Raw genomic sequence first — 922,746 nt, 5'->3', positions numbered from 1 at the left:
GGGATATAAAATGCAACACCACCCCAGTCAGTGGGGTCAATCTCTACATGTGCTACTATCTTGATATGATCAATATGCTCCTTCTCACCCTCAACGAATATCGACCCTTCTGTCATAGTCTTTAAATTCGTTGATTTAGCATCCAGATCAAAGTTTTTGACGTGAATGATATTGCCATTAACCACTGGCTCATTGGCTTCATTTATATTGGTATTCAAAAAAAGTAGAACAAACACAATCGCAATAAACATAAAAAGCAAGATTAAGTATTTAGATCTTTTTTTCATAATAACCATACCTCGCTTCTACTCTTGTTTCTTTAAGCTTAACACATCATTAACGCCCTCCTTTCCTTAATTTAGAATTTGGAAAAATAGAGTATCAAAACCGGAGCCGAAGCGATAGATTCACGCTTCGGCTCCGGTTTATAAGTTAAGGTCGAGGTAGCTTCCCCTGACTTATGGGTTCGCCTTAGTGGAGGATCAAGCCTCTGTATCGGTCTCCTCTGGCATCGACTGACCCAGCAAGGATACTGTGAGCTGAATGCCATCTCGTAGTCCCTGCATATACAACCGCTCATTTTCTATGCCTTTGCTGACAATATAACGATTCTCCCACTCGATATATTCAGGTGTCTGCTCGACATCCTTACCTGCAAACAAAACTTCAAACGCTTCGTCTGTTCCCCCACGTACTCGACTCAGTTCAGGATCATGTTCGATCTGGGCAGTCACCTCATTCAGTCTTACTTGAATCGCTCGTTGCATCCAGCGTGGAAAATCCATTGCTTCTCCTCCCCTAAGCATTATGTACCGTACTCATCATCGTGCAACTCGGCTATGCTTCGCCCTCATTTCACTAACTCGTGCCACCAGTTCATCCACCCTTTGGCTCTGTTCCTGAACCTCGGGATTGTCCCACAACGGAATCGCTTGCTTCAAGGATGCCTCACCTAGCTGATTAAGTTTGCGCCGTTCCTCTTCCAATAAGTCAAGCAACCGGCTCATACATCCACCTCTCTGATGGGTCTAAACTGCGCCATGTCTTGTTAATGCTAGACGGAGCAGTCATTTTTAATGCGATTATCGGTTTATTTCATTTTAATGCGATTTCCGCATTAAAACAACCATTATTTCTCATACAATTTGGATGAAATGAGGGGGGAACATAATGAAGCATAGACGAGAACCACCTGGCGACAAAAATATTATTGGCTCCAGAGTGGTAGCTATCCGAAAAAGTAAAGGAATCAAACAACGAGAATTCCTCGCCAGATTGCAAACATTGGGCTTGGATATCAGTCAGACCAGTCTTTCTCGTTTGGAGGGTCAATATCGTCTCGTTCAAGATTATGAAGTGGTGATGATTGCGAGGGCTTTGGAAGTTTCTGTGGGGTATTTGCTTGGGGAAGTTGGGGAGTAAAGAACATCATTTAATTTTTTCATTACTCCCACCAAGCAACAATTTCCTTCTTCTGGGTAGATGGTGAACCGTACAAAATAATAATCAAAACAATTATTTTAAAACTTGGCCTTGCAATAGACAAACCTTAGAGAAGGTAATAATGATTTGCTTTTATTCTGCTCCATAATTTTCTTCATTTTCAACCACTCTTGTCAATGGTATTCCCAATGTATTTATAAGTTTAATTAGATACACATTGTTAATTCTTAATCTCCATTGAATTAATCTTATCCATTGGTATAGTAACAATATTTTTGTTTCTATCAATACCAGTGGCTAGTTCTTTATTAATATCATAGATCAACATATCGTAGGTTCCTTTTTCAGTTTCTATATGCATTGTTCTTACTTTTTTTCCATCTATGAAGCTGGCTATCTTGTTAGCTTGTGTTAATTGACCAAGCCAGTAAACATGTGTACATAAAGAAATTATTAGAAAAATAGAAGAGGTAAACAGGATTAGTCTTCGCTGGCCTCTTCTATATGATTTAGCACAAAGAAAAATATAGATGAATAATGAGAAGTAAATAAAAAAGTAAATCAATAAATGTAGTTCGTTTAAATGATCACTTAAGTAGTTTTTAGTCATTTGATAAAAAAATAGTGTAATTCCGTGAAACCAGAAAGAAGCTAACACAATGTAAAATCCTTTTTTAAATGGGGAATTAAATTTGTTAATGAAAAAACGTACTACTGGGAATGCTAAACAAATAAATGGCAGTAACAATCCAAGTGAAATAAATAAACCTTTATAAAGATATACTTCAAAATTAAAAGGATACAAAGGGAATGCTAGATCCGACATTAATGTATCTCCATTTATTGCACTGAAACTACCTTGAAGACAAAGAAAACCAATAACATATATTATTGCTGGTACAAGAAAATAAATTTCCTTATATTTTAAAATGTAACTCAGCATACTATTATTATTTGTCATATTGTAACCTCCATAATAATTTAATTGACGTTTATAAATAACACTTAAACAGACTAGACATAATTCAGTGTTCTCACGTATGTAATTTCGCCTAACATAAATATTCACGACCCAACGTCTGTCGCTTATAAGGCGAACGCCGGACCCAGGACGAATGTCCTCAGCCCAAATATTATGTTATGTGATTTTTTTGTCCTCATTGAATGGCTTATAAAAACATTTAATTAGTTTTATGTCGAATCTTGTAAACATATCTTCTTACTCGTTTCCCCATTAATGTTCACACCAAGATTTTTTTTCATCATTTCCTATTCTATCCTTCTTTGTATTAACTTCTGGATGATCTAGGGCCAAACGGCCCGCAGCGTGAATATTTTGTTATCCGAAGTATTCAACTTCTCGATTAATCTACAGAACTTTATTTATTATTAGCTCTAATAACTAACAGAGCTTCTCTCAAATTATCTGCAACATCTCTTCTATTGAGCAATTCATAACTATCTCTATCTAAAAGCAACTCATAATCTAATGCGCCACAAAGCATATTAATTCGCCCATAGCCGGGGGCCATTGGAATAGCATTGCTCTTGCCCGGTGCCGCGTGTTTTGCCATATTCATTCTATATAATTCAACCAACCGATATACTGGTTCTAATTGAATCCAGCAATGTTCAACTTCATCCCTAAAAGACAGTTCATCTCGATATTTCTCCAATTGTCTCCTTCGAGCATGTGATGTTATATTCATTTCATCTTCATTATCAGCAAGTGATTTTAGTTTTAAATCTATCCCACCGTTTTTGAATAGTTTAGAAAAATCATACTTTCGTTCCCGCCACATACGTAGAACTTCATATAATGCGAAAATCCACATTTGAGAGAATGCTCCTACAGTCATTGCTTCATAAGATGGTGTTCTCTCTTTCTCAAAATACGTTTTTAATAAGTCAGACTCGAATTGAGTAATGTTAGGGTCAATAATACCAATATTCATTGCCTGCATTCCAAGAAATAAATCATCTCTATAGAATGGGAGAGACCTAAGATCATTTGCTATTATTGAAAAGTCAATATCGTCAATTGGCAAATAATCTCCACCATGCCTTATAATTACTTCTTTCATTAAAAAACCTCCTTTATGCTTTATCTTGTCTATTTTAGATTTATCGAGTATTTCGGATAACGTTCCCGTATTCACGACCCGACGCATGTCGGGTGTTCGGCGAATGCCGGACCAAGAGCGAATGCTCGCAGCGTGAATATTATGTTAGGTGAAGTTCGAATCTTTCTAATTAATCTGGAAGGTAGAATTCTTGGGCCAATTCAATATCTTCCGTCCATCTACTACTAAAATTCTTCTGTCTACTTCTTTCATAAGCTGTATTACCAAGGAGCGCTTTTGTTTTCATTAGGTTTTTAAAACTTACATTTTCGTTTCTAGTCTGATTATCTCTCCAACCAAGAAAATACACTTTATCATTCTCTTCTACGTTTTTTCGAAAGCAACCAACTTCATTCGACTTTGGTTGGTTACTCAGCACTACCTTTTGAGGGATTTTTTTGTTGAATTCCTCAAAAAAATAATTCAGTTTAAACGAGCTATTCGGATCGTACTTAAGATTTAGCATCGCCATTAACCTTGTATGTATATCTTTAGGAAGAAATGTATCTATACTAAATCCAGGTTTTACTTTAACTTCGAAATAAAAATTCACCGCCTTTACTCCAAATACCAGAAGATAAGGATTCTCATCAATAAAGAAAAATACATCAAATGATACATTATTGAATGTAAATTGAATCTTGTACCGTTCTATCTTACTGTTCTTCATTCCTATATAAAGATTTTTCAGTCTATCTAATTTCATTTAATATTCATTCCCTTATTTGAATTTCGCCTAACGTTCCTGTATTCACGACCCAGCATATGCTGGTGTCCGGCGTATGCCGGACCAAGGACGAATATCCGCAACGTGAATATCATGTTATGTGAAGTATTCTTTCTTCATTGAACTACATTGCACTATTTTTTGATCACAATGGAATTATAGAATTTCTCAAAACTATTATCTTTTTTGATTAAGTCATCAATTTTAATGGAATCAACAATACCTTTGATATATTGTTCAACAGTTTGATTGGATCGCTGAGCATTTCGCTGCATATAGTCTGATATTCTATCTGGTAATTCATTAAATATCCAAGTCTCAATATAAGGATCTGTAATAATAATGTTGTTAGGTTTTAAATGTGCCTTTTCTATAAAGAAATTCATAGTTTTATCTATTTCACCATCTGAATCAACAATAACTAAGATATCTGCATCAGAATCTACCTGTGACCTTACTGAATTAATAACTTTAGGCATTACATATTTTCCCATGGCGACAACTATAGTTACTCGTTTAATAGGTTTATCTTTTATAATTTTTTTCATAAGTCCTAACAATATCTCTCTATCCCTATTGCCTTCGCATATTAATATTATGTCGGTATTAATCTTATTTATCTGATTTTCACTCACAATACTTCCGGAAATAGATTGATAACTTAATACTTGAGGTAGAGTAGGCTCTATCGTTTCCTTTAAATCATTTTGTATACTTACTGAGTTATACGGGAAGAAAACTATACCTTCCTCAGCAGCCTGTCTCAATTTAGTAGTTAGTACCTTTCTAAATCCATACTCTTCTTTTACACAAACTTCAAAGTCCTCTTTATCAAATAAAATAACATTTAAAGTTTTCCCTAGACTCAGTGCGTCAACAGCATCCTTGCTATATCCTGATAATGAAATGAAAATACCTATAGTTCCTAAAAGCTTCCCATCTACTTTCCCCTTAAATTGATATATAGATGATGCAGGAAGTTCTACACTATGCCACTTTAGTTCAAGCAAATATACCTTATCCCCTAACAGAAAGGAACCATCGATTTCTTCTCCTTCAGGTCTATATCGCATTCTAGGTTCAAGCTTTTCTAAATCTAGAAGTTTCTGAACAAGAACTTCTAGTTCTCTTCCTCTTTGTCTATACCAATTTCCATCAGCATCTTTTGGTGGGGCTGCTAATTTTTCATATTGATCTATGATTTCTCTTTTCATTTCTTCCTCCTTGTTTATAAGAATTTTTCACATAACGTTCCTATATTCATTACGTCCGACTAAGTCGGATGTGTCTGCTGAAATTCCTCCTCGAAATTCTTCCAGCAGACTTAGGCTCCAACGGAGCCGCTACTTGAATATTATGTTATCGGATGTTCTCATATTTCTTCATTTAGTTTACGTAAGATAGGTATTTCAACTACTTCCCCTTTAGCAAGTTCTTCAGCAATCAATTTATAAAAGTCATTTAATAAAGTCACAGTACCATTTATCTTTTCATAACGGGAAGTAAAGTCATCAACAATTTCCACTATGGGATAGTCTTTAATTACTCTATAAAACATTTCTACCTGTATAAGAACTAAGTTAACCAAACTTAGTAGTTGAAAATGAATGTCTCTATCTTCAGTTCTATCAAATATCCAAGAAACTCCTTGATAGTGTTCTTCACTCAATTCAAAATTTCCAAATGCACTTAAGATACTAGAATGCGCGAATTTACTATTAATTTGCTTTTTATACACATGAATTGTATCAGACATGTCCTTATAATTATTTTCAATCCATTTATTTGCTTTTGATTTCACTCCTGATCTCTCTACCATTGAACCATGATCATTTTTGATAGCAAAACTATCGATTTTAGGATTATATAATGCATAACAGGCCAATACTGCAGACTCAATTGATAAACGTAAATTAAAGCTTGTTTGAACAGTATGCCTTCTAATTAATGATAAAATCGCTAAATACAACGAATTATTGGTTTGAGATAAAAAACCAGCAAATATCCAGGCACTGATCTGATAATTTTTAGTAAATGTCCAAGATAACTCTATTGCGTCTAAACATACTTCAAAGATTAATCCAAATTGATCGTTTGCTCTTATAATCATCTCATGTTCTTCCTGGGATATTTCATACATGCTGAACATTCTTTACACCTCCTGTACATTTTTTTATTCAGTATATTTTATGAGAAATTCCGATAACGTCTCTGTATTCACGACTCGACGTATGTCGAGTGTCCGGCGAATGCCGGATCAAGGGCGTATGCCCGTAGCGTAAATATTATGTTAGATGATGGATAAGTCTTCATTGAGTGACCTTCAAATTTCACTAATCAATTTTATGATTGACATAAAAGAGTTTAATCCCAGTCCATATATGATTGTATTTCTAATTTTTCTTCCTCACAGTCAGGACACTTTAAAGAAATTTCTTCTATTTCATCTAACAAAGGTTTTTGAGGCATTTGTACATGACAAAGTGGACAGTCGTAACTGTTTATATAGAAATAATCTTTTGAGATTATATGTAGAAATGTACGATTCAGTAAATACCCACATTGTTCGCAAACGTATAATCCGTCATAACATTCAAAATGTATATCCTCTTCGTTCATATATTTTTTGATTTGTTGTCGACCTTCTTCTTGTTCATACCACTCTAAAATAGTTTTCAAATTTATATAATTAAACCCTATTCCTAAAAAAACTTTATGATTATAAGAGCACTGTTTGCAATCTAATGTATAGGCTACTCCCATGTAAATAACCTCTCTTGTTTTTACTTATCTTTCATCTAACGTTCCTGTATCCACGACGTCCCACCGACTTAAGGCTGCGCCAGCAGCTTTAAGTCGGTGGGGATGTGTCCGCCTGATTCCACTCTCCTGACAAACTCCTTCGGGCGAACCGAGGAGCCGTCAGGCTCCGATGCGTGGATATGATGTTAGATGATGTCAGCCCTTCTTCGATATACTATCAAAATGAGTCTTTACTTCAGTATTATTTCTTTGATATTCCAATTTCCCATTTCATATATAGATTTACATCATCAATTGCGTCTTTTACTCGCCCTTCATTTTGATGATTTTGTTTAAGCTCTTTTAATATTATTGGTTTCACCTTGTGTTTTTCCAGATTTTCTTTGGTTCTAGCTATATAGGCTAGTCCAAGAACGCCATTATCTCTTATTGCTGGATCCGAATATTTTTGTAAGGGACGATATTTTCTTTCCATATTTCATCCGGAACTATTGTGTTTAGTCAAGCATTGGCTGATTTCATCTAACGTTATCGTATTCACGACGCCGCACCATCTTAAGTCCTGTAAGGGGCTTGAGGTGGTGAGAATGTGTCTGGCTGATTCCGCTTCTCTGCTACTGAAATGCCCCTCTGATCCTACTTCTAACTTCGTGCCGAGCCACGGGCGAATGCCAGATGCGTGGATTTTGTGTTAGGTGACGTCATCTGCCTTCTCTGATTCACCCAAATAAATCTTTTCTATTTGTAACTTATACTTATTGTAGACCTCATGTAATTCTTCATTAATATTAATGTCTAGAATCTTCGCTGTTTCAGAGATATTAATAATATCGTAATGGACGTTAAATGCAGCAGCCATCGGTGCCCATGTTGATTTCGATCCAATTATTAAATGTTCTTCGTTACGAGAAACGTAATAATTTGTATAAGTCAAGATGGAATTACCGTCGAAATGTATAAGTGAACTAGCTTCTTTATAAAGCGATTTATAATCTATTTCTAGTCTATAACTTAGCACTTCATCTAAATCCATTGTCATGTGGTCTCTTGCCTTTGCCATTGATAATAAATCAAGTTTTGTCCATTTCTTGTCAAATCTCTCCCCTTCAGACTCAGAGGAAAATCTTGCTTGCATTGATTTAGCTGCTAGCTTTAAAGTTTCTAAATCTAGTTCTGTAAGATTTTTTGCTAACTTCTGCTCAGTTATTGCTAAAGAAGATTTTAATATTCACTAATTGGAATGTGAGCAATGAATGGCTGAAATCCATTTGATTCTTCTGCATGAATAAGATACGAAAAGACAATAGCTTGTTCCAATCTTACTCTCGCCAATGTAACAGCAGGAATTACAAAACTATTCTTAATTAAATATCTAATAGCTTGGCTGGTATTTTCCATAATGTACATCAAAGAAATAATGATACTACTATATTTATTCGTTTTCAGGTTCATCAAGGACATTCGACTATCAAATAATTCGTAAACCTCATCTGATAATTCTATTAAGCTCATTGCATTAGTATAATCAACATTCTTTTTCGTCATCTTTGCTCTCACTTTCGTTAATGTTTTTGCAAATGATTTCATCTAACGTTCCTCTATTCATGAACCCCCGAAGGGGTTGTCTGCTGAAATCCCTCTTAGAAATCCATCCCAGACCAAGGCTCCATCGGAGCCGCAGCTAGAATATTATGTTAGGCGAAGTTAAAATCTTCCTGATTAATCTTGAAAGGTCAAATACTTGGGCCAATTTAATATTATTAATGCTCGGAGTAACTGACGTTAAAGTTCAATTCAAGCGTGATAAAGGTATTAATTACTGCTACCGCTACTTTAGGTTGTGAAAAGATCAAATCTGTAGTCGTTGTTTTCTTCGTATAACTTCTTAGCTAATAACGGTTTTAAACTTGCTTGAAAACTTATTAACAAAGAATCTTTTTCTGCTTCTTTCAAGTTTTCTATAAAGTTCTGACTAAAATATATATTTTCGGTTCCATTAATCACTATCTTATTTAAGTATTTTAAAATTTGTGTCTGTGAGGCATTTTCTAGTTGTTCGAAAAGTCTATTGTACGATTTATCATTTCTTAAATGATATGAAAGAATTATATTTGTACTATTTTCTAGGGGATAGATTGTTAAATAAATAAGCTTAATTTCTTGAATTTCGCTAAGCATTTGATTTTCATTTATTTGCTGCCCATTCATATCAAATTCTACTGAAAAAGCCCCACTTGTTGCAAAATTCACTTCAAAATCTAACTTCAAATAAAAGGTGCGAATATTATTAAAATTCTTCTCACTATAATCTTTCTTAAAAACTTCATATTCTTTCTTGAATTCTCTTTCATTTAGTTGTGCGGTTCGATAATCATAAACCATTGCTTCATTTATCGTCAGATCAGGGCGCTCACTAAAAATATTCATTCTAAAAGTTAAGTCCCTTATTTTATTATGACATTCAAGAGCTAGAGGCCTAAAAGAGAACAAGAAATTTTGTCTTGCTTCATTACAATAATCTGAAGCTTCAATTGGAAGAAATAATTTATTATCGTGGAAATCGCAAAATCCTTGAAATGTACTGGCCTTATTGATGCTTACACGATCAAACTTAGCTAAAACTATATCTCCCACATGATCTGGTATAAATTGATAGAGGTGTCCATCTCGACTGATTCTATTCAATATTCGTTTTTTTTGTATTGAGTGAGCATTTTTAATATTACCTCTACATTCTTCGTGATCAAATGCTAGGCATATTTCAAACGCAGTATCATTCCAATTCTTTACATATTCATACTTTTTGCGCTTATCAGGATGTTTACGGTATTCCTTCCAATTGTGTTTATGTTCGGTCGATTTTGGTTTACAGCAAAATTTGAAACTTTTTTTAGAACCGCATGGACATTGTTCATACGGACCTATAGTGAGTCTTACATTTCTAGGGAACTTTTCAATTAACATCATATGTTCAATCTCCTTTTATGTAACCATCATTAGAAAATTAATTCCATCTCCCTCAGGAAATGGGCTTGCCAATATTCAAGTTCTCTAATTTCCTCAAGAGACTTAGCTACTTCATTTTCATTAAATTTATTTTTCGGACACCATCACATATTACCATCCATATTCTCATTTAGATGTAATAAAAATCGTTCTTCAAAAGAGATTGTTCCTTTTATGAATTTCATTATTTAGTGAATTTCGCCTAACGTTTCTGTATTCACGACCCGGCGTGTACCGAACTAAGGACGAATGTCCGCGGCGTGAATATATTGTTAGGCGAAGTACTCAAAGCTTCACTAAATTACTTTTAATGTGTTAATAACATCTTGAGCTACATCTTTAATAAAATCTACTTGTTTTTGTGTTGGTTCTTCGCCATGTATAGCTGGAGAACAAACTGAATAAATTTCTCTAATAACATTTTTAAAAGATGGAGGGAGTATATCCTGCTTAATTAAGTCATTAATCATTATGTTTATTGGTATAGGTCTAGACCTCTCCTCATTAGTTTTATAAAAATTTTCTTTCCATATTCTCCTTAATTCTTTCTCAATGTTAAAACGCGCTGCAAATAAAAGTTTATTTTCTTCTGGAACTTCCAAGCTCTCATTGGTTTGTCTATCTACACTATTCGCCGCTAAAATCTGATCCAATGTGTTTTTAATAGATTTTTCAATATTGTTCAACTGATTATCAGGAGGTGGAGAAGATGGACTCCCTACGTAAATACTTGGATTGAACCTGTTATTGTTGTTTATATCAATAGAGTTTTTTAACATCCCCCGTACTTCTGAAATCTCTTCTTTTACTTCAGTTTTCATTGCGACAATTTCTTGTTTTAATTTTATTCCTAGAAAATCCATCTCTGTGAAGAATGGAATTAACATTAAAGCTGCGATTATAGCCACTAAAAAGATATCAAATGCGCCTACACTTGAGCTAATTATCTCATCATAACGAAGATATATCATATAGATTCCTAAACCTATTACAATAACCCACCATACATACTTGAATTTATTGTTGAACTGCATATTCTCTCCTCTTTCATTTGAGTATTTCGCCTAGCGTTCCTGTATTCACGACTCGACGTATGTCGAGTGTCTGGCGAATACCAGACCAAGGATGAATGTTCGCAGCGTGAATATTATGTTATCTGCTGTTAGGGCTTCTTTTGAACTATTCAAATTTTCTATCTTAGTAAGAATAATTCTCTTAATTCATTAAGGCTATTTGCCATTTCTCTCATTGCTATATAATTTATACCTGAATCTTCCCAAGTATAATGTTCAAGTAATTCTAGATTACCTAATATTGTTTTTGATTTCATTCTTATTCTTACTAAATCCGGCTCAATCTCCTGTGCATATGACTTCCTTCTTAAAATTGAAAATGTAATTATTAGACGCGATGATTCTTCAAAATCCATAGAGCGAAAATCATAAGTTGAAGTAGGATCATTTATTTGCCATGTTTCTAGGAACATAAAAATTTTACTTATGCTTTCTTCAATTTCAGATACGATAATTGCAATTTCATCGGGAGTCGATGCGGCGTTTCTTGCAGTTACTGATTCTACATCCTTTTTCCAGCCTTTTAATGTTTCCACAGAATATGCTGATTCTGCTGAATCAATTTCTTTAGAGCATTTAGTACATACCCAAATACCATTAGTCACACTCTTTCTTTCAATTGTTGTTAAATCACTATTAAATCTTGGACCGTTTGGGCTTGCTGCTGTGATATGTGCTGCTATACCTAAGTTAACTGATAGTTCTTCATTAGTTGGATGAGCCTTTGTAGTAGCTCTCCGACAAGCAGGATTAGAACATCTGTAGCCTGCTCTATCAGCTAATACTTTTATTGTTCTTGCAGAAAATGAATCCCTCATTAAATACCTCTTTCTTTTATGAATTAGCCCTAATTGCAGATAACATCTAATTTATGTACTTCGTAAATACCACACATCCTGTATGATATGTGAACTACGTATATGATAACCTATGGTGTAGTATTTGCGAAGAAGAATTTGGTGAAAAAGGGAGATTTATCGAAGTATTCAATCTCCCAAAACCATCCGATCCAGCGTGCTTTGAATAAGCTGGATATTTTTGGTGCTAACATGCGTATATCGCTGAGTTGTACGTGCACTCGTATGACCAAGTAACTCCTGAATGTAGCGCAGGTCTGTCCCGTTTTCCAGCAAATGAGTGTCGAAGGAGTGTCTCAGCGCATGAATACTTACCTTTTTCACAATTCCTGCGGCTTTATCTAGCTTCTTCAAAAACCTTCTGTACGCTCCGCTCAGTAAGATGTCGATCAGAAGATTGCCCCGGAAACAGCCAACGATTGGGTCTGTATTCATCTATGTATTTCTGCACCATATCCCAGGCAAGGCTTGAAAGAAGCGTTCTCCGATCCTTTTGACCCTTTCCCTGTCGCACAATGAGTGTCTGCCTTTCAATATCCAGATCGCTGCAACGCAGACGCACAACTTCACCTACACGAAGCCCGGAAGAATAGGTCAGAAACAATATGGCCTTATGTTTGGGATGGTTACGGATTTGAGTAATTGTGCAACTTCGTTTTCGGATATCACTTGTGGAAGCTTGGTCTGCTTCTTGGGACGAATATACTGGATTTCAGTAGGGTGATGGAGCACATGTTTGCAATAGAAACGGATAGCACTAATGGTCTGATTCACGCTTGAATGGGAGATCCCCACTCAAGCAAACCCAAGCAATATCTCTGAACATTGGATGTAGTGAACTCCGTATTTTTAAGGGGAAGGCTACTCAGAAAACGCTCAACCTGATTACAATACGCTTTGATTGTTTTGCGACTATATCCTCGTAACTTTAGTGCCTTCTGTAAGAGTTCTTTGCTCCACTGGTTGTTTCCCATATTAGCTTTCCATTGCTGCAGTTCTTCATTGTCAACCCACAACTCCGGGGTAATCTGAACTTCATCCGGATCAAACTGGCTCGTAAACTCCTGGATGGCCGCAATAGTGTAGGGTATGATCCACATTTTCTGTTTGGGTTCCCACTTTCTGCCCCGTAATCTGGCGAATGCGCTGAATATCTACAAGGTTGTAGGGACAACGAATATGCAATGAATGAGTAGAACCTTTAGTTATGGTGATCTTCTTTTCCGTTGTAGTATCATCGTTCATAGGAAACTCTCCTTTGTTTGAGTCTATGTCTTTCTCCGCAATTTTGAGAAATAAAAAGGAAGGCTCTCCTCATCCCAAAAAGGGGAATCAGATGACCTTCCGATGCTTTCGAAACATATATGATCTTTAAAAGTAAAGATGGGCACAGCCAGTGCAATAAAAAACTGCCACTCCATGTAGCTTCAACAAAGCATACCTTCTGATCAAATTTTTCCTCATGGATAACAGTAGACGATTGAACCCGCAGGTATTTCGTCTGGGGATATCTCTTTTACCAAACATATACCGATATTCTTCTTGCTGGCTATAGAATGATTAATTTGAGAAGAAACAACTTTATATATTTGCTCTTCACCATCTATTTATTTGATGATAATCTGGTCACCGATCATCTCTTTGATTGTTGAAGGAAGTAGTTCATCCAACTCTTCATTGGCCCCCATGACGATGGTTCCGAATTCCGGTGTATCGAAGACTAAGCCAACGCCAAACACCATTTTAATTTCCATTTTGTGGCCTCCTTATCTCTGATCTATGAATAGCTCGCGTTTGGCATCTTTCACCCTAAGATAACCATCTCTCTAAATAAAACATATCATTCAGTAGAATGGAGTTCAGAAGCAACCTTGCTCCCGGATACTTCCCCTATGTTCACTTGACCATCCATTTCCAGCCAAAGCGCTTCTCTAATCGTTCCATGGACACCAAATGTCAACCAGTTCAGTGTGTCTTGAAGCGAATCAAAACTTTGTCAGCTCGATCAACATACCCTTTACGGCTCCACTCGGATTTAATTCCATTTAATAATATTTTTTGAATTTTTTTCTAACAAATCTGTAACTTCAATTGATCTTTCGTTGTTAATATATTCGAGAGGAAAAAATAATCACATCAAGTACTACATAACACTCTAATTCAACTAAAGAAAGAGGTGATTTTCGAAGATCTTGTAAGATAATGAGTTGTTTTAGTGTCTACCTCATTTCGATCTTCTTTGGATGCTGAACAGAAATTTGCTACAAGAAAGATAATACAAAATCCTGAAAGTATGGAGGAATTAAATTTAAAATGAAGAATTTATTTAGAGTTCCGTTTCTTTTGTTGGCTATCTTCACTCTAGCGTTCAGTACTATATTTCCAACCTATGCTTCTGCAAATAGCAAAACTACTGTACCGATAGAGACTCTATCATCTAAAGAGACTGTATCTAGTGAACAGCTTAATCCCATAGTAAAGAATAAAAATGGTGCTATTATTCCTATGGCAAGCTCTGATGTTGCCGTATTGACTCTTTTTTCGGTCCCTAGTGGCAGTACAAATAGTTCAGGGGGTTCAACAGGATCGAATTGGGGCACTCATTCTTTTATAACAGTCAAAAACGTGAGTGCATCCAATATTTCTGTTGGCGGACTTAGCGGAATTACCTCTAATAAAACTATTTCTGTGGGTACATGGGGCAATAAAAGCGAAAATGAAGGCGTATTTTATAACTTAGAAGCTAAATTTATCTCTCAGAATAGCTACAATAATAGAGTTTCCCGTTCTATGTATTTAACCCAGAGCCAACTTAACAGTGTCAATTCATATATTCGAAGCCATGACTCTTGGAGTACGTTAAATAATTGCTCTTCTTTTGCGGTAGGATTGTGGAATTCTGTATCAACAGATACGTATACTGCTGGTTTTCCAAATACGCCACAAAATCTGTATAATTCACTCAGGGACGGTGCTTACACCACGAATGCTGCTGTACCATATGATTATTTGGTATATTATTCAGATGAACCTAATGCTCCTAAACGTAGCCTTCAGTTTTAAACAAATACAATTAATCGATGTACCCAAGTATCATTGGGTGCATCGATTAATATCAATGAGGTGAATTATCAACTATGAGACCAAGAACTAAGTATGGCATTATCGTTAGTGCGGTTATAATCGTTGTCGTTCCTGTTATCATTGGAATTTATATGTTTAACAAGGTGGTGGATCCTGAGGAGATCATGGTTACGAAATCCGAAGTTTCTTCTGAACTTATCACTTTAAAAGGTGGATTCGTAGATAGTATCAGTAGATATCACGGCTATAACGTTTCGCATAATAACAATTCATTATTCATTCAGATTAAAGGCAGTAAACTCCCCATTGGAGGCAGTAAGGATTTCTATATATCGTTTTCCAATGCCTACGAAAAGGTCGAAGAAATCTATTTACTAGGTCCAGATGACTCAAAGAAAAAGATTTGGCCAAATCCCTAATTACCTTTTCATTAAAGACAACATCTCTAGATCGTTCGAATCTTCCTGATCACTCTATATAATGAACATTTCTATAATTGGAACTATACTGCTTAAAGAAGGTGATCCTGTAATCTAGCTAGATCATCTTTTTTAAGTTTTTTGGTAGTTATAATCGTTGAAGTAGATTTTGTTTAACTACTTATCTCATGACTTTTTTCCAATGCTACCTAACATATCGTTAAACGTCTTATGGAACATAATATACTCAGTACAAACATAAGGATGGGATTTATTTGATTATCAAGAAGCTAATAATTAGCGTGATCACACTTTGTATTTTACTCATATTGGGTTTTCTGAGGTGGGACAATCTTGAATCCAGAGCAGACTTTCATTATAAGTATGATCGATGGGCAGGTCAGAAATGGGTAGATTTCTATCCGCTGCTAGCTGCTTCTTCCAACAGCATGGAGTTTCCACTTATATATAGGGATGAAATAAATCAAAATGATATAGATAAATATTTAGGAAAACAAGCTCTCTCTGGAGAGTTAGTGAACAAGTGGATTGAACGAACAAAGTTAACGGATGGATATATAGGTCTGTTATTATCGAATATTCTAGTGGTCATTTACAGTTGCTTTAAAATATTTATTTTGAGATATAAAAAATAGGATTATCTGATAACTCTTCAATATGTTAATTATATCTCTTGCTTTCAAGTATGCGTTTTCAAAAGAGTCCACACGAATCTAAGTTATTTCTCCAATGCAATTACACTCCATTTAGGAGAGATGTCGGAGAATTTCGCCTTTCCAATTAACGATGTTTATTTCTTTATCTTTCAAGAGACACCAATCAATAATTTCACCTATCAATTTTGGCGTTATGATCTCATCGCTCCATTTCGGTGTTAGTACTCTTCTGTATCCTATATATTCTAACGTCCAGCCTTCGAATTCTTCTCCGATGATGACTATAAATGGGGTCTTGTTCTTAATACTATGTTGTCCCACTTCATAAGTGACAATTAACTTCTTATCCTCAGAAACGATATGTAATTTGATTATTCCTTCATCGTCAATATCCGGTTCAACATACCAATAAAATAATCGATTGGAGCGAACGATTTTACGTTTATATTTTTTTCTTACGCCCATAACTCACCTCACATATTCCTTTTTTCTTTGTTCTCCGTATTTGTTCAGTTATCTAAGACACAGCTAGAATAGCTGTGAGATCTGATATCAAAAGCCACACTAAGTTTAAGGAGTAGCAATCTTGTAAAAATCAATTACTCTATCAAAGATTTCGATCTCTCTTTTTTTTATGTCCGGTAATGTCTCGCTATGCTTTACGATATGATGTATATTATCTGCTACAGTCTCTGCTTTATGAATTCCTACATATCCTGGTACCAGTTCATTAAGGTAATGGAAGTATCTCATTTGAGGTTCAATCATGCGCAGATGTTTATCAAAATTTCTTCTGGATCTTGTCTGATCCATCTCCTTTCGCTTGCGCAGCTCATCTTCTTCAGCCCAGAATAGTACATAAGCATCCGGTAATGATATTTCATTCTTCAATAACTTCTCTCTAAAAAAGTTCGCTGTTTCATCTAGAGATAGGTGCTCATAACCATATATCCAGCTGTACCAAATCTTAAATACATCACCATCCAAAATCACATACTCATGTTGTTGATTCTTCTCAGCTGCTATATGCCATCTTTTGATTTGTCTCTCCAGCAACCACATCATAAGTTCCCTACCGTCAAGTTGAGGAGATTCAAAAAGAAGCCCTGTTTCTGGAACAATAAATGCATCATATTGTGTAGCGAACTGCTGACAAGTGGTACTTTTACCTACAGAACTGGCACCTTCGAGACAAATTATCGTCATTCAATTACCTCCAGATATTACTCATCAAATGATTAATCAGCCTTCACTGGCTCTTAAGCGATCATGTTGAATTTCATATTAGACTATGTATTGTAGATTTCTTTGATCTTTAGCCATGTTTCATACCAAAATGTTTTTCGTTTAAGCGGTTTTAATACCTTAATCTCGACTTCTTTTCGTTTCAAATACACCGTGCCATCCACTTCAATTAGTCTATCGCCAAATGCAAATACCATATCCTTGCAGTCTTTATGATACTGGTTCTCTCTTGTTTCTGACCACTCCGCTTTATCAATAGAATGCCGTTTTCTCATTATTTAAGGTCCTCCTTTAAGGAAAACACCACTCTTTACAGCGAAAAGAAAGCCTGTCACATCATAAACACTTCGTTATCCGATATTAATGAGCCTTAAGGTTCTTTTATTGCTATGACTTGTTCAAATGCTATATTAAATTCTTTAACATTAATGTTTAACTTGATTATTCCTTCTTTATCCAGCCCTTTTGTATCTAATCTAAAAGTACCTGTCAGTGCTTCCGAAGTATTACCATCAACTTTTTCGTTTATGTCCAATTTAATGTCTCTATCAATTAATCGCTCCTGAATATCCTTACTTATAATCGGTTCAACTGTTTTTAGGGTTATTGATTTATTGGTTCTATTCCATAGATTGAAATGATATGTTACGACTGTTATACCTTCATCTTCCTCGCTCCCTCCCAGTCCAATTGATATCGAGTTTATGTTCAACCCGTCCTCAACAATTTCATCCATCTTCACACCGCTTGAACTACAACCACTTAGGGCGAGTATTGTTAAAAGAAATATTAAAACCATTGAACGCTTTTGATTCTTCAATTCGGAAACTCCTTTAATTTTTTCTCTTCATTTTTAAGATCCATATTGGCAAGTTCAAGTGCAATCGCTAATCTAATCTGTGAATATTTCCTAAGTCCTTTTAAATAGACATTGTCTAGCTGTTTGCTTTCAATTATAGGGGTTTTAGGAAAAAACCTCTCTTCAAATTTTGATTTATTAATTTCTGGAATGTTCCAGCATCACGACGGCCCCCTTTATATATCCCTTATCTTAGGGAATGGATGTACCTGCTTATCCATTCCACAGAAATGTTACGGGCAGATCAAGGGGCAAAAGCCCCTGCGCGGGAATATGATATTATACGAAACCACTTCTAATTTAATTTGAACTTGTATATTCCGAAATTTTATCAAGTGGCCCTCTTGCTATCGCATAAGACTACAGAGGTCTCAATTTGTCTTTCTGGAACATTCCAATAGGTATTTAATAGCTTTTTCTTCTCATCAGGTGATACCAGTACCATTCTTTAAGTAAAATTTCTTAGCCCATTCAGCTGAGTCCCATGTCCCTATTAAGATCGGTTTATTTGTTAAAGCCACCATATGAGATAAAAGCTTCGTACCTATTCCGCTATTCCGTTGGTTTGTTCGTACATATGCGTGTCTAATTAAACATACATCACCCTTATCTTGAATTCCCATAACTCCTAATAATAGATTTTTTTCTTCAAACCCCCAAAATACTACACCATCGTTCATTTCGCACTTTAGCTCTTCCAATGTCATATAAGGTTCATGATACCTATCGTCAGGAATTACTCCTTTGTATGCCTTTGCTGCATCATTAATAATCTGATACGTTACATCCGTATCCATGCTTTTACACAATCTAATCACGAAATTGGCCTCCTTATGGTTTGATGTTGTTTCGTAGATGCTAACCCACCACCGGCTTAAAAGCACCTGAAAGGGTGCGGCTACATGAGTACAGTTAGCTGGTGCGGGGTTATCCGCCTATATCCATAGTCTCTCACGAACTCATTATAGATTGTATTTCGTTTTCATTCTTTCATATAATTTATAATCCGTATTTCTATTTACAATCTCTCCAATTAACTGTTTCCATTTGTTTTCAATCCACTTAGGACTTTGTTCTTTCAGAATATCCTCGTTAAATTGACTATCGATATATTCCAAATCTTGTTTAAGCACTCCAATATCCTTAATCAGTTGATTTCTCGATTCTTTTTCTAGCGATATCTTATTCGATAAAATTTGGTCTATGATTTCTACTCTTATATACGTATACATATCTCTAAACACATTATAGATTAAATAAGTTGATGATAATTGATCTTCCCTGAAGTCGGATTTCAGGAACACGAATGATTCTTCGCCAACTTTCAAAGATACCGCCACATTTCCTAAGGCATGAATGACTGTTTCCTTGGAAGAGCCGTCCTCTAAGCTTTTTATCACATTATCTAAATTAAAGATTGATTCTTTTATACCCATTTGAGTTCCATGATTTAGTTTAACCGTGTATTCAACTTCTTGATTATCTTTGTACGCTTTGAATTGATAGTTGAAGTACATGCTTATTACCAATCCAACCATTAGTATGATTATTGCTATATTTTTTTTCATTGAATCCCCTCCTAATAGTGCCTGAACTACGTATATGATAACCCATATTGTTACATTTGCGAAAGGAAATTGGCGAATAAGGGGGATTTATTAGTTTTCTCAAACCCTTATCCAATCGATCCAATGGGCTTTGAATACGCTGAATATATGCAGGGTTGTACAGGACGCGAGTATGCAGTCGAACCTTTCGTTATAGTAATAAAACAAAAAGGTCCTTCTTCATCCCATAGGGAATCCGACGACCTTTCGATGCATTTGGAACATATCAAATTTTTTAAAAGGTAGAACGTACCGTCTTTCGCTGCAAGCGGGCTAGCACCAGCAACTACCTATCAAGCCAACAACGCCTGTTCAATCTGATCCACAATGCCATTGATGCCTATCGGCCCATAACAACCGATCCATGTCGCCGCATCTACCGAGTGTATTTGCTGTCGCTCATCCGTATCAAGCATCCCCCAGACACGTTGCTCTGTCGCAGATATTCCATCTTGCATAAGCTCATTACTCAGCAAAAAGTAGTGGCTAGCTTGTACTGCAGGTAATCTCTCAACGGAGATATGATAGGCCGTATCGGAGGAATCTGCCACAAACAGCGGAACGGGCAGACCCAGATCCCGGTACAGCACAGCGCCTGTGCGATGAGCAGCAGAATGGACGCGCACGAGGGAATCCAGTGGACGAATCAATGCCACGCTTTTTCCTGCCAACGCCGGAGCCAGTTCCTCAGACAGCAAAGACGTTCGACGGTGATAATCCGCGATAATCTGCTTGGCCTCTGCTCGCTTGCCTGTCAGTTCACCGAACAGACTTAGAATCGTCTTCCAGTTTTCGTTACGCTTGAACATGAGTACTGGAGCGATTCCACTTAACAGTTCATGGTGCTGATCATGCACCTCGGTGCAAATAATCAGATCCGGCGCAAGTCGCTCTACCGCCGGAAGATCGGGGTATTCATACGTACCAAGTAATGCTGTATGCTGGAGTCCTGCCCGGAGTGATTGAGGGAACGTTAACACGGTACTTCCTAGTCCGACACTTCCTACCGGTGACAAGCCCAATGCAAGCAAATGATCAGCATATTGCACATCGAGGACAGCGATACGCTGTGGTATTTCGGTGACGGTGTACTCCCCGCGTATATGGCAGATGACCGGGCCTTCGGCTGATTCATAGGAAGAAGCTGTACGATTTTGCAGCAAAGCATTCGCATAGTCTGCATCTCTTCTCGAAGCGGCGGCATGCCGGTAATGTAGCGGTGGGACGCCATGATATTTTTTAAATGCTCTGCTGAAGTAATACATATCGCGATAGCCCATTTTGTCCGCAATTTCACCGATGGACGCATCCGTATGACGCAGCATGCGTGAAGCACTTTCCATACGCAGCTGAATGACGTATTCCATCGGTCCAAGCTGCTTCTCTTGTTTGAAGCGGCGCTGCAGCTGTCTTACACTACAGCCTGCCAGGGCTGCCAGCTCTTTTAGCTCCAAGTTTTGACGATAGTGCGATGTGATATAAGAAGCGACTACATCCACCATGTCGGACTCCGCTCCCCCTTGATCACGTTCATACTCCATGATCAGCTCGTAGATTATTCCTTGGAGCAAAGCGTTGGCATAGAAACGTTCCAGTCCTTCACCACGGCGCCATTTGGCAACGATTTTCTCGGCTTTTTCGATCCATTCCGCATGGGTTGCCGAGTTTTGAACAAATGACCTGCGCAACGGATGCTTGCGATATGAAGGTACAACAAGAGAGGCACCCTCTATGGAAGAAGCCTTGTACATAATGACAATATAATGAATGTCCTCTGATCTGGCCGTCAGCGTAAAGGATGACCCCTTCACCATATGACAGGCAAAAGAAGCTCCAATGTGGCAACCCTCGCCATCCATTGCAAGCTCCCCTTCACCTCCATATGCCAGCAGCAGCACATTTGAAGTTAATTCCGTTTCGTGTAAAACACTGCCTGTCTGCAAAGTACCGCTATCCCCGTCAAGCATCTTGATCGCCGTATCACTCCATAGACTTGTCTGTTCTTGCAGCGGCATTTCTCTCATCTCCTGACAATAGCAAAGGTAAAATTCTTCCTGTTGTCATTTTAGTTGAGATTCTTTCTCATTGTCAATTTTCGGACATTTGAGACAGTATTCGCCTGACATCTGATAATAGAAACAGCAGGTAATTCGCTCGCTTTTGGCAACATGCACATTATCCTTACAATCGGTGAAGCGGGTTAACGGATTCTTCCTCTCACCAAACACCTCCCCGGATGCCACCTGCGTCAGATATGAAAAGTCCTCTCGAATGATCTTACTTTCCTGCTCTGTCTCAGCTTCATCAGGAGCGAATAGTCGGCCGATACGTACCATGATATTCTCCCAGAGAATACTCATCGAAAGTGGCGCAATCACAGCAAGCGTCTTTAACAGGGGTGTAAGCTGTACTGCAAACATCTCCTGGGCCACCTTTTCCCGCCACACTGCCCTGTCTCCCGTTAGTCCTTCAGCCTGAAGTCCATTCACCGCTAGAAAAGGAAATCGTGTGCCGCCCTCATGATCTGAGAGCGCCGGATGATAGAGAAAGCTGTTCTCCAGCTGAAACGACACATGCTGATGATGAAAAGTCATCGCGGTCACCAGTGGAGCCGTCCACAGATAACCGATCCGTTTGGCTAACATCGAAGCGGCAACCTTCATATCAGGCGCATCGATATAGTTCTGAAACCAGCTGATATACTCTCGACACGCCTCTTCGTCATGCAACTCACTTAGAGCAATGGTACGGACACTATGTTCAGGCGGCTCACCAAGCAAAATCGAATGATCCTCTACCGTCTCTTTCCATAAGTCTGTCGAGAGATATGGGTTCATATTAGTTCGATCCGAGCAGGGCTTCCGATGCCTGATCTACAATCAGATTAATCGCAAGCGGTCCGTAATAAGCGATCCACAGTGTTGAGTTTACGTCATACGTGCGGTTATTCTTCACAGCATCGAGGGACTTCCACACTGGATTAGTCAACATAGCCTCTGCCTCTGCCGCAAAGAGCTCATCCGACAGCACAAAATAACGATCTGCCCCAATGTCAGGAACCTTCTCCATGGAAATTTCAACAGAAGTATCATCCTTGATCTCTTTAACGAGTTCAGGCATGTTCAAGCCCAAATCATTATACAAAATGCCGCCTGTACGATGCTCGATCCCATGAACACGAATGCCTTCTTTACGCGGACGAATAAGAGCTACCGTTTCATCTCCCATTTTCTCTGTCAGCTGTGCCTTCAGACCAGCAACTTTTTCCTCATATGCTGTGCGCACTTTCTCTGCCTCGTCCTGCTTGTCTGTAATTTTAGCAACCGTGGCTAACGTATCACGCCAGTCTTCGTAGAAATCGAGTACCAGGGTAGGTGCAATTTTGCTTACACTCTCATACTGTTTCTCCTGGAAGTCGGTCATGATAATCAAATCTGGATCTAGGGCTACAATCGCTTCCAGATTAGGCTCGTCCCGTGTACCCAGTACCTGTACGTCACTCGGTTGATCGCCTAAGTATTCTGGAAAATCCGTATTACCTCCAGCGATAACACTACCTGCCGGCTTCTCGCCAACGGCTAACATTTGATCCAGAAACTTAACATCCAGCACTGCAATTTTCTTTGGTTTTTCGTTTAGAGTGATGTCACCCTTCATACCCTTGATCGTTACGGGAAAAGCTCCGTCCGTCTGCGTTTCCGCATTCGCAGGTGTCTCCGCTGGTGTTGCCGCAGATTGCTTACCGCTATCTGTACCTGTTGCGGCACCGCAAGCCGTCAGGACTAGAATAAGGGCCATCATCAAGCCCATGAGTAATCGTGATTTGTGAGCAGTGTAGGCTTTGTTACCAGCCGTTTGCCCCTTTGTTCCTTGTTTCATTTGTAAATCCCCCTTATGTATACTGATGATAATGATTTTCATTATCGAAACATAAAGAGAGTATATACGATCTCCGTATCGTGTTACCATGTACTTTTGCGACATTTCAGCCGGACTAATGCGACATGGTGCGGAGAAAGACAATAGCTTCTTGGAGAAAATAAACCATGCTTCTTGTGCTCAAACTGGAGAACGGACAATCGGTTTCATGGCAGCGAATCGTGCTTATGTTTAGTGTTGGTTACGGATTGGAGTAATGGGATAAGAGCATAATTCAACTGTTGAAAAGTGCGTAGGCTCTAGAACAAAAAAAACCTAACAAAATTTGTTAGGTAAAAACCACTTGTATATGTATCTTATTATCCGAAACGCACTATATATAGGTCTCATTCATTACTACAATTTTATTTTCAATAATGTAATTCTAATGTTTTCAGATCAATTATAAAATTTTGTTGTTTCAGAATATCCAATCCGAGAAGCCCTTTATGTTCTTTAGGTAATATGCCTACATCTATTTCTATATTCCCAATGCTTTTTGTTCCTATTTCAATCCTGTCCATGACTTTAGTGTAGAAAGGAATACTTCCTCCAATCCCGTATGCTTCATATATCGAATCGCCGGTTTCATAGGTCACACCGATTTCCTCTAAAACATCAGGACTAATGATCGTATGTGAGGATCCTGTATCTATAATTACATCATCTATTCTTAATACTCTGCCTCTAAATGTAACGGTGAGTGACGTTGTAATTAACTGACCATCATAGTTAATTTTCATTCGTATTACGTCTCACTCTCATTAATGGATCTCTGCGAAGATTGATCACAAAGTCTTGATTTGAAGTATGATACACGACGTTACCAGGCTCTACTTGAAAAAACTCTTTATTTACATCTCGTTCTGATATGGTTCGGATTGGTGCAACTTCATCTACTATTTTTTTGTTGTCTTCCTCATGATAATGAATGATAGAAACCAGAACAAATTGGTCAGGGAACAGTTCTCTAACTTCTTGCCATTTCATGTGTTCTACCTCCTGTTATTGAGTTAGTTCTACTTTCTGTAATTTTAACATATCTCCTGTTCTCATTTTACCGTATTCATGACGTCTGACTTGATCAGATGTGGTTTGCTGGAATAACCCACCATGATCTATCTTATACTGTTATTGGCATTAGAGGTCTCCGATGAAAATCCAGTTTCTCTAACTCTCCATTTCAAACCGTGTTTGAAGCTCTTTAACAAATACCTCAATGGGTTTTTTATAGTCGATGGGTTTATACATAGATCTATTATTCTTCATATGCCGTTCATCTTTATCACGAAAATCATTATCTTCAACTTCAAGCGTCTTCATCACAAGCATGATTTCATTCATGGTACTTATAACACTTCGACTATCCGTTTTGGTGATCGTGCTCTCATTACATTTTTCCAAATAATAGTTCACCAGGTGGTCAGGAAGCTTCTCAACGGCCAAATAGTCCTCTAAATTCTTTTTAAAGATTCCTGCCAGTTTACTCGCCTGATTTGCTCTAATCCCATTGACCGTTAAGCTTAATCTGGAAAAATCATTCATAAAAACATAGTGTTTTCTGCCATACAACGTGAAGAAGTTTGCATGCCAACTAAAGAAGTCATCGCTGTCTTGGATGGTTTCCGGTTTGGCATGAAGATCTTTTAATGTGAGTTGGGTTGCTTTGAAAATAATCATGCTCGACTCCTCCTTGCTCCTTAATCTGATTATAAACTACTTCAAGCGAACTATATCCCAATTTGTTTGCAAAATACAGACTTTGTCTTGAGGTCTGATCCTCCATCTCCAATTTTTGACCACCTTACCAGCCTTGGTCTTGAATTCATTTCTTTTACGGTGTTTTTACCTCTCTTCTGCTTAACTTCTTAAATGCCAAGTATTCCTGATCAGACTTCATATAACTTAATATCTTTTCCGCACATGCAGCTGAGCTAAGCTCTTCCGTATTCACTTCCAGATCATATTCATCATAAGAGTAGATGTAGTCGAACTGGGAATGGGCAAGTCCAATCTCACGATCTCCCCTGCTCTGCTCTCTTCTGGTGAGTTCTTCTTTCGAGCAATGCACACCTACAAACAATATCGGATAATCCGAAAGCAAATTATAAAAATCGTTAAACCACTTGTCATTGCTGATCACCGTATCCACGATCACATTCAAACCCATTTCCGAAAACAGCTTAATAGTTGCACAGTACAACGAATTGATGGGGTCGAACAGGATATCGGTCATCACATGGTGTTCCACTTCTCTTGTTGGTTTCATATCTGGATATGTATTGTCGATAAACTGATCATAATTATGCAGAAATTGATCTACAGATAGATGATGAAACGGAATATCTTCCTGATTTTTCATTTCCATCGCAATGCTCGTCTTCCCCGAACTTGACGTTCCGTTCAAAAATATAATGAGTCCTCGTTCCAAATTGATCACCCTTATCATTAAAATTGGAAGTCACTGTACAGCCGAATTACCACTCTCTCCATTCTTCCGTAATATCTTCATCCTCCTGGATGTCTAATCCAGCCAGTCTAGCCGCCTTGTCTATAAAATCAGCCAATTCTTCACGTTCCATCGTTTCAACAAAGTAACCATTGGCCTCATTCATTTCATTAAACCTAACCACAACTTCTTCTACAGCCTTCATCATGCGCTCAGAATCTTTCGTTTCTTGTAATGCTATTAATTGGTGCAAATATGTATCCAGAGCTTGATCAGACATGAGTAATCTCTCTTCCGTAAAAATCTCATCTCCGTGTTTAACCATTCTCTCGTTCCATAGTTTCGTTGGTTTTTCGTGAAATAATCTTGGTAACGTCATTGGAATCAATCCCTTCCACATTTAACAATATCTATATTTTACCGGTAACCAAAATTATGAACAAGCGTTCACGCCTATTCACTTTCATCCTATTCGCCCCATAGCCTTGTCACGTTCTCTAATTCCATCTCGTCAAATTGTAATCGATAAATGTCCGGTTTCTTGGTTTGATTCATAAAATCCAATCCGTAACTCGAATCAAAGTAATTCATCATCAACGTCATTACATGTCCGTGTGTGCCGATCGCCACTTTTTTACCCTTGTATTCTTCTAAAATCTGTTTCAACACGCCCACTGCTCTATTCTGGCAAACCGTGTTCGACTCGCCTCCTGGCAATGCATAATCCGGGTCATCAAACATCTTCTTCGAAGCAGGCTCAAACTCTTCATCCGCAATCATATTATCTGAAAAATGCCTTTCCCGCAGATCCTCCATGATCTGAATGTCTAATTCTAACGCTGCTGCAGCACCCTCTAAGGTCAGAATAGCCCTGGCATAAGGACTTGAGACAATGGAATGTATTCCTTCATTCGTTAATATTTCCGTTATTCGTTCTGCATTCATCTTGCCCTTAAGGGTAAGCCCCCTCGTTCTTTCCGTTCCTTCCGTATACGGTGACTCCGCATGCCTAACCATATAAACGATGGTATTCATAGGACCCTCCTTGAGTTTCTTCTATCAAAATTTATGGTCACGCATTAGGTCCTTCAACTTTGATAATTTGCTAGACATTTTAATTTACAATAATTTTCAAATATGTGTATAGTAGAAATGAAGCAAGATGCTTTCAAAAGAAGTTAAATCTAACCGAGAGGATGAGATCATGTCTTTTTTCAAAAAGAAGGTTGTACTATTCTCTTTATTCGTATTGGCTATCTCTGCTGCTGCAATCGCTTACGTAAATGGTCAATCGAAACCGGATGTGCCCATTCATAACGTCGTCAACCTTTCAGCCAACTCTTTAATATTTCATGAAATAGATAAGCTGGATGCGTTTGCTGAACTGATCGTTATTGGTTATGCCACAGAAGATTTCAGAGATCGAGAGCATGTTATTACTGCATTTGATGATGGAACCATGCAATCCTTTCACACCAATACAAACATCAATATTGAAAAGATATTGAAGAAACCCGACGATTTCCCTTCAGATCAAAACGAATTAACAATCATTGAACCCGTCAGCCTGGAAGGAGACGTCAAATATACAATTGATGACTATGTAGAACTGCAGAAGGGTGATAAAAGTGTGCTTTTCTTGATGAAAAACACCTTTGGTGATTATGGATTAATCAATTATAACCTAGGCAAATTCAGCCTTGAAGGGATAACTCAATATAGTTTACCTCAATCCTCCACTGCACAAGCGTTATCCAATTATGCGACATTTCGCGACTCTGTCATGAAGAAGTACCATTTGAATTGAGGCTTTCACCATACAACAATCATCCTTTTAGCAGTTGTCTTAATCACCGGGAATGACTGCCCTCTTCAAACTATTGCACTTCTTTATCAAGGCTTACGTCAAAGGATGAAGTTATCGATTTTTGTCTAAAATCATTGGGTATCACTTTAATCTCCACGTTTAGATGTATAGATTCAGGCAGATTCATTTGAGTTATATTCTCACTAGCAATGAAGTAATAATGCTTTTCGTCCAGTTCTATCAAACCCCCACCTGTTGAGCCAGAAGTTGAAATCAAATGTCCGTCATGATAAATCTCACAAGCAATATTATATTCCTCCAAACTGAACCCTTTCACTTCATATCCAACCTTGATTTGATTTTCGGTGTAATCAGCATTTCGTAAACTAATCGCACCACCATCGACCATTTGGGTCTGAATTGCAATATTTGCTTCGGGCATCTCTGGTTTCTTTAATAGATAGCCTACTTTTAGGTACCATATAGCTCCTAATACAACTACAGCAAGTACAATCATAACAATGATAAACTTCTTTTCTTTTTTATCCATAATCCTTACTCCTTACATCTGAACACTCTTGAAGTTCTTTCCAAACCTGTGTTTCAAATAATACATTATCCCTGCGCGATCAACATCAGAAAATTGTCTTGGATCAGCTATCATGCTCTCATAGACCTTTTCAATTGTTCTCCATCCGATATTTGTGGTTTCGTCACCCTCTTGCAAGAGTTCACTTTACATTAAAGTCTAACACTTAGGCACAAGAGAAAAAAATTAAATATAATTTACCTTAAAAGCATTTAAAAATCCAGTATATGGTTTAATAATAATTATAATCAAAATTTGAAAAAGGAAGTGATTACTTGAGTAAAGTGAAAAAAGCAATTAGTTTGTTGTTAATTTTCGTTCTCTTTGTAACTCCAATAAGCGTGAAAGCAGAGGATTCAAGTTCTGCTACTCCTCTTATCGATGATGATTTAAATATCGATAAAGAAAAAAGTCAGATTAATCAAATTTTTAACATCAGCAAGTCACTTACATCAAGCTTTGGTGTAAACTCTTTAAGTGACAACCTAAATGTGGTGCAAATTGATTCGTCACTTTTTAGTGAGTTCGTTCCAGAAGACGCTAAAATTAATGAAGTGATTGTAACAGATGGAAAGACAGTTAGTATTGATTACGAAATCGACTCTCAAAGGACAATTGTTTCTTACTATGAAGACGGTAAAGTTAGAAAAACTACAAAGGATCCCAATGAAGACTTAATAAAAGGGAATTTCAACGACGAAAGTTTAGAAATTATCGATATGAATGAGATGCAATTCATTGAAAGAAGTCCTGAAGACATTGAAAAGATCGATAGCCTTTTAGAAGATAAAAAAATAGATGATATCAGCAAATTAGATGATACATCTGTAAACATTATTGATGGTCAGACATATATACAAATAGCAGATAATTCAGATAACTTTTCAATCGCAGCTGCTGCAAAGAGAGTTTACCCAGCACCAAATGACCCAACTTTTACAACCCGTTATAAAGCTAAACAGGTTTATGGCAGTACATTCTTTTCTAATCAATTGAATAGTCTTGGATTTAATGGAAACACAAGGGTACGTGTATATGAGACTTTAGATTATTTTACTGAAGTCAACACTGGCTACAAATTATTTACTACAAGTAATACAATCGATGCAGTAGCACTATTTTGGGATGTAAGTAGAGGTACTACTATCGCATGGCTAGGTTGGTTCGGGGTAGCATATACGGTATACGATAATATCAACCAAGCCATAAATGCAGTCAAACAATACTCATTTGACTATCAGGGGGGTAAGGAAGCAACAGTTGAAGATCCCACTCGTCATAATAGCAATCAAGTAGAAGTAGTTGAATACTGGAATAAAGGTCGCATAACATTAGGATGGACCTATAATTCTTCTACAGGATATCAAGCTCCACGCTGGTCTCATACTACAAAATCTTCTGCTTTGGATATGTCCAATACTGTAGTCGCAAGTAATGGAATTAATAACTATAATGGGGTTTTAAATCAATTTAAATCTTGGATACACGGAGTAGGACAGTTAGGTTATTAACTAAAGATGGTAGGGATGTTATGTGAAAAGAAAACTAATTATTTCACTTTTTTCAGTCATTGTAATTCTAATAGGGATTTATTGGTATGCTGACAGGGAACTAATTGCTCTCAAAACGGGTTCGACATTGCCATTACAATGGGATACTCCATATAATAACGATGAACAACCAATTCAGCTTACAGAACAGAATCAAGATTTAAAGAGTCCAAATATACATCTTACAGAACTCTACTACCTACCAAATTCAAAAAAACTACAATTTGGGTTATGGTACAGTAAAAGAGACTATCAACCGGATAAATCAAAAAAAATTCCAGATCGAATTTTTCAAGTTACGATTCATGATAAAAATGGTGAATTGTTTGAAGAAGATACCGTTGTTAAAACAGAAGGCCTGTTTGATGAGTTTCAACGTAGATCACTCTCTATAGATTTGGATAATCAAGACTCTATAGAAATAACGATTTCCCTGATTGAACAAGACGGAACGATCATTACTCCAATTGAGTCAGCAAGCATTAACGTACCGTTAGATAAAATAAAACAGTGATAAGCTTAACAATATACAACACCCTTTGGTGTGGAGAGAATCTTCTTATTGCAACTTTTCGAAAAAAATTATCTGCAAGAAGCCGGGTGGTTAAGTCCCCGGCTTCTTTGCTTTTCTCAAGCCAAACTAAGTACGAATCGCCTAATTCATGAATATTAAAGTATAACTTGTATTTAACTTCTCGGAGCTACCTAGAATATTTTATTGATACTTCCACAATTATTAGGAATTATGATCGATTAAATTCTAGGTTTTACTGTATTATCCTATAAATACATTGTTAATTCTGTCTCTATCATAATCTAAAATCCAATCACTATATTCTTTATAAATACCCCTCAGCTCTTCCTTTGATGCTGAAATAACATCGCAACCTCTATCATCATAGATATGAAATATCGTTTTCTTACTTATATTAATGAAATACACCCTATGATATATCCTTGGCTTAATTCCAACATCATGATTACATATAGCTTTGATTAACTGATTATATTTCAAGTCCTCAACTCTACATTTAGTCCAGTACCTATACATGTTGTTCCTTGGGTCTGAGATGTCACCTGTTTCACAATCCAGACCTGGAAATATCTCAAGGCTCAAGGCTCTAATTGGCCCTTTCTTCTTGATATATTTTCTGTAGAGGTTCAATTTTTTCACTTTGTGTTTAGGCTTATCTGCAAAATAAGCTTGAGTTATTAATAGGACTTCATCTTCTTGATCATGAAGAGCCTTAAATAGTTCAAGTGATCGATGATAAACTTTTTCCATGTAATGCTCCGTATTCATTCCAAACATCAGAGGATTGCCAAGTTCGAATCGTATTGCAACATCCCAATTATAAAAAAGAGGTGGCTCTAAGGTCAGGTTTGGAAAATGCTCTGCCAGGTACGTCTTCAGATCCATTCTGTGGCCTCCGTGTCTTCTAGGTTTTTTTACAGTACCTTAATATGAGAGCTTTGCTGTTGTAAAAAAAAGCGCCCCGACCTCATAGTCGTGGCGCTTCCTCTTGCTACATGGCACCAATTAGCCCATGCAGCTTATCTCAGGCCGCTGCACCTACATGGCAGCGGCTTCTTCTCCCAGCGGCAGCGTGTAATACTGCGCCTGCTGCCCTTCATGCTGCTGGTACACAACGACCAGCAGCGTCCGGCCTTTCGCGGCGAGCGGGCTGGCGCCAGCTAGCACACGCTCAAGCCGGAACGGAAGCACATCCAATACGGTGTGCTTCTGCAGTTCCTTTTCGCCGAGACCAAGGTCGGCGAAAGCACGGGCACCCATGACCGTCTGTGCGGTCATGGCCGAGGTCATCGGCAACGCACGCGAAGCGTTGCCGTCCACCATGTCCGCCGCTCCATCCGCGGCGGACCCTGTTGCGTCGCCCGAAGTGAGCGACGCTGCACCCCCGGCTTCGCTACCGATCACACCCGCCGCATCTGCGGCAGAGTCTTCCTCGGTAGCAGCCGAACTTGCCCCAGCGACACTCGCACCCGTGCCGCTGCTTTCCAACCATGCCGTGCCTGCGGCGCCGGCAACACGTGGCAGACGAACGTCTTCCGGACGTTCGGCCAACGTTTTCATATAACCCGCCCACTGGTCTTTCTGAAGCGGATCTTCCCACCAGATTTTGCGTGGTTTGTATTTGTGACCGAGGAAATAATCCAGCTTCATCAAGCCGAGCACGATATCCATATGCGGCGTATTCCGAGACTCCAGGAAGCTGTGTAGACGAGTGAACAGATCCTCCAGTTGGTGACCAATCTTCTGCCACCCCTGACCTTCCCAGTAATCCCCAAACACCTGGAAGAAATCAAACGGTGAGTTGAACTCCTGCTCCATCAGATACTTCAGCGTATGGTCCATCCGGTGTGCGTTCCAGTATTTCTCCAGCACATCCTCCAGACGTTTCAGGCGCACGATGTCGCTGAACGGCAACACGTCACTGCCCAGAATCTCATACGGCGCGTGATCCATATACGTGTAGTTGTACTTTTCCGCATCCAGACGCAGACCCGTACCACGCAGCATTTTGAGGAATCCCAGCTGAAGCTCTTCCGGCCCCAGTGCAAACACATCGTTAAACGTTTTGCGGAACGTATTGTAATCTTCCTCCGGCAATCCGGCGATGAGATCCAAATGCTGGTCGATTTTGCCACTGGCTTTCACCTTGTTCACGGTCCGGCTAAGCTTGGTAAAGTTCTGGCGACGTTTCACCAGTTCATTTGTCGGATCATTCGTGGACTGAACCCCGATCTCGAACCGGAATGTGCCCGGCGGCGCATTCTCTGCCAGATAATCGAGCACCTCGGGACGCATAATATCCGCCGTAATTTCAAACTGAAACACCGTCCCCTGATGATTCTCGATCAGGAATTTGAACATTTCGAGCGCATAATCCCGCTTGATGTTGAACGTCCGGTCCACAAACTTGATCAGCTTCGCGCCCTTCTCGATCAGGTACAGAATATCCGACTTCGTCCGCTCAATATCGTAATACCGCACGCCTACCTCAATACTGGACAGACAGAACTGACAACTGAACGGACAACCACGGCTGGTCTCAAAATAAACAACCCGTTTCCCAAGCTCCGGTATATCCTCTTCAAATCGATGCGGTGACGGCAGATCGTTCAAATCCGCCTTTGGCCGTCCTGGCATGAGAATGACCTCTTCCCCTTTGCGATACGCCAGTCCATAGACAAAGTGGAACTTCTTGCTTCCTTCCAGTTCCGTCAACAGCTGATGCAGCGTCTCTTCCCCTTCACCCATCACGATGAAGTCCACATTGGGAATCCGGTTCATCCAATATTCCGTGTCGTAGGACACTTCCGGCCCGCCCAGCAAAATTTTCACGTCAGGCATAACCTTTTTCAGGTTATCAATGACCTTGATCGTCTCTTCAATGTTCCAGATGTAACACGAGAAACCAATCACGTCCGCACCGCGCTGGTACAGATCAGACACAATATTCATCACCGGGTCCTTGATCGTATACTCCGCCAGGTCAATATCAAAATCCTTCTCACTGTATGCCTTCAGACACCGCAAGGCCAAGGAGGTATGGATGTACTTTGCATTTAATGTAGAAAGAATAACCTTCATGGTTCACAACCTTTGCCTGGACACCCAGACCATATTTTTTTGGTAAAAAGAAAGCTGCACAGCCATCCTGCCCCGAATGCTGTTCATCTAAACCCTTTTGAACTAGCCATTCCATGTCTCATGGACATATCCAACTTTTGTCTTTCAAAGAGTGGACACTCTTTTCAAAAAGACATATACACCACGCCAAACCAAAACCACAACATACAGTACAAAACCCGCACCTCGACCCTACATGTTGTATACGATACGGTCGGCCATTCCTAACGCCAATGTCCACCCTTTGAAAGACAATTCGCCACCATTTGTCCACTCTACAGAGACGCGACAACCAACTTCAAAGATTAGAAAGTGAAAATTAACAATTCATACTCAATTCACTCTTACTCATTTCATACTCACTCATACTCGTAAAACGCATCGTCATCCGTATCCACTTCTTCGCCCGACTGCTTCTGGAAAAACTCCAGGAACGGCAGTCCGTACTTGCGGTATTTGACCTCACCGACCCCTTTGATATCCAGCATGTCACGTTCTGTCTGTGGACATACCACACTCATCTCACGCAGGGTCGCATCATTGAAGATAATGTACGATGGTACATGCTCTTTCGCCGCCAGATCACGCCGGATCAGACGAAGTTGTTCAAATACCGTCTCATTAACCGCAGATGGCATTGCATCGCGTCCACGGCGTCCGCCGTAGTTCGTACCCGAAGCCGTTGCCGCTGTCTTGCGGACGACACGCTGCATCACTTCACGCTGGCCTTTGAGCACTTCCACTGCTAGTGGTTGTAAACGTACAACCGGATACTGTCCCTCGGACAACATCAGATATCCTTCGGATACCAACACGTTGATGATCTCCGATATCTCACGCTCTGTCCGATTACCCATCACGCCGTAGGTTGGCAGAGAGTTGAAGCCATAATCAAGCACTTTTTTGGCACGGGAGCCTTTGAGCACCGAAGCGACCAGCGATACACCATACCGTTCACGCATGCGGTGAATGCAGCTGAATATTTTCTGTGCATCAATCGTCATATCTACCAACTCGCGGTCGTCCGTACAGGAACTGCAAGTACCGCAAGGTGTATCGTCATGCACCTCACCGAAATAATCCAGTTGCGCACTGCGCAGACAACGCGTTGTGTAACAGTAATCCACCATCTGCTGCAGCTTCCGGTAATCGTTCTGTTTACGGTCGCCGTCCATCGGATTCTGCTCAATCAGGAACTTCTGAGTGATAATGTCCTGTGCCCCGAATAACAGAATACACTGGCTTGGTTCTCCATCCCGGCCTGCACGTCCGGCTTCCTGCACGTATGCCTCCATATTTTTCGGCATGCTGTTATGAATAACGTAACGCACGTTCGACTTATCAATCCCCATCCCAAACGCATTGGTCGCTACCATCACTCGAATATCATCGTACAAAAAAGCTTCCTGGCTCTGGGACCGTTCATCGTCCGTCATGCCGGCATGGTAGCGTCCTGCGGGCAATCCCGCCTGCAACAAACGCTGATGCAGATCGTCCACGTCCTTACGGGTCGCGGCGTACACAATGCCCGGCTCGCTGGCATGCTCGCGCGCATAATTCAGGACAAAATCCTTCTTGCTCTCGCCACGCAGCACGCTAAACGCCAGATTATCCCGCCCAAGTCCAGTCACATACGTCTGCGGGTCCTGCAAACGCAGCAACCGCAGAATATCGCCCATGACCTCGGGCGTCGCTGTAGCCGTGAAGGCCGCAACCACCGGCCGCTCCGGCAAACTATCCACAAACGGCGCTACCGCCAGGTAGCTTGTCCGAAAATCATGTCCCCACTGTGATACACAGTGGGCCTCATCCACGGCAACGCAAGAAATTGGCAAATAGCCCATCTCCTCGCGGAACCAATCCAGCTCCAGTCGCTCAGGCGCGACATAGAGCAGCTTCAGCTCACCGCGCTGCGCCGCGCGGATGCGATCATTCACTTCTTTGCCGCTCAGTGTACTATTAATATACGCGGCAGCAATTCCGGCGGTCGTCAACGCATCGACCTGGTCCTTCATCAATGAGATCAACGGGGAGACAACAAGCGTCAGTCCCGAATACAACAAAGCGGGGATCTGATAACAGATCGACTTACCGCCCCCAGTTGGCATAATGCCAAGAGTATCTTCGCGTTCCAGCAGACTGGCTACAATCTTTTTCTGTCCCTCACGGAAGTCGGGGTAGCCATAATATTTTTGCAGGAGACCCTGCGCTTCTTCTAATGTAGGTGTTTGCACACTCATGTAAAGACTCCTTACTTATCACCGGTGTTTTTCCACCAGCTTGGTCCGATCCGATTCTGACATCCGAAAGCGGCTCATATGCCGCATCCTTGACAACAAAATGGCGTTCTCATGACTTGTCCGTCAAGCAAACGCCGCTCCCTTTAGTTTAACGGCCCAGCAACGAATGAGCAACCGCGTTTTACTGTAAAACGTTTGAAGCCCCTTCATCAAAATAAAAACAACCGTCCTGCCGTAGTTGGACAAAACGATTGCATTCATTTTGAAAACCCTAAGCCATCCAGCGACTTTTTTGTACTGATGCGCTTCTAATCTTTCAACGCCTCAACTTCAGACACAGTTAGACCACTTGTTTTGGCAATAACTGAAACTTCAATTCCAAACGAGAGCATATTTTTTGCAATCTCAATCGCCTTTCTTTTTTCCCCTTCTACTAATCCCTTGGCTATTCCCTTTTCCGTAGCCCATTCAATCATAGAAGCTTCGTCATGCAAATACTTCTGCCGCTCTTCATACAAACGACGCGCTTCCCGATCCTGACTCAAGAACTCCAGCGTATCCATCGCCTTCTTCAAAGTAGGTTCATTCATTTGCAACACCTCCCAATTGGATTTATCAGCACCTTTCAGGAACAAAAGCCAGTTAATCAGCCCGCCTTCCATCGGAACGGATTGATCGTCCAGTTTGGACAGCTCCATGAAATGCACTTCAAGATCATCACTAAGTTCAAGTCCAGTGTGGTCTTCCCTCAGGTGAAACACATTATGATAACGCTCATTCGCGATAAACGAGTAATTCAAAATATTAATGGTGACGCACTTTTTCAATTCTTTGTATGTCTGACCTTCCTGCAGCTGGCTCGAATAACGCTTGCTCCAATAGTATAGGGTACGCTTTTCGATGTCATATTTATTAAATAACTGCATTTCAATGTTGATCAGCTTACCTTCAGCTGTTTTCGCCCAGATATCAAATATGGACTGTTTATCCAGAGGAGCATCTTTATCGGTATACGGGTTAAGTAGTACAATCTCTGTCAGTGGCTGTTCACCCGACTCTGCAAACGTTCGGTTCAAGAACACAAGCAGGACATCTTTATTTTCCTCACTGCCAAAAATACGTTTGAAAACAAAATCGTTTCGAGGATCGAGCAAATCAGACATCTGGCCATCAACTCCGTTTCTTTCTATTATACCATGTCGGGTGCACATATTTGCAGGATACACTTCGATATCCGTATGAATTAACTAACTCCAATCTCGTTCCTTTACAATGTCATCTCTCATCAAGGTTCATAAGTTAAATAAGGATAAATATAATTCAGTATATCGTGTCCATTAATTATCTTGAACAAGCTCACTCATCGACAACTGCTGCTTTTGCATTCATGCGATAATACAATCCTTTCCTCTGCATCAGCTGTTCATGCGTCCCATCCTCGGCAATTCGGCCATGTTCCATCACAAGGATGCGAGAGCACTGACGAGCAACCTCCATGCGATGTGTGACAAGCAACCCTATACTGCCTTTCATAAAGTTCAGCAAGTGATTCATTACGTTCTGTTCTGTCTGAATATCCAATGATGACGTTGGTTCGTCCAGAATATACAGATCGGATGACCTCGTAAAGAGTCTAGCAAGCGACAGTCGCTGTTGTTGGCCTCCAGATAGATTGGCCCCTTTCTCATGCAACATTGCTGCGTATTGTCCTTCCTGTGCCTCAATATATTCATGCAAACCTGCATGCTCTGCTGCAAGCTTCACTCTGTCCAATGTAACGTCTGAACCCAGACGGATATTGTCCTCAATCGTTCCTGAAAAGAAGGTTGGTGTCTGCGGCATATACGTGAGTCTGGACTGGTCACCCATCTCTATATAATCTGCAACATGTTTATTACCCAGTAATACGCTTCCGTTTGTTGGCTCGATCAACCCCGCACACACTTGGCACAGTGTAGATTTTCCAGCACCGCTGGCGCCAACTACCGCAACCAGTTCACCAGGAACCAGATTAAGCGTAATCTGATCCAAAATCTTCCGACCACTGTCTTCATCGGTTACCGTAACCTGTTGAAGACGTAACATAGCAATTTCGTTCTCTTTATGTGCCCCTTTTTGTGTGCTCCCTTGATCTTGGTTACAAACTCCCTGTGCAAGCTCCTCGTGCTTAGTATTGGATGTGTCTGTTTTCTTGTTCTCCGCCAATTTCAACCATGCAGAGATACGTCCAAATGCACCCACGCTGGCTTGCATCTGACTCCACTGGCTGGACAAGCCGAGTACTGGCCACACCACCAGTTCAAACAGCAGACTACTTGCAACAACCATGCCCGGAGACAAAGTTCCCCTAGCCGCTGACAAAGCAATAAGGAACAACGCTGCCAATTGAGCCAGACCAAACACCGCCATCGCCACGTTATCCGACATGCTCAGGGTCATCTGCAACTTAGCCTGAACACGATTCAGTGATTGCTGTTGTGTCCGAAAACGAGCGAGAAACCACGGTGAAGCATTATACATCTGAATCACCGGTATCCCTTCAACATACTGTTGGATCTGTTCTTGGGACTCGCCTTCCCTGGATTCGATCTCATCGGACAGATGTACAATTCGCTGATCATACAACCTCGCCGTGAACCAGATTGCCCCTGCACTTACCAAGGCAATAACCGCAACCCATGCATCTGCTCTGTACAAGTATCCCAGCGATAGAGCAATGATGAATACAACCGTAACACCCTCTGCAATAGCCTCCACAACTTCTGCACCATGCTTGGTGTCTTCCTTGATGCGAAGCATCACATCCCCGGACTTTTGTCTGCGCACCCAGGAATAGGGCATCCGGTTTAACAGTTTCAACAGATCCATGGACATATCCCGTTGCATCGATTCCTTGAGCCATACCAGCACATAACGATGCATAGCGAGCAATACGATAAACCCTGCCAGAATGGCGATAAAGATGATAGCTGTAGCATTAAGCTGCTCCTGTCCCCCATCATGAATAGCATCCACGAAGAATCCCTGTACAAAGGCAAGTCCCCAATCAAAGACCGCATCTGCGGCGATAAAAATGAGCAAGATCGTTACAGCTAATCCATAAGGCTCCATCCAGCGAAAAATAACAGGCCATACCGTTGCCAATGATACGGCTTGTTTTGGGTCATCTGGAGCATCACTTTCGTTCATCTGATGATGAGCTTCATTTTCATTATTTTCATTCATCTCATATGCTCCGCTTTTCTCATGACTGCTCTTCATTTCAACGTCATCGGCATATGCTGCATCTTCAATCTTGTTACTCATGCTGTTCCTCCACTTCCGTATCCTGCTCCGCAATATAACTTCGATATCCGTTTGCACGATCCAGCAATTCACGATGGGTCCCTGTATCTTCCACGCGTCCCTTCTGAATATAGATGACCTGATCCGCCAGTTCGATCAGCGATAATCGATGAGTAACGGCAATAACCGTTGTGCCTTTGTCAGCAGTGATTCGGGCAAAGAGATCATTCAATCGTTGCTCATGCCACGGGTCTTGAGATGACGTCGGTTCATCCAACAATAGAATATCCGGGTTCCTCAGCATCGCTCTGGCTAAACTAATACGCTGAAGCTCACCACCCGACATCGTCCCGCCTTGCGGCTGAAGCTCTGTCCCATAGCCGAGCGATTGACGCATAATCGCGTCATGTGCATGCGTCATGTGGGCCGCGACCTCTACTTGATCGGCAGATACCCCCTCTTGTCCAAAAACAATATTCTCTTCCACTGTACCTGTGAAAATAAAGGCTTGTTGCGGAATATACACCTGATTGACATGTGCTGTCTGAACTTCGTTCACACCATTCAGTGAATTCTTCTGATTCATGACCTTAATCGAACCAGTAACAGGTGTATCTAATCCTGCTATTAATTTTAATAACGTGGTTTTTCCGCACCCACTTGGCCCTGTGATTACAGTAAGCTTTCCTTTCTTGGCCTCAAAAGAAATATCTGTTAACACTTCTTCTTGCTCCGCATACCTATAAGACACATGTTGCACGTTGATGCCAGCCGGTTTAGATTGTTTTTCAAACTGCACTAAATACGTATCGGACCGTACATGTGTATTTGTACTGGTATTAGCAACCGTGTTCTTTCTCTCCAAATCCAGCACTTCAAAGATTCTGGACGCATGAGAAGCCGAGCCAATAAAATCATTCCACAGCCCAGATAACGATTCAATCGGACGAGTTAACTGACTGCTTGCTACCAGAAAAGCTGCCAGTCCGCCTACGTCCATATGTCCATTCAGGACCTGCATGCCGCCTAGATAGAGAATCAGAATCATGCCACCATACGTGGAGACCCGTCCGGCTGCTTCCGAAAGTCGTTGTAACACAGATACAGACATCGTATGTTTGAACACCTGATCCATTCGACCTTTAAATTGATGGTGTACATAACCCGCGAGTCCGTAACTTCGGATCTCAACCGGGGCTTGGATGATTTCAGTCAGTATCTCATCTCTTGATGCTGCACTGGCATTCAACTGATCATGCTCTCTTTGTAGACGTTTACCCAGTCCTACTGTTACAAGAGGATAGATCAAAGTGAATGCAATGATAGCCAACGACAGCGGCAAGTTCACCCAGCTGAAGTAAGCAAAGGCAAGAATCAGCTGAATGATATTTTTGGCGAGTTCAATGCCATGTTGGTTGATCCCCTTCTGTGCTTCCTTGGCTGAAGTCCAGACCCTAGAGGTTAGGTCACCCGTATGATAATGCGCCAGATCGCGTGTCTCTGTGTTGCTAAAGGATGAGAGCAGTAGAGACTGCACAGACAATAATGTCTTTTGCTGGAATAACGTCTCGACCCTCGTCATGAATGCGGTTACAATCAATCGTAATACTACAATGCTAACGCCTATGATCAACCCTGAGTAGAGTAACGAAAACTGTGCTTCAGTCGCGCCTTTGACCAGTCTTCGGATCGATTCCAAATAACCGACCTCAATCAGGGAGACCAAACATGCGGCGAAAAGTAACAGAATGATGAACATACGGTACTTGCCCGTTAGTGTCCATAATCGAGTTAACATGCCTAACGTTGTATAATTTTTTTTGTCAGCAAACATGGATGCTTTCTCCAATCTTGTCATTAAATTATGTACTTGGTTATGATATCATCGGTAATAAGGAAAAAATGAACATTTATTGCTGTAAGTACTATTAGAAGTAGGGAGATTGATATGCAACACGATCTGCTAGACACACTGGATAAGCTATTCGACTACATAGAAGACCATATTCAAGACAAATTAACGCTGGATCATCTGGCATCTGTGACTCATATATCCAAATTCCACCTGCATCGCATGTTCAAACATGTCAGCGGACAATTGCCTGGAGAATACATTCGCTCACGCAAATTGGCACGCAGCCTCGAGCAATTGGTGAATCTGAACTGGAAGATTATCGATATCAGCGGACATTACGCTTTTGAACATGAACAATCCTACATACGTGCTTTCAAACAAGCCTTCGGCATTACACCCCTGCAGTATCGCAAACAGGGAGCTGGAAACCTTGAATTCACAGCCCGCATGACTTCGTCCATGATCACGAGGCTTCCATATGGATATATTTTCAAACCAACGTATGTACGAAAACCGGCCATGAAACTCATTGGGCAACGGTCCCACATTCGGTATGCAGATAATGAAGAACACTATGAAGCCAATTCAGCAGGCAACGACTTTTTTGAAAAACACTTTCATTCGATTCCTAACGTGCTGCAACCCAACGTATATATCGGATTTACCAATGAAATTAACGAGGATTACAGTACATACCAGCCGTCTGTAGAGGTCACCAGTCTGGAGCATATCCCTGAAGAACTGGACGGAATTGAGGTCCCGGCCAACCAGTATGCCGTATTCAAATTCGTCTGTGATTTCCATCCAAGTCTCATCAACATTGATCATTTGGACAGTGTCTGGACATTTATCGATGAATATTGGCAGAGCCATTCGGGGTACGAGAAGAGTGATCCCTACTATTTTGAAAGAATTGATGGCAGTCTGGCTCAGGACCACTACGGAGAAATGGACATTTATATTCCTGCAAAGCAAATTTCACTGTAAGCTGCAAATGGAGGTTCAACCTTATGGACTCAAATACTCAAGCTAATTCAAGTTCATCCCATACAGATTCTCGCAAACCTTGGATACGTAGACACCCTATTCTTACTACATTTACATTGTTGATTCTTGTACTGTTCGTTGCCTTATTCCTGTATTTCTGGCTCCGTCCTTACTTCTCCACGTTTGACCGTTCTGAGAAAGGAGAATTAAGCTATTCCATGCCTTCACGTAATGGTGACTATACTGCCGAAATTTACGGTGTACCTTACGGTGGTGCCGCAGGCGGGATTACGATCTGGGTCGATGTAAAGAAGACAAATGCCCCTGAGGACGCCACGGTAAAAACGATCTATCGTGCCAAGCACCACGGAAATAACCATCTTGAATGGGAAAGTGAAAACACGCTCCGGATTGAAAACTGGAATGAATATACGGATGAGACCATAACCCTCAACATCGATGACGAAATATATGATGGATGGGGCTGGGCGTGCAAAAGCTTACGGATGAAAGACCAGTCTGTGCGATGCTTGGCACCCGAAAAGTAAAGCAACTTAGCAACATAGTGCAAGTCTAAAACGCGGGAAGTTCCATCCTGATGCCTAATCTTCACTGCACCGCACATCAGAAGTTTTACGCGGTGTAAGCCTTGTGAAAATTTCACCAAATGCTACTTTCATTACACCATGTAGGAGATACACGCGGTACGAGAAGCGTAAAAAGCCCCGCTCACCGACTCTTTCGGTTAAGCGGGGCTACGCTTGTTCTACATGTTATCGTGTAATTACTTATACTTCATTGTGATCTAATATGCTTGTTTACTACCAACTTCGTAGCTATCGGACTTTAAACATATGGCAGCATCATAATTTATCTATTATATCTATTCTACCTCTTAATCCGCTTCTGCTTCTGCTTCTGCTTCTGCTTCTGCTTCTGCTTCTGCTTCTGCTTCTGCTTCTGCTTCTGCTTCTGCTTCTGCTTCTGCTTCTGCTTCTGCTTCTGCTTCTGCTTCTGCTTCTGCTTCTGCTTCTGCTTCTGCTTCTGCTTCTGCTTCTGCTTCTGCTTCTGCTCGCAATTGTGCCTTACACTCTATTTCCGCTCAACCCTTATTTTCACACTGATCCGTCCTATCGCATCCTACAGCAACGATTAGTTTTTGTTGTCCTTGCAATTCTGCTTCAATCTATTTCTCTATCTCTACTCCCGCTTCAAACCCTTCTGTCCTCATCTGTCCCAGTTGTCTCCCTACTTACGCGGTGACACTTCACCACGTTCTTCACGCTCCTTCATCTCCTTGCGTACCACCACTTCGAGCTTCTGCCGATTGGCAAGCAACCCGGGATCGTTGGGCAAGTACTCACGGGCTTTGGTGTTATGCATCAATGCGTGCTCCCAGTTGCCCAGATGGGCATAACAAAGGGATAAACGGGCATGTGGCAGCCAGGTGCGGCAGGCCACAGGCACCGGGCGCAGACCCGGATCGCGGCTGCTCACGTCCACCGCCTGCATATACCAGTAGATCGCCGAGACAGGTTCCTGCCGCTCATGGAAACAGGCCGCAATGGCACAGCAGAAGTCGGCATGTGGCAGATCATACTGGAACGACTGCAGCAATGCGCCGAGCTTGCGGCCCGGCTCGCCCAGTCGTTCATAACATTCCGCCAGCCGCGCGCAGGCAATCAGGCGATCCTCGCGGTAACCGCTTGGCTGCTCCAGCAGCTTCATGTAACCGCGTACCGCCGCCGCATAACGCTGGCGGTCATAACATTCGCCTGCATAATAAAACAGCAGGCGACCTTGGGCTACGCCCTCTTCGGCGATCCATTTGCGCAGAATGCGCACGTTTCGCGCCGAATGATGCCCCGCTTCGCGGCGATGCGTGACGGCAATATCTGCCGTAATGACCTCGCCCCGCGGGAAGCTAAGCTGCTCGTGCAGCCGGCCATGCCAGCGGCACCCGCTATCCCGCTTGACCAGGCGAAGGCGTCGGTCCGTCACAAGTGGACTTCCCTCCGCCGCCTCGGCCAGCGTGTAGTTCAAGATCACAGCTTCCGTCTTCCCCCCGGACGGAAGCTGCTGCTTCAACACCTCCAGCTTCGCCCGTTCCGCGGGCAGCAACACATCATCCGCATCCAGCCACAGGATATACTCCTGCGTGGCTTTGGCGAATGACTCATTCCGCGCTGCGGCAAAGTCTTCCTTCCATTCATACGTGTAGACCTGGTCGGTATACTGCGCAGCGATGTCCATCGTGCCATCCGATGAACCGGTATCCACAATGACGATCTCTTCCGCGATGCCGGCAACCGAGTCCAGACAGCGCGCCAGCGTGCGTTCCTCGTTCTTCACAATCATGCACAGACTGATGGTGATCACGTTTTGAGCCCCTTCCTGTCGTACGCGTATTGCGAAATTTCATAACGGGTTTGTTCTTTCATTGACCAGGTACTGGTACTAAGCCACTCCAATTTTCTCTTCAAACTTACGATTAACTTGTAAACCAAGAATCAGCGCTACCACTACAAGAGGCTGCTTTCACACTCATTCTCCCAAATCTCAAAGTTCAATAAAGATTTCATTTCATTTTCACTGTGGCTAACGAACTGAGGTGACGCTATTTGGTGTATTTCAGCCACTTGGAAAATGTAACGAATCTGAGACCCGCTATTCTCGCATTATAGGCATCCATTCGTCGTTTATCACAGCTTTTGGATGAAATAGCGTCGCTGAGATTCGTTACATTTCTCATCTCTCCAAAATCATCTAAATAAGGTGTGTGTGATTCGTTAGAATACTCCTGCCCTTGCCGCTGTCCCTATCCCTACCTTCACTGCTACCCTTCCCCACTCTCCTGACGGCGAAGCCGTTTCACCTGCTCCACCGCACTGTCCAAAGCCTTCTTGCGCTGTTTCATTGCGCGGAGATGATTACGTTCCACCTCGGAAAAATGGACATGATCCAGCTCCATCCACTCCATCAGTTGGTCCAAAGTCGGCGACATATGCAGTTGTGTACTCCGCCGTTTGCGGGCCACGCAACATAGATATTTATGATGAACTTCCAGTTTCAAGACTTCAAAATACGGCATCAGGGTCATCGCCAGACTTCCCGCATAGAAGGTCTGCTTATGGTCATAGAACGGGTGATACCCATACGGCACGGTTACAACCAACGTCCCATCTTCTTGTAACAGCCGATGAATCTGGATCAACAACGTCTCCGGATGAGCAAAATGCTCCAGCACTTCTCCAAGCAGCACCGTATCAAAGATCGTCCTTACTTTCCATTGTGTAATATCCAGCATTCTAAAATCTACATTGTTCCTAACTGGCCTAGACTCTTTCGCAAGCTCAGCTTGCGCATACCGGACACTTTCCTCTTCCAAATCAATGCCAGTGACACGAAATCCTTCACGTGCCAGCAGAATGGACGTAATGCCCTGACTGCACCCGACATCCAGGATGCGTTTGCCTGTCGCCTCACGACACATCCAGTGGATACGCGTTCTTGTCGCTTCATGAGAATCCTCCGAATTAATCTCGCCGTAATAGCGTTCGCTCACTCGATCATGATTCGCCATAGGTTTCTCCCGTTTTCACTCGGTGAACCGGCTGACCCAGCACCACAATATTTCCCCCGTGGCATCCGGCCGTTGCATTGCGTGTATCAAAAATCAGCTTTGCATGATCTGCCATCTCCTGATAATCGAATGCCGAATGATCCGTGGTGATGATCACCAGATCAGCTCCTGTCCACAATTCTGGCACCGCCGGACTAGCGTGCAACACTGTACCATCATCCTTACGGAAGACAGGCACCATTGGATCGGTGAAAACCACATCTGCACCTGCTGCGCTCAGCAACCGGAAGACATCCAGCGCTGGTGACTCGCGCAGGTCGTCAATGTCTTTTTTGTAAGCCATACCCGCGAGTACAACACGTGCTCCCCGCACAGATACACCATGCTGCTCCAGCAGCTCCGTAGCACGCTTCACCACTCTCTCTGGCATTTGCCGATTGGTTGCATCCGCCAGCTGGATGAACTGCAGTTCCGATCCCTGACGGTTTGCAGCCCAGGACAGATAGATCGGATCGATTGGGATACAGTGCCCGCCGATGCCGGGACCGGGATAGAATGGCATATAACCAAACGGCTTGGTTGCCGCCGCATTCAGTACTTCCCAGATGTTTACCCCCATCTGTTCACAGGCCGGGGTCAGCTCATTCACGAGTGCAATATTGACACTGCGAAATGTATTTTCGAACAGCTTTGCCGTCTCCGCTACCGTTGTTGAACTTACCGGAACAACTTCGTTGAGGAACGAGCCGTAGAACTGTTTACCATAATTCAGACAAGCGGGTGTGGAACCACCAATAATCTTCGGGGTATTTTTCACACCATAATGCACACTGCCCGGATCTACCCGCTCTGGAGAATAACAGACGTAGAACTGTTCTCCAGCTCGCCAGCCGTTTGCCGCTTCAATCGGTTGTTTCACGCGTTCCTCCGTTGTGCCCGGATAGGTCGTGCTTTCCAATATAACCAGGCTGCCTTCCTGCAAATACGGAGTCATGCCATCCACCGCGGCCGAAATATACGAGATATCCGGTTGATGCTCGGCAGTCAGCGGAGTGGGCACACAGATTACAATCACATTGGCCTGTGCTACCGCTGCATAATCGGTACTTGCCGTGAATAATCCAGCCTGTATAAGCGACTGCACAACATCATCTTCTATACCTATGACATACGAATTCCCGGCGTTCAGCTTGGCTACCTTGGAAGTATCGATGTCAATCCCGTGGACTTGATAACCTGCCTGTGCCATCTCTACAGCCATGGGTAAACCAACATAACCGAGACCAATGACAACAGCTTTTAGGGAGCGGTCATTAATATGTTGTATTAGGGTACGTTGCTGTAACTCTTCATTACCTTCGTGCTGGTTGTGTTGATGGTTTTCTTCCATTCCTTCCACCTCCAAACGCTCCGCCTCCCCTCGGTGGGTGTGTCTGAAAACTCCGAACGAGTTTTGAGACACACCCTAATCGATATAGCCACCTGCACGCAAAAACCGGGCAATCGCTGGTTTGTTCATCATGGCACTGTCCGAGCGATACTCGGAGAAGTTCACACGTGGCAGACTGCTGTACTGATCCGTCAGGCTCTTGTCCTTGTGCTCCGGCAGGATGACATAATACTGTGCATCGTATTGGTACGTACGCGGCGCTTCATAGGGCGAGATCAGCACTTCATGTAGTTTCTCGCCTGGACGTATGCCCGTCACCTTATAATCGAAGGATGGACGACCTGCCTGTTCCAACATGACGGATGCAAGTTCCGTCATCTTGGAAGCTTTCATTTTCATCACAAAAGTCTCTCCGCCCACAGCCGCCTCAGCCGCCTTAAGAAGTAAATGTATAGCTTCGGTACGCGTCAGGAAAAAACGGGTCATGCCTATATCCGTAATGGTCGGGCTTTTGCCTTCATTGATCTGACGACGGAACAAGGGCACGACACTGCCGCTGGTTCCAAGCACATTGCCCCCGCGGATGCAGACAAACCGGGTACCTTCACTTAGCCAGTTGGCACGGATCATCATTTTTTCACCCAAAGCCTTTGTCATGCCATATACGTTAATCGGATCTACCGCCTTATCGGTGGACACATCGATGACTTTGGCAACCTTCATACGTATCGCAGCCCGAATAATATTCTGGGTCCCGATTACATTGGTCTTGAACGCTTCATCAGGTTGGTCCTCGCAGACCGGAACATGCTTCAGTGCAGCCAGATGGAAGAGCACACCCACACCTCTGCATGCATCTTCCACTGCCCGATAATCGCGGATATCCCCAATGATGAATCGCAGACGCGGATCATAGTTGAACTCTCGCTGCATCGCAATCTGGGCGTATTCATTACGTGACAGAAGGCGAATCTCAGCCGGGTTCTGCTCCAGCAGTACCTCAGTCAGCTTTTGACCCCAGGAGCCCGTTCCTCCGGTGATCAGAATCGTTTGTCCTTGAATCATGGATGAATCCCTCCCTGATCAGATCATGAATTCGCGTAGTACCTGTGCCATCTCATCCCGGCTTAACCGGTCTTTGGGCGGTACCTTTTTGGTTGAAGTATTGCTCGAATGTACGATGTTGACATAATTGCGCGGAGCAAGCAGCTCGTGCGGCAGTTCAATGACATTGCCATGTGTACCTCTGCCCGGAAGCTTGACCCGGTATCCTGCTGCGTATTCGGCTGTCTGATATAAGTAGACATAGAATTGCGGAGAACGGTGAAACGCTGGGGCCATCTCGTTATTCACACTGTCCCACAGATATCCGTTCTGGTTGATCAGTGCCATCGTCTGCGGCTGTGGTTGAATATCGTAGAGCTGTTGAACAAAGGTTTTATGATACAGATCATCCGAATCCAGACGGGCAATATATAGCTGCTCCGTACCTTTGGCAAACGCCAAAATGGCACGCACACTCTCGATATTGGTTCCAAAACGAATATTGGAAGGAAGCGGCTCCTGATCCGCCAGAATCTCCTGCATTAATTCCCCCGATTCCTTGGACAACTTCACCACTGTGAGGAAATCCTGATTCGTCTGCGCCTTCAGGCAATGCAATGTGAACGTGCGGAAGATGCCCATCCGACGCTCCAGCCACTCCCGCGTCAATCGCTGCGGGTCCATTCCGTAATTGTTAAAGTTAATCTCAATCACAACTTTCCTGGACATAACACTCCTCCTCATGTACGCTGCAAGTTCCGTTTGTCGGATACAGACTGTTTTCATAGTTTTGATGCCGTCTTCCTACCAAGACCATCTTCTATCTATCTGATCGCTTACAAGCGACATCTCGCTTGTGAATCCAGCACTCTATAACGTATGAAACGTTGATAGAAGCGGTACCGACAGATGTACTAACTTTCCTATAAATAGATTGATATACAACCAATGATGGCGCCCTTCGGGTCGAACGTACATATCGTAACTGTAGTCGCAACATAGAATAGAACAGTTCAATTTTCAAAGGAGGCAACCCATCGAATGAATTCGATCTATCTTGAAATGGAAGGTGTGCTTGATCAGCTCGAAGCGGCACTTCTGGAACACCGACCGCTGTCTCTTGTAAGAGTCGGTGATGGCGAGAATATCGTCATGTCTCAAGAAACCGTATGGCCCACCGAACAAGTCCTTCAGGAGCGTTGGGCCAAGAAAGCCAACCTAGGGCAAAAGGGACTTCGTCTGCCCAACCCGAAACTACGGGATGAAGTCGCCGCTTCCTTGCAACGTGCCGATATCGTGGGCATTCTTCCTCGTGGTGACAGCACCATTAATGCTCCGGATTATCTCAAAAGACCCCTGACCGACATGGTATTTGCACACTTTGGCATCTCTCCTCCGATGACTTGTCATGCCTGTGTTAATCGGGAACTGGTGCAGAACCCGCGTTTCTGGCAGATGCTTGCAGGCAAGCGTGTGTTACTCGTTACTCGTGAGATTGAGGCACTGCGTGTCATGCTCGAACGTGATCCGTATAATCTGAACATTGTGACTGCCCTGCCCTTCGACAGCTATGATCAAATGGATGAAACGCTGTACTGGATTCAGATTAATCAACATACCTTCGATGTCGCTCTCTTCTCCTGTGGCGTCAATGCGGTTATCCTTGCGGAACGAACAGCTGCACTCGCAGGCAAAGTTGCCATCGACTTTGGCAAAGCCAACAACATCATTCTGAAAGGCCGTGCCAACTGATCCTGGACAGTTCCAAACTTTAGATTCGTGAGTTGTATTGAAACGTGCAGATGCTTGTACGGCAAAAACCCCCGACTTCTTGAGCCAGGGGTTTCTTGCTGAGCGCTAGTCGAAACCTATCACTACATTGTCTTGCGTCTCTGGGGTATGAAGCGAACTCTGCCGTCAACAGAAGTGATGACGAAGCACTCTGCCTGTTATATTTCGCCTTTCACTACTAACCGGTGGCTGCAATACCGTATAACATCTCCGGCCCGGTTCTTACTGCTGTGGACACGCCCGAGATGAACGAAGTATACACACTTTCCAATGCTGGTGGTGCAGACAGATCCTGAGCAGTGAACGAATGAAATTCGGCACCGCCATTCTGTCCAATCGTACCTTCAGCACGGTAGATCACATAGAAAGGATCATATAGGAATCCCCGTACTAGCTCCACAACAAAGGTATCTCCCAGTTCTCCCGTAACACCTACTGTCCCGTTCAACGTAATAATGGGGTTCACCACACCTTGGGTCTGAAGACCAATTGCGCCGAATGCTTCCGGGGATGGACTTAGAGATAAACCGGGCTGTCCTACGGTTGCCGAGTTCATCGAAGTTCTCATATCGAGAAACACGCCCATGAGTAACACCTCCAATGCTATGGGATAACATATCCTATGAATCTCACAACTCTTCGGATTGGATGTATAGCAGATTCCATGAACCTATTTTTATTTGTCGACTGTTAGTGGTATATTGAACTGCATAACGAAATGAACGGATCGTATGCACACAAGCGGTACAGGCTGTTCAGAAGGAGATTATTATTCATGAATAAACGCAAACGTCCAACAGGCAAAACATCGGCCTCGGCCAAGGGAAAAACATACGCAGGTTCATCTACAGCACGTTCCGGCAAGTCTAACTTCTCATCTGCCAAAACATCAGGTGCTTCCGCATCACGCAATACGGAGGAGAATAAGAAGCCAATAACCGCAAAATCATCGGGTGCACCCAAGAAAGCTGGAGGTAACAAACCCAAAAATGCCAGCGCATCTAAACGACCAGGCAATTCCTACTATCGCAAGCAGGAACCACCACGCCAGTACAAAGTAACCGAACCGGACGAACTGTTGAATTTCCTGTTGCAGCATCTGAAATCAGGACGGAACGCAGTGAAGTCCATTCTGGGTCGTGGACAGGTATCCGTGGATCAGAAGGTCGTAACCAAGTTTAATGAAGCGCTGACGCCAGGTCAGATTGTCTACATTCGAAAAGAAGGTGCAGTCGCTGCTCCTTCCTTGACGGGTATTAACATTTTGCATGAAGACGATGATATCATTGTGATCCGTAAGGAAGCCGGACTATTGTCCATTGCCGCTGACAAGACAGATGACCTGACGGCTTATCGCCAACTAACAGAGCATGTGCGCCGCACCAATCCGCTCAACCGGATCTTTGTTGTCCATCGTCTGGATCGGGATACGTCGGGTGTGATGATGTTTGCCAAAAGTGAAGAGGTGCAGCAGAAGCTGCAAAACAACTGGAAAGAAAATGTACAGGACCGCGTCTACGTTGCCCTTGTTGAAGGTTCGGTAGCCAAAGAAGAAGGTACCATCTCTTCCTGGTTGAAGGAAACCAAAACGCTGAAAATGTATTCCAGCTCTCGTCCGAATGATGGACAACATGCCATCACACATTACAAACGTCTGAAGTCGAACCGTGAGTTCTCCCTGCTGGAAGTGCGTCTGGAGACAGGCCGCAAAAATCAGATTCGTGTGCATATGGAAGATCTCGGACATCCGATTGCCGGTGACAGAAAATATGGTGCACGTACAAGAGATCTCGGCCGTCTCGGACTTCATGCACGTATACTCTCATTTATCCATCCCACAACGGATGAGTTAATGTCATTCGAAACGGATATTCCAAAGCCATTCCTGTATCCGTTCCGTGCAGAAACTCCACCTGTGAAATAACTGTTTCTTTATAGAGAATCGGCTGATTCATGGATCATGCCTGAAAGGAGGAACGGACACTGAAAAATCTGTTGATCACCGGTTACCGGGCACATGAATTGCAAATTTTTGGACAGAAGCATGAAGGTATTCCTTTTATCAAAAAAGCCATCTCCTCCCGCCTCACTCCACTTGTCGAGGATGGTCTGGAATGGGTGCTGACGCCGGGGCAATACGGTGTGGATCTGTGGGCCTGCGAAGTGGTCATTGATCTGAAGAAGACGTATCCACATCTGAAACTGTCGATTATCACTGCCTTTCAGAACCCTGAGGAGCAATGGAAAGAAGACAAGCAGGAGTATTACCGTTCCATCCTCTCGGGTGTGGACTATTACGGTGCGATTAGCAATCAACCTTATATCGGGCCTTGGCAGTTCACTGCACGGGATGACCTGTTGCTGCGTAAAAGCGACGGTCTTCTGCTCGTCTATGACGAAGATGCCGGAGAAGGCAGCCCCCGTTTTGTGAAGGAAAAAGCCGTGAAGAAACAGCAGAACGAGGACTATACAATCATCAGTGTCACTTCAGAGGATATTCAATCTGTAGCTGAGGATGAGCGCATGAACGATATTGCGGACTTCGACGATTCTTCATTCTGAAAAAATGTAGATCATCTGAAGTCCATTCATGCATAGCTTTCATCAGAGGGGAATCGTATTTTGAATGACGTACATATGTTTTTTTTCGAGGCAGGTTGGGTATAAGTAGTATTATAACTGCGATGATATGTCGTATGGGATAAGGGGAACTGCAACCATGACAATTACGCCAGAGCAGCGCATTCAACTGCATGGATTTAACAACCTGACCAAGTCGCTCAGCTTTAATATGTACGATATTTGTTATACCAAAACCAAAGATGAACGCGAAGCTTACATTGAATATATTGATGAACAGTATAACGCCGCACGGCTGAGTAAAATTCTGAACAACGTCTCCGACATCATCGGAGCCCACGTTCTTAATGTTGCCCAGCAGGATTACGTGCCTCAAGGTGCGAGTGTGACGATGCTTGTCTCCGAAGGTCCAATCGTGGAGATCCCTGAAGAATCACTCGATGAATCTCCCGGCCCTCTGCCCGATAACGTTGTCATGCAGCTGGATAAAAGCCATATCACTGTGCACACCTACCCTGAATTTCATCCTAGTGAAGGTATTAGTACCTTCCGTGCGGACATTGATGTCTCCACCTGTGGTGAGATCTCACCGCTTAAGGCACTGAATTATCTGATCCACTCCTTTGATACGGACATTATGACGATGGATTACAGGGTGCGTGGTTTTACGCGGGATACGAGCGGACGCAAGCTGTTCATTGACCATGAGATCGGCTCGATTCAGAATTATATTCCGGATGAGATCAAGAGCAGCTTTGACATGATTGACGTGAACGTTTATCAGGAGAACATTTTTCACACCAAATGTAAACTGAGGGAATTTGATCTCGACAATTATCTGTTTGGGTACACCAAAGATAAGCTGAGCAAGAAGGAACAACAGGAGATTACGGAGTGGCTGAAGCTGGAGATGGACGAGATCTATTACGGCAAAAATATTAATCGTCCCTCTTAAAGAGGTTGTTCAACGCTGATCCACAAGGGCAAAATCTAAGACAAGATTTCATGAAGGCAGGGTTCTTCTTTATGGGGGACCTCCGGCATGTGCTTGTCTTTTTCTTTGTTATGTTGACAGTGTGCAACTTTATTTCTTATTATAGAAGTAACTGTACAATCTACAGTGAAGGAGACTGAGCCCGTGATCGAAACGAATACGACAAGACGTAACGAATCACTGTTACAAGCGCTTACTGCACAGCACAATGCCATTACCAACAACATAGCCAATGCAGACACGCCCAACTACAAAAAGAAAACGGTAGAGTTTCAGGAAGAGTTGAGACGTATCGTTGAAAATGGCAAAACAGATCAGCTCGCCATGAAGCGGACTCATGACAAACACTTTCCTATCAGTGATCCCAATTCTTCGATCGTACAGTACCGAATTGTCGAGAACAACGAAACAGCCATGAACAATAACAACAATAACGTTGACATTGACAAGGAAATGGCGAATCTTTCGGAGAATCAGCTCATGTATAACTACATGGTTGATCGGGTCAGTGGACATTACAAAAAAATGAAGAATTTATTGAATGATCTGAAATAATGAATGTACAAGCAGCCCGAAACGGCTGCTTTTTTTTATGATTTTTTCCCCTGAGTGTAGCTCGTTTTGTGCCAATTTTCGGTATCCGCTCCTGTTCGTAGTATAATGGGGAGAAACGATTGATTTCATATCGAACAAAAGAGGTGCAACATGTCTCCACGTCATTTAAATGGTTTTCAAGGATCCAAAGTCAGATTAGCGGCCCCATGCCCGGAAGATTGCATGCGTCTCTCCCGCTTCACAGATGATTATGAATATTTGCGCAACATGGATACTGATATCGCTATTCCGTTAACGCCGGATGAGACAGGATCCTCCTCTGTCCGCCGAGACAACGGATTTGAATTTGCATTACGTACACTGGAGGGTAACCGATTCATTGGATTCACAGCCCTCTACCGGATTGAATGGAACAATCGCTCCGCTCGTCTTGCCATTGGCATCGGCGAAGAAAATGATCGGGGTAAAGGTTACGGCAGTGATGCCCTTGCTCTGATTCTTCGATATGGATTCCACGAATTGAACCTGAACCGGATTGCGCTGGAAGTCATTGAATACAATGAAGCCGCTAGACGTGCGTACCTAAAAGCTGGATTCCGGGAAGAGGGTCGCCAGCGTTCAGCAGTTTTGCGGGATGGCATGCATTATGACCTGATCTCGATGAGTATCCTTGCGGAAGAATGGTCGGCACAGTCTGGGCTTCCATTGTCATTCCAGTCTACTCACACTCCTCAATCTGGGGAAATGGACGCGGGTGGTTTTTCACAACGTAATGGGAACGAACAAGCTGCGCTGTCAATGTCGGAATTAAGTTCTGTTCCAAAAGGTGAATCTGAAATTTCACCTCGCATCGGCGTAGGTGCGGTCATCCTGAATGAACGGGGCGAAGTGCTTCTCGCTTGGCGGAATCGTCAGCCCGAACAGCACACTTGGAGTATTCCTGGCGGGAAAGTCGATCCCTATGAATCACTGGAAACTGCCGTCATCCGTGAAATCAAGGAGGAAGTGAATCTGGATATCGCCATTGACAGTCTGCTCTGCACGGCGGAGACGATCCAGCCAGAGCAGAAGGAACATTGGATATCCGTGCTCTATTCCACCAAGGTGATTGGCGGTCATGCTCATAATCTGGAAGAAGGCGGAGCCATCGGTGAGATCGGCTGGTTCCCATTGAATGATCTGCCCTCTCCACTCGCCTGCTTTGCCGTGCCTGGGCTGGAAGCTGTGAAGAAGCTGTATAACCAGAATTAAGCTTGGAGGTGCTTGCAAGTGTTGGAGATTCCTCTTCCTCAACCTGTACCCTTCATTCTGCATGAATCGAGTTCCCAATTCGATTGGAAAGGCAGCGGCTCGCTATCACTGAAAACATTCCGTAACGGAAAAACGCTCTATGAAGCGGGACGCGGTCACTTCGCAGTCAATAATGAGAACTATCTGCTTCTGAATGAGGGCCAGGAATATAGTCTTCACATTGATTCATCTACTCCAGTTGAATCCTTCTGTATCTTCTTTCCTCCCGGTTATGTGGAAGAGATCGGTCGGAATCTAATGACCAGTGATCTTCGGCTACTTGATGAGCCGTATAGTTATTCACCCTCAAGCAAGATGGAATGGGTAGAACGTACATACGCGATGGATAATCGGCTTGGCGCAGCCCTGAATCATTTGCGGAATTTCTACAGTCAAGACAGGCTGGACTCCTGGGCAATGGCGGAGCAGCTTCATCAGCTTGCTGTTCACATGCTGGATCTACACCGTAACGTTCAGCAAGAGATCAACGAACTGGATATGATCAGACGTTCAACCCGAGAAGAGTTGTACCGAAGAGTCTATATCGGGCATGAGTATATCTCCGCCTACTATGATCAGCCGTTAACGCTAGAACAGACAGCAGCGGCTGCACAACTATCCGTGAATCATTTTCTACGCAGTTATAAAAAGTTGTTTGGTACTTCACCCCATCGTTATCTGACTGAATGTAGACTATTGGCTGCGAATCAGCTTTTGCTTGATTCGGACAGGTCTGTCACCAATATCTGTTATGATGTGGGCTTCGAGAGCCTCGGTTCGTTCAGTTCATTATTCACTAGACGCTTCCATAGCTCTCCTTCCCAGCTGCGGGCAAAAAGGTGATTATGAAGAAGAACCTCTGAAGAGGAACATCTATAATTACATTATCTCATCAGATGGAGGTATTCCTTATGAATCATGCAGAACAAATTAATCAACTATTTCAGGCTGCACAGTCTGGAGATGTGGCCAACCTGCAATTATTGCTCGCTTCTCACCCGGAACTCACCAATACTGAAAATCAGGAAGGGTTAACTCCGCTGGGATATGCCTCTCATTATGGACAAGCAGGAGTAGTTCGTCTTCTTCTGGAGCATGGAGCGGATGTTAACGCCCTTTCTCATTCCAAGATTTCCTTTATTCCGTCCAATACTGCACTGCATGCCGCACTTGCCGGAGAACGTTCACCAGAAGTTATCCAACTTTTACTCGAACATGGGGCATCCACGAATATTCTGGACAGCGATGGACAATATGCGTTGCACTCCGCTGCATTTCATACGGATCAGATCGAACTTATCGAGATGTTACTTCAGCATGGAGCTGATCCAAACGCGCTAAACTCAGCAGGCCAGACCGCACTGGAGATTTCACTTGAACGTGGTAACACATCTACAGCTTCATGTCTGCGAGCAGCCGTAACAGCGCAACAGCAATAATGATCAGCTAGAGTGAAAACATAAATAACCGCCAGAACTCTTTTTGGAGTACAAAGAGGAGGTCTGACGGTTATTTGTTGTTCGATTACATTTTTTTCAGAAAATAAGAACCGTTTGGAGCCTTACACGGTCTAATACTCAACATATCCATGAAAGGAGGAGCCATGTGACCCCTACTCATCTCACCATCGCCGCACAAAAAGGGGATGCCGAGGCTTTCGCAGCCTTAATGGAATTACATCAGAGCCGACTGTACCGTATCGCCTATGCCTATCTGCATAACGAAGGTGATGCGCTCGAAGCGATTCAGGAATCAACCTTCAGAGCGTTCCGTCAACTCAAAAAATTAAAAGAGCCCTCCTACTTTGGCACTTGGCTCATCCGCATTATGCTCAACTACTGTGCAGACGAACGCAAACGCAAAAGTCGTTTCCGTCCCGTCACCGAGATTCATGAATCCAGCAGTTGGGATCGTCCTGCGGACCCCGATCTTGCTGCCGCCGTCTCCACTCTTGACCGGGATTGCAAACAGATTATTATTCTGAGTTATTTCGAAGGTTTCTCCTTAACTGAAGTTGCCGATATTCTCGACATCCCGACCGGAACTGTAAAATCCCGATTACATCGGGCACTCGGACAGCTCCGTGATCAACTTGAAACGAAAGGAGATGTATCCTCATGACGGATGAACAAAACTCATTCGACACATTGGAAGAACGTCTGAATACTCAAAAGACGGAGTACGAAACCATGCCTGTACCGGATGCTGCCTATCAGGCTGTGCAGTCCGGAATCCGCCAGGCTGCCCGTAAGCGAAAGTCCCTGCTGCGCTGGTATATGAGCTCCATCTCGGCAGCTGCCCTCATCCTGTTGTTTACCGGTTGTATCCGCGTCTCTCCCGCCTTTGCGTCCTTTGTAGAGCAATTGCCCGGAATGGAGGGCATTGTGAGTATGATTCGCCAGGACAAAGGATTAATGATGGCGATCGATCAGTCTCTCTTGCAGAAGATCGGTGTCACCGACGAGCATGATGGTACTTCCTTGACCGTTGATGGCATTATCACAGACGAGTCACGTATGGTTATTTTTTACACGATGAAAGGCATGAAAGATCCCGAGAAATTCAACTATGATATTGATCTGCTCGATGAGAACGGTAAAGATCTTCCAGTTGCGTTTACTCACGCTTATCCAACACCTTCACCAGACGAGAATGTGAATGAGAATATGATAGACGTGATCTTCTCGGATGGAACCTCTCCTCCTGAAGAGCTGAGCGTCGTGTTTAAGGCCAGAGATACAACGCGTGCAGAAAAGTGGAAAATAACGTTCCCGGTAGACAAGAATCTTACCAAAGGCATGAAAAAGGTCATTCCTGTGAATCAGACGTTAACAGTGGATGGACAGCGTATTGATGTGAAACAGGCTACTATGTATCCAACACGTCTTGTGCTTGATGTGAATTTTGATCCTAAAAATACCAAGAAGGTATTTGGCCTCAGCGATCTTCAACTGGTTGATGAGCAAGGCCGCGCGTGGAGAACAGATACCTCAACCGGTGAGGATGAACGTTCCATATACTTCGAAAGCATGTACTTCTCCATACCGAAAAAGCTGACCTTGCAGGGATCTGGCTTCTCGGGATTGGACAAAAAGGATCTGAATCTTTCACTTGATCTGAAGTCACGTCAGATTACAGGTGGTCCTCCTGGATTGAAGATGGTTGGCAGCAAGGTTGAAGGCAACGATTTAATTATTGACTTCTCTGTTGCTGGCAGTATGCAAGGTGGGTTCGTTCTCTCTTTCGGAAATGTTAAAGACAGTGAAGGGAAGTCATATGAGGTTCCTGGAACCAGTTGGAGTAGTGGGGAAGGGACGGATGATAGTCATACGATTGTTTCTTCTACTATCGAAAATGGAGCCAAATTAAAAGGTGAAGTGAAGATGAACATCTCCACCTATCCGATGAAAATCAAGTCACCATTCTCATTGGAGATTCCTGTGAACCCTTAATCTGAACACAACGTGCTTTCAATAATCGGATTAATCTATATAATGGAAATATTCATGAAGATGAGCAATGCTCACAAGAAAGGGTGTTTCCACAATGAATAATCGTTCAATCCGTTATCCGCAACCACTCGCGCAAGGGGACATGATCGGTGTGGCAGCCCCCTCCAGCGGTGTAGGCGAATCCCTATACCATTATCTTGAGGAGAGCAAACGTAATATGGAGCGCCTTGGTTTTGGCGTGGTGGAAAGCCCATCGCTCCGCCACAACACCAAATGTGTGAGTGGCTCCAAAGAGGAACGCGCCGAAGAGATGAATGAGTTTTTCCGCAATCCAAATATTCAAGCCATTATCCCTCCATGGGGCGGAGAATTTCTGATGGATATCCTCCCCCTGCTGGATTGGGAAGCTTTGAAAACATTACCGCCCAAATGGGTCATGGGATATTCGGATATCAGTACGTTCCTGTTCGCCTATACCCTGATCACCGGAACAGCATCCGCACATGGCACCAACTATGTTGATCTAAGATCAAACGCCCTCGATCCCGTGACTGCCCGCTGGATTGATGTGTTACAGACCAAATACGGCGGACAGATCACACAATCGTCTTCCACACATTATCAATCGGCATGGAAACCGGAATTGCCTGGATTTAACCTGGATACACCTTCGCAATGGAAACAGCTCAGCCACTCGGAAGATGCAGACACCGCTGTGGCGTTCTCAGGTCGGCTGATCGGCGGATGTATGGATACGATCACCTGTCTGATTGGTACGCCGTATGCACCCGTGGCATCATATCTGGATCAGTATTGTGCAGACGAAGGAACCATCTGGTATCTGGAGAGCTGTGAGATGAACGCGGGGGATATCTACCGTCATCTGTGGCAGATGAAACAGGCTGGCTGGTTTGCAGGTGTAAAAGGTTTCATGTTTGGCCGACCTGCCGGTTATTCCGATACCGCCGATTTTAATTTTACCGATGCCCTATCCTCTGCACTTGGGGATCTGGATGTCCCTGTACTGTACGATGTGGATCTCGGCCATGTTCCGCCCCAGCTCACCTTTGTGAATGGAGCATTGGGCAAAGTCGCCTATGAAAATGGACGCGGGAGCCTTGAGATGGCGTTTGTGTAATCACCTTTTATAGGCAGATGCATACCTTGAAGTAAGAACTTATTTTGAGGAAGGGTTGTGCATCATGTCTGAATCCACATCCACGCCATCCACGCGTGTCGTGTATCAAGCCAATCAACCGATGCTTCAATCCGTGCAAGGTGTGCGGAATATGCTTCATCATACAGCCCGGCAGCATATAGGCAAGAAGGTACAAGTCCAGAATATCGATGGGCAAGTGTGGGAAGGTGTCATCATCAGTGCAGACCGGGGGATTTTGTATCTCCAGGTCACCCCGATGCATGGATATCCTGAACCGCGTGCCTTGTTTGGACCAACGATTTTGCCGCTTGTGCTGTATGAATTGTTGGTTATCACACTGTTGATGTAGTGGCATTGTACTTCTATATCCGAACCTGTTCCAAGAAGCTTCGCTCCTGAGATCTTCAAGTCTTGGGAACGAAGCTTTTTTATGGTCTCGGCTATGGTGCGGTATGATTCCTTGCGAGCGTGTGAAATATGATACAATGGTGTCGCACCACCCCATATCTCATATGAAACGGAGCTTGATCCGGTTGGAATACATACGTCATGATTCATCACCCGTATCACAAGTCGAGACGGGTATGATTGGCAGCAACCCTACTGAACAATCCCGCGTGATTGCCATCTGTCTGCTCGCAGGCAAAATCATGCTGCAAAGCGGTGGTGAAACCTACCGTGTGGAAGATACGATGAAACGTATGGCGGCGGCGCTGGGTTTACCCCATTCGCACAGTTACGTTGTCCCGACAGGCATCTTCTTCTCTGTTGATGCAACCGAACCCGCCAAGCTGATTCGCATCTCTGAGCGTACAACGGATCTGGACAAGGTGTCCGAGGTGAATGCGGTCTCCCGCCGCATTGGACAAGGTGAGCTATCCGCTCAGGAAGCCCATGATCTGTTGGTACAGATCGAAGGCAAGCCCTCCTCCTATTCAACGGCTGTGCAGCTTACGGCCGCAGCGTTATCCAGTGGTTGTTTTACCATTATGTTTGGCGGGGGCTGGAGCGACTTTCTTCCGGCGCTGATCTGTGGGGGCATAGGTTATGCAGCCGTTATTGCCTTTCACCAGTTGGTACGGGTCAAATTCTTTGCCGAGCTTACGGCATCCTTTGTTATTGGCATACTCGCTTTTCTCCTGATCTATATGGGAGTGGGTCATGAACGGGACAAAATCATTATTGGTTCGGTTATGCCGCTGGTTCCGGGGCTGCTGATTACCAATGCTGTACGCGACCTGATGGCCGGGCATCTCGTATCCGGATTATCCAAGGGAGCCGAGGCATTTCTGACTGCTTTTGCCATAGGTACCGGTATTGCAGTTGTATTTTCACTTTTTATGTAAGACGGAGGAATGCAGGATATGCTCCATTTTATTGAACAAGCCTTAACCAGTTTTGTCGCTTCAGCCGCGTTCGGGATCATCTTCAACGCACCACGGCGCATGCTGCTCCATGGTGGATTTGTCGGCATGATCGGCTGGATTATCTATATCGTACTTGAATATGCAGCGGATGCGGTGCCTGCTACACTTGCAGCGACCATAGCCGTAGGTGTCATCAGCCAGATATTCTCTCGCATGTTTCGCGCACCCGTCATCATCTTCAGCGTTGCAGGCATCATTCCTCTGGTTCCTGGTGGACTGGCGTATAATGCGATGCGAAGTTTTGTGCAAAATGACTACAGTGCCGCTATGGAGATGGCCGCCAAAGCACTCATGTTATCCGGCGCTATTGCCGTAGGCCTTGTGCTCTCCGAGGTATTAAACCAGATGATACGCCGAATTCCCGCCTCACTGCGGACAAAATCATCATCGAAATGATTATTCTTTTCACATATCAGCACACTTAAGGCCCGTTAGCATACAGGATAAAATCTTGTATATCTACGGGCCTTACGTGTCACTACCCTATAGAGCACTATAGTGCAGTGAGACAATCAAAGAAGTCTATTTACTTCACAAACGTATTCTTCACACGTACCGACCTCAGGAAATATGGAATGAAGATACAGCACGTCAGAATGGATCGTATCGTCAAATTAAATGCTGATGTTGGATCGAGCACATGCTGTTCTCTCGGAATCTCAATTCGTGCGATCATAATCCATGTCATGATTCCAATGAATACATTCACAATGCACAGCACAATCATCATGCGTGGAAACTGTTTCTTTTTCTTATACAACAATACGAGATTCAAGATAACAATCATTAGTAAAATGACGCTGCTTATGACTCCGAACCAAAGGAGCGGGCGTATTCCCTCAGTATAGAGTTCCGGATCGACACCACGGACACCCTCCCATCTTACCGGATCCATAATGACATTTACCTGCGACATATCCGCGATCAGAAGCGCCAGTGAGACCCACAGGCCAATCTGAATTAAAATAAGCCATCCGCCTAATCCAGAGATGCCAGGCCGTTCCGGTCTGATACCACTTTTAGGCTGCAGCGAGCTTGTATCCAGTTCCGAGTTCCTATATTTATAGTTCATTTCAGCCTCCGTTTACGATAGATAAGATACATATTATACATTAGAGGCTACATACTGTGTTATCCAAGAGAAGGAAAGAACCGTCTGGACTCCGTTCTCTCTCTTGCATTCTATTGGGTAGCACGTCCCATCACTGTTGCGAACAACTCCGCTGCAACACCACTTCCTGACCTCATATAATGTTCTGTATCTGTATGATCAAATCCCATCCAAACCGCCGCAGTCCAGTTACTCGTATAGCCCACAAACCACAGATCCCGATTGCCCTCTCTTCCCACACCAGGTAATGCAGCCTGTGTTGTTCCCGTTTTCCCTGCTACCTTGTGCTGACCGAGTTGTGCACGGCTTCCCGTCCCCTGACTGACTACATTTTGCAGCATTCTAGTCATGGCATTCGCCGTGCTAGAAGAGATTACCTGCTTATTTTCCGACATATGAGCAAATATTGTTCGTCCACGGGAATCTGTAATCTGGCGTATCAGATGGGCTGTATTCAACTTGCCATTATTCGCAAACACCGTATAGGCCTGTGCCATCTTCATTGGTGACACCCCCTGATGCACACCTCCCAAAGCAATCGAGAGGTTTAGATCTTCTTTCCCCAGTTCAATACCGAGTCGTGCCGCAAATTGATGTGCATCGTTTAGCCTTGTCTCATGAAGCAGCCATACGGCTGGGGCATTGATGGACTTTTGCAAGGCTTGGGACATGGCTATTGAACCACTGTAACACCCACCGAGATTGGAAGGTTGATAGCTGCCATATTGCATGCGTTTATCCGGTAGTATGCTCTCTGGCTTGAACTTCCCCGACTCCAACGCAGGGCCATATGCAATAATCGGTTTAAAAGAAGAGCCTGGCTGCCTTGCATCCATAATCGCCCGGTTGATGCCCCCTTTTAAGGGATTACGTCCACCCATCATCGCTTTCACTTCACCGTTGTGCTGATCGATAATAACCATACTTGCCTGGACTAGCTCGTCTTGGCGATCATCGGGGAATCGGGTAGTGTCTGCAAATGTTTCTTCCATCGCCAGTTGTGCCTGCTGGTCTAGCCCGGTTTGAATAACCCAACCTGCCGATTGAATCTCCGCTTCACTTTTACCTGTGAGCCGAGAAGCCTCCTGAATCACAGCATCCACGGCAGACACATATGCGGGCTTGCTCAAGCCCGGTGAAGTTGTTGCATTCAATACGGTTTCAGGCGGCGTGTAATCGACGTCACGGGCTTTGAGCATCTGCTTTCGTGTAATTAGTCCCTGTTCATGCATGAGTCCAAGGATAACGGCACGTCTTTGTTTGGAAAGTTCAGGATGATCTACTGGATTGTATATGGATGGACCTTTTGGCATTCCGGCCAATGTAGCAATCTGCCATAGTTCCAACTGGTGCATATCCTTAATTCCGAAATACCGCCAGGCTGCCGCCTTTACACCATACTGCTGGCGTCCCATGTAGATCTGATTCAGATACATTTCCAGAATTTCATCCTTGCTGTATTTCTTCTCAAGAGCCATTGCAATGGACATCTCATTCACCTTTCGACTCAACGTTTTATCCCCATTCAAGTACAGATTTCTTGCCAGTTGCTGCGTGATGGAGCTTCCTCCCTGACTCAGATTCATATGTATAATATCTTGCACTATGGCCCTGCCGAGACCGATGAAATCCAGTCCATCATGGTTGTAGAAACGTCGATCTTCTGTAGCCAAAAAAGCCATCTTTAATAAATCCGGCATGGCGTTCAGATCAGCATATTCGTAATACCCTTTGGTCTGCGTATGCAGCCTCGAAATTTCGGTCCCCTCTGCATTCGTAATAATGGTTGAGGAGGCCACCTGCATAGCCTCTGGACGATTGCGAAGCACTCCTTCGCCATAAGTAATCAGATAGAGATAGAAAAAGGCCAACATCAAAACGACAACCACTGCTCCATCAAATATGTAATACATCCATTGCTTGCCCCTGTGCTTCAACATTCAGGCTCCTTGTGTACCTGTTCCATTGAAACTACGCGTTCCTGTCCATTCCGTTTTGTAATCTCCAGAGCATGTTGAAGCAGCAATGTCTGTTCATACGCCAACTTGGCCCAATGCTGAACTTCCACCTCGTCCTGGCACCGCCCTTGGATGATCTCATCCAGAGAAGATTGAATACGGTAGAGAGTAAGTTTTATCGGTAAGTCCACCTGCGTAGATATAGTTTCAGCATTCTCCTTGTCTTCTGTAATATGTTGCTGAAGTCCGGGTTGCTCATGCTTAATAGACGCTCCCTCTATCTCTCTTCTCTCCTGTTTCGGTTCTGATATGCTCAGCCGATCCTTATGCATGAGAAACGCAATCGCATTCAGATTGGCAGCAATTTGTCGTAGTTCACCACCACTGAGAACATCAATTCTTCCAGGATGGTGGCCCAATGCAAGTTCGGCTGTTCCGCGTGCAAGTTGACTGAGATCTTCCGCAATTTTCTGGGATCGAATCCAGAAAAAGATCGCAAATACGGCTCCACCAATGAAGATGAAAAACGGCTTTGTTCCGATATGGTTGATTCCCCAGTTCATCATACGCGTTATCCATGCTGTATCAGGAAGGACATGGTTATGCGCAAATCGCAGCACATGATAAACGACAAAAAGGAGCGCTGCGCTGAGTAACGCGCTTGCTCCTCCAATGTATATGTATCTTAGTCTTACAGTACTGAATCGGGTCTTCATATTTGGTATCCTCCTCTATACAACAATAAGTAATAGAGGTAGCATACCGAATATTTCTTAATGAGGAAGTAGTTAACTTCTTACCAAATTCTTAATTATTACTGCTCTTCGTAATTACTTGGCGGAGCAGCAGTTACAGGGAATCGGGTAACAAAATCCGTTCTGCCATTTTCACTGTAGGCAACGATACTTCCTCGATGTAATTCAATCATCGATTTGGCAATCGCCAGGCCGAGACCCGTACCTCCCGTTTCACGGGAACGCGATTTATCCACACGATAGAATCGATCAAACAGATGTGGCAGATCTTGTGCCGGAATCGATTCACCATAATTACTGATGCGGACTACAGCCTCTTCACCTTCAAGGGCCAACCCAATCTCCATTAGTTTACCCTGCGAACCATACCGAATGGCATTGCTGAACAGATTCTCATACGCCCTTACAAGCTCCCCCGGAGCAGCTTTTATCCATAGTGGCTCTTGCCCGCCGATGATCTTGTAGGTCATGCCAGCATCCTCCAGCATGGGAGCAAACTCTTCAGCCAGCTGCATCAGAAACGAATTCAGGTTCAACGCTTGCAAAGACAACGGAAGACTCCCGCCACTCACACGCGTATATTCAAACAAGTCATCAATCAGCTTACGAAGAGTCAGGGATTTCTCATAGGCGATGCTAACGTAATAGCGCATCTCAATCTCATCCTGGTAGCGATCCTTCTCAATGTACTCCAGAAATCCCAGAATAGAAGTGAGTGGTGTTCTCAGATCATGTGATATCCCCGTAATCAGATCGTTTTTGGCAGCAACTGCATTACGCTCTTCCTGAAGCGATAATTGCAATTGTTCAGCCATTTGATTAATGCTTGCAGCGACCACTCCGAATTCATCCGAGGTCTTCACTTCGATGCGATGGGATAGCTCTCCTTTGGCAACTTCCTGAATTCCTGCCGTAATTTCATCCAGAACTCGCATCACCTTGCGAGAGAACAGGAAAAAAAACAGCACAAAACTGAGCACGCCTACCACAATCATCAAAGGCACCGAACCAATATTATTCACCAACCACCTAATCCCCTGGGCCGGAATGGAATAATCCGGATACGTCTGAGCTTCCAGGATGGTCTGCCCCACCTGACTGCCTCCGTACAAAATAACTGCAGTTAATATGCCACTCAGCAAAAATGCATAGATAAATTTCCATCGGACTGTATTAATCAACTTTGAATTCATAATAGGAACTCCCTGAATGTGTTCATGTCACATGACATCCTGTGGATGTACATGTTTATTGCGGTTTGATCATCTTGTAACCCACACCCCATACGGTCTGAATGAACTTGGGATGTTTGCTGTCGAGTTCAATCTTCTCACGAATCTTGCGAATATGTACCATGACAGTATTGTTCGATTCCATGAATTCTTCCTTCCAGACCTGACGATAGATCTGTTCCATACTGAGTACTGAACCTTGGTGTCGAGCCAGTAATTCAAGAACAGCAAATTCACGCGGAGTCAGACGAACCGGCTGCTCATCCACCCAAACTTCATGTGTATCGGTATTAATGACCAGATCATCAATAACCCACTCGTGCTCTTTGTTCTCCCGACCTTCATTGAAGGTATGATACCTGCGCAGCTGAGATTTGGCCCGTGCCACAAGTTCAAGCGGGTTAAATGGCTTGGTCACATAATCATCAGCACCGATGCTTAGCCCTGTAATTTTATCCATATCCATACTTTTGGCGGACAGCATAATAATCGGCATTTTCTGCTCTTCCCGAATTTTCATACAAGCTTCGATTCCGTCCATATTTGGCATCATAACATCCAGAATAATAAGATCAATTGACTCTTTTTTCAATTGTTCCAGTGCTTCAAGCCCATCATTCGCAGTGAGAATCCGATAACCCTCGTTGCCAAAATAAATTTCCATCAATTTAATAATCTCCTGCTCATCATCCACAAGCAGAATGGTTGCTGGCTGTGCCACGGCATTATTCCTTTCCCTTCCATAATTCATGATCTGTTCAAAGTATACCACCGAGGGACGAAACTGCGAAAATCATCGTGATCTTCACGGACACGCTCGATCTTGTTCATCATCTCATGTGTCTCTTCCGGCTTCACCTGCTGAATCCACACCACAGAAGACACCAGCGCCATAGCCGTATACAGTGAATACAATCTCCAGAATAACTCATTCGGTTCATTGCCATCGAAATAGCCCTGAATCTGACCTATGGAATATGGAATACTGATCTCCGAAGCAAACAAACCCAGCTTCAAAAATTCATGAATGGGATCCCCTTGATCATAACGATTAAAATCAATCACTCCTGCGAGTTTATCCTGCTTAACGACAAGATTGCTCGGGTGGAAGTCATCATGTTGAAATCCATCTGGACGATTTTTCATCCAACCGAAATGGTCTGCAATAAACGTTAGAATGGCCTGATCCTCTTTCATCACGATCGGGCACTGTTTATAGCGCTCTACGTAACGTTGATGCTTCGTGCTCTTGCGTATGTACCATGATTCGGTCTGTTCCTCCATCGGCAACTTGTGAATCAGTTGTAGCTGCGCTCCTGCTTCAAAGCCAACCGCCCACTGCTGCTGTTCATTCAGTTGAGGCAGTCTCTCGGAAGCATCTTCGCCTTCAATGTAGCTAAGAATCATATAACCGTTCTTCTCATCCAATCTACCTGTGCATAACGTTGCTGGACACAGTACACCTAATTGTTGCATGCTCTTCAAACATTGATATTCCCTTTGCTTCATCCATTCCTCAGCAACATCATATATCCTCACCAACACATGGCCTTGGCCAGGGACAAAAATTTTGAATTTAGCATCCGCTGAATAACCCTTTATAACGGGTTCAATCCGTGTAGCCTGATCAAGTTCAGGAATCTGTTTTAACCTGTCAATCAACGTATTGTCCATCAATGCATTCCATGTATTATGTCGTTGCATACCAGAATCCTCCGTTATTTCACGTATAACGTGTAGTATCGTCGGTCTATTCCCACTTTAACCCATGATGTTTCCTATAACATGCTTATATGTATTCTATCTATTTCTATTTAAAAAGTACTGATTCGGGTTCTTTGCCCGTCAGGGTCAGCATCGTATACAATTGTCCTCTGTGATGATATACATGCCCCATAATCTCAAGTAACCACTCCAGCCGACTATAGGAAGCTCCCCAGTACGAATCCGTCACATGTAATAACTCTTCCGTGTTAAACTGCCTGTACCGTTGGTATAGATACATCTGGTTATCAATCAAAGCCTGCTTGATCTCACCGAGCGAATGCACCTGATTCTCTGCATAGAATTGAGCCATCTCTTCCTCCGATGCACCTTCGGAAATATAAACATCCGCTCGGCAGATCACAGACAGATGAGCTAGTAATTCTCCAACAGGCCGTTTACCTTCAATTGGAGTCAAAGCCAAATCTTCTTCCGACAACTGATCACATATATCAATCAACGATGTTACGGCCACGTCAATATGTTTGAACGCAGATTGAATCAACAGATACACTTCCTTTTTATCCCATTATACAGAACATATGATCGGTTATCAACCAAGATATCCCTCCCTTATATATACCCCAAATCTATATAAATTGAACAAAACATTTACACAAAACGTAGAGGACAGAAAGGACCTGAAGAAGCGGAGCGTTCGCCTTTATCCCCGGATTTCCCCTTTATAAAAGGAATCAAAAAAATCTGGGGATAACAGCGATCGGAAGGTTGTTCTGTCATCGGAGTGTGCAGTGTAAATATTATTTAGTTCAATTTATATAACAATCTACGAACAAAAAAAGTCCTTCCTCCTTCATATAGACGGGATTCAGGACATTTTGTTGCCTATTTGTTTTCAAATCTTTGTTCAACTTGAGTATAACGAACAATACGTTTGCTCGAATCGTCCAGCCTCCAAGTCAGACTTGCGAATGAAAAATTGCAGTTCCCCGCAATCCCACCATTGGAAACCAATAGCATCATGTGTATCTATCTTCAACAGCAGCAGTGTATCGGATAGTTCCTGCCATGTCCGATCCTCATCACCGCCGTAATGCTTGGTCAGCTTCTTCTCACACTCCTGCTCATTATAATCGTACTCTTCTCCCAATGCGATCTGTAACAAGGCACGATGCTCGGCATCCGGATGCTGCCCGTCAGGATATCCAAACATTCCACCCCAATTCAGCGTACTCGGATGATTCCAGCTCGACTCGAATTCAAGGTATCGGTCATACAGACTCACTTCCGCTTCGGCCTCATCGGTCTCAAGCTGAGGCGGCGAGAGCTCATTCAGCGCGTTGGCGTCTATATATGCATATGTAGGAAACTCCAGATTAGGCAGTACAGTCACCGAATGTGCAACAAACGGGGCTCCATCCAGCGCGGTATCACCTTCAGGCTCTCGCCTTATTAGGTTATGAGAACTCGGTTCAAAAATCACACGATGTTCAATGGGACAAGCAGATTCATCCGTGCCAACGAAAAAGTATAACATTCCACGTTCAGGCAAAGTCCCGCGCCCATCATTCGGCGTATACGGCGACAAATCCACCAGGTTCAGTTGGGCCAGGAAAGTCATTGGAACCCCTTCTTGTGTTACGGGCCATTCCATGCGACTCGGCAAATCCGGATGCCCACCCACACGTGAGTTTCCTGTCCTGCGATATTCGTCCAGTGTGGATACATCGAGGCGAATTCCCCAGCGGCTTGAAGATAACAACAGATCGGCAGCAACTCCCAAACCATATTCCTCAAGTGTTTTACGGGCTTTCCTGGTCAGACGTTCACATTGTTCTGGCTTAATCATATAGATCCTCCCCTTTTGACAATACACCTATGCTGAGACATATTCAGGTTCACACCTGTATATTCTTCCGCCCGGACGTCTTTCCCTGCTTCTATATAAATTGAACTTAAGAATATTTTACACTTACCACTCCGATGACAGAACAACCTTCCGATCGCTGTTATCCTCAGAATTTTTTAGATTCACCTTTGCAAAGGTAAAAATCCGGGGATAGCGTATGCTTCCGATGTAGCTTTCTTGCAGAAAGCTTATAGGCGAACTCTTCGTTTCTTCAGGTTCTTTCTGTCCTCTACGTTCTCGTGTAAATGTGTAGTTCAATTTATATAGAGAAAAGAGACTGACATCCCCTGTCAGTCTACTTCTTCATCCTATATCCATTTAACGATTTGGTTCAGAAGATTTTTCCTGGTAAGCACGCATATGCTCCTCACCGTCCAGGAATTCATGGGCCTGATGGGCTGCCATCACACCATGATAGCTGATATCCAGACCCAGATCTTCCTCTTCTTCTGTCGAACGCACAGGCACAATTTTGCCAATCAGCTTTAACCCGATCCAGGTCATGGCGAATCCCCAGATGACCAGGGCTGTAAGGCCAAGTGCCTGAACACCCAGCAACCTCCAGCCGCCGCCCATAAATAATCCACCATCCGTGGCAAACAGACCTACAGCAATCGTGCCCCACATCCCTGATGCGGCATGCACCGGGAAAGCACCAACTGGATCATCAATCTGCCGACGGTCCAGCCAGTTAGTGGCAGCCATCATCAACAAGCCAGATACTGCCCCAATGAATATCGCTGCTACATCACCAACAAAAGCACAGCCTGCCGTAATACCGACCAGTCCCGCAAGCGAACCGTTAATGACCGAGGGTGCATCTGAACGATTGAAGCGGAATAACGTATACAACAGCGTAACTGCACCACCCGAAGCCGCAGATAACATCGTGACAATGGCAATGTGACCAATTCTTACATCCGTCGCGCTGAGTGTACTACCCGCATTGAAGCCAAACCAGCCGAACCATAATAAAAATGCACCTACAGATGCCAGTGGCAGATTGCTTGGGAGTGCAATGGCACTTACGCCAAGTGGCGTGTACTTCCCTTTACGTGGGCCAATGATAATCGCAGCAGCCAGTGCCGAGAATCCGCCGAGTGCATGGATGACAGCAGAACCGGCAAAGTCCTGCATCCCCAGCTGACTAAGCCAGCCGCCGCCCCATGCCCAGTGTCCACCAATTGGATAGATGATCGCCGTCATCAATATGATATACAACAGGTAGGCACGGAAGTTGATCCGCTCGGCTACCGCTCCTGAAACGATTGAAATAACAGCAATGGTAAAGGCAGCCTGGAACAACCAGAATGTCTCCAGAGATACTGGCACGTCCAGGTGAGACAAATCCCCATTCAGGAAAAATCCCGTTACTCCCGCAAAACCGCCTACGTCCGAACCATACATCAGTCCAAAACCGATGGCATAGAACAGCAACGTTCCAATCGTAATGTCAGCAAATACCTTCATAATAATGTTCACACTATTTTTATAACGCACAAAGCCAGCCTCGAGCAGGGCGAATCCACCCTCCATCAATAAAATCATCGCTGCACTCAGTACGACCCAGACCGTATCAATCCCGGTGCTTAACGTCTCCAAAGTCATGTTTGTACATCCTCCGTTTCACTAAGCTGTCTGAGCTCACGAATTGTATCGGGCGCAAGCTCAATCTCGTCACGCTCAATGCTGTCCGGATGCTTAATTCGTTCTGCGATCTGATCCAATTCACGTATGCGTCTGCGAATCTGTTCCATCTTGCGAAAACGTTCCTTCACCTGCACCATATACTCCACCGCCTGATGATGGGATGCGGGGCGGCCCGCAAACCATTTGCGTACAGGCGACAACGATTGATAAGCAACCTCTTCCGCTCGACGCTTTTGTTCGAACTGTTCGATCTTTTTCTTGAGCGTTTCGATCTCATTTTCTTTTTTGACCTTCAGCCGTTCGATAAGGTACAATAAATCGGACGATGATATTTGCAATGCTGTATGGTGATACACCTCGTCGATTACTAACATATCATGTCAGGACTCCTTACATATCAAGTTACTTGTACCGATTATAGTTTGCCGGGGCCTGCCCGTCAATCTTTTTTTGGACTTGGTATGGATGGAAATGAACCCGTTCATAGAGAACGGCTTTTTTTATTTGCCACAGATTACATCTAACAAAGGCTAATCTTGCCCAGGTTCGCATTCACTCTTCCATTCTCAATGCTTATAGAATAAGCATCCACATTTGGGGTAATGAACATACACAGACTACCCGCATCATAGAACCTGTATATAAGGAGAGGATTCCACAATGTTTACTCGTAATGACGATATACGCAACCAAATCTGGGAAGCAGTTTCTGGACTCGAAGAAGAACAATTGAACCGAAAACCTTCACCCCAACAATGGAGTATTATGCAAGTACTACGACATCTGAATCTGATGGAAAATGTAATTGGAAAACAAGCCCGCCTAGCCCTCGAGAAGGAACAGACGGTGTCTGTGGACAAAAAACCATATGAATTATCGTTGCACCGCAGCCGCTCCGTCGAGGCACCACCCCATCTTCAGCCTCCAGCAGCGTCTGAAGCACTTGAAGACGTACGCAATGATCTGGACGAATCTCACCAAGCGTTAAATAACTTTGCATTGGATCATGATCCTGACCTGCTGCGTAGCAAGTCCTTTCCTCATCCCGTATTTGGTGAGATGGATCTTACCCAATGGATTGACTTTGCAAGTTATCATGAGGAACGTCATCTGGGACAGATTCAAGAGATTAAACAGCAGCTTGGCGTGTAAGCACAACCTATACTTTCACATAGCGAAGAATATAGTCTAACGACAAAAAAACCTCCAATCCTATTAATTTAGGTTGGAGGTTTTCAGTGTTCTTATGTTACGAATAAGAACGACACTTATATTTTTTTGCCCAAAATCGCCAGATCTCTATTCACACCATCCAACACGGCCACTTCGGGATAATATCCCCACTGTTCAAAACCATGCTTGCGCAATAACCCCAGACTCGGTTCGTTATGCCCGAAGACAAATCCGAGAATGGTTGTAATTCCAAGTGCAGGACATGCTGCAAATACCGTTTCGAGCAAACGTCCGCCAGCCCCAATTCCGCGGCATTGCTGATCCACGTATACACTGACTTCCACCGTTCCATTATACGCAGGGCGTCCATAGAACGAGCTGAGACTTGCCCAAGCTACCACATGCCCTGCCTGCTTCATCACCCAAAGCGGACGATGATCCGGTGAATGTTCCTCGAACCACGGAACACGTTGCTCCACCGTCACCGGCTCCAAATCCGCTGTTGCCATACGGCCCTCAATGGTAGAATTATAAATTTCCACAATCCTCGGCAAGTCCTCAAGGCGCGCATATTCAATCTGCACATCTTCCAGTTTCATCGCTATTCCTCCATCATCTCAGATCGTTCTATTATCATAGAGGATATTATAATGGAAAATAGAAGCCTTCGTCACCTCTAACATTCTGACAGAGAATTACTCATCAATACCGCGGGCGATACGCCACCATCATTACTCTGGCAGTCTCTGTATTGTGTTACCACGAGTGAACTGCTGACTCTGGTCTGCCCAACGAATGTTAATTGAGCGAGATGTGAACAGATCCGGGCCATCCGATACCTGGAAATGCAGATGAGCTTCACTGGAATTTCCCGAATTACCAAGCTCACCGATAGGGTCTCCCTGCTTGAGCTTATCTCCTTTTTTGACCGAAACACTGCCTTCCTTGATGTGTCCTGTGATGCTGTATTCACTGTTGCCATGGTCGATTACCACGTAGTTACCAGCCGGTTCTTCCGGATTCATGACACCCGGTACATTGTCCGGTATATCATTTTTGATATCGACCACAGTACCATCGGCAGCTGCATAGAGCGGTTCACCAAAAGCATAGTAGTTTTGATTTTCCTTTGCATCACCTTGATAACTGGATTGCTCTTTGGTCCGTACGATATCCAGCGCATACCGCTGGGTTTCATGCTCATAATGATAGTTCGACAACACATCATTACCTCCCCAGAATACATACCATTCTCCCTTCATCGGCAATTGAAATTCCGTTTTGGTGAATTTGGCATCCGTGTCCTCATGAGCTTGCAGCGGTTGGATCGAGAGACCTTCAATTTGATTTTCTTCGGAAAAATAAGCTCGAATTCCTTTCGTCCCAGTCTGATCCTTCCAGGCCACCTCAGATATTTGATTCATTTTGGCGTCTACCACTTGCTCCCATGATTCAACACCCTCCAAAAAAGGATCGGCAGTCGTTTTGAACTGTTCAAGCGTTAACGTCCCCTTCAATTCGGGAGAGAATTGATTATAGATTGCATCCTTTGAACCGTTCATCAGCGTATCTATGAAATTGTCCGGTGTAACCATCGCGCTCACCTCTGAACTTGAGTTCTGCTCCTGATTGGAGTTCTCGCTCGCTTCATTATTGGACGCCTGTTCTGCTGACTGCTGCTCTGCCTGGTCGGAAGTAATGGAGTTACTGTTGCCGCAAGCAGACAGTATTACGCAAGCTCCAAGGGTAATCGCAAGCACCTTCCAGCCCTTTCTATTCTGTAATTTCGAATGTGTATGTTGCTCTGATTTCACATGACCTTCTCTGTTCATTTTCAACATCCCTTCTGCTAATCGTTATACTTTCCAGTTAAGTGTACAGAATGAGTCTTATCCTTCGTCTAACCCCAACTTACCAGTAGTTAAACTCGTCTTGCCTTCTAACGCTGCATAATTAAGATTCCGTTAAGATAGCTCATACGTTATACAGCCTTCTTGGATGGTATGATTAGCAATACACACAACGGAAGGATCAGGAGGTCATTTTTAAACTATGGATAACGTCTCATTACTGCTTGTGGATGATGAACAGGCTATTCTGCATATGCTCAAAACCGTTCTGCTCAAAGAGCAGTTTCTCGATATTGATACCGTTACAACAGGCGAAGCTGCCATCGAGGCATGCAACAACAAGACGTATCATTGCATCGTGCTCGACATCATGCTTCCTGGCAAAAGCGGACTGGAAATCTGTCCTTTTCTACGACAGGTCACCGATGCGCCCATCCTGTTTCTGACGGCCAAAACAACCGATTATGACAAATTAACCGGATTCGCTGTTGGTGGTGACGATTATGTTGCCAAACCCTTTAATCCTCTGGAAGTCGTTGCTCGAATTAAATCATTACTGAAGCGTTATTTACCATCTAAAACCGCAGCGATCTCGGATCACGTCCCATCTAACGTAAATACGTCATATCCCAGCACATCGGAAGGCGTGTACGACTTTGGACGGTTTCAAGTGCTGGAGTGGGCTGGTGAACTTCGTGTTGAAGGTGAGTCCGTATCTTGTCCGGCACTTGTGTTCCAACTGTTACTCTTTTTCTGCAAACATCCCAATCGAATTTTCACCAAATCAGATCTATATGAGCGGGTCTGGGGCTCGGAAGCCATTAGTGATGACAATACCGTGATGGTTCATATTCACCGCATTCGGGAGCGCATTGAAGCCGATCCTTCCAATCCGGTGTTTCTCGTCAACGTCCGGGGTCTGGGTTACAAACTGATTCAGCCGGAACATGTGTCACGCCCATGAGTATTCGTCGCAGGTTAATGACCCGGTTTATCGGGATGCTTGCCGGTGCAGTCGTTCTTATCATCCTGCTTGGGTCTGTAGCGACTTACTGGGTCGTGCAAAAGGTGAATGAAGTGAATCTGGTAGATGATTTTGCTGCCAACGGTCTGGACCAATTAATTAATACAGCAGAGATCATGCCGGATGATACGATCCGATATGACCCCGAATTGCTAAAGCAAGTGGATAAATATCAAGGCTGGCTCCAAGTTTTGGATGAACAAGGTTACGCCATTGATGAATACCACACACCCGCCGATGTTCCTACTCACTATAAACCGGGGGAATTGATTGCATACTGGGAAGGCCAGAAGCCTTTTCCTTATCAGATCGTCATGCTGATCCGGGAGAAAAACGGGAAGAACTTCACCTTGTTATATGGCGAGAGTAATCCGGCCAAGTCCTTAATGAATAACATTCGTTCAGACCTTGCTTTCACCAACGGGAAGCTTGACCTTCGGCCCGACCAACAGGAGGCCCTCCATGCCGCCAATGCTTATCTTCAAGTATTGGACGCATCAGGAAGCGAGCTCTCCTCCTATAATAAACCAGCCATGGGCGTACCAAGCGAATACACCATTCAGGAACTGGTTCTGCAAATTCGCTATCCGAGTCGATCAGGTATGTCTGTTGCAACGTGGTACGACGAACAGAATGAAACCACCTGGCTGATTAGCATACCTGGTGATCCATTGGCGACCGGAACTCAAAACCCCTACAGTTTTATTCTGGAACCGGCATTGGTTATATTGATCGTGTCTATCATCATGCTGCTCATTTTGCTTGCCTTCTGGTATGCCAACCGATTTGGCTCACCCATGCTGCATATGCTCCAATGGTTACAGCGTCTGGAGAGGGGGCACTACGAGGAACCTACTGGAGCCTTCGGAATCCCTCGCAGTCAGCGTCGTAACGGAAAGTGGAAGCGAAAATACAAGGTATATGCTGAAGTACTTCACTCCATGCAGGCCCTGTCTCACACATTGAAGCAAGATGAAGAACTTCGGAAACAGACCGATTCTCTGCGGGAGGAATGGATCGCTGGCATAACACATGACCTGAAGACGCCCCTCTCCTCCATTCAGGGTTATGCGCATATGCTTGAGGCAGATAAATATAGCTGGACCACGGAGGAAGTCAGGGAATTCGCAGGCATAATGCTCGATAAGTCCATGTATATGGACAGGCTTGTCAACGACCTTGCCATGACCTATCGATTACGCAGTGGAGGATATCAACCTGTGGCGGAAGAGACTGACGTAAATACGTTACTTCGTGATCTGATCCAGCGCGCTGAACGGAACCCGGCATATGGGGAAGGACGCATCCTATTCCAACCTTCCGAAGTACCAGTGTATGGACTTGTCCATATTCCGTCGTTTGAACGAATTGTGGATAATCTGACTGCCAATGCCCTTCTTCATAATCCGCCCGAGTCCATCCTGGTTGTCAGTGTGCATTCTGGTGAACACGCAGATGCATTCAGCATTCAGTTTGCCGATAATGGACGCGGCATGGACTCCGAGACGGTATGGAAGTTATTTGAACGATACTATCGCGGTACAGATACAGGTACATCGGATGTTGGATCAGGGCTGGGTATGGCGGTAACCAAAGGTTTGATCGAAGCCATGAATGGTCGTATTGAGGTACAGTCCACCCCTGGTGAAGGAACGATCATTCGCTTAATATGGGATGGGCCGTCCGAAACCAATTAAAATGTTCCGCTTGACCTTTCCATTTTCAGTCTATATAATCGACACTCAATAACACCTGTTCCAATATATTAATATTGAATGCAACACATTTCAGAATAATTTGAATGAGTTGATCTAACATATTTGGCGATGACCAGAGACATGATTTCGTTTGCGTGCTGCCCAGAGAGAGAAGGGATTGGTGAAACCTTCTTCAGCGAACGGACCGGAATTACCCCTCTGCAGCCGTGACCTCGAACCTCAGCATTTCGAACTTCCCTCGGATGTTTGGCTTGCTGCCAGTAGAGTTCACCGCCTGATCCCCGATAACGGATTCCAATGAGGGTTATGATGTTTTCTGTTCCGGCGGCTGGCCGAGAACAGGGTGCACCATAACCAAAATTAGGGTGGAACCACGAGCCAAGCGCACTCGTCCCTTTTCCGGGACGGGTGTTTTTTGCGCTTTCATTTTAAGAAATGGAGAGTGGTTCACATGAGCAAACAAGAAAACAGTAACTCAGCAAGCAACAAATCAGGTAACGAAATAAACAACCAAGCAAATGATCTTCAACCATCCAGTCATTCCATTGAGGTCCATCTGCAAGGTGGCGCGATACGTTCTTACGAAGCAGGCATCACTGTAGGTGCGGTTGCCTCATCTATCAGCACAAGTCTTGGGAAACAGGCTATCGGCGGTATTGTAGATGGTCAAAATGTCGATCTCGATTGGGTGCTCCAGCAAGATTGCGAACTTGTTATCGTTACTTTAGAAAGTGCGGAAGGTCTGTATCGTTATCGTCACAGCGCAGCACATGTGCTCGCACAGGCACTCAAACGCATTTACGGTGCAGAACAAGTGAAACTGGGTATCGGCCCAGTCATTGAAGATGGATTCTATTACGATGTTGATCTGGAGCATGCCTTGTCCATCAGTGATCTGGCTGCCATCGAGCGGGAAATGAACAAAATCATTCAGGAAAATCATAAGATCAGTCGCCGGGTCGTTAACCGGGAGGAAGCCCTCCGTATCTTCGGAGAAATCCAGGACCCTTACAAGCTTGAACTCATTCGGGATTTGCCAGAGGACGCCGAGCTTTCGATCTATGATCAAGGAGAGTTCTTCGATCTGTGTCGCGGTCCCCATCTTCCATCCACTGGTCGGATCAAAGCGTTCAAGCTGTTGAATGTAGCTGGTGCGTACTGGCGGGGTAACTCGGATAATAAGATGCTGCAACGTATCTACGGCACTGCTTTCCCGAACAAAGCCCAACTGGATGAACATCTGCACATGCTCGAAGAAGCGAAAAAACGGGATCACCGTAAACTTGGCAAAGAGCTTGAACTGTTCATGTTCTCCGAAGAAGCGCCCGGCATGCCCTTCTATCTGCCTAAAGGCATGACTGTTCGCACTGAACTGGAGCAATTCTCGCGTGAACTGCAATTACAGGAAGGTTATCAGGAAGTTCGGACTCCTCTGATGATGAACAACAGGCTGTGGGAGCAATCCGGCCATTGGGAGCATTACAAGGACAACATGTATTTCTCGGAAGTGGACGATGCCACTTTTGCACTGAAACCGATGAACTGCCCTGGGCACATGCTGATCTTCAAAAATACACTCCATTCCTATCGCGAATTACCGATTCGCATGATGGAATTCGGTCAGGTTCACCGTCATGAATTCTCAGGTGCCCTGAACGGCATGATGCGTGTGCGGACATTCTGCCAGGATGATGCTCATCTCTACGTCATGCCAGAGCAGATCGAGGACGAGATCAATCAGGCGATCTCACTGATCGGACGTATGTACGATATCTTTGGATTCGAATATAAGATTGAGTTGTCCACTCGTCCAGAAGATTCCATGGGATCTGAGGAACTGTGGGATCAGGCGGAACGCGCATTGCAAAATGTTCTGGATCGTCGGGGCGTGGAGTATCGCATTAACGAAGGGGACGGTGCCTTTTATGGCCCTAAAATTGACTTTCATATCCTCGATGCGCTGAAGCGTAGCTGGCAGTGCGGAACAATCCAGCTTGATTTTCAAATGCCGGAGAAGTTCGACCTCACTTACATTGGCGAAGATAGTCTGAAACACCGTCCTGTCGTGATCCATCGTGCCATCTATGGTTCCATCGATCGATTCATCGGCATTCTGACTGAGCACTATGCAGGAGCGTTCCCACTCTGGCTCGCACCTGTGCAAGTGAAGCTGCTGCCTGTATCGGATCATTACGCAGACTATGCGCTCCAAGTACAGAGTCAGCTCCGAGCTGCGGGCATTCGGGTAGAAACAGATCTACGCAGTGAGAAGCTCGGGTACAAAATCCGTGAAGCCCAGATGGAAAAAGTGCCTTATTCGCTCGTGCTTGGTGAGAATGAGAAAAATGCCTCATCCGCCTCTGTCCGTGCATACGGTCAGGGAGATCAAGGCATCCAACGCATAGAAGCTGTTATTGAAATGATCCAACAAGCTGTGAAGGCAAAAGTATAAAAGATGTAACGACTCTATTCATGGGTCACTCATCAGCTTGTGCTGAATTACAACTTCTCGTCATCTCTTAGCCCCACCTGTTCTTCGCTCCATGTCCAGAAAAGCTCAGCTGAAGCATCATCAACGGCACGTTTCTTCAGCTGCTGCTCTTTCTGTTGATAGAAGTAACGCCCGGTGATCCCGACGACTTCAGGGCTTGTGGCCAGATAAACAGCCGTTCGCGCCCCTTCTTCAGGGGACAGAAAGAATGGAAGCTTGCCTGCAAATGCCATAATGCGTGTGCCAAATCCGGTATTGCGGTCTACGCCAATACTCGTTCCCACCGCACCAGGGTGCAGACAGTTCACTGTGACAGACGTACCCGACAGTTTGCGAGCCAGTGCACGAGTGAACAGCACGTTCGCCAATTTGGATTGGGCGTAGCTTTTGATCGGATTATAACCTTTGTGCAAATGTGGATCTTCAAAGTGGATTTTGCCGGCCTTGTAAGCACCTGACGAAACGTTCACAACCCGTCCCTGCTTTGCAGCTTTCAGAGGTTCTATCAAAAGTAAGGTCAGCAGGAAATGCCCCAGATGGTTAATGCCGATACTCTGTTCGAACCCATCTGAGGTTTCCTTCCGCTTGACCATCACCACCCCCGCATTATTAACCAGAACGTCAAGGCGATCATGACGCTCGCGGAATGCGCGGGCAAACTGGCGTATACTTTCGAGTGAACCCAGGTCACACAGCATCAATTCAATCACAGAAGAGCCAGACTGACGCACAGCTTCCTGAAGAGCCTCCTGTCCGCGCTTCTCACTGCGGCATGCCATGATTACGCGATATCCTTGTCTTGCAAGTTCAATGGTGGTTGCCAACCCCATACCTGAGTTAGCTCCTGTTACAATTGCTGTCTGTTTGGACATGAGGTACTTCCCTTCTGAACCTGAGGTTCCGAAATTAGAGGCGCAACGACGGACAATATGAGATAATGATAGGATCACATCTCGGTTTCCATGGGAGGACAAGTATGCTGACCAAAGAAGATTTTAAAAAAGTTAAAAAACAAGCCAAACTTGAAATCGCACTACTCGAACAGGAATATCAGGAAATCTTGCAGAACGTTGACTCTACGCTGTATGAAAAATACGGTATTTTGGACAAAGAAGAAACATGTGAGCTCACCCGAAAACGCAAAAACCGAAGATATGCTTCACTGGTCATCGAATTATGCGCCATTATTGAACAATTGTTACATCAACTGTACAGAGACGTATATCAGAAAAAGTTTAATTCGACCCAGCTGATGAAAACTCCTGCCTACCGTGCACGCTCCAATATGGAGATTATTCAGGCCGAACTGAGTAAAGAGTTCATTGCTCTGGAATCCGAAAAAGAACACTTCGCTGAAGCCCTTAGCCTGGTGTTTCAGACGAGAAACAAACTTGTTCATGATAACTTCTCGTTTGTCTCCATCGTTAAGGATGGCAGTAATGAAGAAGAAACGTTCGAAGCGCTGCTCCATACGGTAAAAAAATATAGAAAACACTTAAAATATAATCGCCCTGAATAACAACAATCATCGCTAAAAAAGAAAAGGAGGTGTACCGGACTACGGTCCGGATCACCATGAGCCATCCAACAACTTCGATTACTGTGCTAAATCTTCAGATTCCCACACCTTCCGGGAACAGCCCCATATTCCCCGTCATGCTTCGTGATGTAGATGGCGTTACCTTGGTGGATACGGGCATGATTGGACAATTTGCCGAACTTCAATCTGCATTGGAACAAGAGGGCGTACAGCTCTCGGACGTCAAACGTGTGATTATTACCCATCAGGACATCGATCATATCGGTAATCTGGGCGCTCTGCTTGATGCTATTCCCGATCTGGAAATCTGGGCACATGCCGATGAGATTCCATATCTAACCGGTGAGAAGCCTTTGATCAAATTCACGCCTGAACGTCGTGCTCTGCTGCCCGCGCCCGTTTTGGCACTGGCAGACCAACTGCTCTTGCAGCTGCCTGAAGTGAACATTAGTAAAACTCTGGCGGACGGAGACTTGTTACCCCTTCAAGGTGGTACACAGGTCATTCATACACCGGGACATACGCCAGGTCATATCTGTCTGTATTTCGGAGAGCAACAGTTCCTGCTCGCTGCCGATGAACTTCGTGTGGTCGATGATGAACTGGTCGGCCCTGCACCACAAGCGACACCGGACATGCCTGAAGCGCTGCGAAGCCTGAAGAAACTGACCGACCTTAAGCTCAATAAGGTTCTCTGTTATCACGGTGGAGAGTACATGAATGATCCGGCTCAGCGTATTGCCACACTTGCGGAGAGCGCAGAATAGTAAAGAACGCGGAGCTGTGAGTGTTTTTGGAACGATACGCAACCTCCTAATGCTGTTTCTCTTCGTGCGGCATTGTGGGTTGTAGCTCTTTCAAGATTAGGATGACACATACATTACAATCAAGGAGCTGTCCCATAAGTCATGAATTTGACAGAGACAGCTCCTTTAATTAATTAACCACGCACTTCTACTACTCTACTGCACTGGTGTTGACCGTATGGTAGCACCTATTGCGCACGCTATGCATATAGTATGCACGCAGTATCTTATATTGCACCACGGCAAGTGCACAGTATCTTTCCCCTGCCCGTTTGGCAAATCAATTCACCGGAAAATCCGCAACGTAAGTGTCTACTTATTGACTGAGGTCCGTCTCTAACGAATTGGGCACACTCTAAACGCTATAGTTGTTTTGTAACGAATCTCAGACACCCTATACGCAGTATTTTGAGTGTCTAGATTTTCTAACGAACTCCAGACACCTTAGTTACTCATTTCATTGGTTTTCCGCAGGTTTCTAGTGAATTTTGGCGATATAGCGCGGCTGAGGTTCTTTAAATTCTACGATCGTCACCAAACCTCTATTTAAGGTGCGTCATGTTAGTTAGAAAAATTTTATTTAGATCGATTCAGATTCAGGGCACTTCAGTCAGGGCTTTGGTTCAAGATAAGCGGCAACCGTTCGTTTTAAACTCACTCCATTCGCTACCTTACGGCGAGACCAATTCGGTGCGACGCTGTCCTGCAACACTGATTTTATCTCCCTTGACCCCGACTCAGATCTCCGGAGTTAGTACAATCAGCTTGTCATCTCCATCACGTGGCGATCCTCGTCCATCCCGATTGTTCGTAAGCACATATAACTTCCCGTCCTCTCCAGCACTCACATCGCGAATCCGGCCCCATTCATCTTCGAAGATGGGTTCCACCTTCTCCACCTGTGTGCCATCTTCCGAAAGAGTGACCTTCAGCAGCTGCTCTCCACGCAGATTTGCAGCAATCAGTGATCCAGCCCAAGGTCCTTCTTCTACAAAAGCTACACCAGACGGCGCCCATGTATCGTTCCCACTATGTGCAAGCGGAGCCTGATATGCGCCATTGTCATCGTCGTCTCCTTCTACCTCGGGCCAGCCATAATTCTCCCCGGCCACAATCCGGTTAATCTCATCATGATTACGCTGACCATGTTCGGTAGAATAGAGGTAACCGTTGTCCGGATTCCATGCCAGTCCCTGTGCGTTGCGGTGTCCCATACTGTATACAGGTGAATTCGGCCATGGGTTGTCTGCCGGGATCGATCCGTCGAGACCTATCCGCAATATTTTACCTCCAAGGCTTTCTTCGTTCTGTGACAATTCCGGTTCATAACGCTCACCTGTCGTGATATAGAGCAACTTGTCCGGGCCAATTTTGATCCGCCCACCATTATGATTGGTTCCGCCTGGAATGTTACGAAGCAACTCTTGATCTATGACCGCTTTGCCATCATTCACCTTGAGACGTAACACTCGATTGGCAATGTCGTCGCCTTCCAGATAGGAGTGATATGCATACAAGTAACCGTTATCCTCGAAGTCCGGATCAGCTGCAAGACCCAACAGACCTCCTTCACCTTCTTCATTAAACGGGGCTGAGAATTCAATCAGTGGTTCAGGGGCTAGTTTTCCATCCTCAATGACCCGAATCGCACCAGGGCGTTCCGTTACAAACATCCGACCATCAGGCACACTCACAATCTCCCATGGTGCATTCAGTCCTTCAACCAGTACGGAAGCCTGATACGGAATAACCGTCTCTCCCTGCGCTCCGCTCTCATTTCCACTTGCACCGGTATTGCCTCCGTTGGCCGTCTGTCCCTGACCTGTTCCCTGTCCCTGAGACGTCTGCTCTGTTCCTCCCGTAGAAGGTTCGCCTGGAGAACATGACGCGCTTAACAGTGCCACACTTAATAATGAAGCATACAGCGGAACGGTTACTCGATTATTCATCATTACATCTCCCTTCGTATTTCGTCTTCTGTATAAAATAAATAAGTCAAGCTTCAACGTATTGTTAATGGATTGCTCTCTATTGTAGTGGTGTTATTATTCATCTGTTAAGCGGTTTCGCCCTGTATTACCCTTCATACCAACCGCTTAAACCGAGAATTCAAGGTATTCCGAGGATATGAAATCACCGCAGTTTGGAATTCCATCATAATCTTTTATAATAGAAGGATAGTATGAATGGAAAGGTGGACAACTACACTTATGAATCAAAACCCTTTATCTCGTCTTGAAGCCGATCTGTCCGGGCAAGGATTGGACGCCATGCTGATCACAGATCCAAAACATATCTACTATTTAACTGGATTTGCGAGCAATCCGCATGAACGCTTCCTCGGTCTGGTTCTCGCACGTGGCGAAGAGCCCCTGTTGATTGTACCTGCGCTTGATGCTGAAGCTGCCGCAGCCGCTTCCTCGGTATCCAACATTGCCACGCACACGGATACGGATAATCCGTACGCTTTGTTTGATCGTTATCAGGGGCGCTTGGGCCGGGTAGGTCTTGAAAAAGAATACGTGACGGTCGCACGTTATGAACAACTGACCGCCTCTCTAGGTGCTGCCAGCTTTGAAGATGTTGGCCCCCTGCTTCGCACATTACGTGTGAAAAAAACACCGGATGAGGTAGCCCGCATTCGCCACGCCATTTATCTGATTGAAGAAACATTGCGTCAAGGCCTCTCTCATGTTCGCACAGGTGTAACCGAGATCGAACTTGTCGCTGAGATGGAGTATCAGATGAAAAAGCTGGGTGCCGATGGTCCTTCCTTTGATACCATGGTGCTCACGGGACCCAAAACAGGTCTGCCACACGGTACACCGGGTGAACGGAAACTGCAACATGGTGACCTGTTGATGTTTGACATGGGTGTCTATGCTGGAGGATATGCCTCGGATATCACACGTACATTCGCCTTTGGTGACATCTCACCTGAACTCAAAACCATCTATAACACTGTCCTCGCAGCGAACGAAGCTGCTATCCAAATCGTGAAACCAGGCATTACCTGCGCCGAAGTGGATCGTGCAGCACGCCAGGTCACGGAAGAAGCGGGATACGGCGAGCGTTTTATGCATAGAGTAGGCCATGGATTGGGTATCGACGTACATGAGTATCCTTCTCTCCATGGAGAGAATATGGACATCCTGAATGAAGGTACCGTATTCACGATTGAACCGGGCATCTATACCGCAGCAGGCGGCGTCCGTATCGAAGATGATGTAATTGTGACCGAGACGGGTATCGAAGTTCTGACCACATATCCAAAAGAACTGCAAATCCTTACCGACTAATTCAATTGGATCTATGTCAAAAATAGCCCAGATACATCAATGCTTAGCCGATATTATGCATCATGAACTAAACTGCACGAAACTGTGCTAAACTGTTCTTCAAAATAATATACTCTTTTCGCGTACGCCTCAGGCCTGTATACAGAAAAAGTAGCACGTACACACGCGAACGAAAAAATCCCGCAAATCCATAAATATCATGGGTTGCGGGATTTTAATTAATATAAAGCATATCCTAAATTACTCCGTCTGCATTCTACGTAATTTTATTCCTGCTCACTCATTTACCATTAGTCAAACTCATGCGTGATATCCTGCCAAGACTCCAGCTGTGGCAGCTGTTGCTTCCCCCAGTAATCCAGAAACCATTGAATAATCCCAGTCGTATCTGTTGTTCTGCAGCTGTAATGTCGGAAACCGCCCTCGCCTTCCTGCAAACGAATCTCCGCCACCATTTGCCCTGGTTCCTCAAGCGCAGCAGCCTGCATATACATACTTCCCTCCACCAGCTCCGAAGGTTTAAGTACTACGTATTCATGCAATTCCAGATTGGAGATCAACTCCACCAATAACGAGGCATTAATGTTATCATTCTCGTAGGTTGTGCCATTGCTTTCCAGTGTATAACGCAGTGTAGAATACATGTGCGATTCCCCTTTGTATGAAGTCATTGTTGGCTAATAATAAATGATACACGCTCATAAACGACAGGTCGTTTATATTATAACTTTTTCATAAAAATGTAAAAAGGATTTTTCTTGTTTCGGGTCTTTTCTATGAAAAAACCCTTGCTGTGGTCATACCCCTGTCAAGTAGACAGATGAAAAAAGCTATGCTGCCAGCGCGCATCGATATTCAATCGGTGCGCGCTGTTTGAGTTTGGCTTGAAAACGTCGGTAATTGTAATTGTACATATAATCTTCCACGGCTTGTCGAATCTCTACTTCTGAATTACACTGATTAAGGTACAGCTTCTCTGTCTTGAGATGCGAAAAGAAGGATTCGATGCATGCGTTATCCAGGCAGGTTGCTTTGCGAGAGTGGCTGCCCTTAATGCCGAATGCTTCTAATCGTGTGTTGTACGCCTGAGACGTATATTGGAAGCCCTGATCCGAATGGAGCACGGCTTCTGAAACGTCTCTTTTTTGTGTCCATTGTTCCACCGTATCCAATACGAGCTGAACATCGTTCCGTTTAGATAACTGCCAAGCTACAATCTCGTTGTTGAACAAGTCTTGAATCACGGACAGGTAAACGAATGAATTCCCATCCGAAATATAGGTAATATCCGTCACCATTTTTTGCTGGGGTGCTGTAGCATGAAATTGGCGCTTTAGGCGATTCGGATAGATCACAGATGGCGTATAGCTGGACTTCTTCCGCTTCTTGCGAATCACTGATTGGATCGATAGTTCCCGCATGATTCGATATACTTTCTTGTGATTCACGTTCAGGCCAGACTCCCAGAGCGCCGTTGTCATACGAGGATAACCAAACTCTCGGTTTTCAAAATGAATAGCCATCATGTGTTCTTTGATCTCACGGTCACGGTCTTGTCTTGCATCTCGCTGCGGCTGTGTTGCTCGCCATTTGTAGTAACTGGAACGGGGTATTCCTGTAATCGATAATAGGCGTGTAATGTCATGCGAGCAGCGCAATTCATCTATGATATCGTAGTTCTCCCGTTGGCTCAGCGCTTCTCCTTTACTAGATTTGGATACCGCTTTTTTAAATAATCCACCTGTGCTTGAAGATAGTCTCGTTCTTCCTCCACGCTGCCAAAGGCTTTACGGGGACGTCCCTTCAGTGGATTGGGCACACTGTTTTTTCGCTCATCGAACGCTTCCCCGTTTTTCCACTTTTTCACCCACACCTTCAGTTGTGAACAGTTTCGAATCCCCTCGCGCTCAGCAACCACCTTGTAACTTGAAGAACCTTCGACATAGGATCTAACTGCATTCAATTTGAATTCTTCCGTATATGTCTGAAATGTTTGCCCTTTTTTCGCCATAAAAATATCCCCTCCAAGTATCACTTGAACCTCCATGATAACATGAAGTTTTTTTTTAGTGTCTACTTAAAGGGGATAATACCAGCTGAGTCGGAATTACAATTGACTGCGCAGAGGGTGATTTTAAGTGATACTCTTTGAATATTGTCTAAGCTTCATCCTTAAACTTAAAGCTGCGTGCCGCATACAGAAACGGTGTTCCAACCGCAGTTAATACAAATTTGATAATATACGTCGTCAGGAAGATCTCCAGCCAAACATCCCAAGGATAGATGAACGCAAATGCGATCGTGCAGAACACCAGTGTATCCACGAATGAACTGATGATCGAACTACCGTTGGTGCGTATCCACAACTGATTGCGCCCTGGGGCCACCTTGCGCAGCCAGGAGTACAATCGTACATCCAGGAACTGACTGATAAAGTAAGCCGTCAGACTTCCGAGTGCCAGACGTGGCAGCAGACCGAACAACTTCGCCATGGATTCCTGTGCAAAGTCCGTCGGTGCCGGGTCAAAGAACAACACCATCTGCATCAGAACCGTCGTCATGATCAACGTGAAAAACCCGAACCATACGGCTTTGCGTGCCTCACCTGGTCCATACTTCTCATTAAGAAGGTCACTGGTCAGGTACATGCTGACATACATCGTGTTACCAAGCGTCAGCACGATTCCCATGATATCTATCGTTTTGGTCACCTGAATGTTGGCTATAACCGTAGCCACACCAATCCAGGCATAGAGACCTTTTTTACCGAACAAGCGGTAACACAACAGGAAAAATCCATAAGTTACGAGAACAAAAACTGCTCCCCACCCTAAGTTAAACATAAATACATACACTGCCTTCCTAGTTTTGATTACGCGGGATGGTTACGAACCGCGGTTTGGCTCAGGGCCAAAACATGAATACTCTATCACATTTCTCGTCCCATGAACAGAACTAAATAACTCCAAGTCTGCCTGAGTGACTACGATCCCTCCTATATTCCTCCCGTGCCCTCTCGACCATACGACTGTTTTTTTACTTCTTTGTCTTGCACCGTGTATAGAAAAAGAAGACTGCTTCACCACTGTGCACAGCATAGTTTGATTGCCGCAAAAAAACCGCCCTCCGGATTCCTCCGAAGGACGGCTTTTCTCACTTGATTTGTAGACGGCTCTAGCTATCTTAATGTGAGCTTCTATCTAATCCATTCTGTATTAAGCCTGAGCCGCAGAATCCAGCTCACGGCTCTGATCGTTAAACGTGTCCCGATCGTTTTCCTTCAAAATTCTGCTCGTCACGAGTCCTGATGTCATCGACCCGTTCACGTTAAGCGCTGTACGACCCATGTCGATCAGCGGCTCCACGGAAATGAGTAGTCCAACCAGAGCCACAGGCAGATTCATGGTGGACAATACGATCAGGGAAGCGAAGGTTGCCCCGCCGCCAACGCCAGCGACACCAAACGAACTGATCATGACTACGAGGATCAAAGTCACAATGAAGTCCCAGCTCAGCGGGTCGATGCCGACCGTCGGAGCAATCATCACCGCCAGCATGGCCGGATAGATACCGGCGCAGCCGTTTTGCCCAATCGTAGCCCCAAAGCTTGCAGACAGGTTCGCAATGCCGTCCGATACGCCGAGTTTCTTCGTCTGTGTCTCCACATTCAGCGGGATCGCCGCTGCACTTGAACGGGACGTAAAGGCAAATACCAGTGTTGGCAGCACCTTCTTCAAATACGTAACCGGGTTGAAGCCGGACAGAGAGATAATGATCAGGTGAATAATAAACATCACGATGAGGGCCACGTAGGACGCAATGACGAATTTGATGAGCTTTAATATCTCTTCCGCATTGGTTGTCGCCGTTACCTTTGTAATCAGTGCTAGAATCCCGTAAGGCGTAAGCCTCAGCACCAGTGTAACAATTCGCATAACCACCGCATATACCGCATTAACCATACCGCGGAACGTCTCCGCCTGCTGAGGTTTTTTGCGATCCAGTCCAAGTACGGCTACACCGATGAACGCGGAGAAGATAACCACCGCCAGTGTGGATGTACGACGTTCTCCTGTCATATCTGCAAATGGATTCGAAGGAATGAATTCCAGCACTTGTTGCGGGATTGTCTGATCCTTCACATCAACAAGCCGTTCCTCCACCTTCTGGATCTGCGCATTCTCCCGGTCTCCTCCTTGAATCTCAATGGAAGTCAGGTTAAAGCCAAGGCTCGTTACAATGCTGACACCTGCGGCAATCGCTGTGGTGATCAACAGAATGGCAATAATGGAAACACTCATCTTGCCGAGATTTTGTTTGCCCTTCAGATTCATAATGGCCGAAATGATCGACACCATGATCAATGGGATCACGACCATTTGCAACAAACGAACATATCCTGAACCGACCAGATTGAACCAATCGACTGATTTCGTAACTACATCAGAACCTGATGTGTACACCAATTGGAGAATAACCCCGTAAACAACCCCCAGTCCCAGACCCGCAAATACGCGTTTCGTAAAGGAGATATGTTTTTTCTGCATCCAGTAGAGGATGCCAAGTAAGGCAAGCATAACCACTACATTCAATATGACTAGAAAAGTATCCATTTCTTTAAATCCTCCTCAGGCATGTGTGTAACCGGAAAATATCCGGTTTTCTCTTCTATCTTTTGTACTTCCGACAAAGACATTTTACAATATAACATATAACAAACTATTCTGGTAGGTATTAATTGATATTATGTAATATGCATGTAACAGATTCATCTATTTCTGAAAAAAATACACCAAATCGTGAAAATTGTTCTATTCAACCTCCGGTTAATTTTGTAATATAGGTATATCCGCTTATTCCCAAGTTTTCTCAACGTATAACTTAGGTCTTTCTTCATTGGTAGATAGGTCTTATGATTACGGAAAAGCGATAATGTTAATGAACATGACGTGAAAGGATGATCATATGTTTCGTAATCGCACCGTTGCCGGTAAAATCAGAGGCACTTTGTTCCTCGTTCTGCTGGTTGCTTCCCTGTTGTTCAGTATTAGTTTTTACGCCGTTTCGATGAATATTATTCAAAGCTACGTGCTGCCGCAGTTTGACAAAGTCCTAAACACGTCCATTCAGGATATATACAAGAATACTTCAGCATCCAAAATCCTACAGGTACAGAGTGGCGGAGCCGGTTCTGAAGGTGCTGCCATGACCGTGGAATCGTACCTGGCAGATAAAGCAAAAGAACATAATTTGGATGCGGCTTACGTTGTTGCTATTCAAGATGGCTCAGCAAAAGTGGTTGTTGCCAACTCTTCCTCAGGCATGAAAGCGCAGGATGAGATCAGTGTAGAGCCCGCAATGAATACAGCTATTGAGAACAAAGAAATGGTAATCAGTGAGGTCTACTCCGATTCCTTTGGTGTACATAAAGCAGCCTTTATCCCCATTGCAGGAAGTAACATGATTATGGCTGTGAGCATGGATGCCCAGTTCATTCAAGACAAGATAACCCAGATTTTCTGGTTGTGTCTTGGGATTACAGCATTAGTGTTTGTGCTCGGGTGGCTTATCTCCACTAGTATGATCAAAAGAGTGACCAAACCGATCATCAAGCTTGTCCAACATAGTAAACAAATTTCCCAAGGCGATCTGACCGCTGAGCTAGAGATCAAAGGTAAAGATGAAATTGCCCAGCTTGCCGCAAGCTTCCAGACGATGACGCATAACCTGAAAGAAATGATTAGCCGTGCCTTGTCTACATCCAATGAAGTTGTGTCAGGTTCCAATGACCTGCTTCAACGAGTTGAATCGATGTCTGGTATGGTTCGAAACTCCAGCCGCTCCGCAGAAGATGCAGAAAAAGGTAGTATCAGCATTGCGTCAAGCGCATCCGAGAACGCGAGAGCTATGGAAGAAATTACGCAAGGTATCATGCATATTGCTTCTTCTTCCGCTGAAGTATCTGACCAGATTGGTGAAGCAGCCAACGAGGCAGTAAACGGTAACCGACTGGCTCAGAATGCCATTGAGCAGATGGAGCGTGTAGGCCAGACAGCAAGCGAATCGTTGCGTTATGTCGAAACTATGAATGAACGTTCGGTAGCCATCGGCACCATTGTTGCTTCCATTTTTGAAATCACCAAACAGATTAACATGCTGTCACTCAACGCCTCCATTGAAGCAGCACGTGCCGGAGAACATGGCCGCGGATTCGCTGTTGTTGCTGGAGAAGTTCGCAAACTTGCCGAGCAATCCAAGACAGCCACGGAAGAAATATCGGATTATCTGGGTACCATTCGTGAAGATGCTGAACGCTCGGTTGATGCCATGAACCGTGTAACCCAGGAGATTGGTTCAGGTACAACTGTTGTTCAACAAGCAGGCTCAGCCTTCCAGCAGCTGAATGAATTGATCCAGAACGTGAATCTGACCATTCAGACCGTCTCTGCTTCTACACAACAAGTATCCGCTGGTGCTGAAGAAGTGAGTGCATCCGTTGAAGAAACGGCACAGATTACGACCAAATCACGTGAGAGCATGTTACAGATTGCTTCAACAGCTGATCTGCAGCTCAGCGAGATGGATTCACATTCGAATACAGTTCGTCATCTGCATGAACAAGCTGTAGAGCTGCAATCCGCCATGAAAAATTTCAAAATAAACTAACAGGTTAACCATTAACCTATCATCACCTGTTTTAAACCTCATTTAATCATAGGATATACAATACCCCCATGCCGCTAACATTCCGTTTCTAGAGAACGGTTTGCCGGACATGGGGGTATTGTTGTTTCACTCAGGTGCCTGAACACCCATAATCTCGTACACACGCTTCATATCCAATGCCGAACGCAACGATTCAGCTACCCGATCGAACTCCATCTCCTTACGCTCATGCGTACTATATGTCTCCTGAAGTGGAGCCAGTCCCTTTCCTGCACGCAAGGCATTCAGCCACGAACGTCGGAATTGATCACTTTCAAACAAACCATGCAGGTAGGTTCCCCACACGCTGCCATCTACTGAGCCCCAGCCTTCTTGGAAAGGTTGACCACCTGGATGTGAGATTTCAAACAACGCGGTTACACGTTCAGGCTCGTGGCACTCCGTAACGCCCATATGGATCTCATATCCGTTAATGGGTAATGAAGCATCTGCTACATCTTGCTCACCATACAGACGAAGCGGGTGATCAGGCTGCACCCGTCCGGAAGCTCTGACGGTCTGCTTTTCCTGAAGAAATGTTGTCGATAGCGGGAGCCAGCCAAGTCCTTTTGCTTCCTGGATCTGATTCGCCTCCACAGCAAACGGGTCCTTCAGATGACGTCCCAGCATCTGGTATCCGCCACATATTCCTACGAGTTGAACATGCTCACGCTCGGTCTGGCTCGCAATCGCCTGTTCTAGTCCAGACTCACGCAGATATGCCAGGTCACCTATGGTATCCTTCGTACCCGGTAGAAGAATGGCATCCGGACTGCCCAATTCCTCTGGCGAGGTCACGTAACGCACATTCACATCCGGTTCACGGGAAAGTGCGTCAAAGTCTGTAAAGTTGGAAATTCGCGGATATCGGATCACCGCCAGATCCAGCTCTGTTTTGCCGGATTTACCATGACGCATGGAGTCCAGCACCACCGAATCCTCTGCTTCAATCTGAATATCTCTTATGTAAGGCAAAACACCTAATACTGGAATGCCTGTCCGTTCTTCGAGCCAGTCGAGTCCTGGTTGCAACAGGGACAGATCACCGCGGAACTTGTTGATAATGAACCCTTTGACTCGCGCCACCTCATGGGGTTCCAGCAGCTCCAGCGTACCCACAATGGAAGCAAACACTCCGCCCCGATCAATATCGGAGATCAGAATCACCGGAGCATCGGCCCAGCCTGCCAGATTCATGTTGACGATATCCCGGTCCTTCAGATTGATCTCGGCCGGACTGCCCGCTCCTTCCATCAGCACCACATCATAGGTGTCCCGCAACCGATTCAGCGCATCCATCACCGTCTGCTTTGCTTCAGGCAGGAAATGCTGACGGTAGTCCGATGCACTCATCTGGGCAAAAGGTACACCATGTACCACGATCTGCGAATGCATGTCCCGTACGGGCTTAATCAGGATTGGGTTCATATCGGTTGTCGCCTCAATACCGCAGGCTTCGGCCTGCGCTCCCTGAGCCCTACCAATCTCCTTGCCATCTTCCGTCACATAGGAATTCAGTGCCATATTCTGTGACTTGAACGGAGCAGGCTTGAAGCCATCCTGCTTAAAAATCCGGCACAATGCCGTTGTGATGACACTTTTGCCCACATCGGAAGCCGTTCCTTGCAGCATCAGTACCGCCGCTGGTTGTGATAGCCTATCTTCCACGCTCTCTCCCCCTGTCTCCGTGTATATCCAGATCACCTTGCTCCCAACCTCATGCGTAACGTTTTCCAAACTGCTCCATACTTCAAAAGTTACAGCCAGAACAGTCCTTGAAGCACACTCAGCACAGTCAACAAAGCCGCCTCCAGCAGCTCATTCATGGCACCATACGTATCCCCGGTTAAACCGCCGAGCCGTTCACTGATCCGGGCAGCCACGAATCGGCCGATATAATAACACGCCACAGGCAGTATAATAATTGCCGCCACCGGGTATAGCCACCATGGCAGTGTTCCCAGACCACTCACCATCGCATCCGCAATCCCCATATCCGGCTTGAAAAGCCACACCGAGGCAAACGTAAGTGCCCCTGCGACCAAGGTCAGGCCCACAGCTGAACTTCGTGCACGCTGGACCTCCTTCCGCTCCCCGAGACCTTTAAACAATACAGCAAGTCCATCATCTTCGCGCGCATTCGGCCAGGCCGACATCGCATACACCATGAACCAGCGGCTCCAGATCATGGGCAGGATCAGCAACGCACCGTACACCCAGTGGCCCCGGGCAATAAAATCAGCGATCAGCGCAGCCTTCATCATCAGAAGCAACACGCAGGCGATCACGCCCATTGCCCCTACACGGCTGTCCTTCATAATCTCCAGCATCCGTTCACGGGTACGATAACTGAGCAAGCCATCCGCCGTATCCATCCATCCGTCAAGATGGAGCCCTCCGGTAAGCCATACCCATAACGTCAAGGTCAGGACGGCAGCCGGAAAGGCCGGAAGCACTGCACCGCTTAAGGCTCCCGCGAGCCAGACACACAGACCGATTGCAGCACCGACCAGCGGATAAAAGACAACACTTTCCCGCAGCAACGGCGGGACAAAATCGATTTGCATTTTGACAGGGAAACGGGACAAAAATTGAAAAGCGGCTGCCGCCGCATGTTTACGCTGAGGAGCAGGCGTGCCATCCTTCATAAGCGGTACTCCTTGCTTTTTAGTTCAATCGCAATGCCTACGGTTACCAGAAACACTTCACCGCATATCGCCGCAATGCGCTGATTCAGTATACCGGCCAAATCCCGATATTTCCTGCCAAGGGCATATTCCGGTACGATCCCATCTCCCACTTCATTTGTAACCAGAACAAGCAAACCGGGATAGGTTCGAATCGCTTCAACCAACGCGTCCAAATGTCCCTGTAACACCTGTTTCTCGTCATGCTCATGTGCTAACAAAACATTTGTCAGCCACAGCGTCAGGCAATCCACCAGAATGGTGGGTGCAGAAGTCCCTGTATGCCCTTCACCCATGCGGCTTATCAAAGCAGGCAGATGTATCGGCTCTTCCATCGTGTGCCACAGATACCCTAATGCCTCGCGCTGATGCTGATGCATCGCGATACGCTCACGCATTTCATCATCGTACGCCTGAGCTGTCGCCACATACCACGCCTCCGAGGAACGCTGCATGCAGAGACGCTCGGCAAAGGAGCTTTTGCCACTGCGTGCGCCGCCTGTCACCAGTACACTCATCGTGAACTCTCTCCTTGCAGGGATGAATCAACCGACGCAGCGGAATCTGGAGCAGGGCTTGTTCCATCCGAGACACCCGCGCTTGCAAAGGTTGCCATCTCATTTAGAATGAGACAGGCTGCGTCAATCAGATGAAGACTGAGCACGCCGCCTGTGCCTTCACCCAGACGCATGTCCAGATCCAGCATCGCTTTCAGGTCCAGTTCACGCAGCAGCGCTCCATGTCCATTTTCGTGGGACGTATGAGAAGCGATCATATAGGCTGTGCTCAGAGGTGCAAGTTGTCTCGCCACCAGCGCTGCCGCGGTAGAGATGAACCCGTCTACAACGACAGGGCAACGATGAGCAGCTGCTGCGAGAATAACCCCTGTGAGTCCGGCAATCTCCAGTCCACCCACCTTGCACAGAACATCCAGTGCATCTTCCGGGTTTGGTGCGTTTACGCTAAGCGCCCGGCTGACTACAGCAGCCTTGCGCTGCAAGCCTGCATCATCAATGCCGGTTCCTCGCCCCACGGCGGCAGCTGGTGCAACTCCGGTTAACGCGCTCATTACCGCAGCACTTGCAGTAGTGTTGCCAATTCCCATCTCCCCGGTGACAAACAGCTGTGTTCCCTTCGCCACCTCTGCCGCTACAACTTCGGCTCCTGCAAGGATAGCCCGAACTGCCTCATCCCGGGTCATCGCTGCCCCTCGGGCCATGTTGGCCGTGCCTTTGCGAATTTTGCGGGAAAGCAGGTCCGGATGTTCAAGATCGGCATTCACACCGATATCCACACAGATCACACCAGCTCCGGCGTGACGGGCAAGCACATTCACTGCCGCACCTCCAGCGAGGAAATTCAGGACCATCTGCGGGGTCACTTCGGCAGGAAAAGCACTGATGCCCTCTTCCACTACACCGTGATCCGCGGCCATGACAATGACCGCCCTGTGATCAAAACGCGGACGTGCATTGCCAGTCATGCCTGCTAGGCGGATCACCAGCTCTTCCAATTTGCCCAGACTCCCCGGCGGCTTCGTCAACGAATCCACGTGCGCAGAGGTTTCTGCCGCCACTTCCTGATCAGGAGCAGTAATCTTACTTGTTAAATGCTCCAACACCTGTTCATTATTCATACAACCAGCACTTCCTTCATCAAAATATGGGTTGCCCCGCTTCATTTAATCGATGTCCCGCCGGAGCAGCAGTTGAGGTATGGCATGGTCGGGATGAGAGACAATCGCGGGTTTGACGCGAAATATATCCTGGATATTCTCATCGTTGATCAACGTATGAGGTGTACCCTTTCCAACCGCCATGCCCTCACGCAGCGCCAGAATGTGATCGCAAAATAACGCGGCCAGATTCAGATCATGCAGCACAGCCACAATCGTAATGTTATTTCTCTGTCGCCATGCCGATAACAATTCCATGAATTGCAATTGATATTTAATATCCAGAAACGTGGTCGGCTCGTCCAGCAGCAGTAACCTCGGCTCCTGAGCCATAACTTTGGCTAGTGCGACTCGCTGCCGTTGCCCGCCGCTGAGTGCATCCAGCGGTCTGTCCGCCAGCTCTGTCAATCCTAGATCTTCAAGCACCTTGTCCACTACAAGTGCCCCATCACCCGTTTCCCGCCCCAGCCAGTTCTGGTATGGATATCTCCCCATCTCCACCACGTCTCGCACGGGATAAGAGATAGCTGGCAAGCCATCCTGTTGCAATACAGCGATCATGCGCGACAGATCCTTACGGCTGTAAGAGCGGATGTCTCGACCATCGATACGAATCTGACCTTCGTTTAACTGTTCCGTTCCGGCAATAAGCTGGATCAGGGTGGACTTGCCACTGCCGTTTGGTCCGACAACTCCCCACCAGTCACCTTCGCCAACATGCCAGTCTACATTGCGCAATGCCTGATGATTGCCATATGACTTCCCTGCTCCCTTAATGGAGATAAGTGAAGTCGAGTTGGAACTGGTACTGGAATTCATGGCATCATCCCCTTCTGCAACTTTTTGTTCCGGTGCAGCAGGTAAGCAAAGAACGGCGCACCAACAAAGGCGGTGACAACACCGAGCGGAATTTCAGTTGGCGCCAGCAACGACCTTGCGATGGTATCTGCCCACACCATGAAGATCGCACCACCAATGGCAGACAAAGGTACCAACAGTCGGTAATCCGGCCCCACCAGCAGCCGCAACATATGCGGGATCACCAATCCAACGAATCCGATGACACCTGATACCGAGACAGCCCCTGCGGTCAGCAGAGTGCCAACTGCCAGCACGGACAGCTTAAGCCGGTCTACTCCGATCCCGATATGTGCCGCTTGACGTTCTCCCAGTGCAAGCACATTCAACGAGCGTGCGCGGCTCCAGAGAAAGACCAGCCCTAACAGAAAATACGGGAAAAGGATGGCCGTATACGACCACCCACGCAGAGCCAGACTTCCCATCGTCCAGTATATAATTTCATTAATTGTCTGTTTCGACATGGTCGACAGGAAGGAAACAACTGCGCCCAGGAAACTTTGCATGACCACACCAGCCAGAATGAGGCTGTGTGTAGGTATTTTACGCCCTTCACGAGCCAGTGCCATGACAAACCATAACGTGATTACACCCGTCAAAAACGCCACCAGTGGCAGCGTCCAGATTCCGATCAGTGCATACTGCAATCCGAAGAAAATCAGAAAGGCTGCACCCACCGAAGCACCGGATGATACGCCCAGGGTGAACGGGTCTGCCAGCGGGTTCCGAAGAACCCCCTGAAATCCCGCACCGGCAATCGCCAACGATGCGCCCACGAGCACGGCAAGCAGTACACGTGGAAATCTGACTTTCCAGATAATCTGTTCGGCTGCCTTATTCCAATCCGGTGTAATCCAATCGCCCACCCAGGGAATTTTGTGAATCAGGATACCTGCAATATCCCGGATCGGCAAAGCTACTGAACCAATGCCCGTGCAGATGAGCACGGTGAGCACCAGCAGCACCATGCCCGTCGTTCCAAACAGGATCAGCTTTTTACTCATTGGAATAGGTCAGGGTAGATCGCTTTGGCTACTTCTTTCAACCCTTGAGTTACCCGTGGACCCGGACGGCTCAGTAGGTTGGCATCCAGGCCAATAACCGCGTCATTTTTCACAGCCGTAATTTGATCCCAGCCACTGCGCGCCTTGATGATCTGATCCAGTGTTTTGGAGTTTTCATCAATTACATCATTAGCATACAAAATCACATCCGGGTTGGAGGCAATCACGTTCTCTTCATTGATTTCATACCAACCCTCTTTGTCCGAAGCAATATTGCTGCCACCGGCTACAGTGATGAGTTCATCCATAAATTCGCCTTTACCCACAGTCCAGCCCGGGGAGAATTCAACGTATACTTTTTTCTTATCTTCCGGTTTAACCGCCTTCACTGCTTCCGTTACATCCGTAACGTCCTGTTTCATCTGAGTGATGATTTCTTGTGCTTTTTCCTGATGATCCGTGATTTTACCGAAGGTTTCGATATTGTTCATCACATCGTCAATGGATTTAGGATCCGTTTTAAAAATGGTAATGCCTAGTTCACGCAGTTTCTTCACCGCATCCTCACTCATGGAGATACCTGTGAAGACAATGTCGGCTTCAGCGGCAATGATGGACTCTTCATTGGGCTTGGTAATACCGCCCATTTTAGCTTTGGTTGTTGCCGCTTCCGGATAATCGTCATAGTCGGATACACCAACGATTTGATCGTCCAACCCAAGGGCAAACAGGGATTCCGTCTCAGCTGGAGACACGGATACGATTTTGGCCGGTGCCTTTTCAAAGGTGAACGATTCACCCGTTGCATCCGTAACGGTAAGTGGATATTGTGTTTTGAGGTCCGTCTGCGCCTGGCCTTGGGATTGCTCCTGTGCCGGTTGCTGTGAAGTACCTGTGCCCTCGTTTGTTGTTGCATTGCCACATCCGGCCAAAGCCAGTGCAAGTGCCGCTGCACTTAGCAGGGACGCTACGCTTTTCCAATTCTTGAAATTCATTCTGTTGTTCTCCCCTTCTCTAATTGTACTATTTTCTTGCATCGTGCTCGAACTCTTACTCCCCATGCCTTGGTGTTCCTGTGTAAGGTTTGAACTGCAACATTTACACGCTAACGGAGAGTGCAGAACCAATCTGAAGAAACGAAGTGTTCGCCTTTATCACCGGATTTTCCATTTCAAAAAGGGAATCAAAAAATCTGGGGATAACAGCGATCGGAAGATGGTACTGCAATCGGAGTGACCTCGTGTAAAATTGGTCTCGGTTCATCCTACATGAACAATAAAAAATCCCCAATCCTTGGACAAAGATTAGGGATGACGTCTCGCATATGGCGATCTGTACATGTTCAACCAAGGGTTGTCCATGCGCATAGAATAGCCCGAAACGCTGTCCTTTCCTCGAAGGAACACCGGTTTGTACGTCCAGGGCAGGTAACCTGACTTACAGGAGTCATCCTGTTTTACAGTGGCGGGACCGTGCCGGATTTGCACCGGCTTCCCCATTTCACCCTTGTGTGTTTCGTGACTCGTACTAATCTGCCATGAAAACAGCCTTCACACGCGGGACCCTTGGTCGCTGATATGGTAAACCATTGTCGTGTAATTTCTGCAAGTTGCATACTCGTTCAGGCTTCACAACCTGAAGCGTATCTGTATCCATGCTGAAGTCACACTTCTGTTGTGATTATAGGGTATATTGTACATCCTTACAACCCGATCGGCGGAAAAGTAACTCTGCTGCCAAACCACTGGTTTCCCTGTTGATCAAGCTGAACCTGAATCACCTGTCCCGGGACGACATGTGTATCCCAGAACCCAAGCCCGGCTATCAGACGGGACAAGGCATACCGGATGACACCACCATGCGTAACCACAACTATGGTTGGCGCTTGCCCCTCATCAACGTGCATCGAAGAACGGCCCTCCAACAACATCTCTTGGAGAAAGGAATCCAACCGTCCGGTAAACTCCTGCCACGATTCCCCTCCGGGCGGAGTGACCTCCTGTGGCGCATCAATCCAGCTTCGGTACACAGGGTTATCCTTAAGCTGATCATACGTCAGCCCTTCCCACTCTCCAAAATCATTCTCTCGTAGGCGCGAGTCGAACTTCACCTGTCCGATGGCATCAGGAAGAATCTTCTCCAGCATCTGTCGGCAGCGAAGCAGATCACTGCAATATACCTCGTGCCACGAAATACCGCTCAATTGTTCATGAAGCGGAGCCAGTTCTTCTTTGGCATTTGGTAGCAGACCGATGTCGGTTTGCCCCAGGTATCTTTTTTCCACATTCCACAGCGTTGTCCCATGACGGACCCACAGAATGTTTCGTTTCAGTGGGCCAGGTTGATTCGTATGAACTTCATTACCTGCATTCCCTGCATTTATGACCATAACAGCGTCCCTCCTGCCAGCCACACACCCAGCGTTATGAACACGCATAGTACCACAAAAGCCCCTGCCGACCAGAACATCAGGCGTGATGTTTGCACAATATCCTCGGCTCCCATTGGCCGTGTGGCCTCGCCCATGTAGGCACGAAATGAAGCAACGCCGTGATACACGTTATGTCCGCCAAGCCGGATGCCCAGTGCTCCAGCCACCGCTGATTCGGGAAAACCGCTATTCGGACTTGGATGTAGTCTTGCATCCCGTGCAACCATGCGTGCTGCTCCTTTGGCGTCCAGCTTCATGACCCAGGCACCCACGATTAACAGAATCGCGGTCAGCCGGGCAGGTATCCAGTTCGCCACATCATCCAGACGGGCCGAGGCCCAGCCAAGATGCAGATACTTGTCATTTTTATATCCGACCATGGAATCCAACGTGTTGACGGCGCGATAAGCCATGGCTAGTGGAGCTCCTCCAATGAGCGCATAGAATAACGGCGAGACAATGGCATCCACGATATTTTCGGCAACCGTCTCTACCGTTCCCCGCACAACCTCGGGTTCATCCAGATGCGCCGTATCACGTCCAACAATCATGCCCAGTGAACGTCTGGCCGCCGGCCAATCCTGCTGCTTCAGATGACGATACACTTCCATGCCTGCATCCTTCAGCCCTTTTGAAGCAATGGTCGTTGCAATGAGCACCACTTCAGCTTCCGCTTCAATGACAGGGTGGATTAGTCCAAGCATATATACGAGTCCCCAGGTGATGGCAAAAGAACCCCCCGCAATCACAATCGGGAACAACAGGCCGGCTCTCTTCAGCCCCGAATCTGTGCGCACACGCGAGCGAATGACACGCTCCAACGCCGAGATGCCTTTACCCATGCCAATCACCGGGTGGGGAATCCAGCGCGGATCTCCGATACATCGGTCCAACAGGTACGCCAGAATAATAATCCAGGCTCCCGCCATGCCTGTCCAGAAAGGCCAAGTCCATAGATGCTCCACGTCAAAAGTCATTTTTGCCTGATCCTCTCTTTCCATAACAGTCCGGCCCGAAGGCTCTCCGTTACCGTGTCGTATACCAATCTGCCAATCGCCGCCCCTGCCGTAGTTGCTGTCCCGGCATAAGTGATCATCGGCTGAGGTTCCTCCACTTCCACTGCCTGACCTACTGCAATCACAATGGCGTCGGTTGTGGTGCCGGTAGCGGGCAACCCGTTCTCCGAATCCAGAACACCCGCATCCGCCAGCGCGGCCGCTTTGGCTTCCACCGCCGTCTGTACTGCATTCATCATCGCCCCGCTGGTCATACGTCCATTCAACCAGAGCATGACGTTAATTGTACCCGGGACATAGGGGGGAATCGTTAGATTCCGTGCTGAAGGAGCAGAGCGCTCGCTGCCGGAAGACATCTTCTTATTTCCTGCCGTATCAAATACCGTTCTCTCCGACCCCGCGCGGGCGGCATTCGATACACCCGCAGTGGTGCAGCACAGAAGTCCAAATTCATTACTTGTATATTCCTGAATGGAGGTATGCTCCAGCCTTACGGCCGTCAATAATCCGGCACATTGATCACGCGGCTCTTGCCATTCGTTCAGCGCTTGTTCGATATCACGCGGCGGATCATCACAGCGGTAATGCCTGTCCACATAGATGTTAAATATGCGATCCAGTTCAAGCACCCCACCGCCATATACCGCACTCGACAGCGCTTGGGCAGCCCTTGGACTCTGTGCTTTGATATGTCGTTCATGTGCAGATATGTTCAGTCCCGGCCAGGAAGAGGAAGCATATTCATTCTCGTCTGTTTCTCCATTTGTAAAGTAGTTATAAAACGGGAGTGTCACGACCGCTTCCCTCCCTGTGCCTGTTCCGAATCTTTCGTCTGCTCCTGCTGACTTGATTCATGAATGGAGGTCTGATCGACATTCGGATATCCCTTGGTTTCCAGCACGCTGCCCAGCACTTCGAGTAATGTGGCATTGGCGTCTGCATCCTTGACCGCGAAACGTACATGCCCTTTGTCAAGCCCCGGATACATGGCACAGCTGCGAATCAGAATGCCTCTTCGGCCCAGCGCCTCCTGCATTGATGCTGCTGTCCAAGGAGCCGGTACACGTACCAAAATAAAATTTGCCTCTCCCGGTGTCACCGCACATCCGTACGCCTGCAGTCCTTCGATGAGACGCCCCCGTTCCCGCGTGATCTGTGACATGGTTTCCTGTTCGTACGGTTCTCCGCTGCGCAGACAGGCTTCCCCTGCCATGAGCGCCAGACCGTTGACACTCCAGGTCACCTGTTTCTTCGTCATCGCCTGGATGTATTCCGCACGGCCCAAAGCATATCCGAGGCGCAAGCCCGGAATGGCATAAAACTTCGTCATCGAGCGAATGATGATCACATTAGGATAGTCATTCAGATGTGCTGCCAGGGACTGACGCCGGTCTACCGGAATAAAATCCATAAAGGCCTCGTCAATGACAAGTACGGTTCCCTTTTCTTCCGCTTTACGGGCAAGTCTTTGTAATACCTCAAGCGGATATTGTACACCGTTTGGATTGTTGGGCTGGCCGAGGAAGAGCAGGTCTACCTTTTCCATAAGCTGCTCGATGTCCTCGGGTTCCGCTCGCCACGCCAGTTCTTCTCTGCCCTCCGTATGCACAACTTCGGCCCCGAATTGTCGTGCCAACGCCCGGTACTCCGAGAATCCCGGTTCCACCGTACCCACCTTACGCGGGGCAAGCCCCAGCAGAATGAGCGCCATGCTTTCGGCTGCACCGTTGCCCACGGAAATCTGCTCCTGCATCACACCAAGACGCTCGCTCAGCAGTGCTTTGAATCCCCGATGCCCCGGATCGGGATACCGAATCACCGACTGCAATCCTTGCTGTATAACCTCCAGCACCCCTCTGGGCGGACCGAGCGGATTAATGTTGGCACTGAAATCCAGAAAATCAGCGGCTTCCCTCCCAAATCGTGACGCAGCCGTCTCCACGTCCCCGCCATGTCCGAACACTTCGATATAACCGGTCATTCTTCCGTCATCCTTTCTGTATGTCCTTTTTATTATGGATGGCACGGGAGGTGTGGGTCAATCCTGTTTTCTTTGTGTCCCAACGATAATTCGTTTACAATAGAAGAGGAATTTCGGTTCCTTTTGATACACAAGGTTCACTACATAAGGGACTAGCAATCCCTCACATACATTAATGGAGGAATGACCATGCTGTTTGTAGACAACCAGGGCATTACAGATCCTTCTGTAAACCTTGCCATTGAGGAGTACATTCTGAAGCATCTGCCGATGGAGGATGACAGCTATCTGCTGTTTTACATCAACCGTCCGTCGATCATCATCGGAAAACATCAAAATACAATTGAAGAAATTAATATCGAGTATGTTCAGGATAACGGTGTGCAGGTCGTTCGTCGTCTTTCGGGAGGCGGAGCGGTATATCACGATCTGGGCAACCTGAATTTCAGTTTTATTACAGCGGATGACGGTCAATCCTTCCACAATTTCCGCAAGTTCACCCAGCCTGTGGTTGAAGCTTTGCACGAGCTTGGTGTAAATGCCGAGTTGACCGGGCGTAATGATCTGCAAGTGGGCGAAAAGAAAATTTCGGGCAACGCCCAGTTTTCCACACGTGGGCGTATGTTCAGTCATGGCACATTGATGTTTGATCTGAATCTGGAGCATGTTCAGGCTTCCCTGAACGTCAATCCCGAGAAATTCAAATCCAAGAGCACCAAGTCCGTGCGCAGCCGGGTCGCCAACATACGGGATCTGATTGACACCAACTTGACGATTGAGCAGTTCCGCGATGAGCTGTTACGTCACATTTTCCGGATGGAGCCTAAGGACGTTCCACAGTACACCCTCACTGACAAAGACTGGGACAAAATCAAGGAAATCTCCGCTGAGCGTTATAACAACTGGGACTGGAACTATGGCTTGTCTCCGGAAAGCAATGTGAAGCACACTCGCAAATTCCCTGTCGGCATCATCGATCTGCGCATGAACATCAAGGATGGACGCATCGAAGATATCAAGATCTTTGGCGACTTCTTCGGTGTAGGTGATGTGGCGGATATCGAAAATATGCTGCGCGGCAAGCGGTATGATGAATCCGAGGTGCGTACTGCACTTGAGGGCCTGGATGTAAAACATTACTTCGGCAACCTTGAGCTGGAAGACTTTATCGGCCTTGTTTTTCTAGAAGAGTAGGTATATAAGTTCAACCCAAGAATGTTTACACCTGCCACTCCGATGACAGAATAACCTTCCGATCGCTGTTATCCCCAGATTTTTTTGATTCCCTTCTTCAAAGGGAAAATCCGGTGATAGCTTATGCTTCCGATGTAGCCTTCTTTCAGAAAGCTTTCAGGCGAACGCTTCGCTTCTTCAGGTTTTTTCTGTCCTCTCCGTTCTCGTGTAAAACGTTTAGTTGAACTGATATAGATTAAGTCGGGTATAGATACAGATTGATACAGATAAAAAAAGGAGAGAAACATACATGACCTACAAATTAATTGCAATCGACATTGATGACACACTGATCAACGACAACAAGGAAGTAACCCCTGCTACACAGACAGCACTGGAACAAGCGGTTGCCCATGGTGTAACTGTAACGCTGGCGACTGGACGTGCTTATGCTTCCGCACAAGCGCTTGCTCGTCAAACCGGACTTAACGTGCCAATCATTACGTATCAAGGCGCATTGGTGAAAAACCTACTGGACGAAAAAGTACTTTATGAGCGCTACGTTCCACAGGAAGCTTCCCGTAAACTGTATGATTACTGCCTGGAGAACAATCTCCATCTTCAAACATACATTGACGACAAGCTGTATGCCCGTGAGGAAAACGACAAGCTGCGTGATTATGCCAAATTAAATGGCACCCAATATTACATCGAATCTGATTTTATCAAAGTCATCGAACAAAAAACACCAAAGCTGCTTATTATCGATGAGCCAGACTACTTGGATAAGGTTGCTGTTGACCTGCGTGAATTGCTCGGACCACAAGTGCATATCACGAAGTCCAAACCTTACTTCCTGGAGATCATGCACAATGAAGGAACTAAAGGCCACGCCCTGACCTTCCTGGCTGACCATTTCGGTCACCAGCTCAGCGAGTGTATTGCCATCGGCGACTCCTGGAACGACCATGAGATGCTCGAAGTTGCTGGTCTTGGTGTAGCGATGGGGAATGCCATTCCTGCGCTGAAAGAGCTGGCGGACTACATTACGGCAAGTAATAACGAAGACGGCGTAAAAGAGGTAATCGAGAAGTTTGTGCTGAACGCAGAGTAAATAAGGTCAACAAACAGCCCGGTCGGCGAATTTCGCTGTACAGGGCTGTTTTTTTATTTTAAAGACATTTTCATTTTTCTGTGTGAACGATTATAGTAGGTATATTTCTCTGTTATTTTTTATGTTTTGAAAGTAATAATGCCGTGATCAAGGATAATTGTAGTGAAATCGTAATCGCCATAGATAAAATGACACGATTTGTATCTGGGACATCGGCAAAAAACAAAACAATAAAAAATACAATGATTGAGATTATAATGCTAGCTATGAAATTTAAAATTATTCGTTTCATGTTTTGCCTACTTTCACGCACCACGATTCATTGTCTCTTACTTGCTCATGGCATGCTGGAAAGACTCCAGCAGTTTTTTGATTTGCCCATCAAATTCCAGTTGAAATGGGGGAATGATCTCATCTATTCTTTGCTGGAATAGCTCAGGATCTTGGACACCAAGCTCCGCTCTTAACTCCATTTCTTCTTCGGAACCATTGTCGTTCAGGATCATGTTCAGGATTTCACCTTTAAAGTATTCACTTGGAGGAAGGATTAGAGCATTCATCAGGAACTGAGTAAAAAAGAGATGATTATTATTTTCCTGACTCGCCTTTTTCATCGCCTGCTTAGTAAACAAGTTTATATACTTCTGAGCAAACGCAACCCCTTTCATTCGGGAAGGCCCAACATGTTCGACCCCTTTCCATCGCAGATCGGCCACAGAACTAAGCCACCAGGCCGGTTCAATCGCCTGCTGCATACGAAGCAGGATTTGGCGCTCAAACTGCGGCTCAGGATGTATTCGCTGCTCATCCAAACATTTTCCTATGGTCTCGGCTTCAATTGCTGCGACCGTCATGCCTTGGCCATGGATCGGATCGAAGCTGCAAAATGCATCGCCAAGGACCAGTAATCCGGAGGGCCAATTCTCCATGAGTTCAAAATGTTGACGGACAGACTCGGAAATACGGTATCCCCGCGGTCCTTGAAACGGCTCCAGCTGGTCTGCCAACGCTACGATTTCATCCGAAGCAAACAGATGCTTGATTTGCTCTTGGAACTCATCCGGATGGGTTGAAGGATATTCATCTCCTCCTGCGTTGAACAGTAATAGTCCAGCGATCTCATTCTCAATGCGCCACAACATGCCTGCACGAATTCCTTTCACAGGATCGGACTCTGTTATCACCGTTCCCCAGTCATTTTGAATAGAGGATGGTATCTTATAATAGCGGGTGCTGTAACCAAGCGACACCTTCAGCACTTCCGGCTCAGGCACGGCCAACCCTATCTGTTCAAGCCATCTGATCAATTTGGAAGAACGCCCCGCGGCATCAATAACCATATCTGCTGCAAGCATTGCTTCCCGGTTATTCCGGCCTCTTTCCTTGGTATACACGCCTGTAATCGAACGCTGATCTTCTGATGCCATTAACCCGGTAACTTCCGTACTCGTTAAGAAGCTTATATGATCTATGCTCTGGACGCGCTGACGCAGTACCCATTCCAGCAGAGCTCTACTGCTTGATGCAATTTTGAATGAGGAAGCAGCATTTGCCTTATTAACTAATGTACCGTAGCGATTGGCAATCACAAATTTCTCTTCATGTGAAGGAATGGCGCCAAGCGCGACCAATTCGTCATTGTATCCGGGAAAGTAATGTTCCAGAATGAGTCCACCGCGCGGTAACACACGATGTGGATGAAAGGATTGAGGCACACCCTGCCGATTCGCCGGCTCAGAAGGTAATTCATCTCGCTCAATGATACACACCTCATCATAATAATCAGATAACATCCTTGCAGTTATTAATCCTGCAATACCTGCCCCAATTACCACAGCTTTTTTCATATCGGACATCGCCACTTCATCCTCTCTAATCCATCATATTTTATCTACACTTGTAGCCCTATCAAAAAATTACTTATAATACCAATATACACTTGGAATCTCGCATCAAGTAAGAATCAATATCAGGATACTATATAGCTAAACTACAATAAGGAAATGATGTAGATGAAAATGATTGATAAAAAGGTGGATTTGAGAGTTACCCGAACTCATAAATTGTTAACGATGGCGCTTCTCGATCTGTTATGTGAGAAAGGCCAGCTATTCAGCAACATCACAATTAATGAAATATGTGACAAAGCTATGGTCCACCGAACAACGTTTTATAAACATTTCAAGGATAAATTTGCTCTACTGTCCTCCACCCTAACTTGGGTCCTTCGGGATTATTTACACATGAATGTAGAAGATCGGTTACAGCAGCCTTTGCAAAGCGTATCTAAAATTCTGTTCGGAAATGTACTGGAGACTATCGTGCAGAACCAGCAGAAGGATGAGGGGTTTAACAACTTTTTCATACATTATATCGGAGAGATATTCAGACGAGATTTTCTGGAATTGAAGAGAAGAGGTAAACATTTTTCACTTCCCATTGAACTGGTAGCCGAGTTTCACTCGGGGGTGATTCGTTTACTTGTGACATGGTGGATACAACATTTCGATGAAAATGTTACGGCAGAACAGATGGATGAATATTACTACCAACTGGTTAACGAGAACATCATGTTGGAATAACAAACAGCTCAACCTAAAATCAAGGGCTGATTTTGAGATTGAGCTGCATACCTTCAAACTTTACCTATTTTAAAACAGTTTCGGAAGCCTGCACTGTCACCCTCGCACGCTTTCCTTTCTTCAACCAGCCGCTCACCTTCTCATTCATCGCCAGCAGTCCTGAAACGACCAGCACCACACCGTTCCATGTAACCCAGCTGACATGCTCACCTGGAGATCCGGTTATTGAGAAGTTTGTGATTAAGGCGGATTACGGTTCAAGCGAAGCATTCAGCACAAACTATGTTCTGATCAAAACATAAAAAAACAACAGCCCTGTACAACGATGTGGTCATAGCCCCGTCAAGTAGACAATAAAAAAAGAGAAACTCCATTAAGCGGCGACTTTTTCTCGGAATTCAATTGGGGAGAGGTCGCCGAGTTTGTTTTGGAAACGGTCCTTGTTGTAAAACAACATATACTCTGTAATTTGGTTCCTTGCTTGTTCCAAATTCTGAGGCTTCTCCAAATACAACTTCTCTGTCTTTAAGTGGGAGAAGAACGACTCAATACATGCATTGTCATAGCAGTTCCCACGCCGAGAATGGCTTCCTGTTAGCTTCTTCTCTTCAAGCAATTTGGCATAGCTCTGTGTTGTATACTGGAACCCCTGGTCGGAATGGAGTAAGGCCGGTCCACATTTCAGTTTCTTTACCGTTTCCATCACAAGTTTTAAGTCATTTCGCTCGGAGAGTTCCCAAGCTACAATCTCGTTGTTGTATAGATCCATCACAACCGAGAGATAAGCAAAATCATGCCCGATCCGGACATACGTAATATCCGTCACGAGTTTCTGTACAGGAGCTGCCGCCGAGAATTCCCGATTTAAGACATTACGGAATAGAACTGACGGTTTCCGGCCAGCAAATGGACGTTTCTTGCGAATCACGGAACGAATCTGGAGTTCTCTCATTAAGCGGCGTACCTTTTTGTGATTCACCACGAGGCCTTCCTTTCCTAATGCGGTTCGCATACGTTTGTAGCCGAAATAAGGACGAAGCCGGTGAATGCCTAAAATATGTGCTTTTAGATCCGCATCCCGATCTGCTCGTTTCTCTCGGAGGACGATATTCTTCTTCCATTTGTAGTAACCTGCACGAGAAATTTCAGCAATTTTACACAACCAAACCACAGGTGCCCACTTACTTATTTCTCGAACGGACTGGCACCGGGCTTCGAAATCCAGCTTCCCTCTCCGTGCAAATTCGGATTGAGCTTTTTTAGATATTCTACCTGCGCTTTCAGATAAGCATTTTCTTCTTCTGCACTGCTAAAATGCTTCTTCGTCCAACGTCCTCGATAATCCTCAAAACTCTCTCCATTTTGGCTTTTCCGTACCCAAGTAATAATCTGGCTCTCACTCTTAATACCAAACTTCTCCATGATCCGACTGTATGTCCAACCTTCTTCCAATCGCAGACGAACAGCCTCTTTCTTCGTTTCTTCACTATATTGATTAAAAGTTTGGCCTTTTTTCGCTGGCATAGCAAAAATCCCCTCCGGTTTTCAGTGTTGAGTTCATTTTAACATGATCTCTTTTTTCACTGTCTACCTTGAGGGGATAATACCAATAACTCGCTTGTGTAGGGCTGTTATTTTAAGTGTAACTATGTATTATCATCTTTCTCAAAACTCATTTTTTGTTAGCCATTTTCTCTAGTGCTCTAACGGCACGCTCACGTTGTTCCCTCTTCACAGCCCGGTAGTGACTTGCATCCTCTCCAGCACTGCTAAAGAATCCCCAGAGCATCCCAATTAAACTACCCACTATACTAGGAACCGCCTGATTCACCCAGTAAAAATCCATATCCAGTTTAATACTTAGAAATAAAAGTCCACCCCAGATGATAAAATAGCCATAAAAAGCTAGATAACGATGACTAAATGCAAAAAGTAGATAAATTAAAAATGCAACAAAACCTAAAACAATCGAAATCACATGAAATTCATCTTCCATAATAACGCAACTCCCTAATGCCAGTCTAGTTGTTTTGCATAAACTCATTGAACTCTAAGAATTTCTTTTCACTTACATGCTCGATTAAACTCTCGCTTGGTAGAACTTTCTCCTCTCTGCTTTGTTAAACGCACTCCACACTATATCATATCCGGCTTCTTCTTATAACCTATATTTAATTCTTATGAACAAATAACCATCCGTTTACGTCATCCAAGATGTCGTAAACGGATGGTTTAGTTTCCTGTACTACTCATTGAATTATCGCTCTCATTCCTGTGCAGAATTACGCATCACCTATTTCACCACAGGTTTGGAGGTTTGAGATACTGAATAGGAACGCTTTCCTTTCTTCAACCAGCCGCTCACCTTCTCATTCATCGCCAGCAGACCTGAAACGACCAGTACCACGCCGATCCATGTAACCCAGCTGACATGCTCACCATAGACAACAGCACCAAGACCTACAGCAATGGGCGGAGAAATGTATAACCAGGTTGCCGGGAATAACGGATTGGTGCGCGACATAATCCAATAGAATAGACTATGCCCCACCATGGAGCCAATGACAGTCAGATAGATCACTGACGAGACGGCAGGCACCCAATCCAGAGCAGACATATTCCACGATTCCGTTCCAGCAGAGAGCAGGGATAACAGCAATCCCCCATACATCATCTGCACCGCATTAATCGCTACAGGACTAGCCTCCTTGAACTGATGAATGACCTTTTTGGAGTACAATGCACCTGCTGAATAACAAACTTCCCCCACCAGTACCGCGATACAACCCCACATGAATAGAGAACCTGCACCAAGCGATACACCTGGCAGCACAACCAGAACCACACCGGTGAACCCGATCAGGCAGCCTGTAATCATACGGCCAGATGTTTTTTGCCGTAACAACGCCGTCTGCATCAACATAATCATCAGCGGCCCTGTCGCTGACAGAATGGCACCCACACCCGAGCTCACATGCTGTTCAGCCCAATATAATGTGGCAAAGGTGCCGAAGGTCAGACCCGCTCCCGTCAACAACATCTCCTTGCGGAACAGGAGCGACCAGCTCACTTTGCCCTTCATCCACATCCATGCAAACATCAGCGCTCCCGCGATTACAAATCGCAATCCAGCTGACAGAAAAGGCGGCATGCCAGCCTCAACTCCAATTTTAATAGCCAGAAACGTTGTACCGAAAATAAGACACATGACCGTAAATGCAATCCCCACCATGATAACCACTCCTTTATCTGTTCTCCATCATATCTCATGGTCTACAGAACAGAATGAACAAAACAGAACAGTTCTCTCCCATTAGCTGTTACAATAGAGTTCAAAAGGAGTGTGAGCCGGGTGGGCAGAACCATGATGATGACAGATAATAGCCTGAAACTATATGAGCAAGTAATCCATTATCTCGTTGTACGTATAGAAGCGGGAGAGTGGGCCGAACATGAAAAACTGCCATCTGTACGAAGCCTGTCCGAGCTACTCGGCGTACATCGTCTGACTGTTTTCAAAGCCTATCAGGAGTTAAAAGAACGTGGGAATGTTTATGTGAAGGATAAGTCCGGCTATTATGTCAGTCCAGCAACTCCATTCTCAGTAACGGATCAGGCGGATGATCCCGCCGTGTCTGCCTGGCTGCATTGGGACTCCCTCGCACGTGTACAGTCGCTTGAAGCCGAATTCCAGTTTTCCAAATCACTGATTGATCCCGCCCTGCTTCCCAATCGGTATTGGGGAGAACTGATGCGTGATCTGCTGGATCAATATCCACGTCTGCTCGGAACGTACTCCACGATTCAGGGAGATTTGGAATTGCGAAGTGCGCTGGCAAGCCATCTGACAACCAAGGAACGCTTCTACCTCTCCGCAGACGAGGTGTTAATTACATCGGGTGCCCAGCAAGCGATCGACGTCATCTCGCGGACGCTGGTCAAGCCCGGGGATCGGGTCTTGATGGAACGGCCTACGTATGGACCGGCAATGGAGATTTTCCGCAAACAAGGTGCCCGGCTCGTCTTTACCGACATTCATCCCGAGGGTTATGATCTGGAGCAGATCGAACATCTGATGAAGAGTGAGAAGCCACGTCTCTTTTATATGACACCGACCTTTCAGAATCCAACCGGTATGAATGTTCCAGTAGAACAGCGCAAGCAGTTACCCGAACTTGCAGAACAGTATGGTTGTTTTCTGCTCGAAGACGACAGTACCTATGATATCTATTTTAAGGAGAAACCTCCTGCACCCATTTTCACCTACGACACCACCGGACACACTCTGTACATTCGCAGTTACAGTAAGTATGTTGCACCTGGGCTACGGATTGCAGCCATCATATGCCGCCAGCGATTCATGCCAGGACTACAGGCTGTAAAATCACTGACAGATAACGGATCGCCCCTTCTGAACCAGAAGCTTTTTCTCCGTTATTTTCAGTCAGAACGTATGCATCAGCATCTATCCAAGCTGCGGACCGCCATCCAGCTTCGAATGGAAGTGATGGAACAGTGTCTACTGGAAACGGACTGGACGTGGACCCGGCCGGAGGGCGGACTCAACTTTTGGGTGGAGCTTCCTGAGGGTGTGGATACAGGGAGACTGCTTCACCGATGCATGGAACAATCCGTTGCCTTTGTACCCGGAACCGTATTTGATTCTTCGGATCATTCAGCCAGTCGCAAGCTGCGCCTGTCCTTCTCTTATGCACATGAACAGCAGATTCGGGAAGGGATGAGCAGGCTCATTACCCTAGCTAAAGAAATGTAAGGTTTGGATTCCTTGGAACTGACGTCACTCCGAAGAATATCAAGTGCAATTCGCCACTCGCATCGCTGCATCAAAAAAAGTCGCCTTGTGGCGACTTTACTTTTGGTGTTCTATACTCTTTACCTGGCACCCGCTCTGTGCTTAAAGGTCTTTTCTTGCAAACAAGCGAATGGTAATGAGATAGGACACCAAAAACAAACCTATAATGCCTACGGAAACCAATGCCATTGTCGTTGTAGTAATCATACCGTTCTCGTTGGCCATACTCATGAGGTACGCAACGGGTTGCGCCAGTATAATCATACAGACCATGAATATCGCATTGATGATGCCAGCACCTTTTTTGCTAAGTCCGTAGAAAAGAGGCATGTATATGGAAACTAACACAAGCACCATGCCTACGGCAATGACAATATCCCTAAGTGAATAATTCGGCTTGTTCAGTTCAGGATAATTCAGGTTCACAAGCTGATGAATCCCAAACGACGCGAGCACCCCGAATAACGTATAGACTATGGCTGAGAGGTACTTGGCTTTCACAATCTGTTTGCGGCTAACGGGGAGTGTAACCAGGAAATTGTGATTATGGTTCTTGATATCAATCATGGTTGCCAGCATGACCGAACCAAAGGCTGTGTAGATGCCTACAAAATACATTGACATTTCACTCTTAGGTATAAAGGCGAGACTAAATACCACCAGGTATAACCCAATCGTCCACAGTGAACTTTTTAGTACAATGAAATCTTTACGAAGCAAGTTAAGCATATTTGCGTCCTCCCTTCGCCGTAAAATAAATGAGGTCTTCTAACGTAGGTCTTTGTAAAAGAGCTAACCTGCCAAATAACTGTTCGGCCTCTGCCTTATGATCCGACAATGCTTCAAAACCAACGGCTGTCTCGCGTATTCCGATGAAATGTTTCCGAATGTCGGAATCAAGCAGACCCATATCCCCTTTTACAATCGTATACCTTTCCAGCACATCATCTTTTGCCTCGTTAAACACCAGTTTCCCTTGATGAATAAACGTAATGTAGTCTGCAATACGTTCCAGATCCGTCGTAATATGCGTTGAGAAAATAATAGACCTTGTTTCGTCCTGTATCATATCTGCAAGCAGATCAAGCAGTTCTCGCCTAAATACAGGATCAAGCCCGGATGTCGGTTCATCCATAATCAGCAGATCCGCTTCATGCGACAAAGCTACGGCGAGAGAATACTTAATCTTCATGCCTTTGGACAGATCCTGGATTTTCTTTTTGGGAGACAGTTCGAACTGATCCAAGTAGTCATTGAACGCTTTATTATCCCATTTGGTGTAAAAAGGAGCGATCATTTGTGTCATCTCCCGGATCGTTAGATGCTCATAATAAAAGCATTCATCGGACACAATGCCAAGGCGTTGCTTGATATCAACTTCCTGATTTGGCATCTCACTGCCCAATGTCTTGAGGCTCCCCTTATCGGGCTGGATCAGACCCGTGATCATTTTGATCAAAGTACTCTTTCCCGCCCCATTCGGACCAATAAGTCCCGTGATATATCCTTTTTTCACATCAAGAGATACATTATCTACTTTAAATAAGGGATACGTTTTGGTTACATTACGTAATTCGATAGCGTTCATTATGCTTATTCCTCCTCAACCAACAATGTAAGATGATGGATTACATCCTGTGAACTCATGCCCAGTTCTCTACTCTCACGAATCACTTCGAGCATCTTCTCTTCCAATTGTTTCATCCGCCGCTCTCGAATAAAGTCCTGATTGGCCCCGGATACAAAGCTCCCTTTGCCTACAACTGAATCGATCAGCTTCTCCTTTTCCAGCTCTTCATAGACACGTTTAGTTGTAATAACACTGACTTGCAGATCCTTGGCGAGCTGCCGAATGGAGGGGAGACTATCTCCAGCAACCAATTCTCCGCTCAAGATGCTCTGTCTGATCTGAGTTAAAATCTGCATGTAGATCGGATCGCTCGAAGCATTCGATATTAAAATGTTAATCTTTCCTCACCTCATTGATGTTACGTAGTTTCCAGTAGGTATAGTGTGTATATATAATATATACACTATACCTACCGATGGTCAATCTTTATTTCACATTATTCTCATTCTGATTCGATCCATAGACACGGGCTAGCTAATCTGGACGACAAAAAGAGGACGTCAGTTTCCTGTTCGTCCTCTTGATTAATCAAGCCCGAAAGGTCATATGACCTCCCAGGCTAATGTTATGTGCTGGATATGACCTTATCCACCAATCCATATTCGACTGCTTCCGCAGCGGTCAGGAAATAGTCTCGATCGGAGTCCTTCTCAATCCGCTCAATCGACTGTCCTGTATGGTCGGCTAACAGCTTGTTAAGACGTTGACGATGCTGAATGATGCGGTTAGCATGAATCAGCATATCCGACGCCTGCCCTCGCGTACCGCCATGTGGCTGATGGATCATGATCTCACTGTTAGGCAGAGCCATACGTTTGCCTTTTGTTCCACCTACCAACAATATCGTACCAAAACTTGCCGCCATCCCTGTACAGATCGTGGAGATATCCGGCTTCACAAATTGCATCGTGTCATAGATCGAGAATCCCGCGGTCACCGACCCACCAGGACTGTTGATGTACATCTGGATGTCCTTCTCCGGGTCCTCTGCAGTCAAGAACAATAACTGGGCCACAATGGCATTTGCCATCTGATCCTCGATCTCCCCGGACACCATAATGATCCGGTCTTTGAGCAAGCGGGAATAAATATCATAACTCCGCTCTCCGCGAGCTGTCTGTTCCACTACATACGGCACTACATTCATATGTGTCGCCTCCTCGGTTTAGGCAACCATGTTGACCGTGTACCCGCCTCCATACGACATCGAGTTCATACCAGAAGTGGAGTACCCGTACATCATTGGCTGCATGGATGGAGACGGCAAAGTCTGCTGCAAAATCGTCCCCGCCACAGCCATCGGATCATCCGAACGATTCAGGCACAGGTCAATGATTCGGGCTGTATCTCCATTACGAAATGCCAGCAGATAGCTGCGCAGTTCCTCCCGATTGTCCTCCACTGCGCCTTCCTCATACTGCAATTCTGTGTCGTCCGATTGTTCCAACCTGTGCCTCACTTCAGCTATGGCAGAGCGGGCACGACTTAACGCCGCTTTCACAGCGCCTTCTGTCGTATCCAGCATTTCCGCAGTCTCTGCCGCCTTATAACCCATTAATTCACGTAATACATATATCACTCGCTGCCACGGTGGTAGCTTATCTACAAGAAGTTGAACAGCAGACTCCAACTCCTCGAATCGTCTTTCCTCCTCCATCTCGTGCAGAAGCGGCTTCAAGCTATCCAGTTTATATGCTAATCTCTCCCGCTGACGTAGGATATCAATCCAGCTGTTGCGTGCAATACGGATCAGATAAGCTTCCCAGTTTATATCTTTATTCATCCCGGAAGTTCCAACCACTCTCGACGACAACACTTTGAGACAGGTCTCCTGAACCAGATCCTCCGTGTCTGGAACTGATTTCGTCAGAGATAGACAATACGCATACAACGAACCCATCAGATCGGGTAGTACGGTATGGATGCTTGGGTTCAATTGATTTTTTCTGTCGTTGCCATTAGATTCAATATCGAATTTATCTTGTTTACCATCATCATGTGGTCTGTTGATTCTGCAATCCACGGACTTCACAAAGGCCATCTTGGGGGCCCCCCTTTGCTGGTTCCTGATTGATTTTGACTTACACTATGTAAACGAAGAACCCCTTGTAAAGGATACGCTCTTCTGAATTTATTTTTATTACGCTAGTTAAGTTGGGTTACGCATTCGTTTCCAGCTTTAATGTTCCAAGCGGCACCTTCATCCCGGTAAGGGCAATCGTAATACCTTGATCCAGATTATAATTCTGCCGTACATCAACGTCATGAGACATATGTGTAAAATAAGTATGACCCGGCTTCAGTTCCCACAGCAGCTCCTGCGCCTCACGCATATCGTACACGGAACGTGTTGAGAATTCCGCAAGTTCATGCACAAAGCTTGTTCCAAGCACCAGCAGATCCAGTCCGTGCAATGGCTCTTTCTCGGCATCCTTCAGGTCAATGGCGTCTGAACAATACGCCCAGCTATACCCACCCTGATCCAATCGATAAGCGTACGAATACCCGTTATGTCCATGGCATACTTTCCAGGAATGTACCTTCCAGCCGCCTAGTTCAATATCATCATCCGTTTCAAGAAAGTCCATATGACGACCCAGCCAGGGAAACTGTCCCTGAATGGTAGCAATCACTTCGCGTGGTGCATACAAACGCCCCTTTACACCCAACCAGCGGCATGCATCCGCCCATTCCGGCAATCCTCCAATATGGTCAAAATGCGCATGAGTGATGAGCAGCGTATGCACCATACGCAATCCCTGATCCTCCATCTGTGATCTCCAGTCTGGTCCGCAGTCAATCATGAACTGTTCATTCGCACCATCCCCACCACCGTCAATCAGAACAGAAGAGCGTTTCCGTTTATTCTCTCCCGTAAGCCTCGCCTCTGTACATACGTCGCAATCACAATATACACGTGGAACGCCCATCGCATCGCCTGTGCCCAGAAATGTTAGCTGATCCAATCCGCATTCCCCCTGAATTAATGATATGTAGATTGTAATCGTCCACCTCCGTTTTTGCAAAAAAAAGACCATCCCGTTGCAGTTCTCCACTGCAATTCGGGACAGTCTGTGGTCTGACCGTTCACCGTCAGACTTTAATTCCATGCTTCGCTCCATTCGGGAGCGTACGCTTCGTCAGCATGTGATGCAACCTTATAAGCGGGTCATCCGCATGAAGATCAGGCCTTACCTTTTAAACAGGCCACGACCGATTAATTCGAGTCACATCCACTCCGCGCTGGAACTATACCAGTGCCCGCAGCTTCAACGTCAGTTCCTGACCCGCAGGTACATCCTTCGAATCCGTAATGACCCAGTTCGATGCAAGCCGCTTCGCCAGTACCTCTGCCTGCTCCGGTTTCAATTGTAATCCGGTGATGATTCCTTCACCCACTGTGAAGTCTTTCTCGGGCTGTACCTTGAAGGCTTTCTCCAACCAGATTCCGAGTCCACCACGCGTGTTAAAGGTAATCCGGTAGCCATCTTTTACTGCTGCCTCCAGATTTTCACCATGTTCATCCGCATACGAGAAAAATTCGGTATATCGGTATTCCTCTTCAGACACGGCGTCAAAAGCGGAAACGTCTTTCGCTTGAATAGCTTTTAAAATTTCTTCCTCAGGCATCCCCTTACCGCGGGCCTGCTCCAGTCGAATTGCTGTACTTTGGGATAATTTGATCTCTGCACTCATCCAACTCACACCTTCCTGCTAGTACTATGTAACAATCATGATTCAGTATACCTCTATTATAACCTTTTGGCAGTAAAAAACCTCCATCTCTACTTCCATTGAAATGAAGGTTTTGTATCCACATGCTCGGTTACCTATTCGATTACATCAGCAATACTCATAATCCAGCGAGCACCTGATACCACACGCCGCGTTTGGAGTACAACGTACTGCGTACCTCGTCCCATCCACCCAAATAGTTGATATCAAATAGTCCTTCTGGCGTTGGGAATGTCGACTCCGTCTGTGCAAATACATCCGGATCTACTGAACGAAAACCATGCTTGGCAAAAATACGCTGCGCTTCTGGTGTACGCAGATATGCGACAAAGGCTTCTGCCAGTTCGCGATTTCCATGTTTATCGGCATATTTGTTCACCACAACTGCCGGGTTCTCAATCAGGATCGTATTTTTTGGAATGACGATGTCATAATCTACACCTTTGGCGATCCGGGCAAGCAATTCATTTTCATACGTGACGATGACATCACCCACACCATATTCGAATGCCGCCATCGAAGAACGCCCACTCTTGTCCAATGATTCAACGTTACGATGTACCTGTTCGAGAAAAGCCTTGGCTGCGGCAGGATCTTTCTTCCCCTCTTGCTCCTCCGACAGTTTCAATCCGGCACCATAAATGGCATTAATGTCCCATTGTGCGCCTCCGGATGTCTTTGGATTGGGGTACAGTACCTTCACTCCTGGCTTGGTTAAGTCCTGAAAATCACGAATACCGAGCGGGTTGCCCGCTCTTGTGCCCAGAACAACAATTGAACGGGTGATCATGCCCTCATTAGGGGTCTGTTTCCAATCAGAGCTAACCAGATCGGCTTTGACCAGCTTCTCGATATCACTCTCCATCGCGAGCAAGGCCACATCAGCCTCGAATCCACCAACGATGGCTCTTGCCTGTGTGCCCGAAGCTTCATAGGACTCTTGAAAGTTAATCGTCTGTCCGGTTTTTGCCTTCCACTCCTCTTGGAACTTGGGCAGCAATTCGCCTACAGCATCTTTCGCTACACTATAAGCACCAATCACCAGCGTATTGGATGAATCGTTACCAGAGGGCTCGTTCTGTTCGCTTGACTCCTCCTGCTTGCTGCATCCAGCGGTCATGCAGACGAGCAGAAGCATGAGGGCAACATATAAGAGTATGGCTTTCTTCTTCCTCGTCTGCATGGGCAGCCCCTTTCTTCCACTTGATCTAAATCATCACCGGCATCGGATCTTCCTTCAGTCGGTTCTCAACCACCCAACTGTTGGAGTCATTGAACAGGTATGCACGGTGTACAAGGACTCGAATTTGTTGACCGATCTCCAATGTCGTTTTCTCCAGGGAACGATATGTGATTAACTTATGACCCTGTACGTCCACCTCTACCATCCATTCACTACCGCGGAAATGAAGATGTTTGACTGTACCTTTTTCCGTTGCAGACAACATGGTGAACTCGTTCTTCAAGCCGATCTCAATATACTCCGGTCGAATCAACGCTTTGGTATGTTCACCCTCGACGGCATGTTCGAATCCTTTCAACTGGGAGGCATCCTCCACAACCGTAGACTCCCCGATAAATGTAGCGACAAACGGTGTCTGCGGGTTTTTGTAGATATCCCAAGGTGTGCCCTTCTGTTCCAGACGACCCTGACTGATAATCATAATCTCGTCCGCCACTTCAATCGCTTCATCCTGATCATGCGTTACAAAAATCGAAGTGATTCCCACTCGCTCAATCAACTCACGCAACCATGAACGCAGTTCCTGACGGATCTTGGCATCAATGGCCGCGAACGGTTCGTCCAGCAATAACAGCTGTGGCTCCGGGGCGAGTGCTCTGGCAAAAGCAACACGTTGACGCTGCCCACCAGATAACTGATGTGGATAGCGCTGTTCGAAACCTTTTAACCCGGTCAATTCAACCAGTTCCATCACCCGATCACGGATCTGGGCTTTTGGCGTCTTCTTAACCTTGAGTCCAAAGGCGATATTCTCAAATACCGTCATATGTTTGAACAAGGCATAGTTCTGGAATACAAATCCGATGCCCCGCTCCTGTGGAGGCAGATGGTTCACGACTTTTCCGTGAAAGCGAATCTCTCCGGAACCCGGATTCTCCAGACCCGCCAGCATCCGCAGAATGGATGTTTTCCCACCTCCGCTGGGTCCAAGCAGACCGATCAGATGGCCTTTGGCAATATCGAATGAGACATCTTTTACCGCATGAAAATCACCGAAATGTTTGTTCAGATCACGGACTTCTACATGCATATCAATGCACTTCCTTTCGCTTCTTGGCCCATTCCATCATGAGCAGCAGCCCGACGGAGAAGGTAACCAGCACCAATGCCACACCATTTGCGGCAGCCACATTAAAATTCTCAACATCCTGATACACCAAGGTTGTTGCTGTCTGCGTTTTGTTCATAATATTCCCGGATACAACCAGCACCGCACCGAACTCCCCAAGCGAGCGCGCAACCGTCAAGACTAGACCATACACTACCGCCCAGCGGATGGAAGGCCAGGTCACACTCCAGAACGTCCTCCAGCCGTAGGCGCCAAGTGTGGATGCGGCCTCCTCTTGCTGAGAACCAAGTTCCTGCAGGACAGGCATAACCTCTCTGACCATCAGTGGAAAGGTTACAAATAACGTTGCGATCACCATACCCGGGAAGGCATAGACCACATTGAATCCAATCCCTTCAAAAAAAGCACCCATAATGCTGTTAGGTCCCAACATCAACACAATCATCAAACCGCCAATGACAGGAGATACGGCATAAGGCAGGTCTACAATGCTGTTCAGCAGCCCTTTTATCCGTTCACTCAGCCATCCGGCACGAACCAGATACAGAGCCATCATGATGCCAAACAATGTATTTAACAGAGTGACCACCAGAACCACCAGTCCGGTCATCATCAAGGCATGTAACGCCTCAGGACGCATTAACCCTTTCAGGAATCCACCTGCCCCGTCTTCAAATGCGCCAATAAAAATGCGTCCGAGCGGGATGATCAGCAGTACAATAAATACCGCAAACGTCAATCCGATTAACAGTCGTCTCATCGTCTTCTCCCCCGCATCTGCACCAGATTGATCAGCCAGAGGATCAGGAAGGAGAGCGTCAGGAGCAACACGGATACAGCAGCAGCTCCCGTTGGATTATCACTTTCAATCTCCCCGTAGATAAATACGGAAGCAGTCAGTGTTCTTCCCGGAATGTTACCAGCCACCAGCACAACAGCCCCGAATTCAGCCAGTCCTCTCGAGAAAGCCAGCATCCCCCCACTGATCATGCCAGGTGCCATGGACGGCAGAATAACCTGCATGAACGTGCGAGCCTTGGATGCCCCCATCGTATACGAGGCTTCTTCCTCCGAAGGATCAATTTCTTCCAGCAAAGGCTGCACTGCACGGATAACAAACGGAAACGTGACAAAGGTCATCGCGATAACAATGGCGGGCTGGTGAAATACAATCTCAAATCCCATGGATTCTGCCAGTTTCCCGATGGCACTGACCGGACCCAAAAGCAGCATAATCATCAAGCCGCCCACCGCTGTTGGCAGTGCAAACGGGAGATCAACCAGACTGTTAAGAAACGATCGGCCCACAAAGCGATACCTTGTCAACACCCAGGCGATCATCGTGCCCAAAACCACATTAATCAGCGTGGCAATCACGGCCAGCCGAATGGTCAGCAGTACGGCTTTCCACGCGATGGGGTCCATAATGCTCTGAACAAAGTTGCTCCATCCTTCAGAGAAGGAATTGACGTACACACCGATGATTGGAAGTACAATAAGTACGATAAAATATAACAATACGGTACTGCGGAATCCCCAAGTCCATCCCTTATGACGAAGAACGGTATTCATTGCTACGTTCCCTCCCAGCCTCCGGCTTTAGCTCCGGTCGGCAGTCTTCCTGGCTTCAATACGACATTTTTTCCTAAGTTGGATGATATTACTTTAATATTATTCCCATTAGTCTACTTGGTTTTGCTTTTCTGATACTTTACCAGTTTGCAGTGCTAATCGTCAATGCTTTTATTGAATATAATTGGACCACATATAAGAACGATTAATAAAAATCGCACTGTACACTGCGCGGCCAGAACAACCTTCCGATCACTGTTATCCCCAGATTTCTTTGATCCCCTTTTTTAAGGGGAAATCCGGTGATAAAGGCAAAGCTTATGCTTCCGAAGCAGCTTTCTTACAGAAAACTTTGAGCTTCCGCTTCTTCAGGTTATTTCTGACCTCTCCGTTATTGTGCGATTCACATATCCGTCTTCATATATGGTTTGTTTGGTATGTAGTGGTTAAGGTACAATCGAGGGTAAGAAATGAGATTCTAAGGAGTGATTTAACATGTTATATACGAAGAATATATCCACTTCCACACGAGACGAAATGAAGGATATCACACGGCACGTAAAGCAGGTTGTCCAGAGTAGCGGGGTGCAGAATGGGACGGTGCTCATCTACTGTCCACATACGACGGCGGGGATTGCCATCAACGAAAATGCAGACCCGGATGTGAAACACGATGTCTTGTTGCGCCTTGACGAAGTGTACCCTTGGGAGCACCCCGAGTATCGACACGCCGAAGGCAATACAGCCTCTCACCTCAAATCGATCACAACAGGGCCATCACAGACGGTGATTATTCACGAAGGCAGACTGCTGCTTGGCCGCTGGCAAGGCATTTACTTTTGCGAATTCGATGGGCCACGTGAGCGGGAGTACTTCCTCAAAATCATGGAAGGTTAATTGGGTCCAATAGGCCTGCCACCCACTCGTTCATTTTTGCAAACACAAACAGGCGGTCCACCCTCATTCCGGGTCGGAGCCGCCTGACTTGGTCTGCTGCGCATACTAACTTTCGCGAGACAACGTTATAAAGAATTAAAGTTATGACAAATCACCGCCCTGAAGTGTAGGGGTGCAACAACAGCGCCATTATTGGTCGCCAGGCTGCTGACCCAGATTACGGCACAGCACTTTGACATGAGACAGCGCAGACGATTCAATCTCCACAAACGTTAAACGGTCCTGAATGTAATAAGAAATTAATCCGTGCATAGCCAAAAATAGCGTACGTGGTACCCTTTGAATATCCTCTTCCGTACAGTTCGCTTCATTCATATACTGCCTTATAATCGATGCAAATAATTCGAAGCAACGTCCCTGTTCGGTACGACAATAAGACAATAGTTCTTCGTCCCTGATCATAAACATGATTTCGTATTGATAGGGGTTCTCCAGACCAAAGCGAATAAACTCCATCATAATGTGCTCTACCTTGCTCACATCATCACGAACCGGCCTGACCATGGCTTGCAGCAGTAAATGCCCCAGATGATTAAAATCTTCAACCACGATGGCATAGAACAGCTCTGCCTTTTCCTTAAAATGATAATACAGCGACCCATGACTATAGCCCAGATGCTGGCCGATGCTTCGCATCGAAATGGCGCGGTATCCTTTGGTAATAAAAAGGTGCCTCGCCGCCTCCAGTATCCGCTCCCTCGACAACTCCTGTTCGACTGCTCTTCTAGCCATATATTTTATTCCCCTTCAATAAAATAAAGCCGCTGTCCCTCCGTGATCCGGGATTGCCCTTGCGTCAAATCCGTGATCCAGGCTACAAAAGCCTCGGTTTCACTATCCGGCGGAAGACAAGTCAACGTAACCTTATCGGTGAATCCAGTTTCACCTGTACGGACTTCCCGGCTTCTTAACTCATTTTCCACTTTACCCAGCCACGTATAATCCAGTTCAACAAACACTTCACGATGCAGCACGTTGGTAATGGCTTCTCCGGCTTCAATGGCTGCTACAGCTCCATCCGTATAAGCACGAATTAACCCGCCAGCCCCAAGCATGATTCCCCCGAAGTATCGCGTAACCACAATTGCCACATTTTTTAATTTCTGATTTTTGATCACTTCAAGAATGGGTTTCCCTGCTGTTCCGCTGGGTTCACCGTCATCGGATTGCTTCTGGATCTCGTCCCGCTCCCCAATCATGTATGCAGAGCAGTTATGAGTTGCATTCCAATGTTTTTTCTTGATCTCATCGATGAAGGCAACAGCCTCTTCCTCTGTCGTGACCGGCATAATATGACCGATAAATCGCGACTTCTTGATTACAATTTCCAGATTGCCCGGTCCTCGAACCGTGCGATAACGTTCAATCATCCCAAATCCAACTTTCTGATCTTTTCCTGAGTCCATTTTACAAGAAAGCAGTTCACCGCGCGAACGCGGACGAACTGCCCTGGTTATCTACATCCGGGAACCCTGCATCTTACACAAACAGTGATTCCCGGTTAGATTTACATTACCTTATTCAACTATATGAGCAAACTAATGAATTATTCGGAAAGTCTCGCTTCGAGCGCTGCTTTCTCTTCTTCAAAGCCTGGTTTGCCCAGCAATGCGAACATATTTTTCTTGTAAGCTTCCACGCCTGGTTGGTCAAATGGATTGACGCCCAGCAGGTAGCCACTGATACCGCATGCTTTTTCAAAGAAGTATACCAGATATCCGAAAGAATATGGAGTCATATCTGGAATGTTCACAATCAGGTTTGGTACTTGACCATCCGTATGTGCAAGCAGTGTTCCTTGGAACGCTTTTTTGTTAACAAAGTCCATAGTTTTGCCTTCAAGGAAGTTCAAACCATCCAGATCGTCCGGATCGGATTTGATTGAGATATGCTCAGCAACTTCAGTAACCTGGATAACAGTTTCGAAGATATTCCGGCTACCTTCCTGGATGAATTGACCCATGGAGTGCAAGTCTGTAGAGAAATCAACGGATGCAGGATAGATCCCTTTGTAGTCCTTACCTTCACTCTCTCCAAACAGTTGTTTCCACCACTCGGATACGAAGTGCAGGGATGGCTCATAGTTTACAAGGATCTCAGTGCCTTTGCCTTTGCGATACAGTGCGTTACGAACAGCAGCATATTGATATGCTTCATTCTCAGCTACGTTCGGGTTGCTGTATTCTTTGGATGCGTCAGCCGCACCTTGCATCATTTCTTCGATGCTGATACCCGCTGCTGCGATTGGCAGCAAACCTACAGCCGTCAGAACGGAGTAACGTCCACCTACATCATCAGGAATAATGAAAGATTCGTATCCTTCTGCATTTGCGAGTTCTTTCAATGCACCACGTGCTTTGTCTGTTGTAGCATAGATGCGTTTGCGTGCTTCTTCTTTACCATATTTCTCTTCCAGTGCTGCACGGAAAATACGGAATGCAATTGCCGGCTCTGTTGTTGTACCGGATTTGGAGATAACGTTGACGGAGAAATCTTTGCCTTCAACCAGATCCAGCAAATGAGTTACATATGTGGAACTGATATTGTTTCCTGCAAAATAGATTTCAGGCGTTTTGCGTTTGTCTTTTGGCAGATTGTTATAGAACGAGTGAGTCAGCATTTCAATCGCTGCACGTGCACCCAGGTATGATCCACCGATACCGATAACAATCAGCACTTCGGAGTCGCTTTGGATTTTGGCAGCCGCTTTTTGAATGCGAGCGAACTCTTCTTTGTCATAAGCTGTTGGCAGGTCAATCCAGCCCAGATAATCGGAGCCTGTTCCTGTTCCGTTGTGAAGCTGCTCATGAGCCAGACGAATCGGTTCTGCGAAATAATCCACTTCGTGCTGATTTACAAATTGCAATGCCGTGCTATAGTCAAATGTCACTTTTTTTGCCATGATCTCAAAAACCTCCTGATTTCGGTTATAGTGCGTGTTCAAACTTTGTAATCAAAAGCGGACTTTTTGAACAACCTCTTATATTATGTCCGTATTCCATTCTAAACAACTTGCCTTAAGGATACTTCAAATCCACGGGGCTGACAAGCTTGCAGCTCGAACTTTGTCGTTAGAATTCAAGAAGCAAAAAGGGTAAACCGAATCCGCGCGTTGCGGTTCTGCTTACCCTTCTTATGTTATTCCGCCGGGTACGAGCAGACGTAGTCAGTAACGCTGCGTATCTCCAGTTTAAATTTGGATTCGGCAGGCACGTGGAACGTAGCTTGACCTTGAATCTCTTGCCACTCTTCTTCTCCGGGAAGCAATACTTTCAGATCTCCGGACAGAATCTCCATAATTTCACGGGAATCCGTACCGAACTCATAACTGCCTGGAAGCATGATGCCCAGAGTCACTTTGCTGCCATCCCCCAAAATAACCGTTCTGCTGGTTACCTGACCATCATAATAAATGTTGGCCTCTTTCACTACACTGACTTGATCGAATTGTGACATGCGTACCCGCTCCCCTGAAGTTAATGAAAACAAAAGGCAAAACAGATCAGGGCGATAACGAACGAATCACCGCCCATCTCTGCGGAAATAACTTACTGCCATGGATCAGGACAGCATGATGCCCTCCCAACCATAGCAGCGCTTATGAAGCTATAAGTGCGTGTTCAAAAAGTCAGGTTTTCAGTATCGAGAAGATGGTATGAAGCTAGAAATGGAGTAGCGGAGCGTAGGGAAAACTACGTGAGCAACTACAATGTTTCCGAAGGAAACATTCTTCGTAAGCCTCCCGCTTATTTCGGCTGAATCCCATCTTCGACGCTGATGATGCCGTGAGGCATCCTTCGTAATCAAAAGCAGACTTTTTGAACAACCTCTATTACAGCAATGCTTTTACGCGGCTAACCACGTTATCCACCGTAAAGCCATACTCTTGGATAACACGGTCGCCAGGCGCGGATGCACCAAATGTGCTGATTCCGAGAATGTCACCTTGATCTCCAACATATTTCTCCCAGCCCATTGGATAAGCCATTTCAATCGCAAGACGAGCTTTAACATCCGGAAGAAGAACGGACTCTTTGTAAGCTTTGTCTTGTTTCTCGAACAGATCCCAGCTTGGCATGCTGATTACGCGAACTTGGATGCCTTGTTCTGCAAGTGCTGCTTGAGCTTTAACAGCCAATTGCACTTCAGAACCTGTAGCGATAATTTGTGCTACCGCTTTGCCATCTTTTGCATCAGAGACAACATAAGCACCACGTTTCACGTTCTCACGTGAACCTTCAACCGTACCTTCCAGGATCGGCAGGTTTTGACGAGTGAGTACGAGTGCAACCGGGTTGCTCTTGTTCTCAAGCGCGTAAGCCCAAGCAGCCGAAGTTTCATTACCATCAGCCGGACGAATAACCGTCAGGTTAGGAATGATACGCAGGGATGCCAATTGCTCGATCGGTTCGTGCGTAGGACCATCTTCACCAACAGCGATACTGTCGTGAGTCAGAACATACGTTACAGGCAATCCCATCAGGGCAGCCAGACGAACAGCCGGACGCAGGTAATCGGTAAATACGAAGAATGTACCTCCGAATACTTTTACACCGCTGTGTAGTGCCATACCGTTCATTGCTCCAGCCATACCGAATTCACGGATACCGAAGTAGATGTTACGGCCGGAGTAATCTTCAGGTGTGAAGTTCTCCAGGTTGTTCAAGTGAGTCATTGTGGAGCTTTCCAAGTCAGCAGATCCACCTGTCAGTTGTGGCACGTTGTGCGCCAGACCGTTCAGAGCGTTACCGGATGCTACACGAGTGGAAAGAGCTTTGTCTGTTGCTGCATATTTAGGAAGGTCACGGTCCCAACCTTCTGGAAGGTCGCCGTTAATCGCTGTTTCGAATTGAGCTGCCAGCTCAGGGAAAGCTTTTTTGTACTCGGCAAATTTCTCGTCCCAAGCTTTGTTAGCAGAGATACCACGATCTTTCACTTGTGCAAAGTGATCGCGAACTTCAGCTGGTACGTGGAAGTTTTCTTCGTAAACCCATTTGTAATACTCTTTAGTCAATTTGGCTTCGTCTGCACCCAGTGGAGATCCGTGAGTACCGCCGTGGCCGCCTTTACCTTGTTTGTTCGGGCTACCATAACCGATAACCGTTTTAACTTCGATCAGTGTAGGACGCAATGTATCTGCTTGACCTTCCTGAATTGCTTTTTCGATTGCAGGAAGATCGTTACCATCTTCAACGCGCAGCACTTGCCAGCCATAAGCTTCAAAACGCTTCGCGATGCTTTCGGAAGAAGACAGATCCAATTTACCATCCAACGTGATGTCATTGGAGTCGAACAACATGATCAGTTTGCCCAGGTGCAAACGTCCAGCCAGGGAAGCTGATTCATGAGATACGCCTTCCATCAAGTCGCCATCACCACAGATTGCGTAAGTGTAGTGGTCAACTACGTTGAATTTGTCTTTATTGTATGTTGCGCCCAGTTGAGCTTCAGCCATCGCCATACCTACAGCCATTGCAATACCTTGACCCAGTGGGCCGGTTGTTGCATCAACACCTGCAGTATGTCCGAATTCCGGGTGACCCGGAGTTTTGCTTCCCCATTGACGGAACTGTTTCAGTTCTTCCATTGGAAGATCATATCCGCTCAGGTGCAGCAAGCTGTACAGCAACATGGAGCCATGTCCTGCAGACAGGACAAAACGGTCCCGGTTAACCCAAGTTGGGTGGTCCGGGTTATGAGTCATCGTTTTTGCAAAAAGTTGGTACCCCATTGGAGCGGAGCCCATCGGCATACCCGGATGTCCGGAATTTGCCTTCTCAATTGCATCAATCGCCAAAGTACGTACGGTAGTAATCGACAGGTTGTCGATTGTAGTGTTCTCGTCCTTTTGAATCGCTTCGTTCTTGTCAGTCATGGTTTGTCCTCCTCATGTCTTTAGATAAGTCGGGTGCGCAAGCGAATCCCTCTCATCATACAAGCAAACCGAATTTCACAATAAGTGAATCCGCTTGAGTGTTTCATTTTGACTTATTCACTTTTGTATTGTATCACTTGGCGTGAAGCTTTTCCATAACCTTCTTTTAGAAGTTCGTGAAAAATTGGTGGTTTGTGATTAATAATCCTTGGCCTATCAAGCAAAAATCGTACTGTACAAGGTACTAAATTCCAAAAACAGACTTAAGGAGCCTCGCAAATCCATCGCATGAAGTATAACCTTTTACCTGAAAACCATGCATTTTTTAGATATTCATCCTCAATTCACATATAATGTTCCTTAATATGGATTACGAAATTCGGGCTGTGCTTTACTTTTTTATAGATGTACACGTGTCAATCATAGGAGGTCGCGATTATGCCAGATCCTGCTGCTCACCCATCAACATCGGTAAAACACTCATTACCCTGGATATCCGGTATTTTAACGGGAATTCTCTCGGGAGTTGTCCTGGGATTTTTCCTCAAAATGATTCAGGCCAACACTGGTGAACAAGTATATACTCTGCTGCTGAATATTGATTTTGTGCCTGGTCTTCCGCCAACCTTACCCGAATTCATTGAATTTGCTTTGCATCTAATCGTGTCCGTTGTCATCGGTATCTTCTATGTGTGGTGGGTAAGGCATTCAGGCCGCCCTATGATCAAAGGAATTTTACTTGGTGCGGTCTCGTCCTTGCTCTATATCCCACTCTCTCAATTGTCATCACGTGTGCCAGACCTGTACGATGTGTCCGCCATCCTCTACTGGATTGTAGGACATCTGCTGTTTGGTATTATGGTTGGCTTGTGCGGAAAGTATATCAACACAACAAATAAAGCGACTCCCGTTTCGTAAACGAATTGGGGTCGCTTTATTGTTAGTCTATTACGTGGTTCCGAATCAACCTTGCACAGTATTAAAGCGTGAGCTTAAAATACAACGGTTTTATTTTCGTGAACGAGAACACGGTCTTCGACATGCCATTTCACGGCACGTGCGAGCACAACACGCTCAATGGTACGTCCAATACGCTTCAGCTCGGTTACATCATCCCCGTGGCTTACACGCTGCACGTCCTGCTCGATAATTGGTCCGCCATCCAGTTCTTCCGTAACATAGTGCGCTGTCGCTCCGATAATTTTAACACCACGGTTATACGCTTGCGCATACGGTTTACCACCCACGAAGGCTGGCAGGAACGAATGGTGAATATTAATGATTCGATTGCGGTAATGCTCAATGAACATCGGAGAGATAATCTGCATGTAACGAGCCAGAATGATCACATCCACATCGTTGCCGATGACGTCCAGTTGGCGCTGTTCCGCTTCTTTCTTTGTATCTGCTGTAACTGGGATATGATGATATGGAATGCCAAATGATTCTACATAGTCCTTCATGTCCAGATGGTTGCTGACCACAAGAGCAATATCGGCATCCAGGTCGCCTGCCTGCCATTGCCACAACAATTCAACCAGACAGTGATCTTCTTTGGATACAAAGATAGCCAGTTTCTTCTTGCGGCTAACCGCAGATAACGTCCACTCCATTTGGAAACGGCTTGCTACTTCTGCAAAATCAGCTTCGAGTTTCGGTAAATTGACCAACAATTGCGGAAGATCAAACTCAATTCGCATAAAGAACATGCCGCCAGCAGGGTCCATGGTGTACTGGTCCGACTGAACAATGTTTGCACCATGTTGGTGCAGGAAGTGAGAGACTGCAGCTACAATTCCTGGACCATCCGGACAGGAAATAAGCATGCGCGCACGATCGGCGCGGTTTTTAGAATCAGGGCGTACTTGTTTAGCATGGATCTCCATCGGGCTATTCTTCCTCCTTCAATTAAGCCATGACCTGCGGGATTAACCCGCAAGCCATGCAATCAAGCGATGATTCAGTTGTTCTTCATTCAAATGCGGGAATAGTGCAGCTTCAGCCACCATGTCATAGAGGCGTTCCAGCGGTTCGCGCGGATCTGCCTTTTTGGCTTTGGCATCATTTTTGAGCAACGTCCACACATCCAGAATATACGAACGAGACTCAATCTCTTTACCTTTGAAAAAGTGTTGCAACTGTTCTACTTCAGTCAGGAATTCCTGGCCGAATCGACCGGCAACATCCCCACGAAGCAGCGCAATCTCAACCTCATACATTGGACGCTGTGTCTTGGACTCTTTACCAATCCAAGGTGTCTCCAAAATAAATGGACGTCCTTGAAGCTTCTCATGGTTGACAATGCGGTTAATCGCCTCAAACCCGATCCAGCCAGAGCCAATTGGTGTATGACGGTCCTTGTGCGCACCCACAGCATTCTTACTATCATTAATATGCATTACGGCAATGCGGTCAAGTCCTACCGTGCGATCGAATTGTTCCAGTACACCGTCAATATCGTTAACAATATCGTATCCGGCATCATGAATGTGGCATGTATCCATACACACAGTCAGGCGCTCGTTATACGTTACTTTCTCAATGATCTGGGCGATTTCTTCGAAACTGCGACCCATCTCCGTACCTTTGCCAGCCATGGTCTCCAGAGCGATGTTCACATCCGTGTCTTTCACACCCTCCAGCACTTCATTCAATCCTTCTGCGATCCGTCCGATCCCATAGTGGGCATCTTTGTCTGTAAATGCGCCGGGATGTAATACGATGTTTTTCACACCAATAGCATGTGTCCGACGAATCTCTTCCTGAAGGAAATCTACAGCCAGTCTAAACGTATTATCTTTGTATGAGCCAAGATTAACAATGTACGGTGCATGGACAACGATATCTTCCATTCCACCCTCTTGCATGGCAACTTTGCCTTCTTCAATATACATGGACTCAATTGGCTTGCGACGTGTATTCTGTGGTGCACCCGTATATATCATAAACGAACTGGAACCGTACGAGGACGCTTCCTTCGTTGCACTCAATAATCCCTTGTCCGAAAAGGACACGTGGGAGCCGATTTTCAGCATTATTGATCCCCCTTATTCTGAATTATCCCTTATTCTAACGCGATTATCGAAATAAATCTAGAAATGCGCTATAATTCGGGATAGAGGCTATTTTTTACAGCTAATATGTGGAACATGGGTAGGCGGAATCCGTCTTTCCGTGAAAATCAATGAACCGAGGTGACTCCGCAATGATTTTCGACTCCTACGCGATAATACTGAACAGCTATTCCCCCAGCAATTGGTTTATGAATACGATCGCATTCTGGACTTTTTTATTGCTAGGCAGCATGTGTATCGGTGGATTTTTCATGATGCGCAAGTTTTTGAAAGTGCTACCAAAAGCGGACGGAAAGTCCAAACTGGATTGGCAGAATTATTGGGTTGAAGCCAGCCGTCATTTATGGACAGATGAAGCCAAATCTTTTTTGGATCAACTCGTGGAGCCTGTGCCTGGGCCATTTCGTGACATCGCCAAACATTCCATTGCTGCAGAAATCGGTAAGATTGCAGTCGAAGACAATGCCACGGAAGTATCGAGAGATCATTGCATCAAAGGATACATTATTGCCACACCGAAGCGGGATAATAAGTTTTTGGTAAAATTTCTGGAGAAAAACAAAATCGATTATTCCCCTTATCAACATTTGATTAAATAAAATAAAAGATGAGTTAAGTGGCATATAGATTTGGTTAATTAGATACAGATATGCTCCGTCAGGTAAGTTGTTCCCAACAGACATTGCTTACCGTACGGGGCTGTTTGTCGATCCAATCGTATGTATCAGCGCAGTGAAATTACAGAGAGGATGTTTGATATGAAAATTGCCATTTGTGGAGGTACCGGATTTGTGGGAGGAGCACTTGTAGATTACTGGCTGCAAGCCGGGCACCATGTGAAAGTTATTACACGAAAACTGCCTGACTTGCATAATCCAAGTAAAAATCTTACATATATATCGTGGGAACAAGTCGAAGAACAACCTCACTTGCTGGAAGGTATGGACGCTCTCGTTAACCTTGCCGGAGAAACGCTGAATCAACGTTGGACAACCAAGGCGAAGCTGGAAATTGTTGAATCCAGAGTCACGACCGTAGCGCGGGTAGCCCGATTGGTAGAATCCCTGGAACAAAAGCCGGAAGTGGTCGTTCAGGCTTCTGCCATGGCCATCTATGGAACCTCTCCTAACGAAACCTTTGACGAGAGCAGTCCGCAAAAATCAATGAATTTCCCGTCCCGGGTCTCGGAACAATGGGAAGTTGCTGCAGATGCAATCAAAAATGTAAGACTCGTTAAAATCCGGGTAAGTCTGGTTCTTGGACATAAAAGGGGTGCTTTTCCATTGATGAAACTTCCTTATATGCTGGGTGTTGGTGGCAAGATCGGCAGTGGCAAGCAATGGACTAGCTGGATTCACATTATGGATATCGTAAGACTCATTGATTTTAGCATTCAAAATAAACAAGTGTCAGGTCCGGTCAATGCTTCCTCACCGAACCCTGTTACCAATGATGAATTCGGTCGTACGGTCGGTAAAGTGTATCATCGCCCTCACTGGTTCCCCGTACCCAGCTTCCTGATTAAAACCTTGGTCGGAGAACTATCCGTTGTCGTGCTTCAAGGGCAGAGAGTCATTCCGCAAAAAGCTCTCGACCACGGATTCCAATTCACTTTCCCTACCTTAACCCAGGCACTGGAAGATCTGAAGCACCGCGGCTTATCTGACTGATTGAACTATGTCTTATCCAACCGACCGATAGGTGTAGACTGATTCCGCAAGTGTAAATGTGTCTCCATCCGCCAATGGATACTCCTTATACGGAGCAAGAATATTGCCCTGAAGAATGGTGCCATTGACGGAACCCAGATCCTTAATCACATAGCCCGATTTGTTCCGGCTCAATTCCACATGAGCACGGGACACGCCGGTCGCTGTGTCCACCCACTGAACCATGTCTGCTGATCTTCCGATGACAAAAGATGCTCCTTGCACATCCATCCGTTCATGTTGGTCACTGCTTCCCGATCTTCGTTCAAGATAATAAGACGCCATCACCGGGCCTGCCCCTGTAACATTACCTCCACTCAGATTCTGCAAATTCACGGTTGCCTCTGCAACTGAATCCTGTCGAATTAGCTCTGAAGTTGAAGCTACCAATTCCACATGGCGCTGAACGAACGGTGGATCAGAGTGTTCAGGTGTCATATGCAGACTTTGATAACGGGAATGTGCACTTCCTTCTAAAACCGATTCAGTCGCTTGTTTTACACGTTCCTCTTTCCTATTAGCTGTATTCCAGCGCCAACTTTCCTGAAATGGTTCCTCTTCATCTTCCGTTTGCTTGCCTTTGTTCTTACCTAAATTGAATGAAAAAGACCGCTTATTCTCTGAGTCATTGTTAGGGCTTCCCTTGCGCTTCCACGTCCATCCTGCTACACCAAACAAGCCAAGGCTGAGTACCATGCACAGGATCATCTGCGTCTGTCCCGGTTGCTCCATGTAAATAAATCTCCATACCAATGCCATGGCAACCATGCAGCCCAATATGATATAAGTTACTTTGGAAGATCCGGGCTTTTCCTCCACTTCCATATCAACACGCTCTAGCGAATCATACGAGTTACTTCGTCCCTGATCCATGCTGTTTGAGCTCTCTAATGGAAATTGCTCAGGTGAGCGCCTGCCTGGAAAGGTTCGAGATCTCACCGGAATGTCTTCCACCTCGATTTCACTCGTTCTCTGCGGCTGACGGAAATTTTGTTGCGGCCCCACAGCAGCATTCAGAACGGGAGCACCGGGTTGATATGGCCGATAAGTACCAGTGGCTAGCCTGCTATCTCGCTCAGAAATCGACGAATGAAGATCACCTCTTGGATCATCGACGGTTTCCGACTTTCTGGACGAGAGAAATGCTGCGCCTCCTCCATTCTCTTGCTCGTCAGCATATAATTCCAACAGAAGCTCTCGTAACTGTCTGATATCCCAGCGTTCGTTGTCACATAACTGCAGAACACGCTGAATGCCTTCTCCCTGCAGTTCCTGTACATGTGCCATCAGCCTGATCACCAGCTCACGGAATTGCTGAGGTGTTGGATCAACTTCAACCGTATCCATGATTGGTACATATACCATCCCAAGCTCACCCTGTTCGAATGAACCGTTGATGAACAAGTACTCTTCCTGGATCAATAATTTACGTGGCTCCAGCATATATTGCCGGCATTCCGTGAAGGCATCAGCTAGTTGGAACAACAAACCATACAGAACACGCAACCTGATTTTGCTTGACTTTAACATCTGGGATAACATCTTGTACCCTGATATGTCGTACTGCAAAGTTACATTTCGATCGACTTCCCGAATATGAACAGGAAGAAGTCGCGGAATCTGATTGGACGATAACATCCCCATCTGTACCCGGCTCAATTCCTCCATTCGTAATCCGTCCTCTTTCTCCAAAACCATGAACGCTCCGCCGTTACGAATAAAATCTCTCGTTAATCCATACATGCCAATCCTCTCTTTCCATTGCTAGTCTCAAATTTCTCTACTCCTTCAGTTAAGGGAACAGTCCCGGGATAAAGACCGTGATAAACCCGGGCAATACGGCCAGCATAAACGGAAACTTCAATGTCTTCTCTGTGTTAAACAGCTTGAGGGAACCAAGCATGAAGAACCCGGCAAGATTGCCTGCCATGCCCCGAATCCGTTTCGCTGAGTCCTTTCGGAATAGAAATATCACTAAACCAATGGCTCCCGCATACAAAACGGAGTAAATAATGACATGAATGCCAAAAGCAAGCCCCGTCCATGCGCCAATCCCACCAAACAATTTCACATCTCCTGCCCCTACGGCTCCAATCGCATACATTAGAAACAAAATACCAAAACCTGCTGCAAATCCAGCGGCTGAGAACAAGAAACCATCCCAACCTCCCCATATGATATGGGCCAGTACGCCTGTAACAGTCACAGGTAAAGTCAATCGATTTGGAATTTTCATGGAACGAATATCTGTAATAAAAGCTGCAATAATGTAAATGCTACAGGCTATGTAAAACCACTCCACCTCCATCATCCCCTTCCTTATTTTCTGGATGCCACGGTAAACGTAGTCTCCGTCTTGGCACCGTCCCCTGTCTCAACAACAAAACTCCATGTTCCTTCGGTTGTCCGAGTACCAACAAACCAGTTCCATTCAATAATTCCATTCTCATCTGCGCTGGCCCAGCCAATGTGCTTCGCAGAACTTTCACCTGACTTGTAAAATATCGTTAAGTTGGCTGTCGCTCCTGGTTCTACCTTCACCTTAATTGTTGCATTGTTGCCTATGTAAGCCGGGTCAGGCTTCGACAGTACCGTTGCTGAACCCGCAGTATCCCCGTCTCCTGCGCTGCCATCTGACCCTTCTCCGGTATCTCCAATCCATACCCGTTCTGCCGCAGCAGCCTGAATCCGAAGTGGTTTACTGAGAAAGGGGACTTTTATCGGCAATTCATAACTCAGTTCAAGTCGGAAATATGGATTTGTTTTGTTTTTGAGATCAGGTATCGAAATACCATTCACATGAACACGTTCCATATTCAGCAGCGTTGGCTCGATAAAAGGTTGAAGCAGCGGTTTTACCGTGGGATCAAGTACGGTTTCCAAGACGGATGTTTTGATCTCCTGTAGTGGCTGTTCACCACTGGCCGCCGCTGAACGTACCCAATCACTTAATGGCTCGGGTAGAGAAGAAGAATAACCTTCTGCCCATTCCGTCAGAGATAACTCTGGTATCTTCCAAACTCCTCCTGAACCTTCTCCGCCGGCAGAATCAGAAGGTGTGAATGCAAGGGAAACGGGATATATTTTCGTTGATAACTGCTTCACCGCTTCCCCCGCCGTGCTTTGTAACGCTGTGGAGATTAGACTCATTTGCACTATGAAGATGAGAAACATGATAAAGAACAAGAAGACAGGTAACACCAGTGAAGCTTCCAGAACCATACTGCCCTGTTCCTTTTTTGGAGAACATATCTGCTTTTTGAGAGACTTCAAACGCTGCAATCTGATTATTCTTGTTAAACGAATCTGCATTTGTGCGCTTTCTTTTTCATAATGTTGCTGCTTGTCCATAATCCCTCCACCGAAACGATCCTGATCATTCAATAGGAATAATCCGCCTTCCGCTCAATGAAAAATCGCCCATCTTCAACTTGGTCCGCACTACCCATAACTGCACCTATGCTTCTAACCACCCCTGGTAAAAACCACAGCTTGATGCTACTACGCATGTTACCCGAAGCATACGTCTGTTTCTCATCTGGATTCACACCGGTATTCAATCGAATTAGCGCCAGCATTCTGGACATTTTGCGTTCATTGTTGCTATGCATCAATAGGAACAATCGGAGATGGTCCCTGTACGTCAGTTTGACTTTGATATACTTGGACAATTCCACACTGCCCTCTTTTGCTAGTTTCACCATATCCGCGATGGCGTTTGTAATCCCATATAAGATTGCCGCCGATAAAACCAGAAGTGGGTTCCCCAGCTTGCTGTGCTCAATTAACCCTTCTGCCGTCCGAATAGCCAGCCGCATCCCAAATATCTCCGCATATGCCGCAGCGATGTTACCCGAAGGATTATGAAACCCGTAGACGATATACTCCAGTTCCTGATTCTCCAGTTTGAGAACATCACCAGCATCTCCACCACCTTCAGTCCAGGTAAATAACTGACCAAAATCCATGGAATTGAAATAGGCTAGAGCATATTCATTCTGAAATAATTCGTCACCCAGACTGTCCAGCAAACCGGACATCCCGCCAAACAAACTGTCCATTCCCTTCATGGCATCGCCACCAGAGTCATAGGGATCTCCAGCAATCTCTGCCTTTTTGGCTTCCTCACGACTAGCCTCGTTAAAAGAAATATTAGCGTTGTAATATTCCTCCAACTGTTTGAAAGCGTCCATGGAACCCGAACTTCCATTCTGAATCTGCGACAAGATTCGTTTGACATCCTTCAATTTCCCTTTGGATTCTTTGTCATTCGCTTTGCGCTGGGCATCCGACCCACGACCACTCTCCAGCTGCTGCTTACTTTGCAGGATGAGATTGGCAGGACCGCTACGTACATAGGTATCCATATATCGTTCCGTAACCTGACTTGCCTGTCTGACCGCCGGTTTAATCGGAACACCGCTCATGGCCGTGACACTGCGAAGCTGTGTATTCAATTCCATGTTGTCTCTTCTGACGTTAGAGAAGTCCGAATTTTGGGAAACAACCCGTGCCTTCAATTGATCAAATAGGCTATCTGCCCTCACAAGCTCCGAAGCAAGAGAACGTGTGCTTTTAGCTTCACTGCCTGATCCAGTAGATGCAGGACTCGTCCCAGGCAAATTCGAGTTGCCGACGTTGTCATAGCTCGCATTCTGCGAACGGTTCTCCCCCTCCGCGATCACACGTTTCATTTCCTCATTAACTTTGCGCGCTTCTTCGATCTTGGACTGTGCTTCCTCCAGCTTTGTTTGATGGGCCTGTAACGCGGGCTGTATGATCATGCTGATGCCTGTCACCACATTACCAACACCAGTCCGATAACGAGCCAGTTCCAATATGTATTGTTGCTCTCTGAACGCCAGTCCCTCATCTGCCTGTTTCTTGTTCAGATAATCTGCATAACGTGCCGCCGCCTCGGCAGCTGTCTCAGGTGTTTCTTCCAACATTTCTTCATAGATGGCTTGTGAAGGCGGGTCCATGATCAACTTCGGAAGATTCTTCAGTTTCTCCGCGGATTCCGTCTGATTGGCAATGGCTTCATCCAGTAATTCTTCACGTTTGTCATATAACTTCTGTAATTTTTTCAGCAAGTCTACCGTGTGCGCGGCTTCCTTCATCTCGTCTGATATCGGTTTGAACCGATTGATCACTTCAAGGGTAAAATCAACCGGAGCCCGATACTTCATATCCTCCTGAATCTGGCGATTAAATATATCGTATCTGCCCAGTTCACGCTCCATGCTCAGCGAAGTTGTATCCCACTGGATATCCAGAATGGGGAATCCATCTTTTACAGCTGAAGGCTTCACGCTATCATTCAACACTTTAGCCATAATCGCATCCCCACTACTGTCGCCATACCCGAATAAACCATACTCCCGGAGTGATGTGTCATAGGCTGACATGACGGATCTCATCGCAGCATGTGTCATGCGTTCGGTCTGCACCTTGAATGCCGCTATACGAGCGTAATCAATAAATATAGCGACAAACATATAAACTCCGGCCAATATTAATATTAAAAAAAGGGTTACGGCTCCCAATTCACCGTCTTTTTTTCTAAACAGCTCCGCCCTCCTCCTTTTCTCACTTTTTGCTTTTGCCAAAATACTGCACAACCTGTCCGGCTTCCGCTGCAGTACTCGCGGCTTCACCGCCTTTGCCTTTAAACTTGGCTGCGTAATAACGGACCAGATCTACCGTTCGAATGAATTCAACCGGCTCAACAACTGCGGACGATCCTTGAGTGAGGACACGGTTACCTGAATCGAACAAAAAAGAAGGAAGAGGCAAAGAAATTACTTGTTCCAACTTAGTTGTTACTTTCCGCTGAATCAGAGAATTCTGATACTCAATCGTTCCTTTCATAGCTGAGGGCATATGTTGCACCGCTTGTGCTAATTTCTGTTCCGAGAGATTGCCGCCTTCACCAGCAGGTATAGAAACGCTAACCTGATTGTCCGCTCCCGCCCAGCCAAACAATGCTCCAAGCATACGATCATCCGTCAGTCTCCAGTACAGATTGTCATGTTCTCCAGCGACAAATTCACCCGTCATCGCCTGCTTGTGGCTGTTGTCCCAGCTATAGGCTGCACGTTCGGAAGCTGCATAAGCATGTTGATTCAGGAATGTCTTTTGATACATGTACATGGTGAAGAAGAGTAATAACACAAGAATAAACAGCACAACAGGGAAGATCAGGGAGGCTTCAACGGTGAAGCTCCCTTCTTCCTTTTTGAACTTGTTATTCGAAAAATTCATTACTTTTATTACTCACATTAGTTAACAGTCTCTCTACCAACGTCTTAATTTGGTTTTTAAAAATCAAAGCAATAATGATAATAACCCCGATAATCAGAATCAGTTCCAACGTGCCGAGTCCGTCCTCTTCCTTCCAAAATGCGTTTACCTTGTTTTTCAATACTTCCATCATCCCAATTCCTCCTACATATTCATCATCATAAAAGCAGGTGCCCCGATCATGACCACAATCGTAAAAAAGATCAGTACCATCGGAAACACCAGTTTGGAAGAAGCCTGTTCTCCCTTCGCCCGACTGACAGCCTTGCGTTTCTCCCACAACACATGTGACAGATCCCGCAGCGCCAATACAAAGTCACCTCCCCCACGCCGGAAATTCAGCAGCACCGTTGTCGTAAAAATCGTCACTTCCTGCACACCGCAGCGACGACTGAACTGTTCAAATGATTGTTGAAACGAGTAACCATTATTCCAATCTCCCACCGTCTTTCTGAGTTCGTTGTACAACGGATGATTCCGTTCCCCCTGGCTTGTCACACAGTGAACGATGGCACGTTGTACGGTCTCCCCAGCCCCCACCAATAGAACAATTCGGTTCAGCAGCTCAGGCAGTTCCATAAGAATATCCTGGTCTCTTCGCTGCACTTTCGTATTGAGGTCTTTGTAGAGCGCAAAAGGCAACGCTGCACCAAGCGCGAGCCCACCCACCATGCCTCCGATACCCATATCTCCAACGAGTGATAACAGGCAGCCCACCAGCAGCATGAGCCACGTATAGGTCAACATTTCGGCGCAATACAGCATCGTTTTCTCTCCACTGTGCTGTATGCCATACATTTTCTGAATGGCATGTTGCATTCGAAACATGAGCACTGGCAATCTGCGTCCAATTTCAAACTTGTCCAATATAAACAGGAAGGGACCATGCAATTTTTTCAGTCGTAACCCTTCCATATCCAGTTTGCGCAAATGCCGGTAGGTCTGCCCCCGGGTTCGATCCAGCACCAGCCATCCCGCTCCGAGCATCCCTGCGACTATAACGGGAAGCAGCATCTTTTCAGCTCCTTATACTTTGATATCCATAATGCGATTAATCCACAGATAACAGCAGGCGAGTACTGCCAATGCACCACTAGAGATGAGGTACCCCATCCCGCTATATAACGGCTCCATAAAGTCCTTAGCGGTCAGATTGAGGAATATCAGAAAAATAAATGGAGCGGCAAACATCACCTTTGATTCGAACTTTTTCTGCGATACCGCGACCATAATATCCTGCTGAATGTCCAACTTCTCACCAATCACCGCAGAGGTACGACGCACAACTTCAACCAGATCCCCGCCAGTTCGTTTGCACGTAATGAACACATCTGCAAAATTCGTAATATCTTCAATCTGCGCCCGATCCGAAAAATCCTGTAATGCCTCTTCGATTGGTTGTCCATACTCCATCCGTGTCCGCAATATCGTGAACTCACGAATCAGATCGGTATCCGCTTCCGGGTTCAACATCCGCAGATCCTCCACGGATTCCTTGAATCCATTTTCCACCGATTTTCCTGCGGCCAGTGCTGAAGATAATGCATATAACGCTTGCTTAAAATGTAAACTGAGTGTCATTCTTTTTCGTTCCAACAGCACTTTAGTCCAATGTTTTGGTACCCATATGCAACCCGCAGCCAGGATCGCTCCAGCCAACCAGTGATGGTAGAACAGAATTCCGATGCCAAAAAACAGCAGACCACTAATCAGCATACAGACCATTCGTTGTCTCCGGGAAAGCGCATATACGGTGTAATCCGTCAACATCTGTCTGGCTTCACCCAACAGTAATCACCTTCCAATGGCTTTAATTCACGTTGTTATCTGATGAATCTATTCCAACACTATATTGTTCTATGTATTCATCCAGCCATTTCCCGAGCCCAGCCATCTGAATTTTATCCACCTGATTCAACTTCCCCACCTGTACTAACCCGCCAATAATTTTGCCTTCACGCTCTTCTTGTTCCTGGAAACGAAACAGTGGATTCAGCATAACCTCACCGTTCTGCATGCCAATCACTTCACTAATCTCTGTCACCCGCCGTGAGCGGTCTCGTAGCCGGGACAGATGTACAAAAATATCGATTGCTGAACTAATCTGCTGCCTTACAACCGCAATAGGAAGATCTGCACCGCTAAGCACCATCGTTTCGAGTCTACTGATCATGTCCGAGATAGTATTGGCGTGCCCAGTTGATAAGCTTCCATCATGTCCTGTGTTCATGGCCTGTAACATATCCAGCGCTTCTGCGCCCCTGACTTCCCCAATCACAATCCGGTTCGGACGCATCCGTAAGGAAGATTTGATCAGATCCCGAATAGATATCTGTCCCTTGCCTTCGGTGTTTGCATTCCGCGTTTCCAGTGATACCAGATTGGGTACCGTAACAATCTGTAACTCAGCCGAATCCTCAATGGTAATAATCCGCTCATCGGCAGGGATGAACTGTGATAATGCGTTCAGAAAGGTCGTTTTTCCCGATCCGGTCCCACCTCCAATGAAGATGTTGTATTTGCTCCGTACCAACTGCTGCAATAATTCTGCCGCTTCTTCATGCAGGGCTCCCTTTTCAATCAGATCGGACATCTTCATCGGTTCACTGGGAAATTTACGAATCGTCATCGTGGGGCCTTTCAAAGCAATAGGCGGCAACACGATATTGACCCGGGAACCATCCTTTAAACGGGCATCTACGATTGGAGAAGACTCATTCACAATCCGGTTTACCCCGGACACAATCATCTGGATAATATCCTCGAGCCGTTCCCTTGACTCAAATTCAAGGGTGATCTGGCTGACTTCACCTTCCTGTTCCACAAAAATCTCCTTGTGACTATTGATCATAATCTCCGTAATATCGGGATGATCCACAAGTGGCTGCAAAATATCCAATCCACGAAAGGAGTCAAATAATCGCTGTACCAGCGTATGACGCTCTCCTGAGGTCAGATCATCCAGCTTCGGGTCAGTAAGAACTTTGCGTTCTATCCCCTGCCACAGTTCATCATCTCCTGCGGAAGAGGTTAAATCGAGGCCAGCCCTGACTTCCCTGCGCATCATCTGAAACTGTTCTTCACGATCCAGTATTCTATTGGATGAATCCGTCATAGTGCCCACCGATCCTGCTTCTGAATTCGTCCCGTCTGCTTCAATTCTTCTTCGCCATCTTGTACCAGCATGGCACATAATCTCTTCACTTCACGTTGGAAGATCGGAGAACTAAGCATGACTTCCTCCTGACTGAGTTGCTTCCAAGAAGGAATATAGGGCAACACTGCATCCAGATGCAGATCAGGGCGTGGGAGTATATTGACGACATTGTCCCGATATTTGTTAACCACAAAGCGTGAACGCTCGAGCATACTTTCATACAAATCTGGCTTCGTACGCTCAGCATGCTGTAACCATTGTCCCCAACGATGCATGGCAGATATATCATCCTCAACCAGCCAGACAAATGCATCTGCAGTATCCAACACCCCTTCACTGCGCCCATCCCAACCGGAATCCCCATCCAGAATCAACACGTCATACTGTCCACAATCCGTTAAATAACGAAGCAGATTCGACGTATCCTCACGAGTCATTTGCAACAGTTCTTTCCGATTCGATAATGGCCAGAACACATCGGATTTCAACGCTTCATGCCGGACCACATATCCATCTACGCCCTTCGATTGTACCTGTAACTGCTTGCCGGATTCCTTTCTGCCCACCTTCAGATCGTATAACAGGCGGGACAATCCCGTCTCCGCATCCGGGTGACGCTGCCCACTTCTAGTTAGTCCCTTTTCCAGAAACGGGAGCGTACTGTCCAGCGTCTCCAGATTCAGATAGAGAACAGCATAACCTGCAAGTCCCAATTGCTTCGCCATATGCAGGGCCACTGCCGTTTTGCCACTTCCACCTGAAGCGGATACTACACCGATGGAGAGAGTCTCTTGTCCCGGATGGTGAACCTTCTTACGGCGTGGCTGCCGGCAAGCATGCATCACAGCATCCAGCAAAGCAGGTAAGGGTTGATATTTCATCAGCCGCTTGGCCTCATCTACCTCTTCCATCCCTTCACTAAGCATTAGCCAAGGTACACCTGATACTTCTCCCCCGTTATTCAGCCAGTCATTCAGAAACTCCGGTTCCGCAATAACCAGATCCGGTAATTCTCGACCTTCTTGCTCATTCATGTGATCCTTGAACGAATCCTCTTGGGAGAATGCCGTGAAACGCACATGAAGACCAGACGAATTCCCCTGTACATAATCAAGCCAGGCGCTAATGTAATCTCTATCCTTTGAAACCAGAACAACCTTCAGTACAATCAATTTTTCCTTCCCTCCCTGTCAAAAAGCACAAAAAAGCACCGTCCAATAACCGCATGAATATGCAGTACATGGACGGTGCTTCCGTCACGTGCTATGAATGTATGGATAATATAGCATACAATTTCTGGGGGAGCAAGGGATTTATTCTAACCCTTTTTCCTTAAGAGTTATACGGTGAATCGAACTCAATAATGTTACGGTCCGGATCAAGTACAAAAATCTGCGCGAATCCAGCCACGCTGTCAGGTCTCGCTTCATACACAATTCCCTGCTGCTCCAGCCAGGCTATAGTCCCTGAATAACTGGTGACCCAGATCGCAAAGTGACCGTCTGTAGTATCAATCCCAGCCTCACGTAACGTGTGACCCTCCGGGTGCTGAAGCAGATGAAGCTGCTGGCTGCCGATAGCGTACCATGTACCCGTGGAGCGGAAGGCTGGACGTTCAATCTCCTGCATGCCTAGTAACCCCGAGTAGAACTTCTTCGCGATTTCCAGATCACGTACAGCCAGACTAACATGGTGGATGTGTGCATATTCAATCATCTTTTATATCCCCCTCTCTACTTCAATATGACTATACTATAATACCTTGAACCCTGACCATAATCTCCGCTAAACAGAAAAACACCCCTGATTCTAATCCGGTAAACCTCTCGGCTCACACAAATCTAGTTCAGAGGTGCATGTTTTATTTAGCGCTATCCAATGCTTCTTGTGGAATCTTGATCTCTTCCACTTGATCGTGGTTAGAAAATGTACTGTTCATCTTCATGTCCATCGTCATTTTCTGTCCATTCTGTTCCATCTCCATGACCATGGTTACGTCCGTACTTGCAGGCAGGTAGGTTTCTTTGTTGATCATGTATTTCATCTTCATGCTGGTGATATTCATCTGATCAAGCATGGCTTGCATCTGGGCATCCGATCCGTTTTGCTCCATCACGGCTTTGGCCAGTTCCTTCACGTTATCACCGGATACGTCAGCGTTAATCACATAATTGTCGCCTTCTTCGGTCACTTCAGTATCTTCTTCAATCTTTTTGAATTGCTCCAATTCACCTTCCGGGTTCATGCTTGCTTTCATCTGCTCAATCAGTTCCTTGGTTTGAGCTTCAGGAATCGCAACCCATTGATCCCCAACTTGAGAGTAGATTTTATCCGATGTGATATACTGCTTCACGTTCTGAGCTTCCTGTCCCGACATTTCCATTTTCATCTCTTGATAGATCATCATTGGATCTTTGATAATATCCATCTTGAGCGATGTTTTAACCTGTTGATCCTGGGACTGTTCACCAGCATCCAGTTTCAGATTCTGATCAATGTTTGCTTCAGTTGTGAAGCTTTTCATTTCTTTGGTTGCTGCATTGGTTTTGGTAATCAATTCGTCCAAGGTAGGGATCTTTGTTTCCTGCTCTGCAGGTGTATTACCCTCGTTAGATGTTTCGTTGTTAGTCGCTGGCGGCGTTGCCGTATTATCTGTATCGTTACTGCATGCTGCCAAGCTCACTGCTAATAATGCCCCGATAAATAATGTAGTCCACTTCTTCAAGTTGTTGTCCTCCCAAAATAGATATGATCTGTATTCATTACCCAATTATTTCCGTTATTAATCATAAAAATCGATCTTTGATCTCCGGTGTAGGCAACATGCACGCTTCATCCTTGCCAAACCAGCGATAACGGTTGCGAGCAACCCAGTTATAGACTGCATTACGAATAAATTTCGGCACAATAATGAACACATATAACAACGGATAAGGAAACTTCAGACCTTTAGCCAATCGCAGTGCGGCGGTTGAACGTGTATAGTATTTTCCATTTTCAATCAGAACAAAGGTGTCCATACTGTCTGTCGACAAATTGCCTTTCTTCAGCAGTTCCTTGGCTACATCCGATTGAAGCGATGCAAAATGATATTTCCCTTCCGGGTCACGCTTAATAATCCATTTGGTTAAGCCCTGGCAGAAGTGACAGACGCCATCCACCAGTACGATGGGATGTCCCTGATGCACATCCGTTTGATTTGCTGTCATATTGGCTGCCTCCTATTGTTGCGGTTAGAGTAACTTACCCACTTTGAGCCATCTTGTTCACTAATTCTAAATTTATTTATAGAAGTAGTTCAAAAAGACTGAAAACCACTCTTTTTGAACAAGCATTAATGGGAAATAGAAAGAAAAAGAGCGCAGGCACTGTGCCTACGCTCGTATCTGTCCGACAATTACTCCGTAACTGCCTTTTCCATCCATTGGTCATCGATCATTTGTTGATGCAGGTCACTTGCCCACTGGTCCATACATTTGCAAATAAAATCTTTGCGACATACTGGACAAGGCGTTTTCTGCAAACGACTGATATTGGTCATCTTCCATTCCGGGGAACGGGAGTAGAATACACGGCATTTTGTACCGTCTACCAAATTCATTTTAAATTCGTACAATCCGTCTTCCTTGTTACCATAAGCTAATTCTAAATCTGCAATACGCGGTCTATAAGACATGGATATCACCTGTTTAATTCAAATTTGGTTCATGCAATGACACTACTCAGTACTAAGTTATATTAAAGAAAATTCAGTTCAATGTCAACTCGCGCATGTCTATCCGCCAAACAGAATATCCAGAATAGTCCCTACCTGCCCCTGTTTTTTCCCTTTCAAGACATCCGGATCAAATACTTCAACATACCCGCAGGAAGCACAAGCCACGAACAGGTAGTGGTTATGCTGTATATCGAACATCTTGCTCAGGCCTGCTCCTGACATGGAAACTTCCTTAATGTTACAATCCGTGCCTCTGCATTTCGTACACACAAATCGCCGCTCGATCATCTCTTCAATACTCATCTTTGTTCCCCCTTTATGGAATGTGTAGCATGAAGTGAGAGTGCAATTATGTAAAATAGTACGCGATCTGGCATCTAATCTCCTGCATCATGTCCTTATATGATAATCAACACAAAACCCTGCCGATTGCCAGCAGGGCTTTGTAGTCGAACATCAGGTATCTGGGATAACCTGCTCTATATGTTCCCTTTACTTACCAGGAGTCAAATCTTAAACTACGTTTAATACAACATCAATGTTGCCGCGTGTTGCTTTGGAATATGGACAGAAATCATGTGCCTTGCGGGCCAGATCTTCTGCTTGACTGTGATCCACACCAGGCATACTCACGTCCAGGCGAACAGATAATTGAAAACCGTCATCCGCAGGGTCTTTACCAATGGATACGTTACTTGTAACGACCACATTCTCCAATTTCACACCTGCTTTACGAGCAACATTGGCAAGGGCACTCTCATAACATGCTCCATATCCAGCTGCGAAGAGCTGTTCAGGGTTGGTACCTTCACCACCGGAACCTCCAAGCTCTTTCGGCATTTTCAAATCATGTTTGAGCACGCCATCCGAAGAAGTTACTGAACCTGTACGTCCACCTTTAACTGTCGCTACTGCTGTATATAAAGCTTCCATTAAGAATCTCTCCCTTATCCATTTAGTTTTTACTGCCTTCCTTTCAATTTAAACTTCTGGCTCATTTTGAAACGCATTTTAGTTCTTTATAAGCTTTTACAACTTTATTATTTTCATGCATTTCAACGCCATGGCTGTATTTTTCCCAAGGTTGGTTAATATACGAAGGGGCATCTTCAAATTAGAACCGAAATTTTTGTGTTAATACATAAAAGTTGCACTAGACAAAAATTATTGAAGGAGTACAATGTAACAATAAACATAAAAATTTAGATATATCATGAGCGGTTTGTCCCGCATCAATATTTCCAAATCAATAATTCAAAGTCAGGTGATTATCGTATGAGTAAAAAAAATCCGTTCAACGCTCCTTCAAGAGAATCATTGTCTACTGCGGGCATGACCCCTTCCCTTGGAGAAGCACATAGTTCCATGAAAGTTCCGCAGAATGCTGCATGGTGGAAGAAATTTCTCGCCTTTGTAGGCCCAGGATACCTCGTTGCCGTAGGTTACATGGACCCCGGTAACTGGGCAACAGATATCGCAGGTGGCTCGCAGTTCGGGTATACCTTGTTATCCGTCATCCTGCTCTCGAACCTGATGGCCGTTGTACTTCAATCGTTAGCCGGAAAGCTTGGAATCGTCACTGGACGGGATCTGGCCCAAGCCTGTCGCGAACGCTTCAGCATGCCTGTTGTCATGATGTTATGGATACTGTGTGAGCTTGCCATTGCAGCTACTGATCTGGCTGAGGTCATAGGTTCTGCCATCGCGTTAAAGCTGTTATTTAACATCCCCATGTTATACGGCGTTATCATCACCGCAGTTGATGTACTCCTGATTCTTGTGCTGCAAAACAAAGGCTTCCGCGCTTTGGAAACACTTGTCATTGTGCTGATGGCGACCATTGCCCTCTGCTTCGGGATTGACCTGTTCCTGGCAAAACCGGATATGGGCGGTGTTCTCCATGGTTTTGTACCAAATGTTGAGATTCTACAAAACCCGGCTATGCTCTATATCGCCATCGGTATTATAGGGGCAACCGTGATGCCGCATAATCTGTACCTGCATTCTTCCATTGTGCAGACCCGTCAGATCGAACAGACACCACAGGGTAAAAAAGAAGCTATTCGGTACTCGACCATGGACTCGACAATCGCACTGACACTTGCCCTGTTCATTAATGCAGCCATCCTGATTGTATCTGCTGCTGTATTCCACAGTGCTGGTATGACGCAGGTTGCCGAGATCGCAGATGCCTACCATCTGCTGACACCTCTATTGGGTACTACGGTTGCAAGTATTCTGTTCGGTGTGGCGCTGTTAGCATCAGGTCAGAACTCTACCCTTACAGGTACACTCGCTGGGCAGATCGTTATGGAAGGTTTCCTGAACATTCGAATTCCGGCTTGGCTGCGCAGACTGGTCACACGTCTGATCGCCATCATCCCGGCGGTAATTGTTACAGCGATTGCAGGAGAACACGGCACAGAAGAACTGCTCATTTTGAGCCAGGTCGTGCTGTCGCTTCAATTGCCCTTTGCTGTAATTCCCCTGGTGATGTTCACGAGTGATAAAAAAAGCATGGGTGCATTCGCCAACAAATTGTGGCTCAAAATCATCTCATGGGTCATTGCCGCGATTATCGTTGTGCTGAATGTATATCTGATCATTCAGACGATCCGCTTGTTCTAATCTCGTTCTTATCGACAAAATACTAAAAAGGCTGATCAACTCCGGTATTCTATACCCAAGTTGATCAGCCTTTATTGTTGCAATCCAATAAACAACCATCTGCATCTAATCCTGATTTGGCATCAGTAACGGCAGAAGTTGATCCAATGAATCAACAGTCCAATCCGCACGTTGGTCATCCGATAGTTCTGGCTGGAATCTTCCGTAACCCTGCATAATTCGAATCGTACGCATGCCCAGCTTCCGAGCAGGAATAATGTCATTATCGATCCGATCCCCGACCATGACGGCTTCCTCTGGCGCGCAGCCTGCCTGTTTCAGGGCCACAGCGTATAACTCGGGATCTGGCTTGGACACCCCTTCTTCAGCCGAGCAGGCCAGAACATCAACATACTTCCGCAGTCCGTAGCTTTCCAGTCTCTCTTCCGTTCCAGGACTCTGATTGGCAATAATGCCAATGTGATAATGCCGTGACAACTGCTGAAGAACAGAATCCGCTGAAGGAAAAGGACGTTCAAGATCTTTTTGAAACTTCAGCTTGTCCTGAATCTGTTTCTGATGCCCCTCGTCTTCAACAAATGTGCGAATCGCCACTCTCATAGGCCATTGCTCATATTTTCGGTAACAGTTCGCGAACAGTTCGCGTACCGCCTCAATTGTCACCGGATACCCCAAAGCACAAGCTTCACGGACGAACTGTCCGATAATATCATCAACCGGCTCCCATTCATCCACCAGTGTATCTCCAACATCAAAAAACAACCACTTTAATCCACCCACATCCGGCACGCCAATTCCTCCTTGTAAGCATAAAAAAGAAGACTCACCATCTTGCATGAGTCTCCTCAAACTTCCGTTTATCGATACATTCAATTATAACAGGCACCTCACACCTGAGCAATCACAAGCTATGGCATTAACCATTGAGGAGAAAGCCAACTTCCCCATTGAGCGAATATACAATCCGGTCTGCGCCCATGCCCCGATAGATGCCCTTAGGATGACTCTGCTCCGTAATGACGCACAGGGATTTCGATGTCCATGAACGGCAGATCTGTAAATAACGACAGGTCAGATTCAGGCTGTTCTCGAAAATAAACACGTTGCCTACGCTGCCCTGCGGCAAAAACCATTTTTGAGCTGCAGCCGTATTCATGCGAATGACATGTTCTACTCCGATTCTACGGAGTCGGCGCTCTTCCCCTGCACTGTTGGTTAGAACGGCAAACGGCATTTTTTTGTACATCAGCAATTTGATAAATTTGCGTCCTGCTTCATTTGGAGCAGTCACTAAGATCATCTCAGTATCCATCATTCGTTCCTCCCTTGGCGTGAAAAGACAACAAAAAAGAAGCGTGGGGGACCAAGGCCTCCCGAACGCTTCTTAAAGAATCCATGGCGAAAACGCCATGAACCAGCGTACGGCTTGTTGCCTCTCCCTTTAACGCTTACGAGGTTAGCTGACGGATTCGGGCGCGAGAGTCGCCCTATTTCCGGCTGTCACCGGAAAATTCACCCCATGAATGCCTACTGTCCTGGACAGCGCATTCCGTTGGTTCCCCCGTTTTCCACTCATGAATGAATGGAAACTCAGCGATTAAAACATCGTTCGTATATCTTAAGATAAGATCGAGCGATATTATCGTTTGTTTCGTTTTTCATATACAATTTAGTTTAAATTGAAATTACGTTATGAATCATACACCCGTGCCATGACGGTGTAAAGTCCTCACAGATCACCGAATCGGCAGATTTTTGCCAATACTCATCCATAATAACGCTTACAATAAGGTTATACTCTATCCATCTCTTCAAGGCTATCTAATTCTCACTCTGACGAAAATCACTTCGCAATTCATTCACGTATTCTGCACAACTTGCCTGTTTTGATTCTTTTAACACCATATAAGTTTTGCATTATTTAATTGTAACCAATATAATAGAAGATATAAGAGTAAATAAATGGAGGCGATTTAGATGACAGTCTACGATTACAAAGTGAATACCCTTCGCGGTCAAGAAGTTGAAATGTCCGACTACCGTGACAAAGTGCTCCTGATTGTGAATACGGCAAGCTCATGCGGACTTACCCCTCAATTCAAAGGTCTGCAAGAATTGCAAGACAAGTTCCAGGATGCGCCATTTGAAGTCCTTGGTTTCCCAAGCAACCAGTTTGCACAGGAAAAAGGATCTTCCGACGATATTGCCGAGTTCTGTCAGATGAATTATGGCGTGAGCTTCCCCATGTTTGAGAAAATTGATGTGAACGGCTCAAGCGCTCACCCTCTTTTCCAACACCTTAGCACAGAAGCTCCTGGCCTGCTCGGCTCCAAAGCAATCAAATGGAATTTCACCAAATTCCTCGTGGATCAGAACGGACAGGTCATTAAACGTTATGCTCCCAAAACAACACCGGACAAGATTGAAGAAGATATCAAGAATTTGCTGCAAAAATAATACATTGGCCACCCGTAGCCGGAAGGTAGAGCACCATTGCCCCGGTAATGGATGGCCTTTTTTTCTCAACTTTGATGTCATACTGTTCGCAAAAGACAAAAAAAAAGAAGCTTTCCATTAACGGAAAGCTTCTTTTTAATCGTTCATATGATGCGGTCGAGAGGACTCGAACCTCCACGGGCATACGCCCACTACCCCCTCAAGATAGCGTGTCTGCCATTCCACCACGACCGCATGTCGTAAATAATCGGCAACAGAGTTGATTATACCGGGTTCTGAACTAAAAGTAAAGTATTTTTTAATACTTCTTTTTCAGCTAGGCATTTTCATCAAAAATCGCATAATCTCGTCATCTTTACCCATGAACTGCATATTATTAGATTTGATCCCCTCTTTTTCGGTAAGAGCCGATCTTGTTGATTCATTTATATATAGTCCTTCCTTATATGTAGTCCTCCCTGCACTTCACCACATAAATAACACAATAAGTTATATAAAATAACACAAATATTAAATCCCAGATTTGATCCATTAAATTTCACTGATGCTATTGACAAAAAGCGGACATTTATGGGATGATAACTATCATATAATTCGGATTTTTAAACATAAAGCAAACAAAAAGGAATATAAATGTCACTTTAAGTAACATTTAACGAACACAGGAGGCGAATGATTGTGAACCGTGGGAATAAGCTGCTCGATTATGTCAAACTGCTTGATTCCTCTATTCAGGTTGGAGGGTTCACCCATTCCTTCGGCATGGATATCCATATCAGGGAGGGTACCATTCGTAATGCTGAAGATCTCGAATCATTCATGCGTTGTCAGTTGCATCCCAGCATCGTTCGTCTTGAAGGTATGGCCATCAAAGGCATCTATACCGCAGCAGATCACAAGGATACATGGCGGATAGCTCTGATCGACAAGCTCGTCCATGTTCAGCGAACCCCTGGAGATCTCAGAGAACAAGCTGCCGCCATGGGTAAACGATTGATCAGACTCGCACGCGCTCTGCACCCCTGGATTGAATTCAGCCAGCTCGAACAGATTTTTGCCAAATACGATTCGGTTGGCTGCCTCTCCACTGTTCATGCCTGGATTAACCACCACCTCGACATCCCGGTCGAAGAGGCGGTCCTTGGTTACCTGCATTCAGCCATGAATGCCTGCATAACCGAAGCCTCCAAAGTCATTCCCCTGAACAACGATACAACCAAGGATCTGATGGTCCGCCTGGCCACAGATCTGGAGAATGAATGGAAGACCGTCAGCGCCTCGGCTGCGGATGGACTGGCACAGCCAACCTCGATGTCCATGAAATCATTTTTCCCCAGTTTCCATATGCTTGGAGCTGGACTTCATGCCTACAGGGCCTAATCCTCTTCCTCCTCATACCTGCTCCCCTTCATTCAAACAAACTAAAAAACACGCGGCAACCTCCTTGCCGACGTGTTTTTTGTCATTTTATTTGTTTTATTTACGTATTTACGCCATTTATCATCACAAAATACACTTTTTTCCGTCTTTTTTAATTGTTAGATGACGAATTTACGTATATAATGAAACATACAGCTCGCATTTCTATATATTCTACATGAAGAAAGGGCGGCTGAATACTACATTCTAATCAGGGGTGAACCCTTTTGAACAAGAAAAAACCAGTTACTCCGTTCGGATGGGCCATCAAACGACGGCTAACCGAACTTCAAGTGGACCAGAAGACCTTTTGTGAACAGCATGGCATCCCACCCTATCGTTTATCCAATCTTATTCACGGCACACGCAAAGCAACCCGATTCAGGCACCTGGTCGCTGATATTTTGGATATTCCAGATGAACTGAGATAAGATTTCTGCCAAAGGAGGGTCCTATCCATGAGACATGTTACATCCGATCTGGAGAGGCTGTCGTTCCAGTCCATACGTCACCAGCTCATCATCGTTGATCACAATTGGATTATCCAAAGTTGTAACCGTGCCTGGCAACAGGGACTCGGTCAATGCTCACCAAACCCGGATATACACAGTAGTCATAGACATTACCTGCACCTGACGGAAGCCTGGGCAAAACGAGGCAAGAACGCAAACATGGCACTTGTCGCACAGAATTTGAAAGAACGCGGAATACCCTTTAATCGAAATCATACATATGACATCTGCGTGTATACTGTATACAACGAAAAGAGGTGGTTTCGTGTAGAACTCACCCCTCTATCTTATGCAAATTCAATTCTGGATACCGATCTCGCTTTGATTTCACACATGGATATTACCGAACAGAGAAAGACAGAACACCAATTGAAGAAGGCATTGTCTGAAGTGCGCACATTGCGCGGACTGCTGCCTATTTGCGCCGTCTGCAAACAAATCAAGGACGAAGAGGAACACTGGAACTCCGTTGAGAGTTATCTGGAGAAGCATACCCACGCCGAATTCACCCATGACATCTGTCCGGAATGCATCCGGCGGTTATATCCGAAATACTCGAATATCCTGGACAAGCGTTCCTGAAACCTTTCTCCTCTCGCCGACTAACTATAACTATACGGAGAGATGATGTTCAAACTGCGACATATCCAGTTCTTGCGGTGTCCCATGCAGGGTTATGGTCCCTTTGTCCATGATATAGATGTAGTCTGCGGCACTTCGTACAAAATCGATACTCTGCTCTACCAGCAGAACCGAGAGGTTCCCCTTTGCCTTGAGCTGCAAAATAACCTGCCGAATGTCCTCCACGATAGAAGGCTGGATGCCTTCTGTCGGCTCATCAAGGAGCAACAACCCCGGACGCGAAGCCAGTGCCCGGGCGAATGCCAACTGTTGTTGCTGTCCACCACTCAGATCCCCGCCCTGCCGTCCATACATCGTCGCAAGCACTGGAAACATCGCCAGTACATCCTCCGGGAACGTTTTTACTCCCGGCGCACTTGTCTCCAGACCGAGCAACAAATTTTCTTTCACCGTAAGCTGCGGGAAAATCTCCCGCCCCTGCGGTACATAACCGATCCCTGCCCTTGCCCGCTTGGCTGTGTCCAAGGTGGATAACTCCTGGTTTTGCCACCGAATACTGCCCTTACGTGTTTTGAGCAGCCCCATTAATGTTTTCATCAACGTTGTTTTCCCTACACCGTTACGGCCCATCAGACACACCACCTGTCCAGGCTGTACATCCAGGTTCACACCACGAAGCACATTGCTTTCCCCGTAGCCGGATTCAATTCGTTGCAGCGACAGCATGGTCATCCCTCCTTTTGCCCAGATACACTTCTGCCACTTTCGGGTCTGCCTGTACCTCCGCCATCGTACCTTCCTTCAGCAGTTTCCCTTCATGCATCACCGTTACCTTGGCTGCGAACTCTCGCACAAACTCCATATCATGCTCCACCACCACAACCGAGCGTTCACGCGCAATCTCTTGCAGAAGTCGCCCGGTCTTATGTGTTTCTTCATCCGTCATGCCTGCGGCTGGTTCGTCCAGCAACAACACCCGCGGCTCCTGCAGAAGCAACATGCCGATCTCCAGCCACTGCTTCTCCCCATGCGACAACGCTCCTGCACGAGCATCAACGCGATCTTGCAGACCAATCTGGAGGGTAACACGCTCCATGGCAGCACTCATTTTCCCATATCTCCGAATGCCAATGGCTTGCAAAGGAGAACGGCGAGTCTCCGCCGCCAGCGTCAGATTCTCCTGCACCGTCAGACCTGCAAAGATCGATGGCGCCTGGAATTTGCGTCCCACACCTTTGCGAACAATCTGGTGCTCCTTCAGTCGTGTTAATTCCGTACCATCCGCCATCTTCACCGAGCCGGACATGGGTTTTGTTTTGCCGCATATCACATCCAGCATCGTTGTTTTCCCAGCACCATTGGGTCCGATCAGAAAATGCAAGTCATGTTCGTGCAGCTTCAGATTCATGCCTTTGACAGCAACGAACCCACCAAAGGCCACTGTAATATCCTCGGCTACCAACACTGTCGATTCCTCAGTAGACTTCAGGTTTTTCCCGAGTGACTTGGACATGCGCACTCTCTCCTCTCCGCTTCAGCAAGCGAACGACATGACGATATACACCTACAATACCGTTTGGCATGAACAAAACGACCGTTACAAAGAGCCCACCAATGACAAACAACCATCCTTCGGGATAAGCCTCACTTATGCCTGTTTTGGCTGCATTCAGCACCACCGCTCCGATGACCGCTCCAATAAGAGTACCGCGACCACCCAGCGCAACCCACAGGACCATCTCAATGGAGGGCACAATCCCCATCATGGATGGCGAGATAATACCCACCTGAAGAACAAACAACATGCCCGCGATGCCTGCAAGCGCACCGGAAAAAGCAAAAGCCAGCGTTTTATATCCTGCCGGATCATATCCGAGGAATCGCACCCGATTCTCTCCATCACGCGCAGCTTCGAGCACTTGGCCGAACCGACTGTTCACCATTCGACGACAGAGCACATACGCGATCACCAGAACAGCAAGCGTTATATAGTAGAGAGCAATCGTCGTTCCAGCGGAATGAAGTGTAAAACCAAAGATCGAATTATATCCGGTGATGCCATTTGTCCCACCCGTCCATTCCTGTTTACCAACAAAGAGTGTTACCATAATAAGAACCAAAGCTTGAGTCAGGATGGTAAAATAAACACCGGTGATCCGGTTGCGGAACGTAAACCACCCCAGAGCAAAGGCAAGCAATGCTGGAAGGGCTATCCCCAATAACAGCGCCACCGGGAAAGAGCGAAATGGTTCCCAGAACCACGGCAGACCACTGAGACCACTCCATCCCATGAAGTCAGGAAGCGTTGCTCCACTGGCCTGAAGCTTCAGATACATCGCCATCGCGTACCCACCCAGACCGAAGAACACCCCATGCCCAAGGCTCAGCACACCCCCATATCCCCATATCAGATCGAGACCGATGGCCAGGATTGCCAGTGCCAAAAACTTGGCTAACAGACTCAGACGAAACTCCGTGGAGATTAATGGAGCAAGACACATCATGATCAGCACAACCGCCCAGATAATCCTCATTTTCAGACTGCCGGTCTTGAGTAAAGCGGACATGAACTAACCCCCTTTTTCACGTTAATCGAGACTCCGTGTACGCATCGCGACCAATCCGCGTGGTTTCCATTGCAGGAAAGCAACGATACATACAAACACAAGCACCTTGCCAATGGAGGCCGATGTATAGGTTTCGAACAGCGTGTTGAACATACCAATCCCCAATGCACCACACACGGTTCCGACCAATTTCCCTACGCCACCCAGGACAACGACCATGAACGCATCCACAATATAATACGTACCAAGCGAAGGACCAATCGGACCAATGAGCGTTAATGCACAGCCAGCAATTCCGGCAATGCCCGAACCAATCGCAAAGGTCATGCCATCCACCCGCCGGGTCGAAATCCCAAGACACCCCGCCATGCTCCGATTTTGCATTACAGCCCTCATTCGTCTTCCGGAAGATGTTCGATAGATATAGAGATACATACACAGCAGCACAACCGCAACCAGTGCGATAATGAAGATTCGTTTATACGGAAATACAATACCATCCGAGATCGCCAATCCCCCATTGAGCCAAGCCGGACTGGATACTCCCACGTTTGGCGCTCCGAATATCGTACGGGCCAGTTGTTGCAGCATCATGCCTACACCCCATGTCGCCAGCAGACTGTCCAGCGGCCTGCCATATAGATGCCGGATCAGCACCACTTCAAGCAACCAGCCAATCAGAGCCGCTACAATGAACGCAATCGGCAGAGCCACAATAAAGTAGGCACCAAACCACGCCGCTGGAGCATAGGACATGAACAGATTTTGTGTTACATATGTTGCATATGCACCGATCATGATCAGTTCACCGTGAGCCATATTGATGACATTCATCAGTCCAAACGTTACCGCAAGCCCCAATGCAATCAACAACAGAATTGAACTGATACTCAGACCATTGAACATCTGCAGGATAAACATATCCATCGCTATCCCCTCCTCCATACCGTGACTCTCGATATTTCACAACTTAAATTAGCGGCAGCAATATTTTTCATATCACAGTAACGCTTTACCGCGATGCGGTGAGAGGATGTGTTGTCACACCCTCGTTTATGTGTCGGCTGCTTTGAAGCGAGTTGCCTGTTTTATTGCGAGGTTTCTATGTTATTTAGCGCTGAGGGAAGCTCCCCATTCATACGTTTTCAGATAAGGGTCCGGCTTGACAGGCTCACCAGAATTCCACAATTCCTTGAACTGCCCATCCTCCTGCACCTCACCGATCCGTACGGTTTTGTAGATATGCTGATTCTCTCCATCCACGGTTACCTTACCTTCCGGGGCATCAAACTCCAGACCCTTGGCAGCTGCCTTCACCTTCTCCACGTCGGTTGATCCTGCTTTTTCCACCGCTGCCTTCCAGAGATAAACCGCCACATATCCCGCTTCAATCGGATCAGCTGTCACTCGATCAGCACCGTATTTTTCTTTATACTTGGCAACAAATGTTGCATTCTCAGGTGTATCCGTTGTCTGATAATAATTCCACGAAGCCAGATGTCCCTTCAATACGTCTGCACCAATGCCACGGATTTCTTCCTCCGCTACACTCACCGAGAGGGTCGTCATCTGATCCGAGGAGATTCCAGCATCCTTCAATTGTTTGAAGAAGGCCACATTGCTATCTCCGTTCAGCGTATTGTATACAATATCCGGCTTTGCAGCTTTGATTTTGCTAATGATGGTACTATAATCGGTATGACCCAGCGGTGTGTATTCTTCACCCACTACTTCGCCGCCTTCTGCTGCGAGTTGTGCCTTAATGACCTGATTGGCCGTTTTTGGGAATACATAATCTGAACCGAGCAGATAAAACGTCTTGCCCCTGTTCTCCAGTAACCAGGTTACGGATGGAACGATCTGCTGATTGGTTGTTGCTCCTGTATAAAAAATATTTGGCGACGATTCCAATCCCTCATATTGCACCGGGTAAAACAATAAACCTTTATTCTGTTCAAACACCGGGAGCATAGCCTTCCGACTTGCAGAGGTCCATCCACCAAATACAGCAGCGACCTTATCCTGTTGCAGTAACTTTCCAGCCTTCTCCGCAAAAGTAGGCCAATCCGAAGCGCCATCCTCAATTACAGGCTCAATCTGTTTACCCAAAACTCCGCCCGCGGCGTTGATCTCTTCAATGGCAAGCATCTCCGCATCTTTAACAGATACTTCACTGATCGCCATCGTTCCGCTGAGAGAGTGAAGAATGCCAACTTTAATCGTATCACCGGATGCAGCCGGCTCTCCTGTACCACCTGAACCCGAAGCTTCAGGCGGCGCAGTGCCCTCCACACATCCTGTCATCACAATGACCGCACCCAGCAAAATACTCCATAACTTGACCGACCTCTTCTTCAATAGCCTACACTCCCTTTTTTTAGTCTATTGACGAACATTAAGGTCATTTGCGTCCGAAATGTTCGTTGATCCAAATTATGGAGGGTTCCTCTCTTCATGTCAATATAGCTTACATAATTTTATTTCATGCCTACTCGTTTCATGCATACTGCTAATATGCCTTGAAGCTTATTGACAAAGGATTCACCCTGTGTGAGTATATTTAACATACAATATGATCCATGAACATATCAGACATTATAAGCGAAAGGTCGGATTGCCTTGCACTGGACTGAGCAGGAAAAGGAAAAACTCCTGATTACCGTGGCCGCTAACCTCTCCCGTGAACGAAGAGCACGCGGACTCAAGTTGAATGTTCCCGAAGCCATCGCCTTGTTGACCTCCGAACTGATGGAACGAGCACGGGATGGAATGAGTGTTGCCGAATTAATGAGATACGGAGGCACCATCCTGACACGCGAAGACTGTATGGATGGTGTTCCCGATATGATTCCTGAAGTACAGGTAGAAGCCACATTTCCTGACGGTACAAAACTGGTTACCGTACATGAACCCATCCGCTGAGAAAGGCAGGAGAAACCATGATTCCTGGTGAATACCGTTTGAAGCCAGATGACGACATCATCTGTCATCCGGATCGTTTAACCCTACGACTCCTTGTCCTTAACCGCGGCGACCGCCCCGTCCAGGTCGGCTCTCACGTTCACTTCTATGAAGTTAATGCAGCACTGGACTTTGATCGCACCTCAGCTTTTGGACATCGTCTGCACATTCCGGCAGGCACCGCAGTTCGCTTCGAACCCGGTGAAGAGAAACCTGTTGAACTCACGACCTTTGGCGGCAAACGCCAGATTCACGGGTTCAACGGATTAACCGAAGGCTCTGCGGATCAAGCTCCTGATCCACTGAAACTGGAGGCATTCCTGAAGACGTTCTCTCCTCCCATACAAGATGGAGGTGAACCTTCATGAAACGAATGAGCCGCGAACAATACGCTTCGATGTTTGGACCGACAACCGGTGATGCCGTAAGACTTGCAGATACCGAACTATGGGCAGAGATTGAACATGATTATGCCGTATACGGAGATGAGAGCAAATTCGGGGGCGGCAAAGTTATCCGCGACGGGATGGGCCAGTCTACTACTGCTCTGCGAAGTGACGGCACTCCTGATACTGTTATCACCAACGCTATCATTATCGATCATTGGGGCATTGTAAAAGCGGATATCGGCATTCGGGATGGTCACATCTGCGCCATTGGCAAATCCGGTAACCCGGATACAATGGACGGCGTTCATCCCGCATTGGTCATCGGTGCTTCCACCGAAATCATCGCCGGTGAAGGCATGATTGTAACCGCTGGCGGCATTGATACCCATATTCATTTCATCTGCCCACAGCAGATTCGGACTGCGTTATCCTCCGGGGTCACGACCATGATCGGTGGCGGAACAGGACCTGCAACAGGAACCAAAGCCACCACCTGCACACCAGGAGCCTGGCACATCCACCGGATGTTAGAATCGGCAGAGGCTTTTCCCATGAACATCGGTTACCTTGGCAAAGGCAACAGTTCCAGTACCGCACCTTTAATTGAACAGATTGAAGCTGGGGTAATCGGCCTGAAGCTGCATGAAGATTGGGGCACTACCCCGAGCGCTATCGACGCTTGTCTGACTGCCGCCGGGGAACATGATGTTCAAGTCGCTATCCACACCGATACACTGAACGAAACCGGATTTCTCGAAAACACCCTGGCTGCGATCAACGGCCGGACGATCCACACGTACCATACGGAAGGCGCTGGTGGCGGACACGCACCGGATATTATCCGGGCCGCTGGGGAGTCCTACGTTATCCCCTCATCTACCAACCCAACACGACCGTACACACGCAACACTGTAGAAGAGCATCTCGACATGTTGATGGTGTGTCATCACCTGGACCCTTCCATCCCGGAAGATGTCGCTTTTGCGGATTCACGGATTCGTCCCGAAACAATCGCAGCCGAAGACATTTTGCATGATCTTGGCGTGTTCAGCATCATCAGTTCCGATTCTCAAGCCATGGGCCGAGTGGGTGAAGTCATTATCCGCACCTGGCAGACAGCCGACAAAATGAAAAAACAGCGCGGCAAACTTGAGCTCAACCCGAATTCCCCCTCCGATAACGATCGGATCAAGCGATATGTCGCCAAGTACACCATCAATCCAGCTATTGCACACGGAATCGGTCATCTCGTCGGTTCGGTGGAAGTTGGAAAGCTGGCCGATCTAATCGTATGGAAACCGGCCTACTTCGGTGTTAAACCCGAGATTGTCATTAAGGGTGGCATGATTACATTCGCCCAGATGGGTGATCCCAATGCATCCATTCCGACACCTCAGCCGGTATTTGGCAGACCCATGTTCGGAGCTTATGGTAGCGCCATCGCCAACGGATCGATCACCTTTGTCTCCCAAGCCGCAGCAAATGCGGGGATCAAAGAGACATTAGGTCTGAAAAAGCGGGTTGAACCCGTTAAAGGCTGTCGCTCTGTCAGTAAAAAAGACATGATTCATAACGACGTCACCCCTGTCATTGAAGTCGATCCCGAGACCTATGAGGTACGCGCCGACGGCGAGCTTCTCACCTGTGAACCCGCGGACGAGTTGCCTATGGCACAGCGGTACTTTATGTTTTGAGAGGAATACGGATTAGCTGATAAGGGGGCACTCATGATGAACAGTGGCACGAAGCTACTCCGTTATGTTCAGCTGCTGGATTCGGCCCTGCCCATCGGTGGTTTCTCCCATTCCTTCGGTCTGGAAGCTTACACGCATGATGGCACCGTGCAAAATACCGCGCAGCTTGAACAGTTTATTCGCAACCAGCTTCACTCCAGTCTTGTACGACTAGATGGTCTTGCCATCAAAGGCGTCTATCAGGCGATAAAACAGCAAGATGCCGCTCTACTTGCCCTGTATGATAAACGTGTCCACGCCCAGCGCTCCCCTCGGGAACTCAGGGAAAGCGGCCACAAAATGGGAAAACGACTGCTCAAGCTGGCCCGTTCACTCTATCCATGGATGGACTTTTCCCTGATTGATAAGGCCATCCGGGAACATGGCGCGTATTGCGGCATCACGACCATTCACGGTTATATCAACTATCAGTTGGAGATTGAATTGGATGAAGCCGTTACCGGGCATCTGTATACCTCGGTGAACGCTTATGTGAACAGCGCACTTCGCCTGCTGCCCATCGGACAAACCGAAGCGCAGATGTTGATTCAGAAACTGCTTGATGATATCGAAGCGGAATGGGCGCTCATTCGGGAAAATGACCCGGAAGATATGCACAGCTTCGGAATCGCCCAGGAAATCTACGCCATGCGGCATGAGACCTTACCCGCGCGGCTGTTTATGTCTTAACTACAACTTTTATCTAACCAAGGAGGAATTGTTATGTGTGGAGGAGCTAATCATACGCATCATCCGGAGTGGGAACGTAAGGCATTTGATCGGAGTCGTCCGATGCGAATTGGAATTGGTGGACCGGTAGGCTCAGGTAAAACAGCCCTGGTGGAGAAGCTGTCCAAGGCACTGCGTACACGTTATAGCCTTGCTGTCATCACGAATGACATTTATACCAAGGAAGATGCCGAGATTTTGCTGCGTCAGAATGCCCTGGCACCAGAGCGTATTATTGGCGTAGAGACAGGCGGATGCCCGCACACCGCTATTCGCGAGGATGCCTCCATGAATTTCGAAGCGGTTGACGAGTTAATTGAACGCTTCCCGGATCTGCAACTGATCTTCATCGAGAGTGGCGGCGACAATCTCTCTGCTGCATTCAGTCCGGAACTCGCTGATGTGTTCATCTACATTATCGACGTTGCCCAAGGGGAGAAACTTCCTCGCAAAGGCGGTCCTGGCATCACGCGTTCAGATCTGTTGTTAATCAACAAAACCGACCTTGCCCCTTACGTTGGAGCAAGCCTGGAAGTTATGAAAAATGATACCGAGCGGGTACGCGAAGGCCGCCCTTATGTCATGTCTAATCTAATGAGCGGTGAAGGTGTATCCGAGATTGTCCACTGGCTCGAACATCAATATATGGATGACGATGCTTCCGCTGCACATCTGCATTCACACAGCCATGAACATGGCACTCACTCGCATTAATTCATCTTCTGTCCCCACGGGAACAGAGATAAATAGGAATGAAAGTGCAGGTGCGCCCGTCACACGCCGCAGCGAGCTTCGGGCCACCTTTGCCTTTCAAATCGACCGGACTGTCATGACTGATCGTTATTACAGCGCACCTCTCCGGTTTAGCCGATCCTTTCGACCTCCCGGAGGCGGAACCGAATTATGTGTGTACACGTCAGACGTCTCTCCAGGAGTCCTTAACGGGGATCATTATCATTCCGAGTGGGAATTAGGTGAAGGCACCCATGTCATGCTGAGCAGCACATCTGCTACCAGACTTCATCCTACACCTTCCATTCCCTCATCCGTTAATCATCACTTTCGGTTGGGAAAAGGGGCCACGCTGGAATACTTTCCTGAATGCGTCATTCCCTTCAAAGGAAGTTCTTCTTCGCTCGCTGTAACCTTTGAGCTGGAAGAGAGGGCAATCTTGGCCTATGCAGATATCTGGTCTGCCGGACGGATTCATCGGGGAGAAGTTTTCCAATTCGAGCGTTACCGCAGCTTGACGGAGATATGGCAAGGTGAACAACTGGCTGTCTGGGATCGATTCGGACTCGAACCGGATACCGATGATCCCAAACACTCAGCATCCCTCCTTCACTATACCCATACCGCTGCGTTGTGGATGATCGCACCGGGGCTTGGTACTGCGGAGTTGGAGCAAGTCAGATCCGCGCTGCCACCAGATGGACGGATGCTCGCAGGTGCAAGTTTGCTGGCAACCGGAGGCATCGGCGTTCGACTCCTTGGCATGGCAGCTTGGGAGCTTCAGGAGCAGTGTCTTCAGATCTGGAACACACTCCGCCCCCATCTGCTGGGCAAAGAAACTCTTGTCTTTCGTAAATAAGGGCATGAAGCATGCATGGTTAATACAAAAAACCTCTGAACTGTCTCCGAGTGTGTTCGGATTAGTCCAGAGGTTTTTGTACATTCAGTCTATGGATGCTGCTCATATCACTTACGCTTCGTTTTCCTCAGAATCGTTCTCTGATTTGTTCTCAGGTTTATAGCGATAGTCGCCTGCATCCTTACTTTCTTTCGATTTGCGGTAACGGGTGAACTCAATATATTCGCTGATAAAAGACTGTTCCACAGTCGATAATTCACTTTCTTGGCAATTCAATTGCCGCAAAACGTCAAAAAAATAATCCTCCCGTTTTTCCCGAACCATCGCTTCCTTCGATGGACGTCCAATCATGAGCCAGTCAAGGCTCACATCAAAAAACGAAGCAATCTCAATTAATTTATTCGTACTCGGAATAGACTTGCCACGTTTCCAATCACCCAGATTGCCTGTGCTAATCTTCAGCTGTTGGCAGAAAGCCTTCTTGGTCATTCCTCGTTCGGCAATCAGGTGTTCAATTCGCTCATAGATCGACTGCATACAAGAACCGCCTTCCAACCGTAATAATCAACTCATCTGCTTGAATTATACCACATTATTCCTGAATGCTCAGCCTTTATATGCCTGGCACAGAATGATGTATATCGTATAACACAAAGATAGACTCCCATGAATGATCATAGAAGTCTATCTTATGTTGTTGCTGTGATGCGGTCGAGAGGACTCGAACCTCCACGGGTATACACCCACTACCCCCTCAAGATAGCGTGTCTGCCATTCCACCACGACCGCATATTCAATTGTAAAAATGGTGAGCCATGAAGGGCTCGAACCTTCGACACCCTGATTAAAAGTCAGGTGCTCTACCAACTGAGCTAATGGCTCTTGCTGTAAACTTCACCGGATGTGCCATGCTTCATTCTTGTCTATAAGAGCAATGACTTTGAGGATTACTCATCGAAAATGTAGATCTCATGAGGTGGTGAAGATATGACCCGTAGGGGATTCGAACCCCTGTTACCTCCGTGAAAGGGAGGTGTCTTAACCCCTTGACCAACGGGCCTTAATAACAAGTTGTCTTTCTTGGCGACAAGAATGAGTATACCACAGGACATTTTGAACTTGCAATACTTTTTTTAAAATTTATTTTTCAAGCCTTTTTGTCCATTGCATACTGTTCTTCAGAGCCCCGTTATTCGCCACCTCCCCTATTCATGCCAATGTCATCACTATGCAGGAACAATGTAAATCATTCATCAAAACACTTATAAAAACTTACGTTCACTTATAATATTGCAAATCACATTAAGAATACTTATAATTAAAGTATCAGTATAAGTACGGTCATCCATACACTCGGAGGTGACATGTTTGTTTCAAGAAGAACGAATGCAGCTCATTGTTGAACATCTACGCAAACACAATCGCATCTCAGCCGATGATATTGTCTCCTTGTTTGATGTATCACGGGATACTGCACGCAGGGATCTGATTAAGCTTGAGGAACAGGATGCCATTATCCGAACACGTGGCGGCGCGATTCTCCCCCCTCCTCCGCAAGAATTCAGATCCTACAAAGACCGTTTACTCGATGTATCTGAGGAAAAGAGGGCCATCGGCAAACTCGCTGCGGCCATTGTAAGGGAAGGTGAGATCATTATTCTGGACTCTTCCACGACTGTGCAGGCCTGTGCCGAGAACTTGAACGGCAAATCCTGTACCGTCATTACCAATTCGATTCATTCCGCTGATCTTCTCTCCAATCACACTGCTGTCCAGATTCGTTTGCTCGGAGGTAAAGTAGATAAGGAACAACGTTATGTCTACGGTACCTCTGTTATCGAGACCCTCTCCCACTATTATGTAGATAAAGCCTTTATCGGAATTGGCGGTATCACCATGGATGGCTTCAGTGCTTCCGAAGAGGAAGGGAAAATTAAACACCAAATGATGAAAGCTGCCAAGAAAGTTGTTGTTCTTGCAGATCAATCCAAGTTTGATAGACGTTATGGTTATCGTTTTGCCGACTGGTCATTGGTGGATGTATTGATTACGGATCAATGGCCAACCAAAGAATGGCTTGTTTTTCTAGCCGAACAACAGGTTGAGATTCTCATTCCTGAACCAACAGATGATAAGGAGTTGTAAATATATGAAATTATTTGCCACAGATTTAGATGGAACTTTGTTGAACATAGATAGCCAGATTAGCCCGGAGAATGCCGCAGCCATCCAAAAGGCCCAGCAATCCGGTATGAAAGTTACCATTGCAACAGGACGTGTCTATTCCGATGTTGTGACCATCAGCCGCGAAGGCGGAATCAAAACCCCGATTATCGGCTCCAACGGAGCGACAATTCATGATGCAGACGGTGAACGTCTATTCCATCTTCCGCTCGAGCGTGACACAGCAGCTTCCGTCATGCAGTGGCTGGAAGATCATGATGTCTATTATGAGGCTTCAACGCAACAAGGCATCTATGCCCCGCGTAGCAGTCATGAGACCTTGCTCGCCGAGATGGAACGTGTTCTTGGTTCGAACCCTGGTGAGGACATTGCACGCATGATTCGCTCCATCAAGAAACACTATGACAAAAAAGACTACCACCGCGTAAACAGCCATCTCGAAATTCCGGCAGAAGCCTACATCTATAACATTATGGCCTTCTCCATGAATCCGGACAAAGTAAAGACAGGACGAGAATACTTCGCTTCCCGATCCGATGTCGCTATGGTTGTATCCTTTGAGCATAACTTCGAAATGCAGCACCCGGACGTATCCAAAGGTAATGCCCTCACCAAACTGGCGGCTCACCTGAACATCTCCATGGAAGATACAGTAGCGATCGGCGATAACTTCAACGATGTCTCCATGTTAAAAATGGCAGGACTCGGAATCGCCATGGGTAATGGCGAACCCGAAATCCAGGCATTAGCCAAAGCCATAACGCTGACCAATGTGGAGCACGGTGTAGCCCATGCCATCGAGTGCCTGCTTGAAGGTAAACCGGTATCCCGCCCAGAAACGATTGTCGGAGAAGGTCAGTAATTGGACCCATACTGAATTAAGTACTGAACCTGCATGATCACCTGTTGATCCATGCAGGTTCTCTTCATTTTAACTCCGCAGATCGAACGTGAGGCACGTCCTGTAACAAAATAATCAGTTGCTCGCCCCGGTATGAACCCGGTAGTTGCAACGTGAACTCAAGCACAGTCTCTTCCACGGAGTCTGTGCTTGTTTGCTGTTCAGTCTTAAATCCGATGACCGAGATCTTCTCCTGTCCCAGCAGTGCCAAAACAGTCTTCAGGGCCTCTCCCTCATTTTGCAGATGGATGGTTAACGTCTCTGTTCGAGCGGATACCAGCCAGCGTGTAGGTCTATGCAGTAACATCTGTGCCACGACAATAAGCAGTGTCACGCCCGCACCCGTCCAATACAGACCTGAACCCACAGCAAGTCCCATGCCTGCCGTAGCCCATATGCCAGCTGCTGTGGTTAATCCCCTGACCGTGTGACGCTGTGTGAAGATCATGCCCGCTCCAATGAACCCCACACCGCTAACAACTTGTGCAGCGATCCTTGAAGGGTCAAGGGACAGATTGTCCCAGCCAGCCTGATCCTGGAATCCGTATTTCGATACAATCATCATCAGGGCAGCACCAACGGCGACCACAAAATGAGTACGGATTCCCGCTTCTTTCATTCGATTCTTGCGCTCATATCCGATTAGCACACCACATATTCCAGCTATGAGTACACGCATCAAATATTCCACTTCCATGCACATCACCTCTTTCATTATGTATATGCTTACATGAGTCTATCTTTACTATTACCCAATCTTTACATGACTAATAAAGAACTTCTACTCAAGTCAATTCTCTGCCCGGAAATTTTCCCCTTGTCTCTTGCCCAATCCGAAATAATGTCTGAAATTATATATCAGCGGATGCCATTCCTCCGGATTAATCTTGTTCGGTCCAGATATTAGTCTGGTGTGTGCGTGCACCTTCAACGCTTTCACTTCAACAATCGCCATGAACGGTGTATGTTCGGGAATACGTATGTGTTGTACAGCCGCTTCAATCTGGAGCGGACATTCAACTATTTTATCTGGTGCTACCTGAACCGAACATTCAGATGTCAGTCCAGCTACAGTGAATTTATCATGACAATATTCATAGCCCATCTTCCTTTTCTCCTCAGGAACCGGAGTAACTCCCGTATAACGACCCAATGCCTCAACCTTTTTCCACATGGTCGCGTCCGGCAGATTAATTACACACTCCGGGTTTCGACTCAGATTTTCATAGGCTTTGCCCTGTGTACCTAGACCGAGAACCAGACAATCCCCCAGTGCCCAAGACGAGGATAATGGTGCCAGGTTGGTTGATCCATCCTCATTTAATGTGCTCAGCAGCACTACAGGCGTACCATAATATAAAATACTGGGATTAATCGTCTCATGTTGAATCACTTCTGGACTCGCAGACAACTGCTCTGTAGCAAAGTCCTGTTTCGTTATCTTTTTCATCCTGTACCTCTCCTGTTCCCATTCCAATGCTTTATAAGCTCAATCTGACCCATATGGGACGATACAACTCGATTGTAATACAGTAATAGTTCAGGTATGATCGAAGTATGAATGTATATCCGAATATTACTGTTATTGCGTCGTTAATCGCTGATCCAAGCCGCGCTATTTTTCTGTCATCCTTACTTGATGGCCGTGCGTTGCCTGCAGGAGAGCTTGCTCATATGGCAAGTGTCACTCCCCAGACGGCAAGCAGCCATCTAGCTAAACTCGTAGAGGGAGGATTACTCGAAGTTGAACAACAAGGACGCCACCGATACTACCGTCTTGCAAACAAAGAAATTGCTAATCTGATTAAAAGCATGGCCAGTATTGCTCCGCCTGTACAGATCCGCTCTCTCAAACAATCCGATCAGCTTCAACAACTGAGTCATGCACGGACCTGTTATGGTCATCTGGCCGGGAAATTGGGAATCTCGCTCTGTGAAGCCTTAGTACAAAAGGGGTATCTTTCAGACCCCGAAGAGGCACACAGCAAGGATTATCAAGTTACAGAGAAAGGAATACAGTGGTTCACTACGTTCGGAATTGAACTTCAGATGAAGCCGGGATCACGCCGTGCCATCGCTCGCAAATGTCTGGATTGGAGCGAACGCCGTCATCATCTCTCAGGTATGCTTGGGGAACAACTCAGACATCGGTTAGCGGAACTGGACTGGATTCGTCAAAAAACAGGAAGTCGCTCTGTCGAAGTAACGGAAGCAGGCAAGAAAGGTTTATACGAGATGTTGAGCATTTCACTTTAGGCTGAGGCGTACACCAGGGATAAGCAAAGATCAGTAAACGCAAAAAATCCCCTTCACACTGACCGTTAACCGGTCTAATGTGAAGAGGATTCTTTGTGCAATCAGAACGGAGAAAGAGGAGTACTCTCACTTCGTTCGATACTGCGAAGTATTGCTAACGAAGCTTATGCTCCGACGAACCTTTAGGGTTCTCATCCCTTTGCAGAGAAGTTTAATTCAGAACGGAGAGAGAGGGATTCGAACCCTCGCACCGCTTACGCAGTCTAACCCCTTAGCAGAGGGTCCCCTTATAGCCACTTGGGTATCTCTCCAAGAAATGGCTCCCCGAACAGGGCTCGAACCTGTGACAACTCGATTAACAGTCGAGTGCTCTACCAACTGAGCTATCAGGGAAAATTAACTTGAATAAGATTAATCTACCATGATTAATAATCCAAGTCAACATCCCTTCCATCACTTTCTTTAATACATTGAACGAAACGCACATCAGATATTCTGAAGCCCCAGTTTTCCCGCACAACGACCACAACGGTAACGCTTCGGATCTATTTTCCGTTTGCGCAAATATTCCGTACCACAGCTCTTGCACACCAGCTTATAACGATATGGCAACGGCTTTCTGCCTTTGCCGTCAGGAAGCGATTGGCAGTAACGCGAGCCGCCTACCTTCTGCAACAAAGCCTTGAATTCCGGATCACGATGCTGATAGCCGCGCCCACGAATATGCAGATGATAGTGACACAGCTCATGCTTGATGATTTTCTCAACCTCATCTCGCCCATAGGCTTCGAGTTGATGCGGATTGATCTCAATCCGGTGACTTTTGAGCATATAACGCCCCCCCGTCGTGGTCAGGCGACTGTTAAACAACGCTTTATGGGTGAACGGCACTCCGAAATGATCCAGTGATACCTGTTCAATCCATTGTTGCAATTCCTCATTTTCCATCGATATCCTCTCCTTGCACCCCCTCGGAGCATTTGTTTTTCCGGTATAATACTTGAATTTTAACCGTTTCGTAGGCTACACTGTCAAGTAGAATGTATGAGGGGAGATTATTACTCGTTATGCCTACAATGCGCTATGTCATCCTGCAGCAGGAACAACAATTGCAGTTCGTGGAAATGCCGGCAGATTACGCCTATCAACTCAGTGCGCTCAACCTGCGCCTGCACAAGGAAATTGATAAACTCACTGCAGCAGATGTCCCTGTCCTGCCTTGGGCGATCGCCGAATGTGACAGCCTCGATCTCCTAAACGAAAATTTTACTATCATCGGCGGCCTTGATTATATCAATGCGCTTGAAGAATCTTTTGCAGCACTACGTGAAAGCCATTATCCTTTGATTTCTCTGCTTACCGAAATCCGGGCTCTTCAGGCCCAATTGGAACAATGGTATGAAGAAGAGATGGAAGCTCTCTAATTCACCGCAGGTATCATTTTATAATGATGAGAACGAAAAGCACATTTCCCTGAATTGGGATTTGTGCTTTTTTTGAGTGAACAAGATTGATTTGCCGGAGGCCTCCACTTATCCCGCACAGTCCAGGCTATTGCCACATATGCTAACGTACAGATGAATTATGCAAGAGGAGGAGATACCCTTGCCTCAATGGCTTTGCAATCAACTGATGCGTGCATTTCACAAAAAGGACAGCCGGCAAATCAAGTTGCTGAACGAATGCTGGTTCTTTTATCGTAACAAACCAGCAAATGGCACACCACGCAGCGCGGAGAACGAACTTTAAGAGGTTGTTCATAAAAGTCTGCATTGGATTACGAAGGATGGCCCTTTGAACACGCACTTTAAGAAAATGCACATATTGCCCACCGTACTTACTAGAGGAATTAGAACGGATAACGGGACTATTACTGTCGACAACAAACAGCCTTCCTGGTTAGGGAAGGCTGTTCTCCAATCCTACTATTTAAGAAGACTGTTGCGCAGAAGCAGGCTTCTTCATCGTCAGGCCGACACGGCCTTTTTTGGTATCCACACTCATAACCCAGACCGTTACATTATCCCCGACAGACACAACGTCCATCGGATGTTTAACATACCCGTTGCTGAGCTGTGAAATATGGACAAGCCCATCACTCTTGATCCCAATATCAACAAAAGCACCGAAATCAATAACGTTCCGAACCGTACCTTGCAGCTCCATGCCTTCCACCAGATCCTCAATTTTCAATACATCTGTACGGAAGATTGGCAACGGCATTTCTTCACGCGGGTCACGCCCCGGACGCTGCAAGCTGTCCAGAATGTCACGCAATGTAGGCACACCTACGTCCAGTTTCGCAGCCAATTGTTCTGGCTGTTGCTCTGACAGTAATACCGACAGTTCCTTGCTGCCCAGCTTGTCCAGTGCAACCTGAAGCTCCTTGAACAGCTGATCCACCACCTTGTAGGACTCAGGGTGAATCGGTGTACGATCCAATGGATTCTCACCTTCACCAATACGCATAAATCCTACGCACTGCTCATAGGTTTTGGCACCCAGACGTGGCACCTTCTGAAGCTGACGGCGGTTTGTAAACCGGCCATTTTCTTCACGGTACTTCACGATGTTTTTGGCAATCGTAGCATTAACTCCGGCAACATATGACAGCAACGAAGGTGATGCTGTATTCACATCCACACCCACATGGTTAACTGCGGATTCCACGACAGCCTTCAGGCTTTCTTCGAGAATCTTCTGGGAGACGTCATGCTGATATTGACCCACCCCAATGGCTTTTGGATCAATCTTAACCAACTCCGCCAGCGGGTCTTGTACACGACGTGCAATGGAAGCTGCACTGCGCTCCGCAACATCCAGATCCGGGAACTCTTCCTGGGCCAGCTTGGATGCAGAATATACACTCGCGCCTGCTTCGTTAACAATCAGATACACAAGACTTTCATCACCGTTCTCCTGAATGATCTCGGCAACAAACTGCTCCGTCTCACGTGATCCGGTACCATTACCAATGACGATCAGTCCGATATCATATTGCTTGATCATGCGATGGAATACTTCGGCAGCTTCACGTTTCTTGTTGTGTGGTGGCGTTGGGTAGGTCACAGCCACTTCCAGCAGTTTGCCCGTATCATCTACTACAGCCAGTTTACAACCGGTACGATAGGCCGGATCCACACCCAGCACACGTTTGCCATGAATCGGCGGTTGAAGCAACAGATTACGCAGATTGGCCGAGAATACCGATATGGCCTGATTTTCACCTTTTTCCGTAAGTTCTCCACGAACTTCACGCTCAATGGAAGGCGCAATCAGCCGCTTGTATGCATCTTCAATCACATCACGCAGGATATCCTGCACGGCAGAAGCACCACGAATGATCTGTCCTTCCATATGGCGATGGGCCGGTTCTGCCTGTACGTCCAGGCCGACTTTCAGAATACTCTCACGTTCACCGCGATTAATTGCGAGAATACGGTGTGGAGGCATTTTTTTGGCTAATTCGCGGTAATCATAATAATTCTCGTACACGGACTCCTCTTGAGCATCCTTCGCTTCTGAAGTCAGCATCCCGTGATCCAAGGTGTACCGACGAATCCAGGCACGAATGGCAGCATCGTCTGCGATATTCTCCGCGAGAATGTCTTTGGCTCCCTGAAGCGCCGACTCCGCATCTTCTACACCCAGTTCAGCATTGATATATTTCGCAGCTTCCTGGAGTACATCTCCTTGTTTCGGTTGACCCCAGATCCATACAGCAAGGGGCTCAAGACCTTTTTCTTTTGCCACGCTGGCACGCGTTTTCCGCTTCTGACGGTAAGGTCGATACAAGTCTTCCACTTCCTGCAGCTTCACAGCTTGCGTAATGGATTGCTTCAGTTCTCCGGTCAGTTTGCCCTGTTCCTCTATAATACGGATGACTTCCAATTTGCGATCCTCAAGATTGCGCAGATAAACAATGCGTTCTTCAATCGATCGCAGCTGGTTCTCATCCAGCTCTCCAGTCATTTCTTTACGGTAGCGGGCGATAAATGGAATCGTATTGCCTTCGTCCAGAAGCTCCGACGTTGTGCGGACCTGCTTCAAGGACAGTGACAGTTCCTTGGCTACCTGTTTGATGATTCGTTCATGGCGTTCTGCCTTTATTGTTTCTTCATTGGGTTCCAGAACCGTTTCCTGTTCAGACAAAATAAATCCCTCTTTCCTTCCTGAATCGTTCGTTACAATCATTTCAGGGCAGCTTTGCTGCTGTAATTACAGTATAGTTGAACCATTTGTTTCTTCCACTCTACCCTATATTATCACAGAATCACGTCCAGATTTCCATCAATCCGCAAGCATACAAGTTCTGACAGAATGATGTCATCCTCCAGCCTTCCCCATTACGTCAAAAAAAGACCGAAAAACGTCATCACAACGCTCCTCGGTCTTTCCTTATTCAAAACTTTAAATACAATAGCAATCTAATAAGTGAAACTGCTCATTTACACGATAACGGAGAGGACAGAAAAAACCTGAAAAAGCGAAGCGTTCGCCTTTATCTCCGGATTTTCCCTTTGAGAAAAGGGAATCAAAAAATCTGGGGATAACAGCGATTGGAAGGTTGTTCTGTCATCGTAGTATCCGTGTAAATAAAATGCAGTTCACTTATCTAGACGCACTCGAACCGGAACATCTCGCTCAGATAGTCTCCTGATGTGCTGCCTACCGAAATACCGCCATACATCAAGGCATCACCCGTAAAGGTCTCCAATCCGCCTTTCAGACGGTAATCCGCATTAGGGTCCAATCCTTTCAGCTTCAGGCGCTGAAGTGGCGCATTGGGCTCAGAGAGCACGCGGAAGTAGAATACAACGGCTTCGCTTCCGTCCGGTGCAATAAACATCCACGCTGTCTCATTGCCTTCAAACGGACTGAGCAAGCGACGGAATGTTCCATATTGAACCGTTCCACGAATCTCTTTGTACAGCTCAACCTGGGCTTTCACGATGTCATTCTCTTCTTCCGTGAATTTTGTCAGGTCCAGCTCGTACCCGAAGTTGCCCGACATCGCAACATGTCCCCGAATCTCAAGCGAAGTGATCCGGTTGACCTGATGATTCGGTACCGCTGAGATATGTGATCCCATCGAACTTACCGGGTATACAAGACTCGTACCGTATTGAATGCGCAGGCGGGATATCGCATCCGTGTTATCACTTGTCCACGTCTGTGGCATGTAATACAGCATACCTGGATCGAAGCGGCCACCACCACCTGAACAGCTCTCGAACAGAATGTTCGGGAACGCCGAGGTGATTCGTTCCATAACGTCATACAACCCCAGCATGTAACGATGCGCAGTCTCACGCTGTCTATCTGCCGGAAGCAACGCAGAACCCACTTCCGTCATATTCCGGTTCATGTCCCATTTCACATAAGTGATTGGGGCAGAACCAAGTACGTCTGTTAACATGCGTACAATCTCATCACGTACATCCTGACGAGAGAAGTCGAGTACCAGTTGCTGACGTCCTTCTGTCCGGCGACGATCAGGCACATGCAGACACCAGTCTGGATGCGCTCGGTACAGCTCACTGTCTGGTGAGATCATCTCAGGCTCAAACCACAATCCGAACTGCATATCCAGACCGGTTACGCGGTTAGCCAGATCATCCAGTCCCTGTGGCAATTTGTTCTTATCTACAATCCAGTCGCCCAGCGAGGAGTTGTCACTGTCCCGGTGTCCAAACCAGCCATCATCCAAGACAAACAGCTCAATACCCAGCTTCTGTCCAGCACGAGCGATCTGTTCAATCTTGTCTGCATTGAATCCAAAGTAGGTTGCTTCCCAGTTATTGACCAGAACCGGACGTTCCGCATTGCGGAACTTACCACGCGCAAGACGCTCCCGATACAATTCGTGGTAGGACTGTGACATGCCGTCCAAACCTGCATCCGAATATACCATAACCGTCTCAGGTGTCTGGAACGCTTCCTGTGGATCCAGCTTCCAGCTGAACTCGAACGGGTTGATTCCGAGTGACACACGGGTGGTGTGGAACTGATCCACTTCAGCCTGTGCGGTGAAGCTGCCACTATAGACGAGACTGAATCCGTAGACTTCACCCTGATCTTCATCCGTGCCTGGTGTCATCAGCGCAATAAATGGATTCTGCTGGTGACTGCTTGAACCACGACGGCTCTCAATCCCTTGCAGGCCTGAAGCAAGCGGTCTGCGAACGATATCACGTTCCCGCGTCCAAGCTCCTGACAATTGCAACAATTCATAATCTGCATGTGGGAAATCAACAGAAGAACTGAGCGCACGCACTACATTCACTGAGGTAGCGCTCTCATTAACGATACGCATGGAGCGTGTAATCGCATTAAATGCTGTAAAGGCTGTATAAGAAAGCTCGATCTTGATACCCGCAACGCGGTCTTCCAACTCAATAACCAGCGTCTCTGCTTCATCATCGGATTCAACATACGTTGCTGGCAGTCCAGTAAGCGCTGTCTTTCCTTTGACTAATCGATGGCCTGTATACGTAAACTCCGAAACCGTTGAGCCATTCTCAAGTTCCAATTGGATTGCAGGATTACGGAAATCACTTGTGCCATACACGGGTAGTTCCACTGCCAATGTATCAAATGAAATTGTACGGTCCTCTGGTACTGGGTTCGGACTGAAAGATGCTCGTTCTGTACGAACATGCAACCAGCTCAGATCGGTGTCGCGTAATTTTTTGCCATAGTACAAATGCACCAAATATCCTGAAGGCAGTACCTGAAATATGTAACTGGCCTCACGGGTCTGTAAATGAAATTGAAGTTTCTCCTGATTGATGTAAATGCTCATATGTCTCCTCCACCTCTATATATAGGTCTTTCGGGTAAACGGTTTCTCAGGTTTCATTATAGCGAAAAGATCGCCAATGTTCTACGCTTTCATCAAGCTTTAATCAAAAGAGCGCATAACAGCCCGAAGGATGTCATACGCTCTTTTGGTTACAGTCTGAATTCAGTGTGTTCCCTTACAGGAACATCCATTGCCAACGGACGGCAGGGCAGCGTACAAGACGCTGGTTGCTGCCTTAAAAATCGATTAAACCAAGGCTGATCTGTAAGGCTTCGTTGACCAATTTCATGGTCTCCTCGTCCAGATGGGTAATCTTGTCAGTCAGCCTCTGTTTATCAATCGTCCGTATTTGTTCGAGCAAAATAACCGAGTCCCGGTCAAAGCCGTGTGCCGCCGCATCAATTTCAACATGCGTTGGCAGCTTTGCCTTCTGGATTTGGGCGGTGATAGCCGCCACAATACAAGTTGGACTGAACCGGTTGCCGATATCATTCTGGATCACCAGAACCGGCCTGACTCCACCTTGCTCGGAACCGACAACGGGAGAAAGATCCGCAAAAAAAACGTCACCACGTTTTACGATCAATGTCTACACCCCGCTAACTAAGCGGTCCAGAGTGCTGTCCGCATCTTCCTCCGCATGAAAGGCTTCGGATGCCATGGTCAGATTAATTTTTGCCATCTCCATGTACCCTCGCTGCATCGTTTCACGGATGTAACGTTTCTTACGCTCCGTTAAATACAGCTTCATAGCCTGCCTAATCAATTCGCTGCGGTTGGAATTCTCCAGCGCTACGATGCCATCCACTTCCTGCAAAAGATAATCAGGTAAACTGATCATGATCCGCTTGGTGTTCTGCAAGTTGGCCACCTTTCTTCCACCCCCACAAACCTTTCGCCATTGTGAACCAGTATTACGTTTTTCCAGAACTTTTATACAAAGGAATATATATGCCCCGAGTATATCAAGTATGCTGTACTCCATTATAAACACGGGGAACAATATTCGTACAGACCAAACATCTCAATTCAGGAATTAAATCCTTACTGTCGTACATAATTCGAGATGCTCCGACAGTTTTCCTTCTGTTCTGAAAAAAAGTTTATTGGGAATGACATCCAGTTTACCTGTCAGGATGTCAAAAGTGGATTAATTTTGGCGACTACTGCTCCCCCGCGGGTATATACCCGTGGAATGCGGTGCGCCATCATGCAGATCACTTCATAAGCAATCGTACCGAGCTGGGATGCCACCTCGTCTGCGGTTATTACGCCACCAGACTGATGACCGATGAGGACAACCTCTTCGCCGACTTGAATTTCTTCCGCCTCTTCCGCGAAAGATTGTAACGACACCATACACTGATCCATGCAGATCGTACCGACGACAGGGACGCGGCGGCCGCGTACAAGCACTTGTGCTTTACCTGTCAGCATTCTGGAGAATCCGTCTGCATATCCGATCGGCAGGGTCGCTATTCGTTCATACCCTTGCGTAAAATAACGGGTTCCGTAACTGATCCCCCAATGGGGTGGCAGTGTTTTAACCAGAACCGCTTTTGTCTTCAGCGTCAATACCGGGGACAGCTTCACCACCTGATGATTCACCTCAGCCGAAGGATACAGTCCGTATAGGCTTATTCCCACACGTACCATGTCATAGGACAATTCCGGTGTATCAATGGCAGCGGCGCTGTTCGCCGTATGTATAATCGGGATGGAACATCCCTGATCCCTGAGCGCATGAACTACGCTTTGGAACCGTCTATACTGCTCCAGTGTATAGGTTTTGTCTTCTTCATCTGCTCTGGCAAAATGGGTAAACATGCCTTCCAGCATCACCTGATTGAGCGAAGCTACTTCCTGAATGAAAGCCAATGCCTCATTGCCAGGCAACAGACCTAATCGGCCCATGCCGCTGTCGATTTTAATATGAACCTTCAGTTGGTTAGCGAATGTGCTCGCGTCCAGATGTCGAATGGCGTCAAGCACTTCCCTGCTGAACAGTGTGACGGTCACATCATGTTGCCATGCAACAGCGATCCCTTCAGGCGGCGTATATCCCAGTACCAAGATTGGAATCGTAATCCCATGTTGTCGCAGTTCCAGAGCTTCGTCAAGAAAAGCCACACTTAAGTAATCCACACCCACTCGTTCCAGTTCCCTAGCCGTCTCCACCGCTCCATGTCCATAGGCATTGGCCTTCACACAGGCGAGGAATTTCATACCCTGAGGCAATGCCTCGCGGAAAGCTTCTACGTTAGTACACAAATGATCCAAATTGATCTCCGCTTGGGTCGGCCGATATTGTCCTTGCACGTTAAGTCACCTTCTCTAATCATCTTAATCCGGCTCACGTCAGACTCCATCGTAATGCTCCAGCATGTGACTGTCAAATGAACCGAAGTTTCGCATCCAAAAACAGAGGTAAGGTGCGCCTTTTGAAGAACAAATGCGAACACAGAAGAAGACCGATAAGCGAGATTAGCAGGGCAAAATCCCACTTTTCACCCAAGCAAAATCTGCTTATATCGATTATTTACCCGGTTCCCTCTGCGTAGAAGCGCATTTTGCTTTATTGAGTGTATCGGGTAAGAAAACAGCGCTAAATGAATACCTTTCTTACATCAAAGCAAAGCACCGGAGAACAGGTCTCCGATGCTTCTTAGCATTCCTTATGTTTATGCTACTATTCGTTCATTTGTTCAAAAATCATTTGCCTGACTCTTCCTGCATCGATGTTGCAATGCGTACCATTTCGTTCTGAGGCAGGTCGGCACTGGTGATCCGATATTCTATGCCATCTGTCATCCATGTCAGAGTCTTCAATGCATCTCCGCTGATCATCCCCAGTGTGAATCCAAGATCTACTACACTGGATGGAGCAAGTGATACAGCTCGATCCTGTGGTCTGGCTTCGAATATCGTGTAATTATATGTTCCTTCATAACGAAGCATAACCGAATAGTCTCCCGCTTCTTCCAGAATCTGATCGTCCTTGAGCTGCACACCTTCCGGCGCATAGGTTGGCTGAATCACGCCGAAGCTGTCTGCCCCTTCCGGTTCTGCGAGTGTTGGCTCTTCGCCTTCCTGACCTGTTGCAGCACCTTCTGTACCTTGCTGCTCTGTGTCCCCACCTACACCTGTCTGTCCATCAGTGACAGCTCCGTCAGGTTCCGGCGCAGTCTGAGGATTGGCAGGTTCTTTACCGCTCTCATTACCGGTTTGCTCCGCAGGAGTCACACCGGAATCCGTTCCTGTTTGGCCGCCTTCTTTTGTAGCAGCAGTCATGTTACGTTGCATGTCAAAGGCATCTTTCTCAAATTCAGTCCCGAATTTGAAGGAATCAAATTTCACATCGACCACAACATTGGCATTGGAGTCGGATACCTCCACCTGTTTAGGTGCATAATCACTTTTGTTCAGCCAGATTTTCTGTCTGACAAGTGCATGTGTATTATAATTGGCAGCTACATCAAATACATAGCTCTCCTTCTCGTCCGCAAACTGGCGGGTTGTATCCCCCGTAATGCTCCGAATCAATGTTTCATAGAGATATACCTGTCCCTGATTATCTGGCCAATTGCTCTGGAAACGGAAGCTTTTGTTCTGGCTCGGCGTCAAAACAAACACGCCTTCATCGTTACGCAGTACAATCTGTGTTACATCCTTTTTGGCATTCGTTAACGCAATACGATAATAGGAAGGCTTCTGATGCCATACCTCGACCTTGTACTGCTGCGGCGTATCTCCGGTATGCAGCGTCATCACGCCTGCCCCCTGGTAACTTTCCATCTCTCCTACGACTTCGTTCAGATCTTTGACCACAGCTGCCGCATCCTTCTTCCCGCAGGCGGCAAGCAAGACCGATAAGACCAATACCATGGCAAGCATCCATGATATTCGGCGCATGACATCATCCCCTTTAGCACATGTTTTCACTTCAGGATTGTGCTTGCAGCAGAACCCCTACTTGATTAGTACATGTTATGAGGGACTTGTTCGATATATGCGGACTAGTTTGACAAGCAATCGGTGAAGTCCGTTAATACGGCATTGCTACGCAAAATCAGTCTCAGGGAGGATGTTAACTTTATCCAGAAAAGGCATAGTGAATTGTAGGAGATTATTCGTTTTATTGAATATTAGGAGGGAAAAGCATGACGACAACAAAGCTTCGCACATCACTGGAAGGACTGGATGAATTCATCGACGAGCAGCTTCAATTATGGAATGGTGTCGGCACAGCGGTGGCGGTGGTCCATAAGGATGAAGTCGTCTGGCAAAAAGGCTACGGTTATCGTGACCTGGAGTCCAAACTTGAAGTTACCCCTAATACGTTGTTTGCCATCGGTTCAAGTACCAAAGCCTTTACCGCAGCAACTGCTGCTCTGCTTGTGGATCAGGGGATACTGGACTGGGATACCCCTGTGAAGTCGTATATGAAAGACTTCCAGATGTTTGATCCGGTCGCAACAGAACGTATAACTATTCGCGACATGCTGTGTCATCGTTCCGGTCTTCCAAGGCATGAGTTGGTATGGTACAACTCCCCACGTACAAGAGAAGATCTTGTTCGAACATTACAGTATCTGGAGCCAAATCAGGATTTCCGAAACAAATGGCAGTATCAGAACCTGATGTACATGACGGCAGGTTATCTGGTTGGACAGCTCAATGAAACTTCGTGGGAGCAGATGGTTCAGAAGACCCTATTTAATCCGCTGGGTATGAACACAAGTCTGTTCTCTGTTGAAGAAATGCAACTGCAGCCTGACTATGCTTACCCTTATATGGAGAAGGATGGTCAGAATACGAGAATACCTTTTCGAGCCATTGATGCCATAGGACCTGCTGGTTCCATTAACAGCAATCTAGCCGATATGATTGCATGGCTTAAATTCCAGTTGCATCAAGGTCAATGGGAAGGAACGTCATTGATATCTAAGGAACAGATGAAGATTATGCATAGTCCTCAGATGCCCAGTGATTCGCCGTTCATAAGCCAAGAACTGCCTATGAGTACATATGGTCTGGGTTGGATGATTGAGCCATATCGTGGACATGCCATGATTCATCATGGTGGGGCTATTGATGGCTTTGCATCACAAGTTGCCTTTTTGCCAGAGGAACAGATTGGAATCGTGGTTCTGAGCAATACCCACGGAAGTATAATTCCGTATACGGTTGCTTTTCATATCATGGATCAACTGCTTGGATTGGAGCCCGTCAATTGGAGTTCCAAATTGAGCAAATTAATGGGGAAAGAGTCAGCAGAAACGGAGACTAATCCGGAGAATCCTTTGGAAGTACCTATTCAGCCAGACTCTGCCGGTGAGGAAAAAGTTGAAGAACCTCACATTACACCTTGTGATCGTTCTTACACCGCTTATGCGGGTATTTACACGCATCCTGGTTATGGCGAGATGTGGATTCTAGAGACAACGGACGGGTTGCAAGCAACCTTTAACGCCATTGAAATGCCCATGGAATACACCGGGAAAGATACGTTTTCCGTCGAATTTGTGTTATTCGGTCTGAAGATCACGTATACGTTTACCCTCAATGAATCTTCAGAAGTTGCTCAATCCATCTCCATTCCTTTGTTGCTTGAACCGGGTACAAAGCCTATTGAATTCACCAGGGTTTCGTAAATAATCTGAACCTATATAAATTGAACTAATGAATATATTTACACTGGTCACTCCGATGACAGAACAACCTTCTGATAGCTGTTATCCCCAGATTTTTTTGATTCCTTTTCATAAAGTTGAAAATCCGGGGATAAAGGCGAACGCTCTGCTTCCTCAGGTTATTTCTGTCCTCTCCGTTTTGTATAAATGTTTAGTTCAATTTATATAGAAAACGCCTGATTCATTTCCGTTGTGGCAGCTAATCCTACCACAACGGAATATACACTGGATAACTCGTGTCCTCTTCAGCGGCACCAGGGCTTCTCTTCACCCACAATCTGCGCAGATCAGGCAGACCATACCCCGCAAGACGATAATCTCGCAACGAATCATGATGGGCGTGTTCTTCCTTGAAGCTGTATGTGGGCAGAAGCAACGCCTCCTGAATCAGTCGATCTTCTAGCCGAATCAATCTACTCAACCGCTCCGCAGGTTCCTGGATCATGACCACTCTGCTGCCCTCCTATGCGATGGCTGGTCTGTATATCCTGATGGGGCTTGGAGCGCTCATCTTTTTCCGAATGTTACTTCGGAAGGCAGAGGAACAAAATCAACATCTGCCGTGTGCAGATGCATCTTGATTTCACTTTTCAGGCAATTTTTCCGACAACAAAATAATCATCCAAGGGAGCCCAACTGGCTCTCTTTTTCATGTCCATTATCAACATTTAGAAGTAAATGATCTTTAACATTTTGTATATTATAGTTTACATTTAGTCAAATATCATGTACATTAGGTTCATGGAGGTGAGCAAGTGGAAGAATTACACAATCACGTTCGGGAGTTACGAGCCAGAGACCGGCTATCCCAAGCAGAACTGGCCAAACTCATTGGTGCATCCCGTCAAACCATTGCCCTGATTGAGCGTGGAGATTACTCTCCGTCGGTCGTTCTGGCACTAAAAATAGCACATGTCTTTCGTGAACCTGTCGAAAAAATCTTTGAACTGAAAGGTGGAGATTAAAATGAAAAATTCATCATCCTCGTCCATTAAAAAGCGGTTGCGTCTTCCCTTGTATGCAGCAGGTGGCGCTGTAGTTGGTTTTCTCGGCGCTAGCGGAGTCAGTAAACTCCCTTCTGACTTGAACTGGACGCTGTCCGTGTATTATGACTATGATCTTTTATTCGCAATCCTGGCGGCTCTTGTGGTAGTTATGACGGTGTGGAACATCTTCAGTCTCTCCCGCACGCCATCTGTCCCTCCCATGGAAGATGATGCTTATGGAGATTCCGATTCACTCATCTCTCCCGCAGAGCGCTCCCTCGGAAAAGCGATGATCCTCAGCGGATTCAGCGTTATTCTTACGTTTACCTGGGCAGCACTTGCCTTGTCCTTGTATGCATCCAACCGAACCATGCCGAATTCTCCAGAACTTTTCAACCTCTTGAATTTTGTTGCTTCGTGTATTTCTATTATCATCGTTGTGGTCGTGCAAACTCTGACTGTGAAGCGATACAACAGTTATTATCCTGAACGCACTCTGGATCTGAACTCGCGCAATATGAAGAAAGATCATTTTGAGAAGCTGGATGAAGGCGAGAAATGGATTGTCTATCGCGCAGCCTATCGTTCTTTTCAGATGATGAATGTACTTCTTGGTGTTGGAATGGTCTCTATGGTTCTATATTCGATGCTCTTTACCTTTGCTCCATTCCCGATTGTAATGCTCTCTGTGATCTGGATTGCCAACATTGGAATCTATTATCGTGAAACCTATCGTGCGAGTAATCAGTAATACATGGTTAGGTAACTATTTTGTAAATATTTTCATAAAGGAGTGTTTGCATGCATTTATCCAAACGAAAGACCCGTTTCAGGTTCACCTCCCTAACAGGAGCTTTTATGGCTGTGGTTCTGTCTCTCAGTCTGTGGGTACCCGCAGTTCAGGCGGAGACCGCAACTCCAGTAGCTGCTGAACAAGGAAAGACGAAAGCGCTGACAACTGAATCGGCTACAGCTTTTCTGGATACATTCTTCGATTCACCTGAGGCAAAACCTCATTATGTGGGAGCCTCCGTTGTTGTTGTGAAGGATGGCAAAGTTCTGGCGGAAAAAGGATATGGCTTCTCCGATGTGGAGAGTAAAACAGCGATCGATCCGAAAAATACGGCCTTCCGTGTAGCCTCTGTCTCCAAAACGTTCACGTCAGCTGCTGTAATGCAGCTGGTGGAGCAAGGCAAGGTTGATCTGCAAGCTGATTTTCAGACCTATGTGAAAGGGCTCGAATTTGATAATCCTTTTGACAAACCTGTAACTGTGGAGAACCTGCTCACACACACGACCGGATTCGAGATTCGTGATCCGCAGCAGGAAGACATCCATACTGATTTTGACAAGTACATAGCGATGGAGGATTACGCACAGCAACACATGCCTCCTGTCGTTCGAGAGCCTGGTAGCGCCTACATGTACGATAATTTTTCGTTTTTGCTGCTTGGCATGATTGTTGAGAATGTAAGCGGCGAGCCCTTTGAATCCTACATGCAACAACATATCTTCAAACCGCTAGGAATGGATAACAGCAGTTTCATGCTGGACAAAAAGTTCCAAAAGCAGCTGGCTACAGGCTATGATGCGGCACACAATCCGCTTGATCTGTACACCATCTCTCCAACACCAATGCCTCAAGGTGGCATGTTGTCTACCGCTGAGGACATCGGGAAGTTCATGATTGCGTTCCTGAATGATGGCGTGAAAGACAACAAGCGGATTTTCAAGGAATCCACGGTGAAAAGCATGGAACAGTACCGTTCTTCCATTCATCCACTGTTACCAAACACGACGTATGGATTCGAAGCTGCATTTCAGCTTCCCGGAGCAGGAAGTAGCCCAAGTATTATTACAAAAGGAGGCGACCTGACCGGATTCAGCTCTTATCTCTTCCTTATTCCCGAGCAAAATACAGGCGTTTTCCTGACGTATAATCAAAATGGAGCACTTCGTAATCTGTTCTACCCTGCATTCATTCAGAGCTTCTTCCCACAATATGCAGAGCCTGTACAGTTCAAGGATTACACGCCGCAATCCGCAACTGAGCTGCAACGCTTCACCGGATTGTACGCCGATCTTCGACTTAGCACGATTGTAAGTTCCCTGAAAGGTGGCGGGGATAAGCCAGGACAACTGAGCATTAACGATGTATTCCTAGGTCAACGCAACCTGATTCAAGTGGAAGATAATCTCTTCAAAGATGAACTGACTGGTCAATTCACAGCATTCAAAAAATATACAGATGGTACCACATACATGAAAGAACCTTACCTCAACCCTATGGGTTATGAGAAAAAAGGACAAAAGCCTATGGGCTTCCGGGATGTTCGTGAGAACAGTCCTTATGCTGAAGCCATCTATGCAATACAATCTCTTGGATATTATGAGAATGATGCTAACAAGTCTTTCCAACCAAAATCAGCTGTGACACGAGCTGAATTTATTGAGAACACGCTTAAACTGAGTGGATTGAAGCCCAGCAAAACAACGCCTCCTGCAGGCACCGACTGGGCCGATCATGCAGCAGCCGGATATATTCAACTCGGATATGAGTTGGGTATGATTACTGGCACGGACGAACAGCAGTTTAAGCCGGATCAAGTGATTATCCGACAGGAAGCAATGGTCATGATGTGGAGAATTATGCAACTGCAATATCCTAGCGAACTGTTCAATGATGTGAAACTTGCGGGGCACACAGATGCATGGGCTGTACCAGCCATTCAGATGATGGCGAAGCTTGGTATCCATGGACCCGAGGTGAAGGTAATGGAGGATGGTTCTGTTGATTTCCTTTCCCGCAAACCTCTGATTCGTCAGGAAGAGGCTGCGATCATGTATGCGCTGCTTACCCAACCAACAGATCAAATCGTCGCTGAACTGATGGCTGCTCAGCAACCGCAAGCAGAACCTGCTGAAGAAGCCGAAGCTCCAGCGGAGGCATCTGAAACTGCACCGGTTCCAGTACCAGCGCCGGTCCCTTCTGTGACTTCAGCACAATAAAAATAAAACATCTTCATACCGATTAGATTGATCATGCTTATGATGCAAGAAAAAACAGGCTTGTTCAGAAGGATACGATCCTTCTTGAACAAGCCTGTTTCGTTACTTTTCATAACTTATTATTATAGCGATCTGTTACTGAGTTATATCCGTCTCTATTCGATCAACGAAGATACATGGTGGTTCCCGTTGCGCTGATCAAACTTGGCTGCAGCGGTCTGAGCATGCTCCGCAAAGTAATCGGCCAGCTTGAGCAGGTCGCCTGGATCACCTTCATACGGGAAGGATGCTGGCAGGCGCAGTCGGTATTCTGGAGATTCTTCCACCCAGCGGCGAAGCAACGATGCTGCTCTGGCATAAAACAACATTTTAGCGTAAGGATCTTCATGATCAGCAGCAAACACCAGTGTTTCCTCCAGCACATCAATGCCTTTTGCCGGGTTCGTACGTGTGAGATAATCCATCTGCTCCGCAAAACTCTGCACAAAATCGTTTTGGCCTTTGATCAGGCGATATCCCTTGGTCTGATGTTTATCTGCTTCCGCAGTCCGTCCCAGTCGATATAACGGCATCAAAATTTCAGACAAAGTCAGATGCGGAATCTCCGCACAGCTCATACGCCCTTTCAGGATAGGCTGTGCCACCTCCAACACCTTCTCATCGTCTCCTTTTAACAAGAAATATCGCATAATCTCATCCTGCTCACAGGCTTCGCAGTCACTCATAAAGTCACGATCCATCGTTCTGAATCGATCATAACTGCGTCCTGCTTCCTCCAGCTCCCCAAAATCCATAAAGATCCGGAACCGATAATACCAGTAGGAGCGTTCGCTGTAACCATAGGACTTGAAACGCCGTCCGAAATCCTCCAACAGCTCCAGGATCTTCTCGCGTGATATTTCCGGGAAGTCGGGCATCTTGCCCAATATCCATTTGTACGACCACATTAACGTTTCTTCATCATATTCTTCGGGCTGTTGGTCGAACTTGCCCAGCTGCCAGGAAAAAGCAATCAGTGCTTTCATCGGATAACCACAGAATGTTGCTGTCTCCACAATCTCCGATCTTGCTTCATATGCCTCTTCCTCCATGCCGTTCACATCGGCAACTCTTGCCGCTTCCTCCAGCATACCAAGCTTCGCCGGACCATTGGGCAAGCCATAGGCCTCGTCCATCAGTTCTTCAAAGTCCATCTCTGTCTTCATCAGGCATCTCCCTTACGATCTGTATTTGCACGTAAACCCCAATTTATAAAACGAATAATGCCCTGATTTAACACTTCAAGTTCCTGCTTGCTCATGGCATAATGCCCCATCATCAGTGCATTGACGTATAACATTTCGATGGCAATCGGCGTCATCTGGTCATCCGGTGATGTCAGTACCCGCTGAATGATCGGATTACTCACGTTCAAATACAAGGTTGAGTACCCTGCTGAACTCATGCTAGAAGACAATGAACCCAGAACAGACGAGAACAATTCCGTGCTCTCCTCGCTTGCTTTTTCAAGCGCACGAAGTGTTGAGGATTCCTGAGACAGCGTGAACAACACTGGCAGATCCGATGGTTTAAAACCTTTCACCTCAGCCCGACAACGGAAGCGCTGTAAGGCAGAATCGGCCAGTCGCAAGGCATCATAATATTGATTGCGTTCAGCGGGAGGCACATCGGTGAAACTCATCGAGACCTGATCCGGCTGTAGCCGCTCCGTATGTACGTTGTGCACAGTCATCGGCAGTGTAGCCATCAACTCGCTGTCATAGATGTAACCACCGTTAATCACCAGCATCGATTGTGCGGAAGCCACATGATGAATCTGACGGTACTCATCAACAGAGGACGTAAAATACAACGTCTCCCCTTCATCAATTAGCTCACCCAGTTCACGGTGCCCCCTCGTGCTCTCAAAAGGCAGCCAGCGATGAATCATCGCATAGAATGCTTGATCCTGCACAGCCAATGCCTTCATGGACAGAGCATGCAGGCGAATCAGCTTCTGCAGCCGTTCCGTCTGGCTCTCAGCCATATCGGCCAATCCCTTGCGAAGTGCGTCTCCGAGTTCAGAGCGAACTTCCTCCAGCTTTTCATTTTCATAAAAATGTTCTCGTGATGCCGTCGGTTGAAGCTCATCTGTCCAGATCAGACATTTCACGAAGAAAGCCCACTCTGGCAAAATGTTCTCAGCCTTCTCCGATATCAGCATTCGCTTCAAGTAAACCCGGTGAGAACGCTTGGCATTCAGATTAACCGCGTGTGGCAGTACAAAAGCAATACCCCCGGTACGGCCTGAAGCCGTTGTCAACGGAATGAAGTCCTGGAACTGCTCGCCAAGCAGACGTTCACCAAAAGCCAATACCTCCGCTCTGCGTGAACGTGCGAGTGCAGGGTCCATCAGCCAGATCGGTGTCTCGCTATTCACCACATGTTGCGCGCCGTCATGATACAGCGTGACCGGATACGGCAATAACGCTCCATAATAGAACAGAGCTTCTTTCACATAATCCGGTTCAAAGTAGTGCGCTGCGTCCGGCGTGCAACGCAGATATACTTTGGTCCCCGGGGACAGCTGCGTGTCCAACTGTCGAATCGTATAGGTGCCATCCGGCTTGCCCCGCCACTCCATCGAAGGGCCGCCCTTCGCGGATTGCGTCAGCATGACAATTTCGTGACTCACCATGAAACAGGATAACAACCCGATCCCGAAACGCCCGATAAACGAAGTCTCTCCATCCAGCAGCGCTTGCTGCCCCCTCTTCGAGGATTGTCCAATCATCGCCAGGAATTCATGGATGTCAGCTTCGGTCAAGCCGATGCCGTTGTCCTCCACCATCATGGTCAATTGCTCACCTGTTCCCGTCAGTTCAACACGCACTTCACCCTGATACCCTGGCTCCGCCTCCGTTCGTGCGGTAATCGCATCCGTCGCATTCTGCATCAGTTCGCGCAAGAACACTTTAGGACTGCTATATAGATGGTTGGATAAAATCTGGATCATCCCGCTCAGGTTCACTTGAAAACGATATTCATTGGATGCTGTCATGACTCACTCACCTTCCTCTACGTCCAAACACAATATGTACCCATACGATGTATTCATATGGATGTGTTAGACGAATTCATTATGTAATCGTTAGAAACTGACGTTCCCCGTGACAGGCACGCCACAACATCACTTCAAGCCGGCCCTGGATAACCAAGACCGGCGTTATATGCATATTTCAGGCATTCATGAGACGTATGGCTTTATCTTTCATTACCACGTTATGAATAGCAATGAAACGGATGTTCTACCCTAAAATAAGGATACATGGTACAAGCCATAGTGAAAACAAACCTGAGACCCGATTTCAGACAGACTTCAGGGTAAATGTGCATCCTACATTCGGGACTATTGAAGGAGGAATAGATCTTTTTTGTCGTCCATTTGAACGATATCAGCCTACCACACGTATAATCTCCAAACTCAGATCGGACGGTGAATATACATGATCGAAGTACGCAACATATCCAAGCAATTCAAGATGCATCAAGCACTGGATGATGTCAGTTTCACAGTTAAACAAGGCAGTGTCACCGGGTTGATTGGGCCCAACGGTTCGGGTAAAACCACACTGATCCGTATCATGAATGGGGTCTTAGGCGCTTCCGGTGGACAGGTAACCATTAACGGATTGGACACCGCTCGTGAGGCGGAGAAAGTACTGGCCATGTGTGGCACTCTTACCGAGCAAAGTGGATTATATGAAAATATGAGCGGGCGTGACAATCTGACTTTCTTCGCAGATGTTTTTGGCCTGAAGCATGCCAAGAAACGAATCGACGAGCTTGTAAATCTGTTCGAGTTGCAGGATTATCAGCATCGAAAAGTCGGCACCTATAGCACAGGCATGAAGAAACGCTTGGGCCTTGCACGAGTACTCTTGCACCGTCCTTCCATCCTGTTTCTGGATGAGCCCACCAATGGCCTGGATCCGGATGGAATTCAGATGGTGCTACGCATTATCCGTCAGTTAAATAAGGAAGAAAAGATGACAATCCTGGTCTCATCCCATGTGCTGTCCCAACTGTCAGCCTTCTGTGATCATTATATTTTCATGGAAAAGGGGCGCATCGTGGAGGAAGGCACGGAACAGGAGATTGTTAGCCGGTACCTGTCCACTCCGAAGCTCGAAGTAGAAGCCGACATGCCAGAAGGATGGCACACGGCAACCGACTTTACACCTGAAATAATCTCCGCACATCAAGCAGTATTTCAGCTTACATCGCGTGAAGATATTCCATTACTGCTAAGACAATTAACGCAGCATGGTCAAGTCTATCAGGCCCGCATCACGGGCAGTGATCTGGAAAGTATCTATTTTGCCATAAGGGAGGCACACCACCATGAATAACCGTCAAGCCATACGTGCACTGGTACGTAAAGATATCCGGTCCGTCACAGCCAGCGTTCAGCTCTGGTTGCCCATGTTGATCGTTCCACTGATTATTGGAATCATCATGCCCTCCGCCCTCCTGTGGGCGGCCTCCAGAATGGAACTTCGTTCTCTGGGCAACATCAGCTTTCTACTCGAATCATTGGATACGTTAACCCATGGCGGACAGATTCCTCAGCTTGCTTCCATGCCTACAGATAATCATCGTATTGTCTATTACTTGGCCATGTATATGTTCGCTCCCTTGTTTCTCATCATTCCGGTGATGGCCTCCAGTATTCTGACGGCCAATAGTTTCGCTGGGGAGAAAGAACGCAAGACGCTGGAAGGGTTGTTATTCACACCGATCAGTATGGACACTCTTTTTCAAGGCAAAGTGCTAGCTGCCCTGATCCCTTCCCTTCTATTATCCTGGGTTACTTTCCTGATCTACGGAATCATTGCCAATATTCTGATGTACCCCATGTTTGGAACGTTGATGTTTCCCAATCTGAACTGGATAATACTTGTCATCTGGGTTGTTCCCGCTTGTAGTCTTATGGTCATTTTATTGAACGTTCTGATCTCGGCCAAGGTCCGTGGGTTCCAGGAAGCCTATCAGCTCGGCGGATTAATTGTCCTTCCCCTCATCGCCTTAGTCGCTGGTCAAGCCAGTGGCATGCTGCTGATTGGTCCTTGGATGTTACTCATGATTGGAGCAGTGCTCCTGCTCATAAGTTTGGTTCTTCTTCGTCTGGTCACGTCGTGGAATAGTCGTCAGCAACTGGCGGAAAGTCAGATCTGAATGATGTGGAGTGTAGCGACGAAATTCAACAATCTACACTGTCGCTCCGCTATGCAGATTGAGAAATAAATAAACGCAGGTTATGATGTGGAGATATATGCTATGGGATGATTTTAGAGAGGAATGGAACAACGGTATGGAATCCAAACTACTTCAAAAATTAAAATATGCTTCACAATTAACGGCACAGGAGAAACATATTGTGGACTATATCCTGAACAATCCCGAAGTTGTATTTGATTCTACAGCCCATGAACTGGCTCAGCAGACCTATACAAGCTCATCCACCATTGTTCGTCTATGCAAAAAGCTGGGTACCAAGGGGTACCCAGACTTTCAGCTCAAGCTTGCTCTTGAATATCAACAGATGCCTTCCGCGTCGCAGACGCAGGATCATGTAATTGCAGAACAAGGCAACGTGCTGGCTGCCATCGACTCGGTTCCTTACCTGTATCAGCAAGCGCTGGAGGATACCCGCCGGATGTTAAATGCTCCTGTTTTGCTACGAATCGCGAACTGGGTCAAAGAATCCGGACGTATCGATATCTATGGCAGTGATATGAATTATTATCTGGCTCAACAGGCTTGTGCCAAGTGGAATGAACTCGGCATATCTGCGATTGCTCACAATAGTCCCAACATGCATTATTTGAACACGATGAATCCGAATAGCCTGACGCTGTCTTTTGTTATCTCACACACAGGTGAGAACCAATCCATGATTGAAGCCGCCAAAGTGCTCAATAGCAAACAGATGAAAGTCATCGCGGTCACGGGCAACAACCATTCAACCCTATCCAAGCATTGTGATGAAACGCTGCTGGCTTATGGATACAATGAACAATTAAGGCTATCCAAAATGTCTTCGATGGTCTCGGTACTCTACATTTTCGACATGTTATACATGGGGAGCATTAGCGACACGTATTAACGTTTACCGATGATCCGCTGCAAATACAATCCCGGCATCCTTGCGCGCACTCATGAGTACACTCATCACAGACTGGCTGTGTTCGAGCAGTTCGTAACACCGTTTGTAATCACCACTTGCATGAATGTCCCTGAACGCTTCCCACTCATAGTACAGCCAATTGGATTTGGTCTGCGCATTATATGCCTCTGCAGACTCATTCCCGATCTGAAGCTTGATCTCCCGGCAACCGTTAGCTCCTCCCACAACCTGAAGATAACCTTTCTCGCCCTGAATAAGCACAAAGTTCATGCCGTTTGTGTCTTTGGCACCTACACATTCCGCAATAAACTCCGGATACTTAAGAACCACTACACCTGACGTATCAATGCCGTTTGCATGCTGGTTCGCGGTATACGATACGGTATTCGGACTGCCAAACAGATTCATGACCAGATGCAGATTATAAATATTGATATCCATCAGCGCGCCACCAGAGAATTGTGGATTAAATACATTTGGTGTTTGCCCTGCAAGCAGATCATTGTATTTGCGCGAGTATTGACTGTAGTTACACTGGATGAGTTTGATCGGACCAAGCTTTGGTAGTTGCTCCTGTACGACTTTAATATTGGGCAGATGAATGTTGGAGATGGCTTCAAACAACAACAGATTTTTTTCTTTTGCAAGTGCAATCAGCGTTTCTGCTTCCTGAAGCGTGGACGTGAACGGTTTTTCGCAGACGACATGTTTGCCATGTTGAAGTGCCTGATAGGCCTGTTCATAGTGCATGCTGTTTGGTGAAGCAATATATATGAGATCTACATTTGTATCTGAAAATAGGGATTCCAGATCCGTATAGATCGTACTTACCCCATATTTACCCGCAAGCTCCTGTGCTGTTTCTCTCTTCCGGGAGTACATCGCTGTACACGTGACATCTTCCAGTTCATTGATCGCAGATAAAATGGCATCCACAATGGACCCTGTACCAATCGTTGCTATATTCATCATATCGTTTCGCTCCTGTCGTTGGTTATTTGTCAGTTGGCTCTCTTCGCTGCTTCGATTCCGTCATGTAAAATATCCAATACATATAAAACCTCTTCATCCTTGACCGGTTTATCACCGTTATGTCGAATGGCTTGAAGAAGTTGATCATATAAAATGCCATAGTCTGTCGCTTCCGAAGGAACTTTCTCCGTATGTGATGTTCCATCGTCGTCCACATAACTAATCGTACCCCAGTTATTCTCCGGTTCAGCTTCAATGGATACCCTGGTTCGTCCATCTCCACTTTTCGTTTGGTGCCCACTGCTATATTTGACAAAGCTCCCTCGATCCCCGTGTACAATAAATTTTGGATGTTCGATCTTCACGAGCAGACTGCACTTAATCGTAGCCTTCATTCGTCCATATCGAAAATCAATATCGATGTAATCATCGGATTCACCCGGCGCGATCAAACTCCGAACATCATAATCAATTCGGTCAGCTACGCCATATATGGAGATTAACTGATCAATGGTATGCACGGCCAAGCCATGCAACAATCCAAATCCACTTCTGGTGTACTGTGGGTGAAAATAATCATAGTGGGACTGGATTTCAACAATATTTCCCAGTTTGCCGCTCTCAATCACTTTTTTCAATGTCAGAAAGTCACCATCAAATCTGCGATTTTGATTCGCCATGGCGATGAGATTTTTACAATTGGCTAGTTCAAAGATATCTTTGGCTTCCGCAGAAGTAGAGGCAAAAGGTTTCTCCACTAGCACATGTTTCCCGTGTTCCAATGCCAGCTTGGCGTACTCTACATGGCTATCCACATGGGTGGCAACAACAATCAATTCAATCTCATTATTCTGCAATATGTCTTCGATATTCGTCGTAAAAGTAATCTCGGGATAAAGTGATTCACGCTCTGTGTCGCCAACCCGATCTTCCTCGCGACGGTATATCGTCTTCACCTTGATGTTTTCTTTTTTGTCCAGATAAGGCAAATGATAATTCACTACTGCATTCCCAAATCCGATGATCGCCATATTCAATACCATGCTCGCTCACTCCTCTGCTCTGGTTGAGAGTTATGTTATCACGATCAAGTCAGGCGGAGAATGCTTTGGGACGGGATTGGCAGCATCATGCGCAATTCGATTTCAGGTTTGAATGACTATGAAATTCAATTTCATCTACTTCTTTTTTTCATGTTTGAGAGCTAACATATCTTCCATAGTTTACCGATATAACATAAGGAATTAACGACATACATATAGAAGAACGAAGGGGACGATGAACGAATGAAAACAGGGTATACATACGTACAACGCACCATCTGTACATTGCTGTTATTTACACTCATTGCAGCAGTGACATTGGGAGGTGGAACCGCAGCCCAGGCAGCTTCACTTAGCCAATCCACAGTGTATTATGAGTCCGACGGAGTTTTGTACAAAGTTTCCGCGGATGGCAGCAATACAACAGAAGTATTAATTGATTTCCAAGGGGTGGACTTGCACGCGGCAGGCTCTTATCTCTACTACACGCAGACTGCTTCTTCCACAACATTGCTTCGGGTTCCAAATGACGGGTCCAGCGATGCGGCAGAGACATTTGCTACAGATGTACTCAGCTATTATACGGATAACGGATTCATCTATTATCTGGATGCTACAGGTACCATTTATCGCGCGAATGGCAATAGTGACGCTTCAGCTGTCACCAAGATTGCTGACAAAGCTGATACCGACTTTCCATTCCTCCTGGTAACCAAAGGGCGTGCCTACTATAATGCGTTGGTTAATGGCAATACGTGGATCGTGTCCAAAACGTCCAACGGTGCTGGAGCTGTGCAGCGGATTGCCGCAGGCGCAGTGGAAGGTCGTTATTTTACGAATCAAGCCAAAAACGAACTGCAACTGATGGTAAATACAGACCCGTACGAGGAGTTTTACTCCACCAATGCTGTTGTCATGTATAAGGTGAATTACAACACTGGCAAAGCAACTGCGGTTAATCCCAAAGCCAAACTGGATGTGAATGCTGTATATTCCGGTGGTTGGGGAAACAATCTTTACGTGTATAACAAAGGAATCGTTCTCGACAGCAATAAGGATTACAATTATGCCAAAGGCAAAGCGTTTGCGTTAACAACTTCAGCTAAAACACTTCAGCTTCATAACAAAAGCGTTCGTGAAGTAAGTGCCTTAGGTACAGACAAGGTTGTCCTTATTGATGCAGACAAAAAAGCTTATGCCAAAACGGTCTCGGGCAACAAAGTGACCAAGTCTGCCAACCTGAACCTGACAAATGTAACGTATGTGGCGAATCAATTGACCAATGGTACATCTACGGCAGCATACATCTCGGGCAACAACGGACTCTATTCGGTTAATACAGCCCTCAAGGTAACGAAACTTACCGGGGACGAATGGGATGCATTCCATATCAGAGATGATGTTGCGGGCCTCTTCTACATCAATGCCAAAGATCAATATCGCTTGTATCACGTGCAAACGGGTGGAACAGGGAAAAAAGTTATGAGTGACGTTTTCCTCGACAATATTCTATTGGTGACACCGTACTAACATCTAATGTTGATTCAGGCGTATAGCCCATTCAACGGACTTGTCCATAACAAAAAGGATTACCATGCAGCCATAACGGCTCTTGGTAGTCCTTTTTTGGTTGCCGAAAACTATTTTTCAAAAACATCTTCCATATGAGAATGATAATTGTTATCATTAAGAAAATAAGACAAAAGGATGGTCCGTATGACTGAACAGTTTCCCTTCATTGCTGAAACCTCATCTCTACCGCTCCTCTCCTCCATGTGCCGTGTGCGTCGTGGGGAGAATTTCCGTGTGCAAGGCAAGACGGTGTCACGGCCCATGCTCTGTCTTATTTTGCAAGGAGACGGTGTTCTGGTCCTGAATGATACAGCCTATACAGCGCAAGCGGGCAGCTTGTTCGTGTTGAAGCCAGGAACAAACATCGAGGCCGCTGCACGCTCGAATGTGACCGAATGTATATTGCTAAGCATGGATACGGTTTGTTTGCAGCAAGTGCGCGGTGAATGGAAAATGACCTCTTCACCCGCCTTCCCGCTGGATTGGCAGACAGGCAGGTTGCTGGTTCGTCATGAGCAGCAGGCTGTATTACGTTTGGAACAACTGTATGAAACCTATCGCGGTCTTCAACCGGATCACTTTATCAGCATACATAGCCAGCTACATGAGCTGTTGCAATTTCTCTCAGAGAACAGGCTGGAAGCCAATCATGAGAAAGTGGACCCTGCCTTGGAACGCAGTATTATGTATATGCGACGTTACATGAGTGAAGGAATCAGCATGGATCAGCTTGCCAAGATTGCTGGACTCACCCCCAGCTCTTATTCGCGCAGTTTCAAGAAGGCCAAAGGCATGTCACCGACCGATTACCTGAATCGTTTACGTATAAACGAAGCCAAAAAACAGCTGACAGAGGAATCCTGTATCCTCAAAGACGTCGCGGTATCTGTCGGGTATGGCAATGAGTATTATTTTAGCCGCAAATTCAAACAAACCTTGGGGATTGCTCCCAGCATATATATGAAAAGAGATCAACTTCGCGTAGCTACGGCATCCATTATGGGATTCCATGAGAACTTGGCCTCGCTTGGACTGCGCCCGGTAGCTGTGCTGGAAGGTGAAGGTGTGTTTGACCGAGAAACGGATGAATATGAACAAGAACGCCGATTAACCAGACAATTCGATCAACTTCGGCAGGCGAAGCCAGACTTGATCATCGGTGACTTTTACCACAAGCCCTACTATGATCGCCTGAAAAGTATTGCACCCACCATCATCTTGGAGTCCACTGATGACTGGAAAGAGAACCATATTCGCATAGCCGAACTGGTCGGACGTGAGAAGCACGCGTTGCTGAATTTCAAAGAACTTGAGTTTCGCAAGCTGGAAGCAAGCCTGAACCTGCAACCCTATTTCGGACAAAAACGGTTGGCTCTGATGGAGGTTACGAATCAGTCCATTCGCTTACAAGGGACTGGCGAGCATCCATTAAATCACTTGTTGTATGCTGAATTGGGACTTCAGCCTGCTCAGCTCGTATCTCCCGAAAGTTCCAGAAATGAGTATGTTGCGGATAGTATTCCCGTGCTGGATACGGATTACCTGTTGATCCATCGTGCTTCGCTTCAGCCTGCCAGTGAAAAGGTGTTCCGACGCATAAAACAAACGGCATCATGGAATCGATCCCCTGCTGTATTGTATGGTAACGTTCACGATATCTCGAACTGGCAACGGTTATGCTGGACCCCGGCTGGCCGGTTGCAGATTCTGAACGAACTGGAACAGATTGCTCAGCAGTCTGTAGTCTTTCCTCAGGCAGGTCTGATCGGACATTAGATGTGAACATAGGTCGATACGATGGGCAAAATTATCTTTTACATCGTGTTCCTTCATTAATAATTCAGTAAGATATTCCACATGCAAAGGGCCCTCTCCTATAACGGAAAGGGCCCTTTGCATGTAATTATGAATGTTCCTTAATCTCTTCCTTCGGAACCAGCTTGTATATCTCTTCATTTTCCATGGTATCAATCAACCGATCCAACCATTTGTAATATGCTTCCGCTTGCAAAACTTTGTGTTTGTCTTCCATCAGAATGTGGATAAGTTCAGCGTCTGCCTGCTCATCCAGACCTTCGACTAACCGATTCAGTTCTTCAATTGATTTGCGTAGAATCTGAAGGTTACTCTCCACGGCTTTTCTCCATTTAATCGCAAAATAATCCGTAAACGTCTGATGCCAGTCGTATTCCACTTCATATAGGTCTTTTCTGGAGCCCTTGCTCCACACTTTATTTACCATTTTCAAATCCAGCAGTGTTCGTACACCTGTACTCATACTCGTTTTGCTCATTTCCATTTCCCGTCCCATATCGTCAAGGGTCATTGGTTTGTCTGCAAAAAATAGCAATCCATATAAGTGTCCCGTCGACAGCGTAACGCCGTAAAGATCCATATTACGTCCAATGGCTTCAATGACGCGCTTACGAATCTTCAGCACGGTTGCCTGCTGTTCCTCTTGTAAATGGTCCAAGCCCATGCTTGCAACCTCCATTCTGAACATTCCACAGTCTTTGGCGAAATAATTGCAACACTTTAAAAGTCCTGCTTACATGGGAAAGCACTCGGCCGGACATCATATATGCCAGAGGGCTTTCATTCACCCAATGTATGAAAATGGGAACTTTACCAGGCTACAATTGCCTATGACTATCTTTTAACCAAAAAATTCAGCTTCAATTCAGCTCATTTTCTATTGTAGGAAAAGCAATGTCAAATGTAAAGCTGCCTTATTAGCCAGAATAAGGAGAATGATGGAGCATATGAAAGGAAAACTTTGTACAGTTTTTACTGTACAAACATTATGTACTGTTTATTCGGTTGATATACTGGTTAAGTATTGTTAGACTTAAAAACGTTACCCAGAAAGACGGGAAGCGAAGCAGCAACTACCGGATTTCGTGGCTGGGCGCATAAGTGTATGGGCTTATGGATGCTGAAAGCCGTTCGAAGTGCACAACACATCAGAAGGGGTGAAAACATGACCATACTTGAAGTGAAAAACGTAAGTAAATTGTTTGGCCCCCAAACCGAGCAAGGTCTGCAATTACTGGAGCAAGGTTGGGGTAAAGAAAAGTTGGCCAAAGAAAAACAGATAACGGTTGGTGTCAACCGGGTCAACATGGACATTAAAGAAGGCGAGATTTTCGTTATTATGGGACTGTCCGGGAGTGGTAAATCCACACTGGTTCGGATGTTCAATCGTCTGATTGAACCAACATCCGGAGAAATTCTGGTTCATGGTAAGGATCTACGCAAGATGAACAAAGAACAATTGCGCGAAGTGCGCCGGAAAACGATCAGCATGGTCTTCCAGAAGTTTGCGTTGTTCCCGCACCGTACCGTTCTTGATAATGTGGAGTATGGATTGGAAATACAAAAAGTAGATAAGGAAGTACGCCGGGAGAAGGCAAAAACCTCACTTGAGCTGGTTGGCCTTAAGGGCTGGGAAGACAAAATGCCAGATGAACTCAGTGGCGGGATGCAGCAACGTGTCGGCTTGGCGCGTGCACTTGCCAATGACCCGGAAGTACTGCTAATGGATGAAGCCTTCAGTGCACTTGATCCATTGATTCGCCGTGATATGCAAGATGAGTTGATCGAGCTTCAGGATAAAATGAAAAAGACCATTATTTTCATTACCCATGACTTGGACGAAGCGCTGCGCATCGGCGATCGTATTGCCCTCATGAAAGACGGCGCAGTTGTGCAGATCGGTACACCGGAAGAAATCATGATTCAACCGGCCAACTCATATGTGGCCCGCTTCGTCGAAGACGTGGATCTGTCCAAGGTCCTTACAGCATCTCACGTAATGCGTCGCCCTGAAACAATTACGCTTGATCGTGGTCCTCGTGTTGCCCTCGAATTAATGCGCGAACGTGGTATTTCCAACCTGTTTGTCATTGACCGTTCGATCAAACTGCTGGGTGTTATTACAGCTGAAGATGCAACTCGTGCTATGCGCGAAAACAAATTATTGAACGACATTCTGATCACGGACGGGCCGACGGTGTCGCCTGAGACCCTGATCCATGAATTGTTCGAGATTGTAAGTTCTGCCCATGTGCCGCTCGCTGTTGTTGGTGAGAATGGCCGTCTGCAAGGTGTTATCGTCCGCGGTGCCCTGCTGGGTGCACTTAGCGGTGAAGTTGCAGTAAAGGAGGAACTTGCGAATGATTCCCAAAATACCACTAGCATCGTGGATTGAATCCATCGTTGACTGGATGAGCTCCTCGCTCTCCGGATTGTTTAATGTAATCTCTATTGTTATTCAGGCAGTAGTTGGATTTTTCTCCGGGCTGTTCATGCTGCCCCATCCACTCCTGTTCATTGCCATATTGGGTGTTCTTGCGTTCCTCGTAGGACGACTCCCACTGACACTATTTACGGTTATCGGGTTCTTGCTCGTAGATAACTTGGGATACTGGTCCCAATCGATGGACACACTCGGTCTGGTTATCACTTCAGGATTGGTTTCGATCCTGCTTGGTGTACCTGTCGGAATCTGGCTCGCATACAGTAAAACTGCGGCGCGGATCATTACACCGCTCCTTGACTTCATGCAGACGATGCCTGCATTTGTCTACTTGCTGCCTGCGGTCACATTCTTTAGTCTAGGTGTCGTTCCAGGTGTTATCGCTTCTGTTATATTTGCGATTCCGCCAACGATTCGTCTGACTCACCTGGGTATCAGACAGGTATCTGGCGAATTGGTTGAAGCAGCTGATGCATTCGGCTCAACTTCCATGCAAAAGTTGTTCAAAGTACAGCTTCCACTCGCTTTGCCTACCGTGATGTCCGGTATTAACCAGACCATCATGCTATCACTGTCCATGGTTGTTATTGCATCCATGATCGGTGCACAAGGTATTGGTGCGGAAGTCTATCGTGCTGTAACACAGCTTCAAATCGGTAAAGGTTTCGAAGCCGGTCTGGCCGTTGTTGTACTCGCGATTGTACTGGACCGTTTTACACAAAATGTATTTATGCCAGGTCGTAAAAAGACCTCACGCATTACAGCCAAGCAAAAAGCATGGATCACTGCTGCGGCAACATTCCTTGTGCTTGTAGCTGGTTTCTCACAATACTTCGTTGGTGGCACAACTTCGGCTGGTGGCAACAATTCAGCAGCCAATGCTGTAGGTCAAGAAGTGAACTATCAGATTATTGGTATCGATCCAGGGGCTGGTATTATGAAGTCTGCTGCAAAAGCGATCGAAGACTATAAATTAACTGACTGGACTCTGATTGAAGGCTCTGGTGCAGCCATGACGGCCACGCTAGACAAAGCGATCAAAAATGAAGATCCAATCATTATTACAGGTTGGACTCCACACTGGATGTTCAACAAATATGATCTAAAATATCTGGAAGACCCTGAGAAATCTTTCGGTGATGCTGAAGAAATTCATACCATCGCCCGTAAAGGTCTGAAAGAAGATCACCCTGTTGCGTTTGAATTCCTGTCCCGTTTCCAATGGACATCGGATGAAATGGGTGAAATGATGACTGCTATCCAGGATGGCACATCCGCAGAAGAAGCAGCTAAAGCTTATGCGGAGAAACATGCCGATCAGATTGCTGAGTGGACCAAAGGTGTGACTCCAGTGAACGGTGATGCATTCAAACTCAGCTATGTGGCTTGGGATTCCGAAATCGCAAGTACAAACTTGCTGAAATATGTGATGGAAAACAAATTGGGTTATAAAGTTAACGCTCTGCAAGTCGAAGCCGGACCAATGTGGACGGGTGTTGCCTCAGGCGACGTAGATGCCTCTCCAGCAGCTTGGCTGCCATTGACACACGCAGACTACTGGGAACGTTACAAAGACCAGGTGGATGATCTGGGGGCTAATATGACAGGTGTACGTACAGGCCTCGTGGTTCCTAAGTACATGACTGAAGTAAACTCGATTGCAGATCTGGAGACCGGTGCAGCTTCTTCCACTCCATCGGCAAGTGCTAATGTGGGAAATGAAGTGAATCATCAAATTATCGGTATCGATCCAGGTGCTGGAATTATGAAATCCACAGCAAGTGCCATTGAGAAATACGGTTTGTCTGACTGGAAACTGGTTGAAGGTTCAGGAGCCGCAATGACAGCTACGCTGGATAAAGCTGTTAAGAATAAGGAACCGGTTATCGTTACCGGTTGGACACCGCATTGGATGTTCAACGCATATGACCTGAAATACCTGGAGGATCCGGAAGGCGTCTACGGTGAAGCCGAACAGATTCATACCATTGCCCGTAAAGGGTTAAAGGAAGACAAACCTGTCGCTTATGAATTCCTGGATCGCTTCTCGTGGACAGCTGAAGATATGGGTGAAATTATGGTAGCTATTCAAAATGGAGAAGATGCTCAACAAGCTGCTGCAGCTTATGCAGAGAAGCATAGTGACCAAGTAGCTGAGTGGACTAAAGGTCTGACCCCGGTGAATGGTGAACCCATCAAACTAAGTTATGTGGCGTGGGACTCCGAAATTGCAAGTACCAACTTGCTGGAGTATGTTCTGAAGGAAAAACTCGGTTACAATGTGACTTCCCTTCAAGTTGAAATCGGTCCAATGTGGACCGGCATCGCCAACGGTGATGTAGATGCTACACCAGCCGCATGGTTACCACTTACTTCAGCAGATTATTACAACAAGTACAAGGATCAGATCGATGATCTGGGTCCGAATATGGACGGTGCCAAAACGGGCCTGGTTGTACCAGCCTATATGGACATCAACTCTATTGAAGATTTAAAAGATAATTAAACCAGATTGAGATGATTAAACCTGAATTTGGTAAAAAGACCACCGAAAATTTTCGGTGGTCTTTTTGAGTGTAACTGTTACTTGGGAATGTCTTCAAACCTAATGAAAGCCCGAGTTTACCTGAAGTGCCGTTAAAGTGGATTTTCTCCCTTTTAATGAAAAGCTTCGCTCTGGATAGGATAGTAGTCAGCTACTCACTCACGGTTGGAGCAGAGCAAACACAAGCGCTAACGAATCGGAGACGTCTTATTCAAGGATATGAAGTAATTCCAGAAATCTAAAGAACCTGAGACACGTTATATCAGAATAAAACAGTCGTTTGCAGTGTTTTTGTCAGGGATTCCAGTAAATAACGTGTCTGATGTTCCTTACTTTGTAAAAAGAAGAGCTGAAGGCGAAATAAGGCGTCCTGAGTTCCTTGGAAAATTGCTCCCTTTCCCCAGGGTATAAAGGCTTGGGCTTCAAGACATTTTAAAATGCTAATCTCCACACCCGAACTAACCTCGAAAATCTCAAGCATAAAGCTAAACGTACTAATCGTTACCTTCTACATTAAAGGCTGTAAAACTGAATTATGTACTCAGGCTCTGCAAATTCTTCTCTTTTCTTTTCTTTTCTATTCCTACACTTTACCAATCAGCAACAATAGTACACCAATGGCAATCATGACAACACCGAGAATACCATATACCACTCTTGCGCCCTGCCGTCCAATGGTCTTTACAAAAATCCCTGCTCTAAAACTCTTCATAAACCAGTCCCAATTGTTGATACCACCGAGCAAACTAAAAATTCCTGCCGCTATTGCAAATAGGGCGATTAAAACGGGTTGATCTTGCATTTCGTCAACACTCCTTCAATATAATCCTGTCTACTATACCTTCACTTGGTGAAAATTAACAGGCATTAATTGGGCGTATCTCAAAACTCGCTGAAGTGCATCTTTCACCGCCTTTTAGCCCCCTGCTGCGTCACTTTCCCTTGACCTGCCCCGGCACGCCTGCAGAAAACTTCCTTGCTTGGAACGAAAATTCGGCAAAATCTACTTCCTTCGGAGTTTTCAGACACGCCCTAGTAAAAAAAACAGCTTGCAGATGGAAGTCTGCAAGCTGTTTACACCGTCTATATCATACGTTTTATTACTTTTTCAACTCGCTTGCTGACATCAACAGGGTTACAACTTCAGCACGGGTTGCCTCGGCGAGGGGGTTAAACATGTTCTTGCCTGTTCCCTTTACCAGCCCTGCATCATATGCAGCCGCGATATATGGAATGGCCCAGGCAGGTACTTTATCTGCATCCGCAAAACTCAGTGCCGGATTGGATTGTACCGGAAGATCGAGTGCTCTGACGAGCATAACCGTCATCTCTACCCGCGATACTTTGCCCGATGAACGGAACGTATCATCCGTGTACCCACTAATGATGCCTTGATCCACTGCCTGAGCAATAAAGGATTGTGCCCATGCAGGTATCCCAGCAGCATCCTTAAACGTCAATGCCTTGTTGCTGGCTGGAAGTTCAAATGCTCTTCCCAACATAACAATGAATTCGGCGCGTGTCGCTGGTGCATTCGGACGGAAATTACCATCCTGATATCCGTTCACAATTCCCCGGGAAATGGCCTGTTCAATGGCAGCTGCTGCCCAGTGATTTCCAATGTCCTTCAGGTCCACAACCGGAGTTGTTGGATTAGGATTTCCTCCATTACCCGGAACGGTTGGCGTAGTTGGGTTCGTAGGATTGGTTGGTGTAGTCGGTGTAGTTGGGGTTACAGGCGTAGTAGGTGTTGTAGAACCTCCACCACTGTTACCACTGCCCGGATTACTTCCATTATTGCCGCCACCATTACCAGGATTGCTTCCATTACCGTCCCCCGGAAGTGGCGCTCCCTTCAGATCCGTACTACGTCCTTCCGTCTTTTGATCAACTGTACCTACACGGTCCAGATGTTCATGGAAGATTTCATAATCGACCAGATTTAATTCGTAGAATCGATTATCATCTTTCGCCATTCTCATAGCACGATAGAAGTCTCCACCGTTAGCCATGAATGAATTGGTAGCGACGAGATAATACCCATTCGGATCGATATCCGTGTACGTACCATCTGCATTCTTAATCTGAACTTTGACCATACGTTGACCAACTTGGGTTACGGTGTTGGTTGTTGCATCAATTTTCTCGCCTGGTTTCGTGGAATCGTAGTAGAACCGCATGCCTGCCACTTGCGGAAAACGTCCTTCTCCCGTTTCCACACCACTAACACCATTTTCCAGCGCGGCTGTGATTTCCTTGCCTGTCATTTTCAACGCAGACAGATTATTAGCGAATGGCATCACAGTCAGGAGATTGCCCAGCGTAATATCACCTGTCTGGAATGAAGCACGAATGCCACCGCCGTTCTGGATCGCGACGTATCCTTTGACGTCGTTTTCCTCCACAATGGATTTCACTTTCTCCAGCATACCGTCTGTCATCAGGTTTCCTAAATTGGTTTCCTGTTTCCGCACAGTGCCACGTTCTCCATCCAGGAACACATTTGTTTTACCAATAACGGTTTTCTTGAACTGTTCCAACTGAGGAGCATATTCTTTCAACTTGTTTGCGGCTTCCACATCATCAGCATAGATGAATTGGTTGGCAGCATCTTTCGCATCTAGACTCAGTAATTTGCCGTTCCACTTTTTCAATATACCCGCTTCATCAAACGTAACGTCCAATTGACCAAGAGAAACGTCATATTCCCCGGTTTGCACAACCAATGTTGGCTCATCTTGGCTGCCCACAACAATCGGTTCTTTCAGAATGGTGTGTGAATGACCACCTACCACAATGTCGATTCCTTCTACGGCTTCAGCTAATTTCAGATCCTCAGAGTAGCCCAGGTGAGTCAAAGCAATGATTTTATTAATACCTTCATTTTGCAGCATTTGTACAGTTGCTTGTGCACTTGCCTTATAATTTACAAACTTCAAGTCATCTCCTGGTGAAGAAAGAGATACCGTGTCCGGTGTTGTCAGTCCGAAAATACCGACTCGCTCACCATTCACTTCCGTAATAATCGCCGGATAGATTTCGGCTTTCTCACCCGGATCACCGATGCTATTGTTGTACAAACCACTCAAACTCGCATCCTTTGAATAATCAATATTAGCACTTACAAACGGGAACTCTGCTTTTTCAATAAATGCTTTCAGCATGCTTGGACCTTTATCAAACTCATGGTTACCAAAGGTCATGGCATCATATCCGATCATGTTCATGAACTCCAGATCAGCCAGACCGTTAAACAGATTGAAGTACAATGTACCAGAGAATACGTCCCCTGCATCCAGCACCAGGGTATTATCATTGCGCGCTTCCTTAATTGCCGTTACTCGGCGCGGGATGTTATCCAGATGCGCATGCGTATCATTCGTGTGCAGTACGCGCAGGTTGAAGTCCCCTTCTTCCACTAAATCTCCAATACTTAATTGTGCGAGTAGTGGATCATGGTCGCTCACCCGTCCATCCGCTGTCTCAAAATCGGCATTCACATGTACCACTTCGATAGCTGCTGTCTCAGTTAGATTTTTACTCACCAAAATGTGATCCAGTGTCTGAGAGTTTCCATCATAGATGTAGGAGTAACGCTGATTTTCTGGTAGTTCGTTTACCAGGTTGTCCAGTTCATTACCTTCAACAATGTTCAATGTATTTGAGAATTGGAAGTCATTGAAATCACCAAGAACAGCGACATTCACCTCAGGGTCTTTGTTCAGTAACTCTTTCACAAACCCATTCACCAACGCAGCTTGCTTCGCACGTTGAACTTCACTGCTTCGAGTCGCAGGTTGTATGCTTCCAAAAGGTTTCAGGTCTCCGCCTTTGGAATTGAAGTGGTTGGCAATCACCACTACACGTTCACCATTGAATTCGAATTCAGCGGCGAGTGGTTTGCGGGAGCTGGCGAAAGCCTCATCCCCTGGTGCAATACGACCCGGATTATTGGATAAGCTTCCGTCAGCGTCTACCTGAATTGCTGTTGTCGCACTTCCTTTAATCCCTTGCTTCAGGGACACACGTGATTCATTATACAGAAACCCTACACGAATATTGGCACCTGGTGCTCCGCCATCCTTGTTATTTTCCGGAGCGATATCTGTGTATTTATACGCAGGACCACCTTTAGTTGCAATGGCATCAATTAGGGTTTGGAAACTAGCATCTGCAGCTGTTGCTCCACTGTCTGTTGCTCCATCATTATCTTGCACTTCCATAATGCCGATAATATCTGGATTTTTCAGATTATTGACGACAATGCCGCCAATTTTAACAGCTCTAGCCGCATCCTTTTGACTGAAATTCTCTACATTGAAAGTTGCAATCGTCAATTTGTCATCGGTGGGTTGAATTTTTGTTATTGCTTGTACAAGGGGACTCGGTGTGATTGCTGGAAGATTACCTTCAGGAATCACTTTAAAATTCCCATTGGAGTATGTCATAACCCCTTTAATGGAGCCACCTAGCTTGTCTCCCGTTTTGACGGCTTGGGATGGTTTTTTATTGATGAACAGCCGTTGCGGATTAAGTGAACTCTCAAAAGGCTCTGCACCATCCCCTGTCAGAATGACACCGCCCGCAGGAGTGCGCAACGGATTGTTCGGACCATTATCTACAACAACAGCGAGACCAGGTTCACTGGAATACGGACCGATAATGGTAGCATTATCGAGTTTCACCCTCATCCCTTCAAGACTCTCATAAAAGTCAATGGCATCCTTATCCGGATTAAACTCGCCGAATTGATCGGAATCAATTACGGTAGGAATCATTCGACCATTAGCACCCAAAACCACAGGTTCAGGTAGATCTTTATTACTGTCTTCAACCGTAATTATTGTAGCTACAATTTCCGTTATCGCCAGCTCCGTTGTTGCTGTTGCATATTCTTTCACCTGTCCAGATACGCTCACCTTGTTACCTACTGTCATTCCATGAGCAGACTTATAGACCAGAATACCTTCAGATGTTCTGTCATCGTTATCTTCCATGCCAGGAATCTCCTGCATGTAGAAGGAAGTTGCATTTACAACATGAGTCACAATGCCTTCCACATTTTGCACAGCCAAACCATCGTACAAAGAGTTATGGGTGGCCCCTTGAATATCGTGGATTCTAAGATTGTTCAGTTCCTGAAGAACCTTGTAAGTATAGGTATATACAATACTTGTATTCCCACCAGACACTGCAATAGCTTTAATAGCAGTATCTTCATCTACTTTAATCGGCCCAGTGTACCGCGTAGATGTTGGTGTAGGGTTAGTGCCATTAACCGTATAATAAATTTCTGCTCCCGCCATTGGTGAGGATAAAGTCACCGTAGATCCTTTCACAATCCCCCCTGAAGGAACACTAGCTGTAACAGACAGCAGATTTTCGACAACATCCGCTGCTGTGCGTGGGATTAATTCGAGACCATAGCTTGTGTGATAAGTCAAGACGCCTGTCACTTTTTCGTATGTTTTGCCTACTGCCAGTGCAGTGGGGCTATTTTTGGCATAGATCGTGATCTCTCGACCATCCACATCTGTCGCAAAAAAGGTGGAACTGCTACTTCTTGTCACTGTGACCCCATTGACTTCGACAAGCATCCCTTCATAGATGCCGCCCGTACCCTTGCCTCCGCCTTCAGCAGGCTCAAAGTCTTTGGATGTCAACGTAAGCGGTTCAGGAATTTCTTGTGTTTTATCCAAGATCTTAATATAACCGCCTGGAAATCCTGCTTTATCCTTCTCTACCTGGAGTAGACCGTTATAAATGGTGAGCGGACCATACGCTTCAATCCGGTCACCTGGCTCAACGGATGAATCTGTACCACGAATGACGATTCCAGCATTCTCATCCTGAATATATAGATTCGCCATTCCTCCGGATTCCTCTCGGTAGGTTACAATCCCTTGAACGGTAACCGGAGAGTTTTCAGGCTTGTTTCTGGCATCAGAGATTGAAATTGGAGTATTGTCAACGATCGTATAATTAAATAAAGCAATTGCACTATCCAGTAAGCCCTCTTTATGTGCATAAGCTTCAATGTGCATAGCATCATTCACCGTGATGGGAACTGTGTAAGGAAGAAACGCATTTTCATCATTTAACTTGTAGTATACGGCAGCACCAACTGTAGTTGTTCCCAAAGTAACCTGTGTTCCTGACGGAACGGCCCCTGGGGACGGATTAGCTGTGACATTAGCCACTTCCGTTTCCGGTGTATCATCAATCAGTTGAAAAGTTGTTGATGTAACGGATCGTATACCTTTAGAAGTGAAATATTGAGATAACGTACCGTTGTTAATACGTACTTTGGATTGATATAAGGAGGGATTGCTTTGTAGTCCGAACGTGCTGCGAGGAGCAGTTGTGGGTACTTGAACAGGCATCATCTTACTAAGATTTGTTTCGGTTGGACTATCAGCAATTGCAAAATTAGTGTCTACAGTAAAGGGTGGATTCAAATTTACACTTGGACCGTTGCTGTAGGTCCCGACAACATAACCTTCAACAGTGGCGGTTGAATCATCCGAACCAAGAGCGAGCGCCTCTGCAACTGTTAGCGGCTCATCCGCAGCGGCTGCCTTACTGCTGAACAATCCAGCCGGAATTGCACCCGTAATCAGCAGGACCACAGCTAAGAATAACCTGAGCCAACTCTTTATTTGCTTACTTTGCATCTTTTTCCTACCCCCATGTTTTGAATTTTCAATCATTTGTTCAGACACCTTGTACATTAGTTCAAATATAAGATAACTGAATAACAGACTCGTGTAAACATTATTTCTTCGTTATGAAATAAAATAGAACATACACATTACAGAAAGAAATAATTTTCTCTTCTTTAAAGCTAAATAGGACTAATTTAAAATCGAAATTATGTCTTTTTGATCTTTTTGAGTCATATTCATGTGCACATTAAACCATTTACGTCAGATAAATTAACACACAAGATATAGATCGTTTCGTATTTCGACACTTATTTACAGCATCTTTCTATCCCTTCTCAAAAAAAACAGACTTAAGTCTTATAGAATTTCAAGACACAGGCATAACAATACGACGATCAGGATTGATCGCCGCATCTTTATTTCGAGATTAGCCTACAATTATTTCTTCACCGTGCTGTTATATTGCGCAATCTTGTCTGTAATTTGTTTGGCTGCTGCATCCAATGCTTCCTGTGGTGTACCTTGTCCATTCAGGACCGTTTCAATCGCTCCTTCGACAAGTTGTCTGGCTTCCGGGAATACACCCATTAATGCCCCGGATGTTGCTGTCGAATCTGCGGAAGCGTGCAATTGATCGACTGCTGTCTGGAATTGCGGGTACTTCGCCATATTATCCTTTAATACTTGCTCATTGTAGGCTGCTGTCGTAATAGGGAAGTATCCTGTCGCAACACTCCAGTTCGCTTGTACCTCTGGTGTAGCCAAATACTTGATGAATTCCCATGCCGCTTGTTGTTGCGCTTCTGATTTGTTGTTCATGATGTACAAGCTTGCTCCACCCACTACAACGCCGCCTTCTTTGGCATCCGCTGGACGAGGCAGGAAGCCTGTTCCCAGTTCAAACTTGCCACCTGAACCTTCTACGATTTTACGCAGGCCAGCTGTTGAATCAAGGGTCATACCGATTTGCTGAGCGGTAAATGCTGCTGTTGTATCGTCTGTGCTACGTCCCAGATTGGAGAGGGTCTTCTCATCAATCATCTTTTTCCACCACGTTAATGTCTTCACTCCAGCTTCGGAGTTCAGCAGAGATTCTGTAGCTGCTTCAGTTCTTCCGTTTCCATTGTTTACATAATCTGCATTCTGGTTTGCGAAGAACTGTTCCATAAACCAGCCGTAGATCGCCATGGATGCACCTGGCTTACCGTCTTTCGCCAATGCCTTTGCTGCTTGCTCAAACTCTTCATATGTCTTCGGCGGGTTCTCCGGGTCCAGACCTGCTGCTTTGAACATATCCTTGTTGTAGTACAGGATCGGGTTGGATGTGTTAAACGGCATCGCGTTCAATTTGCCATCGATGGTGTAATATCTGATAATGTTTGGCTCCAGTTGGGACAGGTCGAACTGATCCTTGTCGATGAACTGCTGTACTGGCGTAATCATGCCCGAATCGATCATGAACTTGCTACCGATCTCATAGACCTGGATAATGTCAGGACCGCTGTCTGAGCCCATGGATGCTTTGAGTTTATTCAGACTCTCATCGTACTTCCCTTGATAGATGGGTTTCACCTGAATGTCGGGATGGCTAGCGTTAAAGTCGGAAGCGAGTTGGTTAATGGCTTTCTCCCCTGCGCCAGACATGGAATGCCACCACGTCAATTGTGTTGTTTCGGCTGCGGCTGCTTCTGCTTGTGCTCCACTTGCCGGGCTGCTTGTTTCAGCTTTTGTTCCGCAAGCGGAAATGACCAACATGAGTGCAGCCAGCATTAATGCAAATGTTCCTCTTTTTTTCAAACGAAATCGCTCTCCTTTTATATGACTCGCGTACAATAAAATCTTGGGGATGACGCGGTGTGGCCGTTACGGTGACGAATCGTTCTTTTGATCGCTGTTATCCCCGGATTTTTCTCACTCCCCCTCTCAAAGGGGAAAATCCGGGGATAAAGGCGAACGCTTTGCTTCTTCAGAATCGATTTCGTCCCCTCCACTACTACCGTCGTTCATTTCAACATTTTATTTGAAGCACGAGCCTCATTTTGTTCGCTCCTGGTATCTAAAACCGAAGATACAAGCTTTAATTCAAAACCTCTAAATTAAAATCTTTAGATCAAAACCTTCAGAGCTTCCACTTCAATTAAATAGTTGTAAAACTTTCTTACTCCTTACCCCTTCAGCGCGCCTGCGGCCATTCCGCGGACAAGCTGTTTCAACCCGAAAATCAATAACAGTAAGGATGGTAGAATGACCATTGCTGTTCCGGCAAATACCAGATTCCACGCTGTGGATTCCTGGAACTCCAGCATCGAGATCCCGATCTGAGCGGTTCTCATTTCCGGTGTATTTGTCACCAGCAGCGGCCAGAGATACGAATTGTACATACTTAAGAATGAATAGATTGCCAGTGTTCCAAGTGCCGGACGGGACAAAGGCAAGACATGCGATATGAAATAACGAATATGACCACAACCGTCGATCCTCGCTGCCTCGAACAGTTCCTTGGGTAGTTGCATGAAGAACTGTCTTAGCAGGAATGTACCAAACGCCGTTGCCAGAAACGGCACGGTAAGCCCCTGGTAACTATCTAGCCAGCCCCAACTGCGAACTGTCAGGTAGTTGGGGATCATCGTCACTTCCCATGGAATCATCATCGTTGCGACAAACATGCTGAAGATGACGTTTTTGCCTTTGAACTGCATTTTCGCAAAAGCATAGGCTGCCATACTGGCTGTAATCAATTGACCAAGCGTTGTCAGTCCTGCGACAAGAAAGGTATTGCCGATAAATCGACCGATCGGAACAATATCAAATACTTCGCTAAAGTTGGACAGATCGATTGAATTTGGAATGATATGCGGCGGATAAGCGCTAGCATCTTCCGGCGTCATGACGGCCATGAAAAAGGTGTACATCACCGGATACAACACAAGTGCTGCACAGATCGTCAGTAATACATACAACAGCGTTTTGGTCCATGTCGCACTCATTGGTAATGCACTTTCCTTTCTACCCATTTGAACTGGATCAGGGTCAGCAACATAATCACCACGAACAGAATCAGTGCCTGTGCACTACCTGTACCAAAGCGGAAATTAACAAAGGCTTCCTGATAGATGGAATATACAAAAACATTTGTACTGTCCATCGGACCACCCCGGGTTAGAATGTTGATCTGACCGAACGATTGAAAAGCACCAATGATCGATACAACCGTGACAAAGAATAGCGTTGGTGACAGTAGCGGCATCGAAATTTTGCGAAACGTCAGCAATGGTCCTGCACCGTCAATCTTGGCGCTCTCGTAGATCTCATCCGGGATGCCTGCCAAACCACTAGATAGAATAATGTAATTGAATCCAAGGTTCATCCAGATTGTCATGATGGAGATCGAGATCAATGCCCAATCCGGGCTGGTAAGCCAAGGAATTGGATCAATGCCTACTTTGCCAAGCAGATAATTCAGCATGCCCAGGGTCGGATGGAACAGAAACTTCCAGATGACTGCTGACGAACCCACGGATAACACCACGGGCAGAGAGAATACAAATTGGAACACACGCATTCCCTTGAACCTATTGTGGGTCAGTGCAGCCAGAATCAGAGCAGCCAACATACCCGTAGGCACTGTAAACAGGACAAATAGTAATGTCACTTTCATCCCTTGCATAAACAGTCCTGATTGGAACACCGCCTTGAAGTTATCCAGTCCTACATAAGCCGCAATCTGCCCCGTCGGATCTGTGGAATGCAGACTGAGATACACGGACTTAAACATCGGGTAAAACAGAAACACTGCAAACAAAAGCAGCGATGGTGCCAGGAAACCATAGGCCAGCAGATTCTCCCGCATTCGCTGCACACGCAGCGAGGCTGTCCGTCGCTCACTCGTACCGGATACGCGCCGTTTGGCGGCGGGCAAGCTGATCCGGTTATCAAGCTCACTCATCGGATTTTCTTCCCCCTTGTTTCACGCATTCAGTGTGTGTGGAATGTTACATCAACTTCAGCACCACGTTATCTAGTGTAAGAGTCGAATGTCACAGCAAAATTCATTCTGAATCAACGTAACGTTAATCATGGACAAGGGACTTTACGCAAATGTGTATCCATTCGAAAGCGGTATCCAGACCGGATTTCACGACAAAAAAACCGCAAGAACTCTCCTTTTTGGAGATATCCTTGCGGTTCGATGTGTAAATGGAATATGAACGTATACCTATTAAAGAACGCGACTCATTTTACAATAATCTGTAAATCTTCCAAACGGGGTGAAGCGTTGAACCGTTCGAGTTAACGATTAAGATGATATGGCACCGTGGTGACAATCACGTCTTTGTAATTGATCAGATAAGCCCGGATCATGAAGCTGGTCTGGTTATGCAGTACATTTTGCCACCAGTGCTTGGTGATGAATTGCGGAATCAATACGGTGATGTGATCGGTCTCGGCCGTTTTCCACTCTACGGTATCAATGAATTTCTTCAGCGGCCCCATAATGCTGCGGTATCTCGATTTGATCACGACCAGACGAACACCTGGATTCCACTCTTCCCACTTCTGCTCCATCTTGCGTATGGCCTCATCATCGAATCCAATATACAGCGCGACCACGTGATCCGACATCGTCTGCGCATAACTGATCGTATTCATGACGACCCGGGTAATGCCTGCGACAGGAATAATAATGGTATTGCCTTTGTGGGCTGGTTTTTCCATCTGAATGTCAATTCGCAGCTCATCGGCAATGTTGCAATAATGACGGTGAATACGCATGAACACATAAACAACGAGCGGCAAAAAGATAAAGATGACCCATGTCTGTGTGAACTTGGTGAAAATAAAGATCAGGGTAATCGATAATGTGGTCAGCATACCGACGGTATTGACCAGCAACTTCATCTGCCAGCCAGACGGCTTGACTTTGATCCAGCGAATCATCATACCGAGCTGTGACAGGGTAAATGGAATGAACACCCCTACCGCATAGAGCGGAATCAGGCTTTCCGTATTCCCTTTGAACCCGACCACCAGCAGCGCAGACATCACACTGAGGAAAATGATCCCGTTTGAGAAACCAAGGCGGTCTCCTCTGACCATAAATGCATGCGGCATGTATTTATCCTTTGCCATCATGAAGGATAACAGCGGAAAAGCGGAATATGCTGTGTTGGCTGCCAAGAACAGGATCAGTGCCGTTACACCCTGGATGATAAAATACATCGTGCCCCTGCCAAACGTCGCTTCAGCAATCTGGGAAATGACCGTTGCTTTGGGATCAGGCTTCACTCCGTACCCATAAGCCAGTAAGGTGATGCCGATGAACATAGCTCCCAATATACAACCCATGAGCAGTAATGTACCCGCGGCATTTTTCTCGGCAGGCTGCTTGAAGTTCGGGATCGCGTTACTTACCGCTTCCACGCCAGTCAAGGCCGAACAACCGGAGCTGAATGCTTTTAATAACAGAAACATACTCACATGGGATAGACTAGTTCCGAATTCTGGTGCAGCTGCTTCCATCCCCCCGGCAAGAAATTTGATTCCGCCCGAGATAATCAGGATCGCAATCGAAAAGATAAACAGATAGATGGGGATCGCCAGCACAGACGCTGACTCCGTCACTCCCCGCAAATTCATAATGGTTAGAAAAACAATCATAATCAGAGCAATCACAACACTGTAGTCATGCAGCATAGGAAAAGCCGACGTAATCGCATCCGTACCTGCGGATGAACTTACTGCAACGGTCAGAATATAATCGACCAGCAGAGATCCTCCGGCAATCAGACTGGATGTTGTACCCAGGTTATCCTTGGCTACGATATAAGCGCCGCCCCCTGTTGGATAAGCAAATATCGTCTGGCGATAAGAAAAAATTAAAATGACGAGTAATCCCAGCACGGCGATGGAAATCGGAACGGAGTACCACAGGGCGGCGAATCCGGCCGCAACGAGTACCAGCAAAATCTGTTCCGTACCGTAGGCAACGGACGATAGGGCATCCGAGGACAGGATGGCGAGTGCCTTCCATTTCCCCAATTTTTCTCCATCCAGTTCAGCCGATTTCATGGGCTTGCCTATTAAGATTCTCTTCATTTTGCCAAGCATGATCATAACTTCCTTCCGTCTCTCATCTGTGAAGCATTGTTATTATGCAAAATCGCAGAGCCGTTGACAATACGTCATTTCACCCGAATTTCGCCAGCGCGTGATAATGCATTCTACGATTCAATAATCGATAACAAAGCCATTCTTGTTTAGTATTTTGAACTATTTTGAACCAAAACGACGTTTGTTAGCCGAAAAACAGAAAATGGCCTTTGGTTCAGTGAACCAAAGACCACTTCCTGTATATAACGAATCAATATTCTCAATCAGAATCACTACGCGTCAGATCAAACTTTCAATTGTTGTTAACCTCGGATTAATTCGTTACACCTTCACGTCCAGTATGCCGGGACGAGGGGTAACACCAAACGCTTGTGCCAGTGTGGTCAGCTGCTCATCCGTAATTCTCTGCCGGATCTCGTGACCAGCAACCAGCATAAACACCTGGGCTGCCTTCTCAATCGTCTCAATCAGACCAAAAGCCTCGTCAATCGTTGTACCTGTTCCGAATATGCCATGCTGCGGCCAGATGACCGCGTGGTATTCTTTCATTTTCTCAGCCGTTTCGCGGCCAATCTCGTTCGATCCAGGAATCATCCATGGGATAATGCCAATTCCATCCGGGAATACAACCACACACTCCGTGCACATCTGCCAGAGGGTCTTCGTAAATTTTGCCTCATCCAATTCGTGGATAAACGTCATGGCCAATACATGAGTGGCATGGTTGTGCATGACAACCCGGTGGTTCGGGTCCAATTTCAAACGTTCAATATGGCTCATGAAATGTGTAGGTAACTCACTTGTTGGGTTTGCCCCCGACTTCAATCCCCAGAGCACTTCCAGATCCTGACCATCTTGCGATACACGCAGCAACCCCAGGTTGCTCTCAGGATCAGCGAGTACATTTTTAAAATATTTGCCCGATGCGGTCACGATAACATACTTGCCTGCCAGCTCCTGCACCGAAAATGCCGGTTTGATCTTGCGAATCACATGATGGATATCGATATATTGGGCGACTTCCTCTTCCTCCAGCAGATAACTGACATTACCGCCATTGCGCTCATCCCAGCCATTTTTCCACATATGTTGTGTAATCTCAGCCATCTCACGGACAAATGGGATATGGAAACCTGCAGCCTGCTTTGTTTCATTGGTAAGGGTCACGTTCATGATCAATCTCTCCTTATATTGAAAATCAAATGGCTTGCCACGTACATAGTAAGTTCTTTATTTCACATTCATTATACCTTTGTTTATCTTTGATAGTCAATGACAAACACAGAAATAACCTTTTATTTATTTTGTTTAGTTTTGTTTATATGAAAATCAAACAAAAAAATACCCCACCGGCGTCCGGCGGGGTCAGTCACACATCTATTTAACACGAGAAGGGGTTTACAAGACCTATCATACCTCTTCTACCTTAATAGAAGCTGAAAGCGAAATAAAAAAACATGAAAACATATATCCCCTCTGGACAGAAATTTGAGTGCCTTCTTTTCAGTCAGTACATCTATCTCTCTGTCCAAACGCTTTTGCCAATTCTAACATATGCTATTCTAGCTTTTCTCAGGAAAAGACATTCATAAAAAAGGAGATGAACCTATGGCAGTCCTTTCTACAGGCCCGATCGAGAACAATCTCTCCGGTGGCAGCAGGCCTACACAACAAGTCACCATCAAAATGGTCAACACCGATTCCATCAATACGTCCAATGTACTCATTGAAGGTTATTTCCTGAATGGAACGAGGACCTTATATGTGCTGCAATCCGTTAATCTGACCCCCGGGCAAGTCTTCTCTCAAACCTACTATGCCAACCTGGATGGATACGAATATGTATTCACAACGGGTGGAGGCGCAGCTGCATCAACTGAAATTTCAGTGTGGGGAAAAGACAGCACTGGGCAAATCGTCACCGCACATCGGATTGTTTCGAATGAACTTGTTCTATAAGAAAGAGGAACCCAGATGCCCTCAATCTCATCTGTGCCCATTGAGAAAAACATGGTATTCGGATCAAGACTCACCCAATCCCTGTCCTTCATTGGTCGGGGTTTCTTATTTTCGCAGCACATAGGATGGATGCATCTTTCCTGTTGGTTCATAACGTTCATCACCTGTATACTCAAATCCCAGCTTGATCAAGATGTGACGTGACACTTCATTATCCGGATGATGCCCGGCAAACAGTGCCTTCACGTTCATTTTGTCAAAGGCATAACCAATTACCGCCCGTGCCGCTTCCTGCGCATACCCTTTGCCCCAGTGATCCCGGGTTAGATGAAATCCCAATTCATAGATCTCCTCTTCTGGAGAATACGGACGCAGGCCACAGCAACCGACAAACACCTCCGACTCTTTCTCAAAAAGGGGCCAATATTGCACTCCTGCTTCCTTCTGCCTTTGAATCTCCTGTGTTAATCGCGCTTCTACTTCATCCTCACTCAGAAATCCCTTGCTGCTAATCCATTTGGCAACCTCATGATCGCCCCACAATGCAAACGCCAGCGCACGATCTCCTTCGTTCCAAGTCGCACATTCCAACCGTTCCGTTTCAAATAAGATTGTTCTGTTCATCATCCACTAACCTCCTGTATGCCAACACCAATCTGCGTGCCGCCTATACCTTAAATTAATCGAATGACCGTCAGGATAAACAACATTTATAATCTGTATACGTTCATACCTTCTAATTACACTTATAATTGCTTAGCCAATTCCTCAAATTGATTGATGTGAGGCTTGATCTCTTTCTCTACACTTTTTATGAAGGAACTAAATTGCTTGGGATTATACTCATCTCCAACACCAACACTTTTATATACTTTTCCCTTTTGATATGTAAACAAGAAAAAATAGTTATTCTTTAATCCATTCAAAATATTTCCGATATCTCCCCAAATTTCGAGTCTCAATTTCGAATCTTTGTAAAGAAACGAATATGGCGGATCATATTCTCCATTTCGTACATCATAGCCTGCAATCCACTGATCTTTTGCAAATGTCCCTGTTTGGATTCGCGATTCCAGCATATCTCCAGTCAATGCTATTTCGTTAACCTGAAGTTTACCTTTACCATCCTTTTTGTCATTCCTCCAGTTCCCATCATACTTGGACTCTGTAATTCTGTCCTCACCGCGTGTTATAACTTTATAAACACCATGTCCCGAACGTTTTCCCTGTGCCCAGCTTCCTTTATAAGTTTTTGTTTTCCCCCAGGTCATGGTTCCATTCCCGTGAGGTTTTCCATTTTTGGTCTCTCCATAATATGTAGCCCCATTGCCATACTCCAGGGTGGTCATCTCAGTCGCCGCCTGAGCAACATGTGGTGACAAGATTACAGACAATCCTAAGGTTACCCCCAAAATGCAGATGAACATCTTTCTAAACATCAAATCTCCCTTTCTCTCGCTGTATAAGAAATTCATTCTTATAACAACCTATTAATCAAATAATAAGACTCTAGTATAATATCACTTTCAATCCAGAAGGTTCCACATAAAAAAAGAAAAACCCCTGCCGACAAGATGTCCGACAGAGGTTCAACGAGAGCATTACATCATTAGAAATCAGATGTTGCAATCTGAATCGTACCTGTAGATGCACCAGCTGCACTAGTCAATAACGCAGCTACGAGCAGCAAGTCTACAGACAGTGTAAGGCTGTTGCCGGCAGGGATCAAATACGTGATCACTGGTGCATTCACACGAGTAACAACCAAATCAACTGCGAACGGACCAAAGTTGTTAACCGTAATGCTGGCATTGGTTCCTCCAGTCAGATCCTCGTAGTAGGACTTACCCACACTTGCAGCCAGGTTGTAAATCTGTTGCGGTAAAAGGATGGCCATTTGAAATCACCTCCTTTTGCTTTGATACGGTATTCTATGCTTGAAATCTATTAAAGCAACGGTGAATTACCAGCGTCATAATGTCCAATTTTGATAGACTTCATAGATTGATAGACGAATGTTCGCAAAAAAAGCCCCACCGGACCATCCGGTGAAGCCAACTAAGCTTACTTTAATATTACAGGTTTAATTACGCATACAGCATGAAAAAGTTCAGTTCATGGCCCTGCTGCTTGAGATAGTTATACAGCTGCGAACGGTGATGGAATACATGCGTTACCGTTTCAATCTGCCATTGAACCTGCAAGTGACCATGCTCCATATAAAAAGCTTTTGTTGAACGATTCAAAAAGTCGTCTTCGCTCAATCCCGTAATATAGGCTTTGTAGGATTCGAAATTGCTCCATAACGTTGCTTCAAGCTTCTCGATATCCTGGGTCCCCGATAGGCTATTCTCTACCAGCCCAACCTCAGCTTCACCTTTTTCCTGCATAATGGCAAGATCCGATGCCGTGATCTGGATAAAGTGATGCACTAGCTCCACCAATGAACGCATATTCTCCTGTGGACGATACGACCAATCCTCCGAACGGATCAAGCGAATTAACGAAGCCCCCGTCCGTACGCCTGTTTCCAATTCATTTAACAAGTGATCCCGAATCTGCAATGTTCCATTCATATATGATGTCTCCCTTATCTTTTATTCTCACGACTTCAGTATAACCGAAGGTGCTGCAGATCTATTGTACAAATCGGACAACATCCTGCCATGCTCCCTGGCTGCCGTCAACGGAGTCTCTCCATAAAACTTGCGAAATTGCCGAATCAGATGGGCTTGGTCAAAAAATCCATGATTCTGGGCAAGCATTGCCCAGTCTGCCGTGTTCCCCTGATGAATATCACTCAACACACGATGAAAACGAACCACCTCACTGAATCGCTTGGGGCTGATTCCTACCCATTCCGAGAACTTGCGATGCAACTGCCGTTCACTGATCACTTCACGCATCGCCAGCTCTTGGACACTCATACGTCCCCCATCTATAAAGATGCGGTGCAGCACGTTTTTCATCAGATCGTTCTCAGATGTGCTTGCCTGCACGGGCAACGGACTCAAGTACGCATTCATAACCTCTACTCGCTCTGCAAAATGATTCGTTTCGGCCATCCGTTCCTGAAGCCCGTTCAGCTTCTCCGGCCAACATTCCTGAAGGGCAATTCGCTTATCCGTAAACCACTCCAGTGGCATGCCATGGAAGACATGCGCTCCACCCGGGAAGAACCGGACACCAAAGGTGTAGTCTCCAGCAGGGGAACCATCATCGGCTGGCTCAGGTACAGCGAACGGATGTGTATAATTGCCACAGTAAGCATAGGAGTGCTTTGAACAGACCGGGTCGTATGTAATCAGCATGTCCGTGCAACCATCCGGTAATACCCGGGCAGGTACCGTCGTCATCGATCGCTCTGGACCTTCTCTCTTAGCAACATCCGCATGTGTGTTCGGAAGAGATCCTGATTCCCAATAACAGGCCACATAAGCCATCAGACCAGCAGCAGGTACTTTCTCAATATAATAACTGTTAGGGTACGTTCCATTCATCTGAATAGGCTTAAACAACGGGTGCAAACTGTGATCCACAATTCCATCCTCCGGTCACTAGAGTTGGTTACACATTATGTATTCATCTATCATACCACCAACCGCAGAAATGAAGAAAAAAAAGTGCCCTACCGGAGGACAATCCGATAGGGCCAGTCACACATCTATTTAACACGAGAAGGGGTTTACAAGACTTATCTTACCTTCCCAACCTTAATGGAAACTGAAATTGGGATGAATAACAGATCAAAATTCAAAATGAATAATAGTATTCGGACTTTCAATTCAGTCCGTGCAGTTTGCGAAAACGCTCTGGACTCATGCCTGTATGCCTTTTGAACATCGCACAGAAATAACTGGCATTCTCGTAACCCACCCGATCAGCCACTTCATATATTCGAAGCTCTCTCTCACTGAACATGAGTTGTTTGCTCCGATTGATCCGTTCCTGGTTCACGTAAAATACAGGTCTGGTATGGAGTGCCCTCTGAAACAGCCTGCACAAATATTGGGGAGATACCACAGCCACATCGGCCAGTTCTTTCAGCGAAAGCGAACGATCCAGATGCTCTGCGATATAACGCAGCACAGGCTTCAAGCGCTCCAGTTCATCATTATAATTGGCGGATGCGATGAGTAGTGGCTTCAGATCCAGCAGCAGGGCATATAATTGTTTGGAACACTCCACATCGTAATCTGCGTAATCCGTATCACCGCCATTCTCTCCTCTAACCAGAAGTTGCTCCAGGCCACGTAGCAGCGTTGCTGTCCTGAGTCTGCATACGCGTGAACCGGTTATCCCCGCATAAGATAATAACTGGCTAGCCTCTCTCCCCTGAAACGAGACCCAAGCCAGTTCCCAACGGTCACTGATGGGCATATATCGATGCGGAACATCGGGGTACAGAAAGAAAACGTCACCCGGTCCGACGATATACTCGTCCTCTTGTATAATCAGTCTCCCCTGACCATGAATAATCTGGTGGATCTGATAATCCGGGAATCCCTCTGGACGCTCAGTTTCATATTGGTGTTCCCAGTAACCAACCGTGGTCATATAGATCGGCAGGCGAGCAGCTTCTTCTGTTTTACCAAAAAAAATCCGGGTATCCATCCAGTACACCACTTTCTCCATCGTTAGTTTCATATTGTGATATATATGGGCAATATTCTTTATTCTCTAAGTCATCATTCAATTCTATAATGACAATATTATAACATTTCAGAAGGAGTTGCTGTTATGCGAAAGAAACTGGTACACACCCCTCCGGCAAATGGATACCCGGAATGGAACAATAATCCCGAGACTTTTCAAGTAAACCGTCTACCCGCACATGCTTCTATGGTAGCGTTTCCATCTATAACAGAAGCATTGTCCAATGATTCCAGCGCATCGCCATGGTACGAATCACTGAATGGTCAATGGAAGTTTGCCTTTGCGGAGACACCGGAGCAACGGATTACATCCTTTTATGAGAACAACTATGATGCCAGTGACTGGGACGAGATCGCCGTTCCTTCCAACTGGCAGCTACAAGGGTACGATTATCCCCACTATACAAATATGACGTATCCGTGGGTCGAGCGTGAGCCTGAATTGAAGCCACCATTTGCACCAACAACTTATAATCCGGTGGGTTCGTACATCCGCACGTTTACTGTTCCTGCAGACTGGAAAGACCGGCCTGTCCTGCTTCATTTTGAGGGCGTTGAATCTGCCTTTTATGTATGGGTGAACGGGGAGCTGGTCGGTTATAGCGAAGATACGTTCACGCCCGCAGAATTTGATATCACTTCGTATCTAACGGAAGGTGAGAACAAGCTCGCTGTGGAGGTATATCGCTGGTGTGATGCGAGCTGGCTGGAGAATCAGGATTTCTGGCGGTTAAGCGGCATCTTCCGTGGTGTATACCTGCATTCACCTTCACCGGTTCAGATCGCCGATTTCTTTGTTCGTACTGAACTGGATGACGCGTATCAGGATGCGGAGCTACTGCTGGATTTGAAATTATTTAATCATAATGCCGCGCAGACCCCTGCCGGATTGTCCGTTCAGGCGCAGCTCTATGATGCACAACAGCAGACAGTGCTGAAGCAACCACTTACTGCGGCCGTTACTTTCCAGGGCGAGGATGAACTTTCATTCCAGTTGTCAGCAGAGGTTATGAAGCCGCTACTATGGAGCGCTGAGTCCCCTAACCTGTATACACTTGTGCTATCCATTCAGGACGAATCAAGCGAAACACTGGAAGCGGTCCGCAGCCGGATCGGATTCCGCAAGTTTGAACTGAAGGACGGCCTGATGCAAATCAATGGCAAACGCATTGTGTTCAAAGGCGTCAATCGTCATGAATTTTCCCCGGATAAGGGTCGAGCCATTGGACGGGAAGACATGATCCGTGACATCGAGTTGATGAAGTCCTATAACGTTAACGCGGTGCGTACATCCCATTATCCGAATCAGTCACTCTGGTACGAACTGTGTGATGAATATGGCCTCTATGTCATTGACGAGACGAATCTGGAAACTCACGGCACCTGGGAATATGGGCAAAAGGAAATGAACGAGAACAATATTCCCGCGAGCAAGCCGGAATGGCGTAATAACGTAATAGATCGCTGTAACTCGATGTTCCAGCGGGACAAAAACCATCCGTCCGTTATTATCTGGTCTCTGGGTAATGAATCCTTCGGCGGCGATAACTTCATCGCCATGTACGATTATCTGAAACAAGTCGATCCAACCCGTCTCGTTCATTATGAAGGGACTTTCCATTATCGCCCTTCTGATTCGGCAAGCGATATTGAATCGACAATGTATATCAGCCCACAAGATGTAGAGAATTATGCTCGCATGAAGGGTCCGAAGAAACCTTATATTATCTGCGAATATAGCCATGCCATGGGTAACTCCTGTGGAGGTCTGCATCTGTATTGGGAGTTGTTCGATAAATATGATGTGTTGCAGGGTGCATTCATCTGGGACTGGGTCGATCAGTCCATTCGTACCACTACGGCAGACGGTGTAGAATATTTTGCTTATGGCGGCGATTTCGGTGAATCTCCTCATGATGGTAATTTCTGCGGGAACGGACTGATTCTGGCCGATAAGACGGTTACACCGAAGCTGGAAGAAGTGAAGAAATGTTATCAGAACGTTCGTATGGAAACCGTTGATGTCAAAGACGGCCTGCTGCGCATAAAAAACCAGTTCCTGTTCACGGATCTGAGCGAATATTCGCTCGTATGGACAGTAACACACGATGGTAAGTCCGTAGAGAACGGTACGTTGGATATCGCGGTACCTCCTGGCGAATCGCTTGAAGTCCGAATCCCTTATACGCCATCTTCCGATCTGTTCCAGGAAGCGGTGCTGACTGTATCTCTGGTTACGAAAGTCGCAACCAAATGGGCAGGAGTAGGTCACGAAATTGCCTGGGATCAGTTCGTGGTATCTCCGAGATTGCGTCCAATCCAACCGGTACACCAAGGGCAAGGCAATACACCGCAGGTACAAGAGCTGCAAGATGAATTGAAAGTGACTACAGGCCAAGTCACGTTGAGCTTCAATCCAGCCACTGGCACGCTCACGTCCTATCAGATCAACAATCAGGAGCAATTGCTCGCACCTGTCCGGCCGAATTTCTGGAGAGCCATGACAGACAATGATATGGGGAACCGCCTGAACGAGCGTTCTGCCTTCTGGAGAGATGCTCACGCTACCAGCAGATTAATTCGCTTTGAGCACCATGCAGACGAGCAAGGCATTCTCGTGACGAGCGATTATATGTGGGATCAACATCCGGGATGTACGCTGTCCATCACATACCGAATTGATCCGGATGGCGTGCTCGAAATCAGCCAAACTCTTATTCCAGGTGAGGGCCTACCCGATCTACCGGAATTCGGTATGCTGCTGCAACTGAATAACCGCCTGGATACAATCTCTTGGTACGGCAGAGGCCCACATGACAATTATGCAGACCGTCTAACCAGTGCACGTCTCGGTTATTACACAGGTGCGGTTCGAGATCAATTTGTTCCATATCTGAAACCACAAGAGTGTGGTAACAAAACGGATGTACGTTTTGCTGGAATTACGTCAGCGGATGGTCAGTTTGGCCTTCATGTTGAAGCCACCATACCATTTGAAATCAATGCGTTGCCGTGGACACCGGAGGAACTGGAAGCAAACGACCATGTGTACAAATTACCTCAGAGCACGCAGACTGTCGCACGCATCAATTACAAACAAATGGGTGTTGGCGGAGATGACAGCTGGGGCGCACGTACCCATGCCGAATACACCTTGCCAGCCAACCGCGCGTATCACTTCACCTTTACAGTAAGACCTGTATAACATCAAGCAAGCACTGCTGGCAGCATGCCGGCAGTGCTTTTTTTGTTGAGGCAGTGAATAGTGGGAGTTTGAACTTTGTCATGGGAACATTATAATGAATGAGGTGCAAGAAAGATTTGTACCAGCTATTACTCTATTACGAGGTGAGAATTTGCAATATCTGTTTACCACTCTCTTCATTCTTGGATTTATCGCTTTTTTGGGATTTGTTGTTGGGATGATCTTGTCTATTCGCAAAGGTAATAGGTTGCCGATCAGATTTATTTTTCTAACAACGGCCTGTTTTGCAATTGCTTCAATAGGTTTGTATGGGATGCTGACTTTATCTTCGAACTCTACTCAGTCTGAAATAGATCAGACCCCTTCATCCCAGATTAAACTTTCTGGCCTCCACATGACTACCGAAGAATTTAAAAACAAGTTTAATGGCGCCGTAGGCAAATACCGACTGAATGGGTTGAGTATTACCCGCTTGAATATACAAGACTCTTCCGAGCAGGGCACTGACACTTTCGAGTATGTATTCAATGATGAATTGCGCTTGGTTGGTGTAGTGAATGCAGATGAGAGCGTACAGGAAGTCCGGTTATATGGAACTTTTGATACGAGCGAACCAACGGGTGGAGTTTTTTTGACCGCTATCGCCACACTCATTCTCACAACCAATAGTGAGTACACGTATAACGATGCACAAGATGTCATCCAGGATATCGGTCTATTGGATCGCGATGTGAATCAGTCTAGTTTTGATGATGCGACGGTTCGAAACAGATTAGAATATCGCTTCAGCATTCAAGATCATGATCACTCGACTTTTGAAATAACTGTTGCGAAATAAGATGCGATTGTGCAAAAAGGCCGCTCCATGAAGGAACGGCCTAAGGTGTGATATGTACTTTTTTTTGGATAATTCAGTAGTCACAGTCTCTGATCTAACATTTTCCTATTTTATGGATTAGTAAGCCAAAAAATTAAAGTAATCACTATACAAAAAAGCGATACAGGGTACAGTATCCATTTACTGATCTTATCTTTGTAAGTGACAATCCAACAAACAATGCATATCCAGGCGATTAATAGTTGCCATAAGTCCAATGATGAACACCTCCACTATGAGAGAGTTACTCAAAAGTTACAATCTCGTTCTTATTGTTCCAGCTCATTTTAAAGGTAATTGGATCTTTCGTTTTCTCCGCCTCAGTAACCGTCCCCGACATACTGAACGGTACCCCTTGTTCCTCAAGCGCTTTCCCCTGTTGTTTTATATTATTGCCGGTAAGGTCAAACACAAAATCTTTTATACGCTTTTCATCACCGATGTAGATGATACTATAGATCCCTGTTGACCTCTGAAGAGACACATCCCAGTTATCGCTTTTTCCATGTAACCTATCATCCGCACCACAAGCTGAGACAATAGATAAAAGTAATATAGTACAAAGAATGATTGGCAGTTTAAATAATTTCATAAAATCCCTCCTTTTAGGAATATACCCAAAAATGTGAGTTATGATATTTGCCTAATCATGCCGAGCATCTGCTCTAGTACAATGTGTCTTTCCTTTGAATCACATGACTAACGATCTTCTGAGCATCGTACTTGACCCATCCCAACAATGCAGAACCCCGTGATGTTTGCCAAGGTAGCCCTACAAAGTACAGTCCAGCAACCGGTGATATTCCTGTCTCGTGTAATATTACACCTTTGGAATTAAAAGCAGCATTGATATCGATCCAACCATCATTTCGCTTAAACCCAGTCGCCCAGATAATATTGTCTATTCGTGTTTCACTACCATCCTCATATAGGATACGGTCATCTATTGCATTAATAGCACGTGGGCGCATGTTAACTTTGCCCTGGGTCATCAACTCTTTTAACTCATAGCCATATACGTACTCAGGCTGATTTCGCAACCATTTTCCAACCATACGATCTGCACTTGCACGTAATATTCCGAGCTTTTCAAAATACCAGAATATACTTCTTTTCATAATATGCAAAGGCCTAAAGGTAATATTTCGAGCTATGGATATGTATACGGTTTGTTGTTCATCTGATGTTAACTCTACAGCGATTTGGGCACCTGAATTCCCTCCGCCTACAACTACTGTTGTTCCAGGGATCAATTGAGAGATATTTTTATATTCTGATGAGTGAAGCTGAATCACATTCTCAGATAATGATTTTGCAAAATGAGGAACATTTTTGGTCTGGAAAGGCCCCGTGGCAACGATAATATTGCGCGCTTCAATCGTTCCATCATTGGTTTCAGCATAGTACACCTCATCTTGCTTCGAGAGACGGGAGATTTCACAGTTTAACTTTATTGGAAGATGCATTTGTGTGGCGTAACTTTCAAAATAATCTGCAATTTCATCTTTGCTTGGCAGGCCATTTTCATTTCCACTAAGCGGCATTCCCGGTAACCCATCATACATTTTTGGGGTAAAAAGACGTAAAGAATCGTACCGTTTACGCCAAGATTCCCCGACAGATGAGGCAGCGTCAACGATTAAAAAGGTTAACCCCGACTGTTGAAGATAGTAACCTGCTGCCAAGCCTGCTTGCCCAGCTCCGATAACCAATACATCGTACATATGTATCATCCCCAATATCGTTTTATGCATTAATATATGAGCACTTGTTCATATGTTTATTTTACTTAACAACTGTCTGTTTAGCAATAGAAGAAAAGACCACTACTTCCTTTTACAAGATCAGCCATTAAAAAGACTCCCTCACGGGAGCCTTTTAATCATTTCAGTGCAAGTTTCTTATAACTTCTCATGTATGCTACGTGCTAAGTATGATAGGTTGGTTGAATTCTACCTGGTGTATCTATCGATGTCATCGATCGCAGACTGATGCTCTCTTCTATGGTAATCTTCATGCTGACGAACGTCGTTCTTTAATTTCGCTAAGAAACCCCACCCCATAAAGGCAAGTATAAGCACAGTAATCAGTGCATAAGCAAAGCTATATAGATTCATAAAAAAGTTGATAAATATTGCAGCGAGCATCAAACCCAGAATCAACAATGTCCACTTTGTACCCTTTCTCAAATCATTTCCTCCTCCTTTAGAGTAAATTCCCGAATCATTTATAAGCATCAGTTCCCAGAGAAACATCTAATGTGCCAGACATCCCTTGCGCAGAAGAGGTACTCACATAATACCAACCCGTCGACAACGCTTTGTCACTATAATATGTATGCTCTTTTCCGTCTGCCGGGACCCTGCCATACAATATTTCAGTTCCACTAGGTGATCCTTCATTAATCGTGAACGTGAAGTGTTTCAAACCCGTGTTTTTGAAACTCACTTTCACATAACTAAATCCTGTTGGAATATCAAACCGATGCATATTTGTAGTACCTGCGAAATCCTCATTATTGATTACTGTTAATGGAGTTGATGGAGTACTTCTAGGTTTATCAGCTATTACTGGCACTGAAGCAGAAGTGGAAGTGAATGAGTAGAGGAGGATAATTACACCAGTCGCAACCAAAACTGCCACTACCACTTTTGTGATATGTTTCATAATGATGACCTCCAAATATTGTGTCTATAATTTAATAGATAGAAAATATAACTTATAAATCTTCTAATGTAAACCAATTATAAATGAATATGTTATATAGTAAAAATAAACCCCACTAGCGTTATGCCAGCGGGATTCATTTTTACCAATATTTTCGGATATCAGTCCACTATTCGTTTTTTGCGTTTTGCAATGCGTAACACGTTACCTTAGCAGGTCAACGATACATGCATCGATCATGTTAACCCACTCGCTAGTCACAGTAATGATGCACCTTTAACGCTGCGATTTACAAACCGATTTTTTTTACAATTTCTTTAATATAGAGGAGGAAGTTCGCTTTTACTTTTTCCGTTGTTTCAATCACTTCGTCATGTGTAAGAGGCTGATTTAAGATCCCGGCTGCCATATTTGAAATACAGGAAATACCTAACACCTTCATCCCACTATGGCTCGCAACAATGACCTCTGGCACAGTGGACATGCCTACAGCATCTCCTCCTAAACCTCCTATCATTCGGATTTCTGCCGGAGTTTCATATACAGGTCCAGGATTTCCGAAATAGACTCCTTCTCTTACATTCATGTTTAAGTCAGCGGCTACTTCCTTTGCCAATGTTTGCAATTCTTGTGTATAACTTTGAGACATATCAGGGAAACGGACACCAAGCTTTGGATCATTCGGACCAATCAACGGGTTTGTCCCCATATTGTTAATATGGTCAGCAATGATCATTAAATCTCCAGGTTCAAAGCTTTCATTTACCCCGCCTGCGGCATTGGTTACGATTAACACCTCAACGCCTAACTGTTTAAGAACACGAACTGGGAAGGTTACCTTGTCCATACTATATCCTTCATAGAAATGGAAACGCCCCTGCATCGCCACAACCTCAACCCCACCCAAAATTCCAAATACGAGTTGGCCAGCATGGCCTTCTACAGTCGAAATAGGGAAATTTGGAATCTCGTTATAGGGAATCTTGACGGGCTTCTCAATCTCATCGGCTAAAATCCCAAGCCCTGATCCTAATATTAAACCGATTTTTGGGGTGTTCATAACCTTCTCATTTAAAAAGCTAACTGTATTTTGAAAGGTTTCATGATTCATTATTTAACTCCTTTGTATTTAAAATTGTCCCCGCTTTTCTCTGTGACTAAATGGTTTAGCAATAACTCAATAAATCGATCCTCTTCTACATCTATACAGACATCTACATTTCCATATTCTGAAATAGTGGCCAATGTTTGTCCTGTTCGTAGTCTGTGGTCATACTCTACCTGAACATTCATTTTCTTTGTCTTTACAAGGCTTCTATCTAGAACCAGTGCTACAGTTAAAGGATCATGCATATAGGTGTGCTGCTCGTTATTATATTCAAACCATTTTTTCATCATACGGGATAAGGCCATATTCATAGGGTCACCTGTTTCATGAAGTCGTCTTCTTTCTTCTTCAGTGATGATTACCTTTAATGTGACATCCAATCCGACCATTACAATAGGAGCCCCGCTTCGGAAAACAACAGATGCTGCTTCAGGATCGCAGACAATATTATGTTCCACCAGTCTCAGTTCTGGCCCCATTTCGCCAAAGCGAGTAACTCCGCCCATCATAATAATTTCTTTTACATGATCAGCTACTTTCGGTTCACGAATAATACTCGCAGCTATATTAGTTAACGGCCCGATGGTGACTAATGTTATTTCACCGGGGTTATTCGTCACTGTTTCAATAATAAAGTCTACTGCGTGTCGATCATCGTACTCAATAACATCTTCATCTGTTAACAGACCTATACCCTCATGACCAGCCATCCATATTTCCCGATTATTAAGCAGCGGATTGTTTATGCCTGCATACACACGGACGTCGTCTCTGTTTCCTAATTGGAGCATTTTTTTTGCCATTTTTGCCCTTAAGTCCACATCTCCATATACGGTTGTCACACCTTCAAGTTGTATCTCAGGTGACCGCACTGCCAATGCTAAGGCCATTGCATCATCAATGTCGCTCCCGATATCTGTGTCAATGATTATTCGCTGTAAAGCCATTATATAATTCTCCTCACCTATATTAAGATATTAAGAGTTCATCGCCTTTTTTTTCTTTCTTTTCGTTTCGATCATAGCGTATACCGTTAATCCGATAACAGTTGAAACATACGGAAGTGTTCCAATTAACTCAGCGGGAATCTGTAAAATTTGAAATGAATTGGCAACGGCCTCAGCAGCACCAAATGCTAGTGAAGCAATAAAGGTCCCCCCCGTCGTTCCACCACCTAAAGCTTCAGCCGCAATGGCAATCCAACCTCTTCCTGCCACCATATCCCTTGTAAACATGGAAAGATAACCCATAGACATGTAAGCACCGCCAAGAGAAGCGAAAAATCCACTAAGTAATAAGGCAATGCATTGAACTTTGTTGACACTTATTCCGACAGATTGAGCGGCGTGTGGACTTTCACCAACAGACCTGATTTGTAATCCCAATGGTGTTTTTTTTAACAAATAATAAACAAATACAACTGCAACTATAGAAATATAAGTTAGAACATTGTGACCTGAAAGAATTGGGCCCAGAATAGGAATATCCTTTAAAATGGGTATATCTACATTGGGTAGTATTTTACTTTGTAGCGATGAGGACGTACCTTTATCACCTGAGAACAAATACAAGAGAAAGACAGTGCCTCCAGATGCAAACATATTGATGGCTACTCCGCCTAAAATGATGTTCGTTTTGAATTTCAAAGTAAAGTAAGCCAGTACGCCGGAAATAGCAACTCCAGCAACAACAGCTCCAAGCAGCCCAATCCAAGCATTTTGAGTGAAAGCACTTACAACAACCCCTGTTAATGCCCCAATTAACATAATGCCTTCCATGCCGATATTAACAATCCCCGCTTTATTAGAGATAAATGCTCCAAGTGCCGCTAATAAAATAGGTGTTGTCACTCGCAGGACTGAGAATGCAAAGTCCGTTGAAAAAATGATGTTTAGAATATCAGCCATGATTCTCAGCCTCCTTTAGTAATAATTTATTTTTCCACTTCTTCAAGAAGTGTTCAGCTGAGATTAATAGAATGAGTACAGCCTGAATAATCGAAATCATTTCAGCTGGTACATCCGAAACAATTGACATTTGATCGGCGCCAATCCGAATATAGGCAAGAAATAATGCTGCACCAATGACGGAAAGTGGATTATTTTTCGCAAGCAAGGCAACAAGTGCACCATCCAATCCATATCCTGGCAACCTTGTCCAGTCAAAACGAGTATGCATACCGAGAACTTCAACGCCTCCTCCTATACCGGCGATAAATCCTGCCAAGATATGAACAAAAATGATAACCTTGGCCGTATTAATACCCGAATACTCGGCAAATTCACGATTCGCTCCAGTCATCCGGAGTTCATAGCCCCATTTTGTATGAAACATGAAGTAATGGGTTGCAATAATAAGTAGGAGGACAATAATAAGACCCGTGTGAATTCTCGTCCCCGGTACGATTACCGCTAACAAAGCCGATGGTTCAAACTTGAAAGAAACGTTCGCAAATGCCTCAACATCACGTAAATGATAATTTAGAAAATAAAGGCCAATACCAAATAATATACTGTTAAACATTAATGATGTAACAAGGACATCGGCATTCCATTTTGCTTTTAATATTCCGGGAATCGCTGACAGAACAGCACCGGTAATACCAGCAACCAAGATCGCTACCATCGGATGAAAGAAAGAGTTCAGTGTAAAATGAATTCCGATAACGGCTGCTATAAGCCCGGAAAAGTAAAACAATCCTTCTGCACCAAGGTTAAACAAACCCGTTCTAAAAAGAAGTAAGACAGACAACCCCGTGAACATAAGGGGAATGGACATTTCAATAACGTTCCCGATATTCGATATAGAAGATATGGGTTCAATAAGGAAAATCCAAATCGTTTCCAAAGGTTGGTTACTTACTAAGGCAATAATGAGAAACGCCAAGACTAGAGCAATTAAGATTACTGTACAGGTACGAATAAATTCAAAATACTTAACCATGGTTTCCTCCCTCTGATGCGGTATGACTATCTCGCTTTAACCCGAGCATATAAAGCCCAAGTTCTTTTTCTGTAAGGTTGGATGGCTCGTCAAAGGAAGCAACAATTTCTCCCTCGTACATGACCAATAAACGGTCACTTAGCTCAAGTACTTCATTTAGATCTGCTGATATAAGAAGGATTGCGCAATGTTTTTTTCTCATTTCAAGTAACTTATGATGAATAAGTTGTGCCGCGCCTATATCTACTCCACGTGTTGGTTGTTCAGCTATTAGAAGAATCGGGTCAGTAGAACATTCTCTTGATACAATTACCTTCTGCATATTTCCGCCTGATAACATACCAATTTTTTGCAGGGGACTTGAACATTTTACTTTAAACTCTTCTACAAGAGTTCTGGACAGTTCCTCAATTTTTTTCTTATTAAAGAACAACCCTTTATTCCACTCTTTCTGTCGATATTGAGTAGAAATCATATTATCACTAATACTTTCATCTTTGGCTGCACCTTGTCGCATACGATCTTCCGGGATATAAGACACACGGAGCTTTCTGATTTCACCGATACTTTTATTGCTGATCTCATTTCCCTTCACTTGAATGGAACCCTTGTGATGGGCTTGTAATGTCCCTGTTAACGCCTGAATGAAGGTGGATTGACCATTCCCTTCTACACCTGCTATACCAACGATTTCTCCTTCATTAATATGAACATCCATGTTATGAAGCAATTTTTTACCGGCTGGATTAGAGACAGATAATTGATTGACAGTTAGAACAGGTTCTCCAGTTGTTTTTGTATCTTTGGCATATTTTAATACAACATCTCTACCGACCATAAGACGGGAAATTTCCTGTTCTGATATATTTGTCATCTCAAACACACCGACAGTTGTACCACTTCTCATAATCGTTATTCGATCACAAATGGCTTTTACTTCTTTTAACTTGTGCGAAATAAAAACAATGGTATGTCCTTGCTCCTTTAGCATTTTCAACTCTCGGAACAGTTCTTCCGTTTCTTGTGGTGTTAACACAGCTGTGGGTTCATCCAGAATGAGAATCTCAGCCCCACGAATCAGGGCCTTAAGGATTTCGACCTTTTGTTTCATTCCAACAGATAAATCTTCCACTTTCGCTTTTGGATCTACTCGAAGATTGTATTTCTTAGATAACTCCTCTGCCATCCGGATGGCTTCCTGATAATCAATAACCACCCCTTTTTTCGGTTCCATACCTAAGACAATATTTTCGGCAACCGTAAACGAGGGAACGAGCATAAAATGCTGATGAACCATACCGATTCCTTTATCAATCGCTTCCAGTGGAGATTCGAGCTTGATCTGCTCTCCTCTTAAAAAAATTTCACCTTTACTTGGTTCTTCCATCCCAAATATGATCTTCATTAATGTAGATTTCCCTGCACCATTCTCCCCCGCTAGTGCATGGATTTCTCCTTTTGTTAATGAGAAATTGACATTTTTATTGGCGACAACACCATTCGGATACACTTTTGTAACATTGCGCATTTCCAATACATTCTGTGGCAAGCGTTACGCCCCCTTTCCACTCCATCGTCTATCAACTTACTTAAAGAAAAAGGCTTCTTCTGTGAGGAAAAAACCTCTTTCATATTATTTTTGCTAATCACGGTTTAACAGATTGTCTTATTTTTTCGATTTCTGAAGTTTCCATACCCATGGCATCACTAACTTTAATTTCACCTGATGCTAATTTCCCTCTAATTTCATTTACTTTTGTTCTAATATCAGCGGAAACGACACGATTATAAATGTCATTTTCTATAATATCTACTCCATTGTTATCAATGCCGACTACTTTATGACTGCCCATCTTAGCTGTTCCATCTTGAATTTCTTTCACAGCGCTTAAAATGACTTCATCTATCTTTTTAACGGATGAAGTTAGAATTAAATTGGCTTTATCTTTATCTGTTTCAGCAATCATCGATCCTTGGTCGGAATCCACACCTATCGCGTATCCTTGCTTTTCTTTTGCCGCATCGAAGACACCAAGACCCGTGCCTCCAGCTGCTGTAAAGATTACATCAACACCTGAATTGTATTGAAGCAGCGAAAGCTCCTTCCCCTTACCAGGATCTGTAAATACTCCGGCATACGATACAACCACTTTTATATCCGGTACAGCATATTTTGCTCCCTCAATATAACCTACCAAAAAAGTATTAATTCCTGGAATATCCATCCCACCTAAGAAACCAATTTTTTTGTCAGGATTTGCATTCGGCATATCAGAGATAGAAACCAAAGCGGCTGTCGCTCCGGCTAAAAACGAAGCCTCGTTCACGGCATAACCAACGGAATATACATTATCCGCAGTATCTGTAATATCTGTATCATAGTTAATAAACTTCTTGTCAGGATGTTTCTCTGCTGTTGCGTTTAACAATTCTGTACCTTGTGACCCGCCAGAAATAATGATATCCCAACCTTGTGAGACAACCTGATTAAACGTAGGTTCCCATTTTGTGTTGTCAGCACCCATTTCAATTACCTTTGTTTCAGCACCAAGTTCTTCTTTCACTTTCTGCAATCCTTTGTTAGCAGCATCAAAGAAAGATTTATCCCCTAAGGTACCAGGTATTAATAGAACGACCTTCAGCTTATCTGAATCACTTGGACCCGAATTGTTAGCATTATTGGTCTTTCCATTCACACAACCAGACAGGATCAGGACCATTGTTAATAGTACATAAAAAAATGCCTTCTTCATAAAAATTCCCCCTGTAGTTGGTTATACATCATTAATTCGTTATCTATTATACCCAGACATAAAAATTAAAAATGTGCTCTCCTCCCTCTGCATTTCAATCGGAACTCATTTGATTCCGCTTACAAAACAAGAAAGTAACACCGCTCCAATAAATTTATGATATGGATATTAGAATGTTTTGATTGTATCAAAAATTATGCTATTGTTTTATCTATATTCGGTCAACTTATTATACGATTCGGCTAATTAGAAAGGTTGATTTTACCATGAACCAATTAGATTTCTTGTTTTTTGCCAAACGAAACCAAAATCAATATATCCCACTGCACATTCACCAATGTTATGAACTCGTTTATTATTTTGGCACGGGAGAGACAAGGATAGGTTCGACTAAATATTTTTTCAAACCGAATACGTTTGCGCTCATATCACCACATGTGGAGCATGATGAAAGTCAAGACAGTGAAGCGGATGTATTATATATAGGATTTTATTGCGCGAATGAGGGGATTGAAGGGTTAAACGGAATATTTGAGGATGATCATAACCAAACCATCTACCATCAGATCCTCCGTATGAAACATGAATTTCTACATCAGCAAAATCTTTTCTCAGAAATGTTAGACTTGCTTGTAGGGGAGTTATCCATTCATCTGCAACGATTGATTGGCAAAAAGAATGTCCAAAAACCGCTAGAAGATCGAATGCATTATGCGTTGAGATATATGGACGAGAACTTCCATCAAAAAATTACAATTGAGTCCTTAGCCAAAATCGCAGGTTATAGCTACGACCGCTTTCGTCATTTATTTAAAGAAAAACATGGTGTAGCTCCCTTGCAGTACCTTTATACGAAAAGAATCGAATATGCGAAAACATCTCTGCTGAAAGATCGGAAAATGCTGATTTCTGAAATTGCCCAGAACTCCGGGTTTGTTAATGATGCCCAATTTTGCAGCATGTTTAAACGTTCAACCAGCCTCACACCAAAACAATATCGTGAGCAAACGATCGGTAGCAACTAAGCTGGTAATCGGAGATAAAAAAAAACATCACCGATAAACGCCATGATGTTGAGTTTCAAGATCTATTTATTTACTAGACTTTAAACGACTCTACGATTTCTTCAAGTCGTTCTTTTTGTTCAGGATAAGCAAACGAAGCAGTAATTGCCTGAAGATTTAATTGTTTCAAAACCTGGAGGGTTAACTCAAATTCCCTGTCAATCATATGATATTCTTCCGTTAAGGTTGTTCCAGATACCGTTCGATTATCGGTATTAATGGAAACAGCGATTCCATAGTTAACAAATTCAATGAATGGAAATTCTGAAAACGCTCCTACAGCTTTTGTTTGTATATTACTTGTAGGACACATCTCAATTAAAACATTATGTTTTTTAGCATGATTCAACACTTCAATATTATTTCTCATACCAACACCGTGCCCTATACGAGTGGCCCCTAGGGTAATAGAGTCAAATACATTTTTAGCTGATCCGCATTCACCAGCATGAATCGTAAAGGATATCTGATTTTCCACAGCATAGGAGAATAGCTCTTTGAAAAGCATCGGTGGAAACTGTGCTTCATTTCCCGCCAAATCAATCCCAACTACCCCATTTTCTCGATAAGAAATAGCATAATCTATTATATTTTTATTTTCCTCATAGGACGATTCACGCATCATACAGAGAATCATATTACTTTCAACCAAAAAGTCTTTTTTCCCATGCTCAAGACCTTTAGAAACAGCTTGAATCACCTGATCCACTGTAAGTTTTTTTTGGGTATGAAACATAGGTGCAAACCGGACTTCAATGTAAACAATATGATCTTCACTCGCTTGTCTAATTAGATCATAAGCAGCAAGTTCCAGAGCAGCCTCTGTTTGTAAAAAAGGAAGCACGAACTGAAAACAATGAAGGTAATAAGCAAGACTGCTGCAATTGTCCGGAGCTTGCATTTGTTTGATTAACAACTCATCACTTGGTAATTCGATATTTTCCATTCCCGCGATCTGCCGTAAAACATCTGGGCTTACTGAACCATCTAAGTGACAATGGAGTTCTACTTTTGGACATTCTTTTAAAATATCAATACTTTTGTTCATTCTCTTTCTCCTCTACTACATTGAAGTTAATTTATCATAGTTCAAATATTTTATGATTTGGCTCAAACTTGTTTTTATATTATCATGAACCACAAATAATTCTTATCTCAATCTGGTCATATTTTTATAAGATTCGGCTAAACCGATCGATTAGATCCACTCAAAATCCCGACCAATATTTCGCATTCTATGCTCATATGACCACCAAAATGGAAGAAAAGGACTTTCATCAGTTTAATAAACTGATGAAAGTCCTTCTCTTATAGAGTTACTACATTTTAGTCGTTAATATAACAAGGTTTTTACACCTTTATTACATCATGCCGCCCATTCCACCCATACCGCCCATGTCAGGCATTCCGCCACCAGCACCTGCTGGTTCTGGTTTGTCAGCGATAACTGCTTCAGTAGTCAGGAACATTGCTGCTACGGAAGCCGCGTTTTGCAATGCATAACGAGTTACTTTCGCAGGGTCAACGATACCAGCTTCGATCATGTTAACCCACTCGCCAGTTGCAGCGTTGAAGCCGATTCCTGTTTGTTCTTTTTTCAGACGTTCCACGATTACGGAACCTTCTTCGCCAGCGTTAGCTGCGATTGTGCGGATTGGTGCTTCCAGAGCACGCAGGACGATGTTTACGCCTGTTTGCTCGTCACCGGACAGAGCTACAGCCGCAACCGCGCTATATACGTTCATGAGCGCTGTACCACCACCGGATACGATACCTTCTTCAACCGCAGCGCGAGTTGCGTTCAGGGCATCTTCGATGCGAAGTTTGCGTTCTTTCAATTCTGTTTCAGTAGCTGCACCAACTTTGATTACTGCTACACCGCCGGACAATTTAGCCAGACGCTCTTGCAGTTTCTCTTTGTCGAACTCGGAAGTTGTTTCTTCCAATTGTGTACGGATTTGGCTAACACGTGCATCGATATCGGATTTGTTACCAGCACCGTCAACGATGATTGTGTTTTCTTTTGTTACGCGGATTTGACGAGCTGTACCCAGTTGTTCCACAACAGCGGATTTCAGGTCCAGACCCAGTTCTTCCGTGATCAATTGGCCACCAGTGAGGGCAGCGATGTCTTGCAGCATTGCTTTACGACGGTCACCGAATCCTGGAGCTTTAACAGCTACAGCATTGAATGTACCACGCAATTTGTTCACAACCAGCATAGCCAGTGCTTCGCCTTCGATATCTTCAGCGATCAATACCAGCGGTTTGCCTTGTTGAACGATTTTCTCAAGCAATGGCAAGATATCTTGCGTGCTGGAGATTTTTTTGTCAGTGATCAAGATGTACGGATTGTCCAAAACAGCTTCCATTTTGTCCGTATCAGTGATCATGTAAGGAGAGATGTATCCACGGTCGAATTGCATACCTTCAACCACTTCAAGCTCTGTAGCGAATCCTTTGGATTCTTCTACTGTGATTACGCCATCTTTACCTACTTTTTCCATAGCTTCAGCGATCAATTCGCCTACTTCTTCGTCAGCTGCAGAGATTGCTGCAACTTGTGCGATGGATTGTTTGGAATCGATTGGTTTGGAGATGGATTGCAATTCAGCAACCGCAGCTTTAACCGCTTTGTCGATCCCCTTACGGATACCGATTGGGCTAGCGCCTGCAGTTACGTTTTTCAGACCTTCTGTGATCAGCGCTTGCGCCAATACAGTTGCTGTTGTAGTACCGTCACCGGCAACATCGTTTGTTTTCGTTGCTACTTCTTTAACCAGTTGTGCACCCATGTTCTCGAATGCATCTTCCAGTTCGATTTCTTTAGCAATGGTTACACCATCGTTAGTGATGAGCGGGCTTCCGAATTTTTTCTCCAGAACCACGTTGCGGCCTTTAGGACCGAGTGTTACTTTTACTGCATTAGCCAATGCGTCCACACCACGAAGCATGGAGCGACGAGCGTCTTCACTGAATTTAATGTCTTTAGCCATGTTAAGAAAACCTCCCTAGTTTTTGTTGGAAAATGGTCGTGCTATATGGTTCGGTTATCCGATTAAATTTGAATTAGTCGAGAATCGCGTGAATATCGCTTTCTTTCATAATCAAATATTCTTTACCTTCGAATTTGATTTCTGTACCGGCATATTTGGAGAAAATAACGCGATCTCCTTCTTTCACTTCCAGAGCTACACGTACGCCGTCTTTCAATACTCCAGCACCAACTGCAATGATTCTACCCTCTTGCGGTTTTTCTTTGGCGGAGTCCGGGAGTACGATCCCGAAAGAAGTTGTTTGTTCTTGCTCCAGTGGTTCTACCAATACGCGTTCACCTAAAGGTCTGATCATGAAAAATAGCCTCCTTTTGAAATTATATAACGTTACATTGTAGGTTGTAGCCATATGTATTAGCACTCGACAGTGTTCAGTGCTAACAACCAACTTTATGATACTCAACTTGAAGCATGATTTCAAGTCCTTTTGACGAATTCCTGCGAGAATTTACGTTGAATTTACACAAACATAGCCAAATTACACCCGCTGTGCCTGGTTCTATGTTGCAATTCACTAAATCTTATTCTACGAAATTGTTTAGCACTTCTGCAACGTTAGCAGACAGTCCCTTTCCCATTGTATCCATTGTTGAACATAATATGCCTGCTTGTCCTTTCGTGTTGTCGGCAGTCTACAGAAATAGCCCGGATAAGAACATACCGTCTTTTCCGGGCACATTACAGCTTATCCTCATTCAGCCAGCATGTTTCTTATCCTCGGCACGAACGTAGCGGGATTCGATCTCTTCATCGGCTGCAAGCTGCTTGCGATATACGATTGCGGATAATAACACACTGATCTCATATAACAGGAGCAAAGGAATCATCACCAGAAGATCAGATATAAAGTCTGGTGGTGTAATAACCACTGCAATGAAGATCAAAACAAAATAAGAGACTCTGCGCATCTTGCGAAGACGAATTGGATTCAGAATCCGCAGTCCTGTCAGAAACATAATAAGTAAAGGAAGTTCAAATAACAGGGACACAGGCAGCACAATGCCAAACAGGAAGCTGAAATACTGTTTCATCCCGTAGGTCTCCACAAGCCCCATCTTCTCCGTAATCGCTGTTGTGAAGGCAAGTGCCATCGGAAAAATAACATAATACGAGAAAGCCATACCTGTCAGAAATAAAAGAAACACATAGGGCACATACTTCAGCGTTGCTTTACGCTCGCGCGGCTTTAGCCCTGGACTAACAAACTTCCAGATCTGATACACCGTAAACGGCAGTGTAATAATAAGTGAGAACAACCCCGCAATCTTCATATAGATGCCAATCCCGTCCCAGAACGAGAAGGCATGTAACACAAAACCTTTTGCCGACTCTGCCTTGGTCAGATATTGGTATACCGGGTCCGCCACAAAAAATCCTGCAATCAGTCCCAGCACAAAAATGCTTAGTACATAGATCAGCCGCTTGCGCAGCTCGCTCAGATGTTCCGTAATCGACATTTCTTCCATTTGCTGCGTCATGCCCGCCCCCCATTATTGCCAGCTTAAAATACAAAACCCTTCCGGCAGGAAGGGATTTCTCTTTCATTGCCGTCAAGATTATTCCGGCAGGCGTTTATCAGCAGGCTTGTCTGCAGGTGTGCTCTCAGCCGCCAGCGGTTTCGCCTTCTCCTGCTCTTTGCGATTGGACGAGTCATCCTCAGAGATAATCTCGCGAGCGCCCTCTTTGAATTCACGGAAGGTACGCCCAACTGCACGTCCCAGTTCCGGAAGTTTGTTGGGTCCAAACAACAACAATGCAATCACGGCCAGCAAAATAAAGCCCGTTGGTCCAATGGAACTAAACATTGATATTCCTCCTCGTCTCAAGCTTCGAAGATGCGCATACTCGGCCAGATGTTCATAGATGTCTCTGCTGCGTTCTTAATTTAAGCCCATCATACCATAGATGTAACCACTTACATAACCCGCAAAATCCACAAATAAGAGATGTCACTAGAACAATCTAACAACAGTCATGGCTAATCGGATATCTTGCCCCAGAGTCCATGCTCGATTATTGCTTGAACTGACCCGTAACCATCAGCAGCGCTTCCGGAAGCTGATCCATAATGGCAGCCAGATGTTCATGCACACCTTTTGGTGTACCTGGCAGATTAACAATCAGCGTGCGTCCACGAATGCCACATACCCCACGGAACAGCATTGCAGAACGGTTTTTGCTCATTACACTGTACCGCATGGCCTCTGCCATCCCGGGAACTTCCCGCTCAATTACGCGCCGGGTCGCTTCCGGAGTAATATCACGAATGGCCAGCTCCGTGCCACCGGTAGTCAGCACCAGATCGGCGTGAAAATAATCCGTCATCTCAATCAAAGCCGCAATAATCTCATCGGGTTCATCCGGAACGATACGGTACTCCACGATTTGACCACCCAGCTCTTCTTCCACCAGCTCCCGAATGACTTGTGCACTCGTATCCTCACGTTCCCCGCGGGCTCCTTTGTCACTGGCTGTCAGGATTGCTGTTCTCCACACCATAAAGATCACCCTTCTCCTCTATGAAAATAAATATTGCCTATCGGCTGTAATCACCGTTTTTGCCACCACTCTTGGAATTCAGCATGGTTGGACCGATAATCATATCTTTTTGCATCGCCTTGCACATGTCATAGACCGTCAGTGCAGCAGCTGAGGCAGCCGTGAGCGCCTCCATCTCAACACCCGTTTTGCCTTCGGTTTTGACAGTGACTTCAATGTGTAATTCATCCACTCCGTTATCATGAAAACGAATATCCACACCCGTCAGTGCCAGCGGATGACACATCGGAATCCAGTCCGACGTTTTCTTCGCGCCTTGAATCCCGGCAATCTGAGCCACAGCCAGAACATCACCTTTACCGATTCGGCCCTCCCGAATCGCTTCCAGTGTATCTGGATTCATCGTCACTTTGGTTACGGCCACAGCCGTACGTACGGTAATTTCCTTACCTGAGATATCAACCATCCGGGCCCGCCCCTGTTCATTAAAATGGGTCAGTTTGCCACCGGAAGCCTGGCCGTTATTCGCTTCTGAACTCAATCACATCACAACCCTTTATTCGATATGTAATATACCTTCGGTTGTTATCAACAGATCAATCCGCAGATCGAGCAGGTTCATCGGGATCTCCTCCTGTAACTGACCCGGCAATACCATCGCAGCCATCAACGGTTTCTTGCCCGTCATCACACATGTTGCTGCAAGCGTCTCGGCAAAACGATCATAATACCCGCCACCATAACCAATACGCCCTCCATGGAGATCATAACCAAGCCCCGGTACCAATACGAGATCGATATCTGGCCAATCATCAGGCGTCAGGACTTCACAGGAATCCTTGGGTTCGGGTATCCCCCATATGCCTGGCTCCAGATCTTGTTCTCCGGTCACTCGCCGTAGCTCCATTCGAGGTGGATTCGCCAACACTTTTGGTGCAAACATCACATCTCCATGATTCCAGCCCTCTTGAAACAGAAAAGTTGTGGACGCTTCGCTTCCATAGGACAAATAACTGAATATAACGAGTGGTCTGTTCACAACCCTGCTCTTGGCCTGTCTAAGGCGCTCCAGCTCCCGCTTCACTCCAGCGTTAATCTTAGTCATCGCCTGCTGACGCATGCTCGCATCCATCAGATCACGGCTCTGTCTTAGTCTGGATCGAAGCTGACTTTTCAGTTCCACATGATCCTGCATATCCTTGAACAACCTCCTGTTGATAGGGAAGGTAGAAAAAAGCTCTCATTAAAAAAAATTTATATGTTATGACCAGTTGTCATCTTGTTGAAATGGTTAAAATGATTCATTTTCTGCAAAATCCTCATGTAATAACATGCCTTCTTTCAGTTTATCATTGATTGATCAAAAAGACTACATGCCCCATGCGTTCCCAATCGGTGCAATTGCTCTGTATTTCATGTAAACTGAGATATAGTTGTCATATCAAGAACTGGACCTATGGAGGAACTTAATTTTATGCTGCTGCAAGTATCCGGAATTATCAAACGTTTTGGTGTCGATCCAATCCTGGACGGCGTGAACTTACAAATATTAGAACGCGAGCGCATCGGCCTCGTTGGTGTAAACGGTGCAGGGAAATCCACTTTGCTCAAAATTGTAGCCGGTGAAATGTCCTATGACGGAGGACAGATTTTCAAGTCCAAAGAAACGACGCTCGGTTACCTGGCTCAGAACAGCGGGCTGCAATCCGACCGTAACATCTGGGAAGAAATGATGAACGTGTTCGCTCACCTGACACAGGCTGAAGCCGATTTGCGTCAGATGGAACGCGATATTGCCGACCCTGCCCAGATGGAAGATGAGAAAAAGTATGCTGACCTGCTGGAACGTTATGCGAAACGCTCCGACTGGTTCAAGGACCATGGCGGTTATGAGATGGAAACCCGCATTCGCAGCGTACTGCACGGGATGGGATTCGGCGAATTTTCGCCAGACACTCCCATTGCTACTCTGAGCGGCGGGCAGAAGACACGCCTTGCGCTTGCTCGTATTTTGCTTCAGGCACCTGATCTGCTCATGCTGGACGAGCCTACCAACTATCTCGATATCGCCACCCTCACTTGGTTGGAAGATTATCTGAGAGGTTATTCAGGCGCACTGCTCGTGGTATCCCATGACCGGTACTTCCTTGATCGACTCGTAACAACCATCGTTGAGATCGAACGTCACCGCTCCAAAAAATATACGGGAAATTACAGCCGTTATATGGAACTCAAAGCTGCCGAATATGAAACTCAGATGAAGCAATATGAGAAACAGCAAGGCGAAATCTCCAAGATGGAAGATTTTGTTCAGAAAAACATCGTACGTGCTTCGACGACCAAACGGGCGCAAAGCCGGCGCAAAGCCCTCGACAAAATGGAGCGGCTTGATAAACCGATGGGAGATTTGAAAAAAGCCCATTTTTCCTTCGAAACCGCCGTTATGTCAGGCAAGGAAGTGCTTCGAGTGGATCAGCTGTCTGTCGCTTATGACGAGGCTTCTCCTTTGTTCCGCAACGTATCCTTCGATCTGCGGCGTGGGGAAACGGTTGCTCTGATTGGTCCAAACGGTATTGGTAAATCCACCATGCTGAAGTGTCTTACGGGAAGTTTACGTCCTGTAACCGGGGAGATCCAATGGGGAACAAAAGTGCAGATTGGCTATTATGATCAGGAACAGACTGGGCTCAATCCGTCCAACACGGTTCTGGAAGAACTGTGGAGTGCCTATCCCGGGATGGAAGAAGCACGCATTCGGACCGTACTGGGGAACTTTTTGTTCAGCGGTGACGATGTGCTCAAGAAAATCTCCTCCCTCAGCGGCGGTGAGAAGGCACGTGTGTCTCTCTCCAAGCTGATGCTGAAGGAAGCCAACATGCTCATTCTGGATGAGCCTACGAACCATCTCGACCTGTTTGCCAAAGAAGTGCTGGAAGCGGCATTAATGGATTATGAAGGCACCCTGCTGTTCATCTCCCATGACCGGTACTTCCTCAACAAAATGGCTGAACGCATTGTTGAGCTTCATCCAGGTGGCACAGAACAATATCTCGGTAATTACGATGATTATGTGGAGAAAAAACAGGAGCTTGAGGACATCGCACGTGAAGCTGCTGAGGCACGTCAGGCTTCGTCCAAGAACTCGTCCAAATCCGATCTGAACACAGCCACAACCGAAAAATCCGGAGCGGCTTCATTCGAAGCGGAAAAACAGGCGAAGCGTGAAGAGCGTAACCGGCAACGCAAGCAGGAAGCTTTGGAACAACAGATTGCGGAGCTGGAAACAAAGATTACCGAACTTGAGGCACAGATGGCTCTGCCTGAAATCTATCAGGATTATATGAAGCTGCAAGAACTCCAGCAACAATCGGAGGAACACAAAGCAGAACTCACCAAGGCATACGAGGACTGGGAAGAACTAGCTATGGAATAGTACGAATAGTACAGACTCAGACCATGGCTTGATCGCGTCATACAAGTATAGTTGTACCGCTGGCTGATTCCATATTGGGATCAGCTTTTGTTTTGTAGAGGATGCGTATTGAAGCTAGGCACCTTATGTTCTTTATGTTCTTTGAGATTGAACTCTAACATACGGAGGTTAGGGGAGCTTTTTTGACTTTTGTCAAATTCACTCGAATGAAGAGAAATATTTTTATCCCCCTGTCCCTCACACTTATCCACAAGAAAGCAAGATAGCAAGCACATTAATAAGCTTAATTATACAGCGGTAGAATAGCCTTTTGCACACAAAAACCATATTTATCCACCAAGTTATCCACTTTATCCACAACTTTGTGGATAGTAAGGAGTCATTCTATCCCCTAAACCCTTTTCGTTTCGAAAACTATGCTGGTTTGGCTTTGGGATAGTTACCCACAAATTACACTGGATATGTGGATAACTATAGTCACACCTTGACAAATGCATCCTTCCACTCCTCAATATACCTCCATAATAAGACAAAAGCAGACCTTTGTCGTTCAAGGCCTGCCCGTCATTTATTTACTATATGCCATGCATATTTACATCGAATTGCAATTGCTACTATTGCCGCTGTAGATGTGATCTGGCAAAAGATGTTTTACGCATGTGCTTCTTGTTCATGAGGTTCGGAAGACTCAGCCTTCAGCCCAGCAGCATTACAAGCCGCTACATACGCCAAACCGGCAGCCATGACGATATCATTATGTGTTGCTGTTCCCCGGAACTCACGTCCTGCACGCTCCACGGTAACTACAGCTTCTGCACTTGCACCCTCTCCACCACTCAAGGCATGCATCTCCATATCTACAAATGCAATATCATCGGAAATGCTCTGACCAATCGCACGGATGGTTGCATCCACGGGTCCACCGCCAACAGCGGAGTAAGATTGTTCTCCAGCGCTTGTGCGAATGCGAACGGCGGCCATTCGATCCGTCATACTGCCCGCTGTCACCTGCAATTCAACCAGTTCATAGTCCTGTGCAGGAATATTCATAGTCTGGCTAACCATCTGTAATAACTGGTCGTCACTGACCACTTTTTGCTGGTCTGCGGTTTCTTTGAACACCTCATACAATTGCTCCATCTGTTGCTCATCCGGCTCAAAACCGTATTTGCGAACCCGATCCTTCAGGGCGTGACGACCGGAGTGTTTGCCCAGAATAATCATGCTGCGTGGGATACCCAGCGCTTCCGGGTCCATAATCTCATAGGTGCTCCGATTCTTCAGCAGACCATCCTGATGGATGCCAGATTCATGCTGGAATGCATTACGTCCCACCACTGGTTTGTTGTACGCAATCGGGAAGTGCATCGCACGGCTAATCTGACGTGAAGTCTCATACAGCTGATTCAGCTTAATGTTCGTCGTTGCACCAATTGCGTCTCCCCGAGTCTCCAGCGCCATAATCAGCTCTTCCAGTGCACAGTTCCCCGTCCGTTCTCCGATACCATTGATGGTCACTTCAATCTGGGTAGCTCCATTGGCAATCGCAGCCAAACTATTGGCTACGGCCAGGCCCAGATCATTATGACAGTGGGCACTATAGCGAACCTGATCGCCGCCCCTTGCACCCTCACGCACCCGGCGGAACATCTCACCATACTCATGTGGCAGGGCATATCCGACCGTATCCGGCAGATTGATAATGCTCGCCCCAGCTTCAATGGCGACTTCTACCATTTCAATCAAATCGTCCATCTTGGTACGAGCAGCGTCCATGGCTGTGAACTCTACGATGTCCGTGAACTGGCGGGCATAAGATACCATCTCACGAGCGGTAGCCACCACTTCACTGCGCGGACGGCGTAGTTGATGCTCAATATGAATATCCGAGGAAGAGATAAACAGGTGAATTCGGCGCCGTGCTGCATCCGCTGTTGCTTGAACAGCTGCATCGATATCACCTTTGACCGCCCGCGCGAATCCGCAGATTTCCACGTTCTGCAACTGTCTCGAAATCGCCTGAACCGCCGCGAACTCACCTGGACTGGAGATCGGGAATCCAGGCTCAATGACGTCGATACCCAGAGAAGCCAGTTGGTGTGCCAGTTCAATCTTTTGCTCGGGTTGCAGACTTGCTCCTGGTGCCTGTTCTCCATCACGCAGCGTTGTATCAAAAATTTCAATCATGCGTTTGTTATTAGTTGTTGTCATATCCATCAACCTCCATCAAATTTTTATAAATATTTTCGTTACGATCCATGAGCCACAAAACACCCGCTGATCGCCGTCACTGCTGTTATATATTTTGTTTGTAAATGCGTATGTCGTTTGTAGCTTAGTCCTTGGTGATCACTAATGCCTGTTGAATATTTAGTGTCTATACTTGATGTTACATGTTCATTGCTCGTTCGATGCATATCCTGCTTACCCTCATGACAGGGTGTACGTCGACTTACACCCTGACCTTCTGACTTTTCAATCTCCATATGGTTCATTCCCATGCCCACCCTGCTGCCGGCAGCAAACACAAATAACCCGCCATCTCATATAAGAGACGGCGGGTTATTATCCCCTCCGCGGTACCACTCTTGCTTGATGGGCCAGGCTTGCGCCAGACTCCATCCACCTCGTCGTCTCCGAAATCCGCTGGATGTGTGTGTACGCACGACACCACTGGAATTCGGAGAAACACCCTATAACGGGGGTTAACCGTTGCTGTGTAACACATGTCGTTGTCCATCAGGACAACTGGGCGATTGATATCGTCCCCACGCTTCCACAGCTCCGTTCCCGGGCGAGATTCGAATGATTTTAGCCACTGCGTCGCACCACCCCGCAGTTCTCTGAGCGCCTTATCATTTTACTGCTCCCGTTCATCACATTTATAATATGACCTAACTTCATTCATCCTTATTTTGAAAATCAAAAAAAGCCTGCCACCTCATGCAATAATGCAAGAGACGACAGGCTGTTCACCTTCGCGGTACCACTCTTGTTGACTTCCTTCCTGTTCATTCAAGACAACCCCTGAATGCTTTCGCATATCCGGATCACTTGAAGCAGCCTGAAAGCCCCCTCAGTTATCGTCAGTTGATCCTTATAATAACGGTCCTACCGACAACGGCCCATTCACGGAGGCAACCCGTAACCATGTACTTTGGGCCATGATCGGCCTTCGGATTCTCCCGGGGAGTCACCGTGTTCCATCGTTCCGCTTCCAGGTGAGTTTCAGGTTTCCTTCGACTGCGTTGCACCATACCGCAGCTCTCTAAGACCGGGATTGACCTTACTATTCCTGTTCATCGCGTTTATCAGTTCAGGAATCTGAATTCCTGTTTAAATTTGTAACTAAATATACATTCTTTACATCCCTGCTGTCAACTCTTAATCTCAAACTGCCTGACTATACAGATTGAACGGACCATTCCTCCAGAGAAAGTCCCGGATCTGCCTTCGCATCAAATTCAGCAATTTCTCCCCGCTGCCATTTCAGATATGCAGCCGCTCCAATCATGGCCGCGTTATCCGTACAATATTCCATTGGCGGGATCAACAGTTCAAGCCCTTCCTTCGTGCATCGCTCCTGTAATGCCGAGCGTAACCCCCGGTTAGCTGCAACACCACCGCATAATAACAGTTGACGTGAACCATATTCACGAACTGCTCTAACGGCTTTCTCCACCAGTACTTCAACAACAGCTTCCTGGAAACCACGTGCTACCGCAGACGGCTCCAAGGTTTCTCCGCGCATTTTGGCCTGGTTGAGCACATTCAGTACAGCAGACTTCAGACCACTGAGACTGAAATCGTACGAACCTGCTTCCAGCCATACCCGTGGTAATGGCACTACATCCTCCGCTTCAGACGCCATCCGGTCCACATGTGGGCCTCCCGGATAAGGACAACCCAGTGCACGTGCTACTTTGTCATACGCTTCGCCTACGGCATCATCACGTGTACGACCAATCAGTTTGAACTTACCCTCGAATTCCATATGCACGAGTTCTGTATGTCCACCAGATACGACCAGTGCCATCGCTGGATATTGCAGTTCATGAGTAAGTCGGTTGGCATAGATATGCCCGGCAATATGATGTGTGCCAATGAGCGGTTTGCCCAGTGCCATCGCCATCGTTTTGGCCGCAACGATGCCCACCAGTAGTGCTCCGACCAGCCCAGGCCCCTGTGTTACAGCAATTGCACTTAGATCACGTGGACGAATGCCGGACTGTTCGATCGCCTGTTCCAGCATCAACGTAATGACTTCAACGTGTTTGCGTGAAGCCACTTCAGGTACAACACCACCGAATGCCTTATGCGTCTCGATCTGACTTGAGATCAGATTGGACAGCACTTCCCGTCCATCTTTGACTACTGCTACCGATGTTTCATCACAGCTTGTCTCCACCGCCAAAATATAGGATGGTGCAGAATTTATTTTTTCATTAAGTTCGTTCATGAATCCAGTACGCTTCCTTCCTCTTCGCCGCTCCGGCCTGCAGACGGCAAGTTCGCCCACATAATCATCGCATCTTCCCCATTATCGGAGTAATACCCTTTACGAAGACCCGCCGATTCAAACCCTTTTTTCTGATATAAACGCTGAGCAATGCTGTTCGAGACTCTGACCTCCAACGTCATTCGTTCCATCCCGAGATAAGCCGCTGTGCTCATTAATTCATCCAGTAACTTCTCACCAAGCTTGCGTCCACGGTACGCGCCTCTGACTGCAATATTGGTAATATGGGCTTCATCCATGATCGTCCACATACCTGCATAGCCAATGGCCTTGCCTTCCAATTCCATCACCATATATTTAGCAAACTGATTGTGTGTCAATTCATTTTGAAATGCTTCTTCCGTCCAGGGCAGGGTAAAGGCCTCATGTTCAATCTCCATCACATCGGGAATATCCGCGAGTGTCATGAACCTGAACTGAAGCGTTGCTTCCTGCTTATTATTCGCCACATTGTCCATCTGCTTCCCCTCCCCCTTTAGTGCGTGTTCAAAAAGACCGGTTTTCAGTACCGAGAAGATGGGATGAAGCTAGAAATGGAGTAGCGGAGCGTAGGGTAAACTACGTGAGCAACCACAATGTTTCCAAAGGAAACATTCTTCGTAAGCCTCCCGCTTATTTCGGCTGAATTCCATATTCGATGCTGATGATGCCACCAGGTATCCTTCGTAATCAAAAGCGGACTTTTTGAACAACCTCTTTTAGCCTTTGCGCAGCAGATTGGCTTCCGCTTCAGACAGCTGGGTGTAGTTTGGCACCAGCGCATGCACGTCATCACGCTGACCTGCAAGCAGCGCGGCGGCGCCAAGGCGCCCAACCCAGCGGCCTTCCAGCTCATAAGGTACGAGCTGGAGCGCCGTTCCTGCGGGGCAGCGAAGCTCCGCCGCTGCCGCAGCATGAGGGCCCGTCTCGCCGACGATCCAGACGGCTACGGGCCGCTCTTCCGGCGCCGCCTCCGCCATGCGGGCGGCGAGGGCTTCCAGCCATCCGTCCATCTTGCGGATGGCATCAGGCGCCAGACGCCGGGGTGCATCGCTCCCGGCGGAGGCAAACAGCGCGGTGCACGCTTGACCGCGCCGTGCATCCACAAGCGGAACGATCCAGTGGACAGGGGCAGCACCTGTGCTGCCCTGGTCCGCGGATGGCGTTCCGCCAGCCCCTGCTGCGGCATCCTCTGCCGCAGCTTCCGCCTTGGCGGCGAGGCCGCTGTGCCAGCCGCCCCAGGCGAGGGCCTGAAGGCTGGACACCCCGGCTACGGGGATGTCCCACGCCCAGGCCAGTGTCTTCGCCGCGGTCACCGCAATGCGGATGCCCGTGTACGAGCCTGGGCCAACGCCAACGGCAATGCCGTCAAGTTGCCCAGGCTGTGTGTTGCTGGCGGCCAGCAGCTGCTCCATCACCGGTACGACGTGTACCGAATGGTTACGCTCAGCCCGTTCATTGCGTTCTTCCAGAAGCGCATGATCTTCCATCATCGCAGCTGCCATCACTGCGGTGGATGTATCCAACGCCAAAAACCGCTGACGCGGCTCTTTTTGTAAATCTTCCATCATCATTTGACTCCATTCTGTCTGAACTGTCGGCACATGGCTGCATAAGTCTCGCCGTACCCATCCAGTGTAATCGTTCGATCCTCCAGGCCCGTTGTTTCAATCTGCACATGCAAATGCTCTTGCGGCAGCAATTCGGGAATGATACTCGACCACTCCACCAGACTGACTCCGGCTCCATAGAAATATTCATCAAGTCCAAGCTCATCCGCTTCTTCCAGCGATATGCGATAAACATCCATGTGATATAAAGGCAGACGCCCTTCGTACTCCTTGATTAGCGTGAATGTGGGACTGCTTACCACATCACGTACACCCAAATGCCAGGCAAATTTCTGTGAAAATGCCGTTTTTCCCGCGCCCAGATCACCATCCAAAGCAATCACCATGCCGGTGTTTGCCTGTCTGGCGAGTGCGGAAGCGAGTGCTTCTGTATCTGCAATGCCATGGGATTGATACACCCACTGCTCGTGCGTCTGATTCAATATTCGCCCCACCTTTGGCGGTCCAGCCGCCTGAGTTCACTTTGAACCTTATTATATCGGTCCCTTTCTTCCCCCGCAACATCCAAGGAGGCAAGCGGAAATATAACATGCATTATTAGACGTGTCTCAAAACTCGCTTCCTTCGAAGTTTCAGGCACCTACTAGGAAAAACCAAAAACCGGCACCTCTCGGTACCGGCCGTGTTATGCATATATTTCTCCGTTTATTCATTCTCGAATTCCTCAATAACTATATGCTACTTGTATCTACTCCTCCAAGCGATCCACACGAACCGTCTGGGTATTTCCCGGCCTGCTGCCGACCTGAACGGTTGCCATGCCATTGGCTTCATCCACATTCTCGATCCAGACTGGATCTCCCTCCAGCGTAACGGCAATGGTATCCTTGGAATCATAGATCGCTTTGGCGCGTTTTGCATCCATCATCTTATTCATACTCCCCTTCCGGATCATCATGTGACTCTCGAACCATGCTATCTGTTGTACTTTCACCAATATAACCGTTATCTTCCGTAACCTGTCCCCCGCCTAACCCTTCATTCACCATCCGGTCAATGTCAAGCATGAACGACTCCCGATCAAGGGGCAATTCTTCCGAAGTGACCGCTTCCCAGTTCACAGCTGTAGCAGGTGTATAGAATTCTTCAGCACTTTCGGCTTTGGCAAGAGGATACGGAGAAAATGCATGCTTGTGAGCTTCTTCCTCATCACGTCTGTTCTTCAATATTGCACCTCCCGGCATATGTGCTGCGAGAATAACTACTTTACTTATCCCATGCTCATCTTCCTGTTGGAATCCGAAGCATGTTTCTGTTATCATCCCCGAGTCTCGCCGAACCATACGAATTCGTTCGTCTACAAGACGATTATCCCTCGCGCCAGATGCCCATACTATTGAATATAAATCCGTGTTCAAAAAGTCCGGTTTTAGTACAGAGAAGATGGAATTTTTGAACAACCTTTTGAAAGGAGCCGATCTATGCATACCGTCTGGAAAGGTGCAATCAGTTTTGGCCTTGTGCATGTCCCTGTCAAAATGTTCTCGGCTACCGAAGACAAAGACATCTCCATGCGCTATATCCATAAAGTCTGCGGTAGCCCGCTCGCTTATGTTCGTCAATGTCCATCCTGTGAAGTGGATGTGAAGTGGGAAGAGATCACCAAGGGCTATGAATATGAAAAAGGAAAGTTTGTACTTTTCGAGAAAGATGAATTAGAAGCGTTGAATGATTCCACCAGCAAAACCATTACCATACTGGATTTTGTCGACTTGACTGAGATTGATCCGATCTATTTTCAAAAAACATATTACCTATCGCCCGATCAGGCTGGGGGAAATGCCTACCAGCTGTTGATGAATGCGATGCGGGATACCGGCAAAATTGGCATCGCCAAAATCTCTATTCGCTCGAAGAGCAGCCTGGCTGCCATACGTGTACTGGAAGATTGCCTCTCTATGGAGACGATTTTCTATCCGGATGAGATTCGTCCTGTCTCCCAGGTGCCCAACTTGCCGGAAGTGCAGAACGTGAATGAAAAGGAACTCACGATGGCAAAGTTGCTGATTGATCAATTGTCCACACCTTTTGAACCCGGTAAATACACCGATGACTATCGCAGCAAACTGCTGGATCTTATTCAGCACAAAGTGGCGGGCGAAGAAATCAAGATTGCTCCAGCCAAACCTGAAGCCAATGTGATGGATTTGATGGCAGCCTTGCAGGCAAGTATCGAGGCGGTGAAGCCTATTCCGGCTGACCCTGGGACAACAACGGCCAAACCTAAGAAACGCGCACCGCGAAAAACGCCTGCTCAAGCAGTTGCCGGAGGAGAATCCGATACACCTGCTACACCAGCCAAAAGAAAAAAGGCGACACCTAAACCAAAAGTTTGAATGTCGCTAAGGCAAGACCGATTCCGTTATATGCATGTGTAATGCGTTCAACTCAAGTCCGGCTTTACAGTCGGATTTTTTTGTTTTACACAGAACTATTGAAGCAGTTCTTGTCAATAAAACTCCAACTATAATCGTAAAATACGATTGACGAAGGCTTATTTATATTTTATATTAACTTATGAAAAGTAACTTATTTATGATTATACAGTCACGCTGTAATTCTGCTTCAACAGTATGCAATTTAATAATCCGTTTTCAACGCATATACACAATCAAACGAGAACCCATATTATCTATTATCAGGAGGAAACAATCATGAATACAACGTATCAAATCCCTGCCACAACCCATCTGGGTGAAGTGAGTCTTCGAATTATGAACCTGGACCGTTCAATTAAGTTCTATACCGATGTGGTTGGATTGAAATTACTGGAGCGTAGTGGCAAAGTGGCAACGTTGACAGCCGACGGAAAACAGTCCCTGCTGCGATTGGAAGAGCTCACGGATGGAATTACCCTGCCGGAACGCTCACACGCTGGCTTGTATCATTTCGCCATCCTGCTGCCTGACCGTAAGTCCCTGGGTCTTGCTCTTCGTAATCTGGCTGCATCCGGTATCGATATCGGCCAAGGCGATCACTTGGTCAGCGAAGCCTTCTATATCTCCGATCCCGATCAGAACGGGATTGAGATCTATGCCGACCGTGCACGTGATACCTGGAAACGGGATAGCGACAATAACTACGTGATGGCAAGTGATCCTGTTGATGTGGAAAGCCTGTTTGCCATATCGGAGAATGAACCTTGGCAGGGTCTGCCTGCTGGCGCCGTTATTGGTCACGTACATTTTCACGTCCGCAGCTTGGAAGAAGCTCGCAACTTCTACACCGGCATACTCGGTTTTGATATCGTGGGTAACTTCGCGAACATGTCAGCACTATTTGTATCCGCAGGCGGCTACCATCATCATCTGGGACTCAATATCTGGGCAGGAGTGAATGCACCTGTCAATCCAGATAACGCTACAGGAATTGACTACTTCACCATTGTCTACGCCACAAAGGATCAAGTAGAACAGGCACTAGAGCAATTGCGTCAATCTGGTGCAGTCGTTACACAAGTCGAGGATACTTGGTTTACGGTAGATCCACAAAATATTCGGATACGTCTGATAACTGCGAACTGATTTTGTTAAGGCGTTCCAATATGTTTGCTTAACCACATTTTATTAAGCCCGGGTAACTGATTTCTCTACATCACAGAGAGATCGGCTGCACGGGCTTTTTGAGTTGGCTTTTATAAAACTGGCACAATTGGTGCATTCTAACCAATACATAGACAAGATATATTAAGGAGATACCTCATGATCGAAAAGGGACGTTTGACTGTTAGACAGCTCGCTTCACTCCTGTTCCTGTGCACAATTGGGGAGCAAATTCTGGTCTTCCCTTCCATGATCACATCCTACGCTCATCAGGATGCCTGGTTATCAGCCTTGTTGGGTGTCGCAGGGGGCCTTGGCATACTCTTCATTATGCTTGTTGCCTACAAACTGCATCCCCGGTTGAATCTGATGCAAAATGCCCTTCGAACACTGGGACCCTGGATCGGGACCTTGTTTGGTTCTTTTTATCTCTTTTATTTCCTGATCAGTACCTCAACGTTCATTAGGGAGATTGGCGATTTTATGTCTACCCAGATCTTACCGGAATCTCCATTACTGATTCTGCATTTGGTTTTTATGTGTGCGATTGTCTGGGGGCTTCTGTCGGGTCTCGAGAGCATTGGTAAGACTGCTGAGGTCTTTCTTCCTCTGATCGTGTTGTTTCTGCTTATTCTGACGATATGTCTAATCCCCCATATACATTTAGCTAACATCCAACCTGTGCTTGCACAAGGATTTCTTGATCCATTCAAAGGTTTTGTTGCTGTACTCACATATCCTTACTGCGAGTTGTGCATCTTCATGATGCTTTTTCCCTACACGAAAAATGAGCCCCATCTGGAGAAGGACATTCTGTTAGCAGGGATGATTGGCGGATTGTTACTCACACTGACGTTAAGTATGTGTCTGCTCGTCATGGGACCATGGATGACCCAGCATCATTGGTTCGCTTCATTCAACCTTTCACAGAAGATCAATATCGGAAACTTTATGCAACGTATTGAAGCCTTCATGACATCGGTCTGGATTATCGCTGTTTTCTTCAAAGCCGCTCTCTTCTTCTACGGTTTTGTCCTGGGCGTCGCTCACCTGTTTCGCTTGTCCAGTCACCGTTCTCTGATCCTGCCGGGTGCCATGCTTATTCTCGCCATGTCTATTCTAATCTCTCCAAACGAGAACTTTTATCTCAAGGTCGTTATTCCCTATTGGATTGATTGGGATCTGACCTGTGGCATAGCACTTCCGTTACTGCTCATTTTGGTGCATCATATGAAATCCCGTTTTCAAAAAATATAACTAAATTCCGAATTAACCTGAGCTAATTGGTTGATACGAGAGAGGAGTTCCCCATGTTTAAACCGTTGATTCCGTTCGAGCCTATCTCCAGAGATACTTTGCCCACAGGGCCGCAATGGATTGCCCAGATCAAGTGGGATGGAGTCCGCATGCTTGCCTATGAGGACGGGCAGGAGCTGCGCCTGGTGAATCGCAGATTACATGATCGAACTGCACAGTATCCCGAGTTGGTAACACCACGCAATTTATGTTCAGGCTCCTCCTATATCTTGGATGGAGAAGTTATTGCGCTGGACCCGGATACCGGAAAACCTTCGTTTTATCATGTTCTTCGGCGGGATCGGATGAGCAGACCCGAAGGTATCGCCCAAGCCATACATCAGATTCCGGTCACATATATGGTATTTGATATCCTGTTCTATGAGGGGAAATGGGTGACGGATCAGCCTTTGGCAGATCGACAGCGCCTGTTGCACGAGATCCTTAACACCGCTCCCCATGTTCAGGAGGTCACCAATACACTTGATGCCGCTTCCCTGCTTACAGTCATGAGACAACATCAGATGGAAGGCATTGTCTGCAAGGATCTCACCAGCAGTTATGGCATACAGGGCAAGGACCAGCGCTGGCAGAAGGTCAAAATCATGCATGATGTATATGCCATGATCGGGGGAGTCACGTACCGGAGCGGTATTGTGAATGCCGTCGCGGTCGGAGTATATAATGGGCCAAACTTTGTCTATATTGGTCATGTCGGGACTGGCAAGCTGAACTCCAATACGTGGCGGGAACTCACACATCAAGTCGAGCCTCTGATCAGGCAGGACAGACCGTTCCATAATGTACCCGAGCGCAGTGCGGAGACCACCTGGGTGGAACCACGAATAGGAGTCAAAGTGCAATATATGGAGCTGACTCATCATAACACTCTACGCCATCCCAGTATTCAGACCTTCGCGGATGTAACCCGTGAGGATTGTCTGGCGAACCAGCTTCTTCAATGAGGAGGAGATCGCACCACTCGTGTTTCAGCCTAGTGACTCAAAGACTCATTACACAATAGGAGGTGTTCTGTATGGCCCCTAAGATCCAAGGAACCATCATAATAGAAGGCACTGAGCTGACGGTCACCAACCCGGACAAGCTCTTATGGCCGGAAGCAGGTGTTACCAAAGCCATCTATCTGCAAAAGCTGGCCGCTCTGGCTCCTTATCTGCTCACGTATACGAGCAATCGACTTCTCACCACGATAAGATATCCCCACGGCGCCGGAGGAACATTTTTCTATCAAAAGAATGCCCCTGAGCCTGTACCAGATTATGTGCGCACTGAAGTTCACGACGGCATCCGCTATGTGGTCATGAACGGACTTCCCGAATTGTTATGGCTCGGTAATCTGGCTGCACTTGAATTTCATCCTTCTCTGCATACTGTGGGAAGCCATCTGCCCAGTGAATGGATGATTGATCTGGACCCCTCTCAGGAACATGAACCCCGGATTATGCAAGCTGCACTCATCGTTGGCGAAACCCTGACTTCCCTTGGTCTGAGGTCCATCCCCAAAACTTCGGGCGCAACAGGAGTTCAAATCATCGTTCCCATTGTGCAGGGGGTAACCTTTGATGAATTGAGAGAGATCGGTTATTTTGTAGGCAAATATGTCACTCAGAAGCACCCGGATCTGTTCACACTGGAACGACTCAAAAAGGACCGTGGAGACCGCATTTATTTTGACTATCTCCAGCATTATGGAGGCAAGACCCTTGCCGCTCCCTATACACCACGTGCCAAATCCGGCGCCACTGTCTCCACACCCCTTACCTGGGATGAGGTTAGAAGCAACACCTCCATCCAGGATTACCATCTGATGAACATTATTGAACGCTTGAACAAAACCGGCGATTTAATCGCAGCTGTTGAACCCCAACCCGTTGAACACATTCTCAAACATTTGAAGAAAAAATAGCCGACTCCCTCATCACAAGGGTGTCGGCTATTATCATTCATGTGTATATCAATCGCTAATGGATACCTTTTTTCTTGAAACGTCCGCCCTTCACGTCATGAATGTTACCGATAGCCACAAAGGCTTGCGGGTCCCAATCTTCAACGATGGTCTTCAGCTTCGCTTCTTCCAAACGGGTGATCACGACAAAAATGATCTTTTTCTCGTCCCCGCTGAATCCGCCCTCTCCATCCAGGAAAGTTACACCACGACCAAGACGGTCTGTCAGGGCTGAACCGATATCACGATATTTCTCACTAATGATCCATACCGATTTGGACTGATCAAGTCCTTCATTCACAATATCAATCATCTTCATCGCAATATAATATGCAATCATGGAATACAGGGCATTCGGCCAGCCGAATACAAATCCTGCACCTGCGAAAATAAACACGTTAATGAACAATACGATCTGTCCTACAGACAAAGGTGACTTCTCACTAAGCAAGATGGCCACAATCTCCGTACCATCCAGTGAACCGCCAGACCGAATGACAAGTCCAACACCCACACCCAGGATCAATCCGCCAAATACAGCTCCGAGCAAAGGCTCCCCTGGTGTTAATGCAGGAACATGGTGCAATAATGATGTCCCGATGGACATGACCACAATCCCCAGCAGCGTGGATAACGCAAATGTTTTACCAATCTGCTTGTAACCCAGAATCAGGAAAGGCAAGTTGAGCAAGGTCAGGAATACTCCGAGTGGCAAATTTGTAAGTTCTGACACCATAATTGAAATCCCCGTAATCCCACCATCAATAACACCATTCGGTACGAGAAACACTTCAAGCGATACAGCCATTAGTGCAGCACCGATCAGAATCATCACAATACGTTGCAGCAGCTTTAATGTAAACACCGAGCTTTTGACCCCGCGGTCAGCTTGCTTGGCTGTTAGTTCTTTCACCGTTACATTGGACATGGTATCCCCCCCGTTAAATCAGTGTGTGAATCCATTTTATAAATCATTTAAATACTCAGGGTGAATCTACATATGGAGAACAGCAAACTGCGTTCTATATGTACCCTGGCTATACAGCGCAAGCATCTAAAGGCGATATAAAATGGATTCAAAATGTTATTCATCCCGGTTTGCACTTTCAAAAGAGAGCAAAAGGGAGCCTGTTTTCCCGCAGACTCCCCTCCTTCGCCAAGACATGATTTATATATCTATTATATCATAAAAGATCAAATTTGCGCAAAATACTTAGCAAAAAGAAGATAAATTCACAAAAAGTGAACTTATCTTCAGAAATCTGCCCTAAATCGGCTAAAGAAGCGGAGAAAGCATCCGAGAAAGCATTTCTGCGCCTTTTTGCCATCGTGAACGCTTCTGAAATACCTTCCCATCGATCTGACTGCATTCCCCGAGATCACGTTCAAAGTCAGTGATCAGACGATGAATCGCAGAGGACTCGAACAGGACAGCCGTCAACTCAAAATTACAGAAAAAACTGCGCATATCCATGTTGGCAGTTCCGACTGTAGCGAGCAAATCATCCACAATCATCACTTTGGCATGTACAAAACCTTTGCGATATTGGAAGAACTGCACACCTGCTCTCAATAGTTCCTCCACATATGAAAGTGACGCCAGATGCACGAGCCTAGAATCGGATTGATACGGAATGATAATTCTTACATCGACACCACTGACAGCAGCTGTTTTGAGTGCCTCATACAGTGCAGGGTCAGGTATAAAATAAGGTGTGGTAATGTATATCCGTTCACAAGCTACCGAAATGGCCCCAAAACACATCTCCTGAATGGCATCCCAGTCCTGATCCGGCCCACTGGCCAGAATCTGAATTCGTTCTTCCCCGCTACAGATATGGGGTGGAAACAATTCTGCAAGCTGCGGTTCGGTAATTCGCTCACCAGCAGCCAATTTCCAGTCGTTAAGAAACGTACTTTGCAGAAAGTATACGGCATCTCCTTCAATCTGCACATGTGTGTCCCGCCAGAAACCCACCTCCGGATATTGCCCAAGGTAATCATCACCTACATTAATGCCACCCACGAAACCAACCTGTCCATCCACAACAACAATTTTACGGTGATTCCGGTAGTTTACTCTGCGGTCAATCGTTGCAATCAGTGGCGGTAGAAAATAATGGAATTCCACACCTGCATCCTGAAGTTTACGGATAAAGCTTCCTTTCATCTTGTGGCTGCCGAGACCGTCACAGATAAACCGAACCTTCACGCCCTCCTGTGCCTTGCGAATCATGACATCCTGAAACTTCGTACTGATCACATCATCACGGAAAATATAAAATTCCACATGCAGATGGTGCTTTGCTTTTTCCATTTCCCTCAGCATTGCCGCAAATGCCTCTTCACCATTTGTGAGCACCGTACTGTGGTTACAACCTGTAATCGGGCTCTCCGACAGATGGGATAACAGGTTAAACAATCGATGCTGGTGGCTGAAACGATCGCCAGGCATCTGTTCGACATCTCCAATGATGTGGGCTTGTTCCCAGATCGTTTCCTTCATTTCACGGAAGATGCGCGATCCACCCTTGCGAAGTTTTTTTCGTTTGTTATAATCCTGCGCTACAAAATAGTACACTACAAAACCGATCAACGGCACGCAGAACAAAATAAACAGCCAAGCCACAGCTTTAGCCGGATTACGAAATTCCAGCAAAAGAATTGTGGCTGCCTGGAAAATAAATACGAGTAATATAATGACCAGCCAGAACATTCGGCTTCCTCCTCAGGTGGCAAGCTTCATGGCCTTGCCTTTCTCTCACCTACACATCTTTGACGATTATGTATACAGCTAATCATAGATACCCAATGTACCCCCTATTCGTAACGTTTGCTTAGATAAAACTTTACATAAGCAGACGGAATACTTGATTCTGGAAATTCAAATTTCTACTTCGTTCATTGTATATTCTGACTGTGTTACCTTCTACATATCAGTTTAATGATGGAGCAGATTCGCATTGTGACGCCAATCTGCTCATTTCACCTTCCAGACTCTTCCTCATTTCTTTGTCTGGAGGTGGTCTTCTTACGTGAAATTAGATATAATAATCGTTAAAAACTTATTACCTAAAGGAGAAGAGCAGTGAATGGAAAGTGAGAGGTATGCGTTAAATTTAGTATTGGTTGCTTTTTTGATAGGACTTTCGGCGTTTTTTGTCGCAGTGGAATTCGCTCTGGTACGGGTTCGTCCGAGCCGGATCGATCAAATGATTGCAGAAGGAAACAAGCGTGCGCTGGCTGTTAAACAAGCCGTTGCCAATCTGGACGGATATTTGTCTGCCTGCCAGCTTGGAATCACGATCACATCTCTGGGACTGGGCTGGCTGGGTGAACCAACGGTAGAGAAGATTCTCCACCCTGTGTTCGAAAGCTTGCAAATTCCTGAGGCGGTTTCTTCATTCTTATCGTTTGTAATCGCGTTTGCTTCCATCACGTATCTGCATGTTGTGGTTGGTGAACTCGCTCCAAAAACGATTGCAATCCGGAAAGCCGAGACTGTTGCACTGCTGACGTCTACACCTATCATCTGGTTTAACCGAATTATGTATCCTTTTATCTGGCTGTTAAACGGCTCAGCGAACCAACTGGTGAAACTGTTCGGAATCAAACCTGCTTCTGAACATGAAGATGCACACTCCGAAGAAGAGTTGCAGATCATCATTAATGAAAGCTTTGAAAGTGGTAAAATCAACCAAGCTGAATTCGGTTATGTAAGCCGGATCTTTGCTTTTGATGAGATGTTAGCCAAAGAAATCATGGTACCCCGGACCGATATGGTCTGCCTTTATGTGAATAGAACAAACGAGGAAAACCTGGAGATCATTCGTGAAGAACAATATACACGTTTTCCAGTAGTGAATGAGAGTAAAGACGATATCATCGGTATCATTAATACGAAACAATTCTTCCTGGAACTTTACGGAAACGATGAACCTGTTGATCTATCCTCCCTGATTCAGCCTGTATCGGCTGTTCACGAAACAACTCCTGTGAAGGACTTGCTCAAGAAAATGCAGAAGGATGGCGTACATATCGCCGTACTTGTCGACGAATATGGAGGAACTTCCGGAATTGTAACCATCGAGGATGTGCTTGAGCAGATTGTTGGTGAGATTCGCGACGAGTTCGACGCAGACGAAGTGGAAGATATTCAAGTCATCAATGAGAACTATGTCATTATGGATGGCAAGGTTTCCTTATCGAAGGTGAACGACATGTTTATGTCCAGCCTGGATGCAGATGAGTGGGACACCATTGGTGGATGGCTCTACAGCCATCGTCCCGAGATGAACGAACAGGAAGAATATGAGTTCGAGAATCTAATCTTTGTTCTGCTGGAAAAAGACAAGAATCGGTTCTACAAAGTGGCCGTTGTTCCCAAGGAACCACTGACCATGTCTGATTATACCGATGAAGACGAGAAAGAGTCCAATTGGTCTAAATAAAGCAATTTTATAAATAAAGCAATTTTATAAATAAGAAGAGGAGCACTTGCCTATTTTGGTAAGTGCTCCTCTTCTTATTATATCTCGCCCTATCCGTCACTTCTCCAAATTATCATTCAACCCAAGAATGGAACTCCCGTTTTTAGTTTGATTTTAATACCCACTTCGCAATATCATCGATAATGGCTTTGGAGACATTAGATGGCTCAGCGTACTCTTGACCGATTGAAAGTCCATCATAGCTGGATAAAAGATGATTTACCTTTGGATAGCTATTGTACGTTACATTGGAATGACCTTGAAGAGACGATTTCCAGGTTTGGAATTGATTCATAGACACTTGCACATCGTTTTCGCCTTGTATAACAAGCATAGGTGTATTTTGTGTTTTAGCCAGTTCCGCAGGCACATAGTCTCTTTGCTCAAACCACCAATAAGCAGGTTGAAGTGGAAACGCCTCAGGAAGATGATCTACAGAATATTTTGGATCTTTAACCATCGCAGCCACATTTTTATAAAAATCAGCTTGCCCTTGAATGACATCCGTGTCTAAACCAAGCTGCTTCATCCGCTCTACCAATTCGTCCTGCTGCTCGGTAAGCACATCCGCAAAGCTACTACTTGGTGCAGCAAGTAGAATACTTCCTGCAATATCATGTTGTTTATCCTCAGCAATGATTAACGGCATTGCAAACCCGCCTTGACTATGTCCAGCTACAAAAATCGCTGTAGAATCAATATGTGCATTCTTTTTAAGGAATTCCACTGCATCGTTTACCTGAACTACGCTCTCTTGCTTTAATGTGAATTTAGGCTGTGAAGCCACCTTATAGGTATGCTCATACGTAACCTTATCGTATCTTAATACAGCAACTCCTTGTGAAGCCAAACCTACCGCAAGATCGCGAAACGGCTTTGCACCACCAATGGCAGCATCTTGATTGCTAGGCCCAGATCCATGTACCAGAATGACAACCGGGAAAGGTCCCTCTCCCTTGGGCAAAGTTAATGTCCCTGGCAAAGCTAAATCACCCTGACCAACCGTAATGTCTTGTTCTGTATAGGCAGATGGGTCGTCGTAGCTTGGTTTTTGATACACATCTGGCGTAGCGGCGGCAATATGCAAATCATCCACAAGTCCGTTTTGATTCATTCTGACCGTAATATTTAAACGAGTCAGCTCTGTTTTGAACGTATAGGTAACATTGCGATGCACTGTATTATTTTCTACATGCTTAGCTATGGCTTCACTTGTAATTTTGCCATTTTGTCCTTCTAAAGCTCCCCACAGCTGACTCAACAACGTGGGTGACAACACTCCACTCACAGAGGTATGAACATACTTGGCAGCCTCCTGGCCATCGCCCTCACTTATAAGGGAAATGAATATATCCTCAGGTGCTGCCTTCAGCGTCTCGGAAAGAAATGCCCCATCCATATAGGTAGTTCCTTTCGTTAACTGAACAGGATTGTCTAAGGATATGGCTTGCCCATTCACCATCGCCTGTTTCTCTCCTACCTTAACTATAATCGTAAGCTCACTTTTTCGTATTGTGATTTGTCCTGTTTTTTGTTGCCAAGATACCTCTGCCCCATTCTTTTCTGCAATCTCACGAACAGGAACAAGATTTTCACTACCAGCGGATTTTTCAGCAGCTTCTGAGATGGATGTTACCGGAAGAATGAGACCTACGAAAGTAAGAGAAAGTAATAGCTTTTTCCAATTGTTCATTGTAATAACTCCTCCTAATAATTAATTTCATCTATTATATGCATAGAATTATGAGCCTTTATTGGCTCAGGACTATACTTATAACAACAATAGCAATGATGAATAACAACAGGACCCAAGATACTGGACGAGCGAAGTTAATTGTCCAGCCTATTCCATAACGCTTTTCTATGGTTAAAGAAGGATCATTGGCATTGAAGTAAATAAACCCAAGCTTCCAATAATCATCGTCATTCACAGGCTGCTCCTTAGATCGTTCATGATCCTCTTGTTGATTACGAATTTTCCCACCGCCTTGTCTGCCTGTGAGAGACAGCCATACAACACCTAACACGATCACCACAGGAGTGATGAAGCTAATAGCTGTTAACAAGACCAGATTAGGGACGAACATATTGATCTGAATGAAGGCAAATAAGATGGTAAGAAGTAAGCCTGTTACAAGCGTAAATAGGGACCATTTACGGCGGAATTGAATATTTTCAGCAGCAAATTGGCCCGGATTAGACGTAGTAAGCTGTTGTTTGCTTGATTTAATACTCCAGTTAACCAACATCATAAGTGCAATGATTCCTAGCTGTACAAAATTAATAGCCAGTACCGAGAAGTAGGTTTTAGGCACACTGGAAGTGACATGGCCCTGAAGATCATATTTTATTGGAATGACGTTAGGTAGTGATTTATAATTCAGGATCGAAATGATCGCAATGGCTGCAATAATAGCCATGTGAATGAGAAACCAATAGTTGGAATAGGTGAGTTTATTTTGGCGGAAGGTGGTATCGATTTTCACTCTTTGAGGTGCTTCTACAGTTGTAAGTGTTCCTTTTATCTTTTTCATCTTGAAATGAAATAAGATGTGTAGTGCTGCCCAGTACACAATAAATATCATTGTGCTAACACCGGTAATCATTGCGGTAGAATCTTCATTAGCAGATCGGAGAAAATACAGACAGACAAGCATAATCATCCCGTTTCCGATCAGACTTACTGTAGCAAACGTACTCCTTAGCTTACGTAAGATGGGTGTGTAGTAATTATATTGACTTACCGTAACCCCAAAGCTAATGGTTTCCCTTGTCAAATATGGTGCAAAGGATAGAAGTAAGGCTAATGGAGCAAAAATTAAAATGATAGGTAATATACTAAATAACTGCATACATAACACACTCCCTTGATTCGTTATTCTCTGTTGTGACCCATCTTCACATCATCATACATTTGGTCTAACACTGCAGATAGTTCCTCTTTGGTCATTCCACGACAGATCGCTTCCGCAATAATCGGTCTTAATTCTCTTTGCTGCTTTTTCAAAAAATCATCCGTTAAACCAGGCATTCCATCAGGGTTCACTACAACTCCCTTTTGTCTATGAACCAGAATGTATCCATCTTGCTTGAGTAGTGTATAAGCCTTGTTGACGGTGTGAAGGTTAACACCGATATCTGCGGCCAAATTCCGAACCGAAGGTAACGCCTCACCTAGCTGTAACTCACCACTAGCAATGCCTTCAATAATTTGATAAACAAGTTGCGAATAGATGGGAAGTTCGGATTGCATATCCAGTTGAATAATCAAGAGTTCACCTTCTTTTTGTTATCTGTTATATATCAAGTATAACAGGTATAACATGAGTGAGCAATATATATGAAAAAAAAGCCGCCTATTAATGGCGAGGGCAAACTTACCTGACCCCCTTCACCATTGATATGCTGCTTATCCTGATGAGCTTATCGATGTGATTCAAGAACAAACATTAGTCGAGCATATGACAGAGATGTATTTCTAACTCCATTCAGAGTTCAGTCTTATCCTCAACAATCCGATAATGGATCTTGCGAACTATAATTTTTATAATCATATACAGGGGAATAACGATGATCATACCCAAGATATTTCCCAGGTCAGCCCCCACGAGCAAAAGGATAACGGTAGTCAGTGGATGAATATCGAGCTGTTTGCCATAGACATACGGTGAGATCAGGTTATCCTGAATTTGCTGTGCGATTACAATGATAACCAGGGACCAGATCGCCATCGAAGGTGATTCGATAAACGCAACAATGACAACCGGAATAGCTGCCAGCAAAGCACCCACATAAGGGATGAAGTTCAGAATAATGGATACAACAGTCAGCAGCAATGCGTAAGGCAAACCTAAGATGAGAAAACCGATGTACATCAGAATCCCCAGGGCTACATTAACAATAACCCGGCCAACAATATAGTTGCTTAGTGCTTCATCGATCTCATGGACGGTTTCTTCCCCATCCTTCCGATAATGCCTTGGCAACAATAAGGTCAGATTCGTTCCAAACTTGCTGCCTTCCTTGAGCATGTAATACAACATGATCGGGAACGTTGCCAGAATAATAACCAGATTGGATACCACGGAGAATAACCCGGAGACATAATTGGTTACCTGAGTGATCCCTTGGCTCAGAACATCGGATAATCGTGAGAATAGATTGGAATCATCAGGCAGGTATCTGGATACAACATTGCTCCTTTCAAGTGCATTCAACTGATCGCTGAGTGAAGTAACCAACGCTGGAGCATTCTCCACGAAATTCATCAATTGTTCACGCAGGGAAGGCCATACAAGCACACTAAAACCTGCAAGTATTAATGCAATTACGACATAAATAATTAGAACTGACAATGCACGTTTGATCTTATGCCTTTCCATATAATCGACAAGCGGGCGCAGCAGATAATAGAAGAAACCAGCAATCAGCAGCGGAATGATGATGATGTGAATCAGTGAGGTCAGGGGGCTGAAAATAAAGTTCACTTTTTCCCCCAGATACACGATGAGCAGCAGCAGAATAATCGCTGTGCATATGCGGTAGAACTTGTTATTTATCAAGAAACGTGATCCCTCCATGCGCTGCTCTGCCAAAGTGACTGCGGCGTTCATATGTATATCTAGTCATTTACTTATGATACTAAGTACCCTTAAATGACAGTCATGCCACAGGCGATGCTGAATATACACTTATTTTCTTTCCAAAACAAACATTGGAGCAAAAAAAAGAAGCAGGCGTTAGCCTGCCACATCTCTTTTGCTGAATACAACCCAGGAAATCACCATGAAAATAACGTAATACACCGCCAGAACTGCAATGGAGAAACCCAGTGTCATTCCCGCACTTGGACCACCCATTAGCGCAAAATCCGCCCCGGAGGTCATGTATTTGCTAAGATCCATGTTGTTGAACAGAACATACTTGGCCCACTCATAACGGACCGGATTGAATATGAGTGAAAAGATACTCTGTGAGAACATAATGAACAGGGATAATCCAATCGCAAGTGCACCTGAACGAAATACGGAGGACACCATAAAGGCAATCGCAAGCGTAATGAACAGATCAACGTACAAATATCCCCATAACGTCAGAGCATTCGTAGCCGGACTACTGCTTCCTCCCGGAGCATCATGCGAGAAAAGGATATAAGACGTTAGCATGGCCATCGCGATGATCAGCAGTGTACTGACAATGCTGAAGCCAACGACGGTCAGATACTTGGAAGCAAGAACTTTGCTTCGTGACCATGGACGAATCAGCAATAGCTTAATGGTTCCCCAGGTGAATTCGCCCGCAACCGATTCCGCTGCAATCACGACACAGAAGATCGTGTTCAGGAAAAACGTAATCTGGATGGTCGTTACAGCCGCTTCCCAGTACAAAACTTCATTGGATCCCATTCCTTCTCGCAGTAACACTGGCATTAATAGCGAGATCAGCGCCAGAATCGATAACATGATCCAGGTACGGGGACGACGGAAAATTTTCATATTCTCGTTCAATATCAGATTACCAAAACTACCCAATGCCTCCACCCCCAGTGACTTGCAAGAATTGTTCTTCCAGGGTGTGAGTCACGTTACGAATACCGTATACCTGAAACCCTTCGCTAACCAGCTTGGCATTGATATCCGGAATCTGCTCACGAGACACCCGCATCACCAGGACATTGCCCTGTACGACAGCACCCTGAATCAGATCCGCAGCACGATCTGCATCATTCAGCTCAAAAGCAACTTCGATTAATGCATCCGAACCGGCTTCAGCCCGAAGGTTTCTTACATCGATTAACTTGCCATTCTGGATGATGGCCACCGTATCACACATCAGCTCCATCTCTGACAACAAATGACTGGATACAAAGACTGTAATACCTTCCTCTTGGGTAAGCTGACGCAAATAATCTCTCAGTTCCCGTATACCCTGTGGGTCCAGACCATTAGTCGGCTCATCCAGTACAAGCAGCTTCGGTTTATGTAATATCGCTTGCGCGACACCCAGACGCTGGCGCATGCCCAGTGAATAGGTTTTGACCTTATCGTGAATACGGGCCGTAAGCCCCACACGCTCAATCGTCTCAGCAATACGTTCCTTCGTAACTCCCGGCGACATGCGGGCAAAGTGAACGAGATTCTGGTACCCGGTCAGAAACTTGTACATTTCCGGATTTTCCACAATAGCTCCTACCTGGGCTACCGCCTTCTCAAATTCATTCTTCACACTGTGTCCCGAGATGAAAATATCACCTTTACTGATGGACATCAGTCCAACCATCATCCGAATCGTTGTTGTTTTCCCCGCGCCATTAGGTCCTAAAAAACCAAAAACCTGCCCCGGAGAAATATCCAGAGTCAGGTCGCTGACCAATGATCGGGAGGATATGATTTTGCTGACGCCCTGAATCCGGACGACCGGCTCCTGCTGCATTCAATCCCCTCCTTCATGGACGAGCACATCATTCATGCCCGTTTCTCATATGAACATAGTGTATCATAATCTTTAGTATATTGTCCCGCAAACTGGGATTTCCCCTGACATTTCGCTTCAACTACACACGCTTCACAGCATCCAAGCGGCATTTCACTCCGATAGAATCCGGTGCGAAATACGTGATTGCCTCCATTGCCCTCTTCCTTCATTTCGACAGAGCTTCTAGTGACCGACACAATCATCCCACAACTGACACAGTAAAAGCGGCCCGTTTCGATCAATGATATTCCTTCCCCTCACAAGGAGCTTAGAAGTCCTTGTTATTTGTCGTTAGACGCTGAAAATTGATACATTTTGTATCTATCTCGTAATTTACTTGACACCGGGACTAATGTCAAGGCTTTACAGCCATAAAAACAAGCAAAACACAAAAAAAGCTCCATAAATGCGACAAAAGTCTCGCATTTATGGAGCCTCATGTTAGGTAAATGATACAATTCGGTTCAATGTATGGGTTAATATTATTTCCTGATCAGTCACTATTATCGACCTGCGAGGTATCCTCATTTTTCTGATTTGGATAATACCAGAGTAAGGTCCACTCATCGCCATCCTCTACCAGATAACAGGTCTGCACAATATCGAATTGGCCAAAGGTACCTGAGTACTTCTGGGTGACCCGGATTCTGTAGGCTTCAGAAAATGGCTTAACACCATCGATCACGGTTACATCAAACTCGCGCTCCGGCTTTTCCATCTCCAATCCAAACGTTTCCACGCCAAAATGCTGCATAAATATATGTGCTCTGTTCTGTACGTAAGCACTCTTGGGAAACCGCTCTTTCATCAGAGGATGAAAGAGTTCCCACGAACTGCCGAAGTCACCTGTCTGCTCATATTTGTAAAACTCTTCGGCAACAGCAGCAGCTTCATCCGTTGTATCTGCCTGAAACAAATACGGAATGGTTCTGGCAATCAACCACAGCAATAATACAATGATCGTGATGAACCCGATCTTTTTGAGCAAAGCATTCCGGTTCCTTCTTCGCAGCATGTCCAGTCCTCCTTGTCCTACTCCATACTTATGATGGATGACAGACAAGTAGAAGTTGAACGATACATCTAATTTCCTGGGAAATCACGTTCTTTAGCGATGATAGCGGCTAAATGAACTTAATTTTCGATAGATCGCTACGCCCGCTATCCATAACATAACACCACAGAGACCACCAATCAGATCAACTCCTACATCTCGAATGGAAGCTGTCCGATTGGGGCTGAATTGCTGGATATATTCATCAATTGATGCGATCACAATCACAGTAGCCAGTGCAATTCCTATACAGGTTTTCATACCGCTTCTTCGATAACGCATGCCACAATAGACAAGTACAGCTAGCACAGCATAAACAAATACATGCGCACTTTTACGAAATATGAACTCGGCAAAGTCATAGGGGCGTGCGTTCAGTGAATAATGATGCTCACCATAAGTGAACTGGATATCAGGCAAGCTTAATACCCATTGGATCTGCTCAGACCATTGATGAAGCCAAGGCTGAATCGTTTGTTGCTGGTAGGATTGTGCTGACATGGACCAGATGAACAAAATCCACGATATAATCAGAAGCACGGAGATCAGGTATCCATATCTTCTTCGCTTATGATTACGTCGCCTACGCCGGGAGCCCTCCCCTATTAGGATTGTAATCACCACTTTCATATCTCTTTATATACTTCTTATAGAGCCAAGTAATGTTTATTGGACAAAATAGCCTGTAAATAATCCACGACCATTCGTACCTACATAGACCTTTCCATACGTCTGGCGGTCAGCTTCCATTACTTGGGGCTCATTACCGATACCGATCCCTGTTGCTGGTGTGATATTTTCCCAGGTGAGTCCCATATTGTCGGAACGGAAAAATCCTTTGACCTGATTGACCATGCCATAGATAAAGACAGCAGGAGTAACTCCGCCCGATTTCCCTTTTCCAAAAGCAAATAATTCGGACGATTGTACATTTTGTATTTTGGTGAACGCAGCACCGGAACTATTAGAAGCATACAAGCCTGCTCCCCCAAGACTCACCCAAACTACATTTTCCATTTCTGGTGCAGCTTCCACCTTGATTTTCTCACTTTGCGGCAATGCAACAATGTTCGCCTTAATCCAGTTAGCTCCACCGTTATTTGTTCGATACAAATGTCCAGCGTAATACGCATAAAACTTATTCCCATTTGTTCGATCAGCTGCCAGTGTTTGATTATACGTGAATATGGACTCTCCTCCAGTATTGTTTGACGGAAGTCCATTCATACTTTGCCAGGTTATACCTTTATCGGTGCTCCTCACTGCCTTTCCTTTCTGCGGGAAATAAATAATTAAATTCGGATTGGAAGCCGAATAAGCTATACGCCCCAATTGAGAACCCGCCGGAACGTTCACAGAGGTAGTTGTCAGTCCATTATCGGTTGACACAAATAGCTTGGTGATGGTTCCATACCAATCGTTGCTCCCCAAATAAATGATCTGATTGGGATCTGCCTCGTGATAATCGATGCTAACCACTTCCTGCATGCCTGCAAGTGGGAGCTTTTGGATAGGTGTATTGAATATATCCGAATGCCTGAATCCTACCTGATCAGCCACACCACTAAATAAAGCGGCTCCTTGAGGTGGTGTCGCAGCTGAAAGGGCAACGACTTCCTCGTGTCCATCTGTAATCGCATCCCATTGGGTCATCGGTTGTGTGATGTCATCTGTTTTAAATACACCTGACCAGTCGGAGACATATACTCTACCAGGATGATGTGGATCAAATACTATACTTGATGTCGCCGAAAAAAACATATTAGATGACCACCATGGAGGTCTGTCGTTCAACGTTTTGTTCACGCTGGTCCAGGTTTGACCACTATTGGCGGAGCGATATAAGGGTAAGTTACTGCCACCCGTTCGAACAGCCGCCAGAATGTGATTATCATTGGAGGGATCAATACTAATACCATAGTAGGATGAATATTCCGAACTCGGGGTAATATTAGTCCATTGCTTACCATTATATTTCAGGATTCCACTGTTATCTGTTGTCACATACAAAATTCCGCTTTTGGAAACCGTCATCCGAGCTGTACTCTCCGGGCTATTTCTAATCAATTCCCAGGTCATCTGGCCATTGCTTCGTTTCATTTTGGCAAAGATTCCAATGCCTCTTACACCGGCATACACAACTTGCTCATGCTTAGCTGCCGGGTTAACTCCATATACAACACTCCGAATCCCCTGCCCTGAGAGACCATAGGGAACTTCACGTACTTGGCTCCATGTATCTCCGCCATTACTGGATGTATATAATCCATCGTATCTTGTACCTACATGCAGATAATTTGAGTTTGATGGGTTGACAGCGATACTCTCCCCCATGGCCCTATGAATATTTCCATTGGAAACATTACGAAGATTTAATCCCGTTCGGGTCCACGTCGCGCCCCGATCTGTCGACTTCAAAATGTCACTGGGACTCCCGTTCGCATACTTTCCGGCAGCAACATAGATGATATCCGGATTCTGATGATCCAGTGCAATCCCATCAATGCCGTATAGATTACTTTCGCCCGACTCAATATGATCCAATAAAGGAATCCACCTGTTATTTATGGGATCGAGCCGATAGACACCACCAATATCCGTACGAGCATAGACCAAATCAGGTTCCGTTGGGTGAACAACAACCGCTGTAACGTAACCTCCACCGCCAATGGGTATCTGATCCCATTGATAACTTTCAGCAGACTGAACAACATTTGGGGTTGTCGGAATCATAAGTGCATACATTAAAATGACGATCAATACCAATTTAGGCAGCCTGAACATACGCATGTGGTTCACCCCTTATCCATTTAACCGGGAGTGTTCTTTGATCAACTGATGTATCCGATTCTTCTCAGACTGTTCCACCATGTAGTAATATACTCCGTCGATTTTCTTACCTGTACCTTTAATTTCAACCGATTCTACATGTTCCAGCACGTTGCGATAATTACTGAGCATCTGCTTCATCTCATCAAATGAAATGTCTGTTTTGACATGTTCGCTTACTTCTCCAAGCAATGACTCCAACTGAAATACAGTAGATATCTGAACGGTGTTTTTCAATACCTGTTTGATAATTTCACGCTGCCGGTCATTTCGCCCAAGATCACCCTTGGGATCATCATAACGCATGCGTGAAAATCCCAGTGCACTTGCACCATCCAAGTGGAGGGTGCCCTTCTCAAATCGATGACCCTCATATTCAAAGGCAAAAGGATTGTGGACATCTACCCCACCAACCAAATCGATAACTTTAGCGAATCCTTCCATATCCACTTTCAAATAATAGTCCATGGGGACTCCGAGGAATTGTTCAACCGTTTGTACAGACATGTTCACACCGCCAAAGGCATAGGCATGGTTGATTTTGTCCTCTGTTCCATGCCCTACGATGCTCGTGCGCGTATCGCGAGGGATATTAAACATGAGCACAGATTTTCGAGCTGGATTCACACTGAGCACGATCATGGTGTCGGAGCGTCCACGATCATTGGCTCGCTCATCCACACCCAGAATCAGGGCGTTGAACGGTTCCTGATTCTCCATGTCTATGGGGAACCTGCCTCCTCCCCTGTTATCCACAATAGATACCTGTTTGATGGGTTCCCGGGGCTCATAGATGTTGTCTGCAGCTGATTTTACATGGAGGTACAGATAGATTGCGTACCCAAGTACAATGACTATCATAAGGATGAGAACTGCTAACGTAATTTTGATCCCCAGTTTGAGTTTCATGTTCATGCCCCCGGTTACAGAACTGCAGTTTTTCTTCCATCAATATTCGTTAATCCTGGACGACCTACAGAGTAATATTGAAAAGCAGTATCCTTGATCTGGTCTTCTTCATAAATATTTCTTCCATCGATTAAAATCGGTTGCTTCATATGCACTGCCAGTTCCGTCAGATCTACCTCCATAAACTCCTTCCATTCGGTTAGGACACAGAGCGCATCGGCATCCTCGGCGGCTTCCATTGCACTAGATGTCCATGTAATGCCCGGTGAATCAACCTCCTTTCGGAAATTCTCCGTAGCAATAGGATCGTAAGCTTTAACCGTTGCTCCCTGATCAAGCAGTCGTTGAATAATTTCAACCGCCGGTGCATCCCGTACATCATCCGTATCCGGTTTGAAGGCAAGACCCCAGACCGCAATTTGTTTGCCATCCAGTACGTCTAATGCCTCTTCGAGCTTACGAATCACGTTGAAACGTTGATCTTTGTTCACTTCCACAACGGATTTCAGCAGTTTGAAGTCATAATCGACATTGCCTGCAATTTGAATCAGAGCTTGTGTATCCTTAGGGAAACAGGAACCTCCATAGCCAATGCCTGCCTTGAGAAAAGATGCACCGATTCGTCTGTCATACCCCATGCCTTCAGCAACGCGACCAACATCCGCCCCTACCTTTTCACAGATATTAGAAATTTCGTTGATAAAGGAAATCTTGGTTGCCAGGAAAGCGTTGGAGGCATACTTAATCATCTCCGCCGAACGAATATCCGTTACAATAATCTGATCGGTTAGTGGCTGATGCAGCTCTTTCAGTGTGGCGACTGCCCTCTCGCTATGTGTCCCAATGACTATCCGGTCAGGATACAGTGTATCCTTCACAGCCGTGCCTTCCCGAAGGAACTCAGGTACCGATGCCATGTCGAACGCATGACTCGTCAAACTGCTGATCCATTCCTGAATACGATCATTGGTTCCGACAGGAACAGTGCTTTTAGTCATTATTATTTTATAATTATCCATATAAGAACCAATTTCTCGTGCAACAAGCTCAATATAACTCAGATTCGCTTCACCATTCGGCAGGGATGGCGTTCCGACCGCGATAATAATGATATCTGAACGATGGATAGCATCCTGAATGTTGGTGGTGAAGGTCAGCCTGCCCGCTTCCATATTGGAAGTCATGACTTCCTTGAGTCCCGGTTCATAGATTGGAACATGACCATCCGTCAGCATAGTCACTTTTTCTACATTATTGTCGACGCATATCACGTTATTTCCCAGTTCCGAAAAACATACGCCTGATACCAAACCTACATAACCTGTTCCAATCACCGTAATATTCATTCCAACATCTCCCCCATATCATAAAGTCTTGGTTAAACGTGCTTCATATAAGTCTGAACAATGTCCTGCCATTCAGTGGATACTCTAACGATATCTTCCTCAATCAATTGACTACCGATCTGCACTTCAATGATCTCCAGTTCAGTAACGGCTCTGACGGAATGAAGCATGCTTCGATCAATAATCACCGTATCTCCCTGGCTGATCTTTCGACGCTTGCCATCCAGAATCAATTCCCCTGTTCCAGACACCACCGTCCATACCTCATTGCGGAGCAGATGATATTGATAGCTCAGGTTCTTCCCGGCACTGATGCAGATTCGTTTGGTGAGAACCTCGCCGCCGGTTTCATTTCTCGTATAATCCAGCACCCGGTAGCACCCCCATCGGCGCTCCTCATACATGGGGCGTTGATCCTCGTTTTTCAAGATTTCCTTGATGCGTGGGCTAGCCTCTTTGTCACTGACCAGAATGCCATCCGGACTTACGGCCACAACCACACCCGATAACCCCAAAATGGCAACCGGGATGTTCAATTCATTGATCAGATGAGTATCATGAGAATCATCCGTAATCCAGCCTTTACCTACCACCGAAGTTCCCATCTCTTCCGTTAGCGTGTTCCATGTACCCAGATCTTTCCAAAATCCGTTATACGGAATGGCAATAATCTGATTTGCTTTCTCGACAACCTGGTAATCAAAACTGATCTTGTTCAATCTTCCGTATTGCTTCAGCATCTCGTCATACTGGATCGGTAGTTCCATCTCAATCAGCAGATTGATCAAATAACCCAGCTTAAAAGCAAAAACCCCGCAATTCCATAATGCGTCCTGCTCAATCATGAGGGCCGCATTGGATTCGCAGGGTTTCTCCTGGAACTTCGCTACATTAACGTATTCGTTGTTACTGTTGCCGGAAGATATGGATTGCGGAATGATATATCCGTACTTCTCTGAAGGATAGGTCGGTACCACTCCCATTAAAGCCAGATCAGCACCTGACTTATCGAGCATCTCAGGCAAGGTCGCCAGAACCTCGAAGAACTCCTTTTCGACAAAAGGATCTACAGGCAGTACAGCAACCGTTTCACTCAGACTCACACTCTCCACCGAGTACAGATAAGAAGCGGCGAGTGCAATGGCAGGAAACGTATCTCTGCGCTCCGGCTCCACGACTAGTCTTACATCGTCTCCAAGCTGTGAAGTCAGAATCTCGACCTGTGGCAGACTGGTTGCAATCAACGCCTGAGATGCAAGTCCGGCACAATTCATTTGCCGCCATACCCGTTGCACCATCGATTCCGGTTCACCCTCGGGTCCATGGAGCACTTTAAGAAATTGCTTGGACCTTGAATCGTTGGATAATGGCCAGAGACGCTTACCCGATCCACCGGATAACAAGATACTTCTCATAGCGCTGCTCCATCCGAGAGCACAACCGCCCCAGATCCTTTACCTGCCTTGGTTGATTGGTTATATGTGCAGGTCTGACCAGCTTCCAGTCTGCCTACCGGATTGTTCCGCGTCCAAGCTGTATAATAATTCGAGTTCTTGCCATACGAATTGTCCAAAAGAATGTTCGGTTGATCCAGAAGACAAGCCAGAATATGTCCATGCAGACGAGATGTAGTGACGGTTTTGTATTTATTGAATTCCTTTACGGCTGTATGTACCATCCGATCAGAGTATTTGTACCACAACCAGCGGGAGAGAGCGTTACCTTTCCCTGATTTCAAACGGGATGAGATCATGCGAATGATCTTCCGATCTACCCGGTTATACAATGTCTCCCAGTCTTTGAATGTGGCCTTAGGCCCACTGATGGATTCGTAATGTACCTGATTCTGAGTTTTCTCAATATCTTTCCGGAAGAAATAGAGCATATCGGCAACAGGTTGGCTTTTGGATTTGAGAGGCCACAACTGATGCGCCATATCCGGAGAAAGGTATACGTTCGTGTGTTGAAACTCTTTACTGGCAATCTCATAAGATAATGTATCCCGGACAAAAAAGTGTACATCCTTATGACGATTGAATACCTGTGCTGTCTTTTTCAATTCAATATCACTTTTGTAAAACATCGTCTGAGGCAGAATAACAATCCGGTGATTCGGATGCTGGGCAATCATTCGTTCTCTCAATTTCTGATGAGCCGGGTACAGATCACCAAAGTTGCCCCCACCGTGCAGCACGATCGTGATACCTTCCGGTACCTTAAGGGACAAAGGGCAATCCAGAATGCTGTATCTGGCAAGTACATTAATATGATTGTCTCGGAAGAAAGCTTCCGTACCTTTCATAATCAACAAGTCTCCACCATTGCTGTGAACCGGGTAATCCAGATAATAGATATCGGTACGCGGGGGAATGACCTTCAGAATCTGAAGTAAGTGTCCCTTTAACTCTTCCATGGGATGAATATTGTTAGTGCCCAGCATCTCCATCTCCTCCTTGGGTGACTCTTCTTTTTTTATTCAACCGTTCAGTTAGGAAAGAAATATCCTTTTTGTCGAAAAACATGCCACTAAACTTGACTTTAAACGCGATCTTCATCGCTGCAACGGTGACCATCATGCGCACGATCGAGCCGATGAGCAGGGCAATGGCGATACCGTTTAATCCCCATAGGGGAGTAAGCACAAAAAACAGACCAATCGTGACTGACAACGCAATGAGTTGTCTGATCATAACCAGCCCCGGTCTTCCCAAAGCATTGAATGCAGAAGCGAGAATCCAGGAACCACCGCCAATAATACATTCAAAAGCCAAAATATAAAATGCCTGACTCGCCTCCAAAAACTCATTACCGAACAAAACACCCATCAGCCAATTCCCTACAAACATGGTTGGCACGACGATGATTGTCATGATAATTAAAGAGAGTCGGAATGCTCGCCCTACGGTACGAATGACCTGTTCCTGTGGTAATCCGGTGACCTTGGGGAATACAACACTGCTTATTGCATTTTGCACCGCATTATAGATGCGAGATAACGCAAAGACGACGGAATAGAGTCCAAAATCTCTAGGCGTAAGCAGAGCCAATATAATAATCTTGTCGAACTGGGTGTAGAGGGTACCGAGGAGTTCCACACCAAATACCCGACTGCCGTAACCAAACAGATTTTTGGCTGCCTTTCGATCGATAGCCTTGGTAAACCACTTAAACTTCAGGCTATCTCTGAGCGTATATGCTGCCCATGCGACAACGACCACTGAACTTGCTATGGACACAAAAGAAGCCATTCCAATGCTCATCGCACCAAGCAACCATAAAGAGATCATGACAATCACTTTCAACACCGGATTATATAACCGTATCCCGTTATAGACCTGGAATCTGTCACGACTCTGCGACAGAGCAGATAACAGATTAATCAGGATCAGTACCGGAATACTGGTGACGGTAAACCAGCGGGCAATCGTAATGACCTCTGGCGGGTAATCCGCCATCCAGGAAGGCATATAGATCCAGGCAATCGCTCCAAGAATAAAGCTAATCGGAATTTGGACCATGAAGCTAAGTCGCAGATATTCAGCGCTTTTTTCCGCAGCTTCCCGTTTCAGGTTATAGATAATCGAGGTTGGAAGTCCCCAACTTACCAGGCCAATGAGAAATGTCGGCCAGAACAAGATCGCCGAAAAAGCTCCCTTACCTTCAACACCAAACATCCGAGAAGTAATAATCGAAGTAATCGTGGTAAAAACCATAATAATGACGTTTGTTCCACTGGTATGCACAATGGTCTGTAACAGACTGTTGCCTTTTAAGAGTTTTGGGAGCACGAGTTGTGACATGAACTATTCCTCATTCCTTACTGTTATATCTGAGTATCCCGATGATCAGACCGTTCCGGTAGCAGATTTGAGCCAGTTGCCGGGTGAAACGCTTCGGACTGTAAATGCATAATAAGGCTCGAATAACTCCTTGCGCCAAACGGATAGCGTGTTTTACTGTTCGAATCGTACCCTTGTCTTTTTTGCGAACAGCATCACTGACGCCTTGCCAGAAGACACGTCGCAAAAACCAGTTCTTGGTCGTTCGTTCTTTGGACACCTTGTGTTGAACGGAGCCGAAGGGCGTATAAAACACTTTATGCTGGACCCTGATCCGCGCGATTAGCTCACTCTCTTCATTGGATAACAGGTTCTTCCCCACTCTTCCCAGGTCCTCACGAAAAGGCGCGATGTCCTGAAAGAGCTGTGTACGAAACGCTACATTCGCACCGAACGGTATCGATGGATTAGGCATCTCAACGACATGGTCTGCATAATCCAGAATGGTATACAGCGACAGGTTCTCGCTAGGAATCCAGTCTGGCTTCTGGCTCTCCCAGAGAGGTTCAATCTTGCCTCCCACACATCCGATAGAAGAGTCACTCTCGAATACATCAACGATATGTTGAATCCATAGCGGAGATGCGATAGCATCATCATCCAGGAAAAGGATGTACTCCCCGCGTGCTTCACGAATGGCTCGATTCCTTGCGGCCGATAAACCCGGCTTTTTCTCCAGAACATACTTGACGTTATCTACACCTTCAATGTCCTGAATCTCCTGAACAAGTTGCGCTGTGTGGTCGGTTGAATTGTTATCAATCACGATTATTTCAACGTCATATTCAACATGTTGCCGAGTGGCACTAAGAACAGATTCACTCAGATCATAGGCTCTGTTATACGTGCATATGGCTACAGTGGCTTTCATTAAATCGTCCCCGCATCCTCATTGATTTAGATCGTATAAAGCGAAATCGTTCGCTTCGCGATCCCTGACCATTCCAACTTGTCTAGCATAGATTGGAATCCATTGCCTTCCCTGAACTCATCATCCTTGGCTCGGATCTTCTTCATCGCTTCTTCCAGTCCCTCCTGATCCGAAGGGTCATATAATACTGCACAGTTCTCAGGCAAGTACTCTTCCATAAGCCCAATTCTTGGGGCAACGACAGGTTTACCAAAAGACAGTGCCAGAATTGCACTGCCTGATGTCGCAATATTTTTATACGGAAGAATCATCGAATCAATAGCTTCAAAATAATCCGAGTACTCCCCATCCTGAATAAAATTGAAATACGTGTGAATGCGATCCGAATGGCGTATTGAATCTTCCAGATCATAGTCAGCTGACTTCTTGCCAGCGATGAGCAGATGAGCATCCTTCCAATCCAGATGGTTAAACGCCTTGATTAGATCATCTACCCCTTTATAAGGTGAAACCTGACCAAAAAAAGCAAAGACATAGTCATTTGCCGGGATGTTAAAAAGGTTTCTGATGTTCTGCCCTGTTCGTCCATATACCCCTTGATAATGCCCGTGAGGGATGACTTCAATCTTATTCTCAGGCACATGAAAAGTCTCACTTACGCTGCGAATGAGCGGTTTGCCCATTACAATCAGTTTGGTACAATTCCGCACCAGAAACGTCCTCATCCAGTAATCATGCCACGTTTTGCCGCTGTTATGCGGCCATATGTTATGAACCGTCCAGAACAACTTCGCACCCTTTAGTCTCACATACATAATCATAAGAATGAAAAATATGGACTTGATGAATGTCGAGAACGCGTTGCTTCCTTTGTAATAAAAACTCGGCCAGTGAAAATGAAGTACATCATTCTTACGGACATGTTTTAAGTCTTTTTTAGAAAAATGCTTCACATCCCATCCCTGATCTTCGATGGACTGCGATAATAATTCATTGAATTTGTTCGTCTTGATCATTTTGGGCAACATGTAAACTACAGGTTCTCGCATGACTACACCTCTGCTTTAGGCTGTTCCTTTATACTCTTCTTTGCTCAACGCTTCGCTTCGGAACTGTTTTCTCAAGCGATAACCTACCAGTATGGTCCTGATATTGCGCTTAAACAACGTGAAATTTTTCCACCATGGATACAGAGCCAACGTATTTTTGAGGAAAAGAACATTTCGCTTCGGATTCTTGGACCACTCCATCATGCGATAATGATGCAGTTGACGCCTCTTTTGTTCCTCGCTCATATCCTTGTAATACTTAATCAGTACTTTGCGTTGTCCCTGAAACTTTTTCTTGGATGAGGTCGAGATTCGTGGGCCCTGATGGATATAGATATGCACAAGAGGTTCCCTGATATTGATTGCATGATGTCCTCTTTGCAGAATACGAAGATAGAAATCATAGTCTTGTGCCGAGGTTAATTGTTCATCAAACATGACAGAGCGCGCCAGCTGGGTCTGCACCATAATTTTGGAGGTTTCACCGATCCAGTTATAGGTTAGCAAATCCGCGTAGAATACGAGATCACGGGATTCAACCGACACCTTCCTGCGAGTCACCTTGTGATCCTGATCCACATAGACAAGGACTTTACTGCAAAAACAGAAGAGTCCTTTATTTTCTTCCAGGGCTCGGGTCTGGGATTGAATTTTATCAGGCAGCCACTGATCATCATCGTCCAGGAACGCAATATATTTTCCATTGGCACGTTGTATCCCTAAATTCCGGGCATGATTGGCACCTTGAGCATAAGGAACCTGAATATATTGTATTCTGTGATCTTCCTTGGTCCATGCTCTGCATACCTCTTCGGTATGATCCTGTGAGCCATCATCCACAATAATAATTTCCAGAAAGGGATAGGTCTGCTCCAGCACACTTGCCATGGCCTTTTTCAACAATTCAGCGCGATTATGCGTTGTTATAATACAGCTTACCAATGCTTCCATAGAACCACCTTTCCCTTGAAACTAGGACACTTTCATGTGCACCTTGTCATAGATGGACGATAAATTTTCAATGAGACTGTTCATGTTGAACTTGGATGTGACCAGTTCCTTATTGTTCAATCCCATTTGCACTCTCAGTTCCTTATCCAGAATAAGTCTCTCCAGCACATGGGCCAGAGCTGTGACATCCCCAGGTTCAACGAGAAAACCATTCAGCTCATCTGTAATCACTTCAGGTATGCCACCCACCCGAGTCGAAACAATTGGCAAACCTTCATTCATGGCCTCCAGAATCGCCATTGGAAGCCCTTCGTGATAGGAAGGTAGGGCCAGTAGATCTGCATCATGGAGCAACCGCTCCTTCTCCTCGCCTCTAATCCACCCTGGCACTTCAACGTATTCTGTGATGCCGTAACGCTCAACCAGCGCCCTAACTTCATTGACTTCCCCATCACCAGCCAACGTAAAGACCGCTTCGACCCCTCGTTGCTTCAATAGTTGAATAGCCAGCAGGAGATCATACACGCCTTTTCTCTTGCCAAGCCGACCCATGAACAAGCAACGTGGAACCTGACGCTCTTCCCTAATCGGAGGTTCTTTAATGAATACGCCATTGTAGAGCACTTCGATTTTGGATTCGGGGACGATTTGGGAAAAAAAGTTCTTCCATGTATACGACAGTACAATTAATTTATCGACTTGATTCAAGACATACTTGCATAACTTCTGTTGCAAGGGATGCCGATGATAGAATACATCGAAACTGGAAGCATGGATATGGACAATCACTGGCACTCTGAATATTTTGCGGCCAACGAGAATGAACAACGCTTTACGATAGAAGCTCCCGTTGTAAGACATATGAATATGAATCATGTCTGGTTTGAATGTAACAAGCTTCACGAGAAATTGAAGAAAACCTTTGATGAAGATGAATAGTCGTGCGAGCACACTACCCGTAATATAGGTTTCAATCCGCTTTAAATGATACTGCTCGGCGATCAATGAATTTTCGATATTCACAATGACACTCACAATTCCGCCCATGTCCTTCGTAGAAGAACCGATGACCAACACCTTAGGTTTCATTATTCCACTCCTTTTGAATCGTAAAGAACCCATCTCATCAAAGAGAATCAATGTAACCTTTAATGGAGGAGATCAACTGCGAGTTACTTTTCACATAGGGTTTGAAATCGAGTTTATCCATATTGGATATTAATGCGTGGAGTTCATCCTCGTTCTGAGCTACCGAAATATACCCTTTATCTTGAAACACCTTCGCGATCTCCAGTTGATGATTATCCACATGCTCCCCCTGATCCTTCCGTCTCGGCATCACAATTACCTTTTTGTTCATTTGCAGTGCACTGGTAATCACGCCTACTCCCGCGTGGGACAGGACAAAGTCACTGTTCGCAATATGATCATTCATCTCTTCCTGATTAAAAAAAGGCTTTTGTTGATAATGCAGCGGCTTATATTCACTGTAACCGGATTGCACAAGAACCTCCGAAGGCATCTGCCCTTCCTGGATGAGATGATCGACGGCTTTCAAAAGTCGGTTAAACTGAAATCGCTGTGTTCCAAGCACGACAAAGATCAAAATAAAGCCCCCCTATACTTCGCGTTTGGATAAGCCTCTTGAAGCGTCTCCCATTGGATATAAAATTCATCGGCAAACTTGTATATCATTCTCCCCGTCAGGGTCGGCGAATATATTTTGGCGTAACTCTCCACATAAACAAGCTTGGCTCCCATCAATTTCCCAAGTAAGCACAAGGGATATACCGCTCCGGCTCCAGTGGTGATTAGAACTTTCGGGCGTTCTTTCAGCAGAATGAACATCGAAGTCATGATATTCCGCAGTACAATAAACAGGAACAGGATATTCTTTCGCTCCTGCTGAGACAGGAAATAGGTTCGAGTGGAAAGATTCAGTTTGCTGCTCGCTTCGCTTTTTTCCGTTACCAAGAAGTAATCATGATCTTCTACCGCAGGAATTAGATTTAACAATTGATTCAGATGGCCTCCTGTGGAACTTACTAGACAGACTTTCATTGCGCGATCTCCTTTCGATGGACAAGCTCCTGGGGATGATCAGGGACAACACGTTTCTCATCACTGATCTGATATAACGCATTAAGATACACACAAAAAGGAGCAATTAAATGAATGGTGGATAATGTATTATCAACAAAAGAGTAGATAGAGAAGCCAACAATCATCCCGACAAAATAAGGTTTCACGAGACGATTTAACTTGTGATACACCTTTTTGTATACAAATAATAAGGCTCCAAAAATCAGCAAAGCCCCCACTAGTCCCCCATCATAATAAAAGCGGATGTATTCGTTATGGGGCACGGTAAAACCTGAAAAGATACTGCCATCATTGGCAACCAAGGCAGAGCCCAGCCCCTGACCAAAAATGGGGTACTCATTCGCTTTTTTGATAAAGAAGGCCCAGGCGGAGTCTCTACCTGATAATCCCTTGCTCTCCTGCCTCAATTCATAATTATCCCACTGTAAAACAACCATCACGGAGACGGCTGCCAGAAATAAAACAACAGGAAGAAGAGCACTCGTTCTGCCCTTCACAAATTTCCTTACATGGTCAAATAAATACATACACACGATGGGGATCAGCGCAAGTAAGGGCCCGCGGGTTCCCGTTTGAATCAAAATAATAAAATGCGTTAGCGTAAGAGCATAATTCAGGATCACCTGATTTTTGTATCGAATCTCCATCAGACACACACAGATCGAAATAAAACAAAGCATTCCCAAATGCGCTGCAATATTAGCCCCCTGTAAACGACTGACGCCTGAACCCTCCAGATTGGAGATGGATAACATACCGAATTGCTGCAGAATGAGACCACCTATCAAACTAAACACCGGAAGCCAGGCGAGGACTCTGATGATCCTTTTGCTAACTTCCTTTGGAAAGTTCACCATCAGTAACAGGAAAGGAACAACCAATCCCAAAAATGCTTTAAAGGGATCGAGCGGGCTCATCTTGCCGGGCATGACAGATAAAAAGTAACTCTGAATAAAGAGATACCCTACAGCCAAAGCTGGATAAATGAATTGTTTTTTCAGTCCATATCTCAAAAAGATAGGGAGTATGAAAAACAGGATCAGCAATTTGTAAAAGGAAGAAGCGTCAAAACCCATCATTTGCATTCTGAAGATTTTGTCCATGGATAGCGAGAATGTACCGATGACGATCATATAGATCCAACTTGGATGTTTCATGTATATCCCAAACATAATCAGTAGTACCAATGCCATAATCGAAATGATCGGTAAGTATACTGCCATTCCAATAATGATCAGTGAGGAAAGAATGATATATAACGTATTCCCTCTAGAAGAAGCGAAATAGTCTGTTTTTTGCATATCTGCTATGCCACCTCAAAGCCAGAATCGTGTTTCAAAACGCATCCTTCGAACCTACCAGCACCTTGAACGTTCTGAAGATAATTTTGATATCCACCATCATGCTGCGCTCACGGGCATACGTCAGATCCAGCTCCACCATTTCCTCAAAACCAACACTATTTCGACCGCTGACTTGCCATAATCCCGTACATCCCGGGATCATCTGAAGGCGTTGTCTGTCATAGGAAGTGTAGTTCTTCACTTCTCTGGGCAGAGCCGGTCTGGGTCCAACGAGACTCATCTCTCCTCTGAATACGTTCCACAACTGAGGCAGTTCATCCAGGCTGGTTTTCCGAATGAACTTGCCAATCCGGGTAATGCGGGGATCATTTTTCATTTTGAACATATTTCCATTCACTTCATTCTGATCAATCAATTGTTCCAGCAGATCTTCTGCATTCGCAACCATGGACCTGAATTTGTACATATGAAACTCTTTTCCATTCTGTCCGACCCGTACCTGACGAAAAAAAACAGACCCCTGCGGGGCCTCGATTTTGATCAGTAATCCGATGACCGCAAACAAGGGGCACAAAATGATTAAACCTATGAAAGAACCCAGCAAATCGAGCATTCTTTTCATAAATAGATACACTTTATCCGCATTTTGTCCTGACATCGTTGATGCATTGTACCCCAGACTTGGGTCCATAACAATCTCCGCTTCCTTCGATTGGGGAGATGGACTCATTCAAACTCCCCCCCGGCTGCATGTTCTACCGACTCTTTTTCCAGAATCTGTTGCAGAGCTTGCAGCATTGGAATTCTAAGTTCCTGTTTTTGCAGAGCGAAGTCGATGGTTGTCAAAATGAATCCCAGTTTCTCGCCCACGTCATAACGTACTCCCTCGAAATCGTAAGCATACACTCCTTGTGTCTCATTTAAGCGCTGAATCGCATCTGTTAATTGAATCTCTCCCCCTTGACCAATCTCTTGTTGCTCCAAATGTTCGAAAATCTCTGGACTCAGTACGTATCTCCCCATAATCGCCAGGTTGGAAGGCGCTGTGCCTTGGGCAGGTTTCTCTACGAACCTGAGAACCTCTGTCAAACGGCCATCCGATTGAAGCGGGTCCACAATGCCGTATCTGTCTGTTTGTTCAGCAAGTACGGTTTGTACCCCAACAATGGAATGTTGAACCTGATCATATTGATCAATCAATTGTTTGGTGCATGGAACTTCCGATACGACGATGTCATCTCCGAGCAACACGGCAAAAGGTTCGTCACCGATAAAGTTACGTGCACACCAGACAGCATGACCAAGTCCTTTGGCCTCTTTTTGTCTTATGTAGTGGATATCCACGTTAGAAGATTTGCGAACCTCTTCAAGCAGGCTCAGCTTCCCTTTTTCCAGCAAGTTATGTTCCAGTTCAAAAGCGTTGTCGAAATGATCTTCAATTGCCCGTTTCCCTTTACCAGTTACAATGATAATGTCTTCAATTCCAGAGGCAATGGCTTCCTCAACGATATACTGTATGGTTGGTTTGTCCACAATAGGGAGCATTTCTTTGGGCATCGCTTTTGTGGCTGGCAAAAATCGTGTACCTAGTCCAGCTGCAGGAATGATTGCTTTTCTCACTTTTTTCATAAATACCACCCTATCCTCTTTTTTTTTAGTTTGATAAAAGTTGAACCAGGGCATCTAACCCGTCCTCACGTCATACCTTCGACGATTAACGTCTAAGGTTCATTGAACCCACAGCATGACCGAGTGCCTACAGTGATAAAGGTGCAGTAGACATTACCTGTTTACTTGGGAGCATTGGATGGAAGGTTTACTTCTCTCCGTAGCCCACCGGAACTGCAACGTTTTTGATATTGTTCAGGATTGCGCCCAGGATTCGTGCATTCACATGCTCCAGAGCAGCCTTGGTCTTCTTCACCAGTTCCTTCTTGACCTTGCCCGAGTTCACGACCAGCAGCACACCATCACACAGCGAACTCACAATGAGTGCATCCGTTACAGCGAGCACCGGCGGTGTATCAAACATGATGACATCATATTGATCCTCTAACTTCTCAATCAGCCTTTTCATCCGGTTGGAACCGATCATCTCGGAAGGGTTCGGCGGAATTGGGCCAGAAGTGAATAATTGGAGATTGTCGATGTAGCTCTCTCTAAGCACTTCTTCTACACTGTACTGATTAGACAGCACACTACTCAGACCGATATGATTCGGTACGGAAAACACCTGGTGCAAGGAAGGATTACGCAGATCCGCATCGATCAGCAGAACTTTTTTGCCTTCCTGGGCATAGGTTACCGCCAGGTTGCTAATGGTTGTGGTCTTGCCTTCGCCGGATTCAGCGGAAGCCACCATGATTTTTTTGATATGACTGTCGATTGAGGAGAACTGGATGTTCGTCCGTAATTTACGGTATCCCTCCGAGATTTGAGATTTGGAGTTAAAATAGGTCACCAGACTGTTATTTTCATTGGTTTGCCGCGACATATTTGCCATCCCCCACTTTCTGTTGAGATACGTAATTTTTCGTATTTTTCAGATCATCTTTTTTCATTTTGGATATCACCGTAAGCACAGGTAAGCCCAGCTCTTTTTCAAGTTCGGCTTCGGATTTGAATGTGTCATCCAGATAATCCATCAGGAATACAAGTGCAATCGCGAGCACAAGACCTGCGAATAGACTGACAATGATGCTTAATGTGGTTTTCATATTAATTGGAGATGCATTACTATCCACTTTTGCTTCACTGAGGATAGCCACATTATCGATTTTCATGATTAGGGGGATTTGAGATTGGAACACGTTGGAGATGGCATTAACCGTTTTTGCGGCTTTTTCGTAGGTAGTCCCTTGTACAGTTATGCTCATCACTTGGGATTCGCTGGCTGTAGAGACGGAGGTGCTATTCATGAGCTGTGCAGAGGTTAAGCCTAGGTCCGGATACGTAGTAGCGACTTTATCCATAATGGCGGAAGATTTAATAATTTCTCTGTATGAGTTAATGAGTTTGATATTGGTTTGAATCATGCTGAAGTCCATCATCGCCTGGCCTTGAACGTTAGAGGTCTGGTTCACGATAAGCTTGGAACTTGCCTCATAGATCGGTTGGGTGAAGAAAATACTTTTGACCCCTGCACCCACACCCGCTACCAGAGCAATTGCAACAATCAACCAAAGTTTCTTTTGTAAGAGTCGAAAATATCCTTTCAGTTCCACTTTCATTCCTCCTATACGTTGTGATCTATCCTATGTAACTACCAGATGGACAGTAGCCATTTGCGAGGTTTCCAGCGTTCTGTGACCAGACACGAATTCGATAGAATGTGCGACGCATTCTCTGCCAGCCTCTTAACGGCTTCAGCTCCGAATCGACGCTCGATGGCCCGCTCTCCTTCACTTATGGCAAATGTCCTTTTGCACGTATCATGTGCATCTGATGAAATGAAATGAAACCCGTTTTCTTTGCAAAAATGAAAACACCACTGCCGAACTTTCCGTCCGAAAAGCCCAGTGAAAGATTGAGCTGTGAGCTGACATAGTCCGCCTTGACTCAAGTAATCTGCCAATAACCTTGGCTTCTTCAAAATGACGCGATTACGTTCCGGATGAGCAATAATAGGGGTAATTCCCGCTATTCGTAATTCATGCAGTATCCTGGGGAACTGTGAGGGAATATGACCAAAGGGCAGTTCCAGCAACATGTAACGACTTCCGGCGAGTGTGCAGCACTTTCCTGCATATAGGTCTCCAATCAGGTTGTCATGCAGCCTGATCTCCTGTCCGGGACGGATCTCCAGGCGAATGTTGCGTTTGCGAAGTTCTGCATGAAGCAGGTTCACGGCCTGATTGACCACCATCGGTTCATTGTTGTATTGCCCGTTCAGGTGATGCGGAGTAGCAATAATGGAGGTAATTCCTGAGGCTGCCGCCTTCTCAGCCATCGCAACGGACTGCTCCATTCGAACAGGACCATCATCCAGGCCGGATAATATGTGGCAGTGCATTTCAACCAGATTCAAACTTCCTGAAATAGTATGAGCCCCCTCGCCCCTTTATTCATTGCGCAAATGCTTTTGGTGTTAAAGAACTAATGCATAACGCTATGAAATATAGTAAAATGGCGTTAAGTACATGTTTTGTTCAGAAAATGTTAAGAATCGACTTGGAATTATATGGTGAAATCAATGTAATGATAGGGTTCCTGCAGAGCCTTTTGTTCTGTTGCCTTTTCATACTGAAAACGGGAAACCGCGGGAAACTGAACTTCAGTAAGCATTGTGTTTAACTGTCCAGTTATATATAGTTTCTGTTCGTGCTGAATATGCAAGTTTGAATGATACATTGTGAGCTCTCCGAAGGGCTGTTTCCATTGCAACCTTGCGTGAAGTCGTACACATACATGATGATCTTCAACATCCAAACCAATGAGCATTTCTGATGATATCGGCAAGTTCAGGTCGCTCAGGAAGGTGATTGCTTGAGTGTCCATTCCAAGTAACAGAACAGGGCGTCTTTTGCGGTCTACCATTTTCCCATGAAACTCCTGAATGTACATATGGACATTTAATTTCATATCAGCCCATTCCTGAATTATTGAATACATGGTTTCATTCCTTTAGAATGGATTAGCCTACATGGACTGCCTCTACTTCCTTCTCACAGGTATATGGTCCAGGCAACCAGGAGATACTTAAAATATCCCAAATGATACATTTTGTAACTCCATACGTCCAATTTACGATACAATACGTATCATGTCAAGCGGTATTTGGACATGGTTCTTTTGATTTACGACAATTTGAGATGTCCTTAGACAGACCTATTTACAAATGAAAATGGGTTAAAGGAAACACATGAGGAGTTACTCTTTTTGCAGGAAAGCTGCCCTGATCAAACACTTGGCTCAGGATTGTTTCAATATATATTTGATGTCGTTCAGGGGGAAATAGCTTATGAGCTACGGAAATCGCATTGCGGAATTACGGGAACAGCGGGGACTTACTCAAGAAGAACTTGCGAGCTCCATTCATATTACAAGAGCTGCTCTCTCCCACTACGAAAAGAATCGACGTAAACCAGATTTCGAAGTGTTAACGAGACTTGCTGACATCTTTGATGTGTCTATTGATTATCTTATAGGACGTACAAAGCAAAGTGATGTCGTGATGGATGAAGACGTACGTGAATTCGTGGATACCTTGGAGTTATCGGACAAAGAAGTGTTAGAACGCTTCGATCTGATGATTGATGGGAAGTCTTTAACAGAAGAAGAGGCACGTCGTTTTATTGCATTTGTCCGAATGGAACGCAGCATGGACTAAACCCGAAAAGAGGACCCAGTTCCCGAGAGATAACATCTCTGGCTTCTGGGCTTTTTGTGTTTTAATTCCCTTTCATTCCATGCTTGTCTATTGTGTCAAGGACGCTTGTTGTTGACGGAGGATACGAAATGGTTCCAACGCTCCGGGTCGATTCCGCATTGCAGTAAAACCTTCATGATGTCCATCTGGGTTGCTTCGACTTGTTTCCCTGTCGGCCTACGATCGTCCCTGTTTGGATGCTTCATATTCATTCCGCTAACCTCTCTTATCTTTATACTTTCCCTGCCCTCCAAAACTAGCCTTATTATACTTGAGAAAGTTCCTCGATGTTGTCGTCTCATGACGATAACGTTTTTTGATGGGGTTCTAATTTTGTCGAAAGCAAAATAGGAGCAATATGGTGCCGGAATGGCAACCATATTGCTCCTATTATTCTTAATACAACCTGTTCATGCACTTCCACCTTTGAACAAGGAAGTTATTAACCTCCAGCACGTGCAAGTTCACGCATATTCGCTTCAAACGCTGCAAGCAGCGCTGCTTCTCCAGTCAAACCTGTTGCCTGAATCCGTTCGATCTGTTCTGTCATACGTTTGAAGTCCTTCGGAATAACCCGAACGAACTGATTCAGCGCATCTTGCCAGTTATCCAGAACGCGCTGACCGACAGCACTTCCTGTATTGGCAACATGACGTTGAATCATGCCTCGCAGATCTGCACTTTCGGCCACATCTTCGATACGCTCCAAAAGAACCATTTCCAGATTACAACGTTTCAGGAATGTGGCTTCCGGATCATACACATAGGCAATACCTCCGGACATCCCTGCTGCAAAGTTACGACCTGTATCGCCCAATACAACGACACGTCCACCTGTCATATATTCACAACCATGGTCGCCTACACCTTCAACAACTACTTTGGCGCCCGAGTTACGTACAGCAAATCGCTCACCCGCAATACCACGGATATACGCTTCGCCGCTTGTTGCTCCGTAGAGAGCCGTGTTACCGATAATAATGTTATCTTCCGCCTGAAACGTTGCTTTCGGAGAAGGCATCACGATCAGTTTACCTCCGGACAATCCTTTACCTACGTAGTCATTGGAATCCCCTTCAACGGTCAAGGTCATACCTTTAGGTACAAAGGCCCCAAAGCTTTGTCCGGCAGAGCCGACAAATTTGAATTTAACCGTATCTTCAGGCAATCCTGCGAGTCCATATTTGCGTGTGATCTCACTACCCAAAATGGTACCTACTGCACGGTTAACGTTTGTAATTGGAAGCACCGCTTCAACCGGTTGACCGGATTCAATAGCAGACTGTGCCAGTGGCAGCAATTGTTGCATATCCAGCGTTTCTTCCAATTGGTGATTCTGATGCTGTGTGCGGTAACGTGCAGAGCCTTCCGGCATTTCAGGCACGTGCAGCAATACAGACAGATCCACACCTTTTTTCTTCCAGTGATCTACGGCTTCTACCGTTTCGAGGCAATCTGTACGTCCGACCATCTCCTGAATCGTACGGAAACCAAGATCAGCCATGATCTCACGCACATCTTCAGCAACAAATCGCATGAAGTTAACCACATGAGCTGGATCACCCATATAATTTTTACGCAATTCCGGATTCTGTGTCGCTACACCAACCGGACAGGTATCCATCTGACAGACACGCATCATGATACAGCCAAGTGCAACGAGCGGTGCTGTAGAGAAACCATACTCTTCTGCTCCAAGCAAGGCTGCAATCGCCAAGTCACGACCGTTAAGCATTTTGCCGTCTGTTTCGAGGACAACACGGTCACGCAGATTATTCAGCATCAACGTTTGATGTGTCTCTGCAAGACCTAGTTCCCAAGGCATACCTGCGTGACGAATCGAACCTTGCGGTGATGCACCTGTACCACCGTCATAACCGCTGACGAGGATAATATCGGCACGGCCTTTGGCTACACCTGCCGCAATGGTACCCACGCCCACTTCGGATACAAGCTTCACGTTAATCTCAGCACGCGGATTGGCATTTTTCAAGTCATAGATCAACTCTGCCAGATCTTCGATTGAGTAGATATCGTGATGCGGTGGTGGCGAGATCAGACCTACACCCGGTGTAGATCCACGAACTTCAGCAACCCAAGGATACACTTTACGTCCTGGCAGTTGTCCGCCTTCACCTGGTTTAGCTCCCTGAGCCATTTTGATCTGAATCTCGTCGGCATTAACCAAATAGTTGGATGTAACACCAAAACGTCCGGATGCTACCTGTTTAATCGCACTGCGACGGGAATCCCCGTTGCTATCTTTAATGAAGCGAGCCGGATCTTCTCCACCTTCACCGGTATTGGATTTACCTCCAACACGGTTCATAGCGATGGCAAGATCTTCATGTGCCTCTTTACTGATCGAACCGAAGGACATTGCACCTGTTTTGAAACGACGCATGATATCTTCTACGGATTCAACTTCTTCGAGTGGAATGGAAGCTCCCACCGGTTTCAGCTTCAACATGGAGCGAATGGTCAACAATTGATCATTCTCACCTTGTACAAGTTTGGAATATTTTTTATACAGCTTGTAATCCCCAGTGCGTACTGCATGTTGCAGGGTATGAATGGTTTGCGGATTGAACAGATGCTCTTCTCCGTCGTTACGCCATTGATAATCCCCACCGGAATCCAAAACTTTATCGTTACCGTCTTTTTCCGTAAAGGCACGGTTATGATGTGTCAACGCTTCGGCTGCCACTTCTTCCAACCCAATTCCACCGATACGGGAAGGTGTCCAGGTAAAGTAACGGTCAACGAAGTCTGATTTCAGACCCACCGCTTCGAAGATTTGAGCTCCACGATACGATTGAATCGTAGAAATCCCCATTTTGGACAACACTTTAGTAACGCCTTTGGTAGCTGCTTTAATGTAGTTTTTCACTGCTTTCTCATGCGAGATACCACGCAGCAATCCTTGCTGAATCATGTCATCCAGCGTTTCAAAGGCCAGATAAGGGTTCACCGCACTTACACCGTAACCCAGCAGCAACGCGTAGTGGTGAATATCACGCGGTTCTGCCGATTCGAGCATAATGCTGACTTTAGTTCTGGTTCCCTGGCGAATCAGATGGTGATGCAGACCTGCTACAGCAAGCAATGCAGGAATGGCAGCATTCTCTGCATCCACACCACGGTCAGACAGGATCAGAATGTTATGACCTTTGTCGATGACACGGTCTGCAGCTTCGAAGAGCAAATCCATCGCTTTGCGAAGTCCTTCTGCTCCTTCCGCAGCGGTGAAGAAGATTGGAATCGTCATGGAGCGGAAGCCTGGGCGACGCACATGGCGAATCTTCGCAAAGTCTTCATTGGACAATACCGGTGTATCCAGACGGATCTGGCGACAGCTCTCCGGTTCAGGGTTCAGCAAGTTGCGCTCAGGACCAATGGTTGTTGCCGTAGACGTTACAATCTCTTCACGGATTGCATCGATTGGCGGGTTGGTTACCTGGGCGAACATCTGTTTAAAGTAGTTGTACAGACGCTGTGGACGATCCGACAGCACAGCCAGCGGTGCATCATAACCCATCGAACCCGTAGCTTCCATACCTGTTGTTGCCATGGGCTCCAGGATTTTACGCAGTTCTTCAAATGTATAACCATATGCCAGCTGAAGCTGGGTCACGTTATCATGTTTTGGATCAGGAAGTTCCGGTGCTTCCGGCAACTCGCTCAGATCCATCAAATGCTCATCAAGCCAATCCTGATACGGATTCTCGGCTGCAATGATTGCTTTTACTTCCTCATCCGCGATGATGCGGCCTTCTTGTGTATCCACAAGCAACATCCGACCTGGACGCAGACGATCTTTGTACAGGATCTCTTCCGGCGCGATATCCAGTACCCCAACTTCGGAGGACAGGATAATACGGTCATCTTTGGTTACATAATAACGAGCTGGACGCAAACCGTTACGGTCAAGTGTTGCACCAATTTGCAAACCATCTGTAAAGGCCATTGCTGCTGGTCCATCCCAAGGCTCCATCATCGTGCTGTGATACTCATAAAATGCCTTTTTGGCAGGGTCCATTCCCTCATCCGTGCTCCAAGGTTCAGGAACCATCATCATGGCCACGTGTGGCAGAGAACGGCCGCTCAGATACAGGAACTCCAGTGTGTTATCAAACATGGCTGTATCCGAACCGTCCGGATTGATGACTGGTTTTACTTTCGCGATGTCGTTACCAAACAACTCGCTCTCGAACAAGGATTGTCTAGCATGCATCCAGTTCACGTTACCACGCATCGTGTTGATCTCACCGTTGTGGATCATGAAGCGATACGGGTGGGCACGTTCCCAGCTTGGGAAGGTGTTTGTACTGAAACGGGAATGCACAAGTCCAATGGCCGATTCCACGAGTTCTTCCTGCAGATCCAGATAGAACCCGCCAACTTGTTCAGTTGTCAGCATGCCTTTATATACAATTTTGCGACAAGACATGCTCGGAAGGTAGAACGAACCACCTTCTGCTTCATCTGCCGAATAACGAATAGCCAGCTCAGCACGTCTGCGAATAACATACAACTTACGCTCGAATCCAAGCTCATCCTTCACATCTGCGGATCTTCCAATGAACACCTGACGTACATAAGGTTTCGCTGCAAGTGCAGAACGGCCAAGCATTTCATCAAAAGTAGGAACATCCCGGAAACCCAGGAACGTCTGACCTTCTTCTTCAATAATCTTCTTAAGGCTCTCTTCATGCGCACTGCGAATGGCAGGGTCCTGGGAAAGGAACAACATCCCTACGCCATAGAATCCCTGTTCAGGCAATGCAAAACCAAGACGTTTCGCTTCCTCTGCAAAAAAGCGATGTGGAATCTGAATCAGGATACCTGCTCCGTCACCGGAATTCGGTTCACTTCCCTGTCCTCCACGGTGCTCCATGTTACTAAGCATGGTCAGTGCCTGACTAACGATATCGTGTGAAGGTACTCCTTTGATGTTGGCAACAAAACCCATTCCGCATGCGTCTTTTTCGAACTGCGGGTCATACAGACCCTGTTTTGGAGGTAATCCGATGTGTCTCATGGAACGCAACCTTTCTATAATGAAGTATTTCGGAAAGATCAAGAACATAGGCAACAGGCAACAATGAAACGGGAGGAGCTGGCCTTTCGCTTGCGATAGAGCCTGCTAGATAGAAGAGGTGACAGCATGAGACTGTCAAAAATAATGCCTGCTATTGGGCAGAAGCCATTAAATGAGATGAGCTGATCCGGACGATCCGGCAAACAGCCTGTATAAATCAACACGCAGCCGCTGGCACGGCTACTGAAATGGAGCGACGTTTTTTTGATATAGTTCTATTATTTTAACACCGACCTAACATCAGCGCAATTTAAACTTTTTAATACCTCTGATAAGAAATGTTTTGCAGTACAGCATTACAGTAGTGACGTTTAAATTCATCTCTTTTTCGAATAATTATACACTTTTAAAGCCAGAGTACAACTGAATTAAATTGCTGACAGAAGAAAATCGTTCCATGTGCAGCCTAGGTTTATCCATAATTCCACCAAATTTTCACTGCTTAAGCCAGCGAAACTTTACTTCTCTATGCATTTGTATACAAAATAGCCTGCAACCCCTTTTTGGGGTCACAGGCTATTTGCACTATTTGACTACTATATTGCATAATTTCACTACAAGAAAATAAAGTTTTTTTTCAAAAATATGACCCTGCTGAAGATCAGGTTCGACTTATGCCGTCACAACTTGACCAGAATCAGCGTGTTCGACTTCTTTTTTCGGACGTCTGCCATTCCAGAGGAAATAAGCAAGCGTCAGCAGAATGGATACACCTGCATAGATGCTAAGAATACCTGCCTGATGCCACATCACATCCAGATTACCACTCGATACAACGGCTTTGAAGCCCATAATGCTGTGTGTCATTGGCAACCAAGGGCTAAATGCCTGAAGCCATGATGGAATCAGTTCTACCGGGAAGGTTCCTGCACTCGCCGCAAGCTGGAAGACCAGAAGCAGAATGACAACATAACGTCCAGGCAGATCCAGCCAGGTTACAAGTGCCTGAACAATCAACATGAAGGTCAGCCCCGTAATAATGGTAAACAGATAGAACAGCCCTACGCTGTGCGTCTCCAGTCCAAGACCATATAACATGAAACTTGCCACGATAACTGATTGGAAAATACTCACGGACCCAAATACCAGTGTCCGGCTGACAAAACGATTCCAGCCTGTTGCACCAGGTACGGACGTTTCCCGCATTTTCAATACAATCGTGGAAATCAACGATCCCACAAACAGACCGATCGACAGGAAGAACGGTGTCAATCCTGTACCATAATTGCTCACGTTCTCTGCTGTATTCTCCGAGGAGTTTACCGGTTCAGCGAACATGTTCACTACATCATCCGTTTTCTTAACTTCGGATGTTTTCTGTGCGGCATCATTCAGCTTGGTTTCCAATTCACTCGAGCCATCTTTTAGCTCAGTAAGGCCGTCAGCCAGTTTGCCCGCGCCATCACCCAATTGCTTGGAACCATCGGTTAGTGAACTAACGCCACCACTGAGTTTACCTACACCCGTTTGCAAAGCTGTAGTCCCTGAGCCCAGCTGCTTGGCACCATCTGCAAGCAATGTACCGCCACTTGCAGCATCACCCAATTTGCCGCTGAACTGCTTCAGGCCATCGGAGAGCTTCGTGCCTCCTTGACTAAGCTGTCCGGCACCAGCCAGCAATTGCTGCTGACCATCCACCAGTTGGTTCGCACCAGCAAGAAGTTGCTCCTGACCTCCGTGAAGCTCGGTTGCACCCGCAGCCAGTTGCTGGTTACCCTGATGCAGCTGATCTGCACCTTGTGCCAGCTTCTGCTCGCTCTCATGCAGTTGAGCACTGCCGTCAGCAACAGCCTCACTTGCCGCAAGCAGCTTCTGTACATCCGCATTTTCGGCCAGTTCGGGGTTCGATGCAGCAAGCTGTTTCAATCCGGCGGCTACACCCTGTGCACCATCAGCAACCTTGGAGCTGCCATCTACAGCCGATTGCAGGCCTGTTGCCAGTGTACCGCTGCCCTGAACAGCACTTTGCAGACCATCCGACAGCTTCGCACTGCCCTGTTCTGATGATTTCAGACCAGCCTGCAACTTACTTGTGCCATCCAGTGAAGACTGGAGTCCAGTTTCCAACTTGGCGCTGCCATCCTTCAACTGATCTGCTCCGCTCTGAAGCTGGCTCGAAGCAGCTGCCTGAAGCTGTTGCAGACCGGATACAAGATTCGATGTTCCACTTTCAAGCTTGGTTGCCCCTGTGTGCAACGCGTTAACACCATCACTTAATGGAGAAAGTCCTTCCTGAAGTTCAAGCGTTCCGGATGCAAGCTTCGCCAGGTTATCCTTGAGCTTAACAGCACCATCATCCAGTTTGCCTGCGCCGGTATTCAGTTCACCAGCCCCATCGCCTGCCTCAGCCAAGCCATCCGATACTTCGGAGAACTTGTCGAGCAATGTCTCTGCATAGGATTCCGTTACTTTGGCTGAGACTTTTGCTTTCAGGTCCTTAATAGCGGTCTTACCGATCTGTGCACCGACAAAACTGTAATTGCCATTCGGTTCATAGATCAGATCAGCCGGCTCTGGCTTGTCATCGAGCAACGTTGTTGCTTGGGATGAGAAGTTCTCCGGAATCGTAATTTGCATATAATATTTGTCATTACTCATGCCTTCTTTGGCTTGACTCGCACTGACAAAATCCCATTTGAAATCGGCATTTTTCTTCAGCTCATCCACCAGATCACTACCTACATGGAGGGATTTGCCCTCCAGCTCAGCGCCCTTATCCAGATTGACAACGGCAACCGGCATCTCATCCACATGACCATACGGGTCCCAATAGGCCGCCAGATAGATGCCACTATACAGGATCGGTATAAACATAATTGCAATAACAGGGATCAACACCTTCGGGTTTCTCACGGCCGATCCCACATCCTTGAAAAACACGGATAAAGATTTCATGTCATTTTCTCCCCTTAATCTCTCTGCTCTATGAGCAGGAATAACCAAAATGAAATACAATGTCGTATTCCAGAAAACATACTGAAACACGAAGTGACCACTTTCCTCAACCGGTCACTTTAGGACAAAAAAACAACCTGTCTTCCGACAAGCCTCCCTGCTTGATACGCGTAAAAATCCTTATATTATAGTAGATTAAATTCGGATTACGTTACAGCAGCAATTCCTTCCATTAAGAAAAGGCGAAAGTAAGTCTTAATTTCCTCTTTGCTCAGCGGTTGATGTTGTTTGCTCCAGTCTGAGGTGAGTGCAATATACAGGCGAATCATCATAAATGCGACGACTTGCGGATCACAATCTCGAATCTCTCCATTGTCTTTTGCTTTCTCAAGCTCCTTAGCCAGAAAGTCGGAGATTACTTTCTCCACCTTGTCCAATCCTTCCTTGGCCTGCAGCGTTCCAAAGTCCTTCAGCTCCTGAGATAACTTAACGAGCAGATCGTGATCACGACGAAACTCTAACAAGGCATCCAGTACCCGAAACAGATTATCGAAAAATGCACTTTCCTGATGTACTTCACGATGCGCGATGTTCTTCATTTCCTGAATCACTTCTACCAGGATCTGATCAAACAATTGTTCCTTATTGGTGAAAAACGTATAGATCGTTCCTTTGCCAACGTTCGCAATCTTGGCGACCTGATCCATCGTCGTTGCTTTGTATCCAAACATGGCAAACGACTGGGCTGCCGCATGAATAACCTGCTGTCTCCTGTCAATCGGAGCCATCGTATCCCTCCTTTAATCACATTCATTGTTCAATCGCTCTACATAAATGACCAGAAATACAATTCGGTCATTCGGTCAAAAACTACAATACCACCTTCGAAAACAGATTGCAACCCTAACATTTTAAAAATTGTGTTAATATTTTTTAACCTAAATGCAGTGGAAACTCCTTCTGTCGTCGTCTATAGTGTAAGATGACTCAGATAATACGTGTATATAATGAAGTTTAGGTTGTCTCATTGTAAGATATATGGTGTAAATATTCATAGAAGAAACATGATTTTGTGCTTCAATGTATATTCATGTAGTAACGCATTCCATAGCTAGAATAAACAATGAATATCTTCATTTTGAATTAAAACTTATGAATAAAGGTGAACTCATGCGAAAACCAAGAGTGCTCTTATTATCGGAAGGTTTCGGTACCGGTCACACTCAGGCCGCTCATGCGCTGGCACATGGCATCAAAAAAGTCAGTCCACATGTTCACAGTCGTGTCATTGAACTAGGCAAATTTTTGAACCCAACGGTAGCTCCACTAATTTTCTCTGCATATCGAAAGACACTATCGGTTCAACCCAAACTGGTCAGCCTGTTGTACCGCACACAGTACAATAAATCATTAAATGGTTTTACCAAGCTGGCGTTGCACCGAATTTTTTATACACAGACGGCACAGGTCGTATCCCAACTGAAACCGGATGCGGTGATCTGTACCCATCCTTTTCCGAATGCTGTGATCTCCCGGCTCAAACGTCAGGGTCTGAATATCCCGCTCTATACGGTCGTGACGGATTATGACGTGCACGGAACATGGATTAATCCGGAAGTGAACAAATATCTGGTCTCCACCCCTCAGGTCAAAGCATTGCTTGAGATCCGGGGTGTTGATCCCTCCCATATTCAGATCACGGGAATCCCTGTACATCCAGACTTCTGGGAAGCAGGAGATAAGGTGAAGCTACGGGAAGAGATGGGGCTTCAGAACATGCCTACGGCGCTACTTATGGGGGGCGGATGGGGACTTTCGTTTGATGAGGATCATATGAAAGCTCTCACGTCTTGGGCAGATCGTGTTCAATTGGTCTTCTGTCTAGGAAGCAATGAAAAAATGATCGCAAAAATGAAGGAAATGCCTTGCTTCCAGCATCCGAATATTCGTATTCTGGGATATACACGAGAAGTAAGCAAACTGATGGATGTATCCGATGTGCTGATTACGAAGCCAGGTGGCATGACATGCACTGAAGCGCTGGCCAAGGGTCTACCGATGTTGTTCATTCCTCCGATTGCAGGTCAAGAGGAAGAGAACTGTGAATACTTTGTACAAGCCGGATACGGCCACGTCATTCACTCTGCCGACGTAATCACCAATCGTTTCAGACAACTAGTTGAACAGGCATCTACTCAAACTGAAAGCCCGCTGAACGTAGCACATATTTCAGGTAACCATTCGGCCTATGATCCGAAGTGCTGTGCTCAAGCTGTTCATGACTTATTGTTTCCGACGACAGCCGAAGTCACAACAACGTCCGTGGAGCGCTTCACAGCCGGAATTACTGCCACGTCCTTGTCAGGTACCAGAATACCATTTTGACGCCTCTATGGACCTATAGAACAGCTCTCACGAGGTGTTATAGGGGACAAGACAAGTTCTCCCTATATACAAAGAAGGTTCCCTTCCGAATTTTTGGAAGGGAACCTTCTTTTATTTTCACTCATTCCACCGTATGATTTGGCAGAAAAAAGGGTAATTTAGAGTATAACGATATTTTAAAATAACGAAATAAAACTACGATTCAGGCTTTTTCAAGGGCCGTGTGAAGCACACACAGTTAACTACCCTGCCTGTTTGCAGAATTTACAGGTCGATTACTTGTAAAAAGTATGATGACCGATCGTTTTTACTTTTTTCTGCGAGCGAGCAACTGTCAGATCGTCGGCAAGCGTCAATGATAAGAAATAATACGTATCATCGGCAACTTCCTTCTTCCCGTTCAACGCAGCATTCACTGCTTTGATGCTGTCCTCGTTGGGAACCACACGTTTCATACGTCCGTTCGCTACAGGACTAAACTGGGATTTCTGATGGATGACCTTGTAAATGGTATCGGGAAAATTGGCTGACCGCAGCCGGTTTAAGACAACATTGGCAACTGCCACTTTGCCTTCGTACGGTTCACCTTCCGCTTCTGCCATGACGATTTTTTGCAGCAGATGCAGTTCTTTATCGGACACACTGTATGACCAGGTTGCGAGTTTCGAGTCTTCCTGGTTCAGAAGTTTGGTCCGTGTAAAGTATAGTTTTTGGGGGGGAGTTGTTACAGCAGCGACTTCTTTGGCACGTTTCACTTTGGCCAATTTCAGTGCAGCTTCTTTTTTGGCTTTGGCCGCAGCTACCGCTCTAGCTTTGTTCTTGGCCTTGGCTTCTTGCAATTCCTGCTCTTCTTGAGCAGTCGTAAGCCAGTTCTTCGCTGGCAGAGATTCAGTCCACGCTACGGTTTGGGCAGACAGATTAGAGGACAGACTTGTCCCATCTTCCATCATGCGCCTCTCTTCTTGCGTAGATGTTTGGTTATTTTGCCCAGAAGCCGCAAGTTCGGTCATCTGTTTACTATCACTAGCTTCATTCCACTTCCCCGTCGCCTGAACGACATTTACCCCCACTATACATACAAGCAGCACTGATAACATCGGTGCTACCCAACGATTTTTGCTTATAATGTTCATTCGAAGATTCCTCCTGTCGAAACAATTCCCTTAACTAAGTAACCCAAAAAAAAGAATTTGAATAACGATGGCTAATATTACATAGGGATAAACGTTATGTCAATGTGATTTTATGGCATAAAAATGATTATCAGGAAAAAGTGAACGTATCCACGACCTCATACATTGGCGATTGTCCCAGCCTTGTCACATAAAGTACAATGTCCTCCACCATCCATGAATTAACACCTGTGGAATGTTCCGGAAGCACTCCAGATATCCCTTTATTCTCATTACCTGGAAGCTGTCCCAGATATTTTCTGGCAATGGTAATGTGGGGAGCATAAGGTCTTAATTCAGCTTCATACCCCAGGGGCGAAGTCGCCTGCACGATTTGTTTTTGCAATGAAAACAAGTGCTCTTTCTCTCCGCTAACACCTTTCCAAAGCACCTTAGGTGCTTCTTCAAGTCCAAATGTGCCCCAGTCGGAAAGCTGAAGTTCAAACGGCTGAAATCCACTTGCTGCTGAGCGCAATGCTTTTCGCAGGTGCCCGATGTCACTAACTAATGTATCCCCCAGAAATTGCAAGGTTATATGATAATCTCTATGATCTGTCCATTTACGAAAATCTAGCTTGTTCTGTACAAGCCTCGCATCCATCTGAAGAGACTGCTGAACAGCAACAGGAAGACGAATTGCCACAAACAATCTTTCCCGTCGGGATGAATGATCCTGATGTGATTGGTTATTCATTGCATACACCTCTCTAAAGTTCGCTCTATTATTTCATAACTATACATATCGTTTCAAGTTGGGTAAGTATAGAGTGACACAAATATAACCATTTGCAAATAAGGCTAGATTCCTGCATTTCCCACCTTAATGCACATCCAACACCAAATCTGATACACTTTAATCATCAAACTCATCAAACTATTTATCTCAGGAGGACCACACATTATGGGTAAAATTGTATGTTTTCCATCTCTATCCGAAGAACAGCAAAAACGCATTCAGAATGCTGCACCGGGATACACCCTGAAATTCGGAAAAGCCAAGGAATTGGACCCCGCTGAGTTGAAAGAAGCTGAGATTATTCTCGGCTGGTCCCCACTCGTCACAGAACATGCATTGAAACAGGACGGCCTGTTGAAGTGGGTTCAGGTCTGGTCTGCTGGTGTGGACAATCTCCCCTTCGCAGATTTGCAACAAAAGAACGTTCAGGTCACCAGTGCAAATGGAGTTCACGCGATTCCAATCACCGAAATTATTCTGGGCATGATGTTATCCCACAGTCGCTGGCTGAGACAAGCTATGCTGCATCAACAGCAGGCCGAATGGAAAGCTCCTGCCAAACCACTGCCGGAACTGCATGGCAAAACAGCGGTCATCGTTGGTGTAGGTGAGATTGGCACGGAAACAGCCCGTATTCTCAAAGCCCTCGGCATGCGTACGATCGGAGTTCGCCGCTCAGGTAAGGATGTCCCCAATGTGGACCAAATGTACGACATGACCGGTTTACATGAAGCCTTGAGCCAGGGCGATTATGTAATTAACATTTTACCGCTAACCGATGAAACCAAACATATATATGATCAAACTGCATTTGAGCAGTTCCGATCCGGTGCCTGCTTCGTCAATGTGGGCCGTGGCCCCAGTGTGAAAACGGAAGCGTTGCTGAATGCACTCCAAAACGGCCAAGTTGCCTTCGCCGCACTGGACGTGTTCGAAGAAGAACCTCTTCCGGCAGACCACCCGCTATGGGGCATGGACAACGTGTTAATTACGCCTCACATCGCAGGAAGTACAGAGCAATACGCGGATCGAGCAATCGATATTTTCATCAAAAATCTGGAAGCTTACGTCGCTGGCGATACCCTGCCGTTGAACCTTGTGGATTATAGTCATAAATATTAACACAAACACCCGTTCCCATGCAATATTGTGCAAATCAGATCAACGATACCAATGGAACTAAAGAATATTTCTGTCCTCTACGTTCTCGTGTAAATCATTAGTTCAATTGAAATGTACACAGTAAAAAACTCTACCTCTGGAAATTTCCTCAGAGGTAGAGTTTTTGTTTTTTCACGCTTACATACACAGCCAAATATGACGTATAAACGTGCCTTTGTGTACTGTTCGGTACTCTTTTACAGTCCATCCCGCTTCCAACAAGTGCTCTTCTACCCACTCTGTGGAAACAATCACCGCCCGTTTTGCCAATCTGCGCAAACTCTCCAGCATGGCTCGTTGCTCAGCATCCGGAAGTACAGAGCAGAGATTATAGGGCATGTCCAGAATTGCCGCATCATACAAATCTTGCAGTTCATTCATATCCCCCAGTGTGATTCGATCTGAATCATATCCATAATGCGGCAGATTGATACGTGCACCTCGGACAGCCAGAGGATTGAGATCGTTACCTTTTGCATCAATTCCCATGGATAAATCCTCAATCACAACCGTTCCCATACCACAGCATGGATCAAGCAATCGATGATTATCTACTCTCGGAACAGCAATGTTAACCAGCGCTCTCGCAAGCGTGATGCCAAATCCAGTTGAGTAATTTTGCGGCTTCTGCCGATGAATCTGCCATGATCGGTCCGCTTCTGTCCACTGGCCCAAGATCCATTTTTCTCCTGTTCGGATTAGGCCGAAAGTCACCTTAGGTTGTTTCATCTGTGCCTTGCCTTTAATGCACATGCCAACTTCTTTTTCCAGTTGACGAGACTGTGCATAATCAGGGGCTTGATCCCCTTCTGTTAGACAAACTACCTTGAATGTCTCATCTGGCAACAGGTGAATATTTTTGGCAAGAGGAAGCAGATCCATCACAGTCTCCCCTTCGCCGATCACGTCCAGTCTGCCATGGATAAAAGGACTGCGTCCAGGTGGAATACATCGTTCAGACCACACATACGACCCCATATCCATAGGGATCTCCGAACTCGGTTCAAGCAGCGTATTCAGCTCCAGCATGCATAATTCTTGCTCGTTCTCGTGGCAAGCAAAGGTATAGAGGTGTTTCCCAGAAGTAGCGTACATACCAAGTGTTTCATCAGGCAAAATTCCCCTCTCCTTCCTTCATTAATCATGTTTCTTCTATATAAATAGTAAGCTCATTGAAGACATATCAAATACGACTCAAACGTTTGCTTCAGGTAGTCATTGTATACAATGTTAGACTGCTAGACAACTACCCATTTCCTTGCACGTATCTATTTGGACAGAAAAAAATAAGGTGTTCCCATTGTTGAGGAACGCCTTACTTTATTTTGAGATTATAACATTGGAAATCTAATCGTCCTTGCCAGTAAACGTTATAGGCCAACAGCTCATATATCATACTGATTTCTCACCATTAGCCGCCTGCATGATTCCAGCTTCTTCTATTATAAGAAGAAGGTTATATTTTTAATTTTTCAATGGATGTAAGCAAATCTTCCGATAATTCTTTCAGACTTTGAATGTTGCCGCTAATCGTCTCCATGGAACTTACTTGCTCTTCCGCCGATGCAGAAACTTCTTCCACACTCGCTGCCGATTGTTCCGAAACAGCGGAAATCTGCTGACTAAAATCATTCATTCGTCCGCTTGCTTCCTGCATGCCTGCGAGACCATCTGTCATAGTGCCGATGACACCAACCATGCCTTCCACCGATTCGTTAATTGTACGGAAGAGTTGACCTGAAGTAAGCACATGTTCCTGACCCAGTTCGGTCTCCTGAACGTTCGTACGTAATTCCGCAACCACCCCTTGTGACTCCTGCTGAATATCCTCGGTAATCGCCGTGATCTCTTCAACCGAAGTCTGCACAGCCTCAGATAACTTCCGCACTTCTGATGCCACTACGGCGAATCCGCGTCCACTCTCTCCCGCACGCGCTGCCTCAATGGAGGCATTCAATGCCAGCAGATTGGTTTGGCGTGCAATGTCATGAATGACTTGAACCAGCTTGGAAATATCTTCATTTTTACGATTCAATCGTTCCATCTTGTTCATGGAAGCAGAGACCGAACCGGAAATCTGTTGCATCTGCTGCACGGATTGTTCCATCACCTTGCGACCATTCAACCCTTGCTCCAGTACAAGATCCGACATGACGCGCAACTGGCTGCCTTGTTCCGTATGATTCTGAATGTGATCATTCAACACTTCAACCGTACGGGCTGATTCCACGGCTGTCTCTGCCTGGCTCTCTGCGGCCTTGGCTGACTCTTCCATGGTCACAGCAATCTGGCGACTACCAATCTTAACCTCTTCTGAAGATATTGCCAGTTCCCCACTTTGTAGATTAACAGCTTCCGCAATTCGTCTGACGCTCAGAACCATGGAAGTCAGGTTACCTTTCATGTCATTCACCGCTTTGGCCAGAACACCAACTTCATCCTCATGTTTGGTATGTATGTCCTGAACATTCAATTGTCCTTCTGCAATCAGTTTCACCGCACTAATGACACGTAGCAGTGGTTTCACGACCTGTGAACGAATAATCGGAATGCTGATTGCTGTAATGGCAATCATGACAAGAACACCGATAATGATGATTAATCTACCATCCTGTACCGATCTGATCGTTTGGGCCGCCGCAAGATTCGACTGTTCCTGATTGTATTCCACGAGATAATCAAGATCGACTTGCATGGTGTCAAAGGAATCAGCACCTTTATCAGCTACTTCCTTCGCCAGCTGTGTCTGACCCTCATCACTCAGCTTGATCGATTGCGTATTAATCTTGAGATACGCTTCCCATTTGTTCTTGAACGCATTCCAGTGTTTGAGCTCTTCCGCAGACTTCTCCTGCTGATCATAGATTTTAATCGCCTGCGTCGTTTCACGAATATACTTGGTACGCTCTTCTGACAAAAATGCCTTGTCTGTTTCATCCGCGTCAAAGTGACGATAACTTAGTGACAGGACATGCTCTGTGGTATAATTTAACCGGTTAATTTGCTGGATTGATGGCATCCAATTGTTCGTAATTTCGTTAGTGTTGGTTTCAATTGAATTCATCCGGGTGACAATCGTGACACTCAAAATAATTAAACAGAGGATTAACAAGTAGAACGCGATGCTGATACGCAGACCGATACTCTTGATCTTGAATCTGCTGAACATATGATTTCCCCCTTGACCTCTTCGGTCATCCCGAATTCAGGTGCTTATGTCATTGTTTTCCCTTCTTTTGACCTCTTGTCAAAAGAACTTCTCTATATTATATCGATAGGAAAATAGACGTAAAGTATTATAACATTATTTTGTCATTAAGATGCTTGATTTTGTAAAAGATTGTTGAATCTTGACAAAGTCCAAACCGAAGAGCTGCAGCATACGGTAAAGTCCCGATCTGCAGCTCTTCGGTTTGTTCGGATTTCAACGGCTAACATCATAAAGCGATCAGCCTAGTTCAGTATTGCTGTCTTATGCTCAGCCAGCAATCGATATGAATCCAACCTGCGTTCATAATCTGGTCCTGCCGTAACCAGAAGCAACCTCTCCGTATCCAGCCTGCGACTCACCTGTTGCAATCGAGCCCATACCTGCTCAGGTGTACCTGCATAGTGCCGTACCGATTCATTTTGATCACTAACGGCTTCATCATTCGTGTCAGAGCCCGCGATACCGCTTGAATTCGACTCGGTTGAATGTTCTTTCCCATCCAGCTTGCGCCTCTCCGCCATGTCACGACTCCAGGCCATAGCATCCGTCTCTGACTCGGCACACAATACGCTGACTGCCACCATAACCTCAGGTTCCTTCATCGTTGCACTAGGAATAAATCCTTCTCGGTATCGCCTTACAGCCTCTGTACCATCGGCATCACTCATGAATTGACCAAAGACATATCCCATGCCAAACCGTGCCGCAAACTCTGCACTCTTCACGTTAGTTCCCAACATCCAGAGTGATAACGGAAGCTTGGGAATCGGACGAGCTGTCACGGGATGATCCTCGTACAGGTAGCGGTCTTCTAGTAGTTCTGTGAGTGCTGCGAGCGATTCAGGCAGCTTGGACACATGCTGCAAGTAATTGCCACTGAGTGCCATCGTGGCATGAGGTCCACCGCCAGGAGCACGTCCGAGCCCAAGCTCAATGCGCCCCGGATAGAGCGCAGCCAGCAGGCGGAACGACTCCGCAACCTTGAGTGGGCTATAGTGTGGCAACAAGACCGCACCAGAGCCAAGTTGGATCGTTGTTGTCCTTGCTCCGATGTGCGATAACAGTACTTCGGGAGAGGCCGATGCCAGTTCAGCCATATCATGATGCTCTGACGTCCAGTATCGGGCGTATCCCCAAGCCTCGGCATGTTGCGCAAGTGTCACCGATTGGTGAAGCGCCTGTTCCGCTGTGGCATCGTTTAACCTTGGCACAAGGTCAAGTACGCCCAGACTGAACGTCTCACTCATTCGCTTAGCCACGCGTCTCATCTCCCTTTATATCGGTTAATTTTAATCCAAATCGTAGATCGAACCCACCTTCAGACCGTAGAGTTCATTATATATTTTCTCGGCAAATGCATCCGTCATTCCTGCGATATAATCGATCACCATGTGTTCCCAAGTCCAGATCGGCTGGGCTTTGGCTTGATCCTTCTCATACCGCTGCAGCCAGTCGGATGGAATAATGGATTTGGACGTTTCCGGATCGAGGAATGCATCCCATAATCGCTTAATCATCCACTCACTTCGCTTCTGTAGCCGCTGCACACGCAGGTCACGAATCATGGTCACCCAGGCAAAACTCTTGAGCACACTCACCGTACGCAGCATGTCGAGGTCTTCAGCCCCTTCACGGACAAAGGTTACCTTCTTCCAGTCACCGTCGTCAATAACACCCAGGCTGCCTACAAAAAAGCTCACCCAATAGGCTTTCACTTCACGACGGGTACGCGAGTAATCATGTTCGCAGAACGGCATCTTTTCATTCCAGATGCGCAGGAACGAAGCGAGTACCTCTTCTACCTTTTGCCCAATCGATTCTCGGGTCCATCCGTTCCAGAACAGATCCTCCAGCGTTGTAATTTTATCCACAATCAGTCGATTCACATGCGGATCTTGCAGGAAATGCTCATGTACTTCAATTTTGCCTGCTTTGATGCCATCCTCCAGATCATGTGAGGAGTACGCAATATCGTCGCAAAGGTCCATCAACTGTGCTTCCAGCGTTTTCTTGCCTGCCGGTACGTTCCAGCGATCACGGATCTCCCGAATATATTGCCACTCATGATGATACATGCCTTTTTTGCTCTCTGTCCCAGGGTATGGATACTTGTTTATCCCTAGTAATACGGCATCAGACAGATTCAGTCCGTCGATATCTTCACGCTTCTCCAAGTGCATAATGAGACGGAAGTTGTGCGCATTGCCTTCAAAATGCTCGTATTTCCGTTTTAACTCGGCACGGACTTCAGACTCGACCTTGGGAACTTTGGCGCTGCGGCTCTTTTTCATTATTTTCTTAGCCTCGGTGTTGATGAGGTCATCCAGAATACCATCCAATACTTCTTCACCTTTATGTCCAAACGGCGGGTGACCGAAATCATGTGCAATTGCAGCGCACTCCACCACTTCTGAATCAATAATAAGGCCGGGGTTGTCCGCGCGGTCCCAGTCCACCTCAGGAAAACGGCGAATCAAACTTCGGGCAGCCTCTCGTGCAATCTGTGCCACCTCCAGGGAATGGGTCAAGCGAGTACGATAATAATCACCCGTTCCTGCGCCAAACACCTGCGATTTTCCCTGTAACCGACGGAAGGTCGGTGAATGAATGAGTCTCGAATAGTCCCGTTCATACGCTGCACGAGATCCATCCAATTTGGTTAATTCAGGATATTGTCTATGTTCTCTCAGATCGTTCCATTGCATGGGGATCACTCCTAGCCGACTGTCTCTATTTTGAGTGATTATACACAACATCTGTGGTTTCGAAAAGTAAAACCTGTCTGCGATTGTCATCTCTTCTTACATCAACTTGTAATGAACAGTCATCTTCTCTTATTATACCCTGCCAGACTATCATCCGTGCATCTAAATGACAATGATTCATATTGAACTCATTATTCACATATGCTCGCTCCATAGCAGAACAACCATAAGTACTTACTGTGCCACCAGGTGGCCGTTCCGGTTACGGATCGTTCTTCTGATCGCTGTTGTCTCCAGGTTTTCTGAATTTCCTTTATTAAGGGAAAAACCCGGAGACAAAGGCGAGCGCTTCGCTTCTTCAGAATCGATTCCGTCCCCTTCACTACTTTTGCTGTCCTTTAAATACAATAATGGTATTCACCAGTTATCTCGCTAAAATCGGAATGAAGATCAAGTTCAATTTAGAAAATATCATCATTTGTTTCAATGATAGTCTGCCTCCCCCGCGCCCTCCCGTTGTGGGTAAAAACAGAAAAAACCGACAGGACTGGAACGCCCTGTCGGGGTGGAGATGGTGAATTCAAAGATATCTTGCAGTTTCCAGGCTATATAAGCTCTGAGCCTTTCACCCGGAAACCGCATGGAACATTCAATCACTTTGATTCAGTGCACCGTTATTATATCACTGCGATATTGCGAAAGTTTAAACCATAACCTTACAGATATCGTTGGTGAACTCTACTGGATCTTGAATTGGCAATCCCTCGATCAGCAATGCCTGATGGTACAACAGGCTTGTGTAAAGGTTCAGTTTTTCCTGATCCTGCGCGAAAGCGTCTTTCAACGATTTGAAGACATCGTGATTCACGTTGATTTCCAGCACTTTGTCGGCTTGTACGTTTTCGCTGTTCGGCATAGCTTTCAGGATTTTCTCCATTTCAATCGTCAATTCACCTTCAGTGGACAAACATACCGGGTGGCTTCTGAGACGTTTGGAAGCTTTAACGGCTTTGACTTTACCCGCTAATTGAGCTTGCATCGCTTCAAACAACTCTTTGTTGTCGTTGTCCTGAGCGTCCGTTTCTTCTTTGTCCGCGCTATCTTCGATACCCAGGTCCCCACTGGAGATGGATTTGAATTCTTTCTCCTTGTAGTTCGTGATCATCTTGATTGCGAACTCGTCGATGTCATCAGTAAAGTACAATACTTCGTACCCTTTCTCAAGAACACCCTCGATCTGTGGCAGCTTCTCAATACGGCTAATGGACTCACCAGATGCATAGTAGATGTACTTCTGATCTTCCGGCATTCTGGAGACGTATTCGTCCAGGCTCACGAGTTTACTCTCTTTGGAAGACGTGAACAACAGCAGATCCTGCAATGTATCCTTGTTCACACCATAATCGCTGTATACGCCATATTTCAACTGACGTCCAAACGCCTGGTAGAACTTCTCGTAGTTCTCACGCTCGTCCTTCAGCAGGCTTTGCAGTTGACTCTTGATTTTGTTCTTAATGTTCTTTGCGATCAGGCTAAGCTGACGGTCATGTTGCAACATCTCACGAGAGATGTTCAGGGACAGGTCTTCCGAATCCACCATACCTTTAACAAATCCAAAGTAATCTGGCAACAGATCCCCGCATTTATCCATGATCAATACACCGTTGGAGTAAAGCTCGAGGCCTTTTTCATACTCTTTGGTATAGTAGTCAAACGGTGTGTTCTCCGGAATAAACAGGATTGCATTGTACACCACAGCGCCATCTGCGCTGATGTGCAGGTGTTTGAGCGGTTTGTCAAAACCGTAGCGTTTTTCCATATAGAAGTTATTGTAGTCTTCTTCGGTCAGTTCGCTTTTATTTTTACGCCAGATCGGCACCATGCTGTTCACGGTTTGTTCTTCTTGGTATTCCTCGAACTCGTTCTCCGTGCCCTCTTTCGGACGTTGACCCGTTACATCCATCTTGATCGGGTAGCGAATGAAGTCGGAGTATTTCTTGATGATGGATCTCAGGCGATACTCTTCCAAAAATTCGTCATACGAATCTTCTTCGGTATTTTCTTTGATCGTCAGGACGATTTCCGTACCTACGGAATCTTTCTCTGCTGGTGTGATTGTGTAACCATCCGCGCCTTCGGACTCCCATTTCCAAGCCTCGTCGCTGCCAAGCGTTTTACTCGTTACGGTCAGCTTGTCCGCCACCATAAATGCCGAGTAGAAACCAACCCCGAATTGTCCGATGATGTTGTGGCCGTCTTTGGCTTCATTTTCTTTCTTGAACGCCAGGGAACCACTCTTCGCGATAACCCCCAAGTTGTTCTCCAGCTCTTCCTGCGTCATCCCAATTCCGGTATCTGTCAGTGTGAGCGTGCGGTTTTCTTTGTCAATCGTGAGCTTGATGAAGTAGTCCTCTTTGTTGAAAACGAGCGAATCGTCGGTAAGTGCTCTGTAATAAATTTTATCAATGGCGTCACTGGAGTTGGAGATCAATTCTCTCAAAAAGATTTCTCTTTGGGTGTAAATGGAGTTGATCATCATATCCAGCAAACGTTTGGATTCTGCCTGGAATTCTTTTTTAGCCATGAGTGGTTGGACTCCTTTCAAATTGGGATATCAAATGATTTGATTGAAAATAGAAAGTAACTCCTTGAGTCTTTCACACAAAACTTACGGGTGCCAGAAAATCATTCGAAGCTTAAACGCTTGATCATTAGATCCAATAGATTGGCTAATCTTCAAAATGCATGACGTTCTGCAATATAGCCGTTCCGGTTACGAATCGTTTTTCGGATCGCTGTTATCCCCGTATTTCTTTGATTCCCTTTTTAAAAGGGAGAAATCCGGTGATAAAGGCGAACGCTTCACTTCCTCCAAATCGATTTCGTCCCCTGCACTACTTTTGCATTTGATGAGGAACTTGTTTGAGGATTAGAGCCTTCTATTAAAATGGAGTCTGTTGATTAAGCAAACAATTCGCTTCTTCAGATTCTGTTGCGCACCTTGGCTTCGCATGTCCTACTCATGTTCAATATCTATTTTCAAAAACAGAATCATTCCATATGTAAGCTTATAGTAAAAACATCTTCTGTTAGCACTCTGATGATCGGAGTGCTAAACCCTTCCTTTTATATAACATATGGGAAAATTGGGTGTCAATACGCAGGAGGTTATTTTAACAAAAAGATCGAATAACTCTTTAACTTTTGCACATCACCAATCATTTTACCGTAATCCCGCAGGTAAAACAAAAGCCGACTCGAACCAAAGTTCGAACCGGCATGGGGAAAGACAGTTATGGTTAGAGTTAGATAATTCTACTTTTTGGCCATTTTCGGATCAAGGGTGTCGCGCAGGCCGTCGCCCATTAGGTTGAAGCCGAGAACGGTCAACATGATGGAAACGCCGGGGAAGATCAGTGTCCACGGTGCTTTTTGTATAAACTGACGGGAGTCCGACAGCATTTTACCCCATTCCGGGTCAGGTGGCTGTGCACCCATACCCAGAAATCCGAGTGCAGCAGCTTCGATGATCGCAGTCCCAATTCCGAGTGTACCTTGCACGATCAGAGGAGTAAGGCTGTTGGGCAAGATGTGGCGAAACAAGATTCGCCCATTGCCCGCTCCAAGTGTCCGTGCCGACGTAATGAATTCCTCCTGTCTCAAGCTGAGTACCCGTGAACGCACCAATCTTCCGTAGGTCGGGATATTCACGATGGCGATGGCGAGCAGTGCATTTTGCAAAGACGGGCCCAATATCGCCACAATGGCGATGGCCAGCAAAATCCCCGGAAATGCGAGCAAAATATCAAATAGACGCGAGATGAGCATGTCCGCCCATTTCCCATAAAATCCGGCAATCAGCCCCAGCAGCGTGCCCGCAATAATGGAACCAATGACGGAGAAAAAGCCCACCCACAAGGAAATACGCGCCCCATGCAGCACTCTGGAAAACACGTCACGCCCCAGATCATCGGTACCAAACCAATGCTCTGCCGAAGGGGCCTGAAGCCGATCCACCAGCACCTGTTCCTTGTAATCGTAAGGTGCGATATATGGCGCGAGGAAGGCCAACAGGATAAAAAATACGATAATAATCAGACCTGCAAGCGCAAGCCGATTTCTCCGAAACGTTCTCCACGCTTCCCGCCATGGACCGGATGTGCTCGCCGACGCAGCGTCAATGGATGGTCCGGTATTGGTCGATAATTTGGCCATGCGTTGTCTCCTTTCTTGAACATGAATATAACAAAAGATCAACGCGTTCTATTACACTCAAGCCCTACGATTGCAGTATCATCTTCTGATCGCTGTTATCCCCAGATTATATTGATCCACCTATTTAAAGGTGAAAATATGGTGATTCATGCGCAGCCTATGCTTCCGATGTAGCTTTCTTTTAGAAAGTTTTTAGCTTCGATTCTGCAGATTGGTTCTTGATGGAGTTCCTATTTATAACTAATCCGCGGATCGAACACGGCGTAGAGCAAGTCCACAATCAGGTTGATCACCACGAAAAAGAACGCCACGATCAGAATGCCACTCTGGATCACCGGATAGTCCCGCGAACTAATTGCTTCATATATATAACGTCCCACGCCCGGCCAAGCAAAGATCGTTTCGGTCAACACCGCACCCCCGAGCAACGATCCGGTCTGGATGCCGATAACCGTGAGGACGGGAATAAACGCATTTTTGAGCGCATGTCCATATACGACAAAAAACGGACCCAGCCCCTTCGCCTTTGCAGTACGAATGTAATCGGAACTCATCACTTCCAGCATGCTGGAACGGGTCATCCGGGCAATAACAGCCATCGGGATCGTGCCCAGTGCAACACTTGGCAGAATCAAATGTTTCGTTACAGTCCACAACTGATTCCATTGTCCAGCGATCATCGTATCCAGCACGTACAAGCCCGTAATGGCTTCCACCGGATCTCGTGCATTCATGCGTCCAATGGATGGCAACCACTGTAACTTGTTCGCAAACAGCCATTGTTCCATCAGACCGAGCCAGAAGATCGGCATGGATACACCCACCAAAGCAATGACCATACAGCAATAATCAAACCAGGAGTTGTGCTTCCATGCACTGACAATCCCGGCATTCACCCCAATAATGACAGCAAACAACATACTTGCCATCGTTAATTCAAGGGTTGCTGTCAGATAAGGCACAATTTCCTGGGCAATAGGCACCTTGGTGCGGATGGATGTTCCCAGATCACCTTTGAGCAAATCGCCCAAGTAGGCGAAATACTGCTGAAACCAAGGTTTATCCAGACCGAGCTGGTCACGCAGGGCCTGCTTGGATTGTTCGGTCGCCTTTTGCCCAAGTATGGTCTCGGCCGGGTCACCCGGAATGGCGTGGATGATGGAAAAGACAATCAGGGTCATGCCCAGAAGTACAGGCAGCAACACAAGCACACGTTTGACAATATAGCTGTTCAATCCTATTCACCTGCCTTCGACATATCGTGCAAAAATAAAAAGCGCCGGCAGAAACGCATGCTTTGGATAGTTACGTCCGGATGTGGGTTCTGCCAAGCATTTCGTCTTACCAGCGCTTTGAATAGAAAGAATTAAAACGTAATCACTCCGAACAGTAGTGCCATCTTCAGATCGCAGTTATCCTGAAATGGATAAGTTCAGCTTACAGCTTACTCGAAATAAGCACCGGCATAGGATTCGGTGCCCAGTGGAGAAGGGACGAAACCTTTCAGGTTGGCTTTACCTGCCAGAATTGGCGTCGTGTGTACCAGAGGAATCCACGGTGCATCTTCCTTGATAATGACCTGTGCCTGTTTGTAAAGTTCAGCACGCTTGTCCTGATCGGTTTCTGTCTGTGCACCCGTCAGCAATGTGTGTAATTCTTCGTTTACATAATAACTGCGGTTGTTGCTTGGAATGGCATCTTTATCCAGCAGTGTATACAGGAAGTTATCCGGGTCACCATTGTCACCTGTCCAGCCGAGCATGTAAATGTCGTCCTTCTCCCCGGCCTTTGTATCTTCGAGATACGTTGCCCACTCCGGTGATTCGATGGTGACGGTCACTCCGATCTTCTCAAAATCGGCCTGGATCGCCTCGGCCACCTTTTTGCCATCAGGCATATACGGGCGGGATACCGGCATCGCATAGAAGGTTATCGGATCAGGCAATCCGTCAGGGAAGCCTGCTTCGGCCAGTAGAGCTTTTGCTTTTTCCAGATCATATGGGTAATCCTCAATGGTATCGTTGTATCCCCACAGCGTTGGCGGCATCGGGTTCACAGCAGGCTCAGCTTGTCCAGCAAAGAATGCATCAATAAGGGCCTGCTTGTTCACCGCATGATTAAGGGCTTGTCTGACTTTCACATTATCAAATGGTTTCTTCTTAAAGTTAAAGCCGATATACGCCACGTTGAACGGTGGACGCTCGATCTTCTGTAACTCGCTGTTGCCCTCAAGAATGGACAGATCGTCCGGGTTCAGGTCTTCCATGACATCAATCTCGCCGTTTTGCAGGGCATTGAAGCGAGCGGTATTATCCGGAATGGAACGCACGATTACTTTGTTCAGCTTCGGCAGTCCTTCTTTCCAATAATCCGCGTTTTTCTCCAGGGTGATGGAGTCGTTACGCTTCCACTCTTTGAATACAAATGGGCCGGTGCCCACAGGCTCGCTCTTAAAGTTTTCTTTTTTCTCCTGAATCGCGGTTGGGCTGGCAATGCCAAATGGCGTCATCGCAATATTTTGCAGGAAAGGCGCTTGTGGCTGGTTCAATGTGAACTCCACCGTAGTCTCGTCAGTTGCCGTCACTTCCTTGATCACACGTCCGTCCTCTGGACCAAACATGGAGTCGTAATAATCGAAGGAATCGCCCTCGAATTTATATTCACTCGCCGGATCACCCCAGCGGTTGAAGTTGAACACAACAGCCTCTGAGTTGAAGTCAGTTCCATCATGGAATTTCACACCGGACTTCAGCTTAAACACATACTTGAGTCCATCCGCTGAAATCTCCCAGCTCTCTGCCAGTCCAGGAACGACCTCTGTTCCGCCTTCCTTGTAATCCAGCAACGAGTCAAACACCTGATGTCCAATCTTCAGAGACTCTCCATCGGTCACAATCGCCGGATCGAGTGCAACGGAATCCCCGCCACGTCCCATAATCATCGTATCCTGCGCTACCGTTTCGGTTGGAGGGTCGGTTCCTTCCGCCGGAGCAGGCGTATTCTCTCCACTCTCGTTACTGGAGCAACCGGACAACACCAATACGGTACTCAAAGCCATCGTTAGAACACCGAACATCCATTTTTTTCTCATTCGCATACGTACAACACCCTTCCCTGTCTCATAATGTGTGTGATGCTGGCATGAAAGATCTCCAATGTTGGCAATCGGTTTGGTGCTATATATCATATAAAAGGCTTTAGATGCCTGCGATACCTGTATTAATGTTCTGGGAAAAGTAAGGCATGGATGAAATGTAAAAACAGCATGGGATACGTAAGGGATACAGGTAAATATCAGATCGTACAATGGATTAAGGACGTCGGTTGATTACTTTTATAGAAAAAGAAAAAGGTTCTACAACGTATCTTGTGAGATGAATCTATGAAATTGAATGAAATTGTTGCGTTTTATTTGAACTAAGGTCAATAAGCAACAGTGAATAGTTATGGACTGGTAAGAGAAAGTTTAAGTTGGTAGATTAAAAATACTGATGGGCATATGGATACTACGCTGCTGGCTACGCAATAAAGTCTGTTCCTTGAGCGTTTCGGTTGAGCATGGAGTGTGGAGACCGGATTAGGTATCGTTATCGTTCGTTAGCAATACGGATGAAAGAAACTCAACATAGGCTAGGTTGTTTGATGAATCGTGTAAGTTGTTTAAATCGGTGGCTTTCTCTTGCAGATTGGATGTGTAAAATGTATGGACGAGTCATCTTGAGATGTTGGATTGTACAACAGGGAGACATTACAATAACTTCATATGTTATGGTTTTGTCATGATGAGGAGGATTGTGTAAATAAACTGTGGTGAAAAACAATTTCGTGTAACTTACTTTACATCACATTAATCAATTAGACAAGAGTTTTACAGACATAAGTCTTCAACTTTATTATATGTGTTAATATTACTTACACAAAACACAAAAAAGGAACACAGTTCGACAAAAAGCGTCTCGTGTTCCTTCTCCACTCAATCCACATTCAGATAAAATCAACATTTTAATTTGCTAAAAATCAGCTCACTTTTTAAACAAACCTCTGCGATGCATCACGGTAATAAAACGGTAAAAATCATAACTCGCCCCATTATCGATGCTGAACAATGGATTTTTGGTGTCATATGCTAGTGCTGCATCCACAGCTGCCTTCGCCCATACTGGAACTTCCATTTGCTGACGCGCCTGCAGTTTGTCGACCTGGGATTTGAGCGCATCAAATGCTGCTTTCTCTTCGGCTGTCATCGGTTCGCCCCCTTTCGGTGGTTCGGTTGGTGGATTCGGATGACTTGGATTCGTCGGATTGGGTGGCTCCGTTGGTTTCGGAGTGGCTGCTTCGTATCTTGCTCTGAGCTGTGCCGCTGTTCCCTCGAATTCATTCATATCTACGTTGCCACTAATGCCATTCACCTTGCCTGAATCCGTATACTGCCAGAACGTCCAACGCTTCCATGCCGGCTGATCGTCCGGTACACGGGTGTTGCTGTAGCGCGCGATCCACAGATCGTATGAGCTGAGTGTTGTGTCAAAATTCCTGGCAAATGAATTGCCCGTGTATATGATCGGTTTTACACCTGTCAGACGTTGTAATTCAGTTAAAAAGGCTTTGGCAACTGTATTCATCTGCGCTCTGCTCAGGTTGCCAGGGTTGTTCTCGTAGTCCATGACAGGTGGCAGTTGTAGCGCCTTGGCGCCTCCAACTTTGTTAAGTGTATTGGCATAATGCGCCGCTTCGGCCTTGGCACCATCGGTAGATGTCGCACGGAAGAAGTGATACGTTCCGACCAGCATGCCCGCAGCAAGTGCACCGGTTACATTTTTCTGGTAATTGGGATCGGTATATGTCTGTCCCTCGGTTGCCTTGATGAATACAAATGTCATGCCACTTGCCTTCACTTTCGCCCAGTCAATATTGCCCTGGTATCGGGAGACGTCAATGCCCTGTGTGTTGCTCGAACTTCTCGTTTGCATGTTTCTCACACCCTTTATGCGGCAAATTGCCGTTTGTATATAGTTAATGCGGTTGAATTAAGGGTTGCTTGTGTGCGTGTCCCTTGTTGATGGTAATAGCTATGTTCAATGAGCGTTCAATGAGTATCTATCATCTTAGAAAAAAATATCAAGCCGGTACGCTACCGTTCCAGATACGGATCGTTCTTATGATCGCTGTTGTCTCCAAATTTTTATGATTTATTATTCTAATGGTTAAAATTTAGAGACAAAGGCGACCGCTCCGCTTCTTCAGAATCGATTCCGTCTCTTTCACTACTTGTAGGCTAATGGTGCAGAATTTCGACTCTGTAGTGCTCTATATCTTGCCACAGGACAATTTTGAATGAATGTTGAGCCTTTACTTCGTTTCATCTCTAATCTGTTGATCAACGTCCTCATGATCTGACTGTACAAAAGATTCTCTGGAATTAGGAGTATAGTTACCTGAGATCCCCCCGGATCCCCCTTTTCCCTTAAGCACTTCAATGGCTTGCCGAATCACAGGCGGAATCGGAGCGCCCAACTTGCCCCCATTTTCAATAATAGACAACAACTCATTTGCGATATAAAAAAAGGCGACCGCATCCCTGAACAAATGTCCGTCTCCCAGAACACCGTCCACCAGATGAGCCACCGATACCATTGCAAATATAAATACCTTTCGGGCGATGCCGAACATGCCGACATTGCTCTCTAACTTGCCAGTCATACCCGCCGCCGCGATGCCGGTTAGGTAGTCGAGGATGACGAACACGAGTAGCACGCCCAGCACGCCTGACCAGCCTCCGAAGAAGTAGGTTACTGAGCTGCTCATGAGTGCAATTCCCCATTTCCATAGGGTGTCCCATCGTTCCATGATTTCACCTCCTTTGATTCGAAATACAAGATGCTTCAGAAGGCATAAAAATAGCGTTCCATATTTGGAACACTTATTAAGCGATTTTTCCGTTTTGGTCCATATCTCCAACTCGCAGAGCTTCCGCCACTTTATCACGGCTTTGAACTGGTACAGACTCCAACTTGATCATTCCTTTATGAATCATCATTACGTATATAGCTAACATAGTCTCACCTCCCATCATGAGTGCTACAGCCCATCAAATCCAGCAGCCAAGCAAGTTTATCCCGTATTAGGCATCAAACTAAGCAGCATCATGTGTAATTCCATGAGCGCAAATTGATTCGTGTTGTTTTCTTCCCGCAATCGCTGATTTTCTGCCGCTAATTCGGCAATTTGAAAAGTGAACGAAATCATTGGTGGTTGTGGTTCTTCGTCGGGTTTTGGCTGGTAGTCAAAGAGTGGTTCCAATGTTTCCAGATCAACGCGTGCAATCGTACCGCCTTCGGCACGGTCCAACATGTACGCGCCGTATTCCAGTTGGATCATACCGACACTATCGGGAACTTTATCGTCCAACGCTTTGTATAACTTGAAATCCTGTTCCCGCGTGGTTTCGACGACGATCCCGGCGCTCTCTGGCGTAATAACGATGACGTTACCGGATTGCAAGTCGTAGTAAACCTTCATACCGATTTTATTTTTCGGCTCTTGTTCGTTCATTTTTCCACTACCTTTCATGTTTTTTATTGGTGAAATGCCATTCCTACCAACCTATTGCTACATACGAGTAGGCTCTTGTTGGGTAACTCTTCTGATACACGGGTAATCTAAAACCTGTAGAACGAACGTAACATACAGTCCCATCTATCCGGGCGGTTCCTGATTGATATTGAGCTGTCGGGTATCCGCTCATCATGGGAAGCATTTCGAAGTAGGCACATTGGTTAGGCGGGTAACTCGAATCAGGGGTGAAGTATACGACTATCACTTTAGGAACAAATCCAAATGACTTATTCACAACCGCGAGATAAGTAGAAGTTGTTCCTCCACCAGGCTGGATTACGTTAGTAAACATGGATACATCAGCTTCTGGTATATCTCCTTGATCTATCTTTATCCCAATCGGCCCGTCAATCAAGTAATTGTCCAGCAAGTAATTATCAATTAACGGCATTTACTGCACCACCTTTTCCATGATGATCGTAACTTGAGCTGCAGCAGTTGCCGTATATTGATATAATTGTTTTCCTTTACCCAAGAAAATTTTAGGTAACGGCACAATCAATGTGTCATAAGGTTTAATTATTTTACTATTAATTAACGAAACCGATGTATTCATTGAAACCGTCGCATTCGTATTCGTGTTATTGCAGATCACGATAGACTTTATAATTGCATCAAAGTCATTTGCAGGTGTATAGATTCCTCCGCCTCCTGCAGTAACAGTCGTAACTACTTTTAAATACGGATAATTTTTAGAATCGTAATCTCGTTCAAACCCGGATATGATCATTCTGGCACTTGAAGTTGATCCGGAAATAACTATAGTTTCTCCGGGTAAAAGAGGAAAGTCCAACTCGTCGAGTACCAAAGTATCTCCGCCTTTTAACGTGTGATCATATGCAATATTCCCGCCTCCTAATGACAACCTAAACGTAACGGTAGTATTAATCGACGAATTGCTTATGATTACCGATTTCATTACGGCGTACTTACCTGCTGGTACAGTGTAAGCAGTCGTCGAAGTCGTAGGTACATTTCCTTCGAAAATCGATTTAATTGTATCAGCCATTAAAAAATTTCACCCCAAACGTTTCGTTTATTTTGTTGTTGTAGCAATTGACGAACAGCCTCGTTAACCGCCATCTCGACCACGGATACCGCTGCCGCGTTCTGACGTACGACGGCGTTCATATCCGTAAGTAACGCCTTTTCGTTCTCAGCAATTGATCCAAAGAATGAGGCAATCGGGAACGTGTCCAGCATCAGGTATGTTACGGTGTACGTGGCTGAGGCGTCATATTGAGATAGTTTAATATCCGCGTATTCTTCTCCGCCGCCAGTACTGCTCCTGCCTGATTGTACATTCCATTCGTTATCAGCTCTGCCGTTCTTGTATATTTTCAGGAGTTTACTCACCTTAGTTTGTAACCCTGTTCCCGGATAGTTTGGCGAACTCGGAGCATTAATCCCAGCGTAATCGAGAGTAGAATTAGCGTAAGGTTTCACGCCTTCACGCAACACGATCCCCGTTCCGACTTCAACTTGGTTATTGCCTTCGATTAACGTCAATTGTCCCTCTGACGTGATCGGTTCGACAGTTGGCGTTGCAAGTTGATATACGAGTTGGTATGGCGTCCATAGCGTGTACCTTGTATAAGTTAACGTAGTTATTGGATTGATCGGAACTGTTAGAACATAAGTCGTAGCAGCTGTTCCTGCCGCATAAATTGAATCTAAGGGGCACCACGCCTTGCCAGCGGCCTCTCCGTTATACGGCTTGCTTACGTCTCCTTGATTTCCTAAAAACATCCTCCAGCCCATGAAATACGCCTTAATCTCGTCGGCTGTCGGCGTGTATGCGTCTCCCCATCCACTGTCTGCGTTGAATACAGATACATATAGAATATTCGAGGGCTTGTAAATATGCGTTCTATCTCCTGCTGCTTGCGTATTACCGAACTCCAATATTTTACCGTCATATTTAACGCTTCTATCCGAACTCGTTACAATGTTTGGATCTGTGAAGCTGATTGCAACTCTTTTATATCCTGAGTAATTCGCGTTAAACACCCATGGTAGAGATCCGTCCAACACGAGTTTTTTCCATTTCTCCAGCTTGAAGTATTGTCCGTCCTTCTCGAACACTTCGTCAGCATTCGTCCCGGTTAATGGATCAGCGTATAGATTCGTTTGCAATGCGAGCATAGCGTCTTCACGCGGTTTGAACGGTTTGGATTCGGCTCCGATAGTCAAAGTTGGATTCTTGACCTCCAATGCTCCAGCATCAACTCGGTATATTGAAATTCTAACGCTTCGGGCGTTAGCTTCGGTTATGAATGATCCATCCATAAAATACTTGGTTGAAATAGTATTTTCGGTTTCGTCGAGAGATTCAACCGCAATTACAACCGGAGGGCCTGTTAATACATCTGCCTTTACTCTATACGTTGTGTTAGGCAAGCAGGGAACTTTGACGATGGTGTAACTTCCTCCAGCGTTTGCAGTATTAACGCTTAAATGATAAGGAGATGCAATTTTTGCGTCAGTACCAATTTGATTCCACTCATAAAACGGCGGCAACAAGTTTTCTCCATAACGAATCGCATACGGATTTCGAACAGGCTGAATGCTATCGACATATGGATATTTAGCTCCTACTTGCTCCGGTGACATACTGGCAAGCGCAGCGTAATCGGTAGTGCTGACTTCATAGAGACGTACTGCATCTGCGTAACCGTACTGACCTACGGCTGTACCTGAAACCCCCACGTCGATATTTAGCTTTATATCCGTTGGCGCCATATAACGTGTCCAAGTTACGTTAAATTTAGATTTATCCTTTACAGGATTCCCCACTGCCCCGACTCCGGGGAGATTAATAAACATACTTGTCCCATCGAAATTTTTAACTTCAGCGATTGCAACATACGATTTTCCTGCCTTAAGTGATACAGTAAAGAAGCCAATACCTGATGTACCTGTACTAATCGCTATTTTCAGACCGTTAGATCCCTGTACTTTGTTCGTACTGTCTAAAGTTAATGTCGATTGATGCACACCAATCTTAGATAAGTCTTCACACCCTCCATCACGGCCCAACAAGTTCACAAGCGTTACGCCCTTCAAACCTTCCAACTTAAACGCCGAGGCACGCTCCGCATTAATGATCTGCACTCCAGGCTCCAACGTCACCGATCTACGCTTCTCCGTATCAAGCCTCTCTTGAATACTACTCACCTGTGCCGCGGTTTCCTCAGCCTTTTCTTCGACTTGCCCTACACCTTCATCAACCTTCTCCCAGTTCTGATCCAAATACTTATCCAGATCAAAATAGGTCGTCGATGGCGAGGAACGGTCAATCTTATTCAACCCCAAATTCGGTGTTTTTGGTTCATTCATCTATGCTCCACCTCCTGCAAATTTATCCTGTCGAGTCTGTTCGATCTCATCCAGCATCATGCTTTCGACCTCCGCAATCGTCAAATACCGCAGACGGTACTCCACGGCCATATGTGCTGGTTTAATATCCTCAATCGCTGCCTTCAGATCGTCCAGATTGGGCGGCAAGCCCCATGTGTCGATGAAGCGAATTCGGATCAAGTACTCCTCGGGCGAAACGGATACATCAATTCCACCGCTTTCGTAGGCCTGCGCCACGTTCTTGAGCATGGAGCCAGAGACTTTGCCACTGCCTCGCATTTTGGAAATGATTACGGATCTCCGCTGATCATCCGGCTTGGCTTGATTTGTCGGAATCTGCAAATCCCGCTCATAACGTTCCAATGCCCAGGTCGCAGACTCCGGGTAGAATTGATCCAGCACACTTTCCAAACCCACCGTAAGCTGGTCCAGCTCAACACCTTCGGTCTCCGTAAGAAGCTGCATCTCCAGCACATTCTCATACAACGGGGGCAAAAGAGTAATTAATACCTCTGCTTTACTCATGTCACCTTCACCGTCCCGAGAACGGCTACTGCGCCGGGAGCGATCTCCAGATTGGACATACCACCATTCACCAGCAGATCGCTATAATCGATTACGGGTGGAATATCCAGAATCGCATTGGCAATACGTGTCCAACGAACCAATGGATCGGCAAAGGCCAGTTCTTTCAGATACGCCGTAACTCCCGTTTCAATCAGTGTCTTCACGCCCTCGTACGTTGAACCGGAAGCAAGCGTGACCTGTACCTCCACATCAATAGGTACCTCTTGCGCTCCCACTACTGTGACCACGGGTCCGATTGGAGCTGCACCTTCGCCCATTCCATCCTGGGTTGGATCGATATATTCCTGCACCGCCTCAATGACCGCCTCAGCAGGTGTTTGCATTTCATTATTCAGCAATGCCACTTTGACTGTGCCTGGACCATCCCACAGTGGAAAAGCCTTTGCTTTGCCTACACCGGAGTTTTCCCGTGCCCATAACTCATACTGATATTTGTTGGCACTCGTGACCGGACGGGAAACTTTATCCTGATAGCGATCATATAAGGCCTGATCCGTTTCCTCGTCTTCGCCAGGAACCAGCAACTGTGTCAATTCGGCTATGGTAAGAGCAGCAATATAATCGATGGGCAGCAGTGCCCCCGTATATTCATTACCTTCCGCTCCCGCGACCTCACATTCCAACACATATTGCCCTGCCGCGATGCGTTCCACAACAACATACACCCGATCCCCAGTGGAAAAACGACTATCCAAAGGAACCTCAACAGGCTTACCTTCGTTATCCCGAAAACTCCCAACCCAACGTGCCTTCGTGGCCGCTTTCCGACTAATGCCAGACCAAGCCACCGCACGATCCAGATACTCTCCAGATGCTGTATCCGCAAACTTCAGGTTGGCGTTCACATCCAGCTCGATATACATCTGAGCCATTTCCACTGCCGCTGGCGCAAGCGCATCATAGATAATGCTGCCTTCACGTTTATCCACACCATCTGGTACCCTGTCCAGCATTCGGTTTAAAATAACTTCAAACGTCTGCTCTTCATACATCCATGTTCACCTCCGTCTCTTCCCTAAAGCTGCCAAAATCTGTTTCCACGGTAAAAGAAACCCGTACCCCGTCAGCCTCGTGGAGAAAATCGAACTCCGTTACATCCGAAATACGATCGTCTGGAAGTAACGCTTCCCGAATCCAGCGCTCCAGTTCCGATTCAACCATGGATCTCCCGGCCATTCCTTCCCAGGACCATTCCATGCCGTAATCCGAGGAATAGATGAGATGCTCGTAGCGGCGTGTAGACAACGCTTTATACACCGCCTGTTTTACCGCATCTTTTCCATCCAATTGCAACCTTCCAATTCGTTGTCCCGAAGCTTGAAATACATACGTAAGACTTGGAAGCACAGCAGCTTCTTCCAGATCTTCTGCACTAATCTGCGCACCCTGTGGAATCATGGATTCACCAGCCGATCCAGCACGACAAAGCTGTCTCCACCTTGAACACGTAATAACAAAACATGGTCACCCACGGTCCAAGCTTTGTTCACTACGGATTCCGGCAGTACCAGAAAAGGTTCAGCCAATGCCAGCCGTTGTTCAACGGTGATCTCCAGAGGTTGTGTGTTTGTCACACTTCCGTACATTACCTGAACGGGAGACTTGGCATCTACAGCGGCCACCGCCGCCTTTTTAATCACGTCCAGCATCATTTATCGTTACACCACCTTCAAATCCAGCGACATCGTATGCACGCCCCCCTGTACCTTATGCGTACATTCGTCTACCAGAAAATATTGATTAATCTTCAGTTCATCGATCTGGATGTTGACAAAACTACCTGCCCTTACCTTGAAATCACCAAGCGCATCCACTTTCAACGTCTGCGTCTCGCGGTTACGGAGGGTCATCAGGGTCTTCAGCATGGCATCAATCTGGCCTTCGTTCAGGCCATCATCCGCTTTTTGGTACAAAAAAAGCAGCCCCCATTGACGGATGCTGCCTGAATCCTGATGAACAAACGTTTCTCTTTTTCCCGTATCCTTGTTATCCCGATACAGCTTGATCTTGTTATACGTCTGGTCGTCAATCGACCTTGTATAACTGTAATCCGTGAGCAGACTGTTATCCCCAATGACAAAACCATAAGGCATCTCTTCCACATCCCGAAGCATAAGCTTGCCGAAATCATCGTAGAAGATGTAGTTTTTACCGCCATAGATCAGCGTTCGATCCAACGCCTCACAGATCATGTCAATCAGCTTTTTGTTATCGAATAACATACGCGGAATAACATATTTCGGCTGAATCAGATCACCAGTCTTCAACAGAAAATCCTTTGCAATTCGTTTAATTACATCCGCAGCAGTCGCATTAACGAACTTATACGTCTGATTCGCGGTTAGATAACGAGTCTGGTCGTAGGCTTTGATTTTGACACTTTCGTCCTTGCCACTATCCACCGAGAAGATATATCCGTAAAATATGCCTACCTCGTTGCTGATATATTTCACGACATATCCATTCTCATAGGTGAATTTCTTATTCTGGTACAGACTGCCCTTGATCAACGTGAATTCCAGAGAGGAAGGTTTGCCGATGCGGGAGGTTTTGTACGTAATATCACCGGCAATTTCGCTAATGTCCCAGATGTTGCCCTGCTTGTCATCCAGTAATAACCGTTCCTTCATGTTTGCCAGCTTATCATCCAGCCTGATCTGCTCTTGCATATTGCCTCTCCTTTCACGGAAGCTTAATCACAAGTCCAATCGGCAGCTTCTTCAGTTGTGCATCTTTGATGCCATTCAGCTTCTGCAGTTCTTTCCAGCGAGATCCATCTCCCAAATGGGCTTTGGCTACAGACCACAAGGAGTCTCCGGCTTTGAGAGTGACGGTCTTGGGCTGGATTTTTTCATTGGGCCGGGAGGCTTTGGTTTTTGTTTTCGAAGCAGCCGTATCCTTGCTGTCTTTGAGTGGCACTACTTTTTTGGCGGCATAAAAAATGAACTGCTTCAGCTTGATATCATACTGGATATCGCCCACCGTACCCGCAGTCTCCTTCCAGTCGAAGCTCTCAATGGAAACAGCCATATTAATGGTGTACCTTGCACTGGAAAAGAACAATCTGACGGGTCTACCCGTCTGCATCCAACGGATGATCTTTTTCACATATTCATAGGGATCACGGTAAAACTGCTTCTGAATTGCCGGATGTCTTGCATCGTAGTTCAGATGATACGGGCTGTAGTCTGCCGGAAAAATCCCGCTGAAACTGACTTCACGCAACTTCGGCGACTTAATCACGTTAATTTCACCCAAAGCGCTCACGTTAAATGTACTGCCGTCTCCCGAATCCGAAAACTCAATGCTCTCTGGTGTCACCGGGAAAAACATGTATTCAGAGCGGTTATTGAAGCTTAGTTGAATATAATATTCCACTTATCCATACACCCCCTGGGCACTGGAGACGATCTGACTGTTCAGTCCATCGGTGATTTTGCTGATGATGCTGTCCACATCATGTCCGCTGTTGATATCCCCTGTGGTGACCTGAACAGTTGGCGTCAGACTGACAAATCGCTGAATCGCCTGCATTTCTGCAAGCTCACGCATCAATTTCAAGTCCTCGCTGGTTACATCCACTGTTCCATCCACGTCACCGATCTTGTCCACCTGTCCGATATTGTTGATTTTGTTGATGTTACTCATGTTGTTATTGGGAACAACCGTGGGAGCAGGTGCAGTTGGTATCGATGGCATGGAAGGTGTTTTGGGAGTTGAGCCGCCGAAGTTTCCGGGTAATTTATCAGAGCCGTTGGGGAATAGGCCTTTGGTGGTATCCATTAAATCGTTCCCCTTGTCAAATCCCATATCAAATGCATCCTTATAGTCTGCAGAAGCGTCCATTCTCCACAGGCTAACAACGTCCTTCTGGCTCTCAGGAGCACTCGCTTCAAGGTCACTCATTAAACCCTGTATCTTACCGCTCATTGAATGAATGTTAGCATCATCCACTAGTTTAATACCGCCCCAATTAGTGCCAAAGATCTTATTCAGATAGGGTATTAATTTATTTATACCTCCGATCATCCAGTTGATCTGATCTTTAAAACCACCTGCAAAATCCTCAATTCCCTTTGTAATGTTGAACAGAATTTGAAGTACAATGAGTCCCATATCAACAAACAACTTTTGGAATGCATAGGCTGGATCTCTGAACACATTAATGACAAATTCGGCCCAAGACATGAAATAATTCAGAATGGATGCAAAAATTGATTTCATATACTCGTAAGCCATATAAAAATAACCTATAATCGCTCCCACCATATCCCCAGCTGTAACGCCACATAATTGCAAAATAAAGATGAGTCCTGCAATAGCACCAATGACAAGCAAGATAGGCCAGTTAGCTACCAACCATGCCACAGCCAGTGAATAAACCTGTGCAATTACAACTCCGAGCGTAATAATGATATTGGCTAGGAGCACTAAAGCAATGGCTGTTAATATAGGTCCGATGATAGCCCAATTTTCTTGCACAACTGTAGCAAAATTGATGAACCCATCCACGATAAATGCCACCACTTGAGCAATAATTGCGAAGGCCCCACCAATCCATTCGATGAAAGCACTGAACTGACCTGAGCTTATGGCTTCGTTTAATCGGTCAAGCACAGGAGATAAAACTTCCAAAGCTCTTGTCCCGATTTCAGATAGTATTCCATTGAACTGATTCACGAGAGCCGTCCATTTTTGCAATGGAGAATCCAGCATCGTATCAAAGGCTTCTTGTGTGTAACCTTGCATTTCAAGAACCGTCTGCAAACCTTGTATAAAACCATCAAGGTCTTTCGTCTGTATAAATTCATCCAATCCAGCTCCGTTTAATGCACTTTCTGGGATGTTAAATTGACTCGCCAAATCTCCGTTTTCTCCATTCATGGCACTAACAATGGCAGCAGACGCCTCGGACAGACTTTGTCCATCCGGTGACAACATACTCAGACGTTGAGTTAGTTGATTCAACTGATCTACCTGCCCTGTATTTTGTGCCAATGGCAAGAAGCCTAGAGAAGATTTGAGTGAATCGTTGACATCCTGGCCGCTCTTGGCGGCTTGCTCGCGATACTTATTATAGATTCCTTCCCCGAGCACCGGGTCTTGTGCAGCAACCATATAACGATATTTGAAGTCTTCTTGTTCAGCAGCCGCTTTTAACACGACACTTCCAGCGGACTTTACCATTTGCATCCACTTGGAGAGCTTGTTCAGATTATCACCTAACGAATCACTTGTATCATCAGCTGTATCCTCCAACTTTTCCATCAGATTAATCGTTACATTCATCTGTTGGTTGATTTGATTAAAGTGGTTGGATATGTTCGTTTGGTTAAATTGATTCAAATTAACATGGTTAATTTGGTTGAAGTTGTTCAAAATTTCGGTTGTTTTAACCTGAATTAGATTTAAGTTATTGATCAGATTATTTACGGATGGAGGATTGATTACATTGATACTTGTATCGGACATTCATTTCTCCCTCCTTTCCTTTTTATTTCTTCCGGGCACGGCTCTTGGACCGTTCTTTCTTCTCTTCCTCCACCCGGATGGAGATCATCGCATAGATCGCTGCTCGTTCTCGCATGGAGAAGGCCATTAACTCATGCGGCAAAATGTTTAATTCATGGAGAGCGTAATAAGCCAGATTGGCTTCGGAATCGCCCTCTTTAATTAGTTTTTTACGTCATCCACCAGTTCGTTCATGTCCTGATTGAAGCCGTTCAGCTTCTGGACCTGTTCGCCAAGCGAAGCAAATTCCCCAGGCAACAGCATTTTCCTCAAAAGTGATTCCGCCCCCATTACGCCATATGAACGTTGGAGTTCAGCATTTTTCAGATCGGGATAAACTACACTCGCGCTCATCAGACGGGCCATGTAATCATTTGCATCAATGTCGGGTGTGTAGACACCGTTCTTGCCCTTAATTTTGCGGGTAGCCGCTTTGCGGCATTCCTGGTTTTCGTCCTCGGTCATGCTACGCAGTTTCCAGGCAACCGGCTCGCCTTTCTCATCTTTAAATCGGGGGGAAACGATAAACTCCTCCGTTGTATCTGTTGCTGCATTTTGGGCAAAAAACATACTCAATCCACTCATGTATTGTTCCTCCTCTAAAGTTAGGTCCCCCGCCGCACGAAGCGGCGAAGAACAGTATTTTGACACGCCAAATAGCCCGTAATACAGGCAAGTTGAACAGGTTTCTTTTACAAACCCGCTGTAAATTTATACTCTTTATAAATCTCAAATCATTATGCTTTCCACGCTACATTACTTCGGCAGATTGAACGATACAGGCATATCGACATCTTCAAAGGTAAAGCTCACTTCTTCCTCCAACGCCTCCGCCTCGGTATCCAGGGATGCCATGATCACACTGTCGAGGTTGACGCCTTTGAGGGTAACGGTCTGTTTACCAATCGTGGAGGAAGGATCTTCGTTGGTCACTTCAATGTCGAAGTACGTGTCCACACCATTCTGCATGTACTGGAGCATCAGCTCGCGGAAACGGGATGTGGTATAAAAGATCGTCATGGAACCCGAGCCAGACCAACCGGTTGCTTTGTGCTGTATACCGCGGCGGCCCAGCGTTTTGACCTCTGCTTTTTGTTTCTCCACCGTTGCTTCCAGCGTCTTCACATAGAACATTTCTTCCGTCTGTCCGTTAATCGTTGCGTATGCGCGGCCTTCCTGGCCGGAGATCGTGTCGCTTGCTTTCAAAAATGCCATCTTAAACCACCTTCACTTTCATATATACTTTTTCAACGGAATCCACAGGTTGGACCTGAATCTCGATCAGAATACTGTCAGTTTCATGGCCCGGAGCAACAGTGATATCTGTTTTGGAATCAAAATTTTGAATCGCCCCAATATCCTGAAGCTGCTTCAGGTAAGTGACACATTGGGAACGGAACAGGCTGCGCCCATCTTCGTTATTGTTCACTTTGCCGATATAATAGGACTCGAAAATCCGTTTCATATCGTTAGCGATGCCATCGAGAACACGGACAACACGATTTTTGGCAAAATGACGTGCCTTATCCGGTGTCACGGAACGGAACGTATTTACATCCTGCTCCACCACCGCGCGGTTGCTGCTCGCCGTGAATACAAACTCGCCATTACGCAATGCTGCTTCTGTCTCGGTATGTGTCAATCTGCCATTCACATCCACGGCATCGTCATACGCACGGAACGTCAGGGATTCATTCAGATTAGCTCCCGCTGTCGCGCCGGCAGTCCATGCTACGGTTTGTTTCGGCGTAAGAACGGTACCGTCTGCGATCACAACACCATTTTTGACACTGATAATTCCTTCATGATCTGCAGCCGGATAATCGGACAGAATCAGTTGCACTTTTTTGCCCTCGATATCACGTAACCGCTTGATGTAAGCTGTGTAGACTGACTTGAGTGTGGCATCATCTGAGACCAGACCGATCGTGTTAAAATCTAGCACCTCTAGCTTGGTAAGAAACTCGGCATGCTCCTGGTTGGTTACTGTACCATCCAATCCACCTGTTAGTGGAAGTGACGCTGTAGCTGTGAGTACACCTTCACCAGTAAATGTGACGTATGCGTTGGATTCAAGAGCTTCGATGGTGGATGAAGTTTGTTTGTCCACTTCTTTACCCGCCAGCAAAGTGGAGACATCCAATTGTTCTGGTTCATTAATATTCGCGGAGACTACAACAGCCAGATCGTTACCACGCACACCGCCGTGTTGAGCCGTCACTGTCAGTTTGTCCAAGGTCGCCTTGGCTTTGGTACCTGTATTGAGTCGGTAAAGAAGCAAGGTCTGCGCCCGTTTCAATGCCTCGCGGATCAGCAGCATTTGCGGTGCTGTCCAGTCATAGCCCAATTTGGCTTGTACATCTTCACCTGCTTGTACCGTCATGATGGTGCCAGCTTGTCCCCATGACAATGGAAGGGCCAAAGCCACCGTTCCTCGCTCTCCTACCGTACCCGGCAATGCGCCCTCCGATGCAAAATTCATATATACGCCGGGGCGTACCTTGTTTTGTGTCGTCCATGTTCCTCCAGCCATTATTGTGCCTCCCCATTCATAAATTGTTGGATGTGTTGCTGTGCCTCTTGCAAAGTGTATGTTTGTTGTTCCAGCAGAACTGCTGCCAAGATATCTTTCTCCATCCGGCTAAATTGCTGCGATTCGGCGAACTGTGCTTTGCTGTATTTTTGATTGTTTTTCTGTTGAACTTCCGGTTTTTTAAGGTCTGGTTCTTTTTTCGTAAACATCGCCAATGCGCCTCCTATTCCTTTCATACAGATCCCCTCATTTGGTTAGTTATTCTCTTGTAGCTTTAAGTGCGGTGGGTCGCTGCTCCAGTTGTTGCATGGGAGTGGTGGACTCCGACACTTTAGTGGTTCGCATGGTATAGTACACCAGCATTCGCGGAGTATCATTCTCCGTCTCCCAACGCATCTCCGTTGCGCGATAGGGTGTGCCTTCCACGTCGATGGTTTCCAATGCTTCGAACAACTCGTCCGGTAGAGTTGCCGGGATATTGTCTGCGTCAAGCCAGCGGATTTCAAAGGCATAAGATTGCACGAAGCGATCGCTTCGTTCCCTGGTGAGTTGAGCGGATTGCAGACGGTAGGTGATGCCTTGGCTGTCCGGAGTGGGGTTGGTGGTGCTATTTGCCGGGTGGATCGGGACATTGGCGAAATACTTAGTTAACGTGTTTGCGATGGCTGTAGTTAGTTGGTTTATGGTCATGGTTCACCTCCTTCAAGGAATAAACAAATACTATTAATGCAGTATAATGATCGAAATAACTTCACCAAATAACAATTAATCGTAGGCCTCCCATTCAACTGCGTAATTTGAATATAAAACTGGAAGCGCAAATGATGTATCATTTACTCGTACACCGCTGCCATTATTGCCTGTGTACTCATAAACGCGGATGTAGTCTGTGCTGCTATTGAACTGATAAAGTCTATAATGACTGTAGAATGTGCCATTGGCTGTGGCAGTTGAGTTCATAGCTTGTGTATACGTAAACATCTGAATGCCGTTGACAGGAGCCCGTAATATAATAGTTTTCGGACGGAAACTGAGACCAGTTACAGTTACAAGAAAACCGGGCGTATTAGATGATTGTTCCCATACCATACCGGTGGATGTGCTAGCAGATGTAGTTGTCCCACTGGCGTACTTCTTTCCTGTGTAAATCTGACTTATCTTTGTCGCTAGCGTTGCATGTGTATCGCTGCCTAATGCTGCTACTCCCTTGCCAGTAATGGCGGCAGCAATACTTGCTTTCCCGCTACTGACAGATTGAAAAAGTGTGTCATAATCTGTTTGATTGAGCACACGTTTGAGTGTTGGAGTAAAAGCAACTCCACTAATGGTAGCGATTAGACCAGTGTCAAACATATAAATTTGAGGATTACTCCCACCAGCGAACCTCATAACTAATCCACGAGCACCGAAGTTTGAATGAGTGTTTTCATATCGGTAAATCGATCCATCTAAATAACAATTACTGCCGTACAAAGCTAAACCGTCAGAACTGGAAGAAAAGCCACCCCAGTTGTTGAATATGACTCTGCCCGTCAATGCACCGCCAGCCCTTGGCAAACTTGCATTCTTCGCATTTGTTTCAGCCGCAACCCTCGCATCCCTTACCGCCTTCTCCGTCGCAGCCACCGTCTCGGACGTACCATCCGTCTTGCTCGACAACTGCACCTTCCCTTTCTGCGTCAAAGACGCATCAGGAATATCCATTTGACTCACCACTTCACGAAGCGTATCCAAATCCGCTCGCGTCGCCACGCCTGCGTCAATCTTTTCAAAAATTCCATTAATACTCTCCCTGGTTACATTCTCGTTCCCCAAGGGCAGAGGTAATTTCAATCGATCTGTTTCTTGTGGCATTAAGCCCACACCTCCAGTTCATTCCACGTCAGTGACGCGGCGTCGAGTTCATCCCATGTTTTCTGCTTCTTGTCCAGATCGTCCCAGATCAGATAGCGATATTCATATTCCACGGCCATATGGGCCGGTTTCAATTCTTCGATGGCACGTTTGAGATCATCGATATTGGGCGGGATGCCCATCGTATCCACAAAGCTCACCGTAAAACTCCACGCTTCCGGCTGAAACGTCACATCCACTTTGCCCCCGGCATATGCCTCAGCTACATTCGCAACCAGCCTGCCCGAGAACTTTCCTGCCCCGCGCAGCTTAGACTCCACAACGGCACGTCGCTGGTCTACAGGCTTGAGACGATCTGTCTCAATACCAAGCTCCTGCTCCCAGAAGTCCAACCCCCACGTCGCTGTACGTACAAAAAACTGCTCCAATGTCTCATCCAGCGCCTGATACAGCAGATCCATCTCGGTTCCTTTGGCTTGCATATCCGCCTGCATCACACGGGAAGTCTCATAATAACTCGGCAAATACGAGAACAACTCCCGCCCTTTCTCACTCGTCAGTCCAACATCTGCAATAGAAGGAGCACTCATGCCCTGTCCCCTCCCTTCCTTTCACATCAACGTAGACAGCTTCGCTCAAATGCTGCGATCCCGAGCGGTGTACCTCTCTACCCAAGCATCCTTCTTGTCCGCCGCTTTTTTCATTTCCACTTGAACCGGACGCATTTTTAGGACATTCGCCATGTCTCACACTACCTCTGTCTCCACATCCGCACTTTGCATCCTCTACTACAACACTACTCATGCATATCCACCGTCCCCAGCACGGCGACCTGACTCGCGGTCATCTCGATATTCTGGTCGCTCACACCGTTCACGGTAAGCTCCGAATAGTCGATAATAGGCGGAATGTCCAGCAGGATCGCGGCAATGCGAGTGTAACGAACGAGTGGATCGGCAAAAGCCAACTGTTTCAGATACGCGGTCACCCCGCGTTCGATCAATGCCCGTACATCAGCGAGTGTCGCATCACTTGCCAGCGTCAGCTTCACCTGAATGTTCATCGGCACTTCCACGGCTGGCATCACGGACACCACTGGCCCCGCCGGTGCAACGCCTTCACCCTGTCCATCCTGCGTTGGATCTACGTACTTCTGCACCGCCGCTACCAGATCGGTGCCCGCAGCGCGTTTGTCCGTGTCCAGCAGATACAATCCCACCGTACCTGGCCCTTGCCACAACGGGATAACCCGCGTTGCACCAACACCGGGCACTTCACTGGCCCATTGCACATATTGTGCTTTGTTGCCGCTTGTCCCTTGGTTGCGGACTTTGGCATAAAAACGTTCCAGCAATGCCATATCTGCCTCAATATCTGCACCGCCTTTGATCACCTCTACGTTCGTGACAGAGGTAACGCCACTGACAGGTGTAGACAACACAGTTACCGTGCCCGCAGGCACATTACTCTCTTTTCCGGCAACAAGCGCTCGCACGCCTACCACCCCGGAACCATCTGCATCCAGTTCCAAACGTCCCACTGTCTCATATTCGAGCGAAGCTTCAGCAGACACTTCATCCGCGAGCGTAGCCACGACCGTACCCGCAGGTACCACTTTCCCCGGCGTACCAGCAAACCTCACAGTACCCTGCGCCGCCACCGCGGCCCGCCGTGTAATACCGTGCTCTCCCGCCCGCAGATCCAGCTCTTCCGAATGAAAATTTGGATCACTGCTCGCAGCCGTACTAGCAAACCCCCGCCGCAATAATTCCTGCGCCCACAAAGCCGCCTCAGACAGCATAAACGCAACCGGAGCCTCAGCATCCCACAAGAACGAACCCTCCGACTTATCCAGATCCGCGGGCAGACGATCCAGCATGCGCTGCATAATCTGTTCCTCCGTCTGGTCCTCCAAATAACGCGGAATCTCAGCCATCCCGTCAGATCACCTCACTTTCCAGAATAAACATCTCTTCCTGCACACTCGCCACCCGGCAGGAGAACATGCACTGTTCCCTATTCCAATCAAACGTGAACTGGTCTACCGAATCCGTGCGTGGATCAGTCAGCAACGTCTCCGTTACTATCCGGGTAATCTCACTTTCCATCACACCCCGACTGTCGCCCTGCCCCACCAGATCCTCCAGCTCCGAACCATAGTTCCGGGAATAGATCACATGTCTGTAACGTGGAGTTTTCACGGCCTTAATGCACCACTGCACCCAGGCTTCATGCCCACCAGCCGCAGCGACTTTGCCACTTGGAGTCAGCACAAAATCTCCTGCATCGTAATCGAATCGCCAGCTCCGCCCAAAGCGAACTTCTTCCGAAGCCGCCCCCGACAGATCCTCCTCATCCCCCCATACCACTCCCGTTTCCGGGAACAAACTAGGCATGCGCACTCACCACCTTACACAGCACCACAATGTCGTTACCGCCATTCACCCGCATCGCCAGCACGCGATCTCCCGCTTTTAATCCCTTACCAAGAGACCACACCGCTTCTTCCACTTCCTCTTCTTGCAAAAGAAACCGTCCCGTGCCCGTCGTTCCGCCGTTTGCCACGTCAGGTATACCGGAGATCGCGCCAGCAGCCTCGCGCTCCGGCAGTCCAAGCGTGCCCGGCAGCTCGGCCACGAGATAGTCCTGCACTTCGTGCTTGAAGTCGTCCAGCTTCACACCGGACGCCGTGATTGTACCCAGCACCGCACCCAGACCGCTAACGGCCTGACGGGAATGAGTGTTCATCGCCCCCCGCATCACATCGGCAAAATGCCCATAGGGATCTTCCTTATTCAAGGTAATACCTCCTTTTTACCAGTTCTACCGTACCCAGCTCCAGCGTCATCGTGCCCGGTCCAGCTGACAGATCACGGCTGACCGACATCACGATCAGCTTCAGACCTTTCAGCGTGACCGCATCTCCGGCGCGAATCGTATTGATATCCGGAGCGGAGATTGTAAACGTCTCCTGAATACCTGTCAGCTTGCTTTTTGCCAGCTTCTTCGCGGCGGCGGCTGTTTTCACCTGATCATCCTCGATCAGTTTTTGCAACGTACCTAGCTGCTCCGTATCACTCTGCTCAATCGCCAGCACTTTCGAAGGTACCTCTTTGCCACTACCACCGGACTCAGACGCTGCCATCACTTTTACTTTCGTGATCGCTCCTTCAAGCGTACGCATCTGCGTCAGATCGATGAGCCGATCCATCGCGTACACCTTCGTATTGCTGCCCACCTTGAACAGTAACAGCCCGCCGGGCGTCATCCGTGGATGATACAAATCTCCACCGGACTTGGCCGTTTCTTTCAGGTCGGCAAATATCATCGCAAAAATGGTCTGCGACCGATACACCGCCTTACCCAGCTTGGTCTTGATCTCCGGCAGAGCAGCCAGAGGAATTTTCCATTCCTTGGCGTACGCTTTAAGCCGCTGTACAGCGGTCTGATCCTTGGGAAACAGGAATTCGTCCTCTGATTTTTCAAGATAAATCATGCGGTCGTAGACCGTGAGGGACAAACGCTTGGTGCCACTATTGGAGCTTTCCGCCTCCCAAATGACCGCTGGATGCAGCAGATGTACCTTCGACTTTTCGCCAAAAGGAACCCCACTGATCCGCACCGCCATCCCCGGTGAAATGGCCGGCAGACCGGAAGATGCCGACACCGCCAGCCTTATGTTCGCCTGATAGGCGATCTGGTCGAGCGAATCCTTCAGCGTAATCGTCTCAACCAACTTGGTAATATCATATTTATCATCGACAATGACCTTGTAGGTCATGGCATCACCAGCTTTTGCCCCGGCTTGATCCGGTTTGGATCACTGCCAATGATTTTCGTATTGAGCTTGTAAATCTCGTTCCATTTGGAACTATTTCCGAGTTCAAGCTTAGCTATTTGGGACAAAGAATCCCCGGCTTTGACGGTGTACGTCTTGCTACTTTTTTTCAGATCGGTACGTGAACCGGACTTGCTCGCGGCTGCCCCTGAACCCACCTTTTCCACTTTGGAATCCCGCCAGGTTCGCAGGGTCAGGTCGAAATAAATATCTCCCGTCTCCCCGCCGCGAAAGCTCGAATTAAGCGAAACAAGAAATACAGGAACGTTCACTCCGTTTTCGGAGATGATGAAACGCAGTGGCTTTTTGGAGATGAGAAAAGTGTTCAACACATTCATCGCCACGCGTGGATCCAGAAAATATTTTTCATCCATGCAATAGGACGGATCATATCGTTTCGGAAAAAAAGAAGAGAAGGTGATCTCCTTCACCTTCTCCCCTTGTGCAAAATCAAACTCGCCATGCTCCAACATATTGACCGTTTCATATCCCTTAGATCTGGAAATATTAACTTCTTCAGGGTTTACCGGAAATTGAAATGGAGTATTGCCATCCTTCAACGTAAATGACATTTTGTTAGGACCAACTTTATCTTCAAGTACAGACATATCTGCGGCCTCCTTTCTGCTTAGGCCATAATTGTTTTGCGATTTTGCATCGCGCGGCGGAACTCATCAGAGATACGTTGCCCCACCTGATGAGAAACTGCGTCATAATCAATAGCGTTCTCCCGAACGGTCACTTGTACCGTACCCGGTGCAATATTCACAGCAATCTGGTTCGTCGTTACCGTTTTGAAATCCTTAAGGTAACCTGCCAGACTGCTCATCTGTTCTTCGGAAATACGCACTGTGAGCGGCGAAGCTTTCTCATTGGGTTGACCCGCGTTATTCATTGCTACCGCTTGGGATTGCATCACACTTGTTCCCATAAGACCCGCAGCCGTCGGTGAACCAAATCGATTGTTCATGTAGGCTTCTGGACCGGTGATCGATAGAACTGCCGGCCTGTATGGAGGCGACATCTGAGGTGCTATCGGTGGAGGGGGTGGTGTCTGCGTTGCTACAGGTGTTGAGGGTGACGTTATGACCGCTGTGGCTGGGGCGGCCTGCTCTTCCTTTTTAGATCCGAAACCAAAAAAACCTGCAACCCCATTGAACAAATTCGTCGTTTTCTCCGCCACGTAACTTGCTCCCTCAGAAGCAAATTTTGCTACTTTTGAGATGTCTTCCGCGTTGTTTTTTAGGAATCCACCTACCTTGTCACCCAGCCAACCGCCTGCCTTTTCACCCAGCCAACCGCCTATTGAACCGCCCAGCATGTTCCCAACCACCGGAATTGGAATTACACTGCCAAGTACGGTACCAATAGCTGTTCCTACTGCATTACCAGCAACCGAACCCACCGCACGAGCACGATCCTCAGGTGGGGCGCTTGCAAGTTCTTTAATATTGTTATACATACGGAGTGGTGCGAACAATTTTCCCGCTCCTTTAACGAGGTTGCCACCAAGCTTGCTTATGATGCCAGACCCACCACTGCCTCCTGCCCCACTTCCGCTTCCACCTCCACCAAAGAGACCTTTTACATCGCCCCACAATCCATCGAATCCACCGATCAAATCGGACCCTGCGGACGAGAAATCATTCACAAACTTTGCCCCACGTTTTGTAACCTTGAACGCCTTTTTCAATTTATTCCCCGGTGTGGCAGGTGTTGTGATTTCTTTCCATAGCTTCTTCCCACTATTTCTTGCATCAAAGACTTTCCCCACACCAGATGAGATTGATTTCCCACGATCAAACATACCTTTCATCTTCTGCAAAAAAGTTTTCGGTTTTTCCTCTTTTCCTCCTGCTGCAATATTAAGAGAATCCAGTTTGGCACTAAGCTTAAGAATTGATATCGTATTCGTATTTAAAGCATCCATCAGTGGCTGAGAATTTACATTAACGGATACTCCTGAGATTTGATGTCTGACTTTAAACTGTACTTTGGCTGTAGCGTGCAACAGCTTAGAACGAATCTGTTTCATTTTCCCAATCAAACCATGGAGTACTGGAGTAGCTTGATCATTAAGACCAATCGTTGGTGTGATTCTCAATCGACTCAAGCGTACAGCGGTACTATAGATACTTTCCAGTCTGCGCCCAGTCATTCTCAGCTCATTGTTTACTTTGATCAGTCCCTGATAGCGAACCCGGTTTAATCGGTCAGTGAATCGCTGGATTTGATCGAGGTAACGAAGTGTTGTCTTCATTTGTGTGTTGGATTTAGATAGACCTACAATCATTTCTGCCATTTTTTCACCTCCTGCCCTATTTCGTTATCGATTCATTTGCGAAGTTATCGCTGACATTTCCTCTTCCGAGAACGCAATTAACAACGAACGCTCCCCGCGTGGCAAAGACCAGAACTCTCCGGGCCGGAGATGATGACGTACCCACATGTGATACAGGAACGTGGTCATCCCGCCGGAGTGAATCAGTTTTTTAGGTCTTCAATCTCCACACCGAAGCCGGACAGCTCCAGCACTTTATCACCTACGGCATCCAATTCACCAGCCAGCAACATACGACGTACCGCCTGTTCGCCACCAGATAGCTTCATACGGCCAGTAATACGGGTATCCCCCCAGCCGGACAATTCCAGGCTGCGGACTTTTAATTTCACCGTTGCTTCAGAAATGAGCAGCGCATTAAACGTTTCGGTATCCACCTTTTCCTCGGTGCGGCCTTTGGTCGTTTTACGAATCGTACAACGTTCGCGAATGTGATCCACTTTGGAAGACGTCAGTCCACGCAAGGTCAACAGCAGATCCAGACGCTGAATGCGCACATTCTCCTCTGGCAAACGTTCTGCTGCTTCAAACAACTGATCCAAAATCTGTTCTTCGGACATATTTTCATTCATACTCATCGGGCGTTATCTCCTTCTTATTTCACAAATGGGTTTATCTATGCCAGCTTCCAAGCCTGTAGAGACAACAAAGAGACCGAGATCATCTCGGCCCGCATTGGTGTCCATATTAATATGAAGTAACTATGCAACCACGCTGGAGCAAACTAGCCCAATCACACGTGCCTATTTCAAAGTTTAGTTCGCCACAATCGGATTCAGCAACTCAAATCCTTCAAACGTAAAGCCCGTTTCCTCTGGTACTTCTTCGCCGGCTGTCCAGTTGGCAAGCTGGATTTTGTCCACCATGCAACCTCTCAGCAATACACTCTCATGTCCATACGATTCAGGGTCGTTCAGCTTGGAAATAATCTCGAATTTGGTGAAGCCGCGCTGGATCATATCGGAAGTGACTTTGTAGCCGGTCATCGTGCCTGTTCCTTTTTTCGCGCCATTTTTGTGCACCTTCCAGTCGTTACCGACCAGATTCAGCTCACGCTTTTCAATCTCCACACTCGCTTCCAGCTTGTTAATGTTTGTCTGCCACACACCATCGATATGCAGCTGACCATGGGTACCGAGAATTACTCTTGACGCATCCAACATATATTTTCCTCCTTGGGTTGGTTGAACTAATCAATATTACACGGTATAACTCCGCAGTCAGAACAATCTTCCGATCGCTGTTATCCCCAGATTTTTTTGATTCCTTTTCAAAAAGGGAAAATCCGGTGATAAAGGCGAGCGCTTCGCTTCTTCAGATTTTTTCTGCCCTCTCCGTTATCGTGTAAACCATCAGTTCAACATATAGTAATTATTCTAGAAACCTTATTGCACGTAAAATGTACCAAACAACTGCTCCATCACATCCGTCAGCTTCACATTCCATTGCAGGAATACCTGATCTGCTTCCGGTTTGAGAACTGGTGCCGCGCCATAATACGCCGGGTCAAGAATGACATCATAACCGTCAGCTTCAATAACATTGCTCTGTGCGAGCAACGCCAAATAGGCCTTCATGGCACTAATCAGTGCCTGACGACCCTCTTCGGTATTGTTTACTTTACCGATGTACGTATCTTCTGCGGAGCGCTGCAAATCCGTGTTGATGGCGTCCAACACACGAATGGAACGGATTTTTTTCCACGCATTATTCTGTCCAGCGGCCGGAGTTACAAGTGTGTTTACACCGCGAAGTGCTTTCACCTGACGTCCATCATGGAAGAAAATAAATACGCCATTCTGTACCGCCTGCTCCTGTTCTGCACGCGTCCAGCGACGTGTCACATCATCGAACGGAGTAGCTGCATAGGTTGTGGATTGGTTCAGACGTTGTCCAGCGATCAGTCCTGCAACATAGGCGGACGTTTCCGCGGAGCTGTAGAATGCATCTCCAAGGCGCACGCCTGTACCGACATTAATCACACCTTCATGGTTCAGCGCAAGCGAACGTGATGCTGCTTTTTGTGCTGCTGTAGCAGAGGTATCGTCCGCTGCGGAACCGCCAAATACAGCCACCACCGGTTTACCTTCACTACGCACACGTTTCACCCATGCCGCAAAACTCGCAAGCAGAGGTGCATCTGCCGCCTGATCCAAAGCCAAGACGTCGAATTGCTCCCCTTCCAGCGCACCCTGTACTGCAATGTACTCCGCATTGGTCAGGTCATCGTTGCCACTTACGCCGCCTTTGAATGCCGCACCCGCAACGGTAGCAACCACGCCAGTACCATCGCCAATCGCCTGAGCCGTTACCCAGACATTTTGTTCATCCGCGTTAATCTCTTTTGCCAGAGATGCTGCTGTAATATCCGCTGTCAGGAGCGCATACAACATCCGGTTACCTTCGAAGAGACGCACTTCATGCTTCGTATTATCAATCACACCTGGCTGGATGGTAACGTAGAATCCATTTGCACGATCCCCCGGATACTTCGCGTCCAGTTGCAGCACATTGGCATCACTGCTGTCCTTCAAGGTAAGCGTGGCTACTTTGGCCGCAGCACTTGCTACCCGATAAGCGAGCAACTTCTTCGGCCCACCCAACAGGGCGAGCTTCAAGGACGTATAAGCCGTGCCGTTGTCCAGCACATTCGCCGCATAAATACGTTCAATCGCTGCTTCGCTCCCTACCTCAACAAAAGTTCCTACCGGTCCCCAGTTGGCCTTAATTGGCACAACGACTGTTCCCCGCGTACCTGCTTGAATGGCCGAAGATGCTGCCGCCTGAAAATTCATATATAAGCCCGGAAGGACCGGACGATTCGTTTGCTCCCAAGTTCCACCTGCCATTATCCCTTCACCTTCGCTTTCATAAATTGGTTAATTCGTTCTTGCGTTTCTTCAATGGAAAACGTCTCTTGCGCCGCTTCGTACAGCGCACCGTACAGCACCTCTGCCTTAACGGCAAAGAGGGCTTCTGCATGATTCATCAGTTCTGCCCTTGTATACCGCGGGGCTGTCTGTTTGCTTTTTTTCACTGAGCTTGCCATTGCCATCTCACCTCATTTGATGTACTACTAAATTTGTGAACATTGATCTTTAAACTTGACCTATGAATTTTCGATCCTATGAACCTATGAATTTGAAGCTACAATGTTGAAGCTATATCCATCATCTCAAAGCTATAATCTGGAACCACTCTTAAAAGTGCATGTTCAAAAAGATCGGTTTTCAGTACCGAGAAGATGGGATGAAGTTAGAAATGGAGTAGCAGAGCGTAGGGAAAACTACGTGAGCAACTACATGTTTCCGAAGGAAAAAATCATCGTAAGCATATGCTTTTTCGGCTGAATTCCATATTCGATGCTGATGATGCCGTTAGGCATCCTTTGTAATCAAAAGCGGGCTTTTTGAACAACCTCTAATAGAAGGTTCCTCTCGACTAACGTTTACTCCATACCTTTGCTATGGTGAATCTCACGGATGAAAGGTACATTCGTACCCGGACGACGAATCCGCTGTTGCAACGTCAGGCGAATCTGACCATTCAAATACGCATCCGTCTGTAAATCTGCCGTGACTTCATCCACTGTGATATATCGCGTGTTACCTTCGTGCTCTTCACCACCCGTTTCAATTACGGCAAGTCGAGCTTGCACTGCAAGTTGCTCGACCAACCGATTAACGGTATGGCGGGTTAACACCGACTGATGGGTGAGCACATGCCCAATCCACTGTTGTCGAACTTCCAATGCCGAAGTCCCCGCCACAGACGTGCTACATCCAGCCAATCGCCATAACACAGACGGCATCTCATATCCTCCGGGCCAGGCATCACCATATATCGACCAATTCGAGCCAAGCTCCTGCAGTGTCCAGCCTTGAAGCGCAGCTAACCACGCGTCGCCTGTTTCAGCGAGGACAGCTCCCGAGTCTTCGGGAACATACACTCCGAACCGTAGACTGCGCGTAAGCATTCCAGACCCTGCATCCACCCGATCGCTATCTGAAGAACCCAGATAGATACAGGTGAATGCCCCACCTGCTTCATCCACCAGCCTTACCTGGTGCAACCCCTCGATTAGATGGGCTGACCAAGCTTCCACTTGTTCAGCACCACCGTCTTCCGGACGAGCGTATGGTGAGATTTTAATAATCCTTCGATATCCCGCCCAAGCAGACTTAGGCACCTCTTCGGCAAACGCAACCACGGCACAAGGCCCAGCCAACACTTCTCCTGACGCGGGTACATCCAGCACACGGCCGTCCCAATCTGGAACAAGTACCGCGAGCTTGTGTTTCAGCGTTTTTTTAATGAGCGTACTCATTTTACTGGTGCTCATGGCAGTGCTAATCTCATTTCTCATAGACACATTCATTTCGCCCCCTTTGGCTGCAAATTTGAGTTCTGCCCACACCGTGCAGCGACAATGCAGCAGCAGTAGACTCCCCCTTTTAACTCAGAGTCTGTATTGCTATCGAACCAGTACCAGGACTACATTCACCGCATCAAAAAGACCGGCCACCTGGCCGGTCTGTACATTAGCGTATGTGCTTTCGGTGCGTCCCTTGTTATTGATCCGATAATACAATCTTACACCCTTTCATTCCTAGCGCGGATGGTGTTCCGTACGACTTCGGTGCGATTAAGGGAGACGTTCGGGTGGAAAAAAGACGATTCTGGAATCATCATTTTAAAGAATATCTAAGTAAGCTTTAGATCAATTAATTGATAAATTTATCCAAATATATTAAAATTTCATTATCAAATTCATTGTCGCTTACGTAAAAGAAGGAGAAATACCTATGAGTAAAACTTTCAAGATCACTTCACTTGTCATCTTAGCATTTATACTCGGGATATCCTGCTGGGCTTACTTCGGACTGCTTGGTAATCCGCTCAAGAAAAATGATGCTGAACAACAGGTAACCACTTACCTGATTGAGCAGAAAGGTTATTCACCCGCACAGCTTATCGAAGTACAAGGTACCTACTCTTCAAAAAGCTCAGAAGCACCTTACGGTGCCTCAGTAACATTCGCGGATGAACTCGAAGCGAAGTATCAATATATCATTTTTAACAACGGCGAGATTAAGCAGTACAGTCATACCAGTGATTACCCTAAACATGAGGAGCCCATGGTGAGATAACAGTTTAGTTCAGCGTAACCTGCGGGTTCAACGTAATCTCAAATGCACGCCCCCAGATGAAATCGGGATTCGCATATTCCAGCAGCACACTGCCATACGTCGCATAGGACAATTCGTCATTACAGATCTGCTTAATCGCCACATTGCCTGTCTGGAACGCTGTTTTATTCGCAAGCGCCGTGGTATAAGTCTGCATCAAATCACGGAGCAATGTTTGCAAATATGCATAGTCTTCCTCTGAGTTGAACAGCAACATATTTTGGTCTGAAAGGGTAGCCACGTTGGTATACAGTGCATGGGCTCGGGAATATGTGCGGATGTCTGCAATCGCTACCGCTTTGTAGTAATAATCCTTCAGGAAACGCTTAAACAACAACGAGCCATGCGCGTTCATCGCATCTCGCAATTTGTGCTCATGCTTCTCTGTTGTAATCAACGCGTACCTCGACTGCCCCATACCTACAGCAATACCGATCTTGTTACCTGGTGTATTCCATGCACTGTATCCCAGAACCCGTCCGGTATATGGACTGTTGAGCAATGCTTCGGCAACATCAACATTGGCTGGTCCTTTACCCACAAAATCAATCAATACCGAAGGCAGACCTTGCTCACTATTCAGCGTCAATTGCTCCAACGCAGCCTGCACCTGATCCAGAGCCGTAATGGCGATAATCTCAATGTCGATGCCCGTGTTCTCCCCGGAATTTCCCGGATGCCCCTTCGTCATACGATCCAGTTCGGAGGTCATGTCAAACGGGACAACTTGATCGGCTGCTACAGCCACTAGCTGTTCATTTTCCAAGCCAGCACCCACATCCGTCACCACCTCCGGTTCAGGATATGCCGAATCCGCTACAAGCACACCACCTACAATATCCACATGACGAACCACATTCTCGTGTACATCCATGTATTCATACGTGTTAATGATGGTATTGCCGTGAGGACCAAAATATTTCACTGCGTAACGTGTCCTCGCCCCGCCTCGGAACAACTGGTTTGCCATGCGAGCGACCAAAGCGTGCCCCAAACCATCTGCATCCGGCAAAATGATAGCACGATCCGGATTTTGCCCATTGGTTCCACCCAGCCATTCATTGATCCGCGCTTCTACATATTTGATTTCATTGATCTGAACACCCTGCGTGTTGGCATCGTCGACTCCAACTGCGAGGAAATCGATATAACCTGTACGAGCCAGCTGATCCAGAATGTACAGATTTGTTTTGAATTTATGCTGTCTTGTATTGTAATACTGTTCTTTATCAAAATAGGTCGTTGTCCCATATTCCACTCCATCCGGGGACAGGTTATAACCTTCGATAATATCCTCAAACTCAGTGTATGTCTGACGTGGCTGCTGCATCAATGCACGGGACTCATTATATGCATCAAGCGCCAAGCCATCTGCAAACGAGGTCGTAGCCAAACGCATGATGGTGTCCATTACGAATACGGGTTTGCGTGGATATTTCTGCTTGATCACGCGAATCACATCCAGCATACGCGTGGTCTCATTATCGTATTCTGGATAGGCGCCTCCCCCATCTTCGCGGAGCTGACGACTGCCAATCAGACCGCCATAAGCGAGCATATCGGATGAGATAATGAATCCGTCGACCTTGGCAGCATGTTTCAGAATAAAGTCGTGAATCTTGGACGGTTTGCCATACACCGGCGTGGAGGTGCCGAGCAGCGTTGTGCCATCTACGGTTTTCTCCGAGTCCAGACGATTCTTAATATCACTCAGATTCGGTGTAACGATATGGATACCGGCTGCTTTCCCTTGCACAATCACATCATCCAGATTCGCTGGACGATCATCCAGTGGAACATACAATACTGTTTTCATATCACGTAGCCTCCTGTTATCTATATAAGTTGAACTACAGAATATTTACACTTGCCACTTCGATGACAGAACAACCTTCCGATCGCTGTTATCCCCGGATTTTCTTGATCCACTTATATAAAGGTAGAAATCCGTGGATAAAGGCGCACGCTCCGCTTCTTCAGGTTATTTCTGTCCTCTTCGTTCTCGTGTAAATCGTTAGTTCAACTTATATATCTAGTCTTTAATACCCGATCAGGGCAAGGATGCAATCACCGAATTTAAGAACCGGCTCCATGGCCGGTCTGTACGTTAGCGTATGAGCTGTCGGTGTGTCTTCCTTGCTGCTGATCCGATAATACCATTTTACCGCCTTTTCCCACTCGCGCTGATGGTAATCGGGATGAATTACGCATGAATGTAGTCGTCTATATGGCGGTTAAATGCCGGTTTTAATCTGAATAAAACTAAAGGATGTCTTCCAATTCAAGCAAGTTATAAGATGATGGATGTCAGAATAGTGGGTTCCAGTGTCCAAAAAGCTTGAAGTCCCAGCCCGCTAATTCTGGCGAATGGATAGATCATTTTCTAAGGAACACAAGACGTCTCAGATTCGTTAGCGCCCCTCCACCCTCTGCTCCAACCGTAAGCCGCGAAAATGACTCCGAATCCCGCCGGAACAGAGCTTTTCATAGGAAAAACATCCACGTTTGCGGTAACGTCTTGGCACTTGCTCACGCACGTAAACGTGGGCCCCTGCTCCCACAGACTCAGGAAGCTGTGCGCTTACCTGCTCCGAATACGTACGAATCCGCTACGGCTTCCAGTAGCTTTGAAGATACGCTCCAGAGTCTCCAATAAAACAAGCACCTGCCAGCTTTGGCAAGTGCTCGTCATTTTGGTTCTATATCGTTTTTTTCCATATTGTTGGTTCCATTTACGCGATGATATAACGAAAATTCTCCCATGTTTCTGGTACGGGCTCCCCGTTCTTGGCATGATGATAGAAGCTGAACGGGAATTTGAATACATGACCTCCGTTCCAGTCACGGGAACGTCTGTCGGTGAGCCAATATTCCAGTTCATGAGGGAGCGCCACTGATCGTTCCGCTCGTTCCAGTGGCAGCAGGTCTACGGGTGATTGTAATGTCGGCATCTCTTGTTCAATATCCACATCTCGGCTTAAGCGTAGTGCCTTCACCATGGTAAGGAAAGGCGGGATGCCTTTGTGGAATAATGCCGGATAACCCAATTCATATAATATGTTAAGCGCATGTCCGTAGGTGAGCATATGACCAATCAGGTCATGATGCGCCTCCGCGTGATATATGGTCTGGAAAGCACCAAGCTCATCCAGAATCAGGCGTGACAACTGCGTTGGATCTTTGATCTCAGGGAAACCATCGCTTTTTTCTGGCTTCAGACTGCGGATTTCTTTCATCGTTGTGTTCATCCAGGATCTTCCCGGGATGGTTCGATCGAATGAATCGATCAGTTCAACCAGCCGAACAATATCCTCCGCAGTGCCCCATCCATCCAGTTCGCGAATAGCTTTCAGGCTGATTGCCCCATAGATGGCCTGATGTCCAACCCAGTGCAGCTCTCCAATCGTTCGATCCAATGCGTCCGTAATACACGCTTCGGCATCTTCCCTGGGCATCATCTCACCAATCGGAGAGGTCTGACCACGGCTGATTCCATGCTGGCGAAGCATGGCTTTTGCTTCGGCCGTAACACTGCCGGCGGCAAGGGCAGTGAGACGATTTTCCCGTAACCAAAAATATGCCGCAATCGCACCCGCCCCATAATGGGCGTGCCACAGATCTCCTGTACGCTCCCGACTGGAAACGATAATCGCTAGTCCTTCTTCCAACAAACGTCGATCCAAGCTTGCCACCACCCTTCATTATATGTAAACCCATCAGAGAAACTACCCTGGAATGAATAAATAAAGCGTTTACTTCTATAACATGATGGAAATGCTCCACATATGCCCGTTTTGCCCCCGAATGCAAAGTTTAGCCGATTCGAAGCCTGCCCACGTCACGAATGGACACTTCCAGCGGATAGATCTCTGCTTTTTGCTTGGAGAAAAACCACGTCCGATCCTTCTTCACCACAATAAATAAACCATGTACATCTCCTACAGGAGCAAAGGTATCACTCACCTCACCCCAGCGCGTGAGTCCAATCCGCTGAAGCTCATTCACCGTAGACAGAACATCCTCCGTCACCAGTCCAACTTCACACACCTGTAATATATCTTGAGTCGAGAAGTCATGGTCACTCTCGTTTTGAATACGATGATGAGCAATCAGCTCAATAATATTGCCTGCCGGATCTTCAAAATAGAGAGAATGAGAGTTCCAGTTAGCAGAGTACGTCTCATCCCGATCTCCTTCTCTGCTTAAAACAACACGTGATGCAGCCCACTGCTTCGCTTCCTTGAACCGATTCGTCGGAATCGACCAGGCCACATGATAAAAGGGCTCACGATCTGTTTCACCCTGTTTGAAAATCATCTTTGTCCTTCCAACCTGCAGGTTGAAGGCCTGATCTGTCGCATTGGACACCTCCATTCCCAACGTATCACGATAAAAATGCTTGAGGTCCTCCAACCGTGTTGTATATAACTGTAATTCTTCAATCATCATACGGTCTTCTCCTGCATCTCCTCCCACTGACTCCACGGCACCATGCCAAGTTCAGGCTTCGCTTCATCCGGGAGCATGGCGATGAATTCAAGCAAATGACCATCCGGATCGTTAAAATATACAGATACCGCAGGCATCCAACCGAAGACGTACAATTCACCGATATCATCATTCAGGAAGTTCTGTGTCTTGATCCCTTTGTTCTCCAAGTGAGCCACCGCGTGTTTCATATCCTCCAGAGATACATGAAAAGCAAAGTGCTGACGTTTCACCTCGGAAGGATCCTTTTGCCACAATCCCAGCATGGCATTGCCTTTTTCACCTATCCAGTAGAAGGAGTTCCCACGTTCTTTTTGCCCATAGGCATGGGATAAACCCAGGACCGTTTCATAGAAATGATGGGATCTCTCCAGATCGGTCACGTTTAGATGTGTTTCAAATATGCCTGTAATCATAATGCTCAACCTCTTTTCCTTTTCCGATTTTTCATCTTCCTTGGTTCTCAACTCATGGTAGAATTCCGCGCATTCGTTAACGTCTGGGCCAGATTTAAAAACGATCCAATGACTCGCTGCACCCGGTCCTCTATATCCTGACTGCCTTCGTACTCTTCATATCCGTCAAATGTCGCTTCGAATCGTCTGCGCTGCGCACCACCAATAGATATCCACTCCTGGGCATTGATGCCATGCAGATTGCGAACAATCGCTTGCAGTTGTAAAAGCGAACTTACCCCCACCGCTCCACCAGAGGAGCTGATGGACAGGACGGGCTTGCCGCTGAAATGAGCCTGACTCAGGTGATCCAATGCATTTTTGAGCACACCGCTAATACTGCCGTGATACTCTGGTGTAGACAAGATGATCGCATCAGCCGCGAGCATACGTGTATTCAGGTCTGCCAGATGTTCATGATCCGCTTGTTTTTCATCTGGTGCGTAGAATGGAAGTGGTGTCTGATACAGATCAAACAGGCTGGCCTGATGTCCCTGACCGCGAATAATCTCCACAGCATACTCTCCCAGACGTGTACTGGTTGCATTGTTCCGATTGCTTCCTGCCAAAATAACAATATTCATTCATGTCACTCTCCCTGGTTTTTTAATAATTCAAACTCTCATGTTTCAACCGATCTGTTATTTCTACTCTCATCTTACCTTTCTTTTGCATCCAAATCGTCAGCAGATAGACTTAACTTGAAATACTAAAAAACTCAACCTTTAGGTTGAGTTTATACGACTTAAGTATGAACATATGTCGGAATTGGTCACACGACCCAGCCATTTCTTACGGCATGAAGAGCCGCTTGCGTCCGATCTGCTAGTCCCAGTTTGTCGAGCAGATGACTGACATGGGTTTTGACCGTTTTTTCGGTGATGACCAATTGAACTGCAATTTCCTTGTTGCTCAATCCTTGAGCAATTAGCCCCAAGACTTCTTGTTCACGGCGAGTGAGCATATCCAGTCCGCCAAGAGACGCTTCAGTTAATTTCCCCTTCTGCTTTGGCTCCTGATGTTGACTGTCTGCTGACTGATCTGTCGGTATATGCTGTGGTTGCTGTTCATTTATGGACCAATCGGATGAAGCCATCACATGCATCAATTGACCTGCTGCGTCAGGATGCAATTCCACCTGACCTGCATGCACATTGCGAATAGCTACAGCCAGATCTTCCGGTTCAATATCCTTGAGTAGATATCCTTTCACCCCTGCACGCACAGCAGGAACCACATGATCCTGATCCGAAAACGAGGTGAGCACAATGATTCGCGTTGCTGGCAATAACGTGCGCAGCCTTCTGGCTGTTTCGATTCCATCCATGACCGGCATATGCAGATCCATTAATACCACGTCAGGTTTTAACGCTTCCGCCTCAGCCAGTGCTTCCTGTCCGTTCGATGCTTCGCCCACAACCTTCATGTCTTGCTGTGTTGTCAAAAAAACGTGCAGCCCCCGTCTCACCATCGCATGATCATCTGCGAGCAAAATCGTAATCGGCATCTCTTCTTCCCCCTGACTTTATACAGATTCGAACGGAAGTGGAATGACTGCCGTTACTGTCGTTCCCTTACGGGAAGAACTCACTATTTCTAAGCTGCCTCCGAGCGATTGAGCCCGTTCCTTCATAATGGACAGGCCAAGGGAGCTTCCAGACGACGCTTTTGGCCTGTTCGCACCACCTTTTCCCTGATCTGTGACAGTGAGCACCACTTCATGATTACTTAACTTGAGGGTGACCTCAACAGAAGGAACATCCGCGTGTTTCCGTACATTATTCAGCGCTTCCTGTCCGATTCGCCACAATGCTTCTTCTATATTACGTGGTAAAGACCGCATTCCCGTCCGATTCGTCACCACTTGAAGCCTCTGGCTGGTGCCGTATTCCTGTAGTGCATGGAGCAGCCCTGCTTCCAGTCCCGCGGGACGGAGCTGCATAATCAATGCGCACATTTCCTTGAGAGCCTCCTGAGATAAAGCCCGAATATCCTTCATCGCTTCCGCTGCCGGGTGCAACTGCTCGGAGCCGGATAACATACTTTCCGCGCCTTTAGCCGTTAACGATAGTGAAAATAAAATCTGATTAACCGAATCATGCAGATCGCGAGCCAACCGGTTTCTCTCTTCCATTCGTGCAAGTTCGCGGCGATTCTCCGCCAGCTTCAGACTCTCCCATGAGGCCGCAATATGTTCGGCCAATGCCTCCAGCACTTCACGGTCCGCCTGTGCAGGACCTGATGTTCCTATTCCGATCACCAGAATTCCCGTTTCTCCCGGCGTATGGTACGGAAGTGGAGCAGCAATTCCCGAGGCAATGGAATTCGTAGTCTGGTCAGGCTTGCACAGGGTAAATATCTCAGCGATCTCTGTCCCAGACAGAGATGTTACACGATGACTATTGATTACATGGTTAATGTGGCTCGTCACTTCGGAAGATAACGGAGTACTTGATAACGTTCGAACCGTATCATTTGCATAGGCTGCCTGCAAAACGAACATTCCGCTTTTCTGCTGAATGATTGTAGCAAAAGGCCAATCATAATGCTGCCCAAGCAGCTGTACAACTTTTAAACAAAAAGCCTCAGAATTGGTGCATTCGTTCACTGCAAGACCCAAGGCCGTGCTGAACTCCCCCAGCTTGGCATACAGATCAGCTCGTCGCTGCTCCGTGCGATACAATCTCATCCGCTCTACCGCACTACCAATCTGGTACGCCACGCCCTGTAACAGCGCCAGTTCACTGTCGCTGAAATGTTCCTTGGCTGGCGCAGCCACGTTGAGCAGGCCGAGCATCTTCTCACCTGACCTTAACGGGACGGTTGCATGGTGGGTAATATCATGGGTATCTCCCCATTGGAATTCCACCGCATCCTCCAGCCGTTTACAGTTAATGATGTTAACCGCATGATTGAGTTGACCATCCTTAAAGCGGTTCACACACCAGCAGGTACCCGTTCGCATGGGCTCCTTATCTTTACGCAGTAATGCCGGGGGCAGATTGTAATCCGAAACACAGGTGTATTCTCCACGTTCATTAATCAGAAACATCCAGCCTGCCGTTAATCCGGTCAACTCCAGTAATTTGCCGACCACGGTATCCAGCATTAAGTTCAGATCATTGGACGTATTGAGCGTTTCCGCGATTGTCTTCAACGTGACCATTTCCTGCATTCCGACTTCTTCCGACATGGCAGACTTCTCTCCTTTGGCTGATGCCAACTGTGGTTTGTTCAACTATTGTAACCAATCCACCTTGGATATTAAAGGATCAACTTCTTCAATCGCTCACTCAGCCCAGCTTCTGTCGCTCTTTGCGGGACACAGACAAAGGCTCCATATTAATCAGACCTCGATCTGACAGAGCCAGCGCCATTTTGTAGAAAGCACGTGTACGAATCTTCGTATACGTATCCTTGCTTACAGGCGGATCAAACACATGGTTATACACTTTATAGTCAAACACATCATCGTCTTTCAGATATCGTTCACAGACAAGTACACGTTCCTTTTCACTCAGCCGGGACACAACAAAATCAATCGTATCGCAATATGCCTGACGCGCGCGCTGCACGTCCACATTGTAGATTGCCGTTCTCGCCGTGGAATCCCCCGTAACATTGGTTGCACCGTGGAAACGCTCGGCGTAACTTGCCGTCACCATAACCTCTCGTTCTTCAAATGCAATGGTTTTATAGATTCGGTATTTTTCCAGCGCAGCTTCAACAGCTGTTTGCGTTTTACGTCGGTCCAATTCAGGCAGCATCAATTCCATATTTATCTTCCTCCTCTAATATTTTTACTCCATTCATATCTCTTACTCTATCGTTCACGTCATGTTGTTTTGCCATCATTCTTTGCACGATGGAAAAACGCTCTTATTCATAGAGTTGTCCAGTTTCCTAAATAAATAACGACATGTCTTCAATTTCCCGCTGTTGCCTTTTGGAATCACTCCAAATCGGTATAATCCGGGGAATTACCTTCTTCAAAGAGTCATTTCTAAAATCCAACCTGTGTCATTGTTACATTTTGTTCGTATAGTGTTCGTATTTATATTTGAGGATACCACTTTCTGGAGATCGGAGTAAACCTCCATTTTGGTTCGTTTTGACGATAAAATAAAACCTTCGCTCTCATTTCCTATGCCTTTTGGCATAATTGTTTCATATCTCTTTACCTAATGGTATATATACGATATAGTACTGTTTAATTAATGAACTTCCGTACAAGTCATTTGATTTTTAATATTAAGAAGTTCCCCTTCTCCTTAATGCCGCTAAGGTATATATCAAGCGCAAACGTAGTGAAGGAGACGGAATCGATTCTGAAGAAGCGAAGCGTTCGCCTTTATCAACGGATTTCACCCTTTAGGAAAGGGAAACAGGAAATCCGGGGATAACAGCGATCAAAAGAACGATCCGAATCCGGAACGGCGCACCCGCAGAGGTTTAGGAGTTGTCGCATTCATCTTTCTTCTTAATATTAACTCAAGCACTTGTACGAATCGAAGGAGTTGGCATAATTGTGGAGCACGCTTTTGGTCCTTATATGAAACAACTGCGCGAGCAACAGGGATACAGCATCAATCAGCTCGCCGAAGCAGCCGGAATAAGCAACTCACAGATTTCACGTATTGAGAATGGGGTCCGGGGTGTGCCAAAACCAGCGACCATCCGCAAGATTTCAGATGCACTCTCGGTGCCCTACACAGAGATGATGAAGCAGGCCGGTTATATTGAACCAGGGAGTGCTGCTGAACTTCAGGACGTACCGGAATGGGCTACATACAAAGACCGTCGTGATTTCAAAAAGATGCTGGAGGACGATGATGATCTGATGTTTGACGGCATTCCACTCGATGAAGAGGACAAGAAACGAATCAAGGATGTGCTGACAGGTCTGTTCTGGGAAGCCAAACAGATGAACAAACGCAAAAAGACAGACGAATCGGACAATCGCCCATGAGGCATGACCCACTGAATTTAATAAGGCAGCAGGTGAGATCATATGGATGACATCGTAACAAAGCTGATTCGAAAACACCGGACCAACTGCCCGTTCAGCATTGCCCGCGCGGTTGGAATACAGATTCGTTTCACCAATTTGGGGAAGTCCACCAAGGGACTGTACTTTCGCAAGCTCCGGCGCAGGTTTATCGTCATACACAATGATTTGCCGCCGGAATGGCAAAGGTTCGTGTGCGCCCATGAGCTTGGACACGACCGACTTCATAAAGGGATTAATCGATTCTTTCTGGAGGAACATTCCTATTTTGCTCCAGGCAAGCTGGAAAGACAGGCCAATCGTTTTGCCATTCAATTACTAACCTCCGGAGTGATGCCTGAACCGGATGAATCTTTGGAGAAATTTTGTTTACGTACCGGACTGCCGCGTGAAGCGCAGCATTTTTTTTACACTCTTTAAGAACATACGTTCTTTCCGAAGATTATATTTTCCAACAGCAGATTTACATGTCACTTTCAGGTTACTTATTTTTACGTAATTCGCGAGATTTCCTAATAATAGTCTGTTAAAATACTATTTGAGCTGTGTAAACGCTCAATTAGATTATTATTTTGGGAGGTTTCGGATTCATATGAAAATCTGGAAGAATTACGTTTCACTTCTGCTAACGGTCTGTTTGCTGTTTGGAAGTGTAGGTATTGCCGCAGCTGCAACGGATACCACTCCGGGCACAGGTAAACACATTACCATTCTACATACGAATGATACGCATGCCCGTGCAGTTGAATCTTCACCTGCTATGGGTTTTGCCAAAGTAGCTGGAATCGCTGACAAATATCGTAGCGAAAACCCGAACACACTCTTGCTAGATGCTGGAGATGCTGTGCATGGTACAACATTTGCCACTCTTGTGAATGGTGAGAGCATCGTGAAGGTCATGAATGAAATGGGATACCAGGCCATCGTACCGGGTAACCACGAATTCAACTATGGTTCGGATCGCCTGATCGAACTGGCAGACATGATGAACTTCCCCATGCTGAGTGCCAACGTGAAGAAAAAAGACGGAACACGTCTCTTCGATCCTTACCTCATTAAAGAGGTGGATGGCGTGAAGATTGGTATCATCGCTTTGACTACACCGGAAACGTTGTACAAAACGAATCCAAAAAACGTAGAAGGTCTTGATATTACAGATCCATCTGCAGAAGCCAAAGTTCTGGTAAACGAAATCCGCAGCAAAGTAGATGTTGTTGTGGTATTGGGACACCTTGGACAAGATGCATCCAGCACGGATACTAGCTTTAAAGTTGTTAAAGAAGTTCCTGGCATCGATGTATTCATCGATGGTCACAGCCACACTGTACTGCAAGATGGCCTTGTATCCGATAACGGAACATTGATTGCAAGTGCAGGAGAATACACTAACTACGTTGGTGTCATCGATCTATGGGTAGACGGGGGTAAAGTAACAAAGAAACAAGCAACATTAATTGATGAAACGGAAGCAAAAGACATCAAACCGAATGAGAAAGTCGCAACTCTCGTAAACTCCATTCAAAAAGAACAAGAACCTATCTTGAAAGAAGAAGTAGCCAATACAGCTATTCTGCTGGATGGTAAACGTGAACAGGTACGTGCAGGAGAAACTAATCTGGGTGACCTGCTTGCAGATGCCATTCGTGATGTCAGCAAAGCCGATATTGCACTGACTAACGGTGGGGGTATCCGTGCTTCCATCGAAAAAGGGATCGTAACCAAAGGTGATATCATCACAGTGCTTCCTTTTGGTAATCAAGTGGTAACGCTTGAAGTGAAAGGGTCCGATATTCTGGCAGCCCTTGAAGTCGGTGTAGCTTCCTATCCGGAACCAAGCGGTGGATTCCCGCAAGTATCTGGTATCAAGTTCAAAATCGACACTTCCGCTGCTGAAGGTAGCCGTGTACATTCCGTAACCGTGGGGGATAAAACCCTTGATCCGGAAGCAACATATACACTGGCAACCAATGATTTCACAGCTGTTGGTGGTGACGAATACACCATGTTTGCCAAATATGCTACAACAGGTATGTACGGCGCGTTGGATGAAGCGTTGATTAACTACATGCAAAAGCTTGGCGCTGTAGACATCAAAACAGATGGTCGGATCAGTGAAGCGATAAAACCTGCAGTAGAGCCGGAAACTCCGGCAACAGAAACACCAGCTCCAACCAAGCCAAAACCAGAAACACCAAAACCGGAAAAACCGTCTAAACCAACACCAAGCAAACCAGCTCCAGCTAAACTTCATGTTGTGAAATCCGGAGATTCCCTGTACTCCATCTCCAAACAATACGGCACAACTTGGCAGGCATTGCAAAAGCTGAACAATATCAAAAATCCACACTGGATTTATCCAGGTCAACAATTGAAATTGCCTGCAGCTTCTTAAGCTCAGCAAAGCAAAGTGCATATAGGCATGATCGCTTATAGTGCATCAGAATAACGAATCTGTTCTTGTCATAACCAAAAGGGTGTCCCCCAAGCCAGATTACTGGTTAAGGGGACACCCTTTTGTATCTCAGTTCTTAAACATCAATTCACATCAGATACTTGAACATTTCCTGCGGACATATCCTGCTGATCCTGACAATCATCTGAGGCAAAAATAAATCCCAGCCAGGCCTTCAGGGACCAACTTTATCATGTGCCTTCGACACCGAACTATATAAGAACTCTCCGGAATGACCGTGTTCATGCGTTTATTGTACATTTAATTTCGACATCTCTATCTTCTCAAAATTGCATACTTGCACATAAATCCGCCTGAGTATGATCATCTTCAGATCCTTAATCATAAAATCATTTGTATACTAAATACAACTATCCAAATATAGTTATTTCGTATGATATCACTCATAAAATCCAACCAAATTGCATGCCTATAGCCCTCTTTTTCATGCTCTCATTGGAATTTCAGCAATCAAAATCAGCTACCGCATCATATTCGGTACTATTATATGAACTCATATAATTAGCGATTCCCCTGAATTTAGGAAGTGAGCTGTTCCTTCACATAAAGCACAGCTTCCTGTGCAGTCAACCCGATTCGTTTCGATTCACCTGTTACTGCAAGTGCGTGTGATCCCAGTTCGACCTGTCTTTCGGCTGCTCCTCGGCCAATAACGATCTGCACAGGCAATCCGATCAGCTCCGCATCCTTGAATTTCACACCCGGACGTTCATCCCGATCATCAACCAATACCGTGTAACCGCCATCGATCAATTGTTGTTCCAGTTCGAGGGTGAGCTGACGCTGCTGCTCATCCTTCCAACTTACTGTAATCAGATGCACATCATAAGGCGCAACAGCAGCAGGCCATTTTATGCCATCATCTCCGGCATACTGCTCAGCTATAGCGGCCATCAGGCGGGATACGCCAATGCCGTAACACCCCATGACTGGCGCACACTGGCGACCATTACGATCCAGGAATGAAGCACCCATGGCATCACTATATTTCGTCCCCAATTTGAAAATGTGTCCAACCTCAATACCTTTGGTAAACACAAGTGGTGATCCACATGTTGGACAAGCATCCCCCTCCGCAGCAAAGCGGATTCGTTCTACTCGCTCCAATGCAAAATCAATCCCTGGGCGTACACCGGAAACATGCACATCCACTTCATTGGCTCCTGTAATTGCACTCTTCATCACTGCCACGTCAGCGTCCACCACCATCGGCAGATTTAGTCCAATCGGACCCAGGAATCCTACCTTCAGATTTGGATGAGCCGCAATGGCTGCATCGTCTGCAAGGATCAGTTCCTCTGCCCCCAACACCTGCTTCAATGCGATGTCATTCAGTTCATGATCTCCACGCACAAGCGCAGCGACGAGCTGACCATCCGCCACATAAAGCAGCGTTTTGATCATATGTTCAGCACCTTTGCCCACAAAAGTGGTTAACTCTGCGATCGTACGAACGCCAGGTGTCGAGATACGTACTACTGTTTCCACTCCTGAATGTTGATCCGTTTGAAGCGCGGAGTCTGCACTCGCAGAATCAGCTGGAACTTCCAAGCTTCCTTCTTTTTTCTCCATATCTCCAGAAGTCTGATAATCCGCTTTCTCCAGATTTGCAGCATATCCACAATGTTTGCAGGTTACAATTGTGTCCTCACCCACATCAGCAAGAGCCATGAACTCATGTGTTTCTCCTTGACCGCCAATGGTTCCTGCGTCCGCCTCAACACGGATATAGTCCAGACCACAACGCTCCAGAATGCGACTATACGCCGTGTTCATAGCCTGATAAGTCCGATCAAGCTCTTCCCAGTCCGAAGCAAAAGAGTACGCATCCTTCATGATGAACTCCCGTCCACGCAGCAATCCAAATCGAGGACGGCGCTCATCCCGGAACTTGGTTCCGATCTGGTACAGGGTGAATGGCAGCTTACGATACGAGCTCACCTCGTCCCGCGCTAAAGCGGTTACGACTTCCTCATGTGTTGGTCCAAGAGCAAATTCCCGTGCATGACGATCCTTCAGACGCATCAATTCGGGACCATACTGTGTGTATCTTCCGGATTCTTCCCACAACTCCGCAGGCTGCATAATCGGCAGCAACACTTCCTGACATCCAGCACGATCCATCTCTTCACGAACGATCCGTTCAACATTTAACAATATACGCCGTCCGAGGGGCAGATAACTGTAAATTCCCGCAGCAAGTTGGCGAATCATACCGGAACGCAGTAACCAGCGATGTCCCGCTGCATCTGCCTCCGCTGGCGCTTCACGTAATGTTGGGACAAGCATTTCACTTTGACGCATCATAACACACTCCTAATCTTCCTTTTTTTGTTATCAAATACGGCGCATAAACAGCAAAAAGACACATCCGTCAAGGGACGAATGTGTCGTGGTACCACCCTTATTTAACTGCAAATTAATCCGTTCGCAACCTATGCGATCTGTAACATGCAGTCCTACGGGGCATAACGGGCCCTGCCGGCGGAGGTTGCAACCCTGTATGGGCATTCTCTTCCGCAGCTCGCGAGGTAGGAATTTATAAAGCAGCTACAGGAACCTTGCACCACACTGTTCCCTCTCTGTTGAAGCTGGCTTGCACAATCATGTCCTCGTTATAACGCTGTTATCATTTTTGACCACATTAGTTCATTTACAAGTAATTGTCAACATACCGTGTTAACATATACTACAATGAATTCTCTGGCGATGGCTGACATGGCAGCACGTTCCCTGTAATATAGAGAAATAGAAATCTATCACAGGTATTAATCGATAAAGGAGCTTGTCCTATGCCATATATCATATATGATCTTGAATTCACGGTAAGCCGCAATACTCGCTATTCTTCTGAAATTATTGATATCGGTGCCGTCAAAGTTACGGAAAGTGCGGATGGATTGGTCGTAACGGATACGTTCCATACGTATGTTCGTCCTTCCAATAAGTCTGTTCTGTCCACTGACACGATTCAGTTTACAGGTATCACGCAGAAAGATATTGATGCAGCCCCCCTTTTTCCGGCAGCACTGAATCAATTCATCGCCTGGATGGGAAGTGACCCCTATTACATGTGTTCCTGGGGACCCGATGACCGCAGCAAACTGATCTCTCATTGTCGCACCCATCAACTTGATGTGGCCTGGATCACTAATCATAACGATCTCCAGCAACAATGGTCCCGCACCGTTCGCAAAGAAGGCAAGTTCCGTCAACTCGGTCTCGCTCAGGCTCTTGAAATCTGCGGAATCGAATTCGATGGTACCCAGCACCGCGCATTGGATGATGCCATCAATACAGCCAAGGTATTTATGCATCAATTTGACCGTTTCACTCTGGAAAACAACTGTGCAGCCGATGATGAGGGCATTACATCCAAGGTTGTCTATTCCAGCTCCACAGAAGATGAAGAGAAAGAATCACCTTTTGGTAATCTGGCAAGCCTTTTCAAAACCAAAGAGTAACCGTCCACAGCACAGTACTTAATCGTGTTTTGCCTTAGGATTAGGTGGTATTCTAATCTCAACTTTTATTGTACATTTGTTGCCAATATTTTAGGCGTTCTTTCATCTTGATGCGGCAGATCTCAGGTTCGAGAATTTCCGCATCAGGTCCATATTTAGATATCCATACAAGAAATTCGTCAACATCACTTAATATGGCTTCAAATAACAGGCTACCTTCCGGTTCAATGGTTAGGATGGGTCGTATAAAAAATTGCTCCTGCATCACACGCTCCACAGCATGGGGTGCAAATCGAATTTTGAACGCAGTCCACTCCGTACTTCCCTCGTATGCCCAAGGAATGCGGAAGTGCGATTGCATCAGATAATCCTCTTTGCGAAACGTGCGTGGCAATATTCGTATCTTTTGCAGCCGGCTCACCTGAAATATTCGAAGTTTCTCCGACAGGTGACAATACCCTAACAGCTCAAATCTGTATTCACGAGGGATAAGACAGTAAGGATCTATACGTACGATCCCTTTTTTACCTTGAGACAGATACTCCCCTTCAATGGTGTTCTGTGAAATGCCAGCCTGAAGCAGGGTAATCATGGATTGATTCTGCGAATCGTTGTTTTCATTTTGCCATACGGGCAATCCCGCTTTGAACAATCCACTAATTTGCTCCGACCATTCCACTCGTTCTGTTTTGTTTTTCTGACTCGCAGCAACCACTTTCTCATAAGCGCTCTCAAAAGCAGGTTTCAGCAAAGGACGAATATTCTCCATAACTTCAGCAAGATGCATGAAAGCTTGGGCTTCTTCATCAGACCAATTTAGCGGATACATGGCAAACTGGCTGATAAACATGTACCCTTGCCCGTGTCCCATATTGGCGATCGGGATATGCATTGCACTGAGGGCCTCCATGTCGCGGTATATCGTCCTTTCCGTCGTCTCGCATCGCTGGGCGAGCTCACGTGCCAGTATGCCTGGCTTCGCCTGCACCAGCGTTATAATGCGCATTAATCGGATTAGTCGGTCTGTCATTTTGCCGGACCCTCCACGATGTTGTTTCAATAAATTTGATACAACTCCATCCATTGTTTAATATGATATTGATACATACATTCGACCTTCTCCTAAACTTCACCTTCAAATATGTAGACTCTCTCTATACCGTTACCATCTGAAATCAACCCTATTCCCCTAATATCTTTTTTTCACGATCATGATATCCTGTTGTAAACGTTATCTCATAGTGATAACGCAACTTTTCAACGATCTCGGCTTCCGCGTAATAGTCCAGATCTTGCTTCCGCGCAGCTTCAATTAACAATGCATCAGCATGACGACGTAACATATTACTTCCCTCTTGAACCCGGCCTCTTTCGTAGGCGCGCAGGGCTTGTTTGATCAGGGGCACGGTTTCACTTAATTTGATCGTCTTTTCCACCTTGGGATCTTCCGGCTGTCGCAGCATGCCCAGATGACTGGTGTACTGAATATACAACTGTTCTCTTCGTAACAATACACGTTGACTTTGCTTCAACTTCCTTGTGCTCCAGTAGGCTGAACATACGGCAGCTTTTCCTGATACACGGGGTCCCATGACGAATTCAAGCAAAATTTGTTTGCTTTCTCCCTTGTACATATCCCCAAGCCTCAATAACCAGCCAATATCCGTTTCCTTGGAACGACATCCATAAATGCCTTTTAGCTGTACTCCATATTCCGGTTTGAGCAAAAGTTCCAAATCTCTTGATACAATTTTGGGTGCTATTTTCCTAAGTCTTTTGGCAGGGGCACCGTTACGCCACTCTACCATCATATATACGGGGTCGGCTCCCCCTGTCGGTATGGCCTCTTTATTCCACGAATAAGATACTTCAAAGACTGAGTTCACTGGTAGTCTCTCCCCCGATTTATGTGTATTATCTTCTAAGTTATCAGGGTAAATGGACACTATATTGTCACGGAACACATGTTCTCATTAAATTTTTCCAATATATTAGTTTTATATCCCTAAATCCGTCTCAATACGACAATAAACGACGAAAAAGCCTGGCACTAGGCCAAGCTTATCAATCACTTATCTATGACAAGTCCCAAATTAAACAGTAGGATGATCGATTCCCATTTTGTGTAAATATTGTGCACCATCTGCTTCGGTTACCGGTGCATAGGTGACACTGTCAATGACCAGCTTACGCCCTACTGGCTCTCCATTAACAGTGATCATGATCGTTTTGGTTGATGTGTTCTGATCTGTTGTGTACATATGTTTCTACTCCTTCATGTTCACGATCTTATATTCAATCGGATATATTGGTATCGTTCATTAAATTGCGCATTTGTGAATAGCATGCACCCGGAACTGAAGTAAAAGATCTGTAAAACGGTCCGGTGTGCTTGCCTATCGTTCTATTACCCTGCAGATTTGTAAGCTAAACAACCCTGTTCCTAAATAATTTTAGATATTTCGGGTAATAAAACGATATCATCTTGAACCCATCGTCCCGGTTTTGACGTATAATGTAAGAGCCGTATTTCAACAATAGACGACGAATTCGGCGATTGATCTATCTTACCGAAGAAAGAGGTGTTAACGATGCCAAAATCCATTCAGGGTTATTTCATTCGGGTGTTATTCACCACATGCATTCTATTTACCGTTTCGATCGCTTCGACAGTAAATGCAGCCAGTGCCAATATTTTTACGGATATATACAGCGGATGGGAGCGAGTCTCCGAACTGCCCGGAGAAGTGAACGCTCTGCAGGAAAGTTATAAGCAAACGATGGAGCAATTAAATCAAACGTCTGCTCAGTTGGGACAAGCCCAGGCCAATGTCGAAGCATTTAAGACCCAGAACGAACAACTGCTGGCTCAGAACCAGAAACTCACTGAAATGGTAAGTAAATTACAGGACGACCAGAATGCCAAAGCAGCTACCACCAAACGAATTCAGACGACGATCATCACTGTCGTTTCTCTCATATTGGGTTACTTTGTTCTGATTCGTGTGATGCGCTGGGGAATGCGTCGCCGTTCGGGCCGAGTATAAAAGAACAGGAGCAACTGCATGAACATACACCTGAACAATGCTGAAGCAAGCGGAGCAGGACAAGTCGTCACATTTTCACTGATTAAAGATGACCGCCTTCATATTTTGCATCCGCAGCAAATTGTGGCCTTCCGCGGTCCAAGTGGGAGTCGCAATGATAAATTCATGAATATCACGGGCATATATCGCAAAAAAAAGCTGATTAAATCCGAAATCACCGGACCTTGCCAATTTGTGGCTGCCCTGCCTCCCGGATTCACGATGAAGGAAGTGGAGCTCACGGAGGACAGTGATCTGCTCTATGACTTTCGCCACCTGTTCTTCTACTCTGATGGTGTAACCATGCATACCAAAATCCAGAAAATCAAAAACATGCTGATCACCCGTGATGCAGTGAAAATGAAATTTTCCGGCAAAGGCAAAATCGGATTGCTCACTCAAGGTCAGGTCTGCCAACAGGAACTTCACCCAACAGCGCCGCTCTATGTGGATGCTGGTAGCATTATTGCCTATCCTGAAAATGCACATCTGGAACTCACCGTATATGGTAACAACCTTGCCAGTCAGCATATGAATTATCATTGGAAGATGACAGGACATGGATCTGTGCTCTTTCAGGCTGGACGTGAGAATCATAGATTGGAACAGGATCTCAACGATGAGGGGCTGTTTAAACGAATTCTGAAAGAAGTGATCCCTTTCGGCAATGTATTGATCAAATAAGCTGTTAGTTGATGCAGCCGACCGATTAGCTGCCACTATGCTCCTGTGGGGTGGTCACCACGCGGTTTCATGTTATAATGGTTCAGACAATTGAAGAAGAAAATCCATGCCATAGGGCGTGTCTGAGAACTCCGAAGGAAGCAGATTTTGCCGAATTTTCGTTCCAAGCAAGGAAGTTTTCCGCAGGCGTGCCGAGGCACGTCAAGGGGAAGTGACGCAGCATGGGGCGAAAAGGCGGTAAAAGGTGCACTTCAGCGAGTTTTGAGACACGCCCTACGGCATGGGAGAGGTTCGCGAACTCCCTCTATAAGACTTGACCATGTGATGGTCAGTATAAGTCTTGCGTACACTTTGTTTAACGGAATGTACGTAAAAAACTAAGGACACTTACTCTTGCCTGCTTTTTTGAAGCAGTTATCGAGAAGGTGTGTTTTTTGATGGATGCCAGTTCATGAACTTCTCTGTTCTTCCGACACTCTATGCCTATGTGCATGGTTTGATCTCAAGAAGATAGAGAGGTTTTTTTATGTTGAACGAAGAAAAAGCAGTCGTTGTATTCAGCGGAGGTCAGGATAGTACCACGTGTCTGTTCTGGGCCAAACAACAGTTTGCCGAAGTCGAGGTTGTTACGTTTGATTACGGACAGCGCCACAAGCTAGAGATTGAATGTGCAGCGGAAATCGCTCGTGATCTGGGCGTACAGCAAACGGTACTCGATATGAGTCTGTTAAATCAGCTTGCACCCAATGCGCTCACTCGCACGGATGTCGAGATTACGCATGAAGAAGGCGAACTGCCAAGTACATTTGTAGATGGACGGAATCTGCTGTTCCTCAGTTTTGCGGCCATTATGGCAAAGCAAAAAGGAGCACGTCACCTGGTTACAGGTGTATGCGAGACGGATTTCAGCGGATACCCGGATTGCCGGGATTCATTTGTGAAATCGATGAATGTGACGCTTAACCTGTCGATGGACTATCCATTTGTCATTCATACCCCGCTCATGTGGCTGGACAAAGCCCAAACGTGGAAGATGGCCGATGATCTCGGTGCCTTTGATTATGTCCGCGAGCGTACTCTGACCTGTTATAACGGCGTAATCGGCGATGGATGCGGAGAATGCCCTGCTTGCAAACTGCGCAAAGCCGGACTGGATCGCTATGTACAGCAACGTTCTGCTGCTGAATCGGCGGGAGCGGATGTACGATGAGAGAACCTGGAACATTCCGTATTGTGGAGCATCTGCAACGCATCGGAGAAGATATTCTACCCACCCAGCTGCGCTATCACCGCAAACGTGTGCTTGTAAGCAAAGAATTTACCTTTGACGCAGCACATCACCTGCATTGTTATGAAGGCAAGTGCAAGAACCTGCACGGTCATACGTATAAAGTTATTTTTGGGATCAGCGGTTATCCGGGTGAAACCGGGCTGACGGTTGATTTTGGACATATCAAAGATATATGGAAAACTCAGATTGAGGGATATCTGGATCATCAGTACCTCAACGAGACACTTCCTTTAATGAATACAACGGCTGAAAATATGGTCGTTTGGCTGTTCGAACAGATGGAACATGCGTTGCAAACAGAACCCTATGCCGGGCTGACCGATGGTGGGCGGACGGAGTTTGTCCGACTCTTCGAGACACCCACCAGTTACGCGGAAGCGAGACGGGAGTGGATGATCGATGAGTAGTGTGACACAACAGGTAAATGAGACGAGATCTCGCATAGAGGCTCGTATTCCCGTGATGGAGATTTTTGGACCGACGGTTCAAGGCGAAGGCATGGTCATCGGGCAAAAAACGATGTTTGTTCGCACCGCGGGCTGCGATTATCGCTGCTCCTGGTGCGACTCGGCCTTTACCTGGGACGGTAGTGGCAAGGACCAGATTCGAATGATTACGCCAGAGGACGTATGGGCAGAATTGCGCCGCGTTGGCGGCACGCGTTTCTCCCATGTGACCATCTCCGGCGGTAATCCCGCCCTGCTCGCTTCGCTGGGCGGGTTGGTTGCCCTGCTACGGGAGAACGGCATCCGCACCGCGGTGGAGACGCAGGGCTCCCGCTGGCAGCCTTGGCTGGCGAACATTGACGAAGTCACCGTCTCGCCCAAGCCACCGAGCTCCGGCATGGACACCGATTGGGCCGTGCTGGATGATCTGATCGAACGGCTGGCCGCTGGCCCGGTAGAACGAAGTCATAGTCTGAAGATCGTGATCTTCGATGAGATAGACCTGGACTATGCCCGCCGTGTGCATGCGCGGTATCCGGGCACGGATTTATTTTTACAAACCGGGAACCCGGATGTGACTTCCGCCGATACGCCAGATCTGGCGTCCTCACTGCTTGCTCGTTATGAGTGGCTGATTGACCAAGTCAGTGCATCCGATGACCTGAACAATGTTCGTGTGCTTCCACAACTTCATACGTTGGTATGGGGCAACAAACGTGGCGTGTGATGGGCAGTATGGGTGGAATGGGCGGCATGATGTAAGGATGAGGACGAAATGTCTTCAGAAAACAAGAGAATTAGACAGGCGAAATTGCCTATTCATATATACCGCGAGGCTTCGGCTTTGACGGAAACAAGGAGCGTTTAATAACCGATGAGACAACCTGATGAGATGCAAGATGTGACGTTGTTGGGCAACCAGAACGTTAAATATACGTTTGAATACGATCCGGGAATCCTGGAGAACTTTGATAACAAACATCCGTACCGCGATTATTTTGTAAAATTCAACTGCCCGGAGTTCACCAGCCTGTGCCCGATTACGGGTCAGCCGGACTTTGCAACGATCTATATCAGCTACATTCCCGATGTGAAAATGGTCGAGAGTAAATCACTCAAGCTGTACCTGTTCAGCTTCCGTAACCATGGTGATTTCCACGAGGATTGTGTGAATATCATCATGAACGACCTGATCAAGCTGATGGACCCACGCTACATCGAAGTATGGGGCAAATTCACACCGCGCGGCGGCATCTCCATTGACCCGTATACGAACTACGGCAAGCCGGGAACAAAGTACGAGCAGATGGCCGACCACCGCATGATGAATCATGATATGTATCCGGAAACGATTGATAATCGTTAAATCGTTAGGTTCATCTATTCTGTATAAGATAGAATCATAGAATGCCAAAAGCCGAACTCTGCTATATAAGTTGAACTAAGATTATTTACACTGGCACTACGATGACAGAACAACCTTCCAATCGCTGTTATCCCCAGATTTTTTCCATTCCCTTTCCTAAAGGGGAAAATCCGGGGATAAAGGCGAACGCTTCGCTTTTTCAGGTTTTTTCTGTCCTCTCCGTTATCGTGTAAATGATTAATTCAGCTTATATAGCTTAAGAAGTTCGGCTTTTTAGTATAAACCTGTAGAACCTCCTTGTCTCAATCCTAAGCTTGGAGACACTTTCAAGTAGACTGATCGTCCTTTAGTTCTCTGACTTTTTTGACGTAATGTCTCAACATCAGCACACCAATCGATTGAAAAATGATAAATATGACGATGGCAGCAGATAGAGATTTCGGTGCAACATAGACAGCCTGAAACGTTATTACAGCCATATACAAAATATTCATCACCAACTCACGTTTGGCGGATTCATAAGGTGATAAGGATTTCATATCCATCCCTCCTCTATCTTTCTTACACATAAATATGGGTCTTCTTACAGTAGATGCTAAAGTAATACGTTTATTTTGTAAATGTAATGTTAGAAACAAACACCTCAGAAATAAAGTTGAATTCATCAACGTTTTCCCTTGTTCCCCTTGTCGGTCCGATCAATCTATCCTATTATGTAACAATATGCTTACACGCATATATTACAACATCAGGCGCTGATCCCTCGTGACCGCGACCAAAGGAGAATTGTACATGTCTACACAAACCTCATTAACCAAGGACGCCACAGCGCGTTCGAAAGCCCCACCCGGATCGGATGCCCAAAGCACCGTTTACCGGATACTCATTGCCATTAGTTTGGTTCATCTGTTCAATGATTCGATCCAGTCGGTTATTCCCGCCATTTTTCCGATTTTGAAAGACTCTATGCATCTCACGTATACTCAGATCGGATGGATCTCATTTGCTATTAACTTTACCGCATCCATTATGCAGCCTGTTGTAGGCTGGTTTGCTGATAAAAAACCGACACCATCTATCCTGCCCATTGGCATGGGTTTTACATTTACCGGCATGTTGCTGTTGGCTTTCGCCGACAGTTATATGGCTGTCCTGATTTCCGTTATCTTTGTCGGTCTGGGTTCCGCCGCTTTCCATCCGGAAGGCTCACGGGTATCCCATATGGCTGCTGGTCAACGCCGTGGACTGGCACAGTCCATCTTCCAAGTCGGAGGTAACGCTGGGCAATCCCTTGCCCCATTGCTCACACGCTGGATCTTTATCCCGTTTGGACTGTTCGGTGCCATTGGATTTACAGGCATTGCTGCCATGGGAATTGCAGTCCAGATCTACATCGCCCGTTGGTATGGACGTATGCTGCAATCGGGAGGATATCTGCGTAGACAGGCTGCTGCCCGTCGTGCACCCAATCCTGCTTTACGCAAAAAGATTACTGCCGCCATTACGCTATTGATCTTGCTCGTCTTTGTTCGTTCCTGGTATATCGCTTCCATTGGCAGCTTCTATGCGTTTAATCTGAAAGATACTTTTGGATTGTCCACAGAGAACGCGCAGATCTATATCTTCTTGTTCTTGGCTGCCGGAGCACTGGGTACGTTCTTCGGAGGCCCCTTGGCGGATCGATTCGGCAAACGTAACCTGATCTTCCTGTCCATGGCCGGAGCTGCTCCTCTGGCGCTGATGTTGCCTTATGCGAATCTGTTCTGGACAGGCGTACTGCTAACCATTATTGGTTTTATCATGTTATCCAGCTTCTCGGTTACGGTTGTATACGCCCAAATGCTGATTCCAGGCAAAATCGGAACGGTCTCGGGCCTGATCACAGGTCTGGCATTTGGTATGGGAGGTCTGGGCGCACTTGTTCTGGGTAACTGGATTGATGTCTTCGGTGTATCACCGGTGATGCAGATGTGCAGCTTCCTGCCCCTGCTCGGGATCTTCACGTTCCTGCTTCCATCCGATAAATTACTGAATATCTGGGCGAAAGAAAATGGTAGTGAAGAGTAACCTACATTTGTAGTAAATAAAAAGTCTAACCACAACAAAAGGGTTCCCTCCAACTCTGTATTTACAGAGCGGCAGGAACCCTTTTGTTATATTTGTTTTTCTCGAATTTAGCTTAAACCCGTATTACTCCACGTCACACAGGACAACACTGCTACCATGAGCTGTAATCAGTTCCTTCACATCTTCAAATTCAAGGAATACCGTCGCCGTATTTTCCATGGGATGAATTCCGATTTTTTGACCGACTAGATCCTTGTCAAAGACGACGATTACGTTCTTCTGAATATTATTGAGAACCCCCATAGGGTTAACATGCCCTTTTTCCAATCCTAGGAACTCCAACAAATCCTTTTCACTCGCGAAACTGAGTTTACGGCTAGGTATCTTCTCGCTTAAACTTCTCAAATCAACGGACTTCGTTCCAGCAATCGTTACCAGATAATAGTTGCGCTTCTTGTCATCACGTAGAAATAGGTTTTTAACGATATGTTCTGTATGTGGAATTTGATAAGAGAATATTTCCTCCATCGTATATACTGCGGGATGTTCTATACTCTCGTAAACGATATTGTTGCGATCCAAAAGATCATAGAAACCTTGTTTGTTTAACATGTAAAATTCATCTCTTTCAATTAAGTATTCTGCTATAACCTTATTTCAAACGCTGAAGGATCAGCCGTTTTTTGTACAGCATTTTACCTGCTTCGGCTACATCACGGATCGTATTTTTGTTGCTCACCGAACCAAACACCATGCCAGCAATCGGCACGAGTTGGAACAGCTTCTTCCAGCCAAATGATTCACTGTAGGAATTAAACACTTCCCGCCAGCCCTGCATCTGCGATACCACCTCAATGGGTTTGTCCGGATCGTCGTAAGCGGCCAGTTCTTCGATAATCGCTTTCTTGCCTACAATATCAGCGGAAGAGAATTGCAGACATTTGACAATAAAGATGCGCTCCAGCGGTTCGTCTGGATCATAGCCGTAACATAGTGCCATCTCCTGCAGTACCTTCAAGGAAAGCCCCATCACCATCGGAATATCTGCTGCAATGGTTACAATACCACCAAAACCTGTAGCTGCTCCCTGAGCCGCAGCAAACTTCGTTCGACTATCGGTAATGTTATCAGCTACCTGGTCCAGCACCTTAAGTGGCAGATTCTCTACACTATGAATCTTCGCAGTCTCCTCAGCTTCAGCATCATGCTCCAGACGATCGGTCGTGTCCGTCATGGAATAACCGGACTTCTCGGCTTCCTCTTGCAGCAGCTTGGCTACTTTTTTCTTCTGTACGAGGAACTTGCCCCCATTCTGCACATACTGACCCACGTCGTTCAGGGAATCTCCGATCTTCTGTTTCAGCGCTTTAGGCATCACTTTATCCAACATCGCAAAGGGCAAACGCCCGATTTTATCCCAAATAAACAAGTCTTTCTGTTGTTTCTCCCATTTCAAAATCTGTTCAAGTTCCTTGTCCAACGTCTCGCGTGAATCCATATGTGATCCTCCTAATAGGTTGTGTATCGTAATCTGTATCTTTCTCATACGCAGAAATCATCGTTGTGGTTGCTTTGTTTTATATCCAAGACATCTACATTCAGACCGTTCTAACTTATCGTTCACATACAGAAGAGCCCTTAATCAGCATCACTCGCTAACTAAGAGCTCTCGTATTCAAGGTTTCACTACATCTTATTTTGCTTCTGCTACTGCTTTGCCATCTGGAGCTGGAACACCGAAATCAGGTGTGCCATCTTCACGCCAATGAATCACTTGAGCACGGGCGTGACGGTTCGGATCATACAAGGGATCACCCTCGATGTCTTTGTAATTGCGCGCATGATAGATCAGAATATCGGTCTTGCCATCCGGTGATACCGTAAAACTGTTATGGCCCGGACCGTATTGGCCGTTCGCTTCACAAGTCTGGAATACCGGCTCGGGTGATTTCACCCAGCTGGCCGGATCAAGCAAGTTGGCATTTTCATCTGCGGTGAGCAGGCCCATACAATAGTTGTAATCGGTCGCGCTCGCCGAGTATCCAATGAATAACCGTCCATTACGATGCATCACGGCTGCTCCTTCATTGACCTTAAAGCCGATGATCTCCCAATCATACTCTGGCGTAGAGATCATAACCTGTTCGCCGCGTAGCGTCCACGGGTTTTCCATTTCGGAAATGTACAGGTTCGAGTTGCCCACAATATCGGGATCTTTCTGCGCCCACACCAGATAGCGGATTCCCTTATGTTCAAAGGTTGTTGCATCCAGCGCGAATGATTCCCACCGGGTGTAAATCTGCCCTTTTTCTACCCACTCTCCTTCGAGTGGATTCGCGGAATCGTTCTCCAGAACATACATCCGATGATCGAACAGCCCTTCGTTAGTCTCACTGGTGTGAGCCGCAGCGTAGTGTATGTACCATTTGCCATCGATAAAATGAATCTCCGGTGCCCAGATGTTGGCACTCATTGGCCCTGTGTCACGCTTGGTCCAAGCCGTTACAGGCTCAGCATCTCTCAACTCTTCCAACGTCTCTGCTCGCCGGATCTCAATCCGGTCAAAGGCTGGTACGGAAGCGGAAAAATAATAGTAACCATCTGTATGACGGTACACCCACGGATCAGCGCGCTGCTCCAGGATGGGATTAGTAAAGGTAATAGAATCAGTCATGGGAATGCTCCCCTTTCAAATGTTGTTTGGCTCGAAGTTTAGGGATGTAACCCAATTGCGAAAAAGCGAAAACCCTTTTGGGGTGGTGCACAGCGGATTCTCGGGGGTGGCAGGGCCTTGGTGCTCTCTTGTCCTCCGATTTCTTTTCCCACCGCTCTTGGCGGTTGAAATCGGATGCCAAACTCGCTCCTGCGGCTCCTTCCTCCCCCTCACTGCTTGTGCACCATCAGAGCAGTAGCTCGCTCTTTCCGCGCTCGCTGGGTCACAACCTCACTTCGAGCCTTTTTGGTGGCTCGGTCTTATGGGGTTGACCACTTCGCAGGGTCAACTCTCCCCATATTCAGTAAACGATTGGCCTCAGACATAGGCCAGCACAGATGAATCTTGAGTGTCTAAAAGCTGCAACACCTTGGCGTTAGCGCACCTTAACATGCCAGCTTTGTCATACACAGCAGGCGCTCGGGGGTGGCAGGGCCTTGGTGCTCTCTTGTCCTCCTATTTCTTTTCCCACCGCTCTTGGCGGTTGAAATTTCATGCCAAACTCGCTCCTGCGGCTCCTTCCTCCCCCTCACTGCTTGTGCACCCTCGGAGCGGCAGCTCACTCTTACCGCGCTCGCCGGGTTACAACCTCACTTCGAGCCTTTTTTGTTGGCTCGATCTTATGGGGTCGACCGCTTCGCAGGGTCAACTCTCCCCATACTTAGTGCATGATTGGCCTCATACATAGGCCAACTTTGTCATGCACAGCGGACGTTCGGGGGCGGTAGGGCCTTGGTGCTCTCTTGTCCTCCGATTTCTTTTTCCACCACTCCTTGCGGTTGAAATCGGATGCCAAACTCGCTCCTGCGGCTCCTTCCTCCCCCTCTCTGCTTGTGCACCTTCGGAGCAGTCGCTCGCTCTTTTACTGCTCGCTGGTCAACCCCTTATTCCTCCGCAGCGCTGATCTGCTTGCCCCAGACTGCGATGCCGCGGTCATTGAGGCCTGTCACCACCAGCGCGGGTTGGCTTCGTTCCCAGTCCCAGGACGGCAGCAGTTGCAGCTCTTCGGTGGAAGCTCCGCCCCATGGGCTTTCCTTCCACTTCAACGTCAGTGTTTGTTTGCCATCAAATGTCCAGGTTCCTGAACCTTTTTCACTTTTAATTTTACCGTTGCTTGTTAGGGTATAAGGCACGGCTTGAATCTGCCCGTCCACGGACGGATCAAGCGCCATGCCTTCCCACTCCCCGGCAATCATGGACTTCGGAATATCCTGTGTAGTCTCACCTGCGTAACGTTCAGGTGAAACGACAGGCCAGCCCTCCTTGGTCCATAACATTTTGCGTACATGCAGATATGGCCAGTTTTTGTCCGTCTCACCCCGTGCATGATGCACAATATAATAATCGTCTCCGTCCTTCAGAACGGAGTTATGTCCAGGCGCAACCCAGCCCTCGCCTTCTGTGAAGCGGTAACCGCCGAGAATTTTGGTGCCGATCTCATATTGCGGCAGATGATCCGTATCCAGCATGTTCATACCATTCATGTCCGTGTACGGTCCTGTGATTGAATCAGCACGCGCAACCCGCACGTTATAATCTTCGAACAAGGAATCATAGGAGACAAACAGATAATACTTTTTGAACTCCGGGTTATACACAATGTATGGACCTTCCACTGCACCCTCTTCAGTTGCACGATCCCGAGCAGCAATGCGAGTACCATAACCCTCGTCCTTGAATTTCCCGGTGTCGGGATCAAGTGGCGCAATGTAGATTCCGTCAAAGAATGAACCATATACCATCCACGAATTGCCCTCGGCATCCACAATGGGATTGGCATCAATGGCATTTAATTTGTCCTGTTCATTCGCAGAAGTTTTCACAACGAGTCCTTCATCTGTCCATGGACCTTCGGGAGATGAGGATGTCTGAAGACCAATAGCTGACTGGGTACTGCCAAAAGAAGAAGCCGAATAATACATCCGATAGGTATCACCAACCTGAATAACATCCGGTGCCCACAGATTGACCGCACCTGTCCAGTCCAGCGCTTCTTGCGGAATACCCGGCAGAGCTTGACCTACCCACGTCCAGTGGATCAGATCATCTGATTTGCGTACCATGACGCCGGGTTTCGCTTCTCCTGCTACACGAACGTCTGTGGAATAGACGTAGTATCCCTGTTCTGTTTTAATAATGGCCGGATCATGCGCATTGTTCACCGTCCAGCGTGATTCATCGTCCAAAATGGAAGTGTCATACAACTGAGTAGCTTGTGGAGCTTCAGGAAAGACCGGACGGGACACCGTTTCTCCTGCTCCTTCTCCGGAACAACCTGTAGCTCCAACAACCAACAATAACAACATGGAAGCAACCACTCCTTTTCCTGAATTCGACCACCGTCGGAATTTCTTCCGCTGGTTCATCCCTTCACTCCCGAAATCGCAACCGACTCAATAATCTGTTTCTGGAAGATCAGGAAGATGATTAATACAGGTAACAGAGCTACAATCGACGCCGCCATAATAAGCGGGTAATCGGTTTGAATTGCATACGTGGCATTAAAGTTTGCTATAACGAGTTGTAACGTCTGCTTCTCCGGAGAATTCAGATAGATAATTGGTGCCAGATAATCGTTCCAGATGCCCATGAACCATAGAATCAGCTGTGCAGCAATCGCCGGTTTGATGAGCGGGAACGTAATACTGGAGTACAACCGGAAGTAGGAACTTCCATCGATTTTGGCCGCCTCAATAATTGCATCAGGCACACTAAGCAGGTATTGGCGCAGGAAGAAGATCATGATTACGTTACCGAACAGGCCTGGAACGATCAGTGGCAACAGCGTATCCACCCAGCCCAGCTTCGCGAACATGATGAATTGCGGGATCATGACTGTCGGATAAGGAATCATCATGGATGCCAACAACGCGAGAAACAGTTTATTTTTGTGCGGGAATCTTAATTTGGCAAAGGCAAAGGCCGCGATACTGGACGTAAACGTACCCACCACCGTTACACTCACCGCAACAATAAGGCTGTTTTTGATCCCGCTGAGCAGCGGACCAGCTTCCCAGATTTCTTTATACTTACCAAATTGGAATACTTCAGGTATCCACACAGGCGGAAGCGCGAACACATCCTGCTTCTCCTTCAATGAAGTGGACAACATCCAGATCAGTGGTGCAATCATCGCAATCGCACCGATCGCGAGTACGATAAAGATGATCGAGTTCGTTAATTTCCTCTTTTGACTGTAAGACATCTCCGGTTCACTCCTTTCCTTGACAATCAATCCCCATCATAGGCTGATTTTTCATTCATTTTGAATTGCACCAAGGTAATGACAAAAATGAAAATACCAAGAATCATGGCCATCGCTGAGGCATAACCCATCTGCAAGTTACTGAAGGCTTTCTGCCAGATGTAGAAGACGATCGATGCCGAAGAATATTCAGGACCACCCGTAGGCGTCATAATGTTCATCTCGGTGAAGATCTGGGAACCACCAATGATATTCGTAACAATGAGGAAAAAGGTAACCGGCTTCACCATAGGCCAGGTGATATTGCGGAAAATTTGGAACCCATTCGCTCCATCCAGCTCAGCCGCCTCGTAATATGTACGCGATACACTTTGCAGTGCTGCCAGGTACAATAACATTGTGTATCCAAGACCCTTCCACACCGTCATAATAATCAGAGCGGGTTTGACCGTGTCTTTGTTGGCGAGCCAGTTAGGACCTTTAATCCCAAACAGGTCAAGGAACTGGTTTACCAGACCATAATCCCCGTTGTACGCCCAGTTCCACATGATGGACACCGCAGCGAGGGAAGAAATAACCGGAATGTAATAGATTACACGGAATGTCGTGGTGCCGGGAATTTTACGATTCAGACCCATTGCCAGCAACAAAGCCAACAACAGACCAATCGGGATACCGAGCATCAGGAAGAATGTATTAAACATCGCTTTATAGAAGAGATCATCCGTGAGCAGATCCTTGAAGTTGGCCAAACCAATAAAGTTCATCTGTCCCAGTCCGTCCCAATCCGTAAAGGATCCATAAAGGGAGTAGAGGAACGGGAACATGACAAAGATCAGCAATCCAAGAATCGGAGGTAAAATAAACAGATATCCGTACAGCATCTCTTTGCGATACAAGCTCGATTTCGTAATCACGGCGTTCACCCCTGTTTCTAGTATCAGCATGTGGCATTCTTCGATTGAACCTTGCCGATCAACGAATGCCACATGCCCGTATGGAATCCAATAAGTCCCAATACGAATGATGCCAGCAGCATGATTGCAGGCTGCCGGCATCACCCTTTCCTATCTACTATTTCTGAGATTTCTTTTCTTGTTCTACCGCTTTGTCGAGCAGTTTTTGCATTTTCGGTTGTTGCTGCTTCACATAGTCTGCGGCTGTAATCTTGCCATCCAATACCGGCTGGATGTCCGTGAAGAACAGGTCATACCATTCCGCATTGTACGTGTAGTTACCTGGCAGAGCCCTGCCGTAATCTTCAACGATATCAATGAATTCCTGTTTGTTGGCTGGTTTCGTGGATGTATCTTTGGCCCACTCGTCTGCCATATCAAGCAAGTTCGGAATCTGTACCTTGGCATCTACCAGTTGTTGCATGCCTTCCTTCGAAGCCGTAAGGTAGTTCACCAATGCTGCTGCTTCTTCTGGATGTTTCGTTTTCGCGGATACTCCGATTCCCAGAGATCCGATCCACGTTGCCGATTTGCCAGTTGATCCCGCAGGGAATGGCAGCAAATCATAATCAAAAGGCAATTTCTCAAATGTACTCATATCCCATGGGCCTACAGGGAAGAAAGCCATTTCACCTTTCATCCAGCGTTGATACGTATCCAATGTTTGCGCTTCCTCAATGGAAGGTGTAATTTTGTATACGTTCTGCATATCCGCGAAGAATTGCAGCGCTTCAGCGAATTTTGGATCATCAATCGTTACTTTTGTTTTGGGCTCATCCAACCAGTCGCCACCGTTGCTCCATACAAAGGATTGCAGTGCCCACTGTACGTTGAATCCAGTACCGTACACATCCGGTTTACCGTCCCCATTAGTATCCTTGGTCGCTTGCTGGTTCACCTTGATGAACTCTTCCCATGTGTATGGTTTATCCTTGTCAGGGAATGGAATGCCCTCTTTTTCAAACAACGTTTTGTTGTAGCCCAGTGCAAATGGCCCCAGATCCTTCGGCATACCGTAGATATCACCTTGACCTGCCATTTGGCCGTCATAACGATACAGGTCCACGCCGTATTTCCAGATATTATCGAGATCAACATCCGGATTGTTTTCAATATACGAAGTGAGGTTCATCAGCACATTGCTGTTCACATACGCTTTCACGTCGCCCGGATTGATATAAAATACGTCAGGCAAGCTGTTGCCTGTAATTGCCGCTCTCAGCTTGGTTGCATATTGATCCGCAGCCGTTACGATAATTTTGACTTTCACACCCGGATGATCTTCTTCGAATTTCTTGACCACCGCTTGGTATGCTTTCTGCTCATCAGTACCGCCGCGGAACATAAATGTTAACTCCTTGTCCCCACTTGCACCGCTGCTTCCTCCGCAACCTGCGAGTACCAGCGCACTTACCAGCATAAGAAGCATGAATGTGACCCAACTCTTTTTCTTTACCATCTGAACCCCTCCTGATCTGAACTTGTAACCGTATTCAATTGGATGAAATAAGATTTCTGTTGTTAAATTTATCAAATCCAGATCACTTTAGTCAATACTTTTATAAAACATTTTATATTTATATAAAATAAATCAGTATTTCGGCCAGCCATTCGAGTCCCAAAGCAAGTCATTAATCAGCAATTTCGGATTGCCATTATCCTCTGCATCATAGGCATGTCTTGCGATGACATTGCCGTTGTACACGTCCTGACCACCTGGACCTTTCCACTTCACATTGCCTGTATCCAATATCGTTCCGCCACCATTCAGCATATTAACTCCGTTTTTGTCCACATAAGGGCCTGTTATACTGGTCGAACGTCCATAGACCATTTTGTAGGTACTGTTCACCCCTTGGCAGCAAGAATCGATGGAAGCAAACAGGTAATAATAGCCGCCTCGATATACAATACTTGGTCCTTCAATAGCACCTCCGTTATTCGGGCGCGCAGCAATGGAAGTTATACTTCCCGTCGGTTTCATCGTGTTTTTGTCCAGCTTGACAATCTTCAGACCGCTCCAGAAAGAACCGAAGGCCAGCCATGGATTGCCTGAAGCATCAATGACCAGATTCGGATCAATGGCATTATAATTATTGGCGGTCGTGGTTTGAAGCACCAATCCTTCGTCCTTCCATTGGCCTGCACCGATACTGTTCGCAGACGCAAGACCAATTGCAGACCGATTGGAGCCAAAGGTGGAGATCGAATAATAGAGCCATACTTTTCCGTTGTACTGCTCTACGTCCGGTGCCCATACATCCAATCCGCTTTGTCCCGGAACGGCAGAAGCCCACCAGGATGGCTTACTTAAGAAGATTTGTGGAACACGATACCAAGACGATCCATTATCGGATTTCAATACTTGAATGCCCGGGCCGGTTGAAAAGGTGTACCAGGAACTTCCCTCTTTGATAATCGACGGATCATGAACAGCGGTATCTCCGTTCAGATTCCAGAACGCCGCCAAAGCTTTTGACTGACCTGCCAGCAGTAATACCATCACAAGTAATGCCGGTAACGCCAACCGTTTCCACTTAAACCTCTTCACATTGCTTAACTTTTCCAAACCGAACTCCACCTTTCCTGTTCAAATGGTTAATTAGGTTCATGAAGTAATGAATCAATTTAGGTATAATAGGATTATAAAAGCGGTTACATTACATTTCAATGGTATATTTCAAATATATGTGAACTGATTAACACTTATTTTAACTGGAATAGTGGACAAAATATAGATTATATTTTCGTATTTGCGCTATACACAAGGGTTTTGGCTTCTATTTCTCCACCCTTCCCTTCCATGAGGGAATGATTTATAATTATCTGAAATAAAACATATAAATGTGCAAATGTCTGTGTCGAAGACTTTGTTCAGAACGGGGAAAGGAAATCCACCTATGATTTATATTAAAGATCTGATGTCGGGTGTGAATATCTTCAAAGCGCTCAGTTCGGAAATCCGGATTCAGATCATCGAGCTGCTGGCCAAGAACCAAAGTCTTAATCTCAATGATCTTGCAACCAAGCTTGGACTGAGCAATGGCGCTATCACAATGCATATCAAGAAGCTTGAAGAGAGCGGATTGATCGAGATCAACACCGCCGTTGGCAAACATGGAATTCAGAAGATATGTTATCTCAATGAGGAAAAATTGATGGTTGATCTGCGTTCACAGGAGATTAACAATCGTTATGAGGTGGAAATTCAGGTCGGTCATTACAGCGATTATCAGGCTGCACCCACATGTGGTCTCGCTACACGGGACAGCATTGTTGGAGAGTTCGATGATCCGCGGTACTTTGCTGATCCTCTGCGAATTGATGCGGAGATGATCTGGCTGGCTGAAGGTTATCTCGAGTATCGGATTCCAAACTATCTCAAACCTAATCAGTCCTTTAGCGAAATTCAGTTGTCGATGGAACTGGGATCGGAGGCCCCTGGCTTTTGTGACAATTACCCTTCGGATATTTACTTCTATGTCAATGGGATTGAGATTGGCTGCTGGACAAGTCCGGGGGATTTTGGCAATACACGCGGTACCTTCAACCCGGAATGGTGGCCTCCGCACTTGAATCAGTACGGCATGCTGAAGCTGATCCGGATTACACAGGAAGGCAGCTATATCGACGGATGCCGCATCTCGGACGTAACGCTGGACCAGATTGGACTGGATTACAAAAGCGATATTCACTTCCGCATTGCGGTTACGGACGGACCTTTGAACAAACGGGGCTTAACGATCTTTGGTAAAAACTTCGGAAACTATGGACAGAATCTGCTCGCTCGGGTACTTTATAATGTGCAAGAGGAATAGTTGCGAATAAACCGTGTTACACCTAAAAAATCAACAAACAGCCGCCCAGTTAAAAACGGACGGCTGTTTTCATTTTCTGTTACTTCACTTCGTTCAGACGTTCCGCCAAACGGTCCCAGGTTTCCGCAATTCCCTGCAACATCCCCATATCCATGACGGTTTGCAATGCCTCTGCGGATACATACTCTGATCGATTTACGATCTTTGTCTTGCCCCCAAGATCAAAGAATAGCATGGTTACTTCGGTTGTCGGCAGGTTCTCATCTGTGTTGCCTTCGGCATCCGAGAAATAATCGATATAAACAATCCTTTCCGGCTCAACAATTTCCTTATACACACCTTTTCCCCAAGATTCCATACCGTAAAAATCTCCCTGGTTCTCATCCTCACATTTCATGCAGTAATGCCAAACACCGCCTGGTCGAAAATCCACATTACAGACGGGAATGACCCAACCTCTCGGTCCCCACCAGCGCTGAAGATGTTCCGATTCCTTGAACATGCTGAACACAAGCTCACGAGGTGCGTCAAATACACGCTCAAGTACAAGTACCTTTTCATTTTCCACACTCGACACCATTCCGTTGCTTAACATTGTCATTCCTCCTTATAAGTTAGCGAATGCCTATGGTTTGTCTTTCTTACTTTGCAGTTCACGCAAATAATGATCCAGATTGTCAAAACGGTCTTCCATGATGTTCTGAAACGACTGCACCCACTCATCCAACGTTTGAAAAGGTTCTGGACGGAGCTTGTAAATCCTGCGGTTGGCCACGGCCTTTACATCCAAAATGCCATGATCACTGAGCACTTTCAAATGCTTCGAAGCTTGAGGTTGACGTAATCCCAGCTGTTCAGCAATTTCCCCCACAGTAAGAGGACCATCACGTAATAATTCGACGATATGCATACGATTCGGTTCAGCCAAAGCGCCCAGCAAGGCCATATCCATACCCGGATTGTGTCCTGACATGCTGTTCACCTCATTCAGTTAATGTGTATAGGTAGAATCTCATCTCCTTCACCAAAATGTTCTTCTTCCTGATACCCAAATTATACCCCATAAGGAATATTCCCGTAAAGGAATATTATTAAAGTAATCATAACTTTTTTCAAATAGTCCCGAATGTTGCATACTATATCCCGACAGATATACTATTTGAATTTAATTGACAATCTGTAATAATAATCACCAGTGTTACGAATTGGAATAACAGGTGGGGATTATATATGAAATTGGAGCGATTGATCTCAATCATTCCCTGATCATAATTCGCATGATTTTGACTCATTGAGTCTGTCTGTATGTTTTGGGAGATTCGCCAAAGGCTTTCTTAAACTGGCGGGTGAAATAATTACTGTCGTTAAACCCGCATTCATACGAAATTTCCGTAATGGACAGATTCCCGTTTTTCAACAAATGACATGCCTTCTCCAGACGCAACTTTTGCAGATAAGAGATCGGGGTCATCTGATAATAGGATCGGAAAATCCGATTCAAATGCCTTATTGAGATATTCGATTTCCCCGCAATATCCTCCAACGACAGTGGCTCCAGATAATGATCTTCAATAAATGAAATGGCATTTGCCAGATGCATCAGATTATTACCTTCGATCCCTTTCTCCTGCGTATCATATTGCCTCGACAAATAAACAACCATCTCGGTAAGACGTGAGATCAACATCGTCTGATACCCTTGCTGTTTACTCTGATACTCCTCAATCATGAACGATATCAGTGATTCTACATACTCCAGACTGGAAATGGATAACGCCAATTTACTCGGAAAGGAGTGAATATTACGATAAAACGGTTCCAAAACAAACAGCGCCTGGAAGCCGTTAGATTTTCTCAGATCGGGCCCCGCCGAAGCAAGCATCTCGGGACTGAACATAATGTTACAGATCCTAAAATCATGAGGGTCTTTATACGCATGATGGGTGTCGCCATTAATCACAAATGCGTTCCCTTTTTTAATAAAAAATTCCTCGGTGTTCACCACATGAGTTGCATGACCACTCAGAACAATGACAAGTTCCGTAAAGTCCACATGATTATGAAGCTCCATGTCTTGGTCGTGTCCACCATACTGAATGAAAAATGGAAACTGTTGATCTGAAGTAAACCATCTCAAATATGCATTACTCAAAAGCATTCCCCTCCGCAAACCATGTTGGGTTGAATGTCTATATCATGCTATTCCAAGACCGAAAAATCAAGGTTCCATATACTTATAAGCGTTATAATTCGCCTTGTAGCAGGGATTTTCAATGTGTCCAGATCCATACTAAACTCTCACAATGAATAGGAGCATAAATGATGAAATATACCAATCCGGTCATTCCGGGGTTTTACCCAGATCCAAGTATCTGCCGTGTAGATGAAGACTATTATCTGGTAACCAGTACCTTTGAATATTTCCCTGGTGTGCCCATCTTCCACAGCAAAGACCTTGTGAACTGGCGACAGATCGGCCATGTCCTCACAACAACGGAGCAACTCCCTCTAGCGAACGCAGGCAGTTCTGGCGGCATTTTCGCCCCAACACTCCGGTACCATGATGGCTGGTTCTACATGACAACAACCAATGTCAGCGGCGGCGGAAATTTTTATGTACGTAGTATCCAACCCGAGGGACCATGGTCTGCTCCGATTTTTGTTGATCAGGGCGGCATTGATCCCTCTTTTCTCTTTGATGAAGATGGACATGTGTATTTTCAAACGGCCTGTAACGGCGATGAAGGCGAGGGTATCTATCAGTGCGAGATAGACATCACGACCGGAGCCAGACTGACCGATAGTCGATTGATCTGGACTGGAACCGGAGGCGCAGCCCCCGAAGCTCCCCACATGTATCAATTAAACGGCCTCTACTATCTGATGATCGCCGAAGGTGGAACGGAGTATGGTCATATGGAGACCATCGCTCGGAGCACAGAGCCATACGGACCATTTGATCCGTGTCCTCATAATCCGATTCTGTCCAATCGGAGCATGAAATCCAGCATTCATGCAACCGGTCATGCAGACCTTGTCCAGATCCAGGATGGAAGCTGGTGGGCCGTATCTCTTGGTATTCGTCCAGCAGGTTATCCCATGCGGCACCATCTGGGACGCGAAACGTTCCTGGCACCTGTCACGTGGACGGATGAGGGTTGGCCGATGATCGGTGTGAACGGACATATTGAGCCGGAGATGACTGGGCCTTTGTTGGCTGAGTACCCTTGGTCACCTCAGGCTATTCGGGATGATTTTGACGAACCATCATTAGGCATGAACTGGATCTTCTTACGTAATCCGGATCCGGGTAGTTGGGCGCTCACTGAAAATCCCGGGCAGCTCATCCTTCGTGGTCATTCGGTTTCACTCGATGATGGACAAAATCCAGCCTTTGTTGGGCGTCGATTGAGCCATTTCTTATGCAATATGGCCACCGAGCTGCGTTATGAGCCAAATGCGAGCGGTGAGGAAGCTGGATTAACCTTATTTATGAATGATAAATATCATTACGATTTCGCTGTAACACATGTCGATGGGCAGAAGAAAATCATACTACGGCGAACCGTCGGCTCTCTGCGAACCGAACAGGTGCTTGACTGTGACACCGGGCCAGTTGTATTACAAATCAAGGCTGACCGTAATCACTTCACGTTCCTCTACCAGCAAGGTTCATCCGATGCTATCGAAGTGGGTTCAGGGGAAACGCACCTGTTATCTACCGAAGTGGCAAGTGGTTTCACAGGTGTGATGATCGCCATGTACGCTTATGCTCCGTCTGGGGAGTGTACGCCTGCGAGTTACGATTGGTTTGACTATGAACCTCTGGACGAATAATCGTTTTAACTCCTATATTCAGTAATAGAAAATATAATATATGATTAGCTAGAATTATCCCCTTAAAGTAGTTACTCTTTGAAAAGCCTTGTGTGGTAGCATAAGGAAATGAGTGAACTTTGAGGGGATTTTGCTATAGCTGAATCTTTCTTACGGATTGCACTGGAATTTATAAAAGAACCATTGCTTTATTAGAGAAGTTCTCCTAGTATTTTTAGAAGGAACACCCCAGCATCTCCCATCTTGGCAATAGCTTCACTGCCCATATGAGAGCGCTATCGCTGCAGCACGAAAGAAAAACGGGAGGTTGCAGATATGAAATGGAATCACTTCAAGTCCAAGCTTCTGTTTAAGTACACCCTATCCTATATCTCCATTTTCCTTATCCCTCTTGTTATTTTAACCATCATTATTTATCACAATGCTGTGGACACGCTCCGTTCAGAGATTGAACAGACCAATGTCAATCAGCTCACTCAAGCCAAAACTGTCATTGATGATCGCATGAAGGAACTCCAAGACATCGCTTTTCGCATCGCCTACGATGAGCAGTTAACGCGGTATTGGACCCACCATCCGTACTATAGCCGGGAATCCATCGGCGCATTGGTCAAATACAAAGCCACCAGTTCCATTATCGATGAGTTATTCCTGTTCTTCCGTGAAGATGATAACATCTATTCTTCTCAAGGTTCTGAGAACCTGGATGTATTCACTGGCCGCTACAAATTTACTACGTGGAACAAAACGGACATGATCCGGGATTTGAATAACGTACAGTCCCCCACAATACGTCCAGCGGAGCAGGTCGTCCAAGGAACCAGAATACCCAATTCCATGCTGGCATACCTTGTACCGATTGCACCTAACAATACGCCCGCCCATGGAACCGTCATGTACTTGATACACGAGTCCAATCTGACGGGCTTAATTGATTCCATCCTTAGCGACTATCACGGGATGACTTATATTTTCGATAATTTCGGGCAAGTCCTGGCAGCCAATTACAAGGGAGAAATCATATCCGAACAGGAAGTTAACGCTCTGTTTGCTCTTGAACCCGGAACGCACAGCATCTCCTTAAATCAAGAACCACATTCGGTTGTATCCGTTAAATCGGATGCGGGTTGGACTTATGTGACCGCTATGCCCAGCAACCAATTTTTTAGCCGAATCGTTCATATTCGCACCTTTGTTGTTCTTGTTTTCTCCTTCATGGTGGTGATGGGCACGTTCCTCGCCATTATGTTGGCCCGAAGACAGTACCATCCGATTTCAGACTTAATGGAGTTCATTCGGTTGAAAAATGATCCTGATCCATCCTTCACCACCAACGAGCTGGAATGGATCAAGAAAACACTGCATGATTATAGTCAGCGCGTAGATCTTCAGGAGCCCTATGCTCGCAATCATATTTTGCTCATGTTGCTGAAGCACGGTCACACCGGAGATTTCCCCTCTGAGTTTACGGATAAGCTTGGTATACGCTTTAACCGATCCCATTATTTTGTCATGATCATGGGCTGGGAAATGCGCGCTTTTCCTATCGGTGATAACCCCGAGCAACCTACTGTCATGCAGCTGATGAACGATGTGGAGCTGCCGGAGTTCTCTGCTTATGCTTACGGCGTGGAGCTGCCACAGGCAGACCAATTGGCCCTTATCGTGGGATTCGATGCCGAAATTAGGCATGAAGATAACCTGAATACCCGTATCGAGCCTATTGTTGAGAAACTGCAATGGATGGTGACAGAACACACCGGGGTCGCGCCCGCAATCGGGATAGGCAATCGGTACACTTATCCGAAACAGTTGAATCAGTCCTACATCGAGGCCTCGACCGCTCTGGAAGCATCGATGCTGCATGGACAGGGCAGCAGTACATACTTTAACAACCTTTCTGGTTCCGGTGTACAGGATTCTTCCTTCTGGGTCCCTAAGGATGTGTTATTAAAGCTGGTTCAGAGCTTAAAACAAGGCAGCTATGATGTGGCGGTTCAGATGGTATCAACTGCGTTGAATACCCTGAAATCCGAAATGCCGTCTGTACCGTTGCTGCGTTGCATCTGCTTTGATATTCTGAATACAATGCTCAAAACCGCCTCGGAGCTTGGAATCCATCATGTGGTTGATCAGCTTCCAAGAATCACTTCCTACGACTCGTTGGAGGATCTGGAGAAAAAACTAACAGGCCTTGCCGCCGAAATCTGCGCCCATGTCGAGGCAAAGAGTGAGACGGAAGAAAGCTCCCTGATGGATGAAATCGTGGCTTATATCGATGCCAATTTCTCTGATTATGATCTCAGTTTAGGTACGATATCATCGAAATTCACGATCTCTTCATCCTATTTCAGTCGTTCTTTTAAAGAAAAGATCGGCATGAACTTTACTCAATATATCTGGCAGAAACGGATGGATGAGGTCATCCGACTACTGCTGCATACTACCGATCCGTTAAAAGATATCATCACGCGTGTCGGTTACCTGGATACACCAAACTTCATCCGCAAATTCAAAAAAGAGACGGGTTATACCCCAGGGCAATATCGTAAAATGCACCGTCCCAACGGCTCCGCTGATTCCCCTGATGATGATGACGAGGAATGTATTGGATAAATGGAGATGGAGATATCGTCTCTGTGATGGTTACATCTCAGAACAGTAAACAATGTATATAAGAGCGAGTAACAGTGCCTGATTCATTAGACCAAAATAACGCAAACAAAGGGCCGTTCTATACGTCATGAGCATGACGTATAGAACGGCCCCTTCATATGTTTTTAGTCCGTATACATAATCTGATTCGTCGCGACCGGCGGCCTTATCCGATTTTCCCAGCCGAAAGATCCTTCAGCCCTTGATGCACTGCACCCAGCAAACGGTGAGTTGGATCACAGTCGTACTCCCAGAACATGATCCCGGCCAGACCTTGCTCCTTTACGTAATTACATTTGCATTTGATCGATTCTTCATCATCATACGATATGAGGCTGGACCCATTAAACAGAAACGGTGCACAGGCTTCTTCATCCCAATAACGGGTGTAACCATTCTTGTTAATGTACTTCGCTTCCAGTTCGGCAAATGACGGACCGTAGCCGCCTGTGCTACCAGCCATTTGATGGAGCCCGTGGTTTCGGTCAGGGACCTCAGTCCAGATCCGGGAATAGAACGCAGCTCCGATCACAATCTTCTCCTTCGGGACACCAGCGCGAACAAACAGGGTCACGGAAGCATCCGTACTAATTCGAAACAGATCTCCTGTTGGCGTGTACAGATTCGTATGATGTCCGGTCAGAACCTGAAAACCGCCGCGCATATCATAGGTCATCAACTGCACGTAGTCCAGGTACTGCTGCACCTTAGCCATCTCTGTACCATCAACGTAGTATTGATCAGCCCCTGCCGCAATGGTGAGCAGATAATGACGGCCATCCTCTTCTCCCTTGGCACTCAGTGCCTCCCGGATCGTCTTGAGAAGTAAAGTGAAATTCCGTTTATCATCAGGACTGGATGCGATACCAGCTTCACCGTAACAAGGATATTCCCAGTCCAGATCAATCCCGTCAAAAGGAAATTCCTCCAGCACCCTAACCGCCGATGCAGCCATGCTGTCCCTCCCCGCCTGGGTTGAGGCGGCTTCGGAAAAACCGCCTGCGCTCCATCCGCCTACAGACAGCAGCACTGTAAGATTCGGATGCTCCCGCTTGATGTTCTGGATAACGTGACCGTTTTTTAGATGCTCGGTTGTTATTGCATCATTTTTGACATGTCCGAAGGCTATGTTCAGATGTGTTAACTTTGACAGATCCTCATGTGCCATATCGGGGAGAACTGAATCCACAGCATAACCCGCAGCAATATATTTGGTCACTCTCTTCACTCCGATCCGTTCGATGATTGATATATCGCAGCAGCTGTCTGTAAGGCTTCCTTCCCAGTACCAATCTTGTACCCGGAAGCCGAATAACGAACTTGATGCTGAGTATCCAGCACGAACAGATGTGGATAACCCGCTTCATGAGCCGCAGGCTTCGAATTGAAGCCGGACAAGGAAGCATAACTGGAATCTCGTACAAAAACCGTGCGTACAGGCAGTTTTGGATAACCAGCAGGGTCAATGGCAGCGTTCCATTCCATATCTCCGATCATGAGTACGATGGGTATACCCAGCTTATCCAGCGGCTCTGCCAGCTCGCACAGTTCACGAATCAGATGTTTGGTCGGTTCACGCTCCGGTTCAATCCAGGCAGCAATGGCACCCTCCGATCCCAGAAGTTCCTTCAGTTCTACCTCTGAACCATCCAGAAGGGTCAGTATACTTCCTGGCGCCAGTTTACCCAGTACAGGAAATTCAACCTCATTCTCACGATAAGACAATACAACCTCAGTGGTATCTCCAGCGTTCACGGTAAAGTAAACGAAGCGCACTTTTACCGTTCCATCTTTCAGGCGAATGCCTGTCGTTAAGCGATAAGTTCCTGCCTCAACCTCATATGGCTCGCTATAGACATCCGTACTGCCATAAGGATAAATCAACGTCTTGTAGACGCCTTCTTCCAGACGGGCAAACGAGAAGTTTTCGAAATAGGATGCTTCAGGTGTATCCTGCAAAGCTTTTATATCCCTATGAAGTTGGAGCATTCCCCAGCTTGTGCTCTCCTGAGTTAGAGGTGAGGTGAGACTAAATACTGCATCCTCCCAGCCTCTGTCACTTAGGTACTGTGGTTTCTGTGCACTCGGATGTAATCGGGCCGGAATACCCAAACTGCGACATACAGCCACAAACAAAATATCCAGCGACTGAGAGTCTCCCTTCATTAGACTAAACGTCCCTATTGGATTCCCTTTACCTTTTAGATTAGGAAGATCTTCAGAGTATTCATATTGCTGTTCCAGCATTCGGGCAAGTGTCGAGGGATTCTCCCTGAACGCTGCCGCCTCTGCCGAAAAGGCATTCTGGAATACACCTCGATAAGGGACCAGCATCTCATAGGAGATCCGCGGACACAGGATGTATCTCACAAACGTATCTTCCGCCCATGATCCTTGCTGCGAAAGCGTACCGACCAGATGATCGTCCAGCGTCTGACGAAAGGTATCAATTAAATCTTTTTCATTCATCGACTCCAGCAACCGGAGCGGCCACTCACCGTATGGATTGGAACGTTCCTCTAGGAAAGCTGCAATTTCCCGGCTGTTCCCCCGTGCCTTGCGGAGAATATCCCATACACGTACCGAGGGCAGTCCAACCTTTTTAGCCAGCGAGACAGCTTCCTCCTCACTCAGGAACGTGTCCTCATACTCGCTCCGGGTCTGCGTTCCTTCCTCCAGACGACGATTATGAATCTCAATCTTCTCTTCCGGTAATGCAACCACGACCTCTCCCTCCCTTTCCGGAGGAGGAACCATATCGAAATCTACAATCCCTGTAGGCTGCTCTGATGAGTCCAGCACAAGCTCTACATGATCGTTTCCCTGAGCCTTGAATAGGATCTCACTCCACTTGCCACCGCTGACCGCACGAATCAAAAGGTCACCACAGCCAGTCTTAAAGGTCGCTTCCCCTTGTGCATCCGTCCTAATTTCGGCAATCGGATAGAATTCAGCCGTATTGTACAGCTCAAAACGAACACTCGCGCCGGGTACAGCCTCTCCCTGCTCATTTTTCACCTTCACATAGATGTTGCGTGTGGGCGCATAGTTCTCAAGCAAATTAATTTCCGTATATCCCTTTTCGGAGAGCGTAATATCCTCCGGTCCGGGATAGTCGGCATAGATTCTCGTATTAATCAGCATGGCCCTGCGGGATGGAGGACTGAACCACCCTTGATTCAGACGGGCTTCCGGCTCGCATGCCCCGATGTAATACCATTGACCTTCTGCCCAAGCTTCTACCCAAGCATGATTACTATCACAGTGAGCCCAGCGCGGCGTGTAGACCTGGCGGGCTGGTATGCCGATGCTGCGAAGAGCGGCCACTGCCAGCGTGGATTCTTCGCCGCATCGTCCGCGAGCATTCCGGATCATCGTCAGCGGTGATATCGTGCGCAGATCGCTGCCAATATAGGTCGCTTTCTCATGACACCAGTAATTGGTCTCCAAAATTGCATCTGCCATGGATAAGTTATTAGTTCGCTCGGCTAATTCGTCATACAATAAGCCGCGGTAATCTTCAATATTTTCCGTATTTATCCGATAAGGCAGCACAAAATGAAGAAACAAATGATCCGGAACACGTTCTCCCCAAGGCACACGTTTACGGGTGTCCAAAGCCTGGCGCACATGGCTCAAGAACAAGTCCCCGTTATAATCAGCCATGTCATTTACCGGCATATAGGCATAGACATACTTCAATGCCCATGTCTCTTCTTGTGTTAGCTCCTGCTGAAAAATATGAAACAACTCCGATTTGCGGGCCTCTGCAAAACGTACCTTCTCCTGGAACTTCTGCTCGATCCTCTCCAATGACTGTGCATCAAGGGAAAATACCAAGGTTTGCCTGGTCATAGCGTTCTCACTCCTTCCACAGCTTTCCGTCTTCCCGAATACAGATCAAGGCCGTGCCGTCCGAAGAAGGCGCAGTAATCTGGAACAGGCTGCGAGTCGTTTCAATAACAGGATTACAGCTCAACAATTCCTCACCCATAAGCAACTTCATATCTTGGGTAAATTCACCGTGCTTTTCATAATAATTACGTTCACGGTAATAAAGCTTGCGAAGCTCCCATTTGATTCGTTCGTCTTCAGGCAACTCAAACGACTGATCCGTGCCGTCATACGAGAATACAACATAACCCCACAACTCCGGGTAATGCATGTTGATGATGCCCATGGGTGACCACACCCAGTTGTCCTCCGGATAAGGTTTGCCCGTATCTGGATTCAGCACCTTGCGGTACTCACCGTCCTGTACCTCGGTCTGCCACTCCACACGCGAGAAGTTGACGCGCCAGAACTCACCCGGCGCAGGTGGACGGTTTCCTTCGGCACATTCCTTTAGACTGGTCCAGGGAATCGCGACTTCCACGCTCCATTTCCGGTTCTCTGCACCAGGTCTGTTCAGTTCCCCATCGATATATACGGCCGTCTTGAGACCGCTAATATCCCAACCGTTAACCGGAGGCCCACCATCCCGATACGGCTTCACTAATAACAGGTCCCATACCGTATTGAGCGCATTGATCTCGAACTCATAATATTGATGGGAATCCCCGTCGGGATCGATAAAAATCTCGAAGTCATTGTCATAGAAAATAACGGAATCACGTTCAGTCAGGGTAGCCCAGATCTGATCTTCAATCAGCTCGGCAGCAAAATAGAAATAGTCGTCATCCCACAGCATTTTTACCCGTGTCTGTTTCTCTGGCTTCGGACGAAGATCACCTTCGATATCAACGAAATCCTCCGTCCAATGAGCCGCATTCCAAAATGCCTTATCCACACGACCGTCTAACATCAACGGTTCCTGCGCACGCTTGCATATATAATGTTTGGGAGCATACTCAATCCTGGGTTCTGGCACTCCACTTCTGTTCATGTTACTCTCTCCAATTCGTAAGGGAGGGCATGCTTCTACCAGCACACACCCTCCCCGTAATGGTTAGTTATGGGTGACAACGGCTCCAGAGCCGCCGTACATTTCCAGCTCCTCATTGAATTCGATCTTAAGAACGGTCACCTGTTGATGCGTGTCCTCCGGGGTCATCTTGATCCACGTTGTCCCCGGGATATTGAACCAAGGCACGCCCCCATGAATCTCATGATTAAGCTCTTTGCCCGAATGCAGCACGGTAATTTTCTTGATCGGATTGCAGAGACCTTTGATGCACACATTCTCTTTTGGATCGTCATACACAAACAGGTACAGCGTCTTTCGATCCTCGGATACGGTGCTTCCCCCCAGATAATAGCGAGGCATAATGCCTTCACCCGTACCGAAGACGGCCTCTTCATGGGTTCGGATCCAAGCTCCCAGTCCAAGCAGAATATCCTCCTGCCTCTGATCGATGGTGCCATCTTCATGCGGACCGATATCCAGTAACATATTACCGCCCATCGAAATGCAGTCACAGAACATTCGAATGATCTGATTTAACGATTTGTATTTATGATCTGTTGGCACATAACCCCAAGATGTGTTGATCGTGGTGCAGAATTCCCAGGGTCCCTCCGGTCTTGTAATCGGAATGCCCTGCTCAGGCGTTTTGTAATCCCCATAACCTTGAAGGCGGGAGTTGATGATGATATCCGGGTTAAAGGATTGCAGGTAATGCTTGAAGTCCGGCAGATTCCACTGCTGGGCACTCCGTTCCCAGTCCCCATCAAACCATAGCAGATCTACCTTTCCGTAATTTGTTAAAATCTCTCCCAGTTGATGGTTATTGAATTGCAGGAACTTCTGCCACTTTGCCTGATCTTGAACACCGTCCACAGGACTTGAATGCCGGTTGACACTACTGAGATCCTCCGGTACTTTTCCACCTTCATACACGCTAGGATAATCCGGGTGTGACCAATCAATGAGCGAGTAATACATCCCCAGATGAATGCCCTTTTCCCGAATCGCTTGCGCATATTCCTTCACAATGTCACGATTCGCTGGTGTCTGTTTGACAACATTGAGATCGCTATATTGCGTATCCCATAGAGCAACGCCATCATGATGCTTCGTTGTTAACACGGCATACCGGGCACCAGACTTCTCAATCAGGTCCGCCCACTTCTCTGCATTGAATTCCGATGCCGTAAAACCATCCAACTGTTTCATATATTCTTCATAGGATATCCTGCCATTATAGAAGGACCAGGATTCCGCTACCCCGTCCACCGCATAGATGCCATAGTGGATGAATATCCCCAGTTTGGCTTCTTGAAACCATTTCTGCATAACGGTTCACACCTCCCCCGAGAATTCTTATATGCGAAAAATTTAATAAAGCTAACCTTATTGAAGCTAACTGCTGTCTTTCTGCATAGGATGTACCTCGATAGGCTTTATTGCCCCGAATTCCAGCGGTCATATGCCCCCTGATACAGTTCGATGATACGGTCACTGCCCATTTTCTCCATCTGTGCAATGTACTTATCCCAGTTCTCAAGTGGTTCCTGGCCGGTCACAAACTTCGCTTCCATCTGTTTAACGTACGTATCCAGGTCAGACAATAGAGCGGTTGCTTCGCTCTGCTCTTCATTCGTCAAATAAACGTTAGGAAATGGTGCTTTTCCGATAGGTACCAACTTCTCTTGATTTTGCTGGTCAATCCACTCATCAAATTCGGTGCGTAGACCCTTCGCTACATCCGGATCATTAATGCCCGGTGTCAAGATACCAAAGTTCGGCGTGATTTTACCCCGGTATTCCTCGCGATCACCGCCGCCAGGAACAGGGAGCCACTCTTTAACGTGATTTTCCTTGTCTTTGAATTGCCATAACACACCTTCCGGACCTTGATTGAACAGTGTCGCACCTTCATAGCTGTATAAGTAATCGATCCATCGCATCGTCGCCTCGGGTGACGGGTTGCTGCTCGTAATAGCAAAAGTACCGCGAGCCGACATGCCCGGATGCTTGCCGTATACCGGAGAATCTGCCACCTCGCTCTTCACCGGTGTCATCAGCGGATGATCCGTGCTAGGCTCACCGCCGAGCGTGAAGTATGGATGGTAATCGTTGAACAGTGCAAGTTTGTTGCTTTCACCTTTTGCTTTTTTCTGATCACCTGTTTGAGAGAAGGTCTCATGATCCAGCAAGTCTTCCTTCCACAAGCGGTTCATGAATGTAAGATAACCTCTGTAGCCCTCTTCTTGATAAGGATAGTGAACTTTACCGTCCTTATCGGAATAGATGCCTTCGTTGTACATTCCCCAGAAGCCGAAGAAAAACATGCGAAGATCATCCAGTTTTACAGAAGTAAGCGGAATTTCATCTTGCTGGCCATTGCCATTGGGATCTTCTACTTTTACACGCTTGAGATAGGTATACAATTCTTCCGTGGTCTTAGGCTCTTCTACGTTAAGTGCCTTCAAGAATTCCCCGTTGTACCACATTGGCCCTCTATACCACACAGCCGCTTTATCAATGAATGGGAGTGCATACATATGTCCATCTGGTGTTGTAAATGATTTGCGCACATCCGGGTTCTCATCGAGAATCTTTTTGATATTTGGGGCGTAACCTTCGTCAATGTATTTTTCCAACGGGATCAGGATGCCCTGGCTGCCATAAGTCACCTGTTCGGCTGGCTTGAGGTCCGCAGCATAGAACATATCCGGCAAGTCTCCGCTCGCGAAAACCAGATTTTTCTTCGTTTCAAAGCTGTCGATCGGTGAGAGCTGGTACTCCAGCTTGATGCCCGACAGTTTCTCCATTTCTTGCAGCACAGGCATGGTGCTCCAATCGGCTACGCCCGCATCTTGGGACATGACCTTTAACGTTAGCGTTTTGTCTACAATGGGGAAACCTTCTTTTTTGACCCCCTCTACTTTGGAGGTCGTGCTTCCATCTTCATTGGTTGAACCACAAGCTGCAAGCAATGTTGCGAATAAGGTGAGACAGAGTGTAATGGATGAAGCCTTGCGAAGCTTTTTCATAACAACAACTCCCCTTGTTTAATGTGGTATATGGATTAAGATCATCCCTTAACGGAACCGATCATAACACCCTGTACAAAGTAACGCTGAAGGAATGGATACACCGCAATGACAGGCAGGGTGGCAACAATAATGACAGCATATTTGACCAGTGCAGCGATCTCCGCTTTGGTATTCATCGCCGTTGCTGAAGACGTATCGATAGCGCCTCCCCCTTGAGCCGCCATTTCTTGGAGCACCAGAATCTGGCGCAGAAAGAGCTGCAGCGGGTACTTGGAGGAATCATTCAGATAGATCATGGCACTAAAATAGCTGTTCCAGTGTCCGACTCCATAGAAGAGCGCCATCACTGCAATGATTGGCATCGAAAGTGGGAGCACAATCTTGATGAACAACCGGGTGTTGGTACACCCATCAATATGCGCCGCTTCCTGTAACTCCTTGGGGATGGTCGATTGGAAGAACGTCCGGCATACGATAATATTCCAGATGGATGCAGCTCCAGGCAGAATAAGTGCCCACATGCTGTTCACCATACCAAGATCCTTAACCAACAGGTAACTTGGGACAAGCCCTCCGCCGAAGAACATCGTTACCATAAACATCGCCATGAAGAATCCACGTCCCACAAAATCCGAGCGGCTGAGCGCATAGGCTGCCGGTAGTGTAACAATCAGGTTAACGATGGTGCCTACAACGGTATAGATAATCGTATTTTTGTACCCAATCCAGATGTTGGTGTTCTCAAACACCCGGGCGTAACCTTCAAACGTAATCCCTTTTGGCAGTAGCCACATCTCACCGGAGGCTACATATTTGGGATCACTGATTGAAGCACTGATGATGTATAACAGCGGATACAGCACAATGACGAGTGCTAACGTCAGATAGATGTAATTACACAATAAGAACAATTTATCACTTCTGCTTTCTTTCACTGCGGTTGACATGTGTTCCCCCCCCTTTTACCACAGGCTGTTTTCACTGGTGCGGCGTGCAATCTGATTCACGGTAATAAGCAGAATCGCATTCACTACGGAGTTGAACAATCCCACCGCCGTAGAGAAACTGTACTGCGCATCGACCAGACCGGACCGATAGACAAATGTTGAGATGACATCGGACGAGCCCATGTTCAACGGATTTTGCAGCAGCAGGATTTTCTCGAATCCGACGCCCAGAATACTGCCCATATTGAGAATTAACAAGATGGTGATCGTAGGAATAATCGCTGGTATGTTAATATGTAAAATCCGTTTAAACCGACTTGCACCATCCACCACAGCCGCTTCATGCAGTTGCGGGTCCACACCCGATAGAGCGGCAAGGTATATAATGGTGCCCCAGCCTGCACTTTGCCAGACTCCTGATAGTACATACACTGTCTTGAACCACGCAGGGTCCGTCAGGAATTGAGGTGCCTGGAATCCAAGGGCCTGTACCAAATTGACAATCATGCCTGACGAGGGTGATAAAAAGGTAATGATCATCCCCGACATCACCACGACCGAAATGAAATGCGGTGCATACGTGACGGTCTGCACAGTACGCTTGAAGAAGGAATCCTTCACTTCATTGAACGCTAACGCCAGAATAATCGGCAGTGGAAAACCTATAGCCAGCTCATACAAGCTGATGCTAAGGGTATTCCATAGTAGATCCCAGAAATAATACGAATTGAAGAAACGGATGAAATGATCGAATCCGACCCATGGGCTTCCTGTGACACCAAGCGTTGGGATGAAGTTTTTAAATGCAATTTGTATGCCGTACATCGGACCATAATGGAATATCAGAAAGTATAGAAAGGCTGGTGCAATAAACAGATACAACTCCCAGTTCCGAATCGTCCTTCTCCATAATTTATTTTTCTTACTGCTCGGATTCGTGTATACCGATAAGTTTTGCGACAAGGCGGACTTCCCATCTGGTTGCATCAGTTGTTTCCTCCTTTTTTGGTAACGCTTACATACCGAGTTTATGGTTCATTTCCTAATCCGTAAATATGCCATTTCAATCTTCACTTCTAAAATCACGGAATATACTGTTACAACAGGGGTTTACACTTTTGTTGCCAGCTTGTCATTGTCATTTCGGGGTTTTAAAACATGTAGAATTTGACCTGTTTCCCTCCTGTAGTTGTCATTGAGAGTCTCATCACATGAACTTGAAAGATGTCAGATCCGAACTTAGGTTAGAAAACAGACCTTAAAGTCAAAACCCACATATACGCATGGGACACGGTATTGATGTCTACAGCCATCATACTGAATTCTAAAGTTTGCAGGTTTCAAGGTTTTACCGATGTGATACAATGTAATATTATCTATCATATATCTCTCGCGCACTACGAGCCTGTAATGGCTTGCCTTTATTCTATATTTCTCCTCCCTCTTTCGTATATATGTTGTTTTTATCTTTACCTTCAGGATACATAAACGCTTATAAACACTAGTAATTTGGAGTCATATATGTAGATTTTGCACAAGGTGTGGAATTTGAAAACAGTAGATATTTCGGAAAAGACCATTAAAAAAAGCCATTCCGCTAACACGAACTGGCTTTATAACCTAAGGAGCTATCCATTTAATTCATAAAAAATGACAAAATTAATTACACTACATGTAATATAAATGATCATATGAAAACCTGTGTACAGTTTCAACTCAAATAAAAAACCACTCTCCATACATGTATGGAGAGTGGTTTTGAAGATACACATCCGTTTTATCCATGTTCAGTTTGTAGGGTTTGCAGTGAATTTACTTGCCAGAAGGTTGAGCTTCTGCCGTATACCCTGTTGGGATATCCGTTTCTGCAGTCACATTTGTGATAACCATCGGATACATCATGTCTGGATCAGGTTGAATAATGGAATAGAGCACGATAGCGCGTCCATCCTTCTCCAATTTCACATCATCAATCTTCAATCCATAACCAGGGTGCGGCATTTCAGCACTGAGTTTAACTTTGGTTGTTTTGTCATCAACCTTCGTCGTTGTTACTTCAGGTACAATCGCTTGTTGGCCCTCACCTGGATTGGTTGGAGCTGGCTCTGTCGAGCCGCCATTGCCGTGTTTATCCACAAATTCAAGTGCATTGAAGATCATGCTTGCAGCCTCCATACGGGTAAGCGACTGATCTGGACGGAAATTCCCGTCCTTATCCAGTTCAATGATGTTCATGTTCAGCAGGTTCTGGACTGCAGATATGGCGTCCTTACCGATTTTATTTTCGTCCTTAACAAGATTATACTTCATGATGACCGGATAATTCCCGGTTGTGTTAATCCCTTCATGTAGCAAAGTGACAAACAGTTCACGTGTCATCTTGCCCTGCGGGTTCACTTCAACCGGAATGGACAGTCCATTCTGAGTAGCGGCCTGCACCGCATCGGCATACCACGTATCCGGACTGATTTTATTCTGAGCGGATGCTTCCGCAAATTCATTTTTCAGACCAAATGCGTTCACAATCAGTTGAACACCCTGTGGCTCGGACAATGCGAGATCTGGACGGAACAGATCCGCTGTTACTCCGCTAACAATGCCTTTTGATTTCAATGAATCCACAATCGACTTCTGACCTTCATCCTTCACATCTGTGAAAGCAAATACCGATGCACCTCCTGCTGTCAAAGAAACGCAGAGCGCAAGTGTTGCAGCCAAACCTTTTTTATGTTTCATTTCCTGGCACCTCCATATGATTAGTAAAGCCTATTTTTTACCTCTTCATTCCTACAGACGGCATACCCACGAAAAATGTTTCAGTAATTTCGACATCTGGTGAATACAACACGGGAACACGGCATAGAGCTCCTTTCCGACGCCGCTAATCCGATTACCTGCTTTTTGCTAACTGGCTTCGTTGACATCCCATCGGATTAGAGCAAAAATAAGAATAGAGAAATCTATCGGGTGACGGATAAACAACGAACTAGATCGCATACAGTAAGAGGGCACGACGCGCTAATAACAGGTGTCGGCCCTTTTCTTGACTCCACCTGCCTGAACTGACTTCACCTATAACAAAAGGAGAACAACGCTTATGTCCAAGAAAGGATTACTTCGCGGTTATGTTGTGTCGAACTGGCCTGTTTATCTGGTTGCTGTTCTTCTGATTATTGCCTCCAATGTCGGGCAAGCATCCCTGCCCCGCATACTCGGCAGTTTCACGGATCAGTTGATACAGAACTCTCTTCAGATGCAGACGGTCGTAAGGTACAGCCTGTCCCTTCTAGCTATTGCCATCGGGTATAATCTGCTGTTCGGCACCGGGCAATTCATGATTATGAAGCTCGGTCGACGCTTCGAATTCATGACGCGTGAGCGTATATTCAGTAAGTTTTCCGAACTTAGCGAATATTATTTCTCCAAACAGGGGAACGGAAAACTCCTCAGTTATGTCATGAATGACGTTACTTCCGTTCGTGAAGCGATCTCCAATGGTGTGACACTCATGACCAATGCCACCTTCCTGCTGTTGTCCTGCATTGTCATGATGCTGCTTAGCGGGATTCCGTTGACGCTCATTCTAATCAGTGTTGTTCCTTTGCTGGCGATTCCATTTCTGGTCGTGTTTTTTGGTCCGCGGATTCGCAAGCGCTCTCGCGACGTGCAGGAAGCTCTTGCTACCATGACGGAGTCGGCAGAAGAACAGTTGGGCGGCATTCGCGTAACCAAGACGTTTGCCATCGAAGACAGTGCTCGTGCACGCTTTGGAACTACCGTCGATGCAATCAAGAGCAAACAGCTTCGTCTGGTTCGTCTGTCTTCGTTGTTTCAAGCCTTGCTACCGCTGCTGGGAGCTATCTCATTGGTCGTTTCTCTGCTTGTCGGAGGTATTATGACCATGCAGAATTCTATTACACTTGGGAGTTTTGTCGCCTTAACCTTATATCTGCGCATGATCATGGGACCGCTTCAACAGATCGGCAATGTTATTAATACCGTTCAGCGCTCAGGCGCATCACTGGAGCGGGTGAATGACCTGCTCAGCGAAGTAGCGGATGTACGTGAACTTCCTGAAGCCACATCGCTCCAAACCGTACAAGATATCACCATGGAGAATCTAACCTTCTCCTATCCTGGCAGTTCATCTCCTGCTCTCAAAAACATTCAACTCAATATCCGTGCCGGGCGAACGGTCGGTATTGTAGGCAAGACCGGCTCAGGTAAAAGTACCCTCGTTAAGCTATTGCTGCGTACATATGAACCACCTGAAGGAACGATTCGCATCAATGGTACCGATATTCGGCAGCTATCTCTGGAAAGTCTAAGATCGCGCATCGCCTATGTCCCTCAGGATGGATTCCTGTTTAGTACCACCATCCGGGATAACATCGCATTCAGCGACCGGGAAGTATCGCTGGATACAGTGGAACATAGTGCACGGCAAGCCATGATCTATGATAATATTGTCCGTTTTCCTGATCGCTTCGATACACTGCTTGGCGAACGTGGACTCACCTTGTCTGGTGGACAGCGTCAGCGAACCAGCCTTGCAAGAGGACTGATCAAACAAGCACAGTTACTTATTCTGGATGACAGCATGAGCGCGGTTGATGCGGTCACCGAGAGTGGTATTCTGCGCAGTTTGCGCGAGATCGGCAAGGGCAAGACTACATTAATCATCTCTCACCGCATCAGCGCGGTCCGTCATGCGGACGATATTATTGTTCTGGATGAAGGGCGAGTCGCTGAACAGGGAACACATGCGCAGTTGATGGCTGCCAAGGGGTTATATGCGGCCACCTACCGTTTGCAGGAGGAGGGATTACATCATGTCTAACGATAACGCTGAACTTCACCCAGACGCAGAAGACGATCAGAGTAAACGAACTTCGTTTAAAGCGATGATGGCATACGCCAAACCTCATAAATGGGCTTTTGCCGGTATCTTCTTCTGCTCACTGCTTGGCATATCGGCAGATCTGTTACAACCCTATCTGGTGAAGATCGCCATCGATGATCATCTGGCCGTGGGCCAGACCAGTGTGGGCTTTCTCGTTCAACTCGCAGCCATCTTTCTTGGGCTGGCTGTCATCAGTTTTATTTTTACCTATATCCAGAATAATCTGTTGCAGCATGTGGGACAGAACATTGTATCCCGGATCAGAAAGGACCTGTTCAGTCATATCTCCAAGATGTCCATGTCCTTCTTTGACCGTTTTCATATCGGCAGTCTGGTCACAAACGTATCCAGTGATACGGAGACCATCAGCAGCTTTTTCACCCAAGTACTACTCAGTCTGATTCGGGATGGTATGATGCTGGTGCTCATTATCGTCTTTATGTTCCAACTTGATCCTGTGCTGGCGACATACTCCCTGATCGTTCTGCCTGTCATTGCGGTGGTTGCGGTATTATTCCGTAGTCGACTGCGGAAAGCTTATCAAAATGCCCGTACGTGTCTTTCCCGTCTGATCGCATTTACGGCGGAGAACTTGTCCGGCATGTTCCTGATTCAGGCTTTTCACCAAGAAGAAGAACAGAAGAAACGTTTCTCGGAACAGAACGCACTTCACCTGAAAGCCAACATTGCTCAAGCCCGCTCCAATGTTATCTTCAACCGGACGTTTGATATCCTTGGCAATGCGGCACTGGTTATGATGGTCTGGCTTGGAGGTCGCGCCGTACTGGGTGAGTCCCTGCAAGTCGGGGTATTATATGCGTTTATCAGCTATATCCGTCAGTTTTTTCAACCGATTAACCAGATTACAATGCAATGGAATACATTCCAGTCCACGACCGTATCGATGGATCGCATCTGGAACATTCTGAATACGCGGCCTGAAGTTGCTGATCCCAAACCCGGGATGGCCTCCTCGCTTGAACCACAAAATGTGATGGGCCAGATTGATTTTAATGATGTGTCGTTTGGTTATCGGGCAGACCGGCCCTTGATCCAACAGATGAACCTGCACCTCTATCCGGGTGAAATGGTAGGTATCGTAGGAACAACAGGCGCTGGCAAAAGCACACTGATCTCCCTGCTCAATCGCTTCTATGATGTAGACAAGGGCAGTATCGAGATTGATGGTACAGATATTCGGCATCTGCCGCAGGCTAAGCTTCATCGGATCGTGGGTCTGATTCAACAGGAACCCTTCCTGTTCTCCGGTTCCATTATTGATAACGTGAGGATGTTTCGTGAAGATATTACGCGAGAGCAGGCGATTGAGGCCTGCCGGTTTGTCGGGGCACATACGATGATTTCACGTTTGCCTCAAGGATATGATACACATCTATCCGAACGCGGAAGCGGACTATCCGCTGGGGAGCGGCAATTGATTTCATTTGCCCGAATCGTGGTGTTCCAGCCCCGAGTGCTCATCCTGGATGAGGCAACCGCCAATCTGGACTCACACACGGAACAGCTTGTGCAGCAGGCGCTGGAATCGGTATCCCAGGGACGCACCACCATTGTTATTGCTCATCGTCTGTCCACAGTAATGCATGCCGATCGAATTCTGGTGATGGAAAATGGTGAGATCGTGGAGGAAGGACCGCACCAGGAACTAATCGCAGCCAAAGGTGTATATGCAGACTTGTACACCCATGCGCGTGATGCAGGTAAAAATTCAGCTATATCAGGGTAATGAACCTGAGTTATAGTAAATACAGAACGTTGAACATGCCGCTCTGCTCATGCAGGCGGCACGTTTGGCATATCGATCAGCATTGTTAGTTAGGAGGAACGTCTATGCAACAACCCGAAACACCCAAGCGTGACCATCAGCAGATTCATTACCGACGCAGCACAGCTCTATGGAAAGGAAGTTTATGCTTCCTGTTCCTTCTCTTGTGTGTGAGCTTATTATGGATCATCGTAGACGGACAAGCCGAAAGACTGGAGACGATATACTATTCCATCGCAGCCGTGCTGGGTATGTGGTTGATCGGACCGCTATTCTTCATGTTTGTGTCACGACTAACCAGAACCCCTGCCGTGTTGTTATCCTGGGATGATGATGCGTTGAGCACAGGCAAACGGAAGATTGCTTGGAGCCAGATTCGCAAAGTTGAACTTGCCTCACCTGCCCGAAGCAAGTGGCTCCTGTCTGCTTCTCCCATGTTTGTCCTGTACCTGAAGGACGGCACACGTTCTCACGTTCAAACCGATCACCTGCTCAGCAAAAAAGAGCTGAACCAGGCGGTGGTTTTGCTTCAGAAGACTTTGCAGGGACAGCAGCAAGCTCTTTAAGTACCGGGATGGATGAGGACAAGCTCCCCACACATCACTGTGATTTCTCTACACCTATAGACAGGCTGACTTTGTAATTGCCGTAAGGTAGCAATGCTTCAAGCAGTTGGCCAAGCTGCTCTGTGGTGCCAGTCTGCACCCGCATTAGATAACAGCCTTCTCCGCTGACGCGATGGACTTCAACGATGTCCTCACGATCAGCAATGAATGTACGGAAGGCGGCATGTCTGTCGCCAGAGTTCAAAAAAACTGTGACAAAGGCCTGTAGGCCGATGCCAAGGCGTTCCGGGTTCCATTTTACCGTGTACCCTTCGATTACACCCAGATCTTGCAGCTTGCGCACTCTTGCACCAACGGCCTGTCCTGTGAGATGAACCTCTTCACCGATCTCTTTGTGAGAACGTTTGGCATCCTGAATCAGAATCTGCAAAATACGTATATCCGTGTCATCTATCATTTCATTCATCTTGCTTCAGCAATCCTTTCACGATGAAATTAGCGTGGCCTAATTCCATTCATCATGTTATGTACGCCGTTAAACGGGTTGTATACCATATAGGGTAATACTATTCAACAACTCGAAGGAGTGCAAATATAATGAAAATTCAATTGATTCGCAATGCTACACTGTGGCTGGAATACGGAGGGCTGAACATTCTCGTTGATCCGATGTTGATGGACGCTGAAGTCATGCCTGCATTCCCGAACACACCCAATGAGTTACGTAATCCAAGAGTGAGTTTGCCCGAAATCGAAACGGATTACCTGAATCCGGATCTGTTGATTGTGACACACACGCATGTGGACCACTGGGATGAAGCAGCGGCGAAACAACTTGGCAAAGACATTCCCCTGATCTGCCAGCCTGGGGATGAGAATGTATTTCTGGGTGCCGGATTCACGAATGTAACAGCTGTAGATGAAAAACATGAGCATCACTCTGTCCGATTCGCCCGTACATCCGGGCATCATGGCACAGGTGAAATCGGTGAACGTATGGGCAACGTGTCCGGTTTCGTACTTGAAGCAGATGGAGAACCTGTCACCTATATTGCGGGGGATACAATCTGGTGTGAAGAACCTGCTGAGGCCATCCTCCAATATACGCCTGAAGTCATTGTCGTGAATGCCGGAGGTGCACGCTTCGTGGAGGGTGATCCCATTACGATGGACGGGCCTGACGTTATCGCCGTGAAGCGCCATGCGCCATCTGCTCATGTCATCGCTGTGCACATGGATGCGATTAACCATTGTGTGATGTCTCGTACGGATCTTGCGACTTATCTGGCATCCGAGCAGTTGGATGGTCAGGTGCTCATCCCACGTGATGGCGAAAGTTTTGAGTTTTGAATTGGAGCGGAAGCTACTCTGAATCAAAGCGGAAGAGAACTAACCTTTTCACACAGGTGAGTGGATTGTAACGAACTCAGCACACGCTATTAGTCTGTTTTCAGCTAATCTAATATTCTACCGAATCCTAGACACGTTATTTCCGCTCTGGGCATGATTTTACCGAGATTTATCCGTCTTTTTGCCAGGATAACGTGTCTCCGATTCGTTAAATTTCTACTATAGCAATAATCGGCACAATAAGGTGTCCTAGGTTCGTTGCTATGAACGTTTTTGTCAAGCCCAGCACAAAATGCTGCTTTTCGCCGAAGCCCTAAGCGCGGGAGTCCATATGCGAGCGACGGTTGGCACGCTGCTATCCGTGGGTTGGTTACCACATGGTATGCCTTCGTCAAGGAGAGCTGTTACAAGCTAGCCACGCACGTTCAGCCCATTAAAAGCCTAGTGCAAACGAACCTCGTACATTCTCTCCTGAACCTTCCATGAACTCCCGGGCTTAGGGCTCCGGGGTTTTCCCCTTTTTCCGTTTAAACCATCCGTCTCTTCAAGATGAATAACAGATTACTGAGCGTTCGGTAGCTCCAACGTTCGGGCGATCGCCCAAATGAACCCGGTCAGTTCCCTGGCCACCGCGGTGACCGCGACATTTTTGTGTTTGTTTAATCCATAAACTAAACGGCGGAATTTTCGGTGCAGCCGTTCCTGGGCTTTCCATGAAATGAGCTGTATGTCCGCAGGCAGACCTTCCAAACGGCGGGCCAAGTCCCCTTTAATCGCAGGCCGATGGCGGTAACTCCATGCCGATTCAATCAAGGTGCGACGCAATCGTCCATTTCCCGCTTTGGTGAGCGAGCCTCGTTGGGTACGGACTCCAGACGAATGCTCACGCGGAACTAGGCCTAAGTAAGCCATGAGCTGAGCAGGAGAACGGAACCGGGCAAAGGAACCGATCTCCGCAGCAAGCGTGATGGCCGTGAGAAATCCAATGCCACGCAGAGACTGTAAAATCTGAATCAAATCGGCTTTGGAACTGGTCGCTGCCTCTTCAATCAAGGCTTTTTCCAGTCGACCGATGCGTTGCTCGATCTCGTCCATGGCATGAAGGTACTCTGTAAACGCAATCTGCATAGGCGCATTCGGGAAGGTCAGTTGTCCAAGCCATACGCGATATTTTTTCGTCCAGCGACGTTTGAGTTGTTCAGGCGGATGGATCTGGTGACGCAATAAAAATTTGAGCACGCGTTGACGAGCCCGGTGAGCATCTTCTTTTGCCGATTCGCGTGCCCGAACCAATTCACGAAGCGCCTCATCTTCACGTGCTGGAACGTAAATCGGCGTAAGCTCGCCTGCACGGAACAGACGTGCCAGTTGCTCGGCATCCCGTCGATCGGTTTTCACGTGATCGCCGGAGCGTTTGGGGATGAGTGAAGGGGCAATGACGACACAATGGGCCCCCATGGATTCGATCCAGCGGTAGGTTTCGTATCCTGTAGGACCGGCCTCATAACAAAACGAGAGGGAGCTTGCCGGACCCAACTCTTTGATGAGTTTGCGTAAGGCAGCAGGCGCATGAGCAATGGTACCGTAATACCGCGGCTTGTCTTTACCCTCGTCAGCAATAGCGACAGAAATTTTTTCTTTGGATACATCTAAACCAATGAATTTTGTGGTAGACTTCATAGGGATAGCTCTCCTTTGCTGTGTAGCTCTGAAATGGTGGTTCTTACTGTCCATTTTAACCTACGATGTGCAGCAATATGGAGGGCTATTTTTGCGGTTACGTTCATCATAGCTAGCGCGTATGCGTATGACAGGACTGTTCACTCCATTTTCAACACACGCCGTTACCTAACATATATGCTACCTTGTCTGCCACATCATTACTCATGTCTCCCATGCCTTCCCTTTCCCTACAAAACACAACGAAAAAAGCTGGATGCGATGAACTCGCACCCAGCTTTTTTAATTGAAGGAACACGCTGATCCTCTGATCCTCTGAGCCGCTGGCTTCCTTCTCGGACATCAAACCTGCCATTGGGCTCCAACGTGTCCTATCCCTTTACGCTTACGCTAATCCATTACTGAACTTTCAAACGGATCACGTTCCATGATGCTTTCGCCAAGCTCGCCGTAATCAGGGTATCGGATACAACTGCACCCCCGCGATTATGAGGAGCAACACGATTCGGTTGTGCTGCCGTATTAGATGCTTTGAGGTCATCACTCTCCAGCACGATATGCTCGATCACAGTACACTTCCCGAAGCTGCGCAGGTCCACTTCGAGCGGAAGGGATTCTTCCAGATGACGGTTGACTGCAAATACAGTCACTTCACCCTGCTCTTCGTTATGCACCGCAATAGCTTCCAGATAAGGTACGTCTGTGATTTGTTTTGTATCGTACTTCGGAGACTGAATCAATGGCACCAATGCTGTTCCGCGCCCGAAAAGAGATGTATGCATGAATGGATAGAAGATCGTCTGTCTCCATGAACCACCGCCCGTATCTGTCATGATCGGTGCAATCACGTTAACGAGTTGTGCCAAACATGCCATTTTAACCCGATCCGCATGTTTCAGCATACTGATCAACATACAACCAACAAGCAGTGCATCCTCATGATTGTAGATATCCTCCAGCTGTGGCGGAGCAATCTGCCATGGGTCCATCTTCGAATCATTTTCATTGGAGTGATACCATACATTCCACTCATCAAAGGACAGATACATCGTCTTTTTGCTGCGCTTCTTCGCTTTGATATAATCACAAGTCGCCTTCACGGTATCGATAAAACGATCCATTTCAAGCGAGCGTGCCAGGAACGTTGGCGTATCTTGCTCTTGATTACCGTAGTATTGATGCAAGGACAGATACTCCACGTGATCATACGTATGATCCAGCACCGTTGCTTCCCATTCCGGGAATGATGGCATATTCAGGTTTGAACTTCCGCAGGCTACCAGTTCAATCGTCGGGTCCGTCCACTTCATGACTTTTGCCGCTTCAACGGCTGCACGTCCATACTCTTCTGCCGTTTTGTGACCGATCTGCCAAGGACCATCCATCTCGTTACCCAGACACCATGTTTTGATCGCATGGGGCTGCTTATATCCATGCTTGATGCGAAGATCACTATAATACGAACCTTCTGGATGGTTGCTGTACTCTACAATGTTACGTGCTGCATCGGCGCCCCGTGTTCCCAGATTAACAGCCATCATGACTTCAGAATTAGCCTGTTTCGCCCAGTCCACGAATTCGTTGAAGCCAAATTCATTGGTCTCAATCGTTCTCCAGGCCAGTTCCAGTCTGCGTTTGCGTTCTGACACAGGTCCAACCGAATCTTCCCAATTGTAACCGGATACAAAATTACCTCCAGGATAACGTACAATCGGTACATTCAACTCCTTGACCATCTCCAGCACATCCGTGCGGAAACCCTGTTCGTTCGCTGATGGATGCCCCGGCTCGTAAATCCCGCCATAGACTGCACGTCCCAGATGCTCAATAAATGATCCGTACAAGCGCTTATCCACTACACCAATAGTAAAATCTTTATCTACCGTCATTTTTGCTTTTTCCATAATGAATTTCAACTCCTTAAGATTAATATAAAAATTAATTGATATTCTATGGATCAACGTTCATATTTATATTAAAATCGATTATAGCCTTAATTTCAACCTGAATTTTGCAAAATGTTATTCTTTTTACTGAATTTATGTTTAACTTAATTCTATACAGAAAAAATGGAGGAACAACTGTGATCAGAGCAAATACCGATGCCGAATGGCTCCCCCTATATGAAGCACTTGCCAGTGAAGTCCGTCTACAGATCATCCGCCTTGTTGCAGAGACTCCGATGAATGTGAAAGACCTTGCTGCTTCACTGGGTCTAAGTAGTGCTATCGTGACCATGCATGTCCGCAAACTTCAGGATGTGGGCATTATTCAGTCCAAAATGATACGCAAAGACGGCGGCACACATAAAATGAACAGTCTTGCTGTAGACTGGATTGGCATCTCCATGCCGCAGGAAAGCGGGACAGCGCGCAAGCTGCACGAAGTTTCTGTACCTGTGGGACACTACACTCACTTTGACGTCTACCCGACATGTGGTCTGGCTACGTCCAATCATGTTATCGGACAGTATGATGATCCTCGTTATTTTCTCGACCCCGAGCGGATGCATGCGCATATTCTGTGGTTTGGTCGTGGATTTGTGGAGTACAAAATTCCAAACTATATCTTATCCGGACAGCAGATCAATGCCATTGAATTGTCCCTCGAGATCGGGTCAGAAGCCCCTTCGGTTAATCCGAATTGGCCCTCGGATATTACATTCATGCTGAATGGCATCCGATTAGGGGAATGGACAAGCCCTGGGGATTCAGGCAACGGACGTGGCATGTTCACCCCGGAATGGTGGAGTGACAGTGTCAATCAATACGGCATGCTCAAGGTACTCCGAATTACCAATGAGGGTACGTTTATTGATGGACAACATCTATCCGACATTACACTCGCAGATATCCCGGTTGAACGCAACCAATGGACTCTTCGTCTTTCGGTGGAGGAAGATGCTCAACATGTGGGCGGGCTTACCTTATATGGCGAGGGATTCGGTAACTACAACCAGGACATCCTGTTCCGACTGTACTATCACGATTGAGTTTTTCAAAATAATAAATAACACCAAAACACCTCCCAGTCGCCTGTCAAAGGCAGAATGGAAGGTGTTTTGTATGCATATGAACATGCGTGGATTATTTAAGAAGGTTCTTGTTCTAACCTACAGCGCACTACCACCAAACAGGAAGCGGTACTCCCAGTGTTTGCCGGAGATATCACTAGTTGTTACACCACCGCCAGCGTTAGAATAGGTGTGTAATACTTTTCCGTCGCCCAGGTAAATCCCTGTGTGAGTAATTGTTGCGGTAGATTTATTCACGCCGGAATACGATGATGCAGAGCTGCCTTTATACGACATGAAATACATCAGATCTCCGCGTTTCAGGTTTTTCCAGTTCGTCTGAACTGTACCCTTGGCTTTTACATAAGCTCCCTGTTTGCGGGAATCCGCTGGAAGCTTGATGCCCAGTGCATCGATGAAAGCCTGACGTACAAAGCTGGAACAGTCAAAAGTCGCTGTGCTGTTACGACTGGCTCCGAACTCATAAGGTGTTCCCAAATATTTCATTCCCGCTGCAATCACTTTTTCTACAGATGCATTGCCGGTCACCGATGTACCACTATTCGAACCCGATCCGCTTGTGCCGCCACTAATCGCTTGTGTGTATTTGGATGAAGAAGATATGTAGCCTGTCCGGTTAGCAGAATCCTTAATCTTATACCAATCCGAACCGGATTGCTGAAGCACCGTTACCGTTTCCCCTTTAGCAACCAAGCGAACAATCTTCGCAGAAGAAGAAGGTGTTGTGCGTAGGTTTACGCCCCAAATTACTTTTACTTGTGAATTGTCAACAGCAGCTGCCGATACCTGTGCCGTTAGTGCTCCTGTCGTCAGACTTCCCATCAGCATCGTTGCTGTGACACTTGCCGTAATAATCGTTTTCTTCCAGTTCATGATGTCGAGTTCCCCCTGATGTTACAGAATTTTAACCTGGCTTGGTTCTCCCGGGCTTGCCCCATTGTAAACGGGCTATCCATAACGTTCATCAGTCGAAAGTCCTGTATTGATATAGGCACATTTGAGCACTAAGTATCAGGTTCTGTCCATAATCTGCTGGAAAAATTCACTGCTGATCCCTTCTTTTTGAAAGGTTAAATTATTGTAACTATTTGATAGGCTTGATTTTTCCGCGATACAAGAGCTAGGTCGTTTCTCATTCAGGGCATATGCCATATGACCTAGATTTTAATGTTTAAAATCGCAAATATGGTAAACATTACTATGATTCATTTGCCGATTACCGTTGCCCGAATTCACATTTTTGCCTCCAGCCTCAATACGGATCGATTTATCAGCAGTGTTCGTTTGATTATTTCGTATTTCATTTTTGCTTTTCCATAAAAAAAGAAAAGCCAGGGATCTCTCCCCGGCTTAACCTGTATGATGAGTAACATCACTCTACAGCTAGTCGATCAACTCATTTAAGGTTCAATTCCCCATACCTTGGCTCCATCCTGATAAGCTGTCACTTTTGTCCAGGCACTGAAGGCCGATTGGGTGGAATCAAATGAATAATCATTCGTTTGATCAAAATTCGTCCAGTTGTTTTTCGAGAAACGTCCCTGGATGATTCCGGTTTCGGCACCCGCGGCCAAACTGCCAGCACCCGATTTGAATCCAATCTCCAGATACGTATCTGCCGTGCCCTTGGCCGGATCTATCGAAACAAAATGCCCTTCCACGTTACCACTGCCAATCTGCGCATAATCACACCAGAAACTCAGATCAGCGGCACTATCCTTGGTGAAATAATACCGGACCTTCACTTTGCTTAAGTCGACAGCAGTTGTACCTGTATTCTTCACATTGAACTGCGGAGTAATCGCATTGACCGAAGTTCCTGAACTTCCATTACGGTATTGTACTTCAAGCGTTCCTGTTGTGACTGGAGGTGCCAATGGGGTCAACACCAATACATTCGAATTCGTCTGACCACTCGTATTAATGGCTACGACTCTATAATTATAAGCTGTACCATTCACCGCTGTAGCGTCGGTATACGTCAGTGCGGTCAAACCTGTTGCCAGATCAGCATATGCTCCGGTGCCTACCGAACGTTGTACCTTATAACTCGCTGCTCCAGTTGATGCGGTCCATGTCAGTACCGCCTGGGCATCGCCAGCCGTTCCAGTGAGGTTGAATACGCCTGGCACAACGGTACCTGCGAGTGGTGTTGCAGATGCCTGTGTCGACGGTGCAGACTCACCTACGGCATTCACCGCAGTGATGACATAATAATACGTTGTGCCGTTGGTCAAACCTGTATCCGTGAATGTTGATCCTGTAACCCCTGTCGCTACAGACGTATAAGGACCACCATTCACCGCTGCACGTTTCACAGTATACGAGGCTGCACCAGCGGCTGCGTTCCAATTCAGAACCACTTGCTCACTTCCTCCAGTTGCTGTTACGCCAGCAGGAGCAGCGGGTACTTCCACTTCCGGACTATCCGAATCTCCGAGGAGACGATCATACTCGCCGTACGCTGTAGCCATATCCACCTGTGACCAGAACCGGTGATACGTAAAGGTAGGTGCACCGTTTTCCCACTGTTTCGTGGTTGTGTTATATGACGTTTTGTACAGATTATCCAGGTAAGCCCATGCCGGATCTTGCTTGATAGCTGGACGCAGATCGGAGTATCCAATGTATACGCCATTGCCACCTTTTGCCGGATCGGAAGGTACACCTGCTGTACCTGGAATTGTATTGCCTTGACCAAAGGTTCCAGACCAGTTCGCCGGGATATAGATCTCTTTGGCAAAGAAGCGGAAGTAGTCTTTACGTTCTTCTTCTGTAACAATCCCCACACCATCATTGTAATCCCAAGCTGTATCCAGCAAAGCCTCAGCCAAATCCTTGGCTTCTTGGCCTTCCGCGCTAAGTGTACCGTTCTCTGCCTGTGTTCCCGCTGCGAAGAAGGTCAGAGCTTTAACGTAACTTCCCAGAACTCCTGTGTCCTGTACTGGATCTTTGGTCGTTACACGGAAGTTCGGATTTTCTGTAAACGAACTGAATCCATTCCATTTGTCCGGTTGACCCTGCCATTCTTGACCACCCGGAATCCAGAACTCTCCCGGAGCCGGCGTTGTTGCTACCTGAACATTAGTTCCACCCAAAATGCGCTGTCCAGCCGCATTCAGATAATAACCTTGCGCATCTGTCACCGGACGCTCACCTACAAATACATAATCCTTACTCCAGTCGATCCACTTCGTGATTACCTTCTTGGCCATCTGGAAGTTCTCAGAGGTCAAATCCCCGCTCTCCGCAAGAATATAGTACATCTCGGCTACACGCTCCAGCGGCCATGCCTGGAATCCAAACCAGGTGTTGGAATCCGGATCACGATATACAGGTGCCTCCTGATAAGCCATGTCATAGAATGTACTTACGCCTGCCGGATAGGCTTTGTATGAACCATCCAGACTGTTCGTTGCTCCCCCGCCGATGGCTCCTTCATGGGATTGTAGCCAAGTGTAGAATTCCAACTGACGTTTCAGCGTCGCATTCCAATCTGCCTTCGCTGTTGCTGATTCCGGAATCAAGCCGCCAGCCGGGTCAGACAAGGCATACGCTGCAACCGGGTTTTGATAAGCCTGATGGGTATGGCTCGCTCCAATGCGCCAAGCCCAATCCCCACCTTGACCCAAGCCACCTCCCCAAGACGTATACCAAGCCATGAGATACATGTTGGAATCCTTGCCTGTACCCGGAGTTGGTGTACCGCTCTTTGCACTTCCAATTTTCTGGAAGTATTTATCATACATGCCATAGCGCAGATAGTCCCCCATCTTCTTCGCTTTATCCAGATATTCCGGATTGTTGTATCCCATCTCCTTCGCCCAATACAGCACCTGTACTGCACGTGCATCGGCATCCGTTGCGTTTGTGTAACGCCATTGCGCTGACGGTACCTGAGTTTCCTTTGTGAACAAGCTCATGAAGCCTTCGTTTGCCTTACCAAAAGATTTATCATCCTGAGATGGATGCGGAATGGCTTCCCACACAGACTCCTGCTCCCCACGCTGGAACGTGTTCACATAGGTAGCCGTATGTGATGGATTCAACAGGTTTCCATATCCATACCAGTCATCCACATCGACCAGCCAGTGCATGAGATAGGTCTGATTGTTACCATAGGTCGCCTTAAGTTCGGCATCAATCGGGTCTTTACCCGCTGCATATTGACCATTAAGTTGCGATGGATATTGATCAGGAAAAGGTTTTTCCGCTGCATACGTAGCAGGGCTGTTCGGGTTGTATGAGCTCATCGTAGGCTGTTCTTCCTTGCCGTCACCTTCGTTGACCGGGATAATGTATTTCTCCATACTGTCCCAAGCTGCTTCCAGTTGGGACCAATCTCCCGTGTAGTGACCATACATGGTTTCCAACCACAGCCAGTAACTGTATGCCTCTGACGTCGTCATATGACCATAATCCGGGGCCTCACTGAGCAGGGTCTCAATGGAATGATACGGTAGACCCTCTGGCGAAAAATATCCGTTCGCCGGATCTTTCAACTGATCATATAATTGCAAAAACCGGACTTCATTAATGCTGTCTGCCTGAATCTCGATAGCCTGATCTGCGGCATGTGCTGTTTGCGGCCCTGCCCAGAGTCCGGTGTATCCGGTCAACATGACGGTTCCCGCCAGCATGGCTGTTAAACTTTTTTTCGCAGCTGATTTCAACATTAATATATACCTCCCTGGAATAGTGGAAATTGAATATAAGTGCTGTTGGTCTTCCCATGCTGCTTTTCTGCTTCTGACATTCAGCCGGTTACGGCTCCAAGCCCCATACTTTGGTGTTTCCCTGATACCCGGTTACCTTGTTCCATACGGCAAAAGCCGTCTTGGAAGCATCATAGGAATAATCATTACTTTGATCGAAATTACTCCAGTTATTTTTGGAAAAGCGTGCTTGAATCACGCCAGTCTCTGCTCCAGCGGCCAAACTGCCTGCTCCAGGCTTAAAGCTAATCTCCAGATACGTATCTGCGGTACCCTTCGCCGGATTCACTGCGACAAATGTACCTTCAACATTGGCCGTGCCCATATCGGCATAATCACACCAGAAGGTCATTTGATCCGCACCATCCTTGGTGAAATAATATCGGATCTTCACGGTACTGAGATCAATCGCCTGTGTTCCGGTATTCTTCACGTTGAACTGCGGAGTCGCCGCATTACTTGAATTCCCGGACCCTCCGCTGCGGTACTGCACTTCGAGTGTACCCGTCGTCACCGGAGGTGCAGAAGGCGTCAGTGCCAGGACATTGGACAGTGTCTGTCCGTTCGCATTCACAGCTGCAATCCGGTAATTGTACGTGGTGCCATTCAGCGCTGTTGTGTCGGTGTAAGTCAACACGGACAATCCGGTTGCCACATCTGCATATGTCCCGCCTGCCACCGAACGTTGTACCTTATAGCTAGTAGCGCCCGAGGCTACTGTCCAGGTCAGGACCGACTGCGCATCACCAGCTGTCCCACTTAAAGTCAGTGCTCCCGGCACCGTCGAAGCTGCTTGCGGGGTAGCCGACACCTGCACAGAACCCGATGATTCCCCTGCTGAATTCACAGCAGTCACTACATAATAATAAGCCGTCCCGTTGGTCAGTCCCGTGTTTGTGTAGGTCAATCCATTAACCCCTGTCGCAACAGTTGTATATGGTCCTCCACTCACCTCGGAACGCTTCACCGTATACGATTCGGCCCCGGATACAGCGGCCCAAGTCAGGTTAACCTGACTGCTTCCTGCTACAGCCTGCACGCCAGCAGGTGCGCCTGGAACCGTGACTGGTGTAACACCAGGCTCCTGTCCATACACCTTCACCCCTGCATCATAGACTGGAAGGTATATACTCTTCACAGGAGTTCCTGTGGTCAGCGTCTGGAACGAATGGTCATTGCTGGCATTCCATGCACCCTGTGGGCCTGTAATGCGGAACTGTACTTCTTTACGATAATTTCCTTCCCCACCTGGATAGATCTTGGTATTACCGAAGTTCGCCGTAATGGCATAGATATGCTGGGCTGCATTCACCACAACTGGTTGGGATACCGTCGCCCCCTCCGTATAGGAGGTTGTCACCTGCACGTCCGATACCGTACGTCCGGCAGCATACACTTCGCTCAAATCCAGGAAATACTTAAAAGAAAGTTGATCTCCCATTCGGGCAGGCCAAGCGGAACGATTATTAAGCTGTGCTCTGATTTCCGTATAATTGGCACCTGATGATTTGATCGCAGCCTCCACAAAGAACTCATCTCCCTTCACCTCAGGTGCAGGGAAGTTCGCCAGGGGCTGATGATTCTGACCAAATAGCAAATTCATCTTTGCCAGTGCGCCGGTAAAACCAGCATTGTAATCGGTTGCGACCTCATTACTCACGTAATCCCCGATATCATCGGTATATCCATCCGATGCATCCGGGCCACCGACCATGGCACCATACAGAATGTGGCGATGGTTAGCCGGGATATCTTCGTTATTCAGCCATGAACCGTGAGCAGTCCGATGATGCGGATGTTGAGGTGCATTTTGCCCATATCCGACCACATAGCTGCTCTGACGCGGATTATCGCCCAGAATATAATTCATCTGTGAGACAGCAAAATCCTGATATCTCGACTTTTTCACAGGATCACTGACCCAATCGGAGTATACAAAAGAAATAAAGGATGCATTCGCTGCATATCGGAGCGATCCCCACTGATCCAGCCACGCCAGACCTCCTGGCGTATACTTGACTCGTGTCCCATTGACTCCAACCGTCCAATAATCCAGATTGCGCTCAGTCGACTGAATAAATCTTGTCGCCTCCGGCATGTTCAAACTGGACGTAATTCGGGCAAGCAGGATCTGGGCACCATAATGTTTACTGTCCCAACCTTGTGTCCAGGTATAGGGCCAATTGGCTGAGCCTCCGCTAGAAGACCACCGGTCCGTAGCTGCAATGGCTTTGGACAAGTAAGCGCTATCATTAGTAGCTAAATAAAGCCATGCTCCGCCCCATGCCAGCTCGTCTTCGTATCCTGTCCACGAATTATAAAACGCTGCAGCATCAGTGATACAATCGGTGTATTCCCCCCGATAGGTATCTGCGAAGTTGTACAGCTCTTTCGCATGTTGGAGCAGTCTGGCCGAATATGCCGGATCATCATCTGCAAATACAATCGATGACGCTGCCAGCGCTGCAGCCGTTTCTGCCGCCAGATCACTGCCCGGGCATGAAGCATCTATCTTGAACGAAGGACGGTTCATCTGCATGACTTCTGCAGGACCCCACCAGGCATGGTCGGTATTGCCTGCCCCCACTTGTCCCCATAATTCATTTGGTTTCGTATGCGCTTTCATAAAATAGTCGGTCGCCCATCGGATATTATCCTTGATCTCCTCCAGTTGTCCGGCTTGTTCATATCCGTCGCTGTATTCCACGACAGACCAGGCGAGCATCGTTGCGGAAGCAGCCATCGGAAAACCAAACTTCACGTGATCTCCGGCATCATACCATCCTCCGGTCAGATCAACGCCTACATCAGTTCCATCCTGCATGCCCGAATTACCACGCCATTCGACCCGATTACTCGCTGGCAACGGACCCGAGCGCTGTGCCTCATAGAAGTAAATGGCCTTTTGCAGTGCTTCAGCATAGTTCTGATTTCCGGCGGCCGCATCCGCCTTACGAATTCCTGTGCCCATCGATAAACTCCCTGCCAGTAATCCTGCCGATAACGCGATCATAGCGACTCGTCTCCACCAGCTCCCCTTCATGTTCAACTATTCATCTCCTCTTCATCAATATTCCGTATGCATTACTCTGGACTGCGAGTATATATCGCTCCTCTCCATGGTGTATTTCAGTGTAACTTCCACCATTAATTACCATTATAGTCTTTTGTTTAACTTGCTATATAAGCGTTGGTGACTTCTGAAATAACATTGTTGTGACCTCCTCTTCGTCAAGCGACAAAAAAAGCTGTTTCTCTGACGCATATGCGCGTTAGAGAAACAGCTTCTCGCCCTTGCTTTGATCAACACCACAGATCAAATGGCACTCTGACCATCTCGTCTGTATGTATCTGTACACCTTAGGTATCAGAACATCTCTTTCTTTGGTTACACTTTGAACTTGTTAATTTGCTCCTGCAGTTCTTCGGCCATTTTGGATAATGAACCTGCGGATGATGCGATCTCTTCCATGGAAGCCAACTGCTGTTGAGTTGCGGCAGATACATTATGAACCCCGCCCGCTGCCTCTCCAGCAATGTTGGAGATCTGACTTACATATCCTACAACCTCAGTTGTACTCGCCGACATTTCCTCTGAACCTGCAGATACTTCCTGGATTTCACCCGCTACTTTGTTGACCGCATCCGAGATCTGCTCGAAGGCTTGTCCTGCCGCAGTAACCATCTCGATTCCTGCTTCTGTCTCACTGCTGTTCACTTTCACTGCCTGAACAGCATGATCCGTATCTTTCTGAATCAATTGAACGAGATCCGTAATTCTTTGCGCAGATGTAGAAGATTCCTCAGCCAACTTACGCACTTCTCCTGCAACTACGGCGAAACCACGTCCGTGCTCTCCTGCTCGTGCAGCTTCAATGGCTGCATTCAGTGCAAGCAGATTGGTCTGCCGGGCAATGTTGTTGATTACCTCGGTAATGGTTCCAATCTCTGCTGAACGTTCCCCCAGCCCTGTAACCAATTCAGTAAGCGAAGCAATGGAATTTCGAACAGAACCCATCTGTTCAACCGCTTGCTGAATAATCATATTTCCTTCAGAAGATTGATTCGCCGCATCTACAGCAGATACGGATACACTCTGAGCAAGCTCGGCAATCTGCTCTGATCCGAGAGCCATCTCATTCATCGCCTGTGAAGAGCGCTTCACAATATCAACTTGATCCGACGTGCCTACAGCCAATTCCTCAACCGTTTCGGAAATCTGTTCCGAGGCTTGAGTATTTTGCTCTGCACTTGCAAGAAGCTCTTCCGATGAAGCCGCTACCTGTTCGGAAGTCATCGATACCGATTCAATCATGGAGCGCAAATTACCACTCATGGTATTGAAGGAAGCCGCGAGCGTTCCCAATTCGTCTTTGTTCTTGAGCACAATCGTCTCACCCGTCAGATCACCATTGGCAATATCCATGGCCGCTTCATTCATCTTTTTGATTGGACGTGAAATGATGCTTGCAATGAAGAAGGCAATGAACACGGCGATCAGGAATGCAAAAATCGTCACTGCCAAAATCACATTAAATGTATTCTCAGCCAACTCGACAGAATCATTCGTTGCTGCATCCGATCCTTCATTGCCCAAGGTAATTAACTTGGCAAGGGTGTCGTTTGCTGTATACCACATTGGGTAGGCCTCAGTATGAAGTCTGCTTGCTCCCGCATAATCGTTTTTCAGACCCATTTCGATGAATCCAGGCATTTTTGCCAGATAGGCTTCGTAATTCGTACTGAAATCCTCATTATACAGCTTAAGTGCTGCTTCATTGCCTGTAAAATACGTTTGCAACTGTTTGCGTTCATCTTCAATCTTGTTGAGAAGTAGCTGCAACGCTTCATTCAGCTTAGCCGATTCGTCTTCGTTCTGTTCAACGATAATTGCAAGCGCCAAACGCTCTACATCCGAAACATCGCCGTTCATCATGCCTAGCAGGCTTACACTCGGCATCCAGGTCTGATCCACATCATTGGCTTTACCAGACATATTATGGATCTGTATTAACGCATAAACGCTTACAACAACCAGCAGAGCCACGACGATTAGAAAACCAGTCAGTAACTTGCCTCGAATCGTTAACTTCAATATCCCCAACTTATTCCCCCGCGTGTCTTCCATGTGTCCCACTCCTCAAAATAATACATATTTATAGTATATCGTCACCTATAGCCATGAATTGTAGATGTCAGAAATCAATTTCTATAAATTTCATTTAACTTCGAACATAACACAAAAGAAGCCTCCCATCTTTGGCAGAACCAGAGATAAGAGACTTCTTTATTGAACAAAACTATTTCGATTTCTCTCCATATTACGTTCAGACGTTAACGAAAAACACGTCGGTGTATGTTAATGAAGAAGTCGGGAATCGACTTGGTATATTTTTTACATAATAAATATACACTAACTATTTGTCAAATAATCCTCACATTGACCGAAGTTACGAAATCAAAGAGGACATTTCACTTTCTTTTTGTTAAACTAATTTGGGTTACATATCAGTTCAATCATAGAAAGGTGAAGATTATGCTTAAAAAATGGTTATGGGGTACAGCCCTGACCCTGGCACTTGCGATTACAGGTGTCGTTGTATATTACGGATATTCGATTGTTCATTTTGCCAATAGCATCTCCACGGCTTCAGGGACTTCCTCCAACTCGTCCTCTTCCGGCACAGACAGCGATTCAGACACACCAACGACAACGATTCCCAGATGGGAGGGCCAGGAACGGGTGAACATTCTGCTCCTTGGTGGAGACTCAAGAGGCGACGATGCAGGACGCTCGGACTCGGTCATGGTCGCTTCCATTGATCCGGTCACCAAGAAAGCCCATCTATTCTCCGTACTACGTGATACCTATGTTGCAATTCCCGGGCATGGCAAAAGCAGACTTAATGCAGCCTTTTCCTACGGGGGTGCGGAGCTGACCAAACAAACCGTCAGTGATCTGCTCGGTATTCCCATTCAGCATTATGTCTACACAGACTTTACAGGTTTCATGGCACTCGTTGATGCGGTAGGCGGTATTGAGATCGATGTGGAGAAAGACATGTATTACACCAGTAAAGCAGATAAACATATGTACGACATTGACTTAAAAAAAGGATTGCAGCATATGGACGGCAAAACCGCCCTGCAATATGTTCGGTTCCGGCATGATGCCACCTCGGATTTTACCCGTACCGAACGGCAGCGGATCTTCATGACCGAGCTGGCCAAGAAAATGCAGAGCACCACGTCGCTCTTTAAAATCCCGGATATCCTGGAAGCCATCGCTCCTTATATTGAGACAGACCTCAGTCCATCCCAGATGTTAAAACTCGCATCACTTGGCTTCGATATCCATGTGAACGAAATCGATCAGCAGCAGATTCCACCAAACAAACTACTCACCAATGAACTGGTCGGCTCAGCTCAGGTGCTGGGTGTTGATGTAACCAAACTCCAGTCCTACATTCAGAAACTGTTTGAAGAAGATGCCGAATCCTCAGAGACTCCATCATCAGAGGAACAGAACTAAAACAAGCATCAGATATATCAATAGAAAAGACGGCCAAAGCCGTCTTTTTTAGTACCTATTTTCTCCATTTAATGCAGCCTTAATGTTTAACAGGTACCCTTATATGATGAACTCCGGTTCCTGGAGGGAGGATTACAATGTGAAAAAAACGCGAATAGCGGAATGGACCGAACTGCGGGGCATTGCCTTTCTGGCGATTGTCATGCAGCATAGTATCGCTGAGTATATCTATCGCGCTGATATTGAACAACCGGATTCCATTATGCTGACCATGATTTATCATCTGACCCGATTTGGTACGCCAACGTTTGTATTTTTATCGGGTGTAATGTTGTTTTACCATCATCGTAACACCAAACCGGAATATCCTCGCTTCATTCGAAAGCGATTTGGCGATATCTATATGCCGTTTGTCGTATGGACACTGATCTACTGGCTTTCTGTCCGTATCTTCACCCCCGCGTTCTGGCTTGCAGGCATACCGGATTTTCGCAGTCTGATTCGTGAACTGTTTATACCACAGACGGGATATCATCTCTGGTTTGTCATTATGGTGTTTCAGTTCTATATTCTGTTCCCCCTGTTCTGGACAGGAGCGAAAACCATTCAGAGACGTATCCAGAACACCTCACGTTTCACGCCCATGCAAGTCATTATCGGACTAATTCTCTTTGCAGCAGCACTATATGCCCTGCTTATGCAATGGTCCTACTATAATATGGGGGACTGGACAGAATCCATGTCTGAGCCTTGGTCAACGTTGCTGCAATATCGCTCCTATTCATGGGTGATGTACTGGTTCTACTTTTTACTGGGTGCCGTATGTGCTTGGTCAGTAGATAGCTGGAGGAGTTGGACCACGAAGATCCTGCCATGGACAATCTGTCTGTTTATAGGGATGTATATATGGCTTGGTTACGATGTGCTGCGTGGGTCCGGGGATGTTGTTAATCTGAATATCTCCACCTATCTGAAACCAACCACATTCCTGATCATTATGGCTCAGATGTTTATGATGTATGGTTTCCTTGTACTAATGCGGGGCAAAGATACACGGTTTCAGCGCCTCTTAGCCTGGATTGGCCGCTATTCATTTGGTGGATATCTGGTTCATGCACTGGTGATCTACGCGATCGCTTACGTCACCAGACCGCTTCAACTCAGTGGATGGCATCTGCCTGTAACGTTGCTATCGTTCCTTGTAACCGTTGGTATTGCTCTTGCAATCAGTTGGGCGCTGTCCAAGCTTCCTGGCTCACGTTTCACCGTAGGGTTAATGCGCAAACCACGTTTAACTCCCAATCCATCAGCTGCTGTGGACAAAAGAAATTCACCTGAGCGAACTCCGTCACCCGGCTCAACTCGCAGTCCGGGAACGAGTGAGCCGTTTTAGAATAAAGAAGAGCGTCCCCTTATGGAGACGCTCTTCTTTATTTCACTTCACTCGAAGTTGATCGTCCAGGAACAGGTTCCTGGGGACCCGGGGCTGGATGCACGTTGCCCTTCTGATTTACAAATCTCTTCAGATCACCCGTTAATTGTTCCTTCAGCTTGTCCACCAGCTGCGTTTCACTAATGCCTTTTGCCTGAGCAATCTCAGCTAGGGATTTCCCTCCCTGAAGCTGCTCGTGCAGTTGAGCAGGGGTCACTCCAATAAACCGGGCAATTTCGCCCTTATCTACCATGGAACGTTTGCCATGGTGGGCAAATTCACGCCGCAAATCACGCAGCGGGGTATTAATGACCTTTTTCAACTTGGTATCCATGTCCGCCTTCGTGGCTGCTGCTTGTTCCTTGGTGAGACAACCTTCTTCTACAGCTTGATCCAGACGCTGTGCAAGTGTAGGCTTCAACTTCTGCAATAACTGTTCCTCACTAAGTCCCTTACGCTCTTTCGCAATCTGGGACAACGTCTTGCCAAGTTCCATCTGTTCTTTCAGATCCCGAAGTCCAATCCCTAGCAAGTCTGCCGTCTCACCAATCATGAACAGACCGTGTCCTGCCTGCATGCATGGCTTCGCTGGTTTACTTGAGGAAGAAACTTTTGACGCATCGTCATGTTCCTCAGCCCGAACCGTTGAATCAGCGAATGCTACATGTCCTGTTGCTGCTGTTATAACTACGGCTGCCAATCCGGCTGCCATCCATGTTTTCCATTTCAAATTCATTTTTCTGCCGCCTTTCCGATGTCGAAATCCTGTGCCTTCCTAGTTTGAGCCTAAAATCCACTTTTTTATGCCATAAAATACAAAAAGTCATCATTTTTCTCACAATTGATCACAAAAAATCCTATTTTTTTCAGTTTATTTCCGCTATACTAAGTGTAACTTCATGATCTAGTCGAACAGTCCTGGACCACCTTATCGCAGGAAGGACGATATGTAATAATGCGGAAAGATTGGTTAGATCCGTTTAGATCCGATCTGGAGGTCGTGTTTGCTTCAGCGGAACAACTCGTACGGGAATATCCCGAACCCTTGTCAGGACATGCATTAGAGCAGCTTCGTTCGGTTAATCCGCTGTTACGAGATTCGGGACACAGCTACATCGGGTACATCACTCCACTTTGGATGCAACACTCAGATAAACTACCCCTAGAGAAAGCACACCAATTAAGTACAGCCTGTCTCATCCATATGTTATATTTTCTGAATCAGGACGACGTGATGGATGAACAACCGGAGAATGCCACATTGAAGTTATCCCTGGGTAATCTATATTACATGGATGCACTTCAATCTTATTCGGTATTATTCAATCCTTCCTCCACGTTCTGGGTCTATTTCAGACAATATGTAGTGGATTGGGCCGTGAGTGTTACGGGTGAGCACTCCATTGATTATTTCCAACAGAATCCCTTGCTGATTGCGCAAAAGGCTGCCCCTCTCCTCATTGGAGCTACTGGTGCACTGCTTCTGCTGAATCAATCCGACCGGATCATCCCGGTGTGTTCTGCCATCAACATCACACTTATGACACTCCAGATGACCGATGACTTCACAGACACGCAACAAGATGCTGTGCATGGAAACTACAACAGCTACCTCTCCCACATATCCGCAGCACTGAATCACAACTATCCAGTTCATCCTCTAAGCGAACGTATACATGACAATGTATACAATACACAACTCATGAACTCTTACGTAGACATTGCTTATCACTACAATCGTACACTAACATCGTCTAACTTAGGAATATCGCATCTTGAAGCGTTTGATTCTTATTTATGCAGTACTTTAGTACAAGCTGTTCAGGACATTACACAACGGAAGAAACAGCTTCTCCAAGGCGGGTTTCATCACTGGATTAGCGAGCAACAGTTGGGATTCTGAGCATAAGGACTAAGCTGATTCAGTTTAATTTTAAATATGAAGGGAATGTTGACGATGATGGTATCAGAGAAAACGTTGCATGAGGATATTATTGAAAAGGCTTGGACTGACGAGCACTTCAGACAACAATTGCACTCCAATCCGAAGCAGGCGCTTCGTGAAGCGTTCGGCATCGTAATTCCGGAGAACATTCAGGTACGCACTGTTGAGGAGCAGCAGAATGACTATGTGCTTGTCATACCTCCCAACCCTTCCAAAGTAAATTATGATGTGAATTGTGGGCCTTGGAGAAGTTAATTCGGGTGAGCTAATCTTGTAGTGTAAGAAATTAGGGGTAGGAACAAAAAAAGCCGCTGTATCCTTCTGTGAGTTCGTCAATCGACGAACTCGACAAAAGATACAACCGCTTCTGTTCCTACCCCTTTGGTGCTTGTAAAGCTAATCTGTCCTTGCATCGCTTCAACAATTCGGAATGTCACCATCATGCCGAGGCCCGTGCCTTTGATTTTATTGGAGAAATAAGGCTCGCCCAACCGGGAGAGTGCTTCCTCGTCCATTCCTTCTCCGTTATCCCTGACATGCACCTTAATCATTCCATCCTGCTTGTACGCCCAGATATCAATCTGACCTTGTCCCTGCAGAGCTTCAATACTGTTCTTGATAATATTGATAAAAGCCTGCTTGAACTTCGAGGAATTGCCTCGAATATATAGATCTGGCGGAATGTCGGTGGTGATTTTCCCACCTTCCAGATTAGCCATCGGTACAAGAATGCCTTCAATATGATTGAACTCATCCGAGATATTGAGCGAGATAATATGGTCAAACTCAGGTTTGGCAAAGGTAAGAAAATCCGTTATGATGCCCGAAGCCCGATCAAGTTCTTCCAGTGCAATTCGCACATACCCCTTATTTTTGTTGTCTTCCTGTTCTGTCATAAGCTGCAGGAAGCCTCTTGTCACCTGAAGTGGATTACGTACTTCATGGGCAACGGAAGCAGCCAGTTCGCTAATAATCTCCATCTTTTCGGATCGCTGCAACTCATTGTTGAACAGCTCCAGTTCCTTGGAATACTCTAGAACTTTAGTATGTTTTTCGGCAAAACGACTTCCGAGAATGGCAATCAACGAGATCACAAATGCAACCATGGACCATTTCCACCATAACAGATGATACGTCCCACTCCGCTGATAATACCACAACAGTTCAGCCACACTGATCAAGGCAAATGTACCAAATCCTGTCGCAAGCAGCATAGCTTCCCGATTTCGTTGCAGCGCTTTGGCGATGGTACCAACCAACAGGATTGTCAGCAGAATGACCAGCACCATGCCAACCACACGCTGTACGAGCAGATTGTAGAGGATCTCCCATTGCCCACCTGAAGTAACATAGATAAATAGAGAGAACACCGCGATAACTGAATATAAGAATAGTATCTTTCGCAGTTTGGTGAAGATTCCATGCAGTCCTGGCCCGATAATCTGTTCAAAAAAATAACATAGCGCTGGCATACCCAGCAGCATCGCCAGATCAAAGACTACGGAATACAGGTCACCATATACCTGATAGAACGTATACAAAAATTGCGAGTACGTGATGATCATCGTGCCGATGGAACCCATCACGATGCATAGCGAGATCCATAATCCCTTATGGAATTTGCCAAGGAAGAACGTACAACTCAGCATCGTAATCGCTGTGAACACAAAGGTAGCGCCCAGAATTACATCAATAAGTCCGTTATGAATATATTTCTCCTGTAACGCGGCATAAGGTCCAACCTGAACAGTACCTTGTATCCCCAGACGGCCTTTTTCATTTTGCGACCATACATAGAGCGTGTCACCTGAATTTTCGCTGGATAAGGGCAGCAACACAGCATTATTATCATAATTGTAATGGTAGTTCTCGTAGACCTTGCGGTCTTCCAGATAAACAACAATATGATTGCCTTTAATGTTCTCAAATCGAATGGCTGAACTTTCCTCACTCAACTCAGGAATGGTCAGGCGAGTCCATAAAGAATTCGATCGATCCGTATTGCTATACTCTAACTTATCGCTGCCTTGCTTTTCCCATATTTCGTCTGCTCCCTTAACCTCACTGATGAACCCTTGATCGTCAACGTTCCCCCATTTTACTTCCCATCCTGTAATGGATACAGGTTGCTGAACCACTCCTGTAGTTGCAAAGACTATCCCATGTGGCATGCCTAGAATAATCAATACACTCATCCATAAGATGACGATAGCTTTGGGCACATTTTTCATTCACAGCACCTCAAAGTTCTAATTTTCCCTATCTTAGATTCTCTCATTTATCATTCGCCACCGTTTGTCACGTCACCTTCTTGAGATAAAATGAAATTTCACATTTAAGTCGATTTATAGTCTTATTTCCATTTTATTGTTAAAGTTATTCGATTAATCACGCAAGTCTTCGAACTGGTTCACTATCATTTCCCGTTCTTTCTGTTCAACTTGACTGCGAAATTCAAGCCACTGCTCTGTCTCCTCATCATCATAGATGGTCCATATGTCGGAAAAAAGGAAATCCCGTAACTGGACAACTTGCCCGGACCATATACCGCCTACCCAAAACAAACCATCCGGACGACGGATGACGGTACGGGAGAACCCGGGTGTGGACGCCTTTTGCCCAATACGGATGCGTGTGATCATATTCCCCAGTGTATACCAGTCCACATGAATCCCTCCCTTACATATTCAAGCTTCATCATAACATAGGCAAAACAGGAAAAGCTGTAAAAACGGTGGCTGAGATTCAATCCTTTGCTCCGGGTGTAATGGTTTCTCAAAGCAAACAAACACGCTAAGGAGATGATTACAATGAATGAGCCCCATCGTACGGTTGAGGTGGAACATAAGGATGTTCAGCATAAATCGGATTCAAGTATGGTCGCTTCCACATTTATTAAATATGCCGCATATATCATTATCTTTTTCGGATTTTTATACTTCTTGGTTAAATATGTATTCCCCAAATTCTAAGGCATTCATATCGTAGTGAACACCCGGAGATAATAACCTGTGCAAGATTACAACACTAGCGCTTTGGGTAACTACGGGGTAAGAAGCATTTGGACAACCGACAATGAAAGGAAGTGTTACTCATGTCTGACAAACCAATTAGTAACGAAGAGAGCGACCGCTATTATGACCGTTATCAGAGGTCCCGCGATATTCCGCCGGAGACGGAAGTCCCGGAAGGCGATATGGATACCTTTGATGAAGTTTCCGGCAGACGGATTGTAACGGAAGATTCGGATCTGGCACCCGTAGCCACAACCGCTGTGGACGAGCCGGAATTGGATTCACGTTTGGCTGAGACACCGCTGGAATCTGTACCGGATGCAGATCTTCTGCAACCGAACAGTCCGGTTGATCCTGCTGCACCCGATCCGGATGCGCTGCATGGTACCGATCTGCTTAATGGTGCTGGTGCGGATGCCAAACCAGAGAACGACATTCCACCACGACATTAACAGTTGTTATGACATCCTGAATGAGGAGGTGCATACACGATGAAGGAAGATCACCAAAAGCATGTGCATGAACCGGATAATCTCGTGACCGAACGGGATATTGACCCGGACTTCGGACTATTCACTGAGGACTCCTTCCCCGAAGCACTTGAGGATGAGGATCAACGTGATGCGGTCGAACATGCCATTCCCAAAGAGAAGGCTTCTCGCGAGCCCTCTTCGGATGACTAACTTATATAGATCCGTAGTAGACTTAAAAAAGATGACGTCTGTAATTTCACAGCGTCATCTTTTTTGTTACCTGTAAGTTCACTTTCTCTTTGCAATTCGGCTTCACCGCTTAGCGGAAACCTTACTTGCCAAGGGCAGTTTGTGATCCAATCCTGACCACTTCGCTACAATCGCAGTGATGATCAATGCCACTCCATTAATAATAAATATCCAGCGTATCGGCAGCCAGCCCCCAAGTACACCACCAATAATCGGTCCCGCCATCGTCCCGATCTGGGCAGCGGACTGATTCAGACTAAAAGCCCTGCCCCGGAAACTCGATGCGGTAGCCTGCACAATCATGGCGTTAATTGCCGGAAATACAGCCGCAAAGAATAAACCATACACAAATCGTAAAATGCCGAATGCTATATAACCTGTTGTAAAGAACTGCAGAAGATTCCCTACAGCCCCACCAACAAGTCCAATGATCAACACTTTACCGTATCCAATCCTTGAACCAATCTTGCCCCAACGCGGCGCCATAATAACTGTTGCTACCCCCACCGCTGAGAAAATAATACCCGAGCTGAGTGAGGCGCGATCCGGCTGAACGCCCATCTCCATCACATAGACCGTCAATAGTGGCTCCAGAATCATGACGGAGAATGTACATATGCCCATCATGCCAAGCACCGTCATAAACAAACGATTCGCTCTTGCTTCACGAATGTCATCCATGACGTGGGAACGCGCTTTGTTCCGGTTGAAGTTCTCTTCTTTTACCCAGAAGGTTGCGATGATTGCTGAGACTAACACAACAATAGCCGAAAACAAAAATGCATTCCGGTTGCCATAATAATGACTCACCACGCCACCAATTAACGGTCCAATAATACCACCAGTGGCTCCTGCAGTGGACATAATACCAAGTGCATAACCAGTCTTCTCTTCAGGTGTATTTGTGCCTACCAGAGCAATCGCTGCTGGAACAAACCCTGCAAGCAGACCCTGAAACAATCGAACAACAATCAGAGAATACGGGTCCTGAACGAAATAATTGATTAAATACAAGACGGCAAGGCTGTATCCCGACCGGATCAGCATGGGCTTGCGTCCGTATTTGTCAGCCAGTGATCCCCAGAACGGAGACACGAGTGCACTCGCGAGAAACGTAATGCCAAATGCCAGTCCTGACCATAACTCCAGGTGATCACGAACCCCCAAGTCAGCACTTAGAAACAGGGGCAGAAATGGAATCGAGATCGAATAGGCGGTGCTGCAAAAAAATACACCAATCCACAATATGACCAGATTGCGCTTCCACGAGAAGTTCATATACCCGCACGCCCTTTCCGTTACTGACGCCGGGACTGCCGTGTATTGGAGCGGACGGAACAGACCCGTACGTCCCCGATGCGGAAGCATTTTCCTTATTTTACACCCATCATTCCATGAAGGCCATCCCTTGTTCACCATAAACACATGTATTACATTGCCATCCTGTCCACAAAAACGGTATGATAGTTGGGTAAATATCCAAATATGATTTGGAGAAAATATATAATGCAGAGATGCAAGGAGGAACGTTTTCATGTCTTTACGGTGGAAAAAAAACACAGTGGTTTCGCTGGTTCTCGCGATGCTGCTTATCGTCATTAGTGGTTGTGGACGCCCTTCGAGTGGCGCTACAGAAACACCAGCTCCAGTTGAACCAACGGGTCCCAATCCGGTAGCTACTATTGAAATGGCAGATGGACAGAAGATCGTCATTGAGTTATATCCGGAAATTGCACCCAATACGGTGAACAATTTTATTTCACTAGCGAATCAGGGGTTCTATGACGGCCTGATCTTTCACCGGGTCATTCCAGGCTTTATGGTTCAAAGTGGTGACCCAAATGGTAACGGTTCGGGCGGCCCGGGATACACGATTAAGGGCGAATTTACATCCAATGGTCACAAAAACCACCTGAATCATACTCGCGGAGTTATTTCCATGGCACGAAAAGATGGAGATCTGGATTCCGCAGGCTCCCAATTCTTCATCATGTTAGCTGACGCGGATCATTTGGATAATGCCTATGCTTCCTTCGGTAAAGTAACGGAAGGCATAGAAACTGTGGATAACATTGCTGCTCAGGAAATAGGTGAAGGTGACAAACCGGTTTCCGATCAAGTTATGAAAAAAGTTACGGTAGACACCCACGGTCTGGAATATCCAGAGCCGGTAAAAATGCCTTAATGAACTTCCTTGCCAAACGGGTGATAATCCATGGTTATGACTTGTTAATGAACTCTAAACAAACAAAAGCTCTGTCCTTTGCGAATCTCGCAAGGCAGAGCTTTATTTATTGATTTTAATGATAGCGGTTACATCTATGACTTTATAAAAAATGACCTCTTCCGGCATCATCCTCAATACATCCATCCCATCAAACGTAACCAGCCGATAATCGCAATCCATAACGGGCAGCTAAAGGCAACGCCCCATGCAAGCCCTTTCAGTAAACCACGGTTTACTTCCACGAACAACGACTCCTTTCTCCAGGGAATAGTCGCAGTATCGGTAATAGTATATGATTTTATACCCGTTTTCATTCGTCACGCAACCCTCGTTTTCCTGCTTTTGTTCCGCAGATTCATGGAATGCTTTACGGGAACCTGATATACTATGACTACTGTACGTTAAATGGAACCTGATTCATGTTTGGAAAGGAGATTTTCCTATGGCAAAATCCAAAAAACGCACTCCTGCTCCCAAAGCAGCAGTAGCACAGGATAAACCCACAACACTGAAGGATCTGCTTAGCAGTGATGTGCTGGAGAAGCTGAAAGCTCAGGCGGATGAAGCCAAGGCTGCCGAAGCGGCTCTTAAAGAGCAGGAACGTCAGCAAGCAGAAGAAGCTCGCCAAGCGGAGCAGAAGCGCCGGGATAACGACTTCGAATATTTGCTTAATAACAGCGCTATGGACTGGAAGAAACATAAGTAAACCAGGGCATGACCTAAGGGTGTCTTCTATCACACATGCCAAAATAATATTACAGCAGACAGATCATGAAGATGATCTGTTCAAAGAACAGGGCCGCATTGCGGTCCTGTTCTTTTTGATATATACACATATGATTCACGCATCTTGAGCCGGGTATGTTAGAAGTAGAGCGTACAACGATAATCTAACTCATGGAGGGATCAGAGATGACAGAACAACGTTTGGAAGGCAAAGTCGCGATTGTAACCGGAGGTGGATCGGGGATTGGTCAGGCTACCGCTATTCGTTTCGCCGAGCATGGGGCCAAAGTGTACATGCTGGATCGCACACCCGAAAATGCGGAGGAAACCAAGCAGACGATTGAAAAGGCTGGCGGAGAAGCGTATGTGATCGAATGTGATATCTCCAAACCGGATAATGTGCAGAAGGCAATCAATCAGGCTGCGGCTGAAGCGGGTAAACTGGATATCATATTTGCGAATGCTGGCATTAACGGAACGATGGCCCCGATTGAAACGATGGAAATCGAGGACTGGGACCAGACGATGGAGATTAATATGCGCGGAACCTTCGCAACCGTCAAATATGCCATCCCCCATCTGAAAGAACACGGCGGAAGCATCATTATCACCAGTTCCATCAACGGTAACCGGGTCTTCTCAGGGATCGGTTTCTCTGCATACGCTTCCAGCAAAGCGGGACAAACAGCATTTACGAAGATGGCTGCACTGGAGCTAGCTCGTTATAAAATTCGCGTAAACGCCGTCTGCCCAGGAGCCATCGATACCAACATTGATGATAACACCTACCCGTCCGATGATCTGAAAGAAGTACAGATTCCCGTTGAATTCCCTGAGGGTCACGAACATCCGCTCAAGGGCGAACCTGGAACGTCGAAGCAAGTGGCGAACCTCGTTCTGTTCCTCGCTTCCGATGAAGCCTCTCATGTTACAGGTACACGAATCTATGTGGATGGTGCGGAATCTCTGCTCCGTGGATAAAAATATAAATAAAAGTTGGCCCCATTCAGGTACAACGCCCAAACATCCCGCAAGCGATCTGATACGGTCAGGTTACTGCGGGATGTTTTATTTATAAAGAGTTTATGATGCGGCGCAGGCGCAACTACAAGGATTATCCCTATAGCGCGGAGCTTTTACCTTTTTTCACACGATGCTTCAACCGATCTGGGATGGCAAAGAGCAAAATGTACATTAGCGAAAACAAGACTAACGCAAGTATCTCTTCCCCAAGGATGTACATGGGATACGGACCTAACATATCAAGCACCGAGGGTGTACTCGGCTTGTGTCTCAAAAACATATAATTCGCGTCAAGCATGACATCTACAACGTATACGATTAATGCTGCCACATTCACAAATATCATCGAACCTGCTACAGATCTCCAGCTAGGTCGCAGCTGTTCCACCCAGGTCATGTAGAGTAAAGCCAGAATGATACAGGCATGAGCAACGAAAAATTGAATAAATCGAAAATGTGCATAACCATAACCCAGATTAGGAGTCAGGATCGCCATAAGGGCTCCAGCAATGCCTGCAAACAGCAGTACAGAATGTAACAGTCGACTGCGTGTTAACAGTAACAACGCCGATAATAGCAGAGACAGACTGCATAGTTCGAGTGGCAGTGACGTCTGCAGGCTCCATATCCCTCCATACACATACCAGAGTTGCAGCACGATTTCGCAGGCAAACATGATGCAGGCCAGAACAATCCGCAGTATGCGGCGTGCCCTCTCTGACCATGATCGAAGATGGTGTCGAAGCAAAAACATCAGTACAATCAATGCTGTAATTACGCTAATCGAAACGATATGTGAACGGGAGAACAGGATAAACGGCTCTGCGTCATAAGGGTCCAGCCATGGTGGATACGCCATGCATCTCTTCTCTCCTTTGTAATGATCTCACCAACATTATCTCTCTTTAATGTTAACTTTTTCATTTTGCCATTGAATGAAATTACTGTCCAGTTGGAATTCTAAATAAGCATTGTAATTTAAATATCTTTATGTTAAGATAAATCCATAAACAAAACACACGAAAAGTTAGTAACTTTCTTAATAAAGAATAAATTAAAATAAACTCAAAAAATGTTCAACTGAACTTTTACACGATAACGGAGAGGACAGAAATAACCTGAAGAAGCGGAGCGTTCGCCTAAAAGCTTTCTGAAAGAAGGCTACATCGGAAGCATATGCTATCCCCGGATTTCCCCTTTCAAAAAAGGAATCAAAAAATCTGGGGATAACAGCGATCGGAAGGTTGTTCTGTCATCGTAGTATCAGTGTAAATAATCCTTAGTTGAACGTATAACCTAACTAGGAGGAATTATTATGCAAATCAAAGGACTTCACCACGTATCCGCTCTAACAGCACATGCCGATCAGAACTATCGTTTCTACACTAATATCATGGGTCTGCGCCTCATCAAAAAAACAGTCAACCAGGACGACGTGTCCGTCTACCATCTCTTCTATGGCGATGAGAAAGGTAATCCGGGTACCGAACTTACCTTCTTCGAGATTCCGATGGCCGGACAGACTCGTGAAGGGGTGAACAGCATATCTGGAACGTCACTGCGCGTTCCAAGTGATGCGGCACTTACGTACTGGCAGCAACGTTTTGACGAATTCGAAGTCCCACATGGAGAGATTGTTGAACGGGGTGGCCGTGCCACGCTCTCGTTCACAGACTTTGAAGGACAACGTCTGATTCTGGTCTCCGATGAAAACAATACAGGTGTCGCTGGTGGTAAACCATGGGATCAGAGCCCTGTGCCTGCCGAGTATGGCATTGTAGGTCTTGGCCCCATCCATCTTACGGTAAAAGATGCTTCCCTTACCGCTCCGGTTCTCACCGAACTACTTGGTTTCAGAGCCAAAGGAAGTTACCCTGCCTTTACTCCAGGTCAACCTGATGTACTCGTTTTTGAATCCGGCGAAGGTGGCAGCGGCTCCGAGGTGCATGTTGAGGAACGGAATGACCTTGCCCAAGAGCGTCCTGGACGTGGCAGTGTACACCATGTTGCGTTCCGTGTGGATAACGAAGAAGAACTCAAACAATGGGTGGAACGGGTTCATAACTTCCAATTCCCTAACTCCGGTTTTGTAGATCGCTTCTACTTCCGCTCCCTGTATTTCCGTGAAGCAAACGGTATTCTGTTCGAACTTGCAACCGATGGTCCGGGATTTGATACAGACGAAGAATTGGAGCATCTGGGAGAATCGCTTGCCTTGCCTCCATTCCTTGAAGGCCGCCGCGCTGAGATTGAAGCGAACCTGAAACCACTGGATACCATGATCCGCTAATATTCGTAACAAAAAGAAAATAAAAACGATGTTCACCAGGCAACTCTGAATACCGGATACGGTTCAGGAATCGCCTAGTGAATCATCGTTTTTTTATGTTTATGCTTGCCTTGCCCCTTCTGTAAGGTCGCAAACTTGCAGATTGTGTTTTACTTCGTCAGATACGATGTTGTGAGCGGTACAAACAGAGCCGAACCCGGATCTTCAGATACAATCTCTACATAGACAGCGTCTGTACCTTTAACATCCACATCTAGACTCATCATACCGCTTTCTGGAGAGATATTGAACTTTTTGAGTGTCGCGAGATCCTGATCATAGATATGAATCTCCTGATTTCCTTTCAGCGCGGCAAGTTCCAAGTGCAGAGAAGAATACTTTTTACCCGTATTAATCTGGATATCATCCCCCTGTTTCGTAGGATCATTATGCAGATAAACATCCTTGTAATCCTTGCCTTTATATGTGGTATCCTTAGGATCTTTGGTGTGCCAAGCGGTAGATCCCAGTACGGATGTTCCAAGTGCACTCAGCGTTACTTTTCCGTTGGTTACGGGCGCAGATCCATTCGTTCCGCCAATCAGGACGGATGAAGTTGCACTGTCATAAGTGATCTCTGTCCCAAGCAAAGATCCCACAGCACGCACAGGCAAATAAGTCGTTCCGTTGTAAGTGATAGGCAACACTGTTTTACCATTGGCATCTTTGGCTGTCACCGTGGCACCATTCATTTTTAGCGTAATCTTGCTGTTCAGATAAGCTTTAATCTGTTCCAGTCCTGTTGCTGCGAGTGCACCTGTTCCGATCCCAAGCGTTAATGTGCCTACCATCAAACCCAGTACAACCTTTTTCTTCATCAAAATCCCTCCTGAATGTTAAAATGATTTGTCCTTTATACATTTAAACGACTAAAGTGATAATGTCAATTGTTTACTGCATTTTTAGTACAAATTCCCTATCTGTAGGCAGCACAAAACGAGGCTGTATGTCCCGATTTTTTTCAGCCTCGTCCTGTTCCCTACTACCCGTCAAGGGAGATAGGTAGCTATTCTTTGCACATGCATATCTGGCAGAACTTCACTTTCACCACGAGAACTGCCAACCCTCGCCACACCAGTGTCTACACGACGCTATCAATCAAAAGATTCATAATATTCTTCTTCATACATTTCCATGCTGTACTTCAAATCTACGGCCTTCCACTCGCCATCTTGATACTCATAAGTGAATGTCAGATCACCCGCATATAAAGCCGCACCGTAAGATCCTGCTGCTGATACGACAAGCTGGCCATCTTCTACACTGTAATAGGTTACTCCACCGAATCCCAACTCTTCGTTATATACGCCGCCACTCGTATCTTCCTCGATCCGTAAAGGTTCTGCTTGAACGCCATCTATGGCGACATCAACATCCACGCGGTCTGATCTAACCGTAACTTTCGACTTCACATGTTGTTTCGCAATCTCATCCAGAGATTGCATCTTCATCTCTTCCAGCGTTACCGGATTAATGATACGTGCTTGTCCCAAATAAATACCTGTTCCATGACCTTCCGTGTACAAAACAATAATTTCTTTCTGGCCGTCTCCATTCAGATCCAGCTCGTGCACTTCGGGTTTGTAAGACCCGCCTTCTCCCTGCCAATCACTAAAATCTCGCGTTTTGCCGTCCACTTCCAAAATCATTCCGTTATATATATATCCTGAACCCTCAACTTTCATAGGGTATAATCTGACGTTCTCATTCTCTGGAGCTACCGAAACGTATTCCTCTATCACGGGAATGGATTCCTGTGTTGTCTTCGCTGTGTCATGCAGTGTATCTATATTGGAAGCCTCGACCACTTCGGTCTGGCTGGATTGATCATCTATGTTAAGCTGTTTTTGCGATTCATTCATGGTTCTGGCAGCCGAAGTTGTACTAATTGTAGCTACCGCCAAAATAATCATCAGCAGGATACCTGTCCAAGTTTTCAATATACTGGGCTCCTTTATCTGTTGTGATAATCCTATTATATCTTCATTTATCGCCTGCAAGTTGCGAATTTGTTAATCTTTCATAAAATAATCTTTACAAATTTTCGTTTACACGAAAGAACGTTCGGCTTTAACCAGAATAAGCAAATTATCATTCCAAAACTGTTCTCCAAAAACAAAAAAAATCCCGAACACAGCTTAAGGCTGCATCCGGAATGCTTTGGTTTTGTCCAATAACCGATCGGTTAATTGTCTCAGTTCTTCAGCCGAGGATGAAATCTCCTCCATGATGGCTGTCTCTTCGTGTGCGGCATCCATAATTCGTCTCGCCTCATCCGAGAACGATCCGGCTTTCCCCTGGATCTTCTTCACATGACCGTGCGTTTGCTCCACGCGACCGGTCTGTTCTGCAATCTTGGAACCGATATCATGCGCACCCTTCATAAATACTTCCACCGTGCCTGTCAGTTCATGCAACGTCTGATCCACAGAGATGGTCCGCTCCGATTCATTAACCACGAGACCATGCTGCTCATGAGACAGTTGAGCTGTCTCCCTGATCCGCTCTTGCACACGACTAATCAACTCATTAATACGGTGTACCGATGCCTTACTTTCGTCTGCCAGCTTGCGGATCTGCTGCGCCACGACTGCAAAACCAGAACCTTCTTCGCCAGCTCGTGCAGCCTCAATGGATGCATTCAGGGCAAGTAACCCTGTTTCCTCAGCGATGTTTTTGACAGACTGGGTTATTACCTCGATATCGGAGGCTTCCTTCTCCAGCAACAACATAATGTCGCGAGAACGATTGTGCGACTCGGCCAGCTCGTCCATCCCTTTCATCAACGATGAGAAAGTCTGTTTTGTATGATCCACCGATCGTTCCATCTGACCGGACATCTCTGTCATGTCCATGGACTGGCTATGCATACGCTGGAAATCGTTCAGCATCTCATCCGCAGTGATCAGAGATTGATGGGAAGTGACCTTCTGCTCTTCTACGCCTACAGCAATATGATCCACCGCATCCGACATCATCTCGATCTGTTCGGCGGCTTGGGTAATCGCTTCACTCAGAGACTGTGCGTTCTGTGAAGTCGTTCTTGTACTGTCTGCAATATCATTTACAATGCTTCGAAGGTTAGAAACCATTGCGCGAAAAGCATCATATAATACGGTAAGTTCATCCTGCGTGCGTCGCTGCGGAATTTCGGTTGTCAGATCCCCCGCTGAAACCTGCTGTGCAGCCCGGGACAGGTGAACGATTGGACGAGTCAGCCAGCGTGAGGCAAACCATCCCAGAATCCCGTTCCAGCATACTCCCATGATCAGGATAATCGATATGTATACCCAATTCGGAATATCTAACGTAACCCAGTCTTTGACAAAAAATATAAAAAAGCCGCTAGTTCCGTAGGTAATAATCGAAATCAGTACCAGACCTGCGACAGTCTTTGCTCCTAAAGTCCATTTCATATGCACACCCCGTAGTCCTTTTTTCCTATTTTACCAATCAAGTACCAAATTTCATGTGATATATATCACTGAAAACGTTCTATTTCCCCCATACTTGCCGTTCATGCATGACTTCTCTACCATAAAGCGCATAATGTATAAGACAAGCTTGGCCACCCCTCCCTTTCTTAAAAATTGAATAATATTCCATTTAATATCCCTAATTTTATTTATTATCGGCACAAGAGGCCAAATGATTTAGATTGGCATCCATTTTGCTTAAATGATATACTGAGTGCGCTTCAGCAACGCTGGAGCCGAACTATTTTTATTGATGCCACTGGAGGCGAACGAGATGTCTACTATGTCCACACGGACGGAGAAAGATTTTATCGGTGAAAAAGAAATCCCGGCTTATGCTTATTACGGAATTCAGACGGTACGGGCCGTGGAAAACTTCCCGATTACCGGCGTTCCGGTACACCGGGAGCTGATCACGGCTCTGGCTGCGGTGAAGAAGGCAGCAGCGATTACCAACATGGAGTTGAAGATGCTGCCGAGCAAGATTGGCGATGTGATTGTCATGGCGGCTGAAGAAATGATGAAAGGCCATCATCTGGATCATTTTATTGTAGACTCCATTCAGGGCGGTGCAGGCACCTCCATGAATATGAATATGAACGAAATTTTGGCCAACCGCGGGCTGGAACTGTTAACCAAAAGCAAGGGAGACTACTTCCATTGCAATCCCAATAATCATGTGAACATGTCCCAGTCCACCAATGACGTAGTACCTACAGCACTGCGCATTGCGGCGTACCGACTGTCGGAGACGTTACTCGCTACTATGAAAAGACTACAGGATGCGTTCCGTAAAAAAGAAGTGGAATTCAACGATGTGGTCAAGGTTGGCCGTACCCATCTTCAGGATGCCGTGCCTATTCGCCTTGGACAAGAATTCGGTGCTTATGCCCGCGTCATCGGACGGGATATCGAGCGTCTTGAATTCGCCAATCGCCGCCTGCTTACCATTAACATGGGTGCAACTGCGGTAGGTACTGGACTTAATGCCAAACCCGAATATATCGTCAAGGTTACAGAGCACCTGTCTGATGTTACCGGACTTCCACTACAAACAGCTGAGCATCTCGTGGATGCAACGCAGAACACAGATGCCTATCTGGAACTTTCAGCGGCGCTGAAGGTATGTGCGGTTAGCCTTTCCAAAATCTGTAATGATATTCGCATGATGGCTTCAGGTCCGCGTGCAGGATTCAATGAATTGCGCCTGCCACCGCGTCAGCCAGGTTCGTCCATTATGCCGGGCAAAGTCAACCCCGTTATGGCAGAAGTCATTAACCAGGTATCCTTCCAGGTGATGGGGAATGATCATACGATCTGTATGGCGTGTGAAGCCGGTCAATTCGAGCTGAATGTCATGGGCCCAGTTATTGCGTTCAACTTGCTGCAATCGCTGAAAATTATGAATAACGGCATCGATGTGTTCACACGTTATGCAGTTGAAGAGATGGAAGCTAACCGTGAGCGCTGCGAATTAATCATGAAGCAAAGTTTCAGTGTGGTTACGGCGTTGAACCCGCACTTAGGTTATAATGTGGCAGCTTCCATCGTGAAGGAAGCGCTCAAGACTGGACTTTCCTTGCAAGAGATTATTCTCGAACGCGGATTGCTGACACCGGAAGAACTGGAAGAGATTCTTCATCCGGAACAGATGACTACACCAGGGATTGCCGGAGAACACTTCCTGCGTAATATGGAACGTTTGTAGGTAATCAGGAAAACTGATGCAGCAACCCAAACACAAATAATTAACAAGAACCCTCGCAGACCGTTCATCCGGTTTGCGGGGGTTCTTGTATTCAGAGATGATAAGACGCCAGCTATTCGATTAAGCCCACCGTTTACGCTCAAGGGAAGGCAGAATCTGAAGTTCCTCCCTGTACTTGGCAACCGTTCTACGAGAGATGACAATTCCCTCCTCGGCGAGCAGTGTAGCCAAATGACTATCCGAGTATGGACGCTGAGCCTGTTCCGTGCGAATGATTTCTTTTAATCTACGTTTCACCGCTGTTGCTGATGTTTTATCCCCTGACGTTGTACTGATTCCCGAGTCAAAAAAAGCCCTGAGTTCATATACACCATGTGGGGTCTCAATGTATTTACCGTTCACCGCACGACTTACCGTTGATTCATGCATGCCAATCTTCTCTGCAATAACAGCCAGATTAAGCGGTTTTAGCGCGGATGGGCCTTTGACCAAAAAGTGCTTCTGCTCTTCCATCACTGCCGTCAGCACACGTACTAAAGTCCTGCGCCGCAAATGTACACTCCGAATGATAGCCCTCGCCTCTGCCACGCGGGTAGACCAGATTGCGTCGGGAGCCTCTTCCCTGATCCAGCGGAAGCACGCTTCATTCATCGATACACGAGGGTTACCTGCTGCATGCAAACTATAATGGACCTCACCGTTACGCAACCCAACAATGGCATCCGGAATAATGTAATGTGGCCGTTCTGTACATCCGATGGATCGACAGGGCTTGGGGTCCAGACGTGTAATATAGTCATAGGCAGTCTGAGCTTCCCGTAAAGTCATACCTAATCGACTCCCTGTTCTACCTGGGTGAAAAGGAACCAGTGCTTCCAATCCCGCTCCTAACATCCGCTCCGCATTCAGCGCTGCTGATGGATCACGTCTAATCTGGAGCAACAGACATTCTTGCAGATTCCGCGCCCCTACACCAGCAGGGTCCAGCGATTGGAGAAGCTCCAGTCCCGCTGCAATCTTGCTCATCGGAAGCTCAAGTGTTGCTTGCACCTCTGCCAGTTCAACCGTCAGATAACCATCATCATTAACGCACCCTGCCAAATATACCGCCATATTTTCCAATTCGTCTGGAATTGTCATCACTCGAATTTGCGCAATCAGCAATTGTTCCAAAGTAGGTTCGGCACCTTTGGCCTGAAGCAACGGATCATAGGAATCATACCTGCGCTGATCCATTCGCCGCGGAATCCGGGCGAGAGGCGCTGCTTGTTCTTCCAGTTCAAGTACTGGATTTTCCTCCGCTGCATCCAGCAAGTAACGGGTCAGATCATGGCCAGACATGGTTAGCAAATGAAAGGATTGTTTCATCTCCGGCGTGATGGACAGCCGAATACGTTGTTCCTGTACCAACTGAACACCTAACATCCGTTTCCCTCCTTATGCCTTCGGCAATAAACATCTGTGTTTCTTATACGAACAAAAGGATTTGCAGGGATAATAGCATACTATTCAAGCAAATGTAAGAAATTTTTAGTTGGATTATGGCTAATCTGTCTAGTATTTCTCCGACACCAGCTTCGCCTGTGTAAATAGCAGCAGATAGTCTCTTCCACCTGCCTTGGAATCCGTGCCTGACATGTTAAATCCGCCAAATGGATGTGTGCCAACCAGTGCTCCGGTACATTTCCGGTTGAAATACAGATTACCCGCAAAGTATTCACGTCTTGCCTGTTCCAGATGTTCACGATTACGTGAGATCACCGCGCCGGTCAGACCATAGTCTGTATTATTAGCGATATCCAATGCATCCTGAAAGGAATCTGCTTTGATGAACGCAAGCACAGGTCCAAAAATTTCATCCTGAGCAATTCGGGCTTTCGGGTCCACATCGGCAATTATGGTTGGTTCAATGAAATACCCTTCAACGTTCCCGGTACCGCCACCATGTACAAGACGACCCTCTCTCTTGCCAATTTCAATATATTCCGTGATCTTCGCATAGGCCTTGTCATCGATAACTGGCCCAACCTGACTGCCAACTTCAAGCGGACTACCCATCGTCAGTTTCTGTGTCCGTTCAATCACTTTTTGCAATACTTCATCATATACATCCTTATGAATAATGGCACGGGAACACGCCGAACATTTCTGTCCTGAGAAACCAAATGCCGAAGCGGTAATGGACTCTGCCGCGAGTTCCAGATCACTGTCACTGTCTACTACGATGGAATCCTTGCCGCCCATCTCTGCAATAACCCGTTTGATCCACTTCTGACATGGAGCTGTTCGTGCTGCACGTTCATTAATTCGCAGTCCTACATCTCTGGAACCGGTGAAACTGATAAAACGGGTGAGCGCATGATCCACGAGATAATCACCCACTTCACTGCCTGGTCCTGGTAAGAAGTTCACAACGCCATCTGGCAGGCCAACTTCTGCGAGCAGCTCCATAAACTTGGCGGCAATCACCGGAGTTGTACTGGCGGGTTTTAACACCACCGTGTTGCCGGATACCAGTGCAGCAGAGGTCATGCCTGCCATAATTGCCAGCGGGAAGTTCCAAGGTGGAATAACAACACCAACGCCCAGCGGTATATAACTCAGTTCATTATCTTCCCCTGCAATCCGCACGAGGGGCTGCGGTTCACTCAGTCGCTGCATATCCCGTGCATAGAATTCCATAAAATCAATGGCTTCCGCTGTATCCGCATCGGCTTCAGGCCAAGTCTTGCCGGCTTCATAAACCATCCATGCAGAGAACTCATGCTTGCGACGGCGCATAATGGCAGCTGCTTTGTATAGATAACGAGCCCGTTCATTCGGGTCCGTATGTTTCCATGTCTGGAATGTCTCCGCCGCTGTCTGAATGGCCTTTTCGGCCAATTCTCGATCTGCCTGATGGATCGTTCCGACAACTTGATTCTTGGCTGCGGGGTTCACGGAAGTTAACGTGCGGCTGCTTGTTATTTTTTGCCCACCAATAATAATCGGGTATTCCTGCCCAAGTTCAGCTTCTACCTGACGAAGTGCGTCTTCAAATGCTTCCTGGTTCGCCTGGACTGCAAAGGGTGTGAATGGTTCGTTAACAAAAGGGATATTCATCAATGATTCCTCCTTCAAGATGTGGGATTCGCTGGCTGCTCGCCTGAATTATTTTGCATGTTACTCATCACCAAATATATGTAGCAAAATCCGTGCCAACTCCGGTTGAGATTGAAATATTTTTCTCGTTAAATTCAACTACTGAAAATTCACGCGGGCCACTCCGATGACAGAATAACCTTCCGATCGCTGTTATCCCCAGATTTTTTTAATTCCTTTTTATAAAGTTAAAATTTCCATGAAAAATAGTAGACCATCGCCAAATCTGGCACGTTTCTTGCTTGAATTAAGTTTGCACAATGCTGAAGGAGGAAACGAAAATGAGTGTGGGAACGGAAATATATCGTAAAACCTTATTAACCGTGGCAGGCAACAAAGCTGTAGAGAACCTGTCCATTAGATATGGTAAGAAGCTGGCAGGCAAATTTATCGCAGGAAACACCTTGGAAGAAGCTCTCAAAGAGATCCACATACTCAATAATAAAGGCATTATGGCTACGCTCGATCATCTGGGTGAAGGTATCACACGTCTAAGCGAAGCGGCATTATACAGGGATGAGTATGTACGACTGGTAGAAGGCATTGCACGTGAAGGCGTAGACTCCAACGTCTCGCTGAAACCAACCCAGATGGGCCTCGCACTTGACCCGGAAGAGGGTTATCGAAATATCCGTACCGTTGCCGCACAAGCCAAATTACATGATCTATTTGTTCGAATTGATATGGAGGATAGTCCATTTACTCAAGCAACGCTGGATATTGTCCGAAGACTGCACTCGGAAGGACTGCATAATACAGGCACAGTATTGCAAGCCTACCTGCATCGCACCGAAGAAGATACACGTGATATGATTCGGGAAGGCATTCGGCTTCGGCTGGTTAAAGGTGCTTACAAAGAACCCGGATCAGTCGCCTATCAGAATACTTCTGAAGTCATTCATCAATTCAAAACGATGATTCGTAATCACCTCGATCAGGGTGTGTACACTGCGGTTGCCTCGCATGATGATCACATCATTAACTGGACAAAACAATACGCCAAGGATCGGGGAATCTCTCTGGATGCCTTTGAATTTCAGATGTTATATGGTCTGCGCATGAGCGAACAGGAACGTCTCGCCAAAGAAGGCTATCGCATTCGCTGTTACGTACCTTATGGCACCATGTGGTATCCGTACTATACCCGCCGTTTGGCCGAAAAACCGGCTAATCTCTGGATGGTCGTTAAGAATATGTTCCGATAGTTATTTTCCAGCTGGATCAATATATATATGAAAAAAGACAAAAGAAAACCATGTTGCCTCTTTCTTTCTGGGCACATGGTTTTTTCTGTAGGAACACTTTACAAGAGTATCTAACTTTCCGTTTCTTCTCTTAATGTCTAAAAAATTAGCAACCCCAATTTTAAATGTCTATTTTTCTGGACACACTCATTTATTAATCAAAATTACAAGCTCATTACGGATTTATCCCTATACCCAATGGTCCGGAGTTTACGGTAATTGTGTCTGAAACGGTATTGCTATTTCCATCAATTACAGAGATATTGCCACCCGTATTGTTCGCAACGTAAACTCCATTGGTTAAAGGGTTCACGCCGATACCGGATGGTGCAGATCCCACCGGGATGGTAGTAACAACAGTATTGCCACTTCCGTCAATGACAGAAACAGTATTATCGTTGTTGTTTGACACATAGACAAGGTTAGTGTTTGAATTTACCCCCACTCCAAATGGCCCTGTTCCCACCGGAATAGTAGCTATAATGTTATCGGAAAATCCACTAATAACCGAGACGGTGTTATCACCGTTATTTACCACATAAATCCTGTTATCTGTTAAATTCACTGCTACTCCCAATGGCTGTGCGCCTACATTAACAGTATCTACAACGATATTGGTATCTCCATCAATGACAGAAACTGTGCCGTCCCCTACATTAGTAACATAGATGAAGTTTGTGATTGGATTAACCGCCACACCGAATGGTTCAGTGCCCACTGGAATGGTTGCAACAACCGTATTCGTATTTCCGTTAATGACGGAAACTGTATTGTCGCTAAAATTATTAACATAAATCAGGTTCGTGTTTAGATTCACAGCTATCCCCTCTGGCTGAACACCTACCGGAATAGTTGTGACAATAGTGTTGGTATTTCCGTCAATGACCGAAACCGTATCGTCCCCAAAATTAGTCACATAAATGAGGTTGGTGTTTGAATTCACTGCTATAAACTGAGGCTCGCTGCCTACGGGGATCGTGGTCACAATGGCATTGGTATTTCCGTTAATCACACTGACATTATTACTTCCAGAATTAGCTACGTAAATTAGATTCACGGAAGTAGGTATGGTTACACCAGTTGCTCCAGTAACTCCAGTGCTTCCTGTGGCACCGGTACTTCCAGTAACACCCGTTGCTCCTGTTGCTCCAGTAATCCCGGTAGCTCCTGTCAGTCCTGTCGCCCCGGTTACCCCGGTACTTCCAGTAACGCCCGTGGCTCCTGTTGCTCCGGTAATGCCGGTAGCTCCTGTCAGTCCTGTCGCTCCGGTTACTCCGGTACTTCCAGTAACGCCCGTGGCTCCTGTCGCTCCGGTAATCCCGGTAGCTCCTGTCAGTCCTGTCGCCCCGGTTACCCCGGTACTTCCAGTAACGCCCGTGGCTCCTGTTGATCCGGTAATGCCGGTACTTCCAGTAACACCTGTTGCTCCTGTAGCTCCGGTAACTCCGGTAACTCCGGTAACTCCGGTAGCTCCCGTGGCTCCTGTTGCACCCGTATTTCCTGTGGCTCCCGTAACACCTGTTATACCCAGAGATTCACCCAGCAACTCCTGCGACACCAACCGATGAGCCGTCACCAACTCACCTTCGGCATCTTTGCCCCACACCGAAATTTGTGCTTCTGGAGCAGCTGTGTCTGCAGTAGAAAATATAAACTCGAACGCATCAAAATTAGCCACAAAGTCTTTGGTTACGACCTGATTAGGCAATACATTAAATAACTCTTCAACATATAACGTCCGAACTCCATCTAAGAAGTACCCTGACAGAAGTACACTATACACATCAGTCAAATTCCGGTTATCAATCTTAACAGTAATAAATTGAGTGGGGCGGGTGCCTGTTACACCTGAAATATTATTTTCAATAGGCCCAGTTGATAATATGGCCATTCAGTAACCCCCTTTGTAATTTGACTTTAAATCCTCCCATCGTGTAGCTCGATTCCCATTCTTCTTCAAAGCTCAAGCTTGAGTTAGCTGCTCAATTGTTGAATAAGAATAGAGGCATTGGCATTGATCTGTGTTCCGCCTGCCAGAGTTTGCAGATCAACTGCTGATGCACTGGAATGATTCCGTAATGTCAGCACATCACCGGGAGCAGCGGTAATAATGACCATGCCTGGATTCGGTTGAGTGCCAGCTCCTGAACCATATACACTGCCACCTACAGGGGCTCCGTTTTGATAAAGGGTGAATTGGTTTGCCTGCACACCTGCAACGATAAAGAACACCGCATAGTCCCCAGCATTACCAATAATAATCGCAGCGGTATTGGGCGTGTGAGTAATATTATTGAGATTTTGGTTGCTATCAAAGGTTATGTCTGTTTCGGTAGCTACAGTCTGGGCTGAAGTATTAAAAATATAGGCGTACGAGGACAACCCTTGCCCTGCTGTACCGGTTGCTCCAGTGGACCCTGTCACACCCGTAGTTCCCGTAACCCCCGTTGCTCCTGTTACTCCCGTAATGCCCGTGGCTCCTGTCACTCCGGTAACTCCAGTGCTTCCTGTTACTCCCGTAACGCCAGTGGCTCCTGTCACGCCAGTAGCTCCGGTGCTTCCCGTTGCTCCCGTAACGCCCGTGGCTCCTGTTATGCCAGTAGCTCCGGTGCTTCCCGTTGCTCCCGTAACGCCCGTGGCTCCTGTTACGCCAGTAGCTCCGGTGCTTCCCGTTGCTCCCGTAATGCCCGTCGCTCCTGTCACTCCGGTGGCCCCGGTGCTTCCCGTTACTCCCGTAACGCCCGTGGCTCCTGTTATTCCGGTGGCCCCGGTGCTTCCCGTTACTCCCGTAACGCCCGTGGCTCCTGTTATCCCGGTAGCTCCGGTACCTCCCGTTACTCCTGTAACCCCGGTGACACCTGTTACGCCAGTAGCCCCGGTGCTTCCCGTTACTCCAGAAATGCCCGTGGCACCTGTCACTCCAGTAGCCCCGGTGCCCCCTGTTACTCCCGTAATGCCCGTCGCTCCTGTCACTCCAGTAACTCCGGTGCCCCCTGTCACACCTGTAACTCCCGTGACGCCTGTTGCTCCAGTGACTCCTGTGGCTCCTGTGACGCCTGTTGTGCTCGGCGTTTCTCCCAATAACTCTTGGGATACCAATCGGTGAGCCGCGACTAATTCGTCTGCGGCATCTTTGCCCCATACGGATATTTGTGCTTCTGGAGCAGCCGTGTCTGAGGTTGAAAATACAAACTCAAAAGCATCAAAATTCCCATCATAATCTTTGGTTATGACCTGATTAGGTGATACATTGAGCAGTTCTTCCACATATAATGTTCTGACTCCATTAAGGTAATAGCCCAAAAGAAGTACTGTGAACACATCTGTCGCATTCCGGTTATCGATTTTGACCGTAACGGATTGAGTCGGTCGGATCCCTGTTATCCCTGAAATATTATTCTCAATGGGCCCAGTTGATAGAATAGCCATTTCATTACCCTCCTTTGGTTCTTCTTCATGCGGATTGCCTTCATATAGCATTATTCAGAAGTTTCTTAATGGTGTGGACAATTCATGTTCTATATGAATAATCACTTCAACTGCCCGTGTAGCAGATCGAGAAATAACAGTTTAATCAGGTAACTCAAATGTCATTTTTAATAACTCAACCCTTACTTAAATTACTGAATGGCCCATACAAATTAGTATTAATTCCTTAAAATAATAGTAAAAGGAAATAAAAGAAGTGGAAATTCAACATTTATCTCTTCTGTGCCGACAACATGTATGCTTCATGTCAAAAAATATATACACACCTCATTTGGAAAGTTATAATATGGGTAACCATCATTCTCCAGTCATTTCATATGTAGATCACTAGTAAGTAACTCATGTAAAAGAAGTCGTTTTCAAAAGTTATGTTCTAACTGAGGTGATATCGATGAAACATTTACTTCCAGAATTAATGTCTTTATTGCGTACGGATATGGATGTTCTGGATACAGACCTCCCCACACTTACCATTCCGTCATCAACATCGTTGGTAGATGCCTTCTGCTTATTCGACACATCTTCTTATTTATTCATTCAGGATGATGGACCCCTATTGGGATATATCGCCGTATCCGATGTTTTGCATGCCATGATGCATGCGCATCGCTTAATAGAAGCTTATTTTGAGACCACACTGGAGACAGCGGGTTCAGCTCTGACATTAATTAATGAAGACGCCAAGGTGGCCTACTGGACAACTGGCGCGGAGCATGTTTTTTCGATCAGCAAAAAAGACATCATCGGACAACCTGCGGCGGACTTTTTCCCTCCAGATCGGCTACAGTCTCTCAAAACGTTGTATACCGGTGAAACGGTCTACCGCAAACAGCATCAGCCACGGCCCGACCTCTTCGCCCTGATTAATGCTCGTCCTGTCCAACTGGATGGACATATTGTGGGTGCAGTTGCTGCCGAAGTGGATATAACAACCGAAATCCGATTACATCAGGAACTATTACATATGACCTCCAAAGTCCAGCACCTGGAGAAAGCCGTTGCTCGGCTACGTCCCGAATTAGATCCATTTGCCAGAATCAAGGGCAGCAGCCCGGTCATCAAGCAGTGCATGGAGACCATTCGCAAGATCAGTACCACCTCAGCAACCGTACTTATTCTTGGGGAGAGCGGCACAGGCAAGGAGTTATTCGCCAAAGCCATTCATGATCTACGTGAATTGCAGACTGCACCGTTCATCGCTATTAACTGTGGGGCAATCCCTGCTTCCTTGTTTGAAAGTGAGTTATTCGGCTACGAAAAAGGTGCCTTCTCCGGAGCAGATCCCAAAGGCAAAAAGGGCAAGATTGAGCTTGCCGAAGGGGGTACTCTTTTTCTGGATGAAATCGGTGAGATGCCATTGGAATTACAAGTGAAACTGCTTCGGGTGTTGCAGGAGAAGAGTTACTTTCCTGTGGGGGGAACGCGTATGAAACAGGCCAACTGCCGGATTATCGCAGCAACCAACCAAAATCTAATGAGTATGATTGCCCGTAATCAATTCCGAGAAGATCTCTACTATCGGCTGAATGTCATTAACCTTGTCATCCCTCCTCTGCGTATGCGCAAGGAAGATATATATGAATTAACCCAGACGTTCCTTCAAGAATTCTCATTGCTCTATAACCGTCATATTGAGTTGGTTCCACCTGAAGTGTTCAAGTTGCTGTTCCAATATGATTGGCCAGGCAATGTGCGTGAATTACGAAATGTGATCGAACGCCTGACCATTCTGACGACAGATGGTGAGGTGAAGCAGGAATATCTGCCCGATACCCTCACTTCCCTCACCATGCAAGAACAGTCCGAAATTCAACTGACATCCGGAATCCATTCACATGCCAACAACGAATATCAGCAACGTCAGGATTCGGCGGGAGCAGAACAAGAACCTCGAACAGTTGCAAATGTGGACGAATCAGATCCCTCGGATGATTCCGAACTTGTCTCCGGTGTTACCTACCAGCAAAAATTGGACACCTATGAAGCGCAACTTCTAATTCAATATCTGAAAGCATCAAGTGGTAACAAACGAACCCTCGCCAAGCAGCTTGGCATCTCCAGGGCAACGCTCTATAATCGCATGAAGAGGCTTGGTCTATGACCAGCCTCTTCTTGTCGTTATTATCGGTATGATGAATGAATAGAACCCTACAAAATCCGCGCCAAGCGAGTCAGCGCTGTTCTGAGATGGCGATAAAATGTCGCCCGACTCATGGAACACGTCTGGGCTGCGGCAGTTGGATTGCCAGCATGCGTCCAGTAGGCCGCATATAACAACATCTGATCCTGTGGAGATAGGCCATGCACTCTGCCTTCCAACAGATCCATGACATACAGCTGTAACTGGATTCCATCCTTTACTCCTCTAACCCTGCCAGCATATTTATGCAATTCTCCCGGAGAACGAAGGTGCCCCAGCATCTTGCGAACCTCCTGTTCCGACCAGGATGTCCGCTCCCGCACCGTTGTTCCTAGCTGTATCCGATCATCTTGCCATTCAGGATCAAGCAGGGACATAACCCACGCTCCGAATTGCCCACTACGCAAATCCAAATCAAGCACATCTGCCGGGTCCTCATATCTGTCACAAGCACGGGTTCGGGTTCTCCGCATCTGAAAGCCAATACTCAGCAGGAACAACTTCAGATGAGGATTCGTTGCAATCAATATCACTCTCGCACCATCACCCAACAGAGACAGTCGGTCCAGTGCCATATACCCCACCAGTTCTTCTCGTGTGTAACCAGGCACGTCATCTCTTGCCGCAGCCAGCAAAGCAAAGTGAGTATCACTCTGATCCGGATCATTGCCAAGCTCCTGTGGTGTGAAGCATTCATTCATCTCATTTGGAAAATACTTCAGTAACAGCCCGCTACTTTCCCTATGTACTAGCACTGTAATGAACATGGCGATCGGCTCTCCAAGCTGGTCACGCATCAATACGATCCCTTCGGGATAACGGTGCGCCAGCTCATCCAGGAACGGGCCATAGAACACGGCCTGATCTGGTGCCACGCTGTACTCACACCATTGTTGTAACAGCCTGTGCAGCGAAGGCAGATCCTCTTGTTTCATCGTTTCAAGAGGGGAGAACAAGGAATCGCGGGACACATCCGCGTACTTGCGGAATTGAAGCATGGATTCCTGACAGAGCAACAACATCTTCCGGGCAATCTGGCGGCGCTCATGCGAACCTGCCTGTTCATGTAGCGGTTTCAGCAACTTCGCGATTTGGATACGCATCGTCTGCAACCGATGCGGCTCACGTTGGCGCAAATCCCGTAGCAGATGCACCCTGCCCATGTCATGCAGGGCAAGACCATCCGGGCCGGAACGAATAAACGACATCTGTCTCAACATGTGGTACTCTTCTTGGGTCACAGTCATATCCAGTACAGATGATAACAATTCCTGATTTGCTGTTCCAAGCAGGGTTAACACCTCCACCATGGGATGCAGACGGGGAATTGTCAGTTCCAACAGCAATCGGGCACTGATCATATGCGACAGTTCAGCCCATTCGGCATGGGGAAGATTCCGTCTCTGATCCGCAGCTTCCACAGCAAGCGCCAGACCCAGCGGATGTCCATCGGTCATTCTCGTAATAGTACCTGCCATCCCCTGATTCAGAGAGCCCGCAACCGAGATATACTCCGAAATCTCTTCGACGTTAAAATGTTGAAGCTGCATCTGTACAAACCGCTGATGCAATCGGGGATGTGTCCGCCAGGCGGATGCCAGTTCTGGGCGTGATGCCAGAATGACAAGTATCCCTCTTAACGGAAGTTTGGATATGAAGACTTCCATGAACCAACTTTCCAGCAGTGCGAGTTCTTCATAATTATCCACTGCCAAGACCAATCGCTTCTCGACCGAAGTGTCTTTCAGCAAGCTCAGTGGTCGCGGATATCCGTCATTATCCAGTGTTTCCAACCCCAACGTAGAGGACAAATAATCCATAAAAACGGAAGGCGTTGCGCCGCATGATCGGCCATCCATCCATATTGCCGTCGCACCTTGATCACGAGATACGGATAACATCTCTGAAAGCAAGGAAGATTTACCGATGCCTCCCATACCCGTAATTGAAAATATGGTCAGTGGCGCTTCCGGATGATTGAACCACCGCTCCAGAGTCATCAGTTCCTTGGCTCGACCAACAAAACGTTTCCCATCCCCAACATAGTTATCGTATTGAGCCTCACTACTGTTTCCCATATATGTCCTCCGTACTAGATACTGGTACTTTTAATATACTATATTTTCTCACAAAATTGAGACTATATTGAGACGCGCAGTTGCATGTGAAGTGATAGAATCTTGTTAAAAGCCAATTTATAGTAAATATTTAAAACAGCGGACATGGAAACGTTTTTACAAGGTATACATAGACCCTTCCGCGCTACTTCTTAACATAATGGATCATTCCGCCGATCAAGCACAGCCAACATGTACATGAGCATTTACCGATCTCGAATTCATGCTTCCCTTTCAAACCCTACTACCAGCCCGATATTCCAGGAAAGGCGGATTTGTGTGAGAATAAACCTCGATATCTGTAATCTGAGCGGACAACTCGGAATCAATCCCAAACGACTTAATGAATGGCTGCACCAAAGTGGCATTTCAATGGAGGGCAATGAAGCAGAACAGGAAGGACGTCCCGACCGGTCGTCACCCCCGTATCGGCTGGCTGCTCCTTCTTCATTATCACTGGCACCTTCCTCCGGTCAAACGAAGCTTTATCGGGGCCGACGCTCCATTTCCACTCTGCAACGCCTGCCTGCTTCATTACGACATACCCGGCGGATTAGTAAAAACTGCTAGACTGTGCTCAAGGTAGTGTAAGATCGATGCACAGTCTGTGTTGCATCCCTTTCGCCTCATCAAGAGGATTGCCACTGTCCATTCTCAATCATCGCGTGCGCGAGCAGCGCCATCTCCAGACAGATTCTTCTCCCTTGATCCATGTAACCTGGACCCATCAGTTCTTCCAGCTTCTCCAGTCTGTTGTACAACGTTTGCCGATGAATAAATAACTGGGCGGCCGCATCCCGTTTGGAACCAAAGTTCTGCAGATAAGCATCCAACGTCTCTACCAATCGCAGGTGATGCGTTTGGTCATGTGCAATCAACATACCCAAGTGATCCTGGACAAAGGGTTGCAGGAAGGAGTGGGGTAACGCCTTTAACATTTGATATATACCCATACGTTCGTAAAAGTGAACATGTTCCATCGAATCTACCGATCTCGAAACTTCGATCACCTGATAGGCCTCCTGAAGGCTCTCCGGCAAGCTGGTCAAACGGCTGCGTAACTTGCCAAACCCCACATGAATCATAACCTGTTTCAAGTTACGACTGGCAAACCGTTTCACGTCCTGGGCAATCCCTTCCAGCAATCGCAGCAGTTGATGACGTGCAGCAGCCGTTACCGCTTCCTTCGCACAGCACAGATATACCTGGTTGTTCTTCAGCATAATCAGGCTAGGCAGATTGTTCTTCTTGAGCAGGGAACGCAGCAGGACAAGAACATCCTGATGATTCGCTTCCATTCGCTCCCGGCCTGTACCCTTCAATCGATGCTCAATCTCGATGACTCCTCCTGCAAACCAGTACTGTCCCTTCACCAACAAACGAAGCCCCATTCGGGTCTGAGCCTGTTCCTCCTGATGGATGTTGCCATTCATCAGATCCTGGATCAGTTCATTCTGATTGCGGACCATCTTCTCCTCAAGAAACTGGGAACGAAGCGTGAGCGCTGCCGCCGCCTTCGCCGTATAATCCAGCAACAGCTTGAGATATTCCACTGGAGCCGCGGGATGCACAATCATGCCTACAGCCGAAAATACTTGGCCAAAACAGACGACCGGATGACAGAGCAGAGCCTTCTCTTCGTCCATGTGGAACCATAATTCGGTATCTGAATCATTCAAATCCAGATGTTCTACCTCATGCTCATACCAGGTATAGATGGCCTGTTCCATCTCCGGAAGAAGTTCGGGCACAAAACTGCCCGGCTCCATGGACGAAATGTACACCACCGGTTTGGCAGCGTACTCATGCAGCAGGTTCAGCACAGCAGACATATCCGTACTCTGTAAAGTTCGTTGCTGAAGCTGACGGGAGTATGCTTCGAGACTTTTCAGCAGTTGGTGTTGATGATTAATGAGCAGAGAGTGAATATCCTGTGTGATCTCGACAAAACGGACCGGTTGCTCAAATACGATCAGCGGAAACTGGTGTCTGTCCGCCAGTTCAATCAGTTCTTCCGGGATTCCGTATATGCTGGTACCAAACTCCACACATAACCCCGCTGCCTCACTGCCAATGAGCTGAAGCAGATACTCTTCGCGCCCTTCTTCCGATTGAAGCCACAGTCCAGTGGATAAAATAAGATCATGGGGGCTTACGAATGGAGATACATTGGTAATCTCCAATACATGAACCCAGCCAACCTGACGGTTCACTCCATCCTTCCCTGCCGCTAGTCGTGCTCGGCCAAATACCGGACGTGCAAGGATATCTTTAATCGTAAACACACGGTCATTTCGCAATGGCGATCCCTCTTCGTGTTATTTTTTCTTACATTATAATCCATGGACAAATGTCCTGAACAGTCTTTTTCGACAATATGTTGAGTTAAATTCCTAAAGATTAGACATCAAGTAAGGTGCAAAACGAATAATCAAGTCATAAACTTGTAGTATAAGCTAACAACCAATAAATGGACGAGGTGCATGGTGATGAGAATCGGAATTCCCAAAGAAATCAAGAATAATGAGAATCGTGTAGCAATGACTCCGGCCGGGGCTGCTGATTTCATCAGAGCCGGTCACCAGGTACTGATTGAACAAGGCGCGGGGATCGGCAGTGGATTCACGGATCATGAATATCAAACTGCGGGCGCCGAGATTCGGATGGATGCCAAGTCCGTGTGGACCGAAGCCGATATGATCATCAAGGTGAAAGAACCACTTGCCAGTGAATATGGATATTTTCGTCCGGGACTGATCCTGTTCACATACCTGCACCTCGCAGCGGAACCGGAGCTTGCCAAAGCGCTTATTAAAAGTCGGGTAACGGCTATTGCGTATGAGACGTTGGAGGTCAACAGTGCCCTCCCCCTGCTCACCCCTATGAGTGAAGTTGCAGGCCGCATGGCCTCCCAGATCGGGGCACAGTTATTGGAGAAAACGGAAGGTGGCAAGGGCATTCTGTTGTCCGGTGTACCCGGCGTCAGTCGGGGGAAAGTGGTCATTATTGGGGGTGGAACGGTGGGAACAAATGCAGCCAAAATTGCTATTGGTCTTGGCGCCGATGTGACCATCCTTGACCTGAATCTGAATCGTCTGCGCCAGTTGGATGATATCTTCGGCAATCAGATCCACACGTTGGTATCCAGCCCGTCCAACATTGCAACAGCTGTTGCGGCGGCAGATCTGTTGATCTGTGCGGTGCTGATTCCGGGCGCCAAGGCGCCAACGCTTGTCAGCGAGCAAGTGGTTAAGACGATGGCACCGGGTTCGGTCATTGTGGATGTCGCGATTGATCAGGGCGGGATCGTTGAGACCATTGATCATATCACAACCCACGATGAACCGACCTATGTGAAACATGGCGTCGTGCATTACGCGGTGGCGAACATGCCGGGCGCCGTGCCGCGTACGTCCACGGTGGCGCTAACCAACGCCACCATGCCTTATGCGCTGCAGCTGGCCAACCATGGTGCAGCCGCCGCGATTCGCGGCAGTTCGTCCATTCGCAGCGCGGTCAATGCGCTGAATGGACACATCACGTATGAGGCGGTTGCCCGGGATCTCGGGCATGCTTATGTTCCTGCGGGTCAGGCGCTGGAGAATACCGCCGCTGTCCAGTAATCTTGATATGATCGTTCCACCTCGGCGCCAGGCCTGTGGAACGCAATAGAAGCGCAAGTCGGGCAGATGATGTTCCCGGCTTGCGCTTCTTGATTTTTTCACATATGAAATCACTCATTAGTTGGTATAAGGCCTTTAGTTTCCTACGGTTTGGGCGCTTCAGACTGCTCGCTCACTGCACACTTCGCGGAAGTTGCAATCCCGGCAGGACCGGTGGGAAGGCATCGCTGTGAAGTAGGTGACGTCCTTGGGACGGTTATAATATTCATCCTCCACACAGGATCGCATCTCCTCAATGTAACGACCCACGTTCTCCTCCACCTTCCAGATATCCTCTTCTGTCGCTGTAAACTCTCGGTGTTTCCCGGTTAACAGGTACTCCACTCGCAGCTCAATCTGCTCCAAGGGAACCCGGTAATGCTCTCTCACATAAGATGCGTACAGCATTAGCTGATCGGAGAAGTCATCTTCCTTGCCCGTCTTCCAGTCCACAATGACAATATTGCCGTTACTGCGCCGATACAATAAGTCCATCTTCACATACACGCGTGTATCGTGCAGCATCATGGTGTCCCATTTCTCGATCTCCAGAATGTCCGTACTTGCTCGGGACAAGTCCTCCCACGTAAGCGTCTGGTACAGGTTACCGACACAGGCCGAAGCCCGTTCCTTAATCGTGGCGATCCGGTCATTTAACGTATCATCCCCGTAATAAATCTCCGACAGCATCGTGCGATTCTTGGGGTTCAACCGCCACTGATCCGCGTCCATGGATTCCACATACGCCTGATTCAGCAGCTTGCGTATCGTCTGTTCCAGAAAGTGTTCACGCGGTTTATCTTTGCCCTCTTCTCTGCTGCGTACCGCCGACTCACACATCCGATGCGCGAGATCCCCGAAGACAAGATACAGATTGCTGAGCTGCTTCAGACGGTACAGACGAACCTGCATCTCATCAGCAGAGTCTGTCTTCCAACCGTTATGGGCACCGTAATAATGATAATAATATTTGCGCAGGCACTCATCGAACATACTCGCCCGCGACTGCGAATAAGACCACTGCGGGTATTGTGCCATAAGTAATCTGCCTTTCTGTATGCCGGATCTGCATGAGATCCCTTAATGCTCAAAGTATAAAGCCCGGGCAATCTTGTCGCAAGCGCGCTTCCGTTATTTTCTTCTGACGCAACCGTTTCCGATTCGATCCGTATCGTTTATATAGTAACATCACCAAAAGATGAAATTGCAGAGCAGAACGCATAATATACTCTATAGAGGGCAGCGAATCTGGGACCGGGAGGCTAGTTCGGATCTAGCCTGGGTCCAGTGCGGGCCCGGCGCTAACGAATCACACACACCTTATCACGTGGATCACGAGGTTTTACGGAATCTAACGAACCCCAGACACGCTAATTAGTCTTATTTCGGTTGGAGAACATGTTTACTGCGAGCAAATGAGCCAATAGCTTGTCTCTGATTCGTTACATTTTCAGATCTGCCGATTTACGTGAAATAAGACTTACTCGGTTCGTTAGAAAATGATTATATGAAAAAAAATTGTACAGGCATATCCTAAAAGGAGGCACCACCCATGAATCGACCGGATTGGTTCCAGGCGGAAGAAGCATTACAACAGATCCAAGTCATCGGAAGCGACCGGAATGAGCTCGTGAACATCATCGGCGATGTAGAAGGATTAAATTGCATTGGCACAGGTACGGATGCGGCTGTATTTACGTATGACGGCTTGCCGCAGTATGCCTTCAAGATGTACTCGGATCATGCCTTGGACAAACTCGAAAATGAAAAACAGGTATACGAGCAGCTCAAAGGCCTGACATACTTCCCTACCTATTATGGCAGCGGCCGGAATGTACTCGTGATCAGTTTTGAACCCGGAGATACCTTGCTGGAATGTTTGGAAAAAGGAATCGCTGTCCCCGAGCAGGTGATGCTCGATGTGGACGCAGCTCGAGAAGCCGTTCGCAGCCGCGGGTTGAACCCTCGCGACATTCACCTAAAAAATGTAATTCTCCAGAACGGACGCGGGAAAGTGATTGACGTATCCGAGTATATTCAGGACGGCAATGACAATCGCTGGGAGCATCTGGTTTGGGCTTATCACAACATCTATCCACGGATCAAAGGAACGCCCATATCTCCACGCATGCTGCAAACGATCAAATGGGGATACAATCAGTTCGATCATGCCAACGTCAAAATGGACGACCTCGCCAAGAAAGCCAATCGTCTGTTCTCCAGATTTATGAAATGAGTATCCAAATTCACTTCACTTTAACCTAAATTCAGATGTTGCAGCTTATCCGGGTTACGCAAGATATAGATCCGCTCAACACAATCGTTTCTAAAAGCTAGGCTGACCACAGTCGGGAATGCCTCAGAGGGGCTGCTTAATACAAATCCTAGTTGTCCATTGACCTTGACCAGACGTACAATACCAGCGCTGTCCCCTTTGGATAAGAGCCCTTGAATGAACGCCAGCACCCGCTGGCTTGATGTAACGGGTTTAATTGCTGCCACAACTTTACCACCACCATCACTGTACAAGGCGACATCGTGGGAAAGCATTTTTAAGAGTCCTCCCATGTCTCCACTCGACGTGGCTTGGAGGAAACGAAGCGCAAGCTGCTCGGACTGAACGCTGGGAGTCAACTCGACTTCCGGCTCGTCCTGGATTTTACGTTTAAGACGACTGTATATTTTCCGGCAGCCGACCTCCGTCTTGTTCAAGAAGTCTGCTATATCGCCATAATCAAATTCAAAAGCTTCTCGCAGAATAAATACCGCGCGCTCAATTGGGGTTAGCCGATCAAGCATGACCAGGAAGGCGTACGAAATCGTATCTTCCAGTTCAATCGTTTGAAGTGGATCATGTTCCACGGCTGATACTGATTCTCGAGCAGCCTTATAATTTTGCACCAGAGGTTCCGGTAGCCATGTCCCGACGTATAGTTCCCTTTTTTTACGTGTTGATTTCAAGTAATCGAGACAACGGTTAGTTACCATTTTGCATAAGTATGCTTTCAGGTTCCGAACAGAGCTACTCTCTTTATGAATACCCTGCTGCTGTACTGTTACAAATGCGTCCTGAACCACATCCTCAGCATGAATGACAGATCCCAGCATACGATATGCGATAGAAAGAAGAAGGGGTCTATATGTCCTGTATACCAATTCAATCTCCATAATGTATTCCTTCCTTATCTATTCCTCTACCTTCTATTATCATTTGAGCAGCCCGTTTTGCGCTCGCCAGAGAGGCATTAATCAGCATCCCTTCATCCCCTACCCAATCGCCAGCAACATAGAGCCCCGGTCTTCCTGTGATCTCAGATCCAGGTCTACCCGAGAGACCTCCGTTCTCAGCTGTGACACTGCCATGTGAGACAAGCATTCGTGGAAGAAACCGCTGCTTAATGATATGCTCGCGCCACCCCGGCTGAATCAAATCGAGAAAGCCCTTTAGTTCGTCTTCATCCTGCCTTGGATCCGATTTTGATGATTCCGACAAATACTTCATCACATGCACAACTTCATGTACAGGGTTCTCTGATAAGGAGGCCGCGGCGGAATGGTTGGAGTAGTACCAAGGATGATTTACGCCTAAAACAAATTTTGTTTTCGGTTGAGGCATCCCGGACACGACGAGATCCAGACATGCGGCTCGAACAGGAGTTAACTTGTGATACAGTTTGGCTTCAATGGGTGAAAGAGCAGGATTAAGCAGAGCTAAAGTATCCAATGGGCCAGCCGTTGATAAGACGTGGCGAGTCGTCAACTGTGAACCATCTTTTAAGGAAACCATCATCTGAGGATAACTTCCGGCAATTTCTCGTACGACCGAGCTTGTGCGGATGGATACACCCGCCTGCTGAGCTTGTTCTGTGAGCCGACTAACGAGGAATTGCCAACCTCCATCTATATACAATACTTGGTTCTGTTTGAGTTGTTCAATGACGGCGCCAGCACTTACCTGATCAGGAGCATCGCAATAGGTGCTCAAACGAACAAGCGCAAATACGACACTACGTACACGTGGACTGGATACCAGAGTTTCCAGGTAAGTCTGCAAACTAACGTTATGCAAAACGGATGTATCTACCTTTCGGAGAGAACTGTAGAACCGAAGAAGCTGGCACTTCTCTCTCCATTTCAAATACGATCCGAGCAAGAGCTGTGCTAGGGAAATTGTCTTATTCCCGCCGTTTGTTCCTTCAAACACCAATGTATCTGGCGGTTTCGGTACTGATCCGATAGGTGTGACGCCTACCTCATGGAGAATGGGCAACGCTGCTTTACTGAGAGCATGAGCCCCCAAGTTCACGCGTGCTCCCGCAATCTCATTTGAGATAGCGCGTCCTCCGAGCTGTACCCCTTTGTCGAGCAACAGTACAGTCTTTCCTGCACGGGCCAGATAAATCGAGGCGGTCAAACCGGCAATGCCTGCTCCAATGATGATAATATCCCATACTGGCTCATTATGATGCTCTGTCATGTACATCAATCCCCTCCGCTTAATGCATACATGACGATGAGCAGCGGACTTTTGTGACTCAGACTTGCTTCTTCATTCGCCCCCCAGAAGGAGTTACTCCCTTGTACTGTTTATATAACTTCGTAAAATAGTTGGCATTGTCGCAGCCAACTCTGGCGGCGATCTCTGTAATGGTCAGACTACTGCCTTGCAGCAGCTGCTCTGCCTCACTCATCCTGCAACCGTTCACGTATTCAACAAAAGTACGTCCGGTCAGCTTTTTGAACATTTTGCAGAAGTGATACGCATTCAATCCCACATGACTTGCCGCTTCCGTAACAGACATCTTACTTGTGGGGTCCGCTTCAATCTGTGCAATCAACTGTTTGAAACGTTCGCGGTTGGGAAAATACGATCCGACCGATCTATCCGGTAGCTGCTGCGGCATAAAGGTTCGCGCAAGCAGGGTGAACAAGGCATGCAGCTTGGATTTCACCACGAGCTGATAAGCCGGGGGCTGTAACGCCATTTCCTCCACAGCTTCATTCAGCAAAGAATAATAGCCTGTGCAGGCTGTATTTTCCTCTGCCGGTTTGACCGGAAATCTCACTCTTCCTTCTAAGTACGGCGCGACATATTGCTCATGCACAGGATCATGAGTGAAATCATGGAACAGTGCACGGTTAACTACAACGGAATCATAATGCACATCCCCCGCAGCCAGAGCATATCCGACATGCAATGTACCTCCAGGAATGATGATGACCTCACCTGCTCGAACCACATAAGGTTTGCTATCAATATGAAAAAGCGCACTGCCCTTGCGCATAATAATCAGTTCGAAATGTTCATGCCAATGCAAATACAGAATACATTCTTCAGCTTTCATATCTGAACACCGATTTCGGAACAGCTGAAATGGATGTGATTTATGGTCAATTCGGGTATTTTCGTGAAGCGCTTTCAGATCCAGCACGACTTCTTCCCCCTCTTCACAAGATCCGACTATTATTACACAAGATTGTTTAGAGCCATCCCGTTAATCCACGGCTATAATGAGTGTGTCACGAAGTACTATAAGCCAATATTGGAGTGAAATACAACCATGAATAAATCATTACGCATCGGTACCCTTGTAGGCGGGCAGGACGCCGTCCGCGTTATCCCGCAGATCATGCAACATGGCTTCGAATCATTTAACCTGACCTTCTGGCAAACAACTGGCGATCTGGATCTGGCAGAGACAGCCAAACGTGTCCGTGAAATCGTGGACGAACAAGGTAGTGTCATCTCCGCGGTGAGTGTATTTGGTAATCCGCTCACCGGAGCCGGAGACAACGCCGATACACTGGCAAGCTGGGAGCGGGTGATTGATCACGCACAGCTCTTTGGTGCAGATATCGTCTCCGGGTTCACCGGACGATTGACCGATCAACCCATTAACGAGTCCATCCCCCGGTTCAAGGAAGTATTTGGTGAACTGGCACGCCGGGCAGCAGATCGGGGTGTACGCATTGCTTTTGAAAACTGTGATATGGGCGGCACCTGGCAGACAGGCGACTGGAACATTGCCCATAACCCAACGGCCTGGGAGATGATGTTTGATGCTGTTCCGGATGAAAATGTAGGCCTCGAGTGGGAGCCTTGCCATCAAATGTCCAGCCTGATCGATCCTATTCCACAGCTACGCAAATGGGCTCATAAAGTCTTCCACGTACATGGCAAAGATGCCACGATTGCCTGGGATATTGTCAAGGAATACGGCGTGCATGGCCCACGTGAATTTGTCTGGCACCGCACACCCGGCTTCGGAGATAACAACTGGGCTGACATTATCACCATTCTGCGTCAGAACGGTTATCAGGGCACGATTGATATTGAAGGCTGGCATGATCCCGTCTACAAAGACGAACTCGAGATGACCGGACAGGTGCATGCATTGCGATATTTGAAACAATGCCGCGGTGGCGATTTTGTGCCCAATCCGGTATAGGAAACCATGCGAGCTGTAGAACACAATCCATGCGAAGGAGATGAGAACATGAATCATCCTTATCGGGTAATCATCGCTGGCTGCGGTGCCATGGCAAACACGTGGGCGGATTATGCCTTGCAAAGGCCAGATACAGAAATCGTCGGACTGGTCGATCTGTATGAACAGACAGCCCTTGCTTTTGCTACAAGACATGGCCTAACCTGCCCTACGTTCACCGATATCCGTGAAGCCATTCAAACGACTGGTGCAACTATCGTATTTGATGTCACAATTCCGGCGAGTCATTACGGCATTGCCATGACGGCGCTGAAGGAAGGATGTCATGTATTTGGCGAAAAACCACTGGCAGAGTCCTTCTCAGACTGCACAGATATTGTGCAAACCGCTCGCAGCACAGGACACATTCAAGCCGTCATGCAGAACCGCCGGTTCGATCCGCGTATCCGCGCCTACCAGCACCTCATTTCCGGCGGAGCTATAGGACAGGTAGGTTACGCAGGAGCCGACTTTTTCCTCGGGCCACACTTCGGCGGATTCCGGGATCTGATGGATAGTCCGCTGCTGCTCGATATGGCGATACATACGTTTGATCAGGCACGTTATATTCTCGGAGCCAACCCAGTATCGGTGTACTGCCATGAGTTCAATCCTCCAGGGTCCTGGTATCAGGGCAATGCGATGGCGTTATGTATATTTGAGATGTCTGACGGGTCCGTATTCAACTATCGCGGGTCCTGGTGCGCAGAAGGTGTACCCACATCATGGGAAGCAAGCTGGCGCGTAATCGGTGAAAAAGGAACCGCCATCTGGGATGGTCATGATGACATCTATGCTGAAGTAGTTACTGCGCAAAGCCTGGATGCTGACGGCAAACCATCCTTTTTCCAGCCAAGTGAGCGGATTGAAGCGGAACTGCCTGTCATGGACAAAACAGGTCATCACGGCTGTCTCGAAGACATGTTCGCCGCACTGGAATCCGGCCGACTGCCTGAGACCGATTGCAACGATAACCAGTTCAGCATGGCCATGGTCCTCGCTTCCCTGGAAAGCGCCCGCACAGGACAGAAAGTGTTCATCGCCGATCTACTGAAAAACACATAGCAAAGCGCCTGTGTTTTTCAGTAGAAATAAAGCCCAAACTGCAAAGTTCAGCAGTTTGGGCTTTTTTGTTTTTTTTACCTACTCTTATTCTAAAAATGATGTCGTTCAAAAACAGTCGCGCTCGATAGTAAAAGTAGTGCAGGGAACGAAATCGATTCTGAAGAAGCAAAGTGTTCGCCTAAAAGCTTTCTGAAAGAAAGCTGCATCGGAAGCATACGCTTATCACCGGATTTCGACTTTACAAAAGTCGATCAGGAAATCCGGGGATAACAGCGATCAAAAGAACGATTCGTAACCGGAACGGCTGCTTCGCGAGCAGTGAGTATTTTTTTGAACTTTCATCATTTTATAGAATTCCTTTTTTCATTGCCTTGTACACCAACTGCGAGAACAGGCTGTTGGACCAGGCAAACCATGGTCTAGTGAACGTGTTTGGATCATCGGCGTGGAAACCCTCATGCATATATCCAGTACCCGCATCTGTGTTCTCCAGTAATTCAATCATCGCCAGTATTTCCTCGTCATTGTCTGCGGTCAGACCCTGCATGGATAGCGCCATATGCCAGATGTATCCCGGAGGGGTATGGGGGCTGCCGATACCTTTGGCTACCTTCCCTTCATAATAGAACGGATTTTCCTTACTCAGAATAAATCGACGTGTGTTCTGATACACCTTGTCTTCAATCGAAGCATACTCCATATACGGTATGGACATCAGTCCAGGTGTGCCCGCATCATCCATCAGACAAAAGTTGCCGTAACCGTCCGTCTCATAGGCATATATCTGTCCATACTCCGGATGACGGTAAGTACCGTACAGGGAAATGCCATGTCGTATTTCTTCTTCCAAACGAGCCATTTGACTCACCAGCTGCTCATCCCGGAACACCCACTTCGCGATCTCCCCCATCTGGCGCAAGGTTACCGCAGCGAACATGTTCGCCGGAATATTATAATGAAAATCACAGGCATCATCACTCGGACGAAATCCGGACCAGATCATCCCCGTATAATTCACCGGCATGCCCAATCCTTCATTACGCAGCGTATCATGGGCTGGACAATTACGACGCATGAACCGGTAAGATGAACGTTCTGTATGATGCTGTTCTGTCTCCCATAGTTGTACGATATTCTCCATCACTTTCTTGAAGCGCTCATCGAATATATCCGTAAGTTCAGTCTCCCGCCAATATGTATAAGCCAGCTTCATGGAGAAACAAAGAGAATCCAGCTCAAACTTCCGTTCCCATACCCAAGGTGACATCTCTGTCTCATCATTGGCATCCCAATGCCAACCATTAGCCGTTTCATTGAACGCATTGGCATAGATGTCCATATCAGCGTAGAACGTATGGCGTTTGATCAGCCCCCCGATAATATGCTGCAACTTCTCGTCATCCTTTGCAAGCGGAACATAATGCATGACCTGCTCTACGGAATCCCTTAACCACATCGCCGGAATATCCCCTGTAATCACAAAGGTTGTTCCATCATCGAGAAGCTTTGTGGTCGTTTCCAGCGTATTGGGAAAACAATTGCGAAACTGAGCCAGCAACCTCGGTCGATGTTGCAAACGCTCGTCCGCCTCAGTCAGAATATCCTGCACAGCTTGCGGTAATTCCAGTTGCGGCATAGGGATTTTCGGTAATCTGAACTGTTCCATGGATGTCGTCTCCTTTGAATTGGTTTATTTAAGTTCAGCTAATAAATTTTTACACTGGCACTACGATGACAGAACAACTTTCCAATCGCTGTTATCCCCAGATTTTTTCGATCCCCTTTCTCAAGGGGAAATCCGGTGATAAAGGCGAAGTTTATGCTTCCGATGCAGCTTTCTTGCCGAAAGCTTTTAGCTTCGCTTTTTCAGTTTTTTCTGCCCTCTCCGTTATCGTGTAAATGTTTAGTTGAACATATATAGATTGGATCTAGCACTCCAATTTATATTGTTATTTTTGTTATGATAAATTATAATAACATTATTATTTGTAAGTGTACTGTGTCAGAAGATGATCGTCAAATGAAGGAGTAATGATATGTCACGTAAAGTATCCATTCAGACGCTGGCTGACCAGCTCGGATTATCCAAATATGCCGTCTCCCGCGCACTCAGTGGCAAGACGGGTGTCAGTGAAGCGACACGCGCACGGGTACTCGAACTCGCTCGGGCTTTAGGATATCGCCAAAGTACTCCGGGTGCTACCAACAGTCCTGCTGCCGCAAACCATGCGGATCCTTCCGATCCCCCGTTTGTTCTCATATGCATGAATCAGCTCAACCGCGGTGAACCTCACTACTGGCAACGTGTTCTGTCAGGCATGATCTCCGCCTGTAATGAGCGTAGTTGGCATCATGCCATTGTATCCCCCTCACTCGGAGTGACGGACGAGAACACCTCTCCCGAAAAAGCTATTGCTCCTCACTTGGACTGGGAACGTTGTGCCGGGATTATTGTCATGGGGGCTTTCCCGCATACGGTTCTGCAACGACTCTCTCAGACGGGTCGGCCTATTATTTTGGTAGATCATCAGGAACCCCTGCTGAATTGTGATACGATCAGCCATGATAATCTGGAAGCTGGTATCACCGTCGCGAGATATCTAATGTCTATGAATTGCCAACGGATCGGCCTCATCACAGATGATGGTCGTGCTGCCAGCTTCGCGCAGCGGAAGATCGGGATTGAGTTGGCTCTGAACCATTTCCATGTGGACACCAGTCATACGACCAGCTTCAGAGAATGGAACATTCCGTATGAGAACGGCGAATGGGTTAACCAATTGGCTACCACCATTCAAAACATGCCAGATGACAAACGTCCCGATGCCTGGATTGGTGTTAATGATGATATTGCTTTGCAATGGATGCACAAATTAAAGGAGATGGGCATCTCCACGCCTAAAGATTGTCTTGTCATCGGTATCGACAATGTACACTCTGCCGTTACGTCTTCCCCGCCTCTGACCACGGTTAACCTGTGCAAAGAGGAACTCGGACAGCGTGCCGTTGAAGCTTTACAACGCCGGATCGAACGCCCGGGAACGCCGAAAGAGACCGTTATGTTATCGACTACGTTGATTCCAAGGGAATCGGCATAATTCGGGGAGGGTAACTGTACTTTTCTGAAGATGAATTCGTTAGGTACTTGCCCTCGCCGTAAATCTGGTACATACAAAAGAGGCCCCGCATACCATTATGCAGGGCCTTTTCGTATATTAGGCTTATATGCTTATATGTCTATACATCCACACTTAAATCTGTTGATCCATCCTTATACATCCATTCAAAACTTCATTTACTTCATGTCTGAGAATTGTACTACTGGTTATTTCAGCCAAGGCAGGCTATCGTACGACGGAAGATCCACTTCCCAATTCACATCGCGATACTCACGATGAACAACCGATCGTTTCAAGGTGAACTTGGTTGCAGAATTCTGATAGAGGCCATGAACCATTAATTTAAGATCACCTGTAACATATTTTTCGTCATTATTTATCTCTTTAAACGAATTTAGAATTGAAACGGGATATTCGATTCCTTCACGATCAACCGCCACCCATTTGTCCCCGACAATTTCGTTGGAGAACTCTGCACTTCCTAACAATACAAGAGAATGCTGGTCATCGGTTCCATTACCCGATGGAATATAAACCCCTCTTTCTGCATCAAAGTTATATCCATTCAAAACGACGCTGTCACCCGATTGCTCAAATGTTGTGGTCTTGAGAGGGAGTTGTTCAAGATCAATTTCGATAGACTTCTCTTCCTTGACTGGTAAAGTGTAGCCATCTAATACAAAGCGAATATTCTTCGCGTCCACCGTCACAAATGCGGGGTCCCACGTCTCCGATAGTTTCAACCAACCACCATTTTCGTTCGCTTCACTCAGATCACGGAGCCTGAACTTCGCCTGTCGAGTGTAAGGCCTGCTTCCGTTAAATATTCTATACTCATTGGTTTCAGGAATTTCAATGTGATACAGAATATCCATCTGTTCCTTCCAATCCTCACCCACTTTTGCCTGCAGTTGATCATTCAAACTGACATTCACATCAAGGCGGGTTCCGTTTGGCGTTCTCACAAGTTGCGTCATGTCTAGCTTTAACCCCTCCGGCGTGGTATACGTGTTATTCATAGGAGTCATAGTAGCCATTGCTTTTGCTTTTGTCATGTCGATGTTGAATTCGAAACTCCAATCTACTGTTGTATTATTTTTTACTGTTGTGTTAGTACCCGCATCATAATAATCAGGTATTTTTAAAAAGTCTAATTCTCCGCGTACGACAATCTGATCTGGAATAACATCATTTAATTGAAATACGAATTTTCGATAATTTATACCACTAGGCTGGGAATTCACTACAGGAACAGCAACCAAATTACCATGTACATCTGTAATATGAATCTTCCCTGCTTCTGGAGTAACGACTGGTATCCTGATGTCATCCGGGCTAGTTTGCTCCGTTAAAAACACAATTTGTGAACGATCGACAAGCACATCTTTGATCTCGAATGTGTATCCCTGATCTTCAATCTGAATGTTCGGATTAACCACAAGCCCTGGTGGCTTCAATCGCTTATAATCTTCAGTGAGGAACGCCTCTCTTAATTCCGTAGGTACTGGTATATCTGGTAAACGAGGAATATTTACAGCGCTCACCACTGGCTGCTCGGGCGCACCTGTTCGATCCCAAGCCAGCCATGCACCTCCTCCAAAAAGGAGCATAGCCGCAGCCACAATCCCCGTACGGTATATCCATCTTGTTTTGGGCACCTTTCTCGACCATGGATACTCATCTTCTCCATTTTCCATAGACACGTCATCCAGCTTCTGCATGACCTTAAGCGTAAAATCCGCATCTGGCTCCTCTCGATACAAATGCTCTTCCCACAACCGATCTTCATCCTTTGAAATAGGCTTCATATGTGGCTACACCTCCTTTGCGTTCCATTTGCTTCCTCAGCGTTTTTTTTCCGCGATAAAGGGCGTTGCGCACTTTGGTTGAACTCATGCCTGTAATGTCTGCAATCTCTTCATAGCTCAACTCGTTTGTGTACTTCAGTAATAACACCAGGCGATACGATTCAGGTAACTGTTCGAGCTGTCGGTATATTTCACGCTGCATCTCTTTATGCAGCACACGCTTTTCAGGTGTTTCATTACTGACAGGTTCGATCCCCTGATCGACCGAAGACATGACGGGTTTCTTTTCCCGTATAAAATCCCGCATCCTATTCACCGCAATGGTGTACACCCACGACGAGAAACTTCTTCCCTCCCGCCGCGACGGGAGATAACGATAGATGCGAATGAACGTATCCTGAGCGAGATCCTGTGCATCCGGATGACTCGCGCCCATTCCGCGCATGATGCCGTAGATTTTATTTTTATATCGATCCACAAGCACGGAGAACAACTGCTTATCCCCTGCAACAATGCGCTGAATAAGCTCCTCCTCCGGTATCTGTTGATTCATGTAATCCCCCTTCTCTACAGCTTCCATGCATGGTTCTGTACTATATAGACGGAAGCCGTTCCCGAAACCTCTCACTTTATCCAAAAAAAAGAATTCGCCCTTATCGGCAAAGCCGACTGGGTGAACTCTGCTTACTCGCCTCTTAATCTTCCCTGTTCTTCTCCGCAACAAAATCAGCAAGCTGGGAATAGATCGCCACAATCTCATCCATCGACATGCGCACGAGTCCACTGGACGACGGAGCGACGAACTCCTGAATTTCCTTGACGACCGGGTCGTCCTGGAATCCCCATTGCACTTTGGCACGTTTGCTGTACTGGGTGTATACACCTTTTCCGACAAAACAAGCGATGTCCGGTCGGTATTCCTCCAGCTTTTGCCGTAAAATCTGTCGTCCTTCTGCGTACTCTTCCTTCGTAATATCCTCCATACCTCTGGTGGGCCGGGCCACAATATTCGTGAATCCATATCCCAGCTTCAGCAACTCTCCATCCTCCTGTGCATCATATAAACGCGGGGTTAATCCCGACCGTTCAAGGATGCGCCAGAACCGGTTTCCTTTGTAAGCATAATGATGACCCGTCTCTCCAGACGTAATGCTCGGATTGAAACCAATAAACAATATCGATAAACCAACATCCAGATGATCTGGAATCATGATGGGAAGCCCCCTTATCTTTTTTAGCTAATTAAATCTTTCGTGTGTGTATAAAATGATATAATAAGCAAAGTATTTTCGAAATCGGATTGAAATTTTCATGAAAAAGGAAGCTGAACTAATGATTGCAGACATCATGCTTGAAGTCGTCCTGCCCGTCTTTCTCCTGATCGCCGTCGGGTCCTGGATGCAAAAGGTGTTCAAGCTGGACTTGTACACCCTCGCCAAAATCAATTTCTATTGTATTACCCCCGCAGCCGTCTTTATGAGCATGTACCACTCGGATATGTCGGGCGAACTGCTTGGGACCGTGACACTCTTTTACGCGATATATGTATCGATTCTCTATATTGTAGGTTCTGTATTTGCGCGCTCGCTTCGGATGAATAAAGGCATGAAGGCTGCTTTCAACAACAGTATTATGCTGGATAACGCAGGCAACTATGGACTGCCCATCAATGCACTGGTATTCCGCGGGGATCCACTCGCCTCTTCCATTCAGGCACTGGTCATGTCTTTGCAGGCATTACTGACATTTACCTATGGCGTGTTGTCCATTCAGGGCGCGAAGCTCAAAGGTAATTACCGTGCCGTGATTATTGGATTTCTTAAAATGCCCGTTCCGTATGCACTCTTGCTGGGGATTCTGTTACACATGTGGAAGGTTCCCTTGCCTACGTTCCTGTCCATGCCACTGACCTATGCGCAGCAAAGTATGGTTGCCGTGGCGCTTCTGACACTCGGGGCACAGATTGTAAAATATCCAATTCAACTGTATCGCCTTGATGTGTATATTAGCACATTTTTGCGTCTTCTGATTGGCCCAGCTATCGGAATTTCAATTGTGCTACTGCTTGGATTGGAAGGTATCTCTGCGCAGGCACTCATTATCGCTTCGGGTATGCCGACGGGTGTCAACGCATCCATTCTCGCGGAAGAATACGATAACGAACCAGATTTTGCAGCCCAGACGGTACTAATCTCAACGTTGCTTAATATCATCACAATTACGGCACTGATCTCTTATGCCAAAACGTTCTGAAATGAAAAATAAGTCCATGACCCATGAGCAGGGTTGTGGACTTATTTTTGCGGTACTGAAACTATGATTCAAACGTCGTTCGTTCCGGGAACTTGCCGCCTTCCCTGAATAAACATCGTACCAGTCGCTGCGCAGCTCGATTAAAGAAAAAACTCGGGCTTACCCCATCCACCTGGACAGGTTCCAGTTCCCTCACACTTTCCTTGATCTTATTCATCTCAATGAGCCCCATCTTTCGCTCATTCGGTCCGAATCGATAAATAACCTTCTCATCGTCCTCCGTCTGTTTCACCAGCAGAATCACAGATGCCATACAGGTTACCCCCTATCGTTACGTTATGAGATTCCATTAATCACTTGCTTACTATAATTATTACCCAGATTCTAGTGGAAGGATATAGGACTTAAGTTAGTTATACCTAAATTAAATATCCTGATATAAAGATTCTCTGGAATGAGTCGTTAGGCTCACAAACACCGTGTTTACACTATCCTAATGGATAGTCACTGTCATGAAAGTGCGTACTGCCCAAGTCGTTTTTCTCCGTTTATACTAACCTTATCTTGAATTCCCAAAGGAGAGAAATATATGTCTACAGCTCAAATATATAGCCACGGGGTCCCGTGGGAAGAGGCATTCAGCGTTGCTCAGGGATACAGCATTAACGGTACGATCTACATTGCAGGTCAATTTTCGCATGATATGCAGGGGACGTTTATTGGTGTCGATGATATTGAGGCACAAGTCCGCCAGACACTGGATAACTTGGATCGCGTGCTCGCAGGATTTAACGTGACCAAGTCGAATATTGCTGAACTGGAGATTTTTTTGGTTCACCCGCAGGAGCATCTTGAGACATGTGTTGCCGTGTATAAAGAGTACATTGGTACTCATCGTCCGGCTGTCACGATGGTTGGGACATCAGGTCTGGCCTTCCCTCATCAACTGATTGAGATTCGCGCCGTCGCTCATACCGACTGATTCTGGTCATATCCAACGTTGCAGAGCCAAGTAAAATGGCCTGATGAGGTTTCGCTTTAACGAAGTCCATATACAAAAAAAAGAAGCAGGGCCGGATAAACTCCTAACCTGCTTCTTTATGAATTCTTAATCTTATTCTTTGACTTTCACCGTCAGCGTATTACCGGATGAAGTGAGGGATGCTCCAAGCCCTTCTACCAAAACTCTGAGTGGAATGTATGTTGTTCCCTTAATTTCTTTGGGTGCTGCCTGTAGGGTGACTTCTTTCCCGTTCACCTTCACCTTTTTACTGCCCAAAGTAAAGATTAGCTTGTACTTGTCTTTGGTAACGGTAATAGTTTGAGTCTTACTGTCCCAATACGTTTTGGCTTTCAACGCTTTGGCCATCTCACGCAGGGGTACGAGATTTGTATTATTCATTACAATTGGTGATTCAGTGAAAATAACCTTGGAACCATTCACCTTCACCTGAACAGAAGAGGTAATATATTCCGGTTTAGGAGCAGCTTTCTTTTTGGTTGCCGTTGAAGACTTGTTACTTTTCTTGGTACTTCCTGAACTGGATGAACTTGAAGATGAAGATTTGGAACTCGAAGAGGAACCTCCGTTGTGATAGTGATATTCCCCTTGTTTCAGCCCCCATTTTGCACAGTTGGTACGACAGGTGTGCCCTCCACTCGAATCTGTTCTTCCCGGGTGAGCAGACGCAACGGTAGCAAAAATCATGAAAATGGCAAGCAAACTGCTTATTACTTTGATACGCATACGGATAACCTCCAGCAATTAGTTTGGCCAGAGTATCATACCATAATTACCCATACAATATAGGTTAATAACATAATTTATTTTCACATAACAGTTCACAAACGCGGGTCTAATCACTTCAACTCCATCGATAGCGTTACCAGCACACAACTTTCTTCCTCTTACCCCCGTTCGCCCCACACCTCTTGTAATGCAAATCGAAAAATCCGGTCCAATTCTTCAAATTGAATAATCTGCTCATTCTCCATCTGTCCCGCCAGTCTGTCAAAATGCTCGATCTTCTCCGCCAAAAAAGCCTGTATTGCTGGCAACTGCGGCTCCAGATCCAGTTCCTCGCCCGCCTTTTTCCGGCGTAGTAACTCATGAATCTCCGTAAATAGCGGTGTAGTCGCAGGTACAAGTTCTTGCACCAACTCTTCAAATGCCATCGGTGGCATCGCATCATAACGTTCGATCCAGCCACAAGCGAGCAATGGACGAAGAACATAGAAATACTTTTTAATCCTCACTCGCTCACCTTGTAAATAATCGCGGAAGTTCCCCTTTGCCATATTCAGATAATGATACATGCAGGACTTGGGAGAGAAGGTCAAAGGCGACAGTGCACGGATATGCTGTGCCACGTTATACTGTTCATCATACTGAATCGGGGATTGCAACCACTCCAACAGTGGTGGATTTGATTTGCGAAACAGCTTCAACGCCTTGCGCAGATCCCAACCATTAATATCGAGCTGGTCACTGATGGGACGTTCGATCACATCCCTCTTATCCTCAATCGACAAGTACCACTCCAGCGGTCTTACATACAGAAAACGCACATCATAATCACTATCCTGTGAAGGAAACCCCCACGCCCGACTGCCCGATTCACAGGCATAGATAATCCGTACCTGCTCCTCCTGTTCAATTTGCTTGAGCTGTTGTCTGATCGTATCTTTCATTTCTTCATGAACGTAGGTCATGGTCAGCCGCCTCCAAATTCCCCAATTTAAATCTCTATCTCTCTCACCCGGTTCGCAAGTGTATCATATCCTGCCACAGTCTCGGCAATATACGTCAATACCGTTTCACTCCAACCGTAGATGTAAAAGGTTTTGCCATCCCGTGGCGGTACCATCGCCTGCTGATAAGGTGCTATATCAACAATAAATGCCTTCAGCTCCGGATTCATCATCCGGCGATATCGCTCAAGCTCGACATATAACGGGCTGCCTTCATTCTGTTGTTCATCGGTGATCATAATGATCTGATCCACTTTTTCTCCGATATCCCGAAGTTCCCGCACTGGTCGACCCGTGTCTGTTCCACCATGTGCACGTATACGGTGAGCTTGGGAAAGGATGCTCTCATCCATCTTGGGACGAGCATCCTCAACCATATGGTCGAATAACCAGAACAGTGCGTTACCTCTTGTTTGTTTATAAAGCGCCAGTGCCAGCACCGAACCAATCCGTAAATAATCCCCTTGCATGGAACCGGAGCGATCCAGGAAAATAGCGGTTTTTCCCGGCAGCGTTGGCAGGTTGCCAATGGATAGCTCCACCGCTTGCCGCAAAGCATCCCGCAACTCTTCCCTCGCAATCATTTCATATGCACTGGCGAATCGGAAAGGTAAGATGCGCGACTTACGCAGGGCTTCTGCATCCGTTAGACGACGTGTAACATAATCGATATTTTTCGATTTTTCAAAAACACCTGCCCGATCCATTGCATTCAGGTGACGCAACAATGCAAAGGTCGGCATCTGCGACATTAACGCCTCCCACACCGTACGTGTCGGTTGCATGATCGAGGTGACCACCGAATACGGGAGTTTACCTTTCTCGATCAGATGCATCCGACTTGCCGGGTTTGGGGTAGCTTTCAGCTTTTCCAGCGCCTGCAACTGCGGAAGTTCCGTAAGATCCACCTCATACCCGCGCAAATAACGAAACAAGGCTTGCTGCTTCAGATCTATCGGCTTGGGGTGTGCTGTAGCGATCATATCGCCCAGACTATATCCACGCCCGCGTCCGTTGTATTTGATCGCCCAGTATTCGCTGATTCCGTTCAAAAAGAGACCCACCTGACGCTTCACCGCTCGGCCGCCCTGCCCCCGACCCAATCCTCTCAGAATGGTCAGAAAATCGGCCAAATCAGCCGGTGTCTGTACGACTTTGGAGAACACCTTTGCAAAATGATCCACATCCACTTTGGACAGCAGTGCCAGCCCGTATAGAGGCTGTAACCGCATCAAACCTTCATTACGAGCATAGACCAGCGCTCGCGCCATAAACCCTGCATCGACCTCAGCCATCTCCTGATGACTGACCATCGCATCGTCCATCAGTTGCTGTGTATCTGCATAGAATGTATTGTTCAATGTATTGGTCATCAACATCTGTATATATTGTTCCTCCACCAATCGCTCATAGGCTCCATAGCCCCCATGATTACGTGTCGTTGGCTGAGGTTGATTGAATAATTGTTTCGCTCTGCTCATCACACATGACCTCCCGGTGTGAGTCTATTTACTGTTCTTTCATAATAAAATGTTCCGAGGAAAAAGGTGGGAAGGTATAATACCCGCTCTACCGCTGAGCTACACCGCCATGTACGGCGGTGATTGGATTCGAACCAACGACCTGGTCGATTAACAGTCGAAGTAACCCTCCCTGGCGCCTCGGAACCTTGATCCGCAGCGCTTGTTGCTGCTCCGCTTCACAACCTTATTATGCCTCACACATCTGCACGCGAACATGGCGAAAGTATGGCGACGAACAGTTTCTGAAATTGAGTCACTCTTCATAACTTTAAAATGAAACCTGCCACTCATCCTGCTACAATGAAGGGATAACGAGGAGTGAATGTTCATGGCAAGAGAGAGTTTTGACAAAGAAATTCAGTTCTTACGCATGTTATCCCTAACAAGCGGTGCATATAACCGCAAACAATATGCCGAGCGGCTTGGCATATCCGTACATACCTTTGATAAAACCAATCGCAGGTTAAAAGAAATCATGCAGACCGTCGCCGACCAACGTTCAGGTGCCGAAGCAAGCCGGGAAATGGCAGATCTCGTCCGCTTCCAATACGGGGAGTCGGCAGAGCCAATGCTGCTCTTTCTCTTCCGCGCCAAATCGATGAAAGAGACTGAAGTTCAGCGGCTTTCTGTCCTTTTGCATACCTTACAACATAAAACCCTGACCGCGATGGAACTGCTAGACGCCTGCTGTGCTGATCTGCCGGAAGATCTGGCGTTACCTGACGAGAAAACCATTCGCTCCGACCTGAAGTATTTGGAAGAGGTTGGGGTTATTCGAAAAGAGCCCGGTGGCAGGCCATATCGATATGCTTTACAGCAAGATGTCCTTACCGAATTAACAGTGGAGGAACAGCTGGAGTTGTATGATTTTGTGGATATGATGGCGAATACCCAAGTTCCTTCCGTACAGGGGTACTTATTGCGGGATAGTTTGAAAAAAGCCATTACGGCAAGTTTTCCGCAAGAAGAAGCGACCGAACCCTATATCTATAAGTATCACTATTATTCTCGTATCCTGGACGAAGCTCATCTCTACACGCTGCTTGGTGCGATTCGTCAGCGCAAACGTGTGCAGTTCCTATACTTTTCACCGAAAAAACCATCCAGCTACAGTTCACAGAATACGAATCCACGTTTTGAACGGGAAGCAGATGGTCGATCCAACCGGATCGTGCCCCTTGAAGTGATCTATGACCATCAGTATGGTCGTTGGTATGTCATTGGATATCAGGGCCGGCGCGGCTTTGTGAAATTCCGCATGGAAGGCATAACCCAACTGGAGGAACAGGATTCAGTAGAAGAGCAATACATGCTCGAACTGAAGCAGCAGTGGACCGACATTAGTCGCTACAGTTGGCTCGTGGATACGGGGAATACTGTTACGGTTCAAGCACGCTTTTTCCACCCGGAGCGTGGTCAGCGCAACTTCATTCTGGATCGGGTTCGTCTGCAAGGTCAATGGGGCAAAATTATACCCGAAACGGATCATACCTTTCTCTATGAAATTCAGGTCAACGGTACCACCGAGATCAAACCGTGGTTACGGAGTTTTGGCTCCAGCTGTGAAATAATCGCACCTCAGAGACTACGCCAGGAGATGATCAAGGAATGGAAGGAGATTGCGGAATATTATGAACCTGTTCGAGAAGATGTTCAATTACCAGATGATGACACGACTGAATGAAACCGGACTGTTCACCTGGACCTCACAGGAACGGGCCTGGCTTCGCATGATGCTGAATCACCCTGCTGCGAGAGAAGCGCTGAGCCCTGTTACATTGGATAAAATGTACAACATGCTAAATGGTGAGCAGGACCTGAACCTTCAGGATTACCTGACCGAAAAAGCCAAAAGCGAAGAAAACAATGTCTCTCACCCACTGCTTAGACAGTTAAGGCTAATCATACTGCATCATCAGGGATTTCGAATGACAGGCCGCGTCCGTAATGGACGCACAAGCCATGATGAATTTGGTTTTCCGTATAAACTGGAGTATTCCATGGTCAAAAAAGAATGGTATGTGCTCTGGTACGCGCCTCGCTTCGACAAACTCATGTCTACCAAGCTGCACAGCATCGTTACCGTGGAAGCCCAATCGGTTGAGCCGAATACCGCTTCGAGTTACACTGCTCGAATTGCCGCAATTACGGAGAAACGCAAAACGACCATCACCATCGAGGTTCTGCCCGAGTTCAATCAGGAGTTATCCCGAATCCTCTATGCCTTCTCCTGCTTCGAGAAACAGGTCGAGTACCTGGAAGCCGAGCAGACGTATCGAATCGAGCTGACCGTTCCGCGGAATGAGATGGATTATGTCTTATCCAAGATGCGTTTTCTAGGCAAACGGGTTCGAATCGCTGACCACACGATGCTGCGGGAGCGGATGTCCGAAACAGCTGCCAAGGCATTGGCCCGTTATGTAGAAAAAGATCCTGATATGCATCCCGAACACTCCAATGAAGTTCAGCACCACCAACGTGAGGTAGGCTCCCTTGCGAAAGCCGATGGTCAATGATTTTGTAAGATTGGGTTAACCATAACTATTGCTCAAAAGCAAACCCATATTAAATAAGGTCTGGATGATCTCATCCAAACCTTTTTGCTATACATGCGCCTAAACTAGGTTCCACCACTGCTGGCAGCCGAGTTCCTTCTTTTGTTAATCGCGTGCACGCCCATGACCACTGCAATTAATTCATACGTGTCCAGTTGTTCAGACTGGTTATCTAATACAAATGCCCCTGAACTAAACCAGCCGCTGGTACGACGGAAACTGGCCACGATGCGGCCACCACTGCCACTTATATCATATTCCTGCGAAAATGCTGGAGCAGACACATCATACGTACCGCGCGATCCTGCATCGTACTCATACTTTTTGCTGAAAAAACTAAATCTCGCTCGCAATACGCCCAGATGTCTCCCATCGGCTGCAGTGATATCCCAACGATTGGTTAACATGCGGAATTTGCCACTGCAAACCAATCCCGAGTTATCTGATACATCGAGCGAAGAGCCAAAAACACTTTTCAAATCGAGATGCCCGGCCTGTTCCTGATTTGGATTCATGATCTCGGTGTAACCCGCATTAAAAAAGTTATCCCTGAAGTATAGTTCCATAACGATTGCTCCTTTCCCTTACATATCCTTTTGTTCTGTTTAACCTAATCTCGCATCGAGCACACAATATATCTATATATACGTATAATTAATGGTAGTGGATTCAAAATATGGATTAACACTGGATGTAAAAAAAAACGAGCAACCCTGGTTGCTCGCATCACGTTCAAGTTATCCTGTCATCAGACTTCAACTTTTTTGTTGTTCAGGTAAATGGTTGCCCACACCAAGATAACGGCTACGATCATTTCAAATACAATGCTTACCCACATGCCGTCCGACCATAATACACCATTGGCTGTGATTGCAATACCTGTACTTTCTTCCGTATACCGGAACATCTCATTTGGACTGAAGCGTCCAGTCGTAATAATATTCTCCAACCAGCCAATCAGATTAACGAGGACAAAGAATGCAACGATTCCGATCCATGGTCCCGTTTTCCAGCGGAAGCTACCTGCAATCGAGATCGAAAGGAAGATAATGACGGTCATGAATACCATAACCCATGCGCTAAACAGCAACAAACTAATATAATCCGAAACATGCAGACCCGAAAGATCAATATTGCTAGCCATGTTCATTCTGAGCTTCATTGAAATATAGATGTAGGCATGAGTCGTAAAAATAATGACTAACCCCAACCCGCAAAGTAGTCCAAAGATCAAAGGAGACAACACATGTGATAGGCCCGTTACGGGTAACAGACGGCGATTATAAGAGCGGATATTGGACGTGTATGTTTTAATCATTTTCACATAAATAGCCACACCAACTCCAACATACCCCATAATGCCAATCACAACCCCTGTGACCTCAGACATGAAAAGGGAAAGCCCCACTTGCGCGATAATCAAAATAACTAGCCCAGCCAGCAGTGTATTCCAGTTCCTTCTAAAGTCATACTTCAATAATGTCATCATTCCGCATAGACCTCCTTGAACATCTCATCCACACTTTTCCCATATTTCAGACGGAGTGTTTCCACTTCTTCCCGCATCACCAGTTCGCCCTCGCGAATAAAGACAACTTCATCAAAAATCCGTTCGATATCATTCACAAGATGCGTTGAGATGATGAGACTACTGTCTTCATCATAGAACTTGACGATCGCATCCAGAATCTTGCCTCGTGCAACCGGATCCACTCCGCCAATCGGTTCATCCAGCAGATACAGACGAGCCTTACGAGAAAGTGCCAGTGTTAGTTGTAGTCGTTCATTCATCCCTTTCGACAGATGCCGTACCCGGTCACTCTCGACAAGGTTCATGAAGTCCAGCATCTCCCGTGCCTTCTCCTCATCAAAATCAACATAGAAATCGCGATAGTACGCAATCGCATCCCGGACTCTCATCCACTTTTCGGTTAATGGGCGATCCGGCATAAATGAAACCAGCGCCTTCGTCTCCAGCCCAACAGGCTTACCTGTAACTTGAATCGTTCCGCTGCTCGGATGCAACAAACCTGCAACCAGCTTCATGAGCGTACTTTTTCCACTACCGTTGCTACCCAGCAGACCTACGATTCGTCCTGGAGCAATATCCAATGTAATATTACTGAGCGCTTTCTTATTGCCATATGTCTTATTGATCTGGTTCAGTTCAAGGATGTTACTCATGCGTTGTTCCTCCCTTTCCTTCCGCAACGGCATCGGCTACGATGGATAAGATATCCTGCTCTTCGATCCCCAGTTCCTGCATTCCGGTCAGAAAGCGTTCCAGCAGTTCACCGGCCATCTCTTTTTTGATCGTCATAATCTTCCGCTCCTCACTGGTCACATATCTGCCCAAGCCCCGTTTGGTTTCGACCACTTCCTCCCGCTCAAGCTCCTGAAATGTCCGTTGTACTGTATTTGGATTGATCTGTAGTTCAGCCGCCAGTTCACGAACCGAAGGAATTTTGTCCCCTGCCTGAAGTGTCCCGGTTACAATCTGTCTCTTGATGTACTGCATGATCTGCAGATAGATTGGTAAATTGTTATCAAATTCCATAGTCACAAAGCTCTCGCTCCTCTCTGTACTGGTGTGTTAGTTACATAGTACACTAGTTAAATAGTGTTGTAAAGCCCATTTGTTAAAATATATATTCTCTCAATTGATGGGCCAGCTTCGACTATTGATATCCATACAAAAAAAGAGCAGATCGTGAAGATCTGCTCTGCATAACTTTATTAATCGTATTGTTATCTATTTTACACGATATCTAAAGGTACCTTACCTTTAGGCGCAGGGAATGCCTCATCCAAACGAGTGAGTTCCTCTGGTGTCAAAACGATATTCACTGCTGCTGCATTGTCTGCCACATGATTCAGCTGCACCGCCTTGGGAATCGCCAGCACATCTCCATCCCTGATCACCCAGGCTAATGCGATCTGCGAAGTCGTAACTCCTCGACCCTGTGCAATCTCCTCAATGACTGGATTCTCCAACAATTCACTTCGAAGTCTGCCACCCTGAGCCAGTGGACAATACGCCATAACAGGAACGTTACGTTCCCGCATCCAGGGAAGCAGATCATGTTCAATACCACGCGAAGCTGCATGGTAAAGCACCTGATTCACCATGCACCGAGACCCCTCCGGCAGACTCCATAATTCCTGCATATCCCTTGTATCCAGATTCGATACACCCCAGCGAAGGATTTTACCGGATTGTTTCAATTGTTCCAATGCCTGAACCGTCTCTTCGAGTGGTACTCCTCCCCGCCAGTGGAGCAAATACAGATCCAGACGATCTGTACCAAGACGCGTGAGACTACGCTCACAAGCGGTAATCATCTGCTTGCGATCTGCATGATGGGGATATACTTTGGATACGAGAAAAACGTCATCACGAAGGCCCGAGATGGCCTTTCCCGTAACAACTTCTGCCCCGCCTTCTGCATACATCTCCGCCGTATCAATTACGGTCATTCCCAGTTCAATACCGGAACGCAGTGCCCGTACTTCTTCTTCCTGGCTAGATTGCTTCTCTCCCATGTACCATGTGCCTTGTCCTATCGCAGGCAGGGCAGTTCCATCCGGAAGCAGAATCGTGCGTGTTTGATTACCATGCATCATCTATATTCCCCCATTCTGAAGACTTATGGACATTGTAACCTCTCTAACGACGATTATACGAATCATAAATCATGTTATCACTCACATGCCTCCAGTGGTTCATCATCATGATATACAACTGATCCAGTGACATTGTGAGGCTACTTTGGGCAACGCTGATGGTTGCATCGACCATATTGCTGTTGACCGTCATCAACTTGCGTTTCATCCCGTTCTGGCGATCCAGAAAGGCTTTCTCGTCCCGCAATTTGACCCCGATCATTTTCTGTCCCATTAATTCATACATAAAAATATTTTCAACGTCTCTCCAGGCCACTGCTCCTCCTGCGGTATAAGAAGATGCATCCACAAACCCATCCTCATCGATTACAAAAGAAGGTTCCTTCTTAATCATCTTTACCAGACTGTAGCAAAAACATAGCCCAAAAAATAAAATGGAAAGAAGTCCAATCACATCCGAAAGGATGGAATCATTCGTAACTGAGGAATTATCAAAAATCAAAAAAAATCCGGCTGCCACAAAGAGTGCCGCCCCTGCCGTAAGCCACGCCATTCGTTTCCGGTTTGGATATTCTACATGCTGCTCATAGGATGTGCTCAACGTGACGTTCCTCCTCCATTGCGACTGAATCATACGAGTTCTATATAAACGAATGGCTAAGAACCAAATACCTGAATGTTGAACAGGAATTGCATTGTACATTAAACCAAATTCACCAATGTTAAACATTAAATCAAGACCATTTTTCGTCATTTCTGCGCTTATTCAACATTAGGATTCGTCATCCTTCGAGCAAATCCTTTTAACACACCTACATGAATTGAACAAAGAATGTTTGCACTGACCACTCCGATGACAGAACAACTTTCCGATCGCTGTTATCCCCAGATTTTTCGATTCCACTTTTTCAAAGTGAAAATCCGGGGATAGCCTATGCTTCCGATGCAGCTTTCTTTCAGAAAGCTTTTAGGCGAACGCTCCGCTTCTTCAGGTTATTTCTGTCCCCTCCGTTGTCACCCTTATTGTCCTGCCCCTAGCTTTCCGTTAATATAAATGGAAAGGTTAGGAAATTAACCAATTCTAATTCATGGTGGGAGGACAAACAATGATGAGTCAGCGCGGCATAACAGCGGAAGATCTTTATCAGATTACATGGGTTAACGATCCAACTCCGTCCCCTCAAGGCGGACAACTGGTATATGTAAGCCGGAAAACGAATGAAGCACGTGACGGTTATTGTTCTCACCTAAGACTGCTGCATCTGGGAAGTCAGAAGGACAGGCCTTTTACCTCTGGAGAGAAGGATCATTCCCCTGCCTGGTCGCCAGATGGGTCTCAGCTTGCTTTTATACGAGAGGTTGATGGTAAATCCCAAGTGTGGATCATTGCAACAGATGGCGGAGAAGCACGGCAAATCAGTCACCTGAAACATGGCGTCAGTTCCCTGCTCTGGTCACCAGATGGTCATACTTTACTTGTGAAATCATCTGTGGATATGAGCGGAGATGAAGAATCAGAACATACAGATCCTATAAACGATAAACCCAAACTGCTGCAAGAACATGTTGTTGACCGGATTCGAATGAAATCAGATGCAGGAGGATTATGGAACGGAAGACGTTCCCATCTCTTCACCATCGCGCCCATTGACGCGTACGCGGAAGCAACCCCTGTAACTACAGGTCATTATGACGTTGGTGACTATGCCTGGTCACCGGATGGAATATCCATCGCTTGGATTGCGCAGATGCCTGAAGAAGGCGAGGACCATAATGATTACACCCTGACTAATCATGTGTACCTTGCCAAAGCAGACGGATCGGATGTGCAGCAGTTAACCCCGGAAGGATATACGTTCAGCCGACTGGCCTTTGCACCGGATGGACAATCCATTGCACTGCTCGCCAGTGACCGTTCCTATGGAAATGCCACACTTGTGAAGCTGTACACCCTTCCAGTATCAGGTGGTGAACTCGTATGTCTGAGCACGGATTGGGACGTACAGTTGAACCACAGCATTGTTGGCGACATGCGATCACATCTGACAACTACGGGGCCAGTATTCAGCAGGGATGGTTCTTCAATCTTCTGTCTGGCGACCATCCATGGTAGTGTACGCATCGCCAAATTCGCACGAGACGGCAGCAGTGCCGACTATATATGGCCTGACGAACGGGAGATTTATCAATTTGCCGAATTGGAAAACGGGCAGATCGTTGCTGCTGTTGCCGATACACGAAATCCTGGTGATCTCTATATGTATGAACAACCGGAAGATCCCGGGGTAGAACCGATTCAGCTCACCCGCAGCAATCCACAGCTTGAGGATGAGATGCACCTTAGTACACCGGAAACCTTCTGGTTTAATTGCTCAGATGGCCTGCGTCTGCAAGGATGGATCATGAAACCTCATGGCATGGTCGACGGGGTCAAAATCCCGACCATTCTGGAGATTCATGGCGGCCCGCACATGATGTATGGTTTTACATTTATGCACGAGTTCCAGATTCTCGCCGCACAAGGCTACGCTGTTGTGTATATCAATCCACGCGGTGGCCTCGGATACGGGCAGCAGTTTGTAGACGCATGTCGCGGAGATTACGGCGGTGGAGATTATCGCGATCTTATGGAGAGCGTGGATTATGCCCTATCCCAATATGAGTTTATCGATGAATCCAGATTGGGCGTAACCGGAGGCAGTTATGGTGGCTTCATGACCAACTGGATTGTTGGACACACGGACCGCTTTAAGGCCGCTGTTACCCAGCGTTCCATCTCCAACTGGCTATCGTTCTATGGTGTCAGTGACATTGGATATTTCTTCACGGAAGACCAGATTGGTGGTAACGCGTGGGATGACACAGAAAAACTGTGGAAACATTCCCCACTCGCTTATGTCGGCAACGTCAGTACTCCGCTGCTCATTTTACATGGCGAACAGGATCTGCGGTGTCCGATTGAACAGGCTGAGCAATTATACATTGCGTTGAAACGGCGTAAACAGACCACTCGTCTTATTCGTTTCCCAGGTGCCAACCACGAGTTATCTCGTGGAGGTCACCCCCACTTAAGGGTACGGCGCCTGGAGCATATTGCCGGTTGGTTTAACGAGTACTTGTAACGGACTAATATTTAGACTATTAATTACACTATTAATTTAGAGTATAGGACCAGATATAGATTAAACCCTAAAAGCCGTCCAATGAAATCTGTTATGATTTCAACGGACGGCTTTTGCTGTTCACCTTTTATAGAAGGAAAGATTACTCTTCGCCCCACACTACGGTGATTTCATTCAGATCCTTGTTGGTTGCAGACACCGAACCTGTGATCGTTACGGCATATTTGCCATCTTCACGACCCACGATGTTGAAGCTGTCTGCCTGTATATCCTGAGTGTTCTGGCTCAAGTTTTTGGTCTGGTAATAGTCTTTGTAGGATGTTCCAACGGTTAGCAACGTTTCTTTCGTTGTGTACGTGAGCACTACTTTTTTGTTACCATCCATTATGTTCTCAATAAGACTTGTTGCCTTCGCATCCTTAGGTAATGGGAAATCAGCCGGAAGATACTTAGACTTCACTCCTGCCGCCTGTGTGTTTGTACCTGTTGAGGGCGATGTCGATTCGCCGTTGCCTGTGGATGTTGACCCACCAGAAGAGCTTGAAGAGCCGATGCTTACTTTATTGTTTTGGGAATCATACTTCACTTCGGTCTTCAACGCATCTGCAATCGAACGAACAGGGAGATATGTACTGCCTTGATATGTAATTGGCGCAAGCTTTTTGCCCTGGTCACCTGTCGGTGTAAATTTCTGTCCGTTCACTTCGATGGCGAGCCCATGGTTCAGATAAGCTTTAATTGTCTCCAGTTGTGTACCTGCATATACACCTGCCGATCCGGTTAACACCATGCCAAACACACCCGCAGCAATCAACCACTTTTTGCTTTTCATCCCTAAACGCCTCCTGAGTTCAAATGTCAGCCTTATGCATAATACGATTCAAGACGATCGCTCGATGTACGCGAAAGACTCATGTAGTTATGCTCATCATGTATGGGTACGAGCTTATTCGGATAACAGCCCGTTGTTCCACCAAATGTTAGCAATATAATAGCATCTGACAAGAGGTTGTAAACGATAAATGGACAAAACAGGACCAAGGGCGTACAAAAATAGTCTTTGTCGTATGCCCGCTGTTCTCTGGCTCCTTAAGTTGTTCTTATATGAATAAAGTCCTGAATTCCAGACCATTTATATTAAGCTAATCATACACGCACAACAGTTGCGAAATTACCCAATGTATGGATAATTATTTGTCGATTTGTGGTCGCAGGAACGGAACTCAAGGGGGATTAAATACGATGAATAACAATAACAGTACATTTGACCAGCCTATTAACCGGATCTCTACCGGATCAGAAAAATGGGATGCGCTTGAGGATATCTTCGGTGCTGCTGATGCGCTTCCGATGTGGGTGGCCGATATGGACTTTGCTGCTCCACCATCCGTCATTCAAGCCCTGCAAACACGGATGGAGCACGGGATTTTTGGTTATACAGTGCGGACTGAAGCGTATCATGCAGCTGTTGCAGGCTGGATGGAACGGCGCCACAACTGGAAAATTAACGATGACTGGATTGTATTCACTCCAGGTATCGTGCCCGCACTCAGCATTGCTGTACAACGATTCACTCAACCGGGAGATGCAGTGGTCATCCAAACCCCGGTGTATGCTCCCTTCTATGAAGTAGTAAGTGGTCAAGGCCGTGAACTGATCACCAATCCTTTAGTAGAGAATAATGGTCATTACACGATGGATCTGGAACAACTGGAATCCAGCTTGCAGACCGGTCGGGTCAAAATGCTGATTCTGTGCAGTCCTCATAACCCGGTTGGACGGGTATGGACTCGTGAAGAGCTTGAAGGGCTTACATCACTGTGTCTGCAATACAACGTACTGATGATTTCAGATGAAATCCATGCCGATCTTGTTCATCAGCGCGGAACTCATACACCACTGACCCTGATCTCAGACGCCGTCTCTGATCTAAGTATCATCTGTACGGCTCCAAGTAAAACTTTCAACATTCCTGGCCTCTCCACATCCAACATCATCATCCCCAATGCCAAGTTGCGAGAATCGTTCGCGCAGGGTGTAAAAACGATGGGACTTGCCAATATCAGCACACTGGGGGCTGTTGCAACCGAAGCTGCTTACAATGATGCCGAGGAATGGCTGGATGAGTGCCTTGCCTATATCCGCGGAAATATGGAGTATGTACAACAATATGTTGCGGAACATATGCCTCAGATTAAAATGCATCTGCCCGAAGCGACCTATCTGTTATGGATGGATTTCCGGGAGCTGAATATCCCACATGCACAACTATGCAACATGCTGCTTCATGAAGCGGGGCTTGCTTTCAATGACGGGAGTTTCTTTGGAACAGAGGGTACAGGGTTCATGCGTATTAATGTAGCCTGTCCACGTTCCACGGTTGAAGAGGCGATGCGCAGGTTATCTGCGTTGCTAAGCAATGTGTCGTGCAAATAAGCGTCAGTTACATCTATGTATGTTTCGAACAAAACGTGTACTGTTCGTTAAATGGTGAATATTTGTCAAAATAGAAAAAGGGGTGCCCCGTAGTCAAGTCCATGATTCACATTCATGGTTAATGACTTCACAAGGGGCACCCCTTTTGCATTTGATCATTTTATTTATTCGACCATAATTAAAATTACAGTGACATCGATATCGGCATCGGTGTAATTCTGTCGCACAATCTGTTCAGCAAATCCCGATCATGGCTTATGATCAATAGCCCCAGATCACGCTGGCGAGCCACTTCCATCACGGTATGCCAGATCTGTGCCTGAGTGATTGCATCCAGCATCGTTGTCATCTCATCTGCGATCACATAACGTGTCGCTGTGCCAAGCGCCCGCGCCACACAGAAACGTTGCAGTTCTCCACCGGATAATTCAGTCGGCCTACGGTCCAACCAGGTCTGCTGAATACCCAAAGCTTCGAGCAACTGTTCATCCTGCACAGACGCCTCCTGAAGTACACGACGCATCCGCCAGCGTGGATTCACAGCCTTCTCCGGATGCTGGAATACCAGCTGAACCGGACATACTCCTGTACGTGGGAGTGGTTTCCCATCCAGAAGTACTTGTCCTGCCACAGGTTCTGCATATCCTGCAAGGATGCGTCCAAGGCTTGTTTTTCCACAGCCACTTGGTCCCCACAAGCCAACGACTTCGCCTTGTTTCACCTGCATATTCATCTGCTGGAACACCCACGATTTCGGATCATAACGGTAACTCACGTCCCGTGCTTCAAGTGACATGGAAACACCTCACTTCTCCGCCCCGTACCTTACGAAGCTCTGGACGTTCACCGATACATACAGCGGTTGCTGCACTACATCGGGGAGCAAATGAACATCCTGTCGTAATCTCTTGACCTGCCAACGGCTGGGAGCCTGGGAGTGGCTGAAATCCGTTCTGCGGCAACGCATTCCAGAGCGCTTTTGTATATGGATGACGCAGACGTTCTCCATTCCCTTTAAAATCATCCACCAGCGTCGTCTCTACATTGGTACCCGCATAAAATACAGAGATGCGATCCGCTGCCGTCAGGGCTGTCGTGATATCATGGGTGATCCATAGAATGCCTACGCCTTCATTCGCAAGTTCGCGAAATTGCTTCATTGTCTCAGCCAGTACTTCGGGATGAATGCCTGGTGTCGGCTCATCTGCAATGATCAGCTTGGGCTGACCGGAGGTCGCTGTAGCCATCAACACCCGCCTTGCCATACCTCCGGACAACTCAAACGGGTATTTCCCGGCTGTTCCTTGAGGAAGATGATAACGCTCCATTAGCTCCTGCTCCGTCTTTTTCATATGAGATCGAGTTATGAAGCCTCGTTTCTGTCCGGAATCTCGGGTTACCGGCTGAACTTGCCTTCCCACCTTCATCAAAGGGTCCAAATAACTGACGGATTGTGGAATTAACATCAGTTCATCACCACGCAGTTGTAACTGCCGCTCTGGAGTCAAAGGCTCGCCACTATAGCTAATACGCCCCTCCAACCTGGCATTGGCAGGCAGAATGCCCATGATGGCCTGCGCCAGCACACTTTTACCCGATCCACTTGCGCCTACAACAGCCACGATCTCGCCCTCATGTACGGAAAGATCCAGATTCTGAATGACGTAAGTCTGTTCGTGCCCAAACCAGCCACGAGCGCGCCGAAATGACACCGACACTCCCTCAATATCAAGAAGAGCCATATTTACCTCACCTCCCTTGAACTACCCGTACCCGTTAAAGTCTTCAGACTATTGCCCAATACATCAAACGCACGAACAACCAGCAACAATGCCAGTCCAGGGAAAAAGGCGAGCCACCACATGCCAGCAGATAAATATCTCATCGACTCTGACAAAATAATTCCGATTGCCGGTTGTTGCGGGGACAGCCCCAGCCCCAGAAACGTAATGGCCGCCTCATGCAGAATCGCATGGGGAAAGATTAGCAATACGCCCACGAACAGTTGTGGAACCAGATGTGGCAGCATATGCTGCACCGCAATCTGTAACCGCGATTGACCCAACTTGTGTGAAATCTGAATGTATTCTGCGGATTTCAGTTGAATCATCTCCGCTCGTACAATCCGGGCCAGATTCGGCCAGTGCGTCAGCGCAATCGCTGCCGCCACTCCTGCCAGACCTCCACCGAATACAAAGGCCAGCATAACTAGCGATACCAGATGAGGTACACTCAGGAACAGGTCGATAATCCATGAGATTACCCGGTCAGCAACCTTGCTTGAAGCGGCAGTCAAACCCAACAGCAGTGCGATCAATCCGCCACCACATGCAGCAAGCAATCCCACTTGAATGCTGGTTGCCAATCCTTTTAACGTACGCATGAACATATCTCTTCCGAGCCAATCTGTGCCAAATGGATGCGCCCAGGTTGGAGCCAAATTCCGATCCATTAATGAAGTCAGCGTAGAACCAGCGGGAAGCAGTCTGCCCGTCAACCACACGATGACAATCCAGATCACCGCGAGGCTTCCCCAGATCACCGCTCTTTGACGAGGGTTTCGGAAACGTTGATTGCTGGCAGCCGTATAATCTTTTCTCGTTGGGCGTGTTGTTCCTGTTCCTTTTCCAGTCTCAGCCTGTAGAGACCCTGTATTAATGTTGTACCGTACCTCTTGATTCGCAGTTTTCACTTTCTGTATTTTGGCTGTTTCTGCCGTCTGCTCGGAGGAGCGTTCTAACGTCCGCTTCATGACATCAGCTCCTCCTTCATCCGTGGATCAATCAAGCGATACAGAATGTCGGCAACCATATTACCTGTAAAAACAAAGATTGCACTGCACATCACAAGTCCGAGCAGCAATGGAACATCTCCACGCAAGCCCGCCTGAACCGTCGCCTGACCAAGGCCGGGGTATGAAAATACCTGTTCTGCAAGCACAGCCCCACCAAACAGTTCACTGAACGAAGCAAACTGCAGCGTGATGGCTGGCAAAACAACATGTCTGAACCCATGTCGACGGAACAGCTGAAATCCACGCTCACCTCGCGCTCTCGCAAACAGAATATAATCTGACTCGAGCACATCTGTGAGCTTCTGCCGGGTATGCAAAGCAATAGAGGCTACCCCGGTCAGGCTGAGAGTCAACGCTGGCAAAATCATATGAATAACCCGATCTCCCCATGTAACCTGATCAGCTGACATGCCTGCGGGTACCCCAAGGCCAACTGGCAGCCATCCGAGCCACACCCCAAATACCATCAGCAGCAACAGCGCAATCCAGAATACCGGCGTGGAGGCCAGCGTATAACAATACCAACAGATCAGGCGATCCAGCTTCGAATTCCGTCTCATGGCAGCAACTACACCAAGAGTGAAACCAATGATGCCAGATAATATCCAAGCTACAGCCATAAGTGCGACAGAATTCATGAATCGTTCCTGGATAATATCCGCTACAGGCTGTCTGTAAATCATTGATGTTCCCAGATCTCCCTGAATAAGCGCTTGTCCCCAGGTTAGTAATCGTTCCATGGGAGATTCATTCAATCCCCACCGTTCTTCGATTAAACTGCGCTGTTCGGCGCTTACCCTGATCATGTCTCCACCAATGTAAGCCTCGATCGGGTCCACAGGAGAGAATTGCATTAATATAAAAGACGACACACTGAGTCCAACCAATAGAGATACAAGTCGCAACACTTTAAAACCAACAAATCTGGCCCATCCATTCCTGCCTGTCATCCAATCTCTCCCCAATTCAGGCTAAAGCTACCGTTACGTTTCCTACTTTGTACTGTTATCCCAGGACCATTCCTCCAGATTGGTTGTCACCGGCCAGCCGTGACCATGAGGATGGATCTGCTGCTCACCAATGTTCAGTCCATTCGTAACCAGATACAGATGATCTATATTTACGAGCCATGCCCATGGCGCATCACCCTGATAACTGAAACCTGTTGTTCCATCCCATTCCGCTTTCTGCCAGAACGGCAATGCCTCTTCTTCACTTGTTGCCTTAAGGGCTTTGTCCATCCAAGAATCCACGACAGGATTACTATACAGCCCCACATTGTAATACCCTTCTCCTTTGTGAGTACTGCTATAGAGGTTATAGGTTTCCAAAGGGTCATGACTGCCCCACCCAAACAATACAGCGTTGGAGTAAGCCATCTTTTTCGTCTCTTCACGGCTTTTGCCTTCAACATTGATTTTGATTCCCGCCTGGGCTACCATATCCGCAGCAGCCAGTGCCAGAGATTGTCTTGTTAAATCACCTGCAAAATAAAGCAGATTGAACTCGGCCTTAACGCCGTTTTTCTCGACGATACCATCACCATCCGCATCCACCCAGCCACCAGCGGCCAGAATGCGCTTCGCTTCTTCGAGATTAGCATCCGTAAATACAGCTTCCGCATTGCTCCAAGGCAGATCATCACTGACGGAATAAGCCGGACGACCGTACCCTTCCAGTACGCCCTCAACCAAAGCCTTACGATCAATCACAACATTCACCGCTTGGCGAATCGCCAGATCGGATGTCACATCATTTCCTGCGGGAAGACCCTCGCCCGACTTGGCACCAGCAGGTTGCATGGGGAACATGATGCCACGGTTATCTACGGTTTTCACGGCCTCCAATGTCATGCCATTCACCTGTTGTTTGCTAAACGCTGCCGGTATAGCAGCGATATCCACCGTACCTGCCTGCGCAGCAGCGTAGGCTGCATCTTCATCCAGATAGAGGAAGGTGAGTTTGTGGAATGCAGACTTGTTACCGTAATATTCTTCATTGGCCTCAACGATGGCCTGTTGTCCTTTGTCCCACTGAACCAGCTTGTACGGTCCTGATCCGACCGGATGTTCTGCATAATCAGCGCCATAGGCGTGTTCAGGCACAATGCCAAGTGTCGTCAGCAGACTGATGAATGTAGACTGCGGCGACTTCAGTGTAAATACAACTGTGCTATCATCAGTTGCCTTCACATTAGCCATATTCGTCAAATCAATGACAGACCCACTCTGAGCAGCCGTATCAAACGTAAATTTCACATCTTCAGCCGTAAGTGGCTCCCCATCAGAGAATTTTACATCGTTCCGAAGTGTAACCATCCAGGTCAGCCCATCTTCACTAACTGAGTATGCCGTTGCCAGATCGTTAACCAGTTGTAACTTGGCATCCCTCTTCAGCAAGGTACTCTGGAAAAGCGGTGACCCATATTGCCCCCATCCGGTTGTTGGATCAAACCCGCCTTCCGGCTCGGTGCCAACGGCCAGCACCAATTCGTCTTTGGTTAAGGCTGTACCTGACTGTCCATTCTCTGCTGACGAAGCTGTTGGCGCTGTGCCCTGTGCACAACCAGATAAACCAATGGAACATACAAGTAAAATGCCTAATCCTGTTCTAACTTTTCGTTTTCCCCATCTCCATGAAAATCTGCCCATTCTGGTCGTTCCCCCTCTAAAGTTGTGCTGCACTCACTTATTTCGTGTTACTTTTTAGAGAAATTGTAGCACAAAACACAAATCATATATCAACAAAGTTCACTTCATAATCCATATTTTTTCATATTTCAGAAATAATAATTAAAAAGTTATATAACCGAGCATTTATGCCGTCCTATAAAGTTAGGTATTATAACAAACAACAAAAAAACAGACGGTTGGCATCTAACCAATAGTCTGTTTTTTAGATTTGCTATATTTTCATAGAAATTACACCCGTATTTGTCTTACTCCGCAGAGCGATGATGATGGCTGTGAGCATGCTGCCCCGCACTGTGATTATGATCCAGACTTTGATCCGGGTTGCCATCCTGACGACTCTGAGCATGAGCCAGTTTGTTGAGTTCATCCACATAAGTCACAGACAATTCTGCATACAATACTCCTTTTTGCACCTGGATCTGTTGATGCAAATGACGCAATCGTCCCAGATTCCCTCGTACGGCAATAACCTCCAGGCATTGGTCATGGTTCAGGTGCACGTGCATATTGGAAATGATGTCATGATGCGCCTCGTGCTGCAGCTCCATCAAACGAATGGGAAGATCACTGATATGGTGATCGTAGACCATCACAATGGTGCCAGCCACATCCTGGTCGGATTGTAATGCAGAAGGTTGCAGTAATGTTTTGCGAACAAGATCACGGAAAGCTTCGGATCGGTTTTTGTATCCCTGTTCCTCAATATACTGGTCAAACTGCTCAATCAGAGGTGTAGGAAACGCCACCCCGAATCGGGTCAAATCTTCTTTATCTGCCATGCTTCTCCTCCTGCGCCCTCATTTGCTTCGAGTGTACCACAGACTTGTCTGCTCATCGACTATACTGTTGCATGAATCGTACTGCCGAATGTATCGCCTGTTGTCCAGCTTCAGTCCCCAGATCAAATTGATAATCATGTCCCAGCTTCTCTGATGAGTTTGAGAAAAACAAGGTTTCCACCTCAACATCAAGGCGCTTCAATACTTGTGCCAGCTCAATCGATTGACTGGTCAACGGGTCATCATTGCCTGAGGTAATAAATGCAGGTGGATACTCTGCTGTGGCCTGAAGCACGGTCGACATTTCATGCAGACGTGGATAGTCTTCAAATGTTTTGACTCCCGTATATGACCAGAGAAATGTCCGTATGAGTGGAAAGCCTGTATTGGCTACCGTGCTTAGATTGTATGGACCACAGAATAGCAGAACCCCACGCAACTCTTCCGGCTGGGCGGCTGGTTTTATGTTCATCAGCTTGGCGAGAGATGGATTGGTCACCACTGCCGCAGTCTGACTTGCAATCTGGGCACCTGCCGAATTGCCTGCGAGAAATATGTTTTCCGGGTCACCCTGATACTCACTGACATGGTTCTTCACGTAAGTCAAAGCCTGATTCGCCTGGATCACGGGAATGGGATATTTCGTATCCGGTGCGAGCGCATAATTCATACTGACCACAACGTAACCCTGCTTGGCTAATTGAACGGCATAATCTGCGATATCCTTTTTGTCACCCAAGACCCATCCACCACCATGAACCCACAACACAACAGGCAAAGGTTCCGATGTTACGGAAGGGTAATAGATATCCAGTGTACTGTCATTACGCCCTTCGTCTGCATAGGGTACATCCACAACACGAGTTATCCCATCCGAGAGCATAGTGTCCGTGCTATTTGTGTCTGGATTAGCAGTTTCAATTAATGATTTTAATAAAAATACCGTTATTTTGGGTGTCCATTGTGTACCAATCCCAATAAAACCTATGATCAAAATTAGTACAACGCTGGGAATCCAGTAACGTTTACGTTTAAAACCTTTTGCCCCCGTACGTTTCGTTTCCAACTTGGACTGCAATAGCTTCACCTCGTTCCATCATCATCGAAGCGTCTTTACATCTAAAGTTGTGTACGTTGCAGAGAGGACCGGGTTTCCTCTTATTTGGGTCTCTTGGCGATTTCCTGTCTGACTTTCACATACGTAGTGGATACGTTTTGCTCCAGTGTATGAATACTTTGTTTTGTTCCTGCCCACTTCTCTGCTACAGACGCCAAGGTGTTCAATGAGCTGAGTACACGTGACGTTTGGCTTTGTTTTGTACTCTGTTTGAACTGTTGTAGAGCTTTTGAATATCGTTCTTTAGCCAGACTCGCCTGTTTTTTAGCCGTTTGAATCTGTTTCTTCGCGGAGTCGGCCCCTGCTAGCATAGCTCGTAAACGTTTTATTTCAGCGCTCTTCCGTTTACGTGCTTCAGCAAGTTCCTTTTTCTTGATCCGGATGTCTTCTCTGGCAAGTTTCACAACGGGTTTCAACGTCTCTGCCTGAGTGCGGATCGCTGCACTCCATTCCTTATTTTTGATGGCTTTGGCTGCATCCAACTGTCTATTGACTGAACTGTATAGGGCAAATAGCGGTTCATATCGGGCCTGTGTTTGCTTTACCTTTTCAGCTAGAACTGCGACCTTCGCGTCATCGGTTTGTCTTATTTCTACACGTAATCGCTCCAATTCCGCGGTATTGGAGGCATGAAGTGTCTTTATTTTTTGTTCCCAAACCTGCTCTTGAGCCTTCCAGTTCCCCACTTTATCGTACGCTTGCTTCAACGTTAACTTGGTTTGTGCGTCGGCTTTGTTCAAAACGGAATCCCATGCTTTTTGCGCCGTTACGCCAAGATCTAAATCCGCTGCTTCGACTGAAGAAGCAAAATAGATCGTGCCTGCGCTGAACAGAATCACAAGCCCTATGAGCAGGCGTGATCTGAAAATAAGATGAGCGAATGATAGGAATTTACCAGGTTTGCCTTTACTTTGACGTATTACGTGACTACCGCTATATCCTGTCAGAACATGAGATGCACTTACTCTTGTCTCCATTGGATCTATGTCCTCTAAAGCTAAGTCTTCGAGATGCTGTCGCCCCTTCTCAACTTTGATCAAGCCATGATGATCTATGAAGTTATGTGAGCTTGATCGTTCCAATAGGGAACAACATGCCATGGCCTCCTGTTCATTTATCGTTTCCTTCCATGCTTCTGTTTGCATGCGTCTCTACACCCTTTCTTCTAAAATATTTAGCAGAATAGCCAACGAAATCAGCGAACGACAAAAAAGCACCCGCAAGTCAGGCATTTGCCTGCTCTTACGGGTGCTTCCCTCATAAGCCGTTCCATATGAGATTCGATTGAACGAGTCGCTCGAACCTTTCCTTTTTCTAATATATTCCATTCTTTGTATCTGGTCAAGTAAATCTGATTTCACTGGTTGAATAAAACTTTCGATCAACGGGAGAACCCTTCTCGCTTATAGTTAACAACTGATACAGCTCAGCTTATTGATTGACCAAAATAGCTTTCATTGCCTCGGTCAGATCCTCTTCTTTTAACATCATATAGATGTTCTCGCCACGAGTTACATTCAACTTGATCTGATAGATGGTATCTTTCTCTGATAGATAACCAGACCGTTGACGTTTGAGCAAATCGCTAATGATTTCTTTGTTTTGGGTTGCGACCTGCTTCTTGATGCTTAGACTCCCATCGATATATTCTGGCTGCGGATTCGCCCACTGAAGAAAACCCGGACTGTTGATCTCCTGCTTCGCAAACTGTGCGGAGATAATCTCGTCTGCTTGGACAAGCAACTGATCGTATAATTTGTTCTCCTTCAGCCAAGCCAATACCCGATCATAGCTAGGTTTGATCTCAAAGTTCCACATCTCCCTCGGTTGAGATGGATTTTTCGAAGTAGAATCCTGATTCATCTCCGCGTAAGCAAACGACTGCCACGGCGAGCGCTGTTCTTCATAGGTCTGGTCCAAAATGTCCTGTTTCAAGAGTTCCTTGAATTCACGGACTTGCTCCGGATTGCTAATGTACACCTTTCGGTATGAACTAGTGGAAGAGCGAATGCCAAAACTTAATGCATCCTCTTCCAGCTTATACGTTTCAAAGGCGACTCTTTTGTAATCCTGGGACTGTTTCAGAGCCATTAATTCCTGATGGAATTCGGCTTCTGGAATATAGTATTTACGTTTCATCACCTTGCCGTTATCCAGCTTGTAGTTAATAAATACATACTCATCATCACGCATACCTGGATTGATTGGATCATTCAGTATAGGAAGATCGGAATCCACAATTTTTTGATGAAGAGCGATAACTGCCCCCATGTATTCCGGATCATTAGAATAGAGGTGAGCATCGTCCATCTTCTGATTGACACCGTTACTATAGATATAACGCTCCCCACCAAGCTTGATGCTGTTCACTTTGTTCAGTTCAGGCACTCGCGCAGCGTATCCATTCCAGCCGGCAATAGGGATGTACAATATCAAACCAGCGACAATACCATACAAAATCAGCTTGGGCAGCAGCCCGCTGCTCCAGATCAGCCATGTTTTGCGAATAATCATCTCGGCAACGATATAACCTACAATTCCACCAAGAACATATCCGAAGATTCCCCATCCAGCTGATCCTCTTGGAGCAATAATCGTGAAGTAAGCTCCGCCAATCAGAACCAACGTAAACATTAAACCAAATCGGAATATAGGTTTCACAAGAGTAAATGTAACTGCTTGCGTAGCAGATTCAACCTGTCTTCTCGCATAGAGCACATAAGTCAGAGGAATAAACAGGATTGCGAATATCGAATAGATTATAAGTTCTCCATTAGTGATAGGAGCATAACTGATTGAAGCCATGCGAAGAACAAGTGACATTTCTTCCGCATTACGTCCCAATTCATCGTACGGATATCCAAGCAAATAATGCTGGAGATGAAGTGACATAATGAACCATACGACAACAGGTAACAAGAGGAGCGCGTATACGGTAAGCCCCTGCAACACAGACTGCCCGATGCACATGCCGACCGCCACAGTAAGCATGAACATAAATAGCGAGTAGATACTCATGCTCAAGCCCCACATCCAGATCGTACTGCCATCGAACAGAAACGCAGGTTGATCCAGTACCGCCCATACCCAGCCGGTAATCGCAGTTGTAATCCAGATTGGAATCAGGATCATGGCAAATCCGGTCAATAGATTAATCGTTAATAGATGTTTACGACGTAACGGCAAACTATGGAACAGATCCGAAGGTGCACCAGACTGAATATACCGAAAAAGGAAGATTCCAGCCGCTACGGGCAGTGTGATAGCGAACAGAATCTGCACTTCACCATTGGCCTGAAACAAACTTGTAATCTGCTGTGGCACATCCCTGTACTCGGTAGCGATATATAACGGAAGTGAGAACAACAATGTGATGAGAAATAAAATGCCTATCCATCCATGCTGTCTGAAATTTTGGATCAGGATGCCCCGGTTACAGAACAATCGGTTGAATATCATACCCTGCGTCCTCCATTTCATATATAAAGATTTCTTCGAGCGTCAAAGGCAGTACATCCAGCAGATACGGATCATGTACACGGAATTGATCCGTTACCTGTTGTCGGTTGCCTTTGACAATGTACAGGGATACACTTCCCCGTTTCTCTTCATGCAAAATATCAATCTGCTCATCCATGGCTTTGGCATGGTCCGGGTGGCGGAATGCGACTTGGATTTTATGCGTATCGGCCTTCAGATCATCGAGATCCTTCTCTACAATAATTCGGCCTTTGTGCATAATCGCTACATGGTCACACAGATCTTCGATCTCACGTAAATTGTGAGACGAGATAACAATAGTTACTTGACGCTCAGCTGCTTCCTGGAACAGCAAGTTTTTGATCTGCTGGCGCATGACCGGGTCGAGGCCGTCAATCGGCTCATCCATCAGCAGCACTTCAGGCATACAGCTAAGTCCCAGCCATACGGCTGCCTGACGGCGCATGCCTTTGGACATGCGATGTAACTTGCGTTTCACATCCAGTTTGAACACAGTAGCCAGTTGCTTGAATCGTTCCTCATTCCAGCGCGGATATACCGAACGATAAAATGCAGCCATCTGAGTTATTGAAGATTGCGGAAAAAAGTACGGCGAATCGGCCATAAAAATTGTGCGGCCTTTGAGATCCATATTTTCATAAATCTCATTATCTTCGATACGAACAGTCCCGCTGTCCTGACGGTAAATGCCAGCCATCATTTTGAGCAGCGATGTCTTGCCTGCCCCGTTGGAACCGAGCAAACCATAGATCGACCCCTTATGTATGTGCATCGTTACGCCATCCACTGCCTTTTCCTGTTCAAATGCTTTGACGACTTGATTCAGCTCAATCATGAGGCTCCTCCTTCTCTATACGGGCCATCGCTTCCTCAAACAAAAGCGTCATATCCGCTTTGGTCAAACCGGAATACGAAGCTTCTGCAATCAACTTCACCAGAGACTCTCTGATCTCTTCTCTCATGGCTTCATTCGGATGTTCCACTGACGATGATACGAAGCTCCCTTTTCCCTGCAAAGAATAAATGTAACCTTCACGTTCAAGCTCACGATACGCTTTCTGAATCGTATTTGGATTCACGGTCAGCTGCGTGGATAACGCACGAACGGAAGGAAGCTGCTCGTCGGGCTTTAGAATACCGTATACGATCATTTCTTTGACTTTGTCCACTAGTTGCTCGTAGATCGCCTTACGGCTGCGTACATCTAATTCGAACATCCCGCACCTCCTTTCTGTAAATGTGTGAATAACCTATGGGTTTAAATGACTGTATCTAAGGTGCATGTGTAGTTATCTCGGTGTAAAAAGGCGTTACCTGAGCTGTACAGCTGTACGTATTCAACTCTTAGGTGTATTAACTGTACTACTATTATTAATACAGTTAAATCGAATTGTCAACCGTTGACTTTGACTTCTTGTTTTATTGGGAGTACGTTAATAAAGAGAGATCATATGGTTTATTTGACATATCACACTACTGGAAGCAAGTTCATTTCGGCTTAGGATGGGGCTCGGATCAGGGTGGCATTCACATGAAATGAGGCAAAAAGGCTATCTGAGGCGATGTGGTTAGATGTGGCTACTTGAAATGATACGGCTACCCAAAATCTTTGCTTGACCGCTTTTGACAGAATTACATGCAAAGGTTGTTCAGGTCTTTCCCCTTCCGTTATGATGGAGATGGAATTATGTTCAGTAATCACTGTATCTTTGTTACTTCTTTGTGTGCGTTTAATCTGATTGATTGTTAGGTCTGTTATGCGTTAGATGTGTTGTGTTGAGTTGTCTTGCGTTATAGACCTATTGTCTGCACAAACGGTAGGCGGTACAGTAGGCAGCTATATCAAAGTTAGCAAAACTGTGTATTTGCTTTAAATTCGGGTTTGCACAAATGAGCTACTATGCAGTGGTCGAGTGCAGACTGGGCCCGTTATTCATTTGGCTTGTTGGTCTAAAAATCCGAAGGTTTATATATGATTCGCGTTGAATGGGTCGGGCAGACTCCAGCCTTTTCAATCGTTTATCTGTTCGTTTGGAGGGCCAACTCGTGCTGTCCGTACTGAGCATACATATTGTAGATATGTCTTTCAAAGGGTGGACACGGACATGAGAAAACACTCCGGAATTGATATTCTACATATAGATCATTTTTAAATTTATATCTGAAAACATCTATATGTAGTGTCTCATTTTCTTGGATCGATATAGTATCTTTTTAGAAAAAGTGTCCACTCTTTGAAAGACAAAATTAAGATAAATGTCCTTTTTTAGTGGACAAATATATCCCGAATTCCATTTATATAAGCTGAACTATACATTTACAAGGAAATATAGAAGTCAGTAATAACCCTAAGAAGTGTAACTAGAAGCCTGTTGTAAGAAAGATACTATGGAAGCATATGTTACACTTCTAATACCTCATAAGGAGAATCCGAGATGAATGAACATAGACAGGATGAAGATCAGAATAATAAACCAAACTCAAACGCATCATTCGAAAATAGTGGACACCACGGGGATTCAACTGGGGAAATAAACACTTCAGGTATAAGTCCGGTACAAGCAAACTCACAACAACGTGTGTTAATTGTAACTGCGGTTGATGCGGAAAAAGATGCGGTCCTCCGCGGCTTGGGAGATACGGCCGCGGAACAATTTGACGTCATCGCCGCGGGCGTTGGCCCAGCCTCGGCCGCTGCGGGAACATCCGCTACATTGGCATATGCCGTAGTGGCTGCGGGCACTAGGGCGTTGGCGAAGGGTTCCACTACGCCAAGCTCATCCGATGTGGCACAGGCATCTGCCACATCGGATGGGCCGGGGCCCCTTGCCGGGACCGGATCTTCACCAGCCTACATGCTGGTGATCAGTGCCGGCATCGGCGGCGGGTTCCCGGGCCGGGCGGACGTCGGCTCCCTCGTGGTAGCCGACGCCATGGTTGCCGCCGATCTGGGCTCGCAGACGCCAGACGGCTTCCTTAGTGTGGACGAGCTCGGATTCGGCTCGTCCATTGTGGCGGCGGACGCGGAGCTTGCCGCTCGCCTGCGCCATGAGCTGCAGCGGGCTGGGCTAGCTGTCAGCGGAGGCACTGCGGTCACCGTGTCTACGGCGACCGGAACAGCGGAGACGGCTGCGGAGCTATTGCGCCGCGTGCCGGATGCCGCCGCCGAAGGTATGGAAGGCTTCGGCGTGGCAACAGCTGCCCAGCAGTTCGGCGTGCCAGCACTCGAACTGCGGGCCATATCCAACGCGGTCGGTCCACGCGACCGCGACGCTTGGCGCATCAAGGACGCCCTCGATGCGCTCCAGGCCGCAAGTTCCATTTTACGGGAGGTTATTACATCATGAAAATTGCATTTTCCCCTTGTCCAAACGATACATTTATCTTTCACGCGTGGGTGCACGGGTTAATCCCGGGCGCACCTAAGCTGGATGTCCGTTATGCTGATATTGATATTACCAATGGTCTGGCAGCGAATCCTGATGGACCCGACACACCTGAAGTGATGAAAATATCTTATGCAGCACTGCCATACGTGTTATCTGACTATGCTCTGCTTCCTGCTGGAGGCGCACTTGGCAGAGGATGTGGTCCTTTGGTTCTGACCGCAAACGGCACGACCGATCCAGCATATCTGTCTGGACGACGGGTCGCTGTACCAAGCGAGCGCTCGACAGCATATCTATTATTCCGTCTGTGGGCAGCGCAAAATGTTCCTGGCGGTGTAGGCGAGATTGTTGTTATGCCATTCGACCAGATCATGCCTGCTGTGCGAGACGGCAAGATCGATGCCGGACTTGTCATCCATGAAGCACGCTTCACGTACCAGAACTATGATCTCAAACTAATGACAGATCTTGGGAACTGGTGGGAAAGCGACACAGGCCTTCCGATCCCGCTTGGAGCAATCATCGCACGTCGCAACATGGATGCTCATGCCCTCGCCGGATGGGCACGCGCCTCCGTTGAATATGCATGGGCGCACCCTGATGAGTCGAGAGCATACGTTATGGAACATGCCCAAGAAATGGACCCTGACGTAGCTGCACAGCATATCGGCCTGTACGTTAATGAGTTCAGCGCCAACCTGGGTGATGATGGTTACGGTGCAATCACTGCACTGCTTGGCCGTGCCATGAAAGAAGGACTCGTTCCCGAGTTCGACCTTGATCTGTTGCGAATCTAACATCTATATCTGTACGCTCTTATCTAAAGAACACAGCACATCTTATCTAGCCGAATAACGTGGTATGAGAATTCTAAAGAATCTCAGACACCGTATTCGGCTAGAATTCGTTCATATCGTCGACAAACTCGCTTAATTCCACACACAATAATGCTTCTACGATTCGTTAGAAATTGGTGTGTGCAGATTTTCGGCGAATAGCGTGTGCTCGATTCGTTGAGTCCGTTCCAAGGCGTTCTGATGAGCAAGCTTTGTAGAAGCCTATTCGGGGATTCGAAATTTAAGTGGTTTGTAAAAGTAGACTTAGGGTGCTACAAATTCGCAGTTTTTTTCTCTTACGAACCCAGTGCACCTTATTTAGCCAAATATCATGCTACGAAAATTCTAACGAATCCCAGACACTCTATTCAGTTAGAAATCGGTCATATCACCAACAAATTCGCTTCATTCCACCCAATAACGATCCTACGATTCGTTAGAAATTGTTGTGTGCGGATTCTCGGCGAATAGCGTGTGCTCGATTCGTTTGAGTCCGTTCCAAGGTGTTCTGAGGAGTAAGCTTCGTAGAAGTCTATTCGGGGTTTTCGTGGATACAAACCACTTAGCTAGCCAGGGTGATGGTGGTGTCCTTGCGTCTTGTTTCTTAAGAGCTTAGTTACTTAGGGTTAGTAAAGGTCGTATTCAGGAGGGCACGAATCGGAGTCTGTCCTTTAACTGCCCCGTAACTGTTTTGCTGAATTCCTACTTTCCAGCAACAGTTGTATAAGCCTTACCGGGTTTGCGGTTTGCGGTTTGCGGTTTTAGAGTCTAACCTTTAACTAGGCAAAAAACTTTCATCAAGATAACTGCTGCAAACTAGTGGCCTCACTAACCATGTCTGACTACACTGCACATGACACATGACACGAAATAGAAAGAGCTGTCCCCTAACGTCAGACTTATGACGATGGGACAGCTCTTTTTTTTCTCTATGTTCAACTTCATATCTATCACCCTACTCAACCCCAGATCGAAGCAGAAAGAAACCCATGCAACTCCACGCTCTCCACGTCATCTTGAACCCAACTGTAATCCTTCCCAACCCACTGCTCTCCCTCTCAAAAGGGCGGTCTACGAATCCAACCAACCGTCACCTACGATCTGCTGCAACCGCAGCCGAACGATTGCAACCATCCCCTACGAATCAGCCACAACCGTGCGGATCATGATCCGCAGCGCATCCAGCATCATGGGAATAGGCAGCGAAGGGACGGAAGGCTGCAACACCGCCATCTCTGTTGAGGCGGGAAAGTGTACAAATCCGGCACGGATTGGAAGTTGCCCTACTCGAATATAATCCAGTACCCGGTACATCGTATTGTTGCAGATATATGTACCTGCTGTATTGGAGACGGTAGCGGGGATACCTGCTGCGGACATGTCATTCACCATGGCACGTATGGGCAAAGTGGCAAACAAGCCGTCCGGGCTGCCATCTACAATTGGCTCGTCCACAGGACGCTGTCCTTGGTTATCCGCGTAGGAGCCCGGCGGAATATCTTTGACATTCACGGCAATCCGCTCCGGTGTAATGGACGTTCTGCCCTTGGCCAGCCCACAGGCAATGACAACATCTGGCCGATAGGCTTCCATCTCTGCGATCAGCAGGTCTGCACATTCATCAAAGTGCACGGGCAACAGTACTGTTTTTAGCTCAGCACCCTCGATCACTTCGTTTGCAAGAGAATCCATTAATGCCCCCGTCGGATTCACCGCATCCCCGCCAAAAGGTTCAAACCCGGATATCAGAATCTTCACCATCACGCGTCAGCTCCTGTCTGTTTACTCCGATTTGTAACGTAATCCCCACTGGCCCCGAATCGTGTCCATCAGCTTCATGATTTCCAGGGATTCGTCCAGTTTAATGGTGTGGCTCTCCGTCCGACCTTCGAGGATACAACGTCCCGCTTCTTCTGCCTCAAAAGCATAACCAATACATGTTCGATCATCCGTAAACTTTTCGGGCTCGTCCTGACCATTCACATGCAGATAGGCTTCTTTGCCCGCCAGGAATAAAGGAAGACGAATCTTGCCTTCTGTACCGTATATAACCGCTTCATTGCTGAGGTTCAGACGAATGGCAGCACTCAATGATGCAGAACGTCCCTCGGAATAGGACAATAATACGGAAAACTGCTCGTCCACACCCGTCTCACCGATATTGGCCGTACTCCATACATGCTGGGGCTGTTCGCCAAAGATCATCGAAGCAAAAGAAATCGGGTACACTCCTGCATCCAGCAATGCGCCCCCACCCAGATCCGGATTAAGCAACCTTCCTTCCGGCTCCCAGCCGACACGGAATCCAAAGTCTGCCTGGAGCAAACGTACTTCACCGATTCGTCCTTCTGCGATCCATGCTCTGGCTTGAGCGATCGGCGGCAAAAAGCGTGTCCACATCCCTTCCATCAGGAAAAGGTTACGCTCCCGTGCCGTCTCCACCAGTTGCTCCAACTGACGCGCGTTCATCGTAAACGGCTTTTCACATAGCACCGCCTTGCCTGCCTCCAGACAAGCCATTACATTCTCCTTATGCACAGGGTGAGGTGTTGCCACATAGATAATATCTACCTCAGGATCTTGCAGCATTTCATCATAAGAACCGTAAGCGCGTGCAAAACCATATTCATCTGCAAACTTCTCCGCACTTCCCGCTGTCCGTGAACCTACCGCTGCTTTCACAGCGTTTCCCGCATGCTCCAAATCCCTTGCAAACTGGGATGCAATCCATCCCGTGCCCATAATGCCCCAGCGTACTTTGTCCCGTCCCACTACTTCTGTCATATTAAAGCCTCCCTACTGCAAATTGAGTTGAAAAGGTTCATGATTCAGATCAGGCCAACATGTTATCCCCTTTATTTTACCAAAAAGAAACGCTTACGTCAGAAAACGATTTCGATTATGTGCTCTCATTAGATTTCCAGCTCATCAGGGCCTCGAACATATCTATGTACATTTCAATTCTCCAGTAGATTTGCTAAGATTATCAGCAGACTAGGGCCAAGAAGTCTTGTCCGTAAACATACTTGTAACTAGCGACAATCTGGCTAAACTATCGATCACATCTGATAAAGGGATCATACCCCTGTACTATTATTAGAACATCTGACTATACTGCGAACGCGCTTTTGACAAGGCAGCCAGTAATCATAACATCACGCAAAACGCATCAATAGACGTTCAAGAAAGACCTTCAGGTCCGAGAAAATATGGTACGTTCCAGATTCAATTATTACCTAAACTGTTCATAAGAGAGGAGGTCGCATAGCAACATGACTACCATCCCCGGTACTGCCCACAGCGGCATGAATCCACACACGTTGCATCAGCAGACAAGTCCCAATGCAGAAAAGGAATCCTCAACCCGAGCAGACCTGGATGCATTCTTGAATGATACCCTGATCGAACTTCGTCAGGCAGAACATATTATAACCCGTGAGAAATGGTGCTGGTCCACAACTGAGCTAGCTCATCATACTTTCATATACATGCACAAATTCACAGGCCAACTGATCATGAATGGAATCCAATCTCACGTGGTTCGCAAATCAGCTTGTCTGTCCCTACCAGGAACTGCAATTGAACTGATTAGTGATGAAGACCATGATATTGAACTGTATATCATTCACTTTGATATGTATCGGGCTACGGAGAAAACAAAAGCCAGACGAATCTACGAACGTGAGCTCAGTTCACCTGTTACAGGCTGGATTCAGGGCCCATTTTACGGTATACAGCGCATTGCCGCACAGCTTACACAATTAACCCAGGAAGGTTTGGAAACAGGCTTGAAAGCACAGCTCCTCCTGACAGAACTGTTACATATACTCTGGCCTCAAGAAGACCAGACTGACGTAGGGGCTGGACAGGATGAACCCGAACAGTGGCTCAGGTCCACCCTGCAATACATGCGCGAAAACTACATGCACGAGATCAAGCTGGAAAAGCTGGCTGAACTGGCTGACATGCATCCATCTTATTACTCGCAGCTATTCAAGAGCCGCATGCAGAAGAATCCGATTGAATATATCACTCATCTGCGTATGAATCGGGCCAAGGAATTGTTGCTCACTTCCGATCTGCGTATCCGGGATGTGGCTCGTGAAGTGGGTTACCGTGACGAATTTTATTTCAGCCGACGTTTCCGAAACCATGCCGGTTATGCGCCAACTTCCTATTCGAAGCAGGTCCACCGAAATATCGTGTCGCTCTCCTATCCATACACGGACCACCTGATGACACTTGGTATCACGCCATGCGCAGCTCAGATCCAAGGCCATCTTCCTCATATGCCCAAATCGCTGACGCTGCCCTTCCACGCCTATGAACCTTGGGAACAGGGACGTCAGGCTTTCCTTGATGTGAATCCTGAATTGATTCTGACCAAGGACAATGCAGCTGCCAAAGCGATGGAGCATATTGGCGATGTCGCGCCCATCATCACGATTCCCTGGAACCAGACAGACGTCTTCGGTCATCTGCATCAGATTGCATCCATTGTGGATCGTACCCAAGCAGCCACAGATTGGCTGGATCGACATGAACGCAAGGCAGAGCGTGCACGCAAAAAAATTAAGGAATTCGTCGGGGACATCACCGTTGCCGTTGGCACGTTAACACCTAAAGGTCCACGGATGTACAGCCATCGGAACTTTGGACATGTCTTTTATCGAACCTTGCAATTGGCCGCTCCTCAGCGCATTCAGACCGAACTGGCTGGCAAATCTCCCGGCGTTGGATTCAACTGGCTGCCCTTTACACCAGGAGAATGGGACGGACTGGAGGCAGATGTGCTGGTACTGGCGATTAATTCTATGCATGAAAAGGTAACACTGTTGAAAGAGATGGCTTCGAATCCACTGTGGAATAGCCATCCTGCGGTAAAAAACGGACGTGTACATCTCATCGACTGGAACTCATGGGTCGTATATGCTCCATATTCCATCAACATCCAGCTCGATGAAGCGCTCTCTATGTTGACGAACAAACCTTCACTTTTGTAATCTAAAAAATGTCCATCTCCAGAATCTTAATTTATGCCATGTACGGGCCTGAATTAAGATTCTATAATGATCACTAATTGATAATGATAATCAATAACAATGAAATACGTTGTTGGTACCAAAGGAGTGACCCGTATTCAACATCCGGGACTGCCACATCGTCCGTCTAATTCAAGAAAATCTGCAGTGACCGTTGGGCTGACGTTTTTGTCTGCCATAGCCATACTGCTGCTAAGTATGTTTGTCGCAATCTCTTTAGGTGCCAAAGGGTTAACGCTGGAAACCGTATGGGCTGCCATATTTCAGTACAACCCAGCTTTGACACCACACCAGATTATTCATGAGCTGCGGCTGCCTCGTGTCCTTGCCGCAGTTATTATCGGCGCTGCCTTTGCCGTTGCAGGAGCTTTAATGCAAGGCATTACGCGTAATCCGCTGGCAGACACGGGCATTCTGGGCATTAATGCTGGAGCCACTTTTGTCGTAGCACTGAGCTTTGCCTTTTGGCCCGGACTGCCATACGGCTGGATTATGTTTTTATCATTCGTGGGAGCTGTTCTGGGCACACTGCTTATCTTCCTGCTTGGAATGGCAGCACCTGGTGGTCTGAATTCCATCAGACTGACCGTTGCCGGAGCGGTTATTGCAGCCATGTTAACCTCGCTCAGCACAGGTGTTGCCATTTATTTTGACCTGAGTCAGGATCTGGCCTTCTGGTATGCGGGAGGTTTTGGCGGAATAGAATGGCGGCATCTGAAGTTAATCCTTCCCGTGCTGCTCGTGACGCTGGTACTGATCATGCCACTCGCCCGGCGTGTATCCCTTATGTCACTCGGTGAAGAAGTAGCGATTAATCTCGGGATTAACTTGCGCTGGACGAGGTTTCTCGCCCTCGCAGCGGTTGTTGTGCTGGCTGGTGTGTCCGTGTCGGCAGTAGGCTCGATTGGATTTGTCGGACTTGTCATCCCTCATATCTCACGCAAACTGGTGGGTGTGGATTATCGACTCATCATTCCGATGTCTTCTCTGCTTGGAGCGATATTACTGGTGCTCGCTGATCTGGGCTCACGCATCGTGAACCCGCCCGAGGAGCTCGCGGTAGGCATTATGGTCGCTTTTGTCGGTGTACCTTTCTTCCTCTATCTGGCCCGTAAAGAAAGGAGGGCCTTGTAGCGATGAATTTTAATACACCTTCACGAGGTAAACGTTCGATAGTCGTCAGTATCACGCTGCTCTGCATCGCCATTGCCGTTATTGTGATCAGCCTGAACACGGGAACCATTCGTCTCTCCCCAGCGGCTGTGTTACAGACTTTGTTTGGTAATGGCAGTTCGGATGATCAGATTGTACTGTTTGATTACCGACTGCCTCGCATCCTGGTAACTGTACTGGCCGGAGCGGGACTTGGTATTGCCGGAGCAGCCTTGCAAGGGATCACCCGCAATCCATTGGCGGACCCGGGTATTCTGGGATTACATGCGGGGGCAGCATTTGGACTAATGGTGTTTGTTAGTCTCTCCTTTACGATGGATGGTTCTGTGGCCTTGCTGATTCCATTGTTTGCTTTTGCAGGCAGTGTTGCCGCCGCCCTAATCATCATGCTGTTGTCTTACGATCGCCATAACGGCGTATCACCCATTAAGCTGATTTTGGTTGGAATCGCGGTAGCGGCCGGGTTCCATGCGTTAACACTCTATCTATCCCTGCGTCTGGATGAAGACACCTATTCCTTTGCCGCTCGCTGGCTGGCAGGAAGCGTCTGGGGCCGGGATTGGATTCATGTGCAAGCTTTGCTTCCTTGGGTGGTGTTATGTATTTCTTATATTTGGAGTCGATCCAAAACACTCGATGCCTTCAATCTTGGAGATGCTGCCGCAACCAGTATCGGGACACCTGTCCGATCCCAGCGTGTTATTTTGCTGCTCTGCGCCGTGGCCTTGTCTGCCGTTAGTGTATCGATGGCTGGCGGGATCGGCTTTATCGGTCTGGCAGCGCCACATCTGGCGCGCAGGCTTGTCGGTCCGATGCATCGGCATCTGATCCCTGCTGCCGGGCTTATCGGTATGGTTATTCTGGTGACCGCTGATACCATCGGGCGAACGATCTTTCAGCCTAATGCCATTCCGGCAGGCGTGGTGGTTGCTGCGATTGGTGCACCTTACTTTTTGTACCTGTTAGTACGAAGCAAGTAATCTTTTTTTCAAAAAACAATAAAGACATCCAAGAGATGTTCAAGGAGAATGTGACTACCCATGTTAAAGAAAAATCTTATGCTTGTCATGAGTATCTGTCTGGTGCTTGTGCTTGCAGCCTGTGGAACGACCAATAATTCATCATCTACTTCTGGTGGTTCGTCGACGGATACTTCAACCAAGAATCAAGACAACAGTGCAAGTTCAGGAGAGCAACGTATTGCCTCCATGTCGATCCATCTGACCAATGATCTGCTGTCTCTCGGCATTACTCCGGTTGGTTCCGTTATCGGTGGCGAAGCCAAAGGTTTCCTGTCCCATGTTGCTGATCAACTTCAAAATACAACGCCACTTGGTCCGGTTAAAGACCCGGATATGGAAGCTTTGCTTGCCCTGAAACCCGATGTGATCTATCTGGACGAAGAATTTTCCGGTGGTGATCTTGCCAAATTTGAAAAAATTGCTCCGGTGCATGTCTTCAATCTGGATAACGGTACATGGCGCGACCATTTGAAAGACATTGGCAAACTCGTGAATCGCGAGAAGGAAGCCGAGCAATACATTCAGGACTACGCGACCGAAACGGAAGAAGTGAAATCTCTGATTCATGACACGATCGGTGATGGTACTGTGATGGCGATCCGTGTTACTGCCAAAGAATTACGTGTATTCAGTACACGCCGTCCCATGGGTCCCATTTTGTATGAGGATCTCGGTCTGACTCCTGCCAAAGGGATCACAGATATCGATTCGACTAAACCGTATCAAGTCGTCTCCCGTGAAATATTGCCGGACTATGATGCAGATGCAATCTTTGTGGTTGTGAATTCGGATGATGAAGCCCAGACCATGTTCAAGGAACTGCAAAACAATCCGATCTGGCAAGGCCTGAAAGCAGTCAAAGCCGGCCATGTCTACCCGATTGGTGCACAGCCTTGGCTGGATTACTCATCTATCGGTAATAAAATGGCCATGGATGAAGCCAAAGAAATGTTCTCCAAAAAATAAAGTGTCCGATACATCTGATACCCATCATCTATAAAAACAATAAAAAACCTCACTTTGAAATCGGAACAGCGTTTGTATGAATCATACTTACACTCTATTCCCCTCAAAGCTGAGGTTTTTTGCTTTGGGTCTGCCAGCAAGTTGCAGTCCATCCTCTTCCACCAAGTGCGCTCACAGTGTACAGACAATGATCTCAACATCCGTATCGGCAAAAGCCTCCTGGATAATCGGACTGACTTTCTCCCACTTTAGCCTGTCCAACCCGCATCCTATTCGGGGCATAGCCAGTTTCGTAATGCCATCCTTCATACATACGTCCCGCATGGATTCTACCGCATTAGTCAACGATTGATACGTCGGCTTATTGGAGAACTTTGCCTTGGTGACCAGATTCATCGTCCGTCCTACCGGATAACATCGTCCAATCTCAAGCGGCTCTTGTTTGGCCTGCTCTTGAAGATTTTCCAAACCAAATCGCTCCGCAGTGCGCAAGCGTGTACTCATCCCCCAGTTCAAATAAATCCTGTTCTCTCTCATGAAACTGCATGGCATTCCTCTCCTTTAACAAGCGCTCTCATTTAATAGTTGAACTAAAGATTATTTACACTGACACTACGATGACAGAACAACCTTCCAATCGCTGTTATCCCCAGATTTTTTCGATTCCCTTTTTCTAGAAGGGAAAATCCGGGGATAAAGGCGAACGCTTTGCTTTTTCAGGTTTTTTCTGTCCTCTCCGTTATCGTGCAAATGATTAGTTCAAACTATGTAGATCCCATATTTTTTATTAGGCCTCTGTCAAAAAACGTTGAAATGCCTTTAATGTTCGCTGACCTGAGGATCGATCATATACAGCAAATACAATTCGTTCAAAGGAGTCCTTAAATCCCTCTCCCACTAACACATCATGAAAATACTTCGCCACCACTGCCGGTTCATTACGAAATACTCCACAACCATATGCACCGAGAACAATCGTCCGATGACCATTCGTAACAGCCACGTCCAGAATATAACGGATACGTTCCTTCATCACGGACTCAATCTGTAGATCATCAGCTTCTCCACGCTCTTTCACCACACCCGCATTCACCGCTGGCGCAGTGATGAAGGATGATACATAATATTGGTCCAGCAGTCGGTCTTCATCATCACGGATCACCGGAACATCCGGAGAATAGATCATATGATTCGAATAGAGACCCGATCGCTGTTTGCGATTGTACTCGTACATTTCATCCATTTGGGCGATGCACGGGTATAGTCCTGTCGCTCGGGCCAGACTCTCTTCCTGTGCCTGACTTCCACCAAGGAAACCGCCGCCAGGATTTTTTGCCGATGCAAAGTTCAAACAGACCACATCTTCTCTTCCTTCAGCTACTGTCAAACGTGAAGCCGCTCCAAGTGTAGTCTCGCCAGTAACCTCAATGCGAACTGACACAGATGCAGCTTCAGCTTCAGTTGATGAGGCTACCGAATGAGTTTCTGCGCGAGCTTCTGTACGGAGCTTTCCCCTGAGTCCGGAAAGCTCCGAAGGACGATATAATACCGAATTTCGAATGGCATGCTGCACATCGATACCTATCTCAACCTTGCGATCATACCCATTTACGTATTGCCCTTCATCCAAAATAGCCAGCGTCTGCTGTGCGATACTGGCCCGCATGGTACGTGGATTGGAGCCAGTAATACCAGTTGATCTATCGAGTGTACTGTTGTTGTAACGTCCACTGCTGTTCTTGTTATTACTGCTATTGTTCTTATACTGTTGCTTATCACTCATCTGAATCACTTCCTATATCTTCTCTTAGACGGGTAAGAATCTCACCCAGCCAGTTGGTTCCCCGCCATGTTCTTCTATTCCGAATACGCAGATCTTCCTCCGCCAGCCCCACACCCCAGATACGATCATCCGGACTTGCTTCCACGAGAGTCGTTCCACGAGTGGCGCGCAGCGCGGTTAGCAGTTCTTTGTTTTGTGTAAATTTGGCCAAATTACCCTCGTAAACGATGCGCTGGCACTCAGCTTCCCATAAAGTCTGGTCAAAGCCCGTGACCTGTCTGCCCAGCTTTTTTTGTACCGAAGCAGAGCTTGCCTTCAGAATCTTGTCTGCGATGGTCTGATCGCCAAACAGCAGCGCTTTCTGGTGCATCATGTATTGCTCCGCACTCGTGTAGTGAACCCCGTTCATGGTAAAATCCGCCGGGTGCCACTGCGAGAACGGAGATGCAGTCCGCCAGAAAAACGTAAACTTTTCCATCCATATCCCCTCTTTACTTGTTCCTCATGGTTGCAGCGATCCCCCCCATGGCTTGAATCACTTCGTCCGTGTTCATTGATGCTTCCCCTTTTCAGGGTGTCTGCCTCTCTGGGTTCAATCTGTATAAACGTGATGGTCGATGACCAGCACTGCTCGCATACTCTCCCGTCTCAATAACCCAATCGGCGATTTTACGCCGGAAAGCGGCAGCCAGCAGTTTTTTGCCACTGATGATTTCATGTACTTTCTGAAGTGCAGTCAGCGTAAACGTCTCCGGCATCAGATTAAATGCAATATCCGTGTACTCAATCTTGGATCGCAGACGTTCAAGTGCATAATGAATGATTTTGGCATGATCAAATGCAACCCCCTGAACCTCCCCCAACGTCAAACAATGGCTTCGTACTTTTCCTTCTATCGTTTCTTTCGTTTCAACAATTGCCGATAACTCTTCTGTTCCATTGGTCAACATCAACTGCAGCCTGCGTTCTGTCACACGTCCACGCTCATGGATATGGCGCTTCTCTTCCAGAAGCCGCTGCTCCACCCGAAACCAATTGGCCTCACTGGCATCATCGCCAGCCTGAAGCTCCAACTCGCTGCTATCGACCAACGCCATGTAGGAACAGCTGATGACCCGTGTACGCGGATCTCGTTCCACATCTCCCCAAGTGTACAGTTGCTCCAGATAAATATCATCCAGCCCTGTCTCCGTCAACAATTCCCGCCGAGCAGCATCTTCCAATGATTCCTGCATAGAGACGAATCCGCCCGGTAACGCCCACTGTCCCAGATAGGGATGCCCGCCTCGCCGGATGAGAAGTAACTGGAGTTCGGGTTCAGCGAGCTTGCGATAATTCTCCTGAGCCTCGCTGCGGATCGTAAAGACCAACATGTCCACGGTGACGGAAGGACGTTCGTAATCACCAGCATTATACGTTTCCAGAAACTGTTGTTCACTGATATGTACCTGATCCTGATGCTCCCGGTAATCGGGGGCTTTTCCTCCAGAGGAACCTTCGTAAGTCATAATATACAAACCCCATTCTGTTATTAACATTATGTTATTAACAATTAGATAATATCAATTTATCACATCATTTTATCTCAGGTCAATATTTCCAGTCCAAAATAAATGATCTGTATTCACTTGACGATATGTCAAATCGAACTTAAGATTTAGTTAGTCGACTAACTAAATGTGCGTGTTCCATAAAGTCTGATTTTCAGTACCGAGAAGATGGAATGAAGGTAGAAATGGAGTAGATGATATGAACCCAGTCCAAAATGATCGGTTAATGGGACAGCTATCCGAACTCGTGAAACTGAAACGCTACAAGGTTCATGAGAAACTTGTGAACCACCCCGAGTTATACCCGGGGCAGCCCCCTTTGCTGTTCCAGCTTGAACGGGAAGATGGCCAATCCCAGAAAAACCTGGCCGAACAACTTCAGCGCAGTCCCGCAACGGTAACCGTGATGCTCAAGCGTATGGAATCATCCGGTTATGTGAGACGCGAAGCAGACCCAAAAGATATGCGCAGTCTGCGGGTATACCTGACAGATCAGGGGCGCTCCGCGCTACAAGAATTGAGAGAAGTGATTCAGGAGTTGGAACAGCAGGCCCAGAAAGATTTTACACCGGAAGAATCTAGAATCATGTCTCTACTTGCACAGCGTATGCTCCAAAACCTGCGTGAATCCTGAGGTGATACAGATTCGCGATTGAAGCAGCTAAAGGTATTATGAAATTGATTCACTTATGCTATGAAGATTGAGGTGATTCCCTATTGTGGACGTTAAAACGATTCTTGACCCCGTATAAGTCGGCGGCAATCGTCGCCCCGCTGCTCATGGTACTTGAGGTTACTATGGACCTGCTCCAGCCCAAGCTGATGTCCAGCATCGTGGATGATGGTGTACTTGCAGGGAATCTGCCCCATATCATAACTACAGGTCTGATCATGTTACTTGTTGCGTTAATCGGCTGGGCTGGCGGCGCAGGCTGTACACTCTATTCAAGTAAAGCTGCCGTTGGGTACGGCACAGATCTGCGCCAGGAACTGTTTGACCATATTCAAACCTTCTCCTTCCGCAATCTGGATACGTTTCAGGAAGGATCTCTGATCACTCGTCTGACCAGTGACATTACCCAGATGCAGACCTTTGTACAGATGCTGCTACGGATGTTTATCCGTTCACCAATGCTAATCATCGGTAGTATCATCATGGCGTTTACGATCAGTGTAAAGCTAGCTTTAATTCTTATTGCGACTGTACCGGTGCTGTTTATTATTTTATTTATTCTGATAAAAGCATCCTATCCGCTGTTCGCCAGTGTGCAGAGCAAGCTTGATCAGGTCAACGCTGTGCTTCAGGAGAATCTTGCCGGCATTCGTGTCGTCAAGGCGTTTGCACGTGCACGTCTGGAGAAAAAACGGTTCAAGCAATCCAACGAAGATTACACTACAACCGCCGTCAAAGCCTGGCGTATTGTAACGCTGAATGCACCCGTGCTCAGCCTGATGCTGAACGCTACCATTGTAGCGGTGCTGTGGTTTGGAGGTTTCCAGGTAGTGGGAGGCGATATTGCTGCCGGAGATCTGATTGCTTTTATCAACTATGTCACGGTTGTACTCTCTTCCCTCACGTCGATCGGCATGATGATGATGAGTTTCTCCCGCGCCAAGGTATCAGCTGCACGGATCAACGAGGTGTTACATACACAGCCGGATATTCAATCGGGAACCGACAACTCCGGGAATGTGCAGTCATCCCCGTCTACTCGTGATCAGTCTCGATACCAACCGCCTCCCCTTCCTTCGCATACAGGCGGTCAAGTGGAGTTCAGAGACGTATCTTTCCGTTATGACGGAGACCATGCACTTACCGGCATTAACCTGATAGCTCGTCCAGGTGAGAAAGTGGCCTTGATCGGTTCAACAGGTTCAGGCAAAACCTCGCTGGTGCAGCTGATTCCCCGTCTGTATGATGCTTCGCAGGGTGAAGTGCTAGTGAATGGAGTGAACGTTCGTCATTGGGATCTTCAGGATCTTCGCAGCCGTGTATCCATTGTGCTCCAGGAATCCATTCTGTTCAGCGGCAGCATCCGGGATAACATTTGCTTCGGCCGGCCCGGTGCAACGGATGCTGAATTGCGTGCTGCGGCACAAGCTGCGGCAGCGGATGATTTTATTATGAAACTGAAAGACGGGTATGACACGGAACTGGGTCAGCGCGGGGTCAATCTGTCCGGTGGGCAGAAACAGCGTATTTCCATTGCACGCGCCCTGCTCATGCAACCGGAAGTGCTCATTCTGGATGATAGCACCAGTGCTGTGGATCTGCGCACGGAAGCGAGTATTCAGAAGGCTTTGCAATCCTTGATGAAAGACAGCACGACCTTTTTGATTGCACAGCGGATCTCTTCCGTGAAGGATGCGGACTGTATATATGTCATTGATGAAGGACAGATCGTTGCCAGGGGCACACATGATGACCTTATGGCTCATTCATCACACTACCAAGCGATCTATTATTCGCAGCAACGGAAGGAGGATGTTCAATTTGGCTAAACCTGCATCTTCCTCCATTCAACAAACCGTCGTGCCTCCGATCGGAAGACCCGGACCAGCGGGCAGAGGACCTGTTCCCAAAGTCCGAGCCAAAAATGCTCGCCATGCTCTGATTCGGGTATGGTCTTACATGGGACGTCATCGCAAAGGAGTCATTGCTGCATTGGTTCTAACCGCTCTCGGCACACTGCTCAATCTGGCAGGGCCTTATCTTCTCGGCCGCGCCGTTAACGAACATATCGTGCCCAAAGTAACAGCGGGTTTGCTGAAGGAATGTCTCCTCTTGCTGAGTGTTTATGTCCTTGGTTCACTCCTGATGTGGGCTCAATCCTATGTCATGATTGGTGTGTCCCAACTGACCGTTAAAGATCTGCGTCATGCGTTGTTCTCCCGACTGCAAGAGCTGCCTGTCAGCTTTTTTGATAAAAATCAAAGCGGGGACCTGATGAGCCGGGCCACCAATGATATCGATAACGTATCTACAACGCTGAATCAAAGTGTAACCCAACTGATGTCCAGCGCCATTTTGCTCGTTGGCTCCTTGTCGATCATGTTTGCACTGGATGTTCGGCTTACCCTGCTCACTCTAGTGACTGTACCCTTGATTACCATCGCCACTCGCCTGATCGCGTCAAGAACCCGCAAACACTTCACCGCTCAACAGAAATTGCTTGGTGAGCTTAATGGGTATGCTCAGGAAACTATTGCTGGACAAAAAGTCGTAGCGGCTTATAACCGTCAGGATCAAGCACATCAAAATTTTCAGAATTTGAACGAGAAACTTCGCACATCCAGCACACAGGCCCAGACTGTTTCGGGTTTGGTTGGACCTACAATGAACGTGATGAACAATATAGGGTTTGCCATACTGGCTTCTGTAGGTGGATGGATGGCTTATCATGATCTAACATCCATCGGACTGATCGTCAGCTTTCTCGCTTACTCCCGCCAGATTGAGCGGCCACTCAACGATCTAGCCAATCAGTATAATTTGATTCAGGCTGCAATTGCAGGTGCTGAACGTGTATTCCACATTATGGATACCCCTGGCGAATACGTGGAGGAACAGAAGAAACAACTGGATCAGATTCAGGGTAAAGTGGTATTTGAAGACGTCTCCTTCGGGTACAGTGCGGAGCGAGACATTCTGAAGAAGGTTAGTTTTACTGCAAAACCTGGGGAGATGATTGCACTTGTTGGACCCACCGGCGCAGGCAAAACAACCATTATCAACCTGTTGCCCCGTTTCTACGAGATTACAGGCGGACGGATTACCATCGATGGATGTGACATCTCGGAACTGGAGAAGGATCAACTTCGTCGGCAACTCGGCATTGTACTTCAGGATGCCTACCTGTTCTCGGGTACCATTCGCGACAATCTCGCCTACGGCAAGCCCGACGCAACCGATGAACAGATCAGGCAAGCGGCTGAGCTGGCGAATGCACATTCGTTCATCCGCAAACTGCCACAGGGTTACGATACCCCCATCATTTCCGGGGGAAGCAACCTGAGTCAGGGACAACGACAACTGCTGACCATTGCCCGGGCAATTCTGGCTGATCCAGCCATTCTTATTCTGGATGAAGCAACAAGCAGCATTGATACGCGTACAGAGATGAAGATCCAGGAAGCGATGCGCATTTTAATGAAAGACCGCACCAGCTTTGTCATCGCCCACAGACTGAGCACGATTCGTGAAGCCGATCAGATTCTCGTCATTGATGATGGACAGATCGCTGAACGGGGCAGCCATGACGAGTTGATGCAGCAACAAGGATTCTACTATCAGCTACATCAGGGACAGCTCAATAAGTCGAACTAAAGCGTGTCTGCAAAGCTACTGCATGCCGAAGCGAACCTTAGCGCGTACGGAGCAAGCGAATGCGCTGTATCCTGAATGTGCGAGGACATGTCCTTCGCGTGCGAACAAGTGATCAATACGCCACAAAAGCGGATTTTCTCCTTTTCAAATGAAAAGTTCCACTTCGCACCAAGCGGGATTGGAGGAATCTCCCCGCTTGGTGCGGGACGGAGGAATCCTTCCGCTTGGTGCAGGCCGGAGGAGTCTTCTCGCTCGCTGTTGGAGCAGAGTATGCGCGAGCTCTAACGAATCTGAGGCGTCTTATTCAAGCTTTTGAAGCTCTCTCAGAAATCTAAGGAACCTGAGCCACGTTATATCCAAATAAACAGCCATTTTCAGCGCTTTTTCATGGGATGTTGGGAAATAACGTGCCTGAAGTTTCTTACAAATTAAAGTAAGGACCTGAAGGCCAAATAAGACGTCCTATGTTCCTTAGAGAATCGGCTACCCATTCGCAAGGATCAACCGGCTTGAACTTCAGACTTTTATACGCTGACCTCCATCATCATATCGCTTACTTGAATTTGCAGACACACTCTTATGTAGCTAAAATGATCTGAACCGATGTCGACTCCACACATTAACTTATTAATCGAAATATTAAACGCCGCACGGGGTTCTTCAGGACCCATGCGGCGTTTTTTGTTTTTGTCTAATGACTATTTAATTGCTATCTCTGGATCCCTTATATGATTTACGTCTCCATTGGCAGATGAAGCGTGAAGGTCGAACCAACCCCCATTTCGCTATGGACGGTAATTTTACCATTGTGATCCTGAACGATTTTCTGGCAGAGTGCAAGTCCCAGTCCCGTACCTTCTTCTTTGGTTGTATAAAATGGATTAAAGATTGTGGATAGCGAATTTTCCGGAATGCCGCTTCCTGTATCTGTAATTGAAATGAGTACTGCATCTCCGTCCTGCAACAAATCCATATGAACCTCACCAGGGTCTGTCATTGCTTCAAAAGCGTTACGAATCAGATTGATCAATACCTGCACAATTTTATCCCGATCCATGATGATCACAACTGGCTCATTAGTCATTTCAAGCGTAATTTGATGCCCTCGGGATGCCGCATCTGACTCGGTCAAAGACATCACGCGTTCAAGGCAGTGACCCAAATGTTCAGGCTTCATGTGATTGGCATGTGGTTTGGAAAACTGCAAAAATTCAGCCGTCAGATCGGTTACTCTTGTCACCTCACCCATAATCACTTCATACCATGGCGCGATATTAAACGCTTGTCCACGGGATAGCTGCAGGAATCCCCGAATTGCGGTAAGCGGGTTCCGAATTTCGTGAGCCATACCCGCGGCCAGTTCACCTACAGCCCTTAGTCTTTCGGAACGAAATACTTCTTCTTCATTTTTCAGCCATTTGCTGCGCTGTTGTTGAAGCAGCCTATCCTCGGCAACCGTCATAAAGTGCTGCAACGAATCCGACATTTCCGGGTACAGGGAGATGCTGTAGCTTACCTGGAGTCCTTGAAGCTGCACGGATAACAGTGACGACATTCGTTCTTCCACATCCTGTATCTCCGGCAAAACGACTGCAAATCGGTCTCCTGCATACCGGGATATGCCATAGGCCTCGGTGAAATGATTGCTGATCATCTGACCTGTACCTGTGATTACCGTACACCAAGGATCTTCTGACTCTTTTTTAAAGCCGCTAAAGTTATTGACGTTCAAAAGGACAAGCAAAAAAGACCGTTGCTCTTCTACTGTCTTATGTAACACCTCCATGTAACCTTCGTAATTCAACAGTCCGGTAAGCGGATCATGCAGGGTCAGGAACCGATTTTTTTCCCGAAGCCTGCGCTTCTCGACCTCACTGTTGATTAAGGTATGATACAAAAAAATGATAACAACCGAGGTTAACAGGTCAAATAACGAAACCAGCAAAGCATATGTATCTACTGGCACATACGAAAGCCGAATCAACGTATATTGCAGCATAAGCAGCAACGAAATCGGCAAGGTCTGTGCCAACCTTGGTTTGTCCTGGATCATTGAAATAATGAGCATATAATACAGCATGTTGCACCAGTTCAGTTCACTGAAATAGTGGAATATCCCGAGAAAAATCCACTGAAATTTTCGCAGCACAGGATATCGTCTCTCCCCATAAATACTTGCTACCAATAATGTCGCCGAAAGTGACATTATTGCCATATTAGGGGTAAGCCTGAGAACATAAGAGGACAGAATGACAAGCAGACAACCTAGCGGGAATATCACCATTTTCATCGTGTAACTAAGCAAACAGCCTCGCCCCCTTTGACATAAAACTCACATCAAACAACTTATGTACATGTATTATATCGATTATGATTAGCTGATGTTGTCGATTAGTGGAGGCTCGCCAAATTCGCACGAATGTATAAATTATGAAGGCAATAGGACATATGATGTAATTGTAATCAACAAAAGTGAAACAATTCCTTTTCGCATAGATCAATATTGTGGTACAATACATTAATGGATTAATTTAGGATAAATACTTTCTTATGGAGGATATCACATGACAACACAACGAAAACCTTTCGGTCTGGGTACTCTATCTCTGCTCATACTGGCTATGGGATTCGCTTTTAACTACGGGTGGGGAGAAGAAAATTTCAGGTTAGGTTATCGACTATTCGAACTATTAAACTTGCCTATTTATAGTAACGGTGATCAAGGACTTCATATCCCCTTTGTAGCCACAGCAATCTTCTGGATCCCTACCATCTGGATAGCCAAAAAAAATCGTTCACATTATGGCTCAAGTGTTGCCTGTAACGTGGCTGCGTTTATGCTAGTGTTTTGCATTATTGGCCCTATAATTACTGTCGTAGATTGGTTTGTAAATGCATAACAATTAAAGCCAGCTCTCTATATCCCGAGGGCTGGCTTCTTTGCTGCTTTTCCATATAAGATGAACAAATTGTTTACACGATAACGTAGAGGACAGAAATAACCTGAAGAAGCGGAGCGTTCGCCTTTATCCCCGGATTTTCACTTCTTTAGAAGGGAATCAAAAAATCTGGGGATAACAGCGATCAGAAGGTTGTTCTGTCATCGGAGTGACTGGTGTAACCTCTTGAGGCTCATCTTATTTTTTCGCCATATACTTACGGATATCAAAAGCCACCGCAGCAACAATGATCAATCCTTTGATAATCAACTGCCAGTATGGACTTACACCGATAAACGTCAGACCATAGTTAATGACCCCGAAGATCAGTACACCCGCCATAACCCCAGGTACCGTTCCAATACCTCCTGCCGTTGATACACCGCCTACCACACATGCGGCAATCGCATCCAGCTCATACATGTTACCGTAATTGTTTGTTGCTCCACCTGTGCGTGCTGCCTCAAGTACACCACCCAGACCATACAGTGCACCCGCAATGGCATACAGGGCAACCAGGTTGCGTGCCACATGAATCCCGGATACATGTGCTGCCTGAATGTTGCCACCGATCGCGTACATGTTTTTGCCGAGACGTGTTTTGTTAAAGATCACCCAGCAGATTAATGCCACCGCAATAGCAATGAGGACAATATACGGGATGGAATAACCCCCGCCCAGATCAATGTATCCAGAGCCAATGACGGTGAAGTCCGGTCTCAATCCTCCGATCGGCTGTGACTGGTTGGGTTCCGTATCAAAATAAATGGAGTTCAGTCCGTACACGGCAACCATTGTACCCAGCGTTGCGATAAAAGGAGGCACATGTAATTTGGCGACAATGAGTCCATTTACCAATCCCACAAACAGACCTGCGGTAATCCCGACAAGGATCGGCAGACCCACCCATAAGTGGGGCAGATCGGGGAAGAAGCGGTTTGCATACTCGTCAATTTGCAGCATCGATGCCGATACAACCGCCGTCAGACCAACCACCCGTCCAGCGGACAGATCGACCCCGCCCGTGACAAGAATAAAGGCTGCACCAAGCGCAATAATGGCCCGTGTGGAGGACTGCTGTAAGATGTCCCGCAGTGTGGAGAAGGCAAGAAAATTCGGATCGGCAATAGCTATACCAATGATGAGCAGAATCAGTACGATAAAGATGGCGCGTTGTGTTACATATTGTTTCACTTGATTGATCATCTGTGTGTTCATCTGTTTCCCTCCTGACTAAGCCATCCGCTGCTGCGCGGCCAGCCTCATAATATCCTGCTCTGTTGCATCTGCTCCGTCCACGATTCCGGTGAGACGCCCTTCGCTCATCACCATAATGCGATCCGACATCCCCAGCAGTTCGGGCATCTCCGAGCTAATCATGATAATGCTTTTGCCCTGACGAGCCAGTTCCGTAATAATGGTGTAAATCTCGAACTTGGCCCCTACATCAATTCCACGTGTCGGTTCATCCAGCAGCAGTATCTCCGGGTCGGTCAATAACCAACGGGCCAGCAGAACTTTCTGCTGATTGCCGCCAGACAGGTTTCGAATCAGCGTGTTAACTGAAGGCGTTTTGGTTCTGAACTTCTGCGTCTGCTCACGTGCCTCTTCGCGGCCTTTTTTCTCGTCCAGCAAGCCCACGCGATTTCGGTAGCGCCCCAGACTGGCAATGATCGTGTTCTCATACACCGACAACACCGGGAAGATTCCTGTGACTCTTCGTTCTTCGGTGAGCAACGCGATGTTATGACGCTTCGCTGCTGCGGGGGAGTTAATCTTCACCTTGCGCCCATGAATCGAAATCGTACCTGAAGCGAGTCCGCGCAGTCCAAACAAGGACTCAATCAGTTCTGTCCGCTGTGCTCCAACCAAGCCGCCAATGCCGAGCACTTCACCTTTTCGCAGCTCAAAGGATACATCACAAAACGATTTAGACTGGTTTGATGTCAGCCCCTCGGCTTTTAATATCACTTCACCGGGTACGTTCGTCCGTTCCGGGAAACGTTCGTCCAGATCACGGCCAACCATACGCGTAATGATCAGATCTGTCGTTAGATCTACAGCATCCCATGTCCCGACAACGAAGCCATCACGCATGATCGTCACTTCATCCGAGATCGTCAGGATCTCCTCCATCTTGTGGGAAATGTAGATTATGGACACGCCACGACTGCGCAGTTCATTAATAATGGCGAAGAGCTGATCCACTTCCTTCCCCGTCAGGGAAGAAGTTGGCTCATCCATGACGATGACTTTGGATTGAAATGAGACCGCCTTGGCGATTTCCATCGATTGAATCTTGGAGACAGATAGTGTTCCAGCTTGAGCCTTCGGATCAATATCCAAGTTCAAGTCCTTGAACAGCGCCAGTGTATCGGTATACATGCGTTTCTCGTCCACCAGAATTCCCCTCATCGGAAAACGACCCAGCCAGATATTCTCCATCACCGGACGATGCGGTACCGGATTCAGCTCCTGATGAATCATGGATATCCCTTGCTGAAGTGCCGCTTTGGAATTCGGAATATCCACGTCCTTCCCTTCGATGCGTATCGTTCCTTCATCCGGGCGATACATGCCGAACAGACATTTCATAAGCGTGGATTTTCCCGCTCCATTCTCTCCCATCAAGGCGTGAACCGTTCCCGGCTTCACCTTCAATGTGACCTGACTTAGTGCCTGCACACCCGGGAATGCTTTGGAAACTCCATTCATCTCCAGCAGGTAAGGTGACTCCATCTTGGTTCCTCCCTTCCATATGACCGGCAAAAAAGGGACGCTACCCGAATGACGGACGTCCCTGTCTAGTGCTGTTATTGGGCGTCGGCAATGTTGTCTTTCGTAATCTTTTTGTAGGCAATCCAGACGTATTTACCATCTGTAATGTCATATTGGGTATTTTCCTTCGTTGGTGTCTCACCCTTGGCAAGTACGGAAGCCAGTGCCACCGTGGCCGCACCCTGATTCTTGGCATCATTAAGCACCGTGCCCAGCATTGTACCATCCTGTAGAGCCTGAATAGCAGGAGCTGTTGCATCCACACCTACCACCGGCATGGATTTGCCATCCTTGAAGTATCCGGCTGCTTTCAATGCCTCAATGGCTCCCAAGGCCATGTCATCATTGTTTGCGAGAACAGCTTCAATCTTGTCACCATGGGAGGCCAGGAACGCCTGCATTTTCTCCTGACCTTTCACCCGATCCCACATCGCCGTGTCTTCCGCCAGCGCTTCCACTTCGATACCGGCATCCTGGATCGCCTGAACCGAATATTTGGTCCGAAGCTCTGCATCCTGGTGACCCGGTTCCCCTTTCAGCATGACGTATTGCAGTTTGCCATCGCCGTTTTTGTCCGCTTCCGGATGTGCTTTCCAGTAATCCACAATCAGCTGTCCAGAGATCGTGCCGGACTCCTCCGCTTTTGCTCCTACGTAGTACACCTTATCCCATTTGTTCATATCTTCCGCCACTGGTTCACGGTTGAGGAATACCACTGGAATGTTCGCTGCCTTGGCTTTGTCAATGATGACACCTGCCGCCGTCCGGTCCACCGGGTTCACGGCCATCGCATTGTATTTCTTGGACACAAACAGATCAACTTTCTCATTCTGGGTCGGCTGTGCATTCTGGCTATCCACGATATCCAGGGTCGCAATACCTTCCGCTGCTGCGGTCATCGCATTACGTACACCCGTCATGAATGTATCATCGAATTTGTAGATGGCAACACCAATCTTGGGCGTTTCCGTACCGGCTGCTGTCTGGCCTCCTGTATCCGTTCCCGTACTTCCACCTGCACTGTCTCCGCCACTGCTACAACCCGCCGCCACAACCATACATGCCGTAATTAACAGTGTCATCCATGTTTTCTTCATATCCTAATGACCTCCCCCAAGTTCATTCGGCTTTACCGATGTCTTTATTATGAAAGGGTTTACATTAAATTCGAATACAATATCTTCACCTGTTCTATCGAAATCTTCCTCAAGTTAACAAAATGGATTAATTTCATCATTCAGCATCCGTTCCGGCATTCGTTCATTGCACAAAAGGAAACAACAACTTCTGGTTATCCATCCAGAACATATTGTCTGTACTAACCAGCTTGGTCTCAAGTAACACTCTCGCTTGCACCTGTTGATTGTTCAGCCGCGCAACGGCTTGATTCAATCCCAGATAACCTGCACTGTATCCATTCTGGACGATGAGATGATCAAAGACCCCTTCTTGCAATTGCTCCAGTTGCTGTTGTTCACTACCGAATCCAACAATCCTCACCTTGTCCGCAGATTTGCGTCGATTCAGTTCATCGGCTGCTCCCAGAGAAGCAGGTTCCTGAAGAGTAATGAAGCCATCCACCTCCTGCTGGTCCAGCAATTGCTTCACAGTCTGCCAACATCCATCTCGTGTATTACATATCGATTTGGGTTCCACTTGAATATCAGGATACTGTTCCAAGGCTTCCATAACTCCCTGCTCTCTCTGAATCAGACCAGAATTAAGAGGATCGGGGCCCAATAAGGCCACATGCCCTTTCCCTTCCAGAAGCTCCGCCATAGCCTGGCCCGCCTGTCTTCCCGCCTCAACATTATCCATCGAGATGAAACTGGTGATGCCTTTCACGGGAAATTCATCGTTAAGCACAATGACAGGAACAATGGTTCCATCGGAATTTGTTGTCTGTGCCTCCTGAATGATGTCACTAAGTGCCTTTTCACTTAGGGGATCAACCAATAGAGCTGATGCCCCCTGCTTCAAAGCCGATGCGGCGGCCTTCACTTGAGCCTGCTCTCGCGCACTGCGAGACAACGTTTGGCTGTTGATATTTGCCTGTTTGACCTGCATCTGACTTCCAGCAGAATCCAGAATGGCAGGCGTGTACACATCACCATCGGAAGGGTATGCTTCCACGGTAATCAGTTCGGCTCCGTTCTCTTTGGCAGCCGCTTCGGTACCAAGCCAGATGGCTTCCGCAAGTTCCCCTGTTCCAGCTGGCGTAATCAGCGCGATACGTGGCGGTACTGCCGTAGCATCGGGACTTGATAAGCCACAGGCGCTGCATATGAGCAGACAGCAGCTTGCAGCTGTCAGGGTTAATAATCGACGTTTCCGAATTCCAGGAAAGCTCGCAGCAACCTTTTTCCAAAACGTACGAATGTATGACCCTACAACTCTGTGGCTGTGGATATCGTTCCTATTCTCCATATTGTCTGTCATCAGGCTCGCCCTCCTTCTGCTGCGATTGAATGGGAATCCGAACCCAGACCGTGGTGCCTTCTTCCAACTCACTTGCAAATTCAAGTCCGAAGCCCTCCCCATAATAGAGCCGGATTCGGTCATGCACATTGCGCACCGCTACGCCGGAGCCTGCACCACTTTTAACCACAGGACGACCACTTAATAATCCCGACATCTGTTCTTCCGTCATGCCGACCCCATTATCTGTAATGCGAAACACCAGCTTGTTGTCCTCACGATAAACATCAACCTCAATACTTCCTTCGTCCATGTGGTACTCGATGCCATGAACAATGGCGTTCTCAATCAGGGGCTGGAGCACCAGCTTCAATGTCAGGCAATCCAGAAACGTATCATCGGCCTTAATCGTAAAGTTAAATTTGCGTTTAAACCTCATCTGTTGAATCGTCAGATAATGCTGCGCATGCTCCAGCTCTTCCCTGATCGTGATAATCGTTTTGCCTTGACTGAGACTGATGCGGAACAGGCGCGAGAGAGACGTGATCATCGTAATCACTTCCTCATTGCGGCTCATGCCTACCATGCGCACTACTGAATTCAGAGTATTATATAGAAAATGTGGATTGATCTGGGCCTGCAAGGCTTCCAGCTCCAGACGCCGCTTCTGCTCCTGTTCATGGATAATCTCATCCATCAGGGTGCGAATTTTATTGACCATCAGGTTGAAGCGACGAGATAGTCGTTCCACCTCCAGCGGCCCTTCAATAGGCAACTCCACGTTGAAATCCCCGCGCTCCACGGCCTTCATCTTGCGCTCCATTCGCCGGATCGGACGAGTCAGACTGGAGGATAAGAACAGCGAGACAAGAATGACCAGTACCAGTACAACGACCAATACACGAATGAGATATCCGTTCACTTCCTGACGAGTGGTCATAATCTCATCCAGATAAGCAACACCGACGATTTTCCAGCCGATATTGGCAACGGACTTCACGGTATTCAGCCTTTTCTGTCCATCTGCTTCATCTTCGTAACTGCCGGAAGCCACCAAAGCCTGTTCGATATTCTCGCTTTTGAGTCCCATATACATCAATTGTTGCTGCGGATGGTACACGATATTGCCCGCACTTTCATCGATGATATACACGTATCCTCGTTGCCCCAGACTGACCCGACGGCTCAGTTCATCCATCTGTTTGAAATTGATATCGACCAGCAGGATAACCTGCCGATCCTGACCATTTTGCCGTATCGTTATGCCTTTGCTCATGGAAACGACCCATTTATATGGGCCTGTGTACATGTTCTGAATATGAGGTAACGAGAAACTCAGGTGATCCGGCACACGAAGCGCAGACTGAAACCACCCTTGCTGTGTCACATGGGCGCTGGTTTTTAATTCGGCTGTAGGTCGGTTCTTGAGCAATTTCCCCGTGGAATCAAGCAAAGTAATCGAGATGATATCTTCACGACTGCTGAGCAGTGTGTCAAGCTGTTTGTCCACCAGTTCCCCTTCCCATGTCCCGTCACGCAGCATGTGTTCCTCAATGGCACGGTACAGATGCGACATACTGCGGACGTAATCCTCCAGATTATAACTAACCTGATCCACAATCTGTCTCGTCGTCAGTTCCGCACTTCGCTCGGCAGCCTGCGTGAACTTGTCATGCAGAAGCATCGCCATGATGGTTAGCACCAAGACGATGAAGACGGAAAAGGACCACGTTATAATAAACCGGATACTGCTGACTCTGGACGAACGCAGACGAGAGCGTAATTGAACTCCCATGGATTTCACCCATCTGGACAACAACTTCATCGGATTGAACCTTCACTTGCCGCCTGGGAAGCCTGTTTACGATATTCTTTGGGCGAGACACCAATATGTTTTTTGAAACAAAAACTGAAGTAATTGGGTTCGGCAAAGCCAACCTGCTCCGCAATTTCAAACGACTTCAGCTCGGTCGAGCGAAGTAGTTCACGCGCTGCCTCCATTCGGATCTGCATCAGGTACTGCAGGAAGGTAAGTTGTACTTCTTTTTTGAAAATGCCACAAAAATAACCGGAGCTGATATGCAAATGCCCGCACACCTTCTGAATGGACAGGTCCGGGTCAGCATAATGCTCTTTCGTGAAAACTAATGCCTGCTCGACAATATCTTTGTATACATGCTGGCGTCCGCTGGCAATGCGATGTTGTACGAGTAGACAGACTTCCCGTACCTTCTTCTGTGCATCAGTAAGTCCCGGCAGTCGGAACAAATCCGCATACAACTGGAACCCTGCACCAAAGATGTCTTCCATTTCTTCCCCTGATGCCTGTGCTGCCTTCCATACTGTTGTTAACACTTCAATTAAATAGAGCTGAATATCACTTCGCCCGTGTTCCACTGTAATTTCCCGGAAAATGATCGCAAGTGCTTCCTCCAACTCTGCTTGTGTACCTGCCTTCAGGCATCTTGTCAGCGTCTGCTGCTTCAATTCGTCGAAACGTAGCTTGCCCGCCGTCTGTCGCTCTACGTCCGCAATGTATATGATTGAATCCGTCCCGGGCACAAGCCGATAATCCAATGCCAGCAGGGCATCTTCATAGGCATGATTCACATCCGCGAGTGTATCCACAATCTGACCCGATCCCACCGTAGCCGGGATACGTAAATAGTGGTTGATGCTGCGCATCACATTTTCCAATGCCTTCTGTTGCCGCTTCGCTCCATCTGTACCGCCCGTGCGATCCACATAGAGCAGGACAATCGTCTCCTGATGCATAAAGGCATGACCAGCCCCATGCTCCGCCCAAACTTCTGCCGCAATGTTAAGTGCAGCAAAGCGTTTCAGCTCAGCATCCTCAGATTGACGCAAGGAACCTCCGGGAACGAATATCTCAGACTGGTCCGCTACCTCGGATATTGTTTTGTTATGTCGCTGTGGGGGCTCGCTGAATACTCCCTCAGACTTCTCCTTCTGTACATCTCCATCCATATGCAGTGTCAATACGGACACCCCATAACGTTCTCCTGTCAGATCCAATCCGCATTGTTTAGCTTTACTATGAATATATGTCGAGGATTTCTGCCGATGGAGCAAGGTCGCCAGCAGATCTGCCTGTAATAAAGGCAAACTGGTATGATAATGCTCACGCAGCTGCTGTACATCTTCACGCTCAGCCACTTCAGACGCCATCTGGGCGCGCAATCTTGTGAGCAGTTCGGTGAGATGTCCTGCCGAGAACGGCTTCAATAGATATTCGTCCACACTTAACGAGATGGCTTGCCTCGCATAATCAAATTCATCATATCCAGTCAAAATGACCACCTTCACGAGTGGATTACGCTTCCTCAATCTTTGTGCGAGTTCCAAACCATTCATGAATGGCATGCTGATATCGGTCACCACAATATCCGGCTCTACCCGCTCCGCCATCTCCAATGCTTCCCGCCCATTCTCAGCCAAACCGACTATCCGCAGATCGAGCGCTTCCCAATCGACCTCTACAACAAGTCCTTCACGCACATCTTCTTCATCATCCACCAGCAGTACCCGGTACATGTTTGGATTCCTCCCTTTTGATGCCGGCCTTATGCCCTATCAACGAATATATATGTAGCATTGTGATCCATTTGATTTCTTTCTGTCACCGAATTGAAGCAAAATGCACAAGCTCATGTTGATCTGTTCCAAGGTTGCCATCATAATATACAATATTATCAGGGATATGTAATCGCTTTCTTTGTTAGAGGTAAGGCAACCCTTTCGGGCAGTGCCTAAGTGAAATGTGAAGGATCGTATATGAATGCTAAAGGTAGGTTAAAGTAATACAAACACGGGAAATTTCGAAGTACTTCTAATAAGAGGTGTTTTGATTCTGACTATAATTCAGATTTCATTCTTGTTCTTTACGATGATTCGTACTTAATGCTTTAAAATAAATCATTGTTGTATCTGGGTTGGTGTGTCCCATTATCTCGGCCAAACGGTGCAGTGGCGTATGTTCAGCCATAGCGTAGCCAAAACGATGACGCAAGTCGTGTGAACTCAGTCCTTCCAGCCCTGCTGTTATCATTACTTTTTTAATCAGGTGGCGCAGTGCTCTCTCCGTTAAACGATCATTTGTCTTCTCTGAAGGAAAAAGATACGCACGATCGGGAGCAAGATCAGATAAGTACTGATTCAACATGACAACACACTGTATATTCAAAGGGATCTTACGTTGCACGTTGCGTTTATCGGCTCTCACTGTCAGGTGACCGCTTCGTCTACCAAGTTCGATATCATGAGGCTTGAGGTTGCATACCTCCATCGTTCGCAAGCCTGTGTGAAACATAAGGGTCAGGATGGTCTGATCACGAAGGGAATTACCATACTCCACTGCCGCGAGGAATGCCTGCTCTTCTTCCAATGTTATTCGGCGTGGACTTACTTTGTCTTCCGGAATGAATTTTAATGGTTTGGAAGGGTCATGACTGAGCCTAGATTCCAAGACAGCCCATTTGAAAAAACGCTTCAGCGTAATCAATCTCCGGTTAATGGTGGCTGGTTTCAATAACATAACTTGGTGAGCATCTTCACGATAACTGACTAAAGTGGATGTATCTACGTCTTCGATTTGCAATGTCATTTCTTCGCTAAGCATGGTGCTTTCCTTGTACCATTCGATAAAGTGTTTCAGATCACTTGCATATTCCTTCACGGTTTTGGGATGTAATTCTCCCTCTTTAGCAAGCATATGTATGAATTCCTCTACTGTCGGTTCCCGCTGCACCGAAACCCCTGATGACTGATTCATTAGAAAATACCTCCAAATCTTGACTTATATTAGCGGACATGGTATTATCATATTAATCGATACATTAGCGGACATCAAGTTCGTGGTTTAAATGCACCAGGTGAGTGTCAATTTTAAATTATACTCGTCATAATGATCGGCTAAAAACTTATTTTTTGGAGGAATCACATGCAAACAGGTACAGTGAAATGGTTCAACGCGGATAAAGGATTCGGCTTTATCGAAACTGAAGAAGGAACAGATGTATTCGTTCATTTCAGTGCAATTCAAGGTGAAGGTTACAAATCTTTGGACGAAGGTCAACGCGTTCAATTTGAAGTAACTCAAGGTAACCGTGGACCACAAGCTGAGAACGTTACTAAACTTTAATTATATGAAAGCTGCCTTATTAATAAGGCAGCTTTTTATTTACACATATGTGTCACAACAAAGTTTCCACATCCCAAGAATGAAAGCGAGGTATTCCACATGGATAAAGAACAATTGATCACAGAAGTAGCCAAGGCTGGCGGTTTCTCCAAGAAGAATGCTGAAAAAGCTGTAACCGTTGTATTGGATTCGATTCTCGAAGCTCTCAAAGAAGGTAAAGAAGTTCAAGTGGTTGGATTTGGGAAATTCGAAGTACAGAAGCGTGAGGCAAGAACAGGAAAAAGTCGGAGAACAGGCAAGGAAATTCAACTACCTGCAGGTAAAGTTCCTGTATTCACAGCAGGCTTAAGCATGAAAGAAGCTTTAAATTAAACCACGTAACAAACGTAACAACCCATTGAAAAGAGGTTTTTATTCAAACACACAATGATAATATGGATTTAAATGTCGTGTTTACTACCGTTGATGATATCATTAACTTTTACTCAGGCAAACAGACAAACTCGGATCATGCAGAAGCTCATACTCATTTAAAGCCCCCATCAGTACAGTCTGATTGCAACCTACGACCATCCACCCGCTAAATTAACATTTCATCTTGGACAACAAGAGGCCCTGATCCGCTCAAAACGGTCCAGGGCCTGATTTGCTTGGAAGCCGGCTCTGTCAGGAACCAGCTTTTTTTGTCTTTTATGCACAACCATCCTATTTGCTGTTCAGAAGTTCGCGCAAGATCTGTAGATCATATGTAGAGACAAGACGTTCCAAATGCGTATCCAGCCATTCCTCATCCTGATCCCACCACTTCAATTCCAGCAGCAGTGCAATCGTCTCTTCGTCAAAACGCTTTTTAACAGTCTTGGCTGGATTACCACCAACAATCGTATAGGGTTCAATGTCCTTAACAACGGTTGAATTGGAGGCAACGATTGCCCCGTCTCCAATTGTGATACCAGGCATGATCGTTACATTTTGTCCAAGCCATACATCGTTTCCCAGTACCGTGTCACCCTTATATGGAAGTTGTTCCAGTGTAGGTGTCACACGCTCCCATCCTCCACCGAAAATGTTGAACGGATACGTGGTCATACCCTCCATCCGATGATTCGCGCCATTCATAATGAATGTCACACCTTCCGCAATTGCACAGAAATTGCCAATGACCAGGCGATCACCAATAAAGTCATAATGATGCTGTATCCGGTCATAGAATTGCTCTGGCGGATTTGTATTATCGCTATAATACGTATAATCACCGATGTCCACATTGGTACGCGGCGGTAGGTTTTGAATGTAACATACCGTACGGATATTCTCATTCGGGAAAAGTTTTGTTTTATCAGGGGCCATAATGTAGTCCCTCCTTTTCCCTATTGTAACAGATTTTAAATCTTAAACGGACTAAGTGAGGTCGGACATGGACGAGGCCGGATTTTGATGGGATGTTCGCTCCGTCTAACCTGAAAAAGCAGAGCAAAAAGGGATTCGATCTGACCATCGAATCCCTTCTCTCTTTCTCCGTACAACAACGTTGCACCGCAGAAGATATTGCTTATTTGGATGTAAGGCTTACTTGTGCAGTAGCTTGATCCCAATCCACGGCTAATCCCAGTCCTTCTGAGATGAAGCGAACGGGTACGAGTGTGCGACTGTTTTGAATGATCGCTGGTGCATCAATTTCGAGTTTCTCCCCATTTACGGTTGCCGTGCTGCTTCCAATCTTGAGCACAAGTGTCTGCTCATTCAGAACCGCTGTTACCGTCTTCGCTGTTTTGTCCCAAGTCACTTCTGCACCTAAAGCTTCGAGAATTGCGTTAACAGGTACCATCACTCGGCCACTTTGCTGCAGCGGATCCTGATCCGGGAATGTAATCGATTTACCATCGAGTGTTACGGTAATGGTTTTGTCCGTTGCTCCGGATGAAGTATTCGAACCGGTCTCTTCCGAAGTCTCAGGCAACGGTGTTACTTCACGTCCGAGTTGCTCTTGCAGATTCGCAAGACGGTTCAGTGAAAATGTCGTCAGTGATCCGGCTGCCATGGAGCCCATGCTCCAACCTCCGCCAAAGTTGCCGCCAGGAGGTGTTTGGACATTTCCTGTATTCGTTGTTGGATTTGTTGCACCATTTCCAGTTGCGGCACCCGGCTGAGTCGGAGGTGTTGTTCCATCTGGAGGTGTCATTCCTTCGAAACCTTCAGGCGGCGTCATACCTTCCATGCCTTCAGGTGGGGTCATGCCTTCAAATCCTTCTGGTGGTGTACCGCCCATACCACCTGCTGCGTCTGCATTTGCAGAATAAGCGATGTTGGATTCGAACTGTTCTGTCGTATAAAATTTCGTTGGATCTGCTTCTACATAAGGACGAATCTCATCGGCAAGGCCAGTAATACGATCCTGAATGCCTTCCATATAGTCCGTCAGTTCATTGACGTAGCTCAAATATTTTTCCTTATACTCCGGCACAGCAAGCAGGTTGTTAATCATCGGTACATTTTCCATGCTAATACCCAGTACAGGCTCATCTACAGATACGTTCGTTGCATTGGTGTTGGTGTTGGTCGTGGTCGAACCGGTTGTTGTGCCACGTCCGCCTCCACCCGAGTACCCGTTGAAGGACATGTTAAAGTCCCAAGGAACAACGGTGAACTTGCCATCGGCATCACTATAGAGCATGTAGTTGTGTCCTTTGTCCCCGTTATAACTGTCATAGTTTCCAAAAACCATGTTGCCTGCAATATATTGAAGCGCCGAATCCACGTCCAGCACACTTTCAATATCGCCTTTTTCGCCTTCAGGCATGTCATTCAGCGTTTTGATGAAGTTTTTGAGCTTGGTTTTGTTCTCGTCCGTACCCAAATCCTTTGTCAGAGTGCTATATTCGCCTTTTTCTTCATATTGGAGATAAGTCTTCTCCTCGGTATCATAGAGAACACCGTCCTCGTAATCCTCACCGTAGTTGCGCTCCAGATAACTATCATCCACCGCTTCGACCCCAGTGTAGAAACCAACCAGTTCGCCGTTAACATACAGATTGACGTAGTTCGTCATCGGTACATCCATGCCAATGCTGCGCAGCGCTTCGTAGTGAAGTACCTCACGCATATAGGATGGATCGGAATAGTTGTTGTTCAGAACCATTTTATCCAGTCCTAGCAGAGTTTGTGTTTTATCGTATTTATCAAACTTCAGTCTGAAGCTGTAACGGTCTGAATCTTTCATGGAGGATACAACTTTCAACGTCAGATTACCCTTGGTGGAGAAACCAACGTTATCCAGCTTGTTGCCGTCCACTTCCACACTAACATTCTTATAATCCTTATCAAGCGGACTTTCGAGCATACTCTTCCAGTCTGCATCATCAATCGTTACATTCACGTCAATAACGTTATCCGTCTGAAACAACGATTCATCAGCTTGCGTCACGCCTGCACTCGTGGTTGTCGCTGTACTTTCTGCAGCATATGCCGCATTCGGACTTGCAATCAGGCCAAAAGATGACGTTACCATGGTCACGGATAATGCCGTTACTACAGCTTTTCGTAACAAAATATTCAAATGATAAATCCTCCTTCTTGGTTTCTGTTAAGCAACTGAGGCTTATGTAACCATGGTAGGGGACGAACCTTTAGTGAATCTTAAATAACGAACATAACAAAAAGTAGCCTATCAGGCTACATAGGTTGAACTATAAATGTTACACCTGATCACTCCGATTGCAGTATGGTGTAAAATTGAGCTTCAACTTATATAGACGCCTGCCAGGCTACTTGTTCTGATTCTTTATAGCTCGGTAACTGTCACACCTGCTGCTTTGTAGTAGTCCTCATCTACATTGTTTAGAATGTTGGCCTTCATTAGAATGCTTACTCCGGCAAAGAGGCCGATTCCGTTTGTATTCCCTTCAATAAGGTTATTTTCAATCCATACGTTCTCAGGGTCCCCTTCACCGACATTGCCTGCTCCGGCATCGCCTTTATCGCGCTCAAGCCTCACACCCCAGTAACCGCTCGCCGTATTGTTACGAATTACATTGCCGCGAATCACCGTGCCCGGTCCGTTCAACACTTTGATCCCTGCTGCCTCTGCAATCATAGTGGTATTCTCGATGAGATTATCCTCAATTAGGGTATCGGGGGTACCCATGGTCATCGAAATACCGATTCGGCTGTTCATGATTGTGTTGTCATGAATGTAGTTCCCTTTGCCAGACTTGCTGTGGTTGCTGGGCGCCGAACCCCCGGTATTGCCGAGCCCAATCCCTGCGCCTGTCAAGACGTCCGTAATGACATTGCCGGAGATTTCATTTAAATACTCCAGTTCACCATGAAGGTCGATGGCATCCAGCTTTGTTCCGTTAAACGTATTGCCACGTAACACGTTATTATGAGCCACAAACTGAATCAGTGCTCCATGTCTGAGATAAGGACCTTCAAATGTACTTTCCTCCACCACGTTCCATAATGTATCATTGTCAAATCCGAGCCGATCGGTCTTGGCCGTTCCCTGAATCGAAATTCCGTAACCTGAACCTCCAGGGCCCAGATCTGTTGCATTGCGGAAGGTTGAATGCTTCACAACAACATCGCGGCTGTGCTCAATGCGGATTGCCATTCTTTTGAACTTCTCCACAATTACGCCGTCAATCGTAATGTCATACGATGGTGCCTCGCCATAATTGGCGATATGGATCATGCTATCCGGCCCCCCTGCGGAGGGATTATTGGATTGATGATCAGTCGTGTAGCTGCCGGACCAGGCTGAAGTGATGGTCATGTTGGATACGAGAATGCTATGCTGAGCCGATGCTTTCAGAACGGCACTTCCCGTCACCTGATTCAGCGATGTCTTGAGCACAGTTCCTTCACGGCTCTCACCTCTCAGATTCACTCCGGATTTGAGCATCAGATTGGTGCTGCCATCCGGCCCGGATAACAAATTGTACACCCCATCAGGCAATAACACTTCATCCCCAACGTTGGCCTCGTCCATCGCAGCCTGTATAGCAGGGCGGTCATCACTCGTTTTGTCAGCAGGATCTGCTCCATAATCCCGTACATCAATTGTACGTCCGGTCACGGCATGTGGAGCATGGACAGTATGTAGTGTGCCATCTGTTTCCGTCAGACCTGGGGCGATAAAGGGCATCGTCCCTTCAGGTGGTTGGGGCACGATGTATGGAATCAGAGCCACAGGTGTCCCTCCCCCTGCAAAAGGGGCATACAGATGCACATCGCTCAGACTTGTGTAAATACTTCCATCGGAATTGCCACGTCCGGTGATTCGCACATAACGTGCAGATATGTCCGGGATGTCAAACGCCTGCATTTCGGTTGTATCCCCACTGCTTTCGCCGTTAAATATCTGGGTCCACTGCACACCGTCAACAGACGATTCCATCTCAAAAAATGTCTTTCGGATATCCCCTTTGTAAAAACCAATCCCAACATAACCCACTGGCTGTGCCTGCCCCAGATCAAATGTGATCCATTGCCCCTCTCCTGCAACAGACCAGCGTGTATAACTGTTATTGTCGAGGGTATTGGTAGCCAGGTTTCCGTCGCTGCCACTTGCCGTGACGGCAGCCACAGGCAGGGACGATACCGGAACGCCAAGGGTTGTCATTTCGGTTGATAAAGCAGTGCTGACGTTGCCGGCCTCATCAATCGCCCTCACTTGAAAGGTGTACGATGTTCCAGCTGCAAGCCCGCTGTCCCGGAATGACTGCTTACCTTGTTCGCTCAGCAGAACGCCATCCCGATAAATCCGGTAGGCAGATACAGCCGTATCGTCACTGGCAGCGGGCCACCTCAGTTCCGCAAAATCCGTTCCCCAGTTGCGAATCTCCAGTTCAGCTCCCTGCTCCCATTCTGGTGACTGCGCGTCACTGCCTTCTTCGATTAAAGCAATGACAGATAACTGTGGACGCGGATTGCTCGTTCCGTTGGCTTCCTTGGTATAGACGTTAACGGAAACACCTGTTGATCCCGCATCCGCGAGCAAAAATGCAACCTTCCCGGCATCTGGGCGACTCTTCACATAATCGGTTACATCCACTTCATAGACGGCCGGACTTCCATTCCGATCTGCAGTGACCTGGAATGTGCCCAGCAGCGAAGCTTCGCTCAGACTTTGGACAGGAGCATTCGACCAGGTTAGTGATGATTCACTCCAGTCTGTGGCATCCAAACCATAAAGGGACAACTCCGTATTGATATTCGATGTGCCTTTCTTGGCCACAATCCGCAGTCGATACCGATCTCCTTCCGGCTCATTTCCGGACATATCAAATTTGAAATACACATATTTCTTGGTCGACGAAGTGGAAGAGATGCTTAGTAATCCAGTGCTGGAGCCCGTGGCCTGATTGAAATTCAGATCAGGCTTGCTGCTGTCAATCGCCGCATCGTCACTTGGCAGCTTGCTGGCGATGACCTTCTCAATCAACGGTCGTTCTTCTTCATCTTCGCCCTCGCCAGATGAAGTATCTTCGGAGTTGCTTTTGAAAATAACTGGCTCCGTAACAGTCCGGTTCTTCACATGTTCATCCAGGAAGGCCCATGCCTCCGCATTAGCATTCTCGGAAGCTGTACCTGTAAATCCATGGCCCTGACCGGGGACAATCTTCACATCCACAATCGGCACACCCGCAGATTGAAGCTGCTCTGCAAAAGTAACACTGTCCGTGTATGGAATGGTGGCGTCAGCATCCCCGTGGCGAATCCAGAACGGTGGATCATCTGGTGAAGCATAGGTGCCCGGCATCGCAAGTCTGGCTTGTTCCGGTACATCCAATGCGCGATGACCGCCAAGCAGAGCCGTGACCGAGCTATAGTTATTGGCAAATGTCGTCGTAAAATCAGCGGGTCCATACCAGTCGGCAACCGCCTGCACTTTGTCCGAATACTCAGGCCATCCGCCAGAACCCTCGAGATCCGGTACCTCTACCGTGACTCCTGTATCAAGCACGACGGGATCACCAGCGACCATGTCCCCCGTTGTGCCGAGTAATGCGGCCAGGTGACCGCCCGCAGATGATCCCCAGACGCCGATACGACTTGGGTCCAGATTGTACTGGGCGGCATGGGCCCGCAAATATCGGATAGCAAGTTTGACATCCTGAATCTGGGCAGGGAAAGGCGCCTCAGGCGTCAGCCGGTAGTCCAGAGATACACCGATGTAACCGCGTTTGAGTACATAATTGCAAATGGAGTTCAATGCCTGCTTTCGGTCCCCGTGATTCCATCCACCTCCATGGATATAGACCATGACCGGCATCGGTTCAGCTGCCGCTGTCTCAGGAACAGCAATGGATGAATAGATTGCTCGCCCACCAGCCGTGCCAATCTCCACATCCTCGTATAAAGTCACTCCTTGTGGTGGCGTAAATTCAGTATTCTCCTCTCCAGGCGGCACTGGGGATGGGGCAGGCGTTATACCGGGAATAGCCTGACCGTAAATGGCAACATTGTCGATATACATGTTGGCCTGCATGACATCTCCTGTCCGAAATCGAATATTCACTGTACTGTTATTGTTCGCCTCCGCACCCAGCGTCCAGCTTTTTAAGGTATTGCTTTCCTTATTCTTCATGTCTGGAGTTCCTGTGGGAAGTTGGAACGTCTCCAATGTCGTCCAGGAAATGCCTCCATCCTTCGACCATTCAATAATCACGCTTCCGCTTATATAGGAGGAAGCTCTTGTGTAGTAGCTTAGCCGGATGTTTCCGTATCCGGTCAGATCAAGTGGCAGCGCGAGTGCATCGGTTCCGTCTATCTTGATCATGTTGGGTTGGGATGGTGCGGTTGTTGAAGAAGACGTTTTGGCCTTGCTCCCACCCGCACCGTCCTGACGCCATGGTGCTTTCAATGCAATTCCGCCCGTAGAGCCAAAATTATCGGGATCATCAAAGTTTTCCGTGTAAATCTCCAGCTCGGGCCCCTCGGGTTCCAGGACATTTGCTTCCTGTGCAGCATGGATAACAGAATGAGGAATATCGTCTTCCATCGCCCGGACTTCATGCACAGGAATGGCGATACCGGTAATGAGTATGAAAGATATGGCAACAAGCACAGCCCGCTTCGTCCACGTTTTGAACAAGTCTTTCATTAGTATCCCTCCGTATTCAGCTAACTTGCCACTCCGATGACAGAACAACCTTCCGATCGCTGTTATCGTGTAAATTGTATAGTTCGACTTATATCGTTAGCGACGCGGTGCTGACACTCCCTCATCCTTCTTAAATTTCTCCGTAGCTTCCTCAATGGCCTGATCGCCGCCTTTGGATTTCCATTCCTCAACCACTTTCGGCCAATCAGAGATCGGCTCCTTACCATAAACCATCTTGATCATGTGCGTGAGCAATACTTGAGGAGGTGTATCCGAATTGGGAGCAATCTCGGGATTCTGCACAAAGGCCTCCAATCGTGGATCAAAGTTGATGCCATCCCGGCCTTCTTTGGCTAAAATTGTATCGTAAATATTCATCAGCTTCCTGCCTTCTTCTGTCAGCGATAACGAGCCTTTATTGTACGTTGTATCCTGTACAAACCATAAGAACGACTGACGGTAACGCTCTTCGTCCACGCCAGCGGAATCCGTTGGAGCGGTGTACGAAATCACGCCATTATCCTCTGTGTAGGTTTCTCCTTCTGTACCGTACGTGAAAAACTTCTCCGCTTCATCGGACACCATCCAGTTGAAAAAACGGATAATGGAAGCCGGATCAGCCGCATCCTTATTGATAAAGTAGGCACGTGTCACCGGACCGTACAGATAATAACCACCTTTACCGTCCGGGCCAACAGGCGAAGGGATAATTTCGATTTTGGCATCGGGAACCGACGCTTTAATCTGCTTCTCCCATTGAATCAGTTCGTTGGCATTCATGGACCACATGCCCGCCTTACCGGAGAGAATCGTATTTTTGAATACCGTCGAATTGATGGTCGCAAACTCTTTGTTAATTAGCCCTTCTTCGTACATCGTCTTATAAACCGTCAGGGCTTGCTGCATATTCTCGTTATCCATGAACTTGGGTACAATCTGGTCGCCCTGCTGCTCCATCATGGACAGGAACTGCTGCACATCATAGGCACCAAAGAAGGTATCCGCATATTTGAAATCTTCACGCCCCATATATGGATTCTCCACGCCAAGCTTTTTAAAGGCGCGCAGCACTTCCAATGTTTCCTCCACCGTGGTGGGCACAGGCAATCCCGTTTGATCCAGCAGATCCTTACGAATCCAGGTTGCCCGGCGAGATGGATTGGATAAATATTCGGGAATGGCATAGATCTGGCCGTCATGGGTGACCTGGTCCCAGGCTTCCTTCGGCACGGCTTTCAGCAAATCTTGCCCATACTGCTGCAACAGCTCATCCAGCGGCTGGAATACTCCGGCTTCAACCGAGCCGGCCATCTCCTTGCCGTTGACGCCGCCGTCACCTTGCACCACATCAGGAATATCATTGGTGGCAAACATTTGGACCATTTTCTGCTCATATTCCTTATGAGGCACGAGCACGATTTTCAGATCGCTATTGGTCAGTTCCTCCAGCTTTTTCACCCATTTATCCTGGTTGATGTCCGGTGACTTCTCCACATACGTATACGCCAGCGTTCGTAGTGACATGGAGAACCTTGTCTTGCCGTCTCCCCCATTCTCACCGGATTCCGCCCCGCTTCCCTTGCTGCATCCCGCAATGAAGGTTGCCGCCAGCAATAGCGCCATGCCTGTGACCATCCACTTTTTCATGCTACCCCTCTTTTCATCCTGATTTAGGTTTAGGTATCACTTATATGTGAAGCGCTTTCATGAAGATGATAAAACATCCCCACCGCCTGCAACAATGGGGATGTTTTAGATGAGATTGCGTTTTCTTTAGGTCATACTCAGCGTTCCACAGCATCCAGTCATATAGAGCACTATATAAACTGAACGTACAAACTTTACACTCAGCCACTGCGATTGCAGTACCCTCTTCCGATCGCTGTTATCCCCAGATTTTTTTGATTCCCTTTTCAGAGGGAAAAATCCGGGGATAAAGGCGCACGCTTCGCTTCTTCAGATGGGTTCTGCACTCTTCGTTCTTGTGTAAATATTCAGTTCATCTTATCTAGTACGTCTTGGATACCTCGATCTTCTTCGTTACACCGTTGTCGGTAAAATAGAGATGGATACCGTGATCCTGGTCATCGATGAAATAAGGGACATACTTCGGCTCCTCGATCTTATAGGGTACAAGCAGCGTAACTATTGTATGACTTGTGGCAGGCCGCGTTTCCGCACTTAGATGATAATGTCTGTCCAACCCTTCGTACTCTGCCGGGTCCACCTCTGCGAATTGATCCGTCTGGCTGAGCGTCAGCTCACCGGAGGAAGCATATACAAATGTGCCCTCAAGCCCCGCCTTAGTACCGTTCAGGTGGAAGCTCTGCCCTTTCAGTTGCAGCGGGTGCAGTGCATGGAATAGCCATTGAACGCTGTCTGGTTTCTCCAGGTCAATATGGTCCACAATGACGAAGTAGGATGATTGCAGAAAATGAATCTCCCGTACCACACGCTTCACATGGGGTACGGTGCTGGCATAGGCATCGGTCGCTACCGCGCGCACATAACCATCGCCGTCCCGCCAATAGGCCTCTTCGATCTGCCCGGTTGCGGCCATATTCAGCACCTTATTGTTCTCGGCATACTGACCTGCTCCGCCAATCAGCAGATTGTTTTTGGAGCGTGTCTGCCTGCGCCATTCCCGGTGAAAGGAGCTTCCATGCGCAATATAATAGCCCGTATCCGCCGCGAGCGGCTCACCGAATGCATGCAGGGTAAAGCTGTTCTGATCCGCATGACTGTGGCTGATCGAGCCGTAACGGCTTGACTTGAGAAGCAGCATGATATGCTCATCCGGATCGTCCATCCGGTGATGCATGGCTACCCACCCCACATCACGGAACCACTTCAGCGGCTCGATGTCCACAGGCGACTCTTCCTCCAGCTGCGGATAATCGTGGCGGTATACTAATTCGTCAAAGTTAAAGTCCCACCAACCGTAGTTATAAAAAGCACCCTCTGTCCCCGGATCGGATTGGCGTACACGCTCAAAATACCATTGGTACCAGCGGTTGCCTGTAACCCCCGCCAGTTGGCGGACAAGATAACCTGTTTTCAAGTTTACCGGGTCACCCAGCGTAGACTGGTCCCCAAAGCTGGCGCGCCGTGCATCAGGCGGATAGACGTAGAAAGGAAAATCCCCGGTACGCTGGAAAAATGGCCGACGGAAAAAGTCGATGCCCGCATAGTTTCGCAGCAAATTCATCGCTTCGGTCACATAGGCCATGCCTGTTGTCCAATACATCGGACCTTCGGCCCAGCCTCCATCACTTCCTCCCCAAGGGGAGTACAGACAGGCATAATAATCGATTGCATAATCCAGCCACTGTGCAGCCTGCTGCTCCTCATACAACAAGGACATACAGCAAGGTACAAGCACGGAGGATAATGAACGCACCGCATGACTGTCATAGGGCACATGATGAATCTTCGAGCGAACCATCACATGCTGGGCTACCTGTTCTGTCCGCCGCAGCAAACTGCGTTTTACCACTTCCTGCTCTTCACTGTTCAACTCATCATGCAGCCAGTCATAACCCCAAGCGAGCGCAGCTGCGACCCGAAAAGCCGCCTCGTCATTATAATCGCGGGAGGTCGTTCCCTCCGTATCCCAAGCTGCCACATGCAACAACCAGGTTTTCGCCGTTTCAAGCAGTCGTTCGTCTCGAAGCACTCGCCCAGCGACACTCAGATGACGAATCGCATATAACACTTCCTGACAGTCAATATACATTTGCCTCCAGAGTGCGGCGACACGTTTGTTCTCGGGGTACGGTTGCGGTTCACGAATGGGCTCACGGTTTGCCCACGGCTCCACGGAATGTGCCATAAATGCATCCCAGCCGCAATACGTGGAATCGGACGCAACACCATCCGCAAGTGCATTCAGCCCACGCTCACCAAGCCACAGCCGTGGGTGTGACGTTTCCGTGGAAACGTATCGCTGCGCCCGGGAAGGTAGCGGTGTCTCGGGTAATCCCACTGGCACAGTGAACCGCCGCACCTCACTCCAAGCCGACATTTCCCCTTGCGAGGTATGCCCTTCGGCTTCACTCCCTTGCTTCCCCTGTGAGACATGCGCTTCGGATTCGCTACCTTGCTGCACTGGATGATCTACAAGCAGCGCATATCGCCAATAATAATCCCCAGGTCTAAACACCTGGTCTGGCGTGAAAAAGTTATACGGGAGCGGCGCAAAGGTCATCGTCTCTGCTTCCTGAAAAGAAGGGCTCGCCGACACTTGCAGCAGATAGGCATTCTCATCCTCCTGCTGTGCCGCCATCCAGGTAAACCTTGGCGGATTCTCTGCCAGAACGGTATGCTCGTCAGGCGCATAGTCCACATGGAACGGCCCGCTGATGGGTTGGTATAACGATCTTTCTGCAAGCTTTCGCTTCACTTCCATCGTTTCGTCCCCTCCTTATCGCAATGTTGTAGCATCAACGCATATACATGCCGCCATTGATTTCAAGCGTCTCTCCAGTAATAAAAGAACCCAGGTCGGAACACAAGTACAACGCCGCTCCTGCGACATCATCGGGAGTCCCTTCCCGTCCAAGCGGGATGCTGCTTACCGCAGAAGATCGACCTTCTGCCGAGGTGAACGTAGCATGGAATGCCGTCTGTCCGATGAAGCCTGGGGAGAGTGCATTCACCGTAATCCCGCCAGGGGCAAGCTCTTTGGCGAGCCCTTTGGTTAACGCCATGACAGCCGCCTTGGAGGCTGCGTAAATCGCTGCACCCGGCCCGCCTCCATTATGAGCCGCTACAGAGGTCAGATTGATAATTCGTCCGCCACCAGCCGCCCTCATGCCAGGAATGACTGCTTTGGAGACAAAGACGGCGCTCTTCAGATTGACATCCATAATCCGGCTGTACAGCTCCTCACTCATCGTTTCAATGGGGCTCCGCTCCACCAGATGTCCCGCGTTGTTAACCAACAGGTCAATTGGACCGCCGAAACGGAGTGTAATATCTTCAATCATCGCTCTGATGGCATCCGTATCCGTCACATCTGCCTGAAATGCCGCCGCTTCACCACCAGCATCCCGGATGGCAGTCACAACTTCCTCCGCCCGCTCCATATTATGCAGACCATTCACAGCAACCTTCGCCCCGCAACGAGCCAACGCTCCAGCGATAGCAGCACCAATCCCTCCACTGGAACCTGTTACCAATGCAATTTTGTTCTGTAAATTGATATTCATGTTTTATCTTCCTCCTTGTTATTGGTTTCAATTAAATTCGCTTGCTGTGCTGGTCCGCCGGAAGCGCCATCGTAATGGTCGTTCCCATACCTTCCTCACTCTCCATCATCAAGCCGTACGTCTCTCCAAATACGAGCTGAATCCTGCGATGCACATTCATAAGTCCGATCCCGCCGCGATGATAAACATCATCGGTGTCTTCACCTGCCAGACGGTTCAGTTCCAGACGGCGACGCAGCTTCTCCAGACGTTCCTCGCTCATGCCCATGCCGTTATCCTGGACGATGACAAGAAAGCGATCTTCCAGGCGCCGAGCATCGATACGGATAAAATGACCCGGTTCCATGCCTCGCGGAAATGCGTGTTGTAACACATTTTCCACCAGGGGCTGGAGGGTGAGTCGAACCATTTTTTCCAACAACAGATCCGGTGCAATGATGACCTCAACTTCAAGCTCCCGATCCATGCGATGTTTCATGATGGAAAGGTAGGCCAGCACATGCTTCAACTCATTGGCAACCGTAATTTCCTCCAGATTGGTCTGAATGGAATAACGGAGCATATGAGCCATCGATTCCACCATCTGCGTAATTTCTTCGGAATCCTGTATGACGGCATAACATTTGATCGTCTCCAATGTGTTGTAGAGAAAATGCGGATTGATCTGCAACTGGAGCGCCTGAAATTCCGCACGGTGTCGTTCCAACGCTTCCTGCTGTAGCTCAATTTCCGACTTCTGGCGGCGCAGCTCCGACTCATATACACTCTCGATCATGTCCGACAAGCGGCTGACCATCAGATTATAGCTACGAATCAGCACTCCGATCTCATCGCGCCTTTCCTTCATCTCCACCTTGTTCCAGATTCCCTTCTCCGTCTGTCTCATTCCGTTCATCAGCACACGAATGGGTTCTACCTGAGATGCTCCGATCCGGTAGGCCACCACAAGCGCAGCGAGCAAGGTCCCTGCACCAACCCATAATGTAGCTGAGCGGATCGTTGCAATCGGCCTTTGAAGCTCCGACAGCGGCACGGAAGCAACAAAGCGCCAGCCCGAATAGGCAGACAGCTCCGATATAAACAGCCGCTTGGTACCATCCGTGTTCTGTTCCAGAGACCCTGCCTCCATGTGCATAAGTCTGTCCACCGTGCTGGACGACATCACGGTCTGCGCCTCTTCGTCCCCAGGAGTGTAGATAACATTTCCGTTCTGATCCATCACATACTGATAGCCCCCTTGACCGAGATCGAGTTCTCCCCAGATGTTGTCAAGCTCCAGCACATTCACTTCCATCGCCAGCACTCCGTTTGGTGTATAGGAGGACACCCCCCTGATCCGGCGCGCAATCGTAATGACATTTGCATTCTGTCCACTGCGGATACTGCGTGTGAGCAAAGTCGATTCGCCATTCGCAGGGGTTGCAGCGAGCAACTGCTTATACTGCTGTGCAGCATCGATATCGGGTATGCCCGCTGAATTCTGGTTGTCATCGATGACAACCCGCCCGTTCTCCCCGATAACATACAGGAACTTGATCTGTGGATATAACATAAAAACAGGCGGGAACACGTTTCTTTTAATCTGACGGCTATACTCGTAATAGGCATAACTATCCTCCGAACTCATATCGAGGAAGTGCTTCACACTTCCGTTGGAGAGGATGGAGTAGGTCGCGCGATCATAATTCTGCAAATACAGATCGGTCTGGTACGCCGTATTACGCATCGTTTGGGCGATGTTGTCTGCAAGCTGATCGTTCATCTCAGTTGAGGCATAGGTATAGGTAAACAAGCCAATAGCGGACAGGGACAACGTAATGACGATGGCAAAATGAAAGAACAGGCGGATCGACAGGCTGCGCTTCATCATTCAATGCCCAACTTACTGCGGTATTCGGACGGGGTCAGTCCGGTAATTTTCTTAAATGTCTTGGTGAAATGGGGATGATCCGCATACCCCACTTCGTAGGATATATCCGTAATCCGGTTGCCCGGCTGTTCCAGCATGCGTTTGGCCAGTTCCATTTTGCTGCGTATCCGGTATTGGATAAAGGTCTGACCGGTCGTCTGTTTGAACAGCTGGCTGAAGTAGGATGGGTTCAGTCCAAGCTTGGAAGCAATCTCGTCCAGTGACACTTCCCGGCGCAAGTGCTTCTCCAGATAAGCTTTTGCTTCTTCTACCGGATGCTTGCGCTTGCCGCTGCGTTTTTCCTTGATCCTATTCATCAACGTCTGGATTTCGTTGCCCAGAGCCTCGAAGCATTCTTTAGAGGAAGCGCTTACAATTATCTTACTGGACGTACTCATCGTTCCGTTGCCACGGGCGTTCATGCGGGCCACAATCAATTCCAGCAATTCCTGAAAAAGCTCCGCAGTCTGCTCAGGCATCAGGGCATATGCCGGATAACGATTCGACCATGCTGCGAGCAGCTCCGTCACATCGGACTGCCTTAACTCCCATATAGCCTCTTCCAGACGCATGGCCCAATCATTCAGCTCCCTCACGGGGACAAGGGATACCGTAGGTTTATCCTCTTCTGACGCCAGCAATTTGAGTAGCAGTTCATGAAGCTCCTGTCGTCCCACTGGCTTGAGCAGATATCGCTTTACCCCATAATCCATACAGGATCTTGCATATTCAAAGTCTGAATAACCGGAGACTACAATAATGCGCATCGTACTGCCTTGCTCGGATAAACGTCGGCACAACTCAATGCCATCCATCGTTGGCATGCGAATATCCGTGAACAGGATGTGTGGCCGAAAATCCTTTACCACCTGAAGAGCCTCTTCCCCATGCGCCGCCTGCCGAATCTCACAATCAAACACTCCTGCTTGCTTGATCATCTTCGCCAGACCCATCCGAATCATTGGCTCATCGTCCGTAATCAAGATTCTGAACATCGCCATTCCCCCGTTTCCGTCAGATCTGTATGCTGCTTGTAGTTAAGATTTGACGGAGCCGACCATGATTCCTTTTACAAAATGCTTTTGCAGGAAAGGATAAATGATAATGATTGGCAAGGTGGCGATGATGATGGTTGCCATTTTGATGCCTTCCGGCGATGTATGTGCAAGGGTGCTATAGACGGCAGAACCCGGATCGACGGAAATATCATCACTCTCAAACAGCTTCTTGAGTGTGACCTGGATCGGCCACCAGGCCGGATCGTTCAGATAATAAAGCGCAGTGGAATACGCATTCCAGTGGCCCACCGCATAGAAAATGCCGAGTGATGCCATGGCCGGTTTGGACAATGGAATAACGATACGCCAGATGATGCCAAACTCCCCACAGCCATCGATGCGGGCGGCATCGATCAGTTCACCCGGCAGCTGTGAGAAGAACGAACGCATGACGAAAAAGTTAAAGGCGTTAATCGCTCCTGGCACAATCAGCACCAATGGATTGTTAACCAGATGCAGCTCCTTCATCAGGATAAAATTCGGAATGAGCGGCGCCGAGAATACGACGGTCACCAGGACAAACATGACAACAAGAGATCGCCCCTTGTACTCTGGACGTGACACGGGATACGCGAGTGATGCCGTTGCGGCGAGATTGACCAGCGTACCCACTAACGTTACCCCAACCGATACCGCAAAGGCCCGCCAGAAGGCAGCATCGCCGAATACATATTCATAATTGATCCAGGTAAAAGCTACAGGCCAGAAGCTGACCTTTCCGCCCATGATCGCTTCCGAGCTGCTAAGTGATTGGGCCAGCACATTAATGAAAGGCAGAATCATCGTTAACGAGAGCAGCGTAAGAAAAACGAGATTTCCAATGCGAAATATACGGTAACGGACACTGGGGGTACGCATCCATCTCGCCTCCTAATACAGGCTTTCGCCGGTTGTTTTTTTGCTAAAGAAGTTACCGAGTAGAATAAGCATCAAGCCCACGACCGACTTGAACAATCCGATGGCTGTTGTATAGCTGTATTGCTGTGAGAGAAGCCCGGCTTTGTAGATATACGTATCGAGAATCTCGCCAGACTCCAGATTGAGCGGATTCAGGAATACAAACACACGCTCAAAGCCCAGATCAAGGAACTTTCCGATGTGCAGCAGCAACAAAATCATAATCGTTGGCAGCAAGGATGGCAGAGTAATCGACCATATTTGCTTCAAACGTCCGGCTCCATCTACCTCTGCGGCCTCATACAGATCGGGATTGATGCCCGCAATGGCAGCCAGAAAAATAATCGTGCCGTACCCGGAGTCGCGCCAGATCCCCGAACCGATCAGAATGGAACGAATGTACGAGTCTTCTCCAAGAAAGTACATCGGTTGCATGCCCAGAAATCCAAGTGCCTTGTTGACCACCCCGGCATCCATCGAGAAAATACCCATGAAGATACCGCTAATGACGACCCAGGACAGAAAGTGAGGCATGTATACAATCGTTTGCAACAAACGCTTAAACACAATCATCCGCACTTCATTCAGCAGAATCGCCAGTAAGATCGGTACCGGGAATGCAATCACAAGATCATATAGTCCAAGCAGAAGTGTGTTATTGAGAATTCTTAAAAAATCATAATGGCTGAACATCTTCTGGAAATGCTCCAGACCTACCCAATCACTTCCGGTGATGCCTTTGAAAATGTTGTAGTTCTGAAAGGCAATCACTGAACCGAATAAAGGTACATATTTGAAGAGGAAAAAATACAGAATACCCGGTACCGAGAGAAGATAAAGTATTCGGTATCGCCACAGATAACGTCCCGTCTCTCCGAGCCGAGCGCCCAGACCAGACGAGTTAAGTGTGGCTGCTCCCCGGCTTGGCGGCAAGATGTCCGCCGGCTTCACGTCTTCTTCCCTCCTTGCTTCTGTGATGGCATGCTTCTCAAGTTATCAGGAACGTTCTCGTCCCAAGGGATTTCATTGAACTCGATGGAGATGTAATCCGGCTCCCGGTCGATAATACGTGAGAGCTCGCGTGTGAACACCTCCACGATCTCCTGCTTTTGCTCATCCGTCCTGCCTTCATACAGCCTGATCATAATTTCTGGCATCCGATTTAAGCTCCCTTCATTACGTGATGTAAACGCTTTAACAACTTCATCTTAGCGTTCCTGCGGAAGGGCAACAATGGACTGTCTTTTCATTCACTTGTGTTTTCTTTAGGTCATGACAAGTAAGCCCAAAAAGCCCGCTTACGAATGGGGACCTCTTGGCACATCATATTTTTTGAATATATAGTAATTAATTTCATCTATCTCACTAGAACCTTGCATTAATAAACGTAATAATAAAGAAATAAAACGAAAAATACGTCCACGGAACCGGTACCTTAGAACTATTTTTGTTCATAAAGCTAATATTAATATGACTTTATAACGATATAATCTACGAAGTAACTTACCTGGGGGTCCTATAAGTGAAGTAGAACTTGAAACAATGCAAGAAGCACACTGAAGCATGAGAGAATGTCACGTAACCACAGCAAAATCAGAATTATAGAAGTTGCACGATAACAATTTTCCACTAAATATTCATTAGATTACATAGCGTATAGCATCCCATCCAGGTATAGTGCATTTTCACAATCGTAGAAGGAGTGAACCATCTTGTTTAATAAGCTTCGTTGGAGTACCATGCCTTTCTTCATCAAAAATTTGGTGATTTCATTCGGCAGCATCATGTTGATCGGTGTAATCCTGATTACTGCCGCGTATCAATTGCAAAAAAACATCTTGGTTGAACAGTTACACGACCAAGCTACCGTCATCACCCAGAAATGGTACGATGATCTCGACACTGCCAAAGTGGCAGAAGCGGCTAAGGAAAAAAGCTATTCCGGTCCTGTACAGCTGGAAATGAAAACTTATCTCGATTCCATCCATGAATTCTATCCAAACATCGCGCAAGCGTACATTTTTGGTTCAGAACTTGAGCAAGGAAACGGAACGTCCATCATCGCGATTCCAACGAACCTGTTGGAACCATTCGAGGAAGGTAATCTGCCCGCAGGTGCCATGTACCCGCTGCCTCAGAATAACGTCGTAGTGCTGGAACAGATGAAAAAGGACGGAAAGCCTGCCTTCAGTGATTTCTACACAGATGAGTACGGAACCTGGACCACTCTGATCTATCCGATTAATAACGCAGATGGCTCCATGTACGCTGCTCTTTACTTCGATGTAGATGCAAGTGCCGTTCCAAAAGGTCTGAACAAACTGCTTTCGTACGGTTTGATGTTCCTGATCGGTTTCCTGATCCTGTTCATGGTATTGCAATTCATTTTGCTGAAAAGAACGTTGCTTCCGATCCGCAATCTGATGAAAGGTATCGAAGAAGTCAGCACGGGTAATCTGGACGTAACCATCGATACCGGGCGAGATGATCTGGGTATCATCAACGAGAAGTTTAATGCGATGATCCATCGCTTCAATACAACCATCTATAAAGTACAGAATGCTTCACATCACCTCTCGGAATCTTCCAAACAACTACTGGGCATTTCCGAGAAAAATAATGTGAACATTCAATCCATCAGCACCAATATTCGAGAAATATCTACTGGACTGGTGTCACAAGACAAAGCCACTGTGGAGAACGCACGCGCCATGACAGAGATGTCAACGGTAGTTCAGACGATCGCCAGCAGCTCAGCAGATGTGGCAGATGAAGCACTCAGCATGGAGCAGCGCTCCAGCACAGGTAATGTGGTGATGCAACAAGTCATTGAGCAGATGCGCCTGATCTCCGGTGCGGTGCAAAATACGTCAAATTCGATTCAGTCTTTGGAAAATAACTCGAACCAGATTAGCAACATTGTTAACGTGATTACGGAGATTGCTGGACAAACCAACTTGCTTGCACTTAACGCTTCAATCGAGGCAGCCCGCGCAGGTGAAGAAGGAAGAGGTTTTGCGGTGGTTGCAGGTGAGGTACGTAATCTGGCAGAGCAATCGCAGGAATCAGCGAAGCAAATTCGACAGTTAATTGAAGAAATTCAACGGGATATCATGCAGTCTTCCGAGGCGATGCAGTTGGGTTCCAAGGAAGTCACCAAAGGCTTGGAAGTTACCCAAGAGACTGGTGTATTCTTCGAGAATATTCTGACTGCTACGAATAAAGTTGCAAACCAGATTCAGGATATCTCCAGTTCTACTGAAGAAATCTCGGCAAGCACACAGGAAATGTCTGCCACGGCCGATGAACTGTCTGCCAATGTGAGCAAGGCAGCAAGCAGCAGTAAACAAATTGAGCAGTCAATTGATGAGCAGGAAGCCTCCATGGCAGCCATTGTGAGTGCCTCCGATGAGCTCTCGGTTGTATCCGAGCAACTGCAAGAACTGATCTCATTCTTTAAAGTACGTGCAGAATAGATTTAATAGGATATAGATAACAAAAATACGACACAGTAAAAAAACCAAGGCTCATGAGTAACTAACTCGAAGCCTTGGTTTTTTGTTGTTACCAGGGTAGGCTCTATACCTTCCCGGTATCATTTAACAGACAGTGGTGTCATCAACTGATTGTTGAACCTCCAATCCACTATAATCCTGCAGCTGCTTTAATTTCTTTTCTCTGAGAAACGATTAATGATTGTAATTTTGCTGTGCCAAATGCACCTGCTGAGAAAGCATTCGCCTTCGGATAATAAACCATTCGAAAAGATGTTCCATCTTGAAGGTGCACACGTAAAAAAATCCCTGTCTCATGCTTGGATTTCTTATACACCTCATCAAAGCCAACATATCGCAACGGCAAAAGCTCGTTCATGAATTCGGATGCGGCTTCCTGGGGAAAGTCACCGATTGGGCTGCCATCGTTCCCGCTTTCAAGGCTGACTTTTTCCACTTTGTCTTCAATGTCCATCAGGTCTCCCATTGTCTTAGCATTCGGATTTTCTTTTGCTTCGTAAACCTTATTATTCGCTACTACGCGATAATGCGACTTATAACCTTTCAGTTCATATATAACAGTTCCAATTGGAAGATATGCCGCATCACCATTCTCGGTCACGTGATCCGCACACGCATGCTCGTTCAGCATGTAGCTCACTTCCCCTACCCTATCCCCAATTTGCTCTGCAGGTACCTCTTTGGTCCCTTCGTTGTTTTGAAAATATGTAACATTATAAATCATCAGAAAATCAATCCATTCAAGGGTTCCCGGGCATCGCTTCGTTGATTCCTTTGAAACTTCTTTCGTAATCGTTTCCTGGGGTTTGGATGTTATTTCACCCTTATTCGATGTTCCACAGCCAACAATAATGACTAGAACAAAAAGTATACTCAAGCGCTGGCTCCAATATTTAAATGGTTTCATTCTCAATCACCTCAATCTATTAGACGGATTCAACTAAGACATAGTTACGAGCTTTTTACGATCAGCTATTCAACTCAATAAACACCTAAGAACAGGGAACAGTTATTTGGGCCAATGTGTTCCTTGGTGTACTTCATTCATGCAAGCGGCATCTCTGGATCTTTCTAAAAAACAGGTAGCAACACTTCTGTAGCAACCATTGTGCTGTCCGTTACCATAAAAAAAACACAGACAGCTCAGCCATCTGTGAAGTTGATATGGGTATTGAAGCGCCATTAGATACTGGAGCCATGCAGCTACAATAGACGGAGCAAATATTTAAATCCACATACTCCACACGGAGTGGGACAATATGCCCTCCATCTGTATATGCCTCCTTGGTTAATTTCAATCCACGCAATCCGTACGGAGTGCGACGAGGGGGCCGTGTCCATAGCTCTTACGAGCTCATTATTTCAATTCACGCACTTCATACGTAGTGCGCCCCCCTAATCTTGAATCCACTCATACTCCATGTAATTTCAATCCACGCTCTCCATACAGAGTGCGACAATATGTACTCGCAAAAAGCCCTTCTGACTACTGATTTCAATCCACGCACTCCATACAGAGTGCGACTAGTTCTAGAAGCGGCAGCTAACGAGAGTCCGCAAATTTCAATCCACGCACTCCATACAGAGTGCGACTGAAGGACGTTGATATCCCGTTTCACATCATGGACATTTCAATCCACGCACTCCATACAGAGTGCGACAAACGCAGGCCACGCCATTAAAGGCCGCACTTAAATTTCAATCCACGCACTCCATACAGAGTGCGACTTATCCGACTCACGATCATGTTCATTAAGGACGCAATTTCAATCCACGCACTCCATACAGAGTGCGACCGGCAGCCACTGGAGTACTTCCGCAAGCGTTGGAAATTTCAATCCACGCACTCCATACAGAGTGCGACCAATCCAACACAGCAATCTTTGTCGCCCAATGCGGATTTCAATCCACGCACTCCATACAGAGTGCGACGATCGTGTTCAGCCGAAACAAAGGCGTTGGATATAATTTCAATCCACGCACTCCATACAGAGTGCGACGGCATTGACGGCCAAACAAACCAAGTTTATCGATATTTCAATCCACGCACTCCATACAGAGTGCGACAGGCCATAGCGGGCAACCGGGAATTGGGTGGTGTATTTCAATCCACGCACTCCATACAGAGTGCGACGCACGTGGGTTTGCTGATCAGATCGCCGGGTTAACATTTCAATCCACGCACTCCATACAGAGTGCGACGTCTTACGTCCTCCCGTTGAAGTTCGCCATCGAAATTTCAATCCACGCACTCCATACAGAGTGCGACCCAGTGGGCTGGCCTTGCTGATCGGTTCAAGAAAGGATTTCAATCCACGCACTCCATACAGAGTGCGACAAGCTATCGGCCAACCTTCGCGTGATTCTGCGATATTTCAATCCACGCACTCCATACAGAGTGCGACCATCCATTGTTAAACACCGCGTCCGCTGACGTTATTTCAATCCACGCACTCCATACAGAGTGCGACGTCGAGGTTGCCGGAGCTTACCGTAGGCGTATCCATTTCAATCCACGCACTCCATACAGAGTGCGACTTTTTGTATCGAGATGACTACTACAACGCTGAGACTATTTCAATCCACGCACTCCATACAGAGTGCGACTTTTTGTATCGAGATGACTACTACAACGCTGAGACTATTTCAATCCACGCACTCCATACAGAGTGCGACGAAAGGTTACGGAGGTACAGATCTAGGAGAAGCAAATTTCAATCCACGCACTCCATACAGAGTGCGACAGTTTGGTTGGTGTGAGGTAACCACCATGCTTTCATTTCAATCCACGCACTCCATACAGAGTGCGACATTGTACCGGAGTATAACCCGCTGTACGAAGCTATTTCAATCCACGCACTCCATACAGAGTGCGACTGCCCCGAGATCAGCAACCTAACGGTCCGAAGGTTATTTCAATCCACGCACTCCATACAGAGTGCGACTGGTGACGTATAAATCAACGGTCACTCCCGCGAAATTTCAATCCACGCACTCCATACAGAGTGCGACTCAAGCATTGGTCTAACGATCAGGAACCAAGGGTATTTCAATCCACGCACTCCATACAGAGTGCGACGAGTCCTGCGGAAGGTTTCCTATCGTACATGGTCGATTTCAATCCACGCACTCCATACAGAGTGCGACAACCTGGCGCGGTTTGACACACAACCCGCAGCCGTATTTCAATCCACGCACTCCATACAGAGTGCGACGCCGATAGTCCGGGGTTCATCCCCAGGAATCGTTTATTTCAATCCACGCACTCCATACAGAGTGCGACGATGGCGGCTTTTGTCCTGGCTACACTCGCGGTGATTTCAATCCACGCACTCCATACAGAGTGCGACTCCGGACCCGTGAACGATTGTTCCCATATAGATATTTCAATCCACGCACTCCATACAGAGTGCGACGGGGCGAGTTCACAGGGGCCCTCATCGACGAGAAAATTTCAATCCACGCACTCCATACAGAGTGCGACAGCGAAAAGTGACGTAATAACTATGCTTGAAGAATAACTATTAACGTATTTTCGATAGTTCTACTTCTTTAAAACGGTTATCACAAATTTCCGATCATAAATCATTGCCAAAAGGTCACAATAAAGACCTTTTCGACAAATTCCGAGGTGCGAATCCCCCAGGGAAATCATGTGAGCTTGGCATTCGCACCTGCTAAAGTATTAACGGATCACCCATATCATAGGAATCTTTGGCACCCACATGTTGAACTTTTCTTTTGTAATTATCACCTAAGTTATAGAATCGAAGACTATCTGTATCCTTATCAATTAATTCTTCCAGTTCGAATCTTAATCGTCTAAACTGGGCAGCATCCAGTATACATTCAAACACTGAGTTTTGTACTCGCTGACCGTGATCCACACACTTTTTCGCCACTTTAGATAGTCTTCTACGGCCTTCACTATCTATCGTGCTTACATCATACGTAATCAAAATAAGCAATCATCACACCTACTTCCACAGAAACGGAGGATATTCATCCAGATCACCCCGTATATACCTGGCCAATAGCAATGCTTGAGTATAGGGTACAAGCCCCCAAGGTATTTTTTCATTCAAATACGGATGCATAATCTTTTCCTGTTTGCGTTCTTGCCATGCTTTTAACACTTTCTTTCTCGTCTCATCATCCATAATCACTGCGAGATTTTCTTTCACATAAAAACCTTTATCGTTAACTACCTTCTTATTAATGAGAGAAAGTACAAATCGGTCTGCGTACACTCCTCGAAGTTCCTCCATCATATCCAATGCAAGAGAAGCTCTGCCAGGACGATCCCTGTGCAAAAAACCGACATATGCATCAAGTCCGACAGATTCAAGTGCAGACTTCATGTCATTAGCGAGCAAGGTATAGGCAAAGGATAATAACGCATTTACTTTATCTAAGGGAGGTCGCCGACTGCGTCCATAAAAGTAAAATGACTCCTTTTGCTGGAGAATCAGATCATCGAACACAGAGTTATATTGAACGGCAGCCGATCCTTCCAATCCGCGCAATATATCCAATTGCTCCACCTCGCGCAACAGCTTCATCGTTTCACCTAGCGACTCCGTAACCTTCTTGATTCGTTCCGTGTCGATACGTAGTGCATAATCCCGTGTGGCTCGTTCCAAAATCCACTTGTTGTTGTATAACTTGCCTGTAATCATATTACGAGCAACCCGCGCACTACGCACCTCATCGTCCGAGATACGATACTGTTCTTTGCGAAGAACCACATTTCCTCGATCCTCACCAATCACCCGTGCGAGGAATCGCCCCGTTCGTGTCATAAATGTCAAACTAACATTGCGTGACGCACAAGCCCCCATCAGTGCTGGACTTACTCCAGCATAGCCAAAGGTACAAACGGCCTCCAAATTATGTAGCGGATAGCGAGCAAGAATTTCTTCCTCCTGCTTCACCACAATGTTTTCCCCATCCAGTCCAAGGTATGTATCGGGTAATGTTACAAATAAGGTGTTCAGCAGCTTTTTCATTCATTCAACCTGCTTTCGATGTAACTTGAAACGGAGCGTTTGTTCAAGATATCAGGCACACATATATTGTTCAAAGAACAACTTAGGCAGTGTGGTCCTGCTTTGGCTTTGGGTGTATGGTTCCGTTCAAAATAATGTCTCATCTCTTGAATACTTGCCTTCACTCGTTCCCGATCTGCCGCAGTAATGATGACTTCAATCCTATGTTTGATCTCGTCATAATAAAAATAGGCCTTGGGGATATCACATACGAGCATTTCTTCAAGACACATGACTTGTGCTACCAATTGGGAGTGATCGGAATCATTTCGTTTGGGCTTGCCGCGTTTGTATTCAACAGGAAAAGGAAGGTATAACCCTTCCTCCCCTGCAAGTGAAACTCCAGATGGATCACGAATGAATTCAACCACATCACAGATGCCTGTGATGCCAAGTTCCCTCGATTGCACCGGAAGCGCACGAACCACCAGTTTATCGCCTCGTTTCTCACGAAGCGCTGGTTGATCTGCTTTTCGATGCAGATGATCACCCTCAATGGTGCGCACGTTGTCTTCCCACTGCTGTTCGATATGAATTAATGCCCACTGCCTTCTGCAAAAGTTAAAATGCTGAATCCCCGAAAGCAGCAGATAATCCTCTTCGTTATAGTCCTTCATATTCTTGGACTGCCAAGCCTTCCAGCGGCACCACTGTATAATTATAATCATCGTAGGACTTTGCTTCTGCTACGCCTGGCTTCAATTCAATTTGCAGAGAACGATGTACTTTCGCAGATGAATACTGCCCCATTTTGGAGCTATGTTCCCACCAATATAACTGGTGAACCTCCATGCTGCCATCAGGACGGGCCGAGGACGTATCATTCTCGAATAAGGTTCTCAGTGATTCACGAATTTTCTCCGCGTCTTCATATGTAAATCCGGTCTTCTCTGCCAGTTGCGTGTTGATACTTCCATAAAAAACATAAACTCCAAAATCTACGCGGTGTTTCATGCCCATCGTGTCTGAACCTTTTTTGTCTGGATCTTTAGCTGTTGTGACAGAGTTAACACTCTTCGTAATCTGCATGCTTGAGATGTCAATCCGATCCAAACTAACCGCTGTATGAATCGATACCGGACCCCGAATCCCCACAGATACATCTGTGCCGCTAAAAGCAAATACCTGTCCAAAGCTACGTACGTCAATCCAGGACTGACAAGCGGCTTCAGCATACAAATCCTTATTTGCCTTTTTACCTTTGGCATGCTCTTGTACATTCTCATTGGCATCGACACGATCTTTAATGGAACGGTGAGCATCATTCCGTTTTTCATCGGATTGCACCAGAATGGACTCTCCCATATCCTGAAGGCGGTTACGAATTTTACGCTTTATACATACATCCGAGATTTCTCCTAAGCCATCGTAGTTCTGACGAGGACGGTTTCCATTCAATGGATCACCATTCGGGTTGGCATTACGAACAGACAGTACAACAGCAAAATCGATTTTGTGATCAAGTGTACTCATTTAGTTATCTCCTTGTTCGTTCAATTGGTTTTCATCGTCTTTATCAAATGTAGCTGCGGCTTCTTTATCTTTCCTACTTGTATATAAATCGTTACGCTGACTGTAGAAGCCTAGTAAGTATAATCCCGTAAGTGGCTTGTCTGTAAAATCTTCCAACTGTAGTTTATCTCCAACTTCATCCAGCAACGAATTATAATATCTGGCACCCGTCCCCATCCGCGCTTGATAAGGTTGGAGATTAGATTGAATAATGCTCCAAGTTCTGCCTGGTCGTTGTGCAAAGGCGTTCATATATCGAATGGCATTTGTCGCTCGTTTTTCCTCTTTACCCAGAGCACTTCTCTCTAATACATCTGCAATGGCAAGCATTCTGCCAAATACGTAGCTACGATCCGTTGTTTCTGTATTCAGACTCACTCCATACCCCTCCTTCTTATTAACAAGTGCGCAAGTAATGCTCAGTGTTTTCTCCCACTCCCAATTTTCCATGCCTACCGGGTTGGATGCACGTTGGATAGAACTGCGAACGATATCCAGCGGAATGGGTCTCTCATCTATGATACATGGGAGCATTCGCTCCATTAATCCCTTAACTACCTTGTCACTGGCTCGTGGACCATAGGCTGCAAATGCAATGTCTTTGGTCGCAGGCGCCCCAACAAACGAGACGGGTTTGTCATTTTTATTTTTCCGATAACGATGTAACCAATAACAGCTCTCATGCCAAGCTAATATTCGATCCAAATACTCGTTCTGATCTAAACTCCGATAATACATAATCGACATTCGCCCTGGTGTGGCCGCATCCAGTGTCATCAAAGTCACTTCATGTTTAGAGTTATACTCCCCATCGTATCGGTAACCGCCAATCGCCTTCCTGATTTGCAAAGCAAACTCCTTATGAGTTGTGTCCCCGCCAGCAAATGCTTCCTCATCATCCTCATCCCACAAGCTAAATGCATCTTCTTGAGGTTCTGGCATATCCAGACTTGTGCTTCCCCACACCAGAAACACTTTGCCATCAATGGTGGTTCCTTGTCGATCAATGAGCCACTTCAGAGCGTTATGCCCTTTCTGTGAAGCTTCGTAGCTTACTACAGCTGCGTCACGACTGGTACGAAAACGCCCCCGATACGTAAATCCACTAGAGTCGTTAGCTGAGATCAACTTGGACTTGTCTCCTGAGTGACGTATGCGAGAAGCATGTTTATCAGCAACTGGTAGGTAATCCCCTGTCACGAAACAGATATCCTTGTCCTGCAAACTCATCTCATAAAAATGGATAAAAGACTGCTGTACCGAAGCATCACGCCATAATCTGGATTCGGGTTCTCCTGGAATATCTACAGCAAATCGAACAAATGCCCCACTCTGATCTGCTGCGATGACATTGAAGATGTCAGGCTTTTTCCCTTCCTGGTCCCCAGGCCCTGCGATCCACTTCTCCAGCAGCTTACCTTGGCTATCCACATAAAGTATGCCTCTGTTCACTAAATCAGCGATGAGTGTACCTTTGCTGACATAGTGAAGTACACTCTGGACTCTAGGGTGACTAAAGGGAGATTCGCACCAAGCCTTCAGTTGGTTTAAATAATCCTGATATGGTGTTCCCTTGACCTCTCCGCAGAACTGGGTGTAATCTCCTGCAACATAGGATAACTTGTCAAAAAGCGGATACGGTACAGGGGCACTCGTTCGGCTTGCGGATGCTTCAGTGCAAGGAATAATCGTGCTACCATCATTCTTTTCTACCACTTTGGCATTTACGATATCTCCTTTTCCATTCAGATGAACTTCAATATGGGCGGTCTGTGTTGTGTGCGAGATTGGAATCAGAGCGTATTCCTTGCCATTTTTCTTCATTTCAAATTGTCCGACAACCTTAGCGTGATCATCATACGTTCTGCTTAAATTGGCAAGCCAACTCATTCACTCACCTCATTTCCAAACCATTCTGAATGAAGATCATCTACAGATTGCATATTCCCTGCATCGAATATTTTAGCTGTACCTTCTCCCACTTTGCGCACCAATGTGCATTCATCCGGACGGATAAATTGAATGACACCATGCTGCATTTTCGCTTTCCACAGACGAACCTCTCGCTCATTGCTTCCTGTTTCATCCGGGTAACTGATTCCATGCAGCATCGTGCCAAAATCAAGCTCACCTATACGATCATAGAAACTGTCATCTTCACCAAACTGGCACGGTTCAACGTACCCCTGACATTCACGGGTCCCCAGAAAGATATCTCTTCGTCCCCCAACCTGAACTGCTCGTTTGGCGATATTGTGATGTTTATGTTCGTTCTGGTCATGTACCAAATCTTCACGATGCGGATTAAATATAAAATGGGCCTTCACCTGATAACGTACATCTCTTAAATAGGTGTAATAGGCCAGTGTGTTTCCCCCGCTATATTCAATCGGACGCATACCCTTTGATTCGGTCTGAATTGGATTCATAATTCGGACTTCATCTACAATCCAGGTCAGCGTTGGCTTCCAGTAAATAGATTCCACGATCCCTTTGAGGGCTTGGTATGTAGGGATCTGATAAGAGAATTTTTCTCCGCCCAACTTGGTCAGTGGATCGGTGAATAGCGCATATTTTCCCGAAACTTCAAATTCGATTTGATTTCTCAACATTTTAGCTCCTTTCTATGGGGTATAGGAGGGAGAAACATGTATCATGAATCTCCCAGATGTAATGAATCAAATGATCAGATCATCATAGGTTCCCAAGCACCTTCACCCTTAGATTCCACGCCGAAATCATCGGAATATGCTGGTTCTCTCAATGCAAGAACATGCCCATGTAAAAGAGGTCTCACATCTCCATTTTTCTCCAATGCACGGAGTTCATGGTCGTAGATATTCACCGTATACTGCTGAGCCTTGCGTAATAACTGACTCATTTCACCAGGTTCAATTGCTCCATTCAAGTCCAGAATCAATTCTTTTCCTTCTTCACCATAAGGAACAATTACGGGCGTGGCGTTCGTGGATATGGCTTCGAAATACTTCTCTGCCGTAGCGATCGCATAATGATTCACAGCCTCTGGCCTACAATCATGCTTCTTCTTATAGGCATCCACGTAATAACGATTACGGTCCATCAGATCAAACAAGTTCTGTTCAAGCTTAGGAATGGGGTAATGCATTTTGTCTCCAATATCGTTAAAATAATATTCGAAATAACGGGACATTGCCTTTGGAGATAACAAGTCATCGCCGAGCGAACCCGGGTCATCCTCGAATTCCTGTAGCACACGTTCCGTTTTCTCGGCACCAATTTGAATCTCAGGCAGATTCGTTAATACCTCATCCGATGAGCGAATGATGTACACATTACGAACCTTATCTTTCCCATGCCGGTTACATCGTCCAGCCGCTTGAGCAATCGAGTCCAAACCAGCCAAGGAACGAACCACGCAATCAAAGCTGATATTCACACCCGCCTCAATAAGCTGTGTACTCACACAGATGATCCGTTCACCCTTTGCCAATCTCGGAATAACGCCATATTCCCCGGATAACACCTCTTTGCGATGTGCTGCACACATATTGGTGCTCAGATGAACCACCTGTATGCCACTCTCTCTCAGCCATTCCACCTCATTTAACTGTTCAAACAGTTTACGGACCGCTGTTTTTGTGTTCAAAATGACCAGCACACTGTCCACTTCCCTCATCTGTTCCTGAACAAAAGAAGATACTTCCTCTGCACCCCAGCCCGAAAGTGATTCCCGCGTAAGATCCTGTAAATCAACTCGTTTGAAGCTTCGGCCGACCTCATCTAAATTCTGAATAATCTCCGGTTGCTTGGAGAAATGTAGCTTGTGCTTCACAAAATCCAATGCAGGCTGAGTAGCCGTACAGAGCAACAGGCTGGATCTCCCAATAACATGCAGGAAATTCAGTGCAGCATTAAAGAGGGAGATACAATGAACCGGAACCGACTGCACTTCATCAAATACAATGACTGCATTGGAAAGCTGATGTAATCTGCGGACGTTTCGGGTTCCTTTGGCATAAAAGGTGTTCAAAAACTGAACCATTGTCGTAAAAATAATCGGCCGATCCCAATGATCACGGGCAAGCTTGAGATTCTTTTTGCGCAAATCCAGGGTTTCCCCTTCGTCGCCCTCATGGCGTTCGTCATCCTTGTCATCCACCACGTTGGAATGATGTTCCAAAATCATGTCATCGTTCTTCAAGATATTGCGGATCTCAGCCGCATTTTGTTCAATGATGGTGGTGTACGGAACGATATATATAATCCGTTGTTTATTATGTTCAATGGCATGTCTTAGCGCATAGCGCATACTGGCAAGCGTTTTCCCCCCGCCTGTTGGTATAGAAAGGGTGTACACTCCTGATGGACGATACGCAAATTGTTCGCATTGCCGGGACATTTCACGTCGCAATCGATTAATGGGTGTGTCTACTATACTGCTGTGCTCAAGCTTGCTTAAATGTTGAGATAGTAATTCATAGCTTTGTAGAAAAAAAGACTTGTAATCTATTTCTTCTGCTAAAGTTTCATTTTCTTCAAATCGCCTTGTATTCGTGCGATCTGCGTCGATCAGACAGCTAAACATATATTTGATAAGCAGTGCTCCTGCAATCGGCGGAAGTTTATGCTCTTTGATGATCTGTATGTATCCTTGAAGCTCTTGGGTTGCTTGCTTAAACATATGGTCGAGTTGACCTGGGAGATTGTGTTTGAAAAATTCTTCTTTTGCTTGCTCATATTGATCTATCTGCCTTGAAATGACTCGCTCCATATAAGGTGAAGTTTTATCAGGTGATATGTAGTCTCTTAGACCCTGATGATGGGAGATAATACAATTAGCAATCCACTCCGCCGTGTACTTTGACTCAAGCGTTGTGCCACTTCCATGGTAAAGGCTGTGCAGCAACTTGCCGCCAGCAGTCGAATGATCAACTGAACCCTTGCGAGGAGGGGCATCCGGGTTGGCAACAGCTTCCTGAATGTAATTTCGAAAAAGATCTGTATTTTTGCCCATATCATGCAGAAGACCAGCAATGCCTGCCAAATATTTAACACCGATCTTCTCTCCAGCCTGCTCCGCTCCTTGCTTAACCTCTACTAAGTGATCCTGAACGGTTTGTATTCTTCCATCCTTTTGACAGATATGCGCAATATAGGTCACACCACTTTACCTCCACTGAATTTCATGACATTAATCCCAGATCCATAGGCAAAAAGACTCACATTGTAAATTTCGACACCAAAATACATTTCCCTTCTATAAACCCTGTATTTTTAGAATATTATGTAATTTGTTATGAAGGCAGTAATACTTTTGCAGCTAAGTCAAAACTGTATTCAAATCAAATATAAAAAAAACTCACCTCATGCTACAGATTAGTGTAGATGATGGTAAGTCTTTTGACTTGTGATTGCCACTTTAGTGCATTTGTATAGATTGCGACCACAGTGGGCACCAATCAACCTACCTAGGAAGGAAATTTCAATCCACGCACTCGTATAAAGTGCGACAGCAGAAAGTAACGCATAAATGTTTTTACTCCTGAGTTAATCTTAAATCGTAGCATAAAACAAAAATACCCCATAGAGAAACATTTTTAAAGTGTCTACTCTTTAGGGTATAGTTTATACTTTGGACAGATTTTCTGTATTCAGTAGATTATTTAAAAATTAATGACCAACGCCATGATTAAATAACTGCATTATACTCTCAATTGGGAGTACTGCTAACGTTGCCAAAACAATTGAATACACCATATTTAGAGCATTTCTTTTCTTCATCATAACATCCCCTCTAAGATAGATTTGTAAGTGTTAATCTGTGCATGTGTAGCCTGCTCTCTGATTTTTTCAAAAAAGGCTACATATTTTATCTTATTCTGATTAATTTTAGGAGATATTGCCAAACAATTCAGTAAGATGTCGATTGCATCGGAGTCATTACCATTACGGCTATAGTACATCGCCAACTCAAAACTAAATTTTAGATAATAAGAAACATCAATATCAGTCATTATGGTAGTGTCACTAATCAAACGATGTTTTTCAAATAGATACTCAAACTCCTGAATAGGTAAATTATTTAAACGATTGGCTTCAAGGAGAGTTAATATTCCAGACATGATCTCACCTTTTGACTTTTGAATGTAAGCTACGTATTCATCAAGCTTTGTAGCATTACCCTCAAGTAAATCCAAAACCATTAAATTGATCTTGGCTATATCGCTATAAAATTCAATTTCATTAAGTGTCTCTTGATTAGTCAATTTAATCCACTGAAAATCACTATATTGTAATACGCATTCCCTAGCTTTATCAAACTCTAGTAGTTTTTGATACGCTATTCCTTGCATCAAACGACTGTATCCAATGTAATATACTATTGCCCGTTGCGTATGTATTTCAACGATGTCCTGTTCTTTAGTCAACATTTGTAAATTATATATACGAAGTGATTCTTCATAAAGTGTTTCACCTAACTTAACGACCTCTCTCCAGTTGTCAAGACCATAAGCTATTCTGAGAAGTGTCACAGTCGAGTCTAATCCGTATCCATCATAATACCTCGACATACCCTTCCTCCTTATTTTACAATTAATAACATTATATTGATTTTTCTACCATAGGTCAAATCTATTGTTTAACAAAAGATCTTAAAATATGCTGCATTTAATAGCACATTTCAGTTTTCAGTATTTTTTCTATACTTAATATTTTTTATTTCTCTGAAATAGAAAAGTCCTACCCACTTATCCATGCTTAGCATGAGAAAGGTAAGACTTTTTTAGGGATTCGATTTGCATTCCATACGGAGTGCGATCAGACACCCGTACCTGTAACAACGCTACTACAAAGATTTCATTCCACGTACTTACACAGAGTGCGACTGAACACATAACCCATAAAAGCGCTTGGATTATTTCAATCCACGCACTCATATAGAGTGCGACTTACCAGTGGGATCGGCTGCATACGTTGCCTTTTTATTTCAATCCACGCACTCATATAGAGTGCGACTAACAGGTGCTCAGAAGACTCGTGAGTACTACAGCATTTCAATCCACGCACTCATATAGAGTGCGACTGAAATCAATGTCAGGCAATATCGCCTGCGGTTTATTTCAATCCACGCACTCATATAGAGTGCGACTTCTCCAGAACCTCCAGCGCGAAACCACTAAGCTGATTTCAATCCACGCACTCATATAGAGTGCGATGTGGTCACATACAAACCGCCAGTGAGCGAGAAATTTCAATCCACGCACTCATATAGAGTGCGACATCTTTCGCAATCAACTTACGTTGGCGAGTTTCATTTCAATCCACGCACTCATATAGAGTGCGACGCAAATAGAATCGCGGAGCAATTTACGGTATTCCTATTTCAATCCACGCACTCATATAGAGTGCGACATGCTTGATGCCAAGAGAATCCAAGCTGAAGCTGAATTTCAATCCACGCACTCATATAGAGTGCGACCGATAACAAAACCCCTACACACGTTCGGATAGGATTTCAATCCACGCACTCATATAGAGTGCGACTGCATAGGCCATGGACGTATGTCGAGACAATTCAATTTCAATCCACGCACTCATATAGAGTGCGACAGCAGAAAGTAACGTATAGTCGTTTCAAAAAGATGTTTTTAACGTTATTCTGTCATTTAGTAAATGATAATAAATTCATCTTAATACAAATAATCCAGTAAAAACTTAATCGACAATTTTCGAGGTGCGAATCTACTAGAGATTTTATGTGAGCTTAACATTCGCACCATTAAATAGAGCTATTTACAGGTCTAATCTATGTTACTTTAGAAAGTTTATTTTCATATATCGACATCTAAAGAACCAAAGACAATATTCAATGTATTTGATCTCATTCTATAATGCTACTATGACCATCGTATCTTAATATAATATCATTTTCTTAGTGAAATCGATCAAGCTTCAAGTTCATATCAACACGTTCTGGAGTCCACAAAAGGACATCCGTGAGAAATGTCAAAGCATCCATTCCACACAATCTATCCACGATTGACTCTATCAGTTCTTTTACATTTCCTTGGGGGTGCTCAGCAAGAATTATTCCTCCGGTATCTCCATTAATATATAAGTGATCTACGTGAGCAACTTTGTGCACATGCCTTAGCCATAGCGTACCTTCGTCAAGAAAAAAGATATAACTTTCATTCATCACATACCCTTGGTAAATATAAAAATCCTGAACGTCATCAAAAGGACCTATCACTACAGAAGCTAATTCAATACGATCTGACATACTCAGGAACACCCTCTTTTCATTAGATCGTTATCATAATCTCATATTTCTGTAACTTACTAGATTAGTATAATTAGATGTTTCTTCCTTACAGCCTCAGCAAAGCCTCACAATTTTCTAATATATCTACTTAAGTCAAAAATCATTTTTCATGTATAACAATTTTTCATTCTGAGATATCGCCTCCATATTTCAAAAATATATAATTCATTCTAATGAACTAAAAGTTCGATTTGTTATACATATAGTATAACAAACTAGATTTTTATTCAATACTAATTTATACAAAAAGTACGACTTCTTGTATTTATAGTCCATATTCAATAAAATACACGTATATATACACTTTTCTTGGAGGTTAATGATGGCATTAAAACCTAGCTATAAACCAATGGAGATAACCCTAATTAAAAAGGACAAAAATAAAACTTACCTGCGTACTCAACTAGGTATTTCACCTTCTACTCTAGCCAAAATGTCTAATGGAGAGTTTGTTGCACTAAGTGTGATTGCGCGTATTTGCGAAGACCTACAATGTCGTATTGAAGAAGTTGTTGAATTTATAGAGGAGTAAATTTAAGTGGATATCTCAAATCTATACGATGCGAGATACTTTTCTTTTTAGTGAATTTGAAAAAAGGAGTTTTGTTTGTGCAGATTTACTTTATAGAAGTTAACTTGCCTACATTTCACTTTGATCTACGATATTTAAAACCACAACCGATGCTCCTTTCCAATAAGATAATTTGATGTTCATGCTACACGAGTTCCAATAATTACTTTTTGAAAAATGGTAATTTATATTATCCTGATTTAGCACATATAATATCATTTCTTATAACTTTTGAATAAAAGATCCTCTCTTAATTCCATTAAGGTTCAATGTTCCCCAAAATCGGGCGTCCAGTAATCTAAAAAGACAAGCTCACATCTATCACCTCGAAAATAATAGATGGTCTATCTATACTGTGTACCAGAATTTTTGAACCCACTAATTCTTTTAAAAAATATACATGAAACTCTACACCAACAGCGCTGAATATAAGTACCACGTTCAGGTACATCCATTGTCTCCTCCAATTTCAATTCACGCACTTTGATTCCAGCAACGCAATCCATATAAAGTGTGACACTTCCCCGAACCACTTCCTGAAATCATTAAGAGTAACTCAATCCATGCGCGCCATACGGAGTGCGACTACCAATCAGGCCACCCAAATCAATCTTTTTAGGATTTCAATCCGCGTACTCCATACAGAGTGCGACGCCGGGACAGAAGCTGGTGATCCCGAAATGAGTACATTTCAATCCACGCCACTCCATACAGAATGCGACCATATCTTGTATATCCTCCTATTTTGGGAGACCATTTCAATCCACGCGTGCGACCTCGCTAGACAGCTTCTGAAGCCCTTCCTTAACAATTTCAATCCACGCACTCCATACGGAGTGCGACATGGAACAAATCCAGATTTTATCGTGCTTCAATCTATTTCAATCCACGCACTCCATACGGAGTGCGACGAGACGAGGTGTTTGCCATCGCTGAGTGCCGGGACGGATTTCAATCCACGCACTCCATACGGAGTGCAACGTGTACCACCCTTAAACATAATCATAAAAGCCCATGCTAATTTCAATCCACGCACTCCATACGGAGTGCGACTTAATCCGCGAAAGTGTATCGGTCAAGCTATTAATATTTCAATCCACGCACTCCATACGGAGTGCGACCTCCAATTGTGATTGCCCTGTGCTGATCAGGGTAAGATTTCAATCCACGCACTCCATACGGAGTGCGACACCAATAAACCATCTAAGGGAGGATACACCCACATATTTCAATCCACGCACTCCATACGGAGTGCGACGGAAGTGTTGACACAAGCACGGGACATGTTCGCGATTTCAATCCACGCACTCCATACGGAGTGCGACCCGACATCAAGCGCAGGAGCCGCGAAGGTAATCGATTTCAATCCACGCACTCCATACGGAGTGCGACCTCGGGAACATGGGTGGGGAGGGATAATGCATGGCAATTTCAATCCACGCACTCCATACGGAGTGCGACTCGGCGGTGACACAGATAGTTTCTTTACATCATTATTTCAATCCACGCACTCCATACGGAGTGCGACTTCACACCCTGGGTCCACAGGAACATGTCCCAGAAATTTCAATCCACGCACTCCATACGGAGTGCGACCCGATCCGATGCTGTGGCCTTTACCCCAGGAGCGATTTCAATCCACGCACTCCATACGGAGTGCGACTCGCGGTCATTGAGAGTCATGGGTAGATCCACCAATTTCAATCCACGCACTCCATACGGAGTGCGACTGCCCGATCCGTGTCGTGCAAAGTACATCCCGGTTATTTCAATCCACGCACTCCATACGGAGTGCGACTAAGACCGGGTGACATGGTAGAGTTCGACCTACCGGATTTCAATCCACGCACTCCATACGGAGTGCGACTACATCGCACAGCTATTCAGCGCGGCGTAAGGGGATTTCAATCCACGCACTCCATACGGAGTGCGACAGCGAAAAAGTACGTATTTTAACGATTTGACCCATCAAAAACACGTTTTTTCACTATTATTCTATGACTTTCCATATCATTATTCAATCAAATTATGCCTACATGTTGCCTTAAGGTAACAATTTTGCCCATTTCGACAAATTCTGAGGTGCGAATCCCCCAGGGTTTTCATGTGAGCATCACATTCGCACCTGTCCTATCCGTTTATGACAAAGATCACATCCACCTTCCCTGCTCAAGTGCTACAGTTGTTAACGACCAACTGACCATAATAGTAAATCGGTCAAAAAAATAGGGTTTACCTTACCCATTATCCTTTCAACCTACAAGGAGGTGTATATGTGATGAAAACGATAGATCGAAGGCAACAGGTGATGGATTCTGCCGAAAAATCCTTTGCCCTGTTTGGCTACAAGGCCACAACGATGGAGCAGGTTGCGAGACTTGCCAATGTGGGCAAGGGAACGATCTATACTTTTTTCGATAATAAAGAAGAACTGTTTAGCGAGATTCTGCGCTCGATCATTGCGGATATGAGACAGATTACGGAGCGGACCGTGAAGGAAGAGAACTCCTTTCTGGATAACGTGCATATGAGTATGGATTCTTTGCTGGAGTATCGGGAGGAACATGAGCTGTTAATCAAGCTCTTTCAGGAGGTTAACGAGTTCGGTACACCGCAAGCCAAGGAAGGTTTGCAAAAAGTGGAGACAGCCATTCTCGAATATCTGGAGCGTCAGGTCAGCCGTGCCATGGAGTTAGAGCAGATTCGGAGGGATGATCCCAAGCTGGTTTCTTTTGTCCTGTTGAAGCTGTATGTCACCTTAACCTCGGATTGGAACAAAACGCATCCTACGCTGCATAAGGATCAGATCAAGGATTTTGTGGCCCTCTTTCTCAAGAGTGGCTTATCCCCCATCTAGAGAAAGGTATGCCCCTAGTTTCAACACATAATAGAGATAGAACAAACGGATTAGCGTATGGATAGGGAGAGAACATGATGAAATCATTCCACGTATTTGGGCAGGATCTGAAGTCCGCCTTTAAGAAACCAAAAGTATTTATTCCGATTCTCGTTGTACTGTTCATTCCGGTGCTGTATAGCGGCCTGTTCCTGAATGCATTCTGGGACCCCTATGGCAAAATGAATGAGTTACCTGTGGCAGTGGTCAACACGGATCAGGGCGCAACCTACAATGACAAATCGCTGGAAGTCGGTCAGAATCTGGTCGATGAATTGAAAAAAAGCAACGATTTCGATTGGCAATTCGTGACACGGGAACAAGCGGAGCAAGGTATGGAAGACGACAAGTATTACATGACGATTGTGATTCCGGAGGACTTTTCCACCAAAGCAACAACCCTGATGGATGAGCACCCCGAGCCGGCCGACCTGATCTACGAACCCAATGAAGGATACAACTTTCTCGCGGGTCAGATTGGCGGCACGGCGGTCAAACAAATTCGCTCCAAAGTCGCTGCCAAAGTCACAGAATCGTATACCGAAACGCTATTGGATCAGGTGGAGAAGATCTCTAGCGGTTTATCAGATGCCGGAGATGGTGCTGGCAAGATCAACGAGGGCGCAGCCAAGCTGGATAATGGTGCTGCCACATTGAAAAAGAACCTGTCCAAACTGGCGGATGGAACCGACAAACTGGAAACAGGTGTGGCACCGTTAAAAGAGGGTACAGCTACCTTGGCACAAGGAATCGGCACGCTTCATGCAGGAGCCAACTCTCTGTCCGATGGATTATCCCAATTGGCGGCAGCAGGCACGAAGCTGGGTAACGGTGCATTGCAGGCTGAAGCAGGTGGCAAACAGTTACAGGCAGGTATTCAATCCGCTCAGGAAGGCGCGGCCAAGTTGGATGCAGGACTCGCGGCTTCCGAGCAAGGAAGTGCGAAACTGGCAGCCGGATTGCAAACCTCAGTCGAAGGCAGTAGCAAAGTGAGTGAAGGTGCTAAGGCCGTTGCGCAAGGTCTTGCCCAATTAGCCGAAGCGAGTCCCGAGCTTGCCGCGAGCCCTGCTGTTCAGCAATTGCTGGCAGCAAGTCAGGCCGTTGCCACTGGCAGCGAACAAGTGTATCAGGGCGGGCAGCAATTGGTCGCTGGCAGTCAAAACCTGCATGCTGCACAGCAACAACTGCATCAAGGCAGCAGCCAGTTGGTACAGGGTGAACAACAACTGGTACAAGGAGCCACGCAATTATCTGCCGGACAAGAAAAGCTTGCGACTGGTCTACAACAGTTCAATTCTAAATTATCCGAAGCAACCGCTGGAGGAACTAAACTTGCGGATGGTTCAGGTCAATTGAATGCTGGTGCAGGCAAGTTGGTTGCGGGTGTAAGCCAGCTTACAGACGGAATCTCAACCCTTGCAGATGGCTCACATAAGCTGGATGAAGGTGCTGGTCAGTTAAAAGAAGGTACCCTTAAGCTAACAGACGGCTCTGGCGAACTTGCCACCAAGTTGAATGAAGCGGCTGAGCAGACGGGTAGTGTAAAAAAGACCGATGAACTCGTAACCATGTATGCAGAGCCTGTTCAGGTCGATGAGCATAAATATAATGAGGTACCCAACTATGGTACAGGATTCTCGCCATACTTCCTGTCACTTGGGCTATTTGTCGGGGCCTTGATTGCCACACTGGTTGTACCCACACGTGGCAGCACAGTTAGCGAAGCAAGTGGCTGGAATCGTTTTGTGAGTAAAACGCTGTCCTTCACGCTCATGAGTGCTGTACAGTCCCTGCTTGCTTCATGGCTGGTCTTGTCCGTATTGGGTCTGGATGTTCAGAGCGTTCCATTGTTCCTCTTGTTCAGCTTTGTTACCAGTCTAAGCTTCATGTACATCATTCAGGCACTGGTGACTTGGCTGGAGAATCCGGGTCGTTTCCTCGCGATTCTGATGCTGATCTTCCAGCTTACCACCAGCGCAGGCACCTTCCCGCTCGAACTGATTCCAAATTGGCTGAAAGTATTCAATCCATGGCTGCCTATGACCTATTCGGTTACGGGGTATAAAGCAGTTATCTCGAGTGGACAGTTCGGTGTAACCTGGGATCAGATCGGGATTCTGTGCATCTTCGCCGTGATGGGTCTTGGAGGAACCTTAACGTATTTCCTGATGCATCACACCACGGAGAACGCAAACGTCAGCAGTGAAGTCGCACTTCACCTGTAAATTCTAAAATAAAAAGCAAAGGCATGTACCTAAGCCCACCCTCTTCTGGACAACAAGGGGTATCGGCTAAGGTATGCCTTTGCTTTTTTAGTTTGAGATACAATCTAAGTTTGCTAACTTCATATTTCTAGTATGTAGAGTAAATTTCAGAACTTGAGATAGCGAAATTAAACAATAGTACAAGCAAAATAAGTAATACATAAATGGCTGTACCTATGATTCCACAGACAAGGCCAGCAATCGCTAATCCTCTGCCCTGTTCCATACGGTTCTTAATTTCTTTGAGGGATATAGAGGCAATGATGATAGCAACAATACCAATCAGTAATCCCACGTATGGAATCACGATGGACAATATCCCCAAGACAAGAGCTGCAATCGATTTGCTATTGGTTTTTGGTATTACATAAGGTGGTGGTGGAAGTGTGTCGTTATAATAACGATCCACATCATTTTCACGATGTTCCAAGGTAAATCCTCCCTGTTTATTAAGTATATTCATTATAATCGATTATTAGGAATAATAATATCCATATTGTGTTAATTATGAATTACCATTAGACTTATTTTATTCCCATCATCCCCGGACACGCATATATAAATCCATAAGCTTGTAGATTGTACTTCAAGGATATGAATTTAAGAACCGTTTATCCGTGTGATGATACAAATCAAGAATACCTCTAACATATAGATATTATTATAGTCGTAATACTTTTCTGAATATCTTTGGGGGATCACTACGATGAAAATCGATAAAGTCATGAATATAATTATGATTTTGATGCTTGTACTTATTGCTTTTTATCAAAATAATATAGCTGTTTTATGTTTTAGTATTGTTTTGTTTGGAATCATGAGTTACACCACTTATCGAATTCGAACACGTTGGAATATAGTAACTTATATCGTGTTGACACTAGTATTAATTGCTTGGAACATATATCTGTGGACATAAGCCATTATTTCAAAAAAAAGAACGCAATCCCTTATTAATCAACGGATTGCGTTCTTTCGACATTTCTTAGATTTGGAATGCCTTTTATCCTTCCACTTCCACCCGCTGCAAAAACGTCCGGGTACGTGCGAGCCTCGGATTGCCGAAGATCTGTTCTGGCGGCCCCGCCTCTGCGATCTCCCCGTTATCCATGAAGAATACACGATCCGCAACGTCACGGGCGAAGCCCATCTCATGCGTGACAATCATCATCGTCATATTTTCCTGTGCCAGCTGTTTGATTACGCGTAGCACTTCCCCGGTCAGCTCCGGATCGAGTGCCGACGTAGGCTCATCGAACAGGAGGATATCCGGTTGCATCATGAGTGCGCGGGCAATAGCTACACGCTGTTTCTGTCCACCGGACAGATTGGCTGGATAGACATCGGCCTTGTCCGACAGCCCTACTTTGCCGAGTAATTCCAGACTGCGGTACCGAATGACGCTCGAGCTTTCTTTTTTCAAAGTTTTCGGTGCAAGTTCCAGATTATCTTGTACAGTCAGATGCGGGAACAAGTTGAAATGCTGGAATACCATACCCATACGATCCGTCATCTTGCGAATATCTGCGGCACCCGCGTAACGACCATTATCAACCAACGTTTGATCCTGAATGCGAATCGTTCCACCCGAAATATCCTCCAGATGAATCAGGCTGCGCAGCATCGTACTTTTCCCCGAACCAGAAGGCCCGATCACGGCAATTACTTCGCCTGGTTCCACGTTGAAGGATACCTGTTTCAGCACATCAAGTGTGCCGAATGATTTTCTCAACTGATTTACTTCTATTATATGTGTCATATGCAGACAGTCCTTTGATTGATCAGATTTAATTTATTCAAATGAAAACCGCTTCTCCAGTGCCTTGAACAGCACGGTGAGTACGAGTGTCATGAGCAGATACATAACCGCCGCCACGAAGAAAGGTGTCAGCTGTAAGTCGCGATTTACCGCCGCTTGGGCGTAATACAACAGCTCAGGTACAGCCACGGCATAGAGCAGTGCCGTATCCTTGATGAGCGTAATGGACTCATTGGCCGTTGCGGGCAATACTACACGAATCATCTGAGGAATAATGACTTTGGTCATCGTCTGCCACTTTGTCAATCCAAGTACCTTCGCTGCCTCATGTTGACCTTTATCAATGGAAAGCAGTCCGCCCCTGAAGATTTCAGCGAAGTACGCCGCATAGTTTAGGATGAACGCAATCCCCGCTGCAACAAAACGATCAAACACCAGATACTCTCCAATCACCGGAAGCAACGGTAAACCGAAGCAGAAGAATAGAATTTGGAGCAGTAGCGGTGTGCCTCGCATCACATATACATACGTATGGGCAATCCACGCCAGCAGTTTAATCTGGCTTCTCATCGCAAGCGTGACCGCAAATCCAAGCGGTACAGATAACACGATCGCTAGCAAGAACATGAAAATGGTAGTCTGTGCACCCTCTAGCATAGGTTTTAAAATGGTCGATAAATAATCCCAACTCATTGTTTTGTCTCCTCTAATCTGTTAACCCCGCATTCCTCTGGGGCATAAATCGCTCCAGCATGGAATACGGGGTCCGTTTTGTTTCTAACTATATATCAGGTGTGTAACCTGCCTATTTCAAAACCTTATCTTCACCCAACCATTGGGTGGAGATTTTAGCAGCTGTTCCGTCTACATTCAGCTCATCCAACGCTTTTTGCAGCTGATTCAGAAGCTCTTCATTGCCTTTTTTGATACCAATGCCATATTGTTCCGGTGCAAGAGATTCATCCATCAGTTTGAATGTTCCCTCTTCTTTGGACATGTAGTATCTCGCTACCACTTCATCAATGATGACCGCATCCAGACGTTTTGTCTTCAGATCCGTCAGTGCAAGCACGTTATCCTTAAATTCAGAAGCTTTCACTTTATCCTTCAAAGGACTTGCTGCCAATGCATCTGCCGCGGAGGACAGCGCCTGCAATCCCACATTTTTGCCATCGAGTTCATCCAGCTTCGTAATTGGTGAGTCTGCCAAGGTAATAGCTACTTGACTGTTTTCCAGATACGGCTTCGTGAAGAGCACTTTCTCTTTGCGCTCATCTGTAATGGTGTACCCGTTCCAGATCATGTCGATCCGGCCACTGTTCAGCTCTGATTCTTTGGAAGACCAGTCGATTGGCTGGAATGTGATTTCTTTACCCATTTTCTCCGCTGCAGCTCTTGCGTAATCAATATCAAAACCAACAATTTCATTCTGCTCGTCCCGGAAACCCATTGGAGCAAACTTGTCATCAATTCCTACAACAATCGTGTTATCGTCTTTGCTTGCGGAACTGGAACAACCAGCCACAATCAATACACATATACTAATGAATAATAGTAGAATCGCTTTTTTTCTCATCTCTCGAACCCCTCCATGTCTATAACCAAAACCCAAACGCTTTAGTTCGTTACCACGTTATCAGAGATTTATAATAACATAGCATGGGAGAAGAGTCGAGTCTCTTGCCTATTTCCTTCTATTTCATGCAGCTTAATTGTCAACAATCTGTGAAACAGCCTCTTTCACTTGTGCCGGTTCCACCAGCTTCTCGCGTACATTCGAATTCCATAGCTCCGGGTTCTGAAGCTCCTTTAATTCCGTACCTGTCCATTGTTGGGCAGATTCACGACGTAAGGTATGACTGGTATTCTCAAACTGGTAGACGATCTGCTCCAGATTATCGATCATAACAAAGTTCGCAACCGCATTATATACGAGTATCCGCTCAAGTTCCTCTGCATCCATCTCACGCGTATCCAAGCTATAATTCACTTGGACAGTGAACGTCTCCGGGTACAGTTGGTAACCATTCAATCTTTCACGTAAAGGTAAAGCCTGATTCAGATGACTAAGGTTTGAATGATCACCCATGTAGGGACTGCGATATTTGGCTAAAGCGGCAAAATCATGTGTCAGCGGATTCTGCTGCTCTTCCTCGTACTGAGCCTGTTTCGCCTCGATCTTCGGATTAACGAAGCCTTCAACAATCACTAAGCCAATGATGCCCAACACAACAAGTGTTATAATCCATATGTTTCTAATTCTCATAACACATCACTCACTTCATACTTACTAACGATCCGATACGCCCGATGCACAACCAAAGGAATAATAACACTCAGTAATGGGATGGCAAAGGCAATGACGATCACAGCAAACTGATAGGGTCCATCCACCTGAATGGGTCGATTAAACCAGATGTTGCTTCCGAATCGCAACGCTGCCTGCGTTCCCCATAGTACGAGTATTAATGCCGCCCACAACCACCATATTCTGCGTTTCCACTGCACTAAGACAGGGATTCGAATAACCGTTGTTTTCACGGAAGTTGCAGAATCGTTCGACTTGTTGATCAACAGATACAATACATACATGCCACCAACAATGAGACTCACGATCATAAGCAGATTGTTTATGGCGGAGCCTTGCATCAGCACTCTCATTGGAATGGTAATGATCCAGGCTATGAGGCTATAAATCAGAGCAGACTGCAACAACGCTGTCCAGTAAGGAACACGTTGTACCCTTCGATGGTCACTCATCACTTCATCCATACCAGCGATATGCTGAATGGCGGTCTGGAACGCCTTCTCTTCACTCATCCCCTGCGAGATATAATCGTCAATCCGTGCAGCGAGATTGCTGTGAATCTCTTCTTTTAATTCTCGATTGTCTAATGTATCTTGTGCGTGAGCGAACAAACGATTCACATGACGGGTGATGCGAGTTTCCAATCTCATCGGTCTTCATCTCCTTTTTCTCCAGTGACAATCATACAATCAATCAGTGCCTTGGCTGCCTGCCAAGCTTGAACCTGCTCTCTATAGGCTTCGAGGCCTTGCCCTGTAATTCGGTAATATTTGCGTCGTCCTCCCTGTGTCTCTTCCCCCCAGTAGGACGCCACATATCCACTCTTCTCCAGCCTCTTCAAACTGGAATAAAGCGTAGGTTCCTTCAATTCAAACTGCTCTCCGCTCTTGGAATAGATCTCCTTAATAATGCTGTAGCCATAGTTATCCGCGGGTATTAGTACACTCAGAATGATCGGGTCAATATTGCCACGAATCAGATCACTGTTAATCACTTGCACATCCATCTGCGAGTTTCACCGACTTTCTTCAATCCTGCGTATACTATAAGACATATTACTATGTCTGTAAAGGTAATATGCATCGTGTAGTATATCCTTAACAAGCAAAGCAACCTTTATCCCCTTATCTCCATCTGAAAGATATTGGGAGGTGATAGAATGAAATCGCTAACTAGTACAGATCAAGGAAACGAATTGATGCGGTCTATGTAGAAAAAGGCCAACTCTCCATCTGGAGAATCTGGCCTTTTTCTGTGATTCTATCTTTTCTATACTCTTGTAAGCTCCTACTCACTCTCAACCCTATTGCTGCACTTTCTCGCGATCTTTCCCTTTATCCGATTCCCCCGCATTTTTGTTCGCAGCATCGCGATCCTGTTTCATTTCTTCCACCGTTTTCACCTTGAGTCTTGCCGCTCCTTCATATTCCTTTGTTGGAATAAGGTCGCCAGCAGCAAGTCTCGCTTCTGCGGCAGCAATCGCATCCCCGTACTGCGGCAGCCACTGGGCCTGTGCAACGAGCATCTCGTCGACCATCTGCCAGATCTCTTTTGGATTACACACGGCACCCACCAGCGGGTCCATCATGAACGCTTGACGAAGTAATTTATCGTCTCCGTTCACCGCGGCTTCAACCGCAAGACGTTGCACGGCAATACTCACATTACATACCGCAGCCGGGCCAAGGGGCAGATCGCCTACATGTGGCATAGAGATGCCGTTGCGATCCACATATCCCGGTGCCTCAATAATTGCATCATCCGGTAAGTTCGAGATTACTCCATTATTAACGGTATTGAAATGTCCACGATAGACACGTCCCGTCTCCAGCCCTTCAATAATGTACGAACCGTGCTCCTCGCCCCGTTTTTCCGGAATAAATTGCATCGGTTCATCCTTCATCCAGTTAGGAAAATCAGTTTCAAACCAATTGCGCCCCTCGGTACATACCCGCAGATACCCACCTGTCTCTCCGTTAATCCAATTGCCCAGGTCGATCCATTCGTTAATCTCTTCAGGACGTTTGCGGTACCACGGCACATATTCACTCAGATGACCATTTGATTCCGTGCTGTAGTATCCGAAGCGGCGCAGCATATCGATCCGCACTTTCTCGGTGCGGCTGTACTCGGGATGTTTCTCGAAGGCTTCGAGCAGATCACCTGTAAGGTCCTTACCTTCATGAGACGCCTGGATATACCAGGTCTGATGGTTGATGCCGGCACAGACAATATCCACTTCACTCTTTTTCAAGCCAAAAGCTTCCGCAATCTGATGATGACCATGCTGTACGCCATGACACAGTCCGATCGTCCGTACACCGCCATACTTATTGCAGGCCCATGTGAGCATCGCCATCGGATTGGAATAGTTCAAGAGCAGCACGTCGGGTGCGCTCTGTTCACGAATATCTTTACAGATGTCCAGCATCTCGGCGATTCCGCGTTGTCCATACATAATGCCGCCCGCACACAACGTGTCGCCGACACATTGATCTACCCCATATTTCAGTGGAATATCCACATCGGTTGCAAATGCTTCCAGTCCCCCGACACGAATCGTACACAGTACATACTTCGCATCTTTTAAGGCTTCTTTCCGATCCGTTGTCGGCTGAATCTGAATATTCAATCCATTCTCACGGATATCCCGCTGACACAGCTCAGTCACCATGTCCAGATTGTGCTGATTAATATCGCAGAACGCAATCTCGATGTTGTTAAACTCCGGTACCGTGAGCAAATCTCGCAGTAATCCCCGTGTAAATCCGATACTTCCTGCCCCGATAAACGCCACTTTAAACGACATGCCTATGTCCTCCCCTAATCCGAATCTTTCGCTTCGGTTAATGACTCTCTTCATGAAATCATTGTACCAACGACAAATAGGGAAGCGTTATCAAAATCATGACCTGTTCAAGATCTTGTTGTCAAAAATACTAACTTTTATGCGTTAGATCCAATAATCCATTTGCATTCGAAATAAACAGCTATTGGCCTATTCATCCGGTGGGTACTGACTGACATGTCTTTCCATAGAGGAGCGAAATTCAACCGGCGTACGACCTGTATATTTTTTGAATAACATATGAAAATACTGACGACTGCCTACACCAACATAGTCAGAGATTTCCGAAATCGGGATATTCGTCTGCTGAAGCAACATCTTGGCCTTCTCCATTCGAAGCATCGTCAGGTAGTCGGTTGGTGTCCGCTGCGTGTGCTGACGAAAAATGCGATGTAAATAGCCCGGATGCAGATTGACGGCTGCCGCGATATCCTTCATCTGAATGTTGCGATCCATATTGTGATGCATGAATTCAATGGTTCGTTTGACATACAGCTCCGCCTGATCTGATGCACTTCGGCTCATTTCTCCTCGCAAACGCGCAACACGGACCAGCAACTGAATAAACAGTGTACGCACCAGCATACCCTGTTCCGGGGACGAGAGATTCCGGGCTTCACGGTGATGTGACCTTTCTTCTGGTGGAATGATCTTCATCGGCACAGTTGATCTTCCTTGCTCCAGTAGACCACGCTGATCGAGTTCCAACACTAGACTTTTCATAATGTGGTACACCTCTTCTGGATCAGGCAGTACCAGGTATGGCGAAGCATTGGTTAGTAAAGTATGGACTTCTTCCTCTTCCAACGCGAGCTGACGGATAGATAACTGTCCGGGAGGTGAGCCTGAGAATCCAAACTCCACATTAAGCATCCGGCAAGGGACACCATCTTCCACCAGCAAACGGTGCGGGATACCTGCGTCCAGCATAATGAACTGCCCTTTTTTCAAAATGGCCTGCTCCGAACTCCCATCCGGCATCTGCACATCCACCCGGCACATTCCCGAAATAATATACATGATCTCCGTCGAATCATGATGGTGATAGGACATACGATATTTGTCCCATTGCTTGTAATAGTACGCGTAGAAACGCGGCCCGCAATCCTCTGTTCGCAATGCCTCCTGATACAGGCTTCCTGTCCAGCGCTTTGTGATGCTCATGTCCATACCCCCATTCCTGCAACGATCAATTCTCACTTTTCTCCATTGTAGCAATTCTGTAGGTTGAATATAAACTGTCTTCGTTAAAAGCCTCATTGCATTATTTAATTAGATAAATATATAATTAGCATATTATCTAATCCTTTATGTAAACTGTCTATACTTAAGGAGGTTTCCACTCATGAGTACCACCTTTCATCTGGTGAGACACGGTCTCAAAGAACGACGAATCGGGGATGTCCCCCTCACTTCCGAAGGGGTTTTACAAGCCGAAGCCACAGCACTTCATTTTGCCAAAGCCACCTCTCCCGTTACTAAAATCCTTACCAGTCCACTTCGACGAGCCCAAGAAACCGCAAGTATGATTGTCCGCCACACCCGTTCCCATATAACAGAAGATCCTCGCCTGCGCGAACGTGCCAATTGGGGCGATTGCCCGGATCAGTCATTCGAAGAATTCATTGCGATGTGGGATCGATGTACGTCTGACCCAGATTACATTCCACCCGTGGGAGACTCGGCCAAACAGGCTGGTGAACGTCTGGCCTCCCTCCTAACCGAATTGGTTAATAAAGAGCCAGAGAACAGTAACATTATTGTGGTTGCACATGGTGGACTCATTACTGATTTTCTGGTGCAGACCTTTACCGAGCGCGAGCTTAACGTCTGGCATTCCGATTTTATAACTATGCAGAACCAACTTATCCCGGAGTGCTCCATCACCACATTGATCCATGATCAAGGAAATTACACTATTAAAGCGTTCGCTTCTACCGTGCATCTATATAAGTTGAAATAAAGATTATTTACACTGACACTACGATGACAGAACAACCTTCCAATCGCTGTTATCCCCAGATTTATTGATTCTTTTACTAAAGGGAAAATCCGGGGATAGCTTATGCTTCCGATGCAGCTTTCTTTCAGAAAGCTTTTAGGCAAACGCTTCGCTTTTTCAGGTTTTTTCTGTCCTCTCCGTTATCGTGTAAATGATTAGTTCAACTTATTTAGACTTAACATATGAAAAAGAATGATGTAACACGGATGGCTGGGAACACGCCAAGCTCTGCCCGCAGATCCTTATGTAAAAAAGCTCTGAAACCTCCATGTGACGAGACACATGGGGATTCCAGAGCTTCCAAGCTTCGATGCCAACGCCTAAAACTAACGACGCTGCGTTACGTTACAGCCCGATCTTGAACACATGTTATGTTGCCAGCTATTGCTCATCCGGTCTGTTTACTTCCCGCCCTTACCTGGCGTGTAGAACTTAGGCAGCGTTACTTTGGACCAGTCTATATCCGATGCCATGTAAAAGGACGGATAGGAAGGCTGGTTGTATCCACTGTTCTGTCCGGCAATGCCCACACGATACATCGCATCATGCATCAGCGTATACAACTTCCGGTCCGTTTTCTCGGTACTGAGATAGATGCGGATCGCTGAACTGTCCGTGGTTCTCACCAGCATCTCTTCCCGCCAATCCCCGAAGATATCAGCTACAAGAGAAGGTGTACCTTTGGTGTGATTGTTGGTCAATGTGCCTGTTGCCGTCAGCAACGTGCCACGATTCCAGTCTTTGATGGTTGGTGTAACATCAATCGCACCATCAACGATCTGTGTCGTCATATCACCAGCCCAGCGGATATTCATATTTGTGCCTGGCGCCTGATCACTGATTTTTTCACCCGTAGCTGTCCACAAGCCTACAGCCCATGTCTCCAGCCCACGACGAGTCGGATCAACATCCCCCACCATGCCGCGTCCGGTATCTTTCCCCGTGTATCCGCCATAGATCACTTCTCCGGTCTTCGCATCACGCAGGGAATACCCGTATGGCGCCCAAGGACCACCCTCGTGTACCATGAAAATCTCCAGTCCCGGACGATCCGGGTCGATATCTGCCACATGAAGTGCGTCCCCATGACCCAGACGGGCAATGGTTCCCGGTGCAGCACTCTCGGCAGGCATCAGGTCTGTGGAGCTGTACAGCACGCTGCCGTCATGATCAATCGTGGCGGAGCCATAGATAATCTCCTGTTTGCCGTCTCCATCCACATCCGCCACACTGAAATAGTGTGCACCTTGAGTCGTAATGGAACCATACTGCGGATCTGTACCATCCACGCCGTGCGGTCCGTCATTGAACGGGTTCTTCATTGGTGTCCAGCCGCTGTCCACTTTCCATTCCTTTTTCAGCTTCTTGCCGTCCCAATTGTAGGCAACCATCGTCGAACGTGTATAGTATCCGCGTGCAAATATAGCAGATGGTTTCTTGCCATCCAAATACGCCACGCCTGCCAGGAAACGGTCCACTCGATTCCCCGGTTCAATCCGTGCCATGGCATAATCGCCCCACATCAGACCATCATCATGACGCTCGGGTTCATATGGAATGGTCTCCAGCTCTTTGCCTGATTTTCCTTCAAATACCGTAACATACTCCGGTCCATCCACGATAAAACCTTCAAACTTGCGCAGCTCATTTCGGTTACTGCGTTCTACCGCGTATACATCAATGAAGTAGTCGGCCAGGCTCTCGGCATCCTGCTGAGATAATGGGTAATTATATTTTTTCTCGATTCCAAAAGCTTCTTCTAATGTTGCAGGCCAGTTCCCCTTCACAACCTCATCATGTTTATGCCAATTTCTGAACATATCCACCACGTGATCGTAGTACCCATCCGCACTTAAACGATAATCATCTTCGTTCGAGTACCCTGCCTTGCGATCCTGCTTGGGAAGCGTGATGTATTTCTCGGATGTTACTTTTCCTTTTTTGTTATATTGCATAATCTTCGTGCCCGGAGCAGTCTTAAACATCATCTCGGCTTTGCCATCCCCGTCAAAATCATAAACGAGCATCTGTGTATAATGAGCACCTGCACGGATGTTGACCCCAAGATCGATTCGGTACAACAACTGACCGTCCAAGGTGTAAGCATCGATGTAGGTTTTACCGGTGTATCCTTTTTGCGATACGTCCTTGGCGTTGGAAGGGTCCCATTTGACGAAAAACTCATATTGGCCATCCCCGTCCACATCCCCAACGCTCATGTCATTGGCGGAATACGTATAAGCTTCTCCCGCAGGCGTCACGCCATCGGCAGGTTTCTGCAGTGGAATGTCCACATAGCCGTTCGCCCAAGGTTTGACGGATGCACTGCGTTTACTCTCCTTGCCCTTCTTGTTCACCGCTGCCACTTCATAACGGGAAGACGATTTACCCGCGGAATCTAAATAGTTGGTGCTGTCGGTGACCGTAGCGATCTTTTTGCCATCACGATAGACGTTAAAGTCCGTACCTGTCAGCCCTTTGTCGCTATACCCTGTGGCCTCGTCACCAAGCAATCTCCAACTGAGAAAAACACCTTCAGATGTCGATGCAGCCACCAGACCGCGATCCAGATATTCCAGTTGAATCTCTTTCACGTGACTGCCCCCCTTATTTGATTGCAGGCCAGCCTCCGTCGCCCCATTACCGTTGGAAGCTTCCGCTCCCGTAACGCCAGCTGTTCCTCCAATGAGCAAAGCTACGCTGAGTGCCGAAGAGAGCACCTTGGCTGCAAGTGGCATACTTGCCTTCCTGCGACCTGATTGCCGACCTGACACCGATCCCTTATGTACCGGCACTGTTGTTCCTGAGTTCATCCACCTTCACGCTCCTTGAGACAGAATAGGTGACGCATATACACATCGATGATGATTAGACGTTCGATAATTCGTACAGATCTTCTTCGAGGGAAGATTCCACACATTATGATTACGCTTACAAAATTAAAAAAGAGAAATCAGCTTGCCCGACTACCAGAGTGCGGTCCCCCTTCCATTCTCTTTCCAATCCGAGCGGGGTGATCCCGCCCATCGGGTTCTATTATAGACATCCTGCCTACCAGACCCTAGGCAAATATCCGTCCAAAACGATCAATAATCAGTGTTTTTAGAGTCATTTGAGAAAATCAACCCGATGACGCTTCAGTCGGAAGGGTGATTTAAGCTCACCGCCAAGTTTTTTCTAAAGAATCTCACACACCCTATTGGGGCGTTAAACTCCAACAACGAATCCTAACGAATCTCAGCAACCTTATTTGGACCATATCGGGTCTAAACGGGGCAGAATCCATCCAAATTAACTGAATAGCGTGTCTACGATTCGTTAGAATTTTCAACTGTATCAATTCAACTAAATAGCGTGCTCTCTGTTCGTTAGAAAAGAAATAGGGCTACCCCCTCCCCCTGATCATTTTCATAACCAGAGGACATCCCAGCTTAATATATCCGCTCTCACATCCTAATTACGGATCTTCAAGCGATTCTAAATACATTTTCATGTGAGAACTTCAATCTAGAATGACTCTTGTAATGCATAGCAAAAAACCGCGATCCTCCAACACACTGAGGATCGCGGTTAAGACAGTTACAAATAAAGTTTAAGGCTCAATGCCCCATACCAGGTTTCCACCTTGGTAGAGCGTTACCTTGTTCCAATCCTGGTAGGATGTTTTCGTTGGATCGAAAGAGTAGTCATTCGTCTCGTCAAAGTTTGACCAGTCTGTTTTGTACATGCGAAGCTGGATGTCTCCAGTCTGTCCACCAGCCTGAATGCTGCCAGCGCCAGATGTGAAGCTCAACTCCACATACGAGTCTGTGAAGGTACGCTGGATATTGGCTCCGCCAACTTGAGCATAATCGATGGCAGAATCCATCGCAGCCGAGCCTTCTTTGGAGAAGTAGTACCGGATCTTCAGATCACTCAGATTCACAGCAGTACTACCCAGATTTTTGATGTTGAAATACGGTTTGATCTGGCTATCTTGAGCATTGGTATCTCCAGCACGATATTGCACGACAAGATCACTCGTTGGTACAACGACACTTTGAGGTGTCGCAGAAGCTACAGCGGAATTGGCACTTTGCCCTGCTGTATTCACTGCACTTACCACATAATGATACGTCGTGCCGTTCGTCAGGGAAGTGTTGGTGTATGACGTACCGCTCACATTCGCCGCGATTGTGGTGAACGGACCTGTTGCACTCAGTGCGCGTTTCACATCATAACTTGTTGCACCTGTAGAAGCGGTCCACGTCAGGCTCACCTGCGCATTGCCTGCAGTTGCTGTGAGAGCAGTCGGTGCAGCTGGCGCCGTTACACCTGCAACAGGTGTAGCTGTTGCTGTTGCAGAGTTAACACTTTCACCTACTGCATTTGTTGCCGTTACCACATAATAATAGGTTGTACCATTGATCAGCCCGGTGTTGCTGTAAGATGTTCCACTCACGTTAGCTGCAATTGTTGTGAATGGACCTGATGCACTCAGTGCCCGCTTCACACTATAACTTGTAGCCCCTGTAGAAGCAGTCCACGTCAAGGAGACTTGAGCGTTACCGGCAGAAGCCGTCAATGCTGCTGGTGCTGCCGGAGCTGTTGTTCCCCCGGGAGGATTGCCTCCACCGTTACTGGCAGGCAGTACAGGGAATGCGTTTTTCACCAGTGCCACGAATTGATCATGGAACCAGTGACCCGATACCGGAGCATTAGGCAACGCACCTGTTAATACACCATCCCGAGTTGTGAAGGTTGGATCACACATCCGGTCGAAACCTTTGCCTTCGTTATTCGGAATTTCGGAGCTGGAGCCATCGGATTCACCCGGAGGTTTCACCCATACATAAGCATCCAGATGCGCTGGTCCTGGTGCAGCCTTAGGTGCTTCACCAATACCTGCGCCACTGGCATTACACCAGTTCCCCCGATGCTCCCGGCGATCTACACGTCCAGAATTCACATAATCGTTGATGTTGCTGCCCGTAGCAGATGCTGGACGGTCTACCCCGCCCCACCCATTCCGGCTAGTATCAATCAGGAAACCTGTGCTGCTTGGCCAGCCAGCTTGTACGAAATCGGCATACAGCGCAGCGGTGAAATCGGTTTCGTCAAAATAAGGATTCCACTCATAAAACTTGGCAGATTTAATCGGTTGTCCACCGATATTGAGATCCGGATTAGACAGGTTCGGCTCCCCCAGTGGTGTGGTGTTCGCAGTATTCGTAATGAAGCCATCTGCACTGCTCAGACCCGCGGCTGTCCCTTGCACAACACTTGTATACAGCGCGACTGCTGCAGAACGGTTGTTATCCCATCCAAGCCAGCCGGAGTGGCCGATATCCAGATAGTTGTACACATTCGGAATGGCGTGCAGCTTGTCCAATGCATACTTCACACCCGCCTCATAGATACCTGTTGAGCTGGCTTGACCACAAGCTGGTGTACTCAGGTTGGTCACAAGGTTAGGCAGGCTGTCCGGTTCAATGACGGCAATAATACGAATATCCTGATACTTCGGATCTGCGAAGATATCTGCGAGCACATCAATATAATCCGTTTTATATGTCTGCAGTGCCGCCTGTGTTAGTGGAAGTTCACCATTCGATGCAAGTGCATGACAATCCCGTCCAGGCAAGTTATAGATAACGAACGAAGCCGTTATTGGCGTACCAGGCTTCTTTTGGGCGAGAACGGCATCAAGATGTTGCTCTACACTTTTGCGACCAGCGTTGTCCGTGCCGCCATAGATTGCAGCAATCCGGTCAACCCATACTGCGGTTGGATACGATTTGACCGTCTCCATCTTGGCCTTCAGCGATGCATCGTTAGTCAGCGCAATGGACGTATCCACGAGAGCCGAGTAATCTTGGTTCAGATAAGCCGTTGCCCCTACAAATGGATTGTCCACATGTGCCTCAGCCGCCTGAGTCAGGCCTGGAGACATCCCCGGGAAAATCCCCGCCGCGAGCAGCGTTGCTGCCAGCATTTGTTTTACACCTTTGCGCAGGATCTTCTTACCTCTGGATTTGGTTTTCAATTTAGTCTTCATAGTTCCACCTTTCCTTTAGTTAGATTGGGTTGTACTCATGTCTGATCCTCTGTGTCATTATGATGCTTAGCACGAAGAGAACGTTCGGATGAGTTGGTTGTATCACCTCCAAAAGAATGGGTTGTATAACTGGAGTCTTGAGCAAACAAATGGTGTGTGAGGGCGAATCATGTGAATGAGTATAATATGGTGGGTGTGGTTGAACGTGTGTTAGACATGAAGAAGTGTGAAAAATGACTTACGGGATGTCTGAACCCCAACTTCAGTAAGCGCTTTCTTTGAGCAGTTAAAAAAAAAGGCCTTCGCCTAACCATCTACAAACATGATGTTCGGTGTCACCTCCTTATGTTCTGATTATACGACATGTAAATATTGCTGTAAATTGAATTATATAAATTTAATTATATTTTTTTCCATAATTCAGGCAGGAATCTGGACATCCCTTGCCCCTAACCACACCAAAGGCTCATCCTGGCCATATGCCACAATGAACCTCGTGTTGATTAAGGTCGAATCGACCGCTCGTCTAAGGCAGAACGACGACATCTCCCGGTTTTAAACCGCTAACCACTTCCGTCTTGTCCCCAGATTCCATCCCAGCCTGGATGGTCAGCTGCTCTGTCTGTCCGTTCCCTTTGTCTAACAATACATAAGGTTCGGTCTGATCCCGCATGATGGCCAAGCTGGACACAACCGTCACTTTATCCTTACGCATCGTCTCGATATCGCCTTCCAGACTCACGCCTCCATACATTCTGTCATCCGGCTTCAGATCAATGACCACGTCAAACTGTGAAGCTTGCTTGAGATCCGTATCAGTACTCTTGCGGGCGAATTTGGACACCTTACTCACCTTCCCGGTGAATTGCAGGTCTTTTTGCGCTGTCATTCGTACCTTAACCGGCATTCCCACCTTGAGCCTGAACATTTCTTCCTCGCCAACAATCGTCATGAATTTCAGTTTGCTGATATTTGTAATGGACCCGATTAGCTGTCCTTCCGTCACCGCACGTGTCTTGCTGTCTTCTTCATTCATCTGAAATATACCGGAAGCAGAAGCATATACAACAGACTTACTGATTACTGCCTGCTTTTTCTGTATCTCCTTCTCCTTGAGGACCAGTGCTTTTTGATTCAACTCATTCGTCAGGCGTTTGCCTTCCCGGTCTGCAAATGCCTTTTTGCGCTCTTCTTCCGTCACGCCAAGTGACTCGCTCATATTCGCCTGATCCAGGCTAACCTGATTCATCTTATTTTCGAGCTGGGCTTTCTCCAGATCACTCTGCAACTGTTCTACTTCTGTTTGTAACGTGGAAGTATCGAGGGTAAACAGGATATCGCCTTTGCTCACCTGCTCACCACTTTTCACGTGCCACTGCTTGATGTTGGAAGCATACGGAGCGAAGATATCCGTCTGATCGGTGTATACGGATTTCCCCTTCACCTGTATCGTTTGCGTCATCGTTTCCTGTGTCACATCAAAGGTAATCGGGGGCGGAATCTCTATAGGCGCCTCCGGTTTTGGCTTGTACTTTTCATACAGCCAGTACCCTACACCTGCCAAAAGTACAACGGTGATAATGATTTTAATCCATTTCTTCATGTGCCCAATTTCCCTTTCGCTGATAAAATCACATCGCTTTGATCACAGTTAATGCATTGGTTCGGGATGCGCTGATTGCCGGATATATACCCGATACAATGCCAACCAGAACAGCAAACACGATGCCTAGCGGCAGAGCGGACTGCTGAATAACCACGGTCATCGGGCCATTGACCTGATCTGCCATCTGACTCGCCAGCAGACTGTTCACCCCGCCCAGGGCAGCAAAGGCAATCCCCACACCAGCCACACCGCCCATTAATCCAAGCATCGCTGCTTCTGTAATAAACATCTGGCGGACCTGCCACAGATTTGCGCCCAGCACCTTCATCACACCTATCTGTTTACGACGCTGATGCGTAGACATAATCATCGCTACGATAATGGATAACGAGGCCAGCAACATGATAAAACCACCAATCCCCAATGCTGCTTTCTGATACATCGCCAATTGGCCTGCCATCGCTTCCTCCTGGAACAGATTACTCTGTGTGTTTAACGTCAGCTTTTTAATCTGTTCTTCCACCTGGGATACATAACGTTTGTCCTCAACCTTGACCAAGGCCGAGTTAAGATGCTTAGCCGCACTGCTGTCGGCCTGCTGTAACCCAAGCTCATCCTGCAATGCACGAGCTGTATCCAGCGGCAGATATACTTTTTTATCGTTTTGAGCACTCATCTCATCCATGTTGGAAGGCTTCGTCAGTTCTCCAGATACGCGTATAGAGCCACTCATTTTGGTTTTGCTCGCATTTGCATAATCTTCATATCGAAACTGAATACGCTGCAGGACCAGCTGGTCCTGCTTCGCTGACATTTCTGTATACTGCTGCAAAAGCTCATTGTTATATGGATCCGCATTCAACTGCTCGAATAACTTCTGGGTTACTTTGGGGTCTACGAGTCCAAATGCGGCCCCATAACTGGTCACCGCCATACGACCATCCTCCGCCCCACGTCCCTCAGCATATGTGTATCCAAACCCGTTAAGGGTCTCCAGCTGGGTACCAATGACCTCAACATACGTGCTGCGACCATCCGGAAGCACCATTTCGAGCGAATCCAGCTTTAACATGGGAGCCACAGCAACAACATGGGGAAGTCTTTGGATAATCTGAATTTTTTCCAACGTCAACGCACCCCGTTCAAACTTCGATGTCTGACCGCTCCCCTTGCCGTTGCCGGTACGTATGCCTTCATTGGGCGTAATCGTAATTTCATCCATCTTGTAGTTGTCGTTTAATGTTTTCTCGCTATAGGTCTGTACGGACTGCCCTACACTAAGTGCAATAATCATGGCGGCAGAACCGATCGACAGCCCCATCATACACAGCAGCGTAACCATTTTTCTGCGAATGATCTGTCCCCAGGCCATACGTGCTACATCCCGTATTCTCACATTTCCTCTCCTTTTGCCTCAAACTTCCCTTACAGCTTCTTCGACCAGTATGCCATGTTGCAGTGTAAGCACGACTTGCATCTGCTCCGCTACCTCTGCTTCATGTGTCACAATGACAAAGGTCGTATTCATATCCCGGTTAAGCTGCTGCAAAATCGCAATAATCTCTTCTTCCGTCTCGGTATCCAGATTACCGGTAGGCTCATCTGCAAAAATCACCGAGGGTTCGGTAATGAGTGAACGTGCAATACTGACACGTTGTTGTTGACCGCCCGACAACTGAGACGGGAACAAGTTTGCTTTTTCACCCAGTCCAACCTGTTCCAACAGCTTCAATGCTTTTGCTTTGCGTTTCGAAGGGCTTATGCCCATAAACACCAAGGGTAACTCTACATTTTCCCGGATCGTAAGATTGGACAGCAGTTCATAGGATTGAAAAATAAACCCGATATGACTGCGCCTGAACTCAGCCAAGCGATTTTCACTGAAACGTACAATATCTTGTCCCGCAATTAGAATCTTGCCCTGATCCGGTTTCATCAGCCCTGCCATCAAATTCAGCAGTGTGGATTTACCCGAACCAGAACTGCCCAGCAGGGCTACCATCTTGCCTTCTCCAATCGTCAGATTGATATTTTGAAGCACCGGCACGGTTCCCTGGCTATTACGGAACGAGTGGGATAATTGTTCAACTCGAAGCATTGCTACATGTCTTCCTTTCTTCTTGCTGCATATGTAAAGATTCGCGTAGCACATTCCCCTTTCATTATAGGGTGGAGATGTATCCGGGCTGGCCCGAGTTGTATCCAACTTGTAACATGTCATAACAAAAAAAGACCTTGTCCACAGAGCAGCTATCGCTCCATCAGACCAAGGTCTTATATTCGTATACCTTCCGCAGCTTACCAGGCTCTGAAACTAAAGCGGTACATTTCACTTTTATCCACTGAGCTGCTTACAGCAAATAATTCATCGTCATTCCATTTCAGACTGATGAAGTTATCAATATTGCGATAGATCACCGTATCCGACGAAATCTTGCTGTCATTCAGGTAGGCAACATGCAACTCATTTTTCTGATTCTGAATATCCATTGGATAAAAGTAAGCGATTCGCGATTCATCTGCATCCAGTTCGAAGTTCCAGATGGAACCTTGTAATACCAAATCATACTGCTCCTCCGATGCGTCATACCGATACAGCCCCTGAACCTTATTCATCGTTCCCTGGATGAGCATGTCACCATTTTTCAGCAACTTGTACTGTTGGATGTCTTCCATTGCAGCATACGCCTTCACTTCATGCTCATCCTCAAGCGATACACGATAGATGGCATACTTGTCTTTCAGCATCACCAGTATATAAAACTGTTGGTGATCCTCACTGACCTGCAACACATCCATAACGATAAACGTATCACTCGAACCTTTCCCTTGTTTTGGTCCTGTGAACATGCCCATCAGCTCATCATACGTGTAGATGACTTGACTCGTCCCCTGGCTCAGATCGACTTGTTTAAATAAAAGATCATCCTGACCGATGTAGGATTCATTCCCTGCAAACACTCGATAATACGAGTTGTCGTTCGGAAGCTTGCGACGTTCCCCGCTCTGAATCATATACTCATACGTTGTCTTCTGCGTCTGACCTGACCGATACTGGGAGTAAATGATCTTCTTGTGGTCCGGGCTGATCGTTATGCCGTAATCCGTATTAGCCGCAATGTTCTTCACTTCCTTATCATCCAGATGCAGGAGAGACAGCTTGAGTCCTGAATAGGAAAATTCCGGTTGATTTAATATAATCGTGTTCCGGTCTACCACTTTAAAATCAAAGATCGCAAAGTCATTTGGAATCTTGGTAGCCGACTCGATCTGAATCGTACTGCTCGGTGGTGGCGCCAGACGGCTGTTGAATTGCTCACTTGGCAAAATCACCGTTCTTGGTTTGAGATTTCCGAGACTGAACAGGCTCCCAATCCCGAAAATTCCGCTGACAAATGCGATCAACAACCCTGACAGCATCAATCTGTCACGGTTTTTACGCCAAAATCCAGGATGTCTCATGCGTTCATTTCCCCCGGAAGACTGATATTCACTTGTGTCCCTTCCCGCATGATGCTCTTCATCTCCACTGTTCCTCCATGACGCTCAACGATGTTCTTCACAATTGATAAACCCAGCCCGGCACTGCCTTTCTCGGCCCTGTTAATTCCTTTATCCTGGTAAAAGGGTTCAAATACATGCTGGAGCGCTTCAGCACCGATTCCTTCCCCCTGATCACGGATCACAATAGCAATGGACTCACCTAACCGGAAGGATTGCACTTCGATAATGGAGTTCACATCACTGTACTTGACCGAATTATCCAGGATGTTGAGGAAGACCTCCTTCAACTTATCCCGATCTCCCTGTAAATACTGATGTTCCTCCAGCTCATAGTGAATGCCTATATTGTACTTGCTCGCCTTAATCGACATGTCCTCACAAGCTTCACGAATAATATCTGATATATCGATACGTTCGAACCGGTATGCCTGGATGACCGCAGAGGAGACCGAGACCTCCAGAATATCCGCAACCATCGTGTTGAGACGCTGGCTTTCCTTGATGATATAATTCATGCCCTTGTCAAAAAAGTCCTGGTCGGTAAATCCGTTATCCCGTAAAATCTGGGCGTATCCCAGAATCGTCGTTAAGGGTGTCTTCAATTCATGTGTCACATTGTCAAAAAAGACTTTGCTTCTGGCCTGTACTTGCTTCACTTCGTCCCGCTCTCGCTCAATCACATCAATCTGCTCCCGAACCCGATCAATCATGACGGTGAAGCTTGAAGCCAGTTCACCGATCTCATCCTTGGTTGTAATCTGAATGTCCGCATTCAGACTTCCTTGGGCCACTTCCGCAGAACGTTTCGTGAGTACACGGATGGGTTGTGTAATTTTCCGGGAAATAAAGATGGATGCGATAAATACAAATATGAAAATAACCGCTGCAAACAGCTTGATCGTATTCTGGAACCGGAGATTGCGTTTGTACAAGTCGGTGTAATCCTTCTTCATCTGTACGATTCCAATCAATTGTTGATCCATCTCGAGCGGGAAGGACAGACTGGCTGTGACCCGACCCTTATCCACAACTGTGGTGTAAGCAATCCGGGAATGTACGGCTTCCTCCACATCAGGATGGTCAGACCGCTTAGCAACGTTAACCTCGCTGCCAACAGACCCGTATGGCGAAGCATCGGGGCCATATACTACAATCTCCCCACCAACGGCTGATCCAATCTGCTCCGCAAGCTCGCGACTCCCTGCTTCGAGCGAGTCTCTGCTCATGCGTTTATTATGTATCAGAAAGTACTGATTCAGCGCGATGTCCAGATTTCTTTTGGATTGCACCATATCCTCATGCACTTCCCGGTACATATTCTCCTGGGCTACCTTATTGGACAGAATCAACAGGACGGAGAATCCGATAAATACAATGACCGAGAATAGCACCACCATTTTGAACTGGATCGTCCACTTCATGTCTGTACCTGAATATTCAGCTTGTACCCCACACCGAATACCGTTTCAATCATCGAAATGCCTTGCACACCACTATCCAGTTTCTTGCGAATCCGTTGTACATGAATATCCACCGTTCGAGTGTCCCCTGCAAAATCAAATCCCCATACCTTGTCCAGTAGTTCAGAACGTGTATGCACCTTACGATGATGGGTCACGAGAAATAACAACAGATCATATTCTTTATTCGTGAGTCCTGCCTGTTCCCCGTCTTTCCACACTTCCCGTTCATCCTTGCGGATCTCAATATGCTTGCCTAGCCTTACCACCTCATAGGACTGATTCTCCAGTGTCTCGCTGATCAGATCAATCCGGCGAAAAATCGCCCGAATGCGCGCAACCACCTCACGGATATCAAAAGGCTTCGTGATATAGTCATCCGCCCCAAGCTCCATGCCAAGTACCTTGTCCAGCATGTCCGACTTCGCAGTGATCATGATGACAGGTATCTTGGAGTTCACAGATAGTTGCCTGCACACATCAAAACCGCTCATATCTGGCAGCATCAGATCCAGCAGGATCAGATCCGGCTTCGAATCCCGAAGCAGATCCAGACCTTCTTTTCCCGTAGCTGCTTCCTTGATCTCAAATCCTTCCTTACGTAACGAATAGGACAAAATATCGCGAATGGACTCCTCGTCCTCAATAATTAAAATCTCTTTTTGTCTCATGATACTTTCGTAATCTCCCTGCTCTATGAATTTCCTTCATCTGCCTTTATTTTGTATCCCAAGCGGTATGCTTGAATAGAGGGAAGCACGAAATGTTACAACTCCGATACAACTCTGAACCTTTTGGAAACAACCACCCGATATACTTGGATCATAAAGAGACTCATACCAGACCGGACCCAAGCCTGATCTGTATCCAAGGGGGATTCACATCATATGAACAGCACACAAATTAATGATGCTTATATCAACTATAAATCAGAAATCACAAGGTATCTATCCCATATCGTCAAACAACCGCAAGATGCAGAAGATCTGGCACAGGATTGTTTCATTCGACTAATGAACGTTACCGTGGATATCCCTGAAGATCGCATTCTCTATTATCTCAAACGCATTGCCCGTAACCTGGCGATGGACAGCTTCCGCAGGCGGACCCGTACACTCAGACGAGACAGCCGTCTGGAGGTACCTACCCACCACGTCGATACTTCCCACCTTGAAATTAGCGAAGGTGTTCATGATCTTGTTTCCCATATTAACAACACCGAACATCGTAAAATATTAGAACTTCGCCTCATCCATGGATACTCCATTAAGGAAACGGCGGAGCTGGTGAATCGCAGTGAAGGCATGATTAAATCCTCTGTCTTCCATGCCGTCAATCGAATTCGGGCCAAAGTCATCTCATAAGAGATGGCTTTTTATTTGCGTAAAATCAATATGCACGCAGAAATGGATGGATTATGACGGGACCGAAATACCTATGGATATGTCAAAAGACCCAATTTTACAAATATCGAGTTAATTTTTACAAATTGTTATGACTATGTGAGATTTTCATGTGGTAGAATATGGACGAACTCATGAATCAACTAATATTTGGGAGGGATTTGGTTGGGTAAATTAACAGGTATGCGAGGAGTAGTTTTAAAATCACTCCTGGCATTGTCCATGGCTTTGCCGCTTCAGATCGGATTATGGAACGGAGATGCATCGGTTCATGCGGAAGGACCGACAGACCCGGCACCGTTCATCCAGGCAAAGGTTGTGAACCAAAATGCAGGTAAAAAAGTATTGTTCGACAACTCTCACGGCCAGACGGCTGGAGCTGCAGACTGGGTCATTGATGGAGGTTTCTCCGACTTCGGGAATGCACTCGCCAATGATGGTTACTATGTCAAAGAACTTCGCAAGACAACTCCATTTACCTATGATGATCTGAAAGAGTATAACGTATTCGTTATTGCAGAGCCTCAAATTCCTTTCAAAACATCCGAACAAGCAGCACTGAAACAATATGTTGAAACGGGCGGCAGCATCTTCTTTGTTGGAGATCACTATAATGCAGACCGTAATAAAAACCGCTGGGATGGCTCTGAAGTCATCAACGGCTATCGTCGGGGAGCATTCGAAGATCCGGCCAAAGGTATGAGCACCGATGAGCGTAATTCTGAAGCGATGCAAAATGTAACCGGCTCGGACTGGTTGTCCGATAACTTTGGCGTACGATTCCGCTATAACGCACTTGGCGATATCAACGCCAATATCGTTGTACCGGCAGATCAAGCCTTCGGCATCACAGAAGGCGTATCGGCTGTAGCCATGCACGCCGGTTCAACACTTGCAATCACCGATCCGGAAAAGGCAAAAGGTATTGTGTACCTGCCAAAAACCAACGCAAAATGGAATAACGCGGTAGACCAAGGTGTCTACAACGGCGGCGGGATTGAAGAAGGTCCTTACGTGGCTGTATCCAAGCTGGGCGCAGGTAAAGCTGCCTTCATCGGTGACTCCTCTCCAGTAGAAGATGCATCACCAAAATACTTGCGTGAAGAGACAGGCACACGCAAAACAACTTATGACGGTTTCAAAGAAGCCGATGATGCCGTGTTGCTCGTGAACACCGTGAACTGGCTTGCTACACAAGAGAACTACACAAGCCTAACTGAAGTGAACGGACTTGAACTGGACACAGCTACAGCGCTGTTGCCATTCGAAGAGCCGGCTGCTTCCACAGAACCACAGGCTGAACCTTGGTCCGCACCTGCTGCCGGATATAAGTGGTACGATCGTTCCACGTTCAAGGCTGGTTCTTATGGTGGCCCTGCATCCAGTGCGAACGCTGCATACAGCTTCGTGAAACAGGATACTCTTCCAAATGCAGAAGACTTCCAGATTCGTGTAGTTGTGGAGAACATGGCTCCGAACACAACCGTATCCGGTTATAGTGCCGGTATCTATCTGACTGGCGGAACACAGGTCGCCATGATCCAGAATGAAAGTGGTACTTGGCCAACTTCGTACGGGTATAGCTCCACATTCAGTGTAACCTCGGACAGCCAAGGTCGCGGGATCAAAGATCTGAATGTCCGGATCAAACCAGGTACAACTGGCGCTGCCAGCTTGCGTCTGCGTCTGAATGGCAGCAACCTGATCACCAATGCCGTGACTGTTGGCAATGTGCCAGCAGAACAGCTTCCGGAAGAAGAAGGACCGATTCCAGCAGCGATCACAGTTGCTGAAGCACGCACCAAAGCTGCTGGCACTACCGTAACCATCGAAGGTGTTGTGACGACAGAGCCAGGTGCATTTGGTGGACAAGCCTTCTATCTTCAAGATGAAACTGCTGGAATCTACGTATTCCAGCACACTAGCGGCTTCCATGCTGGTGACAAGGTGAAAGTAACAGCAACAACAACCATCTATAACAGCGAGTTCGAGCTTACCGATATCGTTGCGATTGAGAAAACAGGTACGGCTTCCGTACCTGCTCCAATCGAGGTTACTGCAATTACAGATGCGAACCAAGGTCAACTGGTTCAATTGAAAAATGTAACGATTGAGAATATCATCAGTGCTACACCAGTTGGATCTTTTGAATTCGACGCGGTAGCAGCAGATGGAACGAGCACACACATCCGTGTAGACACCCGTACAGGTGTGACGGAGACTTCCTTCCCTTATGCTGCTGGTGACAAAATCGATATCACAGGCGTTTCCGCTATTTTCAAAGATGTATATCAATTGAAACCTAGAAGTTTGAATGATTTTGTACCTGCTGAAGAGCAAGGTGGCGGCGAAGTGCCTTCCACTCCAGCTGCAGGAGCACCGGGTAAACCGGTGCTTTCTTCTGATAATGGATATACCACTGGCCTGTTCGAAGGTTCGTACAACGTAAGCATGAACCTCTGGTGGGGTGAAAACGGTTCTGAGTACAAACTGTATGAGAATGGCGTTCTGATCGATACGCAGAAGTTGACTGCGGCTTCACCATCGGCTCAGTCCTCCAAAACCGCCATTACAGGCAAAGCCAACGGCACGTATACTTATGTAGCTGAGCTGACCAATGACAAGGGCACAACACGCAGTGACGTGCTGACGGTACAAGTAACCAATGCTGCTCCAGGCAAAGCTACGCTGTCCCAAAACAACTGGGATGGTGACGGCAACTACAACGTATCCATGAACCTCTGGTGGGGTACAAACGCAACCGAATACCGTCTCTATGAGAATGATGTATTAATTGATACACAAGCGTTGAACGCGGCAACACCTGCTTCCCAAAGTGCTACAACGGAATTGTCCGGTTGCGCTAACGGAACGTATACGTACCGTGCTGAGCTGATCAACGCCGCAGGCGTAACCAGCACCGAGACGATAACGGTTCAAGTTACCAATGCATTGCCTTTGGCTAGTTAAGAAGATTGTAAAGAAGCCTGACGTTTAACCAAGCAACTAAAAAAACGAAGCAAGATTGCCTGAATGCCGGCGATCTTGCTTCGTTTTTTTTCGAGCATAAATACTCTAAATATTAGTTGAATATAATACCGAATTATAATAAAAAACGTAAGACACTGAAAGATTTGAAGTGGTTACATCAACACAGATCCAATAAAATTTTGTTCCCTGCAATAATTGGAACACTCAACCCAGTCTGTGATACTGAAAGTATCGTATAGCCTGGTATGCATTACCTCGAGTTAACGATGTGACTTTCTTGCCTTTAGCTTACTAGAGACATTATGCCAGCAAGGGCAAAGGAAAGAACTCCAACTAAAGCCGACCATGTGCCAATTTTTTTTTTTATATTACGTTCTTTTTCATTTTCAGAATGAAAATTCCCTCTTTGTTGTGATCCAGTAGTCCATGCTCCAAAACAAAGACCAGAAACAAAAAGGAGTGCTATCCCACAATAGATAAAAAAATTCATTATTTGATTCTCCTTGAAAACAAAGGTGTTTTCTTTTTAATCAATAATTTAAAGGGAAGCCATAATTGGCCCCCCTTATGGAAGTGAAAAATTTAAAAGTTATGAATTAATAGAATGTTCCATTTCGAACTGGTTCCTCTTGTAAGTGTGATACTAGATGTAACACCAAAAACGAAAAATGTCGAATTATCCTTTACTACATATTTCCAAGAGCTTGGAGCATTCTGTTGAAATGCATTTAAAGACGTTTCATTTTTTCCGCTAGCTTGAGTTACAGCAAATCCACCGTCGAATGAATTACCACTAGCACCAAAAGTGTACCACCGATCATTCATGTTAATTGTAGAGTCATGTCTATTCCATCCACCAGAAACTTTAATAAGCTTGTAAGTGTCTAAATTATTCTGTTGGCGCTTGTCATACGTAACTGTAGAATACGCTACAACTCCTCCGCTAGAGTCAGGTTGCGTTTGATAACTTGATCCGTCAGCCAAAACAGCAATAGTAGTAGTACTGAAAGTTTCAGTTATTTCGTTTCCTTTTCGGACTGCTTTAATTTTTTGGGTTGTTTCATACTGTTCTTCCAACACAAGTTCATCTGTTTCAGTACTTTGTGCGAGTGACTGAGTATTCGCAATTGATTTATTAGACTCTAATGAAACAATTGATCTCTTGGATTCGTTTACCGGGATATCAGTTATTCCATTTTTGGCTCGTTCAATAAGGGTATCAATATCGGTAATTTGTTCTTCTTCAAAAATTAACACTTCTTCCTGGGATGAATCAGCAGATACATTTAAACTACCGAAAATCATTGAAACAATAACTAGAGTTGAAAGTAATTTCGTTAACTTTTTCATTATTATCCTCCATACAAATATATTGTAAGTCAGAAGAAGTTACCACATCCTCCTTTCACTCATTTATATTGACTTATGATAATAATATTAATCGTATAAAATATAACAAAAAAGGTGCAAAACAATCAATTTATCAAACAAAAAAACAAATAATAGCAGTTCGAATATACTTCACAATCATGAAAAAACTAGTTTTTCCTCATAATATAACTTAATATTGTCGAATTATGTCTTTTTATTTTGATTTCAAGATCATTTTCTCTTCAAAGTCTTTACCGTTAACATCTGTCCACACAATGACAATAGTTTGGTCTTTCTGAGTACTAATAGTTGAGCCTTGTTTTCGTATTATAGGAAACTTTATAGAGTTAGAAGCTAAACCGTTTTCCTCTCTAATTATTCTTCCTTCATTTATGTTTATCTTATATCCTTTTATACCTTCCCAATTATCTTTTTTGTAAGTTATAACATACTCCCCATTTTCTTCTCTTTCATTTGTTACGGTAGTACCCAATTCACCTCTCCAATTTTCGCTTTCTCCCGTGAGATTAATTTTTGTTTGTAATTTTGAACAACCAGTAAGAGACATAACCACTACTAAAATAATAATAGATATAGATAGCAACAACATATTATTTTTTTTTCTCATAATTTTCCTCCAGTATTGAATTTATAACTATACAGTATCATAATATGAGTCTACTTCTAAACAGTAATTTCATATAGACTCATAATTTTGCTAATTGAAATTCTATGTTGTAACCAGTATTTTTCTAAGTTTGTGGTGGTTTAGGAGTATGAAATGCCCTACTATTAAGCAAATAATTAACTGCATTAATATAAAAAAATCATTTGCAAGTCAGCAAAGGATTTTTGATTAATCTATATTCGAAATGCACTTATATTTATACATTAAAACATGAAATAAATATAAAAAGCAGCACCTACTATTGCATGGGCTGCTCTTAGAGTGATCAAAAATGGATTGAGATATCTTTATTTTATTCCTCTTTATTAGCAAATAAACATTACCTTTTCTTCTCTACACCAGCTTCTTACGAATATACCCCGAGATCAAGTCGATAATCGTGATCATCACGATTATACCCAGCAGAATTATACCTACTCGCGGCCAGTTCCGGGTGCTCAATGCAAAGATCAGTGGTGTACCAATTCCCCCTGCTCCAATTACACCCAGTATGGTCGCGGAACGTACATTAATCTCGAAACGATACAGCGTATAGTTCAGGAAGCCAGGCATAACCTGCGGCAGGATGGCAAACCACAACTGCTGCATGCGATTGGCTCCAGAGGCAAGCAGCGCCTCAGATGGGCCATAGTCGATATTTTCAACTTCATCCGCATATAATTTACCCAACATGCCGATGGAGTGTAACCCAAGGGCTAGAACCCCTGCAAACGATCCGGGACCTACTGCCTTAATGAACAACAAGGCCATGATAATCTCAGGGAACGTGCGAATAAAGCTGAGTACCATTTTGCCTGCACCCGAGATGGAACGATGCCCACTCATGTTACGGGCAGACCAGAAGGCAAATGGAATACAGAGCACAGCTGAGATCACGGTACCCAACACAGAGATTGCCAGCGTATCCAACAATCCTCGCAGCAAGTCTTCTCCTTCAGGCAAATATACAAAATCCCAATCCGGTGAGAAAATTCCGGCTACAATGGCTTTCATAATCTGAGCGGCAGTTTCCTTGAAACCAGTAAACGGTACACCGGCAAGCGCCCAGACATACACAAGGATTAACAGTAACACAATGACCCAGCGTAGCGGGTTCTTCCGTGGTTTAGGCCGGATGCGGCTTGTTTCATTTTTCATCATAGCAATTTCTCCCGCAGCTTAGTACTTACATAATCAATGACCAGAACGATGACGAGGGTAAACAGAATGATTACGCTGGTCTTGTCATACTCCAGGAACCCAAGTGTGGCCTCATAGTAGAGTCCAATCCCTCCGGCTCCCACCAGTCCCAGAATGGCAGCAGCACGTATATTAATTTCGAAGGCATACAGCACATAGGATGTGAACTGGGCAGCCAGTTGCGGCACCACGCCATATACAATGAGCTGAATTCGGTTCATACCAACAGCCGTCATCGCTTCCAGCGGCCCCTGATCAATGGTTTCCAGCGTCTCATAGGTCAACTTCGCAATCAGACCTATCGAGAACACAGCCAGTGCCAAAATTCCGGGGATGGGCCCCAAACCAAACACAGCAACGAACAAAGCAGCAAGCAGCAGATCCGGCACGGTCCGAATCAGGTTCAGCAGAAAGCGTGCCGGATAGTAGATCCAGCGACTCGGCATCAGGTTACCGGCACAGATGATCGAGATCGGAATCGCAATAATCGCACCAATGGTTGTCCCAATCAGGGCCATTCGGATCGTTTCCAGCATGCCTTGCACGATATTATCAAAGTAGCTCCACCGGGGTGGAAACATTTCCTTCAACAATTTCCACATTTCAGGGAATCCCTGAAATAACTCCGTGAAGCTGGCATCCGTCTGCTTGGCACTGGCCCACAGAAGGAGCAGAATGATCACTAAGGTGAGCAAATGTTTCGTACGCCCAGGCGGTTTTGGGCGATTCACAACCTGAGCCGGGCTGGAACCAGGTTCCTTCCCCACTCCGCCTGAATTCTGAAGTGGAACGTTGGACTGCCCCTTCATACCACAACTTCTCCCTGCTCATGCACAGCCTGCTTGTCCAACAATTCGTCAGCCAGAATTGGTCTGCCGTAAATTTCTGCAAAGCGCTCATCCGTTGCCTCTTCTACCGGGCCGTCGAAGACCACCTCACCTGCTCGCAATCCGACAATACGGGTCGCATACTCTCTCGCCAGATCAATAAAGTGAAGATTGACGATGGTCGTAATCCCAAGGTCTTGATTGATGCGTTTCAGGTCATCCATGACCTGTTTTGTTGTAAGCGGGTCAAGTGAAGCAACCGGTTCGTCGGCCAGAATGATTTTTGCTTCCTGTGCCAGTACACGGGCAATAGCGACACGCTGTTGCTGTCCACCAGACAACTGATCTGCACGGGAATAAGCTTTCTCCGAAATATTCACACGATCCAGCGCAGTGAATGCCAGTTCAATATCCTCTTTTGGAAAACGACCCAGAATGGTACGCATGGTGGAATGGTATCCAACGCGTCCAGCGAGTACATTACGTAGTACACTGGACCGTTTCACCAGATTGAAACTCTGGAAGATCATGCCGATGTCACGTCTGATCATCCGTAGCCGTTTGCCTTGTGCCTTCGTGATGGAACTTCCGTTAATCAGAATCTCGCCCTCACTAATGTCGTGCAGTCGGTTAATGGAGCGTAAGAGCGTTGATTTACCTGCACCGGACAGACCCACTACAGCAATGAATTCACCCTGCTCAAATTTCAGATTAATATTATCCAGGCCCTTGGTGCCGTTAGCGTAAGTTTTGGTAACGTTATGAAGCTCAATCATGACAATATCCTTCTTTCATTCATAATGATCAACCATACATGAGTCCTTGCTATAATGGCACAAGCCAGCGCAGCGTAGATCACGCTGAACTGGCCTGTCCATTGCTACGATTAAGCTGTTCCCATCCAAGAAAGCTACAACAAAGTGAACAGATCCCGAACTACTTTTGGATCAGAATTATTCACCTTTCACTTTTTCGCCATACTGACGAACGATCTCAAACTTGCTATCATCGGACTCTACATAACCTTCATGCGTATAGATTTCTTTGATGATCTGGTGACCTTCAGTATCTTTACCGATATCGATGAAGGCTTGTTTGATCTTCGCAGTCCAATCTGCATTCATGTCTGTACGAACGGCAATGGTATCGTTAGGAATAGGCTCAGTGAACGCCAGTACTCGTGTATCTTCAAATACAGTCGGATAGTCTTTGGCTACCGTGTTGCGGGCATCTTGGAAAATAGCTGCTGCATCAACGTCACCGTTTAATACAGCGATAACACCTTGGTCATGACCTTTCAACGTTACAGGTGTTACATCTTTTAATGGATCAATGCCTCTGTCCAGCAACAGACCTGCTGGCCATACATAGCCTGCGGAAGACGTTACGTTTTGGTAAGCGACTTTTTTACCTTTAAGATCTTCGATGGATTGAATCGGCGAATCTTTTTTTACAATGAACATGGATTTATAGGAATCCGCCAACTCTTCGGTTGGAGCACCTGTCTCATCATTTACACCGAAACGTTGTGCTTGCAAAATAACCTGCGCAGCGCCTTTTTCTTTAGCCAGTACATAAGCTGTCGGAGGCAAGAAACCTACGTCTACTTTGTTGGAAGCCATTGCTTCAATAATTGTGTTGTAGTCGGTGGATACGCTAACTTTTACCGGAATGCCCAGTTTGTCACCAAGCAACTTCTCCAGCGGTTTCGCTTTGGCTTCAAGCGTATCTGCGTTCTGGGAAGGAACAAATTGAACCGTCAATTCAGTTGGCACATAACCTTCGACAGCTTTCTCTGTCTCTGCCGTAGACGTACCGGATGCATTAGAACTCGCATTATCCCCGTTAGCCGAACCTGTTGTACTACTGCTAGACCCACAAGCACTCAGAAACAGAACCAAAATCAACAATGGTAAAAATAAAGCAGACTTCTTCAAACGAACACCCTCCAAAGAGTTTCTATTTTTCAGTACTTATCTACTATAGTTGCCAAATATTAGCGCGATGTGAAACGAAATTTGGAGTTTTGTAAAGTTTCCTGTCAGGCTGTCAGCGCGACTTGTATCTGTTAGAATAGGCTCATTATGGTTGAAGATATAAGAAGAACATCGGAGATAACGGCGTATACTTCGGTTCTTCAGGTTATTCATTCTTCTCCGTTTTATAGTAATTCCATATATCTGAACTTATATATTAGAGGAGATTGTAAAATGACATCCACAAACCATACGGCAAGCTTCGATATTCTGTATACCAGTGATCTGCACGGGGCGATCCGTCCCATTCATTACAATACCAATGCCTACCGCCCGGCTGGGCTTGCCCTGCTGGCTTCCCTGATTCGTAAGGAACGTGAACGTTCACCTGAATTGATGCTGGTGGATAACGGGGATCTGCTGCAAGGATCACCCTTGGCCTCCTATGCAGCTTCACAGGTTTCCAAAAACGAAGTGCATCCATTCATTACAGTACTGAATGAACTCGGTTATGATACAGCGGTGATGGGAAATCACGAGTTTAACTATGGTCAGAATCTGTTGCGCGGAGCAGTTGAAGCTTCCAATTTCCCTTGGCTGTCTGCCAATATTGTAAAAGATGAGCAACCAGACGTACCTGCCTTCGGTCCTCCGTATCTAATCAAAACCTTATCTACGGGTGTCAAAGTAGCCCTGTTGGGCGCAACTACGCACTACATACCGAACTGGGAGCATCCAAAAAATATTGAGGGGTTACAGTTCCTTGATGCCTTGGAGACCATTCGTACATGGGTTAGCTATATACGCGAGCATGAACAACCAGATGTAATGGTTGTGAGTTATCACGGCGGATTTGAGAGTGATCTGGAGACAGGCGAGCCCACCGAACGGTTAACTGGAGAAAATCAAGGCTATGCCATCTGCCGGGACATCAAAGGCATCGATGTGTTGCTTACCGGACATCAGCATCGTCAACTTATCGCTAATATTCATGGTGTAACCGTCATTCAGCCGGGATTCAGTGGAAATGGTGCGGGGCATGTAACCGTTCAGTTGGAACAATCATCGGGCGGCAAGTGGCAGATTACAGATAAACAGGCTCGGTTGTTACTTCTGGATGAACATCATGAGGTTGAACCTGATGCAACCGTCATGAAACTGACGGAAGAGCTGGAAACTGAGGCACAAGCATGGCTTGATCAACCCATTGGCGAGGTGGCTGGGGATTTATCCATCACCAATGCTACGGCTCTGCGACTCAAGGCACATCCATTCATTGCTTTTGTACATCAAGTGCAGATGGAAGCGACTGGAGCGCAGCTCTCCAATACCGCCATGCTGAGTGAAGAAGCTCGCGGTTTCGGGAGTCATATCACCGTTCGGGACGTGTTATCCAACTTCATCTATCCTAATACTCTGACGGTGCTGGAGCTGAGTGGTCAGGATATCCGGGAGGCACTGGAACAAACGGCACGTTACTTTGAAGTGAATGCTTCTGGTGAGGTGGCAGTCAATCCAGCTTATATGGAGCCCAAACCCCAACATTATAATTACGATATGTGGGCTGGCATGGAATACGAGCTGGATATCTCCCAACCTGTAGGCAGTCGAGTTGTGAAGTTGGAACATGAAGGCAAGCCAATGGACATGAATGGCATGTACTCTGTCGTGATGAACAGCTACCGCGCTGCTGGCGGCGGGGATTATGCAATGTATCCGGGCAAAAAGGTACTGCACGAAGGTGCCACGGACATGGCCGCACTGGTGGAGGATTATATTCGCAGACACCAACCGTTAACGGTTGAACAGCCGAATAACTGGAAAGTTATTGGAAGTTAAATGAGAAAGAGCAGGTCCTGTGATCAGGATCTGCTCTTTTGTTTTCAACCTATTGCTTACTTGTTCTTATTGAATTATCCTATCCTGTCCGTTATCCGACATATTGAAGAATTAACTGATATAACGCTATTGAAAATCCTAAGATACTCGCTTTCATTTTAGATGGATGATTTCTTTCGCTACGAATCAAATATAAGAAAACCACAATAAACCCTGCGGGGATCCATAGCTCAAAGACACCTTCTGATGTACTTTGAGAATAAATTGGAGTAATGAACGTACTAATCAAAAAGTAAAAGAAAACCGTAAAACGTCTCGTTTCTAACTGCTTGCTCCACCTTACTAGAATGAAAATAATAATGATTGCGATAATCGTAATGTGTAAAGGGGGAAAAAGAAGAGCAGCATTCCCAAATTTAAATTCCATTCCGCATTGCCCTCCTCTCTTTTAATGCATCACATGACTGACTACAGGCATACGTGTAAAAATTCATTCTCATGCTTCAAAACCGCTGGCAACCTTCCAAAAACGGATCTATTCCAATATATCCTTATTTTAACATACAATCACAGTTCTATTTTCTATTTTCCTTCAAGGGAATATGCAAAAAGAGCAGAAGTGAGGAGCATCGTGCCCTCATCCCTGCTCTTTTTACATACCTACAAGTTTTCTAATACATGTCACATATTATCCAAAATGACTACTGAGCCTTTTTACGCAGCTGACTGTAATACAGCTCGCTGTAGAAACCGCCTTGTTCCAGCAATGCATCATGCGAGCCTTGCTCCAGTAGCTGCCCATCCTTCAGCACCAGAATCCGGTCGGCCTGACGGATCGTGTTCAGCCTGTGAGCAATAACAAAACTGGTACGGCCTTGCATCAGGCGTTGCAGCCCTTCCTGGATTTTAATCTCCGTAACAGTATCAATACTGCTCGTCGCTTCGTCCAGTACGAGTATCGATGGATCTGCCAAGATTGCCCGGGCAATGGCGAGTAGTTGCTTCTGCCCCTGACTAATGCCGCTCCCGTCGGCCTGGAGCACTTTGTCGTATCCATCCTTCATTCGCACAATGAAGGAGTGGGCATTCGCCAGCCGGGAGGCTGCTTCCACCTCTTCATCCGTTGCGTCCAGACGGCCAAACCGAATATTTTCTCGAATCGTGCCCTGAAACAGAAATGAATCTTGTAGTACAAATGCCATATGTGACCGCAGATTCTCACGCCGAATGGTGGTCATATCGCGACCATCTACCGTTAATGTGCCACCTGTTGGATCATAGAAACGGGATAACAGCTGAATTAATGTTGTTTTCCCCGCTCCGGTCGGACCCACAAGGGCAATCATCTCCCCCGGTTTGGCTTCGAAGCTGATCTCATGCAAAATGTTACGTCCTTCATCGTATCCAAAGGATACTTTGTCGAAACGAACGGCTCCCTCTACCTTGTCCAGAGATATCGCTGCCCCTTCATCCTTAGCTTCCTCATCTTCGTCCAGCACCTCGAATACGCGCTCAGCCCCCGCAATCGCGGACAATAACGTATTCCACTGGTTCGCCAGATCATTCAGCGGACGGGTGAATTGACGGGCATATTCCACAAAGATAATAATCACCCCGACCGTAACCGAACCCTGAATCGCCAGTATACCACCAATGCCCGCCACAATCGCAAAGCTCAGGTTGTTCAATCCATTCATCAGTTTCGGGATAAAACCAGAGATCGTCTGTGCCCAGAAACCGGAAATCCGGATGCGGGTATTTCGTTCCTCAAAACCGCGAATCACTCGCTCCTCTTGGGAGAATGCCTTAATGATCCGCTGCCCGGATAAAGTCTCTTCGATGTAACCGTTAAGTTCACCGAGATTGCGCTGCCGCTCCTTGAAGAGCGGTCCCGTTCTGCGCGTAATCCAACGCATACCGATGGCCATCAAAGGCACAACGATAAAGGTAAGCAGGGTCAGTAACGGGCTGAGCCAGAGCATAACCCCAAACGTTCCGAGCAGTGTTAATACACTCGAAAAAATCTGGATCGCCGAGCTGTTCAACGTACCGCTGACATTCTCGATATCATTGGTCACCCGGCTCATAATCTCCCCCTGCTGGCGTTTACCGAAGAATGGAATCGGTAATTTGTGCAGATGGGAGAACAGATCATACCGCATGCGGAACACGGTTTCCTGTGCAATTTCGATCATCCATATATTTTGTAACCAGGATGTAAGAGAGAACAAGACATACACTGCGGTTAATCCAATCAGAAACCGAGTCCAGCTTGCCCCGGCTTCGCCCGCGATGAAATCATCCACGGCCACCCCTACCATGTAAGGGCCAAGCAAAGCGAGTGCGGAACTGGCAAACACCATCAACAGTACCATGGACAGCTTAACCTTGCGACGTGCCAGATAGGTCCAGATACGACCTAGCGTACCTGACCAGTTCTTCGCCCGTGCCTTGGGTTTGCGACCACCACCTGATCGTAACGTCTCCGGATCAATCGGAGGCGGTGGCTGACGGAAAGGCTCAATGAATGCTTTGAACATGCTGTGCACCCTCCCCGTATTGTGATTCGTGGATTCGACGATACAGCTCTGACGATTCCATCAGGTCTTCATGTTTTCCCTGTCCAATGAGTTGTCCATCATCAAGCAGCAGAATCAGGTCCGCCGAAGTGGTTGAACTGATCTTCTGGGTGATGATAAACGTGGTACACGACAATTCCTCCAGCGCATCCAGCAGTCTGCCTTCTGTAGCTACATCCAGCGCACTTGTGCTATCGTCCAGAATCAGAATTCTTGGTCTACGTACCAGTGCTCGTGCAATGGAAAGTCGCTGCTTCTGTCCACCGGAGAGATTCACTCCCCGTTGACCCAGCAATGTATCATAACCGTTTGGTAAATTCTCGATTGTTTCATGGATCTGCGCGCGCTTTGCGGCTTCCACGATCTCCTCCAAGGTAGCATCTTCCTGGCCCCAGGCAATATTCTCCCGTATGGAACCGGTAAACAGGACAACCTCCTGCGGCACATAACCAATCGCACCACGCAGCATGGACAGATCCAGCTCTGATGCATCGGCACCATCAATTCGTACCTTTCCTTGATCTTCTGTGTATAAACGCGGAATGAGCTGTACGAGCGAAGATTTGCCTGAGCCAGTTGCTCCCATAATGGCAATACGCTCCCCCGCTTTTGCCGTAAATGTGATGTTATCCAGTACTGTAATTTCACTATTGGGATAACTGAAGCCTACACTGCGGAATTCAACCGCTCCCTGCACAACGCGCTGTTTCTTCGCCGGGTATACAGATTGCGGAAAATTTGAAGATTTCATAGATCCAGCAGATGGCGCAGACGTTGATAACGACTTCGTCTGTTCAGTCTCCGACGTGTCCTCCGTATTGAACACTTCATTCAGTCGTTGCGCCGAAGCGCTTGCTCTGGAGAAGGTTACCAGAATCCATGACAACGCAGACATGGCACCAATTGTGCGAAGCAGGTAGTTAATGACGGCGACCACTTCACCCACGGTTGCATTACCGGAAGCAATGTCGACTCGTCCAAACCATAACACGGCGATGATACAAACGTTCATCATTAGCAGCATGAACGGCATCGTTGTCTCCGTCAGGCGCAGCGCGGAAATGGTGCCTTTCATCAGCTTGCCGCTGAATCCGGCAAAGCGTTCAATCTCATGGCCCATCCGTACGAAGACACGGATCAGCCGAATGCCTGTCAGATTCTCCTGGATGACTCCATTGACGGCATCCAGTCTGCGCTGCACATTGCGGAACAGCAGCGCTGCCTTTTTGATCATCCACACCACAACAATGAGCAGTACAGGCACCATGACAACCAGCAGCAGACCCAACCTCGGGTTCACGATCAAAGCCATAATCATGCTACCAATCACCACCAGGGGCACACGTGTCATGAAGCGCAGACTCATAAAGACGGTGTCCTGAACCTGGGTCACATCCCCCGTTAATCGGGTAATCAGGGACGATGTCGCGAACCGGTTAAAGACGGCATAAGAGAACGTTTGCACTTTCTCATACAACTTCTCCCGCAGATCGTATCCGAACCCCAGACTTGCATGGGATGCAAAGAACGAACTCGCGATTCCGGCAGCAAAAGCCACAACAGCACTAGCAACTAGCACACCGCCCCACAACCAGACGACAGATAAGTCTCCCTGCTGAATCCCGTTATCGATGATCTTGGAGATCAGATAAGGCTGAGCCAGCTCCACCGCAAGCTCAATTAACATCATGACCAGGGCTGCAATCGCGGCAACTCGGTACTTCTTCAAGTAGTACAACAGCTTGATCATAAGCATTCCTCCGGCTCGGAGCACCCTAAACCGATAACACGTTCCAGCTCAGAGCCTCCATTAGACATGTTGTTTTCTCCACAGCGTCCAATATGTAATCATTTCTATGTACACATATGGTTATTATAGCGTATTTTACAATGCCGCTTCTATTCTTATTACCCTACTTTTCCCAATACAATAAACTTCTCTTCATTTTGGCAGTAAAAAAAGGAAGGTCTCCCTCCCCCGCAGCTAGTTGAAACTTAAAGTTTGTCCGCTCTACCAGGCATATCAGGTGGAAAAGAAATGCATGCCTGCAAATTAGAATGATCTGCCTAACTTCGCAGAAATATAGTTATCCGTTTACATACCGAACGGGATTTTCTCTACCATCTCCTGCGTCCACGATCACCCCTATTATGATCATTCAACTCACCAAGACGATCGTATGTCTCTTTATATATCCGTATCACGGCCTGAACTTTGATAAAATCAGCATCTTCCGGTCCAAGTCCCTCCATAAACATTCTCTGAATAATCTGTTGGAAGAATTGCACTCTGGCCTCAATCTGTTCTTGCTCAAGCTGTAATATGTCTTCGAAGCTGTGGTTCCCTATGTAATCCATCAACTCATCATCAGGACTGGAATAATCTGCGTTTCTCCGATCTGCTACCCATTCATCCGGCTCATTGGACTGGAGGTTAACACTGGTGCGTAATTGGGATAAGATGATTTTCTCTTTAGCCAACATGACATGAAAATCTTTGTTACGGAGCAGCTCCGATACAATCAGACTGCACATTTCACGGTTTTGGATCAAAATGCCGTCAAATGGATGCAGCGTCCACTCGCCGTTTGCATAATACAGGTTAAAGTTAAAGAACTCACTGCCATATTTGTATTGAATATTAATCTTGGTCTCATCAATAATCTCGAATGAAAAGTCCAGCATGTTCAGCAAGCTCCTTCGTATAACCCCAGATTTTAGCTTTATTCTATCAAATAAATGAAACAAAGAGACGCACTCAGCGTCCCTCGTAGAAAATAAAACCATGTAGCAATCTCAATACGATATGCAGCGAGTCCTACCCTAATCCAGGAAAGATCCTAATGCACTGGAATCCGGTTTGTTTTTCTCCGGAATGGCAGCAGCCTTCGGTCCTTCCAGACCCAGTCGATCACTCATTTTGGCGTTAAGGGTTGTCATCTTGTTGGTATAGTCATTACAGCTCTCGATAATCCGGCGATTAGACTGCTCGGACAGATCCAGGGCAGACATCAGATCACCCATCGCCTGATTGACCGCTTCAAGGGACATCGCCGGTTTGGACAACAGTTCGTTTGTTTTCTCTGTTGTTGTCTTCAACAATCTGGCGTTTTCCTTGAATTGATCTTCAATCGTCTTATTCGTAGCTTCCACAGCAGAAATGACCTTCTCCTGATCATTAAGAGCCATCGCAATCATGGCCGAAACGGTGATCAGATTCGCTGTTTTATCAATGGCATTATTAACGGAATCAATCAGCTTGTCATTGTTATCATTAATGATGTCGGTAGCTGCGATTGCCTGATTGTACAGCATGATCATCTCTGTCATGGATTGGGTACGTGTTACCACTTTGCGCAACCCACGCTCCAGATGTGCTTTACGATTCTCGTTCTCAGGCTTGGCAATCTCGGTTTCAAACAAAGCTTTTAACTGATTACCAAAAGAGATTTTGGTCTGCAGATTGTAGATCTCCTGAATGGAGGAACGTTTCAATTGGCGCATATTCACGATGCTTTCTTCCAGGTTGTCCTTGCCGTCCCGCAACCCGTTAATGATGGCATCAATGTTCGTGCGAACGGATTGATAACGGTATACGTAGTTTTTCAACGGGCTTTTACGTAACAACTTCCCGACAAAACTCACATTTTTACTCTGTTGCAAACTCTCACATTCATCACGGAGCTTCAGGATCATGTTGGATACCTCTGCCCGGTTCCCGGACATCAGTTCATTGACTGGGCGATCAAGCAACTTGAGAGTCTGTCCTGCTCTCTCTTGTGTTTTCACGCCCAACTTACCGATATCATCCATTAAGGTATCCAGGTGAGCCGGATCACTTTGGGATACTTTCTGAATAAGCTGCGTTGCTTCCTGGTTAATCCGTTGCTCATCTTCCTGCTTCAACTGAGCCCATTCCGTTGCCATGCCAATCCCTCCTATAATTCAGAGCTGTTATACCGTTGATGTATTAGTTCCGCTTTGTTCTGGAGCTCCATTAAGTCTTTATGTTCAATCGTTGATACAATATCCGATATCTTGGAATCCACGTCTCGAAGACCATTCAGCAGCATACGCCGATTATTACGTTTGGCTTCTCCACTTAAACGTAGAAATGGATTAATAAAACCGTTCAAATCTTTCAAAATCAGTCTGCGCACCGTATGGTTAATATCCCCGTTGTTTAACTCCTGAAGGGAAGGGATCACACGCTGCAAACGGGCAAACAACGCCAGTGATTTCTCCACGATTTCATTATCCAGCTCGTTCTTCTGACCTTCGGAGATGATCATGTCTTCCAAAACTTCCAGGTATTCAATCACCGGATCAAATACAGGATCTGGTTCGGTCCGGGAAGGCTTCGCTTGTTCTGTGCCCGCATGTTGTGCGGGAGTGGAACTCGAATGGGGCTGTGCCGGAGAGGCTTCTATCGCCCCTGTTGGCACTGCGCTCGGCGCTTGTCCACCATTCAAGCGGGATGGTTCATTTCCGATATCTGTTATGGGTACAGGGGCTGATGAAGAACTCTCGCCCTGTGTACGTGGCGTGGAACGTGAAGGAATCAATCCTCCGACCACAGTTGCCAGTGCCGGAATTGCCCACGTGATGACATCCGGTAGAAAGGGACTCGAGATCGCCGCGAGACCATAACCGACCAATGCGCCTATACCTATCTTCGTTTTCCGTAACATTACTTGTCCTCCTGCCTTAACAACACTTATCCGTATTGTAAAAAAACCATCCAGAAGGTGTCAATGTTGAGGGAAATTCTCAGCTAGACGTGGTGTACTCCGCTTACCTTCTGAACGTCGATTATAAATGGCTGTTCGATATGACTTCCCAGTATGCCAAACTTCGGATGAAGTGGTCCAATATCATGGCCAAGTGCAGACTTGACAGCCAGATACGGGAAGTTCACGCCCGACAGACAAGACATGTGCAACCCACCCGACATACGCGGATTAATCTCCAGCAGCTTCGGTGTATCCTTGCGATATTTCATCTGTATATTAAAATTATAAGGAATCTGATATACCTCTGCCACATTGCGGGCAATCGCCAGCAATTCCTCGTTTTCTTCGAGCAAGCGCAAACGTCCTCTTTCTTTTCTACGCGGAATAGCCGTTAATAGTTTCCCATTGCGATCCGAAAGACAATCAATGCTGTATTCATATCCTTCCAGTACCTCCATCACCATGACATTTTGAAAGGACGGAGCAGAAGAGAAAGCACGCAGGGCATCTTCATACGAAATGGAGTTAAGCGCGTATCCGAACAACTCCTGCAACGGATCACGTTCATTATTAATCACCCGGAATCCCATGCCGCCCTCACCATTACATGGTTTGAAGCATACATCATGTCCACGTGCACGCAGCGCCTCATATGCTTGCTGGAATTGTGCAGCATTACTGACTGTGAAATAATCCGGAATCTCCATAATGCCTTTCTCACGCACCGATTCATAGAACCGGTCTTTCTCCATCAATTGTTCCAGCAATTCCGTGTCCGAGCATACGATAACCCGTGTGCCGATCTCTTCGAACAGGGAGATATGTCTGCTGATGTCCAGCATGTTCCAGCGTGGAATAAACACATCAATCTGATGACGACGGCAAAAGTCGAAGCAAAAATCAACATATTCCCGGCCCGTTACACGCGGTTCAACTTCTGCAACATCACAGCCCTGTAATGCCATGTGTCCCGGATCAGGGTGAGTACCGTAGATCTCAAATTCCATACCGTCCTCATTGTCCCGAATCGCATTCATATAATGATACGTTACTGAGAACCAACGGTTGAAGTAAATCTTCATTTTTTTCATTTATACGGTCTCCCTTATCTCGGCATGGTCTATCTGGGTCTGTTGATCGTTATGAATACGGTGAACGTAATCGAGAATCTCATCTGCTGCAAAAGCACCGAATTGTTCCGTAAATTGATACGGTACCTGCTCAGGTACACGCTGTCTCTCCACATGTAACTCTCCGTGAGACGGAGCAATGGCGTAGTGCGCAAAGTCCAGCAAACAACGATCCAGCAAGGAATCACCCGAAGCAATCACAGGCCCATCGCCAATGCGTTGCCTAATATGCTCCACGGCAGCTCGTTTGTTCACGGCCGAAGGCACCAGATAGAGCTTCCGCCCCTGAATCGAACTCTCCCATCCCAGCGTCTCTAACACCCGAATCTTTTCCGCAATATGCTCCATCGGAAGCTTGTCACGTTCGATCAGCAATGCAAAGAACAGCTCATCACACAATCGCTGATTAATTACCCACTCCGGGCTCAGCACATCGTCAAATAAATCCAGGATCTCTTCGGGAGTAGCTGCCTGCTGACGAAGCAAAGAACGAATATGCAGATTCCATTCATCGTCTACCTGACCGTCAACAATGATGTTGCCACCATTACTCGTCACCGCATATTTCGGAATACATTCGCTCTGAAAAATATGAATGCGCCGGTACTGCTCCACTGTACGTGTCGTCACCGGCATAAATACAATGTCTTGTGGCAAAGACTGCAACCGCTCCAGTGCATATGCTGACATAAAAGCGGACAACTTGCCGTTAATCCACTCTGCGGGAACAAGTCCCGGTGTATCTTCGGGAATACGGAGCGCACGACGGGAGTACACCAGCGTCTGGTCCAGATCACTTGCGTAAATCATCATTCTCCTCCACCTCCCAGGGATTGAATAATGCCGCAACAGGAATAGGTTAATCCCGGATATACCTCAACCGGCACATTTCTGTCTCTGGCGAGCATCATGATATGTTGCAAATCCGGATTATCCAGACGGTCCACAAGAATCTTCCAAGGGACACGGCGCAGTAACACCCGGGTTGTTTCTCCGATTCCAGGTTTGATCAGATTAATGTTCGTAATACCAAAGGATTGCTGGATGGCTTCGATATCCTGCCAGCCTTTCCAAGTGATTTCCAAAGTATCGGTAGCATTGTCGTCCGAGCGAATCTCCACTTGGTTCATCATTTGCGGAAAATGCTGAGCAATAGTATCCACGTATTGGGTCGACACATCCGCAGAGGACCATTCACGATACCATTTGGCTCCGTGAAAATCTGCCGGCCCGATCAGATCATCGCGAAGTACTGTACGGCTCACCAGTCCCGATACCGTTGAATTCAGACAAGCGCTAGGAATAAGATAATCTTCCCTTGTCCCAAAAGTTCCTGAACATTGCCCCGGATCAGCCAACACAGCAAGATCATCATCAAGACTTACGCCATAAGTCCGTTCCATGTGGTCACAGGACTCTTTCAGCACTTTGCGAATAGCCCCTTTGCCTGTCCAACCGTCTACAAATTGAATGGCTGTTTCCAGACCATGCTGCTGTAAAATATATAAAATTGCGTTCTCGTCCATACCCTTGCCACGAATAATCGAAATGCTATAATGCGGAATCGTCACCTTGTATTTCAATTCAATATAACGTTTGATCAGGATGCCCACAGGTGTTCCGGCTCGAGCCAGAGATACCAGCACCAGATTCAGTCCCCTACGCTCTACAATCTTCTCAGCAACAATGGCGGTATGACGTGCGATTCTTGCAGCGGATTGTTCCAGCGTCTGATGGAACAGCTCGATGTATTCTGCTGTGGGCTGATATTCCACGGGCAACATCTCCGAATAATGAACCCCGGATTGGATCGCCTGCTCCCGTTCACCCGTTCCCTTTTCCAGATCCACATGGCTGATATCCTTCAGTAGGAAAACAACGTCCGATGCAGCATAACTGCCCATCGGTTCGGGAGACGGAATCTCACGTTGTCTGATTAGCTCCAGTGTAGTTAAGTTCATTGCTCGTTGTCCCCTGTCTTCTCTGGCAAGCCGCAATATACAATATGAATGTGTCCGCACCCCAACTGCCCCAGTACCTTCAACATCGGTTCCATTCTTTCTTCGGACATCTGTCTCTCCAGCAGAACAAAAATCTCATCATATTGTCCCGGAGCGATGTTATAGATAAAGTTACGAACAGATGCGTCTTCCGGTGAGGCATATCCGGCACCACTACGAACAGCATATCCTGGAGCCGGATGTGTATGGATTGGACTGCGGGTAGTGGATTGATACAACACGCCTTCTCCCATCTCGGCAGCAATACGCATCGGAATGTACATGAACTCCCCTGTTCCCATCACCAACGTCCGTTCTGCCTTACGCTGCGACCGAAGTCGTTCTGCAATCCGGCTAATCTCCTCACGTAATACCCCATTATGTCGGGATTGCATACCAAACCTGCCCGTATGCTGGACGTAGCTCGCTGTGCTACGTTTACCTTCACCATCCTCCGAAGTGGCATGCAGTTGATTGAAGTCATCGGCAACGGTAGAGGTTTGAAGCGTTACGGCAGGATGATATAGCTGCTCATCTTGCTGTGTTGGTTCCAACTGTGGAGTACCCACCACTTCAATGCGGCCCTTCAACAGGCTTAACGGTGTAATGGTAATCCCCAGTTCAACTTCCAGTTCGGCAAACCGAAGTTCGTCCGCTTCCGTACGCCAGTCCAACAGCGAAGCAATCACATATTGCTTCCGGGGGTATCTGGCCTGAATATCCCGAATGATATTCAACGTCGTTTTGCCCGTCGTAATCTCGTCGTCCACTAGAACAATCGGACCCTCTCCTGCAAAGGCTTCATGATCCAACGCATAACAACGATGAGCCATCGCATGGGAATGTTCTTCTTCAAATTGAATATCTGGATGCATCGCTGGAACATATTCGCGAGTGGTGTGAATATAGGAAGCTTGATCAGCAAACATCTCGTACATGCTGTGACCCAGCGCTGTAGCGGTCTCGGCAAAACCAACAAAACGAATCGTTTCCGATAAACTCAAGCTTTCTTGCAACAGCATGTTGTACACTTGCCGGGCTTGTTGGGGGTCAATCAGTCCCTCGACCATTTCCCGTTTCCACTCGGTGATCTGAACTTTCGTCTCTTCCGTCTTTTCAGTCAGGTGCTCATATAACAGAACAGCCAATGCTGCGCCACTCAGAAGCGAGGTATACGGGTTAACCGGGATGTGCTTGCCCAGCAGTCTGCTTACAAACAGAAATGAACGTTTCTTATTGATGCGTGCAGCCATGGAAAATAGAGATTCTAGTGGAAGTTGCAGCGGGTTATGTGTAACCTGAACGTTCAGACTGAATTGATCAAGAATTGGGAACGTAGTTATGTTGTTGTTCGTGCTTGGGCAAGAGCCCGACAAAATGCTGCTGTTCATGTAACACCCCATATATTTGTGATCGGATTAGAATTCGATTCGCCCAGTTCAAGTGTGGTTTAATCTCATTCATTTTGTTATAGTAATTACTTTTGAACACACCCAGGCTACCGTCATTACGGGCGATGATGTCTTGTGCATCGGAATATTCCTCATGTGTAACAACGTACATCGCTTGTACGGGCTTAATATGAGAAGGATGAATGATCGTTTTGCCTACAATTCCATTTTCCTTGTCCATCATGACTTCACGCATCAATCCATCCATTGTGTTCGTAATATATTTCATTCTCAGATGCAGCCCTGATTTGCCCAGGGTTTCTTCGAATGGAGTCTGTCGTAATTGAGGTTTGAACACGCGCTCCCGCTGACTGAAATATTCCCAGACTGGACCCGAGATCACGTACGGCTTGTCCATCCGTCCGAACAGATTGATAATGTCCGAGATACAGTCACGTATTGTGGCGATATCGTATATGGTTAATTCCGGGCTTCGGCGTAGTCCAAACAGGCTGGAGAAATCGGTCGCACCAATGCGTACATTGAGCACATATTCAACATTTTCATCGAGGATGTTACGAAGGCCCAGTAAGGTCTCCCAACGTGTCTCCCGATATATAATTGAAGCCGTTTCCAATATAGGCATTCCATAAAGAACGGGATAATGATCCGGTTTCCGTTGATTATACTTGCGGATCTGGTCAAAATAAGCTCTTCCATTGCCCACACAAAACTTGGGCAAAGCCACGCCTGTCAGCATGGACACCAATTCTCCCAACGTATCAATAAGACGTTCCAACTGTTGTGGTGAACGTACACGAGCAAACAGAAGAGGCATTCGATCCTGACTCAGCATGCCTGTCTCCATATAAGTCATCAGTTGAGTTAGATGCTGTACCAGACACTGCTCGGCAAATTCTACTTGGTCGTCACCCACAGCGTCCTCCAGATCAATAATAATGGTCGTCAGACCTTCATGTTTACCATTCATAATGTCGTCCGCGATATGTGTGCGCGTCGCGGGCATATATAGAGCAGCCCCAACAGCATATGCCAGTAGATCTTTGGAAGTCCGGTGATTGAACGAGACGGGTGAAGAGAAAAATAAAGTATCTTCTTCTTCCAGACTCAAAAAGTTAAAATATTTCAGGGTTGTCTCCTCCTCGCACCTTTGGCAATAGCCAATCTGCAATAGTTGATTCCAGCTGTCGGGGCATAAAAACCAATCCCTCCTTAGTCTGGAGGGATTGATGGTCTATTATCGAGGATAACGTTGGTCAACAGTATCCTTGCAATGGTGCTGACCGATACAGCGTTTATATATTGAATAAATACAAATGATTACTTTCTTCCCGCAACCCACTGCATTCCCCAATCATGAGCCTCGTCCAACGCCTGATGCCCATTATAGAACTGCACGATTCGTTCAATACTGAATGTCTCATTGTTCACATTGCGTAACATCGCGATGCCACACATGCCAAGCGGGCTCCCGTATTCATTCATTCGGACAATGATATCCGGGCCGTCCTTCTGCTGGATGGTTACCACACCGTCTACTTGAGACCAGTTGGCCACACCACCATAAATATAGGTGAATACCAAGATGCGCTCAATTTCCGAGATACGGGCACCATTAATCCGCAGATTCTCTCCCGTCTTAACCGATCCCGTCCGGTCATCCCCATCCAGTGCAATATAAGGGAATCGATTCAGTGAACCAAACGTCTGTCCCAAGGCCTGAATCACATCTCGTGTACCATCCTTCATCTCGAACAGGCAGCCCAAGTCCAGATCAACACTCTTGCTGCGACCAAACAACCCTTTGCTGCCCTGTTGATTCCAGTTCAGGTTAATCAGGATTTCACCAAGTCCCCCCGCATTTTTCTTGAGGTTAATGGTGTCACCCTTCTTCTTCAATTCAATTTTGCTGAAATTGATCGAATTCACAGGAGCAGGCGTCGGTTCTGGTGCGGGTGCCGGGGGTGGCGGAGTCGGTGCAGCTGTCGGGGGAACGGTTGAAGTCGTTGGTGCAGGGTCCGATCCACCATCCACATCCACACCAAAGTTAGCGCAGAGTGCATTCAAACCACCTGCAAAACCCGACCCTATTGCATTGAACTTCCATTCTCCATTATGACGATACAATTCACCGATGACAATCGCGGTCTCCACTGTAAAACCGCTTCCCAGATCATATCTCATTACTTCCTGACCTGTAGCTGCATTGGCAAACCGTAGAAAACCATGCTGAACCTGTCCAAAATGATGGCGTCGTGCTTCACCGTCATGAATCGTCAGGCTGAAGGCGATTTTCTCAATTCGGGCAGGGATTTTGCCAAGATCAATGGCGAATTGTTTCTTCTCGCCACCAACCTGTCCACCATCCATGTACGTGATGAACGAGGTAGAGGGCTGATTATAAAAGATAAAATCCTCATCTCCAGCCACTTTATTGTCTGAACCCAGAAGGAATGCTGATGTGTCCAGCTCTACACCCGAGGCTGCCTCCCAACCAATGCCTACCGTTAGACGGGACAAGCCCGGGTTGGTTTTGGTCAGATCACTCTTCTGGCCTTTCACGACAGAAATCGCCATAGCAGAATCACCTTTCTATGCCAAGTTATGTTATTGTGCATCCAGCCCGTAATTTTTGCATAAAGCAGATAGTCCACCAGTGAAGCCGCTGCCTACCGCCTGGAATTTCCAGTCCGCACCTGCACGGTAAAACTCACAGAATACCACAGCTGTTTCGGTAGAGTAGTCTTCTCCGAGGTCGAAACGAAGCACTTCCCGATCACTTGCAGCATCTACAACACGAACAAAAGCATTGGAGACTTGTCCAAAATTCTGCCCTCTTCCATCTCCATCATAGATGGTTACGGTAATACCGATCCGGTGAATGTGCGCAGGGATTTTACTGAAATCAACAACAACTTGCTCATCATCGCCGTCACCTTCACCTGTACGGTTATCACCAGTATGTGTTACTGAACCCGCACCGCCGCTTGGATTGTTGTAAAAAACAAAGTCATCCGTACCTTTGGCTTTTCCATCTTCGTACAACAAAAAAGCCGAAGCGTCCAGGTCAAAGTCGACTCCACCACTATATTTGTTTGTATCCCAACCCAAACCAACCACCACACGGGTAAGGCCCGGATTCGTCTTAGTCAGGTCAATACGTTGTCCTTTGGCAAGACTGATCGTCATTTGTTTTTCCACCTTTCCAAAATATGTGATTAAATGAAAAGGAGAACCGTCCAGGAGACGGTTCTTCCCATCCTGTAAGTCGTACTGTACGTCCTATTGCAAACCGTAGTCGCGTGTCAATCCAACCAATCCATCCTGGTAACCACTACCGATGGCACTGAACTTCCACTCGCCGTTATGACGATACAATTCACCAACAACTACACCTGTTTCGATGGAGAAGTCTTCTCCCAGGTCGAAACGAATCAGCTCTTCGCTGTTTGCTTCGTTAACGATTCGCACATAAGCACGGGAGACTTGTCCGAAGTTCTGGCTACGTTCTGTAGCCTCGTAGATCGTAATAGAGAAGGCAATTTTCTCTACATTTGCGGGTACGTTAGGCAGGTCGATATTGATCTGCTCATCATCACCATCGCCATCTCCTGTACGGTTGTCACCGGTGTGAACAACAGAACCATTTTCATTTTGTGGATTGTTGAAGAAGATGAAGTTTTTCTCGCCTTCTACTTTACCGTTTGCATTGGCACAGAATACCGATACATCCAGGTCAAAGTCTTTTCCGCCATCATACTTATTGGTATCCCAGCCCAAGCCTACTGTGATTTTTGTCAAACCTGGGTTTGTTTTAGTCAGATCGATTTTTTGACCTTTAGAGAGATTAATTGCCATCGTATGATCATCCTCGCTTATTTAAGTGTATTGTAGTTATCGTGACATATGAATATCAGGATTATTGTCGATTTAGGTTAAATCTTGTACTTAGGAGTACCTGCGAGCGAGTTCGTTGATATGTACCGCATGGGAACCCTCTCCAATTGCCGAGAATTTCCATTCGCCTCCATGACGATACAATTCACCACAGATCAACGCCGTTGAACCTGTGTAGTTTTCGGATAGATTGAACTTCACGAGCTCACTGGAATTTTTACCATCCAGAATACGAATATAAGCCTTCTCAATCATGCCAAAATCTTGCTTGCGATTGACACAATCGTAGATATTAACAACGATTAATACTTTATGAACATCAGCAGGAATACGGGACAGATCCATTTTGATCTGTTCGTCGTCACCGTCTCCCTGTCCTGTTAAATTGTCACCTGAATGGATAACCGAACGACATGCACTTTGTTTGTTGTGGAAGCAAACCAGGTTGGAGTCCTTCACCAACTTGCCTTCCTCATTCAACATGATCGCCGATGCATCACAATCGATATCCGCTTGTTTTTTTCTTCCAAAGAAACCTTTGGCAGTTACCGGGTCCCAACCGAGACCAGCAATCACCTCAGTAAGTCCTGCATTGCCTTTGGTTAAATCAATCTTTTGTCCTTTGACCAAATTAATGCTTGCCACTGATTTTCACCTCCCTTCATATGTAAAATAGCTACTTAGAGATTGAATTCACTCGGGTTCAGTCCAAGTACGATGCATATCTCGGCAACGACTCTTTTCTCCTGATCATCAAAGTTGCCGTCAGCTGAACCAATCGCACTGCATACACCCACAATAACGCGTCCTACATCCGGCTTGGCTTTGAATTTCCCAATAGCTTTCAGCGCTTCCTGCTTCCCGATCTCTGGAGAGAACTCAAAGTTCGCGACATAATGATTAAAGCGTGTAATCACTTCAGCCATATCAAATACTTTCAATTCCTGACTCAGGTTGATATAACCAGCCATCTTGTTCTTTTCTGCTTCATCAATGGAACCATCTGCAAAAGCAACCAGTGCACACCCTGCAACCACGGCATCCATAAAATCTTTATTTTTAAACTTTTTGACTTGCTCTTCAAGTCCTTGTTTTGTTGAATTTAACCAGCTTTTAAATGAACTCATACTCAACCTCCAATAGTTTCATACATGGTGTTCTTCACACTTTTTCATGGTTTTCAGTAAATTTTCATTCCTACATCATGATTGAATATAAGTTAAATTATTCCTTAACTATACTCTGAAATACGGCAATATTCTACATTAAAAAACAATTAATACCTTATGATACGCATCGTTCTGGATATAGTTTCAAGCGGATTTCAAAAAATTGCTCGACACCTCTTTTCTTGTTTCCACTCTCACGCACAACACATAGAACCCTGACCACCGATCGTCTCGGCAGTCAAGGTTCTATGAAATACCTCAGCATATATATATTTCGTTCAACTCATTCAAATTTTATTCAATACTACTATTCCTTTCCGTAAATCTCCTCTACACGTTCTTCCTCATTGGTAGACAACAGAACATTAAGCAACCCCATGGCATTATTGGCATCGGTTCTCGTCGTCTTGTACATCTCGGCAAACGCCGTTTCATCCTGCTCCGGGTCCATTGCAGCAAGCTCGCCCCACGACGTGCGGGCTTTGTCGTATAGCGTACTCAACGTAATGTCACGCGGATGCTGTGCAACAGGTGCCATGGATTCAAATTTCGCTGTGACCCTGAAGAAATCCATCGAATCCTGGAATGATGTACTGCTATAATCCTTATTTTTCATCGCATCCTCAGTAATTAGTAGACCTTCACGGGCGATAAACAGTGTTTTCACCATGGCACGCTCCAGATTGGTTGCTTCTTCCCAAGTTATATAAGATTCATCAGGTGCTTGTACGGTTGTGAAAAATGGAAAGGCATCATCAATTAACCGCTGCGAATCGGAATGAATTGGAACCTCTGCATTCATGTCCACAACGGCATCACTATAGTTGGCCACATTAATATTTTTGGAACCTTCCTCACTAACCCGACGCACCGGATGATCCGTAAGCGGGATACGGATATAACCGAGTTTATCCGCATACTCCTGCTTCAACTCTTCCAGTGTGGAGTCCTTTCCAATCTTGCCGTCGTCAGCTGAAGAAGATTCGTCTGTAGTTGAACCTGTCTCCTCACTCTCATTCGAACCGGTTGCTGCGGTTTCTGTTACAGCAGCATTCGAGCTGCTTGTTTCTGATGAAGCAACTTCTGTACCGGAAGCAGACTCCGGCGATGACGTCTCTTTCGCTCCGCCACCACATGCTGTCAGAATCGCTGTCAAACCAAGCATAACTGTGAACGTCTTTATCGTATAATTCCATTTCATCGTATATCTTCCCCTATCGTATGTATATTCCTGAGAACCATTAACCTCTGCTCCAAGACTTGAACACCTGCTTACAAAAATATCCTTTCATATAACATGCTTGATTCACACAATTGGACATGGTCTACATTCTATCATAAGTTAAAAATCGGTTGTATACGACGATATACCTGTGTCTAAAGCCTTTTACTACTCGCACATTAACTACCACCGCAACACAAAACACTGCCGCCCGTATGGACAACAGTGTTCGTAAAGCGTAATTATTTGATCCCTTTAGCCTTCTCCATATGCTCTGACCGAATCTGAGGATCGGTGGAATTGACCGAAGATAACAGAGCGTAGATCGCCTGGATATCCTTCTCTTGAAATACGGTTTCTGGAACCTCACTCTCAAGTCGTTCCGTCTTACGCTGAATGGTCTCTACCAATTCGTGATCGTAGATAATCAGTTCATCCGAGTTCACATACCTCACAGCAGGATCAACACTGATGCGGCAACGGTTGGTGAAGGTCACCATGGAGACGAGACGTACTCTTTTGTAGTCTCCGAGGTGTGCATGGATGGCTTCCACATGTGCACGATGCTGCATGAGTGGATTGTACATTTTGACCCGGCTGCTGCTGACCGACCAATTGGCCTCTCTTCTTCCGCCGCGAATCTCACCTGTCGTCAGATTTCGGGTTTCGATCACGAAGATTGCCCGCGGACCGATTACGACATGATCAATCTGCGAATAACCGGAGCGTGACTTCGGATTGGTAACGAGCAGGTCGTTCAGCACTTTATATTGAATTGGAAGACCTATCAGCTGATCTGCTGTACTAGGCTCCTCCGGCTGACGTGTCCAATCCCCTTCCGCTTTTTTCTTGCGCTTACTTCGGACCATACGCGGGGGAATGGTTGTCGTTGATGGTAACGCTGAAGCGGACGCTGTAATCTGGTTCGCAAGCTCTGGTTGTGTCTTGAACAGAGACAGGATTTTCTTGAACATGGGCAAGCTCCGTTCTATTATAGTGTGGGTTACGGGTGACCATTACAGGAGGAATAACATCCTTTGACACATTCATTATGTAAACTTCTATTACTTATGTCGGATAAAGCGGGGTAAAAATAAAGGGAAAACGATCAAAATCTCTCCAATACGCAAAGTACATATGAACATTTAACCAATTTCGTGACTTTAGACGCATAAACAAGCCGCAAAATTGAAAAAAAACAGCGCAACCCTTTCCTGAATAGAAAAAGAATACGCTGCTGTTCTCTTGGTTGTTAAGCCTGAAGATAATAGGTGTAGAGCACCTGAGTACCCTTCTCTTCCAGCCCATTATTCGCTATTTCCTGATACAGGGATTCGGCCAGGGCCAACCCAGGCGTTTTCATGCCCATCGCTTTTGCAGACTCCAGTGCAATTCCCATGTCTTTGATAAAATGTTTCACATAGAATCCAGGCTCATAATCGCCTGCGATCATGCGCGGACCGAGATTGCTGAGCGACCAGCTTCCGGCTGCACCGGTAGCAATGCTCTTCAGCACGGTCTCCGCGTCCAGACCGGACGTCTTGGCATAGGCGAGTGCTTCGCATACGCCCATCATGCCAGAGGCAATGGCAATCTGGTTGCACATTTTCGTATGCTGCCCGGCTCCCGCCTTACCTTGCAGCACTATGTTGCTACCCATCTGCTCAAACAGCGGACGCACGGCTTCAAAGGCCTTCGAACTACCACCAACCATAATGGACAGCTTCGCGTTCTGCGCTCCGATATCACCGCCCGACACAGGTGCGTCCAGTGCATGCAGTCCTTTGGCTTCCGCAGCTTCAAAGATTCGTGCAGCCAGTAACGGACTTGAGGTTGTCATATCAATCAGATATGAACCCGGTTTGGCATTGGCTACGAGACCATCCTCACCGAGATAAATCTCCTCTACATCCTTCGGATACCCCACCATCGTGATGATGACATCACACGCGGCAGCCAGTTTGCCTGGTGTGTCATGCCATACGGCACCCTCTTTCACCAACGCTTCCGCTTTGGCAGCAGTTCGCGTGTACACATGCAGCGGATACCCTGCTCTCTGGATGTGCCCAGCCATGCTTTTACCCATCACGCCTGTACCAATAAAGCCAACCTTAGTCTCTCCAGGTACCTTAGTCGTTATTGTCATCGTAGGTTCCCCCCCTATTTCTCTATGCTTCGCTCAGTGCTTGTCTTCGACATTGCTATATCTGTATGTTAAAGCTTTCTGTCTAGCTCGTCCATCTCGTTTGCCGCTTTCTGTGAAAAAATCTGAAAAAGGAATCAACTTCCCATATGCTGTACAACCTAACGTAAACTTCCTTCATTGGAAAGGAGGATTCGCATGAGTCGTGAAAAAGGTCAAATTACCATCTGGTTGTCCTTTTCCATCATTTTATTAAGTGCCGGACTGGTCTGCCATGTCTTGTCCATTCCAGGAATTCTCGAAGCAGCAGGCAGGGATGGATGGTTGTCTGTCGTGGCGGCTGGCCCTTTTTTCATGTTATTTCTATGTATGATGTACATCATTATTCGCCGTGTACGTGGACAGCGATTAACAGATTGGATTACGCGAGAGTTCGGGGCGGTCCCTTCCTGGATCTTCCGAATCTCCGCTTCCATTCTGCTGTTCACGCTTGGCACGCATACGCTGTATGAGACAACTAACTGGACCGTGTCCACATATCTTCAATTCACACCACCTTACGTTCTGGCTGGTGGCGGAGCATTGGTTGCCGCGTGGGCAGCGGCTAAAGGCATACGCTCCATTGCGATGACTTCCAGTCTGCTGTTGCCCTTTGTCATTTTGCTTGGTTATTTTGTAATGTCCGCCAATATGAAATATAAAGACTACAGTCTATTGTTCCCGATTATGGAGAACGGTATAGGTCCCGTGTGGCGGGGCATGATCTACTCTCTCGCCGGACTTATGGAGATCTGGATTCTTATGTTGTTCCAACATGAAGTCAAAGGCAAAATTCGTTGGTGGCATGTTCTGATCCTCGGCGTGTTTATGCTCAGTATGGCGATCGGACCAACCATCGGAGCCATCGTGGAGTTTGGTCCCGAAGAAGCAGCCAAACAACGAAACAGTCCCTATGAGCAATGGAAACTTGTGAATATCGGCAAGCTGCTGCAACACGTTGATTTTCTATCCATCTATCAGTGGCTTAGTGGTTCCTTTGCAAGGGTGGCCATATCCATGTATCTCATCGTGGATCTGCTGAATTTCCGCAGACCGAAGAAACGATATATCGCGATTCTCACCATTACCGTCATCATGAGCTTCATGGCGATGCAATGGTGGCGCATTGATTACGTGGATTATTATGTGGACCATATTCAGTTCCCGGTCATGCTCGCTTATGTCTCAATCGTTACCGTGATATTAACCATTGCTGCATTAATCCATAAAAAGGACAAGGAGGCTCCCGATCATGCCGATCTCAACCCAGCCCAAGAATAATCCTGACGTTGAACCGTTCCGAATGAACGAGCATAACCTGAATACCTTTTTTGCCGGATCTGATGATGTTATCATCAATAGTCATATGATCGGAGAACCTCCGATGCAACTCCTTATGACCTATTGCAGCGGTATGGTGGATAGTGAAGCGATCTACGATATTATTCTCCCGGAACTCAGACGAACATATGAAAATACACACTTTATCCGTACATCCGACATTGAAAAGTGCATCAGCCTGGATTGGACCCGAATGGATCTGCAAGACTCGGCATATGGCACCGAACTAATGTCTCTCCGTGTTTTTGAAGGTCATATGTTGATCTGTATTCCTTCCCTGCAAACCATGTGGAGTATTGATATATCTAACATCCCTACTCGAACACCGGAGGAATCGACCACCGAAGTTTCGATCCGCGGGGCAAGAGATGGGTTCATCGAACCACTTGCCGTCAATGTTGCCTTGATACGCACCCGTCTGCGTACGAACCAACTTGCCTGCAATATCGAACTGATCGGTACACGTTCTGCAACCAAGGTGGCATTGATGTATATCAAGAATATCGCCAATCCGGAGCTGATCGAAGACGTCCAGGATCGGTTGCGTAAGATTGAGACCGAACGCATCTTGACCGCCAATGAACTGGAAGAATTGCTGTCGCCTTCGAAGATTACTTTGTTTCCCGTCACCCATTATACGGGCAGGCCTGACTTTGCTGCAGAATGTCTCATGAACGGACGTTTTATCCTCATTGTAGACGGCAATCCCAGCGCCATTATTGGGCCAGTCAATCTGTTTCTTTTGCTCAAATCCCCGGAGGATGCCAGCTTTCCCTTCTTGCCTGTGAACGTAGGAAGGATGCTGCGCTTTCTTGGCCTGATGATCACCGTGTTCCTGCCCGGATTCTATATTGCGCTGACATCCTTTCATATGGATCAGATCCCCTTTCCTCTAGTTGCAACGATATCGGTTGAACGCATGGGACTTCCAATGGAATCGGGAGTGGAGATGTTTCTCATTATGCTGCTAATGGAGCTGTTCCGAGAGGCGGGGGTACGTTTACCAAGTGCCATCGGCCAGACACTAACTGTCGTTGGAGGGTTGATCATCGGGGATTCCGCCATTCGAGCCGGCATGGTCTCTCCCCTCATGATTGTCATCATTGCAGTTACCGTCGTAGCTGGTGCAACCATTGTGAATCAGGTCATGACCAGTTCTGTGCTGATCCTGCGGTTCCTTTGTTTTGTCCTGGGGGCATCCCTCGGCATCTATGGGTTCATCCTGTCGTTGATTCTGTTCCTCATCTACCTGACTGATCTCAAATCATTTGGCATTCCGTATCTCACGCCGTTAACACCGCTTCATTTCAAACAAGCGATAGCTTCATTATTCAAACTGCCAAAGGGGTTAGGTAAACGAAGACCCGTCTATCTTGAGACTCAAGAACCGCGTAAGAAAGGAAACGGACGATGAAACACTTGTTACAGCAATGTTTGCTGGGTCTGTTAAGCCTATTGATGTGCGTGATGACAAGTGGATGCTGGAGTGCCTTTGAGATTCAACAGGTGGACTACGCCAAAGCCTTTGGGATTGATTATAAGGACGGCATGTATCACCTGTATGTACAAACGCTGGATTTTGCCAGTGTCGCCAAAAGTGAAAGTTCAACTAAAAGTGCAGATACACCGCCTGTATGGGTCGGACATGCCGAAGGGAAAACGATGAGTCTGGCGCTGAACGAACTGTTCCGTACGGCTCAATTACACATGGCTTGGGGGCATGTGACAGCTATCGTTATGGCTGAAGGTGTGCTCACCAGCAAACACATCAAAGAAGTGTTCGACATGCTGGGACGGTTTCCAGAATCCCGTTATACAACCTGGGTGTACGGAACACGCGAGCCTCTGGAGAAAATCCTGAGTGCAACGTCCATCTATAATATGTCGCCACTGGACAGCATTCTTCACAACCCGCTCCCCACGTACATGGAAGAATCGTTGTACCCGCCTGTGCTCAGCTTTAAACTCATTGCAACACATAATGATCCCGCTACCACGACGTATCTGCCGAGTCTTGCATTGAACGATACCCAGTGGGCTGAGAATGAGAAAAAACATGATTTGTTTCTAGTGGAAGGGGCCTTTTTCGAGAAGACTGGCTATGACTTTGAATACTTTCCACGCAGTCAGCTTCCCGGTTATCACTGGTTAATCAAAGACATGCGGCGCGCTCCCTTACTAGTTCAGAAGGATGGAACGATCTATGGGGCACTCAGTGTAGGATTGCCAAAAATCAAAATTAAACCTGTCATTCAGGGTGAAGACGTTACGTTCAACATTGACGCCCACTACCTCACTGCCCTGTACGAATACCTGGTGCCCACCTCATATGAAGAGATGATCCAGATCAGTGAAGTGAAGTTGCGGGAGCAGATCATGCAGACGTATCGTCACGGCCTTGAGCGTGGTGTGGATATTTACGGTCTTCAGGAGAAGCTGTATCGCAAAAATCCGAAACTCTGGCGCAAGTTATCCAACAATGGCAGCAAGATGATGCTTACCGAAGACTCGATTCAAGATCTGAAAATCCACCTCACCATCCCGTATACAGGGAAATATAAACGGAAAGTGTAGCCAGAACGCGAAACACCCCTTGTCAGGTATGCAGCCGGATAAGGGGTGTTTGTGTTTTTTACTTGTTGATAAGAAAAAATTCATTTTTCTTTAAAAACCAAATGTTAATCCTAAGTATTCGACTATGATCCATGAAGCAGGCCAAAGCAATGGAACATGAACAACCCAGTAAGGGGCTTTGAATCTTCCGTTCTCGTAACTAATCCCACAATAGAAAATTGCAAATAATACGCCCAAAGGATATGTAAAAAGAATTTTAACTAATATGTCACGGGAAGTATCGTATGTATGCGGAAACGGTGCAGCTAGAGACATACCTAGTCCGAAAAGAGCTATAGGCCAGATTAACAAACTAATTCCATACAAAACTAAAAATAACAATAAATAATTGAACAACTTCTCATTTTTCCTCTTACTCATGTGCCCTCCTGATTTCCTGATCGTATCGCTTTGCTTAAGTAAGCTTACTTCTCTTCGCTTTATTTACATGCATAATTACCAATTTACGGCTCATACTACCATAAGTAAATTATTGAAGGAGTGACAGCATGAGGTTAAAAAGTATCATCGCCGTTGGAGCCGTGTTAACTTGCTCAACTCTGTTATGGGGCTGTGGCAATGGCACTGCGAATAATGCTTCCCAGCAACAGAATGACACCGTTCGATCGGAGAGTTGGAGCGATCCCAAACGACTGGAAGCTTCCCATCTTGAAGCACTTGAGCGTATGGAGAAGGATCACATCCACCGAATGGTTTCGCTTAGCGCAAGTACAGATGGAGACAAAGTGATGACCACACTTGAACGATCGAGCCAAAAGTTGGAGGAAATGCGACCGCTTGCCGAAATGCTTCAGCATGAAGGACATCCCGCATTATTACAGCGAATTCAAGACATGTCTGGTGATATCCAAGGTTCCAAATCCGTCATTGCTGAGATGAAAAAATTGCCTCAGGACGGTAAAATTAAAATCCAGTCTGAGAACTCCGATTCTTTGCATCACATTAGCAGCTTCCGTGATTACCATCAGTATATTCAGGGACAAGTGCAATCCTTGAACAGCAGTAATCCCAATTTACACTAAACAGTAACAGTACTGATTACCCGAATGACTTCAATCTATAAAAATGTATGAACGAAGCAAAAAATAGTTAGATGGGAAGCTTATTTCCCTTCTAACTATTTACTTGTGAGCAGGTATAGAAAATCACTGTATCATGCTGCGGTCAGATCAGTTGCACTTCGTTACATGCCAAAGGTTAGACAGTGACGAGTAATCCCGACCAACTCCCCTCACTGTCTAACCTCACTCCTCTGCTACTCATCCGCACCCAGATACGTTAGTAACGCCGCCAGCGTCGTCACAATAAAGATGTGAACCCATACGTTGGCCGCTCCATACGACATGTTGAAAAAACCCAAATAGCTAAAAGAATCGCCTCCGTAACTGCCCATTTGGAATATGAGTAGCATACACAGCAGAATACTGAACACGACTACGGTCAGCGCTCCGGCTTTTAACCTTCTATCCTCATCCATCCGAAAAATCAACAAAGTACCAAATACGATCGCAATCAAAAACACAATAAATAACATACGGGATAGATCTCTCCTTATCTCTCTAGTTGTCTGCTACTCTACCCATAGAGATACCCAAATGAACATCGTAAATAACAAGACGGGCACAAGAGCACCTGTGGTTAAGATAATCCAAAGTGTCGCGGGCTTGATCTTGTGGCAGTATGTATCGACCTTGCGCATCCGATCTTTGCGCCACTTGGCAAACTTGAGCTGTCTGATCATCCGACTCAGAACTATTTGCCGCTGCTCACCCTCTTCGAATTCATCGATCGCATGCCGCAACTCCTCATATAATTGAGCCTCTTCCTGCCCAGCCACTGTAGGTGTAATCATCTGATCCTTCCTCCCATGGAAAAATTATTGAGATGTAGCCTCTCACCTATTCGAACCATCATTAATACGCCTGTATTCTTGTCACTACCTTCCTAACTAAACCACTACATAAATAACACATTACAGACCTTCAAAGTTTGAAGTTTTTTCAAAAAATGAACAATTCAAAAAGCCCGAGCATAGCCCGGACTTCGTAGAATCATGTTAGAACTATATAACTGAGTGTTATTTAGCTCGCGTTAGCGATCAATGCATTCAAGCATACCGCGCCTTGTGCACGCACATTAACGACGATGATTGGCGTTTCCAACATGTCGTGCATCCAGGACATATACTCTTCTACTTTTTCGTTCGGAAGGATCGTCAGAATAACCCCTGCGAATCCACCACCATGAATACGACAAGCGCCATCACCCAGGTTTTGCAGATAATTCTCGGTCAGTGCCAGCGCGATGCCAATCTCCTGTTCCTTCACAGCACCACTCTGATATACATTCTGCAACCACTTCCATGACGAATTACCAGACGCCGTAATCAGTTTCAAGAAATCAGCAAAACGTCCATCACGCAACGCCTGAACCTGACCATCGACACGATTATTTTCCTCCAGGAAATGAAGCGCACGCAGCACGGCACGATCCCCAGCAGCTTCACGAACCTTCTTGAGGTTGGCATAGATTGCGTCTGCAGTAATTTCCCGAACATACTCACTGCCCAGTGCCTGAGCAACCGCTCTCATCTCATATGGCACAGCAGCGTAATCTTCTGTCAGATCAGCGTGGTTACCGCCCGTATTCACAATGACCAATGAGTAGCCGTTTTGTTGGAAATCCCACTGAACAGGCTCGATAACCGGCTGTGCAGGATTTTCAAAATCAATAGCAATGAGTCCCCCGTACGCACAAGCCATCTGATCCAGCAGACCGGAAGGTTTGTTCCAATAGTGGTTCTCCGCATACTGACCGATTTTAGCCATTGTCACAACATCCAGTGCACCGTCATTATAGAAATGATTCAATATCGTACAGATCAGCATCTCAAATGAAGCAGAGGAACTCACCCCAGATGCCGAGAACACATTACTGGAGAGATACGCCTGGAAGCCGCCTATTTTATATCCAAATTCTCCAAATCCCGCAGCCATACCGCGAATCAATGCTGTTGTGCCATCGTCTTCTGTATTTGGCGTGAGGTCCGTGAGATCGATTACATATTTCTTGTCATAACCTTCTGAGTAAAACGTAATAACCGACTCCGCAGTTGGTGCTGCCACTGCAATCGTATCCAGCGTAATGCTGCCCGCCAGCACTTTACCATGGTTATGATCCGTATGATTGCCGCCAATCTCGCTGCGTCCTGCCGCACTGAACAACTTGCTTCCTTCTTGCGCGCCAAAGTACTCTTCAAACGTTGCGTTCAGCTTTGTGTAACGTGCGGTCTGTTCCTCTACTTGTGATTGTCCATACATTTGGGCAAGTAACGCTTGGCCCTCCGTGGATTGGATCAGATTCAATGGTTGTGTCGTCATTAATAATCCTCCTATGGATATGCAGCTTTTATTTTTAGACTGTTGGTGAACATGGTTGTCGCGTCTGTTTCAGACCTTATTCCTCTCCCATTATCTCAGCTTCGTAGCGGAAAAGGTAGGGTAGAATTGAAAGTTTGTAAGCGTTTTGTGAAGTTATTTAATGTAAAAATAGGATTGAAAACCATTTTAGAATAACTTAAATTTGGTTTAAGTGAAAACACATTATTTTCCAACCTCAAAATTGCTATGCTTAACATCTTATTGATGGAGGGAACGATGAAAATTAAGTCAAACTATACTAAGTTATTTGGTGCATTTTCTCTTACATTTTTGGGTGATGGACTTACGCTTGCTGCGGTTCCTTGGCTCATATCAACACTAACGAGCGATACGCTGTATGCCTCTGTCACTATGACGGCACTTCGTTTGCCCTGGCTGCTATTCAGTCTGCCTGTAGGTGTCCTCATCGACCGATACTCACGCAAACATATGCTGGTTGGGGCAGGCTTTACGCGAATGATCCTTCTACTTGTTCTGACGTTATGTATCTGGGGAGGATGGGTGAGCATTCCGATTCTGGCTCTGTTCATGTTTGGGATTGGATTGAGCCGAGTTGTATTCGACAGTACGGTGCAGACGGTCATTCCTCAACTTGTAGATGAAAGTAAATTGGAGAAAGCGAATGGGCAGTTCACCGCCGGACAGTTAATCACAAGTGATATTCTGGGCGTTGCTCTGGGAGGGTTTATCATAACCCTGCATATTGTATTTCCTTTTGCCATAGACGCCGTAACGGCTGTTATTGCTCTGCTCTTTTTGATCAGTTTGAGGGGAAACTTCTACCCTGGGGATACGGAAACAACCAAGAAAGAAGTTCGACCGATGAAGAATTGGAAACGAGAGATGTGGTCCGGTATTCAATATGTCTATCATGATCGTTTTCTCCGCGGATTAGCCATTCTATCTCTCACCATTACGCTGATGTATTCGATCATTCTGGCTACTCAGATCTTTTTTGTACGAGATGTGCTTCAGTTGGATGCTTTTGCATTTGGTATCCTCATCTCCATTGCAACAATCGGCAGCATTGTAGGGAGCCAGGCTGTTGCTTATATGCGTAAGAGATGGAGTACAAAACAATTGATTATCTCCTCCATTTTGTGCATGGGAATCATCTACGGTGTGGTGGGTTTAACCACGAATGCATATATGGTAGGTGGACTGTACTTCTGTGCTGCATTTTTCATTATTGTCTACAATGTTACCCGTTCCTCCATCCTGCAACGTTCCGTTCCTAATGAGATGCTCGGCCGGGTCGGAAGTGTGTTTCGCTTTCTATCCTTTGGCATCAGTGCCATTGGTACGCTTCTCGGCGGATTATTGGTGCGGGTTAGTGAAACGACTTTTGATCGTGTATTCTCGCTGCAACTCCCTTATCTCTTGTTAAGCCTGATCTATCTCCTGTCTGCCCTGATATTCGCAATGAAGATGCAGAATCATTCAGAGAGCCAGCAGCGTAACATCAACGCTTGACTGTTACGTTAGGTCATACTTGATAATGATCTCAAGCTTACATGAAGGAGAGATTAAGGATGAAGATTACCGCGTTACGTTCAGATCAAATCTATGAGGAAATCATTCAGGCTGCACCCGATGAGAAATTGGAGTTATACCGTGAACGAATGATGAGTCCATTCATGAACAAATGGAACATTCAACATATCCCGTTTCGCTCTCAAGAGCCTCACGGCTTCGATGTGATCATGATGAATAACTTTATGAATATCGCTCCAGCAGATATCACACCTGAGATTAACGAATCGTTAGCAGCGATTTCGTCTGAAGCATTTTGGCAACAGTGTCATGAAGCCGTTTGTACGAGTCTATCCACCTTTACAGATCACGGGATTGAGCTATCGGTCTCCGAATATCTATATACGATTTTATTAGGCGACAAGAACAGTCCTTCACTCACCATGAACGAAGGCATCAGCGGAGATGGTGGAATCCCGGGTTGTATTATTGCGAACCTGATCCCCAATAGGTATACTCTACCTCGTATGCAATCCGTGTTAGCCCATGAATGCAATCATAACGTAAGGTATCAATATATCCAGTGGAGTCCACAGATTACGCTTGGGGAGATGGTGGTTAGCGAGGGGTTGGCCGAGAGTTTTGCGACATCCCTGTATGGAGAGAATTTGCTAGGCCCCTGGGTAGCCAAAACGGATATGGAGACATTGAATACCGTAATCAAGCCAAAAATGAAAGACCAGCTACATGTCATCGGTTTTGACCAAATTAATCCGTATCTATACGGCGATGAACTTGCCATCATGCAAAACTTCACGCCCGTAGGTATGCCCTACGCGGCTGGCTATGCCTGCGGTTATCACTTAATCCAATATTATCTGAACAAAACAGGTACACCGATTACCCAAGCAACCATCACTCCGGCAAGTGTCATCCTTGCTGAAACAAAGGACTTTTGGAATGAAGACACCCTATTTCACTGTTAAAGATATCATTAAGATCACAGGCATCACCAAACGCGCATTACATTATTACGATAAAACGGATCTATTGAAACCGAGCAAAGTCGAGGACAACGGCTATCGCTATTACGATCAAGAGGCACTGGGGAATCTGCAGATGATTCTCTTGTTCAAAGAAATGAATTTCTCATTGAAAGACATTGCAGCCATGATGCAACTCTCCAAAGACGAACAGAAAGATATCCTAAGAGAGCATCGCAGTACACTCGTTCAACGCAAACAAAAGCTCGAAACCATCATCGACCAGTTGGACGAGTATGTGGATGGTACAGATATCTCTCATCTTCATCTGTTTGACGACTCTTCCATTCTGTCCATTCAAGAACAATATGAATCTGAGGCGAAGTTCATCTACGGAGATACCGAGAAATATCAGGAATTCGAAGCCAATGTGAACCAACTGTCTGCGGAAGAGCAAGAACAAGCTTACCAGCAGTTCTCGGTCAACATGGAGCAGGTATTTCGGGAGTTGGCGAAACATCAGGATCTGTCTCCTGCTTCTGTTGAGGTGCAATCGTTAGTGCGTGAATGGAAGAGTTGTCTGGAACAGTTCATGGTCTGTGATATTGAGATTCTGAGGTGTATCGCAGAAGCCTATACGACAGATCATCGCTATGCGGGTTATTTTGATCAGTTTGGTAATGGAGATTTTTTGAGGTTTTTGTATCAAGCGATTATGGTTTATGTGGAGGGTAAGGTGGTATCAGGTGTGAAAGATATTAGATAACCTCCGAAAGAACGCACAGAAAAAACACGGAACAATGGTACTATCAATTAAACGCCCATTATGTAAATGATCTATCTAATAAACCCATGGCTAGAGCACCTTAGCCATGGGTTAGTGATGGATATTTTAATTTTTAGAAATGTTTTTATCTGAACTCACCAGTTAAATCAACTCCGTCAAATGTAGCCTTTGGATAATAATAAACAAACATCGGTAGGCCTGTAAATGAATCAGACTTATTTAAGGTAAGGAAATCCACTTTGCCAGACGATGTCTGGCTTACTGTATTGTTAGAGATCTTACCTATCGCTCCAGTTTCAAAATTTACAATACCTACACAATCAATTTTAACTTCTGCTCGGATGTTTCTTTTTATGCCAGCTGTGTCCCATGGTTCATGAGTGTCTTCTCCACATCACGCAGCCACGCCTCATGCCGCACGTACACCTCTCCCTCAGTCGGGGACAGCAGCTCCGCCCAATAGAGAAATCCAACATAGGAGCCACATTCGTTCCGGTACCCGATACTCTTCGAACGTCCCATCAGATGCAGCTCCAGATACGTCGGAATATGCCCCAGCTCTCGTTTCACATCCAGAAAATCCTGATGCAGCTTCTCACGGCGCGGCAGCCGTTTGCGGCTTGGCTCCTGAAGCAGGTTCACCACCTGGGTCTCCATAAGTAAAAAAGAGTGACTCCGAAGTTCAGAGTCACTCTTTTGTTAAAAATGGGAAACTAAGCTCTTTTTAAAGTGTTATATACTAATAAGTAACAATTCCAAATTAAGGTTTGTAATTCTGTTGAGTATAGATGTGAATGAAATAAGGAACAATTGCTCCAGCTGCTTGAGCTTTAGCACCTTCATTATTTGCAATAGTGATTATGTTGTTCGGGAAGCTGCTTGGTACAGTCTTATCTTGGAAATCATACTTATCATACGTATGAATATATACTTTCCAACTTCCACTCACTTTTTCAGCTGCCCAACCAACAGTAACTTTACCGAGAGCTAGATAAAAATCCAAGCCCGCGTTTCCAGCGCTTGTAGCAACACTGGAATCACCAGAAACAAATGTTTTCCCAGCAGCATTTGCAATATCAATCGCTTTGGCAATAGGTATCGAAACTGTTGTGTAAGCTGAAGTTAGTGACCATGCATTTGAACGACTGCTCCCAGCAGCATAATCTAGTGCAGATGGAGAATCCTGAAGCGAATTAATAAGAGCCTGTCCTGCAAAAGGGCATGAGAACGCACCGAGTGATAATGCTACCAAATTAAAATCTGAGCGATACTGGGCTTTTGTCTTTGAAGCTGCCGCTGCAAAATTAGATTGATCATTGGCATGAGTAGAATACTGAAATTGTTGAACTTCTTCTAAAAATTTGGCCTCAGCCTCTTGTTGGGCCTGAGCTTTTAAAGCAGATATATTGTTGCTTTTAATACTCTTCAAGACCGTCTTTGCCTCATCGTCATATCTTATATTCCAAGTCGATAAATCTGCTTCTTCTTTCAACTTTTCATTATTTACAGTACCATCTGTCCAGGCATTATTTACGCCATTCGTGATAGGAGTTGATGCTTCGAATGAAAGGGAATCTGCATGAATAGTGTTGCTAGAAAGAGCATAAGGCATAAATGCTGCAGACAATAACGAGAATGCAAGTATTGGTTTTAATAATTTACTAGAATTATTCATTTCACTTCTCCTTCTTTTATATGTTATTTATTTACATGTATGATATTATCATATATAAGATATTCTGTAAAATTTATCCATGATAGAAAGGTTGTTTACCATGAAAAAATTAATTACAAAGTTAGCCTCTATACTAGGTTACGGACTTTTAACTGCCCTTTTTATTTTCTTTCTTATAGCACTAATTGCCATTATCATTCTGGCTATCTATGAGTTTAAAAACTAATATCTCAATCAAGTAATTGACAAAAACTATAAGTGGCAATAAAGCTTATGTACTACCAGCTTCATTGCCACTTATAATTTATAAAACATCTTCAATTAATCTAACCGCAAGAGATTACCATTCTCCCCGCTCAAAATACGCATGCAACCGATACTGACACATCTCCCTCGTCCAACGATACAGTAACGCCTTGTCCGCCGCATCCTTCACCTGCACATTCAGCGAGAACAGGCCATCCTCGAATCGTGTCATGCTGCCCTTCGCCCCGCTCCACATTGACATCGGCATGTCGATAATCAGTTTCTCAATCCGTGTTGCCGTCTTCTCATTCCATTCCCATAGCGGAGTTTTCCTTTGTCCGAAAAGTCCTTCCTTTTCCGGTATTCCTTCTCTGTCAGATACGTATGGAAGAACCGTGCTATCTCCCCCGGTGTGATCGGGTCCATCTAGTGGGCTTCACCTCGCTCCAGCATGTACAGCACACTATGAGATTTGCCTTCCGCCAGCCGCAGACCACGCCATACCTGCTGGGTGAACACGGTGAGTGACTCTGTTGGACGTACTAATAGTTGCGTGTCCACACGCGGAATATCCGTACCCTCATTGAACAGACCCACTGTCAACACAACCTCCAGGTCACCCGCATCAAGCTGACGGATCGACGAGCAAAAGCGTAACCATCTCAGTAGTTGTTTTTTCTTAAAATCAAAGATGATATTCTCTAAGGTTTGCCCCATCCACTCACCATATCTGTGATGATGCAAAGTAATTACTCACGATCTCTGTTAATTCATCATTTCCAAGTTCTATGTTGGTCAAGTAGTATACAAAGAATTCATTGATATGTTCTTCTTGAAACAAACTCAAATATTGGAATGTAGCCAATAATATATTGTCCTCTGGATAACGATTTTCTTCCAGCCTCTTTTTGGCAAACTGGATCATTTCGTGCGTAAATGTGTCACACTTCGTCCTGATTAACGTATTTAAGACAAGGTAAATCTCTTCCTCGTTGTTACTCTCCAGAATATTTTGGATTTCGGTATCCTCTAACTCTTCAAGATATAATCTAGCCTTAGCTTGATTAAACGCCCGTAGAGCCTTGGGTTCATCATTGTAAAAATCTTCCCAAAATGTCATGTAAGCAATCTCTCTTGGCAATCTGGCTGATGATTGATTAGGCTTATCTAAGATAGTCCAGTCACCATTTAGCTTATCCGAAACTACATTAAATAGTGACGAATCATAAGGAACAACCCGATTAGCATCATTTTCAATCCTGTAATACGTATCTCCTGAAGGAGCAGCTTCTATTTCAAATACGATATATTTTCGAACAGATGATAAATTGGTTTGTAATGCTAATGTATCTTTAAGCTGAACTCTCATCATCTCACTCCAATTATGTTAAAGTCACCATCTATATCGATGATCCAAAACAAATCATCTTCGCCTACCCTAAGCTTCTTGGGCTTGGATACTTTCAATTGAAGGGACGGGTTGATTTTGTAAGGCAGTAGATTGGATTGAAGAGATAAAAATAGCCCATGACTACTCGTATTTGAGTTGAAATAGGCCGTCAATCTTCTTATTTTTAGTCCTCCATTGATTGGATCGCATATTCTATGTCTTGCTCCATATCCAGATCAGGATACTTCTTTTGCAATTGAAGAAGAAAATCTATAAATGCTCGACTTTGGAATTCAGAAGATAGATCTTCAAATATCTCACTGAGCCAATATAAATCTTCTTCTCCGCATTGATTTAGAAATGATATGGCGCTATGCTCATTCTCTTTTAGAATGTCAACCAACTCATTCCATATCGTTTGAATAGCTGGATCGTCGGGATGTAAATCTTTTCTCTTCTTTACTAATGAGATAACTTTTTCACTGTAGTCTACCATGGTTCGCTCTCCTTACGGTTGTCTTGAGTTATCTGGAGTAATTGTTCCGATCTGTCCATCGTTCTTGATCACTCCTACTCTAACGTTATTATAGTTTCCAAACATCCATTCACCGTCACCCTTAACTCTATTCTCAGGCAGATTTGCTACATGCTCACCTGACTTTTTGATGTCTTCCGATGTCCACTCCTTAGGGAACCATGTTTGTCCCTCTCCACTTCGCTTTGCTTTGTTTTTGTGGTTTGGTATATTACCAACTCGTACACCGTTTTCATATTCTTTAGTAATGTTAAATGGGATCTTATTTTTAAGTAAGTAATTAATATTATCTTGACCGTGACCACCATTGATCAATCTATTTTTAGAATTGAAATCCCCAAGTGAAGCATGGTTAATTCTTTCATTGCTTACTGTAATTCTTCCACCGATCATACCTTTTGGGAATCCTAATCCTTCTTTCGGAACCTTATAACCCCTATTATACATTCCAGTAAAAGCCAACACGAGCTTAGCAGTCTGTAAACCTCCAATAGAAACTGCTGCTTGCCATGCAGGTATGGATTCTCCAGTTACGGGATGATGACCTTCCTTAAATGCACTAATCTGTTCATCATATATATCCCCACCGCCAGACTCCGGTTGCTTCGGTCCAGCTCTCATTTCTTCATAGGTGCCACCCTGTTCCCAATACTTAACAAACTCCTTTTGCCCTGGCATCCCATCCTCTGCTTCACTGGCAGGCATGTTAACTCCAAACAAAGGATTATATACCATTCGTCGTTGCTCTTCTGGGTTACCTGTATTATGGTTCATCAATGTATGGGCAGCAATCTGTCCAGCAACGGCTCCCAAGCTCACCTGTTCCTGATCTGCTTGGTCGAATCTCTCGGCAATCCCCATTAGATCCTGAGAGGACTGTACCATACTTTCCAGTGCTCGATCCAGTACAGGACGTGACTGCTGAAAATCATAGAAAAATCGTTCCTGCGTTGCTCCCGCCCACTGAGACTGGATGAAGCCGATCCGTGCAGTCAGGTCATTACGTATACCTTCCAACTGCTGCCTGCCCTGCTCAATCTGCCTGGATACATGGAGTAGTTGCTCTGGTGTTACTTTAATTGTACTCATATCATTCTCCGCCATTAAAATTAGGATTTTACAATGTTAGCAGAAGTTTGTTGCAAATACATCCACCCATTATCCTGATTTTCCCTTTCCCCAAATAAATAGGTTTCAGTACTTATAATCCTCCAGTCCCATTCCTGTGAAAGGAACCTCCAGATGATCATGACACGCCTTATATCAGAAAAACTTTGTTGAATTATCATTCAATCGAGTGGCTAACTCCTCCAAAATGTCTTCCGTTCGTTGAAGGAGCTTTTCGATGTTATCAAGGTCTAAATATTGATCCTCTTGGCGTTCCTCTAAAGATGACATATGTTGCATCGTGCCGATGAACAAAGCGATATCCAATCCAGGTTCAGTGTCCGTATGCACTAGAGGCAAGATTTCGTTCATAGTGAGTTCCTTGGGTGGATGAACTGAATGATACTTATGGATATAAAGTGCCTTAATCATGGAGGCTAGAGCCCAATCACATAGAATTAGGCAGGCTTTAAACTGATTGTGTTTACACATGATGGCCGCAAGTTTGAGATGATACTTAGCATGTTGGTGATATTCCATGATTGTAGTATGTATCATGTGGTAAGCAGGAATATGTTTGGACCTAGGTTGTGTGGAGATATCATGGTCTTGCGAACGTGGGGTGAAATCTACTAGGTGATTACAATGTGCTTCGGTTATGGACCAATTTCTTGCCATTGTCATCCCTCCAAAGAGTTAATACCAGTATTATACAATAAAAACATACCCAAAGATATAATTTAACAAAAATTATACGATTCAAATAGTCATGTTTAGCCCCCTAAATCTTGTCTACACTTTTACATAGAGGGGGTGCGTATCGTGGAAGACAGAGAAATTTTAAATTTAGTCGGCGCTCGAATCAAGGTTTTAAGGAAAGAGAAGGGACTATCCCAGGAGGCACTTGGAGAAAAAGGTGGATTTCATTTTACATACATCGGACAAGTTGAACGTGGGGAAAAGAATGTATCTTTGGTTAACTTGGCTAAAATCGCTGAAGCCCTGGAGGTAAATATATCGCAGTTGTTCGCTTATGTTAATGAAGATATGGAGATCAACGAGTCGGAGGCTGTAATTCAGGATATTGTGAGTATGCTAAGGAATTCTGAATTCTATAGTATTGATCTAGCAAGAAATGTCGTACGTGAAATTATTAAAGGGTTAGATTCAACCACGAATTCATCACATAACAGTAATAGAGCAAAGTAAACTAAACCTTTACTTTGCTCTTCGTAATACATATCATGATTTATTTAATTCTAAAAATATTCAAATAATAATTGATTCATTTTTAACATGTGCTATAGGAGGAATCTCCAGGTTAGAGATTAATATTTCTTGCTTTTTTTTACTACCACCTGCAGAATAGTCAAAAAATAAATTTTGTTTTTTTAAATCAGTTTTAGAATGAGAATACAGATAAGTAATAAATGGACAATCATCATAACTTAAAAGCCAAGGATATTGTAAAGATGTCAATCTTCTGTAGAGTGCTTTATGATCCCTTTCTGTGAAATATTTCCTATACAATGACTTACCTTTGTCATAGTAGGGGGGATCAACATATAGAAAGGTCTTTTCTTGGGATGTTTTTTTTTTCAGATTACTCAAATATTTTAGCGAATTACCCCATTTCACATTAACTCTATCACTAAATAAAGAAATGAACTTAATTGTTTCGATAATCTTCTGTTTATTAAATCGGCAATCAATTTTATAAGTGCTTAACTGTTCTTTCCCCCCAAGGGGTCCACCTTTTAAAATCCCAGAGAAACTAGTTCTATTAAGAAACAAACCCGCAAATCCAAGTTCCAGTATGTTATTTTTCAACGGGATATCTATACCTTTATATATTTGAAATCTTTCCCATACTCCAATCGTTATAGGCGTTTCTTCGATCATCTCACAAAGTTGATCTGTATATTTAAAGACACTTTCCCAAAAACAATAAACCAAAGGATCAAACTCTAGTAATGTTACTTTACCTACAATTCCTTTCTGTAAAAGCGTTAAAGAAATTGATGCCCCTCCTGCGAAGGGCTCTATCAGGTGACAACCATTTAAGTCGTTGTTGTGAATAACTTTTTCTACATAGGGACTTAGATCACTTTTGCTACCAGGATATCGCAACGGACTTTTTTGAATTTTCAATTTACTGTCACCTACTTATCTTCCAATATTTTTTTTCATTTAGAATGTATTCAATAAGAGTATACATTCCCCCTTTAGTAATAGACTCTAATTTTTCCTTAGAAGGAAGTATTATTCCAGCATTATGTACTACCGTATCAAGAAATGTTATATTTTCATCATTGACCGAGTTAAGGAATGCAGAGTAATACTTCTTTTCAACAAATAATTTCTCGTAACGTTTATTATGCTTGTAGAATTTAATTAATTGACTAAGCATTGGGTCTTTACCCTGATTGTTAGAGGTTAACGATTCCCATTCCCCCACTTTTCTTAGATAAAATTTCAAACTTTGTTCTAATAAAGACCTTAACAATAGCGTAGCTGATATAGTGTACCATCCATAATGATTATATTTAGAAATTTTCTGAATTTCCTTTGCTAATTGCATTAGCCCGATATCTTGAATATCGTTTGATTGTAAAACGTTCCATTTTAATGACTCAAAGAATACAAATGGTTTCGGATTGGACAATTTAAAGGGCATATCTACTAATGTAACCTTTTTCATTTCAGTAGGTTCTTGAACTCCTGATATTGTTCTAAGGATATTGGAGTTATTGTTATTTTTCAATTGATCATCTTCAGTTCTATTTGAATAATCTAATTTCAAGTCTTCTTGAGTTGAAGTTATTTCAGTATCTATTATAGGGTTAATTTCCCTCATGAATGTATTAAATTCTGAAATTGAATCAACATGATTTCTAGTAGTTAGTTCTTTAGTAAGGAAGGCTGCTTTAGCTATATAATATAATCCAAGATTCATTATATCTTCACCATACTCCGAAATTGGATTAAGATTCTCATCAAACGATAACTTAAGAAGATTTTTTGCAGTTTTATTAGAATAATACTTGGAATTAGAATTAAATACTCTTAGGAATCTATTTATATCTAGTCCCATTGGGTCTAGACTGTCCAACTCAACCTCCCTCCATTGAGGGAGGTTCAACGCATATTGTAGTAATTTGTAATTCTGAATGAATCCTGTGACTTTTCCTTTGGCAGATCCTGTATCCCTGCTAATTTCATCTATACCTTCCCCAGCCAAATAACGGTTAGCAAAAAATGAAAGTTTAGCTTGAGTTGGCCAACTGCGAATTCCTTTGATGTGTCTTTTATACAAAGTTGATTGTACAGCCTCCCGACTCTCCACAACATCAACATTGATAATTTCTATATTTTCTTTAGTCGTCTCAGAAATAGAAGGTATTTTTCGATCTGTAATAAAGTGTCCCAAAAGTAACTTACAGGCACAAATCCGTCTATTCCCTTCTAAAACTATATAATTGTTTTCGTTCTCTCTAAAGACTATAATACGCTCCCCAGGCATTAATCCTTCATCTTCATTGATACCTCTTGCAATAGTTATTACATCTTCATTTTGTACCAAGTAGTTCTTGATACTTTCATCGTTTGGAGAAGGGAGTGAAACGAATCTTGGATTTAACGGGTCTAACACTAAGTTTAGTATTGGAATTCTTTCGGAAGTATAATTCAATGTAGGTTCTCCCTCATTAATCATATTATGTTATTAAAACATGAGTATAATTACTTTTTCATATCTAATTTAGTTTTTTTTGTTTAAATCTTCAATCATGTGCTTCATAAGAATATACCATCTCTTTTCAATTATTTTCAAAATTTCTATAGACGGTAAGCTATATTTACCATGGGCAATAACGTTCAAGCTATCGTAATCTTTTTGTGAATCAGCCAACACAATTATTCTTTGATAATTTCTATTCGTAGTAGCAAAGACATTATTTTGAACACTATATCTGATCAAATCAGTTATTGAAGGGTCTTGATTCGGTTTATGCCAATTATCAAAAAGTGAATTTTTCACTAAATATTCTTGCAACGTACACTCAATTAGTGTCCTCAAAAGATAGGTTAGACTCAAAAGATATCTATCAGAGTATCGCAACTTCATACGATGAATTTCCGATAGGGATCTCCAGATACCTTGGTGATCACCCTCATATATAATACCTTGAAATAAAACTTTGGAATCAGGTACCAGTTTTTGTTCTCCTTGCCCTGGACCATTTTCGTTACCCGGCTCATTTTCGTCTTCTGATTCTGATCCACCTTCGTTACCCGGCTTGTTCTCGTCTTTTGGTCCTTCGTCATCCGGCTTATTCTCGTCTTTTGGTCCTTCGTCATCCGGCTTATTTTCGTCTTTTGGTCCTTTGTCATCCGGCTTATTTTCGTCTTTTGGTCCTTCGTCATCCGGCTTATTTTCGTCTTTTGGTCCTTCGTCATCCGGCTTATTCTCGTCTTTTGGTCCTTTGTCATCCGGCTTATTTTCGTCTTTTGGTCCTGATCCTCCTTCCTTACCTCGCTTATTTTCATCTTCTGTTCCTGTTGGGTATGGATAATTATTATTATAAGGACTCTTTAAAAACTTCCATTCATCATTATCAACAAAGAATTTATTGTAAAATAATTCACGATCTTCTTTGCTGTATACATCTTTCACTCTTATTCTTTTATTATCTAACAAATATAAAATATAATATAGCTTTTTGAGGCTACTCTCATTTAATCTCTCAACTTCTAGTCTATCCTTATGAACAATAATACCTAAACGTGATTGCATATTTTTGTCCAAGAGTATTCTTTCCATTGTGGTATAAGATCTTTCTACTTTTAGAATACTATTCAAGTAACCTGAAAGAAACTTTTTAAAGTCATCCTTCTTGAATCTCACTTGTGCAGTATAATCCCATCTCATTCTTCCAATACCTTTATTTTCACCAGTGTGTTTTCTTCTTATTGTATCCAACATTTCTTCTTCTTCATGATCTATGTCATAAACAACAGCATCTATATGAACTGTTTTTTTATAATCATATTTTTCGATGATTTTTTCAATTCGTTTTTTTATTCTTTCTCGATCATTAATATCAGCGGGGAGAAATTCACTTGAATTCAACAATTTTAAACAAGTTACCCTTCTGTTTCCATCCATTGCAATATAATCATTCATGCCATCTAATTTCGTAAGAATTATTCTCTCCGATCTATCTATACCTTTTTCTGCAATATTAGACATTAAATTAAATAACTCTTTTTCCTTCTTAAATAGAACTTTAATAGCATCAGCTTCACTTTCTTGCGGTTCATTCCTAGGATTATCCTCATTAACAAGTATATTACTCAATTTCACTCTCAATAATTCCATTCCAATAACTCCTCTAAAAAGTAATTTTCGTACTATTTAAATAAACACTAAAAAGGCTTAACCACTAACAGCGACATCAAGGATTGAAGGATGTTTATCCTCAATCTGCTTTATCATATCTCTTGGTGCAATTCCTTTGTTTATATGTAATGTTAATAGCAGTTGATCCTGTTAAATTACTGTTTCGTTATGTTCTGTGCTAATATGCACTTTTGGAAAGATTAATAACGATTCGCGTGAATCTCACTATGCCTCCTATCCATAAGATTATTTTGAATAATAAAAAGGCCTTACATTTTTATCTTTTTTAGTTTCATCGCAATCATGATGTATACAACTGATCTTATCGGAATAACCTCGTGTAATCTAAAGTAACGTATTCATATCATCTTATAAAATCAACAAAATTATAGGTCTATTAGATCAGTGTATTGGTAGTATCTAGGCTCATAGAATCATTATCCAACAATAAACCACTTATTTCCACTATAAAATACAATTTCAAACAAAAAAACCTGCTTTACATAGCAGGTCCATTCATTTCAAACTCAAACAATACACTTATTCGCCACCGCTACCATCTTCGCAGGCATCTCTTCCCTTAACCGCCACACAAAGCTCATTGGTTTGTTCCCCTCATGACTCACATAATCCGCTTCGCCCAGGAACACAAATGGAGACGTATAGCCATGCTCCTCCTTATACTCCCGCACGAACAGCACGATTCGGTTGCCCGTCTCCCGATGATGGATGTACCGCTGCGCGGTAGCTGTATGCTCTGACACCCGGCTCTGTGTCTGCCAGTGGAATAAACGCTCGTTGATCGCATAATCCTCGTACAGCGTAGATGGAGAGAAATCTTTGTCTGATTTGTTCAATGTAATGAAGAAGATATCGGTCTGTTCATCTGCAAAATACTTCACGCCTTCACGGAAGGCGGGTGATTGCTGGGCATTCCAGTAACCGAAGGCGGCGAGCACTTGGTCGATGGAGTACATACAGTGGATATCCAGTGGACAAGTGTACGGGAACGAATTGCTTTTATCCACAAATCGTAGATGAGCCCAATTATATTTGAAAATATCCACAAGCTCTGCTCGGAATGCCTCAGAAGAAAGCACACGCTGCACACCCTCTTCGATGCTGCTCAGTCCTAGCTTCTCGGGCGCAGCCCGATGGAAGGTATAATAGAACATGATCAACATGCGCTGTTCATCAGCGGTGGTTGCTTCTTTCCCTTTTTCAATAAAGTCGATCAGGAACGTCAGCCAGCTTCGGGAGTTAATCGTCAGCACAGATGGCAGTCTGCGGATGTATTCCTCGTGTTCATCCTCGATGGGTGCTGTTAATCCGGCTTCGGCTAACATACCGCGGAAATACCTTCTCCCCGTACGTCCACCATAGAATTCATAGAGTGTCATCCCGTGATGCTCTACAAAATGAGCCAAGGTCAGCGGCAGTCCGGTGTCTTGCTGGAACGTTTGCAGCTTCTGGATCAACGCTCTGCGATTACGACTCATCTGCTTGAGGTTGCGCATGATGTATTCCTTCGCTTGCTTTTCCAATTGAATGAACGTGCCGCGTGGTAAGTTCGAAAATCCATTCTCGACGTAATACGAGATAGAATGTTTAGTAGCGCCGATCAGGGCGCGGAATTTATCCTGGAACCTGTACTCCTGATGCGCTTGTCCGATGAAGTCGAGCACGGTCAGGCACTCTTTGCCCTCCGCCATCCGGAGTCCACGTCCCAACTGTTGCAGGAATACGGTCAGACTCTCAGTAGGACGCAGGAACAGGATGGTGTTCACCTCAGGGATATCCACGCCCTCATTGTACAGATCAACGACAAAGATCATGCGCAGTTCCCCGTTCACCAGCTGTCCTTTCGCAGAATGACGCTCCTGTTCGCTCGACCCGCCATGCAGGGCCATGGATGGAATGCCGGCTTCGTTAAATATTTTTGCCATATACATTGCATGATCCACCCCTACACAGAAACCAAGCCCCTTCACATCGTCCAGATCGGTTACGTATTTGTTCAGACTTTGGATGATCTGGTTGGCACGGATTTTGTTATGGGTATAGAGCTTCTCCAGTTCGTTCAGGTCGTAGCCTTTACGCGACCACTTCACTTGGGATAGATCGACAGTATCGGTGACGCAAAAATATTGAAAAGGGCTCAGTAGTTTCCGGTCAATGGCATCGGTTAGACGGATCTCGGCGGCAATCGTATGATCGAAGTAGGCGGTAATGTCTTTGCCATCCATCCGTTCCTGCGTTGCAGTGAGTCCTAGCAAAATCTTCGGTTCGTAGTGGGACAACAGCTTCTGGTACGAAGGAGCAGCGGCATGGTGGAATTCATCCACAATGATGTAATCGTAATAGTCTGAGCTAGTGATCTCCGTCAGCTTCATGGAGTTAAGGCTCTGAATACTAACAAACAAGTGATCCAGCGCCTCTGCTCGGTAATTCCCGACATGCAGCTCACCAAAGTTCATATCCTTCAGGATATACCGAAACGTGTCCCGACTTTGCTTCAAGATTTCTTCCCGATGGGCGACAAAAAGCAGCTTAGCTCCCACATGGCTTGCCCGGAATCGCTTGTAGTCGAAGGCAGAGATGACTGTTTTGCCAACGCCTGTGGCGGCGACGATCAGGTTGCGATTTCGTCCATACAGCGTACGCTCGGCGTTCAGCTCTTCCAGCACTTCCTTTTGATAATCGTAAGGCTGGATGTCGAGGTGAAAGTGGTTGGACTGATCTTTTTTACGATTCAGAGCCGCCTTCAACTGTGCCTCATGGCCTTCATCCTCAGCCATATACCGCGTAAATTCACGGTCATTCCAGTAACTCTCGAAGGTCGCTTCAATCTTGCGCAGCACATCGAGTGAATCTTTCTCCGTCACCTTGAGGTTCCACTCCATACCACTGGTCAGCGCCGGGTTGGACAGGTTAGAGGAGCCGACATAGGCTGTGGTGAATCCGGTATCGCGGTGGAAAATGTACGTTTTGGCGTGTAGCCGAGTCACTTTGGTATCATAGGAAATCTGGATTTCCGTGTTGGGCAGTTTGCTAAGTTCAGTGATGGCCTTAAGGTCGGTTGCTTCCATGTATGTAGTTGTGATGATCCGCAGCTTCCCTCCACTAGCCGTGAACTGTTGAAGCTGTTCCAGCAGCAGGCGAAGCCCGCTAAATTTGATAAACGATACCAGCCAATCGATCCGATCGGCGGTCATGATCTCCTTTTGCAACTCCAATAACATACTCGGCTCGGACTTGGCACCTGTGAACAAAGAGCTCTGGGAGATCGGCGTATCTGGACGAACGATTTTGGTATCCCGGACCGCACGAATGCTGTTCAGCTTGGAGTACACATGGGTCAGCACTTCCCCCTGCTCATCCAGTTGCAATTCGTTGTATTCTTCTTCCCCCAGCGTGCCTTTCAGGGTAGCAATAATCTCATTACACGTTCGGATCTGTGCCAACACTGCTGTCTTATCTTCTGTCTGTTCCCGCACAATCTTGAGCGCCCGCCGGGTCACCGTCGCCAAATACGTGGACAGCAGCTTGCGCGCTTCCTCTGCATTCAACTTCTCGGTTCCAATGTTATACACATCCGGGTCCAGCGCCGAAATCTCCTGCCTGGTGATGGTGTTGATAAGCTGTTCATATATGCCTTGTTTCATGAATGTACCTCGTGTGGGTGTAGGATGGTTGTGGATCGTTCTCTATGTATATGGTGAGCTGAATAGTTGCCATAGGTAAGTTATTACTTCTACTATATTATCGTCCAGCATGGGGAAAATTTCATTAGTTGTTTTGATACAAAAAAGGAGTTCTCCCTATGACAGATCGCCCCTTTTTGAATATCATCGTATTATGCCTTACAAACCATCTGAATACATCAACTTATCAATGTCTAAGTTATTTGTCCGATCTGAGTACAGGATGCGCAAACGTGGTTGTCCTTGGTATCGATCTAGATAAAGCGCAACTTCTGTTCGCTTATTATTGATTACCCACCGTGATTTAAACATAATGTTCCCCATACTCAGGTCCAATGCGTCATCGTTCGTTAGACTAGACTCTGCACCAATGATGTATTTATCAGTCGAATTAGTAGGTTTACCGTATTTGTCTTCCAAGGCATCTTTGATGCCGTAATATGTATTCATCTTATCTCCAGAAGTCGCAAATGTGTTACCCTTCACTTCGTAGATAGTACGAACCAGTTTGTTCTTGTAGAACAAGTAAGATAACTCTGCAGATGTTGAGGAGACTGACGAACTGTATGTAAGGTATGAAAAATGGTTAACACTTCCTGAATCAATCAGTTTGTCCTTTTCTAGTTTCTTGATTTGTTTAGTGTTCATGCCCCACTTTACATTGCGAAAGTCTGCTTTCGAAGCAGCAGATGCGGAAAGTGGTAAGATCGCGATCGCTACCATGAACAAAGCAATGACCATTAGAGAAATTTTCCTCATACGTCAACTCCTTATCGTATTTTTTATAATCATACCACGGAATTATTTGTTTGGATAAAACAGCAAATAGCACCTCTACTTATGGTCTGGTAGAAGTGCCTGAATCTTAATTATTGTGTTTCACTTAAATGTTGTTTGGATCTATATAACACCAATTATTATTGTAGGATGCCTTTATCTTTTTCATATCTTCCAGATTGTAAAACCAATCTTCTTCAATCCATACTCTTGCATCGGGGCATTCGCTCAGAAAAGCAAAAAGGAATTTAAATAATAAGTCCTCATTATCATCAAAGTCATCAGATACTACTGCTTTAAAATATTCATTTTGCGTATCATCCCAATCATAAGTAACGTTTTGAAATTCATAAGGTTCATCATATACACTAAAGCTAAGCGTCCTTGAGTAATTTTCCTTGAATGGCGTGTCGCTTATATATAGTCGAGTGTATTTTAATGTACCTTCGCTATTGTAAGTTTCTTCATCATTATCAAATAAAAGTTTCTCTTTTATACATATATTATTAATAGTACTCAATAAATCACTTGCTGACGTGCTTTCTCCACGTTTAAATAATACAAAAGATGACATTCCCATTATTTCAATACTCCTCGACTATGTCTAATACCTAGTAAAACCTCGTTATTTTCAAATGTATACAACTAGACAATCTTTTCACTGCACCAGTTCGGATCATAAGGCATCTGACTTAATTTTAAAATATCATCAGCTGTGTAATACCACTCGGCATCATCAAACCATAAATAATCCTCGCCATTATCTTTAAAATACTCTACAAGAAATCTAAAGATAAACTTGTACTCATGATTTATATTTTCAATATCTAAAGCCCAGAAATAATTTTCGCTTTGAGTAAGCCAAGTGAAACTATCAATTGAGTCTTCCTCTACTTGATTAACATTAAATGTGAAGTACTTTAAGTTGTCCTTATTATCCATGTTTTTAAAAGTAAATTCATCAACTTCTGATAGTGTCCCTTCAGCAGATATGAAGAGATCATCACGGTATTTATCTTTTATTAAAATACAAAACATGTTCGCTTTTTGCGCTGCTTTCTTAAAATCCTCAATGGCTTTTTCAGGGGAATAGTTTTCTATCTTTTTCAAAAAAATCAAAGAACTCACTTCTTCAAGACCTCCTCTAATTCGTTAGCAGAACTTATTATTTTTATTCCTTTATTCTGAATCATTTTAACTAGATTTTCTTGGGTTCTATTATTTACAGTAATATCTTCAATATAATATATTATTTCCTTGTTATCGTAGTTAAAGTATTTCTCATTTAATGGATCGGTCAATTTATCAAATTGTTTTTTACTTACTGCACTTAAAGACTTTTTCACTTCAATAAGATGTGAATCTGTTAACACGTCAATATCCCCTGCTATTGTATCATCTTGCAGTTTCAACTGTATTCCAGTCCCCTGTAATCTTCCTGTACCTTTTACAGTCTGTGCTACTTGACCCTCTAGAATATCACCAGCTTTTGAGCTTTTTAAATTCTTCTCAATAATAGCATCTATATCTTTAGAACCTTGTTTGGTCCAAGATACCTCATTACCGAATTGATTAGGGTATATTGTTTTATTGCCTTCCATTCTTAACCTTGAGTCACTAGTTAAACTGCTAATTCCCTCTGATTCTTTCTTACCTCCACCCGACCCAATGTCGTCCTTCGAACGAAATGCCTTGCCAAACAAAACATACGCCAAGGCCTGTCCCGTCATCGCCCCACCGTAATACCCTGCACCACTCTCATCGATCTGTTTCTTCTGCTCTTCTACAAATTGCTCTATATCAGATCTCGCCGTTCCCGTACCCCAAGCGGTGTCCCATGCAAACTGAATACCACGCCCAACGTCTACAACTTTGCCCACTGTCATGGCATATGCCACACTGCTTAATGTACTGAATGGGTTCTCGAAGAAAGATTCTGCCGTCTGCCCCATTCCCGTTATTGTTTCTCCTACTGATTTATCAAGCAGCCCTACAGCGAAATTTCGCTTTAGTTCTTCTGGAATGTACAGCGCAACCTCGCCTGAGCCGTCCGTTGTTCTGAAGTTCATTGCGATAAACGTAAACTCTTTCTGGATTTCGTCCAACAGCCCAAGTGTAGTCGGGAACACTTCCTTCACCTGCATAAAATCCCAGAAGAAACGCTCTCCTGTCACACCCGACCAATCGGATTGCAACATATAAATGGATTTCTCCAGTTCCCTGACCATTCGCTCCAGTTCCTGTTTCTTCTGCTGGACCAACCGGGCCTTTTCCTCCAATAGATCGGGATGTACCTCGATTCGCTGCATTTCCTTATCACCCGCCAACCTGACCTTAGTTTATGTACCTAAATTTTAACAAGTGGGAAGGAAGATTGGAATCAAACGGAAGGATCATTTCCTCAGAGGTTATCCGGTAGTTCGGCAACATCCCTGGGTAACTATATTTGCACATTAATGCATAGATGAATGCCGTTGAGTCGACTGGGTATCTTGTACAAAAAGAACGACTTCTATCACAGATAGAAGTCGCACAAGATAACGATACAGTAGGATTAAACCTTCTTTAAGACACTACAAATTGTACAACAATTGGAGTTCCATCATTTAATGCATCTCCACCGGGAATTGTAATTGTAGTCGTCGTAGTCGAGGAGGTATCTGCTGTTTGCATAAGGCCATTAATATAAAGATTGTAGTAGTTGTAGGTGCCTGGAAATGCGGTTGCAGCTACACCAGCGTCGTTTGTAAAGGCAGTCGCAGCAATGGCAAACGTTACCCCAGTGCCGGTCCCATCACCAATGGTTGCAGCAAATCTTAAACTGTTCTGAAATGGTGTCACAAGTGGCATGTTTCTCACCTCCTACCTAACATAGTATATGTGGTAGGTTTGGGAGTAGTGAAGGCAAAGGAACCAGCAACTACAACCAATTTTAACCATTTATGATATTGGCTGTTATTATAATTATCTCTATAGTGATAGGTGTCCCTGCAAAGATCACACCGCTTTGTGACGAAAAAAACAACCTCTCCGCACTTACACTGTATGAGTTTCCTGGTTGTACAATCCCGTTTATATAAAGATTGTTGAAACTAGTAAGTCCAACCCCGGCAAATTCGGTTATGCTGTCGCCATCGTCATTTGTGAATTCTGTGGCAGGAATTACAACCGAGGCCGACAAATCCAGATCGGTATCCGGAAAATAGAAGTAACGGTTTGCCGTAGGAATGATTTCAATTCCGGGTACCGTGCCCGGCGGACCTTGCTCACCTGGGGGACCCATTGGTCCTTGGACTCCGGGAGTTCCCGGTTGACCTGGCTCACCTTGAGGACCTGCCGGACCCTGCGCTCCGGGAAGTCCTGCTTGACCCGGTTCACCCTGAGGACCAACAGGACCTTGCGCTCCGGGAACTCCCGGTTGACCCGATTCACCTTGAGGACCAACCGGACCTTGCGCTCCCGGAATTCCCGGTTGACCCGGCTCACCTTGAGGACCTGCCGGGCCTTGCGCTCCCGGAACTCCCGGTTGACCCGATTCACCTTGAGGGCCTGCGGGGCCTTGCTCTCCGGGAACTCCCCGTTGACCCGTTTCACCCTGAGGACCTGCCGGGCCTTGCGCTCCCGGAACTCCCGGTTGACCCAGCCCACCGTGAGGACCAACAGGACCCTGCGCTCCGGGAACCCCTTGTTGACCCGGCCCGCCGTGAGGGCCTGCGGGGCCTTGGACACCTGCCACACCTTGCGTTCCAGGGAGACTCACAGTCTCCAATTCATGTTGTCTCAACGGAGCGAGCAGGGGGGCAGGCTCACAACATACCGGGTTGCTGCCTACCCCTCTCGGTAATGCAATGACTTTTTTGTCACGGGCCATTTTCTGTGATCTTAATGGACGCTTCAGTGAGCAGCGCTTTTTCCGATAAGATCTGCGGATAATATGGCATTTCTTTCGTTTTCCCAAGTGTTTTTTTCTGCATTTCAACGTAGAACGACTGGGCCTCAATTTGTTGAGGGTGGCTGTCCTCTTGTTCAGATACTTCAAAATGGTCATCTCCTTAGGCCAAGGCACACAGTATATATGCCCTATACTATGTCCTTAACACATTCGGAGAGTGTGCGAATAACTATGAGGGAAGCCCAATAAAAAAGACAAGAGTCCTGCGATAGTTGTCCTTTGTCTTGCCAGCATGGCTTCATTGTTTCCCCAGTAGGACCTCACTGTATGTTTAACTCAGACGATCCATCGGGATCAAACTTCTTTTTAGTAGACTCTCACCTCTTCTTAAAATGCTGAACGATCTCTTCCGGTTCATGCGTCTCCAGTGTAATCTCGCCTTTCTCGAACAGGATCATGTACGGATATGATTTCAGACCAAAAATCTTCTCATAATTAAACTTATTTTCATCACGGACATTATAAAAGGTTACGTTAGTTATTGGGCCTTCTGCCCTCAAATTCTCGTTATTTACTTCATTTAATTGCGTCTGTAACTCAACAATAAATGGTCGCTCCGAAGGTCGGTCGGTAAATACAATGAGTGATGCATCATTTCTTTGATTTTGCGTTAGATAATCAATGGCTTTCTCTCTATTGTTCTGACCACACCCTGTCACTAAAAGTATCAAAATACATAACACCCAAAGCCTCTTCATTTATATCACCACCCAAAATATGATATAATTGGTTATTAACCACTAAATTCACTTCATTAAAAATCTATTCGCTGAAAGGAAGATGCACATTGAGCAAAAGGAATATCATCATCGCTATCATTATTGCTCTTATCATATTGATACTTCAACTTGTGCTTTATTTTTCTGTAACTAATAAAGAAGAATCCGAACTTCCCGATTCAAACATCCCATTTCAAACCAAAACAGTAGATGAGCTTACCATCACAATGCATAATGCAACCTATACAGATCATGAAGTGCAGTTGGATTATGAGATTCAGGGCGATGGACAGTAAATGCTTTGTACAGATAAAATTTCGATTTTTCACCTTTCAAATAGAAACAAAAACCTGCATACCAGCCTCGGCTTCACAGTTTTTATTAAGAATTTGCATGTGGATACATCTCATTTACAACTTAGGCATCCAAAAGGGGTTCTCTTCCTTCTCACACCCGGTTAACACGTAAAAAATATGTCCCTGCTCACTCTTCATTGTCCCGATCCCTTTGCAGGTGTCAGTCTTCATTCCCTGTTTGGAGCCGTAGGCATCCCTTGAGTTATCGTAAGTCGATTGAATAGCTGTACCATCATAGATCAATTTATGGATAATGGGCCCACCTTCAATGGTATACTTCGTCACACGAATCTGATCCTGATGTTTTTTCTTCACATTCTTCATAAATGTGTTCCACTTATCCCGATTCCTAATGCCTTCGAGAAGCACTACCACATCCCCACTTTGCTCCGCTTGCTCTGGATTATGGGGCTCAATAATTTCTGGGAATGATTTCGTGATTACTGGAGAATCCACTGTCCGATTCTTTGCCTCACATGCTGTTAACACTATTAAAATTAACAAAAAAGTAAGCAGCACTCTTTTCATTCAATCACCTCATGTTTACGACGTTAAAGACTATGTGCAGGTTACCTAGTTTCTGTTAGAAAGACTGCAATTACGCCTAGCCCTCTTCAATATATAGGAAATTTTATCACTTGTATGTAACTTCATCCCTTCATAGAGCGTTTAGAAAGAAATGCAACATTCTTACCCAACTCATCCGAAAAAGAGGCGATATCATGCAATCGGTAAACTCATCCGATCACATAGCAAAAGAAAAATGCTCCACTTCACGCTTGAATAATCGATCCAAGGGTAACGGTAAAAAGACCCGTCGATTCGCCATTGCAATAGCTACAACATTAGTTGCGTCAAGCCTGCTGATGGAGCTAGCTGCTGTGCCAACGACTCATGCAGCCACTAACATGTCCCCCTCCACTAGTAACACTTCTGTTCAACCAACTTCATCAAGCAGTGTAGAAAAGAAACTTTACTATACCGCTGTACAGGGTGCTTATTATCACACAGTCGCATTGAGAAGTGACGGTTCCGTATGGGCCTGGGGTCGTAATCTCTGGGGAGAACTTGGTGTGAACGACAACGTTCGATATCGTCATACATTTAGTCCGATTCGTATTCCCAAATTATCCAATGTAACAGTTATTTCATCCTCCGGGGGTGGGAACAACGCAGCCATTCAAGCAGATGGAACCATCTGGGAGTGGGGCAACGGCAACATGCCACGTCAAGTGCCTGATATTACCTCCGCCACGAATGTTAGCATAGGGGCTTTTTCAACCATCGCCCTCCTCCAGGATGGGACTGTTCTTTCTTGGCAAACCCCGTCTCAAGCCGTAGATCTGGAACGAACACGTAAGCTACAGGCGATTAGTGGGCTAAAAGATATCATCCAAGTTGAATCTGTGGGCCTGCGTGGATATGCCCTGAAGAAAGATGGCTCCGTATGGACATGGAACGAGCCAAACGAACCCGGTAAAGCACCTTCCAAACCAACCAAGTTAAAAGGTCTGACCAATATATCTTTAATCACAGGTGCAGATGCATCTCTACTTGCACTAGATAAAAAGGGAAAAGTCTGGCAGCTGCACTTAGAGGGCAAAGCCACCCCCTTTCATCACGAGCTCAAAGTGAAGAAGATGGATGCCAATTCAAGTTATACTTTGCTTCTCACAACATCCGGGGAGGTGTTCACCTACGGAAGCACCGTGACCGGCAAAGAAGGAAAAGTAAACCATCTATCCGGCATTACCGATATTTCAGCAGGGTACTACCACAGTCTTGCCTTATCCTCTGAGGGGACTGTCTGGGGCTGGGGAAGTGATAAATATCAGGAAGCGGGCGCACCTGCAACATCTTCTGGGGGCATGGTCTACAAACCGGTTCAGGCCAAGTTGGGTATAGATATTTTTCTGAATGGTGAGCTGTTCCAGTCCATGTATCCCGCGGTGGAAACGTCCAAGACTATACAACTGCCAATCAAAGCAATCGCCGCAACAATCGGAGCAGAATTTGAGGTGCATAAGTGGGAAGATAGCCTGAGTTACTATACGTTGAAATATAACAATCGAACAATTACGATCACCCCTAACGAAGCACATTATCAAATAACTTCCATAGACGCGTCTAGTGAGCAACTCATAGAGCTATCTGAACCCATAAATAACTACTCAGGAGCAACCACCTTGCCTTTTGAAGTATTGCGTGGTTTGGGGCTGAAGGTGTCCTGGGATTCTGAGAAATCCCTGTTGACCATTGACGATGTAGACAAGAAAAAGTCAGGGCTCTAGACGAACGCTTTTACACCATATGAATCCCTTAACATATAAAAAATCCTCTTCAAATAAACGTCTTGTTCTTAACGAACATCGTTATTTGAAGAGGATTTTTCTGTTTAAGCGCACAACGCTAAACAGAGCAATGCCGGACAACATTCATGCCAAGTATCGTCCTATTTCTCGAATCGGAACCAGCCGAAGTCAAACTGACTGCCTGGCAGGAAGATAAAGCTTACTTTCTGCACACCTGTCACTTGCTCAAGCTCAAACACCCGCTCCTCATATCCACCCGACTGGGTGAACTCAACCAGCTGGTTGCTCTGTCCGTCCGCACCTGCGAAGCGAATATGAATCGTATTTTTATCGATCGGTGAATGGCCGTAGATCACGAGCTTGGATGTGCCTTCTGCCGTAAAGTCCATGTTTTCAAACTCCAACGATACATTGTTCCCGATACCTTCTACTCGATCAGCTTCAATTTTGAACGTATCTCCATAGAGATGGTCACAGGATGCAGCCGCATTCTGTTCAAAGGCACGACTTTGGCGCTCGAAGGAGAAACCTTTAATATGAATCTTCTGTTTCAGTACAAAACAGATCGACGTGATCCCGCTAAGGCGTTTGGACAATTGGTACGTCTCTTCCTGGTATACATTCCAGATGGACTCTTTGTCATACACCACATCTGCGATCATCGTACTTCCTTCTTCATCCGGCATACCTTCCCAGATCTGAATGAAGTAGTCCTCAGTGGACAGCGTGAAAATAGGAATCGTTATGGTATCGGAGCCGTACGGTCCGAAGTCAATATTACGGAAACCTACGTGCGTCTCTCCATCCCGACTTGTCGCTACCCCGCGCTCATTGCCGTTACCAACCTCACCTTTGGTGTAATCGTACAGTCCGCCCGTGATGAAGCCGTATGGATCTTTGTAGGCTGTGCCGAGACCGTCCGCCTTGAACTCCAGCTGCGAGATGAGTTTCGTTTTATCCGTACCGTTGGTACTGGTTGCACGAAGTCTGAACTCCCCGTCACCTATAGCCGATACCTTCACCGCATGTTGATGCTCACCGTCGTCGCCTGTTTCTGTTTGAACAGCTTCCACTTTGGCAATGTTGGATTCAATTCCTGCATCGTTCACAACAGCCCACTCGATATCGCGGTAGGAGGTGTTCTCCGGATACAGCTTGGCGGTTACAGTAAGCTCCGGGTTGGACGGATCGAGCAACTGTCCTGCTTTACTGATGATCTCAATCTTCCGCAAAGGAATCTCCTGAGCATTCCCCGTTAGCACCGGACGTTCTTCATTGTTCATGAAGACAGGTTGTACTTCTTTCTCATCATTAAGTTCAGCCGCCACAAGTAGAGATTCAAATTCAGCCGTAGCCCCTTCCAACCCTTCGGAAGAAACTTCAACGCGTACTGTTCCAGGTTCATTTGTCGCTCCGATGATCGCCATCAGTTTGCCGCTGAATAGCCTTCTGCTCAATCCTTTGTATGGATCATAGTCGGTGCTGTCCCCGTTATCCAGACCCAGTAATCGTCCTGCACCCGTCACCTGAACTTGTACGCGGTTGTTTGCATTGTGAACCGGATTACCCGCTTCATCTTCAACATCAATTTCTACAAAAATCAGGTCTGTGCCATTCGCATGTAGCTGCTCCTGATCCGCTTGCAGACGAATTTTCTTCGCATCCGTATAGGATCTTTGCACATCAGTTGCAATGATCTGACCGTTCTCATCGTAAGCGATCGCTTTCAGCTCACCCTCTTCGTACGGCACTTTCCACCAGCCAGACAGCTGTGTTCCATTGGCTTGATCGATATCGTACGTGCCAATGGTTTTGCCGTTGAGTTGCAGCTCAATCTTCGGTGCGTTGCTGCACACGCGTACATCAATGATCTGACCCGGGCTGAAATCCCAATAAGGGAACAGGTGAACCATCGGACTTTTCTTATAATCCGTCCAAGCCGCTTGGTAGATGTAATAGGAGTCTTTCGGGAACGTTGCTGTATCCAGCTGTCCAAAATACGAATTCTTCGTATGATACGGTGTCGGTTCTCCGATATAATCGAATCCAGTCCACAGGAACTGCCCCAGCGAATACGGTGTATCCCGCTCTGCCAAGATGCAGTATTCTGCCGACTTCGCGCCCCAACTGGTCGTACTGTTACCCAAAGCCGAACACTGCTCATCGTCATCTGCCAGAATCGGCTGTTCGAACGGGAAATGATATATCCCACGACTCTGCACCACCGATGACGTTTCACTACCATAGATGATCCAGTCTGGATGCTCTTCATGATGTTTGTCGTAGTACTTTTCCGCGTAGTTGTAGCCTGCCAGCTTCACGATATCCGCGCATTTTTGTGCATTTTCCCATGGCATGTAGTTCGAACCAATCGTCACGCCAGCATTACCTTTTGGATCAAATTCCAGCACATAATCCATCAGCATCCGAGTGACTTCCTGTCCACGCTCATCCGCATGGGTATCGTAGATTTCGTTCCCGATACTCCACATGATCAGGCTGGCATGGTTACGGTCTCGCTTCACCCAACTCTTCACATCGGTGTGCACCCACTCCGGGAAAAATCTCGCATAGTCATATGGCGTTTTGGCACGTTCCCACATATCGAAGGCTTCAGACACAACCAGCATACCCATCTCATCCGCGAGTTCCATGAACTCTTTGGCTGGCATATTATGCGCGGTACGGATGGCGTTAACGCCCATTTCTTTGAGCAAAACAAATCTTCTACGCAATGCCGTCAGGTTAAACGCAGCTCCCAGCGCCCCGAGATCGTGGTGTTCGCACACACCGTTCAGCTTCATCTTGACCCCGTTCAGGTGGAATCCTTCATTGGCATCCAGTTTGATATTCCGGAATCCAATGCGCTGTGATACCGATTCAACTGTCTGATCATCCGAGATCAATCGCAACTCAGTCACCAGTTCATACAGATGCGGTGCATCCGGGCTCCACAGGTTTGGATTCTCCACAATGATCTGTTGGCTATCTGCCGATACAACTGCATTCTCACCCACCAAAGCCGTAACATTCGCTTGGCTGGATGCCACCACCTGACCTTCATACAAGATCGTATGCAATAGTTCTGCTTGCTGATTCTGTTCCAGGTTTAGCTCCGTATCCACTTCCACCTGCCAGCCATCCGTCTGTTGCTTGATGGATACATAGATTCCATCCGTAACAATATGGTTGCGGTCTCTCGTCTTCAGCCACACATGGCGATAGATTCCGGCCCCGGAATACCATCTGCTGTTCGGGCTCTGATGCACTACTTTGACAACAATCTCATTGTGCCCTTCCACCAGTGCATTCGTGATCTCATGTTCAAAAGCAGAATAGCCATACTTCCACTCCCCAACCAACTGCCCGTTCACATAGACCGAAGAGTCCATGTATACGCCATCAAAACAAAGCAAAAGCTGCCGCTCATCCTTCTTGTAATGGAACGTCTTGCGGTACCATCCAATGCTGTCCTCATACAGTTCAAGCGTATTATATATCAGCCAATCATGGGGAAGCTCTACAGGTTCATACACCAGACCCGCAGGTTCCGTAACATCCAGCTTACTTTTCGCAAATTGCCATCCATCATTAAAAAGCCTCTTCTGATTCATGGTAGATTCTCACTTTCTTGAAGTAAATTATGATTGCGGTTACAACAGTAGATGTCACTTTTTCCGAAAACCTTTTCAGTAATACACAAGTATGACTATAACACATATCCCGATTATACCATCAGTCTCTTTCCTACAACGCCTTTTCATAAGATTTTTCAGCTGTAATGAACGTTTTATTCCCTCCAAGCATTGTAACTTTCGATGACAACAAGCCATCAACCGGGTCATGTTCACAGCCCCGTCAAGTAGACAATATAAGCCCGGAATGGTGAACCGCGAAGATACTTATAAGGTATTTCAGGGAATGACGATATCAAATTCATTAAAATCGTTAAAAGAAAAGCTGCGAGTGTCCCTTTTTTTGTCCAAATCGCAATTTGTACTCATTTCTCAACAAAAGATACCGATATAAAATGACATGTTACAATTATTTCAAAAAATTCCATTCGAAGAGGGTGTGAAGTCATGCGTGTTAACAATTCTAGTCCTAGCATTTATCACATTAACCAACGCAACAATCTAACAAACAACAAAGAGTTGTTTAAATCAACGCTGTTCGTACAAACAGTCGAAAAGAAAGAAGACGAAGAAAAGAAGGACAAATCAGTAGAAAAAAAAGGGCAGCTGGTTACAGCAAGGGAAGGTGCTTATACTAGACAGTATCTTGTTAATTCAGACGGCTCAAAGGTTCTATTGAGTGATTCCAACTCTAATAAGAATCAGAATGACGATGGAATGAGTAATAATTCAAAGGAAATAGTAAGTCTGTTAAATCAACAAATAGGTAATTTTAATCAACCGAAAACAACTAATTAGTAAATATAAGTAACAAACACATTGCCATCATAAGAAGGTGAGCCAGTAACACTTATTCATTTATAACACCAGTCCGGTTTCTGTACTTGGATTTCATCAGATTCACCTTCAATAATTATGAACATTTATTCCCCCCCTCGCCATTTGAACCTTCATTACGAAAAAAACCGAAAAGGCAACCCATCAAGCGGGCCACCTTCTGCATTCTATCCCTTGTAAAAAGGGTTCCACCCTATGCCTTTGCCCGATGGCATCGCGCCAGGCACCCCATCCGCTTCAAGCAGCGGACGGACAATTAACTTCACGGGCCACTCCTTGCTCTCGAATATCGCATGAGCGAGCGCGGCCCGATCAGATTCGGGAAGCTGCACTTGATGCAGCGCTTCCTTCCAAGCCTGCTCGGTGATCTCCCATAACTTCGTTTCCGGGATGTGATACACCTCGCTCAGTGCCTCCATGATCGCAGCCAGATTCACCTGCGTCCCCAAAGACTGCACATAGAAGATCAGCTTCTGAATCGTCTCGTTATACAGGCTGTTCGAGTAGCCTGGGCGAATATGATAGGCAGGGTCTGCAATGCCATGTTTGTCCAGATAAAGCTGATGCAAACGCACGGAATCATGATCGCGGAACAAAAGACCTTTTACCTGATTATCCCGTAACACCAGACAGCAGTTCTGACCATGAATCTCAGGTACAACACCCACCTTGAACAGGCGCATCACGATATCATAAAACGTCGTAGCTATGCTGGTATAAAAGTCGAGAACATTCGTGCTGCTCAGATCATCACCCAGAATGTCCTTTAATAGATGATGACCTTCCAGATTCACACCCAGTGCGGCCATTGGAATGACTTTGTAGGCTTCATTCAGCAATTCGGCGGGATACACACGAATCTGTGCAGCCAGATGGCGTGGATGATCATCGAACAGTCCCATGGATTCTGGCATAAAGCCCCACCAGTTCTGCTCTTCACACATATACACCTTATCCTTCAACGTCTCGTCACAAGCAACGGCCTGCCTTAACATGCGTTCTCCAGCAAGACCATTCAGAAGTTTGACTACCGGAAGATAACGAGCAGCCCCCAGAGACAGCACACTAACCGGTAGCTTGAGCATTAGGGTGGATTCAATTGACGGAGCCATCGAGCGCAGAGAGGATGTGGCCTGTACGTCGCCCACTTCTACGTCCAATACGACAATGCTGCCTTCTTCGATCTCTCCCGTGAAGCTTGGCAGAATCACATGTTCCAATTGCCACGGGTGAACAGGCATCGGCAGATATTCGTCCAACGTGATCCCTTTTTTGGCAAACTCGGCTTCTACTACTCCACGCTGAACATCATCTAACACGTCCAAAATGGACAACCCCTCTTCATAACCTTGCTGTACCGCATCCAGCCGTATAGCCACCCAGCGCAGCGAAATCGCCTTCCCGAATTCTGCTGCATACCGTGTTACATCTTCTGCATTGAATCCCACCTTGGCTTTGGACGATGGGTGAAATGGACGATCCCGCAATGCCGCAACGCGCTCCCCCTTGATAAACCATTCATACGCAGAAGCCGGGACGTTAGCGGACAGATACTGGACTTGTTCCCAGCCCAAAGCATACTGCTCCACAGCAATGTCCAGACTAACCAGGAATTCCGCCACCCCAGGCTGCGCATAGGCCTTATCCGACAAAGCCCTCTGTAACACCGCACGTCCAACTTCTGCCGGAGTATCAAGGAGAACCCAGCTTCCATCAGTTTTCTCCTCGTAGATCGGTGAACCCTGAACCCACTGAGTCCCCTGTCTTACTCCTGTTTCAACCAGACAGAGTATACCTTGAGTGTGCAATCTATAGCGAGAAGCTACATTATGATTATGCTCTTCGCTGTCATATCCCTTGTACAATCGACGGAACGGTGCAGGTGATGCGGTAAAATCAATGAATGGGTGATCCTCCAGTGGGAGTAATTGCTCCGACAAGAATGAATTCATCAGATCCGCCATAATCCGGCGTTCAGCGGCTTGCAGACTGGAACGTTTCATCAGTGTTGACATGATTATTGTCCTCCGTTAGATAATGGAATGCCGGGTGCGGATGCCCCAGAAAATCATGATGCGAGATGGTCCAGCAATAAGCCCCAGACTTTTCAAACAAAACAATATCTCCCACGCGCAGCAGTGCTACCTCCGCATCAGAATGCATGCGATCCTTAGGTGTGCATAGCTCACCTACGATATGGACTCGACGATCTCTTACCTCTGGACGGGCAAATGAATGCTTCCAACGGTCCGTCTCCATAATCTGGAACGGGTGGTTATGCCCCCATGAAGCAGGCAGACGATTGTGGTGCGTACCTCCTCTTAACACGGCAAAATACTGATCATGAGAGGTTTTGATATCCGTAACTTCTGCTACGTAGTACCCATGGTCTGCCACCAGTAGTCGACCCGTTTCAAAATACAGCTGACCTCCGCGTGAAGCAAGGCGCTCTCTGGCTTCACTTTGCTCCAGCAGGGAAGTGAACAAGGGCCAGTCGAATCCGGGGCTGCCATCATACGTAACACCGAACCCACCTCCTGCATTCACCACTTCCACAGGAAGATCATACTGTTGCTGCCATTGCTCCACCTTTTGCAAATACAGTTCGATCATCTCGGCGTGCAGCCTGGCATCCATATTGTTAGACAAGGAATGAAAGTGGAACCCGCTTAACCGAACTACACCCGCGCCTTCCACACGAATGAGTTCGACGGCTTCTTCCACTGCCTCTTCATCGATACCAAAAGGACTCGGTCCGCCGCCCATAACAATCTTCGTCCGGGGTAACGTACTGCTTCGCAGATTGATTCGGAGCAGAATGCGCACCTCCTGCGCTTGCTTCTGTTGTTGTTTGTGTTTCGGCTCATGTCCCGGTTTTTGCTCCCATTCTTGCTTCTGCCTGCTCCCCTGCACCTGCTCCTGCTCCATCGCTCTCTCTTTCGCAATCGCAATGATACGCCGCAGCTCCAGCAAACTTTCCACATGAATGTAACTCACGCCATGTTCCATCGCTAATCTCAGTTCGCTCTCCTTCTTACCCGGACCTCCAAACAGAATCGGAACCTCGCGACTTACCGCTCTAACCTTGAGCAACTCTCCACTTGAAGCCACTTCAAAGCCCTTCACCAATGGTAGCAACGCCTCAATGATTCGCGGATCTGGATTCGCCTTAATGGCGTAAAACAATTCTGTGTTTCCGGGCATGCTGCCCAGCATCTGACCTACCTGTTCCTGAATGCCGGCCAGATCGTAGACATACGCACATACCGGGTCTTCCTTTCCGCGTTGTAGTTCATCAATCGCCTGCCATACACTAGGTTTCATATCTGCCCACCCGCATTCCTGTAGTCATTCCGTTTTTGGGTAAATGCCCGAAACGCCGTATTCCGATCATCACCAAGCACGTATATATGTACTCCCCGCTCAGCCCAGAGAGACATATCCTCCACACCTCTGGTGACCGTTGCATAAGGTACTTCGCACTGCTGGGCAGTAGCGTGCAATTCATCCAGCGCACGTCTCACATCCGGGTGCTCTGTCTGCCATGGCACACCGAGGGATTGCGACAGATCTGCTGCCCCTTCCAATACAAAAATCACCTGAGGGTGAGACAGAATCTGTGCACTTTGCCGAACGCCCTCCACACTTTCGATCATGGGTACAACCATCACTTGTTCGTTCGCTTCCCCAATGTATTCAGTGAGCGGATATTTCCCAAATACACCGGGACGACCGCTATTCAAGCTACGCATGCCAACCGGATGATAGTAGGCGTGACGAACCGCTTCCTCCACCTGCTCCAGTTGCTCGACATGTGGAATGACGATACCTTGTGCGCCACAGTCCAGCACTTTCAGAATCTCCGCTCGCTCCACCTTAGAAATTCGAACCAACGGGGTTAGGCCCACGAGTTCCGCCGCCCTGATCAACTCTTCCACCGATTCCATCGATGTTGCGGCATGTTCCAGGTCAATAATGACAAAATCATATTCCGCATGTCCGATCATCTCGATAATGACCGGGTGCGGGATCGATACAAAAAGGCCATAAACAGGCTGTTTGCGTGCAATTTTTTCCTTCAGCGTGTTAATCCTCATTCGACGATTCCCTTTAATTCGGGTGTTCTCTTTGATTCAAGTGCATCCTTTGATATCTTGAGCGGATTGCTCGCTTTGCGGAAATATAACTCTCCATCCCCATACAGACGGCGCTTGGTCATCTCTTCGATCAGTGCATCTTCGGCAAAAAGGTCAAATGCCACAAACCGTTCCGTATACTCCGGGTGCTCTCGCTGATAATCCACAATTACACCTGCGCACAGCTGCCAGAACGCTTCCTCCGACAGACCAAACTTCTCCAAAGCCAGCGCAATATCCGTCATGCAGATAAAAAAGAAAGCATCATACGTATAGTCACGGACTTCCGACACATCGCCGGCATAGATGAAGGAATACCGATTGAACTTGCGATGGGTTTCCGGTTCTGGGTTCAGCTTCGGTGCCCGTTCCGGGTGCAACAGTTGATCCGGTACATAACGAACACCATCATGCAGATCCTTGATAATGATTCGTTTCGGCAGATCGTCTTCCAGGACCAAAATGATATTCTGGGCATGAGATTCCAGCGCAATCCCGTGTGCATAGAGCAGATGTATAATCGGCAGTGTAACTGTGCGTACAAGGGCCTCGCTCCACTTTTCCACACCATGTCGTTCTACAGCATCCTGGATAAATGGAACACCATCCGGCTGTACCAACATCAGTGCATTCAGAGGCCACGCGGTCTCACCTTGCTTTAGATGAACCGATACATTCTCCCGCCAGATCGCACCAAGTGTGCCGTAGGCTCGTCCATACTGAGTTACAGGCAACTCTTCATAACGGAAAGACAGTCCCATGATTTCTTTCAAAATGGCAAACTGCGCCTGCTGCAACAGCTCATCTTCACGAACAAGTTCTTCCAACCAATCACTGATCAGCGGCGCGTTCTGGGTCGTATGCTGTGCCAGAATACGCGTGCTCGATGTGTTGGTGATGCTAAGGGCCAGCTTGATGTAAGGGGCTTCCGGGTTCACCCGATTCGACAGCGAACGGATCGACTGCTGCGCACGATAGGGCGAAGACGATGGACCAAGATACACGATGTCTCTATCCATCAACTGACGGGCATATACCGATTCCAACTGATGCTCCCATTGCCATGGATGAACTGGAATGAACACATAGCGATCATCCGCTTCAGAACCTATTTCCCCATCTACCTTGCTGTCTTTGCTGCCAACGCTAGAGCCTATTAAGCTATCTTGAACAGCTGTTATTTCACCAACCTCGGCACTGCTCTCAAGCTGATCTGCACTCGCCGCATATGCGTTGACGTTCTCACCCGTGTCCGTAAAACCTTGTTGTTGCAGGATCTGTTGAAATCGCTGCATATCCTCTGCGGTCAGATGTTGCCCTATCAGTTCTTCAGAGCTATACCCTGCGGATACAGCGATCTGAGCCAAATCTTTTTTCACAGCAACCCAGACTAATGAAACCTTCGAGTTAAATTCAGGGCCATAGGCCAGATTGTCTTTCAAAGAAAATCCCAGCCTCGACTTATAACTCGGGTGGTACAGATGACCATCAGTCATATGACTTTCGAGCGCATCATAATGTCGATCTTCATTCGGAATGTTCAAGGGCAACATAGCTTGGCACTGGCTGTCCTTTGCCATCGTTTCGAGCAGTTCCTGGATAAAAGCCGTCACATTTGCACCCTTCAAAGCGTTCAGCACAATTTCCTCCAAAAACAGATCCAGATCGGTGCAGAGTACGCCATCCCTTTGAATCGAACCCTTCTTCACCTTCACCCGGCCGAACGAAAACTTCCGCTCCGCTTCACACGTGTACGCCACAGAATCGCCGGAAGATGTAAGGCCGCTGGTTCGCCATTCGCTCCCACTTACATGACTGTCCAGAATGCCTTCGAACCACATCGCCTCCAACGTCTGACGCATGATCCGTTCCTGTACACCCACGTAGACTGCTTCTGTCCTGCCGCCTGCTTCAGCCCTGTATCCCACGACTCCCACGCACTTCACTCCCTATTCGTTTCATTACATTGCTCACCGGCACGTAGGCCGGGGTTTGGCTGATACCCCTTAGACAACTCACCAAATTTTGTTTGGCCAGAAATGCATCCGTCGTCAGCAGATGTTGCACATATGCATTGCCCGTTCGTTCCAGTTCCTCCACAAGCACCTCACGTACTTGCTTCCAGAAATGCTCCTCCGGGAGGTTCACATCTCGCGCCATGGCATGAATCAGAGACCCAAGGTGATTGACGATAAAATAGTACGATGTCCGCGCCCAGGCTTTCTCTCGCGAATAAAATAATAAATCGGACGTTGCACGATCCTGCTCACTTATAAGTTCCTCATCCACACTGACCCCTTCCAGATCGCGGACGATAAAATCCACAGGCAACCCATCCTTTAAGGTCACAAGGGTATTCTGCAAATGAGCTTCAAAATGAATGCCTTTCTCACCCGCCGCCCGTACAATCGGCAGCAGAGAACACTTCAGATATCGATCCAGCCAACGCTCGGCAATGTCACGTCCACCACCCAGCATCGTCATCAGTCGCGACCGCATCCCAGGAAGCGGTGCCTCAACCAGACTGGATAAGACATACGTATTCGCAGGGTCGAACTCAATGGGCCGATAAGCTATCGTGAATAGACTGGTTAACTCTTCATTATCAAAGGCACATGTCGCTACACCTGTCTCATACGCAATATGTGTGTTCGGTTCAGCACCGAAGCAGTCATGCTGCCTGACGTACTTGGAGGCATCCAGTGTTCTGCGCATCTGCTCAGCACTGTTGGTGCGAATCATGTTCGTGATCTGCATGTTCAGTGACAGCTTGATATTGCAGTTCCATTCAGGAACATAAACTGTACGGACCGAAGAAGTTGGATAGACGGTTGGCCCCGCACTGCCAAGCAGGATTAATTTTTCATCTCGAAAATAGGACTGTATCTCGGTCAACCGTGATATGTACGCGTATTGCCATGGATGGACAGGCAGCAGCCCATACATTTCACTCTTTTCTTTTAAAATAGGCTCCACATGGCTCCGCAGGAGGTCATGCAAATCCATTGCCGCCTCGTTATCCACCCATTCCTGCACGTAGACATCCTGCCTCACGGCGATATAACAGAGTTGAAACGATGTCCGTAACTCCGGGCTGTAGTTCTGAACATCTTGCTCGCTGAAGCCTTTGGAGTTCTTCGGAAACGGATGGAACGGATGACCATACAACAGTGACTGTTCCGATGTCCGATAGTCGTGGATGTCGAGACCGGCTGCTTGTTCGATATACAACGTAAGGTTACCGACACTGTTATCTACCTTTTGTGCAAAATCTCTGGCATACGCCAGCTCTACGCGATTCGTATTCTCACCCCATGGATGTACATTCTCCAGCTCAAGTGAACGCTTCATCTCCATCACACTTTTCTTCATTCCATGTTGATCCGAACTCGCTCCCTGTTCCCCATTCCCGCTTAGCTCAGATGTGATCCAGCGAACCAGGTCGCCATAATGCACCGTTTCCCCGCCAGATTCCATGCTGAGGTATTCATGCTCCCCTATGGCAGAGTAATAAGACAAGCGTCCTGTCACCTTCACCCTACTAGCTTGAAAAGCAACAGTGTACGTCAGCGTATTTGGATTGATCCAAATATCGCTTTTCTTCTCTAGCGCAAGTTCACGGATGTAACAGTTCAGCAGCAGTTTGCACGAATGTTCATGCGCCTGCTGCTCAGCTTCAGACCGGAGCTTGTTTTCCATCTCGAACAATGATGCCAACCTTCTTTCGGGTTATAAGTAAGACCAGGGGAAGTGTAAGCAGTATGGCGCAGCCAAGTCCGATACAGATCTCTTTGAGTGCTCCCCATTTTGCCATCTCCATGGAGGTTCCTGCCCCGGCAAGCCATTGCCAACGCATATCGTAATACAGGGTCAAGCCCATCACCGCAAACGAAGAAGCCAGCCGCTCAATCGTGGTTGATAACACCGACCCTTCGTGCATATCTTCGTCCGGTAATGCTTGCAGACCAATTGCAGAGATACTCATGCCTGACAGACCAACGCCAATTCCCCGACACGCCATGAGCATCCCGATGATCCATATTGACGCTCCCATGGGCAGAACCGCAAACGATAAGATCGATATCGACACCAGCAACGTCCCCCATGCGATAAAATGCATGGACCGACCGCGATCCAGCAAGCTGCCGCCAATCCACATAAACAGACTTGTACAGATCGACAAGGGAATGAACAACACACCGGACAGGGCCGGTGACAGGTGGAAGACGTCCTGGAACAATAGTGGCAATGCAAAGATCACACCAAACATGACACAATCCTGAATCGTCGAGATCCATACGGTCAGCGGAAAGACGGCATTACGTCGCAGTAACTGGTACCGGATGAGTGGTTCCTTCCGACCGTTCTCGGTCTGGACAAAACGAATGAGCAACACCACACCGAGCGCAATTAGCATCCAAGGTACCCATACTGCCACGACAGGACTTGCGTACAACTGTACCCCCAGACTAAGGGCACCTACCGCGCAGATCAGCATCATGACACTGGATGGATGCCATTTTTTCCTGCGAGCAGGGATATAGGTCTGAATGACTCGACCACACCCAATCAACGAGAATATAGCCAGTGGCACATTGAGCCAGAACAACATTTCAAGCCGTCCATACTGTATGATGAAGCCACCCAGCGTTGGCCCAGCAGCCGGAGCCAGCATAAGCAGCAAGCCCCACGCTCCGGTAATTCGCCCTCTTACCTCCGGTCCGTATACATCAAACAGCAGCACAAGTGATAACGGAATCATCAGCCCCGCGGCAACGCCATGCATAAAACGGACCAGCAACAGTACTTCGATGGAGTGATAAAACAATGCACCTGCCACCGAGAACAGTCCATAGATACTGATCCCCAACATATACGTCTGCTTACGCCCTAGTCGGTCCACAATCAGGGAAGCCAGCGGCATCGTTAACGTCATAGCCAGCATGTACAGCGCGATAATCCACCCGCCTGCTGTCGTAGAGATCTGATAATATTGCACAAAATAAGGCAGCAGCAGGTTAAATGCACTGTTGGTCAGTACCAGCGAAAAGGCACCGATCAGAATCGCGAGTAATACTGCATGCCTCTTCATCAGGGAAAGCTTCAGCATGCGGCTGTTGCTAAGGCAATCGCTTCAGCTACCGATTTCTCAAAGATCACAAGGATTGCACCCGATTCTTGCTCCGTAATATTCAGCGGCGGCAGAAAACGAACAACAGCTGAATGACGCCCGCCCAGTTCTACAATTAATCCATTCTTGAAACATTCACGCTGAATAGACTCAGCCAGCGCACCATTAGGCAGATAATGTCCCAGACGATCCTTGCGTCCTGTTGGATCAACCACTTCAACGCCAATCATCAATCCTCTGCCTCGCACGTCACCAATCTCTGCATATCGCTCTTTCAATGCATTCAGTTGATTCATGAACTGCTCACTGCGCAGATGTACGTTGTGTAGAACATCCTGTTCCCGAATATAACGAAGTGTCGCAAGTCCCGCTGCCATGGCCAGCTGATTGCCACGGAACGTACCTGTGTGTGCACCAGGTTGCCATTGATCCAGTTCTCCTTGGTAGATGACGACAGACATCGGCAGACTTCCGCCAACTGCTTTGGAGCAGATGATTACATCGGGTACAATTCCGGCATGTTCAAACGAAAACATTCGGCCTGTCCGTCCAATGCCTGTCTGCACTTCGTCGATGATGAGGGGAATACTTCGCTCTGCTGTGATTCGCCGCAGCTCCCTCAGCCATTCGATATCTGCCGGAATGGCTCCACCTTCACCCTGCACCGTCTCCACAATGACCCCACACGGTGCGGCAATACCGCTCTCGCAATCATCGAGCAAGTTCTCGATATACTGTGCGCTTAATTGGGCCGTCATGCCCTCACCAACACCAAATGGGCAGCGGTATTCATAAGGAAACGGCAGGAAATGTACATCGGGCAGCAGGCTTTGCAGATGTTGTTTCTTGCTCAGGTTGCCACTCATCGACATTGTCGCTTGGGTCGAACCGTGATAACCTCCCTGAAAGGCAAGAATAGACTTGCCACCTGTAGCATGTTTGACCAGCTTAATGGCTGCTTCAACTGCATCGGCCCCCGTTGGACCACAGAACTGGATTTTGGCTTTGTCTCGCATCTCGGCCGGGAGAATGGAAAACAGTTCTTGCATATATGAAAGCTTCAGCGGTGTTGCCAGATCCAGTGTATGAAGCGGAATCTGCTGATCCAGAACATCGCGAATGGCGTTGACCACCGTGTCATGGTTATGCCCCAGCGCCAATGTTCCTGCACCAGCCAGGCAATCGTAGAATACGCGGCCTTCCGTATCGGTAACCTTCACCCCATGGGCCTTGTTAATGACAAGCGGGAAATGTCTGGGGTACGATCTTGCATTGGATTCCTTCTCATTTTGCATCTTCAGATATTCCGTCTGCACCTCTACTGACATAGCCTTCTAACGCTCCTTATAATCGATTCAGGCTGAACCTGCTGCCTGTGATTCTTGTTCTTCATTTTGCATATGACATGGTATTGGTTCAAAATCATGGTAAAGTCCGAATTAAATGATGGTATTCGTCATCTGTTATCCGTTATATATTGTCATCTATACGTTGTTATACGTCTTATATTTAAGTTGTTCCTGGCACAGGTATTCCAGATATAACCGAACCACATCACGAGTTGTCCCACCATGGGGGAAGACGTGGTGTGTCAGATCCGGCAAAGCGTTCACTTCCAGGATGCCTCCCTGTTCTCTGGAGATCGGAGTGCGGATATCACAACAACGAACATCGACCCCTGCTACATCGATCTGAAGAGTTTTGGCCGCTTGAATGATCATTCGCGCATTATCGGGATGAATGATTTCGGTACAATCCTTGTAGAATTCACTGATTTTTCCGGCGGCTGAGTTACGGAGATCATATAACTCGATTTCTTTTCCGGCGGCAGGAACTTCATCCAGTGTTGTCCCTTGTGCACGTAATACCTCTAACAGACGTTCAGCTTCTGCATCAATCTGGGGAAAAGCTTCATACTCGCCAATGGGTGTCATCTCGATTCGTTCCTGATTCAACTGCTCGATTAACGCCCGAACGGTTGAAGTTCCGTCTCCCTCGACATAGACAGGCCGATACTCATTCACAGCCACCACTTCACCGTTAATGATCAGCACTCTGTAATCGATTCCGGTCACATATTGCTGTAACATAATGCTGCTGCCGTGGACACTCGCAAGATGAATGGCTGCCTCCAGTTCTTCTTCAGTACGCACATCCAGCGTCACGCCCATGCTGCTGCTCGCATCCAGTGGTTTCACTACAATAGAGCCGTATCTATTTAGAAAAGCTACTGCTTCGCTTCCCATCTCCGGGATCACGATAAATGACGGTACAGGCATTCCCTGTTCATGCAGCAACATATTACATGCCTGCTTGTTCTTCGCGAGCAGTCCAGCGATTAACGGCAGACGATGAGATCTGGTTTTGTTAATGATGATCTCTTGGTCCCCTACGGACAGCTTCAGAAAATCTTCGCATCCCTCAAGAAGTGGCTCACAGGTGATGCCCATTTCTCTCGCTTTGCTTATAATGAGTCGGTTTTGCAGATTATGAATCCCTTTCGGAAACACTGAAAATCCTCCTCGATTGAATGAAAGTACTCGCTCCTATATAAGTTGAATAGAGTTTTTACACGAAATCACTGCGCGGTCAGAACCATCTTCCGATCGCTGTTATCCCCAGATTTTTTGAATCCCTTATACAAAGGGGAAATCCGGTGATAAAGGCGCACGCTACGCTTCTTCAGATCTGTTCTGCCCCCTCCGTTAACGTGTGAAATTTGAATTCAACTTATATTGCTCATACTTTCATCAATTTTTATTGTAATTTTATATTGATAATGATTATCAATATCATATAAAATCTATTTTATGGCAATTTGTTCTTTGTTGTCAATAATAAACTTTTAAGGAAAAATAAGATTGATTTTAACATGAGTTTATGTAGGCGTGGTTTTGTTACATCGAATAACAGGTACAACAAACGCGGCAATCTCTGGATCAGATGAAACCAAGAGTTTGCCTGTTCCTGTTATTTGCAGTGAACGCAGAAGCGTTGACGAGGAGGTTAGAAATAGGGATATAGCTTGAATCATTCGTCGAATCATTATTCAAATAATCATGGAACACGTAGCGAAAAACTTAATGGTTTAAATTGAGACAGGTCGGACAGTAATCCTTTAGATCTTCGTCAGTCGATATTCCGCAGCCAAAATCTGCATCTTCAGATCCTCAGGCCAGCTGAGTGTAACGCTGTTCTCCATTCAGCTTCCTTGCCTTCCATGCAGGATAATGGTTGGTGTGCCGGACAGTGGACCGACCGCAATCTCACACTCCATCTGGAAAACCTTCCGGACCATGTCCAGTGTAACGAGATCTTCCGGTTTACCTTCTGCGTAAATGGACTTGTTGTGAACAGCCACAATGTGATGTAACCCGTTTGCCCTTTTCCCTATAAATGATATTGAAACTCATTATCAATTGAATTGTAATGGAGATGAAATCATTATACAAGCATTTTATTTGGAAAAAATTATCACTCCATGTCGAACTCTGTAACTTCATAAAACAACATTAAATAAAGATATATTAACTAAACCAATACAATATATATCGATACAATACGCCTCTACATAACCCATATATGTAAATTTATTCTCACTAACTTAACATGCAAAAACCTCTTCTTACTTCTAGCTTCATCTAATACATGTCCTTTTTGCTGGTGGATCATTATTCATTCATATGCATTCAAGAGAGTTATTTACTGTAAAACAATTCCTGTAATTTCTTGTCGTACTATGTTAGATTATCCATTGGAATAAAATCACATCTATAGATAGGGGAATTTAGCACGTGAAGAAATCATGGGTACTATCAATCATTATGAGTTTTGTTTTGCTCGGTGGGGTATTCGCACCTGCATGGTCCTATGCCGCTGCTGCGGATGACTCAACCACTACATATTCGGAAGACGAATACTATGAAGTTGACACGTCAGAAGAAGAACCGGAACTTACAGCCGAAGAAGAAGATTTCCTGAACTATCTGGATGCATTGACTGATCCAGCGGTATACGAGAAGAAAGCAATGGATGCAGTGGGTGGCAATACATACATTACATCTTCCAATCGCAAGTCCTTTTATTTGAAACTGAACAATACAGCAATCCCTAACTACACCAAGTATGTTTCCATGCTGAAACAGATCAAACCGGAGAATGCTGAACTGAAAAAAATCCATGCCAAACTGATCAAAGGCAGCTATGCTCAGCTTGAAGGATATCAATTGTTCAAAAAGTCTGTTGCCAAAACGAAAGTAAACAGCACGCTCCTTAAACAAGGTAATGACAAGATTGCATCAGGAATTAAAAACATTCAACAATATCATGCTGAAATCAAAGCCTACGGCGAAAAACTCGGCTACCAAATGTAAAACAGCCACACATGTATAACGTCAGATTGCACTATTCTGGCGTTCACCGTGTGAATGGATTCACCGCTTTATACTTTTTAAATATTTTGAAATTTAAGGAAAAAAAGTGTTTTCTTTTGCTGAGTTAGTTCGTATAATAGCACTATAATCAAAAGGCTATGCTGCCGAAAGGTACAACCTCGTGAACAATAGAGGTTGTGCCTTTTTTGCGTTTATGGCCGCATTGATCTGAAATTTCATCATCTGACGAGGAGTGATTCACATGATTCTTGAAGCCATTTACCATCGCCCAAAACTCAATTGGTCTTATGCTTATGACCGCTCGACCATGCACCTCCGACTTCGGTCCAAACGCGGAGACCTGGATGCGGTGATTGCCATTACCGGAGACAAATATGCCTGGGATCGGACGATCACACACATCCCTATGCACATCTTTGCCCGGGATGAAATGTTCGATTATTGGGAAGCTGAGACTTCACCTCCCTATCGCAGATTACGGTATGGTTTCCAACTGATTCAGGGAGAGGAATCGATCTGGATGACGGAGCGCGGATTCGAGCAGTCGCTGCCTGATCATCCGCTCGAATTCTTTGATTTTCCATTTATGAATCCGGTCGACATTTTTGAACCGCCTGCTTGGGTTAAGGACGCTATATTTTATCAGATTTTCCCGGAACGTTATGCCAATGGTGATCCATCCATCAGTCCCAAAAATGCTGAACCCTGGGGAGGAGAACCTACACCGGTGAACTTCTTCGGCGGCGATCTCCAAGGTGTGCTGGATCACCTGGATCATATAAGTCAGCTCGGCATCAATGCCATCTACTTTTGTCCGCTGTTCGAGGCCACGACGAACCACAAATACAATACAGGCGATTACATGAAGGTTGATCCTCACTTTGGAACCAATGAACAGTTCAAGGCCTTCGTGGATGCCTGTCATCAGCGCGGTATACGCGTTGTTCTGGATGCGGTGTTCAACCATTCCGGCAGAGAGTTCCCTCCTTTTGTCGATGTCATGAAGAATGGAGCCTCTTCCCCCTACGCAGACTGGTTCTATATCAAAGACTGGCCGCCACGTGTGGAGGATGGCATACCGACTTATGACACCTTTGCCTTTGAACCGCTCATGCCGAAGCTGAATACGGAACACCCTGAAGTGAAGGCATACCTATTAGAGGTAGGACGTTTCTGGATAGAGGAGATGGACATTGACGGCTGGAGGCTCGATGTAGCCAACGAGGTAGATCATCAGTTCTGGCGCGAATTCCGTCAGACAGTAAAAGCCATCAAACCTGACGCCTATTTGCTCGGTGAGATCTGGCATGATTCGCTCATGTGGCTTCAGGGAGACCAGTTCGATGCCGTGATGAATTATCCGTTTACCAATTCTGTATTGGACTATACGGTGCACGGCAAGCTCGACGGACTCGCATTTGCCAATGAGATCGGCAAACTGCTCGCAGCCTATTCACAGCCTGTGACCGAAGCGTCCTTCAATCTGCTCGGAAGTCATGATACACCCAGACTGCTGACCTTGTGTGATGGAGACGAGCGCAAGATGAAACTTGCCGTTACGTTGTTGCTTACGTATCCAGGTGTGCCATGTATCTATTATGGAGACGAAGTGGGACTTGATGGGGGATATGATCCGGGTTGCCGCAAGTGTATGGAATGGGATGAGACCAAGCAGAATCGCGAGCTTCTGGAATTCTTCACCCGTACCATTGCCCTTCGTAAAGAGCACCCTGCCCTGCGCAGCACAGAACTGAAGATTGTATATGCAAAAGCCGGAGACCCTTGTCTTGCCATCGAACGATTGGATTCGCAGACGGGAGAGCGCATGCTTCTTGTACTGAATGCAGGTGATGAGCCGTGTACCCTTGAACTCCCTTTGGGAGATCGTAACGTCTGGCGAAACCTGTTCACATCAAACACCGTGGAAGCTCGGCAAAATAAACTGACCCTCGATTTGGAAGCATACGGATTCTCCCTCATGCAACTTGAGGTGAAACAACCAGCTGAGGCCTGAGATAAATACAGCTAACAAGGGAAAATAACTTCAAAAAGGCTGTCCCCTAGGTGATATGCTCCCCATAAAGTAGACAGGTAAAATAATAAAATCCTGTTACTGTATGGGTAGCATATCAGACCAAGGACAGCCTCTTCTGTATCTTATACGTCATATTCTAGCTATGATGAACGTAACCGCAAAAAATAGCCCTCCATATTGCTGCACATCGTAGGTTAAAATGGACAGTAAGAAGACCACCATTTCAGAGCTACACAGCAAAGGAGAGCTATCCCTATGAAGTCTACCACAAAATTCATTGGTTTAGATGTATCCAAAGAAAAAATTTCTGTCGCTATTGCTGACGAGGGTCAAGACAAGCCGCGGTATTACGGCACCATTGCTCATGCGCCTGCTGCCTTACGCAAACTCATCAAAGAATTGGGTCCGGCAAGCTCCCTCTCGTTTTGTTATGAGGCCGGTCCTACAGGATACGAAACCTACCGCTGGATCGAATCCATGGGGGCCCATTGTGTCGTCATTGCCCCTTCACTCATCCCCAAACGCTCCGGCGATCACGTGAAAACCGATCGACGGGATGCCGAGCAACTGGCACGTCTGTTCCGTGCAGGCGAGCTTACGCCGATTTACGTTCCAGCACGTGAAGATGAGGCGCTTCGTGAATTGGTTCGGGCACGCGAATCGGCAAAAGAAGATGCTCACCGGGCTCGTCAACGCGTGCTCAAATTTTTATTGCGTCACCAGATCCATCCGCCTGAACAAATCAAACGTCGCTGGACGAAAAAATATCGCGTATGGCTTGGACAACTGACCTTCCCGAATGCGCCTATGCAGATTGCGTTTACGGAGTACCTTCATGCCATGGACGAGATCGAGCAACGCATCGGTCGACTGGAAAAAGCCTTGATTGAAGAGGCGGCGACCAGCTCTAAAGCCGATTTGATTCAAATTTTACAGTCTCTGCGTGGCATTGGATTTCTCACGGCCGTCACGCTTGCTGCGGAGATTGGTTCCTTTGCCCGTTTCCGTTCCCCTGCTCAGCTCATGGCTTACTTGGGCCTGGTTCCGCGTGAGCATTCGTCTGGAGTCCGTACCCAACGAGGCTCGCTCACCAAAGCGGGAAATGGACGATTGCGTCGCACCTTGATTGAATCGGCATGGAGTTACCGCCATCGGCCTGCGATTAAAGGGGACTTGGCCCGCCGTTTGGAAGGTCTGCCTGCGGACATACAGCTCATTTCATGGAAAGCCCAGGAACGGCTGCACCGAAAATTCCGCCGTTTAGTTTATGGATTAAACAAACACAAAAATGTCGCGGTCACCGCGGTGGCCAGGGAACTGACCGGGTTCATTTGGGCGATCGCCCGAACGTTGGAGCTACCGAACGCTCAGTAATCTGTTATTCATCTTGAAGAGACGGATGGTTTAAACGGAAAAAGGGGAAAACCCCGGAGCCCTAAGCCCGGGAGTTCATGGAAGGTTCAGGAGAGAATGTGCGAGGTTCGTTTGCACTAGGCTTTTAATGGGCTGAACGTGCGTGGCTAGCTTGTAACAGCTCTCCTTGACGAAGGCATACCATGTGGTAACCAACCCACGGATAGCAGCGTGCCAACCGTCGCTCGCATATGGACTCCCGCGCTTAGGGCTTCGGGGAAAAGCAGCTTTTTGTGATGGGCTTGACAAAAACGTTCATAGCAACGAACCCAGCACACGTTATTCGCTTCATTAATACGCGGGCTAAATGCCTAACGAATCAGAGAGACCTTATTTCGTCCAATAAGTCGATTTTCGAGAGCAGAGGCCGTATTTTTGAAGCAATAACGTTACTGAGATTCGTTAGGTTTTACTTTTCTTGATTATCCCCTCATTACGATGTTTGAGGTTCGTTCAGCGATAGCCTTTCAAGCGAGATAAAACTCTTCGAGGCAGCACCTTTTCTGTTCCCTTTTGTGTTTCCAGATAGGTTAAAGTTCACTACTCTACTCTCCCGCCTGATACTCATTGATGGCAGCAACCTATTTCCCAGACGAGGCGAAGGGTGTCGAAGTCATCGGTTTTCGTATTTTCTTCATTCTTGAACTTACGAGCGCTCCCTGTGTAATTACGATTTTCTGCGGAATCTTGTATGAAGGCAGCTTGTCCTGACAATATTCCCAGATGGATCGCCGCAGATCGGTGAGAGTACATTCTGTAGCCAGCCGGATAGTCACCTTCACCCTCTGACCCGTGATACCACTCTGTTCTCCCGAAACTACGGCCGCTTCAATACATTCCATCTCTTCCAGAACACCCTCGACCTCGGCAGGATACACTTTCCGCCCACCTACATTAATGATCTCGGAACGACGTCCCAGAATACGAATGTAACCCTGCTCCAGCACAGCTTCATCCCCAGTACGTAGCCACCCGTCCTCTGTAAAAGGTGAAGGTGCATTCAAATATCCAATCATCGCGGTTTCCGTGTGAATCTGCAATTCTCCTTCCACCACCCGATACTTGACCTCTTCATCTTGAATGGAGAACAGCAGAGAACCTAGCTCTTTGGAGCGGGTTGGCAGAATACCAAGTTCAGACATGCCATAGGCTTGTATCGTCCTGATCTGTGGAAATTTCCTGTTCCAGGCTGCCAGTACGGATTCAGGCATCACTTCCGATCCATATGATACAACCTCAAGACTGGACAGGTCATACCCTTCATCATTTCTGCCCAGCAGCAACAGATTCATGAATGTTGGAGAGACCGGAAGAGCCTGCACACGAAACTTCTCAATCGTTCGGCACACTTCTTCGGGAGATCGATCCGCAATGATACAGAGACAGCCCCCACTGGACAGAGATTGCAGCATAGTATTCACACCGCCGATATGATCAAACATCATAAATGGAATCGTTCGCAAGGGCCGAACCTGCCGCCGAAAACGATGTAACAGCCGATCTGCACGATGCACAGTCGCTTTACTCACTCCGGTTGATCCGGATGAAAAGAGTACCAGTCCCCCTACGCCCTCCTGTGCCAGCGAGGATAACAACACAGGAACCTCTCCAGATAATTCACACGTTTGCCGAATGCACAACTTGCTTTCCTCAACGCCCAAACGCCATTTCACCTGTGCCAGTTGGATATATTCCTCTCGTTTGGCTTCAACCAGGTAACGATCCATGGGAAGCACAATACAGCCTTGTCCGAGCAAAGCAATCAATGCTGTCGCTGCATAGGGAGAATAGTCTTCCTCCAGCGTTACAAGTTGCCCAGCCAGCCCTTCTGCTGTAATCCACTCACTCATGATGTCAACCTGTTCCAGCAGCCAACGGTAACTGTACTCCTCTTCCTTCCAGATCAGCGCAGGTTGCTGTCCCTGTTCCGCGAATCGTTCAAGCAAGAATTGGTTCAACATCTTGCATCCTCCTCACCGGCAGGCGCCCATTGCTGTGCGAGATAATCAACAAGTGAACCTACGGTCTGATATGGGTTTTCCGGCATGGAAGCAGCAGCCATCTCGGCCAATGCGGCTCCCATTCCTGTTCCCCATCGATCTTCGATTCCCTGCTCTACCACTGCAAGTAATGACACGAGTTCCAACGAATCCAGTTGCCCACTTCGTCCGTACAGTGGAGCGTTACCACCCTCACCAAGTGGAATCGATGTATTATGGTACGCGTTTAACTCCCGGCAACTATCCAATACGATACGGAGCAAATCCTCCCTGTGTTTTTGTCCAATCATTAACACGGCCTGACGTGGGAAGCAATCTGCCTGAGGTATGGACTGTCGAAGTGACTCATACCATTGCCATTCATCTGTGACCAACATTTTAATTACACTTGTTAGCTGTACTTTCCACTGCTCACGCTGCTTTATCCGACTGACCTGAAGCATATTATAGGCCTTCTCCCAACGTACAATGATCTCGCTGAATTCTCTCGCATATTGATCAAATGGAGAACCGAGCCATAAGACAGACTCCTGAAGAAGATCTCGAAGAAAATATCGACTCCATCGCATATCAAACAGCAGACCCGATATTAACATTTCATTGGCCTGATCCTCATCATTCGCCCCATGCAATGCATCTAAGAGCCGCAGAGACACCGCATGTCCAAAATGAAAATTCCGCTCTCCTTGTGTAATCGTCCGGCCTGTCAGAAACTCTTCAATCTGCGTTGTTAACGCCTGAGTCAACATGTCTCGGTACCCGGCAGAGTCAAGCTTTACAGTCGCCCGAATGTCCATGGTTCCATACGTTCGGAGTTCTTCTTTGCGCTTGGCCTGAGCAAGCTCGGGTATGCTTTGGTTCCCTTTCCAGAAATCATGAAAGGCTGCTTGAGTAACCTTTCCCTTATACTTGGAGGGCACGGGATCATAGACGTGAATATGCTCATCTTCCAAGCCATATACGGCAATCCAATGATCTACCAGATGCAGTCGGGAGCCTTGCTTCACGTGTTTGCGAATGTACTCGGGATTCTGATAATCCTCACAGTAAGGCAGATGATAACTGGTTCCTGTAGCCAGAAAAAGCCCACCTTCGCCGATATGCTGCCTGATCTCCGCCTTGCCTTCCTCGAAGCTGTCCAGCTGCCGCTGACCATACATCTCCCAGATCGGCTCTACGTAATCCAGTTTGTGAAAATAAGGCTTCACCAGTCCGTTATCCCCGCACGAAGGAAGGCTGTACAACCGACTTGCCGCCAGCAGTGCAAGACTTGTGATAGATCCTTGTCGATGGAGCACTTCATGAATCAGAGGGAAATTGCAGGGATAATAATAGGGAATGTCCAGCACTGGAGCGAATGAAGGAATGATCATTTTGGGCCTCCTGTTCCCGTTTTGGCTGACGTACTGCCCCAGGATTGGATTAGGTAATGCACAGACATATCATCTGTCGCTCGAAATACCCGATTGGCAATAGGTTTGCCATCCACATCGGTCTCGAAACGACGGAAACCGCGAGTAAATCGGAAGGAGAACCCACTATCACGCGGGACTTGGTAACAACCCTCATATCGACCTTTACCAAAACGGACAAGCTTCATGCCCTTCCCACCATATATCGTTTCCTCCGGCTCTTCCTCTGAGGTTACCTCTGCATGAATGCAGACCTCCACATGAGTGGACAATTCAGGAACAACCGTGTAGATGCGTGTAGTAGACAGTTCCCCCAAAGTTAGCGTGATGGATGCACTCCCAATACCAACAGGCACCAGCTCTCCACTCGAACGAACCTGGATGACACCCGGGTCACTTGAAGTATAATTGCCATGCAGCAGACTCTGAACCAATCCGCTCTCGTAGTGTATTTGCGCATTGATACACACGGTCATTCCACCCTGTAGTCCGATGACATCCCTTCCAAGCAGTTTGAGCGAAGAGGGCTTACCCACGTGGCCGAACATGTATAGTAACGGGAGATGAACGCGTGCTCCCCAGTCACCTTCCTGATGACAGGCATCCTGCTGTTCCAGAAATGCCAATTCCTCATCCGATCCTACTCCGCGTTCAAGTAATTGATGAGCTACCCTTCTGACCTGAGAAGGTAGAAACAGACCTTCTGTATCTCCAATATCCATCCACATTCGAACGTCGGGTACCTCTTCTGGCAAGCGGTACATTTTTTCTTCCAACAGTCCGCTTTCCAATGTGTCATCCAGCTGCACATCCACATAGAATGGCGACATCATGATCAGTTTTCCGAAAACATCTGGATTTCGCATCCCCATGTGCAATGTACAAAGCGCCGCGGCAGATGAACCTAACAACCCGGTATTCGACTTATCCGGCAGCGTCCGATATCGATGATCAATGAGCGGTTTGAGCTCATGAATGATGAAATGCTCATAGTCGATGCCTGAGCACCCCACACTCACGGCCTCTCTCTCAGGAGCAATGTCGTGGTAGAATTCGTTGTGCGTGACTGGACGGACATGTGCAATACCGACAATAATCAGTGATTCAATCTGCCCGGAGGCAATTAGTCCGTCCGCTGCCTGATCCATGTTTCATTGCCTGGCCGGGATGGACCAAAAGCCCGCTGCCCCGCATGAACGTACAGAACCGGATAATGCCGAGCTGTCTGCTCATGGTAACCGGGCGGGAGGTACACATAAATGTTGCGGATATTGCCCAGCCGCGACGCCTGAATGCCTTCCAAACATTCGATGACAGAATGGGTACTCAACGATCATCAACCGCCTCTCTTCTCCCAATTCGACTGCATAATACAAATAACCCCGCCTCAGAAGAGACGGGGTTGTCCCAGAACACACGTAAGTGTCCCGGGATACATAGCCCTTATATTGTGAATCTGCGAATAGTTTAAATCCCCGGACATGCTTTTGTAAACATAAAAATAGAAAATAAATGCTCCCAAAAAAGTTATTGACATAAGATCCAATATTTCTTACGATAACGTTGTGATCATAACTCGAGGGCCATGCTTTTAAACCTGAGCGGTTTAGGACAACCCCGGTAACTCCCGAAGGAGATGCCGGGGTTGTTGGCGTGTCAAAAGGAGGGAAGTCTTCAATCCACTGCGTAACATTCCGCTGTATTGAAAGCGCTATTATTCAAGAGCCAGGTTGGTTGTTTATCTAAACTATTACATTCACGAGAAGGGTGGATTACTATGTTTCAAATGGCCAAACGTGTACTCCTCAGCACAACACTGACACTCAGTTTACTTGCAGGGGGCGCACTTCCCTATCTGCCTGCTTCAGCGATCTATGCCGATGCAGATACCGCGGTTACCAACAAGCAGAACTTTAGTACAGACGTCATCTATCAGATCTTTACGGACCGCTTCCTGGACGGCAATCCTTCCAACAATCCTACCGGAGCTGCCTACGATGCCACTTGTAGTAACCTGAAGTTGTATTGCGGAGGCGACTGGCAGGGTTTGATCAACAAAATCAACGATAACTATTTTAGCGATCTGGGCGTTACGGCATTGTGGATCTCCCAACCGGTCGAAAATATCTTCGCTACCATCAACTACGGCGGCGTGATCAACACAGCGTATCATGGTTACTGGGCACGTGATTTCAAGAAGACCAATCCGTATTTCGGAACGATGGCTGATTTTCAAAATCTGATTACAACCGCTCATGCCAAAGGCATCAAGATCGTAATTGACTTTGCACCGAACCATACGTCTCCTGCCATGGAAACCGATACGACCTTTGCTGAGAATGGCAAGTTGTACGATAACGGTAATCTTGTTGGCGGATACACAAATGATACAAATGGATATTTCCATCACAACGGCGGCTCCGATTTTTCCTCCCTGGAGAATGGTATCTACAAAAACCTCTATGACCTCGCTGACCTGAATCACAATAACAGTACCATTGATCAATATTTCAAAGACGCAATCAAGCTATGGCTTGATATGGGCGTGGATGGCATTCGCGTTGATGCGGTGAAACATATGCCTCTCGGCTGGCAAAAGAGCTGGATGTCCTCCATCTATGCACATAAACCTGTATTCACTTTCGGTGAATGGTTCCTGGGATCTGCTGCATCTGATGCGGATAACACGGAATTTGCCAACGAATCTGGAATGAGCCTGCTCGATTTCCGCTTTAACTCTGCCGTACGTGATGTCTTCCGGGATAACACATCCAACATGTATGCCCTCGATTCAATGATTACAGGCACAGCCGCAGATTACAATCAGGTGAATGACCAAGTCACGTTCATCGACAACCATGATATGGATCGGTTCAAAACAAGTGCCGTCAACAACCGTCGTCTTGAACAAGCGCTGGCTTTCACGCTGACTTCACGCGGCGTACCTGCCATCTATTATGGTACCGAGCAGTATCTGACTGGAAACGGAGACCCTGATAATCGAGCCAAAATGCCTTCCTTCTCCAAAACAACCACTGCTTTTAACGTGATCAGCAAGCTGGCCCCTCTGCGCAAATCCAATCCAGCAATCGCCTATGGCTCTACTCAGCAACGCTGGATCAATAATGATGTGTACGTTTATGAACGCAAATTTGGCAAAAGTGTAGCTGTTGTTGCAGTGAACCGTAATCTCTCCACACCAGCAAGCATTGCGAATCTAAGCACTTCACTGCCAACAGGCAACTACACCGATGTACTGGGCGGCGCACTGAACGGTAATAACATCACTTCCAGCAACGGTAATATCTCATCCTTCACACTGGCTGCCGGAGCAACAGCAGTATGGCAATATACAACAAGCGAGACAACACCAACGATCGGACATGTAGGTCCGGTGATGGGTAAACCGGGTAATGTCGTTACTATTAGCGGACGTGGATTTGGATCCACCAAAGGTACCGTATACTTCGGTACAACAGCCGTTACCGGTGCTGCGATCACATCCTGGGAAGATACACAGATCAAAGTGACGATCCCAGCTGTTGCCGCAGGCAATTATGCTGTGAAAGTAGCTGCGAATGGTGTCAACAGCAATGCATATAACAACTTTACCATCCTTACGGGTGATCAGGTCACTGTACGTTTCGTTATCAACAATGCGTCCACCACACTGGGTCAGAACATCTATCTGACAGGTAACGTGGCAGAACTGGGCAACTGGAGTACGGGCACAACAGCTATCGGTCCTGCTTTCAATCAGGTTATCCATGCCTATCCAACTTGGTACTATGATGTGAGCGTGCCAGCCGGGAAACAACTGGAGTTCAAATTCTTCAAGAAAAATGGGGCAACCATTACGTGGGAAGGTGGTTCCAACCACACGTTCACCACACCAACCAGCGGTACAGCCACAGTAAATGTAAACTGGCAATAGAATATCCAGTCCACAAGCTAAACCCGGAGTTACGCTAACGCAGCGTATGCTCCGGGTTTAGCTTGTGGATTATGCTATATAAATTGAACAAATGACTCTACACTTGACCGCTACACGGTCAGAACCATCTCCCATCGCTGTTACTCCCAGTTTTTTTGATTCCCTTCTATACAGGGAAAATCTGGAGATAGCATATGTTTCCAATGTAGCTTTCTTTTAGAAATCTTTTAGGCGAACGCTTCGCTTTTCCGGATTGCATCTGACTGCTCCGTTATCGTGTAAATGTTTATAGTTCAACTAATATAGATTGGATCTATATATCACATTTCTAATGATAGGTTCGGATCGACTTCAATGTTGTAGCGGCCAGAATACCTGTCGCCAGCAGTAATATGCCCACGCCTTGCAGCACAGAAGCTGCCCCCCATTGATCAGCCAATACGGAGACAACCGTCAATCCCAGAATGGGCGCCGTACTGGTAATTGTTCCAACCACGCCATAGACTCTTCCTTGCAGTTCGTCTGGAACGGCTGTCCTCAGCATAATCTGGGTGAGCATCGTACAGCACGCAAACATCGCTCCACCTCCTACGATTAACGGCAGTGCCATGATTGGCGAGGATACGTTCGATAAAAAAATATAAATCGGCCCTAATACAATCAGTCCGATAAATACCCATCTCCCTCTTCGCTTCAATCGTTTTCCCGAAGCAATCAACAACGCAGAGCCAATCATGTATCCCAGCGGAATACAGGTCTCAATTAATCCAAACTGCACCGGATTCGCCTCCCATACCTTGACCGCCATCACTTGAACCAGCATCATGGCCGACATGAAAAACAAAATCAGCACCGGATTGAGCAAGACGATGGAACGGATCAGACGATTCCGATAGATGTAGGCAAACGAACTACGCCATTCCTGAGCAAACGTAGTTTGCTGACTAACGGATCGCCGTACCTCTGGAAAGCGGCCCGCCATCAGCACACAGACTGCCGACATCAGGAAGGTTGCCCCCGTAATTAATATGGCAACGAATCCGCCAAAAGCAGCAACAGCCACTCCCGCAGCGGCTAGTCCACTGATTCGGGCAAGATTATCCACCATATGAATGGTTCCGGTCGCTTGTTGAATATGTTCTCTGCCAACCATACTTGCTACAGAGGCGTGGAATGCAGGGGCCTGAAACAGACTTGAAAACATGGAGAGTGAGAGCAACAGCAGCACCACCGGAAACGGAGCATGCCAGCCGAACAAGCTTACTGCAATCAGTACAGCCATTACGCCCCGAAATAGATCCGAGGTCAGCATCAGCTTCCTGCGATCCAATCGGTCTGCAACCGTACCCGCCACCGATCCAAACAGAAAGCTGACAGCCATATTGCAGATCTGTACGGCTGCCATGCTCTTTGCACTCCCTGTGGTCTGTAACACCCACAGACTGATCGCAATCCCATTGAAGCAATCCCCAAAAATCGAGATGCCATAGCCGTACAAAATCCTTCGAAAGGTAACATTACGCCATAGTGTTGGCGGAGCTTTAGTATCATGCAATGCTGCTTGTCCATCTTGGTATCCGATAATCTCGGGCTCACTGGACGGGTTCATGCCCATACATCTCGTTCCTCCCTTATCATCATTCGAGCCCATACAGAACCAGGCACTTCCGCAGCATTGCCAGTCGATAAAGACATGACAATACGGAAGTGCCTGAGTTAAGTGAGTGTTACGCTATCGAGACTAATCATGCCGTCGTTAGCTTAGCTGATGATATTGTCTCTGGACCTATAATGTTTCTTGCTGAGTCTGCGTTTACCCTTTGGAAGCTCCTGCTGTCAGACCCTGAACAAGGAATCGTTGCAGGAAAACAAACAGCAGGGTAATTGGAATAGCGATCAAAACCGCCCCCGCAGCAAACATCGTAAAGTTACTGTCCTGATACCTGTTGACCAGATCCCACATGCCTACTGCAAGTGTCCAGTTCTCCTTCGTCCGCAGCACCAGGCGGGCGAAGATAAAGTCCATCCACGCACCAGTGAAACTGGTTAGTGCCACATAAGTCAGCATTGGCTTGGATAAGGGCAGGATAATGCTGGTGAATACCCGCAGGTGACTCGCACCATCCATGCGCGCCGCTTCGTCCAGACTGCGCGGGATGGTATCAAAGAAACCTTTGACGATAAATCCGCCCAGTACCGCCCCTGAAGAATAGACCAGGATGAGCGCAGCATGGGTGTCGAGCAATTTAATTTGCAGTAAAATGATATAGATTGCGATCATGCTCATGAAGCTCGGGAACATGCCAAGGATCAGCATGGTGGAGAGAATCGTTTTACGTCCACGGAAGCGGAAACGGGACAAGGCATACATCCCAAGTGTCACCATCAACGTGGAGAAGATCATCGTAAAAAAGGCAATCTTCAGCGTATTCATATACCATCTGCCGTACATAAAGGACGGGTTATTGAACAGCTCACCGTAATGGGTCAGCGTAAATGCTTCGGGCCACAACCGTTCACTGAACAATGCCGCGCCGGGTCTCAGGGAAGAGAGAAAGATCCAGAGCACCGGGTAGATGGAGACAACGGCGATGATCAGCAATAGCACATAACTCAGGGCCAAACGCAGCGGATTATTACGTGTCTTCATTGAATCATGTCCTCCTCCTTGAATGATTTGGAGCGGCGGAAGTTCCAGATAGAGAATGAAGCGATAATGAGGAAGATGATAATACCTACCGCTGAAGCCATGTTGAATTTGTTATTGTCGAGCGTGAGCTTGTAGAGCCAGGTCACCAACAGGTCCGTCGCCCCTGCATACTGGTAGTCTCCACGCAATGGATTCCCGTTGGTCAGCAGGAAGATGACATTGAAGTTGTTGAAATTTCCGGCGAACTGCATGATGAGTACCGGAGTTGTGGCAAAAAGAATGAACGGCATCGTAATGATCCTGAACTTCTGAAACGCAGATGCTCCGTCCACTTCGGCAGCCTCGTAGAGATCACGAGGGATGGCTGTCAATACACCCAGAATCAGCACCATACTGACCGGAATACCAATCCACATGTTGACAACAATGACGGTGACTTTAGCCCAGAACGGATCTGTCAGCCAAGGTAATCCCTCCAGCCCAAATGCTCTCATGTACGTATTGATCGGACCAAACTGACCATTGAACAGATTACGCATGAGCAGCAAGGATATGATCTGCGGGATCGCATAAGGCAGAATAAAAATGGTCCGCCACAGCTTTTTGAAGCGTATGCCCCTCTGTTCAATCAACAGCGCTACAAGCACACCGCCAAAATAGGTGGTGACTGTAGCCAGGATGGCCCAGATGATCGTCCAAGTAAGCACGCCGTAAAATGTCTGGCTCCAGGATTTGAGCTGAATCAGATCACTGAACGTCTTGAAGCCCACCCAGTCCACGAGTTTGGCTGGCGGAATATGATCCGGGGCCGAATAGTTGGTAAACGCGATCGTGATCGTAAACAGGATGGGCATAACGGTGAAGAAAAGAATGCCCAGCGCCGGGATGGACAGGAACAGATACGGAAAGTTTTTGTCCATCATGTTCCGAAGCGAAGCCGCTGCACCCAGGGTCTGCTTGCCTTCTTCCCTCGCAAGTCCCGTGACGTACGCATCCCGGATATTCAGGATGTAGATCAGAATAAACACAAAAAACACCAGCAGTATGATAATGCCATCAAGCAGCAAAAAGATGGAATGGTCTCCCCTTTGAAGTACGGTGGACCCATTCACTTTGACAAAACGCTGTGTATTTTCCCCCAGTGTCCATATGCCCCATACGGCCTGCGACAGGCGAGGAAGCAGGTACGCAAGCCCTGCTCCCTCCAGTAACAGTAGACAAATCCCCTTAATCCATTGTCGATTGTACAGCTGTCCAAGACCTTGCAGTATGATGGAACATATGGTCGCTGTCATCCGATGTTGTCTTTCCCTGTTCGGTCCAACGGGCACCGGGACATGCTGCTGTTGCATTCGCTCTCTCCTCCCCGCCTAGTGCTAACCTGTATACATTGAACAAAAGTGTACTTACACTGACCACTCTGATGACAGAACAAGCTTCCGATAGGTGATAAAGGCAAGCCTATGCTTCCGAAGTAGCTTTCTTTCAGAAAGCTTTTAGTTTTACTTCTTCAGCTTCCTTCTGTCCTCTCCGTTTTGGTGTAAATATGAAGTTCAATTATGCAGCTCTTATGCATATCTTCGCATTCGTCGTTCGTCCTTATTGGACGGTAGCAAGGCTTTCCTGGATCTGTTTCACAGCATTGTCCAGCGATGCCTTCACGTCCTTATCGGTATCCCATATATCCGTAATGGCCGACGTGATTGGTCCCCATACGCTGTCCATGGCAGGAAGCGAAGGCATCGGTGTTGAGTTGTTGAACTGTTCCAGGAACGCCTTGTTGATTGGGTCCTCTTGCAGCTTCGGATCAGCAGCCACGTTTTTGTTCGCAGGAAGTGTACCGTTCAGGTCAAAGTTCTCCATCTGAGCTTCTTCATTGGAAAGGAACGCTGCCAAGAGCTTCGACGCATTCGGGTATTGTGTAAATGCATTCACATAATAGGCTTTAACACCTGAGAAGGAGGTCATCGGTTTGCCATCGATTGCCGGAAGCGGAGCAACGCCAAAATCAATACCTGCATTGCGATAATCGGCAATGGTCCACGGACCGTTAATGTCCATAGCCAGCTTGCCGCTGGAGAATAATCCTTTTTTGATATCATAGTTCACGTCACCCATCTTGAGCGGCAGCACTTCCGACTTCAGTGTCTGCAAGAACTGTCCACCCTTCTGGGCTCCTTCGTTATTCAGACCGAGATCGGCGCTATCCATCCCGTTGTCCCCAAAAATATAACCACCCTGTGAAGCCAGGAACGCATAGTTATAGTAAAATTGCTGCAATTCCCACATCAGCGCATACTGATTGGACTTCACATTATTGAACGTCTTGGCGAAACTGATAATCTCATCAAAGTTTTTCGGAGCTTCTGGATACAATGCTTTGTTGTAAAAAAGAGCATAGGTCTCCACGCTGTACGGATAGCCGTACAAAATATCCTTGAATGTCACCGCTTTCAGCGCGTTGTCGCTGGTATTCTCTACGGTCTCTGCTTCGAATATGTCATTGGGCAGAATAAGTCCCGCTTCTGAAGCGCTACCAATCTTATCATGTGGGAAAACAACCACATCTGCCGCCAGACCCGCTGGGCCATCCGTCGTCAGCTTGGTTACCTGATCGGTTGGAGGTAATTCCTCCATTTTGACCGTTATCCCATACTTCTCTTCGAATTTTTTGACCCTTTGCTCAATAAAGCTGCTTTGATTTTTATCCTCCCAGATCACCAGAGTTGCCCCTTCTTCCGGTTGAAGGTTCTCGGCTGTCAGCTCTACAACTTCCTCCGGATTCTCACCTGCCGTAGTTGGAGATGGACTTCCGCCTCCAGCCCCGCACGCAGCCAGTGTAAAAGCCATCATGACGGACAATGTTGCCCCTTGCCATTTTCTCATGTAAAATGTCCCCTTCCCTCTGCTTGGTCCAACAAAGTTCGCGCTTTTCACCCTTTTGTCTGCGTATGTTGTCAGGTTTTGCATCCCATATCCCTTTTGTACAAACGTTTGCTCAAATGGAAGACAAGATGACCTCTCCGTTCAATATGTAGGGGTAAACAAGTCAATAAGCATGTAAATCCACAGATGTAAGCGCTACAATAACAATCACATCATACAATAACGATCTTTATTTGCACAAACGTTTGCACAAGCCATATTTGCTCAATTTTAACCAATTTCCTTCTTCTACCTACAGTAATTTCCTGTTTCCTTGTTCTGACTCTTTCTTCCTTAATTTCACTTCACGCGCATCCCTTACTCGGCAGTTAGCAATTGATTTCTCGTATCCTTTGGATTACCATAGGAGAATATTTATACGATTGTTCAGAAGGGATTTTTTACATGATTACGATCAAGGATATTGCCAAATTGGCGGGTGTTTCCCCTTCTACAGTGTCACGGGTGATTTCCAACCATCCCAGAATCAGCACCAAGACATCTCTCAAAGTGAAACAAATTATGAAAGAATTGAACTACCATCCCAACATCATCGCGAAGAGCCTAGTTTCCAAAACAACACACACCCTTGGCATTATGCTCCCGCGTCCTGCAGAAGAGTTGTTTCAAAATTACTTTTTCGGGGAACTGCTCCGAGGTATTATTACACATGCCACCCGAATGAATTATGAATTGCTGCTAACAACCGAAACATCATCAGACAATGAACTGCATGCGATATCACGCCTTGTGCATGGCCGTAGAGTTGATGGTATTTTGCTGCTTGGGTCCAAGCGAGACGATCCCATCATTTCATTTTTGGAAGCGGAAAAGTTTCCTTTTGTGTTAATCGGTCGCAGTGAAGCTCATCCAAATGCCCCCATGGTGGATAACGATAATTTGCAGACCGCTTATGATGCGACTCATCATCTGATCGCCCAAGGACATACGCGAATCGGATTTGTCAGCGGTCCTCCGGACATTACGTTATCGCATGATCGCATGTTAGGATACCAAAAAGCGCTTGCCCAAGCCGGGCTGGATGCGGATAGTGATTGGATTGTGGAAGGAGAATTTCTGCAGGAAAGTGGATTCAGAGCGATGTCGCTGTTCATGTCCTTGCCGGACAGACCCACCGCAATTGTTGTCATCGATGACAACGTGGCCTTTGGAGTATTGAGAGCTCTTGCCGAGCTTCATTATCTGGTGCCTGAAGATATCAGTGTGGTCAGTTTTAACAATATTGCATTATCGGAACTGGCTTCTCCACCCCTAAGCTCTATCGACATCGGGACTTATCAGCTTGGTTATACAGCCGTTCAGGTATTGTTAAAAATTCTTAATGGGGAACCACAGCTTCATAATCCGGTCATTATCCCCCATCGTCTGATCGTGCGTGAATCCTCACTCTTTTCCAAACCAAGGCCACCCTCAGATTGATTCATTTCGGGTATCCGTGTAGTAATGCAAACGTTTGTCCTACACGGAATATGATGCTGTTATCCACCGTGCATAGGTGCAAAAAAAAAGAAGCCGCATATACTCATGCGGCTTCCTTAATTCACACACTATTTCCGTACTCCATGCTCGACTGTGCTTGAATGGATTAATACGAGCTCCAGCCAGCATCTGCTGTAACGACAGTTCCGTTCACGAAGCTGGACTCGTCAGATCCAAGGAACAAAGCCACTTTGGCGATCTCTTCGCTGGTCCCGATGCGTGGGTTGATTGCCATGCCCAGCTGTTGCCGACCTGCACCGTATGGGCTAATACCAGCCATAGATGCGCTGATGTTGGTTGCTACGGCTCCTGGAGCGATCGCATTACAGCGAATGCCTTGCTCAGCATACATGTACCCTGTATTTTTGGTGAAGCCTACGACCGCATGTTTGGAAGCTGTATAGGCTGCGCCTGCACGTCCGCCGTGTAGGCCCCCTGCCGAAGCAATGTTCACGATGACGCCTTTTTGTTTTTCCAGGAAGATCGGCAATACTTTACGCGTTGTCCGCATCACACTGGTTGTATTTACAGCAAACAATCTCTCCCACTTCTCATCCGTTATATCTGCTGCCGGCTCCATGCCATCCATAATTCCCGCATTGTTAATCAGAATATCTACTGTACCGTATGTGCTAACCGTCGTATCGATCAGATTTTGCACATCTTCTTCTTTGGCTACATTGGCCAGAACGACAATCGCTTCTCCGCCCTGTGCCTTAATATCATTCACTACCGCTTGTGCGGATTCTTCGTTAATATCCGATACGACTACTTTCGCGCCTTCTTGGGCGTACAACGTGGCAATTGCTTTCCCCATACCTGAACCAGCACCTGTAACAACTGCAACTTTATCTTGAAGTTTCATTCCATGTATCCTCCTTTGTGTATTCGTTTACAATAAGTTAACAAACAATTGTTCATTAACTCCTCTCCTTAGTATAATAAGTCATAGCGTTTCACTTCAATCAGTAAAAGCGTGTCCAGTTGTACGTTAAACAACACTAATAAGCCCGAATGTACTTTAATTAATAAAGTGAACTATATAAATTGAAGAAGCGGAGCGTTCGCCTAAAAGCTTTCTGGAAGAAAGCTTCATCGGAAGCATATGCTATCCTCGGATTTACCCCTTTACAAAAGGAATCAAAAAAATCTGGGGATAACAGCGATCGGAAGGTTGTTCTGTCATCGGAGTGGCCAGTGTAAATATTCTTTAGTTCAACTTATATAGCGAGGAGGAAAATAGATGTCTGAAACTCTGAATTCGATGGACCGAAGAATTAAAAAATCAAAAGCTGCACTGAAGGATGCACTCATCCATTTGATGCAGAAACATCCCTTTAAAGAAATATCGATTACGGATATTGTGCAGCGAGCCGACCTGAATCGGGGAACTTTCTACAGGCATTATCAGTACAAAGAAGACCTGTTCAACGAAATCATCGATGATGTGATTCAGGATCTGGTAACTTCTTTCCGCAAACCTTATCAGGATGAGGAAGAGTTTGAAGTCAATCTGATGCCCTCTTCGGCGATCACTATATTTGAGCATGTGCACCAACACGCACAATTCTACACACTGGTTGTGAAATCTGAGGCTTCCTCCAACTTCCAGCGCATGATCTGTGATGTCCTTCGGGATCTCGCTTTACAGGATCTGAACCATATCTTCCCTCCGCACATCAACCATGAAATATTGGCAAGCTACCAATCTCATGCGATATTTGGCATGATCATGGAGTGGATCAGACAAGATTTCAAGCACACCCCCGCTTACATGGCCGAGGAGTTGTTCAAAATCATCCATTACAAGCCGGATAATGTCGTGTTAAAAAACTGAAATTTTGAATCGTCTTAATTCCCTATAGTAGGGTGATTGAGATTAATTTTAATAAAGCTTGACCACCAAAATTATGTAAATACATTCCTGTAATTTCTGGTAATGATATGATAAATTATGCATTGGAATACAAACAAAAGGAGGATGACATTACATTTGAAGAAGTCGTGGATTATATCATTGATTACCAGTTTTGTTTTACTAGGGGGAGTGCTTCTCTCTCCAGCCGCTTCTGCTGATGCAGCCAAAGTAGCAACCTCTACATATTCAGATTCAGACTCAGACCAGAGTTACGAAGAATTTAAAGAGTACACTAATCAGTTATTTTCTCTTGAAACTTATGAGGCCAAAGCCTTCACAGCTTTGGAAAGCATCGACACCCAGGTAACTTCAACCAATCGCAAGTCCATGTATCTTAAACTTACGAATACGGTAATCCCCAATTATACAAAATTGGTATCCAAGGCAAAACAAATCAAGCCTACCAACCCGCAAATCAAGAAAATTCACGCCACATTTGTTAAGGCAAGTTACACTCAGCTCGAAGGGTACCTGTTGTACCAAAAGGCAGTATCCAAGAACAAAGTGAATTACACGTTACTAAAACAGGGTAATGCCAAAGTAAACACCGCTAGTGTTCTAATGGATCAATGCGAACAACAGTTATACGCCTATGCAAGAAGCTTGGGGTATGACAGTTAGTACCTATCTTCATAGAAGCCAAAAAGCGACCATCCCCAAGCTTAATGGAGAACGGTCGCTTTTTCTAATTCTGAATTATGATAACAATCTAATACGTAAAATTTATTTCACTCTTCTGATCACAGCCCCAGCTTCTGCCCTTTCTCCAACCGCTGAATCTGTTGCTCGCCGGTATCCGCAAGTTCACGGAACTGGTTAATCGTCTCACGCATTCTTGGCAGAGCTTCCTGCTTATAAAGACTAATCGAATCGAGCGCCGACAGCACATCGGTGAACGCCTGTTTCATCGTATCCACGGAGATGCTGGCTTCATACGCCTGCTTCTGGATGGCAATCCCCTGATCCTTGAGCATCTTGGATGTTCCTGCGATTAGATCGTTGGTTGTCTGGTTCAGCAACTCAATTTTCTGTAATACAATCTTCTGATTATACAAAGCACTTGCTACCGTAACGGCAATTTTCAATGCCGAGATCGTTACATTCTTCGCACGGTCCACGCCTCGGATTAGTTCCTTATTATTGCGGATGACTACTTCAATTGCCATAATGCCCTGCTGATTCACGACCAGCATTTGTTGCAGATCCATGACCCGCTGACGGAGCGGGAACAGCACTTCTTCGGTAATAAACCGGACTTTTTCAGGGTCCTCATTGCGGACCTTGGCCGCTTCAATCTGCGCATCGATGGACTCATCCATGAGCACGCCAAGTTGAATCTCCTTTTGCAATCGCTTGGTGAGTTCCCGCAGGTTCTGCTGTTCAATCTCCAGCGTTGTATTATCGTTACGCAGGGTGGATCTGCCTTTATCCAAAGAGGTTACGATGTCAGCAATGACTGCGTCAGCCTTCTGGTATTTCAGGAAATAGGCGCGAAGCGGATTGAACAATTTCCCGAGGAAACCGGTCTTGGCAAAGTCGACCACGCTCGGGTCGAGATCCTTCAGTTGCATATGCAGCTCGGTCAAACCTTTGGCGACCTGACCGCCCTCGTCTCCCGTCTTGGACAGATGTCCAACGGAGACTTGAAGCAAGGCGTTTTTCTCAGAAGAGGATCTCATCGTGTTCATGCCAAAGCCGTCAATGGATTGCAAAATTTCTTTGCGCTTCTCCAGGGATTCGAGATCCAGTGTCATGATCATCTCTACGTTGGCATTTGCCACTTGTTGAAGCTCCGCGACCTCGGCGGGCACGGGTTTCACCTCTTCTTCGATCACCTTCTGAATTTCCTTCTGGCTCGGTATTTCCATTGAAAATGACATCTACAGTTCCCCCTTTAGATTACATCTGTACGTTAAACAGGTTACCGATCTTGTACACGACATCGTCGGTATCGGCATTGATGCTTGCGGCTTCGTTAATGCTGGAGATGCTCTCCAAAGCCTTGATGTCCGCGTTGTACCCAATCGTGTAGATTGGCACTTTGTACGTCTCGACCAGATCCCGGATATCCTTGAGGGTATGACCTTCGTTGGTCTCGCCATCACTTAGGACAAAGATCAGCGGCTTCACGTTTGGATCAGCAGCCATATAATCTTCCAGCATCTTCATCGCCACCACGATCCCGTCAAAGGTCGCCGTACCACCGCCAGCTTGCAGACTATCAACTGTTCCGACAAACATGGACTGCTGGTTCGTATCATACTTGGCAATCGGCAGATTCACGGTTACCCCGCTAGAATAAGAAACCAGGCCGATACTATTCTCAGTGCCCAGGTACTTCTGACCTTTGCGTAGGGACTCCTTCAGTCGGTTAAGCGGTTCGCCGTCCATGCTTCCGGATACGTCTGTCACGAACACGGCAGCAATAGGTTTACTGCCGTTTTTCTTCTCTTTCCATACTTTCTGTGCAGACAACAACGTGCCGCCATCCACAGTAGCCAGCTCGGATTTGTAATCCTGTAACCCGTTGAAACCGAACTCCTCCGCCGATTGTTGGTACTTTGCTTGGGTTACGAATTCCGCGAATTTCTGGATAATCTCCTTTTTGTTCTGCGGCAATTGTCCCAATGCATACAGCGGGCTATCATGTCTCACGCCAAATGGTGTAAAAACGTAACCACTCTTCAGGTCGGCGGTATTCACATACGTCTGGTATTCGAGTACAAAGGCATCCAGTCTGCCTGACTTGGCAGCTTCCCGCATCTGAATCGTTGTTGACGCTGTAAACGGTACATTCGTCTGGAACTTTTCGAACCCTTCAATAGCCTTCTCGCCAAGTGGGTTGGCGCTGTCATACGTATTCAGTGCGGTCACCAGGAAATTCAGTCCTGTGGAGCTGGCAAATGGATCGGTATATCCCATCGCGAGTTCATTGTTGGCAATCGCTTCGGTTACGGTTTTTACATTAACGGAGCCGTACGTATCAACCAGTGCATCGTATTTCGCTTTGGAGATGACAATACCCGGAACATTCCCGACCAATCGCTCGGATACCATCTCTGTCTTCACCCCACTGGCCTCAACCATCTCGCCCCATAGTTCATTGGAAGGTGTGAATGCATCCGGCATATACTTACCAGACTTGATATAATCGGTGGCCGTACCGGAGGCAATGTTGCGGATTTTGACCGATACTTGTTTCCCGCCAACGGTGATATTCGCTTTGTTGAACTCCTCGCCTACTTCGGTTAACCAGCCATCTACCCCGCTGCCCGACTTCTCTGGGGAAGAGAAGATTTCGACGTAATCATTTGTTGTATTCTCTACGGCAATTGCAAATTTGGAGATATCCGGCAGTGATTCTGCCACATCGACCGGGTCGAGATCAATCTGTCCTTTGACCGGTTCCGCCGTCGCTGGCGCAATGTCCGCGTACAGTTTTCCCAGTTCCTTACCTGCATTCTCTGTGCTCACCTGTGTAGTTGACTTGCCAAAGTTCGACGTCAGTGTAATCCCTGCATAGACCAGACCAAATACGAGTACCAGCATTACAATCGATATGAAAAAAAACTTTCCCTTCTTGGCCATACGAGCAACCCCTCACTGTCTGTATAATTTGGTGTGCTTGATTAACTGATCAATCTCCTGCATACAAGGCATCTGTTCAATATCTCCGGCTTCAAAGCTGTCGAGACGTGAAATCTCCAGTAACAACTGATCGAGCTTGAGCAAAATTTCCTCATTGGTGTGTAATGCATTTTTTACATAAGACAGATAATCGTTGTATACCTTGGTTTTTTCCTGAAAAAGCTTCTGGGGAATGCTTTCGGATTTGGATTTCATCATGTTGGCATAGTCAGCTTCATCAAATACATTCAACCGGTTCAGCACACTGCGGATGTTCAGGTACAACAACTTCTCCACTTCCAGTGTGACCGAAGCAAATTTCTTGTAGCTCAGTTCCCCGGGATCAAACCGTTGATGAAGCACGTTCAGGAGGGTTTCTTTTTTCTTTTTCATTCGACTAAGTTGGGACAGCCCCAGCGTAATATCTTCTTCGAGAACTTTAATGCGCCTATAAAAAGATAGTGCTTCCACATAATCTTCATGCGTTTCGATATGCTTCACGGGCAGGACTACCGGTTGTCTGAACAGCAAGGTGTAACTCCCATACAAGAGTGCCATTGCACTGCCGAACAGAAGGGTGACGGATAGCGCAGTTGTGAATGCACCCTCCTCGAAATTCAGCCCGATAAAGCCGGGTGAGAATGCGAGAACATTCACAACCACAATACCGAGGATTAATCCCAACAATTTTATGTACTTGATCATGTTCAATCATCCGACCTCCTTTCATGTTATATATTGGTGCTTCATGTCGTAATTTTCCTATTCAACTTATTCTTATTGTACATGATGTTAACGCTCTCAGGTGGATATGATTGGATATTTGAATACTCATAATATACGTGGTTTGGGCTTATCCCATTTCATATTTTCAGGGACAACGTGGAACTTGGCAGGAAATTTTGTGGTCAATCCATAAAAAGTGAGTTTTACGAGACAGCAGATTGTGGAGAAGAAATGTTATCAGGTAATACGTGGAAAATAGCTACGCGTGTCATTTTTTATATAAGACTTGTCTGAAAAAGGAGCAATCCAAAAAGGACGAATCGGAGATCATCCGCTTTCGTCCCTTTTACGTTGGTTCATTATTTTTCGTGTTCTTATTGATAATTTTGCTGCCCCAGTGATCCGGTGAGCCGATGCCCAACGATACAAAAAGGTGCATCTTCTACGCTGCGCAGTAATTTCCACAATAATGTATTCTACGGCTAACGAACTGAGGTGACGCTATTTGGTGTATTTCAGCTCATCTGAAAATGTAACGAACCTGAGACACGTTATGTTCGCGTATTAGGTGTAAAAACGTTGTTTATCGCCTATTTCGAATGAAATAGCATCGCTGAGATTCGTTACATTTTCCACCACATCAATATTGCCCATATAAAACGTGTACGGTTCGTTAGAATAAAAAAATGGCCGCCTTATTGCTTCGTCTGTAGCAGACAGATTGACGCTTCGCACTACCTGAACTTGAACAGCGAATCCAACGGAATTACCAGTTCGGGATATATAACTGATTGAATCGTTTCCTGCTCTGTATACAGATGACGGGTCTGGTAACTGCCTTCCTCCAGCGTGTACACATGGACGGTTTGATTGCCGGGGTCAACAATCCAGTATTCGTTCACACCATATTTCTGATACAAGTTAAATTTTTCGTTAAAATCCTTTAACGCAGTCGAAGGTGATAACACCTCAATAATTAAAGAAGGCGCACCGTGACAGCCACTTTTGGATATCTGGTCTTTGGAGCACACTACCGATAAATCAGGCTGTACAACTTGATCTGGTAGGTCATATTGTTCATTTTCGCTAAAATACACATCAAAAGGGGCAACAAACACAAAACATTTCCGATTCTGAAAAAAAGTCCGTAAAGAGAAGTGCAGCTCACCCACAATAAACTGGTGCAATGAAGTGGGTGCTGGGGACATATTAAAAGCTTTGCCGTTAATTAATTCCCATGCCCCCTCCCAAGTTAACCAATCCTGAAAGTTATAAGTACCTTTACTATCGGGTTTTGCCACACTTCCAACCTCCTCTTCCAACTAACCGTAATTTATTTTCATTATAACATTGTGTTTGCGCCTTTTCACACCGTGCCTCTTATTATGAAAAGATGGATTCCCGTTTACTTCGCGTGGTGCGCACCTCTACAACTTTCCCGGCACAGCCATTGTCTCCCTTCGCCTGGAACATTACTGTAACGCTGTTTTTGCCTGATGTTACGGCCTCAGGAATATCGTAGGTCACATAGAACACGTCGCCAATTTTATTCATGTGAATTCTCTGCTCGCCAATGAGTGTTCCATCCACGGTAATAGCGAATTGTCTGTCATATAACTTACCTTCCCGTTTAAACGCGGAATGATCTCCGCCCCAATAGGCCACACATAGATAATTGGTTGCTTTACGATCCACCGCCAGTTGGTAACTGAAGTAAGCTCCACTGACGCCAAAAGCCTCTCGCCACATATGCAACTTCTTACGGCCATCCGTGGTAGAACCATTATGATGCTCCCCACGGCAATTGCTATCTAGTTGATGTCCAATCTCATCCTGCTGACCATCCGCTTGAACCCTGTCGATCGTGATATCGTTCAACTCTTTCTCCAGCGCATCCCCTTCATCGTTAAACGGCCAGTACACGGTATAAAATTCGTGATGCACATCATAGAACGGAATGAGCTTCACGGCTTCGCCTGTGGAAGTAACATCTTTGCTAAGTTCAAATGTTAACGTGTCTGCATCCACAACCTTGATCCACTCTCGTACATCATCCTGCTCCGTCCAGATCACAGGCACAGGTGCAGTCTTGGGATTTAGAGCTGTTTCATCCACAATCGTATCCTCCGGAAGACCCTCGTTTCCTAGTGCACCAGCGAGTACTATCGGGCCGTACAGGAATGCCACTTTGTGGGAATCATCCCGGGCAGTGTACTGGCGGAGTGACATCGGCAGTGTGATGGTGATGACATCGCCCGTTGTCCATGTGCGGTCGATGGAAAGATAGCCGGGTTCCATCCGTGTATACGGATGTTCCGTATCCCTGTTAACTGTTGCCGTCATTGGCTCTTGCAGCCATGAGGGTACGCGTAGTCTTAGATGGGCCGAGGCGCTGCCTCCGGTGATCGTCAGGGTCACCTTTTCCGAATAAGGAAAGTCGGTTTCGAGCTTCAGGGATATTCCCTGAGACGTCCAATCCAGCTGGGAAGCGATATACAGGTTGACGTACAGGTCCTGTTCATCTTCAAAATAGATCGCCTCGGCATATTTGCCCGGGTTCTCCATGCCTGATCCTGTACAGCACCACCAAGCGGTATCGTGAGTACCATAGATTTTGTAGTGGCCTTGCAGCGTTGATGCAAAATACGTTTTGTTCCCCGTATCCGGGTCCTGCGTGCCAAGGATGTGATTATAGATGGCGTTTTCATAATAGTCCATGTAGGCACTATCGTGATTCCAGGCGAAGAGTTGCTTGGTAAGGTGCAACATGTTGTGAGTACAGCAGCTCTCTCCTGTTTTGATGCCAAGACTCTCCATGCCCTTTGCTTCGTAATGCTCCGAAATGCTCGTCGCACCAAATACGTAAGAACGATGATGCACCGTGGTATTCCAGAAAAACTCTGCCGCTGTCCGATAACTCTCATGGGTATGGTCCTGGTTATAGATTTCGGCTGCACCGATCACTTTGGGAATCTGCGTATTGGCGTGTCTGCCTTGAAGATCGTCCTGCTTGTGCTCCAAGGGTCTCAGGATCAATTGATGGGTAAACTTGTTAGCGATCTCAAGATATAAGGCTTTGCCGGTAATCCCATACAAATGTGCAAATACTTCATTCATGCCCCCGTGTTCACTTTGAAGCATCGTCTGCATCTGTTCTTCTGTCATCGGGAGCAAACCTTCAACCGCCCAGTCTGCAAATCGAGTAACGACATCAAGTGCCTGTCCGTTGCCAGTGAGTTTATAGGCATCAATCAGGCCGCGATAGATTTTGTGCACACTGTACCAGGGAACCCAGTATTCACCGATATTGAATCCACCGATATTCTCTGCTCGAAAAGCCATGTGGAAAGGTTCTTCGGACAAACCACCGATATACCCACTCCCCGTGGTCTGCTGGATTCTCGCCAGCTCGGTGACAGCATAATCCAGTCTTTCTTTTAACGTGATATTCCCGGTTGCCTGATACGTCACAGCCAGGGCAGACAGATAATGTCCGAGGGAATGTCCGCTGATGGTACGTGCCTCCCAACCCGCGTAACGCTCTTTTCGGGCAGGTAAACCATGAGCTTCGAAGCATGGAGCCAGGAATCGATCAATATCCAGCGATAACAGGTACCGCTCCCCCACCTCTTGTGATGTTTGGAACACACCATTTAACAGATCTACATGTTCCGGTCCCAGAAATCCTTTTTTCGTATCAATCATGACACTCACTCCTTCTCGGGATGTAATATATAAGTTGAACTAAAGATTATTTACACTGACACTACGATGACAGAATAACCTTCCAATCGCTGTTACCCCCAGATTTTTTGATTCCCTTTTCCGAAGGGGAAAATCCGGGGATAAAGGCGAACGCTCCGCTTTTTCAGGTTTTTTCTGTCCTCTCCGTTATCATGTAAATGATTAGTTCAACTTATATAGATATAGATATCCATTCATTCTTGAGGGGTAAAATCCGTTTTATTAGCTACAAGACTAATACTCATCAATCCACTGTAGAGCTTGAATATCCCCATAGTATCAAATAAAATACAATTACATCAGACTCATAATCCAAGAAAAGGTGGATAAATCCGTCCTATGCAAAAGCCACTGGAACATTACCTGTGCGGCAAGTTCATATCCGACGGCAACTGGAGCCACATGAGACGCAGCATGCCCGTTCACGAGATCATTTTGATGCTGGAAGGTGAGATGTACATCGCGGAAGAAGAGGAACAATATGTAGTTCGTGCCAACGATCTGTTGTTTCTGCGCGCCGGTCGCACCCATTACGGCTACCAGATCAGCGACACACCCGTCAGTTTCTACTGGGTTCACTATGATGCCGTGCAGGCAGAATTCAGCCTCTTTAGGACACATGCCACCATTCAGGTACCTTCCATGGCCAATCAGTTATTCAAGCAATTGCTGCATGTGTCATCCTTTTCAACGGAGGAAGCCAATGCTGCTTTGTTATTGTTGTTCAAAGAGCTGGAACGCAATATAGAGGCCGATTATCGCCCGCACAATGCGATTGTGGACCATATCTGCAAGTGGGTGGATATTCATCTGCATACAAACATCACAGTGAGTCAGATTGCAGAAAATTTTAATTTTAACAAAGACTATATTTCCAAAATGGTGAAACGTGAGAAAGGTACTGGACTCAAAACCTATATCCTCACAGAACGTATTCGCCGGGCGAAACAGCTGCTGCTGAACACCAATGCCAGTGTAAAAGAAATTGCCGGACAATGCGGCTTCTCCGACTACAAGCTGTTCCTGCGCATGTTCAAGCAATACGAAGGCAATACGCCAACCGAATATCGCAATCATCTGTATTCCACACAGCTCAATCGCTGATGCACTTTGATCTATAGAAATGACTGAGTTAACTATAGAAAATTTGAATGAATCGGATTGAATCCGTTATGGTAAAATGCAAGAAAACTACATTCCATACTTAACCCATAAGAGAAGGGGAATTATAAGATGACAACGGCTGCCGTTACGATTCACCCTGCCACAGAAACGGACCATCCAGAGATTGTAGATATCCTTGTTGCAAGTTACGCCGAGTATCGGGAGACTTTTGAACAAAATGAACGATGGGAGGCCTACCTCAAAGATATTAGAGAGTCTGTGGTTAATCCGTACCTGACACAATTATGGATCGCCAAGATTGATGATCAGATTGTCGGTACAGTCCAATTATTCGAAACAGCACGCAAGGCTTATCCAAACTTTGAATTGCCGATCGATTATCCGTTTATTCGGCTGTTGGGTGTTGATCCAAAATGGAGAGGTCATGGGATCGCCAGAGAATTGCTCCAGCAATGCGTAGAATCTGCCAAGGACATGGGCAAAAATACGGTGTATTTATATACGGGCGGTCAGATGGTCAATGCCATCCGTTTATATGAGCGTTTTGGATTTACAGAGGATGAGGAATTCAGCTCCGAGAGTAGCGAGGGCAAGGCGATCTGTTACCGTTATGATTCCTAGTGTTGGGTAACAGCAACACGCGGTCAGCAGCGGAGAATGAATCGTAAAACAGACCAATCATCTTCATGACGGTCTGTTTTACGTTTATAAATGATCAATCAACATTTGAAATGATACATCGCTATTGATTTTTTAGCCGCCAATCTCTACCAAAATCTTCGCATGGCTCTTGTCGCTCATCAGCAGCTCAAGTCCTTCCTGTACGATGTCATCCAGTTTGATTTTCTTGGTGATGACCTGTTTCACATCGAGCGCCCCTTCAGCAATCAATGAAATCACTTCAGGAAAAATGTGGCGATATGCCAGCGTTGCCGTTAGATTCGCTTCTTTGATCAGAAGATCGAAGAAGTTCACTTGAAGCGGATTGGGTATCGCAGCGATGACAACAACTTCTCCACCTTTTTTGACAACCGCAATGGCGCTATCCATCGTTGGTTGCACACCCGCTGCTTCATAAGCCACATCAATGCCGCCCGATTGCTGCAAGATCACCTCTGTTGCATTAACTTTGGCACTGTTCACCGGAATCGCTCCCAGCTTGCCTGCCAGGTCGAGACGTTCCTCAAAAACATCGACTGCATAGATTTCAGAGGCTCCTGCTGCTTTGGCTGACAGAATCGTCAATAATCCAATTGGACCGGCTCCGTATACAGCTACCTTGTTTCCCACTTTCAGCTTGCTATGACGAACCGCGTGAAAGGCTACTGCCGTGGGCTCAACGAGCGCGCCTTCTTCGAAAGTTACGTTATCCGGTATGGGGTGAACCATGTATGCTTCAACAACAACGTACTCCGCAAAACCACCATCACCATTCAGTCCAACGAATCCAAATTGAGTACATTGGTTGTAACGACCCTGGATACAGTACTCACATTTTCCACAATGGTACAACGGCTCTACCACGACTCGATCCCCTACACTGATACCGCTTACATTATTCCCCAATTGACTCACGGTTCCTGCAAATTCATGACCCAATGTCAGCGGTGCTTTCTGTCCTGAGAGCGGATGATTCTCGCCTTCTTGAATCCCCACACCATGATGATAGGCATGCAAGTCACTGCCGCAGATCCCCGCGTATTCCACTTTGATTTTGACCTGACCCGCTTGAGCAACCGGAACCTCCCGTTCTTCTACACGAACGTCTTTATGGCCGTACCATACTGCTGCTTTCATGAAGCTCATCCCCTTTATATGATTGTCTATATAAGTTGAACTAGATATGTTACACCTGATCACGCTGATTGCAGTACCATCTTTCGATCACTCTTATCCCCAGATTTTCTTCATTCCCTTGATGCAAGGGAAAAATCCGGTGATAAAGGCGCACGCTCTGCTTCTTCAGATTGGTTCTGCACTCTGCGTTTCTGGTGTAAAAGTTAAGGTTCTACTTATATCGTAAAGAACTATAACGCTTGTCTATATATTATATCGCTGTTCATGTATTATTCATATTTATAGATAATAATGTTAACATTAGTTGTATTAATGCTAAACGGAGATGAAATCATGAATCTGGAACAGCTCGAATATGTCGTTGAAATTGCGAAAACGCAATCATTCTCCGCCGCCTCGGAGCATCTACATGTCACACAATCGGCGATCAGCCAGTCGGTTCATCGTCTGGAGAAAGAATTGGGTATCATCCTGTTCGAACGCTCGCGGCAGGGAACTCATCCCACTCCCGAAGGCAAACAATTCATTGCCAAGGCACTGGACATTTTGCAGCGAATTGATGAATTAAAATCCCTGAACGCAGAAGCCTCCTCACTTAGCGGAGAGCTTCATGTGGCTACTTTTCCAAGTGTCATGCCCTATCTTGTCCAGTCTGCTGCGGATATGAAGCGTGAGCACCCGCAACTTAACATCTCCATTGAAGAGAAAGGGTCCATGGAAATTATCGAGGATATTCGCAATAACAAAACCCATCTGGGCTTTATCGCGATCTATGCCAAACAATTGCGGGAATTCGATGGACTTCACTTCAGTCCCATGTACTCGGGCAAGCTGGTAGTTGGTACTCATCACCTGTCTGAACTTGCCAAGCACAGCCGCGTTACACCGGATCAATTAAAAGAACACAAGCTGGCACTGTATCGAGATGGTTTCATCGAAGACTTCATAAAGGAATTCACCTATGATCATGGATCTCTGTCCATTCTGTTTAAAACAAATAATTCAGAAGCCATCAACATGGTGTTAAGAAACGATATTGCCGCCACGATTGGTCACGACTTTTCCTTTCACCAGAATCCATTATGGAAAGAAGGTCTGGTGAAGATGGTAGAGATCGCTGGAATCGATCAACCCAAAATGCAAATTGGCTTCGTGCAGACGGAGTCCAAGGAGTCCGCCGTAGCTGCAGAACGATTCGCCCAACGCTTCAGACAGGCGATAGAGCTGGATCAATTAAAAATTTAAATCTAAAAAAGTGCTCCACCCTTTGAAGGAAGTTTGGGATGAACACCAACTTCTCCAAGAGCGGAACACTTTTCTGACTATCTCTTGCGTTACTATTACTACACCTTACTCAAACTATACTTTAACTTTACGTACGGCTTCACTCATCTCGTTCGTCTGCTGCTCCAGCATGGTGGAGGTCTGCGCCACCCTGTTGAACATAGCCGACTGTTCACGCATCAAGCGATAGATTTCATCCGAATGATCCGACACCCCGGCTGATATCTGCGAGATCGTATTGACGGAGGCTGCAGCCTCTTCCGATCCTGCCGAGATTTCCTCTGCTGCAGCGGAGACTTCCTGAATGCGGCTGGTCACCAGTTGGAACGCATCAACTACATGAGCGAAAGCTTGCTCCGCTTCTGCGGTAATCGTAACACCTTGTCCAATCTCGGTTGCAGTAACCCCCATCTGTGAGCCAATTTGCTGTGATTCTTGTTGAATACGAAGCAGCAAGTCGGAGATCCGTTCCATGGATGTGCTTGAGGCCTCAGCAAGCTTCCGAACTTCATCCGCCACAACCGCAAAACCTTTGCCGTGTTCTCCTGCATGTGCTGCCTCTATGGATGCATTAAGCGCAAGCAGCTTCGTCTGACTCGCAAAATCACGAACCGTATGCAGCGCACCACCAATTTCCTGGGAGTAGTTGTTCAGCACCTGGACCATCGCTACAACTTCACTTGAGACATTTGAGATGCTCTCCATCTGTGTTTTCATCATTGTCATGCTCTGTTTACCGGACTCCGCCGTAGAAAGCGCACTTGTTGCTGCATCCGATACAATCATCGAGGATTCGGAAATATCCGTTATGCCTTTTGCAATCTCTTCCATCGCATTCGCGCTATCGCTTGCACCCTGCTTCTGCGTATGTGCACCCTGCCTAATCTGTTCGACAGATTGATCAACCGTCTTGCCCATCTCAAGCATCTCTTCGGTACTGCGATTAAATTCCTTCGTTGATTCTGATAAAATACCTGTGGTTACTGCTACGCCTTCAACCATGTTACTCACAATCTTATTCAAGTTCCCGGACATATGTATCATCGCTTGATATGTGGTTCCAATCTCATCTTGGCTGCGCAAACGATACGACGTCAAAATTTGATTCGCGTCTGCAAGCTCACCCTGTGCCATTTTTTCCACACTCGCCTTCAGCGGTTGAAGTGGTCGCAGTCCTCTTACGATAAACCACGTGACAACAGCAATGCCTATAAGTGTAATTAGTAGCAATAAGGCATAGAAGGGAATACTCGATTTCATAATATCCGATTCAATGCTTCCGATTACCGATACCGCCGTATCGATACCAATTACACCTGTTACAGCGCCATTACTATCCAGCATGGGAGCGTATGAGGAAATATAGTCACCATACTCCTCATTGTTAATGATCGAAGAACTGGCTGTTTGCCCCTGTAACAGCTTCTGCACAGCCTCCTGAGGGACATCCGTAACTTCATTAATCGGTGAGGCTTTATCTACATCCTTCATGCCATCCACCATAATAAGTGGCGTACCTTTGTCATCTATTTTGACGAAATACACATACATTGCACCAATGCTTACGCGAAAGTCATCCAGTTCATCACGAATCTTCAAGAATTCGTCATTCTCCTTGGGGTCCTTGGCAAACTCGGCATAAGATGCTGTATCCAGCTGATTCACATAACTCTGAGCAATCTGGATGTTGTAACTCGAAATGGCCTCCTGCGCAGCTAGTTTCATATTGGCCACCTGTAACAACATGCTACCAATGGCTATAATCGTAATGACCAGTGTAACTACTGCAACAATGCGCACAACCAAACGTTTTCTAAAAAAACCAATCATCCGCTCCTCTTCCTCTCCCGTGAACCCAAGCCTTTTTGACTAGGCGCTACCCAAAAAACGCATGCTTGAAGCACTATGTATGGGAAAATAGTAAACGAATATGTCGAATTAGGCAAGAAAATATTGGGTTTACATAAAAACGCTATCATGGCCGTGGTAGCTTTGTTCATTGGATCAGTATTAGGAGTTTTGTGTATACACTACTGAGTTAATAGGGATCTCGGATTGGCTTATTGATTTACCAACACATATACCAATACTTTTTTTATTCATTAACGAACTTGAGATTTGTATTGAAACCACTTCTATTGAAAATTCTTTATTGTCAGGTGTTCGTACAAAAATATAATTATTGATTCGCTTTTTAATTTGATCATGGCTCAGATTATCAAGATCAGGATTGATTCCCACTAAAATAGTGCCATGTTCTGACGATTCAAAAATATCTCCAACATTCATTAATTTATACATAATTACAATCCCTTCTCCTTCTATCTATGTTGAATATAAAGTTCGTTTTTTACATCCTTTACACGGAGATCTGCATTTTTCAATCTCGTAATCGCATCTCTGAGTAGTGTCATTCTCTCTACAGAAGTTAACTCTGGGGCAAATCTCGCCGCTCTTATACTGGCTTGTGCTTCGTCCAACGCAAAATTTCGCGCATACGTTGCATCATCAAGATTATATAGTTCAAAAGCTTTTCCGCTTTTAAACGCTTCATAATGTCCAATAATCTCATGAGCTATAGTACCATCCCACTGTCTTTAGATTTCGAATAAATGTTGTTTCAAGATGTTATTCATCTGAAAAACCTGATTCTGAGCTGTTGTAAATTGTTTCGAGACAGATATCAACTGTTCAGGCAAATATAACAAAAACAGAACTTCCCATTCCGAAATAAGATCGTTCCCTTAGTGCAAACAAAAAAACACCCCGCCGCAAGCGCCGAGATGTCATGTTGTTCTACATTTGCATACTACCCAACCAATTACTAAACTGTTCGTCCATTCGTCTTCCTGAATCGAATCAGGGACCAGATAATCAGCAACGCGAGCACGGCAAGACAGATGCTAATGCTGAACCGATTACCTTCATCGAATACAAACATCACCGCAATCACACTAAGACATAATACAACGACTCCGGTTATGTAAGGGAATCCCCAAACTTTGAAGGTCGGTTGAACCGGATATCTCTTCCGCAATTTCAACTGTGATGAAGCAATACAGATCCACACAAGGATTACAACAAACCCCGGAACTGCGAGCAATACGCGGAACAGTTGATCCTGCGCGAACAGGCCTAGCAAGGAACCTCCGAGCAAAACTACTGAACACACCAGAAGTGTGTTAACAGGGCTACCGTTGCGATTCGTCTGTGACAATGCCTTCGGAGCTTCCCCGCCCACTGCCATGGAGTGCATCATCCGGGATGCACCATAGATCCCTGAATTCGCAGCAGACAGAACGGCAGTCACCAAAATAAAGTTCATTATGTGTGCTGCTCCCGGCAGTCCCGTGGATGCAAGCACCTGTACAAATGGACTGCTCTCCGGCCCGATCTCATTCCATGGGATAAGACCACAGATGATGAGAATCGGCAAGGTGAAGAACAGAATAATTCTGAGCATGAAATTGCCCACGATTTTGGGCATCACTTTTTCTGCATTTTCCGTCTCGGTCAGGGTCAGACCAATCAGCTCCGATCCTCCATAAGAGAACATGACCACAAGCAGTGCCGAGAAGATCGAAGACCATCCGTTCGGGAAGAAGCCGCCTGCTTGCGTATAATTTTGCAGATAAGGGGTGTTGTCACTTGGGATAATTCCAAAGATCAATCCTGCACCCAGGAAGATAAAAATAATGATCATGGCAATTTTGATCCCGGCCAGCCAAAACTCAAATTCCCCGAACACACCTACACTTAACAGATTAACCAGTATAATGAACGCCGCACAAGCCAGACTCAGCATCCACAGCGGTACTTCACTGAACCAATACTGCAAAAAACTCCCGGCGGCAATCACCTCAATGACACACACCGATAACCATAGAAAGCAGTACATCCATCCCATAACAAAAGATACTCTGCTACCAAATGCCTCCTGCACGAAGTCTTTCATATTTTTGTTCTTGTACACCGTAGCCATCTCCGCCATCGCGGCCATAACAACCAGCAGCAATAATCCGGCAAAAATGTATGTGACAATAACGCCCGGACCCGCGAGTCCAATCGTCTCTGCACTGCCTTTGAAAATTCCCGTTCCAATGACACCACCCATAGCCATAAAACTGATGTGTCTTGGTTTAAGCTTTTTTTGTAGTGTTCCTTCTGTCTGAGCCAATTCAAGTCCTCCTGATGTAAAAAACGTCTGTAATGCTGTCATATTTCATAGACATAATGTCCAGTATACCCTATTGTCCATCAATCAGCCCAGAAGTTCCTTATGGCCAATTCATCCCAAACATATATGGACATAACCTATGTTTTATACCCCACAATCGCATGAAGCAATCTATGTACAATCCAGCTGAGCAAACTGTACACTGCCCCATAGATGAACCAAGCGCCTACGTTACTTCCCCATGTTGAAAGATCACTCGCAATATACAACAAAGGCAGCATAAAAGAAATAATCAGCGCTACCCAGAGTCTAAACCATTTGGCAAAATAACTGCATACTCCAAGCACCACAGCAATGATGGGACATAACACCAAGACAGCAAACAGCGGATTCATATGATCGAACCACCAGTAAATCATGCACGACTCCCTCCACATTCTTCGTCACAAGGCCATGTTGTTTTAATGCGTATTATTGAGTTTATTCTACTCTTTTTCCAACTTTTAAAATGTACAATATGTTGCAAAATTAAAAAACCAGCGTCCTGTAAAAAACAGAATACTGGTTTCTCATGTAAATCCATTTAAATTGTTCTCGTCATAAACGTGCTGTTCGGGTCCAATACATAATCCGCGAATGGTTCGCAATATTCAAATCCGAAATCTTCATACAACTTCCGTGCCGGGATAAATGAATCCATTGAACCCGTCTCCAGACTGATTCGCTTATAACCACGGTCTATGGCAACCTCCATAATATGAGCCAAAATTTTTCTCGCTACGCCTTTTCTCAGATGAGCCGAAGCGGTACGCATTGACTTCAACTCTGCATGCTCTGAATCAAGTTCTTTGATAGCCCCGCAGCCGAGCAAGTCGTCCCCTTCCCAAGCACACCAGAAAGTAATTTCGGGCTCCTTGAGTCCATCCAGATTCAACGCATGAATACTCTCTGGAGGCGAATCTGCTGCCATCCCTTGCAGGTGCTCTGCAATTAAAGCCTTAACTTGGACTCCACTCAAATCATCCACTTTGATCTCCATAACGTACCACTCCCGCCGACATTTTTATTGGTTTTATCACTGAATGTATATCAATCATTTTATCTTACTACCGTGTTAGGTTTTATGACAAGAGGTTACTTATATCCACTGAAATACGCTATTGTGATCCACCTGTAATTTCCAGTATGATGAGGCTATCATATGCCAAAGGGGCGAGGTCTATTGCGCAATATACATAGAGTTAAACGTGGAACTAAGGTGAAGCAAGCTTAACTTAATTTAAAGGAGACCCCTATGACACTCACTACGGATAACCTGTTTTATAGCAAACGATTAAAGATGACGCCACCACGAACTGAAGACGTGCAGACCATGCTGCAATGGAACGAAGACCCGGAGTACCTTCGGAATGTGGATACTGATCTGGCCATTCCCTATTCGGAGAAACAGTTGGAGGATGAGGGCGAAACGAAGAACAAGGAAGTTTACTTCAGACTTCGCACGCATGAAGAGGATACGCTGATTGGTTTTGTCGTCATTCATGGCATTGAATGGAACAACCGCTGCGGACAGCTTGCCATTGGCATCGGACTTGCCAAACATCGCAACAAGGGATATGGCACGGAAGCGTTGAATCTTATTTTACGATATGCGTTCCATGAGATGAATCTGGACCGGGTTGGCCTCGATGTCATCGCCTACAATGCCAAAGCAATCCGTTCCTATGAGAAGGTTGGTTTTCAGTTGGAAGGTCGGGCACGCTCCGCTGTATATCGTGATGGTAAGCGTTACGACCGCTTGATGATGGGAATCCTAAGACCAGAATGGGAAACACACAATCAGATCCATACGGAGGGTAAACAAGTATGACCAAGAATGCAGAAGTTACTGCGTTTATTGAACAGATTCAGATCCCCTGGCAAATACAAGTCGCTGAACAATTGCGCCAGTTGGTGCATGATACCATCCCTGACGTACAAGAACGCGTGCAATACAAGAAACCTCATTTTTTGAAAAACGGAAAGTACGCTGCGGTCATCTCGCCTTCCAAACAAGCCATGTCTTTCACCATCTTTCATGCAACTGGACTCGATCTCCCCGATGGGATATTTGAAGGCCCGGAAGAACGAAAAACGATCAAACTCAAGGAAAAAGATACACCGGACTATGAATGGTTGGCTGGTTTGTTGAAGCAGGCATCTGCGGAATTGTAGACGGATGTAGTGAAGAGACGACGTTCATACGAAGCAGTAGTAATTTAGGTGGTAATGTGTGGAACGTATGGTGTGGGCCGTAATGTGCGGGTAGTGTGTATGGGGTGGGTTTGGGTTTGGGGCAAGCGCTAACGAATCGGACACACCTTATGTCGCAGTTTTACAAGCATATGAAATTCTAACGAATCTCAGCAGTCTTATGACAGAAAAAAACTTGGATTTTCTTCGAAAAACCCTGACAATTGGAGAAATAACGTGGCTACGATTCGTTAGAATTCTACAGTGCTGCATATTCGCCAAATAAGACGTGCCAGGTTCGTTGCTATGAACGTTTTTGTCAAGCCCAGCACAAAATGCTGCTTTTCGCCGAAGCCCTAAGCGCGGGAGTCCATATGCGAGCGACGGTTGGCACGCTGCTATCCGTGGGTTGGTTACCACATGGTATGCCTTCGTCAAGGAGAGCTGTTACAAGCTAGCCACGCACGTTCAGCCCATTAAAAGCCTAGTGCAAACGAACCTCGTACATTCTCTCCTGAACCTTCCATGAACTCCCGGGCTTAGGGCTCCGGGGTTTTCCCCTTTTTCCGTTTAAACCATCCGTCTCTTCAAGATGAATAACAGATTACTGAGCGTTCGGTAGCTCCAACGTTCGGGCGATCGCCCAAATGAACCCGGTCAGTTCCCTGGCCACCGCGGTGACCGCGACATTTTTGTGTTTGTTTAATCCATAAACTAAACGGCGGAATTTTCGGTGCAGCCGTTCCTGGGCTTTCCATGAAATGAGCTGTATGTCCGCAGGCAGACCTTCCAAACGGCGGGCCAAGTCCCCTTTAATCGCAGGCCGATGGCGGTAACTCCATGCCGATTCAATCAAGGTGCGACGCAATCGTCCATTTCCCGCTTTGGTGAGCGAGCCTCGTTGGGTACGGACTCCAGACGAATGCTCACGCGGAACTAGGCCTAAGTAAGCCATGAGCTGAGCAGGAGAACGGAACCGGGCAAAGGAACCGATCTCCGCAGCAAGCGTGATGGCCGTGAGAAATCCAATGCCACGCAGAGACTGTAAAATCTGAATCAAATCGGCTTTGGAACTGGTCGCTGCCTCTTCAATCAAGGCTTTTTCCAGTCGACCGATGCGTTGCTCGATCTCGTCCATGGCATGAAGGTACTCTGTAAACGCAATCTGCATAGGCGCATTCGGGAAGGTCAGTTGTCCAAGCCATACGCGATATTTTTTCGTCCAGCGACGTTTGAGTTGTTCAGGCGGATGGATCTGGTGACGCAATAAAAATTTGAGCACGCGTTGACGAGCCCGGTGAGCATCTTCTTTTGCCGATTCGCGTGCCCGAACCAATTCACGAAGCGCCTCATCTTCACGTGCTGGAACGTAAATCGGCGTAAGCTCGCCTGCACGGAACAGACGTGCCAGTTGCTCGGCATCCCGTCGATCGGTTTTCACGTGATCGCCGGAGCGTTTGGGGATGAGTGAAGGGGCAATGACGACACAATGGGCCCCCATGGATTCGATCCAGCGGTAGGTTTCGTATCCTGTAGGACCGGCCTCATAACAAAACGAGAGGGAGCTTGCCGGACCCAACTCTTTGATGAGTTTGCGTAAGGCAGCAGGCGCATGAGCAATGGTACCGTAATACCGCGGCTTGTCTTTACCCTCGTCAGCAATAGCGACAGAAATTTTTTCTTTGGATACATCTAAACCAATGAATTTTGTGGTAGACTTCATAGGGATAGCTCTCCTTTGCTGTGTAGCTCTGAAATGGTGGTTCTTACTGTCCATTTTAACCTACGATGTGCAGCAATATGGAGGGCTATTTTTGCGGTTACGTTCATCATAGCTAGATAGTGTGAGTACGACAAGCTTCTTCTGCATGTAGAAAAAACAACCCATTCTCACTCTGGCGGCTAAATAAATAGCATAAACGACTGGCTGTAGCAAAGATATCTCACATCCATCCTGCGCAGGGCAAAGGGGCATCCCATGAAGTTCCAAGAACTTCGGGATGCCCCTTGGTTATAGTCTGTCTACTACTGTCATTCCAACCTTAAAAGCGGTGTAATATCATAATAAGATGACTGCTTATAATTGCTTATAATGTTTTATACTAGCTTCCACCATCAAGATTGCTGGTACGATACGGCGGTCATCTGACATGGCTCACATATGAACATGTAATACATACCCTCACCATATTTCTCAACCTCGCCCCAGTCCAGTTGTGCGACAGCCTTCATTCTCGTGGAACAGCGTGGACATGTTGGGTACTCCGCATCTTGAACCCATCCCGGATGGCCGCCGACCTGAGATAACGATGGCTCCATCGCCCACTCACTGGCATGGAATGCATGACGTGATGCATTCGCAATCCCAAACTGCTGGCCAACATCCGGTGCAAGTTTACCATAGTCGTCCAGGTCAATCTCGTCCATTCCCGCAGGCATGACATTATGTGAACTCCATAACGGTTCCCCTCCCGCGTCCATCTCCATGTAAACCACACCGTAACTGCTGCATATCACGCAAGTCCGTATCTGAAGTTGCTGAGCATGCCAAGAAACGTCATTCAATGCTGGATGCTTAACATCCAGACTAATTAAGGTGGTTAACGCATTGCCACACCATGGACAGCAATTGGTGCTAGGGTTCAGCATCGATAGTGAACTTCCGCTTAACTCCACGTTAGGTCCTTCATTCTCTTTTTCTTTATAGAGTGAATAACTTGGGGTGATGAATAATTCCCTGCGCTGCCCGTCTTTTGTAAGCTCCCAACCAGCTTCAGTGGTGTAATGCTCAGGTGCCACGTATAACTCGTTCGCCCAAGATGGAGGAGATTGTCTCCACTGCCGGAACTGCTGCACGACAACATCATCTCCGATATGGGCCAGCATGAGCAATATGTGGTTCCGATTCTCATCATCGGTATTCACCTGCTGCAAGAGATGATCACGAACCTCACCCGAGGCACTTTTATACAAAATGGCAGGATAATAGATCTCCTGTTCCAGCAGCTCAGGAATTTCGACAGTCAACGATATATCATGGTAGCAGACCAGATATACCAGAATGTCTTTGCCCGTATCTTCATCACCTGTACGAATCCGTTGCATCGCGTAATCCTTCATCTGATCTTGTTGCTCTACAGACAAAGATAGATATACCTGTTCCTCGGATTGTTCATAGGGCGTATAACGAATTAGTGGATCGCGAACCTGAGGTTTGTGCATGATTTTCAAAATTTCGACCGGGTCTGTGATACCTGCATACAAGTTCACGTCACGTCGATTCGCTTCAATGTATCTCTGACGCTCCTCGCGTTCCATCTCCTGCTTGCAAGGCATGCAATAACCACCCGTTTTCAACGCTGTTGCTGGTAAAATGGTATTTGCACACTCTTCTCGTATACACGGAATTCGTTCTGTCATGCTCCAACCTCCTTCATCTATTGGCAATGGAAAACACGCCACAATGTGACGTGCTTGTTCCTTACTCCATATTTAAATGCCTGCCGATCTTATATTAGAAAACACACATCAGTGATGTCCCAACTGGTCCTTGGTGAATTCATAAAAGGCGAGTGCATCTTCACTGCTGGCAAAACCTGCCTGAGCCATCTTTTCACTACCGCCACCTTTGCCTTGGTAGGCTCCAAGATTGCCTTTAAAGAAAGGTCCACAGGCCCATTCGGGCGGCTGTCCGTTCTGTGCCAGAACAACTTTGGCCTCTGAGATGCTGGCAAAGAGTACAAGACCCTCGTGGTCTGCCGTCAGCTTGGTAGCAAGACTCTGCATATCCTTGAGCGATTTGTCTTCAAAGACCTGAGCAATGACCAGCCCCTGCCGAGCGGCGAGAAGTTCCTCCGCATAATAGGCATCGTTGGTTGTTTTCACTGCATTCAGCTCGGTTTGCAGCTGTTTTTGCTCCAGTTCCATTTTCTCAATACGCTCCAATAATTCGTCCTTACTTGTCTTTAATTTAACCATGATGCTATTGAGCACGTTTTGTGTAGTTGTGAATTCATTCAGCGCCCTTGTCCCACATTTGAAATAAATGCGGGTGCCGCCCTTCACTTTTTCAGTTTTCAACAGTTTGATGATGCCGATCTCACCCGTCGCCGACACATGCGTTCCGCCGCAGGCGTTATACTCCACACCCTCGATCTCGACGATGCGAATGTCCTCCGTTACCGTAGGCTGCTTCACCAGTGGCAATTGTGCGGCCTCTTCTGCTGTAACCCAAGACGTGTTGATACGAGCGTTACGATAGATCTGGCGATTCACTTCTTGTTCAATGGCGGTTAATTGATTCGCTCACAGTTCAGCCGCAGCCACATCAATCGTGTCATACTCCGTACCAAGATGGAAACTGAGGGTCATCGCTTCAGTCAGCTTTAGAGTGATTGCCGATAACAAATGCTGACCCGTATGCTGCTGCATATGATCGAATCTGCGCTCCCAGTCAATCTCACAATGTACCTTAGTCTCTTCAGGGGCGCGTTCCAGCTTATGCCATACGTCACCATCTTCAATGTTCACATCCAGAACAGCGATGCCACCAATATGTCCCAGATCACAAGGCTGTCCGCCCCCATGCGGGTAAAAAGCAGTCTCCGCCAATGTGACATATACGCCGTCTTCCTTGTCCACTCTGCCTGTAATCGTTGTATGCCACTCTCTTGTGTAAGCAGAGTCATAATAGATTTTTTGCGTCATTGAATCATCCCGATCCCTTCTCGTTCAAATGAGTTTTCATAATCTCAAGATTACACTATCTGGAACCTTCAAGCCAATTTATGGCATAGAGTATCCCCTTTTCATATCCAAAAGACTACTCTGTGAGCGAAAATAGCTATTAATCGAGAAAGGAACGTTTGCAAGAAGATGCTTCTAGTAAAGACTTATCGTTCTATGATGTTTTTAAGATAAACATTCAAACTGTCTTGTTCGACTTTAATAAAAAAAAGCAGAGTGAATAATCACTCTACTTTCTGAAAACCATTTTAACAAACAACTTTTCATTAAACTCTTGTAGCTAATAGATCGCTATCGGTCCATACGGACCATCGATAATTTCAATTTTCGTTTCAAAAATATCTGTTAAAATTGCGGGGTCCATCACTTCTTCTACGGTTCCAAAAGCGGCGATTTGACCATCTTTCATGGCACATATTCGATCCGAATATTTGGCGGCAAAATTGATATCATGCATAACCGTCAGAATGGTTCTTCCGAATTCATTAGCGGCATATCTCAAATGCTCCATCATCCGAACAGAACACGCAACATCCAGATTGTTCAAAGGCTCGTCCAAAAGTACATATTCCGTCTCCTGACACAAAACCATTGCGACATAAGCTCTTTGCCTTTGACCACCAGAAAGCTCATCTAAGTATCTATTTTCCAGATCAGTTAAGTCTAGAAAATCAATATATTTAGAAATAATAGCTTCATCCTCATCCGTTAATCTTCCCTTAGAATAAGGAAACCGTCCGAATCCAGCAAGTTGTCTAACGGTAAGCCTTGTGACAAAATGATTCTCTTGTCGTAAAACCGTTACAATCTTGGCCAGGTCCCTTGATTTGGAAGTGGAAACATCCATATTGGCAACCTTGATCTGACCTTCGTCCAAATCCAAAAGTCTCCCGATCATCAGAAGTGTCGTAGATTTCCCCGCACCGTTGGGTCCAATTAAAGAAGTAAGACCGGCTTTGGGTATATGAATATTCAAAGGGCCAATCTCTACCTCGGCTGCATAGGTTTTTTTGACATTATTGATCTGTATCATAAAGAACCCTTCCTTAAAATCACAATTAAAAATGTTAGTCCGCCAACCAATTCTATAATAATGGAGACAACACCTTGGGCATTGAAAACATGATTCATAATAAAGTATGCACCGGTTAAGATCACAAACCCTATCGCAAGAGCCATTGGGAAAACATATCTGTGATCATAGGTTTGCGCGGCCTGATAACTCAAAATCGCAACTAAAAATCCATAAAATGTAAGTGGTCCAACCAAAGCCGTCGAAATGGCCATCAATATGGAAACCAGAACCAGCGTATAAATAACACTACTTTGATGTTTAGTTCCCAAGGAAGTCGAGACATCCTTACCCAGCGACAGTACATTTAGCCTCTTGGCATTAGCGAGCAGCAGGATTGCTGCAATGATGACGATAGGAATCGCAATCGGGAAATAGGCAGAATCCGCATTATTCACGGAAGCAAACATTCTTGCCTGCAAAATATCAAACTCAGACGGTGCAAGAAGTCTTCTCATAAATGAAGATACGGATCTCAGCCCGGTCCCAATGATAATACCGACCAGAAGCAGAAGTTGTAAATTGCCGTACTTTCCGGAAAGCAGCCATCCATAAAGGATTAAACACATGATGACCATTGCAGCAACTTGATATAAAAAGGAATCAACACCGCTAAAATTCACAAATACCGTAGCACCAAGGAAAAATATAGTACTCGTATGAATGGTTGAATAAATAGCATCAAAACCTAAAAGGGACGGAGTTATAATTCTGTTATTCGTAATCGATTGAAAAGCAACCGTGGATAAACTTTGGCAAATTGCAGCGATCAGCATTGAAACCAGAGCAACTACCCTTCTTGTAACAACAGGTATGAAAGAAGGAGACGACACCGGGACGGGATTGTTATAAACCAGTAGTCCAACCGATGCAAAAACGCCCAGAACAATTAATGTTATCAGCAAAATCCAATAGCGCTTTTCTTCTTTCTTGGTACGGAAGGCTCTAGCTGATCTTTTTTTAGGACGACGGCTAGAATCGATTTCGATATTCAGTGGATTTCTACTTGCTAAGTCGCTCATCTTACCCTCCTTGTTGACCGCCTTTGTCTTAACAAAATGACAATGAATACGACGGCTCCCACTGTTCCAAGGATCATCGAGACAGGTATTTCAAAAGGCATGATGATGACACGAGACAGGATATCACAAACAATGATACTGCCCATCCCTAATAAGCACACCCATGGCAAATTGCTCCTGAGATCGTCCCCCCTAAACATGGAAACGATATTGGGGACAATTAACCCCAGAAAAGGCAAGTTCCCAATGACCGCTGCAACGATTCCAACGGCCAGTGAGATAAGCGCAGTACCCAAAAGAATGATCCTGTCATAATTTACGCCAAGACTGGTAGCGACATCTTCCCCTAGTCCGGCTAAAGTCAAACGATCAGCAAAAACAAAAATAAGAATAGTCACCAATACGATGAGCCATAAATATTCATACCTGCCAATTTGAACAGATGAAAAGGAGCCTGCAAACCAGCTTTCGATATTTTGAGTCATTTGGAACACAAGCCCAACGAAAGTTGAAAATGCAGAAATGACAGCTCCAAGCATCATCCCAATAATCGGGACAACTAAAGACGAACGGAGTTTAACTTTCTTTAGAAACATAAAAAAAATCATCGTTCCTATAAAAGAAAAAATGATTGCACCAGTCATTCTTAGCGTTAAGCTCGGAGCAGGAAAGACCAGATAAATAAACATGATCCCCAGACCTGACCATTCCATTGTTCCTGTTGTCGTAGGTTCCACCAAGCGATTCTGTGTAATAAGCTGCATGACCAGTCCTGCCATTGCCATGGCGGCACCGGTAAGCATTAATGCAACAGTTCTTGGGACACGAGTAATGAAGAACATCTCCATTCCATCCGCTTGTCCTCGTATGTCATAGACTCCAATAAGCAGTGATGTAATGCCTAAAATAATAGTGGCTAGAATCGCAATGATAAAAGGTATAGTCCATAGCTTTTTCGGATTATGACGTTGGGGTTGAGAATTCTCAACCCCAGCTAATTTTGATATTAAATTTTTCTGCACTGCAGCATACTCCTTTTTACTGTTTAGCTAAAGCTTTCGTAAGGTTGTTAATCAACTCCAAGAATGTTTCGATAGATTCATTGGTGTACGTGTCGTTTGGAGCATAAACGATTTGTTTTTGAGTAATAGCAGTGGTGTTTTGCAGCGCAGGTGAGTTATCAATAACGTCTTGAGCCGGAACGGCACCTTCTTCAGCAGATACAGCTGCATCCCGATCCAGTATGAAAATCCAATCCGGATTGCTTTGGGCGATCGCTTCAACAGAAATATCATCACCTTGATGATCAGAAGAAGATTTGTCCACTTCTAGTGCTGGAACCCAGCCGAAAATGTCATACAATGGTCCCCACACACGTCCAGTAAGAGGAGCCGAGAAACCGATGTTTCCACCAGAAACGACAACACTCATAATTTTATCTTCACCATTATAAGCGGCCTTAGCTTCTTCAATAGCTTTATCAAAATCAGCAATCAGTTGGGCAGCTTCTTCTTGCTTCTCGAAAACTTTTCCCAAATTGGTTGTTGCATCTTTAAGTCCATTAACAAAGTTTTCTCCAGGTGATGCTGTTTCTTCAAGCTCAATATTAAGGTCGATCACTGCTGCATTAGGTACTAATTTTTTGATGTCTTCATAGAAGCCAGCAAATCGTTGACCAACAATGACAAGGTCAGGCTGTATCGAAGCCAATAGTTCAAGATTTGGTTCGCGATGATTCCCAATATTTTGTACCGATTCATCCGCTACATATGGTGAATCCGCAGGCATTACATCCTTCGGCGCTGCTGCTAATTTGACACCCCAAGTGGACAGAGTCTCAAATGTTCTGTTATCCAGAGCAACAACCTTCGTTGGATTTACAGGCACAGTTACCGTTCCATGAGCATCCGTAATTTCAACTGTTGTGGCTGTAGCTGTAGTAGCAGCATCGGAAGTTGTAGCCTCTGTATTCGCAGTATCCGTCGTAGCAGGTTCATTACTTGAACAAGCTGCCAACACCAAAGTTAAAGCTGCAACCATGATAAACATTAATTTTGAAGAAATAGACTTTCTCATGTAATTTATATCCCCCTAGATTTAGAAAATTTGGATTCCCACGCAACGTACTGCGTTGGATAAACTCAGTATCATATACCTCCTCAGACGTAAATTTTAGAGAAAAACTTAACCCCTTTTCACTGTATTGCTGAGTAACAAAACAACAAATGATAGTGATTATCAATATCAATAGGTTATATTATAACAAGTTAGAAGGCATTTTCAACAACCTAATTGTTTTAATTCATGGCGAAATTATGAACCAAATATTCCATTGTATGTATTTATATGCATAAAAATCGACATTTCAATACAAAAAAAGAAGCATCACTGTGTGATACTTCTTTTGCGGTAAGAACTCTTTATACATTTATATTTCTCATCGAAATGATCTAATTTTTCACTAACATTCTTATTTCATCGACTCAGATAATTCTGTGAAAATAACACCCAGCGCATACGCACCAGCATCCGGGTAGCCCAGACTACGATCGCCGACGGCACCTGCACGTCCCATACGTGCCACGATGTCTTCGGTTTTCTTCGCACCTTCAACGGCTGCTGCTGCACCTTTGGCAAATGCGGTTTTGAAGTCATCGCCAGACTCCGCACTTTGTGTCCAGGAATCGGCACACGGAACGAGTGCATCGATCAAGGTTTTATCACCTACAACGGCACCACGTCCGAAGGATCGCTCTCCAGTGGACTGAATCCCTTGCACGGCTGCATGGATCATCTCAGCAAATTCAGCAACGTTTAATTGCTGTTTATCCCCTACAGCTTTGCCAGCCGCACGGAATGCCGAACCCCAGATTGGGCCGGATGCGCCGCCACAATATTCCATGATGACCAAGGAACATGCATCGAGGAATGATCCAATGTCTTTTTTATCTTCGTTAATGATGTGATTCCATTCGCGTTTCAACTGGCGGAAGCCTTTTGCCACACTCATACCGAAATCGCCATCACCGGCATGGGAATCCAGTTCACAGAATGGTACTTCATTCTTGATGATGATCTCACCCATCTTATCGATCAGATAGACGACATTGTCCAGTGAAAATTGATTGGCCTTGATGACCGCAGCTGATGCATCCGTCTCCACTTCGTAAGATACGGGAGCATCTTCACCCACAACGGCTTCCAGCGCTTCAGAATACGCCACTTGTGCTGCTGGAGGGCCGGATACTTTAAATGCAGGTGTATCACTTTCCTTGAACAACAGCGTTTTTAGTTCATCATCCAGTTTCAGGATCGTAACCGATGCACCCGCCATATCGATACTTGTCATGTAGTTGCCTACAAACGTAGTAGCGACCTTCAGACCTGCATGTCCAGCAAGCTCACGCTGAACGGAATTGTTGAGCAGGTAAAGTTCTTGCAGTGGAGTTGCACCAAAACCATTCACGAGCACCGCAATCTCAGCGGATGTATCCTTATCCAACTTCATGTCTGCGAGCAATGCTTCGACCATACGTCCTGCCAATTCATCAGCCGATACGATTTTCTCACGGCGAATCCCTGGCTCACCATGAATCCCTACGCCGAATTCCATCTCATCTTCAGCAATTTCGAATGTAGGCGTGCCTTTGGCGGGTACGGTACAGGATGTGAATCCAAAACCAATACTGCGCACGTTCTGAGCTGCTTTCTCGGCAACGGATTTCACATCTGCCAGACTGCGGCCTTCTTCGGCTGCTGCTCCGGCGATCTTGTGAACCAGTACAGTTCCGGCAACGCCGCGACGCCCAACGGTATACAAACTGTCTTGTACAGCGATGTCATCCTCAACACGCACATACTGCACGTCGATGCCATCTTCTTCAGCCAGATGCGCTGCATTCTTGAAGTTCATCATGTCGCCGCTGTAGTTTTTGATGATCAAGAGTGTACCCTTGTTGCTGGCTGTTGCTTTTATCGCTTGATACACCTGGATTTGGGAAGGAGATGCGAATACATCTCCACACACCGCTGCATCCAGCATGCCTTTACCCACATAACCAGCGTGAGCCGGTTCATGTCCACTGCCGCCGCCACTGATCAGGCTGACTTTATCCGCCTGGATCTCTCTGCGTTTGATGACTTTATATTTTTTCAGAAATTCAAGCTCCGGGTGTGCAAGCGCAATCCCGTTGCACATTTCCATAACAACATGTTCGGCCTGGTTAATAATTTTCTTCATTATTTTACCTCCCTGCGAGCTGCTTTGTACTCACGGCCCATGCGATCAGCCGCTGCAATGGCAGCAGCCACTTCAGGAACGGTGATTGGGAATGGCATCGCGTGAATGGATTCTTCCGGAATACAAGCGATCTCGGCAACTTTCAACAACTCTTCCTGACTAATCGTATCTACACCGATATCCGCCAAGCTGATCGGCAGTCCCACTTCGAGACAGAAGTCCATGACTTCATGGAGCTCTTCGGTTGGTGCATTTTCAAGGACGAGCTGTGCGATTGTACCGAAGGATACTTTTTCACCGTGGAAGAAATGATGTGTGCCTTCCAGAACAGTCAAACCGTTGTGAATTGCATGTGCTGCGGCCAGACCGCCACTTTCGAATCCAAGCCCAGACAACAGAATGTTTGTCTCAACGATGTTTTCCAAGGCTTGTGTCACAACGTTGCTGTCACTGGCTACTTTTGCTTTCGCACCGTCAGTCAGCAGCATTTCATAACACAATTTTGCCAGTGCAAGTGCCGCATTGGTACCTACTGCAGAAGGTGTGTAGCCTTCGCGGGAACCCATTGGCAGACTTGCGTTCACACGGGAATAGGATTTCGCTGTTGCTCTTGCTTCGAAGTATGTAGAGAGCGCATCTCCCATACCGGATACGAGGAAACGTGTTGGTGCATTGGCAATTACGGTTGTATCCACGAGAACCACACTTGGGCTTTGTTTGAAGTAAGCATAGTCATCGAAAGAACCATCCGGTGTGTACAATACAGCGGAGTGACTTGTCGGTGCGTCTGTTGCCGCAATCGTTGGGCAGATGATCAGTGCTTCGCCTTCTGCTACACATTTGGCCGCATCAATGGCTTTACCGCCACCAAGACCGATGGTAGAGTCACATCCTTTTTCCTTCGCGATCGCTTGCAGACGAGCAACTTCCTCACGGGAACATTCCCCTTTAAAACCGCTTTCAACAAACGTAATATTAAATTTCTCGGCTGTTGCATCCAGCTTTGCTTTGACACGCTGTACATCATCCGGATGTGCAATCAGCAAAGCAGATTCTCCGAAGGATTTAACAAAGTACCCCAGGTTCAACAACTCGTCTTCGCCTTGTACATATTTGGTTGGGCTGATAAATGCTTTTCTCATAATAATATATGCCTCCTAAGGATATGAAATCGTGTAGTGATTACATCAAATTTTAATTTCTTACAATTGACCTTAATATAACGCATGAGCAACAGGTTTACAGTGGACTTTGATAACAAATTATTATAATTTACAATCGTAATTTTTTGCTTTTTGGCGCAATCATGGTATCTTATTGTCATGAGATGGTTGAATTTTGACCTCCCATTATACATTACCCGTCATCATTACTTCTTAATATGTACAACTTGCTAACTTTTAACGGCCTAAATTATGAATCAGGTTAGCCTATGGAGGTTGCACCAATGATCAAAGAATATCTGCATATCAATAAAATTCTCGACCTTAATAAATGGAAGCGCCTACAAGATTCTCTTGCAACAGTAACCAAACTGGCGATCCTCACCGTTGATTATAAAGGCATTCCCGTAACCAGTCACAGTAGCTGTCAAGCTTTCTGCCAGAATGTCCGTAAAGACCCGGAGCTTCTCCCCTACTGCCAAAAATGTGATTCACGCGGTGGTCTGGAAGCGGTTCGGTTGAATGAGCCCTACGTCTACCTATGCCATTTCAATATTATTGATATCGCGATTCCAATCACGATTGATGGCAAATATATCGGCGCCGTCATGGCAGGACAAGTGAAACTCGCCGATCCGGAAAAGGGTAGCGACTTGGAGCAGATTGTCACATCCAAAAACGTACCCATGCATGCAGCAAAGCTGGAGGAATTAAAAGATGATTACGCCCAGCTACCTGTGATGACCTATGAAGAGATTGTGAAAATCTCTAACATGTTATCCCTGCTCTGCAACTACATTGTGGAAGAAGCGCTAAACAAAAATCTGTTAGTTGAAATGTTCGAGAAAGCTTCAGGCAATCAGGAGACTCTAAACCTCTCCACCATTCTGCCGGGTTACTCCATTCGTAATATCGAGTCGATCAAAAAAGAGATGACCAATGCGATAGCGGATGCTTATCTCAAAAATAGCCCAAGTGACACGGAAAGCTCCAGTCCGGTACTTCAGCCTGCTTTTGAATACATTCACAGTCACAAGAGTGAACAAGTTTCACTCAAACAAATGGCCGATCTGTGCCACCTGAGTCCGAGTTATTTCAGCAGACTGTTTGCCAAGGAAACGGGCGAGAACTTCACCACCTATCTGGCAAAACTCAAGATAAAGTGGGCCAAGCAATTGCTGGAGGTCACCGACATGCCTGTCTCACAGATCAGTGATGAGCTGGGATTTAATGAATCGGGATATTTTATCAAAATATTCAAAAAGTTCGAGGAAATTACGCCTGCTCTCTATCGCAAATACCTCCAGGAGAAAATGTAGATTCACTGATACTTTTTTCGTATCAAAGATGAGGTTAAAAGATATTTCACCTATTAATCTGCCATTGTTACAATGGAGTCCAGATGACTTAGGGAGGCGACATGAATGGAATATCGCAAATTAGGAAACAGTGGATTAACCGTCAGTGAGATTTCACTCGGCAACTGGATTACGCATGGAGCGCAAGTCGAGAATGGAATAGCAGAAGCTTGTGTGCGAACCGCATTGGATGCAGGTATTACCACATTTGATACCGCAGATGTGTACTCCAATACCAAGGCAGAATCCGTACTGGGACAGGCTCTTAAGGATATACGAAGAGAAAGTATTGAACTATGCACCAAAGTCTGTCACCCAACCGGCACAGGTCATAATGACCGCGGACTTTCACGTAAACACATCATGGAAGCCTGCAATGGTTCATTACGGCGGCTACAGACGGATTATATCGATGTCTATTACGCTCACCGTTATGATTACAACACTCCGCTGGAAGAGACGTTTCTGGCATTCTCCGATTTGGTGCGTCAGGGCAAAGTCCATTACATTGGCGTAAGTGAATGGAACGCAGATCAGATTGCAAGAGGAGCCGCTTTGGCGCGGGAACTTCATGTCCCCTTCATTGCAAGTCAGCCGCAATATTCAATGTTATGGCGTGTGATTGAGCAAGAAGTGGTGCCTGCAAGCGACCAAGCAGGACTTGGACAGATTACATGGTCTCCTCTGGCTCAGGGTATACTATCAGGAAAATATGCGCCTAACGCAGCATTGCCCACCGGATCACGTGCAGCTGCTGAGGCAGGAGCACCCTTTTTCAATAAACTGGCTGGTCAGTGGTTACGTGAAGATGTTCTTACCGCTGTGCAACAACTTGTTCCACTCGCTAAAGAGATTGGTCTAACTCTTCCTCAAATCGCTGTGGCTTGGGTTCTACAACATTCGTATGTCAGTTCCGTCATTATCGGTGCATCCCGGCCAGAACAGGTATTGGAGAATGTTAAAGCTTCTGGTGTGAAACTGGACCCTGCGATCATGACTCGTATTGATGAAATATTGAATCCATGGATTGAGCGTGATCCAACCAAGACGGGTTAAACACATTCATCAACAAAGTTCATAAAGCGGGATACCACTTCCTGATTCATATCCGTCCGCCATGCCGTGTACAACGGTACGGAGGGCGGATTTTCTTCTAATGGAAGAAAGACCACACCCTTTCGCTGGAACACATCCACCGATGACGGAACAATAGAAACGCCCATGCCCGCCGCAACGAGATTCACAATCGTATACATCTGGATCGCTTCCTGTGTAATTTGAGGGTCTACGCCATGCTCCCTGCAATAATCCAGAACGAGACGATGGAACGGAGAACCCAGATGCCTTGGGAATAAAATAAAATCTTCATCCGCCAGTTCTCGAATTGAAACTTGAGTCTGAGAAGCCAACGGGTGATGATCTGGCAATACGGCAATCAACGTTTCCATCTGACAGGGGCGGAACGAGACATGACGAGTATCTTCCTGATATCTCAAAAATCCAATATGGATTTGTCCGTCTTCCAGTGCCTGCAATTGTTGGGACGAAGTCATCTCACGCAGCGTCAATTCAATCTGCGGATATGCAGCGCGAAATTTCCTAAGAACATCCACCATAATGCTCCCCGAAGCCGAATCCACAAAGGCTATGGTTATATGCCCGATGATGCCCTGATCTGCTTTTTGCGTAAGCTGAATGGATCGTTCGAGCTGGGCCATGATTAGCCTTGCCTGTTCCAGAAATACCGCACCTGCCGGGGTGAGACGAACCATTTTTCTGGTGCGCTCCAACAGCTTCACGCCAAGCTCATCCTCTAAATTCTGAATCTGCTGGCTCAGCGGTGGTTGCGTCATATTTAATTTTTCCGCTGCACGGTGAAAATGAAGTTCTTCTGCCACGATGATAAAGTATCTTAACTTCCGAATATCCATAAGCCAATTGCGCATCCTTCCGTCTACCTTGTTAATTCATCTGTTCCTGAACCCAGATTGCCGACTCAGCCAGCATCGTCATCAATTCATTAAAGTCCACAGCAATTTCCCGCAGAGGAGTTTCCCCTGCATCGTGGATCAACATCCAAACCTTGCCGGAGCTTTGATCCAGTATAGCCATACTGCCTTCACCAAATCCACCTATCGGGAAAGGCTGGAGGTCAACTGGCAGCTCATATTCTTTCTCATATTCACGATATGCCTCCAGAAACTCGGGATAAGCCCAGTCCAGTTCTTTCACCGAATACAAGGCAGGATCGCCGAAATTACATGCACCGAATTCAAGCAAAAGTGCGCGATACGCTGCGGGCAGTTTCACATTATACTTTTGCTCAAAATCCTCAATGCTCTGTTGCGTTTCAGGAGTACACCCATCTCCCATTGTTGTATCGTAGGCCTTCACCAAAAGATCACGAATCGGTTTCAATTCTATTGACGTCACTTGAACTCCCCCTTAAGATACCTTTCTCCACTGATCAGCCGTTGTGAATTCAATAGTTCTCCTTGAAGCGCAACACCTTACCCAAAAAAGAGTCGAACATTAAAATTAACTTTTTATCTCACCTGTTTACGCAACTCTTCATCCAGCCATTCCAGTGCTGCACGCAGCTTGTCCTGAGGAACTTTCTCATAACGATCACCCGTAGACAATTCAAAGGCACAGCTGTTCCCACTTGTTTTGTTCAGATATGAAGTCAATCCTATGCCATACTGCTGAGCCATTTGCACAAGAATTGGTTCAACTTCGGCAGCAGCGAGCGCAAAGTGCACATGGAACATATTTGATACAGGTACCTCGGGTAAGGTTTGTATCCCGTGACACGCATTCAATAGGGAGGCGAGTTCTTGAGCCTGCTCGTAATACAGCTCCATTTTGCCAATCCGTTCATTGAAATAATACTGGGAACTCAGAATATACGGATACAGGCCGATCAGATCTCCGCCGTGCCGACGTTTCCATACTTTTGATTCTTGCATCACATCCGGATCACCCGCCAATATAGCCCCCGCAATACCTCCAATGCCTTTATAAAAGGAAACATACACTGTATCAAACAAACTGCAAATCTCCGCAGGCGTTTTCTGATAATAGGGAGTGATCTCAAACAGACGTGCCCCGTCCAGATGCAGCTTAATCCCTCGTTCACGGCAATAGGCCGAGATCGCTTCCAACTCTTCATACGCCGGCAATTGCCCACCAATCTCACGTTGCGGAAGTTCCAACAGCAGACAGGCAATGTCCTGATCAAGCGCTTGTACATCTTGCAAACGAATCAACCGATCCTTGTCCGCAAGCAAAATCGATTCAATCTGATGCAACTCTTTCAGTCCGTCTTCCTCATGGATTTCCAGATGACACAGAGGGTGGTAAGCTACTCGTTTTACACCTTTGCGGTCACACCAGATCCTTAATGCAATCTGCTGCGCCATCGTTCCACTTGGGAAAAACACCGCTGATTCCTTGCCGAGAACGTCAGCCATCTGTTGCTGAAATTCTTCAATGAGTGGGCCGTTGCCGTAGTGGTCACTGAACAACTCCCCATCAATCTGGTCCAGTACGTTCTGAAGCACCTTCACTTGGCGACTGCCGTGACCGCCCACAATAAAATCTACCTGATTAAAGGCATCAGCCAATGTTAACGTAGTATCCTCCAAAGTCATTCACTCCTTTATAGTGTGTGTTCAAAACCCAACTTTTGAACAACCTCTTATAATTCTGGTTCTGTAATGATCTGTACCAAAGCGCTTAGCGCACTAGATATATGTTCACCACGGGGATACACAAATCCTACTTCCAACCGGCAATAAGGATCGGGCAAAGATAACACTGTAATCTCACCTCTTGATTCTGCTTTGGTAACCGAAGAACGTGGCAGTAATGATACACCGAGCCCGGCAGATACACCATTCAGAATCGTATCCAGTGTTCCATATTCCATGATGTTAAGCGTGTGGATACCCTGATCTTTCAAAAAGGATTCCGCCTGATCACGATGTGTGCATCCGATCTCAAAAAACAACATTGGCCTGGACAATAACGTGTACATCTCATGTACTCCAGGTTCAGCGATCAACACCAATTCCTCGTCATACATCTTCATATAGTTCAGCTCAGGATGATCAATCGGGCCATATATTAAGGCACCATGCAATTCATGTTGAATGACCTTCTGGTTCAGTTTATGGGTCCCACCCGTGACAAGCGAATGCTGTACCTCCGGGTAGCATGAAGTATATTCAGCCAAGAGTGGCGTCAAAAAAGTGGAAGCTGCTGTCTCTATGGCACCCAGACGAAGTATGCCGGACGGTGGGTTACCTACTTGTGTGGCCTGCTCTGCTTCATATAATAATTCCAATATTCTATCCGCATACCCAAGCAGGTTCTCTCCTGCTGGTGTAAGCGACATCCCCCGATTGGAACGATGAAATAGCGGTACTTGCAGTTGGGTCTCCAACTGTTTAATCCGTGCTGTTACATTGGACTGCACATAATTAAGTGAGAGCGCAGCTTTACTGATACTACCTTCGCGGGCAACCGCCTGAAATATTTTCAAATCACCTGCATCCATACCCTGATCACCTGCTCGTCGTTATATCGGCATTCTGCATCATCCGATTCATGCAAAATGCTTATCTATTATTTTCAATGATACTGACAATCATTTTTGTTCATTTTACGTGAATCTGCTCCGTCTGTACAATGAGGCTCAGTAGTGAAATCTAGCTACACAGACAGGAGGAATATTGAACATGAAAGCTATTGTCCATTCGGCCCAGAGCGGCCTTGCAGGTCTTCAATATACAGAGTCAATCTCTCGGGCACCAGAAGCCGGGGAAGTGCAGATTCAATTAAAATCCGCTGGTATCAACCATCGGGATCTATTCATCATGGCAGGACGCGGCCCTCAGGACATCCCACTCGTTCCCGGTTCCGATGGAGCAGGTATTGTCGTAGCGATTGGCGAAAGCGTAAGTGGGTTCGCGATAGGAGATGAAGTCATTATCCATCCTACACTCGGTTGGGAACATGCATCTGAAGTGCCGACCGTACCCGATATTGTTGGTGGCCCTACGGATGGAACACTGGCTCAATATATAACGTTGCCTGCTGAAAATGCCCTGCCTAAGCCAGCCCACCTATCCTGGGAGGAAGCAGGCGTATTGCCCCTTTCAGCGCTGACGGCCTATCGCGCCTTATTCACTCGCGGTGTATTGAAGAAAGGTGAACATGTGCTCATTCCCGGTATTGGCGGTGGTGTAGCGACCTATGCCCTGCTCATGGCAGTAGCCGCTGGTGCCACGGTGACCGTCACCTCCAGAAGTGAAGCCAAAAGAAATGAGGCACTGCGCTTGGGTGCTAACCATGCATTGGATAGTCATGCCGATTGGAGTACGCAGAACGATCTGGAACCTGTGGACATCATCTTGGATAGCATTGGACAAGCCATGTTCCCAAAATATTTTGATATAATCAGACCAGGTGGACGTATCGTGATGTATGGTGCAAGTTCCGGGGATGATCTGACCCTACCCATTCGCTCTATCTTCTTCCCGCAGATCAGTCTGATCGGCACCTCTATGGGCAGCCGTGAGGAGTTTATCCAAATGCTGCAATTCGTAGAGCAACATGACATACATCCTGTAATTGATAGCGTATATCCGTTGCAAGACGTAACAACCGCATTCGAACGCATGGAAAACGGCGAGCAGTTTGGTAATCTTGGTATCCTTATGGAGTGACATCTATTTTGAGATGGGCCTTCATGAATTGTTGAAAATTGATTTACGATAATGGGGTGAATCCATCTGACCCGTCTCGCTAAACGTATACTAATTGTTCTTATTGCTATTATCATTGTGGCCCAAATTCCTATGTTAAAAGAGACCTTAGCCCGAGGAGTTACTACGTTATATGTGAAGATAAAGTATCCCGAACATTCCTTTCAATTCCAAGACTTCATCTACGAGTCTCATTTCGGGAACTATTTCATTTCTTATACTGATCAAGACGAACAGCTCATTAGTCTGATGCTTGAGCCCAAATTTTTTCCGGTGCTCATCACGTATGATCCATTGAATCAGCCCATGGAAGACTAGTTGGTTCACACTATGAATCATTCAGGAGGTTTCGATATGGACAATCGATTACATTTGGTCGAATTGGTTCGCAAACTGATGGACTCTGAAGGAACGGAAGCCGAGTTGGATGACATGTTGACGGAGCTACAGCAGGAGGTTCCACATGCAGAGATCAGTAATCTGATTTTCTGGGATGATCGAGACCTGACACCTGAACAGATTGTGGAAGAAGCCTTGGCTGCCCGTCCCATCCTGGTTCAACCCCAATCTTAATATTCTTCAGGAGGTGAACGATAGGATAAGTCTGACATGTCTGATTTAAATCATAGTAACAACAATGAACACCCGGATTTTAACGAAATCAGCGGAGAAGAAAAACTACAGGTACTTCGTGATCTAATCGAACTAACCGATAGTCACCTTACTCAGCAAGTCCTCGCTATTGGCATGGATACACATGAAGAGGATCTCATCCGTATCGAAGCTTGGCGGGCTTTAGGCATGGCGGGCTCCTCTGCTCTTCTGGGCGAAATCCTTCATGCTGCCGCTCAACTTGTTCGTGACTCAGAAGAAGATGAGGATGTACAGAATTACATCTCGCAAACTCTCGCTCTACTGCCCGTCACAGAAGCCGAGATCCAATTGGCTCAGGAAGTTCTAGAGGGAAATGCCAACATATTAGTTAAAGGAGCGGCCTTTGCTATTCTTGTTGCACATCAACAAGTTAATGGTGCAGCATCGGCGCCTAGAATCGCTTCAATCCGATCCTGATTTTGGCTCTTCTGCAATACGGGTACTGCATTCGAAACAACGAAGTAATAATCCATAAACCAAGTTTACCCTCCCCAATTTCCATAATTTCGTTATAATGGTAAGCAAGACACCATGCTATTGGAGGAGAATTATGGAAACGGAAGCTTTACGCAACGTGGAACAACTAGCTCTGAAGAAACACAAGATTTATAAACAAAGTTTAATCAGGTACCTCGCACGCTCCATGCTGGCCAGTATGTTTATCGGATTCGGCGTCATCGTGGCGTTTAAGACAGGTAACTTCTTTTATATGGAGCAGTCCCCGTTTACCTATCCGATGGCGGCAATTACGTTTGGCGCGGCCATCATTTTGATCGCCTATGGCGGGGGTGACCTGTTCACGGGCAATACGTTTTATTACACGTATGCGGCGCTGCGCAAGAAACTGCGCTGGTTCGAAGTGATCAAACTGTGGATTGCGAGTTATAGTGGTAACCTGATGGGCGCAGCCGTGTTTGCCTTGTTAATCTACCTGACCGGATTGTTCGATTCGTCTCAGGTGAATGGTTTTCTGTTAAGCGTGGTAGAACACAAAATGGAAGTTCCAACCATGCAGCTCTTTTTCCGCGGAATCCTGTGTAACTGGCTTGTATGTATGGCGTTCTTTGTCCCGATGTTCATGAAGGAGAATGGAGCCAAAATGTTCGCCATGATGCTCTTTGTGTTCTGCTTCTTCATCTCGGGATATGAGCACAGCATCGCCAATATGTGTACGTTCGCGATTGCACTTGTGCTGAATCACCCGGGGACGATCTCATTTGAAGGTGTGCTTCACAACCTGGTTCCCGTGACCTTGGGTAATCTGGTGGGTGGTGTGCTGCTGATGGGCTTCATGTATTATGCGGTGAACAAACCGTTTCTGGATGAAGAGACGCATTAATCTCTGGCAAAAAAAGCCCTCCTTCCGGCCCGGTCCTTCGACCGTGGCTAATCGGTAAGAAAAAACCAAAACACCCCGGCAACCTTCCCATCTCAGGGAGAAGGTTGCCGGGGTGTTTCTCTACGGGCAGGCTCACGGATAAGCCGCCTGCCCTCCACACGCATAGCCATGTGATACACAACCACATGGCTCCATGCGGTGGGTCGGCAAGCAGGCCGCAATCAGGTATCCCTGTGTTGCCCGCTTGCCAACCCCATCCGTGGCTTAGAAGTACTCCCGCCACGGAGTATATTCAATATCGTTGTCGCCGCGCGTGACAACGATCATATTCTCGATTTTGCCCGTGTCCTTATTGGTACGGTAGATCATCGTCCGTGTCTCGCCTTCTTCCGGCACAGAGAACAGGAACTTGTCCGCAACGAAGGAAGAACCAAGTCCAGTGGCATGTTCTGTAAAAGCAGAGCCCGTCTTGCTTGTGAGCAGCAGACCAATCCCGTAGGCCGTAGCCGTTTGTGCTGCTTTGCCAAAGAGATGCTCGCCTTGACTGGTCGTGTGCGTTTGCTCCGAATACCTATACTTTTCCGTATCCTTGCTATAGTCCACCACATTGCCCTGTTTATCCAGACTGATGGTGGTCGTTTCGCCCTTGTCGCTTTTCACCTGATACGTACCTACGATGGAATCCTCGGTTATTTTTACCGTCTTGCCCGTATTAGGGTCAGTCTGATAGATTACATCTTCATACTGAAGCCGAATGATGTTCATGCTGGCCTGAATCTGCTGCGCAAGTTCTTCGTCACCCATCTCTTTGGCTTTCTTCAGCATTTCCTCATAGTTCTGGTATTTCTCGGCATCCTTCTCATCCCATTCATCCATGTTCTTTGGTGGACCTGGCGTTTTGTCCAGATCATCGCCTTTATTTTTGCCCATGGTTGATAGCGCCTGCGCTGCGGTCAGCGCCGTCATGATTGCCTGGCTCACCGCCTCTTCATCTGTCGTGCGGAAACGCTCGGCAATCTTCTTAAGCTCCGACTGAATGGACAGAACCAGTTCCAGAACAGATTTCATCGTGCCTTGAGCCGTTGAATAATCGTTATAAAAACGCTCACGCTCCATGCCATCCCAGTTGCTGCGCATGACACTCATCTTGCCGTCCAATGTGGACATGAAGCCCGATAATTGCTGATGTGCCTGAGCGAACTGCCCACTGACCGTCTCCAGTTGTTCCGGTGTCACCTTGATCTGTGTCATCCTGCACACTCCTCTTCGTGGTCATTTATATCCCGTGGTTAACCAATGAGTTGCCCGAACAGCACTCTCCCAGATCTCGACCAACTTGTCATGATCCTGTTCCCGATATGCAACGACTAACATGTCCAACGTATTCTCCTTTTTCTATTAACAGTAAAAGGTTATGTAAAAGCCCGATCTTAAGACCGGACTTGTTTGATACATCAAATTTGAAATAACTCTACGTTTATTTTACCATGTCCATAACTCATTCTGTACCCATAATGGCTAATTTTAAGTCAACATCCTTCTACCAATTACGCAATCCAGCGAAAGATTGTGGCAGATCGGGAAGGTAATGCATACCAAAACGAATCTGCGTCCATACCCACATCTGGTTTCCTAGTTCTGTAACTGTGCAAGAATCTGCGGGTCCTTGATCTTTTTATCTTCGGCGAGCAACATCACCTTGGACAAAATTTCAGCTGTTCTCGGATCTTCATCGAGGAATGGCAGGAAGATTCGACCCCGATGCTGACTGTGCACCGGTACGATATGAAGTGCACCTGTGGCTTGTTTGAACACATTACCACTCCCCAGATGAACAGCATACTCACCTAATTCACCATCAATTCGTGCGTAATTCCCGTCCAAACGTACATTGTCGATCTTCAGCAGACGCAACGATTCGTTCACAATGACGTGGCGCATCTCGATTGTTGTCAGGCTGGCTTCCGGATCTACGCCTCCCACATGTGCAACACTGACCACCAGATCGATATCACGCATGACTTCGGAGAAGAACGTCAGCGGCACATCTTGCAACGCTACAGGTTTGTAGCTCTTGCGATCGTAGAACTGCACCGTCTCCAAGGTAGGTGCTTCGGTATCTGCTGGTGAGAACCAATCTGCCATGGCATAGAGATTCGCGATCAGATTGTGCTCATAACTTACCTTCTGCAGACCTTCCTCATAACTGACAGTCCATTGGCGTCCTTTAAGCAGAGCTACTGCTTTTTTCGGTTGAATCTGATACCCAGCATATCGGCGGGACACCGTACCATTAGCCAATTCGTCCTCGTTAGGAAGATACAGCTCACGGAATACCTGCTTGAACGGCTGACGCTCCTGACGGGTGAACAGATCCCGCTGGAATTCACTCCAGCTTCCGCTCTGATACAGATGAAGCGGATGAGCAATCAACAGTTGATCCTGTTCCGCTAGTACCTGGATCGTACCCTCCGGTCCTGGTGCAAGCAAACCATTGGACGATACATCGAATCTCCCCGTCTTGTCACCTGACTGGAATACAAGTGTTCTTACCAGCGGATATATAACCGGATTTTGCATCAGTCTGGCAATTTCCTCACGTGTAAAGGACGTTCCGGCAGTCATCGAACGTTCCAGCTCCTGTCGTGCCCGGCGATACTGATCCACCAGATCCGATTTGAGCTCTTTCAGTTCAGTGATATATCCATCTTTTTTGAACCGGGCAGGTACAGATTTGAGTGTCTTCCCTTTGCTAACGATAACCATCTCGGGTTGGCCTTCCTCATCGATGACCAATTGCGCTGTCGTCTCAGCATCCAATGCATGAGGTTCAAAGAAGGATTTCATCTCATCCAACTTACGTGCTTCCATGTCCCACATCAGCCGCGTAACATCGGCATAACCTGCATTACGAGCAAGATTGCCCAGTGCAATCTGTGATGCCACACCTTCACTGGCACGGCGTTGTGCACCGAATTGTTTGCTCTGCATCAGGAACTTCTGAATGAAGTCGTATCGCTCACGCAGATCCTGTTCCCGATTTACAGCGAATGGAATCAAACTGTAAGTTAACAAATGATCCTTGTTTCGCTTGTCTGACACGGACTCACGCATATCGTCCAGTCGAAGCTTACCCAGTGCAGCATCTGCGAACAATTGGGATCTGCGGTGATTAGATCCCCCGGAAATGTACTTGGCACAATCGTATAACAGATTGAATCGTTCCTCCCCGACAGCAGCATAGGCTTCTTCGAACCAAGCGATATCAAACGCACCTTCATTAAAGTCCTGTGGTGAGATTGGAGAATAGTGGGCCACGATGGTTTCTTTCTCCGCAGTAAAGCGTTCATTAATATGAGCATGGAAGTACCAAGCTGCACTGCGTAGACCTTCCCATCCCAGATGTTTTGCTACAATCTCCATCCACTGCGGGGCGTACATGGCTGCTTCCAGCATTTTTTTCTCATTTACCGGATACTTCTGGAGCAACTCCCCAAGACGCTTATCATCTTCTCCATCCCGTGGATGACAATTCTGAATTAGATAGCTAAACGTCTCTTTACGTGTTGTATTGTCTCCATAGCTATAGATATATCCACGGACAAATGTATCCTGATCCATCGCCGAGACCAGATGTACCCAGTGTTCCATGCCTTCAATTCGTTCCAGTTTCATGGCAAGTGTACTTACTTCTGTAGAGAGTTCTCCCCGGGTCAGCTCGATCTCCAGAATCCGATTAACGACCGTATCCCGTAAGTGAATCAGCTTCGGATCACTTGCGATCCCTTCTGTACGAGTGGATGTTAAGTTCCGAATAAACAACAGACGATTCCCACCGACCAGAACCTGTCGATATATCTCTTGATCATCAATCAGGTTCAACTGGTACGCACGCAGGAAATCTTCAAGTGACAGTAAAGACAGCGGTTGACTACTCTCTACAAGACTGGTGAACTGGTAAGCTGTCTGGAAGAAACGTTTGAAGCTGTTATCGTCGTGGATTTTGCCACGAACTACATAATTCCAAGGTCCAGTCAGAATATGAAGCATGCCTGACTCTTTTTCGAGTCGATCAGCAGGCATACTCGCGATGATGGAGGCCCAGGTTTTCTCAGCTATCCCAAACGTATCGATTGGATCGCTATCCAGAAATGCCGCGGATATCAGTGCCACGACCTGATCCTTATACGTTAACGAATCAAGTATCTGCTGCAGCTTTTCGATGTCATCCAGAGGATAGATCTGTTCGGCAAACGACTTGCGCCAGCCTTCCAATAACGGAATCTTATGCAATTCGTCATAGTCATACTGCTCACGGAAATAACTGTAATGGTCGCTCAAATTGCCATTAAACTCCCGGAGCTGTATAGCCATGTATAGCTGCATCAGTTCCACACTGCTGAACCCGGCATGTTGAATATAGTTCTCCCATACGTCATGAAGCGGGAACTGTTCCATCTGCTTCATTTCATTCCGCTCTCCATATGGAACCTTGGAGCGAAGACTCGCTCCGACTAACAATGTGTCTTTATAGCCAGCGTAGTATTCCACCTGATACTCATAATCCCTGTGTTCATGCACTAATTCACTAAGTCCCTCCAGAAATGGTCTGGTCTTATCCAGAGAGAGTGTAAAGATATCCTTCGGATTATGGCCCTTGAGATCACGCTTCTCATCCAGCAATGGCTCACGTCGCTTCGGATCAAATAAACCAAATCCATTAGAGGCTGTGTAACGACTCCCCTGATCGGTCAGCTTATCCAGCAGTTTCCGTTCCTTGGCAGTGGGTGTCTCAATCAGCTGCGCCAATGGCTGCAATTGCTCCTGCTGATCTATCCGCTCTGGATCTGCCGCAATCTCGGTCAATAATTCGAGCGCACCCAAGCGCTGCAGTTCACTCTTGGCCTGCAAAAGTCGCTTCAGCGAGACCTCCAATTGGTCCACGGGTTGCAGTAACAATACATGAATGACCTTCTGACGAAGTGAGCCTGTTTTGAGCTTCATCAACGACTCCATCTGTTTCATCTCATCAACCGTCAACGTGAGCAGCTTCGCTTTGGCGAGTGCACTCTCCCGATTACTAATGCTTTTATCAGACAAACTCTCAAACACAAACTGTCTTTGCACCTCATTATCGGGATGCTGAACAAACTGGGACAACAGTTCTCCGCGCAGTTCCGGGCTTAATCGGTCCTTGATTGCGATGACCTCCCCGATCCATTCCGGGTCCATATCATAAGCGGCCAAATATAACATTTTCTTGACTACATCATCCGTATCAATCCGGTAGTGAACATACTCAAGTACACCCGATGGTCCACCTGACCCGCCTTTTGGAATGGCAGCCAGCATCTGTTTGAACCGATCAAAGTCCTGACGCCGCAAGGCCTTATCTCCAAGAGCAGGCAATGGCCACACGTAGACGCTACGCTGATTCTCTCCATTCTCGAAACTCCAGTTGTACATATACATCGCATCATAGTTGGTCACAATCCAGTGCATCAACTCGGTATCCTGCGCCTCCAGATAACGACGTGCAATGTCCAAACGAAGCTCCCTGTTCTGGCTGTTAGCCAGTACATATTGGGCAACAATCTTCTGATATAACTGACCTTGTTCCATAATTTCGATTATCTTGCTCTTCAATTCATTCTCTTCAATGACCGCTGTCGCCCACAGACTGATAAAGAGTTTGTTGGCGTTAGCTTCCTGCTGCCAGGCCTCGCGTACTTCTGGTTGCACAAGCGCCTGATAGGCCTGTTCAATCAACTGTGCGGCAACACGCTGGTTGGCTGCTTCTATACCGATCCCCGTCCATACGGCAAGCGCTCTTACCACGGAACTGAAACGAATCAGGTTGTTGTCGATAATGATTTTTAATATGTAAATATAGGCTTCTAGTGTCCCTTCATCCATCCGCTCCACAATGCTTTGGCGCAGCCCTTCCTGCAACCTTGCTGCAACTAGCAGCTCACCCACCATCTGATAGGCATCCGCCTGATCACTCATGAATATACCTTTGATCATTTCATGGGTTAACAGCGCCGTCTGATTGTCACCATAGATAATATCATGCAGCGCTTGCTTCATATCTCCGCCCTGATGATCCAGTTCATAAGCGATACAATCTGCCAGAACCCAACGGATCTCATGCAGATAATCCAGCTTGTACTCACGAAGTGACACATATTCTTCCAGGGAGAAATTTTTCATTTCCATACGGAACAATCCCATCAGTTTGCGAATGACCTGTTCTACATGCTGCTCCGGATCGGATGTGCGGAAAGGGCGGCGTTCATAGTTGTTACTGTATGGGAAACGAGTCGCACGCTCTGCAATATAACGGAATCGTGCAACCAATGAATCGCTCGCCAGATGCTGGAGCACATCCAATAGTGGCTGGAATAATGGTTTCTGCGTTTCTGCAGCTAACCTTCCAAGCAACTTATCAGTATTCAAAAACATCTTTTCGTCTCCACGCAAATACGTAGACCCGGCGATCTCCACAACATAGCCTGCCAGCTCAAGCTGTACCCCTGTTAACGACTTGGCTCTTTCCTGCAATCCATCCATATACACCTGTACTTGCTCTTCCTGATTCATCCTGTTCTCCTCCTTCATCGCGCTCTACCACAGACGTCCGGCAAGCATTGTAAAACGAATAAACACCACGTTATCTCCGTCTTTTACAACAAGTGACTCATCCAGCTCCTGCAATTCTTCATCGTTGAGAAATACTTTATACAACCCATCCTCATAGGCGGTTATAGCTGTCTCCATCGCAACATTCAGATCAGGAACACCCTCATTGTATACTGCGCCAAACCCGACTTTCCCCGCCGCTCCTTGCGCCTTAATATCATCCGGCATCAGGTAGGCGAGCAATTCTGACTGTTTCTTCTTGTCCTGAAGTGCTTTTACTTGCAGAGCCACCATGTTCTCAATGAGCTGCCTTAACGTATGAGTTGTTTCCGGAAGTTCGGCAGCTTGCTTGGCAAGTACCGGCTTGCGCTTGCCCAGACTTTTTACCGTTATCCATACATTCACTGCATTACCTCCCTTGTCCTGCTCTATTTGAAGAAGCTTCCATAAGCCCCGATATCTATACCACGATGCGAAATAACCTAAACTCAAAATGACCATCTGTCTCAAAATAAAATCAAAAATACGTACATATGTACCCCTGATGAACATCATAACTAAAATTCAATCCATATTCATGAGCCAATCCTCATGTTTACGTGGAACCACGGAACTATGGCCTACTTGCGTACATATACGCAAAAAAAGCCGCACAGTCTCATATAAATATGGACTGCGCAGCCGCTAAGCTACCATTAGAACAGTTTATGTCGCCTGAGAACCTTTATAAACTGAAACCTCTATGAATCATCTAACCAAGCGCAAAGGTCGAATGGTTATAGCTGCTGTCTTGAACCCAGGCATCCGGCAGAACGGATCTAGCTCTGGTCTGGTGGCCCGATTCACATTCTGAATGCCGCCCCAATGCATCGGCACGAACAAGGTATCCTCCCGAATCGAATCTTTGATGCGCGAACGAACCGTGAAGCTTCCGTACGTCGATTGAATCTCTACCCACTCTCCATCGTGAATGCGATAACGGGCAGCGGTAGCCGGGTGAAGTTCAACAAAGTTCTCCAATTCACGAGCTGCCAGTGCCGGACTGCGATGTGTCTGCACCCCTGTAAGATAATGAGGCAGCACACGCCCATTGGTGAGAATTAAGGGGAACTCCGAAGATATATCATTCCAACCCGGGCTGGATTCAAATGTGAATGCCGCTTTGCCGTCCGGGTGAGCGAATCGTTCACCGAACAGCAGCCCTTCTCCCTGCTCCTCCGGGGCAGAACATGGCCAGTATACACCTTTCTCGTTACGCAAGCGCTCATAGGTAATGCCATAGTAATCAGCCACTCCGCCACGACTCGCCACTCGAAGTTCATTAAAGATATCCTCAGCAGTGTCATATTCAAAATAAAAAGCTTTACCCAATTGCGCGGCAATCCGGCATAATATCTCCCAATCATCAAGCGTTTCTCCCGGCGCAGGCCGCCCCTGTTCACGGAGCAGAACACGCCCCTCCAGATTGGTCAGTGTACCTTCATTCTCCATATAAGATGTAACCGGGAGAACCAGATCAGCCATGCGTGCTGTCTCCGACAGGAACATATCTGCCACGATCAGAAAGTCCAGCTTGCGCAGACCTTCTTCCACCAAACGCACATTGGGATTGGATACGACCGGGTTGGAGCCCATTACAAGCAACGCCCGAATCTCCTGATCATGGACCTTCTCCATCATCTCGTAGGCGGATACCCCTTTGCCTGGCAGACTTGCAGGTTCCACACCCCAGACGGATGCCACATAGGCACGATCGGCTTCATTTTCAATGGATCGATAACCCGGTAGCTGGTCAGCCTTCTGCCCATGCTCCCGTCCGCCCTGCCCATTGCCTTGACCTGTGATGGCACCATATCCGCAGCCTTCTCTACCAATTTTGCCAGTTGCCAGAACCAGGTTCAAAAAGTGTCTCACTGCCATATGTCCATCCGTCTGCTGCTCCACACCACGTGCTGTCATGATCATGCCTGTCTCTGCCTCACCGTATGCCATCGCCGCCTGACGAATCAGCGCCAGATCAACCCCGCACGCTTGTGCAGCCTGTTCGAGTTGCAGATCAGCCAACCCTTGTATCAATTGATCGTAACCATGCGTTCGTTTGTCTATAAAATGAGGCTTCACCAATCCGGCATCCATAATCACCTTCAACATGCTGTCCGCCAGCAGAGCATCCCTGCCAGGCTTCACCTGTAAATGAAGGTCGGCAATGGCAGCGGTTGCCGTCTTGCGTGGATCAATAACGATAATGAAGGCTCCGTTCTCCTTCGCTTGATTGAAGTATGGCAGAAGAGTAGGTTGGCATTCGGCAATATTGGTACCTGCGAGTACAATGCAGCCCGCCTTGGAAATATCGGACAGGCGGAACGTCAAGCCACGGTCCATCCCGAACACTTTACTGCCTGCTGAAGCCGCAGCTGACATACAGAACCGTCCATTGTAGTCGATATATTTTGTCCCCAATGCAACTCTGGCGAACTTACCGAGCAGATAGGCTGTTTCATTTGTCAAAGATCCGCCTCCGTAGACTCCGACCGTATCTGCTCCGTATAAATCCCTCAAGTCCTGAAACCGCTCTGCGATGGTCTGAATGGCCTCCTTCCAGGAACAGGGTTCAAGCTCACCATTGCGACGAATGAGCGGATGCATTAATCGTTGACCACTGAGCGCATGTTGATGCGCATTCATACCCTTCACACACAACCTGCCCTGAGAGGCTTCATTCGGAACACCCTGAACCGTATACTCACCACGACGCTGGCCTGCAACAGGTGCAGCCAGTTCTTCAACAGTCATCTTGCACTGCACACTGCAATACGGACACTGGGTTTCCTTTACATACAGCTTGGAGGCTGTTGGTTCTGAACTCACGGATAATCCCATCTTTCCATCCCCGCCTTTCATCTATATATCAGCTTGAAGTGTAGCTGCAAGTTCCTTCTGTAACTGGTCATCCAGCAGCGTTTCCCGAATCGACATGAATCCCAATCGTTCCGTCCATGCCCATAACGGCTCATCATACCAAGCGGTTTGGCGATACCATTGAAGACAGGCTGATGCGAGTGTGGCCGCTTGCACCTCTGTTTCAGCCACCCCAATCAAGCCACCTTGTTTGACCGGATGCTCTGCATGACCGCCTGCGTAGATCTCCCATCCAGCTGGTGAAGCCAGCAAGCCAATATCCTGCACCAGTGCGCTCACCAATGACCCCGGCCCTGGTGCAACTCCCATATTCACCGGCGACGGCATCGCAGCGCCGATCCAACTCTCACGAAGTTGTGCAGCCAACCCCTTGGCATCTATTGCATAGGATGAAAGCGGGATCTGATCATCCCAGCGCACCTGAACCTCTGAGTGAGCTTCGATCTCTCGAACAACCATCGTTCCACCGGATACCTGTAAGTAATAATGAATTACGGGACGACATACCGAGCAACCAAGCTCCGAACCCCAACCCAGCTTCTGCAAGATCAAAGATATGTCTGGTAGCCCTGTCTCCAGAACATTGATGTCAGCCAGTATTCCCTTCAACTCTGCATGCCCAAGATCCGTACAACTGCACACAGGCATTGGAGCAGGTTTATCCGGTATGGCTACCACACCAGTACCCCCGTTATTTTTCAGGTTATGCGTATGTTTCAATAGAGCAACCACCATCGGACGACAGCCACCGCATGAACCCGACGCTTTAGTCTGCTCCTTCACCTGATCTGCCGTCTCGAGACCCTGTTCCTGAATAGCTTTCATAATGGCCGCCTTGGTGACATTGTTGCAGGCACATACGGTCTCCTGAGCCGGTAATGCCGCAGCAGCCATCTCAGCCGGGTTCGGAGCCAATTCCGCCACATCCGCACCTCGTTGCACCAGTCCAAGCAATGCCGTTCCTTCGGTTGTATCTCCAAATAAAATGGCTCCACGCACTTTGCCAGCCTGCATCAGCACTTTTTTATATGTGCCTTGAATGCCATCCAGATGTTGAATGGCGGTCTGCATGCCTTCCCCACTGATCTCACCCGCCGAGAAAACATCAACCCCCGATACCTTCAGTTGTGAATAAGGAATTGAACCCTTATATTCAGAAGTTTCCTGTCCACAGAGTGTACGTGCGAGTACTTTTCCTTGCTCGTATAAGGGGGCCACCAGACCATAACTAATTCCCCGATGTTCAGCACATTCCCCAACTGCGTAGATATCCGATACATTGGTGCGCATATAGTCATCTACCATAATTGCCCGATTGGTGGCGATTCCGCTTCGTCTGGCCAGATCCACATTTGGTCGAATTCCTACAGCCACAATGACAACCTGAGCTTCAAGCTTGGAACCATCTGTGAACTGAAGGCCCTGAACCTGTGATCGCCCGGTAATTTTCTGCGTATTTTTGGCCAAAAGAAAGGACATACCCTGCCCTTCAAGTTCCTGTTGAAGCATCGCGGCAGCCTTCTCATCCAACTGCCGGTTCATAATGTAAGGTGCGTTATGGACCACCACAGCTTCCATGCCCAGATGCAGCAACCCACGTGCAGCCTCCAGCCCAAGCAATCCACCACCAATGACTGCGGCCTTGCGATAGGTTTTGGAATAATCAGACATGCGCGTACAATCGTCAATTGTTCGGAAGGACATGACCCGCTCTTTATCCATTCCCGGAATCGGTGGGATAAAAGGTGAAGACCCTGTCGCCAGAATCAGGACATCATAGGTTTCTTTTAGTCCGGATTCTGTCTCTATATATTTTCCACGGGTATCAATGCGGTGTACCGTTTCACCTATACATAGCCGTATATGATGCTCGGCATACCAAGTCCAATCATTGATAATGATATCCTGTAACGAATGCTCCCCCTGCAATACTTTCGATAACATGATCCGATTGTAATTGGGACGGGGTTCATTGCCGTAGATTACAATCTCATACGTATCAGGCTCCAGTGCGATAATCTCTTCGACACACTTCACTCCAGCCATGCCATTCCCGATAATCACCAGTTTGCTTCTACTCATGGGCTGCCCCCTATCTCTCTCACCTGAAAATAAACAGAAAAATCCCTTCTCCATGATTTGGAAAAGGGCACCGTTGCCTCCGGAATCCACACGCCTTTGTGTGGATTCATATTAGATTCAGATTAAGGGAATCTCAATCTAATGTCAACTAAATTAACATTAAAATGTGAATAGCAATTAAAAAATGAATTATTCAAAATTCAATGTAATTTTTGTTGACATATATATTTTCTCTTGATTATAATTTGAATCAAAATCACAGTGCTGTGATCAACTCAGATGCGGGAACACAATGACGTGTACCGCCTGTCGGCAACGGGGCCGCAAATCGTTCAGATCTGGACGATTTGCGGCCTTTTTCTGCCTCAACACGCACATAGACAAATCACGAAGATCTCAATTGGATGAGGAGCGATGATGGATGATGGAGAGCAAAAGTTTTTGGAAAAGCGGGCATAAGCCCACCCTCTTCGGGGCGTTTATGTATTTTGACATCAGTTTTATGATATGGGGGATGCTGGGTCCACTCGCAGTGGTCATTGCATTGGACTATCCGATGACTCCGCTGGAAAAGGCCAATCTGGTCGCATTGCCTATTCTCGGCGGTTCCATCCTGCGCCTTGTGCTTGGCTTCATGTCTGATTATATTGGTCCGAAACTGACCGCACAGATCGGGATGCTCGTCACCTTAGTTCCTTTGTTACTCGGCTGGTTATGGGTCGACTCTTTAAGCCAACTGTACGTGGTGGCACTCTTGCTTGGTGTTGCAGGCGCCTCCTTTGCTGCTGCGCTACCTCTGGCAGGCCAATGGTATGGCAAGGAGCATCAGGGTCTGGCCATGGGTATTGCCGGGGCGGGTAACAGCGGAACCGTACTCGCGACGTTGTTTGCCAATCGCTTGGCTACGCATTTTGGCAGCTGGGAAGTTGTGTTCGGACTTGCTATTATACCGATCGTTATTGTATTCATCCTCTTTTCTATCTTTGCCAAGAATAGCCCTAACCGGCCTGAACCCAAGAAATTGTCCCAATATGGAAGTCTGCTTAAACAAAAAGATGCTTGGGTATTCTGTGCCTTCTATTGTGTGACCTTTGGTGGCTTCGTTGGATTATGTAACTATCTCACCATCTTCTTCAACACCCAGTATGGGCTCTCTCCAGTTCGTGCCGCTGACATTACCACCTTCTGTGTAATCGCAGGCAGTTTCTTCCGGCCTGTAGGGGGTTATCTGGCGGACAAAATTGGCGGAACCCGCATGCTGACTTTCCTGTACACTGGAGCCTGCATCATGTTGATCGGAGTATCCTTCATGCCACCGCTTCCTGTGGTAGTAGTCATGCTGTTCCTCGGTATGATGTGTCTGGGAGCCGGAAATGGCTCCGTGTTCCAACTGGTTCCCCAACGTTTCGGCAATGAGATTGGCCTGATGACAGGTATTGTGGGTGCCGCTGGCGGATTGGGCGGGTATGCACTGCCGCTGATTCTCGGTCAACTGTATAGTAGCTATCAATCCTATACGCCAGGTTTTGTCATTCTTAGCCTGATTGCAGCAGCTTCCCTGTTCCTGGTTCTCTTCATGCAATCCCGCTGGCGTGTGAGCTGGTTGAGCCGAGGTAACAAAGGCATGGCGGAATCGACATCCCTCTCTTCCTGAGGCGTACAACCACTCGGCATTAACCAAGGTACAGTGTTTACGAGTGATCCATAAGTAAGCAAAGAACAGCGTAGCCCCATCAGGCAGCGCTGTTCTTTGCTTACGGCTTTCTTTCTGCTTAAGATGAATATTTTTGAAGAACAATAACCGCATTATGACCGCCAAAACCAAAGGAATTAGACATCCCAATCCGCAAATCCGCTTTTCTTGCCTCGTTTGGTACATAATCCAGATCACATTCGGGGTCCCTCTGCTCCTGATTGATGGTTGGAGGAATGATGCCATGCCGCAGACTTTGAATAAGTGAAATCGCCTCCGCACCACCTGCTGCACCAAGCATATGTCCCGTCATGGACTTATTCGCCGTAACCGGAATATCATAGGCACCTTTACCGAAAAGTTGCTTAATCGCTCTTGTCTCAGACAGATCACCTGCCTCCGTACTGGTGGCATGAGCGTTAATCACATCAATGTCCTCAGGTCCAATCTGAGCTTCTTTCAGTGATGCTTTCATCGCCAGATATGCACCCCGTCCTTCCGGGTGGGTAGCTACCATATGATACGCATCTGAACTGGCACCATATCCAATCACTTCGGCAAGAATATTCGCCCCTCTTGCTAGAGCATGAGACAGTGATTCCACAACCAGAATTCCAGCACCCTCCGCCATGACAAAACCGTCTCTCCCTGCATCAAATGGACGGCTGGCTGCTTGGAACGCTTCATTTCGTGTAGACAACGCTGTCGCATTACCAAAGCTTGCCAGTGACACTTCCGTTACAGCCGCTTCTGTCCCGCCAGCAATAATGACATCGGCTCCGCCATGACGAATTAACCGGAAAGCCTCTCCAATGGCTGTATTGCCAATGGAACAAGCTGTTACTGGCGATAATGTCGGTCCCCAGCAACCAAACCTCATACTGACCATAGCCGCAGCCATATTGGAGATCATCATGGGTACCAGTGTTGGGCTGACTCGCGCAGGTCCCCGTTCTGACAGGACCTTGCCTTGTTCCATCAGTGTCTGGATGCCCCCTATGCCTGAACCAATATATACACCTACCCGTTCACGGTCCAGTTCATCCATCACAAGACCCGATTGTGATACAGCCTGATCCGCAGCAGCAACAGCGAATTGAACGAATCGATCCATACGTCTTGCTTCCTTGCGTCCAAAACGCTCTTCACCATCAAAATCACGGACCACTCCTGCGATTCTGGTTTTGTACGAAGCTGTATCAAAATGTTCTATAGGTGATACACCTGATCTACCCTCAATTAATCCATTCCAGAATGTATGTACATCATTTCCCAAAGGAGAGATGACTCCCATACCTGTAATCACGACTCGTTCCATGTCCATCCTCCTTCAGCGCTGTTGTCTACCTTACTCTTACGCTCTGCCACTAATAGTGCACTTTTGAATATCCTATTACAAGTTGTCAATTATAATAGTATAATGACTACCATGATAACGAGGATTGAAGGTGATGGATTGAACTACGATGTCAGGTTGCAGGCATTGTCCACTTTTCTGAAAACACAGCGTTCCAAAATTTCTCCCGAATCGGTCGGTTTACCCACTGGAAGTCGGAGAAGAACGCCTGGGCTGAGAAGAGAAGAGGTTTCCCAACTGGCAGGAGTGAGTACAACATGGTATACCTGGCTTGAACAAGGTCGGGATATTCAGGTATCCCATTCCGTGTTGGATAACATTGCTTCAGCACTAAGGCTTACTGCAGATGAACGAAAGTATCTATTTTCCCTCGCCATGGACCATCATACGGAGCTGCCCACACTGGAAGAAGAACCGGTTCAACTTCACCCTTCCTTGCAGAAAATTTTGCAAGAACTTCATCACTGCCCTACCGTGATCTCGGATCGGCGTTGTTACATTGTCGGCTGGAATGATGCAGCCCGGCATGTTTTTATGGATTTTGAACAGATCGCCCCCGAACAGCGGAATATGATCAGTCTGTTATTTGATCGAAAGGAGTTTCGCAGGCTCGCGGTGAACTGGGAGGATTTTGTTAGCGGATTTCTGGCAATTTTTCGTGCTTACTATGGCCAGTATGTTGATGATGAATGGTATAATTTATTTTTGGATGACATGATGAACAGACATCCCGATTTTCATACCCTTTGGAAACAAAGCAGCGTCAGTAGTGCCCCGGACGTTTTAATCGAATTCAGGCATTCCAAAGCAGGCAAAATGTTGTTTGATCTGACTTCCTTGCAGGTTCAGGGTAGTTCCGATCTTCGTTGCAGTGTCTACACCCCTGCGCCAGAGAGCGCTACCGAGCGCAAACTGATGCGCCTGATCGAGCGTGAAGCTGATCCACATCTTGGCAAGCATTAAATCGGAGTCTCTCACCTTCTTGGAGTCATGTTAGAGTCTTGACTTCCTCATGTTGCATGTTTTAAATATCAGGTATATTAAGTAATTCATGGATCTTAGTCCTTCTTCAAGAAGGGGGGGGTTCAGAAAGGAATATCATGACGAAAGTGCTTATCATAGAGGACGACAACATGTTAGGCGATACATTATCCTTGTATTTGCAAGGTGAAGGGTATGATGTTATCCGTGTCGATAACGCAAGAGATGGTCTTCTACAGCTTCAAGCGCGGCCTGATATCCTGCTTCTTGACTTGATGCTCCCTGATTCGGGTAATAAGAATCCTAGTTCTCTCATGCGCCAACATACGGCAATCCCCATCATTGTCATCTCTTCCTTAACCGAGGTTTCTGAGCGGATTCGATCATTAACAGATGGGGCTGATGACTATGTATGTAAGCCTTTCAGCATGCAGGAGCTGAAGGCACGTATTGAGGCCGTATTGCGTCGTTACTCCATATTAAACAGCTCTGTTGTCACTGAACAGGAAACCGGAATATCTCTCGACCTAGCGCGAAGAACCGTTCTGTTGAATAACCAGCGCGTGGAGATGACATTTTCCGAATTTGAGATCATGAAGCTGTTTATTCTCAATCCTGGCAAAGTCTACAGTCGGTATGCCCTGATCGAAGCCATTCGTGGTATTGATGCCTACATTAATGATCGCACCATCGATGTGCACATTACCAAACTCCGCAAAAAAATTGAGGTCAATCCAAAAAACCCCCAATACATTCAAACCATCTGGGGGGTCGGATATAAGTTCACACCTTAAAACAACACAGCTTTATTCAGATCACCATGGCAGGGACTCGGTAATTTTATCAATTTCCTGTTGTACCTTCTCCAATGCCAAACGCAGTTCCTCTTCTTTGAACACCGGACGGAACAAGAGCGATTCCAATTGGAGAACTGCACACATCAGGTCCACTGCATGCAGATTCGCAGCTACGCCTCGAAGAGAATGAACACTACGAATGACATCTGCAATCTGCTGTTGCTGATGTTGAATCGCCAGTTTTTTCTGAAACGAGCCATACCCCATTCTGAATTTCGTGAGCGCATATTGCAGAATATGCGGCTTGCCGTCCATCTGTCTGATCGCCTTATCTGCATCAATTCCATTGATCTCTCTTATGCCTTTTAGATCAATCCATATTTCCAAAATGTCTGCGAGCTGTTGTTCATGTATGGGCTTAGTCAGTATGGCATTCATGCCTGCTTCAAGATATAATTCATGGTCCCTTTTTAAACTATTCGCTGTAAGCGCGATAATAGGTGTACGATCATATTTCCTCATCTTGCGAATGTGCCTTGCTGCATCAATTCCATTCATATCTGGCATATAGAGATCCATCAGAATCAGTTCCCATGTTTGTTCGTCCAATTTCTTCAAAACCTCTGTGCCACTGTCTGCCAGCGTCACCTTGAATCCGTTATGTTCCAGCAGGGCCCGAATGGCCAGTTGATTGATTTCATGATCTTCAGCGATCAGAATGTGCCCTTTGGATTTAAGCAAGTAGGATTCATCACCTTCTATCATCCGGTTTTTCTCCAATGGCCCTTCACCCTGAAGTGCAAGTAATACTTCGAACAATCCCAGACGTGTAATCGGTTTGATCATCAAGAGATCGGGGCGAAAGGATCTCTCCTCACTCCACAGGGCATTTTCACTAAAAGCATGGGTATAACCCACCATTTGAAATTTGGTTTGATTCATTCGCTTCATGAAACTATCCCATGACGATCCGTTGACGGTCTCCTCTGCATCCATATCCAACATGATCAACATCGAACTTGCCCCATCTACATGATGGACATACCAATCACTTTCCATCATATGGTTCAAGGAAGTATACAGCGTCGGATTCATCCCGAATGAATAGAGCAGTTGCTTCAGATTTGCGCCCATCCGTTCATCATCTTCAATGATAACCACATCATTCGCACCATATAGGAGAGGGTGTGTCTGCAGGGAGAAACTCTCTTCTTCTTCCGAATCTGCAAGTTCAAATATCAAGTCGAATGAAAACAGACTGTACTCTCCCAGCACACTATCCACCCGCAAGCTTCCTCCCAAAGAGGTGACCAGAAGGTAACAGATGACCAGCCCAAGACCAGAGCCACCGTATGTTCGATACGTCGAGGGTTCCGCTTGAGTAAACGGGACAAAGAGTCGTTCCAATTGTTCGAGTGACATTCCGATTCCCGTGTCCTCTACCTCAAAACGGACATGAACTCGCTCCGCCTCCAATGAAAGAACCTCTGCCTGCAACGTTACATATCCATGCTCCGTAAATTTAATCGCATTACTGAGCAGATTCAATAACACCTGTTCAAGTCGGAACGGATCACCAATCACCGTTAATGGCAGATCTGGATCGGTTGTAAAGATTACTTCGATATCTTTGTGCCCGATGGCCACACCGATCTGATCTGCCACACGTTTGATCACATCCTCTGGTGAAAAAGAGACCTTCTCCAAAATCAGCTTGCCTGCCTCAATTTTCGAAAAATCAAGAATATCATTTACGAGGGCAAGCAAGGTTTGGGAGGACGCGTTGATTTTACTCAAATAATCCTTTTGTTGTGGAGATAGATCTGTTCGTTGAAGCAACAACGAAAAGTTGATAATACCGCTCAGTGGGGTACGAATCTCGTGGCTCATGAATGCGAGAAACTCACTCTTCGCCTGGCTTGCTTTGTCGGCCTTAACACGTCTATAGTGATCCGAAATGTCATGAATGACTGCCTTGATTTTTTCACTCGAGTTTAATACTTTAACAGGGGATAGGTGAACCCGAACATGCTGCTCATGACCTTCTCCAACAATGAAACTCAATTCCGTATCCTGTGCTATATTGTGATGTAAGGCTTTTTGGAAAACGAACAACCAGTTCTCCAGCTGCTCAATGAACAACAATTCTTCAAGCTGACGCCCAATCACTTCCTGCCTGCCGAGACCGAGAACATCCAGAAATTTTTGATTCACTGACACAATACATCTGTTGCTATCCAAACCGACAAACCAGCCTGCCGACACTCGCTCAAGTGTTCGATATCGCTCTTCACTTTCTTGAATCCTTCGTTTAACCGCTCTGTGTTCCGTAATATCAAGTCCATATCCCACCACATATTTCACCACACCCTCTTCTCGCAGAGGGCGAACGTTCACCAACGAATAGTAACCTCCATGCTCAATCTCGTAAAAAAAAGATTCCCCTTCCCATGCCCGGTTAAACTGCTTTCGCAGAAATTCTACCTTTTCCTGAGGTAAAATATCCAATGTGCCCAGTTTGTAATCTTGCTTCAGACTACTCATATCCAAGCCCAGTCGGGAGAGCATCTCTCCCTCAAGCAAAAGATACTCGAATTTTCCGTTCTGTTTTCGGATTTTAAAAGTAAAACCCGGCTGCATACGAAGCATCTCTAGCATTTCCTGATCCCTCTGAATGACCAATCTCCTATATCGATGATTTTGGTTCAGATAATACAGGAATAATATAACGGACAGCAGGCAGATACATTGAAAAAAGAGAATCTGCCCCATCATTAGCAGAGAAGGGGAATTTGTCTTTAGTGCAGAAAACTCATACACGGTAATCAACAGCAACGCTCCGGTCAACCACTTCTGTATAAAACCCCTGATATACTTAAAGATCAGACATATGGCTACAACAAATAACAACTCTGTCAACGCATACTGCCAGTTCTCCAACAAGGGATTACGCCCCATATTAATCCGAAACATCCACATGAATGCGAAAGTAACGAATGCAGAGCCACTCCCACCAAAATAAGCAGCAAGCAGATACACAATGGCCCGGAAATTCAACAATGTACCATCCTCAAGCACAATAGAGAAATAATAGAGCGCAGTGCCCAACATGCTCAGCGTAATACCAATAATGATCCGAGTCGTGATGGATGTTGAACGGGTAGCATTTGTATGGTTCAAATAGTGATGAATTAGGAAAACAAAGATCAAAATTAGCGTGAAATTTAATACAAGATCGCGTAGCAAATGGTCACCGTCCACATTACGACTTCAGGATTTCATGCATTCAATGAATGTTGTCAGATTCATGGTCGCAGTTCCTCAGTACACAAATCATAGTATGCCGTGCTCCCTTATTCAATTGACGATATTGACCATTTTTTTGAAAATAATTACTACTTTCAGCTAACATCCCCTTATCACCAAACAACGTTTTTTTTCATGAAAATTCATCATTAAATATGCTGATATAAAAAAGAGAATCATCCAAATGAACCGATGTAATCGTAACTTGGGCTTCCCACACTTCCTGATCAGCCTTCATCAGTTTGGCAACGCCGGACCAGGTCTGATTTCCTCTCCAGTGGGTATCCATTAGCAATCGGGCAGGCTGACCTATGGTGCTCTCCCGTGAGAATCCTGTTTTGGTTACATAAACGGAATTCACATCCAGAATCACACCCTCCTCATCTGTAATCATGACCGCATCCGTTAGCAGTAAGAAGGCTTTGAGTTCCAGTTGCATGGTTGTCCACTCCCTCTAATGAAACATGATGTGATGCTGTCCCTGTGATACTCTCTTCTACGATCCCGTTTAATACTTAAACTGTCTAATCAGGCGCTGCAGCTCTTCAGCCAGGGTAGACAAGCCACGAGCCGAGGAAGAAATCTGCTCCATCGCCGCCAGTTGCTCCTCTGAGGAAGCGGCCACTTCTTCGGAAGTTGCGGCGTTGCCTGACGCAATGCCTGCCAACTCATTGGATACAGCAGATACTTCCTGCACACCTGCTGTGATCTCTTGCGACGTGGCAGCAATCTCTTCAATTTGAGGTGTCGTTTCCCGCATGCTATCCAGAATACGTTCAAACTTCCGAATCGCTTCTGTAGAGATGTCCATGCCCTCTCCAACCTCTGAAGTCACCTTCTCCATCATGCGAACGGAAGCAGCCATATCTTCCTGAACCGCCGTAGTCAGCACGGTGATTTCATTGACGGACTGCCCGGATTGCTCTGCCAACTTGCGAACCTCTGCTGCTACAACGGCGAATCCATTGCCATGTGTACCTGCACGAGCAGCTTCAATGGATGCGTTCAGCGCGAGTAGGTTTGTCTGTTTGGCTATATTTCCGATTAACTCCGTGATCGCTGATATTTGATGTGATCGTTCATATAACGCCTGAATCAATTGGTTTGTCTGTTCTACCGTCTCTTGAATCGATTGCATCTGACTCACCGTCTGCTTGACGGTGTTGCCACCTTCTTCTGCTTGCACGGTTGTATGTTTCGCCAAATCAGCGACATGTATGGAACGTTCGGCGATTCTTGTAATACCAATCGTAATTTCATTCATGGCCTGATGGTTATGTTCAATACCTTCGGTCTGTTTCTCCGCACCACTCGCAATTTCCTGAATGGCTCGCGCTACCTGCTCACTGGCTGCACTGGTTGATTCCGCACTCTGAGTCATTTCATCCGATGAGATGACTACCTGACTGGCGCTGTTCTCCACATTTTGAATCAACACACGCAGATTGCTCTGCATTTTGCCAAAAGCCTCACTCAGTTCACCTATTTCATCATTACTTGTGCTTGTAATGGTCTGGGTTAGATCCCCTTCACTCACCTGAATCGCCTGAACCTTCAACTGACGAATCGGTTTAACAATGGATCGCATCACCAGCCAGATGATCAAAATCCCGATGACTAGAAAAGAAACAATGACCATAATCGTTCGATTCAGAATAGGCGCAGCGGCATCCTCTACTTCAGAAGAAAACATGGTGCCTGCGACCTTCCATCCCGTTGATTCATTCGTGGCGTAATACATGACCTTATCAACCTGATCAAAGGTATAGTTGAAATTACCGGATTCATTCGCATACACCGGTTTCCAAAAATCCTCTGTTGCATCTGTTCCGGGTTCCATCGTGGGATGGTAGATATACTTTTCGCTGGCATCCAATAGGATCAGATATCCCTGTTCTCCCACGTTAATTCCACTTACCAAGGTACTGATATTCGACAGATTCAGATCCAGCTGGACTACTCCAGATTGGTCTTCCAGTGCCTTTGCAATCGTAATGGTGATATCTTTTGTCTCGGCAGAAATATAAGGGTCTGTAACAATGACTTGCTGTGGAGTAATCATCGCTTCTGTATACCATGGTCTTGTTCGCGGATCGTAATCTTCAGGCATCTCCGCATCAGAGGACATTAGATACACACCTGCCTCTGTGCCTACACCTATGGTGATGATATCTTTGTTCTGTGCGGCATACCCCTTCAATTCGTTCACAACCCGAACCTCGGCATCTTCTTGACGTAATTCCTCGGCGAGTGTATTCGCATAATATTCAATGTGGTCGCGCTTGGCATTAATCGAAAGATCGATGGTCGCACTGGCAAGGTTCACGTTTTCCATTGCACTATGTAGAATTTGCTTCTCAACTTCATTCTTCGCACTGTTATAAGACAAAACTCCAATACTGAACGATGGAATGGCCAAGAAAGCAATAAAAGACACCACCAGTTTCGTCTTAAAATTATTATGGATCTTGTTGAACCAATTCGATTTGCTATTTTTTCGGGACAAATTTCTCTACCTCTTCCAGATAAATTTTAGTTTTACTTGATCTACTTATAAGTTGAACTAGTGATTATTTACACTTGCCACTCCGATGACAGAACAACCTTCCAATCGCTGAATGATTCATACAACTTATATAGCTCTTGTAAAGCTCTCATAGATTGTAAACCATCTTTTCAAAAAACTAGGTCTCACTTCTTGTGAAAAACACTCTTTACACTAAAAAAACTCGAACAAATCTCTTCATTTATAATCCAAAAGAACTATTTTCAAACAAATTATACGAAAAAACTATTAAATAAAGTGTTCCGGGGATATGACCAAATTGTTAAATTTTTAAATACTTGTTAATAAGCACGCGGATGACAAAAAAAAGATCCAAGCGTTATCGCTCAGATCTAAAGGTTATTTACATTGGACCAACGTATTCTCTATTTAAATGCCGGGATCGCGATATCTGCATATTTCTCTTCGAAGAAGGCTTTGACCTCTGGACCCGCCATGCGTTTAGCCAGCTTCTGGATCGCTTCGGAATCCTTATTATCCTCACGAGCAACCATGGTGATTGCAAAATGGGAATCATCCTTCTCGGTTAACAGTGCATCCTTTTTCGGTGTAAGACCGAGCGGACTGGCATATGCCGGAGTCATGGCTACCAGATCAGCATCATCCATCATACGAGCCAGCATCAACAAGTCCACTTCCTCAAACTTGAAGTTCTTTGTATTCTGGGTGATGTCTGCCTGTGTGGCGTTAAAACCTACGCCCTCTTTCAGCTTAATCAACCCGTTTTGCTCCAGCATCACAAGAGAGCGACCAATGTTGGAAGGATCGTTTGCAATTGCAATCGTTGCACCTTCTGGCAATTCCTCAATCGTTTTGTACTTTTTGGAGTAGCCGCCATAGATGGCATTATAGATAGGCTGTACAGCCACCAGATTGGCATTGTTCGCTTCATTATACTGGGTCATGTAAGGCACGTGTTGGAAGAAGTTTGCATCCACTTCCTTATTCGCGAGTGCCGTATTTGGTTGAACGTTATCGGACAGTACAACAACTTCCAGGTTGACGCCATCTTCCTTCAATAGCGGTTTAACAATATCCAGTACATCTGTCATCGGTGGAATCAACGTGGCTACTTTCAGCGTAACTTCTTGTGCAGCTTGTGTATCTTCTTTTGTTCCTTCAGCCGCAGGTGTTTCTTCTTTTTTGCCACAAGCAGCTACAACCAGCATTACTGCAAGCAACATAAGCATCATTTTCACTTTCATTTCATGTCTACCCCTCATCGTATAATCTGTATTGGTTATTCTTAATAATGCACGGTCCAACCGTTCAGGATCTGCGATCCAGCCAGTGGGACAGTCTGCTACCTGTGAATTGGATCATCTGTACCAGGATAATCATAATGATGATCGTAAATACCATAATCTCCGTTTCGAAGCGCTGATAACCGTAGCGAATGGCAAAGTCACCAACCCCGCCGCCACCTACAATACCCATCACCGTCGAGTAAGAGATGAAGCTAATCGTAGCTGTCGTGAGTCCCAGTACAAGACCAGATCGTGCCTCCACGTACAAAAATTTCACCACAAGTTGCATCGTTGATGCCCCCATGGAAGCAGCAGCTTCAACTACTCCCCTCGGTACATCCAGCAACGCTTGTTCCACCAGTCTGGCGTAGTAGGCAATTGCAATGACCGAGAGTGGCACGGTTGCCGCCAGCGTACCGATGGAGGTTCCCACAACAATCCGTGTGAATGGAATCATGAATACAACCAGCAGTAAGAATGGAAACGAACGAACGATGTTGACGACACTGCCGAGTACAAAGGACAGCGTTTGATTCTGATACCGTTGTCCTCTCCGGAATAAGTACAGCAAAGTACCCAGAGGTAACCCGATCAGAACAGCTGCCGCAATGGAGATGCCCACCATGACAAAAGTCTCTCCGATCGCCTGCCATATCTCATGCTGATACTTCAGCACAGACTCAGGTAACCTCATGACTTGTCCTCCTGTTCTGCCTGACGGAACAAAGACGAACCTGTCATCCCGTATTCGTCACCCGCAAGCAAGGAGGTCAGCAGATCAGGCTGCGGAGCAGGGATACTGCTCACTTCCGCTTTAGACAACGTACGAACGAGTCGCCCATCCTTCATGACGGATATCCTGTGACATAGTCTGCGAGCCACTTCCATCTCATGCGTTACTACAACAATGGTCACGCCCAGCGTTTCATTGATATGTCGCAGCACATCCAGAATACCGTTCGTGGTCTGTGGATCAAGCGAAGAGGTCGGTTCATCACAGAGCAGCACATCCGGACGACTAGCCAGCGCTCGTGCAATGGCCACACGCTGCTTCTGTCCTCCGCTAAGCTGAGCAGGATATTGACCCGCCTTGTCTTCCAGTCCAACAAACCGTAGCACCTCAAGTCCACGTTCAACTCGCTGCGCACGGGGCATACCCGCAAGCTCCAATGGCATGCAGACATTGCCACTCACCGTTCGGTTACTGACCAGATTGAAGTGTTGAAAGATCATGCCAATGGATCTTCGTGCCTGACGCAGACTCTGTTCATTCATCTGGGTCAAGTGCTGCCCATTCACAACAACTTCACCATCATCAGGCTTTTCCAATCCGTTGAGCATCCGCAGAAGCGTGGATTTGCCTGCACCACTTGATCCGATGATGCCATGTATTTCTCCTTGTCCCACTTCGAGGGACACCGAGCTTAATGCTTCGAATCCCTGATCTGCACGGGAACCGCGCTCGTTATAACGTTTGCTTACACCATATAATGAGATCATGGAGAGTCCTCCCGTGAATGATCATGCATGGTTCTTCAAGAACACATGAAGAAAGCCCGCACAGCCGATAACCGGAGCGCGAGCAAGCCTGTTCATTTATAATAAATCAACATCCCTTACGAGACAAGCTTTTAAGGTGAGATTGCCTCCTGAAGGCGGCTGGCTTCATATACACGAAAACGTCCGTTGGACGAACCCACGTACACTTCATTGCCAATTCGGTTAATCATTCCATTCTTCGCATCCCGGTCCCGGTGCTCCGGGTTTCCCATCACAACATCATGTACACGACCTAACAGTGCTCCATTCTTTTTGTTCATTACGAGCAAATTCTCGTCCATGGGCAGCAGCAACTGATCATCAATGACCAGATAACTTCCCTGATTCGTCGGATGCCTTAGTGTTGCAATCGTATCTTTGGCATCCCAGCGCGTCTCCCCCGTATTATAATCCACAGCCGCCGGGTAGCCATTCTTAATCACATACAACTGATCCTCTTCCACCAGTCCTCGTTCAATCTTGCCCTTGAGCGTCCAGCGTGTTTTGCCTGTCTTGGCATCATACAGGATGGTTGTAAAATCTTCATATTCGCCGTAATGATTGCCATTCTTGTTCTCACGGATCAACAGCATGCCATCATTCAGCTCCTCAAATCTCTGTCCTACCCGAGCAGGAAATTGGGCAAGCTTTTTCCCCGTGTTCAGATCAAGCAAAAGCCACTGATTATCTAGTGATAGCCATCTTTCAGCATTCCTGGTTGCAAAGGGATCAAGACGTTCAATTCCACCAAAATATGGATCATTCCAAAATTGTTCTATGGTGGATCGTTTGCCCTTTAAGCTCCATACGGTTCGCCCTGATTGCGGATCGGCTGCAATCAGCTTATTCTTTTCCCAATACAACACATAGGGGTCATCTGCACTCTTGTTTAATAATTCATAACCTGTAGCCAGTTTTCGCGTCCACAATGTTTTTCCGTTTGCACTGTCCAGAACCGTTAACCAACTGTTGCTTGAGCTCTCAACAACCGGGTTATCCACAACCACAACGTTCTTCGCAGCGGTGATGCCATTTAGTCTAAAATTTTGCTTAGGAGTGTACGTCCACATGACCTTTCCGTTCTTCAAGTTCAGATGACGAATACGATCCACGTATTTTTTCTTATCAGGGTCATAATCGGTGTAGATTGTAACGTATTTGCGCTCTGCATCCACCTCTGCCTGCTGTCTTCCAAAGCCCCCATTAATCCCCCATAATTTCTGGCCCGAATGTCGGTCAAGAGCATATATGGAACCTTCGTAGTAATCCCCGCTAAATCCGCCGTCATCCCCTTTCATCAGGAGCACATCATCCGTGGCTACTTGTAAAAAAGTGTAGTTAATATCCCCCTGGTTGGTCCATACCGGTTTCCAAGGGATTGTCGTTGGCAGTGTTGTGCCATAGATTTTTGTTGTGAACCCATATTCATCCGCCCGACTGATGTTCCAATCGGAAACAACAGCATTTCGATTATCCTGTGCTAAATTCCAGCGTGTTCTGACCAGTCTGCCATTCTTGTTGAATGTGACCAGAAATTGCGCATCTTCCCGCTCATATCTCCAGGTCTGTCCAATACTCATTGAATAACCCGTGAAATTTAGATTGCTTGAACTCTCTTTCCAATCCGGCTCGCCTAACCACCCAGCCACTTGTTTGGAGGTGGTTGCCTTGTTCAGCTTAATATCTGTCAGATGGCGTATAACCGAAGTTGGCAGCGATGCATGCTGTTGGAACCAGCCATCCGCCACATTCATCCGCTGTTCTATAGCCTGTGCCTTGATCCAGAAGAGTCCTGGCCGATACGTGAAGGATTCTTTATTCCAGACTCGTGGGGCAATGGAGACCCCATACCATCCCTTCCACTTTGCAACAATAACAGCCTTATCTGTTAGCGCTTTCTCAAAAGACCAGGTTGTAGAACTATCTGGAGCCAGATACAGCTTGCTGCCGGATTGGAGTGTGAAGCTTTGGGGAGCTGTTTCCGTCATGCTTCTACTCTCCTTCAGTGCATACCAACTTGGCAGCCAAAAGTTTCCATGATCGGTTGACTTAAGCTGCACCCACTCGCCTCGAACCGAGGCCAACGTATACTTTTCGTTTTTTGTTGTATAGTATTCAATCCCCATCTGGTCAGCAGCCACACTGCCGTCCCTTCTGTTTTTGAACAGAGGGATGTCATTAATAAGCGTAACGGTGTCTCCTTTTTTGTAAGCTAACTTTGCAGTTAAGACTTGGGAACTTGCCCCCAATGCTTGTGGCGTTGTAGCCGAAGCTTGTCCTTCAAGGGCGACCATTTTGGAATCCAGCAGCATCCATCCCGTCAACAGCATAGCTGATAATCCAGTCATGGTAATCCATTTGTACCCCGTTCTCTGCCAGTCAAGACCCGTCTTCACTCTCGTTCATCCCCATCCATTAGAAGTTATTTCCAATAGAGACGCAGAAAAAAGGAAAAAGTTACCGTTTACCTCAATATATTTCTATCTATCTGCCCGTATTACCTTACATCCACCATCGTAGCATGATAAGGAAAGGTGACCCCAATGTAATAAGCAGCGGTTAAGGTGAGCATATAATAAAATACAAACCACAGATCAGCTCGGGAATAGCCAATCTGAGTGTAATACGTTCGGCTCGCGCCATCCGTAAACCCTTTCGCTTCCATCGCTACCGCCATTCGCTGTGCACGGCGAATGCTCTGTGCCAGCAGCGGAATAGCGTAACGCTTGAGTGTACGATACACATTCCAGCGAGAGCCGCGTTGCTGTGTTCCACGAATACGAATCGCATAACGGAGCGTCTGGAATTCATCCAGCAAAATGGGGATCATGCGCATCGCGGCCAAAAAGCTATAGGCATATTTTGCAGGAAGCCGCCATTGCTGCATCAGTGAATAAAACAGCCTTACCGGCTTCGTTGTCAGTCCGAACAGCAGGCCAGCCGCTGCCATGCTCAACGAGCGAAAACCCAAGTGTAGACCGCGATAGAAACTCTCTTCGGTTATGTGGATCAGTCCCCACTTATACCATGTGGTCTCGCCCTTACCAAACATCATCATACCTGTAGACGTCGAGATAAACACCAGAATGAATGGTGATGCGTACAGCATCAATCTATACCATGGATGACCTGTCCAGCACAGTAACAGCATCATCGCCAACGCAACGTTGGTCATTACATTCAGATTGTGAATGAGGATAACGATGACAAACATCATCGACAGAATGATCATCTTTAATCCCGGATTGACGTTATGAAGCCAGGTTTCACGGTGAGGAAACGACAGTTGCATCAGATAACCTCCCCTCATCTACCGTCCAGATTCGGGTGCAATATCTTTTTACAATTTCACGATCATGGGTAACCATAACAATGGCTGTTCCCTCTCTCCGCAATTGCTCCAGCTGTGCTAACATGGCAAACGTATTGCGGGCATCCTGTCCAAAAGTAGGTTCATCCAACAGCAGTATTCGCTGCTCTCTCACCAGTGCAGAGGCAACGCTCAAGCGTCGTTTCTGCCCCATCGATAATTGGTAGGGATGGCGCTCGGAGAGGTCTATTAGCCCAAATTGATTCAACATATGATCAGTCCTGACAAGTCTTTCTTCCGTTGTCAGCCTGCCCCCCAGCAATGAGAATTCTACTTCTTCCGCGACCGTGTTGGTCACAAATTGAAACTCCGGGTTCTGAAATACAAACGCAATTCGATCTGCAAGCTGCTCTGTTTTGCCAGAAGGCTGACCGTCCACCTCATAATGACCTGTTGTTTTCAGGATATTCATCAGAGATAACAACAATGAACTCTTGCCAGCTCCATTAGCTCCGACAATACCAATCCAGTCTCCATGCCATACCTTGGCCTGCTCCACCTGAATGAAAGGTGTTTTCCCACGCCATCCGGTGAACTGTTGCAAGTCCAGTGCAGGCAGATAGGCGGGTGATACAGGCGAAAAGGATGAGTCGTGAGATATGGGGGATATACCCGGTGTATCGGATAAGCCAGACGATTGCTGTGCTTCCAAACTTGAGATGCCGTGATCCACACACACTTGAAGCTCTCCAGAAGCACTTCCCTCTTCTTGCTTAGCTGCCTGCTCTTGCTCCTCCCATATGCCTGGATACCAGATTCCATAAGCCTTCAGCTTGCCCCGTTCATCCGTAAATACCTGCTGTGCTGGCCCATCCGCCACAATCTTTCCTTCAGGTGATAACACAATGATGCGGTCGACCATATCCACAATCTCGTTTATTTTGTGTTCAACGATGATGATCGTTTTGTCACTGGCGATTCGTTTGACGGTATCCCACACCTGGGAAGTCCCCTCATCATCCAGCAGTGCAGTGGGTTCATCCAAAAACAATACCTCCGAATCCATGGCAAGCATCGAAGCAATCGCAAGACGCTGCTTCATCCCCTGAGACATGGACTGGATCAATACACGATTCTGTTCAAAGGATAACCCCACTTGTTTCAGATAATATTCAATCAGAGCAGGCATCTCTTCACGCGGAATATTTCGGTTTTCCAGCACAAATGCGATCTCTTCATCCGTAAAGGACATACAGAAATGGGTATCCGGATCTTGAAAGACCACTCCTGCTTGGGCGGGAACCTGAATATCATCACATTTCATCGGAATCTCTACCGAACGTGGAATTAAACCGCTCAAAATTTGCAATAACGTCGATTTACCGGAGCCACTCGGGCCAAGCAACAGCACTTTCTCTCCTTGACGCACAGAAAGAGACAAGCCTTGAAATACCAAGGCTTTCTCTCCCGGGAACTTGCATCTTAGATTTGTCACACTTACCGCTTGCGAATTCCCCTCTCCGCTCATCTAATCCAGCGCCTCATAATCCTGTTTCGATACCGGTCTGAGTGAGCGTGTTACACCGGTCAGTTCCAATGCTTTGGCGAGATAATAAGCGAACACTCCTGCAATCAAAATGCTTCCGATGAAGCGGAATCCGATAAATAACGTATAATTCCACGCCGAGAGTGAATCAATATACCCGTACTGGTAATCCAACAAAAGCGAAGCTGCTGCAGCTCCTATGGCTGCAAGACAGGTGACAAACAGATTGGTTTTGCGATACAAAAATGCGGCGAAGAATATCTCTGCTCCCAATCCTTGCAACAGACCGTATACAAGTGTGGACATGCCCCATTCACTACCCAGAAAAGCACTTACCGTTGAAGCCGCAACTTCGGCAAGAATAGCCACGCCTGGTTTACGAATGATAACAAAAGCAAACGTGCCCGCCATAAACCACATACCGTAGATCATCTGCTCCGCATGAACGCCAAATGGTTTCATTAAGTCATATGTAGGTCCCCATATCTTGTAAATCACCCCAAACACTACTGCGATCACGATGGTTACCAGAATATCCGTTAGTTTCAATCGCTTGTTGCCTGCTGTTGTTGCCATGTTCTCTACGTCCTTCCTTTGTTCCCTGTGGGGGTTATAAAAGTGTGTGTTCAAAAAGAGTGGTTTTCAGTACCAAGAAGATGGGCTGAATTCCATATTCGATGCTGATGATGCCGTCAGGCATCCTTCGTAATCAAAAGCAGACTTTTTGAACAACCTCTAAAAATAAACGAAAAAGCCTCCCCGGTTCCGGGCAGGCCTTACGTACAGTGTACAATCCTCACAATGATGTAATGGATGGATGTCGAAAATACGGAATATCAACCAGCACCCCTCCGTCATGGCAGATACACCACCACAGTTCAAAGAGGTCTGTTGTTCATCCATGTTCATTCCCACAATTCACCCTTACATATCGCAAATCCATGTTCTCTACGCTGGCATTACCCAGATCAGATGTACGGTCAGCGGCACAAGGCCACTCTCTCAGCCCAACTTCATTGAGCTCCCGGTTCACTTATTTCATTGCTTCTAATGTACATCAGATGGGTATTTGTGGCAATGGTCTCTACAAAAATCAAAAGTTGTCATAGGAAAAGGCATCCCCCTGGATGCCTTTTGGACATACTTCACGATGTGAAATAGCTACCTTATCCGTACACGCCTTCAATGCGTATTCCAAGGTATCCCTGTTCTTAATATTGCGTGTTCCCAGACTGGCTCGTTTTCCCCGAAGCAAACCCCTTGAACAACGTTGGTACTTTGGAATAACGGGTATTCGTAATTTTCCCTTGTGATGAGCTGCTGTCTGTACGCATAATCGAATCTTTTACATTAGAAATGTTGGAGTTATCCAGCGTCATGTTAACTGCAAAGGAAGTTCCACCATTTTGGCGAACCAGTTTGCCAATATCATCTGCACGAAAATTTTTGATGTTAATTGTTCCAGCTGCATTCATCTGGAACACTTTATCATAAGCCTTATACGCTGCCCCACCGGTAATGTTAACCGTTCCGGCAGACTTCAATGTCAGAGCATCCTCGCCCACGTCCTCCCAGACTACATTCGATATATTACAGTTACCATAACAGTGAACACCATCAGCAGCTGGTGATCCAATGTTTACGTTTTTGAGCGTGGCCCCTGCCTCCAGACGGAAGACTGGCTTCTGATTTTCTGCTTGAGATCCGTCGCCCAGTGTGGAAGGATTGGCTACAAATGTTTTACCTTGGCCGTCATAGGTCGTGCCCTTTGGAACAACAATCGTTGAATTTACAACGGTAGGTGCAGCAGCAACCGGAGCTACACCAAATACGGAAGCAACCAAACCAGCCGACAGCAACAACGTCAATATTTTTTTCATAACTTTATTCCTCCCTTATTCTCTCGTTTTTTGGTAGAGTACAAGCCTGAGCTTGTCCTGAAGTTCGTCAGAGGTGCACCTCTGTCCGAACCACAACCTAATCCTACCAAATAAGGAAGGTAACTAGAATAATCATTAGATCAGATATATCATGACATCGCACAATCCCTGTCTTATCAGCATTTTTTGCATATCAGGTCACTCAAGCAATATGCTGATATCAACCTCTGGTATGCTCATTTGTAACGTATGTACCCCTCACTTATTCCCCGGTAACAAAGAAAGACCACTACATTTGTCTCCAAATGTGTGATCTTGAATGGCTTCTGGCTTGCTGATATAAGATATCAGGCTCCGAATCTCTGACGATAACCGCACTTTCGACACAACTCTTCCACAGCTTCCCGCTTGGAGAAGCCATATACCAGATTGTTCGCTCGCTCACCCTCAATAATCTCCGAGAATGACTTCTCGTGCACATTACCAAGGTTAATCACACCCTCGCCATCGAGACAGCATGGAACCACCGTTCCATCCACAAGCACAGCTGCCTGACCACGCAATGCATGGCAAAAACCTTTGCCGTCATCTTCAGGTGCATCCAGACTCGGCCACTGGAACTCATGGTCCTGATTCAGATATACATTTCGGGCAATTTTGACCCCGCTGCCTGGAACCACTTTTTCCTCAATGCGGAAGTCCAGATTGAACTCACGTTCCAACACTTCAAGGGTCTCCCGATTTCGATTCATCTGAGCATTTGTGAAGTTATCCTGCGTCAGATTCCACAGTCGGAATGAGATGATGACATTGTGCTTAACGGCCTCGTGTACAAAGGACAAAATATGACGCAGGTATCCGTCACGGTCTGTTGAACCTTCATGCCCATCGAAGCTGTGCAGGGAGAAATTCATCTGCCGCAGCGCCGGTTTGCCAAGCAATTTATGCTGAGTCTTGGGCAAGAGTGTACCATTCGTTGTAATGTTCACCTTGAGTCCCTTCTCATGTGCGGAATCAAGCAGCAGATCTATTTTGGGGTGCAACAAGGGTTCGCCTTTGACATGTAGATAAATATGATTGGTGTGTGGTTTAACTTGATCCAGTATATTGTTGAAGACTTCAGGGTCAATGAATCCTTTGGCACGCTGCGTCTGAGGACAGAAGCTGCACGCCAGATTACAGATACTTGTGATCTCAATATATACTTTTTTGAACGTTTTCAACTCGGGTCCCCATTCTGCCTAGGAGGGAGAACAATCCCACCTGCATTTGTGATCCGGCCAATATGCGCCACCACTATTATATCGGGTTCATGAGCCAAGGTAAATTGTTCAGTTGTTCGGCTCTGGCTCCAAGTTCATCTCAAGAATTCCATCATGCTGCCTCTTTACAGTTCATGTTCGAGTGATATATGCTGAACAGACAACTGCATATCTTGAACTTTTGCACTAGGGGAGCCTTGCGGCTGAGACGAATATGACTATTCGGACCCTTTGAACCTGATCTGGATCATACCAGCGGAGGGAAGTGGAGCGGCCTTTTAGTAAGCGGAATTTTTTCATGAATGTGAAGATAAATTGCGGATTTAACTTACAGACCCACTCATTTCTCCGGAAATGGGTGGGTCTTTTTTGTTCCTTTTGCAGAGTACAGGATGCCGTTGTTATTCCAGCAGTCTGACATCAAGGGGGGAGGATCAGATGAACAACCATGTAACCATTCACAACGTTAGCTTCGCTTTTCCTGAAAAAAAGGATTCACCCGTGCTCGCCAATGTGTCGCTTCAGGTTCAACAAGGAGAATTTGTCTCGCTCATCGGCTCCAGCGGATCAGGTAAAAGCACACTCTTCAAGCTGCTCGCAGGCTTGCTTGAGCCAACCGTTGGCACCATCGATATAGCTGATGTACCGCAAGGACAACGGCTCGGACGAGTCGCTTATATGCCGCAGAAAGATCTGCTGTTATCCTGGCGTACCGTCATGGAGAACTGCATGCTGCCTGCCGAGCTTGCACCAGGCCGACAGAACAAGGAGAAGCTGCGAGCCGATATCATCGCAGGATTGGCAAGGTTCGGCTTGTCCGGTTATGAGCAGGCCTATCCAGATGAGTTATCCGGCGGCATGCGGCAGCGGGTGGCATTGCTGCGTACCTTGCTTACAGGCGGGCAGCTCATGTTACTGGATGAACCCTTCGGTGCACTCGACGCCTTAACCAAACGAGAAATGCATCGCTGGTTGTTGGAGCTGTGGGAGGACTTTGGACAAACCGTGCTGTTCATTACACATGACATTGAAGAAGCCCTGCTGTTAAGTGACCGTATCATTCTGTTAACTCCAGGAAGGCAAGGTCAGCAGTTGCGGGAGATGACAGTTCCTTTACCACGCCCAAGGCATTCGGACATGATCTACCAACCGGCTCTCGTGCAGATGAGACGACAACTGGAGGAACAATTACATGCAAAATGATAGAGCTGAGGTTAGCGTTTGGACGTGGTGTTTAAAGTGGCTCTCGAGGTCGTTTTCCCAATATGGTTTGTTTATTATGCTCATGTTCTTATTAATGGCGATCTGGGAAGTGATTGTGCGTATGGGATGGGTGCCCTCCTTCATCATTCCTGCACCCACGGCCATCGCAAGCTCACTGGTTGAACATCGCCGTCTGCTGTTGACCATCCATCTGCCTGCTACCTTTATGGAGGTTGTTGTTGGTTTTGTCTTGTCCATAGTGACTGGAATTACGCTGGCAACAGGCATGCATATGAACCGATCGATTGAAAAGGCCTTGTATCCCTTCATCGTAATCAGTCAGACCATCCCGCTGATTGCCTTGTCTCCCGTGTTCATCCTGTGGTTTGGCTATACGTTGTGGAGCAAAGTCGCCGTGGTGTTCCTAATCGCGTTCTTCCCCATTGTGGTCAGTACCTATGATGGACTCCGCCAAGGCGATCCGGAGCAGCGTGAACTTTTGCTCACCATGGGCGCCAGCAAGTGGGATATTTTTTGCAAACTCCAGATTCCACTGGCACTTTCCTCTTTTTTCTCGGGGTTAAAGATGTCTGTGGTGTACTGCGTGGTTGGGGCAACGATTGGCGAATGGCTCGGTGGCAGCAAAGGTCTCGGATACTTCAGCCGCCGCATGTCCAGCAACATGAACACGGATGCGATGTTTGCCGCCATTTTGCTGTTATCCCTGCTTGGAATCGTTTTGTTTGTACTGATTGCCTGGCTAGAGAAACGATTTAGCATACGGCGGCATGGACATGGAGGCAAAAGAAAAGTTGGATAATACTTAGACAGAAATTAGATGTAAACAAAACGATGAAATGAGGAACTTCATTTATGAATAACAAAGGTATATACTCCCTGCTTCCCATCATGCTCATTAGCCTTTTGCTGATCGTTAGCGGATGCAGCACCACGAATACCAGCAAAAACACGCCAACAACAGACTCTGCAACCCATGCACAACAAATAGACAAGTCTGCAACCGAACCAGCATCAGACGCCAAAGATAGACTGTCCATCATGCTCGACTGGTACCCGAATGCAGTACATTCCTTCATCTACGTCGCTCAAGAAAAAGGATACTTTGCAGATCAAGGTCTGGATGTCGAAATTCAGATGCCTGCGGATACCAATGATTCACTCAAACTTGTTGCTGCCGGAAAAATTGATCTGGCTCTAAGCTACCAGCCCCAAATTTTGCTCGCTCGTGGCGAGAACATTCCTGTACGTTCCATTGCTGCTGTTGTTCGCCACCCCCTAGTGCATCTGTTGACCGAAGCGAATGGCAACGTAAGTTCACCCAAAGATCTTGAAGAAAAGACTGTTGGTTATTCCTCCATTCCTCTGTACGAAGCGATGGTACGCACGATGATCAGTAAGGATGGCGGCAATTCCGACAACATAAATCTGGTCGACGTTGGGTTCGATCTGATTCCTTCGCTGGCTTCCGGACAAGCGGATGCGATTATGGGTGGTTTTATTAACCATGAACAATTGATTTTGGAGAAAGAAGGACATGCCATGAAATTGATTAACCCCGTCGATTATGGTGTGCCTGATTATTATGAATTGGTCCTGACTGCAAGTGAAGCTGGCATTGAAGCGAAAAAAGACCAACTTACCCGGTTCGTCAAAGCGGTCCAGGAAGGACAGAAATATGTGACTGAGCATCCAGAAGAAGCCTTGAGTATTCTGCTCGCTCATGAGAATGAAACATCACCGCTTGACCCGGAGATCGAAACTAAAAGCCTGGTAATTCTGCTACCACTCATGAATGAAGAAGGCCAACCATTTGGTCGGCAGGAGATGGAGTCGTGGGAGAATGTACGTGCATGGCTCGTTGAAAAGGATTTGATTCCTGAATCGGTGAAAGCCGAGGATGCTTTTATTACTCTGCAAGGAGAGTAAATGATTTAGATTTTACGTTTCTGCTTTTCCCGCATTAATGATCTGGCTGTTGTTAGACTCTGCACCCCAACTCAACAAGGAGACTCATATCCTATTATTCTGCTGAGTGACCCTTCATACCGGTCTTCTACCGATGGGGTTTACTTCATAACAAGGAGGAAATTATATGTCTTATCTGAAACGTGTTCGTACGCAAAATCCGCTGGTACACAATATCACCAACCTTGTCGTGGCTCCCTTCACAGCCAATGGTCTGCTTGCACTAGGTGCGTCCCCTTTTATGGCCTATGCTCATGAAGAGGTCGCTGATGTCGCCAAGATGTCAGGAGCTGTAGTACTCAACATTGGTACTCTCGATGACAAAGTCGTTCAGGCGATCCGTCTGGCAGGCCAATCGGCTAATGCGCATCACGTGCCTGTGGTGCTTGATCCGGTTGGAGCTGGCGCAACCACTTATCGCACGGAAACCGTGCAGATGCTCATTCGTGAACTTCGTCTCACAGTACTGCGCGGCAATGTGGCAGAGGTCGCCAATGTCATCGGTGAGAGCTGGAGTATCAAAGGTGTGGACGCAGGATCAGGTGAAGGCGACCGAATCGGCATTGCGGAGCGGGCAGCGCATAAACTTGGCTGTGTCGTGGTCATTACCGGAAAAGAAGATATTATTACTGATGGACAATCCACATTCCTCACGAGTAATGGTCATGCCCTGCTCACTCAGGTCACAGGTGCTGGCTGTCTGCTCAGTTCAGTGATTGGCGCTTTTACAGCCATAGCGGAATCAGGAGCCGATCTTCTAGGCAGTGTTGTTGAAGCGCTCGCGTTTTATGGTGTAGCAGCTGAACTGGCGGCAGAGCGGACAGCTCATCAGGGGCCGGGCAGCTTCCAGATTGAATTGTTGAATCAACTGGCACAAGTAACACCAGACCTCTTGGCAGAACGCGCACAGATCCGTCAGATCCATGGAGGTGCAATATGAGCATTGCTCAAGCGCTAACCATTGCAGGCTCCGATAACGGGGGCGGCGCAGGAATTCAGGCCGATCTGAAAACGTTCCAGGAGCTTGGGGTATACGGTATGACGGTTATTACCGCTATTGCTGCCCAAAATACAACAGGTGTGCAGGGCGTCTTCCCCATCTCTTACGATGGCATTGCCCAGCAATTGGACTCGACCGGCGAAGACTTTCAACCAACCGCAACGAAGACCGGCATGTTATATAGTGCCGAGATTATTCGTCTAGTCGCTGAGAAATGGCAGCAATATCGTTGGTCTAATCTGGTCATCGATCCCGTGATGGTAGCCAAAGGTGGCGCCTCCCTTCTCCAGCAGGAAGCTGTACAGGCGTTGATTACGGAGCTGTTGCCCCATGCCCTGATCACAACACCTAATATTCCGGAAGCGGAACTACTTACCGAAATGTCCATCACGAATATGAATCAGCGGGAAGAAGCCGCAAGACGGATTGTACAGATGGGCTCAACGTATGCTTTGGTCAAAGGTGGTCATGATGAAGGAAGTGGTATGATCGTGGATGTGCTCTACGATGGGCAGTCTTTTCATTACCTGGAGAATGTTCGTGTGGTAACACATCATACACACGGAACAGGATGCACGTACTCTGCTGCGATCACCGCAGAGTTAGCAAAGGGTTCACCTGTTCTTTCTGCCGTTATGACCGCGCGAGCATTCATTCAGGCAGCCATCGAAGATGAGTTGGGGATTGGGGCCGGACATGGGCCGACAAATCATTTTGCGTATCAGCGCAGACAGCGGGGTGAGCAGTGATGCACCCTTGGGATGCAGAAGCGGTACGACGCGCGATGCAGGTGTATTTAGTGATGGGCAGCGTCAATACAAAGCAAGACCCTGTGGAAGTGCTGCGCCAGGCCATTGCTGGCGGCATTACGCTGTTCCAGTTCCGTGAAAAGGGAACTGGCGTCCTGGCTCACGAAGCTCGCATCACGCTTGCGATGCGGCTTCGCGAGGTGTGCAGCCAGCACGGGGTCCCGTTCATCGTGAACGATGATGTGGAGCTGGCTGTAGCGGTGGAGGCCGACGGCGTGCATGTCGGCCAGGAAGATGCGGACGCGGCGCTAGTACGCGCCCGCATTGGAGATGGGCGGATGCTTGGCGTATCCGCCCACTCTGTGGAGGAGGCGCGCCGTGCCGTGCAGGCGGGCGCCGACTACCTTGGCGTCGGGCCCATGTACCCGACGCGCTCCAAAGCGGATGCCCACGCTGTGCTGGGCCCCGCAGGGGTGGCGGAACTGCGCGCCGCAGGCATCGCAGTTCCGATTGTGGGTATCGGCGGCATTACGCCCGATACCACGGCCGCCGTGATGGCGGCTGGAGCCGACGGCGTAGCCGTCATCTCCGCCATCGCGGGCGCGGCCGACGTGCGCGCAGCGGCTGCGCAGTTCGCTGCGGCAGTGCGCGGGATGCAGGCGTAGCCCTGCTTCCCTGCACTGCCAGCCCCGTGGGCTGCACCGCATACATGGTGCAACCCACAACTGCTCACGCTCCTCTCCATAACAGAGGAGCCTCCCCCCTGCGGCGCGGCAGTCTATGTCTTCGACTTAGAAGCGCAGCCGCTCCCCTACAGTGACTGAATGATACAATAATTTCATCACATCTATTCACACCTATTCACATCCAGTCACCAATCCATGATCAAGATGCAGCTTCCATGCTCGCATCTTATTTTTTCATTTTCAACAGTTGACTCTCACGTAACGTCACACTGTACAATCGGTGTTGTAAGGAGGTTTCACACATGGCCATGAAGGTAAAAGAGGTTGCCGATCTTGCCTCGATCAGTGTGCGCACACTGCATCACTATGATGAGATCGGACTATTAACACCGGACAAAGTAACTTCTGCCGGATATCGATTATATTCAGATGCCAATCTGGAACGGTTGCAGCAGATATTGTTTTTCAAGGAACTCGACTTCTCTCTGAAGGAGATCAAAAACATTATAACCAACCCCTCCTTCAATCCGGAAGAAGCACTTAAAATGCATAGACTCATACTGCTGGAGAAGCGCCAACGCTTGGACCAGATGATTGCTACTATTGATAGAACGGTTTTACACGTGAGAGGAGAGATTAAAATGACAGCCAAAGAACAATTCGAAGGATTTGATTTTAGCCAGAATCCGTATGAACAAGAAGCGCGGGAACGTTGGGGAGACCATGCCGTCGATCACGCAAATCAGAAGCTGCACAGTAAATCAACCACAGATCAGAAGGCTCTATCCAATCAAATGAACGGGATCTACAAACATCTGGCTTCACTTCGTCACACAGAACCAGCATCTGCCGAGGCACAGGCCGGTATTCAAGAATGGTACACCTGTCTAAACCAAATGGGAAGCTACTCACCTGAAGCCTTCAGAGGACTTGGTCAGATGTACGTGGACGATGAACGCTTCACGCGTAATATTGATCAGTTTGGCGATGGTTTGGCAGTATTTATGAGAGATGCTATGGCTGTATTTGCTGACCAAAACAAATAATATAGCCCTGTCTTCAACCACATACAGTATTATTAAACTCTCATTGTCGTCAGATGTGTACTGTAAACGATAGTCTGGAACTTAGAGCTCTGTCCTCTAGTGGTAAAAGTAATCTCTCGTCATCAGCTTTATTCGCTGTAAATGACCATTCGGATATTTGAACCTACCACCTGAGGTGACCATATCGTTCTTCTAATTAACCTTATGAACATGCTGGATATTTACTAGGGTTATGTGGTAAGTAATTTAAATCGATCCGAATTGTTGCAAAAGTTATGAGCCATATCCCCCCCTACTACCTGGTGGATACACAAAAGGGACGTACACCCTCAGGCGTATCGTCCCTTTTATGTATGCAAGTAACTCAGCCGCAATGTGAACATGCCTAACTGCTGCTCACTCTGAGTACTTAATAAATATCTTTTAAAGTAGATGCTCTTTACTACGTTTTTCTTCTGCTCCCAGTCCTTCGATATAACTTCATAAGTGCTTAGGATGATGAGCATTAAGTTTCTTCTGTCAAACATTCTTCATTTTGCTGCCAGCGTCCACCGTCTATCCGATTAAGCTCTTGGTGCGTGATCCGATGAAGATGCATCCGTAGCTAGACTGGTTCTCGCCATCCGGCCAGGAATCTGCCATGCAGACACAATCGCAAGCACGATGAATAACAAATCAATCGGTTGACTGAAATACTCCTGGAAGGTTTCCACAAACGCACTGATCATCTCGCTATCAAACACAAGTTCCATCACGCTTACATCACCAAACAGTTCGGAAGTAAAATATACGACCGTCAGATATTTCCCCAACAAAATGCCAACAAGCGCAAACAGTACAGCAATAATCTTATGTACCGTCGCAATTTGTTTATTGGAGAACAACACAACTGCGTAACCCGTGAGCGCTCCAATCAGAATCGCAATTAATCCCACCTCATAATCGGTCATTGCAGCAATAGCTGCCCATACAATGCCTCCCAGAATGGCTGCAATTAAGCCACCAATGATCGGCATACCGATTTTAACTCCTTGTTTCTCTTCCACGTTGTCTTTCCCTCCTGAGTCATGCATATGCTTCTTTTCCAGAATTCACCTTTCCTATGAAACCACAAAAAGACCTATTATTCAACATTTTTCTACTTTTGGTGACCATGTATTTACATAATAGAAAAGATATATTAAGCATCCATTTCCTTATTCGCTCGAATATCATTTTAGTTTTGTCCACAAACATCTCATAATCATTCCCTTGGCACATAAAAAAAAATCCCTCCAACAGCATAATAGCCGTAGAAGGGATGTTGTCCATATCTGTATCATAGATATATCCAATGTAACCCAGAAAACTACATTTCAAAGCTCTCTCTATCTTACCTTTGCACTTCCTTGGAAGGCTGAATGACAGCTGCAATCTGTGCCAAAATGGCATCCACCGATGCCGGATCATGCACATCATACTCATCAATGTTCAGACGCAGCACAGGGCAAGCCGTAAACTGATCAATCCACACGGAATAGCGCTCGTGCATATGCTCCCAGTACGAACGATCCGTTTGAATCTCCATCTCACGTCCGCGCTCCGTAATACGGCTCAAAATCGAAGGCAGGCTACCTTCCAGATAGATAAGTACGTCCGGATGTGGGAAATAAGGGGTCATCACCATTGCTTCAAACAAACTGCTGTATGTCTCAAAATCGGTAGCAGACATGGTTCCTTGATCTGCATGCATTTGTGCAAAAATGCCTGTATCTTCATAGATGGAACGATCCTGCACGAATCCCCCACCTAGTTCAAAAATCTTTTTCTGTTCCTTGAAGCGCTCTGCCAGGAAATAAATCTGCAGATGGAAGCTCCAACGCTCGAAGTCATGATAGAACTTCTCCAAATATGGATTATGATCAACTTGTTCCAGAGAAGTCTTGAAATTCAAACGCTGTGCAAGCGCAGCCGTTAACGTGGATTTACCCACTCCAACCGTACCTGCTACCGTAATTAATGCATTCGTTGGAATGCCATAGTTATTCATATGATATACTCCTTTACCTGATTAACAATTTGCCTGAAGTGTTCAGGATTTTCCACAAAATCGAGTTGCTCTGCATTGACCTTAATGATCACTGGTGGATTTGAGTTATTCGCCAGATAGTCCATGCCTGTTTTGTAATCGGCGATCAGTTGTTCCATATATGCCGGGTCCATGTCCTGCTCAAATGAGCGCCCACGCTTGTTAATGCGGTACATCAACGTATCGAGTTCAGCTTCAATATAGAGCACCAGATTGGGCTTTGGCAGATCATCTGTTAACAGATGATAGATTTGACGATATTTATCCCGTTTCGTTCCCTTTAAGGTACGATCGGCAAAAATCATATTTTTATAGATATGATAGTCTGAAATGACTGGGGTATTCTGCTCTACATAATGAACGCCCGTGTCTTCCAGTTGTTTAAACCGATTACACAGAAAAAACATTTCCAATTGGAAACTCCACTCGTCGATATCCTGATAAAAGGAAGCCAGAAATGGATTCTCTTCTACGATTTCTTTAACTAACGGAAGATTCAATTCATGGGAAAGCATCGTTGCCAGCGTTGTTTTCCCCGCTCCGATCGGACCTTCCACGGCAATAAACGGGGCTGATTTCATCGTGTTCACTGTTCCTCCTCGTACTTATGCGTGTTTCCGTTTTCTATATAGACCTCACCTATTGTATCACAGCTTTAAGGATTGGAACGCCAGTATTTTATGTATATAACAAGTCAAATCAGAACTAATGAATTACATAAAATGAATTACATTAAAATAAAAAAGACACACTCGAAATCATTCAAGTGTGTCTTCCTGTTGCTTGGCGGCGTCCTACTCTCCCAGGACCCTGCGGTCCAAGTACCATCGGCGCTAGAGGGCTTAACGGTCGTGTTCGGGATGGGTACGTGTGGAACCCCTCCGCCATCGCCACCAAACGCGTAGCTTACATTTCAGAGTGTTGTTCTCTGAAAACTAGATTCGAAACGAAACACGCGAATTATCACTTGCTATTGGATAAGCCCTCGACCGATTAGTACTGGTCAGCTCCATGCATTGCTGCACTTCCACCCCCAGCCTATCTACCTCGTCGTCTTCAAGGGGTCTTACATACTGGGAAATCTCATCTTGAGGGGGGCTTCACGCTTAGATGCTTTCAGCGTTTATCCCGTCCGTACATAGCTACCCAGCGGTGCTCCTGGCGGAACAACTGGTACACCAGCGGTACGTCCATCCCGGTCCTCTCGTACTAAGGACAGCTCCTCTCAAATTTCCTACGCCCACGACAGATAGGGACCGAACTGTCTCACGACGTTCTGAACCCAGCTCGCGTACCGCTTTAATGGGCGAACAGCCCAACCCTTGGGACCTACTTCAGCCCCAGGATGCGATGAGCCGACATCGAGGTGCCAAACCTCCCCGTCGATGTGGACTCTTGGGGGAGATAAGCCTGTTATCCCCAGGGTAGCTTTTATCCGTTGAGCGATGGCCCTTCCATGCGGTACCACCGGATCACTAAGCCCGACTTTCGTCCCTGCTCGACTTGTAGGTCTCGCAGTCAAGCTCCCTTATGCCTTTGCACTCTTCGAATGATTTCCAACCATTCTGAGGGAACCTTTGGGCGCCTCCGTTACTCTTTAGGAGGCGACCGCCCCAGTCAAACTGCCCACCTGACACTGTCCCCGCACCGGATTACGGTACCAGGTTAGAACCTAGATACGATCAGGGTGGTATCCCAACGTTGCCTCCACGCAAGCTGGCGCTCACGTTTCAAAGGCTCCCACCTATCCTGTACAGATCGTACCCAAATTCAATATCAAGCTGCAGTAAAGCTCCATGGGGTCTTTCCGTCTTGTCGCGGGTAACCTGCATCTTCACAGGTATTAAAATTTCACCGGATCTCTCGTTGAGACAGCGCCCAAGTCGTTACGCCATTCGTGCGGGTCAGAATTTACCTGACAAGGAATTTCGCTACCTTAGGACCGTTATAGTTACGGCCGCCGTTTACTGGGGCTTCGGTTCACAGCTTCGGATTGCTCCTAACCACTCCCCTTAACCTTCCAGCACCGGGCAGGCGTCAGCCCGTATACTTCGCCTTACGGCTTCGCACAGACCTGTGTTTTTGCTAAACAGTCGCTTGGGCCTTTTCACTGCGGCCCCCTCGTGCTATTCACACTACCGGGGCACCCCTTCTCCCGAAGTTACGGGGTCATTTTGCCGAGTTCCTTAACGAGAGTTCTTCCGCGCGCCTTAGAATACTCTTCTCGCCTACCTGTGTCGGTTTGCGGTACGGGCACCATCACCTGGCTAGAGGCTTTTCTTGGCAGTGTGAGATCATGACCTTCGCTACTATAATTTTCGCTCCCCATCACAGCTCAGCCTTACAATGTGCGGATTTGCCTACACATCAGCCTTACTGCTTAGACGGACATCCATCAGTCCGCGTCACTACCCTACTGCGTCCCCCCATTGCTCATAACGGCTTACGGTGGTACAGGAATTTCGACCTGTTGTCCTTCGACTACGCCTTTCGGCCTCGCCTTAGGTCCCGACTTACCCTGAGCGGACGAGCCTTCCTCAGGAACCCTTAGGCTTTCGGCGGATCAGATTCTCACTGATCTTTTCGTTACTCATACCGGCATTCTCACTTGTATAATGTCCAGCGCTCCTTACGGTACACCTTCAACCCTTATACAACGCTCCCCTACCCCTGGATCGACTTCACTCCAGCTTCGAAGTCCTGTGTTTATCCCCTGGAAAGCATTTGGTCATCCAAGATAGAGTCTCTTGTCAGACAAAAATGTCCTTGTGGTAAACACCGCCTCAAAGAAGCAGTGAAGTCGATCCAAGCCATAGCTTCGGTGGTGTGTTTAGCCCCGTTACATTTTCGGCGCAGAGTCACTCGACCAGTGAGCTATTACGCACTCTTTCAATGGTGGCTGCTTCTAAGCCAACATCCTGGTTGTCTGTGCAACTCCACATCCTTTCCCACTTAACACACACTTGGGGACCTTAGCTGATGGTCTGGGCTGTTTCCCTTTTGACAATGGATCTTAGCACTCACTGTCTGACTCCCGGAAGTAAGTCTATGGCATTCGGAGTTTGACTGAGCTTGGTAACCCTTGCGGGCCCCGCACCCAATCAGTGCTCTACCTCCACGACTCTGTTTTCCGAGGCTAGCCCTAAAGCTATTTCGGGGAGAACCAGCTATCTCCGAGTTCGATTGGAATTTCTCCGCTACCCCCACCTCATCCCCGCATTTTTCAACATGCGTGGGTTCGGGCCTCCAGTGCGTGTTACCGCACCTTCACCCTGGACAGGGGTAGATCACCCGGTTTCGGGTCTACGTCCACGTACTACATCGCCCTATTCAGACTCGCTTTCGCTGCGGCTCCGGCTCTTCACCTTAACCTTGCACGGGAACGTAACTCGCCGGTTCATTCTACAAAAGGCACGCCATCACCCCTAAAACGGGCTCTGACTTTTTGTAAGCACACGGTTTCAGGTTCTATTTCACTCCCCTTCCGGGGTGCTTTTCACCTTTCCCTCACGGTACTGCTTCACTATCGGTCGCTAGGAAGTATTTAGCCTTGGCAGATGGTCCTGCCGGATTCATACGGGGTTTCACGTGCCCCGCACTACTCGGGATCCGTCTCGGAGGGAACTAACTTTCAACTACAGGGCTTTTACCTTCTTTGGCGGGCCTTTCCAGACCTCTTCGCTTAACCGGTTCCTTTGTAACTCCATGTGAGACGTCCCACAACCCCAAAGAGCAAGCTCTCTGGTTTGGGCTTCTCCGCGTTCGCTCGCCGCTACTGACGGAATCACTATTGTTTTCTCTTCCTCAGGGTACTTAGATGTTTCAGTTCCCCTGGTATGCCTCACACTAACCTATGTATTCAGTTAGGTGTAACTGGAAATTACCCCAGCTGGGTTTCCCCATTCGGACACCCCCGGATCAAAGCTTGCTTACAGCTCCCCGAGGCAGTTTCGTTGTTCGCCACGTCCTTCATCGGCTCCTAGCGCCTAGGCATCCTCCGTGTGCTCTTAGTAGCTTAACCTCGTTCTCCGGTTTCGACTGCTCGCTTCCCTTGTTTTGCTTGCGCAAAGCCAAAAGTCGCTCCCATTCGATACCATCGTACGTGCAATCTACCTTATAAAAACACTTCACTTGTTTACACAAGATCAGCTTAAAGGAATGTTCTAATTCGCGTTTGTTTCGTTTCGATATCTAGTTTTCAAAGAACAAGCTCCATGCAAAAGCAAGCTGTTTTGAGAGTTTGAGCTCTCAAAACTGAGCAACGAGTGAGTGTTTTGCAGCTAAGCTGCATATTTGAATGTTTCCGTTGCAGGAAACGATTCTCCATAGAAAGGAGGTGATCCAGCCGCACCTTCCGATACGGCTACCTTGTTACGACTTCACCCCAATCATCTATCCCACCTTCGGCGGCTGGCTCCTTGCGGTTACCCCACCGACTTCGGGTGTTATAAACTCTCGTGGTGTGACGGGCGGTGTGTACAAGACCCGGGAACGTATTCACCGCGGCATGCTGATCCGCGATTACTAGCAATTCCGACTTCATGCAGGCGAGTTGCAGCCTGCAATCCGAACTGAGACCGGCTTTGTTGGGATTGGCTCCATCTCGCGATTTCGCAGCCCGTTGTACCGGCCATTGTAGTACGTGTGTAGCCCAGGTCATAAGGGGCATGATGATTTGACGTCATCCCCACCTTCCTCCGGTTTGTCACCGGCAGTCTATCTAGAGTGCCCACCCGAAGTGCTGGCAACTAAATATAAGGGTTGCGCTCGTTGCGGGACTTAACCCAACATCTCACGACACGAGCTGACGACAACCATGCACCACCTGTCTCCTCTGTCCCGAAGGAAAGATACATCTCTGCATCGATCAGAGGGATGTCAAGACCTGGTAAGGTTCTTCGCGTTGCTTCGAATTAAACCACATACTCCACTGCTTGTGCGGGTCCCCGTCAATTCCTTTGAGTTTCAGTCTTGCGACCGTACTCCCCAGGCGGAGTGCTTAATGTGTTAACTTCGGCACCAAGGGTATCGAAACCCCTAACACCTAGCACTCATCGTTTACGGCGTGGACTACCAGGGTATCTAATCCTGTTTGCTCCCCACGCTTTCGCGCCTCAGCGTCAGTTACAGCCCAGAGAGTCGCCTTCGCCACTGGTGTTCCTCCACATATCTACGCATTTCACCGCTACACGTGGAATTCCACTCTCCTCTTCTGCACTCAAGTCACCCAGTTTCCAGTGCGATCCGGGGTTGAGCCCCGGGATTAAACACCAGACTTAAATGACCGCCTGCGCGCGCTTTACGCCCAATAATTCCGGACAACGCTTGCCCCCTACGTATTACCGCGGCTGCTGGCACGTAGTTAGCCGGGGCTTTCTTCTCAGGTACCGTCACCTTGAGAGCAGTTACTCTCCCAAGCGTTCTTCCCTGGCAACAGAGCTTTACGATCCGAAAACCTTCATCACTCACGCGGCATTGCTCCGTCAGGCTTTCGCCCATTGCGGAAGATTCCCTACTGCTGCCTCCCGTAGGAGTCTGGGCCGTGTCTCAGTCCCAGTGTGGCCGATCACCCTCTCAGGTCGGCTACGCATCGTCGCCTTGGTGAGCCGTTACCTCACCAACTAGCTAATGCGCCGCAGGCCCATCCCCAAGTGACAGATTGCTCCGTCTTTCCAGTTCTCTTCAGGCGAAGAAAACAATTATTCGGTATTAGCTACCGTTTCCGGTAGTTGTCCCAAACTTGAGGGCAGGTTGCCTACGTGTTACTCACCCGTCCGCCGCTAACCATCAGAGAAGCAAGCTTCTCTTCAAGTCCGCTCGACTTGCATGTATTAGGCATGCCGCCAGCGTTCGTCCTGAGCCAGGATCAAACTCTCCAATAAAGTATTGAAAAGAGCGATAAGCTCATTTTGAATCTGACGAGATTAAAAATCTCATTTGTGCTCCAGCCGATCCAAGCCAAGGCTTGTCTCAAACTTTCGCGTTTCATTCTGCAAGCAGAATGTTTACTCACTCGTTGTTCAGTTTTCAAAGATCAAACTTGTTTCGTTACCGAATGTTGTTCTCTTCAGCAACTCTTATATAATATCATGTCCGAACCAACTTTGCAAGCTCTTTTTTTTAAGTTTCTTTCGAAGCTTATTTCATTCGCTTGCCGCACCAGTGTTTTACCGTGTTTTCTTGGCCGGATTAATAATATATCACGTATAGATATTAATTACAATACTTAATTTAATAAAATTCATTTACTACAAATCAACTACCTTTACTGTATTGCTCTCCTCTATCTCAGTGTAAAGTTTATTATAGCTTAAATGACATTTTTTCCATTCATACGTCGCAATACATGTCTAATTGATTTTAAACTTATTAGCCTACATCTCCACCCATATATTTTAGCTTCATTAATATGCTCAATTTAGGTTGTCCTTTTATCAAGGTCATGCAAGATTACTGGGGGCACTGTAAGTTACCACGAGTATAAGAAGAGGTATTATAGAAGATACACAAAAAAAGTGATGCACGCATATAACTATACGTGAACCACTTTCATGTGTGTGTTATTACATTATATATAGAAGGAAACTCTTAATGTTGTGCCTGTGCTGATGCTGGAGGCGTCATCGTCATTTGTCCATTACCTGCTTTTTGCATGCCAACTCTCAGCAACGTAATTCCCCACGTAATAATCGAGATCAACAGAAGATGAACCATGAATCCACCCACTGCTTCTCCACTATAGATCAAACGCATAAATCCCTGTACCCCATTGGAAGCGGGCAGAAAGTTTCCAATATAACGGTAGAATGGCGCCAGCATCTCGGCTGGGATGATATTTCCTGCTGTCATCAACTGGAGCGGAACCATCGCTACATTAAATAGAGGGCCTGCATTACCAAACAGGGCAAAACTCATTTGTGTAAAACAGATACAAGCCAGACTCACCAGCACATGATACAGATACAACGCGCCGAAGGAGCTCGCCACATCCGTGAACAGAAGAGCAACTGTATCCACTATTAGAGGAACGATCACTGCTATACACAATAACAGCATTTGCCGTCCCCAGAAGATTTCCCATTTGGAATGGGTACGCTTCATCATATTCGACGTAATATTAAACTGAATGTTCATAGTCATCGCAGCAATGTAGGTGATAAAACCCAGAATCATGGGCAGCATCGATGTAGCAAAATCACTCACACTGTTCGTTTTATTAATTTCAGCCTTTACAGGCCCTTCATTCATCTTTGCCATCGCTTGTCCAATAGCTGCACTCAACTCATCGTTGTTGATACTATCCTGGTTAAGGGTGACTTGAACCTTGGACTCCAAAATCCCTTGTCCCATTTGTGCAGTCATTCCAGTCGCCGCGTGTTCCACAATGGATTTGGCTACATCAGCATTTCCCTGATTAATATAGAAGGACAAACTCGTCTCTGTACCGCCTTCAATCCGGTCAGTGAATCCTTCCGGAATAACAATAACCATCGCATAGTTACCTGCATTCATCTGTTTCTCGGCTTCCTGGGCAGAATCCAGTACATTGACATGGAAAGGCGCGAGCGTTTCAATCTGCTTCTGCACAACTGTTCCCTGTGTCCCATCTTCGTTCACCAGAGCAACTTGAAGTTGATCCACTCTCTCCGTGGCTTGATGATAACCCGTCATCCAGATCACAACAAATAACAGTGGAACAATCAATGCAAAAACCAACCCTATTTTTGTCTGTGGCACTTTAAGAAAATCTTTGAAGCTTTTCATTCGTTCACGACTCCCATTAGTTAAAATTAAAATAATTGCACTACATATATATGCACATGCACATATTAGACCAAAAAAATTTATTTCATCTTTTCATAGATCCGATTCATCACATTCATAAATGCTTCAAGCTCTTCAGGGGAACAATCGGCGAGTGCCTCTTGCTCTTGCTTTTTTGACTTAGGTGTCAGAACGTTATTCATTTCCAGTCCTTCCGCCGTTAAACAAAGCAAAACCGCTCTGCGGTCCTGTGGATCTTCTTCTCTTGTCACCAGACCTTTGCGAATCAACTTATCTATAATTTTGCCTACCGTTGTCTGGTCCCGCACTGTTAATTCAGCCAGTTTTTTCTGTGATATATGACTTCCAGCCTTGCTCAATTCATTCAAGACTGCAAATTGTTCCGGAGTAATATCCTGTTCACTCAGATTTCTGGTTGTTGTTTTTTTGTATGCCAGATACGTCCGTGACAGAATCAGTCCAAGTGGATTTTCATCCATATTAACAGGCATGCTGTTGCTCCTTTCTTTATATAGTAGCACTACCATCTAATTTGCGTAAGCTCTATATTATTACCATATTTACATTACTGTCAATTTAATTTTTTATCTTTTCAAGCAAAAAGAGACCCACCCGTTAGTCAGGCAGCTCTCTCCTCTGGCATCGTCAAGCCATACTTACTCGGGCTTGCCACTTGAAGTTTCGGTATCGTCCTTCTTCTTTGTGCCTTTACTTTTATAAGGCTTCGGTGCACTTTTCGCCCGGTTAGCAGCGGCTTGCCAACGGTTCCAGCCTTTTTTACCCGTACCACGGCCGGTGCCGCCTTTTCCTTTTGCATTGCTCATGTTATCACTCCAATAATCCTGTATATGCTTAAAAATGACCGTCCTCGGTAACTTATTATGCAACCCAGCCCATCTAATTCACTTCCAGCATTTCTTATTATACCAAAAATCCACGTCTTTACGTCCATTTCCATAAATCATTGTATTGTTATTCTGTTATGAAAGCGGTATAGTGGACATAATTGAAAGAGGAAGCTGCGTCTTCTTCGGGATTGTTACTGGTAAGCAGGCGATACCCAAACCAAGGCTGTCTATTAAGCCTTAGTTTGGGTTTTTTGTTATTATTACGACCAATTGAGGTGAAACACATATATGATCATCCGTCAGATTTTTAACAACAATGTCATCCGGGCTGAGAACCAGGTTGGTCACGAATTTGTTGTCATCGGCAACGGTCTTGGCTTCAAAAAGAAAAACGGACAGCCTGTGGATGAGGATAAAATTGAAAAAACCTTTGTGCTTAAATCGGATAAAATACCACAAAAATTAATCGATCTGATTGGGGAAACATCAGTCGAATATTTGAAGTTAGCGGACGAAATTGTGGGCCATGCCAAAAAAGAAATGGGCGATATTTTTAGTGATAATATCTATATATCATTGATCGATCATATTCAGTTTGCCATTACCCGGTACCGTAAATCCGTCGGTCTGAAGAATTCCCTTTTGTGGCAGATCAAGAAGTTTTACAAGAAGGAATTTGGGATTGGCATGAACGCTGTGGAGCTGATCCAGGAACAATTCGGCATCCAAATGGATGAACATGAGGCCAGCTTTATTGCCATGCATTTTGTAAACGCTCGTCAAGATGCTCAGGGCATGAAACAAACCGTTGAAATCACTGAAGTTATTGATGATATCTTCAACATTGTGACCAACCATTACCACATCGCCCTGGATGAAAATTCATTTAATTATTCTCGGTTTATTACCCATCTTCAATATTTTGTGCAGCGAATGTTGAGTAATGAACAGGAGCAATTTGCTTCAGGAGATAACTTTCTGTATGAGCAAGTGAAAGACAAATACAGCAAGGCTTTTCAGTGCACCCAATTAATCAATCAGTACCTTGAGGACAAGTTTGAAAGTGCCATGTCCATTGATGAAAAGGTGTATTTGACGATCCATATTCAACGTGTCACTTCCCGTAACGAGCTTCTCGACACGGAATAAAAAAAGCTTGCAAACGATTTCGCCGTCATATATAGTAAGTCTCACAACTTAACGACAAGGATTGTTACTGCTCAAGCAGGCGATACCTAAATGATTGGCAACAGGTCATCTTTCCGATGATCATAGCCATTCGTTTAGGTATTTTTTTGTTTTCAGGCAATCTTAACAACAAAGGAGAATGAACATGGATCATAAAAAAATGGGGGATGACATCGTTCGTCTCGTCGGCGGAGAAGCCAATATCAATGGTCTTGTCCACTGTGCGACCCGGCTGAGATTCGACCTGAAAGATTCGAAAAAGGCCGAACGCGAAACGCTTGAAAAACACGATGGTATTATTACCGTTGTTGAAAGCGGCGGCCAGTTCCAGGTTGTCATCGGTAGTAACGTGGCTCATGTATATGCGGAGATTATGAAAAACCGGGATTTCGGAGGAGATTCCTCCTCATCGGCTGAGTCTACAGGGGAAAAAACCTCGCTATTATCCAAAGTTTTTGAAATTATATCCGGAAGTTTCTCGCCGTTAATCCCGGCTATGGCAGGATCAGGTATGCTAAAAGCTTTGCTAACTGTCCTGACCATGCTCGGATGGATGTCGGATACAAGTGACACATACTTAATTTTATCCGCTGCCGGCAACGCTGTATTTTATTTCTTGCCCATCTTCCTTGGGATTACACTGGGTATGAAGCTGAAAGCCAATCCTTATGTAGCTGGCGTAATTGGTGCCGCTCTGATGGAACCGAGCTTCACCGGGCTGATGGATAAGGGTTCAGATGTATCGTTCCTGGGTATCCCAGTTGTGATGATGAATTATTCAGCCAGCGTATTCCCAATCTTCATATCCATTAGTATCTACGCTGTTCTCGATAAATTACTCAAGAAAATCATTTTGAAAGACCTGCAATTGTTCCTTGTACCAATGATTGCTTTGATGATTATGGTTCCGCTGTCCGCAATGGCCTTTGGACCATTCGGCACCACGGTAGGTGACTGGATCTCCTCCGGCGTAACTTGGCTCATTGGTGTCAGCGGTATATTATCAGGGGTTGTACTGGGTGGATTCATGACCTTCATGGTTGTGTTCGGACTCCACTGGGGCTTTACTCCAATCACGATACAGAATATCGGAGTTGGCGGCGATCCGATTGAAGCCATGGCTGCTGCAGCCGTGTTTGCACAAATCGGTGTAGCCTTCGGTATTTTCCTAAAAGCCAAAAAGAATAAAACCCTGCGGACTCTTGCTGGCTCGACCAGCCTTACCGGTTTGCTTGCAGGAGTAACTGAACCAATTGTATACGGTTTGATCCTGCGTTATAAACGTGTGATTCCTATCGTGGTTATCGCAGGTGCGATCGGCGGTGCCATTAATGGTCACTTTGGTGTTAAAATGACTGCTTATGTGTTCCACAATATATTTGCCATTCCTGTCTATACACCAACGGTTGTCTACGTGATTGCGATTGCCTGCTCCTTTGCGGTAGCAGCGGTATTAACGGTGATGTTTGGTTATGAAAGCAAAAGCAAAGATACAGTTTCCGAGACAAACGAATCTGTCTCCACATCGGCTGAAAGTACACCAGCAGAACTTTCTGTCGTACTTGAGACTAAAACAACGGAGATCAAGAAAGAACAAATTTATAGCCCGCTTACAGGTAAAGCCGTAGCACTGAATACCATTAACGACCCAGCCTTTTCGACTGGTGCTATGGGCAAAGGTTTGGCGATTGTCCCTGAGATTGGCGAAGTTGTCGCTCCGGTAGACGGTGTTGTCACTTCCCTCTTCCCGACTGGACATGCCATTGGATTAACCACTAACGCAGGAACGGAAATTCTGATTCATGTTGGCATCAACACAGTAGCGCTGAAGGGAAAACACTTCTCTCCAGTTGTTCAGGAAGGTGATATCGTAAGACAGGGCGATCTGTTGATCCAGTTTGACATCGATAAGATCAAGGAAGCCGGATACGAAACCGTAACCCCTGTCATTGTGACTCTAACGCAACAAGAAGTGGATGTGTTCGAAACAACTCAGGAACAGGTACAGAAAAATGATGTCCTGCTGACTCTCGTTGTCTGACCCAACTTATATCATACGAATTCAACTTAGGAGGAACTAACCATGAAACATACTCAACTGAAACCATTTCCTAAAGATTTTTTCTGGGGAGGTTCAACCTCTGCCTATCAGATTGAGGGAGCCTGGAATGAAGATGGCAAAGGCCCTTCTGTCATCGACATGGGCAACCATGTGGAAGGCGTAACCGACTTCAAGGTAACCAGTGATCACTATCATATGTACAAAGAAGATGTAGCGTTGTTGGCTGAAATGGGCTTCAAAGCCTACCGCTTCTCCATCGCATGGACACGCATCTATCCGCAAGGAGCAGGTGAAGTGAATCCGAAGGGCCTCGCCTTTTACGATTCCCTCATTAATGAGTTAATTAAATACGGTATTGAGCCCATTGTGACGATGTATCACTTCGATCTTCCTTATGCGCTTGAAGAAAAAGGCGGCTGGTCCAACCGAGCAACGATTGATGCTTTTGAACAATATGCCAAGACTCTTTATGAGAACTACGGAGATCGGGTTAAATATTGGCTGACCATCAACGAACAAAATATGCTGATCCTGCATCCCGGCTCTCTGGGTACACTGGATACAACACTTGTTGATCCGCAAAAAACACTGTATCAGCAAAATCATCACATGCTGGTTGCTCAAGCTAAAGCCATGGTCCTGTGTCATGAGATGCTGCCTGAAGCCAAGATTGGCCCAGCTCCTAACATCGGTGTAATCTACCCGGCGAGCTCCAAACCAGAAGACACACTCGCGGCTGATAACTATGCTGCCATTCGTAACTGGCTCTATCTCGATATGGCGGTATACGGGCGTTATAATCATATTGCCTGGAGTTATCTCGAAGAGAAAGGATATACGCCTGTCATCGAAGACGGAGATATGGATATACTAGCTCAAGGAAACCCTGACTTTATTGCGTTCAACTACTACACTTCCCAGACGGTTGGTGAAAGTCTGAACGATGGCAATGACTTCTCTCATACAGGAGACCAGCATGAAATCGTAGGTGAACCGGGCGCATATAGAGGATCTGTGAATCCCAATCTGCAAAAAACGGAGTTTGGCTGGGAAATTGATCCGGTCGGCTTCCGCTCTACCCTGCGTCAGATCTACTCTCGTTATCATCTGCCATTGATTGTTACGGAAAACGGTCTGGGTGCATTTGATAAACTCGAGGAAGGCGACGTCGTTAACGATCCATATCGTATTGAATTCTTCAATAAACATATCGAACAGATTCAACTGGCGATCACGGACGGCGTGGATGTATTTGGCTTCTGCCCTTGGTCTGCGATTGATCTTGTTAGTACACATCAAGGGTCGAGCAAACGTTATGGCTTCATCTATGTGGATCGCGAGGAATTCGATATCAAGGAATTGAGACGTATCCGCAAACAGAGTTTCCACTGGTATCAAAAACTGATTGAAACGAATGGAGAAATTCGTTAATACACGTACTATTAAAAAAGTCGACTGCACATGAAACATGTGTAGTCGACTTTTTTGGTGTTGGTGCATTGATGTGGAAGCTTTCTTTTCCATTTACATTTCAGCCTTCGGTTGTTTCACCGTTTTTCCCCCTCTGAGTACCCTTAGGGATAACAGGAAACAGATCGCCAGAACGGCAGCTGCTGAAACATAAGGATAGTTAATATTCACATCGAACAGTGCTCCAGCTACGATTGGACCTGCGATATTCCCCAAACTGGTATACGCCGAGTTCAATCCGGCCACAAAGCCCTGTTGTTCTTGTGCCAGTTTGGACATCTGTGTACTGATCGCCGGACGTAAAATATCCATACCCAGAAAGACGATAAACGTTACGACAAGAATCATCCAGTACGTACTTACAAACAAGGTCAACAGTACAAATACGGCTACAAATAACAGACAGACTGAAATGACCATCTTTTCACCAAACCGGTTGAGCAACCAACCGATCAGAGATACTTGTACAACAGCACCCGCGATGGAACCAAAAGTAATAATGAATGCAATGTCTTTGGTCGTGAAACCAAACTTGTGATCCACAAATAGTGAAAATACCGTCTCATAGTTCGCCAGACCAAATGCCATAACAAACACAATAATCAAGCTGAAAAAGTACGGTTCACGGTACGAATTCAGCAATTGGGATACCATACCCGGAGCTTTGACCTTCGTTAAACCAGGGATAGGTTTACTTTGTTCTCCTGTGCTTCGCGTGGATTCCGGCAAAATAATCAATGTAATGATGGATGCCAACAAACCGGCAACCCCAGCGGCGTAGAACGGAATTCGAATGCCAAAGTCCGCAATGTACCCACCAATTCCCGGACCGATAATAAATCCGGTTGTAATCGCTGCATTAATCAATCCCATACCTTTGCCGCGTTCTTCCTCTGTTGTAATATCTGCGGTGTAAGCCATAACCGCCGGGAAGATCATCGCCGCACCGATACCACCAAGCATCCGGGCTGCGAAGAGCAAGACTGGTGCATTGACCGCACCAAACATAAACTCCGATACGGCAAAAATTAGCATGCCGCCAACGATAATTTTTTTACGTCCCCACGTATCCGACCATCGACCCGCAAGCGGGGAGAACAGAAACTGGGTGAAGGAAAATGCCGCTACCAGCAATCCAACCGTGAATCCGGTGATATGCAGTAGATCCATATACGCAGGCATGATCGGTACAACCAGACCAATACCCGTAAAAACGAGAAAAATATTAAACATTAACAGCAGCAGTGCGCCCCTGTTCCGTGTTAGTAATGCCATGATTCCATCCTCCGTAGTTGTCAAAATGTTGCTTAAGCTTTATCTTTTGCAATCCCATGTAAGAATACACTGGCAGCCTGGCGGTATAACGCAAGAGCCTGATCAGGCTCCATCCCCCGTGACATCTGACTAAGACCAATAATGGTACTTTCCAATATGAGCGCGAGATTATCTACATTGTCTGCTTTGAACTCACCACTCTCAATGCCTTGCTCTATCATTTGTTTATTAAATTGAATATGCCGCTCAAACATTAAGGAGATCCGCTCCTCAATATCATTTTCTTTCTTTTCCCCTGTGAAGAACTCATCAGCTGCCTTCGTCAGCGGGTGATTCATATCATCCAGCACTAATTGTTCCGCCAAGCCGTAAATCTTCTCCGTAGAGGTGCGGTACAGATGTTCTTTGGCCGCCCAGCTCTCTTCCCACTCCCGGTCCCACTCATCGATTAGATAGAGGAACAGACCTTCCTTACTTTTAAAATGGTAATATATATTGCCCTTGCTGCTGCCCGTCGCAGCTACAATATCCTCAATGGACGTTGCTTTATACCCTTTTTGTACAAAAAGGGCTTTGGAAGCATCCGCAAGTTTTTTCTTGGTTTGCTCAGTCTGTAGTTGCTTTTTATTCATATTCATTCGATTTCACTCCGTCCCATGCATACTGAACATTCGTTCTGTATTTTAACAGATGCACCCAATATAAGCAATGAAAAAGGTACGACTGACAAAAAAAGAACCTTCCTATTAATCTAGGAGGGCTCTAGTTATTTTCATTTTATCACTCCGAAGGAAAAGCACTTAGATCCATATAGGAAACTTCCCACAGGTGATCATCCAGATCCTGAAAACTCCATCCGTACATAAATCCGTGATCTTGTGGTTCGTTGGATGGCTGCCCTCCTGCATCGAGGGCAGCTTGTACAATCACATCTACCTGCTCACGGCTATCTACAGACAGGGCAACGATGACTTCGGTTGTATCGGCGGCATTGGAGATTTTTTTTGAAATGAAGGATTGGAAACGTTCCTCCACCAGAAGCATGGCGTAAATATTTTCCCCGATGATCATACAAGTAGCAGACTCGTCCGTAAAATTGGCGTCAAACTCAAATCCCACCTTAGTAAAAAACTCAACGGATTTCTTCAAATCTTGGACAGGTAAATTAACAAAAATCTGCTTAGCACGAATAGCCACCATCGATCACCTCGAACTCATAGAATACATTCCACCTCAAAATAACACCTCGCGTATACGCTGTCAATTGAATATAATGGAGACATTCCAACTTGTGAGGTGACACGGATGTTGCTCCGTATTGTTCGAAGTAATTAGTCGTCGGGCTGGGTCAAAACGCGTACCAGCTATCAAGGTACACGTCTGTCCATTTGATCCTATTCGACCATTTACATTAGAACGATTGGGCACAACTCTCTTGTCCTGTTCAAACAAACTCACATTGGAGGAATATGAGAATGAAAAACAAAATAGATTACGCTGACTTTTATGAACGCGTAGGCCGGACGAATGGCTGGAACTTCAGCTCCATGAACGTTGTCTCGGAGAACATCGGATGGAACTTCTATGAGGAAGTTGTTCGCCATACGCGATCGTCCGATCTGTTGCTGGATATTGGAACAGGTGGTGGAGAAGCCATTCTGTCCATTGCGGAAGAAGCTTTATTGCTAGTGGGAATTGATCTCGCTCAAGGAATGATTGAGACCGCACAGCATAATCTTCAGGCTATGGGCGGTCATTTCAATGTACGCTTTTTTCATATGGACGCAGAAAAACTGGATTTTCCAGATTGCTTCTTTAATGTGGTATCTTCCAGACACTCTAGGTTCTCTGCTTCAGAAGTATTTAGGGTTATTGCTCAGGGTGGGATATTTCTAACCCAGCAGGTCAGCGAACATGATAAATCCAACCTTTCAGAAGCTTTTGGCCGTGGACAGAGCCTTGGCATTCAACCTGGCACATTGATGGAACGATACAAGCATGAACTTCAAACAGCAGGTTTCCATGACATTCAGGCCCATGAATATAATGTGGTGGAGCATTACGCTACACCCGAAGATTTGATGTTTCTCCTAACCCATGCACCCATCATTCCTGATTTCGGGAAGGTAGACACTGACTTTGAGCGATTCCAGCAGTTTGTGAAAGAACATCACGACGAGAAAGGCATTCGTACCAACTCGGCACGCTTTATGATTACTGCTCGGAAATAAATGATTCCATATTGAATAAAATGAAATAAAAAAGACCCGGTCACATGTGAGAACTATAGCATGGTTACCGGGTCTTTTTATGATATTTGCGAGGCTATATTAAATCGGGTTTACTGCGTAATCTCCAACTTTTCCAAAAAAGGCTTTAATTTATCCACGACATAGTGGCTTCCACCTCGGCCGTTCACCTCTTCAATTACAGCGGATAACAGGAAGGTCGGAGAGTCGGTATCAAACACTACGAAAAATCCGTTTTCCTGACCCTTCTCTCCCTTCTTCGCTTTCAGCTCCGCTGTTCCCGTCTTGCCCGCGAGCCCTCCAGGAATTGAATTCAAGTTATGGGCGGTACCTCCCTGCCGGGAAACAACTTCTCCCAAAGCATCCTTAACCGTATTTGCGGCTTCCGGAGTAATAATTACCTCAGGCTCAGTGCTTTCTTTTCCCTCGATCAGAACAGGTTTCACCAGCTTCCCTTCATTAATAAAAGGTGTAAATGACGCTGCCAGATGAATCGGGGACATTAACATCTCCCCTTGCCCGTAGGACGTATCAGCGAGTAACACCTCAGATGACAGATCCAGATGTGCTTCGTTGGCATATTGGCTTGGCTTCAGATACAATTCATCCAGTCCAAAGTTATCGCCAAAACCAAACTTCTGAATCCCATCAATAAACTTGGCGCTGCCCATCTCGATCGCTTCCATGGCAAAGTAAATATTGTCAGAGTACACCAGAGCATCGACCATATTTACTGGAGATAAACTCTTCACACGCTTGACATAATAACCGCCCCAGCTATCGTCTTTACGCCATTGCAAGCCAGAGATATCATGGGTTTTGTCCGCTGTGGTCACCTTCTCCATCAGTCCCGCTGCGGCTGTAATCGCTTTGAAGGTTGATCCTGGTGCATATCGGGTAGTGACTCTGTTGATAAAAGGAAGCCTCTCATTCGCTGAATAAGCATCCCACTCTGCCTGAGTAAGTCCTGTGACCATTTTGTTCGGGTTATAGGAAGGTGCACTGACCAACGCCAGCAGGTTGCCATCCGTCGGATTCATTAGAACCATTGCACCGGCGTCTCCACCACTGGATAATGTCTGATACAATTTCTTTTGCTGTTTGGAGCTAATCGTCAGCTGAACATTCTGTCCATCTACAGCATCCTTACGAATAAGCTCAGAACGGGAGTTGCCCGATTCATCCGTGATTTCAATCAGACCACCACGCTCACCACGCAGCTGCTTCTCCATGGACTGCTCCAAACCCGCTTTACCAATCCAATCCTCGGCGCGATAATACCCTTCCGTATCCTTATCCAGGTCTTCCTTGGTAGCTTTGCGCACGTAACCAATCAGGTGCGCAGCCGCCTCGCCGAGTGGATAATAGCGGATTTCCTTGCTTTGCATCGTAACCCCGCTTAAAGATTCTGGTACGTCAAACTCCTCCGTTGAACCAATCGGGACAAAATACTCCGGCTTCACCCATGTCTGCGCAAGCGCCTTCTGAATGGCATCTTCCGAAACCTGATAATGGCCCGCGATTCGGGCAATCATCTGATCCGGGTTATCCCCAAGTTTCTCAGGTACAATGCCCCATTCATTCATTGTGCCCTTGGTAGCGAGCGGCAAACCATCACGATCCACAATATCTCCACGATCCGGGAACAGTGTCCTCACGCGTACCTTACTGCCCTTAACCATTTCATTCAGGATCAGTGAAGGCTGCCAGTTAATTTGCCAGTTTTTTCTGCCGTCCTCAAGCTCCTGCCGGACCAGTTTTAATGTATGCGTCTCACTGACTTCTCCCAAAAAAGTTGTCAGTTGCAGGTTGTAATCCACCTCATACGTATCCGGGTTTTGTTTCTCTGCATCGGTCTTACTGCCATCGGAAGCCGTTTCGGCAACATCCACAGGTTTAACCGCCGCCTTGACGGTGGATACTTCCATACCCGAATAGATCGCATTGTATTTCTCAACAAATTGTTCCTTGTTTATGCCCGACTCTTGCAGCGAAGCAGGTGTCATCAAGGTGTACAACTGGTCAAACTCTTTTTTTTGCAGATGCTCTATGTACTGATTCACGGTAGTCTGGGGCTTGGCTTCTGCTTCTTTGTTATTTTGCATGTATAGATACATTCCGATTCCACCTGCAAACAAGATGGGCAGCAGTCCGTACATTAATTTACGTTTGGATTTCATGGTTACATCACCTCTAATATACACTATAGATTTCCAGAGCCATTTAAACAATGAAACAAATCTGACGAATTTATCATTAAAAATAGCCGAAAGCTCACATAATATGTTTAAATAAGGATAGTGAGATTACATACTAAAGCTTTTTTGCTATGCAAAAGGCTGAAAAGGAGCCCGATGATGGAAATCAGCTATTTTTTACTCCCCAAAGCCGAAGTGGCCTATATCAAGTCTACCGCTTCCATGAAAGATGCTATTGAGCAATTGGAATCGCACCACTACACCGCCATTCCCGTGATTGACCAGGATGGAAAATATGTTGCTACCCTCTCCGAAGGCGATTTGTTATGGAAAATGCGAAATACACCCGGATTGACTTTTGATACGATGGATCAGGTTCAGGTCCATGAGATTAACAATCGGGTATATAATGAATGTGTATTCATTGAGGCTGAAATGGAGGATATGCTGACACTTGCAGCAGACCAAAATTTTGTGCCTGTGGTGGATGTCGATCGTGTCTTCCTCGGTATTATCCGTCGTAAGGATATTATTGAATACTATACGCGTAACATTTCGGATTAGATGAAGTCGAACATCCTGTAATAAACGAATATTCAACTCGAAAGGGTACTCCTGTGGTCATGTTTGGCCAAACCGGGGTACCCTTTTCGTTTCATGGTATAGTCGGAATCACTCTACTTTCGCTTGGCGCGCTCTTCCTTATAATAGTTCAACACGTCCCTGGGGGTTCCCTGAAATGCACGCTCTCTGCCGAACTCATACGCCTGATGCAAATACGAATACGCCTCGTCATGCTGTCCAAGTCTCATGCAGATCATGCCGAGATCGATTAACGGACTCGTATTTCTATCCGAACTCCGCGTATTTAACGATATCTCAGCCCACGGCTTCGCCAGTCCATACTGCTTCAGATCGATATGTGCATTCGCATGACAGGATGCGATCCAGCTCGCAATCTCCCATTCCATCTTCGGCTCGGGCAACATGCCCCATGCCTGATCATAATAGATAAGTGCTTGTTCATGCTGCTGCGTCTCATCCAGCACATTACCGGCTTCTACGGTTTCAACAATTTGTCGCTCCAGTTCGGCATGTTCCAGTGTTAGATCTTTCATTGCACCGTCTCCTCCTCCAGGACGAAATACCACTCCAGAAAAGCATTGAAATCAGCCCACTGCGGCTCACTCTCGCCATTAAGAAACCGTTCAATCGATTCGCCCAGTTCCACCAGCACCACTTCTCCCGTCTGACGGTTGTAGAAAAATCCACCCTCACCTTCAAAACTGTCCAGTGGAATATACGCCTCGGGAAGTCCCAGTGTAAGCTGTGCTACATTCATGTCTTCCATATATACGGTGTTCTCCATAAACCAGCAGATCTGATACAACTCCTGATGCCTGCTGTAGAAAGTCGGTCCATCCTCTGCATGCAAATAAAATTGTGCGAAATCCGATTGAAGATCAATTTCAAGCTTCCGCAACGCTTCTTCGTATTCTGCTGGAATATCTTCATGCCACCAGCCTTGCTCCTGGCAATGATCAATCACTTTATTGGATAACATCGTAGGCCTCCTCATTCAATTTTGCTCACACAGATTTTACAGGTATCCAGACTTGGGGAGGTGTGCCGTGACCTCTGTACACTTCAAGTTCCGGAATCCCTGCGTGCTGATATGAAGTGGAAGGAAACCACTCTGTCATAATATGGTGCCACAACCGTTGTATCGCCTCCGGCTTTAATTCATCCGCTTCAAATACAACCCAATGGGACGCGGGAAGTTCGATGGACACCAAACCTTCAGGCACTTCACCTGAGTAAGAGGTAGCAATCCAATACTCCATTTGATTGTCCTTCAGCTCTCGCTGATCTATACAGATACCCACCAGACCGGGAATAGCTCCGTTATTGAACCCGTTTAAACGTTCCTCAATGCCGTCTGCCAAAGCATCCTGCCACATCTTAGGAATTTCTCTTAAATTCTCACCATCCACACAAGAGAACGTTCGTTTGATGCCCACAAAGGTAAGAGACTGCTGTTCGATCACCTTATCATTCACATTCATTAGATGGACTCCTCTCCGAGAGCGATATGGGGCACGGTTCTCCATGACCCATTCATGAAAACATTGGTGGGCGCTGCTGGCATCCGGAGCCGTAAAAAGATACGTTCCCTCTACCTCTCCGCGACTCAGCCTGGAATCTGCAAGATCCCGATCCTCTTCTTCATTCAAAACAATTCGATACGTCCCATCTTCCTCTCGAAAGGCAAGGGCGTGTACATTCGTATGTTGTTTATAATAGCCTAATTGCAAAATGGTTGGTTGCTCTTCTGCCATTTCGCCTGTGAAAGCCGGATTGGGGAACTCCTCATCGAAACTGGCTTCATCTATTACGATACCTTTATAGAAGCCGTTGACTACATTGCCTAGCAGATTCACAATCTGATGTGCGTAGACATATGGAAACTGTTTAATCTCATACACATCACGATCCAACTGGTGCCATTGCAGATACTCCATGATTTTGGAATATGTAAAGCTGACCGCACTGGAAAGTTCTCGATCCAAAGGCTGATTGGCAGTACGACGAGTCAGTTCCATAATACTGTTCACGTATTGCCAGAACAGTTCCTGATCGAAACGTGCCTCCTCATGCAGCATATACAAAAAAGGTGTGCTCTTCTGCACGTACATTTCGCATCAGTATCTGAAGTGCTTGTTCCATATATGATATATACCTCCGATATGTCCTACAGTTACTGTATCAAAAGAGTAGGTAGATTGAAAATAGCGCCGGTGCTCCTGTTCATATGAAAGTAGCAGGAACAGAAGTAGACGTGCGATTCATGACTTAAAATAATACTTACCTACCATTCGTTCCTGCTCGATGTTGGGAGATAGACATACTGGGTTCTTCCCGTCCTTCATTTCCTTATTCTGGTGCAACTTTATTGTTACTCGTTCGTCTAACTACTGATTAAATCTAAAGGAGATGACTATGCGAATAACTTGCAGCCCCTGTTTCCAAGGAAGCATGATTGGATCGATTGATCTTCAGCCATCGAAGTATTACACCCCACCTTCCAGTAACAGTAAGATCACAGAATATGTTGACCCCGAACTCATTACCATTCCCTATGTAGAAGATCCGGAATTCTGATTACACTTTGACAACATGAAGGTTATGAACGGAACTTATAAAGATGAAATGCATGTGAGCTATGATGTCGAATTCACGATTGATGTAGATAAAAAAGGTTACATTACGCAATTCGAGCATACGTTCCAGCTGGAACGTTATCTGGATCTGGTGCGAACGCAGTCCTATAAAGTGATCATGACAAACTGGCGCGGACAAACCTTTCACGTGATGACGTACAGTTACCTGGAGGAAGTCATTCATCCGAAAAATGTTCTTTTTAGATGTAACCTCGCAGAAGACGCTTTTGTGGTAGCTGAACTTGTCTCCAATCGCTCAGATGAAAGTGCAACTGAGTACGGTATCAGGGATCTGCATTTCCGTGCATTAATCTCGGCACGAGATGATCTGTACCCATTAGATTATATGTGTGAGCCTGATTTCGACCTGAGTCTTGACTAAAAAGTAGATACATATGTAGAAGGGCATAAGCTTTCCCGAATCAGGGGGGGCCTGTGCTCTTTTTTTCCACAAATGAATCACCAATTTCGCTTATTTAAACGCCCTCCTTCACATGCTCCGCCAGTAACAACAATTAACCTGCAATGCCACCTCAGGTAGCGTTTAACATAAATGAACCTGAATAGGACACCTCATGGAACAGGCACGGGATAACCATTCGTTATCCTCATGCCCTTTCTGGAGGTGCCTTTTTAAATATTTTTACACATGAAATTTAGAGATAAACGACGGGCTCATTATGCTATTTCAGCGTTAAGCCCCCATTTCGGTATTCGAGCGAGCCGTGCCGCCACGTGATGTGAAATTGAAATATCCTTCATCCAGTTGCTCCGTCTTGGGGAGGTTGCGGGATACGCGATCGAACATCCAGTATACACCTACCAAAACAACGGTAATTCCACATAAGGTAATGACTGTAGAACTCTGTAGCCAGACTCCCAACGTACCGCCGATCAAGCTGCCTATTGGCATAGCTATGCCGCTTAAAGCCATCGTCGCGGAGAAAACCAAACCCAAATACTGCTGCGGCACCCCCTTCTGCACAACGGTATTGATGATAACGTTAACGGCTCCGCCCGGAACCCAAGCCAGTCCGTATACCAGAATGCTTAGCCAACTCCATGGGGTAAATATGCACCCGATCCAGGCAATTCCTGATATGATGTACGCCACAGAATACAACAGACCCAAACGTACATTTTCCAGCCTAAGATACGGTGCACATGTTGCACCAATGACGCTGCCGAGCGCCTGTGCCATCAGCATCAACCCGTAGATATCGGCTCCACCGATCTCATCACTATATATGGGAAGTACACTAAAAGTTGCTCCTCCCGCAGCATTTATAACCATAATGCCAAAGAGTAATTTGGCCAATGCCGTCCGTGTAAGCAGCCTGATTCCACTCACTAAATCATCCGTGTAATTCCTAAAAAACAAACGCATTCCTGACGGTGTACTCCCATTCACCTGTTCAGTAGTCTCATCATATGTATCCTGTTCCTTCTTCATTTTCGATTCCATGATATAAGGAGCGATCCGCAATTGGGAGAATAATAACGCACCTATGAAGAAACCGATGGCATTCCAAAAATACAAAGATACCGCACCAAGCGCAACAATGAGGATCCCGGAGATGGCATTACAAGCCACATCAATCCCCTGATAAGCGATGGAGAACAAGGAATTGCCCTGCGTGAGTTGGTGTTTCTCCAATACTCTTGGCAGAGCTGACATCTGAACAGGGTACACCCAAGTATTACATATGTTCAGAATAGGGGTGATCACCAGTACCAGGCCTACACTCAGAAAGTCATAGTACGCAGCAATAGGGACAATTAATAACAATACGGCCTGAATTAACTGACTATATACCAGAATCCCTCGAATCGGGATCCGATCTATCATTGGTCCGGATAACAGTTGAATAATTTTCGGCAAAATGGACAAAAAACCTGCGAGTCCTGTATAAAATGAGGATCCTCCCAGATTGTAGACCAGCCACATGGCGGATACCGCATATAAGCTATCTCCGATGTTGGTCAAGATTCTGCCAAAAAACATCAAACTGAAGTTCTTGTTTTTGAAAATCTCCATGGCCCACCTCCGCTTACGTCGAACCTAAATCTCATTCCACATCTCTTTCATGCTGCTCTGAAGAATGAAGACAAGCGAAGTCATTAATGCTCCGCTTGGTTCAATCTGATGTTCTCTTCCATATGAAGCAGGAAGATGCATCCAAAGTTAAATCTTTTGCACAACTTTCTCCTCTTGCAACGTCAACACCGAAGCAATGCTTTCCCTGAGGATATCGATTCCTCTTCGCAGATTGTGATTGGAGATGTTCAATGGAGGCATGACCTTAACCACGCTATCGTGTCTGCCTACTCGCTATACAATAAGTCCACGCTCATAGCAAGCCTTCTGTACCTCTGCGGCAATATCCGGTTCGAATTTGGAGAAATCCAGCCCCCAGATCAGACCAATTCCCCGAATATCAATGTTGGGGTACTGCTTCAATATTTCCTCACTCCATATAGAGTTGGTCATCTTTGGCTTTATCAGATACGGCCGGGAAATGTCTGCAATAACTTCTCACATTGGATTCCATCGTTTCAAAAGTCATCTGATCCATCCCTTCACCATTTGATTCACATATTGAGCCACATTCACAGCATGATTGTAGTCGATCAGATTCTCATGATGACCTGGAATAGGAGTTGAAGTGCATGTACCGGTCGTCTTGGCATGCCACGACTGTGCATCCGTTAACGGCACTGGACTTCGTTCATCCTGAGCGGTTGCGTACAACAGATGGATGTCGGACTGAATCGGTTCTGCTGAGTAGTAGTTATCAAAAGCCACTTCATTGGCCAGACGCACTTTGAGATGTCTAAGCGTGTTTTCACCTGGGAAGTGATTCATGGCTTCTTTTAACTGGTCCTCATAGTCTGCATTGCGCTTGAACTCATATCCGTTGTTGTTTGCTAATTCGGCAAGAGCCTCCATCTTGTTTATAGGACGAACATCCCGCTTATGGTTTCGGGCAGGTGCATCCAGAATAATCAGCCACTCCAGCTGTTGTCCCGCATCTTCAATGATTCGTGCCATTTCAAATGCCACATTGCCACCAAAGGACCAACCCAGCAATCGGTACGGGCCTAGCGGATTCAATTGCGTAAGAACACCATAATAATACTGAGCCAGTTCCTGGACGGTATAGAGCGGTTCTTCGTCGTTTTCATATCCTTTTGGCACAAATCCGTATATATTCAGGCCTTCCAGTTGGCTAACCAACTCATAATAATTGATCAGGTTGCCGCCACCCGTCGGAAGGAGAAACAGTGGAGAGTCATCAACACGACCACCTTCTTTCAACACAACAATTGATTGATCTTGAGGAAGGTTCCCCTCTCGAATGATATCTGCAATCTCGGTCACGGTGGAGTAATCAAACAAGGTGATCACGGATAGCTCGGTATGAAATGTTCTGTTCAGAACATCCATTAAACGGACGGCTTTGATCGAATGTCCCCCCTGATCGAAAAAGCTTTCATGAAGATGGATCGTGTCCACACCAAGGATATCCATAAAGATCTGCATGACCTTTTCTTCCAGCTCATCCTGCGGAGCAGCGATATAATCCTTCAATGTGCCACAGTCCAGCTGCTTCAGCGCTGCCTTATCCAACTTACCGTTACTGTTCAGAGGAATACGATCAATCGTAATGAAACGTGAGGGAATCATGTGACTTGGCAGCAGGGTTCGGCAGAAGTTGCGAAGGTCCGTACTGAGAACCTCAGAAGATGGAGCCAGCTGAATATAAGCACTCAGTGACAGTTCTTCATCCTCTCCCCATCTCTCAGCCAGCATCGCACACTCCTGAATATCAGCGTGTCTGGAGATTACATCCGTGATTTCCCCCAATTCTACACGCATGCCTCTGATCTTCATTTGGTTGTCTATTCGACCGACAATGTATAACTTGCCAGTGGCGTCGTAATATGCAATGTCGCCCGTCCTGTATATCCTTCCATCCGTAAACGGGTTCGCGAAGAAAGCCTGTTCGGTCTTTAAAGGATCTCCATAGTACCCCCTCGCCAGCCCAACTCCACCAATATACAAGTGACCATGAACGCCGATGGGCACCGGATTCTGCATTTCATCCAGCACGTAGATGAAATTGTTCCCGATTGGCCGTCCTATGGATATATTTCTTCGAGCACGGCGACCTTCTAATTGCACATTCATATGAATGGTCGAATCAATGGAAACCTCGGTTACCCCGTAACTGTTATGCAGATTACGCTCGGGAAGATGGTTGTGAAACGCTGCAACCATCTCGGGCTTCAATGCCTCTCCACTTGAGAATACTTCCCGTAATGACGCTAACTGTTCCAGATCCGCCCCATCAATTCGCTCCAAAATCATCTTCAACATACTTGGAACAAAAAAGACGATGGCAACTTCATATTGCTTCAAAGCTTGAATGATCGCATACGGATCACGATGAAATCCTGGCTCCAACAGTGCAACCCTTGCCTTTGCCATCCATGTCCAGAAGTATTCAAGACCGACATCATCAAAGGTCAGAGTTGTTTTCTGAAGTACTGTTTCATGGGATTCCAGCTTGAATTGATGCTGCATCCAGCAGATACGGTTCACCCACCCCTGGTGCCGTACAGATACCCCTTTCGGTTTCCCTGTAGTGCCTGAAGTATAATAAATAGCTACCAAATGATCAGGCCCCACTTGTGACTGTGGAACTGTAATCGGCTTGTCCATATATATTTCAGGTTGAGATACGTCGATCAGAAGGGCAACATCATCCGGGATCGGCAACGTATTTGTATTGATGAGACAGATAGACGCTCCCGAATCTGTTAACATGTGACGATTTCGCTCCACAGGTGCATCCAGATCCAGAGGCACGATAGCTCCTCCTGCTTTTAACACGGCAAGAAGGGCAATGGGCAAATGCAGCGAACGTTCTATGCCAATGGCTACCGCCTTGTCAGGTCCAATTCCCTTTTCGATCAGAAGATGAGCCAATTGATTCGCTTGGCGGTCCAGATCGCGATAAGATAATTGTTCTCCCCCATACACCACAGCCACTTGATCCGGGGCTTGGGATACGGATGCTTCGAACAGGTGATGTACACAGATATGATCAGGGTAATCCATTACGGTATCGTTCCATTCATATAGAACTTTCTGTCGTTCTTCATCACTAACGGCTCCAACCCCTGCGATTGGCTTCCCTGGATGATCCACAATATGTTCAAGCAACGCTATAAAATTACTGGCCCAGCGTTCGATCGTACTCACGTGGAACAGATCCCGACTACATTCAAACGTACCCTTAATCACATCCCGATCTTCCGTCAAATCCAGTGACATGTCGAATTTGGATGTATTGGTCTGCTTCAGCTTGATCTCCCTGAACACAGCCTGTTGTTCTGTTTGTTCGAAATCTCCCGCCTTCGCCAGACTGAACATGACCTGAAACAATGGCGAATATCCCGTATTTCTGGATTGGACCAGATCATCGAACAACAGATCAATCGGTACATCCTGATGGTCAAATGCATCAAGGATCGTATTTTTGGAAGCGTCCAAGTGTTTCAGAAATGATTCCTGATCATTGATACGGCTTCTCAGTACCAGTGTATTAACAAAGAAACCAACAATCTTCTCCAAATCGGACTGTGGCCGATTGGAGACAGGCGTACCGATCATCAGATCCGTTTCACCCGAATACTTGCGTAACAAAATCGCAAAACAGGTATACATCACCATAAATAGCGTGGAATGATATTTCTCCGAAATCTCTCTTAATTTGCTGGTAAGAGGTGCCGGAATCGTGAAGTATACGGAAATCCCCTCTTCACTCCGTTTCTGCGGACGCTCATGATCATATGGCAAAGTGAGCGTGTAGGAGTGTCCCTTCAGTTGATCGAGCCAGTACCTCTTCTGATTAGCAAACTCGTTACTTCCCAGTAATTGATTCTGCCATACTGCGTAATCTATATATTGGGTCGCGGATGGGTTATATGCCGGCAATGGGCCCACTCCTCGGAAATGTTCATAATAAGATAACAGGTCTCTTCGTATGACCTCGATCGACTGACCATCCGAGATGATATGATGCATCATCAGAACAAAAATGTGGCGTTGATCGTTCAGCTTAAATAATTTGAATCTGCACAGTCTGTCCCGAGTAAAATCAAAAGGGCCATCGGCCCTTTTGATTCCATCGACAATCTGACTTTCGGCCTGATCTTCCGGATACATCGATAGATCAACCCATTGATAATCCGGTTGTTCTTTCAAAATATACTGATAAGGTACACCCTCTTCGGAATCAATCCGAATCTGCAGTAACTCTTGCCTGTCCACCATCAGTCCGATGGCTTGCTCAAATGCCGACTCATCGAACTCTCCTCTAATCTCATTGGCAAAAACCATGTTGTATGCCGTACTTCCCGGCTCAATCTGTTGCTGAAGCCACAATCTCTTCTGAGCAAAAGACAGCGGAAAGCGATTGATGTCGCGAGAAGTGCGCTGTACTGTATTGGTCACATTCATCTGACTTAATATTCGATCAATCAGTTCGCTTTTGTTTATTACTGCACCGGATTTTTTCACTTAATTACCCTCCGCAGAATAACCATTCGCTTCCAATAACAGATTCTCAATCACTTCGGACAATTCACGAATGGTAGGCGCATCAAATATTTTACGTAGCGGCAGATTAACACCTACCTGTTGTCTGATCCCAGAGATGACCTGCGTTGCGATAAGCGAATGCCCTCCGAGTGCAAAGAAATTCTCATCAATACTAATCTGCTCCCGCTTCAATACCGCTCTCCAGATCTGGGCAACAATCTGCTCAACGGTTGTCGTTGGTGCGGCATATTTCGCTCCGGAACTCACATCCACGTCCGGCAGGGCGTGATAATCAATTTTCCCATTGCTCAGCAGCGGTAAATGCTCCAGCACTTGGATGACGTTCGGAATCATATATTCGGGAAGTGCGGATGAAATCCACTGTTTGACATCCTGAATCTCTCCAGTGGTATCCAGTTCTACATAGGCAGCCAGCAATGGTTCTGTCTTCTCTAACAACTTCGCCGCTGCAAGTCGCACATGAGGGTGTTCATTCAGAACCTTCTCGATCTCACCGAGTTCGATCCGGTACCCTCTTAACTTCACCTGCCGGTCAACCCTGCCAATGTATTCGATATGACCATCCGGAAAATAACGAACCCTGTCACCGGTTTTGTACATCACCTTGTCCGGCGTATAAGCATGTGTCAGGAAAGCCTGATCATTTAGATGTTCATCCACATAGCCATCTGCCAGACCCTTTCCACTGATATATAACTCTCCGGCAACACCTGGCGGGACAAGATTCAGGTTCGAGTCCAGCACGAGCAGATTCGTATTATGAATGGGTCTGCCGATCGTTTCATGAACGTTATCCTTGTCACAGATATGATACGTCGTATCAATACTCGCCTCAGTTGGGCCGTACAAGTTAATTAACTGAGCGTTGGAACCAGCAAAGAAAGCCTTCTGGAGCGGAATTCCCAGTCTCTCTCCGCCGCTGAACACCCTTTTTAACGGTGCTGAAGAGAGGGTTTCTTTTTCCACCAAAGCCTGAAGCATGGTAGGTACAACCTGTAATGTTGTAATCCGTTCTTTATAAATAATATCGAGCAGATAGTCGGGATCAGCATGCATGTCCGGCTCAGCAAGAACCAGCCTTGCGCCCGTAGTGAGCGGTGCATAGAATTCCCATACCGATGCATCGAAATTAATCGATGTTTTCTGCAATACAGCGTCTTCCCCGCTCAGTGGAAATTCATTGTTCATCCAATGCATATGGTTGCTGATGGCCTGATGTGACACTTTGACCCCTTTGGGTCTGCCTGTGGAACCAGAAGTATAGAGAATATAGGCGATATCTCTGGCATCTACTCCGATTGCCGGTGCATCCGTGGGCTCATTCGCAATTGCCTCACCTTCTTCTTCAAGAAACACAGGATTAGCAAAAAGGGAATTGAGCCGTTCATTGTTTTTATTCAACAACAGCACCGTTTCAATGCGGGCATTCTCACGGATATAGGACAATCGCTCATTGGGATAATCCGGATCAAGTGGTACATAAGCCGCACCTGCTCGAAGCACCGACAGAAGGGCTATGACCAGCTCAGGAGATCTCTCCACGCTTACCCCGACTACATCTCCATGCCCGACACTTCTTGTCCGATGCAGATAGTGGGCAAGCTGTTTGGACTTCTGATGGATTTCCCGGAACGTAAGCAGAGTGTTACCGGACACAACCGCAACCTGATCTGGTGTCTTCAAGGCTTGTTCGTCCAGCATCTCCACCAATGTCGAGGTTGCATATTCCCGAACCTCTCCTTGAAGAATCGATTGCAATGTAAATGTCAGATGATCAGGGATGATATTAGACGATACGGGTTCATCCAGATTCACATAGGCCTTGTTGCAAATATGTGTGAATATATCCGCTACGTAGCCAATCTCTGTCGGAGTGTACTTTTCCTCGTTATATCGAAGAACGATATCTCTGCGATCAGGGTATTGCTGGATATGGAGTCCAAGGTGAACCGGTTCAATCTGTTCCGACTGATACACAACCCGGAACGTGTGACCACCCGATTCCACCACGGATGATGCATCCCGACTCTCGAATCCATAGGAGAACACAGATTGACTCAAATTCGATTTGCTAAACATTTTGAAGTCAAAATAATCTGCATATTCTGCACTATCTTTCGCTTCACTCGTCGTTCTTTGGAAAAACTGAGTCAGCGTGTCGTCCTCTTTCAAGCCCGAGTACAGAGGTACGTATCGATTCAATGCACCGACAACCTTCTCCAAATCCTCATCTTGTCGGCCAAGCGTATGTACGCCAACCGTTAGTTCCTTATCCTCGCCCAGCAGATGCAAAGTCAGATTCCAACAGGCGAGCGTAACGTTATCTATCGTACTTCCAGCCTTCTCCGCTACCTTCTCAAGTTCAGCCCACAATTCTGGTGACCCTTCCACAGGGAAACTTGCCATCGTAATACTCGTGGTTCCGCTACCGGATACCATGGACAATTGTTTATCAACATGATCGAACCGTTTATTGTTCCAAAAACTTCTTTCCTCCGCGTGCTCATCATTGGTCAACAGGTCATTCAACCACTCGGATACAGCATAGTACGGTACCTCTTCTTCCAAAAGTTCAGGGTCCACCTCAGACACGATTAATTGTGATAAATCCGCTAGAATAACGGCAGGTTCAATATCCGAGAACTGTGGATCAAAAGCGAGAATCAACACTTTGGAACGTTCGGACAGATCCACGTTAATGGCTTCCAGCGAATAATCACCTGTCCATGTGTCCAACTCCTTTCGGATCAGCCCTTGGATATCCTGCTCCTGAATCGGTTCATCGGAATATGCAGTACGGAATCGGCTTCTGGTCTCCGAATCTACTTTCTGAAGATGGACCCCATAATTGGGATCGGCTTCTATGGAAGTGCGGAGTGTGCTGTATTTCTCGGCTATTCTCTTCACGGCTAATTCAATCTGATCATTGGAGCACTCACCTTCGATGTTAACAGCAATTACACTTGGGACCAGTGATGTTAATCCGTTATTATTCAGTTCATGCAGTCGTTTCTGTTGTGGTGAAAGGGGATAACCCAGCATTACATTTTCCATGTTCAATCCTCCTGCATTTCTAATGTATTTTCAGTTCGAATGTAATTTCCTTCAGGCGCAATTGAGGCTTAACGACTCACGGGTTCTCCCATGGCTACCAGTACTTTTCGATCTCCCTGATACGGGTTCCGTGCATGCGCCACCAGCATATTGTCCAGCATAAGAATATCTCCCTCTTGCCATGGAAATGCGATCGTGGCATCGGCATAAGCCTGACGAATATGTGCAGCCACATCAGCATCAATTGAAGTTCCGTCTCCATAATACGTCTGGTATGGCAAGCCGCTCTCTCCAAATTCTTCGAGCATCAAGTTGCGAACTTCCTCGTTCAAGCTACTGCTATGCCAGAATGCAATATGATTGAACCACAGGTTCTCATTTGTATCCGGGTGGATCGTAATGGCCGGTCTCACCTGTTTCGTTGTCAATGTTCCATCCTCATTCCATTGGCAAGCCATGTTGTTGTCCAGGCAATATTGCTCGACCTCGTCCTTGGACTCCGTGTGGAAAACATACTGCCAGGTCTGTCCGAATCCAGTTCCGTAGTTTCGAACCAACATCCAGCCTTTCTCTGCAAAAACATCCCGAATGTCCGGATCAATGAGGTTATATACTTTCCGTACATCCACAATAGGTGTTTCTCCTCCTTCATCAGCAACAACGATACTGGAGAACCAGATTTTTTTGGGCCATGTCATGACGTAGGACAGTTCATTATGCGGTGCAATAGTCTCCTCGTTCGGAAATTCCGTTGACGTATACACCTTGCCCTGTACTTGGGTTCTCGGTGTTGCTCCTTCTTTATAACTGAGCGGTTCGGGGCAGCTTACATCGATGAACCCATAAAAGCTTTCTGGTGTGGTAGTATCAAAACCTCTGAACAGGACGCCACCATATTCCAAAATTTTCTCTTCTACCATATCCTTATTGTTGAGATACCATTGATTCAGATCCAGACCGGCTACATTGGGTTTGATTACCAACGGCAGTTCCTGACCTTCCTCCAGAAACGATTGCTTCACAATTTCTTTCTGGATGACCATCTGCGCACCTTTATCAAATTTCTTCTTCATAGTTATTCCTCCTAAGATTTGATTTTGTTAAATTTCTTTTTGCTCTTACTGCTATTCAGCAACACCATCTTGTACTCGTGGGCCATCACCTCCCAATCATGACGTACAGCTTGAAGACTCCGCGAGGAGTCAGCCGCAATCAGCTCCACTACAGCCATATAATCATGCAGGAATCTCTTCATGGTGGATTTGCCAAACAACTCTGTTTTGTATTCCACCACGGCATTCATTACATGATCAGCCTCGATGAGATTTAATGTCAGATCCCACTTGCTCTTGCCGCTGTGTCCCCACAAAATTTCATTTTGAGCAATATTTAGCCCTTCGATGTTGTACGTATTTTTGACATCAAGTACAAACCACGTCTGGAAGAACGGGGTCAGTCCCGAAGCTCGATCCGGGTTCAGCAGTTCAATCAGCTTGCCGAAAGGCATCTCCTGATGATCAAACGCTTCAAATACCGTATTTCTAACCGAAATAATCTGGGCATCTATGGACTGTTCCGGGTCCATGACCGTCTTCAAGGCAAGGCTGTTGGAGAAATATCCGATCAATCGCTGCACTTCGGCACGATTCCGGTTTGCTACGGGTGTTCCTACGACGATCTCGATTTCACCCGAGTAAAAGTACAGCAACATTTTGTAGGCGGTGAGCATGGTGATGTACAGACTGGCATTGTTTTTCATACCGGCCTTTTTGATCATGTCAATGGTTTGTATCGGAATTTCTGCGAGCAGTATATCTCCGGTATCCACGTTGTTCAGCGAAGGCTCCCGGTCATAGGGCAATACTTTTACCGATCGGTTGACGGTACTTCCCAACTGGTTGCGCCAATAATCTAGAACTGTCGGAAATTCTTCAGTCATCCATTTTCCTTTTTGCCAATGTGAATAGTCGGAATATTGAATACTCAAATTCTCTATTGCTGCATTTTCTCCCCTCAGATAAGCATTATAGTATGACCCCAGTTCAGCCATCAGGATATCCTGAGACCAGCCATCGAAGATAATGTGATGAAAATTAAAATAGGCAAAATATTGATGTGCATGGATCTGATACAATCCAAAATAATACATCGGCCCGGTTTCCAGGTTGAACTGGTGTTTGGATTCTTCTTCAATTACACGCTTCAGACTGGCTTGGGAATTATCCCTCAGCGTATGCTGGACCTCAATGCCAAAAGGCTCGTAAGGCCTGATTCGCTGCACCGGTGTATTGTTTTCTACAACAAAATACGTTCTCAATACATCATGCCGCTGCACAATCTGATTCAATGCATAGATGTATGCCTCTTCCGAGAATGCGCCTTCAAAAAGGACATGTCCGGGAATATTATATTTGGTGCTCTTCCCCTCGAACTGTTCAACCAGCCACAGGGATTCCTGGTTGAATGACATTACACCTTTGAGTGACGGATCAACTCTGGGAATATCTGTAGACAGGAAGATCGGCTTGTCCATAATTCCGTTCAATACATCCACTTTGGATCTCTTCACTGTGTTGTGTTCCATACTCATCATGCCTTCCTTTGCTTCCATGATCTGATCCAGATGTGAACTTAAGGATTGGATTGTAGGGAAATTAAACATATCGTTAATCGAAAAATCAAAACCTATCTCGGAAAGCCTTGTGTAGATCTGAATCAACTTGAGCGAATCACCACCACGCTCGTAGAAATGGTCCGTCACACCCACCTCTTCCAATCCGAGAATCTCAGACCAGATGGTAGATATCGTCTGTTCCATGACAGTATTCGGTGCCACATACACATTTTCTTCATCCGATTGTGGCTTCTCTATCGATAACGCCAAGTAATCAATCTTGCCGTTAATGGTAAGTGGAATCGAAGACACCTTGATCAGATGTGTGGGAACCATATACTCCGGCAACAGAGATACCAGATTATCCCGTATCATCCTCCGGGTCACATGTGCATCGCTGACGTAATGAGCACATAACTGACGGGATTGCTGATCCGTCTTGACGCTTACAGCAACATCTCGGATTCCTTTGATCTTCAAGAAAGCTGCCTTGACCTCACCCAGTTCAATTCGATACCCGCGAATCTTCACTTGGTCATCCATTCTTCCGAGGTATTCCATCTGACCGTCTTCTCTTAACCTGCATAGATCACCTGTCCGGTACAATCTCTCGCCTGGATGATCCGGGTGTTCGACGTATTTTCTGCCCGTCAATTCGGGTTGGTTCAGATAGCCTCTGGTCACTCCGTCTCCCCCAACCAATAATTCACCCTGAACACCGACAGGAACGTATTGCAGTGATTGATCGAGCACATATATGGATGTGTTCTGAATGGGCTTGCCGATGGGCACATACTCCGTTTGGTCAACATGTGGATTGTAGGCATAGATCATACAGCCCACCACCGTCTCTGTCGGTCCATATTCATTGAAAATGGTAACCTCATGTTTGCTTTGCCGGGTAATATTCGCAGCCAGTGAAGCACTCAGATTATCGCCGCCCACAATAAATGTTCGGACATTGGATCTGTCCATAATGTTCATATCCTGAATCAATTGCAGGTGCGCCGGCGTCAGCTTGACCAGATCGACTCGTGGATCCAGGACAACATCAGCAATCAACCCCTTGTTATGAGACGAGTTGTATATGATCATCGTGTTGCCCGTAATTAACGGCGTAAAGATGGAGGTGATGGTCAGGTCAAAAGCGATGGATGAATACAGTGAAAAAGTCGTTTTACCTTCAGTAACATAGGTCTGACTCGCCCACCATATATAGTTCGTCAATCCCTTATGTTCCACTAGTACACCCTTCGGCGCTCCAGTTGACCCTGATGTGTAGATGACATAAGCCAGATCCTTCATATCTATGGTCAAGTTCAGATTATCTGTTGGTATATATCCATCATTTTCTTCAAGCAAGTCAATGACTTCTAGACCGTCCGGCAAATGAACAAGCTTATTAACCAGGACGAAACTTACCTGAGAGTCTTTCAAAATATGATGAATTCGCTCATCGGGATACTCGGGGTCAATTGGAATGTAAGCACACCCGGCTTTCATAACAGCCAGAATCGCGATAACCATCTCCATACTGTGGGTTGCAATAATGCCTACCAGTTCTCGTTGCTTGATTCCTCTGCTGATCAATGTTGTAGCCAAGCCGTTAGCTCTGGCATTCAATTGTCCATAGTTCATCTCCTTATCCCCCAGGATAAGTGCTGTATGTTGAGGGGTAGCAGCTGCCTGTTCTTCAAACAACTGGATGACCGTTTTGTCGCTAGGATAAGACGCCCTGGTATCATTAAACTCGGTTAGCATCGATTGTTTATCGGCTTCGCTTACAATGCTGATCTGTTGAATTCTTTGTTCAGAATGCTCCAGAATGGCTTCCGTAACCGTAAGAAACTGATCGAGCAGATTGTCCATGAACGATTCACTGAACAACTGGATCCGATAATCCATCTGAAATATGATACGATCCTCATTGATTTTTTCAATAATGTTGATAAGCAGATCATTCGTCTCATGTCCGTTAAACTTGTTGTCCATATAGACATCATGTCCTTGCATCTTGTCAAAGCGTTCTGGACGATAGACCAGTGATATGCCGAACAGTCTGTTCAGTTCCGGTAAGGAGAGCGACTCTCTCAGATCACGGATCAGCTGATTATACGGATATTTCTGATGACGCAATATTTCTTTTTGTTCATTGGAAATGCGTTGCAGCATGGTTAACACGGTTTCAGAGGGTACTACCCCGATCCTGACAGGTATGGTTGTGACAAACATGCCAATCATGTCTTTATCTGTTTTACTAGTTCGGTTCGCGTAGTTGGTTCCAACGACCAAATCGGTTTGGTGAGTGAGTTTATTTAGCAGAATAGCTAGAGTTGAGAGAAAAAAGGTAAATACGCTGACATTCTTCTGACGACAGAAATCTTTCAAACGTACATACATGGAGTGATCCATATTCATCGTTTTTCTTCTGGCTGCGGTGTGAGTTAGAAGGGGATTGTGCGCTTTCATTTCCATAAATTCGGGAATCGTATGAAACTTCTCTCTCCAAAAGGCATGATCTTTCACATAGCGTTTGGAAGCGAGATATTGTTGTTCACTATTTATATAGTATTCATAATCGTGAATCGTAGATTCAATCCTGCTTGCATTACCATCTTTCAGTTCGGCATGATAGGTTGCCGTAATCTCATTCGTCAACTGGAATAATCCCAGGCCATCACAGATGATATGGTGAACCTGAATGATGTATCCGTATTGTCCATGACCCTCATACGTATAAAACTGACATAGATCTTCACTATGTACATGAATCGGTTGGTTACCCACATACTCAGTCCATGTCACACCCGTCAAGGCTGGATCTTCATGAATATGCTTGAGTGATCTGTACTCATAAGGTTGGATGTATTGTTTATTCTCACCTTGATCCAGTATAATCCGAGTTCGAAGCAGTTCGTTATTCTTCAAAACCCTGTTAATCGACTGCTCTAACAAGGGGAAATCGATCGGTTCCGGTATGCTCATCTTGGATGTAATCATCCATACATCTGATTTTGGATATAACATTTCCATGTACCATATTCTTTGTTGATGCTCTGTTAAAGGTTGCAGATCAACACATACATTTCCCATCTAATTCTCCTTTATATATAATTTATCCTAAAATAAGTTAATTACAACTTATCATCCCACCCACATTTAATCAATAACTATTTTATTTGTTTTTTTAACATTTTTTTGTATAATTCGACATCAAAATACCATTTTTAACATGGAAAGAATGAAAGTCCCATCCAACCTTTCTACAAGATTTCCACTTCCGTTTCATTATTCGGTAATGTTCGAACAAAATGAAAAGCCCCGTGATCGATACAGAGAATCTGCATCTGACCGCGGGACCAATTTACGTGAATGATTCTTCAAAACTTCAGTGCTCATGGATCTTGACTAGCCTAGGGTGAATTGGAACAAATCTTAGCTGTCGACTACCTTTCCGAATTGCTCTGCCTTTTCTGCCTCGCTCTTAGTCCGCTCATCCACTCCGGCTCATGTGACCACTGCTCTGCAACAGATCGAAGCATACGCACATAACCGTACAAGTTGGCAAAACGACGACAAGCGGGGAACATATCCTCCAGATCATAACGTTCTCCCGCCTTGGACCAATACCCGTTCAGGAAAAATTGCTTCTTCTGCTCCCATTGATCAGGCTCGATCTCCTCACGTAAACTATCCAGACTCTGTTCCACGTCCATCGCGTACCAGTGATACATCGAGTCATCAAAATCAATGGCATAACAAGACTGGCTACCCTCATCATAGAAGACATTATCCAATTCAAAATCGTAGTGGATGAGTCCGAAATTTTGCTTGTTCACAGACCAGGCTGCAAAATATGTTCGGAGAAACTCCACCTCGTTCAGAGCAGCCGTTTCACCAGGAAAACCCTTCAAGATCTCCTGCATCCAATCCAAAGCATCCGTATAGGTCCAGCGTTTCTCCTTTTGCTCAGGCATGAATGTACGTGATAAATGATGCAGCTCACCCAACGCCTGACCATAGCTGTACAGGATGGAGCCATTCAAATCAATACTTCCTAACTGCGATCCGGGGACTCGCTTGAATACGGAAGCAAAGTACGTTCCCCATGGCGTGTGAGCCTCTACGAGTTCTGCCCCTGAATGCGCAGGTACAGGCTCCATGGCTCCATACTGTTTCGTTCGAAGATAACGGAGGAACTCCAGTTCAGCGCTAAGGTTGCTTCGATTTTTTTCCTCTACCGGGGCAAATCGAAGCAATCTCATTTCTCCCTGATCTCTGAACGGATACACGGCATTGGAGGATATACGATAATACTGAAACATGTCCAGCGATTCAGGATCATAACTCCAATTCTTTAGAATCATCTCGGCAAGATCATTATGTTGAAATAAATATTTTAATGTTAACATGGGCATTTCTCCTTTTTGATCATTTCATGTGGATTGCTCGTAGCCAACGAATGCCTATTTTTGCGCGCAAAAAGCCGCAGGCTATGCCTGCGGCTTTTAAAAATTCTGAGTGTATGAGAAATTTGCACAAGCAAATAAATCTCGCATACGCCAGAAAAAATGAGCAGTTATATCCCTATATATCAGCAGATCTCAGATCGACTGGGAAACTGGATGTGTCCCACACTGCATCTGAATGATCTGCCGGAATTATTCAATTAATGCTTACCTTCATTGTAGTAATGGAACATACCATCTTAGACCGTCGTTTCATGACGCTCACTCCCTTCAAAAAAACCAGTTGTTACCATAATAGCCGATAAGCCAAATGTAAGCAATTACAAAATGACGATAATCCCATCATTTTTTACTGGACAACCATCACCCTTTCCACCGTCTCGGTGTTGTCCTTATACCACACCATCACGATGTTTTCTTTTTGAAGATCAGAAACTTGAATGGACGAATTCGCACGTGAGCTGGAATTGCCCGAGCGCGGCGTCCCCATGCCTTCCGTGATAGCAACATCATCACTTATATTCAATTTCATCTCCATTCCGGTATCCTTCCATTCCATGCTTGGGGATGAGGTGTCCTGCACCTCAAGTAACGCCAGCGTAACTGTGTTTCCATTCACAGAAATGACTCTACCTATCATGTCGGCATTCATCATCCCCTGCGTCATGTCCGGACTGCCTGTACGGTCATTCATACCCGTGCCACCCCTTCCACCTCTAGGCGTTCCTCCATTCATGCCCAGGCCACCGCCATTCGGCATGCCGAATCCATTCATGCCTTGCACAGAACCGGTGTTGGTAATATTCTGAGCGGTTATAACATCGCAGGCCGTAAGCATAACCGAGCACCCCATCAAAAGGAGTATTGTAACCGATGTGAAATATTTATTTTTTCGCATATGATCACCTTTTTCTCAGGGAATATCTCTCCAAGGTACCTTTACGATGGAATATGAAGTCATACGTATCTTTGAAACCCATATAGGACAGCACAACCAACAACGGATATACAGGGTAGATGTATCTGGACTTAATCTCCCACAGAATATAAAATCCGATGAATCCGAGAATGACCAGGATTAAGGAGACTTCATCATATCGTTTATGACGAATTCCACCGACCAACCGAATGAAAATAAAACAGTACATCAAGAAATTCATCACATATACAATCCAGAGCAAACCTGTCCGATAAGCGGAATCCCCCTGCAACAACTCGGTTATCGCATTGGTATAACTATAGGAGCCTGCGATTCCGCCTCCCCTTCCTCTTCCGGCACCCATGGAACTTTCATTGCCGATTCCATAACGGTCCATCTGGTATGTCCCTTCGGTCCAGGTCCATATGATCTTTTTGTAATACATCTGCACCAACTCACTCGCACTTGCTTCAGACAGCTTCTTGCCAATCTCTTGTTTGAATAAATCTGCGCTCTCAGCCTTATTGTAGTTGGCCTGCCTCTGATAGATCTGATAACTCTCCATATTGTCCCAGAAGCCAAAACGCTCCAGATTAATCCCCATATTCAGCCACATATAGACCGGTGCAGAGTTCTCTCCAACAGGTTCGCTCACAGCTCCAGAGGATTGAAGAACCGCGTTCTGAGTCCAGGTTGGGACATTAAACAACATACCCAACACACCGATGGAAATGATGACTTTCTTCATTCCGATGCTCCGCATATTCAGCAGGATAGTTATGATGGCAGCGATTAGCACGATCACGCCGATGCTTCGGAAGTAATTACCCATCGCAAGAAAAACGGCGGCAATGACGATTGTTTTCCAAGACTTTTCACGTACAAAACGAATAACAAAGTATAAACAAGATGTCAGAGCTGCTGTGGCAATCACATCGTTATAGATCAGGTTGTTAAGGAACAAGGAAGGCAGGTACGTTGCTGCAAAGATCAACACACCGTAATCACGTTCCGTAGATCTGTCATTCACTTGTTTATAAATAAGATAAATCATGAACGTTGTTAACGTTGAAAACAAAATATTAAATAGTTTGATGACCAGATAGTTATCCGGGAACAGGTACAGCAACGTCTTCAAGTACAACACGATCGAGTAGTTAAACGGGAACATGTGCAGATAACCACCCGTTTCAAACGAGGAGTAGTCTTGGTCATACAGCATGTTCATGGCCAGTGAAAGAACGGTCTGTGAATCATCGGTGGGTACTCTCGGAAATACAAAAATGATGATGACCTGAATGACCAGAGAACATAACAGCACAATCGGAATAACAACCTTCGGGCTGTATTTGTTCAGTTTCAGACACAGAGCGTATAACCCGACACCTGAACCAAGAAGCAAAAGAATGACCGGGAGAAAAACACTCCACTGCTGCATGCCCAAAATGGGATTGTCCCCATACAAGGCGTAGTTGTACTGTGCCCGAACCAACAAGGACGAGGCAATAAACACCGCAACAAACACGAGCAAAATGAGATAAAACGACTTATGCAGCACCTTAGACATGCAAAAACTCCTTTTCGATTACAGGATTCCGTGAGTATTATAATGGCTCTGGCTGAAAAATCGCTGAAAGGGAGTAACGCTTGCATTCGGTGCAGATCAGTATGTGTATACAAACAGAAAAAGACCGTCCCTTCGATAAGGTAACGGTCTATATGTCCAATTTTTTAAAAGTATAGGGCCTTAGCTAATTGTTGAAGATCACTTCTCGTCCTTGATAAACTCGATGATATCCTGGATCTCACAATCCAAAGCCTCACATATTCGATTCAGCGTATCGAACTTCACACCATCGGTTTCTTCATTATATAATTTGGCAATCCCATTTCTATGTAATCCGGTTAGTCGGGATAAATCAGCAATATTAATTCTTTTCTCACCCATAATACGAGATAAATGAACCTTGATCATACGAATTCCCCTCCAAACTAAAATACACACTGTGATGTTGACAAAGCACACTACAAGTTGTATATTCAAATAAACATAATGCACACTGTAGTGTTCGAATGGAAACTTAATATCTACAAATACTCAAAAAGAGGTGTACATAGTGAAAGAATCCTTGGAATCTTTAGCAGAACCGTTAATCCGAACGCGCTTAGAGTTATTATACAACAATTTATCTCACACGCAGCCTGATTATACCCAACTATCTAAAGAATCTGATCATTACTTTCATAATATTCGCCAAGCTTTACCTGAGCAACTGAATCAAACCCTTTTTCTATATGAAGATACTCAACTCTCTATGCAAACACTTCTCGAAAGAGAGATTTATTTACAAGGGTTTCGGGATGCCCTTCAGCTAATGAACGAGTTACATATAAACAGCTTCTAACAACTTGGCTTTTTACAAAATATGCTATAATCAACAAAGCAATAGAATAGGCTTAAAGTGCGTGTTCAAAAAGATCGGTTTTCAGTACCGAGAAGATGGAATGAAGCTAGAAATGGAGTAGCGGAGCGTAGGAAACTACGTGAGCAACGGACATTTCGGCTGAATTTCAACTTCGATGCTGATGATGCCACTAGGCATCCTTCGTAATCAAAAGCGGACTTTTTGAACAACCTCTTAAAGGGTCGGTCGGCTACCTTGCCACGAAGGGAGGGATGCCTTGTGACAGTATTTGAAGCAATTATGTTGATGCTTACCTTTGGTTTGCTCATCGTTGCTATTCTGTCCAATACACACAAATAGACCGCCCCCCTCGCAAAAGGATGCGGTCTATTGTTGATCATCTTTCTAAGCTAAGCCCACCGCCCTTAAAAGCGGCTATTGCTCGGAGGAGTCGTTTTACCAGCACGGCTCTCTTTGCATTTTACGTCTAATCTGCTCTTATTATACCATACTCAAATCTCCGGCGTCACATGTAAACCACGCTAGATACGATACATTTCTTTATACTCATCCACATATAAAACTTCAATACAATTCGACCAGTTCAGAATCGAACCGACAAAATCCTGAATGTCCAGACCCGGCATCTCATACGTCTCCGCTGTGTTCACCGATCCTGTTGCGTCCTCAATCAAGGTTACCTCTGATCGTAATCTACATGTTTCATGTATATGACTGGCTGATGTTGCTGTTCAAAATCAGCGATAACCGCTTCAATCTTGCCCAACTGAGCTGTGAGATCAGTTTTTACCATTTACTACTTCTTCTGCTTCTTCTCCTCCCGAGCTTTTTCCACATTTTCTTTTACCCGAAACGCCACAATCCGGCGGATAAGATCCTCGGGCAATGGCTGATCCAACGGAAACTGGACAGATCCCTTTCCCCCTTTATATTTGGAGAGTTCCTCTTTGAAAGCTTGAATTCCCCTGGGAGCAGGGTAAAACCCAATATGATGCTGGTAAGCGGCAAAATGAACCAAATTCCCATGCTGTGCATACGTAGGCATCTGGTAACTGATCTTCTCTTCGGCGTTAGGAGCCGCTTCACGAATAATCTGTCTTAACGCCTGTAATCTCACCTGCACATCGGGTGCAAACTCCGAGATATATTCATCTACCAGCACCGAATAATGGTTACTCTCAGCCATCTTGGACTCCTTCCACCACGGATACATCAATGGATTCGTGGTATGGGCATATTTGCTTATATTGTACTTCAAATGGACAAGCGGAACAGCTAGTTTCCTGCAACTTGGAATGTTAAATTTGATTTTTAAGTTAACTAAGCCTTATAATACGTTTAAACAATTAAACATTATAACGGAGTGAGCCATGAACGAGTCGATGGGTAACCAAAAAGTTATTAATATTTTCGAGAATCTAAGTCCCTATCTTCAAGGATTGGGAGATCCTGTTCGCCAGCGAATCATATCGCTGCTCATTGATCAAGAGAGCATGAACGTATCGCAGATTGCAGAGCATGTCCCCATGTCACGCCCTACGGTCTCTCATCACTTGAAAATATTACGTCAATCCGGGCTGTTATCGGTTCAGAAAAAAGGTACGGAGATGTATTACAAGCTGGAGTTCAACGATGCGATCGAATTACTCAAACAGCTCGTTCATCTCGTGGAAGTGGAATGTCAGAGCTAGCGCATACCGCGCTGGTGAACCGCATTCCTTTTCTTCACTCTATTATGTTCATTAGTTTAAACATATAAGTACATAAACATATCAACGGAGGTTTATCGAATGAATAGAAAAAAAGTTCTTATCGCTGGGGGCTATGGTGCTGTAGGTGCACAGCTTGCTCGCATTTTGCATGACAGGCATCCTGATCTGGAATTGGTACTGGGAGGCCGTTCTGCGGGTAAAGCAGCACCTTTTCCATCCAATCGTGTCCAAACGGTTGTTGTTGATACCAATGCAGACGATCCACTGATTCACGCAGGTGAAAATATATCATTAATCATTAATGCAGTGAACGATCTGGATGATCGGTTACTGGTGTCGGCCGTACGGAGAAAAATTCCCCTCATCGATATAACACGCTGGACTGAGGTGTTCAATCAAGCGATCCGTACAGTAGAGCAGGAGGAACTTCATGCCCCTGTAGTGCTGTCCTCTGGATGGATGGCAGGAACGGCGTCACTCTTTGCCATGATACTTTCTAACTCTCTGCAACATGTCGAAGTAAACATTCATGCCCTATGGTCGCTGCGGGATAAAGCCGGCCCTGATTCGGCAGCCTTCATGGACCGGATGAGTATTCCTTTTCAGATAACCGAATCCAATACACATCGACTCGTCTATCCCATGACAGATCCGATTAAGGTTCATTTCCCGAACGGGTATACGACCCCATGTTACAGACTGGACACACCCGATCACGTCACTTTGCCTCATACCAGCCATATCGATTCCGCCAGTTTCCGCATTTCATTCGATAGTAAGGTATCTACCTATGCACTCGCCGGATTGGTCAAAACCGGAGTATGGAAGATGATCAGTGGTGAACGTTTCCAGCCATTCCGGCGGAAGTTGCTCTATAATCCGGGAACCGGGAGTGCACATCATCTCGTCATTCAATTGAAAGGGCTGGATGCAAAAGGAAACGAAGTTAAACGAACGATGACAGTCTCTGACCCACTCGGTCAAACTCATATGACTGCACTCGGCGCTGCGGTGCAAGCCGAGAAGATACTGATGATGCCAACGGACAAACCTATGGCTCCAGGCATCTATTATCCTGAGCATCTGTTTGATGATCGAATGGACATGGATGCGGTTACTCATTTTTTCACACAATACGGCGTTCAAGTAACCCACTCCTGATCCAGACATAACAAAAAATCCGCGAAGCCGCTCACTGCAAACAGTGGGACCTTCGCGGATTTTACGAATAATAATAGAGGGATCTATCGTGTCCAAGTGAAAGCTTGGGTCTGTAATTACAACGTCATGGCCCGACCATTGCGCATCAGATAATCTTCTTTTGTTTTGTAATCCGGCATGATGCTGCCGATCCGCCGCCAGAAAGAGCGGTCATGATTCATGTGGTGAATATGGCAAAGTTCATGAATGATGACATAATCCATTACTTCCAGTGGTGCCATCGCCAGGCGGTAATTGAACGTAAGTTTTTTGTCCCAGCTGCAACTGCCCCACTTGGTGGGAGAATCTACGATCTCTACTGACTTCGGTTTCACCTTCAACTCTTGCTGATAACGACCGATGCGCTCCCCAATCATGCGTTTACACTCGGCAAAATAAAACTTCTTCAGGTTCGCTCGCAGTTCTTCTTCGGTCAGACCCTCTACAGGGATTAGGTCATGCAGTGCATGCTCCTTGCCAAAAAGCAGAAACTTCCCCTTGCCCTCATCTTCGTATTCCTTGGCTTGAGGACCGTCGAGCGCCCGCTGCATGAGATCGGATTTCTTCAAAATCACATCCCCGTGCTGCTCTACAAGTTGCCGGATCATGTCTTCACTGGTACCATTGGGTGCTTTGATTGTTACCATATAAGGCAAGTCCATCGTGATGGAAACTTTCTTGCGTTTGCCGTATTGGATATGACAGTTAATGCTATGGCCTTGCATCTCAATCGTTAACATAATGCGCTCCGCTTCTGAAATTATTCATTCAATCAAATTGTATACCATCTCCGGCTATAATGCATGCTGTTCGACGATATATATGTTTGTATTGTATTTTTATGCACAATTATGTATTATTATTTAATCATAAAATCGGAGGTTGGATATGACGCATACCATAGACTCAGAACATAAAACCATTGAAGAACTATCGCTTAACCACTGGCAACCCTTGTCCACCTTATTATATGACGGCTGGGTACTGCGTTTTGCCAAAGGATATACCAAACGTGCCAACTCCGTTCAACCGATCCACTACTCCACTCTGGATGTGCATGAAAAGATTGAGGAATGTGAGCGCATCTATGCTTCCAATCAGTTAAATACCATATTCAAAATCACACCGTTTATTCAGCCGGATCATCTCGACCAGCTTTTGCAAGAAAAAGGGTATGGCGTTGTCGATCTGACCCGTATCCAGACTCGGAGTCTGGAAGAGATCAAAGAGCCTGTGCACCAAGCTGTACAGATCGACGAACAGTTGACCGCAGCGTGGCTGGATCATTTTTGCAGGCTAAATCAGGTGAATGATCTGCAACGGGAAACGACGGAATTAATGTTGGACAATATCCGGACAAAGGTAGGTTTCATCTCGCTGTTGATCGACGGGCAAGTCGTCGCTTGTGGATTTGGTGTCATCGAACGTGGCTATATCGGGTTGTATGATATCATTACAGACGCTAACTTTCGAAATCGGGGACTTGCTGAACAGATGATCTTGCATCTATTGCATTGGGCAAAAAGACAGGGCGCTACCTCCAGTTACCTGCAAGTGGTTGCGAATAATGCACCTGCGTTAAAGCTTTACGCCAAGCTGGGTTATTCAGAGATTTATAGCTATTGGTACAGAGTCAAAGAATAGAGTGTTTGCTAATCAAGCTTAGCTTGTGGATTCTTTTATCATATTCAGTCTGACAAACAGATTAATTCAAAACAACATCTTGAAAGCAAAACTGCCCTCCTCCTATGAAGGAAAGGCAGTTTTTAATTTTTCTTAGTGATTGTCCAAAACTCTTCACACCGTTTATCAGCTACTCCGTACTCTTTCTACAAAGGCAGTTTCACCAGCACCTCATATTTCACGCCAGCCTGTATATTCTTGATGATGTCGCCTGCAATCCGTTGACCGTCAACATGCACCTCAATCTGCTCGACAGAAGCATCCTTCTTCATGTTTACATTCAGCTCAGCTCCGCGGAACAAACGTGTGACCGATACCTCGTTCCAGTCTTCAGGTAGTTGCGGACGCACTTGAAGTCCTTGTGCATGACCTTGCAGTCCAAACAATCCGTCGATCAGACAACGATACACCCAAGGCACCGTGCCCGTGTTGAACAAATGACTGGAGCGCCCAGCTGTACGTGGGAATTGACGATAGGCTCCGCGATAATAATTCGGGATAAATACGGGTAGCTGACCCCGTTGAAGAATATCCTCGGCATCGGGGCCCGGAATCATTTTACGCAACAGACGGTACGCCTTCTCCTTCTCGCCCACCAGGTACAACGCATATATATAGAACGCCGCCGCGTGATTGTACACTGCACCATTCTCCGCACTTCCCGGATGTTTCTGCGTAACTCGACCTACATCTTCCCGCATCGCTGTGAAAGACGGCGCGAGCTTCTCGACACCATATGGCGTCTCCAATTGCTCCTCTACGGCACGAATTAACTTCTCCTGTTTCTCCTGATCCGCAGCACCGCTCATAAGTGCCCAGCTCTGAGGATTGATATAGATGCGCCCTTCCACGTCGTTGCTTACACCAAACACTACGTTATCATCCGTAATTCCGCGGGCATACCAGTCCCCATCCCACAGATACTCATTGGCTACCGCATTGGTCTGGTTGGCTTCCTGACGGAATTCCGCTGCGACCTCGGCATGCCCTGCCTGTTCACTAATATCTGCCCACACATTGAACGCATATGCCGTCGCAATGGTCAGCCAGCCGGATACGCCTTTGCCTTTGTATCCCACCATGTTCATCGGATCACACCAGTCACCCTGATTGATATAGTTCAACCCGCGCGCATCACGCTCATGGATCAACCAGCGCATTGCAAGATTCATATGCTCCAGTACGGTAACCTTCTTTTCACTGTCTGTAAAAGCAACCTGTTCCTCCAAAATGCTATGGTCATTCGTTTCATCCAAATAGGTCTTCATACAGACCGGAAGCCAGATACAATGATCGGTATGAGGAACCTGGTTAATATATTTCAATTCTGCATCCGGGTGCAAAATAATGCCGTCTGGCATCGCGCCGCTTATATGCTGCTGAGACAAGGCTGTCAAGAACGCAGCTCGTGCAATCTGCGGCTGAATATAACTCATACCCATGTTGTCCTGCAAATAATTCCGCGTCTGCGGATCGGTTGTCAGACGATTGGTTTTGCCATGATAGTACATCTGGCGAGGTAGCCAGTGATTCACGACATTATCTAACCAGCTGTCCGGTGTCTCAATCTGGATGTTCCCTTGCCCTTCCGCAATATACTCAGCATACTCCTGCTCGGCTGCGGTGAAACCATCCTGTCCTTCCTCATTCTGCTTCACAAAATAATGCTGACGAATGCCCTCAATCTCTGTCTCATCATGAGCCGGCCCAAAGATGAATCGATACGCCTGCTCCGCTCCCGCTTCCAGTTCGACTCTATATTGCAATACTGCCACAGGTGTCTCGTACCGTGCATCTCCACCAGCCAGCGTCTCTGACTGAAGGGCAGAAGGATTATGAAGTCCGCCTTCGCCTTCAAAGCTCTCATGATTCACTTCCCACGTGGTCGGTTTGTGATCTGCAAGCAGATAGGTTTTGTCGCTGTAGTTTTTGATTTTGCTATAATCCTGATATTTCTGATATGGCGTAACCGCCGAGCAGACAATGCCCTGCAAATCTTCCACATATGTACCGGATTGGTTCATCCAGGACATATAACCGACCGTATAATACGGGTAGATACTCAGCTTGCGTTTTCTCGAAGACAGATTGGTTACCTTCACGCGCCATAGCTCCATGACATCTTCCTTCGGCAGACGCAGGGACATCTCGATGCAAATGTCGTCCTGAACCACCTTCCAATGAATATCGTGTTTACCAACAGCGAACGTATAGCTATCCGCCTGCTTGCGAACCGGTTCATACGGGGCGGAGAAGATTTCGCCACTTATTTCATCTTTAATGTAGACAAACCGTCCCGGATGGTGGGCATAGTAAGGCTGCTCCGGTTGCATAAACGTCTTCGCTTCCAGGTTGGGCGCGTACGAATATTTGGCAGGTTCGGGCTGCATGAATTGGGCCACCGCGTACCCCCGGCAATTCACATGAATCATCATCTTTTCATTCCAAAGGAATCCAGATGCCTTCGGTAAACTTGTCGGGCTTGTCAGTTCAACATATTGATTATCTTCCGTTGCTTTAATCATCACTGAACCTCACTTTCAGATAATGGAGTCAAAAGACAGAAAACGTTTTAGGTAACTTGTATACAACTTTGTCCATTATAACACGGGAACGCTTACAAATAACTGAAAACTAAAAAAGAGCTGAGAAACTACTCAGCCCCGATTACGTTCCAATTGTTTTTCGATGCCCATCCTGTCGATCTGTATCCAATACTCTGCAATTTGTTCGTTTTCCACTCGGTATACCGCACTGGCAATTTCAATCACGGGAAGGTTGGTTGGACTGTATCCGTCCACTTCGCCAATATGGGTACCCGTTTGTCTCCAGCGCACATAAACTTTATCACCTTGCGTCAGCATCTCTTGAATTTTGAGTGAAAATTCCCCGTATGCTTCAATCATCTCTCGCACATGATCCCCATAATCGGAAGGTGTTCGGGTGACCGTGACCTCAGCTTCGGATATTACTTGATGAGCCAGGACTTAAAACCTACCCTCTCACCTTGACAATGCGTCAATATGACCATAAACTAGCAAAGGATATTAGGAAATTAATAGGAGGTTTGGGCGTTAAGAGGTTCGAGTAAGGGTTTTAACCATATCTGATAATCTTTCGGTGTGTAGAACGTAGCCATCAGAGCAACTCAGAAAAACAAGAAAGCGGTGTATCATGAAACGTCTATTTTTCGTTATGTTTGCGCTCACCCTGTTACTGGTTGGATGCCAGAGTACTGAGCAGGAAAGCAGTCCGTCCGAGAATAATCCTACAGAAGTAGTAGAAGGTTCTACCATTTTAAGTTTGAAACAGAAATACGGCTCTGAATCGGAACAAGCGATCATGCCGATGTACAATGTAGCTCAGGATGAAGAATTTACGTTCAAGTTTAAAGCAGATTTACGTAAAAGTAACCTGTCAGCTAGTGACATTATTAGTGTACATACCGATATTAAAGCACTCAAAGCAAGCGATGTTTATGCCCTTCGTGAAAGCAATGGCAACAACGTTTCCATTAAGCCTCTTGGATGGGGCGTTTTAAGTTCAGATTCCATGATGAACAAGGATCAAAGTTCTTGGGGCGGTGCCCCCATTTATTACATTCGTCTGAATTATGATCCAGATGCTGAGAAGCTAACACTACTCGATCAGCCCATCATTATTCCGTTTACAGTGAAATCGGAGTTACCCGTACCTAACCTAAGATACGAAATTGACAAAGATAGACGGTTCAAGTTGGTCTGGGACAAGGTTGAAGGTGCCACAGAATATAAAATTTATAAACGTTCTGACCTAACCAACTTCGATACAAATGTACCTCTAACTGGCGCAGAGGACGCTTTCAGTAATAGTCTGCCTTTAGATATTGCGGTAACGACAGAGACGTCTTTCAATGATTTTTTGAGAGACGGAAAAGGCGGGCTAGGCACTTATAATGAAATGATAACTACCACTCAGAACCATGGTATACGAGGAGAATATTACGTCACTGCAATCGGTGGAGGCAAAGAATCCAATTTTAGCAGAGGTGTCCCTACAGCTCCGCTTGCTTCCCAGTTGCCAACATCTCTGAAAGAACAATTGTATAGGGAGAAATTAAAGAATATAGATGTACTTCCTCAGAAAGCAACAGTTGAGTACAATGACGGCTCTCTAACTCGTGAAACCATTGTCTATGATACCAAGAGCGTAGAGATTTCAGAGTTCAATGAAACGAATATTCCTTTTCATATTAAAGGAACAGCTCTGAAAAGTTACGTGCGCGTAGAGAATGTAACTCAAGCAGACCTGGACAGACTTGCTCAGCAAACCGTAGCCGATTCCAGCAACGGACTGGTGGAAACGAAGAATGACACACCTTACGTCCCTGCACCTGATGTGCCAACGATCATCAACAATCATGATGCACCTGAGTCTGCAACGGAAACAGAAGAAGCACCCGCTTCGGAAACTCCAACTACAGAGTCTACAACCGATACTGGAACGTCAGAAGATGCAACTGATCCTCTATCTACTGAGGCTTCCGATGATACTTCTGATAATTCTTCAGATATGGCTTCTGAAGAAGCTTCCAATGAAACACCTGCTCCCGCTCCTGAAACTGAAGAAGACAATCTGGTCGATGAGCAGAAGTCCAATACACAGCAAAATGTAGAACAAGGTAATCAGGAAACCGTGCCTCAGCCTGCTACAGGTGATGCAATGATCAATGCGGATTCCGCATTGGAAGAAGTTTTGGCCAAAAACATGATTGCGGCACAAGATAAAATTTCGTTAAAAGCTTTCCCCGAAGCTCAGAATTTCACGACACTCTCAGATGTTGTTTTGAAAGTGATGTACCAGAATCCATTGATTCTTGGTGTGGAAGGTTTCGAATACAACTATGGTACGCTTACTCTTTCCATTCATTACAAAGAATCGGCTAGTGGTATCCAGAAGAAGCAAGATGAGATTATTGCCAAAGCAAACGAAGTAGTGGCTTCCATTATCAAGGATGGCATGAACGAAGACGAGAAACGAAAAGCCATCTACGATTATCTGAACGATAACGCGAAGTATGACGATGCAGCGCTGGAAAATGCGGAGCAAAACAACTTCAAAAATGTCGATCCGCAGTTCAATGACTCGTTTACCACATACGGTATTCTGGTCAAAGGTGTCGGGGTATGTGCCAGCTATGCTTCCGTTTACAAATTGCTCTCCGATCTCTCGGGACTGGAAAGCATCGTTGTAACGGGCGCTTCCAGCGGCGTTCCACATGCATGGAACAAGGTCAAAATCGGGAACGAATGGTTCCATGTCGATGCCACCAACAACCTGACGAACTCCGGCATCCCGTATTTCCTGTACAATGCCAATGATGAGACTGCTGCCAGTCAGAAAACAATAGCGGATCAAGATTACTGGCTTGATTCCGAGCTCGTGATGTTTAATGGCGAGAGCGATGCCAATGATTATTATGTGCAAAATGGTCTCGAAGTCGCTTCCATTAATGAGTACAAAACCAAGGCTGAGAGTGAACTCAAAAAAGGAGAGAACCGGGTCATTCTCCGTTTCGCCTCACCTGTTGACTCTGATGAGCTGATGACAGCTGCCGGCGAAGCCCTCGCTGCAGTGGATGAAGCGCTTCTGAACACAGCACAATTAGCCACGCTAGGCAGTTATGCCATTCTGGACCCGAAACCAGAGCAGAAGTAACTTAGTTACACAGCAATCCCCTTTGCTTTTTCACAAGCAAAGGGGATTTTTTGTCTATTAATTGATGACTTTAAGCCATTGATTTAACCTGTTGCAATCTGGTAATAAAAGAAGAAATAAATGCTTTTTCTTTCATGAGATTCTCTTGCAATCTCTCACTTATTTTATTTAGTGTAATTGCATCACGCGTTATATTGTATTTCAGAACTATATTTCTCAATTTAAAGTAGTCCTGTTTCAGAATAGTGCTTAATTCCATAAAAGTTGCATCTGGCTCAATGATTAATTTCTCCATTAAATAAGATAAACGTAACTCCATTAGTAGCTTATGTTCATACAAAAGATGAAAGACACGTGAATCCAATGCTTCTCCAACTAGGGCTGCCTGCTCAATGTCGGTAAAGATGCGTTGAATAGCTTGCATTCCAAAATCGTATTTCTGATCTCTCACTAAGTCATATGTCTCACTTGAGTTAAGATAGTTTTCCATCGCCGTTATAATCTGCTCCACATGAATTGCATAATTGATATTCTGGATAGGCTTGAGAAATCGCACTTCTGTCCAAAAACTGTACTCATTAGACATGGTCCAGTAGCCTTTCTCAAGTTCATCCAGACTACATATGGTTTGTATGAATTTACCATCATCAAGATTATCAGCAATGTATATCAAATTTTGATCCAGGTCATATCCGTACACCAATAATTCGTGCATGAGATGTTCTTTTTGATAATAGTCTGTACACGCAATGTAGTATCTATCTGCATAAATATATAGATAATATCCCATATCTATCGCTTCCGTAATCACTTGCTTAAGTGATGTTCCCCATTTGCGAATCACAATTTCTTGTGGCAGGTTGTAAAAGGAAATTCCCGGACAGGTACTTAGCAGAAACTGATGAGAATCAAACGAAAAAATTCCCCATCCATGTGCATACCTGATTTGTATAAAGTTATTGAAAATCCATGGCCATAAATCTTCGTTCATAACGGATGTTAATGTCCCATATGATGTGTACGTGCTTATGACAGGGTCACCTAGTTTAAGTACATTCTTGGCCATTACAGAATTCCTCCTTCGATTCCTAGGCATAGTGTATTGATCTGAACAGATTCATTGTATAAGCAACGCACTCTCAGAGCTGGGAGCGAAGATCATGTTCTTGAATATATTACCATGTACCTTTTCTGTTTTATATAAGAACGCTTTCATACAAAAAAATATTTTATTTCTCTCATCTTAACGACAAAAAAGAGGATACCGCCCCCAATTCGGAGACCGTATCCTCTGATACCCTGATCGGATTACCTAAGACTATCTACGGACTAACCGTACCGCCATTTGCATTCAATGTCTCGCCGCTCACATAACTGGATTCCTGGCTTGCCAGGAACACAAATGCCGGAGCCATCTCGGCAGGTTGTCCTGCTCGACCAAGCGGTGTGTTGGAGCCAAAATCGGCAAGCTTCTCGACTGGTTGTCCACCCACGACCTGGAGCGGTGTCCATACCGGTCCTGGTGCAACAACGTTGACACGTATCCCTTTGCTACCCACCTGTTGGGCTAGCGCTTTGCTGAACGTGTTAATGGATGCCTTCGTTGTTGCATAATCCAGCAGGATTGGCGAAGGTTTGTACGCCTGAATCGATGATGTGTTGATAATGGAGCTGCCCGGCTTCATGTGTTTCACAGCTGCTTTGCAGAGCCAGAACATGGAATAGACATTTGTTTTGAACGTCGCATCGAATTGCTCGGTAGTCAGATCCGCAATCTGCTCTACAAACTGCTGTTTACCTGCCACGTTAGCAAGGATATCAATCCCGCCAAGCTCTTTTACCGCAGATTCAATGAGTTCTTCACAGTATTTCTCATCCTTCAGGTCACCTGGCATCGTAATTGCTTTGCGACCGGCTTCCTCAATCAGCTTCACAACTTCCTGTGCATCTGCTTCCTCTTCCGGCAGATAAGCCAGAACGACATCTGCACCTTCACGGGCAAACGCAATCGCTGCCGCCCGGCCAATTCCGCTGTCGGCCCCGGTCACAACTGCTTTGCGTCCTGTTAAACGTCCGCTGCCTTTATAACTTTTCTCACCCGCATCGGGAACAGGGGTCATCTCACGCTGAAGCCCCGGCTCATCCTGTTGCTGTTTCCACTCCGGTGTAGCCTTTGGATATTGGGTCGTTGGATCTTGCATGGTGTGCTGGTCTTGATTAGCCATGTTCAATTCCTCCTCGGTGATTTACATTGATCACTACGATCACAGAATAACCTTCCGATCACTGTTATCCCCAGATTTTTCTCTCCCTTATATAAGGGGAAAATCTGGGGATAGCGTATGCTTCCGATGTAGCTTTCTTGCAGAAAGCTTTTAGGCGAACACTCCGTTTCTGCAGGTTATTTCTGTGCTCTTCGTTATCATGTAAATGTTAAATTTATTATCAGAAGTTGTTTTATAAAAGTTGCACTCTTTCCTTTGTAACCGAGTTGGGTGAAATTTAAACTAAGCTAACCGGATTCCCAGACAACTGTCACATATTGAATCTCCCCTAACTGGAGATTGTATAATAGAACATGAGGTGATCTCGTTGAATGCAAACAAAGAACCCTATTCCATCGGTGAAGCAGCCAAACTGATCGGCTCCACGGTGAAAACGATCCGTTATTACGATGAGATTGAACTGTTACAACCCTCCAGTCATACGGAAGGTGGGCATCGACTCTATACAACGCAAGACCTGTGGCAACTCGAACTCATTACAACACTACGTTATTTGAATTTCAGCATACCGGATATTCGAAAACTCATGTCGGGTGAACTGGCGGTAGCACAGGCGTTGGATCTGCAGATTGAAGCCTTGGAAACCCAGATCGGCATGATGAATTCCATGCTCTCCATTTTGCAACAAGCCAAGCAGCATGAAGAAGAAACTTCACTGCGTTCGGAACAGTCTCTCACGTATATCTCCAGTCTGGTAGAATCCCTGACGGCCAATGCGAGCAGACGAAAACAATTTGTTGCTGCCAAGGTGGATGAATCCCATCTGCTGGACAGCATTCCGCAGGATTGGAGAGTGTCGTTTCTGCACTTTTTCGCTAAATACATGATGAAAGATACCAAACTGACGGCTCAGCAAACACTGGCCTGGAAGGAAATTCAGGAACTGATCAATGATCCGGCCTATTGGGCCGATCTGGCTCGGCTGGAGGTTCCGTTCTTCATTATGGCGAATCAGCCACAAGTCGAAGCAGACGTCTGGGTGAAAAAAATGGAGGCTATTCGCATTCGCACTACCGAAGCTCTGGACAAGCGTTGGGCCATCGATAGCCCTGCTGTGCAAAGCATGGTGTGGGACTTTGTGTTGATGTATGCAAGTGTCGAGCATGCTGAAACACCCGAAGTATTTTTTCGCAAACAGGCCCGATATATGCTGGACTCTGTGACCGATCGCATTCTGCGTTTTAACAAGCTGTGCAAGGTGATGAATCCCGAATGGAGCCAGGTTGTAGATGGCATTAACCTGTTACAGGAGGGCATGCGGTTACGATTAAAACAAATGGAAGAAGACTAAATTTCAGTCTCCTTCCATTTGTACGTTTAGCCTTTTTTCAACGAATAGGATTCATGTTCTCCCACTTCCTTGTCCATATGGAGCGGTTGCCCTTTCAAGTAGTGGTTGAAGAAATCAATCGTCGTATCGTTGACCAACTGTTGCGCTCCCCTCGCATCTACACCCTGTGTCCATTCAAGCAGTGGAGAGATCAGGTAGAGGTCGGAGAAACTCAGATGTTTGGTGTTGGTCAGCTCCATCCAGAAGTTCCCTCCTGCGGTTACCGGCTCATAGCGGTCGTACACTTCCTCGTAATATTTCTCGGCTTCCGGACGGGTCGTGCCCATCGCAGCAATTTCCTCGTCACTCATCACACTTGTGCCTGCAACGGTTGAATCTGCACTCATCATCAGGAACGGCTTGCCCACACCTTCCGCAGGGATACGTTTCTCGCCAAACAATACACCGTCCATATTCATGCCTGCTTTCACACGTGGATCATCCATTAACATCTGTACTGTCGTTGCTCCGCCAAATGAATGCCCAAACATGCCGATGTTGTCCAGATCCATACGTCCGGTAAAGCGTCCGCTCGGATCTCCCGCACCCAACTTCTCTACCTCATCCAGTACAAACTGTGCATCCTTAACCCATGTCTCATTCAACTTGTCCATGTAACTGAATTGCAGCTGTTCAAAGCCTTCTTTTCCTTCGGATTCAAACTGCGCCACACGTCCATCCGGGAATACGGATACCAGACTGCTATACGTGTGATTAATCCCTACAACAATGTAACCTTGACTGACCAGCTGCTCAACTTGGAACGTATTCTGATTTTCATAGCCATGAAGACCATGAGAGAAAAGAACAACTGGATACTTGGCTTCGGCATCAGATAACTGAGCTTCCTGAATCGCATGCGTTTTGACCTGACTCAGACTGGAAAATAAAAGCTTTGGCAGTTTCAGCACATCATTGAAGGCTGTCCCGTAGATCTCCGGCTTATTAACATAAGGAGCTGTTGCGCCCTCTGCGTCTGGATTCGTTGGATACCAGATCTGTACCATCAGCTCCCGTTGATCACCGGCAGAACTCGTCAGAAGTTCATCCCGACTGCTATCTGTCCAATCGTAGGATACCGTTCCGATTCCATAAGGACCTGCTGGCTTGGCAAACGAAAATATCGGGAACAGCAGTGGCAAGCCAATGCTCACAATAGCGTATACCAACACCAGAAGAGACGTTGCGATGATTCGAACACGTCCGAATTTCCTCGTCACAGTCGATGTGGAAGCAGATGCCCCGGAACCTTTGCTGTTCAGCGAGGTTACACCTGACTGTTGCTGGCGTCTTGCCTTTGTAAATAACACAACCAGTGGAACCAACGTGAGCAGATACGCCGGAATCATCGGCCAACGAAGTCCTTCGACCACACCATGGATGATCAGCAGCACACCCGATATGACGAATCCACCCCATATCATTTTCCGAAAATGTTGACTCTGTCTCCCGATCCCGATTACCCCCACGAATATAGGCAGGTTGAAAATAAGATAAATCCATTCTATTGTCCTCATAAGATGTATGCCCCCTTGTCTGCCTCCAATCTTAAAACCTCCAGTTACAGGAGATTCAAGCATGAATTTTGCGGATAAAAAAATGCACTCCCTGAATGACGCTGAACAACCCTCAGGTTCTCCATTGTATTCAAGGAATGCACGTATGAAATTACATTATAAATTGAATTTGGAATACGATACTAGCGATCTTCGCCGCCATCTATCCGTTGTCTTTTGCCAATGCCAAATGCGAAATATCCTGCCACCACGATTGCCATGAATGTAGCTCCAACAACCAGAGGTAAGCGCGTATCCGGGTTAAACGCCATACCGATAATGACGAGGATCAGATACACAATAATAATGTAATTGCTGATCGGGAACCATTTGGACTTGAAGTTATGATCCGCCATCTCGTTGCCCCAACGCTTTCTGAATCGGAACTGGCTGAACGCCAGCGCGAACCATGGAACCATACCCGGAAGAACACTTGCGCTGTAGATGTACAGGAACAGCTTGGAGTCCGGCATCAGGTAGTTCAGCACAACCCCTATCAGCAGCAAGGAGATTGTAATGACGATACTGTTGCGGGGAACCCCGCCTTTGGACAGCTTTTTGAAAAAAGCAGGTGCCTGCCCATTCTCAGCCAGCGTGTATAACATCCGTCCCGCACTGTAAATCCCGCTGTTACATCCCGACATGGCCGCCGTCAGCACCACGAAGTTAATGATCCCCGCTGCAGCAACAATACCAACTTTGGCAAAGGTGAGCACAAACGGGCTGCCCGTCTCGCCCACTTCATTCCAAGGGTACAATGTTACGATAACAAATATAGCTCCGACGTAGAAAATAAGAATACGCCATACGATATTTTTGATCGCTTTACGCAAGGTGTATTTCGGATTCTCCGCTTCGCCTGCTGTAATACCAACCATTTCAACCCCCTGATATGCAGCCGTTACGATACATAGCGCGAAGAGGAAACCTTTGATGCCTCCAGGGAAGAATCCGCCATGACTAAACAGATTCGACAGCCCGATTGGCTGTCCCCCATTCCCCCAGCCGAAGAAAATGAGACCCGTTCCGATCACGATCATGGCTACAATAGCCGTCACTTTGATCATCGCAAACCAGAATTCAAATTCTCCATAGAACTTCACAGCCGCCAGATTTGCCGCCGCAATGATGAGCACCCCAGCAAGTGCAGGCAGCCACTGCGGAATATCCGGGAACCAATACCCGACATAGATACCAATCGCCGTAACTTCCGCCATACCAACCGTAACCCATAGGAACCAGTAGCTCCAGGCGGTCAGAAATCCGGCAAGCGGACTAATATATTTGTGAGCAAATGTTGCAAACGAACCCGTGACCGGCTCCTGAATCAACATTTCCCCCATAATGCGCATGACAAAAAAGATAACGATACCAGCCAATAAATAAGCCAGCAGCACGGATGGACCTGCCCATTTGATCGTACTTGCCGATCCCATGAACAAACCAACGCCGATTGTACCTCCGAGTGCAATCAGCTCTACATGGCGGGGCTTTAGCCCTCTAGATAGTTGCTTTGATTCCAAACGATTCTCCCCTTTTCACATTCACATTAACGCAATGCAGAATTACTTCACCAAATTGTACGAGATGTGCCACAGAAATACAACAAGGAATGTGAGGAAGATTAGCTAAACAGGACTTTTACATGAAAAAGGTGCCGCTCCTCATGCCCTCACCTGACATGATTAGGATAACCCCTGATGATTTATTGCAATCAGAATAATCCTGATTTTTATCGCCACTGGAATAGTGATCTGAAAACCCATAAAAAAAGAGCTACCAGAAAAATATCTTTGGCAGCTCCAAATTGATTTTTGTAATCATCCGGAAGGCAAATGAACCATCACCGTTGTCCCCACGCCTACCTGGCTTTTCATTTCGACAGTTCCGTGATGAAGCATCACGATTTTTTTGACGATGGCGAGGCCCAGACCGTTACCACTGATGCTACGATCGCGTGACAGGTCTGTTTTATAAAACCGTTCGAAAACATAATCCAGTTGCTCTGGCGATATTCCAATACCCGAATCCGTTATCGTAAAAAAGATTCCATCCACAGACTGGCTCGTGCGTATTTCGATACGCCCGCCCACGGGAGTAAACTTAATGCTGTTGCCTAGTAAATTCATCCACACTTGGTTAAGCTGATCCTGATCTGCCCTTATTTTGATACCGTCCGCCAATTCTAAGTGAATTGGAATGCCTTTGGCTGACCATTGAGGCTCGCAAGTCACTACCACTTGCCTGATTTGCTCATCAAGATTATAGGTGGTTGCCTCGAACGGATGATGATCGGAATCCAGAGACGCAAGCTCCAGCAGATTATCACTTAGTCTGGATAGTCGTCCACTCTCTGTAATAATGATATCGAGGTAATAGTTACGATCAGCCTCAGCGACCAGGCTGCTGTTTTTCAAAGCCATGGCAAAACCGGAAATAGAGGTCAGCGGCGTTTGAATCTCGTGAGATACATTGGAAACAAAATCCTGTCTCATCTGTTCCAGCTGTTTAAGCTCACTCGCCATTTCATTGAAACTCTGCGTCAATGCTCCCATTTCGTCCACACGTTTTGTTTGGATTTCCACATTAAAATCACCCTTCGCCAGTCGTTTGGTTGCCCGCGTCAACACCTGAATCGGCTTTACCAAATACCTTGCAGCAATAAGGATACAAAAACTTCCGATCAACAGTGCAAACATTAACACCAATAAAATCATCCGATTAATGATATTTTCGTTCTGCGGAGAATACTGCATAAACATGGCTTGTGGTTCCCCTTTGTATGGAAAAGGAAGACCGATGAACGTCTGCTCCACTTCTCCGGGAGAACGATAGATCTGGCCCTGCAACACCATTTGAACCACTTCTGGTGCAATTTCAACGGTCTCTGTATGGTCTAGGTCATAAAAGGTTACGTTACCCGAAACGTCATAAAGATGAATGGGATAGGTGGACACTTTCACCATACTTTTGATGAACGCATCCCTGTCCTCAGGTTGCGTTCGCTCATATAGACGGATCAGTTCCTCCCCTACAGAAATCATGTCATTCTGACCGATATGATTTACTTCTTTTTTGAAAAGGAATATCCCGATGAAGAAAGAGGTCAGCAAGCTGAAAACAATGACGACCAGAAACGTGCAAATAATACGAACATATAAGGTTTTGATCATGTGATGACTAACCGGTAGCCCAGACTGCGGGCCGTTTCAATCTGAAAATGGTGTGCATCACCAGCGAATTTTTCCCTTAGTCGCTTGATATGAACATCAACTGTCCGGTCATCCCCTTCGTAATCACTCCCCCAGATCTTGATGATTAACTGTTCTCGGGTAAAAATCTGCCCAGGCTGGTTCGCCAGCATGAACAGCAATTCGAACTCCTTTAAAGGCAAATTGATTGTTTCCTCTCCACGAATCACTTGAAAGCTGCGTCGATTCAGCATAATGCCCCCTAGTTGAATGGTCTGGGAGGAGACAATCAAGTAACGTTTCAGCAAAGCTTTCACTCGCATCACAAGTTCAAGCGGATCAAAGGGTTTTGTTAAATAATCGTCTGTTCCCAACTGAAACCCCTTTACTTTCTGGGCCGATTCTCCTTTTACCGTGACCATTAGCAATGGCATATTCAGATCCATACGCCGGATCTCCCTGCATAATTCCCATCCATCCAATCGCGGCATCATAATATCAAGGATAACCAGATCGATATGGGATTTCCCCACAATCTCCAGTGCTTCCGCACCGTCCTTAGCTACCACAATCTCGAATCCTTCATTACGCAAAAACAAGGTAATCAGCTCACGAATATGCACATCGTCATCCACAACTAGGATTTTGGTCATATCAAATGCATGCCTCCGATATCTATCTTTTTTCTTCCACTTGGGAGGAGGCCTTCAACCAAAATGCCAGCCCAGCAGGTTCCAATGATAGAAAAATAAACTCAAGATCACTGCTGCTACCATTACGAACGTATAGTGCACACGCTTCAGTAACGTCCAATATTGGTTTTTCCATGCCAGGACGCTCATGATGAATATTGCCGCAGTCAACCCTACAAGGATAACCGGCATAAACAGATAGAGACGTAAAGATAGTGGAATATGGCTAAGCCGATCAATCAGATCCATGTTCATCACCAGAAGTGTTGCGCCCAAGGTTAATAGTCCCCATATAGACGTAATAGCTGCCAACCGAACTGCCCATTTCTGTGCTTTTGGCATCACTCTGATTTCGCGTCTGCGATAAACAAATCCATGCAATACAGTGATGAACAGAACAACCGAAATGCCGAGCAAGAGGAGCCAGAACTTCGATTGGTTCATTAACGGTGCAGGTTCCAGCGGCATTGGGTTTAATATATCCAGAAACAGATACGTGACCTCGCCCTCTGCATCGGTGCGGAACCCCATCTGATGTGTCCCTCCGACCTCCTGGAATAAATTCACGCCAATCGGAGTATATACTTGCTGATCTGCACCACTTCCAATAAACAGTCGGTTATCCGAAACCTCGATATTGATTTGAGTCAGAAAACTGAAAAACTTATCGATCTTTGTGTGATTACGGCGTGTAAATTGATAAGAGCCTGCATATTTTTCCAGAGACTCCCCTAATTCAATAGAAGTTTCATTAGGCTGCTCAGTTGCATGTACAGGATAGTATCGTTCAAAAAAGGCTTGCGCCAACCCTTCTGCTGCCGTTCCGCCTTCCCCTCCACTATAGGAAACAAAGATGCCCACTTTTTTGTCCGGTACAAGATAAAGCGCTGTATTAAACAGCTCATCGGCACCTCCATGAGAGATCACACGCAGTCCATTCATATTCAACTCGTAAAAGCCCAGATCCATGGCGGGTAAACGTTCATCAAACTGGAATGCCGGAGAATGCATGAGCTTGGCTGTTTCCGGCTTGAGCATTTGTTTATCTTCATATCGCCCGTCTTGAAGATGGGCAATCATGAAATGAGCCATATCGTTCGCCGAGACGCTTCCTGATCCCGCAGGACGGAATCCTCCCTCATACGTTGGCCGTTTGGTTACAAACTCGCCGTTGGCTCGGGCGTATCCAAGGACGGCATAAGGTTCCAGAGACGCTGGAACAGGCTCCTCTACCGTAGAATAATTCATGCCCAGCGGATCAAGTATATTTTTCTGTATATAGTCATTATAGGCAACACCGCTGACCTCTTCGACGATAAGTCCCGCGAGTGAGGCGCCATAATTGGAATACGACAGCATCTCGCCTGGTGGCTTAACCCTTGCAGGCATATGTTTTGCCATCGTTTCAGCAATAGAGACGGGAAGTTTCCCCGGATCGGTAGTGATCTGGTAACCTACACCGCCCTCCTCGAATCCTGCGGTATGGGTCATGAGATGGCGCAATGTAATCGGTTCCTCATAGGTTTTCGGTATTTTCACCGTTTTCAGATAGGTGTTGATATCTGTATCGAGATCAAGCTTGCCCGCCTCAACCAATTGCATCACGGCGGTCCATGTGAACAGCTTTGTTGTTGAAGCAATTCGAAATAAGCTGGTTTTGGGATCAACGGGTTTATTTTCTTCGATGTTCGAATGTCCGTACCCTTTGGAGAGCAGGATCTCCCCATCCTTCACAATCGAAATGACTGCGCCTGGAATTTGTAAAGATCGCATTTGCACATCCATCATCCCATCCATGAATGCCGTTAACTGATCAGTATCCTCCAGATTAGCTACGACTCCTTGCTCCAATTTACCCGAATTTAATCCCGGATTGGATACTGCTGCCGATAGTGGCATGGTCCCTAATCCAGTTGCCCCTAATATCATGCCTAACAATAACACCAGTAAAATCATTTTCCCAAAAATCTTTCTTATGAACGATGACATGACTTGCCCCCACCACTCCGCATATTTTTTAATACCTGTTCCTTACGCTTTCTTTCGAGAGCATATCAAGCACGTATGAACGGAGCGTGAACCTTTTTTCATATTTTGCCAAATCAAATTACCTTTAGTAAGATAGGAGCAGATTGAATAGAAAAAGGAGACTTAGCATGCCTGACTTTTTACTGGTTTTATTTTTGTTTAACCTGTCTCTCTTTCTGCTTCACGAAATGGATGCCATCAGGCGGTCCGAGTGGAAATTGTTTATGGTGTTAAAAGATATGGAAGATGATAAAGCCTATAGGTATTTCACTTGGATTCACCTGCCAATGTATACCATCATCCTCTCTCTTCTTTTTAGCTCATATCAGACCATTACATTTTGGGTGCTAGATATCTTTTTCATCATACATACCGTATTACACTTCTTTTTCGAAAAACATCCTCGAAATGAATTTAAAAACGGGTTCTCCAGATCATTGATCTACCCTATGGGAATAATCGCTTTAATTCATTTGATATTCCTAATCATCTAATCTGTTTACACCGACGGAATGAAGGAAGCTGGAAGGGTATTATAGAATAACAGTGAATATGGAGGTGTGCCTATGCAGCAGCATCATGCAGAACGAGTTGAATTATTTGTTTCCAACACCCAGATCATCAAGAAGTCGTTTAAATGGCAACATGCGATGATGCAACGTCTGGTTGCCCTGCTCTATGCAGCGGAGAATAAAACAGCCGATGGGGAAGCTATTCTTCAAAGCCATGAGTTGATTAAGCAAAACACAAAACTCTTCTCTGCATTCAGAGGTAATTCGGCCATTAGCATTGCTGCCATGCTCTCCCTTACAACGGATGAAGAGACGAGACTGGCAGACACCTTGCATGTCTATGACTTGATGAAAGAGATCAAATTCCGCAACTCCGATTATCTGGTTATTGCCGCCTATCAGATCGCTACTCAGACATCACCTGACCAGTTTCAACCTACGGTGGAGCGAGCCAAATCATTTTATGATGGCATGAAAGCAGAGCATCGCTTCCTCACTGGACAGGATGACTACATTTTCGCTGCCATGTTAGCCCTTTCCGATCTCAACGTAGATACTGGTGTGGCACGCATGGAACAACTCTACGGGGAATTAAAACCAGAGTTCTCTTCCAGAAATAGTGTGCAGGCGTTAACACAGGTCCTGGTTCTTGGAGATGATCCCCCGGATGCAGGTGCTCGTGTGATTGCTTTAAATGAAGCTTTTCGCAAAAGGGATCTTCGAATGGACAAAACGTACACATTACCATCTCTCGGGATACTTTCTCTACTGCCTTCGGACAGAGAGTCATTAGTGGATGAAGTCGCAGAAACAAATGACTGGTTACGGACTCAAAAAGGCTTCGGTGCCTGGTCAATCGACAAACAGGAGTTGCTCCTGTTCTCGTCTGCTCTGGTAGCCATTCAACATGTGGAGAATCTGCGGAACGGTGTGCTTACGACAGCAATCTCAACCAGTATCACAAATATTATCATCGCTCAACAAGCAGCCATGGCCGCAACTGCCGCAGCATCGGCTGCTGCCGCTTCTTCATCATCATCATCATCGAATTGACACCTAGAACTGGCTCCCAAAGTGTTTCAAGCATAATAAAAAACGAGTACCGGGGTGAACCCTGAGTACTCGTTTTCTTGTGGAACTCAATCATTTCCGACTTAATCATCGAGATGCGTGACTTTCCCTAATCCAGAACATACAGAGGCAGCGTGAAATAAAAAGAACTCCCTTTTCCGACTTCACTTTCTACGTGTATGTTTCCATCATGATACTGAATAATTTCCTTCGCAATCGCAAGTCCAATACCACTGCCCTGAACCACATGCCGATCATGTTTCTCACGGAAAAAGCGATCAAATACAAATGGCAGTGACTCTTCCATAATACCCGCTCCATTGTCCTCCACACGGATGGTAAGTCGTCCTGGAGAATCACCGTCATTTTCCCATTCCTCAATGGAACACTGAAGACGAATCATTCCACCTGCACCTGTATGCTGAATCGCGTTAAACACCAGATTGGTCAACACCTGAGTAATCCGATCCATATCAATCACGACTTGATAATCACTTCGCTGAGCAGTCGTAATGTTCATCTGAAACTCGTAGCTCATGTCAGCACGTGCGATGTCCAGCCTGAATTTGTCCTGAATGGTATCCATTAACTCCTGCAAGCTCATCATGATAAAGATCATTTCAGACTTGCCCGACTCCAGTCGGGACAACTCGAATAGATCGTGAATGAGACGATTCAGCCCCAGCGCCTTCACTAAGACCATTTGCAGATATACTTTTTGATCCTCTTCATTATCCACCAATCCGGATACAATTGCCTCCACATAACCCTGAATCGCAGTCATCGGTGTGCGCAGTTCATGCGATATATCGCTCAGCAATCGTCTGCGTGACAATTCCAGACGGCCCATATCTTTATTTTTCTGCTCCAGCTCTACTGTACGATTCTGAATACGATGCTCCAGGTTGGTATTTAACTCGGATAACTGCTGATTCAACTCTTCAAGCTGCTGTGCGTTCAGACTCAGCTCCTGAGCAGACCTTTTTAACAACAACAGTGTGCGTACACGGCTTATGAGTTCATTACGTCCAATCGGTTTTGATATATAATCATTGGCTCCGGCGGCAAAACAAGCTGTAATTGTATCATCTCGATTACTTGCTGTCATAATTAGAATAGGTAACTCAATCAGACTGTAGCGCTCCCTGATCAATCCGCATAGTTCATATCCCGACATGCCAACCATCATCATATCCGTGATCACCAGATCGAAATTCTGCAACTCATTCATACGCGCTAGCACTTCAGTGCCACTGTTCGCAATTTCAAACACACATGCCAGTGGTGCAAGCTGCTGAATCACCACCTGCAGGTTAACGGGCTCATCGTCCACAATTAATACACGATAAGGTTGGATCTCCGATTCTTTCGCGGAACTGACTTCCCTATTAAGAGCATGTGAACTTGCTGCCTTAGCTTCTGCAACAGAACGAAGGGTGCTTACGCCGTTCTGAATGAATTCATTGTTTTGCTTATCCGGTAGCGCAGTTGGAACATTCTTCTTATGCTGCCTGATGGTGAACGAGAAAAGGGAGCCTTGATTCACTTTCGACTGTACTTTAATCTCTCCTCCATGCAGCTCGACAAGTTGCTTGGTGATTTTTAGTCCAAGTCCGGTACCCGTGTTATCAATGGATTCCAGCTTTTCGAATGGATTGAAAATCATTGCAAATTTATCCTCCGGTATGCCAATCCCTGTATCCTCTACCTGAATTTCCACATCACCCTGCACAATCTGTGCACGAATCACGATATGACCCGATGGTGTGTACTTGATCGCATTGCCGACCAGATTAAACAAAATTTGCTGCATTCGATTCTCATCTGCTTCGATCGGTGGAAAATGGGGATCAATTCGATTGTGTAATAGAAGATCCCTACCAGTAATGAGCGGTTTAACCACGGTGAGGACCACCTGAACCAATTGGTGTAGGTTTATTTTGGTTCGATTCAGACGTACATCGTTATTTTTAAGAAGTGCATAATCCAGAATATCGTTAATCAGAAAAGACATACGTTGACCACTTGAGACGATCATGTTCAGATGCATTCGCTGGTTATCTTCCAACCGGTCATCCATGCTGTGTAGCAACGACTGCGTAAGCCCGATAATTCCGTTGAGCGGTGTACGAAGCTCGTGGGAGGTATTGGCCAGAAACTCATCTTTTACCCGATCCAATTCAAGCAGGCGCGAAGATAAACGTTCATTGGTTTTCATGGCATTGGAAAATTTGGTGGATACAATAATCGACAGACAAAGAATGAGAAAGAGAAGACCATATGAGAAATAGATTCCTGTTTGAATTATACCGTTATTCATTAAAATATCATTCACTACGGTAATGAAGAATACGATGGTACCTGCCAGCATCCAGTGTGCCCCAGCAAGTTTTTTCATGGCAGCTCGGACCACATTTTGAATGATCACAATCCCGATCAGAATCGCGTATGCCTGCATGAACAATGCAAACTTCGTATATACCTGAGTAGGTGTGAACAGGATAAACAAAGTGAACAGCAACCCTGGAATCCAAAATATACGTAATCGTTTGGACATCTCGTTGGGGAAAATGGAGTAACAAAAAAGTAGAGCAAGTGGAGAGCTGCCCAAGAAGCCTAAATACTCAATTTTAAGGAACGTATCACCACTCATTCCCGGAATAAGCTCTGATAAAATGTACTGGGAATCAGAGCTGTTCTTCATGGCCAGCAGAATGCAGATCAGACCAAAATACAGAGACTCCCGATTTTTGCGCAACAATGCATACAACAGGATATGGTAGAGCCCCATAATCAACATGCAGCCAATAATCATGCTCTCGGATACCATTTTGTATTTCATGGATTGATTCAATTGATTATATTCACCGATCGTTAGAGAGCCAAACAGACCCGCTTTTCGATGTGTATAGTTCGAAACTTGAATAATAATATCAGCTTGGGTCTGCCCTGCCTCCATTCGGATTAGAGCAGGCACCTTATATGAGGAAGATTCCTTTAACGTTCGTCCGACAATCCCACTTTCGGATACCAGTTTGCCATTAATCCACAATCGGTGTGCGGAAGTTATCCCTGAGGTTAGTAATCCCAGCTCTATATCTTGCTCAGGTAAATCCACCACCAGACGATACGTGGCGAATCCCGTATTATCCAGCTTATGCCCACTGATTTCATAATTCCTCCAAGATTCTGGAACATTAACGTAACTTACCGGACCGGTTCGTTCACTGGCAAAATCCTTGGGCTCCAGCAATTGTTTCCAATAGAATGCCCACTCGCCATCTAACCGACTTCCTTCTCCAGAGGACAGAGCTTCACTGGTAATCGTTAAACGCCCATCCTGAACTTCTGCATTCATCTGATTAGAAGGTAATTCGAACAAGATCAGTACCGTAAAAATCAGAAAAAATAGCATAACAGGGATGATGTAATACAGGAAAGAAGTACGTTTATTCATGAGATTCCCACCACGGTGTCCCCTCTTTTAACTGAATAAAAAACCGAACTATCGGGTTCATGCATGTATCATAGCACAACCCTATTGTTCAGATGCCATAGTTTTCAAGCCAGCGCTGAATGTTCTTCTCCTGCATGTGAAGATACGTATTGATCCACTGGTGGAGATGCATGCGGCGCGGATCAACGGCGATGGCAATATCGTCATCCTGATCCTCCAGCTGCACATATTGAAGGTCAAGGGAGTAGGCTGGGTTTTGATCCAAATAACGTGAAATTTCAAATGCATCATAGACTGCAGCGATCACTTCGCCTTGCCGCACACGATCAAACAATTCGGAAGTATTCTTGTAGGCAATCTGTTTATGCGTGGGGAAGAGCTCACGTGTGAAACCTACGTAAGACGTGCCTTGAACAATGCCGATCTGTGTTCCACGTTGCTGAAGCAGCGTTAGCACATCGGGAAATTCGTTTTTTTTGCCGAGCTCCGCAAGTTGAAGGCGGTTAATCAGCAGTGCTTGTTTGAAATGCAGATACGCATTGGAGAACAGTACTCGCTTCGCCCGCTCCAGGGTGATACTCAATTTGGATATGCCGACATCCACCTCCCCGGAAGACACCTGATCAATCACTTCATCGAAAGAATCCGCTGTTCGGATATACTCCGGTTTAACTCCAAGTTTAAGAGCGATGTCGTTGGCAAGCTCAACATCGCTCCCGCGCAGTAACCCTTCTTCATCGGTGTAAAAGAACGGATAACGGTCCTCTACCTTCAATCCAATCCTCAGCTTGCCCCTGCTCAAAATATCCCGAATATCTTGCGGATATCCTTCTAATTCTTCCGCAGTATAAACTCTTGGTTCCCTTCCCTTAACTGCATTAGCTGCTGTGATGTCCGTTTCTGCTGCCCGAGACGGAGCCGTTTCAGTCTGCGGACTTGCTATGGTTGATACAGCGTCTCGGGATACGCTTGTACAGGATGAGAGGATAAGTCCTATGGTTAACATGAACAACAGCAAGATGCACAGCCGGTCGTACCTTCTGATCATGGTTAGCCCCCTTCTCCTGCAAGTGGAAGCTGCGTTTTGCGAAAACAAGCTGCACATACGCTCATCTCGTACACTGCAATTCGAATGTGGCAGACTTTGCAACGCGCAATTGAAACAGTCGCCAGTCCACCGACAACCTCTTCCAGTTCTTCTTCCAGCAGTTCATCGGACTGGCGGTTCTCCTGCTCCGCATCGTTTCCATTCTGTTGATATCCCATCTTCTGCCTCTTTCGAAGATTACTGAAGCCGTATTGTCTCAGATCATATCAGAGAACAGACGGAATACCGTAACCCCACGTTATATTTTGACCACTCATGCCCTGACCATAATCAAGTAACAGGCCTAGACCTTGTACAAGCTCTTCCAATTCAGGCACAGAAGGTTTTAAGGTGAACATATCATAGATCTTCCTGCGACTTCGTCCGGCGTTAATGTGGTTCTCCATACGGTAGTAACCAAACGTTAACGTATTGACCGAGACTCGAAAAGGCGTCATCTCTTTGGCGAAGCTTTTGACATATGCTTGGGCACCCTGGTTATACACCGGAGAAGAAGGAAATCCACTATAGTGCATCATATCTGCCAGTAGGGGCACGATCATCTGTCCATTCTGTTTACGCGCCATAAAATGACCTGCTGCACGGGTATATAGAAAGAGTTCACTTAACTGACGATGACTGGTTAGAGCAAAAGCCGCCGGATCACTTTGGAGCTCAGACAGTTCATCCACCCAGCTACTGCCATGAATATAGAAGTCGAGCCCCTGCATATGCTCGGCAGATGCTGACAGTACGGATTCAATTCCCTTCATTCCCAGGTCCGGCGCAACAATAGTCCGGCAGTTCTTCTGGTCGTGCACAGACAGATCGGAATGAAACTGCTCTGCTTGTTCTGATGTGGCGAAGCTTGCTGTAATCTGCAAGCCACGATGTAACAAATATACAACCATCATCTGCATAGCTGTACTCTCTGCATGATGCACATACGCCGTTTTCATTAGCTTCCCTCCCTCTGATTGCAATTCAAGTTTGCCCTTAACGCAAAAAGCCGCCATCCAGTTTTAATGTCTGTCCGGTATGATAACGTGCCGCAGGTCCTGCGAGGTATATCACCGCTTCAGCTACCTCTTCCGCAGACCCTTGCCTTCCGGTGAGGGTGTGGCGCAGAAAATCATTCAGCTTCTCTTGCGACACCTCCTCCGTCATCTCGGTATCAATCATACCTGGTGCGATGGCACTGACCTGAATGTTGTGTGATGCATAGAGGCGGGCATATAACTTCGTCAGCCCCATCAAAGCCCCTTTGGAAGCTGCATAATTGCTTTGACCTTCCCGCCCATATATACCGCTCACCGACACCAGGTTGATAATGCTTCCACTGTCCTGAAGAACCATGTAGCTGACCGCCTCCTGTGAGCAATAACAGGCACCAACATAATTGGTGTCCAGCACCTCATTCCACTGTTGCTCTTCCATCCGCAGTGCCATCTGGTCGCTCGATCTTCCGGCATTATTGATCAGGACATCCACACGGCCAAATGTATCAAATACCTCTTTCATCACATCCGCTACAAAAGCATGGTCCGCAACAGAGCCCTTGAACAACCGCATCCGTCCGCCTGCTGCACTCACCGCTTCTGTTAGCCGGTCCGCTGCAGCGTCATCCCTGACATAAATGCCTGCCACAATGGCTCCCTCTGCAATAAATCTCAGCGCTATGGCCCGCCCTATGCCCCGTGATACCCCTGTAACCACAACGACGTGATCACGAAAGGTCATTGGCCTCGCGTTCCTTTGGTCTTTCTGGCCATAATCAGTTCGGCAATAGATTGCACATTTTTCAGATGGATCTGTAACTCTGTCGCGGGAAGGTCCTCGACCATCACGCCATATATTTCTTCCATACCAACCATAACCTCGAACGCCTCCACAGAGTCCAGTCCCAGTTCTTCACCGAACAAAATCATGTCATCCGTAATTTCCTCTGCGGTGATGTCCTCCAGTTTGAGCCGATCAATTAACAACGTTTGTTTGATTGTCTGTTTGATCTCATCCATCTCTACCTCGTAATTCACTGTCATATGTGTAAGCCTCCTATAATTTTTCAATTAACACGGTTCACTCAGCGACGCTACTGACGATTGCCGCAGAATAACTGCCATTCACTGTAGAGCTGATGGTCAAAATATGCTGGTATGCAGAAGATCGCTCAGGCAGGCCCAGATGGGCGTAGGTACCTTTGGCAAGTTCGTGCATGGCTCCCGGGCTTACAAGCTCTGCAGCCGCCGCGAGGTGTAACATCGAACTGTACGATTCTCCATAACCAGTGCACGCATTAAGGGTCATGATCGGCACGAATGGTGCGACCTTACCTTTCCCCATCGAGGATATGGCGCTCTGCTCTAATTCCAATTCACCGGGACGTCCCACTGAGTTGAGCAAAATCAGATCCATTTGCCCCATGCTGGTTTCAGCTTCATGGAGTGCATCGGTAACTGCCCGGATCAACGCCTCGCTCTGTCTCGAAGCGTCCTGTGCTGCGCCAGAAGCAACACCGAGTCCACTCAATTCCGCATAGATCCCGGATCGCGTATGATCAGCTTCTTCCAGATCACTGAGGACCATACAGACACTGCCTTCCGTCATCTCGTAACGGCTGTCCTGCAATCCTTTGGCCCGGTCGATATCCTCCGCAAGCTGGGATCGTTCATCTCCAGCACCAATCAGACAAGATGTCAGGGCTCCCTCTCGTATCTTGCCCGTTGCATACAATGCGGCAGTCAATCCCTCGTTGCCTCCTGTGCTGAAGGAGCTATTGAATCCCTTAAATTGCAATTTCTCAGCCGTCTGACCAGCAATGGAATTAATGACCGTATGCGGGAAATAGATCGTACTTGCATACTCCGGGCCTTTGACAAATACAGATTCCAGAAAGTTCGAAATACTGCTCGTGCTTCCTCGTGCTGTACCGTAGATAAAGCCCGTATGTTCCCGCTGAGACTCGCCCAGCGCTGCATCCTCCATCGCTGCAAGAACTGCACCAATCGTATTCTGTGTGAGCTGGTTCATTCTGCGCTCATATTTGCTCTTATCGTAATCTTTTAAGGAGAAGAAGGACGTTTCCGTTACCTGTTCGGTGCCCTTACCAAAAGCCCCGAGTACATTCCCCTTACGGATATCCCCTTTGCTGACGGCACCCACTCCAGTAATGACAACACGTCGTCGGGGGACTTCCTCGCCCGGATGCCCTGCAAGTGAATTCTCACGTTCAGGATTCTGCACGCTCGAATACCGCTCTTCTTCAATTCCATTTGTACGCAGCACAAGCGACACATTGTGTCCTCCGAAGCCAGAATTGTTGCAGATCATATATTCCGGGCGCATCGGACGCATCGAATGTTGAATGATATCAACATCCTCGCAGCCTTCGCGAGCTTCTTCAAAATGAAGCGTAGCGGGAACGTATCCTTGCCTGATAGCGTAGAGCGAGGTAACCAGCTCCAATGCAGCCGAAGTACCTAATGTATGACCAAAATAGGCTTTGCTTGAGCTGATAGGAATCGACAGATTAGGCCCGAAACTACCCTGCAGACCACTAATTTCAGCACGATCATTCGCCTGTGTTCCAGTCCCGTGTGCGTTTACGTATTCAATATCTGTTTTGGATACTCCGGCAAGGCTGATCGCCATATCCACTGCACGTTGTATACCTGCACCTTCCGGGTGAGAAGCCGTCATATGATGGGCATCGTTACTCAACCCATAGGCACATAATTCAGCATAGATCGTTGCATCACGCTCAAGTGCAGCGTCCAGTCTCTCCAATACAACAAAGGCTGCACCTTCTCCCAAGTTCAATCCGTATTGGGTGCTGAAGGGTGAAGAGGGACGTGAATTAAGTGCACGGAGTACATTAAATCCGGCATATACACTATGCGACAATGGGTCAGATCCACCAGCGAGCATCACATCGGCATACCCCCAGCGAATGAGATCACTTGCATAGCCTATGGCATTGCCACTCGCAGCACATGCCGTATTTAACGTTGCGACCGGACCTGCCACACCCAGAACTCGCGCTGCATCATCGCCCTGCTGATAAAATGGATACCGGGACGTATGATCAACGTCCAACTCAGACAGGTTCCACTGCTCTTCCAAAGATAGAACTCCACCGTTACACGTACCCAGCGTGAGTCCGATCCGCGCAGGAAGAACGGATGGCTTTCCACCTGTTCCTTTTTCCCTGTCGTGATGCTTCATGTTATCCGCATGTGCTATTGAAAGGCCACTATCGATTAACGCTTTCCTCGCAGCAGCGATGGCATACCGTGCACATAAGTCCATGGATAGCTCCGCTGTGCCTGCAAGTACTCCTTCACGGATGGAATCCTCCAACTGACCTGCAAGTGAACTCTGTAACTTATCCGTGTCGAAGCGGGTTACTTCCCGAATTCCGGTCACAGCAGCAAGCATACGCTCATATACCATCTGCGGGTGATCGCCGAGCGCGCATAATACGCCCATTCCTGTAATCACGACACGATCCTTCGTGTTGGTATTCTCTCTGTCGCTCATATTCGTCCTCCTCTCCTTATCCCAATCGGATATAACTGCTTCGCTTCTCACTCGTCTTCCAGGAATACGGTGCAAGCCACTGCCGGGAAAGCTTCATCATGATTGGTGTACTTTGGTTAACTGTGAACATCGCGTGGGGGATGCCTGCCTCCGTTTGAACCCGGATGGATCTGCCCAGCATCTGAAAGGCCAGACCGAACTGTTGATATTCCGGCGCAATATACAGTGCATCATACAAGATCGTGTCCTCGTCCAGTCGATACGTCATCGACCACCCCTGAACTCCCTGTGTGGATTGAATACCAAAGCTGTTGCTTGGTTCCAGGGGAGCAAAGGTTTTGAACGGAGACAAAAATGAAGGGAAATCATGCTCTCCTGTTTCAATGGATTGTCTAAGTTGCCCCTCTTCCTGATCTGCCCATAGAAATAACTCCAGCCCATTGGGGATAGCTCGTTCCCTTAACCAGGTCGCCTCAGCAATTCCGCTTCCAAGATGGATATGGAAAACGACTGATTCACATTGAGGCTGTATCCAGCCTTCCTTATGCAATAAAGCTTCGATCGTATCCGTCGAAGACTTGTCAGAGTAATAGCTCAGAGAGAGCGTAGCCATTTCTTTCTCCATACATAAAATTCGTGCTTCCTGGAGCAACGATGTAGCGATTTTTTGCCTTCTCCATGGCTTCGATACGAAGATACACTGTAAGACTGCATGCCCGTATCCACCCCGCTGCTCAAGCACAAGCAGGCCCACGGGGACACCTTGCGATTCTGCTCCGATTAACATGAACCGTTCAGATTCCATTGGGTCATTCAAGCTCTGTTCCACTTGTTTGTATAACCACTGAAACATGAACGATTTATACTTCAACCTGTCCTGGAGTGTTAGCCGTTTGATAGTGATCATAGTTATCCTTTCTGGCTGACAATAGTGAAGTGGTTAGACATTGTATGGATACATTCGCAGCCGTAATGATAGGATCAACAATTGGATTCATAGCCAAAAGCAGAATGATGGTGACCTCGGAAGGCAGACCGAGCATCTCCGCAATAACCGCGATCATGCCAATAGAGACAACACCCGGGGAGCCTGCACCAGCAATCGATATCACCACAGCCCCTGCAAGCACCACGATCCACTGCGACAACGTAAAGTCAAAATCATACAATTGGACCGTAAAGGTGATGCCAAGCGTATACACAAGCACCATACTGTAACGGCACATGATCATGCCCAGGGGTACGACCAATTGAACGATACGCGGATCTTGCTGAAGCTTCATACTCAGTGCCTCCATACAGGTTGGAACGGTGGCGATACTATTCCGTGTACCGAATGCCAGAATTAACGCATCCTTCAATGCAGACAGGACGACCCGGACAGGCTTCCGCAATGTTACAGCCATGATCACAATAGATAGCACAATCAGAATCACGCTGGAAATGTAAAACATCATGATCAACTTCATCATGGCAGGTAGAATATCCAAATTTAGTGTTGCGAACTGCCCTGCCATCATACAGAAGAGTGCAAAAGGCAATGCGTACATGGACCAGGAGATCACCTTTTGAAACGCTCCAAACAATACATCAGCAATCTTCAGCACGTCATCTCCCTGCGGTGTCCGCATCATGCCGACTGCCACCCCAACGATCACGGAAAAAAACAAGATTTGCAGCGTATTGTTTTCCGTCAGCGCTGTGAATATATTGGATGGAATCATGTTAAGCAAAAACGAAAATATCCCCTGCGGCTTCTCTTCGATGGACAGGGCACTGTTATCGGCGCTCAGATCGTATACAATCGCCCCAAGTACATGTTTGGATTCTTCTGGAAGCCCTGCGCCCGGACGGCCGATTCCACCAAGACCGAGACCTAGCAGACCGCAGAATATCAACGCCAAGGCATATACCATGCCCATACGAACGATCATCTTCATCGCTCCGCTCTGGATAAACAGACTGCCAATACTGGAGATAATGGCGGTCATCATAATGGGAATGACACACATCTTCAGAAAGGACAAGTACAGATCTCCAAACCGCGATATCGCATGAGCTAATTCCGGTACATATATACCTGCCGCAATTCCGGATACCATACCGAGTACAATCATCCAGAATGATTTGATCCACTTCAATGAGAAAGCTGTCTTCCTTGACACGCAGGCACCTCTTGTTCGTCATTGTAGCCATGGTGACTGCTGCACTGAATTCCTGATCAGACAGCGGACTTTTCGGCTCGTGTTAAGCAAGTTGGAGTGCGATCCTACCTGGGTAGGGGATCGCACTCCAATTCATTCCATGCTTTTTAATATAAGTATGAAGTATATAAGGAAGACTACTTGGCTTGTGCGTTACCGTAATTCTCTCCAACACGGATGGCTGCTCTTGCAGCATCCTCGGCAATACTACCCACGCCATTGAAGAAATCAGTTGCTCCATCCTTGCTGCCACCAGCCACAGATTCCAGCTCGGTTTCTGTCAACTCATCCGCCTCGCCGCGTGCTTCTGGCAATACAATCGTTGCGTGGTAACCTGTTCCATCCACTACATTGATTTTGAACTCACGTGGTACTTCTTGACCTGTTTCCTGTTGAATCGCTGCGTAGATGTCGCTTACAGCCAATGCGCGGAATGCTGCATCCGAACTTGCCTTAGCCATAACTGCGTTTACCGTTTCTTGAATCTGCTCTTCTGTCCAACTCATGTAATGATTCCTCCAATAGATCGATTTGGTTTCTTACCTTATTCAGCATAACAGCCCAGTTTCAAGCAACACTCAAGGTTACTTCAAGTTTAGTTCAAATCTCAGGCCAGCTGACGGCTGGCCAGTTCCGCGAAGAGCCCGTTCTGCTCCATCAGCTCCTGATAGGTGCCAGACTGAATGATTCTCCCTTTATCAAATACATAGATATGATCCGCTTGCGTAATCGTACTGAGCCGGTGTGCAATCACAATCCTTGTCACCTGCAGCTTGCTGAGGCTTTGGCTGACAATACGCTGTGTTCGGTTGTCCAATGCACTTGTTGCCTCGTCAAAAAAGAGAATCTTCGGCCGTTTGGCAATGGCTCTGGCAATCATTAAACGCTGCCGTTGTCCACCAGACAGTGTACCTCCACCTTCGGAAATTACGGTATGCATGCCCATCGGCATACTGCGGATGTCATCATCGAATCCAGCCATGGCTGCGGCCTCCCAAGCATCCTGAATCGTTAGATCCGACGTTCCTGTGATATTTGTGAAGATATCACCGGACATCAGTTTGCTATTTTGCAACACCACGCCGAACTGACTCCGAAGCAAGCTGATATCAAGCGAACGCAAATCCTGACCATCGAAATAAATAGAGCCGCTCTGAGGTTGTTCGAAACCCAGTAACAGTCGCATCAAGGTAGACTTTCCACAGCCTGATGCCCCGACAAAGGCTACATATTGTCCTGATTTGATATCCATCGACAGGTCGTTCAACACAAGTGCCTGATCCTCTTCATACCGGAACTGGATATGGCGAATCTCGATCGCTCCACTCACCTCACCCGGATCTTCCAACTGATCATGGATTTCAGGTAACGTTTTGAGAATGGGTTTGGCTCGTTCATATAATGGAACAATGTTCACCACGGATAATAGTGCTGTAGCCATACCGAGCATGGCCATAAGGAAGCTGGTAAATGCAGCGAAAAAGGCGATAAACTGTCCTGCCGACATTTCTGAACGGGTAGATACCACCAGGTAGAACAACACCATTGATGTCAGCAATGGGAAAAAGGCTTGAAATACACTGGAGAAGCTATCCAGCATCCGAACTTTATAGGACCACTTTTTCTGCTCCGCAAATGCCCTGGCCCACAAGAAGAAAGCCCGGTTCTCGGCTGCTGCCATCCGAAATTTGCTCATTCCGTTCAATAGCTGAAGTACTGTTCCGGCAATCTGTCCCTGAAGCTCCAACAATCGGCGCTGGTATCGTACCTGTAGCAGGCCAATCGCAAAGGTAAATGACATGGAGATGAGGACAAGACCACCCGCCACCAAGGCAAGAACAGGACTATACCGAAACAATAATGCAAATTGAAAAATGGAGAACACACCTGTTAGCAGCGAACTGATTACTGCACCGGATAACAGCTGCCGAATCGCATTGATGCTTCCCGCTCTGGAAGCCAAATCCCCGGCTGAATAGTTTCGGAAGAACGAAACCGGCAGATTCAGCAATCGATCCCAGATGGCAGCCTGAACCGCATTCTCCACGCGTCCTTCCATACGCAGCGCGGCAAGTGAACCTGCGAGTCGGAACAAGGCAATCGATAACACGACCGCGATGAGGATAAAGGCCATCTGTACCAACGGCCCTCGATAAGACTCCGGTATAATGGTATCCACCAGAATACCGCTGGCGAGCGGGACCATAATGCCCAGTAATCCAGCCAGTGCCCCCATCAGAATCACCATCACGAGATCCCGACGAACCGAGTGGTGAGCACCATACTGAAGCAGGTCTTTGATGCCAAGCTCACGCGCAGGAAAAGGCCGGTAAAACATGTACGCCATCGGCTGTATGGTAGCCGCCATTTCATCATTAACGAACCCATTTTCCCCGTGCATTGGATTCTCCCAGCGATAAGAATTGGCCCCTGCCGGGATTAATGCAATTGGCTCGCCTGATGTCTCCAGGTATCCAACAAGCGGTCCATTGTCCGCTTCCCACCATTCCCCTTTAAGTGCGACCTGGCGGGAACGCACACCGGAAGCTTCCGCCATCTCCTGGACAGGTGAACGCTTCGATTGGCTTTTTAATTTTCGTGTAACAGGCTTCATCACGATACCAGCATAGTCCCCAACGATCTTGCCTACGGGGTAAAGCGGATCAGTAGAATAAAAGGAGACAACTTGCTGCTCATCCGGCCCGGTAACGGCAATCAGTTTTTTGAGCGCATGGTCCATTAAGGAATCATCATGCTCTGTACGTTGTTGCAACCGTTCCTGTTCCTGCAAGCGTTCCTTGGCAACGACGATTGACAGCCTGCTGGCGATTAATCGATGAAACGCATATAACCCGTGAAGTGACGGATCTGTGGGTAACCAGGACTGTGTTGCTCTTACATCGACGACAGCCGCTTGTTGCGTTTCCAGCCAACCCGAGGACGTTACGGGTATGTAATAAGCATCTTCTGTAGTAACGGGATGTTCTTTCCCCCAGAGTATCGTGCCATCCTGTACTTTAATCCAGACGGTACGCATCGGCCTCCAGGTCTGATCAGGTATCAGATTCTGATCTTCCCCAGGTTCCAACAGTGTAAATTCAAGTGGTGAATTCCGTACATTCAGTGCTGCCGACCAGCTACCCACCCACTGATCTACCCTGGATGCCAGCCACTCGTTATCCCACTGGCCGTTTACTCTTCGGTTCAGGAGTAACTCCTTATCTATCCGGAATACTTTGGTACCGACAGACGCTGTTAACAACAAGCCCATTCGCTCCACCATCTGACCATTGTCAAAGCCGAACAAAAGCGCTCCATTTTCCAGACTGAACATATAACGGCGTTTATGTCTTGTTCCGGCGTTCTCTCCTTCCATGACTACAGCGAATACATCCACGTAACCGGAAGCCACGTACCACACACTGTTCTCATCCGTGATCAGAATAGGGTTATTTCCTTCCACATCATGAATCGTTCCAACCTTTGTAAAAAATGACTCCATTTTCGTCCTGATCGGCTCTGCCACGCTTTCACCCCCTTCTGCAACCCTGTTACTGACTCTGAATAAGACGGGTGTAATATCCGTTTTGCTCCATCAAAAACGTATGCGTTCCCCGTTCAATTATCTTCCCGCGTTCCAGTACAATAATCTCATCGGCATCCCGGATGGTACTCAAACGGTGAGCCACCGTAATACAGGTCAGACCTCTGCGCCGAAGACTGTCATCGACCAATTTCTCTGTTGCCGGATCAAGTGCACTCGTCGCCTCATCCAGGATCAAAATCGACGGATTGCCTGAAAGGGCTCTGGCTATTTCCAGCCGCTGCCGCTGTCCTCCGCTGAAGTTACCGCCATTCTCCGAAATCATGTGGTCATACCCACCGCTACGTTCTGCGATATGGTCATGAATGACGGCATCTTTGGCTGCACGAACGACATCCGTCTCTGGAATCGTTGCATCCCAGAATGTAATATTTTCCTTGATCGTGCCTTCAAGCAGCACAATCTCCTGATCCACAACGGCCAGGGAATTGCCCATCCGATGCCTGGAGATCTCATCCCGACGCAGATCATCAAATCGAATATCACCTTCCCACGGTTCATATATTCCGGCAATCAGCTTTGCAATCGTGGATTTTCCGCTGCCCGAACCGCCAACCAGAGCCACCTTCATACCTGGCTGAATAGACAGATTAAACTGATCAATTAACGGTGCCTCCAGCTTGCTGTATCCGTATGTCAGATTACTGATCTGTACCTGACCGGATAACTTGGCACTGTCCTTCTGTTCGTCTGCTTCATCCAGATCCGATTGAATCTGACGATCCACCGGATATTGCAACACGTCATCCAAACGTTTCATGCTTCCTCCTGCTTCCTGAATCGTTCCTGCCAGCATGACCATCTCATTCACAGGCTGACTGAAGCTTGCCGCAAGACTTTGAAAAGCGACCAACGAACCAATGGTCAACGCCCCGTCCATGACTTGAAAACCGCCAAAAAATAACACGGCAACAGCCCCCAGACTGGTCAACAGTGTGGGAACAGACATCAGAAACTGATTGGATACGCCAAATTGCTGATTGGATTGCAACAGTTTTGCCTGATAACCTGACCATTTGACGAAAAAATCAGACTCAGAGCTATTGGACTTCAACGTCTCAATAACCTGAAGTCCATTCATGGAGACACCCTGCATCTTGCCGCTTTCCTGCAACAGGCGCAGATTCTGATCGTTGCGCTTACGCGTGATGAATTGCATGAATATAACATTAAGCAGGGATACCCCTACCGTAACTACAGCTAGCAATACACTGTACTGCAACATGAGGAGCAGATAAAACAGAATCATGACACAATTCAGTGCAGCGACTGCCAGCTGTCCTGACAACAGCTGCGCGACCCGATCATTGATGGCCACCCTTGATGCGATGTCTCCGCTATGCCGTTGGGAAAAAAATTCAATCGGCAACCGGAGTACATGCCAGAAAAAACGACTGGATGAGCTTAAAGCCAGTTTCATCTCCAGTCTGAGCAAGTAGTAGCGCTGCAGCCAAATGAGCAATGCACGCAGTAGCGCCGTTATTCCCATACCAACCAGAAGCGGGAATAACCAATTGTTCAGATGTCCCAGCAACACCTGATCAATAAAGATTTTGCTGAACACCGGAATGACCAGACCGGGCAGAACCAGAAACAATCCTGCTATAATCGCATAGACCAGTGCCTTCTCCGAACCTTTGATTCGACTGGAGAGAGAGCTAAGCAGACTTGACGTTTTGCCTTGTGGGACATAACCCTCCGCAGGCTTCATCGTCAGTACAACACCCGTGAACGACTGATCCAATTCCTCAAAGGTAATCTCCCGTGGGCCCGTAACCGGATCATTGAGGAACACCCGATCCTTCTGAATGCCCTCCAATACTAGAAAGTGATTGAAGTTCCAGTGGATGATGACCGGCCATGGCATGTTTCTCAGATCCTCGGGATTTTTACGGTACCCTTTGGCTTCCATTCCATATTGCCTTGCTGCCTTGAGAATATTGTTCGCTTTACTGCCATCACGGGACACGCCACAGGATATCCGAAGCTCCTCCAGTGGAATGAAACTTTTGTAATAGGAAAGTACGATCGACAGTGAGGCAGCTCCGCATTCTACAGCTTCCATTTGTAATACCGTCGGCGTTTTCACTCTTCTTGGGGCCACTACTCCATCATCCTCCCTATGCCTGTTCGAATATATTGACTCCTCATTTGAAATAGGGAATGACGGTTGCAATCGGTCGCTGCGAATGAACCGTAATGGTTCCATCCACCGTCATTCCGCTATTCAGACGCACAGGCGGACCTTGTTTCGTTGTCCAGTTATATCCACTCGACAACTCCGAGTTAGGCGAGAGATTCACGCGCACTTCCAGCGAGAGACCTTGCGAGGCCATCTGCTCCACAAGACCCTCGTTACCCAATGTAGACTGTAACTCCTGTACCGTTACGGGAAATTCAGATACCGATACGACCTGCCCGATCATGGAGCCATATTCTTCACGATTGACGGTACTTGGCGAGACACGGACTTCCATGCCCGGAAGTAACTGCTTGCCTTGATTTACGGGCACATACATAACCCCTATTAATTCATCCGTCTGAGACCCGTAGGTCTCCATCCGGAACATCTCCGTTCCTTCACCCACATACATCCCATTCTTAACTAACACCTCGGTGACCTTTCCTGTGTAAGGACTGACCACTTGAGTCTGGTACTCATAGTTCAGTAACTGCTGCTCCTGCTGCTGTTTTAACTTGCCCAGCTCCGCAACACGCCCTGACTTGCCTTGAGATGAGGCACTTTGCAGATTGGTGATAGCAAGCTTCGTTTGCCTGATCTGGTCAAGCAATGCCGGTTGCTCGATCCGACCAATCACCTCTCCTTGCTGAACCGTATCATTCTCCACCACTGCAATATCGGAGATTGCGCCTTCTGAAGAGGTGTGTACCGTTTTTAGGCCGCCCGGCCGAATCAATACACCCTGTCCTTCTGCCCTCGTGGTCATGGTGCCAAAGATTCCCCAATACAGCGCAGCTGCCAGAATTAAACCTGCTCCGATGAGCATCAACCAGCCGCGGGGAGAGGTGACACGTACCAGATTATCCAGCTGTTCAGGAGAAGACAGCCGCTCAAGGGCTACTTTTCGAAAAACCTGTTTATTCATCCTGACCTCCCCCTTTCGCTGAATCTCGTGATGAATCTGAAACGGGCGTCTCATTCAGGGTCTGAAATTTGCCCTGCTGTAACTTCTTCATTACAATGCTCATTCCCTGAACATCACCCTGGGTATCAAAAAAGTGTTCCCCCGTAACCCCATCCCAAGATGTAAGGTCGGACAAAGCTTCTGCTATCGCTTTCGGACTTCGTGAACCTGCTTCTTCTATACCCGCAGCGAGTAATTTCAGTGAATCATATGCCTGTGCTGCCCATTTGTCCGGTGCCTTACCATAGTGTTCAATGTAGGTTGATCGAAAATCTTGATTGACGGTCGATTGTCCCTGATCATCGTATACGGAAGCGACGATTGTGCCTTCTACGGACCCGCCGCCTTGTGCAAACTCAGCCGAATCAAGCGCATCTCCCCCAATGATAGGGGTATCCATACCCGCCGCACGGATTGCTTTGACAAACGTAATGCCTTCGTCAGCCCTAGTCGCGACCATGATCAGATCCGTGTCCAGTGTTTCCCATTTATTCGCAATCCGCATCATGTCGGCTCCGTCCTTATAACCGGATACGCGGTCAACCACATTCTGTCCGGATAGGGTAGCCTGACGTTCAAATGCATTCGCGAGCCCTCTACCATACTCGTCATCGGTATAGTAAATTGCGATATTCTCATGTTTCGTGCCCGCAGCATACAGGGCAAGGGATTGCCCGATCTGATTATCATTCGGTATATTTCTAAAAATATAAGGACTGCTCACATCGGTCAGTTTGGGCGAGGTCGATGCCGGAGACAACAGTACAATGCCCGCATTGGCATATATGCGTGAAGCCGGTACGGTTACGGAAGAACCCCGATGCCCAATGACCGCACTGACGGAGGGATTATCGGCGAATTGCTGCGCGATGGCCATGCCCTTTGTCGTGGAAGCGCCATCGTCCATCTCCAGCAATTTAATTTTTTTCCCTCCCAGAACACCCTCTTTGTTAATCTGCTCCAGCGCCAACTGAAGTCCTTCACGAAATTGTTCATTCTGCTTCTCAAAAGGCCATACAGCTCCCACGATGACTTCATTTGATGAGCTTCCAAGCGTCTTTTCTCTGATCTGGTCTGGCGCAGTGTCAGATGAACATCCACTGATTACCAGTGCACCAAGCAGTACCACACTCCACAACACCCATTTCAGGTGATTCCCCCCATTTCCATTCACTAGACCTATCTCCCTCCAGAGCTCAACCTTGGAACGCCCAAGTTTAATATCAATAATTATAGAAGGAGCCTAATCATCAAGACCATAAATTGAAATTCAAGTTAACCTCAATTTCATATCAAATTTTATGTATCCAATCGACTTATCCCGGTCCACATGCGATACTTGAAACAGAATACATCGAGGACTTTCGACGAACGATTGGAAGGATACGGACTTTGACCAAAGCGATATACATAAGGAGAATGAACGCCGTATGTCTTTGAAAAACACGATTTTGATTGTCGATGATGATCATGAAATCAATGAATTGTTAACGATGTCTTTGAAACGGGAAGGTTTTCAGACTATATCTGCATACACTGGCGTGGAGGCACTTCGAGCTGCACAGGAGCATTCACCTGATCTTGTACTCCTGGATGTGCTGTTGCCTGGGATGGATGGTTTTCAAATCTGTAGCGAGATTCGTAAAACGAGTAATGTGCCTATTTTGTTCGTAAGTTGTAAGGATGAAGCCACAGACAAAGTCATCGGACTTGGGCTGGGAGGGGACGACTTTATCTCCAAACCATTTAGTCCAATTGAGCTGATTGCACGAGTCAAGGCTCATATTCGGAGAAACAACATGCCACAGAAACAAGAGGAACAGGTGGATGAAACGCTGGTATTTGATCAACTACTCATCGACCCAGCCACTCATCGTGTACTCGTCGGTGACAAACCCATTGCTTTGTCGGCCAAGGAATTCAAATTATTGTTCCATCTCGCGAAGAACCCTAACCGCGTATACAAAAATGAACAGCTTTTCTCTCTGCTCTGGGATGATGTGCATATGGGCGATACGCATACAGTTATGGTACATATCTATAATCTGCGGAAGAAGCTGGAACAAAATCCGGCCAAGCCACACTATATCCGTACAATTCGGGGTGTCGGGTACAAATTCAATGACAAGCCTGTTGAATTCGCTGAGTAAACGTATTACAACAGGCATGTACGTTCATTCAAACTAAAAAAACCGCCAGAATGGCGGCATGATGATGGTGACTATATTCTCTTTTTCATTGAATGATTAACTAACGATATCTGCTTCCCGGAACTCTTCCACGAAACTATCCAGCCAATCCGAACCATAGTCCAGCGCACCCATATCACTCTCAATAAAAGCAACATCTAGTCCCATCACCCAGAATCGGCGAGCAACAATAAAGAGATCAACCGCCTGCTCATCTTCGGCAGAGAAACTTCGGACTGAACGATATCCTGCCATGAGCGCATCCCATAATGCTGCCTTTCGCTCATCAGACTGTCTTTTTCGAACTTTCACTTGAGCTAAATCATAGGCACGCCAGCCTTTGGCTGCCCACTCGAAGTCATAATGGATGAACTGATGTTCCTGTTGAAACACATTGTTATTCCCATGCATATCGCCATGGCACAGACCAAAGTCCAGGTCTTGTCTGGAAGTGGCAACGATGCGTTCTTTTAACGTTGTGGCAAACGTATGGAGAAATGCTGCTGCTTCATTGTTCTCACCGATATAGTGGATAATTCGCTCAAGGGGTTCGTCAATAAGTAACTTCAGATCCAGCTCATATCGTGGCAGCTCCATGTTCACCTGATCCATAGCCTCATGCAATTCAGCCGCAGATTGGCCAAAGGCATAACAAGACTCCTCATCCTCCAGGTTGTTCTCCGTACCCTCAATATACCGAAACATCACAGCAACCCGCTTGCCTTCCGCAGCCTCCAACACCGTATATCCCGTATGATCTTTCTTCTCGATGTATTCTCCAATGTCGGTATGTTCCGCAGAACCTAGAACGTTCTTCAGTTGAGACAATAATGAAAGCTCATACTGAACATCTGCCTCCGTGATTTCAGTGCGGTAGATACGGAGAATGTACATGCCACTGGACGTGCGAATCCGGTAAGTATCATTCAATCCTCTAAGCCAAAACAAACATTCTTCCCATGTTCCAATGTCATATTGATTACTCAATGCAGACTCCAGGTACCTGGGGTTAAGCACTGAACGTAAAGCAGTCGGTTGAATGGACATATGGTTGCTCCTTCGGTTTAATATGATTATTTCTCATCTGATGAACGATGTAATCCTTTCACCTATCAACCTATAACATAGTATATTTTTTATTTATTTTCCAGAATATATATTTTGATAAACAAATACTCTTTAGACTCCTATAGCTCCATCTCTCGACAATGCAGCACATTCACGGAAGGCAAAATGTTTGCACCCCTTACATTTCTGAACATCCAGATGCTGCAATGCATAATTGATAGCTTCACCCGTGTGCTCAAACATATGATCCGAACCAATCCGTTCAATCAAACCTGTTCTCTTCAGCATTTCCAACGGTTGCGCCTGAATGCCTGAAAGTAAAACTCTGCCCCCGGATCTCTCCATATGTTTGACAACACGGGCCAGATTGGATTCACCTGTTGTATCCATAAAAGGCACCTTGCCCATGCGCAACAGCAGAGTGCCTGGTCGCCGATGAATCGAATCCATGACCGACTTCTCAAACATATCCGCTGCCCCGAAAAACAGTGGCCCTTCAATTGTATATAGGCTTATTTGCGGACAGTCATGTCCTTCCCGAACCATGTGGGCCATAACTTTCTCATGTTTATGCTCGGGATCGGGCAGTACTTTGGCAACCTTCAACATCTCACTCATGCGTTTAACAAATAAAAGAACAGCCAGAATCAACCCAACCTCTACAGCCGTTGTTAAACTTGTAAATACGGTCAGCAAAAAGGTAATCAGCAGAACGAGTGAATCGCTCGTTTTGGTTTTCATGACATGTATGAAGGATCTTCGTTCACTCATATTCCAAGCAACCAGCATGAGAACGGGAGCCATACTGGCAAGAGGAATGTGGGATGCATATGGCGCAAAGAGAACAAGTACCAGCAAAACCACTACACCGTGAATCACGCCAGACCACGGCGATACTGCGCCGGATTTGATATTTGTTGCTGTACGTGCAATCGCTCCTGTTGCAGGAATACCACCAAATAACGGCGTCACCATATTAGCAATTCCCTGCCCAATCAACTCTCGATTGCTGTTATGCCGACTTCCGGTCATGCCATCGGCAACAACAGCCGACAGCAGCGATTCAATTCCACCCAGCATGGCAATGACAAAAGCGGGTTGCAGCAAGTTCACGATATGCTCCCAAGTGATCTCAGGCATATGAAACTGAGGCAAAGCGTTAGGTATGGCGCCAAAGGACGAACCGATCGTAGCCACCTGCCCTTCAAAAAAGAACGCCGCGACTACCGTCGAAAGAACCAGCCCCACCAGTGATGCAGGCACCTTTGGTGCAAACTTGGGCACAAGCAGAAGAACAGCCAGACAGATTCCAGCTGTAAGCACACTGTATATATTAATCGTTGAGATATGCATCCCGATTTCTTTCATATTGGACCAGAAATCCTCGTGTTTCTCGATGCCTCGAAGTCCCAGGAAGTTCGTAATTTGTCCGCTAAAAATAATGACGGCGATCCCTGCCGTAAAACCGATAGTCACCGGCCTTGGAATAAACTTGATTAACGCCCCAAGCTTGAATACGCCCATAAGTACAAGCATCAAGCCGGCCATCATTCCGGCAATCAGCAGATTCTCATATCCATACTGCATCACAATGGCAAAGAGGATTGGAATGAATGCCCCCGTTGGCCCGCCAATCTGGAACTTGGACCCACCCAGCAAGGAAATGAGAATCCCTGCGATTACAGTGGTGTACAATCCATACTCCGGTTTGACCCCGGAAGCGATGGCAAATGCCATACCGAGTGGAATCGCAATGATACCTACAATCAGCCCTGATAACAGATCCTTGCGAAAAGCGGCAGCATTATACCCTGCATATCTCCCCATCCATCTCATGTACAAAAACCTTCTTTTCTTCATATATTTGAATATTTGAATATATTTAAAAGACTACTCCCCTGCATACGTCCTGTCAATCGGATTACGCACAATTCCAACGGGAACTAACACAAAAAAACAAGAACCTCCGGTGATTACATCCAGTTGCTCTTGTTTATTGTGTCAGGACTCTCTACGAATATCTTCCAGCATGGAAATGGCATCAACCAGATGATTGTCAAAAATCTGTTTGGTGACTGCCAGCAGGTCCTTAATCAGCGGATCACGCAGCGAATAAGTGACGGTTGTCCCTTCTTTGATTCCGTGGACAACGTTTTTGCTGCGCAATACAGCCAGTTGCTGTGAAACGGCAGAGCCTTCCGATCCCAGAATACTTTGCAGTTCATTCACATTCTTGGCTCCTTCACTCAGCAGCTCCAGAATCTGAATTCGCATCGGGTGTGCCAACGCTTTGAAAAAATCCGCTTTAAACTGTTGTATGCTCTGATTCATACGCTATGCCCCTTCAATCGAACTTTTGAAGATGCAAATATCATAACATAGAACGGGTACCATGCTTTACTCTAACCGTAAACGGTTTGACGGAAAAATTAAGATTGACCTTGAAGTACACTTCAACCTTTATACTTTACTTATAGTCTCCACAGATCGTATATCTGAACTCCATCAGGAAGGGTGATTCCTCAATGAACATGTATATCCATAATCATAAACGCTCGTTGACGAGCTTTCTATTCGAGAAATATATCGGAACGTTAGATACCAAGAAATTTTTTTCAACACGAGAGCTTACCCGCAAACACCTGGATCATATGGGCTTGGAAAACATTAAACCTTATACCTTGGGTAGAACAAAACTGTCATCTTCCATCAAAGAGCGCTCCCATGAAGACATGCAGGTGTTCACCTTAAACGATCAGCATTCACGTGAACAGAGGGTAATTCTCTACATTCATGGCGGGGCACATACACACCAGCCGCTATCTTTACACTGGAAATTCATGGACCGCATGGCTAAGGCTCTGAATGCCAAAGTTGTTGCTCCCATCTATCCAAAGGTTCCGCATTTTAATTATCAACACACATATCCGAAATTGCTCAATCTATATCGGAATCTGCTTGCCTCCGTGGACGACCCGGCACAGCTCACCATTATGGGCGATTCCGCAGGCGGGAACATCTCCCTTGCCTTGGCCCATTATCTGAAGATGCATGATCTCCCGCAGCCCAAAGATATCATCTTGTTATCACCTTGTGTGGATATGGTGCTGGACAATCCGGTCATATTCGATTACGAGACCCGCGACCCTATGCTCGCTGTGGAAGGGTATGATGTCATCCGGCGGATCTGGGCAGCTGACAAACCGTTGAACGATCCGTTAATCAGTCCAATCTACGGAGATTTCGCCGGTCTGGGCAAAATCAGCATCTTTATCGGGACTCACGAGGGCTTGTTTCCTGATAATATGAAGCTCGACAAACTGCTGACGGATCAAAGAATCGATCACCAAACCTACGTTTACCCCAAAATGAACCATGTCTTTGTCCTCTATCCAATTCCGGAGGCCAAGGATGCTCAGCGTAAAATAGTTAACATCATTAAAAACTCAACATATGAAACTAATCAATAAGCTGTAACGCGTCCCCTACTCTCCCGCAGTTTTCCCTTTAGCAAAAAAAAACGAAAAAAAGCTCAATCCCTGGAATACCGCCACTGGATTGAGCTTTCTTACTGTTATTCTGTCATCTAAATATTATTTATATGAACCATATTCAAACCAGTCAAAGTCAGCCACCTGATCAGATGAAGTACCGTTGCTGCTGCTAAACATTCCGATACAGCAGCCAACAAAGCCGCCAGCTACTTCAGTGCTCAAGCTGCTTGTATCCACCTGTTCCGCCACCAGATGATACTGACTTCCATCCGTGCTGTAGTAGAAGCTTAGTTGCTGACCTGTCGCGGCCAGTTTGATATACACTCGTGATACTTCATCATCCAGCGCGACTTGCGCAATGTGGGTATCCTGACCATCTATAACGGTCACCACACGCAGCACTTGCTGGTTCTCGGTCAGAGCACGCTCAATCCGTATGTGATACAGATCGTTCTGAATGACGACAAGACCAGCAGTTTCGTTTGCATTCCCGGGCACAAATTCCATCGCTGTAGCTGCGACATAATCCATATGCCTTTGACGCAGACAAACAAAGCTGGAGTTTTCTTTTTCCTTCAATGTTTGCGGTTTCAGCTTCAGCCGCAAGTATCCTTTGCGTTCGGTTAATGAATAGAGATCTTCCTGAGGATTGCGCAGAAACATCCATTGCAAGCCCAGTTTATCACTGTCAAAATGGTCAAAACGCAGTTGCGGCTCTACCGGAACAGGCTTCAAATCCAACGTGCCCTGCTCCTCCAGGATTCCGCGGCCCTCATTGACAACAGGCCATCCGTCCTCCCAAACGACAGAAGCAAGGAACGTCTCCCGCCCCAGATTACTAAAGCTCCCTCCATATGGACGCGAAGCCAACATGACCATGAACCATTGACCGTTCTCAGCCTGCACCAAGTCGGCATGTCCTACATTAACAACAGGGTAACGTTTACCCAAATGGCGATGTGTAATGATTGGATTATTCGGATTCCCGACGTATCCTTCGGTCAAACTTTTGCTACGAGCAATGGTCACCGCATGGTTTGGCCCTGTGCCTCCCTCTGCAATCAATAAATAGTAATATTCATCGATCTTATACAGATGCGGGCCTTCCGGCCAGATGACATCCACCATCGCCCCACGCCACAGAACGTAACTGTCTCCCACCAGCTTCATATTCGTCAGATCAAGCTCTCTCAACCAAACTTCCCAATTGCCATTATAACGAACTCCCTCAGAACAAGGACGTGTACCAAGGTAATACGCTTTGCCGTCATCAAAGAAAATCGTAGGGTCTATGCCTTCTGCGCCTTCAATAAAATAAGGATCTGACCATGGCCCAGCCGGGTCGGTAGCGGTTACAACAAAATTGCCGCCATGTGATACATTGGTTGTAATCATATAGAAGGTGCCTTCATGATACCGAAGCGTTGGAGCGAATATCCCCTGTGAATGGCCTGCTCCCTGAAGATTTAATTGCGAAGGACGGTCCAGCACATTGCCAATCTGTTTCCAATTCACTAGATCACGGCTCTGAAAGATAGGAACGCCAGGAAAATAAGCAAATGTTGATGTCACCAGATAAAAATCTTCACCCACCCGGCATACGGACGGATCTGGATAAAACCCGGGCATAATCGGATTGTTAAACGTGCATTGTTCGCTTTGATTTGCATTTTTCATTCTTTTACCCCTCCAATGGTTAGTCCAGTCACAAAGTATTTTTGCAAGAACGGATACAGTAAAACAATCGGCATTGCCGTCACAACCGTGATTGCTGCCCGAATGGACACAGGCGTCACCATGTTGGTTACATTTTTGAATGAATCCACGTTGACGGTTCCCCCCTGTGAGGTCGCAGAGGATAACAATTTCATGAGTTCATACTGCAAGGTGGTCAAATTACGATTTCCCGCCGTGTACAACATGGAGTCAAACCAGGAGTTCCACTGACCTACAGCAATAAACAGTGCAACCGTAGCCAGAACCGGCTTGGATAAGGGAAGCACGATACGCATGAAAATCCGAAAATCTCCGGCTCCATCCATCTTCGCGGATTCAATCAATCCCTCCGACAGTCCCTGAATGTAGGTACGAATGACGATCATGTTAAACACTCCGATCAAGCCGGGAATAATGTATACCCAGAAGCTGTTCAGCAGCCCCACTTGTTTGATCAGCATGTATCCCGGAATTAAGCCGCCGCTGAAATACATCGTCATGACGAACAGTGTCGTGACCAATTTGTTAAACATATACTCCTTGCGGCTCAGCACATAGGCCAGCATGGCTGTACAGAACAGCTGTACAACCGTTCCTACCACAGTTCTGGCAACCGAAATAAATGCGGCTTGTGTCAGATTCGGATTCTGGAATACGGAGACGTAATTTTGCAGCGTCCATTCCCTCGGCCAGAGATAGATCCCCCCGCGGATCGTATCCAGCCCGTTATTGAAAGATACGGCAATAGTGTTTAAAAAAGGATATAACGTAACCACCATGACAAGCAACATAAATATGCCATTGGTGATGGAAAAAATAGAATCTCCCAAGCTTCGTTTTCTACTAAATCGCTTCACAGCTCTGCCCCCTTATCATATCAATCGCTCTTCACCAAGAGACTTGGCAATCCCGTTGGCGATAAATATGAGCACCAGACTGACCACACTTTTGAAAATGCCTGCTGCGGTAGCAAGTGAGTAGTTGCCGAGATTAATCCCGTATTTCAAAACAAAAATGTCGATTGTCTCGGATACATCCTGCACAAGTCCGTTCCCCAGCAAGTATTGAATCTCAAAACCTGCGTTCAGTACGTTACCAACGTTGATGATAAGCAGGATAATAATCGTTGGTTTGATGCTTGGAAGTGTGACATTGAACATTTTACGAAACCGTCCGGCTCCGTCGATGGAAGCTGCCTCGTACAGGCTTGGATTAATCGACGCCATGGCCGCCAGATAAATAATCGTGCCCCATCCGATTTCCTTCCACATGCTGGACAGACCTACAATCCCCCAGAAGTATTTGGGTTCGGCAAAAAAATTGATCGGTGCATCAATCAGGCCCAATTTCGTCAACAGCACATTCACTATTCCTGTTTCCGTTGATAATACATTCGCAACAATACCTGTTACGATGATCCACGACAGGAAATGAGGAAGGTAGGAAACCGTCTGTACCACACGTTTGAACAATATCATCCGCAATTCATTTAATAAGAGAGCCAGACCAATTGAGCCGACAAATCCCAGAAACAGACTGATCAGGCTCATCGCCAGCGTATTGCGAATGACACGTAAAAATGTAGGGTCCGTGAATAACGTTCGAAAATGATCCAGCCCCACCCAATCCTGCTCCATAAAACCAATGCCCGGTCTATAATTCTGAAACGCCATCAACCAGCCCCATAATGGTCCATACGCAAAAATAGCGATAAACGCAATAAACGGAAATGACATCCACATTAATTGTCGCTGACTTTTCATTCTGGACAGGTTGTACCCGATCCAGCTTGTTCCCGCTGGGATATGGCTGGTTTTTAACGAAGGCTGCAACTCCTTTTTGGCCATGTTTTTTCTCTCCTTGCTTACGAGTTTATCTATATCACCCAGTCTGGGTGAATCGATTCCATTCCTATCCAATCTCCAAATCTAGCGTGTAAGAAAGGCTACGGGGTTCCCCATAGCCATTCTGTGTGACAGGACTTTACCCCCACAGTTCCATACGTCTGCGGACTTCTTCCGTCAGCGCATCTTCATACGCTTTAATATCTGCACTTTCCTTGAGTGTGGCTTGATACTCTTCCCAGGCTTTATCAAATTCGGCTGGTGAAGTCATAATCACTTTTGGCAGCCATTTGCGTTTTACATCGTCCATCTTCTGTCTGGCGATGGTCTCCGGTTTATTTGGTTCGAAATTATAGGTATAGATTGGGAACCACGGTTCATTTTCCTCCGCAGGCTCAAGGAAGTCGGTAAATTTCGTGAATCCGTAGGCCTTCAGCACTTTTTTGTCGATGTCATTCAATGTGGCAAGGTACTCCTCCGGCTGCTCCTTAGGGTCAAGTGCATTCTTCCCGTCAGCGGTCATGCCCTCATGATGCGGGAAATAGACCAACGGGCTTCCCGTGTTCGCCAGCACCCAGTCAGGATCTTTGGAATTCGCACGTTGCTCCTCATTTCTGGAGAACACGCCTTTGTCATCGACTTGATAATCCACGCCTTCCTGTCCCCAGGTTCTCAATACTTCCATCTCAGGGTCCAACAAATCATTAATATATTGAAGTGCTCCCTCGATATCCTCGCAGCTCTTTGTAATGGCCAAGCCGCCATTTACGTTAAGGATTGGATTGTTCTGATAGCGCCCTTTAACATCCTCGGAGAGTGTAATGGACAACGGTACATAGGTTTTGTCATACAATTTTTGTTTCACGAGTGATGCCTCGGCGTCAAGGAACTGCCATCCTTGGTCCACCATGCCCAGCACACGTCCGGTTGAAATTTTGGAGATATATTGATCATAGTTTGCTGTAAAGGTTTCGTTATCGACCAGGCCTTGATGATATACCTCATTGATCTTCTTGAAATATGCTTTCGCTTCAGGAATGGTATTGTAGTTTTTAGCCGTCAGCGTTTCTTTATCAACGATGGCTGCGCCTTCGTTAGGATAACCGGCCATGAAGAGCGGAGGGTTCTCCAGTGCGAAATAACGCCAGTCATAGGAGATAATTTCAAATCCAATTGTTGGCTGACCATCAACGGTCGGGTGAGCTGTTTTATACCGTTCAATCAAGTCAAAGTATTGGTCAAGCGTTTTGATTGTCGGATAATTATCCCACTCCAGTACGGCCTTCTGAATCCAGAATGCTTCTCCGTCATGGGATACTTTCATCGATTTCTCTTGTATATTGCCGAATTGAGGAATGAAGTAGATATGTCCATCCGTCGTATTTTTCATCTTCTTCCAGTCTTCGCCCAGGTAATTTTTGATGTTGGGATATTTATCGATGTAATCCTCAAGTGGTACTAACGCCCCTGCTGCTACCAGTTGCTGAGTACCATCACTCCCATCGATAAAATCGGGATATTCGCCGCCTGCAATGAGTACACCAATCCGCTCTTTGGCTGTTTGGCCCGTAAGCCAGTCCATCGTTACTCTGACGCCTGTTTTCTCCTCAATAGCCTTTAACACCCGATTATCGTCAGGCGCAATTTTTCCCGGTACGGCAAAAAATGCGGAAAATTGTTTCAATTCCCTTCCATCTGCTGTCTTTTCCCCTTTCGAGGACGATCCCGGTGTACATCCAGTGAGTGCGATGACCAGTATTAAAGCGAGCAGAGCACTATACTTGATTCTTTTTCTGACATCCTTTTTCATCATGACCCCTCCATCGATTATATTGACAGAAGCTTTTTGGAAAGCGCTTTCCAAAGGCTGACTTAAAATTATCATGCTTCCATGCCCCTCTCAACGGGATAAACTATAGATGGAATCCCACTAATTCCAGCATCTGCGAAAAAAAATATCCCGCCGCTCCGTCAAGGAGTGCAGGATGTTAATCAAGAGAGTACGCAGCATGGGCACTTTTACGATATTGTGCAGGAGTCTCCCCCATGAGTTTCTCGAACCGGCTAATAAAATAATCGGAATCCCGATATCCCACCATTGTTGCGATTTCGTATACTCTTTGATCTGTTCTGCGCAACAGCCGGGCGGCTTCCTCAATACGCAATTGATTCAAATAATCACTGAAGCTGATTGAGAAATGCTTTTTGAAAATCTGACCCAGATATGCACTATTCATGTAAAACTGCTCCCCGAGCAATTTCAGGCTGATATTTTCTCTGTAATGCTCGTGAATGAAAGCCTCAATTTTGGCTAATACGCCCATTGCATTCGACTTTAGCTGCTCCTTCAGTTTCTCTGCGCACATGAGCGAAAATTCGCATAAATGTTCAATGTTTTCCTCCATGGATAACATCGCGTAGTTCACCTTCAGAAAAGTCGATTCCATCAGCGTGGAATCTGGAGTAACCGTATCGTTATTCACGAGATCCAGCAATGTGTATGCCAAATAATGCAAGTGGATGCGGACAATACCAGGCTCGATTCGCTCATCCAGAAAAAATTGAAAAATCGCCGTTGCATGACTGTATAACTCATCCGTCTGCTGTTCCTCAATAGACTTAACTAGCCCATCAAACAATTGTTTTTCGAACTGTCCCGGCCGATTAACAAATAAAGTCGTATCCATAAGTTCGAAGTAATAAATGGGCCTGCAAGTGGTGAAGAAACGTAAGCTTTTCATTATGCCGCAGGATTGATAAGACTCGTGCAGCGCCTCCAACTCATGTACTTCCTTCCCGACATAACAAGCAATAGCCGCCTCTTGACCATGGCTCAGATCGGCATGTAACCGGGTCAAATATTGCTCCAAGGTCACTGCCTCACGGCTCACCATCAGGTCCGTAACAATGAGCAGAACCGCATTTTTATCACCTGTGAATGGCTTCAAAATTTGTCCCGGAAAGGGCTTGCCCACCCATGCCTCAACCCGAGCACACCAATCCGTTCCCTGTTCTGGACCAGCTTCCGCCTCAATCAGGATGCAACGCAGTATGCCGGCATCTTGATAGTGGGGCTGCAGACTCGTAACAGCATCCTCCTCAGCCACCCCAAGCAAAATTGACTGCATATGCTGAGCCATAATAATCCGATCTTTTTTTTGCTGATATCGCTTCTCTTCCGTCCGCGCATTAAATGCGACCCTGAACTCCTCAAGCACCTGAACCAGTTCGGTCTTCACAATAGGCTTGAGAATATAGTCATCTACCTGGTATTTAATTGCCTGCTTGGCATATCCGAACTCATAGAATCCACTTAGAAGAATCAGCTTGATGTCACCGCTATATTGCTCGTACAAGGTTTGGGCAAGCTGCAATCCGTCCATTTCCGGCATCTTAATGTCGGAAATCACCAGATCGGGCTGCATAGCGCGAATGCACTCCAATGCCTGCATGCCATTGGAAGCCTGACCGCAAATCTGAAATCCGTAAGACTCCCAATCAATTAACAATAGAAGTCCTTGGCGAATAAATGGCTCATCGTCCACAATCAGCACGTTGATCATATCCTCGCTCCTTATTCTTGAGATGCCTGCATAAGAGGAATTTGAATGCCAATCGTTGTTCCCTTCCCCTTTTCACTGAATATGTGCACCTGAACAAAATCATCAAAATACATCCGCAGCCGAATATATGCATTCATCATACCAATGCTGCTAAGCTCGCTCATCCGATCCATACTCGGGTCTTGCATCATTTTGCGGAGCGAGGCCAGCTTGTCCTGATCCATACCGACTCCGGTATCTCGAATGGAAATGTACAGATCCTTACTTCGAATTTCGAATAATACCTCCACGACCCCATTATTCGACGTCCCCTCAATGCCATGGATACAAGCATTCTCCACAAAGGTGAGGACGGTGAGCTTTGGTATCATCATGGCAGCTATGGATTCGTCTGTGATCCGGATTGCGAATTGCAGCTTTTCGCCAAAGCGATACTGCTGGATACTCAGATAACTCTCCACAAAATTGATTTCCTCTGCAATTGTAATCAGATCGTCGCCCCAATTGATCGTCTGACGTAACAGCAGTGCCAGTTTATGAATGACATCGGAGGTTTCAAGCTCGTCCTTGATCAAGCTCCGCATACGGATCGTTTCAAGCGTGTTGAACATGAAATGGGGATTCACCTGACTCTGAAGGGCTTTCAGCTCCGCCTGCTTTTTGGAAAGTTCAAGGGCTTGCCGCTCCACCTGACCCCTAAACACAATCTCAATCAGGTTCTTAATCTTGATGACCATCATGTTATAACTATGGGTCAGGCTGCCGATCTCGTCCTTGCCCACAGGTCCCGATATCACTTCAAATTTCTCCTGCTTCACTTGATCCAGGTGCTTCGCTATCCGATCAACTCTGATGACCAGTGATCTGGATATCAACCAGATTAGCAGTGTCGGCACCAACAGATTAAGAATGATTAGTAGAGTCAAATTAAGCTTTGAATTAACAATCTCCGACAGAACGTCCAATTTCTCCGTGCTGACGACAATCTGCCAATCCTCGGATACGACGGGAATCGATTGCATGGATTGAACAGGGTCAATTGGACTGTTTGCAATCAGATTAAATGGCTTGCGCGTCTGATTCATTTTTGAATCGTTCGAGAAAATGACCCTGCCATCTGAAACGACATACACCTTCCCATTTGCTCCCTCATTTTTAAGCGATTTGTTGATAAAAGCGTAGTCCAGATCAACCTTTAACACCTTTTCAACCTGCTGCTCCCCAAAGTAATCCAGCTTACGAATAATGCTTACTTTGCGTCCTCCCTGACTTTGCGACATCTCCGCCTGTTGTTTGTCAAAATACGAATAGATCATGATATGGTCGCTCGTGTTCATCAGTGCTTGATACCAATCACTTTTCTTCACCTCATCATCCAGCTTAATGAAGTTTCCTCCATTGACGAAGGTATCATTGCCAACATAAAACGTAATTTGATTCACCTGCTGGTAGCTGTAATAGTACCTGACCAGATTGTTGTTGCTAAGCATATCATAGTAGGCAGAGTAATAGTCTTCCTGATCGCGATACTTGAACTCCATGAACCGGTTCAGCGTTCCATCGGTATAGAGAAAATTGGACACATACAAGCTATTGTCTATACTGTTCCGCAGGTTGAACTTGATCCTTTGCTGCATTTCATTGAATCGGCTATGCTCCTTCTCTTCAATGTTACCTTTGATACTTTGGTAAAACACGGTATTTGTGACCAGGACCGGGACCAGCACACAAAAAATGAACAATATGTACAACTTGGTTTTGAGACTCCAATCATCCAGAAACTGAATACGCTTACAGTATGTCTTGCGGCTCATGTCTTATCGTTGTCTCCTCTAACCATGTCATATATCAACATTATTATAACGAGTACAGGATGGGTTGGATACTGCAATCCAGGATTTCCGGGAAGCCTTTATTCAACCTCCCGTTCAACTGGTCCAACAAGACAGACGCTAACACCCCACATATTTTCGTATGAACCCGATCTGATCCTACGTCGAAACGACGATCACGTTATAATTTCAAGAGCATTTCGTACTGGCCCACATGATATGCAAAACCTGATTTGACCAGGAGGAAATCTTGAATCGGTTTCAGATGAGACTCCACATTGAGGACACTGATTCTAGGCGATTCTGTGCGTTGGACCATCTCTGTCAGGATGCTGCTTGCAATACCTTTGCCCCGGTAATTTTGGTTCACTGCAAGCTGTGGAATATCACCTGTTTTTTGATCTATAATGCCATAACCAACAATGCTGTGATCCTGACGTGCTACCACATAGATAAAAGCCTCCGGTACAGCGTAGATGGAATCAATTGAATTTTGCCAGGAGGGCTCCACATCCCAAAATTCCTTAAACTGCTCCAAATCGATTCTCTCCACACATTCCACCGTGGAGGTCGTTTGCGGTATGAATTGATCTTTTTGCAACTGGAAACATGAAAATTCCCTTTGAATTTTGAAGTTTTGTTTACTGTACAGTTGAACTGCAGATTCGTTGGATTGGATGACTTCCAGCAAATAGTGCTCTACATTTTTTTCTTTTAACAGCTTTTGAATATTCAAGAGCAGATCGCTTGTAATGCCCTGCCGTCTGCAATCTTTTACAACACCTGTCCCAAGGTCGTATGCAGTTGGCTTTCCATTCCAGCTTCGAAGTCCATTGATAACAAATCCGACCATTCTCTCATCCTTAAAGGCTCCCATAGATATTTCGGGGTGATAACCCCGTCGTTGGAGCATTTGTTGAAACTTCCAAAAAGGCAAATCCATTTTAACCTGGTAGTCGGAGAACGCATCCACAAAAGCCTCGTGAAGTGTCTCCATGCTTATTTTGTCCAACAATTTATAACTGTACATTAGGGCACTCTCTCCTTTAAAAAGATGAAACCAATAATATATTAGGGCTCATGATCCCTATCCTTATTTAAATATTCTACTAGATAGTGTTAACACTATACAGTAGGATCCGTGCGATAAAATCTGCTTTCTTCAGAGTTTTCAGACACGCCCTAATAACTAAAATAGACCGCTCCCTGGTTAAGGAATACGGTCTATCGAGTCATTATTCTATGGGGATACCGATTTTGTTAAACCAATTTTGGTGATCACCGTATCATACGGCTCCAATTCCACGGTCTGTTTTCCATGCTCTGTATTGATCGTCGTGGACTGAACCTGATCACTATTATTGATCACAACCAATATGTTGCTCTCAGGGTAGTACGCGCACTCGGTATACAAGTTATCCGTGATGTACTTTGTTTCATGGAATTCATTGCCTGCAAATCGAATCAAATTCAGAAGTAGTCTTGTATTTTCCCAGCTGAATTCGAAGGAAGGCAGGTAGATCCCTTTTCCTTTTCCAAAAGCATGTGTGGACAGTGTGATCTGACCATCCGTTTCACTCACTACAGCTGCTGATCCATCAGTAAGATAAATGTTATTTTTCGGAAGTATGCTGGCCCCCTCAGGCACCAAACCATACTCATCACTAACCTCATACGACCATTTTCCATGAACAACTCTTGCACCTGTATCCTCATCTACCCCAAGCACATGCGCCATTCTAAAAAAGGTGTCGTACCCGTGGACCGCTGAAGGCTGGTTGATCCCCATAAAGGTACCGCCTTCGTGCACCCACTGCGTCAGGATGTCTACACATTGGTGGTCATTCCAGTGTGCTCCGCCACTCCAGGCAGAACCAGCGGAACCCGCATTAATGACGACATCCACATCTTTCAATACGCCTTGACGAATATCTTCAAAATCAATGAATTGGACCTCAATCGGCAACCCGGATAAGGCCTCATTCACATGGATCAGATCATGCATATGCGTTTCATGAAAATGACCGGACAAGGTCCACGATCTTAACTTGCCCCAGCTATGCAGCACGGCTACCTTTGTTTTGATCTGATACGGTTTTCCTTCTTGGTGCAGCTCTTTCATTTCCCTGAATTCATGGGCAATCTTCTCGATATAATCCACAAAGTCCGGGTAAGGCTCAACCAGATGCAAATATCCACCCAGTCCAATCCGGTCTATCGACTCACGCAGCAGCGCACGCCGGATATTAATCCAATATTTCTTCGCATCCAGGGTAGGATCTCCGCCCTCCTTGAAGGTAGGAAGCCCACCTAAGCCAACTGGGAACAAGTAGGGATGCAAGCGAATCTCATGGGTATCAGCCTTAACACCTGAGCACATTCTAGCCTCATAACCGGAGAACACACATTTGATCATGCCGTCGAATCCAAATTCCTCAAAGCGATCATTGTACGGCTCCATGCCTACCCAGCTGTCATCATAGAAGACATACGCCAGCTTGTTATGTTTGTGCACAATATCAATCAACTTTTTACCGAATTCAATGACAAAATCATTGATAAATGCCATCCAGTCCAGTTTGCGCTGATCCGCAGGCATATGAGTGACCTGATATTTACCGCCATTCACAAAGTCTTCGGCGGAGAGTGAATACCCATATTTTTGAGCAAACAGATCCAGCGCTCTCGAACTTACTGTGAAATCGTATGAACCCCAATCCGAGAACAGATGGCGATTCCGCTCATCACTGCCCCAGATCCAGGCGAAGTTATAAAATAGGGACGTAAAACGTACAACCGTTGTTTCCGGGTGTTCTTGGCACCACTTTTCCATCCAATCCAGCAAATAGGTTTGGGTGTCTGTATTGATCGGGTCAATCTGCATCAAATGCTCTTTGTCCCAATTATTCGTCGTGTGATTGTACATGGAAATCTCTTCCCATATCCGATAAACCATGAAACTCACCGTGTATTTATGCCAAGGAGCAACGCCAGTAATGACAACATTGCCAGATTCCCTTTCATAATTCCACTGTCCTCTAGGTACCTCTTCCCCAGTCGTTCGATCATAAACTTGCCAATATTTAAACGCTTCTTTGGAATCATTCACCCTGAATTGTTCAGCGAAGAAATCCTCCATCAGATAGATGGATATATAATCTTGTACAGCGACCTTCGGATTCGTAATGAGAAAACATTGCTGCAGTTTATCCAGATTACGGGATGCCCACTCATTATGATCCCGAATAATGCAAATGGTTGAATAGATGCCATATCCGGCATTGATAATCTCATCGGACAACTTTGTACCGTCACTGTCTCGAATCACATCGGCACCCCAGCGATCGGCAAGTTCCAGCGTCAGTTCCTCATAACCGGATTCTCCCGGTAGTGTAAAGGAGCCTTTGGTTAATTTGGACAATTGGGTTCCCTCCCTATCTCAACATATCGGACAGAAAAGCGAGTGCCAGGCCCTGACCCCAGCCTTGAATCCAGTCTTTTGGAATATTGCGATAGCCATCCCGATCCTTCATTACCGCCGTACCGCCAGATACACCAAGCACACGCCCATCTTCGCTAATGTTGTTCAGGATGCCTTCCAGTGCCTTTTGCACATATTTGGTATGCAGTGGATTACCGTTATTGATCATCGCTGCTGCAATACCAGCGGAAGCTGATACCTCTTCATACGAATCTTCGTCATCCAACACCGTACGCCACAAGCCGTTCTCGGTCTGCACGAGCTTGAGAGCCGCCAATTGATCACGAAGGGCACACTCTACATCCATACATTGCGGATACAAATACCAGTCGTTGAGCTGAGGTTTTACTTGAGACATCGTATAGGCTCCCCAAGCGTTTGCTCTTCCCCAATAAAATCCGGACATATGGTCCTTGTTGATATTGTTATAACCGTGATACCACAGACTGCTGCTCGGATCTTGAAGGTATTTGATATGCCAGTAATACTGATTCAGCGCATCCTGAATCATGGCTTCATCTTTTAATTTGCTACCTACACGGAGCAGGAAAAATGCCGCCATAAACAAGGTATCCGCCCAAGCCTGTTCCGGAAAATCATTGGAAACCGATACCGTATGCTGAAGCACATTGTCTCCAAAGCGAAGTGCATGATTCTGGAGATAATCGACTTTGCTGAGGACAATATCCCAATATTTCTGATCCCCGGTTTCTTCATATAAAGTGATTAGCAAATGACCCATGGCACATGTATTTACCGTCCAACTTGGCAGACCCAGCTCGATATATTCGTCCGCCCATTTCACCAGCCTGTCCAGAATCTCTTGGTTGCCTGTTGTTTGATAGGCTCTGGATACGCCATAATAAGCCACTCCACCGGGCCAATCCCATGTCAGATCCATATCCAGTGTTTTCTTGGTAACGCTCTCGATTACGTTTAGAATCTGTTCCCTGTCATATTTCACTTGAAGCATTGTTATTCCCCTCTCCCTTCGCACACGCCCCCAAGTGCGTCCTGAGAGGTGTCCGTCCATTTTTGTAAACGCTTTACTTATTCCATTGTACGCAGTAAAATAGTCTCAATCTAAGCGTATTCATAACAAAACTGCGCAATTTCAATCATTTATACATAGGAGTCCTCGAACATGCCCAAACCGAAGAAACCTGTCATTGAATATCGTCACTATAGCCTGCCCATTGATTTTCCTGTCCTGTTACTCAGTGGAGACCGCTGGAGAATATCCGATATCAAGAGTGAGCATCTTCATTTCCATAACCACATGGAGATTGGCATCTGTTATTCAGATGGAGGCATCATGGAGATTAAGGGAGAATCTGTGCCTTTTCGGGCAGGCGACATCACGTTCATTCCCCGATATCTTCCGCATACCACATACAGTTCGCCTAATAACGCCAGCCTGTGGGCTTATATCTTTTTTTCACCGGAAGAACTCTTCCGCCATTCGCTCAAAACAGCACAAACTCACATTGAACCGAATCTATGGGCGATTCAGGGAACCAATTGCATTCTGAATAAGGAACAGCATCCCAAAATTCACACACTCGCAACATCAGTGGTAGAAGAGATTAAGCAGCAGTCCCCCTATTATCGGGAGAGCGCGTACGGCTTGTTGATGTCTCTATATATCGAACTGCTTCGAATTCATGCGAGCAGCGAGCGCTTGTCATCGCAGGATCAGGAACGAGAACGAGACCTCCAAGGTGACTTGGTCATCTCACCCGTGCTGGAGTTTATCACCAAAAATTTTATGATGCCCGTGACCATCGATTACCTCGCTGATCTGTGTCATCTGAGTACAACGCATTTTCGCCGCAAGTTCCATGAAATTATGGGAACCACACCGCTTGATTTTCTGAACAGTACCCGGATTGAAGAGGCATGCAAACGATTAAAAAGCACAGAGGCCTCCATCCTGTCCATCTCCGAGCAGGTTGGCTTCCGATCCATCTCCAGCTTTAACCGCTGCTTCGCCAAACTGATGGGCGAATCACCTAAAGCCTGGCGCAAAGGGGCTCATACAGAAGCACAGTCTGCAAAAGCGTCGATATTGGAATTCACGGGTTGGGTATGAATTCACGTACAACATATTGAAATAACCTTTCTCATAAAAAAGATACAAAAAAGCCCGAAAGTCGCAATGACTTCGGGCTTTTCCAGTTCAAATCAACAACTTCATGTTTACAGCAAATCCAGTTCCACAAGTAATCTGCGGATAAGAGTTGCCATCTCGGCACGAGTTACCGGAGCTTTTGGCTCAAGTGTCGTTGCCGATTTGCCTTGAATCAGACCCAGTTTCACCGCTCGTGCGGCACTGTCTTTGGCCCAATCAGACAATGTTGATGCATCGGTATAACCTTCAAGGCTATTAGCTGCACTACTCACAGCTGGCGCAGTATGTCCTGCCATCTCGTATGCACGGATCAGCATGACCATCACTTGCTCACGTGTCATGGCATCCTGTGGACCGAAACGATTACCGCTGTAGCCCGTCATGAGGCCATTGGCAGTTGCCGTTTGCACCACATCGTTGTACCAATCCACTGCTTTCACGTCTGCGAATGTTGAACTTGCGCCTGTGGCTGGTTTCAGGCCAAAGGCTCTCACCATCAGTGCAGCAAGCTCTGCCCGAGTCATGCTACGCGAAGGCTCATAGCGAGAAGTCGACACGCCATTCACAACCAGACGTGAGGCCAGATCATGAACCGCTTCGCTTGCCCAGTGACTCTTCATGTCACTAAACGAAGTGTCATATCGGATCGGCAAGTACACGCTGTTGGTCATGCTGCTTGCGATGGCAACCATCCGGCCGTCCCGCACTTCGAAGCGAGTAGGCACATGCCGCAAGCTGCCATCAGACTCAAGAACGACCACGGTTGATACGGAGCGCTCGTCCTCTCCAACCGGCAGGTACAGTTCTTTGGTTGTCATTTTCAAAAGTTTATCAATCTCGACTGACTTGGTACCGTCACTCGCCGTCATGTTGAAGGCAACCGGGGTTCCTCTTGGAATCGTACGTCCCTCACTGGCAAGCTTCGCAGCAAGCCGTTCGTATGCCTGATCCGGTTTGCCCACATTCAGGCTTACTTTGATATCCTCGGCCTTTTTCGCCGGGAAAGCTGCTTCGAGTGCTTTCAGATCTATAGCATTCCAATCCAAACGGTAGCTGCCCCAATCGCTTTCCAAATCCATCGAAATGCCTTTGGCAGCGAGTTGTTTAATCAGATCCGCATCCAGCTCGAAGCGTAGCTGCTCCAGTTGGCCCGCAACGTGCAAACGAATTCGCTGTCCTTGCTCGGCTGCATCAAGCAGCGCTTCTCGAACAGGATGAGCAACCACGGTTGGACCACTTACACCTGGCGTAACATCGACCAGCAACAATCCATCCTTCTGCACTGCATCCAGTTCCAGAGGTATCTTCATGTCTTTACCTCCAACGGCACTATCGATGGCTACGCCACCCACCGTCAACGGACCAACAGGTACATTCGATGCGGGTGGTTTGCTGCCGCCCGAACTTGGCACGCTTGGCTCCGCGCTTGAAGAGATCCGCTCATTCACCTTTACCGCAGCAGATGATGCTGTCGTGAGTTTTGGCTCACTCGTTGTTCGTTTGGCGATAACAACCCACTCGCCTGGTTTTGCTTTGATGACTTTATCGGAAGGCAGCGTATTCCATCCGCTGATATCCTGTTCGAACGTTGGCAGCATCACTTGCGATTGGTCCGTGAAAATACGGTATGCCAGTTCACTTCCAACCATGTTGCCTTTGTGTCCGGCAGCGCTGATCGAGACACGTGTCTCTCCCTTTTTGCCCGTTCCGATCGTGGATGCTTTGATCGTATCCATGTAATCCGGTGGTGCAGCTCCCGTCTTCGGTGCAACAACGGATACGATATCCGTTGTGCTGAGCTCCGTACCTTGCCATGTATAATCGGCCTGGATTAGAGCAGCTCCAACACGTTTTCCGTCAAGAAGGCCATCATCCTGAACGGCTGCGTTCGCTTCACCCATAACCACACTATAGGTGATGCTGTTGTTGTCTGCGAGTTCACGAGTTCCATCCGTATACTCCACATAAGTCTGAACCACAGCTTGTTCTCCACCGGCAACAAGTTCTTCCGGCATAACCAGTTTCAGTCTGCGCGGCAGCTTGAAGTCGCTGTTCAGCACCTCAACAACGGCAGAGTTCACATTGCCTGCCGCGTCCTCGGTTTTAATGCGGAGACGGGTCTTCATGCGGTTCACATCAATCGGCACCTCATGTTTAAAGACTCCGTTCTCGTCCGGTTTGAACTGTGCCAATTCTTGATCACTATCGGCATCCGTTACCGTCACTTGGGCATCGGTCATCGTTGTACCCTCTACGAGCGCAACGCCTCCCTGTACCCGTTCGCCTTGTGAAGGTGAATCCAGATAGATCATCGGAGCCGTCGTATCAATCGTGACATACAGCATCGTGACCGACGTATCCCCTGTGTTAGTATTTCGTGCTTTGAGCTGGACTGCATATACACCATCCACCTCAAAGTTGAACTTCAGCTTGTCTGTTGTTGCAAGGTTAGTGGTACCGAGCGAACCATCGTCCGTCGAAGCCTCTACAACAACGTTCGACTGATTCGAAGCCACGTTCACGGTCACCTGCTTCGAACTTGTAACCACCTCGTATTTGTTGTTGACCACTTGTTTGTTATCGAGCGAAAGCACTGGCCCTGTAGGGGCAGGAAGCAGCTTCGACCCGCTATACGTCGTTGTGGATAAACGAAGATTCGCTTGATCGTCCGATGCCGGTTTGCGTGCGACCGTAACGCCCATACGATACGATTTGCCCGGCTCCAGTCCGGAATGGCGTACCTCTTTATCCTCCATGGCAATGGTGCCGTCTGCATTGCGCTGCACTTTGCCGTCCGCACCCAGCTTAGGTGTTCCTAGTGCATTCCATCCGCCCACGGTCACATGATACTTGCCATCCTTGAGCGTGGTTTTCAAGTCGGATTCACTGTATCCTTCTTCGCCGAACGGATCATACAGATGTCCTTGCTCATCCGATGCGGTCAGGATATAAGTGAACTCTTCTGCTTCTTCTTCAGCTGTTTTGGTGATCGCCGGGAAGGCCACCTCGAACTGCCCGTTACCGATGCTTCTCGTTTCCACCGCTGGCACGGCGTTCGGAGCAAACGGATCTACGAGCGTATAACCTTCTTGTGAAGATAAGACAGAGAATGCCATGTCCGTTTTCAGTTCCGTACGCAGATAATATGTGCCTTGTTGCAGCAAACCACGAAGGTCTGCTCCGCCGAGGTACGCAATCTGCTTCACGTCAAAGGTCATCTCGCCGGATGCACGACCGTCAGCACCAATATCGGCACTTTCGATCTCGATGCCTTTGGCAATCATGATCCCTGGATCAATGGATTCATCCGGTGTAGGCGTTGCCTGTAAACGATCCGAAGACAGATACAGATCAACCGTATCTCCAGGCGAAGCGTTGTCCACGGTCCAAGTTGCCGTGAATTGGTCCGCATCCTGTGGATCTACTGCAAGTTCCGTCGAAGACAGTTCCGGAAGTACCGGAATGTTCATCAGCTTGGACTTGACCGATTGACTGGACGTCAGTGTCCAGCTTCCCGTTTTTGCGTCTTCCTGTGGAATGGCAACATAGATCCGACGGATATCGGTGCCCTGAAGCTCTTCTTTTTTGGTCACTGTTGTACCGTCGCTCTTCAGATCACCCTCTTTAGGTGCTTTGATAATCTGTTCAAACGCCGTTGCGTTCCGATCAGTTGCTTCTCCGTACACGATATCGTATGTGCTTCCGTCGTCACGCTTCAGAGTCAGGGTGGGTCTGGTTGTTGTAAAATACTCCAATTCAAGGAGTGCATCCCCTGTCACTCCGCTCATCGGGATCACATGTGTTTTCCCTCCATTGGACGTACGAATGCCGCCAATGCCGAGATTTTGCGAGCTATCCTCGATCATATCGATGCCGTCACCAACGGCAGTATACCGAATCTCGTAACGCTCAGGCTCCTCATTCTCCCATGAGGTGGCAAGCGTCTCTATTCCCGTTCCGATCTGTAACAGGCGCGGACCCTGTTCTGGATCATTAATCGCCAGATGTGCGAGTGCCTCGTTATCCAAAGCCGATCCATCGGTCATAAATGAGATGCCGCCGCCCCAGTAATATTTGATGCCCAGGGTGAGGAATAACAAGGAAATCCCTGCCCACAGTTCATCGTTATTAACGCCTGCACGAGTTCCAAATCCTAAACCGCCGACAACCGGCACTGAACTTGGTATCTGTATTTTAGAGCTGACCATGCCTTCAAAATCGACTCGGCCCTTCTCCAAGTTCTCACCAATAAACAAGCTGGCACTACCCACAATGATATCCCAACCACCAACATCAATCTGTGCCCGCGCACGGATAAACATTGGGCTGGCCCATTGGGTTTGAACCAGTGCTTCCGTCAGCATCGGAATGACTTTGCTGCCTTCACCGAAGCCGAGTTTGCCCACTACTTTGAAGCCGGTTGCTTTGAGCGTCAGGTCTACACTACCTGAGAAAACAGCCGGTTTCTGACCCAGCTCCATGTCGATACCTGCCTCCAGCGTCAGTGGCAAGCGCTCGGTACCACCGGCAATTGTCATCGCAAGTTCACGGATTGCGCCGCGAATACTTGAGATTTTGGTAGCTGGATTGATCATGATGCCCGGATCAGGAAGGTCCGATCCAAAAGCAATGACGTCTGGAATAATACGTCCGTCGGGCACCCGTTTAAAGGCAAGTTCCGCACTAATGGAGAACAAGTTTTCCAGTTTCGCCTCGAAGTTAACGCCGTACGAATTCATAACACCGTATTTGTTCGGGTCTTTATAGTGCGTAACATTGATGCCACCTTTTACACTGTCCTCGGAGTCCGGTTTGAACAAACCGATTCTATTATCCAATTCAAACGCCAGTGAGGAATCGATGCCCACGAATCCCGATTGGTTGAACATAACGTTGCTTACTTCCCCATTTACAATAAACATCTTCATTGCACCACCGAAGGACACACCATCCTGCCGCAGCACAAAGTCATTGAGTTTCAACCCAAAGCCATTCAGCGAGAAGGTAGGTGTTGAAAACAACGTGTGTTTATTAAAGTACACATAGGAGACAAGCAGATTGCGGTATGGATTGAGCGCATCGCCCAGCATACCGTTAGCCCAAGTCAAGGTTCCGTTCAGGGTAGGGTCTTCCGGATTGCGTCCTTCCTCCCATGCCTGCTCTTCATCCGTCAGCTTTGATTCCGTTCCGAGTGACTTATCGAATCCGTTGTAGAAATCAACGGTCCATTCGCCGGAATGGAATACGAACCCGCTATTCGCCACACTTAGGGTACCGTCGCCACCCACAAAGAGGGTTTGCAAGAACGGCGTGTCCGTATTTGCTCTCAAATCTTTGGCGAGCGGGAAATTCCCTGTTGAAATGGTGAGGTCTTTCCCGCTGTAAGCTACACTCTTGTTGAGAATCGCAGGTTCTGTATCCGATTGAACCGTGTATTGGGCGTTTGCACCGGTACCGGACTGCACAATCTTACCGCGCACTTCCAGAACAACCTCCTGCTCGGTATCATCATCAAGTCCTTTTTTAAACGTTTCGAAGGCTGCTTCATTTTCGAACGTTTGGACCGCATATACCGGCGAAGCCGATGCATCGATGGCTCCAGCTACATCGAGAGCAGGGTCCAGCTTGCGTGAAGCTGCTACCATTTCCTGCTTGGCAGTAGTCAGTCTCGCCCGATCCTGATCCAGCTTTGTTTTGAACTGCGCGTCCGTCAGGTTACCGTACGTCCACGGCAGCACGCTCGCAAACGTCGCTTTCTCACCAGCACCTGCGTTTAGGTCCAGTTTAGTTTTATACACAGCGAGAACTCCAGCTTTGCGAACCCGGTTCTCTTCGTTCTCGGTTATGGCAAAAGTCTGGTCGGTCTTGAAGCTCAGCGCTTCGGCCAGCTCGGGAATTGACTTGTCCCGATAGTCCACTTGCACGGCATATTCACCAAGTGGCAAGATCGCATCGTTCAGCACTTCAAGCGTTGTGCCATCCGCCTTCACCTTTTCCCCGCCACGATATACCAGCTTCAAATCTCCCGCGAACCCGTTTCCAAGCGGCTGGGATGTTACAGATCGGGTCACCGGCACTTTGTAACGATCCCCGTTCTTCACGTTCACCAGATACATGTCAAAGTTGGCAGCGGTAGACGTTGCTTCATTGCCGACATTGTAGGCAGCGATATTCGACACGTTCAGCGTGATGTACTTCTCATCCTTGCTGTACGCTTCCTCCGGTGACATGGCGTAAACCAATGTCTCTCTTAATTCGCCAACCGGTGGCAGGAAGATAAAACCCGCTCTTGACGATTCATAGATTGCACGAATTTCCGATTCCGGAAGTCCCTCGCTCTCTTGAGCAACCGTCTCCAGCTTTTTCTCTGTCTCCGGACTGCTCACCGTCACCATATACTGGCGCGTTGAAGGCCAGGCTTTGCCTGTACCCTTCACTCGCCATTTGGCTGCGACGACCTCGCCCGGTTTATATGGAATGAATTCGATGCCCTGTGCAGCTTGTTCCGGCGGAACATCCTTGCGGAAGGTAAGCTTCTGGCTTGTTGCATTGAGTTCCTTCCCGTTCTCATCCACAAAGCTCAGACCTTTCTCTAGTGTCAACGTAACATCGATCTGGCTATGGTTTGTGTTGAACATCTCCAGGTTCTCGATCTCCGTATTCACTTCGAACACGCCGTCATTCACGTAACCCGTCTCTTCTTCATTCGTCTCCAGCTTTTGCGTTGGATCCAGGAAACGAACATCGAATACCTTCTCGGGGGAAACAATCTCCCCCAAGCCGTATACCAGTTCATACGAGTGCTGGCCGCCAGCTTGAACCGTATCAGGCTCCCAATAGAAAGCCACGGCCGTATCGGCTGTACCGTAGTCATTTGTATCCTGCGTAAAATCAAGATTCTCGTCAGGTTCATATTCCCACTTCGTTCCGGCGAGATTGGCCCAATGCCCTACCACCATTTCATCAACGATGTTAATACCGCCCTCGAACAAGTTGTTGAATCCATAGGCAATGACATTTGTCGCCAGCGGATTGCTCAGATCAAGCTTGTCCCGCATTACCCAGTAAGGTGGCAGCTTATGCAGATTGTACGCCTGCTCGTCCACGTTTTTGTCATAACCGAGCTTCTCTGGTTCGTGAACCAGTTTGCGCTCCACCGTAAGTGGAACGGAATAATTCTGCCCGATCTGGAAGGCCGGGCCATCATTGCCACCGACCGACGTGTCCAGCAACACACGTGACCCGATCTCTACCTTGGCATTTGTCGTATTTTCCACCACATATTGAACACGCGCATTACCGCCCTGATCCTTGTCTTCCTTCAAAAGCAAAGTGATCACTTGGCTAATACGAATGCCCTGAACGGTCCATACGGTCACGAGACTCTGGGTACCGTCATTTCCCGTAACGACCTTTGGAGGTGTAACCTCCGAGGTCCAGTTCGGTGCCATTTTATACGGATTACCAAAGATCAGATCCGTTCCGTTGATGCGGAATGTCGTGAACGACGTCTCCGGGTTATCTCCACCAAAGATCATATCCACGCCGTTATCCTTTTTGCGGATTGGCTGACCGTCTTCTGTACGAATGCTGAAGCGTCCACTTGCATTGTCCACTGTTACCTTGATAAACCCGTTCTTAATGGATGTCGTTCCCGCTGAGGAAACGGCCGCTGCCGCGATGTGAAGTGGCAAGACGCTGATCAGCATGACCATGGCCATCAACGTTGCGATTATCCGAATAATTTTGTTCCGTCGCATGGGTGAACCCCTTCCGTTTCTCTAATTGGCCCGATTAACAAGCAGCGTGGAGTATACGCGTTCGCGCTCCTGATTTTGCACAATCATGGTGTACCATCCTGCTTTGGGCAGTGTAATCTTGAAGTCTTTGCTGATCAGTTCCTTATAGGTCACTCGGGTAGCGATATATTTCATCTGTCCTTCGCGCACCAGACCCGGGAAATAATAAATATCGTACGTGCCAAGTTCGTTCTCCAGCTTGGTTCCCCCAGCAGTCTCTATCGTGCGGAAGTTGTTCACATTGAACGTGACCGTACCTGTATTCACGATTGCTGTTTCGGATTCGGTATCCGACAACGGAATGCCATTGGCCGTAACGAACATGCCATCTGTCGAACGAACAAATACCGTTTGCAGGGCGTAGCCTGCATTGCCGAGCTGATCCTTCGCCGTGTAACGAATCGTGTGTTTGCCCGTCACCGTGAGATTCAGTGGTTTCTCCACGTATTGTCCGCCTTCCAGCACGTATTCCGCAGCCGTCACCTGAATCTGCTCCGCAGATGTGAGATTATCGCTCACTGTGTATCCGCCCAGATCGGTGACCAGATCGAAGCCTGGTTTGTTTTGCAGAACCGTTGTGGAAGCTTTGTTCAGACGGATCGTTGGTGCCGTATTATCGAGACCCGCAATCGTAAAGTTAACCTGTTTCTTGTTACCAAGTACGTCTGAAAGTAAAATCGAATGCTCGCCATTGCTGGCGTAGTCGGCGCTAAAACTCGCTACCGGGGTTGCTCCGGCATAGATCGTATTTCCTTCTACTACAGATGATGGCATTACAAAGCCAACACGCACTTTGCCTTTGGAGTAAGCCTGATCCCCAATCTGCACCAGCTTGCTGTCATCAATGATTTGTCCGTCGTTGTCTACTCGAACCATCGTGATCTCTTCTACTGCGGGAATCGATCCAACGAGTGTTGTAATCGCTTCGGATTCCAGCTTCGCATTATTCCCTGCGGCATCTGCCAGCGAGAAGCGTGCTTTACTGCCTGAAGTCATGACCAATGAGGATTGGTTCGTCCCTGAGCTATTGGAGACCACCTGGTAATCCTGAACTTGTCCCTGTTTCGGCAGCACTTGCGCCACGATCAGATTAGACGCGATCACATTACCTGTTGTCGGTGCTGCGAAATGAGTAAATTCTCCATTTGCATTGTACCCATCACCCGCGCTATCCACGACAGCAGTACCACTACCGTAACGGATCAACGCTTTGAGATCGGGATGGTTGTAGTGCATGACAATATCTGCTTCCGGCGGCGTGGTATCGATGTTGCTCACTGTTGCTGTCACACTGCCTGTAAAGCCAACCGCATCTTCGTACTCAAACGTGAATTCTCCGTTCTCGCGGAACGTTTTGGACGACGTCGGCAGATTGGTGATGCGGATCGGTTCACTCGATTGCAGACTTACTTTAACCGTGCCATTCGTTGCCGCAATGGTGGAATACTTCACATTTACCATTGGCGGCGTATCATCGAAGTTGGAGACCACGATGAACACGGTTGCTGTAGTGCTGCCATCCTTCACGGTGAAGGAGTAACTTCCGTTGCGGTATATTTTGAATCGTTTGTTCGCCTCCAACGTTTCCGGTATTTCCGGGTTGCTGTTCGTTGGTTTCACGGTCTTGCCATCCACGAGGTCGAACAGGATCTCTTGTCCTTCGTTCTGCCCACCATCCTGCAACTTCTCGCCTCCGCGAACCGGCATGATCTGCTCCAATGAAGCAAGCCCATAGGCAGGGGCATCCTGAAGCTCGATCTCAGGTGTTACGATATCGCTGATATTGTCGTAGTAACCTTTGAATTTAACCCGAACCTGTGACTTGAGTTGCCCCGAATTATTCGTGTCAACAGGAACGCCGACATAGTTTGTGTAAGGAAGCCAAGTGCTCCAATTGTCTCCGCCATTGGTGGAAACAGAATAGAAGTACCCTTCCTGTGCTGGCACATCAACCGTCAGTTCCATAATGGCAGTGTACCCGTCATCTCCTGGACCTTCTGTCCGAATCAAACGCGCGCTACCAACAGGTGGTTCACTGCTCAGATAAAACACGGAGAACAGCCCACTTGTGTGGTAAAGCTTACTGTTACCCAAGCTATCGCTGGCATGGACGTATAGACGGTAATTACCGTTGTCCTTTTTGTTGTCTACCTGCAAAGTGATCACACGATCCGCAGGCGACACACTCCAGCCCTTACCTTCCGGATCTGGTTCCTTCTCGTCTTGCCCGTCAACCACCTTGATCCATTGGTAACGAATGTTCTTGGCTGCAACACCGTTAAAGTCCACCAGCGTGTCAGACACATCAATCTGTACCGTCTGCTCTGGCATCGGATACAGATAACCCTGCGAACCGAATTTCGTGACAGGTGGCAAATGGTCGAATTTGTACTCCTGATAATAGTAGTAATAACGTCCGGTATCCTGCTGCTTGATACGTACGTGGGCGTACCAGGTCCCGTTCAACGTTTTGTCGGCAGGGAAGCTGTAGCGCTCGGCGGGAACATCCCCCAGCTTTGTTTCCTTCGGTTCATCCTCAAAAGCAACCCATTTGCTGTTGCCCACAGGACGTTCAGAGCTTTCACTGTATTGATATTCAATCGTATCGATCGGTACACCGGCTACGGTGAAGTCGGGTCCGTCATTGATCGCATAAGTGCCCGGATAGGCTTTGAACTTGGTTGAGATGACAAGCACATCGACTGCTTTGGGATCGGCAGTAGCTGAATGGCCTGCCACATCCTCGGCTTTGGCATGCAGCTCGTATTGTCCACCTTTGGAGATTGCTGGATCATTCAATGTCGATATCTCAGCTTCACCTTGTGCGTTCAGCTCGGCATCCTGCCACCCGGAAGCGACAGGGCTCTTGCCCTTTGCCACGAATTGGTATTGCACCTTGTTATTTTTAATAGAAGAAGTCGGATCAGCTGCCTTAACCGTAATCTTCACATTGTCGGAGTTATTGTCCACGATGTTCGCAACTTCTACGGTTGGATCGTCATTATCAATCTTCAACAGGCCGACATGGTACGACCAATTGGAATCATCCTGTTTGAAATCGGCCAAAGGCCACTGTGTCGTGTTACCGTAATCGGACAGATTCGGCAGAATGCTTGAGCGATAATATTCCTCCAACTCAGCAGGTGTCGCATCCGGATGTTGGACAAGGTAAGCTGCACGTTCGTTGCTGCCTTTGTCGTATTGCATCCGTTGACGAGCCGAGTCCCAACTCATGTCGGCAGTCCATGTATGCAAATACCAGTTCCCGTTCAAACCTGTGCCGTCATCCGGCAGTTCTACTTTCACGCCATTCTGTCCAGTCGACAGTACAACATCCTGGAAACCAGATGTATACAATTCTTCAGAAGGCTGCTTCTGCGTCAGGGAATACCGTTTCACTGCGGCAAAGTTGTCGTTTTGCCCAGCGAAGGGATCATTCGGACTCTGGTTTAGCACATAATACACGAGCCCTGAACCACTGCCTGGACGGAACAATCCTTTGCTCGTCTGACCGTTCAAGTCGGGATCGAATGCATTGATCGTGAATGATCCATTTCCTACGTATTGTCCTTCAGGAATAATTTCTCCGTCCTGATTCTCATAGACAAAATTCACTTCAGGTGCCGTATTGTCCACCGACAATCCAGCCCAATCAATCTTCTTGACTGGCTCAGTAAGCACGTTGCCGGCGTAGTCCGTCAATGCCTTCCCGTCGCCAGGATTGCTGGCATGCTCCAAAGCAGCTGTCTCCAGCAATGACGTTTCGATGCTCTTGCCGTCTGGCACTGTCATACGGAACGTCCATGTATTCGTGTTCTGGCCACCAACATATGCGGCGGTCAAGCCGTTGGTAAACTTGAGTCGTGTATCCTCGGTCGGAGTAAACGCGCTGATCACCTGTTCGTTAAGATACACGGTAAAATCAACAACGTCGCCCTTGTTCAGCACAAGTCCCGTTAGTACTTCAGGCTGTACGCCGTTGCGGGATGCTGAGTACTGCGGTACGCGTGCGTCGATAATGGTACGGAACGTACCGCCCGGGTTTGCGTTATCAGCAAAAGGAACTGTTCCAATGCCATTAAAAGCTGCAACGGGATTACCCGCACCATCGATGAAGCCCGCTGCATTCATCCGTTCGAGCAATGTTGGACGGTCCTCCTCGGAGGGCGCGATCAGACGCTTCGGATCAATAGGAATATTACCTGTGCTATCATTTAACGCAGCCTGATAACGAAAGTTAAAAGTGGAGCGTGCATGAATGTTCCGATCCAGTCCACCCTGCGCAAAGTCACTGTATCCGCTATCTGCGCTCGTTAGATAATAAACGGACGGATTGAAGCCGTCTCCACCCGGATTACTGAACAGTTCCGTACGCATGAAGCTGAATTTGCCATCAATCCGGTCAGCGGCATTCTCTGCAGAATCTGGAAACACCGGCTCGCTGAAGTTCAGCGCCAGGTTAAGGTTACTTCCTTGCTTCAGGAACAATTCATTCTTTTGTACCGCAGGATCGGCATTGAATCGTACTGCCCCGGTATGGGTCAGTGTATTGCCGTTGTATGTAGGGGGTGTGATATCCGCGAAATAGAGTTCAATGTCGTCGATGTTCTCTATCGTAAACCCCGTAATTGAAATTTGAATGGTATCATTAGCGCCAAATGAAATCCATGACGAATTTACGGAGGCCCCTGATTGCATTGCACCCTGCCTATATTTGGAACCTCCATTAACGGAAACATCCAAACTAGCTGCCATCGTCCAGGATCCTGTAAGACGTTTGATTTTCAATAGCATTTTGGCATCACCGCTTTCAGCCAGGCGCTTCAAGACGGGATTGGATTGAACGTTAATCGTTCCGCTGAATCTTGTATCCATTGCAAAACCCTTTTCAAAAGTCATGTAACTCGGTCCCAATGATTTTACATTCTTCAAATCAGTGGATACCCCCTGTGCCTTGCCAGCAAATATTCCAAAGCTGTTCGCTTCGTCCTTCTTCACGTTATTGTTCCAGGAAGACATGTCTTCCCGATTGATGATTTTGCCGCCGCCATTCGGAATAAGAATATCCGTGTACTCCGCAGCTGCGGAAACGGTCGGCAGGTGTGGCCAGCTCACAGACGTCAACGTCAGCAAGGCAGCAAGCAGGCAGATTGATAACTTTTTGAACATGCGAGATTCCCCTTTTTCCCCGTTATGTATTCGACTTCTTCATCAGCTTGCGAATATCTTCGATCGTTACACAGATATGAATGCCAGTCATTGTCCGAAACGAACCGGAGATTAATCCGATCACGCGACCCTCTTCATTTAACAAAGGACCACCCGACATGCCCGCAGACACCTGCGCGGAAGTCAGCATGCGAACGACATCGTTCACCTCGGCGGTTGGTGCATTCACGATGCCCTCCGTAATGATCTTGCCATCCTTCAGCGGGTATCCGATTGCAAACGATCGTTGCCCATATTTTGCAGGCTGCTTGTCCGCTGATAGGGTAAGTACCGGACGTTTTTTGCTATTCTGCACAGACAGCATAGCCACATCGGTTTCCGTGTCAGCGCTCAGAACCGTTATCTTTTCAATGGAACCATCCTCAAATACCGCCTCGAAAGAAACCCCGTCCTTCACAACATGGGCTGCTGTAAGTGCTCTACCATTACCGATCAGAAAACCGGTACCTACCGTTTTGAGCGTTCCGTCCTTGCGATACGCCTTCAAGTAAAAGACAGCTTGCGCCGCGGACTGATACACTTTTTCAGCTCCCGATACGGCCACTTGTCCGGTTCCAGCGGCTCTGGCAACGGATACACCTGTATATCCATTCAGACATGCCACAGCAATTAGTACAGCCAGCAAGCCAATCATCTGACGCCGCAAACGCCATGATGTGATGCTCCTCTTCATTTCTCTCAACTCCATCAGCCCATAGTCACGCAAAGATAGGTCTTTCGATGCTTTTTCTGCGTCCGTTCGACATATCTTGCTTCCGCATTATAATGGATCACAATAAACAAGCAATAAACAGAAAATATTTTGTCGAAATGTGATTGCGCCCCCCAGAGATATTCGCTACAATGCCGATAGAATACAAGAGATTTTGTCCGAAGCTACCGAAGGATTGAACAATCTCTAAAGGAGCAGCATTTCGTGTTATTAAAAATTTCAGGCGTTGTCCTGACTGTTGTACTCGCTATTACCGTACTGCTGCTGTCAACGATCAGAGAACCACAATCTGCTGCGCTTCATGCCCGTCAAGGTGTTCTGGACCTCTCGGCCTGGAACCCTGAACAAGACGAGCGGATCAAGCTGGACGGAGAGTGGGAATTTTACTGGGAGCGATTGCTTCCTGACGAATCTGCAACATCGAATCAGGCTGGTCCAACGAAAGCACCCGACACTTATGCAACCGTTCCCGGCTCCTGGAATCGACTTAAAGTGGATGGTGAACGACTGCCAACCCACGGCTTCGCCACGTATCGACTGGTGCTGCGTAATGCACCTGTTGAAGGAACACTGGCGATCAAAAAAATGAACATCCGTTTTGCTAGCGAAATCTACATCAATGGCAACAAGCTGCTGGAAGACGGGCATGCCGTGGCAAAATCCGCAGGTTACCGACCAGGCAACTCCCCCCAGATTGGCTTTTTCCCCTATCATGGCGGTGACATTGAGATTTTGATTCGGGTGGCTAATTACGATTACACGGACTCTGGCATTCCAGGTCCACTCTTTTTCGGCGAACAAGCAGCCATGCTGAAAAAACATCAATTCAACACAGCTATCGAATTTGGCACGCTTGCTGTACTGGGTACCATTTCGATCATATTCCTCATCAGTTACCTGGGGTCTGCACTCTACCGAAACAGAGACGATTCCCTGCTGCTGATTGGTCTAATCTGTCTGCTGTATGCACTCTATAACGGCATGATCAGCGAACGTGTGTTATCCATGGCGGGCACGGAAATTTCCTTTAGCACGCTCTATAAATTAAAAGATTTCTGCTCTGTGGCATGTCTGGGTCTGTTAACCTTTTACTTCTACCGATTCAAAACAGGCATCCTGTCCGGTATGCTCACAACGGTGATCCTGATCATCTTTGGAGCATACTTATGCATGGTCGCGCTCCTGCCTATTTCCATCTATGGGCTGGCTGCACCTTACGTCGTCGTTATGTACACGTTGCTGTTAATCTGGTTGCTGTATCAATGTGCAAAACAGTTCCTAACCAGTGAGAAGGGCGAACGGCTCTCTACTTTCTTGTGGTATGCGGCTCTCTTAAGCATCATGCTGTATTGTCTGGACATTAATCTCTTCTCGATCTCGCTCAAGGAAAATATGAACATCGGACAGGCTTCCATTGTCCTGTTCAGCATCCTGATGCTGTTTCTGGCGGTGCTTCGGTTCTTCGAGGCCTATCGTACGGTCCGCACTCTCAAAGATCAGTTGCTCTTGCTGGACAAGGTGAAGGACGACTTCCTGTCCAATACCTCGCATGAGCTCAAAACACCGCTGAATGCGATTGTCAACATCAGTGAAAGCCTGCTTAAAGGCGCAGAAGGCCCACTTACCGACGAACAGGCGCACAATCTGGCGATCGTGACGGGAAGTGGCAGACGTTTAACCTATCTGGTCGATGAATTGCTGGATTATTCGAAAATGAAACATGGCGACATCCCGCTCCACCGGTCTTCGACCGATCTGTACTCGTTTGTCGAATCTGTCATGCGTATGCACTCCTTCCTGCTTGGTACGAAAAAGGTGGAGCTTATCAACCGCATCCCGGCGCATTTCCCGCCGATCTATGCAGACGGCAACCGACTGATTCAAATTTTGCATAATCTGATCGGCAATGCAGTTAAATTCACGGAACGTGGCACGGTAAGCATCCAAGCTGCGGTCGTGCAAGGCAAAGCGGAAATACGTATTGTGGATACCGGCCGTGGTATCGGTACGGACAAGCTGGAACATATCTTCCTGCCGTTCGAGCAGGAAGCAGATACGGGGCCAGTCGTTGCCGGAGGCACCGGTCTAGGACTAAGCATTACACGTAAGCTGGTCGAGCTGCATGGCGGAACCATTCATGCAGAATCAGCACCCGGGTTGGGTGCTACGTTCATCCTGACCTTTCCGCTGGCAGAGAATAAAGGAGAGAAACGTTCCAACGTCATGCCACTTACCATCGCTCCTACAGGTCCTGGTAATCGGCTACTCCGGTTCGAAGAACCAACGATTGTACAGGGGAATAAAGACGAATGGATCATCGTTGTGGATGACGACTCAGCTAATTTGCAGACAATAGTGAATCTCTTGAAGCTGGAAGGTTACAGTTATGCGGTCACTTCACGCTCACCTTCGGTACTGGAGCTGCTGGACAAGCTACCTGCCGTGCATCTTGTCATTGCTGATATCATGATGCCTGACATGTCGGGTTACGAATTGCTGGAACGAATCAGGGAGCGCTTCTCTCCTTCCGAGTTGCCTGTACTCATGCTGACGGCGAGTAATAAAGCTAATCAATTGAAGCTGGCCTTGGAAAAAGGCGCCAATGATTTTGTATCCAAGCCGTTCGAATCAGAGGAACTGTTGGCACGGATCGGCGGTTTGACTCGGATGAAAACATCCGTGCAAGCTGCGCGAGATGCCGAGATATCCTTTTTACGGTCACAGATGAACCCGCACTTTCTATATAACGCCCTGAATGCCATTGCCGAATTGTGCGTGGATGCGCCGAATCGGGCAGAACAATTGATCTTGCAATTATCGAGTTACTTACGGCGGAGTGTGCACTTTAAACACCTGGACTCAAAAACTAGCCTGATGAACGAACTGGAGATGATCGAGGCCTATGTAGCCATTGAGCAAGCTCGCTTTGGCCAACGGTTGGAGGTCATTATCGATGTGGATGCGGATGTTAACCGGAACATGGATATTCCGCCCCTCACGTTACAACCCCTGATCGAAAATGCGATTCGGCATGGGCTGATGTCCAGCATTCGCGGTGGTCGGGTCATGTTGTCTATCCGCAATCTGAATGATACGGAAACACGGTTCACCATCGAGGACAACGGAATTGGCATAACCAAGCAGCGGATGGACGAAATTCGGCAATCTACGGATGGCAGTAACGGCGTTGGACTATGGAATATCTCCAGTCGGTTGAATCTGCTGTATGGCAGACACCTTCAGATGGAAAGTCTGGACGGCGAGGGAACGCGGATTACCTTTGATCTTCCAAATCAACGTCTAAGCACAGATGGGAACGGGGGTTATGAAACATGAAGATGAAAGTCATCATCGTGGACGATGAGGATTTGTCGCTGAAGCGACTGAATCGTATTTTGACAGAAAGCGGAGAAGTCGAGGTATCTCGTACGTTTCATGACCCGGAGGAAGCCTGTGAATATGCGGCAGAGAATAGCTTCGATGCGGCATTTCTGGACATTACGATGCCTCGCATCTCGGGTATGCAACTCATTGGTGAATTGCGTAAACATCATCCTTCGCTTCCCATCGTGCTGGTGACTGGATATGAGGAATATGCGGTGCAGGCCTTTGACAAAGAGGTGATCGATTACGTCATCAAGCCTGTCACCACAGAGCGACTGAACCGCAGCATCAAGCGATTGCAGGAAAAGCTTCACAAGTCCGTGCCAACACCTGAACCAGCGGTGCCTGAACCCAAACTGAACGTTCGTCTGTTCGGTGAATTCACTGTGTTTGGCGGTGCCGGAGCAGACAATCCCATCAAGCTTAGAACGCCCAAGACGGAAGAATTGCTAGCATTCTTGCTGTATACCAAATCGACTACCCGCGATGCCTTGGCCGATACGTTGTGGAAGGACCTCAGTCCACAGAAAGCCTGGACCAACATCAATTCCACACTGTACTACGTGCGACGTGCCATCGGTGATAACAGTGACGTGCCGATCATTCTTAAGGACAGAAACGGTATCCGTATCGACCGGGAAGCGATTAACTGTGATCTGTACGAGTTCGAGGCTTTGTTCCGGCAAATGCGTCAGGCATCGGCACATCGCCCCGAGCTCTTCGAGCGGATGGATACGTTGTATACGGGTGAACTTCTGAAAGGAAGGCATTATGAGTGGGCTTTCGCGTGGTCCAGACAGCTGGAGCTGGATTTCATCATGACGATGGAAACTGCTGCCCACTATCATGCGAAGGCAGGCGAGCCGTTACGGGCGCTGTATTATTTTGAACGTATCCTCCAGATTGATTCGATTCGGGAAGATATTCATCGCGAGATCATCCTGTTGTATCTGTCGCTTGGACGAAGAACCGAAGCGCAGCGACAGTATCTGGTGCTGGAGGAATTGCTCAAAGAGGAGCTTGGCTCCAGTCCGGCAGCGGATATCAAACAACTGTTGCAACAATCATGAAATAGCAAAAAAGCCCAAGCTTTGGCATACTGAACTGCTCCCATCGTAGGTCTTCTACGGTCTACTATGACAGGGAGCAGTTCAGTGTTGCTTTAGGCTTGGGCTTTTTGCAATAAATGGACGTTTATTCGTCCATAACTGATGATTTTACATCATCATTGTCTAGAATCAATTACTCATTTATAAGTTTTTCTGTATTAAGGGTAAAGCCTTCAATCACAACATCTTCGTCCACTTCAATCATGATGCAACGTCTGCCTTGATAATTCACCTGCTTCACATATCTCAGGTCTTGCGGGCTAACCGAAATTGTAGCAACCTTGGTCTCAATCTTAATGGACTTGGATGTGAACTTCGGCATAACACTGGTTGCCTTCATCTCATAGTTCTTGTTATCAACGATCGTTTCGAAGGCACGTTCCACTTTCTCTGTCGTCAGATCCTCAATACCGCTTGCGGTCAGTACACGTTCCAGATCTTTATAATCCAGCTTCGGAGGTTCTTCCTCATGGGACTCTTCGTTAATCTCGATGACTCGGTTGATCTCTTCGTATACATGTGCAATTGTGGCTGAATCGAGCTGTTCACCGGCCACTTCCTTAACGATATCTTCGAAGATCGCCCGTTCTTCCAGTGCGGTTACGGATCTTTCTCCATTCAATACATTTTCAACAAAATGCGGATCCGGGAAATTGGATTTCCCTGTACAATATAGAACACGATTCACATCGGAGTAGTTGTCCGTTACGCTAGGGTACAGGAATCCTTGCTCTGGCGTGCTTAACTTGATAATCGGATCGACGATAATGTTGTACTTGAACTCTCTCTCCACGTAATCAAACAAGAGTGTCTTCCGCTGCTTCTCCGTGGAATTCACGCTGCACAGAATGAACGGATGGGCGAACACCTCATTCTTCTCACTCTCTTCCGTAGCTTCGTTTCTAGCCTTGGTCGGCAGATAATACTGTCCACGCACGAACGTAGCTACCATATCCCGCTCAAACTTCGTATCCACCAACATTCGATCCACGAGCAGTAGCATCAGATCCTGCCATTCATCCGGATCACCTGTTACCAGCGCCTGGTGAAGCAATACCTGTGCCGGGTCCTCCGCCGCTTCCTGGAACTTCAATTCAAACAACTTCTGATCCAAATCACCTGTCAGCAATTTTTTGAAATTGCCCATGTACAGCTCCTGCTTCTCTCTGTCCACCAGTTCGAACGGGTGACGCTCCCAGTGATAGACCTCATTGGTTTCCTTCGTAATATACACATTGAGAATATCGTAAATATTCAGTAGATCGTGATCGAGTTTAAACTGCTTGCGTATATGCGCGACTTCTTTTTTATTCATGATTCGTTAGACAACTCCCACAATATATAATTTTATCTGCGTGCAGTTCTATATCCTAAAAGCCAGTGCTCCCTTGGAAGTTTTCATCTGAGCAGTAGGTCACAAATGGGCGCAGCTATGGAGTAGCTGGATCAAGCCGTTCTTGCTCTCCATTTCTGTACTCTCAGTGAAAAATTATATCATATAATGATGACGATTAATGAGAATCAATCTATGGTATTTCCCTCTTTATCACGATCCATTTTTGAATATGGAAAATAGCTCACCGTATGGGAGGCACGAATGAGATTAAAAGAAAACAGAAAGACGCAACAGGAATGACTCCCGTGCGTCTTTTTTCGTTGTTTAACGATTCTTAAATAATTAATTACTGCTCGGCAATATATCCGTATTCAATAGGGGTGCTCTGCTGGAAGAAACTTTCCTTGTTTCCCGCAGAAACAGTAATCCCATGAACAAGGACACTCCGCCAATAATAATCAGCAATGCCCCCAACTCCTGACTGTAGGCTGTCAGCGCCCCGTCCCTAAACGCCATTCCACGAATCAGGCGGTTAAGCCAGTTCATGGGTAGTACCCATGCGAACATTTGGAACGGTTCTGGGAACGCCAGTGGCGTTAGTTGAATTCCCGTAGCCAGAAAGGAGGGATACAATACAAAACTGGTTCGTAGGCTTACTTTCGACATATCTTTGGCAGTGTATCCAATCAGCATGCCCATGAGTGACAAGGCAAAAGCATAAACAACCAATGGAATGATGAAAAGATAAGGCTCTGCTTCAAATCGCATTCCCCCCACCTGCTTTAACAATCCATAGGATAGAAGCAGCGAAAGTGAACTCAACACAACGTAAGGTACACTCCGCACCCATAGCTGGAAAGGTGACTTTCCGTTTGCAAACAGTTTCCCTTCCTGACGAAGCCGGGGTACAATTGAACCCGCTGCACTTGTTGTAATCATTAATACTACGATATTCACAAATCCAAGTACCATAAAACCAACATAACTGGAGGTTGGATTAAACAGCATCCGCTGCTGAAGGGATAACGGTGACACGATTCCTTTAGCTGTCTCGGCATCCATCCCTTTTTGGATCAGACGTGTCATGGAAAGGGTCATATTTTCCGTCTGGATGATCTCCTGAATCGCAGTGCGAATACCGGTTAACCCCGAGGGCATCGTGTTATCCATCAAGATGCCGATATTCGTCGATTTCCCTTGTTGTTGACGAATTCCCAACTGATTGGGAAGCATAATGACCGCTACAGCCTGCTCGTTAGCAAGTAAAGTTTCTGGGCTCATTCGGCTCGCATATACGCTCTTGACGCTCATGTATTGTGACGCATTTATTTTGGAGATCAATTGTCGTGAATATTCGCTATGATCCTCATCAATGACCACAACTGGTGATTTACTGAGTTGATTCTGCGAGAACATTAAGCCGAAAAATAAGGCTGCAATCATTGGCCCAATAAAAATTAGCCGTATATACTTACTGCCTACAACGTACTTCCACTCGTCAATCAGTGATTTCATCAAGTTTCACCTCTGCTGTCATCCCCGGAAGCAAATCGGTATTCGAATCCATCGATATTCGGACCAGAAACATACTTAAATCGGCTTGCCCTTTTTCCCGCGACATACGCAAGTTCGCAAACTGAGGAGCAGTTGAGATGGAAGTAACGCTCCCCTTCACCTGCGTTGGCTGATCCAAATACGGGAAATGAACATCAATGCTTTGATTCACTTCAAGCTGTTGAATTTCACTTTCCTGTATGTAAAGGTCGGTGTAATACGTATTCTTTTGTACAACTGCCAGCGGCACTCCTGCTTGAACTTGATCTCCCTGCTTTACAGCAACTCGGTCAACCAACCCGTCATACGGTGCGAGTACATCCACATCTCCCTCCCCGGCTGATTTCACTTTGAAAAGTACTTCTCCCTCTTTCACGGAGTCACCTGCAGACGCACCAACCTCTGCAATTGCTCCGGGGCTATTCTGATAAATTAAAGTCGTTTGCTCTGCCTCAAGTATGCCTTGTTTCCGGATCTCGGCCTGACTTACAGCATCCTTCCCTTTAACCGCAAGAAGTGAACCTCCAATAATAAACACCATCGCAATCCCGATATACAAACTCGCTTTTATCTTCATTCTTGTATCTCTCCCATTCCCAATCCTCGTGTATGTTAAAATTGCTGACTATTTTGCTTTTTCATTTTGGTGACTGCGTTCTCGGCTGCCTCCATGATCACTTCTCCCAAAGTCGGATGAGGATGAATCGTCATGGCCAGATCTTCCACGGTTGCCCCCATCTCAATGGCGAGTGCGAGCTCCGATATCAGTGTAGATGCCTCCACGCCGACGATTTGCGCGCCAATGACAATTCCTGAAGTCGGGTCAGCCACTATTTTCACAAAACCTTCGGTTTCCCTTAACGCCAACGCTCTTCCGTTGATTCCGAAAGAAGATTTCCCAATAACCACCGGAATGGCCTGTACTTTGGCTTCCGTCTCATTTACCCCAACACTGGATATCTCCGGATCAGAAAACACGACAAGCGGAATCACCTTGTAATCCACTTTGGAGGTAAGACCGGCAATGGCTTCTGCAGCTACTTTGGCTTCATAGGATGCCTTGTGGGCAAGTGCCGGACCGGCTGTAATATCTCCAATGGCATAAATGTGCGGGATAACCGTTCTGCACTGTTCATCCGTGTCAACCAGTCCCTTGTTTGTTACAGGCAAACCTATGCGTTCCAGTCCTAACTGGCCGTCTGTATTGGGTTTCCTGCCGATCGTAACCAATACATATTCTGCCGTAACTTGTTGCTGCTCCTTGTTTTCCGAATAATGTAGTGTAACGGAATCCGCATTGTGCTCCACCTTTTCGGCAATCGCTCCGTTTACGATCTGGATGCCGTCCGCCTTTAATTGTTTGACTACAGGGGCTGCAAGTTCCGCCGCGAATCCAGGCAATACTTGTGCGCCTCCCTCCAGAATCGTTACCTTTGTTCCGAATTTGGCATACATCTGTCCAAGCTCCACACCAATATACCCTCCGCCGATCACAACCAAACTACTCGGAACCTCCCCCAAAGACAGTGCTTCTGTGGAAGATAAGATGCGACCTCCAACTGGAAATGCTGGCAGCTCAATTGGACGAGACCCCGTTGCCAGTATGAGATTTTTAAAAGAAATGCTTTGCTCCTGTCCAGTTTGCCGGATCATCGCTGTGTGCTCATCCAACAGACTAGCCTCGCCTTCAAGAATGGTCACACCCGCAGTCTTTAACAAATAGTGGACACCACCTGCCTGTTTATTCACAACCCCCTGTTTAAAATCCTGAGCATTCTTAAATGTCGCTGCCGCGTCAGCTTGATTAAACTGTCTGAACCAATCATAACGATGCGATTCCGCAATTAAGGCTTTGGATGGTATGCAACCCACATGTGTACAGACCCCGCCAAGCTGTTTACGTTCAACAATCGCCGTCTTCATCCCCAACTGCGAAGAACGAAGCGCCGCCACATATCCCCCTGGACCTGATCCAATAACTAACGTATCCACAGATTCAAGCTTGCTCATAATCTGATACCTCCCGATTTGAAGTCAATTTAAAATATGATGACCATAATATATTATAACCATCATATTTTAAGACCGTCAACAATCGTATTTGGCCCTTTTGAAAATGAACAGACATCCAGTTACCAAATTGACAGGCTTTATTATGATGACTATAATATTTTGAAAGTATAGAAATTGAACTATAAATTTACACGAGAACGGAGAGGACAGAAATAACCTGAGGAAGCGAAGCGCTCGCCTTTATCACCGGATTTTCCCTTTTGGAAAAGGGAATCACAAAAATCTGGGGATAACAGCGATCAGAAGGTTGTTCTGTCATCGGAGTGGAAGGTGTAAATATTCTTTAGTTCAATTTCTATAGAATGATGAAATTATGGAGTGAGTGATCATGCCCTATCCCAAAGGACATAAAATAAAAGTACGAGGTAAGATTGTTGAGAGTGCGGCTCGAGCTTTTCGCACCAATGGTATCCAGGAGGTGAGTGTCCCGTTTATTATGAAGGGAGCTGGATTAACTCACGGAGGGTTCTATTCACACTTTGACAACAAGGAACAATTGGTTGCCGAAGCCTGTGAATATGCCATTAGTGATACCATTACACTTCTACAGAACGTGGCTGATCAGGAAGAGCAGAATTCCAAAATTAATAAAGTAATCGATTATTATTTGAGTCCGTATCACCGCGACCAAACGGAAATGAGCTGTATTTTCCCCGCCCTTTCCAGCGAAATATCCCGTTCGTCCGAAGAGGTTCGGCAGGTGTTCACCCATGAATTGGAGCGGATGATCGCTTTTATCTCCAATCTGGCTGAGATTGATGTGTCGAGAGGTCGTGCACTGTTCAGTACAATGGTTGGCTCGCTTGTACTTGCACGCTCTGTTAGTGATCCTGAGCTTAGCGACAGCTTTCTCTCAGCGGGCAGGCAGCAAGCCAAAGAAATGGTTAAAAGGAACGATATGTAGCCTTGATGTTGCTATATGCTGATTATCTACCTATCAAAAAAAAACACGCCTATAAATGGCGTGTTTTCTCTTATCTGTTTACAACTTAATAAATTCCATACTAGCCACCGTAACGCTCTTATCGCATATAAAGTACGAGGTCATTAACATTCCCAAACTTTTATAAAAACGAATTATTGTTCATCTATTAGCTCCAAGAAAAATATGGTATACTCACAGAGCAATGGAAAGGCTTATATGGGCGGTCGGCTAATCTCCCGGAAGGGAGGTGATGCCTTTTGACAGTATTTGAAGCGATTATGCTAATGCTTACCTTCGGTTTGCTGATTGTAGCGCTGCTGTCCAATAAAGACAAATAGACCGCCCTCTGGCTAAGGGATGCGGTCTATTTAGTCGGTACCCTGCTTGTTAAGCCCACCGCCCTTAAAAGCGGCTATTGCATCAGAGAGTCGTGTTAGCGCACGGCTCTCTTTGCATTATAAGCTGTTTCTGTCCTCATTATAACATGGAGATTGTGGATTTCAATCCCAAGATAACCATATGTTCCGTATGTTAAAACTGATGATATGGCGAAAATTTCAGCATCTTACATATTTACGCTTGAAACCCGTCCGCCCTTTATCCACTGCCTTTTGGATATTCTCAGAGGCATTCAGCAGCTTGCTCTTGGGCATGTCCTTGTTCACTTCGACAGGTCCCACAGCCTTGGCTATCTCCACTGCCTGATCGTGCAACGGTTGATAGGATGTTGCAACGGTATACAGGAAGTTGTTCATCGAATATTTCGTTCGTTCCGGAGATTCGTGAATCGTCTTTTTCACCTGTTCCAGCATCTCCATCAGTTTATTCTTCGAAAATTCAGCATCCTTTCGACTACCGAGCAACCAACAGTAACAGCTCCATCCTGCTGACATTTTCAGTTCATCTCCGCTCGCGATCCACTTATCCGAAACTGCTTGAGCAATATCCGTCTCCGCCAACGTGACGGCAACGATGAAGTCAGAGATCATGTAAAAATAAGCAGCATCGATCCAACGGTCAAAATCAGCTTTCGTCATCGCTTGAGGATCGGCAATCACGCCCGCAAAGTACATCGCATCATAATTCCCCGTTGCATATAGTTGCTCTGCCAAAGATTGATCCTTTTTGATCCGCTTCGCCATCGGTTTCATCGCACCAGTTGCCACGCCGAATAGCGGTTCATGTGCACCATTGGAGATATAGATTTTTTTCGTTCGTTCTTTGCCCAGCGCTTCTAGCTCTTGCATTACTTCATCTAGATTCATTTGGCAACACTCCCAATCCTATAAATTATTTTCATTCCTGATCGAACAGACGCTTATGTTTGTCAAAAAAATGGTAGAAAAAACGTACATTGTCCAGTTCAAACCACTCTGCCGTTTGCAAAATCGTCCTGTCGAGATTGTAAATTTTAGCATGGAGCGTCCCCAGAACAAAGGGCGAGTGCGTCGAAATGATAAATTGACTGTCAAAATATCGTGCCAACTCATTGATTTGCTCCGCCAGCCTGATTTGGTTAACAGGAGAAAGCGATGTTTCCGGTTCATCCAATAAATACAATTGGCCCGGAAGCAGGTACTCTTCGAAAAACTGCATGGAGGTTTCTCCATTGGAGTATTTTTCCTGAGAAAACTGAATGTTATCCAACTTTTTCTTGAATGCATAGGAATGCGCTAACTCTTCTGTCTCGGCCTTGCTCATTCCTTGTTGAGACTGTTCATACAACAGTCCTTCGCGGAGCACATTTGCTTGCTGAATTTTCTTGATCTCATATAAAATGTCCTCTGACTTGATGTATCGGCTCCCTTCTGGCAGTTGCCGGATGACATGCTCCTGTTCGTCACGCCCAAGCTCATAACTGCTCTTATCCAGAAAACGCTGCACATAGGCGCTATTTCCATACGTTGTCATTCGTTCAGAACCTGTGATTCCCAACTTGTTGGCGATCACGTTCAGCAGGGTGGATTTGCCAGAGCCGTTGCTGCCATAGAGCACAGTGACTCGATCAAAAATAAGGACTTCTCCTGAGATATGTTTGAATACATGATCAGGATATATATTGGGGTTGCCGGAAATTTGCGAAGACAACTTGAAATTGCTTAGATGAATCATTGACTCACTCCTTATCCATTGTTTCGCACAGATCCCTGAAAAGATAGATATAACTTCTTTGCAGACAGACATTTTTCCTTTCTTATGCTTCTACCGGCAACTTCTGATACCTGCCGAGAGCCTGATTAGAAGAGCTAATACCCCCAGCACAAGCAGAGCAACATATGTCCATGTCCAAGCAACGTTAAGCTATGGCAGGATACGTCGCTCATCGTTTATGTTCAGTTTAGTGTTGTTAACAAAACCGAGATGAGGAAGGATGCGAGAGCATGAGCAACAATCAAGTGTTAGGCTTTGCCCCTGCCCTGGGCTGGAATTCGTGGAATACCTTTACGTGGGATATTAACGAACAATTAATTCGGGATGTCGCTGATGTTTTTGTATCGGAAGGTTATCTGGCCGCTGGTTACGAGTATATTGTCATTGATGATTGCTGGAGCCTGAAGGAACGTGATGCAAACGGCAATCTGGTGGCTGACCCGGAGAAATTCCCGAGTGGAATGAGAGCGCTTTCCGATTATATCCATAGCAAAGGACTAAAATTCGGAATGTATTCATGCGTGGGTACACATACATGTGCCGGGTATCCAGGCAGCTTCGAGCATGAATTCCAGGATGCTGCCCTTTTTGCCGAATGGGGCGTTGATTATTTGAAGTATGATTACTGCTTCAAGCCGCGCCATATCTCAGGAGAGTTGCTGTACAAACGAATGAGCCTTGCGCTCAAAAACTGCGGACGCGATATCCTGTTCTCCGCCTGCAACTGGGGAGCCGACGATGTATACGATTGGATTCGGGAATCGGGCGCTCATATGTACCGCTCCACCGGCGATATCCGTGACAATTGGGATTCAGTGAAGGAACTTGCCCTGTCTCAATTGGGCAAACAAAGCTACACCGGCTCCTTCTGCCATAACGACATGGATATGCTAATCGTTGGTATGTACGGTGGAAGCAATAATGATTATATTGGCAGCATCGGCGGATGCAACGACATCGAATATAAAACCCACTTCTCACTCTGGTCCATGATGGGGTCCCCATTAATGATCGGATGTGACGTGCGCAAGGCCAACCAGATCACAAAAGATATTCTCCTGAATCCTGATCTGATCGCTATCAATCAGGATGTAGAAGCGCGCGGAGCTTACCGCATTAAACCAGAACCGCAATGGTTTCATACAGACGATGTATTTATGCTAGTGAAGGTACTCACAGATGGTGATCTAGCTATTGGTTTCTTCAACCTGAGCGACAGCCAGCGGGAATTGTCTTTGCAATTTTGGGATATGGGTCTGCCTTACGCTGCCGGTTATGCCCTGTCCCTGTATGACTGCTGGGAACATCAAGAGCTTGGCGTATTCCGTGAACGCTTCGCTCCCGTTGTCGCAGCACATGATTGTCTTGTCGTTCGGGCCAAACTGGTGAAATAGATGGCTCAACATCGCCTGTGCACCTCCTGTCAGGTCCCCCTCTCTTCAGACGATGTGGGCATCTACCTCAAATTGATCTCGCGCTCTGCCCAGCAATTTCTGTGCATTGATTGTATAGGAGTGAAGCTGAACTGTGGACGTGAGCCTATTGAGAAGCTGATCCGTTATTTTCGAGAGTCCGGGAACTGCGCCCTGTTCCGTTAACATTATGCCTTCGTCCGATGCAGCATCATGTAAGATGTTGGCGTGTGTGAAGTTGCTTTCTTGAATACTTTGGAAAAATATAACGGATCATTGTAACCGACAGAATAGGCTACCGATTGAATCGGTAGGCCCGACGTTTTCAACAGTTCACAGGCGCGCCCGATTCGGCAGGATGTAATATACTCCAAAACAGACTTGCCGGTTGTTGCCTTAAACAGACGAAACAAATAACTGCGCTCCAGATTAACTGCCTTTACGATCTCCGTGACGGTCAATGTCGGCTTCCAGTAGTTCTGCTCGATGTACTTTCTCGCCAGCCAGACATAATCCTTGGCGTCAACCTGCGGCTCGCTCGGATAATGTTCCATATAGTAGGAAAGCAGCAGACGCAAACGGGCATCCGCCCGCAGTAATTCATAGGATGATGCACCCGCGTTCCAGGCAAGATGGAAAAAAGGCTGCAGTGTCTCCGGCGAGACCGACACCACGGGTTGTACCTCTGAAAGCTGCGTCAGCCCCAGCAACCGCCCGGCATCCTCACCGCTAAACTCCACCCAGACGTACTCCCATGGATCTTGCGGGTCTGGATAATAGTAAATCTCCTTTTGCGGAAATATGATAAAGCTTTCCCCCGTAACTAGCCGAAAAACGCGGCCGCCCGTCTCCAGCGTCCCTTGACCGCGGATAATATAGTGCAGCGCATAAACGTCACGCACGCCTGGCCCCCATTGGTGAGCGTTGGCCGGCTTGTGACCACCGCTGATAAAATACAAATTACTGGCTCTACTGCTCTCATGCCAAATCGGATTCAACCTTGATTCCCCCTTTCTAATGCCACGTTGATCAGATGTTCGGTAACGCTTACAAGCTAAATCCAGAGAGGAGATTGTTGTATGCTTAGAATGGTTACGGTAGAACATGGACAAGTGCAAGGACTGCCCGCAGCGGACCCGCGGATTACCAGCTTCAAGGGAATTCCTTTTGCCGCACCTCCTGTAGGTGAGAACCGCTGGCGAGCTCCGCAGCCGCAGTCGAACTGGGAAGGTGTACTGCAAGCTTTTGATTTTGCCCCCATCTCCATGCAAGCCCCAACAGTCATCGATGATAACAATATCTATACCCGTGAATGGGCCGTTGATCCCGACCTGCCTATGAACGAGGATTGTCTGTATCTGAATGTCTGGACACCAGCCAAACGCACGGACGAGAAGCTGCCTGTTTTTGTCTGGTATTTTGGCGGGGGCCTACAAGTCGGCCATACGGCCGAAATGGAATTTGATGGCGAACGAATCGCTCGTAGAGGTATTGTCGTTGTGACGATTAATTATCGGCTGAATGCCTTCGGTTTCCTGTGCCATCCTGAGATTAGTGCCGAATCCCCCCATGCACCCGCCAACTTTGGTCATCTTGATCAGCAAGCAGGTACCCAGTGGGTCAAACGCAACATTGCCGCCTTTGGCGGTGATCCAGACCAGATCACCATCGGCGGACAGTCGGCAGGCGGAGGAAGTGTACTCAGCCAGATGACCTCTCCGCAAAATAAAGGCTTGTTCCAGCGAGCCGTCATCATGAGTGGTATAGCTACCGAGTTGTACCCGAAGGTCCGCGTGCCTTCTGTCCGTTCCACACTGCGAGATGCAGAGCAAGCAGGGGTTGAATTTTTCAGCTTCCTGGGCGTATCTTCCCTGGCTGAGGCGAGACAACTGGATGCTGAATATCTCCGTGACAAAGCACTCGAATACAAAAGCTTCTGGGGAACCGTCATCGACGAACAATTCTGCGCAGGCGATCCGTTTACTCGTTTTGTTCAGCAGGAGCGCGAAGCGATCCCCGTAATGCTGGGGCATACGTCTTCCGAATTTTGGACCCGTCCCGCCGCAGCCAATCTGGAAGAACTGAAGCAGATGGCTGTGGAGCTATTTGGCGAGGATGCTCCTGCCTTTTTGCAGCTATGTGAGGCTGATACCGGCCAATTCGAACATGCTCTGCAACAAGCATCGGTCCGCATGATCCAACATGCCATTCTGCTCGCCATCCGCGCGAACAGCGGTCATCCGTCTGAAACGCCTCTCTACTATTATAACTTCGACGCCGAGATTCCGGGCTGGGACCAGCCAGGCACTTTTCACTCCGTTGATCTGTGGTTTTTCTTCGAAACACTCGCCAAATGCTGGCGGCCTTTCACAGGCAAGCATTATGATCTGGCTCGCCAGATGTGTAATTATTTATCCAACTTTATTGCTACAGGTGATCCAAACGGTTCGGACTCCACTGGAAAGCTGATGCCTCATTGGACTCCTTGTACTACGGAACAACCGTATCTCATGGAATTTGGCGATCAGGCTCAATTACAGAAGACTGAGCCCGGACCGATGCTCGCGTTTCTAATTGAACAATATTTCAAGAAACAGAATACACCTGTTGTTTAAAACATGAGGCTTGCCCTCTCGCGATATATGTAAGAGCCATGCTGTCGCATGGCTCTTTTTGTATAGTGTGAATGGTAGAGCGATGTTCATTTTTTGTTGCACGCAATAATCATAACGTCTCTCTCCCTTCCATTAAATATGAGTCTGAGTTGGCTTGTTGAAGATGACAGGTAGCTTAATCTGTAGTGAAAAGATATCCTTTTCCTGCGACACCGTCAACGTCCCGTTGTGCTGCTGAATCATTTTCTGACAACTAACGAGCCCAATTTCGTTGCTATCATTCTTTTTGCCAACACGTTTAATCTTATTCTCCACCTCAAGAATAACCCATTGTTGCCTCAAAGAAATCTGGATATGAACGGGATGCCCTGGATCGGCGTATTTTCGAATATTTGAAAATATATTATCCATTACGCGACGCATGGCGACCAGATTGATTTCCAGCAAAAACTCCTCATGATGTGCATCTGTCTGAACCTGCACGTCTATATCGTCCAAAACCACTAATTGCTCATCTATGAGTTGATCGATAAGCGCTCTGCCCTCATACACTTCAAATTCTACTTCCTCTTCTTCAGCGGCCGAGGATACCGTAAAATATTCGAATAGTTTGTCCGACAACACTTTGATCTGATAGGCCTTCTCCCGGCTATTATGAATATACTGCAACAGATCCTCATGTGTCTTATATTTGTTAAGCTCTATGATATCCATATATCCTAATAGAATCGTGAGTGGCGTTCGCAAATCATGGGAAATCGCCGTGATCAATTCACGGTTGGCCATCCTGACCCTCTCCTCGCTGTCCAGCCGCTCCACAAATGATTTTCTCATCTCATCAATACTCTGGGCCAGAGATGACAGTTCATCCTTTCCCGATATCGTAATCGAATAATCCAAATTTCCACCTTCGAGTATTTTGATCTCTTGTTCAAGCACGCCAATATAAGATGTTTTCTTATTAATCATCAGTAGAAAGGAAACAATGAACACAATGGCCGCTATGAAAACACCAATAATCAGAATGAGGTTGTAATATTGATACTCATAAAAGCTAACCAAGTATATCTGGGCATCCTGATCCGCAAAATGGATGGTGGTGATGGGTATTTTTGATGGCACGAATTGAGTTAACAACTCTTCATTAATGGCAGGATCAATCTCCGTGTTGGAGGAAAATATCAATTTGTCTTTTGCAAAAATATACAGATTTAAGTAGCGCTCATGTCTTATCCAAGCAGACAGTTCCTCATGATTACGGGTTGACACGTTCTGGTTATCCACAAATGCTTCGAATCGATCAAGCGCATCTTGCTGCCTGTTCTCTACAAAAGTGGATTTGCTTAAATAACTATCCAATACAGTCTCGCCAACAACTTGTAAAATAACGAGTGCACTTATGGAAATGACCAAAGAAATGACAACCGCCAGAACCAGTTTTATCTTCAGCTTTTTTCCGATTAATAATCTATTCAATTTTGTACCCCTTCCCCCAAACGGTCTTCACATATTTAGGGTTCTGCGGGTCATCCTCCAGTTTGCCTCTCAAATTACGAATATGAACCATGACTGTGTTATTACACGTATAAAAGTAGGGTTGCCCCCAAACACTCTCATATATATTTTCTGCCGAGAATACCTTTCGTCGCTTCTTAGCCAACAGCAGCAAGATCTGGTATTCAATTTCAGTTAGAGCAATCTCCTTCTCCCCAACAAACACAGCTTTTGAATCCTGATGGACGGTAAGATCCTTAACGATAATCTGGTCCTTTTCTTCGGTCTTCTCCTTGCCCCGATAAACATAATACCTCCGCAGTAAAGCCTTCACCCGCGAAACGAGTTCTGTATAGGAAAAGGGTTTGGACAAAAAGTCATCACTGCCTGAGGAAAAGGCCAATTGTTTGTCAGAATCCTGCGTTTTCGCTGTGAGAAACAGGATCGGTGCGCTTGTTTTTTCACGAATCTCCAGACACGCCTTCAGCCCCGATTTATTGGGCATCATCATATCCAAAATAATGAGATCCGTCTCTTCGTTCACTTTATCAATCGCATCTTGACCATCTATCGCTTCAATCACTTCATAATTCTCACTCTCTAACAAAATCCTTACAATTTCACGAATTTCACTGTTATCATCAGCAATTAGAATTTTCTTGCTCATCTGATCCCTCCGTCTAATTTCAGTATAATATGCGCTATTAGCGACTACCAGCAAATACAATCGACTTAAGAATTCTTCAGAAGTTATGTAGGTATCTCTTAATAATTTCGTCTTATACTGTAAATATGTAGAAGTTATTACACAAAGGGGTCGTCAGGAATGCCACAAACTTCGAAAAAAGTAATGATTAACATATTGTTGGGTCTGTTCATCATGTTGTCCATTGGTTTACTGGTGTATTATTCTCCTGCCATTATTAAAATCATGTCTTCCATGGACAACTTCAGAGCGTATATTCACTCAACAGGCCATTGGGGTCCGGTCATGTTTATTTTATTCCAGATTCTTCAGATCGTGGTTGCACCCATTCCAGGAGAAGTGGTACAGATTGCAGGCGGTTATATCTATGGGGTTACACTTGGGTCCTTGTATACTACAATAGGTTTGATTATAGGCTCAGCGATTGCTTTTTATTTCACTCGTTTTATCGGTCGCGCCTATATTTCACGACTAATGCAAAAGAAAAATAATAAGTGGATGTCGTTAATTCATGATGAGAAGAAGTTCTCCGCTTTTTTATTTATCTTTTTCGTGATTCCCGGCTTGCCCAAAGACATGCTTGTATTTGTCGCCGCACTTACATCGATTAGTTCATTTAGATTCTTCACGATCCTTATCGTCGGTCGTCTGCCGTGGATCATCGCATCTACCGTTATAGGGTCCACCATTCATATGCAACAATACACGATCGCCATTATTATTTCTGTTATCGCTGTGATCGGGTTTGTACTCGGTTATATCTATAGGGAGAAATTGGTGGGATTGTTCTCCCGCTCAGACAGTACCAAAGCCAAACCCAAGGCTATACCCAGTTATAGTATGAATAGGGAGTCTCGTAAAATAAAAAGAGATACAACATGAACAAAGCCAATCTATTGATATGAAAGCCGGAGGTATATCATCTTATGCAAATACTTAAAACCAATCGATTAATCCTGCGAAATTTCACCGTAACGGACGCAGCCGGACTATTGGAATACACGGCAAATCCCAGAGTGAATTGTTTTATGGATCAACGAATTTTAACATTGGAAGATGCGGCAGCAGAGGTCGCAAAAAGAAGCAGTGACGATTCCCACATCGCGGTTTGCCTGAAGGACAGTAACGAGTTGATCGGTGAGCTGTTTGGTATGAGGGAAGATCGGGATTCCGATACAGATAAGGATTCGAATTCAGATACGTATCGTATTGGTTGGAATTTTAATGGCAGATATGAAGGGAAAGGGTACGCCAGTGAGAGCGCCAATGCTTTCATCGAGCATCTCTTTATGGAACAGGGAATAAGAAGACTGTACGCCTATGTTGAGGATGATAACTTCCGTTCCCAGAAACTGTGTGAGAAACTGGGCATGTGCCGGGAAGGTCTTTTTTTGGAGTTCATTTCATTTGTCAAAAATGAGGACGGCACACCGAAATACGAGAATACGTATCAATATGCTTTGTTGAAAAAGGAATGGCTGGCACAGCTTGAATTACAGAAATAAAGAATAACAAGCCTCATCATTCGTTTAAAAAAGTTATAGAAATGAGAACGTACACATATGTACGTTCCACAACAAATACGGCGGCTTCTCCCTGGATAGATTCCAGAGGAAAAGTCGCCGTATTTTTATCATACCAAACACCATTGAACGGGTAATCGTTTATATGCCACAATACACTCAGCTTGAACCTAGACAGTGCTGCCCCAATATTGCTTCGCAATCTTCTGCCCCTGATCAATCTTCGCCCATTGCTGAGCTTCACTTAATTCGTTACCGCCATCACAGGATGCAAAGCCGCATTGGTGAGACAGCAACAGCCGATCCTTATCGATGATTTTGGAAGCTTCGTCCAGCAAACGGACAACACGTGCTTCATCATCGAGTGTACTCGTTTTGGATGACAACAGACCCAGTACAATTTCCGTTTCAGGTCTGTCCTTGAACACTTCCAGAGCTTCAATTGAACCCGCACGATCATCATCCCACTCCAGGAAGAAACGGTCATACTTCAATTGCTTCAGGAACAGATTCGCAATTTTGGCATACGATCCACCACCCATGTTGCGGGAATCATAATTGCCGCGGCAGTTATGTGTCCACATTTTCAAGCCAAGGCTATGACCAAAGTCAATCACGGTATTATTAATATCAATGAATTCGGTAGCAAGACCCTTTACTTCATCTTGATTAATATTTTCCCCTGTAAAAGGAGAGTTCGGGTTGTCGTCTGCAAACAGTTCCCACAAGCAATCATCGAATTGCAGAATTTTACCGCCCACTGCAGCGAATTCCTCCACGAATTCCTTATACGCGATCACAAGACCCTCTTTGAGCTCCTGTATGTTTTGATATACGGAATCCGTACCTCCAATGTTATCTGACCAGGAAAGCTCGCCGAAAATATGGGAAGGAGACGGTACGCAAAGTTTCGTTTGTTGCTCGCCAGCCGTGTCTTGCAGTTGTTGGAACAGTTGAATGAAATGATGGTTCTTCCCACTCAATTTATCAGTGATGCGCAGTCCAATATCTTTGCGTGTTTCATATTTCGAAGTTCCGTCCACATCTCTGAAAAAATAGCCGTGATCCGCGATGTAACGCTTCACTCCGCCAAATCCCCATACAAAGTCCAGATGCCACATCGATTTGGAGAATTCGCCATCGGTAACCACGGACAAGTTATGTTCGATTTCCTTTGCGACAACTTGTTTGATTGCCTCTGTCTCACACTTCTCATATCCTTCGTAGTTTTCATAGAACGGATATTGGATATCATCATTATGTTCAATTTGCGTTTTATATTTCAGCAGCTCATCCGGCCGCAATAAACTTCCTACGATCTGGAACTTATCAGTCATGTAAAAAACCCCCTCGTTGTATACAATGATCATATCACGCCGAGAGTAGTTAGAAGGGATACTAAAAAACCATAACTGGTTATAGTTAAAAGCTATATCAAAAGTTAATCAATTTCACAACGTACGACGACGCAGTTCATAAAAATATTGTACCGCTGGATGCTTTAATTTGACCTGCTCCGCCATGTTTAGAATTCGTTTTTTGCCAACTCGTCTGTCCATTAAAGCCAGAATATTAAACAAGATATCCTTGCTCTCCAGATTATCCTCTATAGAAGTTGATAAATACGTCGTAGCTGCAACGGTAAAATTCGATTTACTAAGTGCGGTCTGAGCCAACAACAGCTCTTTGGCATGTACGGAGATTTTTCTGCTTCTTGCCATGACTTGAAGACGATCCTCGGGAATGGGTCCTTTAGACTCTTTTCTGATAGCTTCAATCTCTTCATCGCTCACAGGAATCATGATCTCCGGGTCGCTCTTGATCTCCTGCTCTGTCTCATACCATCGGATTGGGGTTGTAGTATCACTCATGTTGAGTACATTCTTTTTATCTACAGTAATATAACAATTGCCTGATTTATCAGGTGAATAGCTATAGCTGGTAGCACGGTACTCCACCCTTCCAACTAACGCAGGACTAAGAAAACTCTCCAGTTGTTGCTTCAATTTACTCCAGGACATATATCCTCCTATTATCAAAAGCCTACCGCATGAATTGCGGCGATCATTTCAAATATTTTTCAATCCGTCTCCAGTATCAACATTCATCTAAATTATAACATAGCAAAACAAATTGACGATGGAAGAAACCCAGTTATTGGTTTTAAAATTCCCTATGTGATAAAATTGCAGAAAATTATCTACTTACTATTAAATCGTCATAGCCTACCATTGGAACATACGGTGTTATTCACAAAGGAGAGGAAGAGTGTAATGGCTACGAAGAAAGCAACCTTACCTGCTCATATAGAAAAACTCGTTAAAGATAATGATATCGCTACCGTAAAAGAAATTTTCGAGCAATACGAATGGGATGCCCGTGGGGGCTACAGCAAAGGTACGGCCCTCAGCTTTCGGCATATTTCGGATGAATTGGTTCGCTGGCTGGTAGAGCAAGGGGCAGACATTAATGCACGTGACAAATATCAACGTACGCCTTTACATGCCCATGCCTCACACTGGTCAGGAAATGTACCCTTGTTCCTTGAATTAGGTTCGGATCTGGATGCTGTTGATTACCAAAATGAAACACCGTTACATGCAGCGGTCAGTGGGTATCGAACCAAAGTAGTTCAAGAGTTGGTAAACCAAGGCGCTACTATTAACGTAGAAAATAAACAGGGAAATACGCCATTAGCTAAGGGGTTAGCCAATTGCAGGAATAGCGATATAGTCAGTATGTCGAAAATTTCAGCGATTCTGCTGGATGCTGGTGCAGCAGTCACCCCGGAAATGAAAGAATCGGTGAAGCGGATCGGGAAGGATTTTGAATTCGTCCGTGAGAAGTTCAATAAGGACAAGGTCGATGGAGTTTCAGACGCGCTGATCAAACTGTACCGGCTATTTGATGTCGAGCCGGTAGCGAATCGGATCATGCACGATGGAACTGCACCCATTCAGGTGAAGGCAACCACCTGGCCCAAGCAGCACCAAGAGCTGTGGGAATATCTCATCCCGGCTCAGGGCCACGCTCAAACGGTGCAGGGAGAGGTCATTCGCATCACAGGACGTGTGTCCCATGAAGTATTAGATAATGGCGGAGGAAACTGGGATGCGGAGTATCGCAAGATGCTAGATGCACTGATTCGTCACCTGGGCTCTGGTGCGCCACTCGCCCCCGCACTTCTCCAAGAGGCAGCAGACTTGGCCAGCAAGCTTCATAATGGATACGATTTTGATGCGCCTGCCAGATTATCCGAGTTGGCGGTGTTATGGGTGCTTGCCAATCCTCAGCCGGTCACTATAGAGAAGCCAGAGTATACGCGTTA

783 protein-coding genes, 6 tRNA genes, 3 rRNA genes, 5 pseudogenes, 3 CRISPR repeat arrays, 3 riboswitches and 1 other annotated feature (2 of these 804 running past the window's edge) are annotated in these 922,746 nt (G+C 46.3%); of the genes and pseudogenes, 214 read left to right on the top strand and 583 right to left on the bottom strand.

The window, feature by feature from the left end; all coding sequences use genetic code 11:
• The 3 genes from BS614_RS11750 to BS614_RS11740 form a co-directional block, all read right to left on the bottom strand.
• Positions 1 to 287: the beginning of a hypothetical protein gene (locus BS614_RS11750; protein ID WP_157116073.1), read on the bottom strand. It extends 313 nt beyond the left edge of the window; only the first 287 of its 600 coding nucleotides appear in the window; its start codon is at positions 285 to 287; its stop codon lies beyond the left edge, outside the window.
• 195 nt (positions 288 to 482) lie between these two features.
• Positions 483 to 785 carry a hypothetical protein gene (locus BS614_RS11745; protein WP_074094112.1) on the bottom strand — a complete coding sequence of 101 codons (303 nt, stop codon included), beginning with the start codon at positions 783 to 785 and terminating at the stop codon, positions 483 to 485.
• 36 nt (positions 786 to 821) lie between these two features.
• A complete protein-coding gene (locus BS614_RS11740; protein WP_074094110.1) occupies positions 822 to 1,007 on the bottom strand; it encodes a hypothetical protein in 186 nt (61 codons plus the stop codon).
• Positions 1,008 to 1,170: 163 nt separating this feature from the next.
• Here BS614_RS11740 and BS614_RS11735 point away from each other — a divergent pair, with 163 nt between their 5' ends.
• Positions 1,171 to 1,422, top strand: coding sequence for a helix-turn-helix domain-containing protein (locus BS614_RS11735; protein ID WP_074094109.1), 252 nt, complete (start codon positions 1,171 to 1,173; stop codon positions 1,420 to 1,422).
• A 241-nt stretch (positions 1,423 to 1,663) separates the two neighbouring features.
• Here BS614_RS11735 and BS614_RS11730 read toward each other — a convergent pair whose 3' ends face one another.
• From BS614_RS11730 to BS614_RS31470, 16 genes are all read right to left on the bottom strand, one after another.
• On the bottom strand, positions 1,664 to 2,404 hold the full coding sequence (locus tag BS614_RS11730) for a hypothetical protein (RefSeq protein ID WP_074094108.1): 741 nt from the start codon (positions 2,402 to 2,404) through the stop codon (positions 1,664 to 1,666).
• 418 nt (positions 2,405 to 2,822) lie between these two features.
• The gene (locus tag BS614_RS11725; protein WP_074094106.1) at positions 2,823 to 3,527 is read right to left on the bottom strand and encodes a hypothetical protein; all 705 of its coding nucleotides are present in this window, start codon (positions 3,525 to 3,527) and stop codon (positions 2,823 to 2,825) included.
• A gap of 169 nt (positions 3,528 to 3,696) precedes the next feature.
• Positions 3,697 to 4,272, bottom strand: a complete 576-nt coding sequence (locus tag BS614_RS11720; RefSeq protein WP_074094105.1) for a DUF6037 family protein — start codon at positions 4,270 to 4,272, stop codon at positions 3,697 to 3,699.
• A gap of 155 nt (positions 4,273 to 4,427) precedes the next feature.
• Positions 4,428 to 5,507, bottom strand: a complete 1,080-nt coding sequence (locus BS614_RS11715; protein WP_074094104.1) for a hypothetical protein — start codon at positions 5,505 to 5,507, stop codon at positions 4,428 to 4,430.
• 158 nt (positions 5,508 to 5,665) lie between these two features.
• Positions 5,666 to 6,442: a hypothetical protein gene (locus BS614_RS11710; protein WP_074094103.1), complete on the bottom strand. Its 777-nt coding sequence runs from the start codon at positions 6,440 to 6,442 to the stop codon at positions 5,666 to 5,668.
• A gap of 215 nt (positions 6,443 to 6,657) precedes the next feature.
• Positions 6,658 to 7,056: a hypothetical protein gene (locus BS614_RS11705; protein WP_074094101.1), complete on the bottom strand. Its 399-nt coding sequence runs from the start codon at positions 7,054 to 7,056 to the stop codon at positions 6,658 to 6,660.
• A 241-nt stretch (positions 7,057 to 7,297) separates the two neighbouring features.
• Complete coding sequence (locus BS614_RS11700; RefSeq protein WP_074094100.1) at positions 7,298 to 7,531, bottom strand: hypothetical protein; 234 nt, start codon at positions 7,529 to 7,531, stop codon at positions 7,298 to 7,300.
• 216 nt (positions 7,532 to 7,747) lie between these two features.
• The gene (locus BS614_RS11695) at positions 7,748 to 8,191 is read right to left on the bottom strand and encodes a hypothetical protein (RefSeq protein WP_074094099.1); all 444 of its coding nucleotides are present in this window, start codon (positions 8,189 to 8,191) and stop codon (positions 7,748 to 7,750) included.
• An 86-nt stretch (positions 8,192 to 8,277) separates the two neighbouring features.
• Positions 8,278 to 8,643, bottom strand: a complete 366-nt coding sequence (locus BS614_RS11690) for a hypothetical protein (protein ID WP_074094098.1) — start codon at positions 8,641 to 8,643, stop codon at positions 8,278 to 8,280.
• A 246-nt stretch (positions 8,644 to 8,889) separates the two neighbouring features.
• On the bottom strand, positions 8,890 to 10,023 hold the full coding sequence (locus tag BS614_RS11685) for a hypothetical protein (RefSeq protein WP_074094096.1): 1,134 nt from the start codon (positions 10,021 to 10,023) through the stop codon (positions 8,890 to 8,892).
• A 335-nt stretch (positions 10,024 to 10,358) separates the two neighbouring features.
• Entirely contained in the window at positions 10,359 to 11,096 is a 738-nt protein-coding gene (locus BS614_RS11680) for a hypothetical protein (protein ID WP_074094095.1), read from the bottom strand.
• Between the two features lie 158 nt (positions 11,097 to 11,254).
• Positions 11,255 to 11,953, bottom strand: a complete 699-nt coding sequence (locus BS614_RS11675; protein WP_074094094.1) for a hypothetical protein — start codon at positions 11,951 to 11,953, stop codon at positions 11,255 to 11,257.
• Positions 11,954 to 12,121: 168 nt separating this feature from the next.
• Entirely contained in the window at positions 12,122 to 12,427 is a 306-nt protein-coding gene (locus BS614_RS11670; RefSeq protein WP_084174495.1) for a tyrosine-type recombinase/integrase, read from the bottom strand.
• Positions 12,330 to 12,554, bottom strand: a complete 225-nt coding sequence (locus BS614_RS32365; protein ID WP_280523089.1) for a tyrosine-type recombinase/integrase — start codon at positions 12,552 to 12,554, stop codon at positions 12,330 to 12,332. The genes BS614_RS11670 and BS614_RS32365 overlap by 98 nt, the downstream gene beginning before the upstream one ends.
• 208 nt (positions 12,555 to 12,762) lie before the next feature.
• Positions 12,763 to 13,092: a phage integrase N-terminal SAM-like domain-containing protein gene (locus BS614_RS11660; protein WP_074094091.1), complete on the bottom strand. Its 330-nt coding sequence runs from the start codon at positions 13,090 to 13,092 to the stop codon at positions 12,763 to 12,765.
• A 507-nt stretch (positions 13,093 to 13,599) separates the two neighbouring features.
• Entirely contained in the window at positions 13,600 to 13,746 is a 147-nt protein-coding gene (locus tag BS614_RS31470) for a hypothetical protein (protein ID WP_157116072.1), read from the bottom strand.
• Between the two features lie 559 nt (positions 13,747 to 14,305).
• Here BS614_RS31470 and BS614_RS11650 point away from each other — a divergent pair.
• Together BS614_RS11650 and BS614_RS11645 are read left to right on the top strand one after the other, a co-directional pair.
• Positions 14,306 to 15,055, top strand: coding sequence for a hypothetical protein (locus BS614_RS11650; protein ID WP_074094089.1), 750 nt, complete (start codon positions 14,306 to 14,308; stop codon positions 15,053 to 15,055).
• A 74-nt stretch (positions 15,056 to 15,129) separates the two neighbouring features.
• Positions 15,130 to 15,495 (top strand): hypothetical protein, encoded by a 366-nt coding sequence (locus BS614_RS11645; RefSeq protein WP_074094087.1) that lies wholly within the window; start codon positions 15,130 to 15,132, stop codon positions 15,493 to 15,495.
• 767 nt (positions 15,496 to 16,262) lie between these two features.
• On the opposite strand, the gene BS614_RS11635 is transcribed toward BS614_RS11645, so the two are convergent.
• The 15 genes from BS614_RS11635 to BS614_RS11565 all read right to left on the bottom strand — a co-directional run bounded on the left by BS614_RS11635 (position 16,263) and on the right by BS614_RS11565 (position 27,285).
• Positions 16,263 to 16,637 carry a hypothetical protein gene (locus tag BS614_RS11635; protein WP_074094084.1) on the bottom strand — a complete coding sequence of 125 codons (375 nt, stop codon included), beginning with the start codon at positions 16,635 to 16,637 and terminating at the stop codon, positions 16,263 to 16,265.
• 105 nt (positions 16,638 to 16,742) lie between these two features.
• Entirely contained in the window at positions 16,743 to 17,378 is a 636-nt protein-coding gene (locus BS614_RS11630) for a P-loop NTPase family protein (RefSeq protein ID WP_074094083.1), read from the bottom strand.
• 83 nt (positions 17,379 to 17,461) lie between these two features.
• A complete protein-coding gene (locus tag BS614_RS11625; protein WP_074094081.1) occupies positions 17,462 to 17,692 on the bottom strand; it encodes a hypothetical protein in 231 nt (76 codons plus the stop codon).
• 95 nt (positions 17,693 to 17,787) lie between these two features.
• Positions 17,788 to 18,237, bottom strand: coding sequence for a hypothetical protein (locus BS614_RS11620; RefSeq protein ID WP_074094080.1), 450 nt, complete (start codon positions 18,235 to 18,237; stop codon positions 17,788 to 17,790).
• Between the two features lie 464 nt (positions 18,238 to 18,701).
• The gene (locus tag BS614_RS11615; RefSeq protein WP_244898304.1) at positions 18,702 to 19,094 is read right to left on the bottom strand and encodes a GNAT family N-acetyltransferase; all 393 of its coding nucleotides are present in this window, start codon (positions 19,092 to 19,094) and stop codon (positions 18,702 to 18,704) included.
• Positions 19,095 to 19,238: 144 nt separating this feature from the next.
• Positions 19,239 to 19,844, bottom strand: a complete 606-nt coding sequence (locus BS614_RS11610; protein ID WP_074094079.1) for an oxidoreductase — start codon at positions 19,842 to 19,844, stop codon at positions 19,239 to 19,241.
• Positions 19,845 to 20,176: 332 nt separating this feature from the next.
• Positions 20,177 to 21,898 (bottom strand): helix-turn-helix domain-containing protein, encoded by a 1,722-nt coding sequence (locus tag BS614_RS11605; protein ID WP_074094078.1) that lies wholly within the window; start codon positions 21,896 to 21,898, stop codon positions 20,177 to 20,179.
• Between the two features lie 45 nt (positions 21,899 to 21,943).
• Positions 21,944 to 22,720, bottom strand: a complete 777-nt coding sequence (locus BS614_RS11600; RefSeq protein WP_074094076.1) for an IucA/IucC family C-terminal-domain containing protein — start codon at positions 22,718 to 22,720, stop codon at positions 21,944 to 21,946.
• Between the two features lies 1 nt (position 22,721).
• Positions 22,722 to 23,762 carry an ABC transporter substrate-binding protein gene (locus BS614_RS11595; protein ID WP_074094075.1) on the bottom strand — a complete coding sequence of 347 codons (1,041 nt, stop codon included), beginning with the start codon at positions 23,760 to 23,762 and terminating at the stop codon, positions 22,722 to 22,724.
• A 410-nt stretch (positions 23,763 to 24,172) separates the two neighbouring features.
• Positions 24,173 to 24,544 (bottom strand): retropepsin-like aspartic protease, encoded by a 372-nt coding sequence (locus tag BS614_RS11590; RefSeq protein ID WP_074094074.1) that lies wholly within the window; start codon positions 24,542 to 24,544, stop codon positions 24,173 to 24,175.
• On the bottom strand, positions 24,534 to 24,791 hold the full coding sequence (locus BS614_RS11585; RefSeq protein ID WP_036669338.1) for a hypothetical protein: 258 nt from the start codon (positions 24,789 to 24,791) through the stop codon (positions 24,534 to 24,536). Before BS614_RS11585 ends, BS614_RS11590 begins: the two co-directional genes overlap by 11 nt.
• Positions 24,792 to 24,971: 180 nt before the next feature.
• Complete coding sequence (locus BS614_RS11580; protein ID WP_074094073.1) at positions 24,972 to 25,481, bottom strand: DUF6933 domain-containing protein; 510 nt, start codon at positions 25,479 to 25,481, stop codon at positions 24,972 to 24,974.
• 154 nt (positions 25,482 to 25,635) lie between these two features.
• Positions 25,636 to 26,232 carry a chloramphenicol phosphotransferase CPT family protein gene (locus BS614_RS11575; protein ID WP_074094072.1) on the bottom strand — a complete coding sequence of 199 codons (597 nt, stop codon included), beginning with the start codon at positions 26,230 to 26,232 and terminating at the stop codon, positions 25,636 to 25,638.
• A gap of 46 nt (positions 26,233 to 26,278) precedes the next feature.
• Entirely contained in the window at positions 26,279 to 26,530 is a 252-nt protein-coding gene (locus BS614_RS11570; RefSeq protein ID WP_244898303.1) for a hypothetical protein, read from the bottom strand.
• A gap of 188 nt (positions 26,531 to 26,718) precedes the next feature.
• Complete coding sequence (locus BS614_RS11565) at positions 26,719 to 27,285, bottom strand: histidine phosphatase family protein (RefSeq protein WP_074094070.1); 567 nt, start codon at positions 27,283 to 27,285, stop codon at positions 26,719 to 26,721.
• A gap of 169 nt (positions 27,286 to 27,454) precedes the next feature.
• On the opposite strand from BS614_RS11565, the gene BS614_RS11560 reads away from it, so the two are divergent.
• Entirely contained in the window at positions 27,455 to 28,057 is a 603-nt protein-coding gene (locus BS614_RS11560) for a hypothetical protein (RefSeq protein ID WP_074094069.1), read from the top strand.
• A 70-nt stretch (positions 28,058 to 28,127) separates the two neighbouring features.
• Here the strand turns inward: BS614_RS11560 and BS614_RS11555 are convergent, their stop codons facing one another.
• Positions 28,128 to 28,607: a hypothetical protein gene (locus BS614_RS11555; protein WP_074094068.1), complete on the bottom strand. Its 480-nt coding sequence runs from the start codon at positions 28,605 to 28,607 to the stop codon at positions 28,128 to 28,130.
• A gap of 314 nt (positions 28,608 to 28,921) precedes the next feature.
• On the opposite strand from BS614_RS11555, the gene BS614_RS11550 reads away from it, so the two are divergent.
• On the top strand, positions 28,922 to 30,157 hold the full coding sequence (locus tag BS614_RS11550) for a hypothetical protein (protein ID WP_074094067.1): 1,236 nt from the start codon (positions 28,922 to 28,924) through the stop codon (positions 30,155 to 30,157).
• A 22-nt stretch (positions 30,158 to 30,179) separates the two neighbouring features.
• Positions 30,180 to 30,710 (top strand): hypothetical protein, encoded by a 531-nt coding sequence (locus tag BS614_RS11545; RefSeq protein WP_074094066.1) that lies wholly within the window; start codon positions 30,180 to 30,182, stop codon positions 30,708 to 30,710.
• 261 nt (positions 30,711 to 30,971) lie between these two features.
• On the opposite strand, the gene BS614_RS11540 is transcribed toward BS614_RS11545, so the two are convergent.
• The 6 genes from BS614_RS11540 to BS614_RS11515 form a co-directional block, all read right to left on the bottom strand.
• A complete protein-coding gene (locus tag BS614_RS11540) occupies positions 30,972 to 31,616 on the bottom strand; it encodes a DUF3885 domain-containing protein (RefSeq protein ID WP_074094065.1) in 645 nt (214 codons plus the stop codon).
• 153 nt (positions 31,617 to 31,769) lie between these two features.
• Complete coding sequence (locus tag BS614_RS11535) at positions 31,770 to 33,812, bottom strand: B12-binding domain-containing radical SAM protein (RefSeq protein ID WP_074094064.1); 2,043 nt, start codon at positions 33,810 to 33,812, stop codon at positions 31,770 to 31,772.
• Positions 33,813 to 34,210: 398 nt separating this feature from the next.
• A complete protein-coding gene (gene recQ / locus BS614_RS11530; protein WP_074094063.1) occupies positions 34,211 to 36,091 on the bottom strand; it encodes a DNA helicase RecQ in 1,881 nt (626 codons plus the stop codon).
• Between the two features lie 308 nt (positions 36,092 to 36,399).
• A complete protein-coding gene (locus BS614_RS11525) occupies positions 36,400 to 37,254 on the bottom strand; it encodes an Rpn family recombination-promoting nuclease/putative transposase (protein WP_074094062.1) in 855 nt (284 codons plus the stop codon).
• Positions 37,255 to 37,447: 193 nt separating this feature from the next.
• Complete coding sequence (locus BS614_RS11520) at positions 37,448 to 39,397, bottom strand: ABC transporter ATP-binding protein (protein ID WP_074094061.1); 1,950 nt, start codon at positions 39,395 to 39,397, stop codon at positions 37,448 to 37,450.
• Entirely contained in the window at positions 39,390 to 41,210 is a 1,821-nt protein-coding gene (locus BS614_RS11515; protein WP_074094060.1) for an ABC transporter ATP-binding protein, read from the bottom strand. The genes BS614_RS11520 and BS614_RS11515 overlap by 8 nt, the downstream gene beginning before the upstream one ends.
• Positions 41,211 to 41,324: 114 nt before the next feature.
• Between BS614_RS11515 and BS614_RS11510 the strand changes: the two genes are divergently transcribed.
• Both BS614_RS11510 and BS614_RS11505 read left to right on the top strand, forming a co-directional pair.
• The gene (locus BS614_RS11510) at positions 41,325 to 42,218 is read left to right on the top strand and encodes an AraC family transcriptional regulator (protein WP_074094059.1); all 894 of its coding nucleotides are present in this window, start codon (positions 41,325 to 41,327) and stop codon (positions 42,216 to 42,218) included.
• Between the two features lie 23 nt (positions 42,219 to 42,241).
• Positions 42,242 to 42,766 carry a DUF5412 family protein gene (locus BS614_RS11505; RefSeq protein ID WP_074094058.1) on the top strand — a complete coding sequence of 175 codons (525 nt, stop codon included), beginning with the start codon at positions 42,242 to 42,244 and terminating at the stop codon, positions 42,764 to 42,766.
• A 347-nt stretch (positions 42,767 to 43,113) separates the two neighbouring features.
• On the opposite strand, the gene BS614_RS31945 is transcribed toward BS614_RS11505, so the two are convergent.
• The 6 genes from BS614_RS31945 to BS614_RS11475 all read right to left on the bottom strand — a co-directional run bounded on the left by BS614_RS31945 (position 43,114) and on the right by BS614_RS11475 (position 48,964).
• Positions 43,114 to 43,296, bottom strand: coding sequence for a hypothetical protein (locus tag BS614_RS31945; protein WP_210436973.1), 183 nt, complete (start codon positions 43,294 to 43,296; stop codon positions 43,114 to 43,116).
• 170 nt (positions 43,297 to 43,466) lie between these two features.
• The gene (locus tag BS614_RS11495) at positions 43,467 to 44,597 is read right to left on the bottom strand and encodes a glycosyltransferase family 2 protein (RefSeq protein ID WP_074094057.1); all 1,131 of its coding nucleotides are present in this window, start codon (positions 44,595 to 44,597) and stop codon (positions 43,467 to 43,469) included.
• Between the two features lie 457 nt (positions 44,598 to 45,054).
• A complete protein-coding gene (locus tag BS614_RS11490) occupies positions 45,055 to 45,801 on the bottom strand; it encodes a class I SAM-dependent methyltransferase (RefSeq protein WP_074094056.1) in 747 nt (248 codons plus the stop codon).
• Positions 45,788 to 47,191 (bottom strand): nucleotide sugar dehydrogenase, encoded by a 1,404-nt coding sequence (locus tag BS614_RS11485; RefSeq protein ID WP_074096807.1) that lies wholly within the window; start codon positions 47,189 to 47,191, stop codon positions 45,788 to 45,790. Before BS614_RS11485 ends, BS614_RS11490 begins: the two co-directional genes overlap by 14 nt.
• A gap of 75 nt (positions 47,192 to 47,266) precedes the next feature.
• On the bottom strand, positions 47,267 to 48,256 hold the full coding sequence (locus BS614_RS11480) for a polysaccharide biosynthesis protein (protein ID WP_074094055.1): 990 nt from the start codon (positions 48,254 to 48,256) through the stop codon (positions 47,267 to 47,269).
• A gap of 18 nt (positions 48,257 to 48,274) precedes the next feature.
• Positions 48,275 to 48,964, bottom strand: a complete 690-nt coding sequence (locus BS614_RS11475) for a glycosyltransferase (protein WP_074094054.1) — start codon at positions 48,962 to 48,964, stop codon at positions 48,275 to 48,277.
• A 312-nt stretch (positions 48,965 to 49,276) separates the two neighbouring features.
• Here BS614_RS11475 and BS614_RS11470 point away from each other — a divergent pair, with 312 nt between their 5' ends.
• Entirely contained in the window at positions 49,277 to 49,987 is a 711-nt protein-coding gene (locus tag BS614_RS11470; protein WP_074094053.1) for a GT-D fold domain-containing glycosyltransferase, read from the top strand.
• Positions 49,988 to 50,204: 217 nt separating this feature from the next.
• Here BS614_RS11470 and BS614_RS11465 read toward each other — a convergent pair whose 3' ends face one another.
• A complete protein-coding gene (locus BS614_RS11465; RefSeq protein WP_074094052.1) occupies positions 50,205 to 50,612 on the bottom strand; it encodes a hypothetical protein in 408 nt (135 codons plus the stop codon).
• A 189-nt stretch (positions 50,613 to 50,801) separates the two neighbouring features.
• Here BS614_RS11465 and BS614_RS11460 point away from each other — a divergent pair, with 189 nt between their 5' ends.
• From BS614_RS11460 to BS614_RS11395, 14 genes and pseudogenes are all read left to right on the top strand, one after another.
• Positions 50,802 to 51,950: an RluA family pseudouridine synthase gene (locus BS614_RS11460; protein WP_157116071.1), complete on the top strand. Its 1,149-nt coding sequence runs from the start codon at positions 50,802 to 50,804 to the stop codon at positions 51,948 to 51,950.
• 59 nt (positions 51,951 to 52,009) lie between these two features.
• Positions 52,010 to 52,588, top strand: coding sequence for an SLOG family protein (locus tag BS614_RS11455; protein ID WP_026081201.1), 579 nt, complete (start codon positions 52,010 to 52,012; stop codon positions 52,586 to 52,588).
• A gap of 157 nt (positions 52,589 to 52,745) precedes the next feature.
• Positions 52,746 to 53,561 carry an adenosylmethionine decarboxylase gene (gene speD / locus BS614_RS11450; RefSeq protein WP_036610662.1) on the top strand — a complete coding sequence of 272 codons (816 nt, stop codon included), beginning with the start codon at positions 52,746 to 52,748 and terminating at the stop codon, positions 53,559 to 53,561.
• 183 nt (positions 53,562 to 53,744) lie between these two features.
• The gene (gene flgB / locus BS614_RS11445; protein WP_036610664.1) at positions 53,745 to 54,155 is read left to right on the top strand and encodes a flagellar basal body rod protein FlgB; all 411 of its coding nucleotides are present in this window, start codon (positions 53,745 to 53,747) and stop codon (positions 54,153 to 54,155) included.
• A 150-nt stretch (positions 54,156 to 54,305) separates the two neighbouring features.
• Positions 54,306 to 54,746 (top strand): annotated as a pseudogene (locus tag BS614_RS11440) (GNAT family N-acetyltransferase); the annotation flags it as partial.
• A gap of 207 nt (positions 54,747 to 54,953) precedes the next feature.
• Complete coding sequence (locus BS614_RS11435) at positions 54,954 to 55,406, top strand: NUDIX domain-containing protein (RefSeq protein ID WP_074096806.1); 453 nt, start codon at positions 54,954 to 54,956, stop codon at positions 55,404 to 55,406.
• Positions 55,407 to 55,424: 18 nt separating this feature from the next.
• A complete protein-coding gene (locus BS614_RS11430) occupies positions 55,425 to 56,288 on the top strand; it encodes a helix-turn-helix domain-containing protein (protein WP_084174492.1) in 864 nt (287 codons plus the stop codon).
• Positions 56,289 to 56,356: 68 nt separating this feature from the next.
• Complete coding sequence (locus BS614_RS11425; protein WP_074094051.1) at positions 56,357 to 56,884, top strand: ankyrin repeat domain-containing protein; 528 nt, start codon at positions 56,357 to 56,359, stop codon at positions 56,882 to 56,884.
• Between the two features lie 166 nt (positions 56,885 to 57,050).
• Positions 57,051 to 57,566 (top strand): RNA polymerase sigma factor, encoded by a 516-nt coding sequence (locus tag BS614_RS11420; RefSeq protein ID WP_074094050.1) that lies wholly within the window; start codon positions 57,051 to 57,053, stop codon positions 57,564 to 57,566.
• A complete protein-coding gene (locus tag BS614_RS11415) occupies positions 57,563 to 58,897 on the top strand; it encodes a DUF4179 domain-containing protein (RefSeq protein WP_074094049.1) in 1,335 nt (444 codons plus the stop codon). Before BS614_RS11420 ends, BS614_RS11415 begins: the two co-directional genes overlap by 4 nt.
• 94 nt (positions 58,898 to 58,991) lie before the next feature.
• Entirely contained in the window at positions 58,992 to 60,035 is a 1,044-nt protein-coding gene (locus BS614_RS11410; protein ID WP_074094048.1) for a S66 family peptidase, read from the top strand.
• A gap of 64 nt (positions 60,036 to 60,099) precedes the next feature.
• Complete coding sequence (locus BS614_RS11405; RefSeq protein ID WP_074094047.1) at positions 60,100 to 60,405, top strand: hypothetical protein; 306 nt, start codon at positions 60,100 to 60,102, stop codon at positions 60,403 to 60,405.
• A gap of 235 nt (positions 60,406 to 60,640) precedes the next feature.
• A complete protein-coding gene (locus BS614_RS11400) occupies positions 60,641 to 61,402 on the top strand; it encodes a threonine/serine exporter family protein (RefSeq protein ID WP_074096804.1) in 762 nt (253 codons plus the stop codon).
• Positions 61,403 to 61,420: 18 nt separating this feature from the next.
• Positions 61,421 to 61,879 carry a threonine/serine exporter family protein gene (locus BS614_RS11395; protein WP_074094046.1) on the top strand — a complete coding sequence of 153 codons (459 nt, stop codon included), beginning with the start codon at positions 61,421 to 61,423 and terminating at the stop codon, positions 61,877 to 61,879.
• A gap of 130 nt (positions 61,880 to 62,009) precedes the next feature.
• Here the strand turns inward: BS614_RS11395 and BS614_RS11390 are convergent, their stop codons facing one another.
• The 10 genes from BS614_RS11390 to BS614_RS11345 all read right to left on the bottom strand — a co-directional run bounded on the left by BS614_RS11390 (position 62,010) and on the right by BS614_RS11345 (position 72,197).
• Positions 62,010 to 62,555, bottom strand: a complete 546-nt coding sequence (locus tag BS614_RS11390; protein ID WP_074094045.1) for a DUF2569 domain-containing protein — start codon at positions 62,553 to 62,555, stop codon at positions 62,010 to 62,012.
• 110 nt (positions 62,556 to 62,665) lie between these two features.
• Positions 62,666 to 64,534 carry a transglycosylase domain-containing protein gene (locus BS614_RS11385; RefSeq protein ID WP_074094044.1) on the bottom strand — a complete coding sequence of 623 codons (1,869 nt, stop codon included), beginning with the start codon at positions 64,532 to 64,534 and terminating at the stop codon, positions 62,666 to 62,668.
• Positions 64,528 to 65,268, bottom strand: coding sequence for a hypothetical protein (locus tag BS614_RS11380; RefSeq protein ID WP_074094043.1), 741 nt, complete (start codon positions 65,266 to 65,268; stop codon positions 64,528 to 64,530). The genes BS614_RS11385 and BS614_RS11380 overlap by 7 nt, the downstream gene beginning before the upstream one ends.
• A gap of 98 nt (positions 65,269 to 65,366) precedes the next feature.
• Positions 65,367 to 66,500 carry a sensor histidine kinase gene (locus BS614_RS11375; protein WP_074094042.1) on the bottom strand — a complete coding sequence of 378 codons (1,134 nt, stop codon included), beginning with the start codon at positions 66,498 to 66,500 and terminating at the stop codon, positions 65,367 to 65,369.
• A gap of 55 nt (positions 66,501 to 66,555) precedes the next feature.
• A complete protein-coding gene (locus BS614_RS11370) occupies positions 66,556 to 67,290 on the bottom strand; it encodes a response regulator transcription factor (protein WP_017689932.1) in 735 nt (244 codons plus the stop codon).
• Complete coding sequence (locus tag BS614_RS11365) at positions 67,287 to 68,243, bottom strand: aminoglycoside phosphotransferase family protein (RefSeq protein WP_084174491.1); 957 nt, start codon at positions 68,241 to 68,243, stop codon at positions 67,287 to 67,289. The genes BS614_RS11370 and BS614_RS11365 overlap by 4 nt, the downstream gene beginning before the upstream one ends.
• 106 nt (positions 68,244 to 68,349) lie before the next feature.
• Positions 68,350 to 68,817, bottom strand: coding sequence for a DinB family protein (locus tag BS614_RS11360; RefSeq protein WP_244898302.1), 468 nt, complete (start codon positions 68,815 to 68,817; stop codon positions 68,350 to 68,352).
• Between the two features lie 354 nt (positions 68,818 to 69,171).
• A complete protein-coding gene (locus BS614_RS11355; RefSeq protein WP_074094041.1) occupies positions 69,172 to 70,113 on the bottom strand; it encodes a DUF1963 domain-containing protein in 942 nt (313 codons plus the stop codon).
• Positions 70,114 to 70,491: 378 nt separating this feature from the next.
• Positions 70,492 to 71,781: an ammonium transporter gene (locus BS614_RS11350; protein ID WP_074094040.1), complete on the bottom strand. Its 1,290-nt coding sequence runs from the start codon at positions 71,779 to 71,781 to the stop codon at positions 70,492 to 70,494.
• Positions 71,778 to 72,197 carry a hypothetical protein gene (locus BS614_RS11345; protein WP_074094039.1) on the bottom strand — a complete coding sequence of 140 codons (420 nt, stop codon included), beginning with the start codon at positions 72,195 to 72,197 and terminating at the stop codon, positions 71,778 to 71,780. The genes BS614_RS11350 and BS614_RS11345 overlap by 4 nt, the downstream gene beginning before the upstream one ends.
• Before the next feature lie 286 nt (positions 72,198 to 72,483).
• Here BS614_RS11345 and BS614_RS11340 point away from each other — a divergent pair, with 286 nt between their 5' ends.
• Entirely contained in the window at positions 72,484 to 72,975 is a 492-nt protein-coding gene (locus tag BS614_RS11340) for a DinB family protein (protein ID WP_074094038.1), read from the top strand.
• 116 nt (positions 72,976 to 73,091) lie between these two features.
• On the opposite strand, the gene BS614_RS11335 is transcribed toward BS614_RS11340, so the two are convergent.
• Both BS614_RS11335 and BS614_RS11330 read right to left on the bottom strand, forming a co-directional pair.
• Positions 73,092 to 73,595, bottom strand: coding sequence for a GNAT family N-acetyltransferase (locus BS614_RS11335; RefSeq protein ID WP_074094037.1), 504 nt, complete (start codon positions 73,593 to 73,595; stop codon positions 73,092 to 73,094).
• A gap of 132 nt (positions 73,596 to 73,727) precedes the next feature.
• A complete protein-coding gene (locus BS614_RS11330; protein WP_167544398.1) occupies positions 73,728 to 74,828 on the bottom strand; it encodes a peptidoglycan DD-metalloendopeptidase family protein in 1,101 nt (366 codons plus the stop codon).
• 220 nt (positions 74,829 to 75,048) lie between these two features.
• Between BS614_RS11330 and BS614_RS11325 the strand changes: the two genes are divergently transcribed.
• The 3 genes from BS614_RS11325 (at position 75,049) to thrS (ending at position 80,040) form a co-directional block, all read left to right on the top strand.
• Positions 75,049 to 75,810 carry a response regulator transcription factor gene (locus BS614_RS11325; protein WP_074094036.1) on the top strand — a complete coding sequence of 254 codons (762 nt, stop codon included), beginning with the start codon at positions 75,049 to 75,051 and terminating at the stop codon, positions 75,808 to 75,810.
• Complete coding sequence (locus BS614_RS11320) at positions 75,807 to 77,567, top strand: sensor histidine kinase (protein ID WP_074094035.1); 1,761 nt, start codon at positions 75,807 to 75,809, stop codon at positions 77,565 to 77,567. Before BS614_RS11325 ends, BS614_RS11320 begins: the two co-directional genes overlap by 4 nt.
• Positions 77,568 to 78,039: 472 nt before the next feature.
• Complete coding sequence (thrS, locus tag BS614_RS11315; RefSeq protein ID WP_244898301.1) at positions 78,040 to 80,040, top strand: threonine--tRNA ligase; 2,001 nt, start codon at positions 78,040 to 78,042, stop codon at positions 80,038 to 80,040.
• A 47-nt stretch (positions 80,041 to 80,087) separates the two neighbouring features.
• Here the strand turns inward: thrS and BS614_RS11310 are convergent, their stop codons facing one another.
• The gene (locus tag BS614_RS11310) at positions 80,088 to 80,951 is read right to left on the bottom strand and encodes an SDR family oxidoreductase (protein WP_074094034.1); all 864 of its coding nucleotides are present in this window, start codon (positions 80,949 to 80,951) and stop codon (positions 80,088 to 80,090) included.
• 104 nt (positions 80,952 to 81,055) lie between these two features.
• Between BS614_RS11310 and BS614_RS11305 the strand changes: the two genes are divergently transcribed.
• Entirely contained in the window at positions 81,056 to 81,598 is a 543-nt protein-coding gene (locus tag BS614_RS11305) for a hypothetical protein (protein WP_074094033.1), read from the top strand.
• Positions 81,599 to 81,627: 29 nt separating this feature from the next.
• Complete coding sequence (locus BS614_RS11300; protein WP_342351888.1) at positions 81,628 to 82,386, top strand: MBL fold metallo-hydrolase; 759 nt, start codon at positions 81,628 to 81,630, stop codon at positions 82,384 to 82,386.
• A gap of 776 nt (positions 82,387 to 83,162) precedes the next feature.
• Here BS614_RS11300 and BS614_RS11295 read toward each other — a convergent pair.
• Positions 83,163 to 84,374, bottom strand: a complete 1,212-nt coding sequence (locus BS614_RS11295) for a PQQ-dependent sugar dehydrogenase (protein WP_074094031.1) — start codon at positions 84,372 to 84,374, stop codon at positions 83,163 to 83,165.
• Between the two features lie 261 nt (positions 84,375 to 84,635).
• Here BS614_RS11295 and BS614_RS11290 point away from each other — a divergent pair, with 261 nt between their 5' ends.
• Complete coding sequence (locus BS614_RS11290; protein WP_074094030.1) at positions 84,636 to 85,724, top strand: M24 family metallopeptidase; 1,089 nt, start codon at positions 84,636 to 84,638, stop codon at positions 85,722 to 85,724.
• Positions 85,725 to 86,014: 290 nt separating this feature from the next.
• Here BS614_RS11290 and BS614_RS11285 read toward each other — a convergent pair whose 3' ends face one another.
• From BS614_RS11285 to BS614_RS11265, 5 genes are all read right to left on the bottom strand, one after another.
• Entirely contained in the window at positions 86,015 to 86,368 is a 354-nt protein-coding gene (locus BS614_RS11285) for a hypothetical protein (protein ID WP_074094029.1), read from the bottom strand.
• A 186-nt stretch (positions 86,369 to 86,554) separates the two neighbouring features.
• The gene (locus BS614_RS11280) at positions 86,555 to 87,391 is read right to left on the bottom strand and encodes an IS3 family transposase (protein WP_425320279.1); all 837 of its coding nucleotides are present in this window, start codon (positions 87,389 to 87,391) and stop codon (positions 86,555 to 86,557) included.
• 23 nt (positions 87,392 to 87,414) lie between these two features.
• A complete protein-coding gene (locus BS614_RS32550; protein WP_074094027.1) occupies positions 87,415 to 87,735 on the bottom strand; it encodes a transposase in 321 nt (106 codons plus the stop codon).
• A 148-nt stretch (positions 87,736 to 87,883) separates the two neighbouring features.
• A complete protein-coding gene (locus BS614_RS11270; protein ID WP_017689950.1) occupies positions 87,884 to 88,567 on the bottom strand; it encodes a queuosine precursor transporter in 684 nt (227 codons plus the stop codon).
• Between the two features lie 372 nt (positions 88,568 to 88,939).
• Positions 88,940 to 90,337: an L-cystine transporter gene (locus BS614_RS11265; RefSeq protein WP_074094026.1), complete on the bottom strand. Its 1,398-nt coding sequence runs from the start codon at positions 90,335 to 90,337 to the stop codon at positions 88,940 to 88,942.
• Positions 90,338 to 90,689: 352 nt separating this feature from the next.
• Here BS614_RS11265 and BS614_RS11260 point away from each other — a divergent pair, with 352 nt between their 5' ends.
• Entirely contained in the window at positions 90,690 to 92,390 is a 1,701-nt protein-coding gene (locus BS614_RS11260; protein WP_074094025.1) for a methyl-accepting chemotaxis protein, read from the top strand.
• Between the two features lie 126 nt (positions 92,391 to 92,516).
• Here the strand turns inward: BS614_RS11260 and BS614_RS11255 are convergent, their stop codons facing one another.
• From BS614_RS11255 to cobD, 11 genes are all read right to left on the bottom strand, one after another.
• Positions 92,517 to 94,061: a cobyric acid synthase gene (locus BS614_RS11255; RefSeq protein ID WP_074096800.1), complete on the bottom strand. Its 1,545-nt coding sequence runs from the start codon at positions 94,059 to 94,061 to the stop codon at positions 92,517 to 92,519.
• 125 nt (positions 94,062 to 94,186) lie between these two features.
• Positions 94,187 to 95,077, bottom strand: a complete 891-nt coding sequence (gene cobS, locus BS614_RS11250; protein ID WP_074094024.1) for an adenosylcobinamide-GDP ribazoletransferase — start codon at positions 95,075 to 95,077, stop codon at positions 94,187 to 94,189.
• Positions 95,074 to 95,634 (bottom strand): bifunctional adenosylcobinamide kinase/adenosylcobinamide-phosphate guanylyltransferase, encoded by a 561-nt coding sequence (gene cobU, locus BS614_RS11245; RefSeq protein WP_074094023.1) that lies wholly within the window; start codon positions 95,632 to 95,634, stop codon positions 95,074 to 95,076. The genes cobS and cobU overlap by 4 nt, the downstream gene beginning before the upstream one ends.
• On the bottom strand, positions 95,631 to 96,752 hold the full coding sequence (gene cobT / locus BS614_RS11240; protein ID WP_074094022.1) for a nicotinate-nucleotide--dimethylbenzimidazole phosphoribosyltransferase: 1,122 nt from the start codon (positions 96,750 to 96,752) through the stop codon (positions 95,631 to 95,633). Before cobT ends, cobU begins: the two co-directional genes overlap by 4 nt.
• A gap of 45 nt (positions 96,753 to 96,797) precedes the next feature.
• On the bottom strand, positions 96,798 to 97,610 hold the full coding sequence (locus BS614_RS11235) for an ABC transporter ATP-binding protein (RefSeq protein ID WP_074094021.1): 813 nt from the start codon (positions 97,608 to 97,610) through the stop codon (positions 96,798 to 96,800).
• Positions 97,607 to 98,653, bottom strand: coding sequence for a FecCD family ABC transporter permease (locus BS614_RS11230; RefSeq protein ID WP_074094020.1), 1,047 nt, complete (start codon positions 98,651 to 98,653; stop codon positions 97,607 to 97,609). Before BS614_RS11230 ends, BS614_RS11235 begins: the two co-directional genes overlap by 4 nt.
• Positions 98,650 to 99,648 carry an ABC transporter substrate-binding protein gene (locus tag BS614_RS11225; protein ID WP_074094019.1) on the bottom strand — a complete coding sequence of 333 codons (999 nt, stop codon included), beginning with the start codon at positions 99,646 to 99,648 and terminating at the stop codon, positions 98,650 to 98,652. The genes BS614_RS11230 and BS614_RS11225 overlap by 4 nt, the downstream gene beginning before the upstream one ends.
• 410 nt (positions 99,649 to 100,058) lie before the next feature.
• Positions 100,059 to 100,208, bottom strand: a riboswitch (cobalamin riboswitch).
• A gap of 147 nt (positions 100,209 to 100,355) precedes the next feature.
• A complete protein-coding gene (locus tag BS614_RS11220) occupies positions 100,356 to 101,042 on the bottom strand; it encodes a histidine phosphatase family protein (RefSeq protein WP_167544397.1) in 687 nt (228 codons plus the stop codon).
• Positions 101,033 to 102,013, bottom strand: coding sequence for an adenosylcobinamide-phosphate synthase CbiB (gene cbiB, locus BS614_RS11215; protein WP_074096798.1), 981 nt, complete (start codon positions 102,011 to 102,013; stop codon positions 101,033 to 101,035). Before cbiB ends, BS614_RS11220 begins: the two co-directional genes overlap by 10 nt.
• A gap of 44 nt (positions 102,014 to 102,057) precedes the next feature.
• A complete protein-coding gene (locus tag BS614_RS11210) occupies positions 102,058 to 102,894 on the bottom strand; it encodes an adenosylcobinamide amidohydrolase (protein WP_074094018.1) in 837 nt (278 codons plus the stop codon).
• Positions 102,891 to 104,081 carry a threonine-phosphate decarboxylase CobD gene (cobD, locus tag BS614_RS11205; protein ID WP_074094017.1) on the bottom strand — a complete coding sequence of 397 codons (1,191 nt, stop codon included), beginning with the start codon at positions 104,079 to 104,081 and terminating at the stop codon, positions 102,891 to 102,893. The genes BS614_RS11210 and cobD overlap by 4 nt, the downstream gene beginning before the upstream one ends.
• A gap of 189 nt (positions 104,082 to 104,270) precedes the next feature.
• Between cobD and lplA the strand changes: the two genes are divergently transcribed.
• Both lplA and BS614_RS11195 read left to right on the top strand, forming a co-directional pair.
• The gene (gene lplA, locus BS614_RS11200) at positions 104,271 to 105,275 is read left to right on the top strand and encodes a lipoate--protein ligase (protein WP_074094016.1); all 1,005 of its coding nucleotides are present in this window, start codon (positions 104,271 to 104,273) and stop codon (positions 105,273 to 105,275) included.
• Between the two features lie 289 nt (positions 105,276 to 105,564).
• Positions 105,565 to 106,368: a Cof-type HAD-IIB family hydrolase gene (locus BS614_RS11195; RefSeq protein WP_062833159.1), complete on the top strand. Its 804-nt coding sequence runs from the start codon at positions 105,565 to 105,567 to the stop codon at positions 106,366 to 106,368.
• Between the two features lie 329 nt (positions 106,369 to 106,697).
• Here BS614_RS11195 and BS614_RS11190 read toward each other — a convergent pair whose 3' ends face one another.
• The gene (locus tag BS614_RS11190; RefSeq protein ID WP_074094015.1) at positions 106,698 to 108,224 is read right to left on the bottom strand and encodes an NAD(P)/FAD-dependent oxidoreductase; all 1,527 of its coding nucleotides are present in this window, start codon (positions 108,222 to 108,224) and stop codon (positions 106,698 to 106,700) included.
• 156 nt (positions 108,225 to 108,380) lie between these two features.
• Here BS614_RS11190 and BS614_RS11185 point away from each other — a divergent pair, with 156 nt between their 5' ends.
• The gene (locus tag BS614_RS11185) at positions 108,381 to 108,950 is read left to right on the top strand and encodes a TetR/AcrR family transcriptional regulator (RefSeq protein WP_074094014.1); all 570 of its coding nucleotides are present in this window, start codon (positions 108,381 to 108,383) and stop codon (positions 108,948 to 108,950) included.
• Positions 108,951 to 108,988: 38 nt separating this feature from the next.
• Positions 108,989 to 109,252 carry a hypothetical protein gene (locus tag BS614_RS11180; protein WP_074094013.1) on the top strand — a complete coding sequence of 88 codons (264 nt, stop codon included), beginning with the start codon at positions 108,989 to 108,991 and terminating at the stop codon, positions 109,250 to 109,252.
• A gap of 71 nt (positions 109,253 to 109,323) precedes the next feature.
• Here the strand turns inward: BS614_RS11180 and BS614_RS11175 are convergent.
• The 3 genes from BS614_RS11175 to BS614_RS11160 form a co-directional block, all read right to left on the bottom strand.
• Positions 109,324 to 110,474 (bottom strand): IS3 family transposase gene (locus BS614_RS11175; RefSeq protein ID WP_157116034.1). Its coding sequence is split into 2 segments (ribosomal slippage): positions 109,324 to 110,213 and positions 110,213 to 110,474, totalling 1,152 coding nucleotides; the frame shifts between segments, so codons are not numbered across the junction.
• Positions 110,475 to 110,622: 148 nt separating this feature from the next.
• Positions 110,623 to 110,946 carry a hypothetical protein gene (locus BS614_RS11165; protein WP_074094012.1) on the bottom strand — a complete coding sequence of 108 codons (324 nt, stop codon included), beginning with the start codon at positions 110,944 to 110,946 and terminating at the stop codon, positions 110,623 to 110,625.
• Between the two features lie 297 nt (positions 110,947 to 111,243).
• Entirely contained in the window at positions 111,244 to 112,182 is a 939-nt protein-coding gene (locus BS614_RS11160; RefSeq protein ID WP_074094011.1) for a DMT family transporter, read from the bottom strand.
• 132 nt (positions 112,183 to 112,314) lie between these two features.
• On the opposite strand from BS614_RS11160, the gene BS614_RS11155 reads away from it, so the two are divergent.
• Positions 112,315 to 113,724, top strand: coding sequence for an aminotransferase-like domain-containing protein (locus BS614_RS11155; protein WP_074096797.1), 1,410 nt, complete (start codon positions 112,315 to 112,317; stop codon positions 113,722 to 113,724).
• Positions 113,725 to 113,865: 141 nt separating this feature from the next.
• Here the strand turns inward: BS614_RS11155 and BS614_RS11150 are convergent, their stop codons facing one another.
• From BS614_RS11150 to cysT, 11 genes are all read right to left on the bottom strand, one after another.
• Positions 113,866 to 114,492, bottom strand: a complete 627-nt coding sequence (locus BS614_RS11150; protein WP_074094010.1) for an ABC-2 transporter permease — start codon at positions 114,490 to 114,492, stop codon at positions 113,866 to 113,868.
• Positions 114,485 to 115,351: an ABC transporter ATP-binding protein gene (locus BS614_RS11145; protein WP_036669112.1), complete on the bottom strand. Its 867-nt coding sequence runs from the start codon at positions 115,349 to 115,351 to the stop codon at positions 114,485 to 114,487. The genes BS614_RS11150 and BS614_RS11145 overlap by 8 nt, the downstream gene beginning before the upstream one ends.
• A 5-nt stretch (positions 115,352 to 115,356) precedes the next feature.
• Entirely contained in the window at positions 115,357 to 115,731 is a 375-nt protein-coding gene (locus BS614_RS11140; RefSeq protein ID WP_036610760.1) for a GntR family transcriptional regulator, read from the bottom strand.
• Positions 115,732 to 115,958: 227 nt separating this feature from the next.
• Positions 115,959 to 116,540, bottom strand: coding sequence for an ATP-dependent Clp endopeptidase proteolytic subunit ClpP (gene clpP / locus BS614_RS11135; RefSeq protein ID WP_036610761.1), 582 nt, complete (start codon positions 116,538 to 116,540; stop codon positions 115,959 to 115,961).
• Positions 116,541 to 116,558: 18 nt separating this feature from the next.
• The gene (locus BS614_RS11130; RefSeq protein ID WP_084174489.1) at positions 116,559 to 117,434 is read right to left on the bottom strand and encodes an RNA polymerase sigma factor; all 876 of its coding nucleotides are present in this window, start codon (positions 117,432 to 117,434) and stop codon (positions 116,559 to 116,561) included.
• Between the two features lie 118 nt (positions 117,435 to 117,552).
• Positions 117,553 to 118,359, bottom strand: a complete 807-nt coding sequence (locus BS614_RS11125) for an MBL fold metallo-hydrolase (protein WP_074094009.1) — start codon at positions 118,357 to 118,359, stop codon at positions 117,553 to 117,555.
• Positions 118,360 to 118,642: 283 nt separating this feature from the next.
• A complete protein-coding gene (locus tag BS614_RS11120; protein ID WP_074094008.1) occupies positions 118,643 to 119,089 on the bottom strand; it encodes a hypothetical protein in 447 nt (148 codons plus the stop codon).
• A 157-nt stretch (positions 119,090 to 119,246) separates the two neighbouring features.
• On the bottom strand, positions 119,247 to 120,311 hold the full coding sequence (locus BS614_RS11115) for a sulfate ABC transporter substrate-binding protein (protein ID WP_036610768.1): 1,065 nt from the start codon (positions 120,309 to 120,311) through the stop codon (positions 119,247 to 119,249).
• 25 nt (positions 120,312 to 120,336) lie between these two features.
• Positions 120,337 to 121,401 (bottom strand): sulfate/molybdate ABC transporter ATP-binding protein, encoded by a 1,065-nt coding sequence (locus BS614_RS11110; protein WP_036610770.1) that lies wholly within the window; start codon positions 121,399 to 121,401, stop codon positions 120,337 to 120,339.
• A 1-nt stretch (position 121,402) separates the two neighbouring features.
• Positions 121,403 to 122,200, bottom strand: coding sequence for a sulfate ABC transporter permease subunit (locus BS614_RS11105; RefSeq protein ID WP_017689977.1), 798 nt, complete (start codon positions 122,198 to 122,200; stop codon positions 121,403 to 121,405).
• Positions 122,197 to 123,012, bottom strand: coding sequence for a sulfate ABC transporter permease subunit CysT (gene cysT / locus BS614_RS11100; protein ID WP_017689978.1), 816 nt, complete (start codon positions 123,010 to 123,012; stop codon positions 122,197 to 122,199). Before cysT ends, BS614_RS11105 begins: the two co-directional genes overlap by 4 nt.
• Positions 123,013 to 123,507: 495 nt before the next feature.
• Between cysT and BS614_RS11095 the strand changes: the two genes are divergently transcribed.
• Positions 123,508 to 123,909 carry a secondary thiamine-phosphate synthase enzyme YjbQ gene (locus BS614_RS11095; protein WP_074094007.1) on the top strand — a complete coding sequence of 134 codons (402 nt, stop codon included), beginning with the start codon at positions 123,508 to 123,510 and terminating at the stop codon, positions 123,907 to 123,909.
• 189 nt (positions 123,910 to 124,098) lie between these two features.
• Here BS614_RS11095 and BS614_RS11090 read toward each other — a convergent pair whose 3' ends face one another.
• The 5 genes from BS614_RS11090 to tkt form a co-directional block, all read right to left on the bottom strand.
• Positions 124,099 to 124,701, bottom strand: coding sequence for a TetR/AcrR family transcriptional regulator (locus BS614_RS11090; protein WP_074094006.1), 603 nt, complete (start codon positions 124,699 to 124,701; stop codon positions 124,099 to 124,101).
• A gap of 5 nt (positions 124,702 to 124,706) precedes the next feature.
• Positions 124,707 to 125,339 (bottom strand): YigZ family protein, encoded by a 633-nt coding sequence (locus tag BS614_RS11085; RefSeq protein WP_036610785.1) that lies wholly within the window; start codon positions 125,337 to 125,339, stop codon positions 124,707 to 124,709.
• A gap of 176 nt (positions 125,340 to 125,515) precedes the next feature.
• Positions 125,516 to 126,871: a glucose-6-phosphate isomerase gene (locus BS614_RS11080; protein ID WP_017689982.1), complete on the bottom strand. Its 1,356-nt coding sequence runs from the start codon at positions 126,869 to 126,871 to the stop codon at positions 125,516 to 125,518.
• Between the two features lie 236 nt (positions 126,872 to 127,107).
• On the bottom strand, positions 127,108 to 127,425 hold the full coding sequence (gene ppnP / locus BS614_RS11075; protein ID WP_017689983.1) for a pyrimidine/purine nucleoside phosphorylase: 318 nt from the start codon (positions 127,423 to 127,425) through the stop codon (positions 127,108 to 127,110).
• A 376-nt stretch (positions 127,426 to 127,801) separates the two neighbouring features.
• Positions 127,802 to 129,844: a transketolase gene (tkt, locus tag BS614_RS11070; RefSeq protein ID WP_036610788.1), complete on the bottom strand. Its 2,043-nt coding sequence runs from the start codon at positions 129,842 to 129,844 to the stop codon at positions 127,802 to 127,804.
• A 438-nt stretch (positions 129,845 to 130,282) separates the two neighbouring features.
• On the opposite strand from tkt, the gene BS614_RS11065 reads away from it, so the two are divergent.
• Positions 130,283 to 130,762 carry a hypothetical protein gene (locus tag BS614_RS11065; RefSeq protein ID WP_074094005.1) on the top strand — a complete coding sequence of 160 codons (480 nt, stop codon included), beginning with the start codon at positions 130,283 to 130,285 and terminating at the stop codon, positions 130,760 to 130,762.
• 74 nt (positions 130,763 to 130,836) lie between these two features.
• Here BS614_RS11065 and purU read toward each other — a convergent pair whose 3' ends face one another.
• Both purU and BS614_RS11055 read right to left on the bottom strand, forming a co-directional pair.
• Positions 130,837 to 131,730 carry a formyltetrahydrofolate deformylase gene (gene purU / locus BS614_RS11060; protein WP_017689986.1) on the bottom strand — a complete coding sequence of 298 codons (894 nt, stop codon included), beginning with the start codon at positions 131,728 to 131,730 and terminating at the stop codon, positions 130,837 to 130,839.
• A gap of 42 nt (positions 131,731 to 131,772) precedes the next feature.
• A complete protein-coding gene (locus BS614_RS11055; RefSeq protein ID WP_074094004.1) occupies positions 131,773 to 132,879 on the bottom strand; it encodes a deoxyribonuclease IV in 1,107 nt (368 codons plus the stop codon).
• 170 nt (positions 132,880 to 133,049) lie between these two features.
• Between BS614_RS11055 and BS614_RS11050 the strand changes: the two genes are divergently transcribed.
• Together BS614_RS11050 and BS614_RS11045 are read left to right on the top strand one after the other, a co-directional pair.
• On the top strand, positions 133,050 to 133,517 hold the full coding sequence (locus BS614_RS11050) for a DUF2621 domain-containing protein (RefSeq protein WP_074094003.1): 468 nt from the start codon (positions 133,050 to 133,052) through the stop codon (positions 133,515 to 133,517).
• A gap of 159 nt (positions 133,518 to 133,676) precedes the next feature.
• Positions 133,677 to 134,588, top strand: coding sequence for a TIGR01777 family oxidoreductase (locus BS614_RS11045; protein ID WP_036610794.1), 912 nt, complete (start codon positions 133,677 to 133,679; stop codon positions 134,586 to 134,588).
• A gap of 12 nt (positions 134,589 to 134,600) precedes the next feature.
• On the opposite strand, the gene BS614_RS11040 is transcribed toward BS614_RS11045, so the two are convergent.
• From BS614_RS11040 to BS614_RS10965, 16 genes are all read right to left on the bottom strand, one after another.
• Positions 134,601 to 136,370: a DUF6382 domain-containing protein gene (locus BS614_RS11040; RefSeq protein WP_074094002.1), complete on the bottom strand. Its 1,770-nt coding sequence runs from the start codon at positions 136,368 to 136,370 to the stop codon at positions 134,601 to 134,603.
• Between the two features lie 49 nt (positions 136,371 to 136,419).
• Positions 136,420 to 136,935 (bottom strand): A24 family peptidase, encoded by a 516-nt coding sequence (locus BS614_RS11035; RefSeq protein WP_074094001.1) that lies wholly within the window; start codon positions 136,933 to 136,935, stop codon positions 136,420 to 136,422.
• A gap of 11 nt (positions 136,936 to 136,946) precedes the next feature.
• Positions 136,947 to 137,978, bottom strand: coding sequence for a hypothetical protein (locus BS614_RS11030; protein WP_084174880.1), 1,032 nt, complete (start codon positions 137,976 to 137,978; stop codon positions 136,947 to 136,949).
• A 29-nt stretch (positions 137,979 to 138,007) separates the two neighbouring features.
• Positions 138,008 to 140,236, bottom strand: coding sequence for a hypothetical protein (locus tag BS614_RS11025; RefSeq protein ID WP_244898299.1), 2,229 nt, complete (start codon positions 140,234 to 140,236; stop codon positions 138,008 to 138,010).
• Positions 140,217 to 140,891 (bottom strand): TadE/TadG family type IV pilus assembly protein, encoded by a 675-nt coding sequence (locus BS614_RS11020; RefSeq protein ID WP_074094000.1) that lies wholly within the window; start codon positions 140,889 to 140,891, stop codon positions 140,217 to 140,219. Before BS614_RS11020 ends, BS614_RS11025 begins: the two co-directional genes overlap by 20 nt.
• A complete protein-coding gene (locus BS614_RS11015; protein ID WP_074093999.1) occupies positions 140,875 to 141,063 on the bottom strand; it encodes a Flp1 family type IVb pilin in 189 nt (62 codons plus the stop codon). The genes BS614_RS11020 and BS614_RS11015 overlap by 17 nt, the downstream gene beginning before the upstream one ends.
• Before the next feature lie 11 nt (positions 141,064 to 141,074).
• Positions 141,075 to 141,944 (bottom strand): type II secretion system F family protein, encoded by an 870-nt coding sequence (locus BS614_RS11010; RefSeq protein ID WP_047842033.1) that lies wholly within the window; start codon positions 141,942 to 141,944, stop codon positions 141,075 to 141,077.
• Positions 141,945 to 141,956: 12 nt separating this feature from the next.
• Positions 141,957 to 142,700, bottom strand: coding sequence for a type II secretion system F family protein (locus BS614_RS11005; RefSeq protein ID WP_074096793.1), 744 nt, complete (start codon positions 142,698 to 142,700; stop codon positions 141,957 to 141,959).
• Positions 142,701 to 142,740: 40 nt separating this feature from the next.
• Positions 142,741 to 144,045, bottom strand: a complete 1,305-nt coding sequence (locus tag BS614_RS11000) for a TadA family conjugal transfer-associated ATPase (protein WP_074093998.1) — start codon at positions 144,043 to 144,045, stop codon at positions 142,741 to 142,743.
• A complete protein-coding gene (locus tag BS614_RS10995) occupies positions 144,042 to 145,259 on the bottom strand; it encodes a nucleotide-binding protein (protein ID WP_074093997.1) in 1,218 nt (405 codons plus the stop codon). The genes BS614_RS11000 and BS614_RS10995 overlap by 4 nt, the downstream gene beginning before the upstream one ends.
• Positions 145,260 to 145,419: 160 nt before the next feature.
• Positions 145,420 to 145,803 (bottom strand): VOC family protein, encoded by a 384-nt coding sequence (locus BS614_RS10990; RefSeq protein WP_074093996.1) that lies wholly within the window; start codon positions 145,801 to 145,803, stop codon positions 145,420 to 145,422.
• A 145-nt stretch (positions 145,804 to 145,948) separates the two neighbouring features.
• Entirely contained in the window at positions 145,949 to 146,812 is an 864-nt protein-coding gene (locus BS614_RS10985; protein WP_074093995.1) for a DUF6612 family protein, read from the bottom strand.
• Positions 146,813 to 146,873: 61 nt separating this feature from the next.
• Positions 146,874 to 147,296 (bottom strand): thiol-disulfide oxidoreductase DCC family protein, encoded by a 423-nt coding sequence (locus BS614_RS10980; protein WP_074093994.1) that lies wholly within the window; start codon positions 147,294 to 147,296, stop codon positions 146,874 to 146,876.
• A gap of 188 nt (positions 147,297 to 147,484) precedes the next feature.
• Positions 147,485 to 147,763, bottom strand: a complete 279-nt coding sequence (locus tag BS614_RS10975; RefSeq protein ID WP_017690003.1) for a hypothetical protein — start codon at positions 147,761 to 147,763, stop codon at positions 147,485 to 147,487.
• Positions 147,764 to 147,862: 99 nt separating this feature from the next.
• Positions 147,863 to 148,108, bottom strand: a complete 246-nt coding sequence (locus BS614_RS10970) for a zinc ribbon domain-containing protein (protein WP_036610816.1) — start codon at positions 148,106 to 148,108, stop codon at positions 147,863 to 147,865.
• Between the two features lie 210 nt (positions 148,109 to 148,318).
• Positions 148,319 to 148,738 (bottom strand): organic hydroperoxide resistance protein, encoded by a 420-nt coding sequence (locus BS614_RS10965; RefSeq protein ID WP_017690005.1) that lies wholly within the window; start codon positions 148,736 to 148,738, stop codon positions 148,319 to 148,321.
• A 399-nt stretch (positions 148,739 to 149,137) separates the two neighbouring features.
• Between BS614_RS10965 and BS614_RS10960 the strand changes: the two genes are divergently transcribed.
• A complete protein-coding gene (locus BS614_RS10960; RefSeq protein WP_036611122.1) occupies positions 149,138 to 150,433 on the top strand; it encodes an Nramp family divalent metal transporter in 1,296 nt (431 codons plus the stop codon).
• Between the two features lie 105 nt (positions 150,434 to 150,538).
• Here BS614_RS10960 and BS614_RS10955 read toward each other — a convergent pair whose 3' ends face one another.
• Positions 150,539 to 151,222, bottom strand: coding sequence for an HAD family hydrolase (locus BS614_RS10955; RefSeq protein ID WP_074093993.1), 684 nt, complete (start codon positions 151,220 to 151,222; stop codon positions 150,539 to 150,541).
• A gap of 127 nt (positions 151,223 to 151,349) precedes the next feature.
• Entirely contained in the window at positions 151,350 to 151,748 is a 399-nt protein-coding gene (locus BS614_RS10950) for an HAD family hydrolase (protein WP_235193755.1), read from the bottom strand.
• 115 nt (positions 151,749 to 151,863) lie between these two features.
• Positions 151,864 to 152,039: riboswitch (cyclic di-AMP (ydaO/yuaA leader) on the bottom strand.
• 371 nt (positions 152,040 to 152,410) lie between these two features.
• Here BS614_RS10950 and BS614_RS10945 point away from each other — a divergent pair.
• On the top strand, positions 152,411 to 152,890 hold the full coding sequence (locus BS614_RS10945) for a glutathione peroxidase (RefSeq protein ID WP_036610823.1): 480 nt from the start codon (positions 152,411 to 152,413) through the stop codon (positions 152,888 to 152,890).
• A 151-nt stretch (positions 152,891 to 153,041) separates the two neighbouring features.
• On the opposite strand, the gene BS614_RS10935 is transcribed toward BS614_RS10945, so the two are convergent.
• Positions 153,042 to 153,124: transfer RNA gene (locus BS614_RS10935), tRNA-Leu, on the bottom strand.
• Positions 153,125 to 153,568: 444 nt separating this feature from the next.
• Here BS614_RS10935 and BS614_RS10930 point away from each other — a divergent pair.
• The 3 genes from BS614_RS10930 to BS614_RS10920 all read left to right on the top strand — a co-directional run bounded on the left by BS614_RS10930 (position 153,569) and on the right by BS614_RS10920 (position 155,403).
• Positions 153,569 to 154,270, top strand: a complete 702-nt coding sequence (locus tag BS614_RS10930) for an urease accessory protein UreF (protein WP_162158974.1) — start codon at positions 153,569 to 153,571, stop codon at positions 154,268 to 154,270.
• A gap of 266 nt (positions 154,271 to 154,536) precedes the next feature.
• Positions 154,537 to 154,740: a hypothetical protein gene (locus BS614_RS10925; RefSeq protein ID WP_017690011.1), complete on the top strand. Its 204-nt coding sequence runs from the start codon at positions 154,537 to 154,539 to the stop codon at positions 154,738 to 154,740.
• 27 nt (positions 154,741 to 154,767) lie between these two features.
• Complete coding sequence (locus tag BS614_RS10920; protein WP_074093991.1) at positions 154,768 to 155,403, top strand: nitrogen regulation protein NR(II); 636 nt, start codon at positions 154,768 to 154,770, stop codon at positions 155,401 to 155,403.
• Between the two features lie 30 nt (positions 155,404 to 155,433).
• On the opposite strand, the gene urtE is transcribed toward BS614_RS10920, so the two are convergent.
• The 5 genes from urtE to urtA form a co-directional block, all read right to left on the bottom strand.
• Positions 155,434 to 156,129 (bottom strand): urea ABC transporter ATP-binding subunit UrtE, encoded by a 696-nt coding sequence (urtE, locus tag BS614_RS10915; RefSeq protein ID WP_074093990.1) that lies wholly within the window; start codon positions 156,127 to 156,129, stop codon positions 155,434 to 155,436.
• A complete protein-coding gene (urtD, locus tag BS614_RS10910; RefSeq protein ID WP_074093989.1) occupies positions 156,107 to 156,916 on the bottom strand; it encodes an urea ABC transporter ATP-binding protein UrtD in 810 nt (269 codons plus the stop codon). Before urtD ends, urtE begins: the two co-directional genes overlap by 23 nt.
• A complete protein-coding gene (gene urtC, locus BS614_RS10905; protein ID WP_074096792.1) occupies positions 156,879 to 157,970 on the bottom strand; it encodes an urea ABC transporter permease subunit UrtC in 1,092 nt (363 codons plus the stop codon). The genes urtD and urtC overlap by 38 nt, the downstream gene beginning before the upstream one ends.
• Positions 157,971 to 157,991: 21 nt before the next feature.
• Positions 157,992 to 158,897, bottom strand: a complete 906-nt coding sequence (gene urtB / locus BS614_RS10900) for an urea ABC transporter permease subunit UrtB (RefSeq protein ID WP_074093988.1) — start codon at positions 158,895 to 158,897, stop codon at positions 157,992 to 157,994.
• A gap of 180 nt (positions 158,898 to 159,077) precedes the next feature.
• A complete protein-coding gene (gene urtA, locus BS614_RS10895) occupies positions 159,078 to 160,328 on the bottom strand; it encodes an urea ABC transporter substrate-binding protein (RefSeq protein WP_074093987.1) in 1,251 nt (416 codons plus the stop codon).
• A gap of 261 nt (positions 160,329 to 160,589) precedes the next feature.
• Here urtA and BS614_RS10890 point away from each other — a divergent pair, with 261 nt between their 5' ends.
• Genes BS614_RS10890 through BS614_RS10865 form a run of 6 tightly spaced genes read left to right on the top strand, consistent with a single transcriptional unit; the run spans position 160,590 to position 165,373 of the window.
• On the top strand, positions 160,590 to 160,892 hold the full coding sequence (locus BS614_RS10890) for an urease subunit gamma (protein ID WP_036669066.1): 303 nt from the start codon (positions 160,590 to 160,592) through the stop codon (positions 160,890 to 160,892).
• Between the two features lie 17 nt (positions 160,893 to 160,909).
• On the top strand, positions 160,910 to 161,299 hold the full coding sequence (locus BS614_RS10885; protein ID WP_047842024.1) for an urease subunit beta: 390 nt from the start codon (positions 160,910 to 160,912) through the stop codon (positions 161,297 to 161,299).
• Positions 161,296 to 163,014, top strand: a complete 1,719-nt coding sequence (gene ureC / locus BS614_RS10880) for an urease subunit alpha (RefSeq protein WP_074093986.1) — start codon at positions 161,296 to 161,298, stop codon at positions 163,012 to 163,014. The genes BS614_RS10885 and ureC overlap by 4 nt, the downstream gene beginning before the upstream one ends.
• Positions 163,015 to 163,047: 33 nt before the next feature.
• A complete protein-coding gene (locus tag BS614_RS10875) occupies positions 163,048 to 163,743 on the top strand; it encodes an urease accessory protein UreF (RefSeq protein WP_084174487.1) in 696 nt (231 codons plus the stop codon).
• Between the two features lie 33 nt (positions 163,744 to 163,776).
• Positions 163,777 to 164,496: an urease accessory protein UreG gene (gene ureG / locus BS614_RS10870; protein WP_017690021.1), complete on the top strand. Its 720-nt coding sequence runs from the start codon at positions 163,777 to 163,779 to the stop codon at positions 164,494 to 164,496.
• Positions 164,402 to 165,373 carry an urease accessory protein UreD gene (locus tag BS614_RS10865; protein WP_167544396.1) on the top strand — a complete coding sequence of 324 codons (972 nt, stop codon included), beginning with the start codon at positions 164,402 to 164,404 and terminating at the stop codon, positions 165,371 to 165,373. Before ureG ends, BS614_RS10865 begins: the two co-directional genes overlap by 95 nt.
• Positions 165,374 to 165,484: 111 nt before the next feature.
• Here the strand turns inward: BS614_RS10865 and BS614_RS10860 are convergent, their stop codons facing one another.
• The 4 genes from BS614_RS10860 to BS614_RS10845 all read right to left on the bottom strand — a co-directional run bounded on the left by BS614_RS10860 (position 165,485) and on the right by BS614_RS10845 (position 166,433).
• Positions 165,485 to 165,910 carry a helix-turn-helix domain-containing protein gene (locus BS614_RS10860; RefSeq protein WP_036610863.1) on the bottom strand — a complete coding sequence of 142 codons (426 nt, stop codon included), beginning with the start codon at positions 165,908 to 165,910 and terminating at the stop codon, positions 165,485 to 165,487.
• Between the two features lie 169 nt (positions 165,911 to 166,079).
• Positions 166,080 to 166,162 (bottom strand) — tRNA-Leu (locus tag BS614_RS10855).
• A 17-nt stretch (positions 166,163 to 166,179) separates the two neighbouring features.
• Positions 166,180 to 166,255, bottom strand: a tRNA-Lys gene (locus BS614_RS10850).
• Positions 166,256 to 166,361: 106 nt separating this feature from the next.
• A tRNA-Glu gene (locus BS614_RS10845) sits at positions 166,362 to 166,433 on the bottom strand.
• Between the two features lie 308 nt (positions 166,434 to 166,741).
• Here BS614_RS10845 and BS614_RS10840 point away from each other — a divergent pair.
• Together BS614_RS10840 and BS614_RS10835 are read left to right on the top strand one after the other, a co-directional pair.
• Positions 166,742 to 167,518, top strand: a complete 777-nt coding sequence (locus BS614_RS10840) for a DeoR/GlpR family DNA-binding transcription regulator (RefSeq protein WP_074093983.1) — start codon at positions 166,742 to 166,744, stop codon at positions 167,516 to 167,518.
• A 4-nt stretch (positions 167,519 to 167,522) separates the two neighbouring features.
• Positions 167,523 to 168,419 carry a Cof-type HAD-IIB family hydrolase gene (locus BS614_RS10835; protein ID WP_036610865.1) on the top strand — a complete coding sequence of 299 codons (897 nt, stop codon included), beginning with the start codon at positions 167,523 to 167,525 and terminating at the stop codon, positions 168,417 to 168,419.
• Positions 168,420 to 168,483: 64 nt separating this feature from the next.
• Here BS614_RS10835 and BS614_RS10830 read toward each other — a convergent pair whose 3' ends face one another.
• Together BS614_RS10830 and BS614_RS10825 are read right to left on the bottom strand one after the other, a co-directional pair.
• On the bottom strand, positions 168,484 to 169,155 hold the full coding sequence (locus tag BS614_RS10830) for an MgtC/SapB family protein (protein WP_017690026.1): 672 nt from the start codon (positions 169,153 to 169,155) through the stop codon (positions 168,484 to 168,486).
• 93 nt (positions 169,156 to 169,248) lie between these two features.
• Positions 169,249 to 169,908, bottom strand: a complete 660-nt coding sequence (locus BS614_RS10825) for a flavin reductase family protein (RefSeq protein ID WP_074093982.1) — start codon at positions 169,906 to 169,908, stop codon at positions 169,249 to 169,251.
• 107 nt (positions 169,909 to 170,015) lie between these two features.
• Here BS614_RS10825 and BS614_RS10820 point away from each other — a divergent pair, with 107 nt between their 5' ends.
• The gene (locus BS614_RS10820) at positions 170,016 to 170,714 is read left to right on the top strand and encodes an ArsR/SmtB family transcription factor (protein ID WP_074093981.1); all 699 of its coding nucleotides are present in this window, start codon (positions 170,016 to 170,018) and stop codon (positions 170,712 to 170,714) included.
• A gap of 222 nt (positions 170,715 to 170,936) precedes the next feature.
• On the opposite strand, the gene BS614_RS10815 is transcribed toward BS614_RS10820, so the two are convergent.
• The 3 genes from BS614_RS10815 to BS614_RS10805 form a co-directional block, all read right to left on the bottom strand.
• Positions 170,937 to 171,025: transfer RNA gene (locus BS614_RS10815), tRNA-Ser, on the bottom strand.
• Between the two features lie 6 nt (positions 171,026 to 171,031).
• A tRNA-Asn gene (locus tag BS614_RS10810) sits at positions 171,032 to 171,107 on the bottom strand.
• A 93-nt stretch (positions 171,108 to 171,200) separates the two neighbouring features.
• Positions 171,201 to 171,662: a SprT family protein gene (locus tag BS614_RS10805; RefSeq protein ID WP_074093980.1), complete on the bottom strand. Its 462-nt coding sequence runs from the start codon at positions 171,660 to 171,662 to the stop codon at positions 171,201 to 171,203.
• A 119-nt stretch (positions 171,663 to 171,781) separates the two neighbouring features.
• Here BS614_RS10805 and BS614_RS10800 point away from each other — a divergent pair, with 119 nt between their 5' ends.
• Together BS614_RS10800 and cmpA are read left to right on the top strand one after the other, a co-directional pair.
• Entirely contained in the window at positions 171,782 to 172,138 is a 357-nt protein-coding gene (locus BS614_RS10800) for a hydrolase/acyltransferase (protein ID WP_074093979.1), read from the top strand.
• Positions 172,139 to 172,319: 181 nt separating this feature from the next.
• Positions 172,320 to 172,463, top strand: a complete 144-nt coding sequence (gene cmpA, locus BS614_RS31105; RefSeq protein ID WP_017690033.1) for a cortex morphogenetic protein CmpA — start codon at positions 172,320 to 172,322, stop codon at positions 172,461 to 172,463.
• A gap of 180 nt (positions 172,464 to 172,643) precedes the next feature.
• On the opposite strand, the gene BS614_RS10795 is transcribed toward cmpA, so the two are convergent.
• From BS614_RS10795 to BS614_RS10770, 6 genes are all read right to left on the bottom strand, one after another.
• Positions 172,644 to 174,866 (bottom strand): Tex family protein, encoded by a 2,223-nt coding sequence (locus BS614_RS10795; RefSeq protein WP_074093978.1) that lies wholly within the window; start codon positions 174,864 to 174,866, stop codon positions 172,644 to 172,646.
• 463 nt (positions 174,867 to 175,329) lie between these two features.
• The gene (locus BS614_RS10790; RefSeq protein ID WP_074093977.1) at positions 175,330 to 177,519 is read right to left on the bottom strand and encodes an alpha-galactosidase; all 2,190 of its coding nucleotides are present in this window, start codon (positions 177,517 to 177,519) and stop codon (positions 175,330 to 175,332) included.
• A 235-nt stretch (positions 177,520 to 177,754) separates the two neighbouring features.
• A complete protein-coding gene (locus BS614_RS10785; RefSeq protein WP_024630714.1) occupies positions 177,755 to 178,105 on the bottom strand; it encodes a type II toxin-antitoxin system PemK/MazF family toxin in 351 nt (116 codons plus the stop codon).
• Between the two features lie 3 nt (positions 178,106 to 178,108).
• Positions 178,109 to 178,390, bottom strand: coding sequence for a CopG family ribbon-helix-helix protein (locus BS614_RS10780; RefSeq protein ID WP_017690037.1), 282 nt, complete (start codon positions 178,388 to 178,390; stop codon positions 178,109 to 178,111).
• Positions 178,391 to 178,650: 260 nt separating this feature from the next.
• Complete coding sequence (gene alr / locus BS614_RS10775; protein WP_074093976.1) at positions 178,651 to 179,838, bottom strand: alanine racemase; 1,188 nt, start codon at positions 179,836 to 179,838, stop codon at positions 178,651 to 178,653.
• A 393-nt stretch (positions 179,839 to 180,231) separates the two neighbouring features.
• Complete coding sequence (locus BS614_RS10770; RefSeq protein ID WP_074093975.1) at positions 180,232 to 181,431, bottom strand: outer membrane lipoprotein-sorting protein; 1,200 nt, start codon at positions 181,429 to 181,431, stop codon at positions 180,232 to 180,234.
• A gap of 248 nt (positions 181,432 to 181,679) precedes the next feature.
• Between BS614_RS10770 and BS614_RS10765 the strand changes: the two genes are divergently transcribed.
• Positions 181,680 to 183,173 carry a serine hydrolase gene (locus tag BS614_RS10765; RefSeq protein WP_074093974.1) on the top strand — a complete coding sequence of 498 codons (1,494 nt, stop codon included), beginning with the start codon at positions 181,680 to 181,682 and terminating at the stop codon, positions 183,171 to 183,173.
• Positions 183,174 to 183,417: 244 nt separating this feature from the next.
• Here BS614_RS10765 and BS614_RS10760 read toward each other — a convergent pair whose 3' ends face one another.
• Positions 183,418 to 183,663, bottom strand: coding sequence for a hypothetical protein (locus BS614_RS10760; RefSeq protein WP_074093973.1), 246 nt, complete (start codon positions 183,661 to 183,663; stop codon positions 183,418 to 183,420).
• Here BS614_RS10760 and BS614_RS31465 point away from each other — a divergent pair.
• The 4 genes from BS614_RS31465 to BS614_RS10745 all read left to right on the top strand — a co-directional run bounded on the left by BS614_RS31465 (position 183,656) and on the right by BS614_RS10745 (position 187,207).
• Complete coding sequence (locus BS614_RS31465) at positions 183,656 to 183,793, top strand: hypothetical protein (RefSeq protein ID WP_157116069.1); 138 nt, start codon at positions 183,656 to 183,658, stop codon at positions 183,791 to 183,793. The genes BS614_RS10760 and BS614_RS31465 overlap by 8 nt on opposite strands.
• Before the next feature lie 174 nt (positions 183,794 to 183,967).
• Positions 183,968 to 184,177 carry a helix-turn-helix transcriptional regulator gene (locus tag BS614_RS10755; protein WP_017690042.1) on the top strand — a complete coding sequence of 70 codons (210 nt, stop codon included), beginning with the start codon at positions 183,968 to 183,970 and terminating at the stop codon, positions 184,175 to 184,177.
• Position 184,178: 1 nt separating this feature from the next.
• Positions 184,179 to 184,949, top strand: coding sequence for a DUF3169 family protein (locus tag BS614_RS10750; protein ID WP_074093972.1), 771 nt, complete (start codon positions 184,179 to 184,181; stop codon positions 184,947 to 184,949).
• Between the two features lie 50 nt (positions 184,950 to 184,999).
• On the top strand, positions 185,000 to 187,207 hold the full coding sequence (locus BS614_RS10745) for a serine hydrolase domain-containing protein (protein WP_074093971.1): 2,208 nt from the start codon (positions 185,000 to 185,002) through the stop codon (positions 187,205 to 187,207).
• A gap of 155 nt (positions 187,208 to 187,362) precedes the next feature.
• Here BS614_RS10745 and BS614_RS10740 read toward each other — a convergent pair whose 3' ends face one another.
• Complete coding sequence (locus BS614_RS10740; RefSeq protein ID WP_074093970.1) at positions 187,363 to 188,412, bottom strand: hypothetical protein; 1,050 nt, start codon at positions 188,410 to 188,412, stop codon at positions 187,363 to 187,365.
• Positions 188,412 to 190,247 carry an HSP90 family protein gene (locus tag BS614_RS10735; RefSeq protein ID WP_074093969.1) on the bottom strand — a complete coding sequence of 612 codons (1,836 nt, stop codon included), beginning with the start codon at positions 190,245 to 190,247 and terminating at the stop codon, positions 188,412 to 188,414. The genes BS614_RS10740 and BS614_RS10735 overlap by 1 nt, the downstream gene beginning before the upstream one ends.
• Positions 190,248 to 190,692: 445 nt before the next feature.
• On the opposite strand from BS614_RS10735, the gene BS614_RS10730 reads away from it, so the two are divergent.
• From BS614_RS10730 to BS614_RS10720, 3 genes are all read left to right on the top strand, one after another.
• Positions 190,693 to 191,598 (top strand): ABC transporter ATP-binding protein, encoded by a 906-nt coding sequence (locus BS614_RS10730; RefSeq protein WP_074093968.1) that lies wholly within the window; start codon positions 190,693 to 190,695, stop codon positions 191,596 to 191,598.
• Positions 191,591 to 192,424: an ABC transporter permease subunit gene (locus BS614_RS10725; protein WP_074093967.1), complete on the top strand. Its 834-nt coding sequence runs from the start codon at positions 191,591 to 191,593 to the stop codon at positions 192,422 to 192,424. Before BS614_RS10730 ends, BS614_RS10725 begins: the two co-directional genes overlap by 8 nt.
• Positions 192,425 to 192,560: 136 nt before the next feature.
• Positions 192,561 to 193,355 (top strand): MurR/RpiR family transcriptional regulator, encoded by a 795-nt coding sequence (locus BS614_RS10720; RefSeq protein WP_244898298.1) that lies wholly within the window; start codon positions 192,561 to 192,563, stop codon positions 193,353 to 193,355.
• A gap of 3 nt (positions 193,356 to 193,358) precedes the next feature.
• Here the strand turns inward: BS614_RS10720 and BS614_RS10715 are convergent, their stop codons facing one another.
• The gene (locus BS614_RS10715; protein ID WP_074096791.1) at positions 193,359 to 194,345 is read right to left on the bottom strand and encodes a Gfo/Idh/MocA family protein; all 987 of its coding nucleotides are present in this window, start codon (positions 194,343 to 194,345) and stop codon (positions 193,359 to 193,361) included.
• 32 nt (positions 194,346 to 194,377) lie between these two features.
• The gene (locus BS614_RS10710) at positions 194,378 to 195,391 is read right to left on the bottom strand and encodes a Gfo/Idh/MocA family oxidoreductase (RefSeq protein WP_074093965.1); all 1,014 of its coding nucleotides are present in this window, start codon (positions 195,389 to 195,391) and stop codon (positions 194,378 to 194,380) included.
• 243 nt (positions 195,392 to 195,634) lie between these two features.
• Between BS614_RS10710 and BS614_RS10705 the strand changes: the two genes are divergently transcribed.
• Both BS614_RS10705 and BS614_RS10700 read left to right on the top strand, forming a co-directional pair.
• Positions 195,635 to 196,921 (top strand): hypothetical protein, encoded by a 1,287-nt coding sequence (locus tag BS614_RS10705; protein ID WP_074093964.1) that lies wholly within the window; start codon positions 195,635 to 195,637, stop codon positions 196,919 to 196,921.
• Between the two features lie 186 nt (positions 196,922 to 197,107).
• The gene (locus BS614_RS10700; RefSeq protein ID WP_074093963.1) at positions 197,108 to 198,739 is read left to right on the top strand and encodes a helix-turn-helix domain-containing protein; all 1,632 of its coding nucleotides are present in this window, start codon (positions 197,108 to 197,110) and stop codon (positions 198,737 to 198,739) included.
• A gap of 127 nt (positions 198,740 to 198,866) precedes the next feature.
• On the opposite strand, the gene BS614_RS10695 is transcribed toward BS614_RS10700, so the two are convergent.
• Positions 198,867 to 199,442, bottom strand: a complete 576-nt coding sequence (locus tag BS614_RS10695; RefSeq protein WP_036611216.1) for a GbsR/MarR family transcriptional regulator — start codon at positions 199,440 to 199,442, stop codon at positions 198,867 to 198,869.
• A gap of 501 nt (positions 199,443 to 199,943) precedes the next feature.
• Here BS614_RS10695 and BS614_RS10690 point away from each other — a divergent pair.
• Positions 199,944 to 201,173, top strand: coding sequence for a quaternary amine ABC transporter ATP-binding protein (locus BS614_RS10690; RefSeq protein ID WP_074093962.1), 1,230 nt, complete (start codon positions 199,944 to 199,946; stop codon positions 201,171 to 201,173).
• Positions 201,139 to 203,727 (top strand): glycine betaine ABC transporter substrate-binding protein, encoded by a 2,589-nt coding sequence (locus BS614_RS10685; protein ID WP_074093961.1) that lies wholly within the window; start codon positions 201,139 to 201,141, stop codon positions 203,725 to 203,727. Before BS614_RS10690 ends, BS614_RS10685 begins: the two co-directional genes overlap by 35 nt.
• A gap of 622 nt (positions 203,728 to 204,349) precedes the next feature.
• Here the strand turns inward: BS614_RS10685 and BS614_RS10675 are convergent.
• The 7 genes from BS614_RS10675 to rhaD all read right to left on the bottom strand — a co-directional run bounded on the left by BS614_RS10675 (position 204,350) and on the right by rhaD (position 217,715).
• The gene (locus BS614_RS10675) at positions 204,350 to 204,568 is read right to left on the bottom strand and encodes an immunity 17 family protein (RefSeq protein ID WP_017690054.1); all 219 of its coding nucleotides are present in this window, start codon (positions 204,566 to 204,568) and stop codon (positions 204,350 to 204,352) included.
• Positions 204,569 to 204,866: 298 nt separating this feature from the next.
• Positions 204,867 to 210,440 carry an S-layer homology domain-containing protein gene (locus tag BS614_RS10670; protein ID WP_074093959.1) on the bottom strand — a complete coding sequence of 1,858 codons (5,574 nt, stop codon included), beginning with the start codon at positions 210,438 to 210,440 and terminating at the stop codon, positions 204,867 to 204,869.
• A 429-nt stretch (positions 210,441 to 210,869) separates the two neighbouring features.
• Positions 210,870 to 212,228 (bottom strand): ABC transporter substrate-binding protein, encoded by a 1,359-nt coding sequence (locus BS614_RS10665; RefSeq protein WP_133386752.1) that lies wholly within the window; start codon positions 212,226 to 212,228, stop codon positions 210,870 to 210,872.
• 368 nt (positions 212,229 to 212,596) lie between these two features.
• Entirely contained in the window at positions 212,597 to 213,418 is an 822-nt protein-coding gene (locus BS614_RS10660) for a carbohydrate ABC transporter permease (RefSeq protein WP_036669010.1), read from the bottom strand.
• Positions 213,415 to 214,377, bottom strand: coding sequence for a carbohydrate ABC transporter permease (locus tag BS614_RS10655; RefSeq protein WP_074093958.1), 963 nt, complete (start codon positions 214,375 to 214,377; stop codon positions 213,415 to 213,417). The genes BS614_RS10660 and BS614_RS10655 overlap by 4 nt, the downstream gene beginning before the upstream one ends.
• A gap of 344 nt (positions 214,378 to 214,721) precedes the next feature.
• Positions 214,722 to 216,539: an APC family permease gene (locus BS614_RS10650; RefSeq protein WP_074093957.1), complete on the bottom strand. Its 1,818-nt coding sequence runs from the start codon at positions 216,537 to 216,539 to the stop codon at positions 214,722 to 214,724.
• A 324-nt stretch (positions 216,540 to 216,863) separates the two neighbouring features.
• Complete coding sequence (gene rhaD, locus BS614_RS10645) at positions 216,864 to 217,715, bottom strand: rhamnulose-1-phosphate aldolase (protein WP_074093956.1); 852 nt, start codon at positions 217,713 to 217,715, stop codon at positions 216,864 to 216,866.
• A 435-nt stretch (positions 217,716 to 218,150) separates the two neighbouring features.
• Between rhaD and BS614_RS10640 the strand changes: the two genes are divergently transcribed.
• Positions 218,151 to 218,501, top strand: coding sequence for a hypothetical protein (locus tag BS614_RS10640; RefSeq protein ID WP_036611232.1), 351 nt, complete (start codon positions 218,151 to 218,153; stop codon positions 218,499 to 218,501).
• 105 nt (positions 218,502 to 218,606) lie between these two features.
• Here the strand turns inward: BS614_RS10640 and BS614_RS10635 are convergent, their stop codons facing one another.
• From BS614_RS10635 to BS614_RS10610, 6 genes are all read right to left on the bottom strand, one after another.
• Positions 218,607 to 219,128, bottom strand: coding sequence for a GNAT family N-acetyltransferase (locus BS614_RS10635; protein ID WP_083657414.1), 522 nt, complete (start codon positions 219,126 to 219,128; stop codon positions 218,607 to 218,609).
• Between the two features lie 119 nt (positions 219,129 to 219,247).
• Positions 219,248 to 219,940, bottom strand: a complete 693-nt coding sequence (locus BS614_RS10630; protein ID WP_074093955.1) for an MORN repeat-containing protein — start codon at positions 219,938 to 219,940, stop codon at positions 219,248 to 219,250.
• Between the two features lie 170 nt (positions 219,941 to 220,110).
• Positions 220,111 to 220,398: a hypothetical protein gene (locus tag BS614_RS10625; RefSeq protein WP_074093954.1), complete on the bottom strand. Its 288-nt coding sequence runs from the start codon at positions 220,396 to 220,398 to the stop codon at positions 220,111 to 220,113.
• A gap of 190 nt (positions 220,399 to 220,588) precedes the next feature.
• Positions 220,589 to 221,077 (bottom strand): DinB family protein, encoded by a 489-nt coding sequence (locus BS614_RS10620; protein ID WP_074093953.1) that lies wholly within the window; start codon positions 221,075 to 221,077, stop codon positions 220,589 to 220,591.
• Between the two features lie 27 nt (positions 221,078 to 221,104).
• Positions 221,105 to 222,040, bottom strand: a complete 936-nt coding sequence (locus BS614_RS10615; RefSeq protein ID WP_074093952.1) for a helix-turn-helix domain-containing protein — start codon at positions 222,038 to 222,040, stop codon at positions 221,105 to 221,107.
• 241 nt (positions 222,041 to 222,281) lie between these two features.
• On the bottom strand, positions 222,282 to 223,136 hold the full coding sequence (locus tag BS614_RS10610; protein WP_244898297.1) for a helix-turn-helix transcriptional regulator: 855 nt from the start codon (positions 223,134 to 223,136) through the stop codon (positions 222,282 to 222,284).
• 105 nt (positions 223,137 to 223,241) lie between these two features.
• Between BS614_RS10610 and lacZ the strand changes: the two genes are divergently transcribed.
• Together lacZ and BS614_RS10600 are read left to right on the top strand one after the other, a co-directional pair.
• Complete coding sequence (lacZ, locus tag BS614_RS10605; protein ID WP_074093951.1) at positions 223,242 to 226,361, top strand: beta-galactosidase, LacZ type; 3,120 nt, start codon at positions 223,242 to 223,244, stop codon at positions 226,359 to 226,361.
• 94 nt (positions 226,362 to 226,455) lie between these two features.
• Positions 226,456 to 227,199, top strand: coding sequence for a hypothetical protein (locus BS614_RS10600; RefSeq protein ID WP_074093950.1), 744 nt, complete (start codon positions 226,456 to 226,458; stop codon positions 227,197 to 227,199).
• A gap of 283 nt (positions 227,200 to 227,482) precedes the next feature.
• On the opposite strand, the gene BS614_RS10595 is transcribed toward BS614_RS10600, so the two are convergent.
• From BS614_RS10595 to BS614_RS10550, 10 genes are all read right to left on the bottom strand, one after another.
• Positions 227,483 to 227,830, bottom strand: a complete 348-nt coding sequence (locus tag BS614_RS10595; RefSeq protein ID WP_074093949.1) for a hypothetical protein — start codon at positions 227,828 to 227,830, stop codon at positions 227,483 to 227,485.
• A 73-nt stretch (positions 227,831 to 227,903) separates the two neighbouring features.
• Positions 227,904 to 228,962, bottom strand: a complete 1,059-nt coding sequence (locus BS614_RS10590; RefSeq protein ID WP_084174482.1) for a flavin-containing monooxygenase — start codon at positions 228,960 to 228,962, stop codon at positions 227,904 to 227,906.
• Between the two features lie 228 nt (positions 228,963 to 229,190).
• Positions 229,191 to 229,427 carry a hypothetical protein gene (locus BS614_RS10585; RefSeq protein ID WP_074093948.1) on the bottom strand — a complete coding sequence of 79 codons (237 nt, stop codon included), beginning with the start codon at positions 229,425 to 229,427 and terminating at the stop codon, positions 229,191 to 229,193.
• A 34-nt stretch (positions 229,428 to 229,461) separates the two neighbouring features.
• Positions 229,462 to 229,905 (bottom strand): leucine-rich repeat domain-containing protein, encoded by a 444-nt coding sequence (locus BS614_RS10580; RefSeq protein WP_074093947.1) that lies wholly within the window; start codon positions 229,903 to 229,905, stop codon positions 229,462 to 229,464.
• A gap of 289 nt (positions 229,906 to 230,194) precedes the next feature.
• Positions 230,195 to 231,016: a purine-nucleoside phosphorylase gene (locus BS614_RS10575; RefSeq protein WP_074093946.1), complete on the bottom strand. Its 822-nt coding sequence runs from the start codon at positions 231,014 to 231,016 to the stop codon at positions 230,195 to 230,197.
• Complete coding sequence (locus BS614_RS10570; RefSeq protein ID WP_074093945.1) at positions 231,016 to 231,960, bottom strand: nucleoside hydrolase; 945 nt, start codon at positions 231,958 to 231,960, stop codon at positions 231,016 to 231,018. The genes BS614_RS10575 and BS614_RS10570 overlap by 1 nt, the downstream gene beginning before the upstream one ends.
• Before the next feature lie 30 nt (positions 231,961 to 231,990).
• On the bottom strand, positions 231,991 to 232,920 hold the full coding sequence (locus tag BS614_RS10565) for an ABC transporter permease (protein WP_074093944.1): 930 nt from the start codon (positions 232,918 to 232,920) through the stop codon (positions 231,991 to 231,993).
• Positions 232,913 to 233,956, bottom strand: a complete 1,044-nt coding sequence (locus BS614_RS10560) for an ABC transporter permease (protein ID WP_074093943.1) — start codon at positions 233,954 to 233,956, stop codon at positions 232,913 to 232,915. The genes BS614_RS10565 and BS614_RS10560 overlap by 8 nt, the downstream gene beginning before the upstream one ends.
• Positions 233,949 to 235,505 carry an ABC transporter ATP-binding protein gene (locus BS614_RS10555; RefSeq protein WP_157116068.1) on the bottom strand — a complete coding sequence of 519 codons (1,557 nt, stop codon included), beginning with the start codon at positions 235,503 to 235,505 and terminating at the stop codon, positions 233,949 to 233,951. Before BS614_RS10555 ends, BS614_RS10560 begins: the two co-directional genes overlap by 8 nt.
• Positions 235,506 to 235,602: 97 nt before the next feature.
• On the bottom strand, positions 235,603 to 236,709 hold the full coding sequence (locus BS614_RS10550; protein ID WP_074093942.1) for a BMP family ABC transporter substrate-binding protein: 1,107 nt from the start codon (positions 236,707 to 236,709) through the stop codon (positions 235,603 to 235,605).
• 266 nt (positions 236,710 to 236,975) lie between these two features.
• Between BS614_RS10550 and BS614_RS10545 the strand changes: the two genes are divergently transcribed.
• Positions 236,976 to 237,734 carry a helix-turn-helix domain-containing protein gene (locus tag BS614_RS10545; RefSeq protein WP_074093941.1) on the top strand — a complete coding sequence of 253 codons (759 nt, stop codon included), beginning with the start codon at positions 236,976 to 236,978 and terminating at the stop codon, positions 237,732 to 237,734.
• 73 nt (positions 237,735 to 237,807) lie between these two features.
• Here BS614_RS10545 and add read toward each other — a convergent pair whose 3' ends face one another.
• From add to BS614_RS10505, 8 genes are all read right to left on the bottom strand, one after another.
• Positions 237,808 to 238,821 carry an adenosine deaminase gene (gene add, locus BS614_RS10540; protein WP_074093940.1) on the bottom strand — a complete coding sequence of 338 codons (1,014 nt, stop codon included), beginning with the start codon at positions 238,819 to 238,821 and terminating at the stop codon, positions 237,808 to 237,810.
• Positions 238,822 to 239,134: 313 nt separating this feature from the next.
• Positions 239,135 to 240,769: a chaperonin GroEL gene (gene groL / locus BS614_RS10535; RefSeq protein WP_036611259.1), complete on the bottom strand. Its 1,635-nt coding sequence runs from the start codon at positions 240,767 to 240,769 to the stop codon at positions 239,135 to 239,137.
• A 73-nt stretch (positions 240,770 to 240,842) separates the two neighbouring features.
• Entirely contained in the window at positions 240,843 to 241,124 is a 282-nt protein-coding gene (gene groES, locus BS614_RS10530) for a co-chaperone GroES (protein ID WP_017690077.1), read from the bottom strand.
• Between the two features lie 400 nt (positions 241,125 to 241,524).
• Positions 241,525 to 242,307, bottom strand: coding sequence for a twin-arginine translocase subunit TatC (gene tatC / locus BS614_RS10525; RefSeq protein ID WP_017690078.1), 783 nt, complete (start codon positions 242,305 to 242,307; stop codon positions 241,525 to 241,527).
• Positions 242,308 to 242,385: 78 nt separating this feature from the next.
• The gene (gene tatA, locus BS614_RS10520; RefSeq protein WP_036668966.1) at positions 242,386 to 242,634 is read right to left on the bottom strand and encodes a twin-arginine translocase TatA/TatE family subunit; all 249 of its coding nucleotides are present in this window, start codon (positions 242,632 to 242,634) and stop codon (positions 242,386 to 242,388) included.
• 208 nt (positions 242,635 to 242,842) lie between these two features.
• Positions 242,843 to 243,328, bottom strand: coding sequence for a MogA/MoaB family molybdenum cofactor biosynthesis protein (locus tag BS614_RS10515; protein WP_017690080.1), 486 nt, complete (start codon positions 243,326 to 243,328; stop codon positions 242,843 to 242,845).
• A 37-nt stretch (positions 243,329 to 243,365) separates the two neighbouring features.
• Positions 243,366 to 243,794, bottom strand: coding sequence for a cyclic pyranopterin monophosphate synthase MoaC (gene moaC / locus BS614_RS10510; RefSeq protein ID WP_047844160.1), 429 nt, complete (start codon positions 243,792 to 243,794; stop codon positions 243,366 to 243,368).
• 90 nt (positions 243,795 to 243,884) lie between these two features.
• Complete coding sequence (locus BS614_RS10505; protein ID WP_074093939.1) at positions 243,885 to 244,523, bottom strand: 5-formyltetrahydrofolate cyclo-ligase; 639 nt, start codon at positions 244,521 to 244,523, stop codon at positions 243,885 to 243,887.
• Positions 244,524 to 244,802: 279 nt separating this feature from the next.
• Here BS614_RS10505 and BS614_RS10500 point away from each other — a divergent pair, with 279 nt between their 5' ends.
• Positions 244,803 to 246,761 carry an ABC-F family ATP-binding cassette domain-containing protein gene (locus BS614_RS10500; RefSeq protein ID WP_036611268.1) on the top strand — a complete coding sequence of 653 codons (1,959 nt, stop codon included), beginning with the start codon at positions 244,803 to 244,805 and terminating at the stop codon, positions 246,759 to 246,761.
• Positions 246,762 to 247,412: 651 nt separating this feature from the next.
• On the opposite strand, the gene BS614_RS10495 is transcribed toward BS614_RS10500, so the two are convergent.
• The 7 genes from BS614_RS10495 to BS614_RS31940 form a co-directional block, all read right to left on the bottom strand.
• Positions 247,413 to 248,972 (bottom strand): 2-isopropylmalate synthase, encoded by a 1,560-nt coding sequence (locus tag BS614_RS10495; RefSeq protein WP_074093938.1) that lies wholly within the window; start codon positions 248,970 to 248,972, stop codon positions 247,413 to 247,415.
• A 336-nt stretch (positions 248,973 to 249,308) separates the two neighbouring features.
• Positions 249,309 to 249,647, bottom strand: a binding site (T-box leader).
• Between the two features lie 517 nt (positions 249,648 to 250,164).
• Positions 250,165 to 251,220, bottom strand: a complete 1,056-nt coding sequence (tsaD, locus tag BS614_RS10485; protein ID WP_074093936.1) for a tRNA (adenosine(37)-N6)-threonylcarbamoyltransferase complex transferase subunit TsaD — start codon at positions 251,218 to 251,220, stop codon at positions 250,165 to 250,167.
• The gene (gene rimI / locus BS614_RS10480; RefSeq protein WP_074093935.1) at positions 251,217 to 251,738 is read right to left on the bottom strand and encodes a ribosomal protein S18-alanine N-acetyltransferase; all 522 of its coding nucleotides are present in this window, start codon (positions 251,736 to 251,738) and stop codon (positions 251,217 to 251,219) included. Before rimI ends, tsaD begins: the two co-directional genes overlap by 4 nt.
• A gap of 240 nt (positions 251,739 to 251,978) precedes the next feature.
• Positions 251,979 to 252,827, bottom strand: a complete 849-nt coding sequence (gene tsaB, locus BS614_RS10475; RefSeq protein WP_074096786.1) for a tRNA (adenosine(37)-N6)-threonylcarbamoyltransferase complex dimerization subunit type 1 TsaB — start codon at positions 252,825 to 252,827, stop codon at positions 251,979 to 251,981.
• A 2-nt stretch (positions 252,828 to 252,829) separates the two neighbouring features.
• Positions 252,830 to 253,312, bottom strand: a complete 483-nt coding sequence (gene tsaE, locus BS614_RS10470) for a tRNA (adenosine(37)-N6)-threonylcarbamoyltransferase complex ATPase subunit type 1 TsaE (protein ID WP_036611276.1) — start codon at positions 253,310 to 253,312, stop codon at positions 252,830 to 252,832.
• Between the two features lie 266 nt (positions 253,313 to 253,578).
• Positions 253,579 to 253,755, bottom strand: coding sequence for an H-type small acid-soluble spore protein (locus tag BS614_RS10465; RefSeq protein ID WP_026081228.1), 177 nt, complete (start codon positions 253,753 to 253,755; stop codon positions 253,579 to 253,581).
• Positions 253,756 to 253,759: 4 nt separating this feature from the next.
• On the bottom strand, positions 253,760 to 254,056 hold the full coding sequence (locus BS614_RS31940; RefSeq protein ID WP_076209630.1) for a hypothetical protein: 297 nt from the start codon (positions 254,054 to 254,056) through the stop codon (positions 253,760 to 253,762).
• Between the two features lie 255 nt (positions 254,057 to 254,311).
• Here BS614_RS31940 and ku point away from each other — a divergent pair, with 255 nt between their 5' ends.
• The 5 genes from ku (at position 254,312) to ligD (ending at position 259,655) form a co-directional block, all read left to right on the top strand.
• Positions 254,312 to 255,226 (top strand): non-homologous end joining protein Ku, encoded by a 915-nt coding sequence (gene ku / locus BS614_RS10455; protein ID WP_074093934.1) that lies wholly within the window; start codon positions 254,312 to 254,314, stop codon positions 255,224 to 255,226.
• Between the two features lie 318 nt (positions 255,227 to 255,544).
• Complete coding sequence (locus BS614_RS10450) at positions 255,545 to 256,414, top strand: VOC family protein (protein WP_074093933.1); 870 nt, start codon at positions 255,545 to 255,547, stop codon at positions 256,412 to 256,414.
• Between the two features lie 177 nt (positions 256,415 to 256,591).
• Complete coding sequence (locus BS614_RS10445; RefSeq protein ID WP_074093932.1) at positions 256,592 to 257,689, top strand: GerAB/ArcD/ProY family transporter; 1,098 nt, start codon at positions 256,592 to 256,594, stop codon at positions 257,687 to 257,689.
• Between the two features lie 53 nt (positions 257,690 to 257,742).
• A complete protein-coding gene (locus BS614_RS10440; protein ID WP_074093931.1) occupies positions 257,743 to 258,693 on the top strand; it encodes an ATP-dependent DNA ligase in 951 nt (316 codons plus the stop codon).
• Between the two features lie 71 nt (positions 258,694 to 258,764).
• Positions 258,765 to 259,655, top strand: a complete 891-nt coding sequence (ligD, locus tag BS614_RS10435) for a non-homologous end-joining DNA ligase (protein ID WP_074093930.1) — start codon at positions 258,765 to 258,767, stop codon at positions 259,653 to 259,655.
• A 55-nt stretch (positions 259,656 to 259,710) separates the two neighbouring features.
• Here the strand turns inward: ligD and BS614_RS10430 are convergent, their stop codons facing one another.
• Entirely contained in the window at positions 259,711 to 260,622 is a 912-nt protein-coding gene (locus BS614_RS10430; protein ID WP_036611290.1) for a YitT family protein, read from the bottom strand.
• A 348-nt stretch (positions 260,623 to 260,970) separates the two neighbouring features.
• The gene (gene cls / locus BS614_RS10425) at positions 260,971 to 262,410 is read right to left on the bottom strand and encodes a cardiolipin synthase (protein WP_074093929.1); all 1,440 of its coding nucleotides are present in this window, start codon (positions 262,408 to 262,410) and stop codon (positions 260,971 to 260,973) included.
• 376 nt (positions 262,411 to 262,786) lie between these two features.
• Here cls and BS614_RS10420 point away from each other — a divergent pair, with 376 nt between their 5' ends.
• A complete protein-coding gene (locus tag BS614_RS10420) occupies positions 262,787 to 264,145 on the top strand; it encodes a hemolysin family protein (protein WP_036668939.1) in 1,359 nt (452 codons plus the stop codon).
• Between the two features lie 142 nt (positions 264,146 to 264,287).
• On the opposite strand, the gene BS614_RS10415 is transcribed toward BS614_RS10420, so the two are convergent.
• The 28 genes from BS614_RS10415 to BS614_RS10280 all read right to left on the bottom strand — a co-directional run bounded on the left by BS614_RS10415 (position 264,288) and on the right by BS614_RS10280 (position 291,494).
• Positions 264,288 to 265,877: an alpha/beta hydrolase family protein gene (locus BS614_RS10415; RefSeq protein ID WP_074093928.1), complete on the bottom strand. Its 1,590-nt coding sequence runs from the start codon at positions 265,875 to 265,877 to the stop codon at positions 264,288 to 264,290.
• 58 nt (positions 265,878 to 265,935) lie between these two features.
• Positions 265,936 to 267,036: a DUF1648 domain-containing protein gene (locus BS614_RS10410; RefSeq protein ID WP_074093927.1), complete on the bottom strand. Its 1,101-nt coding sequence runs from the start codon at positions 267,034 to 267,036 to the stop codon at positions 265,936 to 265,938.
• Between the two features lie 23 nt (positions 267,037 to 267,059).
• The gene (locus BS614_RS10405; protein WP_074093926.1) at positions 267,060 to 267,455 is read right to left on the bottom strand and encodes a GntR family transcriptional regulator; all 396 of its coding nucleotides are present in this window, start codon (positions 267,453 to 267,455) and stop codon (positions 267,060 to 267,062) included.
• A gap of 217 nt (positions 267,456 to 267,672) precedes the next feature.
• The gene (locus BS614_RS10400) at positions 267,673 to 268,746 is read right to left on the bottom strand and encodes an AI-2E family transporter (RefSeq protein ID WP_084174481.1); all 1,074 of its coding nucleotides are present in this window, start codon (positions 268,744 to 268,746) and stop codon (positions 267,673 to 267,675) included.
• A gap of 177 nt (positions 268,747 to 268,923) precedes the next feature.
• Positions 268,924 to 269,715 (bottom strand): ABC transporter permease, encoded by a 792-nt coding sequence (locus BS614_RS10395; RefSeq protein WP_036668933.1) that lies wholly within the window; start codon positions 269,713 to 269,715, stop codon positions 268,924 to 268,926.
• Positions 269,708 to 270,616 carry an ABC transporter ATP-binding protein gene (locus tag BS614_RS10390; RefSeq protein WP_047841976.1) on the bottom strand — a complete coding sequence of 303 codons (909 nt, stop codon included), beginning with the start codon at positions 270,614 to 270,616 and terminating at the stop codon, positions 269,708 to 269,710. Before BS614_RS10390 ends, BS614_RS10395 begins: the two co-directional genes overlap by 8 nt.
• A gap of 32 nt (positions 270,617 to 270,648) precedes the next feature.
• The gene (locus BS614_RS10385; RefSeq protein ID WP_157116067.1) at positions 270,649 to 270,900 is read right to left on the bottom strand and encodes a hypothetical protein; all 252 of its coding nucleotides are present in this window, start codon (positions 270,898 to 270,900) and stop codon (positions 270,649 to 270,651) included.
• 251 nt (positions 270,901 to 271,151) lie between these two features.
• Positions 271,152 to 271,673: a hypothetical protein gene (locus tag BS614_RS10380; protein WP_074093924.1), complete on the bottom strand. Its 522-nt coding sequence runs from the start codon at positions 271,671 to 271,673 to the stop codon at positions 271,152 to 271,154.
• A gap of 93 nt (positions 271,674 to 271,766) precedes the next feature.
• Complete coding sequence (locus tag BS614_RS10375) at positions 271,767 to 272,252, bottom strand: VanZ family protein (protein ID WP_074093923.1); 486 nt, start codon at positions 272,250 to 272,252, stop codon at positions 271,767 to 271,769.
• A 126-nt stretch (positions 272,253 to 272,378) separates the two neighbouring features.
• Positions 272,379 to 274,502 (bottom strand): WD40/YVTN/BNR-like repeat-containing protein, encoded by a 2,124-nt coding sequence (locus tag BS614_RS10370; protein ID WP_074093922.1) that lies wholly within the window; start codon positions 274,500 to 274,502, stop codon positions 272,379 to 272,381.
• Positions 274,503 to 274,514: 12 nt separating this feature from the next.
• Positions 274,515 to 275,450, bottom strand: coding sequence for an LCP family glycopolymer transferase (locus BS614_RS10365; protein ID WP_074093921.1), 936 nt, complete (start codon positions 275,448 to 275,450; stop codon positions 274,515 to 274,517).
• 14 nt (positions 275,451 to 275,464) lie between these two features.
• Complete coding sequence (locus BS614_RS10360) at positions 275,465 to 276,796, bottom strand: UDP-glucose dehydrogenase family protein (protein ID WP_074093920.1); 1,332 nt, start codon at positions 276,794 to 276,796, stop codon at positions 275,465 to 275,467.
• Positions 276,797 to 276,828: 32 nt separating this feature from the next.
• On the bottom strand, positions 276,829 to 278,211 hold the full coding sequence (locus BS614_RS10355; protein WP_074093919.1) for a sugar phosphate nucleotidyltransferase: 1,383 nt from the start codon (positions 278,209 to 278,211) through the stop codon (positions 276,829 to 276,831).
• On the bottom strand, positions 278,208 to 279,236 hold the full coding sequence (locus BS614_RS10350) for a polysaccharide pyruvyl transferase family protein (RefSeq protein WP_074093918.1): 1,029 nt from the start codon (positions 279,234 to 279,236) through the stop codon (positions 278,208 to 278,210). The genes BS614_RS10355 and BS614_RS10350 overlap by 4 nt, the downstream gene beginning before the upstream one ends.
• Positions 279,223 to 280,596: a lipopolysaccharide biosynthesis protein gene (locus BS614_RS10345; RefSeq protein ID WP_074093917.1), complete on the bottom strand. Its 1,374-nt coding sequence runs from the start codon at positions 280,594 to 280,596 to the stop codon at positions 279,223 to 279,225. The genes BS614_RS10350 and BS614_RS10345 overlap by 14 nt, the downstream gene beginning before the upstream one ends.
• 10 nt (positions 280,597 to 280,606) lie before the next feature.
• Positions 280,607 to 281,506, bottom strand: coding sequence for a glycosyltransferase (locus BS614_RS10340; RefSeq protein ID WP_074093916.1), 900 nt, complete (start codon positions 281,504 to 281,506; stop codon positions 280,607 to 280,609).
• 26 nt (positions 281,507 to 281,532) lie between these two features.
• Positions 281,533 to 282,555 (bottom strand): glycosyltransferase, encoded by a 1,023-nt coding sequence (locus tag BS614_RS10335; RefSeq protein WP_074093915.1) that lies wholly within the window; start codon positions 282,553 to 282,555, stop codon positions 281,533 to 281,535.
• A gap of 15 nt (positions 282,556 to 282,570) precedes the next feature.
• Positions 282,571 to 283,506, bottom strand: a complete 936-nt coding sequence (locus BS614_RS10330; protein ID WP_074093914.1) for a glycosyltransferase family 2 protein — start codon at positions 283,504 to 283,506, stop codon at positions 282,571 to 282,573.
• 21 nt (positions 283,507 to 283,527) lie between these two features.
• Complete coding sequence (locus BS614_RS10325; protein ID WP_074093913.1) at positions 283,528 to 284,595, bottom strand: glycosyltransferase family 4 protein; 1,068 nt, start codon at positions 284,593 to 284,595, stop codon at positions 283,528 to 283,530.
• Between the two features lie 37 nt (positions 284,596 to 284,632).
• The gene (gene pssE / locus BS614_RS10320) at positions 284,633 to 285,112 is read right to left on the bottom strand and encodes a PssE/Cps14G family polysaccharide biosynthesis glycosyltransferase (RefSeq protein ID WP_074093912.1); all 480 of its coding nucleotides are present in this window, start codon (positions 285,110 to 285,112) and stop codon (positions 284,633 to 284,635) included.
• A complete protein-coding gene (gene pssD, locus BS614_RS10315) occupies positions 285,109 to 285,567 on the bottom strand; it encodes a PssD/Cps14F family polysaccharide biosynthesis glycosyltransferase (RefSeq protein ID WP_074093911.1) in 459 nt (152 codons plus the stop codon). The genes pssE and pssD overlap by 4 nt, the downstream gene beginning before the upstream one ends.
• Positions 285,564 to 286,910 (bottom strand): O-antigen ligase family protein, encoded by a 1,347-nt coding sequence (locus BS614_RS10310; protein ID WP_074093910.1) that lies wholly within the window; start codon positions 286,908 to 286,910, stop codon positions 285,564 to 285,566. Before BS614_RS10310 ends, pssD begins: the two co-directional genes overlap by 4 nt.
• Positions 286,911 to 286,944: 34 nt before the next feature.
• Positions 286,945 to 287,643, bottom strand: a complete 699-nt coding sequence (locus BS614_RS10305) for a sugar transferase (protein WP_036611331.1) — start codon at positions 287,641 to 287,643, stop codon at positions 286,945 to 286,947.
• Positions 287,640 to 288,542: a UTP--glucose-1-phosphate uridylyltransferase GalU gene (gene galU / locus BS614_RS10300; protein ID WP_074096784.1), complete on the bottom strand. Its 903-nt coding sequence runs from the start codon at positions 288,540 to 288,542 to the stop codon at positions 287,640 to 287,642. The genes BS614_RS10305 and galU overlap by 4 nt, the downstream gene beginning before the upstream one ends.
• Before the next feature lie 187 nt (positions 288,543 to 288,729).
• Positions 288,730 to 289,407, bottom strand: a complete 678-nt coding sequence (locus BS614_RS10295; RefSeq protein WP_017690123.1) for a CpsD/CapB family tyrosine-protein kinase — start codon at positions 289,405 to 289,407, stop codon at positions 288,730 to 288,732.
• Positions 289,388 to 290,143, bottom strand: coding sequence for a YveK family protein (locus tag BS614_RS10290; RefSeq protein WP_244898296.1), 756 nt, complete (start codon positions 290,141 to 290,143; stop codon positions 289,388 to 289,390). The genes BS614_RS10295 and BS614_RS10290 overlap by 20 nt, the downstream gene beginning before the upstream one ends.
• Before the next feature lie 32 nt (positions 290,144 to 290,175).
• The gene (locus BS614_RS10285) at positions 290,176 to 290,940 is read right to left on the bottom strand and encodes a tyrosine-protein phosphatase (protein ID WP_084174478.1); all 765 of its coding nucleotides are present in this window, start codon (positions 290,938 to 290,940) and stop codon (positions 290,176 to 290,178) included.
• A 149-nt stretch (positions 290,941 to 291,089) separates the two neighbouring features.
• A complete protein-coding gene (locus BS614_RS10280) occupies positions 291,090 to 291,494 on the bottom strand; it encodes a hypothetical protein (protein WP_157116066.1) in 405 nt (134 codons plus the stop codon).
• A gap of 379 nt (positions 291,495 to 291,873) precedes the next feature.
• On the opposite strand from BS614_RS10280, the gene BS614_RS10275 reads away from it, so the two are divergent.
• Positions 291,874 to 292,242: a helix-turn-helix domain-containing protein gene (locus tag BS614_RS10275; protein WP_047841965.1), complete on the top strand. Its 369-nt coding sequence runs from the start codon at positions 291,874 to 291,876 to the stop codon at positions 292,240 to 292,242.
• Between the two features lie 95 nt (positions 292,243 to 292,337).
• On the opposite strand, the gene BS614_RS31460 is transcribed toward BS614_RS10275, so the two are convergent.
• The 4 genes from BS614_RS31460 to BS614_RS10255 form a co-directional block, all read right to left on the bottom strand.
• Complete coding sequence (locus tag BS614_RS31460; RefSeq protein ID WP_017690128.1) at positions 292,338 to 292,493, bottom strand: hypothetical protein; 156 nt, start codon at positions 292,491 to 292,493, stop codon at positions 292,338 to 292,340.
• 230 nt (positions 292,494 to 292,723) lie between these two features.
• Positions 292,724 to 297,322: a glutamate synthase large subunit gene (gltB, locus tag BS614_RS10265; protein ID WP_074093906.1), complete on the bottom strand. Its 4,599-nt coding sequence runs from the start codon at positions 297,320 to 297,322 to the stop codon at positions 292,724 to 292,726.
• A 672-nt stretch (positions 297,323 to 297,994) separates the two neighbouring features.
• Positions 297,995 to 300,277: a YhgE/Pip domain-containing protein gene (locus BS614_RS10260; protein WP_074093905.1), complete on the bottom strand. Its 2,283-nt coding sequence runs from the start codon at positions 300,275 to 300,277 to the stop codon at positions 297,995 to 297,997.
• Between the two features lie 206 nt (positions 300,278 to 300,483).
• Positions 300,484 to 301,065 carry a TetR/AcrR family transcriptional regulator gene (locus tag BS614_RS10255; RefSeq protein WP_036611349.1) on the bottom strand — a complete coding sequence of 194 codons (582 nt, stop codon included), beginning with the start codon at positions 301,063 to 301,065 and terminating at the stop codon, positions 300,484 to 300,486.
• Positions 301,066 to 301,447: 382 nt separating this feature from the next.
• Between BS614_RS10255 and BS614_RS10250 the strand changes: the two genes are divergently transcribed.
• Positions 301,448 to 302,662, top strand: coding sequence for an MGDG synthase family glycosyltransferase (locus tag BS614_RS10250; RefSeq protein WP_074096782.1), 1,215 nt, complete (start codon positions 301,448 to 301,450; stop codon positions 302,660 to 302,662).
• Positions 302,663 to 302,937: 275 nt separating this feature from the next.
• Here BS614_RS10250 and BS614_RS10245 read toward each other — a convergent pair whose 3' ends face one another.
• Together BS614_RS10245 and thpR are read right to left on the bottom strand one after the other, a co-directional pair.
• Entirely contained in the window at positions 302,938 to 303,795 is an 858-nt protein-coding gene (locus BS614_RS10245) for a cell wall hydrolase (RefSeq protein ID WP_047841962.1), read from the bottom strand.
• A 130-nt stretch (positions 303,796 to 303,925) separates the two neighbouring features.
• Positions 303,926 to 304,528, bottom strand: coding sequence for an RNA 2',3'-cyclic phosphodiesterase (gene thpR, locus BS614_RS10240; RefSeq protein WP_074093904.1), 603 nt, complete (start codon positions 304,526 to 304,528; stop codon positions 303,926 to 303,928).
• Between the two features lie 207 nt (positions 304,529 to 304,735).
• Between thpR and BS614_RS10235 the strand changes: the two genes are divergently transcribed.
• Complete coding sequence (locus BS614_RS10235) at positions 304,736 to 305,692, top strand: D-2-hydroxyacid dehydrogenase (RefSeq protein WP_074093903.1); 957 nt, start codon at positions 304,736 to 304,738, stop codon at positions 305,690 to 305,692.
• A gap of 177 nt (positions 305,693 to 305,869) precedes the next feature.
• Here BS614_RS10235 and BS614_RS10230 read toward each other — a convergent pair whose 3' ends face one another.
• The 40 genes from BS614_RS10230 to BS614_RS10035 all read right to left on the bottom strand — a co-directional run bounded on the left by BS614_RS10230 (position 305,870) and on the right by BS614_RS10035 (position 346,874).
• On the bottom strand, positions 305,870 to 306,847 hold the full coding sequence (locus tag BS614_RS10230) for a TRM11 family SAM-dependent methyltransferase (RefSeq protein ID WP_244898295.1): 978 nt from the start codon (positions 306,845 to 306,847) through the stop codon (positions 305,870 to 305,872).
• A 340-nt stretch (positions 306,848 to 307,187) separates the two neighbouring features.
• Positions 307,188 to 308,900, bottom strand: coding sequence for a HAMP domain-containing methyl-accepting chemotaxis protein (locus BS614_RS10225; protein ID WP_074093902.1), 1,713 nt, complete (start codon positions 308,898 to 308,900; stop codon positions 307,188 to 307,190).
• A 284-nt stretch (positions 308,901 to 309,184) separates the two neighbouring features.
• Positions 309,185 to 310,210, bottom strand: coding sequence for an MsnO8 family LLM class oxidoreductase (locus tag BS614_RS10220; protein WP_210436972.1), 1,026 nt, complete (start codon positions 310,208 to 310,210; stop codon positions 309,185 to 309,187).
• Positions 310,211 to 310,231: 21 nt separating this feature from the next.
• A complete protein-coding gene (locus BS614_RS10215; protein WP_074093901.1) occupies positions 310,232 to 311,647 on the bottom strand; it encodes a deoxyguanosinetriphosphate triphosphohydrolase family protein in 1,416 nt (471 codons plus the stop codon).
• A gap of 703 nt (positions 311,648 to 312,350) precedes the next feature.
• Complete coding sequence (htpG, locus tag BS614_RS10210; RefSeq protein WP_074093900.1) at positions 312,351 to 314,231, bottom strand: molecular chaperone HtpG; 1,881 nt, start codon at positions 314,229 to 314,231, stop codon at positions 312,351 to 312,353.
• A gap of 731 nt (positions 314,232 to 314,962) precedes the next feature.
• Positions 314,963 to 315,862 (bottom strand): nickel transporter permease, encoded by a 900-nt coding sequence (gene nikC / locus BS614_RS10205; RefSeq protein WP_074093899.1) that lies wholly within the window; start codon positions 315,860 to 315,862, stop codon positions 314,963 to 314,965.
• 230 nt (positions 315,863 to 316,092) lie between these two features.
• Positions 316,093 to 317,097: an ABC transporter permease gene (locus BS614_RS10200; RefSeq protein ID WP_017690144.1), complete on the bottom strand. Its 1,005-nt coding sequence runs from the start codon at positions 317,095 to 317,097 to the stop codon at positions 316,093 to 316,095.
• Positions 317,098 to 317,306: 209 nt separating this feature from the next.
• Positions 317,307 to 318,953: an ABC transporter substrate-binding protein gene (locus BS614_RS10195; RefSeq protein ID WP_074096779.1), complete on the bottom strand. Its 1,647-nt coding sequence runs from the start codon at positions 318,951 to 318,953 to the stop codon at positions 317,307 to 317,309.
• Between the two features lie 931 nt (positions 318,954 to 319,884).
• Entirely contained in the window at positions 319,885 to 320,832 is a 948-nt protein-coding gene (locus tag BS614_RS10190; protein ID WP_074093898.1) for a glycoside hydrolase family 25 protein, read from the bottom strand.
• A 379-nt stretch (positions 320,833 to 321,211) separates the two neighbouring features.
• A complete protein-coding gene (locus tag BS614_RS10185; RefSeq protein WP_074093897.1) occupies positions 321,212 to 321,709 on the bottom strand; it encodes a phage holin family protein in 498 nt (165 codons plus the stop codon).
• Between the two features lie 76 nt (positions 321,710 to 321,785).
• Positions 321,786 to 321,917: a hypothetical protein gene (locus tag BS614_RS32360; RefSeq protein ID WP_280523085.1), complete on the bottom strand. Its 132-nt coding sequence runs from the start codon at positions 321,915 to 321,917 to the stop codon at positions 321,786 to 321,788.
• A gap of 56 nt (positions 321,918 to 321,973) precedes the next feature.
• Complete coding sequence (locus tag BS614_RS10180) at positions 321,974 to 322,414, bottom strand: hypothetical protein (protein ID WP_074093896.1); 441 nt, start codon at positions 322,412 to 322,414, stop codon at positions 321,974 to 321,976.
• 43 nt (positions 322,415 to 322,457) lie between these two features.
• Positions 322,458 to 322,868, bottom strand: a complete 411-nt coding sequence (locus BS614_RS10175) for a hypothetical protein (protein WP_074093895.1) — start codon at positions 322,866 to 322,868, stop codon at positions 322,458 to 322,460.
• Complete coding sequence (locus tag BS614_RS10170) at positions 322,869 to 323,486, bottom strand: hypothetical protein (RefSeq protein WP_074093894.1); 618 nt, start codon at positions 323,484 to 323,486, stop codon at positions 322,869 to 322,871.
• On the bottom strand, positions 323,486 to 325,816 hold the full coding sequence (locus BS614_RS10165; protein ID WP_074093893.1) for a hypothetical protein: 2,331 nt from the start codon (positions 325,814 to 325,816) through the stop codon (positions 323,486 to 323,488). The genes BS614_RS10170 and BS614_RS10165 overlap by 1 nt, the downstream gene beginning before the upstream one ends.
• Positions 325,817 to 326,362 carry a putative phage tail protein gene (locus BS614_RS10160; protein ID WP_074093892.1) on the bottom strand — a complete coding sequence of 182 codons (546 nt, stop codon included), beginning with the start codon at positions 326,360 to 326,362 and terminating at the stop codon, positions 325,817 to 325,819.
• Positions 326,359 to 327,417: a baseplate J/gp47 family protein gene (locus BS614_RS10155; RefSeq protein ID WP_074093891.1), complete on the bottom strand. Its 1,059-nt coding sequence runs from the start codon at positions 327,415 to 327,417 to the stop codon at positions 326,359 to 326,361. Before BS614_RS10155 ends, BS614_RS10160 begins: the two co-directional genes overlap by 4 nt.
• Positions 327,410 to 327,823: a DUF2634 domain-containing protein gene (locus tag BS614_RS10150; RefSeq protein ID WP_074093890.1), complete on the bottom strand. Its 414-nt coding sequence runs from the start codon at positions 327,821 to 327,823 to the stop codon at positions 327,410 to 327,412. Before BS614_RS10150 ends, BS614_RS10155 begins: the two co-directional genes overlap by 8 nt.
• On the bottom strand, positions 327,820 to 328,077 hold the full coding sequence (locus BS614_RS10145; RefSeq protein WP_175383663.1) for a DUF2577 family protein: 258 nt from the start codon (positions 328,075 to 328,077) through the stop codon (positions 327,820 to 327,822). Before BS614_RS10145 ends, BS614_RS10150 begins: the two co-directional genes overlap by 4 nt.
• A 6-nt stretch (positions 328,078 to 328,083) precedes the next feature.
• On the bottom strand, positions 328,084 to 329,094 hold the full coding sequence (locus tag BS614_RS10140; protein WP_074093889.1) for an XkdQ/YqbQ family protein: 1,011 nt from the start codon (positions 329,092 to 329,094) through the stop codon (positions 328,084 to 328,086).
• A gap of 13 nt (positions 329,095 to 329,107) precedes the next feature.
• Positions 329,108 to 329,803: a LysM peptidoglycan-binding domain-containing protein gene (locus tag BS614_RS10135; RefSeq protein WP_074093888.1), complete on the bottom strand. Its 696-nt coding sequence runs from the start codon at positions 329,801 to 329,803 to the stop codon at positions 329,108 to 329,110.
• Positions 329,804 to 331,897, bottom strand: a complete 2,094-nt coding sequence (locus tag BS614_RS10130) for a phage tail tape measure protein (protein ID WP_074093887.1) — start codon at positions 331,895 to 331,897, stop codon at positions 329,804 to 329,806.
• 201 nt (positions 331,898 to 332,098) lie between these two features.
• Entirely contained in the window at positions 332,099 to 332,521 is a 423-nt protein-coding gene (locus tag BS614_RS10120; protein ID WP_036611390.1) for a phage tail assembly chaperone, read from the bottom strand.
• Positions 332,522 to 332,692: 171 nt separating this feature from the next.
• Positions 332,693 to 333,151 carry a phage tail tube protein gene (locus BS614_RS10115; protein ID WP_074093885.1) on the bottom strand — a complete coding sequence of 153 codons (459 nt, stop codon included), beginning with the start codon at positions 333,149 to 333,151 and terminating at the stop codon, positions 332,693 to 332,695.
• A 1-nt stretch (position 333,152) separates the two neighbouring features.
• A complete protein-coding gene (locus BS614_RS10110; protein ID WP_074093884.1) occupies positions 333,153 to 334,469 on the bottom strand; it encodes a phage tail sheath family protein in 1,317 nt (438 codons plus the stop codon).
• The gene (locus tag BS614_RS10105) at positions 334,469 to 334,678 is read right to left on the bottom strand and encodes a YqzN/YkzM domain-containing protein (RefSeq protein ID WP_074093883.1); all 210 of its coding nucleotides are present in this window, start codon (positions 334,676 to 334,678) and stop codon (positions 334,469 to 334,471) included. Before BS614_RS10105 ends, BS614_RS10110 begins: the two co-directional genes overlap by 1 nt.
• Before the next feature lie 49 nt (positions 334,679 to 334,727).
• Entirely contained in the window at positions 334,728 to 335,159 is a 432-nt protein-coding gene (locus BS614_RS10100; protein WP_074093882.1) for a phage tail terminator family protein, read from the bottom strand.
• 75 nt (positions 335,160 to 335,234) lie between these two features.
• Positions 335,235 to 336,323, bottom strand: a complete 1,089-nt coding sequence (locus BS614_RS10095) for a tail fiber protein (protein WP_074093881.1) — start codon at positions 336,321 to 336,323, stop codon at positions 335,235 to 335,237.
• Positions 336,323 to 336,913, bottom strand: a complete 591-nt coding sequence (locus BS614_RS10090) for a YmfQ family protein (RefSeq protein WP_074093880.1) — start codon at positions 336,911 to 336,913, stop codon at positions 336,323 to 336,325. Before BS614_RS10090 ends, BS614_RS10095 begins: the two co-directional genes overlap by 1 nt.
• A gap of 206 nt (positions 336,914 to 337,119) precedes the next feature.
• A complete protein-coding gene (locus tag BS614_RS10085) occupies positions 337,120 to 338,259 on the bottom strand; it encodes a baseplate J/gp47 family protein (RefSeq protein WP_074093879.1) in 1,140 nt (379 codons plus the stop codon).
• 4 nt (positions 338,260 to 338,263) lie between these two features.
• Positions 338,264 to 338,719, bottom strand: coding sequence for a DUF2634 domain-containing protein (locus BS614_RS10080; protein ID WP_074093878.1), 456 nt, complete (start codon positions 338,717 to 338,719; stop codon positions 338,264 to 338,266).
• Positions 338,712 to 339,122, bottom strand: a complete 411-nt coding sequence (locus BS614_RS10075; RefSeq protein ID WP_074093877.1) for a hypothetical protein — start codon at positions 339,120 to 339,122, stop codon at positions 338,712 to 338,714. The genes BS614_RS10080 and BS614_RS10075 overlap by 8 nt, the downstream gene beginning before the upstream one ends.
• A complete protein-coding gene (locus tag BS614_RS10070) occupies positions 339,115 to 340,104 on the bottom strand; it encodes an XkdQ/YqbQ family protein (RefSeq protein ID WP_074093876.1) in 990 nt (329 codons plus the stop codon). Before BS614_RS10070 ends, BS614_RS10075 begins: the two co-directional genes overlap by 8 nt.
• The gene (locus tag BS614_RS10065) at positions 340,101 to 340,733 is read right to left on the bottom strand and encodes a LysM peptidoglycan-binding domain-containing protein (protein WP_074096777.1); all 633 of its coding nucleotides are present in this window, start codon (positions 340,731 to 340,733) and stop codon (positions 340,101 to 340,103) included. Before BS614_RS10065 ends, BS614_RS10070 begins: the two co-directional genes overlap by 4 nt.
• A 56-nt stretch (positions 340,734 to 340,789) precedes the next feature.
• Entirely contained in the window at positions 340,790 to 342,463 is a 1,674-nt protein-coding gene (locus BS614_RS10060) for a hypothetical protein (RefSeq protein WP_074093875.1), read from the bottom strand.
• A 182-nt stretch (positions 342,464 to 342,645) separates the two neighbouring features.
• The gene (locus tag BS614_RS10055; RefSeq protein ID WP_017690174.1) at positions 342,646 to 343,080 is read right to left on the bottom strand and encodes a phage tail assembly chaperone; all 435 of its coding nucleotides are present in this window, start codon (positions 343,078 to 343,080) and stop codon (positions 342,646 to 342,648) included.
• 177 nt (positions 343,081 to 343,257) lie between these two features.
• Positions 343,258 to 343,665, bottom strand: a complete 408-nt coding sequence (locus tag BS614_RS10050; protein ID WP_036611426.1) for a phage tail tube protein — start codon at positions 343,663 to 343,665, stop codon at positions 343,258 to 343,260.
• Positions 343,666 to 343,887: 222 nt separating this feature from the next.
• On the bottom strand, positions 343,888 to 345,351 hold the full coding sequence (locus BS614_RS10045) for a phage tail sheath subtilisin-like domain-containing protein (protein WP_074093874.1): 1,464 nt from the start codon (positions 345,349 to 345,351) through the stop codon (positions 343,888 to 343,890).
• The gene (locus tag BS614_RS10040; RefSeq protein WP_017690177.1) at positions 345,351 to 345,551 is read right to left on the bottom strand and encodes a YqzN/YkzM domain-containing protein; all 201 of its coding nucleotides are present in this window, start codon (positions 345,549 to 345,551) and stop codon (positions 345,351 to 345,353) included. Before BS614_RS10040 ends, BS614_RS10045 begins: the two co-directional genes overlap by 1 nt.
• Before the next feature lie 399 nt (positions 345,552 to 345,950).
• Positions 345,951 to 346,874, bottom strand: a complete 924-nt coding sequence (locus BS614_RS10035) for a hypothetical protein (RefSeq protein ID WP_157116063.1) — start codon at positions 346,872 to 346,874, stop codon at positions 345,951 to 345,953.
• 433 nt (positions 346,875 to 347,307) lie between these two features.
• Here BS614_RS10035 and BS614_RS10030 point away from each other — a divergent pair, with 433 nt between their 5' ends.
• Positions 347,308 to 347,652 carry a YfjL-like protein gene (locus BS614_RS10030; protein WP_074093873.1) on the top strand — a complete coding sequence of 115 codons (345 nt, stop codon included), beginning with the start codon at positions 347,308 to 347,310 and terminating at the stop codon, positions 347,650 to 347,652.
• Between the two features lie 4 nt (positions 347,653 to 347,656).
• Here BS614_RS10030 and BS614_RS10025 read toward each other — a convergent pair whose 3' ends face one another.
• The 8 genes from BS614_RS10025 to BS614_RS09990 form a co-directional block, all read right to left on the bottom strand.
• On the bottom strand, positions 347,657 to 349,507 hold the full coding sequence (locus BS614_RS10025; protein ID WP_074093872.1) for a DUF4127 family protein: 1,851 nt from the start codon (positions 349,505 to 349,507) through the stop codon (positions 347,657 to 347,659).
• 916 nt (positions 349,508 to 350,423) lie between these two features.
• The gene (locus BS614_RS10020; RefSeq protein WP_074093871.1) at positions 350,424 to 351,383 is read right to left on the bottom strand and encodes a hypothetical protein; all 960 of its coding nucleotides are present in this window, start codon (positions 351,381 to 351,383) and stop codon (positions 350,424 to 350,426) included.
• Between the two features lie 121 nt (positions 351,384 to 351,504).
• On the bottom strand, positions 351,505 to 352,140 hold the full coding sequence (locus tag BS614_RS10015) for a VOC family protein (protein ID WP_074093870.1): 636 nt from the start codon (positions 352,138 to 352,140) through the stop codon (positions 351,505 to 351,507).
• Positions 352,137 to 352,595, bottom strand: coding sequence for a VOC family protein (locus BS614_RS10010; RefSeq protein WP_074093869.1), 459 nt, complete (start codon positions 352,593 to 352,595; stop codon positions 352,137 to 352,139). The genes BS614_RS10015 and BS614_RS10010 overlap by 4 nt, the downstream gene beginning before the upstream one ends.
• A gap of 47 nt (positions 352,596 to 352,642) precedes the next feature.
• Entirely contained in the window at positions 352,643 to 353,218 is a 576-nt protein-coding gene (locus tag BS614_RS10005) for an NADPH-dependent FMN reductase (protein ID WP_036611439.1), read from the bottom strand.
• A gap of 188 nt (positions 353,219 to 353,406) precedes the next feature.
• Positions 353,407 to 354,141, bottom strand: coding sequence for a response regulator (locus BS614_RS10000; protein WP_074093868.1), 735 nt, complete (start codon positions 354,139 to 354,141; stop codon positions 353,407 to 353,409).
• 18 nt (positions 354,142 to 354,159) lie between these two features.
• Positions 354,160 to 355,872 carry a GAF domain-containing sensor histidine kinase gene (locus BS614_RS09995; RefSeq protein ID WP_244898294.1) on the bottom strand — a complete coding sequence of 571 codons (1,713 nt, stop codon included), beginning with the start codon at positions 355,870 to 355,872 and terminating at the stop codon, positions 354,160 to 354,162.
• 55 nt (positions 355,873 to 355,927) lie between these two features.
• The gene (locus BS614_RS09990; RefSeq protein ID WP_017690187.1) at positions 355,928 to 356,410 is read right to left on the bottom strand and encodes an ArpU family phage packaging/lysis transcriptional regulator; all 483 of its coding nucleotides are present in this window, start codon (positions 356,408 to 356,410) and stop codon (positions 355,928 to 355,930) included.
• A gap of 749 nt (positions 356,411 to 357,159) precedes the next feature.
• On the opposite strand from BS614_RS09990, the gene BS614_RS09985 reads away from it, so the two are divergent.
• From BS614_RS09985 to BS614_RS09975, 3 genes are all read left to right on the top strand, one after another.
• Entirely contained in the window at positions 357,160 to 357,603 is a 444-nt protein-coding gene (locus BS614_RS09985; RefSeq protein WP_082219000.1) for a helix-turn-helix domain-containing protein, read from the top strand.
• A 42-nt stretch (positions 357,604 to 357,645) separates the two neighbouring features.
• On the top strand, positions 357,646 to 358,062 hold the full coding sequence (locus BS614_RS09980) for an ImmA/IrrE family metallo-endopeptidase (RefSeq protein WP_017690190.1): 417 nt from the start codon (positions 357,646 to 357,648) through the stop codon (positions 358,060 to 358,062).
• A gap of 172 nt (positions 358,063 to 358,234) precedes the next feature.
• A complete protein-coding gene (locus tag BS614_RS09975; protein WP_074093866.1) occupies positions 358,235 to 360,034 on the top strand; it encodes a 5'-nucleotidase C-terminal domain-containing protein in 1,800 nt (599 codons plus the stop codon).
• A 600-nt stretch (positions 360,035 to 360,634) separates the two neighbouring features.
• Here the strand turns inward: BS614_RS09975 and BS614_RS09970 are convergent.
• Entirely contained in the window at positions 360,635 to 362,419 is a 1,785-nt protein-coding gene (locus tag BS614_RS09970; protein WP_074093865.1) for a proline--tRNA ligase, read from the bottom strand.
• Between the two features lie 488 nt (positions 362,420 to 362,907).
• Here BS614_RS09970 and BS614_RS09965 point away from each other — a divergent pair, with 488 nt between their 5' ends.
• A complete protein-coding gene (locus BS614_RS09965; RefSeq protein ID WP_017690193.1) occupies positions 362,908 to 363,579 on the top strand; it encodes a 3'-5' exonuclease in 672 nt (223 codons plus the stop codon).
• A gap of 58 nt (positions 363,580 to 363,637) precedes the next feature.
• Here BS614_RS09965 and BS614_RS09960 read toward each other — a convergent pair whose 3' ends face one another.
• From BS614_RS09960 to BS614_RS31790, 3 genes are all read right to left on the bottom strand, one after another.
• Positions 363,638 to 364,609, bottom strand: coding sequence for a helix-turn-helix transcriptional regulator (locus BS614_RS09960; protein WP_074096775.1), 972 nt, complete (start codon positions 364,607 to 364,609; stop codon positions 363,638 to 363,640).
• Positions 364,610 to 364,760: 151 nt separating this feature from the next.
• Positions 364,761 to 365,465, bottom strand: coding sequence for a hypothetical protein (locus BS614_RS09955; RefSeq protein WP_017690195.1), 705 nt, complete (start codon positions 365,463 to 365,465; stop codon positions 364,761 to 364,763).
• A 207-nt stretch (positions 365,466 to 365,672) separates the two neighbouring features.
• Entirely contained in the window at positions 365,673 to 365,840 is a 168-nt protein-coding gene (locus BS614_RS31790; RefSeq protein WP_167544395.1) for a hypothetical protein, read from the bottom strand.
• 330 nt (positions 365,841 to 366,170) lie between these two features.
• Here BS614_RS31790 and BS614_RS09950 point away from each other — a divergent pair, with 330 nt between their 5' ends.
• The 6 genes from BS614_RS09950 (at position 366,171) to queF (ending at position 370,452) form a co-directional block, all read left to right on the top strand.
• Positions 366,171 to 366,626: a hypothetical protein gene (locus BS614_RS09950; protein ID WP_074093864.1), complete on the top strand. Its 456-nt coding sequence runs from the start codon at positions 366,171 to 366,173 to the stop codon at positions 366,624 to 366,626.
• Positions 366,627 to 366,644: 18 nt separating this feature from the next.
• Positions 366,645 to 367,349: an AIM24 family protein gene (locus BS614_RS09945; RefSeq protein ID WP_036611462.1), complete on the top strand. Its 705-nt coding sequence runs from the start codon at positions 366,645 to 366,647 to the stop codon at positions 367,347 to 367,349.
• A 529-nt stretch (positions 367,350 to 367,878) separates the two neighbouring features.
• Positions 367,879 to 368,559, top strand: a complete 681-nt coding sequence (queC, locus tag BS614_RS09940; protein ID WP_074096774.1) for a 7-cyano-7-deazaguanine synthase QueC — start codon at positions 367,879 to 367,881, stop codon at positions 368,557 to 368,559.
• Positions 368,556 to 369,047 carry a 6-carboxytetrahydropterin synthase QueD gene (gene queD, locus BS614_RS09935; RefSeq protein ID WP_036611465.1) on the top strand — a complete coding sequence of 164 codons (492 nt, stop codon included), beginning with the start codon at positions 368,556 to 368,558 and terminating at the stop codon, positions 369,045 to 369,047. The genes queC and queD overlap by 4 nt, the downstream gene beginning before the upstream one ends.
• The gene (gene queE, locus BS614_RS09930) at positions 369,040 to 369,813 is read left to right on the top strand and encodes a 7-carboxy-7-deazaguanine synthase QueE (protein WP_074093863.1); all 774 of its coding nucleotides are present in this window, start codon (positions 369,040 to 369,042) and stop codon (positions 369,811 to 369,813) included. The genes queD and queE overlap by 8 nt, the downstream gene beginning before the upstream one ends.
• Positions 369,814 to 369,960: 147 nt before the next feature.
• Positions 369,961 to 370,452: a preQ(1) synthase gene (queF, locus tag BS614_RS09925; RefSeq protein WP_036668798.1), complete on the top strand. Its 492-nt coding sequence runs from the start codon at positions 369,961 to 369,963 to the stop codon at positions 370,450 to 370,452.
• 326 nt (positions 370,453 to 370,778) lie between these two features.
• Here queF and BS614_RS09920 read toward each other — a convergent pair whose 3' ends face one another.
• Positions 370,779 to 370,991: a hypothetical protein gene (locus BS614_RS09920; protein ID WP_074093862.1), complete on the bottom strand. Its 213-nt coding sequence runs from the start codon at positions 370,989 to 370,991 to the stop codon at positions 370,779 to 370,781.
• A 253-nt stretch (positions 370,992 to 371,244) separates the two neighbouring features.
• Here BS614_RS09920 and BS614_RS09915 point away from each other — a divergent pair, with 253 nt between their 5' ends.
• Positions 371,245 to 372,519: an MFS transporter gene (locus BS614_RS09915; RefSeq protein ID WP_074093861.1), complete on the top strand. Its 1,275-nt coding sequence runs from the start codon at positions 371,245 to 371,247 to the stop codon at positions 372,517 to 372,519.
• Positions 372,520 to 372,642: 123 nt separating this feature from the next.
• Here BS614_RS09915 and BS614_RS09910 read toward each other — a convergent pair whose 3' ends face one another.
• The 8 genes from BS614_RS09910 to abnA all read right to left on the bottom strand — a co-directional run bounded on the left by BS614_RS09910 (position 372,643) and on the right by abnA (position 381,896).
• Positions 372,643 to 373,131: a prolyl-tRNA synthetase associated domain-containing protein gene (locus BS614_RS09910; protein ID WP_074093860.1), complete on the bottom strand. Its 489-nt coding sequence runs from the start codon at positions 373,129 to 373,131 to the stop codon at positions 372,643 to 372,645.
• A 40-nt stretch (positions 373,132 to 373,171) separates the two neighbouring features.
• Positions 373,172 to 374,017: an EcsC family protein gene (locus BS614_RS09905; RefSeq protein WP_084174474.1), complete on the bottom strand. Its 846-nt coding sequence runs from the start codon at positions 374,015 to 374,017 to the stop codon at positions 373,172 to 373,174.
• A 195-nt stretch (positions 374,018 to 374,212) separates the two neighbouring features.
• A complete protein-coding gene (locus BS614_RS09900; RefSeq protein ID WP_074093858.1) occupies positions 374,213 to 375,193 on the bottom strand; it encodes a glycoside hydrolase family 43 protein in 981 nt (326 codons plus the stop codon).
• Between the two features lie 923 nt (positions 375,194 to 376,116).
• A complete protein-coding gene (locus BS614_RS09895; RefSeq protein WP_074096773.1) occupies positions 376,117 to 377,538 on the bottom strand; it encodes an arabinan endo-1,5-alpha-L-arabinosidase in 1,422 nt (473 codons plus the stop codon).
• 56 nt (positions 377,539 to 377,594) lie between these two features.
• Positions 377,595 to 378,437 carry a carbohydrate ABC transporter permease gene (locus tag BS614_RS09890; RefSeq protein ID WP_036611483.1) on the bottom strand — a complete coding sequence of 281 codons (843 nt, stop codon included), beginning with the start codon at positions 378,435 to 378,437 and terminating at the stop codon, positions 377,595 to 377,597.
• A 26-nt stretch (positions 378,438 to 378,463) separates the two neighbouring features.
• Positions 378,464 to 379,354, bottom strand: a complete 891-nt coding sequence (locus BS614_RS09885) for a carbohydrate ABC transporter permease (protein WP_036611613.1) — start codon at positions 379,352 to 379,354, stop codon at positions 378,464 to 378,466.
• Positions 379,355 to 379,511: 157 nt separating this feature from the next.
• Positions 379,512 to 380,852 carry an ABC transporter substrate-binding protein gene (locus BS614_RS09880; RefSeq protein WP_074093857.1) on the bottom strand — a complete coding sequence of 447 codons (1,341 nt, stop codon included), beginning with the start codon at positions 380,850 to 380,852 and terminating at the stop codon, positions 379,512 to 379,514.
• A gap of 132 nt (positions 380,853 to 380,984) precedes the next feature.
• Entirely contained in the window at positions 380,985 to 381,896 is a 912-nt protein-coding gene (abnA, locus tag BS614_RS09875; protein ID WP_074096772.1) for an arabinan endo-1,5-alpha-L-arabinosidase AbnA, read from the bottom strand.
• Between the two features lie 397 nt (positions 381,897 to 382,293).
• Here abnA and BS614_RS09870 point away from each other — a divergent pair, with 397 nt between their 5' ends.
• Positions 382,294 to 383,211 (top strand): ArsR/SmtB family transcription factor, encoded by a 918-nt coding sequence (locus BS614_RS09870; protein WP_017690213.1) that lies wholly within the window; start codon positions 382,294 to 382,296, stop codon positions 383,209 to 383,211.
• Between the two features lie 79 nt (positions 383,212 to 383,290).
• Here the strand turns inward: BS614_RS09870 and BS614_RS09865 are convergent, their stop codons facing one another.
• The 3 genes from BS614_RS09865 to BS614_RS09855 all read right to left on the bottom strand — a co-directional run bounded on the left by BS614_RS09865 (position 383,291) and on the right by BS614_RS09855 (position 385,369).
• Positions 383,291 to 383,806, bottom strand: coding sequence for an SRPBCC domain-containing protein (locus BS614_RS09865; protein WP_074093856.1), 516 nt, complete (start codon positions 383,804 to 383,806; stop codon positions 383,291 to 383,293).
• Between the two features lie 30 nt (positions 383,807 to 383,836).
• Positions 383,837 to 384,184, bottom strand: coding sequence for an ArsR/SmtB family transcription factor (locus BS614_RS09860; protein WP_074093855.1), 348 nt, complete (start codon positions 384,182 to 384,184; stop codon positions 383,837 to 383,839).
• Between the two features lie 315 nt (positions 384,185 to 384,499).
• On the bottom strand, positions 384,500 to 385,369 hold the full coding sequence (locus BS614_RS09855; RefSeq protein ID WP_425320271.1) for a helix-turn-helix domain-containing protein: 870 nt from the start codon (positions 385,367 to 385,369) through the stop codon (positions 384,500 to 384,502).
• Positions 385,370 to 385,533: 164 nt separating this feature from the next.
• Between BS614_RS09855 and BS614_RS09850 the strand changes: the two genes are divergently transcribed.
• On the top strand, positions 385,534 to 387,048 hold the full coding sequence (locus BS614_RS09850; protein WP_074093853.1) for a glycoside hydrolase family 43 protein: 1,515 nt from the start codon (positions 385,534 to 385,536) through the stop codon (positions 387,046 to 387,048).
• Positions 387,049 to 387,363: 315 nt separating this feature from the next.
• On the top strand, positions 387,364 to 389,664 hold the full coding sequence (locus BS614_RS09845; RefSeq protein WP_074093852.1) for a helix-turn-helix domain-containing protein: 2,301 nt from the start codon (positions 387,364 to 387,366) through the stop codon (positions 389,662 to 389,664).
• A 205-nt stretch (positions 389,665 to 389,869) separates the two neighbouring features.
• Here BS614_RS09845 and BS614_RS09840 read toward each other — a convergent pair whose 3' ends face one another.
• The 8 genes from BS614_RS09840 to BS614_RS09805 form a co-directional block, all read right to left on the bottom strand.
• Positions 389,870 to 390,922, bottom strand: coding sequence for a glycoside hydrolase family 18 protein (locus BS614_RS09840; protein ID WP_074093851.1), 1,053 nt, complete (start codon positions 390,920 to 390,922; stop codon positions 389,870 to 389,872).
• Between the two features lie 5 nt (positions 390,923 to 390,927).
• Entirely contained in the window at positions 390,928 to 393,558 is a 2,631-nt protein-coding gene (locus tag BS614_RS09835; protein ID WP_074093850.1) for a transglutaminase family protein, read from the bottom strand.
• 7 nt (positions 393,559 to 393,565) lie between these two features.
• Positions 393,566 to 394,588, bottom strand: coding sequence for a carbohydrate-binding family 9-like protein (locus tag BS614_RS09830; protein WP_074093849.1), 1,023 nt, complete (start codon positions 394,586 to 394,588; stop codon positions 393,566 to 393,568).
• A gap of 63 nt (positions 394,589 to 394,651) precedes the next feature.
• Positions 394,652 to 395,938, bottom strand: a complete 1,287-nt coding sequence (locus BS614_RS09825; protein ID WP_074093848.1) for an alpha-L-fucosidase — start codon at positions 395,936 to 395,938, stop codon at positions 394,652 to 394,654.
• Between the two features lie 107 nt (positions 395,939 to 396,045).
• Positions 396,046 to 397,641, bottom strand: coding sequence for an extracellular solute-binding protein (locus BS614_RS09820; RefSeq protein ID WP_074093847.1), 1,596 nt, complete (start codon positions 397,639 to 397,641; stop codon positions 396,046 to 396,048).
• Between the two features lie 41 nt (positions 397,642 to 397,682).
• Positions 397,683 to 398,591 (bottom strand): carbohydrate ABC transporter permease, encoded by a 909-nt coding sequence (locus tag BS614_RS09815; protein ID WP_074093846.1) that lies wholly within the window; start codon positions 398,589 to 398,591, stop codon positions 397,683 to 397,685.
• A 15-nt stretch (positions 398,592 to 398,606) separates the two neighbouring features.
• Complete coding sequence (locus BS614_RS09810; protein ID WP_036668763.1) at positions 398,607 to 399,578, bottom strand: ABC transporter permease; 972 nt, start codon at positions 399,576 to 399,578, stop codon at positions 398,607 to 398,609.
• Positions 399,579 to 400,403: 825 nt separating this feature from the next.
• Positions 400,404 to 401,327, bottom strand: a complete 924-nt coding sequence (locus tag BS614_RS09805) for an S-layer homology domain-containing protein (protein WP_074093845.1) — start codon at positions 401,325 to 401,327, stop codon at positions 400,404 to 400,406.
• Between the two features lie 361 nt (positions 401,328 to 401,688).
• Here BS614_RS09805 and BS614_RS09800 point away from each other — a divergent pair, with 361 nt between their 5' ends.
• From BS614_RS09800 to BS614_RS09790, 3 genes are all read left to right on the top strand, one after another.
• Positions 401,689 to 403,431, top strand: a complete 1,743-nt coding sequence (locus BS614_RS09800) for an ABC transporter ATP-binding protein (RefSeq protein ID WP_074093844.1) — start codon at positions 401,689 to 401,691, stop codon at positions 403,429 to 403,431.
• Positions 403,424 to 405,241, top strand: a complete 1,818-nt coding sequence (locus BS614_RS09795; RefSeq protein WP_074093843.1) for an ABC transporter ATP-binding protein — start codon at positions 403,424 to 403,426, stop codon at positions 405,239 to 405,241. The genes BS614_RS09800 and BS614_RS09795 overlap by 8 nt, the downstream gene beginning before the upstream one ends.
• 104 nt (positions 405,242 to 405,345) lie before the next feature.
• Entirely contained in the window at positions 405,346 to 405,846 is a 501-nt protein-coding gene (locus tag BS614_RS09790; RefSeq protein WP_074093842.1) for a hypothetical protein, read from the top strand.
• Positions 405,847 to 405,880: 34 nt separating this feature from the next.
• Here the strand turns inward: BS614_RS09790 and BS614_RS09785 are convergent, their stop codons facing one another.
• Entirely contained in the window at positions 405,881 to 406,312 is a 432-nt protein-coding gene (locus BS614_RS09785) for an Lrp/AsnC family transcriptional regulator (protein WP_074093841.1), read from the bottom strand.
• A gap of 131 nt (positions 406,313 to 406,443) precedes the next feature.
• Here BS614_RS09785 and BS614_RS09780 point away from each other — a divergent pair, with 131 nt between their 5' ends.
• Entirely contained in the window at positions 406,444 to 407,196 is a 753-nt protein-coding gene (locus tag BS614_RS09780; protein WP_074093840.1) for an MBL fold metallo-hydrolase, read from the top strand.
• A gap of 561 nt (positions 407,197 to 407,757) precedes the next feature.
• Here BS614_RS09780 and BS614_RS09775 read toward each other — a convergent pair.
• Both BS614_RS09775 and arfA read right to left on the bottom strand, forming a co-directional pair.
• On the bottom strand, positions 407,758 to 408,876 hold the full coding sequence (locus tag BS614_RS09775; protein WP_074093649.1) for an IS110 family RNA-guided transposase: 1,119 nt from the start codon (positions 408,874 to 408,876) through the stop codon (positions 407,758 to 407,760).
• 398 nt (positions 408,877 to 409,274) lie between these two features.
• Positions 409,275 to 410,780 (bottom strand): arabinosylfuranosidase ArfA, encoded by a 1,506-nt coding sequence (gene arfA, locus BS614_RS09765; protein ID WP_074093838.1) that lies wholly within the window; start codon positions 410,778 to 410,780, stop codon positions 409,275 to 409,277.
• A gap of 182 nt (positions 410,781 to 410,962) precedes the next feature.
• On the opposite strand from arfA, the gene BS614_RS09760 reads away from it, so the two are divergent.
• Positions 410,963 to 411,868 carry an ArsR/SmtB family transcription factor gene (locus BS614_RS09760; protein ID WP_047844139.1) on the top strand — a complete coding sequence of 302 codons (906 nt, stop codon included), beginning with the start codon at positions 410,963 to 410,965 and terminating at the stop codon, positions 411,866 to 411,868.
• A 120-nt stretch (positions 411,869 to 411,988) separates the two neighbouring features.
• Here the strand turns inward: BS614_RS09760 and BS614_RS09755 are convergent, their stop codons facing one another.
• From BS614_RS09755 to BS614_RS09740, 4 genes are all read right to left on the bottom strand, one after another.
• Positions 411,989 to 412,783 carry a C40 family peptidase gene (locus BS614_RS09755; protein WP_074093837.1) on the bottom strand — a complete coding sequence of 265 codons (795 nt, stop codon included), beginning with the start codon at positions 412,781 to 412,783 and terminating at the stop codon, positions 411,989 to 411,991.
• 527 nt (positions 412,784 to 413,310) lie between these two features.
• Positions 413,311 to 416,586 carry a glycoside hydrolase family 48 protein gene (locus tag BS614_RS09750; protein ID WP_074093836.1) on the bottom strand — a complete coding sequence of 1,092 codons (3,276 nt, stop codon included), beginning with the start codon at positions 416,584 to 416,586 and terminating at the stop codon, positions 413,311 to 413,313.
• Positions 416,587 to 416,674: 88 nt separating this feature from the next.
• Positions 416,675 to 419,668, bottom strand: a complete 2,994-nt coding sequence (locus tag BS614_RS09745; RefSeq protein ID WP_084174876.1) for a glycoside hydrolase family 9 protein — start codon at positions 419,666 to 419,668, stop codon at positions 416,675 to 416,677.
• Positions 419,669 to 420,013: 345 nt separating this feature from the next.
• Positions 420,014 to 421,753: a methyl-accepting chemotaxis protein gene (locus BS614_RS09740; RefSeq protein WP_084174473.1), complete on the bottom strand. Its 1,740-nt coding sequence runs from the start codon at positions 421,751 to 421,753 to the stop codon at positions 420,014 to 420,016.
• 408 nt (positions 421,754 to 422,161) lie between these two features.
• Here BS614_RS09740 and BS614_RS09735 point away from each other — a divergent pair, with 408 nt between their 5' ends.
• Together BS614_RS09735 and BS614_RS09730 are read left to right on the top strand one after the other, a co-directional pair.
• The gene (locus BS614_RS09735; RefSeq protein ID WP_074093834.1) at positions 422,162 to 423,157 is read left to right on the top strand and encodes an LCP family protein; all 996 of its coding nucleotides are present in this window, start codon (positions 422,162 to 422,164) and stop codon (positions 423,155 to 423,157) included.
• 139 nt (positions 423,158 to 423,296) lie between these two features.
• Positions 423,297 to 424,550 (top strand): acyltransferase, encoded by a 1,254-nt coding sequence (locus BS614_RS09730; protein ID WP_074093833.1) that lies wholly within the window; start codon positions 423,297 to 423,299, stop codon positions 424,548 to 424,550.
• Between the two features lie 37 nt (positions 424,551 to 424,587).
• Here the strand turns inward: BS614_RS09730 and BS614_RS09725 are convergent, their stop codons facing one another.
• Positions 424,588 to 425,325: a hypothetical protein gene (locus tag BS614_RS09725; RefSeq protein ID WP_074093832.1), complete on the bottom strand. Its 738-nt coding sequence runs from the start codon at positions 425,323 to 425,325 to the stop codon at positions 424,588 to 424,590.
• Positions 425,326 to 425,544: 219 nt separating this feature from the next.
• Between BS614_RS09725 and BS614_RS09720 the strand changes: the two genes are divergently transcribed.
• Positions 425,545 to 426,492 (top strand): hypothetical protein, encoded by a 948-nt coding sequence (locus tag BS614_RS09720; protein WP_074093831.1) that lies wholly within the window; start codon positions 425,545 to 425,547, stop codon positions 426,490 to 426,492.
• A 54-nt stretch (positions 426,493 to 426,546) separates the two neighbouring features.
• Positions 426,547 to 426,789 (top strand): NHLP leader peptide family RiPP precursor, encoded by a 243-nt coding sequence (locus BS614_RS09715; RefSeq protein ID WP_084174472.1) that lies wholly within the window; start codon positions 426,547 to 426,549, stop codon positions 426,787 to 426,789.
• 77 nt (positions 426,790 to 426,866) lie between these two features.
• Here the strand turns inward: BS614_RS09715 and BS614_RS09710 are convergent, their stop codons facing one another.
• The gene (locus BS614_RS09710) at positions 426,867 to 428,765 is read right to left on the bottom strand and encodes a sensor histidine kinase (RefSeq protein ID WP_074093830.1); all 1,899 of its coding nucleotides are present in this window, start codon (positions 428,763 to 428,765) and stop codon (positions 426,867 to 426,869) included.
• A gap of 153 nt (positions 428,766 to 428,918) precedes the next feature.
• Positions 428,919 to 429,200, bottom strand: a complete 282-nt coding sequence (locus BS614_RS09705) for a hypothetical protein (RefSeq protein ID WP_036611533.1) — start codon at positions 429,198 to 429,200, stop codon at positions 428,919 to 428,921.
• A 144-nt stretch (positions 429,201 to 429,344) separates the two neighbouring features.
• Here BS614_RS09705 and BS614_RS31785 point away from each other — a divergent pair, with 144 nt between their 5' ends.
• From BS614_RS31785 to BS614_RS09695, 3 genes are all read left to right on the top strand, one after another.
• Positions 429,345 to 429,506: a hypothetical protein gene (locus BS614_RS31785; protein WP_017690239.1), complete on the top strand. Its 162-nt coding sequence runs from the start codon at positions 429,345 to 429,347 to the stop codon at positions 429,504 to 429,506.
• Between the two features lie 122 nt (positions 429,507 to 429,628).
• Complete coding sequence (locus tag BS614_RS31455) at positions 429,629 to 430,000, top strand: hypothetical protein (protein WP_157116061.1); 372 nt, start codon at positions 429,629 to 429,631, stop codon at positions 429,998 to 430,000.
• A gap of 39 nt (positions 430,001 to 430,039) precedes the next feature.
• Positions 430,040 to 430,231, top strand: coding sequence for a hypothetical protein (locus BS614_RS09695; protein ID WP_074093829.1), 192 nt, complete (start codon positions 430,040 to 430,042; stop codon positions 430,229 to 430,231).
• A 102-nt stretch (positions 430,232 to 430,333) separates the two neighbouring features.
• Here BS614_RS09695 and BS614_RS09690 read toward each other — a convergent pair whose 3' ends face one another.
• Positions 430,334 to 431,548, bottom strand: a complete 1,215-nt coding sequence (locus tag BS614_RS09690; protein ID WP_074093828.1) for an MFS transporter — start codon at positions 431,546 to 431,548, stop codon at positions 430,334 to 430,336.
• A 256-nt stretch (positions 431,549 to 431,804) separates the two neighbouring features.
• On the opposite strand from BS614_RS09690, the gene BS614_RS09685 reads away from it, so the two are divergent.
• From BS614_RS09685 to BS614_RS09675, 3 genes are all read left to right on the top strand, one after another.
• Entirely contained in the window at positions 431,805 to 432,455 is a 651-nt protein-coding gene (locus BS614_RS09685; protein WP_074093827.1) for a peptidylprolyl isomerase, read from the top strand.
• 484 nt (positions 432,456 to 432,939) lie between these two features.
• Positions 432,940 to 433,203, top strand: coding sequence for a YqkE family protein (locus BS614_RS09680; protein ID WP_036612099.1), 264 nt, complete (start codon positions 432,940 to 432,942; stop codon positions 433,201 to 433,203).
• A 206-nt stretch (positions 433,204 to 433,409) separates the two neighbouring features.
• Positions 433,410 to 434,204 (top strand): SDR family oxidoreductase, encoded by a 795-nt coding sequence (locus BS614_RS09675; protein WP_036612094.1) that lies wholly within the window; start codon positions 433,410 to 433,412, stop codon positions 434,202 to 434,204.
• Positions 434,205 to 434,343: 139 nt separating this feature from the next.
• Here BS614_RS09675 and BS614_RS09670 read toward each other — a convergent pair whose 3' ends face one another.
• Positions 434,344 to 435,105: a YwaF family protein gene (locus BS614_RS09670; RefSeq protein ID WP_074093826.1), complete on the bottom strand. Its 762-nt coding sequence runs from the start codon at positions 435,103 to 435,105 to the stop codon at positions 434,344 to 434,346.
• A 456-nt stretch (positions 435,106 to 435,561) separates the two neighbouring features.
• On the opposite strand from BS614_RS09670, the gene BS614_RS09665 reads away from it, so the two are divergent.
• Positions 435,562 to 436,536 carry a ring-cleaving dioxygenase gene (locus tag BS614_RS09665; protein WP_074093825.1) on the top strand — a complete coding sequence of 325 codons (975 nt, stop codon included), beginning with the start codon at positions 435,562 to 435,564 and terminating at the stop codon, positions 436,534 to 436,536.
• Between the two features lie 149 nt (positions 436,537 to 436,685).
• Here BS614_RS09665 and BS614_RS09660 read toward each other — a convergent pair whose 3' ends face one another.
• The 3 genes from BS614_RS09660 to BS614_RS09650 all read right to left on the bottom strand — a co-directional run bounded on the left by BS614_RS09660 (position 436,686) and on the right by BS614_RS09650 (position 439,991).
• Positions 436,686 to 437,393 carry a stalk domain-containing protein gene (locus tag BS614_RS09660; RefSeq protein WP_074093824.1) on the bottom strand — a complete coding sequence of 236 codons (708 nt, stop codon included), beginning with the start codon at positions 437,391 to 437,393 and terminating at the stop codon, positions 436,686 to 436,688.
• A 276-nt stretch (positions 437,394 to 437,669) separates the two neighbouring features.
• Complete coding sequence (locus BS614_RS09655; RefSeq protein WP_074093823.1) at positions 437,670 to 438,515, bottom strand: hypothetical protein; 846 nt, start codon at positions 438,513 to 438,515, stop codon at positions 437,670 to 437,672.
• 198 nt (positions 438,516 to 438,713) lie between these two features.
• Complete coding sequence (locus BS614_RS09650; protein WP_074093822.1) at positions 438,714 to 439,991, bottom strand: methyl-accepting chemotaxis protein; 1,278 nt, start codon at positions 439,989 to 439,991, stop codon at positions 438,714 to 438,716.
• 334 nt (positions 439,992 to 440,325) lie between these two features.
• On the opposite strand from BS614_RS09650, the gene BS614_RS09645 reads away from it, so the two are divergent.
• A complete protein-coding gene (locus tag BS614_RS09645; RefSeq protein WP_074093821.1) occupies positions 440,326 to 441,759 on the top strand; it encodes an aspartate ammonia-lyase in 1,434 nt (477 codons plus the stop codon).
• A 120-nt stretch (positions 441,760 to 441,879) separates the two neighbouring features.
• On the opposite strand, the gene rpoN is transcribed toward BS614_RS09645, so the two are convergent.
• Together rpoN and pruA are read right to left on the bottom strand one after the other, a co-directional pair.
• Positions 441,880 to 443,184 carry an RNA polymerase factor sigma-54 gene (gene rpoN / locus BS614_RS09640; RefSeq protein WP_074093820.1) on the bottom strand — a complete coding sequence of 435 codons (1,305 nt, stop codon included), beginning with the start codon at positions 443,182 to 443,184 and terminating at the stop codon, positions 441,880 to 441,882.
• A 129-nt stretch (positions 443,185 to 443,313) separates the two neighbouring features.
• Entirely contained in the window at positions 443,314 to 444,861 is a 1,548-nt protein-coding gene (gene pruA / locus BS614_RS09635; RefSeq protein ID WP_074093819.1) for an L-glutamate gamma-semialdehyde dehydrogenase, read from the bottom strand.
• A 320-nt stretch (positions 444,862 to 445,181) separates the two neighbouring features.
• Here pruA and BS614_RS09630 point away from each other — a divergent pair, with 320 nt between their 5' ends.
• On the top strand, positions 445,182 to 446,105 hold the full coding sequence (locus tag BS614_RS09630) for a proline dehydrogenase family protein (protein ID WP_074093818.1): 924 nt from the start codon (positions 445,182 to 445,184) through the stop codon (positions 446,103 to 446,105).
• A gap of 214 nt (positions 446,106 to 446,319) precedes the next feature.
• Here BS614_RS09630 and BS614_RS09625 read toward each other — a convergent pair whose 3' ends face one another.
• Both BS614_RS09625 and BS614_RS31450 read right to left on the bottom strand, forming a co-directional pair.
• Positions 446,320 to 448,035, bottom strand: a complete 1,716-nt coding sequence (locus BS614_RS09625) for a YVTN family beta-propeller repeat-containing protein (RefSeq protein ID WP_074093817.1) — start codon at positions 448,033 to 448,035, stop codon at positions 446,320 to 446,322.
• Positions 448,036 to 448,118: 83 nt separating this feature from the next.
• The gene (locus BS614_RS31450; RefSeq protein WP_210436971.1) at positions 448,119 to 449,573 is read right to left on the bottom strand and encodes a collagen-like protein; all 1,455 of its coding nucleotides are present in this window, start codon (positions 449,571 to 449,573) and stop codon (positions 448,119 to 448,121) included.
• 451 nt (positions 449,574 to 450,024) lie between these two features.
• On the opposite strand from BS614_RS31450, the gene BS614_RS09610 reads away from it, so the two are divergent.
• Entirely contained in the window at positions 450,025 to 451,734 is a 1,710-nt protein-coding gene (locus BS614_RS09610; RefSeq protein ID WP_074093814.1) for a sigma-54 interaction domain-containing protein, read from the top strand.
• A 47-nt stretch (positions 451,735 to 451,781) separates the two neighbouring features.
• Here the strand turns inward: BS614_RS09610 and BS614_RS09605 are convergent, their stop codons facing one another.
• Complete coding sequence (locus BS614_RS09605) at positions 451,782 to 453,851, bottom strand: ATP-binding protein (protein WP_074093813.1); 2,070 nt, start codon at positions 453,849 to 453,851, stop codon at positions 451,782 to 451,784.
• A gap of 318 nt (positions 453,852 to 454,169) precedes the next feature.
• Between BS614_RS09605 and BS614_RS31445 the strand changes: the two genes are divergently transcribed.
• Entirely contained in the window at positions 454,170 to 454,460 is a 291-nt protein-coding gene (locus tag BS614_RS31445) for a hypothetical protein (protein ID WP_157116060.1), read from the top strand.
• A 59-nt stretch (positions 454,461 to 454,519) separates the two neighbouring features.
• Here BS614_RS31445 and BS614_RS09600 read toward each other — a convergent pair whose 3' ends face one another.
• Positions 454,520 to 456,190 carry a PucR family transcriptional regulator gene (locus tag BS614_RS09600; protein WP_074093812.1) on the bottom strand — a complete coding sequence of 557 codons (1,671 nt, stop codon included), beginning with the start codon at positions 456,188 to 456,190 and terminating at the stop codon, positions 454,520 to 454,522.
• 189 nt (positions 456,191 to 456,379) lie between these two features.
• Here BS614_RS09600 and ald point away from each other — a divergent pair, with 189 nt between their 5' ends.
• On the top strand, positions 456,380 to 457,513 hold the full coding sequence (gene ald / locus BS614_RS09595; protein ID WP_074093811.1) for an alanine dehydrogenase: 1,134 nt from the start codon (positions 456,380 to 456,382) through the stop codon (positions 457,511 to 457,513).
• A gap of 159 nt (positions 457,514 to 457,672) precedes the next feature.
• On the opposite strand, the gene BS614_RS09590 is transcribed toward ald, so the two are convergent.
• Complete coding sequence (locus BS614_RS09590; RefSeq protein WP_074093810.1) at positions 457,673 to 458,590, bottom strand: PD-(D/E)XK nuclease family protein; 918 nt, start codon at positions 458,588 to 458,590, stop codon at positions 457,673 to 457,675.
• Between the two features lie 514 nt (positions 458,591 to 459,104).
• On the opposite strand from BS614_RS09590, the gene BS614_RS09585 reads away from it, so the two are divergent.
• Complete coding sequence (locus tag BS614_RS09585; protein WP_074093809.1) at positions 459,105 to 459,788, top strand: serine/threonine protein kinase; 684 nt, start codon at positions 459,105 to 459,107, stop codon at positions 459,786 to 459,788.
• Positions 459,789 to 459,808: 20 nt separating this feature from the next.
• Here BS614_RS09585 and sigJ read toward each other — a convergent pair whose 3' ends face one another.
• Genes sigJ through BS614_RS09570 form a run of 3 tightly spaced genes read right to left on the bottom strand, consistent with a single transcriptional unit; the run spans position 459,809 to position 462,984 of the window.
• A complete protein-coding gene (sigJ, locus tag BS614_RS09580; RefSeq protein WP_036672403.1) occupies positions 459,809 to 460,720 on the bottom strand; it encodes an RNA polymerase sigma factor SigJ in 912 nt (303 codons plus the stop codon).
• Positions 460,710 to 462,029, bottom strand: a complete 1,320-nt coding sequence (locus BS614_RS09575; protein ID WP_074096768.1) for a phytoene desaturase family protein — start codon at positions 462,027 to 462,029, stop codon at positions 460,710 to 460,712. The genes sigJ and BS614_RS09575 overlap by 11 nt, the downstream gene beginning before the upstream one ends.
• A gap of 58 nt (positions 462,030 to 462,087) precedes the next feature.
• Positions 462,088 to 462,984, bottom strand: coding sequence for a helix-turn-helix transcriptional regulator (locus BS614_RS09570; protein WP_074093808.1), 897 nt, complete (start codon positions 462,982 to 462,984; stop codon positions 462,088 to 462,090).
• Between the two features lie 129 nt (positions 462,985 to 463,113).
• Between BS614_RS09570 and BS614_RS09565 the strand changes: the two genes are divergently transcribed.
• A complete protein-coding gene (locus BS614_RS09565) occupies positions 463,114 to 464,001 on the top strand; it encodes a sugar phosphate isomerase/epimerase family protein (protein ID WP_074093807.1) in 888 nt (295 codons plus the stop codon).
• Positions 464,002 to 464,049: 48 nt separating this feature from the next.
• Entirely contained in the window at positions 464,050 to 465,105 is a 1,056-nt protein-coding gene (locus BS614_RS09560; protein ID WP_074093806.1) for a Gfo/Idh/MocA family protein, read from the top strand.
• 346 nt (positions 465,106 to 465,451) lie between these two features.
• On the opposite strand, the gene BS614_RS09555 is transcribed toward BS614_RS09560, so the two are convergent.
• Complete coding sequence (locus BS614_RS09555) at positions 465,452 to 466,771, bottom strand: glycoside hydrolase family 125 protein (protein WP_074093805.1); 1,320 nt, start codon at positions 466,769 to 466,771, stop codon at positions 465,452 to 465,454.
• Between the two features lie 370 nt (positions 466,772 to 467,141).
• Here BS614_RS09555 and BS614_RS09550 point away from each other — a divergent pair, with 370 nt between their 5' ends.
• Complete coding sequence (locus BS614_RS09550; protein WP_074093804.1) at positions 467,142 to 468,203, top strand: LacI family DNA-binding transcriptional regulator; 1,062 nt, start codon at positions 467,142 to 467,144, stop codon at positions 468,201 to 468,203.
• A gap of 227 nt (positions 468,204 to 468,430) precedes the next feature.
• Here the strand turns inward: BS614_RS09550 and BS614_RS09545 are convergent, their stop codons facing one another.
• The 3 genes from BS614_RS09545 to BS614_RS09535 form a co-directional block, all read right to left on the bottom strand.
• Positions 468,431 to 470,032, bottom strand: coding sequence for a DUF4179 domain-containing protein (locus BS614_RS09545; RefSeq protein ID WP_074093803.1), 1,602 nt, complete (start codon positions 470,030 to 470,032; stop codon positions 468,431 to 468,433).
• On the bottom strand, positions 470,010 to 470,585 hold the full coding sequence (locus BS614_RS09540; protein ID WP_074093802.1) for an RNA polymerase sigma factor: 576 nt from the start codon (positions 470,583 to 470,585) through the stop codon (positions 470,010 to 470,012). The genes BS614_RS09545 and BS614_RS09540 overlap by 23 nt, the downstream gene beginning before the upstream one ends.
• A gap of 142 nt (positions 470,586 to 470,727) precedes the next feature.
• Positions 470,728 to 471,243: a mismatch-specific DNA-glycosylase gene (locus BS614_RS09535; RefSeq protein WP_074093801.1), complete on the bottom strand. Its 516-nt coding sequence runs from the start codon at positions 471,241 to 471,243 to the stop codon at positions 470,728 to 470,730.
• Between the two features lie 121 nt (positions 471,244 to 471,364).
• On the opposite strand from BS614_RS09535, the gene BS614_RS09530 reads away from it, so the two are divergent.
• Positions 471,365 to 472,285 carry an AEC family transporter gene (locus tag BS614_RS09530; RefSeq protein WP_074093800.1) on the top strand — a complete coding sequence of 307 codons (921 nt, stop codon included), beginning with the start codon at positions 471,365 to 471,367 and terminating at the stop codon, positions 472,283 to 472,285.
• Positions 472,286 to 472,346: 61 nt separating this feature from the next.
• On the opposite strand, the gene BS614_RS09525 is transcribed toward BS614_RS09530, so the two are convergent.
• Positions 472,347 to 472,598, bottom strand: coding sequence for an RNA-binding protein (locus tag BS614_RS09525; RefSeq protein WP_047841868.1), 252 nt, complete (start codon positions 472,596 to 472,598; stop codon positions 472,347 to 472,349).
• A 276-nt stretch (positions 472,599 to 472,874) separates the two neighbouring features.
• Between BS614_RS09525 and BS614_RS09520 the strand changes: the two genes are divergently transcribed.
• Positions 472,875 to 473,267, top strand: coding sequence for a RidA family protein (locus BS614_RS09520; protein ID WP_074093799.1), 393 nt, complete (start codon positions 472,875 to 472,877; stop codon positions 473,265 to 473,267).
• A 132-nt stretch (positions 473,268 to 473,399) separates the two neighbouring features.
• Here the strand turns inward: BS614_RS09520 and BS614_RS09515 are convergent, their stop codons facing one another.
• From BS614_RS09515 to BS614_RS09505, 3 genes are all read right to left on the bottom strand, one after another.
• Positions 473,400 to 474,032: a copper amine oxidase N-terminal domain-containing protein gene (locus BS614_RS09515; protein WP_074093798.1), complete on the bottom strand. Its 633-nt coding sequence runs from the start codon at positions 474,030 to 474,032 to the stop codon at positions 473,400 to 473,402.
• 161 nt (positions 474,033 to 474,193) lie between these two features.
• Positions 474,194 to 474,997, bottom strand: coding sequence for a nucleotidyltransferase domain-containing protein (locus BS614_RS09510; RefSeq protein ID WP_074093797.1), 804 nt, complete (start codon positions 474,995 to 474,997; stop codon positions 474,194 to 474,196).
• A 26-nt stretch (positions 474,998 to 475,023) separates the two neighbouring features.
• Entirely contained in the window at positions 475,024 to 476,517 is a 1,494-nt protein-coding gene (locus BS614_RS09505) for a TROVE domain-containing protein (RefSeq protein WP_074093796.1), read from the bottom strand.
• Between the two features lie 370 nt (positions 476,518 to 476,887).
• Here BS614_RS09505 and BS614_RS09500 point away from each other — a divergent pair, with 370 nt between their 5' ends.
• On the top strand, positions 476,888 to 478,243 hold the full coding sequence (locus BS614_RS09500) for a helix-turn-helix transcriptional regulator (RefSeq protein ID WP_074093795.1): 1,356 nt from the start codon (positions 476,888 to 476,890) through the stop codon (positions 478,241 to 478,243).
• A complete protein-coding gene (locus tag BS614_RS09495) occupies positions 478,191 to 479,075 on the top strand; it encodes a WYL domain-containing protein (RefSeq protein WP_074093794.1) in 885 nt (294 codons plus the stop codon). The genes BS614_RS09500 and BS614_RS09495 overlap by 53 nt, the downstream gene beginning before the upstream one ends.
• A 104-nt stretch (positions 479,076 to 479,179) precedes the next feature.
• Here the strand turns inward: BS614_RS09495 and BS614_RS09490 are convergent, their stop codons facing one another.
• The 6 genes from BS614_RS09490 to BS614_RS09465 all read right to left on the bottom strand — a co-directional run bounded on the left by BS614_RS09490 (position 479,180) and on the right by BS614_RS09465 (position 483,339).
• Positions 479,180 to 479,680: an LURP-one-related family protein gene (locus BS614_RS09490; RefSeq protein WP_036606430.1), complete on the bottom strand. Its 501-nt coding sequence runs from the start codon at positions 479,678 to 479,680 to the stop codon at positions 479,180 to 479,182.
• Positions 479,681 to 479,862: 182 nt separating this feature from the next.
• Positions 479,863 to 480,603 carry a hypothetical protein gene (locus BS614_RS09485; protein WP_074093793.1) on the bottom strand — a complete coding sequence of 247 codons (741 nt, stop codon included), beginning with the start codon at positions 480,601 to 480,603 and terminating at the stop codon, positions 479,863 to 479,865.
• A complete protein-coding gene (locus BS614_RS09480; RefSeq protein ID WP_074093792.1) occupies positions 480,600 to 481,298 on the bottom strand; it encodes an ABC transporter ATP-binding protein in 699 nt (232 codons plus the stop codon). Before BS614_RS09480 ends, BS614_RS09485 begins: the two co-directional genes overlap by 4 nt.
• Positions 481,291 to 481,677 (bottom strand): GntR family transcriptional regulator, encoded by a 387-nt coding sequence (locus BS614_RS09475; RefSeq protein ID WP_026081254.1) that lies wholly within the window; start codon positions 481,675 to 481,677, stop codon positions 481,291 to 481,293. The genes BS614_RS09480 and BS614_RS09475 overlap by 8 nt, the downstream gene beginning before the upstream one ends.
• Positions 481,678 to 481,871: 194 nt before the next feature.
• Positions 481,872 to 482,735 (bottom strand): aldo/keto reductase, encoded by an 864-nt coding sequence (locus tag BS614_RS09470; RefSeq protein WP_074096767.1) that lies wholly within the window; start codon positions 482,733 to 482,735, stop codon positions 481,872 to 481,874.
• A gap of 46 nt (positions 482,736 to 482,781) precedes the next feature.
• Positions 482,782 to 483,339 carry an STM3941 family protein gene (locus BS614_RS09465; RefSeq protein ID WP_074093791.1) on the bottom strand — a complete coding sequence of 186 codons (558 nt, stop codon included), beginning with the start codon at positions 483,337 to 483,339 and terminating at the stop codon, positions 482,782 to 482,784.
• 505 nt (positions 483,340 to 483,844) lie between these two features.
• Here BS614_RS09465 and BS614_RS09460 point away from each other — a divergent pair.
• Positions 483,845 to 485,860 (top strand): S9 family peptidase, encoded by a 2,016-nt coding sequence (locus BS614_RS09460; protein WP_074093790.1) that lies wholly within the window; start codon positions 483,845 to 483,847, stop codon positions 485,858 to 485,860.
• Between the two features lie 142 nt (positions 485,861 to 486,002).
• Here BS614_RS09460 and BS614_RS09455 read toward each other — a convergent pair whose 3' ends face one another.
• On the bottom strand, positions 486,003 to 486,692 hold the full coding sequence (locus tag BS614_RS09455) for a stalk domain-containing protein (RefSeq protein ID WP_074093789.1): 690 nt from the start codon (positions 486,690 to 486,692) through the stop codon (positions 486,003 to 486,005).
• Between the two features lie 410 nt (positions 486,693 to 487,102).
• On the opposite strand from BS614_RS09455, the gene BS614_RS09450 reads away from it, so the two are divergent.
• On the top strand, positions 487,103 to 488,296 hold the full coding sequence (locus BS614_RS09450; protein ID WP_074093788.1) for a MalY/PatB family protein: 1,194 nt from the start codon (positions 487,103 to 487,105) through the stop codon (positions 488,294 to 488,296).
• A gap of 184 nt (positions 488,297 to 488,480) precedes the next feature.
• Here BS614_RS09450 and BS614_RS09445 read toward each other — a convergent pair whose 3' ends face one another.
• From BS614_RS09445 to BS614_RS09390, 11 genes are all read right to left on the bottom strand, one after another.
• Positions 488,481 to 489,092: an ABC transporter ATP-binding protein gene (locus tag BS614_RS09445; RefSeq protein ID WP_074093787.1), complete on the bottom strand. Its 612-nt coding sequence runs from the start codon at positions 489,090 to 489,092 to the stop codon at positions 488,481 to 488,483.
• Entirely contained in the window at positions 489,082 to 490,038 is a 957-nt protein-coding gene (locus BS614_RS09440; protein ID WP_074093786.1) for an ABC transporter ATP-binding protein, read from the bottom strand. Before BS614_RS09440 ends, BS614_RS09445 begins: the two co-directional genes overlap by 11 nt.
• A 2-nt stretch (positions 490,039 to 490,040) precedes the next feature.
• Positions 490,041 to 491,048: an ABC transporter permease gene (locus tag BS614_RS09435; RefSeq protein ID WP_074093785.1), complete on the bottom strand. Its 1,008-nt coding sequence runs from the start codon at positions 491,046 to 491,048 to the stop codon at positions 490,041 to 490,043.
• Entirely contained in the window at positions 491,045 to 492,040 is a 996-nt protein-coding gene (locus BS614_RS09430) for an ABC transporter permease (RefSeq protein ID WP_074093784.1), read from the bottom strand. The genes BS614_RS09435 and BS614_RS09430 overlap by 4 nt, the downstream gene beginning before the upstream one ends.
• A 42-nt stretch (positions 492,041 to 492,082) precedes the next feature.
• Positions 492,083 to 493,741 (bottom strand): ABC transporter substrate-binding protein, encoded by a 1,659-nt coding sequence (locus BS614_RS09425; protein ID WP_074093783.1) that lies wholly within the window; start codon positions 493,739 to 493,741, stop codon positions 492,083 to 492,085.
• A 287-nt stretch (positions 493,742 to 494,028) separates the two neighbouring features.
• Entirely contained in the window at positions 494,029 to 494,562 is a 534-nt protein-coding gene (gene nikR, locus BS614_RS09420) for a nickel-responsive transcriptional regulator NikR (protein ID WP_074093782.1), read from the bottom strand.
• Between the two features lie 52 nt (positions 494,563 to 494,614).
• Positions 494,615 to 495,640 (bottom strand): alpha/beta hydrolase, encoded by a 1,026-nt coding sequence (locus BS614_RS09415; RefSeq protein ID WP_084174470.1) that lies wholly within the window; start codon positions 495,638 to 495,640, stop codon positions 494,615 to 494,617.
• 80 nt (positions 495,641 to 495,720) lie between these two features.
• Positions 495,721 to 496,824 (bottom strand): hypothetical protein, encoded by a 1,104-nt coding sequence (locus BS614_RS09410; RefSeq protein WP_074093781.1) that lies wholly within the window; start codon positions 496,822 to 496,824, stop codon positions 495,721 to 495,723.
• Between the two features lie 286 nt (positions 496,825 to 497,110).
• Complete coding sequence (locus BS614_RS09400; protein ID WP_074093779.1) at positions 497,111 to 499,138, bottom strand: hypothetical protein; 2,028 nt, start codon at positions 499,136 to 499,138, stop codon at positions 497,111 to 497,113.
• Positions 499,113 to 500,015: an ABC transporter ATP-binding protein gene (locus BS614_RS09395; protein ID WP_047841850.1), complete on the bottom strand. Its 903-nt coding sequence runs from the start codon at positions 500,013 to 500,015 to the stop codon at positions 499,113 to 499,115. Before BS614_RS09395 ends, BS614_RS09400 begins: the two co-directional genes overlap by 26 nt.
• Entirely contained in the window at positions 500,008 to 500,397 is a 390-nt protein-coding gene (locus BS614_RS09390; protein ID WP_017690307.1) for a GntR family transcriptional regulator, read from the bottom strand. The genes BS614_RS09395 and BS614_RS09390 overlap by 8 nt, the downstream gene beginning before the upstream one ends.
• A 1,218-nt stretch (positions 500,398 to 501,615) precedes the next feature.
• On the opposite strand from BS614_RS09390, the gene BS614_RS09385 reads away from it, so the two are divergent.
• Complete coding sequence (locus BS614_RS09385; protein ID WP_210436970.1) at positions 501,616 to 502,527, top strand: futalosine hydrolase; 912 nt, start codon at positions 501,616 to 501,618, stop codon at positions 502,525 to 502,527.
• On the top strand, positions 502,524 to 503,366 hold the full coding sequence (locus tag BS614_RS09380; protein ID WP_017690309.1) for a 1,4-dihydroxy-6-naphtoate synthase: 843 nt from the start codon (positions 502,524 to 502,526) through the stop codon (positions 503,364 to 503,366). Before BS614_RS09385 ends, BS614_RS09380 begins: the two co-directional genes overlap by 4 nt.
• A gap of 1,176 nt (positions 503,367 to 504,542) precedes the next feature.
• On the opposite strand, the gene BS614_RS09375 is transcribed toward BS614_RS09380, so the two are convergent.
• On the bottom strand, positions 504,543 to 505,166 hold the full coding sequence (locus BS614_RS09375; protein WP_074093778.1) for a pyroglutamyl-peptidase I: 624 nt from the start codon (positions 505,164 to 505,166) through the stop codon (positions 504,543 to 504,545).
• Positions 505,167 to 505,187: 21 nt separating this feature from the next.
• Positions 505,188 to 506,189: a Gfo/Idh/MocA family protein gene (locus BS614_RS09370; RefSeq protein WP_074093777.1), complete on the bottom strand. Its 1,002-nt coding sequence runs from the start codon at positions 506,187 to 506,189 to the stop codon at positions 505,188 to 505,190.
• Positions 506,190 to 506,677: 488 nt separating this feature from the next.
• Here BS614_RS09370 and BS614_RS09365 point away from each other — a divergent pair, with 488 nt between their 5' ends.
• The 4 genes from BS614_RS09365 to BS614_RS09350 all read left to right on the top strand — a co-directional run bounded on the left by BS614_RS09365 (position 506,678) and on the right by BS614_RS09350 (position 511,608).
• Positions 506,678 to 508,408: an AraC family transcriptional regulator gene (locus BS614_RS09365; protein ID WP_074093776.1), complete on the top strand. Its 1,731-nt coding sequence runs from the start codon at positions 506,678 to 506,680 to the stop codon at positions 508,406 to 508,408.
• Positions 508,409 to 508,507: 99 nt separating this feature from the next.
• Positions 508,508 to 509,581, top strand: a complete 1,074-nt coding sequence (locus tag BS614_RS09360) for a FecCD family ABC transporter permease (RefSeq protein ID WP_081745833.1) — start codon at positions 508,508 to 508,510, stop codon at positions 509,579 to 509,581.
• Between the two features lie 2 nt (positions 509,582 to 509,583).
• Positions 509,584 to 510,600 (top strand): FecCD family ABC transporter permease, encoded by a 1,017-nt coding sequence (locus BS614_RS09355; protein WP_036606388.1) that lies wholly within the window; start codon positions 509,584 to 509,586, stop codon positions 510,598 to 510,600.
• Positions 510,601 to 510,660: 60 nt separating this feature from the next.
• Entirely contained in the window at positions 510,661 to 511,608 is a 948-nt protein-coding gene (locus tag BS614_RS09350) for an iron-hydroxamate ABC transporter substrate-binding protein (protein ID WP_074093775.1), read from the top strand.
• A 171-nt stretch (positions 511,609 to 511,779) separates the two neighbouring features.
• Here BS614_RS09350 and BS614_RS09345 read toward each other — a convergent pair whose 3' ends face one another.
• The 4 genes from BS614_RS09345 to BS614_RS09330 all read right to left on the bottom strand — a co-directional run bounded on the left by BS614_RS09345 (position 511,780) and on the right by BS614_RS09330 (position 514,899).
• Positions 511,780 to 512,112: a macro domain-containing protein gene (locus BS614_RS09345; RefSeq protein WP_244898293.1), complete on the bottom strand. Its 333-nt coding sequence runs from the start codon at positions 512,110 to 512,112 to the stop codon at positions 511,780 to 511,782.
• A gap of 283 nt (positions 512,113 to 512,395) precedes the next feature.
• Entirely contained in the window at positions 512,396 to 513,274 is an 879-nt protein-coding gene (locus BS614_RS09340; RefSeq protein ID WP_074096764.1) for a TIGR02452 family protein, read from the bottom strand.
• A gap of 109 nt (positions 513,275 to 513,383) precedes the next feature.
• Entirely contained in the window at positions 513,384 to 513,869 is a 486-nt protein-coding gene (locus tag BS614_RS09335; RefSeq protein WP_074093774.1) for a riboflavin biosynthesis intermediates N-glycosidase, read from the bottom strand.
• A 91-nt stretch (positions 513,870 to 513,960) separates the two neighbouring features.
• Positions 513,961 to 514,899, bottom strand: coding sequence for an NUDIX hydrolase (locus tag BS614_RS09330; RefSeq protein WP_074093773.1), 939 nt, complete (start codon positions 514,897 to 514,899; stop codon positions 513,961 to 513,963).
• 241 nt (positions 514,900 to 515,140) lie between these two features.
• Here BS614_RS09330 and BS614_RS09325 point away from each other — a divergent pair, with 241 nt between their 5' ends.
• From BS614_RS09325 to BS614_RS09315, 3 genes are all read left to right on the top strand, one after another.
• Positions 515,141 to 515,575 (top strand): MarR family winged helix-turn-helix transcriptional regulator, encoded by a 435-nt coding sequence (locus tag BS614_RS09325; RefSeq protein ID WP_074093772.1) that lies wholly within the window; start codon positions 515,141 to 515,143, stop codon positions 515,573 to 515,575.
• 83 nt (positions 515,576 to 515,658) lie between these two features.
• Positions 515,659 to 517,443 carry an ABC transporter ATP-binding protein gene (locus BS614_RS09320; protein WP_074093771.1) on the top strand — a complete coding sequence of 595 codons (1,785 nt, stop codon included), beginning with the start codon at positions 515,659 to 515,661 and terminating at the stop codon, positions 517,441 to 517,443.
• Positions 517,436 to 519,268: an ABC transporter ATP-binding protein gene (locus BS614_RS09315; protein WP_157116055.1), complete on the top strand. Its 1,833-nt coding sequence runs from the start codon at positions 517,436 to 517,438 to the stop codon at positions 519,266 to 519,268. Before BS614_RS09320 ends, BS614_RS09315 begins: the two co-directional genes overlap by 8 nt.
• Before the next feature lie 733 nt (positions 519,269 to 520,001).
• Here the strand turns inward: BS614_RS09315 and BS614_RS09310 are convergent.
• A complete protein-coding gene (locus tag BS614_RS09310) occupies positions 520,002 to 521,417 on the bottom strand; it encodes an ATP-binding protein (protein WP_051449843.1) in 1,416 nt (471 codons plus the stop codon).
• 415 nt (positions 521,418 to 521,832) lie between these two features.
• On the opposite strand from BS614_RS09310, the gene BS614_RS09305 reads away from it, so the two are divergent.
• Positions 521,833 to 522,168: a hypothetical protein gene (locus tag BS614_RS09305; protein WP_036672474.1), complete on the top strand. Its 336-nt coding sequence runs from the start codon at positions 521,833 to 521,835 to the stop codon at positions 522,166 to 522,168.
• Positions 522,169 to 522,405: 237 nt separating this feature from the next.
• Here the strand turns inward: BS614_RS09305 and mglC are convergent, their stop codons facing one another.
• The 7 genes from mglC to BS614_RS09270 form a co-directional block, all read right to left on the bottom strand.
• Positions 522,406 to 523,425: a galactose/methyl galactoside ABC transporter permease MglC gene (gene mglC, locus BS614_RS09300; protein ID WP_017690326.1), complete on the bottom strand. Its 1,020-nt coding sequence runs from the start codon at positions 523,423 to 523,425 to the stop codon at positions 522,406 to 522,408.
• A 15-nt stretch (positions 523,426 to 523,440) separates the two neighbouring features.
• Complete coding sequence (locus BS614_RS09295; RefSeq protein ID WP_074093769.1) at positions 523,441 to 524,946, bottom strand: sugar ABC transporter ATP-binding protein; 1,506 nt, start codon at positions 524,944 to 524,946, stop codon at positions 523,441 to 523,443.
• A gap of 74 nt (positions 524,947 to 525,020) precedes the next feature.
• Entirely contained in the window at positions 525,021 to 526,082 is a 1,062-nt protein-coding gene (locus tag BS614_RS09290) for a galactose ABC transporter substrate-binding protein (protein ID WP_062837388.1), read from the bottom strand.
• A 163-nt stretch (positions 526,083 to 526,245) separates the two neighbouring features.
• On the bottom strand, positions 526,246 to 527,424 hold the full coding sequence (locus BS614_RS09285; protein ID WP_074093768.1) for a sugar ABC transporter substrate-binding protein: 1,179 nt from the start codon (positions 527,422 to 527,424) through the stop codon (positions 526,246 to 526,248).
• On the bottom strand, positions 527,402 to 529,198 hold the full coding sequence (locus tag BS614_RS09280; protein ID WP_074096763.1) for a sensor histidine kinase: 1,797 nt from the start codon (positions 529,196 to 529,198) through the stop codon (positions 527,402 to 527,404). The genes BS614_RS09285 and BS614_RS09280 overlap by 23 nt, the downstream gene beginning before the upstream one ends.
• Before the next feature lie 26 nt (positions 529,199 to 529,224).
• A complete protein-coding gene (locus BS614_RS09275) occupies positions 529,225 to 530,958 on the bottom strand; it encodes a response regulator (protein WP_074093767.1) in 1,734 nt (577 codons plus the stop codon).
• A gap of 334 nt (positions 530,959 to 531,292) precedes the next feature.
• Positions 531,293 to 532,195 carry a tyrosine-type recombinase/integrase gene (locus BS614_RS09270; RefSeq protein ID WP_074093766.1) on the bottom strand — a complete coding sequence of 301 codons (903 nt, stop codon included), beginning with the start codon at positions 532,193 to 532,195 and terminating at the stop codon, positions 531,293 to 531,295.
• Between the two features lie 168 nt (positions 532,196 to 532,363).
• On the opposite strand from BS614_RS09270, the gene BS614_RS09265 reads away from it, so the two are divergent.
• Together BS614_RS09265 and BS614_RS09260 are read left to right on the top strand one after the other, a co-directional pair.
• Entirely contained in the window at positions 532,364 to 532,564 is a 201-nt protein-coding gene (locus BS614_RS09265; protein WP_017690333.1) for a cold-shock protein, read from the top strand.
• 99 nt (positions 532,565 to 532,663) lie between these two features.
• Positions 532,664 to 532,936, top strand: a complete 273-nt coding sequence (locus tag BS614_RS09260; protein ID WP_074093765.1) for an HU family DNA-binding protein — start codon at positions 532,664 to 532,666, stop codon at positions 532,934 to 532,936.
• Between the two features lie 333 nt (positions 532,937 to 533,269).
• On the opposite strand, the gene BS614_RS09255 is transcribed toward BS614_RS09260, so the two are convergent.
• The 11 genes from BS614_RS09255 to BS614_RS09205 all read right to left on the bottom strand — a co-directional run bounded on the left by BS614_RS09255 (position 533,270) and on the right by BS614_RS09205 (position 550,902).
• A complete protein-coding gene (locus BS614_RS09255) occupies positions 533,270 to 533,914 on the bottom strand; it encodes a Vat family streptogramin A O-acetyltransferase (RefSeq protein WP_074093764.1) in 645 nt (214 codons plus the stop codon).
• A 202-nt stretch (positions 533,915 to 534,116) separates the two neighbouring features.
• Complete coding sequence (locus BS614_RS09250) at positions 534,117 to 536,120, bottom strand: CotH kinase family protein (protein ID WP_074093763.1); 2,004 nt, start codon at positions 536,118 to 536,120, stop codon at positions 534,117 to 534,119.
• Positions 536,121 to 536,345: 225 nt separating this feature from the next.
• Positions 536,346 to 540,671 carry an alpha/beta hydrolase fold domain-containing protein gene (locus tag BS614_RS09245; protein WP_074093762.1) on the bottom strand — a complete coding sequence of 1,442 codons (4,326 nt, stop codon included), beginning with the start codon at positions 540,669 to 540,671 and terminating at the stop codon, positions 536,346 to 536,348.
• Between the two features lie 96 nt (positions 540,672 to 540,767).
• On the bottom strand, positions 540,768 to 542,318 hold the full coding sequence (locus BS614_RS09240) for an extracellular solute-binding protein (protein WP_074093761.1): 1,551 nt from the start codon (positions 542,316 to 542,318) through the stop codon (positions 540,768 to 540,770).
• A 361-nt stretch (positions 542,319 to 542,679) separates the two neighbouring features.
• Positions 542,680 to 545,079 carry a DUF4962 domain-containing protein gene (locus BS614_RS09235; protein ID WP_074093760.1) on the bottom strand — a complete coding sequence of 800 codons (2,400 nt, stop codon included), beginning with the start codon at positions 545,077 to 545,079 and terminating at the stop codon, positions 542,680 to 542,682.
• 34 nt (positions 545,080 to 545,113) lie between these two features.
• Positions 545,114 to 545,881, bottom strand: coding sequence for an SDR family NAD(P)-dependent oxidoreductase (locus tag BS614_RS09230; protein WP_074093759.1), 768 nt, complete (start codon positions 545,879 to 545,881; stop codon positions 545,114 to 545,116).
• 31 nt (positions 545,882 to 545,912) lie between these two features.
• Complete coding sequence (locus tag BS614_RS09225) at positions 545,913 to 547,751, bottom strand: cache domain-containing sensor histidine kinase (protein ID WP_074093758.1); 1,839 nt, start codon at positions 547,749 to 547,751, stop codon at positions 545,913 to 545,915.
• Positions 547,748 to 548,785 carry a response regulator transcription factor gene (locus BS614_RS09220; RefSeq protein ID WP_074093757.1) on the bottom strand — a complete coding sequence of 346 codons (1,038 nt, stop codon included), beginning with the start codon at positions 548,783 to 548,785 and terminating at the stop codon, positions 547,748 to 547,750. The genes BS614_RS09225 and BS614_RS09220 overlap by 4 nt, the downstream gene beginning before the upstream one ends.
• Positions 548,786 to 548,827: 42 nt before the next feature.
• Positions 548,828 to 549,706: a carbohydrate ABC transporter permease gene (locus BS614_RS09215; RefSeq protein WP_074093756.1), complete on the bottom strand. Its 879-nt coding sequence runs from the start codon at positions 549,704 to 549,706 to the stop codon at positions 548,828 to 548,830.
• A gap of 12 nt (positions 549,707 to 549,718) precedes the next feature.
• Positions 549,719 to 550,636, bottom strand: a complete 918-nt coding sequence (locus tag BS614_RS09210; protein ID WP_074096762.1) for an ABC transporter permease — start codon at positions 550,634 to 550,636, stop codon at positions 549,719 to 549,721.
• A gap of 56 nt (positions 550,637 to 550,692) precedes the next feature.
• Positions 550,693 to 550,902 carry a tautomerase family protein gene (locus BS614_RS09205; RefSeq protein WP_074093755.1) on the bottom strand — a complete coding sequence of 70 codons (210 nt, stop codon included), beginning with the start codon at positions 550,900 to 550,902 and terminating at the stop codon, positions 550,693 to 550,695.
• A gap of 582 nt (positions 550,903 to 551,484) precedes the next feature.
• On the opposite strand from BS614_RS09205, the gene BS614_RS09200 reads away from it, so the two are divergent.
• Entirely contained in the window at positions 551,485 to 553,221 is a 1,737-nt protein-coding gene (locus BS614_RS09200; RefSeq protein WP_074096761.1) for a methyl-accepting chemotaxis protein, read from the top strand.
• A 169-nt stretch (positions 553,222 to 553,390) separates the two neighbouring features.
• Here BS614_RS09200 and BS614_RS09195 read toward each other — a convergent pair whose 3' ends face one another.
• The 10 genes from BS614_RS09195 to BS614_RS09150 all read right to left on the bottom strand — a co-directional run bounded on the left by BS614_RS09195 (position 553,391) and on the right by BS614_RS09150 (position 568,086).
• A complete protein-coding gene (locus BS614_RS09195) occupies positions 553,391 to 554,167 on the bottom strand; it encodes a hypothetical protein (RefSeq protein WP_210436969.1) in 777 nt (258 codons plus the stop codon).
• A gap of 316 nt (positions 554,168 to 554,483) precedes the next feature.
• Positions 554,484 to 556,744: direct repeats of the CRISPR family, unit length 33 nt; unit sequence ATTTCAATCCACGCACTCCATACAGAGTGCGAC.
• 193 nt (positions 556,745 to 556,937) lie between these two features.
• Entirely contained in the window at positions 556,938 to 557,228 is a 291-nt protein-coding gene (cas2, locus tag BS614_RS09190) for a CRISPR-associated endonuclease Cas2 (RefSeq protein ID WP_074093754.1), read from the bottom strand.
• 9 nt (positions 557,229 to 557,237) lie between these two features.
• A complete protein-coding gene (cas1c, locus tag BS614_RS09185) occupies positions 557,238 to 558,269 on the bottom strand; it encodes a type I-C CRISPR-associated endonuclease Cas1c (protein WP_074093753.1) in 1,032 nt (343 codons plus the stop codon).
• Entirely contained in the window at positions 558,266 to 558,925 is a 660-nt protein-coding gene (gene cas4 / locus BS614_RS09180; RefSeq protein WP_074093752.1) for a CRISPR-associated protein Cas4, read from the bottom strand. Before cas4 ends, cas1c begins: the two co-directional genes overlap by 4 nt.
• Positions 558,912 to 559,781 (bottom strand): type I-C CRISPR-associated protein Cas7/Csd2, encoded by an 870-nt coding sequence (gene cas7c / locus BS614_RS09175; protein ID WP_074093751.1) that lies wholly within the window; start codon positions 559,779 to 559,781, stop codon positions 558,912 to 558,914. The genes cas4 and cas7c overlap by 14 nt, the downstream gene beginning before the upstream one ends.
• Positions 559,782 to 561,710, bottom strand: coding sequence for a type I-C CRISPR-associated protein Cas8c/Csd1 (gene cas8c, locus BS614_RS09170; RefSeq protein ID WP_074093750.1), 1,929 nt, complete (start codon positions 561,708 to 561,710; stop codon positions 559,782 to 559,784).
• Positions 561,707 to 562,429, bottom strand: a complete 723-nt coding sequence (gene cas5c, locus BS614_RS09165) for a type I-C CRISPR-associated protein Cas5c (protein WP_074096759.1) — start codon at positions 562,427 to 562,429, stop codon at positions 561,707 to 561,709. The genes cas8c and cas5c overlap by 4 nt, the downstream gene beginning before the upstream one ends.
• Before the next feature lie 77 nt (positions 562,430 to 562,506).
• Positions 562,507 to 564,963 (bottom strand): CRISPR-associated helicase/endonuclease Cas3, encoded by a 2,457-nt coding sequence (locus tag BS614_RS09160; RefSeq protein ID WP_074093749.1) that lies wholly within the window; start codon positions 564,961 to 564,963, stop codon positions 562,507 to 562,509.
• Positions 564,964 to 565,582: 619 nt separating this feature from the next.
• A complete protein-coding gene (locus BS614_RS09155; protein WP_017690356.1) occupies positions 565,583 to 566,374 on the bottom strand; it encodes a hypothetical protein in 792 nt (263 codons plus the stop codon).
• Positions 566,375 to 566,657: 283 nt separating this feature from the next.
• Positions 566,658 to 567,413: direct repeats of the CRISPR family, unit length 32 nt; unit sequence ATTTCAATCCACGCACTCATATAGAGTGCGAC.
• 322 nt (positions 567,414 to 567,735) lie between these two features.
• The gene (locus tag BS614_RS09150) at positions 567,736 to 568,086 is read right to left on the bottom strand and encodes a hypothetical protein (RefSeq protein WP_074093748.1); all 351 of its coding nucleotides are present in this window, start codon (positions 568,084 to 568,086) and stop codon (positions 567,736 to 567,738) included.
• A 364-nt stretch (positions 568,087 to 568,450) separates the two neighbouring features.
• On the opposite strand from BS614_RS09150, the gene BS614_RS09145 reads away from it, so the two are divergent.
• The 3 genes from BS614_RS09145 to BS614_RS09135 all read left to right on the top strand — a co-directional run bounded on the left by BS614_RS09145 (position 568,451) and on the right by BS614_RS09135 (position 573,820).
• Complete coding sequence (locus BS614_RS09145; RefSeq protein WP_017690359.1) at positions 568,451 to 568,660, top strand: helix-turn-helix domain-containing protein; 210 nt, start codon at positions 568,451 to 568,453, stop codon at positions 568,658 to 568,660.
• An 848-nt stretch (positions 568,661 to 569,508) separates the two neighbouring features.
• Positions 569,509 to 570,633: a CRISPR direct-repeat array (repeat unit 33 nt; unit sequence ATTTCAATCCACGCACTCCATACGGAGTGCGAC).
• Between the two features lie 344 nt (positions 570,634 to 570,977).
• The gene (locus BS614_RS09140; protein WP_074093747.1) at positions 570,978 to 571,556 is read left to right on the top strand and encodes a TetR/AcrR family transcriptional regulator; all 579 of its coding nucleotides are present in this window, start codon (positions 570,978 to 570,980) and stop codon (positions 571,554 to 571,556) included.
• A gap of 77 nt (positions 571,557 to 571,633) precedes the next feature.
• Positions 571,634 to 573,820: a YhgE/Pip domain-containing protein gene (locus tag BS614_RS09135; RefSeq protein ID WP_074093746.1), complete on the top strand. Its 2,187-nt coding sequence runs from the start codon at positions 571,634 to 571,636 to the stop codon at positions 573,818 to 573,820.
• Positions 573,821 to 573,947: 127 nt separating this feature from the next.
• Here the strand turns inward: BS614_RS09135 and BS614_RS09130 are convergent, their stop codons facing one another.
• The 9 genes from BS614_RS09130 to BS614_RS09085 all read right to left on the bottom strand — a co-directional run bounded on the left by BS614_RS09130 (position 573,948) and on the right by BS614_RS09085 (position 581,938).
• On the bottom strand, positions 573,948 to 574,322 hold the full coding sequence (locus BS614_RS09130; protein ID WP_074093745.1) for a DUF4190 domain-containing protein: 375 nt from the start codon (positions 574,320 to 574,322) through the stop codon (positions 573,948 to 573,950).
• A gap of 540 nt (positions 574,323 to 574,862) precedes the next feature.
• Complete coding sequence (locus BS614_RS09120) at positions 574,863 to 575,618, bottom strand: amino acid ABC transporter ATP-binding protein (RefSeq protein WP_074093743.1); 756 nt, start codon at positions 575,616 to 575,618, stop codon at positions 574,863 to 574,865.
• A gap of 33 nt (positions 575,619 to 575,651) precedes the next feature.
• Positions 575,652 to 576,311 carry an amino acid ABC transporter permease gene (locus BS614_RS09115; RefSeq protein WP_047841829.1) on the bottom strand — a complete coding sequence of 220 codons (660 nt, stop codon included), beginning with the start codon at positions 576,309 to 576,311 and terminating at the stop codon, positions 575,652 to 575,654.
• 112 nt (positions 576,312 to 576,423) lie between these two features.
• On the bottom strand, positions 576,424 to 577,194 hold the full coding sequence (locus BS614_RS09110; protein ID WP_074093742.1) for an amino acid ABC transporter substrate-binding protein: 771 nt from the start codon (positions 577,192 to 577,194) through the stop codon (positions 576,424 to 576,426).
• Between the two features lie 132 nt (positions 577,195 to 577,326).
• Positions 577,327 to 577,884: a DUF4825 domain-containing protein gene (locus tag BS614_RS09105; RefSeq protein WP_074093741.1), complete on the bottom strand. Its 558-nt coding sequence runs from the start codon at positions 577,882 to 577,884 to the stop codon at positions 577,327 to 577,329.
• Positions 577,881 to 578,576: a permease prefix domain 1-containing protein gene (locus tag BS614_RS09100; RefSeq protein WP_074093740.1), complete on the bottom strand. Its 696-nt coding sequence runs from the start codon at positions 578,574 to 578,576 to the stop codon at positions 577,881 to 577,883. Before BS614_RS09100 ends, BS614_RS09105 begins: the two co-directional genes overlap by 4 nt.
• The gene (locus BS614_RS09095; RefSeq protein WP_074093739.1) at positions 578,573 to 578,932 is read right to left on the bottom strand and encodes a PadR family transcriptional regulator; all 360 of its coding nucleotides are present in this window, start codon (positions 578,930 to 578,932) and stop codon (positions 578,573 to 578,575) included. The genes BS614_RS09100 and BS614_RS09095 overlap by 4 nt, the downstream gene beginning before the upstream one ends.
• Before the next feature lie 297 nt (positions 578,933 to 579,229).
• Positions 579,230 to 580,735, bottom strand: coding sequence for an alpha-glucosidase/alpha-galactosidase (gene melA, locus BS614_RS09090; protein ID WP_074093738.1), 1,506 nt, complete (start codon positions 580,733 to 580,735; stop codon positions 579,230 to 579,232).
• A 189-nt stretch (positions 580,736 to 580,924) separates the two neighbouring features.
• Positions 580,925 to 581,938, bottom strand: coding sequence for an AraC family transcriptional regulator (locus BS614_RS09085; RefSeq protein WP_074093737.1), 1,014 nt, complete (start codon positions 581,936 to 581,938; stop codon positions 580,925 to 580,927).
• A 181-nt stretch (positions 581,939 to 582,119) separates the two neighbouring features.
• On the opposite strand from BS614_RS09085, the gene BS614_RS09080 reads away from it, so the two are divergent.
• Positions 582,120 to 582,737, top strand: a complete 618-nt coding sequence (locus tag BS614_RS09080; RefSeq protein WP_074093736.1) for a histidine phosphatase family protein — start codon at positions 582,120 to 582,122, stop codon at positions 582,735 to 582,737.
• A 440-nt stretch (positions 582,738 to 583,177) separates the two neighbouring features.
• Here BS614_RS09080 and BS614_RS09075 read toward each other — a convergent pair whose 3' ends face one another.
• The 8 genes from BS614_RS09075 to BS614_RS09040 form a co-directional block, all read right to left on the bottom strand.
• A complete protein-coding gene (locus BS614_RS09075) occupies positions 583,178 to 585,514 on the bottom strand; it encodes a rhamnogalacturonan lyase (protein WP_074096758.1) in 2,337 nt (778 codons plus the stop codon).
• 854 nt (positions 585,515 to 586,368) lie between these two features.
• Positions 586,369 to 588,813: a glycoside hydrolase family 6 protein gene (locus tag BS614_RS09070; protein ID WP_157116052.1), complete on the bottom strand. Its 2,445-nt coding sequence runs from the start codon at positions 588,811 to 588,813 to the stop codon at positions 586,369 to 586,371.
• Between the two features lie 526 nt (positions 588,814 to 589,339).
• Positions 589,340 to 590,416, bottom strand: coding sequence for an efflux RND transporter periplasmic adaptor subunit (locus BS614_RS09065; RefSeq protein ID WP_074093735.1), 1,077 nt, complete (start codon positions 590,414 to 590,416; stop codon positions 589,340 to 589,342).
• Between the two features lie 28 nt (positions 590,417 to 590,444).
• Positions 590,445 to 591,815 (bottom strand): ABC transporter permease, encoded by a 1,371-nt coding sequence (locus BS614_RS09060; protein WP_084174468.1) that lies wholly within the window; start codon positions 591,813 to 591,815, stop codon positions 590,445 to 590,447.
• Positions 591,816 to 591,833: 18 nt separating this feature from the next.
• The gene (locus tag BS614_RS09055) at positions 591,834 to 592,517 is read right to left on the bottom strand and encodes an ABC transporter ATP-binding protein (protein ID WP_074093734.1); all 684 of its coding nucleotides are present in this window, start codon (positions 592,515 to 592,517) and stop codon (positions 591,834 to 591,836) included.
• A gap of 200 nt (positions 592,518 to 592,717) precedes the next feature.
• A complete protein-coding gene (locus tag BS614_RS09050; RefSeq protein ID WP_074093733.1) occupies positions 592,718 to 593,881 on the bottom strand; it encodes a hypothetical protein in 1,164 nt (387 codons plus the stop codon).
• A complete protein-coding gene (locus BS614_RS09045; protein ID WP_074093732.1) occupies positions 593,878 to 595,344 on the bottom strand; it encodes a sensor histidine kinase in 1,467 nt (488 codons plus the stop codon). The genes BS614_RS09050 and BS614_RS09045 overlap by 4 nt, the downstream gene beginning before the upstream one ends.
• The gene (locus BS614_RS09040; protein ID WP_074093731.1) at positions 595,341 to 596,054 is read right to left on the bottom strand and encodes a response regulator transcription factor; all 714 of its coding nucleotides are present in this window, start codon (positions 596,052 to 596,054) and stop codon (positions 595,341 to 595,343) included. The genes BS614_RS09045 and BS614_RS09040 overlap by 4 nt, the downstream gene beginning before the upstream one ends.
• Before the next feature lie 216 nt (positions 596,055 to 596,270).
• Between BS614_RS09040 and BS614_RS09035 the strand changes: the two genes are divergently transcribed.
• Positions 596,271 to 596,747 carry an RNA polymerase sigma factor gene (locus BS614_RS09035; RefSeq protein WP_036606312.1) on the top strand — a complete coding sequence of 159 codons (477 nt, stop codon included), beginning with the start codon at positions 596,271 to 596,273 and terminating at the stop codon, positions 596,745 to 596,747.
• 222 nt (positions 596,748 to 596,969) lie between these two features.
• The gene (locus tag BS614_RS09030; protein WP_074096755.1) at positions 596,970 to 599,756 is read left to right on the top strand and encodes a DUF5689 domain-containing protein; all 2,787 of its coding nucleotides are present in this window, start codon (positions 596,970 to 596,972) and stop codon (positions 599,754 to 599,756) included.
• 304 nt (positions 599,757 to 600,060) lie between these two features.
• On the opposite strand, the gene BS614_RS09025 is transcribed toward BS614_RS09030, so the two are convergent.
• The 7 genes from BS614_RS09025 to BS614_RS08995 all read right to left on the bottom strand — a co-directional run bounded on the left by BS614_RS09025 (position 600,061) and on the right by BS614_RS08995 (position 605,794).
• Positions 600,061 to 600,267 (bottom strand): DUF5316 family protein, encoded by a 207-nt coding sequence (locus tag BS614_RS09025; protein WP_074093730.1) that lies wholly within the window; start codon positions 600,265 to 600,267, stop codon positions 600,061 to 600,063.
• Between the two features lie 92 nt (positions 600,268 to 600,359).
• Entirely contained in the window at positions 600,360 to 601,127 is a 768-nt protein-coding gene (locus BS614_RS09020; RefSeq protein ID WP_074093729.1) for a hypothetical protein, read from the bottom strand.
• A 235-nt stretch (positions 601,128 to 601,362) separates the two neighbouring features.
• A complete protein-coding gene (locus BS614_RS09015) occupies positions 601,363 to 601,776 on the bottom strand; it encodes a hypothetical protein (RefSeq protein ID WP_074093728.1) in 414 nt (137 codons plus the stop codon).
• A 393-nt stretch (positions 601,777 to 602,169) separates the two neighbouring features.
• Positions 602,170 to 602,976, bottom strand: coding sequence for a phosphonate ABC transporter, permease protein PhnE (gene phnE, locus BS614_RS09010; RefSeq protein WP_017690380.1), 807 nt, complete (start codon positions 602,974 to 602,976; stop codon positions 602,170 to 602,172).
• Positions 602,973 to 603,824: a phosphonate ABC transporter, permease protein PhnE gene (gene phnE, locus BS614_RS09005; RefSeq protein WP_084174466.1), complete on the bottom strand. Its 852-nt coding sequence runs from the start codon at positions 603,822 to 603,824 to the stop codon at positions 602,973 to 602,975. Before phnE (BS614_RS09005) ends, phnE (BS614_RS09010) begins: the two co-directional genes overlap by 4 nt.
• On the bottom strand, positions 603,821 to 604,618 hold the full coding sequence (gene phnC / locus BS614_RS09000) for a phosphonate ABC transporter ATP-binding protein (RefSeq protein WP_062837418.1): 798 nt from the start codon (positions 604,616 to 604,618) through the stop codon (positions 603,821 to 603,823). The genes phnE (BS614_RS09005) and phnC overlap by 4 nt, the downstream gene beginning before the upstream one ends.
• 177 nt (positions 604,619 to 604,795) lie before the next feature.
• Positions 604,796 to 605,794 carry a phosphate/phosphite/phosphonate ABC transporter substrate-binding protein gene (locus BS614_RS08995; protein WP_405158644.1) on the bottom strand — a complete coding sequence of 333 codons (999 nt, stop codon included), beginning with the start codon at positions 605,792 to 605,794 and terminating at the stop codon, positions 604,796 to 604,798.
• 258 nt (positions 605,795 to 606,052) lie between these two features.
• Here BS614_RS08995 and BS614_RS08990 point away from each other — a divergent pair, with 258 nt between their 5' ends.
• Positions 606,053 to 607,657, top strand: a complete 1,605-nt coding sequence (locus BS614_RS08990) for a bifunctional metallophosphatase/5'-nucleotidase (protein ID WP_074093726.1) — start codon at positions 606,053 to 606,055, stop codon at positions 607,655 to 607,657.
• A gap of 91 nt (positions 607,658 to 607,748) precedes the next feature.
• Here the strand turns inward: BS614_RS08990 and BS614_RS08985 are convergent, their stop codons facing one another.
• The 19 genes from BS614_RS08985 to BS614_RS08895 form a co-directional block, all read right to left on the bottom strand.
• Positions 607,749 to 608,084 carry a hypothetical protein gene (locus BS614_RS08985; protein ID WP_074093725.1) on the bottom strand — a complete coding sequence of 112 codons (336 nt, stop codon included), beginning with the start codon at positions 608,082 to 608,084 and terminating at the stop codon, positions 607,749 to 607,751.
• 274 nt (positions 608,085 to 608,358) lie between these two features.
• Positions 608,359 to 610,197: an ABC transporter ATP-binding protein gene (locus BS614_RS08980; protein WP_074093724.1), complete on the bottom strand. Its 1,839-nt coding sequence runs from the start codon at positions 610,195 to 610,197 to the stop codon at positions 608,359 to 608,361.
• On the bottom strand, positions 610,178 to 611,986 hold the full coding sequence (locus BS614_RS08975) for an ABC transporter ATP-binding protein (RefSeq protein ID WP_074093723.1): 1,809 nt from the start codon (positions 611,984 to 611,986) through the stop codon (positions 610,178 to 610,180). Before BS614_RS08975 ends, BS614_RS08980 begins: the two co-directional genes overlap by 20 nt.
• Positions 611,987 to 612,354: 368 nt before the next feature.
• Positions 612,355 to 612,921, bottom strand: a complete 567-nt coding sequence (locus BS614_RS08970) for a hypothetical protein (protein ID WP_036606283.1) — start codon at positions 612,919 to 612,921, stop codon at positions 612,355 to 612,357.
• Between the two features lie 138 nt (positions 612,922 to 613,059).
• Positions 613,060 to 614,163 (bottom strand): toxic anion resistance protein, encoded by a 1,104-nt coding sequence (locus BS614_RS08965; protein WP_036606281.1) that lies wholly within the window; start codon positions 614,161 to 614,163, stop codon positions 613,060 to 613,062.
• A gap of 11 nt (positions 614,164 to 614,174) precedes the next feature.
• Positions 614,175 to 614,927, bottom strand: coding sequence for a hypothetical protein (locus tag BS614_RS08960; RefSeq protein ID WP_074093722.1), 753 nt, complete (start codon positions 614,925 to 614,927; stop codon positions 614,175 to 614,177).
• 83 nt (positions 614,928 to 615,010) lie between these two features.
• Positions 615,011 to 616,060 (bottom strand): ATP-grasp domain-containing protein, encoded by a 1,050-nt coding sequence (locus BS614_RS08955; RefSeq protein ID WP_074093721.1) that lies wholly within the window; start codon positions 616,058 to 616,060, stop codon positions 615,011 to 615,013.
• Entirely contained in the window at positions 616,061 to 616,909 is an 849-nt protein-coding gene (locus tag BS614_RS08950) for an HAD family hydrolase (RefSeq protein ID WP_074096753.1), read from the bottom strand.
• Positions 616,909 to 618,060, bottom strand: coding sequence for a cysteine protease StiP family protein (locus tag BS614_RS08945; RefSeq protein WP_074093720.1), 1,152 nt, complete (start codon positions 618,058 to 618,060; stop codon positions 616,909 to 616,911). Before BS614_RS08945 ends, BS614_RS08950 begins: the two co-directional genes overlap by 1 nt.
• Entirely contained in the window at positions 618,057 to 619,490 is a 1,434-nt protein-coding gene (locus tag BS614_RS08940; RefSeq protein ID WP_074093719.1) for a phosphoribosyltransferase family protein, read from the bottom strand. Before BS614_RS08940 ends, BS614_RS08945 begins: the two co-directional genes overlap by 4 nt.
• Complete coding sequence (locus BS614_RS08935) at positions 619,420 to 620,517, bottom strand: HpcH/HpaI aldolase/citrate lyase family protein (protein ID WP_244898328.1); 1,098 nt, start codon at positions 620,515 to 620,517, stop codon at positions 619,420 to 619,422. Before BS614_RS08935 ends, BS614_RS08940 begins: the two co-directional genes overlap by 71 nt.
• Before the next feature lie 314 nt (positions 620,518 to 620,831).
• Complete coding sequence (locus BS614_RS08930) at positions 620,832 to 622,088, bottom strand: TerD family protein (protein ID WP_074093717.1); 1,257 nt, start codon at positions 622,086 to 622,088, stop codon at positions 620,832 to 620,834.
• Positions 622,089 to 622,118: 30 nt separating this feature from the next.
• A complete protein-coding gene (locus tag BS614_RS08925) occupies positions 622,119 to 622,700 on the bottom strand; it encodes a TerD family protein (protein WP_036606267.1) in 582 nt (193 codons plus the stop codon).
• A 93-nt stretch (positions 622,701 to 622,793) separates the two neighbouring features.
• The gene (locus BS614_RS08920; RefSeq protein ID WP_062837432.1) at positions 622,794 to 623,369 is read right to left on the bottom strand and encodes a TerD family protein; all 576 of its coding nucleotides are present in this window, start codon (positions 623,367 to 623,369) and stop codon (positions 622,794 to 622,796) included.
• A gap of 90 nt (positions 623,370 to 623,459) precedes the next feature.
• A complete protein-coding gene (locus BS614_RS08915) occupies positions 623,460 to 624,053 on the bottom strand; it encodes a TerD family protein (protein ID WP_036672556.1) in 594 nt (197 codons plus the stop codon).
• A 35-nt stretch (positions 624,054 to 624,088) separates the two neighbouring features.
• Complete coding sequence (locus BS614_RS08910; protein ID WP_036606259.1) at positions 624,089 to 624,535, bottom strand: tellurite resistance TerB family protein; 447 nt, start codon at positions 624,533 to 624,535, stop codon at positions 624,089 to 624,091.
• Between the two features lie 349 nt (positions 624,536 to 624,884).
• Positions 624,885 to 625,778, bottom strand: a complete 894-nt coding sequence (locus tag BS614_RS08905; protein ID WP_074093716.1) for a hypothetical protein — start codon at positions 625,776 to 625,778, stop codon at positions 624,885 to 624,887.
• Between the two features lie 263 nt (positions 625,779 to 626,041).
• Positions 626,042 to 626,773, bottom strand: a complete 732-nt coding sequence (locus tag BS614_RS08900) for a nuclease-related domain-containing protein (protein ID WP_074093715.1) — start codon at positions 626,771 to 626,773, stop codon at positions 626,042 to 626,044.
• Positions 626,774 to 627,051: 278 nt separating this feature from the next.
• Entirely contained in the window at positions 627,052 to 627,945 is an 894-nt protein-coding gene (locus BS614_RS08895; RefSeq protein ID WP_074093714.1) for an NAD(P)-dependent oxidoreductase, read from the bottom strand.
• A gap of 195 nt (positions 627,946 to 628,140) precedes the next feature.
• Here BS614_RS08895 and BS614_RS08890 point away from each other — a divergent pair, with 195 nt between their 5' ends.
• From BS614_RS08890 to BS614_RS08880, 3 genes are read left to right on the top strand one after another with little or no spacing between them, the layout of a single operon-like run.
• Positions 628,141 to 629,262 carry a GerAB/ArcD/ProY family transporter gene (locus BS614_RS08890; RefSeq protein ID WP_074093713.1) on the top strand — a complete coding sequence of 374 codons (1,122 nt, stop codon included), beginning with the start codon at positions 628,141 to 628,143 and terminating at the stop codon, positions 629,260 to 629,262.
• Positions 629,234 to 630,736 (top strand): spore germination protein, encoded by a 1,503-nt coding sequence (locus BS614_RS08885; RefSeq protein WP_084174465.1) that lies wholly within the window; start codon positions 629,234 to 629,236, stop codon positions 630,734 to 630,736. The genes BS614_RS08890 and BS614_RS08885 overlap by 29 nt, the downstream gene beginning before the upstream one ends.
• Positions 630,733 to 631,896, top strand: a complete 1,164-nt coding sequence (locus BS614_RS08880) for a Ger(x)C family spore germination protein (protein WP_074093712.1) — start codon at positions 630,733 to 630,735, stop codon at positions 631,894 to 631,896. Before BS614_RS08885 ends, BS614_RS08880 begins: the two co-directional genes overlap by 4 nt.
• A 90-nt stretch (positions 631,897 to 631,986) precedes the next feature.
• Here BS614_RS08880 and BS614_RS08875 read toward each other — a convergent pair whose 3' ends face one another.
• Positions 631,987 to 632,316 carry a hypothetical protein gene (locus tag BS614_RS08875; protein ID WP_074093711.1) on the bottom strand — a complete coding sequence of 110 codons (330 nt, stop codon included), beginning with the start codon at positions 632,314 to 632,316 and terminating at the stop codon, positions 631,987 to 631,989.
• Positions 632,317 to 632,444: 128 nt separating this feature from the next.
• Between BS614_RS08875 and BS614_RS08870 the strand changes: the two genes are divergently transcribed.
• Positions 632,445 to 632,978: a hypothetical protein gene (locus BS614_RS08870; RefSeq protein ID WP_074093710.1), complete on the top strand. Its 534-nt coding sequence runs from the start codon at positions 632,445 to 632,447 to the stop codon at positions 632,976 to 632,978.
• A 233-nt stretch (positions 632,979 to 633,211) separates the two neighbouring features.
• Here the strand turns inward: BS614_RS08870 and BS614_RS08865 are convergent, their stop codons facing one another.
• From BS614_RS08865 to BS614_RS08855, 3 genes are all read right to left on the bottom strand, one after another.
• Complete coding sequence (locus tag BS614_RS08865) at positions 633,212 to 633,490, bottom strand: hypothetical protein (protein WP_074093709.1); 279 nt, start codon at positions 633,488 to 633,490, stop codon at positions 633,212 to 633,214.
• Between the two features lie 36 nt (positions 633,491 to 633,526).
• Positions 633,527 to 633,808: a hypothetical protein gene (locus tag BS614_RS08860; protein WP_074093708.1), complete on the bottom strand. Its 282-nt coding sequence runs from the start codon at positions 633,806 to 633,808 to the stop codon at positions 633,527 to 633,529.
• A 229-nt stretch (positions 633,809 to 634,037) separates the two neighbouring features.
• Positions 634,038 to 635,336: a galactokinase gene (locus tag BS614_RS08855; protein ID WP_074093707.1), complete on the bottom strand. Its 1,299-nt coding sequence runs from the start codon at positions 635,334 to 635,336 to the stop codon at positions 634,038 to 634,040.
• A 276-nt stretch (positions 635,337 to 635,612) separates the two neighbouring features.
• Here BS614_RS08855 and BS614_RS08850 point away from each other — a divergent pair, with 276 nt between their 5' ends.
• From BS614_RS08850 to BS614_RS08840, 3 genes are read left to right on the top strand one after another with little or no spacing between them, the layout of a single operon-like run.
• Positions 635,613 to 636,869: an MFS transporter gene (locus BS614_RS08850; RefSeq protein ID WP_074093706.1), complete on the top strand. Its 1,257-nt coding sequence runs from the start codon at positions 635,613 to 635,615 to the stop codon at positions 636,867 to 636,869.
• 59 nt (positions 636,870 to 636,928) lie between these two features.
• The gene (locus tag BS614_RS08845; protein ID WP_074093705.1) at positions 636,929 to 637,855 is read left to right on the top strand and encodes a DUF2268 domain-containing putative Zn-dependent protease; all 927 of its coding nucleotides are present in this window, start codon (positions 636,929 to 636,931) and stop codon (positions 637,853 to 637,855) included.
• Positions 637,830 to 638,618 carry a MerR family transcriptional regulator gene (locus BS614_RS08840; RefSeq protein ID WP_074093704.1) on the top strand — a complete coding sequence of 263 codons (789 nt, stop codon included), beginning with the start codon at positions 637,830 to 637,832 and terminating at the stop codon, positions 638,616 to 638,618. Before BS614_RS08845 ends, BS614_RS08840 begins: the two co-directional genes overlap by 26 nt.
• 372 nt (positions 638,619 to 638,990) lie before the next feature.
• On the opposite strand, the gene BS614_RS08835 is transcribed toward BS614_RS08840, so the two are convergent.
• The 8 genes and pseudogenes from BS614_RS08835 to BS614_RS08790 all read right to left on the bottom strand — a co-directional run bounded on the left by BS614_RS08835 (position 638,991) and on the right by BS614_RS08790 (position 644,270).
• Complete coding sequence (locus BS614_RS08835) at positions 638,991 to 639,281, bottom strand: hypothetical protein (protein WP_074093703.1); 291 nt, start codon at positions 639,279 to 639,281, stop codon at positions 638,991 to 638,993.
• A 118-nt stretch (positions 639,282 to 639,399) separates the two neighbouring features.
• The gene (locus BS614_RS08830; protein WP_074093702.1) at positions 639,400 to 640,314 is read right to left on the bottom strand and encodes a hypothetical protein; all 915 of its coding nucleotides are present in this window, start codon (positions 640,312 to 640,314) and stop codon (positions 639,400 to 639,402) included.
• A 340-nt stretch (positions 640,315 to 640,654) separates the two neighbouring features.
• A complete protein-coding gene (locus BS614_RS31935; protein WP_210436968.1) occupies positions 640,655 to 640,792 on the bottom strand; it encodes a hypothetical protein in 138 nt (45 codons plus the stop codon).
• 224 nt (positions 640,793 to 641,016) lie between these two features.
• Positions 641,017 to 641,193, bottom strand: a pseudogene (locus BS614_RS32705) (P-loop NTPase family protein); the annotation flags it as partial.
• An 88-nt stretch (positions 641,194 to 641,281) separates the two neighbouring features.
• A complete protein-coding gene (locus tag BS614_RS08820) occupies positions 641,282 to 641,932 on the bottom strand; it encodes a hypothetical protein (protein ID WP_157116051.1) in 651 nt (216 codons plus the stop codon).
• 202 nt (positions 641,933 to 642,134) lie between these two features.
• Positions 642,135 to 642,446: a hypothetical protein gene (locus BS614_RS08810; protein ID WP_074093698.1), complete on the bottom strand. Its 312-nt coding sequence runs from the start codon at positions 642,444 to 642,446 to the stop codon at positions 642,135 to 642,137.
• Between the two features lie 12 nt (positions 642,447 to 642,458).
• A complete protein-coding gene (locus BS614_RS31095) occupies positions 642,459 to 643,574 on the bottom strand; it encodes a WXG100 family type VII secretion target (RefSeq protein ID WP_167544393.1) in 1,116 nt (371 codons plus the stop codon).
• A gap of 174 nt (positions 643,575 to 643,748) precedes the next feature.
• The gene (locus BS614_RS08790) at positions 643,749 to 644,270 is read right to left on the bottom strand and encodes an SNARE domain-containing protein (protein ID WP_083684856.1); all 522 of its coding nucleotides are present in this window, start codon (positions 644,268 to 644,270) and stop codon (positions 643,749 to 643,751) included.
• A 144-nt stretch (positions 644,271 to 644,414) separates the two neighbouring features.
• On the opposite strand from BS614_RS08790, the gene BS614_RS08785 reads away from it, so the two are divergent.
• The gene (locus tag BS614_RS08785) at positions 644,415 to 644,801 is read left to right on the top strand and encodes a helix-turn-helix domain-containing protein (protein ID WP_074093696.1); all 387 of its coding nucleotides are present in this window, start codon (positions 644,415 to 644,417) and stop codon (positions 644,799 to 644,801) included.
• A gap of 60 nt (positions 644,802 to 644,861) precedes the next feature.
• Here BS614_RS08785 and BS614_RS08780 read toward each other — a convergent pair whose 3' ends face one another.
• The 11 genes from BS614_RS08780 to BS614_RS08730 form a co-directional block, all read right to left on the bottom strand.
• Complete coding sequence (locus tag BS614_RS08780; protein ID WP_084174462.1) at positions 644,862 to 645,743, bottom strand: DNA adenine methylase; 882 nt, start codon at positions 645,741 to 645,743, stop codon at positions 644,862 to 644,864.
• Between the two features lie 7 nt (positions 645,744 to 645,750).
• Complete coding sequence (locus BS614_RS08775; RefSeq protein WP_074093695.1) at positions 645,751 to 647,283, bottom strand: ParB N-terminal domain-containing protein; 1,533 nt, start codon at positions 647,281 to 647,283, stop codon at positions 645,751 to 645,753.
• Positions 647,284 to 647,352: 69 nt separating this feature from the next.
• On the bottom strand, positions 647,353 to 648,972 hold the full coding sequence (locus BS614_RS08770) for a hypothetical protein (RefSeq protein ID WP_074093694.1): 1,620 nt from the start codon (positions 648,970 to 648,972) through the stop codon (positions 647,353 to 647,355).
• A 548-nt stretch (positions 648,973 to 649,520) separates the two neighbouring features.
• Positions 649,521 to 652,658: a DUF3427 domain-containing protein gene (locus BS614_RS08765; protein WP_074093693.1), complete on the bottom strand. Its 3,138-nt coding sequence runs from the start codon at positions 652,656 to 652,658 to the stop codon at positions 649,521 to 649,523.
• A gap of 198 nt (positions 652,659 to 652,856) precedes the next feature.
• Positions 652,857 to 653,438 (bottom strand): hypothetical protein, encoded by a 582-nt coding sequence (locus tag BS614_RS08760; RefSeq protein ID WP_167544392.1) that lies wholly within the window; start codon positions 653,436 to 653,438, stop codon positions 652,857 to 652,859.
• A gap of 142 nt (positions 653,439 to 653,580) precedes the next feature.
• The gene (locus tag BS614_RS08755) at positions 653,581 to 654,054 is read right to left on the bottom strand and encodes a hypothetical protein (RefSeq protein WP_074093691.1); all 474 of its coding nucleotides are present in this window, start codon (positions 654,052 to 654,054) and stop codon (positions 653,581 to 653,583) included.
• A 65-nt stretch (positions 654,055 to 654,119) separates the two neighbouring features.
• Entirely contained in the window at positions 654,120 to 654,602 is a 483-nt protein-coding gene (locus BS614_RS08750; RefSeq protein ID WP_074093690.1) for a hypothetical protein, read from the bottom strand.
• Positions 654,599 to 655,735, bottom strand: coding sequence for a WXG100 family type VII secretion target (locus BS614_RS08745; protein WP_167544391.1), 1,137 nt, complete (start codon positions 655,733 to 655,735; stop codon positions 654,599 to 654,601). The genes BS614_RS08750 and BS614_RS08745 overlap by 4 nt, the downstream gene beginning before the upstream one ends.
• Positions 655,736 to 656,039: 304 nt before the next feature.
• Entirely contained in the window at positions 656,040 to 656,324 is a 285-nt protein-coding gene (locus tag BS614_RS08740; protein ID WP_074093688.1) for a DUF4183 domain-containing protein, read from the bottom strand.
• A gap of 82 nt (positions 656,325 to 656,406) precedes the next feature.
• Positions 656,407 to 657,345, bottom strand: a complete 939-nt coding sequence (locus BS614_RS08735; RefSeq protein ID WP_074093687.1) for a DUF4183 domain-containing protein — start codon at positions 657,343 to 657,345, stop codon at positions 656,407 to 656,409.
• Positions 657,346 to 657,743: 398 nt separating this feature from the next.
• Positions 657,744 to 658,124, bottom strand: coding sequence for a hypothetical protein (locus tag BS614_RS08730; protein WP_074093686.1), 381 nt, complete (start codon positions 658,122 to 658,124; stop codon positions 657,744 to 657,746).
• Between the two features lie 89 nt (positions 658,125 to 658,213).
• Here BS614_RS08730 and BS614_RS08725 point away from each other — a divergent pair, with 89 nt between their 5' ends.
• Entirely contained in the window at positions 658,214 to 658,441 is a 228-nt protein-coding gene (locus BS614_RS08725) for a hypothetical protein (RefSeq protein ID WP_074093685.1), read from the top strand.
• Between the two features lie 114 nt (positions 658,442 to 658,555).
• Here the strand turns inward: BS614_RS08725 and BS614_RS08720 are convergent, their stop codons facing one another.
• The gene (locus tag BS614_RS08720; protein ID WP_074093684.1) at positions 658,556 to 659,029 is read right to left on the bottom strand and encodes a DUF4362 domain-containing protein; all 474 of its coding nucleotides are present in this window, start codon (positions 659,027 to 659,029) and stop codon (positions 658,556 to 658,558) included.
• Between the two features lie 194 nt (positions 659,030 to 659,223).
• On the opposite strand from BS614_RS08720, the gene BS614_RS08715 reads away from it, so the two are divergent.
• A complete protein-coding gene (locus tag BS614_RS08715) occupies positions 659,224 to 660,792 on the top strand; it encodes a stalk domain-containing protein (protein ID WP_074093683.1) in 1,569 nt (522 codons plus the stop codon).
• Positions 660,793 to 660,953: 161 nt separating this feature from the next.
• Here BS614_RS08715 and BS614_RS08710 read toward each other — a convergent pair whose 3' ends face one another.
• Positions 660,954 to 664,427 carry a glycoside hydrolase family 2 TIM barrel-domain containing protein gene (locus tag BS614_RS08710; RefSeq protein WP_074093682.1) on the bottom strand — a complete coding sequence of 1,158 codons (3,474 nt, stop codon included), beginning with the start codon at positions 664,425 to 664,427 and terminating at the stop codon, positions 660,954 to 660,956.
• 468 nt (positions 664,428 to 664,895) lie between these two features.
• On the opposite strand from BS614_RS08710, the gene BS614_RS08705 reads away from it, so the two are divergent.
• Entirely contained in the window at positions 664,896 to 665,246 is a 351-nt protein-coding gene (locus BS614_RS08705) for a hypothetical protein (RefSeq protein WP_074093681.1), read from the top strand.
• A gap of 206 nt (positions 665,247 to 665,452) precedes the next feature.
• Here BS614_RS08705 and BS614_RS08700 read toward each other — a convergent pair whose 3' ends face one another.
• From BS614_RS08700 to BS614_RS08660, 9 genes are all read right to left on the bottom strand, one after another.
• The gene (locus BS614_RS08700) at positions 665,453 to 667,300 is read right to left on the bottom strand and encodes an IucA/IucC family protein (RefSeq protein WP_074093680.1); all 1,848 of its coding nucleotides are present in this window, start codon (positions 667,298 to 667,300) and stop codon (positions 665,453 to 665,455) included.
• Positions 667,260 to 668,609 (bottom strand): type III PLP-dependent enzyme, encoded by a 1,350-nt coding sequence (locus tag BS614_RS08695; protein ID WP_074093679.1) that lies wholly within the window; start codon positions 668,607 to 668,609, stop codon positions 667,260 to 667,262. The genes BS614_RS08700 and BS614_RS08695 overlap by 41 nt, the downstream gene beginning before the upstream one ends.
• On the bottom strand, positions 668,606 to 669,382 hold the full coding sequence (locus BS614_RS08690) for an HpcH/HpaI aldolase family protein (RefSeq protein WP_074093678.1): 777 nt from the start codon (positions 669,380 to 669,382) through the stop codon (positions 668,606 to 668,608). Before BS614_RS08690 ends, BS614_RS08695 begins: the two co-directional genes overlap by 4 nt.
• Entirely contained in the window at positions 669,379 to 671,358 is a 1,980-nt protein-coding gene (locus BS614_RS08685) for an IucA/IucC family protein (RefSeq protein WP_074093677.1), read from the bottom strand. Before BS614_RS08685 ends, BS614_RS08690 begins: the two co-directional genes overlap by 4 nt.
• Positions 671,333 to 673,120 (bottom strand): IucA/IucC family protein, encoded by a 1,788-nt coding sequence (locus BS614_RS08680; protein WP_244898327.1) that lies wholly within the window; start codon positions 673,118 to 673,120, stop codon positions 671,333 to 671,335. Before BS614_RS08680 ends, BS614_RS08685 begins: the two co-directional genes overlap by 26 nt.
• On the bottom strand, positions 673,098 to 674,513 hold the full coding sequence (locus BS614_RS08675) for an MFS transporter (RefSeq protein WP_244898291.1): 1,416 nt from the start codon (positions 674,511 to 674,513) through the stop codon (positions 673,098 to 673,100). The genes BS614_RS08680 and BS614_RS08675 overlap by 23 nt, the downstream gene beginning before the upstream one ends.
• Positions 674,514 to 674,524: 11 nt before the next feature.
• Positions 674,525 to 675,880 carry a diaminobutyrate--2-oxoglutarate transaminase gene (locus BS614_RS08670; protein ID WP_074093674.1) on the bottom strand — a complete coding sequence of 452 codons (1,356 nt, stop codon included), beginning with the start codon at positions 675,878 to 675,880 and terminating at the stop codon, positions 674,525 to 674,527.
• A 156-nt stretch (positions 675,881 to 676,036) separates the two neighbouring features.
• Positions 676,037 to 677,062 (bottom strand): ATP-grasp domain-containing protein, encoded by a 1,026-nt coding sequence (locus BS614_RS08665; protein WP_074093673.1) that lies wholly within the window; start codon positions 677,060 to 677,062, stop codon positions 676,037 to 676,039.
• A gap of 692 nt (positions 677,063 to 677,754) precedes the next feature.
• Positions 677,755 to 677,913, bottom strand: coding sequence for a hypothetical protein (locus BS614_RS08660; protein WP_210436967.1), 159 nt, complete (start codon positions 677,911 to 677,913; stop codon positions 677,755 to 677,757).
• A 433-nt stretch (positions 677,914 to 678,346) separates the two neighbouring features.
• On the opposite strand from BS614_RS08660, the gene BS614_RS08655 reads away from it, so the two are divergent.
• The 3 genes from BS614_RS08655 to BS614_RS08645 all read left to right on the top strand — a co-directional run bounded on the left by BS614_RS08655 (position 678,347) and on the right by BS614_RS08645 (position 682,355).
• Positions 678,347 to 678,925 carry a hypothetical protein gene (locus BS614_RS08655; protein WP_074093672.1) on the top strand — a complete coding sequence of 193 codons (579 nt, stop codon included), beginning with the start codon at positions 678,347 to 678,349 and terminating at the stop codon, positions 678,923 to 678,925.
• A gap of 262 nt (positions 678,926 to 679,187) precedes the next feature.
• Positions 679,188 to 680,960, top strand: coding sequence for an alpha-glycosidase (locus tag BS614_RS08650; RefSeq protein ID WP_074093671.1), 1,773 nt, complete (start codon positions 679,188 to 679,190; stop codon positions 680,958 to 680,960).
• 276 nt (positions 680,961 to 681,236) lie between these two features.
• Positions 681,237 to 682,355 carry an IS110 family RNA-guided transposase gene (locus tag BS614_RS08645; protein WP_074093670.1) on the top strand — a complete coding sequence of 373 codons (1,119 nt, stop codon included), beginning with the start codon at positions 681,237 to 681,239 and terminating at the stop codon, positions 682,353 to 682,355.
• Positions 682,356 to 682,975: 620 nt separating this feature from the next.
• Here the strand turns inward: BS614_RS08645 and BS614_RS08640 are convergent.
• Genes BS614_RS08640 through BS614_RS32115 form a run of 4 tightly spaced genes read right to left on the bottom strand, consistent with a single transcriptional unit; the run spans position 682,976 to position 687,136 of the window.
• Positions 682,976 to 684,355, bottom strand: coding sequence for a class I adenylate-forming enzyme family protein (locus tag BS614_RS08640; RefSeq protein WP_074093669.1), 1,380 nt, complete (start codon positions 684,353 to 684,355; stop codon positions 682,976 to 682,978).
• A complete protein-coding gene (locus tag BS614_RS08635) occupies positions 684,349 to 685,767 on the bottom strand; it encodes a cysteine peptidase family C39 domain-containing protein (protein ID WP_074093668.1) in 1,419 nt (472 codons plus the stop codon). The genes BS614_RS08640 and BS614_RS08635 overlap by 7 nt, the downstream gene beginning before the upstream one ends.
• Positions 685,764 to 686,954 (bottom strand): alpha/beta hydrolase, encoded by a 1,191-nt coding sequence (locus BS614_RS08630; protein ID WP_244898290.1) that lies wholly within the window; start codon positions 686,952 to 686,954, stop codon positions 685,764 to 685,766. The genes BS614_RS08635 and BS614_RS08630 overlap by 4 nt, the downstream gene beginning before the upstream one ends.
• Entirely contained in the window at positions 686,930 to 687,136 is a 207-nt protein-coding gene (locus BS614_RS32115) for a hypothetical protein (RefSeq protein ID WP_244898289.1), read from the bottom strand. Before BS614_RS32115 ends, BS614_RS08630 begins: the two co-directional genes overlap by 25 nt.
• A 456-nt stretch (positions 687,137 to 687,592) precedes the next feature.
• On the opposite strand from BS614_RS32115, the gene BS614_RS08625 reads away from it, so the two are divergent.
• Positions 687,593 to 689,740, top strand: coding sequence for an alpha-amylase family glycosyl hydrolase (locus BS614_RS08625; RefSeq protein ID WP_074096748.1), 2,148 nt, complete (start codon positions 687,593 to 687,595; stop codon positions 689,738 to 689,740).
• A gap of 328 nt (positions 689,741 to 690,068) precedes the next feature.
• On the opposite strand, the gene BS614_RS08620 is transcribed toward BS614_RS08625, so the two are convergent.
• The 4 genes from BS614_RS08620 to BS614_RS08605 all read right to left on the bottom strand — a co-directional run bounded on the left by BS614_RS08620 (position 690,069) and on the right by BS614_RS08605 (position 695,276).
• Positions 690,069 to 691,355 carry an MFS transporter gene (locus BS614_RS08620; protein ID WP_084174460.1) on the bottom strand — a complete coding sequence of 429 codons (1,287 nt, stop codon included), beginning with the start codon at positions 691,353 to 691,355 and terminating at the stop codon, positions 690,069 to 690,071.
• Positions 691,356 to 691,553: 198 nt separating this feature from the next.
• Positions 691,554 to 692,390, bottom strand: coding sequence for a sugar ABC transporter permease (locus BS614_RS08615; RefSeq protein WP_017690474.1), 837 nt, complete (start codon positions 692,388 to 692,390; stop codon positions 691,554 to 691,556).
• A complete protein-coding gene (locus BS614_RS08610) occupies positions 692,387 to 693,742 on the bottom strand; it encodes a sugar ABC transporter permease (protein WP_074093667.1) in 1,356 nt (451 codons plus the stop codon). Before BS614_RS08610 ends, BS614_RS08615 begins: the two co-directional genes overlap by 4 nt.
• A 247-nt stretch (positions 693,743 to 693,989) precedes the next feature.
• Positions 693,990 to 695,276, bottom strand: coding sequence for a sugar ABC transporter substrate-binding protein (locus tag BS614_RS08605; protein WP_074093666.1), 1,287 nt, complete (start codon positions 695,274 to 695,276; stop codon positions 693,990 to 693,992).
• A 444-nt stretch (positions 695,277 to 695,720) separates the two neighbouring features.
• Here BS614_RS08605 and BS614_RS08600 point away from each other — a divergent pair, with 444 nt between their 5' ends.
• On the top strand, positions 695,721 to 696,755 hold the full coding sequence (locus BS614_RS08600; protein ID WP_074093665.1) for a LacI family DNA-binding transcriptional regulator: 1,035 nt from the start codon (positions 695,721 to 695,723) through the stop codon (positions 696,753 to 696,755).
• 166 nt (positions 696,756 to 696,921) lie between these two features.
• Here BS614_RS08600 and BS614_RS08595 read toward each other — a convergent pair whose 3' ends face one another.
• Positions 696,922 to 697,680 (bottom strand): SDR family oxidoreductase, encoded by a 759-nt coding sequence (locus BS614_RS08595; RefSeq protein WP_074093664.1) that lies wholly within the window; start codon positions 697,678 to 697,680, stop codon positions 696,922 to 696,924.
• Positions 697,681 to 698,058: 378 nt separating this feature from the next.
• Here BS614_RS08595 and BS614_RS08590 point away from each other — a divergent pair, with 378 nt between their 5' ends.
• Complete coding sequence (locus BS614_RS08590; RefSeq protein WP_074093663.1) at positions 698,059 to 698,652, top strand: TetR/AcrR family transcriptional regulator; 594 nt, start codon at positions 698,059 to 698,061, stop codon at positions 698,650 to 698,652.
• A gap of 156 nt (positions 698,653 to 698,808) precedes the next feature.
• Complete coding sequence (locus BS614_RS08585; protein WP_074093662.1) at positions 698,809 to 699,354, top strand: hypothetical protein; 546 nt, start codon at positions 698,809 to 698,811, stop codon at positions 699,352 to 699,354.
• A 119-nt stretch (positions 699,355 to 699,473) separates the two neighbouring features.
• On the opposite strand, the gene BS614_RS08580 is transcribed toward BS614_RS08585, so the two are convergent.
• From BS614_RS08580 to BS614_RS08560, 5 genes are all read right to left on the bottom strand, one after another.
• A complete protein-coding gene (locus BS614_RS08580) occupies positions 699,474 to 700,613 on the bottom strand; it encodes a toxic anion resistance protein (RefSeq protein ID WP_017690481.1) in 1,140 nt (379 codons plus the stop codon).
• Positions 700,614 to 700,632: 19 nt separating this feature from the next.
• Positions 700,633 to 702,321, bottom strand: a complete 1,689-nt coding sequence (locus tag BS614_RS08575; RefSeq protein ID WP_074093661.1) for a vWA domain-containing protein — start codon at positions 702,319 to 702,321, stop codon at positions 700,633 to 700,635.
• Between the two features lie 12 nt (positions 702,322 to 702,333).
• Positions 702,334 to 703,065: a hypothetical protein gene (locus BS614_RS08570; RefSeq protein WP_167544442.1), complete on the bottom strand. Its 732-nt coding sequence runs from the start codon at positions 703,063 to 703,065 to the stop codon at positions 702,334 to 702,336.
• Positions 703,066 to 703,820: 755 nt separating this feature from the next.
• On the bottom strand, positions 703,821 to 704,387 hold the full coding sequence (locus BS614_RS08565) for a Uma2 family endonuclease (RefSeq protein WP_074093659.1): 567 nt from the start codon (positions 704,385 to 704,387) through the stop codon (positions 703,821 to 703,823).
• An 82-nt stretch (positions 704,388 to 704,469) separates the two neighbouring features.
• Positions 704,470 to 706,791: a beta-L-arabinofuranosidase domain-containing protein gene (locus tag BS614_RS08560; protein ID WP_074093658.1), complete on the bottom strand. Its 2,322-nt coding sequence runs from the start codon at positions 706,789 to 706,791 to the stop codon at positions 704,470 to 704,472.
• A gap of 378 nt (positions 706,792 to 707,169) precedes the next feature.
• On the opposite strand from BS614_RS08560, the gene BS614_RS08555 reads away from it, so the two are divergent.
• Positions 707,170 to 707,934, top strand: a complete 765-nt coding sequence (locus tag BS614_RS08555) for a helix-turn-helix transcriptional regulator (RefSeq protein WP_157116049.1) — start codon at positions 707,170 to 707,172, stop codon at positions 707,932 to 707,934.
• Positions 707,935 to 708,063: 129 nt separating this feature from the next.
• Positions 708,064 to 708,576, top strand: coding sequence for a GNAT family N-acetyltransferase (locus tag BS614_RS08550; RefSeq protein WP_074093657.1), 513 nt, complete (start codon positions 708,064 to 708,066; stop codon positions 708,574 to 708,576).
• Positions 708,577 to 708,708: 132 nt separating this feature from the next.
• On the opposite strand, the gene BS614_RS08545 is transcribed toward BS614_RS08550, so the two are convergent.
• Positions 708,709 to 709,752 (bottom strand): 2,3-butanediol dehydrogenase, encoded by a 1,044-nt coding sequence (locus BS614_RS08545; protein ID WP_074093656.1) that lies wholly within the window; start codon positions 709,750 to 709,752, stop codon positions 708,709 to 708,711.
• A gap of 333 nt (positions 709,753 to 710,085) precedes the next feature.
• On the opposite strand from BS614_RS08545, the gene BS614_RS08540 reads away from it, so the two are divergent.
• On the top strand, positions 710,086 to 710,997 hold the full coding sequence (locus BS614_RS08540) for a LysR family transcriptional regulator (protein ID WP_074093655.1): 912 nt from the start codon (positions 710,086 to 710,088) through the stop codon (positions 710,995 to 710,997).
• A 114-nt stretch (positions 710,998 to 711,111) separates the two neighbouring features.
• Here BS614_RS08540 and BS614_RS08535 read toward each other — a convergent pair whose 3' ends face one another.
• The 5 genes from BS614_RS08535 to BS614_RS08515 form a co-directional block, all read right to left on the bottom strand.
• The gene (locus tag BS614_RS08535; RefSeq protein ID WP_074093654.1) at positions 711,112 to 712,866 is read right to left on the bottom strand and encodes a methyl-accepting chemotaxis protein; all 1,755 of its coding nucleotides are present in this window, start codon (positions 712,864 to 712,866) and stop codon (positions 711,112 to 711,114) included.
• Between the two features lie 180 nt (positions 712,867 to 713,046).
• Positions 713,047 to 713,337: a hypothetical protein gene (locus tag BS614_RS08530; protein ID WP_047841737.1), complete on the bottom strand. Its 291-nt coding sequence runs from the start codon at positions 713,335 to 713,337 to the stop codon at positions 713,047 to 713,049.
• Positions 713,338 to 713,860: 523 nt separating this feature from the next.
• Positions 713,861 to 715,255 carry an amino acid permease gene (locus BS614_RS08525; RefSeq protein ID WP_074093653.1) on the bottom strand — a complete coding sequence of 465 codons (1,395 nt, stop codon included), beginning with the start codon at positions 715,253 to 715,255 and terminating at the stop codon, positions 713,861 to 713,863.
• A gap of 95 nt (positions 715,256 to 715,350) precedes the next feature.
• Complete coding sequence (locus BS614_RS08520; RefSeq protein WP_074093652.1) at positions 715,351 to 715,632, bottom strand: hypothetical protein; 282 nt, start codon at positions 715,630 to 715,632, stop codon at positions 715,351 to 715,353.
• A gap of 164 nt (positions 715,633 to 715,796) precedes the next feature.
• Positions 715,797 to 716,252 carry a GNAT family N-acetyltransferase gene (locus BS614_RS08515; protein ID WP_074093651.1) on the bottom strand — a complete coding sequence of 152 codons (456 nt, stop codon included), beginning with the start codon at positions 716,250 to 716,252 and terminating at the stop codon, positions 715,797 to 715,799.
• Between the two features lie 255 nt (positions 716,253 to 716,507).
• Here BS614_RS08515 and BS614_RS08510 point away from each other — a divergent pair, with 255 nt between their 5' ends.
• Together BS614_RS08510 and BS614_RS08505 are read left to right on the top strand one after the other, a co-directional pair.
• Positions 716,508 to 717,083 carry a GNAT family N-acetyltransferase gene (locus tag BS614_RS08510; RefSeq protein ID WP_210436966.1) on the top strand — a complete coding sequence of 192 codons (576 nt, stop codon included), beginning with the start codon at positions 716,508 to 716,510 and terminating at the stop codon, positions 717,081 to 717,083.
• A complete protein-coding gene (locus tag BS614_RS08505; RefSeq protein WP_074093650.1) occupies positions 717,080 to 717,427 on the top strand; it encodes a DUF1801 domain-containing protein in 348 nt (115 codons plus the stop codon). Before BS614_RS08510 ends, BS614_RS08505 begins: the two co-directional genes overlap by 4 nt.
• Positions 717,428 to 718,049: 622 nt before the next feature.
• On the opposite strand, the gene BS614_RS08500 is transcribed toward BS614_RS08505, so the two are convergent.
• The 9 genes and pseudogenes from BS614_RS08500 to BS614_RS08460 all read right to left on the bottom strand — a co-directional run bounded on the left by BS614_RS08500 (position 718,050) and on the right by BS614_RS08460 (position 729,667).
• Positions 718,050 to 719,168 carry an IS110 family RNA-guided transposase gene (locus BS614_RS08500; protein WP_074093649.1) on the bottom strand — a complete coding sequence of 373 codons (1,119 nt, stop codon included), beginning with the start codon at positions 719,166 to 719,168 and terminating at the stop codon, positions 718,050 to 718,052.
• A gap of 392 nt (positions 719,169 to 719,560) precedes the next feature.
• Entirely contained in the window at positions 719,561 to 720,865 is a 1,305-nt protein-coding gene (locus BS614_RS08495; RefSeq protein WP_074093648.1) for a DUF1963 domain-containing protein, read from the bottom strand.
• A 108-nt stretch (positions 720,866 to 720,973) separates the two neighbouring features.
• Positions 720,974 to 722,152 (bottom strand): annotated as a pseudogene (locus tag BS614_RS08490) (alanyl-tRNA editing protein).
• A gap of 319 nt (positions 722,153 to 722,471) precedes the next feature.
• Positions 722,472 to 723,224 (bottom strand): iron ABC transporter ATP-binding protein, encoded by a 753-nt coding sequence (locus tag BS614_RS08485; protein WP_074093647.1) that lies wholly within the window; start codon positions 723,222 to 723,224, stop codon positions 722,472 to 722,474.
• The gene (locus BS614_RS08480; RefSeq protein ID WP_062837495.1) at positions 723,221 to 724,285 is read right to left on the bottom strand and encodes an iron chelate uptake ABC transporter family permease subunit; all 1,065 of its coding nucleotides are present in this window, start codon (positions 724,283 to 724,285) and stop codon (positions 723,221 to 723,223) included. Before BS614_RS08480 ends, BS614_RS08485 begins: the two co-directional genes overlap by 4 nt.
• Positions 724,282 to 725,307, bottom strand: a complete 1,026-nt coding sequence (locus tag BS614_RS08475; protein WP_074093646.1) for an ABC transporter permease — start codon at positions 725,305 to 725,307, stop codon at positions 724,282 to 724,284. The genes BS614_RS08480 and BS614_RS08475 overlap by 4 nt, the downstream gene beginning before the upstream one ends.
• Positions 725,308 to 725,323: 16 nt before the next feature.
• Positions 725,324 to 726,361, bottom strand: coding sequence for a siderophore ABC transporter substrate-binding protein (locus BS614_RS08470; RefSeq protein ID WP_074093645.1), 1,038 nt, complete (start codon positions 726,359 to 726,361; stop codon positions 725,324 to 725,326).
• A gap of 394 nt (positions 726,362 to 726,755) precedes the next feature.
• Positions 726,756 to 728,525 (bottom strand): dihydroxyacetone kinase subunit DhaK, encoded by a 1,770-nt coding sequence (dhaK, locus tag BS614_RS08465; RefSeq protein ID WP_074093644.1) that lies wholly within the window; start codon positions 728,523 to 728,525, stop codon positions 726,756 to 726,758.
• Complete coding sequence (locus BS614_RS08460; RefSeq protein WP_017690500.1) at positions 728,525 to 729,667, bottom strand: glycerol dehydrogenase; 1,143 nt, start codon at positions 729,665 to 729,667, stop codon at positions 728,525 to 728,527. Before BS614_RS08460 ends, dhaK begins: the two co-directional genes overlap by 1 nt.
• A 305-nt stretch (positions 729,668 to 729,972) precedes the next feature.
• Here BS614_RS08460 and BS614_RS08455 point away from each other — a divergent pair, with 305 nt between their 5' ends.
• A complete protein-coding gene (locus tag BS614_RS08455) occupies positions 729,973 to 731,007 on the top strand; it encodes a PocR ligand-binding domain-containing protein (RefSeq protein ID WP_036606178.1) in 1,035 nt (344 codons plus the stop codon).
• Between the two features lie 105 nt (positions 731,008 to 731,112).
• On the top strand, positions 731,113 to 732,102 hold the full coding sequence (locus tag BS614_RS08450; protein WP_074093643.1) for an aldo/keto reductase family protein: 990 nt from the start codon (positions 731,113 to 731,115) through the stop codon (positions 732,100 to 732,102).
• On the opposite strand, the gene BS614_RS08445 is transcribed toward BS614_RS08450, so the two are convergent.
• The 4 genes from BS614_RS08445 to BS614_RS08430 all read right to left on the bottom strand — a co-directional run bounded on the left by BS614_RS08445 (position 732,099) and on the right by BS614_RS08430 (position 735,607).
• Positions 732,099 to 732,977, bottom strand: coding sequence for a LysR family transcriptional regulator (locus BS614_RS08445; protein WP_074096745.1), 879 nt, complete (start codon positions 732,975 to 732,977; stop codon positions 732,099 to 732,101). The two genes, BS614_RS08450 and BS614_RS08445, sit on opposite strands and share 4 nt — an antisense overlap.
• A 31-nt stretch (positions 732,978 to 733,008) precedes the next feature.
• Entirely contained in the window at positions 733,009 to 733,479 is a 471-nt protein-coding gene (locus tag BS614_RS08440; protein ID WP_074093642.1) for an SMI1/KNR4 family protein, read from the bottom strand.
• A gap of 113 nt (positions 733,480 to 733,592) precedes the next feature.
• Positions 733,593 to 734,699, bottom strand: coding sequence for a threonine aldolase family protein (locus tag BS614_RS08435; protein ID WP_074093641.1), 1,107 nt, complete (start codon positions 734,697 to 734,699; stop codon positions 733,593 to 733,595).
• A 47-nt stretch (positions 734,700 to 734,746) separates the two neighbouring features.
• On the bottom strand, positions 734,747 to 735,607 hold the full coding sequence (locus BS614_RS08430; RefSeq protein ID WP_074093640.1) for a LysR family transcriptional regulator: 861 nt from the start codon (positions 735,605 to 735,607) through the stop codon (positions 734,747 to 734,749).
• Between the two features lie 181 nt (positions 735,608 to 735,788).
• Here BS614_RS08430 and BS614_RS08425 point away from each other — a divergent pair, with 181 nt between their 5' ends.
• The 4 genes from BS614_RS08425 (at position 735,789) to BS614_RS08405 (ending at position 738,810) form a co-directional block, all read left to right on the top strand.
• Positions 735,789 to 736,778, top strand: coding sequence for a quinone oxidoreductase family protein (locus BS614_RS08425; RefSeq protein WP_074093639.1), 990 nt, complete (start codon positions 735,789 to 735,791; stop codon positions 736,776 to 736,778).
• Between the two features lie 393 nt (positions 736,779 to 737,171).
• Positions 737,172 to 737,390: a bacteriocin immunity protein gene (locus BS614_RS08415; protein WP_074093637.1), complete on the top strand. Its 219-nt coding sequence runs from the start codon at positions 737,172 to 737,174 to the stop codon at positions 737,388 to 737,390.
• 36 nt (positions 737,391 to 737,426) lie between these two features.
• Positions 737,427 to 737,888, top strand: a complete 462-nt coding sequence (locus BS614_RS08410; protein WP_074093636.1) for a hypothetical protein — start codon at positions 737,427 to 737,429, stop codon at positions 737,886 to 737,888.
• 133 nt (positions 737,889 to 738,021) lie between these two features.
• Positions 738,022 to 738,810 carry a formate/nitrite transporter family protein gene (locus BS614_RS08405; RefSeq protein WP_017690511.1) on the top strand — a complete coding sequence of 263 codons (789 nt, stop codon included), beginning with the start codon at positions 738,022 to 738,024 and terminating at the stop codon, positions 738,808 to 738,810.
• A gap of 264 nt (positions 738,811 to 739,074) precedes the next feature.
• Here the strand turns inward: BS614_RS08405 and BS614_RS08400 are convergent, their stop codons facing one another.
• The 5 genes from BS614_RS08400 to nirB all read right to left on the bottom strand — a co-directional run bounded on the left by BS614_RS08400 (position 739,075) and on the right by nirB (position 750,453).
• Positions 739,075 to 740,061 (bottom strand): WXG100 family type VII secretion target, encoded by a 987-nt coding sequence (locus tag BS614_RS08400; RefSeq protein WP_074093635.1) that lies wholly within the window; start codon positions 740,059 to 740,061, stop codon positions 739,075 to 739,077.
• Between the two features lie 381 nt (positions 740,062 to 740,442).
• Positions 740,443 to 745,413: a DUF4132 domain-containing protein gene (locus BS614_RS08395; protein ID WP_074093634.1), complete on the bottom strand. Its 4,971-nt coding sequence runs from the start codon at positions 745,411 to 745,413 to the stop codon at positions 740,443 to 740,445.
• Positions 745,414 to 745,437: 24 nt separating this feature from the next.
• A complete protein-coding gene (locus BS614_RS08390) occupies positions 745,438 to 745,857 on the bottom strand; it encodes a hypothetical protein (RefSeq protein ID WP_074096744.1) in 420 nt (139 codons plus the stop codon).
• A 342-nt stretch (positions 745,858 to 746,199) separates the two neighbouring features.
• Complete coding sequence (gene nasC / locus BS614_RS08385) at positions 746,200 to 748,332, bottom strand: assimilatory nitrate reductase catalytic subunit NasC (RefSeq protein WP_074096743.1); 2,133 nt, start codon at positions 748,330 to 748,332, stop codon at positions 746,200 to 746,202.
• Between the two features lie 21 nt (positions 748,333 to 748,353).
• Positions 748,354 to 750,453 (bottom strand): nitrite reductase large subunit NirB, encoded by a 2,100-nt coding sequence (gene nirB, locus BS614_RS08380; protein ID WP_074093633.1) that lies wholly within the window; start codon positions 750,451 to 750,453, stop codon positions 748,354 to 748,356.
• Positions 750,454 to 750,877: 424 nt separating this feature from the next.
• Here nirB and BS614_RS08375 point away from each other — a divergent pair, with 424 nt between their 5' ends.
• On the top strand, positions 750,878 to 752,107 hold the full coding sequence (locus BS614_RS08375) for a nitrate/nitrite transporter (protein WP_047844097.1): 1,230 nt from the start codon (positions 750,878 to 750,880) through the stop codon (positions 752,105 to 752,107).
• A gap of 118 nt (positions 752,108 to 752,225) precedes the next feature.
• Here the strand turns inward: BS614_RS08375 and fabF are convergent, their stop codons facing one another.
• Entirely contained in the window at positions 752,226 to 753,464 is a 1,239-nt protein-coding gene (gene fabF / locus BS614_RS08370; protein WP_074093632.1) for a beta-ketoacyl-ACP synthase II, read from the bottom strand.
• A 138-nt stretch (positions 753,465 to 753,602) separates the two neighbouring features.
• Between fabF and BS614_RS08365 the strand changes: the two genes are divergently transcribed.
• Together BS614_RS08365 and BS614_RS08360 are read left to right on the top strand one after the other, a co-directional pair.
• Positions 753,603 to 754,466, top strand: coding sequence for a helix-turn-helix transcriptional regulator (locus BS614_RS08365; protein ID WP_074093631.1), 864 nt, complete (start codon positions 753,603 to 753,605; stop codon positions 754,464 to 754,466).
• 137 nt (positions 754,467 to 754,603) lie between these two features.
• Positions 754,604 to 755,278 (top strand): response regulator transcription factor, encoded by a 675-nt coding sequence (locus tag BS614_RS08360; protein WP_074093630.1) that lies wholly within the window; start codon positions 754,604 to 754,606, stop codon positions 755,276 to 755,278.
• Positions 755,279 to 755,299: 21 nt separating this feature from the next.
• Here BS614_RS08360 and BS614_RS08355 read toward each other — a convergent pair whose 3' ends face one another.
• The 12 genes from BS614_RS08355 to BS614_RS08300 form a co-directional block, all read right to left on the bottom strand.
• Positions 755,300 to 758,542 (bottom strand): hybrid sensor histidine kinase/response regulator, encoded by a 3,243-nt coding sequence (locus BS614_RS08355; protein ID WP_074093629.1) that lies wholly within the window; start codon positions 758,540 to 758,542, stop codon positions 755,300 to 755,302.
• 178 nt (positions 758,543 to 758,720) lie between these two features.
• Positions 758,721 to 759,026, bottom strand: a complete 306-nt coding sequence (locus tag BS614_RS08350; RefSeq protein WP_036672654.1) for a PAS domain-containing protein — start codon at positions 759,024 to 759,026, stop codon at positions 758,721 to 758,723.
• Positions 759,027 to 759,095: 69 nt separating this feature from the next.
• Positions 759,096 to 761,093 carry a methyl-accepting chemotaxis protein gene (locus BS614_RS08345; protein WP_074093628.1) on the bottom strand — a complete coding sequence of 666 codons (1,998 nt, stop codon included), beginning with the start codon at positions 761,091 to 761,093 and terminating at the stop codon, positions 759,096 to 759,098.
• A gap of 425 nt (positions 761,094 to 761,518) precedes the next feature.
• Positions 761,519 to 762,358: a MetQ/NlpA family ABC transporter substrate-binding protein gene (locus BS614_RS08340; protein WP_074093627.1), complete on the bottom strand. Its 840-nt coding sequence runs from the start codon at positions 762,356 to 762,358 to the stop codon at positions 761,519 to 761,521.
• A 64-nt stretch (positions 762,359 to 762,422) separates the two neighbouring features.
• Positions 762,423 to 763,094 (bottom strand): methionine ABC transporter permease, encoded by a 672-nt coding sequence (locus BS614_RS08335; RefSeq protein ID WP_047841707.1) that lies wholly within the window; start codon positions 763,092 to 763,094, stop codon positions 762,423 to 762,425.
• Positions 763,091 to 763,900 (bottom strand): methionine ABC transporter ATP-binding protein, encoded by an 810-nt coding sequence (locus tag BS614_RS08330; RefSeq protein ID WP_053061448.1) that lies wholly within the window; start codon positions 763,898 to 763,900, stop codon positions 763,091 to 763,093. The genes BS614_RS08335 and BS614_RS08330 overlap by 4 nt, the downstream gene beginning before the upstream one ends.
• A 131-nt stretch (positions 763,901 to 764,031) precedes the next feature.
• Positions 764,032 to 766,335 carry an outer membrane protein assembly factor BamB family protein gene (locus BS614_RS08325; protein ID WP_074093626.1) on the bottom strand — a complete coding sequence of 768 codons (2,304 nt, stop codon included), beginning with the start codon at positions 766,333 to 766,335 and terminating at the stop codon, positions 764,032 to 764,034.
• A gap of 101 nt (positions 766,336 to 766,436) precedes the next feature.
• Entirely contained in the window at positions 766,437 to 767,231 is a 795-nt protein-coding gene (locus BS614_RS08320; protein ID WP_074093625.1) for an energy-coupling factor transporter transmembrane component T family protein, read from the bottom strand.
• Complete coding sequence (locus BS614_RS08315; RefSeq protein WP_074093624.1) at positions 767,206 to 768,777, bottom strand: ABC transporter ATP-binding protein; 1,572 nt, start codon at positions 768,775 to 768,777, stop codon at positions 767,206 to 767,208. Before BS614_RS08315 ends, BS614_RS08320 begins: the two co-directional genes overlap by 26 nt.
• Positions 768,778 to 769,371, bottom strand: a complete 594-nt coding sequence (locus BS614_RS08310; protein WP_036672660.1) for an ECF transporter S component — start codon at positions 769,369 to 769,371, stop codon at positions 768,778 to 768,780.
• A gap of 635 nt (positions 769,372 to 770,006) precedes the next feature.
• Positions 770,007 to 770,675 (bottom strand): pectate lyase, encoded by a 669-nt coding sequence (locus BS614_RS08305; protein WP_074093623.1) that lies wholly within the window; start codon positions 770,673 to 770,675, stop codon positions 770,007 to 770,009.
• Between the two features lie 347 nt (positions 770,676 to 771,022).
• Positions 771,023 to 771,898, bottom strand: a complete 876-nt coding sequence (locus BS614_RS08300) for a radical SAM/SPASM domain-containing protein (RefSeq protein WP_074093622.1) — start codon at positions 771,896 to 771,898, stop codon at positions 771,023 to 771,025.
• A 217-nt stretch (positions 771,899 to 772,115) separates the two neighbouring features.
• A riboswitch (TPP riboswitch) is annotated at positions 772,116 to 772,218 on the top strand.
• Between the two features lie 157 nt (positions 772,219 to 772,375).
• Between BS614_RS08300 and BS614_RS08295 the strand changes: the two genes are divergently transcribed.
• The 7 genes from BS614_RS08295 to BS614_RS08265 all read left to right on the top strand — a co-directional run bounded on the left by BS614_RS08295 (position 772,376) and on the right by BS614_RS08265 (position 778,607).
• Positions 772,376 to 773,140 carry an ABC transporter ATP-binding protein gene (locus tag BS614_RS08295; RefSeq protein ID WP_074093621.1) on the top strand — a complete coding sequence of 255 codons (765 nt, stop codon included), beginning with the start codon at positions 772,376 to 772,378 and terminating at the stop codon, positions 773,138 to 773,140.
• A complete protein-coding gene (locus tag BS614_RS08290; RefSeq protein ID WP_074093620.1) occupies positions 773,130 to 773,960 on the top strand; it encodes an ABC transporter permease in 831 nt (276 codons plus the stop codon). Before BS614_RS08295 ends, BS614_RS08290 begins: the two co-directional genes overlap by 11 nt.
• A gap of 53 nt (positions 773,961 to 774,013) precedes the next feature.
• Positions 774,014 to 775,087, top strand: coding sequence for an ABC transporter substrate-binding protein (locus BS614_RS08285; RefSeq protein ID WP_074093619.1), 1,074 nt, complete (start codon positions 774,014 to 774,016; stop codon positions 775,085 to 775,087).
• A gap of 166 nt (positions 775,088 to 775,253) precedes the next feature.
• Entirely contained in the window at positions 775,254 to 776,066 is an 813-nt protein-coding gene (thiM, locus tag BS614_RS08280; protein WP_074093618.1) for a hydroxyethylthiazole kinase, read from the top strand.
• Positions 776,063 to 776,875: a bifunctional hydroxymethylpyrimidine kinase/phosphomethylpyrimidine kinase gene (gene thiD, locus BS614_RS08275; RefSeq protein WP_074093617.1), complete on the top strand. Its 813-nt coding sequence runs from the start codon at positions 776,063 to 776,065 to the stop codon at positions 776,873 to 776,875. Before thiM ends, thiD begins: the two co-directional genes overlap by 4 nt.
• Positions 776,875 to 777,540: a thiamine phosphate synthase gene (gene thiE, locus BS614_RS08270; RefSeq protein ID WP_074093616.1), complete on the top strand. Its 666-nt coding sequence runs from the start codon at positions 776,875 to 776,877 to the stop codon at positions 777,538 to 777,540. The genes thiD and thiE overlap by 1 nt, the downstream gene beginning before the upstream one ends.
• A 323-nt stretch (positions 777,541 to 777,863) precedes the next feature.
• Entirely contained in the window at positions 777,864 to 778,607 is a 744-nt protein-coding gene (locus tag BS614_RS08265; protein WP_074093615.1) for a MerR family transcriptional regulator, read from the top strand.
• Between the two features lie 563 nt (positions 778,608 to 779,170).
• Here the strand turns inward: BS614_RS08265 and BS614_RS08260 are convergent.
• From BS614_RS08260 to BS614_RS08215, 9 genes are all read right to left on the bottom strand, one after another.
• Positions 779,171 to 779,653, bottom strand: a complete 483-nt coding sequence (locus tag BS614_RS08260; RefSeq protein WP_051449859.1) for a hypothetical protein — start codon at positions 779,651 to 779,653, stop codon at positions 779,171 to 779,173.
• A 326-nt stretch (positions 779,654 to 779,979) separates the two neighbouring features.
• Entirely contained in the window at positions 779,980 to 780,636 is a 657-nt protein-coding gene (locus BS614_RS08250) for a deoxynucleoside kinase (RefSeq protein WP_074093612.1), read from the bottom strand.
• Positions 780,633 to 781,256: a deoxynucleoside kinase gene (locus BS614_RS08245; protein ID WP_074093611.1), complete on the bottom strand. Its 624-nt coding sequence runs from the start codon at positions 781,254 to 781,256 to the stop codon at positions 780,633 to 780,635. The genes BS614_RS08250 and BS614_RS08245 overlap by 4 nt, the downstream gene beginning before the upstream one ends.
• A 200-nt stretch (positions 781,257 to 781,456) precedes the next feature.
• Positions 781,457 to 781,573: ribosomal RNA gene (rrf, locus tag BS614_RS08240) — 5S ribosomal RNA — on the bottom strand.
• 75 nt (positions 781,574 to 781,648) lie between these two features.
• Positions 781,649 to 784,696, bottom strand: a 23S ribosomal RNA gene (locus tag BS614_RS08235).
• A gap of 308 nt (positions 784,697 to 785,004) precedes the next feature.
• Positions 785,005 to 786,557 (bottom strand): 16S ribosomal RNA (locus BS614_RS08230).
• Together the 16S, 23S and 5S rRNA genes form the textbook arrangement of a ribosomal RNA operon.
• Positions 786,558 to 787,263: 706 nt before the next feature.
• Complete coding sequence (locus tag BS614_RS08225) at positions 787,264 to 788,439, bottom strand: YhgE/Pip domain-containing protein (RefSeq protein ID WP_074093610.1); 1,176 nt, start codon at positions 788,437 to 788,439, stop codon at positions 787,264 to 787,266.
• A gap of 80 nt (positions 788,440 to 788,519) precedes the next feature.
• Positions 788,520 to 788,951, bottom strand: coding sequence for a MarR family winged helix-turn-helix transcriptional regulator (locus BS614_RS08220; protein ID WP_074093609.1), 432 nt, complete (start codon positions 788,949 to 788,951; stop codon positions 788,520 to 788,522).
• 165 nt (positions 788,952 to 789,116) lie between these two features.
• Positions 789,117 to 789,284: a DUF3934 family protein gene (locus tag BS614_RS08215; RefSeq protein ID WP_074093608.1), complete on the bottom strand. Its 168-nt coding sequence runs from the start codon at positions 789,282 to 789,284 to the stop codon at positions 789,117 to 789,119.
• A 312-nt stretch (positions 789,285 to 789,596) separates the two neighbouring features.
• Here BS614_RS08215 and licT point away from each other — a divergent pair, with 312 nt between their 5' ends.
• From licT to BS614_RS08200, 3 genes are all read left to right on the top strand, one after another.
• Positions 789,597 to 790,457, top strand: coding sequence for a BglG family transcription antiterminator LicT (licT, locus tag BS614_RS08210; protein WP_074093607.1), 861 nt, complete (start codon positions 789,597 to 789,599; stop codon positions 790,455 to 790,457).
• Positions 790,458 to 790,641: 184 nt separating this feature from the next.
• Positions 790,642 to 792,537 (top strand): beta-glucoside-specific PTS transporter subunit IIABC, encoded by a 1,896-nt coding sequence (locus BS614_RS08205; RefSeq protein WP_074093606.1) that lies wholly within the window; start codon positions 790,642 to 790,644, stop codon positions 792,535 to 792,537.
• A gap of 42 nt (positions 792,538 to 792,579) precedes the next feature.
• Complete coding sequence (locus tag BS614_RS08200; RefSeq protein ID WP_074093605.1) at positions 792,580 to 793,989, top strand: glycoside hydrolase family 1 protein; 1,410 nt, start codon at positions 792,580 to 792,582, stop codon at positions 793,987 to 793,989.
• A 93-nt stretch (positions 793,990 to 794,082) separates the two neighbouring features.
• On the opposite strand, the gene BS614_RS08195 is transcribed toward BS614_RS08200, so the two are convergent.
• From BS614_RS08195 to BS614_RS08185, 3 genes are all read right to left on the bottom strand, one after another.
• Positions 794,083 to 795,303: an MFS transporter gene (locus BS614_RS08195; RefSeq protein ID WP_074093604.1), complete on the bottom strand. Its 1,221-nt coding sequence runs from the start codon at positions 795,301 to 795,303 to the stop codon at positions 794,083 to 794,085.
• 32 nt (positions 795,304 to 795,335) lie between these two features.
• Entirely contained in the window at positions 795,336 to 795,935 is a 600-nt protein-coding gene (locus BS614_RS08190; protein WP_074096742.1) for a TetR/AcrR family transcriptional regulator, read from the bottom strand.
• A gap of 148 nt (positions 795,936 to 796,083) precedes the next feature.
• Positions 796,084 to 796,500 carry a VOC family protein gene (locus BS614_RS08185; protein ID WP_074096741.1) on the bottom strand — a complete coding sequence of 139 codons (417 nt, stop codon included), beginning with the start codon at positions 796,498 to 796,500 and terminating at the stop codon, positions 796,084 to 796,086.
• A gap of 278 nt (positions 796,501 to 796,778) precedes the next feature.
• Here BS614_RS08185 and BS614_RS08180 point away from each other — a divergent pair, with 278 nt between their 5' ends.
• Positions 796,779 to 797,534 (top strand): class I SAM-dependent methyltransferase, encoded by a 756-nt coding sequence (locus tag BS614_RS08180; RefSeq protein ID WP_074093603.1) that lies wholly within the window; start codon positions 796,779 to 796,781, stop codon positions 797,532 to 797,534.
• A 110-nt stretch (positions 797,535 to 797,644) separates the two neighbouring features.
• On the opposite strand, the gene pbp4 is transcribed toward BS614_RS08180, so the two are convergent.
• Positions 797,645 to 799,732 carry a penicillin-binding protein PBP4(5) gene (pbp4, locus tag BS614_RS08175; protein WP_074093602.1) on the bottom strand — a complete coding sequence of 696 codons (2,088 nt, stop codon included), beginning with the start codon at positions 799,730 to 799,732 and terminating at the stop codon, positions 797,645 to 797,647.
• A 177-nt stretch (positions 799,733 to 799,909) separates the two neighbouring features.
• On the opposite strand from pbp4, the gene BS614_RS08170 reads away from it, so the two are divergent.
• The gene (locus BS614_RS08170) at positions 799,910 to 800,314 is read left to right on the top strand and encodes a CBS domain-containing protein (RefSeq protein ID WP_074093601.1); all 405 of its coding nucleotides are present in this window, start codon (positions 799,910 to 799,912) and stop codon (positions 800,312 to 800,314) included.
• A gap of 113 nt (positions 800,315 to 800,427) precedes the next feature.
• Here BS614_RS08170 and BS614_RS08165 read toward each other — a convergent pair whose 3' ends face one another.
• Genes BS614_RS08165 through BS614_RS31090 form a run of 3 tightly spaced genes read right to left on the bottom strand, consistent with a single transcriptional unit; the run spans position 800,428 to position 802,413 of the window.
• Complete coding sequence (locus BS614_RS08165) at positions 800,428 to 800,868, bottom strand: hypothetical protein (RefSeq protein WP_074093600.1); 441 nt, start codon at positions 800,866 to 800,868, stop codon at positions 800,428 to 800,430.
• Positions 800,865 to 801,314, bottom strand: a complete 450-nt coding sequence (locus BS614_RS08160; protein WP_074093599.1) for a hypothetical protein — start codon at positions 801,312 to 801,314, stop codon at positions 800,865 to 800,867. The genes BS614_RS08165 and BS614_RS08160 overlap by 4 nt, the downstream gene beginning before the upstream one ends.
• Before the next feature lie 25 nt (positions 801,315 to 801,339).
• Positions 801,340 to 802,413 carry an effector binding domain-containing protein gene (locus BS614_RS31090; protein ID WP_244898326.1) on the bottom strand — a complete coding sequence of 358 codons (1,074 nt, stop codon included), beginning with the start codon at positions 802,411 to 802,413 and terminating at the stop codon, positions 801,340 to 801,342.
• A 523-nt stretch (positions 802,414 to 802,936) separates the two neighbouring features.
• On the opposite strand from BS614_RS31090, the gene BS614_RS08145 reads away from it, so the two are divergent.
• Positions 802,937 to 803,353, top strand: coding sequence for a hypothetical protein (locus BS614_RS08145; RefSeq protein WP_167544389.1), 417 nt, complete (start codon positions 802,937 to 802,939; stop codon positions 803,351 to 803,353).
• Between the two features lie 312 nt (positions 803,354 to 803,665).
• Here BS614_RS08145 and BS614_RS08140 read toward each other — a convergent pair whose 3' ends face one another.
• The 10 genes from BS614_RS08140 to BS614_RS08100 all read right to left on the bottom strand — a co-directional run bounded on the left by BS614_RS08140 (position 803,666) and on the right by BS614_RS08100 (position 822,633).
• Positions 803,666 to 805,009 (bottom strand): MFS transporter, encoded by a 1,344-nt coding sequence (locus tag BS614_RS08140; protein ID WP_074093597.1) that lies wholly within the window; start codon positions 805,007 to 805,009, stop codon positions 803,666 to 803,668.
• Positions 805,010 to 805,303: 294 nt separating this feature from the next.
• Positions 805,304 to 805,432, bottom strand: a complete 129-nt coding sequence (locus BS614_RS32355) for a hypothetical protein (protein ID WP_280523084.1) — start codon at positions 805,430 to 805,432, stop codon at positions 805,304 to 805,306.
• Positions 805,433 to 805,534: 102 nt separating this feature from the next.
• Positions 805,535 to 809,560, bottom strand: coding sequence for a non-ribosomal peptide synthetase (locus tag BS614_RS08135; protein WP_074093596.1), 4,026 nt, complete (start codon positions 809,558 to 809,560; stop codon positions 805,535 to 805,537).
• Positions 809,561 to 812,656: a non-ribosomal peptide synthetase gene (locus BS614_RS08130; protein ID WP_074093595.1), complete on the bottom strand. Its 3,096-nt coding sequence runs from the start codon at positions 812,654 to 812,656 to the stop codon at positions 809,561 to 809,563.
• A gap of 68 nt (positions 812,657 to 812,724) precedes the next feature.
• Complete coding sequence (locus BS614_RS08125) at positions 812,725 to 813,729, bottom strand: TauD/TfdA family dioxygenase (RefSeq protein ID WP_074093594.1); 1,005 nt, start codon at positions 813,727 to 813,729, stop codon at positions 812,725 to 812,727.
• An 11-nt stretch (positions 813,730 to 813,740) separates the two neighbouring features.
• Positions 813,741 to 818,363 (bottom strand): non-ribosomal peptide synthetase, encoded by a 4,623-nt coding sequence (locus BS614_RS08120; RefSeq protein WP_074093593.1) that lies wholly within the window; start codon positions 818,361 to 818,363, stop codon positions 813,741 to 813,743.
• 353 nt (positions 818,364 to 818,716) lie between these two features.
• Entirely contained in the window at positions 818,717 to 819,682 is a 966-nt protein-coding gene (locus BS614_RS08115) for a phosphotransferase enzyme family protein (RefSeq protein ID WP_157116047.1), read from the bottom strand.
• Between the two features lie 406 nt (positions 819,683 to 820,088).
• Complete coding sequence (locus BS614_RS08110) at positions 820,089 to 820,577, bottom strand: hypothetical protein (protein ID WP_074093592.1); 489 nt, start codon at positions 820,575 to 820,577, stop codon at positions 820,089 to 820,091.
• Positions 820,578 to 820,641: 64 nt separating this feature from the next.
• Positions 820,642 to 822,225, bottom strand: coding sequence for a glycosyltransferase family 39 protein (locus tag BS614_RS08105; protein ID WP_074093591.1), 1,584 nt, complete (start codon positions 822,223 to 822,225; stop codon positions 820,642 to 820,644).
• 198 nt (positions 822,226 to 822,423) lie between these two features.
• A complete protein-coding gene (locus BS614_RS08100; protein WP_036668302.1) occupies positions 822,424 to 822,633 on the bottom strand; it encodes a helix-turn-helix domain-containing protein in 210 nt (69 codons plus the stop codon).
• A 142-nt stretch (positions 822,634 to 822,775) separates the two neighbouring features.
• On the opposite strand from BS614_RS08100, the gene BS614_RS08095 reads away from it, so the two are divergent.
• Together BS614_RS08095 and BS614_RS32545 are read left to right on the top strand one after the other, a co-directional pair.
• A complete protein-coding gene (locus BS614_RS08095) occupies positions 822,776 to 823,063 on the top strand; it encodes a DUF6809 family protein (protein ID WP_074093590.1) in 288 nt (95 codons plus the stop codon).
• Between the two features lie 300 nt (positions 823,064 to 823,363).
• Positions 823,364 to 823,423, top strand: a complete 60-nt coding sequence (locus tag BS614_RS32545; RefSeq protein ID WP_425320278.1) for a putative holin-like toxin — start codon at positions 823,364 to 823,366, stop codon at positions 823,421 to 823,423.
• 182 nt (positions 823,424 to 823,605) lie between these two features.
• On the opposite strand, the pseudogene BS614_RS08090 reads toward BS614_RS32545, so the two are convergent.
• Positions 823,606 to 823,767: pseudogene (locus BS614_RS08090) on the bottom strand (cysteine hydrolase); the annotation flags it as partial.
• 113 nt (positions 823,768 to 823,880) lie between these two features.
• Positions 823,881 to 824,270, bottom strand: coding sequence for an iron chaperone (locus BS614_RS08085; protein ID WP_074093589.1), 390 nt, complete (start codon positions 824,268 to 824,270; stop codon positions 823,881 to 823,883).
• A 184-nt stretch (positions 824,271 to 824,454) separates the two neighbouring features.
• On the opposite strand from BS614_RS08085, the gene BS614_RS08080 reads away from it, so the two are divergent.
• Both BS614_RS08080 and BS614_RS08075 read left to right on the top strand, forming a co-directional pair.
• Positions 824,455 to 824,775: an ArsR/SmtB family transcription factor gene (locus tag BS614_RS08080; protein ID WP_074093588.1), complete on the top strand. Its 321-nt coding sequence runs from the start codon at positions 824,455 to 824,457 to the stop codon at positions 824,773 to 824,775.
• Positions 824,776 to 824,874: 99 nt separating this feature from the next.
• On the top strand, positions 824,875 to 825,957 hold the full coding sequence (locus BS614_RS08075; RefSeq protein ID WP_074093587.1) for a Rossmann-fold NAD(P)-binding domain-containing protein: 1,083 nt from the start codon (positions 824,875 to 824,877) through the stop codon (positions 825,955 to 825,957).
• A gap of 116 nt (positions 825,958 to 826,073) precedes the next feature.
• Here the strand turns inward: BS614_RS08075 and BS614_RS08070 are convergent, their stop codons facing one another.
• A complete protein-coding gene (locus BS614_RS08070) occupies positions 826,074 to 826,736 on the bottom strand; it encodes a M48 family metallopeptidase (RefSeq protein ID WP_074093586.1) in 663 nt (220 codons plus the stop codon).
• 148 nt (positions 826,737 to 826,884) lie between these two features.
• Here BS614_RS08070 and BS614_RS08065 point away from each other — a divergent pair, with 148 nt between their 5' ends.
• Entirely contained in the window at positions 826,885 to 827,640 is a 756-nt protein-coding gene (locus BS614_RS08065) for a GNAT family N-acetyltransferase (RefSeq protein WP_074093585.1), read from the top strand.
• A gap of 185 nt (positions 827,641 to 827,825) precedes the next feature.
• Here the strand turns inward: BS614_RS08065 and BS614_RS08060 are convergent, their stop codons facing one another.
• Positions 827,826 to 830,204, bottom strand: a complete 2,379-nt coding sequence (locus tag BS614_RS08060) for a GH36-type glycosyl hydrolase domain-containing protein (protein WP_074093584.1) — start codon at positions 830,202 to 830,204, stop codon at positions 827,826 to 827,828.
• 132 nt (positions 830,205 to 830,336) lie between these two features.
• A pseudogene (locus tag BS614_RS08055) lies at positions 830,337 to 830,666 on the bottom strand (ester cyclase); the annotation flags it as partial.
• A gap of 187 nt (positions 830,667 to 830,853) precedes the next feature.
• Between BS614_RS08055 and BS614_RS08050 the strand changes: the two are divergent.
• The gene (locus BS614_RS08050) at positions 830,854 to 833,376 is read left to right on the top strand and encodes a transglutaminase domain-containing protein (RefSeq protein ID WP_074093583.1); all 2,523 of its coding nucleotides are present in this window, start codon (positions 830,854 to 830,856) and stop codon (positions 833,374 to 833,376) included.
• Between the two features lie 70 nt (positions 833,377 to 833,446).
• Here BS614_RS08050 and BS614_RS08045 read toward each other — a convergent pair whose 3' ends face one another.
• Entirely contained in the window at positions 833,447 to 834,442 is a 996-nt protein-coding gene (locus BS614_RS08045) for a cysteine peptidase family C39 domain-containing protein (protein ID WP_074093582.1), read from the bottom strand.
• Positions 834,443 to 834,698: 256 nt separating this feature from the next.
• A complete protein-coding gene (locus tag BS614_RS08040; RefSeq protein ID WP_425320277.1) occupies positions 834,699 to 835,577 on the bottom strand; it encodes an SDR family oxidoreductase in 879 nt (292 codons plus the stop codon).
• 391 nt (positions 835,578 to 835,968) lie between these two features.
• Here BS614_RS08040 and BS614_RS08035 point away from each other — a divergent pair, with 391 nt between their 5' ends.
• Entirely contained in the window at positions 835,969 to 836,952 is a 984-nt protein-coding gene (locus tag BS614_RS08035) for a MerR family transcriptional regulator (RefSeq protein ID WP_167544388.1), read from the top strand.
• A 26-nt stretch (positions 836,953 to 836,978) separates the two neighbouring features.
• Here BS614_RS08035 and BS614_RS08030 read toward each other — a convergent pair whose 3' ends face one another.
• The 5 genes from BS614_RS08030 to BS614_RS08010 all read right to left on the bottom strand — a co-directional run bounded on the left by BS614_RS08030 (position 836,979) and on the right by BS614_RS08010 (position 844,419).
• Entirely contained in the window at positions 836,979 to 838,508 is a 1,530-nt protein-coding gene (locus tag BS614_RS08030) for an alpha/beta hydrolase family protein (protein WP_074093580.1), read from the bottom strand.
• Positions 838,509 to 838,690: 182 nt separating this feature from the next.
• Positions 838,691 to 840,070: an amino acid permease gene (locus BS614_RS08025; RefSeq protein ID WP_074093579.1), complete on the bottom strand. Its 1,380-nt coding sequence runs from the start codon at positions 840,068 to 840,070 to the stop codon at positions 838,691 to 838,693.
• A 297-nt stretch (positions 840,071 to 840,367) separates the two neighbouring features.
• On the bottom strand, positions 840,368 to 841,720 hold the full coding sequence (locus tag BS614_RS08020) for a sensor histidine kinase (RefSeq protein WP_074093578.1): 1,353 nt from the start codon (positions 841,718 to 841,720) through the stop codon (positions 840,368 to 840,370).
• A complete protein-coding gene (locus BS614_RS08015) occupies positions 841,717 to 842,391 on the bottom strand; it encodes a response regulator transcription factor (RefSeq protein WP_074093577.1) in 675 nt (224 codons plus the stop codon). Before BS614_RS08015 ends, BS614_RS08020 begins: the two co-directional genes overlap by 4 nt.
• 54 nt (positions 842,392 to 842,445) lie before the next feature.
• Positions 842,446 to 844,419, bottom strand: coding sequence for a serine hydrolase domain-containing protein (locus BS614_RS08010; protein WP_074093576.1), 1,974 nt, complete (start codon positions 844,417 to 844,419; stop codon positions 842,446 to 842,448).
• 167 nt (positions 844,420 to 844,586) lie between these two features.
• Between BS614_RS08010 and BS614_RS32445 the strand changes: the two genes are divergently transcribed.
• Both BS614_RS32445 and BS614_RS08000 read left to right on the top strand, forming a co-directional pair.
• Positions 844,587 to 844,952 (top strand): DUF6713 family protein, encoded by a 366-nt coding sequence (locus tag BS614_RS32445; RefSeq protein ID WP_017690584.1) that lies wholly within the window; start codon positions 844,587 to 844,589, stop codon positions 844,950 to 844,952.
• 72 nt (positions 844,953 to 845,024) lie between these two features.
• On the top strand, positions 845,025 to 846,023 hold the full coding sequence (locus tag BS614_RS08000) for a DUF4003 family protein (protein WP_074093575.1): 999 nt from the start codon (positions 845,025 to 845,027) through the stop codon (positions 846,021 to 846,023).
• A 127-nt stretch (positions 846,024 to 846,150) separates the two neighbouring features.
• On the opposite strand, the gene BS614_RS07995 is transcribed toward BS614_RS08000, so the two are convergent.
• From BS614_RS07995 to BS614_RS07930, 14 genes are all read right to left on the bottom strand, one after another.
• Positions 846,151 to 849,498, bottom strand: a complete 3,348-nt coding sequence (locus BS614_RS07995) for an ATP-binding protein (RefSeq protein WP_074093574.1) — start codon at positions 849,496 to 849,498, stop codon at positions 846,151 to 846,153.
• A gap of 88 nt (positions 849,499 to 849,586) precedes the next feature.
• Positions 849,587 to 850,546, bottom strand: coding sequence for a substrate-binding periplasmic protein (locus tag BS614_RS07990; RefSeq protein ID WP_074093573.1), 960 nt, complete (start codon positions 850,544 to 850,546; stop codon positions 849,587 to 849,589).
• Between the two features lie 2 nt (positions 850,547 to 850,548).
• The gene (locus tag BS614_RS07985) at positions 850,549 to 850,764 is read right to left on the bottom strand and encodes a hypothetical protein (RefSeq protein ID WP_017690588.1); all 216 of its coding nucleotides are present in this window, start codon (positions 850,762 to 850,764) and stop codon (positions 850,549 to 850,551) included.
• Positions 850,765 to 850,812: 48 nt separating this feature from the next.
• Positions 850,813 to 851,544: a hypothetical protein gene (locus BS614_RS07980; protein WP_074093572.1), complete on the bottom strand. Its 732-nt coding sequence runs from the start codon at positions 851,542 to 851,544 to the stop codon at positions 850,813 to 850,815.
• A gap of 37 nt (positions 851,545 to 851,581) precedes the next feature.
• On the bottom strand, positions 851,582 to 852,325 hold the full coding sequence (locus tag BS614_RS07975) for an SDR family oxidoreductase (RefSeq protein ID WP_074093571.1): 744 nt from the start codon (positions 852,323 to 852,325) through the stop codon (positions 851,582 to 851,584).
• A complete protein-coding gene (locus BS614_RS07970; RefSeq protein ID WP_084174454.1) occupies positions 852,322 to 852,627 on the bottom strand; it encodes a phosphopantetheine-binding protein in 306 nt (101 codons plus the stop codon). The genes BS614_RS07975 and BS614_RS07970 overlap by 4 nt, the downstream gene beginning before the upstream one ends.
• A gap of 37 nt (positions 852,628 to 852,664) precedes the next feature.
• Positions 852,665 to 855,124, bottom strand: a complete 2,460-nt coding sequence (locus BS614_RS07965; protein ID WP_074093570.1) for a beta-ketoacyl-[acyl-carrier-protein] synthase family protein — start codon at positions 855,122 to 855,124, stop codon at positions 852,665 to 852,667.
• A gap of 16 nt (positions 855,125 to 855,140) precedes the next feature.
• Positions 855,141 to 855,977, bottom strand: coding sequence for a GNAT family N-acetyltransferase (locus tag BS614_RS07960; RefSeq protein ID WP_074093569.1), 837 nt, complete (start codon positions 855,975 to 855,977; stop codon positions 855,141 to 855,143).
• A gap of 7 nt (positions 855,978 to 855,984) precedes the next feature.
• Complete coding sequence (locus BS614_RS07955; protein WP_074093568.1) at positions 855,985 to 857,289, bottom strand: dicarboxylate/amino acid:cation symporter; 1,305 nt, start codon at positions 857,287 to 857,289, stop codon at positions 855,985 to 855,987.
• Positions 857,290 to 857,465: 176 nt separating this feature from the next.
• Positions 857,466 to 857,834, bottom strand: a complete 369-nt coding sequence (locus BS614_RS07950; RefSeq protein ID WP_017690595.1) for a hypothetical protein — start codon at positions 857,832 to 857,834, stop codon at positions 857,466 to 857,468.
• Positions 857,835 to 857,935: 101 nt separating this feature from the next.
• Entirely contained in the window at positions 857,936 to 860,854 is a 2,919-nt protein-coding gene (locus tag BS614_RS07945) for an NHLP bacteriocin export ABC transporter permease/ATPase subunit (protein ID WP_084174452.1), read from the bottom strand.
• 25 nt (positions 860,855 to 860,879) lie between these two features.
• Positions 860,880 to 863,036 carry an NHLP family bacteriocin export ABC transporter peptidase/permease/ATPase subunit gene (locus tag BS614_RS07940; protein WP_074093567.1) on the bottom strand — a complete coding sequence of 719 codons (2,157 nt, stop codon included), beginning with the start codon at positions 863,034 to 863,036 and terminating at the stop codon, positions 860,880 to 860,882.
• Between the two features lie 43 nt (positions 863,037 to 863,079).
• Entirely contained in the window at positions 863,080 to 864,039 is a 960-nt protein-coding gene (locus BS614_RS07935; RefSeq protein ID WP_017690598.1) for an NHLP bacteriocin system secretion protein, read from the bottom strand.
• Positions 864,032 to 865,252 carry an ABC transporter substrate-binding protein gene (locus tag BS614_RS07930; RefSeq protein ID WP_074093566.1) on the bottom strand — a complete coding sequence of 407 codons (1,221 nt, stop codon included), beginning with the start codon at positions 865,250 to 865,252 and terminating at the stop codon, positions 864,032 to 864,034. Before BS614_RS07930 ends, BS614_RS07935 begins: the two co-directional genes overlap by 8 nt.
• Before the next feature lie 256 nt (positions 865,253 to 865,508).
• On the opposite strand from BS614_RS07930, the gene BS614_RS07925 reads away from it, so the two are divergent.
• Entirely contained in the window at positions 865,509 to 866,228 is a 720-nt protein-coding gene (locus BS614_RS07925; RefSeq protein WP_076253775.1) for a response regulator transcription factor, read from the top strand.
• A 96-nt stretch (positions 866,229 to 866,324) separates the two neighbouring features.
• Here the strand turns inward: BS614_RS07925 and BS614_RS07920 are convergent, their stop codons facing one another.
• From BS614_RS07920 to BS614_RS07910, 3 genes are all read right to left on the bottom strand, one after another.
• Positions 866,325 to 867,314: a phosphotransferase gene (locus BS614_RS07920; protein ID WP_074093565.1), complete on the bottom strand. Its 990-nt coding sequence runs from the start codon at positions 867,312 to 867,314 to the stop codon at positions 866,325 to 866,327.
• Between the two features lie 132 nt (positions 867,315 to 867,446).
• Positions 867,447 to 869,171 (bottom strand): SulP family inorganic anion transporter, encoded by a 1,725-nt coding sequence (locus tag BS614_RS07915; RefSeq protein WP_074093564.1) that lies wholly within the window; start codon positions 869,169 to 869,171, stop codon positions 867,447 to 867,449.
• A gap of 165 nt (positions 869,172 to 869,336) precedes the next feature.
• The gene (locus BS614_RS07910) at positions 869,337 to 869,666 is read right to left on the bottom strand and encodes an ArsR/SmtB family transcription factor (RefSeq protein ID WP_074093563.1); all 330 of its coding nucleotides are present in this window, start codon (positions 869,664 to 869,666) and stop codon (positions 869,337 to 869,339) included.
• A gap of 194 nt (positions 869,667 to 869,860) precedes the next feature.
• Here BS614_RS07910 and BS614_RS07905 point away from each other — a divergent pair, with 194 nt between their 5' ends.
• Complete coding sequence (locus tag BS614_RS07905; RefSeq protein WP_074093562.1) at positions 869,861 to 870,805, top strand: alpha/beta hydrolase fold domain-containing protein; 945 nt, start codon at positions 869,861 to 869,863, stop codon at positions 870,803 to 870,805.
• Between the two features lie 123 nt (positions 870,806 to 870,928).
• Here the strand turns inward: BS614_RS07905 and BS614_RS07900 are convergent, their stop codons facing one another.
• The 9 genes from BS614_RS07900 to BS614_RS07860 form a co-directional block, all read right to left on the bottom strand.
• Complete coding sequence (locus tag BS614_RS07900) at positions 870,929 to 872,506, bottom strand: glycoside hydrolase family 43 protein (RefSeq protein WP_074093561.1); 1,578 nt, start codon at positions 872,504 to 872,506, stop codon at positions 870,929 to 870,931.
• A complete protein-coding gene (locus tag BS614_RS07895; RefSeq protein ID WP_074093560.1) occupies positions 872,503 to 873,402 on the bottom strand; it encodes a carbohydrate ABC transporter permease in 900 nt (299 codons plus the stop codon). Before BS614_RS07895 ends, BS614_RS07900 begins: the two co-directional genes overlap by 4 nt.
• 15 nt (positions 873,403 to 873,417) lie before the next feature.
• The gene (locus tag BS614_RS07890; RefSeq protein WP_074093559.1) at positions 873,418 to 874,392 is read right to left on the bottom strand and encodes an ABC transporter permease; all 975 of its coding nucleotides are present in this window, start codon (positions 874,390 to 874,392) and stop codon (positions 873,418 to 873,420) included.
• A 136-nt stretch (positions 874,393 to 874,528) separates the two neighbouring features.
• A complete protein-coding gene (locus BS614_RS07885) occupies positions 874,529 to 876,202 on the bottom strand; it encodes an extracellular solute-binding protein (RefSeq protein ID WP_244898287.1) in 1,674 nt (557 codons plus the stop codon).
• Between the two features lie 175 nt (positions 876,203 to 876,377).
• Entirely contained in the window at positions 876,378 to 877,952 is a 1,575-nt protein-coding gene (locus tag BS614_RS07880; protein ID WP_074093557.1) for a response regulator, read from the bottom strand.
• A gap of 11 nt (positions 877,953 to 877,963) precedes the next feature.
• Positions 877,964 to 879,766, bottom strand: a complete 1,803-nt coding sequence (locus BS614_RS07875) for a cache domain-containing sensor histidine kinase (protein WP_074093556.1) — start codon at positions 879,764 to 879,766, stop codon at positions 877,964 to 877,966.
• Between the two features lie 199 nt (positions 879,767 to 879,965).
• Positions 879,966 to 880,814, bottom strand: a complete 849-nt coding sequence (locus BS614_RS07870) for a GNAT family N-acetyltransferase (RefSeq protein ID WP_074093555.1) — start codon at positions 880,812 to 880,814, stop codon at positions 879,966 to 879,968.
• 210 nt (positions 880,815 to 881,024) lie between these two features.
• Positions 881,025 to 883,205: a 1,3-beta-galactosyl-N-acetylhexosamine phosphorylase gene (gnpA, locus tag BS614_RS07865; RefSeq protein WP_074093554.1), complete on the bottom strand. Its 2,181-nt coding sequence runs from the start codon at positions 883,203 to 883,205 to the stop codon at positions 881,025 to 881,027.
• A gap of 13 nt (positions 883,206 to 883,218) precedes the next feature.
• Positions 883,219 to 884,238 (bottom strand): glycoside hydrolase family 88/105 protein, encoded by a 1,020-nt coding sequence (locus BS614_RS07860; protein WP_074093553.1) that lies wholly within the window; start codon positions 884,236 to 884,238, stop codon positions 883,219 to 883,221.
• A gap of 171 nt (positions 884,239 to 884,409) precedes the next feature.
• Between BS614_RS07860 and BS614_RS07855 the strand changes: the two genes are divergently transcribed.
• Complete coding sequence (locus BS614_RS07855) at positions 884,410 to 885,357, top strand: AraC family transcriptional regulator (RefSeq protein WP_074093552.1); 948 nt, start codon at positions 884,410 to 884,412, stop codon at positions 885,355 to 885,357.
• 107 nt (positions 885,358 to 885,464) lie between these two features.
• On the opposite strand, the gene BS614_RS07850 is transcribed toward BS614_RS07855, so the two are convergent.
• Genes BS614_RS07850 through BS614_RS07840 form a run of 3 tightly spaced genes read right to left on the bottom strand, consistent with a single transcriptional unit; the run spans position 885,465 to position 899,097 of the window.
• Positions 885,465 to 893,156, bottom strand: coding sequence for an S-layer homology domain-containing protein (locus tag BS614_RS07850; protein WP_074093551.1), 7,692 nt, complete (start codon positions 893,154 to 893,156; stop codon positions 885,465 to 885,467).
• A gap of 21 nt (positions 893,157 to 893,177) precedes the next feature.
• Positions 893,178 to 898,364, bottom strand: coding sequence for a hypothetical protein (locus BS614_RS07845; RefSeq protein WP_074093550.1), 5,187 nt, complete (start codon positions 898,362 to 898,364; stop codon positions 893,178 to 893,180).
• A gap of 22 nt (positions 898,365 to 898,386) precedes the next feature.
• Positions 898,387 to 899,097 (bottom strand): S1 family peptidase, encoded by a 711-nt coding sequence (locus BS614_RS07840; RefSeq protein ID WP_074093549.1) that lies wholly within the window; start codon positions 899,095 to 899,097, stop codon positions 898,387 to 898,389.
• Between the two features lie 243 nt (positions 899,098 to 899,340).
• Between BS614_RS07840 and BS614_RS07835 the strand changes: the two genes are divergently transcribed.
• Both BS614_RS07835 and BS614_RS07830 read left to right on the top strand, forming a co-directional pair.
• Positions 899,341 to 902,472 carry an ATP-binding protein gene (locus BS614_RS07835; RefSeq protein WP_074093548.1) on the top strand — a complete coding sequence of 1,044 codons (3,132 nt, stop codon included), beginning with the start codon at positions 899,341 to 899,343 and terminating at the stop codon, positions 902,470 to 902,472.
• On the top strand, positions 902,469 to 903,590 hold the full coding sequence (locus BS614_RS07830) for a response regulator (RefSeq protein ID WP_084174448.1): 1,122 nt from the start codon (positions 902,469 to 902,471) through the stop codon (positions 903,588 to 903,590). The genes BS614_RS07835 and BS614_RS07830 overlap by 4 nt, the downstream gene beginning before the upstream one ends.
• A gap of 172 nt (positions 903,591 to 903,762) precedes the next feature.
• Here the strand turns inward: BS614_RS07830 and BS614_RS07825 are convergent, their stop codons facing one another.
• From BS614_RS07825 to lpdA, 4 genes are all read right to left on the bottom strand, one after another.
• Positions 903,763 to 904,944: a DUF4317 domain-containing protein gene (locus BS614_RS07825; RefSeq protein ID WP_036668338.1), complete on the bottom strand. Its 1,182-nt coding sequence runs from the start codon at positions 904,942 to 904,944 to the stop codon at positions 903,763 to 903,765.
• A 363-nt stretch (positions 904,945 to 905,307) separates the two neighbouring features.
• A complete protein-coding gene (locus BS614_RS07820) occupies positions 905,308 to 906,480 on the bottom strand; it encodes an ABC transporter permease (RefSeq protein ID WP_074093547.1) in 1,173 nt (390 codons plus the stop codon).
• Positions 906,464 to 907,096, bottom strand: a complete 633-nt coding sequence (locus tag BS614_RS07815) for a biotin/lipoyl-containing protein (RefSeq protein ID WP_074093546.1) — start codon at positions 907,094 to 907,096, stop codon at positions 906,464 to 906,466. Before BS614_RS07815 ends, BS614_RS07820 begins: the two co-directional genes overlap by 17 nt.
• Before the next feature lie 35 nt (positions 907,097 to 907,131).
• Complete coding sequence (lpdA, locus tag BS614_RS07810) at positions 907,132 to 908,529, bottom strand: dihydrolipoyl dehydrogenase (RefSeq protein ID WP_074093545.1); 1,398 nt, start codon at positions 908,527 to 908,529, stop codon at positions 907,132 to 907,134.
• 391 nt (positions 908,530 to 908,920) lie between these two features.
• On the opposite strand from lpdA, the gene BS614_RS07805 reads away from it, so the two are divergent.
• Together BS614_RS07805 and BS614_RS32540 are read left to right on the top strand one after the other, a co-directional pair.
• Positions 908,921 to 909,496: a TetR/AcrR family transcriptional regulator gene (locus tag BS614_RS07805; protein ID WP_074093544.1), complete on the top strand. Its 576-nt coding sequence runs from the start codon at positions 908,921 to 908,923 to the stop codon at positions 909,494 to 909,496.
• A gap of 299 nt (positions 909,497 to 909,795) precedes the next feature.
• Entirely contained in the window at positions 909,796 to 909,855 is a 60-nt protein-coding gene (locus BS614_RS32540) for a putative holin-like toxin (RefSeq protein ID WP_420800377.1), read from the top strand.
• 219 nt (positions 909,856 to 910,074) lie between these two features.
• Here the strand turns inward: BS614_RS32540 and BS614_RS07800 are convergent, their stop codons facing one another.
• Together BS614_RS07800 and BS614_RS07795 are read right to left on the bottom strand one after the other, a co-directional pair.
• A complete protein-coding gene (locus tag BS614_RS07800; protein ID WP_074093543.1) occupies positions 910,075 to 910,782 on the bottom strand; it encodes a DNA alkylation repair protein in 708 nt (235 codons plus the stop codon).
• 31 nt (positions 910,783 to 910,813) lie between these two features.
• Positions 910,814 to 911,629: an AAA family ATPase gene (locus BS614_RS07795; RefSeq protein WP_074093542.1), complete on the bottom strand. Its 816-nt coding sequence runs from the start codon at positions 911,627 to 911,629 to the stop codon at positions 910,814 to 910,816.
• 269 nt (positions 911,630 to 911,898) lie between these two features.
• Between BS614_RS07795 and BS614_RS07790 the strand changes: the two genes are divergently transcribed.
• Positions 911,899 to 913,062: a glycoside hydrolase family 27 protein gene (locus BS614_RS07790; protein ID WP_074093541.1), complete on the top strand. Its 1,164-nt coding sequence runs from the start codon at positions 911,899 to 911,901 to the stop codon at positions 913,060 to 913,062.
• 206 nt (positions 913,063 to 913,268) lie between these two features.
• Here BS614_RS07790 and BS614_RS07780 read toward each other — a convergent pair whose 3' ends face one another.
• On the bottom strand, positions 913,269 to 914,078 hold the full coding sequence (locus tag BS614_RS07780) for an AraC family transcriptional regulator (protein ID WP_074093539.1): 810 nt from the start codon (positions 914,076 to 914,078) through the stop codon (positions 913,269 to 913,271).
• A gap of 81 nt (positions 914,079 to 914,159) precedes the next feature.
• Here BS614_RS07780 and BS614_RS07775 point away from each other — a divergent pair, with 81 nt between their 5' ends.
• Entirely contained in the window at positions 914,160 to 915,695 is a 1,536-nt protein-coding gene (locus BS614_RS07775; protein WP_074093538.1) for a carboxylesterase/lipase family protein, read from the top strand.
• A gap of 132 nt (positions 915,696 to 915,827) precedes the next feature.
• On the opposite strand, the gene BS614_RS07770 is transcribed toward BS614_RS07775, so the two are convergent.
• Together BS614_RS07770 and BS614_RS07765 are read right to left on the bottom strand one after the other, a co-directional pair.
• A complete protein-coding gene (locus tag BS614_RS07770) occupies positions 915,828 to 917,171 on the bottom strand; it encodes a sensor histidine kinase (protein ID WP_074093537.1) in 1,344 nt (447 codons plus the stop codon).
• Positions 917,164 to 917,856 (bottom strand): response regulator transcription factor, encoded by a 693-nt coding sequence (locus BS614_RS07765; RefSeq protein ID WP_036668346.1) that lies wholly within the window; start codon positions 917,854 to 917,856, stop codon positions 917,164 to 917,166. The genes BS614_RS07770 and BS614_RS07765 overlap by 8 nt, the downstream gene beginning before the upstream one ends.
• A gap of 159 nt (positions 917,857 to 918,015) precedes the next feature.
• On the opposite strand from BS614_RS07765, the gene BS614_RS07760 reads away from it, so the two are divergent.
• Together BS614_RS07760 and BS614_RS07755 are read left to right on the top strand one after the other, a co-directional pair.
• Complete coding sequence (locus BS614_RS07760; RefSeq protein ID WP_074093536.1) at positions 918,016 to 918,777, top strand: TVP38/TMEM64 family protein; 762 nt, start codon at positions 918,016 to 918,018, stop codon at positions 918,775 to 918,777.
• A 44-nt stretch (positions 918,778 to 918,821) separates the two neighbouring features.
• Positions 918,822 to 919,400 (top strand): GNAT family N-acetyltransferase, encoded by a 579-nt coding sequence (locus BS614_RS07755; protein WP_074093535.1) that lies wholly within the window; start codon positions 918,822 to 918,824, stop codon positions 919,398 to 919,400.
• Positions 919,401 to 919,588: 188 nt separating this feature from the next.
• Here BS614_RS07755 and BS614_RS07750 read toward each other — a convergent pair whose 3' ends face one another.
• Both BS614_RS07750 and BS614_RS07745 read right to left on the bottom strand, forming a co-directional pair.
• Complete coding sequence (locus BS614_RS07750; RefSeq protein ID WP_074093534.1) at positions 919,589 to 920,755, bottom strand: cobalamin-independent methionine synthase II family protein; 1,167 nt, start codon at positions 920,753 to 920,755, stop codon at positions 919,589 to 919,591.
• A gap of 114 nt (positions 920,756 to 920,869) precedes the next feature.
• Positions 920,870 to 921,439 carry an SF0329 family protein gene (locus BS614_RS07745; RefSeq protein WP_074093533.1) on the bottom strand — a complete coding sequence of 190 codons (570 nt, stop codon included), beginning with the start codon at positions 921,437 to 921,439 and terminating at the stop codon, positions 920,870 to 920,872.
• A gap of 252 nt (positions 921,440 to 921,691) precedes the next feature.
• Here BS614_RS07745 and BS614_RS07740 point away from each other — a divergent pair, with 252 nt between their 5' ends.
• On the top strand, positions 921,692 to 922,746 hold the 5' portion of the coding sequence (locus tag BS614_RS07740; RefSeq protein ID WP_074093532.1) for an ankyrin repeat domain-containing protein. It continues 1 nt past the right edge of the window; the window shows 1,055 of its 1,056 coding nt (coding positions 1-1,055); it begins with the start codon at positions 921,692 to 921,694; the stop codon is cut by the window's right edge — 2 of its three bases fall inside, at positions 922,745 to 922,746.

Source organism: Paenibacillus xylanexedens, assembly GCF_001908275.1.
Lineage (GTDB): Bacteria > Bacillota > Bacilli > Paenibacillales > Paenibacillaceae > Paenibacillus > Paenibacillus xylanexedens_A.
Note: the sequence above shows the minus strand (reverse complement) of the source record. Positions and strands in the feature narration are given on the sequence as shown.

Coding starts and splice junctions, on each gene's coding strand:
- BS614_RS08760 (WP_167544392.1), bottom strand. CDS start 653,438: ATGGTCATTGCTTTGTTCATGGTAGCGATCGCGATCTTACCACTTTCC.
- BS614_RS10690 (WP_074093962.1), top strand. CDS start 199,944: ATGACCATACTTGAAGTGAAAAACGTAAGTAAATTGTTTGGCCCCCAA.
- BS614_RS09145 (WP_017690359.1), top strand. CDS start 568,451: ATGGCATTAAAACCTAGCTATAAACCAATGGAGATAACCCTAATTAAA.
- cobU (WP_074094023.1), bottom strand. CDS start 95,634: ATGAGTGTACTGGTGACAGGCGGCGCACGCAGTGGCAAAAGCTCCTTT.
- BS614_RS08445 (WP_074096745.1), bottom strand. CDS start 732,977: ATGGATATTCGGAAGTTAAGATACTTTATCATCGTGGCAGAAGAACTT.
- BS614_RS11625 (WP_074094081.1), bottom strand. CDS start 17,692: ATGAGAAAACGGCATTCTATTGATAAAGCGGAGTGGTCAGAAACAAGA.
- BS614_RS07890 (WP_074093559.1), bottom strand. CDS start 874,392: ATGGCCAAAAAGGAGTTGCAGCCTTCGTTAAAAACCAGCCATATCCCA.
- BS614_RS09030 (WP_074096755.1), top strand. CDS start 596,970: ATGCGAGGAGTAGTTTTAAAATCACTCCTGGCATTGTCCATGGCTTTG.
- BS614_RS08540 (WP_074093655.1), top strand. CDS start 710,086: ATGAATCTGGAACAGCTCGAATATGTCGTTGAAATTGCGAAAACGCAA.
- BS614_RS31090 (WP_244898326.1), bottom strand. CDS start 802,413: ATGCTGCATGAGGAGGCACGTTTCGATCAGGAACTGTTCTGGCAATAC.
- BS614_RS11690 (WP_074094098.1), bottom strand. CDS start 8,643: ATGAAATCATTTGCAAAAACATTAACGAAAGTGAGAGCAAAGATGACG.
- BS614_RS08190 (WP_074096742.1), bottom strand. CDS start 795,935: ATGAATAAAAAGCAACTACAGACTGAGCAAACCAAGAAAAAACTTGCG.
- BS614_RS08305 (WP_074093623.1), bottom strand. CDS start 770,675: ATGAAAAAAATATTGACGTTGTTGCTGTCGGCTGGTTTGGTTGCTTCC.
- BS614_RS10430 (WP_036611290.1), bottom strand. CDS start 260,622: ATGTCCAATGTAACGGTGAAAGAACTAACAGCCAAGCAAGCTGACCGC.
- BS614_RS07995 (WP_074093574.1), bottom strand. CDS start 849,498: ATGAATAAACGTACTTCTTTCCTGTATTACATCATCCCTGTTATGCTA.
- BS614_RS08285 (WP_074093619.1), top strand. CDS start 774,014: ATGAATAACAAAGGTATATACTCCCTGCTTCCCATCATGCTCATTAGC.
- BS614_RS07915 (WP_074093564.1), bottom strand. CDS start 869,171: ATGAGATGGATGGGGAGATATGCAGGGTATAATGCTGCCGCTTTTCGC.
- BS614_RS08570 (WP_167544442.1), bottom strand. CDS start 703,065: ATGATCAAGTACATAAAATTGTTGGGATTAATCCTCGGTATTGTGGTT.
- BS614_RS08165 (WP_074093600.1), bottom strand. CDS start 800,868: ATGAAAGATCTAACACTGGAACATGCCGAACTGGAGCGACAAATTGTT.
- BS614_RS09980 (WP_017690190.1), top strand. CDS start 357,646: ATGGATGACATCGTAACAAAGCTGATTCGAAAACACCGGACCAACTGC.
- BS614_RS10670 (WP_074093959.1), bottom strand. CDS start 210,440: ATGCAAAGTAAGCAAATAAAGAGTTGGCTCAGGTTATTCTTAGCTGTG.
- BS614_RS08650 (WP_074093671.1), top strand. CDS start 679,188: ATGATTCTTGAAGCCATTTACCATCGCCCAAAACTCAATTGGTCTTAT.
- cysT (WP_017689978.1), bottom strand. CDS start 123,012: ATGAATACCGTTCTTCGTCATAAGGGATGGACTTGGGGATTCCGCAGT.
- BS614_RS11585 (WP_036669338.1), bottom strand. CDS start 24,791: ATGAAATGGCAAGAAGTTAGAGAACTGTTCCCTGACCAATTTGTTCTG.
- BS614_RS09975 (WP_074093866.1), top strand. CDS start 358,235: ATGAAAATCTGGAAGAATTACGTTTCACTTCTGCTAACGGTCTGTTTG.
- phnE (WP_084174466.1), bottom strand. CDS start 603,824: ATGAAGGGGCAGTCCAACGTTCCACTTCAGAATTCAGGCGGAGTGGGG.
- BS614_RS09130 (WP_074093745.1), bottom strand. CDS start 574,322: ATGAATATACTTAATAAACAGGGAGGATTTACCTTGGAACATCGTGAA.
- BS614_RS08875 (WP_074093711.1), bottom strand. CDS start 632,316: ATGAGTAAGAGGAAAAATGAGAAGTTGTTCAATTATTTATTGTTATTT.
- BS614_RS07820 (WP_074093547.1), bottom strand. CDS start 906,480: ATGAAATCACTGATTGACGAGTGGAAGTACGTTGTAGGCAGTAAGTAT.
- BS614_RS08310 (WP_036672660.1), bottom strand. CDS start 769,371: ATGGCAACAACAGCAGGCAACAAGCGATTGAAACTAACGGATATTCTG.
- BS614_RS11720 (WP_074094105.1), bottom strand. CDS start 4,272: ATGAAATTAGATAGACTGAAAAATCTTTATATAGGAATGAAGAACAGT.
- BS614_RS10370 (WP_074093922.1), bottom strand. CDS start 274,502: ATGCGTATGTTCAGGCTGCCTAAATTGGTATTGATCGTCATTTTAATG.
- BS614_RS09015 (WP_074093728.1), bottom strand. CDS start 601,776: ATGAGAAAAAAAAATAATATGTTGTTGCTATCTATATCTATTATTATT.
- ligD (WP_074093930.1), top strand. CDS start 258,765: ATGGCCCCTAAGATCCAAGGAACCATCATAATAGAAGGCACTGAGCTG.
- BS614_RS11195 (WP_062833159.1), top strand. CDS start 105,565: ATGACCTACAAATTAATTGCAATCGACATTGATGACACACTGATCAAC.
- BS614_RS08610 (WP_074093667.1), bottom strand. CDS start 693,742: ATGCAACAGCAGCATGTCCCGGTGCCCGTTGGACCGAACAGGGAAAGA.
- BS614_RS11470 (WP_074094053.1), top strand. CDS start 49,277: ATGAATTCGATCTATCTTGAAATGGAAGGTGTGCTTGATCAGCTCGAA.
- BS614_RS08215 (WP_074093608.1), bottom strand. CDS start 789,284: ATGAGCAATGCAAAAGGAAAAGGCGGCACCGGCCGTGGTACGGGTAAA.
- BS614_RS07960 (WP_074093569.1), bottom strand. CDS start 855,977: ATGTTTCAGTGGTTATACAAACAAGTGGAACAGAGCTTGAATGACCCA.
- BS614_RS10465 (WP_026081228.1), bottom strand. CDS start 253,755: ATGGATGCAAAACGCGCCAAAGCGATCTATGATTCCAAGGATACCATT.
- BS614_RS09150 (WP_074093748.1), bottom strand. CDS start 568,086: ATGTCAGATCGTATTGAATTAGCTTCTGTAGTGATAGGTCCTTTTGAT.
- BS614_RS08220 (WP_074093609.1), bottom strand. CDS start 788,951: ATGCCTGTTAATATGGATGAAAATCCACTTGGACTGATTCTGTCACGG.
- BS614_RS11560 (WP_074094069.1), top strand. CDS start 27,455: ATGTCTTTTTTCAAAAAGAAGGTTGTACTATTCTCTTTATTCGTATTG.
- BS614_RS08645 (WP_074093670.1), top strand. CDS start 681,237: ATGAAGTCTACCACAAAATTCATTGGTTTAGATGTATCCAAAGAAAAA.
- BS614_RS09440 (WP_074093786.1), bottom strand. CDS start 490,038: ATGGCTCTTCTTGATATTGAGGGAGTGTCGGTGTCATTTCGGCGCGCT.
- BS614_RS09810 (WP_036668763.1), bottom strand. CDS start 399,578: ATGCAACCAGATGGGAAGTCCGCCTTGTCGCAAAACTTATCGGTATAC.
- BS614_RS11345 (WP_074094039.1), bottom strand. CDS start 72,197: ATGTTAGTAATCGACGAGGTGTATCACCATACAGCATTGCAAATATCA.
- BS614_RS08755 (WP_074093691.1), bottom strand. CDS start 654,054: ATGGGAATGTCATCTTTTGTATTATTTAAACGTGGAGAAAGCACGTCA.
- BS614_RS08485 (WP_074093647.1), bottom strand. CDS start 723,224: ATGATACAGATCAATAATGTCAAAAAAACCTATGCAGCCGAGGTAGAG.
- BS614_RS09735 (WP_074093834.1), top strand. CDS start 422,162: ATGCTTAAAAAATGGTTATGGGGTACAGCCCTGACCCTGGCACTTGCG.
- BS614_RS08960 (WP_074093722.1), bottom strand. CDS start 614,927: ATGTTACGGAAAACGAAGATAGGTATAGGCGCATTGGTCGGTTATGGT.
- BS614_RS10800 (WP_074093979.1), top strand. CDS start 171,782: ATGCCTACAATGCGCTATGTCATCCTGCAGCAGGAACAACAATTGCAG.
- cas7c (WP_074093751.1), bottom strand. CDS start 559,781: ATGAGTACACTTGATCACAAAATCGATTTTGCTGTTGTACTGTCTGTT.
- BS614_RS10500 (WP_036611268.1), top strand. CDS start 244,803: ATGCTGCTGCAAGTATCCGGAATTATCAAACGTTTTGGTGTCGATCCA.
- pbp4 (WP_074093602.1), bottom strand. CDS start 799,732: ATGAAATCCAAACGTAAATTAATGTACGGACTGCTGCCCATCTTGTTT.
- BS614_RS08965 (WP_036606281.1), bottom strand. CDS start 614,163: ATGGCAACGGAATGGGCTCAGTTGAAGCAGGAAGATGAGCAACGGATT.
- BS614_RS07920 (WP_074093565.1), bottom strand. CDS start 867,314: ATGTCCATTCAACCGACTGCTTTACGTTCAGTGCTTAACCCCAGGTAC.
- BS614_RS07795 (WP_074093542.1), bottom strand. CDS start 911,629: ATGATTCATCTAAGCAATTTCAAGTTGTCTTCGCAAATTTCCGGCAAC.
- BS614_RS09470 (WP_074096767.1), bottom strand. CDS start 482,735: ATGCATGGTAATCAAACACGCACGATTCTGCTTCCGGATGGAACTGCC.
- BS614_RS09800 (WP_074093844.1), top strand. CDS start 401,689: ATGTCCAAGAAAGGATTACTTCGCGGTTATGTTGTGTCGAACTGGCCT.
- BS614_RS09515 (WP_074093798.1), bottom strand. CDS start 474,032: ATGCGTATCAAAGTAATAAGCAGTTTGCTTGCCATTTTCATGATTTTT.
- BS614_RS07805 (WP_074093544.1), top strand. CDS start 908,921: ATGCCCTATCCCAAAGGACATAAAATAAAAGTACGAGGTAAGATTGTT.
- nikR (WP_074093782.1), bottom strand. CDS start 494,562: ATGGCAGATAAAGAAGATTTGACCCGATTCGGGGTGGCGTTTCCTACA.
- BS614_RS11010 (WP_047842033.1), bottom strand. CDS start 141,944: ATGCTGCTTCCCGTTATAGTCGCAGGGATGCTCGGAGCGGGATGGCTG.
- BS614_RS07765 (WP_036668346.1), bottom strand. CDS start 917,856: ATGAGCAAGAAAATTCTAATTGCTGATGATAACAGTGAAATTCGTGAA.
- BS614_RS08895 (WP_074093714.1), bottom strand. CDS start 627,945: ATGACAATAACGACTAAGGTACCTGGAGAGACTAAGGTTGGCTTTATT.
- BS614_RS08520 (WP_074093652.1), bottom strand. CDS start 715,632: ATGATTTACTGGTGGTTCGATCATATGAATCCGCTGTTTGCTGTCTTG.
- BS614_RS09900 (WP_074093858.1), bottom strand. CDS start 375,193: ATGACTGATTCTATTACCTTTACTAATCCCATCCTGGAGCAGCGCGCT.
- BS614_RS09510 (WP_074093797.1), bottom strand. CDS start 474,997: ATGACCTACGTTCATGAAGAAATGAAAGATACGATCAGACAACAGCTC.
- BS614_RS09665 (WP_074093825.1), top strand. CDS start 435,562: ATGCAAATCAAAGGACTTCACCACGTATCCGCTCTAACAGCACATGCC.
- BS614_RS09540 (WP_074093802.1), bottom strand. CDS start 470,585: ATGAATCAACAGATACCGGAGGAGGAGCTTATTCAGCGCATTGTTGCA.
- pssD (WP_074093911.1), bottom strand. CDS start 285,567: ATGAAAGTCTGTCTAGTAAGTTCCACAGGAGGCCATCTGAATCAATTG.
- BS614_RS08935 (WP_244898328.1), bottom strand. CDS start 620,517: ATGCCCGCGACGCGCACACATATCGCGGACGACATTATGAATGGTAAA.
- BS614_RS09585 (WP_074093809.1), top strand. CDS start 459,105: ATGAATCGACCGGATTGGTTCCAGGCGGAAGAAGCATTACAACAGATC.
- BS614_RS11485 (WP_074096807.1), bottom strand. CDS start 47,191: ATGGAAGAAAACCATCAACACAACCAGCACGAAGGTAATGAAGAGTTA.
- BS614_RS09660 (WP_074093824.1), bottom strand. CDS start 437,393: ATGAAGAAAAAGGTTGTACTGGGTTTGATGGTAGGCACATTAACGCTT.
- groES (WP_017690077.1), bottom strand. CDS start 241,124: ATGATCAGACCTTTAGGTGAACGCGTATTGGTAGAACCACTGGAGCAA.
- ald (WP_074093811.1), top strand. CDS start 456,380: ATGAGAATCGGAATTCCCAAAGAAATCAAGAATAATGAGAATCGTGTA.
- BS614_RS08080 (WP_074093588.1), top strand. CDS start 824,455: ATGAACGAGTCGATGGGTAACCAAAAAGTTATTAATATTTTCGAGAAT.
- BS614_RS11740 (WP_074094110.1), bottom strand. CDS start 1,007: ATGAGCCGGTTGCTTGACTTATTGGAAGAGGAACGGCGCAAACTTAAT.
- BS614_RS09385 (WP_210436970.1), top strand. CDS start 501,616: ATGAATGAACATAGACAGGATGAAGATCAGAATAATAAACCAAACTCA.
- BS614_RS10380 (WP_074093924.1), bottom strand. CDS start 271,673: ATGCTGCGAAGAAGGAACCGGAATGCTTTGCTCAAAAAGATCGGGTTC.
- BS614_RS09965 (WP_017690193.1), top strand. CDS start 362,908: ATGCCATATATCATATATGATCTTGAATTCACGGTAAGCCGCAATACT.
- BS614_RS11030 (WP_084174880.1), bottom strand. CDS start 137,978: ATGGACAAGCAGCAACATTATGAAAAAGAAAGCGCACAAATGCAGATT.
- BS614_RS31460 (WP_017690128.1), bottom strand. CDS start 292,493: ATGAATATGAAGCATCCAAACAGGGACGATCGTAGGCCGACAGGGAAA.
- BS614_RS09055 (WP_074093734.1), bottom strand. CDS start 592,517: ATGCTTCGAGTTGAACAATTATCCCACTCGTTCCGTAATAGCCAGGGA.
- BS614_RS08000 (WP_074093575.1), top strand. CDS start 845,025: ATGCAGCAGCATCATGCAGAACGAGTTGAATTATTTGTTTCCAACACC.
- BS614_RS09990 (WP_017690187.1), bottom strand. CDS start 356,410: ATGGAATTGATGCTGCCTGAATTGGACCGACGTAAAACGCAAACAGCT.
- BS614_RS08635 (WP_074093668.1), bottom strand. CDS start 685,767: ATGATCATTCCTTCATTCGCTCCAGTGCTGGACATTCCCTATTATTAT.
- BS614_RS09680 (WP_036612099.1), top strand. CDS start 432,940: ATGGCAAAATCCAAAAAACGCACTCCTGCTCCCAAAGCAGCAGTAGCA.
- BS614_RS11285 (WP_074094029.1), bottom strand. CDS start 86,368: ATGTATTCTACACTGCGTTATACACTGGAAAGCAATGGCACAACCTAC.
- BS614_RS07990 (WP_074093573.1), bottom strand. CDS start 850,546: ATGATCAGAAGGTACGACCGGCTGTGCATCTTGCTGTTGTTCATGTTA.
- BS614_RS10175 (WP_074093895.1), bottom strand. CDS start 322,868: ATGCCGTTAATTGATAATTACTTGCTGGACAATTACTTGATTGACGGG.
- BS614_RS09100 (WP_074093740.1), bottom strand. CDS start 578,576: ATGAGATTGGAAACTCGCATCACCCGTCATGTGAATCGTTTGTTCGCT.
- BS614_RS11290 (WP_074094030.1), top strand. CDS start 84,636: ATGAATCAAAACCCTTTATCTCGTCTTGAAGCCGATCTGTCCGGGCAA.
- BS614_RS09915 (WP_074093861.1), top strand. CDS start 371,245: ATGTCTACACAAACCTCATTAACCAAGGACGCCACAGCGCGTTCGAAA.
- BS614_RS11375 (WP_074094042.1), bottom strand. CDS start 66,500: ATGAATTCAAAGTTGATTAATACAGTCCGATGGAAATTTATCTATGCA.
- BS614_RS09120 (WP_074093743.1), bottom strand. CDS start 575,618: ATGACACATATAATAGAAGTAAATCAGTTGAGAAAATCATTCGGCACA.
- BS614_RS11435 (WP_074096806.1), top strand. CDS start 54,954: ATGTCGGAATTAAGTTCTGTTCCAAAAGGTGAATCTGAAATTTCACCT.
- BS614_RS09545 (WP_074093803.1), bottom strand. CDS start 470,032: ATGAAGCCTATTTCAAAGGATGAAGATCGGTTGTGGGAAGAGCATTTG.
- BS614_RS11000 (WP_074093998.1), bottom strand. CDS start 144,045: ATGACGGATTCATCCAATAGAATACTGGATCGTGAAGAACAGTTTCAG.
- BS614_RS09560 (WP_074093806.1), top strand. CDS start 464,050: ATGAATCATCCTTATCGGGTAATCATCGCTGGCTGCGGTGCCATGGCA.
- BS614_RS10250 (WP_074096782.1), top strand. CDS start 301,448: ATGCGAAAACCAAGAGTGCTCTTATTATCGGAAGGTTTCGGTACCGGT.
- BS614_RS10260 (WP_074093905.1), bottom strand. CDS start 300,277: ATGAAATCTTTATCCGTGTTTTTCAAGGATGTGGGATCGGCCGTGAGA.
- rpoN (WP_074093820.1), bottom strand. CDS start 443,184: ATGTTAGGTGTTCAGTTGGTACAGGAACAACGTATTCGGCTGTCCATC.
- BS614_RS11015 (WP_074093999.1), bottom strand. CDS start 141,063: ATGATGGAAGTATTGAAAAACAAGGTAAACGCATTTTGGAAGGAAGAG.
- BS614_RS10040 (WP_017690177.1), bottom strand. CDS start 345,551: ATGGCAAGCTCAGTGAAAAAAAGCAAACAGACAGCCCCGCGGTATACA.
- BS614_RS11610 (WP_074094079.1), bottom strand. CDS start 19,844: ATGAAAAAAAATATAGCAATAATCATACTAATGGTTGGATTGGTAATA.
- BS614_RS08880 (WP_074093712.1), top strand. CDS start 630,733: ATGAAACACTTGTTACAGCAATGTTTGCTGGGTCTGTTAAGCCTATTG.
- BS614_RS08400 (WP_074093635.1), bottom strand. CDS start 740,061: ATGACACAGATCAAGGTGACACCGGAACAACTGGAGACGGTCAGTGGG.
- BS614_RS11330 (WP_167544398.1), bottom strand. CDS start 74,828: ATGAACAGAGAAGGTCATGTGAAATCAGAGCAACATACACATTCGAAA.
- BS614_RS08450 (WP_074093643.1), top strand. CDS start 731,113: ATGGAATATCGCAAATTAGGAAACAGTGGATTAACCGTCAGTGAGATT.
- BS614_RS08560 (WP_074093658.1), bottom strand. CDS start 706,791: ATGATTGATACGAAAAAAGGATTTCTGGGACCGGAACATGTAGATCTG.
- BS614_RS09870 (WP_017690213.1), top strand. CDS start 382,294: ATGATTTATATTAAAGATCTGATGTCGGGTGTGAATATCTTCAAAGCG.
- BS614_RS11405 (WP_074094047.1), top strand. CDS start 60,100: ATGTCTGAATCCACATCCACGCCATCCACGCGTGTCGTGTATCAAGCC.
- BS614_RS10550 (WP_074093942.1), bottom strand. CDS start 236,709: ATGAAGAAGGCATTTTTTTATGTACTATTAACAATGGTCCTGATCCTG.
- BS614_RS10160 (WP_074093892.1), bottom strand. CDS start 326,362: ATGAGTAAAGCAGAGGTATTAATTACTCTTTTGCCCCCGTTGTATGAG.
- BS614_RS11165 (WP_074094012.1), bottom strand. CDS start 110,946: ATGGAAGATGAATTTCATGTGATTTCGATTGTTTTAGGTTTTGTTGCA.
- BS614_RS10875 (WP_084174487.1), top strand. CDS start 163,048: ATGATGAACAGTGGCACGAAGCTACTCCGTTATGTTCAGCTGCTGGAT.
- BS614_RS31935 (WP_210436968.1), bottom strand. CDS start 640,792: ATGACACGATTCGAGGATGGCCTGTTCTCGCTGAATGTGCAGGTGAAG.
- BS614_RS08110 (WP_074093592.1), bottom strand. CDS start 820,577: ATGCTTACGGCCTGCGATGTTATAACCGCTCAGAATATTACCAACACC.
- BS614_RS08030 (WP_074093580.1), bottom strand. CDS start 838,508: ATGAGGACAATAGAATGGATTTATCTTATTTTCAACCTGCCTATATTC.
- BS614_RS08315 (WP_074093624.1), bottom strand. CDS start 768,777: ATGAGCGGAGAGGGGAATTCGCAAGCGGTAAGTGTGACAAATCTAAGA.
- BS614_RS10340 (WP_074093916.1), bottom strand. CDS start 281,506: ATGAAAGCCACTGTAGCCATATGCACGTATAACAGAGCCTATGATCTG.
- BS614_RS09505 (WP_074093796.1), bottom strand. CDS start 476,517: ATGAGCAGAGCGAAACAATTATTCAATCAACCTCAGCCAACGACACGT.
- BS614_RS10685 (WP_074093961.1), top strand. CDS start 201,139: ATGATTCCCAAAATACCACTAGCATCGTGGATTGAATCCATCGTTGAC.
- BS614_RS07845 (WP_074093550.1), bottom strand. CDS start 898,364: ATGTTCAAAAAGTTATCAATCTGCCTGCTTGCTGCCTTGCTGACGTTG.
- BS614_RS08205 (WP_074093606.1), top strand. CDS start 790,642: ATGGATCATAAAAAAATGGGGGATGACATCGTTCGTCTCGTCGGCGGA.
- rimI (WP_074093935.1), bottom strand. CDS start 251,738: ATGGACAATGTGGCGAATAATAAGCAGGAAGCAACGCTTCAGTTCAGG.
- BS614_RS11390 (WP_074094045.1), bottom strand. CDS start 62,555: ATGAACTATAAATATAGGAACTCGGAACTGGATACAAGCTCGCTGCAG.
- BS614_RS07860 (WP_074093553.1), bottom strand. CDS start 884,238: ATGCTTCAAGTGAAATATGACAGGGAACAGATTCTAAACGTAATCGAG.
- BS614_RS08970 (WP_036606283.1), bottom strand. CDS start 612,921: ATGCTGGACTTTTCATTCGAGATTATTGATGAGACCAAGATTAATATT.
- BS614_RS11730 (WP_074094108.1), bottom strand. CDS start 2,404: ATGACAAATAATAATAGTATGCTGAGTTACATTTTAAAATATAAGGAA.
- BS614_RS08430 (WP_074093640.1), bottom strand. CDS start 735,607: ATGGATGCAGGTGATTTGAAAATATTTCAGGCGGTTGCCCGCGAAGGT.
- BS614_RS09815 (WP_074093846.1), bottom strand. CDS start 398,591: ATGTCAACCGCAGTGAAAGAAAGCAGAAGTGATAAATTGTTCTTATTG.
- BS614_RS10950 (WP_235193755.1), bottom strand. CDS start 151,748: ATGATGGATACTGAGATGATCTTAGTGACTGCTCCAAATGAAGCAGGA.
- BS614_RS09020 (WP_074093729.1), bottom strand. CDS start 601,127: ATGAAAAAGTTAACGAAATTACTTTCAACTCTAGTTATTGTTTCAATG.
- BS614_RS09390 (WP_017690307.1), bottom strand. CDS start 500,397: ATGTTCGAATTAGATGTACGCAGCCGTAAGGCGATCTACGAGCAACTA.
- BS614_RS11540 (WP_074094065.1), bottom strand. CDS start 31,616: ATGGATCTGAAGACGTACCTGGCAGAGCATTTTCCAAACCTGACCTTA.
- BS614_RS10965 (WP_017690005.1), bottom strand. CDS start 148,738: ATGGAAGCTTTATATACAGCAGTAGCGACAGTTAAAGGTGGACGTACA.
- BS614_RS11745 (WP_074094112.1), bottom strand. CDS start 785: ATGGATTTTCCACGCTGGATGCAACGAGCGATTCAAGTAAGACTGAAT.
- urtB (WP_074093988.1), bottom strand. CDS start 158,897: ATGGATATGTTTATCCTGCAGATGTTCAATGGTCTGAGTATCAGTTCA.
- cobT (WP_074094022.1), bottom strand. CDS start 96,752: ATGAATAATGAACAGGTGTTGGAGCATTTAACAAGTAAGATTACTGCT.
- mglC (WP_017690326.1), bottom strand. CDS start 523,425: ATGAACACACAGATGATCAATCAAGTGAAACAATATGTAACACAACGC.
- phnE (WP_017690380.1), bottom strand. CDS start 602,976: ATGATGAAAAATGAAACAAGCCGCATCCGGCCTAAACCACGGAAGAAC.
- arfA (WP_074093838.1), bottom strand. CDS start 410,780: ATGGAAAAAGCAAAAATGACGGTAGATAAAGATTTTACTATTGGTGTA.
- BS614_RS09550 (WP_074093804.1), top strand. CDS start 467,142: ATGTCACGTAAAGTATCCATTCAGACGCTGGCTGACCAGCTCGGATTA.
- BS614_RS08290 (WP_074093620.1), top strand. CDS start 773,130: ATGCAAAATGATAGAGCTGAGGTTAGCGTTTGGACGTGGTGTTTAAAG.
- BS614_RS08640 (WP_074093669.1), bottom strand. CDS start 684,355: ATGTTGAACCAATTCTTGCTTGAACGATTCGCGGAACAGGGACAGCAA.
- BS614_RS10410 (WP_074093927.1), bottom strand. CDS start 267,036: ATGCAGTTATTTAGTATATTACCTATCATTTTAATTTTTGCTCCATTA.
- BS614_RS11565 (WP_074094070.1), bottom strand. CDS start 27,285: ATGAATACCATCGTTTATATGGTTAGGCATGCGGAGTCACCGTATACG.
- BS614_RS10975 (WP_017690003.1), bottom strand. CDS start 147,763: ATGTCTTATAGACCGCGTATTGCAGATTTAGAATTAGCTTATGGTAAC.
- BS614_RS08885 (WP_084174465.1), top strand. CDS start 629,234: ATGCCGATCTCAACCCAGCCCAAGAATAATCCTGACGTTGAACCGTTC.
- BS614_RS08630 (WP_244898290.1), bottom strand. CDS start 686,954: ATGGATCAGGCAGCGGACGGACTAATTGCCTCCGGGCAGATTGAATCA.
- BS614_RS09860 (WP_074093855.1), bottom strand. CDS start 384,184: ATGTCAGGACACAATCCGGGTATGGATATGGCCTTGCTGGGCGCTTTG.
- BS614_RS08145 (WP_167544389.1), top strand. CDS start 802,937: ATGAACGGAACTTATAAAGATGAAATGCATGTGAGCTATGATGTCGAA.
- BS614_RS10235 (WP_074093903.1), top strand. CDS start 304,736: ATGGGTAAAATTGTATGTTTTCCATCTCTATCCGAAGAACAGCAAAAA.
- BS614_RS10830 (WP_017690026.1), bottom strand. CDS start 169,155: ATGGAAGTGGAATATTTGATGCGTGTACTCATAGCTGGAATATGTGGT.
- BS614_RS08040 (WP_425320277.1), bottom strand. CDS start 835,577: ATGCAAGATCCAACGACCCAATATCCAAAGGCTACACCGGAGTGGAAA.
- BS614_RS10080 (WP_074093878.1), bottom strand. CDS start 338,719: ATGCCTAGTTTGTTCCCGGAAACGGGAGTGGTATGGGGGGATGAGGAG.
- fabF (WP_074093632.1), bottom strand. CDS start 753,464: ATGGAACGAGTCGTGATTACAGGTATGGGAGTCATCTCTCCTTTGGGA.
- BS614_RS08730 (WP_074093686.1), bottom strand. CDS start 658,124: ATGAAGAGGCTTTGGGTGTTATGTATTTTGATACTTTTAGTGACAGGG.
- BS614_RS09950 (WP_074093864.1), top strand. CDS start 366,171: ATGCCAAAATCCATTCAGGGTTATTTCATTCGGGTGTTATTCACCACA.
- BS614_RS10575 (WP_074093946.1), bottom strand. CDS start 231,016: ATGAATCATGAAACCTTTCAAAATACAGTTAGCTTTTTAAATGAGAAG.
- BS614_RS09790 (WP_074093842.1), top strand. CDS start 405,346: ATGCAACAACCCGAAACACCCAAGCGTGACCATCAGCAGATTCATTAC.
- BS614_RS07870 (WP_074093555.1), bottom strand. CDS start 880,814: ATGTACAGTTATAAATTGTTGGACAAAATAAGCATGGAGACACTTCAC.
- BS614_RS08670 (WP_074093674.1), bottom strand. CDS start 675,880: ATGTCAGTAGAGGTGCAGACGGAATATCTGAAGATGCAAAATGAGAAG.
- BS614_RS10580 (WP_074093947.1), bottom strand. CDS start 229,905: ATGAAACATATCACAAAAGTGGTAGTGGCAGTTTTGGTTGCGACTGGT.
- BS614_RS09235 (WP_074093760.1), bottom strand. CDS start 545,079: ATGGAAGTGAAGCGAAAGCTTGCAGAAAGATCGTTATACCAACCCATC.
- BS614_RS08200 (WP_074093605.1), top strand. CDS start 792,580: ATGAAACATACTCAACTGAAACCATTTCCTAAAGATTTTTTCTGGGGA.
- BS614_RS32445 (WP_017690584.1), top strand. CDS start 844,587: ATGCCTGACTTTTTACTGGTTTTATTTTTGTTTAACCTGTCTCTCTTT.
- BS614_RS09075 (WP_074096758.1), bottom strand. CDS start 585,514: ATGCCACTTGCAGCCAAGGTGCTCTCTTCGGCACTCAGCGTAGCTTTG.
- ureC (WP_074093986.1), top strand. CDS start 161,296: ATGAAACGAATGAGCCGCGAACAATACGCTTCGATGTTTGGACCGACA.
- BS614_RS10620 (WP_074093953.1), bottom strand. CDS start 221,077: ATGAATGGAACATTGCAGATTCGGGATCACTTGTTAAATGAATTGGAA.
- BS614_RS10195 (WP_074096779.1), bottom strand. CDS start 318,953: ATGAGAAAAAAATGGATGTTCGGTGTTCTAACGATGGCTTTGAGTACC.
- BS614_RS10085 (WP_074093879.1), bottom strand. CDS start 338,259: ATGGCTGAGATTCCGCGTTATTTGGAGGACCAGACGGAGGAACAGATT.
- BS614_RS08065 (WP_074093585.1), top strand. CDS start 826,885: ATGACGCATACCATAGACTCAGAACATAAAACCATTGAAGAACTATCG.
- BS614_RS09555 (WP_074093805.1), bottom strand. CDS start 466,771: ATGGAACAGTTCAGATTACCGAAAATCCCTATGCCGCAACTGGAATTA.
- BS614_RS08045 (WP_074093582.1), bottom strand. CDS start 834,442: ATGGCCAAGAATGTACTTAAACTAGGTGACCCTGTCATAAGCACGTAC.
- BS614_RS09830 (WP_074093849.1), bottom strand. CDS start 394,588: ATGAACAGAAGTGGAGTGCCAGAACCCAGGATTGAGTATGCTCCCAAA.
- BS614_RS08010 (WP_074093576.1), bottom strand. CDS start 844,419: ATGTCATCGTTCATAAGAAAGATTTTTGGGAAAATGATTTTACTGGTG.
- BS614_RS09110 (WP_074093742.1), bottom strand. CDS start 577,194: ATGAGAAAAAAAGCGATTCTACTATTATTCATTAGTATATGTGTATTG.
- BS614_RS10365 (WP_074093921.1), bottom strand. CDS start 275,450: ATGAAACTCAAACTGGGGATCAAAATTACGTTAGCAGTTCTCATCCTT.
- BS614_RS11270 (WP_017689950.1), bottom strand. CDS start 88,567: ATGTTTAACTTAGGGTGGGGAGCAGTTTTTGTTCTCGTAACTTATGGA.
- BS614_RS08115 (WP_157116047.1), bottom strand. CDS start 819,682: ATGTTAACATTAAAATATTTATTTCAACATAATGATCTTGCCGAGATG.
- BS614_RS08050 (WP_074093583.1), top strand. CDS start 830,854: ATGAAACGTCTATTTTTCGTTATGTTTGCGCTCACCCTGTTACTGGTT.
- BS614_RS08740 (WP_074093688.1), bottom strand. CDS start 656,324: ATGCCACTTGTGACACCATTTCAGAACAGTTTAAGATTTGCTGCAACC.
- BS614_RS11090 (WP_074094006.1), bottom strand. CDS start 124,701: ATGGCTAGAAGAGCAGTCGAACAGGAGTTGTCGAGGGAGCGGATACTG.
- BS614_RS11150 (WP_074094010.1), bottom strand. CDS start 114,492: ATGCTTAACTTGCTTCGTAAAGATTTCATTGTACTAAAAAGTTCACTG.
- BS614_RS08510 (WP_210436966.1), top strand. CDS start 716,508: ATGACACTCACTACGGATAACCTGTTTTATAGCAAACGATTAAAGATG.
- BS614_RS11700 (WP_074094100.1), bottom strand. CDS start 7,531: ATGGAAAGAAAATATCGTCCCTTACAAAAATATTCGGATCCAGCAATA.
- BS614_RS08850 (WP_074093706.1), top strand. CDS start 635,613: ATGAAAATTAAGTCAAACTATACTAAGTTATTTGGTGCATTTTCTCTT.
- BS614_RS08350 (WP_036672654.1), bottom strand. CDS start 759,026: ATGCAACTGGAACTCAAAGCCTTCTTACTGCTAACGGATGCGGTCATG.
- BS614_RS10225 (WP_074093902.1), bottom strand. CDS start 308,900: ATGTTCAGCAGATTCAAGATCAAGAGTATCGGTCTGCGTATCAGCATC.
- BS614_RS11595 (WP_074094075.1), bottom strand. CDS start 23,762: ATGAAACAAGGAACAAAGGGGCAAACGGCTGGTAACAAAGCCTACACT.
- BS614_RS11350 (WP_074094040.1), bottom strand. CDS start 71,781: ATGACTTTGGAGACGTTAAGCACCGGGATTGATACGGTCTGGGTCGTA.
- BS614_RS10505 (WP_074093939.1), bottom strand. CDS start 244,523: ATGCAGGATCATGTGGAACTGAAAAGTCAGCTTCGATCCAGACTAAGA.
- BS614_RS10445 (WP_074093932.1), top strand. CDS start 256,592: ATGATCGAAAAGGGACGTTTGACTGTTAGACAGCTCGCTTCACTCCTG.
- BS614_RS11045 (WP_036610794.1), top strand. CDS start 133,677: ATGAAAATTGCCATTTGTGGAGGTACCGGATTTGTGGGAGGAGCACTT.
- cobS (WP_074094024.1), bottom strand. CDS start 95,077: ATGAAGGATGGCACGCCTGCTCCTCAGCGTAAACATGCGGCGGCAGCC.
- BS614_RS08705 (WP_074093681.1), top strand. CDS start 664,896: ATGCGTGTTAACAATTCTAGTCCTAGCATTTATCACATTAACCAACGC.
- BS614_RS09350 (WP_074093775.1), top strand. CDS start 510,661: ATGTTAAAGAAAAATCTTATGCTTGTCATGAGTATCTGTCTGGTGCTT.
- BS614_RS11460 (WP_157116071.1), top strand. CDS start 50,802: ATGAATAAACGCAAACGTCCAACAGGCAAAACATCGGCCTCGGCCAAG.
- recQ (WP_074094063.1), bottom strand. CDS start 36,091: ATGAGTGTGCAAACACCTACATTAGAAGAAGCGCAGGGTCTCCTGCAA.
- BS614_RS10015 (WP_074093870.1), bottom strand. CDS start 352,140: ATGATGATTGAAGAATTACAGTTATATACAACACGGTTGGAGGACCTC.
- BS614_RS10650 (WP_074093957.1), bottom strand. CDS start 216,539: ATGCTTGGCAAAATGAAGAGAATCTTAATAGGCAAGCCCATGAAATCG.
- BS614_RS10390 (WP_047841976.1), bottom strand. CDS start 270,616: ATGCAGCAGGAGCCGGTCGTCCGGATTCAGGGCGTCAGCAAAATCATA.
- BS614_RS11555 (WP_074094068.1), bottom strand. CDS start 28,607: ATGGATAAAAAAGAAAAGAAGTTTATCATTGTTATGATTGTACTTGCT.
- BS614_RS10275 (WP_047841965.1), top strand. CDS start 291,874: ATGAGCTACGGAAATCGCATTGCGGAATTACGGGAACAGCGGGGACTT.
- BS614_RS08590 (WP_074093663.1), top strand. CDS start 698,059: ATGTCTGAAACTCTGAATTCGATGGACCGAAGAATTAAAAAATCAAAA.
- BS614_RS07850 (WP_074093551.1), bottom strand. CDS start 893,156: ATGCGACGGAACAAAATTATTCGGATAATCGCAACGTTGATGGCCATG.
- BS614_RS08515 (WP_074093651.1), bottom strand. CDS start 716,252: ATGGAGATCAAAGTGGATGATTTGAGTGGAGTCCAAGTTAAGGCTTTA.
- BS614_RS09220 (WP_074093757.1), bottom strand. CDS start 548,785: ATGTTCAGAATCTTGATTACGGACGATGAGCCAATGATTCGGATGGGT.
- BS614_RS08180 (WP_074093603.1), top strand. CDS start 796,779: ATGAAAAACAAAATAGATTACGCTGACTTTTATGAACGCGTAGGCCGG.
- BS614_RS10150 (WP_074093890.1), bottom strand. CDS start 327,823: ATGATTCCACAGGGTGCGCAGATTAGTGCAGAAGATCTGGAAGAAGCT.
- BS614_RS11660 (WP_074094091.1), bottom strand. CDS start 13,092: ATGTGGATCATACCCTACACTATTGCGGCCATCCAGGAGTTTACGAGC.
- BS614_RS08160 (WP_074093599.1), bottom strand. CDS start 801,314: ATGTTATCCAATAAAGTGATTGATCATTGCCAGGAGCAAGGCTGGTGG.
- BS614_RS11650 (WP_074094089.1), top strand. CDS start 14,306: ATGAAGAATTTATTTAGAGTTCCGTTTCTTTTGTTGGCTATCTTCACT.
- BS614_RS08480 (WP_062837495.1), bottom strand. CDS start 724,285: ATGAGCGACTTAGCAAGTAGAAATCCACTGAATATCGAAATCGATTCT.
- BS614_RS10730 (WP_074093968.1), top strand. CDS start 190,693: ATGATCGAAGTACGCAACATATCCAAGCAATTCAAGATGCATCAAGCA.
- BS614_RS11020 (WP_074094000.1), bottom strand. CDS start 140,891: ATGAATTTTTCGAATAACAAGTTCAAAAAGGAAGAAGGGAGCTTCACC.
- BS614_RS08415 (WP_074093637.1), top strand. CDS start 737,172: ATGGACAATCGATTACATTTGGTCGAATTGGTTCGCAAACTGATGGAC.
- BS614_RS09630 (WP_074093818.1), top strand. CDS start 445,182: ATGAGTGTGGGAACGGAAATATATCGTAAAACCTTATTAACCGTGGCA.
- BS614_RS10920 (WP_074093991.1), top strand. CDS start 154,768: ATGAGACATGTTACATCCGATCTGGAGAGGCTGTCGTTCCAGTCCATA.
- BS614_RS08890 (WP_074093713.1), top strand. CDS start 628,141: ATGAGTCGTGAAAAAGGTCAAATTACCATCTGGTTGTCCTTTTCCATC.
- cobD (WP_074094017.1), bottom strand. CDS start 104,081: ATGACCGGTTATATCGAAGTGTTCGGACATGGCGGGGACGTGGAGACG.
- BS614_RS10335 (WP_074093915.1), bottom strand. CDS start 282,555: ATGCGAGAACCTGTAGTTTACATGTTGCCCAAAATGATCAAGACGAAC.
- BS614_RS31785 (WP_017690239.1), top strand. CDS start 429,345: ATGAATGAGCCCCATCGTACGGTTGAGGTGGAACATAAGGATGTTCAG.
- BS614_RS11265 (WP_074094026.1), bottom strand. CDS start 90,337: ATGGATACTTTTCTAGTCATATTGAATGTAGTGGTTATGCTTGCCTTA.
- BS614_RS08015 (WP_074093577.1), bottom strand. CDS start 842,391: ATGACCAAAATCCTAGTTGTGGATGACGATGTGCATATTCGTGAGCTG.
- BS614_RS08855 (WP_074093707.1), bottom strand. CDS start 635,336: ATGACGACACAACCATTGAATCTGATCCAATCCACGGAGGGCCAAGCG.
- BS614_RS11490 (WP_074094056.1), bottom strand. CDS start 45,801: ATGGCGAATCATGATCGAGTGAGCGAACGCTATTACGGCGAGATTAAT.
- BS614_RS09485 (WP_074093793.1), bottom strand. CDS start 480,603: ATGATGACATTATTGAAGTATGACTTTAGAAGGAACTGGAATACACTG.
- BS614_RS10145 (WP_175383663.1), bottom strand. CDS start 328,077: ATGATGCTGGACGTGATTAAAAAGGCGGCGGTGGCCGCTGTAGATGCC.
- BS614_RS10025 (WP_074093872.1), bottom strand. CDS start 349,507: ATGAAAACAGTATTGTATGTTCCACTGGATGATCGTCCAGCGAATCTG.
- urtD (WP_074093989.1), bottom strand. CDS start 156,916: ATGTCCAAGTCACTCGGGAAAAACCTGAAGTCTACTGAGGAATCGACA.
- licT (WP_074093607.1), top strand. CDS start 789,597: ATGATCATCCGTCAGATTTTTAACAACAATGTCATCCGGGCTGAGAAC.
- BS614_RS08375 (WP_047844097.1), top strand. CDS start 750,878: ATGGAGAGCAAAAGTTTTTGGAAAAGCGGGCATAAGCCCACCCTCTTC.
- BS614_RS11710 (WP_074094103.1), bottom strand. CDS start 6,442: ATGTTCAGCATGTATGAAATATCCCAGGAAGAACATGAGATGATTATA.
- BS614_RS08770 (WP_074093694.1), bottom strand. CDS start 648,972: ATGGAATTATTGAGAGTGAAATTGAGTAATATACTTGTTAATGAGGAT.
- BS614_RS11220 (WP_167544397.1), bottom strand. CDS start 101,042: ATGGTCATAAATGCAGGGAATGCAGGTAATGAAGTTCATACGAATCAA.
- BS614_RS07755 (WP_074093535.1), top strand. CDS start 918,822: ATGCAAATACTTAAAACCAATCGATTAATCCTGCGAAATTTCACCGTA.
- BS614_RS10630 (WP_074093955.1), bottom strand. CDS start 219,940: ATGTTTAGAAAGATGTTCATCTGCATTTTGGGGGTAACCTTAGGATTG.
- BS614_RS11080 (WP_017689982.1), bottom strand. CDS start 126,871: ATGGCAAAAAAAGTGACATTTGACTATAGCACGGCATTGCAATTTGTA.
- BS614_RS10245 (WP_047841962.1), bottom strand. CDS start 303,795: ATGAACATTATAAGCAAAAATCGTTGGGTAGCACCGATGTTATCAGTG.
- BS614_RS08580 (WP_017690481.1), bottom strand. CDS start 700,613: ATGTCATTTTCAATGGAAATACCGAGCCAGAAGGAAATTCAGAAGGTG.
- BS614_RS09750 (WP_074093836.1), bottom strand. CDS start 416,586: ATGTTGAAATCAGCTGCGAAAAAAAGTTTAACAGCCATGCTGGCGGGA.
- BS614_RS08620 (WP_084174460.1), bottom strand. CDS start 691,355: ATGGGCATGAACCCGTCCAGTGAGCCCGAGATTATCGGATACCAAGAT.
- dhaK (WP_074093644.1), bottom strand. CDS start 728,525: ATGAAGAAAATTATTAACCAGGCCGAACATGTTGTTATGGAAATGTGC.
- BS614_RS08955 (WP_074093721.1), bottom strand. CDS start 616,060: ATGAAAAAAATGAAGATTTACTTCAACCGTTGGTTCTCAGTAACGTAT.
- BS614_RS10735 (WP_074093969.1), bottom strand. CDS start 190,247: ATGACAGCATCCAATGAATATCGTTTTCAAGTGAACCTGAGCGGGATG.
- thiE (WP_074093616.1), top strand. CDS start 776,875: ATGCACCCTTGGGATGCAGAAGCGGTACGACGCGCGATGCAGGTGTAT.
- BS614_RS07980 (WP_074093572.1), bottom strand. CDS start 851,544: ATGAAAACGGCGTATGTGCATCATGCAGAGAGTACAGCTATGCAGATG.
- BS614_RS11310 (WP_074094034.1), bottom strand. CDS start 80,951: ATGTCCAAACAGACAGCAATTGTAACAGGAGCTAACTCAGGTATGGGG.
- BS614_RS09850 (WP_074093853.1), top strand. CDS start 385,534: ATGAAATATACCAATCCGGTCATTCCGGGGTTTTACCCAGATCCAAGT.
- BS614_RS11525 (WP_074094062.1), bottom strand. CDS start 37,254: ATGTCTGATTTGCTCGATCCTCGAAACGATTTTGTTTTCAAACGTATT.
- gltB (WP_074093906.1), bottom strand. CDS start 297,322: ATGAGACACATCGGATTACCTCCAAAACAGGGTCTGTATGACCCGCAG.
- BS614_RS09285 (WP_074093768.1), bottom strand. CDS start 527,424: ATGACAGACAATATGGAGAATAGGAACGATATCCACAGCCACAGAGTT.
- BS614_RS10090 (WP_074093880.1), bottom strand. CDS start 336,913: ATGAGTGCTCCTTCTATTGCAGATGTTGGACTGACGAGTGAGAAAGGG.
- BS614_RS10120 (WP_036611390.1), bottom strand. CDS start 332,521: ATGAGTGGATTGAGTATGTTTTTTGCCCAAAATGCAGCAACAGATACA.
- BS614_RS11645 (WP_074094087.1), top strand. CDS start 15,130: ATGAGACCAAGAACTAAGTATGGCATTATCGTTAGTGCGGTTATAATC.
- BS614_RS09360 (WP_081745833.1), top strand. CDS start 508,508: ATGAAATACGTTGTTGGTACCAAAGGAGTGACCCGTATTCAACATCCG.
- BS614_RS32360 (WP_280523085.1), bottom strand. CDS start 321,917: ATGTTAGCTATATACGTAATGATGATTCATAAAGGAATGATCAAGTTG.
- BS614_RS11340 (WP_074094038.1), top strand. CDS start 72,484: ATGTTTACTCGTAATGACGATATACGCAACCAAATCTGGGAAGCAGTT.
- tatA (WP_036668966.1), bottom strand. CDS start 242,634: ATGTTTAGTTCCATTGGACCAACGGGCTTTATTTTGCTGGCCGTGATT.
- BS614_RS09115 (WP_047841829.1), bottom strand. CDS start 576,311: ATGAGTTGGGATTATTTATCGACCATTTTAAAACCTATGCTAGAGGGT.
- BS614_RS09380 (WP_017690309.1), top strand. CDS start 502,524: ATGAAAATTGCATTTTCCCCTTGTCCAAACGATACATTTATCTTTCAC.
- BS614_RS11630 (WP_074094083.1), bottom strand. CDS start 17,378: ATGACGATAATTTGTCTCGAAGGTGCCAGTTCTGTAGGTAAAAGTACC.
- BS614_RS09895 (WP_074096773.1), bottom strand. CDS start 377,538: ATGTTGTTATTGTTGGTTGTTGGAGCTACAGGTTGTTCCGGAGAAGGA.
- BS614_RS11230 (WP_074094020.1), bottom strand. CDS start 98,653: ATGAGTAAAAAGCTGATCCTGTTTGGAACGACGGGCATGGTGCTGCTG.
- BS614_RS10825 (WP_074093982.1), bottom strand. CDS start 169,908: ATGAAAAAGATAACGAAACAGGACTTTGCTACAGAGCAGTTGTCTGCG.
- BS614_RS11600 (WP_074094076.1), bottom strand. CDS start 22,720: ATGAACCCATATCTCTCGACAGACTTATGGAAAGAGACGGTAGAGGAT.
- BS614_RS11735 (WP_074094109.1), top strand. CDS start 1,171: ATGAAGCATAGACGAGAACCACCTGGCGACAAAAATATTATTGGCTCC.
- BS614_RS11320 (WP_074094035.1), top strand. CDS start 75,807: ATGAGTATTCGTCGCAGGTTAATGACCCGGTTTATCGGGATGCTTGCC.
- BS614_RS08395 (WP_074093634.1), bottom strand. CDS start 745,413: ATGAATCAGGAAGAGCAAGTACAGGTGTATATGGATGGATTGCAGGAA.
- BS614_RS11235 (WP_074094021.1), bottom strand. CDS start 97,610: ATGAATTCCAGTACCAGTTCCAACTCGACTTCACTTATCTCCATTAAG.
- BS614_RS11385 (WP_074094044.1), bottom strand. CDS start 64,534: ATGTTGAAGCACAGGGGCAAGCAATGGATGTATTACATATTTGATGGA.
- clpP (WP_036610761.1), bottom strand. CDS start 116,540: ATGAATGTAGTGCCGTATGTAGTGGAACAGACAGCTCGCGGAGAGCGG.
- BS614_RS10220 (WP_210436972.1), bottom strand. CDS start 310,210: ATGAGACGCGTGGCTAAGCGAATGAGTGAGACGTTCAGTCTGGGCGTA.
- BS614_RS31790 (WP_167544395.1), bottom strand. CDS start 365,840: ATGTACACAACAGATCAGAACACATCAACCAAAACGATCATGATCACT.
- BS614_RS10115 (WP_074093885.1), bottom strand. CDS start 333,151: ATGGCATTTTTGAAAGCAAGCGACACGATCTCCGGCCAGGAAGGCCGC.
- BS614_RS11050 (WP_074094003.1), top strand. CDS start 133,050: ATGATTTTCGACTCCTACGCGATAATACTGAACAGCTATTCCCCCAGC.
- BS614_RS10635 (WP_083657414.1), bottom strand. CDS start 219,128: ATGATGAACAGAACAATCTTATTTGAAACGGAACGGTTGGAATGTGCG.
- BS614_RS09500 (WP_074093795.1), top strand. CDS start 476,888: ATGGCAAGAGAGAGTTTTGACAAAGAAATTCAGTTCTTACGCATGTTA.
- BS614_RS10600 (WP_074093950.1), top strand. CDS start 226,456: ATGAATGAGGTGCAAGAAAGATTTGTACCAGCTATTACTCTATTACGA.
- BS614_RS10705 (WP_074093964.1), top strand. CDS start 195,635: ATGAAAACAGGGTATACATACGTACAACGCACCATCTGTACATTGCTG.
- BS614_RS09720 (WP_074093831.1), top strand. CDS start 425,545: ATGCGGAAAGATTGGTTAGATCCGTTTAGATCCGATCTGGAGGTCGTG.
- BS614_RS08865 (WP_074093709.1), bottom strand. CDS start 633,490: ATGTTATTTATTGTGTTTTTGATTGCGATCGTATTTGGTACTTTGTTG.
- BS614_RS08605 (WP_074093666.1), bottom strand. CDS start 695,276: ATGAGAAAATGGCAAGGGGCAACATTGTCCGTCATGATGGCTTTTACA.
- BS614_RS08710 (WP_074093682.1), bottom strand. CDS start 664,427: ATGAATCAGAAGAGGCTTTTTAATGATGGATGGCAATTTGCGAAAAGT.
- BS614_RS10715 (WP_074096791.1), bottom strand. CDS start 194,345: ATGAATATAGCAACGATTGGTACAGGGTCCATTGTGGATGCCATTTTA.
- BS614_RS11695 (WP_074094099.1), bottom strand. CDS start 8,191: ATGCAAGCAAGATTTTCCTCTGAGTCTGAAGGGGAGAGATTTGACAAG.
- BS614_RS09785 (WP_074093841.1), bottom strand. CDS start 406,312: ATGAATGAAATGATAGATGACACGGATATACGTATTTTGCAGATTCTG.
- BS614_RS08985 (WP_074093725.1), bottom strand. CDS start 608,084: ATGGAATTTAAATTTGGGAATGCTGCTCTTCTTTTTCCCCCTTTACAC.
- BS614_RS10420 (WP_036668939.1), top strand. CDS start 262,787: ATGGAAAGTGAGAGGTATGCGTTAAATTTAGTATTGGTTGCTTTTTTG.
- BS614_RS09605 (WP_074093813.1), bottom strand. CDS start 453,851: ATGGGAAACAGTAGTGAGGCTCAATACGATAACTATGTTGGGGATGGG.
- BS614_RS07925 (WP_076253775.1), top strand. CDS start 865,509: ATGTCTTTGAAAAACACGATTTTGATTGTCGATGATGATCATGAAATC.
- tatC (WP_017690078.1), bottom strand. CDS start 242,307: ATGACGCAGCAAATGGAAGAAATGTCGATTACGGAACATCTGAGCGAG.
- BS614_RS11160 (WP_074094011.1), bottom strand. CDS start 112,182: ATGGTGGGGATTGCATTTACGGTCATGTGTCTTATTTTCGGTACAACG.
- BS614_RS08790 (WP_083684856.1), bottom strand. CDS start 644,270: ATGGCAAGAAATTGGTCCATAACCGAAGCACATTGTAATCACCTAGTA.
- BS614_RS11365 (WP_084174491.1), bottom strand. CDS start 68,243: ATGCAACGACATAATACATGGAATGCATTGATGGACAATACGTTGATT.
- BS614_RS08925 (WP_036606267.1), bottom strand. CDS start 622,700: ATGACGATCAGTCTTGCCAAAGGACAACGTATTGACCTGACTAAGACG.
- BS614_RS09865 (WP_074093856.1), bottom strand. CDS start 383,806: ATGTTAAGCAACGGAATGGTGTCGAGTGTGGAAAATGAAAAGGTACTT.
- BS614_RS07880 (WP_074093557.1), bottom strand. CDS start 877,952: ATGATCAACGTGCTGATTGTGGACGATGAGCCATTTATTCGCCAAGGA.
- BS614_RS09740 (WP_084174473.1), bottom strand. CDS start 421,753: ATGGAAGACACGCGGGGGAATAAGTTGGGGATATTGAAGTTAACGATT.
- BS614_RS10295 (WP_017690123.1), bottom strand. CDS start 289,407: ATGTCGCGGCAAACCAATGAAAATAACAGTCTGGTGACCTATTTTAAC.
- BS614_RS11535 (WP_074094064.1), bottom strand. CDS start 33,812: ATGAAGGTTATTCTTTCTACATTAAATGCAAAGTACATCCATACCTCC.
- BS614_RS08455 (WP_036606178.1), top strand. CDS start 729,973: ATGATCAAAGAATATCTGCATATCAATAAAATTCTCGACCTTAATAAA.
- abnA (WP_074096772.1), bottom strand. CDS start 381,896: ATGGTATTACTGCTGGCAGGTCAGTCAAAAGCTTTGGCGGCGTTCTGG.
- BS614_RS09450 (WP_074093788.1), top strand. CDS start 487,103: ATGAATAACAATAACAGTACATTTGACCAGCCTATTAACCGGATCTCT.
- BS614_RS07905 (WP_074093562.1), top strand. CDS start 869,861: ATGAACATGTATATCCATAATCATAAACGCTCGTTGACGAGCTTTCTA.
- BS614_RS08765 (WP_074093693.1), bottom strand. CDS start 652,658: ATGAAACAAGGCATATATGAACAGCTTATCAACACCATCACCAGGCAG.
- BS614_RS10345 (WP_074093917.1), bottom strand. CDS start 280,596: ATGTCACAACTCGTGCTCCCAAAACTCTTAAAAGGCAACAGTCTGTTA.
- nasC (WP_074096743.1), bottom strand. CDS start 748,332: ATGGGATTATCCGTGAGTTCAGAACCAACAGCCTCCAAGCTGTATGTA.
- BS614_RS08100 (WP_036668302.1), bottom strand. CDS start 822,633: ATGATCAAGGTTCATTTATCTCGTATTATGGGTGAGAAAAGAATTAAT.
- BS614_RS10695 (WP_036611216.1), bottom strand. CDS start 199,442: ATGGGCTTGGACCATTTACAAGAGGAACAGCAGGCAACCGTGCTGAAG.
- BS614_RS08500 (WP_074093649.1), bottom strand. CDS start 719,168: ATGAAGTCTACCACAAAATTCATTGGTTTAGATGTATCCAAAGAAAAA.
- BS614_RS09265 (WP_017690333.1), top strand. CDS start 532,364: ATGCAAACAGGTACAGTGAAATGGTTCAACGCGGATAAAGGATTCGGC.
- BS614_RS10050 (WP_036611426.1), bottom strand. CDS start 343,665: ATGTTGGATGCGTCAAGAGTAATTCTCGGTACCCATGGTCAGCTGCAT.
- BS614_RS09495 (WP_074093794.1), top strand. CDS start 478,191: ATGAACCTGTTCGAGAAGATGTTCAATTACCAGATGATGACACGACTG.
- BS614_RS10835 (WP_036610865.1), top strand. CDS start 167,523: ATGAAATTATTTGCCACAGATTTAGATGGAACTTTGTTGAACATAGAT.
- BS614_RS09525 (WP_047841868.1), bottom strand. CDS start 472,598: ATGGCATCTGTGATTCTGCTGGTGAAACAGACGGAGGACGATGAGAAG.
- BS614_RS10180 (WP_074093896.1), bottom strand. CDS start 322,414: ATGAACGAACAAGAGCCGAAAAATAAAATCGGTATGAAGGTTTACTAC.
- BS614_RS07975 (WP_074093571.1), bottom strand. CDS start 852,325: ATGACCTTTCGTGATCACGTCGTTGTGGTTACAGGGGTATCACGGGGC.
- BS614_RS10590 (WP_084174482.1), bottom strand. CDS start 228,962: ATGTACGATGTATTGGTTATCGGAGCTGGGCAAGCAGGCTTGGCAGCA.
- BS614_RS10750 (WP_074093972.1), top strand. CDS start 184,179: ATGAAAAATTCATCATCCTCGTCCATTAAAAAGCGGTTGCGTCTTCCC.
- BS614_RS10100 (WP_074093882.1), bottom strand. CDS start 335,159: ATGACCATAAACCAACTAACTACAGCCATCGCAAACACGTTAACTAAG.
- cls (WP_074093929.1), bottom strand. CDS start 262,410: ATGTTCTGGCTGGTCATTATATTACTCGTATTTATTTTCCAGGCAGCC.
- BS614_RS07790 (WP_074093541.1), top strand. CDS start 911,899: ATGAGCAACAATCAAGTGTTAGGCTTTGCCCCTGCCCTGGGCTGGAAT.
- BS614_RS10980 (WP_074093994.1), bottom strand. CDS start 147,296: ATGACAGCAAATCAAACGGATGTGCATCAGGGACATCCCATCGTACTG.
- BS614_RS10710 (WP_074093965.1), bottom strand. CDS start 195,391: ATGGTATTGAATATGGCGATCATCGGATTTGGGAATGCAGTAGTGAAT.
- BS614_RS09855 (WP_425320271.1), bottom strand. CDS start 385,369: ATGCTTTTGAGTAATGCATATTTGAGATGGTTTACTTCAGATCAACAG.
- BS614_RS10280 (WP_157116066.1), bottom strand. CDS start 291,494: ATGAAATTAAATGTCCATATGTACATTCAGGAGTTTCATGGGAAAATG.
- thrS (WP_244898301.1), top strand. CDS start 78,040: ATGAGCAAACAAGAAAACAGTAACTCAGCAAGCAACAAATCAGGTAAC.
- BS614_RS09910 (WP_074093860.1), bottom strand. CDS start 373,131: ATGTTAAACAAACAAGGTTTCTATGATCTTTTGGATCGCAACAATATC.
- BS614_RS09395 (WP_047841850.1), bottom strand. CDS start 500,015: ATGATTGAGCTGAATCAAGTCGTCAAAGCATTTGAACAGGAAAAGGCA.
- BS614_RS11295 (WP_074094031.1), bottom strand. CDS start 84,374: ATGAATAATCGAGTAACCGTTCCGCTGTATGCTTCATTATTAAGTGTG.
- BS614_RS08470 (WP_074093645.1), bottom strand. CDS start 726,361: ATGAGAAAGTCTATTTCTTCAAAATTAATGTTTATCATGGTTGCAGCT.
- BS614_RS09095 (WP_074093739.1), bottom strand. CDS start 578,932: ATGGATGTGCAAGTGATTAACAGTGATCTGATTCGTGGCAATATTGAC.
- BS614_RS09410 (WP_074093781.1), bottom strand. CDS start 496,824: ATGCAAACAGAAGCATGGAAGGAAACGATAAATGAACAGGAGGCCATG.
- BS614_RS08405 (WP_017690511.1), top strand. CDS start 738,022: ATGGAAACGGAAGCTTTACGCAACGTGGAACAACTAGCTCTGAAGAAA.
- BS614_RS11670 (WP_084174495.1), bottom strand. CDS start 12,427: ATGAATACAGACCCAATCGTTGGCTGTTTCCGGGGCAATCTTCTGATC.
- BS614_RS11635 (WP_074094084.1), bottom strand. CDS start 16,637: ATGGGCGTAAGAAAAAAATATAAACGTAAAATCGTTCGCTCCAATCGA.
- BS614_RS11395 (WP_074094046.1), top strand. CDS start 61,421: ATGCTCCATTTTATTGAACAAGCCTTAACCAGTTTTGTCGCTTCAGCC.
- BS614_RS07760 (WP_074093536.1), top strand. CDS start 918,016: ATGCCACAAACTTCGAAAAAAGTAATGATTAACATATTGTTGGGTCTG.
- BS614_RS10110 (WP_074093884.1), bottom strand. CDS start 334,469: ATGGCTGGAGGAACATGGACGACACAAAACAAGGTACGCCCCGGCGTA.
- BS614_RS09425 (WP_074093783.1), bottom strand. CDS start 493,741: ATGGGCAGATTTTCATGGAGATGGGGAAAACGAAAAGTTAGAACAGGA.
- BS614_RS10155 (WP_074093891.1), bottom strand. CDS start 327,417: ATGTATGAAGAGCAGACGTTTGAAGTTATTTTAAACCGAATGCTGGAC.
- BS614_RS07910 (WP_074093563.1), bottom strand. CDS start 869,666: ATGAATCAGAGCATACAACAGTTTAAAGCGGATTTTTTCAAAGCGTTG.
- BS614_RS10185 (WP_074093897.1), bottom strand. CDS start 321,709: ATGGAACGATGGGACACCCTATGGAAATGGGGAATTGCACTCATGAGC.
- BS614_RS09340 (WP_074096764.1), bottom strand. CDS start 513,274: ATGCGGGCCAGTATCGCACAGCAGACGCTGGCTATTTTGGATGAAGGG.
- BS614_RS11120 (WP_074094008.1), bottom strand. CDS start 119,089: ATGAGTGCAGAGATCAAATTATCCCAAAGTACAGCAATTCGACTGGAG.
- BS614_RS09325 (WP_074093772.1), top strand. CDS start 515,141: ATGAACCCAGTCCAAAATGATCGGTTAATGGGACAGCTATCCGAACTC.
- BS614_RS11480 (WP_074094055.1), bottom strand. CDS start 48,256: ATGATTCAAGGACAAACGATTCTGATCACCGGAGGAACGGGCTCCTGG.
- lacZ (WP_074093951.1), top strand. CDS start 223,242: ATGCGAAAGAAACTGGTACACACCCCTCCGGCAAATGGATACCCGGAA.
- add (WP_074093940.1), bottom strand. CDS start 238,821: ATGAACAAAAGTATTGATATTTTAAAAGAATGTCCAAAAGTAGAACTC.
- BS614_RS08075 (WP_074093587.1), top strand. CDS start 824,875: ATGAATAGAAAAAAAGTTCTTATCGCTGGGGGCTATGGTGCTGTAGGT.
- BS614_RS08435 (WP_074093641.1), bottom strand. CDS start 734,699: ATGACTTTGGAGGATACTACGTTAACATTGGCTGATGCCTTTAATCAG.
- BS614_RS07950 (WP_017690595.1), bottom strand. CDS start 857,834: ATGAGTTGGACAGAAGAGCAGATTCAAGAAACGGTAAACGCAGTTATG.
- BS614_RS10170 (WP_074093894.1), bottom strand. CDS start 323,486: ATGGCTGATACAATTAAATCGATTTTCGAAGGAAATGTACCTACGACT.
- BS614_RS08495 (WP_074093648.1), bottom strand. CDS start 720,865: ATGACAGAACGAATTCCGTGTATACGAGAAGAGTGTGCAAATACCATT.
- BS614_RS08715 (WP_074093683.1), top strand. CDS start 659,224: ATGCAATCGGTAAACTCATCCGATCACATAGCAAAAGAAAAATGCTCC.
- BS614_RS10495 (WP_074093938.1), bottom strand. CDS start 248,972: ATGACAACAACTAATAACAAACGCATGATTGAAATTTTTGATACAACG.
- BS614_RS10305 (WP_036611331.1), bottom strand. CDS start 287,643: ATGAGTCCATCTCCCCAATCGAAGGAAGCGGAGATTGTTATGGACCCA.
- BS614_RS31095 (WP_167544393.1), bottom strand. CDS start 643,574: ATGAGTACAATTAAAGTAACACCAGAGCAACTACTCCATGTATCCAGG.
- BS614_RS10570 (WP_074093945.1), bottom strand. CDS start 231,960: ATGGCTTTACAGCGAATAATCATTGACACAGATATCGGGAGCGACATT.
- BS614_RS07825 (WP_036668338.1), bottom strand. CDS start 904,944: ATGAATAAAAAAGAAGTCGCGCATATACGCAAGCAGTTTAAACTCGAT.
- BS614_RS11260 (WP_074094025.1), top strand. CDS start 90,690: ATGTTTCGTAATCGCACCGTTGCCGGTAAAATCAGAGGCACTTTGTTC.
- BS614_RS08845 (WP_074093705.1), top strand. CDS start 636,929: ATGAAGATTACCGCGTTACGTTCAGATCAAATCTATGAGGAAATCATT.
- BS614_RS09335 (WP_074093774.1), bottom strand. CDS start 513,869: ATGGAAAAGTTTACGTTTTTCTGGCGGACTGCATCTCCGTTCTCGCAG.
- BS614_RS10700 (WP_074093963.1), top strand. CDS start 197,108: ATGACTGAACAGTTTCCCTTCATTGCTGAAACCTCATCTCTACCGCTC.
- BS614_RS11580 (WP_074094073.1), bottom strand. CDS start 25,481: ATGATTATTTTCAAAGCAACCCAACTCACATTAAAAGATCTTCATGCC.
- BS614_RS09445 (WP_074093787.1), bottom strand. CDS start 489,092: ATGTCACTTGAAGCACGGGACGTGAGTTACCGTTATGATCCGAAATCG.
- BS614_RS10765 (WP_074093974.1), top strand. CDS start 181,680: ATGACGACAACAAAGCTTCGCACATCACTGGAAGGACTGGATGAATTC.
- BS614_RS11085 (WP_036610785.1), bottom strand. CDS start 125,339: ATGATTGAACGTTATCGCACGGTTCGAGGACCGGGCAATCTGGAAATT.
- BS614_RS08695 (WP_074093679.1), bottom strand. CDS start 668,609: ATGAAACCTAGTGTATGGCAGGCGATTGATGAACTACAACGCGGAAAG.
- BS614_RS09155 (WP_017690356.1), bottom strand. CDS start 566,374: ATGTCGAGGTATTATGATGGATACGGATTAGACTCGACTGTGACACTT.
- BS614_RS10330 (WP_074093914.1), bottom strand. CDS start 283,506: ATGGAAGCATTGGTAAGCTGTATTATAACAACGCATAATCGCGCTGAA.
- BS614_RS09035 (WP_036606312.1), top strand. CDS start 596,271: ATGAACAGCACACAAATTAATGATGCTTATATCAACTATAAATCAGAA.
- BS614_RS07985 (WP_017690588.1), bottom strand. CDS start 850,764: ATGGGATATCAACAGAATGGAAACGATGCGGAGCAGGAGAACCGCCAG.
- BS614_RS09590 (WP_074093810.1), bottom strand. CDS start 458,590: ATGGCACAATACCCGCAGTGGTCTTATTCGCAGTCGCGGGCGAGTATG.
- BS614_RS09040 (WP_074093731.1), bottom strand. CDS start 596,054: ATGAGACAAAAAGAGATTTTAATTATTGAGGACGAGGAGTCCATTCGC.
- BS614_RS11305 (WP_074094033.1), top strand. CDS start 81,056: ATGCTGACCAAAGAAGATTTTAAAAAAGTTAAAAAACAAGCCAAACTT.
- BS614_RS10005 (WP_036611439.1), bottom strand. CDS start 353,218: ATGAATATTGTTATTTTGGCAGGAAGCAATCGGAACAATGCAACCAGT.
- BS614_RS09205 (WP_074093755.1), bottom strand. CDS start 550,902: ATGCCAGAAATTATGATCAGGCTGTATGAAGGCAGGACGGATGAGCAA.
- BS614_RS09835 (WP_074093850.1), bottom strand. CDS start 393,558: ATGACCAGGCAAACCTTGGTATTTTCCCTTGATGCACAGTCATTGGAG.
- BS614_RS08245 (WP_074093611.1), bottom strand. CDS start 781,256: ATGAAATCAGCCCCGTTTATTGCCGTGGAAGGTCCGATCGGAGCGGGG.
- BS614_RS10805 (WP_074093980.1), bottom strand. CDS start 171,662: ATGGAAAATGAGGAATTGCAACAATGGATTGAACAGGTATCACTGGAT.
- BS614_RS09200 (WP_074096761.1), top strand. CDS start 551,485: ATGCCTTTCTTCATCAAAAATTTGGTGATTTCATTCGGCAGCATCATG.
- BS614_RS08505 (WP_074093650.1), top strand. CDS start 717,080: ATGACCAAGAATGCAGAAGTTACTGCGTTTATTGAACAGATTCAGATC.
- BS614_RS09805 (WP_074093845.1), bottom strand. CDS start 401,327: ATGAAACATAAAAAAGGTTTGGCTGCAACACTTGCGCTCTGCGTTTCT.
- BS614_RS07885 (WP_244898287.1), bottom strand. CDS start 876,202: ATGATGAAAAAGGATGTCAGAAAAAGAATCAAGTATAGTGCTCTGCTC.
- BS614_RS11255 (WP_074096800.1), bottom strand. CDS start 94,061: ATGCTGCAAGGAACGGCTTCCGATGTGGGCAAAAGTGTCATCACAACG.
- BS614_RS11415 (WP_074094049.1), top strand. CDS start 57,563: ATGACGGATGAACAAAACTCATTCGACACATTGGAAGAACGTCTGAAT.
- BS614_RS11475 (WP_074094054.1), bottom strand. CDS start 48,964: ATGTCCAGGAAAGTTGTGATTGAGATTAACTTTAACAATTACGGAATG.
- BS614_RS11520 (WP_074094061.1), bottom strand. CDS start 39,397: ATGAGTAACAAGATTGAAGATGCAGCATATGCCGATGACGTTGAAATG.
- BS614_RS10970 (WP_036610816.1), bottom strand. CDS start 148,108: ATGAGTATTGAAGAGATGATCGAGCGGCGATTTGTGTGTACGAAATGC.
- BS614_RS08990 (WP_074093726.1), top strand. CDS start 606,053: ATGACATCCACAAACCATACGGCAAGCTTCGATATTCTGTATACCAGT.
- BS614_RS11590 (WP_074094074.1), bottom strand. CDS start 24,544: ATGAAAATTAACTATGATGGTCAGTTAATTACAACGTCACTCACCGTT.
- BS614_RS09085 (WP_074093737.1), bottom strand. CDS start 581,938: ATGAGCATCACAAAGCGCTGGACAGGAAGCCTGTATCAGGAGGCATTG.
- BS614_RS07815 (WP_074093546.1), bottom strand. CDS start 907,096: ATGAAGATAAAAGCGAGTTTGTATATCGGGATTGCGATGGTGTTTATT.
- BS614_RS10790 (WP_074093977.1), bottom strand. CDS start 177,519: ATGAGCATTTACATCAATCAGGAGAAACTTCAATTTCATTTACAGACC.
- BS614_RS10515 (WP_017690080.1), bottom strand. CDS start 243,328: ATGGTGTGGAGAACAGCAATCCTGACAGCCAGTGACAAAGGAGCCCGC.
- BS614_RS31470 (WP_157116072.1), bottom strand. CDS start 13,746: ATGGAAATTAAAATGGTGTTTGGCGTTGGCTTAGTCTTCGATACACCG.
- BS614_RS07970 (WP_084174454.1), bottom strand. CDS start 852,627: ATGACAGTGAATTACGAGGTAGAGATGGATGAGATCAAACAGACAATC.
- BS614_RS08550 (WP_074093657.1), top strand. CDS start 708,064: ATGACAACGGCTGCCGTTACGATTCACCCTGCCACAGAAACGGACCAT.
- groL (WP_036611259.1), bottom strand. CDS start 240,769: ATGGCTAAAGACATTAAATTCAGTGAAGACGCTCGTCGCTCCATGCTT.
- BS614_RS08250 (WP_074093612.1), bottom strand. CDS start 780,636: ATGAATAACTATGGCATTCCAACGAATGCATTAATTACGGTAGCAGGT.
- BS614_RS11705 (WP_074094101.1), bottom strand. CDS start 7,056: ATGGGAGTAGCCTATACATTAGATTGCAAACAGTGCTCTTATAATCAT.
- BS614_RS08830 (WP_074093702.1), bottom strand. CDS start 640,314: ATGAATAATTCTAGTAAATTATTAAAACCAATACTTGCATTCTCGTTA.
- BS614_RS10595 (WP_074093949.1), bottom strand. CDS start 227,830: ATGAAATTATTTAAACTGCCAATCATTCTTTGTACTATATTACTTTTA.
- BS614_RS09215 (WP_074093756.1), bottom strand. CDS start 549,706: ATGCGTACCCCCAGTGTCCGTTACCGTATATTTCGCATTGGAAATCTC.
- BS614_RS08020 (WP_074093578.1), bottom strand. CDS start 841,720: ATGATCAAAACCTTATATGTTCGTATTATTTGCACGTTTCTGGTCGTC.
- BS614_RS08700 (WP_074093680.1), bottom strand. CDS start 667,300: ATGTCAACACTGATGAAACGTTCCAGTCTGCAAGCCGCTGAACGCCGG.
- BS614_RS08295 (WP_074093621.1), top strand. CDS start 772,376: ATGAACAACCATGTAACCATTCACAACGTTAGCTTCGCTTTTCCTGAA.
- BS614_RS08820 (WP_157116051.1), bottom strand. CDS start 641,932: ATGATGAGAGTTCAGCTTAAAGATACATTAGCATTACAAACCAATTTA.
- BS614_RS09375 (WP_074093778.1), bottom strand. CDS start 505,166: ATGGTGAAGATTCTGATATCCGGGTTTGAACCTTTTGGCGGGGATGCG.
- BS614_RS08085 (WP_074093589.1), bottom strand. CDS start 824,270: ATGGCTGAGAGTAACCATTATTCGGTGCTGGTAGATGAATATATCTCG.
- BS614_RS09880 (WP_074093857.1), bottom strand. CDS start 380,852: ATGGTAAAGAAAAAGAGTTGGGTCACATTCATGCTTCTTATGCTGGTA.
- BS614_RS11040 (WP_074094002.1), bottom strand. CDS start 136,370: ATGTATGGATTAACGAGAGATTTTATTCGTAACGGCGGAGCGTTCATG.
- BS614_RS10070 (WP_074093876.1), bottom strand. CDS start 340,104: ATGACCTACAAGGTCATTGTCGATGATAAATATGATATTACCAAGTTG.
- urtC (WP_074096792.1), bottom strand. CDS start 157,970: ATGTCCGCTTTACTCAAGACCGGCAGTCTGAAAATGAGGATTATCTGG.
- BS614_RS10675 (WP_017690054.1), bottom strand. CDS start 204,568: ATGCAAGATCAACCCGTTTTAATCGCCCTATTTGCAATAGCGGCAGGA.
- BS614_RS11325 (WP_074094036.1), top strand. CDS start 75,049: ATGGATAACGTCTCATTACTGCTTGTGGATGATGAACAGGCTATTCTG.
- BS614_RS09970 (WP_074093865.1), bottom strand. CDS start 362,419: ATGCGTCAAAGTGAAATGCTTGTCCCAACATTACGTGAAGCGCCAGCG.
- BS614_RS10655 (WP_074093958.1), bottom strand. CDS start 214,377: ATGAGTGAGCTTGATAACCGGATCAGCTTGCCCGCCGCCAAACGGCGC.
- BS614_RS10190 (WP_074093898.1), bottom strand. CDS start 320,832: ATGCAAACGAGAAGTTCGAGCAACACACAGGGCATTGACGTCTCCCGA.
- BS614_RS11570 (WP_244898303.1), bottom strand. CDS start 26,530: ATGTCTGATCAAGCTCTGGATACATATTTGCACCAATTAATAGCATTA.
- BS614_RS10440 (WP_074093931.1), top strand. CDS start 257,743: ATGTTTAAACCGTTGATTCCGTTCGAGCCTATCTCCAGAGATACTTTG.
- BS614_RS11380 (WP_074094043.1), bottom strand. CDS start 65,268: ATGAAGACCCGATTCAGTACTGTAAGACTAAGATACATATACATTGGA.
- galU (WP_074096784.1), bottom strand. CDS start 288,542: ATGAAAAAAGTGAGAAAAGCAATCATTCCTGCAGCTGGACTAGGTACA.
- BS614_RS11035 (WP_074094001.1), bottom strand. CDS start 136,935: ATGGAGGTGGAGTGGTTTTACATAGCCTGTAGCATTTACATTATTGCA.
- BS614_RS09045 (WP_074093732.1), bottom strand. CDS start 595,344: ATGAAGTGGACGATCCAGTTCAAAATGGTGGTGCTATTCTCGGTCATT.
- BS614_RS11110 (WP_036610770.1), bottom strand. CDS start 121,401: ATGCATGTAGAAGTCCGTGATCTGAACAAACATTTCGGTGATTTTCAT.
- BS614_RS07875 (WP_074093556.1), bottom strand. CDS start 879,766: ATGAGCCGCAAGACATACTGTAAGCGTATTCAGTTTCTGGATGATTGG.
- BS614_RS09135 (WP_074093746.1), top strand. CDS start 571,634: ATGAAATCATTCCACGTATTTGGGCAGGATCTGAAGTCCGCCTTTAAG.
- thiM (WP_074093618.1), top strand. CDS start 775,254: ATGTCTTATCTGAAACGTGTTCGTACGCAAAATCCGCTGGTACACAAT.
- BS614_RS08530 (WP_047841737.1), bottom strand. CDS start 713,337: ATGTATAAATTAATGAATGTTGGAGATATTTTTGAATCGTCAGAACAT.
- BS614_RS11675 (WP_074094094.1), bottom strand. CDS start 11,953: ATGAGGGATTCATTTTCTGCAAGAACAATAAAAGTATTAGCTGATAGA.
- urtE (WP_074093990.1), bottom strand. CDS start 156,129: ATGCTGTCGCTGCAACGAATTGAATCCGGCTACGGGGAAAGCAATGTG.
- BS614_RS08690 (WP_074093678.1), bottom strand. CDS start 669,382: ATGAGGATTAACACGCTGAAGGAAAAAATTGCACGCAAACAGCCTGTT.
- lpdA (WP_074093545.1), bottom strand. CDS start 908,529: ATGAGCAAGCTTGAATCTGTGGATACGTTAGTTATTGGATCAGGTCCA.
- BS614_RS09240 (WP_074093761.1), bottom strand. CDS start 542,318: ATGAAAAAGTGGATGGTCACAGGCATGGCGCTATTGCTGGCGGCAACC.
- BS614_RS09650 (WP_074093822.1), bottom strand. CDS start 439,991: ATGAAATGGACTTTAGGAGCAAAGACTGTCGCAGGTCTGGTACTGATT.
- BS614_RS08545 (WP_074093656.1), bottom strand. CDS start 709,752: ATGAAAGCAGCAGTATGGTACGGCCATAAAGACGTTCGTGTAGAAGAA.
- BS614_RS09490 (WP_036606430.1), bottom strand. CDS start 479,680: ATGGAACTATACTTCAGGGATAACTTTTTTAATGCGGGTTACACCGAG.
- BS614_RS11155 (WP_074096797.1), top strand. CDS start 112,315: ATGATGATGACAGATAATAGCCTGAAACTATATGAGCAAGTAATCCAT.
- BS614_RS10355 (WP_074093919.1), bottom strand. CDS start 278,211: ATGAGAAGTATCTTGTTATCCGGTGGATCGGGTAAGCGTCTCTGGCCA.
- BS614_RS10625 (WP_074093954.1), bottom strand. CDS start 220,398: ATGGCCATCCTTTTACCGCAACAGATTTACAACCTGGCTGCAAGTGTG.
- ureG (WP_017690021.1), top strand. CDS start 163,777: ATGTGTGGAGGAGCTAATCATACGCATCATCCGGAGTGGGAACGTAAG.
- BS614_RS10000 (WP_074093868.1), bottom strand. CDS start 354,141: ATGCCGATTACGATTTTGCTCGCAGATGATCATGCGATGGTGAGACGG.
- BS614_RS09290 (WP_062837388.1), bottom strand. CDS start 526,082: ATGAAGAAAACATGGATGACACTGTTAATTACGGCATGTATGGTTGTG.
- phnC (WP_062837418.1), bottom strand. CDS start 604,618: ATGATTGAGCTTCATAACGTTACCAAAACTTACGCTAACGGCACCAAG.
- BS614_RS11095 (WP_074094007.1), top strand. CDS start 123,508: ATGTTATATACGAAGAATATATCCACTTCCACACGAGACGAAATGAAG.
- BS614_RS10360 (WP_074093920.1), bottom strand. CDS start 276,796: ATGAATATTACGGTGATTGGAACAGGTTATGTAGGTTTGGTATCAGGC.
- BS614_RS11190 (WP_074094015.1), bottom strand. CDS start 108,224: ATGTCCGATATGAAAAAAGCTGTGGTAATTGGGGCAGGTATTGCAGGA.
- BS614_RS10725 (WP_074093967.1), top strand. CDS start 191,591: ATGAATAACCGTCAAGCCATACGTGCACTGGTACGTAAAGATATCCGG.
- BS614_RS09400 (WP_074093779.1), bottom strand. CDS start 499,138: ATGATATTCAACCGATTGTTCTGTAACCGGGGCATCCTGATCCAAAAT.
- cbiB (WP_074096798.1), bottom strand. CDS start 102,013: ATGGCGGGAGCCTGGATTATTATTCTGGCGTACCTGTTGGACCGATGT.
- BS614_RS11510 (WP_074094059.1), top strand. CDS start 41,325: ATGCAACACGATCTGCTAGACACACTGGATAAGCTATTCGACTACATA.
- BS614_RS10310 (WP_074093910.1), bottom strand. CDS start 286,910: ATGCAAAAAACAGACTATTTCGCTTCTTCTAGAGGGAATACGTTATAT.
- BS614_RS31455 (WP_157116061.1), top strand. CDS start 429,629: ATGTCTGACAAACCAATTAGTAACGAAGAGAGCGACCGCTATTATGAC.
- BS614_RS07900 (WP_074093561.1), bottom strand. CDS start 872,506: ATGAAAAATGCAAATCAAAGCGAACAATGCACGTTTAACAATCCGATT.
- rhaD (WP_074093956.1), bottom strand. CDS start 217,715: ATGAACGTGACCCTTACCAATGAAACAAAGCAGGCTGCAGGTTTCCAT.
- BS614_RS11115 (WP_036610768.1), bottom strand. CDS start 120,311: ATGCAGACGAGGAAGAAGAAAGCCATACTCTTATATGTTGCCCTCATG.
- BS614_RS11130 (WP_084174489.1), bottom strand. CDS start 117,434: ATGGCCTTTGTGAAGTCCGTGGATTGCAGAATCAACAGACCACATGAT.
- BS614_RS08680 (WP_244898327.1), bottom strand. CDS start 673,120: ATGGAAAACAAGCTCCGGTCTGAAGCTGAGCAGCAGGCGCATGAACAT.
- BS614_RS09105 (WP_074093741.1), bottom strand. CDS start 577,884: ATGAGAATTAGAAACATATGGATTATAACACTTGTTGTGTTGGGCATC.
- BS614_RS11725 (WP_074094106.1), bottom strand. CDS start 3,527: ATGAAAGAAGTAATTATAAGGCATGGTGGAGATTATTTGCCAATTGAC.
- BS614_RS09140 (WP_074093747.1), top strand. CDS start 570,978: ATGAAAACGATAGATCGAAGGCAACAGGTGATGGATTCTGCCGAAAAA.
- cas8c (WP_074093750.1), bottom strand. CDS start 561,710: ATGAGTTGGCTTGCCAATTTAAGCAGAACGTATGATGATCACGCTAAG.
- BS614_RS08910 (WP_036606259.1), bottom strand. CDS start 624,535: ATGAGTTCATTTAAAAGCTGGTTAAATTCAACAAAACAAGGACTTGAA.
- BS614_RS11065 (WP_074094005.1), top strand. CDS start 130,283: ATGCCAGATCCTGCTGCTCACCCATCAACATCGGTAAAACACTCATTA.
- queF (WP_036668798.1), top strand. CDS start 369,961: ATGAGACAACCTGATGAGATGCAAGATGTGACGTTGTTGGGCAACCAG.
- BS614_RS07775 (WP_074093538.1), top strand. CDS start 914,160: ATGCTTAGAATGGTTACGGTAGAACATGGACAAGTGCAAGGACTGCCC.
- BS614_RS09780 (WP_074093840.1), top strand. CDS start 406,444: ATGAAAATTCAATTGATTCGCAATGCTACACTGTGGCTGGAATACGGA.
- BS614_RS11685 (WP_074094096.1), bottom strand. CDS start 10,023: ATGATGTTAATTGAAAAGTTCCCTAGAAATGTAAGACTCACTATAGGT.
- BS614_RS09670 (WP_074093826.1), bottom strand. CDS start 435,105: ATGGCGTATCCACCATGGCTGGACCCTTATGACGCAGAGCCGTTTATC.
- BS614_RS09355 (WP_036606388.1), top strand. CDS start 509,584: ATGAATTTTAATACACCTTCACGAGGTAAACGTTCGATAGTCGTCAGT.
- BS614_RS10350 (WP_074093918.1), bottom strand. CDS start 279,236: ATGCTGGGCACTAACAATATTCATCCCATGGAAGAGTTAAAGGGACAC.
- BS614_RS09795 (WP_074093843.1), top strand. CDS start 403,424: ATGTCTAACGATAACGCTGAACTTCACCCAGACGCAGAAGACGATCAG.
- BS614_RS08600 (WP_074093665.1), top strand. CDS start 695,721: ATGATTACGATCAAGGATATTGCCAAATTGGCGGGTGTTTCCCCTTCT.
- BS614_RS09295 (WP_074093769.1), bottom strand. CDS start 524,946: ATGGAGTCACCTTACCTGCTGGAGATGAATGGAGTTTCCAAAGCATTC.
- BS614_RS08425 (WP_074093639.1), top strand. CDS start 735,789: ATGAAAGCTATTGTCCATTCGGCCCAGAGCGGCCTTGCAGGTCTTCAA.
- BS614_RS09845 (WP_074093852.1), top strand. CDS start 387,364: ATGAAATGGAATCACTTCAAGTCCAAGCTTCTGTTTAAGTACACCCTA.
- BS614_RS07855 (WP_074093552.1), top strand. CDS start 884,410: ATGCCCAAACCGAAGAAACCTGTCATTGAATATCGTCACTATAGCCTG.
- BS614_RS08320 (WP_074093625.1), bottom strand. CDS start 767,231: ATGCAACTGTCGTTTCCTCACCGTGAAACCTGGCTTCATAACGTCAAT.
- BS614_RS07750 (WP_074093534.1), bottom strand. CDS start 920,755: ATGACTGATAAGTTCCAGATCGTAGGAAGTTTATTGCGGCCGGATGAG.
- BS614_RS31465 (WP_157116069.1), top strand. CDS start 183,656: ATGACCACTCTGCTGCCCTCCTATGCGATGGCTGGTCTGTATATCCTG.
- BS614_RS09230 (WP_074093759.1), bottom strand. CDS start 545,881: ATGAATATCAATTTACAGAACAAAATTGCATTGGTAACAGGTTCCAGT.
- BS614_RS08340 (WP_074093627.1), bottom strand. CDS start 762,358: ATGAAAGTGAAAATGATGCTTATGTTGCTTGCAGTAATGCTGGTTGTA.
- BS614_RS08860 (WP_074093708.1), bottom strand. CDS start 633,808: ATGATTACACCTACAGTGGCTGGGCAGGAAGAGGCTCAATTATATGAG.
- BS614_RS08840 (WP_074093704.1), top strand. CDS start 637,830: ATGAAGACACCCTATTTCACTGTTAAAGATATCATTAAGATCACAGGC.
- BS614_RS09370 (WP_074093777.1), bottom strand. CDS start 506,189: ATGACAGAAGTAGTGGGACGGGACAAAGTACGCTGGGGCATTATGGGC.
- BS614_RS08125 (WP_074093594.1), bottom strand. CDS start 813,729: ATGAAGAAGAAATTTGATAAAGGTGCGCAGATGGTCATCCAGAAAGAA.
- BS614_RS10545 (WP_074093941.1), top strand. CDS start 236,976: ATGAACCAATTAGATTTCTTGTTTTTTGCCAAACGAAACCAAAATCAA.
- BS614_RS10065 (WP_074096777.1), bottom strand. CDS start 340,733: ATGTCATTTACGTTGAAGGATGGCAATACTCCATTTCAATTTCCGGTA.
- lplA (WP_074094016.1), top strand. CDS start 104,271: ATGCTGTTTGTAGACAACCAGGGCATTACAGATCCTTCTGTAAACCTT.
- BS614_RS08130 (WP_074093595.1), bottom strand. CDS start 812,656: ATGGAAAATGTAATGCTGGGTTATCCCCTTTCACCACAACAGAAACGA.
- BS614_RS08930 (WP_074093717.1), bottom strand. CDS start 622,088: ATGGCGATTTCTGTCGTGAAAGGCCAGAAGAGTGATCTGACCAAAACC.
- BS614_RS09280 (WP_074096763.1), bottom strand. CDS start 529,198: ATGGGAGTTCAATTACGCTCTCGTCTGCGTTCGTCCAGAGTCAGCAGT.
- BS614_RS09890 (WP_036611483.1), bottom strand. CDS start 378,437: ATGTCTTACAGTCAAAAGAGGAAATTAACGAACTCGATCATCTTTATC.
- BS614_RS09745 (WP_084174876.1), bottom strand. CDS start 419,668: ATGAAGGGGAGCTGGTGGAGACGAGTCGCTATGATCGCGTTATCGGCA.
- BS614_RS07800 (WP_074093543.1), bottom strand. CDS start 910,782: ATGAATCTAGATGAAGTAATGCAAGAGCTAGAAGCGCTGGGCAAAGAA.
- BS614_RS07840 (WP_074093549.1), bottom strand. CDS start 899,097: ATGAAGAGGAGCATCACATCATGGCGTTTGCGGCGTCAGATGATTGGC.
- BS614_RS31450 (WP_210436971.1), bottom strand. CDS start 449,573: ATGGCTATTCTATCAACTGGGCCCATTGAGAATAATATTTCAGGGATA.
- BS614_RS10255 (WP_036611349.1), bottom strand. CDS start 301,065: ATGGCTCCGATTGACAGGAGACAGCAGGTTATTCATGCGGCAGCCCAG.
- BS614_RS08335 (WP_047841707.1), bottom strand. CDS start 763,094: ATGAGGTTACCTGAGTCTGTGCTGAAGTATCAGCATGAGATATGGCAG.
- BS614_RS09775 (WP_074093649.1), bottom strand. CDS start 408,876: ATGAAGTCTACCACAAAATTCATTGGTTTAGATGTATCCAAAGAAAAA.
- BS614_RS11715 (WP_074094104.1), bottom strand. CDS start 5,507: ATGAAAAGAGAAATCATAGATCAATATGAAAAATTAGCAGCCCCACCA.
- BS614_RS11605 (WP_074094078.1), bottom strand. CDS start 21,898: ATGCCGCTGCAAGAACAGACAAGTCTATGGAGTGATACGGCGATCAAG.
- speD (WP_036610662.1), top strand. CDS start 52,746: ATGACAATTACGCCAGAGCAGCGCATTCAACTGCATGGATTTAACAAC.
- BS614_RS09435 (WP_074093785.1), bottom strand. CDS start 491,048: ATGAAGCGGACGTTAGAACGCTCCTCCGAGCAGACGGCAGAAACAGCC.
- BS614_RS10140 (WP_074093889.1), bottom strand. CDS start 329,094: ATGCAAGAGCAGATCAGGCTGGATGATAAGCTGGCAAACATGAAGGAA.
- BS614_RS11515 (WP_074094060.1), bottom strand. CDS start 41,210: ATGTTTGCTGACAAAAAAAATTATACAACGTTAGGCATGTTAACTCGA.
- BS614_RS10055 (WP_017690174.1), bottom strand. CDS start 343,080: ATGAGTATGAATGAAAATATGTCCGAAGAACAGATTTTGGATCAGTTG.
- BS614_RS10215 (WP_074093901.1), bottom strand. CDS start 311,647: ATGCAATGGAACGATCTGAGAGAACATAGACAATATCCTGAATTAACC.
- BS614_RS09530 (WP_074093800.1), top strand. CDS start 471,365: ATGATTGCAGACATCATGCTTGAAGTCGTCCTGCCCGTCTTTCTCCTG.
- ppnP (WP_017689983.1), bottom strand. CDS start 127,425: ATGTCACAATTCGATCAAGTCAGTGTAGTGAAAGAGGCCAACATTTAT.
- ku (WP_074093934.1), top strand. CDS start 254,312: ATGCATACCGTCTGGAAAGGTGCAATCAGTTTTGGCCTTGTGCATGTC.
- BS614_RS08575 (WP_074093661.1), bottom strand. CDS start 702,321: ATGGCCAAGAAGGGAAAGTTTTTTTTCATATCGATTGTAATGCTGGTA.
- BS614_RS11505 (WP_074094058.1), top strand. CDS start 42,242: ATGGACTCAAATACTCAAGCTAATTCAAGTTCATCCCATACAGATTCT.
- BS614_RS11335 (WP_074094037.1), bottom strand. CDS start 73,595: ATGAAACTGGAAGATGTGCAGATTGAATATGCGCGCCTTGAGGACTTG.
- BS614_RS09820 (WP_074093847.1), bottom strand. CDS start 397,641: ATGAAAAAGCTTCGCAAGGCTTCATCCATTACACTCTGTCTCACCTTA.
- BS614_RS09690 (WP_074093828.1), bottom strand. CDS start 431,548: ATGAACTTCTCGTGGAAGCGCAATCTGGTCATATTGTGGATTGGTGTA.
- BS614_RS09695 (WP_074093829.1), top strand. CDS start 430,040: ATGAAGGAAGATCACCAAAAGCATGTGCATGAACCGGATAATCTCGTG.
- BS614_RS10660 (WP_036669010.1), bottom strand. CDS start 213,418: ATGAGTGCGACATGGACCAAAACGCTGTTGTATGTATTACTGACGATC.
- BS614_RS08975 (WP_074093723.1), bottom strand. CDS start 611,986: ATGATCAAGCTGTTGTACTACTTGAAGAAGTACCGAGTTGCCGCGATT.
- queE (WP_074093863.1), top strand. CDS start 369,040: ATGAGTAGTGTGACACAACAGGTAAATGAGACGAGATCTCGCATAGAG.
- BS614_RS10860 (WP_036610863.1), bottom strand. CDS start 165,910: ATGCAGTCGATCTATGAGCGAATTGAACACCTGATTGCCGAACGAGGA.
- BS614_RS10045 (WP_074093874.1), bottom strand. CDS start 345,351: ATGGCAGGTGGAACTTGGGAGCAAACGAATCGTCCGGTCCTTCCGGGC.
- BS614_RS08810 (WP_074093698.1), bottom strand. CDS start 642,446: ATGGTAGACTACAGTGAAAAAGTTATCTCATTAGTAAAGAAGAGAAAA.
- BS614_RS10945 (WP_036610823.1), top strand. CDS start 152,411: ATGACAGTCTACGATTACAAAGTGAATACCCTTCGCGGTCAAGAAGTT.
- BS614_RS09535 (WP_074093801.1), bottom strand. CDS start 471,243: ATGATTCCAGATCATCTGGATGTTGGTTTATCGATATTGTTTATTGGT.
- BS614_RS09260 (WP_074093765.1), top strand. CDS start 532,664: ATGGATAAAGAACAATTGATCACAGAAGTAGCCAAGGCTGGCGGTTTC.
- BS614_RS09960 (WP_074096775.1), bottom strand. CDS start 364,609: ATGACAGACCGACTAATCCGATTAATGCGCATTATAACGCTGGTGCAG.
- BS614_RS09685 (WP_074093827.1), top strand. CDS start 431,805: ATGTCTTTACGGTGGAAAAAAAACACAGTGGTTTCGCTGGTTCTCGCG.
- BS614_RS08525 (WP_074093653.1), bottom strand. CDS start 715,255: ATGACAGCATTACAGACGTTTTTTACATCAGGAGGACTTGAATTGGCT.
- BS614_RS09195 (WP_210436969.1), bottom strand. CDS start 554,167: ATGAAACCATTTAAATATTGGAGCCAGCGCTTGAGTATACTTTTTGTT.
- BS614_RS10105 (WP_074093883.1), bottom strand. CDS start 334,678: ATGTTTACGAAAAAAGAACCAGACCTTAAAAAACCGGAAGTTCAACAG.
- BS614_RS11185 (WP_074094014.1), top strand. CDS start 108,381: ATGAAAATGATTGATAAAAAGGTGGATTTGAGAGTTACCCGAACTCAT.
- BS614_RS08170 (WP_074093601.1), top strand. CDS start 799,910: ATGGAAATCAGCTATTTTTTACTCCCCAAAGCCGAAGTGGCCTATATC.
- BS614_RS08555 (WP_157116049.1), top strand. CDS start 707,170: ATGCAAAAGCCACTGGAACATTACCTGTGCGGCAAGTTCATATCCGAC.
- BS614_RS11680 (WP_074094095.1), bottom strand. CDS start 11,096: ATGCAGTTCAACAATAAATTCAAGTATGTATGGTGGGTTATTGTAATA.
- BS614_RS08595 (WP_074093664.1), bottom strand. CDS start 697,680: ATGAAACTTCAAGATAAAGTTGCAGTTGTTACAGGTGCTGGTTCAGGT.
- BS614_RS07935 (WP_017690598.1), bottom strand. CDS start 864,039: ATGAATAAACAGGTTTTTCGAAAAGTAGCCCTTGAGCGGCTGTCTTCT.
- BS614_RS11105 (WP_017689977.1), bottom strand. CDS start 122,200: ATGAGACGACTGTTAATCGGATTGACGTTTGCGGTATTTATTGTACTG.
- BS614_RS09255 (WP_074093764.1), bottom strand. CDS start 533,914: ATGGCCCCTGATAAAACAAAACTTTTCCCGAATGAGAATATCCGTACG.
- BS614_RS07745 (WP_074093533.1), bottom strand. CDS start 921,439: ATGTCCTGGAGTAAATTGAAGCAACAACTGGAGAGTTTTCTTAGTCCT.
- BS614_RS10560 (WP_074093943.1), bottom strand. CDS start 233,956: ATGGTTAAGTATTTTGAATTTATTCGTACCTGTACAGTAATCTTAATT.
- BS614_RS08105 (WP_074093591.1), bottom strand. CDS start 822,225: ATGTCTAAGGTGCTGCATAAGTCGTTTTATCTCATTTTGCTCGTGTTT.
- thiD (WP_074093617.1), top strand. CDS start 776,063: ATGAGCATTGCTCAAGCGCTAACCATTGCAGGCTCCGATAACGGGGGC.
- BS614_RS11225 (WP_074094019.1), bottom strand. CDS start 99,648: ATGAATTTCAAGAATTGGAAAAGCGTAGCGTCCCTGCTAAGTGCAGCG.
- BS614_RS08900 (WP_074093715.1), bottom strand. CDS start 626,773: ATGTTCAAGAAAATCCTGTCTCTGTTCAAGACACAACCAGAGCTTGCG.
- BS614_RS09675 (WP_036612094.1), top strand. CDS start 433,410: ATGACAGAACAACGTTTGGAAGGCAAAGTCGCGATTGTAACCGGAGGT.
- BS614_RS08905 (WP_074093716.1), bottom strand. CDS start 625,778: ATGAAATGGAATTATACGATAAAGACGTTCACAGTTATGCTTGGTTTG.
- BS614_RS11055 (WP_074094004.1), bottom strand. CDS start 132,879: ATGCTGAAAATCGGCTCCCACGTGTCCTTTTCGGACAAGGGATTATTG.
- BS614_RS08945 (WP_074093720.1), bottom strand. CDS start 618,060: ATGAACTTAACTACACTGGAGCTAATCAGACAACGTGAGATTCCGTCT.
- BS614_RS11355 (WP_074094041.1), bottom strand. CDS start 70,113: ATGATTAAGCCAGAACAATGTGAACGTCTGACCAGGAAAGCCCGTAAA.
- BS614_RS08950 (WP_074096753.1), bottom strand. CDS start 616,909: ATGATTTACGCAAGTGATCTGGACCAGACGCTGGTGTACTCCCGTCGT.
- BS614_RS10325 (WP_074093913.1), bottom strand. CDS start 284,595: ATGAAACCTAAGGTGTTGGTCATCGGTTCTTCTACGAAGGACATGGGC.
- BS614_RS07965 (WP_074093570.1), bottom strand. CDS start 855,124: ATGAGCGACAGAGAGAATACCAACACGAAGGATCGTGTCGTGATTACA.
- BS614_RS09365 (WP_074093776.1), top strand. CDS start 506,678: ATGACTACCATCCCCGGTACTGCCCACAGCGGCATGAATCCACACACG.
- BS614_RS08920 (WP_062837432.1), bottom strand. CDS start 623,369: ATGGCAATTAATCTCTCTAAAGGTCAAAAAATCGATCTGACTAAAACA.
- BS614_RS10565 (WP_074093944.1), bottom strand. CDS start 232,920: ATGGCTGATATTCTAAACATCATTTTTTCAACGGACTTTGCATTCTCA.
- BS614_RS10720 (WP_244898298.1), top strand. CDS start 192,561: ATGGAATCCAAACTACTTCAAAAATTAAAATATGCTTCACAATTAACG.
- BS614_RS10990 (WP_074093996.1), bottom strand. CDS start 145,803: ATGATTGAATATGCACACATCCACCATGTTAGTCTGGCTGTACGTGAT.
- BS614_RS10770 (WP_074093975.1), bottom strand. CDS start 181,431: ATGCGCCGAATATCATGGATGCTTGCCATGGTATTGGTCTTATCGGTC.
- BS614_RS09305 (WP_036672474.1), top strand. CDS start 521,833: ATGACAACACAACGAAAACCTTTCGGTCTGGGTACTCTATCTCTGCTC.
- BS614_RS32550 (WP_074094027.1), bottom strand. CDS start 87,735: ATGGCGAAAAAAGGGCAAACATTTCAGACATATACGGAAGAATTCAAA.
- nikC (WP_074093899.1), bottom strand. CDS start 315,862: ATGGCCAAATTATCGACCAATACCGGACCATCCATTGACGCTGCGTCG.
- BS614_RS08720 (WP_074093684.1), bottom strand. CDS start 659,029: ATGAAAAGAGTGCTGCTTACTTTTTTGTTAATTTTAATAGTGTTAACA.
- purU (WP_017689986.1), bottom strand. CDS start 131,730: ATGGAGATCCATGCTAAACAAGTACGCCCTGATTCTAAAAACCGCGCC.
- BS614_RS07830 (WP_084174448.1), top strand. CDS start 902,469: ATGAAGATGAAAGTCATCATCGTGGACGATGAGGATTTGTCGCTGAAG.
- moaC (WP_047844160.1), bottom strand. CDS start 243,794: ATGGTTGATATCTCAGGTAAGGAAATTACCGTACGTACGGCTGTGGCC.
- BS614_RS08225 (WP_074093610.1), bottom strand. CDS start 788,439: ATGAAAAGCTTCAAAGATTTTCTTAAAGTGCCACAGACAAAAATAGGG.
- BS614_RS10095 (WP_074093881.1), bottom strand. CDS start 336,323: ATGCCACAAGAAACAGATCGATTGAAATTACCTCTGCCCTTGGGGAAC.
- BS614_RS09645 (WP_074093821.1), top strand. CDS start 440,326: ATGTCTACTATGTCCACACGGACGGAGAAAGATTTTATCGGTGAAAAA.
- BS614_RS08070 (WP_074093586.1), bottom strand. CDS start 826,736: ATGTTAACGATTGAGATGCAAGGCCATAGCATTAACTGTCATATCCAA.
- BS614_RS08535 (WP_074093654.1), bottom strand. CDS start 712,866: ATGATTGGTTTTTTTAGAAAACGTTTGGTTGTGCGCATTGTTGCAGTA.
- BS614_RS08460 (WP_017690500.1), bottom strand. CDS start 729,667: ATGAGAAAAGCATTTATCAGCCCAACCAAATATGTACAAGGCGAAGAC.
- BS614_RS09070 (WP_157116052.1), bottom strand. CDS start 588,813: ATGAAGACTAAATTGAAAACCAAATCCAGAGGTAAGAAGATCCTGCGC.
- BS614_RS09080 (WP_074093736.1), top strand. CDS start 582,120: ATGAGTACCACCTTTCATCTGGTGAGACACGGTCTCAAAGAACGACGA.
- BS614_RS09025 (WP_074093730.1), bottom strand. CDS start 600,267: ATGAATTTTTTTATCTATTGTGGGATAGCACTCCTTTTTGTTTCTGGT.
- BS614_RS08330 (WP_053061448.1), bottom strand. CDS start 763,900: ATGATCTCATTATATGGTGTAAGCAAACGTTATAACGAGCGCGGTTCC.
- BS614_RS09715 (WP_084174472.1), top strand. CDS start 426,547: ATGATGGTATCAGAGAAAACGTTGCATGAGGATATTATTGAAAAGGCT.
- BS614_RS10290 (WP_244898296.1), bottom strand. CDS start 290,143: ATGAAAGTGGAACTGAAAGGATATTTTCGACTCTTACAAAAGAAACTT.
- BS614_RS10610 (WP_244898297.1), bottom strand. CDS start 223,136: ATGGAGAAAGTGGTGTACTGGATGGATACCCGGATTTTTTTTGGTAAA.
- BS614_RS11465 (WP_074094052.1), bottom strand. CDS start 50,612: ATGGGCGTGTTTCTCGATATGAGAACTTCGATGAACTCGGCAACCGTA.
- BS614_RS09565 (WP_074093807.1), top strand. CDS start 463,114: ATGAATAAATCATTACGCATCGGTACCCTTGTAGGCGGGCAGGACGCC.
- BS614_RS09945 (WP_036611462.1), top strand. CDS start 366,645: ATGAACATACACCTGAACAATGCTGAAGCAAGCGGAGCAGGACAAGTC.
- BS614_RS09905 (WP_084174474.1), bottom strand. CDS start 374,017: ATGGATTCACGCGAGACGTTGGACAAGGAACTTGAACAGATTTTGAAA.
- BS614_RS11425 (WP_074094051.1), top strand. CDS start 56,357: ATGAATCATGCAGAACAAATTAATCAACTATTTCAGGCTGCACAGTCT.
- BS614_RS08735 (WP_074093687.1), bottom strand. CDS start 657,345: ATGGCCCGTGACAAAAAAGTCATTGCATTACCGAGAGGGGTAGGCAGC.
- BS614_RS09725 (WP_074093832.1), bottom strand. CDS start 425,325: ATGAATTTGAAATGGAAAACATGGATGGCAGCCGGATTGGCAGCCGTA.
- cas1c (WP_074093753.1), bottom strand. CDS start 558,269: ATGAAAAAGCTGCTGAACACCTTATTTGTAACATTACCCGATACATAC.
- BS614_RS10885 (WP_047842024.1), top strand. CDS start 160,910: ATGATTCCTGGTGAATACCGTTTGAAGCCAGATGACGACATCATCTGT.
- BS614_RS10130 (WP_074093887.1), bottom strand. CDS start 331,897: ATGTCCGATACAAGTATCAATGTAATCAATCCTCCATCCGTAAATAAT.
- melA (WP_074093738.1), bottom strand. CDS start 580,735: ATGTCGTTTAAAGTGGCGTTTATCGGGGCAGGAAGTATCGGATTTACA.
- BS614_RS09575 (WP_074096768.1), bottom strand. CDS start 462,029: ATGACAGAGCATCATAATGAGCCAGTATGGGATATTATCATCATTGGA.
- BS614_RS08060 (WP_074093584.1), bottom strand. CDS start 830,204: ATGATTAAAGCAACGGAAGATAATCAATATGTTGAACTGACAAGCCCG.
- BS614_RS08675 (WP_244898291.1), bottom strand. CDS start 674,513: ATGAAGAGGCATGCAGTATTACTCGCGATTCTGATCGGTGCCTTTTCG.
- BS614_RS10745 (WP_074093971.1), top strand. CDS start 185,000: ATGCATTTATCCAAACGAAAGACCCGTTTCAGGTTCACCTCCCTAACA.
- BS614_RS09825 (WP_074093848.1), bottom strand. CDS start 395,938: ATGCAGAAATGGTTTCAAGAAGCCAAACTGGGGATATTCATCCACTAT.
- BS614_RS08410 (WP_074093636.1), top strand. CDS start 737,427: ATGTCTGATTTAAATCATAGTAACAACAATGAACACCCGGATTTTAAC.
- BS614_RS11005 (WP_074096793.1), bottom strand. CDS start 142,700: ATGTTGACGGATTACACCGTATATGCGCTTTCCCGGAGACAACGAATG.
- BS614_RS09520 (WP_074093799.1), top strand. CDS start 472,875: ATGTCTACAGCTCAAATATATAGCCACGGGGTCCCGTGGGAAGAGGCA.
- BS614_RS09610 (WP_074093814.1), top strand. CDS start 450,025: ATGAAACATTTACTTCCAGAATTAATGTCTTTATTGCGTACGGATATG.
- BS614_RS09710 (WP_074093830.1), bottom strand. CDS start 428,765: ATGAAAAATGTGCCCAAAGCTATCGTCATCTTATGGATGAGTGTATTG.
- BS614_RS09050 (WP_074093733.1), bottom strand. CDS start 593,881: ATGAGACATCCTGGATTTTGGCGTAAAAACCGTGACAGATTGATGCTG.
- BS614_RS09480 (WP_074093792.1), bottom strand. CDS start 481,298: ATGAGTAACATCCTTGAACTGAACCAGATCAATAAGACATATGGCAAT.
- BS614_RS11410 (WP_074094048.1), top strand. CDS start 58,992: ATGAATAATCGTTCAATCCGTTATCCGCAACCACTCGCGCAAGGGGAC.
- BS614_RS09755 (WP_074093837.1), bottom strand. CDS start 412,783: ATGAACTGGAAGAAAACGATTATTACGGCAAGTGTCACAGCAACGATG.
- BS614_RS08980 (WP_074093724.1), bottom strand. CDS start 610,197: ATGTTCAAAGCATTCATTGAGCCTTTCCGTCAGCCACCGCCTCCGATT.
- BS614_RS11370 (WP_017689932.1), bottom strand. CDS start 67,290: ATGAATTATGGAAGGGAAAGGAATAATGCCGTGGCACAGCCAGCAACC.
- BS614_RS09920 (WP_074093862.1), bottom strand. CDS start 370,991: ATGAAATCCTTATCACCTTATGAATCCGCCAAACGTGAGTTGGTGATG.
- tsaB (WP_074096786.1), bottom strand. CDS start 252,827: ATGGAAGATTTACAAAAAGAGCCGCGTCAGCGGTTTTTGGCGTTGGAT.
- BS614_RS11400 (WP_074096804.1), top strand. CDS start 60,641: ATGATTGGCAGCAACCCTACTGAACAATCCCGCGTGATTGCCATCTGT.
- BS614_RS10820 (WP_074093981.1), top strand. CDS start 170,016: ATGAATGTATATCCGAATATTACTGTTATTGCGTCGTTAATCGCTGAT.
- BS614_RS10165 (WP_074093893.1), bottom strand. CDS start 325,816: ATGAATGAACCAAAAACACCGAATTTGGGGTTGAATAAGATTGACCGT.
- queD (WP_036611465.1), top strand. CDS start 368,556: ATGAGAGAACCTGGAACATTCCGTATTGTGGAGCATCTGCAACGCATC.
- cas4 (WP_074093752.1), bottom strand. CDS start 558,925: ATGAAGGACTATAACGAAGAGGATTATCTGCTGCTTTCGGGGATTCAG.
- BS614_RS10740 (WP_074093970.1), bottom strand. CDS start 188,412: ATGAAGACAGAGATGGACTTTGAAGAACTGATGGACGAGGCCTATGGC.
- BS614_RS08625 (WP_074096748.1), top strand. CDS start 687,593: ATGGCCAAACGTGTACTCCTCAGCACAACACTGACACTCAGTTTACTT.
- BS614_RS10060 (WP_074093875.1), bottom strand. CDS start 342,463: ATGGCAGAAATGATTGTAGGTCTATCTAAATCCAACACACAAATGAAG.
- BS614_RS09330 (WP_074093773.1), bottom strand. CDS start 514,899: ATGACTTACGAAGGTTCCTCTGGAGGAAAAGCCCCCGATTACCGGGAG.
- BS614_RS09270 (WP_074093766.1), bottom strand. CDS start 532,195: ATGAATCAGTCATCAGGGGTTTCGGTGCAGCGGGAACCGACAGTAGAG.
- BS614_RS08195 (WP_074093604.1), bottom strand. CDS start 795,303: ATGGCATTACTAACACGGAACAGGGGCGCACTGCTGCTGTTAATGTTT.
- BS614_RS08140 (WP_074093597.1), bottom strand. CDS start 805,009: ATGGAGATTTTCAAAAACAAGAACTTCAGTTTGATGTTTTTTGGCAGA.
- BS614_RS08615 (WP_017690474.1), bottom strand. CDS start 692,390: ATGAAGACACGTAATAATCCGCTGCGTTTGGCCCTGAGTTATGTGCTA.
- BS614_RS09625 (WP_074093817.1), bottom strand. CDS start 448,035: ATGGCCATATTATCAACTGGGCCTATTGAAAATAATATTTCAGGTGTA.
- sigJ (WP_036672403.1), bottom strand. CDS start 460,720: ATGGAGATTGAATTGGTATACAGGACATATAGACCCCTTCTTCTTTCT.
- BS614_RS09455 (WP_074093789.1), bottom strand. CDS start 486,692: ATGAAAAGCAAAAAGTGGTTGATTGCTGCGGGTGTGTTTGGCATGGTG.
- BS614_RS09460 (WP_074093790.1), top strand. CDS start 483,845: ATGATGAGTCAGCGCGGCATAACAGCGGAAGATCTTTATCAGATTACA.
- thpR (WP_074093904.1), bottom strand. CDS start 304,528: ATGAATAACCAATCACATCAGGATCATTCATCCCGACGGGAAAGATTG.
- BS614_RS11145 (WP_036669112.1), bottom strand. CDS start 115,351: ATGAACGCTATCGAATTACGTAATGTAACCAAAACGTATCCCTTATTT.
- BS614_RS10030 (WP_074093873.1), top strand. CDS start 347,308: ATGAGTAAAACTTTCAAGATCACTTCACTTGTCATCTTAGCATTTATA.
- BS614_RS09245 (WP_074093762.1), bottom strand. CDS start 540,671: ATGAAAGACTTGTTCAAAACGTGGACGAAGCGGGCTGTGCTTGTTGCC.
- BS614_RS09275 (WP_074093767.1), bottom strand. CDS start 530,958: ATGTACCGGGTACTGCTGGTGGATGATGAAGAAGATGTGCGTGAAGGA.
- BS614_RS10640 (WP_036611232.1), top strand. CDS start 218,151: ATGGCAGTCCTTTCTACAGGCCCGATCGAGAACAATCTCTCCGGTGGC.
- BS614_RS09345 (WP_244898293.1), bottom strand. CDS start 512,112: ATGAGTACACGCTTGCGCACTGCGGAGCGATTTGGTTTGGAAAATCTT.
- BS614_RS08265 (WP_074093615.1), top strand. CDS start 777,864: ATGGCCATGAAGGTAAAAGAGGTTGCCGATCTTGCCTCGATCAGTGTG.
- BS614_RS09065 (WP_074093735.1), bottom strand. CDS start 590,416: ATGAAGAAATGGATTAAAATCATTATCACCGTTGTACTTTTGGCAGGT.
- BS614_RS09225 (WP_074093758.1), bottom strand. CDS start 547,751: ATGATGAAGCGCAGCCTGTCGATCCGCCTGTTCTTTCATTTTGCCATC.
- nirB (WP_074093633.1), bottom strand. CDS start 750,453: ATGAGTAGAAGCAAACTGGTGATTATCGGGAATGGCATGGCTGGAGTG.
- tsaD (WP_074093936.1), bottom strand. CDS start 251,220: ATGAACGAACTTAATGAAAAAATAAATTCTGCACCATCCTATATTTTG.
- BS614_RS10960 (WP_036611122.1), top strand. CDS start 149,138: ATGACCCCTTCCCTTGGAGAAGCACATAGTTCCATGAAAGTTCCGCAG.
- htpG (WP_074093900.1), bottom strand. CDS start 314,231: ATGGCTAAAAAAGAATTCCAGGCAGAATCCAAACGTTTGCTGGATATG.
- BS614_RS10415 (WP_074093928.1), bottom strand. CDS start 265,877: ATGAACAATTGGAAAAAGCTATTACTTTCTCTTACTTTCGTAGGTCTC.
- tkt (WP_036610788.1), bottom strand. CDS start 129,844: ATGACTGACAAGAACGAAGCGATTCAAAAGGACGAGAACACTACAATC.
- BS614_RS08360 (WP_074093630.1), top strand. CDS start 754,604: ATGACGAAAGTGCTTATCATAGAGGACGACAACATGTTAGGCGATACA.
- pruA (WP_074093819.1), bottom strand. CDS start 444,861: ATGAATATCCCTTTTGTTAACGAACCATTCACACCCTTTGCAGTCCAG.
- BS614_RS09430 (WP_074093784.1), bottom strand. CDS start 492,040: ATGACAGGCAGGAATGGATGGGCCAGATTTGTTGGTTTTAAAGTGTTG.
- BS614_RS08870 (WP_074093710.1), top strand. CDS start 632,445: ATGAGGTTAAAAAGTATCATCGCCGTTGGAGCCGTGTTAACTTGCTCA.
- BS614_RS10010 (WP_074093869.1), bottom strand. CDS start 352,595: ATGATTACAGGCATATTTGAAACACATCTAAACGTGACCGATCTGGAG.
- BS614_RS10450 (WP_074093933.1), top strand. CDS start 255,545: ATGAATACAACGTATCAAATCCCTGCCACAACCCATCTGGGTGAAGTG.
- BS614_RS08120 (WP_074093593.1), bottom strand. CDS start 818,363: ATGGGAAATGTATGTGTTGATCTGCAACCTTTAACAGAGCATCAACAA.
- BS614_RS08940 (WP_074093719.1), bottom strand. CDS start 619,490: ATGAACAGCAGCATTTTGTCGGGCTCTTGCCCAAGCACGAACAACAAC.